Below are 752398 nucleotides of genomic sequence, written 5' to 3' on the forward strand. Positions count from 1 at the left end.
GCCGGGTCGCCCGGCAGCATCCGCACCGCGCCGAAGATCAGGAACGACACGCCGAGCAGGATCAGCGGCAGCGCGACCAGCTTGCGGGTCAGGTAGGCCTTCATGCCGGGATGGTTCCGAGTGTTGTACGCAACCTCTCCCGCTTGGCGGGATCTTCCGGGAACTCCACCGCTCGCTCGGGCCTGAATTTTCCATCCTCCCCCTCCCCCCGCGGGAGGGGGCAGGGGGAGGGGGTGTCGATCGAAGAGAGCCGGCCCGCAGCCATCCAGGATTGCCGCCGGTTGCGGCGGTTCTTCGGCGTAGGAGCCAACGGCAGCAGACCCCTCCCCCTCCCCCTACCCCCTCCCGCAAGGGGAGGGGGAGGATAAGAGGGGGACCCCGCTACGCTGATGTCGGTCGCTGCGAGCATCAAGCCTTGGTCGCGCGTTCCGGGATGATCTCGCCGCCGGGCTGCAGCCAGGCGCCCTTGACGTCGGCCCGCGCCGCGGCGAGGTCGTTCGGGTAGTACAGCAGCACATGCGCCGCATCCTGGACGATGATGCGCTGGGCCTTGGCGTAGAGCGTCTTGCGCTCGGCGCTGTCGGTCGACGACCCGGCCTTGTCCAGGATCCCGTCCAGCTCGGCATTGCTGTAGAAGCCGAGATTGGCGCTCTTCGGCGACCAGCTGTCGGTGTAGTACAGCGGCTTCAGCTGCAGATCGGCGTCGAAGGTGCCGGTGGACCAGGAGGCGATGACGCTGTGCACGCCCTGGGCCGCCTTCTCCTCCGGCGTGCCGAAGGCGGCAGCGGTCCAGACGCCGCTCTCCATGCGCTGGATGTTCAGGGTGATGCCGGCCGCAGCCCACATGCCCTGCAGGATCTCGGCGATCGGCGCCTCCGGCTCCTGCACCGCGACATTGATGGTGATGCCGTCGGCATGGCCGGCCTCGGCCAGCAGCGCCTTGGCCTTGGCGACATCCAGCCCGTAGCCCTCGACCGTGGGGTCGTAGCCGAACACCGCGGGCGACAGCGGCGAGGTCGCCGGCAGGCCGAAGCCGTAGAGCAGGTTGCTGACCAGCCCGGCCCGGTCGGTGGCGAGGTTCAGCGCCTGGCGGACGCGGACATCGTCCAGCGGCGCCAGCTTGCAGTTCAGTGCCACCCAGAACACCGCGGTCGGGTTGCCCTCGATCAGCGTCAGCTCCGGGTTCGCCTTGATCGGCGCGGCGAAGACCGGCGGCAGCGGCACCACCACATCGGCGTCGCCGGTCTGCACCGCCATGTTCATGACGGCCGCTTCCTGGGTCCAGATCCACTTCAGGGTCTTGGTCGGGGCCTTGTCGCCCCAGTAGTCGGCATTCGCCTCCGACAGCACGTATTCGCCCGACTTGTACTCGGCCAGCTTGTACGGGCCGGTGCCCACCGCGGCGCGGCCCAGCGTGCCAGCCTTGTCGGCCTTCGGGCTGACGATCGAGGCCGAGGCGACGGCCATCAGCTTGAGGAAGGCGGGGTAGGGGCGCTTCAGGGTGAATCGGATGGTGTCGGCATCCGCCGCCTTGACCTCGGCCAGGATGGCGCGGAACCGCCCGCTGGCGGCCAGGCCGCGCTTCTCGTCCATGTGCCTGGCGAAGCTGGCGATCACGGCGTCGGCGTTGCAGGGCTCGCCGTCATGGAACTTGACGCCCGGACGCAGGGTGAAGGTCCAGACCGTGCCGGTGGCGTCCGTCTCCCACTTGGTGGCGAGGACGGGCACGATCTCCATCTTCTCGTTGTAGCCGGTCAGGCCCTCATACATCGGCTCGAGGATCGCCGAGGTGTAGGTCGCGGTCTGGTCCGCCGGGTCCATGCTGCGCGGCGCCTCGCTCTGCATGATCACGATCTGCGAGGCGTCGGCCGCGAAGGCGCCGCGGCCCTTCAGCAGCGCCGCCAGTCCCACCGCCCCGCCCAGGGCCAGCGCGCCGCGCCGGTCGATCAGAATGGTCATGTCATCCCCCATTTGTTCGAATCGATCCGGCAACCTATTCGTTCAAGATGCCCGGCGATTTTGTTTGGAACGTGAAGCCTGTGGCTTGATTAAATTCAATTCGTGAACTAACTGTCAAGCAGGACGTCAGCCCGGCCGCGGTTTTCGTGGTGGGGATGATGGCCGCCCCGCACCGGTCCCGAGGCAGATGGCCAACCCGTCGAAACGCTCCCTGCTCGAAGCCGTCACCGACCACGGACCGCTGAGCCGGTCCGAGCTGTCGGCGCTGACCGGGCTGAGCAAGGCGGCGATCACGGGGCTGAGCCGCGAGCTGATTCAGGACGGCGCGCTGGCCGAAAGCGACGTCGCCGCCGCACCCGCCCGCCAGGGCCGGCCGTCGATCCTGCTGACCCTGAACCCGAGCTACGGCTACTTCATCGGCGCCTCGATCGTGGAGGAGCCGGTGACGCTGGTGCTGACCGACCTGCAGGGCGCGGTGCTGGGCCAGCGCAGCGCGCCATGGTCGAACGACCCGCGAGAGATCGCCGAGACCATCCGCCAGGCGGTGCCGCACCTGCTGGGCGGGGCCGGCATCCCGGCCGACCGGCTGCGCGGCATCGGCGTCGCCCTGTCCGGCCTGGTCAACAACGACCAGGACCGCTGCCTGCATTCGGCCAATCTCGGCTGGCTCGACCTGCCGGTCGCGGCGGTGATCGCCGGTGCCACCGGCGTGCCGGTGTTCCTGGAGAACGACGCCAACGCCGTCGCCACCGGCGAGCGGCTGTACGGGCTGGCGCGCGACTTCCGCACCTTCACCACCGTGACCTTCGGCGACAGCATCGGCTGCGCCCATTATGTCGACGGGGCGCTGTATCGCGGCCATGGCGGCGGCGCCGGCGAGATCGCCCATTGCACGATCGAGCCGGGCGGGCTGCCCTGCCGCTGCGGCAAGCGCGGCTGCCTCGACACCATCGCCCCGCGCCAGGCGATCCTGGCCCAGGCGCGCGAACGGGGACTGGCGGCGACCACCACGGCGGGGATCGAGGCGCTGGCGGCGCAGGGCAACACCGACGCGATCCAGATCCTGCATCGCGCCGGCGGGGCGCTGGGGCTGGCCATCGCCCATGTCATCCAGATCAACAACCCGGAATTCGTGCTGGTGGTCGATGTCGACGGCGCGCTGGGCCCGCTGTTCCGCACCGTCACCCAGCAGGCGATCGAGGCCAATGTCCTGCCCCGGCTGGCGGCGTCGACCCAGATCCGCTTCCACCAGGCGACCCGCGACCTGTGGGCCCGCGGCGCCGCCAGCATCGCCGCCCACAAGTTTTTGACCCGCGAAGAAGGCTGAGGAATGGCTTCCCCCCTGCGCATCGCTGTCGGCGGCATCCACACCGAATGCAGCACCTACAGCCCGGTCCTGGCGACCACGGCGGATTTCCGGGTGCTGCGCGGCGACGCGCTGACCGCCGACCCGTCCTTCGCCCTGCTGCGCGACTACGACGCCACCTTCCTGCCGACCCTGCACGCCCGTGCCATCCCCGGCGGCCCGGTCGCCCGCGCCACCTATGACGCGTTCAAGGCCGAGTTCCTGGACCGGCTGACGGCGCTGGGCCCGATCGACGGCCTGTACCTCGCCATGCACGGCGCCATGAATGTCGAGGGCATGGACGATGCCGAGGGCGACTGGATCACCGCCGCCCGCGCGCTGGTGGGGCCGGACTGCCCGATCTCGGCCAGCTACGACCTGCACGGCAATGTCAGCCAGCGCATCATCGATGCGCTCGACATGTTCTCGACCTACCGCACCGCGCCGCACATCGATGTCGAGGAGACCAAGCGCCGGGCCTGCACCATGCTGCTGCAACGCCTGACCGATGGCGTGAAGCCGCTGCTGCTGTGGGTGCCGGTGCCAGTGCTGTGGCCGGGCGAGCGCACCAGCACGGTGGACGAGCCGGCCAAGTCGCTCTACGCGCATCTGCCGGCGGTCGACGCGGTCGACGGCATCCTCGATGCCTCGATGATGGTCGGCTATGTCTGGGCCGACGAGCCGCGGTCGACCGCCGCCATCATCCTTACCGGCACCGATCCGGCGGCGATGGAGCGCGAGGCGGTGCGGCTGGCCCAGGCCTATTGGGATGCGCGCGACGATTTCGTCTTCGGCAGCCGCACCGGCACCGTCGATGAGTGCGTCGGCTGGGCCGTCGCCTCCGGGACCCATCCTGTGATCCTGGCCGATTCCGGCGACAACCCGACCGGCGGCGGCGTCGGCGACCGGGCCGACCTGCTGCGGGCGCTGCTGGCCCGCGACGCGCCGGACGTGCTGATCGCCGGCATCGCCGACGCGCCGGGGACCGAGGCCTGCTACCGCGCCGGCATCGGCGCCCGGCTGCGGCTGAGCATCGGCGCGACGCTCGACACCAAGGGCAGCGCCCCGGTCGAGGCCGAGGTGGAGGTGCTGCATCTGCACGCCACCGGCGATGCGACCGACCGCCAGGCCGTGATCCGCATCGGCGGCATCCGCGTGGTGCTGACCGCGCGGCGCCGGCCGTTCCACACCATCGCCGACTTCACCAGTCTGGGGCTGCACCCGGCCGATGTCGCGATCCTGGTGGTCAAGTCCGGCTATCTCTCGCCGGAGCTGGCGCCGCTGGCGGCCCCCAACCTGATGGCGCTGTCATCAGGCGTGGTCGACCAGGATGTCGAGCACCTGGCCCGCCACCGCACCCGCCGCCCGACCTTCCCCTTCGACCGCGGCTTCGACTGGCGGCCCCAGCCCGTCTGGTCGGCGCGGTCGCTGAAAGCGCTCGGCCGATGATGGCTTTGCCGATGGCACGGCTGATGCCGGCCCGCTCCGATTGCCTCTCCCGCTTGGCGGGAGAGGCCGGAAATCCCTTGGGATTTCCGGGTGAGGGCGGGCACCGGCCTCGACAAAATCCCCTCACCCGGAGCCGCTTCGCGTCTCCGACCTCTCCCGCAAGCGGGAGAGGCAACGCAAACACAAGCCTCCTCCCGCAGCGAAAGACCCGGCCATGACCACCCCCGTGATCGAGATTTGCGTCGAAGGCCTGGACGGGTTCCTGGCGGCCCAGGAGGGCGGCGCCGACCGCGTCGAGCTTTGCGCCAGCCTGATCGAGGGCGGCCTGACGCCCAGCATCGGCACCATCCTGGAGGTGCAGGCCCGGGCCCGCATCCCGTTCCACGTCATCATCCGGCCGCGCGGCGGCGACTTCCTGTACAGCGAGACCGAATTCGCCAGCATGCTGGCCGATGTGAAAGCGCTGCGGGAGCTCGGCGTGCCCGGCATCGTCATCGGCTGCCTGACCCCCGACGGCCGGATCGACGAGGACCGCACGGCGCAGCTGGTGCGCGAGGCGCGGCCGATGAGCGTCACCGTCCACCGCGCCTTCGACATGACCAACGACCCCGAGGAGGCGCTGGAGGCGCTGATCCGCTGCGGCGTCGACCGGGTGCTGACCAGCGGCCAGCGCCCGACCGCGACGGCCGGGGTGGAGATCCTGAAGCGCGCCGTCGACCAGGCCCGGGGCCGCATCGTGATCATGGGCTGCGGCGACCTGGACGAGACGACCATCGCCGATGTCCGCCGCCGCACCGGGCTGAAGGAGCTGCATTTCGCGGCGTTGCGGACCGAGCCGAGCGGCATGGTCTACCGCAACCCGGAGATCGGCATGGGCGGCACCGAGCTGGAGCGGGAATACACCAACACGGTGACCGATCCGGACCGGGTGCGCGCCACCATCCGCGCGGCGCGCGGCGCCTGATGGCCGAGGCCGCTGAGCCGCGGGCCCGGCGGGCCTTCGCCGACACCCTGCTGGCGGTGACGGACCTCAAGACCTATTTCGACACCGATGACGGCACCATCCGCTCGGTCGACGGCGTCACCTTCCACATCGGCCGCGGCGAGACCCTGGCGCTGGTCGGCGAATCCGGGTCGGGCAAGAGCGTCACCAGCCTGTCGCTGATGCGGCTGATCGCCAGCCCGCCCGGCCGCATCGCCGGCGGCGAGATGCTGTTCACCGGCCGCGATGGCCGGCAGCGCGACCTGGCCCGGCTGTCGGAGGCCGAGATGCGCGGCATCCGCGGCAACGACATCGCCATGGTGTTCCAGGAGCCGATGACGTCGCTGAACCCGGTCTATCCCGTCGGCGACCAGATCGCCGAGGCGGTGCGGCTGCACCAGGGGCTGGGCCGGCGCGCGGCGATGGATGCGGCGGCGCAGATGCTGGAGCTGGTCGGCATTCCGGCGGCGCGGCGACGGCTGAAGGACTATCCGCACCAGATGTCGGGCGGCATGCGCCAGCGGGTGATGATCGCCATGGCGCTGTCCTGCAACCCGGCGCTGCTGATCGCCGACGAGCCGACCACGGCGCTGGACGTCACCATCCAGGCCCAGATCCTCGACCTGATGCGCCGGCTGCAGGCCGAGATCGGCATGAGCATCCTGTTCATCACCCACAATCTCGGCGTGGTGGCCGAGATGGCCGACCGGGTCGCGGTGATGTATGGCGGACGGGTGGTGGAGGAGGGCGACGTGGTCGAGATCTTCAAGTCGCCGCGCCACCCCTACACCATCGGCCTCTTGAACAGCGTGCCGCGCACCGACTATGCCGCGGCCGACCGCGGCGAGGCCCGGCGGCTGGAGGCGATTCCCGGCAACGTGCCCAGCCCGCGCCGGCTGCCGCCCGGCTGTGCCTTCGCGCCGCGCTGCCGCCATGCGGTCGACGCCTGCGCCGCCGCCGTGCCTGATCTGGCCGACACCGGCGGCGGGCACATGTCCCGCTGCATCCGCTGGAGCGAATTCGCATGACCGCCGCGGCCATGGACCGGACTGGTCCCGTCGACCGGGTCAGCACCATCGGCCTGCCGGCGCCGGGGGAGGCGCTGCTGGAGGTCGAGGGGCTGCGCACCTGGTTCCCGGTCGGCGGCGGCCTGTTCGGGAAGAAGGGCCAGCATGTCCGCGCGGTCGAGGATGTCAGCCTGACCCTGCGCCGCGGCGAGGTGGTCGGGCTGGTCGGCGAATCCGGCTCGGGCAAGACCACGGTCGGCCGGTCGATCCTGCGCCTGACCGAACCGACGGCCGGCGCGGTGCGCTTCGCCGGCACCGACATCCTGGGGCTGTCGAAACCGGCCTTCCAGGCCTATCGGCGCGAGATGCAGATCGTCTTCCAGGATCCCTATGCCAGCCTGAATCCGCGGATGACCGTGGCGGAGATCGTGGGCGAGGCGCTGACCATCCATGGCCTGTCGCGCGGCCGGCAGCGGCCGGACCGGATCGCCGCCCTGCTGCGCCGGGTGGGGCTGACGCCGGAGGCGATGACCCGCTACCCCCATGAATTCTCGGGCGGCCAGCGCCAGCGCATCGGCATCGCCCGGGCCCTGGCGGTCGAACCCAGCTTCATCGTGGCGGACGAGCCGGTCTCGGCCCTCGACGTCTCGATCCAGGCCCAGGTGGTCAACCTGATCCAGGACTTGCAGCGCGACCTCGGCCTGACCGTGCTGTTCATCGCCCATGACCTGTCGGTGGTGGAATATCTCTGCGACCGGGTCATCGTGATGTATCTCGGCCGGATCATGGAGACGGCGCCCAGCCGCACGCTCTACACCGCGCCGCGCCACCCCTACACCCGGGCGCTGCTCTCGGCCGCGCCGGTGCCGGACCCGACCATCCGGCGCGAGCGGATCCTGCTGCAGGGCGACATCCCCAGCCCGATCAACCCGCCCTCCGGCTGCGTCTTCCGCACCCGCTGCCCGCATGCGCTGCCGGACTGCGCCACCGCGGTGCCGGCGCTGCGCGAGGTCGCCCCGGGGCACGCCAAGGCGTGCATCCGGGACGACCTCTGATCGCGGCGCGGTCTGCCGTCCGGCCGCGCGCACGGGGAGGAAGGCCGCAATCCCCCTCCCCAAAACTTCGGATCTGACCTCAGACCCGGGCGCCGAACAGGACGTCGGCGCGCACGCCCGACTGGTCGATCTCCAGCGGCGGCACCGGCAGGTCCCGCTCCGGGTTCAGCGCCACATCCTCGGGATAGCCGTCGGCCCGCAGGCGGATCTGCACCCCACCCGTCGCCGGCGCGGCGTCGATGGTGAAGATCACCGGCTGGGGCCCGTCCGCCGGGGTCAGCGCGATGGCGTGCAGCGCACCGGTGATCTCGCCGGCGAACAGCATCAGGCTGGCGCCGTCGTCGCTGCGGTAGTCGAGATTGACCATGGCGCTGCCGGCGATCCGCACCTGCCGGGCCGCGATCACCAGCGTCGCGCCCCGCAGCTTCCAGTTGAAGCGCTCGGGGATGTCGAGGATGTCGGCCTGGACGACCACCATCGGGGGATCGAGCTCGGCATCCGCCAGCTTGCGCTGGACGTCGCCGAGGTCGAGCTGCTCCGCCTGGAACGTCGCCCGCAGCGCGGTGATCCGGTCGCCGGTGGCGGTGGGGACGCTGCTCTGCCGGTCGAACGACGCGAACAGGGCCGAGCCGTCGATGATCTCTGCCGAAGCGCCCACGGTGCTGCCCATGAAACCTCCTTTGCCGGCTTGCCGCCGGATCTGTGCCGCCGGCGTCCGACGCCGCTGGCGTCGAAGGTCGACCGGGGTGTGCGGATCGGATGGGCGGCGGGGGCCGCCCCTTGGTCTCGTGGCCGGGCGGCCACGACAAGCATTCAGGCATCTGTCCGCCCGGCGGCGGTGGTCGAACGGGCGGTCTGGGGATATCGGATCCGAAGACCACCGCCGCCGATCGTGACATCACCGAAGCGAATGTTTATTTCCGGGAAGACCCGCTTCGATTGTCTTGCGGATGTTTATAGAACCAAGAATGCGCAGGCTTATGACTGGCCTGTGAACGCCGGTTCGCAAGTCGATGATTTCCTGATGTCGCGGCGTTACGCGTGGCGGCGGCGTAGCAGCACGGCCGAGGTCTGCTGCTGCACGCCGATGGTCAGCAGCACCAGGTTGTCCTGGTCGATCTCGCCATAGCGCGCGGCCAGCGTGACCGGGACCGAGGCCAGGGTCATGTTGGCGTAGTCGGCCAGCGTCGTCAGGTACTGGGCGGGCCGGATCGCCGCCGCCCACGCATCGCTCAGCACGGTGGTGGCCTGGTGCGAGATCAGCGTGATCCGGTCGGGCGACACCCGGTTGCGGCGCAGCAGCCGGTCGACGGTGCGCGGCGGCACGGTCATGCCGAATTCGTGGAAGGACTTCGCTGCCGCGGCGCCGAAATGCATCAGCGGCGCGGTGTACAGCCGCGGCGAATGCGGCGGTGTTGGATCGACCTCGCCGGCCTCGCCGGCCTCGCCGGCGTCGCGGGGCGCCACGTGGATGGCGCCGTAGAAGCTGGTGTCGGTGTCGGTGACGACATCGACCAGGGCGAAGCGGTCCTGGTCGTCGGTCACGGCGATCACCGCGGCGCCGGCGCCGTCGGCGGAGCCGATGCAGGGTGCCTCGCGATAGCTGACATGGCGGCTCCAGTTGCAGCCGCAGACCACCAGGGCGTTGCGCAGGCCGCGGCCGGTGCGGATCAGCGCCTCCGACAGCACCAGCCCGTCATTGAAGGTGGTGAATTCGGTGCCGATCGGCAGGGCCTGGCAGCGCGCCGGCAGGCCCAGGTCGCGGTGCAGCTGCACCAAGGTGTTGGGGGTGACGTAGTCGGAGACCGAGCCGCCGCCGATCAGCAGGTCGACGTCGCGGGCCTCCAGCCCGGCATCCGCCAGGGCGCGCTGCGCCGCGGCGGTCATCAGGCCGGCCAGGGTCTCGTCAGGCGCCAGCACGCGCCGCCGCTCGATGCCCTGGAACAGATCGGAATGGCTGGTGCTGTGGGTCCGGATCCAGTCGAAGACCGGGTCGTCATTGGTCCGGATCTGGTCCGGCACCGCGAAGCCGACGCCGGTGATGCGGGCCGCCTTGTCAGCCATTCAGGGTTCCTTGCAGGGGGTCATTGAGAGTGGAGGTCAGCCGGCCTGCGGCGGCGTCACGTAGTAGGGCGGGACTTCCGACCGGTCGATGTCCAGCACGATCACCTGCGGCCGCCGGCGCGTCTCGGCCTGTTCGATGGCATCCAGCAGTGCTGTGCGCAGCCCGGCCGGGTCGTTCACCCGTCGGGTGTCGGCGCCCAGCCCGGTGGCGAAGTCCACCAGGTCGGGGTTGCCCAGCTTGTAGTAGTCGGTCCAGGACGGCACCGGCGGGGCCGGGAAGAAATGCTCGTTGCCCTGGCTGACCATGGCCAGGTCGTTGTTCTCCAGCACGATCCAGATGGCGCCGATGTTGTACTGGGCGGCGGTCGAGACCTCGGCGCCATGCATCAGGAAGGCGCCGTCGCCGGTGATCGACAGGCAGGTCCGGTCCGGGGCGCCGAACTTGCCGCCGATCACGGAGCAGACGCCGAAGCCCAGCGGCCCGGTGTCGAGCGACAGGTGGATCTGGGTCGGCGGGTCGATCGCCAGGTCGTTCAGCGACCAGCCGACGCAGTTGGCGCAGTCGATGAAGATGTGGCTGCCGGGCGGCACCACCTCGTTGATCACCCGCATCGCCGATTGCGGCAGGATCGGCACGGCGTCGGAGATGCGCTTCTCCGGATCGTACCAGGGGGCGTGGGTGTCGCGGATCCAGCGGACATAGGCGCGGCGGTCGGCCACCGCAGAGGCGTCCGGCTCGACCAGCGCGCCCATGGCGCAGAGGTCGTCGATGAACTGGCCGAGTTCGCAGACGACGCCCAGCTGGATCGGATAGGTCCGGCCGATCACCGACTGGTCGGCATCGACCTGGATCAGCGGACCCTGCGGCAGCAGGGCCGGGCTCCAGTTGCTGGTCGCCAGGTTGCCCAGCATCGATCCCATCACCATCAGCGCGTCATAGGCCGGGCCGCCGCCGGCGGCGCCGACATACAGGCTGGGCCAGATGCAGCCGGCCAGGCCGAAATTGCGCAGGGCCAGGTCGTGTGTCTCCGGGAACAGCCCCTTGCCGTCGGGCGAGGTCATCACCGGGATGCCGAAGCGTTCGACGAAGGCGATGAAGCGGTTGAGACGATCGCCCTGCAGGGCGAAGCGGTTGCCATTGCCGACCATGATCAGCGGCCGCTTCGCCGCCAGCAGCAGCTCGAGCGCCTGCCGGGTGCGCTGCGGGTCGCTGGCCGTCGGCACCGTGCGGTAGTTCTCCCAGCTGGTCGGGAACGCGACGGGCACGGTCGGGGCCAGGTCCGAGACGTCGACCGGCACGCTGACATGGGTGGCGCGGAACGGGATCGACAGCGCGTCGCGCAGCGCCTGGGTGAACAGCGTGCCGAAGGCGTTCGCGTTCGGGATCATGGTGCTGTATTCGACGGCGTTCTGGTACACGCCGTTGACGTCCAGCGTGCCGTCGACGCCCTGCTGCAGATAGCCCTTGCCGAAATAGCTTTCGGCGACCTCGCCGGTGATGGTGAGGACTGCCGAATGGTCCGCCTGCGCGTTCATGGCGCCGGTCAGGGCGTTCAGGGCGCCGGGGCCGGTGGTGACCAGGACGACGCCCAGCCCCCCGGTCACCCGGTGCAGCCCGTCGGCCATATAGGCGGCGCCGGTCTCGTGCTTGCAGATGACGTAGGTGAACTCGTCCTCGCGCAGCCGCAGCTCGTTCAGCAGGTACATGATGCCGCCGCCCGGGATGCCGAAGATGTGCTTGACGTCCTCGAGCTTGAGATAATCGAGCAGCAGCTGCGACACGGTCCGGCCGGTCACGGAGCGGTAGTAGCTGGTGATGGGCAGCGACATGGGACGGTCTTTCCGGAAGGGGCGGCGGGGCGGGTCCGATCAGGCCGCAGAGGCCAGGCCGATGTCCAGTGCGGCCAAGCCGAAATGCCCGGTCAGCATCATTTCGGCGGTCTGCAGCGCGCCTTCGACCCAGCCCTGGTAGGTCGAGTAGGATTCGCCGCAGACATAAACCTCGTCCTGCGCCACCGGCTTGACGATCCTGGGCATCACCGCCTTGGTGTCGACGCCGATGTTCCAGGAATGCCAGCCGCCGCCATAGGGGTCGTCGCCCCAGTCGCGGAAGGCCGCGGCATAGGGCGGCGGCGCGTCCGGCAGCCCGTGCACCTCGCCCAGCTGACGGTGCGCCTCGGCCACCATCAGCGCGCTGATCCGGTAGGGGTCGCCCAGGCGGGGGGTGTCCGCCGCGACGAAGGGGTTGGGCTGGGTCTCGAAGGGCGGGCCGCTGCTGCGCACCCCCTCCCAATAGTCGACCGACACGCCGTCGGTGTAGGCCGCGACCAGCAGCGAGTTGGTGTTGTTCGGGTCGCCGCCCGGCTGCTCGCCCTCGGTCTCGAAGTAGTAGACCTGGCGCAGCGGCAGGTCGGTGACCGAATCGCCCGAGGTCAGGCCCAGCATGTGCCACCAGGGCTGCGGGTAGGCCAGGGCGAACTTGTACAGGGCGTGGCCGGTGACGGTGGACAGCAGCTCCGATACGCCCGGCTTGGTGAAGAACTCGGTCGGGCCGGCCCGGTTCAGTGGATGCTCGGCGATGCGGTTCAGCGACCGCTGCGGCATCGCCAGGATCAGGCGGCGGGCCAGCACCACATGGTCATGCGCGATGCCGTGGTCGTGGAAGGTCAGGGCGTACAGGCCGTCGCGCCGCCGGGTGAAGGCGATCAGCTCCTGCCGCAGATGGACCTCGCCGCCGGCGGCGACGAAATCGTCGCGCAGGCGCCAGGGCAGCGCTTCGTAGCCCTCGGGCAGGCTGTAGTACTGGGTGGCGTCCGGGTCGGTCGACCAGTCCTCCATGTACCAGGGAATGGCCTCGGCCGCGTTCCAGTTGGTCAGCACCGTGTTGAAGCCGCCGCCGTCCAAAGCGAGGTTGTAGGCCTCGACGCTCAGCAGGTTCAGCAGCACCTGCCAGAAGCCGTGCTGGCGCAGCGGGAAGCCGTTCAGCGTGGCGGTGGCGCAGGCGGCGCGCAGCTGCTCGTTGGTCATCCCGGTCGCGCCCGGGATGATGGTCTCGATCGCCTGCACCACCAGCTGGGACGGCGACTTGCCGCGCTCCTGCTCGGTCAGCCAGTACGGCACCAATGTGGGGTCGGAATACTGGCCGACCTGGAAGCGGTGGGCACGGAGATAGGCCAGGTTGTGGCTGCCGCCCATCGGGAACGGGATCGGCGCGAAGCCCAGCTGGTGGATCAGCGCCCAGATGATCGACTGGGACTTCATGATCCGCATGCCGCCCAGCTCGACCGGCACATGCGGCATGCCGGGCAGGCGGATGGTGTCGAGCCGGCCGCCGATGCGGTCGCTCATCTCGAACAGGTGGATGCCGCTGGCGGGGATCTTGGAATCCGCCGCCGTGGCCAGCCGCCAGCCGCTGTACACGCCGCCCATGCCGCCGCCGATGATGGCGCAGTCGATCACGCCGTCAGGTCCCGTGCCCATGATCCTCACCCCTTCTGGACGTATGGTCTGCCCGGACGCCGCGAACGGCATGTCACAGGCTCACGATCTGGTCGACCGCCTCGAGCGAGGCGATCAGCGCGCCCTGGATCCACGCCTGGTCGAGCGAGCAGTGCTCGCCGGCGAAGAACATCCGGCCCTCGGGCCTCTTGCCGTCGAGGAAGATGGCGCCGAGCTGGTTCGGCTGCAGGAAGGCGAAGGCGCCGGCCGACCATTTGTGCGACTGCCAGCAGATCGACGCGGAGTCGACGACGATGTTGTCGTCCATGATCTCCGGATGGTAGCGGGCGATGCCGCGGCGGACGGCGGCCACCTGGGCGTCCGGCTCCATCAGCCCCAGCCGCAGCGCGTCGTCGCCCCAGCAATAGGCGCCCAGCAGCGCGCCGGGCAGGCTGGCATCGGCGTTCGGGGCGGGCGCCGTGCGTTCGGAATGCGCCGGACCGGTGTGCGGGTTGGACCAGGGGGCCGGCGGCAGCGGGCCGCGCTCGACCTGCAGATGGTCCATCGGATAGTAGGTCTGGCGCTGGATCCCGTCGGAGATCGAGGCGCCGCCGTAGATGCCGTAGCGCGACTGCCAGAACCGCTCGCGGCAGTCGAGGATGACCTTGGTCGAGGCGGCGTAGGACATCTCGCTGATCGACTGCAGCTTGCGGTAGCTGAAGCCTTCGAGGTCCAGGCGTCGCATCACGCCGAAGGGCAGGGTGCACATCACGTAGTCGGCGGTCAGCGTCTGCGGCCCCTCAGGCCCGACATAGCCGATCTCGACGCTGGTCTCGGACGCCAGGCGCAGCCGGGTCACCTCGTGCTGCAGCCGGACGGTGCCGGGACGCAGCATCCCCGCCAGCGTCTCCGGCATCTGGCTCATGCCGCCATGCAGCGTGGTCAGGTTGTTGCCGGTGCCGACGATGGTGTCGCGGATGAACATCGTCACCGCCTTGTCCAGCCACACGATCAGGCTGGTGTAGGCGCCGACCAGCTGCTTCACGCTCTGCGGCAGCACGGTGTCGAGGAAGGCGCCCAGCGACAGGCTGTCGAGATAGCGCAGCCGGTCGGTGGTCAGCTCGCCCTTGAACAGGCTGTCCTGCTCGAACGGGGTCAGGGGCGCGATAGCGTTGGCCAGCACCCAGCCGAAGATCGCGCCGCCGGGGTCCTGGGGATAGGCGTCGGCCGGTGTCGGCGGCATCTCCGGCAGGCCGTAGCGGGGATAGATCCGGCTGCGGCTGTCGCTCAGGCGGCAGACCACCTGGTGGATGTCGAGGAAGTTCTGATCGACGCTGTTGACGAACGGGATCAGCCGGCCCGCCAGGCCGGCCTGGTCGATGTAGTAATGGGTGTAGTCATGCGCGCCGGGGACCCGCATCGCCCCCAGCTCGTTGTAGCTGCCGTCCTTGAAGTGGTGGGTCAGGATGCGGCCGCCGACCCGCTCGCTGCCCTCCAGGATGGTGACGCTGTGGCCGAGCTGCTGCAGCTCGTACGCCGCGACCAGGCCGGTGATGCCGGCGCCCAGGATCACGACATGCTTCTGGCCGTGCCCGGCGTTGTTTCGCCGGATCCGTTGCAGCATCTCCCCGATCGGGACATGCGGGTAGGTCGGGGCATTCTGCTGCTCGGACATGCTTGCCTCCTTGCCTGACTCGGGTCGGACAAGATCCGTTCGGGGATTATATTAAATTTTCGCCAAATACTTCTGAATCCTGGCCTGGCCGATGGTGCGATTCCTGTGGATCCGTCACCAGCGGCTGTCGAATTCTGTCGACTCGTGTAGCATGGTGGTCTTCGCGTGATGTGAACAAGACTTGAATGGCCGTTCGCATGGTGGCCGCGGGATGTGGCGCCGGGTAAGGATGGCCGATGGACGGGCAGGGCTGATGACCAACACGGTGGCGGGTCCGGTTTCGGGGCCCGGGACGCGGCGCGACCGTCTGGTCGTGGTGGAGGACGATCCGGTCACCCGCTCGATGATCGCCCGTTATTTCGCCGAGCAGGGATTCGAGGTCGAGGAGGCGGCGACGGGGGCGGAGTGCCGGCGGGCGCTGAAGCAGCGGCCGGCCGACCTGATCTTCATCGACATCCAGCTGCCGGATGGCGACGGCTTCGACCTGGCCCGCGAGATCCGCGCGGCCAGCGCGGTCGGCATCATCTTCGTCACCCAGAAGGACAGCGAGGTCGACCGCATCCTGGGCCTGGAGCTGGCGGGCGACGACTACGTCACCAAGCCGGTGAAGCTGCGCGAGCTGCTGGCCCGCGCCCGGGCGCTGCTGCGCCGGCGCGAGCTGGAGCGCGACTCGGCGCGCGGCCGCACCGTGATCACCTTCGATTCCTGGCTGCTCGACCAGACCCGGCGCGAGCTGACCACGCGGGACGGCGTGCCGGTGCGGGTGACGCGCGGCGAATTCGACCTGCTGGCGGCGCTGGTCCAGGCCAATGGCCGGCCGCTCAGCCGCGACTATCTGATCGAGGTGGTCAGCAACCGCGACACCGATGTCGGCGACCGCACCGTGGACGCGCTGGTGGCGCGGCTCCGGCGCAAGCTGCAGCCGCCGGAGGGCGGGCCGCCGGTGATCGTCACCGTCACCGGCGTTGGCTACAAGCTGGGGGTCCGCACCGACGCGAGAGGCTGAGCCGCTCGCATCTGCGCAAACAGTGCCTGCAGCGAGGCGCGGCGCAGCGGCAGCAGGCCCGCCGCCATCTCGACCAGCGCGTCGAGCGGCGCCTCCTCCCCGGCGCGGGCCTCGATCGCCGACGCGCCGCGGGCCAACTGCACCAGCCCGATGGCGCCGGCCGAGCTGCTCATCCGGTGGGCCAGCCGTGCCAGTGCCGGGCGGTCGCCGGAGGCCGCCGCGGCCTCGATCGCCAGGATCATCGGCCGCGAGATGCGGTGGAACATCAGCGCCAGCCGGGCCAGCTCGGCCACGCCGAGGATCTCGTAGCGCTCGGCGAAGAAGTCGTCGTCGACCAGCGCGGTCGCATCCGTCGGCGCCGCCGGAGGGTCGGCAGGGCGGTCGGCGTCGGACACGGCGGCCAGCATTCGCCGCAGTGCGTCGAGCTGCAGCGGCTTGCCCAGGATCCGCTCGATCCCGGCCAGGGCGCAGCGCTGCCGGCTGCCGTCGGTCAGGTCTGCGGTCAGGGCCACGATCTGGACATGCGACCGCTCGCCCGGCAGGGCGCGGATGCGTCGCGTCGCCTCCAGCCCGTCCATGCCGGGCATGTGCAGGTCCATCATCACCACGTCGAATCCGACCGTCGCCGCCGCCTCGATGCCGGCCTGGCCGCTGTCGGCCAGGGTGACGCGATGGCCCAGCCGGCCCAGCAGACCGGCGGCCACGGCGCGGTTGATCGGATCGTCGTCGACCACCAGCACCGACAAGGCGGGGCCGGCGGCGACCGGGACGGGAACCACCGGCATCGCAGTTCCCAATGCCACCGGCACGGTCAGGCGGAAGGTGCTGCCGGCGCCGGTGTCGCTCTCCAGCGTCAGGGTGCCGCCTAGGAGGCCGGCGATCCGCCGGCAGATCGCCAGGCCCAGGCCGGTGCCGCCATAGTGCCGGGCGATCGAGGTGTCGGCCTGGATGAAGTCGCCGAACACCCGCTCATGCATCTCCGGGGCGATGCCGATGCCGGTGTCCTGCACCGCCAGGCGCAGGGTCTGGCCCGGCTTCGCGGCCGCCGGTTCGAGCGCGACGGAGACGGCGATGCGGCCTTGCGAAGTGAACTTGACGGCGTTGCCGAGCAGGTTGAGCAGCACCCGGCCGAGGCGGCGCGGGTCGCTGTGCAGGATGGTGTCCGGCGGCGCGTCGATCGCCAGCGCCAGCACCAGCCCCTTGGCCGCGGCCTGGGGGCGGATCAGCTCGACCGTGTCGGCGACCAGGCGGTGCAGGTCGAAGTCGCGCAGGTCCAGCGCCTCCTGGTCGTTCTCCAGCCTGGCGTAGTCGAGGATGCCGTCGATCAGCTCCAGCAGCGACCGGCCCGATTCCTCGGCGATCTCGAGATAGCGGCGTTGCTCGCCCTGCAGCCGGTCGCGGTCGAGGATCTGCAGCATGCCCAGGACGCCGTTCATCGGGGTCCGGATCTCGTGGCTGACCACGGCCAGGAAGCGCGATTTGGCCTGGTTGGCGGTCTCGGCCGCGCGTTTGGCCCGCCGCGCCTCACGCTCCTTGGCGACGGCGCGGTTGCGGGCCTCGGCCAGTTCGGTGGTGCGCTCGGCCACCTTCTGCTCGAGCCCTTCATTGGCGCGCAGCAGGTCGGTCCGGGCGGTGTCCAGCGCCGCGAACAGCCGGGCATTGGCCAGCGCGATCGCCGCCTGGGCCGCCAGGACGTGCACGATCTCCAGCCGGCGCGGGCTGAACACCCCGGCGGCCAGGTTGTTTTCGAGATAGACCAGCCCGTCGACCTGGCCGCGCTCGTCGAGCGGGGCGCACAGGACGGAGACCACGCGCTGGCTGCGGATGTAAGGATCCGTGGAGAACTCGGGCGAATGCTGGGCGTTGTCCAGCACCAATGCCTCGCGAGTCCGCAGTACATAGGACAGGATCGACTGCGGCACCGCCCGGCTGTGCTCCAGCCGCGACGAATCCTGGCCCGAGCTGGTGGCGATCTCGCCATGGCGGCCGATCGCCTCGACATGCAGCCCGTCCTCGCGCCGCAGCACCAGCACGCCATAGGCGGCGCCGGCGCTCTCCTGGATCGCCGCCAGCACCATGTGCAGCAGCCGCTGCAGGTCGATCTCGCGCGAGATCGACCGGGCGGCCCGCAGCGCCGCGCGGAAGTCGAGGCTCTCCTCGGTCGACACGCTGGTGGAGTCGATCTGGGACGACCGGCCGCGCAGCGGGCGCACGGCCAGACGCGGGAACTCCGCCTCGATCGCCGTGCGCTTCGCTGCGGCGCCCCAATAGCCGTAAAGGGTCGTGGCCTCGCGCAGATGAGCGGTGGCCGCGACCTCGTTGCCGAGGCCCAGGCAGAAGCGGCCGGCGCATTCATTGGCCAGCGCGGTGTAGTGCACGAACTTGCCGGCCTCGGCGCCGCGGATGGCGTCGCCATACAGGTGCAGCGCGTCGGCGGCCCGGCCCTCGACCCGCGCCAGCTCGGCCTCGACCAGGCTGTGCATATGGCCGAAATTGTGCGGGTTCAGCACGCTCCAGCCCTGCAGCCGGCCCCGGGCGGCGGTGAAGTCCGTCCCTTGCGTCGCTCCGACGGCCAGGGTGGCGAGCAGCAGGAAGGTGGTGCCTTCGGCCTCGATGAAGTTGTTGGCCACGGCAGGCAAGGCCTGCGGCAGGGCCTCGGCATAGGTGCGGGCCGGGCCGAGGTCGCGGAACAGCACCGCCAGCTGCAGCTTGCGCACCAGATAGTAGGCCCGCTCGGGCACATCCAGCGTCGCCACATGGGCCAACTCCTCCGCCACCGACAGCGCCCGCTCATGCGACAGCGAGGTCGGCGCGGCGGTCTGGCCCATCAGGGCCTCGGCGAATTCGACCTGGATGCGGCAGTGGTTGGCGGCCGTCCGGTTGTGCCGGCCGATCAGGCGGAGATGGTCGGTGCCGATGCGGGCTACCTCGGCCAGGGCCCCGCCGTCGCACAGCAGATGGATGGCATAGGTGGCGGCGTGGTAGGAGCCGAACTGCATGTCGCCCATCTCGAAGCCGGCCCGGATACCGTCGAGATTGAGCTGCAGCGCGTCGCCCAGCGGGTGCAGCCAGTGCTGCAGGAAGTAGGTGTAGACGAAGGTGACGCTGGCGGTCAGCGGATGGCCCAGCCGCTCGTCCAGGGTGATGGCGACCTGGGCGAAGCTGTCGGCCAAAGCGGTGTCGCCGGTCAGTCCGCGCAGGGTCAGCGCCAGGGTGATGACGATGCCGGGGGCCAGGCTGTCGTGGCCGTGCCGCAGCATCAGGTTGGCGTTGCGCAACGCCATCAGCGCGAACAGCTCCGGCTGCTGCGAATCATGGGCGTCCGGCGCCAGGCGGAACAGCAGCTGCATCGCCCCGGCCAGCCGGCCGTCGGTCAGCCGCGGCAGGTCCAGCAGGGCCTCGGCGGGCCGCCCGGCCATCAGCGCCTGGAAGGCCTCGAACTCCGCGCCCACCGCCGCCCGCTGCGCCTCCTGGGTCGGGGGCAGGTCGATGTCGGCCAGGCGCAGCGCCGTCAGCCCGGCGCTGATCGCCTGGGCGTACAGCGCCCGCGCATCCAGCGACAGCACCTTCAGCAGGTGCAGCCGCAGGCGCCGCTCATCGTCCCGCAGCCGGCCGAGCAGGTCGTCGAACCCGGCCTCGAAGCCGGCATGGTCCTGGGTCAGGACCCGGCATTCGGCCAGCAGCAGGGCGGCCTCGGCGATCTCGTCATGGCCCGTCTCCCACAGCGCCGGATCGATCAGGCGCATGCCGATCTCGGCATAGTCGCGCGCCGGGCCAAGCGCGGCGGCGGCCCGGGCCCGGCGGGCGGCAAGCAGGTTGATCGCGGCGCAGCGGGCGCGGAACTCCAGGTCGTCGCCGGGGTCGCCGGCGCCATTGAGGTGCAGGGCGATGGTGAAGGCCGCCGCCGGCAGGTCTTCCGGCCGGGTGGTGTCCAGCAGGTGCAGGCCGATGCGGCGATGGATGGCGCAGCGATCGGTGGCCAGCTGGTGAGCGGCCTCGCGGATCCGGTCATGGGCGAAGCCGTACTCGCCGTCGCGGACCACCAGCATGCCGTCCGAGACCGCGGCGTCCAGGGCGCGGCGCAGCGCGGAATCCTCCAGCTCCAGGACCCGGCCCAGCACCACGGTGTCGATCTGCATGCCCAGGCAGGCGGCGACCGTGATCGGCCGCTGCACGCTAGGCGGCAGGTGGCCGATCCGCCCGGCCAGGAAGCCGACGACGTTGTCCGTCGCCTCGACCTGGGCGATGCGGTCGAGGTTCCAGCCGCCGGTGGCGCCGATCGCACCGGTGTCCCACAGATGCTTCAGCAGCTGGCGCACGAACAGCGGGTTGCCCAGCGTCTTGGCGTGGATCAGCGCCGCGGCCGCCGCCGCCTGGCCCGGCGTGGCGCCGGCGACGCCGGCGAGCATGGCGCCGATGTCGCCCGGCTCCAGCGCCGCCAGCGCGATGTCGCGGCGGTCGGCGATGTGCTCGGCCAGGACCGCCAGGATGTCCGGCAGGGCGACGCCGTCGTCGGCCGCCTCGTCGCGGCAGGTGGCGATCAGCAGCAGCCCGCCCGAAGCGGCCGCGCTGCAGATCGGGGCCAACAGCTCGCCGCTGGCCTGGTCGGCCCATTGCAGGTCGTCCAGCACCAGCACCAGCGGGTGCTCCGGCGCGGCGAAAACGGCGACGAAATCCTTCACCAGCTGGCCGAGCCGGTGCCGGGCCTCGACCGGGGCCAGCGAGGGCAGCTCGGGCTGCGGCCCGATCAGCTGCCCCAACACCGGGACCAGCGCGACCAGGGCGCCAGCGTTGCGGCCGAGGGCCACCGCCAGGGCCTCCCGCCACGCCGCCACCCGCTCGTCCGGCTCGGTCAGCACGCCGCGGATCAGGGCGTCGAAGCCGCGCGCCAGGCCGAGATAGGGCATGTCGCGCTGCTGCTGCTCGAACTTGCCGACGGCGAAGCGGCCGCCGGCCTCCGCCACCACATCGCGGATGCCGTGGGCCAGGGCGGATTTGCCGATGCCGGCGGCGCCGCCGATGCGCACGAACACGGTGTGCCCGGCCGCCGCCGCCGCGACCGCGTCGCGCAGCGCCGCCAGGGGGGCGGCGCGGCCATGCAGCGTCGGGTCGGAGTCGAAGGGCATGGCGCCGCCGCCCGCCTTGAGCGCGAACGGCGCGATCCGGCCGGTCGCCGCCAGCGCGGCGCGGCAGCGCTCCAGGTCCGCCGCCAGGTCGGCGGCGCTGCGGTAGCGCTCCTCCGCCGGCTTCATCAGCAGGGTCTGCACGATCTCGGACAGGATGGCGGGGATGTCCGGCGCGACCGCCTGCAGCGGCGCCGGCCGCTTCGCCAGATGGGCGTGCAGCAGCTCGATCTCCTCGGCGCCTTCGAAGGGCGGGCGGCCGGTGAACAGCTGGTACAGCACGGCGCCGAGGGAATAGAGGTCGGCGCGGTGGTCGACCGGGCGGTTCATCCGGCCGGTGCGCTCGGGTGCGACGGCGCTGAGGTCGACCACCGCCGGCAGGGCGTCCGCCGCGATGGTGGCGCCGGGGGGCAGCGCCACGGCGCCGCCGAAATCGATGATGTTGACCCGCCGGTCGGCCGGGTTGACCACGATGTTGTCGGCCGAGATGTCGCCGTGCAGGGCGCCGGCCCCGTGCACATGGGCCAGGCCCCGCGCCGCGGCGGCCGCCGCCTCCAGCCGGTCGGCCAGGGGCGGCCGGTGGTCCTGCATCCATTCGGCCAGGGTGATGCCGCCGATGTCCTGGAGCATCAGGACGGGCCCGTCCGGCGAGGTCGGCAGCAGCGCGACGGCCTTGACCACGTCGTCGCTGGCGAAGCGTGAGATCAGGCCGTGCTCGTGGCGCAGCCGGTCGATCAGGCTGACGGTCGCCTCGGCGCCGCCGGCCTTCAGGATGACGCGCCGGCCGGTGCGGTCGAGGGTGGCGGCGAACACCGTGGTGCCGGCGGTGCGGCGGATGTCCTCGCCCCTGGTGTAGCGGTGCTCTTCGTCCGACACGTCCGGCCCTCCCGCGCAGGCCCCCGCCCGCCGTCCAGGATCAGTCTATATCGGTTTTCAGCGCGATGTTCGCGCCCAGGTTGCGCAGGCCGCGCCCGGCTTCCCGTCGCGGCGGGGAAGCCGGGGGCGGTTCTTCCGCGTCAGCCTTCGCTCTGGCTCCAGGGACCGTGGTGCTGGCCCTCGGCATCGATCCGGCCGAAGCCGTGGGCGCCGAAGAAGTCGCGCTGGCCCTGGGTCAGGTCGGCGGTCGAGCGCGGCTGGCGCAGCGCCAGCCAGCGCGAGGTCGCGGCCGACAGGGCCGGCACCGCATGGCCGTGGCGGAAGGCCTCGGCCACCACCTCCGGCAGGGCGCCGACGGCGCCCTCGAACAGCGGCGTCAGGCCCGGCGCCAGCACCAGCGACTCGATGTCCGGCGTCTGGTCGTAGGCCGAGGCGATGCGGTCCAAGAGGGTCGAGCGGATGATGCAGCCGGCACGCCAGATCCGGGCGACCTCGGCCAGCGGCAGCTTCCAGCCATATTCGCGCGAGGCCGCCGACATGATGGCGAAGCCCTCGGTGTAGGCCAGGATCTTGCCGGCCAGCAGCGCCTTCTCCAGCAGCTCGATCGCCGCCTCGCGGTTGCCGGCCAGCGTCAGCGGCTGGGCCGCGCCCGGGAAGCGCTCGGACAGGGTCTTGCGCAGGGCGCGGTCGGCCGAGACGCCGCGCGCCTCCACCGCCGCGGTGATCGAGGAGGCGGGGGCGCCCAGCGCCAGCGCCTCGATCGCCGACCAGCGGCCGGTGCCCTTCTGGCCGGCACTGTCGACGATGACGTCGACCAGCGGCTTGCCGGTCTTGGGGTCCACCGTCTTCAGCACCGTGGCGGTGATGTCCACGAGGTAGGAGGACAGGGGGCCCTCGGACCAGCGCTCGAACACGTCGCCGATCTCGGCCGGGGTCAGCCCCAGGCCGCGGCGCAGCAGGCCGTAGACCTCGCCGATCATCTGCATGTCGGCATATTCGATGCCGTTGTGGATGGTCTTGACGAAGTGGCCGGCGCCGTCGGTGCCCAAGAGGGCGCAGCACGGCGTGTCCTGGAACTTGGCCGCGATCGCCTCGAAGATCGGCTTGACCCGGGCGTAGACCTCGGGCTTGCCGCCGACCATGATCGACGGGCCGTGGCGCGCCCCTTCCTCACCGCCGGACACGCCGACGCCGAGATAGGCCAGCCCGGCCTCGGCCAGGGCATGCTCGCGCCGCACCGTGTCGTGGAAGTTGGCATTGCCGGCGTCGATCAGGGCGTCGCCCTTGTCCATCAGCGGCTGCAGCCGGGCGGCGGTCTCGTCGACGGCGTCGCCGGCCTGCACCATCAGCAGCAGGGCGCGCGGCTTCTTCACCGCGGCCACCAGATCCTCTGGCGTGTGGCAGGCCACCAGGTTCTTGGCCAGCGGGCCGGCCAGCGCGATGGCCTCGTCGATGCGCTCGACGCTGCGGTTGTACAGCGCGACCCGGAAGCCCTTCTCCGCCATGTTGAAGGCGAGGTTCCGGCCCATCACGCCCAAGCCGACGACTGCGATATCCGCGTCGCTCATATCCATGCCTCTTTCTGTCCGCTGATGATCAGACGGCCCAACGATCGGAGGCTATCGATAGTAAACCGTTGGTTACTTGTCCATGGCGGTGGTGGGGCCGTAAGGGTCAGAGCAGGTGTCGCGTCAGGGCTTCGACCACCACAGCGCGAGCCTCGCGCGCCCGGCCCAGCAGCCGGGTCTGGGCGATGAAGCCGTGCGGCACGTCGGGATAGACCTTGAGGTCGTGCGGCACGCCGGCCCGGGTCAGCCGGTCGTCGAGGTTGCGGGTGTCGTCGAGCAGCGGGTCGAGGCCGGCGGTAAGCAGCAGCAGCGGCGGCAGGCCTTCGAGATCCGCCGTCAGCGGCGCGGCCACGGCGCTGGTGCGCAGCGCCGGGTCGGGCAGGTACTGGTCCCAGAACCAGTCCAGCTTCGCGGTCGACAGGCCATAGCTGCCGTCGCCGAAGGCGTGGTGCGACGGGCTGTCATGGTCGGCGGACAGCATGCCGTAGACGATCGCGCCGAAGCGCAGGGGCGGATCGCCGGCATCGCGCAGCTGCAGTAGCGTGGTCAGGGCCAGGTTGCCGCCGGCGGAATCGCCGCCGATGCCGATCCGGCCGGCATCGATGCCCAGCGCCGCCGCGTTGTCCCGCAGCCAGCCGATGGCGCCGGCCGTCTGGTCGCGCGCCGTCGGGAACTTGTGTTCGGGCGCCAGGGCATACTCCAGCCCCACCACCACGACCCCGGCGTCGCGCGCGACCTCGCGCTTCCAACGGTCCAGCGAGTCGATGTCGCCGATCGCGAAGCCGCCGCCATGGGCGTGCAGATAGGCGGGCAGCGGGCCGGTGGCGCCATCGGGGTAGTACAGCCGGACCCGCAGCGGCGGCGACAGATGCGCCAGCACATGCTCCTCGATCCGGGCCAAGGGCGGCGGGTCCTGGTTGAGAAAGGCCTGGTAGGTGCGGGCGTGGCCGCGCGCCACCACGGTCGGGGTCGCCAGCACGTCGGCCTGGACGATGCCGCTGTCGCGCAGCAGCGCCTGGACGGCGAGGAATTCGGGGTTCAGCTCGGGGCGGGCGAGGGAATCCGGCATGGCGCGTCCTTGGCGGTCAACGGGCGTCGCGGGTGGTGCCGCGTGCGGCAGCCCAGAAGCGGTCCAGCAGGAGCAGCGGCAGCGGCTCGGCGAAGGGCAATGGCCGGACCCGGCCGGGCGGCCGGGGTTCGCCATCGGTGTCATCGACCGGCTGCGCGCTTTCCAGCGCGTGGATCAGCCATCCGATCGTATCCATCCCGTGACTCCCGATGCAAGGTGCCGGGGGGGCGCCCCTCAGAACGTCTCCAGCCAGGGCCGCAGCTCGACCTCCCAGGTCCAGGCGCTGCGCGGCTGCTGCAGCACGGCGAGGTAGCTCTGCGCGATCGCGTCGGGGTCCAGCGTGCTGTCGGGCCGGTCCGGCGATCCCTGATGCGCGGCGTCGCGGATCTGGCCATCGATCACGAAATGGGCGACATGGATGCCCTGCGGTGCCAGCTCGCGCGCCATGCTCTGGGCCAGGCCGCGCAGGGCGAACTTGCCCATGGCGAAGGGGCCGGAGCGGGCATAGCCCTTGACGCTGGCCGAGGCGCCGGTGAACAGGATGGCGCCGCGGCCGTGCGGCAGCATCCGCCGCGCCGCCTGCTGCCCGACCAGGAAGCCGCCGAACGCCGTCACCGCCAGCACCCGCTCGACCCCGGCGGGGTCGAGGTCGACCAGCGGGCCGCGCAGCCGGCCGCTGGCGTTGTAGACCACCACGTCGGGGTCGCCGAACCGGGCCTGCACCGCGTCGAACAGCCCGGCCACCGCACCGGCATCGGCGGTGTCGGCGGCGAAGGCGACGGCGCCGGTCTCCTCGACCAGCGGCTGCAGCTTGGCGGTGTCGCGGGCGGCCAGGGCGACCTGCAGCCCCTGCTTCGCCAGCAGCCGGGCCAGCGACGCGCTCAGGCCGCTGCCGGCACCGACGATCAGGGCGGTCTTGTGAGTCTCGAGGCTCATGGCTGTCTGTCCGAAATATCGAAGGCAGGGTGCGAGGGTAGCATCCGGCGGGTCAGCCGGCCGGCTGAATCGCACCATAGGCGCCGCGCCAGTACAGCAGCGCGTCGTCGGCCGGCACCCCGTGCAGGGCGCGGACCCGGCCGATCAGGATGGCGTGGGAGTGGCGGTCGATCCGCTCCTCCAGCTCGCAGTCGAAGGCGACCAGGGCGTCGGCCAGGATCGGCGCGCCGGTGGCGAGGTCCAGCCACTCGGCCCCGGCGAAGCGCTCGGCCCCCTTCTCGCCGTTGCGGCCGGCGAAGCGGTCGGCGATCGCGGCTTGCGACGCCGCCAGCACGTTGACGCCGAAATGCCCGTGCCGGACCAGCAGCGGCCAGGCCGAGGCCGAGCGGTTGACGCACAGCAGCAGGGTCGGCGGGTCGACCGACAGCGACACCATCGAGGTGGCGGTCAGGCCGTTGCGCTCCGCGCCCCGCCCGACGGTGACGATGCTGACCGCCCCGGCCAGATGGCGCATGGCGCCGCGGAAGGCGTCGGAAGCGACCGGCGGCGGCTCGAGGCTGGCGCTGGCCAGGGCCATCAGGGTGTCGAGGCTCATTTCGCGGCCGTGGCGTTGGTACCGAAGCTGCGGTTGAAGGCGGCGGAGACGTCGAGCGCAGCGGGCAGCACGTGGTGGCGGGTGAACAAATCGGCCTCGCCCTGGGTCTCGGCGACGACCGCGTCGTCGATCGCGATCGGCGTCTCCTGCTTGGTGCGCAGCGAGCGCAGGGCGATGTCTTCGGGAATGCGGGTCAGGGCCGAGATCTGCGCCGCGATCGGCTCGGGGTGTTGCAGCGCCCACAGCTTCGCCCGCTCGACCCGGCGATGGAAGTCCAGCACCGCGTCGCGCTTGCCGGCGATGGCGTCGTCATGCGCCAGTTCGAAGGTCTTGCTCGGATACACCCCGGCGGCATCGGCGACCACCCGGGCCCCGTCGCCGACCACGGCCATCGAGACATAGGGCTCCCAGATCACCCAGGCGTCGACCGAGCCGGCGGCGAAGGCCGATTTGGCGTCGGTCGGGCCGAGGAACACCAGGGTGACGTCGTCCGGCGTCAGCCCGGCATGCTCCAGCAGGCCCAACGCTTCGAAATGGCCGTTGCCGCCGCGGTTGACGGCGATGCGCTTGCCCTTGAGGTCGGCGAAGCTCTGCGCCGGCGAATCCTTCGGCACCAGCACGGCGTTGGCGCTCGGCTGCGACCGGGTGGCGCCGATCACCTTGACCGGGGCGCCGGCGGCATAGACGAAGAGGTAGGGGATGTCGCCGGTGAAGCCGACATCCAGCGCCCCGGCGTTCAGCGCCTCCAAGAGCGGCGCGGCGGCCGGGAACTGCGACCATTCGATGGTGTAGGGCACGTCGTCCAGGGCGTGCGCAGCCTCCAGCAGCGAGCGCACGCCGGCCACCTGGTCGCCGACGCGCAGCACGGTCTCGGCGCGGGCCGCGGGCAAAGCGGCGACGGCCAAAGCGAGGCCGAGGAAGAGGCGCCGGACCATTCGGGGACCAGTCATTTCTTGCCGAGCTCCGCCAACACCGGATCGTTGAACGACCGGTCAAGGATTGCGCCGGCATCCAGCTTGGTCTGGATCAGCCCGGCGCGGAGATAGAGGTCGATGGTGCGCTGCTCGTCGCTGACCACGGCGTCGTCGATCGCCGCCGGATGGATGTCGCGGCGGGCGAAGTATTGCAGCGCCACATTCTCCGGCAGGCCGACCAGCTTGCTCCAGCTCGCGGCATAGGCGGGGTAGTTGCTGGTGCCCCAGTTGCGGGCCTTGGCCAGCCGGCCGACGAAATCCTGCAGCGCCTCGCGCTTGCCGTCGATCGCATCGTCGCGGGCGACGAAGAAGCTCAGGCCCGGGGTGATGCCGTTGCCGTTGACCACCCGGCGGGCGCCCTCCAGCAACTCCAGCTGCGAGGTGTAGGGCTCCCAGGTCGACCAGCCGTCGATGGCACCGCTGGACAGGGCGGCCTTGGCCTCGGCCGGCAGCAGGAACACGATGTTGACCGCGTCGGGCTTCAGCCCGGCATTCTCCAGCGCCGCCAGGATCAGCTGGTGGCCGATCGAGCCGCGGCCGGTGCCGATGTTCTTGCCGACCAGGTCCTGCAGGCTCTTCACCGGCGAATCCCCCGGCACCACGATGGCGAGGCCGTCCTGCTTCGACCGGATCGCGGCGATCGCCTTGACCGGAACCCCGGCCGCGGCGGCGAAGGTGAAGGGGGCGTCGCCGACGCTGCCGGCGTCGATGGCATCGGCGTTCAGCGCCTCCAGCAGGGGCGCCGCGGCCGGAAACTCGCTCCATTCGATGCGGTAGGGCAGGTCGGCCAGGGCGCCCGCCGCCTCCAGCACCGCCCGGGCATCGCCCTTCTGGTCGCCGATCCGCAGCACGGTCTCGGCCTGGGCCGCACCGGTCATCGCCAAGGCGACCGCAAGGCCGGCCAGGATGCGTTTCATCGTAAGTTCTCCAAACGGGCCGGGCTTGCCCTTTTTGATGTCATTGCCCGGCTTGACCGGACAATCCAGGGGCCATCGAGAGCCGCTCTGGCCGCCCCTGGATGCCACGGTCGAGCCGTGGCATGACAATGAGGAACGGTTGCGTTTACTCCGCCGCGTTGGCGCTGGCCTGCACCCGCTCGGCGACCAGCTTGCGGGTCAGCGGGATCAGCTCGCGGCCATAGTCGATGGCGTCTTCCAGCGGATCGAAGCCGCGGATCAGGAAGGTGGTGACGCCGAGGTCGTAATAGTCCAGCAGCGCGTCGGCCACCTGCTCCGGCGTGCCGACCAGGGCGGTGGAATTGCCCTTGGCGCCGGTCAGCGCGGCGATGCCGGTCCACAGCCGCTTGTCCAGCCGGGGGCCCTGGGCGGCGGCGGCCAGCAGGCGCTGCGACCCGGAATTGGCCGGCTCGTTGGTGCGCTTGTAGCCGGTCTTGTCCTGCACCGCGCGCGCCTGCTCAAGGATCGCGTCGGCGCGGGCCCAGGCCTTTTCCTCGGTCTCGGCCAGGATCGGCCGCAGCGACAGGCTGAAGCGCAGCTGGCGGCCGTGCTTGGCGGCGGAGGCCCGCACCCGGCCGGTCAGCTCGCGCACCTGGGCGTGGGTCTCGCCCCACAGCGCATAGATGTCGGCGTGCTTGCCGGCGACCGCGATCGCCGCGTCCGAGGCGCCGCCGAAATAGATCGGGATGTGCGGGCCGCGCACCGATTTGACGGCGGAAAAGCCGCGCTCGAACCGGTAATTCGCGCCCTGGTGGTCGAACGGCGCGTCGCTGGTCCAGATCTTGCGCAGGATGTCGAGATACTCGTCGGTGCGGGCGTAGCGCTCATCCTTGGTCAGGAAGTCGCCATCCTGGCGCAGCTCGGCGTCGTCGCCGCCGGTGATGATGTGCACGGCGACGCGGCCGCCGGTCAGCTGGTCCAGCGTCGCGAATTGTCGGGCCGCCAGGGTCGGGGCGGTGAAGCCGGGCCGGTGGGCGATCATCAGCCCCAGCCGCTCGGTGACCGAGGCGGCATGGCCGGCGATCAGGATGCTTTCCGGCGAGGTCGAGTGGAAGGCAACCAGGGCGCGGTCGAAGCCGGCGGCGTCATGCGCCCGCGCCACGGTCTCGATGTAGTTGACGTCGACCACCGGGCCGGTCGCCGGCCGGGTCTCGGAGAAGTCGCGGGTGCCGATGAAACCGATGAATTCGACGCTCATGGCGGGATCCTCGAAAGCTGTCAGAGACCCAGGGCGAGGCGGCCGGCGGCGAGCCGCACCGAATCGTCCTGGGGCGTGTGGATGCGGGCGCACAGCACGTCGCGGTAATGGCGCTCCAGCGGGTTGGCGCGGGACAGGCCGGGGTTGCCGGTCAGCTTCACCGCGATCTCGACCGCGGCGATGGCGTTGCCGGTGACGGTCAGCTTGATCAGCCCGCTCTCGCTCGGCGAGGGCGGCCTTCCGTCATCGACGTCGCGGGCGGCGCTGGCGATCAGCCGGGCGTTCACCGCCAGCAGCGCCTCGATCTCGCCGACCGCATCCTGCATCCGGGGCAGGGTGGCCAGGGCGGCGCCGAGATTGGCCGGCACCCGGCTCTTGAGGAAGCCGATGAACCAGTCGCGCGCCGATCGGGCGACGCCGTCATACAGGGCGCCGATCAGCAGGGCGCTCCAGGCCGACTTGCCCGGCTCCGGCACGCGCCAGGCCGCGGGCGGGCGCAGGTCGACGGCGTGGTCCAGCGGCACCAGAACGTCGTCGAGGATCACGTCATGGCTGTTGGTGGCGCGCATGCCGAGCTGGTTCCAGCTCTCGACCACCTTGATGCCCGGCGCATCGGCCGGGACCAGGATGGTGCCGACCCGCGGCTCGGCCTCGTCGGTGGTGGCCCACACCGCCAGCCAGGACAGGATCGGGATGCCGGTGGAGAAGATCTTGTGGCCGGAGACGCGCCAGCCCTCCGGCGTGCGCCGGGCGATCGTCGCCGGCAGCCCGCCGCGGGCGGGGGACCCCAGCTCCGGCTCGACCCGCAGCGCGTTGATCACCGAGACGCCGGCGGCGGCCTCGCGGCCCAGCTTCTCCGCCAGATGCGCCGGCCAGCCGCGCTCCTCGATCGAGGCGTGCTGCAGGTACTGCATCGACAGCACCAGCGCCGTCGACGGTTCGCCCCGGGCGATGCCGCCGACCGCCAGCGTGGCCTCCTGCAGCCCGCCGCCATGGCCGCCGAAGCGGCGCGGCGTGATCAGGGACAACAGGCCGGCCTCGGCCAGCCGGTCGAAATTGGCGAAGGGGAAGGCGCCGCTGCGGTCATGCTCCGCCGCGGTCACGGCGAATTCCGCGGCCAAGGCGGCGACGGTCTCGGCGAGGCTCGGGGGAGCGTCGATGCTGCGCAGCGGCAGGTCCGGTCGGGCCATCGCCTAGGCGCCGGCCGGCGAGGGAACGGCGACGCCGGCCGAGGCGGCACGGCCGGCGGCCTGGCGGGCCGGGGCCTGTGCGGTGAAGTCGCCCTCGAACTCGTCGACGCCCAGGTCGGCCAGCAGCTTGGCCCGCAGCCGGATGAAGCCGGGGTCGCCATGCCGCCGCGGCCGGTCCAGCGTGATCGGGATGTCGGTGGCGATGCGGCCGTCGGCCAGCACCAGCACCCGGTCGGCCAGCAGCAGTGCCTCGTCGACGTCATGGGTGACCAGCAGCACGGCAGGGCGGTGCGCCTGCCACAGCGACCCGACCAGCCCCTGCATCTTCAGCCGGGTCAGGGCGTCGAGCGAGGCGAAGGGCTCGTCCAGCAGCAGCAGGCGCGGCTCGCGCACCAGCGCCCGGGCCAAGGCGGTGCGCTGCGCCTCTCCGCCCGACAGGGTCAGCGGCCAGGCGTCGATGCGGTGCGACAGCCCGACCTCCTGCAGCGCGGCGACGGCGCGGCCATGCGCGTCCTTGCCGCCGAGGCCCAGCGCGACGTTGCGCCAGACGCTCTTCCACGGCAGCAGCCGCGGCTCCTGGAACACCACGGTGCGCTCGGACGGCACGGTGACGGTGCCGGCGGGCGCCGGGTCGAGGCCGGCGAGGGTGCGCAGCAGCGTCGACTTGCCGGAGCCGCTGCGGCCCAAAAGGGCGACGAAGGCGCCGTCGGCGATGTCGAGGTCCAGCCCGTCCAGGATGTTGGGGCCGCCGAAGGACCGGGTCAGGCCGCGGATGCGGACGACGTCGGGACGTTCATGGGCAGGCCGCGTGGCCTCGATCGGCTCGGCGGTGGGGCGATGAAGGGCGGCGGAGAGGGGCACGGAGCTCACTCCTTCACGAAGCTGGGGCGCCAGCGCAGGACGCTGCGCTCGATGATGCGGACCAGCTGGTCGGCGCCGAGGCCGAGCAGCGCGTAGACGATCAGCCCGACGAAGATGATGTCGGTGCGCAGGAAGTCGCGCGCGGTCATCACGAGGTAGCCGATGCCGCTGGAGGCGTTGATCTGCTCGCCGATCACCAGGCTCAGCCAGGCGGTGCCGAGCGAATAGCGGAAGCCGACCAGGGCCGAGGGCAGGGCGCCCGGCAGGATCACCTGGCGCACCAGCTCGCGCTGCGACAGGCCGAACACGCTGGCCGCCTCGACCAGCTTGGCGTCGACGCTGCGGATGCCGGCGAACAGGGTCAGGTAGATCGGGAAGGCCGAACCCAGCGCCACCAGGGCGATCTTGGGGGTCTCGCCGATGCCGAACCACAGGATGAACAGCGGCACCAGCGCCAGGAAGGGCAGGGTGCGCAGCATCTGCATGGTGGCGTCGACCAGGTCCTCGCCGCGGCGCGACAGCCCGGCGATCAGGGCCAGCACCGTGCCGGTCGAGACGCCGATCACCAGCCCGGCGGTGACCCGGCCCAGCGAGACCAGCAGGTGCTGCAGCAATTCGCCGGAGGCGAGCAGCGACCAGAAGGTGACGATGATGGTGGCGGGCGAGGCGATCGAACGCGCCGGGATGAAGCCGGCGGAGGAGCCGGCCTGCCACAGCAGGATGATCACCAGCGGCGGGATGAAGCGGCGGAAGCGGTCGATCCGGCCCGTGACCGCACCGGAAGCCTGGGACAGGGAGAGGGTGGCCAAGGCGGTGTCCTGTTGCCACGACATGGGGAATGACGGGCGACCCGTCGCTGCGTCTGTCCATATTGTCGGATGAGCTGTTGAAGTCAATGTGATTCTGGTTACAATAACATTTTTATAATGTATTATATAAGCTGTTGATATCGCGGGTGGCGGGGCGCGATAGTGGGATGTGTTGCGAGCCGGAAGCGCCCGCCGCATGGCAGTGGTGCGACCTATTCAACACAAAATTGTGGTCTTGAGTGTAGTTTTCCCGTACGGGAAACGGCCTTTCGGGCAGCCTTCCCGTGCCCTATCCCTATCCGATCCCTGGGCCGATTCCCGGGATCGACCCGCCGGAGCCGACATGACCAGTCCGAATGGCCGCGTGGCCGAGCATGAGATCGACGCGCTGTTCCTGCGGCGCTGGTCGCCGCGGGCCTTCACGCCGGAGGCGATCCCGGAGGCGGAGCTGCTGCGCTTCTTCGAGGCGGCGCGCTGGGCGCCCTCGGCCTTCAACTCGCAGCCCTGGCACTTCATCTACGCCCGCCGCGACACCGAGCGCTGGCCGGTCTTCCTCGACATCCTGAGCGAATGGAACCGCAGCTGGGCCCACCAGGCCGCGGCGCTGATCGTGGTGACCTCGAAGGCCAGCTTCGACCAGCCGGGCAAGGGCGAGACCCAGCTGCCGACCCATTCCTTCGATGCCGGCGCGGCTTGGTCGAACTTCGCGCTGCAGGCATTGCTGTCCGGCTGGCACACCCATGGCATGGCGGGTTTCGACGGCGCCAAGGCCCGCGACCTGCTGGGCGTTCCGGCGAATTACGGGGTCGATGCGGTGATCGCGATCGGCCGGATCGGCGACAAGGCGACCCTGCCGGAGAAGCTGCAGGCGCGCGAGGTGCCCAGCGGCCGCAACCCCCTGGCCAGCATCGTCTCCGAAGGCGCTTTCCGCGGCGATTGACCGAACGACCGGTCAGCGTTTGGCCGTGGCGGAACTCACTCTTTTTGTCATTGCCCGGCTTGACCGGGCAATCCAGGGGCCATCGAGAGTGGCTCTTGCCGCCCTGGATGCCACGGTCAAGCCGCGGCATGACAAATTGGAGGAAAGTACATTTAACCTACTAATAGTGTTATTAATTTCTATTTGACTGTTTATGACTGATATATTCTCCTGTCCACATCGCCCTGCTTGCGGCCACCGGCCCGGCAGGCCTCCACCTCTCTCCTCGAAGGCTCGCCATGCCGCCCTTCGCCCCCGCTGTCCCCGTATCCCGCCGCTCACTCCTGGCCGGCGGGGCCGGCCTGCTCGCGCTGGCCGCGATCCCCGGCCTGTCCCGGGCCGCCGCGCCGGTCGATTTCGCCGGGGTCACGGTGCGGGCGGCGAAGTACAAGGGGCGTGAGGACAACCTGCTGCGCGCCGCCGGTCAGCTCGACACGCCCTATGCCGTGACCTTCGGCGAATTCGCCTCGGGCAATGTCATCGTCGAGGCAATGAACGCCGGCGCGGTCGATGTCGGGTCGATGAGCGAGATCCCGCCGGTCTTCGCCGCGGTCGCCGGCGCCCGGATCAAGGCGGTCGCGATCATCGCCGACGACGTCAACAACCAGGTCGTGCTGGTGCCGAAGGACAGCCCGATCCGCACCCCGGCCGACCTCGCCGGCAAGCGCGTCGGCTATGTCCGCGCCACCACCACCCAGTACTATCTGGCGCGGATCCTGAAGGCGGCCGGCCTGTCCTTCGGCGACATCACCGGCGTGCCGCTGACCCCGGCCGACGGCCGCGCCGCCTTCGACCAGGGCGCGATCGACGCCTGGGCGATCTACGGCTATTCCGTGCCGATCACCATCGCCGCCTCGGGCGCGCGGGTGCTGGTCACCGCCAACGGCTATCTCTCCGGCAACTACATCTACGCGGCGCGGGAAGAGGCGCTGGCCGACCCGGCGCTGTCGGCCGCGATCGGCGACTACCTCCTGCGGATGAAGCGGGCCTGGGCCTGGCAGCAGGCGCATCTCGAGGATTGGGCGACGATCTTCAGCGGCGCCATCGGCGTGCCGCGCGACATCGTGCTGAGCCAGCTGCGCAACGCCAGCCAGCCCAACGACCTGCGGCCGGTGACCGACGACGCCGTCGCCTCGGTCCAGGCGGTCGCCGACACCTTCATCGAGCTCGGGCTGATCCCCGGCCCGGTCGATGTCGCGCCGCTGTTCGACCGCCGCTTCAACGCGCTCCTGGCGAAAAGCGCATGATCGCCCGGGTGCCGCGCATCGTTTCGCACCTGCCGGATGCGGTGACCGGTCGGGTCGCCAGCCATGCCTCGCGGCCGCAGCTGCTGCGGTCGGCCTCCGACGCGCCGCCCTGGGACGTGCCCGACGGGGCCGAGGTGCTGCTGACCCGGCCCTCCGCCGGCTGGTTCAAGGCGCCCGCCGCGCCGCCGCGCGGCTGGCCCTTCGGGCTGCGCTGGATCGAGGTCACCTCGACCGGAGTCGACTGGTTCCCGTCCTGGCTGTTCGACGGCCCGTCGGTCACCTGCGGCCGCGGCATCAACGCCGTGCCGATTGCCGAATACGTCCTGGCCGCCGTGCTGCTGCACGAGAAGCGGCTGGACGAGCTGCGGGTCTATGGCCCCGCGGATTGGCGCCAGGCGCCGCTCGGCGGGCTGGAGGGCAAGACGCTCGGGCTGGTCGGCTTCGGCTCGATCGGCCGGGCGGTGGCGCGCCGCGCCCAGGCCTTCGGCCTGCGGGTCACGGCGCTGCGCCGCGGCGGGGCCGACACCGGCGATCCCTCGGTGGTCTCGGCCTGGAGCCTGCAGGACCTCGTCGCCGAAGCCGACCATCTGGTGCTGGCGGTGCCGCTGACGCCGGAGACGGCGAAGCTGATCGACCGGGACATCCTGTCCCGGGTCAAGCCGGGGCAGCATCTCGTCAACATCGCCCGCGGCGGGCTGATCGACCAGGAGGCGCTGGTCGCGGCCCTGGATGACGGCCGGCTGGCGGCCGCCACGCTCGACGTCACCGACCCGGAGCCGCTGCCGGACGGCCATCCCCTCTACACCCATCCGCGGGTGCGACTGACCCCGCATGTGTCCTGGAGCGCACCGGACGGCGATGAGCGGCTGGCGCGCAAGGTGCTCGACAATCTCGACCGCTATGTCGCCGGGGCGCCGCTCGCCGACCTGGTCGACCCCGCCCGCGGCTATTGAAGGATTTCCCCCATGAGCTCAGCCACCGTCGCCGCCCGTGCCCGCGACTTCTTCGTCCTGCCGCGCCATGACTCGGTGGCGGCGGAGCGGCTGCACCGCAAGCAGCGCCTCGCCGCCGCCTTCCGCATCTTCTCGCGGCGCGGCTTCGACCAGGGCCTGGCCGGCCACATCACCGCCCGCGACCCGGAATGGACCGACCATTTCTGGGTCAACCCGCTGGGCAAGCATTTCGGCCAGATCCGCGTCTCCGACCTGCAGTTGGTCAACGAGCATGGCGAGATCGTCGAGGGCGACCAGCCGATCAACGAGGCCGCCTTCGTCATCCACGCCGCCATCCACAAGGCGCGGCCGGATGTGATCGCCGCCGCCCACACCCATTCGACCTACGGCAAGGCGTGGTCGACCCTGGGCCGGACGCTGGACCCGATCACCCAGGATTCCTGCAGCTTCTACGGCGACCACGGCCTCTACGGCGAATTCCACGGCGTGGTGCTGGAGGCGGAGGAGGGCGAGCGCATCGTCCGGGCGCTGGGGGCCAGGAAGGCGCTGATCCTGCAGAATCACGGCTTCCTCACCGCCGGCCCGTCGGTCGAGGCGGCGGCGTGGTGGTACCTGGCGATGGACAACGCCGCCCAGACCCAGCTGCTGGCCGAGGCCGCGGGCAAGCCGATCGTGCTCGACCACGAGACCGCGAAGTTCACCTATGACCGGGTTGGCGGCCCGACCGGCGGCGCCCTCAGCTTCAAGCCGCTGTGGGACTGGATCGTCGCGGCCGAGCCCGACCTGCTGGACTGACCGGCCGGCCTCTTTCGCGTTGCGTTCAATTTAAACTGTCATGCCCGGACTTGATCCGGGCATCCAGAGACTGTCGACATCTTCTGGATTGCCGGGTCAAGCCCGGCAATGACAGTAAAAAATCGAGTTCAATATTCCAGGTCTCCAGCTCCCGTCGGGGGGACGGGGGAGGGGGAAGGCCCGGCCGGGACCGACGTCGCGGCTGGGCCTTCCGATTTGCGGCCGGTCAGGCGTGCTGGTCGATGCCGGCGGCCTCGGCGGCCAGGCCGGCGGACAGCAGCCGGGCCTCGGCCCCGGCCGGGGCGCTGAGCAGCAGGCTGGTCGGCAGGCCGCGCCCGTCCCGGCCGGTCGGCAGCGCCAGGCCGCACAGGTCGAGGGTGTTGCCGATCATGGTGTTGCGCAGGGTGCGGACGTTGGTGCGATGGAACAGGTCGACGTCGGCCTCCAGCGCCGCGATCTCCGGCGCGGCATGGGGCACCGTCGGCATCGCCAGCAGCGCGCCGTCCAGCTCGGCCACCATCGCCGGCTTCAGTCGCTGCCGCATCTCCTGGATCGCCAGCAGGTCATAGGCCGACATCCGCTTGCCGCCCAGGATGCGCGAGACCACGCGGTTGTCGACCCGCTCGGCGTCCGGCCCCTCGATCAGGTCGCGGTGCAGGACGTAGGCCTCCGCTGCGGTCAGGGCGCCCCGGGCGGCGCCGACCGCCATGACCTCGTCCAGGATGGCGATCCGCCGCCGCTCGATCCGCGCGCCGCCTGCGGCCAGGGTCGCCAGCGCCCGCTCGAAATTGGCGATGACGCCGTCCTCGGCCTGGTCGAACACCACATTCTCCGGTACCACGATGCGCAGCCCAGCCAGGTCGCCGCGGCGGATGTCGGTGGCGACGGCGCGGCGCAGCGCTGCGTCCAGCAGGATGCAGTCCTCCACCGTCCGCGCCAGCGGCCCGACTGTGTCCAGGGTGCGGGACAGCGGGAACACACCGGTCTTGTCGATCCGGCCTTCCGAGGTCTTCAGCCCGACCAAGCCGTTGAAGGCGGCGGGGATGCGGACCGACCCGCCGGTGTCGGTGCCGATGGCGCAGGGCGCCAGGCCGCGCGCCACCGCGACGGCGGAGCCGGAGGACGACCCGCCGGGCGCCCGCGGCGTCACCGCGTCGAACGGGTTGGCCGGGGTGCCGTAATGCGGGTTCAGCCCCAGGCCGGAATAGGCGAATTCGCTCAGATTGGTCTTGCCCAGGCTGACCATGCCGGCCTGGGCCAGGCTGTGGGCGATCGGTGCGTCGGCCTTGGCCGGGGGCGCGTTGCGCAGCACCTCGGCGCCGGCGGTGGTGGTGGTGCCGGCCAGGTCGACCAGGTCCTTCCAGGCGATCGGCACGCCGTCCAGCGGCCCCAGCGGCCGGCCGGCGCGATAGCGCCGGGCGCTCGCCGCCGCCTCGGTCCGGGCGCGGTCCGCGGTCAGGGAGATGAAGACCGCCTGGTCGGGGCAGCTGCGGATGCGGTCGAGGAAGAATTCGGTGACGGCGACGGGGTCGGTCTCGCCGGCCAGGTACAGCCGGCCGATGGCGGCGGCGGAGAGGGCGGAGAGGCGGTCGGTGTCCATGCGCGTCGACTTTCCCAGGCGGCCGGATGCAAAGCGTGCACTCGACCAGCCGCCGGCCGGTTTGTCGATATAGGTTTTGCGCAAGCCGGACGTTTCCGTGGATAGGCCTCTAACCCATCTGTCATTGCCTGGCTTGACCGGGCAATCCAGGGGCCATCAAGCACCGCTCTGGCCGCCCCTGGATGCCACGGTCAAGCCGTGGCATGACAGGTGACGGAGGCGGCATCGCTCTGGAATTCTCCAGCCGGTTGCCGCTCTCTTGAGTGCAGCCGTGCCCGTCTAAGGCCGCTGTTCCAGCCCGCACCATTCGGCGACGAACAGGGCCAGCACCTCGGCCACCTGCATCATGCTGTCGATCGACACCCATTCGTCGATGCCGTGATAGCCGCCGCCGACGGCGCCGTAGCAGGTCGCCGGGATGCCGCCATAGATCTCGAAGAAGCGGGCGTCGGTGGTGGCGGTCGACGCCATGGTCGCGATCGGCGCGCCGGCGATCCGCTGATGCGCCGCCGACAGGGTGGTCATCAGCGGCGTGTCGGTCGCCATCACGCAGCCCTCGGCCTGGAAGCCGCGGTACTCGACCGCCACGGTGGCGCCCTTCAGCTCGCGACGCTCACGCACGGCCTGGTCGATCCGGCCCTCCAGCGCCGCCTTGACCGCCGACAGGGTCATGCCGGGATAGAAGCCGACGCGGATGTCGACCGCGGCGGTGCAGGGCACGCTGGAGGCCCAGTCGCCGCCCTCGATCCGGCCGAGGTTGAAGTTCACGGGGTGGACATGGTCGCGGTACAGCGCGTGGCGATGCGCCGGCTCGTTCCACTCCGCCTCCAGCCCGCGCAGCGCGTCGAACAGGGCGTAGGCCGCCTCGATCGCGTTGATGCCGGCGGAGGTGTCCAGCACATGCGCCGGCTTGCCGGTGATCCGCACCGTCAGCCACATCACGCCGAGCTGCCCGACCAGCAGGCTCTGGTCGAACGGCTCCGGGATCACCGCGGCATCGGCCTTGTAGCCGCGGGCCAGGCAGGAAAGGGCGCCGTTGCCGGTGCACTCCTCCTCGATCACCGATTGCAGGAACACCGGCGCCGCCGGCTGCAGCCCCAGCGCCCGCAGCGCATGGATCGCGGCGCAGTAGGCGGCGATGCCGGACTTCATGTCGCCGGCGCCGCGGCCATAGACCCGGCCGTCGCGGATCGTCGGCTGGAAGGGCGGGGTGGTCCACAGGCTCTCCGGCCCGGTCGGCACCACGTCGATATGGCCGTTCAGGATCAACGACCGGCCCTTGGGCTCGCTCGGGGTGTGGAGGCCGACGACATTCTCGCGCCCGGCATAGGAGTCGAGCACGGTCGGCGAGAAGCCGGGGAGGGTGCGGATCTCCTCCAGGTCCGGCTCGAACCGGTCGATCGCCAGGTCCAGCGACCGGAACTCCGTCTCGATTCGGTCCTGCGCGCTCGCCTCCTGCCCCAACAGGCTGGGCTCGGCGACGATGTCGCTCAGGAAGGCGACGGTCTCCTCGCGCCGGTCGGCCACCGCGGCGCGGATCTCGCCCAGCAGCGTCTCATCGATGGTCATCGCGCGTCCTCCGCCGCCGTCGCCAAAGCCCCGAACGCCTGGCCGTCGACCAGGAACATCCGCTCCGTGTCCTGCCACCGCAACCCCTGTGCGGCGTAGAATCGCTGGGCGCCGTCATTGTCGGCCTCGACCGACAGCCGCAGATGCGTGGCGCCCCGCGCTTGGCCAGCCGCCGCCGCCGCGGCCAGCAGCTGGCGGCCCAGCCCGGTGCCGCGCTCCGACGGCGCGACGTAGAGGTCCTGGACATAGATCCCGGGCTCGCCGCGGAAGGTCGAGAAGGCGGGGAACCAGAGGCAGACCCCGACCGGCGCCCCGTCGCGCTCGGCCACCAGGCCATGGAAGGCCGGGGCGGGGCCGAAGCCGTGGTGGCGCAGGCTGTCCGGCGTGCTGCGGATCTTGTCGGCGAAGCCCAGGCCGCGGGCGAGGTCCAGCAGCATGGCGTGGATCGCCTCGGCGTCATCAGGGGCGGCGGGGCGGATGAGGGCCATCACGCCGCGACCGGCAGGTTCAGCTCGGCCGCCAGGGCGTCGAGCGTGTCGGTCAGGATCGCCATGATCTCGTCGATCTGCACCGGGGTGACGATCATCGGCGGGCAGACCAGGAAATGATCGCCCTCGGTGCCGCCGCGGGTGCGCCGGGAATAGATAATCAGGCCGCGCTCATAGGCCAGCTCGACCACCCGGTCATAGGCGTTCAGTCCCTTCGGCAGCACCTGCATGCTGTCGCGGTCGGCCACCAGCTCCGCCGCCAGCAGCAGACCCTTGCCGCGGACGTCGCCGATGAAGGGATAGCGGTCCATCAGCCCGGTCAGCCGCGCCTTCAGCAGGTCGCCCATCCGCGCCGCGTTGCCGACCAGGTCCAGCCGCTCGATCTCGCCCAGCACGGCCAGGCCGGCGGCGCAGGCCAGCGGGTTGCCGGCATAGGTGTAGCCGTGCTGGAAGCCGCCGGCCTCAAGCACCGGCTGCACCATGCGGTCCGGCGCGACCATGGCGCCGAGCGGGACATAGCCGGAGCCGAAGCCCTTGGACAGGGCGATCAGGTCCGGCCGGGCCGGCCAGTGCTCGGCGGCCAGGAACTTGCCGGTGCGGCCGGCGCCGCTCATCACCTCGTCATAGATCAGGATCACGCCGTGGCGGTCGCAGATCTCGCGCACCCGGCCGTAATAGCTGTCCGGCGCCACCAGCGCCCCGGTCGACGCGCCGCCCACCGGCTCCATGATGAAGGCCAGCACGCTGTCCGGCCCCTGGCGCTGGATCTCGGCCTCCAGCATGTCGGCATAGCGCAGGCCGCGCTGCTCCATAGTCAGGTCGTCGCGGTCGAGATAGGCGGTCGGCGCCGGGATCTTCGGCATCTCCTGCATCATCGCCGTGAACGGGGCCGACAGGGCGGTGTAGCCGGTCACGGCCAGCGCCCCCAGCGTGCTGCCGTGATAGGCGGGGAAGCGCGAGATCACCTTGGTGCGGCTGGCCTGGCCGGTGGCGACGGCGTATTGCCGGGCCATCTTCAGGCAGGATTCCACCGCCTCGGACCCGCCCGACACGAAGAACACCTTGTCCATGCCCGGCCAGGTGTATTCTACCGTCTTAGCCGCCAGCGCCTCCGATGCCTCGTTCTCGAAATGCAGGCGGTAGGCGAAGGTGGCCTTCTCCATCTGCCGGCGCATCGCCTCCAGCACCACCGGGTTGCCGTGGCCGATGTTCACGACCATGGCGCCGCTGGACCCGTCGATGAAGCGGCGGCCGTCCTGCGCCCAGATGTAGATGCCCTCGGCCCGGTCGACCAGCGGCCGGCGCTGGCGGGTCTGGTAGAACAGGTGGGACGGGGCGCCGTTCGACCCCAGCCTCCGGTGCTCGCTGGTCATGACTTCGACTCTCATCCCCTGTGCCGGCCGAGGGTGTCAGGGATTCGGATGCGGGTCGAGCCGCCGCCTGACCGCCCTGCGCCGAAGCCGCTTTACAGCCGGCCGGCCGGATGGGACAGAAGCAGCATCCGACGCCGCCGATGGATGCGACGATGACCCGCCCGGCCCGTGACTTCGGCCTCGTCTGCGGCACGCTGCCGACCGGGGAATTGAACGCCATCACCGACGTGCCCGGGCTGCGGGTCGGCCACCTCACCCTGCACACCGGCGCGGTGCTGACCGGGGTCACCGCCATCCTGCCGCATACGGGTAACCTGTACCGAGCCAAGCCCCGCGCGGCGGTCGAGATCATCAACGGCTTCGGCAAGAGCACCGGCCTGATGCAGGTGGCGGAGCTGGGGACGGTCGAGACCCCGATCCTCTTGACCAACACCTTCGCCGTCGGCACCTGCGCCAATGCGCTGGTCCGCGCCGCGATCGCGGCCAACCCCGACATCGGGCGCGAGACCGCGACGGTGAATCCGGTGGTGCTGGAATGCAATGACGGCTTCCTGTCCGACATCCAGGCGATGGCGGTGACCGAGACCGATGCGCTGGAGGCGATCGACGCCGCCAGCGACGGCCGGGTGGGCCAGGGGTCGGTCGGCGCCGGCACCGGGATGAGCAGCTTCGGCTTCAAGGGCGGCATCGGCACCTCCTCGCGCCGGATCAAGCTGGACCGGACGCACTTTCACCTCGGCGTGCTGGTGTTGGCCAATTTCGGCCGGGCCGGCGATTTGGTCCTGCCCGATGGCCGCCGGCCGACGCCACCGACCGAGCCGACCGCGGAAAAGGGCTCGGTGATCGTGGTGCTGGCCACCGACGTGCCGCTGGAACACCGCCAGCTGCACCGCGTCACCAGGCGCTGCGGCGCCGGCCTGGCCCGGCTGGGTGCCTATTGGGGCCATGGCAGCGGCGACATCGCGCTCGGCCTTACCACCGCCGACCCGGTGGATCACGACCAGAAGCAGGATCTGGTCGGCATCCGGGTGCTGAACGAGGCCCGGATCGACCGGCTGTTCCAGGCCGCGGCCGAGGCGACGCAGGAGGCGGTGCTGAACGCGCTGTGCGCCGCCGGCGCCACCATCGGCCGAAGCGGACACTCCCGGCCCTCGCTGGCGGATTGGCTGATACAGGAAGGCGCATAATGAAGATCTACATCTCGTCCGACATCGAAGGCGTGGCCGGCGTGGTCTCGCCGCTGCAGGGCCAGCCCGGCAATGCCGAATACGAACGCGCCCGCCGGCTGATGACCGAGGAGGTCAACGCCGCGATCGAAGGCGCGCTGGAAGGCGGGGCGACCGAGATCCTGGTCAACGACGCCCATGGCCCGATGACCAACCTGCTGCCGGACCTGCTGCACCCGGCGGCGGAGCTGATCCAGGGCAAGCCCAAGCCGCTGAACATGTTCTGCGGGCTCGATGCCGGCCACGCCGCGGTGTTCTGCCTGGGATACCACGCCCGGGCGTCGGAGGAGGGGGTGCTGGCCCACACCACCAACGGCTTCGCCTTCCGCGCGGTGCGGCTGAACGGCCGGCCGCTGGGCGAGGCCGGGATCTACGGCGCCCATGCCGGCAGCCTGGGTGTGCCGGTGGCGCTGGTCTCCGGCGACGACCGCTGCGTGGCCGAGCTGCGGGATCATTTCCCCCAGGCGGAGTTCGTCCAGGTCAAGAAGGCCCTGGGCAACCGCGCCGCCCGGTCGCTGCCGGTCGCCGCCGCCCGTGCCGCCCTGCGGGAGGGCGCGGCCCGCGCCGTGCGCCGCGCCGGCGCCATTTCGCCCTTCCGCATCGACGGTCCCTACACGCTGGAGCTGGAGATGGGCGGCCCGGCCCTGGCCGATCTCGCCGCCACCCTGCCGCCGGCCGACCGCCGCGACGGGGTCACGGTGGCGTTTCCCGCCGCCAGCGTGGCCGACGCCATCCGCTGGATGAATGCGGTCTCCGCGATGACGGCCTTCCTGCGCTGAACCCGAGGTTCTCATGAGCGACCCATCCCGCGCCGTGCTGGCGATCCATGGCGGTGCCGGCACCATCCTGAAGGCGTCGATGACGCCGGAGCGGCAGGATGCCTACCACCAGGGGCTGCGCACCGCGCTCGCAGCCGGCCATGACGTGCTGGCCGCCGGCGGTTCGGCGCTGGACGCGGTCACCGCCGCGGTGATGGCGCTGGAGGACGACCCGCTGTTCAACGCCGGACGCGGCGCCGTCTTCACCAGCGCCGGCGAGAACGAGATGGATGCGGCGGTGATGGACGGGCGCGACCGCCGCGCCGGCGCGGTCGCCGGCATCTGCGGCCCGCGCCACCCGATCCTGGCCGCCCGCGCGGTGATGGAGCGGACCGAACATGTGCTGATGGCCGGGGAGGGGGCGCGCCGCTTCTGCCGCGACGCCGGGCTGGAGCATATGGACCCGTCCTGGTTCCGCACCGACGCCCGGTGGGACGCCCTGCAAAAGGAGCTGGAGCGCCGCCGGCTGGCGCTGCCGGACGATGGCGACCAGGCCCGCAAGCACGGCACGGTCGGCGCCGTGGCCTGCGACGCTGCCGGCAACCTCGCCGCCGCCACCTCGACCGGCGGCATGACCGGCAAGACCCCCGGCCGCATCGGCGACAGCCCGGTGATCGGCGCCGGCACCTGGGCCGACAACGCCACCTGCGCCGTCTCCGGCACCGGCCATGGCGAGTTCTTCATCCGCTACGCCGCCGGGCACGAGATCGATGCCCGCATGCGCTGGGCCGGTCAGGACCTGGCACAGGCGGCGGACGGGGTGGTGCTCGACCTGCTCGGCCCGATCGGCGGCTCCGGCGGGCTGATCGCGGTCGATGCCCAGGGCAACGTCGCGCTGCCGTTCAACTGCGAAGGCATGTATCGCGGCGTGGTCGGCGCCGACGGCCGGCTGAGGACGGCGATCCATCGGGAAGAGTTCCGGGTGGGGTAGGGCGGGTATCGCGGTGCCACCAATTGGGTCCCCCCTCCCCTCGCGGGAGGGGGGTAGGGGGAGGGGGTTTTCGAGGCAACGCGCCGATGATCGATCAACACGTCCAGTTCTTGCGACGCAACCAGACCGATGCTGAGCAACTGCTGTGGCACCAGTTGCGGGACAAGCGCGTCGGCGGCGTTCGCTTCCGACGCCAATACCGGCTCGGCCGTTACATCGTCGATTTTATCTGACTTTCGGCACGGTTGGTGATTGAGGTCGACGGGCCGTCACACGAGCTGACCGTCGATGCCGATGCGCGGAGAACGTGTTGGCTGTAAGGTCAGGGTTTCCGCGTCATGCGCTTCTCCAACGACCAGGTCATGCGTGAGCTGACAGGCGTCGTGCAGGCGATCGCGGAGGTGTTGGGAGGACGAGGTGTTGAACCATAGGGCGTTCGGCTCTGGCATCGACAACCCCCTCCCCCTACCCCCCTCCCGCAAGGGGAGGGGGGACAAGAAGTGATGGGTTCCGAGCGGCCCCCGGCCTCATCACCTGCCCGGTCATCGTCCCCTCCACCGCCGCGACGTAAGCCCGGGCCACCGTGGCCGCCGGCGTGCCGTCGGCGCCGTCCAGCCCCATCGCCAGCAGCGTCTCGCGCACCCAGCCGGGGCTCACGCAATTGACCCGCAGGCCGCGCGGCAGGTCGACCGCGGCGGCCCGGACGAAGGCTTCGATCCCGGCATTCACCAGCGCCCCGAAGGCGGCGTCCGGGGTCGGGCGGGCGAAGGCGCCGCTGGTCAGGGTCACCGAGCCGCCGTCGCGCAGATGGTGCAGCGCCCGGCGCAGCAGCGCCACCTGGCCCAGCAGCTTGCCCTGCAGCCCCTGGGTGAACGCGGCATCCGAAGCCGAGACCAGCGAGGCCATCGGGGCGCTGGCGGCGCAGCACGCCACCGCGTCGATCTCGCCGACGGATTGCAGCAGCGCAGTGATCGAGTCCGGATCCTCGATGTCCACCGCCGGGGTTCCGCGGTGCGATGCCCGCACCACCTCGTGCCGGGTCTCCAGGGCGGCGGCGACCGCCGAGCCGATGGTGCCGGTGGCGCCGATGACGATGACCCTCATGCGGCAACTCCGGTCTTCAGGGTGAAGGTCTCGGGGTCGTAATCGTCGATGCTGGGAAATTGCAGCGGCGTGGTCGTCGCCAGGGCCAGCAGGCGCTGCCGGTACTGCTCGAGATAGGCCTGCCGGGCCTCGTCGCCGACCCGCGCCGGCTGCCAGGCGATCACCGGCGGCAGCACGTCGAAGCCGGTGAAGCGCAGCATGCCGTGCTGGATCGGGTACAGCAGCCGGTCGATGTCGCCGTTCAGCCCGTCCGGCCGGTACATCGAGGCCGGGCCGCCGACGGTCAGGGACAGCATCGCCCGGCGCCCGGCGAAGCGGCCGCGGTCATACCACAGCCCGCCGCCATAGACCGCGCCCATGGCGAAGACTCGGTCGACCCACCCCTTCAGCATCGCCGGCAGCGAGAACCACCACAGCGGGAACTGGAAGATTAGCGCGTCGCACCACAGCAGCTTGTCCAACTCGGCCCGCACATCGGCGGCGAAGCCGTCCTGCGCGCTGGCATGGGCCTCCTCCTGCTGCTGCCGGAAGACCCCGGGGTCCAGCACGGTGGTGAAGTTCGCCCGGTCGGAGCGCGGATTCCAGCCCAGGGCATAGAGGTCGGAGACGACCAGCGCGTGGCCCGCCTCGGCCAGGCAGCGCCGCGCGGTGTCCGTCAACGCGCCGTTGAAGCTGCGCGGCTCGGGATGGGCATGAACGATGAAGATCTTCATGGGTGCCTCCTGGTCCGGGCGTACATCGCCCGCAGGATCAATCTGGCGCCGGCTTGTCCTGAAGAGAATGATGTATGATCTTCAATGGCTTTGAAGCGGGTGACATAGAATGCGTGGCAGCGACTATGCGGAACTGAAGGCCTTCGCCGCGGTGGCGGAGGCGGAAAGCTTCTCCCGCGCCGCCGGGCATCTCGGTGTGTCGCCCTCCGCCCTCAGCCAGACCCTGCGCGGGCTGGAGGAGCGGCTGGGCGTCCGGCTGCTCAACCGCACCACCCGCAGCGTCACCCCGACCGAGGCGGGCGAGCGGCTGTTCGCCCGGATCAAGCCTCTGTTCGGCGAATTCGACGCGGCGGTGGAGGAGGTCAACCGGTTCCGCGACGCGCCGGCCGGGCGGCTGCGGATCAACGTGCCGCGCGTCGCCGCCGCCCAGTTCATCGCGCCGATGCTGGGCGCCTTCCACCGCCTCCACCCCGGCATCACGCTGGAGGTGGTGGTCGACGACACCATCACCGACATCGTCGCCGGGCGCTTCGATGCCGGCATCCGGCTAGGCGAGACGCTGGAGCGCGACATGGTGGCGGTGCCGCTGACCGGCGCGCTGGAGCTGATGGCGGTGGCGACGCCGGGCTACCTGGCCGAGCACGGCGTGCCGGAGACGCCGGCCGACCTGCACCGGCATCGCTGCATCCGCTTCCGCTGGCCCGGCGGCGGCGACCTCTACCGCTGGGAGTTCGCGCGCGACGGCCGGGAGTTCGCGGTGGCGGTGGACGGGCCGCTGGTGGTCAACGACACCGAGCTGATGCTGCAGGCGGCGCTGGATGGCGTCGGCATCGCCTATCTGCTCGACCGCCAGGCGGGGCCCGATGTCGCGGCCGGGCGCCTGCTGCGGGTGCTGCAGAACTGGTCGCCGCGCTTCCCGGGCTTCTACCTCTACCATCCCGGCCGGCGGCAGATGCCCCCGGCGCTGCGCGCCTTCATCGACGCGCTGCGCGGCCCGGGATAGGACCGCCAGCCTGCACGCCACAATTGCGAAGAACTATCGGATAATCGCCAAATTCAATCTAGGCGGCGATCTTGCGAATCCCGTATCAAGGCGGGGTTTTGGACCGGGTTCGAGTCCCACGCATTTTTGGGAGCATTGCATGGCGGACGTGGACGGCACCGACGGGAAGGACTTCTTTCACGCCGCGGGAGATGGGATGACCGCCCCGCCTGGGTACAACGACTTCACCTATGGTCCGGGCGACAATGTCTTCGCCTTCGCCGGAAACGACATCGTCATCGGCACCGGCAACAACAATATCTATGTCGGCTATGACGGCTACGACCTCCTGGATTATTCCGGCTTCGGCCAGGGCCTGATCTTCTTGAACGACAACGTGGGCGGCTACAGCAGCATCCTGCGGCAGTCCGACGGTGTTCGCATCGCTTTCTATTGGACCCAGCCCGCCTCCAGCTTCGAAGAGATTCACGGAACGGCCTTCGACGACACCATCCATTCGATGGGCGATGCCGTGTCGCTGCAGGGCGGCGGCGGCAACGACACCATCATCGCCGGCGCCAATGCCGAGACGCTGGACGGCGGCGCCGGTACCGACACGGTGAGCTATGTCGATTCCCTGGTGGGGGTGACCGTCGACCTGCGCCTGGGCGGGGCGCAGATCTCGGCCGGCGACGCCAATGGCGACACCCTGACCGGGATCGAGAACCTGACCGGGTCGGCCCTGGCCGACTCGCTCCATGGCAACAGCGGCGACAATGTCCTGACCGGGCTGGCCGGGGCCGACGCGCTGGTCGGCGATGCCGGCATCGACACCGCGGATTACTCCGGGTCCTTGGCCGGGGTGACGGTCGATTTGGTGCTCGGCACCGGCCATGGCGGCGACGCCGAGGGCGACACGCTGGCGACGATCGAAAACCTCACCGGTTCGGCCTTCGCCGACCACCTCTACGGTGACGCCGACGCCAATGTGCTGGCCGGCGGTGCCGGGGACGACACTCTCCATGGCGGTGCGGGTGCCGATGTCCTCGATGGCGGCGATGGCTCGGACTTCGCCAACTACCAGGGCTCGGCCGCGGCGGTCACGCTCGACCTGCTGGCCGGCACGGTCTCGGGCGGCGACGCCCAGGGTGACGTGCTGACCAGCATCGAGAACCTCTACGGCTCCAGCTTCGACGACCAGCTGACCGGCGACAACGGCCGCAACGTCATCGGCGGCGAGCTCGGCGACGACACGATCATCGGCCATGGCGGCGACGATGCCCTGAACGGCGAGGCCGGCAACGACGCCCTCGACGGCGGCGATGGCAACGACCGGCTCGTCGGGGGCGCCGGCATCGACACCATCCATGGCGGCATCGGCAATGATTCGATCGACGCCGGCGCCGACAACGACATTGTCTTCGGCGATGCCGGCAATGACGGCCTCTATGGCGGGGCCGGCGACGACCAGATCGACGGCGGCGACGGCAACGACGTGCTCGAAGGCGCGGCCGGGGCGGATGCCCTGACCGGCGGCGTGGGGATCGACACGGCGAGCTACGCCAGCTCGGCGGCCGGGGTGACGGTCAGCCTGGCGACCGGCACCGGCCTGGGCGGCGACGCCCAGGGCGACACCCTGGCCGGGATCGAGAACCTGGCCGGCTCGGCCCAGAACGACGTGCTGACCGGCGACGCCGGGGCCAACACCCTGTCGGGCGGGGCGGGTGACGACGTGCTTGCGGGAGGCCTCGGCGGCGACTTGCTGAGGGGCGGCGCGGGCAATGACAGCTTCATCTACACCGGCATCGGCGACAGCACTGTGGCCGCGGCGGGCAAGGACACCATCGCGGACTTCGCGACCGGCGACCACATCGACCTGTCGGCGATCGACGCGGACGGCAACGGCGGCAACGGCGACACCGCCTTCAGCTTCGGCACCGGGGCCTTCACCGGCCAGGCCGGGGAACTGCGGATCGCGACGGCCGGGGCGGTCCAGGTGGTCTATGCCGACACCAATGGCGACCGCATCGCCGATTTCGCCATCAATGTCCTCTCCGACCACCCGCTCGCGGCGGCGGATTTCCTGCTGTAGCGCCGCGACGGCACCGGCCCGGACGCCGCGGGGCGCCCGGGCCGTTTTCATGACGGCAACCCGCCACCGCCATCTGGACCCATCGATAGGGGGCATCTGGCACCATCCGGACGGCATCTGGCACCATCGATTCACCCCATCTGGACCTAACGGGCTATGTGGGATTCCTGCTAAATACCCGCCATTCCGATTCAGCCCGGCCGGCCGACCCCAAGATCGACCGCCATCGCCTGGTAAGGCGCTCAGCAGGAGGCTCAGATGACCCAGACCCTCAACGGCACCGCCGGCAACGACGTCCTCACCGGAACCGATCCGGGCAATCCGGCCAATCCCGACGGTATCGACTTCATCAATGGCGGTGACGGCAACGACACCCTCACCGGCCTGGGCGGCAACGACACGATCTCGGGCGGCCTGGGCCAGGACATCCTGGATGGCGGCGCGGGCTTCGACACGCTCACCTTCGCCAACGCCACCGCCGGCGTGTGGGTGAACATCAACGGCGCCGCCTTCGGCGGCGAAGCCGTGGGCGACACCATGACCGGCTTCGAGGCCATCATCGGGTCCGCCTTCAACGACATCCTGGGGGGCGACGGCGGGAACAACACCCTCAGCGGCGGCGCCGGCACCGACATCATCTCGATCAGCAGCGGCACCGATTTTCTGGACGGCGGCGCCGGCGGGGACTTCCTCGACTGCCGCACCTCCGGCTCGGGCGTGATCATCAACGTGGCCACCGGCATCGGCGGCGGCGGGGCCGCGGGCACCACCTTCGCCAATTTCGAAAGCATCATCGCCACCAATTTCAACGACACCCTGACCGCCGCCGTGGGCGGCTCCACCCTGGGCGGGTTGGGCGGCGACGACACGATCAACGGCGGCGATGGGAACGACGTCCTGCTCGGTGACGACTTCCTCAACGTCATCGGCACCAGCGGCAACGACACGATCCACGCCGGCGCCGGCAACGACTTCCTCCAGGGCGGGGCGCTGGGCGACCTCCTGGACGGCGGCACCGGCAGCGACACCGCGTCCTACGAGAACTCCAACGCCGCGGTCATCGTGAATCTGGACAACGGCGTCGCGTCCGGCGGCCATGCTGACGGCGACACGCTGATCAGCATCGAGAACGTGCTCGGCTCGACCTTCGACGATTTCTTCGGCGCCAGCGCCGCGGTCAACTTCTTCGACGGCCGCGCCGGCATCGACGCGGTGACCTATGGCGGGTCCACCGCCGCGGTCACGGTCAACCTGAACGGCGGCGTCGGCGTCGGGGGCTGGGCCGACGGCGACACCTTCGCCAACATGGAGAACGTGATCGGCTCGAACTTCGACGACACCCTGTACGGCAACGGCGTCAACAACATCCTCGACGGCGGCAACGGCAACGACGTGCTCGAAGGCCTGGTCGGCGCCGACACCCTGCAGGGCGGCAACGGCAGCGACACGGCGGCCTATGTCTTCTCCGCCGCCGCGGTCAACGTCAACCTGACCACCGGCGTCGGCCTGGGCGGCGATGCCGGGGGCGATAGCTATAGCAGCATCGAGAACGTCACCGGTTCGGCCTTCGCCGACGCCATCAACGGCGACGCCGGGGCCAACACCCTCAACGGCGGCGCCGGCGACGACGTGCTGCAGGGTCGCGGCGGCGCGGACGCGCTGCAGGGCGGCGGCGGTATCGACACGGCGACCTATGGCAATTCGGCGGCCGGGGTGGCGGTCAACCTGGCGCTCGGCACCGGGCTGGGTGGCGATGCCCAGGGCGACACGCTGACCGGCATCGAGAACGTCATCGGCACGGCCTTCAACGACACCCTGGACGGTGACGCCGGCGCCAATACGCTCACGGGGGGCGACGGCGACGACATCATCCGCTCCTATGCGGGGAACGACGTCGTCAGCGGCGGCAACGGCAACGACCTGATCAACGCCGGCGCCGGCGCCGACGCCATCGACGGCGGGGCGGGCGTCGACACGCTCTTCTACGACAGCTCGACCGTCGGGGTGGCCGCCAACCTGGCCAGCGGCACCGGCGGGGGCGGCGACGCCCAGGGCGACACGCTGACCGGGATCGAGAACCTCGTCGGCTCGGGCTTCAACGACACCCTGACCGGCGACGGCGGCGCCAATACACTGGCCGGCGGCAATGGTGACGACGCGCTCCATGGCGGGGCCGGCGCCGATGCCCTCGCCGGCGGCAACGGGGTGGATGGCGTCGACTACACCGGCTCGGCGGCGGTCACAGTCAATTTGGCGACCGGCACCGGCACGGGCGGCGACGCCCAGGGCGACACGCTGTCCGGCATCGAGAATGTCTTCGGCACAGCCTTCAACGACACCCTCACCGGCGATGCCGGGGCCAACACCCTCGGCGCCGGGGACGGCGACGACCTGCTGATCGGTGGCGGCGGTGCCGACCAGCTGCGGGGCGGCAACGGCATCGACACGGCGAGCTATCTGGGTTCCGCGGCGGCCGTCCAGGTCGATCTCTCGGCCGGGACCGGCACGGGCGGCGACGCCCAGGGCGACACCCTGACGGCGATCGAGAACCTGATCGGCTCGACCTTCAACGACACCCTGATCGGCAATGCCGGGGCCAACGACCTGCGCGGCGATGTCGGCGACGACGTGATCCGCGGCGGGGCCGGGGCGGACCGGATCGGCGGCGGCGCCGGGATCGATACGGCGGATTACAGCACCTCGTCGGCCGGGGTGACGATCGACCTCGGGCTCGGCACCGGCACGGGCGGCGACGCCCAGGGCGACACGCTGTTCTCCATCGAGAACGTCACCGGCTCGGCCCTGGCCGACAAGCTGTTCGGCGATGGCTTCGCCAATGTGCTGGCCGGCGGCGGCGGCGACGACACTCTTCGTGGCGGGGCCGGCGCCGATGTCCTCGATGGCGGTGCCGGGTCGGACTTCGCCAACTACCAGGGCTCGGCTTCGGCCGTGACCGTCGACCTGCTCGCCCACACCGCCTCCGGCGGCGACGCGCAGGGCGACGTGCTGACCAACATCGAGAACCTCTATGGCTCCAGCAACGACGATCACCTCAGCGGCGACAACGGCCGCAACGTGATCGGCGGCGAGAACGGCAACGACACCCTCGTCGGCAATGGCGGCGATGACGCCATGAATGGCGAGAACGGCAACGACAATCTCGATGGCGGCGACGGCAATGACCGCCTCGTCGGCGGCGCCGGGATCGACACCATCCATGGCGGCACCGGCGCGGACTCGGTCGATGGCGGCAGCGAGAACGACATCATCTTCGGCGATGCCGGCAATGACGGCCTCTATGGCGGCACCGGCAATGACCAGATCGATGGCGGCGACGGCAACGATGTGCTCGAAGGCGCGGCCGGCGCGGATGCCCTGACCGGCGGCGCGGGGATCGACACCGCCAGCTACGCCAGCTCGGCGGCCGGGGTGACGATCAGCCTGGCCGGCGGCGCCGGCGTGGGCGGCGACGCCCAGGGCGACACCCTGGCCGGGATCGAGAGCCTCGCCGGGTCGGCCCATAACGACGTGCTGACCGGCGACGAGACTGCCAACACCCTGTCGGGCGGGGCCGGCGACGATGTGCTGACGGGGGGCATCGGCGCCGACCTGCTGCAGGGCGGGGCCGGCAATGACCGCTTCGTCTACACCGCCATCGCCGACAGCACCGTGGCGTCGGCGGGCAAGGACACCATCTACGACTTCACCACCGGCGACCATATCGACCTCTCGGCGATCGACGCCGACGGCAATTCGGCCAATGGCGACACCGCCTTCAGCCTGATCGCCGGCAATTTCACCGGCCATGCCGGGGAGATGCTGGTGGTGACGGCGGGGGCGACCCAGGTGGTCTATGCCGACACCAATGGCGACCGCATCGCCGATTTCGCCATCAACGTCCGCGCCGACCATGCGCTGACGGCGGCGGATTTCGTGCTGTAGGCCGGCCGCGCGGGCTGTCCCTGTCGGCGCGGCACGTCAGCCGAGCCGCAGGGACAGCTCGACATCCTCACCGAACGGCGTGGACAGGTAGCCGCCGTCGGGCGAGCGCACCCGCGCGAGGTAGTCGGGGCTGTGATCGGCGTTGTCGGCGACGATGAAGGCGCCCGGCCGCAGGCGGCTCTCCACCAGGTCCAGGATCTCGGGGTACAGCGCCTTGGCGCCGTCGAGCAGCAGCAGGTCGATGCTGTCGGGCAGGTCGGCGCCCAGCGTCTGCAGGGCGTCGCCCACCCGGATCTCCACCAGGTCGATCAGGCCGCCGGCGGTCAGGTGATCGCGGGCCCGGGCCACCTTGGACGGCTCGAATTCGCTGGTGATCAGGCGGCCGCCGCCATTGTCGCGCAGGGCGGCGGCGAGATGCAGGGTCGAGATGCCGAAGGAGGTGCCGAACTCGACGATCGCCCGCGCGCCGCAGCCCCGCGCCAGCATGTACAGCAGCGCGCCGGTCTCGCGGGAGACGGGCAAAGGGAAGTCCTTCAGGCGGGTGTAGAGGTCGAGGTAATCGGTCTTGCTCCGCATCAGGCGCACCCGCTCCTCGGGGGAGACGGCGGCGAATGCGGGGCTCGCCATCGCCGAGGCGGCATCGGCCTCGATGAACAGGCGGTCGAGCAGGGGGGCGAGCGGGGCGGCGGTCAGGGTGGCCATACGGGGTCTCCGGTCTCAAATCAGCGCGTTTTCGCGCCGGACCAGAAATACGACGAGTTCGTCAGGTTTCTGATTCGCATTGCCGCGCTGCCCCACGACCAATCATTGAAGGCCGCGGATTCCCTCGCGAAAACCGGCCCGGCCGGCTCACCCGGCCGCGCCGGTTGCCCCGGTTCTGGACGCTGCTGTTCAGGTTCCGGCGGCGGACGGCGCGGGGCCATCGGGGATGCCGAACCCGACGATGGAGACGGACTCGATCCTGGCGGCTGGCTCCCGGGCCTCCTTGCACCGGGCCAGGGATACGACTAATTCGTCAAATTCCCGATTCGGATTGCCGCACCGCCCCATGACCGATCGCCGAAGCCCGCCGATCTCCTCGCGAAAGCAGCCGCAGCAGGCCCGCTCGGCGGTGCTGGTGGCGGCGATCCTGGATGCGGCGGTTCAGGTTCTGGCGAAGGAAGGCGCCCGGCGCTTCACCACCGCGCGGGTGGCCGAGCGGGCCGGGGTCAGCGTCGGGTCGGTGTACCAGTACTTCCCGAACAAGGCCGCCATCCTGTTCCGGCTGCAGAGCGACGAGTGGCGCCAGACCACCGAGATGATGTGCGGCATCCTCGAGGACACCGCGACGCCGCCGCCGGACCGGCTGCGTAGCCTGGTCCACGCCTTCCTGCGCTCGGAATGCGACGAGGCCGAGGTCCGGGTCGCGCTCAACGACGCCGCCCCGCTGTACCGCGATGCGCCCGAGGCGGGGGAGGTGAGGGCGGCCGGACGCCGCGCGGTCGAGGCCTTCATGCGCGAGGCGCTGCCCGAGGCGGCGGACCCAACCCGCGACCTGGCCCGCGACCTGGCCCGCGACCTGATCATGACGACGCTGAGCGAGGTCGGCAAAAGCTTCTCGGAAACGCCCCGGACCCCGGCGGAGATCGAGACCTATGCCGAGGCCCTGGCCGACATGCTCTGCGCCTATCTCGGCGGCCTCAGAACCGGTAGCCGACCGCGAGCGCGACCGAGGGCTGCACCCGGCTCTCGGTGATCGGGCTGTCGGCCGCATCGCCGAGCAGGACGCCGACCCCGACATTCGCCGTCGCGAACCAGCTTTCGGAGATCGCCCAGTTGAGGCCGACGCGGAAATCGACGCTCTTGAACCCGGCCCCGGCGTCGAAGCGCTCCAGCCCCGAGCTGCGGGACTGCGCCGTCGAGACGCCGAAGAAGGTCTGCATAGTGTCGTCGTCGGCCCAGGTGGCGGAGACGCCGGATGTGAGCTTCCAGGTCGCGGACAGCGGAACCTGCACCGACACGCTGGGCCGGACCTGCAGCCCGTCGCTGCCGCCGAAATCCTTGGAGAGGTCGATGCCGAGCTGCAGCATGCCGAAGGAATAGGACCCGAAGACATGGCCGCGCGCGGCCGTGTCGATATCGCCCAGGCCCTTCAGATGGTCCTCGTCGTCCTCGTTCCGGCCGGGGGCAAGGCCGACCGAGACGCCCAGCTTGAGGGCCCCGCTGCGCACCACGTTGACGCCGATCCCGCGCTCCATGTCGAGGAAGACCCGGTCCCGCCAGTCGATCGCGACGAAGGGCAGCGGCGACACCGAGACCTTGTCGGAGCCCTGGTAGCTCGGCCCGACCCGGACGCCGCCGCCGAGGACGAAGGTCCAGTCCTTGCCGCCGGGATCGACCGCCTCCGGGGTGTCCTCCGGCTGGCCGCGGATCAGGTCCTGGGCCCCCACCGGCGTGCTGGTCGCGAACAGCACCAGGCACGCCCCGGCCAGGGCGAACGGCGCACCAGTCCTGCCCCGGCGGATACTTGGCCGTGCAAAAGAAACAGCAGTCGACAGAAGCGCCGTCATTCGGTTTATCCCCGTGGCTCGAAAGAGCTGCGAGAATAAGAGCCGGCGGGACGGGAGGGTTTTAAGTTGCGTTAAGAGATGTTGCGGGCGCCGGTGGGCAGAGACCGGATGGATCACGCGGCAGCGACATCCGGACGATCAGGCCATGCGGCAGGCGGTCGAGCAGTTCGATACTGCCGCCATGCCCGCGAACCACGTCGCGCGCGATCGACAGACCCAGCCCGAAACCGCGGCCTGCCGTCGCCGGCCGGGTCTCGTCGCCCTTGAAGAAGGGATCGAATACCTTCTCGCGCAGCGGCGCGGGAATGCCCGGACCGTCATCCGCCACCTCGATCTCCGCGATGCCGTCCGCGCCGACCCGCAAGTCGACCCGCACCGCCGACCCATGCTGGACGCCGTTGTCGACCACGTTGCTGACCGCGCGGGTCAGCGCATGGGGCCGGCAGACCCAGCCCAGCCGCGACGGCCCGGCATAGGTGACGCCGTGCCCGACATCGCCGAATTCGGTGCAGACCGTCCGCAGCAGGCTCGACAGGTCGACCCGCGACATCCGCTCTTCCCGGGCCCCCGGCTGCAGATACTCCAGCGTTTCGTCGAGCATGCCGCTGATCCGCACCACCTCGTGCAGGACGCCGTCGCGCAGTTCCGGGTCATCGATCCGTTCGGCGCGCAGCCGCAGGCGGGTCAGCGGCGTCCGCAGGTCGTGGCTGATCGCGGCCAGCATGCGGGTGCGGTCGTCGATCAGGGCCCGGATGCGCGTGCGCATGGTGTTCAGGGCGTCGGCCAGCCGGCCGATCTCGTCCGGTCCCCGGCGGCTGAGCCGTCGGTCGTCATCGGGCGAGCGCCCGAAGGAATCGGCCGCGATCCCCAGCGCCGACAGCGGCGCGATGATCCAGCGGACCGCATAGATCGAGAGGAACAGCACGAACACGATCATCGTGATGATGATCAGCACCGTGGGCTTGAGGATGACCAGCCACTGGCCGGCCATGGTCGGCGCGGCGAACAGCAGTGCGGACCGATCGTCGAGCTGCACCACCAGCCGGGGGCGGCCGCCGGGAGGGAACGTGCCGCCCCACGCCTGGATGCCCCAGCCGGATCTCAGTTGATAGGCGATCACGCTGGACAGGATCGGCGTGGGCGGGTCGTCGGGCTGGACCGCCAGTTCGGCCAGCGGCACCTGGATGACATCGGCGCCGGCCCGCCGGGCGACGCCGAGGATCATGTCGGCCTCTTCCGGGGTCTTGGCGCTCTGAACCAGCTGGGTGATCTTGGCGAACCCCATCGCGGAGAGTGAAATTCCGTCCCGCGCGTCGGGGTCCCTGAAGAACAGGAACAGGACGGTGCCGGTCAGTCCGATGCCGAGCAGCATCGAGGCGACGACGATCCCGGTGATCTGGCTGACGATGCTGCGCGGGATCAGGCGAGGCCGGAATCGCATCAGGCCTGCTCCACCGGTTCGGTGAACATGTAGCCGCCCAGGCGCACGGTCTTGATGTAGCGCGGGTTGTCGGGGTCCGGCTCGATCTTCTGCCGGATCCGGCTGACATGGACGTCGATGCTGCGCTGGATCGGGCTGGCCAGGCCGCTGTGCGTCAGCTCGATCAGCTGGTCGCGCGACAGCACCTGGCCGGGGTGCCGGCACAGGGCCGCCAGCAGGTCGAACTCGACGCTGGTCATGGCGACCTGCAGCCCGTCGGGGTCGTGCAGCTGCCGCGACGCCGGGTCGATCCGCCAGCCGGCGAAGCGCAGCGGGCGCGTGCGGCCGCCGCCGGTCCCGCCCTGGGCGCGCCGCAGCAGCGCCCGGATGCGCGCCACCAGCTCGCGGGAATCGAACGGCTTGGGCAGGTAGTCGTCGGCCCCGATCTCCAGCCCGACGATGCGGTCGACCGCGTCGCCGCGGGCCGTCACCATGATGATCGGGATCGCCGACGCCGTCCGCAGCCGGCGGCAGATGCTCAGGCCGTCCTCTCCCGGCAGCATGATGTCGAGCACGACCAGGTCGACCTTGTCCCTGGCCAGCACCCCGTCCATCCCGGCCGCGTCGGTCACGCCGGAGACGGTGAAGCCGCTCTCCGACAGCACGCCCTGCAGCATCCGGGAGATCTCGAGATCGTCCTCGACGAGCAGCACATGCGCCGGCCGCGCCGGCTCGGCCGGCGACAGGGTCTTCAAGGGTCCCACCATGGCGGCATCCTCGCAGCGGGCGGGCCGGCGATCATCCCTGCAAATGTTATTTTTTGTGTCTTGCATCCGGTCGCAGCCCGATCGCTAGCGCACCGCGATGGCCTCGACCTCGACCCGGTATTGCGGCGCGGCCAGCGCCTTGACCACCACCAGCGTGACCGCCGGCGGCGGCGACGTCGGCATCCGGGCGGTGTACACCGCCATGAAGCCGGGGATGTCGGCCTCCTCGGTGAGGAAGACGGTCAGCTTGGCGACATCCGCCATGGTCATGGCCGCGGCGGACAGCACCAGGCGCAGATTCTCGAACGCGACCTCGGCCTGCGCCGCGATGCCGTCGGCCCGCGCGGACCCGACCGCCACCTGGCCGGAGACGTAGAGCGTGCGGGACCCGGTGGCCACCATGCCCTGGCTGTAGGTCGGCATCGGCGGAACCCCCGGCCGGTTGACGGCTTCGAGCATGGCGGTCTCCTTCCTCGTGGGGGGTATCAGCGCGACGGCGACCCGAGCAGGGGCAGCTGCGCCAGCATCGTCCGCAACGCCAGGGAATCCCAGGGCAGATGCTCGGTGATCCCCAGCCCGACCACGTCCACAGCCTTGGACGCATCCGCGAACAGCCGGACGATCTGGTCCATCGTCATCCGGCCGCGGGGAATGCCGTCGAGCGCCGGCGAGGCCGGGTCGGGATTCGCGAACAGCAGGGACCGGAACAGGGTCGGGTCGAGGATATCCAGGTCGAAATGGATCGCCAGGTGCCGGGCGCCGATCGATTTCAGCCACTCCAGCACCGGCTCGCTGGTCTCCGCGAGATCGGCCGGGCCGACGCTGCGCAGGTTCAGCCGCTGGAAGAACGCCGTCTCCATCGCGCGGACCGCCGGCAGCGCCTCCAGCGTGTCCTGGCGGCCGGCGAACATCACGTTCTGCGGCTTGATCGGCCGCTTCACCGCCGCGACGAAATCGGCCTCGCCTTCGCCCAGCAGGTTGCCCATGACCATGGCATGGGCGTTCTCGTACTCCCGCGGGGTGATCACATCCGGGTGGGTGTCGACCCACAGCACCGCCAGGTCGCCGTCATAGCGCTCGTTGAGATAGGCGAAGGGCGCCAGGTCGACCAGGCAGTCGCCGCCCAGCACCACCAGTCGGTCGGGCCGGTGCTTGTCGATCAGGCGGCGGGCATCGGCCAGCTGGGCCAGCAGCGCCGCGCGCCCGACGATGCCGTTCTCGGCCGTGAGCGGAGTGCCATCGGGCGGTGTGACGCTGACCTGCTCGACCGGCCCGGTGGCCTCGGGCGCCAGCCAGGACAGCAGCTGGGCGCCGAAGACATAGGGCGGGTTGTTGCCGCCCTGCCATTGGGGGAAGAGCAGCCGCAGGGTGGTGTCGCCGGTGCCGGTCATCGGATGTCCTTGTGTCAGATAGGGGGTTCGCCAGCCTTCATATAGGGTGTCAATTGGCGAACAGGATTCTACACTGACACGACGACGGTTCCTGATGATCCCCGAGGCGACATGGCACTGCGCGCGAATCTGAACGAGGTCCTGGTCTTCCTGGCGGTGGTCGATGCCGGAAGCTTCGTCGCCGGCGGGCAGGCGATGGGCCTGACCCGGTCGGCGGCGGGCAAGGCGGTGGGCCGGCTGGAGGACAGGCTGGGCGCCCGACTGCTGAACCGCACGACGCGGACGCTCAGCCTCACCGATGAGGGCCGGGTGTTCTACGACCGGGGGCAGCGCATCCTGGCGGCGGTCGACGAGGCCGAGGCCAGCGTGGCCGGGAATGCCGGCACGCCGCGCGGGCTGCTGCGGCTCACCGTCCCGGACGCTTTCGGGCGGATGGTCATCCTGCCGCTGCTGGCGCGGTATCTCGCGGCCTGGCCCGAGCTTCAGGTCGAGGTCAGCTTCACCGACCGAAGGGCGGACATCGTCGAGGAGGGCTTCGACCTGGCGGTGCGGATCGGGGGCGCGACTTCGGATTCGCGGCTGGTGTCCCGCGTGGTGGGCCGGCACCGGGCGGTGCTGTGCGCCGCGCCGTCCTACATCGCCGCCCGCGGCGAACCGGCCGGCATCGACGACCTCGAACGGCATGACCGCCTGATCTTCCGCAGCCGCGGCCGCAGCCACATCTGGCGGTTCCGCGACGACGACGGCGGCTGGGCCCGGGTGCAGGGCAGCGGCCGGCTGCGGCTGGACAGCGGCGAAGCCCTGCGCGACGCCGCCGTCGCCGGGCTCGGCCTCGCCCTGCTGCCGGACTTCCTGGTGGCGGGGGACGTGGCCGCCGGCCGCCTGCGGCACCTGCTGCCCGGCCTCGACGCCGGGGACGTCGAGATCCTCGCGATCTATCCCAGCCGGCGCCTGCTGGAACCCCGGGTCCGCCGCTTCATCGACCTCATGGTGGCGGAACTCGGGGGCTGACGGCATGGGGCGGGGGGCTGGGACGGGAAGCCAGGCAACGTTCAGATTGCCTCTCCCGCCAGGCGGGAGAGGCCGGGCTCGCGTAGCGAGACCGGGTGAGGGCCGGCCCAGGCCTCGACAAAGAACCCTCACCCGGAGCCGCTTCGCGTCTCCGACCTCTCCCGTGATCCCCGGGTCAAGCCCGGGGAGGAGAGGCAATCGGCATTAACACAATGTGCATTGTGTTAAGCGGAACGACTCGTTCATGATACGTTCCATGAAAACGCCACCAGAAGGTTTCGACATCCAGGCCCATTGCCGCAGCCTCGCGCTGCAGCAGATGGAGATGCTCACCGAGATCGCCGAGATCAGCCTGCAGCTGGTCAGGGGCGAGGGCGCCCGTGCCCTCGACGCCCAGGCCCAGGTGAGGGCCGCGGCGCCCGGGACCGACGAGGCCGCGGCCGCGAGGGCCGAGGCGCGCGAGGCCGGGCTGGCCTTCACCCGCTTCTCCCGCACGGTGCACCAATCCCTGGCCCAGCGCGCCCGCGCCGCCGACAAGCTGTGCGCCCAGGACCGGGCCGAGACCCCCGACCGCTTGGCCGCCCGCAAGGCCCGCCGCGACCGCCACCGCGACGAGGTCCAGGACACCCTGCAGGACATGATCTGCGAGGAGATCGAGGATGAGGGCCGCTTCAACGCCCTGAAGGATGATCTCGAGGAGCGGGTCGATGGGCTCTACGAGGACCAGGATGTCCAGGTCGAGGACCGGCCGGTGGGGTCGGTGATGGCGGGGGTGGCCTGCGGCCTCGGCCTGTCCGAGACCTGGCAGCGCTGGCGCGGCGAGGAATGGCCGGCCACGCCGCGCCCCAGGCGGCCGGCGGGCAGCCCGGCGGAGATCCAGGCGATCCGGGCCAAGCGCCGGAAGGCGGTGACCGCCGCGGTCGAGCGCGACTTTGCGGAATGCGCCGATCCCGCCTGGATCCCGGGGCTCCGGGCCGGGCTGGCGGTGCGGCTGCAGGAGGCGGATGCGGTCGAGATGCTCGACACCGAGACCATCGCCACCGCCGCCCACCGCCTCTGCCGGTCGCTTGGGCTCAGCCCGATGGTCTATGGCTTCAAACCGAAGGCCCTGGACGCCCCGGACGCTCCAGACACCGGGTGACGGATAGGGCGGGGCCACCCCCTCTCCCCTCTCCTTGGGGAGAGGGAGGGGCCCGGCCCGCTTGGGCCGGGAGGGTGAGGGGGAGAGCCGGCCCTCAGGCCGCGGCGCGTCGGCGGCGGTTGGCCGAGGAGACGATGGCGATGCCGCCCAGCACCACCAGGCCGCCGAGGATCTCGCGCGGGCCCGCCGGCTCGTGCAGCACGACGAGGCCCAGCAGCAGGGTCCAGACCGGGGTGAGGTAGGCGTTCATCGACCCCAAGGTCGGGCCGGCGATGCGCAGGATCTGCATGTACAGCGCGATCGGCACCGCGGTGGCGAAGATGCCGAAGGCCGCCAGCTCGGCGGCATGGGCCGGCACCGCGGCGAAGGCGGACGGGCCGGTGACGGCCAGCACGATCGCCAGGCTGGGCAGGCCGGAGAACAGCTGCTGGCCCAGCGCCAGCCGCACCGGCTGCGGCGCCGGGATGCCGCGGACATAGATCACGCCGATGGCGTAGCTGGCGGCGGTCACCGCCATCGCCAGCGGGCCGAACAGCCCGCCGGGGCTGTCGGCGAAGGCGGCGGGGCCCAGCAGGATGGCCATGCCGGCGAAACCGACCAGCACGCCGCCGGCGCGCCGGCCGGTCAGCCTCTGGTCGGGGAACAGCAGATGCGCCAGCACCGCCACCATCAGCGGGCTCGACGCCGCGATCAGCACCGCCAGCCCGGCGGTGGTGTCGGCCAGGGCATAGGCGGTCAGCGTGTTCGGGATGATGCCCTGGAAGATGCCCAGCACCAGCCAGTCGCGCCATTCCCGGCCGCGCGGCAGGATGTTCTGCCCGCGCGCCAGCAGCCACAGCGCCAGCAGCCCGCCGCCCATCACGCCGCGGATCGCGGTCAGCGGCATCGGCGCGAACTCCACCGCCAGCACCTTGGTCAGCAGATACCCGGTGCCCCACAGGAACGAGCACAGCAGCAGCAGCCCCAGCAGCGGGGCGCCGGCGCGCGACGCGGCGGTGTCGGCAGCCGGGCTCATGCGCGCCCGCCCCGCCTGGTTTCGAGATGACTCATACGCGGCTTCCCCCCTGGGCCGGCAAGGTGGCCGAAAACCGGCCGGGCGGGAAGAGCCGGAGTGGGATCACCCCGCCAGCAGCGGGGCCACCGCGACGCTGCGGCCGGTGTCGATGCTCTCCAGCGCCGCGACGCCGCACAGCACCGCCAGGGCGCCGGCGCGGGCGTCGGCGCGCAGGCCCAGCGGGTCTTCGATTCCCGGCCGGAACAGCATCGCCTGCATCTTGGGGTCGCCGCCCCAATGGCCGCCCGGTTCCTGCGGCACCCAGATGTGCTCGACCGCGCCGAAGTTGCGCATCAGCAGGATCTCGTCGGCCGGCGGCGTGGCCCAGGGCTGGCGCTCGAACTGTCGCACCTCGATCCGCCCCTTGGTGCCGTTGAAGGCCAGGTGGTGGCCCTCGATCGGCATGAAGGTGTTGAGCGAGTAGGAGACCTGGACGCCGTTCTTGTAGCGCAGCGCCGCACTCATCGTGTCGGGGATGTCGATGTCCTCGCGGAACACGCAGGCGTCTCTGATATAGCCGTCCTCGCGCGACGGGTCCTCGTACAGCATGGTCAGCCAGGCGTCGGAGGCGAGGTCCATGTGGAAGTCGCATTCGCCGGCATGCGGGCAGGTCTTGCAGCGGGTGCCGCGGAACGGGCCCTTGCGGCCGTAGTGGCGCAGCTCGCCGCGGGCGAACACCTCCTCGGGCTCCGAGGCCAGGTACCAGTTCAGCAGGTCGAAATGGTGGGTCGCCTTGTGCACGAACAGACTGCCGGAATTGGCGCGGTAGGCATGCCAGCGGCGGAAGTAGTCCGCCCCATGCTTGGTGTCGAGATACCAGTGGAAGTCGACCGACACGACCTCGCCGATCGCGCCCTCCAGCAGCAACTGCTTGATCCGCCGCGAGGTCGGGGCGTAGCGGTAGTTGAAGGTGACGTCGACCCGGCGGCCGGTCCGCTTCTCCGCCTCCAGGATGCGGCGGCACTTCTCCGCCGTGGTCGTCATCGGCTTCTCGGTGATGGCGTCGACCCCGGCCTCCAGCGCCTGGACGATGTGGTCGTCATGCGCGCTGTCGCGGCTGCACACCATCAGCCGGTCCGGCCGGGTCTCGCGCAGCATGGCGCCGAGATCGGTGAAGACCGGCGCGTCGACGCCGATCGCCGCCCGCGCCCGCTCCAGCCGCAGCGGGTTCTGGTCGCACAGCCCGACCATCTCGACCACGTCGCCGACCTGGGCCAGCAATTCCTTGCCCCAGGTTCCGGCGCCGCGATGGCCGGTTCCGATCAGCGCGACCCTCGTCTTGCCTTCGCCCATCCTCGCCTCTCTCACAACATGTCCGGTTACAGCGTGCAGAGCGTCTCGTAGCGCTCGACGCAGGTCTTCAGCACCTCGTCGCCGGGGCGCTTCCACCAGGTCTCGGCCGAGAAGATCTCGACCTCCTGCGGCCCGGCATAGCCGGCGGCCTCGATCGCGGCGCGGATGCCGCGCAGGTCGATCACCCCATCGCCCATCATGCCGCGGTCCAGCAGCAGGTCCGTGGTCGGCACCAGCCAGTCGCAGATGTGGTGCGCCAGGATCTGGCCGCCCGCGCCCGCCCGGGCGATCTGCGGCATCAGCTCCGGGTCCCACCAGACATGGTAGACGTCGATGGCGACGCCGACGCCGTCGCCCAAGAGGTCGCAGATGTCCAGCGCCTGCTTCAGCGTGTTCACGCAGGCGCGGTCCGCGGCGTACATCGGGTGCAGCGGTTCGATCGCCAGCGGGATGCCGCTGGCCCGGGCATGCGGCAGGATGGCGGCGATGCCGTCGGCCACCATCTCGCGGGCGGCGGCGATGTCGCGCGATCCGGCCGGCAGGCCGCCCACCACCAGCACCAGGCAGTCGGCGCCCAGCGCCGCCGCCTCGTCGACCGCGCGCAGGTTGTCGTCGATCGCGGCCTTGCGGGCCTCGGGGTCGCCGGCCGGGAACATGCCGCCGCGGCACAGTCCGGTGACCTGGAAAGCGTTGTCGCGAACGATGCGGGCGGCCTCGCCCAGGCCGATCTTCTGCACCTGGTCGCGCCACGGCGCGATCGCGGTGATGCCGTGCGTCAGGCAGGCCTCGGCCGCCTGGCGCATGTCCCATTGCATGCGGGTGGTGGCGAGGTTGATCGACAGACCTTCAGCCATGGATCAGATCTCCGTCGGTCCGTCGGCCATCGCCGACCAGTCGGGGGTGATGGCGGTGCCCAGGCCGCGCGCGGCCAGCACCGAGCCGATGGCCAGGCGCCCGCCGCGGATGCTCAGTCGGGTGCGGCCGCCGGATGCGGCGTAGAGGTCGGGGTGGGCGGCCAGGAAGGCCTGCTGTTCGGCCGCCGGGGCGCCGGCCATGCCGTCGACATAGTGGTGGCCGTTGCGCTCGACATGGCCGGCGCCGACCAGCGCGGCCAGCACCAGGTCCTGCTGCAGGGCGACGCCGCCCTGGGTGGTCAGATCCTCGGTCGACAGGAAGAAGCGGGTGCCGCTCTCGGCGCTCCACTTGGCGATCCGGGCGCGGTTCAAGAGCGCGCGGTAGACGCCCTTGCAGGATTTCGACGACACGCCGCGATAGCCCAGCGCCCGGGCCCGCGGGAAGGCGCCGATCTCGGCATCGGATTCGTCGATCTCGACCGGCACGCGCTCCGCCAAGGCATGGATCGGTTCGGCCAGGGCGCGGGCCCGGGCGATCGGCTGCTCCAGGAACAGCACGGCGGCGCGCAGCCGGGCCAGGCGAGGGTCGGCGGCGAAGCGGTCCCAGAACTCGACCACCGGGCCGGCCTCGGCGAACTGCTCGTTGCCGTCAAGCGTGGCGCGATAATGGGGCAGGGTGTCGAGCACCGCGGCGATCCGGCCCAGCCGGTCGAGGTCGGCATCGGCCCGGCCGCTCAGCTTCAGCTTGAAGTGGCTGTGGCCATAGGCGGCGACCGCCTGCTCCAGGCTCTGCGGCAGGCCGTCCTCCAGCCGCTCGGCGGCCGGGATCTCGGCGGTGGTGATCGGGTCGGCGAGGCCGATGGTGTGGCGGGCGTGCAGGGTCTCGGCCGGCGACAGCCCGGCCAGGAACAGGCCGAGGTCGAACTCGGCCAGGTCAGGCGCGGTGGCGGCGTCCAGGCCCATGCGGTTGGTGCGGACGGCGGTGACCGAGTCGGTGCCCTCCAGCCGGCACAGCGCGTCGAGGATGGCGCGGTCGAACAGGGCCAGGCCGAAGGAGGCGAGCAGCCCGCCCAGGCCCTCGGCGGCGCAGGCGGCGTGCTGGCGCGGCTCCAGCGCCGTGTGCAGGGCGAAGGCCGAGGCTGGGGCCGCGTCGCGATGCAGCCCGGCGGCGATGGCGAGGGACCGGCGCAGCTGGTCGAAGTTCTGCGCCTCGGTCAGGGCCGGGTCCTTGTCGAACCATTTCGGCACCAGCAGCTCGGCGGCCTGGCCCTCGGCGCGGCGTCCGTCCGCGGTCTCGACCACCAGCCGCAGGAAGGCCTGCGGCGCCCCGGTCACCGTGGTGGCGCCGAAGCGGAACGGCAGCCGGAACCGCACCGGCCGCTCGCGCAGCCGGGCCTCGACCACGCGCAGGCGGGGAGCGGTCACGGCCTCACTCCACCCCGCCCACGGCCAGCACCTTGCGCATGCGTTGGGCGGCGAGGTCCGGATCGCGCAGCACGCGGGCGGCGTCGGCCAGGCGGAACAGCTCGGCCAGATGGGGCAGCGACCGGGTGCTCTGCTGGCCGCCGATCATCAGGAAATGGTCCTGCAGCCCGTTGAGATAGGCCAGGAACACCACCCCGGTCTTGTAGAAGCGGGTCGGCGCCTTGAAGATGTGACGGCTCAGCGGCACGGTCGGCGCCAGGATGGCGTGGAACCCGGCCTCGTCCCCGGCCGCCAGCCGGGCCAGCCCGGCCGAGGCCGCCGGTGCGATGGCGTCGAAGATGCCCAGCAGCGCGTCGGAATAGCCCTGGTCGTCGCCGGCGATCAGCTCGGCGTAGTTGAAGTCGTCGCCGGTGTACATGCGCACGCCCTGCGGCAGGCGGCGGCGCATCGCGATCTCCTTCTCCTTCGACAGCAGCGAGATCTTGATGCCGTCGACCTTGGTGGCGTTGTCGCGGATCACCGCCAGGCAGGTGTCCATCGCCCTGTTATGGTCGGCATCGCCCCAATAGCCGGCCAGGGCCGGGTCGAACATCTCGCCCAGCCAGTGCAGGATCACCGGCTGCTTCACCTGGGCCAGGATCCGGCCATAGACCCTGGCATAGTCGTCCGGTCCCTTGGCCACGGCGGCCAGGGCCCGGCTGGCCATCAGGATCACCCGGCCGCCCAGGCCTTCCACCGCCTCGATCTGCTGCTCATAGGCGGCGATGACGTCGGCGACGGTGACGCCGGGGCCGGGCGGCAAATGATCGGTGCCGGCGCCGCAGGCGATGACGGCCCCCGGCCGCTCCTTCGCCCCGGCCAGGGCCCGGCCGATCAGCGCCTTGGCGGTCGGCCAGTCCAGCCCCATGCCGCGCTGGGCGGTGTCCATCGCCTCGGCGATGCCGAGCCCGAGGTCCCAGAGATAGTGGCGGAAGGCCAGGGTGCGGTCCCAGTCGACCGCGATGTCCAGCCAGGGGTCGTTGTCGGCCAGCGGGTCGGCCACGACATGCGCCGCGGCATAGGCGACCCGGTTGAAAGCGGGGGCGCTACCCGGTGCCGGCATCGGCAGCGGCGCGTTGCGGATGCTGTAGCTTTCGAGACCGCCGCCGTTGCGGGGAAGGGTGAGGGCGGCCATGGCTCAGCGCTCCAGCGCCGGCAGGTCGACCCAGCGCCGCTCGGCCCAGCTCTGCAGCCCGGCCTCGGCCAGCTGCACGCCCTTGACGCCCTGCCACAGATCGTATTTCCACGGCGTGCCGGCGACGACGTGGCGGATGAAATCCTCCCACTGCGCCTTGAAGCCGTTGTCGTAGACCGTGTTGTCCGGCACCTCTTCCCACTGGTCGAGGAACTTCATGGTCTGCGGCACGTCGGGGTTCCACACCGGGCGCGGCGTGTTCACCCGGTGCTGGGTGTAGCAGCGGGTCAGCCCGGCCACGGCCGAGCCATGGGTGCCGTCGACCTGGAAGGTGACCAGGTCGTCGCGCCGCACCCGCACCGCCCAGGAGGAGTTGATGTGGGCGACCACGCCGCCCTCGAGCTGGAAGGTGGCATAGGCGGCGTCGTCGGCATCGGCGTCGTAGCGGCGGCCACCCTCGTCCACCCGTTCCGGGATATGGGTGGCACCGAGGCAGCTGACCGACTTGACCTCGCCGAACAGGTTGTCCAGCACGTAGCGCCAGTGGCACAGCATGTCGAGGATGATGCCGCCGCCATCGGCCTTGCGGTAGTTCCAGCTCGGCCGCTGCGCCGCCTGCCAGTCGCCCTCGAACACCCAGTAGCCGAACTCGCCGCGCACCGAGAAGATCCGGCCGAAGAAGCCGGCATCGCGCAGCATGCGGATCTTCTGCAGCCCGGGCAGGTACAGCTTGTCCTGCACCACGCCGTGGCGGATGCCGCGGGCAGTGGCCAGGCGGGCGACCGAGGTCGCATCCGCCAGGGTCTCGGCGATCGGCTTCTCGCAATAGATGTGCTTGCCGGCGTCGATGGCGCGGCTCAGCAGCTCGGTCCGCATCTGGGTCGAGCCGGCGTCGAAGAACACGGTGTCGTCGGGCGAGGCCAGGGCCTTGCCGAGGTCGGCGGTCCAGCGGGCGATGCCGTGGCGCTTCGCCAGCTCCTCGACCTTCTCGGCGTTGCGGCCGACCAGGATCGGGTCGGGCATCACCTTGTCGCCGTTGGGCAGCACCACGCCGCCCTGGTCGCGGATGGCGCAGATCGACCGCACCAGATGCTGGTTGTAGCCCATGCGTCCGGTGATGCCGTGCATGATGATGCCGAGGCGCTGGGTGGCCATTCCGGTCTTCCCTCCCGATGCGGCCGGGGCGTTCATCCCGGCCGTGATTGTAACCAATTGGTTACTACCGCATCACGGATCGACCCTTTCGTCAAGAGGGCGGTGCGCCGGATCAGGGCCGCAGCGAGGCCAGGATCATGTGGGCGATGTGGTCGCCCCATTCGGCCAGCGCCTTGGTCTCGGTCAGCTCGCGCCGGAAGATGGTCGACAGGGTGTAGCGGTTCGACAGGTAGAAGGCGCCCAGCGAGGCGATGCTGACATAGACCTTCACCGGGTCGGCGTCGGCCCGGAACACGCCGGTCGCCGCGCCGCGCTTGAGCAGGTCCGAGATCACGGCGACCAGCGGCGAATGCAGGTCGAAGATCCGCGCCGACCGCTTGAGGTGGCGGGCCTTCATCATGTTCTCGGTCTGCAGCAGGCTCAGGAATTCCGGGTGCTCGATGAAGTAGCGCCAAGTGAACAGGGCCAGCTCGCGGACGCCTTCCACCGGGTCGTGATCGGCGAGGTGCAGCTTGCTCTCGGCCGACCGGATGGCGACATAGGCGCCCTCGAGCACGGCGAGGTACAGCGCCTCCTTGTCGCCGAAATAATGGTACAGCATGCGTTTGTTGGCGCCGGCGCGCTTGGCGATTTCATTGATCCGCGCGCCGCTGTAGCCTTTGTCCATGAACTCCTTGACCGCGGCCGCCAGGATCGCCGCGCTGGTGCGTTCCGGGTCGCGCACGGCCTTGGCTGCGGGCGGGCGGGTCGGAGGGGCGGGCGGGTCTTCGGTGATGCTCACGGATCTGGGGCCTCGGTCACAGCCGGCGGCAGCGGGAACAATGCCGTCGGGGTTCGGGTTGACAGTCATCATCGCATCGATCTAGCTTGTAACCAACTGGTTATAACATCGCCTCGCCGGCCCCCCCATCCGGGGCCTAACCCAAGGCCGGAGAACCGGCCGTTCATTCTTTGCGGCCGCCCTCGCCAAGAAGGGCGCCAGCTCAAGGAGGAAACGAATGGCGACGCTGCGCATGAACCGCAGGCAGATTCTCACAGCGGGGGGCGCCGCGGCCGGGTTGGCGCTGACGGGCGTACCGCGGCCGCTCTGGGCCCAGGACACGCGCCTGCGCATGTTCTGGTGGGGTTCGAAGGAGCGGGCGGACCGGACCAACACGGTCAACAGGCTTTACGAGGCCGGGCATTCCGGCGTCGGCATCACCGGCGAGAATCTGGGCTGGCCCGACTACTGGCCGCGCCTGGCCACCCAGACTGCGGGCCGCAACGCGCCCGACCTGATCCAGATGGACTACCGCTACATCGTCGAATACGCCCGGCGCGGCGCGCTGCTGCCGCTCGACGAGTACATGCCGTCGATCCTCAAGATCGACGATTTCGGCGGCCCCTCGATCGATTGCGGCCGGGTCGACGGCAAGCTCTACGGCATCAATCTCGGCAACAATTCGACCGCCTTCGTCTATGACGCGGAGGCGGTGAAGCAGCTCGGCGTCGAGGTTCCGTCCTGGGACTGGAGCTGGACGCAATGGGCCGACTGGTCGCTCGCCGTCGCCCAGAAGAAGCCGGGCTACTGGGGCATGCAGGATGCCGGCGGCGTCGAGCCGTCGCTCGACTGCTGGACCCGCCAGCGCGGCAAGTCTCTCTACACCGCCGAAGGCCGGCTGGGCTTCGACGTGAAGGACATGGAGGACTGGTTCGGCTTCTGGCACGGGCTGCGCCAGAAGGGCGCGGTGCCGCCGGCCGATGTCCAGGCGCTGGACAAGAACGCGCCGGAGAGCAGCATGCTCGCCCTCGGCAAGGCGGCTGCCATCAGCACCAATTCGAACCAGCTCGTGGCGCATCAGGCGCTGGTCAAGTCCAAGCTGGACATGACCCTGCAGCCGAGCGGCGGGCCGGGCGCGAAGCCGGGCCAGTACCTGAAGCCGTCGATGCTGTGGAGCATCAGCGCCCGCAGCACGGTCGCGGAGCAGGCGGTGCGCGTGGTCAACTACTACGTGACCGACCCGGAGGCGGGAAAGGCGCTGGGCGTCGAGCGCGGAGTCCCGGCCTCGAAGGCGCTGCGCGATGTGGTGGGGCCGACGCTCGACGCGCAGAACAAGATCGCGCTCGACTACATCGCCTTCATCACCGACAAGGTCGGCCCCCTGCCGCCGTCGGCGCCCAAGGGCGCGGGCGAGATCTCCTTCCTGCTGAAGCGGGTGAACGAGCAGGTCGGATTCGAGCAGGCGTCGCCGGCCGACGGGGCCAAGCAGTTCGTCGACGAAGCCAACAGCATTCTCGATCGCGGGTGATCCCATGACAGTGGCGGTTCAGGCGGCGGGGCAGGTGGGGCGGACGCGGCGATCGCGACGGGTGTCGTCGCGGGGCCTTGCCGGCTATCTGTTCCTGACCCCGTGGCTGATCGGGTTCATCGGCCTGACCGCCGGTCCGATCCTGGTCTCGCTCTACCTCTCCTTCACCGATTTCGACCTGCTGCAGGATCCGCACTGGGTCGGGGCGGCGAACTATGTCCGGATCGCCACCGCCGATCCGAAGTTCCTCGCCTCGATGAAGGTGACCTTCCTCTACGTGCTGTTCTCGGTGCCGCTGAAGCTGGGCTTCGCGCTGGGCGTGGCGATGCTGCTGAACAAGGGCATCGCCGGGCTGCCGATCTACCGCGCGATGTTCTACCTGCCGTCGCTGCTGGGCGCGAGCGTCGCCATCGCGGTCTTGTGGCGCCAGCTCTTCGCCGGCAACGGGCTGATCAACCAGCTGCTGGAGCCGTTCGGCATCCACGGGCCCAGCTGGATCTCCAATCCGAACTACGCGCTGTCGACCATCATGATCCTCAGCGTCTGGCAGTTCGGGTCGCCGATGATCATCTTCCTCGCCGGCCTGCGCCAGATCCCGCGCGACCTGTACGAGGCGGCGGCGATCGACGGGGCCAGGCCCTGGCACAAATTCTGGCGGATCACCCTGCCGCTGCTGACCCCGGTGGTGTTCTTCAACGCCGTGATCCAGACGATCGAGGCGTTCAAGGCCTTCACCCCGGCCTTCATCATCAGCGAGGGCACCGGCGGGCCGGTCGACTCCACCCTGTTCTACACGCTGTATCTCTACCAGGAGGCCTTCGCCTATTTCCGCATGGGCTACGCCTCGGCGCTGGCCTGGGTGCTGGTCGTGATCATCGCGCTGTTCACCGCCTTCTCGTTCCTGACGGCACGCTACTGGGTGCATTACGATGAGTGATCTCGCTCTCGGGGGGGCCGCGCGCCGGCCGTGGTCGCGGTCGCTGCTGATCCACATCCTGCTCTGCATCGCCTCGGTGGCAATGCTGTATCCGCTGCTGTGGATGCTCTCCAGCTCGTTCAAGGACGACAGCCAGATCTTCACCACCACCTCGCTGTGGCCGTCCAGCTTCAGCCTCGACGCCTATATCAGGGGGTGGAGCGGGCTGGACATCAGCTTCGGCCGGTTCTTCTGGAACTCGGCGGTGATCTCGGTCTTGTCGGTGATCGGCAACGTGCTGGCCTGCTCGCTGACCGCCTTCGCCTTCGCCCGGCTGCGCTTCCCCGGCCGCAACTTCTGGTTCGCGCTGATGCTGGGCACGCTGATGCTGCCCTACCACGTCACGCTGATCCCGCAATACGTGCTGTTCCAGCAGCTCGGCTGGATCGACACCTTCCTGCCGCTGGTGGTGCCGAAATACCTCGCCTCCGACGCGTTCTTCATCTTCCTGATGGTGCAGTTCTTCCGCGGCATCCCGCGTGAGCTGGACGAGGCGGCGATGATGGATGGCTGCAGCGCCTGGAAGATCTACTGGAAGATCATCATGCCGCTGTCGACCCCGGTGCTGGCGACCGCGGCGATCTTCTCCTTCATCTGGACCTGGGACGACTTCTTCGCGCCCCTGATCTACATCAACGACATGGGGTCCTACACGGTCCAGCTCGGCCTTCGGACCTTCGTCGACTCGACCGGCAAGTCGGACTGGAGCGGGCTGTTCGCCATGTCCGTGCTGACCCTGCTGCCGGTGTTCGCGTTCTTCCTGTTCTTCCAGCGCCTGCTGATCGAAGGCGTCGCCACCACCGGCCTCAAACGCTGATCCGGGATCCCCTGATGACCATCCGCTTCGCCGCCATCGGCATCAACCACAACCACATCTTCGGCCAGGTCGACGCCCTGCTCGACGCCGGAGGTACCTTCGTCGCCTTCCATGCGCCGGAGGAGGATCTGGCAGTGCCGTTCCAGGCCCGCTATCCCCAGGCAAAGCGGGTGTCCGACCCCCGCGCGATCCTGGAGGATCCGACGATCGCGCTGGTCACCTCGGCCGGCATCCCGGCCGACCGCGCGCCGCTCGGCATCGCCGTGATGCGGGCCGGCAAGGACTACCTCTCGGACAAGCCGGGCATGACCACGCTCGACCAGCTCGCCGAGGTCCGGCGGGTGCAGGCCGAGACCGGCCGGATCTACTCGATCTGCTACTCCGAGCATTTCCAGACTCGCTCGACTGTCAAGGCGGGCGAACTGGTGCAGGCCGGCGCCATCGGGACGGTGATCAACACCGTCGGGCTCGGCCCCCACCGGCTGAACGCGCCGTCACGCCCGGGCTGGTTCTTCGAACGGGCGCGCTACGGCGGCATCCTGACCGACATCGCCTCGCACCAGTTCGAGCAGTTCCTGTTCTTCGCCGGCACGCTGGATGTCGAGGTCGCCTCGGCCGCGGTCGCCAACCGGGGCAACCCCGGCACGCCGGAGCTGCAGGATTTCGGCGAGGCGCTGCTGCGCAGCCCCGGCGCCACCGGCTATATCAGGATCGACTGGTTCACCCCGGATGGCTTGCCGACCTGGGGCGACGGGCGGCTGACCATCCTCGGCACCGAGGGCTATATCGAGCTGCGCAAATATGTCGACCCGACCGGCCAGCCCGGCGCCGACCACCTGATCCTGGTCGACGGCAAGGGCATGCAGCGGATCGACTGCAGCGCGGTCGAACTGCCCTTCGGCCGGCAGCTGGTGGCCGACGTGCTGAACCGGACCGAGACGGCGATGACCCAGGAACACTGTTTCAAGGCGATGGAGCTGGCTTTGCAGGCCCAGGAAATGGCGGAAGCCTCCGACGCGACCTTCCTGCGGCGGAGGATCTGACCATGGCGATCCGCAACGTCGCCGTCGTCGGCCTCGGCATCGGCCGCGGCCACATCGCCGAAGGCTATTCCGCCCATCCCGACAAGTTCCGGGTCGAGGCGATCTGCGACCTGGACTCGGAGCGGCTGTCCGCGGTCGGCGACGATTTCGTCGTGCCGGTGCGCACCAACCGCTTCGACGAGATCCTGGCGATGCCGGAGATCGAGGTGATCGACATCTGCACCCCGCCCGGGGTGCATCTCGACCAGATCCTGGCGGCGCTCGCGGCCGGCAAGCAGGTGATCTGCGAGAAGCCGCTGGTCGGGTCGCTGGCCGATCTCGACCGCGTCGCCAAGGCCGAGGCCGCAGCGCCGGGCCGGGTGATGCCGATCTTCCAGTACCGCTATGGCGACGGGCTGCAGAAGGCCAGGCGCATCGTCGATGCCGGCATCGCCGGCAAGCACTACCTGGCGACGGTGGAGACGGCCTGGAACCGCGGCGCCAAATACTACTCGGTGCCCTGGCGCGGCAAGCTGGAGACCGAGTTTGGCGGCGTGCTGCTGACCCACGCCATCCATTCGCACGACATCATGACGTATCTGCTGGGGCCGGTGGCCTCGGTCTTCGCCCGCACCACGACGCGGGTGAACCCGATCGAGGTCGAGGACTGCGCCGTGGCCAGCCTGGCCATGGCCGACGGCTCGCTGGTCTCGCTCGCCGCCACCCTCGGCTCGCAGGTCGAGATCAGCCGGCTGCGCTTCTGCTTCGAGAACGTCACCTTCGAAAGCGGGCTGAAGCCCTATGCGCCGGGCGACGCTCCGTGGCAGATCATCCCGGCCTCGCCTGAGGTGGCGGAGCGGATCGAAGGCGCCCTGGCCGATTGGGACCCGGTGCCGTCGCGCTTCGCCGGCCAGCTCGGCCGCTACCACGCGGCGCTGGAAAGCGGCGGGCCGCTGCCGGTCACGCTCGACGACGCCCGTCGGTCGCTGGAGCTGGTGACGGCGCTGTTCGCCTCCGCCGAAACCGGCCGCACGGTCGAGCTGCCGATCCGTCCCGACCATCCGAAATACGCCGACTGGCGCCCGCAGCCGAAGGCCGTCGCATGAGCCTGCATCCGGACCGCCTGTTTTCGTCGGACCCGGTCCAGCGCGGCATCGCCCGCCGCCTCTACGCCGAGGTCGCCGGCCTGCCGCTGATCAGCCCGCACGGCCACACCGACCCGGCTTGGTATGCGAAGAACGAGGCGTTCGCGGACCCGGCGTCGCTGCTGATCATCCCGGACCACTACATCTTCCGCATGCTGTACAGCCAGGGTGTGCGGCTGGAGGATCTCGGCGTGCCGCGGCGCGACGGCGGCCCGGTCGAAACCGACCCGCGCGCGATCTGGCGCCGCTTCGCCGAACATTGGCCGCTGTTCCGCGGCACCCCGACCCGGATGTGGTTGGACCACACCTTCGAGACCCTGTTCGGGGTCGAGGAGCGGCTGACGCGGGCCAGCGCCGACCGCATCTACGACCGCATCGCCGACTGCCTGGCGAAGCCGGAGTTCCGGCCGCGCAAGCTGTTCGAGCGCTTCAACCTCGAGGTCATCGCCACCACGGAATCGCCGCTCGACCCGCTCGACCACCACCGCGCCATCCGCGACAGCGGCTGGAGCGGACGGGTGGTGACGGCGTTCCGCCCCGACCCGGTGGTCGACCCGGAGTTCGAGGGCTTCCGCGCCGGACTGGACAAACTCGGCGAGATCACCGGCGAGGACACGCTGTCCTGGCGCGGCTACCTCGCCGCCCTGCAGCAGCGCCGCGGCTTCTTCAAGAGCATGGGCGCGACCTCGACCGACCATGGCCACCTGACCGCGGCGACGGCCGATCTCGACCCGGTGCCGGCGGTGACGCTGTTCGAGAAGATCGTCACCGGCCGGTTCGAGCCGAAGGACGCCGAGCTGTTCCGTGGCCAGATGCTGACCGAGATGGCGCGGATGAGCCTTGAGGACGGGCTGGTGATGCAGATCCATCCCGGCTCGTTCCGCAGCCACAACCCGACGCTGTATCGCGAGTTCGGCCGCGACAAGGGCGCCGACATCCCGACCCGGACCGACTATGTCCACGCGCTGAAGCCGCTGCTCGACCGCTTCGGCAACGAGCGCGACCTGACGGTGATCCTGTTCACGCTGGATGAGACCAGCTACTCGCGCGAGCTGGCGCCGCTGGCCGGGCATTATCCCTGCCTACGGCTGGGCCCGCCCTGGTGGTTCTACGACAGCCCGGAAGGCATGCTGCGCTTCCGCGAGCTGGCCACGGAGACGGCGGGCTTCGGCAACACCGTCGGCTTCAACGACGACACCCGGGCCTTCCCGTCGATCCCGGCCCGGCACGACGTGGCGCGGCGGATCGATTGCCGCTACCTCGCCCAGCTGGTCGCCGAACACCGGCTGTACGAGGACGAGGCGGCGGAGGTCGCGGTCGACTTGGCCTACCGGCTGCCGAAGGCGGCGTACAAGCTGTAGGGGGCTCGCCGCCCTTCTTTCCAATGTCATCCTCGGGCTTGACCCGAGGATCCAGGGGCCACCAAGAGCCGCTCTCGATGGCCCCTGGATTGCCCGGTCAAGCCGGGCAATGACAGAAAAGAGGGTGCCGGGGGAGCCCCGTCATCGCGCCAACCGGTCGTGCAGCCCGGCGAACAGCAGCATCGCGCCGGGCGCCGCGGCCGACAGGCGGGGATAGCGCAGCGGCTGCGGGTCGGTCACCGGCACCGGCAGCGCCACCTCGTCGATCGCGCCCGAGAGGTGCTGTGCCAGGACCGGCCCCAGGGCGGTGTTCAGGGCGATGCCACGGCCGTTGCAGGCGGTAACCGCCAGGGCGCCGGGCCCGACCCGCCAGAAACGCGGCAGCAGGTCCGGCGTCACCGACGCCACGCCGTGCCATTGGTGCTCGAATCCCCCGACGACCAGGCCGGGCACGAAACGCCCGATCCGCTGCGCCATACGGTGCTGGATACGCTCCAGCGCGCCGAGCTGCAGGCTGGCCATGCCGCCGGTGACCAGGCGGCCGCCGGCAGCCGGCCGCAGCGAGAACAGGTCGGCGCGGGTGTCCGACAGCGACTGGCCGCCCGGCAGCGCCCGGCCGCGCATCTCCGGCGGCAGCGGCGCCGTGGCGCTCTGGTAGACATGCAGCGGCACCACCCCGGCGGCGATGCCGGGCGCTGGCGTGCCGCGCCCGGCATTGGTCGCCAACAGCACCCGGCCGGCGCTGATCCGGCCGCCGCCCTCGGTGTCGAGATGCCAGCGGTCGCCGTCCCTTCGCAGCCCCGTCACCGGCGTGTCCTGGACGATCCGGGCGCCGGCCGCCATCGCCGCCCGCGCCAGTCCGCGGACATAGGCCAGCGGGTTGAGATGGCCGCCGGAGCGGTCGAGCAGGGCGCCGTGATAGCCCGGCATGCCGGTCATGGCCTCGGTCGCCGCGGCATCGAGCAGGTCCAGCCCGTCGCGGCCCAGCGCCTGCCACTGCCGCAGCCGGCCCTCCAGCCCGGCCCGGCGCGACGGTGCATGGGCGGGGCACAGCCAGCCCGCCTGCACCGGATCGCAGGCGATGCGGTGGCGTCGGACCAGGTCGAACACCAGCTCGGCGCCGCCGCCCAGCAGGGCGGACAGCCGGTCGCCGCGGTCCTCGCCCAGGGCGGCCCGGGCGTCGGCCGGCCCCAGCCTTGCGTAGTGCGGCACCACCAGCCCGCCGTTGCGGCCCGAGGCGCCCCAGCCGATCTCCCGCGCCTCGACCAGCACCACGGAGGTGCCGGCCTCGGCGAGGTGCAGCGCGGTGGAGACGCCGAGGATGCCGCCGCCGACCACGGCGACATCCGTGGCAATCGCCTCGTCCAGCGGCGGGGTCGCCACGCGGCTGCCCCCGGTCGCGTGCCACAGCGACCGGTCGAAGGTTTCGGGGGGCATGTCTACCGCCCGGGCGGCGAAGAAAGAAGTCCCCCCTCCCCCTGCGGGAGGGGGTAGGGGGAGGGGGGTGCCTCAGCCGGGGCCGGCTTGGCCATGGGGCCTGATCGGCGGCGCGAACCCCCTCCCCCTAACCCCCTCCCGCGAGGGGAGGGGGGACTCAGAGGGGCTGGCTTGCCTGGCATAAGCTTCGGGCTCACTTCATCCCGGCCTTCAGCTTGTCGATCTCCGCGGCCGAGATCTCGCCGGTGGTCACCACCACGCCGTCCTTGATCTGCCATTCGCGGAACGGGCCGGTGATGTCGCCGTACTCGTCGAACGCGACCGGTCCGATCACGCCGACATAGCGGATCGGCTTGCCCTCGGCGATCAGGGCCAGCGCCTTCTTGAAGCCCTCGGGCCCGGCATGGATCTCCTCGCCCTTGGGGTCGAGCACGGCGCGGATGCTGTCGCGGATCGCCATCGCCTCCTTCGACTTGGCCTTGGCGATGGCCAGCCCGATGATGGCGGCGGCGTCATAGGCCCGGTCGGCGGCCGGGGCCTGCCAGTCGAACTTGTTCTCGGTGAAGGCGTCGTAGTGGGTCGAGAAATACTCGGTCGACGCCGTCTTGGTGGTGCCGGAGGAGGTGCCGTAGGCCTCGTTGAGGTATTGCGGTCCGACGTCCTTGATGAACTCCGCCGAGTTCATGCCGTCGTTCAGCAGGAACTTGGCCGGCCCGCCCTGGCTGATCCAGGTGCGCGCCACCGTGGTGCCGTCGCCGGGATAGGCGATGAGGTACAGCCCCTTCGGGTCGCCCTCCAGCCCGGCCGTGACCTCCGCCTGGTAGGACGCTTGGCTGGCGTTGTAGGGGGTGACGCTGGTGATCTTGCCGCCCAGCGCCGCGTACGACTTCTGGAACTCGCGCAGCATGTTCACGCCGAAATCGTTGTTGACGTGGATCACCGCCAGCGAATCCAGGCCGAGATCCATGGCGTATTTCGCCGCCGCCACGCCCTGCAGCGCGTCCGAGGTGATGGTGCGGAACCAGTAGCCGCCGGTGTCGCCCTTGCGCGCCACCTCGGTGAAGCTGGGGGAGGAGGCGGCGGGCGAGATCTGCACCACCTTGGACGGGCCGGTCACCGTGGTCAGGATCGGCATGGAGTCCGAGGAGATGATGGCGCCGATGATCACCGGCACCTTCTTCAGGTCGACCAGCTGCCGCGCGCCGTCGACCGCGACGGTGCCCTGGGTCTGGCTGTCGCGGAAATCGACCGTCAGCTTGCAGCCGTCGATCACGCCGCCGGCGTCGTTGATGTCGCGGAACGCCATCTCGATCGACTTCGACGCCGCCTGGCCGAACGGGCCTGCCGGCCCGGTCAGCGACAGCACCGATCCGATTTCGACCGTGCACTCCGCCGCGGCCAGGCCGGGCAGCAGCACCGCCGCGGCGAACACGGAACCTGAAAGGATTTTCCGAAAATGCATGAAAGCCTCCTGTGGTTGAACGCGACCGGCTCGTTGGATCGGCCGGCCTGGGGGTGGTCAGGTCGCGGACGTCGGCTCCGCCCAGGTCTCCTGCAGGTGCCGCCACAGCACCCGGTCGTCACGGACCTCCAGCAGCGCCGTCGAACGGCGGGTGCGTTCGGCGCCGCGGATCCGCTGCCATTCATCATAGATGCACAGGCGGAAGCCGCCGGGCAGGGCGACGCGGATCGCGGCGTTGCGGATCTCGATCCGGAACGGGTGGGCCGGATCGGCGTGGGCACCGCGCGCCCGGCGCAGCCCGTCGGCCACGGCGGCGCGGTCCAGCACGGCGCCCTCCGGCGTCACCAGCATGAAGTCGGGGGCGATGGCGGCCTCGAACCGGCCGAATTCCACCGGTTCGGCCGCGGTGTCGCCCAGCCAGCGCTGGAAGAAGCGGTGCAGGTCGTCGATCTCGGCCAGGCAGCGGTCGCCGGTCGCCTCGGTCATGCCGCATCCTCGTTGAGGTTGTACTTCATGATCCGGCCGTGCCGGCCGCTGCGATCGCGCTCCAGCGTGTAGACATCGCCCTCCAGCGGCGTCAGGCGTGACAGCACGGCGTCCAGCTCGGCGCGGTCGGCGGCGTCCAGCGCCAGGCCGAAGGCGGCCAAGGTCTGCGGCAGATGGGCGGCGGTGCGGGCGCCGACGATGGCGCCGGCCACCCCGGGCCGGTCCAGCACCGCCCGTACCGCCACCGCTGATATGGTGGTGCCGTGCCGGTCGGCGATCCGCTTCAACGCCGCCAGCAGGGCCTGGAACCGGTCCCAGCCGCCGATGTCGTCGATCACCAGCTTGTACTTGATCAGCGACCGGTTGGTCATGGTCATGCCGGGGTCGGGCTGGCCCAGCCAGCGCTCCGAGAGGAAGCCGCCGGCCAGGGTGCCGTAGCACAGGAAGGCGATGCCGTGCGCCGCGGCCAACTTCGCCATCCGCTTGGCCGGCCGGGTGTCGAGCAGCGAGTACTGGACCTGCATGGTGCGGACCGGCACGCCGGCGTCGAGGATCTCGCACAGGCGATCGGTGTCGAAATTGGTGCCGCCGACCAGCTCGATCTTGCCGGCCTGCCGCAGCTCGTCGAGCCATTGCGCGGTCTCGACATAGTTCGGCGCGGCATAGTCCCACCAGTGGAACTGCACCAGGTCCAGCCGCTCGACCCCCAGCCGCTGCAGCGACCGGTCGATGATCGAGGCGACGTAGCCGCGGTCGATCGTGGCCAGCCGCTCCAGGTCGGGCACGAATTTGGTGTGGACCCGGATCCGCCGTGCCGCCTCGGCCCCGCGGTCGCGGCGGTATTGCGCCAGGAAGGCGCCGATCATCTCCTCCACCCCGGTGTAGATGTCGGCGCAGTCGAAGGTGGTGATGCCGGAATCGACGAAGGCGGCCATGCCGGCGATCGCCTCGGCTGGGTCGACCGGCCCGTGGTCGCCGGCCAGCTGCCAGCCACCCTTGAGGATGCGGGAGATGGTGTAGCCCGGGGCGATCTCGCGGGTCTCGGCGGTCACCGGTTCTTCTCCAGCGGCACGGCGGTGGTCTCGGAATGGCGGAAGCGGCGCTTGCCCAGCCGGGTGATGCGGAAGCGGGCGCCGCAATTCGGGTCGGGCGACGCGATCTCGGTGTCCGTCGTCATCCAGTCATGCGGATGGGTCTCGCGCTGCTTGGCCGGCAGCAGCGGCAGCAGGGCGGCCAAGGCATAGATCGGGAAGCCCTGGCCCGGCGGCAGCGTCATCATCTCGCCGGACAGGATGAAATGGTCGCCCGCCTTGTACTCGCCCATCATCGGCCGGTCGCCGGCGACGATCTCCACCTTCAAATCATAGAGCTCGAAGCTGTCGTCGGTGCTCATGCCAGGGCCTCGACCGTCACGGTGCAGGCGCCGGTGCGCCGGATCTCCTCGCAGGCGCGGCGCAGGTCGGCCAGGTCCTCCGGCACCACCTGGGCGACCAGGGAGCCTGCGACCCAGCCGACCGGCAGCAGCAGCCGGCCACCGGGGGCGTAGAACAGGCCGATGTCGAAGATCGCATGCGGCACCCCGCCCCAGGCGCGCGGCGGCACATAGGCCAGGATCACGTCGCCCGCGGCGGGGAACATCGTGGCGTTTTCCGGCGGCAGCACCGCATGGGCCCAGCCGGCGGGAATCTCCGCCTCCGGCAGCGGGCAGGAGATCTCGGGGCCGGTCCACATGGCGTGCAGGGACGGGATCGCCACCGGGCCGCCCGACAGCAGGTCGCCGAGGAATTCGCAGGATTGCGGCGCCTTGTCCGGCAGGGCGACGGCGCGGGCCGACAGGCCGCTCTGCGCCTCACGAAATAGGATCTCGCGCACCATGCCAACTCCGATTATCTTCTATCGAGATAGTCTAAACCTAAAACATTTTCGGTCGTAAGGACTCAGTGGGAATATATCCGCCGAGTGCTTGCATCCGAAGGATCGTTCGGTCAATTCGATCCACAACTCAACACGTTTCTGGCGCGAACCCGGCGAAGATCGGGGATCACGCGCCGGGGCGATCGGAACAGGGCGGCGGGGCGGATGGTGGGAGCATGCTGGAGCTGCAGGGCGTGTCCAAGGCGTTCGGGGGGCATCGGGCCGTCGACGGCCTGTCGCTGTCGATCGAACGCGGCCGCATCACGGGGCTGATCGGTCCGAACGGCGCCGGCAAGACCACGCTGTTCAACCTGATCGCGGGGGCGATGAAGCCGACCGAAGGCCGCATCCTGCTCGACGGCACCCGGATCGACGGGCTGCGCGCCGACCGGATCTTCAAGGCCGGCCTGGCCCGCACCTTCCAGATCCCGCGCCCGTTCCCCGAGATGACGGTGCTGGACAACGTGCTGCTGGCACCGGCGGGCCAGCTGGGCGAATCCGTGCTGCGGGCCTGGCTGACGCCGGGCGCGGTGCGGGCGCAGGAGCGGCGGCTGCGCGACCGGGCGATGGCGTGCCTCGATTTCGTCGGGCTGGCGCGGCTGGCGCAGGACCCGGCCCGGGTGTTGTCCGGCGGCCAGCGCAAGCTGCTGGAGCTGGCCCGGGTGCTGGTGGCCGAGCCCTCGGTCATCCTGTTCGACGAACCCGGCGCCGGGGTGGCGCCGGCGCTGCTGGACACCATCGTCGAGAAGATCGCCGCCCTGAACCGCGACGGCGTCACCATCCTGATCATTGAGCACAACATGGACCTGGTAATGGGGCTGTGCGACCCCGTGGTGGTGATGGCCCAGGGCCGGCTGTTGATCCAGGGCCGGCCGCAGGCGGTGCAGTCCGACCCGCGGGTGATCGAGGCCTATCTCGGCGGGGTGGCGGCATGACCGCGGCACTGGAGGCCAGCGGCCTCGTCGCCGGCTACGAGCGCGGCCTGCCGATCGTCAAGGGCGCCTCGATCCGACTCGGCGACCGCGAGATCGTCACCATCCTCGGGCCCAACGGCGCCGGCAAATCGACCCTGATCAAGGCGATCGCCGGGCTGGTGCCAATCAGCGACGGCACGGTCTCGCTGTTCGGCCAGCGCATCGACGGCGTGCCGGCCCAGCTGATGGTCCGCCGCGGCCTGGCCTTCGTGCCGCAGACCGAGAACGTCTTCGCCCGGCTGACGGTGCAGGAGAATCTCGACCTCGCCGCCGGTGTCCTGCCGCGGGCCCGGCGGGCCGAGCGGATCGCCGCGCAATACGCCCTGTTCCCCGACCTCGCTCGGGCGCGACGGGAAGCGGCCGGCCGCCTGTCCGGCGGCCAGCGCCAGATGGTGGCGGTGGCCCGGGCGCTGATTCCCGACCCCAAGGTGGTGATGCTGGACGAACCCTCGGCCGGGCTGTCGCCCAAGCTGGTCGGGGTGGTGTTCGAGATGCTGCGCCGGGTGCGCGACCTCGGCGTCGCCATCCTGCTGGTGGAGCAGAACGCCCGGGCCGCGCTCGCCATCTCCGACCGCGCCTATGTCCTGGTCGACGGGCGCGAGCGGCTGGAGCGGCCGGCCGCCGGGCTGATGGACGCGCCAGAGGTTAAGGCGCTGTATCTCGGCCATGGCGCCGCGGCGGGGGTGGCGTGATGCTGCAATATGTCGTCGACGGCCTGGTCACCGGCTCCACCGTCGCCCTCGGCGCCATCGGGGTGACCCTGACCCTGTCGATCCTGCGCTTCGCCAACTTCACCCATGGCGAGCTCTTGACCTGGGGCGCCTACATCGCCCTGACCCTGGTCGGGCTGATGGGCGCGGGGGCCGGGGCGCATATCGGGCCGCTGTCCTTCGGCTGGCCGCTGCTGCTGGCGCTGGCCGCCGCCATGGTGCTGACCGGCGGGCTGGCGGTGCTGCTGGACTGGGCGCTGTTCGGCCGGCTGCGCGGCAAGGGCGGGATGATGACCCTGGCCATCGCCAGCTTCGGCGCCGCCCTGGCGCTGCGCAACCTGGTGGTCTTCCTGTGGGGGCCGAAGCCCGATTATTTCAGCCGCGACATCCAGATCGCCCTGCCGATCCTGCCGCGCAGCGTGCTGGGGGGCATGCGCATCACCCCGGACCAGATCTTCGTGCTGGCCGTGGCGGTCGCCACCGTGGTCGGGCTGCACCTGTTCCTGACCCGCAGCTTCCTGGGCAAGGCGATGCGCGGCACGGCGGAGAATGCGGCGCTGGCCCGGATCTCCGGCATCGACGTGCGCGCCGTGGTGCGCTGGGCCTGGATGATCGGCGGCGGCCTGGCCGCCCTGGCCGGCGTTCTGTCCGGCATCACCGTGCAGGTGCGGCCGCTGATGGGCTTCGACCTGCTGCTGCCGCTGTTCGCCGCCGCCATCCTCGGCGGCATCGGCAGCCTCTATGGCGCGGTGCTGGGCGGGCTGATCGTCGGCCTGGCGGAAAGCCTGTCGGTGCCGCTGATCGGCGCCGAATACCGTCAGGCCGTCGCCTTCCTGGTGCTGATCCTGATCCTGCTGGCCCGCCCGACCGGGCTGTTCGGGGAGCGCGGGGCATGACCGCCGACCTGCTGGGCCTGGCCGGCTACCTCGTCTTCTTCCTGGTCATCGCGCTGAACTACTCGCTGGTCTGCCTCGGCCTCAACCTGCAATGGGGCGTCACCGGGCTGTTCAATGTCGGCGTCGCCGGCTTCTTCGCCATCGGCGCCTATGCCACCGCGATCCTGACCGGGCCGGACTATGCCAGCTCGCTCGGCGGCTTCGGCCTGCCGGTGCCGGTCGGCTGGATCGGCGCCGTCGTGGCCTCGGGCATCGCCGCGCTGGTGGTCGGCATCCCCAGCCTGCGGCTGCGCCAGGACTACCTCGCCATCACCACCTTCGGCATCGCCGTCACGGTGCAGCTGATCGCGCTGAACTTCGAACCGCTGACCGGCGGCGCCTTCGGCTTGGGCTCGATCCCGCGGCCCCTGGCCGGCGCCTTCGCCACGCCCTTCGGCTTCAACCTGTTCTACCTCGGCGTCTCGATCCTGGTGGTGGCCGGGGTCTACGCCCTGCTCGAGATCCTGGTGCGCAGCCCCTGGGGCCGGGTGCTGCGCGGCATCCGCGAGGACGAGGCGGCGGCCCAGTCGTTGGGCAAGCACCCCTTCGCCTTCCGGCTGCAGGCCTTCGTCATCGGCTCGATGGTCATGGGGCTGGCCGGGGGCATGTACGCCAGCTTCGTCGGCTTCATCGCGCCGGAGGATTTCCTGCCGATCCTGACCTTCCAGGTCTGGACCATGCTGGTGGTCGGCGGGTCCGGCAGCAACAAGGGGGCGATCCTGGGCGGCATCGTGGTCTGGGCGATCTGGGCGGCGTCCGGCGCGCTGATCGACGCCACGGTGCCGACCGAGATGCAGGCCCAGGCGGCGGCGCTGCGCATCGTGCTGATCGGCGTGCTGCTCAGCGGCGTGCTGGTGGTCCGGCCCAAGGGGTTGATCGGTGGCGCCTGACTCCTTGCCGGTTCGGCGGGCGCCATGCTCCCGCCACCGTTTCATTGACAATTGTCTGGTAAAGGTCCGGAGTCGGGTCGAGCATCCCGCCCGTCGCGCGGACCGTTGAGAACAGGCGTTTCGATCATGAATTTCCAGCCCGGCCGAAGCGACGACGCCCCGGTCGTGGTCCCTGCGGCCCTGCAGCCCGCCGCGCCGGATCGCCGTATCGAGATCTCGGTCCTGGTCCTGACCGGGCTGGCGCTGTTCGGCACGCTGTGGGTCGGGCTGCTGGCGGCGCTGCTGGCCGGCCTGCTGATCCATGAGCTGGTGCATGTCGTGGCGCCGCTGTTCCGGCGCTTCGGCGCCACCCACAAGATCGGCCGCTTCATCGCGCTCGGGCTGCTCACCGCCATCATCATCCTGGTGATCACCTTCGGCATCATCGAGCTGATCTCCATGCTCACCACCCGCTCCGAAGGCCTGGTCGCGCTGATGCGCAAGATGGCCGATGCGGTGGAGGTGGCGAGCCAGCAGCTGCCGGCCTGGCTGCTGGCCTATGTCCCGACCAACGGGCGCGAACTCGACACCATGGCGGCGCAGTGGCTGCGCGAACATGCGCGCGACCTGCAGCAGGTCGGCACCATGGTCGGGCGCATCCTGGTCCACATCATCATCGGCCTGGTGATCGGCGGCATGATCGCCGTCTCCGACCTGACCAACCGCGGCGGCCGCGGCCCGCTGAGCCGGGTGATGGCGGAGCGGGTGCGCCTGCTGGCCCTGTCGTTCCGTCGGGTCATCTTCGCCCAGGTCCGGATCTCGGCGCTGAACACGGTGCTGACCGCGATCTACCTGGTCGGGGTGCTGCCGCTGTTCGACATCCACCTGCCGCTGGCCAAGACGATGATCGTCGTCACCTTCGTCGTCGGCCTGCTGCCGGTGATCGGCAACCTGATCTCGAACACCATGATCGTGATACTCAGCCTCAGCCTGTCGGTCTACACCGCGATCGCGTCGCTGGTGTTCCTGATCCTGATCCACAAGCTGGAATACTTCATCAACGCCAAGATCGTCGGCACCCAGATCGAGGCCCGGGCCTGGGAGATCCTGATCGCGATGCTGGTGATGGAGGCGGCCTTCGGCGTGCCGGGGGTGATCGCGGCGCCGATCTTCTACGCCTACCTGAAGGTCGAGCTGAAGACCCGCAAGCTGATCTGACGGCGCGCCGAAGGCCGGTGTATCAGGTCGGGGGCACCAGCCCGTCCTTGCCGACCTGGAGCCCGTGCGAAACCATCGACCCGTCGGCGGCCTTGACCACCATGACGATGACGTGGGCGCCCTTGGTCAGCATGCTGCGGTCGCCCGGCTCATAGGTGATGACCGGCACGTCGGGCGGCACCACCAGGCGGGTCTTGACGCCCTGATAGGTCATGGTCACCACCCGGCCGTCGGTGCCCGTGACGTCGCCGGCGGTGGCGTTGGTCATGGTGCTGCCGGGCTTCAGGTCGAAGGGATGCTGGCCTTCACCGACGCCGCGCATGCTCTCCGGGAAGATCTGTACCTCCAGCGCCCGCAGGCTGCCGTCGTCCTGTGGCATGGCGGCGCTGCCGATATAGGTGCCGGGCTTGATGTCGGTGATGCTGGCGGGAGCGATCAGCCGGACCGTCGCATCGTCGGCCAGCGTCACGGTCGAGGTGCCGCCGCCGCGGGCGGTGACGGTGAGCTTGGACCCGTCGACCGCGTCGATGGTGCCGCGGATGCGCTGCGGCGGCGGCGAATCCTGGGCCGCGGCGGGAAGGGCTGTCAGAAGGCCGAGCAGGGCGAGACCCGCAATGGCGGTGCGCTTCATCATGGCTTCTCTCGGTTGAACGTCGACGTCCCCCGGGACGTCAGTACGCTGGAAGCCGGCCGGCGGTTACATGAATTCGTCGCTCAGGACGGGTGGCTGGCCCGTCCTGAGCCAGCCTCGCCCCTTGCCGTTACGCCGCCACCAGCGCCAGCACCCGCAGGGGCGAGCCGGAGCCGTTCTCGATCTTCAGCGGCGCCGTCACCAGCACCGTGCCGGTCGGCGGCAGCTGGTCGAGATTGGTCAGGCTGGCCAGGCCGAACTTGTTCGACCCGTGCATGATGGCATGGGCCGGGAAAGCGGGCTCGAAGGCGAAGGCCTGGCCGGCATCGGTGCCGACCGCCTCGACCCCCCAGCCGGCGACGTCGCGCTCCTTGGCCAGGAAGGTCACGGCGGCGACGCTGGGCCCCGGCACATGCGACCCGTCCTGCTTCATGTTCAGGAACTCGACCGGGTCGGTGCGCTTCGACCAGTCGGTGCGCATCAGCACCCAGGTCCCGGCCTGGATGCGGCCGTGCTTGGCCTCGAAGGCGTGGATGTGTTCCGGCTCCAGCAGGAAGTCGGGGTTGTCCTTGGCCTCGGCCGAGCAGTCGATCACCACCGCGGCGGCGATGAAGCGCTGCACCGGCACGGTGTCGGTGGTGGCGTTCTTGAGGTCCTTGCCGGTGACCCAGTGGATCGGCGCGTCGAAATGGGTGCCGGTGTGCTCGCCGCAGGAGATGTTGTTCCAATACCAGCCGGGCCCGCGCTCGTCGTAGCGCGAGATCTCCTCGATCCGGAACGGGTTGGACGGCGCGAACATCGGCGGCAGCTGGATCACCGGCGTCGATGGCCGCAGCGTCTGGGTCAGGTCGACGATGCGGATGCGGCCGGCGGCGATGTCGGCGGCGAAGGCGAGAAGGTCGGTGCTCATCTGCTCAGCTCTCCCTGGGGTCTCGGGCGGTCGGGCCGCCGGTTCTTCGGTGATCTCGGCCGCCGCCGGGCCTTCGACGGCGAAGCGGCGGACGGCATTGCGGATGGCGCCGTCGACGGCGCCGATGTCGTTGACCGGCACCACCAGCCGGTAGCCCTCGGCCCGGCGTGCCATGGCGCCCTCGGCATCGAGGGTGAAGATCCCACAGGCCACGCCGGCGGTGCGGCAGGCGGCGAGCACCCGGGCGCAGGCGGCGCGGTGGGCGGCCTTGGCGTCCGGCCGGTCGCCGATCGACAGGCCGAGGTCGCCGGTGCCGATCAGCACGAAGTCGATGCCGGGGACGGCGGCGATGGCGTCCGCCGCCGCGACCCCGGCCACGGTCTCGATCATCACCCCGATGGCGATGCGCTGGTTGGCGTCGCGGAAATAGCCGGGCCCCGCGGTCAGCGGCCGCACCCCGCCGCCGGAACGCTCGCCATCCGGCGGGTAGAGGGCATAGGAGACGGCGCGGGCGGCCTGCTCCGATGTCTCGACCAGCGGCACCATGATGCCGTCGGCGCCGGCGTCCAGCGCCTGGGCGATGGCGGTCGCGCCGGTCTCGGCAACGCGGACGATGGTGTAGGCGCGCTTGGCGACCAGGCCGATGCCCATCTCCAGCGCGATGCGGTCCCACAGCCCGTGCTGGACGTCGAACACCACCGCCTCCGCCCCGGCCCCCGCGGCGATTTCGGCGACGGAGGGCGAGCCGAGGGCCAGCCAGGCCAGGCCCAGGCTGGGGCCGTGGCGCAGGCGGGATTTCAGCGGTTCGCGGGTCGACGGCATCTCTCTCACCCTTCCCGCAGGCCGGCGCGCTGCAGCAGCGGCAGCACCCGGTCGCAGAAGAACGGCAACTCGGCGGTGTAGTCGACGAAGGACAGGGCGGCGCCGGCATAGCCGGCCTCGGCGATCGCCCCGATCTGCTCCGCGATCCGCGCCGGGGTGCCGACCAGCGGATAGGTGCCGGCGCCACCGGCGAAGCGCTGGCGGTACAGGGCGAAGGCGCGGTCGTCATGCGACTGGGCGAACTGCTTCTTCTTGGCCATGTGCTCGTCGACCGCGGCATGGTCGGCCTCGCGCACGGCGTAGCGGTCGTAATAGTCCTCGGCCTCGGCCTGGCTGTCGCGGCAGACCACGTGGCAGACGGTGTGGATGCCGACCTCGCGCCCGGCCGCAGCGGCCCGGCCGGCGATGTCGGCGACGTGGCGGGCGCCGTCGGCGATGTCGGTGAAGGTCGAGAACAGGAAGTCGCAATGCCGCGCCGCGAAGTCCCGGCCCGGGGCGCCGAAGGCGGCGTTCATGGTGACCGGGCGGGGCCGCTGCAGGCTGGCCGGACGGCTGACCACCTGCTTCAGCCGGTAGTGCTGGCCGTCATGGTCGAAGGGCGCGTCGGCGGCATAGGCGCGCTCGATGATGCCGATCCATTCCGCCGCCTGGCCGTAGGCGTCGTCGCCCAGGGTGACGCCGAACATGCCGAATTCGTCCGGGTTCCAGCCGCAGACGATGTTCAGGCCGGCGCGGCCGTTCGAGACATGGTCGACCGTGGCCAGCGCCTTGGCGGCGTAGACCGGGTGCACCAGCGGCACATGCACGGTCATGAACAGGCCGATGCGCTCGGTCGCCGCCGCCAGCCCGGCGGCCCAGGTGAAGGTCTCGAACGACCATTCCCGGACATGGGTCCGGCCGCCGAAGCCCTTCCAGCGCGCGATCGGCAGCAGGAACTCCAGCCCGGCACGGTCGGCGATGCGGGCGGCGGCCAGGTTGTCGGCCCAGCTGGCCTGCCAGCGCTCCGGCACCGTGGTGATCGCCAGCCCGCCATCGGCGTTGGTCGAGAACACGCCCAGCTTGAACCGGTTGGGCCCGTGCAGCGGATGAGCGGGGACGCTCGACATCGGTGTGGTGCTTCCCTGTTCAACCCGGGCCGGGCCGATACCCGCATTGGCCTGCGGTTCTGGTCTGTCCGCCGGGGCGTCTTTGGCAGGCGCTCCCGGACGATATGGTTTAACCCTAAAACAGTTTCGGCCGGCCGACAACGGCCGCGCGCCGGCAGCCTCCTACTGGGCCGGCGCCTTGGGCGACCACAGCACCGTCGCCGCCCCCTTCTCATAGGCCATGCCGTCGGGATAGGAGATCAGCTCGAGCTGCAGCCCCCATGGGGCCAGGAAGTAGAGGATGGTCTGGCCGGCCTCCGGCCCTTCCTTCATCGGCACCGGGCCTATCATCAGGCGCACGTCCTTGGCCTTGAGATAGGCGGCGGCCGCCGCGATGTCGTCGACGTAGAAGGCGAGGTGGTGGCCGCCGGCGTCGCTGTTCTTCGGCGGGGTCTTCGCCTGGTCCGGCGCCTCGTACTGGAAGATCTCGACATTCGAGCCGTCGCCGCAGCGGACCAGGGTGATCTGGTCGATCACCGCGCGCGGGTGCACGTTCACCAGGTCCTGCATGAAGGTGCCCTGGTCGTCGCGGAACGGCCCGAAGGACATCGCCTGGCGGCAGCCGATCACGTCGGTGAAGAACGCGACCGCCTGCTTCGCATCCGGCACCGTGATGCCGATATGGTCGATGCCGCGCATGGTCGGGATGCCGGCCGACGCGGGTGCGGCCGCCGCCGCGCAGCAGGCGACGACGGCCAGGGCCGCCCGCCTGAACGCTCGTGACTGGGTCATCTCGCATCTCCTTCGCGCTGATCGCCTCGCCGGGACGGCCGGCGGCCGAATGACGCCGCCGATCGTCAGCCCGAGGCGGCGAGCGGCGGGATGTGGGCGGCCAGGGCCGGCCGGTCGAGCCAGGCCGGGTCGATCTCCGGCAGCGGCACCGCCTGCAGCAGGGCCGCGGTGTAGGCGTGGCGCGGCGCATCGAACACGGCGGCGCAGGGCCCGGCCTCGACCACCTCGCCACGCAGCAGCACCACGACCTCGTCGCACAGCACCCGCACCACCGACAGGTCGTGGCTGATGAAGACCAGGGTCAGGCCCAGGCGCCGGCGCAGATCCTCCAGCAGCAGCAGGATCTGCGCCTGGGTCGAGACGTCGAGGCCCGAGACGATCTCGTCGGCGACGATGAAGTCCGGCTCCAGCGCCACCGCGCGGGCGATGCCGATGCGCTGGCGCTGCCCGCCCGACAGCTCATGCGGATAGCGGTCGAGCGCATCGCCCGGCAGCCCGACCAGGTCCAGCAGCTCCGCGGCGCGGGCGCGCCGGGCCCGCCGGCCCTCGAGCCGGCCGAACGCCTCCAGCGGGCGGACCAGGGTGGTCCCGATGGTCAGGCGCGGATTCAGCGCGGATTGCGGATCCTGGAAGATCATCTGCATCCGGGCCCGCAGCGCGCGCAGCGCCGGGCCCTTCGCCGCCGCCAGGTCGGCGCCGTCGAACAGCACCCGGCCCGCCGCCGCCGGCGCCAGCCCGACCAGGGCCCGGCCCAGCGTGGTCTTGCCGGACCCGGATTCGCCGACCAGCCCGACCGCGCCGCCGCGCGGCACCGCCAGGTCGACGCCGCGCACGATGTCGCGCGGGATGCGGCGGCCGAAGCCGCGCGACTGTCCGGGCACCGCGACGGTCAGGGCCTGGGCCTCGACCAGGGGGCCCGCGGTCATGCGGCACCTGCCGTGGCCGCGGCGTCGAAGGCATGGGCTTCCGCCCACAGCCGGTCGGTCAGCGCCGCCGGGATCGGCGCCGGGCGGTGGCCCGGCCGGTCGACCCGCGGCATTGCCGCCAGCAGGGCGCCGGTATAGGCGTGCCGCGGCGCCTGCAGGATGCGGGCGATGTCGCCTTCCTCCACCACCCGGCCGGCATGCAGCACGGTGACCCGCTGGCAGATCTTGGCGACCACGCCGAGATCGTGGGTGACGAACAGCACCGCGGAGCCGTAGCGGCCCTGCAACTGCCGGATCAGCCGCAGGATCTCGCGCTGGGCGGTGACATCCAGCGCGGTGGTCGGCTCGTCGGCGACGATCAGGCGCGGCCGGCCGGCGAAGGCGATGCCGATCAGGACGCGCTGGCGCATGCCGCCCGACAGCTCGTGCGGATACTGCTGCACCACCCGCTCCGGCTCGCGGATCGCGGTCTCCGCCAGGATCTCGACCGCCCGCCGCGCCGCCTCGGCCCGGCCGAGGCCGAGGCGCAGGCGCAGCACGTCGGTGATCTGCCGGCCGATCCGCCGCACCGGGTTCAGCGCCGCCGTCGGGTCCTGCGGCACCAGCGCGATCTCGCGGCCGAGCAGCCGCTGCCGGCCGCGCGGGCCGATCGCCGCCATGTCGAGCCCGCCATAGCACACCGTGCCGGCGGTGATGCGGGCGCCGCCGGGCAGCAGGCCCAGGACGGCACGGCCGATCATCGACTTGCCGGCACCGCTCTCGCCGACCAGGCCGTGCACCTCGCCCGGCGCGACGGCGAGGTCGACGCCGCGCAGGATCGGCGTGGCCCGGGCGCCGCGGCCGATCGCGACCCGCAGCCCCTCGATCCGCAGGATCGGCTCGGTCATCGCCGCCGCACCGGGTCGATGGCGGCGCGCAGCCCGTCGCCGAACAGGGTGAAGGCGAAGATGGTCAGCACCAGGCACCCCATCGGAAAGGCCAGCACCCACCAGGCCTGGCGGATCACCTGGCGGCCCTCCGCGATCATGCCCCCCCAGGTCGCGGTGTCGCCCGCGACCGACAGGCCGACGAAGGACAGGATCGCCTCGACGATCACGGCGATGCCCATCTCGACCGCCAGCAGGGTCAGGATCAGGGGCAGCAGGTTGGGCAGGATCTCGCGCATCAGGATGGCGGGGCCGGCCAAGCCCAGGCTGCGGGCGACGGTGACGTAGTCCATCCGGGCCTGGACCATGGTCTCGGCCCGCACCACCCGGGCGAAGCGGGTCCAGTCGATCACCACGATGGCGGCGATCACCGATCCCAGCCCGGCGCCCAGCACCGCCGCCAGCACGATCGACAGCAGCACCGGCGGGAACGCCATCCAGACGTCGATCAGCCGTGACAGCGCCTGGTCCGCCGCCCGCCCGGCATAGCCGGCGACCAGGCCGAGGATGGATCCGATCAACCCGGCCAGGGTGGCGGCGACCAGCGCGACCACGACCGTGACCCGGGTGCTGTAGATCAGGCGCGACAGCACGTCCCGGCCCAGCCCGTCGGTGCCGAGCGGAAAGGCGGGGTCGCCGCCGGCCAGCCAGGACGGCGGCAGCAGGGTCGAGAACAGGTCCTGTTCCAGCGGATCGTGTGGCGCTAGCAAGGGTGCCAGCACGGCGCATCCCACCAGCAGCAGCAGACCGGCGCCGCCGATCGCGACCCGCGGGTTCAGGGCGGCGCGCCGCCGCCGCGGCAGGGCCGGGGTGGTCAGGTCAGCCACGGCGCAGCCTGGGGTTCAGCAGGGCGACGACGATGTCGACGACCAGGTTGAGGGCGATGAACAGCAGGGCGAAGGTCAGCACCAGCCCCTGGATCAGCGGCAGGTCCCGGTTGATCACCGCGTCGATCGCCATGTTGCCGATGCCTTCATAGGAGAAGATGCGCTCGACCAGCACCGTGCCGCCGAGCAGGAAGGTGACCTGCACCCCGGCCAGGGCGACCGTGGGGATGGCGGCGTTGGGCAGGGCCTCGACCAGCAGGATGCGGCGGCGGGTGAAGCCGCGGGCCCGGGCCATCAGGGCATAATCCTGCTGCTCGGTCTCGGCCAGCGAGGCCTTCAGCACCCGGGCGACGATGGCGGCGAAGGGCAGGGCCAGCGCCGCCGCCGGCAGCACCGCATGGCGCAGCAGCCCGCCGGCCACCGTCCACCGGCCGGTGGCGATGCTTTCGATCAGGTAGAAATTGGTCGAGAAGCCGGTCGCCATCCCCGGGTCGATCCGGCCCGACACCGGCAGCACCGGCGCCAGCACGGCGAAGACCAGGATGAACAGCAGGCCCCACAGGAAATCGGGGATGCCGAGGGCCACGGCGACCACCGCGTCGATCAGCCATTCGCCGGGGGTCGACCGGAGATAGGCGCCGGCCAGGGCCAGCGCCCCGCCGGCGGCGACCGCGGCCAGCGCCGCCAGCCCGGCCAGCTCCAGCGTCGCCGGCAACCGGCCGAGGACCAGCCCGAGCACGTCCTGGCGCAGGCTGATCGACCGGCCGAAATCGCCGCCGACGACGCCGGACAGCCACAGTCCGAACTGGGCGGCGATCGACCGGTCGAGGCCGTAGAGGGCCCGCAGCCGGTCGATGTCGGCGGCCGAGGCGCCGGGCGGGATCATCATCGCGATCGGGTCGCCCGGCACCACCCGCAGCAGCACGAACACCACCACGGCGACGCCGAACAGGGTCGGCAGCACCAGCATCAGCCGCGACAGCAGCATCCCGCGCATCACGTCGCCCCTCCCGCCGCGCGGCGCTCAGGCCTTGGTGATGCGCTGCGGCAGGATCATGCCGTTGACCTGCGGCGTCACCTTCAGGGTGTCGCGATAGAGGATCGGCTGGACATACTGGAACAGCGGGATGACGTAGCCTTCCTCGGCGATCTTGCGGTCGACCGCCTTGTAGCCGGCGATGCGCTTGGCCTCGTCCGGCTCGCTCCACAGCGGGTCGATCAGGGCCGACAGCTCGCGCTGGCGCCAGGCCGAATGGGGCGAATGGTCGTACATGGCGAAGCCGGTCGAGGTCGACGGGTCGCCGATCGCATTGCCCCAGTTGTAGAAGGCGGCCGGGTCCAGGGCGTGGCGGGCGCGCAGCTCGAAATGCTGGGCGATCTCGTAGATCTCGATCGTCGCCTCGATCCCGACCTTGCGCCACATCCCGACGATCGCCTGGATGATCTCGTAGTCCTTCGGCTTGAAGCCGCGGGTGGTCTGGATCGGGAACTTCACCGGCTTGTCCGGCGAGAAGCCGCTGGCCGCCAGCAGCGACTTCGCCTTCTCCGGATCGTGGGCGACCGTGATCGACGGGTCGAAGGCGTCGTATTCCGGCGCCTCCAGGGTGTTGATCGGCACGCCGTAACCGCGCAGCAGGCGCTGCACGATCGCCTGCTTGTCGATGGCGTGGTGCGCCGCCAGCCGGACGTTGCGGTCCAGCATCACGCCGGTGTCGGTCAGGAAGATCATGGCGATGTCCGAGACCGGGGTGCTGGCCCCGTGCAGGCCGGGCGCCGCCTTCAGCCGGTCGAACTCCTCATAGGGGACCTCGAGCGTCACCTGGGACTGGCCGGATTCGATCTCGGCCACCCGGCTGGTGGCGTCGGGAACGAATTTGAACACCACGGTCTCGAAGGCCGGCGCGCCGCCCCAGTATTTCGGGTTGGCCTTCAGCCGCAGGAAGGCGTTGCGCTCGAACTGCTCGACCTGGTAGGGGCCGGACCCCACCGGCTTCGCCTCGAAGCCGTCCGGCCCGACCTTCTCGTAATAGGCCTTGGGCAGGACATAGCCGGTCAGGAAGGCCATCCACTTGAACAGGGTCGGCTCGAAGCGCAGCACGTCGCCGGTGATGGTGCCGCCGTCGACCTTGAAGTTGCCGATGGTCGACCAGACGAACTGGATCGGGTTGCCGGTCTCCGGCTTCGCCGCCCGCTGCAGCGACCAGACCACGTCCTCCGGCGTCACCGGGTCGCCATTGTGCCAGACGGCGCCGGGCCGGACCTCCAGCACGACCTTGCTGCGGTCGGCGTTCCAGCCCCATTTGGTCAGCAGGCCGGGGGCGAAGGACAGGTCCGGCGCTTGCGCCACATAGGGGTCGAACACCGCCTGGTACAGCGACTGGATGGTCGGGTTGACCGCGGACAGCCCGACCGTCGGGTCGAAGGACGGCAGGTTGACGTTGTAGGCGATGGTGACGGCCGATCCCTCGGCCTGGGCGAAGGCGCCCTGCGGCAGGAAGGGCAGGGCGGCCCCGGCGCCGGCGAGCGCCAGGGCGTGGCGACGGGACATCGTGGTTTTGGTCATGGTTGAAGCCCCCTGTTGGTTTTTGTGATTGTCGATCGATTGGGGCGGGCGCGCCCGCCCGGTCGGCTAGCTCCCGGTGTCGGCCGCGCTCTCCTGCCAGCGCGCCATCAGCGTGTTGGACGGCAGGGCTTCGTCGACCAGCTTCCTGGCCGTCTCGGCCCCCGCGACGGGCAGGCCCTGCGGGTCCAGCAGCCCGATCTGCACCAGGACCGAGGCCTGATCCCAGTAGATGTGCTCGTTGTACAGCTTGTCGCCGCGGAAGCGGACGATCGCCACCAGCGGGATCTCGACATACCGGCCGGTCGGCTTCACGCCGGGCAGCATCCAGTCGATCTCGATGTCGTGGGTGAAGCAGAACAGCATCTCGTCGACCAGCCGGTCGACCCCGACGGTGCGGCTGATCGGCACCAGCCGGGTGTCCTTCGGCGTCTTCGGGATGAAGTGGTTGGCGTAGAAGCGAAGCAGCTGGTCATGGCCGACGCCGCCGGTCATGGTCGGGATGTGGTTGACGTAAGGCTCGGCCACCATGGTCGCCATGGTGGCGCGGGCGTCGCGGGTGGCGAACTCCAGCTCGGTGTGCCGCTCCCACAGCGCCGGCAGGTCGTAGCTCGGCCCCATCACCCGGCGGAACAGGGCCAGGCTGCGGGAATGGGCCATCAGCGACGCCGGTTTGTCGAAGCTCGCCCGCTCCGGCACGTTGAAGCCATGATCGGCGCCGGGATAGACGAAGGTTTCGACATCGCTGCGGCCGGCGAAGGCGGCGGCGATCGCCTCCCGCGTCTGCGGCGGTATGTGGCGGTCCAGCTCCGGGAAATGGAACACCATCGGGCAGCGGATCGCGGCGGCCTCGCCCAGCAGCGGGTCCAGCCCGGTGCCGTAATAGCTGACCGCGGCGTCGACATGGGTGCGCGCCGCGACCTGATAGGCCAGCCTGCCGCCCAGGCAGAAGCCCAGTGCGCCAACCTTGCCGCGGCATTCGGGCAGGCGGCGCAGCGCCGACAGGGCGGCCACGGAATCGGCGACGGCGCGCTCCACGTCCAGGCCGGCCCGCAACTCGCGGGCGCGGGCGGCGCCGGCCTCGTCATAGCCCAGCGAGACCCTGGCCTCCTGCCGCCAGAACAGGTCCGGCGCCAGCACGACATAGCCTTCCTCGGCATAGAGGTCGGCGACCGCCCGGATGTGCGCGTTGACCCCGAAGATCTCCTGCAGCAGCAGGATCCCGGGGCCGGAGCCGGCGGCCGGCACGGCGAGATAGCCCTGGAAGCGGCCGCCGTCATCGGCCGGGATGTCGACCCATCTGCTGCTCATGACCCTGGTTCCCGATCTGGTGTCCGGAGGCGGCTGGTCCTGCGGAAGGGGCGGTCCCGGGCGGCATGGTATCCGGGGGCTGCATCTTCCGCGGTTATACTTTAAACTTAAAACAGATCGGGTGACCACCAGCAGCGTTCAGGACCGAAGCGCGATGATCGACGCCGAGACCACGGTCACCGACCGGCCGAAGGACCACCATGTCGAGCTGCGGCTGTGGCTGCGGCTTCTGACCTGCAGCACCATGATCGAGCGCGAGATCCGGCGCCGCCTGGCGGACAGCTTCGACACCACCCTGCCGCGCTTCGACCTGATGGCGCAGCTGTACAAGATGCGCAGCGGCCTGACGCTGGGCGAGCTCAGCCAGCGGCTGATGGTCTCCAACGGCAACATGACCGGGCTGGTCGAGCGGCTGGTCGAGGGTGGGCTGGTGGCGCGCGAGCAGTCGCAGGCGGACCGGCGCAAGCACGTCATCCGCCTGACCGACGAGGGCGAGCGCCAGTTCACCGCGATGGCGGCGGCGCATGGCGACTGGGTCGCCGAGATGCTGGCGGGGATGGACACCGGCCAGATTGAGCGGCTGATGGAGCTTTTGGGCACCGCCAAGGCCTCGGTGGCGGGCGCCACGGTGCCGCGCGGCCGGGGCAAGGCGGGTTAGAGAGCAGATTTCGCTTGCGGTCGGCCGCCGTCCCGGGTCCTACTTTACATTATAAAATTGATTGCACTTGGGGATTTTGCCATCTGGCGCCTGTGGATATCGACCGCTGAGCGGGCACTGGGACATTGAACGGACCTCCGCAGGCCGGAGCACATCGCCGATGCTGGGCGTGGTGGATACAACCGAGGCGCTGCAGGAGATCCTGAACGCCATTGCCAATCCGGTCTTCGTCAAGGATCGCGACCACCGCTTCGTCGTCGTCAACCAGGCCCTGTGCGACATGCTGGGGCGCGACAGCGCCGCACTGATCGGCCGCTCGGATTTCGATTTCCAGCCGCGGGAGCAGGCCGCGGTCTTCTGGGCCGTCGACGACGAGGTGTTCGCCACCGGCCAGACGCATGAGAACGAGGAGGTGGTGACCGACGGCACCGGAATCATCCGGGTCGTGGTCACCCGCAAGCGGCTTGTCCATCTGCGCGGTCCCGATGGCGATCTGGTCCCGTTCCTGGTCGGCGTGATCTCCGATGTGACCCGGTTCCGCGACGCGGAAATGCGGGCCTACTATCTCGCTCACCACGATCCGCTGACGGGCCTGCCCAACCGCATCCTGTTTCGCGAAAAGCTGGATGCGGCTGTGGAGGCCGCTTGCGCCGCGGGATCGCGCTTCGCGTTGCTGCTGATCGATCTCGACGAGTTCAAGGCGGTGAACGACAGGCGCGGCCATGCCGCCGGGGACGAGGTGCTCCGCATCGTCGGCGAGCATCTGGCGGAGGTCGTCCGCTACGGCGACGCCGTCTCGAGGTTGGGCGGCGATGAATTCTGCATCCTGCAGATGCTGGATGACCAGCCGGCGGCCGGCTTGCAATTGGGTGGGCAACTGCTGGACCTCCTGTCCAAGCCGGGTGCTGCGGGGATTTCGATTGGCGCCTCCATCGGCATGGCGGTCTTTCCTGAGGATGCCGGGGACGCCGACCTGCTGCTGCACCGGGCCGACCTCGCGCTCTATGCGGTCAAACGCGGCGGCCGGCACGGCTGCCTCCGCTATGACCAGACGATGACCGCCGCGGCAGGCCGGGACCTTGCCGCGCCTCATGGTTGGGCGCTGGAGGATGACCTTCGCGCCGCGATCGGCACGGGGCAGCTTTCTCTCGCCTACCAGCCGCTGGTCGCGGCGGAGGACGGGGCCCTGCGCGGGTTTGAAGCGCTCATTCGCTGGCGGCATCCGCGCCGGGGCGACATCCCGCCTGCGGTCTTCATTCCGATCGCCGAGGCGAACGGGATGATCCACGCGATCGGCGAATGGGTCCTGCACGAGGCTTGCGCCCACGCGATGCGGTGGCAGTGGAACGCGCAGCTGGCGGTCAACATCTCCGCCGTGCAGCTCCGCACCAGCGGGTTGCCGGCGATCGTGGCGGCTGCCCTCGCCGCATCCGGCCTGTCCGCCGAGAGGCTGGAGCTGGAGATCACGGAAACCGCCCTGCTCGACGGGTCGGACCAGGTCGTCGAGGCCTTCACCCAGCTCAAGGCGCTGGGGGTGCGCTTCGCCCTGGATGATTTCGGCGCCGGCTGGTCTTCGCTCGACATGCTGCGCCGCTTCCCGTTCGACCGGATCAAGATCGATCGCAGTTTCGTGATGAGCATGCAGTCGGAGACGCGGTCGGCGGCGATCGTCCGCACGGTGCTGGGGCTGGGCCAGGCCCTCAGCCTGCCGGTCACCGCCGAAGGGGTGGAGACCGTGGCGCAGCTCACCGCGCTGCGCCAGTTGGGATGCGATCAGCTGCAGGGGCACCTGATCGGACGTCCGAAGTCCAAGGCATCGGCACCCAGCCGCCAGCCATGGGCGGCGACCGGGTGCCCCGATACGGTCACGCCGTCCGGGCGACGCGGGGTGCGGCGACGAGGTTGACCACGACGGCCGCCACGATGTTGGCCGCCAGCGCCAGCAGCCCGGAATAGACCGTGACCGTGGTGCCGCCGAAGCTCAGCGCCTGCAGCGGCTTCAGCCCGTTCTGCCACACGATCCAGCTGCCGCCGAAGAACCCGACCGCCCAGCCGGCCAGCAGGGCGGGCGCCCGGAACCAGCCGAAGAACAGGCCGAACACGAGCGCCGGCAGGGTCTGCAGGATCCAGACGCCGCCGAGCAGCTGCAGGTCGAGCGCGAACTGGGTCGGCAGGAAAACGATGACCAGCAGCGCGCCGACCTTGACCACCAGCGAGGTGATCTTGGCCACCTGCGCCTCGCCGGCATGGCTGACGCCGGGGTCGACATAGGCCTTCCAGAAGTTGCGGGTGAACAGGTTGGCGGCGCCGATGCTCATCACCGCCGCCGGCACCAGGGCGCCGATGGCGATGGCGGCGAAGGCGAAGCCTGCGAACCAGCTGGGGAACAGCGTCTGGAACAGCGCCGGCACCACGTCGTTCGGGCTGGAGACGTGCAGGTTGGCGGCGTGGCCCATGTAGCCGAGCAGCGCCAGCAGGCCGAGCAGCAGGGTGTAGGCCGGCAGCAGGGCGGCGTTCTTGCGGATGGTGTTGACGCTGGCCGAGGCGAAGATGCCGGTCAGGGTGTGCGGGTACATGAAGGCGGCGAGGGCCGAGCCGAGGGCCAGCGAGGCATAGGCCACCATCTGGCTGTCGCCCAGCAGGATGCCGCCCGACCCCTTGGCCTTGAACGCCTCGTCGGCGACCTGGAACACATGGGCGTAGCCGCCGAGCTCCCACGGGATCAGCGCGATCGCGGCCAGCACCGCGATGTAGATCATGATGTCCTTGACGAAGGCGATCAGCGCCGGGGCGCGCAGGCCGGCCGAATAGGTGTAGATCGCCAGGATGACGAAGGCGATGGCCAAAGGCAGCTCGCCGGTCAGGCCCAGCGCCTTGATCACCGCGGCCATGCCGACCAGCTGCAGCGCGATATAGGGCATCACGGCCAGGACGCCGGTGATGGCGACCGCCAGCTCCAGCCCGCGCGACCCGTACTGGCCGAACACCACGTCGCCGGCGGTGACGTAGCCCTTCTCCTTCGCCCGTTTCCACAGCTTGGGCATCACCAGGAAGACGAAGGGGTAGACGATGATGGTGTAGGGCAGGGCGAAGAAGCCGTAGGCGCCGACGGCGTAGACCAGGGCCGGCACCGCGATCACGGTGTAGGCGGTGTAGAAATCGCCGCCGACCAGGAACCAGGTGACCCAGGTGCCGAAGCGGCGGCCGCCCAGGCCCCATTCGTCGATATGGGCCATGGTCGCGCCGCGCTGCCAGCGGGCGGCGAGGAAGCCCATCACGGTGACCAGGATGAAGAAGAAGGCGAAGACGGAGATCGCGACGACGTCGAGCTCAGTCGTCATGGCGCACGCTCCGGTAGACGATCCAGATGATCAGGGCGGTCAGCGGCACCCAGGCGAACTGGTACCAGTAGAAGAACGGGAACCCCAGGATCTCCGGATCGTGCCGGTTGTAGAACGGCACCCACAGGAGCCCGAGATAGGGCAGAAGCAGCAGCCACAGGGCCGGCCGCCGCGAACGCTCTGGCATGGCGAATCTCCTCCGCGGGCCCCGGTTCCCCACCGGTGCCGATTCGGCGGCCAGCCTGCCACCGTCCGGCGGCAAGTTAATAGGAATAAACACATGGCGGGGTTGCCGGCAGCGGCCCCTGCGGCCTCAGGTCAGGAACGCGCCGGCGCTGAGGATGGTGGCGGCGATGACGATCGGGGCGGTGGACCGGTTGTCTGTCGCGATCGCGATCTGGCCGGAGGCGTCGAAGCGGACGCTGGTTTCGGCGCTGGCGACGTCGAGATAGTAGGGCCACAGCCCCGCGGCGGCGCTCAGCAGGATCAGCGCCTGGTCGGCGGCGCTGAAGGCGGCGGTCGAGGTGACCCGGACCTTCAGCCCGGACGCCACGGTGAGGGCGGCCAGGAAGCGGGGCATGGTGCCGTTCGGGCCGAAGGTGGAGTCCCAGGTGACTGTCGAGCCGGACGGCCAGGGCGCGCCGCTCCTGGTGTTGTAGGCCAGCGACATCGCCGACGACACGTACCAGTCGCCCGGGGTCGGTGCGAAGTTCAGCACATGGTCGAAGGCCAGGGTGGCGGAGACGTTGCCGGCGGCGAATTGCACGCTCGGCCCCAGGGCCGGGGCGCTGCCGGCCCATAGCCCCCAGAAGCCGGACTCCGGCCCCTCCGGGCTGCTGAAGGGGAAGGACAGCGATGGCGCCGCCTTCAGCTGTTTCGCCAGGCCGGCGCTGCCGACGCTCCAGGCCGGCGGCTTGGTGCCCCAGTCGGCCAGCCGGCGCTTGGCCGCGGCGATGGGGTCCAGCGGGTTGGTGCCGGCGATCAGCGCGCCGATCAGCGTCGAATAGGCGGTGAAGAATTCGGTGCCCGAGGCGGTGTAGAGCGGCGTGTCCAGCGGGATCGCGTCGAACAGGGACCACAGGGCCTGGTCGTCGCGGGCCGGCAGCGGCAGGGCGGGCTGCAGCACCCGGCCGGTCGGCGATGAGCGGCCGAGCGCCGCGAGCTCCGCCGCGACGAAGCGGGCCTGCAGGTCGTCGAACGAGGTCATGGCTCTTCCTTTCCGCCCGGGTCGCGGGCGGCGTCATGCGGGAGAGAGGCGGGAGACGGGGGGGCGGCGATCGGGCCGGAGCCCTGACGGATGCAGGCACCCGTCAGGGCAGGACCGCCGCGGCGTGATCCGCCCACGCCGCGGCGGTCCGTCCGGGCCGAGGACTAGGTCCTCGGGTAGTAGGTGCGGGCCAGGGCCTTCGCGGCCTGGGCCTCATGGCCGAGATAGACCTCGGCCGACAGGACGGTGCAGCCGATCACCACCGGCGCGCCGGCTTCGCTGGTGATCTTGACCTCCATCTCGCCGGTGGCCTTGAAGGTGACGGTGGTCGACGAGCTGCTCGAACCGCCGCTGCTGTAGAACGGCCACATGCCGGCGCTCGAGTTCTGCTTGATCTCGGTCTGCTCGTTCGTGCTGTAGGAGGCGGCGGACGAGACCACGATCTCCATCTGGTCGGCGATCAGCAGGTTGGATGCGAAGCGCTGCATGTTGCCCTGCGGGCCGAAGGTCTTGTCCCAGTTGATCGGGTTGGCGGGGTTCCACGGCGCCGCACCCGGGCTGTTGTAGGCCAGGCCGAACGCTGAGGAGCTGTACCAGTCGCCCGGCGTCGCGTTGAACGGCAGCACGTGCTGGAAGCTCGCCGTCAGCGACACGCCGCCGGAGGCGAACTTCTCGCTCAGCGTCGAGGTCGAGCTGCTGCCGCCCCACAGGCCGAAGAAGCCGCTGTTGGACCCGCCGGTCCAGGTGCTGGAGACATTGGTGCTCCAGTCGCCGGCCGACACGCTGAACGACCGGCTCGGGGCCTTCTTCAGCAGCGCCAGCATCTTCTGGTAGCCGGGCACGAAGTCCACGTTTTCCGTACCGGCGGGCTTGTAGGGCAGGACGTTCATCTGGGCCGCGAACACCGGGTCCAGCATCGCCGCCGCCAGGGCCGAGGCGCCGGAGACGGCGACGCCCGAGCAGGTGCCGTTGTACAGGGCCCAGTTGCGGAAGTTCATCGGGCCGGGCTTCACGTCGCCGGCCGCCAGCGCCTTCTGGTAGGCCTCGAAGCAGGCCTCGCCGATGGTGGACTGGAAGTTGTTCGGTGCCGACTGCAGGGCGGACATCACCCCCTGGTAGTTGGCCAGGAACTGGTTGCCGCCCGACACCGAGGTGTTCTGGGTCAGCGACGCCGGGGGCAGGTTGTTGAGGTAGTTCCACAGCAACTCGTCGCCCAGATTGCCGCCGGTGAGGGGGGGCGATGGCTGAATCACTTGAAACGGATCACTGGGCGAATAGCCCAGGCCCTGCGCCAGGGCATTGTAGAACCCGGCCTGCAGGTCGACGAAATTCTTGGGGTCTGCCATGGTCTGAAATCCTGATGTTGAAATGAAGGATCAGAAAAAGCCGGATGTCGAAATCCGACATCGGTCCGGTGCCGGTGATTGCGGAAGGCCTGCGTCCGGCGCGCAGCCTCCCGTTTCCGGGCGCGGCGGGCCAAGCGCGGCAGCGGCGATCGTTAAAATCAGTTTAAATATAGAACTTACATAATATAGTATTTATCAGATCATTGATTCCAAATTTCGTGTCCGCAATCGAGTTCTATTCTGCATGAATCGGTAAACGAGTCAACGGATTCTCAGGCTCTGTAATACTCGTTCGATTTTAAATAGAATGCTGTGACTGGCCGTTCATATGGCTTCCAGGGCCATCGGGCGGCGGCCGGGCGAGGCAAACGCGATCTTGTCACCGAGATGTTTTAAACTTAAAGTATCTCGGGAGGTGGCGATGACCGATCCGAACGGACTGAAGGGCAGGCACGCGCTGGTGACCGGCGGCGGCAGCGGCATCGGCGCCGCGATCGCGGCGGCGCTGGCGGGTCGCGGGGCGACCGTCACCGTGGTCGGCCGCACCGAGGCGCGGCTGGCCGAGACCGTCGCCGCCGGGCGGGCCCTGGCCTATGCCGTGGCCGACGTCACCAAGCCGGACCGGCTGGAGGCCGCCTTCGCCCGGCTGGTCGCCGACCATGGCCCCATCGACATCCTGGTCAACAATGCCGGGGCGGCGGAATCCGCGCCCTTCGCCCGCACCGATCGGGCGATGTGGGACCGGATGATCGGCCTGAACCTCGGCGCGGTGTACGAAGCCACACGGCTGGTGCTGCCGGGGATGATCGAGCGCGGCTGGGGCCGCATCGTCAACGTCGCCAGCATCGCCGGGCTGGCCGGCTATCCCTATGTCGCCGCCTATTGCGCCGCCAAGCACGGGGTGGTCGGGCTGACCCGGGCCCTGGCGCGCGAGGTCGCGGCCAAGGGCGTCACCGTCAACGCCGTCTGTCCCGGCTACACCGACACCGAGCTGGTGCGCGACGCCGTCACCCGGATCGAGGCCAAGACCGGCCGCAAGTCGGACGAGATCCTGGCCGAGTTCACCCGGGTCAACCCGCAGGGCCGCCTGGTGCTGCCGGAGGAGGTCGCGGCCGCCGTCGCCTGGCTGGCCGGGCCCGACGCCGCCAGCGCCAACGGCATCGCGCTGCCGATCGCCGGCGGCGAGGTCACGTGAGGACGAGATGCTGGTCTCTGGTTCCTTCTTTCTTTGTCATTCCCGCGAAAGCGGGAATCTCGTCGGCATCGTCATGCCGGGCGGCAAGGAGATCCCCGCTTTCGCGGGGATGACGATGGTTTTTGGTTTCCGGTGCGTCTCGAGGCCAGAATGACCGATCCGATCGTCGCCGCGCCGCTGAGCGGATACCGCGCCCGCCACTTCCTGTGGTCGGTCGAGGGCAAGGTGGCGACTGTCACCCTGAACCGGCCGGAGCGGAAGAACCCGCTGACCTTCGACAGCTATGCCGAACTGGTGGCGGTGTTCCGGGCGCTGGCAGCCGACACCGAGATCAAGACGGTGGTGGTGACCGGCGCCGGCGGCAATTTCTGCTCCGGCGGCGACGTGTTCGAGATCATCGGCCCGCTGCTGGACCGCGACATGGCGGGGCTGCTGGAGTTCACCCGCATGACCGGCGACCTGGTCAAGGCGATGCGCGCCTGCCCGCAGCCGATCGTGGCGGCGGTCGACGGTGTCTGCGCCGGTGCCGGGGCGATCCTGGCCATGGCTTCCGATTTGCGGCTGGGGACGGAGCGCAGCCGCACCGCCTTCCTGTTCACCCGTGTCGGCCTGGCCGGCTGCGACATGGGCGCCTGCGCGATCCTGCCCCGCATCATCGGCCAGGGAAGGGCGTCAGAGCTGCTGTTCACCGGCCGCAGCATGGGCGGGGCGGAGGCGGAGCGCTGGGGCTTCCTGAACCGGCTGGTCGAGCCGGAGGCGCTGCAGGACGAGGCGGCGGCCCTGGCCCGCTCGCTGGCCGACGGCCCGACCTTCGCCCATGCCATGACCAAGCGGATGCTGCACCAGGAATGGGACATGGGCGTCGACCAGGCGATCGAGGCGGAAGCCCAGGCCCAGGCGGTGTGCATGCAGACCCGGGATTTCCGCCGCGCCTTCGACGCCTTCGCCGCCAAGTCCAAGCCGGTGTTCGAGGGAAACTGAGCCATGGCCGACCGCAGCTTCCTGGACTGGCCGTTCTTCGAGGACCGGCATCGCGCTTTGGCGCTGGAGCTCGACACCTGGGCCGCCACGGCGCTGCCGGGCCTGATCGACCATCATGATGTCGATGCCTCGTGCCGCCGCCTGGTCGCGGCGCTGGGCGAGGCCGGCTGGCTGCGCCATGCCGTGCCGGCCAGCCATGGCGGGGTGTCGGCGCGGCTCGATGTCCGCAGCCTGTGCCTGATCCGCGAGACCCTGGCGCGGCATGACGGGCTGGCCGATTTCGCCTTCGCCATGCAGGGGCTCGGCACCGGATCGATCAGCCTGTTCGGCACCGATGCCTTGAAGGACCGCATCCTGCCGCCGGTCCGCGACGGCCGCACCATCGCCGCCTTCGCCCTGTCCGAACCCGATGCCGGCTCCGACGTCGCTGCCATGAGCACGACCGCCGTGCCGGACGGGCCGGATGCGGTGCGGATCGACGGGGTGAAGACCTGGATTTCCAATGGCGGCATCGCCGACCACTATGTCGTGTTCGCCCGCACCGGCGAGGCGCCGGGCGCCCGCGGCCTGTCCGCCTTCCTGGTGCCGGCCGACGCCCCCGGCCTGACGGTGGCGGAGCGGATCGAGGTGATCGCGCCGCACCCGCTGGCCACGCTGCGCTTCGAGAATTGCCGGGTGCCGCTGTCCGACCGCATCGGCGGGGCGGGGGAGGGGTTCAAGGTCGCGATGGCGACGCTGGACGTGTTCCGCTCCACCGTCGGCGCCGCGGCGCTCGGCTTCGCCCGCCGGGCGCTGGACGAGGCGCTGGGCCGCGCCCGCAACCGGCAGATGTTCGGCGCGCCGCTCAGCGACCTCCAGCTCAGCCAGGCGGCTTTGGCCGACATGGCGACCGAGATCGACGCCAGCGCCCTGCTGATCTACCGCGCCGCCTGGGCCAAGGACCGGGGTGCTGCGCGGGTCACCCGTGAGGCCTCGATGGCCAAGATGTTCGCCACCGAGGCGGCGCAGCGGGTGATCGACCGCGCGGTGCAGCTGTTCGGCGGCCTCGGCGTCATGCGCGGGGTGAAGGTCGAGGAGCTGTATCGCGAGATCCGGGCGCTGCGCATCTATGAGGGCGCCACCGAGGTTCAGAAGATCGTCATCGCCCGCCAGTTGCTGGCGGAGGCTGAAGGACACACGGATGGGCGGCTTTGTCGCTGACCTTCCCTATCTTGTCATGCCACGGCTTGACCGTGGCATCCAGGGGCGGCCGGAGCGGCTCTTGGTGGCCCCTGGATTGCCCGGTCAAGCCGGGCAATGACAAGGAAAAGGGGTGGCAGAGATAGAAACGGGAGAGGCGTGATGGAGACGATAAGCGCGCATATCGACCGCTTCGCCGGCGACAACCTTCCGCCGCGGGAGCAGTGGCCGGAGTTCCGCTTCACCCTGCCGGCGCTGCAGTATCCGGCGCGGCTGAACTGCGTGGCCGAGCTGCTGGACCGCCATGTCGCCGAAGGCCGTGGCGACCGACCATGCCTGATCGGCCCTGATGTCGAATGGTCCTATGCCGAGCTGCTGGACCGGGTGAACCGCATCGCCCATGTGCTGGTGCGGGATTTCGGGCTGGTGCCCGGCCACCGCGTGCTGCTGCGGTCGGCCAACAACCCGATGATGGTCGCCTGCTACCTCGCCGCGCTGAAGGCCGGGGCGGTGGTGGTCGCCACCATGCCGCTGCTCCGCGCCAAGGAACTGGCCTTCATGATCGAGAAGGCACGGATCGGGCTGGCGATCTGCGACGCCAAGCTGCTGCCCGACCTGGAGGCGGCGCGGCCGCTGGCCCCGGCACTGCAGGACATCCTCAGCTTCGGCGGCGACGGCGCCGATCTCGAAGCCCGCATGGCCTCGGCCCCAACGGAGTTCGCACCCGTCGACACGGCGGCGGAGGATATCTGCCTGATCGGCTTCACCTCGGGCACCACCGGGGTGCCCAAGGGCACCATGCACCACCACCGCGACCTGCTGGCGATCTGCGACGCCTATTCCGGCCAGGTGCTGCAGCCGAACGAGTCGGACCGCTTCATCGGCAGCCCGCCGCTGGCCTTCACCTTCGGCCTGGGTGGGCTGGTGCTGTTCCCGATGCGGGCCGGGGCCTCGACCGTGCTGCTGGAGAAGGCGTCGCCGCCGGAGCTCTTGGACGGCATCGAGCGCTTCCGCCCGACCATCTGCTTCACCGCGCCCACCGCCTACCGCGCCATGCTGGGGCAGAAGGCGGGGCGCGACCTGTCCAGCCTGCGCCGCTGCGTCTCGGCCGGCGAGGCGCTGCCGCCCGCCACCTTCGAGGCGTGGCGCGACGCCACCGGGATCGAGATCACCGAAGGCATCGGCGCCACCGAGATGCTGCACATCTTCATCGCCTCGCGCCCCGGCGCGGTGCGGCCGGGCGCCACTGGCACGGTGGTGCCGGGCTATGAGGCGAAGATCGTCGACGCCGGTTTCAACACGCTGCCCGACGGCGAGGTCGGGCGGCTGGCGGTGCGCGGCCCGACCGGCTGCCGCTACCTCGCCGACGACCGCCAGCGCGCCTATGTCCAGGATGGCTGGAACGTGACCGGGGACACCTATCGCCGCGATGCCGACGGCTATTTCTGGTACCAGGCGCGGTCGGACGACATGATCGTGTCCTCCGGCTACAATATCGCCGGGCCGGAGGTGGAGAACGCGCTGATGACCCATCCGGCGGTGCAGGAATGCGGCGTGGTCGGCGTGCCCGACCCGGACCGCGGCCAGATCGTGAAGGCCTATGTCGTGCTGAAGCCCGGCACGCCCGCCAATGCCGAGACGCTGAAGGCACTGCAGAACCATGTGAAGGCCGAGATCGCGCCCTACAAATACCCGCGGGCGATCGAATTCCTCGATCGGCTGCCGCGCACCGAGACCGGCAAGCTGCAGCGCTTCCAGCTGCGCCGCATCGCCGAAACCCCTGCCGCCGCGGTCAAGGCCTCATGACCGAAGCCCGCCCCCCGCGCGCCCGGCCCCTGGCCGCCGCCGACCTGCCGGCCGCCGCCTTCGCGGCAAGGCAGCCGATCCGGTTCGAGCATTGCGACACCGCCGGCATCGTCTTCTTCGCCCGCTACTTCACCATGATGCAGGGCGCGGTGGAGGATTGGTTCGGGGTGGAGCTGGGGCTCGACTACGCCGGCATCATCCAGCGCCGGCGGGTCGGGCTCGGCTATGCCCATGCCGAATGCGACTATTTCAAACCGGGCCGGCTGGGCGATGTGCTCGGCCTGACCGTGCTGGTCGACACGATCGGGCGCAGCTCGATCGGCCTCGCCATCCACGGCCATCGCGACGGCGAACCGGTGCTGGTCGGGCGGCTGGTGCTGGTGACCACGGATATCAACGAGGCAGCGGCGATCCCGGTCCCGGACGACATCCGGAGCGCGGTGGAATCCTATCAGCGGAGATGTGCGACGTGACCATGATCGGGCGACCCGAAAGCCGGGGGCCGGGCGGCCTGGTGGCGCTGCAGCCGGAAGGCTGGCCGGCGCCGAAGGGCTATGCCAACGGCATGATGGGGCGCGGCCAGGTGATCTTCGTCGGCGGCCAGATCGGCTGGGATGCGGAAGGCCGCTTCGCCGACGGCATGGTCGGCCAGATCGCCCAGGCGCTGCGCAACATCCTGGCGGTGCTGGCCGAAGCCGGGGCCGGACCGCAGCACATCGCCCGGCTGACCTGGTACGTCACCGACCTCGAGGCCTACCGCGCCAACCTCAAGCCACTCGGCCGCGCCTATCGCGAGGTGATGGGTGCGAACTACCCGGCCATGGCGGTGATGCGGGTGGTCGAGCTGGTCGAGCCCGACGCCCTGGTCGAGATCGAGGCCACCGCGGTGCTGCCGGAGTAAGGTCATGACCACCCTCCGCTACGACGACCCGGACTGGTGCGAGCGGGAGTACAACCCACGGGTCACCATCCCCGACCTCGCCGCCGTGTTCGGCCGCTGGGTCGAGACCGCCGCTGCCACCCGGGCGCGGCAGCCGCACCAGTCCGGCCTCGCCTATGGCGACGACCCGCGCGAGGTGCTGGACATCTTCCGCGCCGACCGGCCGCGCGGCACCGTGGTCTTCATCCATGGCGGCTACTGGCGCGCCTCGTCGAAGGACGAGGTGTCCTGGGCCGCTGCGGCGCTGGTCCCGGCCGGCTTCACCGTGGTGGTGCTGAACTATCCGCTGTGCCCGCAGACCACGATCGCCGGCATCACCGAGAGCTGCCGCCGCGCCATCGCCTTCGCCTGGACGGAACTGCTGGACGAGGCCGAGCGGCGGACGGTGATCGTCGGCGGCCATTCCGCCGGCGGCTACCTCACCGCCGCGATGCTGGCCACCGACTGGGCGGCGCGCGGCCTGCCGGCGGCGCCCTTCGCCGGCGGGGTGTCGATCTCGGGCATCTTCGACCTGCGGCCGCTGCTGCGCACCAGCATGAACGAGCTGATCCGCCTGACCCCCGACCAGGCGACGGCCTGGAGCCTGCACGAGGTGCCGGAGCCGACGCTTGGCGCGCCGCTGGAACTGCTGGTCGGCGGCGCGGAGCCGTCGGAGTTCCACCGCCAGTCGGCGCTGATGGAAGCGGCCTGGCCGCGCCTCGCCCGCACGCCGATCACGGTGCCGGGCCGGCACCATTTCGACGTGGTGGAGGAGATCGGCCGCCACGGCACGTCGGTGTTCGATGCGGTGCTGCGGCTGGCGCGGAGCTGAGGCCATGACCATCGACCGCGCCCAGTGCCAGGCCCTCGACCGCGACGACCCGCTGCGGGGCTGCTGCGACCGCTTCCTGCTGCCGGACGGCGTGCTGTATCTCGACGGCAACTCCCTCGGCGCCTTGCCGCAGGGCGTGGCCGCGCGGGTTGGGGCCACGGTGACGGAGGAGTGGGGGCGGGGGCTGATCCGGTCCTGGAACACCGCCGGCTGGTATGCCTCGCCGCAGCGTGCCGGGGCGAAGACAGCGCGGCTGATCGGGGCCGGGGCGCATGAGGTCACGGTCACCGACGCGATCTCGATCAACTTGTTCAAGCTGCTGGTCGCCGCCTGCCGGATGCGGCCGGACCGCACCGTGATCGTGGCCGAGGCCGGCAATTTCCCCTCCGACCTCTACGTCGTCGACAGCGTCGCCCGGATGATGGGCTGCAGCGTCCGCCGGGTCCGGGCCGGGGAGGTCGCGGCGGCGATCGACGGCGACACCGCGGTCGCCACCCTGTCCGAGATCAACTTCAAATCCGCCGAGCGCCAGGACATGGCGGCGGTGACCGCTTCCGCCCATGCCCAGGGCGCGCTGATCTTGTGGGACCTCGCCCATTCCAGCGGCGCGGTCGATGTCCGGCTGAACCAAGCCCGGGCCGATTTCGCCATCGGCTGCGGCTACAAATTCCTCAATGGCGGGCCTGGCGCGCCCGGCCATCTCTTCGTCGCCGAACGGCATCTCGCCGCGGTCGACCAGCCGCTGACCGGCTGGTTCGGCCATGCCGAGCCCTTCGCCTTCACCGAGGATTTCGCCCGGGCCGACGGCATCCGCAGCCTGCTGTGCTCGACCCCGCCGATGCTGTCGATGGCGGCCTATGAGACGGCGCTGGAGGCGTATGACGGCATCGCCATGGCGGATGTCGAAGCCAAGGCGCGGGCGATGGGCGACCTGCTGATCCGCCTGTTCGACGAAAGGCTGGCGCCGCTCGGCTGTCGGCTGGAAAGCCCGCGCGACGGGGCGCGGCGCGGCAGCCATGTCTCGATCGGCCACGATCAGGGCTATGCCGTCATGCAGGCGCTGATCGCCCGCGGCGTGATCGGTGACTTCCGGGCGCCGGATGTGATGCGCTTCGGTCTGACCCCGCTCTATCTCGGCTATGCCGATGTGTTCGACGCCGTGGCGGCGGTCGAGACGGTGATCGCCGGCCGGGTGTACGAGGCGCCGGAATTCCAGCGGCGCCACGCGGTGACCTGAGCACGGGCATAGGCAAGGCCGGAGCGCCGGTTCTAGACTGGCGGCATGACCCCGAGACCGGCCCATGGCTGACCCGACCGCCCCATCCCCGGCCCCATCCCTGATGGACAGCTCCCGCGCCGTGCTGCGGGTGCTCGCCGCCTCCGGCCCGATCACCCGGCCGCGGCTGGGGGCGATCCTCGACCTGTCGAAGCCGACCATGTCGGCGGCGGTGTCGGAGCTGAGCGCCGCGGGGCTGGTCACCGCCCACGGGTCGCACAAGGGCGCGACCGGGCGCACCGCCACGATCTACGGCCTCGGCCCGGCCGCCGGCTATGTCGTCGGCATCGATGTCGGCGCCGCCCAGGTCCGGGCCGTCGCCCATTCGCTCGACGACCGGCCGCTGGCGACGGTCGAGCAGCCGATTCCGCGGCCGAGCGGCGCCACGGTCGACGAGATCGGCGAGGTCATCGATTCCGTCGCCCGGGCCACCATCCTGGCGGTGGGCGGGGAAACCCTGCGCAGCGTCGCCGTTGCCGTGCCGCGCATCGTGTCGACCCAGCGGCTGGGCCAGCGCAAGGGGCCCGAGGCGGTGCTGCGCCAGCTGCGGGCCCGGATCGACGCCCCGATCCTCTTGGAGAACAACGTCAACTGCGCCGCGATCGCCGAGCACCATTACGGCGCGGCGCGGAACCACGACGTGTTCTCCTATCTCCAGGTCGGGGTGCGCATCGGCCTGGGCATCATCGTCAACGGCCGGCTGCTTCGCGGCTTCAACGGCGCGGCGGGCGAGATCGGGCGGCTGCCCTTCCCGTGGTCGCCGCACGAGATCCCGACCCGGGAGGGGCTGGAGCATTATCTGGGATCGGCCGCCCTGGTCGAACGCTGCGCCGCGGACTGGCCGGAGGCGGAAGGCCTGCCGCCGGCCTCGGCGAAGGAGCTGTTCGCCCGGGCCGAGGCCGGATCGGAGACCGCGCTGCTGTGGGTGGCGCGGCACGCTGCCGACATCGGCCGGCTGGTCGCCGGCTGCGTCGGCATGCTCGACCCCGGGCTGATCGTGCTGGGTGGCGGTGTCGGCCAGAACCCGCTGATGCTGCGGGAGGTCCGGCGCGTGGCGAAGCAGCTGACCTGGCCGACCGAGATCGCGGTCAGCGCGCTCGGCGCCCATGGCACCGTCCTGGGGGCGATGCGGCTGGCGGCGGATCACGGGCTGGGCCAGATCCTGGGCGAGAACCGCCACCCCGCCGTGGTCCTGCCGCCGCTCGATCCGACGGGGGACAGCGCGGCGGCGGAGTAGTTTCGTAGAGCGACTTTGCTCAGCGCATTTTTCAGCCTTCCCCACGATTGTCATGCCACGGCTTGACCGTGGCATCCAGGGGCGGCCAGAGCGGCTCTTTGTGGCCCTGGATTGCCCGGTCAAGCCGGGCAATGACAATTAAAGAGGAGGTTCCAGACGTCCGATAGTCCGGGTCGGCCTACACCTCGGTCGGCGACCAGGGCCTGAGCTTGGTGTCGGTCTGGCGGTAGCGGAAGGTGATGTTGGTCAGGCCGGCGGTGTCCTGCATCTCGGCGACGATCAGCTGCGCCGCGACGATCTGCAGGATCGCATCGGCGATGGCGTTGCCGAACTCCGGCACATGGATCACCGTCAGCTCCTCGGCGGCCTCGACGTCGTGGCGGCCGGTGATCAGCACCGACGGGCAGCCGAACCCGGCCATATCCAGGGCGATCTGGACCTCGCGCCCGGTGCCGAAGGCGACCAGCCCGGTGCGGCCGTCCTGCGATTCCATCGGCCCGTGCAGGTAGTTCAGCGTGTCCCAGGCGCAGGCCGGCACCCGCACCGCCTCGCGGATCAGCAGGGCGGCCTCGCCGGCGGTGGCGAAGGCCGCGCCGGCGCCGACCAGATCGATCGAAGCCCGTCGGTACAGGCGCCTTGCGGCCTGCTTCGCCGGCTCGGCCGCGGCGGCCAGCAGGGCCCCCACGGCCTCGGGCAGGGCGGCCCAATCGGCGGAGGGTGCACCGCCCAGGATCCGGTCTGCCAGCAGGCCGATCGCCAGCAGCGTGCCGGTGTAGCCGGTCGAGCTGGCGCCGTTGTCGGCGCCGGAGGCCATGCCGACGGCCAGGCCGGTCAGCTCCGCCAGCGGGTTGTCGGTGCTGCGGCAGATGGCGATGCGCGGCAGGTCCGCCCGCATCTGCATCACATCGGCGGTCTCGCGGCTCTGGCCTGAGGCGGAGAGGGCGATGAAGGCGTCGGCGGCGGCATCCACCCCGTCATAAAGGTCGGTGGCGCAATAGGCGTAGGCGCGGGTGCCGCGGGTGCGCAGGAAGCAGGCGCCGGCGATCGCCGCCTGGTAGCTGGCGCCGATCCCGGCCAAGCCGATGGCCTTGCCGGCGAAGGCGCCGAGGTCGAGCGCGTCCAGCGCGCGGCCGATGGCAACCCGGCCCTCCTCCAGGCTCTCGGGCTGCCGTGCGACGGCGTCGCGATATCCAATGCGCTGCATGGGTCTGTCTCCGGTCGGGATTCAGGAAGTCTGGTCGGCGGCGTGCACGGCGCGCTCGGCCAGCGCCAGCGCGCCCAGCACCGGCGGGTCGTGCAGCACCACCACGTCGCTGGCCGGCGACACCGCGGCCACGGCGGCCCTGAAGGCCTGCACCAGGCGGGGCTGTTCGGCGATCACCCCGCCGCCGGCGACCACGCTGCGGGCATCGGCGCCGCGTGCGATCAGGATGCCGACCAGGGCCGCCAGCGCCGTCGCGCCGTCCTCGATCACGCCGATTGCCAGGGGCGACCCGGCATCGGCTGCCGCGAACACCGCGCTGGCATACTGGCCCCAGACCACGCCGTTGCGGGTCTCGTTCAGCAGCCGGCCCATCATGGTCGGGTCGTCGATGCCCAGCGCCCGCATCAGGGCGTCGGTCAGCGGGTCGTCGGGCGTGCCGCGGTCGATGGCGCCGCGCACCGCCCGCGCCGCATCGCGGACCAGGGCCGGGGCGCTGCCCTCGTCGCCCAGGATCCAGCCCCAGCCGCCGGCCGCCAGCATCCGGCCGTCCGGCGTCCGCGCCACCGCGATCGACCCGGTGCCGACCACCACGCCGATGCCGCCGAAGCGGCCGGCGGCCGGGGCCATCAGCTCGGAATCATTGACCACCTGGACGATGCCGCCCAGGTGCCGGGCCAGCCCGGCCTGGAAGGCGCGGCACTGGTCGTCGGTGTCGCAGCCATGGGCGCCGACCACGGTCGCGGCGGGGTCGACGCCACCGCACAGCGACCGGACCAGGGCGGCCAGGGCCGCGGCATCGGTCTCGACCTCGCGGATGCGCCAGCTGTCGGTCGCCAGCGTCCGGTCGGCGAGGGTCTCGCCGCCGCGGGACGCCATCATCCGGGTCTTGGTGCCGCCGATATCGACGCCTGCGATGAGATGTGGGCCCACGGTCTTCCCGCCATTCCTGAGTTAGTTAGGCAGATTTACAAACTATCTAGCCAGCCGGCAAGAACTATGATTTCCTGTCCCTGCGCATAAGCACCGCAGCGGTGCAGGGGAGGCGAAAAATGAACATCAAGCATATCGGGCGCGTGGCCCTGGCCGCGGCGGCCCTCTGGGGGTTCGCCGCGACCGCCGCACAGGCGGTCGAGCTGTCGTTCTGGACGTGGCGGCAGGAAGACAAGGCCGCCTACAACGAGCTGTTCGCGGATTTCACCAAGGCGAACCCCGACATCACGGTCAAGTTCGAGTCCTTCCCGGATGAGAGCTATCCGACCATCGTCTCGGCGGCGCTGGCGGCCGGCCATGGCGGCGACGTGATCCACACCCACGCCTATGGCTGGCTGGAGCAGTTCGTGAAGGCCGGCTATTTCGTGGCGCAGGACCAGGCCACGGTGCCGTCGCTGGCCAACATGCCGGCCGACGCGCTGATCGCCGGCACCTACCGCGCCGACGGCAAGGTGTACTCGCTGCCCTTCGCCTCGCAGACCCTGGGCCTGTTCATCAACAAGGACGTGTTCGCCAAGGCCGGGCTGACCCCGCCGAAGACCTGGGACGAGTTCCTGACCGTCAGCAAGGCGCTGAAGGACAAGGGCATCATCCCGCTGGCGAACGGGCTGGGCACCAGCTGGTTCAACGAGATGTTCGTGGCCATCTTCACCAATCCGTTCCTGGGGCCGGACTTCGTCACCGACCTCACCACCGGCAAGGCCACGTTCAAGGACCCGCGCTACGTCGCGGCCCTGGGCAAGCTGCTGGAGCTGCGCGACGTGATGTCCCCCGGCTATGAAGGCATCGACTACGACACCGCCGGCCAGCTGTTCGTCACCGGCCGGGCGGCGATGCTGGCCGGCGGCAGCTTCGACATCGCGACCTACCGGGCCGAGAATCCCCAGATCAGCATGGATTTCGTGGCGCCGCCGACGCCGAAGGCGGGCGACCCCGGCACCGTGACCAAGTTCTATGACGGCGGCTACGCCGTGAACGCCGCATCGCCCAACAGGGACGCGGCGCTGAAGCTGGTCAACTGGATGGGCACCAAAGAGTTCGGCGACAAGTTCTCGGCGCTGCTGGGCAACATCTCGCCGATCAAGGGCGTGGTGATCAACGACCCGCTGCTGGCTGAGGTCGCGGCCCTGAACCAGACCGCGATGCCGCACATCAACGTGGTCTATTTCCGCTTCCAGAAGCCGACCGGGTCGGAGCTGCTGCAGGGCGACATCACCAAGATGATGGCCGGCAGCATCACCCCCGACCAGCTGGGCGCCGACCTGACCGCCGGCATCGCCAAGTGGTACGCGCCGTTCCAGGGCAAGTGACATGATCCACGACCGGCGCCGCCTGTCCGATCTTCTGCCCCGGCGCCGGTCGCTCTGGATCGTCTTCCTGCTGCTGCCGGCCGCCGCCATCATGTCGGTGTTCGTGGCCTGGCCGCTGCTGTCGGCCTTCCGCCTGGCCTTCTACCGCTTCGACGGGCTGACGCCGTCCGACTTCGTCGGGCTGGAGAATTTCCGCCAGGTGCTGACGGAATCGCCGTTCAGCGACTGGACCTGGAACGCGCTGCACCACAACGTCATCGTGTTCTGCGCGCTGATGGTGCTGGAGAACGGGACCGCGCTGCTGCTGGCCTTCGCGCTGCTGAAGGCGCTGCCCGGCCACCGCGTGCACCAGGTCATCGTGTTCCTGCCGGTGGTGCTGTCCTCGGTCATCGTCGGCTTCCTGTGGAAGCTGTTCCTGCACCCGCTGTTCGGCCTGGTGAACCAGGCCCTGGCGCTGGTCGGCCTGCACGGGCCGGCCTGGCTGGGCCAGGAATCGACCGCGCTGGGCAGCATCATCCTGGCCAATGTCTGGCACTGGCTCGGCTTCCCCACCTTGGTGCTGCTGGCCGGCATGCAGCGCATCAGCAAGGAGGTGATCGAGGCGGCGCGGCTGGACGGCGCCGGCGACGGCACCCTGCTGCTCAAGATCATCTGGCCGCTGCTGGCGCCCAGCGTCACCATCGTCACCATCCTGACCTTCATCGGCAGCTTCAACTGGTTCGAGCTGCCCTACATCATGGCCGGGCTGACCGGGTCGCCCGGCGGGTCGACCGACGTGCTGGGGCTGTATTTCTACCGCACCGCCTTCGGCAGCACGACGACCGGCATCCAGGATTTCGGCCAGGGCAGCGCGCTGGCGGTGCTGATGTTCCTGCTGATCGCGGGCGTCACCGCCATCGCCCTCCGGATGCTGCGCCGCCGCGAGGTGGAGCTGTGACCGCGGCGGTGACCCAGGCCGCCGGCCCCGCGCTCGACCGCCGCTGGTCGGTGCAGACCGGCGCCATCCAGGCGCTGCTGCTGCTGAACGCCTTCGTCATGGCCTATCCGCTGGTCGTGATGGTGATGTCGTCGTTCAAGACCAATGCCGAGATCTTCACCTCGCCCTTCGCCCTGCCGCAGACCATCTCGCTGGCCAATGTCGAGAAGGTGTGGACCGAGACCAACTTCGTCCGCTACCTCGCCAATTCGGTCGGCGTCACCGCGGCCTCGGTGCTGCTGATCCTGGTGGTCGGCACCATGGCGGCCTATGCCATCGCCCGGTACAAGTTCCGCTTCAGCACGCTGGTGCTGATGTTCTTCCTCAGCGGCATGACCGTGCCGCTGAAGCTGGCGATCATCCCGCTGTTCATCCAGCTCGACACGCTGGGCCTGACCAACTCCTATGCCGGGCTGGTGCTGGTCTACACCGCCATGGGTATCCCGTCGGCCGTGTTCATCATGACCGGCTTTCTGGCCAGCCTGCCGCGCGAGCTGGAGGAATCGGCCCGGATCGACGGCGCCAGCGAGCTCCGGGTGATGCTGTCGATCATGCTGCCGCTGGCGCGGCCGGCCATGGTGATCGTGGCCATCCAGAACGCGGTGCCGATCTGGAACGACTTCTTCTTCCCGCTGATCCTGATCACCTCGGACAACCGGAAGACCCTGCCGCAGGGGCTGACGGTGTTCATGGGCGAATTCACCACCAACTGGGGCGTGCTGTTCACCGGCCTGTCCCTGGCGGCGCTGCCGATCATGCTGGTCTACATTGCCCTGTCGCGCCAGTTCATCGCCGGCATCACCCAGGGCGCGGTCAAATAGCCGGACACACGAGGGATCATCCAGTGGCTCAGCAGAACAAGGTCATCATCACCTGCGCGGTGACGGGGTCGATCCACACCCCGTCGATGTCGCCGCATCTGCCGGTGACGGCGCAGCAGATCGCCGATGCGGCGGTCGAGGCGGCGGAGGCCGGGGCGGCGATCGTGCACCTGCATGCGCGCGACCCCAAGGACGGCCGGCCCGACCAGTCGCTGGAGGCCTTCACGCCCTTCCTCGGCGTGATCAAGCAGCGCTCGAACTGCGTCATCAACCTGACCACCGGCGGCGCCGCGACCATGACGGTGGCGGAGCGGGTGCGCCCGGCCGCCACGTTCCGGCCCGAGGTCGCGTCGCTCAACATGGGGTCGATGAACTTCGGGCTCTACCCCATGCTGGGGCGGTTCAAGACCTTCGAACACGCCTGGGAAGAGCCCTATCTCGAAGGCTCGCGCGACCGGGTGTTCCGCAACACCTTCGCCGACATCGAGCACATCCTGTCGACCTGCGCCGAGAACGGCACCCGGTTCGAGATCGAGTGCTACGACATCGGCCACCTCTACACCCTGGCGCATTTCGTCGAGCGCGGGCTGGTGAAGCCGCCGTTCTTCGTGCAGAGCGTGTTCGGCATCCTCGGCGGCATCGGCCCGCATCCGGAGGATGTGGCGCATATGAAGCGCACCGCCGACCGGCTGTTCGGCGCGGATTACCACTGGTCGGTGCTGGGCGCCGGCCGGCACCAGCTGCCGATCGCGGCCCAGGCCGTGGCGATGGGCGGCAATGTCCGCGTCGGGCTGGAGGATTCGCTGTGGATCGGCAAGGGCAGGCTGGCCCGGTCGAGCGCCGAGCAGGTGCGGCAGGTGCGCCAGATCATCGAGGGCCTGGGCGCGGAGATCGCCACGCCGGACGAGGCCCGCGCCATCCTGAAGCTCAAGGGCGGCGACGCGGTCGGGTTTTAGTCATCAACCTTCATTGTCATTGCCGGGCTTGACCCGGCAATCCAGGGGCCACGGAGAGCTGTTCTTGAAAGCCCCTGGATCCTCGGGTCAAGCCCGAGGATGACAATAAGGGGGATGGCCCACCATCATTCCACCGGCGCCAGCGAGCCGCGGTAGCGCACGATCAGCCCAGTCCAGGGATGGCGGATCTCGACATGGAAGCGGAAGCGGCCCTCCGCTTCCGTCTCCCAGGCCTCGCCGTTCGGGGCCAGCGCCACCGGCAACGGCAGGCCGAACAGGCTCCAGCGCCGCACCACCAGGCGCAGCCGATCGCCCTCCAGCACCAAGGCCATGCCGACCCGGACCGGGGCGAAGCGCTCGACCACCAGGCCTTCGGACCGGCCGTGGCCCTCCTCCTGGGTGCTGGCGAAGCGCCGGCCGGCGAAGCGGCGCTGCCAGGTCTCGACGCCGTCCCGGACCTGGAACGCCACCTCGACCGGCACCTCGCTGCCGGCGGCGGGAAAGCCGATGACCGCCGCCACCAGCCGCGACAGCAGGCCGGTGCCCCGGTCGACCGTGGCTTGGCCCGCCACCCGCGTCTCGCCGTGGAGGTCGTGCAGCGCCCGCACCGGCGCCGGCAGCCGGTCCCAGGCCTCGCCAAGGAGGCGACGGTACAGCGGCTGCCGCGCGGTCTCCGCGGTGACCTCACGGCGGCCCGTCACGATCGCCCGGCCGGCGAACAGCGGCGCGTAATCCTCGAGTTCCAGTTCCGTGGTCGCGGGGCGGGCGCCGGGGGCGGGGCGGATGCCCTGCAGCCGGCGCCGGATCACCGCGGCCGCCGCCATGGCCGGGATCAGCGGCCCGTCATCGCCCTCGGCCAGCAGGTGCCAGGACCGCTCCACCGGCTGCCCGGCCCCGTTGCGGCCGGTGACGGCGACGATCATGCCGCTGCGATGTTCGCCCCAGCGCAGCCGCCGGTTGGCGGCGTGCAGCAGCGGCGCCAACGGCAGCAGCGAGGGCAGCAGGCCGATCCGCACCAGCCAGGCCAGGCCGCTCAGCGCCCGGTGCAGGATCTCGGGCACCGGGCCGGCCCCGACCCAGATCGACCGCAGCCCGGGCCATAGCTCCGGCAGCAGCCGCAGGTCCGGCACATCGACGAGCGAGAAGCGGGTGCTGTGCAGCGGCAGCTTGCCGGGCGGCGCCACGGTCCGGCGCCGAGTCTCGATCAGCGCCCGGCCCGTCGCCGGTCGCCCGTCGCGCAGCAGGCCCACCGGCTTGCCGGCGTAGGAGGCGACGGCGCGGGTCACGTTCGGCCCCAGCCCGGCATAGGGCGACGGCGCCAGCCCGGCCATGATGGTCTCGACCCGGTCCAGGCCCTGCGCCAGGTGCCGCACCGCGGCGGCGGTCAGCGCCGGAAAGCTGCTGACGCCGGACAGCACCGCCACGCCGCGCGCCCGCGCGACGGCGTCGAGCCGGCCGATGCCGGCGACGAAATCGGTGCCGTCCGCCAGATCGAGATAGTCGACGCCCTGGGAGATGCAGGCCTCGGCCACGCGGTACGGCGCGCCGCCATAGGCCTGGAACGGCCCGGCGGCGTCGACCACGATGTCCGGCGCGGCGGCGGCGATCTGCGCCGCCACATCGCCGTCGCGGTCGAAGGCCAGGGCTTCGGCCGACCCGCCGAGGCTTCGGCAGGCCGCCTCCGCCTTCGCCGCCGACCGGCTGGCGACCAGCAGGGTCAGGCCGGGTTCGGCCGCCAGCAGCCGCACCAGCCGGCCGCCGAAGCTGCCGGTGCCGCCGATGACCAGGACGCGCAGGAGCTCAGTCACGTCAGGAAGCGGTCTTCCTGGCCCGGCGGCGCCAGCATGCACACGTCTCTCCGCCCGAACAGACGGAAGCGGTTGCGTGCCACCAGGCCGTACAGCCGGTCGCGCCAGCCTTGGGGCAGGATCCGCAGCGCCGCCACCAGCGACCAGGGCAGGCCGAGGCCCAGGGCGGTGCGGATCACGCTTTCCGACTTGAACCAGGCGATGCCGTCGGCCAGCAGGATGTTGGTCTCGTAGTCCTCGGGGTCGAGCCCGTAATGGACATACAGCGCCCGCCCGGTCGGCGACTGCGCCGGCAGCAGCCGGAACCGCCTGGCCCGATCATATCGCAGGATGAATCGCGCCCAGCCGGAGCACATGACGCAGTGCCCGTCGAAGATGATGACCGGTCGGTCGTCGGGGAAGGGCGGCACCGCCGGATCCTGCCGCCAGCTGTAGGGTCCCCGGGAGATCATCCGGCGCTCCGGTTGGTGTCATGGGTGCCGGATGGAAAGCCTAGGGCATCGGCAGCGGCAGAGCTATGGGATCGGGTCGCGGCGTTTTGATGACCTGGCGTTCTAGACGGGATGCCGGAACACACCATTATTGTGTCAGGCCCTGATGGGCACGGCGAGAGCCGCCGCCTCGGGCCGGGGCCCTGGAACCGGGGAGGCCTGTAGGCCTTCCCCCAAGATGACAGTGGGGAGCGAAACGCATGCCGATGTCGCTGGCCGACCATGTCCGCCTGATGGCGCGCAACAACGCCTGGGCCAATGCCCGGCTGCTTGCCGCCTGCATCCGGCTGACGCCGGAGGAGTTCGCGGCGCCGCGCACCGGCTTCTTCCCGTCGCTGCGGCGGACGCTGAACCACATCCTGGTGGTCGACCGTGCCTATCTTGCCGACCTGAAGGGGCCGGGGCGGCGGCCGGCAGCCAACCCGATCCCCTATCCCGACGCCGTGGACCTGGCCGCCGCCCAGTCCGAGACCGACCGCGAGCTGGTCGGGTACTGCGACGGGCTCGACGATGGCGGGCTCGACCGGGTGGTGGCGATCGACCGCAAGGACGGGGTCGCCTACCGCGAGACCGTCGCGGCCATCCTGGCGCATCTGTTCCAGCACCAGATCCACCATCGCGGCCAGGCCCACGCCATGCTGTCGGCCACCCGGGTGGCGCCGCCGCAGCTGGATGAATTCTTCCTCGCCTCCGACGCCCCGCGGCGGGAGGCGGAGCTGCGCCGGCTGGGGCTGGAGGCGCGATAGGCGGCGGCTGGGCCTCCGAGGGAGAGCCGCCTTAACCCACTTTTGCGCCGCCCCGTCCCAGCTGCGCCTCGACCAGCGCCTCGGCCGCCCAGGCGACGGCCTTGCCCGGGCCGTCGCGGCCGCCCAGGGTCTGGCTGATGGCGTAGGCGCCCTCGACCAGCAGCAACAGGCCGTCGGCCAGCAGCTTGGGCTCCGGCGCGCCCAGCGCCTCGGCCAGCCGCAGCAGGCGCAGCCGCAGCTCGCGTTTGTTGGCCTCGGCGACCTGGCGGCCGGGATGGCTCGGCTCCGGGAACTCCGTGGCGTCGTTGGTGAAGGGGCAGCCGCGGTAATCCGGCGCCGTGGTGCGGTCGGCCAGATGCTCCATCATGGCGCGCAGCTGGGCCCGCGGGTCGCCTTCGTGCTTGGCGAAGGCCCGATCCCAGCGCCGCCAGTAGTCGGCGTTGCGGTCCGCGAGATAGGCGACCACCAGATCGTCCTTGGACGGGAAGCTGCGGTACAGGCTGATCTTGGCAACCCCCGCCTCCTTGACGATCGCGTCGACCCCGACGGCGCGGATGCCGTGGCGGTAGAACAGGTCGTCGGCGGCGGCGAAGATCCGGTCGCGGGCCCGCAGCGGCGATGCCTCGTCCTGCGGCGCTCCGACCGTCTTCGGCTTCGACATAACCACACCTCTCGGGCCTTGACATGTAACCGATCGGTTCGTACCTCTTGGCAGCCGACGAACCGATCGGTTACATTTGGGCCGGGCCGGGGCTGTTGTCCAGTCGCAACGACGGGACCGCCGGATCGGGAAGAGGGCTGCTGATGACCACCTTCGTCGCGCGCCTGGTGTCGGGCCGGCTGCATTACGGCTGGATCGCGGCGGCCCTGGCCTTCCTGGTGCTGCTATCCGCCGCGGGTATCCGGGCCACGCCCAGCATCCTGATCGTGCCGCTGGAGAACGCCTTCGGCTGGGATCGCGCCGGCATCTCCTTCGCCATCGCCGTCAACATCTTCCTCTACGGGCTGATGGGCCCGTTCGCCGCCGCCGCGATGCAGCGCTTCGGCATCCGTCCGGTGGTGCTGTTCGCCCTGGCGCTGCTGGCCGTCGCGGTCGCGGCCTCGACCCTGATCACCCAGGAATGGCAGCTGGTGCTGACCTGGGGCGTCTTCGTCGGCTTCGGCAGCGGCATCGCCGCGATGGTGTTCGGCGCCACCATCGTCAACCGCTGGTTCCAGGAGCGGCGGGGCCTGGTCATGGGCCTTTTGACCGCCAGCGCCGCCACCGGCCAGCTGGTGTTCCTGCCGATCCTGGCCGCGATCGTCGAGGATTACGGCTGGAAGCCGGTGGCCTGGACGGTCGCCGCCGTGGCCGCGGCCGTCTTCCCCATCGTCTATTTCCTGCTGCCGGAACGGCCGCAGGACATCGGCCTCACCCGCTACGGCGAGCCGGCCGGCGCCCAGCCGGTCGTCACCACCGGCAACCCGCTGGTCACCGCCTTCCGCATCCTCGGCCGGGCCGCGAAGGTGCGCGACTTCTGGCTCCTGGCCGGCAGCTTCTTCGTCTGCGGCCTGACCACCAACGGGCTGATCGGCACCCATCTGATCTCGGCCTGCCTCGACCAGGGCATCCCGGCCACCACCGGCGCCGCGCTGCTGGCCGCCATGGGAATCTTCGACCTGTTCGGCACCACCGCCTCGGGCTGGCTGTCCGACCGCTACTCCAGCCGCTGGCTGCTGTTCTGGTATTACGGGCTGCGCGGCCTGTCGCTGATCTACCTGCCGTTCTCCGGCTTCAGCTTCTACGGCCTGTCGATCTTCGCCGTGTTCTACGGGCTGGACTGGATCGCCACCGTGCCGCCGACCCTGAAGCTGACCAACGACGCCTTTGGCAAGGAGGATGCGCCGGTGGTGTTCGGCTGGATCGCCGCGGCCCACCAGGTCGGCGCCGCCACCGCGGCCTTCGGCGCCGGGGTGATGCGCACGGCGCTGGACGGCTACCTCGCCGCCTTCATCATCGCCGGGCTGATCTGCGTCGGCACCGCCTTCCTGGTGCTGGCGATCGGCCGCGGCTCGCGGCCGGTGCGGGGTCGGCTGGTCGAAGCAACGGCCTGATCGGGCCTTCCGGGATCAGGTCGCCCGGCAGATCATCTCGACCGGTGCGACCACCCCGGCTTCGATGGCGGCCGCGAGATGGGCGATCTTCCGCCCGGCCTCCGGCCCCATCACCAGGTGGAGCCCCAGCGGCGGCTGGCCGTGCTCCGCCATCCCGGCCCGCTGGCGGCGGAAGAAGTCGATGGCGAAATCCCGCCGGTTGCGCTCGGCGGTGACGCTGAAGCCGGCGCCCGCCAGGGCGTGGCGATAGGCGTCGGGGGTGGCCAGGGCGCTGCCCTCCGCGGTCGTCGCCCAGGGCACCGGATAGGCCGGCTCGCCGTCGCCGGTGCGCATCACGTCGTAGATTCCGAAGGCGGCGCCGGGCTTCAGCACCCGCCGCGCCTCGGCGAACAGCGCCGGCTTGTCGGCGATGTTCATGCCGACATGCAGCAGCGTCGCCGCGTCGAAGGTGCCGGCGGGGAAGGGCAGGGCCAGCGCGCTGCCCTCGATGTAGCGCACCCGGTCGGCCAGCCCGACGCGTCCGGCCAGGCTGGTGGCGACCGCGACGAAATCGGCGGTCAGGTCGACGCCCCAGGCGCGGCAGCCATGGGCCTGGGCGAAATGGCGCGCGGCCCCGCCGAGGCCGCTGCCGATGTCCAGCAGCGCCTGGCCGGGGCGAAGGTCGAGCTGCCCGGCCAGCGCCTCGGTGGCCTCGCGGCCGCCGATGTGGAATTCGTCGACCGGCGCCAGATCGGCCGGCGCCAGCCGCTCCGGATCCCGGCCGGCGGCGCGCAGCCCGGCCAGGATCGCCGCCTCCAGCCCATCCCGCGCGTAATGCGCGGCGACATCCGTTTCCTCAGGCATCGCGTCGTCTCCCGTTGCCGGCGCGATCCTGGCGCCGGCCGGCCGTGCGTTGCCAGCGGTTTCGTCCGCCGGCGCCGCAAGGCTCAGGCGACGCAGATGCTGGGGACGCCGACCTTGCGGAACAGATGCGGCGTCGCCACGGTGCTGGCGGGATAGTTGGCCAGCGCGTCGCGGAACGCCTTCTGGCCGAACGCCGCCCGGAAATGCGCCGTGCTTTCCCACACCGCCTGGTTCAGGAAGGCGGAGCTGCCGGCGATGCCGCGATGCAGCTGGGTCGAGATGAAGCCGGGCTGCGCCTTCATGATGGCGGCGTCCCGCGTCCAGGCCGCGAGCAGGGCATCCGCCTCCTCGGGCGCGACGCTGAAGCTGTTGATCAGGATGACGGGACCGTCCTCGTCCGCAAGCTGCTGTGCCAGCGTCACATGGGCGTCGAGTTCGACGAATTTCGGCATGGTGGGGCTCCTTGGGTTGGGGGTTGGCCGGATCAAAGGGCCTCGGGCGGCTCGGCGCGGTCGAGGCGTTCGCGCAGCTGCGTCGCGACGCGCAGCGCCGCGGCGATCTCGCCGGCGTCCAGCCCGGCGCTCAGCGACGCGGCCCAGGGGCGCTGCCGGGCCATGGCATCGGCGAAGGCCTGCCGGCCCTTGTCGGTCAGCACCAGCAGCTTGGCACGGGCATGGTGGGGGTTCGGGTCGAAGCGGACGAAGCCCTCGCCGGTCAGCAGGTCCGCCAGGCGCTGCACGCCCTGCCGGCTCAGCCCCATGTTGCGGGCGATCGAGGCGACGGGCAGCGGCACCGGCGATGCCGCGATGGCCCCCAGCACCTGCCAGCGGGCGGAGGTCAGCCCCAGATCCGCCACCAGCCCGTCGCCGGCGGCGAGCAGGCGGCCGTTGAGCCGGAACGTCTCGACGATGAGGTCGGTGAGCTGGTCGACAGGGTTCATAATGACAATATATTGTCAAATTGGTGTTTAGTTGTCAATCATCGTCATCGCGATGGGCTGCCGCAGCGGTCGTGGGGGTGGTCATCGGCGGGCGGTCGCGGCAGTCTCTCCGGCAAACGAGTCGCGACAGCGGGGGAGAGGTTTCATGGCTGACAATTGCGCCCAGGCGATCATCGACGCCTTCACCCGCAGCGGCGTCGACACCGCCTTCGGCATCCCCGGCGTGCACACGCTCGAGCTGTACCGCGCCCTCGGCCGCAACGGCGTCCGCCATGTCGCCGTGCGGCACGAGCAGGGCGCCGCCTTCATGGCCGACGGCTACGCCCGCGCCAGCGGCAAGGCGGCGTTGTGCGTGCTGATCACCGGCCCCGGGCTGCTGAACGCCGCCACCGGCATCGGCCAGGCCTATTCCGACAGCGTGCCGATGGTGGTGCTGTCCACCGTCAACGCCCGTGCCGATCTCGGCCTCGGCCGCGGCGAGCTGCACGAGATGCGCAACCAGCGCCAGGCGATGGAAGGCCTCGTCGGCTCCGCCCTGCTGGTCAGCGATCCGGCCCAGGCCCGCGCCGTGGCCGATCTCAGCCTCGCCCGCATGACCCTCGGCCGGCCGCGCCCGGTCTATATCGAATTGCCGCTCGACGTCGCGACCGGCGCGGTGGCCGAGGACTCCGGCGCGCTGCCGGCGTTGCCGCTGTCCGCCCCCAACCCGGCGGCGTTGGCCCAGGCGGTGGAGCTGCTGCGCGGCGCGCGGCGCCCGATGATCCTGCTCGGCGGCGGCGCGGCCTCCGGCGCGGCGGCGGCCCGGCGGCTGGCGGACAGCCTCGGCGCGGTGGTCGCCTGCTCGATCGCCGGCAAGGGCATCGTGCCGGATGACGGGCCGCATTCGATCGGGTCGCGCATCGGCACCGCCGAGGGCCAGAAGCTGATCGCCGAGGCCGATGTCGTGCTCGCCGTCGGCACCGAGCTGTCGATGAACGACCGCTGGTCGCCGCTGCAGTTCAAGGGCGCGCTGATCCGGGTCGACATCGACCCCGACGTGCTGGTGCGGGATTTCCGGCCGACCGTGCCGCTGCTGTGCGATGCGGCCCAGGCGCTGGAAGGGCTGGCCGCGGCGCTGGCCGACCGCGGCGGCCGCCCGGCCTGGGCCGGCGACCTGGCGCCGCTGCGCCGCGCCGCCGACGAAGCGGAGTTCGGCGACAAGGCCGATCACCTGGCGTTGCTGGAGCGGCTGCGCGACGCGCTGCCGGACGATGCGGTGGTGGTCAGCGACATGACCCAGATCGCCTACACCGGCAATGTCTGCTTCCCCTCGCGGCAGCCGCGCGGCTGGCTGCACCCGGTCGGCTTCGGCACGCTGGGCTACGCCCTGCCCGCGGCGATCGGGGCCAAGCTGGCGCGGCCGGAGGCGCAGGTGGTGGCGCTGGCCGGCGATTACGGCTTCGGCTTCACCTGCCAGGAGCTGGGGACGGCCGCCGATCTCGGCCTGGGGCTGCCGGTCGTGGTCTGGAACAACCGCGGCCTGGGCCAGATCGCCTATGGCATGGACAAGGCCGGCATCGCCCGGCTGGGCGTCGACATCGCGCCGCCGGCTTTCGACGCCATGGCCGCGACCTATGGCTGCGGCTACGCCGCCGTCGAGGATCCGCGCCACCTGCCGCAGCGCCTGGCCGCCGCCTTCGACGACACCCGGCCCACCCTGATCGAGGTCAAGGCCGCCTGAGAGACCGCATGGAAACGCTACTGGTGTGGCCGTCTGACGGCGGTTTCTGCGCTTCCGGTGCTCACGGACCCAAATGTCCGCTGCGCTCCGGTTCTCGAAACCACCGCCAGCCGACTCACACCAGCGCATTTCCAAGCGGTCTCTGACCGCCCCTTCCGCTTTTGCTATCTGAGGATCGCCGATGCGCGCCTTCTTCCATCCCGACCAGCGCCTGCACACGCCGCAGCAATTCATGCGGGCGGGGCGTCTGGCTGCGCCGCAGGACGTGCCGGCGCGGGTCGACCCGCTGCTCGCCGCCCTGGCCGGCCGGGGCATCGCGGCCGAACGGCCGGCCGATCGCGGCCTGACCCCGGCGCTGGCGGTGCACACGCCCGATTTCCTCGACTTCCTGGCCGGCGCCTGGGGCCGCTGGGCCGCGCTGCCCAATGCCGGGCCGGAGGTGCTGCCCAACCTGTCGCCCTATTGGAACGGCACGCCGGGCACGGTGCGGCCGCCCTGCCGCTCCGCCTCGGTGGTGGCTCAGGCCGGCCACTATCTTGGCGACCTCGCCGTGCCGCTGGGCGAGGCCAGCTGGACGGCGATCCTGGCTTCGACCTGGACCGCGGCCGGGGCGGCCGAGGCCGTGCTGGGCGGCGACCGCGCCGCCTATGCGCTGTGCCGCCCCTCCGGCCACCACGCCCGGGCCGACCGGGCCAGCGGCTTCTGCTACCTCAACAACGCCGCCATCGCCGCCCAGGCCCTGCGCGGCCGCTTCGCCAAGGTCGCGGTGCTCGACATCGACGCCCATCACGGCGACGGCACGCAGGAGGTGTTCTATGGCCGCGGCGACGTGCTGACCGTCTCGCTGCACGCCGACCCCGCGGTCTACTACCCGTTCTATACCGGCTATGCCGATGAGCGCGGGGTCGGGGCCGGGGAGGGCGCCAACCTGAACCTGCCGCTGGCGCCGGGCACCGGGGATGACGGGTTCCACGCCGCGATCGACCGGGGGCTGGCCGCGGTGCGGGATTTCGGCGCCGAGGCGCTGGTGGTCTCGCTCGGCTTCGACAGCCATGCCGCCGACCCGATCGGCCTGTTGAAGGTCTCGACCGACGGCTTCGCCGGCGCCGGCGCGCGCATCGCCGCGGCCGGCCTGCCGACCGTGGTGGTGCAGGAGGGCGGCTACGAGGTCGGCGTGATCGGCGACTGCCTCGGCCGCTTCCTGGACGGCTTCGGCGGCGTGTAGGCCATGCCGTCCAGGGTGGATCTGTTTCTCGAAACGCTCACGCCCTGGGCCGAGGCGGAGGGCGGCATCCGCTTCGCCATGATCGTGGGCTCGCAGGCCCGGCGCACCGACCCCGCCGACGAATTCTCCGACATCGATGTGGTGCTGTCCTGCGCCGATTCCCGGCCCTATCTCGACGCGTTGGACTGGCTGGCGCCGCTCGGCACCCCGCTGCTGTCCTTCGTCGAACCCACGGCGGTCGGCGGCGAGTTCGAGCGGCGGGTGCTGTTCGACAGCGGGCTGGATGTCGATTTCGTGCTGCTGCCGCACGCCACGCTGGCGGGCTGGGCCGCGGACGGAATGCCGCCCGAATTCGGCACCGTCGCCGCCCGCGGACTGCGCATCCTGGTCGACAAGGACGGTATCGGAGCGCGTCTGGTGGACCGGCTGCCGCCGAAGGCGCCGCCCGACCGGATCTGGAGTGCGGCGGAGTTCGCCGGCAAGACCCAGGATTTCCTCTACCACTGCCTGTGGGCGGCCCGGAAAGCGGCCCGTGGTGAGCTGTTCGTCGCCCTGCAATGCCTCAACGGTCTGCTGCGGCCGCATCTGTTCGACCTCGCCCGTATGCATCTGCGGCTGACCCGCGGCGCGGCGGCGACGGACTGGTACGGGGCCCGCATGATCGAGCGCTGGGCCGATCCCGTCACCATCGCGGCCCTGGCCCGGACCTGCGCAGGGCATGACCGGGCCGGCATCCTGTCGGCTCTCGATGCGGCGATCGATCTTCACGCTTCGCTGGGGCGGGAGGTCTGCGACCGTCTGGCGATCTCATATCCGGCCGAGGCCGCGGCGCAGATCCGGGAGATGGTCGCGCGGGTCTGATCCCGGCCGGAACCACCCGCCGCCAGGAACCATTGCCTGAATGGGCGGTGCGCGATTCCCTGACCGCTCGTTCAAGCAATGGAGACTGGCATGACCGAACGTCTCTTCGGACGCAGGATCGCCGTCATCGTCGCCAACGGCTTCGAGCAGGTGGAGATGACCGAGCCGGTCAAGGCCCTGAGGGCGGCCGGCGCCGAGGTCGAGATCGTCAGCCCGGAGCCGTCGCAGGTGATGGGGCACAATCATTTCGACAAGGGCGACAGCTTCGCGGTCGACGTCCAGCTCGACCAGGCGGTGCCCGAGGGCTATGACGGGCTGCTGATCCCCGGCGGCGTGCACAGCCCGGACCAGCTGCGCACCGACCGCCGGGCGCTGGACTTCGTCCGCGGCTTCTTTGAATCCGGCAAGCCGGTGGCCGCGATCTGCCACGGCCCGCAGCTGCTGATCAGCGCCGGGGTGATCGAGGGCTGCGAGATGACCGGCTTCAAGGCGATCCAGCTCGACCTGCGCAACGCCGGCGCCACTGTCTACGACCGCGAGGTCGTGGTCGATGAAGGGCTGGTCACCAGCCGGTCGCCGGCCGACATCCCGGCCTTCAACGACCGGATGATCGAGGAATTCGCCGAGGGCCAGCACCGCGGCTTCGCGTCCTCGCTGCACTGAGCCTCAGCGCTGCCGTTCGCGGCGGATTGCGGCGAGGCGGGCGGCGACATCGGGTTCGGCCAGCGCCTCGCCGGCCGGGCGTGTCAGCCGGCGGCGCCAGTTCGGGTGCTCGTCGATGGTCCCGGGCAGGTTCGGCTGCTCCTCCAGGCCCAGCACGTCCTCCAGCGGCACCAGCGCCAGCCGGCCTGGGCTGCGGGCGACGAAGCGCAGCGCCGCGTCGACCACCGGGGCCGGACTCTCCGGTGGCGGGGTGGAGTCGCCGACGGCCTGCCACAGCGCCGCGCGGTCGGTGGCGCGCTGCGCCTGCTCGGCCACGCCGCCATCGGGATACTGGTCCAGCGCGGCGCGGGCGGCGATGTCGGTGCCGCGCCACCAGCCGGCGACCGGCGGCAGGTCGTGGGTCGAACTCATCGCCACCGCGGTCGGCGACCAGTGTTCGGCCGGCTTGAAGCCGCTGCCCTCGCGCTCGAACCACAGCACCCGCATGCCAGCCACGGCGCGGTCGGCCAGCTGGTCGGCGAAGCCCCAGGGCAGGGTGCCGAGATCCTCGCCGATCACCACCGCGCGGTGGCGGTGCGATTCCAGCGCCACCAGCCGCAGCAGGTCCTCGACCGGATAGGAGAGGTAGGCGCCCTCGGTCGGCGCCAGGCCGTCCGGCACCAGCCACAGCCGGGCCAGCCCCATGACATGATCGATCCGCACCCCGCCGGCATGGCGCAGGGCGGCGCGCAGCGTGGCCAGGAACGGGGCGAAGCCGGTCTCGCGCATCGCCCGGGGCGAGATCGCCGCCAGCGTCCAGTTCTGCCCGGCGGCGTTGAAGGCGTCGGGCGGGGAGCCGATGCTGGCGCCGCCCAGCACGTCCGACGGCCGGCTCCAGGCATGGCTGCCGGTGGCGTCCATGCCGACGGCGAGGTCGGCGACCAGGCCGATGCGCATGCCGGCCGACCGGGCCTGGGACTGGGCGTCGGCCAGGGCGCGGTCGGCGACCCATTGCAGGAAGGCGTGGAAGCGCACCGCGCCGGGATGCGCCGCCGCGAACTCCGCCACCGCGGCACTGCCGGGGTCGCGCAGCGCCGCCGGCCAGCGCCGCCAGTCGCGGTCGGCCGGGTCGGCGGCGAGGCGGGCGGCCTGCAGCGCCTCGAACCGGGCATGGTCCTCCAGCAGCGCGCCGCCGGCCTGGACGAAACCGGCGAAATCGGCGGCCAGCGGGCCGGCCTCGGTATCGAAGCCGTCATAGAGGGCGCGCAGCAGGGCCAGCTTCGCCTGGGCCGCCGCCGGCCAGTCGATCAGCTCGGCGGCCTCGCAACGGCGGCGGGTGTCGTCCAGCCCGGCCGACCGGATCGCGGCGGCGACGCGGCCGACGCCGAACAGCGCCGCCGGGTCGGCCAGCAGCGGGTTCAGGAACAGCCGGCTGGAGGGGGAGTAGGGGCCGAAGCGCTGCGGCTCGGCGGTGAACAGGGCGTGGGTCGGGCTCAGCGCCAGGGCGTCGGCGCCGCGCCGGCCGGCGGCCCGGGCCAGCTCCGCCACCCCGCCGCTGTCGCCGATGCCGCCGTCGCCGACACCCCCATTTCGGGGGCGTCGCAGCCCATAGATCTGGGCGGCAAGACCCCATAGCCGGCCGCCGCGGGCGATGTCGTCGAGGCTGAAGCAGCGCAGCGGCGCCACGGCCAGGGTGATCTCGCGATCCTGCAACCGCAGGTGGTGATAGCCGGGCTCCAGGATCGGCGGCACCCAGCCCCGTCCGTCGTCGCCGCGATGCACGGCGATGTCGATGCGCACCCCCGACTCCAGCACCAGCAGGGCGGCGCCGTCGCCGGCGGCGGGCGGCAGCGGGATGGCCTGGCCGGTCAGGCCGGTGACCAGCGGCGGCACGGCGGCGGCCGCGTCGGCTTCGCCGATCCGCTCCAGCAGCCGGCGCAGCGTCTCCGGCGCCACGCTGCGGGTCTGGCCGGTGACGTCGGTCCAGTCCGGGGCAATCCCGGCCCAGCGGGCCCGGTCGTGCAAGCCGTCATCCGCGAGATCCACTGCAGCACCCTTCCGATCGCTCGTGCCAGGAACAAGGCACGGCAGCGATCATAGGGCGCGCCGGGCACATGGCCAGCAGGGAAGACGGGGACGGGCGCGCAGGCCGCATCGCCGGACCGGCTGAGGGCCACAACCCCGAATTGTAGGGGATTGTGGTCCTATTCGAGGTCTCGGACACTGCCCGGACCGGCGAGGGAACAGGTCACCCCTGCGCCGCATCTGACTTCGGGGAGACGCGACGATGAGAAGACACGCAGTGGCTCTGGCGATCATGGTGGCCGCCTGGCCGGTCGCCGCGGAGGCCCAGCAGGCCGCCGCCTGCCGCAGCGACGCGGCGCGGGAGATCCCGGTCACCGGGGTTGCCGGCAGCCTGCAGAATCCGTGCTTCGCGCCGGACAGCCAGTCCCTGGCCTTCACCAACTTCAAACGGCGCTACAATCTCGGCGGCGCCGTGGTGCGCACGGTCGCCGCCACCGGCGGGGCCCCGATCCGCACCCTCAGCCCCGGCACCGGGGCGCAGAGCGTCAACCTGCCGGGCCAGTGCTGGAGCGCCGCGGGCAACGCGGTGGTCTATTCCTCCGACGTCGTCGACCGCGACGAGGTCTACATCGTCCCCGGCACCGGCGGCACGCCGACGCGCGTCACCAACCGGCCGGGCCAATTGGCCTGGGAACCCTCGATCTCGCCGGTCCTGGCCGATCGCAGCCAATGGATCGTGTTCGAGTCGCATGCGGAATCGAACCCCGACGCCGCCGGCGAGATCTGGAAGGTGAAGGTCGACGGCAGCGGGCTGACCCGGCTGACGCACGGCTTCAACGACCGCCAGCCGCAATGGTCGCCGCGCGGCAACCGGATCCTGTTCCAGCGCCGGACCCAGCCGGGCCGGGTGGATGTGATGACGGTCGACACCGCCGGCGGCGGCCTGCTCACCGTCACCGGCCCGGCGGCGGGCGGGGACAACAGCGACCCGTCCTGGTCCCCCAGCGGCGCCTACATCGTCTATTCCGGCGACGGGTCGGACATCGACAACGCCAATCTGTTCGTAGTCCCGGCAACCGGCGGCGTGCCCCTCCGCCTCACCCGCAGCTGCGGCTATGACGGCGCGCCCGGCTGGTCGCCCGACGGCCGCAGCATCGCCTTCGAATCCGCCGCCTTCGATCCGGACAAGATGGGCAGCACGACGCTGTGGGTGATCGCCGCCCCTGCCGGCGTGCGGTAGTCGCTGGGACCCGGCTCAGGGCATCCGTTCCTCAGCCCCGTCACTCAAACCGGGCGTCTTCAGGCAGGCCAAAAGATCTGTCAGGCGGGCGTCACCACCCACCCGTGGCGGTGTTCGCCGTAGACGGCCTGCGATGGCGCAGGAAACAGTGGGTCGGCGAAGCAGCCGACGGCGACTGCGACCGCCGCTGGCCTTCGCGACGGGTACCAGAACACCGTGGACCCGCAGGTGCCGCAGAAGTGGAACGTGACGGGGAAACCGCTGTCGGAATCGCGCCGATACGAGTGCGAGGATCCTGAGACCTCTGTCGAGCCCGCGCCGAAGAACGCCGCGATGCCGAAGGGGCTTCCGGTGCGTCGCTGACAGTCCAGGCAATGGCACAGCGAGACCTTGGTCGGTTCCCCGCTGCAGCGGATCTGTAGCTGGCCGCAGGCGCAATGGGCCACGCGCGTCATCCTGGCTTCCTCCCCTTGCAGCCCAGGGAAAATAAGCCGGTTCGGCGGGGTTGGGGAAGGGGGGCTTGACCGGCGCTCCGATCGCCTCAGTCCCACACCGCCAGCATCTGGCGCTGGACGTAGTCGAGATGGGCGGCCATCGCCGCGCGCGCACGGTCCGGGTCCCGGTCCCGGATCGCCGCCGCGATGGCGTCATGGTCCGCCATGATCTGGTTCAGCAGCGCGGGCTGGCGCGAGAGGTGCCGGTGGAAGGCCGCGCTCAGGCCCTCCTCGCGGTTGCGCCATAGGGCCAGCGCGATCTCCTTCAGCGTCTGGTTGCCGCAATGCTCTGCGATCAGCATGTGCAGCGCCCGGTCGGAATCCTGCGACCATTCCTGCCGGCCGGTCTGGCCGCGCATCGCGGCGACGATGGCAGCCAGTTCGGCCAGCCCGTCTTCGGTGACATGCCGGGCCGCCAGCGCCGCCAGCTCCGGCTCCACCACCGCGCGGGCCTGCATGATCTCCAGCGCCGAATGGTCCGAGATCGGCAGATGCCGTTGCGCGCCTGCGGGGGCGCGGACGAAGGCGCCGACCCCGATCCTGACCTCGACAAGGCCGGCCACTTCCAGCGCGATCAGCGCCTCGCGCACGGTCGGGCGGCTGACCCCCAGCTCCTGCGCCAGGTCGCGTTCGGACGGCAATTGCCGGCCCGGCCCGAATTCGCCGGATTCGATCAGCGACGTGATCTGCTCGGCGATCTGGATGTAGAGCTTGCGATTGACGACCGCTTGAAGGGGCATGGCGCCCTGCTGGCTGAAATGGAGACCGAAATCGGTACTGGACCTGCCGGGGCGGGTTCGACAAAATCGAAGTCTAAATCCCACTTGAACTGGCCTGACCGCTTGACAGCCTAGCCGGGCCCACTCCTAATGCAAAGGCCCGTCGACATCGTCGGCGGGACGAACCGCCGGAAGAGCGGGGCTGGAACGCCGCCAGCCAGGGCCGTCACGGATCGTGGGGCCCGCCATCGTGGGGAGGGACCAGCGCCCATGGGTGAGAGACCCGGATAGCGTCCCGATGTCGAGATCGATCGCGCCGTGCCCGATGGGCCGGCGGCATTTGTCGAGATGACGGAGACCGCTTTGAAGATCGACCGGATCAGCGTCCTGGATGTCCGTTTCCCGACCGCAAGGCGGTTGGACGGGTCCGACGCCATGAATCCCGACCCCGACTATTCCGCCGCTTATGTGGTGCTTTCGACCGATGGCGGGCTGGAAGGCCATGGCTTGACCTTCACCATCGGCCGCGGCAACGACATCGTCTGCGCCGCGATCGAGGCGCTGAAGCCGGCCGTGCTGGGGCAGGACCTCGCCGGTTTCACCCGCGACATGGGCGCCACCTACCGCCGCCTGACCGGCGACAGCCAGCTGCGCTGGCTGGGGCCGGAGAAGGGGGTGATGCAGCTCGCCACCGCGGCGATGCTGAACGCGATCTGGGACCTCTGGGCCAAGGCCGAGGGCAAGCCGTTGTGGCGCCTGCTGGCCGACATGACGCCCGAGGAGACGGTGCGCTGCATCGACTTCCGCTACATCACCGACGCGCTGACGCCGGACGAGGCGGTAGAGCTGCTGCACCGGCAGCAGGCGGGCAAGGCCGAACGGATCGAGCGGCTGCTGGCCGAGGGCTATCCGGCCTACACCACCAGCGCCGGCTGGCTGGGCTATGACGACGACAAGATCCGCCGGCTGGTGCGCGAGGCGCTGGCCCAGGGCTTCAAGGCCTTCAAGATCAAGGTCGGCGCCGATCGCAAGGCCGACCTGGCGCGGGCGGCGCTGGTGCGGGCCGAGATCGGCGACGACCTCACCTTCATGGTCGACGCCAACCAGGTCTGGGATGTCGGCCAGGCGATCGAATGGTCGACCGCTCTCCTGCCCTTCAAGCCACTGTGGGTGGAGGAACCGACCAGCCCCGACGACATCCTCGGCCATGCCGCGATCGACCGCGCCCTCCGGCCGCACGGCACCCGGGTCGCGACCGGCGAGCACGTCCACAACCGGGTGATGTTCAAGCAGTACCTGCAGGCCGATGCCTTCGGCTTCTGCCAGATCGACGCCGCCCGGGTCGGCGGTGTCAACGAGAACCTCGCCATCATCCTGATGGCGGCGAAGTTCGGCGTGCCGGTCTGCCCCCATGCCGGCGGCGTCGGCTTGTGCGAATACGTGCAGCACCTGTCGATGTGGGACTTCGTGGCGGTCAGCGGCAGCAAGGACGGCCGCTTCATCGAATATGTCGACCACCTGCACGAGCATTTCGTCGACCCGGTGCGGATCGCCGATGGCTGCTACGTCGCGCCGACCGCGCCCGGCTACAGCATCGCGATGAAGCCCGCCTCGCTGCAGGACCATCTCTATCCCGGTGGCGTTGCCTGGCGCGGCGAGGCCAAGCCGTGACCGCCGCGACCTTCCTGCCCGAGGAGAAGAAGGCCTGGTTCGTGCAGGACCGCTTCGGCCTGTTCGTCCATTGGGGCCTCTACGCCCTGCCGGCGCGGCATGAATGGGTGAAGAGCCGGGAGGAGATCGGCGACGAGTCCTACCAGGCCTATTTCGAGCATTTCGACCCCGACCTCTACGACCCGCGCGACTGGGCGGCGCGGGCGCGGCAGGCCGGGATGAAATACGTGGTGCTGACCGCCAAGCACCATGAGGGCTTCTGCCTGTGGGACAGCCAGGCCACCGACTACAAGGTGACCAACACCCCCGGCGGCCGCGACCTGATCAAGCCCTTCGTCGAGGCGTTCCGGGCCGAGGGGCTGAAGGTCGGCTTCTACTACTCGCTGCTCGACTGGCATCACCCGGACTTCCCGATCGACGTCCACCACCCACAGCGCAACCATCCCGAGGTGGCGGCGCTGAACCGGGGCCGGGACATCCGCCGCTACGCCGCCTACATGCGCGAGCAGGTGCGCGAGCTGCTGACCGGCTACGGCAGGATCGACATCCTGTGGTTCGACTTCAGCTACTCCGACCGGCCCTACCAGGGGCTGCCGGGCAAGGGCCACCGGGATTGGGAGAGCGAAAAGCTGCTGGCGCTGGTGCGCGAGCTGCAGCCGGACGTCATGGTCAACAACCGGCTCGACCTGGACGAGGTGCTGGGTGTGCCGCCCGACATCACCACGCCGGAGCAGTTCCTGCCGCGCCAGGCGCCGCAGGTGCTGGGCCGGGCGGTGACCTGGGAATCCTGCCACACGCTGTCCGGCTCCTGGGGCTACCACCGCGACGAGGCGAGCTGGAAGAGCCCGGAGCAGCTGGTCCAACTGCTGGTCGAGACCGTCGCCCTGGGCGGCAACCTCTTGATGAATGTCGGCCCGACCGGCCGCGGCCGCTTCGACGACCGCGCCGTGGCCGCGCTCGAGGCCTATGGACGCTGGCTCGGGCTGCACGGCCGCAGCATCTATGGCTGCGGCCCGGCCGGCCCGGAGATCGCGGTGCCGCGCGACTGCCGGCTGACCCGCAACGGCAACCGGCTCTACGTCCATATCTTCGCCTGGCCGTTCCGCCACCTGCATCTCGACGGGCTCGGCGGCAAGGTCGCCTATGCCCAGCTGCTGCATGATGCCAGCGAGGTGAAGCGGCTGGAGCCGGTCGATCCGGCGCTGGGCGGCAACACCCATGTGCCGCTGACCGCCGGCACCCTGACCCTGGAGCTGCCGGTGCGGCGGCCCGACGTGACCGTGCCGGTGGTGGAGCTGTTCTTGAAAGACGGCTGAGAATCGGCCGGACCACCCATCAAGCGGCCGCCCGGCAGAAGGCGGCCGCAACAGGAGGACAAACGCCATGAAGACGCTGACCGCCATTCTCGGCCTCGCCGTTGCCGCCGGCGCGGCATCTCTTTCCGTCACCCCGGCCCAGGCCGAACCGGTGACGCTGACCTGGCAGATGTGGGCTTCGACCGATGCCGAGGTCGCCGCCTGGAAGCACGTCGCCGAGATGGTCACCGCCAAGCACCCGGACATCAAGGTCGAGCTGCGCACCGCCCCGTGGCGCGACTACTGGACCAAGCTGCCGACCTTCGTGGCGTCGAACCAGTTGGCCGACATCGTCAGCATCCAGTCCCTGCGCCTGCCCAACTTCACCACCATCTTCGAGCCGCTGGCCGAGTATGCGAGCAAGAGCGGCCTGGATCTCGGCCAGTTCGACCGCTCGATCATCGAGGGCATGAGCGCCGACGGGCAGCTCTACGCGCTGCCCTATGATTTCGGGCCCTTCATGCTCTTCTACAACCAGGACCTGTTCGAGAAGTACCAGGTGCCGCTGCCCAAGCCGGGCTGGACCCAGGCAGAGTTCCTGGCCGCCGCCAAGGCGCTGACCCGGGACGGCAATTACGGTTTCGGCGCCACGTCGGTCGACTACTGGCTGCCCTTCGTCCTGTCCGACGGGGCGAACTACCTGACCGCCGATGGCGAGCTGAACTTCACCGACCCGGCGTTGCAGCAGGTGTTCCAGTCCTGGGTCGAGCTGGTGACGAAGGATAAGGTGGCGCCGGTCATCGCCGCCAGCGGCCAGCCCTCCAACGAGATCATCGGCGGCCGCTTCGCCTCCGGCAACGTCGCGATGTATTTCGACGGGCCGTGGAGCCTGATCAACAAGCGCAAGTCGGTGACCTTCCACATCGGGCTGGCCCCGGTGCCCGCGGGCAAGAGCGGCAGCGTCACGCTGACCGCCGGTTCCGGCTTCGGCATCGCCAAGACCAGCCAGCACAAGCAGGAGGCCTGGGAAGCCATCCAGATTCTCACCGGGCCGGAAGCGGAGCAGTATTTGGCCTCGGAAGGCCGCGCCTTCGCCGCCCGGACCGAGCAGCAGAAATACTGGTACGACGTGGCCGCGTCCGGCGTCGCCGGCGCGCGAGAGGCGATCTCCTTCGCCCTGCAGAACGCCAAGCCCTATCGCACCACCGCCAACTGGAACACGGTGGCGGAACTGCTGGAGCAGTATGTGCCGCTGGCCTTCGGCGGGTCGCAGACCGGGCCGCAGGTGCTGGACACCGTGCAGAGCCTCGCCTCGGAATGAGCGTGCAGGCCGGCAATCTCGACGTGCGGACCGGGGCGGGCGCAGCCGCCCCGGTCCGGTCCCGGCGCCGCGGGTTCCGCAGCGAGGGCCGGGCCGCATTCTGGTTCCTGTTGCCCAGCCTGCTGGGGTTCCTGGCCTTCCTGCTGCTGCCGCTGCTGGCCTCGCTGGCGCTCAGCTTCACCAACTGGCAATTGCTGGCCCAGCCCAAATTCGTCGGCCTGGCCAACTACATCAGGCTGTTCACCGTCGACCCCAGCTTCTGGCACGTGCTGCGGAACACGGCGCTCTACACCGTGGAATACCTGGTCCTGAACATCGTGCTGGCGGTCGGCATGGCGGTCTGGATCTCCAGCCTGCGCTGGGGCAAGCGGTTCTTCCGGCTGATCTTCTTCCTGCCGACCTTCACCCCGATGATCGGCGTGTCGGTGATCTGGCTGCTGATCTTCACCCCCGGCGGGCTGATGGATTGGATCGTCGGGACGCTGGGCCTGCCGATCCCGAATTTCCTGGTCGACCCGGCCTGGGCGATGCAGGCGATCGTGATCGTCTCGCTGTGGTCCGGCTTCGGCTACAACCTGCTGCTGTTCGGGGCGGCGCTGGATTCGATCCCGCAGACCTATCTCGACGCGGCCAAGATCGACGGTGCCACCGCCTGGCAGCGCTTCTGGCGGATCAAGCTGCCGCTGATCTCGCCGACCCTGTTCTTCGGCACTGTCATGACCGCGATCACGGCGCTGCAGGTGTTCGACCAGGTCTATTCCATGACCCGCGGCGGGCCCGGCGTCGCCACCGCCACGCTCGGCTTCTTCATCTACCAGAACGGCTTCACCACCTACCGGATGGGCTACGCGACCTCGATCGCCTGGGTGATGTTCATCATCATCATGGCGCTGACGGCGCTGCAGTTCCGGCTGCAACGGAAGTGGGTGCATTATGACGCCTGATCGCAGTCTGGCGCGGGGCCGTGGGCGCAACGGCCCCGTCACCGCGGGCACGCTGGTGTCCCAGGGGGCGATGTCCCTGGTGGCGCTGGCCTTCCTGTTCCCGTTCTTCTGGATGCTGACCAACGCCATCCGGTCCAATGGCGAGGTGCTGGCGGTGCCGCCGCGGCTGCTGCCCAGCCAGTGGCAGTGGGGCAACTTCATCGACGCCTGGTTCTACCTGCCCTTCGGCCGCTTCTTCCTGAACAGCGCCATGGTGGCCGCGGCGGTCACCGTGATCGTGCTGACGGTCTCCAGCCTCGCCGCCTATGCCTTCGCCCGGTTGCGCTTCGTCGGGCGGGACACCCTGTTCCTGACCTATCTCGGCACGCTGATGATCCCGCAGGCGGTGCTGGTGATCCCGCTGTTCCTGCTGATGAGCCGGCTGGATTGGGTCAACACCTTCCAGGCGCTGATCCTGCCGGTCGCCTTCGGCTCCTTCGGCACCTTCATGCTGCGCCAGTTCTTCAAGAACATCCCGCGCGAGCTGGAGGAGGCGGCGCTGTGCGACGGCGCCTCGCGCCTGCGCATCCTGGTCAGCATCATCCTGCCGATGTCGCTGCCGATCCTTGGCCTGCTGGCGCTGTTCACCTTCACCGCCCAGTGGAACAGCTTCCTGTGGCCGCTGATCATCGTGAACGGGACGGAACACGCGACCATCCCGCTCGGCCTCACCTTGTTCCAGACCCAGCAAGGCACCCAGTGGAACTACATGATGGCCGGGGCCGCGATCTCGATGCTGCCCGGCATCGTCCTGACCGTCCTGCTGCAGCGCTACATCTTCGGCGGCATCGCCATGAATTCGGGCTTTGGGGGGCGGTGATGCCCCCGTTTGTCGTCATCGCGAGCCCGCAGGGCGTGGCGATCCAGAGATCGAGCCGCTGGATCGCCACGCCCTGCGGGCTCGCGATGACGAGGGTGACGGTTTCTAGATAGGATTTATGATGAGATTCCGATTGCTAAATCCCACTTAGAGAGTCAATCTTGGCCATGACCCGGTCAACGGGCCCGAACGATACAGCGCCGCGCCACAGCCATCGACGCCGCGCCGGATGGGAGAGACACCATGGACATGCATGTTCCGGCGCAGACCGAGACGCCGCGGCTGCTCACCGACGCGCAGATGCGCCAGTTCCTGGCCAACGGCTATCTGGTGCTGCAGACGGCGCTGCCGAAATCCTTCCACGACCAGATCTTCCGGCGCTTCGACGACCTGATCGGCGACGACCGGCACGAGAACCCCGGCAACAACCTGCTGCCGCTGGTGCCCGAGATCAACGCGGTGTTCGAGGATGCGGTGGTGAAAGGTGCCCTGACCAGCGTGCTGGGGCCGGACTACATCATGCATCCCCACCGGGCGCTGCATAAGAACCCGCCGGGGTCGCCGATCCAGCATTTCCACAAGGACAGCTACTGGGGCTACATGCGCCGGGTGCGCAACCACCGGCCGCGCTGGGTCATGATCATGTACTACCCCCAGGACACGCCGGCCGAGCTAGGGCCGACCGGGGTGGTGCCGGGCAGCCACCTGCTCGCCGCCGGGATCAAGGATCCGGATGCGCTGGAGCGGAACGGGTCCGGCCCCGCCGGGTCGGTGCTGCTGATCCACTACGACATCTGGCACAGGAAGATGAAGAACCTGACCGCCGACAAGCGGTTCATGATGAAGTTCGAATTCATCCGCATGGCGCCGGTCGGCGAACCGGACTGGCACCATGCCGACCCGACCTGGCAGGCGGTTGAGCAGGCGCCGTCCTTCGCCATGGAGGCGGTGTGGAAGGCGCAGTGGCGCTGGCTGACCGGGACGACGGCTGCCGGCGGCAGGGCCGATCTCGACGCGCTGCGGGCGGCCCTGGCCGGAACACCGGCCGAAGCCGCGGCGGCGATGTCGGCGATTGCCGATCTCGGCGCCGGGGCCGCCGCCCTGGTGCCGGCGCTGCTGCCCTGGCTCGAGGGCGACGACGAGGCGCTGCAGCTCGACGCCGCCTATGCTCTCGGTGCGATCGGCGAGGCGGCGCTGCCGGCGCTGCTGGACCGGGTCGGGGCCGACACCAGGCGCGATCCGGAGGATGGCACGCAGAAGAGCGACGCCGGCCGGCTGACGCCGAAGGACTGCATCGCCCTGTCCGCCGGCTACGGCTTGGTCGAGATCGGCCTGCCGGCGGTGCCGGCGCTGCTCGATCTGCTGAAGAGCGGCACCGACCGGGCGCGCAAGCTCGCCGCCTTCGCGCTCGGCGAGATCGCCGGGACCGGAGCCGAGGTGCGCGACTCCCTGATCGCGGTGCTGGATGATGCCGACACCCATATCCGCATCGCCGCGGTCGAGGCGCTGGGGCTGAAGCCGGCCGACGATGCCATCGTCGCCGCACTGGCCCGCAGCCTGGACGATGCGGATGAGGAGGTGCGGTTCGACGCCGTGCTCGGCCTGACCCGGATGGGGCCGGCCGCCGCCGCCGCGGTGCCGGCGCTGGGGCGGGTGCTGACCACGGATCCCAACCGCTATGTCCGCGGCTATGCGGTCGAGGCGCTGTCGCGCATCGGGGATGACGCGGCGCTTCGGGTGCTGGTACCTTATCTCAGGCTCTCGCGCTGGTGTCCGATGACGACCTCGGCGAGCATCTTCTGATTTTCATTTCGATGGCGTGGCATTGACGGATCGACGGGCCCTCCTCTCCAGCGGATCGGAACCAGGGGGAGGGGGCCCGGACGGGCTGGTCGCCATCCTCGAGCGCACGCTGTCCGGCGATCCCGGCCGGTCGCTGGCGGGCGGCGTGGTGCGCCAGACCGTCCAGGCGCTGGGCCGCGCCATCGTCGCCGGCCGCTATGCCGAGGACGGGCCGCTGCCGACCGAGACCGAGCTGGCCGCCGAATACGCGGTCGGACGCAATGCGCTGCGCGAGGCGATCAAGGTGCTGGCCGGCAAGGGCATGATCCGCACCGCCCGGCGCTACGGTTCGCGCATCCGGCCGCGGCCGGACTGGTCGATCCTCGACCCCGACGTGCTGGCCTGGCATCTGCAGGAGCCGGACGGAATCGGCCGCTTCCTGGTCGATATCGCCGAGCTGCGCGAGATCATCGAGCCGCGGGCGGCCGAACTGGCGGCGCTGCGCGCCACGGCGGAGGAGGCGGAGGAGATCGTGGCGCTGGCGGCGCGGCTGGCGGTGGAGACCATGCCGCAGGTGCTGGACACTGATGTCCGCTTCCACCTGGCGGTGCTGAACGCCTCGCACAACCGCCTGCTGTCCGGCTTCGCCCGGTCGCTCGACGTGCTGCTGCGGGTGCAGTTCGTGGTCTCGGCGCACGGCATCGCGCCGGAATTCGCCTACAGCGCCTCGGCCGACTACCACATGGGCATCGCCGAGGGCATCCGCGGCCGCGACCCCGAGAAGGCGCGCGGCGCGGTGATGGCGATGCTGACGCGCAATCGCGGCATCGCCGAGAAGGTCGCGGCGCCGGGCGGCCCGCTCTGAGAAGCGGGCGCCCGATGCCGGTTTTGCTTGGTTAGGCCAGCGTCAGCGAGCGCGGCATCACCACCGTGCGGGTGCGGCGACGCTCCACGACCACGGCGCTGCCGCTGTTCGAGCGGACGGTCGAGGTCATGCGCATGGTCGAGAGCTTGGCCATCTCCGCCGCCTGGGCGTCGGCCACGGCGCGGACCTCGTCGACCGAGACGCCGCTGAGTTCGGCGGCGATCTGCAGCCGCTCCTCGTAATCGGCGGTCAGGCCTTCGGCGGCGTAGAGCGCGTCTTCCATCGTCGGATATTCGCGCTTGGTGACGTAACGGACGTTCTTGACGGCAGGCATTGGATTGCTCCCGAAACCTTCACCTGTTGATCCGGATCATCCGACTTCGCCCTGAAAGGCGTACCGGTCGAATGCCCGTAAAATGTGTTGCAAAGAGGGCGGGGCTGGGGCCGCTGAGCGGCTTCTGGGCTGCGTCTCTATGCATTGACTGAATGATCCTACCATTTCGCACTGCAACATAGATCTGCGTCAAATGCTGCGGTGCAATGCGATTGGCGAAGGGCTCGCTTCGTTCCGCCGGATTTTGTCGACAAATAAAATACAGAAGGTATTCTAAGTCGGCCGACCCAGGCGGCGGCGGATCACAAGGGGATGACAGGGCGATGGGCGGACAGCGCTGGGCCGGGGTCTACACGGCGATCACCACCAAGATGGATGCGCGGCAGGAGGTCGACCTGGCCGAGGTGCGCGCCGATGTCGCGTTCCAGATCGACGCCGGCGTTGACGGCATCATCTGCTGCGGCTCGATCGGCGAGGCCAGCACCCTGACCGCCGACGAGAAGATGGCGATCGCCAATGCTACCAAGGAAGCCGCCCGCGGCAAGCCGGTGCTGCTGACCGTGGCGGAGGATTCGACCCGTGCCGCGGTGGCGCTGGCCGAACGCGCCAAGGCCGCAGGCATGGACGGGCTGATGCTGCTGCCGGCGATGCGCTACGTCTCCGACCGGCGCGAGACGATCCAGCATTTCCGCACCGTGGCGCGGGCCACCGACCTGCCGATCATGGTCTACAACAACCCGGTCGCCTATGCGGTCGACATCACGCCGGAGATGTTCGCCGAGATGGCGGACGAGACGAACTTCGTCGCGATCAAGGAATCCTCGGGCGACGTCCGCCGCATCACCGACATCCTGAACACCGTCGGCAACCGCTACGACATCTTCACCGGCGTCGACGATTTGGCGCTGGAAAGCCTGATGCTCGGTGCCGTCGGCTGGGTCGCCGGCCTGGTCTGCGCCTTCCCGCGCGAGACGGTGGCGATCCACAAGCTGGTTGCCGCCGGCCGGATCCCCGAGGCGCTGGAGATCTACCGCTGGTTCATGCCGCTGCTGCACCTCGACGTCTCGCTGCGCTTCGTCCAGAACGTGAAGCTGGCCGAGGCCATCGTGCGCGGCACCTCGACCGTGGTGCGCCAGCCCCGGCTGGAACTACAGGGCGCCGAGCGCGACCGGGTCGAGACCATCGTCCGCACCGCCCTGGCCAAGCGGCCGGACCTGGCGAAATACGGGGTCTGAGGCAGAAGGGGTTCAGCCTGGCGGCGGGGCGGCCTCGAACAGGCTCAGCCCCGCCACCTGCCCGGCATAGGCCCGGATCTGGTCGTCGGCGGTGACCAGCGCCAGCCGTTCGACCACGGCCTGGGCGATCAGCATCCGATCGAACGGATCGGCATGAAGGCGGGGCAGGGCGGGCGCCGCCTCGGCGTGGTCCACAGTGATGTCCAGCGACGCGAAGCCGTTGTCGAGAATCGTCTGTGTCGGCTTGCGCGTGAATCTGAGCTTGCCGAGATCCCGCTTGATGCCGATTTCCCAGACCGAGACGGCGCTGACGACGACCCGGGCGCCGGGATCGGCGATGGCGTCCCGGGTGCGGGAAGTCAGTCGGGGATCCTGATCGATCCACCACAGGAAGATGTGGGTATCGAGCAGAAGTGACGTCATTCGACGCCGAACGCCTTGAGGATCTCCGCAGGCAGCGGTGCGTCGAAGTCATCCGCGACATAGGTTAGGCCGAGGCTGTTGACCGGCTTGCGAGGTTCCCGCTGCTCGGGCAACCCGACGATCCTCGCCACTGGTTTGCCGTGGCGGGTGATGACGATCTCCTCGCCGGACTCGGCTCGGTCGATGAGGGAGGACAATTGGGCTTTGGCTTCTGCCAACGGGACAGGGACGCTCATGGAAGCCTCCGTTGCTCTGCAACTGTCCTAGAATTGGTCATTTTGACCAAATTTTCAAGTGCGATCGAGCGTCAACGGGACCACAGCGTCTCCAGCCGTTCCGGCACCGCCAGGCCGTCGGGCAGGGGATCGTCGGGTTCAATCGTGAAGCTGGCCTCGCCGGCATAATGGCCGCGGCCGGCGACGCGGGCGACCACGCCGTCGGCCGTCAGCCGCGCGATGCGCCCGGTGAAGGGCGCGCCGGACAGGCCGCGGACCTCCCAGTCGACACCCGACGCGATCCGACCCTTGGCGTGTTCGAGCGCGAGGCGGGCGGTGACGCCGGAACCGGTCGGTGACCGGTCGATCTGGCCGTCGCCGAACCAGCACAGGTTCCAGCTCGGGCCCTGGCCCGGCACGGCGTCGTCGGTGAGGATGGTGCCGTAAAGGAAGCCGAGATCCGGCTCGCGCGGATGGCGGATCGTCTCGGTCGCCCGGAGGTGGCCGGTGATCCGGGTCATGGCGTCGTGCAGCGCCGCCACCGGCGTGCGCCGCAGGTCGAGCCCCAGCCGCGACGCCGGCAGGATGGCGTAGAAGGCGCCGCCATAGGCGATGTCGAGCGTCACCGGGCCAAGTCCCGGCACCTCCACCCGCAGGTCCGGCACCGCCAGGAAGGCCGGCACGCTCTCGAAGGCGACGTCGCCGATCCGGCCGTCGGCATCGACCGCGACGAAGACCTCGACCGGCCCGCACGGGCATTCCAGCACGAAGCGCGTCTCCGGCGCCTGCTTCGGCACCAGCCCCTGGTCCAGCACCCAGCGACCCAGCGCGATGGTGGCGTGGCCGCACATGGTGGAATAGCCCTCATTGTGCGTGAACAGCACGGCCAGGGCGGCGCCGGGGTGGCTCGGAGAGGTCGGCCACACGCCGTACATCTCACGATGGCCGCGCGGCTCGAACATCAGGTGGCGGCGCACGGAATCGTGGTTGGCCATGGCGTCGCGCCGCTTCTCCAGCAGGGTCGCGCCCCGCAGCTCCGGCACCCCACCGGTGAAGATCCGCACCGGCTCGCCCGCCGTGTGCATGTCGGTGACGGTGTAGCGGATGGGCGCCATCACAGCACCGTGAAGCCCTTCACGAACGGGTCGCGATCGTCCAGGAAGATGGTGTTGTAGCCGGTGATCCAGGCCTGGCCGGCGACCGACGGGATGATGGCGTCGTGGCCGCCGACCTTGGCCGTGTCCTCGACCCGGCCGTGGAACAGGCTGCCGATGATGCTCTCATGCACGAAGGCGTCGCCGGCCTTCAGCTGGCCGCGGGCCGCCAACTGGGCCATGCGGGCCGAGGTGCCGGTGCCGCAGGGCGACCGGTCGATCGCCTTCTCGCCGTAGAACACGGCGTTGCGGGCATGCGCCTGCGGGTGCTTCGGCCGGCCGGTCCATTGCACATGGCGCAGCCCCGAGATGGTCGGGTCGTCGGGGTGGACGAAGTCGTAGCGCTCGTTCATCAGCCGGCGGACGATCGGCGACAGGCGCTGGATCTCGCCGGCCGACAGATCCTCCAGGTCGGCATAGCCCGGCTGCGGCTCGACGATGGCGTAGAAGTTGCCGCCATAGGCGACGTCGGCGACCAGCGGGCCGAAGCCGGGCAGGTCGATCGCCAGCTTCTCCGCATGCAGGAACGACGCGACGTTGCGGATGCGGACCGAGACGACATGGCCGGCCGCGTCCTGTTCGTATTCCGCCTCGACGATGCCGGCCGGCACCTCCAGCCGCAGCCGCCCCGGCTGCTTCGGCCGGACCAAGCCTTCCTCGATCATGACGGTCACCGTGCCGATGGTGCCGTGGCCGCACATCGGCAGGCAGCCCGAGGTCTCGATGAACAGGATGCCGGCATCGGTGTCGTCGCGGCTGGCGGGGTACAGGATCGACCCCGACATGACGTCATGGCCGCGCGGCTCGAACATCAGCCCGGTGCGGATCCAGTCGAACTCCGCCAGGAAGGCCTGGCGCTTCTCGCTCATGGTCGCGCCCTTGAGCGGCGGGCCGCCGCCGGCGACGACGCGGACCGGGTTGCCGCAGGTGTGGGCGTCGATGCAGAAGAAGCTGCTCTTGCTCATGGTCCGGGTCTCACTGAAACCGTTCGATGCCGAAGGGGGCGGGGGCCGGCGTGCCGGAGAGGATAGCCGAGACGAGGCGGGCGGTGGTGGCGGACAGGGTCAGGCCGAGATGGCCATGGCCGAAGGCGAAGACGATGCGCCGGTCGCGCGGATGCGGGCCGATCACCGGCAGGCTGTCGGGGGTGGACGGGCGGCGGCCCATCCATTCGGTGCCGCCGGTCTCCGGAATCCCTGGCAGGTAGGCCCTGGCCTTCTGACGCAGCGCCCGGGCGCGGGCGTAGTTCGCCGGGGCGTCGACCGCCGCCAATTCGACCGCACCGCCGATGCGCAGCCCGTCGGCCAAAGGCGAGGCGACGAAGCCGTGATCGGCGAACACCACCGGCATCGGCAGGCGCACCAGCGCCTCTGGGATCGTGGTGTTGTAACCGCGCTCGGTCTCCAGCGTCACCTTCAGCCCCAGGCCGCGGACGATCTCGCGCGACCAGACACCAGCCGCCACCACCACGGCGTCGAAGGTCTGGGTCGTGCCGTCGGCGAGGCGGATGCTGACGCCGTCCGGGCCGGGCTCGACCGCGGTCACGGCGCCGGCCACCAGCCGGTCGCCCAGGCTGCGGCGCAGGTCCTGCAGCACGGCCAGCGGGCTGTCGACCATCCAATAGGCGCGGCACAGCACGGCGCGGGCGAAGCTGCCGGTCAGGTCGGGCACCAGGGCCCGGGCCTCGTCCGCCGTCATCGGCTCGAAGTCGTGGCCGCCCAGGCGGCGGCGCAGCTCCCATTCCGGCAGCGCGGCGCGGAAGCTGGCCTCGTTGTCATAGACATCCATCGCCCCGGTCTGGCGCAGATGGTTCGGAAGGCCGGCCCGGCGGGCCAGGTCGTGATGGTCGTCCAGCGCGCCGCGCATCAGCCCGCCCAGCGCGGCGGTCGACCGTTCGACCTGCCCGGCCCGGGCCGCGGCCAGGAAACGCAGCAGCCAGGGCGTCAGCGCCGGCAGGTCGCGCCAGCGCAGGGCCAGCGGCCCCAGCGGGTCCATCAGCCAGCGCGGCACCGACCCCAGCACGCCCGGCCGGGCCAGCGGCGTGATCTCCGGAAAGGCCAGCAGCCCGGCATTGCCGGCGGAGGCGTGGCGGTCCTCCGCCCGGCGCTCATAGACCGTGACCGCATGCCCGTCCGCCGCCAGCCAGGCAGCCGCGGCACAGCCGATCACGCCCCCGCCGATGACGGCAATACCGGCCATCGGTCAGCCGACGATGCGCAGGTCGCGAGGGAAGCTGGTCAGGCTGTCGACGCCGGTCTCGGTCACCACCACGTCGTCCTCGATCCGCACCCCGATGCGGCCGGCGTGGTAGAGGCCGGGCTCGATGGTGAAGACCATGCCCGGCTCCAGCACCTGGTGGTTGCCGCGCATGATGTAGGGATCCTCATGGATGTCGAGGCCCAGGCCGTGCCCGGTCTTGTGGATGACATGGTCCTTGAAGCGTGACGCCTCCAGCAGCGACAGCACCGCGTCGTCGACCGCATGGGCGGTGACGCCGGCCCGCGCCGTGGCGTGGCCCAGCCGGTTGGCGGCCAGCACGGTCTCGTAGAATTCACGGGACTCGGCATCGGCCTCGCCGACGAAGACGGTGCGGGTGATGTCGGCGCTGAAGCCGTCGACCGAACCGCCGAAATCGAACAGCAGCGCGTCGCCGCGCTTCACCTTTTCATCACCGGCATGGGCATGCGGCTCCGCCGCCTTGCCGCCGGCCGCGACGATCGGGGAGAAGGACAGGGCATCGGCCCCGCCGGCGAAGAGATGGCCGATCAGCAGGCCCTGGATCTCGCGCTCGGACATGCCGATGCGCACGGCGGCCAGGGTCTGTTCCAGCGCGGTTTCCGACAGGACGATGGCCCGGCGCAGCGCCGCGATCTCGGTGGCGTCCTTGCGCAGCCGGATGGCGGAGATCGCCTTCTGCGCGTCGACCAGCTCGACACCGGGCAGATGGCGGGCCAGGGCGATCTGCACGAACACCCGCATGCCCTGGCCTTCGACGCCCAGGCGGCGCAGCGCCAGCCCGTCCGCCGCGGCGCGGAAGGCGGCGTCATAGCCGTCGGCATCCTGCCAGGGGAACACGCGGGCCGGGAAATCGAGGGCGTTCCAGCTGTTGCCCTCCAGCACCGGCAGCACCAGCCGGGCTTCGCCCTCCAGCGGCAGGATCAGCACGATCGGCCGCTCATTGGTGCCGAAGCGGCCGCCGGTGACGTATTGGAAGTTGGCGCCGGGCACCAGGGCGACGGCATCCAGCCCGGCGGCTGCCATGGCGCGGCGCAGGGCGTCCAGGCGGTGTGGTCTTGCGGTCATGATCGGGCCTTTCAGGCGGGAAGCGAAGCGGCGGGAGGTTCGGCGGCGGGGCTCAGGGCGACGTCGCCGCCGACGCCGCCGGCCAGGAATCCCTGGATCTGGCGCACGACCTGGCCGGCATGGGCGCGGGCCAGGCTGTCGGCCCGTTCGGCGTCACGATCGATGATCGCCTGGATGATGGCCTCGTGCTCGGCGACGAACTCCGCCGGCAGATGGTCGTCGAAGGAGGCGTAGTAGATCCGGTTCAGCCGCCGCCCTTCGTCCAGCAGCCGGCCGAACAGCTCGGTGTAATAGGCGTTGCGGCCGGCGCGGGCGATGGCGAGATGGAAGTCGCGGTTGGTGTCGGACATGCCGATGGCGTCGGCCCCGGCCACCGTGCGGGCGAATTCGGCCTGGTGCGCCCGGATCTCCTCGAGATCCCGCGGCGTCCGGCGCAGCGCCGCCAGCCGCGTCGTCACCCGGTGCATCAGGGTCAGCGCGTCGAAATGGGCGGGCAGGGCGGAAAAGTCGATCGGCGCGACGATGGTGTTGCGGTTCGGCAGGGTGGTGACCAGCCCTTCGCCGGCCAGCCGCACCAGCGCCTCGCGGATCGGCGTGCGCGACAGGCCGAAGCGCTCGGCGATGCGGGTCTCGTCCAGGGCCGAGCCGGGCGCGACGACCAGGTCGAGGATGTCGTGCTTCAGCGCCTCATAGACCGTGGCGACGCCCTTGCCGCGCGTGCGCGGCTCGGCGGGTTCGGCCGTGCCGTGATCGCCCCGTGTCTTCGACGTCCGTGCCAAGGGCGTATCCTTCCCGCAACCTGCTTTGCGGAATGATAGGCTCGGAGAATGCAGTTTGTCGACAAGCCTCCGCAGGATATGGGTGTGGGGCGATCAGCCCGTTTTGTCCGCCGCGCCGCCCGCCCGCCGCAGCTCGCCGGGGCGGATGCCGTAGCGGCGGTGCATGGCGCGGCTCAGCGCGCCTTCCGACTGGTAGCCGACCTCGGCCGCGACCTGCGCCACCGAGGCCTTGCCGCGCAGCAATTGCTGGCGAGCGAGCCCCAGCCGCAGGTCGGTGAGGAAGGCCAGCGGCGGGGTTCCCGCCGCGGTGCGGAACGCCCGCACCAGCGTCGCGCGGGATGCGGCGGCCTGGGCGGCCAAATCGTCCAGCGTCCAGTCCCGCGCCGGCTCGCGTAGCATGGCCAGCACGGCACGCGCGGCGGCGCGGTGGCCGAGCAGCCGCAGCAGGCCGTCGGACGTGCCGCTCGTCGCCAGATGGGCGCGCAGCATCATCACGAACAAGGCGCTGGCGAGGTTGATGGCGATCGCCGCCGCCCCGGCGCGATCGGTGTCGAGCTCGTCGCGGACGCTCTCCAGCAGGATGCGGCTGCGCTCCGTATCCGGCCAGTCCGCCGCGCGCAGCACGATCACGTCGGGCAGGGTCGCGACCAGCAGGCTCTCGGACGCCGCCTCGAACTGCAGCCGGCCGCAGACCAGCTCGGTGTCGGGCTCGACGCCCAGGCTGGTCTTGTGGCGGATGGCGTTGCGGTATTCCCGGGCCATGCCGGGGGCGCCGCCGGCCGAATCCGGGCGGGCCCGGACGATGTGCGGGTCGCCATGCGGCAGCAGCAGCACGTCGCCGGCCCGCAACTGCAGCGGGCCGTGTCCGACGCGGTCGAGCAGGCATTCGCCGCGGGTGACGATGTGGAAATAGGCCCAGCCCGGGCCCTCCGCGTCATGCGGCGCGGCCCAGGTGCCGCCGAACCGGCAGAGATCGTCGAGCACCGGCCGCACCCGCAGCAGCGGGGCCAGGCCGCTCAGGGGATCGTCGGCATCGTCGGCGGCCATGGTCTGAAAATCCGTGATTGATCCGGTCGGCCATGCAGTTGCGCCTCGCGGGCATCCTCAAGGCGCAGGCCAGGGCTCATCTTTGCATCACCAACCAACGGAGACCATCATGCACATGCTCGATTGGAACACCTACCGGCAGCAGCTCATCGCCGGTGTCGGCGACCTCGGCAAGCTCAGCCCGGACACGGTCCGCGGCTATGCGGCACTCGGCGGCGCCGGGGCCAAGACCAATCATCTCGACGCCAAGACCCGCGAACTGATCGCGGTCGCCGTCGCCATCTCGCTGCGCTGCGACGGCTGTATCACCGTCCACACCGAGGCCGCGCGCAAGCTCGGCGCCACCCGCGAGGAGATCGCCGAGGCCCTCGGCGTCGCCATCAGCGTCAACGCCGGTGCCGCGCTGGTCTATTCCACCCGCACGCTGGACGCCTTTGCCGCAGCCCAGGAAGGCTGAAACGGGCGTCCTGGGAGAACCATAATGATCACCCTGATCCGCCAGGGGCTCGGCCTGATCGCCGGGCCCCGGTCCGACCGCATCGGCATCGACGCCATGCGCATCGCCATCGCCATCGTCTTCCTCTGGATCGGCGCCCTGAAATTCGCGCCCTACGAGGCCGACAGCATCACCCCGTTCGTCGCCAACAGCCCGGTGATGTCGTTCTTCTACGAGCACCCCGAGGACTACAAGGCGCACCTCACCCATGAGGGCGAGCTCAAGCCCGACGACCGCGCCTGGCAGACGGCCAACAACACCTACGGCTTCTCGCGGGGCCTCGGCTCGGTCGAGATCCTGATCGGCCTCCTGACGCTGGCCGGCCTCGTCTCCGCCCGGATCGGGTTCGTCGGCGCCGGGCTCGCCTTCCTCACCCCCTTCGTGACCCTGTCCTTCCTGGTCACGACGCCGGAGGCCTGGGTGGCGGCGCTGGGCGATGCGCAGCACGGCTTTCCATACCTGTCGGGCGGCGGTCGGCTGGTGATCAAGGACGTCACGATCCTGGCCGGTGGCTGGCTGGTGCTGGCGGACAGCGCCCGGGCCATCCTCCGGCAGCGTCCCGGCCGCGCCGTCGAGATGCGCCAGGCCTCCTGATCCTTCTGGTCGACAAAGCGCGGGATCCCATCCGGGGTCCCGCGATTTGCGACGTCACCGCCGCCGGCGCCATGCGAACCGTGCCGCGGGATCTCGGAGATCTAGATCTGGCCGATCCCTATCAAGCCGATCAGGGCGCCGGCGGCCAGCACGGCCAGCGGATGGATCCGTGTTGTCAGGGTCACCACGGCGCCGCCGGTGACGATCGCCGCCAGGATCGTGTCCTGCGCCGACGCCTCGGTGATGACGGAAGCGCTGGCCGCGACCAGCCCGACCGTCACCGGCACCAGCCCGGCCTGGACGATCTGCCGCCACGGCCGGTCGCGGAACCGCTCCCACAGCCGCAGGGCGATGCCGGTGAGGATGGAGGAGGGGCCGAACTTCGCCAGCGAGGTGACCAGCACGCCCGGCCAGCCCGCGACGTGCCAGCCGACCAGCGTCACCACCATCAGGTTGGGGCCGGGGGCGGCCTGGGCCAGGGCGAACATCGCCCAGAACTGGGGTGCCGTCATCCAGTGGTGCACCTCCACCACCTGGCGCTGCATCTCCGGCAGCACGGTGTTGCCGCCGCCGAAGGCCAGCAGCGAGAGCTGGGAGAAGATGGCGGCGAGGGCGGCCAGGTCCGGCGTCATGGCCTTATCCTCCAGGTGGCGAAGACGCTGAGCGGCGCCAGCACCAGCATGGTCGGCACCAGCGGCAGCCGAAGGATCGCCACGGCCAGGAAGCACAGCACCGCGATGGCCATGCCGACCGGCCGGCCGCGCAGCAGCAGCGCGGTCCTGACCGCCATGGCGACCATCAGCCCGGCGGCGGCCGCCGCCAGACCGGCGAACAGGTGATGGATCTGCGGGTCGTCCTGCAGCCGGTCATAGACCACGCCCAGCGCGATCACGATCGCCGACGGCGCCGCGATCAGCCCCAGGATCGCGGCGAAGGCCCCGGCCACGCCGCGGAACTTCAGGCCGATCGCCACCGACATGTTGATGATGTTGCCGCCCGGCAGGAACTGGCACAGGCCCAGCAGGTCGGTGAACTCCGCCGCGTTCAGCCAGCGCCGCTGCTCCACCACCATGCGCCGGGCCAGCGGCAGCACCCCGCCGAAGCCGATCAGCCCGAGGGCAAGGAAGGCGGTGAAGAGCTCCGCCACGGTGGGGGCCGTGCGCGTCTCGACCGGGGATGCGAGGCTGATCTGCGTGCTCATGGTTCGATCCAGGAACCGGCCGGGTTGGACCGGGTGGGACAGCGAGTAAGAGCATCCATACGCCGTCGCTGATCGAGGGTAAAATATATTGATTGTTCTATATACATACTTGGTAAGTATGGTTAAGGGCGGCGATTCCAGCGGCGTGGCTCGTCAGCCGTCCTGCAGATCGGCGTCGGCGCCGTTGGGGCCGCGCAGCGCGGCGCCGATGGTGTGGCGGTCGAAGGCGACGCTCTTGATCACGGCATGCACCGGCCGGCCGGGCGCGAGGCCGAGCGTCTCGATCGAGCGCCGGGTCAGCCGCGCCAGCAGGTCCTCGCCGGCGCAGTCCAGCCGGATGTCGGCGGTCGGGCCGTCGCCCGCCGCGATCTCCACCACCGTCGCCGGCAGCACGTTCAGCGCGCTGAGATGGTCGGGCGGCTGCGTCGCCAGCATCACGTCGCGGGCCCGGATCCGGACGCGAAGGAGCGTGCCGGGCGCCAGTTCGATCCGCGGCACGGTCAGGATGCCGGCGGCGACGCGCAGCCGGGTCAGCTGGAAGCGGTCGTCATGATCCTTGACCGCGGCCTCCAGCACGGCCCCGGCCTCGGCCCGGGGGAACAGGTCGATCCGGCCCATCACCTCGGCCACCGGGCCCGACGCGGCGACGCGGCCATCGGCCAGCACCACCAGGGTGGTCGCCAGCCGGGCGACCTCGCCCAGGGCGTGGCTGACATAGACGATCGGGATCCGGGTCTCGTCGCGCAGTCGCTCGACATAGGGCAGGATCTCGGTCTTGCGCTCCTCGTCCAGCGCCGCCAGCGGCTCGTCCATCAGCAGCAGGCGAGGGCTGGCCAGCAGCGCCCGGCCGATCGCCACCCGCTGCTTCTCGCCGCCCGACAGCAGTGCCGGGGGGCGGTCGAGCAGGGCGCCGATGCCGAGCATCTCGACGACCTGGCCGAAGCTGGCGTAGCGCTCCGGCTTCGGGGTGAACCAGCGGCCATACAGCAGGTTCTGCCGCACCGACAGATGCGGGAACAGGCGGCCCTCCTGGAAGACGTAGCCGACGCGGCGGCGATGCTTCGGCAGGAACACGCCGCGCTCGGTGTCGACCAGGGTCCGGCCCTCGACCACCACCCGCCCGTGCTGCGGCCGCACCAGCCCGCCGATGATGTTGACGACGGAGGTCTTGCCGGCGCCGGAGCGGCCGAACAGGGCGGTCAGCCGGCCCTCGCTGCGGAAGCTTACGTCCAGGGCGAAGGCGCCCTGTCGGTGCTGGATCTCGATCTCGAGACTCATGCCGGCTGCACCCGCACGCCGGCGCGGCGGGCCATCAGTTCGGAGGCTAGCAGGGCGGCCATCGAGATCGCCACCGAGACCAGGGTCAGACGCAGCGCCCCGACATCGCCGCCCGGCACCTGGGTGAAGGTGTAGATCGCCGAGGGCAGGGTCTGGGTCTGGCCGGGGATGTTGGAGACGAAGGTGATGGTGGCGCCGAATTCGCCCATCGCCTTGGCGAAGGCCAGGATGGCGCCGGCGATCACCCCGGGCAGGATCAGCGGCAGGGTGACGGTCAGGAACACCCAGGCCGGGTTGGCGCCCAGCGTGCCGGCCGCGTCCTCCAGCTTGCGGTCCACCGCCTCGATCGACAGGCGGATGGCGCGCACCATCAGCGGGAAGCCCATCACCGCCGCGGCCAGGGCGGCGCCGGTCCAGCGGAAGGAGAAGACGATACCGATCTCGGCCAGCACCGACCCGATCGGCCCGCGGCGCCCGAACAGCAGCAGCAGGATGTAGCCGGTGACCACCGGCGGCAGCACCAGCGGCATGTGGACCACGCCGTTCAGCAGCGCCTTGCCCCAGAACCGCCCGCGCGCCAGCGCCAGCGCCACCAGGATGCCGGGCGGCAGGCTGGCGACCATGGCCCATACCGAGACCTTGAGGCTCAGCAGGATCGCGGTGAGTTCGTCGGGGGTGAAGTCGAACACGGGGGGCGCGGCTCTGTATCCATATCTCCCCCTCCCCTTGCGGGAGGGGGTAGGGGGAGGGGGGAGGGGGCTGTCGATCGAAGGAATCCGGTGACGACGACTATAGAGGAAGGAACCCGGCTCCGATGCAACGGCCGGTTCGTGCTGCCGGAACCCCTCCCCCTACCCCCTCCCGCAAGGGAAGGGGGAGTGAAAATGGAGCGCCCGGCCGTCGTCTGTCCTTACTGCGTCACCACGGTGAAGCCCTGCTTCTCGAATAGCGGCTTGGCGGCGGCCGACTTCAGGTAGTCGACGAAGGCTTGCGCCTGCGGGTTGCTGCTGCTCGCGACCACGGCGATCGGGTACAGGATCGGCGGGTGGCTGTCGGCCGGGAAGGTGCCGACGATCTTGACCCCGGTGTCGGCCGCGGCGTCGGTCTGGTAGACGATGCCCAGCGGGGCCTCGCCGCGCGACACCAGCGCCAGCGTGGCGCGGACATTCTCGGCCTGCGCCACCTTGCCCTCGACCGAGGCCCACACGCCCAGCTTCTGCAGCGCCGCCTGGCCGTATTTGCCGGCCGGCACCGCCTTGATGTCGGCCATGGCCAGGTGGCCGTCGCCCAGCGCCTTGGCCAGCTCGAAATTCGGCGCGATGGTCAGCTGCACCGTCGAATCCTTCGGCGCCACCAGGACGATGCGGTTGCCCAGCAGGGTCGACCGCGTCTCCGGCTCGATCAGCTTGCGCTCGGCCAGATAGTCCATCCAGTCGAGATCGGCGGAGATGAAGACGTCGGCCGGCGCGCCGCCCTCGATCTGCTTCGCCAGGGCCGAGCTGGCGGCGTAGGAGATGGTGGCCTTGTGCTTGGCGTCGGCCTGCCACTGGGCGTTGATGTCGTCCAGCGCATTCTTCAGGCTGGCGGCGGCGAAGACCGTGATGTCCTGGGCCTGCGCCCGGGCCGGCGCGCCGAAGCCGGCGGCTGCTCCCAGCGCCCCGGCCAGCAGGATGCCGAGCCAGCCGCGTCGTGTGATCCGCATCATCCTGTTTCCCCGTTCCCGGTTGTCGGCCGGCGGCCGGTCCGGCGCGATCTTACAGCGCCGCTATATCCGGGCAAACATTTCGCTAGGATGAACGGGCCTAACACCGATCCTCTCAATTTGTCATGCCACGGCTTGACAGGAAGAAGGGGGCGGCCCGTCACGACCGGTGGTTCAGGCCTTGGGTCGCCAGCACCGACCAGATGTCCTCGGCGGTGTCGGCGAAGTGGAACAGCTCGACATCCCGGGCCCCGATCATGCCGTGCTCGACCAGCGCATCGAAGCCGATCACGGCGCGCCAATAGGCTTGGTCGACCAGCACGATCGGCAGCGCCGTCGACTTGCCGGTCTGGCGCAGGGTCAGCAGCTCGAATAGCTCGTCGAAGGTGCCGAAGCCGCCGGGGAACACCACCAGCGCGTTGGCGCGCATCGCCAGATGCATCTTGCGCATCGCGAAATAGTGGAACCGGAAGGTCAGCGCCGGGGTAGAATAGGCGTTGGGCTCCTGTTCATGCGGCAGGGTGATGTTGAAGCCGATCGACGGCGCCCCGGCCTCGGCGGCGCCGCGGTTGGCCGCCTCCATGATGCCCGGGCCGCCGCCGGTGGCGATGACGTTGTCGCGCAGCCCGCCATGTTCGGTCAGGGCGCCGCCGCGCTGCGACGCGATGCGGCCGAACTCCCGGGCCTGGGCGTACCAGCCGGCGTGGCGGCCGGGGCCGTCCTCGGTGGCGCGGGCGCTGCCGAAGACGACGAGGGTGGAGCGCACGCCCCAGGCGCGCAGCGCCTCCTCGGCCTTGGCGTATTCCAGCATCAGCCGCACGCCGCGCGTCGAATCGCCGAGCAGGAAGTCCTGGTCGAGCTCCGGCAGGCGGAAGGAGGGCGACGCCATCTGCGCCGCGTTCGACGCCGGCGTGGGGCGATCGGGATCGGAAGGTCGCTTGCTCATCCCGATTGTTAAGCAGATCGGGGCGAAACGGGGAAGGGGGCGTGCCGCCGCATTCGGCGCGAACCCGGCTGCGGTCAGGCCCGCAGCGGCGGAAACAGGAGGATCCTCGCAGCGATCCTCGGCTCTTGGGGATCGACAGTTCGGGGTCGGAACGATAGGGTGTCGCGCTTTTCGGAAGCCCGTGATGAGGACCATGAATTGGTTGAGCTGTCGTCAACCGAAATACCGGATGTGAAGCTCGTCCGCCTGCGCAAGTTTCAGGACGACCGCGGCTATTTCTTCGAGACTTGGAGCGCGGACAGGTTCCGCGAGGCCGGGCTGCCGTTCGACTTCGTCCAGGACAATCAGGCGGGCAGCGCGTCGGCCGGCACCATGCGCGGCCTGCACTACCAGACCGCGCCGAACGCCCAGGGCAAGCTGATCGGCGTGATCCGCGGCAGCATCTTCGACGTCGCGGTCGACATCCGCCACGGCTCGCCGACCTTCGGCCGATCGATCGGGGTGACGCTGACCGCCGCCGATCCGGCCCGGCTGTGGGTGCCGCCCGGCTTCGCCCATGGCTACGTCACGCTCGAGCCCGACACCGAGGTCGTCTACAAGGTGACCAGCGGCTACGCCCCGAAGGCCGAGGGCGGCATCCGCTGGGATGACCCGGCGCTCGGCATCGACTGGCCGATCGCGCCGGGGGAGATGGTCGTGAACGACCGCGACCGGTCCTGGCCGCGCCTCGCCGACGCCCCCGTCCACTTCCGCCACGGTGCGATATGACCATTTTCGTGACCGGCGGCGCCGGCTTCATCGGCTCGGCCCTCGTGCGTCAGCTCGTCGCCGCGGGCGACAGCGTCGTCACCATCGACAAGCTGACCTATGCCGGCAATCTGGAGAACCTCTCCGGGCTCGACGCCACGGGCAGGCACCGCTTCGTCCAGGCCGACATCTGCGATGTCGACGCCATGCGCGGCCTGTTCGCCGAGCACCGCCCCGACATCGTCTACCACCTCGCGGCCGAGAGCCATGTCGACCGTTCGATCGACGACCCTCTGGCCTTCGTCCGCACCAATGTGCTGGGCACCGCGGCACTGCTGACCGCGGCGCTGGACCATTGGCGCGGCCTGCCGAAGGGCAACGGCTTCCGCTTCCTGCATGTCTCGACCGACGAGGTCTATGGCGAACTCGACGCCACCGGCCTGTTCTCCGAGGCCAGCCCGTACCAGCCGAACTCGCCCTATTCCTCCAGCAAGGCGTCGTCCGACCACCTGGCCCGGGCCTGGCATCGGACCTATGGTCTGCCGGTGATGGTCTCGAACTGCTCGAACAACTACGGGCCCTACCAGTATCCGGAGAAGCTGATCCCGGTCGTCGCCCTCAACGCGCTCGAGGGCAAGGCGCTGCCGATCTACGGCAAGGGCGAGAACGTCCGCGACTGGATCCATGTCGACGACCATGCGGCGGGGCTGCGGGCGATCATGGCCAGGGGCCGTCTCGGCGAGACCTATCTCGTCGGCAGCCGGTCGGAGCGGACCAACATCGACCTGGTGCGGCAGATCTGCCGGATCCTCGACGAGCTGCAGCCGGCGGCGCAGCCCTATGAGAGCCTGATCACCCATGTCACCGACCGGCCGGGCCATGATGCGCGCTATGCGATCGACCCGACCAAGGCGGAGACCGAGCTGGGCTGGCGGCCGCGCCACAGCCTGGAGGACGGGCTGAGGGAGACCATCGCCTGGTACATCGCCAACCGCGACTGGTGCGCGCGGGCGGGTGAGCGCAGCCGCATCGGCCTCGGGCACGCGGCATGACGCTGGTCGTGTTCGGGGCGGGCGGTCAGGTCGGGCGCGAGTTGGCGGAGCTGGCGCAGGCGCAGGGCCTCGCTGTGCGGGTGCTGGCGCGGTCGGAGGTCGACATCACCGACGCCGCCGCGGTGGCCGAGACGGTGCGCGGCGCCGACTTCGTGGTGAACTGCGCCGCCTATACCGCGGTCGACAAGGCCGAGGCCGAGCGCGACCAGGCCTTCGCCGTCAATGCCACGGCGCCCGGCGTGATCGCCCAGGCCTGCGCGGAGGCCGGCGCGGCGCTGGTGCACATCTCGACCGACTATGTTTTCCCAGGCGACGGCGATCGGCCGTGGCGCGAGGACGACCCGATCGCGCCTCTGTCGGTCTACGGCGAGAGCAAGGCGGCGGGGGAGGCGGCGGTGCGGTCGGCATTGCCGCGCCACATCATCCTGCGCACCTCCTGGGTCTTCGCGGCGCATGGCAGCAACTTCGTGCGCACCATGCTGCGGCTCGGCGCCGAGCGGCCGGAGCTGCGGATCGTCGCCGACCAGCGCGGGGGCCCGACCGCGGCGGCCGACATCGCCGCCGCGATCCTGGCGGTTCGGGACCGCGCTTTGGCGCCCGGCTTCTCCGATTGGGGGACTTTCCATTTCTCCGGCGCCCCGGCCACCACCTGGTATGAATTCGCCGCGGCGATCTTCGCGGCCCGGGGCGGGAGCGGGCCGAAGCTGCATCCGATCGCGACCTCGGACTATCCGACCCCGGCGCGGCGGCCGGCGAATTCGGTGATGGATTGCGGCAGGATCGCCCGGGTCTTCGGGGTGGCCCAGCCGGACTGGCGGCAGTCGCTTGCTGCCATGCTGCGGACGCAATAACGCGACAGAAGGGGGGATGCCGGCCCATGATCGTATCCGATCTGGGGGCCGCATCTGATTTTGGGGGTGGACGGCGTGGCTGACGTGCTGGTGATCGGGCGATCGAGCTTTCTCGCCCGCAGCTTCATCGACACCTATGGCGCCGATGGCGTCCGCCATGTCGCCTGGGCGGATGTGGCGCGGCCGGAGACCTTCGACGGCATCGGCTGCGTGGTCAATTTCGCGATCGACCCGCGCTACATGCGCGAGGCCTACGATCCCGCGCTGGACTGCGACCGCCGGCTGGCGGAGGCGATCGGCCAGGCGCAGCGCGAAGGCCGGATGCCGGCGAACGCCCATGTCGTCATGCTCAGCACCCGCAAGGTCTACGGCCCCGCCGACGGCGCGGCGCTGGACGAGGCGCGGGTGCCTGCGCCGCAGGACGCCTATGGCCGCAACAAGCTGGAGACCGAGGGGCTGCTGCGGGACCGCTTCGGCCCGCACCTCACCATCCTGCGGCTCTCCAACATCTTCGGATACGAGGACCTGCCCGGCCGCCGCACCTTCCTCGGCCTGCTGCTGCGGTCGCTGCGCGAGGAGGGGGTGATCCGCTATGACGTCAGCCCCTTCACCGAGAAGGACTTCCTGCCGGTCGAGCAGTTCGCCGCCGCGCTGGCCAAGGTGGTGCGGGCCCGCCCCGGCGGCCTGCTCAACCTCGGCTCCGGCGTCGCGCTCGAGGTCGGGTGGCTGGCGATGTGGATCATCGAGGGCTATGGTCGCGGCAGTCTCAGCATCAGCAGCCCCGACATTCGCGATGCTTTCACGATGACTGTGGATGATTTCGTCACGCGGTTCGGCCCGATCGCCAGCCGCGAAGATATTCGTGCGGCCTGTCTGGCCATTGGGAGGAGATTGCGGGTTGAATAAAATCGTCATCACCGGGGCTGCCGGATTTCTCGGCTCGCACCTCGCCGACCTTTTCGTCGCGCGATACCCGGAGGCACGGTTCGTCTTTTTCGACAAGATGACCTATTCGGCCGACATCGAGAACGTCGTGCACCATCTGCATGACCGGCGGCGCCAGCTGCTGGTCGGCGACATCTGCGATCCCGAATTCTGCCGCCAGGCGACGGCCGGGGCCGACCTGGTGATCCATGCCGCGGCCGAAAGTCATGTCGACCGGTCGTTCATGAACGCGACCCGCTTCGTCCACACCAACGTGTTCGGCACCCACACGCTGCTCGAGGCGTGCCGGATCAACCAGGTGCCGCGGATCATCCATGTCTCGACCGACGAGGTCTATGGCGAGGTGCTGGAGGGCGAGGTCGACGAGGACACCATCCTCAACCCGACCAACCCCTATTCGGCCTCGAAGGCGGCGGCGGAGATGATGGTCCGCAGCCTGATCCATTGCTACAAGATGCCGATCCTGATGATCCGCGGGAACAACATCTTCGGCACCCGCCAGTATCCGGAAAAGATCATCGCCCGCTTCTGCCTGCGCCTGATCCGCGGCGAGAAGCTGCCGATCCACGGCAATGGCGGCAATGTCCGCCACTACCTCGCGGCGCCCGACATGGCCGAGGCCATCGCCATGGTCAATGAGGTTGGCGAGATCGGTCAGGTCTACAACATCGGCTCCGACGAGGAGTACACCAACCTCGAGGTCACCCGGCTGATCTGCAACGCCTTCGGCGTCGAGATGCAGGAGGTGGTGGAATTCGTGCAGGACCGGCCGTTCAACGACCGGCGCTACTCGATCTCCTCGAGCAAGCTGCGCGGGTTGGGCTGGGCGCCGAAGCGCCGCCTGGTCGACGAGATCCCGGCCATCGCCCAATGGTACCGCGACAACGCCGCGCGCTACGAGTGGGACGAGGTCTGACCGGCTGATGCGGACGGCCCCGGCGCGGCTCAGCCGCGCCGGGGCTGGTTCCGATCAGGGATCGACCCAGAAGGTGTCGGGGCGGTAGACGCCGAAATGCGCCCCCGGATCCCAGGAGAAAATCCCCTTCTCCGGCACGTTGTGCAGCCGGGCCTTGACCACGATCGGCTGCAGCACGCCCTGCACCGTGCCGATCGAGGTGACCTGGTCGGTCTGGATCTTGATCAGCTCGCGGGTGATGGCATCGCGGCGGGCCGCATCGGCGGTCCCATGCCATTCCTGGTACAGCGACATCAGCTTTTCGCCGAACTCGACGTCCGGCTTCTCGCCGGCGCCGCCGGCGGTCTGCACATACTGGCCCCATTTCGGGTATTGCAGCCAGTTCTGGTCGACCGGCGCCAGCTCCGTCGGCACGATCGACGGCGTCACCAGCGCGTTGTCGAGCCCCATCCACACCGACATCACCGCGTCGCCGGCGAAGATCCGCTGCAGGAAGACGTCGCGCTGCGACTGGGTGGTGTGCAAGGCGATACCGAGCTTGGCCCAGCTCTCCTTGATCAGCTGCAGGATGTCGGCCTCGATGCTGCGTTCGCCGGCGCTCTCGATCACGATCTCCAGCCGCCGGCCGTCGGCCATCAGCCGGGTGCCGTCGCCGTCCCGCTTGGTCAGCCCGATCTCGTCGAGCAGGGCGTTGGCCTTGGCGAGATCGAACTGGGTCCAGGACGTGGCCTGGGCCGCGTCGTAATAGGGCGATTCCGGCAGCACCGTGTTCTGGCTCGGCCGCGCCTGGCCGAAGAACACGGTCTGGTTGATCTCGTCGCGGTCGATGCCGAGCGACAGGGCGCGGCGGAACCGCACGTCGCGGTTCAGCGCCCGCCAGCCGGCATCGTTGGCGTTGAGGTTCGGATACAGCGCGACCTCCGACCCCAGCGCGGTCGGCCACAGCAGCACCTTGTAGTTGCCGGCCTGCTCGCCGGCCTTGAGGAAGCTGATGTTGTCGAAGCGCAGGCCGCGGGCCTGCAGGTCGGCCTCGCCGGTGCCGGCCTTGGCCGGGATCAGCGACCCCTCGGCGACGTTGACGATCACGCGGTCGATATAGGGCAGTTGCCGGCCCTGACTGTCGACCCGGTGGTAGTAGGGGTTGCGCACGAAGGTGAAGCGCTCCGCCGGGGCCTTGGTGGAGTTGACCCAGGGCTCCAGCTCCGGCAGGTCCGGATTGGACGATTCGATCAGCTTGCTGCGCTGGGTGTACAGCGCCACCCAGTTGCGGGCGCCGGCCGCCTTGACCATGGCGTCCAGCGCCGCGGCGTCGGCATATTTCTTGTGGAACTGCTTCAGGTAGTGCGCCGGCGCGAAGATGTAGAGCGGCGTGGCGCTGGCGATCGCCGGCAGGAATTCCGGGTTCGGCTTGGACCAGGAGTAGCGCACCGTCGTCGCGTCGGGGAATTCGACCTTCGGCTGTTCGCCGTCGACCAGCAGCCGCGCGTCGGGGCCGTAGGGCATCAGCTCCTTGTCCAGCGCCACGTCTTCCCAGAAATAGCGGAAGTCGTCGCTGGTGAAGGGCTGGCCGTCCGACCATTTGTGGCCGGGCCGCAGATGCAGGGTGAAGACCTTCTCGCCCTCGACGTCGATCGCCTGCAACAGGTCCGGATGCAGCTGGAAGTCGGTGCCGTAGCCGACCAGCCGGGCATAGCTGTAGGTGTTCATGATCCGGATGTCCCGGGCGCGCCCGACCAGCCAGTTGATCTCGCCGCCCGATCGTCCGGGCTGCTTCTTCTCGGCGGCCAGGTCGACCACCGACGGGGTCTGCGGCACCCGCTCCGCCACCGGCGGCAGCTTGCCCGCGGCCACGTCCTGTTCGTACATCGGCGTCTCGACCAGCGCGGCGGCCTGGGCGGCACCGGCCATGCCGATGCAGACCGCGACGGCCGCGGCGAGACGGGGAATCCAGTTCATCGTGCCCACCCTGTTTTCTGGGGTTTTGATCTTGCCCTCGAAGCGGGCAGTATCGGTCGCCCGGGGTCGGATTGTGAAGCCGAACAATTGGGGGCCTCCGGTGGCGATCCAGACGAGGCCTCATCGTGGTTTCGCCTGGACGCGGGAACCGCTGCTGCGCAGCTCCTGTTTGGCAGGACAGGTGGTGATCGCCGCGGAGAAGCCGATGTCCTCGAATCCGCACGACCCCAAGCAGGAGGCAACGTCAGCCCTGCCAGGGCCCCTTATCGACACGGCCCAAGCCGATGCCAGTCCGCGATGGCTGTTGCCGGCGGTGATCGCCCTGATGTTTCTGACGGGCGCGCTCGTCTCCGTCGCGATCGCAGCGGTCTGATCGCGATCGTCGCAAGGGCGCGATCAATCGGCGAGAAAGGCCAACAGCTCCTGTGCCAGCGCCTCGGGCGCCTCTTCGGCCATATGGTGCCCGCAATCGATCCCCCGGCCGCGGATGTCCGGGGCCCAGGGGCGCCAGATGCCGATGATGTCGCCGAACAGCTTCTCCAGATCGTCCTGCAGGGACCATAGGCAGAGAACGGGGCAGCCGACCTGCCGCCCCGCCTCGCGATCCTGGGCATCGTGGTCGCGGTCGATCCCAAGGCCGGCCCGGTAATCCTCCACCATGCCGTGGACCGTCGCCGGGTCGTGGATCGCCTCGAGAAAATCGGCATAGGCCTCCGGCCCCATCCGCTCCGGCGATGCCGTGTACCAGGCCTTGGGATCGGCCAGGATCGCCCGTTCCGGCTTCTCGGCCTGGCCGAAGAAGAACCAGTGCCACCAGGCCTGGGCGAAGCGGGCGTCGCATCGCTCCAGCGCCTCGATGATCGGGATCGCATCCAGGACCGCCAGCCGGCCGATCCGGTCCGGATGGTCCATGGCGGTCCGGAACGCCGTGTAGCAGCCGCGGTCATGGCCGGCGAGGGCGAAGGTCGGGAAGCCGAGATGGTCCATCAGGGCCACGCAATCGCGGGCCTTGGCCCGCTTCGACGATCCCGAGTGATCGGGCGTGTCCGCCGGCTTCGACGACCGGCCGAACCCGCGCAGGTCGGGGCAGATCACGGTGTGCGAGGCGGCCAGGAGAGGTGCGACGCGGTGCCAGGTGGCGTGGGTCCGGGGATGGCCGTGCAGCAACAGGATCGGCGGTCCTTTGCCGCCGTGGCGGACCCGAAGCGTCGCCTCCGGCAGCTCGATCGTCTCCAGCGTGAAGCCCTCGAACATCCCGATCTCCTGTCGGCCGGTCCGGTTCCGTCGCCCTCGGCATCTCGCCGTGGACGACGTGCGCGGCCCGGCCGAGGGGCTTAGGTCAGGCCGCCTTCTGGTTCAGGCTGCTGACCGCGAGCTTCGAGAGCAGCAGGTCGGTCTTCTTCTCCTCCTGGAGCGTCTGGTCGAGCAGCCGCGCCGCCTCGGGCATGCCGAGCTTGGTGGCCCACGCCTTCAGCGTGCCGTAGCGGGCGATCTCATAGTGCTCGACCGCCTGGGCCCCCGAGAGCAGGCCGGCGTCCAGGGCGGAGGCGCCCTTGAACTCCTCCATGATCTCCTTGCCCTCCTCGAGGATGCCGAGGATCGCCTCGCAGGCCTTGCCCTGGGCGCGCTTGCCGACCAGCTCGAACACCTTCTCCAGGCGCTCGACCTGGCCTTCGGTCTCCTCGCGATGGGTCTCGAACGCGGCCTTCAGCTCCGGCGCCTGGGCGGCCTTCGCCATCTTCGGCAGGGCCTTCAGGATCTGCTTCTCCGCGTAGTAGATGTCCTTCAGCGTATCGAGGAACAGGTCGTCGAGAGTCTTTTCGGTGGTTGCCATCGATGATCTCCGTTGGGCCCAAGTATGCGGGGGCGTGTCTGGCCGGATCCGTTCCCTGGGAACGGCCGGGTGATCAGTCAATGGGCGTCAATATTAAATCGTTCCGGATCATTATCATTTTAATCGAGATCTCATCATTTGCATCATTTGTTAAGCATAAATGTGTATTCGAAGGTGGTGAGAATTAAAAAACTCGGAATTCGGTGTCTGTTGGGGAACTTGGATCTGCCCTCATCCCGTTATCCTGGCAACCACATGCGCAGGAGAGACCGATGGACCACCAGGACGAGACCGTCACCCTGATTTCGAGCGAGAAGGTCGCCGGCACCAATGTCTACAACGCCGCGGGCGAAAGCCTGGGTGAAGTCGACGACGTCATGATCGACAAGGAATCGGGCCGGGTCGCCTATGCCGTCATGGCATTCGGCGGCTTCCTCGGCATCGGGGAGAAGTATCATCCGCTGCCCTGGTCCTCACTGACCTACGACACCGACCGCGGCGGCTATGTCGTCAACGTGTCCCGCGAACAACTCGAAGGCGCCCCGGCCTTCGCCGACAACGCCGAGCCGCAATGGAACCGCGAATACGAGCAGCGGATCCATGACCACTACGGCGTCACACCCTATTGGGGCGGCGGCGTCCTGCCGCCCTCAGGCCTCATCAGGTAGCACGACCCTGTGAAGAAAACCCCGGCTTCGGCCGGGGTTTTCCATTTCGGGTCGGCTCCCGCGCCGGTTTCGGTCCTCGGGAACCGCTCGGCGCCGCGTCCGGTTCTTACGGATATCTGTCCTGATCGCGACCGCGCTTGCAAGGCGACGTCGTGCGTTTGCACCGACGGCGTCCCAGGGCGGCAACGACCACAACAAAGGAACGCCCCATGGCCAAGCCCAAGGGAACCGCCGCCGCCGCGTCGAAGGTCGCGCCCGGCCAGGGCGGTGAGCTGCACCAGACGGAATCGGATCCGCGGAAGCGCCTGACCACCAATCACGGCGTCCCGGTCAGCGACGACCAGAATTCGCTCAAGGGCGGACGCCGCGGCCCGACCCTGCTGGAAGACTTCGTGCTGCGCGAGAAGATCCAGCATTTCGACCATGAGCGCATTCCGGAGCGGATCGTCCATGCCCGCGGCTCGGCCGCGCATGGCTATTTCGAACTGACGGAATCGCTCGCCCGCTACACCCGCGCCAAGGTGCTGACCGAAGTCGGGGTGAAGACCGAGGTGTTCACGCGCTTCTCGACCGTCGCCGGCGGCGCCGGGTCGGTCGACACCCCGCGCGACGTGCGCGGCTTCGCGGTCAAGCTCTACACCAAGGAGGGCAACTGGGATCTGGTCGGCAACAACATCCCGGTCTTCTTCATCCAGGATGCGATCAAATTCCCCGACCTGATCCATGCCGTGAAGATGGAGGCCGATCGCGGCTTCCCCCAGGCGGCCAGCGCCCATGACACCTTCTGGGATTTCGTCGGCCTGATGCCGGAGTCGACCCACATGATCATGTGGGCGATGTCCGACCGCGCGATCCCACGGTCCCTGCGCATGATCGAAGGCTTCGGCGTCAACACCTTCCGGCTGCTGAACGACAAGGACGAGGCGACCTTCGTCAAGTTCCACTGGCGGCCGAAGCTCGGCCTGCAATCCACCCTGTGGGACGAGGCGGTCAAGATCGCCGGGGCCGACCCCGACTTCCACCGCCGCGACCTGCACGACGCCATCGCCGCCGGCGACTTCCCGGAATGGGAGTTCGGCGTCCAGCTGCTGAGCCAGGCCGAGGCCGACGCGCTGCCCTTCGACATCCTGGACGCCACCAAGGTGATCCCGGAGGAGATGGTGCCGATCCGCATCGTCGGCCGGATGGTGCTGGACCGGAACCCGGACAATTTCTTCGCCGAGACCGAGCAGTCGGCCTTCCTGCCGACCAACATCCCGCCCGGCATCGACGTGTCGGAGGATCCGCTGCTGCAGGGGCGGCTGTTCTCGTACCAGGACACCCAGCTGTCGCGCCTGGGCAGCGTCAACTTCCACCAGCTGCCGATCAACCAGGCCAAGGGCTGCCCGTTCCAGAACCTGCAGCGCGACGGCCACATGCAGACCCAGGTGTTTGCCGGCCGCGCCAATTACGAGCCCAACAGCCTGGCCGAGGCCGGCGAGGAGGGCGGCCCGCGCGAGGACCCGAAGGGCGGTTTCCGCAGCTTCGCCCAGCCGCTGGGCGAGACCAAGGTCCGGCTGCGCTCCGAGACCTTCGCCGACCATTACAGCCACGCCCGGCTGTTCTACCGGTCGCAGAGCCCGATCGAACAGGCGCATCTGGCCAGCGCCATCGTCTTCGAGCTGTCGAAGGTGTCGCTGGAACACGTGCGGATCCGGGTGCTGGCCAATCTGCGGAACGTCGACGAGGGGTTGGCGAAGCGCGTCGCCGCCGGCCTCGCCATGGACCTGCCGGCCAAGTCGGCTCCTGCGGTCGAACCCGAGGACATGAAGCTGTCCCCGGCCCTGCGCATCATCGGGAAATATCCGCCCACCCTGAAGGGCCGCGCGGTCGGCGTGCTGGTGACCGACGGTGCCGACGGCAAGGTCGTGGATGCGGTCCGCAAGCTGGCGGAAGCCGACGGCGCCATGGTGAAGATCGTCGCGCCCAAGGTCGGCGGCGTGACCTTGAAGGACGGCACGCTCCTGAAGGCCGACGGGCAGCTGGCCGGCATGCCGTCGATGATCTTCGACGCGGTGGCGCTGGTGCTGTCCAAGGAGGGCTGCGCCCAGCTGCTGAAGGACAGCGCCGCCATCGACTTCGCGATGAACGCCTTCGTCCATCTCAAGGCCATCGGCTTCACCGCCGAGGCCAGGCCGTTGCTGGCCAAGGCGGGGGTCGAGGATGACGCCGGCGTGGTCGACATCGGCGGCGGCGCCAAGGGCTTCCTGGAGCCGGCGCGCACCCGGCAATGGGAGCGCGAGCCGAAGGTCCGCATGCTGGCCTGACGGCACGGCGAAGACAAAGGCGCCCGGTCTTCGGATCGGGCGCCTTTTTATTGGCCGCAGGTCCGTTGATGGCCCCTTCGCCTCGGGCGGGCGAGAGCGCAACGGCCCTGTTCACGTCTCCAGCTTGAGAGAGCACTCCACGAGGTCAGACGGAATTTCGACGCAGCGGTAGCGTTCCGTATTGGGTGGCGGCGGTGGATCGACGGCGCATCCCGCCAAGCACGCGATCGCAGTCGCCCGGAGCAGACTCCGCCTCAGATGCACGCGCGCCTCCTGTTCCCTCATCCGACGATGATTGGTGCAGGAGGGTGGTCGCTTGCAATCGTTATGCAGCGGTGCTGATCAGCTGTGGCTGCCCGAGCAGGCTCGAGGCTGCCGGTTCGCTAGGCCGATGCCTACGCGGCGGCGACCTTCGCCGGGATGGGTCGTGGCCGGAGTTCACGCCATTCGACCTCGGCGATCAGGGCGGCAACGTCGGCTGTCAGATCGGCCCTTGCCCGCAGCATGTCGATCAGCTGGCGCATCCGCCGGACGTCGCGCCGCCAACCCGCGGTCTTGAGCGCGGCGTCGAAGATCTGGGCCAGCTCTGCCGTCTTCATGCCCGATAGGGCGGTCTTTTCCTGCCAGCTCAACGGCATCTTCGTCTCCTGTCGCTCCGCGAACGGGGCAGGCGGCGCGGTACTGCTCAAGTTCACGCCTGCCTGCCATCAGGTGAACAGAGACGTCAGGGGTGACGTTCCCGCCTTTGGGTGCCATAGCGAGACGAAGCGCGAATTCAGTGGAGGGAAATCCTGGAAAAGCGAAACGAAGCGAGTATAGGCTCTGTTGTGGCAAAGGATCGTCGGGATGGATTTTGGCGGGAGATTGTGCAGGTGCGGAGATTCTCGCTGCATTTTGGGATCCCATCCTGGAACTCACTGGCTGGGTCTTCTATTGCTCAGATATCACAACCAAGGGAGCGACCCCATGGGTTCGACCGCGCAGATCAAAGACCATATGGAAGTCCTCGGCTCCGACGGCCAGCACGTCGGCACGGTGGATCATATGGAAGGCCAGGACCGCATCAAGCTGACGCGCAGCGATCCGTCGGCCCAGTCGAAGCACCATTACATCCCGGCCGACTGGGTCGATCATGTGGACGAGCATGTCCATCTGAACAAATCCGCCAGCGAGGCGACGCGGCAGTGGCAGCAGGGCGCCTGACGCCCTGACGCGCCAGAGGCTTCGAGGACAGGACGCGGCGGAAACGCCGCGTCCTTTGCCTTGTGTCAGGTCAGCGCCAGGATCAGCAGGATCGCGACCACGGCCAGCAGGCCGACCAGGATCGGCAGCGTCCAGCGCCGGCCCCCTTCCTGTTCCGGGCCGCGGGCCAGGCTGGTGTCGAGCGCACGCTCGATCACCCGTTGACCCTCGGGGTCGGTCTCGGTGCCATCGGCCGTCCGCAGCGTCTCGCGGTCCGGCAAGTTCCGCTCCGAAGCCATGTCCTGCCTCCCTGAAAAGCGGCGATCGAGCACGGTGCTCCGTCCCTCGGCAATGCCGAGTCGTGGGGGATGGTTCCCCGGGCGCCCGTCGGGGTCGGCGCAATGGCACGCGGCGCGGCCGGCGATAGGCCGGCCCAGCGTCAGCGGGACGCAGCGCTCGCGGCCGCCCCGCTCACAAAGCTTCATCGAAATGCCGTCCGCATCGGCTATGGTCGCCGCCATGTCACCGATCATCTCCGTCTCGAACCTCTCCAAGACCTACGCCTCCGGCTTCCAGGCCCTGAAGGGCATCAACCTGGACATCCGGCGCGGCGAGATCTTTGCTCTGCTGGGCCCCAACGGCGCCGGCAAGACGACGCTGATCAGCATCATCTGCGGCATCGTCAACCCCAGCGGCGGAACCGTCACGGCCGACGGCCACGACATCGTGACCGACTATCGCGCGGCCCGGTCGAAGATCGGGCTGGTGCCGCAGGAGCTGACGGCGGACGGCTTCGCCACCGTGTGGGCGACCGTCAGCTTCAGCCGCGGGCTGTTCGGCAAGCCCGCCAACCCGGCCCATATCGAAAAGGTGCTGAAGGACCTGTCCCTGTGGGACAAGAAGGACAGCAAGGTGATGACCCTGTCCGGCGGCATGAAGCGCCGGGTGCTGATCGCCAAGGCGCTGTCGCACGAGCCCGAGATCCTGTTCCTCGACGAGCCGACGGCGGGCGTCGATGTCGAGCTGCGCCGGGACATGTGGCTGCTGGTGCGCGCGCTGCGGGCGACCGGGGTGACCGTCATCCTGACCACCCACTACATCGACGAGGCCGAGGAGATGGCCGACCGGGTCGGGGTGATCAGCAACGGCGAGATCATCCTGGTGGAGGAGAAGGCCGAGCTGATGCGCAAGCTGGGCAAGAAGCAGCTGACGCTGCAGCTGCAGAACCCGCTGACCGCCATTCCCGCCCCGCTGGCCGCGCATCGCCTGGAGCTGTCGGCCGATGGCGGCGAGCTGGTCTACACCTACGACACCCAGGGCGAGCGGACCGGCATCACCGCCCTGCTGCAGGACCTCAGCGACGCCGGGATCCGGTTCAGGGACCTCCGCACGAGCCAGAGCTCGCTGGAGGACATCTTTGTCAAGCTGGTGAGCGAGCGGCCATGAACCTCCACGCGATCCGCGCCATCTACGTCTCCGAGATGGCGCGAACCGGACGCACGCTGATGCAGAGCATCCTGTCCCCGGTGATCTCGACCTCGCTGTACTTCGTGGTGTTCGGCGCGGCGCTGGGCTCGCGCATCCAGGAGATCGACGGGGTCAGCTACGGCGCCTTCATCGTGCCCGGGCTGATCATGCTGTCGCTGTTGACGCAGAGCATCTCCAACGCCTCCTTCGGCATCTACTTCCCGAAATTCGTCGGCTCGATCTACGAGCTGCTGTCGGCGCCCGTCTCCTATCTCGAGATCGTGGTCAGCTATGTCGGGGCGGCGGCGAGCAAGTCGATCATCCTCGGCCTGATCATCCTGGCGACATCGGCCCTGTTCGTGCCGCTGCAGATCGCCCATCCCCTGGTGATGCTGCTGTTCCTGGTGCTGACGGCGGTGACCTTCAGCCTGTTCGGCTTCATCATCGGCATCTGGGCCGACGGCTTCGAGAAGCTGCAGCTGGTGCCGCTGCTGATCATCACCCCGCTGACCTTCCTCGGCGGCAGCTTCTATTCCATCGACATGCTGCCGCCGTTGTGGCGGACGGTCGCGCTGTTCAATCCCGTGGTCTATCTCATCAGCGGCTTCCGCTGGAGCTTCTTCGGCACCGCCGAGCTGGGCGTCGGCATCAGCCTGGCCATGACGCTGGCCTTCCTCGCGGTCTGCCTCGCGACAGTGGCGTGGATGTTCCGGACCGGCTACCGGCTCAAGACCTGACAGAACGTCTGTAAACGCGCCGGCGCAGCCACCTGATGGCGGTTCCTGCGCTTCCGGTGCTCGACGAGACCAAACGTCCGCTGCGCGCCGGTTCTCTCGCAACCACCACCAGTCGACTCACGCCGACACGTTTCCAGACGGTCTCTGAGGCCGACTCCTACCGCAGCCTGCGGCCGGCTTGCCGAATTCGCCGATACCAAATGCGGAAGACCCGGACATGTCCGGGTCGCTTCGCAAGCGGCTATTTAGCAGGGGGGAAAATGGTGCCGAAGCGGGGATTTGAACCCCGGACCTACTGATTACGAATCAGTTGCTCTACCCCTGAGCTACTTCGGCGCCGCAGGGCGCGCACCCTATACAAGGCGCGCGCCGCAGCGTCAACAACCGCCGGGCCTCAACCCGTCGTGACGGGCACCACCGCGCCCGATCCCGTGGCCGGCACCGGCACGGGCAGCAGAGCGTCGATCTCGACCGCCACCGGCGGCAGCCCGCGGGCGGGGCCCGGGATGCGCCAAGCCAGCGTGTCGAAGCCGTGGCAATGGCCGCACAGGGCCGACCAGCGGTCCATCCGCGCGCCGCAGGCGTCGCAGTCCCAGGCCTCGTCCGGGGCCGCGGTCTGTGCCTTGGCCAGCCAGCTGCGCGCCGCGATCGGGTCGTTGCGCTCCGCCGTCTCCAGATCGGCCAGCAGGCGGTAGCCGCGCCGGGTCGGCGCCAGCTGCTCCGCCTTCAGCAGATGGCCGCGGGCGCTGCCCCACAGCTGGGCCGCCAGCTCGGCCTCGGCCAAAGTCAGCAGGCCGGTCGCCGCCTCCGGGCGCAGCCGCACCAGCTTCTCCAGCCGCTTGACCTTGAGCAGCGAGCCCTCGTCGGCCGGGCCCAGCGCGGCATAGGCGCGGGCGACTTCCGGATGCGGCAGGCGGGCCCAGCTCTTCTCCAAGAGGCGCGCGGCCTGGACGTCGCGGCCGGTCTTCACCAGAAGGGCGCTCTCCTGCAGCGCCGCCGGCACGAAATCCGGCTCCAGCCCCACCGCCTTGTGGGCGAAGTCCAGCGCCGGGGCCAGGCTGCCGGCGGCCTCCGCCTCGCGGCTGCGCTCGACCAGGATGCGGGTCTTGAAACGCCGGCCGTCCTCGACCGAGATCGCCTTCACCCGCACCGCATGGGCGAGGCTGAGCTGGGCGTCGGCCCAGCGGTGCTGCGCCACCTCCAGGTCGAAGCAGGCGCGATGGGTCCAGGTGGCGTCCGGGCGCAGCGAGCGGGCGCGCTGCGCCATCTCCAGCGCGTGGGCGGAATCCTGGCTGCGCAGCGACTGGTTCAGCAGGCCGCGCAGGCCCAGGAACTCCATGTCCGGCCGGCGCAGCATCGCCTCGAAATAGCGGGTGGCGGCGCCGTCGTCGCCGGCCAGCTGCGCCGCCTGGGCGGACAGCAGCAGGGTCAGCGGCGGCTCGTCCAACAGCACGTCGGCCTTGCGGGCGAAGCGCCGCGCCGCCTCGGCGTCGCCGGCCGCGACCGCGACCATGCCGCGGGTCAGGGCGCGATAGCCCTTCTCGCGCCGGACGAAGCGGCGGCCTTCGACGAAGCGGCTCGGGGCCCGGCGGAGCGAGCGCCAGAAGCGGTACAGCCAGGCGGTCAGCAGCATCAGGCCGGCGGCGATCACCACCAGCACCGCGACCGAGGTGTCGATCACCCGGCCCTGCCACTGGATCTGGACATGGCCCGGGCGGTCGGCGAGCCAGACCGCGACCGCGATGAGGATCGCGAGCTTGAGGGCGTAGAGCAGCAGACGCTTCATGGCGTCGTCGGCGCCGGCGTTTCGGAAGCGGGCTTGGCCGCGGCATCGCTGCCGGCGGCCAGCCGCTGCACCGCCAGGGTCGACAGGCCCTGCAGCGCCGTCTCGGCGGCCAGGCGGGACTCGGCCTGGGTGCGCCACGCCGCCATGGCCGAGGCCGCGGGGCCGGACAGGCCCTTCACCGCCTCGACCGCGCCGGCCAGGTCGCCGCGCTGCAGCCGGCCCTCGGCCCGGGCCAGCACCGCGTCGGTGCCGTCGCCTTCGACCTCGCCCGGGGCCGGGCGGACGCTGACCAGGTCCTCGACCACCGACAGGCTGCGGTCGATCCAGTCGCCGCTCTGCGGCTTGTCGGCCTTGCGCGCCGCTTCGGCCGCCTGGACGAAGCCGGTCGCCAGCGCGGCGCGGCTGGGCACGCCCTTCGCCGCCGGCTCCAGCGCCGCCACCGCATTGGCCATGGCAGGGTCGCTCTGCGCCAGGCCGCGCAGCAGCGTCAGGGTCTCGGCCAGCGGTGCGCCGCTGTCGATCGCGCTGCGCAGCTGGCCGGCGGCCAGGCTCAGCGCCTGGGCGCCGCTGTCGTTGCTGCGCAGCCGTTCGACCGCGGCCTTCACCGTGTCGACCTGCTGCTGCAGCGTCGCCAGGGTCGATGCATTGGCCTGGTTGCCGGAGGACAGGGTGGCGACGGTCTCGCTCAGCGTCTTCACCGCGGCCTGCGCCGATTCCAGCGCGGCGATCCGGGTCTCCAGCGCCGCCACCGCTTCCGGGGCGGGGCCGGCGGCCGGCGGCGTGGCCGGCTGCTGCGCCGGGGCAACGTTGCCCGGGGCCGGCGGCTGCCCGCCGAGCTGGTCCAGCTTCTGCTGCAGCGCATCGACCCGGGCGGCCAGGTCGGCCCGGCCCTTCTCGATCGCCGCCGGGTCCAGCGCGCCCTCGGGCGGCTTCTCCAGCGCCTCGACCCGCTTGCCCAGGCCGTCGATCGCCTCGGCGGTGCCGGAGGGCAGATCGGCCAGGCGCTTCTCGATGAAGGCGACGCGGTCACCCAGCGTCGGCGAGCCCTGGGTGGCCGGGGCAGGGGTGGAGGGGCCGAACACGCTCGGCGACCAGATCGGGGCGGTCGCCGACACCGCCGCGGCGACGATGGCGACGAGCGCCGCGGTCCAGGCCGATTTCGCGACGTTGCCCGGCGGTTCGGCCGGGGGCGGCGGCGGGATCGTGGGCGGGCCGACCCGGGGAGGGCCGGGCGGGTTCTCGGGGTCGGAGAGGTCGGACGGCTCCGACACGCCTTCCTCCGGCGTCGCCGGGCGGGTGCGCGCCAGCTCGGCCGGGTCGAGTTGGATGCCATGGGTCTTGGCGGCCGCCTGGATGTCGGCGTGGCGCTGCTCGGGGATGGCGTTGCGCCGCTTCCAGCCCTGCACGGTGGTCACCGGCACCGTCAGCTTCGCCGCCATCGGCCGGATGCCGCCGAAGGCCTCGATGATCCGCTCGGTCGCGGTCAGCGCCTCGCCGGTCTCGCCGGCGACGGGCAGCCCGTCCTCGGGCGGCACCGGCGGCGCAACGGCTTCCGGGCTGGCCGACACGTCGTCCGGCTGCTGGGGGTCGAGCCGCGCTGCCGCAGCGTCGCCTGGCTTGTCGGGGGTCGGGTCCATACCGTTCGCCGTCCTCGTCCTTTGCTCGGCGGGAAGATCGGATAGCCGCGCCAGAAGCGACGGCGAATCCGGTCTTTCCGCGATTCGCACCGCTCGCCAGGGCGACGGGTCCAGCGCCTGGGCGACGGCAGGGCTCAGGCAGACCGCCGTGAGTCCGGCGAGGCGGTGGGTCAGATCCACCCGGGCCGCGAGGGTAGCAAAGACCTTCGCGGTGCGGGGAGAGAAAAACACCACCCCCTCCAGCCGCGGATCGGCCAGCGCTGCCACCGCGGCCGACGGCAGCGCCGCGGCCGGCCGGGCGCGGTACAGCACGATGCGCCGCACGGTGAAGCCGGCGGGCGCCAGCAGTGCGCCGAGATCCTGCGCCTGGTCCTCGCCGGAGGGGTGAAGCAGGGCGCCCGAGCCGGGGTTCAGCCGGTCGCGGACCAGCGCGGCCAGCTCGATGCCGCCGCCCGCCGCGCTGATGACGTCGTGGAAGTCCAGGCTCCGCGCCAGCTCCGCGGTGGCATCGCCGACCGCCAGAACGGGTATGTCGCGCCGCGCCACCCGCCGGGCGAATGCGTCGATGCCGTTGCGGCTGGTCGCCAGCACCGCCTGGACGCCGTCGAGCGCGATCGGCCCGGGGTCGACCGGCTCGATCTCCAGGATCGGCGCGATCACCGGGTCGAGGCCGCGGTCGCGCATGGCGTCGGCGAAGCGTTCGGCCTCCTCGCGCGGCCGGGTGATGAGCCAGCGCGTCATCCCGCCCTCGCCATTATGGGACCAGGAAGCGCGGCCCGATGCGACGGCGCAGCGCCTCGCCGGCCTCGGCGCCCAGCTGCGCGGCCTCGGCGCGGGGGCCGGACCGCCGGTCCTCATGCATCTCGCTGCCGTCGGGCAGGGCGACGCGCGAGGTCAGGGTCAGGGTGCCGTCTGGGCCCAGATCGGCCAGGGCCGCGATCGGGGTGCGGCAATTGCCCTCCAGCGCGGTCAGCAGGCTGCGCTCCGCCGCCACCCGGTCGCCGGTGTCGCGGCAATGCAGGGCGTCCAGCAGGCGGCGCACCGGCGCGTCGTCGGCGCGGCACTCGATGCCGATGGCGCCCTGGGCGGCGGCCGGCAGCATCTCCTCGGGTTCCAGCACGGCCGAGACCCGGTCGGTCCGCCCCAGCCGCTTCAGCCCGGCCAGGGCCAGCAGGGTGGCGTCGACCGTGCCGGCATCCAGCTTGGCCAGGCGGGTGCCGACATTGCCGCGGAACGGCACGATCGACAGATCCGGGCGCAGCGCCAGCACCTGGGCCTGGCGGCGCAGGCTTGAGGTGCCGACCACGGCCCCGGGCTTCAGCGCGGCCAGGCTGCCGGCGCCGTCCCGCGCGAACAGCGCGTCGCGCGGGTCCTCGCGCGGCAGCAGGGCGCCGATCACCAGGCCGTCGGGCAGCCAGGTCGGCATGTCCTTCATCGAATGCACGGCGAGGTCGAGGCTGCGGTCCAGCAGGCCGTCCTCGATCTCCTTGGTGAACAGGCCCTTGCCGCCGATCTCGGACAGCGGCCGGTCCTGCACCGTGTCGCCGGTGGTGCGGATGACGACGATCTCGACCGCGCCAGGCACGGCCAGGGCCGGATGGGCGTCGGCCAGGCGCCGCCGCGTCTCCTCGGCCTGGATGAGGGCGAGCGGGCTGCCGCGCGTCCCGATGCGAAGAACAGGGGTCATGACCCGCGTTCTAGAAGCCCCGGGCGCGGGGGGCAAGCCGCGCGGCCCGGTTGCGGCGACGTGGCCATCCGATGGCGGTGACGGTCTTGCCAAATTTTGCCAAGGCCCCCATTCTTCCCCTCATGAGCACGATGAACATCTCCCTGCCCGAGAGCCTGAAGTCCTTTGTCGACGAGCAGGTCAGCCAGCGCGGCTACGGCACCAGCAGCGAGTATGTGCGCGAGCTGATCCGGAAGGACCAGGATCGCCAGAGGCTTCGCGGTTTCCTGCTCGCAGGGGCCGAGTCGCCGTCCACTTCTCCCGTCGACGCCGCCTATTTCGAAGGTCTGCGCGACCGGATCCGTCGGGCCGCCAAGCCCGATGACCGGGGGTGACGGCCAAGCCAGTCGTTCCGCGTGAGCGGGCCAGGCAGGATGTCGACGACGCGATCGCACACTATCTCGCCGAGGGGGCGGACGAGGCTGCGCTCGGCTTCATCGATGCCCTGGAGCAAGCCTATGCCCAGATCAGCCGTCACCCGGCCGCAGGGTCACCCCGCCATGCCCATGAGCTGAACCTGCCGGGGTTGCGGTCCTGGCTGCTGGCGGGCTACCCCCATCTGGTCTTCTACGTCGAGTGCGACGATCGCATCGATGTCTGGCGCGTCCTGCACGGCCAACGGGACATCCCGGCCTGGATGCAGGAGCCCGACGTCCCGTGAAGGCTGCCCTGCCGCTCCCATCCTTTCGTCGCGCGGCCGGACCGCCTATATCGGGCCGATCATGATCGTGCTCGGCATCGAGACCTCCTGCGACGAGACGGCGGCGGCCCTGGTGGACGACCAGCGGCGCATCCTCGCCAATGTCGTGCTCAGCCAGATCGAGGACCACGCCCCCTATGGCGGCGTGGTGCCCGAGGTGGCGGCGCGCGCCCATCTGGCCCATCTCGACGGCATCATCCGCCAGGCGCTGGCCGAGGCCGGACTCGGGCTCGACGCGGTCGACGGCATCGCCGTCACCGCCGGGCCGGGGCTGATCGGCGGCGTCGCCGTCGGGGTGATGACCGCCAAGGGCATCGCCGCCGCCCGCGGCCTGCCCTTCCTCGGCGTCAATCATCTCGAAGGCCATGCCCTGACGGCGCGGCTGACCGACGGCATCGAATTCCCCTACCTGCTGCTGCTGGTCTCCGGCGGCCATTGCCAGCTGCTGTGCGTCGACGGGGTCGGCCGCTACCGGCGCTGGGGCACCACCATCGACGACGCGGTGGGCGAGGCCTTCGACAAGGTCGCCAAGATGCTCGGCCTCGGTCATCCCGGCGGGCCGCTGGTCGAAGCCGCCGCCCGCGGCGGCGACCCCAGGCGCTTCGCCCTGCCGCGGCCGATGATCGGCCGGCCGGACTGCAACTTCTCCTTCTCCGGCCTCAAGACCGCGGTGCGCCGCGCCGTCGCCGGGCTGCCGCAGCCGCTGGCCGCGCAGGATGTCGCCGATCTCTGCGCCGGCTTCCAGGACTCGGTCGCCGCGTCGCTGGCCGACCGGGCCAAGCGCGCCATCGCGATGTTTCACGTGGAACATTCCGGGAACGGAGCCTTCGTGGTGGCCGGCGGCGTCGCCGCCAACCAGATGCTGCGCGCCCGCCTGTCGGCGGTGGCGGAGGCGGCGGGGATGCGCTTCATCGCGCCGCCGCTGAAGCTGTGCACCGACAACGGCGCGATGATCGCCTGGGCCGGGCTGGAGCGGCTGCGCCTCGGCCTGGTCGACGGGCTGGACTGCGCGCCGCGGCCGCGCTGGCCGCTGGATCCGACCGCCGCCGCCGCGACCGGCGCCGGGGTCAAGGCATGAGCCGGCGGGTCGCCGTGATCGGCGCCGGCGCCTGGGGCACGGCGCTGGCGCAGAGCTTCGCCGCGGCCGGGCATCCGGTCACCCTGTGGGCCCGCGATCCCGACCGTGCCGCGGCGATCCAGGGCACCCGCGAGAACGCGGCCTATCTGCCCGGCATCGGGCTGCATCCCGGCATCGCCGTCACCGCCGACCTGGCCGCGATCGGCGGGGATCTGCGCCTGCTCGCCGCGCCGGCGCAGCATCTGCGCGCCATCCTGCAGCGCCTGCCGCCGCGGCCGGGGCCGCTGCTGATCACCGCCAAGGGCATCGAGACCGCGACCGGGCGGTTCATGGACGAGATCGCGGCGGAGACCCGGCCGGAGGCGGCGCCGGTGCTGCTGTCCGGCCCCAGCTTCGCCGAGGAGGTGGCGCGCGGCCTGCCGACGGCGCTGACCCTGGCCTGCGCCGATGCCGAGGCCGGCGCCGCCCTGGCCCGCAGCCTGGGCCACCGGACGCTGCGGCTGTACTGGACCGAGGATCTGCGCGGCGTCGCCCTGGGCGGCGCGTTGAAGAACGTGCTGGCGATCGCCGCCGGCATCGTCACCGGCCGGGGCCTGGGCGAGAACGCCCGGGCGGCGCTGGTCACCCGCGGCCTGGCCGAGATGATGCGGCTGGGCGCCGGGCTCGGGGGACGGCCGGAGACGCTGATGGGCCTGTCTGGCCTGGGCGACCTGCTGCTGACCGCCTGCAGCGCCACCAGCCGCAACACCTCGCTGGGCATCGCGCTGGGGCAGGGGCGCAGCCTGGCCGAGATCCTCGGCGCCCGCCGGTCGGTCACCGAAGGGGTGTGGACGGCGGCGGCGGCGGCGCGGCTGGCGGCCAAGGCCGGCATCGACGCGCCGGTGATCGACGCGGTGGATGCGGTGCTGAACCGCGGTGCCGCGATCGACACCGCCGTCGCCGGCCTGCTGCTGCGCCCGGCGAAACGCGAGGCCCAGTAAGCTCAGGCGCGGCCTGGAAACCCGGTGCCGTTTCCGCTAGCGTCCCGATCCCATGACCATTTCGTTGCAAGAGGCCGACTCGTGAACCACTGGCTGGTGAAGTCCGAACCCGTGAAATGGGGCTGGAGTCAGATGGTGAAGGCCAAGCGCACCCATTGGGACGGGGTGCGCAACTACCAGGCCTCGAACAACCTCAAGGCGATGAAGCTGGGCGACCACGCCTTCTTCTACCATTCGAACGAGGGGCTGGAGATCGTCGGCATCGTCGAGATCGTGCGCGAATACTACCCGGACCCCAGCGACGAGAAGGGCCGCTTCGGCATGGTCGACGTCCAGGCGGTCCGGCCGCTGAAGACCCCGGTGACGCTGAAGCAGATGAAGGCGGACCCGGAGCTGTCCGGCCTCGGCCTGATCCGCCAGGGTCGCCTGTCGGTCAGCCCGGTCTCGGAGGCCGAATGGGCGCATATCTGCCGGCTCGGCGGCATCGACCCGGCGTGACATGAGCGCCCCGGCATGACCGACCGCGCCGCCGACATCGATGTCTGGACGGCCGAGGTCGCCGAGGACGACCCCGGGGACGACCGAAATGTCGAGGCCTGCTGGCCGCTGCTGACCGAGGCGGAGCGGGCCCGCGCCGCGCGCTTTGCCGTGCCGGGCGACCGCCGGCGCTTCGCCTGCGCCCGGGTGCTGCTGCGCCGGCTGCTGGAGGCGAAGACGGGTGTTCCCGCCCGGGAGTGGGACTTCGCCGCCGGCGACCACGGCAAGCCTTTCGTCTGCGCGCCGGAGGCCGGGCGGCGGATCGGCATCAACATCTCGCATGCCGAAGGCATGGTCGCCTGCGCCATGGCGCCGGGCACCATGATCGGGATCGACCTGGAATGGCTCGGCCGGGTGGTCGAGCCGCGCATCGCCGACCGCCGCTTTGCCGCGGCCGAGGCGGCCGCCCTGAAGGCGGTGCCGGCCGACCGCCGCCGCGAGGCCTTCCTCGACCTGTGGACGGTCAAGGAGGCCTATGTGAAGGCGCTGGGCGGCGGCCTGACCATCTCGCTCGACGGCTTCGTGGTCGATGCCGTGTCGGACCGGCCGGTGGTGCGTTTCCTCGACCCGGCGGTGGACGGCGCGTCCTGGCATTTCCGCCACTGGCGGCCATCACCCCGGCATGTGCTGGGCCTCGCCGTGCGCTGGCCGGGGGCCGAGCCGGTCATCGCGGTCCGGCACGTTCCCCTGCCGGCGGGGCTCCTGGCCCCGGGCTGACCGGGCCGGGCAGGATCTCGCGCAGATAGGCGGCGACGCCGTAATGCTGCTCCCACTGATAGGGGTAGCCCAGCGACACTTCTTCGAACCGGGTGCCGTCGCGCCAGTCGGTGTGGCGGACATGCAGGTGGCCGCTGACCACCACTCGGGCCCGGAAGCGGGTGTGCCACTCCTCGGTCAGGGTGGTGCCGCACCAGGGGCTGAAGCGCGGGATGCGCGGGATGCGCACCAGGTCGCGGCGCAAGGGGTGATGGTTGACCAGCACCATCGGCAGGCGGGCGGGCAGCGCGGCCAGCCGCTCGGCGGTCGCCGCGATCCGGGCCCGGCACCACTCCTGGCGCGTCGGATACGGGTCGGGGTACAGCAGCAGCTCGTCGGCGCAGACCGCGCTCTCCTCCGCCGCCCAGGCCACCACCTCCTCCAGCGGCAGGTCCGGCGGGCGGAAGCTGTAGTCGTAGAGCAGGAACAGCGGCGCGATCACATGCTCGCCGCCGGGGCCGGGCCAGATCGGGTAGGGATCTTCCGGCGTGGTCACCCCGTGCCGGCGGGCCAGGGCGACCAGCGATTCGTAACGCTCGACGCCGCGGGGCGCCGCCGGGCTGCGGGCGCGGGTCCAAAGCTCGTGATTGCCCGGTACCCAGATCAGCCTGGCGAATTTCCCGGCCAACGCGGTGAAGGCGCGGTCCAGCCCGTCGGCGCTTTCGGCGATGTCGCCGCCCAGGATCAGCCAGTCCTCGGGATAGGCGGGCAGGGCCTCGATCCGCTCGAAGCTGGCGTCGGAGGCGAGGTGGAGGTCGCTGATGGCGAGCAGGCGCATGCGCCCAGCTTGGCCGGTCTCGGTCCGTCTGGCCAGCTATCGTCGGGTGCGGTGCATCGCCACGATGGCCTGCAGCTCGGCGTCGACATCGGAGCGCCAGCTGCGCGGCGCGTCGTCGGCCAGCTCGTCCGGGCTGGGCCGGGGTGGCGCCTCTGTCCCGCAGAACAGCTCCGGATACATGCCGGCGGCGCACAGCGCGAAGCCTTCGACCAGGAAGGCGACGATCCTCGACAGGAGTCCGCCGGGTGCGCCGGGTCGGGCATCCGCCGTGGGAGTGCGGACCTCGGCCCGCGGGACGAAGAGATGGACGGTGTGCTCGGGTCCGTCGGTCCGGACCCCGAAAGACGGCTCCGCAGGCTCTGCCACGATCGGCCAGTACGGTGTCATCGCTGTTCCCTCGCTCGACGCGGCACCCGCGCTTCGGACAAGGGAAATCTCGTGCATCATCAATACGGAAGGATGTCAGAACCGGGCGGGATCGGTTGCCGGTGTAATATTCGTAAGGCCCTTCCTGGCCCCGGCATGCGCTAAGCTTGACCGTCTCGTGCCGCCCGGCTGCCCGGTCGGGCGGTGAGGTCGCCGATCAGGAAACCCATCATGACCCAGCGCGTGCATCCGACCATGATCCTGACCCCGGAGGAGGAGAAGCTGCTGCACGACCTGCGGCGGCAGAAGCCCAGCCGGGCGCGCAAGCCGGTGCCCGAGGCGGGGACCTTCGGCCAGAAGCTGGCGGACAGCGTCGCCGAGACGGTCGGGTCCTGGTCGTTCATCGTGATCCAGAGCATCCTGCTCGCGCTGTGGATCGTGCTGAACCTGGTCGGCTGGATCCAGGCCTGGGACCCCTATCCCTTCATCCTGCTGAACCTGGCGCTGTCGTTCCAGGCCGCCTATTCGGCGCCGATCATCATGATGAGCCAGAACCGGCAGGCGGCGATCGACCGCCGCAACGCCGAGGGCGACTACCGCATCAACATCAAGGCGGAGCTGGAGATCGAGCAGCTGCACCAGAAGATCGACCTGCTGCGCGAGCAGGAGGTGGTGCGCCTGACCCAGGCGGTGGAACTGCTGCTGAAGCGGCTGGACAGGACGGAAGGGCAGGGCGGCGATTGACCCTGCCGGTGCTCAGCGTGGCCGCCGGCGCTCCGCGAAATGCCGTTCGGCTCGGGCCTCGGCATAGCGGCGGTTGGCCTGGGCCTTGACCTCGGGCCAGCGCGACGCGGCCTCCTGGCTGCTCATCTTGCCGTACAGCGACATGTAGGCTTCGTGGTGCATCAGGGTGCGGGGCTTCTCGGTCGCCTGCCAGGCCTCCAGGTGCCAGGGCTCGCCGGCATCCTCGAGCACGCCGGCCGAGGCGTAGATCTGCGCGTCCAGCCGGGCCCCGTCGGCCAGGGCCACGGTCACCGGCTGCAGCGTGTAGTCGTCGCTCTCGAAGAACCGCATCCGGTCCATCTCGGCGTCGGTGAAGCCCTCGACCAGCAGCCCGTCGACATGGCCGTCCGGCTGCGGCGTCAGGATCGGATAGCTTTCGCCCTTCACCTTGCGCCGCTGCAGGCCGAGCAGCGACGCCGGCTGCACCGCGAGCGCCGCCATGGGACGGCCGATCACCAGCGCGAACAGGTCGGGATCCATGAGGGTGCCGAAAAAGAAGAGGCGCATCGGGCGGTCTCCCTCTCGGATCAGGCGGTCTCTGCCGCCTGCCGGTCGATGATGAAGCAAGGGCGCGCAATTTGATCCGCCGGCGCCGAAAGTCAAGGTGATTCAGCCGGATTTCTTGGGGATGTCCAGTGAAGCCTTTTTGACGGTTGGTCAGAGGCTTTTGCGGTTTTTCTGTGATTTCATGCCAATTGGTATATCTTTATGTCGCGGCCGGTAACGGTCACCAACTGAGACTTTGGGGGCAGCGGATGTTTCAGGAGTTCAAGGCTTTCATTGCCCGTGGCAATGTCATCGACTTGGCGGTTGGTATCATCATGGGCGTGGCGTTCGGCTCGATCGTGACGTCCCTGGTCAACGACATCATCATGCCGCCGATCGGCGTGCTGCTCGGTGGCGTCGACTTCTCGAGCTACTTCATCAACCTGACGTCGACCCATTATGACACCTTGGCCGCGGCAAAGGCCGCCGGCGCCGCGACGATCAACTACGGCGCCTTCATCAACTCCATCATCAACTTCCTGATCGTGGCCTTCGCCATCTTCCTGCTGGTGAAGCAGGTCAACCGCTTCATGAAGAAGCCCGAAGCCGCCCCGGCTCCGGCCGCGCCGCCGCGCAGCGAAGTGCTGCTGGAAGAGATTCGCGACGCCATCAAGTCGCGGAGCTGAGCCGCACACCATTCCCTTTCCTGTCATGCCCGGGCTTGACCCGGGCATCCAGAGGCTGTCGGGACCTTCTGGATTGCCGGGTCAAGCCCGGCAATGACGGGTTGGGGATGGCTCGGGACCGCCGCAGCCCCGATCAGTAGTTCAGCTTGATCTCGACGCGCCGCTCGCCGACGGTGACGCCGGGCAGGGCGCCGGCATCGCCATGGCCTTCGACGCGATGGATCAGGGTCGGCGGCACGCCGTCGGCCACCAGCGCCGCGGCCACCGTCTCGGCCCGCTTGACCGACAGCGCTTCATGGGTGTCGCGCGGGCCGGCGGTCCCGGCGAAGCCGTCGACGCTGATCGACTTCGGATTCCAGTTCTTCGCCTCCGCCGCCGCTTCGGCGATCAGCTTCTGCGCGTCGGGCGTCAGCGTGGCGCTTTCGTCCTTGAAGAAGATGCCGTAGGCGCCGCCCGCCTTGGGGGCGCAGGCGGCCAGGACGGCGATGGCGGCCAGGGCCAGGAGCGCACGACGGCTTGCAATCGGCATGATCGACCTGTTCAATTTTGTTGTTGGTCAGGAAGCATTGCCTGACCGGCGCGGCCGATGGAAGCGGTTCCGCCTCGCCCCGCTGCAAAAAATGGCTGCTCTCAACCGCTTTTGCCGGCCGGCTCGATTGCGCCCTGAGCCAGCAGCGCGTCCAGCAGCGCCGCGGCGCCGGGGTTGGCCCAGGCCGCCTTGGCCTGATCCGCCGCCAGCCTTCCGTCGCCGCACAGCCGCATCGCCGTGTCCGCCGCGATGCCGGCGGGGGTCGCATGGGTCTCGCCATCGGCGAACAGGGTGACGCCGACGCCGGCGCGGGCGAAGGCGAGTCGGCTGCCGATCGCCCGCTTCAGCGCACCGGCCGGCCGGCGCTTGCGCGGCGGCGGGGCCTCGCGCTCCTCCTTCGGCTCGGTCAGCAGGCTGCCCAGCCATTCCGCCAGGAAGCCGCGATCCTCCAGCTTCTCGGCCAGCAGCGCCCGCACCCGCTCGATCGCCGCATCCGGGATCTCGCCGGGATTCTCCGGCGGCGCCAGGTCAGGGTCGGCATAGCGCCGCTCGTCGCCGTCGGCGTCGCCGATCGCGGCAGCGAAGCGGCCGGCCAGCTCGGCCACGCTGGGCGCGCGGAAGCCGATCGAGAAGGTCAGGCAGTCATCCTCGGCGATGCCGTCATGGGCCCAGCCCGGCGGCAGGTACAGCATGTCGCCGGGCTCCAGCACCCATTCCTCGGCGGGCTGGAAATCGGCCAGCAGCTTCAGCGGCTGGTCGGGCAGCCAGGCCGGGCGGATCTCAGCCGCGCCGCCGATCCGCCAGCGCCGCCGGCCGAGGCCCTGCAGCAGGAACACGTCGTACTGGTCGACATGGGCGCCGACGCCGCCGCCCGGCGGGGCGTAGCTGACCATGACGTCGTCCAGCCGCCAGTCGGGCACGAAGCGGAAGCGGTCGCGCAGGGCGGCCACCGCCGGCTCCCACAGGTCGACGCCCTGCACCAGCAGCGACCAGTCCTTGGCCGGAAGCTTGGCGAAGTCGCTCTCCTCGAACGGGCCGTGCCGCATCGCCCATTTGCCGCGCCGGCGGGTCACCAGCCGGCTCTCCACCCCTTCCTCGCAGGCCAGGCCGGCCAGCTCGTCGGGCGTGATCGGGCTGGTCCAGCCCGGGATCGCCTGGCGGATCAGCAGCGGCGACTTCTGCCAGTGGCGGGCCAGGAATTCGGCGGCGGACAGGCCGCCGAGCAGGGGATCGGTCATGGGCTTGGGGATTCGCTCAGGGTGACGAGGCGGCGCCACTCTACCGGGTCGATCCGTCCTCGCCCAGCGATCGCTCAGCCGTGCTAGCATCCGGCCCAACCAGACACCGGAGGATGTCATGAGTGCGAATGATCCCGTCGTCATCGCCGGCGCGGCCCGGACCCCGATGGGCGGCTTCCAGGGCGAGCTCAGGGATGTGCGCGCGCCGCAGCTCGGCGCCGTCGCCATCCGCGCGGCGCTGGAGCGCGCCGGCCTGGCCGCCGATGCGGTGGACGAGGTGGTGATGGGCTGCGTGCTGCCGGCCGGGCTGGGCCAGGCCCCGGCGCGCCAGGCGGCCCGCGGCGCCGGCCTGCCCGACGCGGTGCCCTGCACCACGGTCAACAAGATGTGCGGCTCCGGCATGAAGGCGGTGATGCAGATCCACGACGCCATCGCCGCCGGGTCGATCGGCATCGGCGTGGCCGGCGGGCTGGAGAGCATGACCAACGCGCCCTATCTGCTCGACCGCGCCCGCGGCGGCTACCGCATGGGCCATGGCCGGGTGCTGGACCACATGTTCCTCGACGGGCTCGAGGACGCCTATGAGCCGGGCCGGCTGATGGGCACCTATGCCGAGGACACGGCGCAGCACTACCAGTTCACCCGCGAGCAGCAGGACCGCTTCGCCCTGACCAGCCTGGAGCGGGCGCGCAAGGCGTCGGAGGACGGCACCTTCGCCCGCGAGATCGCGCCGGTGACCGTGAAGGGCAGGGGCGGCGAGTCCCTGCTGTCGATCGACGAGCAGCCGCGCACCGCCCGGCCGGAGAAGATCCCGACCCTGAAGCCCGCCTTCCGCCCGGACGGCACGGTGACGGCGGCGAATTCCAGTTCGATCTCCGATGGCGGCGCGGCGCTGGTGCTGCTGCGGCGGTCGGAGGCCGAGCGGCGGGGCCTGCCGGTGCTGGCCGAGATCAAGGGCCATGCCAGCCACGCCCGGGCCCCGGCCTGGTTCACCACCGCGCCCATCGGGGCGATGGAGACCCTGTTCCAGAAGACCGGCTGGGCCGCCGGCGACGTCGACCTGTTCGAGATCAACGAGGCCTTCGCCGTGGTCACCATGGCGGCGATGCACGATCTCGGCCTGCCGCACGACAAGGTCAACATCCATGGCGGCGCCTGCGCCCTCGGCCACCCGGTCGGGGCGTCCGGCGCGCGCATCCTCGTCACCCTCCTGAACGCGCTGCAGACCCATGGCCTGAAGCGCGGCGTCGCCGCTTTGTGCATCGGCGGCGGCGAGGCCACGGCGGTGGCGGTCGAGCGGGTCGCGGCCTAGCGACTGCACTTTCACTGTCATCCTCGGGCTTGACCCGAGGATCCAGGGGCTTTCAAGAGCGGCTCTTGGTGGCCCCTGGATTGCCCGGTCAAGCCGGGCAATGACGGTTTAGGGTGGTCATTCGGCGGGCTACTCCGCCGCCGGCTCGACCACCCGCTGCTGCCGCCCCCACAGCGCGGCGTAGAGGCCGCCGCGGGCCAGCAGGGCGGCATGGCTGCCGCGCTCGGCGATGCGGCCATGGTCCAGCACCAGGATCTCGTCGGCATGCACCACGGTGGACAGGCGATGGGCGATGATCAGCGTGGTGGTGCCGCGCGACGCCTCGGCCAGCCGCTCCTGGATCGCCTGCTCGGTGGCGCTGTCGAGCGACGACGTCGCCTCGTCGAAGATGAACAGCCGCGGCTGCTTCAGCACCGCCCGGGCGATCGCGACGCGCTGCTTCTCGCCGCCCGACAGCTTCAGCCCGCGCTCGCCGACCATGGTCTCCCAGCCATCCGGCAGGCCGGCGACGAAGCGGTCCAGCTGGGCGATCCGCGCCGCGTCCTCGACTTCCTCGTCCGTGGCGTCCGGCCGGCCGAAGGCGAGGTTGTCGCGCAGCGTCTCGTTCAGCAGGACGGTGTCCTGCGGCACCACGGCGATGGCGCCGCGCAGCGAGGCCTGGGTGATGTCGCGCAGATCCTGCCCGTCCAGCAGGATGCGGCCGCCGCTGGGGTCGTAGAAGCGGAACAGCAGCCGGGCGATGGTCGATTTGCCGGCGCCCGAGGCGCCGACGATCGCCAATGTCCGCCCGGCCGGGATGGCGAAGCCGACATCCCGCAGGATCGGCCGGCGCGGGTCGTAGGCGAAGGAGACATGCTCGAACGCCAGCTCGCCCCGTCCGGCCGCCAGCGGCCGGGCGTCCGGCGCGTCGGTCACCTCCGGCGCCTCGTCGAGCAGCGCGAACATCTGCTCGACCGAACCCAGCGAGTTGCGGATCACCCGGTACAGCCGGCTCAACTGCTCCAGCGGCCGGGCGAGGCGGACGAAATAGGTGTTCAGGAGCACGAGGTCGCCGACCGTCATGGTGCCCGCCTGCACCGCCCTGCCGCCGAGGATCAGCAGGATGGCCAGGCCGACGCTCAGCACCGTCATCTGGGCGATGCCGTTCAGGCTGCGCAGCGCCAAACCCCGCGCGGCCAGCCGCTCGACCTCCTCCAGCCGCTCATCGTAGCGCCGGCCGATCGCGCCCTCGGCGCCGAAATACTTCACCGTCTCGTAGTTGATCAGGCTGTCGATGGCGACGGCATGGGCGCTGCTGCTCTCCCGGTTCATGCTGCGGATGGTGCTGCGCAGGCTGTCGGCGCCCAGGGTCATCGCCCAGGCGAAGGCGGCGAGGGTGGCGGCGGTGACCAGGGCGTAGAACGGCGGCAGATGCGCCAGCAGGATGATGCAGGTGGCGGCGATCTCGATCAGCAGCGGCAGGATGCGGAAGGCGACGTCGTAGATCAGCTCGCGGATGCCGGACAGGCCGCGGCCGAGATCCTCGCTGACCGCGCCGGTGCGGCGGCCGAGATGGAAGCGCAGCGACAGCCCGTGGAGATGGGTGAAGAAGGTGCGGCTCAGCCGCCGCACCAGCCGGTGCTCGATCGGGCCGTAGGCGGCGTATTGCAGCTCGCCCAGGATGCGGCCGACCCAGGAGGCGAGGGCATAGGCGGTGATGATGCCGATGCCGCCGACCGCCCAGGGGTTGGCGCGGCCGGCATAGGAATCGATGGCGAAGGAGAACAGCAGCGGCACCAGCGCCACCGCGAAGGACGACAGGAACACCAGCGCGACGCAGGCCAGGATGCGCAGCCGCACGGGCCAGCTCTCGCCCTGCCACAGATAGGGCATCACCCGGCGCAGCGTCGCGAAGTCGCCGGGCCGCGCCCTGTGGTCGCCCCGGGGCGGTGTCATCGACATCGATCAGTTCCCGTTCGGCCGGATCCGCATCCCTCCATCCTAAACGCAGCCGGGCCGCAGGTCCGTCGCCGATCGCCGGCTTGGTCGGAAAGCGCCTTCGCTCTAGGCTCGGCTGCAGCGGAACAGGAGACCCCGATGCCGTCGCCGATCGAGTTCTATTTCGACTTCGCCAGCCCCTATGGCTATCTCGCCGCCACGCAGATCGACGCGCTGGCCGCCCGGCACGGCCGCACGGTGGCGTGGAAGCCGGTGCTGCTGGGGCCGATCCTCAAGCACACCGGCGGCCAGCCCAACCGCGCCATCCCGCTGCGCGGCCCTTATATGGAGGCAGATGCGCCGCGCTTCGCCGCCTATCTCGGCGTGCCTTTCACCGCTCCGGCGCAGTGGCCGATCGCGGCCCTGGCCCCGTCGCGCGCGGTCTGGTGGCTGGCCGATCGGGAGCCCGGCAAGGCGCACGACCTCGCCGCCGCGCTCTACGACGCGCATTGGGGCCGCGGCGAGGACATTGCGGCGCCGGAGGCCGTGACCCGCATCGCCGCCGGCCTCGGCCTGCCGGAAGCCGAGACCGCCGCGGCGATCCAGGCTCCGGAGGTCAAGGACCGGCTGCGCGCCGAGACCGAGGCGGCGATGGCCAAGGGCGTGTTCGGCTCGCCCTTCTTCCGGCTCGACGGCGAGGGATTCTGGGGCGCCGACCGCCTCGATCACCTCGCTTGGCGGCTGAAGGCCGGCGCTTCTTAACGTACGGGCGTCGGCTTGTAGTAGTCCGGCGCCCAACCCTTGCCGCTCCAGCGCATCAGCTTGTCGCCGTCGACCAGCAGGTCGCGCTTGCCGGCGGAGGAACTCGGCGCCAGCGCGAAGCTGTGGGCCTTGCCGTCGGCCACCGGCGTCAGCGACTGGCTGCCTTCGGACAGGATCTCCCACGGGCAGCCGGTGGCGTCGCAATGCTTGGCGTCGTTCCAGAATACGATCACGTCGGGCTGCAGCTGCGCCGGCTTCTCGTCCAGCTCGACCTCGGCGACCTGGAACGGCGCGTTGCGCCAGTCGATCACCGCCGGCGCCACCATCGGCGCATAGCGGGCCTCGAGCATCGGGATCAGCCGGTCGGGGATCGGGTCCAGCCATTGCAGCGCGGCCGGCGGTGTCGCCGGCGTCGGCGCGGTCGGGGTGTCGGGAGCCGTGGTCGCGGGAGTCGTGGTCGCGGCCTGGGCCGGCGGCGCGGCCCCGATGGGCGTCGGCGGGGTTGCGGTGACGGTCTTGCCGCCGCTGGCCAGATGGGCCACGGTCTCCACCGTCAGGCCGTTCTGGGCCTGCAAGCCGGCCCTGGTCTGATAGTCGCTCAAGGCGTCGAGGGTGCGGCGCCCGAGCACGCCGTCGGCCTGGCCGAGCCGGTAGCCCAGCGCCGTCAGGCTGCCCTGCACCGCCCCGATCTCGGCGCGGTCGAATTCGACCTGGGCGGTATCGAAGATGTAGGTGCCGGGGATGGCGGGGGCGCCCTGGCAGTTCGGCGGCAGCGCGTTCTTCGCCTCGATCGCGGCGCCGCGGCCGTCGAAGCGGATTGCCAGGGTGGCGCCGCTGTTGCTGGTCCAGGTCAGCGTGTCGCCGTCCGGCTTCGCCGCGCCGGCCATCAGGCACACCGCGTTGCGGCTGGAGCGGTGCAGCAGGAAGGCGACGGTGCCGTCCGGTGCGGGCTCGACCAGCAGCCGGATCGGCGCGTTTCCGCCGGCGACATAGGTGCCGGGCTCGATGGTGGCGGCGGCGGCGATGCCGGCCCATCCGGCCGTCGCGGCCAGGCAGGCCAGGGCAAGGGTTGAGCGCATCCGGTGGTCTCCAGTTCATCTTGTTGCCTGCCAAACGTCTGTGGTGCAGGTCCGGTTCCGATTCCGCTGGGGTGACGGCGGCGGCGCGATCGGTTAAACCGCCACGTCCCGATGGAAGATGCAGCGATGTCCGAGACCCGAATCGTCAAGCCTCAGCCGATCAGCGGCTTCCCCGAATGGCTGCCGGAGGAGAAGCTGGTCGAGGACCATATCCTGCGCATCATCCGCGAGGAGTATGAGCGCTACGGCTTCACCCCGATCGAGACCTCGGCGGTGGAGCGGCGCGAGATCCTGACCGCCAAGGGCATCGTCGAGAAGGAGATCTACGCCCTGTCCCGGCTGGCGGCCGGCGAGGGCGAGGACCCGTCGACCGACATGGCGCTGCATTTCGACCTGACGGTGCCGACCGCGCGCTACGTCGCCCAGAACTCGGCGCGGCTGACCTTCCCGTTCCGGCGCTACCAGATCCAGAAGGTGTGGCGCGGCGAGCGGCCGCAGGCCGGGCGGTTCCGCGAATTCTACCAGGCCGACATCGACGTCATCGGCAACGGCACGCTGGGCCTGTTGAACGATGCCGAGATCCCCTGCGTCATCAACGCCATCTTCGCCCGTATCGGCATCGGCGAATTCCTGATCCGCATCAACAACCGCAAGCTGCTGCAGGGCTATCTGCTCGACCAGGGGCTGACGGCGGAGGGCGTCGGCGCGGCGCTGAAGGTGATCGACGCGATCGAGAAGGTCAGCCGCGAGCGGACCCTGGCCGACCTTGCCACCCATGCCGGCGTCGATGCGGCGACGGCGGAGCGGATCATCGCCCTGGTCACCCGGCCGGTGACGATCGACGATCTGCGCGCGATCGAGGGCGGCGACCTCTACCGCGAGGGGCTGGACGAGCTCGGCCAGGTCGCCGACGGCCTCGCCGCCTTCCAGGTGCCGGCACATCGCTGGCGCATCGACCTCGCCATCGTTCGCGGCCTCGACTATTACACCGGCACGGTCTACGAGACCCAGCTGGTGGCGAACCCGGAGGTCGGCAGCATCTGCTCCGGCGGCCGCTACGAGGACCTGGCCAGCAACTACACCAAGCAGAAGCTGCCGGGCGTCGGCATCTCGATCGGCGTCACCCGGCTGCTGTCGCGCCTGCTCGATGCCGGTCTGCTCAAGACCGGCGCCGCCACCCCGGCTAAGGTGCTGGTGACGGTGATGGACCGGGCGCAGCTGCCCTACTACCTCGGCCTGGCCACGGCGCTGCGGGCCGGCGACATCGCCACCGAGCTGTTCACCGAAGGCAAGAAGGTCGGCGACCAGCTGAAATACGCCGACAAGAAGGGCTTCCGCCTGGCCGTGATCGCCGGCGAGACCGAGATCGCCTCGGGCAGCGTGGTGCTGAAGAACCTGTCCACCGGCGAACAGGCGACCCATCCGCAGGCCGGTCTGGTCGAGGCCGTGCGGCAGGCCCTGGCCGGCTAGCCATGGAGCTGCCGGCCGCCCTGCGCAGCGCGGTCGACCGGGCGCTCGAAGGCGTCGCCCTGGTGGATCTTTCCGCGGCGTCGGCGCGGCTGTCGCAGCGCTACCGGGCCGAACTGCGCGACGGCCGTTTCCATGTCGATGGCGACCTTGCGGCCCGGGCCTATCTGGCGACCCGATTGCCGGCCACCTATGCCGCGATCCGCGCCTGCCTCGACGCCGTCGCCGACCTCCGTCCGGATTTCGCGCCGGCCAGCCTGCTCGACGCCGGCGCCGGGCCGGGCACCGGGTTCTGGGCCGCGGCCGAGGCCTGGCCGGACCTTGCCGGCGCCACCCTGTTGGAGGGCAGCGCCGCCTTCCGCGACTGGGGCGCGCGCCTGGCCGAAGGCAGCGCCCTGCCGCCGGCCGACTGGCGCGCCGCCGACCTGGCCCGGGCGCTGCCGGATTTGCCGGCCCATGACCTCGTCATCCTGTCCTATGTGCTGGACGAGCTGGCGCCCGACCGCCGTGCCGCCCTGGTCGACGGGCTGTGGGCGGCCACCGCCGACGTGCTGCTGCTGGTCGAACCCGGCACCCCGGCCGGCTGGCGCCGCATCCTCGACGCCCGCAGCCGGCTGATCGCGTCCGGCGGCCATGTCGTCGCGCCATGCCCGCATGACCGCGCCTGCCCGCTGGTCGAGCCCGACTGGTGCCACTTCGCCCAGCGCGTCGCCCGCTCGCGCATCCACCGCCAGGCCAAGGGCGGCGAGGTGCCGTGGGAGGACGAGAAATTCGCCTATGTCGCGGTGTCGCGTCGCCCGGGGGCGCCGATCGCCGGCCGCGTCATCACCCCGCCGCGTGGCGCCGGGTCCCGCATCGACCTCAGGCTGTGCGGGCCGGACGGCGTGGTCGAGCGCACGGTGACCAAGCGCGACGGCGCCCTGCTGAAGACCGCCCGGCGGCTGAAATGGGGCGACGCGCTAGGCCCCGGCGCGTAGCCTGGGATCGCTGCTGCGGCAACCGGCAGCGGAAAAGGACACATCTTGCGCATCGCCATGCTGGCGCCGATCTCCTGGCGCACGCCGCCGCGCCATTACGGCCCGTGGGAGCTGGTGACCAGCCTGCTGACCGAGGCGCTGGTGGCGCGCGGCATCGACGTCACCCTGTTCGCCACCCGCGACAGCCTGACGGCGGGCACGCTGGCCGGCGTGTGCCCGGCGCCCTATTCCGAGGACCCCACGATCGATGCGAAGGTGTGGGAGATGCTGCACGTCGCCCATGTCTTCGAGCGGGCGGGCGAGTTCGACCTGATCCACAACCAGGCCGATTTCGTGCCGCTCGCCTTTTCGCGGCTGGTGGCGACGCCGGTGGTGACGACGATCCACGGCTTTTCCTCCGCCCGCATCCTGCCTGCGTTCAAGGCTTATGAGGACCGGGTCCATTACGTCGCCATCAGCGATGCCGACCGCAGCCCGGAGCTGCGCTACGCCGCGACCATCCACCATGGCATCCGGCTCCAGGATTTTCCGTTCGACCCGCAGGGCAGCGACGATCTGCTGTTCTTCGGCCGTATCCACCCGGACAAGGGTGCGGCGGAGGCGATCGCGGTTGGCCACCGGACGGGGAGGCGGCTGGTGATGGCCGGCATCGTCCAGGACCAGGGCTATCACGACAGGCAGGTCGCGCCCGCGCTCGACGGCCGGTCCGTGGTCTATCGCGGCCCGCTGGGCGGGACCGATCGCACCGACACGCTGGGCGCGGCGCGGGCCCTGCTGCACCTGGTCAATTTCGACGAGCCGTTCGGCCTGTCGGTGGTCGAGGCGCTGGCCTGCGGCACCCCGGTCATCGCCAGCAACCGTGGCTCGATGCCGGAACTGATCGACCACGGCGTGACCGGCTTCCTGGTCGACAGCGTCGACGAAGCGGTGGCCGCGATCGGCCGGATCGGCGAGATCGACCGCGCCGCCTGCCGCGCGGCGGTGGCGGCCCGCTTCACCGTCGACCGCATGGCCGACCGCTACCTCGCGCTGTACCGGTCGATCCTGGGCTGAGCGGTAAATGTTGGGTTCGCAACCGCGAACCCAACCTGCGCGCTCACGCCAAACCAATGACCGTCATCCCCGCGAAAGCGGGGATCTCGTCACAGCCTGATCGGATGGAGATTCCCGCTTTCGCGGGAATGACGATGGTGGCGAAGGCGAAGCCGGCTCTGCGTCAGTCGGCTTCTACGACAGACGCGTGGTTGCGCAGCTCCTCGATGAACACGCGGCTGTTCTCGGTGTAGTCGATCGGCACGCTGACCAAATGCATCCCGCCCTGGGTGAAGGCCTTCTCCAGCGTCGGCACGAACGCCTCCGCCGACTCGATCTTCCAGCCGGTGGCGCCATAAGCCTGGGCGTAGGTCACGAAATCCGGGTTGCCGAAGGTCAGGCCGAAATCGGTGAAGCCCTGGGCCTCCTGCTTCCAGCGGATCATGCCGTAGGCGTTGTCGACCAAGATCACCACGACCAGGTTCAGCTTCAGCCGGATCGCGGTCTCCAGCTCCTGCGAATTCATCATGAAGCCGCCGTCGCCGCACACCGCCATCACCCGGCGGTCGGGGTGCAGCATCGCCGCCACCATGGCCGAGGGCAGGCCGGCACCCATGGTCGCCAGGGCGTTGTCCAGCAGGATGGTGTTGGCGACATGGGTGCGGTAGCTGCGCGCGAACCAGATCTTGTACATGCCGTTGTCGAGCGCGACGATGCCGTCATCCGGCAGCACCTTGCGCACGTCGTGGACGATGCGCTGCGGCACCAGCGGGAAGCGATCGCTGGTGCCGTCCGCCGCCACCTTCTCGAGGATGGTGTGGCGCACGGCGGCAAAGGCGGCCGCCGCGGTCGGGTGGGCGCCGCCGAACTGGTCGGCGATGCGGCCCAGCGCCTCGCCGATGTCGCCCACCACCTCGTGGTCCGGGAAGTACACCTCGGCGATCGCCGCCGGCTGGAAGCCGACATGGATCACCTTCTGGGTCGGGGTCTCCATCAGGAAGGGCGGCTTCTCGACCACGTCGTGGCCGATCGCCAGGATCAGGTCGGCCTTGCCCACCGCGTCGTGCAGGTAGTCGCCCTCGGACAGGGCGGCGGTGCCGATGTAGAGGCCGGAATTGCCGTCGACCGCGCCCTTGCCCATCTGGGTGTTGAAGAACGGGATGCCCATGCGGCGCACGAAGTCGGACAGCGCCGGCACCAGGTGGTGCCGGTTGCCGGCGGCGCCGATCATCACCAGCGGGCGCTGCGCCGCGCGCAGCATGTCGACCGCGGTGGCGACCGCCGTCTCGGCGGCCACCGGCACCTGCACGGCGTGCGGCGTCACCGGCTCCAGCCCCTCGGGCGCCGGGGCGGCGGCGATGTCCTCCGGCAACTCCAGATGCACCGGGCCCGGCCGCTCCTCCTGGGCGATGCGGAAGGCGTTGCGCACCAGGGTCGGGATCGAGGCGGTGCTGACGATCTGGCGCGACGACTTGGTCAGCGGCCGCATGGTGGCGACGATGTCGACGATCTGGAACTGCGCCTGGCGGCTCTTCAGGATCGGCTTCTGGCCGGTGATCATCACCATCGGCATGGCGCCCAGCAGGGCATAGGCGGCGCCGGTGGTCAGGTTGAGGGCGCCGGGCCCCAGTGTGGTCAGGCAGACGCCGGCTTTGCCGGTCAGCCGGCCATAGGTCGCGGCCATGAAGGCGGCCGACTGCTCGTGCCGGGTGACCACCAGCTGGATGCCGTAGCGGCGCAGCGATTCGACGATGTCGAGATTCTCCTCGCCGGGCACGCCGAAGACGCGGTCCACGCCCTCCTTGACCAGGGCGTCGACGAGCAGATCGGACCCGGTGGGCTGCGCGGCCATGTCGTACCTCTTCCATAAAAACGGAGCGATGTCGCCGTGAGGATAGGCCGGTCAGCGCGCCGATGACATGACCTCGCTGCAGGGCAGACGGACGCGCTGCGCACGCGCGGCATGGCGGGGACAGCGATCACCGTCGCAATTTCCTATGATAGCAAAGTGCTATCATTGACCCAGCTTTGCCGAAGGTATTTCCTCCGCCCATGCAGGATGGGACCGCCATGCAAGACGGATTGCCGCCGGACTGGGACACCAGGCCGATCGCCGACCGGCACCGGCCGGGGCTGGAGGCGCTGGCCCTCTGGCTGGTCGAGGCGTCGCGGCAGCCGGTGCCGCTCAAGGGTCTGTTCCCGGGATTCTGCGAGCGGGTGGCGCAGACCATCGTCCCGGTCTGGCGGGTGCATATCGGGCTCGAGGTGCTGCACCCCGAGATCAGCGGCACCATGCTGGTCTGGAGCGACGAGGCCATCGAGTTCCGGGAGCGCGAGCGCCAGGGCATCATGCAGAGCACGGGCTATCTCACCAGCCCGACCAAGATCGTCGACGACACCGAGCGGGCGTATCGCCGGCGGCTCGATGCCGATGTCAGCGACCTGCCGCTGCTGCAGGAGCTGCAGCAGCAGGGCTCCACCGACTACCTGATCACGCCGCTGCCCTTCCTCGACACCAGCCGCACCCGCTTCCTGTCCTTCGCCACGCGGCAGGCGGGGGGCTACGACGACGACGACCTCAAGGCGCTCGACACCGCCGCCCGGCTGTTCAGCCCCTATGCCGAACGCCAGGTGTGGAAGCGGATCGCGCTCGACCTGCTCGACACATATGTCGGCGCCCGCACCAGCCAGCGCATCGTCGAAGGCCAGGTCGAACGCGGCCAGGTCGACTGGATCGAAGCCGCGATCTGGCTGGCCGACATGCGCGCCTTCACCCGGCGCAGCGAGGTCCATGCCATCCGCGATGTGGTCGACATGCTGAACAGCTGGTTCGGCGACATGGCCGTGGCGATCGAGGCTGAAGGCGGCGAGATCCTGAAGTTCATCGGCGACGCGGTGCTGGCGATCTTCCCGGTGACGCCGGAGATCGACCGCGGCGCCGCCTGCGCCGCTGCCCTGGCTGCGGCCGAAGCCTTCTGCGCCAGGGCCGATGCGGCCAATGCCGAGCGCGGGCTGGTGGGGCCGGACGCGGTCGATTTCGGCGTCGGCCTGCATGTCGGCGAAATCGCCTACGGCAACATCGGCGCGGCGCGGCGTCTGGACTTCACCGTGATCGGCCCGGCGGTGAACCGCGCCAGCCGGCTGGAGGAGCTGACCAAGACCCTGCACCGCCGGGTGCTGATGTCGGAGCCGTTCCGCGATGCCTGCGGCCGGCCGCTGGTGGACCTCGGCGAGCACGTGCTGCGCGACGTCGAAGGCACCCACCGGATTTTTGGGGTGGGGTAGCTCTAATACTGTCATTGCCCGGCTCGACCGGGCAATCCGGGGGCCACCGAGAGCCGCTCTGGCCGCCCCTGGATGCCACGGTCAAGCCGTGGCATGACAATAGAAAGGTTGTGCACCAGAACCTTTCGCAGTCGTCCGCCGCGACCCTCTTTCAACAGCGACAGGCCCATCATGAAAGCCGTGGTCTTCGAACAGTTCGGCCAGCTTCCGACCGTGCAGACCGTGCCCGACCCGACGCCGGCGCCGGGCGGTGTGGTGGTCAAGGTCGAGGCGACCGGGCTGTGCCGCAGCGACTGGCATGGCTGGATGGGGCACGATGCCGACATCGTGCTGCCGCATGTGCCGGGGCATGAGCTGGCCGGCACCATCGTGGCGGTCGGGCCGCAGGTGCAGCGGTGGCGCATCGGACAGCGGGTCACGGTGCCCTTCGTGGCCGGCTGCGGCCATTGCCCGGAATGCGCCAGCGGCAACCAGCAGGTGTGCGAACGGCAGTTCCAGCCCGGCTTCACCGCCTGGGGTTCCTTCGCCGAATATGTCGCGCTCGATTTCGCCGATGCCAACCTGGTGGCGCTGCCGGACGACCTGGATTCGGCGACGGCGGCCAGCCTGGGCTGCCGCTTCGCCACCTCCTTCCGCGCCATCGTCGACCAGGGCCGGACCAAGGCGGGGGACTGGGTCGCGGTGCATGGCTGCGGCGGCGTCGGGCTGTCGGCGATCATGATCGCCAGCGCCGTGGGCGCCAATGTCGTGGCGGTCGACCTGACGGAGCAGAAGCTCGATCTCGCCCGGCAGCTCGGCGCGGTGGCGACGGTCAACGCCGCCACCTCGGCCAATGTCGTGCACGAGATCCGCGACCTGACCGGCGGTGGCGCGCATGTCTCGGTCGACGCGCTCGGCCATCCCGCCACCTGCATGAATTCGATCCGGTCCTTGCGCCGCCGCGGCCGCCATATCCAGGTCGGGCTGATGCTGGGCGACCACGCCCGGCCGCCGCTGCCGATGGACCGGGTGATCGCCTATGAGCTGGAGATCCTGGGCAGCCACGGCATGCAGGCGTTCCGCTACCAGGCGATGCTCGACATGATCGGCACGGGCAAGCTCGCGCCGCAGCAGCTGATCGGCAGCCGCATCGCCCTCGACGAGGCGCCGCTGGCCCTGACCCAGATGGACCGCTTCGACGGCACCGGCATCGCCGTCGTCACGCGGTTCTGAGGGGGCGGCCCGCGACCCTATTTTTCTTGTCATGCCACGGTCAAGCCGGGCAATGACAATAGGAGGAGCGAATCCTTACAGCTTCCCAGCGCCGAGGATCAGGCGCAGGCCGAGGGCGCCCATGACGGTGCCGGCGACGCGGTCGAACCAGCGCTTCCAGCGCAGATAGGCGGCGCGCGGCCGGTCGGAGGAGAAGGCGAGGGCGACGATGGCGTACCAGCCGGCCTCGATCGCGAAGATCGCCGGCAGCAGCACGGCGAAGGTCCAGGCCGGCACATGCGCCGGCAGGAAGGCGGCGAAGATGCTGCCATAGACGATCGCGGCCTTGGGGTTGCTGAGCTGGGTCACCGCCGCCATGGTGAAGGACCGGCGGACGCTGCGCGGCCGTCCGTCCGCCGTCTTCGGCACCGTGATCGGCTTGGCCGCGGTGCGCCACAGCCCGAGGGCGAGCCACAGCAGGTAGAGGCCGCCCAGCACCTTCAGCGTCATGAACAGCCACTCGACCTGGGACAGCAGGGCCTGCAGGCCGAACAGCCCGAGCCCACCATAGACCACGCCGCCGACGCCCATGCCCAACGCGGCCGCGAGCCCGTCGCGGCGCGACAGGGCGATGGCGGTGCGGGTGACGAAGACGAAGCTGGGGCCTGGGCTGGCGGCGCCGACGGCGATGGCACCGAGGATGCTGAGCAGGGGGACGGTCAGGTCCATGATGGGTCTCCGAAGGGGCCGGCTCTCAAGCCGCGCTTTCGATCTCTTCGCCAGCGCCGTGATCGGCATGCAGGCAATGGGCGTGGCTGTGGTCTGCCAGCACTTCGATCACCCGGCAATGGCCGATGGTGCCGTGCCTGCATTGCTCGACCATGCGCTCCAGCTCGATTTTCAGCGCCTCCAGCCGGGCGATGCGGTTCTGCACCTCGGCCAGCTGCTCCTGCGCGATGCGGTCGGCGGTGGCGCAAGGCTGGTGCGGGTCGTCGGCCAGGGTCAGCAGCTGGCGGATGGCGTCCAGCGGGAAGCCCAGCTCGCGGCTGTGGCGGATGAAGGCCAGGCGGTCGCTGTGGGCAGGACCATAGATGCGCTGGTTGCCCAGCGTCCGCGCCGCTTCCGGCATCAGCCCGATCTGCTCGTAGTAGCGGATGGTCTGGACCTTGCAGCCGGTGCGGCGGGCCAGCTCGCCGATCGGCACGGCGTCTCCGCGCGCGGACATGAATTTTCCTCTTGAAGCTCTAGTCGCTGTAGCTCCCATCTTCCTCTGCGACGGTGATTTCGGCAAGGGAGTGCGTCGCCATGGCGATGACCGCGACGAAGGACGGCCAGAGGGCGGGCAGGCAGACGTTGCGCTACCGCGTCGACGGCATGGATTGCCCGAGCTGCGTCGGCAAGCTGGAGACGGCGCTGGGCCGGATCCAGGGTGTCAGCGGCGTCGAGGTCAATTTCGCCACCGGCCTGCTGGCCTTCGGCGCGGACAGGGCCGTCGCCGATGGCCATGCGGTGGAAGACAAGATCCGCGCCCTCGGCTTCACCCCCACCGCGATCGACGACAGTACCGCCACCAAGGCGCCGGCCGCGGCCGAGACCAGGCCGTGGTGGCAGGAGCGCAAGGCCCGGCTGGTCGGCTTCACCGGTCTGCTGCTGGCCGCCGCCTTCGCCGCCTCCACCGCGTTTCCGGCCGAGGCCGAATGGGCCTATGTCGCGGCGGCGCTGATCGGCCTGGTGCCGGTGGTGCGCCGCGCCGCCACCCTGGTCCGCTCCGGCTCGCCCTTCAGCATCGAGACGCTGATGGCGGTCGCCGCGATCGGCGCCATCGCCATCGGCGCCGCCTCGGAAGCCGCGGTCGTGGTGTTCCTGTTCGCCGTCGGCGAGCTCTTGGAGACCGTGGCCGCCGGCCGCGCCCGCCAGGGCATCAAGGCGCTGGTGTCGCTGGTGCCGCGCACCGCGCAGCGCGAGGTCGACGGTGCGCTGGCCGCCGTGCCGGTCGACGACCTCCGCATCGGCGACATCGTGCTGGTGCGCCCGGGCGACCGGGTGCCGGCCGACGGCACCATCACCGACGGCGCCTCCGACCTCGACGAATCCCCGATCACCGGCGAATCCGTGCCCGTGGCCAAGGCGGTGGGCGACGCCGTCTATGCCGGCAGCATCAATGCCGGCGGCGTGCTGCGGCTGAAGGTGACGCGGGGGGCGGCGGACAACACCATCGCCCGCATCATCCACATGGTCGAGGCGGCGCAGTCCAGCAAGGCGCCGACCGCCCGTTTCATCGACCGGTTCAGCGCCTGGTACACCCCGGCGGCGATGGCGGTGGCGGCGCTGGTGATCGCGGTGCCGCCGCTGGCCTTCGGCGGCGACTGGTCGGTCTGGGCCTATCGCGGCCTGTCGCTGCTGCTGATCGCCTGCCCCTGCGCCCTGGTGCTGTCGACCCCCGCGGCCATCGCCTCCGGCATCGCCGCCGGCACCCGCCGCGGCCTGCTGATCAAGGGCGGCGCGGCGTTGGAGATGCTGGGCAAGGTCAAGGCCGTGGCCTTCGACAAGACCGGCACGCTGACCCGCGGCCGGCCGGAGGTGACCGACATCGTCGCGCTGGACGGAACCGAGGCAGACCTGCTGGCCCAGGCCGCCGCGGTCGAATCCGGCTCCAGCCACCCGCTGGCCCGCGCCATCCTCGACGCCGCCGTCGCGCGGGGCGTGGCGGTGCCTGCCGTGACCGAGGCCTCGGCCATTTCAGGCAAGGCGGTGCTGGGCCGGGTCGGCGGCGCGCTGCTGGCGGTGGGATCGCCGCGCTATGCCGCCGAGCGCGGGCCGCTGCCGGCCGATCTGGCGGGGCGCATCGCCGCGCTGGAAGGGCAGGGCAAGACCGTGGTCGTGCTGCTGGCCGCCGGCCGGCCCCGCGGCTTGATCGCCCTGCGTGACGAGCCGCGCGAGGATGCGGTGGCGGCCATCGCGGCGCTGCGTCGGGCCGGCGTGCGCCCGGTGATGCTGACCGGCGACAACCGCCGCACCGGCGACGCCATCGCGGCCAAGCTCGGCATCGACGTGCAGGCCGAGCTGCTGCCGGACGACAAGCTGGCGGCGATCGGCCGGCTGAAGGCGGCCGGCCCGGTGGCGATGGTCGGCGACGGCATCAACGATGCCCCGGCGCTGGCCGCCGCCTCAGTCGGCATCGCCATGGGCGGCGGCACCGACGTGGCGCTGGAGACGGCGGATGCGGCGCTGCTGAACAACCGCGCCACCGGCGTGGCCGAGCTGATCGGCCTGTCGCGCGCGACCCTGGCCAATATTCACCAGAACATCGCCTTCGCCCTCGGGCTGAAGGGGCTGTTCCTGGTGACCACGGTGCTGGGCGCGACCTCGCTGTGGATGGCGATCCTGGCCGACACCGGCGCGACGGTGCTGGTGACGCTGAACGCGCTGCGGCTGCTGCGCCCGCTGCCGGCGACGAAGGGTGCCGCCGTGGAGGCGGAGCATGCCCGCGGGCACGATCATGAGCACGGCCATGACCATGGGCACGATCACCGGCCGGCGCAGGTCACGGTGGTCGAGGCGGATGATTGCTGCGCCCATGGCGCCTGCAAGCCGGCGCCCCGCGCGGCAGTTCCGGCTGCCGACAGCGTCGCCTGCCGTGTCTGCCGTGCTGTGAACCAGGCCGCGGCGCGCTTCTGCAACCAGTGCGGCCAGGCGATCCTGCCGGGCTGATGCCCTACACCGCCGCGGCTGGCAGGCCGGCGATATCGTCCTCGGCCGCGGCCGGGATCGGGTCGCGCACGATGATGACGTAGCCGACCGCAGCCACCAGGGCGACCGCGGCGCCGACCAGCAGGGCGGCGGTGAACGACCCGGTGCCCTGCAGGATGAAGCCGGTCACCATCGGCGCCAGGGCGCCGCCGATATAGCCGCCGAAATTCTGCACCGCGCCGAGCGAGGCGGTGCAATGCGCCGGCGCCGCCACCGGCGCCATCGCCCAGGCCGAGGTCGAGGCGACGTAGAGCAGGAACAGCGAGATCGAGATGGCGATCACCGCGACGGTGAGGTTCGGCGTCAGCGCCGCCAGGGTGGTGAAGCCCGCGGTCGCCACCATCGCCCCGGCCATCGGGTATTTGCGGGAGTTCATCGGGGCCATGCCGCGGGTCACCAGCCAGTCGTTCAGCCGCCCGCCCAGGATGCTGCCGACCACGCCGCACAGGAACGGGATGGCGGCGACGATGCCGGTGCTGGCGATGCTGAGGTGCCGGTCCTGCTCCAGATACACCGGCAGCCAGGAGTTGTAGACCCAGGTGACGTAGATCACGCCGAAGAAGCCGAAGATCATGCCCCAGGTGGTGCGGAAGCCGAACAGCCGCTTCCACTCCGCCCAGGTGACGCTGGCGCCCTGCGGGGCGGTGTCGCCCTCGGTCAAGTATTGCCGTTCCTCTTCGGTCAGCGCCACCTCGTTCGGGTTGCGGTGCAGGGCGTAGAAGGCGACGGCGACCACCAGGCCGAACAGGCCCATGATCGCGAACATCCAGCGCCAGCCGAAGGTCAGCATCAGGAAGGTCAGGATCGGGGCCGACAGCGCGGTGCCGAGGGTGGAGGAACAGTTCCAGATCCCGGTCGCGGTGCCGCGCAGCCGGACGTTGAACCAGTCGCGCACAATGCGGGCGCTGGTCGGGAATTGCGGCGCCTCGCCCAGCCCCAGCACCATGCGGATGCCGAAGAACTGGGTGAAGTTCTGCACCAGCCCGCCGGCCACCTGGGCCAGCGACCACAGACCCAGGCTCAGCGCCAGCATCAGCCGCGGCCCCAGCCGGTCCACCAGCGCCCCGGCCGGCAGCTGGGCGAAGGCATAGGCCCACAGGAAGGCGGACAGCAGCAGCCCCATCTCGGCGGGCGAGAAGCCCAGATCGTGGCTGATCAGGGGGTTGGCGACGGCCAGCGTCGCCCGGTCGATGTAGTTGACGACACCGCTGAGCACCAGCAGCGCCAGCGCGGTGTATTGGACGGTCTTGATGCGGGCCGATCTCGGGAGAGCCGCCATGAATCGTTTCCTCCGCCATCGCCTTTGCGATCGTTGAGTCGAAGCCTGGGACGGGGAAAAGCGAATTGCCAGACAAATCGATGGGGACAGGGTCCTAGGGGAGGGGAAGGGTCAGGGCTCGAGAGGGGGCGACGTGTGGCCCCCGGGAATTGATCGGCTGTGCTACTAATCACGCAGGGGCCGAGTTCGTGGTCCCTGAAGCGGGCGCGACGGACAGCCATCACTGACAACCGGTTCAGCAGCCCATCATGAAACAAGCCCTCTTGATCGTCGACACCCAGCCCAGCTTTCCCGTCCCGGCGGAGATCGTGCAGGGGATCGGCAGGCTGAGCGCGGTCATCCACAGCGTGGCCACGGTCGAGCGGCATGACGAATCCATCACGCCGTTCGAACGCCAGCTCGGCTGGAAGCCCAGCAAGGACGATGTCAGCCTCGTCGCCGCCGACCGCGTCTTCATCAAGCACGGCTACCTGCCGCCCCCGGCGGCGATCGATTATCTCGCCGGGCTGAAGGTCGACCGCGTGCTGGTCTGCGGCATCCAGGCCGAGACCTGCGTCCTGGCCGCAGGCTTCGCCCTGTTCGATGCCGGGCTGCAGCCCACGCTGCTGAAATGGCTGGCCGTCGGGTCGTCGCTCGACCCCTCGGGCGACCTCGGTGCGCGGCTGTGGGCGCACCATTTCGGCGCCGTGCTGTCGAGCCCCGACCAGCTCGGCCTCGGCTGACGCCGCTACAGCCGACCCTTGCGCCTGTCCTCCACCAGCTTAAGCAGGGGAGGGTGCTTGAACAGGTTTTCCGGCTGGACCCGGTCCCAGAGGCTGCCTTGGCCGAGGTCGCGTCCGGCCTGATCTTCCCGGCGGAGCCACTCCTCGACGCTGCGGATGCGATTGGGATGGATCTCGTCCAGCAGCGTGTAGTCGCGCTGGACGATGCCGTGCTTCCACAGGGTCCAGAAGCCGGTGAAGTTGTCGCGGAAGCTCATGGTGCTCTTGTCGTCGGGATCCGCGTTGTATCCGGCCGGCAGGTCGGCCGAGTTTTTCAGCGGGCCGTGCCAATAGGCGTCCAGTTCCGTGTCGATGTATCGCGCCGGGTGTCCCGTCACCGCCTCGAACGCCGCAGCGAGTTTGTGATAGTCGACCTGCTCGATCGCGACTTCGAGATCGAGGCCGTTCGCCCGCTCGGGATGGTCGAACAGCCAGCGGGCGTAGTATCCGCAATCCGCCAGCGCGACATGGGGCACCGTACCGTTGCCCAGCGGCACCCGCCAGGTCACGACGCCGTCTTCCACGGTGGGCGACATCGGCGTCATCGCCGAGATCGCCATCTCCATATAGGGCCCGGTGGTGAACACCGCCGCAGCCATCCGGTCCCGGTTCGCCTGGTTCTGGAACAGGATCCATTCGCCGATGCGGCCCTTGCCGTCGTAATGGCCCGTGCGGAACCTGGAATCGTATCCGGCTTTCTTCAGCGCGTAGTCCAGGTTGCCGTAGACGAAGAGCTTGATCCCTTCCTCGATGGCGATCTCGTAGCTGCGGATAGCCCAGTACATCTCGGTCTTTTCGCCGGTGTTGAAGCCATCGATGTTGATATAGGCGCCGTCGCAGCCGCGGAAGCCGCGCCGCAGCGTGTCTTCATCGGCGAAGCTGCCTTCGACGATCTCGACAGGACCCAGCGCCAGCAGCGCCTTCGCCCGGCGGGAGGTGGCGTCGCGGCTCAGCGCCCGGACGGCGTATTTCCCGTCGGCGACCAGGGCGCCGATCACCGGCAGGCCCTGCGCGCCGGTGCCGCCGACGACGAAGATCCGGGAGGGGGAGCGGATGGTCATGGATGTCTCCGTATCCTTGATCGAACAGGGCGCCGGGTTCAGTTGCCCCGGTTCAGTCGCCATGGAAGACCGGCGGGCGGCCTTCCGCCTGTGCGGTGACGCCTTCGATGAAATCCCGGGTGCGGTAGAGCGCTCCGTATTGGGCGCCGAGCTGGGAGAAAGCGGCCGCCTCGCCGGCGTCGATCGCCAGATGCGCCGACACCAGCGTGGTCTGCACGCCGAGCGGCCCGCAGGCCGCGATCCTGCCGGCGATCTCCACCGCCCGGGCGAGGGCGGCCTCGGGCGTCGCGGCAATCTCCTGCAGCGTGCCGATGCGATACGCATCCTCCGCGGTCCAGTGATCGCCGGTCAGCATGTATCGCATGGCGTTGCCCCAGCCCGCCTCGCGGACGAAGCGCACGGTCGACCCGCCGCCGGGAAAGCGGCCATGCGTGTTCTCATCCTGGCCGAACCGGGTGCCGGCCGCCGCTACCCGGATATCCGCGGCCAGGAACAGCTCATGCCCCAGGTTCCAGGTGTCGCCATGGACGGCGACGATCAGGGGCTTGGTGCGCTGGGCCGGGCCATAGCTCAGCGGATTGACGATGCGGGTCAGGCCGGACAGGGGATTGCCCGTCTTCGCCGCGGCCCGGAAGCCCTCGACATCGATGCCGCGGGAAAAATTGTCGCCATGGCCGAACAGGATGGCCGCCCGCAGCGACGGGTCGTGGTCGTAATCGTAGAAGGCCCGCGCCAGGGCCTGGAAGGTCTCGGGGTCGACGCGGTTCTGTACATCCGGTCGGTTGAGGCCGAACAGCGCCACCTGGTCGCGGCGTTCGATGGTCAGCTTGACGTCCGGCCCCGGCGGCACCTCGGCCAGGGTGGTGGGCGGCACAGCCGCCTCGGCTGCAGCCTGGGGCTGCGGGCCCTGGTCCGCGCCCAGGGCAGAGGTCGCCGCGAGGGTCGCGGGGATGGCTGCGGCGATGGCTGCGGTGGTTTTGATCAGGTCACGGCGGGCGATCACGGGATCTGTCTCCATGGGGCCATGCTTCGGTTCTGCCGGCCCGTTGCGGGCCGGGATGCGGCCGAAAGTCCAGTTTCCGTCATGCGGCGATCGCCGCCGCCGGCCGCCGGCACCGCAGCAACTGGCGCACCGACAGGGCGTGCAGGACCAGGGAGCTGGGAACGGTGAAGGCCGGGATGATACCGATCGGGTACGCCGCGATCGTCAGATTGGGGTGATCGATGGCGAGGTGCTGGAACGGCCCGGGCGTGGTCAGGGCCCCCATGGCAAGCGCGACGATCAGATCCGTCGTGCCGAAGAGGTTCCAAAGCAGGGCCGCCCGGGGGCTGTCCGGCCGGCCGCTGGCCAGCATCACGGCGGTCGGCAGGGCCATCAGCCCGGTGATCACGTCGCCGATGCCGGCGGGCAGGGCGAAGACGCCCGGCATAGCCCCGGCCAGCCAGTTCGCCAGGAAGACCGCGCCGATCACTCGGTAGAACTGGACGCCGATCAGCCAGGTCGCGGGCATCGCATCCAGCAGCGTGCCGATCCGGCGCGAACGGCCCAGGAGCGTGATCACGACCGCCGTCGGCACGATGATCATCACCGGCAGCAGCGGAATGGTCGTGGCACCGGGCAGAAGCAGGCCGTCGGCGACGATCGCCCACGCCACGCCATGCCAGAGGGTGAGCGGCACCGCGATCGCCAGCCAGGTCCACGCCCGCTCCGACGCCGTCAGGGACGTTCGCGCCAGCCCGGCCCAGGTTCCGCTGAGCAGGATGAGATGCACGGCGATCCGCGCGACGACCACCGACAGACCCGAACGTTGCAGCCCTGGAAGGGCGACGAGCGCTGCGAACCAGAGGCCCGCTGCGATGATGCTGCCGGCAAATGCGAGTGTCGGAGTGACAGAAAAAGCGCCGTTGTTCTGCGCCAAGGCAAGGTCCTCTTGTTTGGAGGAAATCGGTGATGTTTGTGTCGATCGGTTCCGGCCCGGATTGGATCGAGGGGCCGCATCGCCATCGGCATCGGGTTGAGCCTTGATGTTCAGCGAGTTCTTCACTCTTATAATAAGAGTGAAGATGATGGCAAGCGATTTATCGACTGGCATGCCCGCCCGGTATTGCCGTCTCGCGGACACCGCCATTGAACCAAACGAGAACAGCTCTTATGATAAGAGCCGCTGGAGCAGATTTTCGGACAGATCGGAAGGGATTCAATGCGCTCGAAAGGGTTCGACGGCATGACGTGTTCGATCGCCGGCGTCATGGCGGCGATCGGCGATCGCTGGGGTCTGCTGATCCTGCGGGACCTGGTGTGCGGCCTCAGCCGATACGAGGATTTCCGCCAGTCATCCGGGGTGACCAATGCGACGCTCAGCGATCGGCTGAAGCATCTGGAGGCGAACGGCCTGATCGAGCGGCGGCGCTACCAGGCCAGCCCGGAACGGTTCGAATATGTGCTGACCCCGAAGGGGTGGCAGATCGCCCCCGTCATGCCGGTGCTCGCCCAGATCGGGGATCGCCTTGATGTGTCCGGGGCGTCGGCGCCGCCGATGACCTTCGTGAACCGCAAAACCGGCGCCGAGCTGCGCTGGGGGTTCATCGACCAGCAGACCGGCGAGCAGGTGAGCCCCGCCGACCTCGACATCCTGCCAGGCCCCGGTGCGGACGATCTGGTGCGCTGGCGGTTGTCCCACCGGGGCGGCCGTCCTGGCGGCAAGGTGGACGACGCTGCCGGCTGACTCAGCCAGGGTTGTGGCGGATATCATGGAGGGTGTCTGGCGTCTGTTCCGCCTACGCTCCAAGCCGCCGATCATCCGCCAGACCCTAGGGACCGCCCCGCCCGTCAGTCGAGGCCGTCGAACGGCGCCCGCCAGGCGTCGATCCGGTTCAGGCGGTCGTGCCAGGCCAGGATGTGGCGGAAGCCGCTCACCGGCAGCAAGGCCTGTTCGGCGAAGGGCAGGGCGGAGGCCACCCGGAAGTCGGCATAGGTCGGGCGGTCACCCACCAGCCAGCTGCGGCCGGCCAGGATGTCGTCGAGAATCCCGCCATAGCGCCGGAAGCCGGAATCGGCCTCGGCCAGTGCCGCCGCATCGGCCGGCCGGTCCAGGAACTGGGGCCGGATGATGTTCTCGAAATAGAAGGTTCCGCCGGCCGGGATGAAATGATGGGCGCTCCAGCTCACCCACATCAGCACCTCGGCCTGGCGGTCGGCCGGCCAGAAACCGGGGTCGCACAGGGCGGCCAGGCGGCAGGCGATGGCATCCGTCTCCCACAGGGTGCGGTCGGCCTCGACCAGCACCGGCACCAGGGTGTTGGGGTTGATTGCCCGGAACGCCTCCCTGTCCGGCCCCATCGGGCTGGTGCGGATGTACTCGACCGGGGCGTCCAGGTGGCGGGCCACCGCCACGGCGACCCGGGGATTGAGGTTGCGGGAGTAGTGCAGCTTCATGATACGGGCTCGTCCTCTGCCGGGGTTGATGTCCCTGGTCGATGGCGGGGCCCTGGGATCGACAGCGGCGGGAAAAGATCGGCATGGCTTGACAGCGCCGCCCCGGCCGCGCTCTGATCGCGCTGTTCCGAGGGGAGCTCCGGTAAGGGGCTGAGACACCACACCATCTGCGACGTGGGAACCCTTCGAACCTGATCCGGGTCGTGCCGGCGTAGGGAATGGAACCGCATGCGCGCTCAGCCGCTTTCTTTCCAGCTTTCCGTCCTTGGCACGCCCTCAATCCGTCCGATCGAGGAGGCCGTCGATGCCCAAGGATGTCATCCCAACCACCGTCACCACCGGCGCCATGCCGGGGTCGCGCAAGGTCCATGTGCCGGGCGAACGGCACCCCGACCTGCGCGTCGCCATGCGCGAGATCGTGCTATCGCCCGAAGCCGGGGAGCCGCCGGTCCGGGTCTATGATTCGTCCGGCCCCTACACCGACCCGGCCGCGCTGATCGACATCGGCGCCGGCCTGCCGCCGATCCGCGCCGGCTGGATCGCCGCCCGCGGCGATGTCGAGGCCTATGACGGCCGCGTCGTGCGGCCGGAGGATGACGGCCGGCGCGAGGGCGAGGCCGCCAACCTGTTCGAGTTCCGGCGCGGCGACCGGCGCACGCTGCGCGCCCGCGGCGGCACCGCGGTGACCCAGATGGCCTATGCCCGCGCCGGCATCGTCACGCCCGAGATGGAGTATGTCGCGATCCGCGAGAATCTCGGCCGCGAGAAGCTGGCCGAGGCGGCGGCGCGCGACGGCGAGAGCTTTGGTGCCGCGATCCCGGACTATGTGACGCCGGAATTCGTGCGCGACGAGATCGCCCGCGGCCGCGCCATCATCCCCAGCAACATCAACCACCCGGAATCCGAGCCGATGATCATCGGCCGCAACTTCCTGGTGAAGATCAACGCCAACATCGGCAACTCCGCCGTCACCTCTTCGATCGCGGAGGAGGTGGAGAAGATGGTGTGGGCGATCCGCTGGGGCGCCGACAACGTCATGGACCTGTCGACCGGCCGCAACATCCACACCACGCGGGAATGGATCCTGCGCAACTCACCCGTGCCGATCGGCACCGTGCCGATCTACCAGGCGTTGGAGAAGGTCAACGGCGTGGCCGAGGACCTGACCTGGGAGATCTTCCGCGACACCCTGATCGAGCAGGCGGAGCAGGGGGTCGACTACTTCACCATCCATGCCGGGGTGCGGCTGGCCTACATCCCGCTCACGGCGAAGCGGGTCACCGGCATCGTCAGCCGCGGCGGCTCGATCATGGCGAAATGGTGCCTGTCGCATCACCGCGAGAGCTTTCTCTACACCCATTTCCGCGAGATCTGCGCCATCATGCGGGCCTATGACGTCGCCTTCTCGCTCGGCGATGGCTTGCGCCCCGGCTCGATCGCCGACGCCAACGACGCCGCCCAGTTCGCCGAGCTGGAGACGCTGGGCGAACTGACCCAGATCGCGTGGGAGCACGACGTCCAGGTCATGATCGAAGGCCCCGGCCATGTGCCGATGCACAAGATCAAGGCCAACATGGACAAGCAGCTGGCCGTCTGCGGCGAGGCGCCGTTCTACACGCTCGGGCCCCTGACCACCGACATCGCGCCGGGCTACGACCACATCACCTCCGGCATCGGCGCCGCCATGATCGGCTGGTTCGGCACCGCCATGCTCTGCTATGTCACGCCGAAGGAGCATCTCGGGCTGCCGGACCGCGACGACGTCAAGACCGGCGTCGTCACCTACAAGATCGCGGCCCATGCCGCCGACCTGGCCAAGGGGCACCCGGCGGCGCAGGTGCGCGACGACGCGCTGTCCCGCGCCCGCTTCGACTTCCGCTGGCGCGACCAGTTCCATTTGTCGCTCGACCCCGACACGGCGCTGGCCTTCCATGACGAGACCCTGCCGGCCGAGGGCGCCAAGACCGCGCATTTCTGCTCGATGTGCGGTCCGAAATTCTGCTCGATGAAGATTACTCAGGAGATCCGGGCGACGGCCGAGGCTGGGATGGAGGAGATGGCGTCGCGGTTCCGCGACGGCGGCGGCCAGATCTACCGCGCGGCCGAGTGAGACGGTGCCGGGCGGGCCGAAGGGCCCGCTCCGCCCCGGGCGGGCCGAAGGGCCCGCTCCGGCCCTGGGGGGCCATCCAGTTGAAAATGATTCTTGGTTGGGACGTTCCGTCCGGCTATAGCACTCGTGACGGAATTTGAACGCGGACAGCGGTTCCCCGGGGTGAGGCAGGCCAGCGTTTCGCCCCGAAACCGCCATCGTCCACTGCTAGGCAGTGCCCGACGCGAGGAGATATTTTTGATGGCAGCTCTTTCCGAACATGTGGCCAAGGCCGGCCTGAAGACCCGCTTCCTGTTGCAGCGACGCTTCCAAAGCGTCGCCTCGCGGGAGTGGGTGGCCAAACGCATCGCGAATCGGGTGGGGCGCGCCCAGGTCCCCGGCACCTCCGAAGGCCGCGCTGCCGCGGCCGCCCTGGACTCGGAAGGCTTCGCGATGACACCGTGGCTGGTCAGCCCGGACATGGCGGCGGAGATGCGGCATTATTTCGCCGGGCATCAGTCCTTCAACCCGTACAAGCGTGAACTGGGCACCTTCCAGGCGCCGGACCAGGCCCCGCCAGGCACCCATGTCGCGCATTTCAAGCCGGAGGTGGTGCTGAACGCGCCGCATGGATTGGCCATCGCCAACCACCCCGCGGTGCTCGAGGCGGTGCAGGCGGCGCTCGGCTGCAAGCCCACGATCAGCTACATGGCGGCGTGGTGGTCGATCGCCGGGCACGACCAGGGCCAGCACGCCGAGCTGTTCCACCGCGACTACGACGACTGGCGCTTCATCAAGATGTTCGTCTACCTCACCGATGTCGATGAGGGGGCGGGGCCGCACATCTATGTTCGCGCGACGCATCGCGAGAACCAGCTGATGCCGATCCGGCGCTATTCCGACGACGAGGTTGCGAACGCCTTCGGGCGCGAGCGCTTCATCCAGTTCGAGGGGGCCGCCGGCACCAGCTTCCTGGAGAACACCTTCGGAATGCATCGCGGCATGCCGGCGCGGGTGACGCCGCGGCTGATGTTCAGCGCGGTCTACTGCCAGGGCCCGATCCTGTACGGCCCGCTGAAGCCGATCCTGGACGCGAAGCAGGTGGAGGCCAGCAGCGGGCTGAAGCTCGACCCCTACGTCAACCGGGTCTATCTGCGCAGCTGACGGCGGTCGGCCGCTCACCCCGTTGCGATGGTCTGCATGCAGACCATCGCAATCGGTGCAGCTTCAGGGCTCGCGCTTGGCGCCGTTCGACCACAGGCGGCGCAGCTGGTCGACGAAGTTCTGGCTCTCCTGGAGCGACCCGAAGAACGAGGCGTCGGCCTCCCGCACCCTGGGCATGGCGGCGTTCAGCACCTCGGCCCCCTTGGCGGTAACGCGCAACTGGCGGGCCCGGCTGTCGGTCGGGTGCGGCGCCCGGGCGATGAAGCCGCCGGCCTCGAGCGAGCGCACCACCTGGCTGGTCATCATCGCATCGGTCTTGCAGAAGGCGGCCAGCCGGGCCTGGGTGACGTCGTTCTCCTTGCGGCTCAGCCAGGCCAGGCCGGCGAGCAGCACGAACTGGACATGGGTCAGGCCCAGCGGCTCCAGCGTCGAACGCTGCAGCCGCTGCCACTGATTCGCGACCTGCCAAAGCAGGAAGCCGGGGCTGTTCTCGGGGCGCAGGGTGCGCGAGAGGGTATCCCAGTCCAATGCCACGTGCCGGGTTCCCAACAAATTTGACGACCAAAATTTTGATGACCCTAGGCGCGCAGACCAACCGCTTCAAGCCGGTTGGTCAGGGTCCCGGATGAAACTCGGTGTCGACCAGTCCGAACAGCAGGTGATCCCGCCAATCCCCGTCGATTTTCAGATAGGCGCGGGCCTGGCCCTCATGGGTGAAACCCAGCCGGGTCAGCAGCTTCTGGCTTGGCTGGTTGTGCGGCAGGCAGGCCGCCTCGATTCGGTGCAGGCCGAGCTGGTTGAAGCCGAAGGCCAGCGTTGCAGCCGTTGCATCGGTCATCAGCCCCTGCCGGGCGAAGCGCTCGCCGACCCAATAGCCGATCGAGGCCGACTGGGCGACGCCGCGGCGCACGTTGGAGAAGCCGATGCCGCCGACCAGCTGGCGGCTTTCGCGCTCGAAGATCAGGAAGCCGTAGCCCTCGTCCTGCCGCCACTCGTAGATCTGGCGGCGCAGCCGGCGCAGATAGGCGGCGCGACTCAGCGCATCTTCGGGCCAAGTCGGCTCCCACGGCGTCAGGAAGGACCGGCTGTCGCCGCGCAGCGCCACCCAGGGGCGCCAGTCGCGCAGCCGCGGCGGCCGCAGATAGGTCCGCCGGCCTTCGATCCGGACCGGGGGAAGGGTGCCGAGCCCCGTCCGGAAGAAGCCGATCACCGCCGCCCCGCTCAACGCGCTCAGCCGATCCGGGCGCGGATCGCGTCGTAGCCCTCGAGCTTTCCGACCGGCCCGAGCGCCGCCAGGGTGGGGGGCGTGCGGAACAGGCGCTCGGCGACGCGGCGGACGGCGGCGGCATCGATCGCGTCGATCCGCGCCACCACCTCCTCCGGCGGCACCGGCCGGCCGAAGATCAGCATCTGCTGGCCCAGCTGCTCGGCCCGCGCCATGGTCGATTCCAGGCTCATCAGCAGCCCGGCCTTGATCTGGGCGCGGGCGCGGGCGACCTCGTCCTCCGCCGCGTCGCCGATCACCCGGCCGATCTCGCCGCACAGCACCGGCACCAGTTCCTGCACCTCGTCCTCGCCGGTGCCGGCATAGATGCCGAACAGCCCGCCATCCTGGTAGGCGCTGGTGAAGGAGTAGATCGAATAGACCAGGCCGCGCTTCTCGCGGATCTCCTGGAACAGGCGCGAGGACATGCCGCCGCCCAGCAGGGTCGACAGCACCGAGGCGGCGTAGAAGTCGGGGTCGGCATAGGCCAGTCCGGGGAAGCCCAGCACCAGGTGCAGCTGCTCGAGGTCGCGCTCCTCGCGGTGCTCGCCGCCGCGATAGGCGGCAGGCGCGGTGCGCGCCTCGGCCTGGGCCGGCAGTCCGGCGAACAGCCGGTCGGCCTGCGCCGTCAGCCGGTCGTGGTCGACATTGCCCGAAGCCACCAGCACCATGGTGTCGGCGCCGTAGTTGCGGCCGATATAGCCCGCTATGGCCTCGCGCGGCAGCGACCCCACGATGTCGGCGGTGCCTAGCACCGGCCAGCCGATCGGCTGGTCCGGGTACGCGGCCTCCTGGAACTGGTCGAAGATGATGTCGTCGGGCGTGTCGATCGCCTGGCCGATCTCCTGCAGCACCACCGCGCGCTCACGCCCCAGCTCGGTCTCGTCGAACACCGAGTTCTGCAGGATGTCGCCGAGGATATCGAGCGCCAGGGCTGCGTCTTCTTTCAGTATGCGCGCGTAGTAGGCCGTGTTCTCGCGGCTGGTGTAGGCGTTCAGGTGGCCGCCGACCGCCTCGATCTCCTGGGCGATGTCCTGGGCGCTGCGCCGGCGCGTGCCCTTGAACGCCATGTGCTCCAAGAGATGGGCGACGCCGTTGACCTCGGCGGTCTCATGCCGGGTGCCGACGCCGACCCACAGGCCGACGCAGGCGCTCTCGACGGTGGAGATCGGATCGGTGACGACGCGCAGGCCGTTCGACAGCCGGCTTTCCAGGATCGGCATCAGTGCGGCCCCCCATTGGTGCGGGCCTGGCGGACGAAGCCTTGGACGGTGGCGAGATCGTTGGGCAGCTGGGTCAGCCGCTCCTCCCGTTCGTACAGATCTGCAAGATGCGGCGGCAGCGGCGGGCGCCAGCCGGTGGCGCGCTCGACCGCATCCGGGAACTTGGCCGGATGGGCGGTGGCGGCGACCACCATCGGGATGCCGGGGCCGGCCGGGTGGGCGCGGGCGGCGGCCAGGCCGCAGGCGGTGTGGGGATCCAGGGTCTGGCCGGTGGCGGCGCGGGTCTCGGCGATCACCGCCAGCGTGCCGTCGTCGTCCAGCTTGTGGCTGGCGAACAGCGCGGTCGCCGCCTGGTGCATCGCCGGCGTGACGCTGAACCGGCCGGTGCCGCGGAACTCCGCCATCAGCGCGCTTAAGCGCTCGGCGTCGCGGTCGCACAGCTCGAACAGCAGCCGCTCGAAGTTGGACGAGATCTGGATGTCCATCGACGGGCTCAGGCTCGGCTCGACCCCGTCCATCTTCATCTCGCCCGACTTGAAGAAGCGGTCGAGGATGTCGTTGCGGTTCGACCCGACCACCAGCTTGGCGATCGGCAGGCCCATGCGCTTCGCGGCATAGGCGGCGAAGACATTGCCGAAATTGCCGGTCGGCACGGCGAAGGCCACCGGCCGGTCCGGCGCGCCCAAGGCCAGGGCCGCCGACACGTAGTAGACGATCTGGGCCATGATCCGGGCCCAGTTGATCGAATTCACCGCCGACAGATGCACCTCGTCGCGGAACGGGGCGTCGGCGAACATCGCCTTCACCAGGTCCTGGCAGTCGTCGAAGCTGCCCTTCAGCGCGACGTTGCGGACATTGGCGGCCCGCACCGTGGTCATCTGCCGGCGCTGCACCTCCGAGGTGCGGCCTTCCGGATGCAGGATGACGATGTCGATGGCGGCGCGGTCGCGGCAGGCCTCGATCGCGGCGGATCCGGTGTCGCCCGAGGTGGCGCCGACGATCATCACCCGCTCGCCGCGCTTGGTCAGCACATGGTCGAACAGGCGGCCCAGCAGCTGCAGGGCGTAGTCCTTGAAGGCGATGGTCGGCCCGTGGAACAGCTCCATCAGCCACAGGTCGTGGTCGAGCTGGACCAGCGGCGCCACCGCGGGATGGCCGAAGCCGGCATAGGTCTCGGTCGCCAGCGCCTGCAGCTCCTCACGGGTCAGCGCCCCCTCGACGAAGGGCAGCATCACCTCGGTGGCCAGTTCGGCATAGGGCAGGCCGCGCAGCCGCCGCCATTCCTCGGCCGTGCGGGTCGGCCAGGCCTCGGGCAGGTACAGGCCGCCGTCGCGGGCGAGACCGGCCAGAAGCACATCGTCGAAGGCAAGCGCGGGGGCGTGACCCCGGGTGCTGATATAGCGCACCGAAACATTCTCCAGAACAGAAGCGCCGTACCCTAGGGCCAAGGCGGAAGCCGTGCAAGCCGGCCGGCCGCCGCTTCGGACGGCGCCCGCGCATCCCAGCCCGGACCCTCTGGCACGGCAGTTGCTTCGGCCGAAGGATCAGGGGGCGGGATCGAGAGGTCGGCAGGGGAATGCGGGACACGCGGGCGGACGGGCTGCCGTCGACCATGGCGGCGACTGCCCGAGAATTGGGCATTTTGTCCGATCCTGCTCGACCCGGAGCGAAACTCGGGCAATCATCGCGCCGGGGAGGCAACCAAATCGCGCCTGAGGGGCAAATCGCGCCGGACAGGCAAATCGCGCCGGACGGGCGCTTCAGACCGTGGCCGGCATCGGCCGCGCCTTCGAACCCCATGGACTCAGCCGGGCCGGCTCTGGTCGCCCGGCTGCCTGCAACCAAGATCCAGACGAGGAACCGATGGCGGAACTGAGACAGCGAGGCATGCAGCGATCCGCGGCCCTGGCGGCCCAAACTCCGCTCCGATGGGCCGCGACCGGCCTCCTGGTGGCGGCCGCCATCCTGGCGGCATCGGCGACGGCGCGGGCGGAGACCGTGTTCAAATTCGCCTTCCAGGGCAACCTGAACACGCTCGACTCGTACCAGTACAACGAGACCTTCACGACGGCGACGATGAGCAACGTCTATGAAGGGCTGACGGCGCGCGACAAGGACACCAAGATCGTGCCGGCGCTGGCCACCAGCTGGGACGTGACGGATGACGGGCTGAAGTGGCGCTTCCACCTGCGCGAGGGCGTCAAATTCGCCAATGGCGACCCGTTCACCGCCGACGACGTGGTGTATTCGCTCGACCGGATGCGGGGCCCGGGCTCCGACATCAAGGGCCGCGCGCCGTCGGACATGAAGGCGGTGAAGGTCGACGACCACACGGTCGACTTCGTCCTGACCAAGCCCAACCCGATCCTGAACGCGACCTTCGACTCCTGGCCGATCTTCGACAAGAAGTGGTCGGAGGCCAACAACGCCCTGATGCCGTCCTCCACGGCGGACAAGAACCCCGGCTATGCCGTGCTGCACGCCAACGGCACCGGCCCGTTCATGGTCGAAAGCCATGAGATCGGGGTGAAGACGGTGTTCGTGCGCAACCCGAACTGGTGGGGCAAGCCCGAGGGCAATGTCGACCGGATCGAGTTCACCCCGATCGCCTCCTCGGCCACCCGCGTCGCCGCCCTGCTGTCGGGCCAGGTCGACTGGGTCGATCCGGTGCCGGTGCAGGACCAGGACCGCGTCGCCAACAACCCCGGCACGACCCTGCTGATCGCGCCCGAGCTGCGGACCATCTTCCTCGGCCTGGATCAGAGCCGCGACGAGCTGCTGTATTCCAACATCAAGGGCAAGAACCCGTTCAAGGACCAGCGGGTGCGCCTGGCCCTCTACCAGGCGATCAACGAGGATGCGATCACCCAGCGCATCATGCGCGGCCAGGCGACGCCGTCGGCGCTGATGATCTCGCCCGCGCTGTTCGACCGGGCCGGCGAGTTCAAGCGCCACCCCTACGACCCCGAGGCGTCGAAGAAGCTGCTGGCCGAGGCCGGCTATCCCGACGGCTTCGAGGTCACGCTGGACTGCCCGAACGACCGCTATGTCAATGACGAGGCGATCTGCCAGGCGGTGGTGTCGATGCTGGCCCGGGTCGGGGTCAAGGTGACGCTGAACTCCCAGCCCCGCGCCAAGCACTTCACCCAGATCGGCGAGCCCGGCGGCCACAGCACCAGCTTCTACCTGCTGGGCTGGACCCCCGACGGCTATGATTCGCTCAGCGTCTTCAACAACCTGGTGCGCTGCCGGGCGCCGGGCGTTTCGGTCTCCAACGACGGCGGCTACTGCAACCCCAAGGTCGATGCGCTGGTCGACGCCTTCTCGGTCGAGGGCGACAAGGCCAAGCGCGACGAGCTGATCGCCCAGGCCTACAAGATCCTGCTGAACGACGATGTCGGCTACCTGCCGCTGCACCAGCAGGCCCTGTCCTGGGGCGTCTCCAAGAGCTTCACCGTGGTCCAGCGGCCGGATGACTGGCTGATCTTCGACTGGATCAAGAAGAACTGATGGCGTCAGCCTTCGCGATGGCGGCGCCCCGGCGCCGCCATCCGGTTTCCTTCAGCCATGACGAGGTCCGATGCTGGCCTTCATCCTGACGCGCCTGGCCCAGGCGGTGCTGGTCATGGCGGTGGTGGCGCTGCTGGCCTTCGCCATGTTCCGCTTCGTCGGCGACCCGATCAACCAGCTGGTCGGGCAGGAGACCACGGAGGCCGAGCGCGAGGCGCTGCGCGAGAGCCTGGGGCTGAACGACCCGGTGCTGGTGCAGTTCGCGCACTACGCCGGCCAGGCCGTGCTGTTCGACTTCGGCAATTCCTACCAGTTCAAGCAGCCGGTCGCGAAGCTGATCGGCGAACGCGCGGCGGCGACGCTGGAGCTATCGCTGACCTCGGCGGTGCTGGCCCTGCTGATCGGGGTGCCGATGGGGGTGTTCACCGGCCTCTACCCGCAAAGCTGGGTCTCGCGCCTGTTCCTCGGCGCCTCGCTGGTCGGGGTGTCGCTGCCGACCTTCCTGATCGGCATCCTCTTGATCTTCGTCTTCGCGGTCGAGCTGGGCTGGCTGCCCGCCTTCGGGCGCGGCGCGGTGGTGCAGCTGGGCTGGTGGAGCACGGGATTCCTCACTTTGTCCGGGCTGCGCTCGCTGGTGCTGCCGGCGATCACGCTCGGCCTGTTCCAGATGACGCTGATCATGCGGCTGGTGCGGGGCGAGATGCTGGAGGTGATGCGCACCGAATACATCCGCTTCGCCCGGGCCCGCGGCCTGCCCAACCGGGCCATCCATTTCGGCCATGCGCTGAAGAACACGCTGATCCCGGTCATCACCATCACCGGCCTGCAGCTCGGCTCGATCATCGCCTTCGCCATCATCACCGAGCAGGTGTTCCAATGGCCGGGCATGGGCCTCCTGTTCATCCAGGCGGTGGCCAATGTCGACATCCCGATCATGTCGGCCTACCTGCTGCTCAGCTCCCTCATCTTCGTCACCATCAACCTGGTGGTCGACGTCCTCTATGCCTTCGTGGATCCCCGGATCCGCGTCGGGGCGGGGGGCTGACCGCGATGCGCCGACTGCTCGACAGCGACATCGCCTGGCGCTTCCGCCGCTCGCCGCTCGCCATCGCCGCCCTGGCGGTCACCCTGCTGATGATGGCGGGCGCCGTGCTGGCGCCGCTGATCGCGCCGCAGGACCCGTTCGACCCGGCCAATCTCGACCTGATGAACTCGCTGATCCCGCCGGCCTTCGAGGCGCAGGGCGACGCGCAGTTCCCGCTCGGCACCGACGACCAGGGCCGCGACCTGCTGTCGGCCATCCTGTACGGCACCCGGATCTCGCTGCTGGTCGGCTTCGCCGGCGTCGCCCTGGCGATGCTGATCGGCGTCACCCTCGGCCTGATCGCCGGCTACCGCGGCGGCTGGGCCGGGGCGCTGATCATGCGCATCGCCGATGTGCAGCTGACCTTCCCGGCCATCCTGATCGCGCTGCTGATCAACGGCGTCGCCCTCGCCGTGGTCGGCAGGGGCGGGGGCACCGACATGCAGATCGGGGTGATCATCGTCGCCATCGGCCTGTCCTACTGGGTGCAGTACGCCCGCACGGTGCGCGGCTCGACCCTGGTCGAATCCCGCAAGGAATACGTGCTGGCGGCCCGGCTGATCGGCCTGTCCGACTGGACCATCATGTTCCGCCACGTGCTGCCGAACGTGACCGGCCCGGTGCTGGTGATCGCCACCATCAACCTGGCCCTGGCGATCATCACCGAAGCGACGTTGTCCTTCCTCGGCGTCGGCGTGCCGCCGACCTCGCCCTCGCTGGGCACGCTGATCAGCATCGGCAACCGCTTCCTGTTCTCCGGCGAGTGGTGGATCACGATCTTCCCGGGCCTAGCCCTGGCGATCCTGGCGCTGGCGGTCAACCTGCTGGGCGACTGGCTGCGCGACGCCCTCAACCCGAAGCTGCGGTGAGGGGCATGACCGAACCCACCCTCAGCGTCCGCGACCTCAAGGTCCAGTTCCGCAGCCGCCGCGGCCTCTTGACCGCGATCGACGGCGTGTCCTTCGACATCGCCCCCGGCGAGGTGCTGGGCGTGGTCGGCGAATCCGGCGCCGGCAAGTCGATCACCGGCACCGCGGTGATCGGGCTGATCGACCCGCCCGGCCGCATCGCCGGCGGCGAGATCCGGCTGAAGGGCGAGCGCATCGACGGGCTGAAGCCCGAGGCCATGCGCCGGATCCGCGGTCGGCGCATCGGCATGATCTTCCAGGATCCGCTGACCAGCCTGAACCCGCTCTACACCGTCGGCCGCCAGCTGGTGGAGACCATCACCACCCATCTCGACCTCGGCCGCGACGGCGCCCGGCGCAAGGCGCTGGCCCTGCTGGACGAGGTCGGCATCCCGGCGGCAGCCGCGCGGATCGACTCCTATCCGCACGAATTCTCCGGCGGCATGCGCCAGCGCGTGGTCATCGCCCTGGCCCTGGCGGCGGAGCCCGAGCTGGTGATCGCGGACGAGCCGACCACGGCGCTCGACGTCTCGGTCCAGGCCCAGGTGATCGCGGTGCTGAAGCGGTTGTGCCGGGAGCGCGGCACGGCGGTGATGCTGATCACCCACGACATGGGCGTGATCGCCGAGGCGGCCGACCGGGTGGCGGTGATGTATGCCGGGCGGATCGCCGAGATCGGCCCGGTGCGCGGCGTCATCAAGCAGCCGCACCACCCCTACACCAGGGGCCTGATGGGGTCGATCCCGACGCTGAGCGGCGAGGTGGCGCGGCTGCAGCAGATCCCGGGGTCGATGCCGCGCCTCGACGCCATCCCGGCCGGCTGCGCCTTCAACCCGCGCTGCCCCGAGGTGTTCGACCGCTGCCGCCGCGACCGGCCGGAGCTGGTGGCGACCGGGCAGGGAGCGGCCGCCTGCTGGCTGGTGGCGCCGGGCGAGGGGAGGGCATGACCATGGACGCATTGGTCGAGGTCGTCGCGCTGAGCCGCCGGTTCGACCTGTCCCGGCCCGGCCTCGGCCGGCTGTTGGCGGGGTCGGCGCGGCCGGTCTTGAAGGCGGTGCAGGATGTCAGCTTCACCGTCGGGCGCGGCGAGACGGTGGCGCTGGTCGGCGAATCCGGCTCGGGCAAATCCACCATCGCCCGCATGGTGGTGGGGCTGCTGCCGCCCAGCGACGGGGCGGTGCTGATCGACGGGCTCGACCTCGCCGATCCCACCAAGCGGCCGCAGATCGCCAAGCTGCGGCGGCGGATCCAGATGATCTTCCAGGACCCCTTCGCCAGCCTCAACCCGCGCTGGCGGGTGGACCGCATCATCGCCGAACCGATCCGCGCCTTCCGCCTCACCACCTCAAACGCGGCGACCACCGCCCGGGTGGCCGAACTGCTGCGGCGGGTCGGGCTGGACCCGCGCGACGGGCGCAAATTCCCGCATGAATTCTCCGGCGGCCAGCGCCAGCGCATCTGCATCGCCCGGGCGCTGGCGTCGGAGCCGGACTTCATCGTCTGCGACGAGCCGACCTCGGCGCTGGACGTCTCGGTCCAGGCCCAGATCCTCAACCTGATGAAGGATTTGCAGGACCAGTTCGGCCTCACCTACCTGTTCATCAGCCACAACCTGGCGGTGGTGAAGCACATGGCGAACCGGATCGGCGTGGTCTATCTCGGCCGGATGGTCGAGCTGGCGCCGGCCCGGGCGCTGTTCCAGGCGCCGCGCCACCCCTACACCCGCATGCTACTCGACGCCCTGCCGGACCTGGAGATGACCGGCCGGCCGCGCAAGATGATCGAGGGCGAGATCCCCAGCCCGATCGCCCCGCCGACCGGCTGCGCCTTCCACCCGCGCTGCCCGCTGGCGAACGACCGCTGCCGGCAGGAGGTGCCGCAGCCGCTCCCGGCCGGCGAGGGCCTGGTCGCCTGCCACGCCGTGGCCGAGGGCCGGGACCGGGCGGCGGCTTAGGGCCGGAGCCGGTCATCGCTCACATTTGCTCGCCGGGCAATTCGCTGGCCTGCTTCACCCAGGCGGCGATCTGGGCTTCGTCGAACGGGTCGTCCTCGCGGATGTCGAGGTAGCGCACCTCCTTCTGCTTGGACTGGCCGGGAGGAACCGGATGCAGCGACGCGCCGCGGAAGAACGCGACCTTGACGTAGTTGGTGAAGCAATGGATGCCGAGGAACCAGCCCTGGCCCTCGAGCCCATACAGCGGCGAGTTCCATTTGACCGCCTTGTGCACACCCGGGATGGTGCGGGTGATGAGCGTGTCGAGGCGGCGCCCGACGTCGCTTTTCCAGTCCGGCATGGCGGCGATGTAGGCCTGGACCGGGGCGTCGCCGGTGCCTTTCGCGATCTGGGGGTTGCCACCTGAGAGCAGGGCCGGCTTCGCGGCCGCGGGGTCTTTGCCTTTGGTCGGCTTGCTCTTGCTTGGCTTGCCCTCGCTTGACTTGGCGGATGTCTTGTCGGCCATCGCGTTCCCCCACTGACAGACGGACAAGCCGTCGAGGATACTTCGATCTTCGGGGATGTCAGCCTCTCGCGTTGCCTCTGCCGTTCCCTCTCCGTCATTGCGAGGAGGCGAAGCCGATGAAGCAATCCATGCCAGGCGGCGCCATGGATTGCTTCGCTGCGCTCGCAATGACGATTGGGGGCTGAGAAGGAAGTCGGACACCCTCTCGCGTTGCCTCCCCCGTGGACGGGAGAGGCAACGCGATCATCATCGATGGTCGGCGAGGACGGTCCGCGGCGAACCACGTCCACATCAGATTGACTCGGGAGGTCGATTTCGTTAATAACTGACCGGTCAGTCATTAACGAAGGCAAGCGGACCGGTCATGGCCGAAGCGGTACGGAAGCGGCGCAAGGAAGCACGGCCGGCGGAGCTGCTGGACGCGGCCTTCGCCTTGTTCGTGGAGAGGGGCTTCGCCGCGACGCGGATCGACGACATCGCCGCCCGCGCCGGGGTCAGCAAGGGCACGGTCTATCTCTACTTCCCCAGCAAGCAGGCGGTGTTCGAGGCGCTGGTGCGGCAGGCGGTGCTGCCCAATGTCGAACGGCTGATCGGCGAGACGGCGCAGCCCGGCGCCCCCGTGCTGGAGATCCTGCCGCGGCTGCTGCGCGCCATCACGCACACCGTCGCTGGGTCCTCGCTGCAGCAGTTCCCGCGCCTGATCATCGCCGAATCCCCGCAGTTTCCGGAGCTGGCGCAGTTCTGGCGCGAGACCGTGATCGACCGGATGCTGGGCGTCGTCTCCGGCCTGATCGCGCGCGGCATCGCCGCCGGCGAGATCCGGCCGGTCGATCCGGCGGACGCCGCCCGGCTGATGATCGCGCCGCTGCTGATGGCGGTGATCTGGGGCACCACCTTCGTGCGCCAGGACGAGAGCTTCGACCTCGGCACCTTCATCGACCGGCATCTCGACCTCTATCTCCGCGGCCTTTCGGTGGAGCCGCGGCCATGAAGATCCGCATCGCCATCGTCGCGGTCGTCCTGGTCGCCATCGCCGCCGGCTGGTGGTTCGACCTGCCCGGCCGGCTGGGCTGGCGCGGGGCGCAGTCCGACACGCTGACCCTCTACGGCAATGTCGACATCCGCCAGGCCGAGCTCGGCTTCCGCGTCTCCGGCAAGCTCGCCGAGATGCGGCTGGAGGAGGGTGAGGCGGTGACCGCGGGCACGGTGCTGGCGCGGCTGGACGACCGGCCGTTCCAGGACAGCCTGCAGGCCGCCCGGGCCAGCCTCGCCGCGCGACAGGCCGACCTCGACAAGCTGGTGGCGGGGCCGCGCGCCGCCGAGATCGCCCAGGGCCGCGCCACGGTGGCGGAGCGCCAGGCCGACCTTGAGAACACCGAGCTGGCGCTCGCCCGCACCCAGCAGCTGCGCCAGGGCGGCAACGCCCCGCAATCGACGCTGGACCAGACCCAGGCCGACCGCGACATGGCTCGGGCGAAGCTGGAGTCGGCGAAGCAGGCGCTGGACCTGCTGCTGGAGGGCAACCGCGCCGAGGACATCGCCGCCGGCCGCGCCAACCTCGCCTCCGCCCAGGCCGACCTCGCCACCGCCGAGACCGCGCTGGCGGATGCGACGCTGAAGGCCCCGGCCGACGGCATCATCCTGTCGCGGGTGACCGAGCCGGGGGCGATCCTGGCCACCAGCAGCGTCGCCTATGTGCTGTCGCTGACCAAGCCGGTGTGGATCCGCGCCTATGTCGCCGAACCCGATCTCGGCCGCATCCATCCCGGGCTGGAGGTGCAGGTGGTGACCGACACCCGCCCCGACCGGCCCTATCGCGGCCGCGTCGGCTTCGTCTCGCCGGTCGCCGAATTCACCCCGAAGACGGTGCAGACGCCGGAGCTGCGGACCGACCTGGTCTACCGCATGCGCATCATCGTCGACGACGCCGATGAAGGCCTGCGCCAGGGCATGCCGGTCACCATCCGCATCCCGAAGGCGGGGTGAGATGATGGCTGTCTCCGCCCCGCAGGGTCCGTTCTTTCATCGTCCCCCTCCCCTTGCGGGAGGGGGCAAGGGGGAGGGGTCTGCGCGCGTCGGCGCGCGAATGGGCAAGGGATCGGACGTGCCGTCCAGGACGGGTCTCCAGGATCCGGGTCGGGTCGGGCCGAGAGAACCCCCTCCCCCTACCCCCCTCCCGCAAGGGGAGGGGGGACTCATTTGGTTTGGATCAGCGGCATCGCCTGGGCCGGAGGGTAAGGCCATGTCGACGAGCTCGCCTAAGCCTGTTGCGGCGCCCACGCAGGACCTGGTCCGGATCGACGGCGTCACCAAGCGCTTCGGGCCGGGCAAGCCGGCGCTCGACGCCGTCACCGCCGCGATCGGCGGGGGCCGCATCACCGGGCTGGTCGGGCCGGACGGGGCGGGCAAGACCACGCTGATCCGGCTGATGACCGCGCTGATGCTGCCCGAGGACGGCACCCTGACCGTGCTGGGCCACGACACCCGGGCCGAACCGGCGCCGATCCAGGCCGCGATCGGCTACATGCCGCAGCGCTTCGGCCTCTACGAGGACCTGACGGTCCAGGAGAATCTCGACCTCTACGCCGACCTGCGCGGCCTGCCGAAGCCCGAGCGGGCGGCGTCGTTCGACGAGCTTTTGGGCTTCACCGACCTCAAGCGCTTCACCGGCCGGCTGGCCGGCAAGCTGTCCGGCGGCATGAAGCAGAAGCTCGGCCTAGCCTGCGCCCTGCTACGCAAGCCGCGGCTGCTGCTGCTCGACGAGCCGGGGGTCGGCGTCGACCCGATCTCGCGGCGCGAGCTGTGGGGCATGGTGCAGGACCTGACCCGCGAGGGCATCGGCGTGGTGTGGTCGACCGCCTATCTCGACGAGGCCGAGAAATGCGACCGGGTGCTGCTGCTGAACGAAGGCCGCCTGCTGTATGAGGGCGAGCCGGCCGGGCTGACCGGGCGGGTCGAGGGCCGGGTGTTCCGGATGACCGGGATCGAGGGCCGCCGCCGGCAGGTGCTGGCCGTGGCGCTGGGCCAGCCCGGCGTGATCGACGGCGTGATCCAGGGCACCGCGATCCGGCTGGTGACCAAGGCGGAGGGGGTTCCGGAACCGCCGCCGATCGCCGGCCAGACCGCCGAAATCGCCCCGGCGCCGCCGCGCTTCGAGGACGCCTTCGTCGACATCCTCGGCGGCGGCCCCGGCGGCCGGTCGAAGCTGGCCGAGGCCCGCCAGAAGCTGCCGCCGCGCGACGGGCCGGTGATCGAGGCGCGTGGCCTGACCAAGCGCTTCGGCGACTTCACCGCCGCCGACGACATCAGCTTCGACATCCCGCGCGGCGAGATCTTCGGCCTGCTTGGGCCGAACGGCGCCGGCAAGTCGACCACCTTCAAGATGCTGTGCGGGCTGCTGAAGCCGACGGCGGGGGAGGGGCGGGTGGCCGGCTTCGACCTGCGCCGCGACGCGGCCGAAGCCCGCAACCGCCTGGGCTACATGGCGCAGAAATTCTCGCTCTACGGCGATCTCAGCGTCGGCCAGAACCTCGACTTCTTCGCCGGGGTCTACGGTCTCGACCGTGCCCGGGCGCGGCGGCAGATCGGGCTGATGGTCGAGATCTTCGATTTCGGCAGCCAGCTCGGGCGCTCGGCCGGCTCCCTGCCGCTCGGCTTCAAGCAGCGCCTGGCCCTGGCCTGCGCCGTGATGCACGAGCCCGAGGTGCTGTTCCTGGACGAGCCGACCTCGGGCGTCGACCCGATCAGCCGGCGCGAGTTCTGGACCCACATCAACGGCCTGGTCGAGACGGGGGTGACCGTGCTGGTCACCACCCATTTCATGGACGAGGCGGAATACTGCGACCGCATCTCGCTGATCTACCGCGGCCGCTCGATCGCGCTGGGGTCGCCGGACGAGCTCAAGGCCCGGGTGGCGGACAAGGACCATCCCGACCCGACCATGGAGGACGCCTTCATCGCCCTGGTCGAGGCCTCGGATTTGAAGGCGGAGGCGGCATGACCGCCGCCGTCCAGGCCGCCGCCACCGCCCGCGCCGACCGGCTGCGGCGCTTCGCGGCGCTGATGCGGAAGGAGGGCATGCAGATCCTGCGCGACCCTTCCAGCCTGCTGATCGCGGTGGTGCTGCCGGTGCTGCTGCTGTTCCTGTTCGGCTATGCCCTGTCGCTCGACGCCGACCACACCAAGGTCGGGGTCGCGGTCGAAAGCTCCAGCCCGGCGGCGCGCGACCTCGCCGCCAGCTTCCAGGCCTCACGCTATTTCGACGCCCGCATCGGCACCGACCGGCGGCAGTTCGCCGAGGACCTGGTGACCAACCGGATCAAGGGCATCATCGTCATCCCCGAGACCTTCACCGCCGCGGCGGCCCAGCCCGGCGGCGCGCCGCAGATCCAGATCCTGGTCGACGGCACCGACCCCAACACCGCCAACTTCGTGCTGGCCTACGCCCAGGGCGTGCTCGGCAGCTGGCAGGCGATGGAGGCGGCCGGGTCGGGCGGCGGCGGCCTGCCTGCGATCGATGTCCAGCAGCGGGTCTGGTTCAACCAGGAGCTGGTCAGCCGCAACGTGCTGGTGCCCGGCGCCATCGCCATCGTCATGACCATGATCGGCACCCTGCTGACCGCGCTGGTGGTGGCGCGGGAGTGGGAGCGCGGGACGATGGAGGCGATGATGGCGACGCCGGTGACGGCGCTGGAACTGCTGGCCGGGAAGATCCTGCCCTATTTCCTGCTCGGCCTGGCCTCGCTGACCCTGTGCGTCGTCGTCACCGTGTTCCTGTTCGGGGTGCCGTTCCGCGGCTCGGTCTTCGCGCTGTACCTGGTCTCATCAGCCTTCCTGTGCCCGGCGCTGGGCCTCGGCCTGGTCATCTCCGCCGCCACCAAGAACCAGTTCCTGGCGTCGCAGCTGGCGCTGGTCGCCGGCTTCCTGCCGTCCTTCCTGCTGTCGGGCTTCCTGTTCGAGATCAACTCGATGCCGGTGGTGATCCAGTGGATCACCGTGATCATCCCGGCGCGCTACTACATCCCGGCGCTGCAGAGCGTGTTCCTGGCCGGGGACATCTGGCCACTCTACCTCCGCAGCATCGCCGTGCTGCTGTTCGAGGGGGCGGTGCTGTTCACCCTGGCGGCGCGGCTGAGCCGGAAGAGGCTGGTCTGAGATGTGGCGCCGACTCAAAGCCCTGATCGTCAAGGAACTGCTGGCCGTGCTGCGCGACCCGCGCAGCCGGATGATCCTGATCGTGCCGCCGATCCTGCAGCTCTTCGTCTTCGCCTATGCCGCGACCATGGAGGTGAGGAACGCCGACATCGCCGTGCTGGATCGCGACCGCGGCGCCTGGAGCCAGGAGCTGGTGAACCGCATCGACGGCACCCCGACCTTCCGCACCATCCTGGCGGTGGACACGCCCGCGGCGCTGCGCCGGGCGATCGACCTGCAGCAGGTGCTGCTGGCGGTCGAGATCGGGCCGAGCTTCTCGCGCGACATCGCCGCCGGCCGGCCGGCGGACCTGCAGGTCATCCTCGACGGCCGCCGCTCCAACGCCTCGCAGCTGGCCGGCAGCTACCTCCAGCAGATCGTCGGCGGCATGGCGGCCGACGCCGCGAGCCCGTCCGGCACCGCGTCGCGGCCGGAGGCCGCGGTGCCGCGCTTCTGGTTCAACCCGGCGCTGGACACGCAATGGTTCATGGTGCCGAACCTGATCGCCGTGATCGCGGTGCTGATCGGGCTGATCGTCACCGGCCTGTCGATCGCGCGGGAGCGCGAGCTGGGCACCTTCGACCAGCTGCTGGTGTCGCCGCTGCGGGTGCATGAGATCCTGATCGGCAAGACCGTGCCGTCGCTGCTGATCGGCTTCGTCCATTGCAGCTTCTATTTGCTGGTGGCGCTGGTCTGGTTCGGGCTGCCGCTGCGCGGGTCGCTGCCGATGTTCTACGCCGCCGTGTTCTTCTACCTGCTGGCCCTGATCGGCATCGGGCTGTTCATCTCGGCGCTGTCGGCGACGCAGCAGCAGGCGATCCTGGGATCCTTCCTGTTCATGATCCCGGCCACGCTGATGTCCGGCTTCGCCACGCCGATCGACAACATGCCGGAATGGCTGCAGCCGGTGACCTTCCTCAACCCGCTGCGCTATTTCATCATCATCGTCCGCGGCGTGTTCCTGAAGGGGCTGCCGCTGGACGAGATGCTGCGCAACACCGCGCCGCTGGCGCTGATCGCCCTGGTGACGCTCAGCGCCGCGGCCTGGATGTTCCGCCGCCGCATGGAGTAGCGGCGGGCCGCACCCTATGGCTGCGGGATGGTGCGGTTGTAGGGATCCTGGCCGGCCTGGACGTCCGGCTGGGTGCGGGACTGCGCCGCGGGCGTCGGGTTGTGGACCGACAGGCCGAAATTGTCGCCCGGGACCTCGTTCACCGAACAGCCGGCCATGGCCAGACCGGCCAGGACCACGGGGATGAATGCCAATGCCTGACGTCGCATGAACCTGACTCCTCGGATGAGCTCTTGTTGTGAATCGGTGGTGATTCACGGGTGGGATTGGGTTCTGTAAATACGATCTCCCCGCCGGCGTCCAGGTGCAATCCCGCATCGCAAATCCTGTGCTTGCGGATCAGCGGCCGCGCGACTGGAAAAACGCCGCGATCGTCACCGCCGCGGTGTCGAGATGCTGCCGCAGCACCGCGACCGCCGTGTCGATGTCGCCGGCGGTCGCCGCCGCCAGCATCGCCCGGTGCTCGTGCTGGGACAGGTGGGCGCGCCCCTTGGCCGCCAGGTGGAAGCGGATGTAGCGGTCGGCCGCGGCCAGCTGCTGGTCGGTCAGGGCCAGCATGCGGGCATGGCCGGCGCGGGCGTACAGCGCCATGTGGAACTGCCGGTTCAGCGCCCCCATCCGGCCGGGATCGGGCTCGGCGTCCATGGCGGCGATCAGGTCGCCGGCCCGGTCCAAATCGGCGGCCTCCAGCCGCGGGATCGACCGGGCCAGCGCCGCCGGCTCCAGCGCCAAGCGGATGGCGTAGTTGTCGGCGGCGTCGTCGGCCGAGATCTCGGTCACCACCGCGCCCTTGTGCGGCACGACATCGACCAGCGCCTGCGCCTCCAGCTGCCGCAGCGCCTCGCGCACCGGCATCCGGCTCAGGCCGAAGGTCGCGGCCAGCTCCTCCTGCCGCAGCGCCGTGCCGCCGGCGATCCGCCCGTCCAGGATCGCCGCCTTCAGCGTTGCCTCGACAAACTCCGTCGCCGTGCGGTGCCGCGGCGCCAGGGCGCCGAGCCCGGCCAGGGGGCCTGCCAGGGGGGAAGTGCCGTCGCCGGTTAAGCTGCGCATCCAGAAGCCAAATGTTGATTGGATCCAATTTAACGATAGATCGCCGCGGCGGGATCGGCAAGGATCGGCGGGTGCCGGGCGGGCAGGGGCCTGCCGGCGTTCCTGCAAAGGCCGGGACATGCGGACCGACAGCACCTCGATCGTGGACGACGCCGGCGTCCCCATCGCCCCGACGCGCGGCGGCTCGGCCCTGCAGCCGGTGGCGGCCGGGCTGCTGGCCGCCGTGGTCGGCTTCGCTAGCGCCTTCACCATCGTGCTGCAGGGGCTGACGGCGGCGGGGGCCAGCCCGGCCGAGGCGGCGTCGGGCCTGTTCGCGGTCTGCGTCGGCCAGGGGCTGCTGGCGATTGGCCTGTCGCTGTGGTCGAAGCTGCCGATCAGCATCGCCTGGTCGACCCCGGGGGCGGTGCTGCTGATTACGACCGGCGCGCCGGCCGGCGGCTTCCCGGTCGCGGTCGGCGCCTTCCTGGTGGCGGCCGGGCTGATGGTGGTGGCCGGGCTGTGGCGCCCGTTCGGCCGGCTGGTCACCGCGATCCCGGTGCCGCTGGCCAGCGCCATGCTGGCGGGGGTGCTGCTCGACCTCTGCCTCGCCCCGGCGCGCGCCGTCGGCGCCATGCCGATGCTGGCGGTGCCGGTGGTCCTGGTCTGGGCGCTGACCTGGCGCTTCGCCCGGCTCTACGCCGTGCCGGCCGCGGTGGTGGTGGCGGTGGCGCTGATCCTGCTGACCACCACGGTGCCGCCGGAGGCCTTCGCCCATCTGAAGCCGGAGCCGGTGTTCGTGATCCCGGCCTTCTCGACCGCGGCGCTGATCGGCATCGCGGTGCCGCTGTTCATCGTCACCATGGCGTCGCAGAACGTGCCCGGCCTGGCGGTGCTGAATGCCAATGGCTACCGCCCCGCGGTCGGGCCTCTGTTCGTCGCCACCGGGCTGGCCAGCGCCGCGACCTCGGTGTTCGGCGGCCATGCGGTCAACCTGTCGGCGATCACCGCCGCCCTCTGCGCCGCGCCCGAGGCGCATCCCGACCCGTCGCGGCGCTGGCCGGCGGCGGTGGTGGCCGGCGTCACCTATGTCGGGCTCGGCCTGTTCGCCGGCTTCGCCGCCGCCTTCATCGCCGCCTCGCCGCCGCTGCTGATCCAGGCGGTGGCCGGGCTGGCGCTGCTCGGCAGCCTCGGCGGCGCCCTGTCGGCGGCGCTGGCGCGGGAGGAGGAGCGGCTGCCGGCCATCGTCACCTTCGTCACCACCGTCTCCGGCCTGTCGCTGTTCGGCATCGGCGCCGCCTTCTGGGGCCTGCTGGCCGGCGGCGCGATGCTGGCGCTGGCGCGGCTGCGGGGCTGACGGACCCACGCAGGGGGCCAAGATCGGGATTGGCTCCGCGGGGACAGCCTTGGATACTCTCGCCCATCCGGCACGGGGAAAGGGGGCATCGATGCTCTACGCTATCTTGGCCTATCACGTGGAAGGGGTGGTCGCGTCCTGGACGCCGGAGGAGGATGCGGCGCTGATGGCCGATCTCCACAAGGTCCACGACCGGCTTCATCAGGAGGGCCGCCTCGGGCCGGCCGCGCGGCTCGGGGCGACGGAACAGGCCTGCACCCTGCGCGGTCCGGGCACCGGGTCCATCACCGATGGTCCCTTCGCCGAGACCAAGGAACAGCTGCTGGGCTTCTATGTCGTGGACTGTGACACGCGTGCGGCCGCGATCGCAGCGGCACGCGACCTGCGGCGCGTCAACCCCACCGCCGTCTACGAGATCCGTCCCGTCTCGCTCTACCTTCCCGGCACACCGTTTCCGGTCACGGCAGCCTGACGGGCTGGGTCAGTCGTCTAGCCCGGGCGCGATGCCCAGCCGGTCCTTCAGCCCGGCCCAGCCCTGCGGCGTGACCTGGATGGCGCGGGACGATGCCGAGCGCCGCAGCCAGCCATGGGAACAGAGCTGGTTCAGCAGCTGGACCCCGAGCGGCCCGGCGAGGTGGTGCTCGCGCTCGGTCCAGTCCAGGCATTGCCGGGCCAGGCCGCGCCGGGTGGGGCGCAGCCCGGCGATGTCGAGGCCGAGATCGCCGAACCAGTCCCGCCCGGCCGGCGTCAGGTCGAACTGCTTGTCCGCCGCGGCGGTGATCAGCTTCCGCTCCTGCAGGGCCCGGGCCACGGCCACGCCCAGCCGGCCGGCCAGGTGATCGTAGCAGCTGCGGGCGAAGTGCAGATGCCGGGCCTCGCGGGTCAGGGGCTTGCGCCGCACCGCCTCCACCGGGCCGATCGCCGCCAGGGTCTCGATCGCCTGGGCGACCTGGGGCCCGGCCAGCCGGTAGTAGCGGTGCCGACCCTCGGTCTCGACCGCCAGCATGCCGCCGGCCAGCAGCTTGGCCAGATGCGTGCTCGCGGTCTGCGGCGTCACCCCGGCGGCATAGGCCAGCTCGCCGGCCGGCAGCGCCCGGCCGTCGACCAGGGCGAGCAGCATCCCGGCCCGGGCCGGGTCGGCGATCAGATGGGCGGCGGCGGCGATGTTGGGACGGTAGGCCATGGGCGCTCTCCGGCTGGATCGCGCCATCATAGCGGCCTCGCCGGCGGCACGCTTCGATCCTGGTCGAAGCGTCGGGCCCGTCAAAGGACTAGCTCCAGGCCGGATCGGCGCCGTGGACGCGGTCGAGGAAAGCCCGCACCACGCCGTTGAACTCCCCCGGCCGCTGCAGCGGGGCGAAATGGCTCACGCCGGGCAGGGTGATCAACTCCGCCCCGGGGATGCTGCGGGCGAGGTATTCGGCGTGCTCGGACTTGATGAACTCGTCATGCTCGCTCTGCACGATCGCGACCGGCACCCGGATCCCGGCCAGGTCGCCGGCGGTGTAGTTGGGCTGGGTCTTCATCATCGCGCCGACCGCGTCGACGAAGGGCTTGAACTGGTCCGGCGTGGCCGACAGGGCCGCGTAGTCCTTGGCGTGCCGGGCGAAGCACCGGTCGACGACCGGGGTGGGCACGAATTCCTTGGTGCCGCTGGGGTCCATGTTGCAGCCGAAGAAGAACACGCCGGCGACCCGCGCGGGGGCCTGCGCGGCCAGGATCAGGGCGATGCAGGCGCCGTCGCTCCAGCCCACCACCGCCGCCTTCTCCACCCGCAGCGCGTCCATCACGGCCAGGACGTCGGACCCCATCAGCTCATAGCTGTAGGGGCGGGAATCGCGGGTGCTGCGGCCATGGCCGCGACTGTCGATGACCAGGACGCGATGGCCGGAGGCGACCAGCGCCGGAACCTGATGGCCCCAGTTGCCGCTGTGGCCGAGGCCGCCATGCAGCAGGATCACGGCAGGGCCGGACCCATAGGTCGCGTACCAGATCCGGGCGCCGTCATGGTCGAGATGGCCCTGATCGTCCGGGGCGGGCAGGGCGGCGCCGTCCGCCTCGAAGGCCCTGAGGTCGTCGTCATGGAATTCCATGGTGGTCTCTCCCGGTGTCGGCATGGATGGGCTTCGGCCTAGGACCCGGCGCCCGGCGGCATTCCGTCGAACTCCGCCAGGTCGCCGGCGACGCGGTCCCAGGGCTGGCGGCTGCGCACATTGATCGCCGCGTCCGGCCGGATCGCCGACGGGTCGTCCAGCGTGCCGGCATAGAGCGTGGCCATGTCGGGGGCGATCTCGCAGACGCCGAACAGCTGGCTGCCGCAGACCGGGCAGAAATGGCGTGCCGCCGGCAGGCCGCTGCCGCCGGTCACGGCATGGCTCCGCGTCTCTCCCCGGACGGTCATGGCCGCGCGCGGCACGCCGACATAGGTGGAGTGGCCGGCGCCGCTGGCGCGCTGGCAACTGCGGCAGTGGCAATGGCCGGTATAGACCGGTTCGGCCGCCACCTCGTAGCGCACCGCCCCGCACAGGCATCCGCCTGTCATCATCGCTGGTCTCCTGTCCGTCCCAAGCAGCGCGCCGGCAGTCCTCATAGGTCCGCCGGTGTCGATGCTGTATAATCGATCTGGTCGGCGGGAAATCGACAGCGCTCACAATAAAAAGATGAGCCGTCGGCCGACCAGGATGGGGGATAATGCCGATGGCGACGGATGTCCCTTCGCGTTGTCCGCCGGGCCCGGCCCCGGCAGCGCCCGCATGGGACGCTCTCGCCCCCTCCGCAAATCCGGATCGAATTTTTATGTGCTTCGGGCGCCTTATCGGCCCGATCACACGATACCGCACCTGTCGGCGCGGGAAGGAGACTTCGTGCTCGATATTCTGATGTTCGGCTTGGTCGCGGCGTTCTTCGCTGCGGGCCTGGTCTATGTGTTTCTCTGCGACCGGCTGTGAGGCGGCGATGACATTCGACCTCATCCTCGGCGGCGTGGTGTCCGTGCTGCTGCTCGGCTACCTCATCTACGCCCTGGTCCGACCCGAAAAATTCTGAGCCAGGAAAGCTGACGCAGCCATGACTCTCAACGGCTGGATCCAGATCGCGCTGTACTGCGCGCTCGTCGTCCTCCTCGTGCGTCCCCTCGGCGGCTATATGGCCCGCGTGTTCGAGGGCGAACGCACCTTCCTCTCACCCGTCCTGCGCCCGGTGGAGCGCATCCTCTACGCCGCCGCCGGCGTGCGCGAGGACCGTGAGCAGCATTGGACCGGCTATGCCTTCGCCATGCTGCTGTTCAGCCTGGCGGGCGTCGTCCTGCTCTACGCCCTGCAGCGCTTCCAGGACATGCTGCCGCTGAACCCGGCGGGCATGTCGGCGGTGCCGGAAGGCTTGGCCTTCAACACCGCGGTCAGCTTCGTCACCAACACCAACTGGCAGTCCTATGGTGGTGAGACCACCATGAGCTACCTGACCCAGATGGCCGGGCTGACAGTGCAGAACTTCGTGTCGGCCGCGACCGGAATCGCGCTGGCCATCGCGCTCGTCCGCGGCTTCGCCCGGCGCTCGGCCCAGACCATCGGCAATTTCTGGGTCGACCTGACGCGGGCCACCCTCTACCTGCTGCTGCCGATCTGCATCGTCGCCACGATCTTCTTCGTCTGGCAGGGCGTGCCGCAGACTTTCGGCAGCTATGTCGACGCCACCACGCTGGAAGGCGCGCATCAGACGATCGCCCAGGGGCCGGTGGCCTCGCAGCTCGCGATCAAGATGCTCGGCACCAATGGCGGCGGCTTCTTCAACGCCAATTCGGCGCACCCCTACGAGAACCCGACCGCGCTGTCGAACCTGGTGCAGATGGTGCTGATCTTCGCGATCGGCGCCGGGCTGACCAACACCTTCGGCCGCATGGTCAAGAACGAGCGCCAGGGCTGGGCGATCTTCGCCGCCATGGGCGTGCTGTTCCTGGCCGGCGTCTTCATCACCTACTGGCAGGAGGCCGGCGCGGGCCATCTGCTGACCTCGCTCGGCGTCGACCCGACGCTCGGCAACATGGAGGGCAAGGAAGTCCGCTTCGGCGTGGCCCTGTCGTCCCTGTTCGCCGTGATCACCACCGCCGCCTCCTGCGGCGCGATCATCGCCTGGCACGACAGCTTCACCGCGCTCGGCGGCATGATGCCGATGATCAACATGATGCTGGGCGAAGTCGTCGTCGGCGGCGTCGGCGCCGGGCTCTACGGCATGCTGCTCTTCGTCATCGAGGCGATCTTCGTCGCCGGGCTGATGGTCGGCCGCACGCCGGAATATGTCGGCAAGAAGATCGAGGCGAAGGAGGTGAAGATGACCATGCTGGCGCTTCTCGTCCTGCCGCTGTCGATGCTGGGCTTCACCGCCCTGGCGGTGTCGACCGATGCGGGGCTGGCCGGCATCCTCAACCCCGGACCGCACGGCTTCAGCGAGGTGCTCTACGCCTATGTCTCGGGCACGGCGAACAACGGCTCGGCCTTCGGCGGCCTGACCGCGACCTCGCTGTTCTACACGATCACCCTGGGCTTCGCGATGCTGATCGGCCGCTTCCTGATGATCGTGCCGATGCTGGCGGTCGCAGGCTCCCTCGCCGCCAAGCGCAGCCTGCCGCCCTCGGCCGGCACCTTCCCGACCACCGGGCCGCTGTTCGTCGGCCTGCTGATCGGCGTGGTGCTGATCATGGGCGGTCTCACCTTCTTCCCGGCCCTGGCGCTGGGCCCGGTGGTCGACCACCTGGCCGCCGCCGCCGGCACTCTGTTCTGATCGGACACGTCCGTCATGAAAGCCTCAAACACCCCGGCGTCCCTGTTCGACGCCAAGATCATGGGCCCGGCCGCGATCGACGCGTTCCGCAAGCTCGACCCCCGCCTGATGTGGCGCAACCCGGTGATGTTCGTGGTCGAGGTCGTCGCGACCCTGACCACGGTGCTGCTGCTCCGCGACCTCGCCATCGGCGCGCCGGGCATCGGCTTCACCATCCAGATCGTGCTGTGGCTGTGGTTCACCGTGCTGTTCGCCAACTTCGCGGAAGCGGTGGCGGAAGGCCGCGGCAAGGCGCAGGCGGACAGCCTGCGCCGGACCCAGACCGACGCCATGGGCAAGCGGCTGGCCGACCCGGCCGGCCGTGAGATCGAGCTGGTGCCGGCGCTGTCGCTGCGCCAGGGCGACTTCGTCCTGGTCGAGGCAGGTGACCTGGTGCCGTCCGACGGCGAGGTCATCGAAGGCATCGCCTCGGTCGACGAAAGCGCGATCACCGGCGAATCCGCCCCGGTGATCCGCGAATCCGGCGGCGACCGGTCGGCCGTCACCGGCGGCACCCGCGTGCTGTCGGACTGGGTCAAGGTGCGCATCACCGCGGCCCAGGGGTCGACCTTCCTCGACCGCATGATCGCGCTGGTCGAAGGCGCGTCGCGCCAGAAGACCCCGAACGAGATCGCGCTGAACATCCTGCTGGCCGGCCTGACGATCATCTTCGTCTTCGCCACGGTCACCATCCCCGCCTTCGCCGCCTATGCCGGCGGCTCGGTCTCGGTGGTGGTGCTGGTGGCGCTGTTCGTCACCCTGATCCCGACCACGATCGGCGCGCTGCTCTCGGCCATCGGCATCGCCGGCATGGACCGGCTGGTGCGCTTCAACGTGCTGGCGATGTCCGGCCGCGCGGTCGAGGCGGCGGGCGATGTCGACACGCTGCTGCTCGACAAGACCGGCACCATCACCCTCGGCAACCGGCTGGCCACCGAATTCGTGCCGCTGCCGGGCGTGACCGAGGCCGAGCTGGCCGATGCCGCCCAGCTGTCCTCGCTCAGCGACGAGACGCCGGAAGGCCGCTCGGTCGTGGTGCTGGCAAAGGAGAAGTATGGTCTCCGCGCCCGCGAGGTCGGCCGCATGCAGGCCCATTTCGTGCCCTTCACCGCGCAGACCCGGATGAGCGGCGTCGATGTCGAGGGCTCGGTCATCCGCAAGGGCGCGGTCGACGCCGTCATCGCCCATGTCCGCGAGGTCGCCGGCAATCCGCGCCTGGCGATGCCGAAGGAGCTGGAGCAGGTCACCGAGCGCATCGCCAAGTCCGGCGGCACGCCGCTGGCCGTGTCGCGGGACGGCAAGCCGCTCGGCCTCATCCATCTCAAGGACGTGGTCAAGGGCGGCATCCGCGAGCGCTTCGCCGAGCTGCGGCGGATGGGCATCCGCACCGTCATGATCACCGGCGACAACCCGCTGACCGCCGCGGCGATCGCGGCCGAGGCGGGGGTCGACGACTTCCTGGCCCAGGCGACGCCGGAGGCCAAGCTGGCGCTGATCCGCGAGGAGCAGGGCAAGGGCCGGCTGGTGGCGATGTGCGGCGACGGCACCAACGACGCGCCGGCGCTCGCACAAGCCGACGTCGGCGTGGCGATGCAGACCGGCACGGTGGCGGCGCGCGAGGCCGGCAACATGGTCGACCTCGACAGCGATCCGACCAAGCTGATCGAGGTGGTGGGCATCGGCAAGCAGCTGCTGATCACCCGCGGTGCGCTGACCACCTTCTCGATCGCCAACGACGTGGCCAAGTACTTCGCCATCATCCCGGCGATGTTCCTGGCCTTCTACCCGCAGCTGGGCGTGCTCAACGTCATGGATCTGCACTCGCCGCAGAGCGCGATCCTGTCCGCGATCATCTTCAACGCCCTGGTGATCATCGGCCTGATCCCGCTGGCCCTGCGCGGCGTCCGCTACCGGGCGCTGAGCGCGGCCAACCTGCTGCGGCGCAACCTCCTGATCTACGGCCTGGGCGGCATCATCGTCCCGTTCATCGGGATCAAGCTGATCGACCTGATCGTCACCGCCCTCGGCCTGGTGTGAGGCACCCATGTTGAACCAGATCCGCCCCGCCATCGTGATGATCGTCCTGCTGACCATCATCACCGGCATCGCCTACCCCTTCGCCATGACCGGCATCGCCCAGGGGCTGTTCCCCAGCCAGGCCAATGGCAGCCTGGTGAAGCGGCCCGACGGCACCGTGATCGGCGCCACGCTGATCGGCCAGAACTTCACCTCGGACAAGTACTTCCACGGCCGGCTGTCGGCGACCTCGGACACCGATCCGAACGACCCGACCAAGACCATCGCGGCGCCCTACAACGCCGCGAACTCGGCCGGCTCCAACCTCGGCCCGACCAGCCAGGCGCTGGCCGACCGGGTGAAGGGCGACGTCGACGCGCTGGCGGCGCAAGGCATCACCCACCCGCCGGCCGACCTGGTCACCAGCTCGGCCTCGGGCCTCGACCCGGACATCAGCCCGGCCAATGCCGAGACCCAGATCGCCCGGGTCGCCGCCGCCCGCAACCTGCCGCCGGACCAGGTGCGCCAGGCGGTGAGCCAGGCGACCAGCGGACGGCTGCTCGGCCTGATCGGCGAGCCGCGGGTCAACGTGCTGCAGCTCAACATGCTGCTGGACGGGCTGAAGGCCTCGTAGTCTCCTGATGCGATGACACTGACCGATCGTGCCCCTGATTCAGGATTTGGCGATGATCGGCGCCCCTCGCCGGAAGCTCTGCTTGAGGCGGCCGCGAACACTCGCGGCCGCCTCAAGATCTTCCTCGGGGCGGCGCCCGGCGTTGGCAAGACCTATGAGATGCTGTCCCAAGGGGCGGCCCGGCGCCGCGACGGCGTCGACGTCGTCATCGGCGTGGTCGAGACCCATGGCAGGGTCGAGACCCTGGCGCTGGTCGACGGCTTCGAGATCGTGTCCCGCCGCCGCGCCGAATACCGCGGCCGGGCGGTCGAGGAGATGGACCTCGACGCCATCCTGGCGCGGCACCCCGCTCTGGTGCTGGTCGACGAGTTGGCGCACACCAATGCGCCCGGCAGCCGCCACGCCAAGCGCTATCTCGATGTCGAGGAGATCCTGGACGCCGGCATCGACGTCTGGACCACGCTGAACATCCAGCATGTCGAAAGCCTGAACGACGTCGTCGCCCAGATCACCCGCATCCGGGTGCGCGAGACGGTGCCGGATTCCTGGATCGACGGCGCCGCCGAGATCGAGCTGATCGACCTGACGCCGGAGGACCTGCAGAAGCGGCTGGCTGAGGGCAAGGTCTATGTCCGCGACCAGGCGCGGCGGGCGGTCGACCATTTCTTCAAGCCCGGCAACCTGGCCGCCCTGCGCGAGCTGGCGCTGCGCCGCACCGCCCAGCGGGTCGACGACCAGATGCTGGGCTACATGCGGGCCCATGCCATCACCGGCCCCTGGGCGGCGGGCGACCGCATCATGGTCTGCGTCAGCGAGGCGCGGGGCGGCGAAGCGCTGATCCGCTATGCCCGGCGCATGGCCGACCGGCTGGGCGCGCGCTGGACCGCAGTCTATGTCGAAGGCTCGCGCCACCACCGGCTGGGCGAGGCCGACCGCGACCGCGTCGCCCGTGCCCTGCTGCTGGCCGAGAAGCTGGGCGGCGAGACCGTGACCGTGCCGGCCACCGACATCGTCGCCGAGATCCTGGCCTATGCCCGGCGCAACAACATCACCCAGATCATCATCGGCAAATCCAGCCGGTCGCGCTGGTTCGAGATGCTGCACGGGTCGGTGGTGCACGATCTGGTGCGCAAGGCCGGCACCATCTCGGTCCAGGTGCTGGCGGGGGACGACGCGCCGCCGCCGGGGGCGGAGGAGCGGATCCAGACCCGCCCGGCCGATCCCGGCTTCGACCCGCGGCCCTATCTGGTCGCCGCCATCGGCGTCGCCGTCACCACCGCCGCCGCCCACGGCGTCGCCGCCTTCGCCACCACCAACAGCATCGCCCTGGTCTACCTGATCCCGGTGCTGTTCTGCGCCGCGCGCTACGGGCTGGGGCCGTCGATCTTCGCCTCGCTGCTCAGCGTCGTGGCCGTGAACTTCTTCTTCCTGGCGCCGCTGTACAGCCTGGTCATCGCCGACCCCTCCAACGTCACCTCGCTGGTGTTCTTCCTGGTGGTCGCCGTGGTGACCTCGAACCTGCAGAGCCGGGCCCGGCTGCAGGCCCGCGGCGCGGCGGCCCGGGCCAAGGCGACGGCGGAGCTGTACGGGTTCAGCCGGAAATTGGCGGCGATCGCCTCGTCCGACGACCTGCTGTGGGCCGCCGCCTACCAGATCGCGGCGATGCTGAAGCTGCGCGTGGTCATCCTGATGCCGCAGGACGGGTCGCTGCAGGTGGTCGCCGGCTATCCGCCGGAGGACCGGATCGAGGAGACCGAGCGCGCTGCGGCGCAATGGAGCTGGGCCAATGACCGGCCGGCCGGCCGCGGCGCCGACACGCTGCCCGGCGGCAAATGGCTGTTCCTGCCCTGGGGCACCGCCGCCAGCCCGATCGGCGTGGTCGGTATCGACCGCGAGCAGCCCGGGCCGCTGCTGAGCCCGGACGACCAGCGGCTGCTGGAATCGCTGATGGACCAGGCGGCGGTGGCGATCGAGCGGGTGCGGCTGGCCAAGGATGTCGACGAGGTCCGCGTGGTGGCGGAGACCGAGCGGCTGCGCGCCGCCCTGCTGACCTCGATCAGCCACGATCTGCGCACGCCGCTGGCCTCGATCATCGGCGCCATCTCCAGCCTGCGCCGCCACGACCAGGCGCTGGCGCCGGCGGCGCGCGGCGAGCTGATGGAGATGGTGGAGGACGAGGCCGAGCGGCTGAACCGCTTCGTCGGCAACCTGCTGGACATGACCCGGCTCGAATCCGGCGTGCTTCGGCCGAAGCTGGAGGCGGCGGAGGTGGCGGAGATCGTCGGCGCCGCGGCCGACCGCTGCGCCCCGCTGGTGACGCGCCATCGCCTGGGGCTGGATCTCGCGCCCGACCTGCCGCTGTATCTGCTCGACCCGATCCTCCTGGAGCAGGTGCTGGTCAACCTGATCGACAACGCCGCCAAGTATGCCCCGGCCGGCACCGCCATCACGGTTTCGGCGCGGGAGGAGAAGGGGCTGGTGATCCGGGTGCTGGACGAGGGCGACGGCATCCCGGAGGACAAGCTGGAGGCGATCTTCGACAAGTTCAACCGCATCCACCATGGCGACAGCGCCCAGGCCGGCACCGGCCTCGGCCTCGCCATCTGCCGCGGCTTCGTCGAGACCATGGGCGGCCGCATCCGGGCCGGCAACCGCGGCGACCGCCGCGGCGCCGTGTTCACCATCACCTTCCCGCCCGACCTGGCCGCGCCGCTGCTGCCCGGCACCTCGATGGGGCTGTGATGCGGACCTGGGAACCGACCCCTGGCGTAGGTTGGGTTCGCCCTTGCGAACCCAACATCGTGCCGACTGGACCATTGTTGGGTTCGCAAGGGCGAACCCAACCTACGAGGCTGTCACGATGACGACGCCCGAAGCCCGCCCTGTGCCCCGCATCCTGATCATCGACGACGAGCCGCAGATCCGCCGTTTCATCAAGATCAGCCTGGCCGCCGACGGCTATGCCCCGATCGAGGCGGCCAGCGGCACCGAGGGGCTGGAGCGGGTGATCCAGGACCGGCCCGATCTGGTCATCCTCGACCTCGGCCTGCCCGACATGGACGGACAGCAGGTGCTGAGCCGCATCCGCGAGCTGTCGGCGGTGCCGGTGATCGTGCTGTCGGTCCGCGCCGGCGAGGCGGAGAAGGTCGAGGCGCTGGACCGCGGCGCCAACGACTACGTCACCAAGCCCTTCGGCATCGCCGAGCTGACCGCCCGGCTGCGCGCCACGTTGCGCCGCGGCGGGCAGGAGGAGGGGGCGGTGCAGGCGGTGATCGAGGCCGGGCCGCTGGCGGTCGACGTGCCGCACCGCCGGGTCCGGCTCGACGGCCGCGAGATCAAGCTGTCGAAGAAGGAGTTCGAGATCCTGCGCCTGCTCGCCGCCCATCAGGGGCGGGTGGTGACGCACCAGAAGATCCTGCGCGAGGTCTGGGGCCCGGCCCATATCGACGCCATGCAGTACCTGCGCGTCTATGTCGGGCAGCTGCGTCACAAGCTCGGCGACGACCCGGCCCGGCCGCGGCTGATCGCGACCGAGGCCGGGGTCGGCTACCGCCTGGTGGTGGAGGGGTAGAGCCGGATGATCTGGATCAGGTCGCGCTAAAAGGCTGCACTTGGCGTGGCCTCTCCCGCTTGCGAGACCTTTTCAGAAAGGCCCCCTCGTCGTCATTGCGAGGAGGCGAAGCCGACGAAGCAATCCATGGGCCCGCACGAACGGCCCGATGGATTGCTTCGCTGCGCTCGCAATGACGGGGTTGGGGATTTCTGAAAAGGTCTCGCCAAGCGGAAGAGGCCACGCAGAAGACGCTTGGCACCCTGTCGTTCTTAGGCCGAGCGTCCGGGCCGATTCCACCCGAAACAATCATGCTACCGCTGGTCGTCGTCCATCCAGCGCGGCCGGGTCTTCTCGCCGATCATGCAGTCGCTCGGGACCGCCTGCGCCACGACGAAGGCGGCCGGCACCACCCGGGGCTCGGCGCCGGAGATCTCCAGCACCAGCTTGCGGCGGATCGCCTCGGCGAACTGCGCGGTGGTGCGGACCGGCACGGTGAAGGCCCCGGGGCCGCCGATCACGCAGTCGCGGTAATAGGCGTCGAGCTGGTCGGGCTCCGGCAGCCCGCCGAAGCCGCCGCGCTTCAGGATTACCGGCAGGCCGTTGATGGTGATGCCCTGGGCCAGCGCCTCGGCGCGGGCCCCGGCCACCGGGGCGCCGGTGTTGTTCGGCCCGTCGCCGGAGATGTCGATGGCGCGGCGGATGCCCTCGAAGCCGTTGCGGTCGAACAGCCCGGCGGAGAACGCCAGCGCGCCGGAGATCGAGGTGCCGCGCCGCATCACCGTGCCGCTGGCCCGGGTCAGCTCGGCCGCCGCCGCCCGCGCCGCATCCGGCCCGTCGATCACGCGCCAGGGCAGGATCACCGCCTGCGACAGGGCGCCGGCCCATTCGACATAGGTGATGGCGATGCGGCCGTTGACGCCCGAGGTGATGGCGTGGATCACCTCGGGATGGGTGAGGGCGCTGACGTAGCCGTCGCGCTGCAGCGCCTGCTCGTCCTCATCCATCGAGCGCGAGACATCGACCGCGAGCACCAGTTCGAGGTCCACCGGCACATCCTGCGCCGTGGCCGTCGCCGCCGGCAGGACGAGGGCCAGAACCAGTTCAAGGCCGAGCATGCCGAGGCGCATTCCAGTCCCCCCTCGCAAGCCGCTTCGCCCCCCTGATGTGGGCACGCTTCGGCCCCGGCGCCATGGTCCGGGGCCCCCTCGATTCAAGCCATCGGCGTCCGCCGCTTGCAAAACCGCTTCCACGAGATTAAATAGTCGCCGTGAGATTCGCTTTGGTTTGGTCCGCCCCGCCTGCTCGTACCGAGCTCTGGACCCCGTTCCCAACCATAATCGAAGATTGTTCCGGCATGCGCGTCTGCATGTCGGTTTCGACCATTGTGCAATAAGGAGCGCACAGAAATGGCAACTGGCACCGTTAAGTGGTTCAACAGCCAGAAGGGCTACGGCTTCATCCAGCCGGAGAACGGCGACAAGGACGTGTTCGTCCACATCTCCGCGGTCGAGCGCGCGGGCCTTCACAGCCTCAACGAGGGGCAGAAGGTCAACTACGAGCTCGAGACCGACCGCCGCACCGGTAAGGTGTCGGCCGGCAATCTCCAGGAAGTCTGAGCCGGACCAGGGCAGCCGCAACCGCGGCCGCCCTTCTAGCGCACCGGGCCGGACCCCTCGAACCGAGGGTGTCCGTGTCCGCGATGATCCGGGTTCAATTCGGAGCCCGGCGTACCAAGAACAAGAAATGAAGACCCTACAGAACAAGAAACCGTCCCGCTTCGCGCGTCATGCGATGCCGAAGCATCCTTCCAATCCCGTGCGGCATCCGCCGCGTCCGTCGGAACTGTCCCGCCGCGAAGTTCGTCGAATCGTTCTCGACATTCTCGGCTGAATGGCGTAGTCCCGCCCAACCTCTTTGAAGAAAGGCCTATGCCGATGCAGGTGTTCGTCCGCGACAACAACATTGACCAGGCGCTCCGCGTCCTCAAGAAGCGGATGCAGCGCGAAGGCATCTTTCGCGAGATGAAGCAGCGTCGGAGCTACGAGAAGCCGTCTGAGCGCCGTATCCGTGAAGAAGCCGAAGCCGTTCGGCGGCAGCGCAAGGCGCTGCGCAAGCGGATGCAGCACCAGGGCTACTGATCCCGGACGCGAGGCAGGCCTGTCCGGCCTTTGCATCGCGGCCGGACTCGGGCTCTGAAATGCGACGAGGGACCAGAGTCCCTCGTTTTGGTCGAAAGACTGGGGGTGTTGCCCCTCGTCTGGTTGATGGACCGGGGCCTGGCCCCGGTTACGATTGACAGGGGTGCCTCCGGCGCCCCTTTCGTCGTTGCGCCCTTCTGCTTGCAACAGATCGATGGCATCACGGGAGATCGACCGATGGATGTGGCAGCCTTGCGACGCTCGCTGGCCGACGACCGGCCGCCCGCTTCCCTGACGCCCCCGCTCGCCGCGCTGTGGTGGGATGCCAAGGGCGACTGGGCCAAGGCCCATGGCTGCGTCGACTCGGAAGACGGGTCGGACGCGGCCTGGGCCCATGCCTATCTGCACCGCAAGGAAGGCGATCTCGGCAATGCCGGCTACTGGTACCGCCGGGCCGGCCGGCCGGTCTCGGCGCTGAGCCTGGACCAGGAATGGGCCGAGATCGCCGCCGGCCTGCCGGCTGCCTGATCAGGCGGCCGGGATCAGCACCACCTTGCCCATGACGCCGCGGCTCTGCAGCCGCCGGTGCGCATCGGCGCCATTGGCCAGCGGGAAGGTCTCGATCTCCGGCCAGGCGACCTCGCCGGACCGCAGCGCCGCGAACAGCGCGGCCGACCGCTGCAGGCGGCTGTCCCGGCTGTCGAGATGGTCCCACAGGTCGCCGCCGACCAGCGTCTTCGTCTGCTCCATCAACGGGCGCGGATCGATCGGCGGCGGATTGCCGCCGGCCATGCCATAGGCCACCACCGTGCCGCGCGACCGGGTGGCCGCGAGGCTGTCCGCCAGGGTGGTGCCGATGGAATCATAGGCCACGGTCACCCCGCCGCCGGTCAGCCCGCGCACCGTGGCGACCCAGTCGCCGTCATAGGTCAGGCTGTGGTCGGCGCCCTTGGCGGCGGCGAAGGCGGCCTTGGCCGCGGTCGAGGTCAGCGCGATCACGGTGGCGCCGCGCGTCTTCGCGAACTGCACCAGGATCTGGCCGACGCCGCCGGCCGCGGCATGCACCAGCACGGTGTCGCCGGGCCGGATGGCGTGGCTGTCCTGGGCCAGGTACTGCGCGGTCAGGCCCTGCAGCAGGATGGCGGCGGCCTGGACATGCCCGATATCGTCCGGCAGCGGGATGGCGTGGTCCACCGGCACGGTGACCCGGGTGGCGTTGGCGAAGGGCACGTCGGCGAAGCCGATGCGATCGCCGACCCGGATGCCCCCGACGCCCTCGCCGATCGCGACCACCTCGCCCGACCCCTCGTAGCCGGCAATATGCGGCGGCGTCCCGGCCAGCACATAGTTGCCCTGGCGGCGGTAGATGTCGGCGAAGTTCAGCCCGACCGCCTTCATCGCCAGCTGCACATGGCCGGGCGGCACCGCCGGATCCGGCAGCCGCCGCATCTCCAGCACCTCGGGGCCGCCGAAGCGGTCGAACACCAACGCATCCATCTGCTGTCTTTCCCGCGGAATCATGGGATGGTGGTCATCCCCTATGATGGAATTTTCCACTATAGTGGATTTTGGTCAAGCGGGACGTGCGGGACGGACGATGCCTCTGCTGAACATCCAGCGCGCCGGTGATGCCGACCGGGCGGGGCCGGGCGGCGCCGCGCCCGCGATCGCGCTGGGCGAGACGGTGAAGCGGCTGCGGCTGGCCCGCGGCTGGACGCTGGAGGAGGCGGCGGGCCGCACCGACCTGTCGCGCTCGGCCCTGTCGAAGATCGAGCGCAACGAGATGTCGCCGACCTTCCAGGCGATGCAGAAGCTGGCGCGCGGCTTCGCCATCGAGCTGGTCGAGCTGTTCGGCGAGGCGTCGTCGCCGCTGCGCGGCCGCCGGATCGTGGCCCGGGCCGGGGAGGGGGTGTCGACCGACACGCCGAATTACGGCCTGCGGCTGTTCACCAGCGAATTGAAGAACGCCGCCTTCCTCGCGGTCGAGGTCACGGTCCGCGCCCGCTCGCTCGACGCCTTCGAGGATTGGGAGCGGCACGACAGCGACGATTTCCTGTATGTGCTGGCCGGCGGGATCACGCTGTTCACCGAACATTACGGCCCGGTCGATCTCGGCCCCGGCGACGCCGTGTATTTCGACGCCCGGATGGGCCACGCCACGATCGCCACCGGCGAGAGCGAGGCGCGGGCGCTGTGGGTCACGGCGCCGGCGCGGTAGCCGGCGACCTCAGAGACCGTTTGGAAACGCTACTGGCGCGGCCGTCTGACGGCGGTTTCTCCGCCTCCGGTGCTCACGGACCCAAACGTCCGCTGCGCGCCGGGTCTCGAAACCACCGCCAGCCGACTCACGCCAGCGCATTTCCAAACGGTCTCTCAGTGGCCCGCGGGCCGGTCGGCGATCGGCCGCGGTTTTCCGGCCGCGTCCAGGGCGACGAAGGTGAATTCGGCGGAGGTCACCTTCATGCGGTCGCCGAGGCCGGCGCGCAGGACCCAGACCTCGATGTGCAGGGTGAGGGAGGTGCGGCCGAGCCGGGCAAGATCGGTGTAACAGCACACGACGTCGCCGACCTTGACCGGGTGCAGGAAGGCCATGTCGGTGGCGGCGACCGTGACGACGCGCGCCTGGGCGTGCCGGATCGCGGTCATGGCGCCGGCCTCGTCCATCAGCGACATGATCCAGCCGCCGAAGATGTCGCCGGACGGGTTGGCATGGGCCGGCATCGCCAGCGTGCGCGCGGCAAGCTCGCCGCGCGGCGCGGTCTCATCCGGCAGGGTGGTCAGGTATTCGGCCTCGGTCGAGGTGTAGGGCCACATCGGGTACCATCCAGGGTGATGCGGCGTTTCCTTCCAAGGCGGCATGCTGCGGCTCTTGTGTGCGATGCAGCATGCTTTTCGCCAAATCCAATCTTCGCCGTGATTTGGCTATGCTGCACTGCAATATCAAGGGGCTTCGATCCCCGGCGCCGGTCACAGGCCGATCAGCGGCCGGCCCTGCATCGCCTGGGCCAAGGCGGCGAGGGTGAGCAGGACATAGAGGGCCGACACCGCCCAGACCGCCAGCCGCGCCTGCCGCGGGATCGCCGCGACCAGGCCGGCGCCGGCCAGCGGCAGGATCTGCTGGGCGTGGATGCCGAGGAAATGGGGCACCCGCAGATCGCCCCCGCTGGTCGACCAGCCGAGCAGCGGCAGCCCGGCATCCGTCGCGGCCCCGACCGCGTGGCCGCCATGGGCGGAGATGGCGATGCCGGCCCCGGCGCCGAGCACGAAGGTCAGCCCTAGCCCCAGCACGACGGCCAGGCGCAGCGCCGGATGCAGCCCGCTGCCGTGGCGGGCGATCTCGCGGGCCAGCGGCAGGGTGGTCGCGGTCAGGGCCAGGGCGCCGATCCCCATCAGCGCGAACATCACCGCGTGGAAGGGCGTGGAATTGTTGAAATGCGAGGCTTGGCCCAGCGCCCCCTGCAGGGTGATGTAGCCCAGCTCGAACCCGCCGGTCGCGATGATGCCCCAGCGCACGGTGCGGATCGGCGCCGCGTGGCGCCGCGCCTCCGGCAGGTCGCCGATGAACCAGGCGCTGGTCAGGGCGAACAGCCCGACCGAGAGCAGGAACTTGATCGGCTTGGCCCAGACGCTCTCGCCGTGCAGCTGGCGCGCATCGAATGCCCAGGCCAGGCCGAGGGCCAGGGCGATCGCGAACAGGGCCAGGCCGAAGCCGGCCAGCACCGGGTCGCGGCGCCGGACGGCGTGGAGCAGGGCGAGCGGCGCCCGCAGCAGGCTACGTCGCGGGGTGGGCAGGGCGGTGGTCGCGGCGGCCATGGTCACGCCTCTGCGGTGAGGCTGGGCGCGCGGCGGCGGAAGCCGGCCCGCAGCAGGGCGAAGGCCAAGAGGCCGATCGGGCCGAACAGGAAGGTCAGGGCGAAGCAGGGGATCAGCAACAGATGGGGCAGCCCGGCGCGCTCCCCCTCCCGCGCGATCCAGCCGCCGACGAACAGGTCGAAGGCGAGGTAGTGCAGCCAGCCCGCCACCAGCATGCCGGGCGAATCGAACAGGGCGCGCACCGCGGCGATCGAGCCATATCCGCCTTGGGTCGAGCCCCAGCTGATGCCAACCAGGCCGAGATAGGCGGCAGCGAAAAGCAGCGGCACGGCGAGGCTGGCGGCGGCCCGCAGCCGGGCCTTGTGGCGCGGCAGCAGCGGGGCGACGGCCAGCGCCAGCCACCCCAGGATCGCGAGCATGTTGCCGCCGCGGAACAGCAGATCGAGCATGGCTTTCATCCTGATCTGAACATCGTTAAGATCAGACGCTAGCATCGAATCTAAACAGTGTAAAGTTTGAGTCCATGACGGATGAGACGTCGGAGGCCGCGGCGCCGCGGCAGCCCTACCACCATGGCGACCTGCAGCGGGCGCTGATCGCGGCGGCCGAGGCGATCCTGATCGAGCGCGGGGTCGAGGGCTTCACTTTGCGCGAGGCGGCGCGCCGGGCCGGGGTGTCGGCCGCCGCGCCGGCGCATCACTTCGGCAGCGCCGCGGGGCTGCTGACCGAGGTGGCGGTGCTGGGCTTCGAGACGCTGACCCGCTACCTCCGCGAAGGGGCAGAAAGCGGCGGCGTCGACCCGGCGGCCCGGCTGCGCGGGCAGGGCATCGGCTATATCCGCTTCGCCCGGGCGCATCCGGCGCGGTTCCTGCTGATGTTCCGCAAGGATCGGCTGAGCTGGGAGGACGGGCGCCTGCGCGCCGCCGGCCAGGCCGCGTTCGCCGAGCTCGAGGACGCGGTGCGGGCCTATCGCGGCATCGCCGCGGGCCAGCCGCTCGACCGCGCCGCCCTCACCACCGTGCTGGCCGCCTGGTCGACGGTACACGGCTTCGCCCATCTGGCGCTGGACGGCAAGTTCGACGGGATCGGCGCGGCGGCCGGCGGCGTGACCGCCGAGGACCTCCTGCCGGAGATGCTGGCCGGCCTGTGGCCGACGCGCGCCGATCCGGCCTGAGAGGCCTCAGCCGGTCATCAGCGCCTGGACATGGGCGGCGGCGGACAAAGCGAGGCCGCGCAGGTCGTAGCCGCCCTCGAGGGTGGAGACGACCCGGCCGTCGCAATGCCGGTCGGCCAGCGCCATGATCTCCAGCGTCGCCCAGGCGAAATCCGCCTCGACCAGCTCGAGATGGGCCAGCGGATCGCGGCTGTGGGCGTCGAAGCCGGCCGAGATCAGCACCAGCTCCGGCGCGAAATCGTCCAGCGCCGGCAGCACCACCCGTTCCATCGCCCGGCGGAAGGCGACGCCGCCCGATCCCGGCGGCAGCGGCGCGTTGACGATGTTGCCGGCGACTCCGGTCTCCTCCGCGTCGCCGGTGCCGGGATACAGCGGCGACTGGTGGGTCGATGCGTAAAACAGGTCCGGCTCGGACCAGAAGATGTCCTGGGTGCCGTTGCCGTGATGGACGTCGAAATCCACCACCGCGATGCGGCTGAGGCCATGGACCATGCGGGCGTGCATCGCCGCCACGGCGACGCTGTTGAACAGGCAGAAGCCCATGGCCCGAGCGGTCTCGGCATGATGTCCCGGCGGCCGCACGGCGCAGAAGGCGTTGCGCGCCTCGCCGGCCAGCACCGCGTCGACCGCGGCGCAGTTGGCGCCGGCGGCGCGCAGCACCGCCTGGCCCGAGCCGGGCGACAGGATGGTGTCGCTGTCGATCGACCGCAGCCCCTCGGTCGGCACCGCGGCCAGCAGCCGGCGGACGAAGCCCTCGGGATGGGCGCGGGCGATCTGCTCGATCGTGGCCTCGGGCGCCTCGCGCCGCTGCAGCAGGGCGAAGCGCTCCTCCTCCAGCGCCGCCAGCACCGCCCGCAGCCGGTCCGGGCGCTCGGGATGGCCGGGGCCGGTGTCGTGGCCGATGCAGGCCGGATGGGTGAAGAGCAGCGTGTCCATGCCCTGTCTTATCCTGCCTTGCGGATGCTGTAGCGGGTGACGCCGTCGGGCTCGTCGGTGACCGCGACCAGGACATGGCCGGTGGCGTCGCAGAAGGCCGGGAAATCGCGGCGCGCGGCCACATCGGTGGCGCGCACGTCCAGCACCTGGCCCGGCGCCAGGCCCTGCAGCGCCTTGCGCGCCTTCAGCACCGGCATCGGGCAGATCAGGTCGCGGGCATCGAGGTCGAGGTCGGCCATGGCGTCCCGGGGAATGATGACGGGCCGAGCCTAGCGCGCGCCGCGGCCCGGACTCAACGCCTGCGGTTCAGCTTTCCGTCAGGCGGAAGGCGGCGAGGGCGGCCAGGGCCCAGCCCAGGATCAGCAGCACCCCGCCGATCGGGGTGATGGCGCCGAACCAGCGCGGCGCGCCGAAGGCCATCAGATAGAGGGTGCCGGAGAAGATGGCGGCGCCGACCAGGAAGGCCCAGCCGGCCCAGCGCAGCGGTCCGGGCAGGCCGACCAGAGCGAGCGCCAGCAGCGCCGCGGCATGGACCAGCTGGTACTGCGCCCCGGTGTGCACCCAGCCCAGCCGCTCCGGCGCCGCATCGGCCATGCCATGCGCGGCGAAGGCGCCCAGCGCCACCGCCACCATGCCGTGCAGCCCGGCCCCGATCAGAAGCACCCGGTCGATCATCCCCGTCTCCGCCGTCAGCGACTCCGCCGCACCATACCGGCAATCGCCGGGCCGGGGTCAACCGGCGGCGGTGTCGCGCCGCCTCCATCGCTTCCCCCGGTCACCGCCGCAGCCCGGATCCCACCCAGTCCAGGCTGGTGTCGTAGGTGCCGCCGTTGCGCTGGCCTTCGAGGGCGTAGCGCAGGGCGTCGATGGCGTGGTTCTCGCGGTCCTCCAGCTCGGGCAGGATCTCGCCGCTGCGCGGGTCGGTGCGCCAGCTGTAGAGCGCCAGCTCGTCGACCAGGTGGCGGCACCGGGGATGCACCACGATGTCGTGGCTCAGCAGGAACTCGACCCCCTCCTTGACCGATCCCGCGCCCTTGGCCGCCGCCCGCAGCCGCGGGAAGCCGTGGCGCTGGAGGTAGCTGATGGTCTCCGGCCGGGCGCTGTCGGCGATGATGGTCCAGTCCCGCGCCCCCGGCACCGCGTCGAACAGGGCCGGCGTCCGGTCGATCTCGCAGCCGATGCGGTAGGCCTCGTGGTCGACATGGAGGGTGCGGCCGGCCAGGAAGCAGCGCAGCAGCACGGTGGGGTCGCGGGCGAAGCCCCAATCGGCGCCGAACAGGAAGCGGGAGCCGGGCGGGGTCTCGAACGCCTCGACCTTCCAGTTGCGGAACACCCGCGCCTCGCTGGCCCTGCGATAGCCGCCCAGCCAGACATGGCTGTACTTGTCGGGATCGCGGTCGCGGTCCCACTCCATCTCGGCCTTCAGCACCTTGGGGAAATGCGGGTTGGCGGTCCAGTTGGCCTCGATCAGGGTGGTGCCGGGCGGCGGCTTGCCCTGGCGGAACAGCTGGTCGACCGGGTCCTCCGGCCGGGTGGGGTTCCAGGAGAACCACAGCTCCGACCCCGGCCGGCGGATGGTGGGGCGCAAGAGCTCGAGGCTGCGCCGGGACAGCGACTGCGCCTCCTCGACCCAGGCGATGTCGTAGCCCTCCAGCGACTTGATGCTTTCGGCGGTGTGGTTCTGCATGCCCTGGAAGATGATGCGCCCGCCTCGGGCCCCGCCGGGCCCCGGGGGACCCAGGATGCGGTCGGCCTGGACGGTGAAGGCGGCGCCGAGGCCGAGCGCCTGGATCTTGTCCTCGATCAGCCGCTTGACCGACTGGTCGAGCGAGCGCTGGACCTCGCGGATGCACACGGCGCGGGTGGGGGCGGCGAAGCAGCGGCGCACCAGCAGCTCGGCGAAGACATGCGACTTGCCCGAGCCGCGCCCGCCATGCAGCGCCTTGTAGCGCGACGGCTTCGCCAGCCGGCCGAAGGCGCGTGCGAGCTTGAGCGGCGGCGGCTGGACAGGACCATCCGCCGGCACCGCCCCCCTTACCTCTCCTTGGGGAGAGGTCGAAATCGCGTTGGCGATTTCGGGTGAGGGGGTTGCTCCGGCCTTTCCGCCCGGCACCTTGTCTTCAAATCCATGATGCTGGCGGAACTCCGCGAACGCCTGCTCCAGATGGGGCAGGGCGGCGGCGGACCGGCGGGTGGCGCCGCCGCGGTGGCGGGCCCGCGCCATCTGACCGGCCAGCTTGCGCCGCACCATGGGCAGCAGGGCGACTCCGCTTCGCCGCAGCAGCTCGACCTCCTCGAAGCAGGTGACCAGGATCTCGGCCCTGGCCAGCATGCGGGACGACTGGGAGCGATTGGTCGCGGAATAGCCGAGCCCGGCGGTGACGCGGCAGCCGACGCCGTGCCGCGCGTAGTGTCGGGCGAAGGCCCGCTCATTCGGTTTGACCGCCACGGCCCAGGCGATGACAGCGTCCATCCCGACCCCGCACGAAAAAGCCCGCCGCGGCGGGGCCGGGCGGGCGCAACTGTTGGACTCTGCCTGGATCATGCGGTGCGAGGCAGTCTCATGTCAAGAACATAAAGGGAACGTGGAGGGTTGCCATCCCGCTTGCGGGGCTTTTTCAGACCCCCCACCCCCGTCATTGCGAGCGCAGCGAAGCAATCCATCGGGCCGTTCGTGCGGGTCCATGGATGGATTCGTCGGCTTCGCCTCCCCGCAATGACGGAGGCGGAAGCGCTTTGCGTTGCCTCCCCCGCAAGCGAGACCTTTTCAGAAGAGAGGTTTCGTGATTCGGTTGGGGAAGGGAGACGTGTGGGATCGAAGCGATGTCGCGGCGGGAAGTGGGTCAGCTGAGTCTGGCGGACAGCCTGGTGTCGGGTGTGGGGGCGAAGGGGACGCTGGATCGCTTGTCGGAGTTGATCGGCTGGCCGGCGCTGGGGGAATTGGTATCGCCGTTGGATCCGTCGCGTCTGGGTGCGCCGGGGTACCCGGCGTTGGTGCTGTTGAAGGCGCTGTTGCTGCAGCAATGGCATGGGCTGTCGGATCCCGGGCTGGAGGCGGCCTTGGCCGACCGTCTGAGCTTCCGGCGGTTCTGCGGCTTCGCCCTGGACGACAAGACGCCGGACCATGTGACCATCCACCGGTTCCGCGAGGGGTTGCGGCGGCACGGTCTGGCGGAGCGGGTGTTCGAGGAGGTCAATCGGCAGATCGACCAGCGGGAGCTGATCCTGCGGCGCGGCACGCTGATCGACGCCAGCCTGGTGGAGGCGGCGGTGAAGCGTCCGCCGAAGCCGGCGGCGGAGGAGATCCCGGCCGAGGCGGCCGAGGGCGGTGCGCCGGCTCCGGTTCGGCCGGCGAGCAAGCTGGTGCGCAGTGCGGTCGATCCCGAGGCGGCCTGGACCAAGAAGGGCGGCCGTCGCTATTTCGGTTACAAAGCCCATGTCGGGGTCGACCAGGGCTCGGGCATCATCCGGCGGCAACGCCTGACCCCGGCTAACGTCAACGACACGGTCGAGGCCGATGCCTTGATCTGCGGCGACGAGGCGGCGGTCTATGCCGACGAAGCCTACACCACCCATGAGCGCCGGGAGGCCCTGCGGGAACAGAGCATCAAGGACCGGATGATGCACCGGCCCAACAAGCACCATCCGCTCACTCCCCGCCAGATCCAGCACAACAGAGCCATCGGCCGGCGCCGCGCCCCGGTGGAGCAGGTCTTCGCCCAGCTCAAACGGCTGTGCGGCTGGAGCCGGGTCCGCTACTACGGCGTCGCCAGCAACGCCGTCCATCTCGCCCTGCTGTGCACCGCCCTCAACCTCAAGCGGCTGGTCGTGCTCACCACTCCCAAAACCAAATCCGCCTGACCCCCGAGCTCCGGACCCGGCCGGCTCCTGGACGATCCCAATCCCGCCGCTGACCTCAGGCCCTACCATTCCCTCCGGCCCAATCCCTCCCACTCCGCCGCAACACCCTTTCTGAAAAGGTCTCGCTTGCGGGAGAGGTCGGAGACGCGAAGCGGCTCCGGGTGAGGGGGTTTTGTCGAGGCCGGGACCAACCCTCACCCGGTCTCGCTGCGCGAGCCCGACCTCTCCCGCCAGGCGGGAGAGGCAATCTTTTAGCCCTTCGAGACGGGCTCGATGAAATAGTGCTGCTTGTGCCCGCCGCGGGCTAGCTCGGCCGCTCTGCGCTCGGCCTCCTCCTGCGTACCGAACTCGGCGATGAGAAAGGTCACGCCGTTGTCGTCCGTGCGGAACAGGGCGTAGCGATTGCCGGCGTCTTTCGGATCGGAAAGGGCCATGGCAGGCATTGGGCTGTCGATCCCTGCCGGCCGCAGCCCCTTGGCTGCGATCAACGCAGATGCATCCTTCGCGGCCCAGACGAAATCCGGAACGATCGTGTGCGCCAGGCCGACGTCGTTCAGTGAGGCGGCCACACGCAACACGTCATCGGCGCGGCCGGTGAAGACGGTCATGGGGCAGGTCAGAAGCGTTCGGCGCGCCTCCAGGTAGCCGACGTCCAGCAATCGCGCAGCGGCGCGCAACTGATCTGTGCTCGGCTGTTCAATGCGAGCAAGGACGATCTCGTAAATCTGGCGGTCTTGCAAAATGGGGGGAAGGTAACTGGTTATCACCTCCCACTCATGGCATGCCGGGCAATAAAGACCCCGCGTGGATCGATCGATCCAGCTTTCCAGCGCGCGACCGCACGTCTTACATCGCCAGGCGTCTTGCTCCGGATGGGCCATGCGCGGGAAGCAGCCTCAGACGTACAAAAATACGCTCTAAGCCCAGACTAGTTTTCCACGGGCATCGCTGTCGATACCAGTCAATGCCGTGATGGACGGCGCCTCAGCCGTTGCCCAGGCTGCCCAGCAGGCCTTCCAGGCCGCCCTGGTCCAGCTCCTGCTTGGCCGGCTGCACCACCGGGGGCGTCGCGGCCGTCGGCGGCACCAGCCGGCGGGGGGCGCCCGAGACCGCCGGCGCTGCGGCGGGGGCAATTGTGGGGGCGATGGCGTCGCCCGATCCGGCCGTCGCCACCGCGGCCGGCAGGGCCATGTCGTCGACCCCCAGCAGCGGCTTGGGCGGCAGGCCGCGCTCGGCCTCGACCATGAAGTCGTGCCAGATCTTCGCCGGCAGGCTGCCGCCGGTCACCTTGTCCATCGGCGTGCCGTCGTCATTGCCGACCCAGACGCCGACCACGTAATCCGCGGTGAAGCCGATGAACCAGGCGTCGCGATAGCCCTGGCTGGTGCCGCTCTTGCCCGCCGACGGCCGGTCGTCCAGCCGCGCGCTGCGGCCGGTGCCGATGGTCATGGTGGCGCGCAGCATCTTGTTGATCACCTCGACATGCCAGGGCAGCACCGCCTCGCCCGGGCCGCCGCCGAAGCGGGTGTAGATCGGGGTGCCGCCGGGCGGGCCGATGCGCCGCACGCCATAGGGCCAGACGCCGTTGCCCTGGTTGGCCAGGGCGGCATAGGCGGAGGTCAGTTCCAGCAGGTTGACCTCGCTGGTGCCGAGCGCCAGCGACAGCTCCGGCCGCAGCGGCGAATTGATGCCCAGGCGGTGGGCCAGCTCGATGGTGCGGTCGACGCCGGCGCGCTGCAGCATGCGCACCGCGGCGGTGTTGTAGGATTTGGCCAGCGCCTCGCGCGCCGTCACCTCGCCATGGAACTTGCCGTCGTAGTTGCCGGGCGACCAGTTCTTGATCGTGATCGGCGCGTCCAGCACCAGGCTGTCCGGCGTCAGACCCTGCTCGACCGCGGAGAGGTAGGCGAACATCTTGAACGAGGAGCCGGGCTGGCGCTGCGCCGTCACCGCGCGGTTGAACTGGCTCTGGCTGTAGCCGCGGCCGCCGACCATGGCGACCACGGCGCCATCCGGCCGCATCGCCACCAGCGCCGCCTGGCTGGCGCCGACCTTCTCGCCATCCTCCCCCATCCGCGCGTCGACGATGCTTTCGGCGGCGCGCTGCAGCGACGGCACCAGCGTGGTCTCGACCCGCAGCGCCGGGGCGGCGGTGTTGACGAAGTCCGGCACCTGGTCGGCGACCCAGTCGGCGAAATAGCGGCTGCCCGACCCGCCGCCCGGCCGGCGCGGCGGCACCGGCGGCTGGTCGTCGGCGGCCTGGCGCTCCTTGTCGGTGATGAAGCCGGCGTCGACCATGGCCGACAGCACCACCTCGGCGCGCTGCCGCGCCGCCTCCGGGTCGCGCTCGGGCGAATAGCGCGACGGCGCCTTCAGGAGGCCGGCCAGGATCGCCGCCTGCTCCAGGTTCACATCCATCGCCGGCACGCCGAAATAGGCCCGGGCGGCGGCGTCGATGCCGTAGGTGCCGGAGCCGAAATAGACCCGGTTGAGATAGGCGGTCAGGATCTGGTCCTTGGAGAAGTTCATCTCCAGCCACACCGCCAGGATCGCCTCCTGGATCTTGCGGCGGACCGTCCGCTCCGGCGTCAGGAACAGGTTCTTGGCCGCCTGCTGGGTGATGGTCGACCCGCCCTGCACGGCGCGGCCGGCGCGCCAGTTCACCCACAGCGCCCGGGCCACGCCGATCGGGTCGATGCCGTAATGGCTGTAGAAGCGGCGGTCCTCGATGCCCAGCACCGCCTCGGTCAGGTGCTTCGGCAGGGCCGAGGCCTGGATCATGTCGCCGGTCATGTCGCCATAGCGGGCGATCTGGCCGCCATCGGCGGCGACCACGGTGACGGCGGGCCGCCGCTCCGGCATCGCCACCTGGCGGATGTCGGGCAGGTCGTAGGCGAAGTAGGCGACGACGACGCCGAGCGAGATGACGCCCCAGATCGACAGCACCGCGCTCCACTTCGCGACGCCCCACAGCCAGTGCCGGCGGCCGCTGGACTTCCGACTCCGCTGCGGCGTCTTGGGGCGCTTCGGGGAGGACTTGGCGGTGGACGGACTCGTCCGGGCGCGGCCACCGGCGGCGCGCAATGCAGGTCTACCGGAGGAGCGTGTCGTCATGGCTACAATTTATCATCTGAGAATCCTGCAATATCAAGACTGAATACGGCGGAATTTAGATTTCGGCTGAGGCTGTGGCGCCGCGGTGACGGGATAAATTTTCGATCCATAAAATTTCACTTGCATCAGGGGGGCACCGACCGTATCTCACCCCTCGGAACGTATTCGCACGTGCCCCGGCCCGCCGCTTTCGAACAGGTTCGAACCCGGTGGGCACAGCAACGACGTCACGCGTCTCCTCGGTCTGTCTGGCCTCGGCCAGCTGGGTTGAAGAGAAGTTTTTCGGTTGCATGTGCGGAGAGGGTTCCTCTTCCGTGATTGTCAGGACGGGTTTCCGGGTGGTGCTTACGGCACCGGCCTGCAACTTCGTCTCTGCCATCTCGGATCCGCACGCGCCGCCGGGTTTCGTCGCCGGTGAGCAGAGGCGGGCGCCTCAGGCAACGGTTTGGTTTGAACTGCTTGCCGGAGGGAGTGTTTCCCCTGATGAATACGAAGATCGCTTCCTTTCTCGAAGAGCGACGTCCCGAGACGCCGTGCCTGGTGCTGGACCTCGACGTGGTCGCCGGCAACTACCAGGCGCTGGCCGAGGCGATGCCCGACAGCCGCATCTTCTACGCGGTGAAGGCCAACCCGGCGCCGCAGATCCTGTCGCTGCTGGCCGCGATGGGCTCGTGCTTCGACACCGCGAGCGTGGTCGAGATCCGCGACGCGCTGGCCGCCGGCGCCACCGCCGACCGCATCTCGTTCGGCAACACCATCAAGAAGCGCGTCGACATCGCGACCGCCTATGCCCTCGGCATCCGCCTGTTCGCCTTCGACAGCGAGGCGGAACTGCGCAAGATCGCCGAAGTGGCCCCGGGCGCCCGCGTGTTCTGCCGCATCCTGACCTCGGGCGAAGGCGCCGAATGGCCGCTGTCGCGCAAGTTCGGCTGCGAGCCGTGCATGGCGCGCGACCTGCTGGCGATGGCGCCGGGCCTCGGCCTCGACGCCTATGGCGTGTCGTTCCATGTCGGGTCGCAGCAGCGCGACACCGGCGCCTGGGACAAGGCGCTGGAATCGGCGGCCGGGATCTTCCGCGACCTCGCGGCCCAGGGCATCGAGCTGAAGATGGTCAATCTCGGCGGCGGCTTCCCGACCAAGTACCTCAAGGAGGTGCCGACGCCGGAGGCCTATGGCCGCGCCATCGACGCCAGCCTGCGCCAGCATTTCGGCAACCGCCTGCCCGAGACCATCATCGAGCCGGGCCGCGGCATGGTCGGCAATGCCGGCGTGATCCAGAGCGAGGTCGTGCTGATCTCGAACAAGTCGGCGAACGACAACACCCGCTGGGTGTATCTCGACATCGGCAAGTTCGGCGGCCTGGCCGAGACCATGGACGAGGCGATCCGCTACCCGATCACCACGATCCATGACGGCGACGCGGCCGAGCCGGCGATCCTGGCGGGCCCGACCTGCGACAGCGCCGACGTGCTGTACGAGAAGAACGCCTACCCGATGCCGGTTTCGCTCGCGATCGGCGACAAGGTGCTGATCCACGGCACCGGCGCCTACACGACGACCTATTCGGCGGTCGCCTTCAACGGGTTCGCCCCCTTGCAGGCCTACTACATCTGAACCTCGCGGGTTTGGAGATCCACGTCATGGACATCATGCGGGAGCGGCCGCGCCATGCGGCCGCCATTGAGGATCTTGTCGTCGATTGCTTCGGTGAGGCGCGCTTCGGCAAGACCGTCTACCGGCTGCGCGACGGCGTGCGGCCGAACAACGAGCTCGGCCTGGTGGCGCTCGAGGACGGCGACCTCGTCGGCACGCTGCGCTTCTGGCCGATCCATGTCGACGGCGTCGGCGAGACCATCCTGCTCGGCCCGCTCGCGGTCGCCGAGGATCTGCGCTCCAGCGGCATCGGCTCGCGGCTGATGCGGGCCGGGCTGTCGCGCGCCAAGGCGTTCGGCCACAGCAACGTCATCCTGGTCGGCGACGAGCCCTATTACCGCCGCTTCGGCTTCCGCCGCGACCTGACGCTGGGCCTGATGCTGCCGGGCCCGGTCGACTACGACCGGCTGCTCGGGCTCGAGCTGGTGGCGGGGTCGCTGGCCGGCGCCCGCGGCATGATCGGCCGCGCCGACGGACTGCCGGTGCGCCACGAGCTGGCCGAGATGGCGGCGGCCTGACCTTCGGCGGCGGCTCTCCCCCTCACCCTCCCGGCCCAAGCGGGCCGGGCCCCTCCCTCTCCCCAAGGAGAGGGGAAGGAGGGCATCGCTCCGACACCTCTCCTTGGGGAGAGGTCGAAATCGCATCGCGATTTCGGGTGAGGGGGCGGCTCAGCCCCCTCCTGATCTCACTGTCAGGCTACCCCCCTGAAGTCTGCGATGCGCGGCGGATCAGCTCGTCCCGCTTCGACAGGACGAATCTGAGCAGCGGGGACGGATTCGCCCTGCTGTGGCCGATGACCAGATCGATCGTCGCGGCCTCGCCCTGCAGCGGGCGGCTGACCACCGCGGCCGGCAGCAGGTTCCGGGCATAGCGGGGCAGCAGGGCGACGCCGCCCGTCGACGCCACCAGCGAGAAGGTCATCGACAGGTTGTCGGCGTAGTGGTCGGGCGTCAGATCGACGCCGATCCGCCTTGCATAGGCATCGATCACCGCCCTCAGGGCCGGCGAGGTCGCCGCCGGCACGCCGATCAGCGTCTCCCCGACGATGTCCTGCGGGCCGATCGCGGCCTGGGCGGCCAGCCGGTGGTCGCCGGGCAGAACCACGATCAGGGGCTCCGCCGTCAAGAATTCGAACGCCAGGCCGGGCGCCGGCTCCTCGCGCCGCATCAAAGCCAGGTCGATCTTCCCGCGCATCAGCCCCGCCGCCAGCTCCGGCGACAGCAGGCTGTGGATGGTGACCTCGATGTTCGGCAGCTCGTCGCGGAGGATGCCCATGATCGCGGGCAGCCACTCCATCTCGTGCCCGGTCAGGAACCCGATGGCGAACGACGCCTTGGCGGGGGCGCCGGCCCGCCGTGCCGCCTCGCGCGCCGCCTCCACCTGCAGCAGCACCAGCCGCGCATGATCCAGGAACACCCGGCCGGCCGCGGTGAGTTCGATGCCGCGCGGGCCGCGCAGCATCAGCGCGACGCCGAGTTCCAGCTCCAGATCCCGGATCTGGCGGCTCAGGGACGGCTGCGCCGTGTGCAACCGCCGCTCGGCGGCCAGGGTCAGGCTGCCCTCCTCGGCCACGGCGATGAAATAGCGCAGATGTCGTAGCTCCATGAGCAAGTCATGCCTCATAAGTATGGATAAATCCTACAAAGCCTTTCTCGGCGGCGCCAGGGGAACCTAGATATCTGGGGACAGAGCGGCGATAGCGCGGCCGGCGGGCATGCCTTCGGATCAAGAGCCGGAAGGCCTTGCAGGCATGAATGGCCAGCCTCCGCACATCCCGCTCGGGGTTTTCACCACGGCGTCCCTAGGAAGCATTCCATGACCCACCCTGTCGTCCTGATCACCGGTGCCCTGACGGGCATCGGCCGCGCCACGGCGCTCGCCTTTGCCAGGCACAGCGCCCGCATCGTCGTCGCCGGCCGCCGCGACGAGGCCGGCCAGGCCCTGGCTTCCGAGCTGCGGGCGCTCGGCGCCGAGGCGGAGTTCATCCGCGCCGACGTCCGGCACGAGGAGGAGGTCCGCGACCTGGTCGACCAGACCGTCGCGCGCTTCGGCCGCCTCGACGCGGCGGTCAACAACGCCGGCACCGAAGGCCAGCCCGGCCCGGTGACCCGGCAGTCGGCCGAATCCCTGGCCGCCACCTTCGACACCAATGTGCTCGGCACGCTGCTGAGCATGAAGCACGAGCTGCGCGTGATGCAGGCCCAGGGGCACGGCAGCATCGTCAACATCTCCTCGACCTACGGCCATGAGGGCGCCGCCGGCGCCTCGGTCTACGTCGCCAGCAAGCATGCGGTCGAGGGCATGACGAAGTCGGCCGCGCTCGAGGCTGCGGCCTTCGGGGTGCGGGTCAACGCGGTGGCGCCGGGCCCGATCGAGACCGGGATGCTCAACCGCTTCACCGGCACCGCCGAGGCCAAGGCGTCCCTGGCGGCGAAGGTGCCGCTGGGGCGGGTGGGGGACCCGGACGAGATCGCCGGCGCCATCGTCTTCGCCACTTCGGACCAGGCGTCCTTCATGACCGGCCAGATCCTGACGGTGGATGGCGGCAAGACGGCAGGCTGACCTTCGTGCCGTCGACCTGCCCGTGCGCTACGGGCCGGGCGGTCGCAATCCTTGATCCGTCATCGCGAGGCGCGCAGCGCCGTGGCGATCCAGAGGCCGGTGCCGCTGGATTGCCACGCCCCTTCGGGGCTCGCAATGACGGATTAAAACCTCTCCCTAACCGCGCATCGCCAGATAGTGCCCGTACAGCGCCAGGCTGGCGGCGACGGTGGCGTTGAGCGATTCGACCGCACCGGTGGTGGGGATGGCGAGGCGCCGCACCGCCAGCCCGTCCGGCAGGCCCCGGCCTTCCTCGCCCAGCACCAGCCGCAGGTCGGCCGGCCAGGCGAAGCCCGAGAGGTCCTCACCCTGGCCGTCCAGCGCCAGCAGCGGCCCGGCCGCCTGCGCCAGCCCGTCCCAGGCCGGGCCCCGGCACAGCGCCAGCGCGAATTGCGCGTTGGAGGCGGCACGCAGGCATTTCGGGTGGAACGGGTGCGCGGCGTCGGCCAGCAGGATCACCCGGGACGCACCGAAGGCGGCGGCGCTGCGCAGCAGGGCGCCGAGATTGGCGGGATCGCCGAGGGCGCAGACCAGCTCCAGCCCCTGCGGCGGCCGCGACAGGTCGATCATCGGCATCTCCGGCACCACCCCGACCAGCAGCGGCAGCCCGGTGCCGGAGACGTCGAGCCGGTCGAACAGGGTGCGGCCGAGCTGGATGCGCTCCAGCCCCGCCGGCAGCGTCAGGTCGGCGGCGTCGGCGCCGGGCGGCAGCAGCAAGGTCTCGAACCGGCCGGGATGCTGCGCCAGCGCCTCGGCCACGGTCTTGCGCCCGGCCAGCAGGAAACGGCGGTGCTTGCGCAGGCCGCGGCTCTCCAGCAGCGCCGTCCACAGCCTGGCGCTCGGATTGTCCGGGCTCTCGATGATGCGGTCGGCCATGGCCTCTCCTGCCGACGCCCACCCCTCTGCTGTCATTGCCCGGCTTGACCGGGCAATCCAGGGGCCATCAAGAGCAGTTCCGGCGGCCCCTGGATGCCACGGTCAAGCCGTGGCATGACAGGAAAGGGGAAGGGGGAAGCGTCCTCGGTGTGGCGCCCTTACCTGATCTCGAAGATCGCATCGACCTCGACGGCGCAGCCGAGCGGCAGCTGGGCGACGCCGACCGCGGCGCGGGCGTGCTTGCCGGCGTCGCCGAAGGCCTCGGCCATCAGGTCCGAGGCGCCGTTGATCACCTTCGGCTGGTCGGTGAAATCAGGCGTCGAATTGACGAAGCCGCCCAGCTTCACCACCCGGGCGATGCGGTCGAGGTCGCCGCCCAGCGCCGCCTTGGCGGCCGCCAGGATGTTGATGCCGCAGATCCGGGCGCAGGCGTAGCCCTCGTCGATCCCGAACTCGGCGCCGAGCTTGCCGGTGTGGCTGATCTTGCCCTCGACGAACGGCACCTGGCCCGAGATGTAGAGCGTGTTGCCGGAGATGACGTAGGGGACGTAGTTCGCCGCCGGCGCCGCCACGTTGGGAAGGGTGACCCCCTTCTCCTTCAGCCGCGCCTCGATGCTTCCAGCCATGGTCCGTATCCCGCGCAATGGGTTGAGTCGAAGGCCGCACCATAGCCAGCGCCGACCGGCCGCGAAAGCCCGGCGCCGACCCGGTCCGGCCGATGCGCGACGGATCATGCCGCAGCCGGAACAGATTCCGGCTTGCCCCTGAGTCACTCTACATTCCAAGGCCGGAGACAGGCCCTGCAGGGAGCCATTGACGACGTCAGTGTTTCATGACGTTATTATTACAGTTCATCTACAAATATGTGGCATCCGCCATGTCATGGTCGGGTTACCGATTGGTGTTTCCGCGGGATCGGCCGGTCAAAACCGTGGCCGGACCTGAAGAGTTGTTTCGTTTCTGGCCAACCGGGCGGGACTCTCCTTGACAAGCATTGCGCAGCGCAACACAGTCCCGCCGCATCCGCGACAGAGTCCGGATTTGACCGCGTGCTCGACTTCGCATGCGGGGATTTTGCTAAAAATCACGCAGCAGAAGCTGATGAACATCGGGGGTTTGTGACATGAAGGCGACGTGGAAACCCATGCTGTCGATTTCGGCCCTGGCGCTCTTCGCCTCCGCCGGTCTCGCCTATGCGGAGCCGTCGGCGGAGCTGATCGCCGCGGCCAAGAAGGAAGGCGAGCTGACCATCATCGCGGTGCCGCATGACTGGTGCGGCTATGGCGGGGTCATCGACTCCTTCAAGGCCAAGTACGGGCTGAAGCTCAACGAGCTCAACCCCGATGCCGGCTCCGGCGACGAGATCGAGGCGATCAAGGCGAACAAAGGGAATAAGGGCCCCCAGGCCCCCGACGTGATCGACGTCGGCCTGTCCTTCGGCCCCTCGGCCAAGGCCGACGGCCTGCTGCAGCCCTACAAGGTGTCGACCTGGGACAGCATCCCGGCCAGCGCCAAGGATGCCGAAGGCTACTGGTACGGCGACTACTACGGCGTGCTGTCCTTCGAGGTGAACACCGACATCGTCAAGAAGGTCCCGGCCGACTGGAAGGACCTGCTCGGCGCCGACTACGCCAACTCGGTCGCCCTGGCGGGTGACCCGCGCACCTCGAACCAGGCGATCCAGGCGGTGCTCGCCGCCGGCCTGTCGACCGAGAAGGATGCGGAGAAGGCGGCGAATGCCGGCCTGAAGTTCTTCGCCGAGCTGAACAAGGCGGGCAACTTCGTGCCGACCATCGGCAAGGCCGCCTCGGTCGCCCAGGGCGCCACCCCGATCGTGATCCACTGGGACTACCTGGCCCTGCAGGACCGCGACACGCTGAAGGGCAACCCGCCGATCGAGATCGTGGTGCCGAAGACCGGCGTCGTCGCCGGCGTCTACGTCCAGGCGATCAGCGCCTTCGCGCCGCATCCGAACGCCGCCAAGCTGTGGATGGAGCACCTGTATTCGGACGAAGGTCAGCTCGGCTGGCTGAAGGGCTACTGCCATCCGATCCGGTTCCAGGACCTGGTCGACAAGAAGAAGGTGCCGGACGAGCTGTTGAAGGCGCTGCCGCCGGCGGCCGCCTACGCCGCGGCCGTGTTCCCGAGCCTTGAGGACCAGAACAAGGCCAAGGAGATCATCACCAAGCAGTGGGATTCGGTGGTCGGCGCCAACGTGCAGTGACCGTTCAATCCGCTTGAGGCCGCGCCGTCCTCTCCCGTACCCTGGGGGAGGACGGCGCGGTTCTTTGCGTCTTCGCCCGTCCGTCCGGCCGGGATACCCGTCAGCAGGCGCCGATGACACAAGCCTCGTCGATCGCAGCCCCTCTCGCCGCCCCCGCAAAGCCGGGCAAGCTCTCCTGGGCCTGGCTGGGGGTGACCCCGTTCTTCCTGTTCGCCCTGCTGTTCCTGGTGCTGCCCACCGCCTACCTGCTGGTCGGCAGCTTCCAGACGCCCGACGGTTCCTTCACGCTGGGCAACATCGCGGATTTGTTCCAGCCCTCGATCCTCAGCGCCTACTGGATCTCGATCAAGATCAGCGCGGCCTCCGCCTTCTTCGGCGCGGTGATCGGGTTCTTCCTGGCCTATGCCGCGGTGATGGGCAAGCTGCCGCGCTGGATCCGGCCGACGCTGATGACCTTCAGCGGCGTGGCCTCGAACTTCGCCGGCGTGCCGCTGGCCTTCGCCTTCATCGCCACGCTCGGCCGCGCCGGGCTGGTGACCATCCTGCTCGACAAGTATCTCGGCATCAGCATCTACCGGGCGGGCTTCAACCTGCTCAGCTTCTGGGGCCTGACGCTGACCTACCTGTACTTCCAGATCCCGCTGATGGTGCTGATCCTGGCGCCGGCGCTGGACGGGCTGAAGAAGGAATGGCGCGAGGCCTCCTCCATCCTCGGCGCCACCACTTGGCAGTACTGGCGCATGGTCGGGCTTCCGGTGCTGTGGCCCAGCCTGGTCGGCACCACGCTGCTGCTGTTCGCCAACGCCTTCGGCGCCATCGCCACCGCCTATGCGCTGACCGGCAGTTCGCTGAACATCGTGCCGATCCTGCTCTACGCCCAGATCCGCGGCGACGTGCTGCACAACCCCAATCTCGGCTACGCCCTGGCGCTGGGCATGATCCTGATCACCGGCGTCTCCAACGGCATCTACATGGTGCTGCGGACCCGCAGCGAGAGGTGGCTGCGATGAAGCAGAGCCGGATCGGCGCCTGGATCGCCATCATCGTCGGCACCCTGTACTTCCTGGTGCCGCTGATCGGAACCCTGGAATTCTCGCTGCGGCTGCGGCGCGGCGAATACAGCCTCGACGCCTACACCATCGTGCTCGGCGACCCCGGCTTCCAGGCCAGCTTCCTGTATTCGGTGGTGCTCGCCCTGGCGACCATCGTGGTCGGGGTGCTGCTGGTGGTGCCGACCGCCTATTGGGTGCGGCTGAGGCTGCCGAGTCTGCGCCCGATCATCGAGTTCATCACCCTGCTGCCGCTGGTGATCCCGGCGATCGTCCTGGTGTTCGGCTACATCCAGCTGTTCAACACCTCGTCCTTCCTGCCGCTCCTCGGCAGCGAGCGGGGCACCGACATCCTGCTGATGTTCGGCTACGTCACCCTGGCGCTGCCCTACATGTACCGCGCGGTCGACACCGGCTTGCAGGCGATCGACGTCCGCACCCTGACCGAGGCGGCGGAGAGCCTGGGCGCCGGCCGAGCCCGGATCCTGTTCCGGGTGATCCTGCCGAATGTCCGCTCCGCGGTGCTCAGCGGCGCCTTCCTGACCTTTGCCATCGTGATCGGCGAATTCACCTTCGCCAGCCTGCTGAACCGGCCGGCCTTCGGCCCGTACCTTCAGCTGATCGGCGCCAACCGGGCCTATGAGCCGGCGGCGCTGGCGATCATCGCCTTCGTCGTCACCTGGGCCTGCATGGGGCTGCTGCAGCTGTTCGGCCGCGGCGCCCGCGGCTCGACGGCGACACGCTGATGGCGGCTTTCGCCCATCGTCTTCAACCCAGCGCCGCAGTGACCGGCGCCACCAGGCAGGCACAGTGATGGCAACGGCGACGGAATTCCTCGAGATCGGCGGCCTGCGCAAGAGCTATGGCCAGAACGCCGTGGTCCACAATTTCGACCTCTCGGTGAAGCGCGGCGAGTTCATCTCCTTCCTCGGGCCGTCGGGCTGCGGCAAGACCACCACGCTGCGCATGGTCGCCGGCTTCGAGACCCCGACCGCCGGATCGATCCGGATCGACGGCCGCGAGGTCACCCAGCTGCGCCCGAACCAGCGCAATGTCGGCATGGTGTTCCAGGCCTATGCGCTGTTCCCGAACATGACCGTGGCCGACAACGTCGCCTTCGGCCTCAAGGTGGCCAAGATGCCGGCCGCCGAGATCGGGCCGCGGGTCGCCGAGATGCTGAACCTGATCAAGCTGCCGCATCTGGCCGACCGCTACCCCTACCAGCTGTCGGGCGGGCAGCAGCAGCGCGTGGCGCTGGCCCGCGCCCTGGCCAACAAGCCGCAGGTGCTGCTGCTGGACGAGCCGTTGTCGGCGCTGGACGCCAAGATCCGCGTCTCGCTGCGCAGCGAGATCAAGGCGCTGCAGCGCGACCTGGGCATCACCACCATCTTCGTGACGCACGACCAGGAGGAAGCCCTGTCGATGTCGGACCGGATCGTGGTGATGAACGAGGGCAATGCCGAGCAGGTCGGCACGCCGTTCGACATCTACAACTATCCGCGCACCCGCTTCGTCGCCTCCTTCGTCGGCACGCTGAACATCCTGCGCGGCAAGGTGATCGACGCGAAGGCGCAGAAGCTGGTGATCGACGACCAGGAGATCTACGCCACGCGCGGCGTCAGCGATGCGGTCGACGGCGAGATCCGGTCGGTGGCGCTGCGGCCGGAGGCGATCACCCTGGCCGGGTCCGCCGAGGACCAGGGCAACGGCCGCAACCGGATGCACGGCACCATCGAGGATGTGAACTTCCTCGGCGCGGTGGTCCGCATCCGCGTCCGCTTCAAGGACAACGCGGTCTCGCTCGACACCTTCAACAGCCCGACCGTGGCGCCGCCGGAGCGCGGCCAGGCGGTGACGGTCAGCTTCGGCCGCGAGGACGTGCTGGTGCTCGAGGGCGCCGAGACCGCCTGACCGGGCCCGGCAGACCCGTTCCGGCCGGCGGGGAGGTGGCATGGCATTTGGGTCGCGTTGACGTTCCAACGATCTTGCCCCGAGGGCAATGTCCCGGTTGCCCCTGCGCGGCGGCGGCCGCTACGCTTGGCTCGCCGTTTCCAAGGATACCTCCCGATGATCGTCAGCCCCGCCAGCCTGGCCGGCCTCGCCCTGATCGCGCTGGGCATGGTCTGCACCCCCGGGCCGAACATGGTCTACCTGCTGTCGCGATCGATCCTGCAAGGGCGCCTGGCCGGGGCGATCTCGCTGGGCGGCGTGCTGGTCGGCATCCTCTGCTACATCCTGTGCACCGCGCTCGGCCTCACCGCCCTGATGCTGGCGGTGCCGCTGGCCTATGAGGCGGTGAAATGGGCCGGCGCCCTGTACCTGCTGTGGCTGGCCTGGGGCGCCGTGCGCCCCGGCGCCGGGTCGGCGCTGGAGCCGCGGCGCGACCTCAAGATCGACCGGCCAGCCAAGCTGTTCGGCATGGGCTTCCTGACCGCCCTGCTGAATCCGAAGATCGCGGTGTTCTACGTGTCGCTGCTGCCGCAATTCATCGACCCGGAGCGCGGCCATGTGCTGCTGCAGGGCCTGGTGCTGGGCGGCATGCAGGCGGCGATCAGCTTCACGGTGAACCTGGGCATCGTGTTCGCGGCCGGCAGCATCGCCGCCTGGTTCGCCGCCCGGCCGTCCTGGCTGCGGGCCCAGCGCTGGATCATGGGCAGCCTGCTGGCCGGCTTCGCCGTCCGGCTGGCCTTCGACAAGCGCCCGGTCTAAGCGCCCAGCGCCAACCCCTCCAGCTCCGCGACCAGGAAGTCGTGCAGCGACTGCACCGCCGGTGGGTTCTCCGCGGGCAAGGCGACCCGGTACAGCCCGAAATCGGCCTGCGGCGCCGGCGGCAGCCCCGTCGCCAGCACCCGCATCGCCTCGGGCCGGATGTTGCCGTCGAGAAGCACCGAGACGCCCAGCCCGGCCTCCACCGCCGCCTGGACCGCCGGCAGGCTGCTGCTGGTGCAGACGATGCGCCAGGCGATGCCGGCCCCGGCCAGCGCCGCCAGCACCCGCTCCTGCCAGACGCAGGTGGCGTCGAACGCCACCAGCGGCAGCGGGGAGGGGGGCTGCAGATCCAGCTCGAAGCCCCGCGCCGCCACCCAGTGCAGCGGCCGGTGCCAGCGCGCCAGCGGCGTCGCGGCGATGATGTTCGGGTCGCCGACGGCGAGGTCGAGGCCGCCCTCGCGCAGCCGGCGGTCGAGGCCGCGGCTGCTTTCCACCACCATCTCCAGCAGCACCCGGGGATAGGCCTGGGAGAAGCGGGCGAGGGCGCGGGGCAGCCGTCCGACCGCGACATCCTCGAGCAGGCCGAGCCGGACGGTGCCGGCGACCTGCCGCCCGGCCAGCGCCCGCCGCGCCTCCTCGCTCGCGCCCAAGGCGCGGTGGGCATAGCGCAGCAGGGTCTGGCCCGCCTCGGTCAGGCGGATGCCGCGCGGCGACCGGTCGAGCAGGCGCTGGCCGACATCCTCCTCCAGCCGGCGCAGCTGCATGCTGACCGCCGCCTGGGTCCGCGCCAGCCGGTCGGCGGCGCCGCTGACGCTGCGGGCCTCGACCACCGTGGCGAAGGCGCGGAGCAGGCCGAGGTCGAGATCCCGCATCATAACGATCCCTTATGATGGCATCACGACTATCAGGATACGTGAAGACGGACCCATCCGCTATATTCGGGTATCAACTCCCGCAGCACAGCCTTGGACCCGGACCAGATGGCGACGAGCCCCGAGATCACCGCGGACCGGCCGAACCCGACCTCGCAGGTCGCGTTCGCCGCGCTGATGGCGATCGGTTCGATGACCCTGGTCCAGCTCGGCGCCGCCCTGGCCAAGCCGACGCTGGACAGCTTCGGCCCGCTGGGCACGACCTGGCTGCGGCTGGCCTGGGCGGCGCTGCTGCTGGCCGCGATCACCCGGCCGCGGATCCTGTCCTACAGCCGGGCGCAGTGGCGCGGCGCGGTCCTGCTGGGCGCGGCGATGGCCGGCATGACGCTGTGCTACTTCCAGGCCGTGATCCGCATCCCGCTGGGCCTGGCCACGGCGATCGAATTCCTCGGCCCGCTCGGCGTCGCCGCCTTCGGCATGCGCCGGGCCTGGCACGCGGTCTGGCCGGTCCTGGCCCTGGTCGGGGTGGTGCTGCTGGTGCATGACGGGTCCGCCTGGACGGTCGACCCGGTCGGTGCCGGCTTCGCCCTCGCCGCCGGCCTGGGCTGGGCGATCTACATCCTGCTGATGAAGCGGGTCGGCCAGGCATTCGAGGGGCTGCAGGGCCTGACCATGTCCCTGGCCGTCGCGGCGCTGGTGGCCACGCCCTGGGGGCTGGCGGAGAATGGCGGCCACATCCCGCTATCGGTGCTGGGCATCACCATCGGCCTCGCCATCCTGGTGCCGCTGCTGCCCTATGCGCTGGAGATGATGGCCCTGCGGCGGATGCCGACCCGGGCCTTCGGCATCCTGATGAGCGCGGAGCCGGCGCTGGGGACGCTGATCGGCTTCGTCGTGCTCGGCCAGGCGCTCAGCCCGGCCCAGCTCGCCGGCATCGCCCTCGTGGTGATCGCCAGCCTGGGGGCGGTGGCGGGGGAGTGAGCGAGACGCCGCAAGCCCGCAGACATCACGGCCATTTGCGGGCGGCATGCAGCACATGCAGAATGCGTACGGCGTCGCCCGCGATCTCGTAAACCAGCACGTAGTTCCGATGGGCGACCAGTTCGCGCGTCCCCTGAACCCGACCGGGTCGGCCCAGATGGGGAAGGTCGATCAGCCGGGTCGCAATATCGTCAAAACGCCCATCGAGATCGATGGCCGCCCGCGGGTTGTCCGCTTCAATATATTCGTAAATGCTGCGACGATCGGCCCGCGCAGCGCGAGTCCATTGCAGCTTCACTCACGCGAGCCGATTTTCCGCAACGTCGCCGCCCGGCGTTCCGCGAACTCGGCAGCAACTTCCTCGTTCGAGTACAGTTGTCCGGCTCGCGCTTCGGCGATCCCCTCGGCCACCTTGCGGCGGAACCAGGCATCATGCTCCGCCTCATCCGTCTTGCTCTTGACGAAGTCCCGCATGAAATCCCGCAGTAGCTGCGACGTGGTGCGGTCAGCCGCCTTTGCGGCCTGGGCAAAGGCGGTCTTGAGCTCATCGTCAACCCGCACAACCACAGTGGAATCCGTCATAGCGATCTCCCGATGTATCACGCTGTATATACACCGTATTGATCGGAAGCGGTAGCCCTTAACCCGCCCAGGCCGGCTTCAGCATCGGGTACAGGGCGCGGAAGCGCTGGTGCTTCGCGGCGTAGCGCTCGGTCAGCGCCGCGTCCGGTGCGACCACATGCGCGGTCTGCGGCCGCAGGCACACCGCCTCCGGCGCCTCGCCGGTCGCGGCCAGCCGGCCGAGGCGGGCGGCGCCGAAGGCGGGGCCGAGCTCGCCGCCGGCCGGGTAGTGCAGCGGCCGGTTCAGCGCCGCCGCCAGGATCCGGCCCCAGAACTGCGAGCGGGCACCACCGCCGATCACCGAGACCTCGCCGATCTCCGTCCCCGCCGCGGTCAGCGCCGCCTGGCCGTCGGCGAAGGCGAAGGCCACGCCCTCCAGCACCGCGCGGACCAGGTGCGGCCGTCCGGTCTCATGGGTCAGGCCGACGAAGACCCCGGTCGCCGCCGGGTCGTTGTGCGGGGTACGCTCGCCCGAGAGGTACGGCAGGAACAGCAGGTCGCCGGTGTCGGGGTCGGCCCGTTCCGCCTCCGCCAGCAGTTCCGCCTCGGTGCCGCCCAGCAGCCGGGCCAGCCAGGACAGGGCCGAGGCGGCGCTGAGGATCACCGACATGCGGTGCCAGGTCGCCGGCAGGCAGTGGCAGAAGGCGTGCACCGCCTGCGCCGGGTTGGGGGCATAGCCGGCATCGGCCACGAACAGCACGCCGGAGGTGCCGAGCGACAGGAAGGCCTCGCCCGGCCGGATCACCCCGACCCCCACGGCACCCGCCGCGTTGTCGCCGGCCCCGCCGGCCACCACCGCATCCGCCGGCACGCCCCAGGCGGCGGCGATGTCGGGGCGCAGCGTGCCGGTGGCTTGGCTGCCCTCGAACAGCTCCGGCATGGCGGCGGGCGGCAGGCCGGTGGCCGCCAGCATCGCCTCCGACCAGCGCCGGGCCGCGACGTCGAGCCACAGCGTGCCGGCCGCGTCCGACATCTCCGACGCCGCGGCGCCGGTCATGCGCAGGCGCAGATAGTCCTTGGGCAGCAGCACCCGGCGTGTGCGGGCGAAGATCTCGGGCTCATGCGCCGCGACCCACAGCAGCTTGGGCGCGGTGAAGCCGGGCATGGCCAGGTTGCCGGTGATGGTGCGCGACCGTGGCTCGCGCCGCTCCAGCTCCACGCATTCGGCGCCGGCGCGGCCATCGTTCCACAGGATCGCCGGGCGCAGCGGCCGGTCGGCCGAATCGAGCAGGGTGGCGCCGTGCATCTGGCCGGACAGGCCGATGCCGCGCACGCCGGACAGCGCCCGGCCCTGCCGGGCCTTCAGCGCGGCCACGGCCCGGTCGGTGGCACGCCACCAATCCTCCGGGTCCTGCTCGCTCCACAGCGGATGCGGGCGCGAGACGGAGAGCGGCACCGCCTCCTGGTCGACCACGCGCTGGTCGCCGTCGACCAGCACCACCTTGACCCCCGAGGTCCCGAGATCGATCCCGAGAAACATGCCCATTCTCCCGATTGCGCGCCCAGGCTACGGAACCCGCCGGCCGGAGACAATGCGCCGACGCGTGGCGGTGTCCCCCGCACGCGGATCAGGGCCCGAACGCGCCGCTTTGTTACGGATGTAACCGAATGGCGTCGTGGTGTTGCCGTCCGGTAACCCGGCCTTGCTAGGTGGAGTTTCCTGACAGTTGCGAGAGCCCATGCCGCTGCCGCCGGATCCCACGCGAAGTCCCCCTCTGGCCACAGGCGAGGCAGGGGCTTATTCCATGGGCATCATGGATGTGCGCGCCCTCTGGATCCTCAAGCCGGGCCAGGCCCGGATCGGCACCGAAACCCTGCCCGAGCCGGGGCCCGGCGAGGTGCGCGTGCGCGCCCGCTTCGGCGCCGTCAGCCGCGGCACCGAGGCCCTGGTGTTCCAGGGCGAGGTGCCGCCCAGCCAGCACCAGGCGATGCGGGCGCCGTTCCAGGCCGGGGTGTTCCCGAGCCCGGTGAAGTACGGCTACATCAATGTCGGCCGGGTCGAGGCCGGGCCCGAATCGCTGCTGGGCCGCGACGTGTTCTGCCTGTATCCGCACCAGACCGGCTATGTCGTGCCGGCGACGGCGGTGACGCCGCTGCCGGACGGCCTGCCGCCGGAGCGGGCGGTGCTGGCCGCCAACATGGAGACGGCGCTGAACGTGGCCTGGGACGCGGCGCCGCGCCCGGGCGACCGGGTGGCGGTGATCGGCGCCGGGGTGGTGGGCTGCCTCACCGCCCGGCTGATCGGCCGGATTCCCGGCTGCACCGTGACGCTGGTCGACACCGATCCCGGCCGGGAGGCGGTGGCCGCGGCGCTCGGCGTCGGCTTTGCCGCGCCGGCCGCGGCGCCGGGCGACCAGGACCTCGTCATCCACACCAGCGGCAACCCGGCCGGGCTGGCGACGGCGCTGGGCCTCGCCGGCATCGAGGCGACGGTGATCGAGGCCAGCTGGTACGGCGACACGCCGGTGCCCGCGCCGCTGGGCGAGGCCTTCCACTCGCGCCGCCTCACACTGCGGTCGTCCCAGGTCGGGATGGTGGCCACGGCGCAGCGGCCACGCTGGGATTATGCCCGCCGCATGGCCAAGGCGCTGGAGCTGCTGCGCGACCCCGCGCTGGACGTGCTGTTCACCGGCGACTGCGATTTCGACGATTTGCCCGAAGTGCTGGCCCGGCTGGCCGCTGCTCCGGCCGGGGCTCTGTGCCAACGCATCCGTTACCCCGAGGAAAATTGACTATGTACACGGTTTCGGTCCGCGACCATTTCATGATCGCCCACAGCTTCCGGGGCGAGGTGTTCGGCCCGGCGCAGAAGCTGCACGGCGCCACCTATGTGGTCGACCTCGCCTTCCGCCGGCCCGAGCTGGACGAGGACGGCATCGTGGTCGACATCGGCCTGGCCTCGACCGCGCTGAAGGAGATCCTGGCCGAGCTGAACTACCGCAACCTCGACGAGGACGCGGCCTTCGCCGGCTGGAACACCACCACCGAGGTGCTGTCCCGCACCATCTTCGACCGCGTCGCCGCCCGCATCGCCGCGGGGGATCTCGGGCCAAGCGCTGCCGCGATCGAGAGCCTGGTGGTGACCCTGCACGAATCCCACATCGCCTGGGCCTCCTATGAGGGCCGTCTGGCGGGATGAGCGACCCGATCGCCTTCGTGCTGCCGGGCGACCCGGAGTCGCGCACCGGCGGCTACATCTACGACAAGCGCGTGGTCGAGGGGCTGCGCGGCCTGGGTCGCGACGTGACGCTGCACCGGCTGGCCGACGGCTTCCCGTTCCCGGACCCGGCGGCGGTGGCCGAGGCCGCCGCCGTCCTGCGCGCGCTGCCGGACGGCACCCTGACGGTGGTCGACGGGCTGGCCTTCAGCGTGCTGCCTGAGGTGGTGGCGACGGAGGCCGGCCGGCTGCGGCTGGTGGCGCTGATCCACCATCCGCTGGCGCTGGAGAACGGGCTGAGCGGGGCGCAGCGCCGCGCGCTCGAAACCAATGAGCGCTGGGCGCTGGCGGCGGCGCGGCGGGTGGTGGTGACCAGCCCGGGCACGGCGCGCGACCTGCAGCAGGGCTACGGCGTCGAGGCCGGGCGCATCGGCGTGGTGCTGCCGGGCACCGACCCGACCCCGCCGGCGCAGGGCTCGGGCGAGGCGGCGCCGGTGATGCTGGCCGTCGCCACGCTGACGCCGCGCAAGGGCTATCTCGACCTGGTCGCGGCGCTGAGCCGGCTGGCCGGCCTGCCCTGGCGGCTGGACTGCGCCGGCAGCCTGGAGCGCGACGCGCCGCATGCCGCGGCGGTGCAGGCGGCGGTGCGGCACGCCGGCCTGACCGACCGCATCCGCCTCATTGGCGAGATCGACGAGCCGACGCTGCTGCGCCACTACGACCGGGCCGACCTGTTCGTGCTGCCCTCGCATCACGAAGGCTACGGCATGGCGCTGGCCGAGGCCTCGGCGCGCGGCCTGCCGATCGTCAGCACCACCGGCGGCGCGATTCCGGAGACGGTGCCGGCGGGCGCCGGGCTGCTGGTGCCGCCGGGCGACATCGACGCGCTGACCGAGGCGCTGCGCCGGGTGCTGACCGACCCGGCGGCGCGGCTGGCGATGCGCGAGGCCGGGCTGGCCGCCCGCGCCCGTCTGCCCGGCTGGCCGGCCCAGGCCGCGGCGTTCGCGCGGGAGTTGGATCGGGTGGTTTAGAAGCCGCCCGCCCGCTTCTTCGCTGCTATTCCCCTGCTGTCATTGCCCGGCTTGACCGGGCAATCCAGGGCCACAAAGAGCCGCTCTGGCCGCCCCTGGATGCCACGGTCAAGCCGTGGCATGACAAGAAAAGGAGCAGCGTCGTCCGACGATTCAGGCCTCCGTGGCCGTCCCCCGCAGGTCGAAGTCGAACAGCACGTCGCCGCCCATGGCATAGGTGCGGCAGGGTGGGCGCAGGGCCTGGTCGAGATGGGCGATCTCCGGCAGGCGCAGGCCGCCCTTGCCGGAGCCGATGATGATCGGCGCCACTGCGATGTGCAGCCGGTCCAGCACACCCGCGGCCAGGAAGCGCGAGACGGTGGTGCCGCCGCCTTCGATCAGCACGCGCCGCAGCCCGCGCATCGCCAGTGCCGCCAGGATCGCAGCCGGCGACAGGTCGTCGAGGCCGATGATCTCGGCCGACCCGGCGGCCTGATCCGCCCGGTCGGCGGCGCACAGCAGCAGGGTCGGGGCGGCGCAGTCGTGGAACAGCTGATGGCTGGTCTCAAGCCGCCGGGCGGGGTCAAGCACCACCCGCACCGGGTTCGGCCCGTCGACCCGGCGCGTGGTCAGGCGCGGATCGTCATGTGCCACGGTGCCGGCGCCGACCAGCACCGCATCGGCCAGCGCCCGCAGCCGGTGCAGATGGTCGAGGTTGCAGGGCCCGGTGACGAATTGCGACTGGCCGCAGCCGGTGGCGATGTGGCCGTCGATGCTCTGGCCGAGATGGGCCAGGGCGAAGCGGCCCTCGGCCTCGGCGAAGGGCCGCAGCAGCTCGATCCGGTCGCGCCCGGCGTCATCGGCCGGCAACGGCGTCTCCGGCCGTCCGGCACGGCGGTCGAGCAACCAGATCCAGGCGGTGTCCATCATCCCTCGGCCCGCGCATAGATATCGCCGGAGCGGTCATCCGCCCCTTGGGTCAACAGCCACGCGCGCAATTCGTGCCCGTCACGCCAGTTCGGCCACAGGAAGCGTCCGGTTTCACCGATCGAGACCTGAAAGCGGTAGCGGCCCAACGCCTCGACCCGGTCCAGCGCCACGATCGCCGCCGGCAGCGCCGCCGGGACGTATTCGAAGGACAGGCAGGGCAGGGGCCGGGACAGGCCGGCCAGCACCTCGGCCTCGAAGCCTTCGACGTCGATCTTGCAGAAGCCGGGGGTGCCGAAGCGTTCGATCAGCGTGTCCAGCGTCGTCACCGGCACCGCCACCGTGCGGTCCCAGCGGACCGAGGCGAAGCCTTCGGTGGCCGACACCGTCTCGATCCACGCCGGCGACAGGCTGGCGACGGTCGGGTTGCGGCTGCTGAGATGCAGGGTGGCGGTGCCCGGCGCGGCGCCGACCGCGGTCTCGACCAGGGTGATGCCCGTGTGGCCGCGGAAGCTGCGGCGCAGCAGGGCGGCGAGATCCGGCTGCGGCTCCACCGCCACCACCCGGGCGCCGAGATCGGCCCAGCACAGGCTGCGGTTGCCGACATGGGCGCCGATGTCGAAGCACAGGTCGCCGGGCCGGACCAGCGTCGAGAAGAAACGGCGGAAGCGGGCGGAGCGGCCGGGGATGCCGCGATAGATGGCGAGCGACCGGGCGATGCCGGCGGCGCGGACCAAGCTGTTCATGCGGTCACGTGCCGCTGCCGCCACAGCCAGACCACGTCGCGGCCGAACGACCACAGCAGCAGCGCCAGCGCGCCGGCCGCCAGCGGCGCGGCCAGGCGCGGCGGCATCGGCGGCAGCAGGCAGGCGATCAGCGCCAGGATCTGGATCACGCACACCGTCTTGCGGGCGAAGCTGTCCGGCACCGCGCCGCGCAGCCAAGGCCAGGCGGCGCCGGCCAGGACGTAGAGGTAGCGCATCGCCCCGATCAGCAGCACCCAGATCCCGACCTTGCCCCATTGCCAGGCCAGCACCGAGAGCACCAGCACGAAGAAGGCGTCGGCCTCCATGTCGAAGCGGGCGCCGAAGCGCGAGGCCAGGCCGCTGCGCCGGGCCGCCCAGCCGTCGACGCCGTCCAGCGCCAGCGACAGGCCGGCCAGGGCGGCGATCAGCCACAGGCAGTCCTCATCCGGTGCGGCGGTGCCCATCAGCGCGGCCAGCAGGCAGATCAGCACGATCCGCGACAGGGTCACCGAGTTGGCCGCGCCGAAGCGGCGATGCGGCGCATGGGCCGCCAGGCCGGCCAGGATCAGCGAGGCGATGCCGCAATACAGCAGCTCGGCCCGCGCCACGAAAAACACGCCGAGCGCCGGGTCGGCGGCGAGCGGCAGCGCCAGGGCGACGAGCGCCAGCGCCCCCGTCGCCAGGGGAAGCCTTGCCCGCCGCTGCAGCACACCCCGAAGATCGGTCTCGTCGCGCATGATTCTCCTGGCCTGTCGGCCCACACTTCCACGGTACTCTTCGTCCTGGAGGTGACCTGGGTAACACCCCGCGCTGGACAAGCATGGGGCCAGCTTGCTCTATGGCGCAAATAGGGTTGCCAGGACGGTTCTGCCATGGCCGAGAGAAAACGTCCGCTCGTCATCGTCACGCGGAAGCTGCCGGATGTCATCGAGACCCGGATGATGGAGCTGTTCGAGACCCGGCTGAACCACGACGACGTGGCGCTGGACCGCGACCAGATGGTGGCGGCGGTCAAGGAGGCCGACGTGCTGGTGCCGACGGTCACCGACCGCATCGATGCCGGGCTGATCGCCGAATGCGGGCCGCAGCTGAAGCTGATGGCCAGCTTCGGCACCGGGGTCGACCACATCGACCTGGTGGCGGCCAAGGCGCGCGGCCTGACCGTGACCAACACCCCCGGCGTCCTGACCGAGGACACCGCCGACATGACCATGGCCCTGATCCTGTCGGTGGCCCGCCGGCTGGCCGAGGGCGAGCGGCTGGTCCGCGCCGCGCAATGGACCGGCTGGAGCCCGACCGGCATGCTGGGCGCGCGGCTGGGCGGCAAGCGGCTGGGCATCATCGGCATGGGCCGGATCGGCCAGGCGGTGGCGCGCCGCGCCCGGGCCTTCGGCCTGTCGGTGCACTACCACAACCGCCACCGCGTCCACCCCGAGGTCGAGGCCGAGCTGGACGCCACCTACTGGCCCAGCCTGGACCAGATGCTGTCGCGGATGGACATCGTCTCGGTCAACTGCCCGCGCACGCCGGCGACCTTCCACCTGCTGTCGTCGCGGCGGCTGAAGCTGCTGCGCCGCCACGCGCTGATCGTGAACACCTCGCGCGGCGAGGTGATCGACGAGACCGCGCTGGCGCAGATGCTGAAGCAGGGCGAGCTGGCCGGTGCCGGGCTGGACGTGTTCGAGCGCGAGCCGAACGTCAACCCGAAGCTGCTGAAGCTGCCGAATGTGGTGCTGCTGCCGCATATGGGGTCGGCCACGCTCGAGGGCCGCATCGACATGGGGCAGAAGGTGATCGTCAACATCCGCAGCTTCATCGACGGCCATGTGCCGCCGGACCAGGTGCTGGAGACGGAATTCTAGGCGCGACCGTGCCACCCCTCCACTGTCTGCCCGGCTTGCCCCACGGTTGTTCGATTGGGATTTTCAGGTTGTGGCCAGTGCTTGGGGCTTGATTTCATTGTCATTGCCCGGCTTGACCGGGCAATCCAGGGGCCACCAAGAACCGCTCTGGCCGCCCCTGGATGCCACGGTCAAGCCGTGGCATGACAATGAAGATGGAGCGTCTCAACAAAACTCTTCTCTCAGGCCATCGTTGGGTTCGCCACCGCGAACCCAACCTGTGCTCCCGTGATCAGCCCGGCTTCACCGTCTGGTGCAGCGCGGCGATGGTCTGGGCGTCCAGCTTCAGCGCCAGGGCCAGCTGCTTCAGGAAGCGGCTCTCCTCCGGCGTGTCCATGCTGATGGTCAGCAGCGCCGCGGTGTAGACCTGCGCCGCCTCCTGGGTGCCGCCGACGCCGGCGGCCAGCTGCTGCGGCGTCGCCGGGTTGCGGATCTCGTTGTCGAGGAATTCGCGCTCCTCGGTGTCGTCCTCGCCGAGTTGGCCCTGGATCGCCGTGGCCTCGCTGTCGTCGATCCGGCCGTCGGCCGCCGCCGCCGCGATCATGGTGCGGATGATGCGGTGGGCGGTGTCCTGGCCGATCAGATGCGCCGCCGGCGCCCCGCCGACCGAATCGGCCATGCCGAGGAAGCCGCCGCCGGTGCCCGGGGCGGTGTCGTCCGAGGCCGATGCGGGCGGGCTGCCGAGGCTGGGCGCCGCGCCGCCGCCGCGGTTCTGCAGCGCCTGCATGGCGAGGCCGGCGATGATCGCCATCAGCCCGCCGCCCAGGCCGCCACCGAGCCCGCCGCCGGCCTGGCCTTGGCTGCCGCCGCCGAGGCTGTTGAGGAGGCCGCCGAGGCCGCCCAGCCCGCCGCCACCGCCGGGTGCCGCCGCGCCGCCGCCGCCAAGGCTCTGCAGCAGCCCGCCGAGTCCTCCGCCGCCACCGCCCGAGGCGCCGCCGCCGAGGCTCTGCAGCAGGCCGCCGAGGCCGCCCAATCCGCCGCCGCCGCCGGCCGGCGCGCCGCCGCCCGGCCCACTGCCGCCCAGCCCGCCGCCGCCGCCCAGCACCTGGCTGAGGATGCCGCCGATGTCGAGGCCTCCCGCGGCCCCGCCGCCGGCGGCGGGCCGGCCGAGGCCGCCCTGCGTCAACGCACCCAAGAGCTTGTCGAGATTCATGGTCTCTCTCCCTCGGTTCGCCGTGACGGCCGCGTCATCGCCAGGTGGGCCGCCGCATTGTCATGCCGGCCGCGGGTGCGGCTCTCAGTGATCTTGACGGAACGGGAGGTGTTCGGCGAGGTCTTCGATGCCGGCCTCGACCGCCCGGGCCTCGCGCACCAGGAAATCGGCCACGGCGCGGCGGAAGCCGGGGTCGCGGATCCAATGGGCGCTGTAGGTGCGCACCGGGCGGTAGCCGCGCATCACCTTGTGCTCGCCCTGGGCCCCGGCCTCGACCCGCTTCAGCCCGCGGGCGATGGCGAAGTCGATCGCCTGGTAATAGCAGGTCTCGAAATGCAGGAAGGGGTAGTCGCGGCCGTCGCTGCCCCAGTTGCGGCCGTACAGCGTGTCGGTGCCGATCAGGTTCAGCGCGCCGGCGATCCAGCGTCCGTCCCGCTCCGCCATGACCAGGGCGATGCGGTCGGCCATGGTCTCGCCGATCCGGGCGAAGAACTCCCGGGTCAGGTACGGGTCGCCCCATTTCCGGTCGCTGGTGTTGATGTAGAAGCGGAAGAAGGCGTCCCAGTGCCGGGGCTTCAGGTCGTCGCCGGTCAGCACGGTCAGGCGGATGTCGCCGTTGACCGCGCGCTGCCGCTCCTTGCGGATGTCCTTGCGCCGGCGGCTGTTCAGCGTCGCCAGGAAATCGTCGAAGCAGGCGTAGCCGTCATTGTCCCAATGGTACTGCTCGCCGATCCGCTGCAGCCAGCCGGCCCCGCCGAAGCGCGACCAGTCGGCCTCGGTCGGGAAGGTGACGTGCAGCGACGACACCTTGTGCGCCAGCGCCGCCTGCTCCAGCGCCCGGATCAGCAGGTCGGCAGTGCCGGAGGGCGCGCCGGGGCGGGTCAGCAGCCGCGGGCCGGTCACCGGCGTGAACGGCACCGCCGATTGCAGCTTGGGATAGTATTCGCCGCCGGCCTGCTCATAGGCCCGGGCCCAGCTGTGGTCGAACACGTATTCGCCCTGGGAATGGCCCTTGAGGTACAGCGGCACGGCGCCCAGCAGCCTGCCGTCCGGCTCCTCCAGCACCAAATGCTGCGGCAGCCAGCCGGTCTCGGCCGAGACCGACCCGCTCTGCTCCAGCGCCAGCAGGAAGGCGTGGGACAGGAACGGGTTGTCCGGCCCGGCGCAGGCATCCCAGGCGGCGGCGTCGATCGCCGAGATGTCGGCGACGAGCTTGAGACTTGCCTCGGGCGTACCGTCGGGCATGGATCGCTCTCTCGCATGTGCGAAAGCCTTAATCTGGTCCCAATGGTTTTGTCGGGCAAGTGCCAGACGGCATCACGGTCTTCCGCCTGGCCCATCCCTCTTCGTCATTGCGAGGAGGCGAAGCCGACGAATCCATCCATGGCGCCGCCTGGCATGGATTGCTTCGCTGCGCTCGCAATGACGTCGTGGGGGATTCCCTACCCTGCCGCGGCGTCCGTCTCCTCCACCACCTGCTCGATGGCGCCGAAGATGGAATGGCCCTGCGCGTCCTTCATCTCGATGCGGACGGTGTCGCCGAAGCGCAGGAACGAGGTCTTCGGCGCACCGGACAGGATGGTCTCGACCATGCGCAGCTCGGCCAGGCAGGAATAGCCGACGCCGCCCACTGCGATCGCCCGGCCGGGGCCGCCATCCGCGCCGCGGTTCGAGACGGTGCCGGAGCCGATGATGGTGCCGGCGCCGAGCGGCCGGGTCTTCGCGGCATGGGCGACCAGGGTCGGGAAGTCGAAGGTCATGTCGGTCCCGGCATCGGCCAGGCCGAAAGGGGCGCCGTTCAGCTCGACCGACAGCGGCCGGTGCAGGCGGCCGCCGTCCCAGGCGTCGGCCAGCTCGTCCGGCGTCACCGCCACCGGCGAGAAGGCCGAGGACGGCTTGGACTGGAAGAAGCCGAAGCCCTTGGCCAGCTCCGCCGGGATCAGGTTGCGCAAGGACACGTCGTTGACCAGCATGACCAAGCGGATGGCCTTGCCCGCCGCCTCGACATCGACGCCCATCGGCACGTCGCCGGTGATCACCGCGACCTCGCCCTCCAGGTCGATGCCCCAGGTCTCGCTGGCCATCCGGATCGGCGCGCGCGGCGGCAGGAAGCTGTCGGACCCGCCCTGGTACATCAGCGGGTCGGTCCAGAAGCTCTCCGGCATCTCGGCGCCGCGCGCCTTCCGCACCAGCGCGACATGGTTCACATAGGCCGACCCGTCCGCCCATTGGTAGGCGCGGGGCAGGGGCGACAGCGCCTGGTGCTCGCGGAAGCGCTCGCTCGGCACGGCGCCGAGCTCGAGGTCGTAGGCCAGCGCCTCCAGCCGCGGCCGCAGCAGGTCCCAGTCGTCGAGGGCGCGCTGCAACGTCGGCGCGATCCCCCCGGCCACGGTGTACCGGGTCAGGTCGCGCGACACGAGCACGAGACGTCCGTCCCGCGATCCGTCCCTCAGGCTGGCGAGCTTCATCGGCCGGTATCCTCCCGATTGGTCTTGTCGAACCGCTTCTCCAGCCCACTCCAGCAGGCCGTGTAATCATCCTGCAACGTCGGAAGCTCCGCTGCATAGCGTGTCAGCTGTTGCGGGAAGCGGGTTTCGAACATGAAGGCCATGGTGCCGGTCAGCTTCACCGGCTTCAGCTCGGCGGTGCTGGCCTTGGCGAAGGCGTCGGCGTCGGGGCCGTGCGGCAGCATGCAGTTGTGCAGGCTCATGCCGCCGGGCAGGAAGCCCTCCTCCTTGGCGTCGTAGCGGCCGTAGATCAGGCCCATGAACTCCGACATGATGTTCATGTGGTACCAGGGCGGCCGGAACGAATGCTCGGCCACCAGCCAGCGCTCGGGGAAGATCACGAAATCGACATTGGCGGTGCCGGCCTCGCCCGTCGGCGCGGTCAGCACGGTGAAGATCGACGGGTCGGGGTGGTCGAAGCCGATGGCCCCGACCGGCGAGAAGGTGCGCAAATCGTATTTCCAGGGCGCGTAGTTGCCGTGCCAGGCGACGACGTCGAACGGGGAATGGCCGATCTCGCTCTCATGGAAGCCGCCGCACCATTTGACCACCACGCGGTGCGGCGTGTCCTTCTCCTCATAGGCCGCGACCGGGGTCTTGAAGTCGCGCGGATTGGCCAGGCAGTTGGCGCCGATCGGGCCGCGGTCGGGCAGGGTGAACTTGGCGCCGTAATTCTCGCAGACATAGCCGCGGGCCGGGCCGTCGACCAGCTCGACCTTGAACTTCAGGCCGCGCGGGATCACCGCGATCTCGGCCGGGGCGATCTCGATCACGCCGAGCTCGGTGACCAGGCGCAGCGCCCCCTGCTCCGGCACGATCAGCAGCTCGCCATCGGCGTTGTAGAAGGCCTCGGCCCCCATCGACTCGGTGACGGTGTAGATGTGCGCGGCCATGCCCGCCTGGGTGAACACGTCGCCCGCCGTGGTCATGGTGCGCAGGCCGGTCAGGAAGGTGAGTCTCTCGTCCGGGATCGGCGTCGGGTCCCAGCGCAGCTGGCCCAGCGGCCGGCCGTGGCGGACGACATGCGGCGCCGTCTTCCAGCCCGGCAGCTCGATCTCGCGGAAGCGCCCGACATGCCGGACCGAGGGGCGCATCCGGTACAGCCAGGACCGCTCGTTGGTGCCGCGCGGCGCGGTGAAGGGCGACCCGGACAGCTGCTCGGCATAGAGGCCGTAGGCGCAGCGCTGCGGCGAGTTCTGGCCCTGCGGCAGCGCGCCCTCCAGCGCCTCGGTCTCGAAGTCGTTGCCGAAGCCCGGCATGTAGCGAAGCGTCATCGCATCCTCCCGACCGGCCGGCGCCTCGCGATTCCGGGGCCCCGTCACTCCATGTTGCCGGAATGATCGTTTCATTTGAAACGAATTTCAACGTGAATCGATGATCACCATAGACCGGCGACACCGTCTGCGCTGTCCTGACATCGGCGACAGACGGGCACGGTCCGGAGTCGAGGGAGCGGCCATGGCCCGATACGCGCATCAGCCTTTCGCGGCATCCACCCCGCCGGAGCTGGCCGGCGGCGGCCGGGCGCGCTATCCCGTGGCCATCGTCGGCGCCGGGCCGGTCGGGCTGGCGGCGGCGATCGACCTGGCGCTGCGCGGCGTGCCCAGCGTGGTGCTGGACGACAACGACGTGGTCTCGGTCGGCTCGCGCGCCATCTGCTGGGCCAAGCGCAGTCTGGAGATCTTCGACCGGCTCGGCGTCGGCCGGCGCATGGTGGCCAAGGGCGTGACCTGGCAGGTCGGCCGGCTGTTCCACCGCGACCGCGAGCTCTATGCCTTCGACCTGCTGCCCGAGCCCGGCCACCGGATGCCGGCCTTCATCAACCTGCAGCAGTATTACGTCGAGCAATACCTGGCGGAGCGCTGCGCCGACTTCCCGGACCTGATCGACCTGCGCTGGAAGAACCGGGTGGTCGGGGTGGCGCGGGCCGAAGACGGCGTGCGCGCCCGAGTCGAGACGCCGGCCGGCAGCTACGACCTGTCAGCGGACTACCTGCTGGCCTGCGACGGCGCCCGGTCGGCAGTGCGCGACCTGCTGGGCCTCGACTTCGCCGGGCGGGGCTTCGAGGAGCGCTTCCTGATCGCCGATGTCGAGATGAAGGCCGATTTCCCCTCCGAGCGCTGGTTCTGGTTCGAGCCGCCCTTCCACGCCGGCCAGTCGGCGCTGCTGCACAAGCAGCCGGACGACATCCACCGCATCGACCTGCAACTCGGCCCCGACGCCGATCCGGAGGAGGAGCGCAAGCCGGAGCGGGTGATCCCGCGCATCCGGGCGATGGTCGGCGACCGGCCGTTCGAGCTCGACTGGGTGTCGGTCTACAGCTTCCAGTGCCGCCGGCTGGAGCGGTTCCGCCATGGCCGGGTGATCTTCCTGGGCGACGCGGCGCATGTGGTGTCGCCCTTCGGCGCCCGCGGCGGCAATGGCGGCATCCAGGACGCCGACAACCTGGCCTGGAAGCTGGCGCTGGTGCTGCAGGGCGAGGCGCCGGCGGCGCTGCTGGACAGCTATGACGAGGAGCGCATCCGCGCGGCCGACGAGAACATCCTCAACTCCGCCCGCGCCACCGCCTTCATGACCCCGAAGAGCGAGATGGAGCGGGTGTTCCGCGCGGCGGTGCTGGATCTCGCGGCCGACCACGACTTCGCCCGCCGGCTGGTCAATTCCGGCCGGCTGTCGCGGCCCTGCGCCCTGACCGGGCTGTCGCTGCAGAGCCCGGCCCCGGCGGCGCCCGGGCTGCTGGCGCCGGGAGTGGCGTGCCCGGACGCGAGGCTGGCCGACGACACCGGGGCCGCGACCTTCCTGCTGGACCATCTCGGCGACGGCTTCGTGCTGCTGGCCGTCGGTGCCGTCGTGGTCCCCGGGGAGGCCGGGCTGCCGGTGCTGCGCGTCGGCGCCGGCGGCTTCGGCGACCCCGAAGGCGACGCCGCCGCCCGCTACGGCGAGGCGCTGTACCTGATCCGGCCGGACCAGCATGTCGCGGCCCGGCTGACCGGCGCTTCGGTGGAAGACCTGCGCGCGGCGCTGGCGCGGGCGAGGGGAGAGAGGCTATGACCGGACGGGATTTCGGCCGCGACCGGCTGGCGGGGCGCGGCGACGATGTCTACGAGGCGCTGATGCGGGCGCATGACGGTCTGGATGCTGCCGAAAGCGCGCGGCTCAACGCGCGGCTGGTGCTGATCCTGGCCAATCTGGCGGGGGATCCGGACGGGGTGATCGAGGCCATCGGCCATGCCGCGCGGAACCGGGAAACGGGGGGAGAGCGATGACGGTGCAGTCCGGGGCGCAGCTGCGGTCGGGGTCCGACCGATCGCAGATCCCCGCCATCGGCAGCCTGAACTGGCGGGTGATCGTCCTGGCCAGCCTCGGCGCCGGGCTGGAGTTCTACGACTTCATCATCTACGGCATCTTCGCCCAGTACATCGCCGCCGCCTTCTTCCCGGCGCAGGACCCGCTGGTCGCGCTGATCAGCGTGTTCGCGATCTACGCCGTCGGCTACCTCTCGCGCCCGCTCGGCGGGCTGGTGTTCAGCCATATCGGCGACCGCCGCGGCCGCCGGCTGTCCTTCATGGCGTCGCTGCTGATCATGACCGGCGCGACGCTGGCGATGGCGGTGACCCCGGGCTATGCCGCGCTCGGCATCGCCGCGCCGATCCTGTTCACGGCGCTGCGCTTCATCCAGGGCTTCGCGGTCGGCGGCGAGATGCCCGGCGCCATCACCTATGTCGCCGAGATGGCACCGCGGCGGGCCGGCCTCGCCTGCGGCATCGTCGTGTTCTTCGTCAACACCGGCGTCTTCCTCGGCACCTCGGTCAGCGTGGCGCTGCACGAGGTGCTGTCGCCGGCCGCGATGGGCGACTATGGCTGGCGGATCGCCTTCGCCGTCGGCGGCCTGCTCGGCGTCGTCAGCCTCCTGCTGCGCCGGGCGCTGCAGGAAAGCCCCGCCTTCAGGGCCATGGCCAAGGCCCCGGCGCGGATCCCGGCGCTGGAGATCTTCCGGCGCTTCCCCGGGGCGCTGATCGTCGGCATCAGCGTCGGCGCCGTGGTCCAGACCTACAACAGCCTGGTCTTCGTGGCGCTGGCACCATACCTGTCGACCGCGCTGGGCTACGACCCGACCACGGTGGCGGTCGCCATCAACCTCGCGGTCGGGCTGCTGTCGATCGGCATCCTGGTGATCGGCTTCGTCAGCGACAGCTTTCCCCGCCGCCACCTGCACCGCTTCGGCGCCTTCGCCATCGCGCTCGGCGCCTATCCCGCCTACCAGGCAATGGTCGGGCACAGCGTCAACATCACCCTGCTGATCGCCGCGATCGGGCTGGTCGGGATCTTCGCCAACGGCACCTTCGCCGCCCTGCTGGCCGATTTGTTCCCGACCGAGGTGCGGTTCAGCGGCGTCGCCCTGGCCTACAACATCACCGCGGCGGTGTTCGGCGGCTTCACCGCCCTGATCACCGCCTGGCTGCTCGCGATCACCGGCGACAAGGCCGCGCCCGGCATCTTCCTGGCGGTGGTCGCGGCCCTCAGCGTCGTGGTCGGGCTGGGCCACCGGCACTATGCCGAGCGGGCCGCCCGGATCGGCTAGCCCTCGGCGGCAAACTCACGCGCGGCGGTGGCCGCTGACCTCGGTGCCGGCGTCGCGGCGCAGCGGCAAATAGTCCAGCAGCGACAGCGCCGCCAGCACGCCCAGCAGGGCGAAGGCGGTCTGGTACTCGGCGATGACCGACCCGACGCCCAGCGCCCCGGCCAGCCGCAGCGCGATCGCCCCCAACGCCACGCCCAGCCCCATCGAGATCTGCTGGGTCACGCTGAACAGGGTGTTGGCCGCGCTCATCTCCGGCTTGGGCACGTCGACGAAGGCCAGGGTGTTCAGGCTGGTGAACTGCATCGACCGGGCGGCGCCGCTGACCACCAGCAGCACCGCGACCAGCGCCGTCGGCGTGTCCGGCGTCAGCAGGGCGCAGGCGAACAGCGTCGCCGCCAGCAGCGCGCCGTTGGCCAGGAGCGCGGTGCGGAAGCCGAAGCTGCGCAGCACCCAGCTGGTCATCGGCTTCATGCCGAGATTGCCGGCGAACAGCGCCAGCACCAGCAGGCCGGAATGCACCGGGTCCAGCCCGAAGCCGAGCTGGAACATCAGCGGCAGCAGGAAGGGCACGGCGCTGACCACCGCGCGGAACAGCGACCCGCCGCGCACGGTGACGCGGTAGGTGTGGATCGCCATCGCCGCCAGCCCGACCAGCGGATGGGCGTGGCGGCGGGCATGGCGCACCGCCCAGGCCCCCAGCAGCACCGCGGCGGCCAGCAACGCGGCGACCCTCGCCCAGGGGATCTCCTGGTGCCCGATCAGGTCCAGCCCGTACATCAGGGCCAGGCAGGCGAAGCCGGTCAGGGCGAAGCCCAGCCAGTCGAACGGCCGGCGGTCGTCGCTGCGGTCGTTGGGAATCAGCCGCAGCGCCAGCACCAGGGCGATGGCGCCCAGCGGCAGGTTGAGCAGGAAGATCCAGCGCCACGACGCGATGCTGGTGATCAGCCCGCCGACCGGCGGCCCCAGCACCGGGGCGGCCAGCGCCGGCCAGGTGATGTACGCGATCGACCGCATCAAATCCTGCTTGGCGGTGTTGCGCAGCACCACCAGCCGGCCGACCGGCACCATCATGGCGCCGCCGACGCCCTGCAGGATGCGCGCGGCGGTGAAGCTCCACAGGCTGTCGCTGGCGGCGCACAGGGCCGAGGCCAAAGTGAACACCGCGATCGCGGTGGTGAACACCGACCGGGCGCCGAACCGGTCGGCGACCCAGCCGCTGGCCGGGATGAACACGGCGAGGGTGAGGAGATAGGCCGACAGCCCGACATTCAGGTCGATCGCCCGGACGCCGAAGGACGCCGCCATGTCGGGCAGCGCCGTGACGATCACGGTGGCGTCCAGGTTCTCCATGAAGAAGGCGCCGGCGACCAGGAGCGCGATCAGCACGGGTTGGCGCGAGGACAGGGTCATGGGGCGGCCGGATCGTGGGGAGGGCCCGCGCGGTGGCGGGCAGCTTGGTCCCCGATAGCACGATCCCGCCGGCCGGTCCCATGCCCAGACGGCGGGGAAGGGGCGCTAACCGGCGGCGGTCTGCCGGGCGGAATCGTCGACCGAAGTCAGCACGCTCTTGACCACGAAGATCTGGCCCAGCTTGCGCGCCACCGCTTCCCATTCCGGGCAGGCGTCGCGGCGGATGGCGATGGTCACCCGCATCTCGTCGCCCTGGCGTTCGGCCAGGACATGGTCGGGCACGATATCGCGCAGGCAGAAATGTTCGAGCAGGCGGGGCAGCAGGTTGGTGTCGGCCATGCCGACCACATGAAAGACGACCTGCGCATCATCGCTGGTCATGGTCATCGTCTTCTCCCGGGGATCGCGAAACAGCACACGGACGAGACCCCGGGGGAGCCGGTGAAGACCGGCCCGGGGCCTAGTGGCTAATTCGCAGGGAGGACGTGGTGACCATTCGCCATGGTTATCCGCTCCCGGCGCGCTTGGCAAGCGCCGACGCGATCTACCGGCAGAGCCCGGATTCTTGATTTTCCCCCGGGAAGGCGCTATGTATATCCCAACTGGATATACAAGATGCCGAGGCCGGCCATGACTCGCACGACGCTGTTCACCAGCAACCGCAGCCAGGCCGTGCGCCTGCCCAAGGCGGTCGCGTTTCCCGACGGGACGCATCAGGTCGAGATCATCAAGATCGGCGACAGCCGGCTGATCACGCCGGCCGGCAAGCGCTGGGACGATTTCTTCCTGCATGGGCCCCGCGCATCGGACGACTTCATGGAGGAGCGCAGCCAGCCGCCGGCCGAGGATCGCGAGCCGCTGTGATGCTGCGCTACATGCTCGACACCAACATCTGCATCTACGTGATCAGGAACCAGCCGCCCGGCCTGCGCGAGCGGTTCAACCAGCTGGCCGAGCAGCTCTGCATCTCCAGCATCACCCTGGCGGAGCTGCATTACGGGGCGGAGAAGTCGGCGCGCCGGCCGGAAAACCTCCGGGCGATCGAGAGCTTCGCGGCGCGTCTCGACATCCTGCCCTTCTCGCCCGCCGCGGCCGCCCATTATGGGCAGGTCCGGGCCAGCCTCGAGCGGGCGGGCCGCCCGTCCGGCGCGCATGACATGCTGATCGGCGCCCACGCCCGCAGCGAGGCGCTGACCCTCGTCACCAACAATGTCCGCGAGTTCGACCGGATTCCCGGGCTGCAGGTCGAGAACTGGGTGCAGGCATAGGCGGCCCTGGTCACCTACACCCTCACCTTGCTGCATAGGAACTATGTCCGAAGTTTTCGGGCGCGTCGGTTGACTCCCGGGGTTACCCCTTTATGAACTGTTGCCCGGCGGAATCAGCGCCGCCGGCCCTCGGCCGGACGACACCGGACGGGGGGAGGCGAGGCGAATGGCGGATCAGGGCCGGATGGGGCGCGGCCTCGTCCTCGCGGCCGCCATCGCGGTCGGGCTGGTCGGGGCGGGGCTGATCGGGGCCGGGCCGGCGGCGGCGCAGATCCCGGCGCAGCCCGAGGCCGGCAGCTTCCGGATGGGGATCGAGCCCTGGCTGGGCTACGGCCTGTGGCATGTGGCGGCGGCCAAGGGGCTGTTCCGGGCGCAGGGCCTGACGGATGTCGAGATCGTCAACTTCACCCAGGACAAGGACATCAACGCCGCCCTGGTCAGCGGTCGGCTGGACGGCGCCAACGTCGCCACCCATACCGCGCTGGTGCTGGCGGCGGCCGGGCTGCGGATCCGGATCGTCGCGCTGCTCGACGTCAGCATGACCGCCGACGCCATCATCGCCGGGCCGGGCATCGCGCATGTTTCCGACCTCAAGGGCAAGGCGGTGGCGTATGAGCCGGGCAGCACCAGCCAGATCCTGCTCAGCTACGCCCTGTCGCAGAACGGGATGACCCTGGCCGACATCACCTCGATGCCGATGCCGGCCCTGGATTCCGCGGCCGCGGTCACCACCCTGCAGGTGCCGGCGGGGGTGAGCTACGAACCCTATCTGTCCCTGGCGCGGATCGTGGATCCGACGGTCCGGCTGCTGTACACGGCGGCGGAGGATCCGGGCCTGATCTCCGACGTCTTCGTGGTGCGCGAGGAGGTGCTGGCCAGCCGGCCGGGCCAGGTCGCAGCGCTGCTGCGCGTGTGGCAGGCGGCGCATGACGACTACGAGAAGGACAGGATTGGCGGCCGCGCCATCATCGCCAAGGCGGTGGGCGCGGCGCCGGAGCAGCTGTCGGCCGCCTTCGACGGCGTGATCTTCAGCTCGCTGGCCGACAACCGGCGGGAGCTGACCGGCGCCTTCACCGAGCATGTCATCGCCGATGTGAAGAAGGCGGCCCGGGCGGCCGGGGTGCTGCATGGCGATGTCGACGCCGCCGGGCTGATCGACCCCCGCTTCGTCGCCGCCACCCGCTGACACCTGCCCGGCTTCGCGATCCGGTCAGTGGCGGGTGACGCTGGTATCGAAGGTCTCGACCTGGGCCACGCCGACATCGGCGCCGACCCGCATGTTGGCGGTGGCGCGCTCGATCAGCGGCGTCACGCTCTCGACCTCGACCGCGGCGGCGATCATCTGGCCGGTCAGGAAGGCCAGCGCCCCGATCAGCGCGCCGCTGACCGCGTCCTGGTCGCCCCCGGCCTCGGCGGCGTAGTCGTCCGAGCGCTCGCCGATCAGGGTCAGCAGGTCGTTGTGGATCTGCTGGGTCAGGGGGCCGATGTTGTTCATGACGTCTTCCTCCGCGATGCCCGTCCGGCCCGGCCATCGCCGGTCACGGAGTCAACGGGGCCTGCGGGCGCCGGGTTCCGGGCGCTATTCCGCCACCACGTCGACGCCCATCGCCGCCAGCAGGGCGTGCTGCTGGTCGCGGCCGATCTTCAGCCCGGCCAGGCTGCGCAGCGCCAGCAGGTTCAGCCCGGCGATCGCGGCGCCGCGCAGATCGGCCCCGGCCAGGGCGGCGCCGGCCAGCACCGCCGTGGTCAGGTCGCTGTCGCGCAGGTCCGCCTCGCTCAGATCCGCATCCGTCAGGTCGGCCTCGCGGAAGTCGCAGCCAACCAGGGTGCAGCCGGGCAGGCGGATGCCGTGCAGGTCGGCCAACTCGAAACGGCAGTCGCGGAACTCGGCACGGGTGGAGATGGTCTTGCGGCCGAAGGCATGGCTGAACTCGGCGCGGTCGAATTTGGCGCCCAGCAGGTTGCAGCCGGTCATGGCGATGCCGAACAGGCCGGACCGCTCGAAGCCTGAGAAGGACAGGTCGCAGCGGGCGAAGCGGGCGTCGCGCAGCTCGCTGAAGGCGAAGACGGTGCCGGTGGAGGCGGCGCGGTCGGTGAACACGCAATCCTCGAACACCGCGTCGCGCAGGCTGGTGCTGGCGAAGCGGCAGCGCAGGAAGCGGCAGTTGCGGAACTCGGCGCCGGTCAGGTCGCCGCCGGCGAAGCCGCAATCCTCGAACAGGCAGTCGGCGAACCGCGCCTCCGCGCCCGCCGCCTCCGGCCATTCCACCCCGCACAGGGCGGCGCCGGACACGCCGTCCCCGGCCGCCAGCCGGCGGCGGAACTGGTCGAGATCGATCGGGGTCGGGTCGCTGGCCATCGCGGGACTCGCATTGCAATCAGCGATTATAGGAATTCCCGAGAGGGTTGCTGCTTCGTTCGAGGGACATCGGGGGCTATGCTCAGGCGAATCCATCGTGCCTTGGCTGGTGGGCCTGGGGCATGATGCCAAAAATAGGAACATAAGCCACGGGGAGGGCCATGTTCAGCCACATCACGGTCGGCACCAACGACATCGACCGGGCCAAGCAGTTCTACGACCAGGTGCTGGCGTCGATCGGGTTGCGCTGCCAGCTCGACGACCGGGTCGCCGGCTGGCTGTGCTATGTGCCCGAGGCCGACAGCGGGCCGGAATTCCTGATCTGCCGCCCGATCAATGGCGAGCAGGCGACTTTCGGCAACGGCGTCACCATCGGCTTCAACGTCCGCGACCGCTCGCAGGTCGACGCCTTCCATCGGGCGGCGCTGGCGGCGGGCGGGGCGGATGAGGGCACGCCGGGCACCCGGCCGCACTACCATCCCAGCTACTACGGCGCCTATGTCCGCGACCCCGACGGCAACAAGCTGTGCTGCGTCTGCCACCGCTCGGACGGGGCGGGGCTGTTTCCGTAGAGCGCGTGATCGTCTCAGGTTGAATCACGACCAGTACGCCTTGGCCGAAGACCGACAGGATCCCGAGCGTCAGTCAGATTGCCTCTCCCGCCAGGCGAGACCTTTTCAGAAGAGAGGTTTCGTGATTCGGTTGGGGAAGGGAGACGTGTGGGATCGAAGCGATGTCGCGGCGGGAAGTGGGTCAGCTGAGTCTGGCGGACAGCCTGGTGTCGGGTGTGGGGGCGAACGGGACGCTGGATCGCTTGTCGGAGTTGATCGGCTGGCCGGCGCTGGGGGAATTGGTATCGCCGTTGGATCCGTCGCGTCTGGGTGCGCCGGGGTACCCGGCGTTGGTGCTGTTGAAGGCGCTGTTGCTGCAGCAATGGCATGGGCTGTCGGATCCCGGGCTGGAGGCGGCCTTGGCCGACCGTCTGAGCTTCCGGCGGTTCTGCGGCTTCGCCCTGGATGACAAGACGCCGGACCATGTGACCATCCACCGGTTCCGCGAGGGGTTGCGGCGGCACGGTCTGGCGGAGCGGGTGTTCGAGGAGGTCAATCGGCAGATCGACCAGCGGGAGCTGATCCTGCGGCGCGGCACGCTGATCGACGCCGGCCTGGTGGAGGCGGCGGTGAAGCGTCCGCCGAAGCCGGCGGCGGAGGAGATCCCGGCCGAGGCGGCCGAGGGCGGTGCGCCGGCTCCGGTTCGGCCGGCGAGCAAGCTGGTGCGCAGTGCGGTCGATCCCGAGGCGGCCTGGACCAAGAAGGGCGGCCGTCGCTATTTCGGTTACAAAGCCCATGTCGGGGTCGACCAGGGCTCGGGCATCATCCGGCGGCAACGCCTGACCCCGGCTAACGTCAACGACACGGTCGAGGCCGATGCCTTGATCTGCGGCGACGAGGCGGCGGTCTATGCCGACGAAGCCTACACCACCCATGAGCGCCGGGAGGCCCTGCGGGAACAGGGCATCAAGGACCGGATGATGCACCGGCCCAACAAGCACCATCCGCTCACTCCCCGCCAGATCCAGCACAACAGAGCCATCGGCCGGCGCCGCGCCCCGGTGGAGCAGGTCTTCGCCCAGCTCAAGCGGCTGTGCGGCTGGAGCCGGGTCCGCTACTACGGCGTCGCCAGCAACGCCGTCCATCTCGCCCTGCTGTGCACCGCCCTCAACCTCAAGCGGCTGGTCGTGCTCACCACTCCCAAAACCAAATCCGCCTGACCCCCGAGCTCCGGACCCGGCCGGCTCCTGGACGATCCCAATCCCGCCGCTGACCTCAGGCCCTACTATCCCCTCCGGCCCCAATCCCTCCCACACCGCCGCAACACCCTTTCTGAAAAGGTCTCGCCTGGCGGGAGAGGTCGGGCTCGCACAGCGAGACCGGGTGAGGGCTGGCACCGGCCTCGACAAAACCCCCTCACCTGGAGCCGCTTCGCGCCTCCGACCTCTCCCGCAAGCGGGACCTTTTCAGAATAGACCGAGCCTGCTCCCTTCTTGCTCCCCCTCCCCTTGCGGGAGGGGGGACTCATTTTAACCTCGGCCAATGTCGTTGCGAGCCGCCGGGACGGTTCGGAGGCATTCTGAAAAGGTCTCGCAAGCGGGAGAGGCAACGCCCAGCGTGATCCGACCAATTCATCCGGCTCTGGCGCGTGGGAAGCGCGTCCCGTTCTAGAACTTGCCGAAGCGCAGATAGGCGTCCTTGGGGGCCATGCCCTCCAGGATCGCCTTGCGCACCAGGTTCTCCTGCTTCATCACGTCCTCGACCTTGGCCACCACCGTCTCGGCCAGGGCCTCGGGGATGATGACGACCCCGTCGATGTCGGCCACCACCCAGTCGCCGGTGGCGATCCTGACCTGGCCGATGGTGATCGGCTCGCCATAGGCCTCCGGCACCCAGGCGGCGACGATGTCGCGCGGGCTGCGGAAGCGGGCGAACAGCGGGAAGCCCAGCTTGCGGATGAAGGCGTTGTCGCGCGACCCGCCATCGACGATGTAGCCGCGCACGCCGCGCGACTGCAGGGCCTCGGCCGACAGCTCGCCCATCAGCGCCCGCACATCGTCCTGGGGCTGGCAGATCGCGACATGGTCCTTGGGCACCACGGTCAGCAGCTCGGTCCAGGCCAGCAGGCTCTGATGCGCGTCGACGGTGTCGTCCGGCCGGCCGCGGATGGTGAAGACCCGGCCGCAGACGCTGGTGTCCGGGTCGATCGCGGCGATGCTGCGCGGCAGCACGCAATTGGCGTGGCCGAGGTCGCGCAGCACGTCGAACACGGCGCCGGAATAGCAGGCCTCCAGCCGGGCGGTCAGGTCGGTCATGGTGTGGGTCTCCCAAGGGCTCCGCGGATAGTCCCAATCTGTCATTGCCCGGCTTGACCGGGCAATCCAGGGGCCACCAAGAGCGGTTCTGGCCGCCCCTGGATGCCACGGTCAAGCCGTGGCATGACAAAAAATATGGAGTCCATATAGCCTTAACTCTCGATTCTCGTTCATGATACGTTCCATGGACAAACCGCAGACCGCCCAGACAGCAGAGGCCCCGGCCGCTCCCCAGGAGGAGCGGGCGGCGCGGCATCTGCGGCTGCTGGCCCGGGCGGCCGAGATCCAGATGGAGGTGATGGAGGCGACCCGCGCCGAGGCGGTGAAGACGCCGCAGCCCGGCGTCGACTATTGCCAGCGCATCGCCACTGTCACCCGCTCGCTGCGGCTGACCCTGCTGCTGGAGGACAAGCTCTCCCGCCCGCCCGAGGAGGGCAAGACCCGATCGGCCGAGCCGGCCGGCAGGGCGTCGCCCAGGCTGCGGGCGCTCATGGCCGTGGCCGCCGCGAACTATCACGGCGTCGAGACCGAAGCCCAGGAGACGAAGGCCCGCTCGCGCTTCGGCGACATCCGCGACCTGTTCGAGCGGCCCGATGTGGTGGAGATGGTCGAGACCTGCCCGGCGCCGGCGGCCGTGGCCCGGCTGTGCCGGGGGCTCGGGCTGCCGGAGGACACCCGGAACTGGCTCGCGATCGGGGACATGACCCTGGAGGAGCTGGGCTTCGCGCCGCTGGAGGAGGCGGCCCCGGACCCCGCCGGGCTGCTGGACCCCGTCGCGATCCGGCGCCGGCTGCGGGTGATCATGGCGCTGAGCGCCGCGATCAAGGCCGGGGCGAAGGACGCGGCCGAGTGGGAGCGCCGCTTCGCCGAGATGACCAGGCAGATGGACCGGCCGGAGCTGATGGCGATCGCGGAGACCCGCCCGGCGGCGGAGGCCGTCGCCCTGATCTGCCCGACCTTCGGGCTGCCGCCGGAGCAGGCGGAGCGCTGGGTCGCGGAGGGGGACCGGTCCCTGGCGGAGATGGACCTGCCGCCGGTGGAGGACGATCGGCCGGAACCGTGCCCGACCGGTGTCGAAAGACGCAAGCCGCCGGACACGGGGTAGGGGCGCTGCCTTTACCATCCACACCCGTCATTGCGAGGAGGCGAAGCCGACGAATCCATCCATGGGTCCGCTCGAACGGCCCGATGGATTGCTTCGCTGCGCTCGCAATGACGAGGGAGGAAGGCGGCAGAGGCGACGCGAAGGGCTGCCCCGGCCTCAGGCCGCGACCGGCGGCAGCCAGCCCTGGGCTTCGCGCCAGTCCTTGGGCAGGCCGGCGAAGCGGTCGAGGCGCATCGACGACAGGTCGGCGAAGCTGCAGGCGCCATCGACGATCAGGTCGCGGATGGCGTGGCCGCTGGCCGGCGACAGGCCGAAGCCGACGCTCGACATCGTCGCCACGATGGCGTTGTCGAAGCCCGGCATCCGGTCGATCACCGCGCGCCCATCCGGCGTGTTCTCGATCACCCCCGACCAGCTGCGGATCATCCGGACATGCGCCGCCTTGGGGAACAGCTCCATCAGCCGCCGGCCGATGTTGCGCAAGAGCGGGCTGGACGGCTTGGGCGGCGTCCCGAGGTCGACCGGCGGCAGCCATTCATGCGGCCCGCCGCCATAGACCAGGTTGCCGCGCAGCGTCTGCCGCCCGTACAGGCCGTTGCCGTCGACCCCGCTCATCGGCATCGCCGGCAGCGGCTCGGTCACGATCATCTCGGCCCGGCCGGAGGCGATCGGCAGGTCGACGCCCAGCATCTCGGCCAGCAGGCCGGTCTGCGGCCCGGCGGCGATCACCACATGGTCGCAGGCGAAGTCGCCGCGGCTGGTGCGCACGCCGGTCACCTTGCCGCCGGCGGTGTCGAAGCCGGTCACGGTGCAATGCTGCAGGATGCGGCCGCCATGGTCCTGCAGCGCCCAGGCATAGGCCTGGCTGGTGCGCTGCGGGTTGGCGTGGCCGCCGTATTTCAGCAGGTAGCCGCGCTCCACCGTGTCGCCGGCCAGCGGTGCCAGCTCGCGGATCTGCTTGCCGTCCAGGGTGTCGTAGTGGAAGCCCTGCTTCTCGCCCATCCGGACCCAGCCCAGCATGAACTCGACGTCGGATTCGTGCAGGACGATCTTCAGCCGGTGCTGCTGGTGCTCGGTGGGATAGCCCAGCAGCTCGTCCATCTGCGGCCACAGCCGCTGCTCCTCCGGGAACAGCGGGCTCTGCGGGTGGGTGCAGCCGCCGCCGTTGCGGCCCGACGCCTCCCAGCCGACGATGCCCTTCTCCAGTACCAGCACGTCGACGCCGCCGCGCGCCAGCCACCACGCCGTGCTCAGCCCGGTGACGCCGCCGCCGATGATGACGACCGAAGCGCCCTTGTCGTTGGTCATGGCTTTGACCCCGTCTTGAAGCTCATCGAAAGATTGAATGAAGACGTCATCCCCGCGAAAGCGGGGATCTCTTCGGGGCGATGCCGACCGGCCGGAGGGAGATTCCCGCTTTCGCGGGAATGACGATGGAGGGAGAGGGAAAGAGGCTGCATCTGCTCAATCCTGCGGGGTCCCGCCCGGCGGGATGTCCCACCAGGGCACCCACTGGCTCTCGATGCCGAACCAGGAATCCCATTCCTGGCGCACCAATTCGGCCTCGTCCTGCGGCCACAGCACCTTCAGCGGCAGCGGCCGCACCGGCGGGCGATAGCTCGCCAGCGGCACCTGGCCGACATCGACATGCGACGACAGCGCCAGCAGCATCGCCACCTGCTCACGGCAGCGGCGGCCCTGGCACAGCCCCATGCCGGCGCGGGTCAGGCGCTTGACCTGATCCTGGTTGACCGGGCCGTCCTCCAGCAGCGTGGTCAGCGACCGGGTGCCCATCTTGTTCGACTTGCGCTCGAGATAGCGCGGCGGGCTGACGTCCAGCAGCTCGCCGCGGCTGACCTCCTCGCACTGGCAGACCAGGACGTCGAGCCCGCCGGTGTTGAGCAGCGCCTTCAGCCAGGTCATGCGGTGGTCGCCCTGGCCCTGCAGCGGCTGCGCCAGCCCAACGCGGGCAGCCGCGACGTCGCCCTCCGCGGCCTTGCCCAGCGTGACGGCGGCGGCGATCGCGGCCACCCGGCCCTCCTGCCGCGCCACCGCGGCGTCGACCGACTTGGCGGCGTGGATGCCGGCGCAGTCGCCCACGGCATAGGCGAAGGGCAGGGCGGTGCGGCCGTCGGCCTCGGTCACCGGGACATGGCCGCCGCGGTCGAGGTCGTGCACCAGCCTGGCGTCCAGCGCCGCCAGCAGCTCGATGTTCGGCACCGTGCCGATGGCCAGGGCGACGGTGTCGCAATCGATGTCGCGCTCGCTGCCGGCCACCGGCGACAGCCCGTCATCGACCCGCACCAGCGTGGCGCGGGACACCCCGTCGACCCCGCCCGACGCCGCCTTGATGACATGGCCGGTGAAGACCGGCACGCCATGGGCCCTGACCGCCTCGGCCAGCGCCGCCGGGCCGACCGGCTCGGCCGCGACCTCGACGATGCCGGCGACCTCCAGCCCGCGCTCCAACGCGGTCAGCGCCAGGTCCAGCGCCTCGGCGCCGGATCCCAGGATCAGCAGCTTCCGGCCGGCGAACGCGTCATAGCCGGCGATCAGCCGGTGCGCCGCGGTCACCCCCATCACCCCGGGCAGGTCCCAGCCCGGGAAGGACATGCCGAGGTCGCGCCGCCCGGCCGCCACCACCACCCTGTCGAAGCCGACCAGCCAGGACCGGTCGGTGTCGGCCAGCCCGGCCACCGGGCCCGGCATCCACTGCACCCCCGGCGCGTTGGCGAACAGGCCCCAGACCGTGGTCTGCAGCATCACCTCGACGCCCTTGTCGTAGAGATCCGCCAGCTCCGGCGACGCCTCGATGATCCGCTCCAGCAGGCGGCCGGGGGTGTTCACCGCGGCGGTGGCGCGGCCGCCGAAATGCAGCGGCACATCCATGCCGATCAGGGCGCCGTCGACCGGGTTCTCGTCGACCAGCAGCACCTCCAGCCCGCGCTCGGCCGCCTCGGCCGCCGCGGCGATGCCGGCCGGTCCGCCGCCGACCACCAGCAGCTGGACGTGGCGTTCGACCTCGGGGGTCTTTCCGGCAACCGATTTCGGGTCGATGGGGGGATGGGACATGGCTGGCTCGTTCTCCGACGCGGCGTCCGGGCCGGCTCCCCTCTTGCCTTGCAGGGCGTCGCCTGCTGCGGGCATACAGGGTGGGGTCGGCTTCTGGCTGGTGACCCAAGGCTACAGCCGGCACCGATCGAGGACCGACGCATTGGCGACAGGGAACAGCAGCAGAGCGACGGCGGAGGCGGGCAATGGCCGCCGGACGCTGAGCCGCGAGGACTGGGTCGGCGCCGCGCTGAAGGTGCTGGCGAAGGGCGGCGTCGCCGGCGTCAAGGTCGACCGGCTGGCCAAGACGCTGAAGGTGACGCGCGGCAGCTTCTATTTCCACTTCAAGGACCGCAAGGACCTGCTGGCGGCGCTGCTGGACGAATGGCGGCGGCGCAACTGCGGCCCGTTCCAGGCGCTGGACGGCCGGGACGACCTCCAGGGCACGGCGCTGTTCCGCGCCTTCCGCAACGTCTGGGTCGACGAAGACCCGTTCAGCCCGGCGCTGGACATGGCGGTGCGCGACTGGGGCCGGTCGGCGAAGGAGGTGGCGCAGGCGGTGCAGGGCGCGGACGCGTTCCGCATGGGCCTGCTGCGCCGCGCCTTCGACCAGATGGGCTATGCCGGTGACGAGGCGCTGATCCGCACCCGGGTCAGCTACTTCCATCAGATCGGCTACTACGCCATGGCGTTCCGCGAGCCGCGGGCCGACCGGCTGCGCTACCTCTCGATCTACGACGATGTCTTGACCGGACGACCGATCGGGGAAAACGGGCCATGCTGACGATCTGGGGCCGGCGCAACGCCTTCAACGTGCAGAAGGTGATGTGGCTGGTGGGCGAACTCGACCTGCCGCACACGCATGTCCCGGCCGGCGGCGACTTCGGCGGGCTGGACGACCCGGCCTTCCGCGCGATGAACCCGCATGGAAGGGTGCCGGTGATCGACGAGGACGGCACGATGGTTTGGGAATCGCACGCCATCCTGCGCTACCTCGCCGCCCGCGACGGCCGCCTGTGGCCCCAGGATCCGGCCGAACGGTCGCAGGCCGACCGCTGGATGGACTGGTCGCTGGCGACGCTGCAGCGCGACTTCATGGATTTGTTTTGGGGCCATTGGCGAACGCCGGAGGCCGACCGTGACCAAGAGCAGATCGCCCGCAAAAGGGAAGCCTGTGCCGGGCATTTCCGGCTGCTGGACGCGCATCTGGCCGACCGGCCGTTCCTGGCCGGCGACGCCTTCGGCCTCGGCGACATCCCGGCCGGCACCGTGCTGTACCGCTATTTCGGCATGGGGCTGGAGACGCCGGCGGTGCCGCATGTCCGCGCCTGGTATGCCCGCTTGGCTGAGCGGCCGGCCTATCGCCAGCATGTGATGATGCCCTTCGACGACATGTATGGCCGGCTGGCCTATTGATCCACCCGGGAGGCGGCCATGACCAGCTTCGTGATCCTGCTGCGGGCGGTGAATGTCGGCGGCACCGGCAAGCTGCCGATGAGCGACTTGAAGGCGCTGTGCGAGACGGCGGGCCTCGCCGACATCCGCACCTACATCGCCAGCGGCAACGTGGTCTGCCGCAGCGACAAGACCGAGGCCAAGGTCAAGGCGGCGGTGGAGGCGGCGCTCGAAGCCCGTGCCGGCAAGCCAGTCGGCGTATTGGTGCGCACTGCGGCGGAAATGGCGCAGGTCCTGGCGGCGAATCCGTTCCCGGATGCCGCGCCGAACCGGACCGTAGCGATCTTCCTCGACGCCCCGCCGCCCGCCGATGCGCTGGACAAGGCGACCGGCCGGCAGGGCGAGGAGATGCGGCTCGGCAGGCGCGAGATCTACGTGCATTACGGCGATGGCATGGCCCGGTCCAAGCTGGCGATCCCGGCGGCCAAGGCCGGCACCGCCCGCAACATGAACACCGTCGCCAAGCTGGCGGAGATGGCCGGCGAGGGCTGAGGCGCGGTCACCCCGCGGCGGCGGGCTGCACCGTCAGCAGGTTGGCGTCGCGGGCCAGAAGCCAGCGCCCGTCCGGCTGCTTGTGCAGGATGGTCAGGGTCCAGCCCGCGCGCCGCACCTTCTGGCCGACCGGCGGGATCATGGTGATATCGAGATGGCTGCGCAGCCAGGCCCAGTCGCCCAGCACCTGCAGCTCGCGGATCTCGCCGCGGCCGTCGATGTGGAACTCCGACTGGCCGGCGGAGGCTGCGGCGAACGCCTCCTTGCCGAAAGGCTCGTGGCCGGGGACCATGAAGACGGCGTCGTCCGACATCAGGCTCAGGACCGTCGCCGTGTCGCCGGCCTTGCTGGCCTCCATCCAGGTCTCGACCAGGTCGCGGATCGCGCGCTCGTCATCCGTCATCGCGGGCCTCTCCGGTTTGCGGGACGAAAGCAATCTAGCCGGATGCGGCCGCGCGACCAGCCCCCGGATCAGACCCGCCAGGCCCGGAACTCGGCCAGCAGGCGCCAGCCGTGCTCGCCATCGGGCGAGCGCTCGGCGCGCCAGACGAAGCTGTCCGGGGTGATCTCGCGAAAGCTCCAGCGGATCGCGGCGCCGCTGTCGTCGCGGCCGAGCTGGACGATGTCGCGCCCCTCGGCCCGGCCGATCTGCCTGACGTAGAGCTGCTTCAGCGGGTCGTGCCACAGGATGTGCCAGGCGTCGAGGCCGGGGTCGTAGATCCTGAGCGTGGTGCCGAAGAAGGCGCCGGGCAGGATCCAGACATCCTGGATGGCGCGGCCCTGCAGCGCCCAGCCGAAATGGATCTCGCCATGGCCCGGCGTCGCCTTGCCGTCCTCGGCGAACAGGCGGGTGTCCATCTCCCAGTCGCCGATCAGCCAGCCATAGAGCGCCATCTTGTCGGTGCGGTCCGGCGCCGGACCGTCGGCGAGCAGGGCGGCGGTCAGGGACGGGAAGGCGGGCATGGCGGGGACTCCGGTGGCATCGGGGAGTCCTGGATTAGGCCGTGCCGGGCGGCCGCCGCTTGGAGAAAATTGCGGTTCCGGGCCTGCCCCAATGCCGGGGATATCCGTGATCGCCTTCGGTTAAGAAGACATCGACCATAAATCGATAGACGATAATATTGATTTTATTTTTATTTATGAGAAATGGGAATTACGAACAATTAAGTTTGCATGTTGCAATTCATGACTGCAGATGATCGGGTATGATCAATGGCGTCGACGTGGGCTTTGCCATGCAGGACATGCTGCTCGATCTCGCGATCCCCAGCCGGCTGGAGGCGATAGGCACCGTCCAGGCCCGGCTGGATGCGGCGCTGCGGCGGCTCGGCCTCGACGACGACGCCCGCCACCGGGTCGGCCTCGCGACGCATGAGGCGGTGGTCAACGCCATCGTCCACGGCAATCGCCGGAATCCTGGCCGGCCGGTCGAGGTCCAGCTCGGGTGCGACGGCGAAGACCTCGTCATCCGCGTCGCGGACCGGGGGGCCGGCTTCGACCCGGCCGGTGTCGCCGATCCGCTGCTGCCGGAAAACCTGGCTCGGCCGGGTGGCCGCGGCCTCCTGCTCATGCGGGCCTTGATGGACGAGGTCGGCCATGGGCCCGGCGCGACGGGAGGCACCGTCGCCACCCTGCGCCGGCGCCTGGGTGGGGACCCGCCCCGCCCCGGCTCGGATCACTGAAACCAGAGGAAAGGGAAGATCATGGCGAACATCACCACCCGCGTCCGGGACGGGGTCACCATCGTGGACGTCGTCGGCGGGCTCGGCATCGGCGAGGACGATTCGGGCCTGCGCCAGGCGCTTGACGGCGGCGCCACCAGGATCGTGCTGAACCTCGGCGGGGTCGACTTCCTCAACTCATCCGGAATCAACGTGCTGGCCAGCAGCCGCACCGCGGTGTCCGCCCGCGGCGGGACGCTGAAGCTGGTCTCGCTCCAGCCCAAGGTCCAGGAGGTCCTGGCGATCGCCCGGCTCGGCACCGTGTTCGAGGTTTTCGACAGCGAGGACGAGGCGGTCAAATCCTTTGCCTGATCGGGACTTTTAGGCTCTCAACATCGTCATTGCGAGCGCAGCGAAGCAATCCATCGGGCCGCTCGTGCGGGTCCATGGATTGCTTCGTCGGCTTCGCCTCCTCGCAATGACGATTTGGGGGGAGCGAGGGAGGCGACTACTTCAGGCTGAACGCCCGCGGCGATTCCTGGGGCGGGGTCGGGCGGTGCAGCAGGGCCGGGTCGATCCGGGCGCCGTATTCCAGCGCGCCGTCGGCCAGGGCGCCGAGGGTGAACTCGGCATAGGACACTGGCAGCAGCAGGTCGAAGGCGTCGGCCCCGGCGCGCTGCAGATGCACCCGCACATGCTCCAGCCTGGCGGTGGCGAAGTCGCCCTCGGCCAGCATGTCCGGGTGCAGGTCGACCGCCGCCAGCTTGGCCAGCAGGTCGCGCGACCGCTTCCCGTCCAGCCGCAGCCCGACATAGCCGCCGGTGCAGGGCACCGCGGCGACCTCCGCCGGCAGCTCCGGCAGAGCGGCGCCGGCCTCGGCGATCAGCAGCCGGCGCCAGGGGGCGACCGGCCACAGCCGCAGCCTGCCCGCCGTCAGCGTCGCGCCGGCCCCGGCGATAAAGGCGCCGAACACGCCGCGCTCCCAGGCCGCCAAGGCGGCGGCGGAGTCCTCGCTCCAGGCGGCGAGCTGCAGGATCGCGGCGGGGCGCCAGGGCCGGAAGGTCAGCCCGTCGGCGTCCAGGGTTGACAGCATCTCGATCGGGTTCAGATCAGTCACGGACGCGCTCCCCCTTCGGGTCGTACATGCAGGGTTCGACCACCCGCACCTGGATGTGGCTGCCGCGCAGCGGGTCGGTGGCGAAGATGGTGCCGCCCGTCCGTTCCTTGGCGCGGGCCAGGAAGCCCAGGCCGATCGGCAGCCCGGTCACCGGGCTGGTGCAGCTGGAGGTGACATGGCCCTGGGTCGGCTCGAGGGCGCGGTACATGCCGCCCTCGACCAGATGGGCGCCGGCGACCAGCGGCGCGCCGCCCTCCGACACCAGCCCGACCAGCCGCGGCCGGTCCGGGTCGGCCAGCCCCTCGCGCTGCGCCATCGGCTTGCCGATGTAGGGGCCCTCGCGCTTGGCGAAGCGCTCATGCGCCAGGTCGGCCAGGGTGACCTGGCCGTTGATCTCGGCGCCGGTCAGGAAGCCCTTCTCGATCCGCAGCAGCTCCAGCGCCTCCAGCCCGAAGCGCTGCAGCCCGATCGGCTCGCCGGCCGCCATCAGCCGGTGCCACAGGGCATGGGCATGCTGGGCCTCGACATGCAGCTCATAGCCCAGCTCGCCGGTGAAGCTGACGCGCAGGATGCGGATCGGCAGGCCGTCGACCACCACGTCCCGCGCGGCCATGAAGGGCAAGGCCTCGTTCGAGACGTCGGCGGCGTCGCCGACCAGCCGGGCCAGCACGTCCCGCGCCTGCGGCCCGGTCAGCGCCAGGGCGGCGCGGGCCTCGGTCAGCTCGGTCACCGCCACCCGCAGCTCCGGCCAGTCGACCTCGGTCAGCCGCTCCATCATCCGCACCACGTCATGCGCCTTGGCGCTGGTGGTGGTGACGTAGAAACGGTCCTCGGCCAGCCGCGTCACGGTGCCGTCGTCCAGCACGATGCCGTCGTCGCGCAGCATGATGCCATAGCGCGAGCGGCCGACCGGCAGGGTCTCGATCCGGTTGACGTAGAGCCGCTCCAGGAAGGCCGCGGCGTCGGGGCCGTTGACATCCACCTTGCCCAGGGTCGAGACGTCGAACACCCCGACATGGGACCGGACATACCGGGCCTCGCGCAGCGACGCCTCGCCCAGGCTTTCGCCCGGCCGGGGGTAGTAGTGCGGCCGCAGCCAGCCGCCGGAGCGGATGAAGACGGCGCCGTCGGCGCGCTGGATCTCGTGGAAGGGCGGGCGCCGGGTGGGGTAGGCGTGCCAGCCGACCGACCGGCCGGCGATGGCGCCGAACGCCACCGGCGTGTAGGGCGGGCGGAAGGTCGGCGCCGCCAGGTCGCCGGCGCGCAGGTGCCGCGCCTCGGCCAGGACGCCGAGGGCAGGGCCGTTCGAGGTCTTGCCCTGGTCGGTCGCCATGCCCTGGGTGGTGTAGCGCTTCATGTGCTCGGGCGAGGTGTAGCCCTCGCGCGCCGCCAGCCGGATGTCGGCGGCGGTGACGTCGTTCTGGAAGTCGACGAAGGCCTTGCCCGTGACCTGCGGGTCGGTGACCGCCGGTCCCGTGGCCGGGCTGGGGGCGGGGCGGGCCCATCGAGTCCCCCCTCCCCCTGCGGGAGGGGGGTAGGGGGAGGGGGTTGTCGAAGCGGGGCTCGGTCCGGCCGATCCTCTATCGGCGGCACCAACCCCCTCCCCCTCGCCCCCTCCCGCGAGGGGAGGGGGGACTCTTTTAGGAATGGCGCCAGCGCTCTTCGCAACCCTCGCCGCCAGCCGTCCGATCGCCAGACCATCGGCAATCGCCACTTCGGTGCCGGCGCGGCCGGCGCAGGCGCCGGCGGCCAGCAGCGGGCCGTCCAGCTCGGGCATCACGAAGCTGCCCAGGGTGCCGTCGAAGTGCGGGCGGATGCCGCGCTGGCTCAGCAGATGCGCGGTCGGCATCCAGCCGGCGGAGATGGCGATGGCGTCGCAATCGACCGCGACATCCTTGCCCTCGCCGTCCAGCCGGCCGATGCGGGCGCCGTCGACGCCGAGCTTGCCGCGGGCCGCGCGCACCGTCGACCCGGCATGGACCGGGATGCCGGCGGCGTGCAGCTGCTCGGCCAGCGGTCCGGCCGGGTCGGGGCGGGCATCGACCAGCCCGGCGACGTCGACGCCGTGGCGCTTCAGGTCCAGCGCGGTGCGCGCCGCGCCGTCGTCGATGCCGGCCACCAGCACCCGCTTGCCGGGCGCCACGGCGTAGCGGTTGGCGTAGCGGCGCACCGCATTGGCCAGCATCACCCCGGGCCGGTCGTTGTTGGGGAACACCAGCGGCTGTTCGATCGCACCGGCTGCGACCACCACCGCCGCGGCGCGGATGGTCCAGAAGCGCTGGCGCGGCAGATGCGGCGGCGGCTCGGCCAGGTGGTCGGCGACGCGCTCGACCAGCCCGACCGTGCCGTGGTCGTAGATCCCGAAGGCGGTGCCGCGCGGCACCAGGGTGACGCGGTCGCCGAAGCCCTGCAGCGCCGCGACCCGGCCGGCCACCCAGTCGGCCGCGGCCTGGCCCTCGACCGGCTCGCTCTCACCCAGCAGGGCGCCGCCCAGGCGGTCGTTCTCGTCGCACAGGATGATTCGGGCGCCGGAATCGGCCGCGGCCAGGGCCGCGCTCAGGCCCGCCGGGCCGCCGCCGACCACCAGCACGTCGCAGAAGGCGTGGCGGCGTTCGTAGCGGTCGGGGTCGGTCTCCTTGGGGGCGGTGCCCAGCCCGGCGGCGCGGCGGATGATGCGCTCATAGACCGGCTCCCAGAACGAGGCCGGCCACATGAAGGTCTTGTAGTAGAAGCCGGCCGGGAACACCGGGGACAGCAGGCTGTTGACCACGCCCAGCGCATCGAAGGCCAGAGACGGCCAGCGGTTCTGGCTGTTGGCCGCCAAGCCGTCATACAGCTCGACCATGGTGGCGCGGGTGTTGGGCTCATGCCGGCCGCCGCTGCGCAGCTCGACCAGCGCGTTCGGCTCCTCCGACCCGGCGGAGAGGATTCCGCGCGGCCGGTGATATTTGAACGATCGACCGGTCAATCGGACGCCGTTGGCCAGCAGGGCCGAGGCCAGGGTGTCGCCGGGATGGCCGTCATAGCGGCGGCCGTCGAAGCTGAAGCCGAGGCGCTGCGACCGGTCGATCAGCCCGCCCTGGGCCAGGCGATAGGACGTCATCGGCCGGCCCCCTTGGCGGGAGCCCGCAGCGGCTCGACCGCCGTGATCTCATGGGTCAGCGTGTCGCGCGTGACCAGCAGCCAGGACCGGCAGCCATAGTTGTGCTGCCAGTACTCGCGGTGCGAGCCGCGCGGGTTGTCGTGGCGGTAGACATGGTCGAACCAGGGCGCGGCCGCTGTCTCGTCATGCGGCGGGCGGGGCGTCTCGGCGTCGCCGCCATAGTGGAATTCGGACAGGTCGCGCGGGCCGCACCAGGGGCAGGGGATTCGCATGGGTCTGCTCCTCAGTGCCGGTTCGCGACCGGGCCGACGCCGTTCTCGTCGATGATCCGGCCGCGTTCGAACCGGTCCAGGGCGAAGGCGCGGTTCAGCTCATGCGGGGCATCGTTGGCGATGGTGTGGGCGCAGACCCAGCCGGAGCCGGGGATGGCTTTGAAGCCGCCGTAGCACCAGCCCATGTTCAGGAACAGCCCGTCGATCGGCGCCAGGCCGATGATCGGGCTGCCGTCCATCGACATGTCCATCACCCCGGCCCAGTGGCGCAGGATGCGGGTGCGCGACAGGTTCGGCATCAGCGCGATGGCGGCGGTGGCGATGTCCTCCACCACCGGCAGGTTGCCGCGCTGGGCGTAGGAGTTGTAGCCGTCGAGGTCGCCGCCGAACACCAGCCCGCCCTTGTCGGACTGGCTGATGTAGAAATGGCCGGTGCCGCCCCAGGACAGGACCTGGTTGACCACCGGCTTCAGCCCCTCGCTGACGAAGGCCTGCAGCAGGTGGCTCTCGATCGGCAGCTTCAGCCCCAGCTTGCCGGCCAGGATCGAGGCGGAGCCGGCAGTGGCGAGGCAGACCCGGCCGGCGGAAATCGGGCCCTTGGCCGTCATTACCCCGGTGACGCGCTCGCCCTCGCGCAGAAAATCGACGACCTCGCAATCCTCGATGATGTCGACGCCCAGGTCGCTGGCGGCGCGGGCGAAGCCCCAGGCCACGGCGTCGTGCCGGGCGGTGCCGCCGCGGCGCTGGATCAGCGCGCCGTACAGCGGGAACAGCGCCCCGTCGGAATAGTCCAGGTTCGGCGCGATCCGGCGCAGATCGTCCGGCTCCAGCCAATCGGCGTCGATCCCGGCCAGCCGCATGCCGTTGCCGCGGCGGCGCAGCGCCATGGCGCCGCCCAGCGAGGTCGCCAGGAACATCGAGCCGCGCGCCGAGAACATGACGTTGTAGTTCAGGTCCTCGCTCAGCTCATGCCACAGCTTCAGCGACCATTCGTAGAAATGCTGGTTGTCCGGCAGCAGGTAGTTCGAACGCACCACCGTGGTGTTGCGGCCGACATTGCCGCCGCCGATCCAGCCGCGCTCGACCAGCGCCACATTGGTGATGCCGTGGTTGCGGGCGAGGTAGTAGGCGGTGGCCAGGCCGTGCCCGCCGCCGCCGACGATGACCACGTCGTAGCTCTTCTTCGGCGTCGCCTTGCGCCATGCCGGCTCCCAGCCGCGATGGCCGCCCAGCGCCTTCTGTGCCAGCGACAGGAAGGAATAACGCTGCATCCGTTGCGCCCCGCATCCGCCGGTTGTCCGGCGCGCCTCACCTTGGCGGTACAGTACACCACTGTATCTTAGGGGGAAGAGGGATGTTGGGCGGGCCGCGCTTCAGCCCCGTCCGGACCGCCTGTCCGGCAGGCGTCTTTGGCGGTTTCGGGTGACCGGGCGGATGCCTTGCTACGGTCTGCCGCATTGACCGGTGGTCGCCATCAAGATTCTGCGACGGAGTTTCGAGTATCATCCGTGTATTGCTGCGGAAGGGGCGTAGGATACAGCATGTCATCCAACCGCCCTGTGGGCAAGTCCGGGTTCTGACGACAAAAGGACACGGATTTGCCTCAATTGATACTTGGCAGAGCCGATCGGCCAACTTCGATCGGCAGGAGATGGACATGATCACCGGTACGTTGAGGTTTCGCCCCTGGCGTGTTGGTATTGTTGGTGTTTTGGCTCTGTTGGCCGCCTGCGGTCCGACCCCGTCGGAAACGCAGCTGAACTACGCGTCACAGCAATGCTCCTACGGCGACGGCAATGCCTGCAACGCGCTCGGCCAGCTGTCCTACCAGGCCCAGGCGGAGCGCCAGCAGCAGGACACCAACACGGCGCTCGCCGTCGGCGTCCTGGCGCTGGGCGGCCTCGCCGTGGGCGCGGCCCTGGCCGATGACAACGATCACGGCTACTACCGCCGCCGCAACGATGGCTGGGGCCATCGCGGCTACGGCCGTGGGCGCGGTCGCTGGTAAGCCCGGACTGACCCAGCCTCAGAAGTGCCCATTGTCGTAGATGCACTTAGGGGCGGCGCGCCGCCACCAGTGCATCGACGGCGACGGCGCCGCGGGGCAGGACCAGGATCGGGTTGACGTCGATCGTCTCGATCAGGTCGCCCAGCGCGGCGGCGAGGGCGGAGAACCGCGCCGTCGTCTGGGCCATGGCGTCGATATCCGCCGGCGGGGCGCCGCGGGCGCCGTCCAGCAGCGGCCGCAGCCGCAGCCGGTCGATCAGCCGCCGCGCCTCGGCGGCGTCGAAGGGCGGCAGGGCGAAGACGGCGTCCTTGAGGATCTCGGCGTGGATGCCGCCGAAGCCGATCAACACCACCGGCCCGAAATCCGGGTCGCGATGCAGCCCCAGCATCATCTCGACACCCCGGCCCTGCGCCATGCGCGCCACCAGCACGCGCGGGCCCAGCCGGGCGGCGAGATCGCGATGGGCGGCACGAATGGCGGCCGGGTCGGCGAGGCCGAGCCGCACCCCGTCGACATCGGATTTATGGGCGACGCCGACCGTCTTCAGCGCCACCGGAAAGCCGATCCGCATCGCCGCCTCGACCGCCTCGGATTCGTCCTTGGCGGCGGCGCAGGGCGTGACCGTCAGCCCGAAATCGGCCAGCAGGCGCAGCGCCTCGGCCTCGCCGATGGCATGCCCGTCGGCCAGCCGCCGGCGCCAGGTCTCGACCATCGCGGCCGGGGCGGCGGGCGGGCGCATCGCCGGCCGGGCCGCCGCGTCGCGCCGGTCGAAGGCCAGGCGGCAGGCGCGTAGGAAGGCCGGCACCCCGTCCAGCACCGGCACCCCGGCGCGGGTGGAGGCCACGGCCGCCGGGTCGGCGCCGCTGCCCTGATGGTTCGACACGATGACCACCGGCTTGCCGCTGGCCGCCCGCGCCCGATGCGCGATCTCGAGATACAGCGGCGTCACCTGGCCGCCCGCGGCGCGGTCCAGCGCCAGCGCGCCCAGCGCGGTGTCCGGGTCGGCCATCAGCGCCTGGAAACAGGCCTCGAAATCGGCGGGATAGTTGCGGCCGGTGCCCCAATGGTCGAGCGGATTGACCGGCGGCAGGCCGGGATCCAGCGCCGCCTCCAGCCTGGCCACGGTCTCCGGCGCCAGCGCGGCGAAGGGCACGCCGGCTGCGGCCGCCAGGTCGACCATCAGCCCGCGCTCGCCGCCGCTGTCATGGGTGCTGGCCAGGCCGCCGGGGCCGATGCCGTTGGCGACCGGCAGCACCATCATCGCCATCGCCAGCTCGTCGATCGACCGGACCTGGCCGACGCCGTGGCGCTCGAACAGTGCGTCATAGGCGGCGTGGTCGCCGGCGATGGCGCCGGAATGGCTCAGCGCCAGGCCGGCGCTCGCTTTGGTCCGCCCGACCTTCAGCGCCACCACCGGCACGTTGCGCGCCTGGGCTTTGGCCAGCGCCGCGATGAAGCCGGCGGGGTCGCGCGCGGATTCCAGGAACAGCCCGACCACCCGGGTCTCCGGCTGGTCCAGGGCGAAGTCGAGATAATCGGCCAGGGTGGTCGTCAGCTCCTGGCCGGAGGAGACGGCGAGGGCGTAGTCGATCCGCGCCTCGGCATCGACCAGCGCGGTGAACAGCGACCCGGAATGGGTCAGCAGCACCGCGCCGCCGGGGACATGGTCCGGCCGGGTGGCGAAGCCGCACAGCCGCACCCGGTCGGTGAAGTTGTAGAAGCCCATGCCGTTGCCGCCGCAGAGCTTTACCCCGGCCTCCGCCGCCATGGCCCGGATGCGCTCGCGCAAGACGGGGTCGGCCAGCGGCGCGACGATGGTGGCGGCCTTCACCCCCTGCCGCAGCGCTTCCTCGAATCCGGCCGCGATCTGCTCGTCGCCGATGCAGAAGGCGGCGTGTTCCACCGGCTCCGGCAGGTCGTCGAGCGTCGGCAGGCAGGGCAGGCCCTGCAGCGTGCCGCCCTTCGGGTTGACCGGATGCACCGGGCCGGGGAAACCGCCCTCGACCAGCTGCCGCAGCATGACATTTCCGACCGAACCGGGCCGGGCGCTGGCGCCGACCACCGCGATCGATCGGGGGCGCAGCAGCGGGTCCAGCCGGTGCGCCATGGCCTCAGAACTCCGCGGGCGGTGTCGCCCGTCGCCGCGGCGGGTCGTAGAAGGGCCGGTCGACCACCCGGGCCCGCACCATCATCTTGTGATAGGCCAGCTCGCGCAGGGCATAGATCTCGACCCACAGGTCGTCCTTGACCGTGTCGCCATAGGGCCGGCGCAGCGAGGCCAGGGCGATGTTGCGCTTGGCCGAGGGCGACCACGCGGCGGCGGTGATCTGTCCGGCCTCGGCCTTGCCCTTGTGGTAGACGATGGCGTGGTCGGCCGGGACGTTGCCGTCGATGTCCAACCCGACCAGGCACCAGCATGCCGACCGGTCGCGGCGTTGTGCCTGGATCGCCCGCTTGCCGGTCCAGTAGGCAGGTTTCTTCTCGTCGATCAGCCAGCCCAGCCCGATCTCGTCGGGCGTGCGGCGGCGGTCGACCCGGATGGCGGTCTCGGCGGTGACGAAATCGCCATTGGCGACGATGAAGCCGGCCTCCAGCCGAGCCAAGTCCAGCGCCTCGTAGCCGATGGCCTGCAGCCCGTGCCACGCCCCGGCCTCCCACAGCCGGTCCCACAGCGGCAGGGCGGCCTCGGGCGCGGTGAACAGCTCATAGCCGAGATCGCCGGTGAAGCCGGTGCGGGACACCGTGACCTTGCCGTGCTTGAACCAGACATCGCGGATCTGAAACGGCTTCAGCGTCTCGATGCCGTCGAAGCCGGCGCGGGTCAGCAGGGCCCGGCTGGTCGGCCCCTGCAGCGCCAGCGCGGCGACCTCCGCGGTCTCCTCCGCCACCTCGACATCGAAGCCGATGGCGGAATCCAGCAGCCAGTTCAGGTGCCGCTCCTGACAGCACAGCCGGAACTCGGCGGTGCCCAGCCGGAACAGGGTGCCGTCGTCCAGCACATGGCCGTCATCGTCGCACCAGGCGGTGTACTGCACCCGGCCGGGGGCGAGACGGGACACGTCGCGCACTGTCAGCCGGTCGAGGAAGGCCTCGGCCTCCGGTCCGGCGATGCGGTACTTCACCATCGGCGTCAGGTCGAACAGCGATGCCGCGTTGCGGATGGCGAAGTATTCCTGCTCGGCGTCGCGGATGGTGTGGGCGGAGACATAGCCGCCCCAGTTGCTCCAGTCCTCGGCCTGCATCAGCGCGGCGATGCGCGGATGGAACGGCGTCTGCAGCAGCGGCTTGCGGAAATGATCCCGGGGCAGGGGGCTGCGCATGTCAGGAGCCTCCTGCCAGGATCCGGCGTGCCGCGTTCAGGCCGGCGGCGCCCATGATGCCGCCGCCGGGGTGGCTGCCGGCGCCGCACAGGAACAGGCCGGGCACCGGCGTCGCGTATTGGCCGGCGCCATGCACCGGGCGCAGCATCAGCAATTGGTCGATCGCCAGCTCGCCATGGTGCCAATGGCCGCCGGGCATGCGGTAGAGCGCCTCCAGATCGGCCGGAGTCAGCAGCTCCGCCGCCAGCACCCGCGCCGACAGGCCGGGCCAGTGCCGCTCCAGCACGGCCAGGATGCGGTCGCGGAAGGCCGGGCCGCCGGTGTCCCAGCCGGCGCGCAGCTCCGCCGGGGCGTATTGCGCCACGATCGACATCACGTGCCGGCCCGGCGGGGCGCAGTCGGGGTCGGTCAGCGACGGGATCACGATCTCCAGCACCGGCTCGGGCGAGGCCTCGCCGTATTTCGCCGGGTTGAAGGCGGCTTCGACCGCATCGACGCCGGGCGCGACCACCAGCCGGCCGGCCAGCAAGGCCGGATCCAGCCCCGACAGTTCCGGCAGCCCGTCCAGCGCCAGGTGTAGCTTGGCGGCGTTGCCGCGCATGCGGATGTGACTGACGCGCCTGACGAAGCCGGTGTCGAGCGCGCGGGGGCCGAGCAGGTCGAGGAAGGTGGTGCGCGGATTGGCGCCGGACACGACGATGGACGCCAGGATCTCCGACCCGTCGGCCAGGGCCACGCCGACCGCCCGGTCGCCCTCGACCAGGATGCGCGCGACCGCGGCGTTGACGCGGATGTCGACCCCCGCAGCACGGGCGGCGGCGGCGATGGCGGCGGCCACCGCGCCCATGCCGCCCTTCGGCAGGGCCAGCGCCGCCGGCACGCCGTCCGCCTCGCCGGCCAGGCGGTGGAACAGGGACATCAGCGAGGTCGGGGACCGCGGGCCGAGATGGGTGCCCAGCACCGCGTCGAAGGCGACGGCGCCCATCAGCCGCGGGTCCGACAACTCCTCCTCCAGCACATCGGCGACATCCATCAGCACCATGCGCAGGAATTCGCGCATCTCGTCGCGGCCCAACCGGCGGATCGCCCAGCCGAGCTTGCCGAGGGTCAGCGCATCGCCGCGTCCTCCCCCGCGCAGCCGGGGCGGCGTCCGGGTCAGGAACGGGCGCAGCGTGCCGGCGAAGCGCAGCAGCTTGCCCCGCAGAGCCGCCCAGGCCGCCGCCTCGTCCGGCGCGATGTCGCCCGACAGCCGCTCGCCGAAGGCACCGTGCAGGGTGAGGTGCCGGCCATCGGCGGCCAGCGCCGTGGTCGGCAGGTTGGCTGCCGCGAGGGTCAGGCCGTGGCGCTTCAGCTCCAGCGCCTGGATCACCTCCGGGTGGAGATGGTTCAGCACATGGGCGACATGGGAGACGCGGAAGCCGGGGGCGAACTCCACCGTCCGGGCGGCGCCGCCGATCTCCCCGGCCGCCTCCAGCAGCACCACCTTGCGGCCCCTCTTCGCCAGAAGCGCGGCGCAGACCAGGCCGTTGTGGCCGCCGCCGATGACGAGGACGTCACAGGACGGCATAGGCGTCGCTCATGGTCACCGGCTTGCGCTTGAGGTCGCGCAGGATCTCGGACGCCGCGTTGCGGCCCGGCGCGCCCATCACCCCGCCGCCGGGGTGGGTGGAGGACCCGCACATATAGAGGCCGGCGACCGGCGACCGGTACTGGGCATAGCCGGGCACCGGCCGGTTGAACAGGATCTGGTCGAAGGTCAGCTCGCCCTGGAAGATGTTGCCCTCGGTCAGCCCGACCTCGGCCTCCAGCTCGCGCGGGGTGCGGATCTCGGCATGCAGGATCAGGTCGCGGAAGCCGGGCGAATACTCCGCGATCTGGTCGATCACGGTCTTGCCGAAGGCGTCGCGGTCGGCGTCGGTCCAATCGCGGCCCTCGACCTTGGGCGGGCAGTACTGGACGAAGCAGCTCATGAAATGCTGGCCCGGCGGCGCCATGGTCGGGTCGAGCGTGGTCGGGATCATCATGTCGAGGAACGGGTCGGCCGACCAGCGCCCGGCCTTCCAGTCGTCATAGCCGCGCTCCATCCGCTCGACGCTGTCGGTGAAGTGCATGTCGCCGCGGATGCAGGGCGACCCTTCGGGCATCGCCGGGAAGCGGGGCAGGGCGCCCAGCGCGATGTTCACCTTGCCGGAGGAGCCGCGGATCTTGAAGCTTTGCACCCGCTTGACGAAGGGCGCCGGCAGCTCGGTTTCCGGCACCAGGGTTAGGAAGGTGCGCTTGACGTCGAGGTTGGACACGACCTGCCGGGCGCGGATCTCCTCGCCGCCGGCCAGCACCACGCCGGCGGCCCGGCCGTTCTCGACCAGGATGCGCTCCACCGCCGCGCCGGTGCGGATCTCGCCCTTGGCCGCGCGCAGCGACCCGGCCATGGCCTGGGTGATGGCGCCCATGCCGCCGCGGGCGAAGCCCCAGGCCCCGCTGGCGCCGTCGACATCGCCCATGTAGTGGTGCAGCAGCACATAGGCCGATCCCGGCGAACACGGCCCCAAGGCCGTGCCGATGATGCCGGACAGGGCGAAGCTGGCCTTCACCACCGGGTTCTCGAAATACTCGTCCAAATATTCCGCGATGCTCATGGTCCAGAACCGGACCGTGTCGGCCATCTCGGTTTCGGTCAGGTCGTGGAACTTGCGGCCGAGATACAGCAGCTCCTGCAGGTCGCGCGGCCGCAGCGACGCCGGGTCCGGCGGCGTGCGCAGCAGCAGCGGGCGGATGAAGCGGCACTGCCGGACGACATCGGCGGAGTAGCGGTCATAGGCTTCGGCGTCGCGCAGCGAGAAGCGCTGGATCTCGCGCCGGTGGGCGTCGTGCTGGCGGTAGGTCGCCAGCGCGTCGCCGTCGCGGGTGAACACGGCGCCGCCCTCATAGGGGATGACCTGCAGCCCGTGCCGCGGCAGCTCCAGGTCGCGCATGATCTCCGGCCGCAGCAGGCTGCAGACATAGGAGCAGTTGGAATAGAGGATGCCCGGGTGCAGCGACCGGCTGACCGCGGCGCCGCCGACCCAGTCGTTCTTCTCGACCACCAGAACCTCCAGCCCGGCGCGGGCGAGGTAGCAGGCGGCGACCAGGCCATTGTGCCCGGCCCCGACGATAAGGGCGTCCCAGATCTTCATGGGATCGCTGCACAGTTGGCGGGGAAAGCAGAGCGCGTTGCCTCTCCCGCCTGGCGGGAGAGGTCGGACGTCTCTTGGGACGTCCGGGTGAGGGTCGGTCCCGGCCTCGACGAAACCCCCTCACCCGGAGCCGCTTCGCGTCTCCGACCTCTCCCGCAAGCGGGAGAGGCAACCCGAGACGTTCCGGTCGAAATTCCCCCCATGGGCTCTGTCTCCGCCCGATCTGCCGGTCAGTGTGCCACGGCTCGCTTGGCGTCGTCGCCGCCCGTCTCCAGGGTGCGGTCGACGGCGCGTTCGAAGCCGGCCAGGGTCTCGGCCAGGCAGCTGTCGTCATGCGCCTCGCAGATGAACCAGGGCTCGCGCGAATCCGGCTCGCACAACACGCCCTCCTCGTGCAGCTCGCGGGCCAGCGCGTCGTAGAAGCTGTAGTCGGACCGCTTCCAGTCGCGGTAGTCGCGCGGTGGCGTGGCGGCGAAGAACAGCCCGCCCATCGACGGGTGGCCGGCGAAGCAATGCACCACGCCGCGGGCGTCCAGGATGCGCTTGATCCCGGCCTGCAGCCGGCGGCCATAGGCGGCGATGGTCTCCAGCGCCGCGGTCTCGTCCAGGATCTCGAGCGTCTTCTCGGCCGCGGCCAGGGCCACGGAATGGGCGGTGTAGGTGCCGCCATGGGCCACACCGCGGCCGTAGCGGCGCATGATGTCCTCCCGCCCGCCGATGGCGGCGATCGGATAGCCGTTGGCCATCGCCTTGGCCACGGTGGTGATGTCGGCGGTCACGCCCATCAGCTCCTGGGTGCCGCCGCGGGCGACGCGGAAGCCGGACTTCACCTCGTCGATGATCAGCAGCACGCCGTAGCGGTCGCACAGCTCGCGCACCGCGCGGACATAGGCGATGTCGGCGGTGATGCCACAGCAATTGCCCATGATCGGCTCGATCAGCATCGCCGCGATCTCATGCGACTTGCGGCGCAGCAGGTCTTCCAGCCGGTTGGCGTCGTTCATCGGCGTCAGATGCACCAGCGGCCGCACCGCCTCCGGCACGCCCTGGGAATAGGGCATCACCGCCGGCTCGCGGTCGGTCCGGGACGGATCCCAGTCATCCAGCGCCACCAGCCACATCGCCGCGTCGAACAGCCCGTGATAGCTGCCCTCGACCAGCACGTAGGACTCCTTGCCGGTGTAGGCGCGGGCCAGGCGCAGCGCCGCCATCACCGCCTCGGTGCCGGAGTTGGAGAAGCGCACCAACTCGGCCGCCGGCATCATCTTGGCGATGCGCTCGGCCACCGTGAATTCGCGCTCGGTCGACAGGGCGAAGACGCCGCCGATGTCCATGCCCTGCCGCGCCGCCTCATCCACCCGCGGGTCGGCATAGCCCAGGATGGCGGGGCCGTAGCCGAGCCGGTAGTCGATATACGGGTTGTCGTCGAGGTCCCAGATCCGGCCACCCCGGCCGCGCTTGATGTAGATCGTCCGGTCGTCGCCCCAGTAGCGGAAATTCGAGGCGACGCCGAGGGGCAGGCGGGTCGACGCCCGACGGAATTGCGCATTGCTGCGCGCCAGGCTGCGGGTCATGGCAGCGGGTCCTTGTCTCGTTGGTCCGGCGGTTCTTCGGCCGCAATTTCGAGACTCAGGATGGCATAGGGTCCCGGATTCTGTCCAGGATATTGAATGAACGTTCAATTAACGGCTTGTTGGATGTTCATTCAATATCTTGCCGGCCGACGCATGGGATGCTAGCGTTTTATGGGATTTTGAGGTGGGGGTGCCGATGGCCGAAGGCCAGGCCGCGCGCAGGCTGAACGGGGGGCGGCGGCAGTCGAAGGAGCTGCGGCGGCAGGAGCTGATCGAGGCGACGATCGACGCCATCGCCAAGCGCGGCTATGAGGAAACCACCATGGCCGTGGTCGCGGACGGCGCCGGCCTGTCGCGCGGCATCGTCAACTTCCATTTCGAGAGCAAGGAGAAGCTGCTCGTCGAGACGCTGCGCTACATGTCCGACGAGTACCGCGCCCATTGGCGCCGCGCGCTGCACGAGGCCGGGCCGACCGCGGCGGAGAAGCTGTGGGCGCTGGTGCTGGCCGATTTCGACCGCAAGATCTGCAACCCGCGCAAGATCGCCGCCTGGTGCGCCTTCTGGGGCGAGGCCAAGACCCGGCCGCACTACCGGGCCCTGTGCAGCGCCAACGACCAGGACTATCACCTGACCCTCCTGAACCTGTGCCGCGAGCTGGTGGCGGACGGGCAGTCGCCGCTGCTGCTGGCCCGCAGCCTGAACGGGCTGCTGGAGGGGCTGTGGCTGCATGTGATGATGGGGCCGAAGGAATTCGGCCGCGAGGATGGCCGCGCCTGCGCCGTGGAGATGCTGGCCTCGGTCTTCCCCAAGCACTTCACCAAAGACGGCCCGATCGGGCCGGGGGGCGAGGGATGACCCCATTCTCATTGCCATCCTCGGGCTTGACCCGAGGATCCAGGGGCCATCGAGAACGGTGCTGGTTGCCCCTGGATTGCCCGATCAAGCCGGGCAATGACAAGGAAGGGAATGGCGGGCCCCGGACGCCGGCCCTGGAAGCCTCCTTGCCATGAGCTTCACGCTCCCCGACAGCGCCCGCGACTGGCAGGACCGGATCCGCCGCTTCGTCGAGGCCGAGCTGATCCCGTGGGAGGTGGAGGCGGAGATGAACGGCGGCGAGATCCCGCCCGACATCGCCGCCCGGCATGAGCGCATGGCGCTTGATCTCGGCCTGTCGCGGATCGACGCGCCGAGGGCCCATGGCGGGTTGGCGCTGCCGATCCTCGACCAGGTGGCGATCGCGGAGCAGACCGGGCGCGTCACCAACGCGCTGGCCTGGTGCTGCGGCGAGGCCCAGTCCTGGATGTTCGAGGCCTGTTCGCCCGACCAGATCGACCGCTTCATCCTGCCGCTGATGCGCGGCGAACGGCATTTCTGCACGGCCGTCACCGAGGCCGGCGCCGGCTCCGACGTCGACGACATCGCCACCACCGCCCGGCGCGACGGCGACCATTACGTCATCGACGGCGAGAAATGGCACGTCACCAGCGCCAACCTGGCCGACACGGTGATCGTCCAGGCCAAGATCCAGGGTGGTGCGGCCGACGGCAGCCACGCCCTGTTCTTCGTCGGCCTGCCGGCCGCGGGGCTCAGCACGCTGCGCACGCCGGCCTACACCCACACCTACCGCCACCACCACCCGATCCTGCGCTTCGACGGCGTGCGGGTGCCGGCGGCCGACCGCATCGGCGCGGAAGGGCAGGGCATGGGCTTCATCCATGCCTGGTTCCGGCGCGAGCGGCTGATGATCGCGGCGCGCTGCTGCGGCGCAGCCGAGCGGCTGATCGAGGCGGCGACCGAATTCGCCGCCGGCCGCGCGATCGGCGGCGAACCGATGGCGCGATTCCAGCTGGTGCAGGCGATGCTGGCCGACAGCCTGGCCGAGCTGCACGCAGCGCGGCTGGTGACCTATGAGGCGGCCGAGGCGCATGACCGCGGCCTGGACGTCAAGGCGCTGCACGCCCGCTGCTCGATCGCCAAGCTGCTGGCGTCGGAGATGGCGGGCCGCGTCGCCGACCGGGCGGTGCAGATCTTCGGCGGCCGCGGCTACATGCGCGAGAATGTGGCGGAGCGGTTCAGCCGCGAATTGCGGGTCGACCGCATCTGGGAAGGCACCAGCGAGATCCAGCGCCTGATCATCGCCGGCAGCCTGCTGAAGCGGGGTTTGGCCGGCACGATCGGACCGTAGGAATTCGGTAAAGAATCCGCTGGAGAAATCCGGCGAAGCGGGCTCTGAATAGACACGCCGACGGCCGCGGCGCAGCGACAGAAAACCGGCCGGCAGGTTGAGGCGACATAGGGAGCCAGGCGAATGACGCGTTCCCCCCAGGCGATCCGGCTGCTGGCCGCGACGGCGCTTCTCCTCGGTGCGGCGCTGCCGGCGCTGGCCGATGAGGAGAAGGTCGTCAACGTCTACAACTGGGTCGACTATATCGGCGAGACCACGATCAAGGATTTCGAGACCGAGACCGGCATCAAGGTGGTCTACGACACCTATGACGCGTCGGAGACGGTCGACGCCAAGATGATGGCCGGCAGCTCCGGCTACGACGTGGTGCTGCACGGCTCGCACCTGATCCCGCCGCTGGTCAAGGCCGGGGTGTTCGCCAAGATCGACAAGGCGAAGCTGACCAATTACGGCAACCTCGACCCCGACATCCTGAAGATCGTCGCCGCCCACGATCCGGGGAACGAATACATGGTGCCCTACATGTGGGGCACGGTCGGCTTCGCCTACAATGTCGACATGATCAAGCAGCGCATGGCCGATGCGCCGGTCACCTCGCTCGACATGCTGTTCAAGCCCGAGCTGGCGAAGAAATGGGCGGATTGCGGCATCTCGATCCTGGAATCGCCGACCGACATGATCCCGCTGGCGCTGTCCTACCTGCACAAGAACCCGAACTCGCAGGACCCCAAGGACTACCAGGCCGCGGCGGCGCTGTTCAAACCGATCCGGCAATACGTCAAGGCAGTCGATTCCGCCAACTACCTGAACCAGCTGCCGAACCAGGAGCTGTGCCTGGCCTTTTCCTGGTCCGGCGACTACGCCACCGCGGCCAGCCGGGCGGCGGAGGCGGGGGTGAAGATCGACCTGGCCTATTCCGTGCCGGACACCGGCGGCCCGGCCTGGTTCGACGGCTGGCTGATCCCGTCCGACGCGCCGCACCCGAACAACGCACTGGTCTTCATCAACTACATGCTGCGGCCGCAGGTGATCGCCGCCGCCACCAACTTCACCAACTACGCCAACGCCAACAAGGCGTCGCAGCCCTTCGTCAACAAGGAGATCCTGGAGAACCCGGCGATCTACCCGGACGCCGCGACGCGGGCGAAGCTGTACGTGCCGGCCGACCTGCCCCAGGCCGCGCTGCGGGCCCGCACCCGGGCCTGGAGCCAGATCAAGGCTGGGCAGTAGGGGACGGCGGTGCGGGTCGTCGACAACCCCCTCCCCCTAACCCCCTCCCGCTGGGGGAGGGGGGACTCGATTGTTTTGGCTGGGAGTTCTCTCTCAAAATCCCAAAAACTTAGTCCCCCCTCCCCTTGCGGGAGGGGGTTAGGGGGAGGGGGTTCGCGCCGCCAGAACCCACGCCAACCCTAGATGGCCACGCCCGAGCGCTATCCGGACACCAAGGACCGGCCCTGGCTTGACCCGCAGGCCAAGCCGATCGTCCGGATCGAGGGGCTGACCAAGACGTTCGCCGACTTCGTCGCGGTCGACGCCGTCGACCTCGAGATCCATCGCAAGGAGCTGTTCTGCCTGCTCGGCGGGTCGGGCTGCGGCAAGACCACGCTGCTGCGCATGCTCGCCGGCTTCGAGACGCCCAGCGCCGGCCGCATCCTGATCGACGGCCAGGACATGACCCGGGCGCCGCCCTATGAACGGCCGGTCAACATGATGTTCCAGTCCTACGCCCTGTTCCCGCATATGAGCGTGGAGAAGAACATCGGCTACGGGCTGAAGCACGAGGCGATGACCCCGGCCGAGCGCCGCGACCGGGTCGCCGAGATGCTGGAGCTGGTGCAGCTGCAGGGCTTCGGTCCGCGCAAGCCACACCAATTGTCCGGCGGCCAGCGCCAGCGCGTCGCCCTGGCCCGGGCGCTGGCGAAGAAGCCGAAACTTTTGCTGCTGGACGAGCCGCTGGCGGCGCTGGACAAGAAGCTGCGCGAGCAGACCCAGTTCGAGCTGATGACCATCCAGTACCAGGTCGGCGTCACCTTCATCGTGGTCACCCACGACCAGGAGGAGGCGATGGCGCTGTCGACCCGGATCGCGGTGATGAACCGCGGCCGGATCGTCCAGACCGGCACGCCGACCGACATCTACGAATACCCCAACTGCCGCTTCTCGGCCGATTTCATCGGCTCGATCAACCTGTTCGAGGGCAAGGTCGAGAACGTGGCCGACGGGCAGGTGACGGTCATGACCGAGGAGGTCGGGCCGCTGCAGGTCGCCCATGCCGGGCCGGTGTTGCCGGGCGCGCCGGTGTCGGTGGCGGTGCGGCCGGAGAAGATCGCGATCGGGCGCGAGCCGCCGCGCGACGCGCCGAACACCCTGCAGGGCACGGTGTTCGACCTCGGCTATTTCGGCGACCGCTCGCTGTTCCGGGTGCAGCTCGGCAACGGCAGGCTGGTGTCGGTCAGTCGCCAGAACGAGCGCCGCGGGCGGGAGGAGGACCGGCAGGTCGACTGGGACGACCGGGTCTGGCTGTCCTGGACCCCGGCCTCCGCCCTGCTGCTGACCGAATGACGGCGCTGTCCGACCCTGGGGGCGCGCGGCCGGTCGTACCGCTGTGGCGCCGGGCGCTGCGCCGGGTCGGCGACGCCTGGCGCGGCCTGATCATCGGCGTCCCCACGATCTGGCTGGCGCTGTTCTTCCTGGTGCCGTTCCTGATCGTGCTGAAGATCAGCCTGGCCGAGACCATCGTCGGCCGGCCGCCCTATTCGGCGCTGCTGGAATGGGGCGACGGGGCGTGGCCGACCATCACCGCCTCGCTGCACAACTTCGTGTTCCTGACCGAGGACTGGCTGTACCTCGAGGGCTATCTCAACTCGGTCAAGATCGCACTGATCTCCACCGCGCTGTGCCTGGTGTGCGGCTACCCGATTGCCTACGGCATCGCCCGGTCGTCGCCGGGGGCGCGCAACATCCTGCTGCTGTTCGTCATCCTGCCGTTCTGGACCTCGTTCCTGCTGCGCATCTACGCCTGGATGGGAATCCTGAACAAGCAGGGCATCCTCAACGGCTTCCTGGTGTGGAGCGGCATCCTCGACCAGCCGGTCGAGATGATGAACACCGACTTCGCGGTCTATCTCGGCATCGTCTACTCCTACCTGCCCTTCATGATCCTGCCGCTCTACGTCACGCTGGAGAAGCTGGACCAGAGCCTGGTCGAGGCGGCGATGGATCTGGGGTCGCGGCCGTGGCGGGTGTTCCTCGACGTCACCCTGCCGCTGTCGCTGCCCGGCATCGTCGCCGGGTCGCTCCTGGTGTTCATCCCGGCCACCGGCGAATACGTGATCCCGGCGCTGCTGGGGAACCCGTCCAGCCCGATGATCGGCCAGGTGCTGTTCAACGAGTTCTACTCCAACCGCGACTGGCCGGTGGCCTCGGCCGTGGCGGTGGTCCTGCTGCTGCTCCTGGTGCTGCCGATCCTGTGGTTCCAGAACCGCCAGGTGCGGGAGGGGGCGGCATGAACCGCGGCCGGTCCCGCTTCCTCACCGTCTGGCTGGTGGCCGGCTTCGTGTTCTTCTACGGGCCGATCGTCTCGATGATGGTGTTCTCGTTCAACCAGTCGCGGCTGGCCACGGTGTGGGGTGGCTTCTCGACCAAATGGTACGAGGGGCTGTGGGGCAACGACCAGATCATCGACGCCGCGCTGCTGAGCCTGCGGATCGCGGCGGTGTCGGCCACGGTCGCCACCATCCTCGGCACCCTGGCCGGCATCGCCCTGGCCCGCTTCGGCCGGTTCCGCGGCCGGCTGCTGCTGGCCGGCATGGTCACCGCGCCGCTGGTGATGCCCGAGGTCATCACCGGCCTGTCGCTGCTGCTGCTGTTCGTGGCGCTGGAGGACAGCTTCGGCTGGCCGTCCGGGCGCGGCGCCGGCACCATCACCATCGCCCACATCACCTTCGCCATGGCCTATGTCGCGGTGGTGGTGCAGTCGCGCCTGGCCGACATGGACGGGTCGATCGAGGAGGCCGCGGCCGATCTCGGCAGCCGGCCCTGGCAGGTGATGGTCGACATCACCCTGCCGCTGCTGGCGCCGGCCATGGTGTCGGGCTGGCTCTTGGCCTTCACCCTGTCGCTGGACGATCTGGTGATCGCCACCTTCACCTCGGGCCCCGGCGCCAACACCCTGCCGATGGTGATCTTCTCCAAGGTCCGGCTGGGGCTGACCCCCGACATCAACGCCCTGGCGACCATCATCATCCTGGTGGTGGCGAGCTTCGTCATCGCCAGCGCCGTGATCCTGAACCGGCGTGACGCCCGCAAGCTGCGCGAAAGCCGCGGCGCCTCCGCCGGACCTTAGCCGCGGTTCTGGCGGAGAAGCGCGGCGCTTTCCGGAATTGCCTGCAAAATGCCAGGGGAACAGTTTGTCCCTTCGTCCCGTTGGGCTTGGGATGTGGCGCCGAATCGCGTCGCACCATGAACTGGAGGACGTGACATGCGTTCCATTTCCAAGGTTGTCGCCCTCGCCGGTCTGTCGCTGCTGGCGGCCGCCTGCACGGTCAACAACACCCCGCCGGATCGGCCGACCACCGTCGTCACCCAGCCGGCTCCGTCCGTCGTCACCACGCCGGGCACCACCACCTACGTCACGCCGGCCCAGCGCACCACCGTGGTGACGCCGGCCTATTGAGGCGGTGCCGGCACGACGGATGCGGCGACAGCCGCCAGTGCGCCGGATGATCCGGCGCCCGCTTCCTGGTTCGCCGTGCCGGCCCCGCCCACCCCGGTGGAACGGCTCTGCCGTTCAACCCGGTGGAACGGCTCTGCCGTTCAACCCGGTGGAACGGCTCTGCCGTTCAACCCGGTGGAACGGCTCTGCCGTTCAACCTGAGGGAACGGCTTTCGCCGCCGTCCTGTTGGTCTCTGAGCGGTGCCGATTCATGCCGCCTTCCACCGAAACCGGAGGATTGACATGCGCTCCATGACCTTTGCCATCGCCCTGATCGGGCTTCCGCTCCTTGGGGCCTGCACGGTGAACAACCAGCCGCCGGACAAGCCGACGACGGTCGTGACCCAGCCGGCGCCGACCACCACCTATGTCGCCCCGGCGACGCGGACGGTGGTGACCCCGGCCTACTAAGGCCAAGCCCTGACGCGCCGGCACGGGCCGCCCGAAGACGGGTCGCCCGCGCCGCGCTTCACTGCGTGTGATGGGACTCGGCCAGGGCGTAGACCGGCGTCGGGATCCCGGCCTCCCTCGCCTTGATCTGCAGGGCCAGGGCCCGGGAGAACAGCCGCGAGGTGGAGAAGTTCCCGCCGTGGAACCACAGCGCCTTCTGCTGGGTCGGTTTCCACAGGTTCCTCAATTCCCCCTCCCATGGCCCGGGGTCGCCGCGCACGCCGGAGCCCAGGCCGTAGATCTTCCCGACCTTCTCCACCATCTCTGGCGGCAGCACCTGTGCCGCCCAGCCGCCCGCCGGCGAGAAGCCGGTGGCGTAGACGATGACGTCGGCCGGGATCTCGCTGCCGTCGCTCAGCACCACGCTGTGCGCGCGAATGGTCTCGATGTTGACGCCGCTCCGCACCTTGATGCTGCCATTGGCGATCAGCTCCGACGCCCCGACATCCATGTAGTAGCCGGATGCGCGGCGGTACAGCTGCGGGATGATGCCGGAATGGTCCTCGCCATCCGTCAGCAGGAAGCCCGCCTTTTCCAGCCTGGCGTAGAACGCGGCTTCCTGCTGCTGCAGCTTCGCCGTCAGCGGCACCTGCAGCTGCGCCTGCAGCCGGAAGGGGGTGGAGGCGAACAACAGGTCCGCCCGGTCCGGCGTCATGCCCTGCGCCACCGCCGCGTCGGAATACAGGCTGCCGATGGTCTGCATCAGCCAGGGCAGCCGGACGACGATGGTCGGGGTGCGCTGGATCATGGTGACGTCGGCCCCGGCCTCCCACAGCGCGGCGCAGATGTCATGGCCGGAGGTGTTGGCGCCGACCACGACGCAGCGCCGGCCCTTGTAGGCCGGGCCGCCGCGATGGGCGCTGGCATGGTGCTGCTCGCCCTTGAAATCCGCCGCGCCGGGGAACTTCGGGACGTTCGGCGGCCCGGACAGGCCGCTGGCGAAGACCAGCTGCTTGGGCCGCAGCGTCATGACGCGGCCGCCGCGGATGACCTCGACCCGCCATTCGTCGTGCTCCTCGTCGAACACCGCGCTGCGGCATTCGGTGCCGGTCCAGATGTCCAGCTCCATCAGCGCGGCATAGGCATCCAGCCACGCCGCCACCTGGTCCTTGGACCGGAACACCGGCCAGCCCGTGGGATAGGACAGGTACGGCATCTCGTCGAACAGCACCGGCGAATGCAGCATCAGCGCGTCATAGCGGTTGCGCCATGTGTCCGACGGCCGCTCCAGCCGGTCGATCAGCAGCGTCGGCACGCCGAGATGCTTGAGACGGGCACCCAGCGCCAGCCCGGCATGGCCGGCGCCGACGACCAGGCAGTAGGGCTGCCGGGTGGTGCCGATCTCCGCCTGCTCCTGCGCCTTCCGCACCGCAGGGGACGGGCGGCCCGCCTGGTAGGCCAGCGACACCCCCAGCGGGCGTCCAGTGCCGATCGCCTCCTCATGGCCCTTCAGCCCGGTCATCGCGGTCAGCAGGGTCCAGCAGCGGCCATCCCGCAGCCGGACGACGCCGCTGCCCCGCGCCACCGCCGTCTCGAACGTCACGGCGCCCTCGACCACGCCGTCGACCAGCCGGGCCGGACCATCCGCCTTCCAGGCGCTGGGGGCGGCGCCGGCGAGGCACGCCTCGAGCAGGCTGCGGATCGCATCCTGGCCATCCGCGGTGTGGATGTTCCAGGTGAAGGCGACGATGTCGCGCCAATAGGCGTCGGGCAGGAACAGGGCCATCGCCGCGGCGACATCGTTGCGGGACAGCGCACCGTCGAATTCCTGGAGCCAGCGTGCCAGCAGCTCGTCCGGCGAAACAGAAACCAACGTATCCATGGGACAACCGACCGTCTGATGTGAAGATCGTCCCTGGCTAGGCCCGCCGCGTTACCTTCTCATGTCCGCGCGGGTTACCGCTGCAACCCCCTCACAGCGCCATCCCGGGCATGTCCTGCCGGATCCAGCCCTGGAAGGCGCGCAGGTTGATCTCCTTCTCGCCCAGCACGCCGGCGCCATAGGCCGAGCCGGCGAGGCCCTGCTGCACCGACCGGATCAGTGCGGCATCTTCGTCATGCACCCGGTTGTTCACCCGCAGGTTCAGCCGCCGCGTCACCTGCATGGCGCGGCGGTCGTCCGGCCGGGCATAGGCCCGCCAGCGCAGGATCGAACGGCCGGGGCCGGCGGGCAGGATGTGGAAATAGTCCAGCATGTCGGGATACAGCTCCAGCGACACCGCCGGATACAGGAACAGATAGGTCCAGCGCCGCTGCAGCGCCTCCGGCAGATGCGGCACGTCGGGCAGGGCCCGGGCATAGGCGCGGGTCGACCAGCCGCCATCCGGGTCGCGGCGCAGCGCGTGGCTCAGCCGGATCGTCCGGGTCTCGTCATCCGGCTCGCGGTCATAGGCGCCGGACATCAGCCCGAACAGGCCGGGATGGCCGGTCGGGAAGTGGTAGTCCTCGAGGTAGTTGTCCCAGACGTTCTTCCAGTCGGCGTCGATCCCGCCGATCCAGTAGTCGGCGATCGGCACCATCTCCTCGATCCGGTGCGCCGCCAGCTCTGCGGCATAGGGGGCATAGCGCTCGGCCACCGACGGGCCGCCACCCCGGAAGCGCAGGAAGACGAAGCCGGCGAACACCTCGCTGTCCAGCGGCACCAGGCCGAGGCCCGAGGTCTCGATCTCCGGGAAGGTCTTGGCCGCCGCCACGGCGCGCAAGCGTCCGTCCCAGGCATAGCACCAGGCGTGGTAGGGGCAGCGGATCAGGCCGCTGCAATGGCCGTCGCGGCCTTCCAGCACGGCATGGGCGCGGTGGCGGCAGACATTGTGGAAGGCGCGGATGCCGCCATTCTCGCCGCGGATGACGAAGGCGCGCTCGCCCAGCGCCTCGAAGGTGACGTAGTCGCCGGGGTTCGGCAGCTCCGACACATGCGCGACGAGGTGCCAGGCCGGCCGGTGGATGCGCTCGATCTCGGCGGCGTGGAAATCGGGATCGGCATAGGTCCAGCCGGGCAAGGTGGCGGGCAGGGCGGAGGATGCGGGGGCATCCTCCTCGGCCACCAGGCGCAGCCGGGCCGGGGCTGCGAATTCCGCCGGGAACAGGTTGGCGAGGTAGCGGCGGCAGGTGTCGGCGGCATCGTCCCAGTCGAAGGCCTCGTGCTGCACCAGCGCCTCCTGCGACAGGGCGTCGACCAGCCCGCACAGGCCCAGCGCCGCGGCGCGCAGCTCGATCCTTGCGCCGGTGCGCTCCGCCAGCTCCGCCATCAGCGCATGCACCGCGTCGTAGAAGGCGCGGTCGGAGGTGCCGACGATCGCCATGTAGTCGTCGCGCGCCCGGCTTTCGCCCCAGAAGGCGTACCACACCGCCAGCCGCTCCAGGCTGGCCACCTCGGGGTCGAAGCTGGCGCGGATCAGCGCCATCAGCGCCGCCTCCGGCGCCCGGCCGGCCGTCGCCACCGCGCTTTCGCACAGGGTGCGATAGGTCTCGGCCATGCGCGACAGCGTCGCCTGCAGCAGTTCCTGCTTCGACTTGAAGTGGAAATTGACCATGCCGGCGGTCAGGCCGGCCAGGCTGGCCACCTTGCTCAGCGTGATGTTGGACAGGCCGTGCTCGGCGATCGCCGTGATCGCGGCCTCGATCAGCTGTTCGCGCCGCGCATCCTGCGGCAACCGCGCCCGGACCCGGCTTTCCAGGACGTCATCCATCCCCGCCTCCCGACTGGCCGTTCGATCCTTATTGAATGATTATTTTATTGAATCGAATGACTGTTTGGCAAGGGCCTGCTCATTCGTCATTGCGAGCGCAGCGAAGCAATCCATGCCAGGCGGCGCCATGGATTGCTTCGTCGGCTTCGCCTCCTCGCAATGACGGCGAAGGGGTGAAGGCGGATCGGATCAGCCCGCCTGCATCCGCGCCGCCAGCGCCTGGTGGCTGCGGATCAAAGTGGGCAGGTCGAGGCCGGGGATGGCGCCCTGCCGCACCCGCCAGGCGCCGCCGACCATGACGTAGTCGGCCCGGTGGGCGCCGCACAGCACCAGCGCCGCCAGCGGGTCGCCATGGCCGGCGAAGCGCAGCTCGTCCAGCGCGAACAGGGCGAGATCGGCCTGCTGGCCCGGCGCGATGACACCGAGATCCGGCCGGCCGAGGCAGGCGGCGGATCCCGCGGTGGCCCAGCGCAGGGCGTCGCGATGGCTGATCGCGGTCACGCCGTAGTGGAGCCGCTGCAGCAGGAAGGCGGCGCGCACCTCCTGCATCAGGTTCGAGCCGTCATTGGAGGCGGAGCCGTCGACGCCGAGGCCGACGCTCATGCCCGCGCGCTCCATGCCGTGCACCGGGCAATGACCGGAGGCCAGCGTCTGGTTCGAGCAGGGGCAATGCGTCACCGCCGTGCCGGCCCGGGCCAGCCGGCCGATCTCGGACGGGTCGAAATGGATGCCGTGGGCCAGCCAGGTGCGGGGGCCCAGCCAGCCGCATTCCTCCAGATAGTCCAGCGGCCGGCAGCCGAATTTCTCCACGCAGAAGCGGTTCTCGTCCTCGGTCTCGGCCAGATGGGTGTGCAGCCGGACGTCGTGCCGCCCTGCCAGCTCGGCCGTGCGCCGCATCAGCGATCCGGTGACCGAGAAAGGCGAGCAGGGGGCCAGCGCGATCTGGATCATGGCGCCGTCGCCGGGCTGGTGGTGCGCCGCGATCAGCCTTTCGCTGTCGGCCAGGATTTCATCCTCGTCCTGCACCACGCTGTCCGGCGGCAGGCCGCCGTCGCGCACCGACAGGTTCATCGAACCGCGCGTCAGCATGGCGCGGAGGCCGAGCGACCGCGCCACCTCGACCTCGATGTCGATGGCGTGCTCCAGCCCGTCCGGGAACACGTAGTGGTGGTCCGAGGTGGTGGTGCAGCCGGACAGCAGCAGCTCCGCCATCGCCACGGTGACGGCGCTGCGCAGCGCCTCCGGGTCCAGCCGGGCCCAGACCGGGTACAGCGCCTGCAGCCAGGGGAACAGCTCGCGGTCCAGCGCCGCCGGCAGGGCCCGGGTCAGGGTCTGGTAGAAGTGGTGGTGGGTGTTGATCAGCCCGGGCAGGATGACATGGGCGCCGGCGTCGAACACGCTGTCGACCGGCGCGGCGGGCTCGCGCCCCGCCGGCACCAGCTCGGCGATGCGGCCGTCCTCGACCACCACGCCGCGCTCGGCGTCCTCCGCCAGGATCGCCAGCGGGTCCCTGATCCACAGCCGCATCGCACGCCTCCGATCCTGTCGGCGGGAAGCCTAGCACCGAACGGCGGAGGTGGGAGGGGCGGCGGATTTGAAGGAGCTTCAAACGGAGACGCACCCCCTTCGTCATTGCGAGGAGGCGAAGCCGACGAAGCAATCCATGGCGCCGCCTGGCATGGATTGCTTCGCTGCGCTCGCAATGACGATTCAGGAAGTCACGCCGCGTCCTGCTGCTGCGTTGCCGGGCCGGCGATCTCGAAATCGGCCTGGCGCTCCAGCACCTTGAGGATGGCGGAATGGTCCCAGGCGGCGCCCCCTTGGGCGACCGCGGCGTGCAGCAGCTGCTGGGTCGCCGCGGTGTTCGGCAGCGGCACGCCCAGCGCCCTGGCGCCGTCCAGCGCCAGGGCCAGGTCCTTCTGGTGCAGGGCGATGCGGAAGCCCGGCGCGAAGTTGCGCTGGATCATGCGCTCGCCATGCACCTCGAGGATGCGGGAGGCGGCGAAACCGCCCATCAGCGCCTGGCGCACCCGGGCCGGGTCGGCGCCGGCCTTGGCCGCGAACAGCAGGGCCTCGGCCACCGCCTCGATGGTCAAAGCGACGATGATCTGGTTGGCGACCTTGGTGGTCTGGCCGTCGCCGTTGCCGCCGACCAGGGTGACGTTCTTGCCCATCGCCTCGAACAGCGGCTTCACCCGGTCGAAGGCGGCCTGCGGCCCGCCGACCATGATGGTCAGGCTGGCGGCCTTGGCGCCGACTTCGCCGCCCGAGACCGGGGCATCGAGATAGTCGCAGCCCAGGGCGTTGATCCTTTCGGCGAAGCCCTTGGTCGCGATCGGCGAGATCGAGCTCATGTCGACCACGATCTTGCCCGGCGACAGGCCTTCGGCGACGCCGCCGGGGCCGAACAGCGCCGCCTCCACATGCGGCGTGTCGGGCACCATGGTGATGACGATGTCGGCCCGCCCGGCGGCTTCGGCGGCGGAGGACGCGGCGATGGCGCCCTTGGCCACCAGCTCCTCCGGCACGCCGGTGATGTCGTGCAGCACCAGGCTGTCCCCGGCGGCGATCAGGTGGCCGGCCATGGGGCGGCCCATGATGCCGAGACCGATGAAGGCGACGTTCATGGCGAACTCCTATCAGGAGAGGAAGTGGAGGCACCGAAGCCGCCTCCTTTCTCTTGTCATCCTCGGGCTTGACCCGAGGATCCAGGGACTGCCAAAGCCGTTCTGGGTGGCCCCTGGATTGCCGGGTCAAGCCCGGCAATGACAAACAGAGGGGGCTTGCCGGGGCCTCGGCTAAGCCGCGACGGTGGCCTTGGCTCTGTAAAGGTCGAACCAGCCGAGACCCGCCTCGGTGCCGGATTGCGGCACGTATTCGGCGCCGACCCAGCCGGCGTAGCCGAGCGCGTCGAGCAGGCGGAACAGGAAGGGATAGTGGATCTCGCCGGTGCCCGGCTCATGCCGGCCGGGGTTGTCCGCCACCTGGATGTGGCCAATGCGGGACAGCAGCGTCTGCAGTGTCGGGCCCAGGTCTCCCTCCATGATCTGCATGTGGTAGATGTCGTATTGCAGCTTGGTGTTCGGCGCGTCGACCGCATCCAGCACGTCGAGCGTCTGCTGCGACCCGCTGAGGAAGAAGCCCGGGATGTCGCGGGTGTTGATCGGCTCGACCAGCAGGTCGATGCCGGCCTCGCCCAAGGCCTTGGCGGCGAAGCGGAGATTGTCGACCAGCGTGTCGCCCAGCACCGTCTCGGCCACGCCGGCCGGCCGCTTGCCGGCCAGGCAGTTGATCTGGCGGCAGCCCAGTGCGGTGGCGTAGTCGATGGCCTGGCCGACGCCGTCCTGGAACTCGCCGCGGCGGTCGGGCAAGCAGGCGATGCCGCGCTCGCCCTTGGCCCAGTCGCCGGCCGGCAGGTTGTGCAGCACCTGGGTCAGGCCATGGCGCTGCAGCCGCTCGGCCAGCTCCTCCTTCGGGTAGGGGTAGGGGAACAAGTACTCGACCCCGGTGAAGCCGGCCTCCGCGGCCCGGCCGAAGCGGTCGAGGAAGGGATGCTCGTTGAACAGCATGGTGAGGTTGGCGGCGAAGCGCGGCATGGCGGCCTCCGGGCTCAGACGGTTTCCGGCTCGCGGGCCGGGGCGGGGGCGAGGTCGACGATCTCCTCGAACTCGGTGACCTTGTCGATCTCCGGCCCCATGGCGATGTTGGTCACCCGCTCGGTGATGATCTCCAGCACCACCGGCAGGCTGGCCTGGGTCGACCGGGTGCGGGCCCATTGCAGTGCCTCGGCGATCTCGGCGGGGTCGAACACCCGGCGGGCGATGCAGCCGAAGGCTTCCGCCGCCTTGACGTGGTCGACGCCGTAGTCGCCGATCTCCGGCGCGTTGATGTTCTGGAACGAGAGCTGGACCTCGTAATCCATGTTGTAGCCGCGCTCCGCCTGCCGGATCAGGCCGAGATAGGCGTTGTTCAGCACCACCAGCACGAAGGGGATGCGGTACTGCGCCGCCACCGCCAGCTCCTCGATCAGGAACTGCAGGGAATAGTCGCCGACGATGCCGACCACCTCGGCCGACGGGTCGGCCAGCTTGGCGCCGGTGCAGGCCGAGACTTCCCAGCCCAGGGGACCGGCCTGGCCGCAGATGATGTAGTTACGCGGCTTGTACACCTTCTGGAACTGGCCGGAGGCGATCTGGTACAGGCCGATCGCGGTGACGAAGCGGGTGTCGCGGCCGAAGGCGGCGTTGATCTCCTGGAACGCGCGCTGCGGCTTGATCGGCGTGTTGTCGAAATCGGTCCGGCGCAGCATGGTGCGCTTGCGCTCCTGCACCGCGCCGGCCCAGTTCTCGTGCTTCGGCAGCTTGCGGCCGCGGGCCTCGGCGATCAGCGCCTCCAGCGCCAGCCCGGCATCGGCAACGATGCCCAGGTCGGGGCAGAACACCCGGCCGATCTGGGTCGGCTCGATGTCGACATGGATGAATTTGCGGCCCTTGGTATAGACATCCGTCGATCCGGTGTGGCGGTTGGCCCAGCGGTTGCCGATGCCCAGCACCACGTCGCTCTGCAGGAAGGTGGCGTTGCCATAGCGGTGCTGGGTCTGCAGCCCGGCCATGCCGGCGTTCAGCGGGTGGTCGTCCGGGATGGTGCCCCAGCCCATCAGGGTCGGCACCACCGGCACGCCCGTCAGCTCGGCGAACTCGACCAAGAGGTCGGAGGCCTCGGCGTTGATGATGCCGCCGCCGGCGACGATCAGCGGCTTCTCCGCCGCCAGCAGCATGTCGACGGCGCGGGCGATGGCGCTCGGGTTCGGCGCCGGGCGCGACACCGGCAGCGGCGCGTCGGTCTCGGGATCGTAGTCGATGATCTCCTTCTGCACGTCGATCGGCAGGTCGATCAGCACCGGTCCGGGACGGTCGGAGCGCATGATCTGGAAGGCGCGGCGGAACACCCAGGGCACCTGGGCGCCCTCCATCACCGTGATCGCCCATTTGGTCACCGGCCGGGCAATGGCGGCGATGTCGACCGCCTGGAAATCCTCCTTGTGCAGCTTGGCGCGCGGCGCCTGGCCGGTGATGCACAGGATCGGGATCGAATCCGCGATGGCGGAGTACAGGCCGGTGATCATGTTGGTGCCTGCGGGGCCGGAGGTGCCGATGCAGACGCCGATGGCGCCGGCCCGGGCCCGGGTGTAGCCCTCGGCGGCATGGGTGCCGCCCTCCTCGTGCCGCACCAGCACATGGCGGATGCCGCTGTCCTTCAGCGCCTCGTAGAAGGGCAGGATCGCGGCGCCGGGCACGCCGAACGCCACCTCCACGCCCTCGCTGCGCAACACATGCACCGCCGCTTCCATCGCCGTCATCTTGGGCATCGCGCCCTCCCGTTCAAAGGTTCCGGGGCGATGGTGGCAAGCGGGGCGGGCCGGGGCCAGCGAAGGCCTGAGATATTCCAGGGCGTGAAAAGCGGGCGCCGAGACGGCGGTTTTTCACCTGATGAAATGAAAGGGCAGGCCTTCTTTCACCTTGTCATGCCACGGCTTGACCGTGGCATCCAGGGGCGGCCAGAGCCGCTCTTGAAAGCCCCTGGATCCTCGGGTCAAGCCCGAGGATGACAGAAGAAGGGGTCAGTGCACCCGGCCGCCGAGCTGGGCGGTGACCTTTTCGGCGGCCTGGCGCACCAGGATGCCGATCTGGTTGATGCGCTCCTCGCCCATGCGCTGGCAGGGGGCGGAGATCGACAGCGCCGCCACCGGGCGGCCGCCGCGGTCGAGGATCGGCGCGGCGACGCAGCGCATCCCCGTCACATGCTCCTCGTCGTCGATGGCGTAGCCGGAGCGGCGGGCACGGCTGATCTGGTCGCGCAGGCTCGGCAGGTCCGGCACCGTGTTCACGGTCAGCCGGGTCAGGGCCAGGGCGGGCAGGGTGCGCGACAGCACCGGGTCGGTCTTGGCCGACAGCAGCGCCTTGCCGACGCCGGAGCCGTGCACCGGCAGCGGAGTCGACCCCGGCAGGCTGGCGCCGGGTTCGCCGAGCTGGTGCAGATAGAGGATGGTGCCGCGCTCCTCCACCGCCAGGTTCACGGTCTCGTGGCACAGGCCGAACAGGGTGCGCATCGGCGGGTCGGCCAGGCGGCGCAGCCCCATGCCGTCGGCATAGGCGAGGCCGGAGAGGAAGGCCTGCAGCCCGACCATCCAGCGCCGCGACGCCGGCTCGAAGCGCACGTAATGCGCCTCCTCCAGCGTGGTCAGCAGGCGGTGGACGGTGGGGGCGGACAGGTCGGTGGCGCGCGCCAGCTCGGTCAGGCTCATGCCGTCCGCGCGGGCGGCGACGGTGTCGAGCAGGCGCAGGGCCCGGAGAAGGGAGCGGACCTGGCCGGCCTTCGGCTGGTCCGGATGGGTTTCGTCGTCGCGATCGATCTCGGCCATGGCGCTCCTGACTGGACGCTCAGGCCGGTGACCGGCTTCGCGTACCCTCCCGTTCGTGCATGCGGCGCCCTTGTATATAGGTCGCCTTGATGGAGCGATCATCGCCCAAAGTCATGAGAATGAACAGCTCCTCCTCCAGATCGGCGTCGACCGCCTCCATCCGGTGCGCCATGGCGCTGGTGGCGCGGGCGTCCAGCACCACCAGGTCGGCATGGCGGCCGGGGGCGATGGTGCCGATCTCGTCGGCCAGGCCCAGCACCTCGGCATTGCCCGCAGTCAGCAGGTGGAAGGCCTCCAGCGCCGATACATTGGCCCCCTGCAACTGCTGCACCTTGTAGCCCTCGCCCAGGGTGCGCAGCATCGAATAGCTGGTGCCGCCGCCGACATCGGTGGCGACCGCGATCCGCGCCGGCGGGTCGCGCCGCGCCAGGTCCTTCATCGGGAACAGGCCGCTGCCGATGAACAGGTTCGAGGTCGGGCAGAACACCGCGACCGAGCCGGTCTCGGCCATGCGCTGGCGCTCGCGCTCCTCGAGATGGATGCAATGGCCGAACAGGGTCTTCGGGCCGAGCAGGCCATAGCGGTCGTAGACGTCGAGATAGTCGCGGCTGTCGGGGAACAGCGACCGGACCGCCTCGATTTCCTGCAGGTTCTCGGCGATGTGGGTCTGGACATAGGCGTCGGGGAATTCCCGGGCCAGGGCGCCGGCCGCCTCCAGCTGCGCCTCGGTCGAGGTGATGGCGAAGCGCGGCGTGATGGCATAGCGCTGGCGGCCGTTGCCGTGCCAGCGCTGCAGCAGCCGCTTGCTGTCGTCGTAGGAGGACTGGGCGGTGTCCAGCAGGCCGGGCGGGGCGTTGCGGTCCATCATCACCTTGCCGGCGATCATGGCGGTGCCCAGCCGCTCGGATTCGGCGAAGAACGCCTCGGCCGATTGCGGGTGGACCGAACCGTAGACCGCGGCGGTGGTGGTGCCGTTGGCCAGCAGCTCGCGCAGGAACCAGGCCGCCTGGCGCTCGGCATAGACCGGGTCGCCATAACGCTGCTCGGCGATGAAGGTGTATTTCTGCAGCCATTCCAGCAGCTGCGCGCCGTAGGAGGCGATCACCTGGGTCTGCGGGAAGTGCAGATGCGCGTCGATGAAGCCGGGCAGGATCAGATCGTCGGGGTAGTGGTCGACCGCGGTGCCGGCCGGCAGGGTCGGCAGCACCTCGGCTGCCGGGCCGACGCGGGTGATCCGGCCGGCCTCGCTGACCACCACCCCGTCGGGGAAGTAGCGGTAGCTGGCGGCGTCGCCGGGGCCCTTGGGGGCGGCGAGGAAGCTGAGGATGCGGCCGCGCAGGACGGCGAGGGCGGGTGGGATCATCTCATCGGTCCTCTTACTGCACCGCCGTGTCGGGGTCGGCGGTCCAGCGCCCGAGCAGGTCGCGCTCCTCCGGCGTGATCTCGCTGACATTGGCCGGCGGCATGCTGTGGGTCAGCACCGCCTGCAGGCGGATCAGGCTGGCGTGGCGCCGGATCTCCTCGGGCGAATCCAGCAGCACCCCGCGGGGAGCCTCGTGGATGCCCTCCCAGCCCGGCACGGTGGAGTGGCACATGCTGCAGCGGGAGATCACGACATCTGCGACCTGGGCGAAGGACACCGGCTTCAGGTCGGCGGCGGCCGTCTGCACCGGCGCGGGCAGCTCCTGCCCGATCCAGGGCTTGGTCACGGTCGACACCTCATGCTCGCGCGGCGGCGCCACGGTCGACAGCCAGATGATCGCGACCATCCCGATCGCCGCGACGCCCCAGGTCCACCACGGCGTCGGCTTGCCGGCGTGGCGCGCGTTGAAGAAGTGGCGGATCACTCCGCCCATCACCAGCACGATCGCCACCATCACCCAGGCGTAATGGGCACCGAAGGCCAGCGGGTAGTGGTTGCTGAGCATCAGGAACAGCACCGGCAGGGTCAGGTAGTTGTTGTGCAGCGACCGCTGCTTGGCCTGGCGGCCCAGCTTGGGGTCGGGCGTCTGCCCGGCCAGCAGGGCGTCGACCACCTTGCGCTGGTTCGGGATGATCAGCAGGAAGACGTTCGCCACCATCATGGTGCCGATCAGCGCGCCCATCTGCAGCATGGCGCCGCGGCCGCTGAACACCTGGGAAAAGCCCCAGGATGCGGCGACCAGCACGACGAAGCCGGCCCCGGCCAGCCTGATGTCGCTGTCGCCCAGCGGGGATTTGCACAACAGGTCGTAGACCAGCCAGCCGACAGCCAGGCTGGCGACGCTGATCACGATCGCCTCCTTCGCCGACAGCCCCATCACCTGCGGGTCGACCAGGAACAGGTCGGCGCCGCGGTAGTAGAGGACGCAGAGCAGGAAGAAGCCGCTGATCCAGGTGGAATAGGCCTCCCATTTGAACCAGGTCAGCTCCTTCGGCAGCCGGTCCGGCGCCACCATGTATTTGACCATGTTGTAGAAGCCGCCGCCGTGGATCTGCCACGCCTCGCCGCCGGCACCGGGCGGCAGGTCCTCGCGCTTCTTCAGGCTGAGGTCGAGATGGACGAAGTAGAAGGACGACCCGATCCAGGCGATGGCGGTGATGGCGTGCACCCAGCGGGCCACGAAATTGATCCATTCCCAGATGATCAGTTCCATCGACCCGTCTCCGCCGTCCTGCTGGCCGCGCCCGGTTCCCGGGGGCTGTCCCTATCCTGGCCAGCCTAGTGAACACCGGCCGGGCTGGGGAAGCGATGGGGTAGCACAGCACTTTCAAAAGAAACGCTATAATGGCCCGGGGCGAATGCGCCGAAACTCGCCTCGGGCGTCATCCTCGCGAAAGCGGGGATCTCTTTGCGGTATAAGACAAAGTCCGAAGAGATTCCCGCTTTCGCGGGAATGACAATAAACAGGGGGTCGCTGCGGATTGGCGCTGCTGGAGAACATGCGGGTGTTCGTGCGCGTGGTCGAACTCGGCAGCCTGTCGGCCGCCGGGCGCCAGGTGCGGATGTCGCCGGCCGTGGTCAGCCACCGCATCCAGCAGCTGGAGCAGCATCTCGGCGTCCGCCTGCTCAACCGCACCACCCGGCAGGTGCACACCACCGAACACGGGCAGACCTTCTACCGCCACTGTCTGGTGGTGCTCGACACGGTCGAGCGGGCCGAGACCAGCGTGGCCACCACCAGCGGCGTGCCGTCCGGCAGCCTGCGGGTGACCGCGCCGCTCGGCTTCGGCCGCCGCATCCTGGCGCCGCTGGTGCCGCAGTTCCACGAGCTGTATCCGCGGGTCGACCTCCGGCTGCGCCTGTCCGACCACCTGCTGGACCTGCTGGGGGAAGCGGTCGACGTCGCCATCCGGATGGCCGAGATGCGGGATTCCAGCTTCGTGCTGCGCAAGATCGCCGATTGCCGCCGGGTGCTGTGCGCGTCGCCGGCCTATCTCGAGGCCCGGGGCGTGCCGCGGGCGCCGGAAGACCTGATGGGCCACAACTGCCTGCTGCTGCGCTTCCCCGGGTCGAGGCAGTACCAATGGGCGCTGGAGGGGCCGGACGGGCCGGTCAAGGTGCCGGTGCGCGGCAGCTTCGACGCCGATGACGGCGACGTGCTGACGCAATGGGCGGTCGACGGCCGCGGCATCGTCATGAAGCCGGTGTGGGAGGTGGCGGCCGAGCTGCGCAGCGGCGCGCTGCAGCCGGTCCTGCCCGATCATCCGCCCGAGCCGGTGATGCTGGCGGTGCTGTACCCGCATCGCAGCTTCCTGCCGGCCAAGGTGCGGGTGTTCTCCGACTATCTGGTCGAGCACACGCGGTCGCTGCTCAGCGCGGACCTCGCGCTGTGATCGCCGCGACCAGGCGGGCCGCGGCTCTATCGACGTCGTCTTCCGTGGTGCCGCGGCCGAGGCCGAGGCGCAGGCTGCCATAGGAGTCCTCCGGCGACAGGCCGATGGCGCGCAGCACATGCGACGGCTCCGGGCTGCCGGTCGAGCAGGCCGAGCCGGTCGACAGCGCCAGCTCCGGCAGGTCGAGCAACAGGTCGGCGGCATCGAGCCCGGGCACGGTGACGTTCAGGCAGCCGGGCAGGCCGTGCGCGGCCGAGCCGTTGCGGCGGAGGTCGGGCAGGCCCTGCCGCAAGGCCCGGAACAGCCGCTCCCGCAGGGCCAGCAGCCGGGTCGCATCGGCGGTGCGGCGCCGGCGGGCGATGCGGCAGGCGGCGCCGAGGCCGACGCACAGCGCGGTCGGCAGGGTGCCGGCGCGGCGGTCCTCCTGCTGGCCGCCGCCGAGCAGCCGGGGCCGCATGGCGGTGCCCTCGCGCACGAACAGGGCGCCGATCCCCATCGGGCCGTACAGCTTGTGCCCGGACAGGCTGAGGAAGGCGAGGTCGAGGGCGCGGACGTCCACCGCGCCGGTCGACAGGATCTGCACTGCGTCGCTGTGCAGCAGGGCGCCGGCATCGCGGCAGAGTTGGGCGGCGGCTTCGAGCGGCTGGAGGGTGCCGATCTCGTTGTTCGCGGCCATCAGCGAGACCAGCGCCGGGCGGCCGGCCAGCAGGCGCTTCAGCGCGTCGAGATCGGCGGTGCCGTCCCGCCCGACCGGCAGGATTTCGGTGGGATGTCCCTGCGCGGCGAGCTCCGGCAGGCAGGCCAGCACGCTGGGGTGCTCGATCGCCGAGGCGATCACCGGCCAGCCCGCGGGCGCGCCGCCCAGGAGTGCCAGGTTGTTGGCCTCGGTGGCGCCGCCGGTGAACAGGATCTCGCCGGGCCGCGCGCCGACCAGCGCCGCCACCTCGGCCCGCGCCGCGTCGATCGCCTCCGCCGCGCGCCAGCCCGGCTGGTGCCGCGCCGCATGCGGGTTGCCGACCGCGGCGGGGGCCAGCCACGGCAGGATCGCCGCCAGCACCTCGGGGTCCAGCGGCGTAGAGGCGAGGTGGTCGAGATAGAGCGGGGCGGTCATGACGTCGGCGCCTGCCATCGACAACCCCCTCCCCCTGCCCCCTCCCGCAAGGGGAGGGGGAGGATATCGGGGAGATCGATGGCGACCGTCAGCATCCAGCCTCCGCCCCAGAACCCGATTGAGAATGCGCTGGCGTGAGTCGGGTGGCGGTGGTTTCGAGAACCGGAGCGCAGCGGACATCTCGTCCGTGAGCACCGGAAGCTTCGAGTCCGCCGTCAGACGGCCGCGCCAGTAGCATTCTCAGCGGGCTCTAAGCTTCCACACCCTCGACATACCAATCCATCTTGGCGATCTCGTCGTCGCCGAGGGCCTTGCCCTCGGGCACCACCAGCTCGCCCTTCTGGTTCTTGATTGGGCCTGCGAAGGGGTCGAGGGTGCCGGCGATGATGTCGGCCTTGGTCTTCTCCGCCGCGGCCACGACATCGGCCGGGATGGCCGCGTTGTACGGGGCCAGGGTGACCATGCCGTGCTTGAAGCCCCACCAGATGCTGGAGGTCTTCCAGCTGCCGTCCAGCACCGCCTGGACCCGCTCGACATAGTACGGGCCCCAGTTGTCGACGATCGAGGTCAGCTGCGCCTTGGGCGCGAAGCTGCTCATGTCCGACGCCTGGCCGAAGCCGTGAATGCCGCGGGCCTCGGCCACCTGGATCGCGGCCGGGCTGTCGGTGTGCTGGCACAGGATGTCGGCGCCGCCATCGATCAGCGCCTTGGCGCCGTCGCTCTCCTTGCCCGGATCGTACCAGCTGTTGACCCAGATCACCTTCACCTTCATGTCCGGCCGGATCTTCTGCGCCGCCAGGGTGTAGGCGTTGATGCCCATCACCACCTCGGGGATCGGGACCGAGCCGATATAGCCGGTGACGCCGGTCTTGGTCATGTGGCCGGCGATGGTGCCGCACACCGCGCGCCCCTCATGGAAGCGGGCGTTGTAGGTGCTGACATTGGCCGCGGTCTGGTAGCCGGTGGCGTGCTCGAACTTCACCTTCGGCAGCGTCTTGGCCACCCGGATGGTCGGGTTCATGTAGCCGAAGCTGGTGGTGAAGATCAGCTCGTTGCCGGCCTGGGCCAACTGGCGCAGCACGCGCTCGGCATCCGGGCCCTCCGGCACGCTCTCGACATAGCTGGTCTTCACCTTGTCGCCGAAATGCGCATCGATCTCGCGGCGGGCCAAATCATGGCCATGGGTCCAGCCATAATCGCCGATCGGGCCGATATAGATGAACGCGACCTTCAGCGGCTCGGCCGCCCACACCCGGCCCGGCAGGATCGAAGCGGCCAGGGTGGCCCCGGAGCCCGCCAGCACGGCCCGGCGGGAAAAGCGCATCGACATGAAGACCTCCGTTTTGTGATTCCTTGGATGATAGCGAACCCGGCGTCAGACGGAAGGGCGGAACGGCTTGCCCAGCGCCGCCGGGGCCTGCAGCCGGCCGCGCCACGGGCCGGCGGCGATGATCACCAAGACGGCGATGGTGGCGAGGTAGGGCAGCATGGTGAAGACCTGCGACGGGATATCGATGCCGGCGATGCCCTGGGCGTGCAGCTGCAGGATGGTGACGCCGCCGAACAGATAGGCGCCCAGCAGCACCCGCCACGGCCGCCAGGACCCGAACACCACCAGCGCCAGCGCGATCCAGCCGCGGCCCGCGGTCATGCCCTCGATCCACAGCGGGGTGTAGGACAGCGACAGGAAGGCGCCGGCCAGCCCGGCCATGGCGCCGCCGAACAGGCAGGCCAGGTATCGCACCAGCATCACGGGATGGCCGATCGAATGGGCCGATTCCGCGGATTCGCCGACCGCGCGCAGGATCAGCCCGGCGCGGCTGCGCTTCAGGAACCAGGCAACGCCGAAGGTCATGGCGACGGAGAAATAGACCAGCGCGTCCTGGCCGAACACCAGCGGCCCCACCACCGGCAGCCCGGTCAGCACCGGCAGCGACAGCTTGGGCAAAGGCGCGATCGGGTGGCCGACGAAGCCGGCGCCGAGCAGGGCGCTGAGGCCCACGCCGAAGATGGTCAGGGCCAGGCCGGTGGCGACCTGGTTGGCCATCAGGGTCAGGGTCAGCACCGCGAAGATCAGCGCCAGCACCGTCCCGGCCAGGGCGGCGGCCAGGATGCCCAGCGCCGGCTGGCCGGTGGTGAAGGTGACGGCGAAGCCGGTGACCGCGCCGATCAGCATCATGCCTTCGATGCCGAGGTTGAGCACGCCGGAGCGTTCGACCACCAGCTCGCCGAGGGCGGCAAGGAGGAGGGGGGTGGCCGCGGTGATCACCGTCGCGGCGATCAGGACGAACATATCCATCACGACACCGTCACAGGCTTGGGCGAGGGTTTGGGCTGGCCGGCGGTCAGGCGCAGGCGGTAGCGGACCAGCACGTCGGCGGCCAGCAGGTAGAACAGCAGCATGCCCTGGAACACGCCGGTCGCGGCCTGCGGCAGCCCGGCCGAGACCTGGGCGTTCTCGCCGCCGATATAGGACAGCGCCATCACCAGCCCGGCGGCGATGATGCCGATCGGGTGCAGCCGGCCGAGGAAGGCGACGATGATGGCGGTGAAGCCGTAACCCGGCGTCAGCTGCGGGATCAGCTGGCCGATCGGCCCCGCCGCCTCGAAGGTTCCCGCCAGCCCGGCCAGCGCGCCGGACAGCAGCAGGCTGAACCAGGTGACGCGCTTGCGGCTGAAGCCGGCGAAGCGGGCCGCCGCCGGGGCCTGGCCGACCACCCGGATCTGGAAGCCGATCACGGTGCGCCCCATCAGGAACCAGGCGGCGACGGCGACCAGCAGCGCGATCGGCACGCCGAGATGCAGGCGGGTGCCCTCGACCAGGATCGGCAGCACCGCCGCGTCGGTGAACATCCGGGTCTGCGGGAAGTTGTAGCCGTCCGGGTCCTTCCATGGCCCGAACACCAGGATGCTCAGGACCAGCGCCGCGACATAGGTCAGCATCAGGCTGGTCAGGATCTCACTGACGTCGAAGCGGGTCTTCAGGAAAGCCGGGATCGCGGCATAGGCCAGGCCGCCCAGGGCGCCGGCGACGCACATCGCCGGCAGGATCCACCAGCCTTCGTGGCCCCAGAAAGCCAGGGCGACGGCGCCGGCGGCGATCGCCCCCATGGTCAGCTGGCCCTCGGCGCCGATGTTCCAGACATTGGCGCGGAAGCCGATGGCCAGGCCGGTGGCGATCAGGATCAAGGGCGCCGCTTTCACCCCCAGCTCGGTCCAGCCATAGAAGCTCTCGATCGGCGCGATCAGGAACTGGTACAGCGTCTCGGCCGGGTCCAGCCCGAGGGCCAGGAACAGCAGGTAGCCGCTGGCGACGGTCAGGGCGATGGCGATCAGCGGGGTCAGCCACACCATGGCGCGGGACGGTTCCCGCCGTGGTTCGATCCTAAGCGACATGGACGGCGTGCCCCTTTTCGTCTTCGGCGGCGGCCGGCTCCGCCCCATGCAGCCCGCCCATCAGCAGGCCGATCTCGGCGACCGAGATCCCGGCCGTCGGCCGCGCCTCGGACAGGCGGCCCAGATTGATCACCGCCAGCCGGTCGGTGATCTGCAGCAGCTCGTCGAGATCCTGCGAGATCACCACCACGGCGGTGCCGTTCTGCGCCAGGGTCATCAGCGCCTGGTGGATCGCGGTGGCGGCCCCGGCGTCGACGCCCCAGGTCGGCTGCGACACGATGAAGACCTCCGGGGTCTGCAGCATCTCGCGGCCGACCACGTATTTCTGCAGGTTGCCGCCGGACAGGCTGCCGGCCAGCGCCTCGGTGCCGCGCGCCTTGACCCCGAAATCATGGATCACCTTGGCCGCGTAGTCGCGGGCCAGGCCGGCGCGGATCAGCCCGCCCGGCGCCAGCTTCATGCGGTTGCGGGCGCTCAGCAGCGTGTTGGCCGCCAGGCTCATCTCCGCCACCGCGGCATGGCCGTTGCGCTCTTCCGGCACGCTGCACAGGCCCAGGCCCCGCCGCCGCTCGGCGTTCAGGTGCCCGACCGGCTGGCCGGAGATGCGGATCGCGGTCGACGGGCGGCTGCGATGTTCGCCGGCCAGGGCCTGCGACAGCTCGGTCTGGCCGTTGCCGGCGATACCGGCGATGCCGAAGATCTCGCCGGCGCCGACAGTGAAGCTGATCTCCCGCAGTGCGGTGCCGAAGGGGCCGTCGGCCGGCACGCTCAAGCCCTCGACCGTCAGCTTCGCCTCGGCGGCGCCGCGCTCGCCGCGCCGCGACAGGGTGCGCAGCTCGGCCCCGATCATCATCTGCGCCATGCTGCGGGCGGTCTCGACCGCGGGGTCGCAGGTGCCGACCACCTTGCCGCCGCGCATGATCGTGGCGGCGCCGCACAGCGCCTTGATCTCATGCAATTTATGGCTGATGTACAGGATCGAGCAGCCCTCGGCGGCCAGGCGGCGCAGGGTCTCGAACAGCCGGTCCACCTCCTGCGGCGTCAGCACCGAGGTCGGCTCGTCCATGATCAGCAGCTTGGGATCCTGCAGCAGGCAGCGCACGATCTCGACCCGCTGGCGCTCGCCGACCGACAGGGAATGGACCTCGCGATGCGGGTCCAGCGGCAGGCCGTAGGCCTCGGACACCTCGCGGATCTTCTTGGCCAGGACGCGCCGCTCGGGCGGGTTCTCCAGCCCCAGCGCGATGTTCTCGGCCACGGTCAGCGCCTCGAACAGCGAGAAGTGCTGGAACACCATGCCGATGCCGAGGCGCCGGGCCTCCTGCGGGTTGGTGGGGCGGACCGGGCGGCCGTTCCACAGCATCTCCCCGGAATCGGGCTGCAGCAGGCCGTAGATCGACTTCACCAGCGTGCTCTTGCCGGCGCCGTTCTCGCCCAGCAGCGCATGGATCTCGCCGGGCTGGACGGAAAAGCTTACGCCGTCGTTCGCGACGAGGCTCGCGAACCTCTTGGTGATGCCGCGCAGCTCGATGCGCGCGGGGCCGGCCCCCGTGTTGCGGTCCATGCAGCCTCCTGTTCTGGAGCCGCCCCCGACGCCGGTTTGTCGGCAGGGGCGGAGATGTCCTTAGCGTCGACGAAGGCGATGAGCAATTCCGCCGCGACCATGGCGGCGATGATCGACGGGCGCTTGTCCCGCCCGAGGCCCGCCCCGATCGGGCAGGTCAGGAATCCGGTGCGCCGCGGGTCGTTGCCGCGGGCCCGGAACCAGCGCTCGAAGCGCTCGCGCTTGGTGGCCGATCCGATCAGCCCGACATAGGCGGCGTCGCCGCGCTTGAGCGCCGCCTCGGCCACGTCGAAATCCATGGCGTGGCTGTGGGTCATGACCAGATAGGCGGCGCCGGGCGGGGCCTCGGCGACGACGTCGGTCGGGGTCGGCGTCAGTCGCCGGACGACGGTGTCCGGGATCTCGGCCGGGAACTCGTCGGCCCGGTTGTCGACCCATTGGATCTTCAGGGGCAGCAGCGACAGCGCCCGCGCCAGGGCCTTGCCGACATGGCCGGCACCGAACACCAGCACGGTCGGCCGGGCCGCGGCCTCTGCGGCCTCCTCGCCGTCGATCCGCGCCAGGGTGGCGCCGTCGGCCAGCTCCAGGTCGATCACGACGAAGCCGCCGCAGCATTGGCCGATGGCGGGGCCCAGCGGGATCTCGACCCGCTGCGTCCGCTCCTTGCCGGCAATCAGGCCGCGGGCGGCGGCGATCGCGTCCCATTCCATCCGCCCGCCGCCGATGGTGCCGCGGGCGGCGGTGGCGGTGACCAGCATGTGCACCCCGGCCTCGCGCGGGGTCGACCCACGGGCTTCGGCCAGCGTCACCAGCACGGTCGGCTCGCCATCGCCGAGCCACAGCCGCAGCGTCGGGGCGAGGGGGGTCATAGGGTGCCCCCCGCCGTCGCGCGCAGCCGGTCGATCGCGTCCAGCACCTTTTCCGGCGTCGCCGGCGGGTCCAGGCGCGGGCAGATGGTGTGGCCGGCGACGCTGGCGACGGCGTCGGACAGGGCGTGCAGCACCGAGGTGCCGAGCATCAGCGGCGGCTCGCCCACCGCCTTGGACCGGTAGATCGTGTCCTCGCGGTTCTGCGTGTCGGCCAGCTTGACGTTGAAGATCTTCGGCCGGTCGCTCGCCACCGGGATCTTGTAGGTGCTGGGCGCGTGGGTCCGCAGGCGGCCCTTGGCGTCCCACCACAGCTCCTCCATGGTCAGCCAGCCGGCGCCCTGGACGAAGCCGCCCTCGACCTGGCCCTTGTCGATCGCCGGGTTTAGCGATTGGCCGCAGTCGTGCAGGATATCGACCCGGTCCAGTCGGTACTCGCCGGTCAGGGTGTCGACCGTGACCTCGCTGACCGCGGCGCCATAGGCGAAGTAGTAGAACGGCCGGCCGCGGCCGGCGGCGCGGTCCCAATGGATCTTCGGCGTCTTGTAGAAGCCGGCGGCGGACAGCTGCACCCGGCCGAAATAGGCGGTGCGCACCAGCTCCGCGAACGGCACCTCCTGGTCGCCGATCTGCACCGCGTTGCGGCGGAACACCACCCGGTCCGGCGCCACCCGCCAGCGCTCGGCGGCGAAGGCGACCAGCCGCTCCTTGATCGTCCGCGCCGCAGACTGGGCCGCCATGCCGTTGAGATCGGCGCCGGAGGAGGCGGCGGTGGCCGAGGTGTTGGGCACCTTGCCGGTGGTGGTGGCGGTGATGTGGACGCGGCCGATATCGACCTGGAACTCCTCGGCCACGACCTGGGCGACCTTGATGTACAGGCCCTGGCCCATCTCGGTGCCGCCATGGTTCAGATGGATCGACCCGTCCTTGTAGACATGCACCAGCGCGCCGGCCTGGTTGTAGGCCGAGAAGGTGAAGGAGATGCCGAATTTCACCGGCGTCAGCGCCAGGCCGCGCTTGAGGAAGCGGCTGGCCTTGTTCCAGGCGCGGATCTCGGCGCGCCGTGCCCAGTAATCGCTGTCGCGCTCCAGCTCCTCCACCAGGCCATGGACGATGTTGTCCTCGACCGTCTGGTGGTAAGGCGTCACGTTGCGGTCGTCGGTGCCGTAGAAGTTCAGTTTGCGGATCTCGAGCGGATCCTTGCCGACGGCGAAGGCGACCTCCTCGATCAGCCTTTCGCCGGCCAACACGCCCTGAGGTCCGCCGAAGCCGCGAAAGGCGGTGTTGGACTGGGTGTTGGTCTTCAGCGGCATCGAGGTCAGCTGCACCGCCGGGTAGTAGTAGGCGTTATCGGCGTGGAACAGGGCACGGTCGGTGACCGGCCCGGACAGGTCGGCGGACCAGCCGCAGCGCGCCGCCAGCAGCATCTCGACGCCCTCGATCCGGCCATCCGCATCGAAGCCGACGCTGTAGTCGACCTCGAAATCATGGCGCTTGCCGGTGATCATCATGTCGTCGTCGCGGTCGGGGCGCAGCTTGGCGGCGCGGCCGGTGGCCTTGGCCACCAGGGCGACGGTGGCGGCGAACAGGTTGGCCTGGGTCTCCTTGCCGCCGAAGCCGCCGCCCATGCGCCGGATCTCGACCGTCACCGCGCCGTCCGGCACATCCAGCACGCTGGCCACGATGTGCTGCACCTCGCTGGGGTGCTGGGTCGAGGAATGGATGGTGACGTCGCCATCCTCGCCCGGCAGCGCCAGGGCGATCTGGCTTTCCAGGTAGAAATGCTCCTGCCCGCCGATCCGCATCCGGGCGTCGACCCGGTGCTTGGCTGCCGTGATCGCCGCCTTGGCGTCGCCGCGCTTCAGCGTCATCGGCGTGGTTACCAGCACGCCGCCGGCCTTGGCCGTCTCGTAGTCCAGGACCGGCGCCAGCTCCTCATAGTCGATCACGGCCAGGCGGGCGGCGCGGCGGGCCTGGTCGCGGGTCTCCGCGGCCACCGCGAAGACCGGCTGGCCGACATGCTGCACCAGGTCGGTGGCGAACAGCGGCTCGTCGCCCAGATGGTTGCAGCCGATGTCGTTGTGGCCGGGCACATCGGCGGCGGCGAAGACGCGGACCACGCCGGGGGCGGCGCGCACCTTGGCCAGGTCGATCGACCGGATCCGGGCATGGGCCCTGTCGCTGAGGCCGAGGCAGACATGCAGCAGCCCGGCCGGCTCGGAGATGTCATCGATGTAGACGGCCTCGCCGCTGACATGCTTGTGGGCGCTGTCGTGCCGGCGGGAATCGTGGACCGCGCCGTCGATGCGGTCGGCCGGGCCGGCCTTGCGGGAGTCGAGGGTGGTGTCAGGCATGTGCCAGGCTCCGCTCTCCGACCAGCCGCGTCTCGGCGGCGGGGCCGGCGGTCTCGGCATGCAGCTTCAGCAGCAGGTTGGCGGCGACCTTGGCGCGGTAGCCGGCGCTGGCGCGCCAGTCGGTCAGCGGCGTGAAGTCCCGGGCCAGCGCCGGCAGGGCGGCGCGGACGACGGCCTCGGTCCAGGGCTGGCCGATCAGCGCCGCCTCGGTCTCGGCCGCCCGCTTCGGCGTGCCGGCCAGGCCGCCATAGGCGATGCGGATGTCGGCCACCTTGCCATCCTTCAGCCGCAGCCGGAAGGCGCCGCACAGGGCGGAGATGTCCTGGTCGAAGCGCTTGGTGATCTTGTAGGCGCGGAAGCGGTCGCCGGGCCGCAGCTTCGGCAGGAAGACGCTCTCGACGAACTCGCCGGGCTGCCGGTCCTGCTTGCCGTAGGCGATGAAGAAATCCTCCAGCGGCAGCGTCCGGCGCGCGTGGCCGCGGCGCAGGGTCAGGGTGGCGCCGGCGGCGATCAGGGCCGGCGGCGTGTCGCCGATCGGCGAGCCGTTGGCGATGTTGCCGCCGATGGTGCCCATGGCGCGCACCTGCTCGGCCCCGATGCGGCGGATCAGCTCGCCGAAATCGGGATAGGCGCGGCCGATCGGGCCGATCAGCTCGGCATAGGTCGCGGCGGCGCCGATCTCGAAGCCGTCCCCGGTCTCGTGGATGCCGCGCAGGTCGCGCACCCGGCCGGTGTAGAGGATGTGCGGCAGGACGCGCTGCTGCTTGGTGACCCAGAGGCCGACATCGGTCGCGCCCGACACGATGCAGGCCTCCGGATGCTCCAGCAGCAGCGCGGCCATCGCCGCCGTCGAGGCCGGGGCGGTGAAGCGGCGCCCGCCCGCGCCGACCTCGACGGTTTCCTCATCCTCCAGGGCGGCGAGCCGCTTCGCCGTCTCCGCCTCGGCCGCGGCGAAGCGGTCGGCGGCGGGGGCGCCCAGCGCGTACATGCGCTGCCCGGCGGCGACGATCGGGGCATAGCCGGTGCAGCGGCACAGGTTGCCGGCCAGCGCGGTGTCGATGCGGCCTTCATCAGGGGCGTCGTCGTTGCGGTACAGCGCGAACAGCGACATCACGAAGCCGGGGGTGCAGAAGCCACATTGCGAGCCATGGCAGTCGACCATCGCCTGCTGCACCGGGTGCAGCGCGCCGTCCGCCGCCTTCAGGTGCTCGACCGTCAGCAGCTGGCAGCCGTCCAGCGTCGCGGTGAAGCGGATGCAGGCATTGACCGGCTCGTAGCGCATGCGGTCGCCGTCGCGCCGGCCGACCACCACGGTGCAGGCGCCGCAATCGCCCTCGGCACAGCCTTCCTTGGTGCCGGTCAGCCGCTGTTCGATCCGCAGCCAGTCGAGGACCGTCTGGGTCGGGTCGATCGTGCGGATCTCGCGCAGCTCGTCGCCGAGGAGGAAACGGACGGTGTCCCGCATGGTGGCCTCAGCTGCCGCGATAGGTGGAGTAGGACCAGGGCGAGATCAGCAGCGGCACATGGTAGTGCTGATCGGCATGGGCGATGCCGAAGCGGATCGGCACCTGGTCCAGGAAGGGCGGGTCGGGAAGATCGACGCCGGCCGTGCGGAAATAGGCGCCGGCCGCGAACACCAGCTCGTAGGTGCCGGGGCGGAACTCATCGCCGGCCAGCAGCGGCGCGTCGCAGCGGCCGTCGGCGTTGGTGCGGGTCTCGGCCACGATGCTGCGGCGGTCGCCGTCGAGGCGATACAGGGTCACGGCGATGCCCATGCCCGGCCGGCCATGCGCCGTGTCGAGCACATGGGTGGTCAGCCGCCCCTGGTGGGATGCCTGCTGTTCGGCCATCCTGCCTCTCCGTGTTGCCGGTCCCTGGCGATCCGTCGCGCCACCGGGCATTATCGCCCTGTTCCGGCTGTGACGCGCTTGTTCTCTTATTTCGTCTGCAATGTTTCACGCCGTCGGCCCCGCCACTCAACGGGTCATCGGCGGAAAGACTTTCAACGCAATCGCAAAAGTGGATGCCCGCCGGGCGGGTATCCTACTGTCCGGGATCACGCGTGCGAGGGGAGGCCAGGTGTCCGTCTATCCGAGAGATCTCGTCGGCTACGGCCCGAATCCGCCCCAGGCCGACTGGCCGGGCGGGGCGCGGCTGGCGCTGCAGTTCGTCCTCAACTACGAGGAGGGCGCCGAGAACAGCATCCTCCACGGCGACGCGGCGTCCGAAAGCTTCCTGTCCGAGATCGTCAGCGCCCAGCCGCTGCCCGGCGTGCGCCACATCTCGATGGAATCGCTCTATGATTACGGCGCCCGGGTCGGGGTGTGGCGGATCCTGAAGCTGTTCGAGCGCAAGCAGATCCCGCTGACGGTCTATGCCGTCGCCATGGCGGCGGAGCGGCACCCGCAGGTGATCCGCGCCATGGTCGAGGCCGGGCACGAGATCGCCAGCCACGGCTATCGCTGGATCAACTACCAGTATGTCGACGAGGCGGTGGAGCGCGAGCATCTGCGCAAGGCGGTCGAGATCCTGGAGCAGGTGTCGGGCCAGCGCCCGCTCGGCTGGTACACCGGCCGCACCAGCCCGAACACGCGGCGCCTGGTGGCCGAACATGGCGGCTTCCTCTACGACGCCGACGCCTATGACGACGACCTGCCCTATTGGGAGGTGGTCGAGGGCAAGCCGCAGCTGATCGTGCCCTACACGCTCGACGCCAACGACATGCGCTTCGCCGCGGTGCAGGGCTTCAACTCCGGCGACCAGTTCTACGCCTATCTCAAGGACAGCTTCGACGCGCTGTACCGGGAAGGGGCGGAGACGCCGCGGATGATGTCGGTCGGGCTGCACTGCCGCATCGTCGGCCGTCCCGGCCGGATCATGGCGCTGGAACGGTTCCTGGATTACGCGAAGCAGCATGAGGGCGTGTGGTTCTGCCGCCGGGTCGAGATCGCCCGGCATTGGCGGGAGAAACATCCCTATGGCGGCTGAGATGATCACGAGCGCAGCAATCAAAGTGAGTCCCCCCTCCCCCTGCGGGAGGGGGGTAGGGGGAGGGGGTTGCCTCAGCCAGAGCCGGCCCGCCCTTTGTGCAAGCGAGAGCCCACACAGCGATATCGCCATCCGCCGGTTCTTGCGGCGTGAACCCCCTCCCCCTACCCCCCTCCCGCAGGGGGAGGGGGGACTAGGTTTTTCTGGGCTGTGGGGACCCATCCGATGAGCCTCCCGCATCCCAGCACCATGGACCGCGACCTGTTCACCATCCGCTTCGGGGGTGTTTTCGAGCATTCGCCCTGGATCGCCGAGGCGGCCTGGGAGGCCGGGCTGGGTCACGGCCAGGACACCGCCGAGGGGCTGCACGCCGCGCTGTGCACCGTGTTCCGCGCCGCGGATCGCGACCGCCAGCTCGCGGTGCTGCGCGCCCACCCCGACCTGGCCGGCCGGCTGGCCGTGGCCGGCGAACTCACCGCCAGCTCCAGCGCCGAGCAGGCCGGCGCCGGGCTCGACCGCTGCACGCCGCAGGAATTCGCCCGGTTCCAGGATCTCAACACCCGCTATGTCGCGCGCTTCGGCTTCCCCTTCATCATGGCGGTGAAGGGCCGTGGCCGGGCCGAGATCCTGGACGCCTTCGGCCGCCGCATCGACAACCCCACCGACACCGAATTCGCCACGGCCCTGGCCGAGGTGGAGAAAATCGCCCTGTTGCGTCTGAAGGATCTGCTGCCGTGAGCCTCGGGACCAAAGCACCGATGCAGAACACCCTCGTCCACGGCCCCGCGCTGATGCAGCGGCTGGATGCCCTGGCCCGCTTCAGCGAGGACCCGGACCGGCTGACCCGCACCTTCCTGTCGCCGGCGCACCGCCAGGCGGCCGACCAGGTGCTGGCCTGGATGCACGAGGCCGGGATGGCGGCGCGGACCGACGCCGCCGGCAATGTCGTCGGCCGCTATGAGGGCGACCGGCCCGGCCTGCCGGCGCTGCTGCTCGGCTCCCACATCGACACGGTGCGTGATGCTGGCAAGTACGACGGCAATCTCGGCGTGCTCGCCGCCATCGCCGTGGTCGGCGAGCTGCACCGGCGCGGCGAGCGGCTGCCCTTCGCCGTTGAGGTGCTGGCCTTCGGCGACGAGGAGGGGGTGCGCTTCCCGGTCACCCTGACCGGCAGCAACACCGTCGCCGGCATCGTCGACCCGGCCGCGATGGATGCGGTGGACGACAACGGCCTGCGCCTGGGCGACCTGCTGCGGGATTTCGGCGGCGATCCGGACGGGCTGCCGGCCGAGGCCCGGCGACCCGAGGGCGTGCTCGGCTATGTCGAACTGCATATCGAGCAGGGGCCGGTCCTGGAAGCCGAGGGCCTGCCGCTCGGCGTGGTCACCGCGATCAACGGTGCCGCCCGTTACAACGCCACGGTCCGCGGCATGGCCGGCCATGCCGGCACCGTGCCGATGGATCTGCGCCAGGACGCGCTGGCGGCAGCCGCCTCGATGATCCTGGCGGTCGAACGCTGCGCCCAGGGCCGGCGCGAGGTGGTGGCGACGGTCGGGCAGCTCGACGTCCAGCCCGGCGCGGTCAACGTCATCCCCGGCGCGGTGCGCTTCACCATCGACATCCGCGCGCCCGACGATGCCGACCGCCTGGCCGCGATGGAGGAGATGGTCGCGGCGCTCGAAGCCATCGCCCGCGGCCGCGGCGTCGAGCTGGTGCTCGACCGCTACCACGATGCCGGCGCCGTCCGCTGCGACGAGGCGCTGATGGCGCGGCTGGAGACGGCGATCCGCCGCCATGGCCTGCCGGCGCGGCGCCTGCCCAGCGGCGCCGGCCACGACGCCATGGCCATGGCGTCGCTGACCCAGGTCGCCATGCTGTTCCTGCGCTGCCGCGGCGGCATCAGCCACAACCCGGCCGAATCCATCACCGTCGAGGATGCGGACCTCGCCGTCCGCGTGCTGCTCGACCTCCTCCGCCAGTACGACCATGCCTGACACGAAAGCACCCGGGATGACCGACAGCATCGACACCGCCATCCACGATTACCTCAAGGGCGCGCGCGAGCAGCAGGCCCGGTTCCTGGCCGAGCTGGTCAAGGTGCCCTCCGACAACCCGCCGGGCGACTGCGACGCCCATGCCAAGCGGACGACGGAGCTGCTGCGCCAGCTCGGCTTCGAGGTCGAGGTGCATCCGGTGCCGGCGGAGCTGGTCAAGGCGCATGGCATGATCAGCGCCAGCAACCTGATCGTCCGCCGCCGCTTCGGCGACGGGCCGGTGATCGCGCTGAACGCCCATGGCGACGTGGTGGCGCCGGGCGAGGGCTGGACCCACGACCCCTATGGCGCGGAGGTGGTCGATGGCTGGATGTATGGCCGCGGCGCCGCCGTCTCGAAATCCGACATTGCCAGCTACGCCTTCGCCCTGAAGGCGCTGGAGGAGGCGGGGCAGCTGACCCGCGGCACGGTCGAGCTGCACATCACCTATGACGAGGAATCCGGCGGCGAGATCGGGCCGAAGCTGATCCTGGAACAGGGGCTGTCGAAGCCCGACTTCGCCATCGCCGCCGCCTTCAGCTATGCCGTGGTGACGGGCCACAATGGCTGCCTGCATCTCGAGGTCGAGGTGCGCGGCCGGTCGGCCCATGCGGCGCTGCCCTCCACCGGCATCGACGCGCTGGAGGCGGCGACGCCGATCCTGGTGCGGCTGTACGAGCACCGCAGGCTGTATCCGACCACGGTGTCGAAGGTGACCGGCATCGGTTCGCCGCAGCTGACCATCGGGCTGATCGAGGGCGGCATCAACACCAATGTCGTGCCCGACCGGGTGGCCTTCCGGCTCGACCGCCGGCTGATCCCGGAGGAGAACGGTGCGACGGTGGAGGCGGAGCTGCGGGCCGAGATCGAGGACGCGGCCAAGGCCTTCCCCAAGGCGACGGTCTCGGTCCGCCGCATCCTCTTGGCCGAGCCGCTGTCGCCGCTGCCGGGCACCGACCGGCTGGCCCAGGCGATCCGCCGCCGCGCCGGGCCGGTGCTGGGCGAGGAGATCCCGGTGAAGGGCGTGCCGCTCTACACCGACGCCCGGCACTACGCCGCGGCCGGGGTGCCGATCGCGCTCTACGGCGCCGGCCCCCGCACCATCGAGGACGCCAACGCCCACCGCGCCGACGAGCGCCTGAAGCTGGAGGACCTCTACAAGGCAACCGAGGTGATCGCCCTGGCCGTCAGGGACCTGCTGGCGGAGGGTTGAAACGAAAAGGGCCGGGCAATTTGCCCGGCCCTTGTGCCTTACATGACGCCCTGGAGATGCGGCCACACCTCGTGCGCGCCGCGCCAGATCATGTCGATGGCGACATAGAGGATGATCGCCAGGCCGACATAGGCGATCCAGCGGTGGCGGTTCAGCAGCCGGGCGATGAACGAGGCGGCGAAGCCCATCAGCGCGATCGACAGCGCCAGGCCGAAGATCAGGATGACCGGGTGCTCGCGTGCCGCGCCGGCCACCGCCAGCACGTTGTCCAGCGACATCGACACGTCGGCGATCACGATCTGCCAGGCGGCCTGGGCGAAGGTCTTGCGCGGCGCGCCGTTCCCATTCTCGTCCGCACCGGCCAGGGCCAGCTCGGCGTCGTGGTCTTCCTTGGCGGTGTGGCGCAGCTCGCGCCACATCTTCCAGCACACCCACAGCAGCAGCACGCCGCCGGCCAGCAGCAGGCCGACGATGGCCAGCAGCTGGGTCGTCGCCAGGGCGAAGACGATGCGCAGCACCGTGGCGGCGGCGATGCCGATCAGGATGGCCTTGCCCCGCTGCTCCTTGGGCAGGCCGGCGGCGGCGAGGCCGATGACGATGGCGTTGTCGCCCGCCAGAACCAGGTCGATCATGATGACCTGCAGCAGGGCCGTCAGCGCCTCGCCGGTCAGTAAATGCTCCATGCGAAACCATCCTCTTCGTCGTGCGGAGGGGCCTGCATGCCATCCCGAGCCCGGCGGCGCCCCCGGGGGGCGCCTCCAACCACGGTCCGGTGCTGAACGTCAGGGATCAGCAGGCGGGCCACTCCATTGGGAGTCTCCAGTCCGACATCGCAGATCCCGGGGGATCTGCCAGAGGGGCCCGGCCTGGTGGCGCCCCATATAGCGACGGGGCCTCGTCGGCTCAAGCGGCTGGGCCTACAATACGCATGGCCTCCTGCGCGGTGGCGAAAGGGTGTGGCGGAATGGATACACATGAGCCGGTGATCCGGTCGGGGGCGCTGGTCCCCGAACGGGCCCGCCGCTGGTCCGGGTTCGAGGCGGGTCTGTTCGCCGCCGCGGCGCATGCGGTCGAGGCGCCGCCGTCGCCCGATCTGCGCCTCAGCCTCCATGTCGGGCCGCCGGTCCGCGCCCATTGCCGCGCCGAAGGCATCGTCCAGAGCCGGCTGCAGAGCCAGGGCGACATCGACCTGCTGCCGGCCGGCGCGTCGGGGGTGTGGGAGGATGAGGGGCCGGCCCGGTTCCTGCTGCTGCGCCTGACCCCGGCCCTGCTGGCGACCGCGGCCGAGGGGCTGGGCCTGGCCTCGGGGCGGCTGGAATTTGCGCCGCGGCTGCAGCTGCGCGACCCGCGGATCGAGCATGTCGGCTGGGCCCTGAAGGCCGAGCTGGAGGCCGGCGCCGAGTCCGATCCGCTCTATGCCGACAGCCTGGGGCTGGCGCTTGCCGCGCATCTGCTGCGCCGCTACGGGGCGCCGACCCGGGAGCCGGCCCTCGGCCAGGCGTTGTCGCGGCGGCAGCTCGGCCGGGTGCTGGAACTGATCGAGGCGCGGCTAGACCAGCGGCTGACGCTGGCCGAACTGGCGGCGGCGGCCGGGCTCAGCCCGTCGCATTTCAAGCCGCTGTTCAAGGCGTCGACCGGCCTCGCCCCGCACCAATACGTCATCCGTCGCCGGGTCGAGCGGGCGCGGGCACTGCTGCTGGACAGCCGCCTGCCGATGGCCCAGGTGGCGCTCGACGCCGGCTTCGCACATCAGAGCCACATGGCCCGGGCGATGCGTCGCCTCCTCGGCACCACGCCGGGCGCATTGCGGCGCGAGCGGCGCTGAGCCGTCGCCAGCATCGCAAAGACGGCGCAGGATCGGCCACAGCCCGTCCCCATCGAGGTGCCCGACATGGCAGACGAAAACCGCTTGCCCCGCTTTGCCGTTCTCATCGATGCCGACAACACGTCGCCGCGCATCGCGGCCGGGCTGTTCGAGGAAGTCGCCAGGTTCGGCGAGGCGAGCGTCCGGCGGATCTACGGGGATTTCTCGAGCCCGCGCCTGAAGTCATGGGCGGATATCCTGCAGAAATACGCGATCGACCCGTACCAGCAATTCGCCTACACGACCGGCAAGAACGCGTCCGACATCGCCCTGGTGATCGACGCGATGGACCTGTTGCACAGCGGCCGGTTCGACGGTTTCTGTCTCGTCTCCTCGGACAGCGATTTCACGCGCCTGGCGTCGCGTCTCCGCGAGCAGGGCGCCGACGTCTACGGGTTCGGCGAGCAGAAGACGCCCGAGAGCTTCCGGCAGGCATGCCGCAGGTTCATCTACACCGAGAACCTGCTGCCCGAGGCCGAGGTTTCGACCCTCGACGAGGGCCCTTCCGCCAAGGCTCTCCAGCCCCCAGCCGCGGCCATTCCCATCCTGAACAAGGCCATCGCGCAGACAGAGACGGAGGATGGCTGGGCCGGATTGGGCGCGGTGGGGCAGCGCCTCGCGAACATCGCCTCCGACTTCGATCCGCGCACCTATGGCTACCGCAAGCTCAGCGATCTCGTGCGGAAGACCGGGGCGTTCGACATCGACCAGCCGGAGGGCAAGGCCCTGCGGATCAGGGTCAGGCCGACGCAACCCCCCAGGACCCGTGGCAGGGCGACTACAGCGGCGACGACGAAGCGACCGTCGTCGGCCTGACCGCGGCAGGCGCGCCGCCGCCGTCCGTTCCGGCGCTGCGCCGTCCGTTCCGGCGCGACCCTTCGGTGCGAGTCGCGGCAAGGTCTTTCCCGATCTGAGCCCCGATCCGGGGCCGAGCGGGAGACGAAGCATGTTCGCCATCATGGGCGCCACGGGGCGGATCGGCGGGGCCGCGGCCCTGGAACTGCGGCGGCGGGGCAGGGCGGTGCGGGCGATCATCCGCGATCCGGCCAAGGCCGTCGCCCTGGCCGAAGCGGGCTGCGAGATCACCGTGGCCGATATCGGTGACACGGCGGCGCTGACCGCTGCGCTGGGGGGCGTCGAGGGCGTGCTGGCGATCTGTCCGCTCAACCCCTCGCGCGGCGATGCGACGGCCGAGGCCCGGGTCTCGATCGGCAGCCTGGCCCAGGCGTTGGAGGCGGCGCGGCCGCCGCGGACCGTCGCCATCTCGGACTACGGCGCCCAGCACGCCACCGGCACCGGCGTCACCCTGATCTTCCATCATCTGGAGCAGCGGCTCGCCGCCATCCCCGGCATCGCCTTCCTGCGTTCGGCCGAACACATGCAGAACTGGGCGCGGTCGCTGCGCGCCGTGACGGCCACCGGCGTGCTGGCCAGCCTGCATCACCCGCTGGACAAGCGCTTCCCTACCGTCTCGGCCGCCGATGTCGGGGTGATCGCGGCGGACCTGCTGGACGCGGCCGGGCCGCCGCCACGCATCCTCCACGCCGAAGGACCGGAGCGCACCACCGCATATGAGGTCGCGGCGGCGCTGGCCGGGCCGCTCGGTCGGCCGGTCGAGGCGGTGGCCCTGCCGCGTGGGCAATGGGACCAGGTGATGGCGGCCGCCTACCTGAGCGAGGACTATGTCCGGCTGATCACCGAGCTGTACGACGCCCACAATGCCGGCCGGATCGAGGTCGAGGGCGGCGACATCCGCCGCGGCACCACGCCCCTGGCCGAGGCCCTGGCGGCGCTGGTGCGCCCGGCCGCTTGACAGTCCGCTGCCGGCGGCAGTAGCGTCCGCTCATTCGAGCAATCGGTGCTCAAATGTTGTCGGACACGCCGCCGTGACCCTTCAGGCCGATCTCGGGCATCGCGTCACCTCCGACGCCCAGCGCGAACAGTTCATGGTCCAGGCGGCCAAGCTCTATTACGACCTCGACCGGAACCAGAGCGAGATCGCGCAGGAACTCGGCCTGACCCGCTGGCAGGTCGGCCGCCTGCTGCAGGAGGCGCGCGAGACCGGCATCGTCCGGATCGAGATCGTGCCGCGGGCGCAGCGCCGGCCGGACCTGGAAAGCCGGCTGCAAGCGTGCTGGGGCCTGCGCGAGGCGATCGTGGTGCCCGGCCCGGCCTCGGGCGACAGCATCGCCGACGAAAGCCTCGCCATCGACGCCGTGGCCCAGGCGGCCGGCCAGTACCTCGCCGCGCTGACCCCCAGCCCGGCGCTGGTCGGGGTGTCCTGGGGCCGCACCATGACCGCCGTGGCCCGGCGCCTGCCGCCGCGCTGGAACGACGGTGTGCAGGTGGTGCTGATGAACGGCGCCACCAACATCCGCGGCACCGCCTTCCGCACCAACGCCGTGGCCGAAGGCTTCGCCGAGGCCGGCAACGGCTCGGCGACGCTGCTGCCGGTGCCGGCGATCGTCGGCAATCCGGCCACCCGCACGGTGCTGGAGCAGGACCCCGTCATCGCCGGCATCCTCGACATCGCCCGCAAGGCGCCGGTCGCCTGCTTCGGCATGGGGCCGATGACCACCCGCTCCGTGCTGGTCGATTCCGGCTATCTCGATGCCGGCGAGATCGCGGCGCTGCAGCACGCCGGCGCGGTCGGCGACGTGCTCGGCCGCTTCCTCGACGCCGAGGGCCGGATCGTGTCGCCCGAGCTCGACGCCCGCACGATCGGGCTGCGGCCCGAGGCGCTGCGCGACAAAGCCTATGCCATCGGCGTCGCCGCCGGCGCCCACAAGGCCGGGATCGCCCGCGCCTGCCTGGCGGCGCGCTACATCAATGTCCTGGTCACCGACGCGGCCACCGCCGCGCAGCTTCTAGGTGGAGACGCCCATGCCTGATCAACGCGCCGACGCCGACACGGCCGTCAGGAACACTCACCGCAACCCCGGCATGGCGCTGGAGCTGGATTGGGTCGAGGCGGCGCGCGTCAATCTCAGCGCCGCCGAGCGCCGGGCCGCGACCCTGACCACCCGGCGCTCGGTGAAGAAGGAATACCAGGCCGCCTGGCTGGTGAAGTCGATCACCTGCATGGACCTGACCACCCTGGCCGGCGACGACACGCCGGGCCGGGTGCAGCGCCTCTGCGCCAAGGCGCGCCGCCCGCTGCGCGACGACCTGGTCGAGGCGCTTGATCTGGCCGACCGGCCGCCGACCACCGGCGCCGTCTGCGTCTACCCGACCATGGTCGCGCCGGCGGTCAAGGCGCTGGCCGGCAGCGGCATCCCGGTCGCCTCGGTCGCCACCGGCTTTCCGGCCGGGCTGACGCCGCTGCCGCAGCGCCTGGCCGAGATCCGCTACGCCGTCGGAGAGGGCGCGGCCGAGATCGACATCGTCATCAACCGGGCCCAGGTGCTGAACCGCGACTGGGCCGCCCTCTATGACGAGGTCAAGGCGATGCGCGAGGCCTGCGGCGAGGCGCATCTGAAGACCATCCTGGCCACCGGCGACCTGAAGACCCTGCGCAATGTCGAGGCCGCCAGCCTGGTCTGCATGATGGCCGGCGCCGATTTCATCAAGACCTCAACCGGCAAGGAGGACGTCAACGCCACCCTGCCGGTCAGCCTGGTGATGGTCCGCGCCATCCGCGACTACCAGGCCCGCACCGGCGAACGCGTCGGCTTCAAGCCGGCCGGCGGCCTGCGCACCGCCAAGGATGCCATCGCCTGGCTGATCCTGATGAAGGAGGAGCTGGGCCGGCCCTGGCTGGAGCCGGAGCTGTTCCGCATCGGCGCCTCCTCGCTGCTCGCCGATGTCGAACGCCAGCTCGAGCATTTCGTCACCGGCCGCTATTCGGCCGGCCACCGCCACGCCGCCGCCTGAGGACCCAGACCATGCCCCGGATCGCGGAGATTCTCGACACCATGGAGTACGGCCCGTCGCCCGAGGACAGCGGCATTGCCCGCGACTGGCTGGCGCGGCATGAGGCCGGCTTCGGCCATTTCATCGACGGCAAGTTCGTCGCCCCGGCCGAGGGCGGGCGGTTCGAGGTGCTGAACCCGGCCACCAGCAAGCCGCTGGCCCAGGTGGCCCAGGGCACCGCCAAGGATGTCGACGCCGCGGTCAAGGCCGCGCGCCGGGCCCAGAAGGGCTGGGCGGCGCTGCCGGGGTCCGAGCGCGCCCGCCACCTCTACGCCCTGGCCCGCCATGTCCAGCGCCGCGAGCGGCTGCTGTCCGTGATCGAGACCATGGACAATGGCAAGCCGATCCGCGAGAGCCGGGACATCGACATCCCGCTGGTCGCCCGCCATTTCTACCACCATGCCGGCTGGGCCTCGCTGGTCGAGACCGAATTCCCCGGCTACCGCCCGGTCGGGGTCTGCGGCCAGATCATCCCGTGGAACTTCCCGCTCTTGATGCTGGCGTGGAAGGTGGCGCCGGCCCTGGCCGCGGGGAACACGGTGGTGCTGAAGCCGGCCGAGTTCACGCCGCTGACCGCGCTCCTGTTCGCCGAGATCGCGCAGGAGGCCGGGCTGCCGCCGGGCGTGCTGAACATCGTCACCGGCGACGGCGCCACCGGTGCCCTGATCGTCGACCATCCGGATGTCGACAAGATCGCCTTCACCGGTTCGACCGAGGTCGGGCGCCGCATCCGCGAGGCCACCGCCGGCACGGGCAAGAAGCTGTCGCTGGAGCTGGGCGGCAAGTCGCCCTTCATCGTGTTCGACGACGCCGACCTGGATGCCGCGGTCGAAGGCGTGGTGGATTCGATCTGGTTCAACCAGGGCCAGGTCTGCTGCGCCGGGTCGCGCCTGCTGGTGCAGGAAAGCGTGGCCGACCGGATGTACGACAAGCTGAAGCGCCGCATGGCGACGCTGCGGGTCGGCGATCCCCTGGACAAGTCGACCGATATGGGCCCGATCGTCGCCCAGGTGCAGCTCGACCGGATCAAGCACTATGTCGAGCTGGGCAAGACGGAGGGCGCCGCCTGTTGGCAGGATTCCGCGACGCTGCCCAAGGGAGGCCTGTACTTCCCGCCGACCCTGTTCACCGGGGCCGAGCCGGCCTCGACCATCGCCCAGGACGAGATCTTCGGCCCGGTGCTGACGGCCTCGACCTTCCGCACGCCGGATGAGGCGGTGTCGCTGGCCAACAACTCCCGCTACGGCCTCGCCGCCTCGGTGTGGTCGGAGACGGTGAACCAGGCGCTGCATGTCGCGGCGCGGCTGAAGGCCGGCGTCGTCTGGATCAACTGCGCCAACATGTTCGACGCCGCGGTCGGCTTCGGCGGTTATCGCGAGAGCGGCTTCGGCCGCGAGGGCGGGCGCGAGGGCTTGTACGAATACCTGGTGGCGGGCTGGGAGAAGGATGCGCCGGCGCTGAAGCCGGTGGCCGCGGCCCCGCTGGCGGCGGTGCCGCTGGGCGGTGACCACGACCTGCCCAGCATCGACCGCACCGCCAAGTTGTATGTCGGCGGCAAGCAGGCGCGGCCGGATGGCGGCTACAGCTATGGCGTCACCGACCCGAAGGGGCGTGTGCTGGGCCAGGTCGGCCTCGGCAACCGCAAGGACATCCGCAACGCGGTCGAGGCGGCGCACAAGGCCACCGGCTGGGGCGGCCTGGCCGGGCACAACCGGGCCCAGGTGCTGTACTTCCTGGCCGAGAACCTGGCCGCGCGGTCCGAGGAGTTCGCGCATCGCCTGACCGCCATGACCGGCGCCACGGCGAAGGCCGCTTCGGCCGAGGTCGAGGCCGCGGTGCGGCGGGTCTTCTTCTACGCCGGCTTCGCCGACAAATATGACGGCCAGGTGCATGACGCCCGCGCCCGGCAGGTGACGCTGGCGATGAACGAGCCCTGGGGCGTGATGGGCATCCTGTGCCCGGACGAGGCGCCGCTGCTCGGCTTCGTGTCGCTGGTGGTGCCGGCGATCGCCATGGGCAACCGGGTGGTGGCGGTGCCGTCGCCGCGCCACCCGCTGGTGGCGACCGATCTGTACCAGGTGCTCGACACCTCCGACGTGCCGGACGGCGTGGTCAACATCGTCACCGGTGAGCGCGACGTCCTGGCCAAGACCCTGGCCGAGCATGACGATATCGCCGCCCTCTGGTATGCCGGCCCGGCCGATGGCGGGGCGGCGGTCGAGAAGGCCAGCGCCGGCAGCCTTAAGGCTACCTGGACCAACCAGGGCCGCCGGCGCGACTGGCTGTCGGATGCCGAAGGGCAGGGCCGCGACTATCTGCGGCGGGCCACCCAGGTCAAGAACATCTGGTTGCCCTACGGGGAGTGAGGGAGGCGGCGGGGCGCTGATATCGCTTTGTCGGATCCTCCTTTCTGTCATTGCCCGGCTTGACCGGGCAATCCAGGGGCCGTCGAGAGCGGCTCTGGCCGCCCTGGATGCCACGGTCAAGCCGTGGCATGACAGCTTAGGGGCGGGGAGGCGTTCCGAATTGGTCTGTGACCGGGCGGCACTCGAGGAGGGGGAATGATCCCCGATATCTGGGCGATGCCGTCGGGGTTCCCCGAACTGGCGCCGGGCCAGGTCCAGGTCTGGCGGCTGCGCACTGACCGCGACCCGCGCGCCGGCCTTGCCTTGCTGTCGCCGGCCGAGCGCCGGCGCGCCGAGGGCTTCCGCACCGAACTGATGCGCGCCCGCCATGTCGCTGCCCATGCCGCGGTGCGGCTGCTGCTCGGCCGCGCCCTCGGGGTGCCGGGCGACCAGCTGCGCTTCGGCCAGAACGCCTGGGGCAAGCCGGAGCTGGTCGGCCCTGACTCCGGCGGCGGCGACCTGCGATTCAATCTCTCGCACAGCGGCGACTGGGCGCTGGTCGCGATGGCGCGCGGCATCGATGTCGGCGTCGATGTCGAGCTGGTCTCGGATCCGCCGCCGATCGAGGTGGCCAGCATGGTCTATTCGGCGGCGGAGCGGGCGGCGCTGGCTGCCCTGTCCGGCCCCGCGCTGACCGCCGCCTTCTACGCGATCTGGACCCGCAAGGAGGCGCTGTCGAAGGGCCTCGGCCTCGGCTTCTCCATCGACTTCGCCAGCTTCGGCGTCAGCCCCGAACCGTCGCTGGGGATCAGCCGGCCGCTGCTGCCGCCGAAGCTGGAGGCGGCGGCCGGCTGGCACCTGGTCGACCTGCCGCCGATCGACGGCGCGGCCGGGGCGCTGGCGGTGCCGGGCGGCGATCTCGAGGTTTCGGCCTGGCGCTTCGAGGCCGGGCTGTGGGGATTGTAGGATCGACGAAGAGGGCAGGATGCTGGATCACGTGACCATCGGGGTCGGCGACATCGAGCGGTCGAAGGCCTTCTACGACCAGGCGCTGGCGGCGATCGGCATCGTCAGGCTGTATGCCGAGGGCGAGGCCTTCGCCGGCTACGGCGTCGGCCGCAAGGCGTTCTTCTGGATCGGGCTGAAGGACGCCGCCATCACCGGCACCCATGTCGCCTTCGTGGTGCCGGACCGGCCCGCCGTCGACCGCTTCCACCAGGCGGCGCTGGCCGCCGGCGGCTGCGACAATGGGGGGCCGGGGCTGCGGCCGCATTACCATCCCGACTATTACGGCGCCTTCGTCCTCGACCCCGATGGCCACAACATCGAGGCGGTCTGCCACGAGGCGCCGTGACGGCGTCGGGCCTCAGGCCTGCCGGAGCGCCTTGCGGCCTTCGCGGTCGAGCGCCGCGAACTCCTCGTCCGACAGCGCGATCCCGGCGGCGGCGGGGATGTCTTTGATCTCAGACTCGTTCAGTCGAAATCGGTCGAAAGCGAGACCTGTTCCCAGGCCTTCAGCTCCGCCTGCAGCGCCGTCAGCTTTTCATCCACCAGCTTGACCGCGTCGGGGCCCAGCAGCAGATGGGCCGGCGGATCCTTGGCCTCGACCAGCTGCAGGATGGCCCGCGCGGCCTTGGCCGGGTCGCCCGACTGCTTGCCGTTGCGGGCTTGGCGGGCGGCGCGCTGGGTTCCGAACACCTCGTCATAATCGGTGATGGTGTGCGCCGCCCGCACCATCGACCGGCCGGCCCAGTCGGTGCGGAACCCGCCCGGCTCGACCGCGGTGACGGCGATGCCGAAGCCCTTCACCTCCTTGCCCAGGGATTCGGAGATGCCCTCGAGGGCGAATTTGCTGCCGTGATAGAAGGCAATGCCGGGAAAGGTGATGATGCCGCCCATCGAGGTGATGTTGACGATGTGGCCGCTGCGGCGCGTGCGCATGAAGGGCAGCACGGCCTGGATCACGGCAACGGCGCCGAAGACGTTGACGTCGAACTGGCGGCGCAGGTCGTCGAGGGGCGATTCCTCGACCGTGCCCTCATGGCCGTAGCCGGCATTGTTGACCAACACGTCGATCGGCCCGATTGCGGCCTCGACCTTTTCGACCGCCGGTGCGATGGCTGCGGTGTCGGTGACGTCAAGCAGCACGCCGACGGACCGGCCGGGGCTCAGCGCGTCGAATTCGGCGCGCGCGGCCTCGTTGCGCAGCGTGCCGGCGACACGGTGGCCGGCGGCCAGAGCCTCGGTCGCCAGCGCCCGGCCGAAGCCCGAACTGACACCGGTGATGAAGAAGGTCTTCGGGGCGCTCATGGTGACTCTCCTGTCATGCAGGACATATCTGGGCTCACCGCACTGCCGTGGTAACCGGTGCAATCCTCAATAGGCCCTGAAGCCAAACTTCAAAATGGCGCCGTGGCCGGCGACGGCTTGCGGGCGAAGTCGATGAAGGCGCGCAGCGCGGCCGGCAGCTGCCGCCGCCCGGGATAGTACAGGAAGAAGCCCGGATAGGCCGGGCACCAATCCTGCAGCACACGGACCAGCCGGCCTTCGGACAGCAGCCCTTCGACCTGCTGCTCGAACAGATAGGCCAGGCCGGCGCCGGCCAGCGCCGCGTCGATCATCAGGTCCTGGTCGCTCAGGGTCAGGGGGCCATCGACCTCGACCTCCAGCTCGATGCCGCCGCGCTCGAACTCCCAGGCATAGAGCGCGCCGCTGTGGAAGCGGTAGCGGATGCAGGGCTGCCCGCGCAGGTCGTGCGGCGTGGCCGGCACCGGATGACGCCCGAAATGCTCGGGCGATCCGACGATGGCGAAGCGGTGCCGCGGGCCGATCGCGGTGGCGATCATGTCGGCGGCGATGACCTCGCCGAAGCGCACCCCGGCGTCGAAGCCGGCCGACACCACATCGCTCAGCGCATCGTCCGCCACCACCTCGACCCGCACATCGGGGTAGGCGCGCTGGAAGCGGGTGACGATCGGCAGCAGCACCAGCCGGGTGGCGGCGCGCGACGCGTTCAGCCGCAGCGTGCCCGCCGGGGCGCCGCGGAACAGGTTCAGATCCTCGATCGCATCGTCGATGTCGCGGAAGGCGGGCCGGATCCGGGCGAACAGCCGCTCGCCCGCCTCGGTCAGCGCGACGCTGCGGGTGGTGCGGTTGACCAAGCGAAGGTCCAACCGCTCCTCGATTGCGCGCAGGGCGTGGCTCAGCGCCGAGGGCGTGACGCCCAGCTCCACGGCGGCGCGGCGAAAGCTGCGATGGGTGGCGATGGCCAGGAAGACCGACAGGTCGGCCGGATCGATCCGCTTCATTGATGAGATCATCTCATGATCTCGATGCAGATTTACACGATTATTTCATGAGCTGCGAGGCGGTAGCGTTTCTTCATCAGGCCCACGACGCCGCATCCCGCGACCGGGCAGACGAGGAGAAACATCATGCGTGTCTGGTTCATCACCGGTGCGTCGCGCGGCTTCGGCGCCCTGATCACGGAACAGGCCCTGGCCGCCGGCGATGCGGTCGTGGCCACGGCGCGGGACCCGGCGACGGTGGCGGCCCGCTTCGGCGACCAGCCCAACCTGTTGCCGGTCAAGCTGGACGTCACCCAGGAAGACCAGGCCCACGCCGCGGTCGAACAGGCGGTGAAGCGCTTCGGCCGGATCGACATCCTGCTCAACAATGCCGGCTACGGCCTGCTGGGCGCGGTCGAGGAATCGGGGGCGCAGGAGGTCGAGCGGCTGTTCGGCACCAATGTCTTCGGCCTGCTGGCCGTCACCCGTGCCGTGCTGCCGCACATGCGGCGCCAGCGCTCCGGCCATGTCATCAACATCTCGTCGATCGGCGGCTACGGCTCCTATCCCGGCTGGGGCGTCTACTGCGCCACCAAATTCGCGGTCGAGGGGCTGACCGAGGCCCTGGCGACCGAGCTGGCGCCGCTGGGCATCCGGGCCACGGTGGTCGAGCCGGGCTTCTTCCGCACCGACTTCCTGGACGACCAGTCGCTGGTGAAGACCGAGCTGGAGATCGAGGACTATGCCGAGACGGTCGGCGCCATGCGCAGCTTCGCCGCCGGCGCCAACCACGCCCAGCCGGGCGATCCGCACAAGCTGGCCAAGGCGATGATCGCGCTGGTGAACGCGCCGAACCCGCCGCTGCGCATGCCCTTCGGCACCGACACGGTGGCGGTGATCGCGCAGAAGAACGCCAAGGTGGCCGCCGAGCTGGCGGAATGGCGCGACCTCGCCGTCTCGACCGACTGGGACAGCCCGGCGGCGTAAGGCCCGGACGGGAGGCCCATCGCGCGACCCGGAAGGCCGCCATCACACCCTGATGGCGGCCTTCATCTTTGCGACGGCTGCTGCTCCAGCTGCGCGCCCCGATCGACTTCCCGCGGCGGGAGGCCGGACAAGTGGCGCCGGCGATCGAAGGCGTGATCTCCTAGATCCGATTCAGGTCGCCAGGAAGCCGCCATCGACCGGGACGATGGCGCCGTTCATCATCGCCGCGGCGTCGCCCAGCAGGTAGAGGATGACCTCGGCCACGTCGTCCGGCTGGGCGAAGCGGCCGAGCGGGATGCGGCCCAGCATCGGGCCGGATTTGGCCGGATCGCTCCAGGCCTTCACCGCCATCGGCGTCAGGGTCACCACCGGATTGACGCTGTTGGTGCGGATGCCGTGCGGCCCCAGCTCCACCGCCATCACCCGGGTGATGGCGTCGAGCGCGCCCTTCGAGGCGCAATAAGCGGTGTGGTCGGGCAGGCCGATCGCCGAGGACACGCTGGAGACGTTGACGATGGCGCCGGGGCGGCCGCGGCGGATCATATCCCGCGCGACCTCCTGCGCCACGATCATCGGCGCCCGGGCGTTCACCGCCATGATCGCGTCGAAGCTGTCGACCGAGGTGTCGAGGAAGGATTCCAGCGTGGTGGTTCCGGCGCAGTTGACCAGGGCGTCGACGGGCAGCGCCGCGATCGCCGCCCGACGGGTGGCCTCGGGGTCGCCGAGGTCGACCGCGATGGTGCGGCAGCCGATCTCCGCCGCCAGTTCCTTGAGGTCCTCGGCGCTGCGGGTGGCGGCGATCACCTCGGCGCCGCGCCGGTGCAGCATCACCGCCGTGGCCCGGCCGATGCCCTTGCCGGCGCCGGTCACCAGCACCCGCCGCCCCGCGAAATCCCGTCCGTCCATCCCTGCCTCCCCGATCCTATGCCGTCGCCCAACCTATATCAGGGCCGGACCGGGGAAGGGGAGGCTGGCGGTCAGCCCTCCATGGTGCCCAGCAGGGCGGCGATCTTGATCGTCGCGAAGTTGGAGAAGGTGTCCGAGACGGCGTAGGGCAGGATGATCCGGTCGTGCAGCCGCATCGCGCCGCAGGTGTAGACGACGTTGGGGACGTAGCCTTCGCGCTCCGACGGTTCCGGCCGGACCAGCGGCTCGCGCGACCGGGCCAGGACCTTGGACGGGTCCGCCTTGTCCAGCAGGGCCGCCCCGATCGAGTATTTCCGCACCGGGCCGACGCCGTGGGTCAGCAGCAGCCAGCCCTCGTCCAGCTCGATCGGCGCCCCGCAATTGCCCATCTGCATGAACTCCCAGGGGAATTGCGGCTTCAGCACCGGCACGCCGCCGTCCCAGGTGTGGAGGTCGTCCGAGGTGATCAGATACAGGTTCTCGTTGTCCTGCCGGCTGATCATGGCATAGCGGCCGTCGATCCGGCGCGGGAACAGGGCCATGCCCTTGTTGTGCGAGGCGGAGCCCCGCAGCGGCGTCATCCTGAACGAGACGAAGTCGGTGGTCTCGATCAATTCGGACCGGATCGCCCGGCCGCTATAGGCGGTGTAGGTGGCGTAGAACACCCGGCGCCCGCCCTCGTCGAACTCGACGAAACGGGCATCCTCGATGCCGTTCGACTGGGACTCGGTGACGGGAAAGATCACCCGTTCGCTGATGTCCTCGTCCGGCGGGAAGACCAGTTCGACGACGTCGCCATCGGGGCCGGGCGTCCGGCTGCGGACCTTGGGGATCGATGCCAGACGGGCCGACGGGTCGACCGCCACGCTGCCGTCGGCGGCGATCGTCCCCGAGCGGAAGGTCAGGGACGAGACATGGCCCTCGCCGACGGCGCGAAGGCTCAGGATGAAGCGCCGCCCGCCTTCCGGCGCGCCGGTCTGGTCGGGGTGGGTGACGATGCTGGGGTTGAACAGCGCCGCCGCCTCGAAGGAGTACTCGTGCATGAAAAAGGCGCCGACCAGCTGGCGCTGCACCCGGGTGAACAGCGAATGGCTGGCGAACGCGTCCTCCATGTCGTCGGCGCGCGCCTCGAAGGTCTCCAGCAGGTGGCGGTGGCGGCCCTGGAAGTTCTCCAGAACCTCAGCCATCAGGCTGGCCGCCGTCTCGGGGGCGAGCGACAGGACCCGGTCGACGACATGGTTCGCCCGGGTCTTTTCGGTGGGGTTCAGGTCCCGCGGCTGGGCCGTCGGCCCGAACGGGCGCACCACCACCCGGGCCGGGTCCGGACGCAGATAGAGGGCCTGCCGGTTCAGGAACGTGGCTTGCGACAAGGCAACCTCGGCTTTCATGGGGGGAACCCCCGGGGCGTTCACGATGCTACGCCAGCCGCGGCACGAATTTGGTGCGGCCGTCGCTGAGACGCGCGATCTGGCGAATCTCCGAAAGACCGAGAAGATAGGACACAACGGACTCGCCACCGCGATTTTCATTCAGGCGGTCGGGATGCAGGCCGTCGCGGCAGCTGCCGGTCTCCAGGTCGACCAGCGACAGGGACAGGTCGTTGCCGCCGAGGAACCAGGCGAAGGCGCGGGCCGCATCGGCCTTCCACGCCGCATCGCCATCGGCGCGCCACGCCGCCAGGCAGGCCGAGATCGTCGCGGTGGCCTCCAGCGGCTGCTGGTCGAAGGCTTGCGGCGCTGCCCGCCCGGTGCCGAAGCTGGCCGAACCGACCGGCCGGAACAGGCCGGCGGGCGTGGTCTGCAGCCCCATCAGCCAGCGCAGGGACCGCAGGCCGGCATCGACATAGGCGGGCGCATGGGTCGACATGCCGGTGGCGATCAGGGCCTGGGGCAGGCGGGCATTGTCATAGGCCAGCCCGTCCTCGAACCACACCCAATCCGGGGCCTCGACCGCCGCCAGGAGGGCCATCAGCCGGTCGGCGAGGTCGTGGCGAACCCGCTCGGCCAGGGTGTCCTCGGCGACCACCGCGCAATAGGCGTCCAGCCCCAGCAGCGTGAAGGCCCAGGCCCGGGGCGACCGGAAGCCCTCGACCGTCGGCAGCGCCTCGGCGAACAGGGCGATGGCCCAGCGTCGCCGCGAGGTGCTGGTGTCGCTGCGGGCGCATTCGCCCAGGGCCCACAGCGTCCGCCCGTGGCTGTCCTCCGAACCGGTGTCCTCGAGCCAGCGCCGGTCGAAGCTCATGAAGTTCCGGAACCGCCGGGTGTCGGGGTTCCAGGCATGCTGGACGAAGCCGGCCAGCCGGGCGATCAGCGGCTCGGGCAGGCGCGGGTCGCGGGGGTTGTTCAGCGCGCAGGCCACCAGCAGCGCGCGGGCATTGTCGTCGACGCAGTAGCCATGGGACCGGTCGGGCACCGAATGGACCGCATGCTGGAACAGCCCGGTGTCGTCGCACATCGACAGGAAATGGCCGATCTGCATCTCCGGCGTGGCGACGCCGTCGGTCGAGGGCACGAACTGGTCGGGCCGCTCGATCACCCGCAGGCGCTGTCCGCGCCGGGCGCGTTCGAAGGTGGCGAGGTAGCGCTCCGCGGTCCGCGCCCAGGTCATCGACCGGCTGCTGGCATAGGCGCGCTTGCGCATCGCCTGCCGCCGGTCGTCGTCGGTCAGCAGCTCCGCGATCTCGCGGCCGATGGTCTCGGCATCGCCGAACGGCACCAGGAGGCCGCGGCCGTCGGCCAGCAGCTCCTGGGCGTGCCAGTAGGGCGTCGACACCACTGCCTTGCCCAGCCCGAAGCTGTAGGCCAGGGTGCCCGAGGTCATCTGCGCCTCGCTGAGATAGGGCGTGACGTAGACGTCGGACATGGCGATGTAGTCGAGCAGCGTGGTGCGGTCGACGAACTGGTCGAGCAGCACGACATTGTCCTCGACGCCGCGGTCCCGCACCCGCGCCACCAGGCTCTCGCGATAGGCCTCGCCCTGGTCGCGGACCAGGTTGGGATGGGTCGCGCCGAGCACGACATAGACCGCGTCGGCCCGGCTCTCCAGGATCGTCGGCATGGCGTCGATCATGACTTCGATGCCCTTGTTGGGGGACAACAGGCCGAAGGTCAGGATTACCGATCGGTCGCTGAAGCCGAACTTGGCCTTGGCCTTGTCGGGCTCGACGAAGGCGACGTCGGGGATGCCGTGGGCGATGACCTCGATCTTGTCCGCCGGCACGGCATAGACGGTGCGCAGCAGCTCGCGGCCCTTCTCGGCCATGACCACGACCCTGGACGACAGGTCGATGATCCGGTTCAGGACGCGGCGCTGCACCGGGGTCGGTTCCGCCAGCACCGTGTGCAGCGTGGTGACGATCGGCATGGTCAGCCGCGACAGCAGCGCCAGGATGTGGCCGCCGGCCTCGCCGCCGAAGATGCCGAACTCATGCTGCAGCGAGACCACGTCGAACTGGCCGGCGTTCAGGAAATCGGCGGCGCGGACATAGTCTTCGATCTTCTCGTCGCCGACCTGCAGGCGGACGGCGGCGGGATAGTCGTAGCTGTGGCCGTGGTCGCTCATCGCCACGATCGAGGCCTCGACCTCCGCGCTCGACGCCGACACTGCCTGCTGCAGGTCGGTGGTGAAGGTAGCGATGCCGCAGCGGCGCGGCAGCGAGTTGCCGATGAAGGCCAGGCGGGTCAGCTGGGTCACGGCGGGCCTCCATCGGGCAGGCTGGCGAAACCGCCGCTGCCCCGGTGAGAAAGGGGCGATCTCGGCCCATGCCGGATCGGGGACTGGGCGGGCTCGATGCCCCCGCGCCTCAGCCCTTCTTCTTTTTGGGCAAGGGCGCCGGGGGCGGCGCCGCCTTGGTCAACAGCGACCCTGTGGTAACTGCGGCGATTGGCTTTGGTGCCTTCGGCTTGCGGATTTCCCGATTGCTGCGTTTCTGGCTCTTGGCCATGAGATCTCCTGTGCACCCGATCGATCGGGGGCGGTGGGTGAGGCGTGAAGCGACCGCGTTTTGCGGGGCGATGGGCGCCGGCGGCGCGATCAGTCCAGGGCCTTGAGATTGTCGGCGGATGACTTGCCGGTCTTGCGGTCGGCGACCAGGTCGAAATCCAGCTTCTGGCCGTCGCGGAGGTGGCCGAGGCCGGAGCGCTCCACGGCGCTGACATGGACGAAGGCGTCGCTGCCGCCTTCATCCAAGGCAATGAAGCCGAACCCCTTCCGGGCATCGAACCACTTCACGGTTCCTGTGGTCATGAGACCTCATTTTGCAAACATAGGTTTTGCGGGCCCGCGAAATTCACGGCCGCCGAAATCGCATGTCCGGATAAGAAGATCCCAGCTTCGCGCCAAATTTTGTCTATGTAAAGACAAATTGAGGGATCGATTTCGGATTTAATTGAAATGGTACTCTTTCGAAGAAAATTCAAGAGATTCCAATAATATCAAATGGTGTACTGGATTGTACGGCAGATTATGTAGCAGGAGGATGGGATTTTTTATGCGATCCAGTGAGGAAGCGCTGCAAATACGGCCGGACCGAAGGGGCGCGGCATGGCTTCCCATCGTAATCGGGCCGGGTCGACACCATGTTTGACAGGTGGTTTGCAGGACAGCGGCGCGCGCTCGCCGCTGGGATCGTCGAGGCCGTCCGCGTTCGATTGCGTCGACGGACTCTTGCTTGACCCAGAAGGCCCCGCGGCTCGGCGGGATCGGTTTTGCGGTTTCCGCACATTGCGCGTCGCACCGCCCGGCTGGTCCGGGCGTGGGTGCCATGCGCCAGCACAGAGGTGACCTCCATGAGGATCGACAGCATGAAGCGCCTGCAGCGCGATGCCGAGCAGGGGGACGCCGCTGCCCAGTTCAACCTCGGTGTCCTCTACGGCAACCGCGAGGACGACAACGGCTACGCCCTGGAGGACAGGCGGGCGGAGGCGATCAAATGGCTGACCCGCGCGGCGTCGCAGGGGCTGCACCGGGCCCAGGGCCGGCTGGCCGAGATCTACGGTGAAGACCCCGAGGTCTCGAAAGACGCGGTGAAGGCCTGCATGTGGTTCGTGATCGCGGCCAAGGGGCTGTCCGGCGCCCAGCAGCAGAGCGCCCAGGCGGGATATGAGCGGGCCGCTGCGCATCTGACCGTGCTGGAGATCGCGCGGGCACAGCGCCGGGCCGCGACCTGGAAGCCGAAGGTGGAGACAGTCGCCGCGCCGGCGGCGCCGTTGCCGGGCCTCGGGAGGATTGCATCATGAAAGCCTGGTTCGTTCCCCCCGTGATCATCCCGCTCGGCCTGATCGTGCTGATCGCCCTCTACGCCGTGATGCGCGCCGCCACCTAGCACGCCGGGATGGCGGCGAGACCGAGGGATTCGCGATGACCATGCGCACCATCACCACCACCGCAGTCTTCGCGCATCCCTTCGTGCTGAGCGGCATCGACGGCGTGCAGCCGCCGGGCAGCTACGAGGTTGAGACCGACGAGGAGTGGATCGACGGCACGTCGCCGCCGGCCTACCGGCGGATCGCGACGATGATCCGCCTGGCCGGACGGCCGGGGACCGGAGAGACGGTCCAGGTCGTGGCCGTGGACCCGGACGAGCTTGCCGCCGCCCTGGTCCGGGATGCCGCCGGTGCCGTCGCCAACCCTCCTTCGCCGGGTTCGTCCACGGCGATCCCGGCCGGGGAGGGGGCGTCGGCCGAGCCTCGCCCGCAGGTGCCGTCCGGGCCGACGGCAACGCCGCAACCCGAGCGCCGGTTCCTGGACGGCTGGCGCGACTGGCTGGCGGTCAACCCCCACGCGCTGGCCTGGATCGCCGCGATCGCCGGCGGCGTCGTGCTCGCTGCTTTCGTCGTGGCCTGGTGATCGATCAGGGCACGCCGCAGGGCCTGTTCTTCCCGCCGGAACTGGCGTCGCTGTTGGTGCACGAAGCCGATTGATCGCGCGGCCGATCGGAAGCTCTCGGCACGAGCGGCTTGTTACGGCAGTAACGCCTTTCCGCAGCGCGGACATCAGCCGGTAACGCCGTGCATGCAATCCGGTCGGCGACGCGGACCGACGCGCGGCGGTGTGGCGACCGTCCCTGGAAACGGGTCGCGCAATTGAGAGGCTCCGGCATGGCAGGCGACCGATCCATCCCGATCTCGGTGCTCGACTGGGCGCCGGTGCGCGCCGGGGAGACGCCGCGGGAGGCGCTGCAACAGGCCGTGGACCTCGCCCGCCATGTCGAGACGCTCGGCTTCAAGCGGTTCTGGCTGGCCGAACACCATGGCGCGGCGATCGTCGCCAGCGCTGCGACCTCGGTGGTCATCGGCCATATCGCCGGGCAGACCTCGACCCTCCGCGTCGGCTCCGGCGGCATCATGCTGCCGAACCACCCGCCGCTGATGGTCGCCGAACAGTTCGGCACGCTGGCGGCACTCTACCCCGGCCGGATCGATCTCGGGCTGGGCCGCGCTTCCGGCACCGCCCCGGGCGACGAGGCCACCCTGCGCGCCCTGCGCCAGCGGCCGGACGCCCGCGACCGCTTCCCCGCCGATGTGCGCGAACTGCAATCCTATTTCGGCGAGGCCGGGTCGGCGCAGGGCGTCCGGGCCGCGCCGGGCGCCGATGTGGACGTGCCGGTCTGGCTGCTCGGCTCCTCCGGCTTTTCGGCGGGGGAGGCGGCGGCACTGGGGCTGCCCTTCGCCTTCGCCGCCCATATCGCGCCGGCCGCGCTGGATGCCGCGGTCAGGATCTACCGGTCGGGCTTCCGGCCGTCGGCGGCGCTGGCCCGGCCGCATCTGATGGTCAGCGCCCTGATCGTCGCCGCCGAGACCGACCGGGCGGCGCGGCGCCTGATGACCTCGATTCAGCAGGCCGCGATCGCCCTGCTGCGCGGCCGGCCCAGCTGGCTGCCGCCGCCGACGGACGACCCGATGGCCTTCGCGGACCCTGATGATCAGGCCCTGCTGCAACGGATGATGCCCTACGCCATCGTCGGGTCGCGCGAGACGGTGCGCGACGGGATCGAGGCCCTGATCGCCAGGACCGACGCCGACGAGCTGGCCATCCTGTCCTTCGTCCATGACCAGGAGGCACGGCGCCGGTCCTTCGACATCGTCGCCGGGGTCCGGGCGTGGGCGGCACCGGCCGGCTGAACCGGCCGCCGCAGGGCGGTTGATCGGCCCGTTCGCGTCGCTGATCGGCGCGCCGTACCTGATCTGGCTGATCGGCCGCAAGCCGGCGCCGTGACCGGCAGTCCGATGCCCGATGGTGCGGCAACCGGTCCGAGGGGCGGCCTGATGACGTTTGCGGCCGAAGGGGCGCAATATGCCGCCAAGCCGACCAGGGAGACCCCAGCTTGAAGTTGCGCATGGCAATCAGCGTGCTGCTGTTCGCGAGTCTCGCGCCCAGCGGTGCCGCGTTCGCCGACGATGCCGGAAAGGGAAAGCTCACCGGGGATTGGGGCGGCGTTCGCACGGATCTCCAGCAGGCCGGAATCGACTTCCAGTTCGGCTACACCTCCGAGCTCGGCTACAACGCGGCGGGCGGCACCAAGAACCAGCTGAGCTACGACGACCAGCTGTCGTTCGGCGCCACCTTCGACCTCGACCGCCTGCTGGGGGCCCATGACGCGAAGATCCAGCTGACCATCACCGACCGCAACGGCCGGAACCTGAGCGACGACGCCCAGCTCGGCACGCTGCAGCAGGTCCAGGAGGTGTTCGGCCGCGGCCAGACCTGGCGCCTCACCCAGTTCTGGTACAATCAGAAGTACTTCTCCGGCGCGCTGGACTGGAAGATCGGCCGGCTGACCGTCGGCGAGGATTTCGCCAGCTTCAGCTGCAAGTTCCAGAACCTGACCTTCTGCGGTTCTCAGCCGGGCAACCTGGTCGGCAACTACTGGTACAACTGGCCGGTCAGCCAGTGGGCCACCCGCGTGAAGGTCAACATCCCCGGCTTCGGCTATGTCCAGTCCGGCGCCTACCAGATGAACCCGGGCTTCCTGAACGTCGACCAGGCGGTGCTGCCGAACAACCCGTCCGGCACCACGGGCGTCATGGTCCCGGTCGAGGTCGGCTGGACCCCGACGCTCGGCCCGACCCAGCTTCCCGGCAGCTACAAGTTCGGCGCCTGGTACGACACCTCGACCGCGAACGACGTGTTCACCGATGACGATGGCAACCCCGAAGTCCTCACCGGCCGGCCATTCGAGGACCGGCATGGGCGGTACGGGGCCTACATCAACTTCCTGCAGCAGGTCACGCGCCCCGATCGCGACGATCCCGACCGGGGCCTGAGCCTGTTCCTCAACGCCACCATCGCCGACCAGCGGACCTCGACGATCGACAACCAGATCGCCGTCGGCCTGATCTACACGGGCCCCTTCGATGCCCGCCCGAAGGACGAGATCGGCTTCGCCTTCGGGCGCACCCATGTCAACGACCGGGTGGCCAAGGGCGAGAGGCTGCTGAACCAGGCGGGGCTCGGCCCCGTGGCCGTGCAGGATTCCGAATATGCCTTCGAGCTCTACTATGGCCTGCAGGCGGCCGACTGGCTCATGGCGCGCCCCAACATCCAGTACATCCGGCTTCCCGGCGGCACGAGCCACAACGACGACGTCCTGGTGCTTGGCCTGAAGACCTCCATCGACTTCTGAGAGACCGCTTGGAAACGCGCCGGCGCGGCCGTCTGATGGCGGCCTCTCGGCTTCCGGTGCTCACGGACGACCATATCCGCTGCGCGCCGGTTCTCGACACCACCACCAGCCGACTCGCGCCAACCCGTTTCCAACCGGTCTCTGACGCGGCTCCGGCGTTTGTCGCTCGACCGCGCGCCGCGATCGGTGGACACTCGCGGCAACAATGGCTGGGAGGCCGTTCTGGAAATGCATCCGGCCCATCGTCGGTGTGCCGGCGATTGACCGTTCAGAGCGAGGGACCCCGCAGATGCCACTCCCTTCGAAACCGCGACCGATCCTGCTGGTGTCGGGGCTGGTCTATGGCCTGATCGGCCTGGCGCTGGCGGCGGGGGGCGTGTGGCTCGGCCTGCTCGGGGGCTCGCTCTACTATGTCATCGCCGGTGTCGGCATCCTGGTCACCGGCGGGCTGCTGATGGCCGGGCGGCCGGGGGCCCTGTGGGTCTACGCCGCCGTCCTGATCGGAACGCTGGCCTGGGCGGTCGCCGAGATCGGCTTCGACTGGTGGCCGCTCGCGGCCCGGGGCGATGTCGTCTTCCTGCTGGGGCTGTGGCTGCTGACGCCGTGGATCACGCGCGCGCTCAGCCATCCCGCCGGGGCGTCCCGCAGGGCCATGACCCTGCCGCTGTGGGGCGGGGTGGTCGCGAGCGTGGCGGTGCTGGCGGTCGGCCTGCTCTCCAGCTATCACGAGGTCCATGGCACCATCGCGGCGGTTGCATCCCCGCCGCCGCAGCCACCTTCGGGCCAGCCGGACGAGGATTGGCGCGCCTATGGCCGGACCGAGTCCGGGCAGCGCTATTCGCCGCTGGCCGAGATCACGCCGGCCAACGTCAAGGACCTCAAGGTCGCCTGGACCTTCCGCACCGGCGACCTGCCCGGGGCGAACGATCCCGGCGAAACCACCTTCGAGGTCACCCCGATCAAGGTGCGGGACACGCTCTATCTCTGTTCCCAGCACCAGCGCCTGTTCGCCCTGGATGCCAAGACCGGCGCGCTGCGCTGGTCCTACGATCCCAAGGTGCAGAACAACCCGACCTTCCAGCACCTGACCTGCCGCGGCGTCTCCTACCACGAGACCGCGGCCGGGGCGGTCGACACCACAGGGGCGCCGGCGCCGGCCGATTGCCCGCGCACCATCTTCCTGCCGGTCAATGACGGCCGCATGATCGCGCTCAACGCCGAGACCGGTGCGCTGTGCGAGAGCTTCGGCGACCACGGCACGCTGAACCTGCAGGAGGGGATGGGCGTGCAGACGGCGGGCTTCTACGAGCCGACCTCGCCGCCGATCGTCAGCGACAAGATCATCGTCATCGCCGGCTCGGTGATCGACAACTACTCGACCCAGGAGCCATCGGGCGTCATCCGCGGCTTCGACATCCACACCGGAAAGCTGGTCTGGGCCTGGGATGCCGGGGCAGTCGACGAGAACGCCCTGGCGTCCGCGACGCACACCTACACGAACAATTCGCCCAATTCGTGGATGACCGCGTCCTACGACCCCAAGCTGGGCCTGGCCTACATGCCGATGGGCGTGCAGTCGCCCGACATCTGGGGTGGCAACCGCACCCCGGAATCGGAACGGTATTCGAGCGCGCTGGTCGCCCTCGACATCAACACCGGCAAGCGCGTCTGGTCCTACCAGACGGTGCATCACGACCTCTGGGACATGGATTTGCCGTCCCAGCCCAGCCTGGTCGACCTGGCCACGCCGGAGGGCACGCGCCCGGCCATCCTGCAGCCGGCCAAGACCGGCAACCTCTTCGTGCTCGACCGGCGAACCGGCGAGCTGATCGTGCCGGCGCCGGAGCGGCCGGTGCCGCAGGGCCCCGCCCCGGGCGACCGCCTGTCGCCGACCCAGCCCTTCTCCGAACTCACCTTCCGCCCAGAGAAGCTGCTGACCGGTGCCGACATGTGGGGCGCGACCATCTTCGACCAGCTCGCCTGCCGCATCCTGTTCCACCAGATGCGCTACGAGGGCACGTTCACGCCGCCTTCGCTGCAGGGCACCCTGGTGTTCCCAGGCAATCTCGGCATGTTCGAATGGGGCGGCATCGCCGTCGACCCGGTCAGGCAGATCGCCATCGCCAACCCGATCGCCATCCCCTTCGTCTCCAAGCTGCTGCCGCGCGGCCCGGACAACCCGGCGGCGCCGAACGACGCGCACCCGTCGGGCAGCGAGATCGGGGTCCAGCCGATGTACGGCACGCCGTTCGGCGTGGTGCTGCACCCGTTCCTGTCGCCGGTCGGGCTGCCCTGCATGCGGCCGCCCTGGGGCTACATGGCCGCGATCGACCTCAAGACCATGAAGATCGCCTGGATGCACCGCAACGGCACCATCCGTGACAGCGCGCCGGTGCCGATCCCGATTAAGATGGGCGTGCCCAGCCTGGGCGGGCCGATGACCACCGGCGGCGGCGTGGCCTTCCTGACCTCGACGACGGATTATTATATCCGCGCCTATGACGTCACGAATGGCGACCAGCTGTGGGAAGACCGCTTGCCGGCAGGCGGGCAGTCGACCCCGATGACCTACGCCGTCGACGGCCGCCAATATGTCGTCACGGCGGCCGGCGGGCATGGGTCCTTCGGCACGAAGATCGGCGATTACGTCATCGCCTATGCCCTCGACAAGTAGGGAGCCCTGCTCTCGGAACAGTGGGCGAACATGACCAGTCAGATCGTCGCCAGCCTTCTGGTGGTTCTCTGCTTCCTCGATTGGCGGCTCATGCGCAACCGGCCGGTCTGGTCGAGGCTTGCGACGTGCGGGATCCTGTTCGGCGGGCTGACGATCATGGTGGTCAGGGTCGTCGGTTCCCTGCTGCAGCCGGCCTTCGCCGGATCGACCTTCGAGGAGGTCATCTGGCAGCAGGTCCTGGCCGCCATGTGGTGGCTGTTCGCGGCGCGGCTCCTGGTCAACACCGTGCGGGCTGCGCTCCCGCACGGGGCCTTCCGCCACGAGGGCGGATTGCTGTCCGACCTGCTGGCGGGCGTGATCTATCTCGCCGCGACCCTCACCGTGGTCAGCACCGTCTTCGGATTCCCGGTCCGGGCCCTGGTGGCGACATCGGGGGTGATCGCGATCGTCCTCGGCCTCGCGCTCCAGAACACCCTGGCGGACGTGTTCGCGGGCATCGCGATCGGCATCGAGCGCCCTTACTCTGTCGGCGACAGGGTCTGGATCGAGGGCGGGATCGAAGGCGTGGTGGTGCAGATCACCTGGCGGTCGGTCCGGGTCTGGACCGACGGCAACGACATCGCCTCGGTGCCGAACAGCATCGCCACCCGGTCGCGGGTCATCAACCGCAGCGTCCCGTCGGAACAGCGGAACGATTCCGTCCACGTGCCCTGTTCGATCGATGTGCCTCCGGAACGGGTGGTGGAGCTGGTCAGGCAGGCCATTCTGCTGTGCCCCACCATTCTCGCGACACCGGCGGCCGGCGTCTCCCTTGCCAGCGTCGGCAAGCGCTGGAACGTCTACAGCATCTCGTTTTCCGTCTCGCATAGCAGCGTTCTGGGCGAGACCAAGAGCACCCTGCTGACCCAGGTGATGCGCCAGTTCCGCGCCGCCGGCCTGGGCGATGCCCGGGGCGGCCGCGGTGCGATCGGAGACGGAGGGGGAGGGAAGCAGCCCCTGGCCATCCCCCTGTTCCAGGCCCTGACCGACGACCAGCGCGCCGAACTCGAACGCCAGGCCTCGATGCGGACGCTCGATCCGGGCGACCTGCTGTTCGCCCAGGGCGGGACGGAAGCATCGCTGTTCGTCGTCGTATCCGGGGTGCTGGAGGTGTCGCGGGCGAATGGCGGCTCGACCACCACCATCGGCCGCATCGGATCCGGCGACTATATCGGCGAGATCGGCCTGCTGACCGGCGCGCCGCATGCCGGCACGGTCAAGGCGCTCACCCATGCGCTCGTGCTCGAGGTCACGAAGGAGCATCTGGCGCCCCTGCTGGCGGCACAGCCCGAATTGATGAGGGAGTTGGAAGCCTCGGCCCGCCACGGCCAGGCCCTGGTCGACCGCAGCGTGGCGGCCAGCGTGGGAGCGCACGCCGTGCCTCCCGGCCAGCTGCTCTCCTGGATCCGGCAGTATTTCCGCGAGCACGGCCTGTAGGGATCATCGGACGGCCGGTCGACTGCGGTCAGTGGCCCTTTCGGTCACCCACGCTGCTTCGGTCACCCATGCTGCGGAGTCTCCCGCGCCGTCCGAGTCTCACGATCAGACGTCCAGGTTCACCACCTTCAGCGCGTTCTCCTGGATGAAGTCGCGGCGCGGTTCGACGATGTCGCCCATCAGGGTCGAGAACACCTCTTCGGCGTCGTCGGCATGCTTGACCTCGACCCGCAGCAGCACCCGGGCGTTGGGGTCCAGCGTGGTCTCCCACAGCTGATCCGGGTTCATCTCGCCCAGGCCCTTGTAGCGCTGCACCGCCAGTCCCTTGCGGCCCTGCTCCAGCACCCGGTCGATCAGGTCGATCGGGCCGGTGATCGGCCACTCCTGGGCGGCGCCCTTCGGGTTCATCCAGGTCAGCACGCCCGGCCGCTTGTACAGCGCCTGGAAATCCGCGGCCAGGCGGTCGAGCTTGTGCGCCTCGACCGACCGGATGATGTCGGAATCGATGATCCGGCCCTCGGTGACCCCGCGCAGGACGCGGCGGAACACCAGGCCGCCCGGCTGGTTGCCCTCCGGCGGCAGGGCCGAGCCCTGCCAGCCGCGCTCGAACTCCGGCGTCAACGCGTCCAGCCGTTGCGCCACATAGGTCGCGGTCTCGGTCGCCAGGGCGGCGTCATGGACGATGCGCGGCGACATCGCGCCGGCGATCGCCACCTGCTCCACCACATTGCGCTGGCCGACCTTGCGGATCAGCGGGGTGAGCAGGTGCTTGGCCTCCAGCGCCTGCTCCAGGCGGGAGCGCAGGTCGAGGCCTCCGATCTGGTTGCCGTCGAACGGCGTGAACACCAGGTCGCGCATGCCGCTGTCGATCAGATAGGCCTCGAGCGCGTCGTCGTTCTTCAGATACACCGCCTCCTTGCCCCGGGCGGCGCGGTACAGCGGCGGCTGGGCGATATAGAGGTAGCCGCGCTCGATCAGCTCCGGCATCTGGCGGTAGAAGAAGGTCAGCAGCAGGGTGCGGATGTGGCTGCCGTCGACATCGGCGTCGGTCATGATGATGATGCGATGGTACCGCGCCTTGTCGGCGTTGAACTCGTCGCGGATGCTGGTGCCCAGCGCCGTGATCAGGGTGCCGATCTCGGCCGACCCCAGCATCTTGTCGACCCGCGCCCGCTCGACGTTCAGGATCTTGCCGCGCAGCGGCAGGATGGCCTGGAACTTGCGGTCGCGGCCCTGCTTGGCGGAGCCGCCGGCGCTGTCGCCCTCGACCAGGAACAGTTCGGATTCGGCGGGGTCGCGGTTCTGGCAGTCGGCCAGCTTGCCGGGCAGGGAGGCGAAGTCGAGCGCGCCCTTGCGCCGGGTCAGGTCGCGCGCCTTGCGCGCCGCCTCGCGGGCCGAGGCCGCCTCGACTGCCTTCTGGATCACCCGCTTGGCGTCGTTGGGATGCTCCTCGAACCAGGTCGCCAGCATCTCGTTGACCACCGCCTCGACCGCCGGACGGACCTCGGAGGAGACCAGCTTGTCCTTGGTCTGGCTGGAGAATTTCGGATCCGGCACCTTCACCGACAGGACGCAGCTCAACCCCTCGCGGGCGTCGTCGCCGGTCAGCGCCACCTTTTCCTTCTTCAGGATGCCGCTCTCGGTGGCGTAGTTGTTCACCTGCCGCGTCAGCGCGCCGCGGAACCCGGCCAGATGGGCGCCGCCGTCACGCTGCGGGATGTTGTTGGTGAAGCACAGCATGGTCTCGTGGTAGCTGTCGTTCCACTGCATCGCCACCTCGACGGTCATGCCGTCGCGCTCGGCGGTCACCGTGATCGGCTCGGGGTGCAGCGGCTGCTTGGCCTTGTCGAGATAGGCCACGAAGGCCTTCAGCCCGCCCTCGTAATGCAGCTCGACCACCTTCGGCTCCGGCCCCCTGGCGTCGGTCAGGGTCAGCTTGACGCCGGAGTTCAGGAAGGCGAGTTCGCGCAGCCGGTGCTCCAGCGTGCCGAAGTCGAACTCGGTCTTGGTGAAGGTCTTGGTCGAGGGCAGGAAGGTGATGTGGGTGCCGCGGTTCTCGCCCTGCGGCCCGACCGCCTTCAGCGGCGCCTCGACGTCGCCGTCGTGGAACCGGGCGAACCACTGGTGGCCGTCGCGGAAGATGGTCAGGTCCAGCGTGTCCGACAGCGCGTTGACCACCGAGACGCCGACGCCGTGCAGGCCGCCCGAGACCTTGTAGGAGTTCTGGTTGAACTTGCCGCCGGCATGCAGCTGGGTCATCACCACCTCGGCGGCGCTGATGCCCTCTTCCTCATGGATCGCCACCGGGATGCCGCGGCCGTTGTCGGTCACGGTGACCGAGCCTTCGGCGTTCAGCGTCACCGTGATGGTGTCGCAGTACCCGGCCAGCGACTCGTCGATCGCGTTGTCGACGACCTCGTACACCATGTGGTGCAGGCCCGACCCGTCATCGGTGTCGCCGATATACATGCCCGGCCGTTTGCGCACCGCTTCCAGGCCACGCAGCACGGTGATGGAGCTGGCATCGTAGGCGCCGCCGTCGTTCGCGATCTCAGAATCCGACATTCTTCTTCATCCGTTTTGTTCCGTCACCCTGGCGTCGTCGACGCCGAAGTGGCGTGCCCGGTCCCCGAGCGACGCGAACAGCGCCGTGTCGGTGCCGGTCATCCAAGCCTGGGCGCCGAGCGCCAGGATCTCCTCGTAGAGGGCGGCACGACGCGTGCCGTCGAGATGCGCCGCCACCTCGTCGAGGAGGAGAAGAGGCGGGGCGCCGCGTTCGCCGGCGAGCAGGCGGGCATTGGCGAGGACGATGCCGATCAGCAGCGCCTTCTGCTCGCCGGTGGAGCATTGCGCCGCCGGCATCGCCTTCGACCGGTGGTGGACGGAAAGGTCGCTGCGATGCGGTCCTTCCGTCGCGGCGCCGGCCGCGGCGTCGATCCGTCGATTATCGCACAAAAGGCGGCGGAATGCCTCTTCGGCGTCGACCGCCGGCCGATCGTCAAGCCACGCCTCGATCCGGCCGTCGATGGCCAGGTCGGCGCGCGGAAACGGGCCGTCCACCATCAGCGACTCGGCGCCGCGCAGCCGCGCCACCAGCTCGCGCCGGGCGGCGGCGACGGCGGCGCCGGCGGCCGCCATGGCGTCCTCCAGCGCGGTCAGCCAGGCCGCGTCGGGGCGAGGCGAATCCTTCAGCAGCCGGTTGCGGTCGCGCATCGCCCGCTCATAGGCGGCGAGCTGGCCGGCATGGTCGGGGTGGAAGCCGTAGACCAGCCGGTCGAGGAAGCGGCGGCGCTGGCTGGCGGCGTCGCCGAACAGCCGGTCCATCTGCGGCGTCAGCCACACCATCGGCGCGCGGGCGCCCAGCGCGGTCTGGCTCGGCGCCGGCCGGCCGTCGATCTTCACGGCACGGCGGCCCTCGCCGGGCTCCAGCTCGGTGCCGAGCGCGATCTCGCCGGTCGGGGTCAGCAGCTGGGCTGCCACCGCCCAGCCCTTGCCCTCGGCGGCCTGGCGTCGGGTCACCTCCGGCAGCGGCGCGCGGCGCAGGCCGCGGCCCGGCGACAGGAACGACACCGCCTCCAGCAGGTTGGTCTTGCCGGCGCCGTTCGGCCCGGTCAGCACCACCGGCCGCGGATCCAGCTCGATCCGCAGCTGGCCGTAGCAGCGGAACTCGGTCAGCGTCAGCCGCGTCAGCGCGATCCGGGCCGGCGGCCCGGACGGGGAGGGCGCCGGCCCCGACTGCGGGGCCTGCTCCGGCATGGGGTCCTGGGACATGTGGCTCAAGGCATCCGAAGCGGATGCTTCGCCCCTGTCATGGAGAAAGGGGCCATGACGATCGGGGCCGGCACGGTCGGTCCAAACCCGGTCACACCCGCATCGGCATCAGCACGTAGAGCGCGCTGGAATCGGCGGTGTCGCGGACGATGGTGGGCGACCCGGCATCGGCCATGGCGAAGCGGGCGCCGTCGCCTTCGATCTGCTGGGTGATGTCGAGGAGGTAGCGGCTGTTGAAGCCGATCTCGATCCTGGCCGCCTCGTAGCTGACCTCGATCTCCTCGGTGGCGCTGCCCTGCTCGGCCGAATTGGCCGACAGCGTCAGCGACCCGTTCTCGATCGTCAGCTTCACCGCCCGGCTCTTCTCGGTCGAGATGGTGGAGACGCGGTCGACCGCCTTGGCGAAGGCCTTGGCGTCGACCTCGAGGATCTTGTCGTTGCCGCTCGGGATCACCCGCTCATATTCCGGGAAGGTGCCGTCGATCAGCTTCGAGGTCAGGACCACGCCGTCGCCCGCAGTTCCCGCCAGGGTGAAGCGGGTCTTGGTCTCGGACAGCTGGACTTCGACCATCTCGCCGCTCTCGTCCAGGAGCTTGCGCAGTTCCATCACGGTCTTGCGCGGCACGATCACGCCGGGGATGCCGTCGGCACCGTCGGGCAGCGGCATCTCGATCCGGGCCAGGCGGTGGCCGTCGGTGGCGACGGCGCGCAGCACCGGCACGTTGTCGGCCTTGGCCGCGTGCAGGTAGATGCCGTTCAGGTAGTAGCGCGTCTCCTCGGTCGAGATCGCGAACTTGGTCCGGTCGATCATCACCCGGAGATCGCCGGTGGCGATGGTGAAGCGGTGCGTCAGGTCACCGCCGGCCATGCTCGGGAAATCCTCGACCGGCAGGCAGCCGAGCCGGAAGTTCGACCGGCCGGCGCGCAGCGACAGCGACCCGCCATCCGCATTGGTCTCGATCTCGACCTGGCTGCCGTCGGGCAGCTTGCGCACGATGTCGTAGAGGGTGTGCGCCGGCGCCGTGGTGCCGCCCGGGGCCAGGATCTCGGCCGGCACGGATTCGACGATCTCGAGATCCATGTCGGTGGCGGTCAGGCGCAGCGCGCCGGATTCGGCGCGCAGCAGGATGTTGGACAGGATCGGGATGGTGTTGCGCCGCTCGACGACGCTCTGCACATGGCTCAGGCCCTTCAGGAGGGCGGCCCGTTCGATGATCAGCTTCATCCCGATTCCACTTCGACGATGCCGGCCGCCGGACGAATCGTCGGGTCGGGCTCACGCCCGGCCGACGCGGCGGGCGCGCACTATAACCGAAAGCCGACGGCGGTGGCGAGGGGCAGGCGCGGTCCCGGGCGCAATCCGGAACGAATTATCGGATGCCGGGTCTGTCGAGGCGTCGTCATCGCGAGGAGCGAAGCGCCCCGTTAAGTTTAGGGGCGCGATCCAGCGGCTCGATTGCTGGATCGCCACGCCCCTTCGGGGCTCGCAATGACGGCTGACAGTCTGGACCGCCGTGCCTAGATCTGCAGCATCCGGCGCAGCAGTTCGACGTCCTCGGCGAAGGACCGGTCCTCGCTGCACAGCTCCTCGACCTTCTTCACGGCGTGCATCACCGTGGTGTGGTCGCGACCGCCGAATTTGCGCCCGATCTCGGGCAGCGACCGCGGGGTCAGCTGCTTCGACAGGTACATCGCCACCTGGCGCGGCCGGGCCACGGTGCGGGCGCGGCGGGCCGAATGCATGTCGGCGATCTTGATGTTGTAGTGCTCGGCGACCCGCTTCTGGATCTCGTCGATCGTCACCCGGCGGTCCGAGGCGCGCAGCAGGTCGTGCAGCAGCTCCTGGGTCGATTCCAGGGTCACCGGGCGGTGCACCAGCTCGGCATGGGCGGTGATGCGGTTCAGCGCCCCTTCCAGCTCGCGCACGTTGGAGGTGATCTTGTGGGCCAGGAACTCCATCACCTTGGCCGGGATCTCGACCCGCGCGGTCTCCGCCTTGGCCTGCAGGATGCCCAGGCGCAGCTCGTAGGTGGTGGGGTGGATGTCGGCGACCAGGCCCCAGCCGAGGCGGGAGCGCAGCCGCTCCTCCATGCCTTCGAGGTCGGAGGGCGACTTGTCGGCCGAGATCACCACCTGGCGGTTCTGGTCCACCAGCGCGTTGAATGTGTGGAAGAACTCCTCCTGGGTGGAGTCCTTGCCGGAGATGAACTGCACGTCGTCGATCATCAGCACGTCGACCGAGCGGAACAGCTCCTTGAAGGTCATCGTGTCCTTGAACCGCAGGGCACGGATGAACTGGTACATGAACTTCTCGGCGGACATGTACAGCACGCGCCGCTCGGGATGCTTCTGGCGGATGTGCCAGGCGATGCCGTGCATCAGGTGGGTCTTGCCCAAGCCCACCCCGCCATAGAGGAACAGCGGGTTGAAGGTGACGCTGTTGGCCTCGGCCACGCGGCGTGCGGCGGCATGGGCCAGCTCGTTCGGCTTGCCGACCACGAAATTGTCGAAGGTGAAGCGCTGGTCGAGGATGGCGCCGAAATCAGTGGCCGATTCGGGCGGCCGGTCCGGCATTGCCGACTCGGTGCGCGTGGCCGGCGCGGTCGCCGCCGGGGCAGGGGGCGCGGCCGCCGGCCTGGCGGCCAGCCGGTCCGGCACCACGATCACATCGACGCTCTGGACGTCCGGATTCTCGGCATGCCACAGCTTGCGGATGCGGTCGGCGTAGTGGGCCGCGACCCAGTCGCGCATGAACTTGGTGGGGGCGGCGATGCGGGCCTCGCCGCCTTCGAGGTCGACGAGGACGACCGGCCGCAGCCAGCTCTTGAAGGCGCCTTCGCCCACCTCCTCGCGCAACCGGCCGCAGACCCGGCCCCATTGCTGCTCGATCGATGTGATGATGACTCCCCCCATCGACGACATGCTGCCTTCCGATCCCCTCCGAATGGGCTTTCGCCCCGTCCCGTTCCGCGTCGACCCGAACTTACCGATTCCCACCCGCAGCGACACCAGACGCGGAGTGCGCAGCTGCCATGCCGACTGAATTCAAACTGTAATAATCACAGTAACACGCCGCCGGCACAGGAACAATTCCTCGCAGCTACTTGCGAAGCTGGAGTCAAATTCCTTAAAACTACGAAATGATCAGCGTTAGGGCACAATCCTGTTCTTCTGCCAATCTTCGTGACGAAGGCTGGTAGCCGACAAGTTGTTTCCTGAAGCGGCCCTCAACCTGCAGATGGCAGGCGAAAGAGGATCATATGCAGGGCGGGCACGTGCTGGCAACGGAACAAATCCGGACCATCCCAAAACGCAAAAAACGGTCTGGAATAGTGCCCGGATCAGCCGGTTGCGGCATGCCGGAAGAAGCGCCTGCCAGACAAGACAAGGGCCGTTCCGCGGCAGCTGCCGCGAAACGGCCCGGTCATCGTCCGAGGCTCAGAGGGCCTTGATGCGGCTCGACAGGCGCGACAGCTTGCGCGCGACCGTGTTCTTCTGCAGCACGCCCTTGGTGATGCCGCGATGCATCTCCGGCTGCGCCGCCTTGAAGGCGTCGGCTGCGGCGGCCTTGTCGCCCGCCTCGATCGCCGTCTCGACCTTCTTGACGAAGGTGCGGATGCGGCTGACGCGGTTGCGGTTGACCAGCGTGCGACGCTCGGTCTGACGGATACGCTTTTCGGCGGACTTGTGGTTGGCCATTGTCGGTCCCGGTTCGGGCCAACGTGGGCCCCAAGAAAATCGAGGGCGCTTGATAGTCTTTTCGCGCCCGGGCGTCAAGACGGGTCTCGCACGCCGTGTCGGGGCGATATGTCGGCTTTTGCGCCGGGCTTGGCAAGGCTGGTAATTTGTTCTATCTTTGTTCTCATGCCGCTCAAGCCGCCCGAGATCGAAGAACTGGCCGACCGGCCGCGCAAGGGGCGCGGCGCCGTCAGCAACAAGTCCGGCCGCTACGAGGCCGAGACCCGGCACAAGGTCGATGACGGCTGGCTGTCCGAGGCGGGGGAGGAGGACGCGCCGCCGCTGCGCACCACGCTGCATGTCGACACGGCGCGCACCATCATCAGCCGCAACGACTCGCCGGACATCCTGTTCGACCGTTCGATCAATCCGTATCGCGGCTGCGAGCATGGCTGCATCTACTGCTTCGCCCGGCCGACCCATGCCTGGCTCGGCCTGTCGCCCGGCCTCGATTTCGAGACCCAGCTGTTCTACAAGCCGGACGCCCCGGCGCTGCTGGAGGCCGAGCTGCGGCGCCCCGGCTACAGCCCGGCGATGATGGCGATGGGCACCAACACCGACCCCTACCAGCCGGTCGAGCGCGAGCTGCAGCTGACGCGGCGGGTGATCGAGGTGCTGTCGCGCTTCAACCATCCGCTCGGCATCGTCACCAAATCGGCGCTGATCACCCGCGACATCGACCTGCTGGCGCCGATGGCGGCCAAAGGGCTGGCAGGCGCCTGCATCTCGCTGTCGATGCTCGACCGCGACCTCGCGCGGTCGCTGGAGCCGCGGGCGGCGACTCCGCCGAAGCGGCTGGAGACGATCCGCCGCCTGGCCGATGCCGGCATCCCGGTCTCGGTGCTGACCTCGCCGATGATCCCCGGCCTCAACGACCACATGCTGGAGCAGGTGCTGGAGGCGGCGGCCGCGGCCGGGGCGACGGCGGCGGGCTGGACCATGCTGCGGCTGCCGCTGGAGATCGCCGGCCTGTTCCAGGAATGGCTGGAGGCGCATGCGCCGGACCGGGCGAAGCGGGTGATGTCGCTGGTGCGGCAGACCCGCGGCGGCAAGCTGTACAAATCCGGCTTCGGCGAGCGCATGCGCGGCGAGGGCCCGGTGGCAGAGATGATCCGCGCCCGCTTCAACCACGCGGTGCGCCGGCTCGGCCTCAACCGCAGCCGCTGGGCGCTCGACATCGGCCAGTTCGCGGTGCCGCCGCGGCCGGGCGACCAGATGTCCCTGTTCTGACCCCTTGGCGTCCCGTGCGATCGGCGCTATGCCGGGGGCAGGAGGGTCGGCATGCCGGATTGGAGCCTGGAGATCGCGTGCGGCGCGCCGAAGCGCAGCGTCGCGGGGCTGGACGAGGTCGGCCGCGGCCCCCTGGCCGGCCCGGTGCTCGCCGCGGCCGTGGTGCTGGTCCGCCCGCTCGACCCCGAGCTCGCCGCCCTGATCGACGACAGCAAAGTGCTGACCGCGCGCCGGCGCGAAGAGCTGGTGCCGCGCATCCGGGCGGTGGCGCAGGTCGGTCTCGGCTGGGCCTCGGTCGAGGAGATCGACCGAATCAACATCCTCCAGGCCAGCATGCTGGCGATGCGACGGGCGCTCGACGCCCTGCCGGAGCGTCCCGGCATGGCCCTGATCGACGGAAACAAGGTGCCCGACGGTTTGCCCTGCGACGGGCGGGCGGTGGTCGGCGGCGACGCGATTTCGCTGTCGATCGCGGCGGCGTCGATCATCGCAAAAGTTGTGCGTGACCACGAGATGTTGCGTCTCTCCACCCTCCATCCCGGCTATGGGTGGGAACGCAACGCCGGCTACGGCACGCCGGAGCATATCGCCGGACTCGACCGGATCGGGGTCTGCGACCACCACCGGCGGTCGTTTGCGCCGGTGTTTCAGCGACTCAGCGTAACCGTCTGATTCGAAGAGGGATTGACGCCGACTCCGCGGCGAATCATCGTCGCGTCATGAGCGAATCACTCCAGACCATCAGCCGGCTGCCGCCGGGTTGCCGAATCGTCCAGGACGATTGCGTCTCGGCCATGCGGGCGCTACCCGCCGGCTCGGTCGATTGCGTGTTCGCGGACCCGCCCTACAATTTGCAGTTGGGGGGCGAGCTGCGCCGGCCGGACGAAAGCCGGGTCGACGGCGTCGACGCGGAATGGGACAAGTTCGCCGACCTCGCCACCTATGACCGCTTCACCCGCGATTGGCTGTCGGCGGCGCGCCACGCGCTGAAGGACGACGGCACGCTGTGGGTGATCGGCACCTACCACAACATCTTCCGGGTCGGCGCCATCCTGCAGGATCTCGGCTTCTGGATCCTGAACGACATCGTCTGGCGCAAGTCGAACCCGATGCCGAACTTCCGCGGCACCCGCTTCACCAATGCGCATGAGACCCTGATCTGGGCCGCGAAGTCGCCGGACAGCCGCTACACCTTCAACTACGACGCCATGAAGGGGCTGAACGAGGAGCTGCAGATGCGCAGCGACTGGACGCTGCCGATCTGCAGCGGCGGCGAGCGGCTGAAGATCGACGGGCGCAAGGCGCATCCGACCCAGAAGCCCGAGGCGCTGCTGTGGCGCGTGATCCTGTCGTCGACCCGGGCGGGGGAGACCATCCTCGACCCGTTCTTCGGCAGCGGCACCACCGGCGCCGTGGCCAAGCGGCTGGGCCGCAAGTTCATCGGGGTCGAGCGCGAGGACGCCTATGCCCGCGTCGCCACCCAGCGCATCGCCGCGATCGAGGCGCCGGCCGACCCGTCGCTGCTGGACACCCTGTCCAAGCGCCAGGCGCCGCGGGTGCCGTTCGGCTGGGTGGTCGAACGCGGCATGCTGCGCCCGGGCGACCGGCTGTTCGACACCGACCGGCGCTATGTCGCCAAGGTGCGGGCCGACGGCACGCTGATCGCCAGCAACAACCAGGGCGACCATGCCGGCTCGATCCACCGGGTCGGCGCCGCGCTGCAGGGCGCGCCGTCCTGCAATGGCTGGACCTTCTGGCACTATGAGGCCCAGCGCAACCGGCTGGCCCCGATCGACCTGCTGCGCCAGAAGATCCGCGCCGAGATGGCGGTTCACTGAACCGTAGGTTGGGTTCGCGGCGCGAACCCAACATCTTGCGGCCCTATCCTGCGTTGGGTTCGCAAGGGCGAACCCAACCTACGCCAACCTCAGCTCAGTCCGCCAACCGGTTATATTTCCTCAAGGTTTCCCGCAGCCGTTGATGCGGGATCGCATGCATGGTGTTGCCATCGCGGCCGGTCATGGTTTCGGCGGCGACCAGGGCGTTGACGATCGCCTCCTCGGTCGCCTGGGCCGTGGCCTCGATCAGCCCGTCCATGGCGTCGTTCGGCAGCACCGCGACCGACCGGGTGTCCGTGCGGCTGAAGGCACCGGGATTGGCGGTGGAGAAGGCCAGGAAGATGTCGCCGCTGCCATTGGCGCCATAGCCGCCGGTGCGGGCGATGCCGACCGGCGCCCGCCGGGCCAGGCGCTTCAGCTGGTGCGGCAGCAGCGGCGCGTCGGTGGCGATCACGACGATGATCGACCCGGTGTCGCGGTCCTGGGCCTGGTCGGGCAGCAGGTCCGGGATCTCGCGCCCGACCGGGACGCCGGCGACCAGCAGGTTCTTGCGGCGGCCGAAATTGCCCTGCACCAGCACGCCGACCATGTGGCCGCCCTCTTCGGGTGAGAGCTGACGCGAGGCTGTGCCGGTCCCGCCCTTGAATCCGAACAGCGACATGCCGGTGCCGCCGCCGACATTGCCCTCCGCCACCGGGCCCGGCCGGGCGCCGTCGAGCGCCTCGACCGCATGCTCCGCCGTGACGTGGAAGCCGTTGATGTCGTTCAGGGTCCCGTCATAGGTCTCGGCCACCACCGGCAGGCACCAGTAGATATCCTGGGCCAGCGGGGCCACCAGCCCGTTGCGGCCCTGCCAGCCGACCACCGCGTCGCGCACGGTGCCGACGCTGTGGCTGTTGGTGATCATCAGCGGCCCTTCGAGGAAGCCGGATTCCTCGATCCAGATCGTCCCGGTCATCTCGCCGTTGCCGTTCAGCACGGCGGTGCCGGTGAAGACCGGGTCGAACACCCGTCCGCGCGGCAGGATGGCGGTGACGCCGGTGCGCGCCGGGCCGCGCCCGATCTCCAGCCGGCCGTCGCCGGTGACGATGGTGGCGGTGCCGACCTCGAGTCCGGGGATGTCGGTGATGGCGTTCAGCGGGCCGGGCGTGCCCTCGAACGGAATGCCCAGGTCCCGGGCTCTCGGCTTGCGCGTCATGGTCGTCCCGCTGTCGCTGGTCGGTCCCCTGGGCTAGCGCGCCCAGGACAGGCTGTCCATGCCCGGCTGTCCATGGCGTCAGCGCGGCGGCCGGGTCAGGCGCTTCGGCGCCACCTCGCGCCAGGCTTCGGCCACCAGCGCCTCCAGCTGCCCGGCATCGACCGCGGGCAGGTCGACGAAGGTCCAGACCAGACGGCCCCAGCGCGCCGGCGAGAAGGCCTCGGGCCGGACCTCGAACAGCATCTCCTGGCGGTCGTGTGGCAGCTTCAGCACCGCCCGCCGCTCCGCCGGCCGCAGCACCGCGAAGATCTTGCCGCCGACCCGGAAGGACGGGCGGTCCCAATGGTCCTGCTCGGTCACCTCGGGCAGGGCCAGCGCGGCCCGCCGCACGGTCTCTTCATCCGCCATCGCAACCACCCCTCATGTCGCGCGGCAAGGATGGGCGGCCGCGCCCTGGTTTGCTTGGATGTTTTTTACCGCTATGCTGTCGGCCGCACCGAGAAGGAGAGGCCCCGATGGAACGCAAGACGGAATGGCACGTCCCCCGCCCCGTCCTGCTGCATCCGTCGAGCCGTCATGCCCCTTCTCGCCGCCGAATCCCTCTCCCACCACACGCCTGACCACCGCCCGCTCTTCGAGGACCTGACGCTCGCCTTCGGGGCCGAGCGCAGCGGCCTCGTCGGCCGCAACGGTGCGGGCAAGTCCACCCTGCTGCGCCTCCTGCTCGGCGAGATCGCGCCGCAGGGCGGCCGCATCCGCCGCCAGGGGGGCGTCGGCCACCTCCCGCAAAGCGTACGGGTGGCGCCTGATATGACCGCCGCCGATGCGCTCGGCATCGCGCCGGCGCTGGCCCGGCTCGACCGGCTGCTGGCGGGGCAGGGGACCGAGGACGACCTCGCTGCCGCCGACTGGACGGTGGAGGAGCGGGCGGCGCTGGCGCTGCCCCGGCTCGGCCTGCCCGCGGGTCTCGACCTGCGCCGGCCGCTTGGAACCTTGAGCGGCGGCGAGGCGACGCGGCTGGCCCTGGCCGGGCTGCTGGTCGACCCGCCCGAGATGCTGGTGCTGGACGAGCCGACCAACAACCTCGACGCCGCCGGCCGCGACGCGATCTGCGCGTTGCTCGACAGCTGGCGCGGTGGCGCGATCGTGGTCAGCCACGACCGCGAGGTGCTGCGCCGGATGGACCGGATCGTCGAGCTGTCCGGCCTCGGCGTCCGGGTCTATGGCGGCAACTGGGATGCCTACCGGGCGCAGCGCGAGGCCGAGGCCGAGGCGGCGCGGCAGGGCCTCGCCCATGCCGAGCAGGAGACCGCGCGGCTGGCGCGCGAGGCGCAGGCGGGGCTGGAGCGCAAGGCGCGCAGCGATTCCCGCGGCCGCAAATCCCGCGCCGATGCCGGCCAGCCCAAGATCATGCTGGATTTCGCTAAGGAGAAGGCGGGGCAGAGCCAGGGGCGCGTGAGCGGCATGCGGGAGCGCCGCCAGGAGATGGCGGAGGCGGCGCTGGCCGAGGCCCGGGCGGCGGTGGAGCGGGTGGCGTCGCTCAGCGTCGCGGTGGCGCCGACCGGACTGGCCTCCGGGACCATGGTGCTGGCGTTCGAGCATGTCCGCTGGACCCCGTCGGGCGTGGAGCGGCCGGTGCTGGACAACCTCAGCTTCACCCTGACCGGGCCGGAGCGGGTGGCGGTGACCGGGCCGAACGGCGCCGGCAAGTCGACGCTGCTGCGCCTCGCGGCCGGCGAGCTGGCGCCCGATGCCGGCCGTGTCCGGCGCTTCGACGGCGGCATCGCCATGCTGGACCAGCGCGCCGGCGGGCTGCGGCCCGACCGCACCATCCTGGAGAACTTCCGGGCGCTGCATCCGGCCGCGACCGACAATGCCTGCCGGACGGTGCTGGCGCGGTTCCTGTTCCGGGCGGATGCGGCGCTGCGCCCGGTGGCGGGGTTGAGCGGCGGCGAGACGTTGCGGGCGGCGCTGGCCTGCGTGCTGGGTGGGCCGACCCCGCCGCGGCTGCTGATCCTGGACGAGCCGACCAACCATCTCGACCTCGACTCGATCGCGGCGATCGAGCAGGCGGTGGCCGGCTATGATGGGGCGCTGCTGGTCGCCAGCCACGACCCGGACTTCCTCGACGCCATCGGCATCGGCCGACGCCTGGCGCTGCCGGGCCGCTGAAACGAAAAAGCGGGCCCGAAGGCCCGCTTCCCCGCACGCACCATGGAAGCTGGAGGCTAGTCCAGGCCTTCGAACAGCGCGGTCGAGAGGTAACGCTCGGCGATCGAGGGGATGATCACGACGATCTGCTTGCCCTCGTTCTCCGGGCGCTGGCCCACTTCGAGCGCCGCGGCGAGCGCGGCGCCGGAGGAGATGCCGGCCGGCAGGCCTTCCAACTTGGCGACCTGGCGGGCGGTCTGGAAAGCGCGCTCGTTCGAGATGCGCACCACCTCGTCGATGATCTTGGTGTTCAGCACGCCGGGCACGAAGCCGGCGCCGATGCCCTGGATCTTGTGCGGCCCGGGGTTGCCGCCGGACAGCACCGGGCTGTCCTCCGGCTCCACCGCGATCGCCTTGAAGCTGGGCTTGCGCTGCTTCAGCACCTCGGCCACGCCGGTGATGGTGCCGCCGGTGCCGACGCCGGAGATCAGGATGTCGACGCCGCCCTGCGTGTCGTTCCAGATCTCCTCGGCCGTGGTCTTGCGGTGGATCGCCGGATTGGCCGCGTTCTCGAACTGCTGCGGGATGATCGCGTTGGGGATGGTCTGGACCAGCTCCTCCGCCTTCGCGATCGCGCCCTTCATGCCCTTGGGGCCTTCGGTCAGGTGCAGCTCGGCACCGAGGAACTTCAGCATCTTGCGGCGCTCGACCGACATGGTCTCGGGCATGGTCAGGATCAGGCGGTAGCCCTTGGCCGCGGCGACGAAGGCCAGCGCGATGCCGGTGTTGCCCGAGGTCGGCTCGATCAGGGTGCTGACGCCCGGCTTGATCTTGCCCGATGCCTCCAGCGCCTCGATCATGGCCAAGCCGATGCGGTCCTTCACGCTCGACAGCGGGTTGAAGAACTCCAGCTTGGCCAGGATGTCGGCCTTGGCGCCATGCGCCTCGGCCAGCTTCTTCACGCGGACCAGCGGGGTCGCGCCGATGGTGTCGAGGATCGAGTCGTAGATCTTGCCCCGGAACTCGGCCTGGGCAGGCAGATCGATCTTGCCGACGGTGGAGGACGACATAACTACTCTCCCAGGGCGTTAAATAGATTTGACCACATTTATACGCGGCGAGGTTGGGTAAGGCCAGCCGTTCAGATCGAGAAGTCGACCGGTGCGGCGCGTTCACGCGGGATGCCCTGGTCGCGGGCCTGGTTGCACAGGTCCTCGATGCTCAGCCCGTCGAGCCGGCGCACCGCCTCCTCCTGCAGCTCCAGCCACAGCGGACGGACGATCTCCTGGCCCAGGCGCGACCCCGGGGGCAGCGCGTCCTCCTCATCCGCCGCGGTCTCCAGCGACCGGATGGCGCGCACGATCTCGCCCACGGTGATGCGCCGGCGCTCGCGCGCCAGGCGGTAGCCGCCGCGCGGCCCGCGCACCCCGGTCAGGATGTCGACCCGCACCAGCTGCTGCAGCACCTGCTCCAGATAGCGCCGCGGGATGCCCTGGCGCTTGGTGATCTCGGCGCTCTGCACCGGCGTGTCGACCGCGTTGTAGGCGATGTCGAGCACCGCCTCGATGGCGAACAGCATCTTCTTCGGCAGTCGGAACATGCTTCAGGCTCCCGTTCCGGTGGATCCATAGCCGCCCGCGCCGCGGGCGGTGGTGTCTAGGGTCGGTCGTTCGTCCCAGGCCACGGTCGCGTGGCGGGCGACGATCATCTGGGCGATGCGCATGCCGCGGGTGATGGCGACCGGTTCGTCGCCATGGTTGATCAGCACCACGCCGATCTCGCCGCGATAGTCGGAATCGATGGTGCCCGGCGCGTTGGCGATGGTGATGCCGTGCTTCAGGGCAAGGCCGGAGCGCGGGCGCACCTGCGCCTCGGTGCCGGCGGGCAGGGCGATGGCGATGCCGGTGGGGATCAGCACCCGCCGGCCCGGCGCCAGCGTCACCGGCTCGGCCACCGCGGCAAGCAGGTCCAGCCCGGCCGAGCCCGGCGTGGCATAGGCGGGCAAGGGCAGGTCGGCGCCATGCGGCAGGCGGGTGATGGCGACGGGGATCGCTTCGGTCATCGGCCGGGGTCAGTCCTTGTTGAAATGGGCGGCGATGGCGCCGGCGAGGCGGGTGCCGATGTCGGGCTTGCTCAGCCGCGGCCAGGTGCTGGCGGCCTCGGCGGTGATCAAGTGCAGGATGTTGCTGTCGCCGCCGAAGGCCTGGGTGCCCGGCGACACGTCGTTGGCCAGAATCCAGTCGCAGCCCTTGCGGGCGCGCTTGGCCTGGGCGTGCGCCACCACATCCTCGGTCTCGGCGGCGAAGCCGACCACCAGCGCCGGGCGGTTGGGCCCCACCGCGCTCAGCGTCGCCAGGATGTCGGGATTCTCGGCCAGCGCCAGGGCCGGCGGGCCGCCGGCGCCCTTCTTGATCTTCTGCCCCGAAGGCGTGGCCACACGCCAGTCGGCCACCGCGGCGGCGCAGACCGCGACATCGGCCGGCAGCGCGGCCTGGCAGGCGGCCATCATCTCGGCCGCGGTCTCGATCGGCACCAATGTGACGCCGGCGGGGGCGGGCTCATGGGTCGGGCCGGACACCAGCGTCACCCGGGCCCCAGCCTGCAGCAGGGCGGCGGCGATGGCATGGCCCTGCTTGCCCGAGGACCGGTTGGCGATGTAGCGCACCGGGTCGATCGGCTCATGGGTCGGGCCGCTGGTCACCAGGGCGTGGCGGCCTTTCAGCGGGCCTTGGGTGCCGAAGCGGCCGATCCCGTCGAAATAGGCCTCGACCGCGGCGACGATCTCCAGCGGCTCGGCCATGCGGCCGAAGCCGTATTCGCCGCAGGCCATGTCGCCCTGGTTCGGGCCGACGGTCAGCACGCCGCGGCGCCGCAGCAGGGCCAGATTGTCCCGCGTCGCCGGGTGGTCCCACATCCGCACATTCATCGCCGGGGCCACCAGCACCGGCTTGTCGGTGGCCAGGATGGCGGTGGTGGCCAGGTCGTCGGCCAGCCCGCCCGCCATCCGCGCCAGGATGTTGGCGGTGGCCGGTGCCACCACCAGCAGGTCGGCGTCGCGCGACAGCTGGATGTGGCCCATCTCCGATTCGTCGGTCAGCGAGAACAGCGCGCCATAGACCTTGTCCTCGGTCAGGGCGGCGACGGCCAGCGGGGTGACGAACTCGGTCGCCGCCTGGGTCAGGATGCAGCGCACCCGGGCGCCGCGTTCCCGCAGGCGTCGGATCAGGTCCAGCGACTTGTAGGCGGCGATGCCGCCGGCCACGATCAGCAGGATGCGTCGGTCGCGAAGCGTCAGCGTCACGGCAGGTCCCCGGGGACAGCGCAGGGCGAATTACATCGCATGAATGTTCTTTAGGGCGGCCGAACGGTTTCGGCAAGCCCCGCGATCGTCGATTGCGACGATATGCGCGGATGGGGCCGTGAAATGGGGTCTTAGGCGGGATCTACGGACTCGTCGTCATCGCGAGGAGCGAAGCGACGTGGCGATCCAGGGGGCGGTGCCGCTGGATTGCCACGCCCCTCCGGGACTCGCAATGACGGCTAAAGTGTTTCGCCGAGTCTGCGCGATCAGATCTCGCTGTACTCGTCGGCAGGCGTCCCGAAGCGGCGCTCGTGTTCGTTCCAGAACGCCACGATTGCATCGGCCTTCGCCTGAATCTGCCGGCGCTCCGCTTCCTGGGGGGCTATCGCTCGAAGCCTCTTCCTTTTCGCGGTCGGGCATTCTGATCTCCGTCGTCCGCTGCCCTCAGATCCGCCAGCCGGTGTGGATCGCGGCGATGCCGGCCGACAGGTTGGTCCAGCGCACCCGCTCCAGCCCCGCCGCCTCGATCCGCTCGGCCAGGCTGGGCTGGTCGGGGAAGCGGCGGATGCTCTCGACCAGGTAGCGGTAGCTGTCCTCGTCCTTGGCCACCACCTTGCCCATGCGCGGGATCACGGTGCGGGAATAGAGGTCGTAGGCGCGGTCGAAGCCTGGCAGCACCACCTTGCTGAACTCCAGGCAGAAGAACCGGCCGCCCGGCTTCAGCACCCGCCGCGCCTCGCGCAGCGCGTCGTCGATCCGGGTCACGTTCCTGAGGCCGAAGGAGATGGTGTAGACGTCGACCGACCGGTCGGCGACCGGCAGCGATTCGGCGTTGCCGACCATGTGCAGGATCGGGCCGATCCGGCCGCGATCGATCGCCCGGTCACGGCCGACCGCGACCATGCCCTCGGTCAGGTCGCAGATGATGGCGCGGGCGCCCCGGCCTGTGCTGTCTACCCCGGCGCGGTCGAGGAAGCGGAAGGCGATGTCGCCGGTGCCGCCGGCCACGTCCAGCAGCGTCTCGCCGGGATGCGGCCGGATCGCGGCGATCAGCTGGGCCTTCCACAGCCGGTGGACGCCGCCGCTCATCAGGTCGTTCATCAGGTCGTAGCGGCGGGCGACGCTGCTGAACACGCCCTGGACGCGCTCGGTCTTTTCCGTCGGGTCGACTTCGGTGTCGCCGAACCAGCGGGACTCAGGATTGCGGTGGGAAGGGGCGTCGCTCATGGCCGGACCATAGCGTCCGGCGGCGGCTCGTGCCAGTGTGCCGGCCATGCCCGAGCTTCCCGAAGTCGAGACCGTTCGCCGCGGCCTGGTGCCCGTCCTGGAAGGCCAGCGCCTGACCCGCGTCGAACAGCGCCGCCCCGACCTGCGTTCCCCCCTGCCCGAACGCATGGTCGAACGGCTGACCGGCCGCCGCGTGGTGCGGCTGGACCGCCGCGCCAAATACCTGCTGGTTCATCTCGACGACGGCATGGTGCTGCTGATCCATCTCGGCATGTCCGGCCGGATGATGGTCAGCCAGGGCCGGCCGGCGGTCGACAGCCCGCACGACCATGTGGTGTTCGAGACCGAATCGGGATCGGTGGTCACCTTCAACGACACCCGCCGCTTCGGCATGATGGACCTGGTCAGCCAGAACGCGCTGCACACCCACAAATCGCTGGAGCTGCTGGGTCCGGAGCCGCTGTCGGACGAGTTCGACGCCGCCTATCTCGACCGGGTGCTGGCGCGCAAGATCACCCCGATCAAGGCGGCGCTGCTGGACCAGCGGGTGGTCGCCGGCCTCGGCAACATCTATGTCTGCGAGGCGCTGTGGGCGGCGCATATCTCGCCGAGCCGGCTGGCGGCCTCGGTCGCCGGGGTCCGCGCCGCGCGGCTGGTGCCGGAGATCAAGGCGGTGCTGGAGCGGGCGATCACGGCCGGCGGGTCGTCCTTGCGCGACTACGTCCAGGTCGATGGCGAGCTCGGCTATTTCCAGCATTCCTGGTCGGTCTATGGCCGCGAGGGCGAACCGTGCCGCACGCCGAAGTGCCGCGGCACGGTGCAGCGCGTGGTCCAGGCCGGCCGCAGCACCTTCTTCTGCCCGGTGTGCCAGCGTTGAGCCTGCAAACGCTGACCGGGCGTTCGGTCAATCAATCGACGAGTCGATGCGAAGGAGTGTTCCATGACCGCGAGCTACGAGACCATCCTGGTCGAGACCCGGGGCCGGGTCGGCCTGATCACGCTGAACCGGCCGCAGGCGCTGAACGCGCTGAACGACGCGATCTTCCGGGACCTCGCCCAGGCGCTCGACGCCTTCGCGGCGGATGACGGCATCGGTGCGGTGGTCCTGACCGGCTCGGCCAAGGCCTTCGCCGCCGGCGCCGACATCAAGGAGATGGCGTCGAAGGACTTCATCGCCGCCTACACCGGCAACCTGATCGAGAACTGGACCTGCATCAGCCGGTTCCGCAAGCCGATCGTCGCGGCGGTGGCCGGCTACGCCCTGGGCGGCGGCTGCGAGATCGCGATGATGTGCGACTTCATCATCGCCGCCGACACCGCCAAGTTCGGCCAGCCGGAGATCAAGCTGGGCACCATCCCGGGCTCCGGCGGCACCCAGCGCCTGACCAAGCTGATCGGCCGGTCCAAGGCGATGGACATGGTGCTGACCGGCCGGATGATGGATGCGGCGGAGGCGGAACGGTCCGGCCTGGTCTCGCGGGTGGTGCCGGCGGACCAGTTGCTGGACGAGACGCTGAAGGCGGCGGAGACCATCGCCGGCTATTCCCTGCCGATCACGATGCTGGCGAAGGAGGCGGTGCACCGCGCCGACGAGACCAGCCTGGCCGAGGGCGTGCTGTTCGAGCGCCGGCTGTTCCACGCCACCTTCGGAACCGAGGACCGCCGCGAGGGCATGGCCGCCTTCACCGAGAAGCGCCCGCCCGCGTTCAAGCACCGCTGACCCGAAACGAAAACGGCGGGCCCGAGGCCCGCCGTTTCGAAAGCATGTCCGGTGCCGTGACCGTCAGCGGCGGCCGCCCGGCCCGATCGCCCAGGCACCGGGGCCGAAGCCGGTGATCATCAGCAGGCCGCCGGCGATCGCCAGGTTCTTCATGGCCATCAGCTGGTTCGCCATCGCCTCGGCATCCGCCATGGTCCAGAAGTGGTGGACCAGCAGGATGGTCAGCAGGGTGAAGCCGGCCATGATGAAGGCGGCGGTGCGGGAGAACAGGCCCAGGATCAGCAGGATGCCGCCGCCCAGCTCGACCAGGATGGTCAGGGCGGTGAACAGCTGCGGCACCGGCAGGCTGCTGGCCGAGGCGACGTATTGGACGGAGCCGTTGAAGTCCGTCAGCTTGAAGTAACCGGAGACCACGAACAGGACGGCGAGGAAGATGCGGGCGAAAAACGCGAAGAAGGAGCTTTGAGCCGACATTTTCACCATCCGAGGCGAGTGATTCGAGGCCGCCAATATGCCATCAACCACTTCGCCTCGTTGGGGAAATCTTCATAGCCGGCTCTTCCACCGGGCCGGCTTCAGCCCTTGACGTCGAAGCCGGCGCCGGTGGCGAACTTCCACAGGTTGCGGCGGCCCAGCCGGGCATAGGCCAGCGGGTTGGCCTTGGCCGGGTCCTGCTCGGCCTCCACCACCATCCAGCCGGCATAGCTCTTGGGCAGGGCGTCGAACACCCTGGCGAAATCGACCATGCCGTCGCCCGGCACGGTGAACAGCCCGCCAACGACGCCGTCGAGGAAGCTCCAATCCTCGTCGCGCACCTTCTGCAGCACGTCGCGGCGGACGTCCTTGGCGTGGACATGGTTGATCCGGCTGGCATAGCGGCTGGCCAGCGCCGCCGGGTCGCCGCCGGCCACGGTCATGTGCCCGGCATCCAGCAGCAGCCCGACCGACAGGCCGGTGTGGTGCATCAGCAGGTCGACCTCGGCCTCGCTCTGCACCAGCGTGCCCATGTGGTGGTGGTAGGCCAGGCGCACGCCGCGTTTCGCCATGTGGTCACCGACCGCGGTCAGCTTGCGGCCGAATTCCGGCCAGTCCTCGTCCGGCAGGGTCGGGCGAGCCGACAGCGGCGTGCCCTGGTTGCCATGCACTGCGCCGGAGGTATCGCAGAACACCATGACCTTGCAGCCCATCGCGGCCAGCAAAGCGAGATGCGGCTCCATCGCCGCGATTTCCTGATCGATCGTTCGGTCAATCAGGTTGGCGCTGTACCAACCGGAGATCAGCTGCAGGTCGTGCGCCGCCAGGATCGGGCGCAGCGTATCGGCCTGGCGCGGGAACTTGTTGCCCAGCTCGATGCCGGTGAAGCCGGCCTCGCGGGTTTCCGCCAGGCAGGTCTCGAGCGGCGTCTCGCCGCCCAGCTCCGGCAGGTCGTCGTTGCTCCAGGCGATCGGGTTGGTGCCGAGGAAGACAGTCATCGCGGCGGTCTCGTTGCGTGGTTGGTTTCGGTCAGGCGGAGCGCCCGGTGACGGGATGTCCGGCCAGCTGGGCCTCGTAGCCGGCGCGGGCCTGGCGGACCGGCTCGCGGTCCGAGACCTCGGGCACGGCCACGTCCCACCAGGCGCCGCCGGCCTCGGTCGTCACCACCGGGTCGGTGTCGATGACGATGACGTTGGTCTGGTCGGTCGCCTTGGCGCGCAGCAGCGCCCCTTCCAGCTCGGCGATGCCCGACACCTTCTCCGACACCGCCCCCATGCTGGCGGCATGCAGGGCGAAGTCGATCGGCTGGGCGCCGGCGACGTCGCGGAACAGGTTGTTGAAGGAGGCGCCGCCGGTGGCGTTCTGCAGCCGGTTGATGCAGCCGAAGCCGCGGTTGTCGAGCACGACGATGTTGAGCTTCACGCCCAGCTGGACAGCGGTCGCGATCTCGGAGTTCATCATCATGTAGCTGCCGTCGCCGACCAGGACATAGACCTCGCGGTCCGGCCGGGCCAGCTTGACCCCGAGACCGCCGGCGATCTCGTAGCCCATGCAGGAATAGCCATATTCCAGGTGATAGCCGCCCGGCGCGTCGGTGCGCCACAGCTTGTGCAGCTCGCCCGGCAGGCCGCCGGAGGCGCAGACCACGATGGCGCCGCGACCGGCCGCGCGGTTGACGGCGCCCAGCACCTGGGCGTCGGAGGGCAGGGGGGCGTTGCTGGCCGCGGTGGCGCGGTCGACCGACGCGGTCCATTCCGCGACCAGGCCCTTGACCCGGTCGGCCTGGCGCTTCGGCGCCGTCCAGGAGCCCAAGGCCCCGGACAGCGCGTCGAGGCCACGCCTCGCATCGGCGACCAGCGGCAGGGCGCCGTGCTTGTCGGCGTCGAAGGTCGCGGCGTTCAGCTGGATCAGGGTGCGGCCCGGCTGCCGGAACAGGGCGCGGGAGCCGGTGGTGAAATCCTGCAGCCTGGTGCCGACCGCCAGCACGACATCGGCATCGGCGGCCAGGGCGTTGGCGGCGCTGCTGCCGGTGACGCCGATCGACCCGGCATTGTTGGGATGGGCCCAGGCCAGGCTGCCCTTGCCGGCCTGGGTCTCGGCCACCGGTAGGCCATGGCGCTCGGCGAAGCCGGCCAGGGTCCTGGCCGCGCCGGAATACAGCACGCCGCCGCCGGCGATCACCAGCGGCCGCTCGGCCTTCGTCAGCGCCGCCACGGCGCGGGCCAGCTCGCCCTCATCGGCGCCGGCGCGGCGGATGCGGTGCACCCGCTCCTCGAAGAACCAGGCGGGGTAGTCGAAGGCCTCGGCCTGCACGTCCTGGCACAGCGCCAGGGTCACCGGCCCGCAATCGACCGGGTCGGTCAGGACTGACAGGGCGCGGGGCAGGGCGGTCAGGATCTGCTCCGGCCGGGTGATCCGGTCGAAATAGCGCGACACCGGGCGGAAGCAGTCATTGGCGCTGACCGTGCCGTCGCCGAAGCTCTCGACCTGCTGCAGCACCGGGTCCGGCCGGCGGCTGGCATAGACGTCGCCGGGCAGCAGCAGCACCGGCAGCCGGTCGACATGGGCCAGGGCGGCGGCGGTGACTAGGTTGGTGGCGCCCGGCCCGATCGAGGTGGTGACCGCCATCATGCGGCGGCGGAACTTCGCCTTGGCGAAGGCGATCGCGGCCAGCGCCATCGCCTGCTCATTGTGGGCCCGCAGCGTCGGCAATTCCTCGCGATGCGCGTACAGCGCCTCGCCCATGCCGGCGACATTGCCATGGCCGAAGATCGCCCAGCAGCTGGCGAACAGGCGCTCGCGGGTGCCGTCCTCGTCCTCGATCCACTGCGCGGCGAGGTGGCGCACCAGGGCCTGCGCCATGGTCAAACGCACGGTTCCCATCCCTATCGCTCCTTTAGGCCGCGGCTTGCGCTGCGGCGCGGGCATCCTGCCAGGCGGCGATCAGGCTGCCATAGCTGGCGGCCATCCGTCCCACCGCTTCGTCATCGTCGATGCGTCCGGCGAACCAGTCCTCGGCGGCGCGGCCGAAGATGGTGCGGCCGACCGCGAAGCCGCGGCACCAGGGCTGGCGCGCGGCCAGGGTGAAGGCGGCCATCAGCTCCTCCTCCGGCGCCTCCAGCCCCAGCAGCACCACGCCGCGGCAGTTCGGGTCGCGCCGGGCGATGACCTCCTGGATCGCGATCCAGGCGGTCTCCGACGGCGGCGGCAGCTTCCACCAGTCGGGGTGGATGCCGATGCTGTAGAGATGGTCCAGCGCCCGGGCCACGGTGTGGTCGTCGGCCGGCATGGTCCTGGGCGGGATGATCTCGAGCAGCAGCTCGTGCCGGGTGGCGCGGCTGGCGTCGAACAGGGCCAGCAGCTGGCGGTCCTGCTCCGCCCGCATCTCCGGCCCGTCGTCCGGGTGGTACTGCACCAGGCACTTCACCACGTGCTCCAGCGGCCATTCCCGCAGGGTGACGCCGACATCCGGCCCGCCCTCGAAGCGCAGCGGGCGCGATCCCGGCAGCTCGATCGGCCGGCCGATCCAGGTGCCGGTGCCGGCGGCGGCGAACAGCGCGTCGCTGCCCAGCCGGCCGTCGATCAGCACGCCGAAGCCGGGGGCGTCGCCATGGGCCTGCTTCGCCGCCTGCCAGGCCAGCAGCTTGAAGGCGCCGATCCGGTCGGGATCCACGCCGTTGCGCGCCGCCATCTCCTCCAACTGCGAGCGGTGGTCGAAGGCCATGGCGTGGACTTCGGGCCAGTCGCGGATCCGGGTCGTCGCCCAATGCACCTGGTTCAGCGCCGGGTCCTCGCGCAGCCGGTGATGGGCGCTGCCCTGCTCCAGGAACTGCGACAGCTCGGCCCAGCTCGGGTAGGACGGGGCGCAGCCATGGCGCGACACGGCGAAGGCGCCGCAGGCGTTGGCGTAGCGGCAGGCGGCCTCGATCGGCTCGTCGCGCAGCCAGCCGCGCAGGAAGCCGGCCATGAAGCCGTCGCCGGCGCCCAGCACGTTGTAGACCTCGACCGGGAAGCCGGGGCCCTTGACCCCCTGCTCGATGTCGTCGGGGATGGCGCCGGGGAACACGACGCAGCCCATCGGCCCGCGCTTGACCACGAGGGTGGCGGCGCTCAGCTCGCGGATCCGGCGCAGCGCCGCCAGCGTGTCGGTGGCGCCGCCGGCGATGTGGATCTCCTCCTCGGTGCCGACGATCAGGTCGCAATCCGGCAGAATGCCCTGGAGATGGGCGCTGACATCGGCGTTCTCGACGAAGCGCTCCTCGCCCAGCCCATGGCCGGTCAGGGCCCACAGGACGGGACGGTAGTCGATGTCCAACGCCACCTTGCGGCCATGGGCGCGGGCCAGCCGCATCGCCTTCCGGCTCATCGCCGCGACGCCGGGGGTGGAGAAGTGGGTGCCGGTGACGACCACGGCGCGGGCCGAGGCGATGAAGGCCTCGTCGATGTCGTCCTCGGACAGCGCCATGTCGGCGCAGTTCTCGCGGTAGAAGATCAGCGGGAAGGTGTGGCGGTCGCGGATGCCCAGGATCACCAGCGCGGTCAGCCGCTCGGGGTCGCTGATGATGTGGCTGGTCTCGACGCCTTCCGCCGCCAGCTGCTCGCGGATGAAGCGGCCCATATGCTCGTCGCCGACCCGGGTGAGGAGGGCGGAGCGCAGGCCGAGCCGGGCGGCGCCGACCGAGATGTTGGTCGGGCAGCCGCCGACGTATTTGGCGAAGGACGCCATGTCCTCCAGCCGGCCGCCGACCTGGTCGCCATAGAGGTCGACCGAGGACCGGCCGATGCAGATGACGTCGAGTGTGGGTGTGGGCTCAGCCATGACGCGACGCGCCTTCCGGGCGCCAGAATTCGGCGTCCTGGTCCATGGTCCAGCGATGCTCCTCGGTGAACTCCGGCACGGTGTAGGGGTTGCCGGCGAGGTGGCGGATCACCCAGGCGTAGTACATGCCGTAGCCGGGGGCCGCGCATTGTGCATGGTCGAAGCCGTCGAAGATCTTGATGGTGTCGTTGGCCCGCACCTTCAGCACCGTCTCGCCCAGCTCGGCATGGCCGTAGCCGCGCGGATCGGTGAAGCGGTAGTGGTAGATCTCCGGCTGCGGGTGGTGGTGCGGCGGGTAGCTCGACCAGCGGCCGGGGAAGGTCACGACCTCGCCCAGCACCAGCTCGGCGTTGGGGTCGCTGTTGCGCAGGTCGAAGATGGTGCGGACATAGCGGTAGCAGGCCTCGTCGACCTGACCCTTGCCGCGATGCTCGTTCGGCACATCCTCCGGCCCGAACACCCGGGACGGGAAGGGCTTGGTGTTCTTCGTCTCGTAGACCGTGAACTCGGCCTCGGTCTCGGCCTGCAGCCGGACCCGGGCGCCGGCGGCGACATGCACGGCGCTGGCCGATTCGTCGAACAGCGACCCGCGCTCGAACCGGGTCGACCGGTTGTCGACCGTGACCTCGGCGGCGCCGGACATCAGCAGCCAGGCGGTCTCGTTCGCAGCCTCGATCTCGCGGCTCTCGCCCGGCGCCAGCTTCAGGACCGAGACGGCGATGCCGGTGTCGTCCTCGGGCTCGTCGAAGCGGGTGATCGGCGTCAGCCCCGGGCCGAAGCCGCCGCGGTGGCCGGTCAGGTGGCGGGTCATGGCTGTCCTCCCCAGGGCGATTTCAGCCAAATAGAACAAATATTCCATTTGACTGCAACCTCAGAATTCTGATTTTTCTGTCGCCGGTCGTCGCTGCCGGGCCATGATCCCGGGCGCGTCGCTAGGGAGAAGAAGCATGCTCAAGATCTGCCAGTTCGGTGCCGGACGGATCGGGAAGATCCACGCCGACAACATCGCCCGGAACCCCCGCACCAAGCTGGTGGCGGTGGTGGATGTCCACCGCGCCGCGGCCGAAGAGCTGGCGGCCCAGCACGGCGCCGTGGTCGGCGACGGTCTGGCGGCGCTGGACGGCGTCGACGCCGTGGTCATCGCCAGTTCGACCGACACCCATGCCGACCTGATCGAGGCCACGGCCAAGGCCGGCAAGGCGATCTTCTGCGAGAAGCCGATCGACCTCGACAGCGCCCGGGTCCAGGGCTGCCTCGACATCGTGGCCCAGGCCGGCGTGCCGCTGGCGCTGGGCTTCAACCGCCGCTTCGACCCCAGCTTCGAGGCCGCGCAGGCCGGCATCGCCGAAGGCCGCATCGGCAAGGTCGAGCTGGTGTCGATCACCAGCCGCGACCCGTCGCCGCCGCCGGCCAGCTACATCAGGGTCTCCGGCGGCCTGTTCCGGGACATGATGATCCACGACCTCGACATGGCCCGCTGGCTGCTGGGCGAGGAGCCAGTCGAGCTCTACGCCACCGCCAGCAACCTGGTCGACCCGGCGATCGGCGCCGAGGGCGACGTCGACACCGCCGTCGTCACCCTGAAGACCGCGGGCGGCGCGATCGCGCAGATCTCCAACAGCCGCCGTGCCGCCTATGGCTATGACCAGCGGGTCGAGGCCTTCGGCGCCAAGGGCATGCTGCGGGTCGAGAACCGCACCCCGACCACGGTCGAATTCTCCGGGGCCGATGGGGTGGTGAGCGACAAGCCGCTGCATTTCTTCCTGGAACGCTACGCGGATGCCTATCGGCGTGAGCTCGACGACTTCATCGACGCGGTGCTGGACGGCCGGCCGCCGCGGGCGGGAGGGGAGGACGGCAGGCGCGCCCTGCTGCTCGCCGACGCGGCCTGGGAGTCGGTGAAAACCGGCGCTCCGGTGCGGCTTTCGCGCTGACTGTGGCTTAAGAAAGATTCTCTCGGAACCCTTGCGACAACTATGGTCAAGCCGCGCGGCGTCGAGTTATAGTCCAATCGGGTGTCTTCTGTAGGCTCGGCTGAGGGGTTAGGAGATGATCATCGCCCGCGGGTGGCTCTCCACGCGCGGGCAGGTCGTTTCCACGTAACGAATGGTCCTATCGACAAAAACGTTCAGACCGTCCAGGACCGGCGCGTTGCCGGTCGCGAGCGGGCAGATCTTGGTTTCCGCTCGCGGAAGCCGCACCCTTGGTCATGGTGCAGCACTTTCTCTTGGAGTTTCAGGTCAATGATGAACCGACGTCATCCGCCGCGCGTCGGAGGCGGTGAGTATCGCCGTGACGTGACGGCAGTGGTCAAGTGGTTCAATGCGACGAAGGGTTTCGGCTTCGTCCAGGTGACGGACGGTTCGCCGGACGCGTTCCTGCACGCTTCGGTCGTGGAGCAGTCCGGCCATCGCGAGATGTATGAGGGCACGAAGATCGTCTGCGACATCGCGGAAGGTCAGAAGGGCCCGCAGGTCGCGGTGATCCATCGTGTCGAGGAACTCGGCACTCCGCCCGCCGCGGGCGCGGGTGGCGGCTTCCGGCCCAATCGCTTCGGCGACCGGCCCGAGCGCGGCGGCTTCGGCGGCGGTGGCGGCTTCGGTGGTGACCGGGGCGGCTTCGGCGCTGGCGGCGGCGGCCGTGATTTCGGCGGTGGTGGTCGCGACTTCGGCGGCGGTGGTGGCGGCTTCGGCGGCGACCGTGGCGGCTTCAGCGGCCCGGCCACCGAGGTCGAGGGCACTGTGAAGTTCTTCAACGCCGAGAAGGGCTTCGGCTTCGTGACGCCGGACGATGGCGGCAAGGACGTCTATGTCGCTTCGCGCGCGCTGCAGAAGGCCGGCCTGCCGAGCCTGAACAGCGAGCAGCGGGTTCGCCTGACGGTCCGCATGGGCCAGAAGGGCCCGATGGCCGAAGCGGTCCAGCTGCTGTGATGCCAGGGACGGCCCGGGGGAGACTCCGGGCCGTCGCTTCCTGTGGCCGAGCCTCGCTCCGCCTCCTCTGATCGCGTGCCCCCAGATCGTCTCGCTGGCGACAAAACAGGGCCCCGCGCGAAATTCACGCGCGAATTGCCGGCGGTGCGACGCCGGGCGCTGATCGAAGCCACGGCCCGGTGCCTGGCCGAACGCGGCCATGCCGCCACCTCGGTGCGCGAGGTGTGCGCCCGCGCCGGCGTGTCCCCTGGCTTGGTCCGCCACTATTTCGGCGGCATCGACACCCTGATCGCCGAGACCTACCGCTTCATCGGCAGCCATGTCGCCGAAGCCCTGGCGGTCGCGCTGCAGGACCCTGCCGCGACGGCTGAAGCGCGGCTGCGCGCCTTCATCGACGCCAGCTTCCGGCCGCCGGTGCTGGACCCCGAGCTGCTGTCGATCTGGCTGTCCTTCTGGGCGCTGGTGCGCCGCGACGAGGCGATCCGGCAGGTCCATCGCGACGTCTACGCCGCCTATCGCAAGACCCTGGAACAGCTGATCGCCGCCGCCGCCGAAGACCGGGCGCGCGGGGTGAACGCGGCCCTGGCGTCGCTGGCCTTCACCGCCATGCTCGACGGGCTGTGGCTCGAACTCTGCCTCGACCCCACCGTGTTCGCGCCGGATGATGCCGTGCGCATCGCCAATGGCTGGGTCGACGGCCTGCTGTCCGGCAACGCGATGGGGCTCTCCCGGGACGAGCCGGCGCCGCGCCGCTGACCGGCAATCAGCCACTGCTGTCCGGTTGAGGCGAAAACACAGACGACAGTGGAATTTCAGCGCAACGCCACATCCCTCTTTTGTCATGCCACGGCTTGACCGTGGCATCCAGGGGCGGCCAGAGCGGCTCTTGGTGGCCCCTGTATTGCCCGGTCAAGCCGGGCAATGACAATGAAAGTTGAGCTCTATGCCTGCATCTGCAACGCAGAAAGCTCAACCGGACACCCGCGGGGTCAGGCGCGGCCGGCTTTGCCGAAATCGATCACCAGCCGGCCGTTGACCCGGCCTTCGCGCAGGTCGCGCAGCCCGTCATTGATCTCCGCCAGCCCGATGCTGCGGGTCATGCTGCGCAGCGGCGCCTCGGCATGCAGCCGGATCAGCTCCTCCATCTCCAGCCGGGTGCCGACGCTGGTGCCGGTGAGGACGACCCCGGTCGCCGTGAGCCAGGCCTGGCTGACCGGCACCGGTTTCTCCACCAGGGCGGCCGCGACGATGGTGCCGCGCGGCCGGATGCCGCCGATCATGGCCCCCCAGGTCGCGTCGGTCGGCGCGAAGTTGATGCAGGCATGCATGCCGCCGAGCTGCTGCAGGCGCGCCGCCGCGGCCTCGTCGGCGATCACGGTGTGGTGGGCCCCCAGCGCCCGGGCGCGCTCCAGCTTCGCCGGGGACACATCCAGCGCGACCACCGTCGCGCCGGTCCGGGCGGCCAGCTGGACGGCGTAGAGGCCGAGGCCGCCGCAGCCGAACACGGCGCAGCGCGACCCCGGCCGCAGCGCCGCCCGTCGGATCGCGCCATAGGCGGTCACCCCGGCGCACATCAGGGGGGCGGTGGCGACCGGGTCGGCCCCGGCCGGCAGTCGCACCGCATAGCCGGCGTCGACGGCGACGTATTCGGCGAAGGCGCCGTCGACGTCGCAGCCATGGGCCCGCTGGGCCTGGCAGAAGGATTCCGCGCCCTCGCGGCATTCGTCGCACCGGCCGCAGGTGTCGTGCAGCCAGGGCACGCCGACCCGGTCGCCCCGGCGCCAGCCCGGCACGCCTGCGCCGATCTCGACGACCTCGCCGACGCCCTCATGCCCCAGGATCAGCGGCTTGCCGGAGGCGGCGCCGCTGCCCCAGATATGAAGGTCGGTGTGGCACACGCCGCAAGCCCGCAGCCGCACAAGCAACTGTCCGGGGCGGGGCCTCGGGACCGGCACGCGGCGCACGGCCAGGGGTTCGCCGGGCGCGTCCAGCACCGCCGCGAGCATCGTCGCCGGCCGATCGAAGGCGATATCCGTCACTTCGCCAAAGCCGCCTGGACGACCGCCAGGGCCGGCCGGCCGTCCCGGGTCGTGACGCCATCGAGCCAGGCGGCCAGCTTCTCCGGATGCGCCTTGATCAGGGCCGCGGCGGCGGTCGGGGCGTCCTGGCCGTCGTCCAGCATCAGCTTCATCCCGGCGTTCTCCGCGTCGATGTCGAAGGCGAGGTTGGCGAAGAAGCGAGCCAGGTTGGGGCAGGCGGCGGCATAGCCCGGCCGGGCTATGGTCCGCACCGTCGAGCCGCCGAAATCCGGCCCGTACTCCGCGTCGCCGCCGGTGAGGTACGCGATCTTGAAGTTCAGGTTCATCGGGTGCGGCTGCCAGCCGAGGAAGACGATCCACTGGTCGCGGGCGATCGCCCGCTGCAGCTGGGCCAGCATGCCCTGCTCGCTGGATTCGACGATCTCCCAGCCCTTCAGCCCGTGTCGGCCGGCCGCCACCATGTCGAGCAGCGGCTGATTGCTACCGGGTTCGATGCCGTAGATCTTGCGGTCGAATTTGTCGGCGAAGCGGGCGAGGTCGTCGAAGCCGCGCACCCCCCGCCTCCGCCAGGGCGGCCGGGACGGCGAGGGTGAACTTCGCGCCGGTCAGGTTGGTGCCCAGCACCTCGACCCAGCCCTCGTCGTAATACTGCTTGAACTCGATGTCCTGGGCCGGCCGCCAATTGCCGAGGAAGACGTCGACCTGGCCGTTCTTCAGGCTCTCATAGGTGATGTTGAGGCCCAGCAGCGTGTTGGTCATCTCGTAGCCCATGGCCTTGAGCACGATGGCGGCGGTGTTGGTGGTCAGGGCGATGTCGGTCCAGCCCATGTCGGCGCTGCGGACCCGGGCGCAGGACGAATCCTCCGCGGATGCGGTCGACCAGGCCATGCAGGCCAGGGCCGCGATGACAAATCCTCTCATGACAGCCTCCCGATGAATCGGTTGCGGGGCTGGCCGTCTGCGCGGCCGTTTCGACCCCGGCCTAGCCAAGCACAGCGGGATTTTTTGTCAATTCAGTTTTTTGTACGTTCATATAAAAAACTGAACGCTAATATAGCTGGCGACGAGGGCCGGGGAGAGCCATGCGAAAGCCGATCGAGGAAATCCGCCGTCGCGAGCTGATCGAGGGCGCCTACCGCGCCTTCCTGCAGCACGGCATCGGCGGCCTGACCACCGCCCGCATCTGCCAGGAGGCCGGGATGTCGCCGGGCATCCTGGCCTATTACTTCAAGAGCAAGGACGAGGTGCTGTTCTGGATGGTCCGCTACGCCAACCGCGTGGTGATGGACGCGGTGGTGCGGAACATGAAGGCGGCGGGCAATCGCTGGGACCGGCTGATGGCGATCGTCCACGGCAACTTCCCGGCCGATGTGTTCGACCGCAACACCGCCCGCGCCTGGCTGTCCTTCTCTTCCGTCGCCGGCCAGGACCCGCAGCTCGAACGCCTGCAGCGGCTGTTCCATCGCCGCATGGTGTCCAACCTGGGCAGCTGCGTCGAAGGCCTGCTGCAGGGGGCCGAGCTGACCCGGTTCGTGCTCGGGGTCGGCGTGCTGATCGACGGCGCCTGGCTGCGGAAGGCCGGGCCGGGAATCGAGCTGGAGGCGGAGGAGGCGATCGGCATGGTCGAGCGGCACATCCGCAGCGTGCTCGGCGACGCGCGGGTCACGGCCCTGCAGGAGATGGCATCCTAGCCGGCGGGATCGCCGCCCCGCAGCAGCGCCCGGTTCTCCCGCATCAGGCGGACGATGCGCTCGATCACGGCGCGGACCGCGGGGTGGCGGCGCTCGTCATTGTGCAGCACCAGCCATTGCTGGTGGCGCAGCTCCTCGACCTGCTGCAGCCGCTCCAGCTCCGGCTCGCTGTCGCCGGCGAAGCAGGGCAGCACCGCCCGGCCCACGCCGCGGCGCAGCAGGTCCAGGATCAGCCGCGGATCGTTGCCGCGCATCACCGTGGCGGCGGCGTGCCGCTCCGCCACCCAGCGGGCCGAGGGGGTGACGGCGCCGTCGCCGGTCACGCCGATCCAGCGGTCGCCCAGCGCGGCGGCGCGCCGGCCATAGACGGCGAAGGCGACGTCGCCGGTCCGCCGCCCCGCCAGCCAGGGTTCCTCCGGCTGGCGGTTGCGGATGCCGATGTCGGCCTGCCCGCGGGCGATGTCGAGCCGGGCGTTGGCCGCGACGAAGTCGATCGACCAGGGCTCGTCGGGCGACCATAGGGCATCGATGTGGCGGGCGAGGAACCAGGAGGTCCAGGTGCCGGCCGAGATCCGCACCGTGCGGCGTGGCGACAGGCCGTCGCGCCAGCGCTCGATGCCGGTCGCCGCCGCCTCCATCTCCTCCGCCTGGGCCAGGAACTGGCGCCCCTCCTCGGTCAGGCGGTAGCCCAGGCGCTCGCGGATGAACAGGCGCTGGCCCAGGCCCTGCTCCAGCGCCGTCATGCGGCGCCCCAACGTCGCCGGGCTCGGCCCCGCCTGGCGGGCCGCGCCGCTGAGCCCCTCGCCGCGGGCGACGGCCAGGAACAGGCGGATGTCTTCCCAGTCGAGCGCGCTTTTCATTCTTGCAACGATCATTGCAGAGCTGCGGGTTTCTCGGCTGGATCATAGCCGATAGCCTCCGTTATCACGATCTCTGAACCTTTCGTCCGTGAAAAGGAATTGCCATGACCCATCAGCCCAAGCCGCATCCGGCCGCCATGATCCGTCTGTGGGATGGGCGCGAGATCCCGCGTCTCGGCCTGGGTTGCTGGGCGATCGGCGGCCCGTTCTTTGCCGGCGACACGCCATTGGGCTACGGCACCGTCGACGATGCGGAATCGACCGCGGCGATCCACTGCGCCCTCGAACTCGGCATTCGCTTCTTCGACACCGCCGACGTCTATGGCGCCGGCCATTCCGAGGCAGTGCTGGGGCAGGCCATTGCCGGCCGCGACGACGTCGTGGTCGCGACCAAGCTGGGCAACCGCTTCGACCCGGCGACGAAGCAGATGACCGGCAGCATCGACGACGGCGACCTGGCGCGCGAGACCCGCAGCGCCGTGGATGCATCGCGCCGTCGGCTGCGCCGCGACCGCCTCGACCTGGTGCAGCTTCACCTCAACGAACAGGCGATCGAGCGGGCGGGCGAGGTGTTCGATACGCTGGACGAGCTGCGCGCCGCCGGCACCATCGGCGCCTATGGCTGGAGCACGGATTTCCCGGACCGGGCAGCTGCCCATGCCGGGCGGGACGGCTTCGTCGCGGTCCAGCACGGTATGAACCTGTTCTTCGATGCCGCGCGGATGCTGCCGGTGATCGTGGCCAATGGCCTGCTGTCGATCAACCGCTCGCCGCTCGCCATGGGGCTGCTGACCGGCAAGTTCGTGGCCGGCCAGGCGCTGCCTGAGAATGACGTGCGGGCCAACACCTTCGAATGGATGGACTATTTCAAGGACGGCCGCGTGGTGCCGGACTTCGCCGACCGGCTGGCCCGGATCCGCCATCTCCTGACCGCCGACGGCCGCACCCTGGCCCAGGGGGCGATCGCCTGGCTGTGGGCGAAGTCGCCCCGCACCCTGCCGATCCCCGGCTTCCGGTCGGCGGCGCAGGTGCGGGAGAATGCCGGCGCGCTGGAGAAGGGGCCGCTGCCGGAGGAGGTGATGGCGGAGATCGAGCGGCTGATCGACCGCCGGCCCGAGGGCGCGGCCCGGTCGCGCTGAGGGCAGCCACTCAATCCTTGGTGCCGACGTCCCAGCCGGCATGAAACAGCTGTAAGCCTCGGCCGGCAGGCCCGATCGGCCGCCGCGCGATTTTTGCACGGGGATGATTGACCGCCTCCCGCACCTATTATACGGTCGTATAACAAGGCGGCCGGCAAGGCCGAGGGAGGCCAGCGATGATCGAAGCGATGCCGCGGCGCGGGGATGCGCCGACCCAGGATATTCCGCAGCCGGATGACGATGTCAGCCTGCCGGCCTGGATCTATCGCGACCCCGAATTCTACGCGGTCGAGCAGGAGGCGATCTTCCGCTCGTCCTGGCAGATCGTCTGCCATCTCAACGACATCCCACTGGCCGGCGACTTCCACACCTTCGAGTTCCTCGGCGAGACCATCATGGTGGTCCGTGGGCGGGACGGGCAGGTGCGGGCCTTCCACAATGTCTGCCGCCACCGCGCCGCGCGCCTGCTGGACGGGCCGAAGGGCAATTGCGGCAGCCGCATCGTCTGCCCCTACCACGCCTGGACCTATGAGCATGACGGCCGTCTGATCGGCATGCCGCAGCGCGGCAGCTACGGCGATTTCGACTTCGGCAGCCACGGGCTGGTCCCGGTCGACCACGAGGTCTTCGCCGGCTTCGTCTTCATCCGCCTCGCCCCGGGCACGCCCAGCGTCGCCGAGATGATGGGCCCCTATGGCGAGGAACTGGCGGCGTACCGGATCGAGGACATGGTACCGCTGGGCCGGGTCACGATGCGGCCGCGCTCGGTGAACTGGAAGAACGTCGCCGACAACTATTCCGACGGGCTGCACATCACCGTCGCCCATCCCGGCCTGACCCGGCTGTTCGGCCGCGGCTATGGGGTCGAGGCCCGGCCCTGGGTCGACAAGATGTGGGGCCAGCTGCAGGACCGGCCGTCGGCCGTGCTGTCGGAGCGGGCCTATCAGCACTTCCTGCCGGAGGTGCCGCATCTGCCGCCGGAGCGGCAGCGGCTGTGGACCTACTTCAAGCTCTGGCCCAACGTCGCGATCGACATCTATCCCGACCAGATCGACTTCATGCAGTTCATCCCGGTCTCGCCGACCGAGACGATGATCCGCGAGATCGCCTATGTCCATCCGGACCACCGGCCCGAGATGAAGGCCGCGCGCTACCTCAACTGGCGGATCAACCGCTCGGTCAGCCTCGAGGACAAGACGCTGATCGACCGGGTCCAGGCCGGCATGGGGTCGTCCAGCTACACCGTCGGCCCGCTCGGCACCACCGAGGTCTGCCTGCGCAGCTTCGCCCGGGCGATGCGCCGGCTGATCCCGGAAAGCCGGCTGCACCGGCCGCCGCCGCCGGGCTGGAGCCTGCGCCGCACCCCGTCCGAGGCGCCCGCCTTCGCGGCGGAGTGACCCAAGGACCCTTCGCCGTCATCCCCGCGAAAGCGGGGATCTCGACGGGTAAGGTCACGAAGAGATCCCCGCTTTCGCGGGGATGACGATACGAAAGAACGGTGCGGCGGGACTACATGGCGAACACACAGGTTTTCGACGTCGCGATCATCGGCGGGGGCCACAACGGGCTGGTCTGCGCCGCCTATCTCGCCGCCGCCGGGCTGAAGGTGACGGTGCTGGAGCGCCGCAAGGTGGTCGGCGGCGCCGCGGTGACCGAGGAGTTCCATCCCGGCTTCCGCAACTCCGTCGCCGCCTACACGGTCAGCCTGCTGAACCCGAAGGTGATCCGCGACCTCGACCTGCCCGGCCATGGCCTCAAGGTGGTCGAACGGCGCCTGGCCAATTTCCTGCCGGTGGATGAGAGCCGCTACCTGCTGTCCGGCCCGGGCCGGACCAAGGCCGAGATCGCCCGGTTCTCGGCCCGCGATGCCGAGCGCTACGACGCCTATGGCGACCGCCTCGACGTCATCGCCGACGTGCTGCGCGACATCGTGCTGCGCACCCCGCCCAACGTCGCCTCCGGCGGCTGGTCCGGCGCGCTGCCGGAGCTGATCAAGGCCGGCTCGCTCGGCAACCGGCTGCGCAAGCTCGACATGGTGATGCGGCGCGACCTGCTCGACCTCTTCACCAAATCGGCGACCGACATCCTGGAAGGCTGGTTCGAGACGCCGGTGGTGCAGGCGCTGTTCGGCTTCGACAGCATCGTCGGCAACTACGCCAGCCCCAGCCATGCCGGCACCGGCTATGTCCTGCTGCATCATGTGTTCGGCGAGGTGAACGGCAAGAAGGGCGTGTGGGGCCATGCCATCGGCGGCATGGGCGCGATCACCCAGGCGATGGCCAAGTCGGCGGCGTCGCGTGGCGCGGTGATCCGCACCGATGCCGGGGTGCGCGAGGTGATCGTCGAAGGCGGCCGCGCCGTCGGCGTGGTGACCGAGGCCGGCGACATCGTCCGCGCCGGCTGCATCGTCTCCAACCTCAACCCCAAGCTGCTCTACGGCAGGCTGGTCGACCCGGCGGCGCTGCCGCAGGATTTCCGCGAACGGATGGAGCGCTTCAAATGCGGCTCCGCCACCTTCCGCATGAACGTCGCGCTGTCGGAGCTGCCGGACTTCACCTGCCTGCCGGGCAAGACCCTGGCCGACCACCACACCAGCGGCATCATCTTCGGGCCCAGCCTGGACTACATGGACAAGGCCTATCTCGACGCCAAGGCCGGCGGCTGGTCGAAGACGCCGATCGTCGAGATGCTGATCCCGTCGACGCTGGACGACACGCTGGCGCCGCCGGGCCAGCACGTCGCCAGCCTGTTCTGCCAGCATTTCGACCCGAAGCTGCCGGACGGCGCCAGCTGGGACGACCATCGCGAGACCGCGGCCGACCTGGTCATCGACACGGTCAATGCCTGGGCGCCGAACTTCAAGGCCTCGGTGCTGGGCCGGCAGATCAACAGCCCGCTCGATCTCGAACGCACCTTCGGGCTGATCGGCGGCGACATCTTCCATGGCGCGCTGTCGCTGGACCAGATGTTCTCGGCCCGGCCGGTGCTGGGGCATGGCGACTACCGCGCGCCGGTGCCAGGGCTCTACATGTGCGGATCGGGAACCCATCCCGGCGGCGGCGTCACCGGGGCGCCGGGCCACAATGCCGCACGGGAAATCCTGGCCGATTTCAAGCGACGTCGGCTGAAGCGCGCGGCATGATGCCGGCAAAGCAGGGAACGGGAGCAGGCAGGCAATGGACCGATCCTGGGAACTGATTCCCGGCGACATGCCGGGCGCGGAATGGCGGATTCCGGTGCTGCGCTTCAAGGGCAATGCCGACGGACCGCCGGCCTATCTGCAGGCGGCGCTGCACGCCGACGAACTGCCGGGCGTGATCACCATCGACGCCCTGTGCGCCCGGCTGCGCCGGGCCGAGGCGGCGGGCGACATCAAGGGCGACATCACCATCGTGCCCTGGGCCAACCCGATCGGGCTGCAGCAGCAGCTGCACGGCGCCTGGCAGGGGCGCTACGACCTCGACACCCGGGTCAATTTCAACCGCGACTTCCCGCTGATCGACCGCCCCGACCCGGCGCTGCTGGCGGGACCCGACGCGGTGATGTCGGCCGGCGCCCGGCTGAAGATCAAGCTGCTGACCCTGGCCCTGCCGTCGGAGATCATCCTCGACCTGCATTGCGACGAGGTCTCGCTGCTGTATCTCTACATCCCGTCGGCGTTGTGGCCGGGGATGCAGGACCTGGCCGACGCGATGGACCCGGGTGCTGTGCTGGCCTGGGGCGGCGAAGCCGGCAGCGCCTTCGACGAGGCCTGCCTCACGCCCTGGCTGCGCAGCGGGGCCGACCTTTCCGGCAAGGTGGTGTCGACGGTCGAATTGCGCGGCCGGGCCGACATCGATGCCGAGCTGGCCGAGCGGGACGCCGAGGGGCTGTTCCGCTTCCTGGCCGGGCGCGGCGTCATCGCCGGCGACCCGCCGCAGCGGCGCTGGTCCGGTCCGGTGGCCGAGCTCGATCACATCGAGATGATCCGTGCCCCGGTCGGCGGCGCGGTCTGCTTCGTCCGCGTTCCGGGCGACCATGTCGAGGCCGGGGACCTGCTCGCCACCATCCTGGTGCGGCCGGGCGAGGAGGGCGGGGCGGTGCCCGTGCGCGCCCCCCAGGCCGGGCTGGTGATGAGCCGCCGCGACCACGGCCGGGCCAAGCCGGGCGAGGACATGATGAAGCTGGTTTGCGGTTCGCGCAGTGCGACCGCGCGGCCGGGACCCCTCGAAGCCTGAGGGGCCGGTCTTCGTCCAATCAAGAAACAGGGAGCGCTGATCGAATGAACCGTCTGACCCTCTCCGCCTGCCTGGTGATGGCCGCGGCCGTCTTTGCCGGCCCGGCCATGGCGCAGGATGTGGTGCGCATCGGCACCACGCCGGAATCCTACCCGCCCTACAGCTGGGTCGACGCCCAGGGCAAGCTGAACGGCTTCGAGATCGAGCTTGGCGACGCGCTGTGCGTCGAGATGAAGGTCAAGTGCGAATGGGTGATCCAGAGCTGGGACGGCATCATCCCGGCGCTGCAGGAAAAGAAGTTCGACGCCATCATCGCCTCGATGTCGGTCACCGCCGAGCGCAAGCAGGTCGTCGACTTCAGCGACAAATACTATAACTCCCCGGCCGAGTTCATCGGCCCCAAGAGCGAGAAAGTCGACATCTCGCCGGAAGGCCTGAAGGGCAAGACGGTCGGCGTCCAGATCTCGACCGTTCATGCCGCCTACATCGAGGCGAAGTACAAGGACATCGTCACGATCAAGACCTACGACACGCAGGAGAACGCCAATCTCGACCTGATCGCGGGCCGGGTCGACCTGCTGCTGGCCGATGGGGTGGCGCTGGATTCCTTCCTGAAGTCGGCCGATGGCGCGGATTTCGACGTCAAGGGCAAGCCCTTCATCGATCCGATCATGGGCGACGGCGTCGGCGTCGCCGTCCGCAAGGAGGACACGGCCCTGCGCGACAAGTTCTCCGCCGCGATCAAGGCGATCCGCGCCAACGGCGTCTACAAGAAGATCAACGACAAGTACTTCAGCTTCGACATCTACGGCTGAGGCCGGGGGATGGAGGATCTCGCCGCCCTGCTGGGCTTCGGGGAGAAGGGGTGGGGCGGCCAGCTGCTGGCCGGGACGGTGGTCACGGTCGAGATCGCCGTCGCCTCCTATGTCGTCGGGCTGCTGCTCGGCCTGCTCGGGGCCTGGGCCAAGCTGGCCGGGCCCCGGCCGGTCCGGGCGCTCGGCAACGCCTACACCACCATCGTCCGCGGCGTGCCCGACATCCTGATCATCCTGTTCGTCTACTATGGCGGCACCTCGGGCCTGCGGGCGCTGATCGGCCTGGTGGTGCCGGGGGTCGAGGTCGAGATCGACGCCTTCGTCGCGGCGGTCGCCTCGCTCGGCTTCGTCGCCGGCGCCTATGCCACCGAACTGTTCCGCGGCAGCATCCTGGCGGTGCCGCCGGGCCAGATCGAGGCGGCGAAGTCGCTGGCCCTGCGGCCCGCGGTGATGTTCTTCAAGGTGGTGCTGCCCCAGGCCATCCGCTTCGCCCTGCCGGCGCTGGGCAACCTGTGGGTGGTGGTGCTGAAGGACAGCGCCCTGATCAGCGTGGTCGGGATGCGCGACCTGCTGGGCATCGCCGCGACCGCGGCGGCGACCACCCGCCAGCCCTTCACCTTCTATGCCGTGGTGGCCCTGATCTTCCTGGCGCTGACCATCGTCTCGGTCGGGCTGTTTCAGCTCGCCGAACGGGTCTACGGCCGCGGCTACCGGCGGTCCTGAGCCATGGATTTCGATTTCATCCAGCGCATCCTGGGCAACCTCTTCAACGGCGTGCTGGTGACAATCTTCCTGGTCGTCACCACGATGATCTGTGGCAACGCCCTGGCGGTGCCGGTGGCGCTGGCCCGGGTGTCGCGGCACTGGTGGCTGAAGGCGCCGGCCTTCCTCTACATCCTGTTCATGCGCGGCACGCCGCTGATCGTGCAGATGTACATGATCTATTACGGCCTGGCGCAGTTCCCGGGGGTGCGCCACAGCGTCCTGTGGCCGATCCTGCGCGATCCCGTCTGGTGCGCCTTCATCTCGCTCAGCATCAACACCGCGGCCTATTCCGGCGAAGTGCTGCGCGGCGCCATCCAGGCGGTGCCGCGCGGCGAGGTCGAGGCCGCGCGCTCGGTCGGCATGCGGCAGGGCCTGATGATGCGCCGCATCGTGCTGCCGATCGCGCTGCGCCAGAGCCTGCCGATCTTCGCCAACGAGACGGTGCTGCTGCTCAAGGCCAGCGCCATCGTCTTCACCATCACGGTGCGCGACCTGATGGGCGAGGCCAACATTGTCCGCGCCCAGACCTTCCGCACCTACGAGCCGCTGCTGACCGCGGCCCTGATGTATCTGGTGCTGACCTGGATCATCGCCCGCGGCTTCGGCTGGCTCGAATCCCGGCTGGGGGCGCATCGTCGGGCGGCGGTGTCGGCGGTGCCCGGCCGCGGCCCTGCGGCTGCGACCACGGTGCCGCTCGACGCCCGCTGATCCGGGCCGCCTGGCCGGGGCGCGTTCCCGATTGTCGGGCGTGGCTGCGCGGGACTAGGCTTCGCGGAGACGGGAGCGCCCGGGAAGAGGCGTCGTCGAAGCCGCATCAGGGAGATAGAGTGACATGCGTCTGCGCAGCATCGTTCTGGCCGCCGCCGCCATCGGCCTCCTGTCCTCTGGCCCCGCCTTCGCCGGCGCCGTGCTCGACCGGATCACGCAGGCCAAGAAGCTGGTGATGTCGACGGATCCGGAATACCCGCCGCAATCCTCGCTGAACGCCAGCAACCAGTTCGAGGGCTTCGACATCGATGTCGGCACCGAGATCGCCAAGCGCCTCGGCGTCTCGATCGAATTCGTCACCCCGGGCTGGGAGACCATCGTCTCCGGCAAATGGGCAGGGCGCTGGGACGTCTCGGTCGGGTCGATGACCCCGACCAAGCCGCGGGCCGAGGTGCTGGACTTCCCGGCGATCTACTACTACACGCCGGCCGCCCTGGCGGTGAACACGGCCAACACCACGATCAAGACCCCGGCCGACGCCTCGGGCAAGCGCATCGGCGTCGGCGCGGCCACCACCTATGAGAACTACCTGCATGGCGACCTGGCGATCGAGGCCGAGGGTGCCCCGCCATTCGAGTTCGTGATCAAGGACGCCAAGATCCAGTCCTACGACACCGACGTCCCGGCGCTGGACGACCTCAAGCTGGGCGATGGCACCCGGCTCGACGCGGCGATGACGGCGCTGCCGACGATCCAGGCCGCGATCAAGAACGGCTATCCCCTCAGGGTGGTCGGTGCGCCGCTGTACTACGAGCCGCTGGCGGTCGCGATCGAGAAGGGCGACCCGGAGCTGAAGGCCAAGCTCGCCGAGATCGTCAAGGCGATGCAGGATGACGGCACCCTGACCAGCCTCTCGATGAAATGGTACGGGGTGGACCTGACCAAGCCGGCGTCCTGACCGCAGGCGGATGATCCGCCTCTTCGAGGCCCTGGCGCGGCCGCTGGTGCTGCGTGCCTTGCTGTTCCTCGTCGCCGCCGGGCTGCTGGCGGGCTTCGACTATGGCGGCGTCGTCGCCCGGCTGGCCGAGATCGTGCCGGCGTTGGCCTCGCCTACGGGGCAGGGGGTGGGGCCCTGGCTCGTCATCGCCGGGCTCGCCGCCCTGGTGGTGGTGAATTTCTGGCTGCTGTCCCACCTGCCGTTCCGCCTCCAGGCGGTGATCGTCTGGATCGAGCTGATCGGCCTGTTCCTGGCCTTCTGCTGGAGCTTCCGGCTCAGCTACGGCTTCATGCTCCAGCGGGCGCCGATCCTGCTCGGGCTGCAGCTGCATGACGGCTTCATCCAGGGCGCGGCGCTGACCCTGTTCATCTGCCTGGTCTCGATCACGCTCTCGACCGTGATCGCCCTGGCGGTGGCGCTGGCGCGGCTGTCCGACAGCGGCCCCGCCTACGGCCTCGCCACCTTCTACACCTCGTTCTTCCGCGGCACGCCGCTGCTGCTTCAGACCATGCTGATCTATCTCGGCCTGCCGCAGCTCGGCCTGGTCATCGACGCCATCCCGGCCGGTATCATCGCCCTGTCGCTGTGCTACGGCGCCTACATGGCCGAGATCTTCCGCGCCGGCATCCTGTCGGTGCCGCGCGGGCAGTCGGAAGCGGCGCGGTCCCTCGGCCTGAAGCCGGGGGAGGTGACCTGGCTGGTGGTGCTGCCGCAGGCGATGCGGCTGATCATCCCGCCGACCGGCAACCAGTTCATCGCCATGCTGAAGGATTCGTCGCTGGTCTCGGTGATGGGGGTCTGGGAGATCATGTTCCTGGCCCGGACCCATGGCCGCGCCGAGTTCAAATACATGGAGATGCTGATCGTCGCGGCGCTGATCTACTGGGCGATGTCCGCGGTGTTCGAGCTGGTGCAGGCCCGGATCGAGAAGCGCTTCGGCAAGGGCGTATCGGTCCGCTGAGTCGGACTCTGGGCTTTCCTCAGATATATCCAATTGGTTACATCCAACTGCCGGACCAAGCGGCGCCTGGGGTGTCATTCAGCATTTGACATCGCGGCGGGGCGATCAATAATAAGTAACCAAACGGTTATAACAGAGGCGGCGCTCAAGCGTCTGCCGCGCCTAAGGGGAGGCAAGTCGATGAAGGCTTTGAACCGCCGTTCGTTCCTGCAGACCTCGATCGCCGCCACCGCGGCGCTGTCCCTCGGGACCGGCGCCGCCCGGGCCGAGGAGGCCCGGCTGCGCATGGCGTGGTGGGGGTCGCAGGACAGGGCCAAGCGCACCCTGGGTGTCGCCGAGCTGTACAAGCAGAAGATGCCCGACGTCGCCATCGTCGGCGAGGCGGTCACCGGCGACGCCTACTGGACCAAGCTGTCGACCCAGATGGCCGGGCGAAACATCTCCGATATCTTCCAGCTCGAGCCGGGCACCATCTCCGACTATTCTCGTCGCGGCGCCACCATGGCGCTGGACCAGTTCATCCCCAAGCCGCTGGACGTCGAGGCCTTCGGCACCAAGGTGCTGGACCTGTGCAAGGTCGACGGCAAGATCCAGGGCATCGGCCTAGGCCTCAACTCGTTCTCGATGTTCTACGACACCGCAGTCTTCGCCAAGGCCGGCCTGCCGGCGCCGACGCCGGAGACCACCTGGGCCCAGTTCGCCGACCTGTCGGTCGAGCTGACCAAGGCGGTGGGCAAGGACCAGTTCTGGGGCGCCCCCTACGGCGCCCGCTACGCCTCGGTGCTGGACGTCTGGCTGCGCCAGCGCGGCAAGGCCCTGTTCACCGAGGAAGGGCCGCTCGGCTTCGGGGTCGAGGACGCCAAGGAATGGTACGCCTACTGGGAGGACCTGCGCGGCCGCAACGGCACGGTCACGGCGGATGTGCAGACCCAGGAGCAGAACATCATCGAGACCAACCCGCTCAGCCGCGGCAGCTCGGCGATGGGCTTCACCTATTCGAACCAGCTGGTCGGCTATCAGGCGGTGATGCCGAACAAGCTCGGCATCACCATGGTGCCCTCTGCCGGCGGCGGCGCTCCCTCGGGGCACTACTACCGGCCGGCGCTGATCTGGAGCATCGGCGCCACCAGCAAGAACGGCGAGGCGGCGGCGGCCTTCATCAACTTCTTCGTCAACGATATCGAGGCCGGCAAGATCCTGGGGGTCGAGCGCGGCGTGCCGATGTCGCCCAAGGTGCGCGAGGCGATCCTGCCGCAGCTGAACGAGACCGAGCGGGCGTCGGTCGAATACGTCAACTACCTCGCCGACAAGGTCAGCGCCTATCCACCGCCGGTGCCGAAGGGGTCGCAGGAGTTCGACCGCAACGTCGTGCGCCGCACCTCCGACGAGCTGGCCTTCGGAAACCTCACGCTCGACCAGGCGGCGCACCAGCTGGTCGAACAGGGCAATGCGCTGATCCAGCCGAAGTGACTTGGCCGAAGTGACCCGGCCGACCTGATCCGGAAGCGTTGAGGACAGCATGACCCGTCTCAAGGTGGCGATGATCGGCTGCGGCTGGGTCGCCGGATCCCAGGTCGAGCGTGGCTTCGCGGTCTTGCCGGAGCAGTTCGAGGTGGCGGTGGCCGCGGATCTCGACCCGTCCCGGGCCGAGGCCTTCGCCGCCCGCCACGGCATCCCGCGCATGGCTGCAAGCCTCGACGCCGTGCTGGCCATGCCCGATGTCGACGTGGTGTCGATCTGCACTCCGCCGAACCTGCATTTCGGCGGGGTCACCGCGGCGCTGGCCGCCGGTAAGCATGTGATCTGCGAGAAGCCCTTCGTCGCGTCGCTGGCGCAGCTGGAGGCGGTGCGCCGGGCCGAGGCGGAGTCCGGCCGCCGGGCGATGCCGATCTTCCAGTACCGCTTCGGCGACGGGCTGGCGCGGGTCAAGCACGTGGTCGACAGCGGCCTGGCCGGCAAGGCCTATGTCTCGGCGGTCGAGACCGCGTGGCGCCGCGGCCCGGACTACTACCAAGTGCCGTGGCGCGGCAAGCTGGCGTCGGAGCTGGGCGGCGTGCTGCTGACCCAGGCGATCCACATGCACGACCTGCTGTTCTTCCTGATGGGGCCGGCCGCCACGGTCGCCGGCTTCAAGACCACGCGGGTCAACCCGGTCGAGGTCGAGGATTGCGCGGTTGGCAGCCTGCGCATGGCCGACGGGTCGCTGGCCTCGCTGACCGCCACGCTGGGCTCGGCCAAGCAGATCACCCGGATGCGCTTCTGCTTCGAGCATGTCGCCTTCGAGGTGCAAGGCGACGGCAACGACGCCGGCCGGCCGGCGGAGCTGGAGTGGACCGTGATCCCGGCCAGCCCCGAGGCGGGCGAGCGCATCGCCAGGGCCATGGCCGAACTGCCGCCCGGGAAAGCCAACTTCGCCCGGCAGTTCGAGCTGTTCCACGACGCGCTGGCCACCGGCGCGCCCTTCCCGGTGACGCTGGACGACGCCCAGCGCTCGCTGGAGCTGATCACGGCGCTGTTCCACGCCGCCGAAACCGGCACGGTGGTCGATCTGCCGATCGGCCCCGGCCATTCCCGTTACGAGGGCTGGGTCTCCCGGGCCTGAAGAGGACCACGATGAAACGCGCGATGATCGTCTGGGGCGGCTGGGAAGGCCATGAGCCGGAACAGGGCGCCGCCTATGTCGCCGCGATGCTGCGGCAGGAGGGCTTCGACGTCCGGGTGGAGGGCGACGTCGACGCCTTCGCCGACCCGGCGCTGCGCGGGATGGACCTGATCGTGCCGATGTTCACCCGCTCCGCGATCACCAAGGAGCCGCTAGACAACCTGCTGGCCGCGGTCGAGGGCGGGGCCGGGATCGCCGGCTATCACGGCTGCCTGGCCGGGTCGTTCCGCGAGGCGGTGGCCTTCCACTTCATGGCCGGCTGCCAATGGGTGGCCCATCCCGGCAACATCATCCCGTTCCGGGTGAACGTGACCCGGCCGGACGACCCCGTGATGGCCGGGATCGGGGATTTCGACTACCTGTCGGAACAGTACTACCTGCATGTCGACCCGGCGGTGGAGGTGCTGGCCACCACCACCTTCTCGGGCGACCACGCCGCCTGGATCGACGGCGTGACCATGCCGGTGGTGTACAAGAAGCGCTACGGCGCCGGGCGGGTGTTCTACACCGCGCTGGGCCATGTGGTGCGTGAGTTCGAACACCCTGAGATGCGCGAGATCCTGCGCCGGGGCCTGCTCTGGGCATCGAAATGACCGACACCACCGCCGATCGCGCCCGCACCAACCCGCTGGCGACCCGCTCCGACGTGCAGCGCCTGCTGCGCGACCTTTCCGCGCCGCTGGAATCCGGCTTCAGCCGGGGCCGGGCGCAGATCCGCCTCGGCCTCGATTCCGCGCATTTCAACCGCAAGGCGCAGTGGTTCGAAGGCTATGCAAGGCCGCTGTGGGGCCTGGCGCCGCTGCATGCCGGAGGCGGCGGCTTCGACTTCTGGGACAAGTTCCGCGAAGGCCTGGCCAACGGCACCGACCCGGACCATCCGGAGTACTGGGAGGCGGTGACTGACACCGACCAGCGCGCGGTCGAGATGGCGGCGCTGGGCTTCGCCCTGGCGCTGGCGCCCGACCGGCTGTGGGACCCGCTGCCCGAGGCGGCGAAGCAACGCGCGGCGACCTGGCTCGGCGGCATCCAGTCGGTGCAGATGGCCGACAACAACTGGCATTTCTTCCCGGTGATGGCCGGGCTGGGGCTGGAGCGGGTGGGCGTCGGCATCGACACTGCGTCGCGCGACCGCCATCTGGCCCGGATCGACGACTTCATCGGCGCCGAAGGCTGGTATGGCGATGGCGACGGCGGCTGGATCGACCACTACAACGGCTTCGCGCTGCAGTTCTACGGGCTGATCTACGCCGCCCATGCCGGCGATCGCGACCCGGCGCGGGCCCAGGCCTATCGCGACCGCGCCACCGCCTTCGCCCAGGGCTTCCGCCACTGGTTCGGGGCCGACGGGGCGGCGTTGGCGATCGGCCGGTCGCTGACCTACCGCTTCGCCATGGCCGGCTTCTGGGGCGCCTTGGCCTATGCCGGGGTCGAGGCGCTGCCCTGGGGCCAGATCCGCGGCCTGTGGGCCCGCCAGTTGCGCTGGTGGATGCAGCAGCCGATCTTCGACGCCGCGGGCCGCCTGCCGGTCGGCTACCGCTGGCCGAACTACCTGATGAGCGAGGAGTACAACTCGCCCGGCTCGCCCTACTGGGCGTTCAAGGCCTTCCTGCCGCTGGCCTTGCCGGATAGCCACCCGTTCTGGACGGCGCGGGAGGAGGCGCTGGACGCGCCGGACGGCACATCGACGCTGCGCGGCGCCTCGACGGTGGTCCGCCGCAGCCGGGGCGACGTGGTGGCGCTGCCGGCCGGGCCGGTCCGCACCGAGATGCGCGGATCGACCGACAAATACGGCAAGCTGGCCTATTCCACGCGCTTCGGGATGGCAGTGGAGGGCGATCGCTGGCTGCCGGTCGGCTTCTGTGGCGACAATATCCTGGCCGTCAGCCGTGACGGCCGCGAGTTCCGCAGCCGCGGGGCGCTGACCGCCTCCCGGGTCGGGGAGGGCTGGATCGAGACCGTATGGCAGCCGCTGGCCGGGGTCACGGTGACGACGTTGCAATCCTTCGCCGGGGATTGGGAGGTGCGGCTGCACCGCATCGCCGCCGACACGCCGCTGGCGGTGATCGAGACCGGCCACGCGGTGCCGGCGCACAGCCGGACGCGCGGCAAGCTGCTGCAGGCGCTCGATGCAAAGGGGCCTGGCCTGGTGGGGCTGACCATCGCGGTGGCCGACGGGCATGGCTCCAGCCTCGCCGATCTCGGCGGGCTGCGGCGTGCGGTCGAGGCGGATGTCGCCCCGAACACCCATCTGCTGTTCCCACAGGCCTCGGTGCCGGCCCTGGCCGGCCGCATCGGCGCCGGCGAGACCCTGCTGGTCACGGCGGCGCGGCCGTCCTACGGCCTCGACCAGCTGTCGATGCCGCTGCCCTCGGCCGAGGCGGTGCGGGCGATCGCGGAGGCCGCCGGCTGGGACGTCACCGTCCTGGGCTGGCTGGCGATCCCGGATGGGCTGGAGATCCGCCAGCGGCCGGTCGCCGACTGGGGCTGACGCGGGGAGGGTAGGTTGGGTTCGCCGCGGCGAACCCAACCTACGAGGCTCAGCCTCTCGGCGCGACCTGCAGCCGGCCGCCGGCCAGGGCGGCCAGGTGCAGCTCGCCCAGGGAGCGCGGGTCGAACAGCAGCGCCACCTTCTCGTCGCGGCTCAGGGCGCCGGTGCTCATGGTGCCCGGGCCGCCGGCGGTCAGCTTGCGCCGCGCCGCATCGACCACGCGGGGATCCTCGTGGCCGGCCTCGGGCGCGCCGGTCAGCAGCGTCATGTGGATGGCGTTGGCCAGCGGGTCGCGGATCACCTGGGCCAGGCCGTCGGTGACCGGCGTGGTGGTGGCGTTCAGCCTTTCGCCCAGCGCCGCCGCCTCGATCACGATCTGCGGGCGCTTGGTCTCCTCCGGCGTCACCAGCAGGCCCAGCCGACGGGCCCACAGGCCGGTCGACTGGCGCGAGGTGATCACCGACAGCGGGATCGACAGCAACAGGCCGATCACCAGCGGCGACAGCCAGGCCAGCATCGAGGGTGAGATCCACAGCGCCAGGATGCCCAGCACCACGCCGAAGATGGTGTGGCCGCGATGCATCTGCACCGCGTCGGACCAGGGCGTGCCGCGGTCGTCGCGCGACTGGGTGCCCCAACCGCTGTCGCGGCCGAGGAAGGTCTGCAGCACGAAATTGGAGTGGAACAGCATCATCACCGGCGCCTGGAAGATCGAGAAGAAGGTCTCGAACAGCAGGCTCAGCAGGGCCCGGAAGGGGCCGCCATAGCCGGCGGCCAGCCGCGGGTTGAACAGCAGCAGGGTCCAGCCGAAGATCTTCGGCGCCATCAGCATCAGGAACGAGATCACCAGCAGGCGCACCGCCAGCGTCTGGTCCTGCACCGGCCACACCGGGAACAGCGTCTCGCCCTGGGGGAAGTAGACCGGGATCTCGAGCTTGTGCTCCAGCGCCGTCATCATGCCGACGCAGATGAAGATCAGCCACAGCGGCGAGGAGACGTAGCTCATCACGCCCATCGCCATGTGCTGGCGCGACAGCGGGTGCAGGCCGCGCGCCACCATGATGCGCAGATGCTGCATGTTGCCCTGGCACCAGCGCCGGTCGCGCTTGGCATGGTCGATCATCGTCGGCGGGCATTCCTCGTAGCTGCCGCCGAGCTCCGGCACCAGCCAGGCGGTCCAGCCGTTGCGCCGGATCAGCGCCGCCTCGACGAAATCATGCGACAGGATGTGGCCGCCGAAGGGCGGTCGGCCCGACAGGATCGGCAGGCCGCAGCTCTCGATGAAGGCGCGGGTGCGGATGATGGCGTTGTGGCCCCAGTAATTGCCGTCGCCGAGCTGCCAGAAGGCCAGGCCGGCGCCGACGATCGGGCCGTACAGGCTGCCGGCGAACTGCTGCATCCGGGCCCACAGGGTGTTGCGGTTCACCACCAGCGGCGGCGCCTGGATGATGCCGGCGCGCGGGTTGGCCTGCATCAGCCGGGCCATGGTGACCAGGGTGTCGCCGGCCATCAGGCTGTCGGCGTCCAAGACCACCATGAAGTCGTAGCGGGCGCCCCAGCGGGTGCAGAAATCGGCGATGTTGCCGGCCTTCTTCGCCACGTTGTGGCGGCGCTTGCGGTAGAAGATCCGACCGCTGCCGTCGGTGCGGCGACACAGCGCGCTCCAGCCGATCTCCTCGGCCACCCAGACGTCGGGGTTGGTGGTGTCGCTGAGGATGAAGATGTCGAAGGCGCCGAGATGGCCGGTCCGCGCCAGGCTGTCATGGATCGCCTGGAGGTTGGCGTAGATGCCGGTGGTGTCCTCGTTGTAGATCGGCATCAGCACGGCGGTGCGGCTGCGCAGCGGCGCTACTGTGTCGGCGCCCTGCGGCCACAGCAGGCCCGGCTGGCCCCAGCGCAGCAGCAGCGTCAGGAAGCCGGGCAGGGCGGTCCAGAAGGACAGCGAGATCCAGGAGAAGTTGATGGCGAACATCACCACCAGGGCCAGCTCGAGCCCGGTGACGCCGCCGACCGACAGGAAACGATACAGGGCGAAGGCCCCGGCCAGGGTGGACAATGCCGTCGCCCCGAAGACGGCAAGGCGGCGCCAACGGGCCGCGGAGGCGTAGGACGCCGCTTCGAGTCCGCTCATTGGTGGGGTCGGGCGCCTTTCCGTCAGGCCGGACGCCGCTCAGCCGCCTCGGGCGACCAGCGGCCGAAGATGCGCTTCAGCGGCTCGCCGGCCCAGACCGGGTCCAGCGGCTGGTCGACCATCGGGGTCGGCTGGGCGCGCGGCACCGGCACCGGCGACACCCGGCGCAGCGCCTGCTCCATCGCCTGGGGCAGCGGGTCCTCGGACAGGAAGTGTTCGGGCCAGCGGCGGGCGGCGTCGGTCAGCAGGTAGGCGGCCCGGCCGATGGTCAGGATCGCGTCGTCGTTGCGCTCACTGCGGTTCAGCACCACGGCGAACCAGTCGGCCGCGCGGCGGCGGGCATGGTCCAGCAGCGCCGGCGCCGGCATCGCGGCCGGGTCGACGTCGCAGAATGCCGTCTCGATCGCGCCGGACAGCGCGGCCGGGTCGGTGAAGCCGAGGGCCTGGAAGAAGCCGAGGACGGAGTCTGGCATGTTGATGTTGACCGGGGTGCGGAGCCCGATCTGGGACATGGGTCGATTCCGATGCGTCGTCAAGGCGTCCATTGGAAACTCCATGTTTCGGTCAGCGCGTTGCCGCCCTGCCGGAGGTAACAGCGAAGCTCGGCGGGGTCGTCGCCGGCGGGCTTCAGATCGAAAAAAGCACGCCAGCCGCCGAGCTCCGGATTCCGCTGCGCCACAGGGAATTGGATCTCGCCCGCCGATGCCGTGACCACCGCCTCCAGTGAAGCGTCTTCCGGCAGAGAGTCAAGGGCGCCGCCCTTGAAATCGATCACGAATTTGCGGGTGTCGCTGGTCTTGCTGTCGCTGCCGGACACGCCGCCGGCCCCGGTGCGGGTGGAAACCACGATGCCGCGGTCGCCGGTGACCGGCGGATTCATGCCCCAATGCAGGCGGTAGGACAGTTTCCACTCCTGGCCGCCGTCGACCGGGGTCTTCGGCACCCAGAAGGCGACGATGTTGTCGTGGATCTCGCGGTCGGTCGGGATCTCGACCAGCTGCACCACGCCCGGGCCCCAGCCGCTCAGCGGCTCGACCCACAGGCTCGGCCGGCGCTCGTACAGCGCCTCGAGGTCCTGGTAGCTGCTGTAGGACCGCTGCCGCTGCATCAGGCCGAAGCCGCGCGGGTTCTCGTCCATGAACGAGCTGATCAGCAGGCGGGCGGGGTTGCGCAGCGGCCGCCACAGCCATTCGCCGGCGCCGCTCCACATCGACAGCCCGTCGCTGTCATGCACCTCGGGCCGGAAGTCGTCGAACGACCGGTGATCCTGCGGCCCGAACAGGAACATGCTGGTCAGCGGCGCGATGCCGAACTTGTCGATGGTGTGGCGGGGGTAGAGCGTGGCCTCGATATCGACCGTGGTGGTCTCGCCCGGCTTGATCAGGAAGCTGTAGGCTCCGCTGACGCCCGGGCTGTCGAGCAGGGCGTAGACCCTGATCTGGGTCGCGTCCGGGGCCGGGGTCTCGACCCAGAACTGACGGAAAACCGGGAACTCTTCGCCGCGGGTCGAGCCGGTGTCGATCGCCAGGCCGCGCGCCGACAAACCATATATGTTCTTGCGGCCGAGGCAGCGGAAATAGCTGGCGGCCAGGAATACCGCGATCTCGTCCAGGAACTCCGGCCGGTTGATCGCGTAGTGCAGGCGGAAGCCGGCGAAGCCGAGATGGTCCGATGGGTTGTCCGGGAACTTGTTGCCGCCGAGGTCGAACAGGTCCTGTCGGTACAGGATCTCCTTGGCCTGGTAGCCGTCGACCTGGAAAATGTGGACCGGCTTGTCGAACAGGGCGCCGAGATGGAAGAACTGCATCTGGAACGGCAGCTTCTCCGGCCGCCACAGTGCCTGTTCCGGCAAGAAGCGGATGGCCCGCTGCTGGTCGTAGGTCAGCTGGGTGATCTCGGCCGGCAGGCTTTCGTCCGGTGGCACGAACGGGGCTTGGGACACGGTCTTCGCCCGGTCGACCAGCCAAGTCATGCTGAACGGCGTGGTGTCGCCCAGGCTGGGCGCGGCCAGGGCAGGGCGGGCAGCGCCGAATAGAGGGAGCGCCGCCAGCGCGGTGGTCCCCATCAAGATCTGGCGTCTGGTCAGCCCCACGTCACCACCAAGTATTTTGTGCAATGCAACATAACACGAAACATCGACCGTGATTGTGGCGGTTCCTGGACAAACATAACCGCGCGCGGCACCGGGCTGTGACGCGCACGGTCAACCCACATCCGCCAGCCCCGGTTCACTGCGACATACCCCCATAATTTCGTTGCCGCAGCGCCGGGACCGACCGATCAACGCAACCTTTCCAGATTTGTTCCGACGCCAAATTACCCGGTCCGCGAACACGGCAGAAGCCGGCGAACCCAAGCGCGACGGCAGGTGCTGGGCTGCACTTTTCACAGATTGACAGGGGAAATCAGCTCGCTTTTACGGCGAGAAGGACCGGGCAAAGGCGTCGCGGAAGATCGACATCGACGGGACGGCGGTGGTCGCCGGCGGGTTGAGGCCCTCGACGAAGCCCCAGTCGAGGAAGCGGTCGACCAGCGCCCGGTCGCGGCTGAACACATGCACCGGGACGTCGCGGGGCGTGCCCGGGCCGGTCACGATCGGCGCCGGCTGGTGGTCGCCCAGCACCACCATCAGCGAATGGTCGTCGAGGAATTTCGCGGTGTAGTCCAGCAGCGACCGCAGCGAATAGGTCATCGACTGGCCGTACTGGGCGCGCACCCGGTCGGGGTCGCTCCACACCGCCTCCGGCGTGTCGCCGGTGGCCGGCAGGGTGCGGTACAGGCTGCCGTCGCCGATCCGGCTCCAATCCTCGACCAGGGTCGGAACCGGGGTCCATGGCGCGTGGCTGGAGACCAGCACGACCTCGGTGAACAGCGGCTTCGGCTGACCCTTCCGCCAGCGCTCATAGGCGGCCAGGGTGTACTGGTCCGGCATGGTGACCCAGCCGAAGGGCGGGCCGGCATAGCCCAGATCGTCGGCGAAGATCGCTTGGTCGAAGCCGTAGAAATGGGTCGCCTCCGGCTCGCCCCCGGTGATCGCCGGGGCGATCAGCGCGGTGTAGTAGCCGGCCTCCTTGAACAGATGGGTCAGGGTCAGGCGCTTGCCGGTCATCAGCAGGTCGTAGCGCAGCTGGTCGTCGATCTGCAGGCCGCTGGTCAGGGTCGCATGGGCCAGCCAGGACTGGCCGCCGCGGGTGGGGGAGGCGAGCCAGCCGCTCGCGGTGTAGACGCCGGCGGCGGTCAGCTTCGGCGCCATCTCGGCCAGCGCCGCCTTCGGCCCGGCGTCGAAGCGGGGATCCTCCAGCGCGCTGCGGCCGTAGGATTCGAGAAAGACGATGGTGACATCGGCGCCGTCCAGGCCGGCCAGCGGCTTGCCTGGCAGCAGGCCGCGCAGCGGGTCGACCGACTCCTCGGCGCGGAACCGGCCTTCCATCGCCAGCGCCGGGATCAGGCGGTTGACCTGGTCCACGACCATGTGGCTGGCGATGTCGTTCACCGGCCGGGCCGGGCCGTAGACATCCGGCACCGTCTGGGCGACGACGAAGACCACGATGGCGACCAGCCCCAGCGCGCCTGCGACACCGCGGCGCGGGGGCGTGGACAGGGCCCGCTGCAGCATGCGCACCGACCGGGCGGTGGCCCACCAGATGCACCAGGCGGCCAGGATCACCCCCAAAGTGGTGGCGATCAGGCCGAGGGCGCCGATGACGCCGTTCGCCAGGTGCATGCCGTCGATCAGCAGCAGCCGGTCGACATACAGGCTGACCGGCCGGCCGAAGGACAGCTCGGTGGCCAGGTTGGCCAGTTTGATCGCCGCGACCAACAGGCCCAGGCAGCCCAGCGCGGCGGCGAAGGCGCGCGACCGGCGCAGCGGCGGCGCCACGGCCAGGGCGGCGACCAGAATCGCCAGCTCGACCGGCACCGAAGTCAGGCCGTAGAACTGCCAGCCGTCGGGGTCGGACGGGACGCCCAGCAGCAGCACCAGCCAGAGCAGTGCGAGGACGAGGCGAAGGGCACCGAACATCGGCGTCATCCTGGTGCGGAATCGAGGCGGGGCGGGGTCTGTCGGGGGCATGGCGGCGGGACCATGCCACGACTTCCCTGGGCCGTGGATGAAATCCTCGTCATCTCGGATTACCCCCTGGTGCGGGGGCGGCTTCGGCGCGATAACCATCCCGGGATTTGATTAGAGTGATGCCCGACGACCGACACGCCGCCCCGATCTCCGAGACGCTGCGGCTCGCCACGTCCGACGACGTGCCGAGGCTGCTGGAGATCGAGTCGCGGGCCTTCGACCATGATCGGCTGAGCCGGCGCAGCTTCCTCCATCTCCTGACCCGGGGCCACGCGGTGTGCGTCGTAGCGGAGGAGGGCGGCCGGCTGCTCGGCTACGCCCTGGTGCTGCTGCGCCGGACCACGGCGCTGGCGCGGCTGTACTCGCTGGCGGTCGATCCGGAGGCACGGGGTAGGGGGCTCGGCGCCCGGCTGCTCGAGGCGGCGGAGCGGGCGGCGCATGACGAGGCGGCGCTGTTCCTGCGGCTCGAGGTCCGGCCGGACAACGCGCCGGCGATCGCCCTCTACCAGTCGCGCGGCTACCTCCATTTCGGCCGCTACCTCGACTTCTACGAGGACCATGCCGACGCGCTGCGCTTCGAGAAGCGGCTCGGCGCCGACGACCAGCCGCAGACCGACCTGCACGTCCCGTACTACGCCCAGACCACCAACTTCACCTGCGGCGCCGCGGCGCTGCTGATGGCGCTGAAGGCGCTCGACCCGTCGATCGAGCTGAGCCGGGCGCGCGAGCTGCGGCTGTGGCGCGAGGCGACGACGATCTACATGACCTCCGGCCATGGCGGCTGCGACCCCTACGGCATGGCGCTGGCCGCGCATGACCGCGGCGTGCGGGCCCGGATCTTCGTCAGCGACGACGCGCTCCTCTTCCTCGACGGGGTGCGCAGCCCGGACAAGAAGGCGGTGATGACGGTGGTGCAGGAGGATTTCCGCGCCCGCTGTGCCCGCCGGCGCATCGAGGTGGTGCACCGCGCCCTCACTTTGCCCGAAATGAGTGCCTTGATCGCGGAGGGGGCGATACCGATCGTGTTGATCAGCCTCTTCCGGGGCTACGGCGAAAAAAATCCGCATTGGGTGGTGGCGAACGGCTTCGACGAGCGTTTCATCTACGTGCACGACCCCTGGGTCGCGGAGACGGAGATGGAGAGCGCTTCGGCCAAGGCCAATCTCCCGATCCCGCGGCAGGAATTCGAGCGTATGGCCCGTTACGGCCGCACCCAGCTCCGGGCCGCGGTCGTGCTCAGCAGGAAGGCCTCATGAGCGGTTGGATCATCGTCGTCGACCGTATCGGCGACTTCAAGGGCGACCCGGATGGCCGCCAGCTCGTCACCGCCCGGGACTACATCTCCCGGCCGCAGCTGCTGAAGGGCGGGGACGCGAAGGTCATCAACCTGACCCGCTCCACCGCCTACATGACGCGCGGCTACTATGTCTCCCTGCTCGCCGAGGCCCGCGCCCACCGGGTGATCCCGATGGTCGAGACCATTCTCGATCTCGGCCAGAAGACGCTCTACAAGATCGCGCTGCCGGATCTGGAGGACGACCTCAACCGGCGGATCAAGCGGCTGTCGGTGCCCCCGGGGGGGCCGTTCAAGCTGATCATCTGCTTCGGCCGCGCCGATGACGACCGGTTCCAGGATTTCGGCCGCCGCGTCTTCGATTGGTTCCGGGCGCCGATCCTCGAGGTCAAGGTCCGCTTCACCGACAAATTCCGCATCGCCTCGGTCGGCGAATTGTCGATCTCCGACATCGAAGGCGAGACCGACGCCTTCTTCTACGAGACGCTCGATCTCTACACCCGACAGGGCTGGCGCAACCCGAAGGAGAACAAGCCGGCGAAATACACCCTCGCCGTGCTGTTCAACCCGAAGGAGGAGTTCGCGCCCTCGACCCACCGCTCGATCCTGAAGCTCGCCCGCGTGGCCGAGACCATGGATATGGAAGTGGAGATCATCGAGAAGAAGGACCTGCTGCGCCTGGCCGAATACGACGCCCTGTTCATCCGCGAGACCACGGCGATCGACAACCACACCTTCCGCTTCGCCCGCAGGGCCGAGCAGGAGGGCATGCCGGTGATCGACGATTCGACCTCGATCCTGCGCTGCGGCAACAAGGTCTATCTCTACGAGCTCTTGACCGCGAACAAGATCCCGACGCCGAAGACGGTGGTGATCGACAGCCTGAAGCATGTCGAGCGGGTGGAGGAGGAGTTCGCCTACCCGATCGTGCTGAAGATCCCGGACGGGTCGTTCAGCCGCGGCGTGTTCAAGGCCAACGACCGGCGCGAGCTGGAGCAGATGGCCGAGCAGCTCTTGGACGATTCCGACGTCATCCTGGCCCAGGAGTTCATGCCGACCGACCATGACTGGCGGGTCGGCGTGCTGGATGGCGAGCCGCTGTTCGTCTGCCAGTACATGATGGCGAAGAAGCACTGGCAGATCGTCCGCCATTCCCCCGACGGCAAGGTCGGCTGGGGCAACTTCAAGACCTTCGCCCTCGACGAGGTGGCGCCCGAGGTGCTGGATGTCGCGGTGCGGGCGGCGCGGCTGATCGGCGACGGGCTGTACGGCGTCGACCTGAAGCAGACCGAGAAGGGGGTGTTCGTGATCGAGATCAACGACAACCCCAATCTCGACCATGGCTGCGAGGACCTGGTCGCCAAGGACGAGCTGTGGCGCCGGGTCTGCCGCTGGTTCATCGAGCGGATCGACGCCGGCTGATCCGGCTTTCGGGCAAAATCGGGGGAATGATGCGACATCTCTGGCTTTCGCTGGTCCTGCTTGTGGCCGCGGCCGTTCCGGCGTTTGCCGACGGCACGCTGGCCTCGCGGATGACCGATGCCGACAAGGCGCGGCTGGCGGCGTTCGACACCGTGCGGGCGCAGGCGATCGGCGAGGCGCGGGCGAGCGACGACAAGGCCGCGGTCGCCGTGCTGGACCAGATGCTGGCCGGGACGCCGCAGCCGATCCGCGGCGCCACCGACCTCGCCGGGACTTGGCGCTGCCGGGTGGCGAAGCTCGGCGGCCTCCTGCCGCTGACGGTCTATGACTGGTTCCGCTGCCGCATCACCGACGACAGCGCCGGGCTTCGGCTGGACAAGGTCTCGGGGTCGCAGCGCACCAGCGGCGCCTTCTACGATGACGCGGATGCCGGGCGCCTGGTCTTCCTCGGCGCGCTGTACTACGGCCATGAGGGCAAGCCGGTGCGCTACGGCGCCGATGCCGAGCGCGACCAGGTCGGCTACCTCGTCCGGGTCGGGCGCGACCGGCTGCGGCTGGAGTATCCGTCGCCGCGCTTCGAATCCCATTTCGACATCATGGAGCTCGAGCGTCCGAAGTGACCGTCTGACGTCAGGCATCGTCCCGCCAGCGGCGGCGGAAGTCGCGCGGGGTCAGGCCGACATGCCGCCGGAAGGCGGTGGTCAGGTGGCTGTGGCTGGCGAAGCCGGTCTCCAGCGCGATCGCGGTGATGTCGCTGGCCGAATGCGTCAGCAGCCAGCGGGCGCGGCGCAGCCGCTGGGCGATGACGTATTGTGCCGGCGTGGTGCCGAAGGCCCGGCGGAAGGCGACCAGCAGCACGTGCGGGCTCATCCCCGCCAGGTCGGCCAGCGCCTCCAGCCCGATCCGGTCGCCAAGATGGGCGTGGATATGGTCCCGCAGCCGCGCCGCCGCGCGCTCGGTCAGCTGCGGTCCGGGGCGACTGCCGGCGCCGGTCCGGGCGTCCGCCCGGTAGCCGTCGGCCAAGTGCAGGGCGGCCGCCTGGCCCAGGCTGTCGCCCAGCGTCGTCGAAAGATCGTCGCCGCGACCGATCAGCCCGGCGAGGCGCTCCACCGAGCGGTACAGGAACTCGTCGCGATGGCCGAGGCGCGGAGTGATGTCGGCACCCGGTCCCGCGACCCGGGCCAGCAATTGCGGATCCACATACAGCACGCCGTAGCGGATGGTGCCGCCGCGGGCCCGGCTGGCATAGGCCCGGCCTGCCGGCACCACCCAGATGTCGCCGGCCGATGGCGGCTCCGGGCTGGCCCCGGTGCCGTCCAGCTCCGTCTCCAGCCGCCGCATCGGCCCGCCGAGATGGACGATGACGGCATGCCGGGCCTCGCGCATCCGCCAGGTCGTGACCGCGCGGATATCCTCCTGCGTGACCACCAGCTCGACCGGACCCCAGCGGCCCGATTGCTCAGCCAGGACGACGCTCCGGTCTGTCTCGTGGGCCACGGGATCGATCGGACGCATCTCTGCCATGGCATCGGCCTGTCCGGCTCTGGAAGGGATAGAAAGATAAAATTTTACCTATTTTAAGGTGAGGCCGGAGAATCTGCAATCGCCGCGGGGATCGCGGAAGCGCCGCGCGGTGATAGGGGGACATGATCTGCCATCGGCCGCATCTCCGGGTGGCGGTCGCCCCGGATCGCAGGAGCACGACATGCCCAACCAACCCCTCCAGGACAAGGTCGCCATCATCGGCGGCGGCGCCAAGAATCTCGGCGGCCTGATCAGCCGCGACCTCGCCGCCGCCGGCGCGAAGATCGTCATCAACTTCAATAGCGACGGCACCAAAGCGGCGGCCGATGCGACCGTCGCCGCGATCGAGGCGGCAGGAGGCCAGGCCTTCGCCCTGCAGGGCGACCTGACCCGGGTGGCCGAGGTCGAGCGCTTGTTCGCCGAAGCCAAGGCCCGCTTCGGTCGGGTCGACATCGCGGTCAACACCGCCGGCAAGGTGCTGAAGAAGCCCTTCGTCGAGACCACCGAGGCGGAATACGACGACATGTTCGCGGTCAATTCCAAGGCCGCCTATTTCTTCCTGCGCGAGGCCGGCAAAACGCTGGAGGATGGCGGCCGCATCGTCACCATCGTCACCTCGCTGCTGGCCGCCTTCACCGGACTGTACTCGACCTATGCCGGGGCCAAGGCGCCGGTCGAGCACTTTACCCGCGCCGCGGCCAAGGAGTTCGGCGCCCGGAAGATCTCGGTCAACAATGTCGGGCCGGGGCCGATGGACACGCCGTTCTTCTACCCCGCGGAAACGCCGGATTCGGTCGCCTACCACAGCTCCGCCTCGGCCCTGGGCGGGCTGACCCGGATCGAGGAGATCGTGCCGATCGTGCGCTTCCTGGTGACCGAGGGCAGCTGGATCACCGGCCAGACCCTGTTCGCCAATGGTGGCTACGCCACCCGCTGACGGCGGGCAGCCGAGGGCAGGACGATGGCGGTCGCCGGGGCGGGACGATCGTGATCGCCGCGGTCCTGGCCGACGCCACCGGGGGATGGGCGCTCGCGCCCATCCTGGCCTGGCTGCTGCACGACGGGCGGTTCTTGGCCGATCCGAACGACCTGACCCGGGCGCTGGCGCTGCGCCTGGCCGCGGCCGGGGCGCCGCTGGTGCGGCTGCGTCTGTCGCTGCGGGCGGAGGCGCCGCCGCTCGCCGGCTGGGCGGCGGTCTGGAGCCGGGGGCAGCCGTTGGACCGGGACCGGGTCGCCCGCACCGGGCTGGAGCGGCACGCGGCTTATGTCGGCAGCCCGCTGGAGCACATCGACCGCACCGGCACGCCGTTCCGGCTGCGGCTGGACCGGCCGGTGCCGGCGGCGGCGCATCCGCTGCTGCACCGGCTGGCGGCGCAGGGGGCGACCGACTACCTGGCCCTGCCGATGCCCTTCGCCGACGGGCGGATGGCGTCGCTGGTCGCCGTCACCGACCGGCTCGGCGGCTTCCGGCTGGAGGATGTCGGCAAGTTCGAGGCGCTGGCCAGCGCGCTGAGCCCGGTGCTGGAAGCCGCCGCCGCGCGGCATCTCGCGCGGATCGCGGGCCCGGCATAGGATCGGAAACCATCGGTGTTCGGGGGGAGTGAATGCGCATGAACCAGGCAGCCGGGCGTCGAAGCCTGCTCCGCCGGCGCCAGGAGCACGAACACGGCAAGGTCACCTTCGTCGAACTGTTCTTCGACCTGGTCTTCGTCTTCGCCATCACCCAGCTGTCGCACAGCCTGCTGAAGGACCTCACCCTTCTCGGCGCGGTGCACACCGGGCTGCTGTTCCTGGCTGTCTGGTGGGTGTGGATCTACACATCCTGGGTCACCAACTGGCTCGACCCGGAACGCACGCCGGTGCGCCTGCTGCTGCTGGTCCTGATGCTGGCCGGGCTGATCCTGTCGACGTCCCTGCCGGAGGCCTTCGCCGAGAAGGGGCTGGCCTTCGCCGGCGCCTATGTCTTCATGCAGGTGGGGCGCAGCCTGTTCATGGCTGCGGCGGTGCGGCGGCACAGCGCCGGCAACTTCCGCAATTTCCAGCGCATCACCGCCTGGCTCATCCTCTCCGCCCTGTTCTGGATCGCCGGCGCCTTCACCGAGGCGGAGGTGCGGCTGGCGCTGTGGGCGGCGGCACTGGCGATCGAATACGTCTCGCCGTCGCTCGGCTTCTGGACCCCCGGCCTCGGCCGCTCGACCACGGCGGACTGGGATGTCGAGGGCGGGCACATGGCGGAACGCTGCGGCCTGTTCGTCATCATCGCGCTCGGCGAATCGATCCTGGTCACCGGCGCCACCTTCGCCGAACTGGAGCCCGGCCTCAGCACCATCGCCGCCTTCGTCACCTCCTTCATCGGCAGCGTGGCGATGTGGTGGATCTATTTCGACATCGGCGCCGAACGCGGCAGCCACACCATCGCCCGGTCCGACGATCCCGGCCGGCTGGCCCGCATCGCCTACACCTACATCCACCTGCTGATCGTCGCCGGCATCATCGTCGGCGCGGTGGCGGACGAGCTGGTGCTGGCCCATCCCGACGGCCACCCTGAGGCCGGGACCGCCGCGGCGCTGCTGGGCGGGCCGGCGCTGTACCTGATCGGCAACACCCTGTTCAAATGGACGACCGCGGGACGGCTGCCGCTGTCGCATCTCGCCGGCCTGGTCCTGCTGGCCGGCTTGGTGCCGGGGACGGTGGTGCTGTCGCCGCTGCTGCTCGGCGTCGCCGTGATGCTGATTCTGGTCCTGGTCGCGGTGTGGGAACGGTTGTCGCTTCGGCGCGGGCGGGAGGCGGGCCTATCATCGGCCGAGATCGGTTGAGGGGCCTGTTTACGATGCATCGCCTGTTGCTTCTGTTTGCCGTCCTGCTCGGGCTGGCTGTGGCCGGCCCGGTCTCGGCTCAGGCACCCGCACCCGCGCCGGCGCCCGACAAGCTGCACACCCTCGCCGAGCTGCTGCAGGACCCGGAGATCCGCGGCTGGCTGCAAAGCCAGGTCGCCGCCGGCCCGGCCGCCCAGGCGACGGCCGCCGCCGCGCCGGCCCCAGCAGATGCCGGCAGCATGAAGCAGAGCATGTCGATCGGCATCGACACCACCCGGGCCTTCCTGCGCTCGCTGGTCGCGGCCGCGCCGACCCTGCCGGCGGAGCTGGGCCAGGCCTGGCATGTCCTGGTCCTGGACCTGGAGGGGCAGGGGCTGATCTGGACGGCGGTCTCGCTGCTGCTGTTCGTCGGCCTCGGCTTCGGCGCCGAGAAGCTGTACTGGCGGCTCTCCGCCCGCTTCCGCCGCCGGCTGATCGACACCCATCTCGAAACGCTGCACGGCCGGCTGCAGGCGGTGTGGCTGCGCTCGCTCTACGGCCTGGGCCTGGTCTTCGTCTTCGGCGTCGGCAGCATCGGCGCCTTCCTGCTGTTCGAATGGCCGCCGCTGCTGCAGCAGATCGTGCTGTCCTACCTGCTGCTGGTGCTGATCGTCCGGGTCACGCTGGTGCTGGGGCGCATCATCCTGGCGCCGGGGGCGGAGCGCTTCCGGCTGGTGCCGATGGCGACGCCGACCGCGCATTACTGGTTCGTGTGGGCGGCGGTGCTGGTCGGCTGGTTCTTCTTCATCCAGGCCACGCTCGACAACCTGGAGACGCTGGGGCTGCGGCGCGAGGCCTGGTACCTGGTCGGCCTGGCCAGCAGCGTGGTGATGCTGGGCCTGACCCTGGCCGCGGTGTGGCGCGCCCCGACCTTCGACGGCAGCGACCGGGTGGGCCATGGCCACCGGGTCGGCACCTGGCTGCTGACGCTGTACCTCGTCGTGGTCTGGCTGCTGCTGTTCAGCGGGTCGGTGGCGCCGTTCTATGTCGGCGTCATCCTGCTGCTGCTGCCGATCGCGCTGCGCGGCGTCCACCTCGCCGTCTCCCATGTGCTGCGGCCGGCGGGGGCGGAGGCGGCGGAGCCGGTGCCCTCGCTGCTGGCGGTCACGCTGGAGCGCGGATTCCGGGCGCTGCTGGTGATCGGCGCGGCGCTGCTGATCGCCTCGGTCAGCGGCGTCGACCTGTCCTCGCTGACCATGCGCGACACGCTGTCGACCCGGCTGCTGCGCGGCGCCATCAACGCGGCCATCGTGTTCCTGGTGGCGAATTTCGCCTGGCACCTGCTGCGCGCCTGGATCGACCAGCGCATCGCCACGGCCAATGTCGAAGGGCATGGCGGCACCGATGCCACCAGCAGCGACCAGATCCGCCGCCACGCCCGGCTGCGGACGCTGCTGCCGATCCTGAAGAACGTGCTGTTCGTGGTGCTGGCGGTGATGGCCGGGCTGATCGCGCTGGCGGCGCTGGGGGTCGAGATCGGGCCGCTGATCGCCGGCGCCGGTGTGGTCGGTCTCGCCGTCGGCTTCGGCGCCCAGACCCTGGTCAAGGACATCATCTCCGGCATGTTCTTCCTGTTCGACGACGCCTTCCGCATCGGCGAATACATCGAAAGCGGCAGCATCCGCGGCACGGTGGAGGGGTTCTCGCTGCGCTCGCTCAAGCTGCGCCACCAGCGCGGCGCGCTGCACACCATCCCGTTCGGCGCGCTGGACAAGATCACCAACTATTCGCGCGACTGGGTGATCGACAAGATGACGATCAGCGTCACCTACGACACCGATCTCGACAAGATCAAGCCGATCGTCAAGGAGATCGGCCAGGCCCTGCAGGCCGACCCGCTGTTCGCGCCGCACATCCTGGAGACGCTGAAGATGCAGGGCGTCGACCAGCTCGGCGACTTCGCCATCCAGATCCGGCTGAAGATGATGACCAAGCCGGGCGAGCAGTTCGTGATCCGGCGCAAGGCCCTGGCGATGATCAAGAAGGCGTTCGACGCCAACGGCATCGCCTTCGCCTTCCCGACCGTCACGGTGGCCGGTGGCGGCGCGGCGACCGGGGCGGTGGCCCAGCACGCGCTGGACCTGGCCAAGCCGCCGGCGCCGGCGGGCTGATGGGCACCGAGTCATTCCTCCTTGTCATGCCACGGCTTGACCGTGGCATCCAGGGGCGGCGAGAGCCGCTCTTGGTGGCCCCTGGATTGCCCGGTCAAGCCGGGCAATGACAGATGAGGGAGGGAGGGAAGGGTCTTCCACCTCAGAAGAACGTCGCCCGGGCGCTGGCGGCGTGTTCCTTCAGCACCGCGCCGGTGGCCGGGTCGATCTCCTTCAGCAGCACGTCGTAGCCCCACAGGTCGGAGAGGTGCTGCAGCACCTGGCGGGCGTCGTTCTCGGCCAGCAGGATGCCGTTCAGCACGCTGTGGTGCACGATCAGGCGGCGGTCGCCGGCCAGGTCGACATCGACCACCTGGATGTCGGGGTCCAGCCAGGCCACGTCGTACTGCCGGGACAGCGCCTTGCGGATCCGGCGATAGCCGTGCTCGTCATGGATGGCCTCGACCTTCAGCTCGGAGGCGCCGGCGTCGTCGTACAGGTGGAACATACGCCACTGCCGGATCAGCCGTGGGCTGAGGAACTGGGAGACGAAGCTCTCATCGCGGTAGTTCGCCCAGATGTCCTGCAGCACCGCGGTGGCGTCGCCCTTGCCGGCGATGTCGGGGAACCACTCGCGGTCCTCGTCGGTCGGGTCGACCACGATCCGCTCGATGTCCTGCATCATGCCCAGGCCGAGCGCATAGGGGTTGATGCCGTTGTAGTGAGGGTCGTTGAACTCCGGCTGGTACACCACGTTGGTGTGCGACTGCAGGAACTCCAGGAAAGCGCCGTCGTTCAGCGCGCCCTGCTGGTGCAGGGTGTTCATGATCTTGTAGTGCACCCAGCAGGCGCAGCCCTCGTTCATCACCTTGGTCTGCGACTGCGGATAGAAGTATTGGGCCACCAGCCGGACGATGCGCAGCAGCTCACGCTGCCAGGGCTGCAGCCGCGGCGCCGACTTCTCCAGGAAGTACAGCAAGTTCTCCTGCGGCAGCTCCAGCAGGGCCTTGCGGCGCTCGTCGCTCAGGCTGGCCTGTATCTTGGCCGGCGCCGTGGGCAAGGTCCGCCACAGGTCGTTGTAGCTGTGCTCCTGGTGCTCCAGCCGGTCCCGGGCCCGGCGCTCCTCGGTCTTCAGGTCCGGCCGGCGCGGCCGGGGATAGCGGTGCACGCCATGGCTCATCAGCGCATGGGCGGCGTCCAGCAGCTGCTCGACCTGCTGCTGGCCATAACGCTCTTCGCACTGGGCGATGTAGGTCTTGGCGAAGTCGAGATAGTCGAGGATGCCCTCGGCATCCGTCCACTGCTTGAACAGGTAGTTGGTCTTGAAGAAGGTGTTGTGGCCGAAGGCGGCATGGGCGATCACCAGCGTCTGCAGCGTCGCGGTGTTCTCCTCCATGATGTAGCTGATGCAGGGGCTGGAATTGATCACCAGCTCATAGGCCAGGCCGCGCAGCCCCTTGCGATACATCACCTCGTTCTGGGCGAACTGCTTGCCGAAGGACCAGTGCTTGTAGAACAGCGGCATGCCGATCGAGGAGTAGGCGTCGAGCATCTGCTCGGCGGTGATGACCTCGATCTGGTTGGGATAGGTGTCGAGCTTCAGCTCCTTCGCCACCCGCTCGACCCGATCGTAGATCCGCTGGATGGTGCCGAAATCCCAGTCGGTGCCGGGGTACAGCAGTGCCGTGTCGCTCATCATTCGGCTCCCGCGCTGACGTCGCGGCGCTGGAACAGCTCGCGGAACACCGGGTAGATGTCGCGGCGGTGCCAGACCTTGCGCATGGCAAAGGGCGCGTCCGCCTTGCGGACACGGTCATAGGTCTGCCACAGGTCGGTCTGCCGCGGCACGACGCCCGACGACATCGGGTCCTCGTCGCGGCCGACCTCGAGATAGGCGAAGTACTGGCACAGCGGCAGGATCGCGTCGCTCAGCAGCGTCGCCGATTTGGCGCTGTCGCTCGACAGGTTGTCGCCGTCCGAGGCCTGGGCGGCGTAGATGTTCCAATCCTCCGGCCGGTAGCGCTGGGCGACGATGGTCGCCATCTCTTCCAGCGCCGTCGACACCACGGTGCCGCCGCTTTCGGTCGAGTAGAAGAACGTCTCCTCGTCGACCTCCTCGGCCTGGTGGGTGTGGCGGATGAAGACGATCTCGACGTGCTTGTAGCGGCGCTTGAGGAACAGGTGCAGCAGGGCGAAGAAGCGCTTCGCCAGATCCTTCATGTGCTCGGTCATCGAGCCGGAGACGTCCATCAGGCAGAACATCACCGCCTGCGCCACCGGCCTCGGCACCGCCTCCAGCCGGCGATAGCGCAGGTCGACCGGGTCGATATAGGGGATGCGCCGGCTGCGCTGCAGCAGCAGGTCGAGATGCTCCTGCAGCTGCTCGATCTTGTCGGGGTCGGCCTCGGCTTCGGCCTCCAGGGCCGCGATCTCGGCCTCGACGTCGCGGATCTCGCCCGATTTGGGGCGGCGCAGCGCGATCCGGCGGGACATGGCGCGCTGCATGGTGCGGGTCACCGCCAGGCTGGACGGGCCGCCTGTGGTGGAATAGCCGGCGCGCCGCCAGCCCACGCTTTCGGCGGCGACCAGCTTGCGCTTGGCCAGGTCGGGCAGTTCGAGGTCGTCGAGGAACAGCTCGAGATACTCCTCCTGCGACAGCACGAAGCGGAACTCGTCCTGCCCGTCGCCGTCGGGGGCGCCCTCGCTGCCTGATCCGCCGCCGCCGCGCTTCGGCCGCGGGATGGTGTCGCCCTCGACGAACTCCTTGTTGCCGGGCAGCACGTGGTCCCGCGTGCCGCCGGCGTTGGAACGGTGCAACCGCGGCTCGTTCACCCCGGTGACCGGGATCACGACCTCGCCGCCCTGCTCCAGCTCCTTGATGCTGCGTTCCCGCGAACTGTCGCGGACCGCGCGCTGGACCAGGGCCTTGGCCCGGCGCAGGAAGCGCTGGCGGTTGACGAGGCTCTTTCCCCCCGGATTGAGCCGCCGGTCGATGATGTGCATGGGCATTGCGCGTTGCTTCCGACCTCCTTCAACCTGCCTGCTTGACCCTCATGTACCATTCGACCAGGCGGCGGACCTGCCGCTCGGTGTAGCCGCGGGACGCCATGCGCTCGACGAACTCCTCGTGCTTCTTCTCGGTGTCGCCGTCCTTCTTCGAGCCGAAGCTGATCACCGGCAGCAGCTCCTCGACCTGGCTGAACATCCGCCGCTCGATCACGTCGCGGATCTTCTCGTAGCTGGTCCAGGACGGGTTCTTGCCCTCGTTGCCGGCGCGGGAGCGCAGGGCGAACTTGACCACCTCGTTGCGGAAGTCCTTGGGGTTGGCGATGCCGGCCGGCTTCTCGATCTTGGTCAGCTCCTGGTTCAGCAGGTCGCGGTTGAACAGCTGGCCGGTGTCGGAGTCCTTGAAGTCCTGGTCCTCGATCCAGGCGTCGGCGTAGTCGACATAGCGGTCGAACAGGTTCTGGCCATAGTCGTGGTACGATTCCAGATAGGCCTTCTGGATCTCGTGGCCGATGAATTCGGCGTAGCGCGGCGCCAGCTCGGCCTTCAGGGCCTCGAGGTAGCGCTTCTCGGTCTCGGCCGGCAGCTGCTCGCGCCGCACCGCCTGCTCGATCACGTACATCAGGTGCACGGGGTCGGCCGCGACCTCGATGGTGTCGTGGTTGTAGGTGGCGGCCAGCGCCTTGAAGGCGAAGCGGGTCGAGATCCCGTCCATGCCCTCGTCGACCCCGGCGGCGTCCTTGTACTCCTGCAGGCTGCGCGCCCGCGGGTCGACCTCGCGCAGGCTCTCGCCGTCATACACCCGCATCTTGGAGAACAGGTTGGAGTTCTCGTGCTCATGCAGCCGCGACAGCACCGAGAACCGCGCCAGCATCTCCAGCGTGCCCGGCGCGCGGGGCGCGTCGGCCAGCTTCGACCCGCGGATCAGCTTGTCGTAGATCTTCTGCTCCTCGGTCGCCCGCAAGCAGTAGGGCACCTTGATCACGTAGATCCGGTCGATGAAGGCTTCGTTGTTCTTGTTGTTCTTGAAGCCCTGCCACTCCGATTCGTTGGAATGGGCCATGATGATGCCGGTGAAGGGCAGGGCGCCGATGTTCTCGGTGCCGACGTAGTTGCCCTCCTGCGTCGCCGTCAGCAGCGGGTGCAGCATCTTGATCGGCGCCTTGAACATCTCGACGAATTCGAGCATGCCCTGGTTGGCCCGGTTCAGGCCGCCGGAGTAGCTGTAGGCGTCGGGGTCGTGCTGGGCCAGCATCTCCAGGCTGCGGATATCGACCTTGCCGACCAGGGACGAGATGTCCTGGTTGTTCTCGTCGCCCGGCTCGGTCTTGGCGATGGCGATCTGGCGCAGCCGCGACGGCTGCAGCCGCACCACCTTGAATTTCGAGATGTCGCCGCCGAACTCGTCCAGCCGCTTCAGGCACCACGGGCTGACCAGCCCGGTCAGGCGCCGCCGCGGGATGCCGTAGCGCTCCTCGATCTCGGCGCCCATCAGCTCGGGGTTGAACAGGCCCAGCGGGCTCTCGAAGATCGGGCTGATGTCCTCGCCCGCCTTCAGCGCGTAGATCGGGTGGACCTCCATCAGCGCCTTCAGCCGCTCGGCCAGCGACGACTTGCCGCCGCCGACCGGGCCGAGGAGGTAGAGGATCTGCTTGCGCTCCTCCAGCCCCTGGGCGGCGTGCAGCAGGAAGCTGACGATCCGCTCGATCGTCTCCTCCATGCCGTAGAATTCCGAGAAGGCCGGATAGGTCCGGATGGTGCGGTTCATGAAGATCCGCCCCAGCCGCGCGTCGCGGGCCGTGTCCACGATCTCCGGCTCGCCGATGGCCGCGAGCAGCCTTTCGGCCGCGCTGGCGTACATCATCGGATCGCTGCGGCAGCCCTTGAGATAGTCCTCGAGCGTCATCTCCGCCGCGCGGCGGGCCTCGTAGGATTTCGTGTAGCTGGTGAAGAGATCGTCGGTCGATGCCATTGCCACCCGCCTAGGTTGGAGAACCAGGACTCACCGTGTGCAGCGTCTGGGCGTCTTTTTATGGCCGATCGTGCACCGGCATTTGCGGCGAGATTCGGGTGGTTGGCCGGGTGCAGCCTTGCCCGTAGACCCGATCGGGCCTGCGCAATCCGGAATTCGGCAAGGTTCAGTAGTCGACACTGCCCCTTCTCCACCGCTCGCTCTGGATATCAATATAGGACCGAAGCACGCGGATAATACTACTGGATTAAATATAATTTGGACCCGAAGCCTCGCCAATCGAGGTCTTGGCGCATCCTGCCTGAGGCCGATGCGCGCGCGTCACTCGTAACAGGGTATGCCCGCTTCGCCCTAAAGGCGATGCGGCTTTTGGACCGACTCGGGCCGGGCGGCACATATTTCCGCGCAAAATCGGGAAAATCGATCGATAGCCCAATTATCAGTGGCTTGATCGATCGACAGGATCCGCCGAAGGTTGTAGGCGGAGGTGCCCATGGCTCTCGCCCTCACGACCGGCTTCGGCCACCGATTCGTTCTCCCGCCCGGTCCGGTCCCCAGGCCTCCGGTCGCCGCCGGGGACTGCCCGGCTGCCGGCCCTGGGGTCGGGCCATGACCCTGGAGCAGCTTCGCATCTTCGTCGCGGTGGCCGAGCACATGCACGTCACCCGTGCGGCGCAGGCGCTGAACCTGACCCAATCCGCCGCCAGCGCCGCGATCCAGGCGCTGGAGGCGCGCCACGCCACCAAGCTGTTCCACAGGGTCGGCCGCGGCATCGCCCTGACCGATGCCGGCACCGCCTTCCTGCCGGAGGCGCGGGCGGTGCTGGCCCGGGCCGACCTGGCCGAGCGGGCGCTGAACGACCTGTCGGCGCTGCGCCGCGGCTCCCTGGCGCTGCACGCCAGCCAGACCATCGCCAACTACTGGCTGCCGCCGTTGATGCACCGCTTCCGGACGCAGCATCCCGGGGTGCTGCTCGACCTCACCATCGGCAACACCACCCAGGTGGCGGAGGCGGTGACCGAGGGCCGGGCCGATCTCGGCTTTGCCGAGGGCGACCTCGACCTCGACCTTGAGGGCTTCGAGCATTCCAGCGTGCCAGGCGACCGGCTGGTACTGGTGGTCGGCGCCGGCCATCCCTGGGCGCAGGAGCGGATGATCGCCCCGGCGCGCTTCGCCGAGAGCGCCTGGGTGCTGCGCGAACGCGGCTCGGGCACCCGCCAGGTGTTCGAGGCGGCGCTGGGGCGGCTCGGGGTCGATTCCGCGACGCTGCCGGTGGCGCTGGAGCTGGCCAGCAACGAGGCGGTGCGGGCGGCGATCGAGGCCGGGGCCGGGGCGGGGGTGCTGTCCAGCCTGGCCGTCGAATCGGGCTTGCGCTTCGGCACGCTGCTGCGGCTCGAGCCGCATTTCCCGGCCCGCCGCTTCCGCGTGCTGCGCCACCCCGAGCACTACCGCAGCAAGGCGGTCGAGGCGTTCCTGGACGTGGTGGGATCGGTGTAGGCCGCGCAAGCCGTCCATGCCGGATCGGCATGCCGGGGTGCCGGACCGGCGTCATACAAGCGGATCATGCCCGCCGCGACCCGCAGCTATGCCTCCACCAGCGCCGCCTTCCGCGGCGGCGCGCGCGACATCCTGGGCGCGCCGCTGCTGGTGCTCGGCGCCTCCTATGTCGGCTTCGGCTCGCTGGTCCGGGCCAGCGGCCTCGACCTGTCCGTCGGGCTGCTCTCGACCCTGACCGGTTGGGCGCTGCCCGGCCAGATGGTGCTGATCGAGGCCTATGCCGTCGGCAGTTCGCTCCTGGCCATGATCGCCGCGGTGGCGCTGGTCAATGTCCGGCTGCTGCCGATGGCGCTGGTGCTGCTGCCGGGCCTGCGGGTGCCGGGCCGGCCGCGCTGGTGGGACTATGCCAGCGCCCATCTCGTCGCCATCACCGGCTGGGTCCAGGGCATGCGGGTGTGCCCGACCCTGCCGCCGGACCAGCGGCTGCCCTATTTCGTCGGCTTCGCCGGCGTGCTGTGGCTGTCCTGCGTGGCCTGGACCGCGGTCGGCTACCACCTGGTCACGGCGGTGCCGGCCTCGGTCTCGCTCGGGCTGGTCTTCCTCAACCCGCTCTACTTCATCCTGGTGCTGACCGCCGATCTCCGCAACCGGGCGCGGCTCGGCGCCATGGTGCTGGGCGGGGCGCTCGGCCCGGTCCTGTACCGGGTCGATCCGGAATGGGGGCTGCTGGCCACCGGGCTGATCGCCGGCACCGCCGCCTTCCTGGCCGACCGGCTGTGGCGCCGCCGCCATGGTTGACGCCACGCCCTGGCTGATGCTGCTCGGCGCCGCGCTGGCCACCTATCTGTGGCGCGGCCTGGGGGTCTATCTCGCCGGCCGGGTGGGCGAGGGCGGGGCGCTGCTCGACTGGGTCGGCTGCGTCGCCTACGCCATCCTGGCCGGGCTGATCGCCCGCATGATCCTGCTGCCGGCCGGGCCGCTGGCGGCGACCTCGATGCTCGACCGGGCCGGCGCCACCGCGCTCGGCCTGGCCGTGTTCCTGCTGTTCCGCCGCAACGTCCTGCTCGGCGTCTCGGCCGGAGCCGGGGCGCTGATGCTGATGGCGGCGGGGGGCTGAGCCTCAGCCCTTCGCCTGCTGCGCCGCGGCGCGGATCTGGCTCATGCTCAGCCGCGGGGTGATCGCTTCGGGGTCCAGCTTGATCCAGATCAGGGCCGGCTTGCCGGCCGCGACCGCGCGTTCGAAGGCCGGCGCGAACTCCTCGGTCCGCAGCACGGTCTCGGCATGGGCGCCATAGGCCTCGGCCAGCTGGGCGAAGTTCGGGTTCTTCAGGTCGGTGCCGCTGATCCGGGCCGGGTATTCCCGCTCCTGGTGCATGCGGATGGTGCCGTACATGCCGTTGTCGATCACCAGGAACACCACGGCGGCGTCGTACTGCACCGCGGTCGCCAGCTCCTGCCCGTTCATCAGGAAGCAGCCGTCGCCGGCGGCGGCGATCACCACCCGCTCGGGGTGCTGCAGCTTGGCGGCGACGCCGGCCGGCACGCCGTAGCCCATCGACCCGTTGGTCGGCGCCAGCTGGGTGCGCCAGCCCCGGTAGCGGTAGAAGCGGTGGAACCAGGTGGCGTAGTTGCCGGCGCCGTTGCAGATCATGGCGTCACCGGGCAGCCGGCCGACCAGCCAGCGCACGATCTCCGACATCTGCACCGGGCCGGGCGACACCACCGGCTGCTGCCAGGCCTCGTAATCGGCGCGGGCGGCGCGCACCCAGTCGCGCCGGGCGGCCAGGTCGCCGGCCGGGGCCAGGCCGCGCAGGGCGGCGGCGACCGCGGCGCTGCCGGCGTTGATCGCCAGCTCGGGCTGGTAGACCTTGCCCAGCTCCTCCGCCCCGGCATGGATGTGGACCAGCCGCTGGGCCGGCACCGGCACGGACAGAAGGGTGTAGCCGCTGGTGGTCATCTCGCCGAGACGGGCGCCCAGCACGACCAGCAGGTCGGTGGTCTTCACCCGCTCCGCCAGCTTGGGGTTCGGACCGATGCCGACATCGCCGGCATAGTGGCCATGGTCGTTGTCGACATAGTCCTGGCAGCGGAAGGACACGGTCAGCGGCACCTCCCAGGCCTCGGCGAAGGCCTGGGTGTCGGCGCGGGCCTGGGCGCTCCAGCCACCGCCGCCGAGCATCAGCAGCGGCCGCTTGGCCTCGGCTAGCAGGCCGCGCAGCCGCGCCAGCGCGCCGGCGCCGATCCCGGTCTCGACCGGGGTGAAGGGGCGCACATCGGGGGCGTCGGTCGGCTCGACCAGCATGTCCTCGGGCAGCGCCAGCACCACCGGGCCCGGGCGGCCCGACGTGGCGGTGTGGAAGGCGTGGGACATGAGCTCCGGCACCCGGTCGGCGTCGTCGATCTGCGCCGCCCATTTGGTCATCGAGGCGAAGACCTTGCGGACATCGACCTCCTGGAAGGCCTCGCGCTCGAACATGTCGCGGCCGACCTGGCCCATGAACACGATGACCGGCGAGCTGTCCTGCTGCGCCACATGGATGCCGACCGAGGCGTTGGTGATGCCGGGGCCGCGGGTGACGAAGCAGATGCCGGGCTTGCCGGTGGCCTTGGCGTAGGCGTCGGCCATGTAGGCGGCGCCGCCTTCCTGGCGGCAGACCACGACCTTGATCTCCGGCACGTCGTGCAGCGCGTCGAGCACGGCCAGGTAGCTTTCCCCCGGCACGCAGAAGATGGTGTCGACGCCGTTCAGGCGCAGGGTGTCGACCAGGGCGCGGGCGGCGGTGCGGGACATGATGGCGACCGTTTCTTATGGGTGTTGCGCCGCCGGTCTAGCATGGGGCCGTGCGGCATCCAACCCGGCGCAGGGCTTCGCCCTGTCGCCCGGGGCGAGGCTCGGCGGACCGCCGCGGTCTTGCCGCCCCCGCCCGCAGCGTGCTCTAACGGCCCCTCCGCCCCGACGAGCCCCCGGTCCATGAGCCTCGAGACCCTCGCCGATCACGCCTTTGCGCCCGTGGCCCTGGCCCTGGAGGAGGGCCGGATTCCGGGTGCGGCCCTGGGCATCGCCACGGCCGACGGCCAGCGCGCGCTGCGCTGGGGCGGCGTTGCCACCACCCTGCCGAAGCCCGAGGCGCTGCAGCGCGACAACTGGTTCGACCTGGCCAGCCTGACCAAGGTCATCGTCACCGTGACCGAGATCCTGCGGCTGGTGGAGGAGGGGGTGGTCGACCTCGACGATCCCCTGTCGAAGCACCTGCCCGACGCGGCGCCGCTGCACGGCGCCATCCCGCTGCGCCGGCTGATCGACCATTCCAGCGGCCTGCCGGCGCAGGAGCGGATCTATCTCTGGCCCGGCCCGGCGGAGCAGCGCCGCACCGCGGTGATCCGCCGCCACTGGCCGGTGAAGGCCGAGCCGGTCTATTCCGACATCAACTACATGCTGCTGGGCTTCGTGGTCGAACGCTGGCGCGGCGTGGCCTTCAATCAGCTGCCGGTCGGCACCGGGCTCAGCTTCGCGCCGCCGCCGGCGCAGTCCGCCGCGACCGAGGTCTGCTCGGTCCGCAACCGGCTGCTGCGCGGCGAGGTGCATGACGAGAACGCCTGGTCGCTGGGCGGCGCCGCCGGCCATGCCGGGCTGTTCGGCACCGCGCGCGGCGTGCTGGACTTCGCGCTGGAGCTGCTGCGCGGCCGGCTGTTGAGCCCGGCGGCGATGGTCGAACTGTGCGCCCCGCAGGCCCCCGGCCGGGCGTTGGGCTGGGAGCGGCGGCATGCCGGCTGGAAGGGGGGGAGCCTGTGCTCGCCGCGCACCATCGGCCATCTCGGCTTCACCGGCACCGGACTGTGGATCGACCTCGACCGCGGCATCGCCTGGACCCTGCTGACCAACCGGGTGCATCCCAGCCGCGAGGTCGAGACCGGGATCCAGGACCTGCGTCTGGCGGTCGGCAACCGCATCGCGGCGCGCTGGCGCGACTGGGCCTGACCGATACCATTGCACGCTGGCGGCAACCCTGCTTTTTCCGATAAGGAGGGTTGATTGGCCCGATCCGGCGGATCGATTGGAACTCCGCCCGGCCGGGGCCATTCTATGATCCGTGACATCGGCCCGAGGGGCGGGCCGGAACGCTTCCGAAGAAGCAGGAGAAGGGTGATGAGCAAGGCCTCCAATACACCGGTCGTGGATGCGCTGAAGCAGGTGCTGGCGGATACCTATGCCCTCCAGATCAAGACCCAGAACTACCATTGGAACGTCGAGGGAGCGCATTTCCACTCGCTGCACCTGCTGTTCGAGGAGCAGTACAAGGCGCTGTTCGAGGCGGTGGACGAGGTGGCGGAGCGGATCCGCGCCCTGGGCGATTATGCGCCGGGCAGCTTCGAGGCCTTCTCCAAGCTGACCAAGGTGTCGCCGCCCAAGGACGGGATCGAGGGGATCGCGATGGTCAAGGACCTGGCCAAGAGCCACGAGCTGCTGTCCGACCAGGCCAAGGCGGCGCTGGCGGTGGGCGAGAAGGCCGGCGACGATTCGACCGTCGACCTGCTGACTCAGCGGATCACCTATCACGACAAGACCGCCTGGATGCTGCGCGCCACCGCGGCGTGACCGGGCGCCGGCTGCGGCCGGCGAAGCGAGCGGAGAGACCGAAGGCCCGGACGTCGTTCCGGGCCTTTGCTTTTGGCTGAGGTCCCCGGTGCGGGAAGGCCTTGCGCCCTATCGCCGCGCTCGCAACCTCTCGCTCCGTCGCCGCAGCGCCTCGATCGCGATCAGCATCAGGGTCGAGACCACGATCAGGATCGTCGCGGCGGCGGTGATGGTGGGGGTGATGCTTTCGCGGATGCCGTTGAACATCTCGCGCGGCAGGGTGCGCTGGCCCGGCCCGGCCAGCAGCAGCGCCACCACCACCTCGTCGAAGGAGGTGACGAAGGCGAACAGCGCGCCGGAGACCACGCCGGGCAGGATCAGCGGCAGGGTCACCCGGAAGAAGGTGGTGGTCGGCTTGGCGCCCAGGCTGGACGCCGCCCGCGGCAAGTTCAGGTCCAGGCTTTGCAGCGTCGCGCCGACGGTGATGACGACGAAGGGGCTGGCCAGGGCGGTGTGCGCCAGGATCAGCCCGGCATAGCTGTTGGTCAGCCCGACCGCGGCGAAGGCGAAGTACAGCCCGACCGCCACGATCACCACCGGCACGATCATCGGCGACAGCAAGAGGCCGGTCAGCAGGCCGCGGAAGCGCAGCGGCGCGTGGTTCAGCCCCAGCGCCGCCAGCGTGCCCAGCACCGTCGCCAGCGCCGTGGTCGCGCTGCCGATGACCAGGCTGTTGGCCAGTGCCCCCATCCAGCGGTCGGAGGTGAAGAACTCCTCGAACCAGCGCAGCGAGAACCCGTCCAACGGATAGGTCAGGAACGAGCCGCCGTTGAAGGCCAGCGGGATGATCGCCAGGATCGGCGCGATCAGGAACAACAGCCCGGCGCCGCCCACCAGCCACAGCAGGGCGCGCCACAGGCGCAGGCTTTCCAGCAACCTGCCCATCAGCCCAGCCTCATCCGGTCGGCGCCGACCAGCCGGGCATAGACCGCATAGAGGGCGAGGGTGGCGGCCAGCAGCAGCAGACCCAGCGCCGAGGCCATGCCCCAGTTGACCGTGCTGGTGGTGTAGAAGGCGATGAACCAGCTCATCATCTGGTCCGCCGGCCCGCCGACCAGCGCCGGGGTGATGTAGTAGCCGAGCGCCAGGATGAAGACGAGCAGGGCGCCGGCGCCGATCCCCGGCAGGGTCTGCGGCAGGTAGACCCGCAGGAAGGCGCCGACCGGCCGGGCGCCCAGCGAATAGGCGGCGCGCAGATGCGCCGGCGGGATCGAGCGCATGACGCTGTACAGCGGCAGGATCATGTAGGGCAGCAGCACATGGGTCATGGCGATCAATACGCCGACCCGGTTGTAGACCAGCTGCAGCGGTGCGCCCGCCAGCCCCAGCCCGGTCAGGATCTCGTTGACCACGCCGTTGGTCTGCAGCAGCACCACCCAGGCGGTGGTGCGCACCAGCAGCGATGTCCAGAACGGCAGCAGCACCAGGATCATCAGCAGGTTGGCGATGCGCGGCGGCTGCGTCGCCAGCAGATAGGCGACGGGGAAGCCGATCACCAGGCACAGCGCGGTGACGCTCAGGCTGATCAGGAAGGTGCGCAGGAACACGTCGCGGTAGATCGACTCCTCGGCCGGGGCCGAGACGACGGAGCCGGTGACGTCGCGGCGCAGATCGAGCGCGGCCAGCAGGTAGAAATCGGTGCGCGGCCCGGCGGCGCGGACGATCGAGGCCCAGGTCTCGGTCTCGCCCCAGGCGGGGTCGAGCGCGACGAAGGTGTCTCGCCAGGTCCCATTCGGCGCCCCCGGCAGCTTGCGTGCGGTGTTGGTGACGATCGTGCGGTAGCCGTTGTGGTCGTAGTTCAGGCGCCGGGCGGCGGTGGCGATGGTCTTGTCGGCCCGGGCCTGGATCATGTCGGCGGCCAGGGCGGCGAAGGCGTCCTCGCCGGGCAGGCCCTCGCCATGCCAGCTCGCCAGCGCCGCCACAGTGCGCGGCATCACCGGGGCCAGGTCCTGGTCGTCGACGGCGCGCCACAGCATGCCGGCGATCGGCACCACGAACACCAGCAGCAGGAAGACGACCAGCGGCGCGATCAGCAGCCAGGCCTGCACCCGCCGGCGCCGCCCGGCCCGGTGCAGCGACCGCCGGATGGTGGCGGAGTCCTGGGCGAGGGCGGTCATGATTGCGCCATCCTCCCCCTCCCCTTGCGGGAGGGGGGCAGGGGGAGGGGGCTGTCGATCGAAGGGAGCCGGCCGGGCCGGATCGTCTGTTCCTGCGGCGCGAACCCCCTCCCCCTACCCCCTCCCGCAAGGGGAGGGGGAGGATAGAAGGAGCGGCCGCCCCGAAGCTTCGGGGCCATCCTGCTTACTTCGCGGCCCAGGTGTTGAAGCGTTCGGTCAGGCTGTCGATGTTGTCGATCCAGAACTCGGCGTTCAGCGGAATCGCCTGGGACAGGTTGGCGGGGTTGGTCGGCAGGCCCGGCAGGTATTCCGCCGGGATCAGCGCCGTCGCCGCCTTGTTGGTCACGCCGTAGGTGATCTTGGTCGGCAGCTTGGCCTGGTTCTCCGGCTTGCCCATATAGGCCAGGAACTTGGTGGCCGCGTCGACATTGGGCGACCCCTTCAGGATCACCCAGCTGTCGATGGTGTACAGGCTGCCGTTCCAGACGATCTTGAAGTTCTTCTTGTCGGTGGCGTTGGCGGCGGCGATGCGGCCGTTATAGGCGGTGGTCATCGCCACCTCGCCCGCGGCCAGCATCTGGGCCGGCTGGGCGCCCGCGGTCCACCACACCAGGTTCGGCTTCAGCTCGTCCAGCTTGTGGAAGGCACGGTCCACGCCCGCGGGCGTCGCCAGCACCTTGTAGACATCGGCCGGGGCCACGCCGTCGGCCATCAGGGCGATTTCCAGATTGGTCTTCGGCCCCTGGCGCATCGCCCGCTTGCCCGGGAACTTCTTCACGTCCCAGAAATCGGCCCAGCTCTTCGGCCCGTCGGCGAATTTGTCGCCGTCATAGCCCAGGATGAAGTTGTAGACGATGGCGCCGACGCCGCAATCGCTGACCGCCGCCGGCAGATAGGCGTCACGGCCGCCGATCGCATCCCAGTTCAGGGGTTCGAACAGATTCTCCTCGCAGCCCAGCGCCAGCTCCTCGGATTCGACCTGGACCACGTCCCAGCTCGAATCGCCGCCCTCGACCTTGGCGCGCAGCACGCCGATGCCGCCATCCCAGCTTTCGTCATGCATGGGCGTGCCGGCGGCGCGCAGCGGGTCGAAATACAGCGCCTTCTGCGCGTCCTGATAGGCGCCGCCCCACGACACCACGGTCAGGTCGCGCGCCATGGCGGGCGCGGCAATCCCGGCCGCCAGCGCCACGATGGGCAGAAGACGGGTGAAACGGATCATATCTGGCACTCCCTGTTGTTCTTTTTAACGCGGCCGGGGAGGGAGGGTCAGACGTGCTGGCCCCCGTTGATGTGCACCTCGGCCCCGGTAATGTAGGATGAACCGCTGGTGCAGAGGAACATGATCGTGGCGGCGACCTCCTCCGGTTTGCCCAGCCGCTTCATCGGGATCTCGCTGTCGACCATCGCCTCGGTGCCCGGCGACAGGATCGAGGTGTCGATCTCGCCCGGCGCGATCGCGTTCACCCGCACGCCATGGGCGCCGAACTCATGCGCCATCTCGCGTGTCAGCGCCGCCAGCGCGGCTTTCGAGGTCGAATAGGCCGCCCCGGCGAAGGGGTGGACGCGGCCGCCGGCGATCGAGGTGACGTTGATGATCGACCCCTTCGCCGCCTTCAGCGGCTCGAACAGCCCGCGGGCCAGCAGCGCGGTGGCGAACAGGTTGACGTTGAAGACGTGCAACCAGGTCGCATAGTCGGTCGCCAGCACGCCCATGCGTTTGCCGCCGGCCAGCTTGGGCGAGATCCCGGCGTTGTTGACCAGGGCGTCCAGCTTGCCCAGCGGCAGCCGGGCCCGCAGCTCGTCCATGCCGCGCTCGAGATCGTTGACGTCGGACAGGTCGAGCTGGACGTGGTCCTCCTCGCCGGCATGCCAGGGGCATTCCTTGGAGAAGGCCTGGCGCGAGACGGTGATGACCCGCCAGCCGGCGGCGCTGAAGCGTTTCACCGTGGCATGGCCGATGCCGCGGCTGGCGCCGGTCAGGATCAGCGTCTTCGGCTCGTCCGTCTGGGCCGTGGTCGACATAACAACACCTGGTGTGACGGGGTCGATCTTGCGAACGGATCGCGTTTGTGATCATGGGGCGCGGCGCCGCATCCGTCCAGGGGCAGGAAGGTCTGGCGGCGTTGCGGGCCATGCTGCGGCGCGGTGCCGCAGCTCTGTCTAGGGCTGGGCCAGGACCAGCCCCGGCGCCGGTTCCGCGGCGTTCGGCAGGGCGCGCAGTTCCGGCAGGTCGGGCAGCGGGCCGTCATCCTGGTCCTCGACGGCGCTGAGCAGACCGAGCGGATGGCGGATGGTTTCGACCGCCGGCGCCCCCAGCAGGATCGCGCTCCCGCCCTCCAGCGCCACGCCGGAGGGCCACAGCCGCAGCACCTGGCGCGACAGGCCGCCGGCGGCGGGGCGGATCAGGGTCAGCGCCGGCAGGTGGCCGTCCTGCAGCACCGGCAGCACCGGCAGGGTGGCGGCATCCGCGCCGCCGTCCAGGAAGCCGGTCGCGGCCACCAGCCCCCAGCCGGTCGGTTCGCGCCAGCCGGACGGGGCGAGGGCTGCGGCCAGCGCCGCGGGCGGCCCGGCCCATTGCAGGCGGAACGGCTGCTCGACATCGCCGCCCAGGTCGGTGCGGGCCGGCGGCAGGCGGCGCCAGCCTTCGGCCCGCCAGTCGGGCGCGGCCATCGTCACCGTGGTGTCGCGGCGGGCGTACATGGCGGCGGCGTCCGGATAGTTGGTCGCGACATGCCAGCCGCCGACCGCGGCCAGGGCCAGCAGCAGCACGCCGGCGAAGGCGCGCGGCCGGATCTGCCGGGCGTCGGAGCGGCGGAACACCATGGCGAAGGCGATGGTCATGCCCAGGCCGAAGATCAGGCCGGCGGCGACATCGGATGGCCAATGCGCGGCGAGGTAGATGCGCGAGGCGCAGATCAGCCCGACCAGGGCGGCGGCCAGGGTCAGCGGCAGCGCCTGCCAGCGGCCGGGCAGGCCGCGCGCCACCAGCCAGCCCAGGATGCCGTACAGCACGGCGGAGAAGGCGGCATGGCCGCTGGGGAAGCTGAAGGCGTCGGCGCCGCTGTACAGCTCGGTCGGCCGCAGGATCTGCAGCCGGCCCTTCACCAGCGGCACGAAGCCGGCGGTGACGGCGACGGCGATGGCGACCCCGCCGGCCCGGTGCCAGGCGCGGCGCAGCAGCAGCCAGGCGATGGCGATCACCACCAGCGCCGTGATGGTGGTGCCGTCGCCCAGCATGGTGACCGCGGTCAGCACCGCGTCGCTCCAGGGCGTGCGCAGGCCCTGGATGAAGCCGCTGATCGCGGCGTCGGCCCGGGCCAGCTCGCCATGGGCCGCGACCAGCCGCAGCAGGTTGACGAAGCCGGCGACCAGGATCAGCACCAGGGCGCCGAGCAGCGCCATGACCCGCAGGTCCGGCGCCTCGGGGTCGAGCAGCCGGGCCAGCAGCTGGGCCGGCCGGCCGCCGCGGGCCACGGCCCAGCGATGCGCCGCCTGCTGCGCGCCATCCAGCAGCGGCGCCAGCCGGCGCCAGGTCCAGCGGGTGGCGGCGATCAGGATCCACAGCGCCAAGGCGAGGACCACCACGATCGCGACCAGCCGGCCGCTGACCGCACCGAGGGTGCCGAGCGAGGCGCCGAGTAGGGCGCCGCCCAGGATGTGGGCCGGCGCCCAGACGAGGGCGGAGGCGATGTTGACGGCGTAGAACAGGCCGGGCCGCAGCCCCAGGGCGCCGGCCACCATCGGCACCATCGGCCGCAGCATCGGCAGGAAGCGGCCCAGCGCGATGCTCTTGCCGCCATGGCGCCGGAAGAAGGCCTCGCCGCGGGCGATCAGCGCCGGCGTGCGGCTGACCGGCCAGGTGCCCAGGATGGTGGCGCTGTAGCGCCGCCCCAGCTCATAGGACACGCCGTCGCCGATGATGGCGCCGGCGGTGGCCCATAGCAGGATCGGCCACAGCGGCAGGTGCCCCAGCCCGACCACGGCGCCGACCGCGATCAGGATCGGTGACCCCGGGATGAACAGCCCGATCACCGCCACCGATTCGGTCAGGGCGATCAGGAAGATCAGCAGGCCCGCCCATTGCGGGTGCTGGCCGATGAAATCCATCACGGCCTGGGTGATGCCGCTCACGCGCCCGCCCCGCGCCGTTGTGGTCCGCTCGCCGTCATCGTTGCTCCGTCACCTCGACCCGGGCCATATCGCGGCTTCCGCCGGTTTGCGCAACCCCCCGACGCCGGCCCCGACGCCGGTTGCGGCCCGGCGCCTCGTCTGCCACAGGGGAACCGTGATGGGATGGAGCGGCGGAATGCAGATGCGGCGGAAGAGCCTGGGGCTGGCATCGGCGGCCCTGCTGGGATGGCTGGCGGCCGGCTGCGCCGCGACGCCGGCCGCGCCCGTGGCGGTCCAGGCCGAAAGCGGCGTCGTCCTGCTCGGCGAGACCCATGACCGCGCGGCCGACCACCAATGGCAGCTGGCCCGGATCGAGGCGCTGTATGCCGGGCAGCCGCACCTCGCCATCGGGCTGGAGATGGTGCCGCGCAGCCGCCAGGCCGCGCTCGACGATTGGAGCGCCGGCCGGCTCGACGAGGCGCAGTTCCTGCAGGCGGTGGACTGGCAGAACTCCTGGGGCTTCGACTACGCCCTGTACCGGCCGGTCTTCGACTTCGCCCGGGTGCATCGGATCCCGCTGGTCGCGCTGAATGTCGACCGCACGGTGGTGCGCGCCGTGGCCAAGGACGGCTGGACAGCGCTGGCGGCCTGGCCGGATCTGGCGCTGGGCCGGCCGGCGGCGCCCTCGCCGGACTACAACCGCTACCTCGCCGCCGCCTTCGCCGGGCACGGCCAGGCCAGGGATGGCGACGCGCTCAACCGCGGCTTCGGCCGCTTCGTCGCGGTGCAGCTGCTGTGGGACCGGGCGATGGCGGTGCGCGTCGCCGCCGCCCGCGCCGCCGGGGTGCCGCTGGTGGTGGTGCTGGCCGGCAGCGGCCATGTCCGCGACGGCTGGGGGATCCCGCACCAGCTCCAGGACCTCGGCATCGCCAGCACGCCGCTGGTGGCGCCTTGAGAGTGTCAAAGGGCCTCGGGCCTCAACTCTTGCTGTCATTGCCCGGCTTGACCGGGCAATCCAGGGGGCCACCGAGAGCCGCTCTGGCCGCCCCTGGATGCCACGGTCAAGCCGTGGCATGACAAGTGAGAGGCGTGGGTGTCTTTGCCCTCAAGAAATTCAGCCGAATAGTGGTCGAATTTCGGCGATTTCAAGAAATTCGCGTCTTGACGCTCTCAACATCAAAGTGAACGTGACTCACGTTTCCTTGGAATGATTTCCATGGCAAGGTCTGCATCTCGGTCTGGTTTCATCTGGCCGCAGGACCCTGGAGACTCCATGACTGGAATGCGATCGAGGATGCCGGTGCGGCTGGCCGCCATGGCCTTCGCCATCGGCGTCGCTGCGCTCACGGCGGCGGGGCCGGCCGCGGCGGCCACGCCGGCCGAGCTGGCGCAGAAGCACCTCTATGCCGGGACGATCGCCGAGGGCGACAAGGCCCTCACCGCCATCCTGGCGAAGAAGCCCGACGACGCCGAGGCCATCGCCGGCCTCGGCATGATCCGCCTGGCCCGGGCGGTCGAGCATTTCAGCCAGTCGCTGTACCGCTTCGGCTTCCAGACGCCCCAGGAGCTGGGGATGGAGGTGCCGCTGCTGGCCATGCCGGTGCCGCTGAACCCCAAGCCGGAGGAGATCCATTACGAGGATGCCCGCGCCATCCTGCAGACCCTGGTCGACGACCTCGCCTTGGTCGACCAGACGCTGGAGCCGCTGGGCGACCGGCCGGTCAAGTTCCCGGTGGCGATGGGGCGGGTGCGGCTGGACCTCGCCGGCAAGGGGCAGGGCAGCACCACCCTGTACGACGTCTACAACGCCGTGCTGCTGGGCGGGCAGGGCGACCGCGCCAATGCCGGCAAGCTGACCATCGCCTTCGACACCGGCGACGTGCTGTGGCTGCGCGCCTACACCCATGTCCTGCGGGCGGGCGCCGAATTCCTGCTGGCGCGGGACTGGCACCGCAGCTTCGACGCCGCCGGGCACATCCTGTTTCCGCGCTCGGCCTCGCCGCTGGCGGCGGCGCTCAGCCAGCCGACCCAGCAGATGTTCACCGCCGAGGACGGCAAGATCGCGGATGGGATCGCCTGGATCCATCTGATCAACTGGCCGGTGGCCGAGCCCGACCGCCTGCCGCGGGCGCGCGAGCATCTCAAGGCCGCGATCGGGCTCAGCCGCGAGATGTGGGCGTCGATCCGGGCCGAGACCGACAACGACCGGGAATGGCTGCCCAACGCCAAGCAGACCAGCCTGATCCCCGGCATGACCATCACCGACGACCGCATCGACACCTGGATGGCGCTGCTGCAGGAATCCGACGCGGTGCTGGACGGGACCAAGCTGCTGCCGCACTGGCGCTTCGACCAGGGCTTCAACCTGCGCAAGCTGCTGGAGTCGCCACAGCCCTTCGACCTCGTGCTGCTGCTGACCGGCACCGACATGGTGCCCTATCTCGAGGACGGCCCGGTCAGCGACCGGTCCTTCTGGGACTCCATGGACAACGCCTTCGAGGGCCAGTTCCTGAGCTTCGCCGTCTGGATCAACTGACGGCGGGAGGGGCGGGCGGCGGCGTGGGGGCGCCGCCGCCCGTTCAATCAATGCGCCCCGTTCAATGGGCCAGGATGTTGACCAGGCGGCCGAAGGGATCGCGGATATAGAAGCGGCGCACGCCCCAGGGCTCGTCTGCCGGGCCGTATTCGATCGGCAGCCCCAGCTCCAGGGCGCGGCGGTGAACCGCGTCGACGTCGTCGACCTCGATCGACAGATCCGGGACCGGCGTGCCGGAGCCGCCCTCGCTCATCACGCTGACCTGCGGCGCCATCGCCTCATCCGAGGCAAAGGTCAGGATCCAGCCGAGATCCATGACCAAGCGGAGGTCGAGCAGGCCGCCATAGAACGCCTGCGCCAGCGCGACGTCCCCGGTGGCGATGTTGGTAACGATGCGCTTCACGGCCATCCGATTCCTCCCGGGCTTCGGCACCCAGCTTGTCACGCCGGCCGCCGGCCCTCCAGCAGGTCGCGCTGCCGTGCCAGGGCGGCGGCCATGAACTCGGTGAAGGCGCTGACCCGGGCGGTGCGGCGCAGATCCTCATGGGTCAGCACCCACAGCGCGGTGCTGTCGGGGGCGCTCGGCACCGGGATCCGGACCAGCCCGGGCGCGCTGTCGCCGAGATAGCAGGGCAGGGCGGCCAGCCCCAGCCCGGCCAGGGCGGCGCGGCACATCCCGACCAGCGAATCCGTGCGCAGGGCGACCGTCGCGCCGGGCACCGCCTGCCGCATCCAGCGGGCGACGCTGGACCCGGCCAGGCTGTCGTCCGGTGCCACCCAGGGCCGCCGCGCCAGGTCGTCCGGCCCGGCCGCGTGTCCGGCGGCGGCGTAGACGGCGAAGGCCACGGCGGCGATGCGGCGGCCGACCAGCGTCTCCGGCGGGTCCGGCACCGGGCGGATCGCGACGTCGGCGTCGCGCCGGGTCAGGTTGGCCAGCAGGTTGGCGGTGGTGACCTCCAGCCCGATGCCGGGATGCAGGTCGCGGAACTGGGCCAGCAGCGGCGGCAGGATCGACGCCATCAGCGTGTCGGCGGTGGCGACCCGCAGGGTGCCGTCCAGCCGCAGGTCCTGGCCGGCCAGCCGGCGCTCCAGCGTCTCGACCGTCGCCGCCATGCCGCGGGCGGCCGCCACCATCTCCTCGCCGCCGGCGGTCAGGGCATAGCCGCCGGGCAACCGATCGAACAGCCGCAGGCCCAGCCGTTGCTCGAAGCCGCCGACCCGCCGCAGCACCGTGGTGTGGTTGACGCCCAGCCGCCGCGCCGCGCCGGCCAGCGAGCCGGATTCGGCCACCGCAAGGATGGTGTGCAGGTCTTCCCAGTCGAGGCGGCCATCCATGACGATCTCTGTGCGTGGGCGCAGACAGATCCTGCAATATCACAGATCGAACTGCATCGGTGCACGGATCATCTTCCCGGCAGAGGAGACCGAGATGACACCGATCCAGCTCTACACGTTCCAGACGCCGAACGGGCACAAGGCCTCGATCATGCTCGAGGAGACCGGGCTGCCTTACGACGTGCATGTCGTCGACATCGAGCACGGCGACCAGCACGCCCCGGCCTTCCTGGCCCTGAACCCGAACAACAAGATCCCGGTCATCACCGACCCCGACCGCGGCCGCACCGTGTTCGAGAGCGGGGCGATCCTGCCCTATCTCGCCGAACGGTCGGGCCGGCTGCTGCCGGCCGATGCCGGCGAGCGGCTGACCGCGCTGCAATGGAGCCTGTTCCAGGCCGCCCATCTCGGCCCGACGCTGGGCCAGCTGTGGAACTACAAGGTCTTCGCGGCCGAGAAGATCCCCACCGTCATCGGCCGCTTCGAGGCCGAGGCGGCGCGAGTGCTCCGGGTGCTGGACGGCACGCTCGGCCGGCGCAGCCACCTGGCCGGCGAGGCCTATGGCATCGCCGACATCATGAGCTGGCCTTGGATCCATGCCGGGCTGATGCATCTCGGCCTCGACCTCGACTCCAGTCCCAATCTGCGCCGCTGGTACGACGCCATCGCCGCCCGCCCCGCCGTGCAGCGTGGTCTGCGCGTGCCGGTGCTCGACAGCCAAGATTAACTGAACGACCGGTCAGGGAATTGTCATGGAAACGCTCTTCATCCCGATCGCGCTGCTGGCCGGCGGCCTGCTCGCGGTGCAGGCCGGCGCCAACGCTCAGCTGGCCAAGGCCACCGGCAGCCCCTTCGCGGCCACGGCGCTGCAGCTGTCGGTCGGCACCAGCCTGCTGCTGCTGGTGGCGTTGCTGACCGGCACCCTGTCGGCCCTGGCCGGCCTGCCGGGGGTGGTCTGGTGGCATGCCATCGGCGGCACCGCCAGCGCGGTCTATGTGGTCTCGACCATCCTGCTGTTCCCGCGGCTGGGAGCGGTGGTCAGCGTCGGGCTGTTCATCGCCGGCCAGATGCTGGCCTCGTTGGGGCTCGACGGCTTCGGCCTGCTCGGCCTGCCGGCGGCGGGATTCGATGCGGCCGCGGTCGTCGGCACCCTGCTGGTGCTGGCCGGGGCCGCGGCGATCGTGCTCGGCCAGGCCGGCGGGGCGGCGGCCCCCGCCCTGTCGAAGCCCGGCTGGATCCTGCTGGCCCTGGCCGCCGGCGCGGTGCTGCCGGTGCAGGGGGCGGTCAACGCGCTGCTGCGTCGGGACCTCGGCGCGCCCTTCGCGGTCGGGGCGGTCAGCTTCCTGGTCGCAACGCTGGCGATGGCGGCGGTGCTGCTGTTGGTGCTGGCGCTGACCCGCCAGCCGCGGCCGAAGCTGGGCGGCGTGGCGGCGATGCCATGGTGGGGCTGGCTCGGCGGCTTCGCCGGTGCCGCCTATGTCACCACCGTGTTCACCGCGATCCCGGCGATCGGCGCCGCCGCGGCGGTCGGGCTGACCGTCGCCGGCCAGCAGGTCGCCTCGGTGTTCGTCGACCGCCATGGCTGGTTCCGGCTGCCGCGCCGCCCGGTCTCGGCGCTGCGCCTCGCCGGCGTGCTGGCCCTGCTGGCGGGCGTCGCCGTGATCAAGCTGGCCTGAGGAGGATACGATGTCTGCTTCGCTCGCCTGGACCCTGCTGGTCCTGTCCGGCATCGCCGACGTGGTGTGGGCCGTGACCACGAAGGTCTCCGACGGCTACAGCCGCCTGGGCTGGACTGCCGCCTCCGTGGTCGCCCTGGTGATCTTCCTCGGGCTGCTGACCCAGGCGCTGAAGGTGCTGCCGCTCGGCACCGCCTATGCGGTCTGGACCGGGATCGGCGCCGTCGGGTCGGTCGCCGCCGGGCTGCTGCTGTTCGGCGAGGCGCTCAGCGCCGCGCGCCTCGCCGCCATCCTGGTCATCCTCGGCGGCGTGGTGGCGCTGAAGCTGCTGCCGTCCTGAGGCCGGCGGGCCGGCGCGCGGCCGCGGTCACCACGACCGTGGCCGCGCCTCGTCGTCCAGGATGAACGAGACGTTGGCGCCGGGGCCGTTGCGCCGCAGGCCGATGTCGCGCAGCTGATGGTCGCTCAGCTCCGACAGGCGCTGCTGGTCGCGCCGCATGCGGCGGGCTTCCGAGATCGCGTCGCCCAGGCCGGCCAGCGCGACCTGGACGAGGTAAAGATAAGTCCGGCGTCGTGACGGGAACGGCAAGACGCCGTGGTGGCGAGATATCGGTCGTGCCGAGTGGAACGCCATGGTGTGGTCTCCAACCCCAATGGTCTGAAGTGGATCGGCATCCTCGTGCCGACCCTGCCTTCAGGGCGCCCAATCTCGTCCGGATCTGTTGCACCAGGATTTCCGCGGAAGAGGAGTTGGGTTACCGGTGCAACCGATTTTCTGTCCGTTTTCACGGAACCGTCTTTTTGCGAGCGCGAGCTGGCGAGGGCTATGGCCGGGCCGGTCACATCCCGCCGCGGGCGCAGATCGCGTGGACCAGCCGGTCGAGGAGGATCTCGATGTCGTCCGCCTCCTGCACCATCGCGATCGCCCAGTCGCAGCCCGACAGCGCGAAATGCTCCCGCCAACCCGGCCAGGCAAGCAGCCCGGCGAGGTCGAAGGACTGGGACCCGCCCATCTCGGCATGGCCGCCGCCGATCGACTCGCCCAGGCTGAAGGGGCCGTCGGGGTCGAACGGGTACAGGTACACGCCGTAGACGTGATGGGTCGGATGCGCCGCGGTCGGCGCCTGGTTGCGGTAGCCGGCGCGCAGCTCGTGCCGCCGCAGCTGGTTGTCCGACATCGGCACTGAGGCATCGTACAGGAAGGCGGCATCCAGGGCGCCGATCCCGTCCCAGCGCACTGCGGCGTCGTCGTAGGTGAGTCTCTTGAGCACATTGGGGTAGGCGAGGGCCGAGAAGCCGTCCCGCCCATAGACCTGCTGGGCCCTGAACCGCCGGAACCCGCCCTCCGCGAACGCGATCGCCAGCCGCCCCTGCTCGTCGGGCACCACCCGGCGGATCGTCGGCGGCGTCACCGGCGCCGCCTGGCGATGCGCATGGGGTCGGAAACGGCAGGCTTGATCATCGCGCCAAGGGTCGCGCTTCGATGCGTCGGAGGCAAGGGGAGGCGCCATCACGCTGGCGAAAACAATGTCGATATGATTTCATAATGAAATCAATTTGCCGCCGGAGCGCGCCATGCCCACCCGCCCTTCGATCCCGACGCCTGCCGCCCCGGCGCTGGAGCTCGGGCGCTGGCTGCCCTACCGGCTGTTCGTCGTCGCCGGCCGGGTGGCGGAGCTGCTGGAGAGCTTCTACGGCCCGCGCTGGGGCATGGGCCTGCCGGCCTGGCGCATCCTGGCGGTGGTGGCCGACCGGCCGGGCGTCAGCGCCCGCGAGATCGCGCGGGCCTGCGGCCTCGACCCGGTCGCGGTCAGCCGCGGCATCGCCCAGCTGGCCGCCCTCGGCTTCGCCAGGCGCGAGGCCGCCGCCCAGGACCGGCGCTACGCCTCGGTGACGCTGACCGCGGCGGGCGAGGCCGCCTTCGCCGAGATCGCTGGCTTGGCGTGGGCGATCGAGACGCGGCTGCTGGCCGCGCTGCCGGAGGCGGAGCGGGTGGCGCTCGACCGCACCCTCGACCGGCTCGACACCGCCAGCGGCAAGATGGTGGGCGCCGGCTGGCGGGCGCTGCTGGCGGAGGCGGGCCCGGAGGGGGCGGGGCCATGACCGCGCTGCTGTTCCTCGCCACCGCGCTGCTGTGGGGCGGCGGCGCGCTGGCCACCGCCCTGCAGGCCGGGTCGGTGCCCGCGACGGTCTCGGTCGGCTACCGCATGGCGCTGGCCGGGCTGGTGATGCTGGCGATCGGTGCCGCGACCGGCACCCGGCTGCGGCTGGCCCGTGCCGACCTGCCCTGGGTGCTGCTGCAGGGCGTGCTGTTCTTCGGCCTCGCCTTCATTGCCTTCTATAGCGCCACGCGGCTGATTCCGAGCGGCCTGGCGGCGCTGGTGCTGTCGCTGTCCGCGGTCTTCGCCGGGCTGCTCGGTCGGCTGTTTCTGGGCACCGCGCTGACGCCGCGGCTGCTGGCCGGGCTCGGCTGCGGCGTGCTCGGGGTCGCCATCGTCTTCGGCGGCGATCTCCGGGCGGTGGCGGCGGACGGGCGCACCCTGGCCGGCCTCGCCTGGGCGGCGGTCTCGGCCCTCGCCACCGCCGGCGGCACCATCCTCGGCGCCCGCAACCAGCGGCGCGGCGTGCCGATCCCGGCGGTGATGGGCTGGGGCGCCCTGACCGGCGCCGCCGCCGCTTTCGCCTGGTCGGCCGCGGCCGGGGCGGATTTCGCCATCGACCCGTCGCCGCGCTACCTCGGCAGCCTGGCCTATCTCGCCATCGCCGCGTCCTGCGTCACCTTCCTGATGTATTTCGACCTGGTCCGCCGCATCGGCCCGGCCCGCACCGCCTACACCCTGGCGCTGGTGCCGGTGGTGGCCCTGGCGCTGTCGGCCGGCTTCGAAGGCCTGGCCCTCGGCCCCGGCCTGCTGCTCGGTGCCGCCATCATCCTGGCCGGCAACATGCTGGTGCTGCGCGGCTGAGGTTCGGCGGGCCAGCTACTGCGCCAGGAAGCCGCCGTCGCAGCACAGGTTGTGGCCGAAGACGAAGCTCGCGGCGTCCGAGGCCAGCCAGGCGACGGCCTCGGCCACCTCCTCGGGCTGGCCCATCCGCCGCGCCGGCAGCCCGGCGGCGACGGCGCCCATGTCGGCGATCTTCGAGGCCAGCATCATCGGCGTGACGATGCGGCCGGGCGAGACCGCGTTGATCCGGATGCCCAGCGGCGCGTACTCCATCGCCGCCGAACGGGTCAGCGAGATCGCCGCCGCCTTGGAGGCGGAATACAAGGCCAGGCCGGGATTGGGGTTGCGCACGCCGCTGACCGAGGCGTTGTTGACGATCACCCCGCCGCCCTGGCGCAGCATGATCGCGATCTGGGCCTTCATGGCGTGGAACAGGGCGCGGACATTGGTGGCGAAGGCGGTCTCGAAGGCCTCGTCCGGCTGCTCCGCCAGCGGTGCCCGCGGCTCCTGCCAGCCGGCATTGTTGAAGGCGATGTCGAGCCGCCCGAAACGCTCGACCGCGGCCTCTACCATCGCCTGCACCTCCGCTAGACAGGTGACGTCGGCGCGGAAGAACCCGGCGGCCGGGCCGTGGGCGGCGCAGGCAGCGGCGACCGCGTCGCCCCGCGCCGCGTCGCGGCCGACCACGAGAACGGAGGCGCCGCGCCGGGCGAAGGCCAGGGCGGCGGCCCGGCCGATGCCGGAGGTGCCGCCGGTGACCAGCGCCACCTTGCCCTGCAGCGTCTGCGGCGAGGGTGCCTGGGGGTTGTCTTGGCTGATGTCATCCATCCGGCCAGCCTGCCGGTCCGGCCCGGTCCGGTATTGGCGAAAATTGCGGCCGGGCCGAGGCTCACCCCGCCATGGCGGCCGCGTAGTGGCGCGGGGTGATGCCATGGGCGCGTTTGAAATGCCGGGTCAGCGCGGCCTGGTCGTAGAAGCCGGTGGCGAGGGCAACCTCGGCGATTGGCCTGCCCGCCGCCAGCCCCTGCGCGGCGGCCTGCAGGCGGATCTGGGTGAGGTAGGCGTGCGGCGTCAGCCCGGCGGTGCGCTTGAACAGCCGGATCAGCTGGAACGGGGTCAGGCCGGCCGCGTTGCCGAGGTCGTCGAGCGACAGCGGCTCGGCATGCCGGTCCCGCATCAGGGCGACGGTGGCGCCGAACACGGTGCGGTCGCGCGGCGCCACCGGAACGCGGTGGCCGATATCGGCATGCCGGCGGATCAGCGCCCCGAAGCTGCCGACCAGAAGCTCGCGCTCCAGCAGCGGGTCGCGGCCTTCGCCCAGGGCGCGGTGCAGCGCCAGGAAGGCGGCCACCAGGTCGGGGTCGGTGAACAGGTTGCGGGTGAAGTAGGGGTCCGCATCGACGCCCAGGGTGGCCATGACCGCGGTGATGGCCGGCGGCGACAGGTAGAACGAGCGGTAGCGCCAGCGGTCGCTGCGGCCCATCCGCCCGGAATGTGGCTCGGCCGGGTTGAACACCAGCAGCGCGGTCCGCCCCGCCTCCTCGGTGCGGCCCTGGCTGTTGAACTCCGACCCGCCCAGCTCGGTCACCGCGACCACCAGCGCCTCATGGAAATGCGGGGCGTAGTCGTGGCGGGTGAAGTCGGCGTGCAGCAGGTTCAGGCCGGGCAGGCGGCGATCATGCCAGTAATGGGTGCGGTTGTGCGGATCGACGCGGGCCAGGATCGCAGCCTCCGGTGGGGCCGAAAGCCAAGTCTACCGGATCGGGCCGGGCGGCTCCAGCCGGCCGGGCGCCCCGTCAGCGCAGCGCCGGATCGGCCCGCAGCCCCGCCGCCACCAGGTCGACCAGCGCCCGCACCCGGGCGGTGGCGCGCCGGCCCTCCTGGTGCACGACATGGATCGGGATCGGCGGCGGCTCGAAATCCTCCAGCACGGTCTGCAGCCGGCCGGCGCGGTGGTCCGCCGCCATCTGGTAGGACAGCACCCGGGTCAGGCCGTGCCCGGCGACGGCGGCGGCCACCGCAACATCGGCCTGGTTCACGATCAGCCGCGCCCGCGGCGTCACCGTCTCGGTCCGGTCGCCGCGGCGGAACACCCAGTCGCGGGCGGCGACGCCCTGGCCGAACGGGATCGCGTCGTGATCCGCCAGGTCGGCGGGGGTCTGCGGCACGCCATGCGCCGCCAGATATGCGGGCGAGGCGCAGACCACGCGCCGGACCGTGCCGACGCGGATGGCGCTGAGGCCCGAATCCGGCAGCTCGGCGATGCGCACGGCGACGTCGTAGCCCTCCTCGGCCAGGTTGACGACCCGGTCGATGAAGAAGCTGCGCACCACCATCAGGGGGTGGCGGATGCCGACGTCGAACAGGATCGGCGCGACATGCAGCCGGCCGAACAGCACCGGCGCGGTGATCGACACCTGGCCGCGCGGCTCGGCATGCAGGCCGGCCGCGGCGGCCTCCGCCTCCTCGACCTCGGCCAGGATGCGCCGGCAATCCTCCAGGAAGCGCGCGCCGGCCTCGGTCAGCCGTACGATCCGCGTGGTCCGGTGCAGCAGCCGGGCACCGACCCGGTCCTCCACCGCCGCCACGGCGCGGGTCACCGCCGGCGGCGACAGCACCAGCCGGCGGGCGGCGGTGGCGAAGCCGCCGGTCTCCGCGACCGCGACGAAGATCCGCATGCTGTCGAGCCTGTCCATCCGATCATTCCAAATTCCGGAATAGTCCACTGTCAAGGGTGAGTATTCTCGTTGTGATGGGGAATGGGCACATTGGGGCCGACGCAACCTCTCCGGAAAGGCCCGCCGCCATGCCCGTCCCCGCCCAGCCCATCCGCCTCTACCGCGTGGCCCTGTCCGGCCATTCGCATCGGGTCGAGCTGTTCCTGTCGCTGCTCGGCCTGCCCTTCGAGCGCATCGACATCGACCTCGCCAAGGGCGAGAGCCGGACGCCGGAATACCTGGCCCGAAGCCCCTTCGGCCAGGTGCCGGCGATCGAGGACGGCGACGTGACGCTGGCCGACAGCAACGCCATCCTGGTCTATCTCGCCAGCCGCTACGACGAGGCCGGGACCTGGCTGCCGCGCGACCCGGTCGCCGCCGCCCAGGTCCAGCGCTGGCTGTCCGTCGCCGCAGGCTTCCTGGCCTATGGCCCGGCCGCGGCCCGGCTGGTGACCGTGTTCGGCGCCAAGCTCGACCAGGACAACGCCAAGGCGATCGCCGCCCGGCTGTACAAGGTGCTGGAGCCGCATCTGGCGGGGGACGGCTTCCTCACCGGCGCGCGGCCGACCATCGCCGACGTCGCGCTGTACACCTACACCGCGGTGGCGCCGGAGGGCGGAGTATCGCTGGCCCCCTATCCCAACATCCGCGCCTGGCTGGGCCGGGTCGAGGCGCTGCCCGGCTTCGTGCCGATCCAGCGCACCGCCGTCGCGGCCTGACGCCGCGTCCCATCTTTGAACCGCGCTGCAACCTTACGAGGTGCCGTGATGCCCGACACGATCGCCTTCGCCCCCCTGGCCGGCTGGCCGCATGCCGAGCCGGCCTTCCACCTCGGCGAGCGGGCCGCCCAGGCCCGGGTCGGGATCAGCGAGCGGATGGCGCAGGTCGGGCGCCGGGTGATCCGCGGCGCCATGCCGGACCAGCATCGCGACTTCTTCGAGATGCTGCCCTTCGTCCTGGTCGGCAGCCTCGACCGCGACGGCCGGCCCTGGGCGTCGATCCTCTCCGGCCGGCCGGGCTTCCTGCAGTCGCCCGACCCGCAGACCCTGACGGTCGCGGCACAGCCGGCCTATGGCGACCCGCTGGGCGCCAACCTGGCCGCCGGCGCCCCGATCGGGCTGCTCGGCATCCAGCTCGAGACCCGCCGGCGCAACCGCATGAACGGCACCATCGCCGAGCGGTCGGAGGGCGGCTTCACCATCCGGGTGGGGCAGAGCTTCGGCAACTGCCCGCAATACATCCAGGCGCGCCGGCCGGTCTTCGTCGCCGAACCCGGCAGCGTGGGCACGCCGCGCCCGGTGCGGGTGGAAGGGCCGGTGCTGTCGCCGCAAGCGGCGGCGCTGGTCGCCGGCGCCGACACCTTCTTCATCGCCACGCGGTCGGCCGAGGCCGAGGGCGGCAGCGCGCCGGCGGAAGGCGTCGACGTCTCGCATCGCGGCGGCCGGCCCGGCTTCGTCAGGGTGACGGAGGAAGGCGGGCAGACGGTGCTGACGGCGCCGGATTTCGTCGGCAACTTCTTCTTCAACACCTTCGGCAACCTCCAGGTCGATCCCCGCGCCGGGCTGGTCTTCGTCGATTTCGACACCGGTGGCGTGCTGTCGCTGACCGGCACGGCCGAGGTGATCTGGGACGGGCCGGAGGTCGAGGCCTTCGCCGGGGCGGAGCGGCTGCTGCGCTTCCGGCTGGGCGAGGGGGTATGGATCGAGGATGCGGTGCCGCTGCGCTGGTCGGCGCCGGAACCGGCGGCGCAACTGGCCGAGACCGGCACCTGGGCCGAGACGGCCCGGGTGGCTGAGGCGGCCGGGGTGCGCAACACGCTGCGGCCCTTCGCCGTGACCCGGATCGTGGATGAGAGCGACAGCGTGCGCTCCTTCACCCTCCGACCGGCGGATGGCGGCGGCGTGGTCCCGCACCAGGCGGGGCAGTTCCTGCCGATCGCGCTGGACATCCCCGGCCAGGACCGGCCGGTGCGGCGCACCTACACCCTGTCGGACGCGCCGGATGGGCAGGCCTACCGCATCAGCGTCAAGCGCGAGACCGGAGGCACGCCCGGCCTGGCCAGCCATTGGCTGCACGACCACCTCAAGGTCGGCGACACCATCCGGGCCCTGGCGCCGCGCGGCGACTTCACGCTCGATGCCGACAGCCGCCGGCCGGTGCTGCTGCTCTCGGCCGGCGTCGGCGTCACGCCGATGATCGCCATGCTGAACCAGCTGATCGGCCGCAACCTGGACCGGCTGCGCCAGCCCGGCCGCGGCATCTGGTTCGTCCACGCCGCCCGCGATGGTGGCGAGCACCCCTTCGCCGCCCATGTCGAAGCCCTGGCCGAGCGGGCACCGGCCTTGACCGTGCATGTCCGCTACAGCCGGCCGCGGCCGCAGGACGTGCTTGGCCGCCACCATGACGACACCGGGCACATCGACGCCGCGCTGCTGCGCCGCCTGCTGCCGCTGGACGACTACGACGTCTACCTGTGCGGCCCGGCCGGCTTCATGCGGGCGATGCAGCAGGTGCTGGGCGAGCTCGGGGTGCGGCCGGAGCGGATCCGCACGGAAGCCTTCGCGGCGGCGGCGACTCCGGCCCCGGCCTCCGCGCCGCCGCGGCCGGCGGCGGTCACGACGGCGCAGGTCGAGTTCCGCGCCTCGGGCCGCACCGCTGACTGGGATCCGGCCAAGGGTACGCTGCTCGACCTCGCCGAGGCGGCCGGGATCGACGCGCCCTACAGCTGCCGCACCGGCCTGTGCGGCACCTGCGCCACGCGGGTGGCGGAGGGGGAGGTGACCTATGCCGAGCCGCCGGCCGGCACGCCGCGCGCCGGCGAGGCGTTGCTCTGCCAGGCCATGCCGGCCAGCGGGCGGGTGGTGCTGGAGCTCTGAACCCACCGCCGCCGGAACCAATTCCCAGGTCGTGTGTTCGATCAGTCCGGTGGTGGGGGAGCGCCTTGGGCGCAGTGGGATGTCGCTCGGACAACGGCTCGGCCTGGATGGATTGAAGAGCAGGACCGTGGTCTGGCTGACCACGGGCATCGGCGGCTCCCTGGCCGTCGGGGCGGCCCTGGTCATGACCATCGTCTCCTACCGCACCGACCAGCCGCTGCCGCACTTCCCGGTCGGCGCACCGATCGAGGCGGGGGAGTGGCGGGTGGTGCCGCTGGGCGCGCGGATCGACACCGCCACCCCCGACGGACGCAAGGTCCGGGACGGCCAGAAGGCCGTGGTGGTGGAGGTCGAACTGACCAACCGCACCGGCGAGTCCAGCAACAGCTTCTATCGCCTGCTGACGCCGGACCTGACGCTCACGGAGAAACAGCCGGATGTCTTCCTGCTGCGCGACAGCGATCGGGCCGCGGAGCTGCATCCTGATATGACGGAGCGGCTGGCGATGGTCTGGACCCTGCCGCAGGAGGCGGCGGTGCCGCCGGTGCTGAAATTCGCGGTCCGTGTCTCGGACTACAAGCGGCGCGACAATCTCCGGGGCCAGACCGGCTGGGGGTACAACCCGCATGTGGCCGGCATCATCGACATGCCGGTCCAGGGGGGCGGCCCGGCATGATCCGATGGCTCGGCCGACTGGCGGCGCTGCTGGTCGCCGCAATCCTGCTGCTGGCGATGCAGTGGAACACCCCCTACTACGAACGGAAGACCGATCCGATCCCGGTCTATGGGCAGATCGGCGACACGGTCACGGCGCGGAAGTTCACGGTCCGGCTCGAGACGGTCCAGTTCGCCCGGCAGCTCCGGTTCACGGCGTATGGCAAGGAGGTCGTGCGCGACACCTCCGGCCTATGGGCGGTCGTCACCGCGACCGTGGCGGCGCGGTCGGAGAGCACGCTGGTCTACGAGGCCGACTGGGAGGGGCCGACAGGGCTGCGCTATTCCCTCAGCGACCGGCTGTCCGGCGTCAAATCCCTGCTGTCCGGCGCCACGCTGCAGCCCGGTCTGCCGCGGCGCGGCTGGTTCATCTTCGAGATCCGCGAGGACCAGGCCCGCGGCGCCACCTTCGTCGCCCCGAAGATCGGCCTCACGCGGCTCGATTCCATCGTCCGCATCGGCCTTGGCAGCGGTGGCGGGTCGCTGCCGATCCTCGACAGCCTGGATCTCGACCGCACGCCGGGGATGATCGAATGACGACGGCCGAGCAGCCCGGGGATGCTGCCGAGACCAGCCTTGTGCCCACCGATACCGACGAGCGGCGATGGCGCCGCCGCAGCCTGTGGGGGCTGCTGCTGGCGCTGCCTGCCGTCTATCTGCTGACGGCGAGAGGGCACCTGGAGGAATGGTGGCAGGCCCAGGAGCTGTTCGAGGTCGGCGTGTCCGCCGGTGCCGAGGCCCGCTTCGCCGGGGCCGACTGGAAGCTGGAGACGGTCGAGGTCCTGCCGTTCAAGCAGTCCGGATGGCCGCGGGTACAGTCGCAGGGCACGCCCGTCCGGGTCCGGTTCCAGGTCACCGTGCGCGAGCCGGGCATCGACGTGCTGTGGCGGCGCTGCCAGATATCGCTGCGGGACGATCAGGGCCGGCGCTGGGCGGCCGGCGGCTTCGGCGGCCCGCGCTCGACCGAAGGCACCATGACCTGCGGTGCCGCGACGCTGGAACCGCGGGCGCCGGGCACGGTGCTGCGGATCGAGCAGGACTTCACCGTGCCGAACGACGCGGCCGGGACCGTCGAGCCGACCGTGAGCATGGATGGCGAGCGGCCGCGCTATCTGCGCTTCCACCTCGAATCCCACTAGGCCGCCGGGCTCTCCACCGCGTCGGGTTCGGCCGGCGCCTGCGACCGGGCGAAGGCGATCTCCAGCACCGCCGCGACCAGGCAGATGCGCAGCGGCTCGACCAGGATGCCGGACGTGGTCCCCGACAGGTCGCCCAGCAGCAGCGACAGGCCGTCGACGAACAGCTGCTCCAGGCTGATCGGATGCGGGCCGATCACATGCGTCGTGCCCATCCACAGCCAGTCGGCCGCCCAGCCGATCGCGCGCCAGCCGACGATGTAGATCAGCAGCAGGGCCAGTTCGGCGTGCACCACCAGCCGGATGCTGTTGGCGACCGGCAGGTAGCGGCTGCGGTACCCGCCGATGAAATGGCCGATGAAGTCGCGGATGAACTTCGGCAGGGCGGCGTAGCGGCTGCCGATCCGCTCCAGCCGCCGGTGCCGCATCCAGCCGGGGTCGCCGCCCAGGTCATGGCCGTAGATCAGCGCCGCCAGCACCAGCCAGATCAGGGGCAGCAGGGCGTAGAAGAACAGGCCGGTGGCGACGGTCGTCGCGTCGGGCAGCGCCTGCTCCACCGGCTCGGCGGCGGCGAAGGCGGTGGAGATCGGTGTCAGCACCGCCTGCCAGATCCGGTTGAGCCACTCCCAGGCGGTGCCGCTGGCCACCCAGGCGATGGCCTCGTCCTTCCATTGCGACAGGACGAACAGGCCGATGAACACCCAGTTGGTCTCGCACAGCACGATCAGCAGCTTCCAGACCGGGGCGCCAGTGCGGTCGCGCAGCGCCTTGAACAGCCGGCGCAGGATCCAGGTGACGACGATGGAGACGACCAGCCAGCGGCCGCCGATCGCATCGAGCAGGTTGCCCTCGCCGCCGAGGGGGGCAAGGTCCAGCCCCAGGATCGAGTATTCGCGGATGGTGTCGTTCAACAGGCCCCAGGCGGCGTAGTAGGCGAAGAACGGCACCAGGGCGATGGTCAGCGTGGTGGCGAAGCTGGTCAGCCGCTGCCGGCGTGTCGGCGTGGTTGGTGGGACCGGTGCCTGGGGCACGTCCGCCGCGTCCGCCGCGGCGTCATCGGGCCCCGTGATCGGCACCGCCGTTCCCGTCGATAGCGCCCGGGCGGCGGCGACGGCCGGCAGCGCCGGCCGCAGGATCATGAAGCCGAGGACGGTGACGACCAGCTTGGTCAGCACCACCAGGGTCAGCGCCGCGAAGCCGAGCGACCGGTCGACGAAGCCGATATGGGCGGACAGCAGCAGCAACTGGTCGTTCAGCAGGATGCCGATCAGCACCAGCAGGGTCAGCTGCGGCCAGAAGCGCCACCACAGCTTTCCCGTCAGCACCAGCGGCGCCAGCAATTCCCGTTGCATCCGGTCCCCCCGACCCCACGCCGGCGGCGCGGCCCCAATACCCCGACAGGCACCCTAAACCCGCGAGCCGCGCGTTTGTGCCGTATCCCCGTGGGTGCGGCGAACGCGCCCAGGGCCGGCGGCCACCGACGGAACCCGGATCGTCATGCCGTGTAGGGACGCGCGGCCTGCTGGCCGCCCGATGCTTTGGGTGACAGGTCATGGATGCTCGCGTCGAGGATCGCGATCGACAGGTGGCGGACAAGACCGCCCCGCCGCGCCGCCGGTGGCGGGTGCTGCGGGTCGGCGTGGGGCTGGTGGTGGTGCTTCTGCTCGCCTACGGCACCTGGCGGGTGGTGACCGCGCCGACGGCGGCCCCGGCCCGCACCGGCCGGTTCGCCGATGTCGCGGCGCAGCCGGTCGGCGTCGCCACCGTCGGCAAGGGCGACATCCGCATCAGCTTCGACGCGCTGGGCACCGTCACGCCGCTGGCCACCGTCACGGTCAAGCCGCAGATCTCCGGCCAGCTGATCGAGGTCGGCTTCCAGGAAGGCCAGATGGTGAAGAAGGGCGACTTCCTGGCCCAGATCGACCCGCGCCCCTACCAGGTGGCGCTGGAGCAGGACCAGGGCCAACTGGCGCGCGACCAGGCGGCGCTGAACCAGGCGCAGAGCGACCTGGCCCGCGACCAGTCGATGCTGAAGCAGAATGCGGTGTCGCGGCAGCAGGTCGACGACCAGGCCTTCCTGGTGCAGCAGGACCAGGGCACCATCCAGTCCGACCAGGCGCAGATCGACGCCCAGAAGCTGAACCTCGACTACTGCCACATCATCTCGCCGATCGACGGCCGGGTCGGGCTGCGCCAGGTCGATCCCGGCAACTATGTCCAGACCGGGGACGCCGCCGGCCTCGTGGTCATCACCCAGCTGCACCCGATCTCGGTGATCTTCACCCTGCCGGAGGACGACCTGCCGCAGATCCAGGCCCGGCTGCATGGCGGGGCGACCCTGCCGGTGACCGCCTTCGACCGGACCGGCACCAAGGCGCTGGCCACCGGCACGCTGTCGACCCTGGACAACCAGATCGACACCACCACCGGCACGCTGAAGCTGCGCGCCGCCTTCGACAATACCGACGAGACCCTGTTCCCCAACCAGTTCGTCAACGCCCGGTTGCTGGTCGACACGCTGCAGGATGTCGTCACCGTGCCCAATGCGGCGGTCCAGCACGGCGCGCCGGGCGCCTTCGTCTACCTCGTCGGCCAGGAGGGCACGGTGTCGGTGCGTCCGATCACGACCGGCGCGGTCGACGGCGAGATGGCGTCGGTCGAGAAGGGCCTGGCGCCCGGCGACCAGGTCGTGGTCGACGGCACCGACCGGCTGCGCGACGGCGCCCATGTGACCATCGCCGCGGGCGGCACCGGCAACGCGACGCCGGCCGCGGCTCCGACGGACGACACCGGGCAGGCGGGCCAGCGCCACCGGCAGGGCCAGGGGCAGGGCGGCCAGGGCCAGCACCGCCGCCGCGACGGCCAGACTCAGCAGCCCCCGGCAAACGGATGAGCGCGCCGGGGCACCCGGACGGACTCCGGCCATGAACCCGTCCCGCCTGTTCATCCTGCGCCCGGTCGGCACCTCGCTGCTGATGGCGGCGATCCTGCTGGTCGGCGCCGTGGCCTACACCTTCCTGCCGCTATCGGCGCTGCCGGAGGTCGACTACCCCACCATCCAGGTCCAGACCTTCTATCCCGGCGCCAGCCCGGAGGTGATGACCTCCTCGGTCACGGCACCGCTGGAGCGGCAGTTCGGCGAGATGCCGGGGCTGAACCAGATGACCTCGGCCAGCTCGGCCGGTGCCTCGGTCATCACCCTGCAATTCGGCCTCGACCTCAGCCTCGACATCGCCGAGCAGGAGGTACAGGCCGCGATCAACGCCGCCGGCAACCTGCTGCCGGGCGACCTGCCGGCGCCGCCGATCTACGCCAAGGTCAACCCGGCCGACGCGCCGATCCTGTCGCTGGCGGTGACCTCGAAGACCCTGCCGCTGACCGACCTGGAGAACCTGGTCGACACCCGGCTGGCGCAGAAGATCTCGCAGCAGCCCGGCGTCGGCCTGGTCAGCCTCAGCGGCGGGGCCCGGCCGGCGGTGCGCATCCAGGTCAACCCGCAGGCCCTGGCCGCCTACGGCTTGGCCATCGACGACGTCCGCACCACGCTGGGCAACGTCAACGTCAACACCCCGAAGGGCAATTTCGACGGCCCGACGCGGTCGTCGACCATCAACGCCAACGACCAGATCACCAAGGCCGAGGATTACGACGCCGTCGTCGTCGCCTACCGCAACGGTGCGCCGATCCGCCTGTCCGACGTGGCCACGGTGGTCAACGGACCGGAGAACGGCAAGCTCGCCGCCTGGGCCGGCACCACCCCGGCGATCATCGTCAACGTCCAGCGCCAGCCGGGCGCCAACGTCATCCAGGTGGTGGACGGCATCAAGGCGCTGCTGCCCGAGCTCGAGACCACCATGCCGGCCGCGGTCGACATCGCTGTGCTCAGCGACCGCACCGTCACCATCCGCGCCTCGGTCGCCGATGTCGGCTTCGAGCTGATGCTGTCGGTGGCGCTGGTGGTGATGGTGATCTTCCTGTTCCTGCGCACCATGGCGGCCACCATCATCCCCAGCCTGTCGGTGCCGCTGTCGCTGGTCGGCACCCTGGCGGCGATGTACCTGCTGGGCTTCAGCCTGGACAACCTGTCGCTGATGGCGCTGACCATCGCCACCGGCTTCGTGGTCGACGACGCCATCGTGATGATCGAGAACATCGCCCGCTACGTCGAGGAAGGCGAGACCCCGCTGCAGGCGGCGCTGAAGGGGGCCGAGCAGATCGGCTTCACCATCATCTCGCTGACCGTCTCGCTGATCGCGGTGCTGATCCCGCTCCTGTTCATGGGCGAGGTGGTGGGCCGGCTGTTCCATGAGTTCGCGATCACCCTGGCGGTCACCATCGTGATCTCGGCGGTGGTCTCGCTGACCCTGGTGCCGATGCTGTGCGCCAAGCTGCTGCGGCACCGGCCGGAGGCGGAGCGGGGGCGGTTCGACCGCGGCGCCGAGCGCGGCTTCAACTGGATCATCGGCCAGTACGGACGGGCGCTGGTCTGGGTGCTGGACCACCAGAAGCTGACCCTGCTGGTGGCCATGGCCACCCTCGGCCTCACCGTGCTGCTGTATATCGTGATCCCCAAGGGCTTCTTCCCGGAGCAGGACACCGGGATGATCCAGGGCATCTCGGAGGCGGCGCAGACCGTGTCCTATGACGAGATGGCGCGCCACCAGTCGGCCCTGGCCGAGGCCATCCTGAAGGACCCCGACGTCGCCAGCCTCAGCTCCTTCATCGGCGTCGACGGCACCAACACCACGCTGAACAGCGGCCGGTTCCTGATCAGCCTCAAGCCGCTCGACCAGCGCAGCGCCAGCGCGGCCGAGATCATCGACCGGCTGCATGGCGAGGTCGCGGGCGTGGCCGGCGTCACCCTGTACCTGCAGCCGGTGCAGGACCTGACCATCGATTCCACCGTCAGCCGCACCCAGTACCAGTTCGTGCTGGAGAACGCCGACCCGGACGCGTTCAAGGACTGGGTGCCGAAGCTGGTGCGGCAGCTGGAGCAGGTGCCGGAGATCGCCGACGTCGCCAGCGACTACCTGCAGCAGGGCCTGGCCGTCGACCTGGTGATCGACCGCGCCACCGCCGCCCGCTTCGGCATCACCCCGGCGACGATCGACAACGTGCTGTACGACGCCTTCGGCCAGCGCATCGTCTCAACCATCTACACCCAGTCGAACCAGAAGCGGGTGATCCTGGAGGCCGACCCGTCGCTGCAGCAGTCGCTGGAGGGGTTGAAGGCCCTGTACCTGCCGTCGTCGCTGTCCTCGACCGGGCAGGTGCCGCTCTCCGCCATCGTCCATGTCGAACAGCGCGCCGGGCCGCTGCAGATCACCCATCTCGGCCAGTTCCCGGCGACCCTGATCTCGTTCAACCTGGCGCCCGGCGCATCGCTGGGCGGCGCGGTCGACGCGATCCAGGGGGCGGAGCGGCAGCTCGGCCTGCCCGACAGCTTCGTCACCGCCTTCCAGGGCACCGCCGCCGCCTTCCAGTCGTCGCTGGCCAATGAGGCGCTGCTGATCCTGGCCGCGATCGCGACCATGTACATCGTGCTGGGCGTGCTCTACGAGAGCTTTATCCACCCCATCACCATCCTGTCCACCCTGCCGTCGGCGGGGGTCGGCGCGCTGCTGGCGCTGATGGCGGCGGGCGACGGGCTGGACGTCATCGGCATCATCGGCATCGTTCTCCTGATCGGCATCGTGAAGAAGAACGCGATCATGATGATCGACTTCGCACTGCAGGCGGAGCGGGACGAGGGCAAGGCCCCGCGCGACGCGATCTACCAGGCCTGCCTGCTGCGCTTCCGGCCGATCCTGATGACCACCATGTCGGCCCTGCTCGGCGCCCTGCCGCTGATGCTTGGCACCGGCATGGGGTCGGAGCTGCGGCGGCCGCTCGGCGTCGCCATCGTCGGCGGGCTGATCGTCAGCCAGCTTCTGACCCTGTTCACCACGCCGGTGATCTACCTCGCCTTCGACGGGCTGGCCCGGCGCCTGTCCCGCCGGCCGAAGCCGCGGCCGGCGGGCGGCGAGACCCGGGCGTGAACCTCTCGGCCCCCTTCATCGCCCGGCCGGTGGCGACCACGCTGCTGACCCTCGGCATCGTGCTGGCCGGGCTGGTCGCCTACGGCAAGCTGCCGGTGTCGCCGCTGCCGCAGGTCGATTTCCCGACCATCTCGGTCTCGGCCTCGCTGCCCGGCGCCAGCCCGGACACGGTGGCGACCACCGTGGCCAGCCCGCTGGAGCGGCATCTCGGCGCCATCGCCGACGTCACCGAGATGACGTCGCGCAGCTCGGTCGGCCAGGCCAGCATCACGCTGCAGTTCGGCCTGAACCGCGACATCGACGGCGCCGCCCGGGACGTCCAGGCCGCGATCAACGCGGCGCGGGCGGACCTGCCGGTCGCCCTGCGCAGCAACCCGACCTACCGCAAGGTCAACCCGGCCGATGCGCCGGTGCTGATCCTGGCGCTGACCTCGAAGACCCTGACCCGCGGCCAGATCTACGACGCGGCCAGCAACGTGCTGGAACAGCGCCTGTCGCAGATCCAGGGCATCGGCCAGGTCCAGCTGGGCGGCGCGGCGCTGCCGGCGGTGCGGGTCGAGCTGAACCCCGACGCGCTGTTCAAATACGGCATCGGGCTCGAGGATGTGCGGGCGGCGCTGGCCGCCGCCAACGCCAACAGCCCGAAGGGGTCGATCGAGGAGGGCGGCCGCCACTTCCAGATCTACACCAACGACCAGGCCAGCCATGCCGAGGACTACCGCCCGCTGGTGGTGGCCTACCGCAACGGCGCCGCGGTGCGCCTGTCCGACGTCGCCTCGGTCGACGATTCGGTCGAGGATCTGCGCAACGCCGGCCTGGCCGACGGCCAGCCCGCGGTGCTGGTGCTGCTGTTCCGCGAGCCCGGCGCCAACATCATCGACACGGTCGACCGGGTGAAGGCCGAGCTGCCGCATCTGCGCGCGGCGATGCCGAACGACATCGACATCACCCCGAACGCCGACCGCACCACCACCATCCGGTCGTCGCTGACCGACACCCAGAGCACGCTGGTGATCTCGGTCATCCTGGTCATGCTGGTGGTGTTCGCCTTCCTGCGCGACGCGCGGGCCGCGCTGATCCCGGCGGTGGCGGTGCCGGTCTCGATCATCGGCACCTTCGGGGTGATGTACCTGCTGGGCTACAGCCTGGACAACCTGTCGCTGATGGCCCTGACCATCGCCACCGGCTTCGTGGTCGACGACGCCATCGTGGTCTTGGAGAACATCACCCGCCACATCGAGGCGGGCATGCCGCGGCGGCAGGCGGCGCTGCGCGGCGCCCGCGAGGTCGGCTTCACCGTGCTGTCGATCAGCATCTCGTTGGTGGCGGTGTTCGTGCCCATCCTGCTGATGGGCGGGCTGGTGGGCCGGCTGTTCCGCGAATTCGCACTGACCCTGTCGATCTCGATCTGCGTGTCGCTGGCGATCTCGCTGACCACCACGCCGATGCTGTGCGCCCTGCTGCTGCGCAACCGGCCGAAGCCGGCCGGCAAGCGCCGCTTCAGCCTGCTCGACCGCACCCTGAAGATCTATGAGCGGACGCTGTCCTGGGCGCTGCGCCATGTCGGCTTTGTGCTGGTTGTGCTGTTCGGCGTGGTCTGCCTGAACGTCGCGCTGTTCACCGTGATCCCGAAGGGCTTCTTCCCGGAACAAAGCACCGGCCGGCTGGTCGGCGGCATCCAGGCGGACCAGAGCGTCTCGTTCCAGCTGATGCAGCAGAAGCTGACCCAGCTGGCGGACATCGTCCGCGCCGATCCCGCGGTGGAAAGCGTCGTCGGCTTCACCGGCGGCGGGGGCGGCGGGCGGTCGCAGACCAACACCGGGTCGGTGTTCGTGACCTTGAAGCCCCTGTCCGAACGCGGCCTCAGCGACGACGAGGTCATCGCCCGGCTGCGCGGGCCGCTGGCGCAGGTGCCGGGCGGCCGGCTGTTCCTGGTCTCGGCGCAGGACATCCGGGCCGGCGGGCGGCAGAGCAACGCCGCCTACCAGTTCACGCTGCAATCCGACTCCTCGGAGGAACTGCAGGAATGGGGGCCGAAGCTGCTGCAGGCGTTGCAGCGCAACCCGATCCTGGCCGATCTCAATTCCGACCAGCAGCAGAAGGGCATCGAGACCGACATCGTCATCGACCGCGACACCGCGGCGCGGCTGGGTGTGACGCCGCAGCAGATCGACAACACGCTGTACGACGCCTTCGGCCAGCGCCAGGTCTCGACCATCTACAGCGCGATCAACCAGTACCATGTGGTGATGGAGGTGGCGCCGCAGTACTGGCAGAGCCCGGAGACGCTGAAGGACATCTACATCAGCACCTCGGGCGGCAGCGCCAGCGGCACCGCGAGCACCAATGCGGTGGCGGGCACCGTCGGGACCGTCGGCGCCGGCACTGCCGTGGCGAACAGCTCGGACGATTCCGCGCGCAACGCCGCCACCAACGCGCTGGCCAATGCTGGCCGCAAGGGCACGTCGAGCGGGGCCGCGGTCAGCACCAACCAGGAGACCATGGTGCCGCTGGCGGCGATCAGCCATTACGGGCCGGGCAACACGCCACTGTCGGTCAACCACCAGGGGCTGTTCGCGGCGACCACCATCTCGTTCAATCTGGCGCCGGGCAAGTCGCTCAGCGACGCCGCCGCGGCGATCGACCAGACGATGGCGGAGCTGCGCATGCCCGCCACCATCCACGGCACCTTCCAGGGCACCGCCCAGGTGTTCCAGAGCTCGCTGCGAGACGAGCCGATCCTGATCCTGGCGGCGCTGGCGGCGGTCTACATCGTGCTCGGCATCCTGTACGAGAGCACCATCCACCCGCTGACGATCCTGTCGACGCTGCCCTCGGCCGGGGTCGGCGCGGTGCTGGCGCTCTTGGCCTTCAACACCGAATTCAGCCTGATCGCGATGATCGGCGTGATCCTGCTGATCGGCATCGTCAAGAAGAACGCGATCCTGATGATCGACTTCGCGCTGGAGGCGGAGCGGACCCGGGGCCTGAGCTCGCGCGACGCCATCTTCGAGGCCTGCCTGCTGCGGTTCCGGCCGATCATGATGACCACCATGGCGGCGATCTTCGGCGCCATCCCGCTGGCCACCGGCTTCGGCAACGGCGGCGAGCTGCGGCGGCCGCTGGGCATCGCCATCGTCGGCGGGCTGATCGTCAGCCAGGTGCTGACGCTATACACCACGCCGGTGCTCTACCTGGTGCTCGACCGCTTCCGCCGCAGGTCGCGCCAGCGCTGGGCCCGGGCCTTCCCGCGCCTGGCCGGCAATGCGCCGGAAGTGGCGGAATAGGTTAGGGGTCGAGGTTCCGCCCGTCCTGGATGTCCAGGCCGCGCATCAGCGGCGTCACCGTGACGCCGTGCACCACCACCGACAGCAGCACGACGAAGCCGACCACCGACCACAGCTGCACACCTTCGGGGAAGGGGGCGTGGTTCAGGGCGTAGGCGATGTAGTAGAACGACCCGATGCCGCGGACGCCGAGGAAGGCGACCAGCGCGCGCTCGCGCCGCGGCCAGGACAGGCCGGCCAGGCTGATCCAGCCCAGGATGGGGCGGACCAGGAAGACGATCGCGATGGCGACCCCGGCCTCGGCCCACGTCAAGGACGTGAACAGGCCCTGGGCGATGACCCCGCCGAACAGCACCAGGGTCAGCATCATCAGCAGCCGCTCGGCCTGCTCGATGAAGGCGTGCATGGTGTCGTGGTAGTCGTGCTCGCGCTCGGCCGCGCGCAGCGCCAGCGCCGCCACGAAGACCGCGACGAAGCCGTAGCCATGCGCCATCTCGGTCACGCCGTAGACCAGCAGCATGATGCCGAGGGCGACGAAGCCGTCGCCGGTCCGCGACAGCCGGGCCCGGGCGTGGGCGCGGAAGGTCGCCCAGCCCAGCACATGCCCGGCGGCCCAGCCGATGCCGATGCCGGCGGCCAGCTTCCAGGCGACGTCGACCAGGACCCAGCCGGTGAAGGCCGCGGTCCAGGGGCCGGCGGTTCCCGCCGCCAGGGCGGCCACGATGGCAAGGTTGACGAAGGGGAAGGCGAGGCCGTCGTTCAGCCCGGCCTCCGCGGTCAGGCCGAAGCGGACATCGTCCTCCTCGCCCGAGCGCGGGGGCCCCACCTGGACGTCGGCGGCCAGCACCGGATCGGTCGGCGCCAGGGCGGCGCCCAGCAGCAGCGCGGCGGCCGGGCCCAGCCCGAGCCACCACCAGCCCAGCGCCGCGGTGGCGAGGATGGTAAGCGGCATGGCGATGCCGAGCAGGCGCCACACCTGGCGCCAGCCGTGCCAGCCGAAGGGACGGTCCAGCTTCAGCCCCGCGCCCATCAACGCGACGATGACGACGAATTCGGTCAGCCGCTCGGTCGCCACCGGGAACCACAACGGGAACGGCGCCGGGCCGGCGACGGGCAGGCTGAAGGCGAGATAGCCGGCGAGGACGCAGATGATCGGCAGCGACAGCGGCGCCCGGCGCAGCACCATCGGCAGCCAGGCGACCAGCAGCACCAGCAGGCCCAGCCCGGCCAGGGTGACGATATAGAGGTCGGGCATCATGACGGGCGGCGCGGCGGAGGACGATGCGGCATCCCACGATAAGGCGCGCAAGCCCGAGGTGGTTCCAGCGGCAATCGGCCCCGGTGGCCGCGCCCTCCCGCAGGTACGGAGGCCGCTGGGCGGAGAGAGGCGCCTGGCCAAGGATTCGCAATGACAGGGTGAAATCGTCCCGCGCGGGATGAAAGTGAGAACTGCGTTTTCGCTGCGTCACTATGATGCCACCGCCGAGCGCCCGATCCGTTCGTCGAGACTACGCGGATCCGCGATTTCTCACTCTCACCGCGCGGGGCTGTCTCGGAGATCGCCGCGATCCGTGGCGGGCTCGGACTGCCGATTGAGCGCGACCTGTTGTTCCGGGCCGACCGGCCGCTGAGCCGATACGCCGAAGAGGCCCAGTGCCTCGGCGTCATCTGGGCCTGATGCGCCTTGCTGCGCCCTGCCTTCGGGCAGGGCGCGTCTTTCATGTCCGCAGTTACGGATCTCAGGCCATGCGGCGAGCGGGACGGCACAGTCCCATTGCGCTCACGGGAGGCATCGTCCCGCTCGATCTTTCCCTCGACTGCGCGGGGTGGGTGTCGCTTGCCTCTAGGCCCGCCGCGCCGGTCCGCAACGCGCTGGCGCGCGTCCTCGACTCCGTTCCGGCCCTGCCGCTCATCCGGCGCACCGCCGCAACCGCTCCGACCGGGCGCGGCCCGCCTCCCTCGGCGGGCTGCCGGCCGCTCTCCGTCGCCCACCCGCCGTGTCTAACTCCGTCGCTGACGACCCAAACCTGGGCATTCGGCACGCCCTCGCGTACGGCGGCAAGGATATGCGCTTTCGTGACCCGGCCGAAGTAGCTCCGCGCCGTGGGCGTCTGAAGCAGCCGACCGGATGGCGGGAATGAAGAAGCACGAGATGGCCGACGCCGCGGAGCAGCTTCTGGCTGGGACTAGCTGGCTGCCGGCATTGCTTCGGGACAGAGGTAGGGGCCGGTCTGGGCGTTGATATGGCCGACGGCGAGCGATACGCGAACGCTGCTGAATAGAACCGTCGGGCCGGGGCCGCTAAGCGGCCCCGGCCCCTTGAATGAAGCGCCCATTCCTCATTGCCGGTTCGTCCCCAATGCTGTCATCCGAAGGTGGTTCAGGCTGCCCCGAACCGGACATTGCCAGCGACCCAGCCGCCCCGGGACCGGCCTTCGTTCAGGGGCGGGGCTGGTCCCGTCAGCTGACGTTCGGAGGCAGTCCGGAAACTTTCGAACCGGACATCCCTCCCGGTCTCATTGGCCCCGAAGCCGACCCTTGTTGTCGGGTCACATTGCGAGACGGATGCGGCGACGGGGAGGGAAGGTCGCATCTCGCCGCCTGCTTCAGCGACGACGGGAAACTGCGGGTGGGAGTCCTGGGCTTGTCGGGCATTCAGCCTCCGATCGCCCATGTCACCCCAATTCTTCTGTCTCAGTCCAGGGGTGCACTCCACTCCTCGCTCTCTTCGAGGTTAGTGGCGCAACCCATTTACCGGACTTCGTCGAGGGCGGCCTCCGGGGAACGCATCGACTTGATCGAGTGGCGCGTCTGAAACGGCAAATCGCCCGCTGGATAAAGTGCGCGCACTTGCTGTCGGCCGAGTTCGGCCAGCAACGCCTTTCCCACCGAGGTGCAGTTCGCAGGAAGCACCTGGCCGGTGCGAGCCGCGACACGGAGTGCGCGGTCGCTTTCGATCGCGTCGACGAAGCGATTCAACGACTCCAGCAGCAGAGCGATGGGGGCGGCACGCTGTTCAACAAGTTCGTCGGCTCGAATTTCCAGGATGGCGACCGCATCGCCGCTCTGCTCCGGAATACGTTGCCGGAGGGGAGGGCGGATATCCAGGCGAGCACGATCGCGCATCTCGGCCGCGCCAAGCCCAGGCAGCAGAACGCGGCGGGCGATGAGTTCTCCGCGGCGACGTTCCTGACCAATTGGGCGAAGATGTCCCAGAACGCGAAGGCGCAGGTCTTCGCCGACGACCCGCAGCTCATCAGCGATCTGAACGACATCGCCAGGATCGCGGAGGGTATGCGTCAGGTGGGCCGGACCTCAAACTACAGCAACACGGCTCGCATCGGCATGACGGGCGGTGGCGCGGTCGGCCTCACGCAGATAGGCCTATTTGGCCCCCGCCCAAGCTGCAACCGTGCTGGGCGGCGGCTACGCTGGCCTGCGGGCGCTCGTCTCCAATCGCTTGGCGTAATGGGCGGCGGGGGGCCTTCGACCTCAGCGCGGATCGCGGCCCGGCTACCGGGTGTCCTCAACACCGCGAGCCCCTACGCCGACCCGATCGCGGCGGTCATCATGTGGCAGGATTATGCTGCGCGCGGTGCGCGGGCCAGCGCGGCGTCTACAGGTGACCCGATACTGGATGCGGTTGTGAGGTGAGAGAAGCGAGTTAGTCAGTCAATCTTCCGTTCCGATGAGCTAGCATTGCCCGTCCAACATACGAGGTGGGCGACCGCTTGCCGGGGAGGTTCGCCTCCAAAACGATCTGTTCGATAAATCCTTGATTCATCTCAAATTCTACACATTCTTCTAGCTTGTCGACGACCCACAAGCGGTAGTTGGAATCCCTTTTGAGTTGATATCCGCAATCATCTTCTGGGATAGGCACCGGAGGAGTCGGAAGAACCATTATCTTTGGTTTAGGAAGATCATAGCAATGTCCTTCATATGCGTAACCTACTATTATTCCGCACGACGAAAATCTATTAGGCGATGGTGCTTCGGGTGCCGAAGAATTAAATAAAACGAGACCTACTGTTCCGTATTGTTTTACGTCAAATTTAATTATTTGATAATAAGCGACTGGTATTTTTACGCTATGATCTTCTAAGATATTGTGGAATATTCCAGAGTTAGATAATTTCTTTTTTCTGAGTTCGTCGACTACAGAAGATGTTGCTTGTTGGTCCGAATTTTTTATAACTGATACAGGGCTTATCATTATAGAATAGCTTCCGTCATCCAATTCTTTCTTAGGGTCATTGGAATAAGAAAGATCATCTGGGGCCGATATTCCGTAGAGCCTAACCTGAGTAGCATTATACGCTCCATCAGGGAATGTTAATGTCGGGCGGTGAAAGTCGTCGGCCATAGTTGTTCTCCTCAATCTGTATGGATGAGTCAGATTATCTCCCGCCATGAAAGGTTTTCTTCAAGTTTTGTTGCGAGAAACGCGTCGATGGGCTTGCTGGCGTTTATTAGAGAGATTCCCGCGCTCTCAAAGGTCAAATTATCAACATCGAGAAGGAGCCAAGCTCGTGCCAGCACCAACGCCACGTCGTCCCTCGCCCTCGTCAGAGCGCTTTTGAAGAGAAACGGACGGGCACGGAAAGCTCGTGCCGTAAAATCGGAGATCTTCTGCATGGCGGTTTGGCTGACTGTCCTAATATCGAGTTCCAGCAGCCTTTCGTCAGCTAACCCCTCAGCCACCAACCTCGCGTGGTAGTTGTCGACGATTGTGTCAAACACGGCGCCCGTGAACGGGCGTGAGCGATCATGGAGCTCGTCTGTCACCTCCGAAAGGCGTCTCGAATTGCTGGCCAAACGGACCTGCCGATCTCCCACAAGCTCGCCTATCCGGTTCAATTCATTTAATATCAGAAGATTGCCGTTGCAGTGACGCAGCAGCCTATCCAGGCCGCTGTCGAAATGAAGGAAGGACAGGAGTGAGATCAGGTCCGCGCTCGTCTCATGAAATGACGCGTAGTCTGCTTGTCTGAGTCCCTTTTCGGGCACGTCAATCAGCGAGAAGAGTATAGCGTGGCCGACTTCATGGGCGATGACATCGAAGTTGAGCGCGAACGGGTGCGCCTGACCGTCCAAACCCCGGTCCTGCCCTAACTCGAGGAAGCCATAGCCCGACTGAGCATTATTCCAATCGATCCGGGGAATAATCTCAAGCCGCTCGTAGGTTTCTGCAAAGTGCCAAACGGTAGGTCTACCGATATAGCTCTCCCAGATATCTAAGACCCGACTTACCGACGCAAACGCGTGAGCGGCAAGAAAACGCCTAGAATTCAACGGTATTTGATCGAAGTGTCCGTCGAAAGCTGGTTCTGCAGGTGGAAAGACCTCGCCGACGAAAGGCGGAAGGTAGGGATATTCGTATGGCTCCTTAGCAAGGAGTGGATCGCGGACATAGATGCGGTGATCCTCTGGACCTACTCGTATTTGATCGGGCGGAGTCGAAATCCACACTGTCTCGGGTGTCTCGTAGCCAGCGACGTATGGTGCCTGCGGATAAATTCGAAAGCGTGTCCCGAGGACGCGACTGCCAGGGCCTCCGCGGTCGACCGTCCCAATCTGCTCGGCATGTTCCCCCATGGCTAAAAAGCCTATACCCAGGATCAAGCCACGTAAATTTCTCCGTTCGATGTAGGCGTATCCAACGCTGCCGCCGATCGAGTTTGACCATGTCCAAGCGTCAGGCCGGCATCCTCGAGATCGCGGTCGAAGGCCGCCGTCAGGGTAAAGTCCGGAACGGCGGGTGGCGCAACGACACCCGCCCGCAGAAGCTGCAACGCACCGAGCGCGTCTGTCCTCTTCTGCTCAACAAAAATAGATTGTATGCGCGCCTGAAACGCTGCGGCCGTGGGCTCGTCTTCCGACTTCAGTGCGCCCTCGATGACCCTGGTAAGTGTGCGATCCCGAAGATTGAGATTTCGGGCGATGAGTTCCATGCTGGCCGCGAGATCGACAGGTATGAGCCCGCGGCGATGAGCGGCGCGAATGGTCATCCTCAAATCAATCAATGACGAGGTCAGCGGTGCGAAATTCACCACCTCTGGCCCATGCAGAACAGCGACAGCGTCATCCGGAGCCAACGGATATCGACGGTACCATCTATAGATTAGGCCGCTACCTTGCATGTAGGGAAAGAGTTCGGCGGCACGCAGCGCACCCATGCTGGCGGCGCCAACGACTGGAATTCCGAGGCTAAGCGCCCAAAGGATCTCTTTGTGTCTGACAGCTGGTTCGCTCTGGAAGCCACCGTCGATAATGAGGATTGCGGCAGGATCGAACCGATGCACAGCTAATACGATTGACCCCTGAACCGCCGGTGGAAGAAAGATTGCGTCAAGGACGCTCGACCCCTCTGCGTGCGATATGGTGGGGCCGGTGAAAATTAGCCTGGGTTTCATGCAGTCAGCTTTCAAGCAGCGGCTGTAGCGCTGGAATGACGATCCGGACAACGCTCAGGCCGGTTAGAGGCTCGGTCTCCAGCCGGATCAGGTTGACGTCTCTGATGTGGCTGCTTTCGAGCAATGCGAGGAGGGGGGGGAGGCCATCTTTGACGCCCTCGGTCTCCGGTTTCGACAGCTTCAGAAAGCTCTGAGTGCGAGGGCCCTCTGCGATCAGCCGCCGATGGGCAGCGATCATCTGCCAGTCCGGGTACTTCGGGTAAACCGCGCGGGTCATGTCGTCACGAGCGCCCGAGATGGCCGCCAGACGTGATTGCGCCGCCTCGAGAATGGCGTGAGCTATCGCTGCGGCAGGATCCAGGCTTGCGGCCGATCCGATGGCTGGATGGGGCAGCAGTGCCTCTTGTCCCTCCACGTCCTCCATCAAATGGCAGCAGATCGTCGCTATGCCGATAGGTGACGGTGCTTGCCAGAGGCCGACGATCAGCCCCTTGGCGCTCAGGGTTTCCAGGAACTCGCAGACCGCAGCATCATCAATCGTCGCCGGATCGATGCGGTTGCGTTGGAAGAAGCCATGAATGCGGTTCGCGCGGGCAACTGCATCCCGTTCGACGCATTCGAGAATTCCGTGCGCGATCGCATCCGTCTCAACGAAGGATGCTGCAAGGCCAGTCGTCGATGCTGCGAAGATCCCGTCATATGGCTGCGGCGGAACCGTGTAGGCGGTGTGCACGAGTTCGAGCGGAACCATGCTGCGACTGCCGTCCATCAGATTGGTGGCCTCCACCCACGCGATCTCCTGATCGTGCCAATCAGGGGGTGCGCCGTCCCGAAGGTGCCTGGCGAAACGGCCAGCCGCGATGGACAACGAACTGGCCGACGCGACGACAGATTCGAAGCGGTCGACGCGCTCGGCGAAGTAGGCCTCGGCAGCCTCTAAAATGGCCGAAATTGCAGCTTGGGTCATGGTGCCGCCCTTGCCTTGCGAGACGGCATTGGAGAGGGAGAACGGCCTCACTACCTGCACCACGGGGACGCCGATGCGGTCGAGACCAGTGATATCGGCGATCCGCGTGATGCCCAAAGCGCCGCGCATCGCCATCAGTCTCGCCAGCGCGTCTTCCGGCAGCGGGCCCGAACGCTCATATCGATCAGGGAGCGGGGTCGGAATTTCTATCCTTGTCACTTGGCGCGCCCGTGCCGTGGCATCGGCTCTGGATTGACGATCAGCGCGGCATTCGGGTTGAGGCGGGTCTTCGCTGCATCGGCGCACTCGCGGTACAACAATCCCAGCTCCGGGGAGAGGCCCGACCACAGCAGAGCGTCGTAGGTGGTAAGCAGAAGCGGCACCGCATTCTGTTCTGCGGCGACGGCTAAGCTCATGCTGAGTGCGCTCACGATTTCGTCAGGAGGAGCGCCCTTCTGGAACAGAAGATAGGCTTTGCGGCGGTGAAGATCGGCGAGCCAATAACGCTGGCCGCTTCGCTCGACCTCGCTTGTCGCCAGCGATATCAACTCTAATCCCTCGCAGGTCTCGCCATCGAGCGCGAGAGTTTCAGCGAGCATTCCGCAGTAGACAGGATAGTCCTCCGGTGTCTGGCGCTCGTGGTGAGCGGCAAGACCCTGTCGCATCAAAGCGATGCCCTTACCAGGATCACCGGAGACACCGTCGCACCATCCCTCAAGTATCTGGGTTGTAGCGACAAGTGAGGGGAAGATGTAGCTGCCCGTGATAGAGCGGATCTCGCCTACGACGTTTCGGAGCGCGGAGATATCCCTGCGAAAATAATGCAACATCGCCTGGTTAACGCAGGCATGTGCGATACTGCTCGCGTGACCCAATTGATGTGCCCAGGATCTCGCCTCCTCGGCCGATCGCGTCGCGCTTGCGGCTCGCCCCGTGAACCATAGCGACAGCGACCGATGTGCCAAGCCGCAGACGCGGGCGTCATGTCCTCCAAACAACGTGGTGTCCTCTCCCCTGTCGACACTGTCGTAAAGAGAGAGGCCCGCGTCCACCGCTGAAATGCAGCTCTCATGCCGTGCGAGATAGAAGTCTATGGTCCAGACGCAGTGCCGCGTCTGAAGTTGCACTTCGCTATCCTCGACATCCCGAAGTTCGTCAAGGACGGCCCGCGCTCGCTCACCGTCGACATCGGTCCCAGTGAACCACCACCCCCAGTAGAGCGGAAACCATTTGGCCCGCTCAGCTAAAGGGCGTCTTCGGGCAAGGTCGACTCCATCCTGATAGAGCTTCTGGGCAGGAGGAGAGTTCGGCCCCTCGGCACTGGTCAACACCGGACCGAGTGCAACCATTGCGGAGAGCCGGAGGATCTCCCGTGGCTGGGGCTCGCTGAGGCTATCGCAAAGGGCCAGGGCGTGGTCGAGAAGTTGGCGGGCCTCGACCAATGCCGATCGAGAAAACCCGTCCTTGCCAGCCACGATTAGCAGTTCGATTGCGTTCTCCGGCAGGCCGGCCCGCTCGGCAAGGACTGCGAGCTCGGCAGTTCCAATCCACGGAGCAATTCGCCGATCGCGGTCGACAGCGTTGAACAGCGTGCGTTGAAGGCCCTGTCGCCTTTTGCGCAGCAGGGAATTGTAGATTGTCTCTTGGATCAAGGCATGTCGGAATTCGTAGGCCGGCCGGCCGGAAGGTCTAATGCGTCTGAGGAAACCAGCATCGCTTAGAGCCTCCAGTGCGTCGCCGATCGTCTCCTGCTCCAACTCGGGCAACAACACTACGAGCAGTGCCTGGTCGAACCGATTGCCAGCAACCGCTGCGGCCTGCGAGATATCCTTGGCAAGACCCAAGGATCCCAGTCTGGCTTCAACCACGCTCTCAAACGTGGACCCATGAGACTGCGAGATGGTCCGAGCCAGCTTGTCCGCTGCGGGGCCGGCGGCCTCAGCCAACCATTGGCATGTTTCTTCGATATAGAGAGGTATGCCCCCGGTTATTCGCCCAATGGTGTCGAGAAGCTCCGTTTGATCGGTATCCCTGCCCGATGGCCATAGATTGGTAATCGCCTTCCGCGCCTCCTGCTGATCGAGCGGGGACAACCCAATGTGCCGGAAGCCATGCGCTTCTGATCGACGGGCCGACGATCCGCGCCGAGCTGTGACGATCAAAAGGGCGGGATACTGAGGGACAATACGCACGACTTCCGCGAGCAACTGCCAGGAGGTCGGATCGATCCAATGCACATCTTCGACCGCAACGACGATGGGACCGCTTGCGCATAGCGCCTCTAGGCTTCGACGGATGGCCCAGTGGGTTCTCTCGCGGATGGTCTCGAGATCCGCGTCCTGCAGGGCCGGGCTGGCTCCCTTGGCTCCTAGCAGGAAGGAGAACAGATCGGCCACACCGGCATCGGTGATGCCGAGGCGTCGAAGCTGTTCGGCGATCGCGGCAGATGTTGGCGGGCCTGTGGCTTGCCCGACGCCTTCAGAAAGAGCCTGCAGCAGGGGCAGCAACACGGAGCGATCACCGCCAGGCGAGCACTGGAAGAGCAGCAGTTGCGCTCGTTCTCGACGTGTCGTCCTTCGAACCTCATGGACAAGGCGAGATTTGCCGACGCCTGGCTCGCCCTCGATGAAAAGGGCTTCGCCCTGCCCCGAAACTGCGTTGGCCCATAGGTCCGAGATCACGCTCAGTTCTTCAGCGCGCCCCACAAGCGGGCTTGTCAGCCGTCCAAATGCGAAAAAGCGATCAACTTGCCGCTTGTGGCGGAGTGCGCGCCAGACCCGCTCCGGCTCAACAAAGCCTTTGACGGTGCGGGCTCCGCGGAAAACGAACGCATGGGACCGACGCGCCAGGCTCCTCGTCTTGTGTGACGTGAGAACGGTGTTCGGGTCGGCGATGCCTTGCAGCCGAGTAGCCATGGCGAGCGCAGGTCCCGTGACATGGTCGGGGATCGCCTGTTCTGGTCCTCCTTGGATCAAGCTCACCGACGTCGCAATGCCGACGCGAACCTGCAGGTCGGGCCTGCCGCTCTCCCGGCCGACGCGCCTGCATGCCTCCACGATGTCCAACCCAGCGCCAACGGCGAGTGCTGCCGAGTCCCTGGCGTCGATCTCTGTCGGGAAGAGTGCCACACCACCGTCGCCGGCTTCGACCGTGACGACGCCAGAATTGGATACGATCGCCTGCCGAACAGCGTGTTGGAAGGCCGACATCAGGTCCTGGACGTCCTCCATGTCCAGAGCCGTGAGCAGATCGGTTGATCCGACAAGATCGTAGCAGAGAGCGGTCAAAATCCGCCTCTCGTGCGGCACTTCCGCCTGTGGGCTGCTCACCGCCATATTGCGATGTCCTGGCTGATGGCCTGACTGAATCGGCTTCCGCTAGAATCCTGCCACTGACATAGTCCGGGGCCCGCGGAATAAACATGTCGTTAGGGGGCAACCCGGCTAATTATAGCCGAACCGGAGAAATGACTCACCACGTTCATATGGCCAGTCTCGGGCGACCTCGCTGGTCCGGGCTGGCCCGGGGAAGGGCCGGATCTGGCCGATTCGGTCGACGTCCGGTTTCGCGCCGCCGGCGCGATGACCGCAATTGGCGGGAGTCGGCCGGGCGGGTGCTTTCGCCCCGGCATGACATCGCGGCCGTCGCGCAGCTCAAAGAGCTCCCAACGCTCTATGCGCTGCCAGCGAATCAGCGCTTTCGAAGCTGGTGTCGAACCGCTCGCAGATGGCCCGTAGCGGCTCCATCGTGCCATTCCGACGGTCGGTCTGCAGGCTAAGTTCGGCTAGGTTGGTCGCGGCGCGCAACTCAAAGCTGAGGGCGCCGCTTTGCCGCGCGATACGCACCGCCACCTCAAACGCCCGCTCGGCGCCTTGCGCATCGCCCACGTGCCGCCGAACCAGGCCAAGAACGCGCACCAGTTCGGCACTGCACCAGCGTTCGTCCCGCTGGTCGGCGTATTCCAGGGCCTTAGCTATGCTGGTGCTGGCAAGGTCGAGACGGTCATGAGCCAAAGCCATCTCCGCAAGCATCGCGAGACGGATCGGAAAATGAGTGCGGAGGTTGCATGCGGCGAGCTCATCGATCGCCCTGCGCATTCTCTCAACTCCGTTAGCATCGCCCCGCGCGGAGTCGATCGCGGCCTGATAGAAGCGTGCGGATGGCGGCCAGGTGTCGATCTGGCGCAGGGCGAGCTTCTCGACGAGCCTTGTCACTTGCTCCTGTGCCAGATCGAGCAAGCCGCACCACAGCGAAACCGGAACCGCCGCCATCGCCAGAGAATGCGTGTAGGACACGGCGTGGTCGAGCGCTGCCCCCGCTTCGACCGCGTCCCTTGCTACGGCCAAGGCACCACGATGATCTCCTATCACCCAGGTCGTCACTGCCAGGTAGTTGCGGATGGCGATGAACCGATCGAGCTGGAAGCGTGAGGTGCGAGACCGGTTGGCGATCATCGCGTGCTCGCGGGCAAGGGTCGTCAGGCCCGCGTGCCCATGTTCAATCTCGCCGCAATAAAAGCGCGTCGTGAACTCGTGACGATCCGCATCCGGAGCGGCGGATCGCTCGCCGGTAGTCTCGATGATCCCGCGAAGCTGGGCGACCGTCGATAGCACATCGCGATGACGGCCGGAAAAGGCCTGGACGCCGATGAGACCCAGGGTGGCGCGAAGGCGATATTCGACGTTGCCGAGTTGATCGGCCATGCGCTGACCTTCCTGCAGAGCCGCTTCAACCTCCGCGCCGAGGCTGCTGGAAAAACAGCCGTTGATGGCGTGCGCAGCGACCAGCTTCAGTTTGAGTATCGAATCGCAGAAGGGCAGTCGCTCGATGGCATCCAAAGCCGCTTTGACGCGCATCCGGCATTCGACGACCGACGAAAATTCATTCCAGAAGGTGACGGCGGCCGCAGTCAGCCGCACCCCGAGTTCCGCGTCTCCTCCAAGTGTGAATGCCCAGTCGATGGCGCGGCGTAAGTCATTCGCCCAGTGTCCATAGCGAGCAGTCCAGTCCTCCCGGGTTCTCCAACTCCAGTCGGCTTCGGCCGCCTCAAATAGGGTGAGGAGGTAGCGCGCATAACTGGCCATTGCCGTCTGCTGTTCGCCGCCTGCGCGAAGGCGTTCACTGGCAAAGTTGCGCGTGCTGTCGAGGAGGCGGTAGCGCCGGCGCCCATTATGATAGCTGACGGACAGCAGCGACTTTGCAGCAACGCTTTCCAGCCAGGTCGCGATGTCCTCCGGCGCAGCAAGATCACCGCAAACGCCGACCACATCTTCCAGCATGAACTTTCCGCCGAATACCGACAGATGGCGCAACAGACGGGCTTCCCGCGCCGGAAGCAGCCTGTAGCTCCAATCCAGCGTCGCCATCAGCGTCATATGGCGGGCCGTTGGAGCGCCCCCCTGCGACGCCAGCGGCTCGAAGCTGTGCTCCAGCAAGCCAAGCAGCGCCGCGGGGCCATCAATGGACAACCTCGGCGCCGCCAGTTCGATCGCGAGCGCTATGCCGTCCAGGCGCCGGCTGATGGCGGCCAGCACGGGCAGGTCAGCCTTGTTCAACCGATAGCCATGGATCCCCGCGCGTCGGACCAGAAGCTCGACTGCCGGGAAGCTCATCGCCGCTGCGGTGTCCGCTTCATTCTCCTCGGCAGGGCAGGCGAGCGGTGCGAGGCGATAGACCGACTCCCACCTGCACCGCAGCGGCTCTCGACTGGTCGCGACGACAAGAAGCTTGGGAAGCGCATGATTCAAATGGTCTGCGACGGCCGCCGCAGCGCTCAGCACATGTTCGCAATTGTCGAGCACCAGCAGCATGTCCCGATTACGCAACGCTTCGACGAGTCCGGCGAGGACATTGACGAGATTGCTGTCCAGCCCTGCCGCGATGGCAACCGCCGGGGCGACGAGTTGCGGATCCTCGATCGTCGCGAGGTCGATAAAGCACACGCCGTCTTTCAGCCGTTCGTCGATTTGCCGTGCCGTTGCAATCGCAATGCTCGTCTTGCCGACGCCCGCTGGCCCAGCGATTGTGAGGAGCCTCGTCTCCGCGAGCGCGCCGACGATCTCCGCCTTGACCTCATCCCGCCCGATCAGCATCGGTGCGACCGGCAGCTCCCCTAAACTGCTTCCGGCAGGATTGGGGAGAACCGACCCGGCAGACGGGTCCAGGACGCGGACCGGCGCGACGAACCGGTACCCGCGGCCAGGCACGGTTGCAATGTAGTTCAAACCGGTCTGCCCTTGCGAAAGGGCGCGCCGCAGCGCGGCGATGTTGACCTTCAGATTGGCCTCATGGACGAAGATGTTCGGCCATGCGAAGCGAATGAGCTCGTCTTTCCTGACGACATCGCCGGGTCTCCGCACCAGTGCATGCAGTAGATCGAGCGCGCGGGATCCCACCCGGACCGGCGTCTCGCGGTGCAGCAGCAGTTGATGATCGGGAATGAAGCGGCATTCGCCGAAGCAGAATATCCTGCCGTCAATGCTGTCTGACCGCTCCATGATCTCTGCCGCCCCCTAAGGGCGGGCGTCGTCACCCGCCTGTGTCGCCAGACCGCTTTTCCCTGTCCCACGATTGCCGGCACGAGGTGCAGCACGGCGGTTCGACATGTGCATTATCAGATTCTTTTTACCGCTTTTTACCACCGGAGACGCGGTCGCGGTGGTAGTCGATTTTCCTAGCCAACACGCGGCCGTCCCGGCTCCAGCACAGCTGGGACAGCATGTGCCGGTCAGCTGAAGATCGCCTCGAACGCCGCAGGGGAAACGGCCCATGCGCCGCCCCGCGCCGGCGGATTTGATCCGAACCAATGGCAACCCGACCAGGACAAGGCTGCGAATACGATGCCCCGCTCCTGCAACACCCTGACTCTCTCGGATGCAAAGCGGATGCTCGAGGCGGGCGAGTCCAAGGCCGTCGCCCTCGGCATCGCCTACAACATCGCGGTCGTCGATGCTGGCGGGGCGCTTATCGCCTTCACACGGCAGGACGGCGCCCTGATCGGCAGCATCGACCTCGCCATCGGCAAGGCGGTGACGGCCCGTCTGTTCGACAAGACGACCGCCTATCTGGCCGAGCTTGCTCAGCCCGGCGCGCCACTCTTCGGGATCGGGCAGAGCAATCACGGCCGGGTCGTAACCTTTGGTGGGGGCCTGCCGGTCCGGATCGACGGCGCCATCGTCGGGGCGGTTGGAACCAGCGCCGGATCGGTCGAACAGGACATCGCCGTGGCGGAGGCCGCCGCGGCCGCAGTCAGTGACACCTGAACTTCTGAGAGAAGGGGAAGCCCATGAAAGCGGCCCGCATTCTTGAATACAACAAACCGCTCGTCCTGGAGGACATCCCGGTTCCGGAGATCCAGGCAGACGAAGTGCTGGTCAAGGTCAAGGCCTGCGGGATGTGCCGATCCGATGTTCTGCTGGTCGACGGGTTTTTCCAGGGCTATGGCGATATCCCGCCGCCGGTGATCCCAGGCCATGAGATCACCGGCACGATCGAGAAGATCGGCAGCGTCGTTCCCAAGGCCGCGAGTTTCGAGGAGGGCGACCATGTGGTGGTCTCGCCCGGATGGGGCGACGGAGTCTGCCGCCATTGCCAGGTCGGCAACACGCACATCTGCCCCAATGTGCGCTGGCCCGGCTTCGGCACCTATGGCGGGTTCGCGGAATACATCCCGGTTCCGGCGCGCTACGTGATCAAGGTGGCGAAGCACCTGCAGTTCGAGGAGCTGGCGCCGCTCACCGATGCCGGGCTGACGCCCTATCGCGGTCTGAAAAAGATCCGCAATGCCGGCGGGCTGGGGCCGGATCGGGTGGTTGGCGTGTTCGGCGTCGGCGGCCTCGGCGCCTACGCGGTCCAGTATGCCAGGCTGCTCGGTGCCGGCGCGACCGTCGTCGCCTTCGCCCGCAATCTGGACAAGCTGGCGATCGCGAAGAAATACGGCGCCGACCATATCATCAGCATCAAGGGCAAGTCCGCCGACGATGTCGGCAAGGAGCTGAAGAAGGCCACCGGGCAGAGCAAGCTCGACGCCATCATCGATTGCGTCGGCGCGCCGGAGATGGTGCAGCTGGGGTTCGCCCTGCTGGCGATCAGCGGCCACTATGCGGATGTCGGCTTCGTCGGCGACCGCATCGACGTCCCGCTGTTCCCGCGCGTGTCGGGAGAGCAGACCTTCCATGGGTCGTTCTGGGGCAACAACGCCGATCTCAGCGAGGTCATGGCGCTGGCCGCCGAAGGCAAGATCCAGCACACGATCGAGACCATCGGCTTCGAGCAGATCAACGAGTACCTGAACCTCCTGCGGGACAACCACGTCGTCGGCCGGGCCGTGGTCAGGTTCTGATGGCCTGAGCGAGCAAGAACCAAAGGAAGAAGATCATGACCCAGCACGTCCTGTTCATCGTCACCAACGCGGCCGTGATCGGCCCGCACAGTCGCAAGACCGGCTTCTTCTTCGCCGAGGTCGCTCATCCCTTCGACGTGCTCGACAAGGCGGGGATCGCGGTGGAGTTCGCGTCTCCGGCCGGGGGATGGACGCCTTACGACGCGTATGATGAGAAAGACCCCGCGCAGAAGGAGTTTCTCGAGAGCAAGGCCTTCCGCCGACTGAATCACAGCCGCAAGCTGGCCGAGGTGGACACCGCCGATTACGACGCCATCCTGGTGCCGGGCGGCCTCGGGCCGATGGTCGACATCCAGCGCAATGCGGCCGTCCAGCACGCCATCGTGCGCGCCTGGACCACGGGCAAGCTCGTGACCGCGGTTTGCCACGGCCCGTGCGCGCTGCTCGGTGTGGACCTCGGTGACGGCACGCCGTTCGTGCGCGGCAGGAAGCTCACGTCGTTCTCGAAGAAGGAAGAGTACGACTATGCCCGCGAAGACGTCCCCTACGAGCTCGAGGACGCGTTGCGGGCGGAGGGTGCCGAGTATTCGTCGACATCCAACTGGCAGCCTCACGTCATGGTCGATGGCCGTCTCATCACAGGCCAGAACCCCGCCTCGGCGGGACCGTTGGCGAAGGAGTTGCTCGCCGCCCTCAGAGGGTGAACCGGCGAGACGCGGGCCGAAGCACGGCGTGCGGTTTGAATTCGCACGCCCGAAGCTTGGCCGCCAGCACGAGCCCTGATCAGTTCAACGCGAGCTTCGCATGATGCAATCGCTGTTCAAGATCACCGGCATCCTGACGGCTCACCCGGGCAAGAGCGCTGAGCTCAGAGCACTGCTTGTCGGCATGGCGCCGCATTGCAGGGCCGAACCCGGCAACCTGCGCTGGGACGTCTGGCGCGATTCATCGAACGAGGATCGCTACGTGCTCGACGAGCTGTACCGGGACTCCGCCGCCGTCGAAGCTCATCGAAACTCGCCGCATTACCAATCCTACCTGGCCAAGATCCCCGAGCTGGCCGATCGGACGGCGGTCATCTCGGAGGCGGTGGAGGTCAGGTAACCGGCGGGCATCGAAGCCCTGCAGCCAGGCTGCTTGAGAAAGGAGAACGAGCATGATCGAGGTCGTGCAGGCTTTCGACCGCAAGCCTATTGCGGAGCTGCCGACGGATGATGCGCCGGCGCTCGAAGCCAAGCTGGCGACGGCGCGTGCCCGGTTTCAGGATCGTTCAGGGTGGCTGCAGCCGCATGAGCGGATGGCCATGCTCCACAGGCTCGCCGGCCTTGTCGAGACGCAGCGCGAGACATTTGCTCTGCTGATCGCGCGCGAAGGCGGGAAACCCTATTCGGATGCACTGGTCGAAACCGACCGGGCCACCGACGGCATCCGGAATGCCGCGGATCTGCTGCGCATGCGGGGCGGCGTCGAGATCCCGATGGGCCTGACCCCGGCGAGCGAGAACCGCCGCGCCTGGACGATCAAGGAGCCGATCGGCGTGGTGGCGGCGATCTCCGCCTTCAACCATCCGCTCAATCTCATCGTGCACCAGGTCGCGCCTGCCATCGCCACGGGCTGCCCGGTCATCGTCAAGCCGGCCATGGCGACGCCGCTCTGCTGCGTCGAGCTCGTGAAGCTCGTGCACGAGGCCGGGATGCCGGAGGGCTGGGTGCAGACCCTGCTGCCCGAAAGCCGCGCTCTGTCCGAGGCCTTCGCGACCGACGCGCGCGTCGCCTTCCTGAGCTTCATCGGTTCGGCGAAGGTCGGCTGGCGGCTGCGCTCGATCCTGGCGCCAGGAACGCGCTGCGCGCTGGAGCACGGCGGCGTCGCGCCCGTCATCGTCGACCGCAGCGCCGATCTCGACGCGATCATCGAGCCGATCGCCAAGGGCGGCTATTACCATGCCGGCCAGGTGTGCGTGTCGGTCCAGCGCATCTATGTGCATGCGGCAGTCAAGCAGGCCTTCATCGACCGCCTCGCCGCGCGGGTCGGGCAGCTGCGTGTCGGCGATCCGACCCGCGCCGACACCGAGGTTGGCCCCCTGATCACGCCGGACGAAGCGGACCGGGTCGAAACCTGGATCGGCGAAGCGGTGGCAGGGCGCGCGCGGCGGATCGGCGGCGAACGCCTCAGCAGGACGACGCTCCAGCCCGCAATCCTCGTGGGGCCGCCGAAGGGCGCCAGAGTCTCGACGCAGGAGGTCTTCGGGCCGGTCACCTGCGTCTATGGCTACGAAGGGATCGACGAGGCGATCGCCGCCGCGAATTCCCTGCCGGTCGCTTTCCAGGCGAGCATCTTCACGCGCGACCTCGATGTCGCGCTGGACGCCGCGGAACGGCTCGACGCCTCGGCGGTGATGGTGAACGACCACAGCGCGTTCCGCACCGACTGGATGCCTTTCGCCGGCCGGCGCGAATCCGGATACGGCGTCGGCGGCATTCCCTACACGGCGCGAGAGATGACCGCGGAGAAGATGATCGTCTTCAAGCGATAGGGCCGGATCGGAGCGGATCCGCACAGCCATCAGCAATGGAGGCAGGGATGCTGGACAAGGCCTATCGCGGTCAATGCGCCGCGGTGACGGTGCATTGCACGAATGAAGCACAGCGGCGCAAGCGTGGCTTCACGCTGTTCGCGCTGGCGCTCGGCAGCTTCTGCATCGGCACGTCCGAGTTCGCGAGCATGGGGATTCTGCAGCTGTTCTCGGCGAGCCTCGGCATCGACATCCCCACGGCGACGAATGCGATCGCGGCCTATGCCTTCGGCGTGGTGGTCGGCGCTCCTCTGGTGACGCTGGTGGCGGCGAGGCTGAACCGGCGGACGCTGCTACTGTGCCTCATGGGGCTGTTCATCCTCGGCAACGTCCTGTCGGCGGTCGCCACGGATCTCGGCATGTTCGCCCTGGCGCGCTTCATCAGCGGCATGCCGCAAGGGGCCTATTTCGGCGCCGGCGCCGTGGTGGCGTCGTACATCGTCGGGCCCGGCCATTCGGGCAAGGCGTTCGCGCTGGTCATGACCGGGCTGACGATCGCGACCATCATCGGCTCGCCGCTGGCGACCTTCCTCGGTCAGACCCTCGGCTGGCGGAACACCTATTTCACCGTCGCCGCGCTCGCCGGCCTGGCCTTCCTGGCCCTGTGGAGTTGGGTGCCTCGGACCGAAGCGCTGCACGGCGGGCCCGTGGTGCAGGAACTGGCCTCCCTGCGCAGGCCGGCCGTCTGGACGATGATGCTGGTCGCGGCGTTCGGCGTGGCCAGCATCTTTGCCGTCTACACCTTCATCGGCCCCTTCGTCACCGACGTGGCGATTTTCGATCAAGCCTGGATTCCGGTTGCGCTCGCGCTCTTCGGCCTTGGTATGACCACGGGCAACCTGATCGGCGGACGGCTTGCGGACGTCTATCCCACACGAGGACTGATCGTGGGCTTCGGCAGTGCCCTGATCGTGCTGGCACTGCTGGCGGCCGGCGGCGGCAATGTCTTGATCCTGATGCCGGCGCTGTTCGGCGTCGGCGCGACCATGATGGTCGCCATCCCCACGATCCAGGTCCGCCTGACGCGCTTCGCCCCGGAGGCGCCGACGCTGATGGGGGCCATGAACCTGGCGGCGCTCAATGTCGCGAACGCCATCGGTGCCTGGGCGGGCAGCCTGACCATCGCCGCCGGCTACGGCCTGCTCTCCGCCGTATGGGCGGGTTTCGGGCTGACCCTTCTGGGTCTTCTCGTCTTCGCGCTCACCCTGCCGAAGGCACCTCAGCTCGCGCCCGCATGACCCGCACCCTCGCGGAAAGGATTGGCTAAGCTGGTGCGTGTCATAGACTGATGCATCGATGCCGGACGATGCCACGCACCAGCCTGAGCACGGGCCGATACGGAGTCCACACCATGGCGATCAGCGACGATCGGCGAGAGCAGACATATCCGACGCTTTCGGCTCTCCAGATTGGCACGGCCCGGCGCTTCGCAAGCGGTGAGCCGCGCCGCTTCGGCCCAGGCGATGTCCTCTATGAGATCGGCACCCGCAACGTCCCTGCCTGGCTGATCCTCGAAGGCTCGGCCGACGCGCTGCAGCGCGGCGCAGCCGGCAGGTCGTCGGTGATCGCCACCTACATGCCCGGCCAGTTCACCGGCGAGACCAATCAGTTGTCGGGGCACGCGACCCTGGCGTCGGTGGTTGCGGGCGAGAAGGGCGTGCTGGCGATCCCCTTTGATGCCGCGCATCTTCGCGCCCTTGTCATCGGGTCGGCAGATCTCGGTGAAGCGATCATGCGCGCCTTCATCCTCCGGCGCGTATCGCTGATCGAGGAAGGGCGGATCGGCGGCGCGGGGTCGGTTCTGGTGGGCCGCCGGGATGCCGCCGACATCGTCAGGCTGTCCGGATTCCTGACCCGCAACGGCTATCCCCACGCCATTATCGCCGCCTGCGAGACCGAGGGGCGCGAGCTGGTCGAACGGCTCGGCATCGCCTTCGAAGACCTGCCGTTGATGATCTGCCCGAACGGCACATTGCTGAGAAATCCGAGCGATGCAGACGCGGCGTCCTGCCTCGGCATCATGCCGGATCTCGACCCGAAGATCGTCTATGACGTGGCGGTCGTCGGAGCGGGGCCGGCCGGGCTGGCCACTGCCGTCTATGGCGCGTCCGAGGGGTTGTCCGTCCTCGTTTGCGATTCGCGGGCCTTCGGCGGCCAGGCGGGCGCATCCGCCCGGATCGAGAACTATCTCGGATTCCCGACCGGAATCTCCGGACAGGCTCTCGCGGGCCGTGCCTTCAACCAGGCGACGAAGTTCGGTGCCGAGCTCGCGATTCCGCTTACGGTCGGAAAGCTGTGCTGTCATGGAGCCGATGCGGACGCTCCATTCTCCCTCGAGCTCAGCAATGGATGTACCGCGCGGGCGCGTTCCATCGTCATTGCGTCGGGAGCGCGCTACCGTCGGCCGGATGTGCCCAATGTCGAAGAGCTGGAAGGGGCCGGCGTCTCCTACTGGGCGTCGCCGATCGAGGCGCGCCTCTGTGCCGGAGAGGAAGTGACCCTGGTCGGCGGCGGCAACTCGGCCGGCCAGGCCGTCGCCTATCTCGCGCCGCAGGTCCGGCACCTGCATCTCGTGGTCCGGCGACCGCTCGAGCAGACCATGTCCCAATATCTGATCGACCGGATCGCGGCGTTGCCCAATGTCGAACTGCATGTCGGCAGCGAGATCGTCGGCTTGCATGGCGATCGGGAGACAGGCCTGACCGGCGCCACGTTCCGTGACGCGCGAACCGGCGAGACCGAGCAATGCGCGTCGCGTCACCTCTTCCTGTTCATCGGCGCCGATCCCAATACAGGCTGGCTCAACGGCTGCGTCGCGATCGACGGGAAGGGCTTCGTCCTCACGGGGGAACGCGCCGGCGACAGCGAGCGGCTGCCGCTGGAAACGAGTTGCCCCGGCATCTTCGCCGTTGGCGACGTCCGTGCCGGCTCGACCAAGCGGGTCGCCGCCGCCGTCGGTGAGGGCGCCGCCGTCATCGCGCAGATCCATTCCCTCCTGGCGCGAAATCAGGAGTGATCCCGAGATCGAGCCGCCTGCCATGAGGTCCGCTTTGAGGCCCGCGGGATGGCCGGTTTCGGACATCTTCGTCGGGCTTGGTTCTGCCGCGATGGGCGGGATCTTGCGGTTTCAGGCAGTGTCCGGTTTGGGAGCGCCCGGGATATGTCTCCCTTATGGCGCCCTCCGGCCGGAATCTGGCAGGATAACGAGTGGTCGCCCTGCGGGCTTGCCTTTGCCACGTCCGCACTCCATGCCAGAGCGGCTCGTGTGCTGCCTCCCCACACAAATCCCTATTAGATTGACGATCTACAGCTTTGTGGGATAATTATTGGTAATTCTTGATAGATTGATCGAAATAAATTGTCGCACTCTGGTTGCTTGTTCCAGGGCCGCCGATAAGCCCTTCAGAGGGAGACGCTGAGACCCTTCGCCAATTTACGGGGGTATCTGTGGATTATGCCGCTCTCGCCGGATCGGCTGGACGGACAGCTCTTGATGGGCTGGTCGTGGCGGCGCTTGTCCTGACGGCTTCGATCCCGGTCGCCCGGGCTGAAACCGTCGAAATCCGGCTCGAGCCGAACCAGACCATCCGGCAGATCTCTGAACGATATCTGGGCGATCCCGATCTCTGGCCCGAAATCCTCAAGGCCAGCGACCTGGCGTCGGTTGCCCAGCTCTCGCCTGGCCAGCCGCTTCGAGTGCCGGTGGATCTCGTCGCCGCCGCCATGCGCGCCCTCGAGCGCTGTGCCGACCAGATCAGGCTGGCGAACCTCGCGGGCGCCCAGTTGTTCGCGCCGGACGAGATCGGCAAAGCCGTTGATCTCTATGACCGCGCGCTCGGCCGTCGGGTCGAGCGCGCCTGGGGCGACGCCAAGGACCTCGCCCTCGAATCCCACTCGGAGGCCACGAAGGCTCTCACCCTCTCGGAAGAGCGGCGCGACGAGGCCGCCGAGGCGCTGCTGAGCGACAGGAACGGACGGGTCGAGGCCCAGAAGCCGGAGGATCTGGCGTGGAACGACGCTCAGCTCCGCGCCGTGCTGGTGGAGGAAGAAAAGGTCCGCACCCTCTCCGAGTCGACGGCGCAGCTGACCTTCCGCGATGCCAGCCGGCTCAGGCTCAGCGCCAATTCGAACGCCATCATCCAGGAGATGCGCTACGATCCGCTGACCCGGCACGAGGAGGCGAAGGTCAGCCTGGTCGAGGGCGACTTCTACGCCCTGCTCGGCAGCGACAGCGAGCGCACGAGCTTCGCCGTCGACATCCCGGAGGCGAAGGCCCGCATCGAATCCGGCGACTTCTGGGTCAGCAGCAACGCGTCCGGCGCCAGGTTCACCAATTATGACGACCGTCCCGTCGCCGTCGCGGCCCGCGGCGAGACGGTGGTGCTCGGGCGGAACGAGGGGCTCGTCCTCTCCGACAAGGGCAAAGCCGGCGAGAAGCGCGCCGTGCTGGATGCGCCCCGGCTGTCCGCGCCGGCGAATGATGGCGTCGCCTATAACAGCGCGGCCGATCTCGCCTGGACGGGCCCCAAGGATGCCGGAGGCTACTGGCTCGAGATCGCCTCCAACCAGTCGTTCGACACCATGCTGGTGTCCGAGTTCGGCCTGCAGAAACCCTCCTTCAGCGCCGAACGGTTGCCGCCCGGCGAGTATTACTGGCGGGTCTCCGCCCTCGACGCCTTCGGCCTGCCCGGCGAGCGCAGCGCCCCCTGGCGCTTCACCGTGGTGGTCGACAAGGTTGCGCCCTTCCTGCGGATCGACGCGCCGGGCGAGGGAGCGATCGAGCGCGACGCCGCCATCGAGATCCGGGGCGAGACGGAGCCGGGGACCGTCGTCTCGGTGAACGGCCGTCCGGTCGAGGTGAGCGCACTCGGGCGAATTGCGGCGCCGCTGGCAGCCAGCGAGGGAGAAAACCGCCTCGAAATCATCGCGGCCGACCCGGCCGGCAATGTCACCCGGTTAATGCGCAGCTTCAGCCACATGCCGGACCGGTCGGAGGCGGTCGTGCTGGACGCCTCGATACCTCGCGATCCAGCGGGCCGGATACTGGCCGGCGGCGACACCGTGTCCCTCGCCGGCCGCACGAAACCGGACTCACGGATCGATATCGTCGGCGCCGACGGCGCCCTGCGCGGATCGGCGGCCAGCGATCCGGCCGGCCGCTTCGCCCTCAACATCGCGCTCAGCGCTGACGAGGACTCGCTCTCGATCGTCGTCACCGCCCCGTCGGGCTTCAGCACCGCGCAGAAGCTCGACATCACGGTCGACCGCGAGCGGCCGACCATCACACTTTCGGAGGAATTGCCCCGGCTCACCGCCTCTGAAACCGTGTTCGTCAAAGGGCAGGTTGCCAAGGCCGGCGCGACGCTCCTTCTCAACGGCGGCGAGATCATGCTGAAGGACGGCGCCTTCGACGAGATCGTCAGCCTGCACGCCGGCGACAACCCGATCGAGCTCGTGGCCACCGACGGGCTCGGCAACACCGACGTTGCCCGGTTCACGGTCACGCTCGACGAGGAGCCGCCCCGGCTGGTCGCGGCCAAGCTCACGCCCGAAACCGGCGATGCCGGGTCCTTCGCGGCGATCGAGGTCCGCGCCTCCGACGCCTCGGGGCTCGCGGCGACCGCGCTTGCGACGGTGGGGTACGGGGCGGAGGCGGCCGACGGCGTGCTCCGGTTCAACCGCGCCACACAGACCTATCAGGGCTCGATTCCGGTTCCGCGCGGAGGGCTGAAATCGGCGGCGGTCAGGCAAGTCGAGCTCACGGACGCCGCCGGCAACCGGCAGTCATATCGCGTGGATTGAGCGGAGAGTAGCGAGGGAAGGCTTGGGCGGGGACGATGAGTAAGGCGGCGGGACACCCGAGGACAACAGCGTTCGGCATCGCCCTGTTTGTGTTGGCCGGGGCATGGGCGTCGCCGGCGCAGGCCGATGAGAGACCGTCCCTGATCACCTTCGGCCGGGATGCGCCCACCCGGGAAGGCGATTTCTACCGCGAGCAGACGATCTATGTCAGCGTGCCGGAGAGCTCGACCGAGCGGCTGTGGATCAATGTGTTCGATCCCGGGATCGGTCCGGAATTCGACCAGACGATGGGACCGGCCGGGGCGAACCGGACCCGCTATGCGGTGTTCGGCGGCACCGGTGCGTTCTGGGTTCCCCCGTTGGTTCCCGCCGTTCCGTCACCCGAACAGTCGGCTGCGGGCACACTGATCGCTGAGAAGACCTTTGGAGCGGAGCCGGAGGCGATCGGCCAGTGGCGGAATGTGGCTGTCGTCGATCCGCGCCAGGGCGAAGCCGTGGACGGGCGGCGGATCTTCCGCCTGCTGGTGCAGGGGCTCGAAGGGGCCGCCGGCAATGTCTACGACGTCGCGGTCAGCGCCCGTGAAACCCGGCAGGTGGCGCCCGAGGGGCTGGAGATCTTCGCGTACCGGCCGGTCGTCCGCGTCCCCGATCAGAAGACCTTCGCGCAGCTGCGGTTCCGCCCGCCGGCAGGGACCGACCGGCTGGTGGTCCACGGTTTCGATCTGGCCCACGGGACCCTGCAGCTGACGACCCCTTTCTCGTCGTTTCCGCTCAAGGCGTCCGGCCAGGACGAGTGGACGACGACCGAGGTCTCTCCCGTCCCGGGCACGCCGGGGGCGGTGGCCGCTCTCGATTTCGGCCGCGGCGTGGAGATGCCGAACGACGCCACCTTCATGATCGCCGATGCCGCGGGCGCGGCGGTGCGGTTCGAGCTTCCGGTGAAGCTGTGGCCGGCCCTCGTCCGCCCGAAGCCGGCGGTCGACCGGGTCGATCTCGCGGCCTGCGGGTCGGTCTCGTTCGATGCCGGCAGGTCGGTCGATCCGAAGGGGGGCCCGCTGGCCTACCGCTGGGACTTCGGCGACGGCGCCACCGCCGACGGTCCGCTGGTCCGCCACGACTATGCGGCGCCGGGCCGGTACCAGGCCCGTCTCGAGGTGCTCGGCTCCTCCGCCAGGATCGGCGACGGGGCCGCAACCGATGTGCCGGTCGACGTGCAGGTGCCGCCGGAAGCCCGCATCGCGTCCCTCGCATCCGCAGCGACGGGCGCCGAGGTCGCGTTCGACGGCAGCGGGTCGGTGGCTGGCAGGCTGCCGATCCGGCGCCTGACCTGGCACTTCAACGACGGAGCCACGCTCGCCGGCGCCAAGGTCACCCGGCGCTTCGACAAGCCGGGCCGGTATCTCGCCAGCCTGACGGTCGATGACGGCTCCCGCGAGCCTTGCGGCGCCGACACCGCGGAGGCCTCGATCGTCGTCAACACGACGCCGGTCGCCGTCGCCGGCCCCGGCCGCCGCGCCGCGGTGGGCGAAAGCATCGCCTTCGACGGCCGCCGGTCCTTCGATCCCGACGGCCGGATCACCGCCTATGCCTGGGATTTCGGCGACGGCACGGGCAGCACGGCCGCCGAGCCGCCCCATGCCTATGACAAGCCCGGCACCTACACCGTCGCGTTGGCCGTCACCGACGATGCCGGCCTGCCCAACTCGACGGCATCGGCCACGGCCACGATCCTGGTCAACGCTCCGCCGCTGGCCGTTGCCGGCCTCGACCGGGCCGCCGCCATCGGCGAGCCGCTGGTGTTCGACGGCTCGGCCTCCAGCGACCCGGATGGCCGCCTTGTCGCCTGGGACTGGGATTTCGGGGACGGGCGCAAGGGCACCGGGGCGCAGACGACCTACGCCTTCAGCCAGCCCGGCCTCTATCGGGTCAAGCTGACCGTGCGGGACGATTCCGGCACCGATTCGGCGACCAATGAAAGCACGCTCAGCGTGCGGGTGAACGCACCGCCGGTCGCGCTGGCCGGCGCCGATCAGCTGGTCACCGCCAGCGCCGTGACCTTCGACGGCACGGCCTCCACCGATGCAGACGATGCGATCGCGGACTACGCCTGGGATTTCGGCGACGGCAGCACCGGCAGCGGGCCCCGGCCGACCCATGTCTATGAGACCCATGGCCGATATCAGGTCCGCCTGACGGTGACCGACCGGTCGGGAACCAAGCTGAACGCGGCGGCCGACAGCCTGACCGTGGTGGTCAATGCCCGGCCGGTCGCCGACCCCGGGCCCGACCGGATCGTCGCCCCCGGCGAAAAGGTGGTGTTCGACGGCAGCCGCTCGCTCGACCAGGACGGCGACATCACCGACTACCGCTGGGATTTCCGCGATGGCAGCGTGGCGAAGGGCCGGGTCGTGTCGCACAGCTTCGCCCGGCCGGGGATCTATGACGTCAGGCTGGCGGTGGCCGACGACAGCGGCGATGCCGACGCCGTCGACTACAAGGAGGCCCGGATCACCGTCAACGCCGCGCCGGTCGCCGACCCGGGCGCCGACCGCATCGCCGCGCCGGGCGACGTGATCCGGCTGAGCGCCGCGAACTCCTACGATCCGGACGGCAAGATCGTCAGCTATCGCTGGGATTTCAGCGACAGCGGCAAACCCGTGTCCACCGCGCAGGTCGAGCGGACCTTCACCGAGCCCGGGCTCTACACCGCCCGCCTCACCGTGGCCGACGACAGCGGCGCGTCGAACGGCTTCGAGTCCCGCGAGGTCGAGATCGCGATCAACCACGCGCCGGTTGCCGACCCCGGCGACGATGGGGTGACCGAAAGCCTGGTCGTGTCCTTCGACGGCACCGCCTCGGTCGATCCGGACGGGGATGCCTTGACCTATCGCTGGGATTTCGGCGACGGGGCCTCCGCCACCGGCGCGACGGTGCAGCACACCTATGCGGGCGGGGGCACCTATCCGATCATTCTCGTCATCGATGACGGCAAGGGCTTGCGGAACTCGGTCGACCAAGCCGCCAGATCCCTGGTCATCCACAAGCCGCCGATCGCGAATGCCGGCGGCAACCGCGAGGTCTGCACCGGCGACGTGATCACCTTCGACGGATCGAAATCCGTCGATCCGCAGGGCGGCGCGCTACGCTACACCTGGGACTTCGGCGACGGGACCAGCTCCGGCATCGTCAACCCGACCAAGACCTATCGCAGCGAGGGGGTCTACCCGGTCACCCTGTCGGTGAAGGACAGCGCCAACCTGTCGAACAGCGACGGTGTCGACCGGGTGTCGGTCAAGGTCGATCAGGGCCCCTATGCCGATGCCGGCCCGGACATCGAAGCCTGCGCGATGTCGCCGATCGACTTCGACGCCTCGCGCTCCTTCGATCCGAACGGGACGATCAAGCGCTACGACTGGGATTTCGGCGACGGCAAGTCGGCGATCGGCGAGAAGCCGAACCATCTCTACGAACGGCCCGGCGACTACCGGGTGTTCCTGAAGATCGAAGGCCAGCGCTTCGGCAAATGCGATCCGCACTCCACCGACGAGATGTCGGTCCGGATCCTGCAGGGGCCGGTCGTCAAGATCGTCGCCCGGGCGGCGGCGGCGCTCGGCGACGTCACCTTCGACGGATCCGGCTCCGCCATGCCGGGCGGCAGGATTACCGGCTGGAGCTGGGATTTCGGCGATGGCAAGACCGCCGAAGGTGCGGTCGTCACGCACCGCTTCACCGAACCCGGCCGGAAGAAGGTCACCCTGGCCGTGACCAGCGATTCATCCTCGCCCACCTGCCAGCGGGTGGCCGGCACGCATGTCGTGGACATCAACGCGCCGCCCGTCGCCGTGATCACGGCGCCCGAGAGCATTTCCCAGGGTGAGGAGTTGCTGCTCGACGCCGGCCGATCGCATGATCCGGACGGGGCGATCGCCGCCTACAGCTGGGACTTCGGGGACGGCGAGACGGCGACCGGGGTCCGGGTCAACCATCGCTTCGGCGCTGCCGGCGCCCGCAAGCTGCGCCTGACGGTCGCCGACGAGGCCGGTGTGGAGAACTCCTCCGCGACGATCGAGCAGATGCTGATCGTGCGCCCGCCGCCCACGCCGGAGATCGACCTGCCGGCGGCGGCCTGCACCGGTGAGGATGTTCGTCTCGTCGTCGACGCCGCGGCGAAGCCGGCGGGCGGCGGCTGGCGTGACGCGGGTGAGACGAACGGGCCCCACAGCTTCGTCAGGCGGTTCGAGCACCCGGGCCGCTACGACGTGACGGTCATTCCCGATGATGGCCATGCCCTGGCCGTCAGCCGTCGGCCGCAGACCCGAATCCTGCACGTGAACCGGCCGCCGGTGCCGGTGCCGGGCCCGCAGCGCCTGGTCTGCCCGATGACCGAGGTCGTCTTCGACGGCACGTCGTCCTACGACGATGACGGCCAGATCATCCGCTATCGGTGGGATTTCGGCGATGGCGAGAGCGCCCAGGACGCGAAGGCCACCCATGTCTTTGCGCGGCCCGGGACCTACGATGTCGTGCTGACCGTCACCGACGATACGGAGTCGAGCTGCGCTGCCGCCAGCCGGTCGACGCGGGTGGTGGTCAATGCGCCGCCGGTCGCCGATGCCGGCCCGCCCTTCGAGGCCTTCGTCGGCGGCGCGGCGGATGCCGTGCTGCTGGACGGCACGGGGTCCAGCGACCCCGATGGCGGTGCCTTGACGCAGGTGTGGCGGCTCGGCGACGGCACGGTCGAGACCGGTGAGCGCGTCCGCCACCTGTTCCGGCGGACCGGCGAGATCCCGGTGGCGCTCACGGTCACCGACAGCTCGGGTCTTCCCTGCGGCGTGGCGACCGACGACACCGTCGCGACGGTCCGCCGGCGGTCGCCGCTGCAGGGGACCGAGACGCCCGCGCCCGGATTCAAGGAGTGAGCTCGCTGTCCTGGCTTCGGTCGCTGAGCCTTCGCCGCAAGCTGCTGCTGTTCTCGGCGCTGATCGCGGCGCTGCCGCTGCTGTTCGCCGGGCAGTCGCTGATCCGGATCGCCCGCGACGAGATGAAGAGCTCGGCCAATGAGCGGCTGGTCACGACCGTCCGCGAGGTGGCCGGCCAGATCGACGACATCTATGAACGCGCCTGGCTGGCCCCCCTCCTGCTGATCCGCAGCGCCGTCGACAGCCAGCAGGCGAGCGTCGGCGAGAAGGTCGCCATCCTCACCCATGGCATTGCCCAGCTGCCGGATATCGTCGCCTTGCAGATCACCCTCGATGGCGGTCGTCTGCCGCTGGTGATCTCGCAGAACCGGTTCAGCACGACGCTCACGGAAGCGAGCATCCAGCCTTTGAACGTGCTGCGCGTGCCGCCGGAGGTGATCCTGGCCGAGGTGCCGGATGCGGAGACGGCGGCGCGGGTCACCGCCGTCGATTACGAGCCGAAGACCGATTCCTGGCTCGCGACCGTGGTCCTCCCGCTCGACAGCAGGTTCAGCGGCGCGCGCGCGGTGCTCTCGGCGCGGATCGATCTCCGCCGCATCCGGGACTTCATCGCCAGCCAGCCGTTCCGCCAGGTCGGCACGATCACCACGATCGACGCGCAGGGGCGGAAGCTGTTCGACCCGGAGCTGGACGAGACCGGCGGCGTCAAACAGTTGAGCCGGCGCGAGATCGTGAGCAAGGCCCTCGCCGCGCGTGCGGGCGATCAGGCCCGCGCCATCAGCGTCGACACCTATTCGCGACCGGACGGCACCGCGATGCTCGGCACCTTCGCCTTTGCCCGCAGCTTCGATTGGACCGTGATCGTCGAGCAGAAGGAGGGCGATGCGTATTACGCGGCCGACGTCATGTTCGAGAGCCTTGTTTATTGGGTGATCGGCGGGCTCGCCGTCGCCGTGCTGGGGGCGGCGGTGTTTGCCCATCGCATCAGCCGCCCGATCCTCTCGATCGGGGAGACGGCGAACGAGGTGGCCAAGGGAAACTACCGGGTCCAGGTCCGGAATGTGCGCTCCAGGGACGAGATCGGTGAGCTGGCGAAGCGCATGAACAACATGATCGTGCAGATCAACGAACGCTTCGAGCTGGCGAAGTTCGTGTCCCACGGCACGATGGATGCCATCCAGCAATCGGACGAACGCGGCGTTCGCCTGGGCGGAAGCCGCTGTGAGGTCGCGATCCTCTTCGCCGACATTCGCGGCTATACGGCCTTCGCCGAAAGGCGCGACCCGGAGACGGTGGTCGAAACGCTGAACTTCTATCTCGCGGCGCAGGCCGACCTGGTGGCGGCCCACAATGGCGACATCGACAAATTCGTCGGAGACCAGGTCATGGCCGTGTTTCAGGGCCCGACCATGGCCGCCGACGCCCTGCACTGCGCCGCGGCCATGCAGACGCACATGGCCGATGCCTCGGCTGCCAGCCCCGACCGGGATCTTGCGATCGGCATCGGCATCGATATGGGCGAGGTGGTGATGGGCGCGATCGGCGCCCGGGATCGCATGGACTTCACCGTGTTGGGGGATCACGTCAACATTGCCGCCCGCCTGTGCTCCGCCGCCAAGCCGGGGCAGACGCTCGCGACCGTCGCCGTGGTCGAGGCCGCGACGGACCTGGACCCGCCGCTCGCATTCCACGCGCTCGACCCGATCGCCCTCAAGGGCAAGAGCGCACCGCTCAGCGTCTATGACATCCAGCCGGCGAGCCGCGCGGTTGCTTGAAGCGACCGGGACCCTGCAGCCTGAGCCGGTCTCGGTCGCGTGCCCGCCGCTCTGTTCTCACCGGGCCCGGTCAGGGGCTGAGTGATCTGCTCGAAACCCACCTGACCGCTGACCGCGTGCTGTTCGATTTGCGCCCGTGGATCATCACCGCACATGGGGCGAACAGCCAGCAAACGGGCACTCTACGGCGCCTGCGGTTGCGTCTGCTTTCGGAAGCCGAGTGCGATGGCGGGGCAGGCCAGCATGGAGCGGGGAAACTCCGGTGCATTGAACGGCGGCACGGCGGTCGGTCGAAGTGTTCGTCTTCGATCGCAACCACGACCGCCGCCGCCGATCAGCGGGGCTGGCTGCGTTCAGGTTTCCTTGTTGTCGGCGTCAGCCTTCAGGATTTCCACACCGCGCCAGCCCCAATAGACGCGATGCTCGCGGATCAGGCCGTCCTCGATTTCCATCACCTCGAAGAAGTCCATTTGCTCGCTCTGGGGTGTGGCCCGGGGATACTCCCACACCAGCAGCCTGCCATCAGTGAAATAGCCCTTGCGGTGGAAGGTCCGCCGGCCAGGCTTCCGCGGGGCTGCCCTCTCGAGCAGCGCCTTGATCTGGGCTCGCCTCCGGTTTTGTTGCCGAGCAGGTACGCGACCAATGGGCTCTCCAGCACGGCATCCGGGACATACAGCGCGATCATCGCGTCGAGATCGTCCTCGGACCAGGCGCGGTCCCATTCCCGGTAGACGCGTTCCACGGCGCGCCCGAACTCGTCTGAGACAAGCTTCTGGCACAGATTCTCGCTCATCATCGTCTCCTTGCCCTCTGGGCCCCTTCCTCTCAGCAGAATGGCGCTCGCGACGGGGCTGTTCCGAGCGCGGACTGCCTCATGGGCTATCCCGCAAGATCGGAACCGTTGGGTGGCGCTACTTCGGTGCGGTATCGTCATCGCAGTCGCGGGTGTGCTTGGCTTCCTCTTGCAGCAGCTCATGCGTTGATCGATCGGCTGGCTTCGGGTGCGATCTGAGATCCGGGCTGAGCGAGACGGGCTGGATTCTGCGGGTTCGAGGGCGTCCGGTGTGGGGCCGCCGCGGCTATGGCCGGAAATGGCGTCCTCCGGCCTGGCGGAGTGCATAGCAACCCTCCAGCCTTGCCCTTTCCGAATGAAGATGCGCCAGGAGATTTAGCAGAGCTCACACAAGGTGCCTCCGCCGGGCTGGCCGATATGGACTGAGCTCCAAGGCGATGATGCGGCAACTGTTGCGGCACGAATTCTGCCGTCGGTATCATTTTCTCAGCAGCGGATATCCATCGACGTAGATCCAGTCCGTCGGCTGGGCCGGAATGTGACAAGACTGACAATCCGCCGTGTAGTCGGTAGAGGTCGTCTTCAACGGACTGGCGACATCGAACCAGGACCAGCCCCAGCCGTCGCCCCACAGCTTATTGCCCGGAAAACTTCCTTTGCTGTCCTTTATCATGACGAACCAGCCTAATAGCTTGTTCGCGCGGCTAACCGTTCCGGTCGTCATCTCACCGCTCGCGGCGCTGTAGACCTCTTTGACCAGCACCGCGCCATCCGGGAAATGCCCGTCGCGACGATAGGCTGCCGTGGAGCCAGGGGAAGCATACACACCGTGGAGTTCCTTCGCCCCCTGGCCCTCCTCGTCGGCCGCCACTGCCCAGGTCCCCATAAACTCATAGGAGGCACGGTAGTCGGCGGGAACATGAAGATTGCCCGCCGCATCAACGACCGCCCCAGCTTGTGGCCCTTCGGCCTCGGCGGCCACGACGGCGACGGCACCGCAGGCCAAGCCGAGTAGAAGCAGGGCGGTTGCGCCCCTCGCAATCCTCATGGTCTCACCTCTGTCTATTGGTCCTGTCACTGCGGCAGGTCGTTGGCCGGTCGTCACTTTCGGTCGCGCCATCTATCCGCAGGCTACCGCGGCACGGCGGCGCCAAGGTTCCGAATCGCGTGTCCATTCGTCCGGGATATCCGGTTGGCGGGATCCCTTCCGATCAGAGAACAGCCGTTGCTTCGCCGGGCTCGCGAGCAAGCCTCCGGGAGACAACTCGACTCGCGGTCTCGTGAAGTCGAAGAAAGCTCCCATCATGTGGGACAAGAACCCTGCCAGCCTGCCCAGCTGCGCTAATACGGCGTGTCAACACCGTTTGCGCTGGACGTTGATTCGTAGACGGCGCATCGGTCGGGGATCGCACCGCCACGGTCCGACCGGCCGGCACGGTGAAGGACACGTCGCGCAGGATCGGCCGGCGCGGGTCGTAGGCGAAGGAGACGTGCTCGAAGACCAAGTCGCCGCGGCCGGGCGGCAGCGGCACCGCACCCGGCGCGTCCGTGACCTCGGGTCTTTCGGAGACGAAACGTCCTGGAACGCTGTGTCGATCCGAAAGACTCGAGAACGGCCTGGCGCTATCGGCTAGAGGCGTCCGCTTTCGCGAGCCTGAAGCGACCTTCGCCCGGTAGAGGCTTCGCAACGCCCAGGACAGCGCACCATCCGCAGCCTACTTCTTCAACACAATTCGCAGGCAACGATCATCCGTTGACATCACATCTTTGGAATCAAGGCTCAATCAAACTTGGGTCGCGTCTCACGCCGGCCCTGTCGCTCCGGCGATGAACTCTTCGATGAAGCGGCGCCGCTCGTTCGTCTACCAGCCGGCATAGGCAGCGACTGCCGCCGCATCGACCCGGCCCGACGAAGCGTCCTGCAGGGCAAGGTCCAGCACTGCCAGGCCTTCCTCGATCTCCGCCGTGGTGATCGTCAGCGCCGGCGTGATCTCCAGCACGTTCGAACGGGCGCCGACATAGAACAGAAGCAGGCCCAGCTCCCACGACCGATAGACCACCGCCTGGCACAGGCTGCCGGCCGGCGCCCGGCTTTCCCGGTTCTCGACCAGTTCGACACCCACGGCGAGGCCGCGACCGCGGATGTCGCCGATCGCCTCGTGCCGGTCGGCCAGGCGCCGCAGACCGTTGGCGAGCTCGAGGCCCCGCGCCGCGGCATTCTCCACCAGCCCTTCGGCCGCGATGGTGTCCAGCACGGCCCGGCCGGCGGAGCAGGACACCGGGTTTCCGCACAGCGTCTGCATGGCGAAGGCGGTGCGGTGATCGAGAATCGCGGCCGGGCCGACCACGGCGGACAGGGGCAGGCCACCGCCCAGCCCCTTGCCGAAGCTGATCAGGTCGGGCGTCAGGCTCTCGGCTTGGAAGGCGTGCAGCAGGCCGGTGCGGCCCAGCCCGACTTTGACCTCGTCGCAGACCAGCAGGATGCCGTGAAGGCGGCACCGTTCCGCCAGGGCCGGCAGGAAGCCGGGCGGCGGCACCAGCAGGCCGCCATCGGCCTGGATCGCCTCGACGATCACCGCCGCCGTGTCCGACGGCGGGCAGACGGTGGCCAGCAGATAGTCCAGCTGGGCCAGGGCCGCCTCGCCCACCGCGCCGGGGAAATGTGGCCGGTAGGGGTCGGGGTAGGGCAGCAGGAACAGCCCGGCGCGTGGCGGCGAATGGGTCTGGGCGGTGTGGCCGGACACCGACATGGAAAGGGCCGTGCCGCCGTGATAGGCGCCGACGAAGGCGATCACGCGCCGCTTTCCGGTCGCGGCCTCGACCGCCCGGACCACGGTCTCGTTGGCGTCGGACCCGGAATGGCCGAACCAGACCCGGCGGTCGCCGCCGCCCGGCGTGATCGACAACAGCTTTTCGGCCAACGCCACCGCTGGCTCGTTGATCAGCGACAGCAGGCTGGCGCCCGGCATCGTCGCCACCGCCCGGCCCACCGCCTCGACCAGTGCCGGATGGCCATGGCCCAGGCTGGCGGCGCCCCAGGAGGCGGAGAAGTCGATCACCCGCCGCCCGTCATCGGCCACGAGGTGGCGGCCGTTGCCCGATCGCGCGGCGAAGGGGCCGAAGCGCAGCTTCTCGATCGCGGCGATGGCGGCGGCATCGCGGGTTACCAGGGGCATGTCAGTAGACCGCGCCGTAGCGGGCGCATTGCGCCGCCGGGGCCAGCCCGTCGACCATCGCCTGTTCGGCCCGCTTCATGGCGAAATAGGCACCGCGCATCGGCTCGGGCAGCCAGCCCAGCGCCACCGGGTCGGCCTGCAGCGCCGCCAGCGCCGCGGGCAGGGAGTCGGGCAGGCGGCGCACTCCCAGGCGCTCGGCCTCCGCCGGGGCCAGGTCGGCCGGGTCGCCGGCCACCGCCTCGGGCTGTGGCAGGGCCCGGCGGATGCCCTCCAGTCCGGCGCGGACCAGCAGCGCCAGCACCAGATGCGGGTTGGCGCAGGCGTCGGCGGCGCGGAACTCCAGATGGATCTGCTTCGCCCGGTCGCGGCCCGGCAGGTCGATGGTCGGGCACACCCGCAGCGCCGCCTCGCGGTTGCGGTGGCCGAAGGCGGTGAAGCCCGCGCTCCAGCGATGCGGCGTCAGCCTGAGATAGGAGATCACGCTGGGCGCGGTGATGGCGCACAGCGCCGGCAGGTGGCGCAGCACGCCGGCGACGAAGCGGCCGGCGACCTCGCTGATCTCGGCCGGGCGCGACAGGTCGGCGGTGGCGTTGGCGCCATCGGCGGCGACCAGGCTCAGATGAACGTGCACGCCGTTGCCGACCGCGGCGGGGTCCAGGATCGGGGCGAAGCTGGCGGCCAGTCCGAACTGCCGCGCCACGTCGCGGGCGACGTCGCGGATCAGCACGGCGCGGTCGGCCGCGGCCAGGGCGCCCGCGGGCTCGCAGGTCACCTCGAACTGGCCGGGACCGTATTCCGGCAGGATCATCTCCGGCCCCAGCCCGGCGGTGGCCATCGCTTCCATCAGCGCGCCGCAGAATGGCTGGGCGGCGCGAAAATCCTGCAGCGAGAAGGCCTGGGGCGCGATCGCCGGGCCGCCCGTCAGCCGGAACTCGTGCTCGAAGGCGGCGACCAGGTCCAGCCCGGTCTCCCGCTTCAGCTCGGCCACCGCGTGCTTCAGCAGGGTGCGGACGCACCCGCCCCAGTCGCGTCCGTCGGTCTCGCGCACGTCGCACAGCAGGGCGGTGGCATCGGGCCGGCCGTCGAAGCCCTGCAGGGTCACCGGCTCGGTCTCCGCATCCGGGATCAGCCGCAGGTCGCCGGTCGGGCCGAAGGGCGAATCGCCCGCGATCACCCCGAACGGCGTCAGGGCGAGATTGGCCGGCACCCAGCCGACGCCGGAGCGGCGGCGGTTGTCCAGATCCGCCGCGGGGAAAGCGCGACCGCGGGTCATCGCCGCCAGGTCGTTGGTCAGGAAGATCGCGAGATCGCGCGCGCTCATGGTCTTCGATGGCTCCCTGTTCTCATCTGTCGAAGTGTTCGCGGGTGGATCAGTCTTCCGGCCGCAGCACCGTTGTCTTCCGGTCGGCGACGAAATCGTCGCGGGCCTCGCCGGCCTTGTCCTCCAGCATCTGCATCCGCTCCCGCGCATCGCGACCCTGGCGCTGCAGCACCCCGGCCAGCAGCGCCTCGACCAGCGCGATGCCGGTGACGCCGGTGTCGAAGGGCGATGGCACGGCGATGGCGGCGGTCAGCACATGCGCCGCCACCTCGGCGATCGGCGACAGCCAGGGATCGGTGACCAGGATGACGGTCGCACCCTGCTTGGCCGCGGTGCGGCACAGGGCGATGGTCTGGCGTTCGTAGCGGCGATAGTCGAAGGCGACGATCACGTCACGCCGGCCCAGGTCGGCGGCCTGGTAGTACAGCGGTACGGCGGCGGCCTGCAGCTCCTGCACCCCGGCGCGCAGATGATGCAGGTGGAACACCAGATACTTCGCCTGGATATGGCTGGTCCGGCCGCCCAGCGCCAGGATCCGCCGGCGCGGGTCGGCCAGCACGTCGATCACGGCGTCCAGTGTCGCCGGGTCGATCATGCGCTCGGTCTCCATCAGCGTCGCGGCGGCGGCGGCGAAGAAGCCGTGCAGCAGCCCGCCGTCTTCCGCCCCGATGCGCGGCGCGGTGTCGAACAGCGACAGCGGCGACTTCATCCGGTCCTGCACTTCCTCGCGCACCGCGCGCTGGAACTGCGGGAAGCCGGAATAGCCCAGCTTGGACACCCAGCGCAGGATGGTGGGGGCGCTGGCCTGGGCCCGGTCCGCCAGCTCGGCGATCGTCTCCAACGCCGCGATCGGATAGGCCGACAGAACGGCACGCGCCGCCCGCCGCTCGGACGGCGTCAGCTCGGGCAGGCCGGCACGGATGCGGTGCTCGATGGTCGGCAGCGGCGCAGGGGCGCGACGGATCGACATGGGCCTCGCAGTTTGGATGATACGTTACAGAATTGCCTGATTGACACGAAGGTTGGAATATATCCTAGTAAATGGCAAGCGCGGCGACAGGCTCGCGGTGCCTTGGTCCCGGTCGGGGCGGGGCGGATCAGGGCGCAACGTCGCCCGGGAGGCGAAAACGGTGACATCGATCGACAGCGCCGGCCCCGTGGTGCGGCGCGCCCTGGCTGGCGCGGTGCCGCTGATCGTGCCGGTCACGCTGCTGGCCGCCGGCGTGGTGCTGTTCCTCGGCGCGGCCGAGCAGCGGATCCTCATCCTGTTCATGATCAACCTGATCGCCGTGGTCGCGACCGGCCTCTATGTCGGCAATTCCGGGGTGACCAGCTTCGGCCATGTCGGCTTCATGGGGTTGGGCGCCTATGCCTCGGCGCTGCTGACCCTGCCGCCCGCGGTCAAGGCGACGATGCTGCCGAACCTGCCGGGCTGGCTGGCCGCCGCCCAGTTCGGCTTCGCCGAATCCCTGGTGGTCGCGGCGCTGGCGGTCGGGCTGTTCGCGCTGGTGATCGGCATCCCGGTCGCCCGGCTGTCCGGCTCCGCCGCCTCGATCACCTCGCTGGGCCTCTTGATCATCATCCATTCGGTGCTGAACGGCGCCAAGGACATCACCCGCGGCAGCCAGACCTTCTTCGGGGTCGAACGGCTGACCACCGTGCCGGTGCTGCTGGCCTGCGTCGCGATCGCGATCCTGGTGGCCCGGCTGTTCCGCGATTCGACCGCGGGGCTGGAGTTGCGGGCCAGCCGCGAGGACGAGCTGGCGGCCCGGGCCATGGGCGTCGACGTCGCCCGGCGGCGGCTGGCCGCCTGGGTGCTGTCGGCGATGCTGATGGCGGTGGCCGGCGGCCTCCTGGCCCATGTGCTGGGTGCCTTCAGCCCGAAGAAATTCTTCTTCGTCGACACCTTCGCCATCCTGGCGATGCTGATCATCGGCGGCCCGGCCTCGGTCTCCGGCGCCGTGATCGGCACCTTCACCATCACCCTGATCACCGAATTCGCCCGCCGGTTCGAGGAAGGGCCGGTCCTGCCGCAGCTGGGCCTGCCGCAGGCCTTCGGCCTGACCCAGATCGTGCTGGGCTTGGGCATCCTGCTGATCATGTACCGCCGCCCCGGCGGGCTGTTCGGCCTGGCCGAGATCGACGACTGGCTGTTCCGCCAGCCCATCCCGGTCGCGACGGCGCCGCTGCCGGCCGAGGCCGCGCCGGCGGACGCCGCCCTGACGGCGGACCGGGTGACCAAGCGCTTCGCCGGGCTGGTGGCGCTGGACGCGGTCGACCTGTCGGTGCGGCCCGGCGAGATCGTCGGGCTGATCGGCCCCAACGGGTCGGGCAAGACCACGCTGATCAACGCCCTGTCCGGTGTGGTGCCGGCGACATCCGGCACGGTGCGGATCGACGGCCGCGACATCGCCGGGCTGCCGTCGCACCGCGTCGCCCGGCTGGGCATCGGCCGCAGCTTCCAGAACATCCGCCTGTTCAAGGATCTGACGGTGCTGGAGAACGTCATCGTCGCGGTCACGGGCAGCGGCCGGGGGCGGGCGGGGGGCGCCGTGGCCGAACGCGCGATGGCGGCGCTGGCCGAGCTGGGCGTCGACGGGCTGGCCGGGCGCCGGGCCGGGCAGCTGGCCTATGGCGAGCAGCGGCGGGTCGAGATCGCCCGCGCCCTGGCGATGCGGCCGCGCTACCTGCTGCTGGACGAGCCGGCGGCGGGCATGAACCCGGCGGAATCCGAGGCGCTGATGCGCCTGCTGGACGACCTGCGGCGGCGCACGGGCCTGGGGTTGCTGCTGGTCGAGCACGACCTGAAGCTGGTGATGCGGCTGTGCGACCGGGTGGTGGTGCTGAACAAAGGGCAGGTCATCGCCGCCGGCGTGCCGGACCAGGTCCAGGCCGACCCGGCGGTGGTCGAGGCCTATATCGGCCGCCGCGCCGCGCGCAAGCCGGCGGCGCTGGCGGCCGCGGTCTGACGACGAACGACAACGAACAGGGACGGAGGCACGAATGAACGGAAAAGTTCTCACGCTGCTGGGCACGGTTGCCGCCATGGCGACGCTGGCCGCGCCCGCGATGGCGCAGGACAAGCTGGTGATCGGCGCGGCGGTCGCACTGACCGGCAACCTCGCCTATGCCGACGTGCCGGCGATGGCCGGCATGCAGCTGGCGGTGGAGGAGATCAACGCGGCTGGCGGCGTCGGCGGCCGGATGATCGAGATCCGGCAGAAGGACAGCCGGTCCGACCCGGCCCAGGCCGCGGTGGCGGCGCAGGAGCTGATCGACGAGGGCATCTCGGTGCTGGTCACGCCCTGCGATGCCGACCCGACGATCGGCGCCGGCCAGATCGCCCAGGCCGCGGGCGTCGCCGCCTTCTCGACCTGCGCCTCGTCGCCGACCCTGCCGATGGCGGTCGGCGACCACATGTTCCTGAACTTCCCCGGCGACAATGTGCAGAGCGCGGTGTCCGCCAAATATGCGACCGACCAGGGCTACAAGACCGCGGCCATCCTGGTGTCGCCGGACACCGCCTATACCCAGCTGCCGCTCTACTTCAAGGAGGTGTTCGAGAAGCTGGGCGGCAAGGTGGTGGCCGAGGACAGCTTCACCATGGGGCAGCAGGATTTCTCGGCCCAGGTGACCAAGATCAAGGCGCTGTCGCCGGCGCCCGACGTGATCATGACCGCGGCCTATGAGCCCGACTTCCCGGCCTTCATCAAGCAGCTGCGGGCGTCGGGGGTGAAGATCCCGGTGATCGGCTCCGACGGCATCGACTCGCCGACCACCTTCGCCGTCGGCGAGGCGGTGGAGGGCGTGGTGTTCACCACCGCCGGCTTCGCCGCCGAGGGCAGCCCGCTGGCGGCGTTCAACGCCGCCTACAAGGCCAAATACGGCCAGGACAGCGACACCATCTACAACGCCATCGGCTATGACCTGGTGAAGGTGGTGGCGGCCGCGTCCAAGGCGGCCGGGTCGGCCGAGCCCGCCGCGGTGTGGCAGGCGGTGCGCGGGCTGCAGGATGTCCAGGGCGCCACCGGCGCCATCACCTACAAGGGCACCGACGGGGTGCCGATCCGCCAGGTCGCGATCGTCCGGATCCAGGGCGGCAAGCGGGCGCTGGTGCTGCAGGCCACGCCCGACCCGGCCCTGGTCCCCAAGCCGCGGATGTGAGGGCGGCATGAGCCTGCTCGAGGTCGAGGATCTGACGGTCGCCTATGGCCCGATCGCCGCGGTTCGCGGCGTCGGCCTGTCGGTGGCGGCGGGCGAGATCGTCGCCGTGCTGGGCGCCAACGGCGCCGGCAAGTCGACGACGCTGCAGGCCATCACCGGCCTGCTGCCCGCCCGGCGCGGCCGGGTCGCCTTCGACGGCCAGCCGGTGTCCGGCCGGCCGGCGGAGCAGATCGTCCGGCTGGGCATGACGCTGGTGCCGGAGGGCCGGCGGGTCTTCGCCGCGATGACGGTGGAGGAGAACCTGCGGATCGGCGGCGCCATCCGGCGCGGCCGGGCCGACGCGGCGCGGACCCGGGACGAGATGCTGGCGCTGTTCCCGATCCTGGCGGCGCGGCGGCACCAGGCCGCCGGCACGCTGTCGGGCGGCGAGCAGCAGATGCTGGCGATCGCCCGGGCGCTGATGTCGCAGCCGAAGCTGCTGCTGCTGGACGAGCCGTCGCTGGGCCTGGCGCCGCAGGTGGTGGAGGCGATCTTCGACCTGCTGGTCGAGCTGCGCCGCCGCGGGCTGACCCTGCTGGTGGTCGAGCAGAACGTGCACATGGCGCTGGAGATCGCCGACCGCGCCTATGTCATCGCCCATGGCGAGGTGGCGATGTCCGGCACCGCACGCGACCTCTTGGCCTCTGACGAGATCGAGCGGGCTTATCTCGGCCATGCGTGAGCGCGGGAGACGATGATGGACATCCTGATCCAGCAGATCCTGAACGCGCTGTCGCTCGGCGGCACCTATGCCCTGCTGGCGCTGGGGCTGGCCGTGGTGTTCTCGGTGCTCGGGCTGATCAACTTCGCCCATGGCGAGCTGATGACGATCGCCGGCTACACCCTGTTCTTCGCCATCACCGCCGGCGTGCCGCTGTGGCTGGCGGTGCCGGCGGCCCTGGCCGCGGCCGCGCTGGCCGCGGTGCTGATGGAGCGCATCGCCTTCCGGCCGCTGCGCGGCGCCAATGGCACCACCCTGCTGCTGACCTCCTTCGCCGTGTCCGGCATCCTGCAGGTGGTGTTCCAGGCCACCATCTCGGCCCGGCCGCGGCCGGTGCCGGTGCCCGAAGTCCTGGCGGGGGCGATCACCATCGGGCCCTATCATCTCGGTGTCATCCAGCTGCTGTCGATCGTGACCACGATCGTCATGGTCGGCCTGCTGGGCCTGTTCCTGCGCCGCACCCTGATCGGCCTGGCCATCCGCGCGGCGTCGATCGACTTCCCGATGACCCGGATGATGGGCATCCGGGCCAACGCGGTCATCGCCACCGCCTTCGCCATCTCCGGCCTGCTGGCCGGCGTGTCGGGCCTGCTGTGGGTGGCGCAGCGCGGCTCGGTCGACCCGCTGATGGGCTTCCTGCCGGTGTTGAAGGCCTTCATCGCCGCGATCCTCGGCGGCATCGGCAGCCTGCCGGGCGCGGTGATCGGCGGCTTCTGCCTGGGCTTCATCGAGATCGGGCTGCAGGCGCTGCTGCCCGACCCGGTGCTGCCGTTCCGCGACGCCGTGGCGCTGCTGCTCGTCATCCTTCTGTTGCTGTGCCGGCCCCAGGGGCTGATGCGCGTTGCCGGAGCCGTTCGTCCATGACCCTGTTGTCCCCCGCCGACCCGGATATGCCGGCGCCGCTGCTCGCGGAGGACGAGCCGCCGGTGTTCGAGGTGGTGAACGCCGGCGGTCGCGGCGCCGTGGTGCTGACCTGCGACCACGCCTCGAACCGCATGCCGGCGCGGCTCGGCAGCCTGGGCCTCGGCGCCGCCGACATCGCCAGCCACATCGCCTGGGACCCGGGCGCCGCCTGGGTGGCGCGGCGGCTGTCCGTGCTGCTGGATGCGCCGCTGGTGCTGTCGGGCTATTCCCGGCTGGTGGTCGACTGCAACCGCCCGCGCGGCGTGCCGGGGTCGATCCCGAAGACCAGCGCCGGCGTACCCGTGCCCGGCAACCAGGACCTGACCGAGGCCGAGCGGGCGCAGCGCTTCGACACGCTGGTGGTGCCCTACCAGACCGCGATCGGCCATCTGCTGGACGCGCGCGCCGCGGCGCGGGTGTCGACCGTGCTGCTGGCGATCCACAGCTTCACTCCTGACTTCCCGGGCCAGCAGCGGCCCTGGCCGATCGCCCTGGCCTACCGCCATGACGGCGGGCTGGCACGGCCGCTGGTCGACCGGCTGCGGCAGGATCCGGCGGCGCGGCCGGTCGGCGACAACCAGCCCTATTTCATCGGCGACGACAGCGACTACACCATCCCGGTGCAGGCCGAACGCCGAGGTCTGTCCAATGTCCTGGTCGAGATCCGGCAGGACGGGCTGGGCCGCGAGGCCGATGCCGACCGCTGGGCCGAATGCCTGGCCGCCGCCGTGTCCCCTTTGCTGCCGGGCCTGGCCCGCATCCCCACGCCATCGGAGACCCCGACACCATGACCGTCTTCATCCCGACCGAGCCGCCCGAGGTGCTGGGCGCCCGTTTCCGCGAGCGGGCGGTCGACCTGCGCCGCACCGCGGTGATCAGCGTCGACATGCAGAATGCCGACTGCGCCGCGAAGAAGCGGCACGGGCCGGTGCCGGAGGGCGCGGCCGGCGACGGCTATCGCTATTTCTACGACCGGCTGGACCGGGTGGTGATCCCGAACCAGCAGCGGCTGCACGCCGCCACGCGCGCGCTGGGCATCGAGAACATCTACGTCATCATCGAGAGCCTGACGCTGGACGGCCGCGACCGCGGCCTCGACCACCGGATCTCGCTGATCCACAACCCGCGCGGGTCATGGGAGGCGCAGGTGATCGACGAGGTGGCGCCGGCCGGGGACGACATCATCATCCGCAAGACCGCCTCCGGCCCCTTCGGCACCACCAATCTCGACTATGTGCTGAAGGCGCTGGGCATCGACCATCTGATCGTGTTCGGCGTGCTGACCGACCAGTGCGTGGAGAACACGGTGCGGGTGGGGGGCGACCTCGGCTATCTCGTCACCATGGTCGACGATGCGTCGGCGACCTACAGTCAGGCCCGGCATGACCACGCGCTGTCGGCTTTCAAGGGCTATTGCCGCATCCGGTCGACCGATGCGCTCCTCGCCGAGCTCGACGCGCTGGCGCGCATACCATCCGGCAGTTGATCCGAGCCATGTCGCGGAAGCTGCCGGCAGGCTCATCGCCGCCATCCAAGCCCTGAGGCGTCGCCCCCATCATCGGCCAAGGGTTTCGATGGCTGTCCGCTTTGGAGACGACGCCGCTACGTCTACTTGTGGCGCCCACCGGCCGGTAGGCCAGCAAGAACTTTGGTGCCGGGCGGACAGGAGAAGCCCTGCTGAGCATCGCTCCCCCGGCTTTTCGCCTCGCCAAGTCAAGCCTCCCGACTTGGCTGAGGCCATGGCGACGGCAGCACAGTCGGTGTTCCCGAAAGTCGGCTGGATTCAGATGGAGGACGTCCGTTTCGGCAGGATCGGCGCGAGACGGCTTTAACGGTCGCTTCGCGGCCTGCCAGTTTGCCAAGACCAAGCCGATCCGGTCTGAGGTGGCGACGTGACACTTCACCCGAAGCCGGTCAGCCCACGAGCGGCAGAAGCGGGGCTGGAGCCTCCAACTGGGTTCTCGGACCGCAGGAGGCGCGCTCGATGATGCGGCTCGTGATCTGTACGCGCACGGGAACGTCGGGCGGGATGCTTCCCTGGATCCGGTCGTCGAGCAGGCGCACGCACGCGGCTCCCATATGCTGGCCGAAGACCTTGACGGTCGTCAGTTGCGGCGAGATCTGGGTCGCCGCGGAATAGTCCCCGAAGCCGACGACCGAAGCGTCTTCCGGAATCCGGTAGCCGAGCCGAAGCAGCTCGGAGACCACTGTCAGCGCCAGGCCGTCATGGGCGCAGAAGAAGGCGGTGGGGCGAAACCCGTCGGCATGGGCGGCGCGCAGATGCTCGGTGAAGCGCGTTTCGGCATGGAACGTCATCTGACGGAACTCCACGTCGCCCTGCTTCTCCAGGACCTCGCGCACGCCGTAGAAGCGCTCGATGCGCCCGCGATAGCCCGGCGTCCCGTGCACATAGACGATGCGGCGATGGCCGAGGGCCAGGAGGTAGTTCGCGACGGCGGAGCCGGCCTCGTGGTCGGTGCCGCCGACATGGTCGGCCTGCTCCAGCGGCTCCAGCCAGCCCTGCCGGACGATCGGCTTGCCGAGGTCCCGGACCCGGGCGAAGGTCTCGCGATCATGGGGGCCGATCAGGACGGCGCCGCGGCAGGACCGGACGATGCCCTGGATCTCGTCGGGCTGGTGGGTCCAGCGCATGGTCAGGCGGTAGCCCAGCCTTTCGGCCTCCAGCTGGGCGCCGTTCTGGATCAGCAGGTAAAGCTCGCTGTTGATGAGATCGGTGTCGTGGAAGATCACGCCCAGGGCGGGCAGCTCCGGCTCGGCGTTCTGGCGCAGGTAGCCCAGCTCCACGGCTACCTCCTGGACGCGACGGCGCGTCTCCTCGGACACCCCGTCCTTGCCGGACAGGGAGCGTGACACCGCGAATTTCGACAAGCCCGTCCGCTGCGCGATGGTCGTCAATGTGACCTTGGCCATTGCTGATCCTTTTTTCGGGCCTGATCCCCTTCTAACATCGGCCCATAACGGCTCAAAAAGTTTTGTTCCGACACCTTGCCGATGCCAGCTATTGAATCTGATTGTCGCATTTCGGGATCTATATCGATAATTTCCGCAATTAAATTTTCGCCCCATAACGCTTTACCTAACGAAAGCGCTTATGCAAGCTCACCAAATACCACGGCCGATCATAACAGGCTGGGCATGGGAGGAGGAACCCAACGATGGTGAAGCTGAGCCGCAGGGCATTCATCGCCGCCACGTCCGCCACCGCCGCATCGTTCGCGCTGCCCGGGATCGGCCGTGCCGCCGACATCAAGGAATCGGCTTTTCTGAAGGACCAGGTGGCGGGTGGCACGCTGCCGCCGGTGACGCAGCGGCTGCCGGCCAATCCGCTGGTCATCACCCCGTTCGAACGCGCCGGCCAGCAGGGCGGCGACTGGAAGCACGCGCTGGTCGGCGGCGGGTCGCTGTCGATGCTGGTCCGCTACCAGGGCTACGAGCCGCTGGTCCGCTTCAATCCCGACTGGTCGGGCCTGGTCGAGAACACCGCCGAGTCCTGGAGCGTCAATGCCGACGCCACCGAATACACCTTCCATCTGCGGAAGGGCCACAGATGGTCGGACGGGCATCCGTTCACGACCGAGGACGTCCAGTTCTGGTACGACGCGTTCTTCACCGACAAGGACACCAACACCGGCGGCAACGGCTGGTGGTATGCCGGCGGCAAGCCTGCCCGCGTCGAGGTGATCGACGAGACGACGTTCAAGGTCGTCTTCGCGTCGCCCAACGGCTTCTTCGTCCAGAACCTCGCCTGGGCCCAGCAGGACCAGCTGACGCGCACGCCGAAGCACTACCTGCAGCAATTCCACGCCCGCTACAATCCGGATGCCGACAAGCTGGCCAAGGAGAAGGGGCTCGAAAGCTGGATCGCGCTGTTCCAGCGCGAGATCGGCCTGTCCGACGACAACACCTTCTTCCAGAACCCGGGCCGGCCGACCCTCAACGCCTGGATGTTCACGGTCGCGCCGGGGCAAAGCACCGAACAGGCGCTGGCCGTCCGCAATCCCTACTACTTCAAGATCGATCCGGAGGGCACCCAGCTGCCCTATTTCGACCGCATCGTCTACCAGATGGTGGCCGATCCCGAAGTCCTGCTGCTGAAGGTGCTGCAGGGCGAGATCGACATGATGGACCAGTACATCGCCACGCCCGCGAACAAGCCGGTCCTGTTCGACGGCCAGCAGAAGGGCGGCTACGGCTTCTACACGCTGAAGGAGACCGCGGCCAATGTCATGGTCTTCCAGCTGAACCTGAACCACACCGACCCAGTGAAGAACAAGCTGTTCAACACCAGGGAATTCCGCCAGGCGCTGTCCACCGCGATCGACCGGCAGGCGCTGATCGACGCGGTGTTCGTTGGGCAGGGGCAACCGGCGCAGGCCTCGATCCAGCCCGGCGACCCGCTCTATGTCGAACGGCTGGCCAAGGACTTCACGCAATACGATCCGGACGCTGCCAACGCGATGCTGGACAAGCTGATCCCGAACCGGGACGGCGACAACTACCGGACCGACGAGAGCGGCCGGCGGGTGACGATCATCTTCGAGCTCGACCAGACCCGCACCACCTTCCTCGACATGTTCCAGCTCGCGGTGCCGATGTTCCAGGCCGTGGGCATCGATGCGCAGGTGCGCAGCATGGACCGCTCGCTGTGGGAGACGCGGGTCCGCCGCGGGCGCGACTTCGACGCGACAGCGCATCAGTTCGGGGCGAACAGCGGCATCGCCGCCATGCTCGACGCCCGCTACTTCGTGCCGTTCTCGACCAACTCGCTCTTCGCCCCGGGCTGGTCGCTCTACTATCTCGACCCGAAGAACCCGGATGCGATCGAGCCGCCGGCGGAGATCAAGGCGCAGCAGGATCTCTACACCAAGCTGCTGGCCACCGGGGACCCCGAGCAGCAGAAGACGGTGATGCGGCAGATCCTCGAGCAGGCCGCGGATCTGTTCATGACCTTTGGCGTCTGCCTGCCACCTGACAGCTACGGCATCGTCAAGACCACCATGGTCAATGTCCCGAAGACCATGCCGAACTCCTTCGGCTGGCCGACGCCCGGCCCGGCCCGGCCCGAGCAGTTCTTCAAGGCCTGACCGGCCGAACCCGCCTTTGCGTCCGGATGCCGGCTTCGCGGCCGGCGCCGGCCCCTTCCGACCGACCAACAGAGAGCGAGACATGCTGGAGACCATCGCGCCATCGGCCGGAGACCTCAGGACGGCCGACTGGTACCGGTCGGCAACGCGCTGGACGCAGCTCACGCTCGCCGAGGACGACCCCATCCGCTTCGATCCCGAGTTCTGGATCGATCTCTTCCGGCGCAGCAAGTCGAACGCGACCTGCCTCAGCGCCGGCGGCTACATCGCCTACTATCCGTCCAAGGTGCCGTTCCACTATGTCAGCCGGCATCTGGGCGACACCGACCCGTTCGGCACGCTGGTCGACGGCGCCCGGCGCCTGGGCATGCATGTCATGGCGCGGGTCGATCCGCATGCCATCCACCAGGACGCGGCCGACGCCCATCCGGAATGGATCGCCGTCGACAAGGAGGGCCGCAAGCGCCGCCACTGGGCCTATCCGAGCGTCTGGGTCACCTGCGCCTACAGCGACTATAACTTCGAGTTCATGCCGCAGGTGCTGCGCGAGATCACGCGCAACTACGACATCGACGCGATCTTCGCCAATCGCTGGCAGGGGCACGGCGTCTGCTATTGCGAGACCTGCAAACGGAACTTCCGCGACGCGTCCGGCCACGACCTGCCGCTCGACGCTGATCCCGAGGATCCGGCCTGGCTGGCCTGGACGGCCTGGCGGCGCACGGTGCTGAGCCGCCTCGTGGTCGAATGGGACGAGGCGATGAAGGCGATCAAGCCGAACACCAGCTTCATTCCCAACATGGGCAGCGTCTCGTTGATGGAGTTCGACCTGAAGCTGATCGAACGGCACTGCCCGTTCCTCGTCGTCGACGACCAGGGCCGGCGCGGCACCGAGCCGGTCTGGATGTCGGGCCGCAACGGCAAGCGCATGCGGGCGACCTTCCGCGACCGGCCGGTGGTCCTGATCACCTCGATCGGGCCGGAGGAGAAATACCGCTGGAAGGATGCGGTGACCACAGGCCCGGAGATCCGGTCGTGGATGCTCGACGGCGTGGTCCAGGGCATGCTGCCGTGGTTCACCAAGTTCAACGGCACGGTGCCCGACACGCGCTGGGTGGCGCCGATCGTCGACTGCTTCGGCCTTCACGCCGCGCTGGAGCCGGTGCTGGCGGCGACGCGGCCGGCGGCGGAGATCGCCATCCTCGATCCGGCCACCACCCTGCGCCATCACGGGCAGGAGACGCGCCGGGAGGCGGAGGCCGACGATCTCGGCGTCTACCAGGCGCTGGTCGAGGAGAAGCTGCCCTTCGAGATGCTGTCCGACCAGGCGATGACGCCCGAGCGGCTGGACCGGTTCAAGGTCCTGATCCTCGCCAACGCGACCTGCCTTTCCGACGCGCAATGCGCCGCGCTGGAGGCCTATGTCGCCCGCGGCGGCAGCGTGGTCGCCACCCATGAGACCTCGATGCGCGACGAGAACAACCGCCCGCGCGGGACCCTGGCGCTGGGCCGCCTGCTGGGCGTGACGGTGACCAGGCCGCCCCGGGGGGGCGTCCAGAACAGCTATGTGGCGCTCAACGGCCGGCATCCGATCACGCAGGGCTATGACGGGGCGGCGCGCATCATCGGCGGCACCCATCTGATCGGCGTCGAGGCCGCGGCCGATGCCGAGGTGCCGTTCCTGTATGTGCCGGATTTCCCGGACCTGCCGATGGAGGAGGTCTATCCGCGCGAGGCGCCGCGGGGCGCCGCCCTGGTGGCCCGGCAGCATCCGGGCGGCGGGCGCACCGTCTACATCCCGTGGAACGTCGGCGCGACCTTCTGGGAGGTGCTCGCCGCCGACCATCAGCGGCTGATCGGCAATGCCGTGCGCTGGGCGCTGGGCAAGCGGCCGGATGTCGAGGTGACCGGGCGGTCGGTGCTGGATGTTGCCGTGCGCGAGGGCGAGGGCGGGCTGGTGGTCGCGCTGCAGAACCTGACCAACCCGATGCTGATGAAGGGGCCGACGCGGGAGATCTATCCCGTCGGGCGGCAGGAGGTCTCGGTGGCCGTTCCCGCCGGCCGCTCCTTCGCCGGGGCGCGGCTGCTCGTCGCCGGGGAGACGGCCGGGGCGACGGTGGAAGCGGGCCGGGTGGTCGTGACCGTGCCGACGATCGACCTGGTCGAGGCCGTGCACATCACCTGGGCCTGAAGAAGACAGGGGAGGCGCGGGCGGACATGCTGCGCTACATCATCAAACGCCTGATCTACATGGTGCCGACGCTGCTCGGCATGTCGATCATCGCGTTCCTGATCATCCAGCTGCCGCCGGGCGACTATCTCACCTCGATGATCGCCATGATGACGGATTCCGGCCAGAACGTGGATCCGGCGCAGGTGGCGCGGCTGCGGGAGATCTACGGTTTCGACGACCCGGTCTGGCTGCAATACTGGAAGTGGATGAGCGGCATCCTGTTCCGCGGCGACTTCGGCTATTCCTTCGAATGGAACCGGCCGGTCGCCGATCTGATCTGGGAACGGATGGGCGCGACGCTGGCGATCTCGGCCGCCTCGCTGCTCTTCGTCTGGGCCGTCTCGCTGCCGATCGGCATCTATTCGGCCATGCGCCGCCATTCGGTCGGCGATTACGGCTTCACCTTCCTCGGCTTCCTCGGTCTCGCAGTGCCGAACTTCATCCTGGCGCTGACGCTGATGTACCTCTCCTACAAGTATTTCGGCCAGAGCGTGGGCGGGCTCTACTCGCCCGAATACATCGACGCTCCGTGGACTTGGGCCAAGATCGGCGACCTCCTCGCGCATCTGTGGATCCCGGTCATCATCATCGGCACGCACGGCACCGCCGCGCTGATCCGGATCCTGCGGGCCAATCTCAGCGATGAGCTGAACAAGCCCTATGTGATCACCGCCAAGGCCAAGGGCCTGCCCGAATACCGGGCGGTGCTGCGGTACCCCGTGCGCATCGCGCTCAACCCCTTCGTCTCGGCCATCGGCTGGGTGCTGCCGGAGCTGATCTCCGGCGCCACCATCGTGGCCATCGTGCTCAACCTGCCGACGGCGGGGCCGCTGCTGCTCCGGGCCCTGATCTCGCAGGACATGTACCTGGCCGGCAGCTTCATCCTGCTGATGGGCGTGCTGACGCTGATCGGGATGCTGATCTCCGACATCCTTCTCGCGCTGCTCGACCCCCGGATCCGGTTCACCTGATGAGCGAGCACATCTTCATCGACGGGCCGGCGGAGACGGGACCCGCCGTCACCCTCCTGAAGCCCCGGACCAGCTCGGGCGAGATCGCCGCCGCCGGGCAGTGGGCGCTGATCTGGCGGCGCTTCGCCCGCAACAAGGTGGCGGTCGCGTCCGGCGTCGTCATCCTGCTGTTCTATCTCGTCGGCGCCTTCGCGGAATTCCTGGCGCCGGCGCTGCCCGATGCCGCGCGGCCGCAATTCACCAACGCGCCGCCGCAGAAGATCCGCTTCTTCGCGGCCGACCCCGACGGCGGCTCACGGTTCCTGCTCCATGTCACCGGCTATTCCATGCAGGTGGACCAGGCCTCGCTGCGCCGCACCTATGTGGTGGACGAGGCCAAAGTCGTGCCCATCGGCTTCTTCGTGAAGGGCCCGGCCTACCGGCTGTGGGGCCTCATCCCGCTGGACCGGCACCTGATCGGCCCGGTGCGGCCGGCCGACACCATGTATCTGCTCGGCACCGACAAGCTCGGGCGGGACCTGCTGAGCCGGCTGATCTACGGCACCCGGATCTCGATGTCGATCGGACTGGTCGGCGTCTGCGTCAGCCTGCTGCTGGGCGTCACGCTCGGCAGCCTCTCCGGCTTCTATGGCGGCGCGGTGGACATGGTGATCCAGCGCATCATCGAGGTGATCAGCTCGATGCCCACCATCCCGCTCTGGCTCGGGCTGGCGGCGGCGATCCCGCTCACCTGGTCGCCGCTGCACATCTACTTCGTCATCACGCTCATCGTCTCCCTGTTCGGCTGGACCGGGCTGGCGCGCGAGGTGCGCGGCCGGTTCTACGCCCTGCGGGGAGAGGACTTCGTCACCGCCGCCAGGCTGGACGGGTCGGGCGAGCGGCGGCTCATCTTCCGCCACATCCTGCCCTCGCTCACCAGCCACATCCTGGCGGTGGTGACGCTCGCCGTCCCCACCATGATCGTGGCCGAGACGGCGCTGTCCTTCCTCGGCGTCGGGCTGAAGCCGCCGGTGGTCTCCTGGGGCGTGCTGCTGCAGGAGGCGCAGAACGTGCGCACCATCGCCGGCGCGCCGTGGCTCCTGGCCTGGCCGGCCGGCGCCGTGGTGCTCGCCGTGCTGGCCTTCAACTTCCTCGGCGACGGCCTGCGCGACGCGGCCGACCCCTACGATTCATGATGGGGGCCGCGATGGGACTGATGACGGCGGACCGGCCCGCCACAGAGGCCGACACGGCCGAGGTGGTGCTGCGGGTCGAAGGGCTCAGCCTCGATTTCAACCTGCGCACCCATATCCTCCACGCGGCGCGGGAGGTGAGCTTCGACCTGAAGCGCGGCCGGACGCTTTGCCTCGTCGGCGAAAGCGGCTCGGGCAAGAGCGTGACGGCGCGGGCGCTGCTGCGCATCGTCGACCGCAAAGGTCGGATCGCCGGCGGCCGCATCCTGCTGCGGGGCGATGGCGGCGAGATCGACATCGCCGCGCTCACGGAACGCAGCCCGGAGCTGCTGAAGATCCGGGGCGGGCGGATCGGCCTCGTCTTCCAGGAGCCGATGAGCTCGCTCTCGCCCGTGCACACGATCGGCTCACAGATCGTCGAGGCGCTGCGGCTGCATCGCCGGCTCGGCAAGCGGGCGGCGCGCGAGGCGGCCATCGACCTGCTGCGGCAGGTCGAGATCCCCGATCCCGGCCGGATGATCGACCGCTACACCTTCGAGTTCTCGGGCGGCATGCGGCAGCGGGCGATGATCGCCATGGCGCTGGCCTGCAACCCCGACATCCTGATCGCCGACGAGCCGACGACCGCGCTCGACGTGACCACCCAGGCGGAGATCCTCGACCTTATCAAGCGGCTGCAGGACAGCCGCGGCATGGCGATGCTGCTGATCACCCACGACATGGGGCTGGTCGCCGAGATCGCCGATGAGGTCGCGGTGATGCATTACGGCCGCATCGTCGAGCGCGGCAGCGCCGACGACATCTTCCACGATCCGAAGCATCCCTATACCCGCGCGCTTTTGAACGCGACGGTGAAGCTGGAGCAGAACCGGCGCGCGCTCGCGAAGCCGGCGGCCGCCGAACCAAGCGAGGCGTCGCCGGTGCTGTCGCTGCGCAACGTGTCGAAGGTCTATGGCCGCGGCGACCACGCGGTCCGGGCGGTCGACGATGTCAGCCTCGACCTCTTCCCCGGGGAGAATCTCGGCATCGTCGGTGAGAGCGGCTCGGGCAAGACGACGCTCGGCCGGCTGATCCTGCGGACGATCGAGCCCAGCGCCGGCCGCATCACCTATGTCGATGGCGCCGGGCGGCCGGTGGAGGTGACGGCGCTCGGCAAGCCGGGGCTCAGGGCGTTCCACCGCGATGTCCGGCTGGTGTTCCAGGACCCGTTCGCCTCGCTGAATCCGCGCATGACGGTCAAGCAGATCATCGGCGATCCGCTTTATGTGAGCCGGACGGCACGCGGCGCAGAGCTGACCAAGAGGGTGGGCGAACTGATGGAACTGGTCGGGCTCGACCCCCTCGCCATGGAGCGCTATCCGCACGCCTTCTCGGGCGGGCAGCGGCAGCGCATCGGCATTGCCCGCGCCCTCGCGCTCGACCCGCGCATCGTCATCGCCGACGAGGCGACCGCCGCGCTCGACGTCTCGATCCGCGCGCAGATCCTCGACCTGCTGCTGGACCTGCAGCGGCGGCTGCGCCTGAGCTTCGTCTTCATCTCGCACGACATCTCGGTGGTCCGCTATTTCTGCGACCGGGTCGCGGTCATGCATCGCGGCCGGCTGGTTGAGATGGGCCCGGCCGAGGAGATCTGCACCGCGCCGCGCGAACCCTACACGCGCAGCCTGATCTCGGCCGTGCCGAGCCCGGATCCGCGCCGCAAGCGGATGATGCACCGCACCCGTTTCGTCCCCCAGGAGGCACTGGCCGGCAAGACCAGCTAGCCCCGGGGATCCATAGGACAGCGATTGAGGCGGCGGCGCAGGACCGCGTCCGCCGAAGGAAGAGTGTTGCGCCAGAGGAGCGTCCCATGCCCACGGACAAGGTCCCGCAGATTCCGTTCGGAGCGGTCTATTTCCGCAAGTCCAACCCGCCCCCCGAGGATTGGCAGCGGGACTACCGGACGGCGGCCGAGGATGGACTCAACATCTTCCGTCACTGGTTCATGTGGAGCGTCATCGAGCGTCGGCCCGGCGTCTACGACTGGGACGACTATGACCGGCAGATGGACCTGGCGGCCGAGAACGGCCTCAAGACCATCATCGCCGAGCTGACCCACACGGTTCCCGACTGGGCCTATCGCAAATTCGCCCACGCGCGGCAGCGCCGGATGGACGGGCGGCCGCTGACCTCGAACATGGGGGTCAGCGCCGCCGTGGGCGGCTTCGCCAACAATGGCGGCGGGGCAGGGGCCCTCAGCATGAACTGCCCCGAGGTGAAGGCGGCGGCCGGTGCGTTCCTGACGGCGCTCGCGACCCGCTACAAGGGGCATCCGGCGCTGCTCGGCTACGACGTCTGGAACGAGGTCAACTACGCGGCCGATGTCGATTATTCGGACCCCGCCAAGGCCGCCTACCGCGAATGGCTGCAGCGGAAATACGGCGACCTCGAGACGCTGGCGCAGGCCTGGCACCGCTATTCCTATGCCGAGTGGGAGGACATCGAGCCGCCGGCCGAGATCGCCCCCTATCCGGAAGGCCTCGACTGGATCGAGTTCCGGCGGGACAATTTCTACGGCCAGATGCAGTGGCGGATCGACACGATCCGCGCGGTGGACCCGCAGTGCCTGATCGCCGCGCATGGCATCGCCGGCGCGATCCCCAACATGGCGGCGAATGGCTGCGACGACTGGCTGGCGGCGTCCAAGGTCGAGATCTACGGCATGACCTGGGTGCCGGCGCGCAAGGGCAACCAGCCCTGGCGCAACTTCTACGGCGCCGACATGACCCGCGCCGCCGCCCGCGGCAAGCCGTTCTGGCACGCGGAGCGGCAAGGCGGCCCGCTGTGGCTGCAGCCGCAGGTGCTGGGCCGCGACAAGGAGGATGGCCGCGTCGCCGAGCCGGAGGACATCCGCGTCTGGACGATGACCTCCTTCGCCGCCGGCGTGACCGGCGTCCTCAACCTGCGCTGGCGGCCGCTGCTCGACGGCCCGCTGTTCGGCGCCTTCGGCTCCTACGCCATGGACGGGTCGCGCACGCCGCGCTCCGACATGGCCAGCGCCATCGCGAAATGGGCGAACGCGCCGGAGCGGAAGGACGTCTTCGCGGCACGGCCGGTGAGGGGCGATATCGGCCTGCTGGTCGTTCCGGAAGCCCAGGCCTGGGACCTGCTGCTCAACCACCGCCACTGCCCGGAGACCTATGCCGAGGCGATGTGGGGCGCCTATCGCGGCTTCTTCGACAACGGCATCCAGGCGGACTGGCTGCATATCGACGACATCGACGCCCATGACACGATCTATGCGCCGTACCCGATCATGCTCACGGCGGCGCATGCGGAGAGGCTGGCCCGCTGGGTGGAGGCCGGCGGCACGCTGATCAGCGAGGCCTGCATCGGCTATTTCGGCGACCGCGGCAAGGTCGGCATCGTACAGCCGAACCACGGGCTGGACCGCGTCTTCGGGGTGCGCGAGCACGAGGTCGAATTCATGCCCGACATCGGCGATCGCATCCGCTTCGACTATGACGGCCACAGCGTGACGGGCGGCGGCTTCCTGCAGAGCTATACGCTGGCGGGCGGCACCGAGCGCGGCCGGTTCGCCGACGGGCGGCTCGCGATGGTCGAGCACACCCATGGACGCGGGCGGACCCTGCTGGTCGGCACCCATCCGGGCGTGGGCTATTTCAGGACCTCGGGCGAGGCGAATCGGAGCTATTTCGCCGGGGTCTTCGCGTGGACCGGCCGGGAGCAGCATGTGCGGCTCTCGAACGGCGCGCTGCAGGCCAGGTTGCATGACGGCGAAAGCGGCAAGGTGCTGTGGGTGGTGAACCCGACGCGTGAGACCCAGCGCTCGGCCGTCACGCTCGCCGGCCGCTACGGAACGCTCCGCTTTGGCGAGACTCATTGGGCGGCCGAGAACGCCCGGATCAAAGATGACGAAATGGTACTCCCGCCACGAGACGTTCTGGTGGTCCGGCTTGCCTAGATGCGCCTTGCAGCGTAAGTCGCGGCTGGGTCGCATGCGGTCGTGTCGGCTTCGATGGCCACGGGCACCGGACCTGTTGTTCGGGACAGCATACTGGCTTGATCTCTATGCCTCCCGGGCCGTTACCGCAGCTGGCTACCGCCTTGAGCCGTTCCAGAGGTCAACTACGCTGGCAGGTCCTCAAGCCGCTCTTTTGTCAGCGTCCTGAGGCCGTGTTGCCGAGGATGCCCATGCGGATCACGCTGATCTCGCCATCGGCGAGTTCTGGCAGGCGCGCGAACCAGGACTGGACATGCGGGGTTCGATTATGCGCCTCGAAATCGGTCTGGCTGGCGAAAATCTCGGTGAAGATGAAATGCCCCGGCGTCTCGCGGCTCTCATGGAGGAAGTAGAGCAGGTTGTTCGGCTCGGCGCGTACCTGCGCCACGAGCGGTAGCGTGATTGCACGTAGGGCGTCTTCCTTGCCCGGCTTGGCGCGAATCTGTGCCACGACGGCATAAGCGTCGGCAGGAATGGCGGTATAGCGCACTCCATCAGCGTCTCGGGCGATCGCTCCTGGCGTGGGGAGCGCGGCCGCTACCATCGTTGCCACCATGACGCGGGACAGGAACTTGCCCGACATTGCATATCTCCTTCCGTCCTGGGTTTTGCGGCTCGTGTGTCGTGCTCGCGCCTCGCGAGGGAGCCAGTTGCGCACCCCTGTTGGGAGGGGGCGCGTAATGCCTCAGTAGCTGTGAAACCCTGCACGGCTTGTTCTCCGTTCAGCGCGATGAGGACACCATCTTGCGCCGCGCTTCGAGCGCGTCGTCGAAGGTCTGCTTGACCGAACCCAGTGCCTGCACGAACTCGAGCTGCTCGCCTTCCGAGCCGGTGCAGTAGATCAAGCGCCACCCGTCCGACTTGCCTTCGGTGATCCCGTTGGAATTGGCGTCGAGCGGGGCTGCGCGGCGCTCGGCTTCGTTCGCCACGGTCACGACGCGGTTCGCGCGGACGTTCGTCATGCCGCGCCGGCCGGACTCCGCTTCGAGGTCGGCGATGAATTGATTGAAATCGGCGTCGTCGCGGATGTGAAAGCAGATGTGCATCATCCGCGGAAATGCCGGGCTCATGTGATCGAGCGGCTCGGCGAATGCCTGTGGTCCGCCCATCGGCTGATCGGCATCGCGATATTGCAGGAGCTCGACGACGACATTGTCGAACTGGACGAAGCGCACGTCGAGCCGCTGCGCACCGCCGCGAAGGTCGGGAATACCCATTGTGCGTGGGTTGACGCCGCGTGCGCGAGCTTCGATTTCCTGGCCAGTCAGCAGCGTATTGTGGATCCGTTCGCCTTGGAAATCGCCATCGCGCATTACCTCGGTTCCGCCTAGCACCTCGGTGTAGAAGGTGAAAGCTCGCTCCATGTTCTGGACTGTGAGGCCGAAATGTTGAACGCCTTGCAGCCGCTGGCCGATCGGTAGCTCGTCGGACTTGGCCGACGTCGCCCGCCGCCCCTGCGCCGCGGCCGGCGCTGCCATTCCGGTGACTGATGCCGCTAGCACCGTACCCGCGGTTTTCAGCGCATCCCGGCGATCGAGGCCTCCTGAAATCTGTCCATGATTTTCCATCGTCCCTCTCCCTGAAATTGCCCTTGGCGTCGGCGGCCCTTCTGACAGTGGCCAAGCGCTCTTGCCGCTGCATCGCGCTGCAACTCGCCTCGTATGCAGGCTGTTTTGCCACCATCCCCGCGCCGAACGGTGCGAACGCCGCCTCTGACGCCTAGATGTGCGCGCCGCGGCTGGCGTGTATTACAGAATCTTGCTCTTTTGCCGCGCCAAGAGCTTCGATGGTGATTGGATTTCCCAGATCTCGCCGATCCTACTGGGCGACGCCTCGTGGGCCGTAGCGCGGGTCGTGCCGTCCCGGCTCGGCCTACCTGCCATGTTGCAGATGGTGTAAATTCGAGCCGGCCAGAATACGTCGAAGCACCCTGGAGCACGGGCGGTTGAAATTCGAAGACGCCTGGAAGGGGATCGAAAACGGCCAGATGGGTGATGGCGCGGGCACCGGCTTTGCGTCCTGTGGGGCGACTTATTCCTCTCACGTTCCGCGTTACTGGAGAGACCATCTGATCGCACCGGTACGCACGATCGGTGCTGCAACGGCGACGTCGCTCAAGATGAGCTACTGGTTCTCGACCATCGAGGATTCTCCGCAGGAGGGCGACCCGACGTTCGTCAGTGCTTCACTGCGAACGAGCGTAGCAACGGCTTGGCGCGATGCTGCGCCGTCGGGCCGAGTGTCCATGTTGCCGTTCGAGGGCGCACAATGGCGCTTCGAGCAGCCGGTAAGCTTCATGCAATTCCATCTTCCTTTCGAACTGATGGGCATGGTTTGCGCATCGTTGTTCGGAAGGGAACTCACCCACGATCATCTTCGGATGCCCGCGGACGTGCCGGATTCCCAGCTTTGCCGTCGGCTGGACCGCATTGGGCATACGGCCTCCCTGATAGAGCCTACAAACCTCCTTCTCGATAGTTGGGCATTGATCCTCGCCGAAACGTTCCTCCGGCGGCTATCGAGCCACGGCGAGCGAAACGGCCACGGGCCGTTCGGCAAGCTTCCCGCAAGGGGGATCGCACGCGTCGTAGCTTACATCGAGGACGGCGTCGACCAGGACCTACGCCTGTCATCGCTCGCTGCTGTCGCCGGAATGAGCGTTTATCATTTTGCCCGCCGCTTTCAGGAAACGGTCGGCATATCACCTTACTCCTATGTGCTGGTGCGGCGCATCGGACGCGCTCGTGCGCTGCTGCGCCGGAACGACGAGCGGCTCGTCGACGTGGCGCTGGCTTGCGGCTTCTCAAGCCAGTCCCATTTGACGACAGTCTTCCGCCGATGTCTCGGTGTTACGCCGGGAGAATATCGCCGGCGCGTGCAGGGATGAAATGGCTTCGACGGCAACGGGACTGTGGAAAGATGCCCAACCGGTCGCCTGCCGCGGACAGCCCTGGGTGCTCGATAGTATTCGCTTCTCTACGAGACGGCTTGGCGTCGCTCGGGCTCAACATGCCTCATTGCCCCGGATGATCCGTAATCATTCGCGAGCCTCAACCTTCGGGCCAGCTCATACCATCCATCTCCAACGCGCCAAAGGCGGTCGCGTCCGCTTCGGGTAGTCCAATACAGTGTCCGGCTTCGGGAGCCTCCTGAGGCGCCAGGCCGGCGAGGAAAGGACGTTCCCAGCCAGCTTGGCCTGCGTCCGTTCTGGAGAAGCCGCAGCGATGGCCGGAAATGGCACTAACGCATCATGCGTTCGCTCCTGAGCGAGGTTGCGTTATGCAGCAAGGCGCGGAACTGTGCTCTCGGCCAATCGCAAGAATCGTTGGTTGCGGGTCCCCGCAACCACCTCGGTTATTACTCCCCCGATATTTGTTATAACTGCTTCGATATCAACATGATCCTGAGCCCCGCCCGAGAAGGCGGGGCTCTGCGCTTCACGGACCGATGCGAAATCGGATGCCCGACCGGAGCGGAGACCAAGCCCCCGCTCCGACACAGACGGATCATCTTGCGATGGTCCTGGTGCTCAACTCCAGTTTCAACGGGCTAACGCTCTAGGAAGGCGATGACAGTTTCGCCGATCAGAAGTCGAACTTATCGATGTTCTCCTTGGTGAAGACGAAGGGCGCCCCGAGCAGGATCTCGCTGCCGTTGACGACCTGGAGGTCGCCGAGCTTGCCGGCCTTCACCGAGGTCGCGCCCGGCTTCAGCGTGCCGTCGGCCACGGCCCGCAGCACATACATCGCGGCATAGCCGAGATCGACCGGGTTCCACAGCACCACCGACTTGACGCAGTCCTTCGCCACATAGGGCTTCATGGCGTTGGGCGTGGCCAGGCCGATCACGGCAATCTGGCCGCATTTGCCGGCCTGGGTGACCGCCTCGGCGGAGGCCGGGGTCGCCACGCTGGTCATGCCGACGATGCCCTTGAGCTCGTCGCCATGCTTGTTGATCAGCGTCGTCGCCTGGTTGAAGGACAGGATATTGTCCTCCTGCGCCTCGACCGTCTCCAGCCATTTCAGCTTCGGATGGCACTTCTCGGCATAGGCCGCCATCTCGGCGATCCAGCGCGCCTGGTTCGGCGTGGTGAAGGTCGAGGTGACGATGGCGAAGGAACCCTCCTCGCCGATCTCCTTCGCCAGGTTGTCGATCAGCGACTTGGCGATGCCATTGAACTCCGCCTGGTTGACAAACCATTGGCGGGCGTCCGGCGTCGAATTGGCGTCGTAGCCGACGACGTTGATGCCCTTGGACAGGGCCTTCTTCAGCACCGGCGCGATGGCGACCGGGTCGTTGGCGGCGAACAGGATGCCGTCGACGCCGCTGGTGATGGTGTTGTCGATGAAGGTGATCTGCTCGTCGATATTGGCCTTGGTCGGGCCGTCCGTCTTGGCGGTGACGTTGCCGAGCTCCTTGGCCGCGTCGGCGATGCCCTTCGAGGTCGCGTTGAAATAGCCGATGCCGATCAGCTTCGGGATGTCGACCACGGTGAGCGGCTTGCCGGCGCGGTCCGGCGCGCTGGTCGGGGTGCCGCCGTCATAGGGCTTCGCCGCCGCCGCGGCGGCCGTCCCGTCGCAGGCCAGCGGGCTGGTCGGCAAATCGTCGCCGCCCGTCCAGCCCGAATCCGCCCGCGCCGCGCCGGCGGCAAGCAGCACGCCGAATGCCAGGGCCCAAGTCGTCCGCCTCATGTCATCTCCTCCACTGTTTGCGGGCCGGAATCCGGCGAGGCCCGCGCTTGTTGGTCAGCCGTCGCCGTCGCGGCGGAACAGGTTGCCGATCAGAATGGCGAGGATCAGCACCACGCCGATCACGACGATGGTGCCGTCGCCCTTCACCCCGGCCAGGGACAGGCCGTTCTTGATGGCCTGCATCAGGATCAGCCCGAGCACCGTGCCGATGATCGTGCCGCGCCCGCCGAAAATGCTGGTGCCGCCGAGGACGACCGCGGTGATGACGTCGAGCTCCAGCCCGGTGCCCATGTCCGAGCGCGTGGTCGACACGCGCGACACGAAGACCACGGCGGCGAGCCCGGCCATCAGCCCCGAGCCGGTGTAGATCAGCAGCTTGGTGCGGTCGACGCCGATGCCCGAGAAGCGGGCGGCCGTCTCGTTGGCGCCGACCGAATAGGTCGACCGGCCGAAGGTGGTGAGGCCGAGGATCACGGCGGCGGCCGCCGTCACGGCCAGCAGGATCCAGAGCTGGGAAGGCACGCCGAGCGCCTCGCCCTGGCCGAGGCCGAAGAACCAGTCCGGATAGCCGCGCACCGATCGCGCCTGGCTGATGCCCTCGGCCAGGCCGCGATAGAGGGCGAGGGTGGCCAGGGTGGCGATCAGCGGCGGCACCCGGAAGCGGGTGATGATCAGGCCGTTGACCAGCCCCGCCACAGCGCCGACCACCAGCGCCAGGGCCATCGCGGCGGGCAGCGGCAGGCCGAGGGTCTTCCAGAACACGCCGAGCAGAATGGCGCAGAGTCCGAGGATCGATCCGACCGACAGGTCGATGCCGCCGGTGACGATGACGAAGGTCATGGCCAGGGCCACCAGCCCGACCTCGGCCATCAGCCGGCCCTGGTTCAGCAGGTTGTCGATGGTGAAGAAGCGGTCCGACTGGGTGGCCAGAAGGGCGAGGGCGATCGCGACCAGGATGGCCAGGATCGTCTCGTGCCGGAGGAGGAAGCGCAGCGACACCGGCGTCTCCTCAGATCGCGACGCGCCGGCGCCGCACCATGTCGGCGAGCACCGTGACGAGGATGAGGAGGCCGAGCACGGCGCGCAGCCAGTAGGCCGACACGTTGAGGAAGATCAGCGCCGAGCCGATGGTGGCGAACAGGAGGGCGGCGAGGGTCGAGCCGATCACCGTGCCCATGCCGCCCAGGATCGACACCCCGCCGATGACCGCCGCGGTGATGACCGTGAGCTCGAGATTGGGCGGCACGGTCGACTGGATGACCTGCAGCTGGGTCGCGAACAGCACGGCGGTGATGCCGGCGAAGACGCCGTGGATGGCGAAGACGGCGACGGTCGTCGTCTCGATCCGGATGCCGGTCGCCCGCGCCGCCTCGGCATTGCCGCCGACGGCATAGATCGACCGGCCGAAGGCCGAGTAGCGCATCCAGAAGGCGGTCAGGAGCGTCAGCACGACCATGAACCAGATCGGCAGCGGCAGGCCGAAGAGGCGCTTCTGGGCGATCAGGTAATCGGCCGGCAGGTTGGTGATCCAGGCGCCGTCGGTGACGCTGATCAGGCCGCCCTTCAGGATCGACAGCATGCCGAGCGTCACCACGATCGACGGGATGCGGGCATAGGCGACGAGGCCGCCGACGAAGGCGTTGACCACCACGCCGGCCAGGATCGGCGCGGTCCACGCGACCCAGACCGGATAGCCCCCGACCGCGAGCGTGCCCGAGAGGGTAGCCAGCACGCCGATCAGCGAGCCGATCGACACGTCGATATGGCCCGAGATGATCACCAGGGACATGCCGAGTGCGGCCACCGCGATATAGGCGTTGCTCGAGAAGATGCTGGTCAGGTTGGTGTTGCTCAGGAAGCGCGGGTTGACCGCGCCGACCACGACGAAAAGCGCGACCAGGGCGCCGAGGATGACCAGCTCCTGGCCATAGGCTCCGAGGAAGCGGCCGACCCGTCCGCTCCGGGCCGAGGAGCGGGCCGCGGCCGTGATCATCGTCATCAGGCGGCCTCCGCCGAGTCGCCGGACCGCGTCATGGCGGCGCCGACCGCATCGGGCGTCGCCTCCGCCCGGTCGAAGGCGGCGGCGATGCGCCCGCCGCTCATGACGAGGATACGGTCGCTCATGCCGAGCACCTCGGGAAGCTCGCTCGAGATCAGCAGGATGGCGAGGCCCTGGGCGGCGAGCCCGCTGATCAGGGCGTGCACCTCGGCCTTGGCGCCGACATCGATGCCGCGTGTCGGCTCGTCGAGGATCAGGATGCGCGGCTCGGTGGCGAGCCATTTCGCCAGCACCACCTTCTGCTGATTGCCGCCGGACAGCTGGCGCACCGCCTGCTCGGGCCCGCGGGTGCGGATGCCGAAGCGCTTGATGGCATCGCGGGCGAGGGCGCCTTCGCGCCGGAGGTCGACGATGGAAGCCTTGGCGATCCGGCTGAGGACGGCCAGCGATACGTTCTCGCGCACCGTCTGCGGCCGGATCAGGCCCTGCAGGCCCCGGTCTTCCGGCACATAGGCGATGCCCAGGTCCCGGGCCTGACCCGGCCCGCCGATCGCGACCGGCTTGCCGTCCAGCAGGATCTCCCCCGATGTGGCCGGGGTGATGCCGAAGATGGTGAGCGCCAGTTCGGTGCGGCCCGAGCCGACCAGCCCGGCGATGCCCAGGATCTCGCCGGCATGCAGCGACAGCGAAATGTCCTGCACGGTCGTGCTGTAGGAGACGTTGCGCAGCTCGAGCATGGTCCGCCCGATCGCCGCCTCGCCCTTGGGAAACAACTGCTCGATCGAGCGGCCGACCATCATCGACACCAGCGTCTTCTCGTCGACCTCGCCGATCGGCCGGGTGCCGATCAGGGCGCCGTCCCGCAGCACGGTAACGCGGTCGGCGAGGGCGAAGATCTCCGCCATGCGATGGCTGACATAGACGATGCCGACGCCCTGGCCGCGCAGCCGGCGCACCACATCCATCAGCCGCTTGACGTCGGCGTCCGCCAGCGCCGCCGTCGGCTCGTCCATGATGACCAGGCGGGCGTTCCAGGACAGCGCCTTGGCGATTTCGACCCGCTGGCGGTTGGCGACTGAAAGGCTGCCCACCCGGAGGTCGACGTCGAGGTCGTGGCTGTCGAGGGAATCGAGCAGCTCGCGCGCCCTGATCCGCATCGTCTCCCAATCCAGCCCGCCCCAGGACCGGCGCGGCGCATGGCCGAGGAAGATGTTCTCAGCGACCGTGAGCTCAGGGAACAGCAGCAGCTCCTGATAGACCGTGGCGATGCCGGCCTGCTGCGCCTCGCGCGGTGAGGAGAAGCTCGCCGGCTTGCCGTCGACCCGCAATTCCCCGGCATCGGCCCGGTGCACGCCGGCAAGGATCTTGATCAGCGTCGACTTGCCGGCGCCGTTCTCGCCGAGCAGGGCATGCACCTCGCCGGGACGCACGTCGAAGCTGATGTCCCTGAGCACGGTCAGGCCGGCGAAGGATTTGGAGATGCCCGCCAGCTCGACGACCGGGGGCTCGGCGCGCTCATCCATGGTCGGCGCCCTTTATCCTCATCGCCATGAGTGGCGTTTCCCGTCCCCTGTCGATCCGCTTCTGAAAACCGCCGGTGTGCTGGAGGGCGACGCGCGGCAGGTTGTCTCTTAATTGTCTGATGATCAGATCACGAAAGCGGCCTTATTGCCACCACCTCCGGAAGCCGGTCCTTCGGAGACGTTGCGACCCGATCGGTCACTTGGGGCGGAGCAGCCAGCAGACCGCGAAGGGACCGATATCGAGTCCCTCGACCGGATAGTCGACGAAGCCATTCGGCATCAGCACCTCGGCGCTCCGCCAGCCCCCCTCGGGCAGCGCCAGGGCGATACGCTCGTTCCGGAGATGGGCGATGCAGAGCACATCGTGATCGGACATGTCGATCAGAAGGCCGCGCAAGCGCGGGTGGCCCGCCCAGCGCAGGGCCGATGCCGGCTGGCCTGCGCAATGCGACAGGCGGCTCAGGAGATGTGCGGCCGGTGTCCAAGTACCGTCATCGGCAATCAGTCCCTTCGGCCCTGACGGCTCGAAGAATGTCAGCGTCTCGACATCGGAGTCCAGAAACCCCGCGACCGTACCGGCCAGCCAGGCGGCCGCGATGACCTGTCCTTGCCGTGGATCCGGTGCGGCGGAGCGACGGCGGCCTTCGGGAGAGGTGGCATTCGGGTTGGTGCGCAGGCCCAGCGTCATCGGACCGATCTGAAACCGCCGAGCCGGCAGCTTGGCCTTGGCGGAGGCCAGGATGTCCTCCAGCGGCTCGGTGGTCTCGCCGATGGTGTCGTCGTCCGACCCGTGCACCGTGGGATTGGACGTCCAGGCCAGATAGTCCGCCGGCGGCCAACGGGTCATGCGGTTGAGCTCGGTGAAGAAGGCTCCGGTACCCGCTCCGATGACGGTGCCGGGCAGCATCTCCCGGGCGGCCGCGACGGCCGCATCGTCGGCATCCCACAGCGAGACGCCGATGGTGGGCCGGCCGACCAGCAACGGGCCAAGGGCTTCCAGGATTGCACGGGTGCCGACCGCGGCGCCGCCCCTGATATCGATGCGCAACGGTCCCGAGACCGCCGACACTTTCGCGCGCGCCTCCTCCAGCCAGGCGGGTTCGGACGGGTCGATCTCGATCGCGGTGAAGCCAAGGCCGAGCGTGCGGATGGCGTCGGCCTGCGCAACTGCGATCGGACCGGGCGGCAGGCTGGTGCCGAGAACGGGGAGGGGTGCCGTCTTCCGGACGGCCGGCCCGCTGTCCTGCGCGGGGACGGCCGCAGTCGCCTGGGACAGGATCTCGAGCCTGACGACCTGCTCGACGGTCGACGAGGGCCCAATCCGGTAGGGGTACGGCCGGGCCAGGGGCCGGCAATAGGTCTTGTACGAGGCATCGGTCCAGTTGCGCTGGTCCTCGGTCTCGAACACCTCGCCCTCGAACACCAGCCGCAGGCGATGGCCGGCCGCGGTCTCGTATTCCATCGCGGCGATGTCGAAGAACGGCTGGTGCGGCGAGACCAGGTCGGGGAACCGCGCCTCCTCGACCCGGCCGTCCGGATGGGTCACGGCCACCGGGCGGCCGCGGGCGGCCCCCAGGCTGTGGAGCACGACGAAGCCGGTCCGGTTGGTGTCGAAGCCGGATGCCGACCAGGCCCGGGCCCTGGCCTCGACCACGCGGTCGGTGACGGTCCAGGTGACCGACCAGGTCAGGTCTCCGGCGGCCGGGTCGAGGGCACCGCCCGCGGTCGCCGTCACCCGCCCGTCCTGCCGCTGCAGGTGGGCTTCTGACGGCAGATCCGCCGTCCCCCAGTTCACGTCACGCACAACGAAGCCGATGCCGCGGAACAGCTCCTCCCCGTCGAGAGTGATCCCGCGGGCGAAGGCGCCGCTGCGGTCGAGCCGGAGATCGAGCCCGCCTGGGGAGAGGCGCCCGGAAGAGGATGCGTCCGCAGTCATGCTCAGCCTCGTGACAGTCCGGTTGAAGCGAATGGCGGAACGGGCGAGGCCTCGCCCGCCGCCGCGATGCAGCATGGAATTGCTTTGACGAGAGCGCGTCGGAGTGACTAGCGTAGCGCGATACTGGTATCAAAGGTATACCAAATGGTCACGGTCGCGATCCGTCGGCGCAAGCTGTACGAGGACGTGGCGGAGCACCTGGAGCGCATGATCCAGGACGGCTCCTACGCGCCCTCGGATCTCCTGCCGTCCGAACGCGATCTGATGCGACAGTTCGGGGTGGGTCGCCCCGCCATCCGCGAGGCGTTGTTCCATCTGCGGAAGATGGGGCTGGTGGAGCTTCGGTCGGGGGAGCGGGCGCGGGTGACGCAGCCGACGCCGCAATTCGTGATCAGCGCCTTGTCCGGCACCACGCGGCACATGCTCGCCGCACCGGGCGGGGTGCAGAATTTCCAGAGCGCGCGCAGCTTCTTCGAAACCGGCCTCGCCCGTTATGCCGCGTCGCACGCCACCAAGGAGGACCTGTCGGACCTCGAAGCCGCGCTCGCCGCCAACCGGGAGGCGATCGGCGACCTCAAGCGCTTCCAGGAGACCGATGTCGGCTTCCACTACGTGCTGGCGGTGATCCCGCGCAATCCGATCTTCATCGCCATCCATGAAGGACTGGTCGAGTGGCTGCTGGAGCAGCGCCAGACCACGCTGAGGGCCGGCGGCTACGAGATCGCCTACGAGGCGCACCGGGCGATCTTCGAGGCCGTGGCGGCCCGTGATCCCGATCGGGCCGAACGGGCGATGCACGAGCATCTCAACTATGTCGCCCGCCGCTACAACGAAATCGTCGGGGGGGAGTGATGGGGGGCTATGTCGTGGTTGTCGAGTTTCGTTTGAAAAGCGGGTCGCGCGGCGATTTCCGGCTGCTGGTGGACGACAACGCCCGGACCTCGACCCGGGTGGAAGCCGGCTGTCGCCGCTTCGACGTGATCGAGCCCACGGGCGATTCCGATGCCGTCCTGCTCTACGAGATCTATGACGACCGCGCCGCCTTCGACGCGCATGTCGCGTCCCGGCATTACGCCAGGTTCGACGCCGCAAGCGCCGGCTACGTGGTCGGAAAATCGGTGACGGTCGGCGAGCTCGTCTGCGAGGGGGCGCTGTAGAGGTTTCGAAAAACGCCGCCCAGACCGGCAGGCCGGGCGAAGCAACGGGAGGAACCGGAGTGGCATACCAGGATCTCAGGACCATGGCCGGCACCAAGGCGCCGAAGTTCGGGCATTTCATCGTCGAATTCGCCACGCCCGGCATCGGGCACATCCTGAAGTCGGCGGGCTGCGACTTCGTGCTGTTCGACCTCGAGCACTCCGGCTTCCACTTCGAGACAGTGAAGAGCGCGATGCGCTACTTCGAGGCCGCGCAGCTGCCCGCGATCGTGCGGGTGCCGTCGCGTGAGTACCACCACATCGCCCGTGCGATGGACATGGGCGCCGAAGGACTGATGCTGCCGATGGTCGGGTCGGCCGCCGAGGCACGCGAGATCGTGCGGTCGATGAAGTACCATCCGGCCGGCGGGCGGGGCGTCGCCCTCCAGGTCGCGCATGACCGGTACCGGCCCGGCGCCGTGACCGAGAAATTCGCCGCCGCGAACCGGCGCTCCACCCTGTTCTGCCAGATCGAGACGGCGGACGGCGTGAAGAATGCGGACGAGATCGCGGCCACCGAGGGCGTCGACGCGCTCTGGGTGGGGCATTTCGACCTGTCCGTCTCGCTCGGCATCCCCGGCCAGTTCGACCATCCCGACTTCAGGAGCGCCATCGACCGGACCATCGCAGCCTGCGAGAAGCACAAGAAGGCGCTGGGCCGCCTGGTGCCGACGGTCGCCCAGGGCATCGAGCTCAACGCCGCCGGATTCGATTTCATCTGCTACTCGGGCGATGTCTGGGTGCTGCACGATGCGCTGGCGGATGCGATCACGCGTCTGCGCGAAGGCGCGAAGGCGGGGCGGAGCTAGGGCGATGGCCGGACCGTTTCGCGTCGCGCTGTCGGGCGATTTCCGGAAGCCCGACGGAATGCCGACCTATCCGGACTTCGATCTCACGCCGCTGCGCTCTGCGCCCGGGGTCGAGGCGCTGTTCCTGGACGTGGCCGACCCGTTGCGCGCCGAGCAGCTGGAGGAAATCGACGCGCTGATCCTGCTCACCCACCGCTTCACCGCGGAGAGCGTGCCCAGGAGCGGCCGCCTGGCCGTCGTCGCCCGCTTCGGCGTCGGCTACGACACGGTCGATGTGGACGCCTGCACCCGGGCCGGCATCGCGCTCGTGATCACGCCGGATGGGGTGCGCAGGCCGGTCGCGGTGTCGATCATCACGCTCATGTTGGCACTCACCGGCAAGCTGCTGGTCAAGGACCGGCTGACGCGCGAGGCCGCGGCCGGCTTCGCCAAGCGGTCCGAACACATGGGCATGGGTCTCGTCGGGCGCACACTCGGCTCGCTCGGGATCGGCAACATCGGCGCCGAGATGTTCCGGATGGCCAGGCCGTTCGACATGACATTCATCGCCCATGACCCGGCGGCCGACCCGGCCGTGGCGGCGGAGCTGGGCATCGAGCTCGTCGGGCTCGATGACGTGTTCCGCCGCGCCGACATCCTCTCGGTCAGCTGTCCCTTGACCCCGCAGACCCATCATCTGGTTAATGCCGACCGGATCGCGCTGATGAAGCCGACGGCCTACCTGATCAACACTGCGCGCGGGCCGATCGTGGACCAGGCGGCGCTGACGCGGGCCCTGCAGGCGCGGCGGATCGCCGGGGCCGGGCTCGACGTGCTGGAGCAGGAGCCGCCGGACCCGGACGACCCGATCCTCAAGCTCGACAACGCCATCCTGACGCCGCACGCCCTGTGCTGGACCGACCAGTGCTTCGCCGGCAACGGTGCCGCGGATGTCCGCGCCGTGCTGGAGGTGCAGCAGGGGCGCGTGCCGCGGGGCGTGGTCAACCGCGCCGTGCTTGACGCGTCCCGCTGGCGCGAACGGCTGGCGGAATTCGGCCGGCGCTTCGGCGCGGGACCGTAAGGGCGACGCTCTCCTCCAAAAGGGGAGAGACCGATGCAAAGCAGCCGGCGCTCACGACCGGCGGATCCAGGGAGGACAGGCGAGCATGAACGATCGGACGAGACGCGAATTCGAAGCCGGCCTGGCGGCCGATGTCGACGCCTGGCTGCGGGGGGAGCCCACCCGGCGCAGCTTCATCAAGAGATTCGGGCAGATGACCGGGATGCTCGCCGTGTCCGGGCCGCTGCTGGCCTCGATCAGCCGCTCGGCCCTGGCCCAGGCGGCCGCCCAGCTGGCGGATCCATCGACGCCGCTCGGCCAAGCTCAGGCGGCCGCCCTCAAGGCCTCCACGGAGGGGCCGGCGGATGGTTCGGCCTATCGCGCCGTGCAGGCCGCCAAGCAGTTCCCGGACGTGACCCTGACCATGACCTACGAGTCCGGGCTTCAGGCGCTCGACCCGCGGCATTTCTCCGGACCGCTGTGGGAACAGCTGACCGGGATGAAGTCGAATGTGGTCGAGCTGTCGCATCCCGACCAATACTCGAAGCCCGTGGCGGAGCACATCGCCGGGTCGGGGGCCTACGACATCCTGGATATCGAGCCGGCCTGGACCCCGTCGCTCGCCGATGGCGGCGTCATCGCGCCGCTCGACGACTACATCGCCAAGCACATGAACAAGGCGGATTTCGACGATTATCACCCCCTGTTCAAGGCGCTGCCCACCTACAAGGGCAAGATCTGGGGTGTGTTCGACGACGGCGACATGTTCGCCCTCTATTACCGCAAGGATGTCTTCGACGATCCGAAGCTCAAGGACGCCTACAGCCAGAAGTTCGGTAAGCCGCTGGCCGTCCCGAAGACGTGGGAGGATTATGCCCAGGTCGCCCAGTTCATCACCGACCAGATGGCGCCCAACCTCTACGGAGCGGGGCACTTCCGCAAGGCCGGCAGTCCGGGCAACCAGTACGACTTCCTGCAGCAGTTCCGGGCGAACCGGGGCGAGCTGTTCGACGGCGACATGAAGGCCGGACTGGCCTCGGCAGCCGGCATCAAGACTCTCGAGAACATGATCGCGGCCAACAAGGCGTCGATCCCCGGCAACAACGAGCTGGATGCCGTGTCGCTCTGGGCCGCCTTCCTGCAGGGCAAGGTGGCGATGATCTATTCCTGGCCACCCAGCGGCCGGATGGCGGCAAACTATTCGCAAAGCGATGCAGCCATCAACTTCATCCCGCGCTCCACCATCGCCGGCAAGGTCGGCTACGCCGTCGTGCCGGGCAACCCGGAGCATGCGACCGGCTACAGCAAGGCGCTCGCCGCCGATTCCGAGAATCCGGAGGCCGCCTACCTGTTCATGCAATGGGCGACCTCGCCGCCGGTGTCGCTGGCCCGCACCATGCTGCCCTATGCGCTGCGGGATCCCTACCGCCTGTCGCACTACAAGTCGGAGCTGTACGGCGCCCTCTGGCCGGATGCGAAGGACTACCTGGCCAACCTCTGCAACTCGGCCAATGTCGGGCTGCTCGACATGATCATGCCCGGCTGGCAGGACTACGCGCTCAGCCTGGATCGGATGTGCTCCTCGGTCTGGGCCGGCACCGATCCCAAGGCCGCGCTCGAGACCGCGGCGGCGGAATGGGACCAGACGACCGAGCGCCTGGGCACCGACAGCCAGAAGGCGTTCTACGCGGAATACAAGAAGCTGCCCGGCTCCTCGGCCGACCATACGGTCGAGGCGCTTGGGATGGCCGTGAAGCTGTGACGGCGCGGGCGGCGGCGGGCCTCGGCTTCGCCGCCGCCATCCTGCATCATCCACGGACAGCCGCATGACGACCGACGCCACTTCGATCGCTCCGCCCCGGCGCGTACCGCGCCGGCGGGCCGGCTTGTCCGAATGGAGCGACCGCCACTTCAAATGGCTGCTCGTGGTCCCGGCGGTGCTGCTGATCCTGTCGCTGTCGGTGTACCCGCTCGTGTTCTCGCTCTGGGTGTCCTTCGTCAACTATGACTTCCAGATCCCCGGGCACGCCTTTGTCGGCCTGAAGAACTTCTCGATGGTGGTGCTCGATCCGGTGGCGCGGTGGTCGCTGGTCCTGACCATCCTGCTGTCGGCGGCGAATGTCGCCATCGAGCTGGGGCTCGGCCTGGCGCTGGCACTGGCGATGGTCCGCAGCTTCCCGGGCCGCGGCCTGGTCATGTCCGTCCTGATCATCCCGCTGTTCATCAGCCCGGTGATCGTCGGCCAGGCGTGGGCCTTGCTGCTGCAGCGCCCCTTCGGGCCGATGAACTACCTGCTCGGCGAACTCCTCGGCCGCGAGGTGACGATCGGCTGGCTGACCGAGAGCCCGTGGCTCTACTTCGCCCTGATCCTCGCCGACGTGTGGCAGTGGACGCCGTTCATGTTCGTGATCCTGCTCGCGGGGCTCACGGCGATCCCGCCCAACCTCTACGAGGCGGCCGAACTCGACGGCGTCGACGGCTGGCAGGCGTTCCGGCTGATCACGCTGCCGCAGATCGCCCCGATCATCATGCTGGCGATCACCTTCCGCCTGCTCGACGCGGTGCGCCTGTTCGACACCATCTTCATCATGACCGCGGGCGGGCCGGGCACGAAGACCTACACCAGCTCCTTCTACCTCTACACCGTCGGCTTCACCCAGTTCCACCTGTCGCAGGCGACGGCGGGAAGCTGGATCCTCCTGATCCTGACCGCCCTGCTGGTCGGGCTTCTGGTGAAGCGCCTGACGAAATCGGAGCCGGCCTGATGACGCAGACCCTGACGACGCGACGTGCCATTCCCCGCAGGCGAAGACGCCGGCCGGCGATCGGCCGCTTCGTGTTCCTCGGCCTGTTCATGCTCTTCGTGCTGGCGCCGATCTATTGGATGTTCGTCACCTCGATCAAGCCGAGCGACGACTACCTGGCCATTCCGCCGGTGTGGTTCCCGGCGGAGCCGACCACGGTGCACTACACGGCCGCGCTGTTCGCCTATCGCGGGCTGCAGGGCATCGTCAACAGCCTGGTCGTGTCGCTGGCCGCGACGGTCCTGTCGGTGCTGGTCGGCACATCGATGGCCTACAGCCTCGCCCGCTTCAACACCGGTGGGAAGCACCTGTCCTTCTGGATCCTGTCGCAGCGCTTCCTGCCGCCGATCGCCGTGGTGCTGCCGATCTTCCTGATCTACCGCAGCGTGGGCCTGCACGACACGCGGCTCGGGCTGATCATCGCCTACACCGTCTTCACGCTGCCGGTGTCGGTCTGGATGATGCTGGCCTATTTCCGCAGCATGCCGCGTTCGATGGAGGATGCGGCGCTGGTCGACGGCTGCACGCAGTGGCAGGCCTTCTGGCAGGTCGCGGTGCCCCTGGCGGCGCCCGGCATCGTTGCCGCCGCGGTCTTCGCCTTCATCGCCTGCTGGACCGAGTTCTTCTTCGCCCTGGTCCTGACCAGCCGTTCGGCCTTCACGCTGCCGACGGTCTTCCGGGCTTTCCTTGGGTTCCAGGGCGCCCAGTACGGCGAGGCGAGCGCCCTCGCCATCGTCTCTCTCGCGCCGTCGATCGCGCTCGGCGTGCTGGCACAGCGGCATCTGGTGCGCGGGCTGACGCTCGGCGCCGTGCGTGGATGAAAGGGGCTCGCCGATGGCCGACGTCAAGATCAGCGGGCTGCACAAGCGCTTCGGCCCGTTCCATGCCGTGCAGGGGATCGATCTCGAGATCGCCGACGGCGAGTTCACGGTGCTGGTCGGCCCGTCCGGCTGCGGCAAGAGCACCCTGCTGCGGACCATCGCCGGGCTGGAGGGCATCAGCGAGGGCACCATCGAGATCGGCGGCGAGGTGGTCAACGACATGCGGCCGCGCGACCGCGACGTGGCCATGGTGTTCCAGGACTACGCCCTCTACCCGCACCTGACGGTCGAGCGGAACATCGGGTTCGGGCTGCGGGCGCGGAAGATGCCGGCGGACGAGATCGGCCGGCGTGTCGGCCGGGTTGCCGGGATGCTCGGCATCACGCCGCTGCTCGGCCGCTATCCGCGGCAATTGTCGGGCGGCCAGCGGCAGCGCGTCGCCATCGGCCGCGCCATCGTGCGTGAGCCGCAGATCTTCCTGTTCGACGAGCCGCTGTCCAATCTCGACGCGCAGCTGCGCGACGAGATGCGCGGCGAGATCAAGCGCCTGCACCAGGACATCGCCACGACGATGATCTATGTCACCCACGACCAGATCGAGGCGATGACGCTGGCCGACAGGATCGTCCTCATGCGCGACGGCCGGATCGAGCAGATGGGGTCGCCGGCCGAGCTGTTCGAACGGCCGGTATCGCTCTTCGTCGCGGGGTTCCTCGGTTCGCCGAGGATGAGCTTCCTGCCCGGCAGTGTGACGCGCGTGGACGGAAAGGCCGGCATCCTCGTCGACGGCCGGGAGACCCCGCTGCCCTTGCCTGCGGGCCGCATTCCGGACGCGACGGAGGTCGGTACTCGCGTGCTGCTCGGGCTGCGCCCGGAGCATGTGGTGCGAGCGCGGGAGGAGGGGGCCGGGTTGGGCACGGTCCGGATCGAGGCGCCTCTCGAACTGCTCCAGCCGACCGGCTCCCGGACTTTCGCCACGTTCCGCCTGGGCGACGCACAGGCCGTGGCGGAGCTGCAAGCCCATGATGTCGGCTCCGCCGGCGAAACCATCGGGCTCGAGATCAACCTGAACCGGGCGTCCGTGTTCGACGCCCAGACCGAGCGGGCGTTGTAGACGGGTAGGCGATCCCCTCCTGCCTATGCCAATGGCTGGCTGCATAGTGGCTGCTTGATCGCACTCCGGGGAATTTGAGCGTGGGCGCCGCGTGCCGTCAGCGGGCCGACGCTCTTGACCGGGATTTGCTTCTGCGCGAGCTACGGTGGAGCGATGACGCTTCGTACCTCGGGAAAGGCGGAGCACTATCGCTACTATACGTGCTCGACCAAGGCGCGATTCGGCGCGACAGGCGGCCGTGGGCTGACGGTGCCGATGGACAAGTTGGATAAGGCTGTCGCTGACCATTTGGAATGGCGTCTGCTCGACCCTCAGCACTGACTGCCATGATGAGCCTGCTTCTAGATCGGAGAGGAACGGACGGAGCGTCGGCGCGGGCACATTACCGAGTTGCGCAAGCGCGCCGGCGAAGCCGAAGCTCGATTGAGGCGACTCTACGAGGCGATCGAGAATGGCGTCGTCAACACAGCTGATCCTTCGCTTAGGGATCGAATCGCCGAACCGACTGCCGTTCGGGATCAGGCTCGGGCTGACGAGGAGCGTGCGACCGCAGCGATTGACCGGCTGGGGCCGGCGATCACCCCGGATAGTTTGCGCACATTTGCCCTGGCGGCTCGGTGTAAGCTGAGGAACGAAGATGGAACATTTCGGCGGGGCTATCTGAGGGCTCTCGCCCAGCGAATCGAAGTGGTCGACCGCCACGAAATCCGCATCAAAGGTTCGAAAACCGAGCCCCTACGGCCACTTACTCCCGCTTCAGGCGTAGAAATGGCTAGCTTTGGCGTTCGCAGTTTTATACCGAAGTGGCGTCCCCGGAGAGATTCGAACTCCCGACCCGCTGCTTAGGACGCAGCCGCTCTATCCAGCTGAGCTACGGGGACCGCGGCGCCCTTATAGCAAGCCGGCGGGGGCGATGCACCCCCGCCGTGTCGCTTTCCTCAATCCTCGATGAAGCTGCGGTGGAAGGCGTTCATCAGGGGGTCGACCGCATACTGCAGGGCGGTGCGCGTGCCGGTCATGATCGAGACGTCGGCCGGCATGCCCGCCGACAGGTTGACCTGCGGCGCCACCTGCTTCAGCAGGTCCGGATCGACCACGATCTTGGCCAGGAAGTACGAGCGCTTGGTCGCCTCGTCCTGGGTGCTGTCGGCGGCGACATAGATCACCTTGCCGTCGATCCGCGGCATGTTGCGCTGGTGATAGGCGGTGAAATGGACCAGGGCCGACTGTCCCACCCGCACCACATCGATGTCGTTGGGCTGGACCTGGACGTCGATCACCAGCTTCTCGTTGTTCGGCACGATCTCTAGGATCGGCGCGCCGGGCGCGATCACGCCGCCGAGGGTGTGGAACTTCATGCCCACGACGGTGCCGTCGAGCGGCGCCAGGATGCGGGTGCGGCCGACCACGTCGCCGGCGGCGCGCATCTTCTCTTCCAGCCCGGCCAGCTCCTTCTGGGTGGTCGCGCGCTCATCGGCGATCTTGTCGCGGAAGTCGCTGTCCAGCGCCAGGATCCGCATCTGGCTTTCGCCGATGGTCTGCTCGGCCTTGGCGATGGCCGAGATGTCCGAGGCCTTCTGGCCCTCGATCTGGGCCTGGGTGCGCTGCAACTGCAGCAGATGCGGCTTGGTCTCCAGCCCCTTCGCGACCAGCGGCGCGACGCTGTCGACCTCCTGCTGGATCAGCTCCAGCTGGGTGTCGCCGGCGGTGATCTGGGCCTTCAGGCCGTTGATGTCCTCGCGGCTCTGGTTGACGCGCTGCTCCAGGATCGACTTCTGGCCCGTGATCGATTCGCGACGGGAGGTGAACTGCTCCTCCTGCGCCTTGATCAGGGCCGCGGCCACCGGATTGTTCGCGGCCTGGTCCTGGATCTCCTGCGGCATGGCGATGGTGGCCGCGCCGTTCTGCTCGGCATCGAGCCGGGCCAGCGTCGCCACGTCGGCGAGACGCTGCATCCGCACCGAATCGAAGGTCGCGAGGTCGCGCGTCGAATCCAGCACCAGCAGGGTGTCGCCCGCCTTGACCACGTCGCCGTCACGCACGTTCAGCTCGCGGATGATGCCGCCTTCGAGATGCTGCACCGTGCGCTTGTTGCCCTCGGGGCTGACCTGCCCGTTGGCGACCGCGGCGCTGGCCAGGGGCGACACCGCCGCCCAGGCGCCGAATCCGAAGACGAAGACGCCGACCACGGCGCCGCCGATCAGGCTCAGCCGGTTCAGGCCGCGCGCGTTCCGCTTCAGCGCCGTCGCGGTCTCATCCGGCAGAGCGGGCAGGCGGGGGCTGCTGCGGACGGCCGGTGGTTGTGGCTGTCCAGGCTCCTGAGGAATAAGCGACATTTTCCGAGCTTCCTTTTGGCGCCGGCGAGGTGTCGGCGGCACGCGGCCCGGCAATACGGGCCAGAACTTCGGCCCGCGGGCCGAGCAATGCGATTTCGCCTTCGCGCATCACCAGCAGGCGATCGGCGTCGGCGAGGATCTGCGGACGGTGGGCGACGATGACCACGGTCGTGCCCAGCGCCTTCAGCGCCGCGATCGTGGTCATCAGGGCGGCTTCGCCATCCGCGTCGAGATTGGAGTTGGGTTCGTCCAGCACCACCAGCCGGGGGCCGCCGAACACGGCGCGGGCCAGGCCGACGCGCTGGCGCTGGCCGCCCGACAGCGGCACGCCGCCATCGCCGATCGGCGTGTCGTAGCCCTGGGGCAGCCGCACGATCATGTCGTGCACGCCGGCCAGCTGGGCCGCGGCGACCACCTGTTCCGAATCGGGGTTGCTGGTCATGCGGGCGATGTTCTCGGCCACGGTGCCGGGGAACAGGTCGACCACTTGCGGGAGGTAGCCGATATACGGGCCCAGCGCCTCCGGCGTCCACTGCGCCAGGTCGGCGCCGTCGAACCGGACCGCGCCGTCGCTCGGCGGGTAGATGCCGACCAGCAGACGGCACAGCGTGCTCTTGCCCGAGGCGGACGGCCCGACCATGCCCAGCACCTCGCCGGACGCGATCTCGAAGCTGACGCGCTTGATGATCGGCGTCTTGCCCTGCGGTGTCAGGAACACCAGCTTGTCGATCTGCACCGTGCCGCTCGGGGGCGGCAGGGCCAGGCCGTCCTGGCGCTTCGGCAGGGCGACCAGGATCTTCTCGATCGACTGGTAGGACTGGCGGGCGCTGATGAACTGGCGCCAGGAGCTGATCGCCTGCTCGACCGGGGCCAGGGCCCGCGACAGCAGCATCGAGCCGGCGATCATGCCGCCCGAGGTCAGCTCGCCATGCAGCAGCAGATAGGCGCCGACGGCCATCACCAGGGTCTGCACGAACATGCGGACGAATTTCGAGGAGCCGCTGATGATGGCGGACAGGTCGGAGCCGCGCTCCTGCCCCTGCAGCGCCGCCTCCTGGTCCCGGCGCCAGCGCACCAGCAGCTGCGGCAGCATGCCCATGGCGCGCACCGTCTCGGCGCTGCGGATGGCGCCCTCGGCCTGGCGCTGCGCGGTGACCTGCAGCTTGTTGGCCTCGGTCGTCGGCTTGCGCAGCATCTTCTCGTTGGTCAGCGCCAGGCCGAACAGGATGATCGCGCTCAGCAGCGCGGTGACGCCCAGGGCCCAGTGCAGCATGAACATGACGATGATGAAGATCGGCGCCCAGGGTGCGTCGAACAGCGGCCCGATCGCCGGGCCGCCGATGAAGCTGCGGATCTGCGAGAGGTCGCGCAGCGCCTGGCCGCCCACCGGTGCGCCCAGCACCGCGCCGTTGACCCCGGTCTCGACCAGGGTGCCGGCCAGCTGGCGCTCGAACCGGGTGCCGATCCGGGCCAGCAGGCTGGAGCGCAGCCCGTCGAGCCAGCCCAGGATCAGGAAGGCGAAGGCGGCGATCAGGGTGAGGAAGACCAGCGTCTCGATATGGGCGGACCCCAGCACGCGGTCGAACAGCTGGTAGGAGTAAAGCGGCGACACCATGACCAGCAGGTTCGTCACCAGGCTGAATCCACCCGCGACCAGGAACCAGGGCCTCACCGCATTCAGGGCCCGGCGGGCGGCGCTCGGCGGTGTCGACTCGGTCTTCGCCATGATCTTCAATTCCTCTGATCGGCACCCACTGGCCACACCGCCCGAAGCCGACCGCTATATTCTGGGCGAGAAGCAGATCGTCCCGCTACCGGAAAGCGAGCTGAAACGCCCTGTGAACTCGTATTTGAATAAATCAATCGTCGTCTTGAAACAGTGCCACAGGTAACACCCAGTGTCTCGACAGATTCCGTAATAGGGATGGCAAAATTCTGACCATTTCGCGACCGATCCTTTGCTCTGGCGGCCCGGCGCGACCGGCGCTAGGATGGCCTGTCATGGAACAAAGAAGCAACATGGACAGCCTTGCCAGGCTGCAGACCGCCCAGGTCACACGCGGCGTCCGACGCTGGTTCGCGGCGGCCGGGCAGGTCAGCCTGCCCGAGTTCGGGCTGCCGGACGGGCGCCGCGCCGATGTCCTGGCGCTGGACACCGCCGGCTGGATCACGCTGGTCGAGGTCAAGGTCTCGATCGCGGATTTCCGCGGCGACCGGAAATGGCCGGGCTACGCCGCCTATTGCGACCGTTTCTGCTTCGCCGTGCCGGAGGACTTCCCGCAGGAGCTGATCGCGCCGGAATGTGGCCTGATCGTGGCCGACGGCTTCGACGCCGTGCTGCTGCGCCCACCACCGGAGCATCGCCTGGCGCCGCCGCGGCGCAAGGCGCTGGTGCTGGAGTTCGGCCGGGTGGCGGCGCAGCGCCTGCACCTGCTGGAGGACGAGGGCGTGGCCTCCGGCTGGCGCTCCGCCGCGGCGATCTAACGCGGCCCTCGCGGCGCCCTCCGGCCCCGGTCGCGCGCGAATTCGCCGCAGCCCGCCAGATGTGAGCCGAAGCCTTGACCTTCCAGGTACGGGAAGCCCCATCTCTGGCGGGACGAGCTCAGGAGGATGGAATGGAATTCAAAGTCGAAGGCATGACCTGCGGCGGCTGCGCCGAGGCGGTGAGGCGGGCGGTGCGCAAGGTCGCGCCCGAGGCCGCGGTCGAGGTCGACCTGGCCGGTGGCCGGGTCGCGGTGTCGCCGGCGCCGGATGCGGCGGCGGTGGCGGCGGCCATCGCCCGCGCTGGCTTCACCGCCCGCGCCCTGGGCTGAGGCAGGCCCGGCTCAGCCCGGGTTCAGAAGGTCACGAAGCGGTTCAGCCAGCGGCCGATCGGCCCGGTCAGCCGCAGCCGCTGGTCGACTACGGCAAGGCAGATGCAGTCCGGGCCGGGCAGGGCGGTCGGCCGATGGTCGATCGTCCCGTCTGTGACCTGCAGGTCGCCGACCCGGTACAGGCCCTGGCCGTCGTCGAAGGCGCCCTGCAGCACCAGGGTGAGCTCGGTGCCCTCATGGGTGTGCTGCGGCACGCCGACCCCGGCACGGACCCGCAGCAGGCTGACCCGGCGGTCCTGGCGGCCCACCGTGAACACCGCTTCGGACACGCCCGGCAGCAGCCGCCGCCAGGTAACGCCGTCGAAGTGCGGGCCGATGTAGTCGCGCAGCGGCTGCGGGATGTCCGGCGGCGCCGCGGCGGGGGGGGCCGGCTGGGTGGCTGCCGGCGCGTCGAGCCGGGCCAACACCGCGGCGAAGGAATCGTCGCCGACGGCGGCGCCGGGCAGGGTGTCCAGCAGGGCGCCGCCCATGGCATCCAGCCGCGCGGCCGCGGCCCTGCAGGCCGGGCAATAGGCGAGATGGGTCGCGACGGCCAGCGCGTCGGCCTCGCCCATCGCGCCGCTGGCATAGTCCAGCAGCAGGTCCTCCGCAGGATGGTGGCGCGGCGGGGCCGGGGCGGGCATCGCGATCGTCTCAGTCATTGCCGGCCTCCGTCAGGCTGAGGCGCAGCCGTTCCAAGGCCAGCCGGATGCGCGATTTGACGGTGCCCAGCGGCAGGTTGCGGACGACGGCGATCTCGCTGTGCGGCTTGTCCTCATAGAAGGCGAGGGCCAGCAGGTCGCGCTGGTTCTCGGGCAGCGCCGCGATCGCGGTGCGCAGCCGGGCCTCGGTCTGGGACGCCGCGATGCGCTGGTCGGCGGGCGGCTCCGCCGACGGCACCAGCATCGGGTCGTCGGGATCCAGCTGCGGCCGCTTCTCGCGCCGCGCCAGGTCTATGCGCTTGTTGCGGGCGATGGTGAAGACCCAGGTGGCCGCGCCGGCCTGGGCCGGGTCGTAGGTCTCGGCGCGGCGCCACACCGTGACCATCGCCTCCTGCATCAGCTCCTCCGCCGTGGCCGCGTCGCAGCCGAGCCGGGCGATGTAGGCCTTGACCCGCGGCGCGAACAGCTCGAACAGCGACCGGAACGCGACGCGGTCGCGGTGCCGGCCGACCGCGAGGATCAGCGCTTCGGGCGACAGGGGGGCAGGGGTGGTCGGATCGATCCGCATGGCGCCATTCAAGGCGACATGGCGGGCGACCACAAGGGCCGACAGCAGCAGGGCCGGGCCGAAGTCAGGTTGGATGGCTGGCCGCACCGGCTGGGTTCCTGATTGTTCCGTCTAGGCCGGTATACGACGAGATGCTATCCCCGGATGAGTCGGGTGGTTCCCGCGACGTGCAAATCCATGTATGTCGTGGGATCAGCCTCGGGCGCGTCGTCCAGCCTTGCAACCCCGAAGTAGAGTGGCGCTATGGTCAGAACTCGTCGCAACCTTTTCCTCGGGGCCGTGATCGCCCTTGCCGCCGCGGCCGGCGGGGTCGCTGTGCCGGGTTCCGCCTCGGCGCAGGACGTCCAGTACATTTCGAGCAGCCGCGACTGGCATGCCTTCCAGTTCACCGAGAACGGCAGCAAGGCGTGCTACATCGCCACCAAGCCGACCAAGGCCGAACCCGCCAATGTCCGCCATGGCGACGTGTTCGTGCTGGTGACCAACCGGCCGGCCGAGAAGCAGAAGAACGTGGTCAGCCTCCAGGTCGGCTACACCCTGAAGCCGAACAGCGATGTCACCGCGACGATCGGCGGCAAGAACTTCCAGCTGTTCACCGACGGCAACACCGCCTGGTCGCGCGACGCCGCGGCGGACGAGGCGCTGGTCAACGCGATGAAGGGCGGCTCCAGCATGACGGTCAAGGCGGCCTCCAGCCGCGGCACCGGCACCAACTACACCTTCTCGCTGGCCGGCATCTCGGCGGCGCTGGGCGAGATCAACAAAGCCTGCGGCGTCTGACCGCTTCAGTTTCACCTGCGGCCCCGGCCGCATCTTGACTATAATGGTCCGCGGCCCCTTCCGGATGGCAGGGGCCGTCGCCATTTAGGGCCCTTCGCCAATTTGAGGGTCCTTCGGAGCTTCCGATGGGTATCGAAACACACGCCTCGCTGTTCGCCCCGCCGCCGCCCCGTGCGGATGGCCGGGTGAATCTGGTCGGGCTCGACCGCGCCGAACTGACCGAGACGCTGGCCGGGCTGGGCGAACCCGCGTTCCGCGCGCGCCAGCTGTTCAGCTGGATCTACAAGCACGGCGCCACCGACTTCCAGGCGATGAGCGAGCTGGCCAAGGGGCTGCGGGCCAAGCTGTCGGACGGCTTCGTGCTCGACCGGCCGGCGGTGGTGCGCCAGCAGAACTCCTTCGACGGCACCCGGAAATGGCTCGCCCGTATGGATGACGGGCAGGAGATCGAGTCGGTCCACATCCCGGAGGAGGACCGCGGCACGCTGTGCGTCTCGTCCCAGGTCGGCTGCACCCTGACCTGCAAGTTCTGCCACACCGGCACCCAGCGCCTGGTGCGCAACCTCGAGGCGTCGGAAATCGTCGGCCAGGTCATGCTGGCCCGCGACGTGCTGGAGGATTGGGGCCGCGAGGGCGAGGACCGCCAGCTCACCAACATCGTCATGATGGGCATGGGCGAGCCGCTGTACAACTTCGAGAATGTGAAGCGCGCGCTGAAGCTGGTGATGGACCCGGAAGGGATCTCGCTGTCGCGCCGCCGCATCACCCTGTCGACCGCCGGCGTGGTGCCGCTGATGAAGCGCTGCGGCGAGGAGCTGGGGGTGAACCTGGCGGTGTCGCTGCATGCGGTGACCGATGAGCTGCGCGACCAGATCGTGCCGATCAACAAGAAGTACCCGGTCAAGGAGCTGCTGGACGCCTGCCGCGCCTATCCCGGCCTCAACAACGCCCGCCGCATCACCTTCGAATACGTGATGCTGAAGGACGTCAACGACACCCCGGCCGATGCCCGCCAGCTGGTGCGCATCCTCAAGGGCATCCCGGCCAAGATGAACCTGATCCCGTTCAACCCGTGGCCGGGCGCGCCGTTCGAATGCTCGACCAAGGAGGCGATCGACCGCTTCGCCGACATCCTGATGGAGGCCGGCTACGCCAGCCCGATCCGGACGCCGCGCGGCAGCGACATCCTCGCCGCCTGCGGCCAGCTGAAGTCCGACAGCGTGCGCCAGCGGGCCTCGGCCCGCGCCGCGGCGGCGCCGGCCCACTGATCCGCTGAAGACCCGCCCCGAATGACCTTCGCCGAATTCTTCCAGACCCCGGCGGCCTGGGCCCTGCTGTTCGCGCTGCTCGCCATGCCGGCCCTGGCCCGCATGCTCGGCCGCGCCGGCTTCGCCCGCGGCTGGGCGGTGCTGGCGCTGGTGCCGCATGTCGGCGTCCTGCTGGTCTTCGCCCTGCTGCTGTTCCGGCGCTGGCCCGCGATCGCGGCGCTGGGGGAGGCCAAGCGATGAGCGATTTGCTCGAGACCCTGTCGCAGATCTACGGCCCCGGCTGGATGGCGACGCTGCCGCATTGGGGCACCAACCTGATCATCGGCATCTACATCGTGCTGCTGATGAGCTTCGCGGCCTATTCGCTGGTCAAGGCGCGGGTGACGCCGCTGTGGTCGATCCTGCTGCTGGTGCCCTATCTCGACGTCATCGTGCTGTGGGTGGTCGCCTTCATCCGCTGGCCGCGGATCGACGGCCCCCGGCCGCACATCGTCCATCGCGGATGATCCGCCGCCGCCTCGGCCGGGCCTTGCTGCCGGCCCTGGCGGCCGGCCTGCTCCTCGCCCAGGGCGCCATGGCGGCGGACGACATCCGCGGCTGGGACGGCCTGACCTGGGGCATGACCGCGGCCGAGGTCGACGCCGCCCTGCCGCAGGCGATCACGCTGTCCCCCGCCTGGGATTTCGGCCCGCTCTACGCCGAGCGGATGCAGCGGGACGTGGTGATCGGCGGCATCCCCTTCGATGTGGTGCCCGAGCTGGCGCGCCGGGATGGCCGCCTGGTCCAGATCCTGTTCGAGCGCCGGCCGCCGATTCCCGGCCCGGCGGAGCTGCAGGCCTTCGTCAACGACCTCGCCGCCCGGCTGGGCCCGGCGGCGGAGAACTGCACGCTCGAAACTGGGCTGGTGACGCGGCTGTGGCATTTCCCGTCCACCCAGGTGGCCCTGACCGCGGTCGACTTCACCGCCGATGGCAGCGGCCGGCTGCAGCGCCTGCTGCTGCGCTACACCGCGGCCGACCGGGCGCCGCCGTCGCCCTGCGAACAGGGCAAACCCAGAACGTGAACGCGATGGCAACGGAAACACTTCATTCCGAGGCGATGCCGTTCTAGGGTCGTGCACGCCGCAATTCACCGTCCGCCCCATCGGGAGCATCGAGAATGAGCAATCCGTCCGAATACACGCCGCCCAAGGTCTGGACCTGGGACAAGGCGAGCGGTGGCCAGTTCGCGAACATCAACCGCCCGATCGCCGGGGCGACGCAGGAGAAGGAGCTGCCGGTCGGCCGCCATCCCTTCCAGCTCTACTCGCTGGCGACGCCGAACGGCCAGAAGGTCTCGATCATGTTCGAGGAGCTGCTGGCGGCCGGCCACAGCGGCGCCGAATACGACGCCTGGCCGATCCGGATCGGCGAGGGCGACCAGTTCGGCAGCGGCTTCGTCGCGGTGAACCCGAACTCCAAGATCCCCGCGCTGTGGGACCGCAGCGGCCCGACCCCGATCCGGATCTTCGAATCCGGCGCGATCCTGGTCCATCTCGCCGAGAAGTTCGGCGCCTTTCTGCCGACCGATGCCGCGGCGCGCGCCGAGTGCATGTCCTGGCTGTTCTGGCAGATGGGCAGCGCGCCCTTCCTCGGCGGCGGCTTCGGCCATTTCTACGCCTACGCCCCGACCAAGATCGAATACGCGATCAACCGCTACGCCATGGAGGCCAAGCGCCTGCTCGACGTGCTCGATCGGCGCCTGGCCGAGACCGAGTACGTGGCGGGCGACCAGTACACCATCGCGGACATGGCGAACTGGCCCTGGTTCGGCGGCCTGGCCCTGGGCCGGGCCTACAACGCGGCCGAGTTCCTCGACGTGCAGACCTACAAGCACGTGCAGCGCTGGGCCAAGGCGATCGACGCCCGGCCGGCGGTGAAGCGCGGCCGCATCGTCAACCGCCTGTTCGGCGAGCCCTCCGAGCAGCTGCACGAGCGCCACGACGCCAGCGACTTTGACACGAAGACCCAGGACAAGCTGACGGCCGCCGGCTAGGCCAGGGCAGGGCGGGCGCCGCTGGCGTCCGCCCGGACGCTCCCGCGCCCTGAATAGGCCGCATGGCTCGCGTGTTGCCCGGCCGCGCCGTTCCTCCTAATGTCCGGCGGTTTTTCCTTTGGAGGCGGGCATGGCGGCGGTTGGCGAGCAAGCGGGACAGCAGCAGGTCAAGAAGGTGGTCCTGGCCTATTCGGGCGGGCTCGACACCTCGGTCATCCTGAAATGGCTGCAGGAGACCTATGGCTGCGAGGTCGTGACCTTCACCGCCGATCTCGGCCAGGGCGAGGAGCTGGAGCCGGCGCGGAAGAAGGCCGAGCTGCTGGGCATCAAGCCGCAGAACATCTTCATCCGCGACGTGCGCGAGGAGTTCGTGCGCGACTTCGTGTTCCCGATGTTCCGCGCCAACGCGCTCTATGAGGGCGTCTACCTGCTGGGCACCTCGATCGCCCGGCCGCTGATCTCCAAGCACCTCGTCGAGATCGCGGCCGAGGTCGGCGCCGACGCCGTCGCCCACGGCGCCACCGGCAAGGGCAACGACCAGGTCCGGTTCGAGCTGTCGGCCTATGCGCTGAACCCGCACATCAAGGTGATCGCGCCCTGGCGGCTGTGGGACCTGACCAGCCGCACCCGCCTCTTGGCCTATGCCGAGGAGCGGCAGATCCCGATCGCCAAGGACAAGTACGGCGAGGCGCCGTATTCGACCGACGCCAACCTGCTGCACATCTCCTACGAGGGCAAGGCGCTGGAGGACCCCTGGGTCGAGCCGGACGAGGCGATGTACACCCGCTCGGTCAGCCCGGCCGAGGCGCCGGACGCGCCGACCTATGTCGAGATCGAGTTCGAGCGCGGCGACGCGGTCGGCATCGACGGCGTGCGCCTGTCGCCGGCTGAGGTGCTGACCCGGCTGAACGAGCTCGGCGGCCAGAACGGCGTCGGCCGGCTGGACCTGGTCGAGAACCGCTTCGTCGGCATGAAGAGCCGCGGCATCTACGAGACCCCGGGCGGCACCGTGCTGCTGGCCGCGCACCGGGCGATCGAATCGATCACGCTCGACCGCGGCGCCGCCCATCTCAAGGACGAGGTGATGCCGCGCTATGCCGAGCTGATCTACAACGGCTTCTGGTATTCGCCGGAGCGCGAGGCCATCCAGGCGCTGGTCGACAAGACCCAGGAGCGGGTCAACGGCACCGTCCGGCTGAAGCTGTGGAAGGGCAACGTCATCACCGCCGGCCGCAAGAGCCCGAACAGCCTGTACCGCCTCGACTACGTCACCTTCGAGGAGGATTCGGTGTACGACCAGCGCGACGCCCAGGGCTTCATCAAGCTCAACGCGCTGCGCCTGCGTCTCGGCGCGATGGCCCGCGGCAAGTAACGCGGGTCACCGAAACAGGAAGCGCCCCGCTGCGAGCAGCGGGGCGCGGTCCCGTACCGGCCTGCCGGATCAGATGAAGGTGAAGTCCGACGCCGTCAGGTGCAGGGCCGCCAGGTCGGCCACGCTGTGGACGTTCGTCAGGTGGGCAAAGGTGTCCGCCTGATTGGTCCCGGTGACATAGGCTAGGTTGGCCGTCCCGGTGTTGCTGTCGTAGTAGGCGATGATGTCGCCGGCATGCTCGCCCGAGATGCCGCGCGCGGCATTGCTGGCCGAGGTGAAGCCCTGGTCGGTGATCACCACCGCATGCTCGCCGTTCGCACCGGCCGCCGCGCCGCTGAAGAAGGTGTCCACCGCGCTGCCGGACCCGCCGGTGGCGTGATTGACGAAGTTCGCGCCGGCGCCGTCCCGGCCGAGGCCGGCGGCGTCGAAGGCGAAGGTGTCATGGGTCGGGTCGAAATCCGTGATGTTGCTGAAGCCTTGGATCGAACCGGCCTTCGGGTCGTGGAAGCGGAACAGGAAGGTATCGTCGCCGGCACCGCCGGTGAGGTAGTCCTTGCCGTCGCCGGTGATGAGGGTGTCGTTGCCGGCGTCGCCATAGAGCTTGTCGTTGCCTTCACCGACATCGGTGCGCGCCGTGTCGCGGCCGTTGTCGCCGGCGAGGACATCGTCGCCCAGGCCGCCGTAGACGGCGTCGTTGCCCTCGCTGCCGAAGACGTGGTCGTTGCCGGCACCGCCATAGACATGGTCGATGTTCTGGCCGCCGAAGACGAAGTCGTCGCCGTCGTCGCCATAGACAGTGTCGTTGCCCTGGTCGCCGTTGATGTGGTCGGCCCCGGTGCCGCCATGGACGATGTCGTCACCGAGATTGCCCGTGAGGGTGTCGTTGCCGTCGTCGCCCCGGACCAGGTCGTTGCCCGAGCCGCTGTCGATGGTGTCGTTGCCGCTGCCGCCCTTGGCGACGTCGTTGCCCTCGCCCGCGAAGATGGTGTCGTTGCCGAGATCGCCGTTGATCCGGTCATTGCCCCAGGGATCGATGATCAGATCGTCACCGGTGCCGCCGACAAGGATGTCGTCGCCCAGTCCGCCCAGGATGAGATTTGGCATGACTGACTACTCCTTTATGCGTGAAACCTTATGCCCATAGGCATAATACTCAGAATCGTGACCGTTGCATGAATCACCACAAGATTTCCTTGGTGTCTACGCTGAGAGTTCATCGCGGAAACCAGGCGCAATGCTCTGTGCTTTTTTTGAATGATCGTTTCAAATCCTGAATGCCGCAGCGGGCCTGGTGTTGCGTTGCAGCAATCGGGATCTGCCCAAAATATGGACTCCGAAAATTCCTGAGACGAAGACTCAAATTTGTCACACCGGAATCTGGAAGCTGATCCCCGGAAGGTTCTGCGATTCGGTTATGAAATCAGAATCGGAGATCGCGCCGGAAGGGTTTGGATGCGATCGGCGGATCGAAACCTTCGATCGCCCGGTTGGCCACGCCCGCTGTGCGGACGCGGCCTCCGAGGATCAGACGAAGGTGAAATCGGACGCCGACAGGTGCAGGGCCTGCAGGTCGTCCACGCTGTGGACATTGGTGAGGTGGACAAAGCTCTCCGCATGGTCGGCGGAGGTGACGAAGGCCAGGTTGGCGCTGTCGGTGCGGCTGTCGAAATAGGCCAGGATGTCGCCGGCCTTCTCGCCGCCCACCGCGGTGGCCGCGGCATCGGCCGAGGCGAAGCCCTGGTCGGTGATCACCACGACGCTCTGGCCATGCGCATCCGCCGCGGCGCCGTTGAAGAAGCTCTGCACCGCGCCGCCGGACTTGCCGTCGCCATGGTCGATGAAGTTGGCGCCGGCGCTGTCCTGCCCCACGCCGATGGCGTCGAAGGCGAAGGTGTCGTGCGCCGCGCTGAAGTCGGTCACGGTGGTGAAACTCTGGTCGTGGCCGGACTGCGGGTCGAAGAAGCGGAACAGGAAGGTGTCGTCGCCCGGCCCGCCGGTCATGGTGGTGAAGCCGTCGCTGCCGATGAGCAGGTCGTTGCCCGACCCGCCTTCGAGCGTGTCGTTGCCGGCGCCGATGCCGGTGTGCGGCGTGTTGCGGCCGTCGTCACCCGCGAGGGTGTCGTTGCCGAGGCCGCCCTGGAGCAGGTCGTTGCCGGAATCGCCAAAGAGGTGGTCGTTGCCGTCGCCGCCCTTGACCAGGTCGTTGTCCTGGCCGCCGAAGACGGTGTCGTCGCCCTTGCCGCCGGAGACGACGTCGTCGCCCTGGTTGCCGTTGATGGTGTCGTTGCCGGCATCGCCCCAGACATGGTCCTTGCCCAGGCCGCCATCGAGATTGTCGTCGCCATTGTCGCCATGGACCAGGTCGTTGCCGGTCCCGGCGGTGACGATGTCGTTGCCTTCGCCGCCGCGGACCAGGTCGCTGCCGGTCAGGATGGTGATGGTGTCGGCGCCGTCGCCGCCCTTGATCACATCGGTGCCGGAGGCGACCAGGATGACATCGTTGCCGCCCTCGCCATTGATCCGGTTTTCGCCCAGGGCATCGAGGATGATGTCGGCGCCGGCGCTGCCGATGAGCAGATCATTGCCGAGGGTGCCGAGTATTACATCTGTCACTTTGCATATTCCTCTATGGCGGGAATTGAAGCAAGCAGATGCTAATCGAATTCTCGATGATTACATGGGACATTCAGATAAGTTGTTTGGTCAATATTATGTCTTCTCCAGGTTGCGGTGGCTCGTGCGTCGGTTTGCTGAAAGAATATCTAAAATGCCGGATGCCGCCGGAGCATTGAGATCCGGCGGCACGAACCGAAAATCGATGCTGAACCGGTCGGGCTGCAGGGGCGGCCCGGATCCACAGGGGGCGGCGGGACGGAGAGGGGCCGGAAGTCCCGGTTTCCGGCCGTTTTTGAAGCGAGAGGGGCGATGGCGCGCCATTCGGCCGCACCGCGGCGAGATGGCTGGCCATGGACGGATGCAGGGCGGTCCCGCGAGGGCCGATCGGGCCTCGAGGCACCGCCTCCAATCTCCAGCGCGGCGCGCGGGCCGGCCGGCGGCCCAGAGGAAGTCACGCGAAGGCATCATTCGCCATATCCCAGTATTGCGGACGGCCATGGCAATGGCCGCCGTGGCGCCGGGTCGCGCAAGTTTCGGTCGAATCCGCATTCGGCGTCTAGGCGACGGCCGGGGCGGTTCCTATGTGACTGGCTTCGGCCCACTTGGCCGACGCGGCCGAGACTTCATTCGGCCGTGAACGACGGCGGCTGCGGCCGCCCAGTGGAGTGACGTATGGCGACTGGTACCGTGAAGTGGTTCAACACCACCAAGGGCTTCGGGTTCATCCAGCCGGACAACGGCGGTAAGGACGTGTTCGTGCACATCTCGGCGGTGGAAGCTGCCGGGCTTCGTTCGCTGAACGAAGGCCAGCAGGTCACGTTCGAACTGGCGCGCGGCCGTGATGGCCGAGAGTCGGCGGCGAATCTGCAAGTGTCCTGACGGACAGCTCAGAACGCTGGTATCGAAACGGGCGGCATCCCTGCGGATGCCGCCCGTTTGCTATTGCGGGGCCGCTTGCCGTCGCCGGCATGGCCCAGGAACAGAAAAGCCCGGCGCAGGCCGGGCTTCTCCGTAACGCGGTGAGGCGGAGGGCTTACGCCGCGTCCTTCACCATGCTGCGCAGCACGTACTGCAGGATGCCGCCGTTCTTGAAGTATTCCAGTTCATCCAGCGTATCGATGCGGCTGAGCAGGGGCACGTCCTGGCGGCTGCCATCGGTGCGGGTGATGGTCAGCACCATCTCCTGGCGCGGCTTCAGCCCCTGGGCGATGCCGAGGATGTCGAAATGCTCGGTGCCGTCGAGCTTGAGGTCGGCCCGGGTGGTGCCGCCGGTGAACTGCAGCGGCAGCACGCCCATGCCGACCAGGTTCGAGCGATGGATGCGCTCGAAGCTCTCGGCCACCACCGCCTTGATGCCGAGCAGGCGGGTGCCCTTCGCCGCCCAGTCGCGGCTGGAGCCGGTGCCGTATTCCTTGCCGGCGATGACGATCAGCGGCACGCCCTCGGCCTGGTAGCGCATCGAGGCGTCGTAGATCGGCAGCATGTCGCCCGAGGGCTGGTGCTTGGTGAAGCCGCCTTCGACACCCGGCACCAGCTCGTTCTTGATGCGGATGTTGGCGAAGGTGCCGCGCATCATGACTTCATGGTTGCCGCGGCGGGCGCCGTAGCTGTTGAAGTCGAGCGGCCGGACCTGGTGCTCCAGCAGGTAGTCGCCCGCCGGGCTGTCCTTCTTGATCGACCCGGCCGGCGAGATGTGGTCGGTGGTGACGCTGTCGGCCAGCACCGCCAGCAGGCGGGCGCCGCGCATGTCGTTCAGCGGCTCCGGCTCCTTCTTCATGTCGGTGAAGAAGGGCGGGTACTGCACGTAGGTCGAGCCCGGATCCCAGTCGTAGGTCTCGCTCTCCACCGTCTCGATGCTCCGCCACTCCTGCGGGCCCTCGAACACGTTGGCGTAGCGGCTGCGGAACATCTCCGGCGTCAGGCACTGCGCGATGGTGTCGGCGATCTCGCGGCTGGTCGGCCAGATGTCCTTGAGATAGACCGGCTGGCCGTCGCTGCCGGTGCCCAGGGATTCGGTGGTGATGTCCTTGGCGATCGAGCCGAGCAGGGCGTAGGCCACCACCAGCGGCGGCGAGGCCAGGTAGTTCGACCGCACATGCGGGCTGATGCGGCCCTCGAAGTTGCGGTTGCCCGACAGCACGGCGGAGACGTTCAGGTTGCCCTGCTCGACCGCCGCGGCGATCTCGTCCGGCAGCGGGCCGGAATTGCCGATGCAGGTGGTGCAGCCATAGCCGACGGTGTTGAAGCCGATGGCGTCGAGGTCGACATTCAGGCCGGCCGCGGTCAGGTACTCCGTCACCACCTGGCTGCCGGGGGCGAGCGAGGTCTTGACCCAGGGCTTGCGGGTCAGGCCGCGCTCCCGCGCCTTGCGGGCGACCAGGCCGGCCGCGACCATCACCGACGGGTTCGAGGTGTTGGTGCAGCTGGTGATCGCCGCGATCACCACGTCACCCTGGTCCAGGTCATGGTCCATGCCCAGCACCTTGGTCGGGTTCGCGGCGGTGCCGGCATCGGCCAGCAGCTTGTTGAAGGCCACGGCCGCCTGGGACAGAGCGACCCGGTCCTGCGGGCGCTTCGGCCCGGCCAGCGACGGCTCGACGTCGCCGAGGTCCAGCGACAGGCTGTCGGTGTAGACCGGCTCCGGCGAATTGGCGTCGCGCCACATGCCCTGCGCCTTGGCATAGGCCTCGACCAGGCGGACGCGGTGCGGGTCGCGGCCGGAGAATTCGAGATAGCGCAGGGTCTCGGCGTCGACCGGGAAGAAGCCGCAGGTGGCGCCGTATTCCGGCGCCATGTTGCCGATGGTGGCGCGGTCGGCCAGGGTCATGTGGTCCAGGCCCTCGCCGTAGAACTCGACGAACTTGCCGACCACGCCCTTCTTGCGCAGCATCTGGGTGACCGTCAGCACCAGGTCGGTGGCGGTCATGCCTTCCTTCAGCTTGCCGGTGATCTTGAAGCCGATGACCTCGGGGATCAGCATCGACACCGGCTGGCCCAGCATCGCCGCCTCGGCCTCGATGCCGCCGACGCCCCAGCCCAGCACGGCCAGGCCGTTCACCATGGTGGTGTGGCTGTCGGTGCCGACCAGCGTGTCGGGATAGGCGACCTGGTTGCCGGTGTTGCGGTCCTTCTCCACCCACACCGTCTGCGCCAGGTACTCCAGGTTGACCTGGTGGCAGATGCCGGTGCCGGGCGGGACGACGCGGAAATTGTCGAAGGCGGTCTGGCCCCAGCGCAGGAAGGCGTAGCGCTCGTGGTTGCGCTCGAACTCCAAATCGACATTGTGCTGGAAGGCGTTCGGGGTGCCGAAGGCGTCGACCATCACCGAGTGGTCGATCACCAGGTCGACCGCCGAGAGCGGGTTGATCCGCTGCGGGTCGCCGCCCAGCGCCACCATCGCCTGGCGCATCGCGGCGAGGTCGACCACGGCGGGGACGCCGGTGAAGTCCTGCATCAGCACGCGGGCCGGGCGGTAGGCGATCTCGCGGTCGGAGCGGCGATCCTTCAGCCACTGCGCCATCGCCTTGACGTCGTCGACCGTGACCGACCGGTCATCCTCGAAGCGCAGCAGGTTCTCGAGCAGGACCTTCAGCGAGAAGGGGAGGCGGGCGATGTCGCCCAGCGCGGCCTTGGCCGCCTCGAGGCTGAAATAGTCGTAGCTCTTGCCGTCGACCGTGAGGCTGCGGCGGGTCTTGAGCGTGTCATGTCCGGTGAAGGTCACGGAAGGGCTCCTTCGGTCGAAGGCTGATCGCGATTGATGATGCGGGCCTTCATGTAGCGCGTCCGTGCAAGCCGTTCAAATGCAACGGCTTAAGAACCGTTCGCAACTGCAAAATTCACGATCCGGGGCAGCACCCGGTCGGTCGCCTCGAAATGCGGGGCGTGGCGGCAATCGGGCACCAGCCAGATCTCGCAAGGGCCGGAAACCCTGGCTTTGATGGCGTCGAGCTGGGCCTCGGTGCCGTATTCGTCCTCCGCCCCCTGGATCGCCAGCACCGGGCAGCGGATCGAGGGCAGCGCGTCGCGCATGTCGAAGCTGCGGAAACCGGGGGTCGGCCACAGCTCGGCCCAGTTGGCGAAGGTGAAATCGGTCTTGTCGCCGTGATAGCGGGCCAGCACGGCGCGCAGCCTGGAGTCCGGGGCGTGGAAGGCGGCATGGGCGACGGCGATGCCGGCCAGGGTGACGTCCTCGACGATGACATGCGCCGCCTCCGACACCACCCAGGCGGCGCGGCCGGGATGCGCCGCGGCGAACAGCAGGGCAATGCTGCCGCCGTCGCTGTGCCCGACCAGCCCGGCACGGTCGACGCCCAGGGCGTCCAGCACCCGCGGCAGGGTCTCGCGGGCCTCCTCGTACAGATAGCGCTCGCCGCGCGGCCCCGGCAGCGGGTCGGACCGGCCGAAGCCCAGCCGGTCCTGCGCCAGCACCGGATGGCCGGTGGCGGCGGCCAGCCGGGCCGCGACATCGACGTCGCGGCGCGTCCACTGCGCGACGGAGCCGAGGCCTTCGTGTAAAAGCAGCAGGGGGAGGCGCCCGGCCCCGCCGGGCGGGTCGAGGCGCTGCCAATACAGGCGATGCCCGTCGATGCGGATGAAGCCGTCGCTGCGCTGCAGGGGCGCCTGGCCGTTTGCCCGGGGGTCCATGGCGGCCTTCTCCGTCATCAAAGCAACACGCGTCCGTCATGCCGTTGTCGCGCGCCCATGGTCAACAGGGCACACGGGTCGACAGGGCGCAGGACGTTGGGGGATCGGATATGGCGAAGACAAGGTTCGCGGCGATCGTCGCCCTGCTGGCCTGTGCCGCGCTGCCGGCCCGGGCCGACGGCATCGGCCGGCTGCGGCTGATCGGCGAGGCGGCGCTGCCGCAGGGCATGGACTACCGCGGCACCACCGTCGGCGGCCTGTCGGGGCTGGACTGGGACCCGGCGGCCGGGCAGTGGATCGCGCTCAGCGACGACCGTTCCGACAAGGCGCCGGCCCGGTTCTACACCCTGGCGATCGACTATGATGCCGAGGTGGTGCGCGGCATCGCCGTGACCGGCGTGGCCACGCTGCGCGACGCCGCCGGCCAGCCCTTCGCGCCGAGAAGCGTCGACCCCGAATCGATCCGCCGCGACCCGGGCGGCGCGCTGTACTGGAGCAGCGAGGGCGGGGTGAAGGCCGGGATCAGCCCGTCGGTCAACGTCGCCGCGCCGGATGGCGGGCTGCGCCGCAGCCTCGACCTGCCGCCGCGCTACCGGGCCGCCGCGGACGGCGCCAGCGGCCCGCGCGACAACCTGGCCTTCGAGGGGCTGGCGCTGGGGCAGGACGGGCGCACGCTGTTCGTGGCGATGGAAAGCGCGCTGGTCCAGGACGGGCCGATCGCCACGCTCGGCAAAGGCAGCCCGGTGCGCATCGCCAGCTACGACACCGCGACCGGCCGGGCGGGGCCGGAGCATGTCTACGTCACCGACCCGATCCCGGTGGCGCCGCTGCCCGGCGGCCAGGCCGATAACGGCGTGTCCGAGATCCTGTCGGCCGGCGACGGCACGCTGCTGGTGCTGGAGCGGGCTTACGCCCAGGGCCGCGGCAACTCGATCCGGCTGTACCGCGCCGACCCCGCGCTCGCCACCGACGTCGCCGGGCTCGACTCGCTGCTCGACGGCAGCTGGCTGGCGATGTCGAAGACGCTGGTGCTCGACTTCGCCACGCTCGGCGTCACCCTCGATAATTTCGAGGCGATGGGCTGGGGCCCGCCGCTGGCCAACGGCCATCGCAGCTTGGTCGTGCTGTCCGACGACAACTTCAACCCGCTGCAGGTGACCAAGGCGCTGGTGTTCGAGGTGCTGCCGGCCGACATGGCGGCCGGCGGATAGGCTCCGCCCGTCGCGCATGAGCCGGGCTCATCCGCCGGTCGAGAAACCGCAATCGAGGGGCAGGGGCGGCTGCACATGGCCTTCGCCATCGGGGTAGCCGACCTTTCGGCGTGGCGGGCGCGGCTGGAGCGGGAAGGGGTCGCGCTGACCGGCGAGGCGCATTGGCGCTTCGGCGGCACCAGCCTGTACACTGGTCAGGCGGTTGCTAAGACCTGAAACACACCCGCATGTGCTGCAGCATGAGCCAGAACGACGCGACGAATGAAGAGTTCTTCAGTGATCTTCGGGCGCTGATCGACGGATGGTGCGATCGACGTTGTCTGCACCTCCTCGCGGCCGTGCTGCCGTCGTATGTCGGCTTCAATGGCCTGGCGGACGATTGGGGTGAGCTTCGAGACGCATTGAAGATTGCAGCCATTTCTCAGCGGGATCCGCTGCTCTCAACCGAACGCGAAACCATTGCCGATCTCGTGCGGACGGCGGATCACAGACTCGAGTACCGGTAAGTCGCGTTCCCGCCCAAAGGCGACGATTTCAGCCACGCCCCATCGGGTTTTGATCCTGGCCGCTTGACCCCAGGCCCAATGGCGCATCCCTCCCACGGGACGGGAGGGATGCGCCATGACCGACAGGCGGTCAGTAATCCCAGAAGACCGGGACCCAGCGGAAGGCGTCGCCGGCTGCCGCCACCCGGCCGACCGACGGGAACGGCAGGTGGGTGGCCACCAGAAGGTCGCCGGTCTCCGCCAACTCCCGCAACAGACGGCCCCGGACGCGGGCCGATTCCTCGGGATCGTGTTCGAAGCCGTTGTACCAGTCGGGGTGCTCGAACCCGACCGCGAACACGAGATCCCCGGCGAAGGTCAGCCCGTCGCCGCCGGACGCCACGCGGACCACGCTGTGTCCGGGGGTGTGGCCGCCGGTGCGACGGACGACCACGCCCGGCGCCACCTCGTGCTCCTCCTCGAAGGTCCGCAGCTGGCCGCGGTACTCGGCCACGAAATGCTTGGCGGCCGACCGCAGGGCGTCCGGGAACCCCGGCGGCATCGAGACGTGGGAGAAATCGGGCGCCTCCCAGAACTTGACCTCGGCGGCGGAAACGTGGATCCGCAGGTCCGGACGCAGCCGCTCCTTCACCCCGTCGACCAGCAGCCCGCCGACGTGGTCCATGTGCATGTGGGTCAGCACGACGTCGGTCACCTCGGCGAGGTCGATGCCGGCGGCCTCCAGCCGCTTGATCAGCTGCCCGGCCCGCGGCAGATGCAGGTCCGGGTCGGACCCCAGCCCGGCATCGATGAGGATGGTCTGGCCGCCGCTGCGCACCACGACCACGTTCAGCGCCCAATCGAACGCGTCGGGCGGCAGGAACATGTCCTTCAGCCAGGCCGCCCGGACCGCCGGGTCGATGTTGTGGGCCAGCATCGCGGTCGGCAGCGGCAGCACGCCATCGCTGACCACCAGCACGTCGATGTCGCCGATCCGCAGCGCATAGCGCGACGGAACCAGTTCTTCGGGCTCCGGCCTGCCGGGGGATGAGATACTGTCCGGGCTCATGTCTGTCTCCTGCTGATCGCCTTGCAAACGGCATGGGCGACGCTACGGCGCGGCTGGTTTGCGGTCGATTGGGTCGAGGGAGAGGGCGGGCCATACCAGGGGATAGGTTCTGTCATTCGGGATAGGGGACCCGATAAGGTCCGGCCCGAGCCTCATATCGATCACGGTTGCTCCTGCTGGTAATTCTGAAAGGATCGCAGGAGGGGAGGGATGCGCCATGGCCGACAAGGACTCCATCGGGTCGACCAGGGCCCCCGGCACCACGGGTCAGGATCCCGCGCTGCTGCGCCGCCTGCTGCGCGCCAAAGATCGGATGGACGCCGCCTCGCAGGAGGATTGGCCCATCCCGCGGCTGGCCAGCGTCAGCGGCGTCTCCGAGGCCCATTTCGCGCGGTCGTTCAGGCAGGCCTTCGGCGTCCCGCCGCACCGCTACCTCCTCACCCGCCGGCTGGAGCGGGCCAAGGCGCTGCTGCGCGACACCGACCTGCCGATCACCCAGATCGCGTTCGAGACCGGCTGGAACAGCCTGGGCACCTTCGGCCGCGTGTTCCGCGACGTCACCGGCGAGAGCCCGGGCCAGCTGCGGGCCCGCGAGAAGGCCGCCCCGCACCAGCCCGACCGGGTGCCGGCCTGCGTCCTCGGCGCCGCCCACCGGCCCGGCCTCACAATCGCAGTTTCGGAGAAGCGGCGGCGGGACGGGGGCGATAGGGTCTGCGGGTCCGAAGCAAACGAGGAAACGGAGGTCCCATGAGCCAGGGTGTCGGGGTGGTCGGTCTGTACGTCCGCGATCAGGACGAAGCCCTTCAATTCTATGTCGAGAAACTCGGTTTTCGCGTCCACACCGATGCGCGGAACGGCGACTTCCGCTGGCTCACGGTGCAGCACCCGGACCAGCCGTCCTTCCAGCTCGGCCTGTTCACGGCGCAGTCGCCGATGGTCGATGCGGCGACCGCGCAGGCCCTGCGCGAGATCGTGGCGAAGGGGGCGATGCCGCCGCTGGTGCTGGTGGTCGACGACTGCCGCGCCGCCCATGACCGGATGTCCTCCCGCGGCGTGGAATTCACCCAGGAGCCGATCGACCGCTACGGCACCGTCGACGCCGGCTTCCGCGATCCCTCGGGGAACGGGTGGAAGATGATCGAGGGGTAAGTGGGATGAGCGCCTGAGCCGGGAAGCGCGCCCCAGCCTTACCGCCGCATCGCCACGAAGCGGCCATGGCGGGCGGGGAGGGTGGGAACCCCGAAATCCGCCCAGGCCCCGCCATGTCCGTCGACGCTGTTCTCCCGCCCGGCCCCCCGCCCGGCCCCACCGTGCCGCCAATCCGGCGCTTCCGCGCCGGATCGCCGTCGCTGAAGGTGCTGGCCATCGTCATGCTGATCGTCGCCTTCGTGCTGCCGGTCTTCCTGGTCAGCGACGTGATCGGCGAGCGCGAGGATCGCTACCGGTCGGTGGTGTCGGAGATCGGCAACAGCTGGGGCCGGCCGCAGCAGGTGACCGGCCCGATCCTGGTGGTGCCGTTCCGGGTGCCGGCCGAACGCCGCGCCGACGGCACCCTGCCGCCGCCGCTGGAGCGGCCGCTCTACATCCTGCCCGACCAGTACAAGATCAGCGCCTCGGCGGCGCCGGAGACGCGGCGGCGCGGGCTGTTCGAGGCGGTGGTCTACAGCGCCGACCTCGACCTGTCCGGCCAGTTCCTGATCGGCGACGCCGCCGCCCTGGCGGGGCCGGAGGCGACGATCGACTGGGCCTCGGCCTATCTCTATGTCGGGGTCGCCGACCCGCGCAGCATCCGCGAGGGCGCCTCGCTGCGCTGGGGCGGGCACGAACTGCCGTTCCAGCCCGGCGCGCCGGGCGAGCTGGGCCAGTCTCTCGGCGCCGGCATGACGCTGCGGGTGCCCGGCCTGACGGCGGAGTCGGCCCAGACGCCGATCCCGTTCGCGACCACGCTGCGGCTGAACGGCAGCGAGCGCATCGACTTCCTGCCGCTCGGCCGCTCGAACCAGGTCACCGCCAGCTCGAACTGGCCCGACCCCAGCTTCGACGGCGCCTTCCTGCCGGTGCGCACCACCATCGGGTCGCAGGGCTTCACCGCGGAGTGGGAGCTGTCCTATTTCGGCCGCGGCTATCCCCAGGCCTGGGTCGGCGGCGACGGCAGCTACCTCTCCGCCATCGCCAGCTCGGCCTTCGGCGCGCGCTTCTTCCAGCCGGTCAACGCCTACCAGCAGACCCAGCGCTCGGCGAAGTACGGCATGCTGTTCATCGTCTTCACCTTCACCCTGTTCTTCCTGTTCGAGACGGTGGCGCGGCTGCGCATCCACGTCTTCCAGTACGGGCTGGTCGGGCTGTCGCTGTGCCTGTTCTACCTGCTGCTGCTGTCCTTCGCCGAACAGGTCGGCTTCGCCGGGGCCTATGGCGTGGGCACCGCGGCGGTGGTGGTGCAGATCGTGCTGTACTGCCGGCCGGTGCTCGGCACCTGGAAGCGCAGCGCGGTGCTGGGCGCCCTGCTGGCGATCCTCTACGGCACCCTCTACGCCCTGATGCAGCTCGAGGACCTGGCCCTGCTGCTGGGCTCGATCGGCCTGTTCCTGGCGCTCAGCGCGGTGATGTACACCACCCGCAAGATCGACTGGTACGCCGCGGTGCCGTCGCCGGTCGACCCCGCAGGGCCTACTGCCTGACCGAGGGCCGCCTGACCGGGCGGGGAGGGCCGCCGCATGGTGCGCGACGGCCCTCCCATCGTTCTTCTCTCGCCCGCCTCTGCGAACACGTGTCCCATCGTCATGAACACGTGTTCAAACCGTCATCCCTCCGTCTTTCAAGCCACCTAGCATGGCGGTTGCGCCGGACCGGGCGGGCCGGATCGCGGCGCCTGACGAAGGGGGATCCGATGAGACGAGGTCTTGCGTTCGGGGTGGTCGCCATGGCCGCCCTGCTGTTGTCGGCGGTGGGAGCCCAGGCCCAGGGGACGATCGGCATCAAGCCGCCGCGGCCGATCGTCTTCGATCCGCCACCGCCGCCGCCCGCGGTGCCCAACGCCCAGGCGCTGTTGGGGACGACGCCCTACAACGCCGCCTATTGGTCGCGGCCGCACAACACCTATGAGAAGACGAGCTTCGCCCGGCTGACCGACGCGCTGGACCGCGGCAACCAGGCGATCGAGCTCGACGTCTATGACGATTATCTCCTGCCGGTGAAGCACAACCCCGGCGACTCGATCGCCCTGAACAATTGCCGGGGCGGCGCCGGCGGCTTTCTGCGAGACTGCCTGGCCGACATCCGGGCCTGGAGCGACGCGCATCCCGGCCACCTGCCGATCACGCTCCAGCTCGATCTCAAGCCCGGCGACCTGGTGTTCGGGGGCTGGGACTCGTCGGCCAAGACCGCACTCGATTCCACGATCGCCCAGGAGCTCGGCGCCAAGGTCTACCAGCCGGAGGCGCTGCGGGCCTTCACCGGCTACGCCTCGCTGCGCGAGGGCGTCTACCGGGCCGGCTGGCCCAGCATCGATGCGCTGCGCGGCCGCGTCATCGTCCTGATGATGGGCGGGCCGATCGGCGACAAGAACGACACCCAGGAAGAATACATCAACCAGTTCGGCGCCAACGCCCACATCTTCGTCTGCCCCGAGGCGCATGAGCCGAAGCATTTCTACTGGAACAGCGCAGCCAAGGATTTCGACGACCCGAACACCAACAAATGGGTGATCTGCGGCAACCAGGCGGACGACAAGTACTGGTATAAGGACACGCTGACCGCCCAGCAGAACGGCCAGCTGGTCAACCTGTGGTCCAGCAACACGCAGCGGTTCGACATCTTCAACCACATGTATCTGGCGGCCGGCTGGGGCGCATCGATGATCAGCCGCGAGACCCTGCAGACCTGGGGCGGCAAGCTGCCGCTGAACGGCATCCGCCGCTCGGTCCCGACCGGCTTCACCCTCAGCAGCGAACTGACCGGCCTCTGCGTCGAGATCCAGAGCGGCGTCTACGCCAACGGCTCCGACCTCAACCAGTTCAACTGCACGACCGGGACGGCCCAGCAGTGGCACTACAGCGACGAGACCCAGCTGCGGGCCGTCGGCAACGACGAGTACTGCTTCGACATCAATGGCGGTGACGGCAACAATGGCGACCAGCTGCACATCTGGGATTGCGACGGCGGCTCCAGCGAGAAATGGCAGCTGCAGCCCGACGGCCAGTTGGTCGGCATGACCGGCCGCTGCGCGGACGTGGTCAACACCAATCTCGGCACCCGGCTGCAGATCCGCGATTGCAACGGCGGCGCCGGCCAGCGTTTCCGGCTCCACAGCTACCCCAGCGCCAACGACCCGCATTACTGAGGGGCCGCATTGCTGAGGGGATGGGAGGGTCGCACATCGCGGCCCTCCTGCGTGAATACGTGTGCATCGATCGGAAACACGTGATTGATGGTTCATGAACACGTGTTCAAATTGTCTCGTGACTGTCATCCGGCCGTCGCCGAACGCTCCTAGCATCGCCGTCGCGCGGTGCCGGGTCGGCCGGCAGCGGCGCATCTGCCAAAGGGGGGGAGCTGATGGGACGGGGTTCACTATCGGGGGCGGTCGTTGCGGCCGGCCTGCTGCTGCTGTCGGCGGTGGCGCCGGCTTTGGCCGACGTGCCGGCGGCCCAGCCGCTGGCGGGATCCACGCCGTACAACGCCGCCTATTGGTCGCGGCCGCACAACACCTATGAAAAGGCGCATTTCGCCAAGCTGACCGATGCGCTCGACCGCGGCAATCAGGTGGTCGAGATCGACATCTACGACGCCTCGGGCTTCCCGGTGAAGCACAACCCGAGCGAGGCGGACACCGCCAACAACTGCAAGGGCGGCGCCGGCGGCCTGCTGCAGGATTGCCTGCGCGACATCAAGGCGTGGAGCGACGCCCATCCCGGCCACCTGCCGATCACGGTGCAGTTCGACCTCAAGCCCACCACCGGCCTGTTCGGCTGGGGCGCCAGCTACATGTCCGGGCTGAACAACCTGGTGATCAGCGAGTTCGGGGCCAAGGCCTACAAGCCGGAGGATCTGCGCGGCTTCACCGGCTACGCCTCGCTGCGCGAGGGCGTGTTCCGCGCCGGCTGGCCCAGCGTCGATTCGCTGCGCGGCCGCATCATCGTGCAGATGATGGGCGGCCCGATCGGCGACAAGAACGACACCCAGGAAGAGTATGTGAACCAGTTCGGCGCCGCGGCGCAGATCTTCGTCTGCCCCGAGGCGCATGAGCCGAACGACTTCTACTGGAACGGCAACGCCAATGATTTCGACGACGCGAACACCAACAAATGGGTGGTCTGCGGCAACCACGAGGCGGTGCAGTACTGGTACAAGGACACGCTGACCGCGCAGCAGAACGGCCAGCTGGTCAATCTGTGGTCCAGCAACGAGACCCAGTTCGACGCCTTCCAGCAGATGTATCTGGCGGTGGCCTGGGGCGCCTCGATGATCAGCCATGAGAGCCTGGAGACCTGGGGCGGCAAGCTGCCGCTGAACGGCGTCCGCCGCTCGGTCGCAGGCGGCTTCTCGCTGCGCAGCGCCTCCAGCGGCTTCTGCGTCGAGATCCAGAGCGGCCTCTACGCCAACGGCTCGGACCTCAACCAGCGCAGCTGCACCGGCGCGGTGCCGCAGCAATGGGTCTACAGCGACGAGACCCAGCTGCGCTCGGTCGGCAATTCCGCCTACTGCTTCGACATCGAGGGCGGCAACGGCAACAACGGCGACAAGCTCCATATCTGGAACTGCGACGGCGGCTCCAGCGAGAAGTGGCAGCTGCAGACCGACGGACGGCTGATCGGCATGAACGGCCGCTGCGCCGACGTGGTCGACAACACCGTCGGCACCCGGCTGCAGATCCGCAACTGCAGCGGCGCCGCCAGCCAGCGCTTCGACATCGTCACCAGCCCGAACGCCAACAACCCTCATTTCTGAGGCGGGTGGAGGGATGGCTGCGCCGGCCGGGGGGCGGCGCAGTCCGAGGGGGCAGGGCCGTTCGCGGCCCTGCCCCTTCCGCTTTGCCCCCCTTCCGCTTCGACGGGTCCGGCTGCTATGCCGGGACATGACCGCGATCCGCCGCCCATGCCCGCCCCAAGCGTGACAGCCCCCAGCCTCAAGGCCGACGACCTCGCCTGCCTGCGTGGCGGGCGGCTGGTCTTCGCCGGGCTGTCCTTCCGGCTCGCGGCCGGCGAGGCGCTGGTGCTGACCGGGCCGAACGGCAGCGGCAAGTCCAGCCTGCTGCGGCTGGTCGCCGGGCTGGTGCCGGCCTTCGCCGGCACACTCGACTGGACCGGCGCCCCCGGCTCGATCGCCTATCTCGGCCACCAGGATGCGGTGAAGCCGGCGCTGACCCCGCGCGAAAGCCTGCGCTTCTGGGCCGCCACCGCCGGCGCCGTGCCCACCGCGTCCGGCATCACGGCCGCGCTGGCGGCGGTCGACCTCGCCGGGCTGGACGACCTGCCCTGCCGCTACCTCTCCGCCGGCCAGCGCCGGCGCCTGGCATTGGCCCGGCTCGAACTCGGTCCTGCCGTGCTGTGGCTGCTCGACGAACCGACCCTCGGCCTCGACGCCGCCTCGGTGGCGCGGCTGGAGGCGCGGATCGCCCGGCACCGCGCCGCGGGCGGGCTGGTGATGCTGGCGACCCATGTGCCGCTGGCCCTCGACGGCGCCCGGGGTCTGGCGCTGCAGGATTTCGCGGTGGACGAGGCGCCGCTGTGAGGGCCTTCCTCACCCTGCTGTCGCGCGACCTGCGCCTGGCCCTGCGCTCGGGCGGCGACGTCGCCGCGGTGCTCGCCTTCTTCGTCATCACCGTGGTGCTGTTCCCGCTGGGCATCGGGCCGGAGGCGGCGCTGCTGGCCCGCATCGCCGCCGGGGTGGTCTGGGTCGCGGCGCTGCTGGCGACCTTGCTGGCGCTCGACCGGCTGTTCGCCCAGGACTACGAGGACGGCTCGCTCGACCTGCTGGTGCTGTCGCCGCTGCCGCTCGAGGCGGCGGTGCTGGCCAAGGCGCTGGCGCATTGGCTGCTGACCGGGCTGCCGCTGATCCTGCTGTCGCCGCTGATGGCGGCCATGCTGGGGCTGCAGGCGGGGGTGTGGCCGGTGCTGGTGCTGTCGCTGCTGCTCGGCACGCCCTGCCTCAGCCTGATCGGCGCGGTCGGCGCCGCCCTGACGCTGGGCGCCCGGCGCGGCGGGGCGCTGCTGGCGCTGCTGATCCTGCCGCTGTTCATCCCGGTGCTGATCTTCGGCGCCGCGGCGGTGGAGGCGGCGTCGACCGGCCTGACCGCGCGGCCGCATCTCTTGCTGCTCGGCGGTTGCCTCGCCGCCGCCCTGCCCCTGGCCCCGATCGCCGCGGCGGCAGCGCTGCGCCAGGCGCAGTCTTAGGATCGTCAGCTGGCGTCGTCTGAAGGGCCGCCGGCGGCGGATCCCGGCGCCGGCAAATCGGACGCGTCGCGATCAGGATCTTTGCGCGGGATATATTCGGTCACGAATCCCTCCGTCCAGCCCGTGCGGCCCAGCGTGAGCTCCTGGATCTGGAAGCCTTCGGGATAGTCGACAAATCCGGGTTTTCCGTGCAGCCGGGCGATCACGGCCTCCGCCTCGGCGACGGTCGCATAGGCTCCGATACGCAGTTCCGTATCCTCGCGGTGTTCGTATTCGCGTACGAACCAGAGATCATAGATAATCGTCATCGCCGCGGTTCCTGGGTGCCTTGACGCCCGAACTATGGGCGGGCGGGGAGGCGGCGGCAATGTTTGCATCCCGCTCACCCGTATCGTCGGAGGAGACATTGAGCACTGATTTCGCTGCCGATCCCGAAACCTATGACGCCTGGTTCCGGGCCAAGGTGCGGGAGGCGCTGGCCGACACGCATCCGGCGATTCCACATCGGCAGGTGATGGTTGAGGTCCAGGCGCTGATCGATCGGAAGCGCCGCGCCCACCCTCTCATCGTCTCGACCCTTCGTCCGGGGTGACGCCGGGCCCGGCCTCGCGTAATGCTTGGGAAAAGGAACCCGGCCGATGCTTCTCGTCCCCACCACCGTCGGACCCAGCCGGATCGAAGGCCTGGGCCTGCTCGCCGCCGAACCGATCGCCGCCGGCACCGAGGTCTGGCGCTGGCACCCCGTGTTCGACGCCTTCCTGCCCGATGCCGAGGTCGCGGCCCTGCCGGCCACGGCCCGCGCCTTCCTCGAGCGCTACGCCTATCCCGCGCCGGAGCTGCCGGGCGGGCTGTCGCTGAACCTCGACGACGCTCGCTTCATGAACCACAGCGACGACCCGACGCTGGAGACGGTGGGCGAGGTCTGCGTCGCCCGGCGCGACATCGCCGCGGGGGAGGAGCTGACCTGCGACTACGGCGCCTTCCATCCCGGGCTGCGCGACGTCATCCAGGCCTCGGCCCAGGCCGCGGGGCGCGGCAATTGAGCCGACCGACAGGCCTTCGGGCTTTGACTATGGTACGCTTCCACGAACGCCACGCCATGCCATGCACCGCTTCGCCAATCCCGCCCGCTTCCTGCGTCTGAGCGCCGCCCTGCGGCCCTGGGCCCTCGGCGTCGCCCTGCTGACGCTGCTGGGCGGGCTGTGGCTGGCGCTGTTTGATTCGCCGCCCGACTACCAGCAGGGCGAGACGGTGCGGATCATGTACATCCATGTCCCCGCCGCCTGGATGGCGACCATGGTCTACGCCACCATGGCCGTGGCCTCCGCCGTCGGGCTGGTGTGGAAGCATCCGGTGGCCGAGCTCTACACCAAGGCGGCGGCGCCGCTGGGCGCCGGCTTCACCGCGCTGTGCCTGGCCTCCGGCTCGCTGTGGGGCCAGCCGATGTGGGGCACCTGGTGGGTGTGGGACGCCCGGCTGACCAGCGTCTTGATCCTGTTCTTCATCTATCTCGGCTACATCGTCCTGGTCTCGGCCTTCGACGACCAGCAGCGCGGCCTCAAGGCCGGCGCGGTGCTGACCCTGGTCGGGGCGGTGAACCTGCCGATCATCAAGTTCTCGGTCGACTGGTGGAACACGCTGCACCAGCCGGCCTCGGTGATGAAGCTGGGCGGATCCTCGCTCGACCCGTCGATCCTGTGGCCGCTCTTGGTCATGGCGGTCGCCTTCACCGCGCTGTTCGTCTGGCTGGTGCTGCTGCGCACCGAGACCGAGATCGCCGAGCGCCGCATCCGTGCCCTGCGCCTGGCCACCGCCATGGCCGCGCGCGGCGGGGATGCGCCGGCGCTGGGCCACCCGGTCGGATGACGCAGCATGGCTGACTTCTTCGCGATGGGCGGCTACGCGGCCTATGTCTGGGGCGCCTACGGGCTCGCGCTGGTGGTGCTGACCGGCCTGGTGGTCGCCACCCTGGCGCGGCGGCGCAGCAGCCAGCGCAGCCTGGAGGCGCTGGAGCAGCTGCGCGGCCGCAGGGGCCGGGCATGACCCGCAAGCGCCGCCGCCTGATGCTGCTGGGCCTCGCCGCCCTTGGCCTGTGCACCGCCTCGGCCCTGGCCCTGTCCGCCTTCCAGGACAATCTGCTGTTCTTCTACAGCCCCAGCGAACTTCATGCCGGCAAGGTCGCCGAGGGCCAGCGCTTCCGTCTCGGCGGGCTGGTGGTCAAGGGGTCGCTGCAGCATCTGCCGGACGGCCACACCATCACCTTCACCGTGACCGACACCGCCTATGACGTGGCGGTGCGCTACGGCGGCATCGTGCCCGACCTGTTCCGCGAAGGGCAGGGCGTGGTCGCCCATGGCCGGGTCGCCCCAGACGGCACCTTCATGGCCGACGAGCTGCTGGCCAAGCACGACGAGAAATACATGCCGCCCGAGGTCGCCAAGGCGCTGCAGGATGCCGGCCATCCCAGCGCGCCCGGCGCCTCCGGCAAGCCGGCCGTCTCGGCCGACGCCACGCCTGCCAACGCCCCCCCCGCCAACGCCATGGTCGCGCAATGATTCCCGAGATCGGCCACTACGCGCTGGTGCTGGCGCTGCTGCTCGCCGTGATCCAGGCGACGCTGCCGCTCTACGGCGCGGCGCGGCGCCATCCCGGGCTGATGGCGATCGCGGAGCCGGCGGCGACGCTGCAGCTGGCCGCCATCCTGATCGCCTTCGCCGCCCTGACCTGGGCCTATGTCGTCTCCGACTTTTCGGTCGCCACGGTCGCCGGCAACAGCCATTCGCTGAAGCCGATGCTGTACAAGGTCACCGGCGTGTGGGGGAACCATGAGGGCTCGATGCTGCTCTGGGTCCTCATCCTGGCCCTGTTCGGCGCCTCGGTGGCGGTGTTCGGTGAAAACCTGCCGCCGACGCTGAAGGCCCGGGTGCTGGCGGTGCAGGGCATGATCGGCATCGGCTTCCTGGCCTTCATCATCCTGACCTCGAACCCGTTCCTGCGGCTGAACCCGGCGCCGCTCGACGGCCAGGACATGAACCCGCTGCTGCAGGATCCCGGCCTCGCCATCCATCCGCCGTTCCTCTATCTCGGCTATGTCGGCTTCTCCATGGCGTTCTCCTTCGCCGTCGCCGCTCTGATCGAGGGCCGGGTCGACCCGGCCTGGGCGCGCTGGGTGCGGCCCTGGACGCTGGCGGCCTGGTCGTTCCTGACCATCGGCATCGCGCTCGGCTCCTACTGGGCCTATTACGAGCTCGGCTGGGGCGGCTGGTGGTTCTGGGACCCGGTCGAGAACGCGTCGCTGATGCCCTGGATGGCGGGCACCGCGCTGCTGCACTCCGCCCTGGTGGTCGAGAAGCGCGACGCGCTGAAGAGCTGGACCATCCTGCTCGCCATCGTCACCTTCGGCCTCAGCCTGGTCGGCACCTTCCTGGTGCGGTCCGGCATCATCACCTCGGTCCACGCCTTCGCGGTGGATCCGGAGCGCGGCGTCTTCATCCTGCTGCTGCTCGCCCTGACCATCGGCGGCGCCTTCGCCCTCTACGCCATCCGGGCGCCGAAGCTGAAGCTGGGCGGTGTGTTCGCCCCGGTCAGCCGGGAAGGGGCGCTGGTGCTGAACAACCTGCTGATCTGCACCGCCACCGCGACGGTGTTCATCGGCACGCTGTACCCGCTGCTCGACAAGACCGTCTCGGTCGGCGCGCCCTACTACAAGCTCACCTTCGTGCCGCTGATGGCGCCGGTGGTGGTGGCGATGGTGGTGGCGCCGCTGATGTCCTGGAAGCGCAGCGACCTGCCCGGCGTGCTCGGCCGCCTCAAATTCGCTGCCGCCGGCACCGCCCTGGTGGTGCTGGCCGTGCTGTGGCTGCAGGGCGGCGGGCCGGTGCTGGCGCTGGTCGGCATCGCCTTCGGGGCCTGGTGCGTGTTCGGCGCCATGACCGACATCGCCGAGCGCATCCGGCTGTTCCGCATCCCGCTGGGCGACAGCCTGTCCCGCGCGCTGGGCCTGCCGCGCAGCGCCTGGGGCGCCGCCTTGGCCCATGGCGGGCTCGGCATCGCCCTGCTGGGCATGATCGCCACCAGCTTCTGGTCGACCGAGCGGCTGGAGCTGGCGAAGCCCGGCGACCGCATCGACATCGCCGCCGGCTATGCCGTCGAATTCGACGGGGTGCGGGTGGGGCAGGGGCCGAATTACGAGCTGCGCGAGGGCGACCTCAAGCTGTTCCACAACGGCCAATTCCTGTCCGATTTGGCGCCGGAGAAGCGCTTCTACCCGGTGGCCCGGATGCCGACCAGCGAGGTCGCGATCCACACCACCCTGGTCGGCGACGTCTATGTCGCGCTGGGCGAGGCGCAGCCGGACGGGCGCTGGAGCCTGCGCCTCTACCACCACCCGCTGGTGCCGTGGATCTGGGGCGGTGCCCTGATCATGGCCTTCGGCGGCGCCCTGTCGCTCAGCGACCGCCGGCTGCGGGTCGGCGCGCCGCGGCGGGCGGCGGCGCGCGCCGTCGGATCGCCGGCCTGAGGAATTCCCGATGCGTCGCCTGCTGTTTCTCCTGCCCCTGCTGCTGGTCGCGGCCCTGGCCGTCTGGATCGGCGGGCTGCTGCTGTCCGGCCGCGACCCGCAGGCGCTGCCCTCGGCCCTGATCGACAAGCCGCTGCCGCCCTTCACCCTGGCGGCGCTGCCCGGACGCTCCGACGGCGTGGCCAGCACCGATTTCGGCGGCAAGCCGATGCTGCTGAACGTCTTCGCCAGCTGGTGCGTGCCCTGCCTGGCCGAACACCCCGTCATCACCAAGCTGGGGAAGGAGGACGGCATCTCCGTCCTCGCCATCAACTACAAGGACAAGCCGGACGACGCCCTGGCGTGGCTGAAGCGCAACGGCGACCCCTATGTCCGGATCGGCGCCGATGCCGACGGCCGGGCGGCGATCGACCTCGGCGTCTACGGCGTGCCCGAGACCTTCGTGATCGACACCGCCGGCCGCATCCGCTACCGCCACCCCGGCCCGCTGACCCCCGACATCGTCGACCGCGAGATCCGGCCGCTGCTGGCGGAGCTGGCGAAGTGACCGTGCCGCCGACCACCGGCGCCTTCCTTTTAAGTCCCCCCTCCCCCTGCGGGAGGGGGGTAGGGGGAGGGGGTTGTCGATGACGTGCACCCAAATCCGACAATCCCTGATCGATCGATCGGTCAATTATTGCCGCCCACCGTCGGTTACCACGGCACGAACCCCCTCCCCCTATCCCCCTCCCGCGAGGGGAGGGGGGACTCGGTGGGGGCAGGCTTTCCGGTTTGCCCTCAGCGCTCTCTTTCTGGCCCTCGCTTTGGCCGCACCGGCCCGCGCGATCGAGCCGCAGGAGCAGCTGGCCGACCCGGCGCTGGAGCACCGCGCCCGCGAGCTCGGGCAGGAACTGCGCTGCCTGGTGTGCCAGAACCAGTCGATCGACGATTCCAACGCCGACCTGGCGCGCGACCTGCGCACCATCGTGCGCGAGCGGCTGACCGCCGGCGACAGCGACGACCAGGTGCTGCAATTCGTCACCGCCCGCTACGGCGACTATGTCCTGCTGCGCCCGCCCTTCCGCACCGGCACGCTGATCCTGTGGTTCGGCCCGGTGGTGGTGCTGGTGGCCGCCATCCTCGCGCTGATGCTGCGTCGGCGCCGCCGAGCCTTGGCCGAACCGGCGCCGCTGTCGCCGGAGGAAAGCCGCCGCCTGGCCCGGCTGCTCGACGAGGAGAAGGGTTCGTGAGCGGCTGGCTGTTCTGGATCGTCGCCGCGGTGATGACGGCGGGTGCCGTGCTGATCCTGCTGCGCAGCCTGTTCCGGGCCGGCGCCATCCCGGCCTCGGGCCATGACAGCACCGTCTACCGCGACCAGTTGAAGGAGCTGGAGCGCGAGCGCGCCGCCGGCCAGATCGGCGATGCCGAGGCCGAGGCGGCGCGGGCCGAGATCGTCCGCCGCCTGCTGGCCGCCGGCGAGGCGCAGCCGGTGGCGCTGCCGCAGCCCACCCGGCCGCCGCGCCGGCTGGCGCTCGGCCTCGCCATCCTGCTGCCGGTGGCGGCGCTGGCGGTCTATCTCGTCGAGGGCACGCCCGGCCTGCCGTCGCAGCCCTTCGCCAGCCGCGACCAGAGCGAGCGCGGCGCGGTCCAGGCCGCGCTGGCGCAGGCCCAGGCGCTGGAGCAGCGCCTCGCCGCCGCACCGCAGGACCGCGACGGCTGGGTCGAGCTCGGCCAGCGCTGGAGCGACCTCGGCGAGGCCGCCAAGGCCGCCGACGCCTATGGCCGGGCCATAGGCCTCAGCGGTGCCGCAGGCGGCGACCCGGTGCTGACGGGGCGCTATGGCGAGGCGCTGGTCGGCGCCAATGGCGGCACCGTCACCGAGACCGCGCGCGCCGCCTTCGAGCAGGTGCTGAAGGTGGCGCCGAACGATCCGCGCGCGCGCTATTTCCTGGCGCTGGGCAATTCCCAAGCCGGCGACGACCGCGCCGCGCTGGCGCTGTGGCAGGGGCTGATGCGGGATTCGCCGGCCGACGCGCCCTGGGTGGCCTCGGTCCGCCAGCATCTGACCGAGACCGCGCAGCGCCTCGGCCTCGACCCCGCGGGGGTGACCCCGCAGACCCTGCCGCCCAGCACGTCCCAGGCCAGCGGCCCCGCCGGGCCGGCCGGCCCGGCCGCGGCGATCGCCAGGCTGCCGCCGGACGAGCAGGCCAAGGCGATCCGCGGCATGGTCGACGGTCTCGCGGCGCGGCTGCAGCAATCGCCCGACGACCTCCAGGGCTGGATCCGGCTGGCCCGCGCCCGCAGCGTGCTGGGCGATGCCGCGGCGGCCGCCGACGCCTATGCCCGGGCCGCGGCGCTGTCGCCCGACGACAACGGCCTGCTGCGTGCCTATGCCGACGCGCTGCTGGCCGCCGGCCGGGGCGAGGAGGTGCCGCCGGTGCTGGCGGCCGGGCTGCCGCGCCTGCTGGCGGCGGACCCCAAGGACCTCATCGCCCTGTGGTTCCTCGGCGTCGCCGCGCAGAAGGGCGGCCAGCCGCAGGAGGCGCGGCGCCTGTGGGGCCTGATGCGCGACCAGTTCCCCGAAGGCAGCCCGGAACGCGCCGGGATCGAGCAGCGCATTTCCCAGCTGCCGGCGGCGGGGTGAGGCCGGCTCTCGGGGATGGGCTCCCAACATCGTCATTGCGAGCGCAGCGAAGCAATCCATGCCAGCCGCGCCATGGATTGCTTCGTCGGCTTCGCCTCCTCGCAATGACGGGTGGGGGCGGGAGAGGTGACGCGCTATCTTGCGTCGAGCGGGATGGGGCTTCGTCGGTGCGGCATTCTGCGAGCCGAAATCGCCGGGATCCCGGCAACTTTAGCAATCAAAGCCGATCGCGGACCTTCGTTGCCGGGCCTTGTGCGGCCCGATGTCCGGGCGTGGTTGACCGGCACTGCGAAACAATGGTTGTTTCGGTTGCAACAAGAACTCAGGTGAGGCTTTTCCATCGTGGTCTCTGTTGCAGCTGCTGCCGTGGCGCCATCGGATGCGGCGATCGTCGTCGAGGATCTGCACAAGCGGTTCGGCAAGCTCGAGGTGCTCAAGGGCGTCTCGCTGCAGGCCCAGCAGGGCGACGTCATCTCGATCATCGGCTCCTCCGGCTCGGGCAAGAGCACGCTGCTGCGCTGCATCAACCTGCTCGAGACCCCCAATGACGGCCGCGTCTGGGTCAATGGCGAGCTGATCAGGATGAAGAAGCTGCGCTCCGGCGAGGCCGAGCCCGAGGACAGCAAGCAGGTCGACCGCATCCGCGCCTCGCTCGGCATGGTGTTCCAGAGCTTCAACCTGTGGTCGCACATGACCGTGCTCGACAATGTGATCGAGGCGCCGGTGCATGTGCTGAAGGTGCCGCGCAAGGAGGCGGTCGAGCGGGCCGAGGCCCTGCTGGCCAAGGTCGGCATCGCCGACAAGCGCGACCACTACCCCAGCCACCTCTCGGGCGGCCAGCAGCAGCGCGCGGCGATCGCACGCGCCCTGGCGATGCAGCCCAAGGTGATGCTGTTCGACGAGCCGACCTCGGCGCTCGACCCCGAGCTGGTCGGCGAGGTGCTGCGGGTGATCCGCCAGCTGGCGGAGGAGGGCAACACCATGCTGCTCGTCACCCATGAGATGCGCTTCGCCCGCGAGGTCTCCAGCAAGGTGATCTTCCTCCACCAGGGCAGGACCGAGGAGGAAGGGACGCCGGCGGAGGTGTTCGACAACCCGCGCTCCGACCGCATCCGGCAATTCCTGAAAGTGCAGCATTGATGGCGCCGGTTCGCGGCGGGGCTTGACCCTGCCTCGCGACTCCGTGGAAATCGGCCCATCCAACCCGGGATCGCAAGATCCCAGATCTGAACGGGAGACTTCAATATGAGGACCTGGTTGTCGCTGATCGGCGCCGCGGCCATCGTGCTCGCCGCCGGCACGGCCTCGGCCGAGGACACCCTGCGGGTCGGCACCGAGGGCGCCTACCCGCCCTACAACGCCACCGACGCGTCGGGCAAGCTGGTCGGCTTCGAGATCGACCTGGCCAATGCGCTGTGCGAGCGCATCAAGGCGAAGTGCGAGATCATCCAGCAGGATTGGGACGGCATGATCCCGGCGCTGGAGAACAAGCGCTTCGACGCCATCATGGCCGGCATGTCGGTGACCGAGGAGCGGCTGAAGAAGATCGCCTTCTCCAAGCCCTACAGCACCACCCCGGCCTGGTTCGTCTCGGCCAAGGACGGCGTGCTGAAGGACGCCAAGACCCTGGCCGACATCCAGGCCGCGCTGAAGGGCAAGTCGGTCGGCGTGCAGCGCTCGACCATCCACCAGAACTTCCTGGAGGCGAAGGTGCCGGGCGTCGACGTCCGGCTCTACGACACCCAGGACGACCTCAACCTCGACATGCAGAACGGCCGCATCGATGCCGGGCTGGCCGACAGCCTGGGCTGGAAGGACTTCCTGGCGAGCGACGCGGGCAAGGGCTTCGACCATTTCGGCCCGGGCCTGACCGGCAAGGACGACCCGCTGTTCGGCGCCGGTGTCGGCATCGGCCTGCGCAAGGACGACACGGCGCTGAAGGACAAGCTCGACAAGGCGATCGATGCGATGAACGCCGATGGGTCGCTGACCAAGCTGTCGGTGCAGTGGTTCGGCTTCGACACCTCGATCAAGTAAGCGAAACAGGCAAGTCGGCAGAAAATGCGCGGGCGGCGGCCGGAATGCGGTGCCGTCGCCCGCGGCCAAACCGGGGCCAAGGGTCCCAGAACGGGAGAGGTCATGGCGAAGATCTGGTTGTCCCTCGTCGGGGCGGCGGCGCTGGCGCTGGGTGGCGGCGCGGCATCCGCGGCCGACTCGCTGCGCATCTGCATGGAGGGCGCCTACCCGCCCTTCAACAACACCGATTCCAGCGGCAAGATCGTCGGCTTCGAGGTCGATGTGGCCAACAATCTGTGCAAGCAGGCCGGGCTGACCTGTGAGATCGCGGCGCAGGATTGGGACGGTTTCATCCCGGCGTTGCTGAACAAGCGCTGCGACGCCCTGATGGACGGCATGTCGATCACCGAGGAGCGGCTGAAGCAGATCGCCTTCTCCGTGCCCTACACCGACACGCCGGCCTGGTTCGTCGGCGCCAAGGACGGCCTCCTCAAGGACGCCAAGACCCTGGCCGACGTCCATGCCGCGCTGAAGGGCAAGACCATCGGCGTGCAGCGCTCGACCACCCACCAGAACTTCCTCGAGGCCGAGTTCAAGGACTCGACCGTCAAGCTCTACGACACGGTCGACGACCTCAATTTCGATCTGGTCAACGGCCGCATCGATGCCGGGCTGGGCGACAGCACGTCCTGGGATTCGTTCCTGAAGAGCGACAACGGCAAGGGCTACGCCCATTACGGCCCGACCCTGACCGGCAAGGACAATCCGCTGTTCGGCCAGGGCATCGGCATCGGCCTGCGCCAGGAGGACAAGGATCTCAAGGCCAAGCTGGACAAGGGTATCGCGTCGATGAAGGCCGATGGCTCGCTGTCCAAGCTCGCGCTGCAGTGGTTCGGCTACGATCCGCTCAATCCCCAGTGAAACGGTTCCGGGCGGCGGCTGACCCCGCCGCCCGTCCTCACCCAGGCAGCGCCAAGGCATGCAAGGACTGATTGATTCGCTGAAGCTGATGTCCTTCGGCGAGGGCGGCTGGGGATACCAGTTCCTGCTCGCCGCCGGGATGACCATCCTGCTCTCCACCGCCAGCTACATCTTCGGCCTCGTGGTCGGGCTGATCGCCGCCTGCCTCAAGGTGTGGGGCGGCTTCGTGCTGCGCGGGCTGATGGAGATCTACACCACCATCATCCGCGGCGTGCCCGAGCTGCTGATCATCTACCTCCTGTTCTTCGGCAACGAGGCGGCGATCAACGCCATCCTCGGCATGATGGGCATCGTCGAGCCGTTCCGTCTCAACGAGTTCGTGATCGGCGTCTTCGCCGTCGGGCTGATCTCCGGCGGCTACGCAACCGAGGTGTTCCGGGGCGCGATCCAGACCGTGCCGCACGGCCAGATCGAGGCCGGCAAGGCCTTCGGCATGCATGGCTTCCTGACGTTCCGCCGCATCATCCTGCCGCAGACCATCCGGCTGGCGCTGCCCGGCCTCGGCAACATCTGGCAGCTGATCCTGAAGGACACGGCCCTGGTCTCGGTGGTCGGGGTGACCGAGCTGATGCGCATCAGCCAGGTGGCCGCGCGCTCCACCCGCGAGCCGTTCCCGTTCTACATCACCGCGGCCATCCTGTTCCTGGTGATCACCACCTTCTCGACCAAGCTGTTCCGCAAGGCCGAGGCCCATTACGACCGCAGCGTGCGGCGGGCGAGCTGAGCCATGGATCTCGACCTCATCCTCCAGACCTTCGGCAAGCTGATCGGCGGCGCCGGCACCACCATCGCGCTGATCGTGCCGGCGCTGATGCTCGGCATCGTCCTGGCGACGGTGCTGGCGGTGATGCGGATGTCCGGCAACGGCCTCCTGTCGCGGCTGGCGCGCGGCTATGTCTTCGTGTTCCGCGGCACGCCGCTGCTGGTGCAGATCTTCCTGATCTATTTCGGCCTCGGCCAGTTCAGCGCCCTGTGGAAGTCGCTCGGGGTGTGGGATTGGCCGATGCGCGAGGCCTTCCCCTGCGCCGTGATCGCCTTCGCGCTGAACACCGCCGCCTACACCAGCGAGATCATCCGCGGCGGCCTGCTGGCGGTGCCGTTCGGCCAGATCGAGGCGGCGCGGGCCTGCGGCATGTCGCGCCTCACCGTGTTCCGCCGCATCACCGTGCCGATCGCGATCCGCCAGGCGCTGCCGGCCTATGGCAACGAGGTCATCCTGATGGTGAAGGCCAGCTCCCTGGCCTCGATCATCACCATCATGGAGATCACCGGCATCGCCAAGCAGATCAACTCGCAGACCTTCGCGCCGTTCGAGGTGTTCACCGCCGCGGGCATCCTGTACCTCGCGATGAACTTCGTGGTGGCGATGGGCATCCGCGGGGTGGAGTGGAAGCTGACGCCGCATATGCGCCGCCGGGCCTAACGACGCCGCCGCCAGATCGTGGCGTCTCGGCGGTGGGGACCTTAAGCGGGGAGGGGACTCATGGCGCGCGACGAGGGCCTCGAGGAGCTGGTGCGGGCCGACCTCGAGGCCGAGCGGGGGCTGGCGGAGAAGCCGATGTTCGGCGGCTGGGCCTGGCTGCTGAACGGCCACCTGCTGTGCGGCGCGCGTGATGCCGGCATGCTGGTCCGGCTCGGCCGCGATCGCGACGGCTGGGCGCTGGCGCTGCCCGGCATCATCCCGATGATCATGCAGGGCCGGCGGATGCAGGGCTGGGTCCGGGCCGGGCCGGAGGCCTTCGGCGACGACGCGCTGCGCCGCAGGCTGCTGGACGCCGCCCTCGATTTCGTCCGGTCCCTGCCGGAGAAATAGCGGCCATCGGCCCTTCTTCGTCATTGCAAGGGGCCAGAGGTAGCGCACGCCACCCCTCACCGTCATTGCGAGGAGGCGCAGCCGACGAAGCAATCCATGCCAGGCGGCGCCATGGATTGCTTCGCTGCGCTCGCAATGACGGGGGAGGGGTACCGCAAGCGGGAGAGGCAACGCATCCTGCTTTTCCGCCCCACCATGGAGGCTCGCAATCCGACGCATCCGCCTGTCGTGACCGTGGGAAAACCCAGGTAGACTGGCTGATATGTTCACCTTCACGCCGCTCCGCCCCGCCGACCTGTCCCGCCTGCGCCTGTGGCTGATGATGCCGCATGTCCGCGCCTGGTGGGGCGACCCGGACGCCGGCATCCGCGAGATCTGCCGGCTGATGGCCTCGGACTGGGCCGAACCCATGCTGGTGGCCTGGCAAGGCCGCCAGATCGGCTACCTCCAGGCCTATGACGCGGTCTCGGCGGCGCCGGACGGCGATGCCGTGCCCGGCAGCTTCGGCATCGACCTGTTCATCGGCGAGCCGAGCTATGTCGGCAAGGGCCTCGGCACCGCCTTCGTCGGCGCCTACACCGACCGGCTGCTGCGGGGTGGCCGGGCGCTCAGCATCATCGCCCGGCCGGCACCGGCCAACCACCGCGCCATCCGCTGCCTGGAGCATGCCGGCTTCCGCCTGCTGGGCGACGGCGACGGCCGGGTGCTGACCATGGGCAAGGATCGTTCCGGCTGATCAACAGCCGAGTCGCGACCCGCCGATACCGTGCTATAATCTTGAAAAATCATAACGGATCGGGGACTTGCCATGAATGTCGCCCAGATTTTGACTGTGAAGGGGAACGCCGTCGTCCATGTCGCGCCGGACTCTCGACTGGCCGATGTCGTCGCGCTGCTTCGCAACCGGCGCATCGGCGCCGTGATCGTCAGCAGCGATGGCCGCCGCATCGAGGGAATCCTGTCCGAACGCGACGTGGTGCATCGGCTCGCCGACCGCGGGCCGGCGGTGCTGGAGGACCGGGTGTCGACCGTCATGGTCAATCCCGTGATCACCTGCGGCACCAACGACACGGTGGCGGAGCTGATGGGGATGATGACCCAGCGCCGCTTCCGCCACCTGCCGGTGGTCGACGACCAGGGCCTGCTGTCCGGCATGATCAGCATCGGCGACGTGGTCAAGGCGCGGCTCGACGAGATCGAGAGCGAGGCCGAGAGCTTGCGCGAATACATCGCGAGCTGACGCACCGAAGCGGGGAACTGCAGGGCCTAAGCCCCTGTTCTTGTCATCAGAGGTTCACGCCGGCGCCGCCGGCGGGCTGACAAGAATGAGGTGCCCGAATGTTCGGCAGTCTTCTCCACTGGGCCGTCATCTTCCTGATCGTCGCGCTGGTCGCAGCCGTGCTCGGCTTCGGCGGCGTCGCCGGCACCGCCATGGCCGGCGCCAAGATGCTGTTCTGGGTCGCGATCGTGATCTTCATCGTCATGCTGGTCGCCGGGCTGATGCGACGCGGACGCTGACGCGGCACCGCCCTCGACCATTGGGACAGGGCGGACATGAGTCGACGGCCGGGCGCCTCAGGAGGCGTTCGGCCGTTGCCATGTCCGGGGTCACCATCGGGGGAGGATGGTGGAGCTGAGCGGGATCGAACCGCTGACCTCCTCATTGCGAACGAGGCGCTCTCCCAACTGAGCTACAGCCCCACACTGAACCGGGAGATTGGGGGCTCCCGGTGAACGGCGCGGAATATCGTGCCCGGTCCCGGGCTTGTCAAGCGCCTGATCCCGGCCGTGGATGTTTTTCCGAGCGCGGTCGTTTGAAACGCCCGGCGCCTCGGATATAAGGGGGCCGGGCCGCCAGCGGGTCGCGGCCCGAACGGGCTCGCAGGCAGGACCATGGACACCATCGGCCAAAAGACCGTCACCCTTTTCGGCGGCACCGGATTCGTCGGGCGCTACGTGGCGCAGCGCCTGGCCCATCGCGGCTGGCGCATCATCGTCGCCTCGCGCCATCCCGACCGGGCCCTGCCGCTGAAGACGGCGGGGGCGGTCGGTCAGGTCGTGCCGGTCTTCGCCGATGTGCGCGACGATGGGTCGGTGGCTGCGGCGGTGGCCGGGGCCGATGCCGTGGTCAACCTCGTCGGCATCCTGTTCGAACGCGGCCGGCAGCGCTTCGACGCCGTCCACGGCGAGGCCGCGGGCCGCGTCGCCCGGGCGGCGGCCGCCGCCGGCGCCACTCGCTTCGTCCAGATCTCGGCGATCGGCGCCTCGGCCGACAGCCCGTCGGCCTATGCCCGCACCAAGGCGGCGGGCGAGGCCGCGGTGCGAAGCGCGTTCCAGGCCGCCACCATCCTGCGACCCAGCGTGATCTTCGGGCCCGAGGACGGCTTCTTCAACCTGTTCGCCGGGCTGGCCCGCATGGCGCCGGTCCTGCCGCTGTACGGCGGCGGCACCACCCGGTTCCAGCCGGTCTATGTCCAGGACGTGGCCGACGCCGTCGTCGCCTGCCTGGAGGGCGAGGGCACGGCCGGCCAGACCTATGAGCTGGGCGGCCCGCGGGTCTACAGTTTCCGCGAGCTGATGGCGCTGACCCTGAAGCAGACCGGGCGCCGCAAGCGCCTGGTGTCGCTGTCCTGGGGCGTGGCGTCGCTGCAGGCCAAGCTGTTCAGCCTGCTGCCGAAGCCGCTGCTGACTCCGGACCAGGTGCTGCAGCTGAAGACCGACAATGTCGTGGCGCCGGGGGCGAAGACCCTGGCCGACCTCGGCATCGCGCCGACCCCGGCCGAGCTGATCCTGCCCAGCTATCTCGACCGCTACCGGCCGGGCGGGCGCTTCGGCAACCGCCGGGTCGCCTGAGGCGCATAGCCCGCTACCGCTGCAACCCGAATGGGTTTGGTCGCAATCAACCGGTAGTCTGCACGGTCTAATCCTGGCGTCCTCGGGACTCCGGCGGAAGGGGCGCTGCATGCGGCGCGCTCCCCCCGGGGCCCATCGCAAGGACGGCATGGCCATGAGCCTGCAGCGATTCCACGACAAGGTCGTGATTGTGACCGGGGCCGGCTCCGGCATCGGGGCGGCGACGGCGCGGCGGTTCTGGGCCGAAGGCGCCTCCGTCGTCCTCGCCGGACGGACGGAGGAGACGCTCGCCGCGGTGGCGGAGGAGCTGGACGAGGAGCGCAGCCTGATCCAGGTCTGCGACGTCGCGATCGGGTCGGACGGGCGGCAGCTGGTCGAGGACGCCATCGCCCGGTTCGGGCGTATCGACGTGCTGGTGAACAATGCCGGCACCGGGACGGTCAGCGGCTTCCTCGACATGCCCTTCGCCCATTGGCACCGCACCATCGAGATCAACCTCGACGGTGTGTTCAACATGACCCGGGCGGTGCTGCCCAGCCTGCTCGACAGCCGGGGGGCGATCGTCAACGTGTCCTCGGTCTGCGGCAGCGGCGGCGACCCCGGCCTCAGCGCCTACAACGCGTCGAAGGGCGCGGTCACCAACCTGACCCGCAGCCTGGCGCTGGAGTTCGGCGGCCGTGGCGTGCGGGTCAACGCGGTCAGCCCCAGCGTCACCTTCACCGAGATGAACGAGCCCGTCTTCGAGCAGTATCCGGAGGTGCTGGCCCGGATGCTGGCCCGCATCCCGCTGGGGCGGGGCGCGCAGCCGGAGGAGGTCGCCGCCGTCATCGCCTTCCTGGCCAGCGCCGATGCCGCCTTCGTCAACGGCGTGGACCTGCCCGTCGACGGCGGCACCAGCGCCTCCAGCGGCCAGGGCTCGTTCCTCTGAGCCGTGCCCGGCCGGGGGCGGCTAGCCCCCGGTCAGCGCCTCGCCGAGGAACGGCAGGCTCTCATCCATGCGGTAGTCGACCGATGAGTGGTTGTCGGGGAACTCCTCGTAGCGGTGCGCCACGCCCAGCCGCTCCAGCGAGCGGTGCAGGCGGCGGGCGCCGTAGACCAGGTTGAACTGGTCGATGTCGCCGCAGTCGATGTACAGGGCCTTCAGCGACCGCAGCCCGTCGGCATGCTGGTCGACGATCAGCGCCGGGTCCCATTTCAGCCAGTTGGCCCAGCGCTCCGCGATCAGCTCGCCGGTCTCGAGGTCGACCGGCAGGCGGATGCCGAGATGCTGCGACGGGTCAGGGTCGTAGCTGGCGGCCATCGCCAGGTCCATCAGGATGTGGATGTCGGAATCATTGGGCTTGGCCGAGGCCTCGAACGCCGCCATGAAGCGCTCGATCGAGCCGCCATGCTTGGCCAGCGCCCGCAGCACGTTGGGCATGTCGATCAGATAGGCCAGCTCGAACCCCATGTCGCCGGAATGGCAGGCGGCGGCGCTCCACACATCGGCGTGGCGCATGGCGTGGATAATCGAGCCGTAGCCGCCGGAGCTCTTGCCGAACACGCCGCGCCGGCCTTGCCCGCCGCAGCCCAGGCGGGATTCGACCGCCGGCAGCATCTCGTCGATCAGGAAGTCCTCCCACCGGCCCATGGCGGTGGAGTTGATGTACTGGTTGCCGCCGAGCCGGGTGAAGCAGTCGGGGAAGGCGATCACCACCGGCGGCAGTTTGCCCTCGGCGATCAGCCGGTCGGCGCGCTCCGGCACGTTCTCGCCGAAGTTCTTCCAGTTGGTGTGGGCCGGCCCGCCGGCGGTGAAGCCGACCAGGTCGACCAGCAGCGGCAGGCCGCGCCCGTCATGGCCGGCCGGGATGTAGAGATCGACCTGCCGCTCGCTGGGGTCGCCCAGCAGGTTGCCGCGCAGCGCCCGGCTGTCGATCGTGAAGCTGTCCACCCGTCCGTGCGGGGCGTCCTGGGTCTTGCGCATGGCGTTTCCTCCCGCGGTTGTGCCGCCACCCTAGACCGAGTCTCGGGCGGCCGCACCCCCGGGGCGGGGCTCAGAACGGGCGTAGCTTGACCGGGACCAGGGGCAGGGTCTGGCCCGGCCGGACGAAGACCAGGGTGAAGTCGAAATCCCGCCCGACCAGGCCGAACAGCGTCTTGTGCACCCGGATCTGGGTGCGCCAAATCTCCAGCCCATCATACTTCGCCGCCTCGTCCAGGCACCAGCCGTCGCCCGTCAGGCAGATCACGGCCAGGCCGTCGCGGCGCAGCCGGTCGGCATCGATCCAGGGGGCGTAGGCGGCGGCGAAGGCGGTGAAGTCGCTGGGATGGTCCGGGCTGTAGAAGGTGGTGCCCAGCGCGTAGCTCTCGGTGCCGGCGACCACGCCCAGCGGCCGGCCGATCCGGTCGCGCCACAGCGCCGTGACCTGCTCGGCCACCGCCCGCCGGGGCTCGGCCGCCAGCTCGACATCGTGGCGCAGGGTCCAGGCGCCGGCGACCGGCGCGACCCCGAGCAGCAGCAGCAGCCAGAGGGCGGCCAGGACGGCCAGCCGGCGCAGCGTCGCCGCATCGACCGCCAGGCGCAGCCAGACGATCGCGGCTAGCGGCGACAGGGCGAAGATCGGGATGGCGAAATGGGTGTTGATCCGCACCTGGAAGACCAGGGCGATCAGCACGGTGACCAGGAACGGGCCGAGGGCGAAGACCGCGAGCATGCGGCGGTCGCCGACCGAGGGGGCGGCGGGCCTCTCCTCGGCCGAGGCGGCCCCGCCGCGCGACCACAGCCAGGCCAGGACGGCGCCGAACAGAGCGTGCAGGGCGATGCAGCCGACCACGAACAGCCCGGCCTTGGCCAGGATCAGGGCCGCGCGGGTGCTGCCCTTGCTGGCCATGTAGTCGACCGGGCCGATGGCGACGCCCAGATGCCACAGCACATGCGGCGCCAGGCCGGCGGCCAGCACCGCCAGGGCCAGATAGGGGGCGAAGCCGGCGAAGTAGCGCCGGCGGTCGGGATGGGCCAGCGCCGCCGCCAGGCAGCAGGCCAGGATGATGCCGCTGTAGTATTTCGACAGCATCGCCGCGGCCGCCACCGCGCCCAGCGCCACGGCGCTGCGGACGTCGCGGCGCTCGAAGCTGCGCAGGAACGCCAGCACGGTCAGCGGCCACAGCGACAGCAGCACGGCGTTGGCGTTGAAGTTGAAGGACTGGAACGTATAGAAGGGCAGGAATTCCAGCAGCAGCACCGCCGCCAGCCGGGCCGGGCCCGACAGGTACCGCCCGGCGATCGCCCACACCGCGGCCAGGCCGATCGCCGCATTGGTCGAGGCCAGCAGGTAGAAGGCCCAGTCGGTGGTGGGCAGCACGCTGAACCAGGCCTTCACCACCCAGGCGTAGAAGGGCGGATGCTTGTAGTAGCCGAGCTGCAGCTCCTGCGCCCAGGAGAAGGCCTCGGTCATGTCGTTCTGCAGGTCGGACGGCGCCAGGTACAAGAGGCAGAAGCCGGTCCAGGCGGCGACATGGGCGGCCAGCAGCAGCAGGATCCGGCGGGCCTCGCCGATCGGACGGGCCATGGGCAGCGGCAGGTCGAGCATCATGGACGGCGGACCGTGTCGGGGACGCAGCCGTGCCGAATACGGGGACAAGACCGACGAGTCCAATTACCTCTTCGTATGCCGCCGCCCGGATGCCTAGATCACGCCGACCTCATACGCGGTCTCGAAGGCGCCCGGCACGGCGCTCTCGATCAGCGGCTGCACCCGGGCCAGATGCTCGGTCAGGCGGGGATCGCCGCGGAAGCGCGCGGCGTCCGCGTCGGTCTCGAACACGCTGACCAGCACGGCGCTGCGGTTGTCCTGCGACCGGAACAGCCGGGTGCCGCGCAGCCCCTCGACCTGGCCGCGCAGCCGCGACAGCTGGGCCAGCTGCAACGCCATGAACTCGTCGAACCTGCCGGGCTTGGGCGTGATGATGCTGATGCCCACGGCCGGCTTCGCCGCTGCGGCGGCGGGGTGGTCGTGGTCGGCGGCAATGGACATGGTCGGCTCCTGGCTGATCGTGACGGAGCAGGGGTTCTAGAACCTCAAGCTTGGTTAAGATCAAGCGGATTTGTGCGGCCATCTGCAGCCCGTTCGTCATCCCCGCGAAAGCGGGGATCTCGTGACCGCTCGACCGGAAAGAGATTCCCGCTTTCGCGGGAATGACGCTGGTTTGTGCAGGTGGTCGTCACAGTAGATCCGGATCGGACCTAATTTCTTGAAATTATCGATCCGTTTCGACGCTCCAGTTAAGATCAGTTCGCAACTCGGGGAAATTAGTCAACAAATATGACCTAATCGCGAAAAACTGCTCGCCATGGGCTTTTCAAAACCTTAAATGTCGTGTGCCCCGCGCCCCGGGGCGTGTTTCGACTCCGATTTGGTGAGGGCCGCCCATGGCGACGAAGATGCTGCAGTTCGTGAAGACTTCCGGCGAGATGCCGGCGAAGCGAACTGCCGAGATCCGCCGGCAGGACTGGCTCGAGGTCTACGGGCCCTATGTCAGGCAGAAGGCCGAGGAGCAGTCGTCGCGCTGCTCGCAATGCGGCGTCCCGTTCTGCCAGATCCACTGCCCGCTGCAGAACAACATCCCGGACTGGCTGAAGCTGACCGCCGAGGGGCGGCTGGAGGAGGCCTACGAGGTCTCCTCGGCCACCAACTCGATGCCCGAGATCTGCGGCCGCATCTGCCCGCAGGACCGGCTGTGCGAGGGCAACTGCGTGATCGAGCAGTCCGGCCACGGCGCCGTCACCATCGGCTCGATCGAGAAGTACATCACCGACACCGCCTGGGCCGAAGGCTGGGTCAAGCCGCCGACGCCGCTGCGCGAGCGCGACCAGTCGGTCGGCATCATCGGCGCCGGCCCGGGCGGCATCGCCGCGGCGGAGCAGCTGCGCCGGCTGGGCTATCAGGTCCATCTCTACGACCGCTACGACCGGGTCGGCGGCCTGCTGATCTACGGCATCCCCAGCTTCAAGCTGGAGAAGGAGATCGTGGCGCGCCGGGCGCAGTGGCTGGCCGATGCCGGCATCCAGCTGCACCTGAACTTCGAGATCGGCCGCGACGCCACGCTGCAGGAGCTGCGGTCGCGCCACGACGCCGTGCTGGTCGCCACCGGCGTCTACAAGGCGCGTGACCTGCAGGCCCCGGGCTCCGGCCTCAAGGGCATCGTCGCGGCGCTCGACTACCTCACCGCCTCGAACCGCACCGGCCTGGGCGACGACGTGCCGGAATTCACCGACGGCACCCTCAACGCCGCGGGCAAGCGGGTGGTGGTGATCGGCGGCGGCGACACGGCGATGGACTGCGTCCGCACCGCGGTGCGCCAGGGCGCCGTCTCGGTGAAGTGCCTGTACCGCCGCAACCGCGCCAACATGCCGGGCAGCCAGCGCGAGGTGCAGAACGCCGAGGAAGAGGGCGTGGAGTTCGTCTGGCAGGCGGCCCCCGAGGGCTTCCTGGGCGACGATGCCGTCACCGGCGTGCGCGCCCATTCGATCCATCTCGGCGTCGCCGACGCCACGGGCCGGCAGAGCCCGGTGGTGATCGAGGGCTCGGCCCACACCATCGAGGCCGACCTGGTGATCAAGGCGCTGGGCTTCGACCCCGAGGACCTGCCGACCCTGTTCGACGCGCCGGGCCTGCCGGTGACCAAGTGGGGCACGGTCAAGGTCGACCACCGCACCATGATGACCGCGGTCGAAGGCATCTTCGCCGCCGGCGACATCGTCCGCGGCGCCAGCCTCGTCGTCTGGGCCATCCGCGACGGTCGCGACGCCGCCGCCGCCATCGACAGCTTCCTCGTCGCCAAGGCCGCCGCGCTGGCGGTTGCGGCGGAATAGCGCGAGCCGGAAGGAGCCAGCCATGAGCCAGTTCAAGCAGATCCTTGGCGTGCAAGATGCCGGCCAGCGCTTCGTCGCGGAATACGACGCCAATGTCGCCCGGCTGATCGAATCCCATGCCTACGACCCGGCGGACGAGCACGACGCCTGCGGCGTCGGCTTCATCGCTGCGATCGACGGCAAGCCGCGGCGCGAGGTGGTGCAGGCCGGCATCGACGCGCTGAAGGCGGTGTGGCACCGCGGCGCGGTCGACGCCGACGGCAAGACCGGCGACGGCGCCGGCATCCATGTCCAGATCCCGCAGCAGTTCTTCCACGAGCATGTCGAGCGCGTCGGCCACCGGCCGCAGCCCGGCCTGATCGCGGTCGGCCAGGCCTTCCTGCCGCGCACCGACCTGGAGGCGCAGGAGAAGTGCCGCTGCCTGGTCGAGGGCGAGATCCTCAACTTCGGCTACTACATCTACGGTTGGCGGCAGGTGCCGATCGACGTGGCGATCATCGGCGAGAAGGCGAATGCCGCCCGCCCCGAGATCGAGCAGATCATGATCGCCAACCCCAAGGGCGTGCCGGAGGAGCAGTTCGAGCGCGACCTCTACGTCATCCGCCGCCGGATCGAGAAGGCGGCGCAGGCCGCGGGCATCGCCGATTTCTACCTGTGCTCGCTGTCCTGCCGCTCGATCATCTACAAGGGCATGTTCCTGGCGGCGCAGCTGACCGCCTTCTATCCGGACCTGCTGGACGAGCGCTTCGTCTCCAACTTCGCGGTCTACCACCAGCGCTATTCGACCAACACCTTCCCGACCTGGCGCCTGGCCCAGCCCTTCCGCATGCTGGCCCACAACGGCGAGATCAACACGCTGAAGGGCAACAGCAACTGGATGCGTGCGCATGAAACGCGCATGGCCAGCCCGGTGTTCGGCGACGCCATCGAGGACATCAAGCCGGTGATCCAGGGCGGCAGCTCGGATTCCGCGGCCCTCGACGCCGTGTTCGAGGTGCTGGTCCGCGCCGGCCGCAACGCGCCGATGGTCAAGGCCATGCTGGTGCCGGAGGCGACGCCGGCTGACGCCGACATCCCCAACACCCACCGCGCCTTCGTCAGCTACACCAATGCGGTGATGGAGGCCTGGGACGGGCCGGCCGCGCTGGCGATGTATGACGGCCGCTGGGTGATGGGCGGCATGGACCGCAACGGCCTGCGGCCGATGCGCTACACCATCACCAGCGACGGGCTGCTGATCGCGGGGTCCGAGGCCGGGATGGTCCGGCTCGACGAGAACCGGATCATCGAGAAGGGGCGGCTGGGCCCCGGCCAGATGCTGGCGGTCGACCTCGAGGAAGGCCGGCTGTACCGCGACCGCGAGATCAAGGACGTGCTGGCCGGCCGCCAGCCGTTCCAGGAATGGACCAAGCGGATCAAGGTGATCGACGGGCTGATCCGGGCCGGCGGCGAGGACCCCGGTGCGGCGATGACCCGCGAGGAGCTGCGCCGGCGCCAGGTCGCCATGAATATCACCATGGAGGATCTCGAGCTGATCCTGCATCCGATGGTGGAGGAGGCGAAGGAGGCCATCGGGTCGATGGGCGACGACGCGCCGATCGCCATCCTGTCCGACATCAACCGGCCGCTGCACCACTTCTTCCGGCAGAATTTCAGCCAGGTCACCAACCCGCCGATCGACAGCTTGCGTGAGCGTCGGGTGATGAGCCTGCGCACCCGGCTGGGCAATCTGGGCAACATCCTCGACGAGGATGCCAGCCAGTGCGACCTGCTGCAGCTCGACAGCCCGGTGCTGACCAACGCCGAATACGACGCGATGCGCGCCTATATGGGCACCACCGCGGCCGAGATCGACTGCACCTTCGACCCGCGCGACGGCGAGCAGGCGCTGCGCGACGCGCTGCGCCGGGTCTGCCGCGAGGCCGAGGACGCCGTGCGCGGCGGCGCCACCCACATCGTGCTGACCGACCAGCATGTCGGGGCCGAGCGGGTGGCGATGCAGATGATCCTGACCACGGGTGCGGTCCACACCCACCTGATCCGCCAGTCGCTGCGCACCTTCACCTCGCTGAACGTGCGGTCGATGGAATGCGTCGACGTGCACCATTTCGCGGTGCTGATCGGCGTCGGCGCCACCACGGTGAACGCCTATCTGGCGCAGGAGGCAATCGCCGACCGGCAGCGCCGCGGCCTGTTCGGCGAGCTCAGCCTCGACGCCTGCATGAAGCGCTACCGCCAGGCGGTGGATGACGGGCTGCTCAAGATCATGTCCAAGATGGGCATCTCGATCATCTCGTCCTATCGCGGCGGCTGCAATTTCGAGGCGGTCGGCCTGTCGCGCTCGCTGGTGGCCGAATACTTCCCCGGCATGCCCAGCCGCATCTCCGGCATCGGCATGGCCGGGCTGCAGATGAAGGCGATCGAGATGCACGAGGCGGCGTGGAGCCGCAGCGTCGTCACCCTGCCGGTCGGCGGCTTCTACCGCTTCCGCCAGGGGCAGGAGCGGCACGCCTGGGAAGGCCAGCTGATCCACATGCTGCAGCATGCGGTGACCACCGACAGCTATTCCCTGTACCGCAAGTACTCCGACCTGGTGCGGCGCCAGGCGCCGGTGGCGCTGCGCGACCTGCTCGACTTCGTGCCGGGCCGCGAGGCGGTCTCGATCGACGAGGTCGAGAGCATCACCGAGATCCGCAAGCGCTTCGTCACCCCCGGTATGTCGCTGGGCGCGCTGAGCCCGGAGGCGCATGGCACGCTGAACGTCGCCATGAACCGGATCGGCGCCAAGTCGGATTCGGGCGAGGGCGGCGAGGACCCGGCCCGGTTCCGCCCGGACCGCAACGGCGACAACTGGAACTCCGCGATCAAGCAGGTCGCCTCCGGCCGCTTCGGCGTCACCGCGGAATACCTCAACCAGGCCCGCGAGCTGGAGATCAAGGTCGCCCAGGGCGCCAAGCCCGGCGAAGGCGGGCAGCTGCCCGGCTTCAAGGTGACGGTCGAGATCGCCAAGCTGCGCCACGCCACCCCCGGCGTGATGCTGATCAGCCCGCCGCCGCACCACGACATCTACTCGATCGAAGACCTGGCCCAGCTGATCTACGACCTCAAGCAGATCAACCCGGACGCCAAGGTCACGGTCAAGCTGGTCAGCCGCACCGGCATCGGCACCATCGCCGCCGGCGTCGCCAAGGCAAACGCCGACATCATCCTGATCTCCGGCCATGTCGGCGGCACCGGCGCGTCACCCCAGACCTCGCTGAAATTCGCCGGCGTGCCCTGGGAGATGGGGCTGTCCGAGGTGCACCAGGTGCTGACCTTGAACCGGCTGCGCCACCGCATCCGGCTGCGCACCGACGGCGGCATCAAGACCGGGCGCGACGTGGTGATCGCCGCGATCCTCGGCGCCGAGGAGTTCGGCATCGGCACCGCCAGCCTGATCGCCATGGGCTGCATCATGGTGCGGCAGTGCCACTCCAACACCTGCCCGGTCGGCGTCTGCACCCAGGACCCGGAGCTGCGGGCCAAGTTCGCCGGCTCGCCGGAGAAGGTGGTGAACCTGTTCAGCTTCATCGCCGAGGAGGTGCGCGAGATCCTGGCCCAGCTCGGCTACCGCTCGCTGAACGAGATCGTCGGCCACACCGAGCTGCTGCGCCAGGTCAGCCGCGGCGCCGCCCATCTCGACGACCTCGACCTCAACCCGCTGCTGGCCAAGGCCGACCCGGGCGAGCATGCGATGTACTGCACGCTCGAAGGCCGCAACCCGGTGCCGGACACGCTCGACGCCCAGATGATCGTCGACGCCAAGGCGCTGTTCGAGGTCGGCGAGAAGACCCAGCTGACCTATTCGATCCGCAACACCCACCGCGCGGTGGGCACGCGGATGTCGTCGATGATCACCCGCAAGTTCGGGATGACCGGGCTGCAGCCGGGCCATGTCACGGTGCGGCTGCGCGGCAATGCCGGCCAGTCGCTCGGCGCCTGGGCGGTCCAGGGGCTGAAGCTGGAGGTGTTCGGCGACGCCAACGACTATGTCGGCAAGGGCCTGTCGGGCGGCACCATCGTGGTCCGGCCCTTCGCCGCCTCGGCGCTGAAGACCAACGAGAACACCATCATCGGCAACACCGTGCTGTACGGGGCCACGGCCGGCAAGCTGTTCGCCGCCGGCCAGGCGGGTGAGCGGTTCGCGGTGCGCAACTCCGGCGCCACCGTGGTGGTCGAAGGCTGCGGCTCGAACGGCTGCGAATACATGACCGGCGGCACCGCGGTGATCCTGGGGTCGGTCGGCGACAACTTCGCGGCCGGCATGACCGGGGGCATGGCCTTCGTCTACGACGCCGAGGGCAGCTTCGCCCGCCGCACCAACCCGGAAAGCGTGATCTGGCAGCGGATCGAGACCAGGCACTATGACGACCAGGTGCGGTCGCTGATCGCCGAACATGCGCGCGAGACCCAGAGCGCCTGGGCGGCCCAGATCCTGCACGACTGGCCGATCGAGCGGGAGAAGTTCTGGCAGGTGGTGCCGAAGGAGATGGTGCACCGGCTGGAGCACCCGATCCGCACGGAAGAAGAGGCGCTGCGCATCCCGGCCGAATAGCGGTCCGTAGGTTGGGTTCGCTGTCGGCGAACCCAACCTCCTTTTTCGTTGTCATTGCCCGGCTTGACCGGGCAATCCAGGGGCCACCAAGAACGGTTCCGGCCGCCCCTGGATGCCACGGTCAAGCCGTGGCATGACAACGGAAAGCGGCGTTCTTTGACGTCACTTCCCTGAAAATCAACCCTTTCCTCACGCCTCCGCGTAGCGCCGGAACAGCCCGTTGCGGAACACGCCCTTCGGGTCGTGGCGGCGCTGGGCCTCGATCACCCCGTCCCAGGCGGGATAGGCGCGGCGCAGCTGGTCGCCGGTCGCGTGCAGGCGGTAGGGCAGGTAGTGGCTGCCGCCGGCCTCGATCGCGGCGTCGACCAGCGCCCGGGTCATGCGCTGCATCCGCTCCTCCCCGGCGGCGGAGGTCTCCTGCACGAACAGCATCACCAGCCCGAACATGTCCTCGCGGGCATAGGCCAGGGCGCTGCGCGTGTCGCGCCTGATGTCGCGCACCGTGACGTTCAGCAGGTTGCCTTCCTCGCGCCGGATGATCGGCCGGGCGGCTTCGGCGAAATCCCCCAGCCGCGCCTGGGGCACGAAATACTCGTGCAGGATGTCGGTCGACCCGGCCTCGCGGTTGGCGAAGACCGCGGCCGGCTCGTTCAGCAGGCTGTTGCGGCTGACCGCGCCGGCCAGCCAGGGCCCGGCCTCGCGCTCCAGCCACCAGCGCAGCGCCTTGCCGGTGTCGCCGGCGGCGGCGTTGCGGAACACCAGCCGCTGCAGCCCGCCATGGGCCAAAGCGGGCAGGGGCATCACCGTGCCGCGCGTCTCCGGCACCGGCGTGTAGCAACCCAGCACCGCTTCCTCGAACAGCCGGTCGGGGTCGACCGACAGCCGGCCATAGGCCATCTCGACCGGCGACCCCGGGGCATAGACCCGGGCGGCGAAGGCGGCGGGGTAGTCACGGGTCGGCATCACCGCGAAATCCGGCGCGTAGATCACGTTCGGCCGCACCGCGATCTCGGCCTCCAGGATCACCCCGAACAGGCCATAGCCGCCCAGCGCCAGGCCGAACAGCTCGGCATTCTCCTCCGGGCTGCAGGTCACCACCTGGCCGTCGGCGGTCAGCAGCATCAGGCGGCGCACCGTGCTCGCGACCGGTGGGCTGTTGGCGTGCCAGCCATGGGCGTTGACGCTCAGCGTGCCGCCGATGGTGAAGTCGTTGTTCGACTGCATCACGGTGGGGGCGAAGCCCTGGGCGTTGAGCGCCGGGATGATGTCGCGCCACAGCGCGCCGCCGCCCACCCGCATCAGCCCGGCGGCGGGGTCGAGCGTCATGCCGTTCAGCGGCAGCGCGTCCAGCACCCAGCCGTCGCGCAGCAGGCTCTGCCCGCCCATCGAATGGCGGGCGCCGGACACGGCGAGAGAGGGTTCCTGCCCGGCGGCGATCCGGCCCAGCAACGGCGCCAGCCGATCCGCCGTCACCTCCGGCGAGGCATCGGCGAAGGCCAGGCCGCGCACCGGCGTCGGGTTCAGACCGCTGGCATCGTCGAGCAAGGCCCGCGGCGACGCCTCGGGCGGCAGCCGGGCGGCATCGGCCAGGCGCTGCAGCCAGGCACCGCCGACGCCGCCGAGGGCCGCAGCCCCCAGCGCCGTCGCGCCCGTCACCAGGACGCGCCGCCGCGTCGAACCTCTCCCTGCCATGATCCCCCGCACATCGCCCAGCCGGCATCCTATCATTCGAAAGGACGCAGGATTGTGGCGAGGGCGGCCTCCGCGACCGCTTGTGTCACACGTACTGGGCGATGCCGTTGCCGAAGGACCAGTTCTCCTTCGCCACCTCGACCAGGTTGATGAACACGTCCTCGTGGCGCAGGCCCGGGCTCGCGGCCAAGTGGTCGGCGATGCTGCGGTACAGCGCCTGCTTCTGCTCGACCGTGCGGGTGTTGTTGGCGGTGATCTGGACGAACACCAGGTCGTCGGTGCGGGCGATATCGAGATAGGACGGGTCGTAGTCGAAGCCGGTCTCCTCATGCTCGTGCACCAGCACGAAGCGGTCGTTCTCCGGCACGTTGAAGCTCTCGCGCATGGCCTGGTAGACGCCGTCGCGGATGGCCTTGAGATGGCTGGCGGGCTTGCCCTTGCGCAGCGAGATCCGGACGAGGGGCATGGTGCTCTCCTGAAGGGGATGAGGCGCATCGGCGCGCCTCGTGGGGAAGATGTAGCGCGAGCTTGATCATTTCAGAATGAACTCATTACATATATCAGAGATGATGATCTGAAATGGACAGGCCATGCGCTCCCTCGATCTCGACGCGGTCCGGGCCTTCGTGCTGGTGGCTGATCTCGGCAGCTTCACCCGCGCCGCCGACACGGTGGGCGCCACCCAGTCCGGCATCAGCCTGCGGCTGAAGCGGCTGGAGGACCGGCTGGGCGCCAGGCTGTTCGAGCGCACGCCGCGGCTGGTGCGGCTGACGGTGGAGGGCGAGGCCTTCCTGCCCCGGGCCCGCGGCCTGCTGGCGGCGCAGGACGACGCCATCGCCGCGGTGTCGGCACGACCGCGACGCCTGGTGCTGGGCATCAGCGACCATGTCGCGGGGCCGGAGCTGCCGGGCCTGCTGGCCCGGGTGGCGGGGCAGGGGCCGGGGCTGGCGCTGGAGGTCCGGCTGGGCCTGTCGCATGAGCTGCTCGACGAGTTCGACGGCGGGTCGCTGGATGCCGTGATCGTCCGCCGCGACACCGGCCGCCGCGACGGCGAGGTGCTGTTCCGCGACGATTTCGGCTGGTACGCCGCGACCGGCTGGCACCACCGGCCCGGCGACCCGCTGCCGCTGGTGACCCAGGCGGCGCGCTGCGGCATGCGGGCGATCGCCCTGCGCGTGCTCGACACCGCCGGCATCGCCTGCGCGGAAGCCTTCATCGGCGGCGGCAGCGCGGCGGTGGCGGCGGCGACCATGGCCGGGCTCGGCGTGTCGCCGCTGGCGCGCCGCACCGCGCCGCCGGGCACGGTCGATGTCGGGCCGCGCCTCGGCCTGCCGGTGCTGGCCGCCTCCGACGTCATGCTGCATTCGCGCCTGTCCGACGCCCGGCTCAGCGGCGCGCTGCGCGGCCTCGCCGCCGCCTTCCGCCTGCCGGTCGCGGCCTGACCCTCCGGCCCGACGAGCATCGGGACAAGACGGAAGGTGCGGACCGGCGGATGGTTCCCGACCGTGGCGCGGGGGTGGCATGTGGTGTCGTGCCGCAACGCGGCCCTTACCGAAGCGCGGCGGCTTCGGGTAGAGTCCGCGCGTCATGCGAACCCTCTATCACATCTGGCTTTCCGCCCAATCCCGCATCGTCCGGCTGCTGCTGGCCGAAAAGGACCTGCATTGCGACCTGAAGGTCGAGCGGGTGTGGGAGCAGCGGCCCGAATTCCTCGCCATCAACCCGACCGGCGAAGTGCCGCTGCTGATCGAGCCGGACGGCACCACGCTGACCGATGTCTGGGTCATCGTCGAGTACATGGAGGAGATGCACCCGGAGGTGCCGCTGCTCGGCGAGGGCCCGCTGGGGCGGGCCGAGACCCGGCGCCTGCTGGTCTGGTTCGACCAGAAGTTCGGCCGCGAGGTGACCGAGAACCTGGTCGGCGAGAAGTTCATGAAGCGGGTCAAGCGCACCGGCCTGGCGCCCAGCTCGGACGCGATCCGCGCCGGGCGGCAGCATGTGCACTACCACCTCGAATACATCTCCTACCTCGCCGAATCGCGGCGCTGGCTGGCGGGGGACGAGTTCAGCCTGGCCGACATCGCCGCCGCCGCCCATCTCTCGGTGGTCGACTATCTCGGCGACGTGCCGTGGGACAGCCATCCGGAGGCGCGGCAATGGTATTCGCGCATAAAATCCCGGCCCAGCTTCCGGCCGCTGCTGGAGGACCACGTTCCCGGCATCCCGGCGCCGGCGCATTATCGCGACCTGGACTTTTGACGCCGGCGCTCCTATCTCTCGCTTTGAGAGTGATTCTTAAGTGGCGTCCCGGCGGGACGGGCATCGGAGACGAACATGGAAGCGATCGATCTTCTGCTGCAGCGCCGCTCGGTGCCGGCCCGGAACATGGTCGAGCCGGGACCGGATGCGGCGGCGCTGGAGCGGATCCTGCGCGCCGGCACCCGGGTGCCGGATCACGGCAAGCTGGCGCCGTGGCGCATCCAGGTCCTGCGCAAGGACGGGCAGCGCCGGCTCGGCGAGGTGATGGCCGGGATCTTCGCCCGCGAGAATGCCGACGCCACCGAGGCGCTGATCGAGGCGATGCGCCAGAAGCCGGCCCTGGCGCCGCTGCTGCTGGTGGTCACCCACAAGCCGGCGCCCAGCGCCAAGATCCCGGAGCTGGAGCAGATCCTGTCCGGCGGCGCGCTGTGCCAGAACATCCTGATGGCGGCCCACGCCCAGGGCTTCTGCGGCAGCTGGATCACCGGCTGGCCGGCCTATCACCGGCAGGTGGTCGAACTGCTGGGCCACAACCCGGCGACCGACAAGATCCTGGGCTTCATCTATCTCGGCACCCCGTCCGAGCCGATGGAGGACCGCCCGCGCCCGGCCCTGTCCGATGTCGTCAGCGAATGGGCTGGTCCGCTGGTGCAGGTGGCGTAAGGGTCAAACGCATTTGCGTTAGCCTGAATTGTCATGCCACGGCTTGACCGTGGCATCCAGGGGCGGCCAGAGCGGCTCTTGAAAGCCCCTGGATTGCCCGGTCAAGCCGGGCAATGACAGTGGAGGGAAAGGCGCTCACGCCGCCGCGGCGACGACATCCAGCTCCATCAGTGCCAGGAACGCCCGCGCCGCGGGGTTGACCGGGCCGGCATCGGCGGCGCCGCGCTCGGCATGGGCGATCCCCAGCTCCCAGCAGATCTCCGGCGGCGCCAGCGTCGCCACCGCCAGCGGCGGCCGCTGCGGGTCGGCGGGATGGGCGGCGATGATCGCCTCCGGCACCAGGGCGATGCCGAGTCCCAGCGCGACGAGGTCGAGCGCGGTGGCGAGGTCGTTGACCTCGAAGCCGGTGTGCCGCTCCATCCGGGTCCGGGCGAAGGCCTGGTCGACCAGGCGGCGGGTGCCCCAATCGGTCTGGAAATCGACGAAGGTCTCGCGGCCCAGCCGCTCCAGCGGCACCGCCCGGCGCCCCGCCAGCGGATGGTCGTGGGCGCAGGCGGCCACCAGCTCCTCGCAGGCCAGCATGGTGGCGCGGATATCGTCCGGCGGCGATGGCTGCATCGGCACGAAGGCGAGGTCCAGCCGGCCGTCGCGCAGCTTCTCCAGCAGCACGGCGGACCCGCCCTGGCACAGCCGGATCTCGACCCCGGGATGGGCGGCGTGGAACCGCGCCAGCAGCACCGGCAGGTCGACGAAGGGCGACAGGCTGTGGGTGGTGCCGATCGCCAGCGTGCCGCGGGCCACGCCCTGCACGGCGGCCACGGCGTCGCGGGCGCAGCGCGCCGCCGCCAGCACCCGCCGCGCCTCCTCGAACAGCACCTTGCCGGCGGCGGTCAGGTCGACCCGGCGGGTGCTGCGGATGAACAGCGGGGCCCCCAGCTCCTCCTCCAGCGCCCGGATCGAGGCCGACAGGCCGGACTGGACGATGTTCACCCGCTGCGCCGCCCGGGTGAAATGCTGCTCCTCCGCCACCGCCAGGAAATGTTCCAGCTGCCGCAGATCCATGATCCGGCTCCGATCGGCGGCCCCCGGACCATTGATAGGCCGGGCCGCCTTGAGGGCGATTGATCCCCGATCATGCTGAATGCGATCTGAACATTCAATTGGAACGCTCAATCGGATGCCAGCATTCTAAGTCCGACAATATGGGAGGACCACCGATGACCGAGATCACCCCCGCGGGCGGCACCGCGCTGCCGACCCGGCGCTTCGGCACGACCGACATGGCGATCACCCGCGTCGGCTTCGGCGCCTGGGCCATCGGCGGCGCCGGCTGGGCCTCGGCCTGGGGCAGCCAGGACGACGACGAGTCGGTGGCGGCGATCCGCCATGCGGCCGAGGTCGGCATCAACTGGATCGACACCGCCGCGGTCTACGGCCTCGGCCATTCCGAGGAGATCGTCGGCCGCGCCCTGCGCGAGATCCCGGCCGCGCAGCGGCCCTATGTCTTCACCAAGGGCGGCCTGATCTGGAACGAGGCGGACCGTACCGCCAATTCGAAGCGCATCGGCGCCGCGGCCAGCCTGCGGGGCGAGGTCGAGGCCTCGCTGCGCCGGCTCGGGGTCGAGCGCATCGACCTGTACCAGCTGCACTGGCCGGTCGATGACGGCACCCCGGTCGAGACCTACTGGCAGACCTTCCTCGACCTCAAGCGCGAGGGCAAGGTGCGGGCCGTCGGCCTGTCGAACCACAATGTCGAGCAGCTGACCCGGGCCGCCTCGGTGGGCCACGTCGATTCGCTGCAGCCGCCCTTCTCGGCGATCCGGCGCGACATCGCGGCGGCGGAGCTGCCGTGGTGCGCGGCGCACGACACCGCCGTCATCGTCTACAGCCCGATGCAGTCGGGCCTGCTGACCGGGGCCTTCACCGCCGAGCGCGCGGCGGCGCTGCCGAAGGACGACTGGCGTTCGCGCGCGCCCAACTTCACCGGCGACGGCCTCGTGCGCAACCTGGCCCTGGCCGAGGCGCTGAAGCCGGTGGCGGCGCGTCGTGGCACCTCGGTCGCGGTGGTGGCGGTGGCCTGGACCCTGTCCTGGCCGGCGGTGACTGGCGCCATCGTCGGCGCCCGCAGCCCGGCCCAGGTCGACGGCTGGCTCGACGCGGCCTCGCTGGAGCTGACGCGTGAGGATCTCGCCGAGATCGCGACGGCGATCGAGACCACCGGCGCCGGCACCGGGCCGGTGCGCTGACGGACTCTGAGGCGTAGATCCTGATCGTTGGTTGGGTTCGCGCTTGCGAACCCAACACTGGTTCGGGCGGCGCAATGTTGGGTTCGCCCGACGCGAACCCAACCTACGCAGCTATTTCGCCAAGTCCCGCAGCAAGTTCCAGCGCTTCCGGGCAATTTTGCGAGCGACGATTGCCTGGATTTCGAGGTCCGGATCGTCAGGTGTCAGCAGGTATCCGCCGGGCACCTCAGTGAGATGGAGGATGTCGCCTTCCCGGGCGTGCAGTCGGTCCAGCACGTCCTGAGGCAGGACCGCCGCGATCGAATTGCCTATAGCGCAGAGCTTGAGGGCGACCACATCCGTCTCGTTAAGCAAAGGGCGATATCCAGCCTACCCAATCACCAGCGCATCCCCATCCGCGATCCGTCCGCCGGTCAGCACCTCGGCATAGACCCCGCAATCGGCGTGGCCGAAGCCGGTGATCAGGGCCTTGGGGATGTTCAGGTCGCGCTCGCCGGTCGCGGGGTTGACGTTGGTGGCGGCGCAGCGACCGATCCGGGATACCACCTTCAGCCGCACCGGGCCGACCGTGATCTCGCGGTCGATCAGGTCGAACTCCGACCAGGCCGGCAGGCCCTCGACCAGCAGGTTGCCGCGGAAGCGCTGCGGGTCGACCGGCGCCCGCGTCACCCGCTCGATGTCCCGGACCGAGGCGAGGTTGATGATCGAGACCAGCTTCTCCGGCTTGTCGGTGAAGGCGATGCCGGGCGTAGTGACGATCTTCAGCGCGCCCCGCGGATCCTTCATGAAGGCGTTCAGGAACTGGTTGATCAGCTCCTGCCCGATCGGCAGCGACAGCAGGCCGCGCGCCACCTGCTTGCCCTCGCGCTTCAGGGTCAGCGCCTCGGTGGCGTCGTCGTAGCCGATGCCCAGCAGCGCCAGCCGCTCATCGGTCATCAGCTGCAGGAACTGCCGCTTCGGCTGCCAGCTCGGCGCCGTCGGGTCGCATTGGCTGGCGCCGTGGACGATGGCGAAGCGCCGGTCATGCGGCAGCGTCCCGCCCGGCGCCAGCTCCGCGGCGTCGAGTTTCTGCCCGGCCAGGCCCTTGACGGGATAGCGGTGGATGGCGGCGATGCGGGCGGCGGTCATGGGCGGATCTTGTCGCGACGGGTCGGGGGAAAACCCTAACGCGTTATGGCCGGGGTAAACAATCAGCGCGCCTGCGATCGCCGCTATGCGCGGATGGGACCTTTCCGCTCCTGCAGCGTGTTGCCGCCGTCGACCACCAGCGACGCGCCGGTGACGTAGCTGGCGCCGGGCGAGGCCAGGAAGGCGATCGCGGCCGCCACCTCATCGGCCGTGCCGGGGCGGCCGACCGGGGTGTGGCGCCCGGCCTCGCGCTCGATCTCCGAGGCCGAGGCGGTGGCGATCCAGCCGGGCTCGACCGCATTCACCGTGACGCCCTGTCCCGCCACCTCCAGCGCCAGGGCGCGGGTCAGCCCGCTCAAGCCGGATTTCGCCGCGGCATAGGCGCTCTCGCCCGGGATGGCGACGCGCGGGCCGGTGACGGAGGAGATGTTGACGATGCGGCCGTAGCCGCGCCCGAGCATGTGCGGCAGCACCGCCCGGATGGCGTTGAAGGCGGTCTTCAGGTTGAGCGCGATGCCGTGGTCCCAGGCGGCCTCGTCGAGCGCCGCGAAGGGCACGCTGGCCGTGGCCGCCGCACCGGTCTGCACCATGCCGGCATTGTTCACCAGGATGTCGATGCGGCCATGCGCGGCCAGGGCGGCCTCGGCCAGCCGCACCGCGTCGGCCATCATTGTCAGGTCGCCGGCGACGCCGATCGCTGCGAACCCTGCCGCCTGCAGCTCCTCGGCCCGCAGCCGGATGCGGTCGGTGGTCGCGGCCAGCACGATCCGGGCGCCCGATGCCGCGAGCCGCCGGGCCGCGGCGAAGCCGATGCCCTCGGGGCTTCCCGCCCCGGTCACGATCGCCACCTGGCCTTGCAAATCCATCGTTTTCGCCCTCCGCTGCGCCCGAATGCTGCCTTTGCGGACGGCGTCGCACAACCGCCCTTGTTGCAGCGGGGCCACACCCCTACATCAGTCCTGCATCCTTCCCGGATCGCACTGACGTGGATCAAGGCACGGTCGGGCTTCCTGTAAGACGATCGCGCCGCAAAACGGGGAAACCGAATCTATGGACCTTCAGAAATTCACCGAACGCAGCCAGGGCTTCCTCCAGGCGGCGCAGACCGCGGCCCTGACGCGCGGCCACCAGCAGCTGCTGCCCGAGCATCTGCTCAAGGTGCTGCTCGACGACGAGGAAGGGCTGGCGGCCAATCTCATCCGCAGCGCCGGCGGTAAGCCGGAGGCGGCGTCCCAGGCCGTCGACCAGGCGCTGGCCAAGCAGCCCAAGGTCGAGGGCGGCGGCGGCCAGGTCTATATGAGCCGTGAGCTGGCGCGGGCGCTGGACCAGGCGCAGGAGCAGGCGAAGAAGGCCGGCGACCAGTTCGTCGCGGTCGAGCGGCTGTTGCTGGCGCTGGCCATCGCCAAGGAGACCGCTGCCGGCGGCGCCCTGGCCAAGGCCGGGGTGACGCCGCAGACGCTGAACCACGCCATCGACGCCATGCGCAAGGGCCGCACCGCCGACAGCGCCAGCGCCGAGGGCCAGTACGACGCGCTGAAGAAATATGCCCGCGACCTGACCGAGGCCGCGCGCTCCGGCAAGCTCGACCCGGTGATCGGCCGCGACGAGGAGATCCGCCGCACCATCCAGGTGCTGTCGCGCCGCACCAAGAACAACCCGGTGCTGATCGGCGAGCCCGGCGTCGGCAAGACTGCGATCGTCGAGGGGCTGGCGCTGCGCATCGTCAATGGCGATGTGCCGGAAAGCCTGAAGAACAAGCGCCTGCTGGCGCTGGACCTCGGCGCGCTGGTCGCCGGGGCCAAGTTCCGTGGCGAGTTCGAGGAGCGGCTGAAGGCCGTGCTGCAGGAGGTCACCTCCGCGGCCGGCGAGATCGTGCTGTTCATCGACGAGATGCACCAGCTGGTCGGCGCCGGCAAGGCCGATGGCGCCATGGACGCGTCGAACATGCTGAAGCCGGCCCTGGCGCGCGGCGAGCTGCACTGCGTCGGCGCCACCACGCTCGACGAGTACCGCAAGCATGTCGAGAAGGATGCGGCGCTGGCCCGGCGGTTCCAGCCGGTCTTCGTCTCCGAGCCGACGGTCGAGGACACCATCTCGATCCTGCGCGGGCTGAAGGAGAAGTACGAGCTGCATCACGGCGTGCGCATCACCGACGGCGCGATCGTGGCGGCGGCGACGCTGTCCAACCGCTACATCACCGACCGGTTCCTGCCGGACAAGGCGATCGACCTGGTCGACGAGGCCTCGGCGCGGCTGCGCATGCAGGTCGACAGCAAGCCCGAGGAGATCGAGGCGCTCGACCGCCGCACCATGCAGCTGAAGATCGAGCGCGAGGCCTTGAAGAAGGAGACCGACGTCGCCTCCAAGGACCGCCTGTCCAAGCTGGAGCAGGAGCTGGCGGAGCTGGAGGAGCAGTCCTCGTCGCTGACCGCCGCCTGGACCGCCGAGAAGGAGAAGCTGTCCGCCGCCACCCGGGTGAAGGAGCAGCTGGACCAAGCGCGGTCGGAGCTGGAGCAGGCGCAGCGTTCGGGCAACTGGGCGCGGGCGGGCGAGCTGACCTATGGTGTGATCCCGGATCTTGAGAAGAACCTGGCGGGCGCCGAGGCGGCCCAGGCCTCGCACATGGTGCGCGAGGAGGTGCAGCCCGACGACATCGCCGCCGTGGTCAGCCGCTGGACCGGCGTGCCGGTGGACCGGATGCTGGAGGGCGAGCGTGAGAAGCTGCTGCAGATGGAGCAGAAGCTGCGGTCGCGCGTGGTCGGGCAGGACGAGGCGATCACCGCGGTCGCCAACGCCGTGCGGCGGTCCCGCGCCGGGCTGCAGGACCCCAACCGGCCGATCGGCAGCTTCCTGTTCCTGGGCCCGACCGGCGTCGGCAAGACCGAGCTGACCAAGGCGCTGGCGGAGTTCCTGTTCGACGACGACACCGCCATGGTCCGCATCGACATGTCGGAATACATGGAGAAGCACGCGGTCAGCCGGCTGATCGGCGCGCCGCCGGGCTATGTCGGCTATGACGAGGGCGGGGCGCTGACCGAGGCGGTGCGGCGCCGGCCGTATCAGGTGATCCTGTTCGACGAGGTCGAGAAGGCGCATCCGGATGTCTTCAACGTGCTGCTGCAGGTGCTGGATGACGGCCGCCTGACCGACGGCCAGGGGCGGACGGTCGATTTCCGCAACACCCTGATCATCATGACCTCGAATCTCGGCTCCGAGTTCCTGGCCGTGGCGTCGATCGAGCAGGAGAGCGGCGAGATCGATTTCGTCAGCCGCGAGAAGGTGCTGATGGCGGTGCGCCAGCACTTCCGGCCGGAGTTCCTGAACCGGCTCGACGAGATGATCGTGTTCCGCCGGCTCAGCCGCGAGAACATGACCGGCATCGTCACCATCCAGCTCGCCGGCCTGCGCCGGTTGCTGGAGGACCGGAAGATCACGCTGGAGGTCGACGACCGGGCCAAGGCGTGGCTGGCGGACCAGGGCTATGACCCGATCTACGGGGCGCGGCCGCTGAAGCGGGTGATCCAGCGCGAACTGCAGAACCCGCTGGCGAGCGCGATCCTGGAGGGCCGGGTGGTCGACGACAGCACGGTCAAGGTCACGGCCGGCGATGACGGGCTGGTGCTGCAGCCCCAGCCGCTCGCCGCGGCCGCCTGAGACACTGGAAGAAAGGAAGGGGCGCTTCGGCGCCCCTTCCTTTTTGTCCGGAGCGGTGAGTGAGCCTTGCGTTGCCTCTCCCGCCTGGCGGGAGAGGTCGGGCTCGCGCAGCGAGACCGGGTGAGGGCTGGCACATGGCACAGGCCTCGACAAAGAGCCCTCACCCGGAGCCGCTTCGCGTCTCCGACCTCTCCCGTAAACGGGAGAGGCAATCTTGTCTCGTCCGGCCTGAAGGCGGGATCGATCAGAGGGGGAGATGGCGATGGTGGTCTATCTCGGCGATTCCACGGCGAACCTCTTCGCCGGCGGCATCGACGCCGACATGGTGTTCGGCTTCGGCGGCAACGACATCCTCGGCGGCGGGGCCGGCAATGACCGGCTCGACGGCGGGATCGGCGACGACGTGCTCGATGGTGGAGCCGGCGACGACTGGCTCGAGGGCAGTTCCGGCAACGACAGCTTCAGCGGCGGTGCCGGCGTCGACACGGTCAGCTATCTCAACGATCCGCAGGGCAGCGCCGTCATCACCATCGGCATGACCGGCACCGGGGGCACCGCCGAAGGCGATTTCATCGCCGCGGATGTCGAGAACCTGGTCGGGTCGCAGAACTTCGACTCGCTCGGGGGATCCGCCGGCGCGAACTACCTCTACGGCGCGGAGGGCGGCGACTACCTCTCCGGCAATGGCGGCGACGACCGGCTCGACGGCGGCGTGGGCGGGGATGTTCTGTTCGGCGGCGATGGTATCGATACGGCGATCTATTTCGACAGCACCGCCGGCGTGTCCGTCAGGATCAACGCGACAAGTTCCCTTGGCTGGGCCTCTGGCGATATCGTCCTGGACGATGTGGAGAACATCGAGGGCTCCAACGGTTTCGGCGATACCATCAGCGGCTGGTCCACGGCCAATCGCCTGACAGGCTGGGGCGGGGATGACAGCCTGTCGGGCCTCGACGGCAACGACACCCTGGCCGGAGGCGCCGGGGCGGACCATCTCGACGGCGGCGCCGGCATCGACATCGCCAGCTACGCCGAGGCGACGACCGGGGTGGCGGTCAATCTGGGCGCCGGAACCGGTGCCGGCAGCATCGCCCAGGGTGACACGCTGGTCTCGATCGAAAGCGTCCATGGCGGCGCCGGCAATGATTCGCTGGCCGGGTCGGGCGGCGCCGACGTCCTCCTCGGCAATGCCGGTAACGACGTGCTGATGGGGGCCGGCGGACGGGACGCCCTGGCCGGCGGGGCAGGGGTCGATCGCTTCACCTATGGCAGCGCGGCCCAGAGCCCGGTCGGCGCCTCTGATCAGATCACCGACTTCAGCCACGCCCAGGGCGACCGGATCGACCTGGTGTCGATCGACGCCAACAGCGTGGTCGCCGGCAACCAGGTCTTCAGCTTCATCGGCACGGCCGCCTTCGGCCACGTCACGGGCCAGCTGCGGGCCGAGACCGTGGCCGGCGTCACCAGCGTCTATGGCGACATCAACGGCGACGGCACCGCCGACTTCCAGATCCGCTGTGCTGGCGCGATCACCTTGGTGCCCGCGGATTTTGCGCTCTAGGCGACCGGCCGCGACGGTTCCATATACCGGACAGTCGTCGCCGGATTGGTCGGAGGCGGGAAAGGGCAGGGGCATGATCCGCATCGACCATCTCGACCATCTGGTGCTGACCGTGGCCAGCATCGAGCGCGCTTGCGACTTCTATGCCCGGGCGCTGGGCATGACGGTCGAGACGTTCGGTCAGGGGCGAAAGGCGCTGCGCTTCGGCGACCAGAAGATCAACCTGCACCAGGCCGGGCACGAGTTCGAGCCCAAGGCGCTGCGGCCGATGCCGGGATCGGCCGACCTGTGCTTCATCGCCGCGACGCCGCTGGAGCAGGTGGTGGCCCATCTCGAGGCGCTCGGCATCGCCGTCGAGGAGGGCCCGGTCGCCCGCACCGGGGCGACCGGGCCGATCCGGTCGGTCTATCTCCGCGATCCCGACGCCAACCTGATCGAGATCGCGAACCCGGCGGCCTGACCCGCTACGTCCCCTCGGAAAACGCGGCATGGTAGGCGACGGTCCCGGCCGGCACCAGGCCGTCGAGCGCCAGCGCCATGAAGTACTCCGGCGGCACGCCGTCCAGCCGCAGCTGCGGCTGGACGGCGAAGCCGAAGCGGCCGTAGAAGGCGGGATCGCCGAGCAACACGCAGCCGCGGGCGCCGAGCGGGGCCAGGCGCGCCAAGCCGGCGCGGACCAGCGCCTGCCCGATGCCCTCGCCCTGGCGGTCAGGCAGCACCGCCAGGGGGCCCAGGCCGTACCAGCCTCGGAGCCGCCCGTCGATCCGGACCGGCGAGAAGGCGACATGCCCGACCACCTCGCCCCGGTCCTCGGCCACCAGCGCCAGGGTCATGGCGCCGGCGTCCCGCAGGGCATCGACCAGCAGATGCTCCCGCCGGTTGCTGTAGGGGCGGCCGCCGAAGGCCTCGGCCACCAGCACACGGACGGCATCGAAATCCTGCGGCGCCTCGTCCCGGATCAGGATCTCTCGCGCCTTTGCTGCCAAGGGCCCCTCGCTGCCGGTCATTCCAAATCCCCCCGCCGCTTGGCGGCGGCGCGGCCCTGCTTCTGCCGCTGGATCCAGACCTTGCGCGTCGCGGCCCGCGCGACCGGGTCTTCCCGGCGGCTGAGATGCGCCAGCTCGCGCTGCAGCTTGATCCAGTTGCGCCAGCGGTCCCCATCCAGGCGGCCATCCTCCAGCGCTGCGCGCACCGCGCAGCCGGGTTCCGCCTCATGCCGACAATCGGTGAAGCGACATGTCTTCGCCAGCGCCTCGATGTCGTCGAAGGCCTCGGCGACGCCGGCCTCGGCGTCCCACAGCCCCAGCTCGCGCATGCCCGGCGTGTCCAGCACCAGCCGCCCATCCGGCAGCAGCACCAGCTCGCGATGGGTGGTGGTGTGGCGGCCGCGGGCGTCATCCTCCCGGATTCCGCCGGTCGCCATCCTCTCCGTCCCGGCCAGGGCGTTGACCAGGCTGGACTTGCCGACGCCGGAACTGCCCAGCAGCACCGCCGTCTGGCCGGGGGCGAAGCAGGCGCGCAACCCCTCGATGCCCTCACCGCTGACGGCGGACACGACATGGACCGGCACGCCCCGGGTCAGCGGCTCGATTTCGGCCAGCGCCGGGGCGCGGTCGGCACACAGATCGGCCTTGGTCAGCACCACCACCGGCGCGGCCCCGCTCTCCAATGCGGTGGCGAGGTAGCGCTCGATCCGCCGGGCGTTGCGGTCGGCGTTCAGCGAGGTGACGAGGAAGGCGACCTCGATATTGGCCGCCACCACCTGGGCGACCGGCCGGCCGGGGCCGGCTGCCTTGCGGGTGAAGGCGTTGCGCCGCGGCAGAACGGCATGGATGGTGGCGCCGGCCTTGTCCGGGGGCACGGACACCGCGACCCAGTCGCCGGTCACGGGATACTCGCCCTCCTTGGCCTCATGGGCGAAGCGGCCGGACAGGTGGCTGGTCATCTCGCCCTGCGGCGTGATGAGGGTATAGGCGCCGCGCCGCTGCACGGTGACGCGCGCTGGGCTCAGGCCCTGGTCTGCATGGGGTTGGAAATCGTCCTGGAGCCCCTGGCTCCAGCCATAGCGTTCGATCAATTCGGAAATCCTCGGTCGGAAAGCCTTTCAGGCGCCGGCCAATGGATTCCTGATGTCAGGAGGCCTGAACGGCGGCGCGGCGAAGAGGGGCGCGAAGCGCGCGGACAGCGACAGTCATCGTTCTAACCCTCCTTTCCGGGCCGTCTTGGACGCCCCAACCTGAGGCAAGGGCGGGGCCGGCGTCAAGTCTGCTCGTGATGTCTACTCCGGCAGCGCGCGCGACTGCAGGTCGAACGGGACGCCGCGCGGCACCGCCGCGTCGTCGCCCTTGTGCGCCAGCAGCAGCCCGTATTTCGACTCGATGAACCAGACCCGGCCGCCCGCCACCACGCCGGAGGAGGCGTCGTTCAGCCCTCCCACCACGGTCTCCAGCGCCGCGATCCGGCCATCCGCGACCCGGGCCAGGGTGACGGCGCCGCCATAGGGGCCGTCCGTCCCGAAGGCGTTGCTTTCGAATAGCACCAGCCGGCCTGGCCCGTCGGCGCGGATGGCGTCGACATTCCTGAGAATCCGCGGTGCCGGGATGCGGGTGACCGGACCCGCCGCGCCGCCGGCCTCGATGTCGACGCGCAAGATGTAGGGCACCGCCGCCACCGCGCTGACATAGAGGCCGTCCGCCGTCACGGCGATGCCGTTGAGGAAGTAGCCGCCCTCGCCGCCGCCCAGCGCCGGATCGTCCTTCCAGACCTCCAGCGCTGTGGCGCCGGGGCGGAGGCGCAGCACCCGGGGGTGCAGGCTGTCGGTGACGTAGAGCGTGCCCCGCCCATCCTGCGCCAGGTCGTTGCAATAGCCGCTGTCGGGCATTGGCCAGCTGCCGCGTGGCGCGCCGGTCGTGAGGTCGTAGGCCTTCAGCGCGCTCGGCGTCATCGGCACGGTGGTGAAACCCATGCTGCCGGAGCAGACCCAGAGCCTGCCGGCCTGCCCATCGACCAGCACGCCCTGGCCGTTGGCGAGGCCATTCGACCCGGGCGGCACCAGCACCTCCGGCCGCCAGTCCTCCGTCTCATCGGCGCCGGGCCGCAGCCGGGCGACGGCGCCCTGGCGCCAGCTGCCGACATAGAAGCTGCCGTCCGACCCGACCGCCACGCTCTCCGGATACCAGTCGGGCGGCAGTGGCAGAACGGCGGGCGGCTGGGCGGGCGCGGCGAGGGCCGGGCAGCACAGCAGCAGTGCCGCCAATGCGGCCAGGGCGCGGATCGGGATCATGCGTCGTCTCCGGGATCGGGAAAGCCGACGTAGTTTCGGTCCGCAGCCTGGATTGATAAACTGGCCTGCGCTTGCATCACTCCCAATCCAGGATTTGGAATGGATCGGCTGACCAGCATCGGGATCTACGTCCGCGTCGCCGAGGCCGGCAGCTTCGCCGCGGCGGCGGATGCGTTCGGCCTCTCCGCCACCATGGTCGCCAACCATGTGCGGGCGCTGGAGGACCGGCTTGGGGCTCGGCTGATCGAGCGCACCACCCGCCGCCACCACCTGACCGAGATCGGCACCGCCTATCTCGAGCGCTGCCGCGACGTGCTGGCGAGCGCGGAGGCCGCCGACCGCGTGGCGGAGTCGCTGCGCGCCGTGCCGCAGGGCACGCTCAGGGTCACGGCGCCGGTCACTTGGGGCGCGCATCGCCTGGTGCCGGCGATCGGCGCCTATATGGAGCTGTACCCAGCGGTGCGGGTGGAGTTGGGCCTGAACGACCGGCTGGTCGACCTGGCCGAGGAGGGCTTCGACATCGGCATCCGCTCCGGCCGGGTCGGCGACGAAGGGCTGGTGGCCCGGCCGCTGGCACCGTCGCGCCTCCATGCCGTGGCCAGCCCAGCCTATCTGGCCCGGCGCGGCACGCCGCTGCATCCGGCCGAGCTGGAGGGACACGACCTCCTCGCCTTTGCCGCCTGGGGGCCGGGCCATGCTTGGCGCTTCAGCCGTGGGGCAGAGACGGCGGCGGTGCCGGTGCGCGGCCGGATGGTCTGCAACAACGGCCAGGCGCTGCTGACCGCGGTGCTCGCCGGGATGGGCGTGGTGGTGCAGGCCGATGTGCTGCTCGACCCCGCCATCGCCGACGGCCGGCTGGTGCGCCTGCTGCCCGACTGGGACCTGCCGGCGCGCGCCATCCACCTGGTGCGCCGGCACGAGCCGCGGCCGAGCGCCAAGCTGCGCAGCTTCGTCAACTTCCTGGTCGAGCGGCTGGGCGACGTTCCGCTTGGACGGGGCTCCGGCTCGGGCGATGCTCAGGCCTGAAGAACCAGGGAAGGGGGCTCACATGCTGCGGATCAAGGCCGTGACGGCCGCTCTGTGCCTTGCGCTCGCCGCCGCGCCGGCGGCCCGGGCGGCGGAAGGGTTGTGGAGCATCTACGATTCGGCGCTGAAGGGCGCCAAATACATCGACCTCACCCATGCCTTCCAGCCGGACCAGCCGGTGTGGCCGGGCTTCGCCGCCGCCGAGTTCAAATCGGCCGCAGCCGGCAACGAACTGCCGGACTACGCCCGGAAGGGCGACGAGTTCAGCTATGACAAGCACGGCTTCGTCGCCACCGCCTATGTGCTGCCGACCGACCAGTACGGCACCCAGCTGGACCCGCCGGCGCATTGGGACGAATTCGGGGCCACCATCAGCGACCTGCCGCCGACCTTCGCGGTGCGGCCGCTGGTGCTGATCGACATTCACGACAAGGTCGCGGCGGACCCCGGCTACAGCATGACGGTCGACGACATCGCCGCCTGGGAGGCCAGGCACGGTACCATCCCCGAGGGCAGCGTGGTCATGGTCCGGACCGACTGGTCGAAGAAGTGGGACGACGCCGCCCATTTCAACGACAAGCCGTTCCCCGGCGTGTCACTGGACGCGCTGAAGTTCCTGCACCTCGAACGCCGCATCCTGTTCCACGGCCATGAGCCGCTGGACACCGACGCCACGCCGAACCTGGAGGGCGAGGACTGGCTGATGCACAACCAGTTCACCCAGGCGGAAGGGGTGGCCAATCTCGACCAGGTGCCGGAGGCCGGGGCGCTGATCGCCATCGGCTTCGCCAAGCCGCTCGGCGGCACCGGCGGCTACGCCCGCTACATCGCCATCGCGCCGGCCGACTGGAAATATGGCGTCACCATCGCCGAGGCGCCGGGGGCCCCGCTGCCCAAGCAGGTGGCGCCGCTGCGCCGCGGTGCCGATGGCGTGATGCGGCCGACGCCGTAACAGCGGCCGCGCTGCCCGGTGCGAACGATCAAAGCGGAAGGACGGAATCCATGTCGAAGTCGAGGATGGCGTTGATGGCGATGGCCCTGTGCGGCGTGCTCGCGGCCCCGGCGGCCGGGCAGGCGGCCGAGAAGACGGTCGAGTTCAAGGTCGATGGCCAGAAGGTGGTCGGCACCCTGGCGCTGCCGGACGGCGTGGCCACGCCGCCGGTGGTCCTGCTGCTGCACGGCTTCACCGGCAGCCGGGACGAGCTGGAGATCCCGGCGGCGAAGGAGGGCATCTTCCGGCGCGCCGCGCGGATGTGGGCGGCGCAGGGCATCGCCAGCCTGCGCATCGACTTCCGCGGCAACGGCGACAGCGAGGGCGCCTTCGCCGATATGACGTTGGACGGGCAGGTCAAGGATGCGCTGGCGGCGCTGGACCTGCTGGCGGCGGACGGCGAGGTCGACCGCGACCGCATCGCTCTGGTGGGATGGAGCATGGGCGGCGCGGTCGGGGCCATCGTCGCCGGCCGCACCAGCCACAAGCTCACCTCGGTCTCGCTGTGGGCGCCGGGCACCAACATGCCGGCGGCGATCGCCCTGCTGCTCGGCCCCGACGTCGTCCGGCGCGGCCTGGCCGGCGGCGGCCAGCCGGTCACGGCGAAGCTGCCCTGGGGCGCCGAGATTGCGCTCAAGGGCAGCTTCTTCGAAAGCCTGTACACGATCGACCCGGTGGCGGAGATCGCCCGCTACAAGGGGCCGCTGCTGGTCGCGGTCGGCACCAAGGACGACGTGGTGTTCCCGCAGCCGGCCTCCGGCCAGGTGCTGCTCGACTACCATGACGGGCCGGAAGAGCTGTGGGTGCGGCCGATGGACCACGCCTTCAACGCCTTCGAAGGCACCGCGACGGTGGACGAGCTGATCGCCAAGACCGGCAGCTTCATCGCAGCCGGGCTGAAATGAGAGTCGGGAAGGAGGGATGCCCCCTCCCCGAAACCCGTCCTACTTCTTGACGATGCTGGCCCAGAAGTCGGTGTCGATGCTGGGCCCCAGCACCAGCCCGTCGACCTCGGCGCGGTGGGCCACCACCTCCGTCGTCTGGTACAGGAAGGCGTAGGACGAGCTGTGCAGGATGTCGCGCTGCAGCGCCTGGTACAGCGCGGCACGCTTGGCCGTGTCGGTCTCGCGCACCGCCGCCTCGACCCGGGCCGTCAGCTCCGGGATCTCCCAGTTGGCGCGCCAGGCCACGGTCTTGGTGCGGGTGTTGGGGCCGTTGTCCGGGTTCTCAGCGAAGGCCTGGGCGTTGGTGTGCGGGTCCTGGTAGTCCGGCCCCCAGAAATACAGGAAGATGTCCTGCTCGCGGGCGCGGTAGCGGGTGAAGATCTGCTTCAGGTCCAGCTGGTTCAGGGTCAGCTTGATCCCGGCCTGGGCCCAGCTGGCCTGGATCGCCTGGGCGATGTCGGGGTAGGGCGCCACGTTGGGCACGTCGATGGTGACCGAGAACCCGTCCGGCAGCCCGGCCTGCTTCAGCAGGTCCTTGGCCTTGTCCAGGTCGAAGTGGAACGGGGTGTCGTCGACCGCGCCCAGGAAGCCGTTCGGCAGGAAGGTCTGGTGGGTGGTGTAGCCCTGGCCCAGCAGGGCGGTGCGGATGCCCTCATAGTCGATCAGCCAGCGCAGCGCCTCGCGCACCTCCGGGTGCTTCAGGGCCGGATGGGCCTGGTTGAAGCCGAGATACAGCAGGTTGCCCTTCGGTGCGGTCTGGATGCGGATGTCGGGGTTCTTCGCCAGCGCCTCGACCTGGTCCTTGCCCAGGCTGCGGGCATAGTCGACGTCGCCGCTCTCCAGCAGCAGCCGGGCGGTTGCCGCCTCCTGGACATGGCGGATGAAGATCCGCGGCGTCTTGGGCGCCTCGCCCCAGTAATTGGGGTTGGCCTCCAGCAGCAGGCTCTCGCGCGGCTTCCAGCTCTTCAGCACATAGGGGCCGGACCCACCGGAGTTCAGGCGCAGCCAGCCATTGCCGAAATCGCCATCCTTTTCGTGCTCCTGGGCCAGCTTCGAATCGACCACCGAGGCCACGGTCGCGGTCAGCAGGTAATAGACGAAGCTCGGCGCGTAGGCTTCGCCGGTCTCCAGCGCCAGGGTCGATGCGTCGGTGGCGCGGATGCGGTCGCGGACGTTGTCGGCGGTGAAGCCGAGCTGGGTGATGATGAAGGCCGGGGTCTTGTTCAGAATCACCACGCGCTGCAGCGAATAGGCCGCGTCCGCCGCCGTGACCGGGTTGCCGGAGGCGAATTTGAGGCCCTGGCGGAGCTTGAAGGTATAGGTCTTGCCGTCGGCGCCGACCGACCAGCTTTCCGCCAGCAAGCCCCTGATCTTCGACACGTCCTGCAGGTCGTAGGACAGCAGCCGGTCATAGGTGTTGGCGTTCTCCTGCTCCGAGCTCAGCTCGAATTCCTCGGCCGGATCGAGCGAGATGATGTCGTCGATCGGCTGGGCGATGACGATGGTGTTGGCCGGCGTCTTGGCCGTAGCAGCCCAGGGCACGGACAGGGCCGCGAGGATGGCCGCGCCGGCCACGAGAAAGGTTCGCATCGAAGCTCCGGAATCCTTCTGGATGCGGCCGCCGGCCCCCCGCCGTCTGCCTGCGGGGCACAGGATCGCTCAACTCCGTGAAAAATCCACCTGATTTTTGTTGGCGAAATCTATTTCACTTTAATGGATCGCTGTTTGCCGCCCGATCTTCGCCATTGCCAATGGAGCGGGTCTGCGGCGAGGTGCGGCGAGATCCGTCGCCGAGGACCCGATGCCCGATCTGAAAATCTCCACCGATTTCGAGGGCGGCAGCGTCGAGGCGCTGGACTGCCGCGATCCCGGCGCGATCCGGCTGGCGCTGAAGCCCGACGGGCGCTCGCCGGACCTGCAGTGGTTCCACTTCCGGCTGCACGGCGCCAAGGGCCGCGACTGCCGCATCACCTTCGAGAATTCCGACCGGCTGGCGCGGCTGGCCGGGCGCGACGAGATCCCGGATTGCTGGACCGGCTACCGCCCGGTCGCCTCGCATGACGGTGCGGAGTGGCTGCGGGTCGGGGCCGACTATCGCGACGGCATCTTTTCGATCGTCGACCGGCCGCTTCACGATTCGGTCGACTACGCCTATTTCGCGCCCTATCCGCTGGCGCGGCACCGGGCGCTGGTCGACCGGGCTCGCCGGTCGCCCCGCGTCGCACACGACGTGCTGGGCCTGACGCCGGACGGTCACCCGATCGACCGGCTGACCTTCGGCCGGGCGGGGCAGGGCAGGCGGCGGCTGTGGATCATGGCGCGGCAGCACCCGTCCGAAACCATGGGCGGCTGGTTCCTGGAAGGGCTGGTCGACCGGCTGCTCGACCCCGCCGACCCGGTGGCCGCCGGGCTGCGCGAGGCGGCGGTGATCCACATCGTGCCGACCGCCAACCCGGATGGCTGCGCCCGCGGCCACACCCGCACCAACGCGCTGGGCATGAACCTGAACCGGGCCTGGGCCGACCCGGCGGCGACCGATGCGCCGGAGGTGGCGGCGATCCGCGATGCGATGGAGGCCGAGGGCGTCGACTTCTGCCTCGACGTCCATGGCGATGAGGAGTTGCCCTACAACTTCCTCGGCGGCCCGCTGGAGATCCCGTCGCGTAACGAGGGTCTGCGCCGGCGCTTCGTCGACTTCATGCGCGGGCTGGAGGCGGCGAGCCCGGACTATGTCCGTCGTCATCCCTATCCGGGCGGGGCGCCCGAGGCAGCCGACCTGCGCATGGCCTGGAACTGGATCGCCGAACGCTTCGGCTGCCTGACCGTCCTGCTCGAGATGCCGTTCAAGGACCAGATCGACGTCCCGGATGCCCGGTATGGCTGGTCACCCCAGCGCAGCGCCCGATTGGGTCGGGCGATGCTGGACCCGATCGCCGCGGCGCTGCCCGGGTTGCGGTAGGATAGGGGGCTTACCGCTTCAGCGCCGCCACGCCTGGCAGGTCCTTGCCTTCCAGCCATTCCAGGAAGGCGCCGCCGGCGGTGGAGATGTAGGAGAAGCGATCCTCGACCCCAGCATGGGCCAGGGCGGCGACGGTGTCGCCGCCGCCGGCCACGGTCAGCAGCTTGCCGGCCTGGGTCAAGTCGGCGGCGGCGCGGGCCACCGCGACCGTGCCGGCATCGAAGGGGCGCTTCTCGAAGACGCCGAGCGGGCCGTTCCAGACCACGGTCTTGGTCTCGGCCAGCACCGCCTTCAGATTCGCCACGGATTTCGGCCCGATATCCAGCAGCATGGCATCGGCCGGGATCGCCGCATTGTCGACGGCCTCATGCGGTGCGTCGGCCTTGAATTCGCGGGCGACCACGCCGTCGACCGGCAGCACGATCTCGCAGCCGGCCGCCTTGGCCTTGGCCAGGATGCTGTGCACGGCGTCCGCCATATCGTGCTCGCACAGGCTCTTGCCGACATTCACGCCCTGGGCGGCCAGGAAGGTGTTGGCCATGCCGCCGCCGAGGACGAGCCGGTCGACCTTGGCGACGAGGTTGCCCAGCAGGTCGAGCTTGGTCGAGATCTTGGCGCCGCCGACGATCGCCAGCACCGGGCGCTCCGGCGCCTCCAACGCGGCCGACAGGGCCTCGAGCTCGGCCTGCATCAGCCGCCCGGCATAGGACGGCAGGTGATGGGTGATGCCTTCGGTCGAGGCATGGGCGCGGTGCGCGGCGGAGAAGGCGTCGTTGACGTAGATGTCGCCCAGCGCGGCCAGCGCCTTGGCGAAGGCCGGGTCGTTCTTCTCCTCCTCCGGATGGAAGCGGACATTCTCCAGCAGCAGGATCTGGCCGTCCTTCAGCGCCTTGACCGCGGCTTCGGCCACCGGCCCGACGCAATCCGCGGCGAAGGCGACCGGGCGCTCCAGCACCTCTTCCAAGGCCGGCAGTACGATGGTCTTCAGGCTGAATTCGGGGGTCACGCCCTTGGGCCGGCCGAAATGCGACAGCAGTACGACCCGGCCGCCCTTGTCGGCGATCTCGTCGATGGTCGGCGCCAGCCGGTCCAGCCGGGTGGTGTCGCTGACGGTGCCGTCCTCGACCGGCACGTTCAGGTCGCCGCGCACCAGCACGGTCTTGCCGCGCACATCCACATCGTCGAGGGTCTTGAACGTGCTCATCGGCTCGGCTCTCTCGTCAGGGGCAAGATCGCCGGCACCGAACCACAGCGGCCGCCGCGACGCAACCGGGCCGAAGGGCCGAAGCGGCTGCGCGCGGGAGCACCGGAAATCAGTCGACTGCGACCATCACGTCCGAGGCCTTGACCACGGCATAGGCGGCCTGGCCGGCCTTGAGGCCGAGCGAATCGACCGACTCGTTGGTGATCGACGAGGTGACGATGACGCCGCCGCCGATGTCGATGCGGACATGGGCGGTGGTCTGGCCCTTGGTGACCTCGACGATGGTGCCCTTGAGCTGGTTGCGGGCGCTGATCTTCATGATGGCGGCTCTTTCGAGTGAGTGACGGCGGCGCAACCTAGCCGCGCCGGTGTGGGCGGCGCCAGCCCAACCACGCCCATCCTCTCCAAAGGCTGTCATTCCCGCGAAAGCGGGAATCTCTTGCCGCCTCTGGCTGTGACGAGATTCCCGCTTTCGCGGGAATGACGGAGGAGGGGAGGGACGGGTTCAGATCTTCGTCCAGGCCGCGTCCTTCTGCGACGAGGCCACGCAGGCGGCGATGAAGCGCACGCCGGCCAGGCCGTCCTGCACCGTCGGCAGCAGCAACGCGTCCGGCGCCGGGTCGCGCTTGTCCAGCCGGGCCAGGATCTGCTCCGCCGCGTCGGTGTAGATCTGGGCGAAGCACTCCAGATAGCCCTCGGGGTGGCCGGGGGGGACGCGGGTGGCGTGCGCCGCCGCAGGGCCGGAGCCGGGGCCGCCGCGGGTCAGGCGGCGATGCTGCTCGCCCAGCGGCATGAAGGTGAGATAGTTCGGGTTCTCCTGCGCCCATTCCAGCCCGGCCTTCTCGCCATAGACGCGCAGGCGCAGGCCGTTCTCGTTGCCGCTGGCGACCTGGCTGGCCCAGATCATGCCGCGGGCGCCGCTGGCGTAGCGCAGCAGGATATGGGCGTTGTCGTCCAGCCGGCGGCCGGGAACGAAGCTCTGCAGATCCGCGGCCAGCGACTCCGCACCCTCGCCGGTGACGAAGCTCGCCAGGTTGTAGGCATGGGTGCCGATGTCGCCGACGCAGCCGGCCGGGCCGCTGCGCGCCGGGTCGACCCGCCACTCCGCCTGCTTGCTGCCGGTGTCCTCGGTCTTGGTGGCCAGCCAGTCCTGGGCGTATTCCGCCTCGACCAGCCGGATCTTGCCGAGCGCGCCCTCGGCCACCATCGCCCGGGCCTGCCGGATCATGGGATAGCCGGTGTAGTTGTGGGTCAGGGCGAAGACCTGGCCGCTCCTCTTCACCGCGGCCACCAGGTCCTCGGCATCGGCCACGGTCGTGGTCATCGGCTTGTCGCAGATGACGTGGAAGCCGGCCTCGAGGAAGGCCTTGGCCGGGCCGTGATGGACGTGGTTCGGAGTCACGATGGCGACGGCGTCGATCGCCGGCCCGCCCGAATCGCGCAGCTTGCGCTCACCATCCAGCATCGCCTGCCAGCTGGGATAGGCGCGGGCGGGGTCGAGGCGCAGGTCGGCGGCCGAGGCCAGGGCCTTCTCCGGGTCGCTCGACAGCGCCCCGGCGACGAAGTCCCAACGGTCGTCCATCCGCGCCGCCAGGCGGTGCACCGCGCCGATGAAGGCGTCGCGGCCGCCGCCGATCATGCCCAGGCGCAGGCGCCGGCTGGGCGCCCGTTCCGCGGTTCCGGAAACCATGCTTGTCCTCCCTACTTTTCTCAGATCGAGGCCGTCTCAAGATTCTCGATTCCGTCATCCCCGCGAAAGCGGGGATCTCGTCGCACTTCGATCGGGAAGAGGTTCCCGCTTTCGCGGGAATGACGGAAAGGGGCCAGAAACGGAGTCTCAAAAAGGCTTCTCAGCGATCGATTCCCAGCAGGCGGCGGTTCGCCGCCTCGTCGGTGCCGCCCGAGGCGAAATCGTCGAAGGCGCGTTCGGTCACCCGGATCAGATGCGCCGCGATGAAGGGCGCGCCCTCGGCCGCGCCCTGCTCGGGATGCTTGATGCAGCATTCCCATTCCAGCACCGCCCAGCCGTCGAAGCCGTGCTGCGTCAGCTTCGAGAAGATGCCGCCGAAATCGACCTGGCCGTCGCCGAGCGAGCGGAAGCGGCCGGCCCGGTCGGCCCAGGGGGCGTAGCCGGAATAGACGCCCTGGCTGGCGCTCGGGTTGAACTCGGCGTCCTTGACGTGGAAGGCGCGGATCCGCTCGTGGTAGCGGTCGATGAAGCCGAGATAGTCCAGCTGCTGCAGCACGAAGTGGCTCGGGTCGTACAGGATGTTGCAGCGGGGATGGTTGCCCACCCGGTCCAGGAACATCTCGAAGGTGCGGCCGTCGAACAGGTCCTCGCCCGGATGGATCTCGTAGCACAGGTCGACCCCGGCCTCGTCGAAGGCGTTCAGGATCGGCGTCCAGCGCCGCGCCAGCTCGTCGAAGGCGGTCTCCACGAGCCCGGCCGGGCGCTGCGGCCAGGGATAGGCGTAAGGCCAGGCCAGGGCGCCGGAGAAGCTGGCATGCGATTTGAGGCCGAGGTTGCGTGACGCGGCGGCGGCGTAGCGCATCTGCTGCACCGCCCATTCCTGCCGCGCCTTCGGGTTGCCCCGCACCTCCGGCGCCGCGAAACCGTCGAAGGCCTCGTCATAGGCCGGGTGCACCGCCACCAGCTGGCCCTGCAGATGGGTCGACAGCTCGGTCAGGGCCAGGCCGTGCTGCGCCAGCGTGCCCAGCACCTCGTCGCAATAATCCTGGCTCTCGGCCGCGCGCTTCAGATCGAACAGCCGCGCATCCCAGGACGGGATCTGCACCCCCTTGTAGCCGAGGCCGGCGGCCCAGCCGGCAATGGCGTCCAGGCTGTTGAAGGGGGCCGCGTCGCCGGCGAACTGGGCGAGGAAGATGGCCGGTCCCTTGATCTCTTTCATGATCTGCTCCTCCGCGGGGCGCTGCGGCCCCTTCTCCCTGGGCGTTGGTCCGGCCCGGCGGGCTTCGGACCCTGTTCCAGCCTAGCAATCCGGATGGCCGAAACGCAATGTAACCGATTGCAGAACGTATTATCGCGCAACGTCATGGTCCCGATCGCGGCCGCGCTTGTCAATTAATTGTCTGATGAATAAATCACGGCTTTGTCACGACATTTGGTCCGGAAGCGAAACGCAGCGTAGAATGACCGCCACACCGCCCTTGAGAGGCGGGGATCGAGAATGGAGGCTGAGATGCGTATTGCCACGCTCGCCGCGGGTCTCGGGATGGTCCTGGCCCTCGTTGCCTGTACGCCGCCTTCGGCGCTCGACACCAACCCGCACTATGTCCGGATGACCCGGGCGGAGTTCGACCGCCAGATCCTGGGCAAGCCGTTCCTGGTCGAAGGCGTCCTGGGCGGGCCGGACCGGCTGTTCCAGTACGGACGCAACGGCAAGTACACACTCAGCTCGCTCGACGGGCGCGGCGCCCCGATCCAGGTGCGGGAAGGCAGCTGGCGGTTCGAAGACGGCACGGTCTGCACCGGCCGGCTCAGCCGCAGCGAAACCGGCGACAGCTGCGTCACCATTTTCTCGTCGCCGCTGGCCGTGGCCCCCGACGTGATGAACTGCAATGTCCGCTGGGTGGGAGAGCGCGGCGCGCTCGAGGATGCCGCCGTGCATCGCTGCCGGGTCGCCGCGCGGCGCTGAGAGCCCGCTTCAGCCGGTGATCGCGCCGCGCATGCCGTGGGCCATTTCCAGGCCCAGCCATAGCAGCACGCCGCCCAAGGCCAGCAGCACCAGCCCGGTGGTCAGCCAGTGCGACCAGTGCCCGGTCCTGGTGCGGCGGGAGGCGCCGAGAATCAGGGCGCCGACGGCCAGTGCCGGCACGACCCAGATCGCGCCGGAGGCCATCAGGACGAAGCCAGTGAAGGCGATGGCGCCGATCAGGGCATCCATGGGCGCCTTGGTCCTGTCGTGCGATCAGCGGACATCGGTGTCCAGGCTCCCGGCCCAGTCTTCCAGCCGGGCGGCGAGGGCGGCGTCGCCGCCTGCGATCTCGATCACCTTGTTGCGGTCGGTGGCGCCGCTGACCACGGCCAGCCCGGTCTTCGGCAGCCGCCAGCTCTTGGCCAGCAGGGCGATCAGTGCGGTATTGGCGGCCCCGCGCTCCGGCACCGCCGTGACCGCGACCTTCAGCAGCGGCGCGCCGTCGGCATCCTCGGCCCGCCCGGTCACCGCATTGCGCCCCGCCCGCGGCGTCAGCCGGACCGCGACGCGCACGCCGCGCGGCCCTGCGACGAAGAGCCGGCGGCCGGCGGTCAACCGAACAGCAGGCGGGCGTGGACGTTGGCCAGGATCATGCGCGCCAGGGTGACCAGCAGCCACAGCACGACATAGGAGATGTCGACCCCGCCGAAATTCGGCACGAAGCGCCGGATCGGGCGCAGCGCCGGCTCGGTCAGGCGGTAGAGCACGTTGCCGACCTGGTAGACGAACTGGTTGCGGGTGTTGACCACGTTGAAGGCCACCAGCCAGCTCAGTATGGCGGTGGCGATCAGGATCCAGATGTACATCTGCAGCACGATGTCGATGATGGTGAAGATCGGGTCGATGACGATCATGCGCCTGTTCCAAAAGGTGGTCCGTGCCGGCCCGCTCGCCGAATCCGTCCGGTACCGTACCGATGCGGCCCGCACCGAACAAGCGATGCGACGCGCAGCCTTCGGCCGCGACCACAGCAGCGCCGGGGCGAAATCGCCAATCTTTCACAATGTGCGGATTCCCCTGTTGACAGGGGGTGGGGTGGCATCCTACATCACGGCCCGCCGCATCGCCCAGGTGGCGGAATTGGTAGACGCGCAGGTTTCAGGTACCTGTGGCCGAAAGGTCGTGGAAGTTCGAGTCTTCTCCTGGGCACCATCCCTCTTGATGGTCCTGACGACGGCGATGCGATAGAGACTGGCAACGACCCGCTTGCTTCAAGCGGGTCTTTCCTTTTGGGGCCGAAGCCGTAGCAGGACTGACCTCGAGGCCGCGGCCGGACATGAAGGTGGCGACCGGTGGCTTCCGAACCGATTCTGCATGATGGCGACCTGCCCGACGGCCTCGATCTCGGCGACGTGATCGCGATCGACACCGAGACCATGGGCCTGAACCCGGTGCGCGACCGTCTCTGCCTGGCCCAGCTCAGCGCCGGCGACGGCACGGTCCATCTCGTCCAGTTCCGCAAGGGCCCGTTCAACGCCCCCAACCTGTCGGCGCTGCTGACCGACCCGGCACGGCTGAAGCTGTTCCACTTCGCCCGCTTCGACGTGGCGGCGCTGCAGGCCTATCTCGGCGTGGTCTGCGCCCCGGTCTACTGCACCAAGATCGCCTCGAAGCTGGTGCGCACCTTCACCGACCGGCACGGGCTGAAGGATCTCTGCCGCGACCTGATCGGCGTCGAGCTGTCGAAGCAGCAGCAGAGCTCGGATTGGGGCAGCGACCAATTGACGCCCGAGCAGCTGCGCTACGCCGCCAGCGACGTGCTGTACCTCCACGCCCTCAAGGCGAAACTCGACGCCATGCTGCAGCGCGAAGGCCGGGTGGCGCTGGCCCAGGCCTGCTTCGATTTCCTGCCGGCGCGCGCCGCGCTGGACCTCGGCGGCTGGGCGGACCTGGATATCTTCGCCCACTGAGCCGATATGGGGACACAATCGTGCCGCCTTGCGGCGGTACGTCGATCTGTCTCGGACCTGCAATCCCAGCCCTTCGCGCCCGCTGGTCCAAGAGTCGATGAGGTCCTGGTTCGTCCTGTCGCAAAGACGGGATACCATCCGCGGGCGGACCGCTGAGGAGACGGCATGGTGGCAACTGCAGGGATCGAAGCCGGCCGCAAGGCCCTGCTGGTGGAGCGTGACGCGCTCGACCGGCTGGCCGAATCGCTCGACAGCCGCTTCGATCACGCCATCGACACCATCCTCGGGGCGGCGGGCCGGGTCGTGGTCAGCGGCATCGGCAAGAGCGGCCTGGTCGCGCGCAAGATCGCGGCGACCCTGGCCTCGACCGGCACCGCGGCGCTGTTCGTGCACCCCGCCGAGGCCAGCCATGGCGACCTCGGCATGATTCACCGCCAGGACGTGGTGGTGGCGCTGTCCAATTCCGGCAACACCGCCGAACTCGGCGACGTGATCGCCTACACCCGCCGCTTCGCCATCCCGCTGATCGGCATCACCAGCCGGTCGCCGTCGACGCTGGCCGACCAGTCCGACGTCGTGCTGCTGCTGCCGCCGGCGGCGGAAGCCTGCCCGACCGGGCTGGCGCCGACCACCTCGACCACCATGATGATGGCGCTGGGCGACGCGCTGGCGATCGCGCTGATGACCCGCCGGGGCTTCTCCTCCGACGATTTCCGGGTGCTCCATCCCGGCGGCGCGATCGGCAACAAGCTGATCCGGGTGCAGGACATCATGCATGCCGAGGCCGAGCTGCCGCTGGTGGCGCCGGACACGCGGATGGACGAGGCGATCCTGGAGATGAGCCGGGTCGGCTTCGGCTGCGTCGGCGTGGTCGATTCCGACCGGCGGCTGGTCGGCGTGGTCACCGACGGCGACTTGCGCCGCCACATGAGCGACGGCCTGCTGGGCCAGACCGCCGGCGCCGTGATGACGCCGGGCCCGCGCACCATCCGCCCGGCGGCGCTGGCGGCGGAAGCGCTGGGGCTGATGAACCGCTACAAGGTCACCAACCTGTTCGTCACTGCCGAGGGACGGCCGGTGGGCATCCTGCGCGTGCATGACTGCCTGCGGGCGGGGCTGAGCTGAGGATGGTCGTGGCACCCCAAACTCCGGGCGAAGACAGGGCGGGCCGCAGGGCCGCCGCATCCGGGCGGCGATCGCGCCTGGCCACGGCCGGCCGGGCGGACAGCTTCAGCCGGACCTACAGCCGGCTGGTCGGGGTGCTGAAGTACCTGCTGCCGGTGGCCGGGCTGGTGATCGTCGCGCTGGTCGTGCTGTGGCCCGAGCTGCACCAGGTCCAGGTCGACATCTCCAACCCGACCCAGCGCCCGGTCGCCGCCGCCGACGGCGCGATCCAGAATCCGCGCTACAGCGGCATCGACGAGGCGAACCGGCCCTATACGGTCTGGGCGACGGTGGCCAAGCAGGCGGCCGACCAGATCTTCAACATGGACCACCCCAAGGGCACGCTGCGGCTGCCCAGCGGCCTGGTCCTGAACCTCGATGCCTTGACCGGCCGGCTGGACCGCGGCACCAAATCGGTGCATTTGAGCGGGGACGTCACCTTGCGCCGCAGCGACGGCACCACGATGGTCACCGACGCCGCGGACATCGATCTCGCCGACAAGGGGGCGCAAAGCAGCACTCCCGTGACGGCGGAGGGCCCGTTCGGTACCCTGTCCGCCGGCGGCTTCAAGATCGAGCAGCATGGCGACGTCATCATCTTCACCGGTCCGACCAAGCTGCTGCTGAAGCCCGGCGCCGACAAAGCCTTCGAGGGAACGCCCCAATGATCCGTCCGCTGATGCTCGCTGTCCTGCTCGGTGCGCTGGCGACGCCCGCCATGGCGCAGCAGCAGCTGCAGCTCGGCAGCAAGAACGGCGAGCCGTCTGAGATCCAGGCGTCCCAGTCGCTCGAGTGGCGGCAGAACGAGAAGCAGTACATCGCCAATGGCGACGCCGTGTACAAGCGCGGCGACCTGACCGTGAAGGCCGACGTCCTGACCGCCTACTACCGCGAGCTGCCGGACAAGACGACCGAGATCTACCGCGCCACGGCGGAAGGCAACGTCCTGATCACCCGCGGCGACACCACCAGCGCCACCGGCGGGCACGGGGTCTACGACATGGACACCCAGGTGTTCACCCTGACCGGCGGCAACCTGAAATTCGTCAACAACGACGACGTCATCACCGCCACCGACAGCCTGCAGTACCGCCAGGCCGAGGATGTCGCGGTCGCCCGCGGCAACGCCGTGGCGACCCGGGCGAAGGAAGAGAAGACGCTGCGCGCCGACGTCCTGACCGGCCATTTCGCCGCGAACGAGAAGGGCGACAAGGAGCTGTCGGTGGTCGACGCCGACGGCAATGTCCGGCTGACCACGGCGACCGACGTGGTCACCGGCCAGACCGGCCGCTACAACGTCAAGACCCAGTTCGCGACCATCACCGACGACGTGCACCTGACCCGCGGCGGCAACCAGCTGAACGGCGACTATGCCGAGGTCGACATGGCCAGCGGCGTCAGCAAGCTGCTGACCCGGCCGGGGCAGGCGGGGCAGCCCGCCACCCGCGCCCGGGCGCTGCTGGTGCCGGACCAGAAGGTCCAGACGCCGGGCGAGCCCGCCGCACCGGCCCAGCCGGCGCCGAAGAAGTAAGGACAGGCGATGGCCAGACCCACCAGCCCGGCGCTTTCGCCTGAAGCGGCCTCCGCGCCGCGCCTCGTCGCCAAGAACGAGGGGCTCGTCGCCCGCAACCTCGGCAAGCAGTACAAGAAGCGGCCGGTGCTGCGCGACGTCAGCCTGCAGGTACAGCGCGGCGAGGCGGTCGGGCTGCTCGGCCCCAACGGCGCCGGCAAGACCACCTGCTTCTACATGATCACCGGGCTGATCCAGCCGGATTACGGCACCATCGCGCTGGACGGGCAGGAGCTGACCGACCTGCCGATGTACCGCCGCGCCCGGCTCGGCATCGGCTACCTGCCGCAGGAGGCCTCGATCTTTCGCGGCCTGACGGTGGAGCAGAACATCCGCGCCGTGCTCGAGATCTCCGAGCCCGACCGCTCGACCCGCGAGGCGGTGCTGGAGGACCTGCTGGCCGAGTTCTCGATCAGCCATCTGCGCCGCACCCCGGCCATGGCGCTGTCGGGCGGCGAGCGCCGGCGCGTCGAGATCGCGCGGGCGCTGGCCAGCCATCCGCATTTCATGCTGCTCGACGAGCCGCTGGCCGGCATCGACCCGATCGCCGTCGGCGACATCCGCGAGCTGGTGGCGCATCTGCGCGACCGCGGCATCGGCGTGCTGATCACCGACCACAATGTCCGCGAAACCCTCGATATCGTCGATCGGGCCTATATCCTCCACGACGGGCGTGTTCTGATGGAAGGGAAACCATCCGATATCGTCGGCAATGAGGAGGTGCGGCGCGTGTATCTGGGCGAACGCTTCAGCCTTTAGACCACCGGGCGACCATGGCCATTTCGCAACGCTTGGGGCTCAGGCAGAGCCAGGCGCTGGTCATGACGCCGCAGCTGCAGCAATCGATCAAGCTGCTGCAGCTCTCCAACATCGAGCTCTCCGCCTTCGTCGAGGGCGAACTCGAGCGCAATCCGCTCCTGGAACGGGAAGACGGCGAGCGCGGGGATGACGGCGACAGCACCGGCGACCGCAACGACGCCGAGCCCCCTGATCCCGGGTCCGGGCGGACGGTGGCGGCCGATGTCGCCCTGACCGCGCCGGAGCCGCCGGCCATGGTGTCGGCCGACGCGCCGCTCGACACCGACTGGAGCAACCTGTTCACCGGTTCCAGCTCCACCGACCGCAACGACGATTACGGCGGCGAGGCGCAGTTCGCCGGCGCCGGCCGCGGCCGCATGGACTTCGCCGACGACCTGCCCGGGCTGGACGAGACGCTGCCGGAGCGGCCGAGCCTGCGCGACCATCTGCTGAGCCAGATCGCGATCGAGTTCGCCGGGCCGGCCGACCGGCTGATCGCGGCGCGGCTGGCCGACCTGCTGGAGGACACCGGCTATCTCGGCGTGCCGGTCGAGGAGATCGCGGCCGCCTTCGGCTGCCCGCCCGCGCGGGTCGAGGCGGTGCTGCGCCGCTGCCAGCGGCTGGACCCGCCCGGCGTGTTCGCCCGCAGCCTGGCGGAGTGCCTGGCCATCCAGCTGGCCGAACGCAACCGGCTCGACCCGGCGATGCAGGCACTATTGGACAATCTCGACCTGCTGGCACGGCGCGACCTGGCGGCGGTGATGCGGCTGTGCGGCGTCGACGCCGAGGACCTCGCCGACATGATCGCCGAGATCCGCGCCCTCGACCCTAAGCCCGGTGCCGCCTTCGACCACGAGATCGCGCAGACGCTGATCCCCGACATCCTGATGCGGCCGCAGCAGGACGGCAGCTGGCTGATCGAGCTGAACGCCGAGACGCTGCCGCGGGTGCTGGTCAACCGCCGCTACCACGCCGAGATCACCCGAGGCACCCGCAGCAAGGTCGACCGCGACTATGTTGGCACCTGCCTGGCCGACGCCAACTGGCTGGTCCGCGCCCTCGACCAGCGCGCCAACACCATCCTCAAGGTGGCGTCCGAGATCGTGCGCCGGCAGGATGCGTTCTTCGTCCTCGGCGTCCAGCACCTGCGGCCGCTGACGCTGAAGGACGTCGCCGAGGCGGTCGACATGCATGAGAGCACGATCAGCCGGGTGACCACCAACAAGGTGATGGCGACGCCGCGCGGGGCGTTCGAACTGAAGTACTTCTTCACCCAGGCGATCCAGGGGGCCGATGGCGGCGACGCCCATTCGGCCGAGGCGGTGCGCCACCGCATCCGCACCATGATCGATGCCGAGCCGGCGGATGGTGTGCTGTCGGACGACCGCATCGTCGAAATCCTGCGCAAGGAGGGGATCGACATTGCGCGCAGGACCGTCGCCAAGTACCGTGAGGGGATGCGGATACCATCCTCCGTCCAGAGACGACGCGAGAAGGGTTTGAGCCGATGAGCGCTCCCCCGTCCTCGTCCGCAGCCCAGGGCCGGGCCCCCTTCGTTGACAGAAAGGTGCCCCATCCCTATGGTCGCCGCGCAAAGGCGGCCCCCCACGGCCGCCCGGTTCTTTTTTGGGCGCCGTTTTCCCATCGTGCAGCAGTGAAGCGACAGCCATGCAACTGACCGTCCGAGGCAAGCAGATCGATGTCGGTGACGCCCTGCGCACCCATGTCAGCGACGCCCTCACCAGCACGACCGCGAAGTACTTCAACAACGCGATCGAGGCCAACGTCGTCTTTTCCCGCAACGCGCATCTGATCCGGAGCGATCTGTCGGTCCATGTCGGCCGCAACATCCTCCTGCAGAGCAATGCGGAGGCCGAGAGCCCGTATCACGCCTTCGACGCTGCGGCGAACAAGCTGGCCAAGCGCCTGCGCCGCTACAAGCGCCGCCTGCGCGACCACCACAATGGCGACGGCCAGCCGTCGCTGGCCGCCCAGGCCTACATCCTCGAGGCCGAATCCGAGGAGATCCACGAGGGCGACGAGCCGACGCAGCCGATCGTGATCGCCGACGTGTCGACGACGATCGAAAGCCTGACCGTGCTGCAGGCGGTGATGCGCCTCGATCTCGGCGACCTGCCGGCCCTGATGTTCCGCAACCAGGCACTGGGGCGGCTCAACATGGTGTTCCGCCGTCCCGACGGCAACATCGGCTGGGTCGACCCGAAGGGGAACGAGGACGCCGCCGCCTGACGGCGGCGCGTCCGAATCCGACATGATCGATTTTCTTCGCCCCGAGGCGATTCTCGCCAGTCTGAAGGCTGCCAGCAAGAAGCAGGCGCTGCAGGACCTGGCCCGCCGCGCCGCCGAACTGACCGGCCAGCACGAGCGCTTCATCTTCGACGTGCTGCTCGAGCGTGAGCGGCTGGGGTCGACCGGCGTCGGCCGCGGCATCGCCATCCCGCACGGCAAGCTGCCCAACCTGCCCGGCGTGTTCGGTGCCTTCGCCCGGCTGGAGCGGCCGATCGACTTCGACGCGGTCGACGAGCAGCCGGTCGACCTGGTGTTCCTGCTGCTGGCCCCGGAAGGGGCGGGGGCCGACCATCTCAAGGCGCTGGCCCGCATCAGCCGCATGCTGCGCGACGAAAGCCTGTGCGAGAAGCTGCGCGGCTGCCAGAGCGCCGACGCGATCTACGCGCTGTTGTCCCAGACCGAGGCGGTGAACGCCGCCTGATCCCCGGCCGCCCGCTCCGCTGGGCGGGCCGGTCCTCGTGCGCAGGCCCGCCATGCCGCCGCTCCTGCTCGGCCTCGACGCCGGCACCTCGGTCATCAAGGCCGCGCTGTTCGGGCGCGACGGCCGCCAGGTCGCCGCCGCGGCCCGGCGCACCCTGGTGGCCCATCCGGCGCCGTCCTGGTCGGAGAGCGACCCCGAGGCCGCGTGGTCGGCAACCGTCGCCGTGATCCGCGAGGTCCTGGCCGGGGCCGAGGGCCGCGACGTCGCCGCCATCGGGGTCTCCGGCGCCATGGTCGGCGCCTGGGTGATCGATGCCGACGGCCGGCCGGTGCGGCCGGGCATCCTGTGGGACGATGGCCGCAGCCAGCCCTGGATCGAGGCGATGCAGGCCCGCGACCCGCATTTCCTGTCCCGCATCTTCGCGTCGTCCGGCTCGGTGATGCAGCAGGGCTGCACCCTGCCGGTGCTGCACTGGCTGCTGGACCATGAGCCCGAGGCGATGGCGCGGGCGGACTGCGTGTTCGGCTGCAAGGACTTCCTGCGCTTCCGCCTGACCGGCCGGCGCGCCACCGACCCGACCGAGGCCGCGGTGGCGCCGGGCAGCGCCGTGGCCCAGGGGCGCAGCGACGCCGTCCTCGACCTGTTCGGCCTGCAGCCCCACCGCCGGCTGCTGCCGCCGGTGCTGCCCTGCGAGGCGATCGCCGGAACCGTGACGGCGGCCGCGGCGGCGGAGACCGGGCTGCGGCCCGGCACCCCGGTCGTCACCGGCGCCGGCGACGTCGCCGCCAGCGTCATCGGCTCGGGCGGGCTGGCCCCGGGATCGGCTTGCACCATCCTCGGCACCACCTGCCTGAACGGCATCGTGCTGCCCTCGCCATCCTTCACGCCGCCGGATCTCGGCCTGCTGTTCAGCCTGCCGGACCGGATGTGGCTGCGCTGCATGGTCAATGTCGCCGGCACCAGCAATCTCGACTGGTGCCTGCGCAGCCTGTGTCCCGACCTGGCCGCGGTGCCCGATCCCTATGCGGCGCTGGAGGCGCTGGCCGCGGCCGCCGAACCCGGGGCCGGCGGGGCGGTGTATCTGCCCTATCTCAGCGAGGTCGGGATCATCGCCCCGGCGGTCTCGGCTGCGGCGCGGGCGCAGTTCGCCGGGCTGGCGCCGTCGCAGGGCCGGGCCGAGCTGGTGCGCGCGGTCTATGAAGGGCTGGCCTTCGCCATCCGCGACTGCTTCGAGGCCATGGACGCGCGGCCGGAGACGGTGCTGCTGTCCGGCGGCGGCGGGCGCAGCGCCTTCTGGTCGCAGATGATCGCCGATGTGCTGGACCTGCCGGTCGAGATTCCCGCAGGCACCGAACACGGCGCCCGCGGCGCGGCGCTGCTGGCCGCGACCGGCATCGGATGGTATCCCTCGGTCGGCGAGGCCTCGCGCCGGACCCGCGCCATCCGGCGGTCGCATCGCCCCGATCCGGCGCTGCGACCGCGCTACGACGCCGCCTTCCGCCGCTACGCCGCGCATCGTGACGCGCTGCTGCGGATGACACTGCCGAGCGGAACGTCCGACCTTTCTTGACGGGGTCGGGATCGGCCTCCATCATGCCAAACGTGGTCTAGACCACCAGGGCCCATCATGACCGACCTAGAGCCGACCTCTTCCGACAAGCCGATCTACCAGAAGATCGCCCAGGACCTCGCCGACCGGATCCGCGACGGCGGCTTCGCCGTGGGCGACCGGCTGCCGTCCGAGCGCGACCTGGCCGACCAGCTCGGCATCAGCCGGATGACCGTGCGCCAGGCCTTCAAGAGCCTGACCGATGCCGGGCTGATCGAAAGCCGGATCGGCCGCGGCTGCTTCGTCGCCCGGCCCAAGATCGACCAGCGGCTGCAGCGGTTGAGCGGCTTCAGCGAAGACATGGCCCGGCTGGGCCGCCGCGCCGCCAGCGTGATCCTGCGCCAGACCGTGGTGCCGGCGGCGGGCGAGGCGCGCGAGGCGCTGGGCATCGCGGAAGGGGACCCGGTGGTCCTGCTGGAACGCGTCCGCCTGGCCGATGCGGTGCCGATGGCGTTCGAGATCAGCTGGCTGCCCGCGGCGCTGGTGCCCGGCATCCTCGACAAGCACGATTTCAGCACCGCCTCGCTGTACGAGGTGCTGCGCCGCGACTACGGGCTGGTGCCCTGGCAGGCGGAACAGACGGTCGAGGCCGACCTGCCGGACGCCATGACCGCCAGCGCGCTCGACATCCCGCTGACCGCGCCGGTGCTGGTGCTGACCCGGCGGACAGCCGATTCCGCCGGCCATGTCATCGAATTCGTCCGCTCCGCCTATCGCGGCGACCGCTACAAGATGCGGGCGCGGCTCTCCCCTCCAGACACGACGGACTCATGACCGCCCCTGCTCTTTCCGGTGCCTCCGCCTATCTCGCCGGCATCGCCGACCGCATCGCCGCCCTGACCGCGACCCAGGGCGCCGCGATCGGCGCCGCGGCCGAGGCCTGCGTCGAGACCATCCGCCGCGACGGGCTGATCTACATCTTCGGCACCGGCCATTCCCACCTGATGGCGGAGGAGGGGCATTTCCGCGCCGGTGGCCTGGCCTGCGTGGTGCCGATCCTGGCCTCCTCGGTGATGCTGCATGAAGGCGCCGTGGTCAGCGGCGTGCTGGAGCGGATGACCGGCCTGGCCGACCCGCTGCTCAGCCGCTACCCGATCGGGCCGGGCGACACCCTGTTCGTCTACTCCAACAGCGGGGTCAACGCGGTGCCGGTGGAAGCCGCGCGCTACGGCAAGGCCCGGGGCGCCCGGGTGGTGGCGGTCACGTCGATCGCCTATTCCAAGGCCGCGGCGGCCGGCCGCGAGACCCTGGCCGAGATCGCCGACATCGCCATCGACAACCAGGGTCCGCCCGGCGACGCCTCGGTGACCGCGGCCGAGGGGCTGATCGTCGGCCCGATCTCGACCGTGCTGGGTGCGGCGATCTGGAACGCGGTGCTGACCGAGACGGTGGCCCGGCTGGCCCAGTCGGGCGAGGTGGCGCCGGCCTATATCAGTTCGAACATGCCGGGGTCGAAGGACCGCAACGCCGCCCTGGTGGAACGCTACCGCACCCGAAATCCTCACCTGTGAGCCCGCGTCTCCCGACGCGCTCCTGAACGACAAAAGCCCCGCCGGTCGGCGGGGCTTTCGCGTTCAGTCCATGCGAGGGAGCGGCGGGGTCAGTGGGCGCTGACCGGCTCCATGTCGTTCTGGCGGATCACCGCGAAGGCGACGTCGCGATCCTTGACCACGGTCAGCGGGGTGCCGTCGGCGCCGTGCACGGCGAAGACCGCTTCGCCCTCGACCACCGCCCGCTTGACGAAGGCGATCTGGTTCAGGCCCAGCGCCGCGAAATCCGTCGGCGACATCTGGTTCAGGGTCGGAATGGCATGTGTGTTCATGGTCATCACCACGGGTTTCGGTTCAGCTTCACGCATTGACGTCGCTGGCGACGTCAATGGTGGTCTTGCCGTTGGCCTTGGATGCCGCGGGCTTGATCGCGATGGTCCGGACCTTGGTCTCCGGCAGCGGGCGGCGGAGGTCGACGTTGAGCAGCCCGTTGTCGAGCGAAGCCCCGGTCACCTCGATGCCCTCGGCCAGCACGAAGGCGCGCTGGAACTGGCGGGCGGCGATGCCGCGGTGCAGGAACACGCGCTCCTTCTCGTCGGACTGCTTGCCGCGGACCACCAGCTGGTTGTCCTCGATCTGCACCGACAGGTCGGCGTCGCTGAACCCGGCGACCGCCAGGGTAATTCGCAGCTGATCGTCGCCGATCTGCTCGATGTTGTAGGGCGGATACCCGTCGTTCGGCACTTTGCCGATCCGATCGAGCGTTCGCTCGAACTGCTCGAAACCGAGCAGGAGCGGGCTGTTGAACAGCGAAACCCGCGTCATGGTCACTCCTCCTGACGAGCGAGCTGCCGGAACCCCCGGCTGAGGTGGCCCGGTCGCCCGGCGCCTGTGGGGGAGGGACCTTCAAGCATCCCTCTTGTTTAAGGAGATGGGGGGTGACCGGTCGGTTTCAAGATCGCCGGCTATGCAGCCCATCCAGCCCGACGGCGGGCCAGCCCGCTCGTCGATGGTCGGGCTTCGGCGGCCGGACCGCAAGCCCTTGCGTTCCCGGCCGGATTGTCCAAATAGCCGCTGTGCAAGGGTTTGGTCCGCCCCGCGCGCGCATGCTATCAATCGGACATGGGACGACAGGTGGAAGACATGCCGATGGCGTCGAAGAGCAAGGCCGCCGTGGCGCCGAAGACGACCGCGAAGCGCGGTCGGCCGCCTCGGGCCGGGCTGTCGCATTGGCAGGAGCGGGTGCTCGACCTGGTCCGCGCCAGCGCCGAGCCGGCCAGCGCCTACGACATCCTGCGCGAGATGAAGGATGACGGCATCACCGCGCCGCCGGTGGTGTATCGGGCGCTGAAGGGGCTGCTCGACCGCGGCCTGGTGCACCGGATCGAATCGCTCAACGCCTATGTGGTATGCGGCGGGCCGGACCACCATCACCACCAGCCCGCGCAATTCGCCATCTGCCGCGACTGCGGCCGGGTGGAGGAGATCACCGACCCCGCGGTCGACCAGCTGATCGAGGCCTGGACCCAGCGCATCGGCTTCGTCGCCGACAGCCGCACCATCGAGATCCTCGGCCGCTGCCGCGACTGCGCCGCCCGCCAGGCCCTCGCCGCAGACTGACCCCGGCGTCGGGTGGCGGCCGGGACGCGATGCGTCGACGCTCTCCACCGCGCGGAGGAGACCGGGCTCGTGCAGAGAGACCGGGTGAGGGGCGGCACCAAACAATATGAGTCCCCCCTCCCCTTGCGGGAGGGGGGTAGGGGGAGGGGGTTCTCTGGGCCGGGGCCGGCATTGGACTGTGGGAAGCCGGGTCGGGCGGGATGGATCCAAACCCATCCGCGCGCGGACGCGCGCAGACCCCTCCCCCTAACCCCCTCCCGCAAGGGGAGGGGGGACAAGGAAGGTGCTGCCGGCTGGGCGGATGGAATGGCTCCGGCGCCCCAACTCTCAGCTGGTGTCGTCCTCTTCGCGCCGGACCGCGGGGTCGGATTCGCGCATCCAGCCCCGCTGGGGACTCCAGTTGCGCGGTGGCTCCGGCCGTGGTCGTGGCGGGATGGGGAAGACTGCCGGCGCCGGTGCCGAGGCCGCGGCTTCGACCGCGGGCCAGTGGGGCTTGATCCCGAGGTCGCGGCAGGCGCAGCACCAGGGTCTCGATCGGCAAGGCGGTGTCGGCCAGGTCGGCGTCGATCCGGTCGGTCTCGCTCAGCCGGGTCCAGAGGTCGGCGTGCACCCGCTCCTTCGCGTCGGGAGCAGCGGGGGCGGTGTCGATGGCGCGGGTCACGCTGCGGGCAACGCGACGGCGGCGGTCATCCTTCGCCGCCTGCCGCCGGCTCCATCCGTCATCCGCCTCGCGCAGGGCCGTCTCCCGCCGCTCGCGCAGCCGGTCCTTGAGCGCGATGGCGCGGCGCATGCCGAGGGCGAGGCTGCTGAAATGGGTCTCCGCGACGCCGGCCTTGTCGAGATCGCCGGCCTTGGCGGCGGTGACGACCGCGGCCTGGAACACCCGGGCCATCTCCAGGCCGAGTTCCGCCAGTTCGGACAGCATCTCCGCGTCCCGGGCAGCCTCCCCCGTGGCCGGCGATGCGGCAGACGGGATGTCGGTGCTGGTGGAGGCGTTGTCCATATGCGAATTAGAACATAACAAGAACAAACGAGTCAAGCCGAACTGCATGAGGGGCTGGCTTGGTCCGACGCCTCTCCCGCTGCGCCTCCAGAATGGCGCGCCCTTCCCGGCGAGGGGGCCGACGCCGTAAGGTGATCGCTTGCATGTCCAACCATCAGACCCGGAGGTTCCCATGGCCGAGGTCCTGTTGTTCCACCATGCACAGGGGCTGACCCCCGGTGTGCGTGCGTTCGCCGAAGACCTTCGGGCCGCCGGCCACACCGTGCACACGCCGGACCTGTTCGACGGACGCACGTTCCGGAGCATCGAGGAGGGGCTCGCCCATATTCGTGAAATCGGATTCGACGAGGCGCGGGAACGCGGCGTCCGGGTTGCCGACGGACTGTCTTCCGAGCTCGTCTATGCCGGGTTCTCATTCGGCGTGCTGCCGGCGCAGAAGCTCGCGCAGACGCGGCCCGGGGCCCGTGGAGCGCTGCTCTTCTACTCCTGCCTGCCGATCAGCGGCGAGTGGGCCTTCGGACCTTGGCCGGACGGGGTCCCGGTCCAGATCCACGGCATGGACAACGACCCGATCTTCGTCGGCGAGGGCGACGTCGACGCCGCCCGTGAGATCGTGGAGAAGGCCGAGGATGCCGAGCTTTTCCTGTATCCCGGCGACCAGCACTACTTCGCCGACAATTCGCTGCCGTCCTACGACGCGGATGCGACCGCGCTGCTCACCAGACGGGTGATCGAGTTCCTGGGGCGCGTCTGACCCAGCCGGCGTCCCGGAGATCTTGGGCGCCGTTCAGCCGGCCGGGTGGCAGCTCTTCGCCGCCTCGGCCCTCGCCAGGGTCCGGGTGTGGGCCAGGAGTTCGGCGTCGCCGACCTCGCCATGGCCCGGCACCACGATCTTCGCCGCCTTGCCGTAGCGGCCGATGACCGCCTCGACCGATTGCGGCCAGCGGCAGATGTCGGAATCGTCGGTGTTGCCCAGGTTGCCCTGCTCGACGCCCCGGATCATGCAGCCGCCGAACAGCACGGCGCTGTCCGCCAGGAAGGCCACGGTGTTGTCGCGGGTGTGCGCCGGGCCGGGATAGAACAGCTCCACCGGCCGGCCGCCGCCGGTGATGGTGGTCGACTCGCCGCTCCAGCTGCGCTGGATGGTGCCGGCGCCCTCGGCCTCCTTCACCGTCTCGTCCCGGGCCATCGACCAGCCGCCGCGGGCATGCACCGCCGCCAGGCCGCTCAGGCGGTCGTCATGGGCGTGGGTGACCAAGAGGTTGATCGGCCGGTTCGGGGCGGCCTGCGCCACCTGGGCCAGCAGGGCCACGGTCTGCGCCGGCGTCCAGGCGGCGTCGATCAGCAGCACCTCCTCGGGCCCGATCAGGGCGAGGCCGTTGGACGGCACCCAGCCCTGCGGGGTCTTGCCCCAGCTGGTGTGCAGCCAGACGCCGTCGGCCAGCTGGCGGAAGCCCAGCGCGGGCGGCGCATCCTCGCCCTCCGCCCAGGCCGGCCGGACCAGGGCCAGCGACAGGCTTGCGGCGCAACCGCACAGGAAGGCACGGCGGGACGGGGCGGCAACGGACATGTCGATCCTCGGCTGCGAAACGGCGGAGTCGGCCTCCGGACACCGTGCCTCGCGAAGAATCTGGGCGATTCTGGGGCACGCTGCCGGCGGCCGGGTCCGCATGGCGCGCCTTGTCCATAGCATCCGGCCGGGGATCAGGCGACAGGCTTGCGTCTTTCCAATATGTTATATAGTAACAGTTATCCCGTCCGGAACCCGAAGCCCGCCCATGCCCCGCATCCCCGTCACCGTCCTGACCGGCACCCTCGGCGCCGGCAAGACCACGCTGCTGAACCGCATCCTCTCCGAGGCGCACGGCAAGCGCTACGCCGTGATCGTCAACGAGTTCGGCGAGATCGGCATCGACGGCGACCTCGTGGTCGGCGCGGATGAGGAGGTGTTTGCCATGAACAATGGCTGCCTCTGCTGTTCGGTGCGCGGCGACCTGATCCGGATCATCGGCGGGCTGATGAAGCGCGCCGACGGCTTCGACGGCATCCTGATCGAGACCACCGGCCTGGCCGACCCCGCCCCGGTGGCCCAGACCTTCCTGGTCGACGACGAGGTGCGCGAGCGCGCCGCCCTCGATTCGATCGTCACCGTGGTCGATGCCCATAACATCGAGGCGCGGCTCGACGACAGCGACGAGGCGGAGGAGCAGGTGGCCTTCGCCGACACCATCCTGCTGAACAAGACCGACCTGGCGGATGCGACCGGCCTGGCGGTGGTGCAGGCACGGATCCGCGCCATCAACCCGGTGGCGCGTGTCATTCAGACCCAACGCTGCGACGTCGACCTCGGCGCGGTGATGGGCGCCGGCGCCTTCGACCTCGACCGGCTGCTGGCGCTCGCCCCCGACCTGCTCGACGGCCACGCCCACCACCACGAGCATGACCAGGGCGTCGGCAGCCTGTCGTTCCGGTCGGACCGACCGCTCGACGGGCGACGCTTCATCGAATGGATCGGCATGCTGCTGGCGGTCCGCGGCGCCGACATCCTGCGCAGCAAGGGCATCCTCGACTTCGCCGACGCGACCCGGCCCTTTGTGTTCCAGGGCGTGCACATGCTGCAGGAGGGCGATTTCGCCCCGGCCTGGCGGCCCGGCCAGCCGCGCGAGAGCCGGCTGGTGCTGATCGGCCGCAACCTCGACGCCGCCGGCCTGCGCGCCAGCTTCGAGGATTGCGTCGCCCGATGAGCCTGCTGCTGCCGCTGCGTGCGCTAGCCGAAGAAAAGGGCATCGTCCGGGCATGGCCGGCGCCGGTGGTGGCGGTCGCCTTCGCCGGCCGGCATTTCGGCTTTGGCCTGGGCGACGGCACGGTTCGCCTGATCGACATCGAGGCCCCGGATTCGGTGGTCACCGCGCCGGCGCATGGCGGCGTCGTCCTGGCGCTGTGCCCGGATGTCGCCGGTGGATTCCTCAGCGGCGGCGATGACGGCCGGCTCTGCCGCATCGATCCCGGCGGCGCGGTGTCCGAGATTGCGACGGTGCCGGGCCGCTGGATCGCCGCGGTCGACGCCGCCCCGGCGACCGGGCGCCGCCTCTGCGCCGCCGGCCGGGACGTGCTGGTGTTCGATGCCGAGGGCGGGGAGGTCACCCGGCTGCAAGGGCCGGCCGTGATCGACGGCGCCGCCTTCGACCCGCGCGGCCGGCGCGTCGCCGCGGCGCATTACGGCGGCGTCACCGTGTGGTCGCCGCGCAAGCGCGGCTGGCCGTCCAGGCTCTATGCCTGGCAGGGGGCGCATCTCGGCGTGACCTGGCATCCGAGGTCGCGCTTCATCGTCTCGGCGCTGCAGGAGAAGGCGCTGCACGCCTGGCGGCTGTCGGACGGCGTCCACATGCAGATGCCGGGCTATCCGGCCAAGCCGCGCTCGATGGCCTGGGCCGATGGTGGGCGGGCGCTGGTGACCTCCGGCTCCGAAGGCGTGGTGTCCTGGCGCTTCACCGGGCGGGACGGGCCGATGGGCGGCACGGCGAGCGAGGCCGGCTGGGCCCGCGGCACGCCGATCACCCGCGTCGCCGCGCATCCGCTGCTGCCGGTCGTGGCCGCCGGCGCCAAGGACGGCTTCGTCGCGCTGATGCCGCTCGACGGCAACGGCTACGTCCCGGTGCTCCGACCCTACGGCGCCGCGATCGAAGCCCTGGCCTTCTCCGCCGACGGGCGCTGGCTGGCGGCCGGCGATGCCGGCGGCCGGGCCGCCCTGGTCGACCTGCAGCCATGACCGGCGCCACGGCCCTCGACGCCTCCGACATCGCCACAAGGCGCGCCCGGCATTGGCCCGAGGCGCGGCGCGTCCTGGCCCATCCGGACTTCCACCGCGGCTTCCGCGAGGCCCTGTCGGGCCGCCCCTTCGACCACCGCCGCGCCGACTCGCTGCCGCGCCTGGGCCAGCTGCGCTACGAGAACGGGCGGCAGATCGCGGCCGAATGCGTCGCCCAGGGCCTCGCCGTCGACTGGCCGTCGCCCGGGCACATCCCGCCGGCGCTGAAGCACCTGGTGCTGCGCCGCTTGGCGCCGTCGCCGCTGGCCCGCCGGCCCGCGCGGCGATAGGCTGGCGGGGGAGGTGCGGCGCCATGCTAATCGACGGCCAGTGCCATTGCGGCCATGTCCGATACGAGGCCGAGATCGAGCCAGAACAGGTAGGGGTCTGCCACTGCACCGATTGCCAGGTGCTGACCGGCTCCGCCTTCCGGGTCACGGTGACCGCGCCGCGCGACCGGATCCGGCTGACCGCGCATCAGCCCAAGGTCTACGTCAAGATCGGCGACGGCGGCCGCCGCCGGCTCCAGTCCTTTTGCCCGGAATGCGGGTCCCCGCTCTTCGTCACCGGCGAGGGGGCCGATGCCGAGGAATGGGGTATCCGTTGGGGCAGCATCCGGCAGCGCGAACAGTTGGTGCCGAAGCGGCAGTCCTGGTGCGGTTCGGCCGTGCCTTGGATCTATCGCATCGCGGATCTGCCCGGCCGGCAGGGAGACTGACACGTAGGCTGGGTTCGCGAGGGCGAACCCGACCTAGTCCTTTGGTCGGCATCCCTTCGGCCGACGCTTTGCGATCTTGCAAAGATGTTATACGTTAACGTCAATGGTGCCGCGCCGCCCGGGCGCTATGGTGCCGTACCTGCCTCACCGCATCGGCCGATCCATGACCCTGTTGCATTCCCACCCCGCCCACACTGCCCGCCGGGCGGGGGAGATCGGACCGTCGGCCCTGGCCGCGCCGGTCGGGCTGCGGCTGGTCGTCGCCTTCGGCCTGATCGCCGTGCTGTGGCTCGCCGTGGCCTGGGCGCTGGGCTGGCTGGGATGAACGTGATGAGCCCCTCCGGCGCCACCGGCCGCATCCGCCTTGCCAACCTGACCGCCGGCTATGAGCGGCACCCGGCCGTGCACCATGTCGACGGCAGCTTCGAGCCGGGCACGCTGACCGCCATCGTCGGGCCGAACGGCGCCGGCAAGTCGACCCTGCTGAAGACCATCGCCGGCCTGCTGACCCCGCTGTCCGGCCATGTCGACCGCGGCGGCCTGCGCCGGCGCGATGTCGCCTACCTGCCGCAGCTGGCGGAGATCGACCGCAGCTTCCCGATCTCGGTGGCCGACACCGTGCTGCTCGGCGGCTGGGCCCAGACCGGGCTGTTCGGCGGCGTGACCAAGGCGCTGCGCCGGCGGGCCGAAGAGGCGCTGGAGGCGGTCGGCCTCGGCGGCTTCGAGGGCCGGCCGATCGGCAGCCTGTCCGCCGGCCAGTTCCAGCGCGTGCTGTTCGCCCGGCTGCTGCTGCAGGACGGGCGGGTGATCCTGCTCGACGAGCCCTTCACCGCGCTCGACACCAAGACCACCCGCGACCTGGTCGACGTGGTGCGGCGCTGGCATGGCGAGGGGCGCACGGTGATCACCGTGCTGCACGACCTCGATCAGGTGCGCGAGTTCTGCTCGCACACCCTGCTGCTGGCCCGCGACCCGATCGGCTGGGGCCTGACCGGAGACGTGCTGTGCGCCGAGAACCTGCTGCGCGCCCGCGCCATGGCGGAAGCCTGGTCCGATCGTGGCGAAGCCTGCCATCGGAGCGCGGCGTGACCGATCCCTGGACCTTCCTGGTACAGCCCTTCCTCGAATACGACTTCATGAAGCGGGCGCTGATCGCCTGCATGGCGCTGTCGCTGGGCTGCGGCCCGGTCGGTGTGCTGCTGGTGCTGCGGCGGATGAGCCTGGTGGGCGATGCCATGTCGCATGCGGTGCTGCCGGGCGCCGCGGTCGGCTTCCTGATCTCCGGCCTGTCGCTGTGGGCGATGGGGCTGGGCGGGCTGGTCGCCGGCCTGCTGGTGGCGCTGATGGCCGGCGCCGTCACCCGGGTCACGGCGCTGCGCGAGGACGCCGCCTTCGCCGCCTTCTACCTGATCGCGCTGGCCGCCGGCGTGCTGATCGTCTCGACCCGCGGCAGCAATGTCGACCTGATGCATGTGCTGTTCGGCACCATCCTGGCGGTCGACGACGCGGCGCTGCTGCTGATGGCGGGGATCGCCACCGTCACCCTGATCGCGCTGGCGCTCCTGTACCGGCCGCTGGTGGTCGAATGCTTCGACCCCGGCTACCTCCGCATGGTCGGCGGCATCGGGGCGGCGGTGCATTTCGCCTTCCTGATGCTGGTGGTGCTCAACCTGGTCGGCGGCTTCCAGGCGCTGGGCACGCTGATGGTGGTCGGGCTGATGATGCTGCCGGCGGCGGCGGCGCGGTTCTGGGCCCGGTCGCTGTGGTCGCTGTTCGCCTGTTCGGCCGGCCTGGCCCTCTTGTCCGGCTATTCCGGCCTCCTGTTCTCCTATCACGGCAACCTGCCCTCCGGGCCCAGCATCGTGCTGACGGCCGGGGCGCTCTACGTGCTGTCGTTGATCTTCGGGACGCATGACAGCCTGCGGGCCCGATACCTGCCGACCGCGCATTACGCGCGCTGACCTCGTGTCCTAATCGGAGCCATTGCATGAAGACCCTGTTTCGTGCCGGCCTTCTGGGCCTGTCTCTTGCTGCCTGCGCGCTGCCCGCCTGGGCGCAGGACAAGACGCTCAACGTCGTCGCCAGCTTCACCGTGCTGGCCGACATCGTCCACCAGGTCGGCGGCGACACCGTCGCGGTCCGCAGCCTGGTCGGCCCCAACGGCGACCCGCATGTCTACGAGCCGACGCCGCAGGACGCCCAGGCCCTGGCCAAGGCCGACGTGGTCATCGTCAGCGGCCTCGACCTCGAAGGCTGGATGGACCGGCTGATCACCGCCTCGGGCTACAAGGGCAAGATCATCGTCGCCTCGGACGGCATCGTCACCCGCCGGATGGAGGATGACGGCAAGGAGATCACCGACCCGCATGCCTGGAACAGCGCGGCGAACGGCGTGGTCTATGCCCAGAACGTGACCAAGGCGCTGGCGGCCGCCGACCCGGCCCATGCCGCGGCCTACCAGGCCAACGGCGCCAAATACGAGGCCGAGCTGAAGGACCTCGACGGCTGGGCCCGGCGCGAGGTCGCGACCATCCCCGAGGCCAAGCGCAAGGTCATCACCAGCCATGACGCCTTCGGCTATCTCGGCGCCGCCTACGGCATCGAGTTCCGGGCCCCGGTCGGCTTCTCCACCGAGAGCGAGGCCTCGGCCGGCGACGTGGCCAAGCTGATCGACCAGATCAAGCACGAGCACATCAAGGCGGTGTTCATCGAGAACGCGACCGACCCCCGGCTGGTGCAGCAGGTGGCCAAGGCCTCCGGCGCGCAGATGGGCGGCGAGCTCTATGCCGAGGCGCTGTCGACCGAGGACGGCCCGGCTTCGACTTATGCGAAGATGTTTCGGTATAACATCACAACGCTGGTCGGCGGCATGAAGCAGAACTGATACCAATCCCGCAAACATCGACTCGTCGTCATCCCGGGCGCCGCGCAGCACGAAGTGATGCGCTGCTGACCCGGGATCTCTTCGAGGTCGTGCCGAGATCCCGTGTCTGCGCCGCAGCACTGCGTGCCGCAGCGCGCACGGGATGACAGGTCAGGAATTCAGACAGCCGATATGAGGTTCGGCGGTTATGCCGCCGGCCGGAAGCGTTGGTACAACAAGCCGGTCAGCGACCCCAGCACGGCCCAGAACAGCAGGCTGGTGATCACCGCCGCGACGATGAAGTCATGGGTCAGGGATTCCGGCGCCACCGACTTGAACTCGGCCGGCTGCGGCGCGCCATAGGCGTGCGGCAGCACCAGCAGGACGATGCCGGCCAGGCTCCACAGGGCGCTGCGGGTCAGGAAGATCAGCGCCAGCCCGCCGCCGGTCGCCAGCGCCGTGGCCACCCACCAGACCTGGCGGTCGAACAGCGGCGCCGCCTCGGTGCCGGGCACCTCCGGCGGCAGGCCCAGGCCGGGCGCCAGGGTGAAGGTGGCGAAGCCGGCCAGGCCCCAGAACAGGCCACGGCGCCAGTCGATCTCGCCGCCATGCACGGCATAGGCCGCGACCAGCAGCAGGGCGAAGCCAATGCCGGTCAGCACGTCGGCCAGCAGCGTGTAGGCGGTGCGCTCGAAGCCGTCCTGCGGCTCCCAGGCCGCGGCCCCGTGCTCATGATCGTGCTCGGCGGCCGCCGTGGTCGCGGCGGGCGCGGCCATCGACATGGCGGGGGCGGCGGCGTCCTCGCCGGCCTTCTCGAACACCTCGGCATGCAGGATGATCGGCACCGTGCCGAACTGGTGGACGATGGTGATGAAGGCGCCGGCGATCAGCCCGGCCAGCGCTGCCACCAGGAAGAAGCTGCGGAACGCGGCCATTGCCGACTCCTCAGTGGCAGGGGAACGCGTTCGAATGCCGGGTGTCGTGCGCGGCGTTGTGGAAGGCCTCGGCATGCGAGAAGCCGACGCCCCAGACCAGCACCACCCCCAACAGGGCGGCGAGCAGGGCGGGGACGGCGGTGCGGCTGCGCGGCGCTGCCTTGGCGCCGGTACCGATGGTGATGGACGGGTTGGACGTCATGTCCCTGTCTCCTATGCCTTGCGTTCAATGGTGAAACGGGCCGCGTCGGCCGAAGGCATGGGCACGCGTTGCCCCGGCCTGCACGCGGCAGGGCCGGCGACGCGTCGCCATGAGACGATCCTGGACACCATCATCTCCGCCTCCGGGCACCCCGCCCGGTCAATGGAACCCCTACGATGATGGCAGGTCTCCTGGCTCGCGGGTCGTGGTCTGCCGCCGACCTTCCCAAGCCTCCGGTCGCCCGGTGGCCCAGTGGTCGTCGATGGCGGCAGACTCTCCGCTTACAGTTGCGGGGGCAGCCACGGTCTAGGCCCCTGATTGGGTCGTCCGCACCGTGTTCCCTTTTAATCCCCTCGGAGGTCGTCCTCGGGGCACCATCACGGAAACCGATACGTCATTCCGCCGGGTGCGGCAAGTCATCCCAGGGCCTCCCGCGTGACATCGTCATTGCGGAGCGCCGCGGGAGCGTGGCAATCCGGTGGCACGGTCCCCTGGTCGAGGAGAGCGCCCGATGGCATCGAAAGACCCGGTCACGATCGATCGCACCGAATTGCGACTTGCCTATGAGTTCGTCAGCACCGGCGGCTTCGGCGAGAACAAGGCCTATGTCTCGCTCGACACCGGGAAAATCCACCTGGTCTCGGACTTTGCCGACATCATGGAGGAGGACGTGGCTCCGGACGACGTGGAGACCTCCGATCGCTACCTTGCCATTCCGCACAAGAACGAACTCGATCTCGGCCGGGACCTGGTCCTGCGCTTCGTCGATCGCGAGCTGCCCGGCGACCTCGACACGGTCGAGGACATATTCCGGCGAAAGGGCGCGTATGGGCAGTTCAAGCGGCTGCTGGAATCGCGGGGCGCGCTCGATCGCTGGCACGATTACGAAGAGCGCACCGTCGAGGAAGCTCTTCAGGTTTGGTGCCAGGAGAATGGCATTCGTCTATCGGAGTGACGCCCCGCGGGTGCCTAGTCCTTGCCCTTCGGCCCCGTCTCGGCGCCGAAGATCGCCTTGGCCAGGCTCATGGTGCCGGGTGGGTGGTCGCGCAGATAGGGCAGGGGGCGGCACACCTTCATCGCGGCCAGGCCGATGCGCACGCTGAGGATGCCGTTGATCGCGCCCTCGCCGGCGCGGCGGCCGAAGGAGCGCAGCAGGCCGGCGCCCAGGAAATCGCCGAGATAGTCGTTGGCGGCCTCGACCCCGCCGGCGATCAGCAGCGTGGTCGCCACCCGCCGGATCAGCGACAGCGTGGCGAACAGGCCGGGCCGGAAGCCCTGGATCTCGGCGATCCGCCGGATCATCCGCAGGTTCAGCGCGCCGGACACGATCATGTCGACCACGGCGAAGGGCGTGACCGTGGTGATCAGCGCGGTACGCCGCGCCGTGGCCGCGATGGTGGCGCGGCAGGCGGCGTCGATCGGGCGCTGGGCGTGGATCTCCAGCAGCGCGATCAGGTCGGCAGGGTCGCGCAGCTCGTCGCGCTCGCGCTCCAGCCGGGCGATGCCGTCGGCGGCCGGACCGCTGCCGTGCAGGCCGCGGAAGCGCGCCACCACCGCCTCGGCCGCGGCCGCATCGCCGCTGGCTGCGGCCCGGGCCAGGCTGCGGATCGCCTCGACCCGGCCCAGCCGACGCAGCGCCAGCAGCTCCCAGCCGGCCCAGACCAGGATGCCGATCCCGGCGATGCCGAGCAGCACCAGCGTCGCCGCCTGCAGCGGCCCGCCCTGGCTCAAGAGGTCGGTGACCAGGCGCTCGATCCACAGGCCGATGCCCAGGCCCACCAGGCCGGTCAGCGCCCCGAAGGCGATGCGCAGGGCGACGCTGCCCGGGCTGCGGCGGCGGTACAGGCCGGGATCGGAGGCTTCCGGCGCGGCCGGGACCGGGTCGTCCTCGACCGCCACCGCCTCGGCCTGGTCGAGCCGGAACACGGCCGGGGCTGGCGTCTGCCGCCCCTCCGCCTCGGGCAGTTCGTCGAGAATCAATGGCGGCCGGGTCATGCCAGGTCTTCCCCGATCAGGAACTGCAGCGCCCCGTCCAGCCGGATGTGCGGCCAGGGCTGGCCGTCGGCGCCGAGATCGGCCGGCGGCAGGAAGCGCTGGGCGCCGAAGCGGCCGCCGCCACGGGCCTCGCGCAGGCTGCGCGGCAGCGCCCCGGGGAAGGCGGCGACCGGCTTGCCGCCCGGCTCGATCGTCCCGGCGACGCAGCGCAAAGTCTCGCCCTCGTGCTTGACGTCGACCTCGCGGGTGGCGCGCAGCGAGGCGATCGCCATCGACCGCGCGGTGGCGCCCTGGAAGGCGGTGCGGCGCACGCTCTGCTGCAGCAGCTCGTCCATCAGCCCGACCAGCGGCTCATGCCCCTCGCGCGGCAGGTGGTCGGCCTTGGTCGCCGCGAACAGCACCTTGCGCACCCGGGTCTCGAACGGCCACAGCCAGTTGACGCCGCCGGTCCGGAAGCAGCCCAGGATGTCGTCCATGGCGCGGCCGAGATCCTCCAGGCTCTCCGGCCCGGCGGCGAGGTGCGACAGGAGGTCGACCAGCACGATCTGGCGGTCGAGCCGGCTGAAATGGTCGCGGAAGAACGGGCTGATCACCTTGGCCTTGTAGCCCTCGAACCGCTCCTCCATCAGCCGCCACAGCGACCCGCGCGGCGTCTCGCGCGGCCGCGGCAGCGGGCAGAAGGTGAGGGCGGGCGAGCCTTCGAGGTCGCCCGGTAGCAGGAACCGCCCCGGCTGCAGCCGGCTCAGCGGAATGGCATGGGTGCGGCAGCTGCGGAGATAGTCGGTGTACAGCCGGGCGACCTCGATGGCGTCGGTCTCCCTGGCCGGCCCGGCGGGGTCGAGGGCGGCGATCGCCTCGCGCCAGCCCTGCGACAGCGGCGCCCGCACCCCTGATGCGGCCAGGGCCAGCGTCTCCTCGGCCCAGGAGGCGTAGTCGCGCTGCAGCAGCGGCAGGTCGATCAGCCATTCGCCGGGATAGTCGAAGATGTCGAGATGCAGCAGCTGGTCGCCCAGCAGGCTGCGCAGCCCGCTCTTGGGGGCGAAGCGCAGGGACAGGCGTAGTTCCGCCACGTTGCGGGTGCTGGCCGGCCAGTCGGGGTGCCCGCCGGCGCCGGTCAGCCGCGCCACCGCCTCCTCATAGGCGAAGCGCGGCAGTTCCAGGTGCGGCTGCGGCCGCAGCAGCGCGGCGCGCAGCCTGTCCTCGGCCACGGCGTCGAGCAGCCCGAACCGCCGCGGGTCGGTCAGCCCATGCACCAGCGCGGCGATGAACACCGATTTGCCGGCCCGGCTCAGGCCGGTCACGCCAAGGCGGATGCGGCGGTCGAACAACTCGCCGGCGCGATCGAAGAGGTCGGTCGAAAACAGCTCCATGAAGGGGCGGTGTGCTCCGGTCGGCCCGAGTCAGACAGAGTAGCCCATGTGCGGACGCCTCGTCTCCGCGTCAACCCGCGCATGGGCCGATGGGTTGCATCTTCGGCCGCGATCCGCCATTCCTGGGCCCCACGCCCGGCGGGTGAGCGGTGTTCTTCTTCCTGTCCAAACTGATCTGGTTCTTCGTGCAGCCGCTCGGCCTGGTGCTCCTGGCGCTGTTGCTGGCCGTGGCCGGATTCCTCTACGGCTCCCGCCGCGTGGCGCGGCGCCTGGTCATCGCGCTGGCCGTGGCCTTCACCGCGATCTGCGTCCTGCCCGTCGGCGACCTCATGATCCTGCCGCTGGAGAACCGGTTCCGGAAGGAAGAGCTGCCGCCGGTGGTCGACGGCATCATCGTGTTGGGCGGCGCCGAGCTGAACCAGCTGTCCGGTGCGCGGGGCGAGCCGATGCTGAACGACAGCGGCGAGCGGCTGTTCGCCGCCCTGGACCTGGCCCGCCGCTTCCCGGATGCGCAGGTGGTGTTCTCCGGCGGGCTGGGCGATCCCTGGAACGGCGTGCCGGCGCAGTCGGACATCTTCCGTGACGCCATGCTGATGGCCGGGCTGGCGGAAAGCCGGCTGGTGCTGGAGGGCCAGGCCCGCAACACTGACGAGAACGTGCTGCTGCTGAAGCAGCTGCTGCAGCCCCAGTCCGGTCAGCATTGGGTGCTGGTCACCAGCGCCTTCCACATGCCGCGCGCGATGGCGCTGTTCCGCAAGGCCGGTTGGACCGTGGTGCCGTGGCCGGTGGACTATCGCGGCCTGCCGCCGGCCCTGCTGCCGCGCGCCGACCTGGTCGACCAGATGAGCGTCCTCAACGTCGCCATCCATGAATGGATCGGCCTCGTGGCCTATTGGGCGACGGGTCGCACAGCGGAGCTGTTCCCCAAGCCATGAGCGGTCGGCTATAGCTGGGCCGACCTGCCGCCAGGGAGCGAATCGTGCCCGGCCCCGACTTCCCGCCCGACTTCCGCGACCGCTTCGTCGAATTGCTGCGCTGGCGCCGCGACGTGCGCCGGTTCCGCCGCGATCCGCTGCCGCCCGGGCTGCTCGACCGGCTGCTCGATCTCGCCTGCCTCGCCCCTTCGGTCGGCAACAGCCAGCCCTGGCGCTTCGTCGCAGTGGCCGATCCCGTGCGCCGCGCCGCGGTGCGGACGGTGTTCAGCCGCTGCAACGCCGATGCTGCGGCGGGGTATGACGACGAGCGGGCCGGGCAGTATCGCCGGCTGAAGCTGGCGGGGCTGGAGGAGGCGCCGGTGCAGCTCGCCGTGTTCTGCGACCGGTCGACCGGGCAGGGGCTGGGGCTGGGCCGCCAGACCATGCCGGAGACGCTGGACCACTCCGTCGTCACCGCCATCCACACGCTGTGGCTGGCCGCCCGGATCGAGGGCGTCGGAATCGGCTGGGTCTCGATCCTGGAGCCGGAGGCGGTGACCGCGCTGCTCGAGGTGCCGCCGGACTGGCATCTGGTCGGCTATCTCTGCATCGGCTTTCCCGAAACCGAGGAGGTGGTTCCGGAGCTGGAGCGTGAGGGCTGGCAGGCCCGGCTGGGCGCCTGCCGCGCGCTGCTGGAGCGCTAGCGGCTGGGCTTGACAGCCGTTCTTGCGCCGGACGAGTGTATTCGTAGAGATACAAATGTTCGGCTTGCTCGAGAGGACGGCGCAATCGTCCATCCGAACGGGCGGGAACCCTGATCGGCCGGGTTCGGCCGCAGGCGACATATCAGAAAGGGAGGCTAGTCCAATGAAGAAGCTGTTGTTTGCCGGTGCAGCCATCGCCGCACTGCTGGCCGCAGGCCAGGCCATGGCCTGGAGCCTGAAGGAGGCGTCGGCGCCCTACAAGGGCACCACCATCAAGGCGATCTTCCTGGATCGCCCGGGCTACCGCGCCGCGATCCAGCTGCTGCCGCAGTTCGAGCAGGAGACCGGGATCAAGGTCGAGTACGAGATCCTGCCCTACGAGAACAGCCGCGAGCGCGAAGTGCTTGATTTCACGGCCGGAGGTGAGATCGACGTGGTCCTGACCGATGTCGTCTGGATCGGCGAATACGCCGACAGCGGCTGGCTGGTGCCGCTCAAGAAGTTCACCGACGACCCGGCCCTGGCCGATCCGGCGCTGAACCTGAAGGGCTTCTTCCCGATCCTGCTGGAGAGCTTCGGCACCTGGAACAAGGAGCTGTACGGCCTGCCCTTCGACAACTACTCGGGCCTGCTGTTCTACAACAAGTGCATGCTCAAGGACGCCGGCTTCGACAAGCCGCCGGCGACCTGGGACGAGCTGCTCAACACCTACGGGCCGAAGCTGACCCATGATGGCAAATATGCCTACGCCCTGCAGTCGCGCCGCGGCGAGACTCAGTCGGCCGACAGCTTCATGCGCGTGCTGTGGCCGTTCGGCGGGTCGCTGCTCAATGCCGACTTCAAGTCCAACCTCACGTCAGAGGCGTCGCAGAAGGGCCTGAAGTTCCGGCAGGATCTGATGAAGATCATGCCACCGGGCATCGTCGATTTCGACCATGCGGAATCGGTCAACGCGCTGGCCCAGGGCCAGGTGGCGATGATCACGGAATGGTCGTCCTTCTATTCCACCCTGGTCGACCCGGCGACCTCGAAGCTGGGCGACTGCCTGGGCGTGGCCACCGAGCCGAAGGGCGAGGCCGGTCTGAAGCCGGCGCTGGGCGGCTTCTCGCTCGGCGTCGCCTCGCAGTCGAGCGAGGCGGAGCAGAAGGCGTCTTGGCTGTTCATCCAGTGGGTGACGTCCGAGGCGATGGCCAAGCCCTATGTCGAGGCCGGCGGCGTCTCCGGCCGCACCGCGGTCTATGACGACCCGGCGATCAAGGCCAAGTACGCCTTCGTGGCGCCGACGGTGGAATCCTGGCAGGGCGGCGTGCCGTCGTTCCGGCCGCGCTTCCCGGAATGGCCGGCGATCTCCGAGATCGTCGCCGAATTCGGCACCAAGATCATGCTGGGCGAGGAGACCACCGAATCCGGCGCCCAGAAAATCGGCGAGCGCATGGAGGCGGTGCTGCAGAAGGCCGGATACTACGACGGCAAGAAGGAGAAGCTGCAGTAGGCTGGATGGTGGAATGATCGGGTCGAGTTCGGTCCGGGTGTAGCTCTCGTGTTGCCTCTCCCGCCTGGCGGGAGAGGCCGGGCTCGCACAGCGAGACCGGGTGAGGGTGGGCACTGGCCTCGACAAACACCCTCACCCGGAACCGCCAACGCGGTTCCGGCCTCTCCCGCAAGCGGGAGAGGCACACCAGGAACCGAACGGGAGAGTTTTCGATGCCCGACACCCTGGGCGCCCTGGCGGAAGTGGCGCTGGACGAGATCGGCGGCGTGTTCCGCCGGCTCGACCCCGATGCCATCGACCCGGTGCTCGACGCCCTGGCCGGCGCCGGCCGGGTCGTCTGCCATGGCGTCGGCCGCGAGGGGCTGATGATGCGGGCGCTGGCGATGCGCCTGTACCATCTCGGCCTCGACGCCCATGTCGTCGGCGACATGAGTGCCCCGCCGGTCGGGCCAGGCGACCTGCTGGTGGTCAGCGCCGGGCCCGGCGGCTTCGCCACCATCGATGGGCTGATGCGCGTCGCCCGCGACGCCGGGGGGCGGACGCTGCTGTTCACCGCCCAGCCGCAAGGCAGCGCCGCGGCGCTGGCCGACACCGTGTTCGTGCTGCCGGCCCAGACCATGGCCAACGATACGGGCCCTGCCGTCGCCTCGGTGCTGCCGATGGGCAGCCTGTACGAGGGCGCGCAGTTCCTGTTGTTCGAGCTGGTCGTGCTGGCGTTGCGCGACCGCCTCGGCATCGCGCCCGAGGCGATGCGGGCGCGGCACACCAATCTCGAATAGGACCCGCATGGCGCATCGTCTCGAAAGCCGCTGGACCCCGGTCTGGTTCCTGGCCCCGGCCGTGATCGCCCTGCTGGCGATCGGCATCTTCCCCACGCTCTACGCACTGTGGAATTCGCTGCACCAGGTGATCCTGCCGAAGATCCCGCGCGAAGGGACCCCCTTCGTCGGGCTGGAGAACTACCTGTCGGTGCTGGCCGACCCGACCTTCTGGGACGCGCTGGGCCGCACCCTGCTGTTCCTGGCCATCGTGCTGCCGGTGGAGCTGCTGCTCGGCCTCGGCGTCGCCCTGCTGCTGCACAAGCCGGGGCTGCCCTTCCTGAAGACCCTGGCCCGGCTCAGCCTGGTGATCCCGATGGCCACCACCTATGCGGTGGTCGGGCTGATCGGCCGGCTGATCTTCAACCGCGACTTCGGCGTGGTGAACTGGTTCCTCGGCCTGGTCGGGATCCCCCCGGTCGAATGGCTCGGCGACCCCAGCTTCGCCTTCGTCTCGATCGCGATCATGGACATCTGGCAGTGGACGCCGTTCTGCGCCCTGGTGCTGCTGGCCGGGCTGACCATGGTGCCGCCGGAGATCGAGGAGGCGGCGCGGCTGGAGACGCGGCGTTTCCGGCACATCCTGCGCCATGTCCAGCTGCCGTTCCTGATGCCGGGCATCACCGCGGTGCTGATCCTGCGCACCGCCGACACGCTGAAGCTGTTCGACATGATCTTCACCATGACCCGCGGCGGCCCGGGCGCGGCGACCGAGCTGATCAGCATCACCATCCAGCGGGTCGGCTTCCGGGTGTTCGACCAGGGCGTGGCCTCAGCCCAGGCGGTGCTGCTGCTGATCCTCACCATCGTGCTGTCGCGGATGTATATCCGCCTGGTCTACCAGGAGGTCGAGTGATGGCGGCTACGATGCAGGGCGGCGGCCGCGGGCCCCGGATCCGCGTCTCGATCTGGCACGCGCTGGCGTTGATCGCCATCGCCCTGGCCTGCGTCTTCCCGTTCTACTGGATGGTCACCACCAGCCTGAAGGACCAGGCGGTGGCCCTGGCCTCGCCCCCGGTGTGGCTGTTCGAGCCGACGCTGGACCATTACCGCGCCGTGCTCGGGCCCAAGGATGTCGGCCCCAGCCTGCTCAACTCGATCATCGTCGCGGTCTCGACCACGGCCCTGGCCATCCTGCTCGGCACCCCGGCCGCCTATGCCCTGGCGCGGTTCGAGTTCCGGGGCAAGGCCGACCTCTGGTTCTGGTTCATCACCAACCGCATGGTCAGCCCGATCGTGCTGGCGCTGCCGATCTTCCTGCTGGCCCGCAGCCTGAACCTGATCGACACCCATCTGGTGCTGATCCTGCTGTACCTCACCTTCAACCTGCCGATCGTGGTGTGGATCTGCGCCGACCAGTTCCGCGGCATCCCGCGCGATCTGGACGATGCGGCGCGGATCGACGGCGCCTCGCGCTTCGCCGTGTTCCTGCGCATCGCCCTGCCGCTGGCGGCGCCGGGCGTCGCGGTCTCGGCGATCTTCTCCTTCATCTTCTCCTGGAACGAGCTGCTCTACGCCCTGGTGCTGACGCGTAGCGCCAGCCGCACGGCGCCGGTGGCGGCGACCAGCTTCATGAGCGGCTACGATTTGCCCTGGGGCGAGATCATGGCCACCGGCACGCTGATCGTGCTGCCGGTGATCGTCTTCGCCCTGATCGTGTCGCGCCAGCTGGTCCGCGGCCTGACGATGGGTGCTGTGAAGTAGGGGGCGGAGACCCGCGTAGGTTGGGTTCGCGGTAAGCGAATCCAACATTATAGACATGTCGAGCGGCAGGATGTTGGGTTCGGCAGGCGAACCCAGCCTACGCGAAATTACGGCTTCAGGACGTCTACCACTCGCTCCGAAGCCGCGTTTGATACTCCGGTCCGTCAACGGCAAGCCCATGCCGCTGCCACAAGCCGAAGGCATCGCCAGCGGCCGTTCGCTGACGGCCTGCGAGATAGATATTGATCGCATCGCGAATGATTGCTGATCGGGAAGTGCCTTCCCGGTCGCAGATCGTGGTTGAGCTCTCGAAGCTGCTCGTCAGGGATATTGATCGCGATCCGCATGGGCGTTGCTGGATCGGGAGCCGACCCCGATCCTCCTCCAGTCGTCATTCCCGCGAAAGCGGGAATCTCTGTCCGGAGATCTGCGCGAGATCCCCGCTTCCGCGGGGATGACGTTCTTATTGTTTCAGAGAGCCTTACGCCCCGGTCTTCCCGGGCCGATAGAATTCCGCGTCGTCCGGGCCGATGCGCTCCGGCCGCCACCAGCGGGCGGGCTGGAAGGTCTTCTCGATGCCGTCGGCGACGCCCAGGGTCAGGGCGAACAGCGCCATGCGCACCGGCACGCCGTTGTCGGTCTGGCGGAAAATGGCCAGGCGGGGGTCGGTGTTGAGGTCCTGGGCCAGGTCGTTGGCGCCCGGCCGGCTGTCGCGCGGCAGCGGGTGCATCACGATGGTGTGCGGCGTGCCGTGGGCGTTGAGGATGCCCAGGCTGATCTGGAAGTCCGGCGCGTAGTCGGCCGACAGCTCGCCCTCGGCGAAGCGCTCCTTCTGCACCCGGGTGGCGTAGATCAGGTCGGCGCCGGTCACGCCGCGCGCCACCTCGTCATGCTCGACGATGGTATGGCCGCGGCTGCGGGCGTGCTCGACCAGCTCCGCCGGCATGCGCAGCGGCTCCGGCGCCACCAGGCTCAGCTGCAGGCCCTGGTACAGCGACAGGATGTGGATCAGCGAATGCACGGTGCGGCCGTATTTCAGGTCGCCGACCAGGGCGATGCGGGCGCCGTCGACCGGCCGGCCGATGCGCGCGAACTCCTTCTCTATGGTGTAGATGTCGAGCAGCGCCTGGGTCGGGTGCTCGCCGGCGCCGTTGCCGCCGTTGATCACCGGGATGTGGGTCGCCTCGGCGAATTCATGGATCGCCCGCTCTTCCGGGTGGCGCATCACCACCGTGTCGACATAGCCGCTGACCACCCGCGCGGTGTCGTAGATCGACTCGCCCTTGGCGATCGAGGAGAAGGTGAAGCCGGTGGTGTTGACCACGGCGCCGCCGAGGCGCTGGAACGCAGCCTCGAAGCTCAGCCGGGTCCGGGTCGAGGCCTCGAAGAACAGGCTGCCCAGCACCGCGCCCTCCAGCACCCTTGTGGTGGCACGGCCCTGGGCGACCGGGGCCAGGAGGTCGGCGACGCGGAACACGGCCCCCAGCGAGTCGCGGGTCAGCTCGCGCGTCGAGAGGAAGTGCCTGCCTTGGAAGTCCATGATGTCAGCCCGCGTTGCGGAGGGGGCGCCGGGCGGCGCCGATGCGGGGCCCAGTCTTCTCAGCCTTCGCGGTCTTCCGCAAGCCGTTCCGCCAGCCTCTCGTCGGTGATCAGCACATTGACGCAGCGGCGGCGCAGCGCGGCGCGGATGATCTCGAACTTGTAGGGGCCGCCCGAGGCCAGCACCACGGCCGGGATCCGCGCGAGGTCGTCGAGCGACAGCGAGACCATGCGCCGGTTCAGCGGGTGGTCGACCGGCCGGCCCTCGGCGTCCAGCCAGTTGCCCAGGATGTCGCCGACGGCGCCGGCCGCGCGCAACGCCGCCGCCTCGCGGTCGACGATGCCGAGCGCCAGCATCATGTTGTGGTCGGAGACGTTGCCGACGCTGATCAGCGCCAAATCGGCCGATTTCGCCTTGTCGTAGATGCCGCGCAGCACGCCGCGGCCCAGCAGGCTGTCCCGCTGGGCCTCGTCGTCGGCATAGACCGGGGCGGCGAGGTAGAAGCGGTCGGCGTCGTGCAGGTCGGCGAAGCGCGAGGCGATCTCGAAGGTGTTCTCGCCCGACCCGCGGGTCATGCTGCCGATCAGCGAGACCACGGACAGGTCGGTCATCCGCCGCCGCCGCATCGACTGCAGGCCCAGCCGCAGGGTCTGGCCCCAGCCGATGCCGACCAGCATGCCGTCATGCACCGCGTTCTCGACATAGCCGCCGAGGGCGACCCCGATCGCCGCCCGGATCTTGCCCTCGTCGCGCGGCGTCGGCACCACCACCGCGTCGCGCAGCCCGTAGCGGCGGATCAGCGCGCGTTCCAGCGCGACGCAGGAGGCGAGGGGCGACTGGATGCGGATCTGGATGATGCCGGTCTCGCGGCAGATCTGCAGGATGCGGTTGACGCGCAGGCGGGTCAGCCCCAGGCGCTCGGCGATCTCGCCCTGGGTCAGGCCCTCGACGAAATAGGCCCAGGCGATGCGGATCTGCTGCTGCTGGTCCGGGTCGACCGGTGCGTCGGCCGCATCGTCCGCCGCCGAACGCTGCGCCGGTCGGGTCTTCACGGTCTCCGGGCGGCGGCGCGTCTCGGTCATGCGGACTCTTCGGTCTCGGTGTTGTCCGGCGCATGGTGGCGGCGGGGCGGCCCGGCTGCAAGCGTTCCGCGGGCCTCCGAAACGAAGCGGGCCGCGCCGGTTGCCCGGGCGGCCCATCACTGTTCGATGGTTGGACACTAGCAAATCCGACCGCTTCTGACCAGACGAGAGCCGGCAGGGCAGGGTCGGCGCGGCGTCGGTTTGAAAAATCGCGGCCCGGCGTCATCTCTCCGCTTCAGGCAGCGGGAGGGAATGAGGGGATGCGCAAAGGCGACCTGGCGCGGCTGATCCGGATCCTGGGGATGCTCGGCTCCGACCACGATGGCGAACGCGCGGCGGCGGCCCTGGCGGCCGACAAGCTGGTGCGCGGAAGCGGCTGGACCTGGTGGGACCTGCTGGCGCCGGCGCGGGCGCCGCGGCCGATCCGGTCGCAATGGAAGGACCCGTTCACCGACCGGCTGGCGGCCGCGGATTCGCGGATGCGCCAGCTGCGCAGCGAGAACGCCCGGCTGCAGGACGAGGTGCGCAAGCTGAAGCAGCGGCTGGATCTGCGGGCCCGGCCGTTCCACCACACCGGCCAGGCGTCGCGCGCGGCCCCCGACACGGCCACCGGTGTCGGCCAGGGGCCGGCCCAGTCGAACCACGGCTTCAACCGTCACTTCCGTCGGTTCACGGACGGTTAACGCTCAGTCGGCATGCTGATCCTCACCGGGGATGGCGCCGGGTCAGTCGAGGTCATGTCATGCATCGCGGAGTATTCAGCTACTACGACTTGTTCTCGGCTTCATTGGCACAGCGGTATTTGGAAAAGCTCGACTGCGACCTGGATCACTGGGAGATCCATTTCCTACGCTGCGGCTACGATTTCCTAGTCCGCGGCATTCCGGAAGGCGCCATCTCCGCCTGGAACTATCTCGCGCTGCCGCCCGACCGGCGGGTCGCGTTCGGCGGACCGATGCCGGTCACGCCGCTGACCGACCGCGAGGCGGGCGACATGCGGTACGCGTTGCAGTGGCTGGTCGCCGCCGCCGAGGATGACGAGGCCGTGTTCGCGGCGCCGCTGGCGGCGATCGGCCCTGCCGCCGCCACCACGCTGCTGGCCCGCTGCGGCTAGGCCGCAGGCGCCGGCCGGGGTCAGACCTCGACCAGCGCCTTGATCACCCCGGCCTCGGGCCGGGCCCAGCCCGGCACCAGCGCCGGCACGTCGGCGAGGCCGCCGCGATGGCTGGCCAGCGCCGCGCTCGGCACCTTCCCGGCCTGCATCGCCGCCAGCACATGCTCGAAATCCTCGCGGGTGGCGTTGCGGCTGGCCAGCAGCGTGGTCTCGCGCTTGTGGAATTCGGGGTCGGAGAAGCCGATCTCGTCGCGCACGATGCTCAGCAGCACATAGGCGCCGGCATGCGCGACGTAGGAGAAGCCCTTGCGCATCGCCGCCGGGCTGCCGGTGGCGTCGACCACCAGGTCGAAGAAGTCGCCGCCCGTCGTCCGCTTCAGCCGGTCGTCGATGTCGCCGCCGCCCTCGAACACCGCGTCGGCCTTCAGCACGTCGCGACTGAACGCCAGGCGGCCGGGATGCAGGTCCAGCACGCTGACCTCGGCGCCGCGCAGCTTGGCGAAGATGGTCGCGGCGATGCCGATCGGCCCGGCCCCGACCACCAGCACCCGGTCGCCGGGGCCGGGGGCGCCGCGGCGGATGCCATGCGCGCCGATCGCCAGGAACTCGACCATCGCGGCCTGGTCCAGGCTCAGGCCGTCGGCCGGGACCACGTTCTCCTCCGGCACCGACAGCCATTCGCACAGGCCGCCGTCGCGATGCACGCCCAGCACCGACAGGGTCTGGCAGCAATTGGTGCGGCCGCGGCGGCAGGCGACGCAGGTGCCGCAATGCAGGTAGGGCTGGATGCTGACGACCTGGCCGGGCCGGAAGACGCTGCCGACATCGGCCTCCGCCACCTCGGCGCCCAGCTCGTGCCCGATGACGCGGGGGTATTCGAAGTAGGGCTGGTTGCCCTTGTAGATGTGATAGTCGGTGCCGCAGATGCCGACCCGGCGGATCCGTACCAGCACCTCGCCCGGCCGCCGCTGCGGCTCCGGCCGATCGATCAGGCGCAGGGTCTCGGGCTTCTCGCAGAGAATCGCTTTCATCATCCGTCCGGTTCGGGTCGCGGGTGCCACCCCAAAATGATCGGACATATCGCGCTTGTCGAGCCGGTTCGGCCGGCCGGGCGGGCGCAGGAGGCATGCACCGGCCAGGACGGCGCCATCAGCCCAGCCGCCGTGGTTTGACTGGAAAGCCGCGCCGGAACTGGACAGACTTGCCGCCGAGTCCGACAAGACCCGCACAGGGCCGATCGTCCGAGGGAGGCAGGCAGGGTGCAGAGTACCGTCGGGTCGGCGCGGAGCGAGAACGCCCCGCCGGCCATCGCGTTTTCCGGAATCTCCGTCGCCTATCCGCTGAAGGGCGGCGGGCGCTACGTCGCCCTGTCCGAGACCGACCTGGTGATCGCCGACGGCGAATTCACCGCCATCGTCGGGCCGACCGGCTGCGGCAAGTCGACCCTGCTGAACGTCGCCGCCGGGCTGGTGCCCGCTGCCAGCGGCGGCTGCGCCGTGTTCGGCCGGCCGCTGGCGGGGCTGAACCGCGACGCCGGCTACCTGTTCCAGGCGGACTCGCTGATGCCGTGGAAGACCGCGCGCGACAATGTGGCCGTCGGCCTGTCGGTCCGCGGCGTGGCAAAGATGGAGGCGCGCGACCGGGCCCAGGCTTGGCTGACGCGGGTCGGGCTGGCGCCGATGGGCGACCGCTATCCGCACCAGCTGTCCGGCGGGCAGAAGAAGCGCGTCGCCCTGGCGCAGATGCTGATCCTGGAACCGAAGCTGCTGCTGATGGACGAACCCTTCGGCCCGCTCGACGCCCAGACCCGGATCGTGATGGGCGACCTGCTGCTGTCGCTGTGGTCGGCCGAGCGCAAGGCGGTGCTGTTCGTGACCCACGACCTGGAGGAGGCGATCGCCTTGGCCGACCGGGTGGTGGTGCTGTCGGCCGGGCCGCAGGCGCGGATCATCGCCGACCATCGGGTGGCGCTGCCGCGGCCGCGCGAGCTGGCCGAATCCCGGCACGAGCCGGAATTCGTGGCGCTGCACCGGGCGATCTGGGCGGCGCTGAAGGACGAGGTGATGAAGGCCTATGGCGATGTCGTCTGAAGCCGCAAGCAAGGGCCGCATCCTGGCCTGGCAGATCGCGGTCGCCGTGATCGGGCTGGGGCTGTGGCATGTGCTGACGGCGACGAAGATCCTCGACCCGTTCTTCTTCGCCACCCCGCTGGGCGTGATCGAGCGGACCTGGCGCGACTTCGCCTCCGGCGTGATCTGGCGGCATCTCGGCGTCACCCTGCTGGAGACCGTGCTGTCCTTCGCCATCGGCGCCCTGGGCGGCGTCGCGCTCGGCTTCTGGTTCGCGCGGCGGGCGACGGCGGCGGCGGTGTTCGACCCCTACATCAAGGCGGCCAACGCGCTGCCCCGGGTGGTGCTGGCGCCGATCTTCGCGCTGTGGTTCGGCCTCGGCATCTGGTCGAAGGTCGCGCTCGGCGTCAGCCTCGTCTTCTTCATCGTGTTCTTCAACGTCTACCAGGGCGTGCGCGAGGTCAGCCCGACCATCCTGGCCAACGCCCGGATGATGGGAATGAGCGACCGGCAGCTGCTGCGCCATGTCTACATGCCTTCGGCGCTGTCCTGGGTGTTCTCCAGCCTGCACACCTCGGTCGGCTTCGCTCTGGTCGGCGCGGTGGTCGGCGAATATCTCGGCGCCACCGCCGGCCTCGGCTATCGCATCGCCCAGGCCGAGGGCGTGTTCGACGTGGTCGGCGTGTTCTCCGGCATGCTGGTGCTGGCGGCTTTCGTGGTGGCGATCGACGCCGTCGTTTCGGTGATCGAGCGGCGGCTCCTGGTGTGGCGGCCTGAGAGTGCGGCCAGCGCCTCGGCCCAGGGATGAGAGCCTGTCCGATAACGCTACTGGCGTGGCCGGCTGATGGCGGTTTCTGCGCTTCCGGTGCTCACGGACCCAAACGTCCGCTGCGCTCCGGTTCTCGAAACCACCACCAGCCGGCTCACGCCAGCGCATTCTCGAACAGGCTCTGTGCAAACAAGGAGAAAGCGGAATGAAGACCGTGTTGCGAGGCCTCGCGCTGGTCCTCGGCCTGGCGCTGGCGGCGCCCACCATGGCGGCGCCGGAGAAGACGCACCTGACCATCGGCGTCGGCGGCAAGCCGCTGCTGTACTATCTGCCGCTGACCATCGCCGAGAAGAAGGGCTTCTTCACCGAGGAAGGGCTGGACGTCGAGATCAGCGACTTCGCCGGCGGCGCCAAGAGCCTGCAGGCGATGATCGGCGGGTCGACCGACGTCACCACCGGCGCCTATGAGCACACCATCCTGATGCAGGCCAAGGGCCAGGACATCCGCGCCCTGGTCGAACTCGGCCGCTTCCCCGGCATCGTGCTGGTTGTGCGCAAGTCGCTGGCCGGCGAGATCAATACGGTGGCCGACCTCAAGGGCCGCAAGATCGGCGTCACCGCGCCGGGATCCTCGACCAACTTCTTCGTCAACACCCTGCTGGCCAAGCAGGGGCTGACGCCGGACGACGTGTCCTTCGTCTCGGTCGGCGGGGGCCCGAGCGCGGTCGCGGCGATGGAGCATGGCGAGATCGACGCCATGGCCAATCTCGACCCCGTCATCTCGAAGCTGCAGCAATCCGACCTGGTGACGGTGCTGGCCGACACCCGGACGGAGGAGGGCGTGAAGGCGGTGTTCGGCGGCCCGGTCCCGGCCGCGGTGCTGTATGCCAAGGAAGACTTCATCCAGGCCAATCCGGAGACCACGCAGGCGCTGGTCAACGCCTTCATGAAGTCGCTGCGCTGGCTGGCCACCGCCAAGCCGGAGGATGTCGCGGCCGCGGTGCCGGAGGAGTTCCTGCTCGGCGACCGCGACCTCTACATCCAGTCGGTCAAGAACTCGCTGCCGATGTATTCGCGGGACGGGATGATCGGCGCGGCAGGGCAGCAGACGGCGCTCGACATCCTGCACCAGTTCAGCCCGGAGCTGAAGGACGCCCAGATCGACCTTTCGAAGACCATCGACCTGCGCTTCGTCGAGAAGGCGGGACAGGCGATCAAGTAGCGGACAGGGCCCGGGGCGGCATCGCATCGCCCCGGGCCAACACTCTGCTGGGCCAGGACGGGAACGACGTGCTGCGTGGGGTCGCCCGGGGCTGACCGTCTCGACGACGGCGCTGGCTTCGACATCGCGCTGTACAACGAAAGTTCGGCCGCGGTGGCGATCAACCTCGCCACCGGCACCGGCCATGGCGGCAATGCCCGGGGCGACGTGGGCGGCCGATCGAGGGCGCTAGCTCCTGGCGTCCTCGACCTTGCGCTGGATCTCTTCGGCGAAGGTGTTCGCCTGGATCGGCTTCTGGATGTAGGACGACCCGCCGGCGGTCAGGGCCTGGTCGATCAGGCTCATGTCGCGGGTGGCGCTGATCATGATCACCGGCAGGTCGCGATAGCCGGGATGGCCGCGGATCAGCGAGCACAGCTCGGTGCCCGAGACCTCGGGCATGACGATGTCGATCAGCACCGCGTCGAAGTCGCGCGGCGGCTTGCGCTCGGCATCCAGGTTCAAGGTGGCGATGGCCTCGCCGGCGCTGGCGCAGGTCTCGACCTCATGGCCGCCCGACCGCAGCATGGTGGCGGCGAATTCCAGGAACAGCTCGTCGTCGTCGACGAGCAGAATCTTCATCGGGGCGGTCCGCCCGGTCACAGCGGCAATCTCCGCCGGATCATGATGCGCGCTTCCCCCGGGACCGAGGGCGGCAACGGTCGGCATGGTGCATTCCCCGCTGCAGTTCCACTCTCTCCCAACCCGGTCGATTCATCGGGCTGGCCGGCGACGAATTGCAGAAATTCAATGCCTTGGCAAATGCTTCCCGATCCATGCGGTAACGTTACCATCGTTGTCATCGGCGGCGCTACTCGCGTCCGGCGCCGGCGCGCACCGCGGGCGCGATACCGCCGGCGCTGACCGCCTGCCCGAACAGGAAGCCCTGGCCCTGTTCGACCCCGAGCCGCCGCAGGATGTCGAGCTGGGCCTGGCTTTCGACATGCTCGGCGCACAGCGAGACCCCGAAGGTCTCGGCGAAGCGGGCGACCCCGTCGATCAGGCGCTCGCAGCGGGCCTCGTCCGCCACCGTCCGCACGATCTCGCCGGCGATCTTGATCGCGGCGAAGGGCAGCCGGACCAGGGCGCCGAGATTGGCCTCGCCGCTGCCGAAATCGTCGAGCTCGAAGGTGATGCCCAGCCCGACCATGCGCTCGACCACGGCCTCGACCTCGGCCGGCATCCGGGTCAGCGCCCGCTCGACGATCTCGATCCGCAGCAGGCTCAGCGGCAGCCCGGCCTCGGCCATGCGGGCGAGGATGGGGGTGAAGATGGCGTCGGACTGCATCACCGCGACCGGGATGTTGACCGAGATCGGCACCAGCGCGTCGGGCGGCAGCCGGATCAGCGTCTCGGCCAGGGATTTCAGCAGCCACTCGGTGTATTTCAGGGCCAGGTCGGGCCGGCGCTCGACCCAGGGAATGAAGTGGCTCGGCGCCAGTATGCCCAGGGTCGGGTGGTGCCAGCGCGCCAACGCCTCGAACGCCACCACCTGGCCGGTGGCAAGGGCGACCCTTGGCTGGAACACCAGCCCGATCTGATCGGATTGCAGCGCCGCGGGGATGTCGAACTCCACTGCCGAGATCGACATCGCCCGGCGCACCTCCGGCGTGGCGGCGGAGGCGATGCCGGTGGCGGATTGCTTGGCGTAGTACATCGCCATGTCGGCCAGGCGCTTCAGCAGGGTCGGGTCGGATTCATGGTCCGGGCAGGTGGCGATGCCGATGCTGCAATAGATCGGCAGCCGGTAGCCGCGCAGCATCGCCGGTTCCTTCAGCGCGGTCGCGATCCGGCCGGCGGCGGTCAGGGCGGCCCCGGCATCCGCGCCGGTGACGATGGCGGCGAATTCGTCGCCGCCCAGCCGGGCGACGAAGGCGTCGGTCGACAGGGCGCGGCGCAGCCGGCTGCCGACGATGGCCAGCAGCAGGTCGCCGACATCGTGGCCCAGCGTGTCGTTGACCTTCTTGAACTCGTCGAGGTCCATGAACAGGACCGAGACGGGGGCGGCCGGGCCGATGCCGCGGGCGATGATCTGCCGCAGCCGCTCCTCGAAATGCCGGCGGTTGGGCAGGCCGGTCAGCGGGTCGCGATAGATTAGATCCTGGACCTCGCGGTCCCGCTGGTCGCGCCGCAGCGCCACGGCGAAGATCTGGGCCATGCTGCGCCTGAGATCCTCAGGCAGGGACGGGGGCAGGGACGGGGGCCAGCCCGAGGCATCGGCCAGGACCAGGGCGCCGGCGATCCGCCCGTCATCGTCGGTCAGCGGCTCGGCGGCGATGGCAGCCGGCGCGTCCTCGGGGCCTATCGCGCCGGCTGCCGGGGCGTTGGTGAAGACGGCGACCCCGGGCGGCAGGCTGGCGGGGCTGACGCGGATCGTTCCCAATGCAGCCGGCACGCCGTCGGGTAGGCCGCTCTGCGTGATCAGGGAGAGGCTGGCGCCGCTCTCGTCGAGCCGCAGGAAGGCGACGCCGACCGGCGCGGCCAGCCGGCTCGCGGTCTGCGCCACGCTGTGCAGGATCACGTCGAGCGGATCACCGTCGGCCAGTGCCTGCAGTGCGTCGCGCTGCAGGGCGATCACGTCCTGGGTGAGCGGATGGGTCATGGCGACGGGGCTGCGGCCTCCGCGCGCGACAATACCGGCAGCCCGGCGGACAACCGGCGGATGCGGATGGCAGCGACCCGGGCGGCGCAACGGCGCGGCCGGGTGAACCAAGATCTGCCGCTCATGCGCCTCCGTATCCTTGATTGGGGAAGACTGATCCCGTTGGCTCGGCCGGTTCCCTGATCGAATAGAACCGGATTTGCCCTGCAGGCGGAAGGCAATTCAGATAGATATAATTTTATGCAACCGCAATGGTTCTGCGCTGTCCCGTGGCCTGCCGGAATGTTGCGGGAATGACGTATTTTGGACCATCGGCCCCGGTTTCGCGAGGGCTTCTAAAGGATGAAGGGACCGGATGCTGCGACATCGTCGCTGGACGGTGGAGGCCGAAAGGCCGACTCGCCGCTGCCACGGCAGATTGACGAATCGTTGCGCAGTCGCCAAAGGTGCAAGACTCTGCAGCCATCGGCATCCCGATCCGCGAGGCCGCCCGCGGGGGTCGGGGACAAGCCGGCGGCCACATCCAGGGACACGGGGAAGACCATGCGCGATCACGGGCGTCTGCGGCGTTTCATCGTTGGGATCGCGGGGGCTGCCCTGGCGATCGGTGCCGCGGTGCCGGCCCAGGCCGCCGTCCAGGGTACAGGCAACAAGATCATCTTCATCTCGCCGAACCCGCTCGGGGTGAACGACTTCCTGAAGCTCGGCCGCAAGGGCGCCGAGGAGGCCGCGGTCGCGATCGGCGGCGAGGCCCGGATCTATGAGAGCACCGACCCCGCCACCCGCCGGCAGAATGTCGAGGCGGCGGCGCGCGAGGGCGCGGCGGTGGTGATCGTGCTCGGCTTCGAATTCGGCGACATCGTGCCGGATGCTGCGACGAAGTTTCCCGACATCAAGTTCCTGATCGTCGACCAGTGCATCCAGAAGCCGCTGCCCAACGTCTATTGCGCGGTGTTCCGCGAGCATGAGGGCGCCTATCTCGCCGGCGCCGAGGCGGCGCTGACCTCGGAAAGCGGTACGGTCGGCAGCATCGGCGCGCTCGACATCCCGTTCATGCACCGCTTCACCGACGGCTTCGCTGCCGGGGCCAAGGCGGCGAATGACGAGATCGTGGTCAGCCCGACTCTGTGGGTCGGCGGTGACAACCCGTTCTCCGACCCGGTGCGGGCGCAGCAGCAGGCGGTGTCGCTGATCAGCGAAGGCGCCGACCGGGTGCTGGCCGGCACCTCTGGCGGCAATGGCGGCATCTTCAAGGCGGTGGAGGCGACGCCGGGCACCCTGGCTTTCGGCGTCGACGTCAACCAGTGCCCGCAGGCGCCGGGTGTGGTGCTGGACAACATCGAGAAGAAGGTCGATGTCGCGCTGGTCCAAGCGGTCAAGGGCATCCTGGCCGGCACCCAGGCGCCGCTGACCTCCTACGGGCTGAAGGAGGGCGGGATCACCCTGACCGGCCTGGGCGACGACGTCGGCACTTCGAAATGCCTGATCGCCGACCATCCGGATGTGATCACCAAGGTGCGCGAGATCCGCGACGCCATCGCCGCCGGCACGGTGGTGGTGGCCGACCCGCTGACCGCGGCCCCGTAACACACCCCCGCGGAGAGGGGCCCGGCATGGCGTTCCTGGAGATGCGCGGGATCGTGAAGCGCTATCCCGGCGTGCTGGCCAACGACCGGGTCGACCTGTCGGCCGAACGCGGCGAGATCCACGCCGTGATGGGCGAGAACGGGGCCGGCAAGTCGACCCTGATGGGCATCCTCTACGGGCTGGTCCAGCCGGATGAGGGCGGGATCGCGATCGATGGCGCGGTGCGCCGGTTCCGCTCGCCGATCGACGCCATCGCCGCCGGCCTCGGCATGGTGCACCAGGCCTTCAAGCTGTTCGACAGCCTGACGGTGTGGGAGAACGTGGTCTATCGCGACGAGCCGCGGCGCGGTCCGTTCATCGACCGCGCCGCGGCCCGCAGGCGGGTGGCGGAGCTGGCGCGGCGCTACGACCTGCCGGTCGACCCCGACGCCCGGGTCGGCGACCTGCCGGTCGGGGTCAAGCAGCGGATCGAGATCCTCAAGGCGCTCTATCGCGACGCCCGCATCCTGATCCTGGACGAGCCGACTGCCGTGCTGACCCCGCGCGAACGCGACGGCCTGTTCGTGGTGATGCGCAGCCTGGCGGCGGACGGGCGCACCATCCTGTTCGTGACTCACAAGATCCATGAGGTGATGGCGGTGACCGACCGCATCACCGTGCTGCGCGACGGCCGCGTCGCCGCGCGCCTGGTGACGGCCGAGACCGATGCGCAGGCGATCATCCGGGCGATGACCGGGCGCAACGTCTCGCTCAAGGTCGACCGGACGCCTGCGGTTCCAGGTCGGCCGCTGCTGCAGGTCGATGGTTTGACCCTGGATGCGCCGGGCCGGCCGGCGGTCGACGGCGTGTCCTTCGCCGTGCGGGCGGGGGAGATCGTCGGCATCGCCGGGGTCGCCGGCAACGGCCAGACCGAGCTGGTCGAGATCGTGGCCGGGCTGCGCGCCGCCGATGCCGGCACGGTGCGGGTCGACGGCCGCGACGTCACCACAGCGGGCGTCGCCGGCCGCCGGGTCGCCGGCATCGCCTATGTGCCGGAAGACCGGGCCCACACCGGCACCGCGCTGCGCGCCAGCGCCACCGACACCCTGTCGATGGGCTTCCACCGCCGGGCGCCGCTGTCGCGCCATGGCGTGCTGGACCGCGGGGCGATGCGCCGGCGGGCGCGCGACCTGATCGCCCGATTCGGCGTGAAGATTCCGGGCGAGGCCACGGCGGTCGGCACCCTGTCCGGCGGCAACCTGCAGAAGGTGGTGGTGGCGCGCGAGCTGGACCATGAGGCGGCGGTGCTGATCGCCGAGCAGCCGACCCGCGGCGTCGATGTCGGCGCCATCGAGTTCATCCATGGCCAGCTGGTGGCGGAGCGCGACAAGGGCCGGGCGGTGCTGCTGGTCTCGGCCGAACTGACCGAGATCCTCGCCCTCTCCGATCGGGTGCTGGTGATGTATGAGGGCCGGGTGATCGCCGAGGTGCCGGGCGCCGAAGCCACCGAAACCAGCCTTGGCCTGCTGATGGCCGGGGTGGTGGAGGAAGCGGCATGACCGCGGCGGTCGGCCTCCTGCGCACCACCGCGACCTCGCCCGTGCTCTGGGCGATCCTCGGCGGGTTCCTGATCGGTGCGCTGATCACCCTGGCCGCCGGGCACGACCCGGTGTCGGTCTACTGGGAGATCCTGCAGGGCGCGGTGGCCGGGCCGAACCTGGCGGAATCGATCGCCCGGGCGGTGCCGCTGGTCGGCATGGCGCTGGTCGCGGCGATTCCGCTGCGTGGCGGCATGGTCAATCTCGGCGGCGACGGGCAGCTGCTGCTGGGCGGGCTGGTCGCGGCGCTGGTGGCGCTGTACCTGCCGGCGCCTGGCCTGGTCCGGCTGACGGTGGCGATCCTGGCGGCGATGGCCGTGTCTGGCGCCTATGCCGCGCTGGCCGCCTGGGGCGAGGTCCGGTTCGGCGTGCCGCTGCTGATCTCGACCCTGCTGCTCAGCTACCCCGCCAAGGGCGTCACCTCCTACCTCGCCCGCTTCCCGCTGCGCGACCCGTCGACCGGCATGCCCGAGACCTTCCGCATCGACGAGGCGGCGCGGCTGCCGGTGCTGGTGCCGGGCACGCCGATCACCTGGGGCCTCGTGCTGCTGGTGCTGGTGATCGCCGCCGTGGTGTTCACCGACCGCCGCGGCACCGCCGGCTACGAGTTGCGGCTGCGCGGCCTGAACTCCCGCTTCGCCGCCTATGGCGGGGTCGACCTCGGCCGCCAGACCGTGCGGGTGCTGTTCGCCAGCGGCGCCGTCGCCGGGCTGGTCGGCGCCATCCTGGTGCTGGGCGACCAGTTCCGCTTCACCGACGGGGCGCTGTTGTCGCCGGCCTACACCTGGTCCGGCCTGATGGCGGCGCTGCTGGCGATGGGCGAGCCGGTCGGCGCCATCTGCGCCGGGCTGTTCTTCGCCGCGCTGCAGACCGGCGGCTTCGCCATGGAGCGGGCGACCGAAGTGCCGCGGGTGCTGACGCTGGTGCTGCAGGCGGTGATCATCCTGCTGCTCGCCATGCGCCACGGTTTGCGCCGCCAGCCCTCCGGCGGTCGGTGACGGCGATGGACTGGCTGTCGATCTTCAACGCCGTGCTGCTCGCCCAGACCATCCAGGCGGTGACGCCGATCCTGCTGGCCGGCCTGGCCGGGGTGCTGTGCGACCGCGCCGGCGTGTTCAACATCGCGCTGGAAGGCCAGATGCTGATCGGCGCCTTCGCGGCCATCGCCGGGACGTACTACACCGGCAGCGTCGCCGGCGGCGTGATCGTGGCGCTGGCCGGCACCACGGCCTTCGCCGCCATCCTGGCGTTCGGCGCCACCTGGTTCCGTGGCGACCCGATCGTGATCGGCATCGGCCTCAACCTGCTGGCCTCGGGGCTGACCGCCTTTCTGCTGCGCATCCTGTTCGGCGTCTCCGGCACATTCACCGACCCGACCATGCAGGACCTGCCGCGAATCGTGCTGCCGCGGATCGCGGCGGTGCCCTGGTTCAACCGTGTCTTCGGCGGCCACAGCGTGGTCACCTGGGCGGCCTGGCTGCTGGTGATCCTGGTCGCGGTGTTCCTGTTCCGCACCGTCTGGGGCCTGCGGCTGCGCGGCGTCGGCGAACGGCCGGATGCGTCGGAGACGCTGGGCGTCGGCGTTGCCCGCTACCGCATCGCCGCGGTGTTGGCGGGCGGTGCCCTGTGCGGCCTGGCCGGGGCGCAGCTGTCGCTCGGCAGCGTCACCCTGTTCGCCGAGGACATGAGCGCCGGACGCGGCTGGATCGCCGTGGTGGCGGTGATGCTCGGCCGCGGCCATCCCGTCGGCGTGGCCCTGGCCTGCCTGCTGTTCGGCTTTGCCGACGCGGCTGGCCTCAGGCTGCAGGGCAAGGGGCTGCCGAACCAGCTCACCGATATGGCACCCTATGTCATCACCCTGGTCGCGCTGGTGGTCGCCCGCGGGCGGCGCCGGCGCGGCGCGATGGTTTGAGCTTTGGCCGAGGAGGGCGCCCCATGACCGACGATCCCTACACACTGGCGCAGCACGCGGCCGAGGTGCTGCGGCTGAAGCTCGGCGACACCGATCATCACGCCGCCATCGTGCTCGGCTCCGGCTGGGGCCCGGCGGTGGACAAGATCGGCGAGACCGTGGCCGAGGTGCCGTTCACCGAGATTCCGGGCTTCCCGGCCACCACCGTGCTCGGCCACAAGGGCGTGTTCCGCAGCGTCCAGGCCGGCGATCGCCGCATCCTCGTCATGGCCGGCCGCGTGCATCTCTACGAAGGCCACCCCCCGGCCAAGGTGGTGCATGGCGTGCGCAGCATGGTGCTGGCGGGGGCGAAGATCGTGGTCCTGACCAATGCCTGCGGAGGCCTGCGCCCGGGCATGAAGCCGGGCGAGCCGGTGCTGATCCGCGACCACATCAACTTCACCGGCGTCTCGCCGCTGTTCGGGCCGAACCCGGACGCGCTGGGGCCGCGCTTCGTCGACCTCACCGGCTGCTACGCGCCGCGGCTGCGCCAGGCGGCGCAGGCGCTGGACCCGGCGCTGACCGAGGGCGTCTATGTCGGCTTCCCCGGCCCGATGTTCGAGACGCCGGCGGAAATCGAGATGGTCGGCCGCTGGGGCGGCGACATGGTCGGCATGTCGACGGTGTTGGAGGCGATTGCCGCCCGCCATCTCGGCGCCGAGGTGCTGGGGCTGTCGCTGGTCACCAACCTCGCCGCCGGGCTGCCGGGCGCCGATCTCGACCACGAGCACATCCTCGACGTCGCCAAGGGCACGGCCGAGCGGATGGGCGGGCTATTCCACGACCTGGTGCGGACGATCTGAAGACCGGCCGCATCAGGTCGTTTGGAGCAATAACGAAACCAAAAGCTGTCATGCCCGGGCTTGACCCGGGCATCCAGAAGCTGTCGAGGCCGTCTGGATTGCCGGGTCAAGCCCGGCAATGACAGTGAGGGGGCACGCGGTCAGTGGTTGTTGCGCGGCACGCCCTTGGTCTGGGCGACGCGCTGGTACTTCAGCGCCGGCTTGAGCGCCATGCCGCCGGCCAACTGGTCGGTCATGCCGCGCTGGATCTCCTGCCACGGGGTCTGGCTGGCCGGGTACTTGTAGCCGCCCTGGGCCTCCAGCTCGGCGCGCCGGCGGGCCCATTCCTCGTCGGAGACCAGGACGTTCACGCTGCGCTGGCGCAGGTCGACCCGCACCTTGTCCCCGGTCCTCAGCAGGGCCAGGCCGCCGCCGGCCGCCGCCTCGGGCGAGGCGTTCAGGATCGAGGGCGACCCCGAGGTGCCGGACTGGCGGCCGTCGCCGATGCAGGGCAAGGCGTGGATGCCCTGCTGGATCAGGCGCGCCGGCGGCTGCATGTTCACCACTTCGGCGGCGCCGGGATAGCCGATCGGCCCGGTGCCGCGGATCACCAGGATCGAGAACGCGTCGATCTCCAGCGCCGGATCCTCGATCCGGTGGTGGTAATCCTCGGGCCCGTCGAACACCACGGCCTTGCCGACGAAGGCCTCCGGGTCCTGCGGGTTCGCCAGGTAGCGGTCGCGGAACTCCGGCGAGATCACGCTGGTCTTCATGATCGCGCTGTCGAACAGGTTGCCCTTGAGGTTCAGGAAGCCGGAATGGGCCTTCAGCGGCCGGTCGACCGGGCGGATGACCTCGGGGTTCAAATTCTCCACGTCACGGCAGTTGTCGCCGATGGCGCGGCCATTGACCGTGACCGCGTCCGGATGTGGCAGCAGCCCGGCCTTCAACAGCTCGGCCACCACCGCCGGCACGCCGCCCGCCTGGTGGAAGTCCTCGCCGAGATACTCCCCGGCCGGCTGCAGGTTGACCAGCAGCGGGATGTCGAGGCCGACCTTTTCCCAGTCGTCATTGTCGAGCGGCACGCCGAGATGGCCGGCGATGGCGTTCAGGTGGATCGGCGCGTTGGTCGACCCACCGATGGCGGAGTTGATGACGATCGCGTTCTCGAACGCCTCGCGGGTCATGATGTCGGACGGCTTGATGTCCTGCTCCACCATCTCGACGATGCGCTGGCCGGTCACATAGGCGATCTGGCCGCGCTCGCGGTACGGCGCCGGGATGGCGGCCGAACCCGGCAGCTGCATGCCCAGCGCCTCGGCCAGCGAGTTCATGGTCGAGGCCGTGCCCATGGTGTTGCAGTAGCCGACCGACGGGGCCGAGGCGGCGACGATGTCCATGAACTCGTCATAGCCGATCTCGCCGGTGGCCAGCCGCTCGCGCGACCGCCAGACGATGGTGCCGGACCCGACCCGCTCGCCCTTGTGCCAGCCGTTCAGCATCGGGCCGACCGACAGGGCGATGGCCGGGATGTTGACGGTGGCGGCCGCCATCAGCAGCGCCGGGGTGGTCTTGTCGCAGCCGACGGTCAGCACGACGCCGTCGAGCGGATAGCCGTACAGCACCTCGACCAGCGACAGATAGGTCAGGTTGCGGTCGAGCGTGGCCGAGGGCCGCTTGCCGGTCTCCTGGATCGGGTGGCAGGGGAACTCGAACGGCACCCCCCCGGCGGCGCGGATGCCGGCGCTGACCCGCTTCGCCAGCTCGATATGATGCCGGTTGCAGGGCGACAGGTCCGACCCGGTCTGGGCAATGCCGATCATCGGCTTGCCGGACTGGAGCTCCTCGCGCGTGATCCCGAAGTTCAGGTAGCGCTCGATATACAGGGCGGTCATCCCCGGATCGTCGGGGTTGTCGAACCACTGCTGCGACCGCAGCGTCCTGGATCGGTCTTGGCCGGCCATCGTGTTTTTTCCTCCACGCACCGCTCGTTGTCGGTGCTGACAGCGACATAATTGTACGACGATATAGTATGGCACCAGCTTGGGGGCCAGATACAGATGGATTTGTCGGATCCCGGTCGCCCTGATCCCGCCATCTCCGGATGCTGTGCTACGGCCGGTCCGCAGCGGGGAGGGTGGCATGATCGGTCGGCGTCGGCTCGTGTTGGGCGTGGCCCTGGCCGGCGCGTTGGGCCCGGCCTTCCGCATCGCCCGGGCCGAGGCCCCGGCGGACTGGCCGGCGCGGCTGGTGGCGGCGGCGCAGGCCCAGATCGGGGTCACCGTGACCTACGACCCGGCCTATGTCCGGCTGGCCTATCCCGACGGTGACGTGCCGCGCGACCGCGGCGTCTGCACCGATGTGGTCATCCGCGCCTATCGCGACGCCTTCGGCCTCGACCTGCAGCGCCTGGTGCATGAGGACATGCGGGCGAACTTCTTTCGCTATCCCCAAAGCTGGGGACTGAAGCGGCCGGACCCCAACATCGACCATCGCCGGGTGCCGAACCTGCAGGCCTTCTTCCGCCGCTTCGGCCAGGCGCTGCCGCCGGACACCGCCTTGGCCGAGCTGGCCGAGGGCGACCTGGTGACCCAGACGCTGCCGGGCAACCTGCCGCACATCGCCGTCGTCACCGGCCTCCGCGGCGCCAGCGGCGCGCCGCTGGCGGTGCACAACATCGGTGGCGGCGCCCGGCTGGAGGACCGGCTGCCGGACTTCCCGATCACCGGCCGGTACCGCTTCCCGCCGCGCGGCTGAGCCCCAGCCGCGTCAGCCCTTGCCCAGCGCCCGGCGGATCGCGATCTCGACCGGCGCATAGGCCCCGTCCTCCCGCTCCAGCCGATAGGGCTTGGCCAGCCCCAGCGACGGCTGGGCCAGGAAGCGGGGCTGCGTGCCGCGATGCATCTGCGCCGCATGGATGATGAAGGGATGGCACAGATAGACGGTCCCGGCCTCGCCTGTCGCCGCCACCTCCGGCCGCCCGGCGCCCATGCGATCGAGATTGAGGTGCGACAGGCCGACCTCGCCCGCCGGTTCCAAGTGCCGGGCCAGGTCGAGATGCGACCCCGCCCGGATCCGGGTCGGGGCATCCCGCGGCCCGATGTTGGAGAACAGGAACAGCATCACCAGGGCCCGGCCGCGCGAGGAGACGTTGACCCGCCAGGACGAATAGTCCCCGCGCGCCTGGGCCTGCGGGTCGCTGTCCGGGCCGGCAAAGCTGACATCGACATGCCAGCCGGCGTCGCCGGGGTCCTTCGGATGCGGGAACCGCACGGGGAAGGTGCCGAGGTCCTGCCGCGGGATCCAGCGTCCCCGGCCGACCAGCCGGTCGATGGCCGCATGCAGGACGGCGGTGTTCGCCGCCGCCCGGAACGGCTCCTGCCCATAGAAGCCCAGCCGGACCACCGGCAGGGTCCAGGTCGTTGGGTCATCGCGATCGCAGGGGATGTCTCGCCACAGGATGGCGCGGCCTTCATCGGCCAGCGCCCTAGGAAAGGCCCGGTCGATGCGGACGAACCCGTCCTGGATGAACTGCTCCACTTGCGCGTCGCTCAGCACGCCGTCGGATTGCGTCATGGCCTAACCCGAATCTTCGATCTTGGCTCTCCTGCCCACGCAAGTGTCGCCGTTCCCGCGCTTGGGGGCTATGGCTTGGCGGCGGGGGCCGGCGGCACCGGCAGGATGACCTCCGAGGCGATCTTCCAGTCCTTCCCGGCCTTCAGCCAGTTGATCACGATCAGGAACGGCTTGGGCGTCCCGTCCTGCCCGGCATAGGACACGGTGATGGTCACCGGCGCATAGGATTCCGCCACCTTGCGCGTCAGCCCGACCACCTTGAGCTTCGAGAGGTCGGGGTCGAGCACAACGGGCCCTGACGCCGCGATGTCGTGCAGCTTCTGGTCGATCGCCTCGTTGCCCCAGAACCCGGCCCAGTTGCCTTCGGACGGGATGGCGCTCTTCGCGACCAGCAGGACCGAGGGGGACTGCCAGTACAGCCCTTGCAGGGTGTCGAGATCGTGCCGGTTCGCCGAGGCCACCAGCTTGCCGAACTGCGACTTGATGGAGTTCAGGGTCGCGGTGTCGAGCGGGTCCTTGTAGGCGGCCGAAGCGGCGGTGGAGGCGCCGGCCGACAGGGCCACCAGGGCCAGGGCGGCCGCGAGGACTGTCTTACGCATGGTCAGACTCCATTGTGTGTTCGGGAGGATGCCGATGTCGCCGAAGGGAGCGGCCCTAGGCCTGCTTCTTGGCGATGTTGGCCGCACCCCACAGCGAGCCGGGATTGACGCGATCGGGATGGATCTCGAGCATGGCGTCGTAGAGCTGGCGCGCGGTCGTCGTCGCCGCATTCAGCCGGTTGAAATCGGCGATGTACTGCCGCGTCTCGCCGATGATGCGGGGGTCGTCGTCGTTCTCCGGGATCTTGTGCCCGGCGATCACCGCCTTCGGCTTCAGAGCCTCCAGCCGGTCGAGCGTGGCGATCCATTCCAGCCGGCTCTGCGCGTCGGTCTCGCCGAGATAGGGGTGGATCCCGTTATAGACCGCGTCTCCCCCGACCAGCAGCCCGATCGACGGGACGTGCAGGCAGGTGGACTGCGCCGTGTCGGTCCGCCCGGCATTCACCGCGACCAGCCTGCGTCCTTCCAGCTCCAGCCCGCCGTCCTCGAGCGGTTCGGCGACCAGCAGGCGGTCGGGGATCTCGCCGGGGAACAGCCGGCGCCAGAAATTCTCGATCGATGCCGGCGACAGATGCTCGTGCATCGCCTTGACCACCTCGGGCGTCGCGACCGCCCTGGCCTTCGGGAACCGCTCCAGCAGCGGGGCGAGGCCGAAGAAATGGTCGCCATGTCCGTGGGTGATGTAGATTGCGGTGAGGGTCTTACCGCTGGCGACCACCCAATCCACCAGGGTCTGCGACTGCTCGATGGTGAGGAAGGTGTCCACCAGGACGGCGTCGCGCTCGCCATGGATGAGGGTCGAAGAATTCGCCACCCATCTCAGCTCTTCCCGGCCGGGCGGCAGGTCGCGGCTGAGGCCGGGGCGCCGGATCGTCAATACGTCCCAATGCAGGCCGGTGTCGGTCGTGGTCATCGTCGGGTCCATGGCTGGTGGTGAGGCATCCGGTGCGGGCCGGGGTTGGCTCATGCCGGGTCGAGCAGATGCTCGCGGAACCATCCCGTCGCGGCGGCTTCTGCCTGCGGGAACTGGGCGAGATAGGGATCGAAATGCCCGCCCGGCAGCAGGGTGAGCCGCTTGGGCTGAAGCGCGCGCTCATAGGCGGCCAGCGCCAGGTCGGCGACGGTCAGCCTGTCGTCGCGGGCGACCACCAGCAGCAGCGGCGTCGGCGACACGCGGGCAATCCAGCGGCCGGGCTCATACATCCGTGCCGCCCGGGTCGAGCGCAGGGTGATCTCGTTCTCCCACAGGCCGGCAGGGAGGGGCTGCTGGTAGAACTCGACGGCATCCCGGGAGCGATAGGCGGCGGGAACCGCAGGATCGGCGCTGACCACCGCCTGCCGGCGCGGCGGCTCTCCCCGCAGCTGGGCCCTCTCATCCTCGTCGAAGGCCTGCTCCAGCGCGGGCGCGGCATCCGGCGAAACCCGGCGCAGCCCCTGCTCGTGGCCGCTGATGGTCGGAACCTGCGCCACAATGCAGCGCAGGCGGCGGTCGGTGGCGCCGAGCACGATGGCGTGGCCGCCGGCATAGCTCGACCCCCACAGGCCGAGGCGCGCCGGGTCGACCTCCGGCCGGGCCTCCAGCCAGGAGATCGCGCGCCGCCAATCCGCGATCTGCCGCCACGGATCGATGTCCCCGCGGAGGTCGCCGCCGCTGGTCCCGAAGTTGCGATGGTCGTGGACCAGCACGACGAACCCGGCCGCGGCAAACGCCCGGGCCATGCGCTCGAGGCCGTGTTCCTTGGTCCCGGCGAAGCCGTGGGCCATGGTGATGGCCGGGCAGGCCCCGGCCGTGTCCGGCAGGAACAGCCAGGCGCCCAGTTCGACGCCGCCTTCCGCCGGAATCCTGACATCGGTCTTCGAAACCAAACGGCCTCCTGGACAATAATCCGCTGTCGCCGGACCGCGACGTAGTGCGTGTGCTTGACAGCGGTTTCCGGTGCGTCGATAAATACCATATGACCGGTCGTCTTGAATTAGTCAATGAGGTTTGACGTGGACTCTCGCCCGGCCCGACGGGGCCCGAAGCCGAAGCCCGACACCCGGGCCAACCTGGTGCAGGCGGGCCTGCGGATGATCCATGCCGAGGGATACGCGGCGACCGGGATCCAGGGCATCGTCGAAGGGGCCGATGTGCCCAAGGGCTCCTTCTACAACCACTTCCCGAGCAAGGAAGCGTTCGGGGCAGCGGTGATCGATGCCTATTCCGCTCGCGGCCAGGACAAGCTGCGCGCCTTCCTGTGCGATCCCGACGTCGCGCCCCGCGCCCGGCTGGAAGCCTATTTCGACGACCGGATCGAGGCGTTCCGGGCGTCCGGCTTTGTCCGCGGCTGCCTGATGGGGAATTTCAGCGCCGAAGCGGCGGACCACAGCCCCCTCATCCGCGAGCGGCTGGCCGAGCATTTCGGGGCCTGGAGCCGGCTGTTCGAGGCCTGCATCGCCGAGGCGCAGGGGCAGGGGACGATCGGCGGCCAGTTCCCCGCGGCGCTGCTGGCCAGGTTCGTCATGAACAGCTGGGAAGGCGCGCTGCTGCGGATGCGCGTCGAGAAGAGCGACGGCCCGCTGATCGAGTTCAAGCAACTGGTCTTTGGCAGGCTTCTCGACTGAGGAGGGACGGGCGACGGATCTCCGTTGCCCGTCCACTCGACCCTCAGCGCCGGCCGAACAGGTTCCTGGTAACGGAATCGAAGAAGCTGAACAGCGCGTCGCCGGCGATGATCCCGGCGGCGACCACCTCCATCTCGCTGCGCCCCGCTTCGCCGCGCCAGCGGGTCCACAAGGCCCGGATCAGGATGCCGGCCAGCACCGCCCAGCCGGCGAGCGGCGCCGCCAGCAGCAGGCCGGTGGCGAACAGGATGCCCATCTGCCGCTTCGATCCGCCGAGGAACTGGATCAGCGCGCCGGGGATGGCCCACAGGGCGAGCGACCGGGCCACGTCGGGCGACACGCCGGCGCCGATGGTGGCGGCATAGACCCGGTCGACCGGCGGCAGCATGTCCTGGGCGAAGAAGGTCTCCCAGGAGAAGAACACCACCACGATCGCCACCAGGAAGGCGACCATCGCCGCCAGCAGCTGCTGCTGCCGGCCGTCGCGCTCGAACTCCGGGTCGGCGCCGTGGCCGCGCAGGATGTAGCCGGCCTTGAGGTCGTAGCCCATGTCGGCGAAGGCTGGGCCGGTGGCGGCGGAGAAGGCGACGAGCGCCGCCAGCGCCGTCGGCGGGAAGCCGACCAGCATGCCGATCACCAGGGTGATCAGCGCCACGGCGAAGGCCGGGAACCAGCCGGAATGCATCGCCGCCAGCCCGACGATCAGCTCATGCACGAAGGCAGCGAAGGCGGCGTAGAGGATGAAGGCGACCAGCATGCCCCAGGACAGCTCGGCCCACACCCCGCCGGCGATGGCGATCACCACCGCCAGGGCGATGTAGGCGACCGTGCCGAAGCCGAGCGCCCGCCGCAGCGAGGCATCCGACTGGGTCCGCGACGCGCTGTCGGTATCCTTGCGCAGGATGGTCTGCACCACCTGCAGCAGCGCCACCAGCCCCGCGCCGATCATCACGCCATGCGGGATATAGGCCTTGGCCAGGTCGCCGCCCGGGATGATGCCGGCAAAGGTGTCGCCGCCGAAGATCTGGGTGGAATAGCCGCGCAGCAGCAGGCCGACGCCGAACATCGCCAGCGCCCAGATGTTGCCGATGAAGGCGATGCCGAAGGCCGACATCGGGATCTTGAAGAAGGAGCCGATGGCGCCGATGGCGACGCCGAGGCCGAGCAGCACCGCCTTGCGGCCGCCCTGGTCGCCGGCCTTGATCGCCTCGGCCGCGGCCACGCCGGGCGGCCAGGCGCCGCTGGCCGGGAAGATCTTGCTGTCGAACATCCGGTACAGCATGTAGGCGTCCAGCAGCATGGCCAGGGCGATGCCGCCGAACATCGGCAGCACCAGATCCGGCCGGCCCAGCGCGTAGGGGATGCCGATCGGCAGCAGCAGGCTGTTGGCGGCGCCGAAGGTGCTGGCCGAGATCGCGCTCTGCGCCAGGTTCTGGACATGGATCGAGCGGTAGCGGGCGAACAGGCCCAGCGGCACGCGCGCCAGCACCATGGCCGCCAGGGCGCCGATCAGCGAGGTGTTGGCCGAGACGCCGAGGCTGACCAGGATCTGCATGCCGATGATGGCGCCGAAGACGCAGAGCAGGATGATCAGCGCCAGCGTCGCCGGTTCGAACACGCTGGGATGCCGGCGCGGGCCGGCGGGTCGCGCGCCAGGGGAAGGGGCCGCGGCCGGATCCGCGGTCAGATCGTGCTGCATGAAACCTCCTGGAGGGGCCGCTTGTGCGCGGCCTTGATCTCGTGATCGGGTCTTGGGCGCGGCCCTGTCGAGACGGGCCGCGCATTCCGGAAAATGCACGGCCCTGGTGGTCAGGCAGCCTTGGCGGCCGCTTCTGCATCCTTGGCGTCGGGCGCCGAGACCAGTCCGTCGCCGATGTCGCGGTCCAGCGTGGCGCGAGGCCGTTCGGCGGGATCGCCGAAACCGGCGCCGCCGGCCAGGGTGACCTCGACGATCTCGCTTTGGCGACTCAACTGCACCAGCTCGCCGGTGCCGCAGTCGTGCAGGATCTGGCCGTCGGCGTCGCGCACGAGGCCGCGGGCCGACCCGCCCGGGGCGCCGCCGAACAGGCCGGGACTGGTCTTGCCGACGCCTTCAGGGTAGACCGCGACGAAGGTGGCCAGCCCGTCATCCGCCAGCTTGCGCAGGGACACGCGCTGGCCCAGGCCGCCGCGATGGCGGCCCGGCCCGCCGGAATCGGTGACATAGGTCTTCTCCAGCACCAGCACCGGCACCCGGGTCTCGAACAGCTCGATCGAGGTGTTGGCGGCCGAGGTCGGCCACAGCAGGCCGGACTTGCCGTCGCCATGGGACGAGGCCCCCTGGCCGCCGCCCATGAACAGCATGTCGGAATAGGTGCCGCCCTCGGCGTCGCGGCCGTAGATCGTGGCCGCCACCGGCAGGCCGGTGTTGGCCTGCACCTTGTCCGGCGCCGCCTCGGACAGCGCCCGGAAGATGTTCGGCGCGATGTACCAGCCGGTGCGGGTGCGCAGATTGACCGCCATCGGCCGGGTGGCGTTCAGGATCGACCCTTCCGGTGCCTTGACCTGGAACGGCCGGTAGCAGCCAGCATTGCCGCGGACATTCGGCGTCAGCATGCATTTCAGCGGATAGGTCGCATGCGCCTCGGTGTAGTTCAGGGTGCAGTTCAGCCCGCCCTGCGGCAGCTGCGCCGGGGCGCCGGCGAAGTCGAGGGTGATGCTGTCGCCCGCGATGGTCAGCGCCAGCGGATAGCGCAGCCGCTCGCCCAGCGGGTTGTTCTCGATCTCGGAGCGGTAGACGCCGTCCGGCAGCGCCGCGATCGCCTCGCGCATCGCCTTTTCCGACCGGCCCTGCACCACGGCGGCCAGGGCGCGGAGGTCCTGCATGCCGTATTCCTGCATGAAGGCGACCAGCCGTTCGGCCCCCAGCGCGTTGGCGGCGACGAAGGAGTGGACGTCGCCGGTCACCTGCCCGGGGTTGCGCACATTCTCGGCCAGCAGGCGGAACAGCGTCTGGTTCGGCCGCCCGGCCTCGACCAGCTTCATCGGCGGGATCTGGAACCCCTCCTCGAAGATCTCGCGCGCCCGCAGGCTGTCCTTGGTGCCGCCGATGTCGGAGACATGGCCGACCGTGCCCATCAGCCCGACCAGCCGCCCGTCATGGAACACCGGCGTGACCACGGCGATGTCGAACAGATGGCCGGCGCACAGCCAGGGGTCGTTGGTGATCAGCACGTCGCCGGGCTGCAGCGTCTCGGCCGGATATTCCGCCAGCAGCGCCTTCACCGCCCGCGGCAGGGTCAGGTTGAACACCGGCATCGCCCGCGGCGAATGGGCCAGGGTCTCGCCGTCGGGGTCCAGCAGCTCGCAGGCGAAATCCTGGGCCTCGGAGATCACCAGCGAGAAGGCGGTGCGGCACACCGTCAGCCACATCTCCTCGACCACGGTGACCAGCCGGCTCCACATGATCTCCAGCGCGATCGGGTCGGCCTCGATCCGGGCGATCGCCTCGGGCAGCGTCATCTCGGCCGTGACCAGCGCCTGGACCGGCGCGGCAACGCCGATGGCGATGCGCAGGTTCAGCGTCTCGTCGACCCGGACGATGTCGCCCGGCGGCACGATGGTGGTGGATTCCCGCTCCTCGATGATCGCCGGGCCCTCGATCCGGTCGCCCGGCACCAGGGCGTAGCGGTCATAGACCACGGCCTCGACGACACCATCGGCGAAGCGGGCCAGCCGCGTGCCCTTGCGCTTGGCCGTGGCATCGCCGCCGCCGGTGGCGCCGGCCAACGACAGGGTCGGGGTCGGGCCCAGGCAGCGGACGCGGAAGTTGATCGCCTCGATCTCGGCGCCGCCATAGAGCGAGGTGTAGCGGGCGGTGTAGACCGCGGCAAAGGCGGTGCGGATGGCCTCCAGGCTGCCGGCATCGATCGCGCCGGCCGGCAGCGGCACCGCGATCTCGTGCATCTGGCCGGTCAGCCGCATGTCGGCGCTGCGCTCGACCGTGACGGCCGCCGCCTCCACGCCGGCCTCGGCCAGCCGGCGCCGGCCCTCTTCCTCCAGCTCCGCCAGCACGCCGTTGACCGCGCCGGCATCGAACGCGCCCGAGAATCGCACCGGATGCGACCGCACCAGCTCGAAGGACAGCGGCGCCGCCAGGAAGCCCAGCGCCGAGGCGGCGCCGGAGGCCGGCGGGATGATCACCTCGGCCACGCCCAGCACCCGTGCCACGCCGGCGGCATGGGCCGGCCCGGCGCCGCCGAAGCCGACCATGGCGTAGCGGCGCGGATCCTTGCCCTTCTCCACCAGATGGACGCGGGCGGCGGCGGCCATGCTCTCGGTCACCACCTTGTGGATGCCCCAGGCCGCATCCTCGACCGACAGGCCGAGCGGCTGCGCGACCCGGGCGACCGCGGCCTCGGCCGCCGCCTTGTCCAGCGCCATGCGCCCGCCGAGGAAGAAGCCGGGGTCGTAATAGCCCAGCACCAGGTTGGCGTCGGTCACCGTCGGCTGCTCGCCGCCCTTGCCATAGCAAGCCGGGCCGGGGTCGGAGCCGGCGGAGTGCGGGCCGACGCGCAGGAGGCCGACCTCGTCGATCGAGGCGATCGAGCCGCCGCCGGCGCCGATCTCGATCATGTCGATGACCGGCGCCTTGATCGGCAGGCCGGAGCCCTTCTTGAAGCGGTGCATGCGGCCCGCCTCCATCATCGGCGCGATCTCGGTGCGGCCGTCCTCGATCATGCACGCCTTGGCGGTGGTGCCGCCCATGTCGAAGGAGATGACGTCGGGCTTGCCGGCCAGGGCGCCGAACAGCGCCGTCGCCAGGCCGCCGCCGGCCGGGCCGGATTCCAGCAGCCGGATCGGGAAGGCGCGCGCCGTCTCCGGCGCCACCAGCCCGCCGGCCGAATGCATCAGCCGCAGCACGCCCTTGAAGCCGCGCGCCGCCAGCTCGCGCTCCAGCCGCTGCAGGTAGCGGTCCATCAGCGGCTGGACATAGGCGTTGGCGCAGGTGGTGACGCAGCGCTGGTACTCCCACAGCTCCGCCACGACCTCGGAGGACAGCGACACCGCCAGCTCCGGGAACTCGGCGCGGGCGATCTCGCCGACGATCCGCTCATGCTCCGGGTTGCGGTAGGAATGCAGGAAGCAGACCGCCACCGCCTCCGCCCCGTCGGCCACCAGCCGGCGCAAAGCGGCGCGCACGGCCTCGCGGTCCAGCGGCGTGACCACGGCGCCATCGCGGTCCACCCGCTCTGGCACCTCCAGCCGCAGGCGGCGCGCCACCAGCGGCTCCGGGTACTGCAGGAACAGGTCGTAGATGTCGTAGCGCTGCTCTGTCCCCATCTCGAGGATGTCGCGGAAGCCCTGGGTGGTGATCAGGCCCAGCTTGGCGCCCTTGCGCTCGATCACCGCGTTGGTGACCAGGGTGGTGCCGTGCACCATCTCGCCGATATCGGCCAGGCCGATGCCGGCCATCGCCACCAGCTCCTCGATTCCGATCAGCGCCGCCTCGGACGGGTCGTGCGGCGTGGTCAGCCGCTTGTGCAGCTTCACCGTCCGCCCCTCGCCGTCATAGAGGATGAAGTCGGTGAAGGTGCCGCCGATGTCGAAGCCGATGCGCCAGCGGGTGGTGAGCGACATGATGCGTCCGTTCCTTATTGTGCGATCGGGGCCTCGGCCCCGCTGGTCCAGCTCGTGTCGCCGACCAGGGCGGCGACCTCCCTTGCCCCGGCCAGCAGCCGGGCGATGATGTCGTCCCGCTCGTCCGCCGAGACGGTGGCGATCGGGTAGGCGATGCACAGGCTGACCGCCTCGCCGGTCTCGGGCGACCCGACCGCGGTGGCGATGGCGCCGACGCCGCGATTAGCCTCGTCATGGGATTCGGCGAAGCCGCGCCGGCGCACCGCTTCCAGCCGCTCGAACAGGTCCGCCATCGATTGCGGCGCGGTCGGCGACACCGGCTGCCAGGGGGCGGCGAACAGCTCGCGGATCGTCTCGTCGGGCAGCCGCGCCAGCAGCGACCGGCCGGTGGCGCTGGAATGGGCGGCCAGCGGCCGGCCGACCGGGGTGGCGACGCGCAGCGCATTGGTGCCGGGGTGATAGGTCAGGCCGGTGACCTCGCCGCCGTCGCGGATCGAGACATAGCCGGTGTGGCCGACCGCGGCGACGATCCGCGCCACCACCGCATCGGCCCGGCCGATCAGCGAGGACGATGTCCGGAACAGCTCCCCGACCGCCAGGATCAGCGCCCCCGGCCGGTAGCGCTTGCTGTCGCCCACGGTCTCCAGCAGCCCGGCGTCGCGCATCGCCCGCAGCAGGCGCGAGGTGTTGCTCTTGGGCAGCGACAGCAGCGCCGCGGCTTCCGTCACCGTGATCTCGGTGCGGGTGGTGGAGAAGCAGCGCAGGACGCCGGCGGCGGTGTCGAGTGTGGTCATCGCACCATCTGAGAAAGTTCCATTTTATGGAACACTAGTTTTATTTAGTGGAAAAATAGCATTGGGCATGGGGGAGCCTCAAGCGCAAATTATCGGGATGGCCCCGACGCCTCGTCGCGCAATCGTCCTCGTCGGAAGGGCCTTCGCGAGGCCGGCACCGCACCGGCGCCGATCAGCCGCAGCTATGGCTTTTAATATGACGGCGAATTCTCCGACCGCGTCTCCAGCAACAGCGGCTCGCTGCGCGCCATCATGCCGTTCTGAGCTCCTTTGCCATCGGTTGATTCCGATGATCGGAATGTGGTCGCGATATTGGGGACAGAGAACTGGACAACGGCTCCGACCAACCCCAGGTATCGACCGGCGGAAACCGGAGACCGTAACGATCCGCCGCCGGAGACCGTAGGGACACAGGACGGGCATGCCGCAGCCGCACCGGGTCGGTCGGCCGGACACCCGGATGGAGCAACGAATGCCAGACTATCGCAAGACCCCCGAAGCCGTTGCCGCCTTGACCTCGGAACAATACCGCGTCACCCAGGAAAGCGGCACCGAGCGCCCCGGAACCGGCGCCCTTCTGAACAACAAGGAGCCCGGGATCTATGTGGATATCGTCTCCGGCGAGCCGCTCTTCGCGTCGTCGGACAAGTTCGAATCCGGCTGCGGGTGGCCCAGCTTCACCAAGCCGATCGAGCCTGCCCATGTGGAGGAGTTGAAAGACACCAGCCACGGCATGACCCGCATCGAAGTGCGTTCGAAATTCGGCGACAGCCATCTCGGCCACGTCTTCCCCGACGGCCCCATGGACCGTGGGGGATTGCGCTATTGCATCAACTCGGCTTCGCTCCGGTTCGTCCATCGCGACCAGATGGAGGCGCAGGGCTATGGGGCCTATCTCGACCAGGTGGAGGATATCCGATGACACAGGAACGCGCGGTTCTGGCCGGCGGCTGCTTCTGGGGGATGCAGGATCTCATCCGCCGCTATGACGGGGTGATCTCCACCCGCGTCGGATATTCCGGCGGCGACGTGCCCAACGCCACCTATCGGAATCACGGCACCCACGCCGAAGCGATCGAGATCGTCTTCGATCCGGCGATCATCACCTATCGCCGGTTGCTGGAGTTCTTCTTCCAGATCCATGACCCGACGACGCTGAACCGCCAGGGCAACGACCGCGGCTTGAGCTATCGCTCGGCGATCTACTACACCACTCCCGAACAGAAGCGGGTGGCGGAAGACACTATCGCCGATGTCGACGCCTCGGGGCTGTGGCCGGGACCTGCGGTGACGGAGGTTGCGCCGGTGGGGCCCTTCTGGGAGGCCGAAGCCGAGCACCAGGATTATCTGGAGCGCATCCCCAACGGCTACACCTGCCACTTCATCCGGCCGAACTGGGTGCTGCCGGTGCGGAAGGCTGCAGAGGAGTCGAACGCCGCGGCATAAAGCGGCTCGATTGCGCCGGAAGCGGCGGCTGCAGGCTCGGACACGACCCGACCTGATCGGGTCGTGTCCCTACGCCGCGCGGACGAAGTGGTTGCCGGCGACCTGGCGGATGCCGCCGGTGAGGCGGGCGGCGTCACGGGCCCGGCCGACCAGGCCGGTGTCCAGCTGCGAGGCCGCGCCGTGGAACGGCCGTTCCGGATCCGGCACCGCCGACAGCAGCAGCTGGGTGTAGGGGTGCTGCGGCGCGTCGACCACGGCGCCGGTGTCGCCCCATTCCACGATGCGGCCGGCATACATCACCGCGATCTCCTCGGCGACGTAGCGCGCCGTGGCGATGTCATGGGTGATGTAGAGGAAGGCCATGCCGCGCTCGCGCTTCATCCGCTCCAGCAGGTTCAAGACGCCGAGCCGGATCGAGACGTCGAGCATCGAGGTCGGCTCGTCCGCCAGCACCACCTCGGCGCCGACCGCCAGGGTGCGGGCGATGTTGACCCGCTGGCGCTGGCCGCCGGACAGCTGGTGCGGGTATTTCGGCGCCGTGCTCTCGGGATCCAGCTCGACCGCCGCCAGCAGCTCCATCACCCGGCCGCGCAGCGCCCGGCGGTCGGCCAGGCCGGCATGCAGGGCCAGGGGGCGGGCGATGTGGTGGAAGATGGTGTGGGTCGGGTTCAGCGACCCGAACGGGTCCTGGAACACCATCTGCACCGCGCGGCGATAGGCCAAGGTCTCGGCCGTGCCGTGCAGCTTGGCGACATCCTCGCCCTTGAACAGCACCCGGCCCTCGCTGGGCTTGTGCTGCAGCATCAGGATGCGGGCGCAAGTGGTCTTGCCGCTGCCGGATTCGCCGACCAGCGCCAGCGCCCGGCCGGGATGCAGCTCGATCGACACATCGTCCAGCGCCCGGACCGAGCCGAAGCTCTTGCCCACGCGCTCCAGGGCCAGGATCGGTTCGGCGGTCATCGGGCGGCCTCCGCGACATCCTGCAGCGCGGTGCGCCCGGCGCCGTGCAGCGAGGGGAAGGACGCCCACAGCTTGCGGGTGTAGTCATGGGCCGGGGCGCGGAAGATCTGCTGCGCCGCCCCGACCTCGACCAGCTTGCCCTTCAGCATCACCCCGATGCGGTCGCAGAACTGTACCATCAGGCTGAGGTCATGGGTGATGAACAGGATCGAGAAGCCCAGCGTGCGGCGCAGCCCGTCGATCTGCTGCAGGATCTCGCGCTGGACCACCACGTCCAGCGCCGTGGTCGGCTCGTCCATCACGATCAGCTTCGGGTTCAGGGCCAGGCAGATGGCGATGACGATGCGCTGGCGCATGCCGCCGGAGAACTGGTGGGGATAGTCGCGCAGCCGCGCCGGGTCGATGTCGACCATGCGCATCAGCTCGACCGCCCGGTCATGCGCCACGGCCCGGCTGCAGCCGGTGTGGGTGACCAGCACGTCGCGGAACTGGGTCTCGATCGTCAGCACCGGGTTCAGCGCGTTCATCGCGCTCTGGAACACCATGCCGACCTCGCGCCAGCGGAAGCGGCGCAGCGCCTCGCCGTCCAGCCGCAGCACGTCCTGGCCGTCGAAATTGATCTCGCCCTCGCTGATCAGGGCTGGCGGCTTGTGCAGCCGGGTGATGGCGAAGGCGATGGTGCTCTTGCCGCAGCCGGATTCCCCGGCCAGGCCGAACACCTCGCCGCGGCCGATGTCGAAGCTGACATCGTCGACCGCCCGGAAGTCGCCGCGGTCGCCGACATAGTCGACGGCGAGGTTGCGCACCGACAGCAGCGGGGCGCCGGGCTGAGGGGAGGGAGCGTTCACGACCGCGCCTCCCGCGCCCGGGACAGGCGCTTCCACCGCGTCATCGACCGGCCGAAGCGCAGCTGCGGGTTGGCGACCTCGTCGATCGCGAAGTTCATCAGCGACAGCCCGGCGCCCAGCAGGGCCAGGGCGGCGCAGGGGGCCAGCACCTCCCACCACGCTCCGACCACCATGGCCGAGGCGTTCTGCGCGTTGTACAGCATCATGCCCCAGGAGATGGTCTGCGGGTCGCCCAGGCCGAGGAACTCTAGCGTCGCCTCGGTGATCACGGCGTAGATCACGCTGCCGATGAAGTTGATGCCGACGATCGACACCAGGTTGGGCAGCAGCTCGACCAGCATGATCCGCCAGCGCGGCTCGCCGATCATCTCGGCCGAGCGCACGAACTCCTTCTCCCTGAGCGAGAAGGTCTGGGCCCTGGTCACCCGCGCACCCCAGGCCCAGGAGGTGGCGCCGATGATCACCGCGATCACCAGCGGGCTGGCCTGCCCGATGAAGGCGGCCAGCACCAGCAGCAGCGGCAGGTTGGGAATGACAAGGATGACATTGGTGGCGAAGTTCAGCGCCTCGTCGGTCTTGCCGCCGAGATAGCCGCCGGCGATGCCGACCGCGGTGCCGATCACGGTGATGATCAGCCCGGCGCCGAAGCCGACCGCCAGCGAGGTGCGGGCGCCATGGGTCAGCTGGGCGAACACGTCGTAGCCGTTGCGGGTGGTGCCCATCAGATGGGTGGCCGACGGCTCCTCATGCGGCCGGCCGACCCGGCGCGCCGGGTTGTAGTCGGTCAAGAGCGGCGCGATCAGGCCCATGACCACGATGATGACGACGATGGCCAGGCCGATGGCGGCCTTGCGGTTCGACAGGGCGGCGAGGATCATCCGCATGGGTCAGCTCCTGCGCAGCCGGGGGTCGAGATAGGCGTAGGCGACGTCGGCAGCGAAGTTGGCCAGCAGCATCGCCAGCGTCATGATCAGCAGCTGGCCCTGGATCACCGGGTAGTCGCGCCCGAGGATCGCCTTGTAGAGGATGTTGCCGAGGCCGGGGTAGTTGAACACCACCTCGGTCACCAGCGACCCGCCCAGGATCTTGCCGATGGCGATGGCCAGGCTGGTGACGCCGGGGAGCAGGGCGTTGCGGGCGCCGTACATCAGCATCACCCGCCGGTCCGACAGGCCCTTGGCCCGGCCCATGGTGACGTAGTCCTCGCCCAGCAGGTTGATCATGTTGTTGCGCATGGTGACCAGGAAGTCCCCGGTCAGCACCAGCGACAGCGTCGCGATCGGCAGGATCGCGTGGTACAGCACGCTGCCGATGAATTCGAGCGACAGGGCGGGGTCGAGGCCGGTGTCGGCGGCGTAGCCGATCGGGAACCACTTCAGGGTGAAGCCGAACACGAACAGCCCGAACAGCGACACCACCACCGCCGGGGTGGCGGTCGAGACCACCGCCGCGGTCGACACGGTGACGTCGAAGCGGCTGCCGCGGCGCCAGGCGGCGAGGATGCCGAGCAGGGTGCCCATGGTGAAGCTCAGCAGCGTCGCCCCGCCCATCAGGAACAGGGTCCAGGGCAGGGCGCGGCCCAGCACGTCGACCACGCTGATCGGGAAATACTTCACCGACACGCCGAGGTCGCCGGTGAAGACGCTGCCGAGATAGGTCAGGTACTGCTGCCACAGGGGCCCGTCGACGAAGCCGAAGGTGGCCTTCAGCGCCGCGATGTTCTCGACCGACAGGCGCGTGCCCGACTGCGAGAACATGATGTCGACCGGATCGCCCGGCATCAGCCGCGGGATCAGGAAGTTGATGCTGGCGGCGACCAGGAAGGCGACCAGGTAGAAGAACAGGCGTCGGGCGACAAAGGCCATTCCCGGTCCTCGGATGCGGGGGCAGGGACGGCGCGGGCCCGGCTCGGCCCGCGCCGCGGCTAGGGTTACTGGACCGGGCGCAGCGCCAGCAGGTGCAGCAGCCGGTCATGGTTCGGGTCGTAGTTCTGCGGGCTGACGAACGGGTTGTCGGCGGTGGCCCAGCCGGTGAACCGCTTCGAGTTGTACTCGTACCACAGCGGGTTGTTATAGACCGGCACCACCGCCATGGCCTCGGCCAGGATCATCTGCGCGCCGTTCAGGATCTCCTTGCGCTTGGCGTCGTCGACCGTCTGGGTGTAGGCGTCCAGCAGCTGGTCCAGCTTCGGATCGAAGAAGCGCTGCGCCGCGAACCGGGTCTTGCCCTTGTTGCGCGAGTTGAAGCCGTCATCGATCTGGTAGTAGGGCGTGGCGCCGACATACCAGGAGTTCAGCGCCATGTCGAAGCTGCCGTCCAGCAGCCCCTGGCGCCACACCGCGCCCTCCGGCGTCGCCAGCTTGACGTCGATGCCGATCTGGTTCAGCCCCTCGATCGCGATCTGGGCAGTGCTGATCCAGTCGGTCCAGCCATTCGGCACGATCAGGTCGAAGGACAGCTTCTCGCCGTCCGGCGTGTCGCGGAAGCCGTCGCCGTCCTTGTCCTTGAATCCGGCCTTGTCGAGCAGGGCCTTGGCCGCCTCCAGATCATACTTGGTGTACTGCCCGAATTTCTCCCGCACCTGCGGGTCGGCCCAGCTCTCGAAGCGCTTGCCCAGCGTGCCGGGGTCGTCGTTCAGGGTGGGGTAGCCGTAGCCGGCGACGTTGACCATGGCGTCGCGGTCCATCGCCATGCTGACCGCGCGGCGGAAGTCGACATTGTCGAAGGCCTTGCGGTTGGCCGGCTTCGGGCTCTCGAAATTCATGACCACCGCGACCAGGCTGCCCGGCGGGAACCAGTAGCCGTGATGGTCCTTGTCGCTGGCGACATAGGTCTTGTCGATGTCCGGCAGGAACGATGCGAACCAGTCCAGCTCGCCGGCGTTGGCGGCGGCCAGGGCCTGGTCGTTGGTGCCGATCTGCGGGAAGCGCAGGCAGTCGACCTTCAGCGACGCCGCGTCCCAGTAATGCGGGTTGCGGCACTGCTCGTAGACCTGGGTGGTGAAGCGGGTGACCTCGGTCATCGGCCCGGTGCCGACCGGGGTCTCGTTCAGGTAGGTCACCGGGTCGGCGATGTCCTTCCAGGCGTGCTGCGCCACGATCGGCATCTCGACGATCTTCTCCGGCCCCAGCGCGGTCGGGGCCTGGAAGGTGAACTTGACCTGGGTCGGGCTGGTCACCTCGACGCTGCTGACCACGCCCCAGATGCTGTTGAAGTCCAGCGCCGGGAATTTCTTCACCAGGTCGAAGCTGAACTTGACGTCGTCGGCGGTGAAGGGCTTGCCGTCCGACCACAGCACGCCGTCGCGCAGGTCGAAGGTCACGCTCTTCAGGTCGTCGGCCAGGGTCATGCCCTTGGCCAGCCGGTAGTAGACCTTGTTGTCCTGCATCTTGTTAAACACGACCAGCGGCTCGTAGATGAAATCCATCGTGCTCTGGCGGTACGAGGTGCGGTTGAACGGGTTGAAGTTCCGCACCCAGCTCGACTCCTCCTCGATGTGCATCGACAGGACCGACTGGGCCAGGGCGGCGGTGCCCGACGCGCCGAGCAGGGCGGCGGCCAGCAGCGTGGCCGATATGCGGTGCCTCATCAGATTGGCCTCCATGTGTTTGATTTGTTTGTTGGTTGCGCGCCGGCCCGCGGTGGTGCGGGCCGGCGGTCGGTTCGGTCAGGCGGCGGCGAGCAGGGATTCGACCTCGGCATGCAGCGCCGGCACGTCGGCCGCGGCCGATCCCAGCCGGCGCTCCGCCGCGTCCAGCCGGGCGACGGCGATGTCGCTCAGCGGCCGCGCCCGGGCGACGGCGCGCTGCATCTCCGGCAGCTCGCCATGGCAGTGCAGGGCGATGTCGCAGCCGCCGTCCAGCACCTGGGCGACGCGGTCATGCACCTCGCCGCGCAGCGAGTTCATGAACACGCAGTCGGAGATCAGCACGCCGTCGAAGCCGAGGCGGCGGCGGATCACCTCGTCGATCACCACCGGCGAGATCGAGGCCGGCCGGTCCGGGTCGAAGGCGCTGTAGACGACGTGGCTGACCATCGCCCAGGGCGTGTCCTTCAGCGCCGCGAAGGGCAGGAAGTCGGTGGCGTCGAGCGTCGCCGCATCGGCCTCGACCACCGGCCGGGTCTTGTGGCTGTCCTCGGTGGCGCGGCCATGGCCGGGGATGTGCTTCATCACCGGCATCAGCCCGACCTCGAGGAAGCCCTCGACCACCTCGCGGCCCAGCGCCGTCACCACGGCCGGGTCGCCGCCGAAGGAGCGTTCGCCGATCACCGCGTCGGCGCCGGGCAGCAGCAGGTCCAGCACCGGCGAGCAGGCGCTGTTCAGCCCGACCTCGCGCATCATCCGGCCCATGGCGATGGAGGACAGGCGGACGGCGCGCCTGGCCGCGTCCAGGTCCTTCTCGGCCAGCCGGCCGAAGGAGCGGAAGCTGCGGAACATCGGCCAGGCGCCGGAATCGAGATGCGAGACCCGGCCGCCCTCCTGGTCGGTCAGAACCGGCGCATCGGGCCGGCCCACCGCCTCGCGGAAGGCGGTGCACAGGGCGCGCAGCTGGGCCGGGTCCTTCATGTTGCGGCGGCCGAGGAACAGGCCGTAGGGATTCGCCTCGCGGAAGAACGCCAGTTCGTCGGCCGACAGCGTCGGGCGCTGGATGCCGAGGACGAGCGCGAGCGGCCGGCCGGGCCTGGACGCAGGGGCTGCGGTCACGTCTGAGAACCTCCCGTGTTGCTGGTGGGCGGGCCGGTGCGATGCCGGCCGCGTCCCCTCCGGATCAATCCGTCTTGGACCGTATCATGCCGTGGTATAGACCACCTGTGGAACCCGGAATCTGCGTTGCGCCGACGATTTTCTCGTAGAAGGCGATCGGGCCGGCGGCGCCGATGATGGCGTAGGCGTGCCCCTGGTGGCGCATCGCCTCCAGCGTCTCGCGCAGCAGCGCCTCGCCGATGCCCTTGCCGCGCTGGTCGGGGTCGACCGCGGTGGGGCCGAAGAAGCCGCGGGCGGTGGCGTCGTAGCAGGCGAAGCCCAGCAGGGCGCCGTCGCGCACCGCGACCAGGCAGCTCACCGGCAGGCGGGCGAAGGCGACCTCGACCTCGCTGGCCCAGCCGTCGCCGAAGCGCTCCGCCACCCAGTTGGCGACGGCGCGCTTCTCCGGCCCGATGGCGGGGCGGATGGTGACGCCGGCCGCGGCCATGGCGGCGCGCGAGGCCGTCGGCGCCTCGAGCGCGTAGAGCTTGACCAGCAGATCGGTCATATCGCCTCCCTTATTCCGCAATTGCGATACATGTACCGTTATTGCGTTCCGGCAGCTAAGGCCGAGAACGCGGCGGCGTCAATATGAAAGGAGGGGAGGGGGCGGCGCCAAGACCCCAGCGCTGCTCCGCCGCTCGATCAGCGCGAAGGGCAGGGTGATGTCGCCGCCGGTGCCGGGTTCGCCGGCGATGCGGCGGCCCAGCAGGGCGGCGGCCTCGGCCCCCATGCGGCGGCGCGGCTGGCGGATGGTGGTCAGCGGCGGCTCGTAGGTGCCGGCGAACTGGATGTCGTCGAAGCCGACCACCGCCATGTCCCGCGGGGCGTCGCGCCCGGCGGCTCGCAGCGCCCGGATGGTGCCGATCGCCATCTCGTCGTTGCTGCAGAACACCGCCGTGGGCGGGTCGGCCAGGGCCAGCAGCGCCGCCATCGCCGACTCGCCGCTCGGGATGGTGAAGTCGCCGCTGCGGATCAGCGCCGGATCCTCGGCCAGGCCCGCCGTCCGCAGCCCGGCGCGATAGCCGGCCAGGCGCTGTCCGGTCAGGATGTTGGCGGCGGGGCCGGCGACATGGGCGATGCGGCGGTGCCCTCGCCCGGCCAGATGCGCCACCGCCGCGGCCGCGGCGCCGGCATTGTCGATGCCGACCACCGGCAGGACGCCGCCGGGAATCGCCTCCGACACCGCCACGATCCGGCCGTGGTGCCGGCGGTCGCGCTGCAGGCAGGGCGGCAGCCGGCCGTTCAGCAGGATCATGCCGTCGACCGCGCCGGTCAGCAGCTGCACGGCGTGCCGGTCCTCGCGCGCCGGATCCTTGGCGGTGTTGCCGACCAGCATGCTGAAGCCCAGGGCCGCCGCGGCCTCCTCGATCCCCAGCAGCACCTCGGAGAAGAACGGGTTGCCGATGTCGGGCACCAGCACCAGGATCTGGCGCGCCTCCTGCCGCCGCAGGCCGCGCGCCAGCGGGTTCACGGCATAGCCGGTCTGGCGCACCGCCGCCTCGACCCGCTCGCGGGTCTCCGCCGTCACCCGGGGGGAATCGGCCAGCGCCCGGCTCACTGTCGCCACCGAAACCCCGGCCAGCCGGGCGATGTCGACCATCTTGGTGCGGCCGCGATCCTTCGCAGGTCTGGGCAATATTCACTCCCGGATTCGACGGTTGACGGCTCAATGTAATCGATTGTACGATCCGGTCAAAATACGGATTGCGCTGCTGCGCAAGTGTTCATCGGTCGTTATAGGCCGGTGATGGGTCCGATGAGCCAAGGCTCGAATAAAGCGAGGGAGGAACCCTATGCGTTTTCCCCAGAAGCTCCTGTTGTCTGCGGCTTTTTGCAGTGCAATAGCGGGGCCGGGAGTGATTGGGTCTGGTGCGGCTTCGGCCCAGACCGTGGATGTGATCCACTGGTGGACCAGCGGCAGTGAATCCAAGGCGATCGGCGTGTTCGCCGAGGAGTTCAAGAAGCGCGGCGGCACCTGGATCGACAGCGCCGTGGTCGGCGGCACCGCGGCGCGGCAGGCGGCGATGAACCGGATCGCCGGCGGCGACGCGCCGGGTGCCATCCAGTGGAACATCGGCGTCGCCGTCACCAACCTGGCGAAGGAAGGGCTGCTGGCCGATCTCGACGACCTCGCGGCCGCCGGCAAGTGGCAGGAGAAGCTGCCGCCGCTGATCGTCAAGAACGCCTCCTATGACGGCCACTTTTACGCCGTGCCGACCGATATCCACGGCGACAACTGGCTGTGGTACTCGACCAAGATCTTCCAGGAGGTGGGCGCCGAGCCACCGAAGACCTGGGACGAGTTCTTCCTCCTCGCCGACAAGATCAAGGCCAAGGGCTACGTCGCGCTCGGCGTCGGCGGCGAGCCGTGGCAGGAGGCGCTGCTGTTCCGCTCCGTCCTGATCGGCGCCGGCGGCAAGGAGATCTACCGCAAGGTCTATGTCGACCACGACGCCGCGGCCGCGGGCGGGCCGGAGATGGTCAAGGCCTTCGAGACCTTCGGCAAGCTGCGAGCCTATGTCGACCAGGGCAGCGCCGGCCGGAAGTGGAACGACACCACCACCATGGTCGCCACCAACAAGGCGGCGATGCAGATCATGGGCGACTGGGCCAAGGGCGAGTTCGCCGCCGCCGGCCTGGCCCCGGGCAAGGAGTTCGGCTGCGCCCGGCCGCCGGGCAACCAGGACGCCTATGTCCTGACCGTCGACGTCTTCGCCTTCCCGAAGCTGGACGATGCCGAGAAGACCAAGGCCCAGAAGCTGCTGGCTGAGGTGATGATGGACCCGGCCACCCAGGTCGCCTTCAACAAGTTCAAGGGCGCCCTGCCGCCGCGGACGGATGCCGATGTCGGCACCCTCGACATCTGCTCGCAGGAAGGCCAGAAGGTGATGTCCAAGGTCGAGAACCAGCTGCCGAACACGGCGCTGGCCTTCAGCAACGACGTCGAAGGCCAGTTGCAGGACCTGATCACCCAGTTCTGGACCAGCCCGGAGATGAAGCCGGAGGACGCGGCCAAGCAGTTCTCCGAGATCGTCGCCAACGCCGACATCTGACCGACCACCTCAACCGGACCGTTCCGCCGCCGTGGCGGGGCGGTCCCCGGGAGGGATCATGGCTGCGCTCCGCATCCGATACCTGACGGCCAAGGCCGTGGTCGCGCCGACCGTGCTGGTCATGGCCACGTGCTTCTACGGCGCCATCCTCTGGACCATCTACATCTCCTTCACCCGGTCCAGCCTGGTGCCGAACTATGATTTCGCCGGCGTCGCCCAGTACGTCCGGCTGTTTAGCACCGCGCGCTGGTATACCGCCTTCGGCAACATGTTCGTGTTCGGCGGGCTGTTCATCGCCCTGGCCCTGGTGCTGGGCACGCTGCTGGCGGTGCTGATCGACCAGAAGGTGAAGGGGGAAGGGGTGTTCCGCACCATCTTCCTGTATCCGCTGTCGATGTCCTTCATCGTCACCGGCCTGGCCTGGCAGTGGTTCCTGAACCCGGCCATGGGGCTGCAGGACTTCGTCCGCGGCCTGGGCTGGGAAAGCTTCGCCTTCGACTGGATCGTCGACCGCGACCGAGCCATCTACACCCTGGTGCTGGCTGCGGTCTGGCACTCCTCCGGCCTCATCATGGCGATCATGCTGGCCGGGCTGCGCGGCATCGACGGCGAGATCTGGCGCGCCACCCGGATCGACGGCATCCCGCGCTGGCGCACCTATGTCTCGGTGGTGCTGCCGATGCTGCGGCCGCTGATCGTCACCTGCGTGGTGCTGCTGTCGATCGCGGTGGTCAAGAGCTACGACCTGGTCGTCGCCATGACCCGGGGCGGCCCGGGCAACGCCACCGACATGCCGGCCAAGTTCGTGGTCGACCTGACCTTCGAGCGGGCCAATATCGGCCTGGCCTCGGCCGGCGCCGTGGTCATGCTGGTCGCCGTCCTGGCGGCGCTGGCGCCCTATCTCTACATCGAGCTGTCACGGAGGAACCGATGACCGACGCCGTCGCCGGCGCGATTCCCCGCGCCGCCCGCCGCCCCGGGCGCGGCCAGTCCGTCACCGCCGGCCGGGCCGGGCTCTACGCCGTGCTGGTCCTGGCCGCGCTGTTCTTCGCCATCCCGCTGCTGATCGTGCTGTCGACCTCGCTGAAGCCGATGGACGAGATCCGCGAGGGCTCGATCTTCGCCCTGCCGATGGCGCCGACCCTGGAGCCCTGGGCCAAGGCCTGGCTGTCGGCCTGCACCGGCCTGTTCTGCGACGGACTGCATGTCGGCTTCTGGAACTCGATCCGCATCCTGGTCCCGAGCGTGATCCTGTCGGTGCTGGCCGGGGCGCTGAACGGTTATGCCCTGGCGCAGTGGCGCTTCCGCCATGCCGACAAGATCCTGACCGCGCTGATGCTGGGCGCCTTCATCCCCTACCAGGTGATCCTGTACCCGCTGGTCAAGATCTTCTCCAACATGGGCCTCTACGGCACCCTGCCCGGCATCGTGCTGATCCACGTCATCTTCGGCCTGCCGACGCTGACCCTGATCTTCCGCAACTTCTACGCCGGCCTGCCGGAGGAACTGGTGAAGGCGGCGCGGGTCGACGGCGCCGGCTTCTTCCGCATCTTCCTCCAGATCATGCTGCCGATGTCGGTCAACATCCTCATGGTCGCCCTGATCCTGCAGGTCACCGGCATCTGGAACGACTACCTGCTGGGCTACATCTTCGCCGGCCGCGACAACCTGCCGATGACGGTCCAGCTCAACAACATCGTCAACACCACCACCGGCACGATCGAGTACAACGTCAACATGGCGGCCACGGTGCTGACCGCGCTGCCGCCGCTGCTCGTCTACTTCCTCTCCGGCCGGTATTTCGTCCGCGGCATCGCCTCGGGCGCCGTGAAGGGGTAACGCACATGTCCACCGGCATCCAGATCCGCAGCCTGAACAAGTCCTACGGCGCGCTGCACGTGCTGCGCGAGATCGACATCGAGGTCGATCCCGGCGCCTTCACCGTGCTGCTGGGCCCGTCCGGCTGCGGCAAGTCCACCCTGCTGAACGCCATCGCCGGCCTCGACGACGTCGATTCCGGCGAGATCGTGATTGGCGGCGTCGACGTCACCGACACCGAACCCAGCGCCCGCGGCCTGGCGATGGTGTTCCAGTCCTACGCGCTGTACCCGACCATGACGGTGCGCCGGAACCTGTCCTTCGGCCTGCGCGTCAACCGCACCCCGCAGGCGGAGGTGGAGAAGCGCGTCGCCTGGGCGGCCGACCTGCTGCAGATCCGCGAGCTGCTGGACCGCAAGCCGGGCCAGCTGTCCGGCGGCCAGCGCCAGCGCGTCGCCATCGGCCGGGCCCTGGTGCGCGACGCCAAGGTGTTCCTGTTCGACGAGCCGCTGTCCAACCTCGACGCCAAGCTGCGCACCGAGATGCGGGTCGAGATCAAGCGCCTGCACCAGGAACTCGGCACCACCATCGTCTACGTCACCCACGACCAGATCGAGGCGATGACGCTGGCGACCCGGATCGCGGTGATGAAGGGCGGGCAGGTCGAGCAGTATGCCGACCCGCAGACCCTGTACGAGAAGCCGGCGACCCTGTTCGTGGCCGGCTTCGTCGGGTCGCCGGCGATGAACTTCCTGCCCGCCACCGTGGTCGGCGGCGGCGGCGTCACCGCCCGGATCGAGGGCCACGACCTGCCGCTCGCCGGCTATCCCTTCCTGGCCGAACCCGCGGCGGGGGACGAGATCGTGCTCGGCTTCCGCCCCGAGGATATCGGCTTGGCCGAGGACGGCGCGCCGGGCGTCACGGTCGACGCCCCGCTGGTCTTCACCGAGCCGATGGGCGCGGACACGCTGGCCTGGTTCGACCTGGCCGGCAAGCGCCTGTCTGTCCGCCTGCCGCCGCAGCGGGCGCGGGCCCTGTCGGGCGGCGCCCGGCTGGCGCTCGACCTGTCCAAGGCCTCCCTGTTCAGCACCCAGACCGAGCGCCGGCTCTAGGGCCGGCTTCAACCCACGAGGAAGCGATGTCCACTCCGGATGTGATCTCCATCCAGCTCTACAGCCTCCGCAACTACGGCGATCTCGACAAGCAACTCGACGCCGTGGCCACCGCCGGCTACCGCCATGTCGAGACGATCCAGTCGCATTTCGACGATGCGGCCGGCACAAGGCGCAAGCTCGACGCCCGCGGCCTGACTGCGTCCTCCGGCCATGTCGGTCTGCCGGCGCTGCGCGAGCGGCTGGACTGGGTGGTCGACGGCGCCAAGGCGGTCGGCCTGACCCAGCTGTTCATGCCGGCGCTGCCGAACGAGGAGCGCAAGGGCGGCGGCGCGCATTGGCACAAGGCCGGGAAGGAGCTGGGCGAATTCGCCGCCAGGCTGGCCGACCGCGGCATCAAGCTGGGCTACCACAACCACCATTGGGAGCTGGAGGCGGCAGAGGATGGCCGCCCGGTGCTGGCGCATTTCTTCGAGGGTGCGAACGGCCACCCGCTGGCCTGGCAGGTCGACGTCGCCTGGCTGGCGCGCGGCGGGGCCAACCCGTCGGAATGGCTGGTGCAGCAGAAGGACCGCGTGATCTCCGCCCATGTGAAGGACATTGCCCCGGCCGGCCAGAAGACCGACGAGGATGGCTGGACCGATGTCGGCACCGGCACACTGGACTGGCCGCGGCTGTGGCGCGAATGCCGCGCGGCCGGCGCGGAGTGGATGGTGGTCGAGCACGACAACCCGAAGCACCCCGACGCCTTCGCCAAGGTCAGCTACGACTTCCTCAAGCACCTGCCGGCCTGACCGACACTCCCCGGAGACTCCATTCATGAACCCCGTCATCCTCGGCATCATCGGCTGCGGCAACATCAGCGATGCCTATTTCAACGGCGCCGCCCGGTCCGGCCTGGTGCGCGTCAAGGCCTGCGCCGACCTGCGGCGCGAGGCCGCCGAAGCCAAGGCCAAGCAGTTCGGCGTCGCTGCGTTCTCGATCGAGCAGCTGCTGGCCGACCCCGAGATCGAGATCGTCATCAACCTGACCGTGCCGCTGGCCCATGCCGCCGTCGGACTGCAGGTGATCGCCGCCGGCAAGCATGTCTATTCCGAGAAGCCGCTGGCCGCGACCCTGGCCGACGCCCGCGCTTTGGCCCAGGCCGCGGCGGCGGCCGGCCTGCGGGTCGGCTGCGCCCCGGACACCTTCCTCGGCGGTGCCCATCAGGCTTGCCGCCGGGTGATCGACGAGGGCCGCATCGGCCAGGTCGTCGGCGGCGCCGCAGCGGTGATCTCGCGCGGCATGGAAAGCTGGCATCCGAACCCGGAATTCTTCTTCAAGCCGGGCGGCGGGCCGATCCTCGACATCGGGCCGTACTACGTCACCCAGCTGATCAATCTGCTGGGGCCGGTGAAGCGGGTGGCGGCGGTCGCCACCAAGGGCTACCCGACCAGAAAGGTCACCAGCGAGCCGCTCAACGGCCAGATCATCCAGGTCGAGGTTCCGACCACGGTGAACGGGGTGCTGGAGTTCGAGAGCGGCGCCAACATCGCCCTGACCGCTTCCTGGGACGTGTGGAAGAACAAGCGCATCCCGTTCGAGATCTACGGCACCGAAGGCTCGCTGCTGGTGCCCGATCCGAACTTCTTCGGCGGCGCGCCGCAGGTCACCGCCCAGGGCGGCGACTGGCAGGATGTCGACATCGCGGCCCATCCCTTCGGCGTGCCGAACCGGCCGACCAAGGACGGCCGGTCGGTGGCGGATTACCGCATCATCGGCGCGCTCGACATGGCGATGGCGATCCGCGAAGGCCGTCCGCACCGCGCCTCGGGCGACCTGGCGCTGCACGCGCTGGAGGTGATGGAGGCGTTCTCGCTCTCCTCGACCGAAGGCCGGCATGTGACGATCGAAAGCGTCTGTCAGCGGCCGGAGCCGGTGCCGCTGGGCACGGATGAGTCGGTGTTCGTGACGGCGCGCAAGGCGGCTTGAGGGGAGAGGGGGCAAGGGTTCATTCCTTGTCCCCGCCTCTTTTTCACGGTCATCCTCGGGCTTGACCCGAGGATCCAGGGGCCACGGAGAGCGGCTCTGGCCGCCCCTGGATGCCACGGTCGAGCCGTGGCATGACAAAGGGGAGCGTGCCATTCTCGGCCGCGACAGACCGAGAGTGCCATGACCGCCCCATCTCCCCTCGATCCCGAATTCCTCGCCCGTCTCGACGCGCTGCTCGGCCCCGCCGGCGTCCAGGAGGCGGCAGCACTGGCCGGGCTCGATCCTGGCTACCACCCGGACAACCTCGCCGCCGGCGTCCAGGCCTCGCCGCGCAGCGTGGCGGAGGTCTCGGGCCTGCTGGCCCTGTGCCACGGCGCCGGCGTCTCCGTGGTGCCGCAGGGCGGCCGCACCGGGCTGGTCGGTGGCGGTGCCACGCATTCCGGGCAGGTCATCCTCAGCACCCGCCGGCTCGACCGCGTGGTCGAGATCGACACCGCCGCCCGGCTGGCGGTGGTCGAGGCCGGGGTGACGCTGCAGCGGCTGCAGGAGGCGGCGGCCGAACACGGCCTGACCCCCGGCATCGACCTCGCCGCCCGGGGCTCCGCCACCATCGGCGGGCTGATCGCCACCAATGCCGGCGGCATCGAAGCGTTCCGCCGCGGCACCATGCGCGACCGGGTGCTGGGCCTGGAATTCGTGCGCGCCGACGGCACCGTCGTCTCCGACCTGGTACGGGTGCTGAAGAACAACACCGGCTACGACCTGAAGGATCTGATCGCCGGGTCCGAGGGCACGCTCGGCATCGTCACCCGCGCCGTGATCCGGCTGGAGCGGCTGGTGCCGCCGGCAGCGACGGCGTTCATCGGCTGCGCCTCGGCCGACTCCGCCCTGGTCGCGGCCGGGCGGCTGCGCGACCGCTTCCCCGGCCGGCTGCGGGCGTTGGAGATCCTGTGGCACGACTACGCCGCGACGGTCGCCCAGGAGCACGGCCAGTCCCTGTCCGGCTTTGGCCTGGACCCGGCGCCGGTCTACCTGCTGACCGAGGCCGAACAGGACCCGGATCTCGACATTGCCACGGCGATGGAGGCGGAGATCGGGGCGCTGTGGGAGGAGGGGGCGGTGACCGGCGCGGCCCTGGCCCAGAACGAACGGCAGCGCGAGCTGTTCTGGCGCATCCGCGACGATTCCGATGCGGTCAGCCGGCCCTGCCCGGATGCCAAGACCTTCGATGTCTCGGTGCCGCTGTCGGCGTTGCCCGCCTATGTCGCGCGCATCCGCGCTGATCTCGCCGCCGCCTTCTCGCCTGACATGCGGGTCTATGTCTTCGGCCACCTCGCCGACGGCAATTTGCACATTATGGTCGGCGACCGGCCGGCAGGATCGATGGGCCGGATCGAGGCGATCCTGTATGACGGCCTCGCCGCCCTCGGCGGCTCCTTCTCGGCCGAACACGGCATCGGGCTGGAAAAGCAGGACGCCTTCCGCCGCTACGGCGACCCGGCCCGGCGGGCGGCGATGGCCGCGATCAAGGCCGCGCTGGACCCGACCGGGATCCTCAATCCGGGGAAGATCCTGTCGTAGGTTCGTGTTGCCTCTCCCGCTTGCGAGACCTTTTCGGAGCTCCCAACCCGTCATCCCCGCGAAAGCGGGGATCTCGCTATGCTTTGACCACAAAGAGATTCCCGCTTTCGCGGGAATGACGGCAAAGGGATGGGTCGGTGTTCTGAAAAGGTCCCGTTTACGGGAAAGGCAACGCAGAAGGGCCGGCGGCCTACTTGACCTTGGAGAAGGCGGTCGGCTTCAGGATGGCGTTGGTGATGTGGGAGACGATCGGGCCATCGCGCTCGGTGCCGGCGCGCTTCTCCAGCCAGTCCGGATCGGTGGCGAAGGCGGTCCATTTCTGTTCCCGCTCGGCCAGCGACTCCCATTCCAGCAGGTAGTACAGGGCCTGGTTGCTCTCGCCGATCTCGACGGTCCAGAAGCCGGCCTGGCGGATGCCGAAGCGCTCCCAGATCTTCAGGGTGATGGTGTCGAAGCGGTTCAGCAGCGCGGGCAGCTTGCCCGGCATGCAGTGATAGACGCGCAGCTCGTGAATCATTCGATTCCTCCTGAAAGGGGATCGAACTCTGGCCCCGCCGTCGCCCGATTGCAATCGTCGGGCATAAACCGGCCAGGCTGCGGCCTCAGTCCTTGTCGGCGTAGGGGTTCTTGGGCTGGCGCAGCACCACCCGGATCGGCACGCCGTTGAGCTTGAAGCTCTCGCGCAGCCCGTTGACGAGATAGCGCAGGTAGCTGTCCGGGAATTCCTCGGCCTGCGACACGAACAGGGCGAAGGTCGGCGGCCGGGCCTTGACCTGGGTGATGTAGCGGATCTTCAGCCGGCGGCCGCGCACCAGCTGCGGCGGATGCGCGTCCAGCATCGCTGGCAGCCAGCGGTTCAGCGGCCCGGTGCGCACCCGGCGGTTCCACACCTTGTGGATGTCCAGCACCGCGTCCATCAGCTTGTCCAGCTTCTGGTTGCGCAGCGCCGACATCGTCACCGTCGGCACGCCGCGCACCTGGGGCATCGAGGTCTGCAGCTTGTCGCTCAGCTGCTGCAGCGCCTTGGCGTGGTCCTCGACCGTGTCCCATTTGTTGATGGCGATGACGAGGGCGCGGCCCTCCTCGATCACATGGCGGGCGATGGTCAGGTCCTGCTTGTCCATGATCGCGCCGGCATCGAGCACCAGGACGCAGACATGGGCCAGCCGGATCGTCTCCAGCGTGTCGCCGACCGACATGAACTCCAGCTTGTCGTCGATCTTGTCGATCCGCGCCTTGCGGCGCAGCCCGGCGGTGTCGACCAGCTTGATCACCTGGCCGCGCCACGACCAGTCGACCATGATCGCGTCGCGGGTGATCCCGGCCTCGGGGCCGGTCAGCACCCGGTTCTCGCGCAAGAGCGCGTTCATCAGGGTCGATTTGCCGACATTCGGCCGGCCGATGATGGCGAGGCGGATCGGGCGGTTGAGCTCGACCTCGGGGTCGACCACGTCGCCTTCGCCTTCCTCTTCCGGCATCACCTGGTCGTCATCGTCGACCAGGGAGTCGTCCTCGCCCGCATCCTCCGGCATCAGCGGCCGCAGCGCGTCGAGCAGGTCGACCAGCCCTTGGCCGTGGGCGGCGGAGATCGCCACCGGCTCGCCCAGGCCCAGGGCCCAGGCCTCGTGCATCCCCGCCTCGGCGGCGCGGCCCTCGCATTTGTTGGCGACCAGGATGACCGGCCGGCCCTGGCGGCGCAGCCAATTGGCGAAATGCGCGTCCAGCGGCGTCACCCCGGCGCGGGCGTCGATCATCATCAGCGCGACGTCGGATTCCTGCAGCGCGATCTCGGTCTGCTGCCGCATCCGCGCCTCGAGGCTGTCGTCGAAGGCCTCCTCCAGCCCGGCGGTGTCGATGACGCGGAAGCTCAAATGCGCCAGCTGCCCGTCGCCGATGCGGCGGTCGCGGGTGACGCCCGGCAGGTCGTCGACCAGCGCGGTGCGCTTGCCCACCAGCCGGTTGAACAGGGTCGACTTGCCGACATTGGGTCGGCCGATGATGGCAATGGTAAAGGGCATCCGGGACTTTATGGGCTCAGCGATAGGCGGTCAGGTAACCGTCCGTCCCCAGTATATACAGGGTTCCGTTGGCGATGACCGGGGCAATCCGCGTCTCCGGGGTCTCGAAGTTTCCGGTGATCTCGCCGGTCTTGGGCGAGATCAGCACGCCCTGGCCGGTCGAACTGGTCAGGATCAGGGTGTCCTTGGCCAGGACCGGGCCGGTCCAGCTGATCGGCCCGGACTTGTCCTCGGGGTCGGTCCAGCGGTCCAGCTCCCGCGTCCAGCGCACCTTGCCGGTGTTGCGCGCCAGGGCCACGACCACGCCGTCGAGGGTGACGAGATAGACCGTGTCGCCCGCGATCCACGGCATCTGGGTGCCGCTGATCGGCTGTTCCCAGACATTGATGCCGGACCGCATGTCGATGCCGACCGCCTGGTTGCCGTGGCTGACCGCGACCACCAGGTCGCCGTCGATCGCCGGCAGGGCGGTGATGTCGGCCAGGCCCGCCAGCGCGCCGGCGGCGCGGGTGCTGCCGCCGCCGACATTGGCCGACCACACCGGCCGGCCGTTCTCGATGCGCAGGCCGAACAGCTCGCCCGAGGAATAGGGGACGACCACCACGCCGTTGTCGACCGCGGCGCTGCCGGCGCCGAGCAGGGCGGAGGATTCAGAGATGCCGGCATGGTTCCAGACCTTGGTGCCGGTCTTGGCGTCCAGCACTTCGGTCTGGTTGTCGATGGTGATGGCGATGACGCGGCCCTGGGTCACGGTCGGCGCGCCGCGCACCGGCCCGGCCAGCTTGGTCCGCCAGATCAGGCCGCCGTTCTTCGGGTCGACCGCGACCGCCTCGCCGAAGCCGGTGGTGACGTAGACCGTGCCGTCGGCATAGGCGGCGCCGCCGCCGATCGGCACGCTGTCCTCCTCGGGATCCGCCACCTGCACCCGCCACTGCGAGCGGCCGGTCTCGGCATCGAAGGAATTCAGCCGGCCGGAGGCATCGGTGACGTAGACATGGCCGTCGGCGATCACCGGCCCGGTCAGCAGGGCCGTGGTGCTGCTGTTGCCGCTGCCGACGCTGCTGCTCCAGATCCGCTGGAACGGGATGTTGAGGGCGAGGTTGCCGTCGACATGGTTGACCGCGCCGCCGGGGTTGCGCCAGTCGGGGTTGGTGCGCACCCCCGGCAGGGCGGCCGGTTGGCCGGCATCGGGCGCGACCTCGAGCCCCTCGGTGCGGCTGAGCACCGAGATCCGTTCGCCCGGAAGGGGCACCTTGTCGTCGCCGCCGAACCAGCCGCAGGCGCTGAGGAACCCGGCAAGCGCGAGGATGGAGATCCGGGGCAGCAGATGGCGTCGCCGCATAGGGAGGTCCCTCAATTGCTCGAAACGCTGAGGAGTTGGTCGGCCCGGCCCCGCACGCCGGGAGGGGCGGCGGGGTCCTTCGACAGGGCACTGAAGATCTCGCGGGCCTTGGCCGAGTCGGCCTGCCGCAAGGCCAGCAGGCCCTGCTGCTCGCGCGCCAGGAAGCGCCAGGGCGAGGTGTCGGCGGCCAGCGGGGCCAGCTCGCCCGCCAGCGTCGCGGGATCGCCGTCGTCCAGCCGGGCCATCACCGCATACAACTTGGCGAGGTCGCGGATCGCCGGGTTGACGCCGCTGTCGCCGGCGATCTGCTGGTACAGGTCGCCCGCTGCGTCGCGCTTGCCGGCATCGAGATCGGCGCGGGCTTCCAGCAGCCGCGCCAGCGCGGCGTGGTCGGCGTTGCTATCGGCGGCGACGGCGGCATAGGCCGCCACGGCGTTCTTCGGGTCGGCGACGGCCTGCGCCTGGGCCTGCACCAGGGCCCGGGTCTGGGATTCCGCCTGGCTCTGGCTATAGCTGCGCCAGCCGACATAGGCGCCGGTCGCGGCCACCACGGCCACCGCCCCCGCGATGATCAGCGTGCCGTAGCGGCTCCAGATCGCCTTGACGCGATCTTCGCGCAGGGCTTCGTCGACTTCGCGGAAGATATCGGTCATCGATTGGTTCCGAACAGGGCACGGCCTCGGCCAGGCGTCTCGCCGAGCCGCCTTACCTAGACGATTGATCCCTGGAAGACAATCGAACGGTGTGGCAACGGTATGGCGGCGAGGGGTGCGTCGACGCGACCGGCTGGACGCGCGGCCGGATTTGTCCAACACTTGGCCGACCGACTCACCCATGTCGAGGCATGGCTTCCGGCGGCATGTCGAAGGTTCTCGATCTCACCCAGCAGCGGCGGCGTCGCGGCCGCGTCTACTTCAACCGCAGCGAGCTGGCCCAGCTCCTCGGCCTCTATTTCGACCGCGTCGCCTCGGGCGAATGGCGCGACTACGCGATCGACCACGGGGTCGGCATCGCCGTGTTCAGCGTGTTCCGGCACAGCCAGGACAAGCCGCTGTACGGAATCGCCAAGGTGATGGAGGCGCAGGAGCCGGAATACTGCGTCTATGAGGGCCGGCATCGGGTCCGCCGCGGCCGGACCCTGGCCGATGTGCTCGACCTGTTCGAGCGGCGGCTGAAGCTGGTCCGCGACTGACCGCGCCCCTTTTTCCTTTCCAGGCAGATCCCATGACCGAGACCACGCTCTATTCCAGCCTGCAGGACCGTGCGGTGCTGATCACCGGCGGCGGCTCCGGCATCGGCGCGGCGCTGGTCGAGCATTTCGCCCGTCAATACAGCCGGGTGGTGTTCTGCGACATCGACATGGATTCGTCCCGGGCGTTGGTCGAACTGCTGAAAGAGGACGGGCTGGCGGCACCGACCTTCCTGCCCTGCGACCTGCGCGATATCGATGCGCTGCGCGCGATGGTGCGGGCGGCGGAGGCGGCGGTTGGCCCGATCCGGGTGCTGGTCAACAACGCCGGCCACGACCAGCGCCACAGCATCGACGAGGTGACGCCGGACTATTGGGACGAGCGGCTGGCGGTCAACCTGAAGCACCAGTTCTTCACGGTCCAGGCGGTGCGGGCGGCGATGCGCGACGCCGGCGGCGGCTCGGTGATCAATTTCGGCTCGATCTCGTGGCGGGCCGGGATGGGCGGGATGCCGGCCTACACCACCGCCAAGGCGGCGATCGAGGGCCTGACCCGCAGCCTGGCGCGCGATTTGGGGGCCGAGGGCATCCGAGTCAATTGCGTGCTGCCCGGCGCGGTGAAGACCGAACGGCAGGTCAAGCTCTGGTACACGCCCGAATACATCCAGAAGGTCATGGATGCGCAGTGCATCAAGGCCTTCGTCGAGCCGATCGACATCGCCCGCATGGTCGCCTTCCTGGCCTCGGACGACGCCCGCATGTGCACGAGCCAGACCTATGTGGTGGACGGGGGGTGGATTTAACGGAGCGGCTGCGTGAGATCGCGAGTCCGGTATTTTTTTGTCATTGCCCGGCTTGACCGGGCAATCCAGGGCCATCGAGAACTGCTCTTGCCGCCCCTGGATGCCACGGTCAAGCCGTGGCATGACAGCTAAATAAACTGTGTCCCCTCAACACTTCTCTCACTGATTGTCCTGGCCAGAACTCGCCCGTATTGAGCCGCCGAATGGTGTCGTCATCGCGGAGCCTCACGCCTGCGACGAATACCCTCCATCCACCGGGATTGCGGCGCCGGTGACGAAGTCAGAGGCGCGGCTCGACAGGTAGACCGCGGTGCCGGCCAGGTCGTCGGGCACGCCCCAGCGGCCGGCGGGGGTGCGGGCCAGCACCCGCTCGTTCAGCCCGGGCACCTGGACGCGGCCCTGTTGCGTCAGCTCCGTGTCGATCCAGCCGGGCAGGATGGCGTTGACCTGGATGCCGTGCTCGGCCCAGGCGGTGGCGCAGGCCTTGGTGAACTGCACCACGCCGCCCTTGCTGGCGCTGTAGGGCGCGGCGAAGGAGGCGCCGAAGATCGAGGTCATCGACCCGATGTTGACGATCTTGCCGGCGCGCTGGCACTGCAGGGTGGGGAACACCGCCATCGAGGCCAGGAAGGTGCTGGTCAGGTTGGCGTCGATCAGCGCCCGCCACTCCTCCAGCGAATAGTCCTGCGGCGGCTTGCGCCAGTTGGTGCCGGCGTTGTTGACCAGGATGTCGATGCGGCCATGGCGCTGCAGCGCCGCCTCGGCGAAGCCCCGGCAATCCGCCTCGACGGTCACGTCGGCGATCGCCGCCGAGGCGGTGGCGCCGGTGGCCGCCAGTTCCGCCACCGCCCGCTCGGTCTTCGCGGCGTCCCGGCCGACCAGCATCAGCGCCGCGCCGGCCGAGGCCAGGCCGCGGGCGATGCCCAGGCCGATTCCGCCGTTGCCGCCGGTGACGATGGCGACTTTCCCCGAGAGGTCGAACATGAGTCCTGCTGCTCCTGAAACCGTCATGGGCCTGCGGGCGCGCCCGCCTGCTCCTCGAGGATGCGTTGCTTGATGATCTCGCGCAGGGTCTGCGCCAGGTTCGGGGTGGCGCTCGAGCACATCACCATGATCACGCATGGGGCATCGCCGACCGAGAGGTAGCCGTGCTTCATAGTGCTGTCGAGATAGACGCTGTCGCCGGGTTCCAGTTCGATCGGCTCGTAATAGTCGCTGTAGAGGCGCATCCGCCCCTGCAGCACCTCCACGAACTCCTCGCCGACATGCGAGCTCAGGCCCCCCATCTGCTCGGGCTCGGTGGCGCGCACCTCGATGCGGATCGGGATGATCCGCTTGTGGGCGACGTCGGAGCACAGATAGGTGTAGCTGTAGAATTCGGTGTCCAGCCGCTGGCCCTCATGCTGGCGGCTGACGCTGCGCCGGGCCACCACCACGGGCGGGCTGCTGGCCTCGCCGGGCGAGAACAGGTCAGCGATCTCCACGCCCAGGCCGCGGGCCAGCTGCAGGATCTTGTCGTAGGTCGGCGACAGCAGGCCGTTCTCGATCTTCGACAGGGTCGAGGCGGCGATGCCGGTCATCCCAGCCACCTCGGCCAGGGTCCAGCCGTGATGGGCGCGGCGTTCGCGCAGCAGGCGGCCGAGCGGCGGCAGGTCGTCGGTCATGGCGCGGCCTCGATCATCCGGTGGAGAATCCCTCCAGGGTTCCTGGCGGCTCATCGGCGGGCCGCCATGCTGTCCTTCAACGATAGCGCGCCCAGCACCGCAAGCGACATCGTCGCCAGCAGCACCAGCGACACCAGGGCGTTGACCTCGGGGGTGAAGCCCACCCGCATCATCGCCCACAGCCGGATCGGCAGGGTGGCGTCGCCGCCGACCAGGAAGAAGGTCACCAAAGTCTCGTCGAAGGACAACGTGAAGGCCAGCAGCGCGCCGGTGACGATGGCCGAGCGCAGCTGCGGCAGCACCACGAACAGGAAGGTCTGCAGCCCGGTGGCGCCGAGGTCGAGCGACGCCTCGATCTGGCTGGCCTCCAGGCTGTCCAGCCGCACCGTGACCATGCGGTAGATGATCGCCAGCACCAGCACCGTGTGGCCGATGGTGACGGTGATCAGGCTGCGCTCGATGCCCAGCTCGCGGAATGCCACCAAGAGCGAGATGCCGGTGATGATGCCGGGCAGCACGAAGGGCAGGAAGATCACGAACTCGACGTAGGGCCGGCCGCGCCGGGTCCCGGTCTTCATGTACCAGGCCAGGCCGAGGGCCAGGACCAGCGCCATCAGCACCGCCGCGGCGGCGACCAGCAGGGTGTGGCCCAGCGCCGCCAGCATCCCCGGGTTGTCGGTCAGCCCGGCATACCAGTGCAGGCTGAAGCTGGACCAGTCGATCGACTGGCCCTTGAGGTCGAAGAACGAGCTCAGCACCACCGCCAGCGCCGGCCCGTACAGCACGGCGAAGACCAGGGCGGCCACCAGCCACAGGGCGGCGATGGCGATCCGTTCCGGCGCGGTCATTTCACCCTCGCACGGCGGGACACGAGCGCGGCGGCGCCGATGATGGCGACCACGGCCAGCAGCAGCACCACGGCCAGCGCGGCGCCGAACGGCCAGTTGAAGGCCATGCCGAACTGGCTCCAGATCGCGCGGCCGAAGGTGAAGCCCTGGTTGCCGCCGACCATCTGCGGCGTCAGGAAGTCGCCCAGCGCCAGCACCATCACGAACAGCCCGCCGACGATCGATCCCGGCAGGCTCAGCGGCAGGACCACGGTCAGGAAGGTCTGGCCCGGCCGGGCGCCGAGATCGGCGGAGGCTGCGGCCAGCGATGGCGGGATCCGCTCCAGCGACAAGAAGATCGGCAGGATGGCGTAGGGCAGGTAGATCACCGCCATGGTGATCATCACCGCGGTCTGGTTGAACAGGAACAGCTTGCTCGGCGCGTCGAGGATGCCGGTCGTCACCAGGGCCCAGTTGAGGAAGCCGTTGTAGCCCAGGATGCCGCGCATCGCGTAGATCTTGACGATGTAGTTCATCGCCAGCGGGATCACGCTGAACAGCAGCATGAAGTAGCGGATCCGGCCCTCCAGCCGCCAGATCAGATAGGCGATGATGTAGCCGAAGACGAGGCCGACCGCGGCGACGATGCCGGCCAGTTGCAGGGTGCCGAGGAAGACCCTGATATAGCTCGGCTGCGCCAGGAAGGCGGCGTAGTTGCCCAGGGTGAATTCATGCTCGACCTGGCCGTCGGCCATCGACCAGAAGCTGGTGGTCAGGAAGGCGACCAGCGGCGCCAGGATCAGCAGCGCCGGCAGGCCGTAGACCGCCAGCCGCGGCAGCCAGCGACCCAGGGTACGAACGGTGGGCGAGGTGGCGCGCAGCGGGTCGTGGCGGCCCGAGGCGGGAAGGGCGTCGGCCATGGCCATCCTCACGCGCCCAGCACGCTGACATCGGCGTCGGACCAGAACACCGAGATCGGGTCGCCGACATCGGCGCGGCCGTCGAACTCCGGCGTCGGCAGGCGGATCTTGACGCTGTGCGCCTGATCGCCACCGAGGCGCACCACGATCTGGGTGGTGGCGCCCAGGAAGGTCAGGCTCTCCACCGCGCCGGTCGCCGACCGCCGTTCCGCGCCGGGTCGCAGGCTCAGGCTCTCCGGCCGGATGGCGACGGCGGTCGGGCGACCGGTCGCCGCCAGCACGTGCCGGCCCAGCGGGCTGTCGACCGCCGATCTGCCGGCGGCCTGGGCCGGCAGCAGGTTGTTCTCGCCGAAGAACCTGGCGACGAACTCGCTGCGCGGCCGGTAGTAGATCTCCTTCGGCGTGCCGACCTGCTCGACCCTGCCATGGTCCATGACCACGATGCGATCGGACATGGCGATCGCCTCCTCCTGGTCATGGGTGATGAAGACGAAGGTGGTGCGGATGCGGCGCTGCAGGTCCTTCAGGAACTCCTGCATCGACCGGCGCAGCCCCGCATCCAGCGCCGCCAGGGGCTCGTCCAGCAGCACCACGCGCGGCTCGCAGATGATGGCGCGGGCCAGCGCCACGCGCTGGCGCTGGCCGCCGCTCAGCTCGCCGGGATGGCGGCCGGCCTTGTCGGCCAGGCCGACCACCGCCAGCGCCTCGGCCACCCGCCGGTCCACCTCCGCCTTCGGCCGGCGCCGCATGCGCAGCCCGTAGCCGACATTGCGGGCCACGGTCATATGCGGGAACAGCGCATAGTCCTGGAACACCGTGTTGAACGGCCGCCGGAAGATCGGCGTGTCGGTGATATCCGTCCCATCAAGCAGTATCCGGCCGGTGCTCGGGGCGGTGAAGCCGCCGAGCATCCGCAGGATCGTGGTCTTGCCCGAGCCGGACGGGCCCAGGATGGTCAGGAACTCACCGTCGCCGATCTCCAGGTCGAAGGGCTGCAGCACGGTGACCGCGCCGTAGGATTTGCCGATGCCGGCAAGGCGGATGAGGCTTCGGAATGTCATGGCGGCCCTCTCTGACGGCCCAGGCGTGACGATCAGTTGGCCGGCGTGGCCTTGATCTCGTTCCACAGGTCGATGCGCTTGGAGAAGCTTTCCGGCGCCTGCAGGAACACCAGCTTGTCGGCATAGGTCAGGCCGATCGCGGCATTCGCCGAGGCGTCGGTGGTGTTGCCGTAGCCGGTCTTCTCGCTGATGTAGGTGCCGACCCGGCTGTCCAGCATCGCGTCGATCCAGGCGTGGGCCAAGGCGGGGTCGCGGGCGCCGGCGCTGATCGCCCAGCAGTCGATCCAGCCGATCGCGCCCTCTTTCGGGATCACCAGCGCGGCGTCGATGCCCTTCTTCTGCAGCTGCGGCACCTGCGGCTCGCCCATCGACATCATCAGGTCGATGCCGCCCTGGGCGAAGATGCTGACGCCGTCGTCGAAGCCTGCATAGTAGGACAGCACGGTGCGCTTCTGGTCGATCAGCTTGGCCTTGATCGCGGCGAACTGGTCGTCGGTCAGGTTGAACGGGTCCTTGTAGCCCAGGGCCAGCGCCGTGGTGACGATGGCGTTGTTGGCGTCGTCCATCGCCAGCACCCGGCCGGCATATTTGTCGTCCCACAGCACCGACCAGCTGTCGGGCGGGGTCGGGAACGCCTTCTTGTCGTAGATCAGCGGGATCGAGCCCCAGGCGAAGGGCACGGCATAGGTCTTGCCGTCGAACACGATGGCCGAGACGTCGCGGAAGGCCGGCAGCAGGTTGGCGGCGTTGGGGATCTTCGACAGGTCTACCGGCTGGACCAGCTTCTCCTGCACCAACCGCTTGTAGGATGAGGTCTCGATGGCGATGACGTCGTAGTCGTCGCCCTTGCTGGCGGTCATCTTGGCGAAGATCTCGTCGACGCTGCCGGTGTAGGTGATCTTCACCGTGGCGCCGGTCTTCTTCTCGAAGGCCTCGACCCAGGGGGCGTCGGCATAGCCCTCCCAGGTCAGGATGCGCAGCTCCTTGTCCGCCGCCAGGGCAGGCAGGGCCGGGAGTGCGCTCAGCGCCGTGAGGATGCCGGCGCCCAGGACGAGGTTGCGTCTGTGCATGATGGTGCCTCCTGTTCGGTTTTTCTTGTGGTCCGCGTCAGATCGCGGCGGCGCCGAGCGGATGGTCGGCGTCGGCGTAGTTCACCGGCGTGCGGTGCCAGCCGGCGGCATGCTTCTCCCAGTACAGGCTCTTCAGCCGGGTGCTGACCGGCCCGGGCCGGTCGTTGGCCATGATGTGGCCGCCGACCCGCGACACCGGCATGACGCCGCCGGCGGTGGTGGTGCAGAACATCTCGTCGGCCTGCAGCAAATCCTCGCGGCGCAGCGGCGCGATCCGGGCGGGCAGGCCGATCTCTTCGCACAGCTCCAGCACCGACCAGCGGGTGATGCCCTCCAGCGAGCCGCGGTCGGGGGTCGACACCACGCCGTCGCGCACGGTGAAGACGTTGAAGCCCGGGCCTTCGGTGACGAAGCCTTCGGCGTCCAGCAGCACCGCGGTGTCGGCGCCCTGGTCATGGGCCTCCAGCAGGCCGCGGGTCAGGTCGCCCCACTGGTAGTTCTTCACCGTCGGGTCGACCGAGGCAGCGCCCACCCGCGGGATCGAGGCGATGTGCAGATGCGCCCCGCGCTCCTGCACCGCCGGCGGGATGACGTCGATCCAGGGGATGGCGTAGGCGACGAAGGCGTTGTCGCAATCGGCCGGCCGGCGCGACCCGAAGACACGGGGCCGGCCGCGGGTGCAGATCATGGCGACATAGGCGTCGCGCAGCCCGGACAGGGCGACGCAGCGCGCCACGATGGTGGCGATCCCCGCCCGGTCATGCGGCGGCGCCAGCCGCATCGCGGCCAGCGACCGTTCGAACCGGTCGAGATGGTCGGCAAGGCGGAAGAAGCCGCCATCCCGCACATGCACCACGTCGTAGGTGACGTCGGACCGGGTGAAGCCCCAGTCCAGCACCGAGATCCTGGCCTCGGAAGCCGGCACATAGGCGCCGCCGACGAAGGCCGCGCCGCCCGAGAAATCCTGTCCGCCCGTCGTCATCGCCGCCCCGCTGCCATCTTTCGATTTCGTGCAGCATGCGCAACGAGTATCTCATTGGCAATGGAAATTTCGTATACGAACTTTCCATTGACTCTTCGGAAATCGGCGTCACAGTCTGCCGACCGATCGCGGCAAGAAGCAGGGAAGCGCACAGATGGTGGCAGCAACGGACACGGCCAGGCTGGGCCCGACAGGGCTGACGGTGACGCGGCTCGGCCTCGGCACGGCGCCGCTCGGCGGGCTCTACGCGCCGGTCGAGGAAGGGCAGGCGGAGGAGACCATCGCCAAGGCCTGGGACCTCGGCCTGCGCTTCTTCGACACCGCGCCGCAATACGGCAACGGACTGTCGGAGCGCCGGCTGGGCCGCTTCCTGGCCGGCAAGCCGCGCGACAGCTACGTGCTGGCGACCAAGGTCGGCCGGCTGCTGCGGGTGCCGGAGCGGGCGGAGGGCGAGGACGCCTACTACAAGGGCACTCCGCCGGAGCGCCCGGTGTTCGATTTCAGCTATGACGGCGTGATGCGGTCGCTGGAGGAAAGCCTGGAGCGGCTGGGCACCGACCGGGTCGACGTGCTGCACATCCACGATCCCGACAGCCACTACGACGACGCCATCGACGGCGCCCACCGGGCCCTCGACAAGCTGCGCGCCGATGGGGTGATCGGCGCGGTCGGCGCCGGCATGAACCAGGCCGAGATGCTGGCCCGCTTCGCCCGCGCCGGCCGGTTCGACTGCTTCCTGCTGGCCGGCCGCTACACGCTGCTGGAGCAGGACTCGCTCGATGATTTCATGCCGCTGTGCGAGGCGCGCGGCATCGGCGTGATCATCGGCGGCGTCTACAACAGCGGCATCCTGGCCAACCCCAATGCCGGGGCGAAGTTCAACTATCAGGACGCCGACCCGGCGCTGATCGTCCGGGCCCAGGCGCTGGACGCGGTGTGCCGGCGCCACGACGTGCCGCTGAAGGCCGCGGCGATCCAGTTCCCGACGGCGCATCCCGCCGTCGCCTCGATCCTGACCGGCGCCCGCACCGCGGCCGAGCTGGTCGAGAACGAGGAGCTGTTCCGCCACCCGATCCCGGCCGACCTGTGGGCCGAGCTGCGCGCCGAAGGCCTGATCGCCCCGGGCGCGCCCACGCCATGAACCACCCCCATCGAGACGAAGGATCGACCCCATGCTGATCGGAATCGACCCCATTCTGGGGCCAGACATCCTGCACGGCCTGCGCGCCATGGGGCATGGCGACGAACTGGTGATCGCCGATGGCAGCTTCCCGGCCGAGACCGTGGCCCGGCGGCTGGTGCGGATGGAGGCGGCGGACCTCAAGAGCATGCTGCGGGCGGTGCTGAGCGTGCTGCCGATCGACGACTCCGAGCCCGACCCGGTGCTGGGCATGGAGGTGATCGGCAACCCGACGGAGGTGATGCCGGCCCACACCCTGATCCGCGACGCGCTGGGCCGGGTCGCGGGCGGGCACCGGCTGACGCTGCTGGAGCGCTTCGCCTTCTACGACCGGGCCAAGCAGGCCTCGCTGGTGATCGCCACCGGCGAGCGGCTGTTCTACGGCAACGTCATCATCCGCAAGGGCACCGTGGCAGCCTGATACGCCATTCGCGCCGCAGCCCCGTCGCCGGTCGCGATGGGGCTGCGTTTTTTGGATTCAGATCTGGACAGATCGATCCGGAACAACCATCTTCGGCTTATGGCAAGACCCAAGGAATTCGATCGCGAGACGGTGCTGCTGCAGGCCATCAAGGTCTTCTCCGACCATGGCTATGAGGGCACCTCGACCGACGCGCTGCTGCACGCCATGGGGATCAGCCGGCAAAGCCTGTACGACACCTTCGGCGACAAGCGGCGGCTCTATCTCGAGGCGCTCCAGCACTACAATGCGGGCAGCGTCACGGAGATCCTGCGCAGCCTGAACACCGGTGCCTCGCCGCTGCAGGGGCTGGAGGCGGCGCTGGTCGCCTTCGCCTCCCGCCCGGCGGCCGAGGCCCCGCTGGGCTGCATGGGCGTCGGCGCGGTCTGCGAATTCGGCCGCTCCGACCCCGAGATTACCCTGCTGGTCGAGGCTTCGGGGCGGGTGCTGCTGACCGCGTTCGAACGCCTGGTCGCCGACGCCAAGGCGGCGGGCGAGGTCGGCGCCGATGTCGACGGGCGGGCGGCGGCGCAGTTCCTCACCGCCACCCTGTCCGGCATCAAGATCGCCGCCCGCGGCGGCGCCTCGCCGGCGGTCCTCCACGACATCGCCCGGATGGCCATCCGCAGCCTGCGATAGGCGCAACGGCGGAAGGCCGGCCGGTTCTGCTTGCTTGATTATAGACTGATCTATCCAGAATAGACATCACCACAAGGATCGGAACCATGAAAGCCATCGTGATCGAAGCCCATGGCGGGCCAGAGCAACTCCGGCTGCAGGACCGCCCGTCGCCCCGGCCGGGCCCCGGCGAGGTGCTGGTCGACATCGCCGCCGCCGGCGTCAACTACATGGATGTCGGCACCCGCGTGGGTTTCCTCAGCCGGGTCGTGGCCCTGCCCCTGACGCCGGGCGTCGAAGGCGCCGGCCGGATCGCGGCGGTGGGGGACGGCGTCACCGACCTGCACGTCGGCGACCGCGTCGCCTGGTACTACGCCTGGGGCAGCTATGCCACGCAGGTCGTCGCCCCTGCGGCGGCGATGGTGCCGCTGCCGGATGACATCGACTTCGAGACCGCGGCCGCCCTGATGATGCAGGGGCTGACGGCCAGCCATTTCGTGTCCGAAACCTATGCCGTCAAGCCGGGCGACACGGCGCTGGTGCATGCCGCCGCCGGCGGGGTCGGCCTGATGCTGACGCAGATGATCAAGCGGCTCGGCGGCCGGGTCATCGGGGTGGTGTCCAGCGCCGACAAGGTCGGGATCGCCCAGGCGGCCGGGGCCGACCAGGTCATCGTCTCCACCCCCGGCGAATTCGCGGCGGAGGTGCTGCGCCTGACCGGCGGCGAGGGGGTGCATGTCGCCTATGACGGCGCCGGCGCGGACACCTTCTGGGGGTCGATCGCCGCGCTGCGCCACCACGGCGTGCTGGCCTATTACGGGCTGCTGATCAAGCACCTGCCGCCGATCGACATCACCCATCTGCCGAAGAGCGTGCTGGTCAGCTACCCCGTCGTCCTCGACCATGTCCGGACGCGCGAGGCGCTGCTGGCCCGGTCGAACCGGCTGTTCGACTGGGTCCGCGACGGCAGCCTCAAGCTCCGCATCGGCGGGCGCTATCCGCTGGCCGACGCCGTCGGCGCCCATCGGGACCTCGAATCCCGCCGTACCACCGGTAAGCTGCTGCTGCTGCCATAGCGGCTGCCGGGCCGGGGATCGGCGCCCTCTCAAGATCGGAGAGAGGGGCCTTACCCAATCCCCCAACTGTCATTGCCCAGCTTGACCGGGCAATCCAGGGGCCATCAAGAGCGGTTCTGGCCGGCCCTGGATGCCACGGTCAAGCCGCGGCATGACAGCTGAAGCTGCGGGCTCTCTCATCAATCGGACATCGCTGGGTCAAACCGGGCAATGACAGTCAGATGAGAGCCGGGAAGCGACAGCCCTCAGGCAGCCATGCCGGCCAGCAGGACGTACTTCATCTCCACGAACTCCTCGATGCCGTGGTGCGAGCCTTCGCGGCCGAGGCCGGATTCCTTGACCCCGCCGAACGGCGCGACCTCGGTGGCGACGACGCCGGCATTGACGCCGACGATGCCGTAATCCAGCGCCTCCGCCACCCGGAACACCCGGCCCAGGTCGCGGGCGTAGAAATAGGCGGCCAGGCCGAAGGGCGTGGCATTGGCCTGGGCCACCACATCCGTCTCGTCGCGGAAGCGGTAGATCGGCGCCAGCGGGCCGAAGGTCTCCTCCTGCGTCACCACCATCTCGGTGGTGGCGCCGGACAACACCGTCGGCTCGAAGAAGGTGCGGCCCAGCGCGTGGCGGTGGCCGCCGGTCACGACGGTGGCGCCCTTGGCGGTGGCATCGGCGATGTGGCGCTCGATCTTCTCCACCGCTTCCATGGTGATCAGCGGGCCCTGGACGACGCCGGGCTCGGTGCCGTTGCCGACCGGCATCGCCTTGACCTTGGCGGCGAAGCGGGCGACGAAATCGTCATACACCGCGTCCTGGACGTAGATCCGGTTGGCGCAGACGCAGGTCTGGCCCATGTTGCGGAACTTCGAGGCCAGCGCGCCTTCGACCGCCGCGTCGATGTCGGCGTCGTCGAACACGATGAAGGGCGCGTTGCCGCCCAGCTCCAGCCCGACCTTCTTCACCGTGTCGGCGGCCTGGCGCATCAGCAGCTTGCCGATCTCGGTCGACCCGGTGAAGCCGACGAACTTCACGGCCGGGTGGCCGGTCAGCACCTTGCCGATCTTCGGCGCGTCGCCGGTGATGACGTTCAGCACGCCGGCCGGCACGCCGGCGCGCACCGCCAGCTCGGCCAGGGCCAGGGCGGTCAGCGGCGTCTCCGGCGCCGGCTTGATCACGGCGGTGCAGCCGGCGGCCAGCGCTGGCGAGACTTTGCGGGTGATCATTGCCGCCGGGAAGTTCCACGGCGTGATCGCCGCGACCACGCCGATCGGCTGGCGCAGCACCAGGATGCGGGCATCGGCGCGGTGGCTCGGGATGGTCTCGCCGTAGATGCGCTTGGCCTCCTCGGCATAGAACTCGACGAAGGAGGCGGCGTAGTCGACCTCGCCGCGCGCCTCGGCCAGCGGCTTGCCCTGCTCGCTGGTCATGATCAGGGCGATGTCCTCGCGGTTCGCGATGATCAGGTCGAACCAGCGGCGCAGGATGAGGGACCGCTCCTTGGCAGTCTTCTTGGCCCAGGGGCCGAAGGCGGTCTCGGCCGCCTCGACGGCGTCGGTGGTCTCGCGCTCGGCGAAGCGGGGCACGCGGCCCAGGGTCTCGCCGGTGGCGGGGTTGACGACGGGGTCGACGGCCTCGCCGATCCAGGCGCCATCGACCAGGCACTGGCTCTTCAGCAGGGTCGGGTCGTTCAGGGACAATGTGGTCACGGTCGACATGGGGACCTCACGGGGTCACGGAACAGGATGGCGCCGGTTGGGGCGCACTTGGTGTCAGGGTCTGTGCCGCTGCTTTTTGCTCTGTCATCCTCGGGCTTGACCCGAGGATCCAGGGGCCATCGAGAGCGGCGCTTCGTGGCCCCTGGATTGCCCACCTTGGACTTGATCCGAGGGCAAGCCGGGCAATGACGGTGAAAAGAGAGAAGGCTCAGCCCGCCGCCAGGGCCGTCTCCAGCACATCCAGCCCTTCGTCGACGATGGCGTCGCTGGCGGTCAGCGGCACCAGGATGCGGATGACGTTGGCGTTGACGCCGCAGGACAGCAGCACCAGGCCGTTCTCATAGGCCTTCTGGGTCACCCGCTTGGTGGCCTCGGCATCCGCATCATTGGTGCCGCGCGACTTGACGATCTCGAAGGCGACCATGCCGCCCAGGCCGCGGATCGACGCGATCGGGAGCAGGTCGTTGCGCCGCGACAGCGTCTCCAGCCGCGCCTTGATCCGGGCGCCGATGGCGTTGGACCGGTCCAGCAGCTTCTCTTCCTTGAACACCTCCAGCACCGCCAGCGCCGCGGCGCAGGACAGCGGGTTGCCGGCATAGGTGCCGCCCAGCCCGCCCGGGTCGGCCGCGTCCATGATCGGCGCCCGGCCGATCACGCCGGACAGCGGGAAGCCGCCGGCCAGGCTCTTGGCGACGCAGATCAGGTCGACCTCGACGTCGTAATGCTCCATCGCGAACATCTTGCCGGTGCGGCCGAAGCCGGTCTGGACCTCGTCGGCGATCAGCACGATGCCGTGCTCGTCGCAGATCCGGCGCAGCGCGCGCATCAGCTCGGGCGGCACCTCGTAGAAGCCGCCTTCGCCCTGCACCGGCTCGAGGATGATCGCGGCGACGCGCGACGGGTCGACATCGGCCTTGAACAGGAAGCCCAGGTGCCGCAGCGAATCCTCGACCGAGACGCCGTGATGGGCGACCGGGAACGGCACGTGCCAGACATCCGGCAGGGTGGGGCCGAGGCCCTTCTTATAGGGCACGACCTTGCCGGTCATGGCCGAGGCCAGGATGGTGCGGCCGTGGAAGGCGCCGGTGAAGGCGATGACGCCGGACCGGCCGGTGGCGGCGCGGGCGATCTTGATCGCGTTCTCGGTCGCCTCGGCGCCGGTGGTCAGGAAGATCGACTTCAGCGGGCCGGAGATCGGGGCCAGCGCGTTCAGCTTCTCGGCCAGTTCGATATACGGCTCGTACATCAGCACCTGGAAGCAGGTGTGGGTGAAGTTCTCCATCTGCGCCTTGACCGCGGCGATCACCTTGGGGTGGCAATGCCCGGTGTTGACCACGGCGATGCCGCCGGCGAAGTCGACATAGCGCTTGCCCTCGACGTCCCAGACCTCCGAGTTCAGCGCGCGGGCGGCGGAAATCGGCGTGGTGTGCCCGACCCCGCGGACGATTGCGGCGTTGCGGCGGGTGAGAAGCTCGGCATTGGTGGTCATGCGTGTCCTCGAATCTGGGGCTCAGGTCCGGACCGCGTCCCGGGATCGGGCGGTCCCATACAGAGTCGGTGCGGCAGGGCGGCTGCACAATCGCCTAGTTTGAACCCATCCGGTGTCTTTTAAGCACCGATCTCCTTCGGCGTGCCGAACAGCTCGCGCAGCCACTGCCGCAGCAGCACCAGATCGGCATCGTCCCAGCGCGCCGCCGCGGCCAGGAAGTGATAGCCGCCCAGGCGGATGTCGGAGGGCACGACCTCGACCAGCGCCCCGGTGGCGACATCCTCGCCGGCCAGCACCGCATTGGCCAGGGCCACGCCCTGGCCCAGCCGCGCCGCCTCGATCGCCAGATGGGCGTGCCACAGCCGCGGCCCCCGCAGCGGCGGCACCTCGGTCACCCCGGCCCGGCTCAGCCAGCGCTCCCACTGCTCGGTGGATTCCTCGTGGATCAACGGCAGGCGCAGCAGGTCGGCCGGCGCCGCCACTTCGGGATAGCGGGCGCGGAAGGCGGCGCTGGCCACCGGGAAGACGCGGGGGCTGGACAAGAGCTCGGCCCGCACCCCGTCAGCCGGCTCGGCCCGCTCGAGATAGATGATCTCGGCATCGGCGCCGTCGGGGCCCAGCCCGGCGCGGGAAAAATCCGGCCGGGTCAGGGTCGGCAGCAGGGTGATCTCCTGCTCCGGCAGGCGGGCCTCCAGCTCCGGCAGGCGCGGCAGCACCCGGCGGGAGGCAACGCCGGGCGCGCACCAGATGGTCAGGGTCCGGCGCCGGGCCGCGGACAGCTCGGCGGTGGCGCGCTCGATCAGGTCCAGCGCCTGGGCGACCTGGGCCAGGAAGCGCGTGCCCTCGGGCGTCAGCGTCAGGCCGCGGCCGGCGGGGCGCAGCAGCCGGGCGCCGATGCGCTGCTCCAGGTTGCGGACATGGCGCGACACCACGGTGTGGCTGACCGCCAGCTCCTCCCCGGCGGCACGCACGCTGCCGAGCCGGCCGACGGCCTCGAAGGCACGGAGCGCGACAAGCGGGGGAAGGCGGCGGGCCATGGCGGTCTCGGGGCAGCGATCGACAGCGCGCGAGCCTAGCACGGGCGGGGATGCGGGGTCGGAGAGACCGTGTGAATTTCGCGCGAATGCGCCGAATCCGCATTGCCGAGCGTGATCGGACGATGGCTAAGATGATGGGAACGAATGCCGCAGGCTGGGACAACATCGGCCGGGGCATCGTGACCAGAAGGGGGAAATCATGGCGGTGTTCAGGGGCACGGCGGCGGCCGACCGGATTTTGGGCGGCGCCGAGGCGGACCAGATCCTCGGGCTGGAGGGCAATGACCGGCTCTACGGCATGGCCGGGAATGACGTGCTGTATGGGGGCGCCGGCGACGACGCCATGGTCGGCGGCGCGGGCGACGACACCTATGACGTCGATTCCACCGGCGATGTCGCGGCCGAACTGCCCAACGAGGGCATCGACCGGGTGCGGGCCTCGGTCAGCCACCATCTCGGTGCGAACATCGAGATCCTGATCCTGACCGGCTCGGCAGACCTTGTCGGCGCCGGCAACGCGCTGGACAACACCATCGTTGGGAATGCCGGGGCCAACACCCTGGCCGGCGCTGCTGGCGACGATGTGCTGATCGGGGGCGCCGGGAACGATGTCTACGATGTGGATTCGGCCGGTGACCAGGCGGTAGAGCGCGCCGGCGAGGGTCACGACCGGGTGCGGGCCTCGGTCAGCTTTATCTTGGGCGCCAATGTCGAGGAACTGGACCTGGGCGGCACGGCCGGCATCAATGGGACCGGCAATGGGCTGGCCAATCGGATCGTCGGGAATGCCGGGGCGAACCTGCTCGACGGTGGGGCCGGTGCGGATGTTCTGATCGGCGGCGGCGGCGATGACATCTACTTGGTGGATTCCGCCGGCGACCAGGTGGTCGAGGCCGGAGGGCAGGGGACGGATCTGGTTCGCGCCTGGGTCAGCTATGCGCTGGCAGGCAACGTCGAAATCCTGATGCTGATGGGCGTCGGCAACATCGGCGGCATCGGCAACGCTCAGGACAACACGATCTTCGGGAACGCCGGCGCCAATGCGCTGGATGGCGGCGCCGGGGATGATGTGCTGATCGGAGGGGCGGGCAACGACACCTACTACCTCGATTCGGCCAACGATCAGGTTGTCGAGGCCGCGGGTGGCGGGGCTGACCGGGTTTTCACCTCGGTCAGCCATGTCCTAGGCGCCAATGTCGAGGCGCTGACACTGACGGGCTTCGCCAACCTCAGCGGTACCGGCAACGCGCTGGACAACACCATCATCGGCAATGCCAGGGCGAACGCGCTGGATGGCGGCGCCGGCGATGATGTGCTGACCGGCGGCTCCGGGAACGACGTCTACACGGTAGACTCGGTCGGCGACAGGGTCGTCGAAGCGGCCGGTGAAGGCGTCGACCAAGTGCAGGCGTCGGTCAGCTACCGTCTCGGCGCCAATATCGAGACCTTGATCCTGATCGGCATTGCCGACATCAACGGGGTCGGCAACGATCTGGCCAACGCCATCACCGGCAATGCCGGGGCGAACGTGCTGAATGGCGGTGCCGGCGACGACACGCTGATCGGCGGTGCCGGGGACGACATCTATATCGTCGATTCCAGCCAGGATCGTGTGATCGAGACGGCCAATGGGGGAGTCGACTGGATTCGCTGTACAGGAGACTACGAGCTGGGAGACAATGAAGAAAATCTAATGTTGATCGACAATATGGTAATCACTTTGCTAACTGGAAATAGCTTGGATAATATTATTGTCGGAAATTCTGGATTTGATTGGATGCATGGCGGCGCCGGAAACGACACCCTGATTGGAAATGCCGGCCGCGATATACTCCGCGGTGAAAGCGGAAACGACATCATGCTCGGCGGGGCCGGTGACGATCAATATGATGTGGAGTCGACAGGTGATCTAGTGAAGGAGTTGGCTGGCGAGGGAATCGATCTCGTTCATTCCTACGTCAATTATAAACTCACAGATAACGTTGAAAATTTAAGTCTGGAAGGCTATGAGAATATCAGAGGGACCGGAAATGCATTGGACAACGATATAGTTGGCAACTCTCGCAATAACATTCTTTGTGGAAGTGGCGGTGCCGATCGTCTCACGGGCGACAGCGGTACTGACTGGTTTCTATTTGTTAGCACCTCTGACGGGCTGGATACCATAACCGATTTCAACAGATCTGAGGGAGACAAGCTAGTTTTCCATGGCTTACAACATGGCACTTTTGCCTATATCGGAGGGTCGGCATTCACTGCCGGGGGGCACAGCGAGGCACGGTTCGCGGGCGGACAGGTGTTCGTCGACACCGATGGCGATGGCACTGCCGAAATCACCGTCAACGTTACCGGGAACTATTACCTTCAGGCCTCGGATTTCGTGTTCTCCTGAAGCCGAGGTCGCGTAGGCGCATGAGCCTCCCGGGCGGCCAGCCTGAGAGATGGGCTGCGACCCGATGTGAATTTCCTCGAACGCGTCGTGTCCGGGGTTGCGGAGCGCGGACTAGGTTGAATCAGGCGCCGAATGGCCGAGGGAACATCGGCCGGGCGCGCCACGAATGGGGAAGGGGGGCATCATGGCGATATTCAGAGGCACGGCGGCGGCCGACCGGATTTTGGGCGGCGCCGAGGCGGACCAGATCCTCGGGCTGGAGGGCAATGACCGGCTCTACGGCATGGCCGGGAACGACGTGATCTATGGCGGCCCTGGCGACGACGGCATGGTCGGCGGGGCGGGCGACGACACCTATGACGTCGATTCCACCGGCGATGTCGCGGCCGAGTTGCCCGGCGAGGGCATAGACCGGGTGCGGGCCTCGGTCAGCCACCATCTCGGTGCCAACATCGAGATCCTGATCCTGACCGGGACGGCGGACCTGTTCGGCATCGGCAACGCCCTGGACAACACCATCGTTGGCAACGCCGGGGCCAACACCCTGGCCGGCGGTGCCGGCGACGACGTGCTGATCGGGGGCGGCGGCAACGACGTCTACGAAGTGGATTCGACCCGGGACCGGGTGGTGGAGGCGGCGGGCGAGGGCGACGACCGGGTGCGGTCCTCGGCCAGCTACGCCCTCGACGCCAACATCGAGACCCTGATGCTGACCGGGACGGCGGACCTCAACGGCTTCGGCAATGCGCTCGACAACACCATCGTTGGTACGGGCGGGGCCAATGTGCTGAACGGTGGTGCTGGCAATGACCTGCTGATCGGAGGTGCCGGCAACGATGTCTACGACGTGAATTCGTACGATGACGTGGTGGTCGAGCGTGCTGGCGAGGGCTATGACCGGGTGCGGGCTTCGGGCGGCTATCAACTCGGCGCCAATGTCGAGGAACTGAACCTGATGGGCAACGCCGACACCAACGGTTCGGGCAACGCGCTGGACAACACTATTGTCGGCAATGTCGCGGCCAATCTCCTGAGCGGCGAAGGCGGCAATGATGTGCTCATCGGTGCCGGCGGAGACGACCAGCTCAGCGGCAATGCCGGCAAGGACTCGCTTTTCGGCGGGGACGGCAACGACACCCTTTACGGTGACGAGGGAGATGACGTCCTGCGCGGCGAGGCCGGTGCGGATCGTCTGGTCGGCGGGGTCGGAAATGACATAATGGCTGGCGGCGCCGGCGATGATGTCTACGATCTGGTCGCCCCGGGCGATATCATCGTCGAGGCTGCGGGGGGCGGTATCGACGAGGTGATCGTCGGTTACGACTATACTCTCGGCGCCGAACTCGAAAATCTGACGCTGACGCAGTATGTGCGCGGAATCGGCAATGCGCTGAACAATGTCATGCGGGGCGGCACCTATCTCGACGGCGGGGCCGGGGATGACACGCTGATCGGTGCCGACACCTATGTCGTGGATTCCGTCGGCGATGTGGTCATTCACGAAAACAGCGGCTTTGCCAGCGGCACCATCAGGGCATCCGTCAGCTACACTCTGCCGGATTACGTCAAGACCCTGATCCTCACCGGCTCCGGCAATATCAACGGTACGGGCAATGCCCTTGATAACCAGATCTTCGGAAATGCGGGATTGAACATCCTGAATGGCGGTGCGGGCGACGATACGATCAACGTGAAGCCCGGGGATATTGTGGCCGGTGAATCGTACATCGGCGGTGCCGGTTGGGATGAACTATACGTGCCGTTCAGCTTCGGGCCCCTCGACGCTTCCGGCCCAGTGGATTTTACGCAGGTCTCGCTGTCCGGCATCGAGGTTCTTGGGCTGAATTTTCAGAGCGCGACCCTGACGTCGGCCCAGCTCGATGTGTTCAAGAGCCTGGATTCCATGTTTACGATTTCCATCGCGAATGGCGGAGTCGTGAACCTGTCCGATGCGATTTCGGTGGTGGTCAGCCAGTTCCAGCTGTCCGATAGCGGCAACATCCTCATCCTCCCGGGTGGGAGCGCCATGTTCACCACCACTGTCAAAGGCGGCGCGGGCAATGACGTGGTCATTTCCACTGCAGACAGAGGAGGGTTCTACGGCCAGGGCGGTGACGATGTGCTAAGTGGAACCGGCACCGCGGAGCACTGGTTCGACGGCGGGACCGGAAACGATCGCATGACCGGTGGAAGCGGCGACGATCACTATGAGGTCGACTCGTCGGGCGATCGGGTGGTCGAACTCGGGGGCGGTGGAAATGACGAAGTCTATTCCGCCGCAAGCTTCACCCTAGGCGACAACATCGAGACCCTGGTGCTGACGGGAAACCTGGCGATCAACGCTGTGGGCAGCGCGCAGAACAACCTGATCGTCGGAAACGATGCGGCCAACACCCTCCGCGGTGCAGCCGGCGATGACACACTCGCGGGGCGCGGCGGTGCCGACATTCTGATTGGCGGTACGGGGGCCGACCTCTTCGACCTCCGGGACGGAAACGGGGACACTGTGGTGGATTTCAGCCATGCCCAGGGCGACAAGCTTGCCTTCGTGTGGAGCGGGAGCACCTCCTACCTCGGAGGTGGGGCATTCACGGCCGAGGGCAATAGCGAAGTCCGGTTCGCCGCCGGACAACTGTTTGTGGATCAGAATGGTGACGGCGTCTCAGACCTCACGATCAACATGACAGGGATCACCTCTGCATCTCAGCTGCAGGCGTCCGACTTCACCTTCCTGGGGTTCTGAACGACAGGCGGGGTGAGCGGTCTCGTTCCCCCGCATTTCCCGAATGCTGCATTGCAGCATTCGTATGACAATTCGTCATCCTCATCGCGCATTCTGAGGCGGTATCCCGTCACCCGGATTCCGCCTCCATGCCGCTGCCGCTCTTTGCCCTGGCCGTTGCCGCGTTCGGCATCGGCACCACCGAATTCGTCATCATGGGGCTGCTGCCCGACGTGGCGCGCGACCTCGGCGTCTCGATCCCGGCGGCCGGCATGCTGGTCTCGGGCTATGCGCTCAGCGTCACCATCGGCGCGCCGATCGTCGCCATCCTCACCGCGAAGCTGCCGCGCAAGCTCACGCTGATCGGGCTGATGGGCGTGTTCATCCTCGGCAACCTGCTCTGCGCCCTGGCGCCCAGCTACTGGACCCTGATGGCGGCGCGGGTGCTGACCGCGCTGTGCCACGGCGCCTTCTTCGGCATCGGCGCCGTCGTCGCCGCCAACCTGGTGCCGCGGCACCAGCGGTCGCGCGCCATCGCGCTGATGTTCTCCGGCCTCACTTTGGCCAATGTGCTGGGCGTGCCCTTCGGCACCTGGCTGGGCCATGCCGCCGGCTGGCGCGCCACCTTCGCCGCCATCGTGCCGATCGGCATCGCCGCCGCCGTCGCCATCGCCGCGGTGCTGCCGCGTGACCGCGAGGCGCCGCCGGCCAGCCTGCTCAGCGAATTCTCGGTGCTGCGCAAGCCGCAGGTGCTGCTGGCCATGGCGCTCAGCATCCTGTCCTCGGTCAGCCTGTTCAGCATCTTCACCTACATCACCCCGATCCTGGAGACCGTGTCGGGCCTGACGCCGCAGGGCGTCACCACCGCGCTGCTGCTGTTCGGCGTCGGCATCACCGTCGGCAACCTGTTCGGCGGCCGGCTGGCCGACTGGAAGCTGATGCCGGCGGTGATGGCCAGCCTGGCGGCGCTGGCCGTGATCTGCACCGTGTTCGGCCTGGCCGCGCCGATGATGGTGCCGGCGGTGGCCGCCATGGTGCTGTGGGGCGTGGTCCAGTTCAGCCTCGGCGCGCCGCTGCAGACCCGGGTGGTCGATCAGGCGCATGAGGCGCCGAACCTGGCCTCGACCCTGAACCAGGGCGCCTTCAACCTCGGCAATGCCGGCGGCGCGTCGCTGGGCGGCGCCGCGATCGCCGCCGGCATGCCCTATGGCCAGCTGCCCTATATCGGCGCCGCGGTGGCGGTGGTGGGGCTCGGCGTCGCCGTGCTGTCCTACGCCATGGAGCGGCGCAGCCGGGCCCCTGTCCTGGCTTAAGCTTAAGCCGCCGAGCGCGAGGAGCGGGCGCGCGGGCGGACGATGCGCACGCTACCCTCGACCAGGCGCAGCACCTCGGCCTCGGTGTCGATGCGGGCGAACTCCGCGGCTAGGCGCCGGGCGTGGTCGCGGTGGCGCGCCCCGTCCAGCACCGTCCGCACCGCGGCCCGCAGCGCCTCCGGCGTCGGATTGTTGGTGGCGAGGTTGATGCCGGCGCCGGACCAGGCGATGCGGGCGTTGATCTCGGTCTTGTCCTCGGTCATGCCGGCCGCGACCAGGGGAACCCCCGCCTTCAGCGCCAGGTTGACGGTGCCGTAGCCGCCATTGGTCACGATGACGTCGACCCGCGGCAGCAGCCGGTCGAACGGCAGGTAGGTGGCGGTGCGGGCATTGGCCGGGATCGGGCCGGGGATCGACGACAGCGGCGCGCCGCCCGTGGTCGCCAGCACCAGCACATCCGGCTCGTTGGCCAGCCCGGCCAGGGTCGGGCCGATCAGCTGGCCGAGGTCGTAATTGGCCAGCGTCCCCTGGGTCACCAGCACCACACGGCGCCGGCCGTCGAGGTCGCCGATCCAGTCCGGGTCCGGCGCGCGGGAGGGCGACAGCGGCAGGGTGCCGATGAAGCGTACGGTCGGCGGCAAGGTGCGGCGGGGGTATTCGAAGCCGGGCACCGTGGTCTGCAGGAACACGTCCGGCACGCTCGCCACCGTGTCGAAATAGGGCAGGGTGGTCGCAGGAATGCCCTGTTCCGCCAGCCGGCGGTCGAGCCGGGCCTTCAGCGGGTCCAGGCAGGCGGCGTCAACCGCGGCGCGGATGGCGCGGTACTCGTCGCGCTGCGCATCGGTCTCGGCCGGCGGCAGGCCCGGGCCGTGCGGTGCCCCGTCGTCGCGCTCGGTGAACAGGAAATGCGGGCAGCTGTAGAGGATCGCCGGCCGCGGGCCGGGGCCGAGCAGCAGCGGGATGGTGCCGTGGAACATGGCGTCGGAGACGATGATGTCGGCCGGGAACTCCGCCAAAATCTGCCGCAGCCCCGCCACCTGCTGCGGCAGCGGCTCGATCAGGAAGTCGCCGACCTGGGCCTCGACCAGGCGCGGCCCGGGCGGGATCGCCCGGTGGCCGGGGTGCACGGCGAACATGTCGCGGGAATCGAAATCGGCGCCGGGCAGCAGCGGCACGAAGGACGCCCCGCTGGCCTCGACGGTGTCGCGCAGGAAGCTGCCGGTCGTCACCACCACCTCATGGCCGCGGGCCATCAGGATGCGGCCGATGGCCAGCACCGGGTTCAGATGCCCAACGAAGGGCGGTGCGGAGATCAGGACTTTCATCGGCGGGATCCTCTGCAGCCGCCCTCGCCGGCGGGCCGGAGCCTGGGGCGAGAGCCGATGCTGCACCCTAGGGGCGCGCGGATTGCCGAACGATGTCAGGGATTTGAAGATGGGCTACGGCCGTAACTGCCGCCTCGTGGCCAGACCGTCTCAGGCCCGTTTCCAGCTTTGCAGCGCCTGGGTCAGGCGGCCGAGGGCGAGGTCGACCAGCACCGCCAGGGTGCCGACCACCAGCGCGCCCTGGATGACATAGGCCAGGTTGTTGCCGTTCAGCCCGACGATGATCGGCGTGCCCAGGGTGCGGGCGCCGACGGTCGAGGCGATGGCGGCGGTGCCGATGTTGATGGTGACCGAGGTGCGGATGCCGGCCATGATCACGGGCGCCGCCAGCGGCAGCTCGACCGAGACCAGCCGCCGGGTCGCGCCCATGCCCATGCCCTCGGCCGCCTCGAGCGCCGCGGGCGACACCTGCTCCAGCCCGGCGATGGTGTTCTCCAGCACCGGCAGCAGCCCGTACAGCGACAGCGCGATCAGCGCCGGCCAGGCGCCGAAGCCCAGCAGCGGCACCGCGATCGCCAGCACTGCCACCGGCGGGAAGGTCTGGCCCATGGTGGTCACGGTCTCGACCAGGCCGCGGAACTCGGCGCCGGCCGGGCGGGTGACGAAGATGCCGGCGGCCACGGCGACCACGATGGCGATGGCGCTCGACGCCCCGACCAGCACGACGTGGGCCACCACCAGCGCCGGGAAGCTGTCGGCCTCGTAGAGCGGGCGCTCGAGCTGCGGGAACCAGGCGGCGAAGATCGGCTTGGCCCAGGGCAGGCCGAACACCAGCACGGCGAAGCCGAGGGCGAGCCACAGCAGCGGGTCGCGCCAGGGCCGCCAGCCCGGCCGCGGCGGCGCCAGGGCGGCAGGCGGGGCGGCCAGGGTCACTTCCGCACCAGGTCGTCGAGATGCAGCGCGCCCAGCGGCTGGCCATCGGCCGCGGTCACCGGCGCCCGCTCCGCGCCGCGCGCCACCAGGATCGACAGGGCGGTGCGCAGCGACGCCTCGGCGGCGATCGGCGCGCCCTCGGCGGTCTCGCCGGGATGGACCCGCTGGGCCACGGTCTCGATCGACAGCAACTTCAGGCCCAAATCGTCGCGGCCGATGAAGTCGCGCACGAAGTCGTTGGCCGGCGCGCTCAGGATCTCGCGCGGGGTGCCCAGCTGGATCAGCCGGCCATGGTCGAGGATGGCGATCTGGCTGGCCAGCCGCAGCGCCTCGTCCATGTCATGGGTGACGAAGACGATGGTCTTGCCGGTCTCGCGGTGGATCCGCGCCATCTCGGCCTGCAGCGTGTCGCGGGTGATCGGGTCCAGCGCGCCGAACGGCTCGTCCATCAGCAGCACCTCGGGGTCGGCCGCCAGGGCGCGGGCGACGCCGACCCGCTGCTGCTGCCCGCCGGACAGCTGGTGCGGGTACTTCTCGGCGAAGCGGGGGTCGAGCTGCAGCAGGTCGAGCAGCGCCCGCACCCGGTCGTCGACCTTCTGCTTCGGCCAGCCCAGCAGGGCCGGCACTGCGGCAATGTTGCGGGCCACGGTCCAGTGCGGGAACAGGCCGATCGACTGGATGGCGTAGCCCATGCGCCGGCGCAGGGTCTCGACCGGGATCTGGGTCACGTCCTCGCCATTGACCCGGATGGTGCCGCTGGTGTGCGGGATCAGCCGGTTGATCATCTTCAGGCTGGTCGACTTGCCCGAGCCGGAGGACCCGATCAGGGCGCAGAACGCACCCTTCGGGATGGTCAGGGTCAGGTCCTCGACCGCGGCGTAGCTGTCGAAGATCTTGCTGACATGGTCGAACTCGATCACGCGGCTCTCCCCGGCGAAGACGGTGTCTGCAGGGCGGCGACCAGGATGCGGAACAGCGCATCGACCAGCACCGCCATCAGGATGATCGGCAGGGCGCCGAGCAGGACGAGGTCGAGGGCGTTGGCGAACAGCCCCTGGAACATGATGGCGCCCAGCCCGCCGGCGCCGATCAGCGCCGCCACCGCGGCCAGGCCGATCGACTGGATCAGGGTGATGCGCAGGCCCGACAGGAACACCGGCAGGGCCAGCGGCGCCTCGACCTTGCGGAAGATCTGCCGCCTGGTCATGCCGATGCCGCGGGCGGCGTCGATCACTCCGGCATCGACCTGGTCCAGCCCGGCCGTGGTGTTGCGGGCGATCGGCAGCAGCGAATACAGGCACAGCGCGATCACCGCCGGGGCGGTGCCGACGCCGCTGATGCCCAGCCACGGCAGGGCGGCGGACAGCGCCGACAGGGGGGCGATCAGCAGGCCGAACAGGGCGATCGACGGCACCGTCTGGATGATGCCGAGGATCGAGAAGATCGGCGCGCGGGCGGCATCCGAACGGTGGGCGGTGATGCCCAGCGGGATGCCGATCAACAGTGTCGGCAGCAGCGCCATGCCGACCAGCACCAGGTGGCGCAGCACCTGCGGGCCGAACACGCCGTGCTGCTGCACGTATTCTTTCATCAGCGACAGCTGGTCCAGCGCGCCGCCGGCGATCAGCGCCGCCACCGGCAGGGCCAGCAGCAAAGCGGGGCCGAGCCGGGCGAGCGGCGGCAGCCTCAGCCGGCGGCTGGCATCGGCTGCGGCCAGCAGGGCGGTCAGCGCCAGCAGCCAGAAGCCGGCGCCGAGCGAGGTGCGGGCGGAGGAACGGGCGCCGACGGCCAGCAGATCGGCCTGGGCGCCGGCCAGCCACAGCAGGCCGATGGCGATGCCGATGCCGATCAGCATCTGCGCCACCAGCGCCGCGCGACGCGGCGGCACCAGGGCGCCGGCCAGCAGCAGCGCTGCGGCGGCGACCACCAGCGGCCCCCAGGGCCCGGCGAGGTCCAGCGCGGCGATCGGCCGGCCGGACAAGAGGCGGTTGGGGGCGTTGGTCAGCAGCGGCAGCGCCAGCACCCCGGCCAGCGCGACCACGCCCAGCACCAGCAGCACCCGGTTGCGGATGACGGTCATGGCGGTCCCCATCCTGAGGGGCCGCTGCTGTTCGAGTCCCCCCTCCCCCTGCGGGAGGGGGATAGGGGGAGGGGGTTGCCGCAGCCCGAGCCGGCCGACGATGGCGTGACGGCGCGAACCCCCTCCCCCTGGCCCCCTCCCACGAGGGGAGGGGGGACTAGGGAAGGAGCTGGCGTGGTGGGCACCGGCCTTTCCGTCCCGGACCGTCTTACTTCACGAAGCCCTTGGACTTCAGGTACTCCGCAGCCACCGCCTGCGGGTCCTCGCCATCGACGGCGATCTTGCCGTTCAGCTCCTGCAGGGTCTTGAGGTCGAGCGAGGCGAAGACCGGGGCCAGCGCGTCCTTGATCTTCGGGTTCTTGGCCAGGCTGTCGGCGCGGATGGTCGCCGCCGGCTCATAGACGATCTGGGCGCCCTTGCTGTCGTCCAGCACCACCAGGCCCACCGAGGAGATGGCGCCGTCGGTGCCGTACACCATGGCGGTGTTGACGCCGGAGGTCTGCTCCGCCGCGGCGCGGATGGTCGCGGCGGTGTCGCCGCCGGCCAGGGTGACGATCTGGTCCTGCTTCAGCTTGAAGCCGTAGGTCGACTGGAACGACGGTAGGGCCGCCGGGCTTTCGACGAATTCGGCCGAGGCGGCCAGCTTGACCCCGCCGCCGCCATTCACCCATTTGGAGAAATCCTCGAGCGTCTTCAGCTTGTTGCTGTCGGCCACCTCCTGGCGCACCGCCAGGGCCCAGGTGTTGTTGGCCGGCGACGGGGTCAGCCAGATGATCTTGTTCTGGGCCTCGTCCAGCTGCTTGACCTTGTCGTAGCCGGCGGCGCCGTTCTTCCAGGCCGGATCGGTGTCGATGTTGAAGAAGAAGGCGCCGTTGCCGGTGTATTCCGGATAGACGTCGATCTCGCCGGCCAGCAGGGCGCTGCGCACGATCTTGGTGGTGCCCAGCTGCAGCTTGTTCTCGGTGGCGATGCCGTTGGCGTCCAGCACCTGCAGGATGATGCTGCCCAGCAGCCGGCCCTCGGTGTCGATCTTCGAGCCGACGCGGACCGCATCGGCCGCCATGGCGCCGGACGCGCCCAGCAGCCCGGCGCCGATCGCGGCGCCCAGTGCGGCCGTTTGGAGGATGCGCTTGAACGGACGGGTGGTCATGACGCTGTGCCTTCTCTGTTCGGCCCGGGCGGGATGGGGAGGCGGTGCCGCCTCTTCACCAATATCCCACAGGCTGGCTGGTTCCGATGCGGCGAGCCAGCAGATTAAATGACGCTTCGTTGGCGTCAATTGAGGATTAAAAATCGCGCAGATTTTGTGGAAATGGGGTGGGAAGGGCCGGCGCGGGGGCACCATCGCCCGCTTCGCCGTCGGGCAGCCTTTCGCGTCGCCGCTCCTGCGTGGCGGGACCTTTCGGAATTCCCAACACCGTCATTGCGAGCGTAGTGAAGCAATCCATCGGGCCGCTCATGCGGCCCGATGGATTGCTTCGTCGGCTTCGCCTCCTCGCAATTGTCTGTTGGAAAGAGGGTAGAAAGGATCATTCCGCGAGAGCGGGATGCCCCGGTCCGGGT

694 protein-coding genes, 4 tRNA genes, 2 pseudogenes and 2 riboswitches (1 of these 702 cut by a window edge) are annotated in these 752398 nt (G+C 69.7%); of the genes and pseudogenes, 372 read left to right on the forward strand and 328 right to left on the reverse strand.

Annotation, left to right across the window (positions count from 1 at the left end):
• Both E9232_RS07970 and E9232_RS07975 read right to left on the reverse strand, forming a co-directional pair.
• Positions 1 to 104 carry the 5' end (the start) of an ABC transporter permease gene (locus E9232_RS07970; RefSeq protein WP_309793233.1) on the reverse strand. Its footprint begins 817 nt before the window's first position, so 104 of the gene's 921 nt are visible here — the first part of the coding sequence; it begins with the start codon at positions 102 to 104; its stop codon lies off the left edge, out of view.
• 304 nt (positions 105 to 408) lie between these two features.
• Positions 409 to 1959: an ABC transporter substrate-binding protein gene (locus E9232_RS07975; protein WP_309793235.1), complete on the reverse strand. Its 1551-nt coding sequence runs from the start codon at positions 1957 to 1959 to the stop codon at positions 409 to 411.
• Between the two features lie 187 nt (positions 1960 to 2146).
• Between E9232_RS07975 and E9232_RS07980 the strand changes: the two genes are divergently transcribed.
• The 5 genes from E9232_RS07980 (at position 2147) to E9232_RS08000 (ending at position 7797) form a co-directional block, all read left to right on the forward strand.
• A complete protein-coding gene (locus E9232_RS07980) occupies positions 2147 to 3286 on the forward strand; it encodes an ROK family transcriptional regulator (RefSeq protein ID WP_309793237.1) in 1140 nt (379 codons plus the stop codon).
• A 3-nt stretch (positions 3287 to 3289) separates the two neighbouring features.
• The gene (locus E9232_RS07985; RefSeq protein WP_309793238.1) at positions 3290 to 4753 is read left to right on the forward strand and encodes a M81 family metallopeptidase; all 1464 of its coding nucleotides are present in this window, start codon (positions 3290 to 3292) and stop codon (positions 4751 to 4753) included.
• 214 nt (positions 4754 to 4967) lie between these two features.
• Positions 4968 to 5717, forward strand: a complete 750-nt coding sequence (locus tag E9232_RS07990) for a copper homeostasis protein CutC (RefSeq protein ID WP_309793239.1) — start codon at positions 4968 to 4970, stop codon at positions 5715 to 5717.
• On the forward strand, positions 5717 to 6763 hold the full coding sequence (locus E9232_RS07995) for an ABC transporter ATP-binding protein (protein WP_309793241.1): 1047 nt from the start codon (positions 5717 to 5719) through the stop codon (positions 6761 to 6763). Before E9232_RS07990 ends, E9232_RS07995 begins: the two co-directional genes overlap by 1 nt.
• Positions 6760 to 7797 (forward strand): ABC transporter ATP-binding protein, encoded by a 1038-nt coding sequence (locus E9232_RS08000; protein WP_309793242.1) that lies wholly within the window; start codon positions 6760 to 6762, stop codon positions 7795 to 7797. The genes E9232_RS07995 and E9232_RS08000 overlap by 4 nt, the downstream gene beginning before the upstream one ends.
• Before the next feature lie 79 nt (positions 7798 to 7876).
• On the opposite strand, the gene E9232_RS08005 is transcribed toward E9232_RS08000, so the two are convergent.
• The 5 genes from E9232_RS08005 to E9232_RS08025 form a co-directional block, all read right to left on the reverse strand.
• Positions 7877 to 8467, reverse strand: coding sequence for a hypothetical protein (locus tag E9232_RS08005; RefSeq protein WP_309793243.1), 591 nt, complete (start codon positions 8465 to 8467; stop codon positions 7877 to 7879).
• A 365-nt stretch (positions 8468 to 8832) separates the two neighbouring features.
• Complete coding sequence (locus tag E9232_RS08010; RefSeq protein WP_309793244.1) at positions 8833 to 9861, reverse strand: 3-oxoacyl-ACP synthase III family protein; 1029 nt, start codon at positions 9859 to 9861, stop codon at positions 8833 to 8835.
• Between the two features lie 36 nt (positions 9862 to 9897).
• A complete protein-coding gene (locus E9232_RS08015; protein WP_309793245.1) occupies positions 9898 to 11691 on the reverse strand; it encodes a thiamine pyrophosphate-binding protein in 1794 nt (597 codons plus the stop codon).
• Positions 11692 to 11730: 39 nt separating this feature from the next.
• Entirely contained in the window at positions 11731 to 13341 is a 1611-nt protein-coding gene (locus E9232_RS08020) for a flavin monoamine oxidase family protein (RefSeq protein WP_309793246.1), read from the reverse strand.
• 52 nt (positions 13342 to 13393) lie between these two features.
• Positions 13394 to 14974: a flavin monoamine oxidase family protein gene (locus tag E9232_RS08025; protein ID WP_309793247.1), complete on the reverse strand. Its 1581-nt coding sequence runs from the start codon at positions 14972 to 14974 to the stop codon at positions 13394 to 13396.
• 253 nt (positions 14975 to 15227) lie between these two features.
• On the opposite strand from E9232_RS08025, the gene E9232_RS08030 reads away from it, so the two are divergent.
• A complete protein-coding gene (locus E9232_RS08030) occupies positions 15228 to 15980 on the forward strand; it encodes a response regulator (protein ID WP_309793250.1) in 753 nt (250 codons plus the stop codon).
• Here the strand turns inward: E9232_RS08030 and E9232_RS08035 are convergent.
• The 12 genes from E9232_RS08035 to E9232_RS08090 all read right to left on the reverse strand — a co-directional run bounded on the left by E9232_RS08035 (position 15944) and on the right by E9232_RS08090 (position 32135).
• Positions 15944 to 21979: an AAA family ATPase gene (locus E9232_RS08035; protein WP_309793251.1), complete on the reverse strand. Its 6036-nt coding sequence runs from the start codon at positions 21977 to 21979 to the stop codon at positions 15944 to 15946. The genes E9232_RS08030 and E9232_RS08035 overlap by 37 nt on opposite strands.
• 140 nt (positions 21980 to 22119) lie before the next feature.
• The gene (gene gnd, locus E9232_RS08040) at positions 22120 to 23547 is read right to left on the reverse strand and encodes an NADP-dependent phosphogluconate dehydrogenase (protein WP_309793252.1); all 1428 of its coding nucleotides are present in this window, start codon (positions 23545 to 23547) and stop codon (positions 22120 to 22122) included.
• Positions 23548 to 23653: 106 nt separating this feature from the next.
• Positions 23654 to 24616 (reverse strand): alpha/beta hydrolase, encoded by a 963-nt coding sequence (locus tag E9232_RS08045; RefSeq protein WP_309793253.1) that lies wholly within the window; start codon positions 24614 to 24616, stop codon positions 23654 to 23656.
• A 16-nt stretch (positions 24617 to 24632) separates the two neighbouring features.
• Positions 24633 to 24812, reverse strand: coding sequence for a hypothetical protein (locus tag E9232_RS08050; protein WP_309793254.1), 180 nt, complete (start codon positions 24810 to 24812; stop codon positions 24633 to 24635).
• Between the two features lie 38 nt (positions 24813 to 24850).
• Positions 24851 to 25552 (reverse strand): SDR family NAD(P)-dependent oxidoreductase, encoded by a 702-nt coding sequence (locus E9232_RS08055; protein ID WP_309793256.1) that lies wholly within the window; start codon positions 25550 to 25552, stop codon positions 24851 to 24853.
• 52 nt (positions 25553 to 25604) lie between these two features.
• Positions 25605 to 26147, reverse strand: coding sequence for a flavin reductase family protein (locus tag E9232_RS08060; RefSeq protein WP_309793257.1), 543 nt, complete (start codon positions 26145 to 26147; stop codon positions 25605 to 25607).
• Positions 26144 to 27082 carry an ABC transporter substrate-binding protein gene (locus tag E9232_RS08065; protein ID WP_309793258.1) on the reverse strand — a complete coding sequence of 313 codons (939 nt, stop codon included), beginning with the start codon at positions 27080 to 27082 and terminating at the stop codon, positions 26144 to 26146. Before E9232_RS08065 ends, E9232_RS08060 begins: the two co-directional genes overlap by 4 nt.
• Positions 27083 to 27093: 11 nt before the next feature.
• Positions 27094 to 28038, reverse strand: coding sequence for an ABC transporter substrate-binding protein (locus tag E9232_RS08070; protein WP_309793260.1), 945 nt, complete (start codon positions 28036 to 28038; stop codon positions 27094 to 27096).
• A gap of 145 nt (positions 28039 to 28183) precedes the next feature.
• The gene (locus E9232_RS08075; protein WP_309793262.1) at positions 28184 to 29275 is read right to left on the reverse strand and encodes an LLM class flavin-dependent oxidoreductase; all 1092 of its coding nucleotides are present in this window, start codon (positions 29273 to 29275) and stop codon (positions 28184 to 28186) included.
• A 20-nt stretch (positions 29276 to 29295) separates the two neighbouring features.
• Entirely contained in the window at positions 29296 to 30465 is a 1170-nt protein-coding gene (locus E9232_RS08080) for an acyl-CoA dehydrogenase family protein (protein ID WP_309793263.1), read from the reverse strand.
• A 3-nt stretch (positions 30466 to 30468) separates the two neighbouring features.
• Positions 30469 to 31326 (reverse strand): ABC transporter ATP-binding protein, encoded by an 858-nt coding sequence (locus tag E9232_RS08085; RefSeq protein ID WP_445351983.1) that lies wholly within the window; start codon positions 31324 to 31326, stop codon positions 30469 to 30471.
• Between the two features lie 5 nt (positions 31327 to 31331).
• On the reverse strand, positions 31332 to 32135 hold the full coding sequence (locus E9232_RS08090) for an ABC transporter permease subunit (RefSeq protein WP_309793265.1): 804 nt from the start codon (positions 32133 to 32135) through the stop codon (positions 31332 to 31334).
• A 343-nt stretch (positions 32136 to 32478) separates the two neighbouring features.
• Here E9232_RS08090 and E9232_RS08095 point away from each other — a divergent pair, with 343 nt between their 5' ends.
• From E9232_RS08095 to E9232_RS08110, 4 genes are all read left to right on the forward strand, one after another.
• Entirely contained in the window at positions 32479 to 33075 is a 597-nt protein-coding gene (locus tag E9232_RS08095) for a nitroreductase family protein (protein ID WP_309793266.1), read from the forward strand.
• Between the two features lie 278 nt (positions 33076 to 33353).
• On the forward strand, positions 33354 to 34361 hold the full coding sequence (locus E9232_RS08100; RefSeq protein WP_309793268.1) for an ABC transporter substrate-binding protein: 1008 nt from the start codon (positions 33354 to 33356) through the stop codon (positions 34359 to 34361).
• Positions 34358 to 35314 (forward strand): D-isomer specific 2-hydroxyacid dehydrogenase family protein, encoded by a 957-nt coding sequence (locus E9232_RS08105; protein ID WP_309793270.1) that lies wholly within the window; start codon positions 34358 to 34360, stop codon positions 35312 to 35314. The genes E9232_RS08100 and E9232_RS08105 overlap by 4 nt, the downstream gene beginning before the upstream one ends.
• Before the next feature lie 12 nt (positions 35315 to 35326).
• A complete protein-coding gene (locus tag E9232_RS08110; RefSeq protein WP_309793271.1) occupies positions 35327 to 36109 on the forward strand; it encodes a class II aldolase/adducin family protein in 783 nt (260 codons plus the stop codon).
• Between the two features lie 226 nt (positions 36110 to 36335).
• On the opposite strand, the gene E9232_RS08115 is transcribed toward E9232_RS08110, so the two are convergent.
• From E9232_RS08115 to E9232_RS08130, 4 genes are all read right to left on the reverse strand, one after another.
• Complete coding sequence (locus E9232_RS08115; protein ID WP_309793272.1) at positions 36336 to 37709, reverse strand: amidase; 1374 nt, start codon at positions 37707 to 37709, stop codon at positions 36336 to 36338.
• 279 nt (positions 37710 to 37988) lie between these two features.
• Complete coding sequence (locus E9232_RS08120; RefSeq protein WP_309793273.1) at positions 37989 to 39278, reverse strand: ArgE/DapE family deacylase; 1290 nt, start codon at positions 39276 to 39278, stop codon at positions 37989 to 37991.
• Entirely contained in the window at positions 39275 to 39766 is a 492-nt protein-coding gene (locus tag E9232_RS08125; protein WP_309793274.1) for a GNAT family N-acetyltransferase, read from the reverse strand. The genes E9232_RS08120 and E9232_RS08125 overlap by 4 nt, the downstream gene beginning before the upstream one ends.
• Positions 39766 to 41139 (reverse strand): aminotransferase family protein, encoded by a 1374-nt coding sequence (locus E9232_RS08130; protein ID WP_309793275.1) that lies wholly within the window; start codon positions 41137 to 41139, stop codon positions 39766 to 39768. Before E9232_RS08130 ends, E9232_RS08125 begins: the two co-directional genes overlap by 1 nt.
• 152 nt (positions 41140 to 41291) lie before the next feature.
• On the opposite strand from E9232_RS08130, the gene E9232_RS08135 reads away from it, so the two are divergent.
• From E9232_RS08135 to E9232_RS08150, 4 genes and pseudogenes are all read left to right on the forward strand, one after another.
• On the forward strand, positions 41292 to 42326 hold the full coding sequence (locus tag E9232_RS08135) for a DmpA family aminopeptidase (RefSeq protein WP_309793277.1): 1035 nt from the start codon (positions 41292 to 41294) through the stop codon (positions 42324 to 42326).
• A complete protein-coding gene (locus E9232_RS08140; protein ID WP_309793278.1) occupies positions 42326 to 43144 on the forward strand; it encodes a M55 family metallopeptidase in 819 nt (272 codons plus the stop codon). The genes E9232_RS08135 and E9232_RS08140 overlap by 1 nt, the downstream gene beginning before the upstream one ends.
• A 13-nt stretch (positions 43145 to 43157) precedes the next feature.
• Positions 43158 to 44114, forward strand: coding sequence for an isoaspartyl peptidase/L-asparaginase family protein (locus tag E9232_RS08145; RefSeq protein WP_309793279.1), 957 nt, complete (start codon positions 43158 to 43160; stop codon positions 44112 to 44114).
• An 86-nt stretch (positions 44115 to 44200) separates the two neighbouring features.
• Positions 44201 to 44545: pseudogene (locus E9232_RS08150) on the forward strand (endonuclease domain-containing protein).
• A 34-nt stretch (positions 44546 to 44579) separates the two neighbouring features.
• Here E9232_RS08150 and E9232_RS08155 read toward each other — a convergent pair.
• Together E9232_RS08155 and E9232_RS08160 are read right to left on the reverse strand one after the other, a co-directional pair.
• A complete protein-coding gene (locus E9232_RS08155; protein WP_309793281.1) occupies positions 44580 to 45218 on the reverse strand; it encodes a short chain dehydrogenase in 639 nt (212 codons plus the stop codon).
• Positions 45215 to 45931, reverse strand: coding sequence for an NAD(P)H-dependent oxidoreductase (locus tag E9232_RS08160; protein ID WP_309793283.1), 717 nt, complete (start codon positions 45929 to 45931; stop codon positions 45215 to 45217). The genes E9232_RS08155 and E9232_RS08160 overlap by 4 nt, the downstream gene beginning before the upstream one ends.
• Positions 45932 to 46040: 109 nt before the next feature.
• Between E9232_RS08160 and E9232_RS08165 the strand changes: the two genes are divergently transcribed.
• The 3 genes from E9232_RS08165 (at position 46041) to E9232_RS08175 (ending at position 52947) form a co-directional block, all read left to right on the forward strand.
• Complete coding sequence (locus tag E9232_RS08165; RefSeq protein ID WP_309793284.1) at positions 46041 to 46934, forward strand: LysR family transcriptional regulator; 894 nt, start codon at positions 46041 to 46043, stop codon at positions 46932 to 46934.
• A 196-nt stretch (positions 46935 to 47130) separates the two neighbouring features.
• Positions 47131 to 49005, forward strand: coding sequence for a calcium-binding protein (locus E9232_RS08170; protein WP_309793285.1), 1875 nt, complete (start codon positions 47131 to 47133; stop codon positions 49003 to 49005).
• 258 nt (positions 49006 to 49263) lie between these two features.
• Positions 49264 to 52947, forward strand: a complete 3684-nt coding sequence (locus tag E9232_RS08175; protein WP_309793286.1) for a beta strand repeat-containing protein — start codon at positions 49264 to 49266, stop codon at positions 52945 to 52947.
• A gap of 36 nt (positions 52948 to 52983) precedes the next feature.
• On the opposite strand, the gene E9232_RS08180 is transcribed toward E9232_RS08175, so the two are convergent.
• Positions 52984 to 53649 carry an O-methyltransferase gene (locus E9232_RS08180; protein ID WP_309793287.1) on the reverse strand — a complete coding sequence of 222 codons (666 nt, stop codon included), beginning with the start codon at positions 53647 to 53649 and terminating at the stop codon, positions 52984 to 52986.
• A 346-nt stretch (positions 53650 to 53995) separates the two neighbouring features.
• Here E9232_RS08180 and E9232_RS08185 point away from each other — a divergent pair, with 346 nt between their 5' ends.
• Complete coding sequence (locus E9232_RS08185; RefSeq protein WP_309793288.1) at positions 53996 to 54682, forward strand: TetR/AcrR family transcriptional regulator; 687 nt, start codon at positions 53996 to 53998, stop codon at positions 54680 to 54682.
• Here the strand turns inward: E9232_RS08185 and E9232_RS08190 are convergent.
• From E9232_RS08190 to E9232_RS08210, 5 genes are all read right to left on the reverse strand, one after another.
• Complete coding sequence (locus E9232_RS08190; protein WP_309793289.1) at positions 54627 to 55496, reverse strand: MipA/OmpV family protein; 870 nt, start codon at positions 55494 to 55496, stop codon at positions 54627 to 54629. The genes E9232_RS08185 and E9232_RS08190 overlap by 56 nt on opposite strands.
• 61 nt (positions 55497 to 55557) lie before the next feature.
• Complete coding sequence (locus tag E9232_RS08195; protein ID WP_309793290.1) at positions 55558 to 56937, reverse strand: sensor histidine kinase; 1380 nt, start codon at positions 56935 to 56937, stop codon at positions 55558 to 55560.
• A complete protein-coding gene (locus E9232_RS08200) occupies positions 56937 to 57683 on the reverse strand; it encodes a response regulator (protein WP_309793291.1) in 747 nt (248 codons plus the stop codon). Before E9232_RS08200 ends, E9232_RS08195 begins: the two co-directional genes overlap by 1 nt.
• 84 nt (positions 57684 to 57767) lie before the next feature.
• Positions 57768 to 58142 carry a RidA family protein gene (locus E9232_RS08205; protein WP_309793292.1) on the reverse strand — a complete coding sequence of 125 codons (375 nt, stop codon included), beginning with the start codon at positions 58140 to 58142 and terminating at the stop codon, positions 57768 to 57770.
• A 26-nt stretch (positions 58143 to 58168) separates the two neighbouring features.
• Complete coding sequence (locus E9232_RS08210; protein WP_309793293.1) at positions 58169 to 59074, reverse strand: arginase family protein; 906 nt, start codon at positions 59072 to 59074, stop codon at positions 58169 to 58171.
• 111 nt (positions 59075 to 59185) lie between these two features.
• On the opposite strand from E9232_RS08210, the gene E9232_RS08215 reads away from it, so the two are divergent.
• Entirely contained in the window at positions 59186 to 60085 is a 900-nt protein-coding gene (locus E9232_RS08215; RefSeq protein ID WP_309793295.1) for a LysR family transcriptional regulator, read from the forward strand.
• A gap of 256 nt (positions 60086 to 60341) precedes the next feature.
• Positions 60342 to 61226 (forward strand): hypothetical protein, encoded by an 885-nt coding sequence (locus tag E9232_RS08220; RefSeq protein WP_309793297.1) that lies wholly within the window; start codon positions 60342 to 60344, stop codon positions 61224 to 61226.
• A 94-nt stretch (positions 61227 to 61320) separates the two neighbouring features.
• Here E9232_RS08220 and E9232_RS08225 read toward each other — a convergent pair whose 3' ends face one another.
• From E9232_RS08225 to E9232_RS08255, 7 genes are all read right to left on the reverse strand, one after another.
• Complete coding sequence (locus E9232_RS08225; RefSeq protein WP_309793298.1) at positions 61321 to 62241, reverse strand: DMT family transporter; 921 nt, start codon at positions 62239 to 62241, stop codon at positions 61321 to 61323.
• Positions 62242 to 62343: 102 nt separating this feature from the next.
• Positions 62344 to 63573 (reverse strand): Gfo/Idh/MocA family protein, encoded by a 1230-nt coding sequence (locus E9232_RS08230; protein WP_309793301.1) that lies wholly within the window; start codon positions 63571 to 63573, stop codon positions 62344 to 62346.
• A 26-nt stretch (positions 63574 to 63599) separates the two neighbouring features.
• Positions 63600 to 64427, reverse strand: a complete 828-nt coding sequence (locus E9232_RS08235; protein WP_309793302.1) for a sugar phosphate isomerase/epimerase family protein — start codon at positions 64425 to 64427, stop codon at positions 63600 to 63602.
• Positions 64428 to 64430: 3 nt separating this feature from the next.
• Positions 64431 to 65852 carry an enolase-like domain-containing protein gene (locus E9232_RS08240; RefSeq protein WP_309793303.1) on the reverse strand — a complete coding sequence of 474 codons (1422 nt, stop codon included), beginning with the start codon at positions 65850 to 65852 and terminating at the stop codon, positions 64431 to 64433.
• 4 nt (positions 65853 to 65856) lie between these two features.
• Complete coding sequence (locus E9232_RS08245; protein ID WP_309793304.1) at positions 65857 to 67026, reverse strand: dihydrodipicolinate synthase family protein; 1170 nt, start codon at positions 67024 to 67026, stop codon at positions 65857 to 65859.
• A 3-nt stretch (positions 67027 to 67029) separates the two neighbouring features.
• Complete coding sequence (locus E9232_RS08250) at positions 67030 to 68181, reverse strand: Gfo/Idh/MocA family protein (protein ID WP_309793305.1); 1152 nt, start codon at positions 68179 to 68181, stop codon at positions 67030 to 67032.
• Between the two features lie 112 nt (positions 68182 to 68293).
• Entirely contained in the window at positions 68294 to 68962 is a 669-nt protein-coding gene (locus E9232_RS08255; RefSeq protein ID WP_309793308.1) for a TetR family transcriptional regulator, read from the reverse strand.
• 217 nt (positions 68963 to 69179) lie between these two features.
• On the opposite strand from E9232_RS08255, the gene E9232_RS08260 reads away from it, so the two are divergent.
• From E9232_RS08260 to uxaC, 6 genes are read left to right on the forward strand one after another with little or no spacing between them, the layout of a single operon-like run.
• Positions 69180 to 70469, forward strand: coding sequence for an ABC transporter substrate-binding protein (locus tag E9232_RS08260; RefSeq protein ID WP_309793309.1), 1290 nt, complete (start codon positions 69180 to 69182; stop codon positions 70467 to 70469).
• A gap of 4 nt (positions 70470 to 70473) precedes the next feature.
• Positions 70474 to 71406 (forward strand): carbohydrate ABC transporter permease, encoded by a 933-nt coding sequence (locus E9232_RS08265; RefSeq protein ID WP_309793310.1) that lies wholly within the window; start codon positions 70474 to 70476, stop codon positions 71404 to 71406.
• Positions 71399 to 72262, forward strand: a complete 864-nt coding sequence (locus tag E9232_RS08270; protein WP_309793311.1) for a carbohydrate ABC transporter permease — start codon at positions 71399 to 71401, stop codon at positions 72260 to 72262. The genes E9232_RS08265 and E9232_RS08270 overlap by 8 nt, the downstream gene beginning before the upstream one ends.
• 14 nt (positions 72263 to 72276) lie before the next feature.
• Positions 72277 to 73305, forward strand: coding sequence for a Gfo/Idh/MocA family protein (locus tag E9232_RS08275; RefSeq protein WP_309793312.1), 1029 nt, complete (start codon positions 72277 to 72279; stop codon positions 73303 to 73305).
• Between the two features lie 2 nt (positions 73306 to 73307).
• On the forward strand, positions 73308 to 74390 hold the full coding sequence (locus tag E9232_RS08280; RefSeq protein ID WP_309793313.1) for a Gfo/Idh/MocA family protein: 1083 nt from the start codon (positions 73308 to 73310) through the stop codon (positions 74388 to 74390).
• On the forward strand, positions 74387 to 75790 hold the full coding sequence (uxaC, locus tag E9232_RS08285; RefSeq protein ID WP_309793314.1) for a glucuronate isomerase: 1404 nt from the start codon (positions 74387 to 74389) through the stop codon (positions 75788 to 75790). Before E9232_RS08280 ends, uxaC begins: the two co-directional genes overlap by 4 nt.
• Before the next feature lie 141 nt (positions 75791 to 75931).
• Here uxaC and E9232_RS08290 read toward each other — a convergent pair whose 3' ends face one another.
• From E9232_RS08290 to E9232_RS08315, 6 genes are all read right to left on the reverse strand, one after another.
• Positions 75932 to 77227 carry an NAD(P)/FAD-dependent oxidoreductase gene (locus E9232_RS08290; protein ID WP_309793315.1) on the reverse strand — a complete coding sequence of 432 codons (1296 nt, stop codon included), beginning with the start codon at positions 77225 to 77227 and terminating at the stop codon, positions 75932 to 75934.
• Between the two features lie 193 nt (positions 77228 to 77420).
• Entirely contained in the window at positions 77421 to 78689 is a 1269-nt protein-coding gene (locus tag E9232_RS08295; RefSeq protein ID WP_309793317.1) for an ABC transporter substrate-binding protein, read from the reverse strand.
• Between the two features lie 57 nt (positions 78690 to 78746).
• A complete protein-coding gene (locus E9232_RS08300; RefSeq protein ID WP_309793318.1) occupies positions 78747 to 79175 on the reverse strand; it encodes a DUF4440 domain-containing protein in 429 nt (142 codons plus the stop codon).
• Entirely contained in the window at positions 79172 to 80227 is a 1056-nt protein-coding gene (locus tag E9232_RS08305; RefSeq protein ID WP_309793320.1) for an aldo/keto reductase, read from the reverse strand. The genes E9232_RS08300 and E9232_RS08305 overlap by 4 nt, the downstream gene beginning before the upstream one ends.
• Positions 80224 to 80568: a TIGR04076 family protein gene (locus tag E9232_RS08310; RefSeq protein WP_309793321.1), complete on the reverse strand. Its 345-nt coding sequence runs from the start codon at positions 80566 to 80568 to the stop codon at positions 80224 to 80226. The genes E9232_RS08305 and E9232_RS08310 overlap by 4 nt, the downstream gene beginning before the upstream one ends.
• Positions 80565 to 81050: a DUF3830 family protein gene (locus E9232_RS08315; protein WP_309793322.1), complete on the reverse strand. Its 486-nt coding sequence runs from the start codon at positions 81048 to 81050 to the stop codon at positions 80565 to 80567. The genes E9232_RS08310 and E9232_RS08315 overlap by 4 nt, the downstream gene beginning before the upstream one ends.
• Before the next feature lie 215 nt (positions 81051 to 81265).
• Between E9232_RS08315 and E9232_RS08320 the strand changes: the two genes are divergently transcribed.
• The 5 genes from E9232_RS08320 to E9232_RS08340 all read left to right on the forward strand — a co-directional run bounded on the left by E9232_RS08320 (position 81266) and on the right by E9232_RS08340 (position 85795).
• Positions 81266 to 82024 (forward strand): ABC transporter ATP-binding protein, encoded by a 759-nt coding sequence (locus E9232_RS08320; protein WP_309793324.1) that lies wholly within the window; start codon positions 81266 to 81268, stop codon positions 82022 to 82024.
• Complete coding sequence (locus E9232_RS08325; RefSeq protein ID WP_309793326.1) at positions 82021 to 82755, forward strand: ABC transporter ATP-binding protein; 735 nt, start codon at positions 82021 to 82023, stop codon at positions 82753 to 82755. Before E9232_RS08320 ends, E9232_RS08325 begins: the two co-directional genes overlap by 4 nt.
• Positions 82755 to 83669 (forward strand): branched-chain amino acid ABC transporter permease, encoded by a 915-nt coding sequence (locus E9232_RS08330; protein WP_309793328.1) that lies wholly within the window; start codon positions 82755 to 82757, stop codon positions 83667 to 83669. Before E9232_RS08325 ends, E9232_RS08330 begins: the two co-directional genes overlap by 1 nt.
• A complete protein-coding gene (locus E9232_RS08335; protein ID WP_309793329.1) occupies positions 83666 to 84598 on the forward strand; it encodes a branched-chain amino acid ABC transporter permease in 933 nt (310 codons plus the stop codon). Before E9232_RS08330 ends, E9232_RS08335 begins: the two co-directional genes overlap by 4 nt.
• Before the next feature lie 126 nt (positions 84599 to 84724).
• Positions 84725 to 85795, forward strand: coding sequence for an AI-2E family transporter (locus E9232_RS08340; RefSeq protein ID WP_309793330.1), 1071 nt, complete (start codon positions 84725 to 84727; stop codon positions 85793 to 85795).
• Positions 85796 to 85817: 22 nt separating this feature from the next.
• Here the strand turns inward: E9232_RS08340 and E9232_RS08345 are convergent, their stop codons facing one another.
• From E9232_RS08345 to E9232_RS08390, 10 genes are all read right to left on the reverse strand, one after another.
• Positions 85818 to 86429, reverse strand: a complete 612-nt coding sequence (locus E9232_RS08345; RefSeq protein WP_309793331.1) for a hypothetical protein — start codon at positions 86427 to 86429, stop codon at positions 85818 to 85820.
• A 127-nt stretch (positions 86430 to 86556) separates the two neighbouring features.
• Positions 86557 to 88158, reverse strand: coding sequence for an aldolase/citrate lyase family protein (locus E9232_RS08350; protein WP_309793332.1), 1602 nt, complete (start codon positions 88156 to 88158; stop codon positions 86557 to 86559).
• Positions 88159 to 88163: 5 nt separating this feature from the next.
• A complete protein-coding gene (locus E9232_RS08355; protein ID WP_309793334.1) occupies positions 88164 to 89264 on the reverse strand; it encodes an LLM class flavin-dependent oxidoreductase in 1101 nt (366 codons plus the stop codon).
• A gap of 162 nt (positions 89265 to 89426) precedes the next feature.
• Complete coding sequence (locus E9232_RS08360; RefSeq protein WP_309793336.1) at positions 89427 to 90035, reverse strand: VOC family protein; 609 nt, start codon at positions 90033 to 90035, stop codon at positions 89427 to 89429.
• 65 nt (positions 90036 to 90100) lie between these two features.
• Entirely contained in the window at positions 90101 to 90961 is an 861-nt protein-coding gene (locus tag E9232_RS08365) for an ATP-binding cassette domain-containing protein (protein WP_309793337.1), read from the reverse strand.
• The gene (locus E9232_RS08370; protein ID WP_309793338.1) at positions 90958 to 91848 is read right to left on the reverse strand and encodes an ABC transporter ATP-binding protein; all 891 of its coding nucleotides are present in this window, start codon (positions 91846 to 91848) and stop codon (positions 90958 to 90960) included. The genes E9232_RS08365 and E9232_RS08370 overlap by 4 nt, the downstream gene beginning before the upstream one ends.
• The gene (locus tag E9232_RS08375) at positions 91845 to 92714 is read right to left on the reverse strand and encodes an ABC transporter permease (RefSeq protein ID WP_309793339.1); all 870 of its coding nucleotides are present in this window, start codon (positions 92712 to 92714) and stop codon (positions 91845 to 91847) included. Before E9232_RS08375 ends, E9232_RS08370 begins: the two co-directional genes overlap by 4 nt.
• Positions 92707 to 93711 carry an ABC transporter permease gene (locus E9232_RS08380; protein WP_309793341.1) on the reverse strand — a complete coding sequence of 335 codons (1005 nt, stop codon included), beginning with the start codon at positions 93709 to 93711 and terminating at the stop codon, positions 92707 to 92709. The genes E9232_RS08375 and E9232_RS08380 overlap by 8 nt, the downstream gene beginning before the upstream one ends.
• 27 nt (positions 93712 to 93738) lie before the next feature.
• Complete coding sequence (locus tag E9232_RS08385; protein ID WP_309793343.1) at positions 93739 to 95277, reverse strand: ABC transporter substrate-binding protein; 1539 nt, start codon at positions 95275 to 95277, stop codon at positions 93739 to 93741.
• Positions 95278 to 95343: 66 nt separating this feature from the next.
• Positions 95344 to 96585, reverse strand: coding sequence for a dienelactone hydrolase family protein (locus tag E9232_RS08390; RefSeq protein ID WP_309793345.1), 1242 nt, complete (start codon positions 96583 to 96585; stop codon positions 95344 to 95346).
• Positions 96586 to 96739: 154 nt separating this feature from the next.
• Between E9232_RS08390 and E9232_RS08395 the strand changes: the two genes are divergently transcribed.
• Together E9232_RS08395 and E9232_RS08400 are read left to right on the forward strand one after the other, a co-directional pair.
• Positions 96740 to 97243: a MarR family winged helix-turn-helix transcriptional regulator gene (locus E9232_RS08395; protein ID WP_309793346.1), complete on the forward strand. Its 504-nt coding sequence runs from the start codon at positions 96740 to 96742 to the stop codon at positions 97241 to 97243.
• A 160-nt stretch (positions 97244 to 97403) separates the two neighbouring features.
• Complete coding sequence (locus tag E9232_RS08400; RefSeq protein WP_309793349.1) at positions 97404 to 99149, forward strand: putative bifunctional diguanylate cyclase/phosphodiesterase; 1746 nt, start codon at positions 97404 to 97406, stop codon at positions 99147 to 99149.
• Here the strand turns inward: E9232_RS08400 and mctP are convergent.
• From mctP to E9232_RS08420, 4 genes are all read right to left on the reverse strand, one after another.
• A complete protein-coding gene (mctP, locus tag E9232_RS08405) occupies positions 99109 to 100584 on the reverse strand; it encodes a monocarboxylate uptake permease MctP (protein WP_309793350.1) in 1476 nt (491 codons plus the stop codon). The two genes, E9232_RS08400 and mctP, sit on opposite strands and share 41 nt — an antisense overlap.
• Positions 100574 to 100771 carry a DUF3311 domain-containing protein gene (locus E9232_RS08410; protein WP_309793351.1) on the reverse strand — a complete coding sequence of 66 codons (198 nt, stop codon included), beginning with the start codon at positions 100769 to 100771 and terminating at the stop codon, positions 100574 to 100576. Before E9232_RS08410 ends, mctP begins: the two co-directional genes overlap by 11 nt.
• Positions 100772 to 100897: 126 nt before the next feature.
• Positions 100898 to 101791: a hypothetical protein gene (locus E9232_RS08415; protein WP_309793352.1), complete on the reverse strand. Its 894-nt coding sequence runs from the start codon at positions 101789 to 101791 to the stop codon at positions 100898 to 100900.
• A gap of 164 nt (positions 101792 to 101955) precedes the next feature.
• Complete coding sequence (locus tag E9232_RS08420; protein ID WP_309793353.1) at positions 101956 to 103137, reverse strand: hypothetical protein; 1182 nt, start codon at positions 103135 to 103137, stop codon at positions 101956 to 101958.
• A gap of 421 nt (positions 103138 to 103558) precedes the next feature.
• Here E9232_RS08420 and E9232_RS08425 point away from each other — a divergent pair, with 421 nt between their 5' ends.
• From E9232_RS08425 to E9232_RS08465, 9 genes are all read left to right on the forward strand, one after another.
• Entirely contained in the window at positions 103559 to 104332 is a 774-nt protein-coding gene (locus E9232_RS08425) for an SDR family NAD(P)-dependent oxidoreductase (protein ID WP_309793355.1), read from the forward strand.
• 150 nt (positions 104333 to 104482) lie between these two features.
• Positions 104483 to 105313 (forward strand): enoyl-CoA hydratase family protein, encoded by an 831-nt coding sequence (locus tag E9232_RS08430; RefSeq protein WP_309793357.1) that lies wholly within the window; start codon positions 104483 to 104485, stop codon positions 105311 to 105313.
• Between the two features lie 3 nt (positions 105314 to 105316).
• Entirely contained in the window at positions 105317 to 106513 is a 1197-nt protein-coding gene (locus E9232_RS08435; protein ID WP_309793359.1) for an acyl-CoA dehydrogenase family protein, read from the forward strand.
• 141 nt (positions 106514 to 106654) lie between these two features.
• Positions 106655 to 108298: a benzoate-CoA ligase family protein gene (locus E9232_RS08440; protein ID WP_309793361.1), complete on the forward strand. Its 1644-nt coding sequence runs from the start codon at positions 106655 to 106657 to the stop codon at positions 108296 to 108298.
• Positions 108295 to 108771: an acyl-CoA thioesterase gene (locus E9232_RS08445; RefSeq protein WP_309793363.1), complete on the forward strand. Its 477-nt coding sequence runs from the start codon at positions 108295 to 108297 to the stop codon at positions 108769 to 108771. The genes E9232_RS08440 and E9232_RS08445 overlap by 4 nt, the downstream gene beginning before the upstream one ends.
• A 2-nt stretch (positions 108772 to 108773) precedes the next feature.
• Positions 108774 to 109199 (forward strand): RidA family protein, encoded by a 426-nt coding sequence (locus E9232_RS08450; protein ID WP_309794084.1) that lies wholly within the window; start codon positions 108774 to 108776, stop codon positions 109197 to 109199.
• Between the two features lie 4 nt (positions 109200 to 109203).
• On the forward strand, positions 109204 to 110049 hold the full coding sequence (locus tag E9232_RS08455; protein ID WP_309793365.1) for an alpha/beta hydrolase: 846 nt from the start codon (positions 109204 to 109206) through the stop codon (positions 110047 to 110049).
• A gap of 4 nt (positions 110050 to 110053) precedes the next feature.
• On the forward strand, positions 110054 to 111286 hold the full coding sequence (gene kynU, locus E9232_RS08460) for a kynureninase (RefSeq protein ID WP_309793367.1): 1233 nt from the start codon (positions 110054 to 110056) through the stop codon (positions 111284 to 111286).
• Between the two features lie 64 nt (positions 111287 to 111350).
• A complete protein-coding gene (locus E9232_RS08465) occupies positions 111351 to 112562 on the forward strand; it encodes an ROK family transcriptional regulator (RefSeq protein ID WP_309793369.1) in 1212 nt (403 codons plus the stop codon).
• Positions 112563 to 112740: 178 nt separating this feature from the next.
• Here the strand turns inward: E9232_RS08465 and E9232_RS08470 are convergent, their stop codons facing one another.
• Complete coding sequence (locus E9232_RS08470; protein ID WP_309793370.1) at positions 112741 to 113766, reverse strand: SIS domain-containing protein; 1026 nt, start codon at positions 113764 to 113766, stop codon at positions 112741 to 112743.
• A gap of 21 nt (positions 113767 to 113787) precedes the next feature.
• Positions 113788 to 114696, reverse strand: coding sequence for a BadF/BadG/BcrA/BcrD ATPase family protein (locus E9232_RS08475; RefSeq protein WP_309793371.1), 909 nt, complete (start codon positions 114694 to 114696; stop codon positions 113788 to 113790).
• 119 nt (positions 114697 to 114815) lie between these two features.
• Between E9232_RS08475 and E9232_RS08480 the strand changes: the two genes are divergently transcribed.
• Genes E9232_RS08480 through kce form a run of 4 tightly spaced genes read left to right on the forward strand, consistent with a single transcriptional unit; the run spans position 114816 to position 118819 of the window.
• Positions 114816 to 116066 (forward strand): sugar ABC transporter substrate-binding protein, encoded by a 1251-nt coding sequence (locus tag E9232_RS08480; protein WP_309793372.1) that lies wholly within the window; start codon positions 114816 to 114818, stop codon positions 116064 to 116066.
• 1 nt (position 116067) lies between these two features.
• Positions 116068 to 117003, forward strand: a complete 936-nt coding sequence (locus tag E9232_RS08485) for a carbohydrate ABC transporter permease (RefSeq protein ID WP_309793373.1) — start codon at positions 116068 to 116070, stop codon at positions 117001 to 117003.
• Positions 117000 to 117863, forward strand: a complete 864-nt coding sequence (locus E9232_RS08490; RefSeq protein ID WP_309793374.1) for a carbohydrate ABC transporter permease — start codon at positions 117000 to 117002, stop codon at positions 117861 to 117863. The genes E9232_RS08485 and E9232_RS08490 overlap by 4 nt, the downstream gene beginning before the upstream one ends.
• Positions 117864 to 117886: 23 nt before the next feature.
• Complete coding sequence (gene kce / locus E9232_RS08495) at positions 117887 to 118819, forward strand: 3,5-dioxohexanoate:acetyl-CoA acetone transferase (RefSeq protein ID WP_309793375.1); 933 nt, start codon at positions 117887 to 117889, stop codon at positions 118817 to 118819.
• Between the two features lie 125 nt (positions 118820 to 118944).
• Here kce and E9232_RS08500 read toward each other — a convergent pair whose 3' ends face one another.
• Together E9232_RS08500 and E9232_RS08505 are read right to left on the reverse strand one after the other, a co-directional pair.
• Positions 118945 to 120627: a saccharopine dehydrogenase family protein gene (locus E9232_RS08500; protein WP_309793376.1), complete on the reverse strand. Its 1683-nt coding sequence runs from the start codon at positions 120625 to 120627 to the stop codon at positions 118945 to 118947.
• On the reverse strand, positions 120624 to 121079 hold the full coding sequence (locus E9232_RS08505; protein ID WP_309793377.1) for a thiol-disulfide oxidoreductase DCC family protein: 456 nt from the start codon (positions 121077 to 121079) through the stop codon (positions 120624 to 120626). The genes E9232_RS08500 and E9232_RS08505 overlap by 4 nt, the downstream gene beginning before the upstream one ends.
• A 239-nt stretch (positions 121080 to 121318) precedes the next feature.
• On the opposite strand from E9232_RS08505, the gene E9232_RS08510 reads away from it, so the two are divergent.
• Positions 121319 to 121864 carry a DinB family protein gene (locus E9232_RS08510; protein ID WP_309793378.1) on the forward strand — a complete coding sequence of 182 codons (546 nt, stop codon included), beginning with the start codon at positions 121319 to 121321 and terminating at the stop codon, positions 121862 to 121864.
• 31 nt (positions 121865 to 121895) lie between these two features.
• Here E9232_RS08510 and E9232_RS08515 read toward each other — a convergent pair whose 3' ends face one another.
• Entirely contained in the window at positions 121896 to 122525 is a 630-nt protein-coding gene (locus tag E9232_RS08515; RefSeq protein ID WP_309793380.1) for a TetR/AcrR family transcriptional regulator, read from the reverse strand.
• Between the two features lie 143 nt (positions 122526 to 122668).
• Between E9232_RS08515 and E9232_RS08520 the strand changes: the two genes are divergently transcribed.
• Positions 122669 to 123958 carry an MFS transporter gene (locus E9232_RS08520; protein ID WP_309793381.1) on the forward strand — a complete coding sequence of 430 codons (1290 nt, stop codon included), beginning with the start codon at positions 122669 to 122671 and terminating at the stop codon, positions 123956 to 123958.
• 15 nt (positions 123959 to 123973) lie between these two features.
• On the opposite strand, the gene E9232_RS08525 is transcribed toward E9232_RS08520, so the two are convergent.
• From E9232_RS08525 to E9232_RS08535, 3 genes are all read right to left on the reverse strand, one after another.
• The gene (locus E9232_RS08525) at positions 123974 to 124801 is read right to left on the reverse strand and encodes a class I SAM-dependent methyltransferase (protein ID WP_309793383.1); all 828 of its coding nucleotides are present in this window, start codon (positions 124799 to 124801) and stop codon (positions 123974 to 123976) included.
• 83 nt (positions 124802 to 124884) lie between these two features.
• Positions 124885 to 125253: an antibiotic biosynthesis monooxygenase family protein gene (locus tag E9232_RS08530; protein ID WP_309793384.1), complete on the reverse strand. Its 369-nt coding sequence runs from the start codon at positions 125251 to 125253 to the stop codon at positions 124885 to 124887.
• A gap of 32 nt (positions 125254 to 125285) precedes the next feature.
• A complete protein-coding gene (locus tag E9232_RS08535; protein WP_309793386.1) occupies positions 125286 to 125741 on the reverse strand; it encodes a MarR family winged helix-turn-helix transcriptional regulator in 456 nt (151 codons plus the stop codon).
• A 145-nt stretch (positions 125742 to 125886) separates the two neighbouring features.
• Between E9232_RS08535 and E9232_RS08540 the strand changes: the two genes are divergently transcribed.
• From E9232_RS08540 to E9232_RS08555, 4 genes are all read left to right on the forward strand, one after another.
• Positions 125887 to 127461, forward strand: coding sequence for a 5-guanidino-2-oxopentanoate decarboxylase (locus tag E9232_RS08540; protein ID WP_309793388.1), 1575 nt, complete (start codon positions 125887 to 125889; stop codon positions 127459 to 127461).
• Between the two features lie 181 nt (positions 127462 to 127642).
• On the forward strand, positions 127643 to 128686 hold the full coding sequence (locus tag E9232_RS08545; protein ID WP_309793389.1) for a histone deacetylase family protein: 1044 nt from the start codon (positions 127643 to 127645) through the stop codon (positions 128684 to 128686).
• A gap of 15 nt (positions 128687 to 128701) precedes the next feature.
• Complete coding sequence (locus E9232_RS08550) at positions 128702 to 129547, forward strand: aminoglycoside 6-adenylyltransferase (RefSeq protein ID WP_309793392.1); 846 nt, start codon at positions 128702 to 128704, stop codon at positions 129545 to 129547.
• Between the two features lie 90 nt (positions 129548 to 129637).
• On the forward strand, positions 129638 to 130210 hold the full coding sequence (locus E9232_RS08555) for a type 1 glutamine amidotransferase domain-containing protein (protein WP_309793395.1): 573 nt from the start codon (positions 129638 to 129640) through the stop codon (positions 130208 to 130210).
• A 3-nt stretch (positions 130211 to 130213) separates the two neighbouring features.
• Here the strand turns inward: E9232_RS08555 and malQ are convergent, their stop codons facing one another.
• Positions 130214 to 132235: a 4-alpha-glucanotransferase gene (malQ, locus tag E9232_RS08560; RefSeq protein WP_309793397.1), complete on the reverse strand. Its 2022-nt coding sequence runs from the start codon at positions 132233 to 132235 to the stop codon at positions 130214 to 130216.
• Between the two features lie 241 nt (positions 132236 to 132476).
• Between malQ and E9232_RS08565 the strand changes: the two genes are divergently transcribed.
• Positions 132477 to 133454, forward strand: coding sequence for a TolB family protein (locus E9232_RS08565; protein WP_309793398.1), 978 nt, complete (start codon positions 132477 to 132479; stop codon positions 133452 to 133454).
• Between the two features lie 80 nt (positions 133455 to 133534).
• On the opposite strand, the gene E9232_RS08570 is transcribed toward E9232_RS08565, so the two are convergent.
• Positions 133535 to 133909: a GFA family protein gene (locus E9232_RS08570; RefSeq protein ID WP_309793400.1), complete on the reverse strand. Its 375-nt coding sequence runs from the start codon at positions 133907 to 133909 to the stop codon at positions 133535 to 133537.
• 86 nt (positions 133910 to 133995) lie between these two features.
• On the reverse strand, positions 133996 to 134688 hold the full coding sequence (locus E9232_RS08575) for a FadR/GntR family transcriptional regulator (protein ID WP_309793402.1): 693 nt from the start codon (positions 134686 to 134688) through the stop codon (positions 133996 to 133998).
• Between the two features lie 327 nt (positions 134689 to 135015).
• On the opposite strand from E9232_RS08575, the gene E9232_RS08580 reads away from it, so the two are divergent.
• The 7 genes from E9232_RS08580 (at position 135016) to E9232_RS08610 (ending at position 143404) form a co-directional block, all read left to right on the forward strand.
• On the forward strand, positions 135016 to 136338 hold the full coding sequence (locus tag E9232_RS08580; RefSeq protein WP_309793403.1) for an L-fuconate dehydratase: 1323 nt from the start codon (positions 135016 to 135018) through the stop codon (positions 136336 to 136338).
• A complete protein-coding gene (locus tag E9232_RS08585) occupies positions 136335 to 137654 on the forward strand; it encodes an alpha-L-fucosidase (protein ID WP_309793404.1) in 1320 nt (439 codons plus the stop codon). Before E9232_RS08580 ends, E9232_RS08585 begins: the two co-directional genes overlap by 4 nt.
• 67 nt (positions 137655 to 137721) lie before the next feature.
• Positions 137722 to 138954 (forward strand): ABC transporter substrate-binding protein, encoded by a 1233-nt coding sequence (locus E9232_RS08590; protein ID WP_309793406.1) that lies wholly within the window; start codon positions 137722 to 137724, stop codon positions 138952 to 138954.
• On the forward strand, positions 138951 to 139898 hold the full coding sequence (locus E9232_RS08595) for a carbohydrate ABC transporter permease (protein ID WP_309793407.1): 948 nt from the start codon (positions 138951 to 138953) through the stop codon (positions 139896 to 139898). The genes E9232_RS08590 and E9232_RS08595 overlap by 4 nt, the downstream gene beginning before the upstream one ends.
• Entirely contained in the window at positions 139888 to 140757 is an 870-nt protein-coding gene (locus tag E9232_RS08600) for a carbohydrate ABC transporter permease (RefSeq protein ID WP_309793408.1), read from the forward strand. The genes E9232_RS08595 and E9232_RS08600 overlap by 11 nt, the downstream gene beginning before the upstream one ends.
• A 243-nt stretch (positions 140758 to 141000) precedes the next feature.
• Positions 141001 to 142560, forward strand: coding sequence for a HEAT repeat domain-containing protein (locus E9232_RS08605; RefSeq protein WP_309793410.1), 1560 nt, complete (start codon positions 141001 to 141003; stop codon positions 142558 to 142560).
• A 22-nt stretch (positions 142561 to 142582) separates the two neighbouring features.
• The gene (locus E9232_RS08610; protein WP_309793412.1) at positions 142583 to 143404 is read left to right on the forward strand and encodes a FadR/GntR family transcriptional regulator; all 822 of its coding nucleotides are present in this window, start codon (positions 142583 to 142585) and stop codon (positions 143402 to 143404) included.
• A 31-nt stretch (positions 143405 to 143435) separates the two neighbouring features.
• On the opposite strand, the gene E9232_RS08615 is transcribed toward E9232_RS08610, so the two are convergent.
• The gene (locus tag E9232_RS08615; protein WP_309793415.1) at positions 143436 to 143738 is read right to left on the reverse strand and encodes a hypothetical protein; all 303 of its coding nucleotides are present in this window, start codon (positions 143736 to 143738) and stop codon (positions 143436 to 143438) included.
• 323 nt (positions 143739 to 144061) lie between these two features.
• On the opposite strand from E9232_RS08615, the gene E9232_RS08620 reads away from it, so the two are divergent.
• Complete coding sequence (locus tag E9232_RS08620; RefSeq protein ID WP_309793418.1) at positions 144062 to 144973, forward strand: dihydrodipicolinate synthase family protein; 912 nt, start codon at positions 144062 to 144064, stop codon at positions 144971 to 144973.
• A gap of 12 nt (positions 144974 to 144985) precedes the next feature.
• Here the strand turns inward: E9232_RS08620 and E9232_RS08625 are convergent, their stop codons facing one another.
• The 8 genes from E9232_RS08625 to E9232_RS08660 all read right to left on the reverse strand — a co-directional run bounded on the left by E9232_RS08625 (position 144986) and on the right by E9232_RS08660 (position 151894).
• The gene (locus E9232_RS08625; RefSeq protein ID WP_309793419.1) at positions 144986 to 145396 is read right to left on the reverse strand and encodes a type II toxin-antitoxin system VapC family toxin; all 411 of its coding nucleotides are present in this window, start codon (positions 145394 to 145396) and stop codon (positions 144986 to 144988) included.
• Entirely contained in the window at positions 145393 to 145632 is a 240-nt protein-coding gene (locus E9232_RS08630) for a type II toxin-antitoxin system Phd/YefM family antitoxin (protein WP_309793420.1), read from the reverse strand. Before E9232_RS08630 ends, E9232_RS08625 begins: the two co-directional genes overlap by 4 nt.
• Before the next feature lie 71 nt (positions 145633 to 145703).
• Positions 145704 to 146726 (reverse strand): proline racemase family protein, encoded by a 1023-nt coding sequence (locus tag E9232_RS08635; RefSeq protein ID WP_309793424.1) that lies wholly within the window; start codon positions 146724 to 146726, stop codon positions 145704 to 145706.
• Positions 146726 to 147730 carry a 4-hydroxyproline epimerase gene (locus tag E9232_RS08640; RefSeq protein ID WP_309793425.1) on the reverse strand — a complete coding sequence of 335 codons (1005 nt, stop codon included), beginning with the start codon at positions 147728 to 147730 and terminating at the stop codon, positions 146726 to 146728. The genes E9232_RS08635 and E9232_RS08640 overlap by 1 nt, the downstream gene beginning before the upstream one ends.
• Before the next feature lie 10 nt (positions 147731 to 147740).
• Positions 147741 to 148964 carry an NAD(P)/FAD-dependent oxidoreductase gene (locus E9232_RS08645; protein ID WP_309793427.1) on the reverse strand — a complete coding sequence of 408 codons (1224 nt, stop codon included), beginning with the start codon at positions 148962 to 148964 and terminating at the stop codon, positions 147741 to 147743.
• Between the two features lie 3 nt (positions 148965 to 148967).
• On the reverse strand, positions 148968 to 150068 hold the full coding sequence (locus tag E9232_RS08650; RefSeq protein ID WP_309793430.1) for a M24 family metallopeptidase: 1101 nt from the start codon (positions 150066 to 150068) through the stop codon (positions 148968 to 148970).
• Positions 150069 to 150079: 11 nt separating this feature from the next.
• Entirely contained in the window at positions 150080 to 150847 is a 768-nt protein-coding gene (locus tag E9232_RS08655; RefSeq protein ID WP_309793432.1) for a GntR family transcriptional regulator, read from the reverse strand.
• A gap of 93 nt (positions 150848 to 150940) precedes the next feature.
• Complete coding sequence (locus E9232_RS08660; RefSeq protein WP_309793433.1) at positions 150941 to 151894, reverse strand: AraC family transcriptional regulator; 954 nt, start codon at positions 151892 to 151894, stop codon at positions 150941 to 150943.
• Positions 151895 to 152003: 109 nt separating this feature from the next.
• On the opposite strand from E9232_RS08660, the gene E9232_RS08665 reads away from it, so the two are divergent.
• Positions 152004 to 152351, forward strand: coding sequence for a carboxymuconolactone decarboxylase family protein (locus tag E9232_RS08665; protein ID WP_441722031.1), 348 nt, complete (start codon positions 152004 to 152006; stop codon positions 152349 to 152351).
• 24 nt (positions 152352 to 152375) lie between these two features.
• A complete protein-coding gene (gene rclC / locus E9232_RS08670; protein ID WP_309793436.1) occupies positions 152376 to 152984 on the forward strand; it encodes a reactive chlorine resistance membrane protein RclC in 609 nt (202 codons plus the stop codon).
• Between the two features lie 101 nt (positions 152985 to 153085).
• Here rclC and E9232_RS08675 read toward each other — a convergent pair whose 3' ends face one another.
• The 6 genes from E9232_RS08675 to E9232_RS08700 all read right to left on the reverse strand — a co-directional run bounded on the left by E9232_RS08675 (position 153086) and on the right by E9232_RS08700 (position 158111).
• Positions 153086 to 153616: a chromate transporter gene (locus E9232_RS08675; RefSeq protein WP_309793437.1), complete on the reverse strand. Its 531-nt coding sequence runs from the start codon at positions 153614 to 153616 to the stop codon at positions 153086 to 153088.
• On the reverse strand, positions 153613 to 154185 hold the full coding sequence (locus E9232_RS08680; protein WP_309793438.1) for a chromate transporter: 573 nt from the start codon (positions 154183 to 154185) through the stop codon (positions 153613 to 153615). The genes E9232_RS08675 and E9232_RS08680 overlap by 4 nt, the downstream gene beginning before the upstream one ends.
• A 153-nt stretch (positions 154186 to 154338) precedes the next feature.
• Positions 154339 to 155463, reverse strand: coding sequence for a molybdenum ABC transporter ATP-binding protein (gene modC, locus E9232_RS08685; RefSeq protein WP_309793439.1), 1125 nt, complete (start codon positions 155461 to 155463; stop codon positions 154339 to 154341).
• Entirely contained in the window at positions 155460 to 156152 is a 693-nt protein-coding gene (gene modB / locus E9232_RS08690) for a molybdate ABC transporter permease subunit (RefSeq protein WP_309793440.1), read from the reverse strand. Before modB ends, modC begins: the two co-directional genes overlap by 4 nt.
• A gap of 221 nt (positions 156153 to 156373) precedes the next feature.
• On the reverse strand, positions 156374 to 157165 hold the full coding sequence (gene modA, locus E9232_RS08695) for a molybdate ABC transporter substrate-binding protein (protein WP_309793441.1): 792 nt from the start codon (positions 157163 to 157165) through the stop codon (positions 156374 to 156376).
• Between the two features lie 160 nt (positions 157166 to 157325).
• Complete coding sequence (locus tag E9232_RS08700) at positions 157326 to 158111, reverse strand: LOG family protein (RefSeq protein WP_309793442.1); 786 nt, start codon at positions 158109 to 158111, stop codon at positions 157326 to 157328.
• 159 nt (positions 158112 to 158270) lie between these two features.
• On the opposite strand from E9232_RS08700, the gene rfbC reads away from it, so the two are divergent.
• From rfbC to E9232_RS08725, 5 genes are all read left to right on the forward strand, one after another.
• Positions 158271 to 158879, forward strand: coding sequence for a dTDP-4-dehydrorhamnose 3,5-epimerase (gene rfbC, locus E9232_RS08705; protein ID WP_309793443.1), 609 nt, complete (start codon positions 158271 to 158273; stop codon positions 158877 to 158879).
• Entirely contained in the window at positions 158876 to 159910 is a 1035-nt protein-coding gene (gene rfbB / locus E9232_RS08710) for a dTDP-glucose 4,6-dehydratase (RefSeq protein WP_309793444.1), read from the forward strand. Before rfbC ends, rfbB begins: the two co-directional genes overlap by 4 nt.
• Positions 159907 to 160761, forward strand: a complete 855-nt coding sequence (gene rfbD, locus E9232_RS08715; RefSeq protein ID WP_309793446.1) for a dTDP-4-dehydrorhamnose reductase — start codon at positions 159907 to 159909, stop codon at positions 160759 to 160761. The genes rfbB and rfbD overlap by 4 nt, the downstream gene beginning before the upstream one ends.
• Positions 160762 to 160836: 75 nt before the next feature.
• A complete protein-coding gene (locus tag E9232_RS08720) occupies positions 160837 to 161667 on the forward strand; it encodes an NAD-dependent epimerase/dehydratase family protein (RefSeq protein WP_309793447.1) in 831 nt (276 codons plus the stop codon).
• Positions 161660 to 162622: a GDP-mannose 4,6-dehydratase gene (locus tag E9232_RS08725; protein ID WP_309793448.1), complete on the forward strand. Its 963-nt coding sequence runs from the start codon at positions 161660 to 161662 to the stop codon at positions 162620 to 162622. Before E9232_RS08720 ends, E9232_RS08725 begins: the two co-directional genes overlap by 8 nt.
• A gap of 54 nt (positions 162623 to 162676) precedes the next feature.
• On the opposite strand, the gene E9232_RS08730 is transcribed toward E9232_RS08725, so the two are convergent.
• Positions 162677 to 164578: an ABC transporter substrate-binding protein gene (locus E9232_RS08730; protein WP_309793449.1), complete on the reverse strand. Its 1902-nt coding sequence runs from the start codon at positions 164576 to 164578 to the stop codon at positions 162677 to 162679.
• A 100-nt stretch (positions 164579 to 164678) separates the two neighbouring features.
• Here E9232_RS08730 and E9232_RS08735 point away from each other — a divergent pair, with 100 nt between their 5' ends.
• Complete coding sequence (locus E9232_RS08735; RefSeq protein ID WP_309793450.1) at positions 164679 to 164951, forward strand: hypothetical protein; 273 nt, start codon at positions 164679 to 164681, stop codon at positions 164949 to 164951.
• Positions 164952 to 164974: 23 nt separating this feature from the next.
• Here E9232_RS08735 and E9232_RS08740 read toward each other — a convergent pair whose 3' ends face one another.
• A complete protein-coding gene (locus E9232_RS08740) occupies positions 164975 to 165832 on the reverse strand; it encodes an alpha/beta fold hydrolase (RefSeq protein WP_309793451.1) in 858 nt (285 codons plus the stop codon).
• Between the two features lie 85 nt (positions 165833 to 165917).
• Entirely contained in the window at positions 165918 to 166412 is a 495-nt protein-coding gene (locus E9232_RS08745) for a YciE/YciF ferroxidase family protein (RefSeq protein WP_309793452.1), read from the reverse strand.
• Between the two features lie 272 nt (positions 166413 to 166684).
• Here E9232_RS08745 and E9232_RS08750 point away from each other — a divergent pair, with 272 nt between their 5' ends.
• Both E9232_RS08750 and E9232_RS08755 read left to right on the forward strand, forming a co-directional pair.
• Positions 166685 to 167080 carry a PRC-barrel domain-containing protein gene (locus tag E9232_RS08750; protein WP_309793453.1) on the forward strand — a complete coding sequence of 132 codons (396 nt, stop codon included), beginning with the start codon at positions 166685 to 166687 and terminating at the stop codon, positions 167078 to 167080.
• A 209-nt stretch (positions 167081 to 167289) separates the two neighbouring features.
• Positions 167290 to 169386 carry a catalase gene (locus E9232_RS08755; protein WP_309793454.1) on the forward strand — a complete coding sequence of 699 codons (2097 nt, stop codon included), beginning with the start codon at positions 167290 to 167292 and terminating at the stop codon, positions 169384 to 169386.
• Between the two features lie 395 nt (positions 169387 to 169781).
• Here E9232_RS08755 and E9232_RS08760 read toward each other — a convergent pair whose 3' ends face one another.
• Positions 169782 to 170024, reverse strand: coding sequence for a hypothetical protein (locus E9232_RS08760; protein ID WP_309793455.1), 243 nt, complete (start codon positions 170022 to 170024; stop codon positions 169782 to 169784).
• Between the two features lie 328 nt (positions 170025 to 170352).
• Here E9232_RS08760 and E9232_RS08765 point away from each other — a divergent pair, with 328 nt between their 5' ends.
• Entirely contained in the window at positions 170353 to 170589 is a 237-nt protein-coding gene (locus E9232_RS08765) for a DUF2171 domain-containing protein (protein WP_309793457.1), read from the forward strand.
• A 65-nt stretch (positions 170590 to 170654) separates the two neighbouring features.
• Here E9232_RS08765 and E9232_RS08770 read toward each other — a convergent pair whose 3' ends face one another.
• A complete protein-coding gene (locus E9232_RS08770) occupies positions 170655 to 171101 on the reverse strand; it encodes a hypothetical protein (protein WP_309793458.1) in 447 nt (148 codons plus the stop codon).
• Between E9232_RS08770 and E9232_RS08775 the strand changes: the two genes are divergently transcribed.
• Positions 171088 to 172014 carry an ABC transporter ATP-binding protein gene (locus E9232_RS08775; protein ID WP_309793459.1) on the forward strand — a complete coding sequence of 309 codons (927 nt, stop codon included), beginning with the start codon at positions 171088 to 171090 and terminating at the stop codon, positions 172012 to 172014. The two genes, E9232_RS08770 and E9232_RS08775, sit on opposite strands and share 14 nt — an antisense overlap.
• Positions 172011 to 172772: an ABC transporter permease gene (locus E9232_RS08780; protein WP_309793460.1), complete on the forward strand. Its 762-nt coding sequence runs from the start codon at positions 172011 to 172013 to the stop codon at positions 172770 to 172772. The genes E9232_RS08775 and E9232_RS08780 overlap by 4 nt, the downstream gene beginning before the upstream one ends.
• Positions 172773 to 173033: 261 nt before the next feature.
• Here E9232_RS08780 and E9232_RS08785 read toward each other — a convergent pair.
• The 4 genes from E9232_RS08785 to hemC form a co-directional block, all read right to left on the reverse strand.
• A tRNA-Thr gene (locus tag E9232_RS08785) sits at positions 173034 to 173108 on the reverse strand.
• 58 nt (positions 173109 to 173166) lie between these two features.
• Positions 173167 to 174558 (reverse strand): heme biosynthesis protein HemY, encoded by a 1392-nt coding sequence (locus tag E9232_RS08790; protein WP_309793461.1) that lies wholly within the window; start codon positions 174556 to 174558, stop codon positions 173167 to 173169.
• Positions 174555 to 176936, reverse strand: coding sequence for a uroporphyrinogen-III synthase (locus tag E9232_RS08795; protein WP_309793462.1), 2382 nt, complete (start codon positions 176934 to 176936; stop codon positions 174555 to 174557). The genes E9232_RS08790 and E9232_RS08795 overlap by 4 nt, the downstream gene beginning before the upstream one ends.
• A 13-nt stretch (positions 176937 to 176949) precedes the next feature.
• Positions 176950 to 177882 (reverse strand): hydroxymethylbilane synthase, encoded by a 933-nt coding sequence (hemC, locus tag E9232_RS08800; protein ID WP_309793463.1) that lies wholly within the window; start codon positions 177880 to 177882, stop codon positions 176950 to 176952.
• Between the two features lie 71 nt (positions 177883 to 177953).
• On the opposite strand from hemC, the gene E9232_RS08805 reads away from it, so the two are divergent.
• The 6 genes from E9232_RS08805 to E9232_RS08830 all read left to right on the forward strand — a co-directional run bounded on the left by E9232_RS08805 (position 177954) and on the right by E9232_RS08830 (position 181933).
• The gene (locus E9232_RS08805) at positions 177954 to 178256 is read left to right on the forward strand and encodes a type II toxin-antitoxin system ParD family antitoxin (RefSeq protein ID WP_309793464.1); all 303 of its coding nucleotides are present in this window, start codon (positions 177954 to 177956) and stop codon (positions 178254 to 178256) included.
• Positions 178253 to 178582: a type II toxin-antitoxin system RelE/ParE family toxin gene (locus tag E9232_RS08810; RefSeq protein WP_309793465.1), complete on the forward strand. Its 330-nt coding sequence runs from the start codon at positions 178253 to 178255 to the stop codon at positions 178580 to 178582. The genes E9232_RS08805 and E9232_RS08810 overlap by 4 nt, the downstream gene beginning before the upstream one ends.
• A gap of 61 nt (positions 178583 to 178643) precedes the next feature.
• Positions 178644 to 179699: a tRNA (adenosine(37)-N6)-threonylcarbamoyltransferase complex transferase subunit TsaD gene (gene tsaD / locus E9232_RS08815; RefSeq protein ID WP_309793466.1), complete on the forward strand. Its 1056-nt coding sequence runs from the start codon at positions 178644 to 178646 to the stop codon at positions 179697 to 179699.
• On the forward strand, positions 179696 to 180679 hold the full coding sequence (locus E9232_RS08820; protein ID WP_309793467.1) for an NAD(P)H-dependent glycerol-3-phosphate dehydrogenase: 984 nt from the start codon (positions 179696 to 179698) through the stop codon (positions 180677 to 180679). The genes tsaD and E9232_RS08820 overlap by 4 nt, the downstream gene beginning before the upstream one ends.
• An 81-nt stretch (positions 180680 to 180760) precedes the next feature.
• On the forward strand, positions 180761 to 181177 hold the full coding sequence (locus tag E9232_RS08825; protein ID WP_309793468.1) for an EVE domain-containing protein: 417 nt from the start codon (positions 180761 to 180763) through the stop codon (positions 181175 to 181177).
• A 15-nt stretch (positions 181178 to 181192) separates the two neighbouring features.
• Complete coding sequence (locus tag E9232_RS08830; RefSeq protein ID WP_309793469.1) at positions 181193 to 181933, forward strand: 4'-phosphopantetheinyl transferase family protein; 741 nt, start codon at positions 181193 to 181195, stop codon at positions 181931 to 181933.
• On the opposite strand, the gene E9232_RS08835 is transcribed toward E9232_RS08830, so the two are convergent.
• Both E9232_RS08835 and E9232_RS08840 read right to left on the reverse strand, forming a co-directional pair.
• Complete coding sequence (locus tag E9232_RS08835; RefSeq protein ID WP_309793470.1) at positions 181881 to 182750, reverse strand: metallophosphoesterase family protein; 870 nt, start codon at positions 182748 to 182750, stop codon at positions 181881 to 181883. The genes E9232_RS08830 and E9232_RS08835 overlap by 53 nt on opposite strands.
• A 36-nt stretch (positions 182751 to 182786) precedes the next feature.
• Positions 182787 to 183137, reverse strand: coding sequence for a hypothetical protein (locus E9232_RS08840; protein WP_309793471.1), 351 nt, complete (start codon positions 183135 to 183137; stop codon positions 182787 to 182789).
• 210 nt (positions 183138 to 183347) lie between these two features.
• Between E9232_RS08840 and E9232_RS08845 the strand changes: the two genes are divergently transcribed.
• On the forward strand, positions 183348 to 183860 hold the full coding sequence (locus E9232_RS08845; RefSeq protein ID WP_309793472.1) for a DUF1003 domain-containing protein: 513 nt from the start codon (positions 183348 to 183350) through the stop codon (positions 183858 to 183860).
• Positions 183861 to 183872: 12 nt separating this feature from the next.
• On the opposite strand, the gene E9232_RS08850 is transcribed toward E9232_RS08845, so the two are convergent.
• Entirely contained in the window at positions 183873 to 184406 is a 534-nt protein-coding gene (locus E9232_RS08850) for a gamma-glutamylcyclotransferase family protein (protein WP_309793473.1), read from the reverse strand.
• Between the two features lie 188 nt (positions 184407 to 184594).
• Here E9232_RS08850 and mscL point away from each other — a divergent pair, with 188 nt between their 5' ends.
• Positions 184595 to 185071 carry a large conductance mechanosensitive channel protein MscL gene (gene mscL / locus E9232_RS08855; RefSeq protein WP_441721954.1) on the forward strand — a complete coding sequence of 159 codons (477 nt, stop codon included), beginning with the start codon at positions 184595 to 184597 and terminating at the stop codon, positions 185069 to 185071.
• Positions 185072 to 185204: 133 nt separating this feature from the next.
• Here mscL and E9232_RS08860 read toward each other — a convergent pair whose 3' ends face one another.
• Together E9232_RS08860 and E9232_RS08865 are read right to left on the reverse strand one after the other, a co-directional pair.
• The gene (locus E9232_RS08860; RefSeq protein ID WP_309793474.1) at positions 185205 to 185600 is read right to left on the reverse strand and encodes an OmpA family protein; all 396 of its coding nucleotides are present in this window, start codon (positions 185598 to 185600) and stop codon (positions 185205 to 185207) included.
• Between the two features lie 101 nt (positions 185601 to 185701).
• Positions 185702 to 186838: a cupin domain-containing protein gene (locus E9232_RS08865; RefSeq protein ID WP_309793475.1), complete on the reverse strand. Its 1137-nt coding sequence runs from the start codon at positions 186836 to 186838 to the stop codon at positions 185702 to 185704.
• Positions 186839 to 186956: 118 nt separating this feature from the next.
• Here E9232_RS08865 and E9232_RS08870 point away from each other — a divergent pair, with 118 nt between their 5' ends.
• Positions 186957 to 188150 carry an acetyl-CoA C-acyltransferase gene (locus E9232_RS08870; protein ID WP_309793477.1) on the forward strand — a complete coding sequence of 398 codons (1194 nt, stop codon included), beginning with the start codon at positions 186957 to 186959 and terminating at the stop codon, positions 188148 to 188150.
• 129 nt (positions 188151 to 188279) lie between these two features.
• Here the strand turns inward: E9232_RS08870 and E9232_RS08875 are convergent, their stop codons facing one another.
• A complete protein-coding gene (locus tag E9232_RS08875) occupies positions 188280 to 190091 on the reverse strand; it encodes an ABCB family ABC transporter ATP-binding protein/permease (RefSeq protein WP_309793478.1) in 1812 nt (603 codons plus the stop codon).
• Positions 190092 to 190226: 135 nt separating this feature from the next.
• Here E9232_RS08875 and E9232_RS08880 point away from each other — a divergent pair, with 135 nt between their 5' ends.
• Positions 190227 to 190829: a 2-hydroxychromene-2-carboxylate isomerase gene (locus tag E9232_RS08880; RefSeq protein WP_309793479.1), complete on the forward strand. Its 603-nt coding sequence runs from the start codon at positions 190227 to 190229 to the stop codon at positions 190827 to 190829.
• On the opposite strand, the gene E9232_RS08885 is transcribed toward E9232_RS08880, so the two are convergent.
• A complete protein-coding gene (locus tag E9232_RS08885; protein WP_309793480.1) occupies positions 190826 to 191908 on the reverse strand; it encodes a peptidoglycan-binding domain-containing protein in 1083 nt (360 codons plus the stop codon). The genes E9232_RS08880 and E9232_RS08885 overlap by 4 nt on opposite strands.
• Positions 191909 to 192034: 126 nt before the next feature.
• Here E9232_RS08885 and hisS point away from each other — a divergent pair, with 126 nt between their 5' ends.
• Genes hisS through E9232_RS08900 form a run of 3 tightly spaced genes read left to right on the forward strand, consistent with a single transcriptional unit; the run spans position 192035 to position 195405 of the window.
• Entirely contained in the window at positions 192035 to 193378 is a 1344-nt protein-coding gene (gene hisS, locus E9232_RS08890; RefSeq protein WP_309793481.1) for a histidine--tRNA ligase, read from the forward strand.
• Positions 193379 to 193380: 2 nt separating this feature from the next.
• Complete coding sequence (locus tag E9232_RS08895) at positions 193381 to 194352, forward strand: small ribosomal subunit Rsm22 family protein (RefSeq protein WP_309793482.1); 972 nt, start codon at positions 193381 to 193383, stop codon at positions 194350 to 194352.
• Positions 194353 to 194397: 45 nt separating this feature from the next.
• Complete coding sequence (locus E9232_RS08900; RefSeq protein ID WP_309793483.1) at positions 194398 to 195405, forward strand: glycosyltransferase family 4 protein; 1008 nt, start codon at positions 194398 to 194400, stop codon at positions 195403 to 195405.
• A 163-nt stretch (positions 195406 to 195568) separates the two neighbouring features.
• Here the strand turns inward: E9232_RS08900 and E9232_RS08905 are convergent, their stop codons facing one another.
• The gene (locus tag E9232_RS08905) at positions 195569 to 197236 is read right to left on the reverse strand and encodes an acetolactate synthase large subunit (protein WP_309793484.1); all 1668 of its coding nucleotides are present in this window, start codon (positions 197234 to 197236) and stop codon (positions 195569 to 195571) included.
• Between the two features lie 218 nt (positions 197237 to 197454).
• Between E9232_RS08905 and E9232_RS08910 the strand changes: the two genes are divergently transcribed.
• Positions 197455 to 198669: an adenylate/guanylate cyclase domain-containing protein gene (locus E9232_RS08910; protein ID WP_309793485.1), complete on the forward strand. Its 1215-nt coding sequence runs from the start codon at positions 197455 to 197457 to the stop codon at positions 198667 to 198669.
• Between the two features lie 171 nt (positions 198670 to 198840).
• Positions 198841 to 199881, forward strand: a complete 1041-nt coding sequence (locus E9232_RS08915) for a zinc-dependent alcohol dehydrogenase family protein (protein WP_309793486.1) — start codon at positions 198841 to 198843, stop codon at positions 199879 to 199881.
• 75 nt (positions 199882 to 199956) lie between these two features.
• On the opposite strand, the gene E9232_RS08920 is transcribed toward E9232_RS08915, so the two are convergent.
• Together E9232_RS08920 and E9232_RS08925 are read right to left on the reverse strand one after the other, a co-directional pair.
• The gene (locus E9232_RS08920) at positions 199957 to 200589 is read right to left on the reverse strand and encodes a LysE family translocator (protein WP_309793488.1); all 633 of its coding nucleotides are present in this window, start codon (positions 200587 to 200589) and stop codon (positions 199957 to 199959) included.
• Between the two features lie 25 nt (positions 200590 to 200614).
• Entirely contained in the window at positions 200615 to 201085 is a 471-nt protein-coding gene (locus E9232_RS08925; RefSeq protein WP_309793489.1) for a MerR family transcriptional regulator, read from the reverse strand.
• Positions 201086 to 201165: 80 nt separating this feature from the next.
• Here E9232_RS08925 and E9232_RS08930 point away from each other — a divergent pair, with 80 nt between their 5' ends.
• The gene (locus tag E9232_RS08930) at positions 201166 to 203571 is read left to right on the forward strand and encodes a heavy metal translocating P-type ATPase (protein WP_309793491.1); all 2406 of its coding nucleotides are present in this window, start codon (positions 201166 to 201168) and stop codon (positions 203569 to 203571) included.
• 4 nt (positions 203572 to 203575) lie between these two features.
• Here the strand turns inward: E9232_RS08930 and E9232_RS08935 are convergent, their stop codons facing one another.
• Positions 203576 to 204889, reverse strand: coding sequence for an MFS transporter (locus E9232_RS08935; RefSeq protein ID WP_309793492.1), 1314 nt, complete (start codon positions 204887 to 204889; stop codon positions 203576 to 203578).
• Between the two features lie 248 nt (positions 204890 to 205137).
• Between E9232_RS08935 and E9232_RS08940 the strand changes: the two genes are divergently transcribed.
• Positions 205138 to 205611: an isochorismatase family protein gene (locus E9232_RS08940; protein WP_309793493.1), complete on the forward strand. Its 474-nt coding sequence runs from the start codon at positions 205138 to 205140 to the stop codon at positions 205609 to 205611.
• Positions 205612 to 205616: 5 nt separating this feature from the next.
• On the opposite strand, the gene E9232_RS08945 is transcribed toward E9232_RS08940, so the two are convergent.
• The 3 genes from E9232_RS08945 to E9232_RS08955 form a co-directional block, all read right to left on the reverse strand.
• A complete protein-coding gene (locus E9232_RS08945; RefSeq protein ID WP_309793494.1) occupies positions 205617 to 206711 on the reverse strand; it encodes an NmrA family NAD(P)-binding protein in 1095 nt (364 codons plus the stop codon).
• 52 nt (positions 206712 to 206763) lie between these two features.
• Entirely contained in the window at positions 206764 to 207729 is a 966-nt protein-coding gene (locus E9232_RS08950) for an enoyl-CoA hydratase-related protein (protein ID WP_309793495.1), read from the reverse strand.
• Between the two features lie 64 nt (positions 207730 to 207793).
• A complete protein-coding gene (locus tag E9232_RS08955; RefSeq protein ID WP_309793497.1) occupies positions 207794 to 208804 on the reverse strand; it encodes a DUF8737 domain-containing protein in 1011 nt (336 codons plus the stop codon).
• 108 nt (positions 208805 to 208912) lie between these two features.
• On the opposite strand from E9232_RS08955, the gene E9232_RS08960 reads away from it, so the two are divergent.
• Positions 208913 to 209437 (forward strand): winged helix-turn-helix transcriptional regulator, encoded by a 525-nt coding sequence (locus tag E9232_RS08960; RefSeq protein ID WP_309793498.1) that lies wholly within the window; start codon positions 208913 to 208915, stop codon positions 209435 to 209437.
• A gap of 104 nt (positions 209438 to 209541) precedes the next feature.
• Here E9232_RS08960 and E9232_RS08965 read toward each other — a convergent pair whose 3' ends face one another.
• The gene (locus tag E9232_RS08965) at positions 209542 to 210147 is read right to left on the reverse strand and encodes a glutathione S-transferase family protein (RefSeq protein ID WP_309793500.1); all 606 of its coding nucleotides are present in this window, start codon (positions 210145 to 210147) and stop codon (positions 209542 to 209544) included.
• Between the two features lie 120 nt (positions 210148 to 210267).
• A riboswitch (TPP riboswitch) is annotated at positions 210268 to 210383 on the forward strand.
• Positions 210384 to 210451: 68 nt separating this feature from the next.
• On the opposite strand from E9232_RS08965, the gene thiC reads away from it, so the two are divergent.
• Positions 210452 to 212257: a phosphomethylpyrimidine synthase ThiC gene (gene thiC / locus E9232_RS08970; RefSeq protein WP_309793501.1), complete on the forward strand. Its 1806-nt coding sequence runs from the start codon at positions 210452 to 210454 to the stop codon at positions 212255 to 212257.
• 240 nt (positions 212258 to 212497) lie between these two features.
• Complete coding sequence (locus E9232_RS08975; protein WP_309793502.1) at positions 212498 to 213400, forward strand: phytanoyl-CoA dioxygenase family protein; 903 nt, start codon at positions 212498 to 212500, stop codon at positions 213398 to 213400.
• A gap of 63 nt (positions 213401 to 213463) precedes the next feature.
• On the opposite strand, the gene E9232_RS08980 is transcribed toward E9232_RS08975, so the two are convergent.
• From E9232_RS08980 to thrC, 4 genes are all read right to left on the reverse strand, one after another.
• Complete coding sequence (locus tag E9232_RS08980) at positions 213464 to 213934, reverse strand: MarR family winged helix-turn-helix transcriptional regulator (RefSeq protein ID WP_309793503.1); 471 nt, start codon at positions 213932 to 213934, stop codon at positions 213464 to 213466.
• A gap of 79 nt (positions 213935 to 214013) precedes the next feature.
• A complete protein-coding gene (locus E9232_RS08985) occupies positions 214014 to 214625 on the reverse strand; it encodes a GNAT family N-acetyltransferase (RefSeq protein WP_309793504.1) in 612 nt (203 codons plus the stop codon).
• Between the two features lie 5 nt (positions 214626 to 214630).
• On the reverse strand, positions 214631 to 215887 hold the full coding sequence (locus tag E9232_RS08990) for a M16 family metallopeptidase (RefSeq protein ID WP_309793505.1): 1257 nt from the start codon (positions 215885 to 215887) through the stop codon (positions 214631 to 214633).
• Entirely contained in the window at positions 215887 to 217293 is a 1407-nt protein-coding gene (gene thrC, locus E9232_RS08995; protein ID WP_309793506.1) for a threonine synthase, read from the reverse strand. Before thrC ends, E9232_RS08990 begins: the two co-directional genes overlap by 1 nt.
• Before the next feature lie 481 nt (positions 217294 to 217774).
• Here thrC and E9232_RS09000 point away from each other — a divergent pair, with 481 nt between their 5' ends.
• The 5 genes from E9232_RS09000 to E9232_RS09020 all read left to right on the forward strand — a co-directional run bounded on the left by E9232_RS09000 (position 217775) and on the right by E9232_RS09020 (position 223343).
• Positions 217775 to 219397 (forward strand): ABC transporter substrate-binding protein, encoded by a 1623-nt coding sequence (locus E9232_RS09000; protein ID WP_309793507.1) that lies wholly within the window; start codon positions 217775 to 217777, stop codon positions 219395 to 219397.
• A 70-nt stretch (positions 219398 to 219467) separates the two neighbouring features.
• Positions 219468 to 220442: an ABC transporter permease gene (locus E9232_RS09005; protein ID WP_309793508.1), complete on the forward strand. Its 975-nt coding sequence runs from the start codon at positions 219468 to 219470 to the stop codon at positions 220440 to 220442.
• 5 nt (positions 220443 to 220447) lie between these two features.
• Positions 220448 to 221350: an ABC transporter permease gene (locus tag E9232_RS09010; RefSeq protein ID WP_309793509.1), complete on the forward strand. Its 903-nt coding sequence runs from the start codon at positions 220448 to 220450 to the stop codon at positions 221348 to 221350.
• Positions 221351 to 221355: 5 nt separating this feature from the next.
• Entirely contained in the window at positions 221356 to 222336 is a 981-nt protein-coding gene (locus E9232_RS09015) for an ABC transporter ATP-binding protein (protein ID WP_309793510.1), read from the forward strand.
• Positions 222333 to 223343, forward strand: coding sequence for an ABC transporter ATP-binding protein (locus E9232_RS09020; protein ID WP_309793512.1), 1011 nt, complete (start codon positions 222333 to 222335; stop codon positions 223341 to 223343). Before E9232_RS09015 ends, E9232_RS09020 begins: the two co-directional genes overlap by 4 nt.
• Before the next feature lie 19 nt (positions 223344 to 223362).
• On the opposite strand, the gene E9232_RS09025 is transcribed toward E9232_RS09020, so the two are convergent.
• Complete coding sequence (locus E9232_RS09025; RefSeq protein ID WP_309793513.1) at positions 223363 to 223848, reverse strand: DUF1801 domain-containing protein; 486 nt, start codon at positions 223846 to 223848, stop codon at positions 223363 to 223365.
• 364 nt (positions 223849 to 224212) lie between these two features.
• Here E9232_RS09025 and E9232_RS09030 point away from each other — a divergent pair, with 364 nt between their 5' ends.
• From E9232_RS09030 to E9232_RS09050, 5 genes are all read left to right on the forward strand, one after another.
• A complete protein-coding gene (locus E9232_RS09030) occupies positions 224213 to 224839 on the forward strand; it encodes a TetR/AcrR family transcriptional regulator (protein WP_309793515.1) in 627 nt (208 codons plus the stop codon).
• Positions 224836 to 225834 (forward strand): secretion protein HlyD, encoded by a 999-nt coding sequence (gene hlyD, locus E9232_RS09035; protein WP_309793517.1) that lies wholly within the window; start codon positions 224836 to 224838, stop codon positions 225832 to 225834. The genes E9232_RS09030 and hlyD overlap by 4 nt, the downstream gene beginning before the upstream one ends.
• 256 nt (positions 225835 to 226090) lie before the next feature.
• Entirely contained in the window at positions 226091 to 227848 is a 1758-nt protein-coding gene (locus tag E9232_RS09040) for an ATP-binding cassette domain-containing protein (RefSeq protein ID WP_309793519.1), read from the forward strand.
• On the forward strand, positions 227845 to 229002 hold the full coding sequence (locus tag E9232_RS09045; protein ID WP_309793521.1) for an ABC transporter permease: 1158 nt from the start codon (positions 227845 to 227847) through the stop codon (positions 229000 to 229002). Before E9232_RS09040 ends, E9232_RS09045 begins: the two co-directional genes overlap by 4 nt.
• A 1-nt stretch (position 229003) precedes the next feature.
• Positions 229004 to 230113, forward strand: a complete 1110-nt coding sequence (locus tag E9232_RS09050; protein WP_309793523.1) for an ABC transporter permease — start codon at positions 229004 to 229006, stop codon at positions 230111 to 230113.
• Between the two features lie 14 nt (positions 230114 to 230127).
• Here the strand turns inward: E9232_RS09050 and E9232_RS09055 are convergent, their stop codons facing one another.
• Together E9232_RS09055 and E9232_RS09060 are read right to left on the reverse strand one after the other, a co-directional pair.
• On the reverse strand, positions 230128 to 230322 hold the full coding sequence (locus E9232_RS09055) for a hypothetical protein (protein ID WP_309793526.1): 195 nt from the start codon (positions 230320 to 230322) through the stop codon (positions 230128 to 230130).
• Between the two features lie 130 nt (positions 230323 to 230452).
• Positions 230453 to 231163, reverse strand: a complete 711-nt coding sequence (locus tag E9232_RS09060) for a GntR family transcriptional regulator (RefSeq protein WP_309793528.1) — start codon at positions 231161 to 231163, stop codon at positions 230453 to 230455.
• Positions 231164 to 231281: 118 nt separating this feature from the next.
• On the opposite strand from E9232_RS09060, the gene E9232_RS09065 reads away from it, so the two are divergent.
• Positions 231282 to 232496: a benzoate/H(+) symporter BenE family transporter gene (locus E9232_RS09065; protein ID WP_309793530.1), complete on the forward strand. Its 1215-nt coding sequence runs from the start codon at positions 231282 to 231284 to the stop codon at positions 232494 to 232496.
• A gap of 91 nt (positions 232497 to 232587) precedes the next feature.
• Positions 232588 to 232968, forward strand: a complete 381-nt coding sequence (locus E9232_RS09070) for a YciI family protein (protein WP_309793532.1) — start codon at positions 232588 to 232590, stop codon at positions 232966 to 232968.
• A gap of 9 nt (positions 232969 to 232977) precedes the next feature.
• Here E9232_RS09070 and E9232_RS09075 read toward each other — a convergent pair whose 3' ends face one another.
• The 3 genes from E9232_RS09075 to E9232_RS09085 form a co-directional block, all read right to left on the reverse strand.
• The gene (locus E9232_RS09075) at positions 232978 to 233679 is read right to left on the reverse strand and encodes an ArsR/SmtB family transcription factor (protein WP_309793534.1); all 702 of its coding nucleotides are present in this window, start codon (positions 233677 to 233679) and stop codon (positions 232978 to 232980) included.
• 88 nt (positions 233680 to 233767) lie between these two features.
• Positions 233768 to 234589 carry an alpha/beta fold hydrolase gene (locus tag E9232_RS09080; RefSeq protein ID WP_309793536.1) on the reverse strand — a complete coding sequence of 274 codons (822 nt, stop codon included), beginning with the start codon at positions 234587 to 234589 and terminating at the stop codon, positions 233768 to 233770.
• A 38-nt stretch (positions 234590 to 234627) separates the two neighbouring features.
• A complete protein-coding gene (locus E9232_RS09085) occupies positions 234628 to 235041 on the reverse strand; it encodes a GFA family protein (RefSeq protein ID WP_309793538.1) in 414 nt (137 codons plus the stop codon).
• Positions 235042 to 235096: 55 nt separating this feature from the next.
• Here E9232_RS09085 and E9232_RS09090 point away from each other — a divergent pair, with 55 nt between their 5' ends.
• The 7 genes from E9232_RS09090 (at position 235097) to E9232_RS09120 (ending at position 243532) form a co-directional block, all read left to right on the forward strand.
• The gene (locus E9232_RS09090; protein WP_309793540.1) at positions 235097 to 235444 is read left to right on the forward strand and encodes a hypothetical protein; all 348 of its coding nucleotides are present in this window, start codon (positions 235097 to 235099) and stop codon (positions 235442 to 235444) included.
• Between the two features lie 7 nt (positions 235445 to 235451).
• The gene (gene kdpF / locus E9232_RS09095) at positions 235452 to 235541 is read left to right on the forward strand and encodes a K(+)-transporting ATPase subunit F (RefSeq protein WP_309793542.1); all 90 of its coding nucleotides are present in this window, start codon (positions 235452 to 235454) and stop codon (positions 235539 to 235541) included.
• Positions 235542 to 235562: 21 nt separating this feature from the next.
• On the forward strand, positions 235563 to 237272 hold the full coding sequence (gene kdpA, locus E9232_RS09100) for a potassium-transporting ATPase subunit KdpA (RefSeq protein ID WP_309793545.1): 1710 nt from the start codon (positions 235563 to 235565) through the stop codon (positions 237270 to 237272).
• A gap of 15 nt (positions 237273 to 237287) precedes the next feature.
• Positions 237288 to 239348, forward strand: coding sequence for a potassium-transporting ATPase subunit KdpB (gene kdpB, locus E9232_RS09105; RefSeq protein ID WP_309793547.1), 2061 nt, complete (start codon positions 237288 to 237290; stop codon positions 239346 to 239348).
• A gap of 7 nt (positions 239349 to 239355) precedes the next feature.
• Positions 239356 to 239961 (forward strand): potassium-transporting ATPase subunit KdpC, encoded by a 606-nt coding sequence (kdpC, locus tag E9232_RS09110; protein WP_309793549.1) that lies wholly within the window; start codon positions 239356 to 239358, stop codon positions 239959 to 239961.
• 12 nt (positions 239962 to 239973) lie between these two features.
• A complete protein-coding gene (locus E9232_RS09115; protein WP_309793551.1) occupies positions 239974 to 242703 on the forward strand; it encodes an ATP-binding protein in 2730 nt (909 codons plus the stop codon).
• 118 nt (positions 242704 to 242821) lie between these two features.
• Positions 242822 to 243532 (forward strand): response regulator transcription factor, encoded by a 711-nt coding sequence (locus E9232_RS09120; RefSeq protein WP_309793553.1) that lies wholly within the window; start codon positions 242822 to 242824, stop codon positions 243530 to 243532.
• 293 nt (positions 243533 to 243825) lie between these two features.
• Here E9232_RS09120 and E9232_RS09125 read toward each other — a convergent pair whose 3' ends face one another.
• A complete protein-coding gene (locus E9232_RS09125; protein ID WP_309793555.1) occupies positions 243826 to 244641 on the reverse strand; it encodes a DUF1194 domain-containing protein in 816 nt (271 codons plus the stop codon).
• Positions 244642 to 244920: 279 nt separating this feature from the next.
• Here E9232_RS09125 and E9232_RS09130 point away from each other — a divergent pair, with 279 nt between their 5' ends.
• From E9232_RS09130 to E9232_RS09140, 3 genes are all read left to right on the forward strand, one after another.
• Positions 244921 to 245130, forward strand: a complete 210-nt coding sequence (locus tag E9232_RS09130; RefSeq protein WP_309793557.1) for a cold-shock protein — start codon at positions 244921 to 244923, stop codon at positions 245128 to 245130.
• Positions 245131 to 245448: 318 nt separating this feature from the next.
• Positions 245449 to 245652 (forward strand): 30S ribosomal protein S21, encoded by a 204-nt coding sequence (rpsU, locus tag E9232_RS09135; protein WP_309794088.1) that lies wholly within the window; start codon positions 245449 to 245451, stop codon positions 245650 to 245652.
• 237 nt (positions 245653 to 245889) lie between these two features.
• Positions 245890 to 246180, forward strand: a complete 291-nt coding sequence (locus tag E9232_RS09140) for a hypothetical protein (protein ID WP_309793559.1) — start codon at positions 245890 to 245892, stop codon at positions 246178 to 246180.
• On the opposite strand, the gene E9232_RS09145 is transcribed toward E9232_RS09140, so the two are convergent.
• A complete protein-coding gene (locus E9232_RS09145; protein ID WP_309793562.1) occupies positions 246181 to 247149 on the reverse strand; it encodes a quinone oxidoreductase family protein in 969 nt (322 codons plus the stop codon). It lies immediately after the preceding gene.
• Between the two features lie 100 nt (positions 247150 to 247249).
• Here E9232_RS09145 and E9232_RS09150 point away from each other — a divergent pair, with 100 nt between their 5' ends.
• Positions 247250 to 247870: a helix-turn-helix domain-containing protein gene (locus E9232_RS09150; protein WP_309793564.1), complete on the forward strand. Its 621-nt coding sequence runs from the start codon at positions 247250 to 247252 to the stop codon at positions 247868 to 247870.
• Positions 247871 to 248025: 155 nt separating this feature from the next.
• Here the strand turns inward: E9232_RS09150 and E9232_RS09155 are convergent, their stop codons facing one another.
• The 3 genes from E9232_RS09155 to E9232_RS09165 form a co-directional block, all read right to left on the reverse strand.
• On the reverse strand, positions 248026 to 248466 hold the full coding sequence (locus tag E9232_RS09155; protein ID WP_309793566.1) for an acyl-CoA thioesterase: 441 nt from the start codon (positions 248464 to 248466) through the stop codon (positions 248026 to 248028).
• Positions 248467 to 248619: 153 nt separating this feature from the next.
• Complete coding sequence (locus tag E9232_RS09160; protein ID WP_309793567.1) at positions 248620 to 249465, reverse strand: hypothetical protein; 846 nt, start codon at positions 249463 to 249465, stop codon at positions 248620 to 248622.
• A gap of 2 nt (positions 249466 to 249467) precedes the next feature.
• Positions 249468 to 249914, reverse strand: coding sequence for an ABA4-like family protein (locus E9232_RS09165; protein WP_309793569.1), 447 nt, complete (start codon positions 249912 to 249914; stop codon positions 249468 to 249470).
• A gap of 74 nt (positions 249915 to 249988) precedes the next feature.
• Between E9232_RS09165 and E9232_RS09170 the strand changes: the two genes are divergently transcribed.
• Positions 249989 to 250639 carry a TetR/AcrR family transcriptional regulator gene (locus tag E9232_RS09170; RefSeq protein ID WP_309793571.1) on the forward strand — a complete coding sequence of 217 codons (651 nt, stop codon included), beginning with the start codon at positions 249989 to 249991 and terminating at the stop codon, positions 250637 to 250639.
• A gap of 6 nt (positions 250640 to 250645) precedes the next feature.
• Here E9232_RS09170 and E9232_RS09175 read toward each other — a convergent pair whose 3' ends face one another.
• From E9232_RS09175 to E9232_RS09190, 4 genes are all read right to left on the reverse strand, one after another.
• Positions 250646 to 251575 carry a histone deacetylase family protein gene (locus E9232_RS09175; protein ID WP_309793573.1) on the reverse strand — a complete coding sequence of 310 codons (930 nt, stop codon included), beginning with the start codon at positions 251573 to 251575 and terminating at the stop codon, positions 250646 to 250648.
• A gap of 8 nt (positions 251576 to 251583) precedes the next feature.
• Entirely contained in the window at positions 251584 to 251814 is a 231-nt protein-coding gene (locus E9232_RS09180; RefSeq protein ID WP_309793575.1) for a sulfurtransferase TusA family protein, read from the reverse strand.
• A gap of 67 nt (positions 251815 to 251881) precedes the next feature.
• Entirely contained in the window at positions 251882 to 252250 is a 369-nt protein-coding gene (locus tag E9232_RS09185; protein WP_309793576.1) for a DUF423 domain-containing protein, read from the reverse strand.
• 100 nt (positions 252251 to 252350) lie between these two features.
• Complete coding sequence (locus tag E9232_RS09190; protein WP_309793577.1) at positions 252351 to 254048, reverse strand: PBSX family phage terminase large subunit; 1698 nt, start codon at positions 254046 to 254048, stop codon at positions 252351 to 252353.
• A 350-nt stretch (positions 254049 to 254398) separates the two neighbouring features.
• Here E9232_RS09190 and E9232_RS09195 point away from each other — a divergent pair, with 350 nt between their 5' ends.
• Entirely contained in the window at positions 254399 to 255436 is a 1038-nt protein-coding gene (locus E9232_RS09195; protein ID WP_309793579.1) for an IS5 family transposase, read from the forward strand.
• A 251-nt stretch (positions 255437 to 255687) separates the two neighbouring features.
• Here E9232_RS09195 and E9232_RS09200 read toward each other — a convergent pair whose 3' ends face one another.
• Together E9232_RS09200 and E9232_RS09205 are read right to left on the reverse strand one after the other, a co-directional pair.
• A complete protein-coding gene (locus E9232_RS09200) occupies positions 255688 to 256203 on the reverse strand; it encodes a hypothetical protein (RefSeq protein ID WP_309793581.1) in 516 nt (171 codons plus the stop codon).
• Between the two features lie 217 nt (positions 256204 to 256420).
• Positions 256421 to 258550 carry a transglycosylase domain-containing protein gene (locus tag E9232_RS09205; RefSeq protein ID WP_309793583.1) on the reverse strand — a complete coding sequence of 710 codons (2130 nt, stop codon included), beginning with the start codon at positions 258548 to 258550 and terminating at the stop codon, positions 256421 to 256423.
• 483 nt (positions 258551 to 259033) lie between these two features.
• Between E9232_RS09205 and E9232_RS09210 the strand changes: the two genes are divergently transcribed.
• Positions 259034 to 260164, forward strand: a complete 1131-nt coding sequence (locus E9232_RS09210) for a type III PLP-dependent enzyme (protein WP_309793586.1) — start codon at positions 259034 to 259036, stop codon at positions 260162 to 260164.
• Between the two features lie 26 nt (positions 260165 to 260190).
• Positions 260191 to 260721: a GNAT family N-acetyltransferase gene (locus tag E9232_RS09215; protein ID WP_309793589.1), complete on the forward strand. Its 531-nt coding sequence runs from the start codon at positions 260191 to 260193 to the stop codon at positions 260719 to 260721.
• 178 nt (positions 260722 to 260899) lie between these two features.
• Here the strand turns inward: E9232_RS09215 and E9232_RS09220 are convergent, their stop codons facing one another.
• Positions 260900 to 261808: a LysR substrate-binding domain-containing protein gene (locus E9232_RS09220; RefSeq protein WP_309793592.1), complete on the reverse strand. Its 909-nt coding sequence runs from the start codon at positions 261806 to 261808 to the stop codon at positions 260900 to 260902.
• 210 nt (positions 261809 to 262018) lie between these two features.
• Between E9232_RS09220 and E9232_RS09225 the strand changes: the two genes are divergently transcribed.
• Positions 262019 to 262765, forward strand: a complete 747-nt coding sequence (locus E9232_RS09225; protein WP_309793593.1) for an SDR family NAD(P)-dependent oxidoreductase — start codon at positions 262019 to 262021, stop codon at positions 262763 to 262765.
• A 156-nt stretch (positions 262766 to 262921) separates the two neighbouring features.
• Here the strand turns inward: E9232_RS09225 and E9232_RS09230 are convergent, their stop codons facing one another.
• Entirely contained in the window at positions 262922 to 263680 is a 759-nt protein-coding gene (locus E9232_RS09230; protein ID WP_309793595.1) for a TrmH family RNA methyltransferase, read from the reverse strand.
• Positions 263681 to 263838: 158 nt separating this feature from the next.
• Positions 263839 to 264306, reverse strand: coding sequence for a RidA family protein (locus E9232_RS09235; RefSeq protein ID WP_309793597.1), 468 nt, complete (start codon positions 264304 to 264306; stop codon positions 263839 to 263841).
• Positions 264307 to 264824: 518 nt separating this feature from the next.
• Between E9232_RS09235 and E9232_RS09240 the strand changes: the two genes are divergently transcribed.
• The 5 genes from E9232_RS09240 to E9232_RS09260 all read left to right on the forward strand — a co-directional run bounded on the left by E9232_RS09240 (position 264825) and on the right by E9232_RS09260 (position 269662).
• Positions 264825 to 265904 (forward strand): ABC transporter substrate-binding protein, encoded by a 1080-nt coding sequence (locus tag E9232_RS09240; RefSeq protein ID WP_309793599.1) that lies wholly within the window; start codon positions 264825 to 264827, stop codon positions 265902 to 265904.
• A 113-nt stretch (positions 265905 to 266017) separates the two neighbouring features.
• A complete protein-coding gene (locus E9232_RS09245; protein ID WP_309793601.1) occupies positions 266018 to 266914 on the forward strand; it encodes an ABC transporter permease in 897 nt (298 codons plus the stop codon).
• Positions 266911 to 267699: an ABC transporter permease gene (locus E9232_RS09250; protein ID WP_309793603.1), complete on the forward strand. Its 789-nt coding sequence runs from the start codon at positions 266911 to 266913 to the stop codon at positions 267697 to 267699. Before E9232_RS09245 ends, E9232_RS09250 begins: the two co-directional genes overlap by 4 nt.
• A 67-nt stretch (positions 267700 to 267766) precedes the next feature.
• Positions 267767 to 268864: an ABC transporter ATP-binding protein gene (locus E9232_RS09255; protein ID WP_309793605.1), complete on the forward strand. Its 1098-nt coding sequence runs from the start codon at positions 267767 to 267769 to the stop codon at positions 268862 to 268864.
• A gap of 156 nt (positions 268865 to 269020) precedes the next feature.
• Positions 269021 to 269662: a LysE family translocator gene (locus E9232_RS09260; RefSeq protein WP_309793606.1), complete on the forward strand. Its 642-nt coding sequence runs from the start codon at positions 269021 to 269023 to the stop codon at positions 269660 to 269662.
• Here E9232_RS09260 and E9232_RS09265 read toward each other — a convergent pair.
• Positions 269659 to 270534 (reverse strand): LysR substrate-binding domain-containing protein, encoded by an 876-nt coding sequence (locus E9232_RS09265; protein WP_309793608.1) that lies wholly within the window; start codon positions 270532 to 270534, stop codon positions 269659 to 269661. The genes E9232_RS09260 and E9232_RS09265 overlap by 4 nt on opposite strands.
• A 108-nt stretch (positions 270535 to 270642) precedes the next feature.
• On the opposite strand from E9232_RS09265, the gene E9232_RS09270 reads away from it, so the two are divergent.
• Positions 270643 to 271515 (forward strand): EamA family transporter, encoded by an 873-nt coding sequence (locus tag E9232_RS09270; protein WP_309793610.1) that lies wholly within the window; start codon positions 270643 to 270645, stop codon positions 271513 to 271515.
• A gap of 25 nt (positions 271516 to 271540) precedes the next feature.
• Here E9232_RS09270 and E9232_RS09275 read toward each other — a convergent pair whose 3' ends face one another.
• The 3 genes from E9232_RS09275 to xylB are packed head-to-tail and all read right to left on the reverse strand — an operon-like array spanning position 271541 to position 273616.
• On the reverse strand, positions 271541 to 271813 hold the full coding sequence (locus tag E9232_RS09275) for a type II toxin-antitoxin system RelE/ParE family toxin (protein WP_309793613.1): 273 nt from the start codon (positions 271811 to 271813) through the stop codon (positions 271541 to 271543).
• Complete coding sequence (locus E9232_RS09280) at positions 271810 to 272097, reverse strand: CopG family ribbon-helix-helix protein (RefSeq protein ID WP_309793615.1); 288 nt, start codon at positions 272095 to 272097, stop codon at positions 271810 to 271812. The genes E9232_RS09275 and E9232_RS09280 overlap by 4 nt, the downstream gene beginning before the upstream one ends.
• A 58-nt stretch (positions 272098 to 272155) precedes the next feature.
• On the reverse strand, positions 272156 to 273616 hold the full coding sequence (xylB, locus tag E9232_RS09285; protein ID WP_309793617.1) for a xylulokinase: 1461 nt from the start codon (positions 273614 to 273616) through the stop codon (positions 272156 to 272158).
• Between the two features lie 265 nt (positions 273617 to 273881).
• Between xylB and E9232_RS09290 the strand changes: the two genes are divergently transcribed.
• From E9232_RS09290 to E9232_RS09300, 3 genes are read left to right on the forward strand one after another with little or no spacing between them, the layout of a single operon-like run.
• Entirely contained in the window at positions 273882 to 274868 is a 987-nt protein-coding gene (locus tag E9232_RS09290) for a zinc-dependent alcohol dehydrogenase (protein ID WP_309793618.1), read from the forward strand.
• A 2-nt stretch (positions 274869 to 274870) separates the two neighbouring features.
• Positions 274871 to 275275, forward strand: a complete 405-nt coding sequence (locus tag E9232_RS09295) for a 6-pyruvoyl trahydropterin synthase family protein (RefSeq protein WP_309793620.1) — start codon at positions 274871 to 274873, stop codon at positions 275273 to 275275.
• Complete coding sequence (locus E9232_RS09300; protein WP_309793622.1) at positions 275272 to 276324, forward strand: glycosyltransferase family 4 protein; 1053 nt, start codon at positions 275272 to 275274, stop codon at positions 276322 to 276324. Before E9232_RS09295 ends, E9232_RS09300 begins: the two co-directional genes overlap by 4 nt.
• 153 nt (positions 276325 to 276477) lie before the next feature.
• Here the strand turns inward: E9232_RS09300 and E9232_RS09305 are convergent, their stop codons facing one another.
• Genes E9232_RS09305 through E9232_RS09315 form a run of 3 tightly spaced genes read right to left on the reverse strand, consistent with a single transcriptional unit; the run spans position 276478 to position 278713 of the window.
• On the reverse strand, positions 276478 to 277230 hold the full coding sequence (locus E9232_RS09305) for a RibD family protein (protein WP_309793624.1): 753 nt from the start codon (positions 277228 to 277230) through the stop codon (positions 276478 to 276480).
• Positions 277230 to 277976, reverse strand: a complete 747-nt coding sequence (locus E9232_RS09310; RefSeq protein ID WP_309793626.1) for an FkbM family methyltransferase — start codon at positions 277974 to 277976, stop codon at positions 277230 to 277232. The genes E9232_RS09305 and E9232_RS09310 overlap by 1 nt, the downstream gene beginning before the upstream one ends.
• Positions 277973 to 278713 carry a CDP-alcohol phosphatidyltransferase family protein gene (locus tag E9232_RS09315; RefSeq protein ID WP_309793628.1) on the reverse strand — a complete coding sequence of 247 codons (741 nt, stop codon included), beginning with the start codon at positions 278711 to 278713 and terminating at the stop codon, positions 277973 to 277975. The genes E9232_RS09310 and E9232_RS09315 overlap by 4 nt, the downstream gene beginning before the upstream one ends.
• Before the next feature lie 135 nt (positions 278714 to 278848).
• On the opposite strand from E9232_RS09315, the gene E9232_RS09320 reads away from it, so the two are divergent.
• The gene (locus E9232_RS09320; protein WP_309793630.1) at positions 278849 to 279838 is read left to right on the forward strand and encodes a 2-hydroxyacid dehydrogenase; all 990 of its coding nucleotides are present in this window, start codon (positions 278849 to 278851) and stop codon (positions 279836 to 279838) included.
• 271 nt (positions 279839 to 280109) lie between these two features.
• On the opposite strand, the gene E9232_RS09325 is transcribed toward E9232_RS09320, so the two are convergent.
• From E9232_RS09325 to hmgA, 4 genes are all read right to left on the reverse strand, one after another.
• Positions 280110 to 281030, reverse strand: a complete 921-nt coding sequence (locus E9232_RS09325; protein ID WP_309793632.1) for a DUF533 domain-containing protein — start codon at positions 281028 to 281030, stop codon at positions 280110 to 280112.
• 84 nt (positions 281031 to 281114) lie between these two features.
• On the reverse strand, positions 281115 to 282275 hold the full coding sequence (locus E9232_RS09330; protein WP_309793634.1) for a GNAT family N-acetyltransferase: 1161 nt from the start codon (positions 282273 to 282275) through the stop codon (positions 281115 to 281117).
• Between the two features lie 197 nt (positions 282276 to 282472).
• The gene (locus E9232_RS09335; RefSeq protein WP_309793636.1) at positions 282473 to 283498 is read right to left on the reverse strand and encodes a fumarylacetoacetate hydrolase family protein; all 1026 of its coding nucleotides are present in this window, start codon (positions 283496 to 283498) and stop codon (positions 282473 to 282475) included.
• A complete protein-coding gene (gene hmgA, locus E9232_RS09340) occupies positions 283495 to 284811 on the reverse strand; it encodes a homogentisate 1,2-dioxygenase (protein WP_309793638.1) in 1317 nt (438 codons plus the stop codon). The genes E9232_RS09335 and hmgA overlap by 4 nt, the downstream gene beginning before the upstream one ends.
• Positions 284812 to 284995: 184 nt before the next feature.
• Between hmgA and E9232_RS09345 the strand changes: the two genes are divergently transcribed.
• Genes E9232_RS09345 through E9232_RS09355 form a run of 3 tightly spaced genes read left to right on the forward strand, consistent with a single transcriptional unit; the run spans position 284996 to position 288119 of the window.
• On the forward strand, positions 284996 to 286588 hold the full coding sequence (locus E9232_RS09345; RefSeq protein ID WP_309793640.1) for an FAD-dependent oxidoreductase: 1593 nt from the start codon (positions 284996 to 284998) through the stop codon (positions 286586 to 286588).
• Complete coding sequence (locus tag E9232_RS09350; protein ID WP_309793642.1) at positions 286585 to 286803, forward strand: DUF2783 domain-containing protein; 219 nt, start codon at positions 286585 to 286587, stop codon at positions 286801 to 286803. The genes E9232_RS09345 and E9232_RS09350 overlap by 4 nt, the downstream gene beginning before the upstream one ends.
• Positions 286800 to 288119: an MFS transporter gene (locus E9232_RS09355; RefSeq protein WP_309793644.1), complete on the forward strand. Its 1320-nt coding sequence runs from the start codon at positions 286800 to 286802 to the stop codon at positions 288117 to 288119. The genes E9232_RS09350 and E9232_RS09355 overlap by 4 nt, the downstream gene beginning before the upstream one ends.
• Positions 288120 to 288134: 15 nt before the next feature.
• On the opposite strand, the gene E9232_RS09360 is transcribed toward E9232_RS09355, so the two are convergent.
• Both E9232_RS09360 and E9232_RS09365 read right to left on the reverse strand, forming a co-directional pair.
• Complete coding sequence (locus E9232_RS09360; RefSeq protein ID WP_309793646.1) at positions 288135 to 289529, reverse strand: MFS transporter; 1395 nt, start codon at positions 289527 to 289529, stop codon at positions 288135 to 288137.
• Positions 289530 to 289634: 105 nt separating this feature from the next.
• Positions 289635 to 289916 carry an ACT-like domain-containing protein gene (locus E9232_RS09365; RefSeq protein ID WP_309793648.1) on the reverse strand — a complete coding sequence of 94 codons (282 nt, stop codon included), beginning with the start codon at positions 289914 to 289916 and terminating at the stop codon, positions 289635 to 289637.
• A 243-nt stretch (positions 289917 to 290159) separates the two neighbouring features.
• Between E9232_RS09365 and vapB the strand changes: the two genes are divergently transcribed.
• The 3 genes from vapB to E9232_RS09380 all read left to right on the forward strand — a co-directional run bounded on the left by vapB (position 290160) and on the right by E9232_RS09380 (position 291983).
• Positions 290160 to 290393: a type II toxin-antitoxin system VapB family antitoxin gene (gene vapB, locus E9232_RS09370; RefSeq protein WP_309793650.1), complete on the forward strand. Its 234-nt coding sequence runs from the start codon at positions 290160 to 290162 to the stop codon at positions 290391 to 290393.
• A complete protein-coding gene (vapC, locus tag E9232_RS09375) occupies positions 290393 to 290797 on the forward strand; it encodes a type II toxin-antitoxin system tRNA(fMet)-specific endonuclease VapC (RefSeq protein ID WP_309793652.1) in 405 nt (134 codons plus the stop codon). The genes vapB and vapC overlap by 1 nt, the downstream gene beginning before the upstream one ends.
• Before the next feature lie 166 nt (positions 290798 to 290963).
• Positions 290964 to 291983, forward strand: coding sequence for an ABC transporter substrate-binding protein (locus E9232_RS09380; RefSeq protein ID WP_309793654.1), 1020 nt, complete (start codon positions 290964 to 290966; stop codon positions 291981 to 291983).
• A gap of 24 nt (positions 291984 to 292007) precedes the next feature.
• On the opposite strand, the gene E9232_RS09385 is transcribed toward E9232_RS09380, so the two are convergent.
• Both E9232_RS09385 and E9232_RS09390 read right to left on the reverse strand, forming a co-directional pair.
• Positions 292008 to 292292: a hypothetical protein gene (locus E9232_RS09385; RefSeq protein ID WP_309793656.1), complete on the reverse strand. Its 285-nt coding sequence runs from the start codon at positions 292290 to 292292 to the stop codon at positions 292008 to 292010.
• A gap of 84 nt (positions 292293 to 292376) precedes the next feature.
• Positions 292377 to 293156 (reverse strand): pentapeptide repeat-containing protein, encoded by a 780-nt coding sequence (locus E9232_RS09390; RefSeq protein WP_309793658.1) that lies wholly within the window; start codon positions 293154 to 293156, stop codon positions 292377 to 292379.
• A 161-nt stretch (positions 293157 to 293317) separates the two neighbouring features.
• Between E9232_RS09390 and E9232_RS09395 the strand changes: the two genes are divergently transcribed.
• A complete protein-coding gene (locus tag E9232_RS09395) occupies positions 293318 to 293728 on the forward strand; it encodes a VOC family protein (protein WP_309793660.1) in 411 nt (136 codons plus the stop codon).
• Between the two features lie 161 nt (positions 293729 to 293889).
• Positions 293890 to 294927: an IS5 family transposase gene (locus E9232_RS09400; RefSeq protein ID WP_309793662.1), complete on the forward strand. Its 1038-nt coding sequence runs from the start codon at positions 293890 to 293892 to the stop codon at positions 294925 to 294927.
• A gap of 447 nt (positions 294928 to 295374) precedes the next feature.
• Here the strand turns inward: E9232_RS09400 and E9232_RS09405 are convergent, their stop codons facing one another.
• Positions 295375 to 296022, reverse strand: a complete 648-nt coding sequence (locus tag E9232_RS09405) for an RraA family protein (RefSeq protein ID WP_309793665.1) — start codon at positions 296020 to 296022, stop codon at positions 295375 to 295377.
• Positions 296023 to 296206: 184 nt separating this feature from the next.
• Between E9232_RS09405 and E9232_RS09410 the strand changes: the two genes are divergently transcribed.
• Positions 296207 to 297127, forward strand: coding sequence for a hypothetical protein (locus tag E9232_RS09410; RefSeq protein ID WP_309793667.1), 921 nt, complete (start codon positions 296207 to 296209; stop codon positions 297125 to 297127).
• A 156-nt stretch (positions 297128 to 297283) separates the two neighbouring features.
• Here the strand turns inward: E9232_RS09410 and E9232_RS09415 are convergent, their stop codons facing one another.
• Complete coding sequence (locus E9232_RS09415) at positions 297284 to 298435, reverse strand: NAD(P)/FAD-dependent oxidoreductase (protein ID WP_309793669.1); 1152 nt, start codon at positions 298433 to 298435, stop codon at positions 297284 to 297286.
• A 156-nt stretch (positions 298436 to 298591) separates the two neighbouring features.
• Positions 298592 to 300199, reverse strand: coding sequence for an FAD-dependent oxidoreductase (locus E9232_RS09420; protein ID WP_309793671.1), 1608 nt, complete (start codon positions 300197 to 300199; stop codon positions 298592 to 298594).
• Between the two features lie 142 nt (positions 300200 to 300341).
• Here E9232_RS09420 and E9232_RS09425 point away from each other — a divergent pair, with 142 nt between their 5' ends.
• Genes E9232_RS09425 through E9232_RS09435 form a run of 3 tightly spaced genes read left to right on the forward strand, consistent with a single transcriptional unit; the run spans position 300342 to position 302125 of the window.
• A complete protein-coding gene (locus tag E9232_RS09425; protein WP_309793672.1) occupies positions 300342 to 300962 on the forward strand; it encodes a TetR/AcrR family transcriptional regulator in 621 nt (206 codons plus the stop codon).
• A complete protein-coding gene (locus E9232_RS09430) occupies positions 300956 to 301594 on the forward strand; it encodes a glutathione S-transferase family protein (protein ID WP_309793673.1) in 639 nt (212 codons plus the stop codon). Before E9232_RS09425 ends, E9232_RS09430 begins: the two co-directional genes overlap by 7 nt.
• Before the next feature lie 18 nt (positions 301595 to 301612).
• The gene (locus E9232_RS09435) at positions 301613 to 302125 is read left to right on the forward strand and encodes a DUF1697 domain-containing protein (RefSeq protein WP_309793674.1); all 513 of its coding nucleotides are present in this window, start codon (positions 301613 to 301615) and stop codon (positions 302123 to 302125) included.
• A gap of 7 nt (positions 302126 to 302132) precedes the next feature.
• Here E9232_RS09435 and E9232_RS09440 read toward each other — a convergent pair whose 3' ends face one another.
• The gene (locus E9232_RS09440; RefSeq protein WP_309793675.1) at positions 302133 to 302528 is read right to left on the reverse strand and encodes a YybH family protein; all 396 of its coding nucleotides are present in this window, start codon (positions 302526 to 302528) and stop codon (positions 302133 to 302135) included.
• Between the two features lie 68 nt (positions 302529 to 302596).
• The gene (locus E9232_RS09445; protein ID WP_309793676.1) at positions 302597 to 303088 is read right to left on the reverse strand and encodes a hypothetical protein; all 492 of its coding nucleotides are present in this window, start codon (positions 303086 to 303088) and stop codon (positions 302597 to 302599) included.
• A gap of 242 nt (positions 303089 to 303330) precedes the next feature.
• Between E9232_RS09445 and E9232_RS09450 the strand changes: the two genes are divergently transcribed.
• Both E9232_RS09450 and E9232_RS09455 read left to right on the forward strand, forming a co-directional pair.
• Entirely contained in the window at positions 303331 to 303807 is a 477-nt protein-coding gene (locus E9232_RS09450) for an ATP-binding protein (RefSeq protein ID WP_309793677.1), read from the forward strand.
• A 21-nt stretch (positions 303808 to 303828) separates the two neighbouring features.
• Positions 303829 to 304158 carry an STAS domain-containing protein gene (locus E9232_RS09455; RefSeq protein ID WP_309793678.1) on the forward strand — a complete coding sequence of 110 codons (330 nt, stop codon included), beginning with the start codon at positions 303829 to 303831 and terminating at the stop codon, positions 304156 to 304158.
• A 136-nt stretch (positions 304159 to 304294) separates the two neighbouring features.
• Here the strand turns inward: E9232_RS09455 and E9232_RS09460 are convergent, their stop codons facing one another.
• Genes E9232_RS09460 through E9232_RS09475 form a run of 4 tightly spaced genes read right to left on the reverse strand, consistent with a single transcriptional unit; the run spans position 304295 to position 309549 of the window.
• Entirely contained in the window at positions 304295 to 304903 is a 609-nt protein-coding gene (locus E9232_RS09460) for a sarcosine oxidase subunit gamma family protein (RefSeq protein WP_309793679.1), read from the reverse strand.
• Entirely contained in the window at positions 304896 to 308006 is a 3111-nt protein-coding gene (locus E9232_RS09465) for a 2Fe-2S iron-sulfur cluster-binding protein (RefSeq protein ID WP_309793680.1), read from the reverse strand. Before E9232_RS09465 ends, E9232_RS09460 begins: the two co-directional genes overlap by 8 nt.
• Positions 308003 to 308278, reverse strand: coding sequence for a sarcosine oxidase subunit delta (locus E9232_RS09470; protein WP_309793681.1), 276 nt, complete (start codon positions 308276 to 308278; stop codon positions 308003 to 308005). Before E9232_RS09470 ends, E9232_RS09465 begins: the two co-directional genes overlap by 4 nt.
• Before the next feature lie 11 nt (positions 308279 to 308289).
• A complete protein-coding gene (locus tag E9232_RS09475) occupies positions 308290 to 309549 on the reverse strand; it encodes a sarcosine oxidase subunit beta family protein (protein ID WP_309793682.1) in 1260 nt (419 codons plus the stop codon).
• Between the two features lie 440 nt (positions 309550 to 309989).
• Here E9232_RS09475 and E9232_RS09480 point away from each other — a divergent pair, with 440 nt between their 5' ends.
• Positions 309990 to 310286 (forward strand): hypothetical protein, encoded by a 297-nt coding sequence (locus E9232_RS09480; protein ID WP_309793683.1) that lies wholly within the window; start codon positions 309990 to 309992, stop codon positions 310284 to 310286.
• Positions 310287 to 310332: 46 nt separating this feature from the next.
• On the opposite strand, the gene E9232_RS09485 is transcribed toward E9232_RS09480, so the two are convergent.
• From E9232_RS09485 to E9232_RS09505, 5 genes are all read right to left on the reverse strand, one after another.
• Positions 310333 to 312393, reverse strand: coding sequence for an acetate--CoA ligase family protein (locus E9232_RS09485; RefSeq protein ID WP_309793684.1), 2061 nt, complete (start codon positions 312391 to 312393; stop codon positions 310333 to 310335).
• Between the two features lie 4 nt (positions 312394 to 312397).
• Entirely contained in the window at positions 312398 to 313606 is a 1209-nt protein-coding gene (locus E9232_RS09490) for an aminomethyl transferase family protein (protein WP_309793685.1), read from the reverse strand.
• A gap of 1 nt (position 313607) precedes the next feature.
• A complete protein-coding gene (locus E9232_RS09495) occupies positions 313608 to 315173 on the reverse strand; it encodes a phytoene desaturase family protein (RefSeq protein WP_309793686.1) in 1566 nt (521 codons plus the stop codon).
• A complete protein-coding gene (locus E9232_RS09500; protein WP_309793687.1) occupies positions 315160 to 316779 on the reverse strand; it encodes a phytoene desaturase family protein in 1620 nt (539 codons plus the stop codon). Before E9232_RS09500 ends, E9232_RS09495 begins: the two co-directional genes overlap by 14 nt.
• Before the next feature lie 230 nt (positions 316780 to 317009).
• The gene (locus E9232_RS09505) at positions 317010 to 318353 is read right to left on the reverse strand and encodes an aspartate aminotransferase family protein (RefSeq protein ID WP_309793688.1); all 1344 of its coding nucleotides are present in this window, start codon (positions 318351 to 318353) and stop codon (positions 317010 to 317012) included.
• A 196-nt stretch (positions 318354 to 318549) separates the two neighbouring features.
• Here E9232_RS09505 and betI (E9232_RS09510) point away from each other — a divergent pair, with 196 nt between their 5' ends.
• The 8 genes from betI (E9232_RS09510) to E9232_RS09545 all read left to right on the forward strand — a co-directional run bounded on the left by betI (E9232_RS09510) (position 318550) and on the right by E9232_RS09545 (position 325664).
• A complete protein-coding gene (gene betI / locus E9232_RS09510) occupies positions 318550 to 319209 on the forward strand; it encodes a transcriptional regulator BetI (protein WP_309793689.1) in 660 nt (219 codons plus the stop codon).
• Between the two features lie 151 nt (positions 319210 to 319360).
• Positions 319361 to 320539 carry an acyl-CoA dehydrogenase family protein gene (locus E9232_RS09515; RefSeq protein ID WP_309793690.1) on the forward strand — a complete coding sequence of 393 codons (1179 nt, stop codon included), beginning with the start codon at positions 319361 to 319363 and terminating at the stop codon, positions 320537 to 320539.
• Between the two features lie 123 nt (positions 320540 to 320662).
• Positions 320663 to 321769, forward strand: a complete 1107-nt coding sequence (locus tag E9232_RS09520) for a polyamine ABC transporter substrate-binding protein (RefSeq protein WP_309793691.1) — start codon at positions 320663 to 320665, stop codon at positions 321767 to 321769.
• Between the two features lie 183 nt (positions 321770 to 321952).
• Positions 321953 to 323101 (forward strand): ABC transporter ATP-binding protein, encoded by a 1149-nt coding sequence (locus E9232_RS09525; protein WP_309793692.1) that lies wholly within the window; start codon positions 321953 to 321955, stop codon positions 323099 to 323101.
• Positions 323098 to 324048 (forward strand): ABC transporter permease subunit, encoded by a 951-nt coding sequence (locus E9232_RS09530; RefSeq protein ID WP_309793693.1) that lies wholly within the window; start codon positions 323098 to 323100, stop codon positions 324046 to 324048. Before E9232_RS09525 ends, E9232_RS09530 begins: the two co-directional genes overlap by 4 nt.
• Positions 324045 to 324884 (forward strand): ABC transporter permease subunit, encoded by an 840-nt coding sequence (locus E9232_RS09535; protein WP_309793694.1) that lies wholly within the window; start codon positions 324045 to 324047, stop codon positions 324882 to 324884. Before E9232_RS09530 ends, E9232_RS09535 begins: the two co-directional genes overlap by 4 nt.
• Before the next feature lie 135 nt (positions 324885 to 325019).
• Positions 325020 to 325214: a hypothetical protein gene (locus E9232_RS09540; protein ID WP_309793695.1), complete on the forward strand. Its 195-nt coding sequence runs from the start codon at positions 325020 to 325022 to the stop codon at positions 325212 to 325214.
• A 282-nt stretch (positions 325215 to 325496) separates the two neighbouring features.
• On the forward strand, positions 325497 to 325664 hold the full coding sequence (locus tag E9232_RS09545; RefSeq protein WP_309793696.1) for a hypothetical protein: 168 nt from the start codon (positions 325497 to 325499) through the stop codon (positions 325662 to 325664).
• A 58-nt stretch (positions 325665 to 325722) separates the two neighbouring features.
• On the opposite strand, the gene E9232_RS09550 is transcribed toward E9232_RS09545, so the two are convergent.
• The 9 genes from E9232_RS09550 to E9232_RS09590 form a co-directional block, all read right to left on the reverse strand.
• Complete coding sequence (locus E9232_RS09550) at positions 325723 to 327516, reverse strand: NAD(P)/FAD-dependent oxidoreductase (protein ID WP_445351984.1); 1794 nt, start codon at positions 327514 to 327516, stop codon at positions 325723 to 325725.
• 100 nt (positions 327517 to 327616) lie between these two features.
• Complete coding sequence (locus tag E9232_RS09555) at positions 327617 to 329392, reverse strand: SRPBCC family protein (protein WP_309793698.1); 1776 nt, start codon at positions 329390 to 329392, stop codon at positions 327617 to 327619.
• A gap of 189 nt (positions 329393 to 329581) precedes the next feature.
• Positions 329582 to 330919, reverse strand: a complete 1338-nt coding sequence (locus E9232_RS09560) for an 8-oxoguanine deaminase (protein WP_309793699.1) — start codon at positions 330917 to 330919, stop codon at positions 329582 to 329584.
• 191 nt (positions 330920 to 331110) lie between these two features.
• Entirely contained in the window at positions 331111 to 332019 is a 909-nt protein-coding gene (locus tag E9232_RS09565; RefSeq protein ID WP_309793700.1) for a 2-hydroxy-3-oxopropionate reductase, read from the reverse strand.
• A gap of 171 nt (positions 332020 to 332190) precedes the next feature.
• Positions 332191 to 332988, reverse strand: a complete 798-nt coding sequence (gene hyi / locus E9232_RS09570) for a hydroxypyruvate isomerase (RefSeq protein ID WP_309793701.1) — start codon at positions 332986 to 332988, stop codon at positions 332191 to 332193.
• Positions 332989 to 333002: 14 nt separating this feature from the next.
• The gene (gene gcl, locus E9232_RS09575; RefSeq protein ID WP_309793702.1) at positions 333003 to 334760 is read right to left on the reverse strand and encodes a glyoxylate carboligase; all 1758 of its coding nucleotides are present in this window, start codon (positions 334758 to 334760) and stop codon (positions 333003 to 333005) included.
• Between the two features lie 252 nt (positions 334761 to 335012).
• Positions 335013 to 335813 carry an IclR family transcriptional regulator gene (locus tag E9232_RS09580; protein ID WP_309793703.1) on the reverse strand — a complete coding sequence of 267 codons (801 nt, stop codon included), beginning with the start codon at positions 335811 to 335813 and terminating at the stop codon, positions 335013 to 335015.
• Positions 335814 to 335832: 19 nt separating this feature from the next.
• Positions 335833 to 337176: a guanine deaminase gene (gene guaD, locus E9232_RS09585; protein WP_309793704.1), complete on the reverse strand. Its 1344-nt coding sequence runs from the start codon at positions 337174 to 337176 to the stop codon at positions 335833 to 335835.
• Positions 337177 to 337189: 13 nt separating this feature from the next.
• Complete coding sequence (locus tag E9232_RS09590; RefSeq protein ID WP_309793705.1) at positions 337190 to 338449, reverse strand: urate hydroxylase PuuD; 1260 nt, start codon at positions 338447 to 338449, stop codon at positions 337190 to 337192.
• A 268-nt stretch (positions 338450 to 338717) separates the two neighbouring features.
• On the opposite strand from E9232_RS09590, the gene E9232_RS09595 reads away from it, so the two are divergent.
• Positions 338718 to 339629 (forward strand): LysR family transcriptional regulator, encoded by a 912-nt coding sequence (locus E9232_RS09595; RefSeq protein ID WP_309793706.1) that lies wholly within the window; start codon positions 338718 to 338720, stop codon positions 339627 to 339629.
• On the opposite strand, the gene E9232_RS09600 is transcribed toward E9232_RS09595, so the two are convergent.
• The 9 genes from E9232_RS09600 to uraH form a co-directional block, all read right to left on the reverse strand.
• Entirely contained in the window at positions 339607 to 340758 is a 1152-nt protein-coding gene (locus E9232_RS09600) for a cysteine desulfurase family protein (RefSeq protein ID WP_309793707.1), read from the reverse strand. The two genes, E9232_RS09595 and E9232_RS09600, sit on opposite strands and share 23 nt — an antisense overlap.
• A 232-nt stretch (positions 340759 to 340990) precedes the next feature.
• Complete coding sequence (locus E9232_RS09605) at positions 340991 to 342070, reverse strand: BMP family ABC transporter substrate-binding protein (protein ID WP_309793708.1); 1080 nt, start codon at positions 342068 to 342070, stop codon at positions 340991 to 340993.
• Between the two features lie 45 nt (positions 342071 to 342115).
• Positions 342116 to 343039 carry an ABC transporter permease gene (locus tag E9232_RS09610; protein ID WP_309793709.1) on the reverse strand — a complete coding sequence of 308 codons (924 nt, stop codon included), beginning with the start codon at positions 343037 to 343039 and terminating at the stop codon, positions 342116 to 342118.
• A complete protein-coding gene (locus E9232_RS09615) occupies positions 343039 to 344094 on the reverse strand; it encodes an ABC transporter permease (RefSeq protein WP_309793710.1) in 1056 nt (351 codons plus the stop codon). The genes E9232_RS09610 and E9232_RS09615 overlap by 1 nt, the downstream gene beginning before the upstream one ends.
• Before the next feature lie 31 nt (positions 344095 to 344125).
• Positions 344126 to 345700, reverse strand: coding sequence for an ABC transporter ATP-binding protein (locus tag E9232_RS09620; protein ID WP_309793711.1), 1575 nt, complete (start codon positions 345698 to 345700; stop codon positions 344126 to 344128).
• Positions 345610 to 346569 (reverse strand): xanthine dehydrogenase accessory protein XdhC, encoded by a 960-nt coding sequence (gene xdhC, locus E9232_RS09625; RefSeq protein ID WP_309793712.1) that lies wholly within the window; start codon positions 346567 to 346569, stop codon positions 345610 to 345612. Before xdhC ends, E9232_RS09620 begins: the two co-directional genes overlap by 91 nt.
• Positions 346566 to 348920 (reverse strand): xanthine dehydrogenase molybdopterin binding subunit, encoded by a 2355-nt coding sequence (xdhB, locus tag E9232_RS09630; RefSeq protein WP_309793713.1) that lies wholly within the window; start codon positions 348918 to 348920, stop codon positions 346566 to 346568. Before xdhB ends, xdhC begins: the two co-directional genes overlap by 4 nt.
• The gene (gene xdhA, locus E9232_RS09635; protein ID WP_309793714.1) at positions 348913 to 350385 is read right to left on the reverse strand and encodes a xanthine dehydrogenase small subunit; all 1473 of its coding nucleotides are present in this window, start codon (positions 350383 to 350385) and stop codon (positions 348913 to 348915) included. Before xdhA ends, xdhB begins: the two co-directional genes overlap by 8 nt.
• A gap of 7 nt (positions 350386 to 350392) precedes the next feature.
• Positions 350393 to 350770, reverse strand: a complete 378-nt coding sequence (uraH, locus tag E9232_RS09640) for a hydroxyisourate hydrolase (RefSeq protein ID WP_309793715.1) — start codon at positions 350768 to 350770, stop codon at positions 350393 to 350395.
• A gap of 229 nt (positions 350771 to 350999) precedes the next feature.
• On the opposite strand from uraH, the gene puuE reads away from it, so the two are divergent.
• From puuE to E9232_RS09660, 4 genes are all read left to right on the forward strand, one after another.
• Positions 351000 to 351908 carry an allantoinase PuuE gene (gene puuE / locus E9232_RS09645; protein WP_309793716.1) on the forward strand — a complete coding sequence of 303 codons (909 nt, stop codon included), beginning with the start codon at positions 351000 to 351002 and terminating at the stop codon, positions 351906 to 351908.
• Between the two features lie 225 nt (positions 351909 to 352133).
• Entirely contained in the window at positions 352134 to 352646 is a 513-nt protein-coding gene (gene uraD / locus E9232_RS09650; RefSeq protein ID WP_309793717.1) for a 2-oxo-4-hydroxy-4-carboxy-5-ureidoimidazoline decarboxylase, read from the forward strand.
• Between the two features lie 20 nt (positions 352647 to 352666).
• Positions 352667 to 353902: an allantoate amidohydrolase gene (locus E9232_RS09655; RefSeq protein WP_309793718.1), complete on the forward strand. Its 1236-nt coding sequence runs from the start codon at positions 352667 to 352669 to the stop codon at positions 353900 to 353902.
• A gap of 16 nt (positions 353903 to 353918) precedes the next feature.
• The gene (locus tag E9232_RS09660; protein ID WP_309793719.1) at positions 353919 to 355154 is read left to right on the forward strand and encodes an ArgE/DapE family deacylase; all 1236 of its coding nucleotides are present in this window, start codon (positions 353919 to 353921) and stop codon (positions 355152 to 355154) included.
• Between the two features lie 38 nt (positions 355155 to 355192).
• On the opposite strand, the gene E9232_RS09665 is transcribed toward E9232_RS09660, so the two are convergent.
• Complete coding sequence (locus tag E9232_RS09665) at positions 355193 to 355837, reverse strand: TerC family protein (protein WP_309793720.1); 645 nt, start codon at positions 355835 to 355837, stop codon at positions 355193 to 355195.
• Positions 355838 to 356118: 281 nt separating this feature from the next.
• Here E9232_RS09665 and E9232_RS09670 point away from each other — a divergent pair, with 281 nt between their 5' ends.
• From E9232_RS09670 to E9232_RS09705, 8 genes are all read left to right on the forward strand, one after another.
• Positions 356119 to 356979, forward strand: a complete 861-nt coding sequence (locus E9232_RS09670; protein WP_309793721.1) for a helix-turn-helix domain-containing protein — start codon at positions 356119 to 356121, stop codon at positions 356977 to 356979.
• A gap of 66 nt (positions 356980 to 357045) precedes the next feature.
• A complete protein-coding gene (locus E9232_RS09675; protein ID WP_309793722.1) occupies positions 357046 to 357834 on the forward strand; it encodes an NYN domain-containing protein in 789 nt (262 codons plus the stop codon).
• Positions 357835 to 357964: 130 nt separating this feature from the next.
• Positions 357965 to 358831 carry an NmrA family NAD(P)-binding protein gene (locus E9232_RS09680; RefSeq protein ID WP_309793723.1) on the forward strand — a complete coding sequence of 289 codons (867 nt, stop codon included), beginning with the start codon at positions 357965 to 357967 and terminating at the stop codon, positions 358829 to 358831.
• Between the two features lie 73 nt (positions 358832 to 358904).
• A complete protein-coding gene (locus E9232_RS09685; RefSeq protein ID WP_309793724.1) occupies positions 358905 to 359909 on the forward strand; it encodes a sugar-binding transcriptional regulator in 1005 nt (334 codons plus the stop codon).
• Positions 359902 to 360891 (forward strand): deoxyribose-phosphate aldolase, encoded by a 990-nt coding sequence (gene deoC / locus E9232_RS09690; protein ID WP_309793725.1) that lies wholly within the window; start codon positions 359902 to 359904, stop codon positions 360889 to 360891. Before E9232_RS09685 ends, deoC begins: the two co-directional genes overlap by 8 nt.
• A gap of 11 nt (positions 360892 to 360902) precedes the next feature.
• The gene (locus E9232_RS09695; protein ID WP_309793726.1) at positions 360903 to 363296 is read left to right on the forward strand and encodes an aldehyde dehydrogenase family protein; all 2394 of its coding nucleotides are present in this window, start codon (positions 360903 to 360905) and stop codon (positions 363294 to 363296) included.
• Positions 363297 to 363491: 195 nt separating this feature from the next.
• On the forward strand, positions 363492 to 364241 hold the full coding sequence (locus E9232_RS09700; RefSeq protein ID WP_309793727.1) for a 4'-phosphopantetheinyl transferase family protein: 750 nt from the start codon (positions 363492 to 363494) through the stop codon (positions 364239 to 364241).
• A 19-nt stretch (positions 364242 to 364260) separates the two neighbouring features.
• Positions 364261 to 364629 carry a VOC family protein gene (locus E9232_RS09705; RefSeq protein WP_309793728.1) on the forward strand — a complete coding sequence of 123 codons (369 nt, stop codon included), beginning with the start codon at positions 364261 to 364263 and terminating at the stop codon, positions 364627 to 364629.
• 119 nt (positions 364630 to 364748) lie between these two features.
• On the opposite strand, the gene E9232_RS09710 is transcribed toward E9232_RS09705, so the two are convergent.
• Together E9232_RS09710 and E9232_RS09715 are read right to left on the reverse strand one after the other, a co-directional pair.
• Positions 364749 to 365585 carry an oxidoreductase gene (locus E9232_RS09710; RefSeq protein ID WP_309793729.1) on the reverse strand — a complete coding sequence of 279 codons (837 nt, stop codon included), beginning with the start codon at positions 365583 to 365585 and terminating at the stop codon, positions 364749 to 364751.
• Between the two features lie 89 nt (positions 365586 to 365674).
• Positions 365675 to 366583 carry a LysR family transcriptional regulator gene (locus E9232_RS09715; protein WP_309793730.1) on the reverse strand — a complete coding sequence of 303 codons (909 nt, stop codon included), beginning with the start codon at positions 366581 to 366583 and terminating at the stop codon, positions 365675 to 365677.
• A gap of 126 nt (positions 366584 to 366709) precedes the next feature.
• On the opposite strand from E9232_RS09715, the gene E9232_RS09720 reads away from it, so the two are divergent.
• A complete protein-coding gene (locus E9232_RS09720; protein ID WP_309793731.1) occupies positions 366710 to 367549 on the forward strand; it encodes an oxidoreductase in 840 nt (279 codons plus the stop codon).
• A 171-nt stretch (positions 367550 to 367720) separates the two neighbouring features.
• Here E9232_RS09720 and E9232_RS09725 read toward each other — a convergent pair whose 3' ends face one another.
• From E9232_RS09725 to E9232_RS09745, 5 genes are all read right to left on the reverse strand, one after another.
• Positions 367721 to 368455: an SDR family oxidoreductase gene (locus E9232_RS09725; RefSeq protein WP_309793732.1), complete on the reverse strand. Its 735-nt coding sequence runs from the start codon at positions 368453 to 368455 to the stop codon at positions 367721 to 367723.
• A gap of 71 nt (positions 368456 to 368526) precedes the next feature.
• Positions 368527 to 369825, reverse strand: a complete 1299-nt coding sequence (locus E9232_RS09730) for a glycoside hydrolase family 130 protein (RefSeq protein WP_309793733.1) — start codon at positions 369823 to 369825, stop codon at positions 368527 to 368529.
• A gap of 46 nt (positions 369826 to 369871) precedes the next feature.
• A complete protein-coding gene (locus tag E9232_RS09735) occupies positions 369872 to 372148 on the reverse strand; it encodes a glycosyltransferase family 4 protein (RefSeq protein ID WP_309793734.1) in 2277 nt (758 codons plus the stop codon).
• Between the two features lie 109 nt (positions 372149 to 372257).
• Positions 372258 to 372398, reverse strand: coding sequence for a hypothetical protein (locus tag E9232_RS09740; RefSeq protein WP_309793735.1), 141 nt, complete (start codon positions 372396 to 372398; stop codon positions 372258 to 372260).
• An 89-nt stretch (positions 372399 to 372487) separates the two neighbouring features.
• Positions 372488 to 372700 (reverse strand): cold-shock protein, encoded by a 213-nt coding sequence (locus E9232_RS09745; protein WP_309793736.1) that lies wholly within the window; start codon positions 372698 to 372700, stop codon positions 372488 to 372490.
• Positions 372701 to 373242: 542 nt separating this feature from the next.
• Here E9232_RS09745 and E9232_RS09750 point away from each other — a divergent pair.
• From E9232_RS09750 to E9232_RS09775, 6 genes are all read left to right on the forward strand, one after another.
• Entirely contained in the window at positions 373243 to 373692 is a 450-nt protein-coding gene (locus E9232_RS09750; RefSeq protein ID WP_309793737.1) for a tetratricopeptide repeat protein, read from the forward strand.
• A gap of 121 nt (positions 373693 to 373813) precedes the next feature.
• Positions 373814 to 374302, forward strand: coding sequence for a hypothetical protein (locus E9232_RS09755; protein ID WP_309793738.1), 489 nt, complete (start codon positions 373814 to 373816; stop codon positions 374300 to 374302).
• A gap of 251 nt (positions 374303 to 374553) precedes the next feature.
• Positions 374554 to 375576 (forward strand): LLM class flavin-dependent oxidoreductase, encoded by a 1023-nt coding sequence (locus tag E9232_RS09760; RefSeq protein ID WP_309793739.1) that lies wholly within the window; start codon positions 374554 to 374556, stop codon positions 375574 to 375576.
• 203 nt (positions 375577 to 375779) lie between these two features.
• The gene (locus E9232_RS09765) at positions 375780 to 377078 is read left to right on the forward strand and encodes a carbohydrate porin (RefSeq protein WP_309793740.1); all 1299 of its coding nucleotides are present in this window, start codon (positions 375780 to 375782) and stop codon (positions 377076 to 377078) included.
• A 289-nt stretch (positions 377079 to 377367) separates the two neighbouring features.
• Complete coding sequence (locus tag E9232_RS09770) at positions 377368 to 379752, forward strand: glucose/quinate/shikimate family membrane-bound PQQ-dependent dehydrogenase (RefSeq protein ID WP_309793741.1); 2385 nt, start codon at positions 377368 to 377370, stop codon at positions 379750 to 379752.
• 30 nt (positions 379753 to 379782) lie between these two features.
• Positions 379783 to 381228, forward strand: a complete 1446-nt coding sequence (locus E9232_RS09775; RefSeq protein ID WP_309793742.1) for a mechanosensitive ion channel family protein — start codon at positions 379783 to 379785, stop codon at positions 381226 to 381228.
• Positions 381229 to 381333: 105 nt separating this feature from the next.
• Here the strand turns inward: E9232_RS09775 and gyrB are convergent, their stop codons facing one another.
• The 5 genes from gyrB to rpsT form a co-directional block, all read right to left on the reverse strand.
• Entirely contained in the window at positions 381334 to 383793 is a 2460-nt protein-coding gene (gene gyrB / locus E9232_RS09780; RefSeq protein ID WP_309793743.1) for a DNA topoisomerase (ATP-hydrolyzing) subunit B, read from the reverse strand.
• A gap of 6 nt (positions 383794 to 383799) precedes the next feature.
• Complete coding sequence (recF, locus tag E9232_RS09785; RefSeq protein WP_309793744.1) at positions 383800 to 384999, reverse strand: DNA replication/repair protein RecF; 1200 nt, start codon at positions 384997 to 384999, stop codon at positions 383800 to 383802.
• Between the two features lie 91 nt (positions 385000 to 385090).
• A complete protein-coding gene (gene dnaN / locus E9232_RS09790) occupies positions 385091 to 386224 on the reverse strand; it encodes a DNA polymerase III subunit beta (RefSeq protein WP_309793745.1) in 1134 nt (377 codons plus the stop codon).
• Positions 386225 to 386517: 293 nt separating this feature from the next.
• On the reverse strand, positions 386518 to 387912 hold the full coding sequence (gene dnaA / locus E9232_RS09795) for a chromosomal replication initiator protein DnaA (protein WP_374710612.1): 1395 nt from the start codon (positions 387910 to 387912) through the stop codon (positions 386518 to 386520).
• Positions 387913 to 388437: 525 nt separating this feature from the next.
• Complete coding sequence (rpsT, locus tag E9232_RS09800) at positions 388438 to 388698, reverse strand: 30S ribosomal protein S20 (protein WP_309793747.1); 261 nt, start codon at positions 388696 to 388698, stop codon at positions 388438 to 388440.
• A gap of 165 nt (positions 388699 to 388863) precedes the next feature.
• On the opposite strand from rpsT, the gene E9232_RS09805 reads away from it, so the two are divergent.
• From E9232_RS09805 to E9232_RS09815, 3 genes are read left to right on the forward strand one after another with little or no spacing between them, the layout of a single operon-like run.
• Positions 388864 to 389967, forward strand: coding sequence for a PA0069 family radical SAM protein (locus tag E9232_RS09805; protein ID WP_309793748.1), 1104 nt, complete (start codon positions 388864 to 388866; stop codon positions 389965 to 389967).
• Between the two features lie 51 nt (positions 389968 to 390018).
• Complete coding sequence (rnhB, locus tag E9232_RS09810) at positions 390019 to 390639, forward strand: ribonuclease HII (RefSeq protein WP_309793749.1); 621 nt, start codon at positions 390019 to 390021, stop codon at positions 390637 to 390639.
• A gap of 47 nt (positions 390640 to 390686) precedes the next feature.
• Positions 390687 to 391805: a site-specific DNA-methyltransferase gene (locus tag E9232_RS09815; protein WP_309793750.1), complete on the forward strand. Its 1119-nt coding sequence runs from the start codon at positions 390687 to 390689 to the stop codon at positions 391803 to 391805.
• Between the two features lie 94 nt (positions 391806 to 391899).
• On the opposite strand, the gene E9232_RS09820 is transcribed toward E9232_RS09815, so the two are convergent.
• Both E9232_RS09820 and E9232_RS09825 read right to left on the reverse strand, forming a co-directional pair.
• Positions 391900 to 393003, reverse strand: coding sequence for a DmpA family aminopeptidase (locus E9232_RS09820; RefSeq protein WP_309793751.1), 1104 nt, complete (start codon positions 393001 to 393003; stop codon positions 391900 to 391902).
• A gap of 78 nt (positions 393004 to 393081) precedes the next feature.
• A complete protein-coding gene (locus E9232_RS09825; RefSeq protein ID WP_309793752.1) occupies positions 393082 to 393411 on the reverse strand; it encodes an MmcQ/YjbR family DNA-binding protein in 330 nt (109 codons plus the stop codon).
• A gap of 168 nt (positions 393412 to 393579) precedes the next feature.
• On the opposite strand from E9232_RS09825, the gene E9232_RS09830 reads away from it, so the two are divergent.
• Positions 393580 to 395175: an ABC-F family ATP-binding cassette domain-containing protein gene (locus E9232_RS09830; RefSeq protein WP_309793753.1), complete on the forward strand. Its 1596-nt coding sequence runs from the start codon at positions 393580 to 393582 to the stop codon at positions 395173 to 395175.
• 56 nt (positions 395176 to 395231) lie between these two features.
• Here the strand turns inward: E9232_RS09830 and cysK are convergent, their stop codons facing one another.
• The 5 genes from cysK to E9232_RS09855 form a co-directional block, all read right to left on the reverse strand.
• The gene (gene cysK, locus E9232_RS09835) at positions 395232 to 396224 is read right to left on the reverse strand and encodes a cysteine synthase A (RefSeq protein WP_309793754.1); all 993 of its coding nucleotides are present in this window, start codon (positions 396222 to 396224) and stop codon (positions 395232 to 395234) included.
• 71 nt (positions 396225 to 396295) lie between these two features.
• The gene (locus tag E9232_RS09840; RefSeq protein WP_309793755.1) at positions 396296 to 396754 is read right to left on the reverse strand and encodes an RrF2 family transcriptional regulator; all 459 of its coding nucleotides are present in this window, start codon (positions 396752 to 396754) and stop codon (positions 396296 to 396298) included.
• 3 nt (positions 396755 to 396757) lie between these two features.
• A complete protein-coding gene (gene dut, locus E9232_RS09845) occupies positions 396758 to 397216 on the reverse strand; it encodes a dUTP diphosphatase (RefSeq protein ID WP_309793756.1) in 459 nt (152 codons plus the stop codon).
• 9 nt (positions 397217 to 397225) lie between these two features.
• Positions 397226 to 398455 carry a bifunctional phosphopantothenoylcysteine decarboxylase/phosphopantothenate--cysteine ligase CoaBC gene (gene coaBC / locus E9232_RS09850; protein ID WP_309793757.1) on the reverse strand — a complete coding sequence of 410 codons (1230 nt, stop codon included), beginning with the start codon at positions 398453 to 398455 and terminating at the stop codon, positions 397226 to 397228.
• 444 nt (positions 398456 to 398899) lie between these two features.
• The gene (locus tag E9232_RS09855; RefSeq protein WP_309794090.1) at positions 398900 to 399682 is read right to left on the reverse strand and encodes a class I SAM-dependent methyltransferase; all 783 of its coding nucleotides are present in this window, start codon (positions 399680 to 399682) and stop codon (positions 398900 to 398902) included.
• Positions 399683 to 399728: 46 nt separating this feature from the next.
• Between E9232_RS09855 and mutM the strand changes: the two genes are divergently transcribed.
• Both mutM and E9232_RS09865 read left to right on the forward strand, forming a co-directional pair.
• The gene (mutM, locus tag E9232_RS09860) at positions 399729 to 400559 is read left to right on the forward strand and encodes a bifunctional DNA-formamidopyrimidine glycosylase/DNA-(apurinic or apyrimidinic site) lyase (RefSeq protein ID WP_309793758.1); all 831 of its coding nucleotides are present in this window, start codon (positions 399729 to 399731) and stop codon (positions 400557 to 400559) included.
• Positions 400560 to 400622: 63 nt separating this feature from the next.
• Positions 400623 to 401402, forward strand: a complete 780-nt coding sequence (locus E9232_RS09865) for an enoyl-CoA hydratase (RefSeq protein ID WP_309793759.1) — start codon at positions 400623 to 400625, stop codon at positions 401400 to 401402.
• A 63-nt stretch (positions 401403 to 401465) separates the two neighbouring features.
• Here E9232_RS09865 and E9232_RS09870 read toward each other — a convergent pair whose 3' ends face one another.
• The 5 genes from E9232_RS09870 to E9232_RS09890 form a co-directional block, all read right to left on the reverse strand.
• Positions 401466 to 401876 (reverse strand): DoxX family protein, encoded by a 411-nt coding sequence (locus tag E9232_RS09870; RefSeq protein ID WP_309793760.1) that lies wholly within the window; start codon positions 401874 to 401876, stop codon positions 401466 to 401468.
• A gap of 101 nt (positions 401877 to 401977) precedes the next feature.
• A complete protein-coding gene (iolE, locus tag E9232_RS09875; protein WP_309793761.1) occupies positions 401978 to 402874 on the reverse strand; it encodes a myo-inosose-2 dehydratase in 897 nt (298 codons plus the stop codon).
• A gap of 31 nt (positions 402875 to 402905) precedes the next feature.
• Positions 402906 to 404759: a 3D-(3,5/4)-trihydroxycyclohexane-1,2-dione acylhydrolase (decyclizing) gene (gene iolD / locus E9232_RS09880; protein ID WP_309793762.1), complete on the reverse strand. Its 1854-nt coding sequence runs from the start codon at positions 404757 to 404759 to the stop codon at positions 402906 to 402908.
• Between the two features lie 13 nt (positions 404760 to 404772).
• Entirely contained in the window at positions 404773 to 406695 is a 1923-nt protein-coding gene (locus E9232_RS09885; protein WP_309793763.1) for a bifunctional 5-dehydro-2-deoxygluconokinase/5-dehydro-2-deoxyphosphogluconate aldolase, read from the reverse strand.
• Entirely contained in the window at positions 406688 to 407506 is an 819-nt protein-coding gene (locus tag E9232_RS09890) for a 5-deoxy-glucuronate isomerase (protein WP_309793764.1), read from the reverse strand. Before E9232_RS09890 ends, E9232_RS09885 begins: the two co-directional genes overlap by 8 nt.
• A gap of 136 nt (positions 407507 to 407642) precedes the next feature.
• Here E9232_RS09890 and iolG point away from each other — a divergent pair, with 136 nt between their 5' ends.
• From iolG to E9232_RS09905, 3 genes are all read left to right on the forward strand, one after another.
• On the forward strand, positions 407643 to 408629 hold the full coding sequence (gene iolG / locus E9232_RS09895) for an inositol 2-dehydrogenase (RefSeq protein WP_309793765.1): 987 nt from the start codon (positions 407643 to 407645) through the stop codon (positions 408627 to 408629).
• Between the two features lie 363 nt (positions 408630 to 408992).
• Positions 408993 to 409625, forward strand: a complete 633-nt coding sequence (locus E9232_RS09900) for a cold-shock protein (RefSeq protein WP_309793766.1) — start codon at positions 408993 to 408995, stop codon at positions 409623 to 409625.
• A gap of 144 nt (positions 409626 to 409769) precedes the next feature.
• Positions 409770 to 410381, forward strand: a complete 612-nt coding sequence (locus E9232_RS09905) for a TetR family transcriptional regulator C-terminal domain-containing protein (protein ID WP_309793767.1) — start codon at positions 409770 to 409772, stop codon at positions 410379 to 410381.
• A gap of 233 nt (positions 410382 to 410614) precedes the next feature.
• Here the strand turns inward: E9232_RS09905 and E9232_RS09910 are convergent, their stop codons facing one another.
• Both E9232_RS09910 and choX read right to left on the reverse strand, forming a co-directional pair.
• Positions 410615 to 411664 (reverse strand): alcohol dehydrogenase catalytic domain-containing protein, encoded by a 1050-nt coding sequence (locus tag E9232_RS09910; RefSeq protein WP_309793768.1) that lies wholly within the window; start codon positions 411662 to 411664, stop codon positions 410615 to 410617.
• Positions 411661 to 412585: pseudogene (choX, locus tag E9232_RS09915) on the reverse strand (choline ABC transporter substrate-binding protein). Before choX ends, E9232_RS09910 begins: the two are co-directional and overlap by 4 nt.
• 161 nt (positions 412586 to 412746) lie before the next feature.
• On the opposite strand from choX, the gene betI (E9232_RS09920) reads away from it, so the two are divergent.
• A complete protein-coding gene (gene betI, locus E9232_RS09920; RefSeq protein ID WP_309793769.1) occupies positions 412747 to 413355 on the forward strand; it encodes a transcriptional regulator BetI in 609 nt (202 codons plus the stop codon).
• Here betI (E9232_RS09920) and E9232_RS09925 read toward each other — a convergent pair.
• Positions 413352 to 414215 carry a LysR family transcriptional regulator gene (locus tag E9232_RS09925; protein WP_309793770.1) on the reverse strand — a complete coding sequence of 288 codons (864 nt, stop codon included), beginning with the start codon at positions 414213 to 414215 and terminating at the stop codon, positions 413352 to 413354. The two genes, betI (E9232_RS09920) and E9232_RS09925, sit on opposite strands and share 4 nt — an antisense overlap.
• Positions 414216 to 414319: 104 nt before the next feature.
• On the opposite strand from E9232_RS09925, the gene E9232_RS09930 reads away from it, so the two are divergent.
• The 13 genes from E9232_RS09930 to E9232_RS09990 all read left to right on the forward strand — a co-directional run bounded on the left by E9232_RS09930 (position 414320) and on the right by E9232_RS09990 (position 428967).
• Positions 414320 to 415354 (forward strand): aldo/keto reductase, encoded by a 1035-nt coding sequence (locus tag E9232_RS09930; protein ID WP_309793771.1) that lies wholly within the window; start codon positions 414320 to 414322, stop codon positions 415352 to 415354.
• Positions 415355 to 415530: 176 nt separating this feature from the next.
• Positions 415531 to 416751, forward strand: a complete 1221-nt coding sequence (locus E9232_RS09935; RefSeq protein ID WP_309793772.1) for an aromatic ring-hydroxylating oxygenase subunit alpha — start codon at positions 415531 to 415533, stop codon at positions 416749 to 416751.
• Between the two features lie 116 nt (positions 416752 to 416867).
• Positions 416868 to 418496, forward strand: a complete 1629-nt coding sequence (locus tag E9232_RS09940) for a phytoene desaturase family protein (RefSeq protein ID WP_309793773.1) — start codon at positions 416868 to 416870, stop codon at positions 418494 to 418496.
• A gap of 34 nt (positions 418497 to 418530) precedes the next feature.
• The gene (locus E9232_RS09945) at positions 418531 to 419571 is read left to right on the forward strand and encodes a succinylglutamate desuccinylase/aspartoacylase domain-containing protein (protein ID WP_309793774.1); all 1041 of its coding nucleotides are present in this window, start codon (positions 418531 to 418533) and stop codon (positions 419569 to 419571) included.
• Between the two features lie 44 nt (positions 419572 to 419615).
• Entirely contained in the window at positions 419616 to 420386 is a 771-nt protein-coding gene (locus E9232_RS09950) for a transporter substrate-binding domain-containing protein (protein ID WP_309793775.1), read from the forward strand.
• A gap of 9 nt (positions 420387 to 420395) precedes the next feature.
• Positions 420396 to 421109, forward strand: a complete 714-nt coding sequence (locus E9232_RS09955; RefSeq protein ID WP_309793776.1) for an ABC transporter permease — start codon at positions 420396 to 420398, stop codon at positions 421107 to 421109.
• Positions 421110 to 421112: 3 nt separating this feature from the next.
• A complete protein-coding gene (locus E9232_RS09960) occupies positions 421113 to 421859 on the forward strand; it encodes an ABC transporter permease (RefSeq protein ID WP_309793777.1) in 747 nt (248 codons plus the stop codon).
• 124 nt (positions 421860 to 421983) lie between these two features.
• A complete protein-coding gene (locus tag E9232_RS09965) occupies positions 421984 to 422817 on the forward strand; it encodes a transporter substrate-binding domain-containing protein (protein ID WP_309793778.1) in 834 nt (277 codons plus the stop codon).
• Between the two features lie 10 nt (positions 422818 to 422827).
• A complete protein-coding gene (locus E9232_RS09970; RefSeq protein ID WP_309793779.1) occupies positions 422828 to 423817 on the forward strand; it encodes an amino acid ABC transporter permease in 990 nt (329 codons plus the stop codon).
• Between the two features lie 180 nt (positions 423818 to 423997).
• Positions 423998 to 425287, forward strand: coding sequence for an ABC transporter substrate-binding protein (locus E9232_RS09975; RefSeq protein WP_309793780.1), 1290 nt, complete (start codon positions 423998 to 424000; stop codon positions 425285 to 425287).
• A 49-nt stretch (positions 425288 to 425336) separates the two neighbouring features.
• Positions 425337 to 426419 carry a Gfo/Idh/MocA family protein gene (locus E9232_RS09980; RefSeq protein WP_309793781.1) on the forward strand — a complete coding sequence of 361 codons (1083 nt, stop codon included), beginning with the start codon at positions 425337 to 425339 and terminating at the stop codon, positions 426417 to 426419.
• 11 nt (positions 426420 to 426430) lie between these two features.
• Entirely contained in the window at positions 426431 to 427072 is a 642-nt protein-coding gene (locus E9232_RS09985) for a ThuA domain-containing protein (RefSeq protein WP_309793782.1), read from the forward strand.
• A complete protein-coding gene (locus E9232_RS09990) occupies positions 427069 to 428967 on the forward strand; it encodes a DUF2264 domain-containing protein (RefSeq protein WP_309793783.1) in 1899 nt (632 codons plus the stop codon). Before E9232_RS09985 ends, E9232_RS09990 begins: the two co-directional genes overlap by 4 nt.
• Before the next feature lie 49 nt (positions 428968 to 429016).
• Here E9232_RS09990 and mdoH read toward each other — a convergent pair whose 3' ends face one another.
• The 4 genes from mdoH to E9232_RS10010 form a co-directional block, all read right to left on the reverse strand.
• A complete protein-coding gene (mdoH, locus tag E9232_RS09995) occupies positions 429017 to 431098 on the reverse strand; it encodes a glucans biosynthesis glucosyltransferase MdoH (RefSeq protein ID WP_309793784.1) in 2082 nt (693 codons plus the stop codon).
• Positions 431099 to 431121: 23 nt separating this feature from the next.
• Entirely contained in the window at positions 431122 to 431610 is a 489-nt protein-coding gene (locus tag E9232_RS10000; protein WP_309793785.1) for a hypothetical protein, read from the reverse strand.
• A gap of 20 nt (positions 431611 to 431630) precedes the next feature.
• A complete protein-coding gene (locus tag E9232_RS10005) occupies positions 431631 to 433163 on the reverse strand; it encodes an OpgD/OpgG family glucan biosynthesis protein (RefSeq protein WP_309794092.1) in 1533 nt (510 codons plus the stop codon).
• Positions 433164 to 433514: 351 nt separating this feature from the next.
• A complete protein-coding gene (locus tag E9232_RS10010) occupies positions 433515 to 435119 on the reverse strand; it encodes a sulfatase-like hydrolase/transferase (RefSeq protein ID WP_309793786.1) in 1605 nt (534 codons plus the stop codon).
• A gap of 170 nt (positions 435120 to 435289) precedes the next feature.
• Here E9232_RS10010 and E9232_RS10015 point away from each other — a divergent pair, with 170 nt between their 5' ends.
• From E9232_RS10015 to E9232_RS10025, 3 genes are read left to right on the forward strand one after another with little or no spacing between them, the layout of a single operon-like run.
• The gene (locus E9232_RS10015; protein WP_309793787.1) at positions 435290 to 436426 is read left to right on the forward strand and encodes a peptidase C39 family protein; all 1137 of its coding nucleotides are present in this window, start codon (positions 435290 to 435292) and stop codon (positions 436424 to 436426) included.
• Entirely contained in the window at positions 436423 to 437886 is a 1464-nt protein-coding gene (locus tag E9232_RS10020; RefSeq protein WP_309793788.1) for a RimK family ATP-grasp domain-containing protein, read from the forward strand. The genes E9232_RS10015 and E9232_RS10020 overlap by 4 nt, the downstream gene beginning before the upstream one ends.
• A gap of 26 nt (positions 437887 to 437912) precedes the next feature.
• Positions 437913 to 438506, forward strand: a complete 594-nt coding sequence (locus E9232_RS10025; RefSeq protein ID WP_309793789.1) for a DUF4893 domain-containing protein — start codon at positions 437913 to 437915, stop codon at positions 438504 to 438506.
• Positions 438507 to 438516: 10 nt separating this feature from the next.
• On the opposite strand, the gene E9232_RS10030 is transcribed toward E9232_RS10025, so the two are convergent.
• The gene (locus E9232_RS10030) at positions 438517 to 439383 is read right to left on the reverse strand and encodes a helix-turn-helix domain-containing protein (RefSeq protein WP_309793790.1); all 867 of its coding nucleotides are present in this window, start codon (positions 439381 to 439383) and stop codon (positions 438517 to 438519) included.
• Positions 439384 to 439591: 208 nt separating this feature from the next.
• On the opposite strand from E9232_RS10030, the gene E9232_RS10035 reads away from it, so the two are divergent.
• Genes E9232_RS10035 through E9232_RS10050 form a run of 4 tightly spaced genes read left to right on the forward strand, consistent with a single transcriptional unit; the run spans position 439592 to position 444376 of the window.
• Positions 439592 to 440347, forward strand: a complete 756-nt coding sequence (locus tag E9232_RS10035; protein WP_309793791.1) for an SDR family oxidoreductase — start codon at positions 439592 to 439594, stop codon at positions 440345 to 440347.
• A 50-nt stretch (positions 440348 to 440397) separates the two neighbouring features.
• Entirely contained in the window at positions 440398 to 440982 is a 585-nt protein-coding gene (locus E9232_RS10040; protein ID WP_309793792.1) for a hypothetical protein, read from the forward strand.
• 38 nt (positions 440983 to 441020) lie between these two features.
• Entirely contained in the window at positions 441021 to 442226 is a 1206-nt protein-coding gene (locus E9232_RS10045; RefSeq protein ID WP_309793793.1) for a low temperature requirement protein A, read from the forward strand.
• 26 nt (positions 442227 to 442252) lie between these two features.
• Positions 442253 to 444376 carry a mechanosensitive ion channel family protein gene (locus tag E9232_RS10050; RefSeq protein ID WP_309793794.1) on the forward strand — a complete coding sequence of 708 codons (2124 nt, stop codon included), beginning with the start codon at positions 442253 to 442255 and terminating at the stop codon, positions 444374 to 444376.
• 142 nt (positions 444377 to 444518) lie between these two features.
• Here the strand turns inward: E9232_RS10050 and E9232_RS10055 are convergent, their stop codons facing one another.
• The 3 genes from E9232_RS10055 to E9232_RS10065 are packed head-to-tail and all read right to left on the reverse strand — an operon-like array spanning position 444519 to position 449333.
• On the reverse strand, positions 444519 to 446051 hold the full coding sequence (locus tag E9232_RS10055) for a SpoVR family protein (RefSeq protein WP_309793795.1): 1533 nt from the start codon (positions 446049 to 446051) through the stop codon (positions 444519 to 444521).
• The gene (locus E9232_RS10060; protein WP_441719954.1) at positions 446051 to 447364 is read right to left on the reverse strand and encodes a YeaH/YhbH family protein; all 1314 of its coding nucleotides are present in this window, start codon (positions 447362 to 447364) and stop codon (positions 446051 to 446053) included. The genes E9232_RS10055 and E9232_RS10060 overlap by 1 nt, the downstream gene beginning before the upstream one ends.
• A gap of 22 nt (positions 447365 to 447386) precedes the next feature.
• Positions 447387 to 449333, reverse strand: coding sequence for a PrkA family serine protein kinase (locus E9232_RS10065; protein ID WP_309793796.1), 1947 nt, complete (start codon positions 449331 to 449333; stop codon positions 447387 to 447389).
• A 609-nt stretch (positions 449334 to 449942) separates the two neighbouring features.
• Here E9232_RS10065 and E9232_RS10070 point away from each other — a divergent pair.
• The 3 genes from E9232_RS10070 (at position 449943) to E9232_RS10080 (ending at position 451947) form a co-directional block, all read left to right on the forward strand.
• Complete coding sequence (locus E9232_RS10070; RefSeq protein WP_309793797.1) at positions 449943 to 450830, forward strand: LysR substrate-binding domain-containing protein; 888 nt, start codon at positions 449943 to 449945, stop codon at positions 450828 to 450830.
• Between the two features lie 66 nt (positions 450831 to 450896).
• Positions 450897 to 451628: an AzlC family ABC transporter permease gene (locus E9232_RS10075; protein ID WP_309793798.1), complete on the forward strand. Its 732-nt coding sequence runs from the start codon at positions 450897 to 450899 to the stop codon at positions 451626 to 451628.
• On the forward strand, positions 451621 to 451947 hold the full coding sequence (locus tag E9232_RS10080; protein ID WP_309793799.1) for a branched-chain amino acid transport AzlD family protein: 327 nt from the start codon (positions 451621 to 451623) through the stop codon (positions 451945 to 451947). The genes E9232_RS10075 and E9232_RS10080 overlap by 8 nt, the downstream gene beginning before the upstream one ends.
• Before the next feature lie 3 nt (positions 451948 to 451950).
• Here E9232_RS10080 and E9232_RS10085 read toward each other — a convergent pair whose 3' ends face one another.
• A complete protein-coding gene (locus E9232_RS10085) occupies positions 451951 to 453621 on the reverse strand; it encodes a thiamine pyrophosphate-binding protein (protein ID WP_309793800.1) in 1671 nt (556 codons plus the stop codon).
• A 180-nt stretch (positions 453622 to 453801) separates the two neighbouring features.
• On the opposite strand from E9232_RS10085, the gene E9232_RS10090 reads away from it, so the two are divergent.
• Positions 453802 to 454809 carry a serine hydrolase domain-containing protein gene (locus E9232_RS10090; RefSeq protein ID WP_309793801.1) on the forward strand — a complete coding sequence of 336 codons (1008 nt, stop codon included), beginning with the start codon at positions 453802 to 453804 and terminating at the stop codon, positions 454807 to 454809.
• A gap of 168 nt (positions 454810 to 454977) precedes the next feature.
• Positions 454978 to 455427: a Dps family protein gene (locus E9232_RS10095; RefSeq protein WP_309793802.1), complete on the forward strand. Its 450-nt coding sequence runs from the start codon at positions 454978 to 454980 to the stop codon at positions 455425 to 455427.
• Positions 455428 to 455535: 108 nt separating this feature from the next.
• Here the strand turns inward: E9232_RS10095 and E9232_RS10100 are convergent, their stop codons facing one another.
• From E9232_RS10100 to E9232_RS10120, 5 genes are all read right to left on the reverse strand, one after another.
• Positions 455536 to 456351 (reverse strand): ABC transporter permease, encoded by an 816-nt coding sequence (locus E9232_RS10100; RefSeq protein WP_309793803.1) that lies wholly within the window; start codon positions 456349 to 456351, stop codon positions 455536 to 455538.
• On the reverse strand, positions 456351 to 457583 hold the full coding sequence (locus tag E9232_RS10105) for an ABC transporter permease (RefSeq protein ID WP_309793804.1): 1233 nt from the start codon (positions 457581 to 457583) through the stop codon (positions 456351 to 456353). Before E9232_RS10105 ends, E9232_RS10100 begins: the two co-directional genes overlap by 1 nt.
• Positions 457584 to 457767: 184 nt before the next feature.
• Positions 457768 to 458805, reverse strand: coding sequence for an ABC transporter substrate-binding protein (locus E9232_RS10110; protein WP_309793805.1), 1038 nt, complete (start codon positions 458803 to 458805; stop codon positions 457768 to 457770).
• 47 nt (positions 458806 to 458852) lie between these two features.
• A complete protein-coding gene (locus E9232_RS10115; protein WP_309793806.1) occupies positions 458853 to 459608 on the reverse strand; it encodes an SDR family NAD(P)-dependent oxidoreductase in 756 nt (251 codons plus the stop codon).
• Between the two features lie 138 nt (positions 459609 to 459746).
• Positions 459747 to 461717 (reverse strand): bifunctional DedA family/phosphatase PAP2 family protein, encoded by a 1971-nt coding sequence (locus tag E9232_RS10120; protein ID WP_309793807.1) that lies wholly within the window; start codon positions 461715 to 461717, stop codon positions 459747 to 459749.
• Positions 461718 to 461892: 175 nt separating this feature from the next.
• Between E9232_RS10120 and E9232_RS10125 the strand changes: the two genes are divergently transcribed.
• Together E9232_RS10125 and E9232_RS10130 are read left to right on the forward strand one after the other, a co-directional pair.
• Positions 461893 to 462651 (forward strand): ChaN family lipoprotein, encoded by a 759-nt coding sequence (locus E9232_RS10125; RefSeq protein WP_309793808.1) that lies wholly within the window; start codon positions 461893 to 461895, stop codon positions 462649 to 462651.
• Between the two features lie 318 nt (positions 462652 to 462969).
• Entirely contained in the window at positions 462970 to 464232 is a 1263-nt protein-coding gene (locus E9232_RS10130) for a hypothetical protein (protein WP_309793809.1), read from the forward strand.
• A 61-nt stretch (positions 464233 to 464293) separates the two neighbouring features.
• Here the strand turns inward: E9232_RS10130 and E9232_RS10135 are convergent, their stop codons facing one another.
• Both E9232_RS10135 and E9232_RS10140 read right to left on the reverse strand, forming a co-directional pair.
• A complete protein-coding gene (locus E9232_RS10135) occupies positions 464294 to 464641 on the reverse strand; it encodes a VOC family protein (RefSeq protein WP_309793810.1) in 348 nt (115 codons plus the stop codon).
• Positions 464642 to 464673: 32 nt separating this feature from the next.
• On the reverse strand, positions 464674 to 465567 hold the full coding sequence (locus E9232_RS10140; RefSeq protein WP_309793811.1) for a LysR family transcriptional regulator: 894 nt from the start codon (positions 465565 to 465567) through the stop codon (positions 464674 to 464676).
• A gap of 94 nt (positions 465568 to 465661) precedes the next feature.
• Between E9232_RS10140 and E9232_RS10145 the strand changes: the two genes are divergently transcribed.
• From E9232_RS10145 to E9232_RS10155, 3 genes are read left to right on the forward strand one after another with little or no spacing between them, the layout of a single operon-like run.
• Positions 465662 to 466294, forward strand: coding sequence for a glutathione S-transferase family protein (locus tag E9232_RS10145; protein WP_309793812.1), 633 nt, complete (start codon positions 465662 to 465664; stop codon positions 466292 to 466294).
• Positions 466295 to 466319: 25 nt separating this feature from the next.
• Positions 466320 to 467243 (forward strand): DMT family transporter, encoded by a 924-nt coding sequence (locus tag E9232_RS10150; protein WP_309793813.1) that lies wholly within the window; start codon positions 466320 to 466322, stop codon positions 467241 to 467243.
• Positions 467244 to 467253: 10 nt separating this feature from the next.
• The gene (locus E9232_RS10155) at positions 467254 to 467583 is read left to right on the forward strand and encodes a DMT family transporter (RefSeq protein ID WP_309793814.1); all 330 of its coding nucleotides are present in this window, start codon (positions 467254 to 467256) and stop codon (positions 467581 to 467583) included.
• 27 nt (positions 467584 to 467610) lie between these two features.
• Here the strand turns inward: E9232_RS10155 and E9232_RS10160 are convergent, their stop codons facing one another.
• A complete protein-coding gene (locus tag E9232_RS10160) occupies positions 467611 to 467877 on the reverse strand; it encodes a DUF1127 domain-containing protein (RefSeq protein ID WP_309793815.1) in 267 nt (88 codons plus the stop codon).
• A gap of 205 nt (positions 467878 to 468082) precedes the next feature.
• The gene (locus E9232_RS10165) at positions 468083 to 468655 is read right to left on the reverse strand and encodes a hypothetical protein (RefSeq protein WP_309793816.1); all 573 of its coding nucleotides are present in this window, start codon (positions 468653 to 468655) and stop codon (positions 468083 to 468085) included.
• A 163-nt stretch (positions 468656 to 468818) separates the two neighbouring features.
• On the opposite strand from E9232_RS10165, the gene E9232_RS10170 reads away from it, so the two are divergent.
• Together E9232_RS10170 and E9232_RS10175 are read left to right on the forward strand one after the other, a co-directional pair.
• A complete protein-coding gene (locus tag E9232_RS10170; protein ID WP_309793817.1) occupies positions 468819 to 469346 on the forward strand; it encodes a MarR family winged helix-turn-helix transcriptional regulator in 528 nt (175 codons plus the stop codon).
• Positions 469343 to 470206, forward strand: a complete 864-nt coding sequence (locus tag E9232_RS10175; RefSeq protein WP_309793818.1) for a DMT family transporter — start codon at positions 469343 to 469345, stop codon at positions 470204 to 470206. Before E9232_RS10170 ends, E9232_RS10175 begins: the two co-directional genes overlap by 4 nt.
• Positions 470207 to 470221: 15 nt before the next feature.
• Here E9232_RS10175 and E9232_RS10180 read toward each other — a convergent pair whose 3' ends face one another.
• From E9232_RS10180 to E9232_RS10190, 3 genes are all read right to left on the reverse strand, one after another.
• Positions 470222 to 471013, reverse strand: a complete 792-nt coding sequence (locus E9232_RS10180) for an SDR family NAD(P)-dependent oxidoreductase (RefSeq protein ID WP_309793819.1) — start codon at positions 471011 to 471013, stop codon at positions 470222 to 470224.
• A 61-nt stretch (positions 471014 to 471074) separates the two neighbouring features.
• Positions 471075 to 471908, reverse strand: a complete 834-nt coding sequence (locus tag E9232_RS10185; protein WP_309794095.1) for an AraC family transcriptional regulator — start codon at positions 471906 to 471908, stop codon at positions 471075 to 471077.
• Positions 471909 to 471981: 73 nt separating this feature from the next.
• Positions 471982 to 472881, reverse strand: a complete 900-nt coding sequence (locus E9232_RS10190; protein ID WP_309793820.1) for a LysR family transcriptional regulator — start codon at positions 472879 to 472881, stop codon at positions 471982 to 471984.
• Positions 472882 to 472991: 110 nt separating this feature from the next.
• On the opposite strand from E9232_RS10190, the gene E9232_RS10195 reads away from it, so the two are divergent.
• From E9232_RS10195 to E9232_RS10215, 5 genes are all read left to right on the forward strand, one after another.
• Positions 472992 to 473621 carry a glutathione S-transferase family protein gene (locus tag E9232_RS10195; RefSeq protein ID WP_309793821.1) on the forward strand — a complete coding sequence of 210 codons (630 nt, stop codon included), beginning with the start codon at positions 472992 to 472994 and terminating at the stop codon, positions 473619 to 473621.
• 48 nt (positions 473622 to 473669) lie between these two features.
• Entirely contained in the window at positions 473670 to 475778 is a 2109-nt protein-coding gene (locus E9232_RS10200) for a pyridoxamine 5'-phosphate oxidase family protein (RefSeq protein WP_309793822.1), read from the forward strand.
• A 112-nt stretch (positions 475779 to 475890) separates the two neighbouring features.
• Positions 475891 to 476454 (forward strand): hypothetical protein, encoded by a 564-nt coding sequence (locus tag E9232_RS10205; protein ID WP_309793823.1) that lies wholly within the window; start codon positions 475891 to 475893, stop codon positions 476452 to 476454.
• On the forward strand, positions 476451 to 477029 hold the full coding sequence (locus E9232_RS10210; RefSeq protein ID WP_309793824.1) for a hypothetical protein: 579 nt from the start codon (positions 476451 to 476453) through the stop codon (positions 477027 to 477029). Before E9232_RS10205 ends, E9232_RS10210 begins: the two co-directional genes overlap by 4 nt.
• The gene (locus E9232_RS10215) at positions 477026 to 477631 is read left to right on the forward strand and encodes a hypothetical protein (RefSeq protein WP_309793825.1); all 606 of its coding nucleotides are present in this window, start codon (positions 477026 to 477028) and stop codon (positions 477629 to 477631) included. Before E9232_RS10210 ends, E9232_RS10215 begins: the two co-directional genes overlap by 4 nt.
• On the opposite strand, the gene E9232_RS10220 is transcribed toward E9232_RS10215, so the two are convergent.
• Positions 477628 to 478980, reverse strand: coding sequence for a hypothetical protein (locus E9232_RS10220; RefSeq protein WP_309793826.1), 1353 nt, complete (start codon positions 478978 to 478980; stop codon positions 477628 to 477630). The two genes, E9232_RS10215 and E9232_RS10220, sit on opposite strands and share 4 nt — an antisense overlap.
• A gap of 200 nt (positions 478981 to 479180) precedes the next feature.
• Here E9232_RS10220 and E9232_RS10225 point away from each other — a divergent pair, with 200 nt between their 5' ends.
• Genes E9232_RS10225 through E9232_RS10235 form a run of 3 tightly spaced genes read left to right on the forward strand, consistent with a single transcriptional unit; the run spans position 479181 to position 486953 of the window.
• Positions 479181 to 480521: an MdtA/MuxA family multidrug efflux RND transporter periplasmic adaptor subunit gene (locus E9232_RS10225; RefSeq protein WP_309793827.1), complete on the forward strand. Its 1341-nt coding sequence runs from the start codon at positions 479181 to 479183 to the stop codon at positions 480519 to 480521.
• A 31-nt stretch (positions 480522 to 480552) separates the two neighbouring features.
• On the forward strand, positions 480553 to 483666 hold the full coding sequence (locus tag E9232_RS10230) for an MdtB/MuxB family multidrug efflux RND transporter permease subunit (protein WP_309793828.1): 3114 nt from the start codon (positions 480553 to 480555) through the stop codon (positions 483664 to 483666).
• Complete coding sequence (locus E9232_RS10235) at positions 483663 to 486953, forward strand: efflux RND transporter permease subunit (RefSeq protein WP_309793829.1); 3291 nt, start codon at positions 483663 to 483665, stop codon at positions 486951 to 486953. The genes E9232_RS10230 and E9232_RS10235 overlap by 4 nt, the downstream gene beginning before the upstream one ends.
• 1 nt (position 486954) lies before the next feature.
• Here E9232_RS10235 and E9232_RS10240 read toward each other — a convergent pair whose 3' ends face one another.
• Positions 486955 to 488262 carry a cation:proton antiporter gene (locus E9232_RS10240; protein WP_309793830.1) on the reverse strand — a complete coding sequence of 436 codons (1308 nt, stop codon included), beginning with the start codon at positions 488260 to 488262 and terminating at the stop codon, positions 486955 to 486957.
• 249 nt (positions 488263 to 488511) lie between these two features.
• Between E9232_RS10240 and E9232_RS10245 the strand changes: the two genes are divergently transcribed.
• Positions 488512 to 488631 carry a DUF2958 domain-containing protein gene (locus E9232_RS10245; protein WP_309794097.1) on the forward strand — a complete coding sequence of 40 codons (120 nt, stop codon included), beginning with the start codon at positions 488512 to 488514 and terminating at the stop codon, positions 488629 to 488631.
• A 1073-nt stretch (positions 488632 to 489704) separates the two neighbouring features.
• Here the strand turns inward: E9232_RS10245 and E9232_RS35810 are convergent.
• Positions 489705 to 490079: an IclR family transcriptional regulator domain-containing protein gene (locus tag E9232_RS35810; RefSeq protein ID WP_374710605.1), complete on the reverse strand. Its 375-nt coding sequence runs from the start codon at positions 490077 to 490079 to the stop codon at positions 489705 to 489707.
• A gap of 81 nt (positions 490080 to 490160) precedes the next feature.
• Here E9232_RS35810 and E9232_RS35815 point away from each other — a divergent pair, with 81 nt between their 5' ends.
• Positions 490161 to 490607, forward strand: coding sequence for a hypothetical protein (locus E9232_RS35815; protein ID WP_374710606.1), 447 nt, complete (start codon positions 490161 to 490163; stop codon positions 490605 to 490607).
• A 10-nt stretch (positions 490608 to 490617) separates the two neighbouring features.
• Here the strand turns inward: E9232_RS35815 and E9232_RS10255 are convergent, their stop codons facing one another.
• The 6 genes from E9232_RS10255 to E9232_RS10280 form a co-directional block, all read right to left on the reverse strand.
• A complete protein-coding gene (locus E9232_RS10255; protein WP_309793832.1) occupies positions 490618 to 491319 on the reverse strand; it encodes a hypothetical protein in 702 nt (233 codons plus the stop codon).
• Between the two features lie 29 nt (positions 491320 to 491348).
• On the reverse strand, positions 491349 to 492425 hold the full coding sequence (locus tag E9232_RS10260; protein WP_309793833.1) for a gluzincin family metallopeptidase: 1077 nt from the start codon (positions 492423 to 492425) through the stop codon (positions 491349 to 491351).
• A 149-nt stretch (positions 492426 to 492574) separates the two neighbouring features.
• Positions 492575 to 493369, reverse strand: a complete 795-nt coding sequence (locus tag E9232_RS10265; RefSeq protein WP_309793834.1) for a TfuA-like protein — start codon at positions 493367 to 493369, stop codon at positions 492575 to 492577.
• Positions 493370 to 493373: 4 nt separating this feature from the next.
• Positions 493374 to 494642: a YcaO-like family protein gene (locus E9232_RS10270; protein ID WP_309793835.1), complete on the reverse strand. Its 1269-nt coding sequence runs from the start codon at positions 494640 to 494642 to the stop codon at positions 493374 to 493376.
• Positions 494552 to 497671 (reverse strand): ATP-binding protein, encoded by a 3120-nt coding sequence (locus E9232_RS10275; protein WP_309793836.1) that lies wholly within the window; start codon positions 497669 to 497671, stop codon positions 494552 to 494554. Before E9232_RS10275 ends, E9232_RS10270 begins: the two co-directional genes overlap by 91 nt.
• A 318-nt stretch (positions 497672 to 497989) precedes the next feature.
• Positions 497990 to 500833: an ATP-binding protein gene (locus E9232_RS10280; protein ID WP_309793837.1), complete on the reverse strand. Its 2844-nt coding sequence runs from the start codon at positions 500831 to 500833 to the stop codon at positions 497990 to 497992.
• A 342-nt stretch (positions 500834 to 501175) separates the two neighbouring features.
• Here E9232_RS10280 and E9232_RS10285 point away from each other — a divergent pair, with 342 nt between their 5' ends.
• From E9232_RS10285 to E9232_RS10330, 10 genes are all read left to right on the forward strand, one after another.
• Complete coding sequence (locus tag E9232_RS10285; protein ID WP_309793838.1) at positions 501176 to 501598, forward strand: GlcG/HbpS family heme-binding protein; 423 nt, start codon at positions 501176 to 501178, stop codon at positions 501596 to 501598.
• A 23-nt stretch (positions 501599 to 501621) separates the two neighbouring features.
• Positions 501622 to 502677 carry an NAD(P)-dependent alcohol dehydrogenase gene (locus tag E9232_RS10290; protein ID WP_309793839.1) on the forward strand — a complete coding sequence of 352 codons (1056 nt, stop codon included), beginning with the start codon at positions 501622 to 501624 and terminating at the stop codon, positions 502675 to 502677.
• A gap of 35 nt (positions 502678 to 502712) precedes the next feature.
• Complete coding sequence (locus E9232_RS10295) at positions 502713 to 503381, forward strand: type 1 glutamine amidotransferase domain-containing protein (RefSeq protein ID WP_309793840.1); 669 nt, start codon at positions 502713 to 502715, stop codon at positions 503379 to 503381.
• A 100-nt stretch (positions 503382 to 503481) separates the two neighbouring features.
• Positions 503482 to 503781 (forward strand): putative quinol monooxygenase, encoded by a 300-nt coding sequence (locus tag E9232_RS10300; protein WP_309793841.1) that lies wholly within the window; start codon positions 503482 to 503484, stop codon positions 503779 to 503781.
• Positions 503782 to 503833: 52 nt separating this feature from the next.
• Complete coding sequence (locus E9232_RS10305) at positions 503834 to 505210, forward strand: aldehyde dehydrogenase family protein (protein ID WP_309793842.1); 1377 nt, start codon at positions 503834 to 503836, stop codon at positions 505208 to 505210.
• Positions 505211 to 505257: 47 nt separating this feature from the next.
• The gene (locus tag E9232_RS10310) at positions 505258 to 506487 is read left to right on the forward strand and encodes an MFS transporter (protein ID WP_309793843.1); all 1230 of its coding nucleotides are present in this window, start codon (positions 505258 to 505260) and stop codon (positions 506485 to 506487) included.
• Positions 506488 to 506600: 113 nt separating this feature from the next.
• Positions 506601 to 508265 carry an FAD-dependent oxidoreductase gene (locus E9232_RS10315; protein WP_309793844.1) on the forward strand — a complete coding sequence of 555 codons (1665 nt, stop codon included), beginning with the start codon at positions 506601 to 506603 and terminating at the stop codon, positions 508263 to 508265.
• A gap of 488 nt (positions 508266 to 508753) precedes the next feature.
• The gene (locus E9232_RS10320) at positions 508754 to 511051 is read left to right on the forward strand and encodes a FecR domain-containing protein (protein WP_309793845.1); all 2298 of its coding nucleotides are present in this window, start codon (positions 508754 to 508756) and stop codon (positions 511049 to 511051) included.
• Between the two features lie 35 nt (positions 511052 to 511086).
• Positions 511087 to 515970, forward strand: a complete 4884-nt coding sequence (locus E9232_RS10325) for a PKD domain-containing protein (RefSeq protein WP_309793846.1) — start codon at positions 511087 to 511089, stop codon at positions 515968 to 515970.
• Positions 515967 to 517745, forward strand: a complete 1779-nt coding sequence (locus tag E9232_RS10330) for an adenylate/guanylate cyclase domain-containing protein (protein WP_309793847.1) — start codon at positions 515967 to 515969, stop codon at positions 517743 to 517745. Before E9232_RS10325 ends, E9232_RS10330 begins: the two co-directional genes overlap by 4 nt.
• Positions 517746 to 519016: 1271 nt before the next feature.
• Here the strand turns inward: E9232_RS10330 and E9232_RS10335 are convergent.
• From E9232_RS10335 to E9232_RS10350, 4 genes are all read right to left on the reverse strand, one after another.
• Positions 519017 to 519586 carry a cytochrome P460 family protein gene (locus E9232_RS10335; RefSeq protein ID WP_309793848.1) on the reverse strand — a complete coding sequence of 190 codons (570 nt, stop codon included), beginning with the start codon at positions 519584 to 519586 and terminating at the stop codon, positions 519017 to 519019.
• A gap of 814 nt (positions 519587 to 520400) precedes the next feature.
• Positions 520401 to 521714: an aspartate aminotransferase family protein gene (locus E9232_RS10340; RefSeq protein ID WP_309793849.1), complete on the reverse strand. Its 1314-nt coding sequence runs from the start codon at positions 521712 to 521714 to the stop codon at positions 520401 to 520403.
• 1 nt (position 521715) lies between these two features.
• A complete protein-coding gene (locus tag E9232_RS10345; RefSeq protein WP_309793850.1) occupies positions 521716 to 523035 on the reverse strand; it encodes a type I glutamate--ammonia ligase in 1320 nt (439 codons plus the stop codon).
• Between the two features lie 49 nt (positions 523036 to 523084).
• Positions 523085 to 524005 carry a MurR/RpiR family transcriptional regulator gene (locus E9232_RS10350; RefSeq protein ID WP_309793851.1) on the reverse strand — a complete coding sequence of 307 codons (921 nt, stop codon included), beginning with the start codon at positions 524003 to 524005 and terminating at the stop codon, positions 523085 to 523087.
• Between the two features lie 160 nt (positions 524006 to 524165).
• On the opposite strand from E9232_RS10350, the gene E9232_RS10355 reads away from it, so the two are divergent.
• Genes E9232_RS10355 through E9232_RS10380 form a run of 6 tightly spaced genes read left to right on the forward strand, consistent with a single transcriptional unit; the run spans position 524166 to position 530348 of the window.
• Complete coding sequence (locus tag E9232_RS10355; RefSeq protein ID WP_309793852.1) at positions 524166 to 526004, forward strand: branched-chain amino acid ABC transporter ATP-binding protein/permease; 1839 nt, start codon at positions 524166 to 524168, stop codon at positions 526002 to 526004.
• A gap of 34 nt (positions 526005 to 526038) precedes the next feature.
• Positions 526039 to 527199, forward strand: coding sequence for an ABC transporter substrate-binding protein (locus E9232_RS10360; protein WP_309793853.1), 1161 nt, complete (start codon positions 526039 to 526041; stop codon positions 527197 to 527199).
• A gap of 7 nt (positions 527200 to 527206) precedes the next feature.
• A complete protein-coding gene (locus tag E9232_RS10365) occupies positions 527207 to 527920 on the forward strand; it encodes an ABC transporter ATP-binding protein (RefSeq protein ID WP_309793854.1) in 714 nt (237 codons plus the stop codon).
• A gap of 15 nt (positions 527921 to 527935) precedes the next feature.
• Positions 527936 to 528823: a branched-chain amino acid ABC transporter permease gene (locus tag E9232_RS10370; RefSeq protein WP_309793855.1), complete on the forward strand. Its 888-nt coding sequence runs from the start codon at positions 527936 to 527938 to the stop codon at positions 528821 to 528823.
• Positions 528820 to 529653: an N-formylglutamate amidohydrolase gene (locus E9232_RS10375; RefSeq protein WP_309793856.1), complete on the forward strand. Its 834-nt coding sequence runs from the start codon at positions 528820 to 528822 to the stop codon at positions 529651 to 529653. The genes E9232_RS10370 and E9232_RS10375 overlap by 4 nt, the downstream gene beginning before the upstream one ends.
• Entirely contained in the window at positions 529650 to 530348 is a 699-nt protein-coding gene (locus tag E9232_RS10380; RefSeq protein ID WP_309793857.1) for a cysteine hydrolase family protein, read from the forward strand. The genes E9232_RS10375 and E9232_RS10380 overlap by 4 nt, the downstream gene beginning before the upstream one ends.
• 428 nt (positions 530349 to 530776) lie before the next feature.
• Here the strand turns inward: E9232_RS10380 and E9232_RS10385 are convergent, their stop codons facing one another.
• Complete coding sequence (locus tag E9232_RS10385; protein WP_309793858.1) at positions 530777 to 531793, reverse strand: LacI family DNA-binding transcriptional regulator; 1017 nt, start codon at positions 531791 to 531793, stop codon at positions 530777 to 530779.
• 245 nt (positions 531794 to 532038) lie between these two features.
• Between E9232_RS10385 and E9232_RS10390 the strand changes: the two genes are divergently transcribed.
• The 6 genes from E9232_RS10390 to E9232_RS10415 all read left to right on the forward strand — a co-directional run bounded on the left by E9232_RS10390 (position 532039) and on the right by E9232_RS10415 (position 542307).
• Entirely contained in the window at positions 532039 to 533967 is a 1929-nt protein-coding gene (locus E9232_RS10390; protein WP_309793859.1) for an ABC transporter substrate-binding protein, read from the forward strand.
• A gap of 82 nt (positions 533968 to 534049) precedes the next feature.
• Positions 534050 to 536158 carry a family 10 glycosylhydrolase gene (locus tag E9232_RS10395; RefSeq protein WP_309793860.1) on the forward strand — a complete coding sequence of 703 codons (2109 nt, stop codon included), beginning with the start codon at positions 534050 to 534052 and terminating at the stop codon, positions 536156 to 536158.
• Between the two features lie 26 nt (positions 536159 to 536184).
• Positions 536185 to 537171: an ABC transporter permease gene (locus E9232_RS10400; RefSeq protein ID WP_309793861.1), complete on the forward strand. Its 987-nt coding sequence runs from the start codon at positions 536185 to 536187 to the stop codon at positions 537169 to 537171.
• The gene (locus tag E9232_RS10405; RefSeq protein ID WP_309793862.1) at positions 537171 to 538346 is read left to right on the forward strand and encodes an ABC transporter permease; all 1176 of its coding nucleotides are present in this window, start codon (positions 537171 to 537173) and stop codon (positions 538344 to 538346) included. Before E9232_RS10400 ends, E9232_RS10405 begins: the two co-directional genes overlap by 1 nt.
• Before the next feature lie 11 nt (positions 538347 to 538357).
• Complete coding sequence (locus E9232_RS10410) at positions 538358 to 540106, forward strand: dipeptide ABC transporter ATP-binding protein (RefSeq protein ID WP_309793863.1); 1749 nt, start codon at positions 538358 to 538360, stop codon at positions 540104 to 540106.
• Between the two features lie 86 nt (positions 540107 to 540192).
• Positions 540193 to 542307, forward strand: a complete 2115-nt coding sequence (locus E9232_RS10415) for a beta-galactosidase (protein WP_309793864.1) — start codon at positions 540193 to 540195, stop codon at positions 542305 to 542307.
• 196 nt (positions 542308 to 542503) lie between these two features.
• Here E9232_RS10415 and E9232_RS10420 read toward each other — a convergent pair whose 3' ends face one another.
• Both E9232_RS10420 and E9232_RS10425 read right to left on the reverse strand, forming a co-directional pair.
• Positions 542504 to 542929 (reverse strand): putative quinol monooxygenase, encoded by a 426-nt coding sequence (locus E9232_RS10420; RefSeq protein ID WP_309793865.1) that lies wholly within the window; start codon positions 542927 to 542929, stop codon positions 542504 to 542506.
• A gap of 139 nt (positions 542930 to 543068) precedes the next feature.
• A complete protein-coding gene (locus tag E9232_RS10425) occupies positions 543069 to 543914 on the reverse strand; it encodes a VOC family protein (protein ID WP_309793866.1) in 846 nt (281 codons plus the stop codon).
• A 377-nt stretch (positions 543915 to 544291) separates the two neighbouring features.
• On the opposite strand from E9232_RS10425, the gene E9232_RS10430 reads away from it, so the two are divergent.
• The gene (locus E9232_RS10430) at positions 544292 to 545233 is read left to right on the forward strand and encodes a helix-turn-helix domain-containing protein (protein WP_309793867.1); all 942 of its coding nucleotides are present in this window, start codon (positions 544292 to 544294) and stop codon (positions 545231 to 545233) included.
• Positions 545234 to 545930: 697 nt separating this feature from the next.
• Here E9232_RS10430 and E9232_RS10435 read toward each other — a convergent pair.
• The 5 genes from E9232_RS10435 to E9232_RS10455 form a co-directional block, all read right to left on the reverse strand.
• Complete coding sequence (locus E9232_RS10435; protein ID WP_309793868.1) at positions 545931 to 547037, reverse strand: autoinducer 2 ABC transporter substrate-binding protein; 1107 nt, start codon at positions 547035 to 547037, stop codon at positions 545931 to 545933.
• A 54-nt stretch (positions 547038 to 547091) separates the two neighbouring features.
• Positions 547092 to 548036, reverse strand: a complete 945-nt coding sequence (locus E9232_RS10440) for an ABC transporter permease (RefSeq protein ID WP_309793869.1) — start codon at positions 548034 to 548036, stop codon at positions 547092 to 547094.
• Between the two features lie 10 nt (positions 548037 to 548046).
• Positions 548047 to 549036: an ABC transporter permease gene (locus E9232_RS10445; protein WP_309793870.1), complete on the reverse strand. Its 990-nt coding sequence runs from the start codon at positions 549034 to 549036 to the stop codon at positions 548047 to 548049.
• Positions 549036 to 550559, reverse strand: coding sequence for a sugar ABC transporter ATP-binding protein (locus E9232_RS10450; protein ID WP_309793871.1), 1524 nt, complete (start codon positions 550557 to 550559; stop codon positions 549036 to 549038). Before E9232_RS10450 ends, E9232_RS10445 begins: the two co-directional genes overlap by 1 nt.
• 196 nt (positions 550560 to 550755) lie before the next feature.
• Positions 550756 to 552570 carry a D-apionate lactonase family protein gene (locus tag E9232_RS10455; RefSeq protein WP_309793872.1) on the reverse strand — a complete coding sequence of 605 codons (1815 nt, stop codon included), beginning with the start codon at positions 552568 to 552570 and terminating at the stop codon, positions 550756 to 550758.
• 69 nt (positions 552571 to 552639) lie between these two features.
• On the opposite strand from E9232_RS10455, the gene nanR reads away from it, so the two are divergent.
• The 9 genes from nanR to E9232_RS35820 all read left to right on the forward strand — a co-directional run bounded on the left by nanR (position 552640) and on the right by E9232_RS35820 (position 560599).
• On the forward strand, positions 552640 to 553347 hold the full coding sequence (gene nanR / locus E9232_RS10460) for a transcriptional regulator NanR (RefSeq protein WP_309793873.1): 708 nt from the start codon (positions 552640 to 552642) through the stop codon (positions 553345 to 553347).
• On the forward strand, positions 553347 to 553652 hold the full coding sequence (locus E9232_RS10465) for a putative quinol monooxygenase (RefSeq protein ID WP_309793874.1): 306 nt from the start codon (positions 553347 to 553349) through the stop codon (positions 553650 to 553652). The genes nanR and E9232_RS10465 overlap by 1 nt, the downstream gene beginning before the upstream one ends.
• Positions 553653 to 553711: 59 nt before the next feature.
• Positions 553712 to 554500 (forward strand): HpcH/HpaI aldolase family protein, encoded by a 789-nt coding sequence (locus E9232_RS10470; protein ID WP_309793875.1) that lies wholly within the window; start codon positions 553712 to 553714, stop codon positions 554498 to 554500.
• A 4-nt stretch (positions 554501 to 554504) separates the two neighbouring features.
• Entirely contained in the window at positions 554505 to 555560 is a 1056-nt protein-coding gene (locus E9232_RS10475; protein ID WP_309793876.1) for an NAD(P)-dependent oxidoreductase, read from the forward strand.
• Between the two features lie 85 nt (positions 555561 to 555645).
• Entirely contained in the window at positions 555646 to 557301 is a 1656-nt protein-coding gene (locus E9232_RS10480; protein ID WP_309793877.1) for an extracellular solute-binding protein, read from the forward strand.
• Between the two features lie 64 nt (positions 557302 to 557365).
• Positions 557366 to 558304, forward strand: a complete 939-nt coding sequence (locus tag E9232_RS10485) for a carbohydrate ABC transporter permease (protein WP_309793878.1) — start codon at positions 557366 to 557368, stop codon at positions 558302 to 558304.
• Entirely contained in the window at positions 558304 to 559164 is an 861-nt protein-coding gene (locus E9232_RS10490) for a carbohydrate ABC transporter permease (protein WP_309793879.1), read from the forward strand. Before E9232_RS10485 ends, E9232_RS10490 begins: the two co-directional genes overlap by 1 nt.
• Positions 559165 to 559177: 13 nt before the next feature.
• The gene (locus E9232_RS10495; protein ID WP_309793880.1) at positions 559178 to 560278 is read left to right on the forward strand and encodes an ABC transporter ATP-binding protein; all 1101 of its coding nucleotides are present in this window, start codon (positions 559178 to 559180) and stop codon (positions 560276 to 560278) included.
• Between the two features lie 114 nt (positions 560279 to 560392).
• The gene (locus tag E9232_RS35820; protein ID WP_374710607.1) at positions 560393 to 560599 is read left to right on the forward strand and encodes a recombinase zinc ribbon domain-containing protein; all 207 of its coding nucleotides are present in this window, start codon (positions 560393 to 560395) and stop codon (positions 560597 to 560599) included.
• A gap of 483 nt (positions 560600 to 561082) precedes the next feature.
• On the opposite strand, the gene E9232_RS10500 is transcribed toward E9232_RS35820, so the two are convergent.
• The 3 genes from E9232_RS10500 to E9232_RS10510 form a co-directional block, all read right to left on the reverse strand.
• Positions 561083 to 561159: transfer RNA gene (locus E9232_RS10500), tRNA-Arg, on the reverse strand.
• A gap of 57 nt (positions 561160 to 561216) precedes the next feature.
• Positions 561217 to 562614, reverse strand: coding sequence for an HlyD family type I secretion periplasmic adaptor subunit (locus E9232_RS10505; protein ID WP_309793881.1), 1398 nt, complete (start codon positions 562612 to 562614; stop codon positions 561217 to 561219).
• Positions 562532 to 564340 carry a type I secretion system permease/ATPase gene (locus E9232_RS10510; protein ID WP_309793882.1) on the reverse strand — a complete coding sequence of 603 codons (1809 nt, stop codon included), beginning with the start codon at positions 564338 to 564340 and terminating at the stop codon, positions 562532 to 562534. The genes E9232_RS10505 and E9232_RS10510 overlap by 83 nt, the downstream gene beginning before the upstream one ends.
• Positions 564341 to 564615: 275 nt before the next feature.
• On the opposite strand from E9232_RS10510, the gene E9232_RS10515 reads away from it, so the two are divergent.
• Positions 564616 to 565098 carry an MmcB family DNA repair protein gene (locus tag E9232_RS10515; protein WP_309793883.1) on the forward strand — a complete coding sequence of 161 codons (483 nt, stop codon included), beginning with the start codon at positions 564616 to 564618 and terminating at the stop codon, positions 565096 to 565098.
• 131 nt (positions 565099 to 565229) lie between these two features.
• Positions 565230 to 565427: a heavy-metal-associated domain-containing protein gene (locus E9232_RS10520; protein WP_309793884.1), complete on the forward strand. Its 198-nt coding sequence runs from the start codon at positions 565230 to 565232 to the stop codon at positions 565425 to 565427.
• Positions 565428 to 565450: 23 nt separating this feature from the next.
• Here the strand turns inward: E9232_RS10520 and E9232_RS10525 are convergent, their stop codons facing one another.
• Complete coding sequence (locus E9232_RS10525) at positions 565451 to 566128, reverse strand: ChrR family anti-sigma-E factor (RefSeq protein ID WP_309793885.1); 678 nt, start codon at positions 566126 to 566128, stop codon at positions 565451 to 565453.
• The gene (locus E9232_RS10530; protein ID WP_309793886.1) at positions 566121 to 566783 is read right to left on the reverse strand and encodes a sigma-70 family RNA polymerase sigma factor; all 663 of its coding nucleotides are present in this window, start codon (positions 566781 to 566783) and stop codon (positions 566121 to 566123) included. The genes E9232_RS10525 and E9232_RS10530 overlap by 8 nt, the downstream gene beginning before the upstream one ends.
• A gap of 156 nt (positions 566784 to 566939) precedes the next feature.
• Here E9232_RS10530 and E9232_RS10535 point away from each other — a divergent pair, with 156 nt between their 5' ends.
• The 7 genes from E9232_RS10535 (at position 566940) to E9232_RS10565 (ending at position 572150) form a co-directional block, all read left to right on the forward strand.
• Complete coding sequence (locus E9232_RS10535; RefSeq protein WP_309793887.1) at positions 566940 to 567476, forward strand: invasion associated locus B family protein; 537 nt, start codon at positions 566940 to 566942, stop codon at positions 567474 to 567476.
• A gap of 125 nt (positions 567477 to 567601) precedes the next feature.
• Entirely contained in the window at positions 567602 to 568744 is a 1143-nt protein-coding gene (gene rlmN, locus E9232_RS10540; RefSeq protein WP_309793888.1) for a dual-specificity RNA methyltransferase RlmN, read from the forward strand.
• Between the two features lie 21 nt (positions 568745 to 568765).
• The gene (locus tag E9232_RS10545) at positions 568766 to 568984 is read left to right on the forward strand and encodes a hypothetical protein (protein WP_309793889.1); all 219 of its coding nucleotides are present in this window, start codon (positions 568766 to 568768) and stop codon (positions 568982 to 568984) included.
• Positions 568981 to 569250, forward strand: a complete 270-nt coding sequence (locus E9232_RS10550; RefSeq protein ID WP_309793890.1) for a hypothetical protein — start codon at positions 568981 to 568983, stop codon at positions 569248 to 569250. Before E9232_RS10545 ends, E9232_RS10550 begins: the two co-directional genes overlap by 4 nt.
• Positions 569247 to 569807, forward strand: a complete 561-nt coding sequence (locus tag E9232_RS10555; protein ID WP_309793891.1) for a hypothetical protein — start codon at positions 569247 to 569249, stop codon at positions 569805 to 569807. Before E9232_RS10550 ends, E9232_RS10555 begins: the two co-directional genes overlap by 4 nt.
• A 95-nt stretch (positions 569808 to 569902) precedes the next feature.
• Entirely contained in the window at positions 569903 to 570778 is an 876-nt protein-coding gene (gene yghU, locus E9232_RS10560; protein WP_309793892.1) for a glutathione-dependent disulfide-bond oxidoreductase, read from the forward strand.
• Positions 570779 to 570908: 130 nt separating this feature from the next.
• On the forward strand, positions 570909 to 572150 hold the full coding sequence (locus E9232_RS10565; RefSeq protein ID WP_309793893.1) for an argininosuccinate synthase: 1242 nt from the start codon (positions 570909 to 570911) through the stop codon (positions 572148 to 572150).
• A 69-nt stretch (positions 572151 to 572219) separates the two neighbouring features.
• Here E9232_RS10565 and E9232_RS10570 read toward each other — a convergent pair whose 3' ends face one another.
• Positions 572220 to 573254, reverse strand: coding sequence for a calcium-binding protein (locus E9232_RS10570; RefSeq protein WP_309793894.1), 1035 nt, complete (start codon positions 573252 to 573254; stop codon positions 572220 to 572222).
• A 420-nt stretch (positions 573255 to 573674) separates the two neighbouring features.
• Positions 573675 to 574763 carry a calcium-binding protein gene (locus tag E9232_RS10575; protein ID WP_309793895.1) on the reverse strand — a complete coding sequence of 363 codons (1089 nt, stop codon included), beginning with the start codon at positions 574761 to 574763 and terminating at the stop codon, positions 573675 to 573677.
• Positions 574764 to 575438: 675 nt separating this feature from the next.
• On the opposite strand from E9232_RS10575, the gene E9232_RS10580 reads away from it, so the two are divergent.
• Positions 575439 to 575645 (forward strand): cold-shock protein, encoded by a 207-nt coding sequence (locus E9232_RS10580; protein ID WP_138887178.1) that lies wholly within the window; start codon positions 575439 to 575441, stop codon positions 575643 to 575645.
• A gap of 154 nt (positions 575646 to 575799) precedes the next feature.
• Here E9232_RS10580 and acnA read toward each other — a convergent pair whose 3' ends face one another.
• A complete protein-coding gene (gene acnA / locus E9232_RS10585) occupies positions 575800 to 578487 on the reverse strand; it encodes an aconitate hydratase AcnA (RefSeq protein WP_309793896.1) in 2688 nt (895 codons plus the stop codon).
• An 89-nt stretch (positions 578488 to 578576) separates the two neighbouring features.
• Positions 578577 to 579410 carry an alpha/beta fold hydrolase gene (locus tag E9232_RS10590; RefSeq protein WP_309793897.1) on the reverse strand — a complete coding sequence of 278 codons (834 nt, stop codon included), beginning with the start codon at positions 579408 to 579410 and terminating at the stop codon, positions 578577 to 578579.
• A 110-nt stretch (positions 579411 to 579520) separates the two neighbouring features.
• On the opposite strand from E9232_RS10590, the gene E9232_RS10595 reads away from it, so the two are divergent.
• The 3 genes from E9232_RS10595 to E9232_RS10605 all read left to right on the forward strand — a co-directional run bounded on the left by E9232_RS10595 (position 579521) and on the right by E9232_RS10605 (position 581127).
• On the forward strand, positions 579521 to 580621 hold the full coding sequence (locus E9232_RS10595) for an esterase-like activity of phytase family protein (RefSeq protein ID WP_309793898.1): 1101 nt from the start codon (positions 579521 to 579523) through the stop codon (positions 580619 to 580621).
• A gap of 75 nt (positions 580622 to 580696) precedes the next feature.
• Positions 580697 to 580837, forward strand: coding sequence for a VOC family protein (locus E9232_RS10600; RefSeq protein WP_309793899.1), 141 nt, complete (start codon positions 580697 to 580699; stop codon positions 580835 to 580837).
• Positions 580838 to 580860: 23 nt separating this feature from the next.
• The gene (locus E9232_RS10605) at positions 580861 to 581127 is read left to right on the forward strand and encodes a hypothetical protein (protein WP_309793900.1); all 267 of its coding nucleotides are present in this window, start codon (positions 580861 to 580863) and stop codon (positions 581125 to 581127) included.
• Positions 581128 to 581257: 130 nt separating this feature from the next.
• Here the strand turns inward: E9232_RS10605 and E9232_RS10610 are convergent, their stop codons facing one another.
• Positions 581258 to 582175: an MBL fold metallo-hydrolase gene (locus E9232_RS10610; protein ID WP_309793901.1), complete on the reverse strand. Its 918-nt coding sequence runs from the start codon at positions 582173 to 582175 to the stop codon at positions 581258 to 581260.
• A 217-nt stretch (positions 582176 to 582392) separates the two neighbouring features.
• On the opposite strand from E9232_RS10610, the gene E9232_RS10615 reads away from it, so the two are divergent.
• From E9232_RS10615 to ccmB, 7 genes are all read left to right on the forward strand, one after another.
• Entirely contained in the window at positions 582393 to 582926 is a 534-nt protein-coding gene (locus E9232_RS10615; protein ID WP_309793902.1) for a helix-turn-helix transcriptional regulator, read from the forward strand.
• On the forward strand, positions 582923 to 583324 hold the full coding sequence (locus E9232_RS10620) for a VOC family protein (protein WP_309793903.1): 402 nt from the start codon (positions 582923 to 582925) through the stop codon (positions 583322 to 583324). The genes E9232_RS10615 and E9232_RS10620 overlap by 4 nt, the downstream gene beginning before the upstream one ends.
• 113 nt (positions 583325 to 583437) lie before the next feature.
• Positions 583438 to 584853: a cell envelope integrity protein CreD gene (gene creD / locus E9232_RS10625; RefSeq protein ID WP_309793904.1), complete on the forward strand. Its 1416-nt coding sequence runs from the start codon at positions 583438 to 583440 to the stop codon at positions 584851 to 584853.
• Between the two features lie 209 nt (positions 584854 to 585062).
• Positions 585063 to 586514 carry a Ca2+-dependent phosphoinositide-specific phospholipase C gene (locus E9232_RS10630; protein ID WP_309793905.1) on the forward strand — a complete coding sequence of 484 codons (1452 nt, stop codon included), beginning with the start codon at positions 585063 to 585065 and terminating at the stop codon, positions 586512 to 586514.
• 215 nt (positions 586515 to 586729) lie between these two features.
• Entirely contained in the window at positions 586730 to 588121 is a 1392-nt protein-coding gene (locus E9232_RS10635; RefSeq protein ID WP_309793906.1) for a Ca2+-dependent phosphoinositide-specific phospholipase C, read from the forward strand.
• A gap of 147 nt (positions 588122 to 588268) precedes the next feature.
• Entirely contained in the window at positions 588269 to 588904 is a 636-nt protein-coding gene (gene ccmA, locus E9232_RS10640; RefSeq protein WP_309793907.1) for a heme ABC exporter ATP-binding protein CcmA, read from the forward strand.
• On the forward strand, positions 588901 to 589566 hold the full coding sequence (ccmB, locus tag E9232_RS10645) for a heme exporter protein CcmB (RefSeq protein WP_309793908.1): 666 nt from the start codon (positions 588901 to 588903) through the stop codon (positions 589564 to 589566). Before ccmA ends, ccmB begins: the two co-directional genes overlap by 4 nt.
• Before the next feature lie 5 nt (positions 589567 to 589571).
• Here the strand turns inward: ccmB and E9232_RS10650 are convergent, their stop codons facing one another.
• The gene (locus tag E9232_RS10650) at positions 589572 to 589874 is read right to left on the reverse strand and encodes a hypothetical protein (protein WP_309793909.1); all 303 of its coding nucleotides are present in this window, start codon (positions 589872 to 589874) and stop codon (positions 589572 to 589574) included.
• A gap of 98 nt (positions 589875 to 589972) precedes the next feature.
• Between E9232_RS10650 and relB the strand changes: the two genes are divergently transcribed.
• The 18 genes from relB to E9232_RS10740 all read left to right on the forward strand — a co-directional run bounded on the left by relB (position 589973) and on the right by E9232_RS10740 (position 603036).
• Positions 589973 to 590158, forward strand: a complete 186-nt coding sequence (gene relB, locus E9232_RS10655; RefSeq protein ID WP_309793910.1) for a type II toxin-antitoxin system RelB family antitoxin — start codon at positions 589973 to 589975, stop codon at positions 590156 to 590158.
• A 46-nt stretch (positions 590159 to 590204) separates the two neighbouring features.
• Positions 590205 to 590609, forward strand: a complete 405-nt coding sequence (locus E9232_RS10660; protein WP_309793911.1) for an SET domain-containing protein — start codon at positions 590205 to 590207, stop codon at positions 590607 to 590609.
• Positions 590610 to 590670: 61 nt separating this feature from the next.
• Entirely contained in the window at positions 590671 to 591432 is a 762-nt protein-coding gene (locus E9232_RS10665) for a heme ABC transporter permease (RefSeq protein ID WP_309793912.1), read from the forward strand.
• 6 nt (positions 591433 to 591438) lie between these two features.
• Positions 591439 to 591609 carry a heme exporter protein CcmD gene (gene ccmD / locus E9232_RS10670; RefSeq protein ID WP_309793913.1) on the forward strand — a complete coding sequence of 57 codons (171 nt, stop codon included), beginning with the start codon at positions 591439 to 591441 and terminating at the stop codon, positions 591607 to 591609.
• Positions 591606 to 592121 carry a cytochrome c maturation protein CcmE gene (gene ccmE / locus E9232_RS10675; protein WP_309793914.1) on the forward strand — a complete coding sequence of 172 codons (516 nt, stop codon included), beginning with the start codon at positions 591606 to 591608 and terminating at the stop codon, positions 592119 to 592121. The genes ccmD and ccmE overlap by 4 nt, the downstream gene beginning before the upstream one ends.
• Entirely contained in the window at positions 592118 to 594085 is a 1968-nt protein-coding gene (locus E9232_RS10680) for a heme lyase CcmF/NrfE family subunit (protein ID WP_309793915.1), read from the forward strand. The genes ccmE and E9232_RS10680 overlap by 4 nt, the downstream gene beginning before the upstream one ends.
• A 10-nt stretch (positions 594086 to 594095) precedes the next feature.
• Entirely contained in the window at positions 594096 to 594632 is a 537-nt protein-coding gene (locus E9232_RS10685) for a DsbE family thiol:disulfide interchange protein (protein WP_309793916.1), read from the forward strand.
• Between the two features lie 256 nt (positions 594633 to 594888).
• Positions 594889 to 595314 carry a cytochrome c-type biogenesis protein gene (locus E9232_RS10690; RefSeq protein WP_374710608.1) on the forward strand — a complete coding sequence of 142 codons (426 nt, stop codon included), beginning with the start codon at positions 594889 to 594891 and terminating at the stop codon, positions 595312 to 595314.
• Complete coding sequence (gene ccmI, locus E9232_RS10695; RefSeq protein ID WP_309793917.1) at positions 595311 to 596708, forward strand: c-type cytochrome biogenesis protein CcmI; 1398 nt, start codon at positions 595311 to 595313, stop codon at positions 596706 to 596708. The genes E9232_RS10690 and ccmI overlap by 4 nt, the downstream gene beginning before the upstream one ends.
• Positions 596709 to 597074: 366 nt before the next feature.
• The gene (locus tag E9232_RS10700) at positions 597075 to 597848 is read left to right on the forward strand and encodes an ABC transporter ATP-binding protein (protein WP_309793918.1); all 774 of its coding nucleotides are present in this window, start codon (positions 597075 to 597077) and stop codon (positions 597846 to 597848) included.
• Positions 597849 to 597953: 105 nt separating this feature from the next.
• Positions 597954 to 598745: a transporter substrate-binding domain-containing protein gene (locus E9232_RS10705; RefSeq protein ID WP_309793919.1), complete on the forward strand. Its 792-nt coding sequence runs from the start codon at positions 597954 to 597956 to the stop codon at positions 598743 to 598745.
• Between the two features lie 102 nt (positions 598746 to 598847).
• Complete coding sequence (locus E9232_RS10710) at positions 598848 to 599645, forward strand: transporter substrate-binding domain-containing protein (protein WP_309793920.1); 798 nt, start codon at positions 598848 to 598850, stop codon at positions 599643 to 599645.
• 58 nt (positions 599646 to 599703) lie between these two features.
• Positions 599704 to 600429, forward strand: coding sequence for an ABC transporter permease (locus E9232_RS10715; protein ID WP_309793921.1), 726 nt, complete (start codon positions 599704 to 599706; stop codon positions 600427 to 600429).
• Between the two features lie 3 nt (positions 600430 to 600432).
• On the forward strand, positions 600433 to 601128 hold the full coding sequence (locus E9232_RS10720) for an ABC transporter permease (RefSeq protein ID WP_309793922.1): 696 nt from the start codon (positions 600433 to 600435) through the stop codon (positions 601126 to 601128).
• Positions 601129 to 601188: 60 nt separating this feature from the next.
• A complete protein-coding gene (locus E9232_RS10725; protein WP_309793923.1) occupies positions 601189 to 601518 on the forward strand; it encodes a TfoX/Sxy family protein in 330 nt (109 codons plus the stop codon).
• A gap of 262 nt (positions 601519 to 601780) precedes the next feature.
• Positions 601781 to 602254, forward strand: a complete 474-nt coding sequence (locus tag E9232_RS10730; RefSeq protein WP_309793924.1) for a GNAT family N-acetyltransferase — start codon at positions 601781 to 601783, stop codon at positions 602252 to 602254.
• Positions 602255 to 602326: 72 nt separating this feature from the next.
• Complete coding sequence (locus tag E9232_RS10735) at positions 602327 to 602758, forward strand: CBS domain-containing protein (protein ID WP_309793925.1); 432 nt, start codon at positions 602327 to 602329, stop codon at positions 602756 to 602758.
• 98 nt (positions 602759 to 602856) lie between these two features.
• Positions 602857 to 603036, forward strand: coding sequence for a DUF1328 domain-containing protein (locus E9232_RS10740; RefSeq protein ID WP_309793926.1), 180 nt, complete (start codon positions 602857 to 602859; stop codon positions 603034 to 603036).
• 107 nt (positions 603037 to 603143) lie between these two features.
• Here E9232_RS10740 and E9232_RS10745 read toward each other — a convergent pair.
• A tRNA-Ala gene (locus tag E9232_RS10745) sits at positions 603144 to 603219 on the reverse strand.
• 192 nt (positions 603220 to 603411) lie between these two features.
• Between E9232_RS10745 and E9232_RS10750 the strand changes: the two genes are divergently transcribed.
• Together E9232_RS10750 and budC are read left to right on the forward strand one after the other, a co-directional pair.
• Positions 603412 to 604371 (forward strand): complex I NDUFA9 subunit family protein, encoded by a 960-nt coding sequence (locus tag E9232_RS10750; protein WP_309793927.1) that lies wholly within the window; start codon positions 603412 to 603414, stop codon positions 604369 to 604371.
• Positions 604372 to 604525: 154 nt separating this feature from the next.
• Complete coding sequence (gene budC, locus E9232_RS10755; protein WP_309793928.1) at positions 604526 to 605299, forward strand: meso-2,3-butanediol dehydrogenase; 774 nt, start codon at positions 604526 to 604528, stop codon at positions 605297 to 605299.
• 21 nt (positions 605300 to 605320) lie between these two features.
• Here budC and E9232_RS10760 read toward each other — a convergent pair whose 3' ends face one another.
• The 3 genes from E9232_RS10760 to E9232_RS10770 all read right to left on the reverse strand — a co-directional run bounded on the left by E9232_RS10760 (position 605321) and on the right by E9232_RS10770 (position 608384).
• Positions 605321 to 606334 (reverse strand): alpha/beta hydrolase, encoded by a 1014-nt coding sequence (locus tag E9232_RS10760; RefSeq protein WP_309793929.1) that lies wholly within the window; start codon positions 606332 to 606334, stop codon positions 605321 to 605323.
• 70 nt (positions 606335 to 606404) lie between these two features.
• Positions 606405 to 607943 carry a glycosyltransferase family 39 protein gene (locus E9232_RS10765; protein WP_309793930.1) on the reverse strand — a complete coding sequence of 513 codons (1539 nt, stop codon included), beginning with the start codon at positions 607941 to 607943 and terminating at the stop codon, positions 606405 to 606407.
• Between the two features lie 93 nt (positions 607944 to 608036).
• Positions 608037 to 608384, reverse strand: coding sequence for a putative quinol monooxygenase (locus tag E9232_RS10770; protein ID WP_309793931.1), 348 nt, complete (start codon positions 608382 to 608384; stop codon positions 608037 to 608039).
• 395 nt (positions 608385 to 608779) lie between these two features.
• Here E9232_RS10770 and E9232_RS10775 point away from each other — a divergent pair, with 395 nt between their 5' ends.
• Together E9232_RS10775 and gltB are read left to right on the forward strand one after the other, a co-directional pair.
• The gene (locus tag E9232_RS10775) at positions 608780 to 610222 is read left to right on the forward strand and encodes an NAD(P)-dependent oxidoreductase (protein WP_309793932.1); all 1443 of its coding nucleotides are present in this window, start codon (positions 608780 to 608782) and stop codon (positions 610220 to 610222) included.
• Positions 610223 to 610244: 22 nt separating this feature from the next.
• Positions 610245 to 614816 carry a glutamate synthase large subunit gene (gltB, locus tag E9232_RS10780; RefSeq protein WP_309793933.1) on the forward strand — a complete coding sequence of 1524 codons (4572 nt, stop codon included), beginning with the start codon at positions 610245 to 610247 and terminating at the stop codon, positions 614814 to 614816.
• 189 nt (positions 614817 to 615005) lie between these two features.
• Here gltB and E9232_RS10785 read toward each other — a convergent pair whose 3' ends face one another.
• Positions 615006 to 616472 carry an FAD-binding protein gene (locus E9232_RS10785; RefSeq protein ID WP_309793934.1) on the reverse strand — a complete coding sequence of 489 codons (1467 nt, stop codon included), beginning with the start codon at positions 616470 to 616472 and terminating at the stop codon, positions 615006 to 615008.
• A gap of 121 nt (positions 616473 to 616593) precedes the next feature.
• Positions 616594 to 616974: a tautomerase family protein gene (locus E9232_RS10790; RefSeq protein ID WP_309793935.1), complete on the reverse strand. Its 381-nt coding sequence runs from the start codon at positions 616972 to 616974 to the stop codon at positions 616594 to 616596.
• 124 nt (positions 616975 to 617098) lie between these two features.
• Between E9232_RS10790 and E9232_RS10795 the strand changes: the two genes are divergently transcribed.
• The 3 genes from E9232_RS10795 to E9232_RS10805 all read left to right on the forward strand — a co-directional run bounded on the left by E9232_RS10795 (position 617099) and on the right by E9232_RS10805 (position 619430).
• Complete coding sequence (locus E9232_RS10795) at positions 617099 to 617950, forward strand: LysR family transcriptional regulator (RefSeq protein ID WP_309793936.1); 852 nt, start codon at positions 617099 to 617101, stop codon at positions 617948 to 617950.
• A 145-nt stretch (positions 617951 to 618095) separates the two neighbouring features.
• Positions 618096 to 618767 (forward strand): glutathione S-transferase family protein, encoded by a 672-nt coding sequence (locus E9232_RS10800; protein WP_309793937.1) that lies wholly within the window; start codon positions 618096 to 618098, stop codon positions 618765 to 618767.
• Between the two features lie 75 nt (positions 618768 to 618842).
• Positions 618843 to 619430 (forward strand): nitroreductase family protein, encoded by a 588-nt coding sequence (locus E9232_RS10805; protein WP_309793938.1) that lies wholly within the window; start codon positions 618843 to 618845, stop codon positions 619428 to 619430.
• 135 nt (positions 619431 to 619565) lie between these two features.
• Here the strand turns inward: E9232_RS10805 and E9232_RS10810 are convergent, their stop codons facing one another.
• Positions 619566 to 620492, reverse strand: coding sequence for a LysR family transcriptional regulator (locus E9232_RS10810; protein ID WP_309793939.1), 927 nt, complete (start codon positions 620490 to 620492; stop codon positions 619566 to 619568).
• A 155-nt stretch (positions 620493 to 620647) separates the two neighbouring features.
• Here E9232_RS10810 and E9232_RS10815 point away from each other — a divergent pair, with 155 nt between their 5' ends.
• Positions 620648 to 621676 carry an aldo/keto reductase gene (locus E9232_RS10815; protein ID WP_309793940.1) on the forward strand — a complete coding sequence of 343 codons (1029 nt, stop codon included), beginning with the start codon at positions 620648 to 620650 and terminating at the stop codon, positions 621674 to 621676.
• Between the two features lie 111 nt (positions 621677 to 621787).
• On the opposite strand, the gene E9232_RS10820 is transcribed toward E9232_RS10815, so the two are convergent.
• From E9232_RS10820 to E9232_RS10830, 3 genes are all read right to left on the reverse strand, one after another.
• Positions 621788 to 622012, reverse strand: a complete 225-nt coding sequence (locus E9232_RS10820; protein WP_309793941.1) for an AbrB/MazE/SpoVT family DNA-binding domain-containing protein — start codon at positions 622010 to 622012, stop codon at positions 621788 to 621790.
• A 33-nt stretch (positions 622013 to 622045) separates the two neighbouring features.
• Positions 622046 to 622804 (reverse strand): MOSC domain-containing protein, encoded by a 759-nt coding sequence (locus tag E9232_RS10825; protein WP_309793942.1) that lies wholly within the window; start codon positions 622802 to 622804, stop codon positions 622046 to 622048.
• A gap of 83 nt (positions 622805 to 622887) precedes the next feature.
• Positions 622888 to 623670 (reverse strand): SDR family NAD(P)-dependent oxidoreductase, encoded by a 783-nt coding sequence (locus tag E9232_RS10830; RefSeq protein WP_309793943.1) that lies wholly within the window; start codon positions 623668 to 623670, stop codon positions 622888 to 622890.
• A 184-nt stretch (positions 623671 to 623854) separates the two neighbouring features.
• Between E9232_RS10830 and clpB the strand changes: the two genes are divergently transcribed.
• The 3 genes from clpB (at position 623855) to E9232_RS10845 (ending at position 628479) form a co-directional block, all read left to right on the forward strand.
• A complete protein-coding gene (gene clpB, locus E9232_RS10835) occupies positions 623855 to 626458 on the forward strand; it encodes an ATP-dependent chaperone ClpB (protein WP_309793944.1) in 2604 nt (867 codons plus the stop codon).
• Between the two features lie 256 nt (positions 626459 to 626714).
• A complete protein-coding gene (locus E9232_RS10840; protein ID WP_309793945.1) occupies positions 626715 to 628019 on the forward strand; it encodes a calcium-binding protein in 1305 nt (434 codons plus the stop codon).
• 73 nt (positions 628020 to 628092) lie between these two features.
• Positions 628093 to 628479, forward strand: a complete 387-nt coding sequence (locus E9232_RS10845; protein WP_309793946.1) for a VOC family protein — start codon at positions 628093 to 628095, stop codon at positions 628477 to 628479.
• 4 nt (positions 628480 to 628483) lie between these two features.
• On the opposite strand, the gene E9232_RS10850 is transcribed toward E9232_RS10845, so the two are convergent.
• The 3 genes from E9232_RS10850 to E9232_RS10860 all read right to left on the reverse strand — a co-directional run bounded on the left by E9232_RS10850 (position 628484) and on the right by E9232_RS10860 (position 631302).
• Positions 628484 to 629026 (reverse strand): GNAT family N-acetyltransferase, encoded by a 543-nt coding sequence (locus E9232_RS10850; protein WP_309793947.1) that lies wholly within the window; start codon positions 629024 to 629026, stop codon positions 628484 to 628486.
• Positions 629023 to 630096 (reverse strand): ribosome small subunit-dependent GTPase A, encoded by a 1074-nt coding sequence (rsgA, locus tag E9232_RS10855; RefSeq protein ID WP_309793948.1) that lies wholly within the window; start codon positions 630094 to 630096, stop codon positions 629023 to 629025. The genes E9232_RS10850 and rsgA overlap by 4 nt, the downstream gene beginning before the upstream one ends.
• A 201-nt stretch (positions 630097 to 630297) precedes the next feature.
• Positions 630298 to 631302 (reverse strand): SMP-30/gluconolactonase/LRE family protein, encoded by a 1005-nt coding sequence (locus E9232_RS10860; protein ID WP_309793949.1) that lies wholly within the window; start codon positions 631300 to 631302, stop codon positions 630298 to 630300.
• 99 nt (positions 631303 to 631401) lie between these two features.
• Here E9232_RS10860 and E9232_RS10865 point away from each other — a divergent pair, with 99 nt between their 5' ends.
• From E9232_RS10865 to E9232_RS10875, 3 genes are all read left to right on the forward strand, one after another.
• The gene (locus E9232_RS10865) at positions 631402 to 632328 is read left to right on the forward strand and encodes a LysR substrate-binding domain-containing protein (protein ID WP_309793950.1); all 927 of its coding nucleotides are present in this window, start codon (positions 631402 to 631404) and stop codon (positions 632326 to 632328) included.
• A 22-nt stretch (positions 632329 to 632350) separates the two neighbouring features.
• Positions 632351 to 633280: a cyclase family protein gene (locus E9232_RS10870; RefSeq protein WP_309793951.1), complete on the forward strand. Its 930-nt coding sequence runs from the start codon at positions 632351 to 632353 to the stop codon at positions 633278 to 633280.
• Between the two features lie 74 nt (positions 633281 to 633354).
• Entirely contained in the window at positions 633355 to 634224 is an 870-nt protein-coding gene (locus E9232_RS10875) for an alpha/beta hydrolase family protein (RefSeq protein ID WP_309793952.1), read from the forward strand.
• A 39-nt stretch (positions 634225 to 634263) separates the two neighbouring features.
• On the opposite strand, the gene E9232_RS10880 is transcribed toward E9232_RS10875, so the two are convergent.
• A complete protein-coding gene (locus E9232_RS10880; protein WP_309793953.1) occupies positions 634264 to 635853 on the reverse strand; it encodes an ABC transporter substrate-binding protein in 1590 nt (529 codons plus the stop codon).
• 211 nt (positions 635854 to 636064) lie between these two features.
• Here E9232_RS10880 and E9232_RS10885 point away from each other — a divergent pair, with 211 nt between their 5' ends.
• Complete coding sequence (locus E9232_RS10885; protein ID WP_309793954.1) at positions 636065 to 637222, forward strand: M14 family metallopeptidase; 1158 nt, start codon at positions 636065 to 636067, stop codon at positions 637220 to 637222.
• 10 nt (positions 637223 to 637232) lie between these two features.
• On the opposite strand, the gene E9232_RS10890 is transcribed toward E9232_RS10885, so the two are convergent.
• The 4 genes from E9232_RS10890 to E9232_RS10905 all read right to left on the reverse strand — a co-directional run bounded on the left by E9232_RS10890 (position 637233) and on the right by E9232_RS10905 (position 641335).
• Positions 637233 to 638426 carry a phosphoglycerate kinase gene (locus E9232_RS10890; RefSeq protein WP_309793955.1) on the reverse strand — a complete coding sequence of 398 codons (1194 nt, stop codon included), beginning with the start codon at positions 638424 to 638426 and terminating at the stop codon, positions 637233 to 637235.
• A 109-nt stretch (positions 638427 to 638535) separates the two neighbouring features.
• Positions 638536 to 638745, reverse strand: coding sequence for a TOBE domain-containing protein (locus tag E9232_RS10895; protein ID WP_309793956.1), 210 nt, complete (start codon positions 638743 to 638745; stop codon positions 638536 to 638538).
• 186 nt (positions 638746 to 638931) lie between these two features.
• The gene (locus E9232_RS10900) at positions 638932 to 640116 is read right to left on the reverse strand and encodes a Gfo/Idh/MocA family protein (RefSeq protein WP_309793957.1); all 1185 of its coding nucleotides are present in this window, start codon (positions 640114 to 640116) and stop codon (positions 638932 to 638934) included.
• Between the two features lie 160 nt (positions 640117 to 640276).
• A complete protein-coding gene (locus E9232_RS10905; protein WP_309793958.1) occupies positions 640277 to 641335 on the reverse strand; it encodes a sugar phosphate isomerase/epimerase family protein in 1059 nt (352 codons plus the stop codon).
• Positions 641336 to 641626: 291 nt separating this feature from the next.
• On the opposite strand from E9232_RS10905, the gene E9232_RS10910 reads away from it, so the two are divergent.
• The gene (locus E9232_RS10910; RefSeq protein WP_309793959.1) at positions 641627 to 642082 is read left to right on the forward strand and encodes a hypothetical protein; all 456 of its coding nucleotides are present in this window, start codon (positions 641627 to 641629) and stop codon (positions 642080 to 642082) included.
• A 9-nt stretch (positions 642083 to 642091) separates the two neighbouring features.
• Here the strand turns inward: E9232_RS10910 and E9232_RS10915 are convergent, their stop codons facing one another.
• The 3 genes from E9232_RS10915 to E9232_RS10925 are packed head-to-tail and all read right to left on the reverse strand — an operon-like array spanning position 642092 to position 642996.
• Positions 642092 to 642331, reverse strand: coding sequence for a hypothetical protein (locus E9232_RS10915; protein WP_309793960.1), 240 nt, complete (start codon positions 642329 to 642331; stop codon positions 642092 to 642094).
• Between the two features lie 24 nt (positions 642332 to 642355).
• Positions 642356 to 642655 (reverse strand): DUF167 domain-containing protein, encoded by a 300-nt coding sequence (locus E9232_RS10920; RefSeq protein WP_309793961.1) that lies wholly within the window; start codon positions 642653 to 642655, stop codon positions 642356 to 642358.
• 38 nt (positions 642656 to 642693) lie between these two features.
• Entirely contained in the window at positions 642694 to 642996 is a 303-nt protein-coding gene (locus E9232_RS10925; protein ID WP_309793962.1) for a YggT family protein, read from the reverse strand.
• A gap of 211 nt (positions 642997 to 643207) precedes the next feature.
• Between E9232_RS10925 and E9232_RS10930 the strand changes: the two genes are divergently transcribed.
• The 12 genes from E9232_RS10930 to E9232_RS10985 all read left to right on the forward strand — a co-directional run bounded on the left by E9232_RS10930 (position 643208) and on the right by E9232_RS10985 (position 653435).
• Positions 643208 to 643294, forward strand: a tRNA-Leu gene (locus E9232_RS10930).
• Positions 643295 to 643434: 140 nt separating this feature from the next.
• Entirely contained in the window at positions 643435 to 644052 is a 618-nt protein-coding gene (locus E9232_RS10935; protein WP_309793963.1) for a ribonuclease D, read from the forward strand.
• 165 nt (positions 644053 to 644217) lie between these two features.
• Positions 644218 to 645177, forward strand: coding sequence for a KpsF/GutQ family sugar-phosphate isomerase (locus E9232_RS10940; protein WP_309793964.1), 960 nt, complete (start codon positions 644218 to 644220; stop codon positions 645175 to 645177).
• Positions 645178 to 645185: 8 nt separating this feature from the next.
• Positions 645186 to 645884 carry an LPS export ABC transporter periplasmic protein LptC gene (gene lptC, locus E9232_RS10945; protein ID WP_309793965.1) on the forward strand — a complete coding sequence of 233 codons (699 nt, stop codon included), beginning with the start codon at positions 645186 to 645188 and terminating at the stop codon, positions 645882 to 645884.
• Positions 645881 to 646747, forward strand: coding sequence for an LptA/OstA family protein (locus E9232_RS10950; RefSeq protein ID WP_309793966.1), 867 nt, complete (start codon positions 645881 to 645883; stop codon positions 646745 to 646747). Before lptC ends, E9232_RS10950 begins: the two co-directional genes overlap by 4 nt.
• Positions 646748 to 646756: 9 nt before the next feature.
• The gene (gene lptB, locus E9232_RS10955; RefSeq protein ID WP_309793967.1) at positions 646757 to 647545 is read left to right on the forward strand and encodes an LPS export ABC transporter ATP-binding protein; all 789 of its coding nucleotides are present in this window, start codon (positions 646757 to 646759) and stop codon (positions 647543 to 647545) included.
• Between the two features lie 14 nt (positions 647546 to 647559).
• Complete coding sequence (rpoN, locus tag E9232_RS10960) at positions 647560 to 649095, forward strand: RNA polymerase factor sigma-54 (protein ID WP_309793968.1); 1536 nt, start codon at positions 647560 to 647562, stop codon at positions 649093 to 649095.
• Positions 649096 to 649252: 157 nt separating this feature from the next.
• The gene (hpf, locus tag E9232_RS10965) at positions 649253 to 649834 is read left to right on the forward strand and encodes a ribosome hibernation-promoting factor, HPF/YfiA family (protein WP_309793969.1); all 582 of its coding nucleotides are present in this window, start codon (positions 649253 to 649255) and stop codon (positions 649832 to 649834) included.
• Positions 649835 to 649856: 22 nt separating this feature from the next.
• The gene (ptsN, locus tag E9232_RS10970) at positions 649857 to 650315 is read left to right on the forward strand and encodes a PTS IIA-like nitrogen regulatory protein PtsN (RefSeq protein ID WP_309793970.1); all 459 of its coding nucleotides are present in this window, start codon (positions 649857 to 649859) and stop codon (positions 650313 to 650315) included.
• A 52-nt stretch (positions 650316 to 650367) separates the two neighbouring features.
• On the forward strand, positions 650368 to 651885 hold the full coding sequence (locus E9232_RS10975) for an FGGY family carbohydrate kinase (RefSeq protein ID WP_309793971.1): 1518 nt from the start codon (positions 650368 to 650370) through the stop codon (positions 651883 to 651885).
• Between the two features lie 57 nt (positions 651886 to 651942).
• A complete protein-coding gene (locus tag E9232_RS10980; RefSeq protein ID WP_309793972.1) occupies positions 651943 to 652698 on the forward strand; it encodes a GntR family transcriptional regulator in 756 nt (251 codons plus the stop codon).
• On the forward strand, positions 652695 to 653435 hold the full coding sequence (locus tag E9232_RS10985; protein ID WP_309793973.1) for an SIS domain-containing protein: 741 nt from the start codon (positions 652695 to 652697) through the stop codon (positions 653433 to 653435). The genes E9232_RS10980 and E9232_RS10985 overlap by 4 nt, the downstream gene beginning before the upstream one ends.
• Positions 653436 to 653524: 89 nt before the next feature.
• Here E9232_RS10985 and E9232_RS10990 read toward each other — a convergent pair whose 3' ends face one another.
• Positions 653525 to 653746 carry a DUF1150 family protein gene (locus tag E9232_RS10990; protein WP_309793974.1) on the reverse strand — a complete coding sequence of 74 codons (222 nt, stop codon included), beginning with the start codon at positions 653744 to 653746 and terminating at the stop codon, positions 653525 to 653527.
• 28 nt (positions 653747 to 653774) lie between these two features.
• Positions 653775 to 654239: an Hsp20 family protein gene (locus tag E9232_RS10995; RefSeq protein WP_309793975.1), complete on the reverse strand. Its 465-nt coding sequence runs from the start codon at positions 654237 to 654239 to the stop codon at positions 653775 to 653777.
• Between the two features lie 324 nt (positions 654240 to 654563).
• Between E9232_RS10995 and E9232_RS11000 the strand changes: the two genes are divergently transcribed.
• Together E9232_RS11000 and E9232_RS11005 are read left to right on the forward strand one after the other, a co-directional pair.
• Entirely contained in the window at positions 654564 to 655034 is a 471-nt protein-coding gene (locus E9232_RS11000) for a Fur family transcriptional regulator (protein ID WP_309793976.1), read from the forward strand.
• Between the two features lie 1142 nt (positions 655035 to 656176).
• The gene (locus tag E9232_RS11005) at positions 656177 to 656791 is read left to right on the forward strand and encodes a dienelactone hydrolase family protein (RefSeq protein WP_309793977.1); all 615 of its coding nucleotides are present in this window, start codon (positions 656177 to 656179) and stop codon (positions 656789 to 656791) included.
• A 33-nt stretch (positions 656792 to 656824) separates the two neighbouring features.
• Here E9232_RS11005 and bla read toward each other — a convergent pair whose 3' ends face one another.
• Positions 656825 to 657607: a subclass B1 metallo-beta-lactamase gene (bla, locus tag E9232_RS11010; RefSeq protein ID WP_309793978.1), complete on the reverse strand. Its 783-nt coding sequence runs from the start codon at positions 657605 to 657607 to the stop codon at positions 656825 to 656827.
• Between the two features lie 208 nt (positions 657608 to 657815).
• Between bla and E9232_RS11015 the strand changes: the two genes are divergently transcribed.
• The 8 genes from E9232_RS11015 (at position 657816) to E9232_RS11050 (ending at position 663447) form a co-directional block, all read left to right on the forward strand.
• Complete coding sequence (locus E9232_RS11015) at positions 657816 to 658781, forward strand: CobW family GTP-binding protein (RefSeq protein WP_309793979.1); 966 nt, start codon at positions 657816 to 657818, stop codon at positions 658779 to 658781.
• Positions 658778 to 659806 (forward strand): WD40 repeat domain-containing protein, encoded by a 1029-nt coding sequence (locus E9232_RS11020; RefSeq protein WP_309793980.1) that lies wholly within the window; start codon positions 658778 to 658780, stop codon positions 659804 to 659806. The genes E9232_RS11015 and E9232_RS11020 overlap by 4 nt, the downstream gene beginning before the upstream one ends.
• Entirely contained in the window at positions 659803 to 660135 is a 333-nt protein-coding gene (locus tag E9232_RS11025; protein ID WP_309793981.1) for a hypothetical protein, read from the forward strand. The genes E9232_RS11020 and E9232_RS11025 overlap by 4 nt, the downstream gene beginning before the upstream one ends.
• Positions 660136 to 660158: 23 nt before the next feature.
• On the forward strand, positions 660159 to 660563 hold the full coding sequence (locus tag E9232_RS11030) for a GFA family protein (protein WP_309793982.1): 405 nt from the start codon (positions 660159 to 660161) through the stop codon (positions 660561 to 660563).
• A gap of 163 nt (positions 660564 to 660726) precedes the next feature.
• A complete protein-coding gene (locus tag E9232_RS11035; protein ID WP_309793983.1) occupies positions 660727 to 660888 on the forward strand; it encodes a hypothetical protein in 162 nt (53 codons plus the stop codon).
• 5 nt (positions 660889 to 660893) lie between these two features.
• Positions 660894 to 661652 (forward strand): metal ABC transporter ATP-binding protein, encoded by a 759-nt coding sequence (locus E9232_RS11040; RefSeq protein WP_374710609.1) that lies wholly within the window; start codon positions 660894 to 660896, stop codon positions 661650 to 661652.
• Positions 661649 to 662524 (forward strand): metal ABC transporter permease, encoded by an 876-nt coding sequence (locus E9232_RS11045; RefSeq protein WP_441723307.1) that lies wholly within the window; start codon positions 661649 to 661651, stop codon positions 662522 to 662524. Before E9232_RS11040 ends, E9232_RS11045 begins: the two co-directional genes overlap by 4 nt.
• A 26-nt stretch (positions 662525 to 662550) precedes the next feature.
• Positions 662551 to 663447 carry a metal ABC transporter substrate-binding protein gene (locus E9232_RS11050; RefSeq protein WP_309793985.1) on the forward strand — a complete coding sequence of 299 codons (897 nt, stop codon included), beginning with the start codon at positions 662551 to 662553 and terminating at the stop codon, positions 663445 to 663447.
• 185 nt (positions 663448 to 663632) lie between these two features.
• Here the strand turns inward: E9232_RS11050 and E9232_RS11055 are convergent, their stop codons facing one another.
• Both E9232_RS11055 and E9232_RS11060 read right to left on the reverse strand, forming a co-directional pair.
• Entirely contained in the window at positions 663633 to 664361 is a 729-nt protein-coding gene (locus tag E9232_RS11055; RefSeq protein WP_309793986.1) for a CbtA family protein, read from the reverse strand.
• A 10-nt stretch (positions 664362 to 664371) separates the two neighbouring features.
• On the reverse strand, positions 664372 to 664563 hold the full coding sequence (locus E9232_RS11060) for a CbtB domain-containing protein (RefSeq protein ID WP_309793987.1): 192 nt from the start codon (positions 664561 to 664563) through the stop codon (positions 664372 to 664374).
• Between the two features lie 164 nt (positions 664564 to 664727).
• Positions 664728 to 664957: riboswitch (cobalamin riboswitch) on the reverse strand.
• A 117-nt stretch (positions 664958 to 665074) separates the two neighbouring features.
• On the opposite strand from E9232_RS11060, the gene E9232_RS11065 reads away from it, so the two are divergent.
• Positions 665075 to 665518, forward strand: a complete 444-nt coding sequence (locus tag E9232_RS11065; protein ID WP_309793988.1) for a hypothetical protein — start codon at positions 665075 to 665077, stop codon at positions 665516 to 665518.
• A gap of 14 nt (positions 665519 to 665532) precedes the next feature.
• Here E9232_RS11065 and E9232_RS11070 read toward each other — a convergent pair whose 3' ends face one another.
• Positions 665533 to 666558: a TIGR01620 family protein gene (locus E9232_RS11070; RefSeq protein WP_309793989.1), complete on the reverse strand. Its 1026-nt coding sequence runs from the start codon at positions 666556 to 666558 to the stop codon at positions 665533 to 665535.
• A complete protein-coding gene (locus E9232_RS11075) occupies positions 666555 to 667928 on the reverse strand; it encodes a YcjX family GTP-binding protein (RefSeq protein WP_309793990.1) in 1374 nt (457 codons plus the stop codon). Before E9232_RS11075 ends, E9232_RS11070 begins: the two co-directional genes overlap by 4 nt.
• A 149-nt stretch (positions 667929 to 668077) precedes the next feature.
• On the opposite strand from E9232_RS11075, the gene E9232_RS11080 reads away from it, so the two are divergent.
• From E9232_RS11080 to E9232_RS11105, 6 genes are all read left to right on the forward strand, one after another.
• A complete protein-coding gene (locus E9232_RS11080; protein WP_309793991.1) occupies positions 668078 to 668863 on the forward strand; it encodes a YdcF family protein in 786 nt (261 codons plus the stop codon).
• A 44-nt stretch (positions 668864 to 668907) separates the two neighbouring features.
• Entirely contained in the window at positions 668908 to 669546 is a 639-nt protein-coding gene (bluB, locus tag E9232_RS11085) for a 5,6-dimethylbenzimidazole synthase (RefSeq protein ID WP_309793992.1), read from the forward strand.
• 163 nt (positions 669547 to 669709) lie between these two features.
• Positions 669710 to 671038, forward strand: a complete 1329-nt coding sequence (locus tag E9232_RS11090; RefSeq protein ID WP_309793993.1) for an ABC transporter substrate-binding protein — start codon at positions 669710 to 669712, stop codon at positions 671036 to 671038.
• A gap of 212 nt (positions 671039 to 671250) precedes the next feature.
• Positions 671251 to 671817, forward strand: a complete 567-nt coding sequence (locus tag E9232_RS11095) for an SIS domain-containing protein (RefSeq protein WP_309793994.1) — start codon at positions 671251 to 671253, stop codon at positions 671815 to 671817.
• A gap of 7 nt (positions 671818 to 671824) precedes the next feature.
• Positions 671825 to 672712 (forward strand): carbohydrate ABC transporter permease, encoded by an 888-nt coding sequence (locus tag E9232_RS11100; protein ID WP_309793995.1) that lies wholly within the window; start codon positions 671825 to 671827, stop codon positions 672710 to 672712.
• Positions 672712 to 673560 (forward strand): carbohydrate ABC transporter permease, encoded by an 849-nt coding sequence (locus tag E9232_RS11105; protein ID WP_309793996.1) that lies wholly within the window; start codon positions 672712 to 672714, stop codon positions 673558 to 673560. Before E9232_RS11100 ends, E9232_RS11105 begins: the two co-directional genes overlap by 1 nt.
• Before the next feature lie 481 nt (positions 673561 to 674041).
• Here the strand turns inward: E9232_RS11105 and pyrB are convergent, their stop codons facing one another.
• The gene (pyrB, locus tag E9232_RS11110) at positions 674042 to 675100 is read right to left on the reverse strand and encodes an aspartate carbamoyltransferase (RefSeq protein WP_309793997.1); all 1059 of its coding nucleotides are present in this window, start codon (positions 675098 to 675100) and stop codon (positions 674042 to 674044) included.
• A gap of 59 nt (positions 675101 to 675159) precedes the next feature.
• Positions 675160 to 676182: a sugar-binding transcriptional regulator gene (locus tag E9232_RS11115; RefSeq protein ID WP_309793998.1), complete on the reverse strand. Its 1023-nt coding sequence runs from the start codon at positions 676180 to 676182 to the stop codon at positions 675160 to 675162.
• A 260-nt stretch (positions 676183 to 676442) separates the two neighbouring features.
• On the opposite strand from E9232_RS11115, the gene E9232_RS11120 reads away from it, so the two are divergent.
• Positions 676443 to 676865 (forward strand): hypothetical protein, encoded by a 423-nt coding sequence (locus tag E9232_RS11120; protein ID WP_309793999.1) that lies wholly within the window; start codon positions 676443 to 676445, stop codon positions 676863 to 676865.
• A gap of 119 nt (positions 676866 to 676984) precedes the next feature.
• On the forward strand, positions 676985 to 677296 hold the full coding sequence (locus E9232_RS11125; RefSeq protein WP_309794000.1) for a hypothetical protein: 312 nt from the start codon (positions 676985 to 676987) through the stop codon (positions 677294 to 677296).
• A 20-nt stretch (positions 677297 to 677316) separates the two neighbouring features.
• Here E9232_RS11125 and E9232_RS11130 read toward each other — a convergent pair whose 3' ends face one another.
• On the reverse strand, positions 677317 to 678327 hold the full coding sequence (locus tag E9232_RS11130; RefSeq protein ID WP_309794001.1) for a zinc-binding alcohol dehydrogenase family protein: 1011 nt from the start codon (positions 678325 to 678327) through the stop codon (positions 677317 to 677319).
• Between the two features lie 228 nt (positions 678328 to 678555).
• On the opposite strand from E9232_RS11130, the gene E9232_RS11135 reads away from it, so the two are divergent.
• The 3 genes from E9232_RS11135 (at position 678556) to E9232_RS11145 (ending at position 681356) form a co-directional block, all read left to right on the forward strand.
• Positions 678556 to 679386 (forward strand): ABC transporter ATP-binding protein, encoded by an 831-nt coding sequence (locus E9232_RS11135; protein ID WP_309794002.1) that lies wholly within the window; start codon positions 678556 to 678558, stop codon positions 679384 to 679386.
• Positions 679376 to 680173: an ABC transporter permease gene (locus E9232_RS11140; protein WP_309794003.1), complete on the forward strand. Its 798-nt coding sequence runs from the start codon at positions 679376 to 679378 to the stop codon at positions 680171 to 680173. Before E9232_RS11135 ends, E9232_RS11140 begins: the two co-directional genes overlap by 11 nt.
• Before the next feature lie 166 nt (positions 680174 to 680339).
• Complete coding sequence (locus E9232_RS11145; RefSeq protein WP_309794004.1) at positions 680340 to 681356, forward strand: ABC transporter substrate-binding protein; 1017 nt, start codon at positions 680340 to 680342, stop codon at positions 681354 to 681356.
• 228 nt (positions 681357 to 681584) lie between these two features.
• Here E9232_RS11145 and E9232_RS11150 read toward each other — a convergent pair whose 3' ends face one another.
• Entirely contained in the window at positions 681585 to 681977 is a 393-nt protein-coding gene (locus E9232_RS11150) for a response regulator (protein ID WP_309794005.1), read from the reverse strand.
• Between the two features lie 229 nt (positions 681978 to 682206).
• Positions 682207 to 683997, reverse strand: coding sequence for a putative bifunctional diguanylate cyclase/phosphodiesterase (locus E9232_RS11155; RefSeq protein ID WP_309794006.1), 1791 nt, complete (start codon positions 683995 to 683997; stop codon positions 682207 to 682209).
• Positions 683998 to 684540: 543 nt separating this feature from the next.
• On the opposite strand from E9232_RS11155, the gene E9232_RS11160 reads away from it, so the two are divergent.
• The 5 genes from E9232_RS11160 to E9232_RS11180 are packed head-to-tail and all read left to right on the forward strand — an operon-like array spanning position 684541 to position 689915.
• Positions 684541 to 685584, forward strand: a complete 1044-nt coding sequence (locus E9232_RS11160; protein WP_309794007.1) for a BMP family ABC transporter substrate-binding protein — start codon at positions 684541 to 684543, stop codon at positions 685582 to 685584.
• 26 nt (positions 685585 to 685610) lie between these two features.
• Positions 685611 to 687122, forward strand: coding sequence for an ABC transporter ATP-binding protein (locus tag E9232_RS11165; protein ID WP_309794008.1), 1512 nt, complete (start codon positions 685611 to 685613; stop codon positions 687120 to 687122).
• Complete coding sequence (locus E9232_RS11170) at positions 687119 to 688159, forward strand: ABC transporter permease (RefSeq protein ID WP_309794009.1); 1041 nt, start codon at positions 687119 to 687121, stop codon at positions 688157 to 688159. The genes E9232_RS11165 and E9232_RS11170 overlap by 4 nt, the downstream gene beginning before the upstream one ends.
• Positions 688160 to 688164: 5 nt before the next feature.
• Positions 688165 to 689073: an ABC transporter permease gene (locus tag E9232_RS11175; RefSeq protein ID WP_309794010.1), complete on the forward strand. Its 909-nt coding sequence runs from the start codon at positions 688165 to 688167 to the stop codon at positions 689071 to 689073.
• Between the two features lie 23 nt (positions 689074 to 689096).
• Complete coding sequence (locus E9232_RS11180; RefSeq protein ID WP_309794011.1) at positions 689097 to 689915, forward strand: purine-nucleoside phosphorylase; 819 nt, start codon at positions 689097 to 689099, stop codon at positions 689913 to 689915.
• A 140-nt stretch (positions 689916 to 690055) separates the two neighbouring features.
• Here E9232_RS11180 and E9232_RS11185 read toward each other — a convergent pair whose 3' ends face one another.
• Positions 690056 to 691858 (reverse strand): IlvD/Edd family dehydratase, encoded by a 1803-nt coding sequence (locus tag E9232_RS11185; RefSeq protein WP_309794012.1) that lies wholly within the window; start codon positions 691856 to 691858, stop codon positions 690056 to 690058.
• Between the two features lie 178 nt (positions 691859 to 692036).
• Between E9232_RS11185 and E9232_RS11190 the strand changes: the two genes are divergently transcribed.
• Positions 692037 to 692651, forward strand: a complete 615-nt coding sequence (locus E9232_RS11190; protein ID WP_309794013.1) for a DUF1287 domain-containing protein — start codon at positions 692037 to 692039, stop codon at positions 692649 to 692651.
• 12 nt (positions 692652 to 692663) lie between these two features.
• Here the strand turns inward: E9232_RS11190 and E9232_RS11195 are convergent, their stop codons facing one another.
• The 4 genes from E9232_RS11195 to E9232_RS11210 all read right to left on the reverse strand — a co-directional run bounded on the left by E9232_RS11195 (position 692664) and on the right by E9232_RS11210 (position 695935).
• Complete coding sequence (locus E9232_RS11195; protein ID WP_309794014.1) at positions 692664 to 693470, reverse strand: phytanoyl-CoA dioxygenase family protein; 807 nt, start codon at positions 693468 to 693470, stop codon at positions 692664 to 692666.
• Positions 693471 to 693538: 68 nt separating this feature from the next.
• Positions 693539 to 694069, reverse strand: a complete 531-nt coding sequence (locus tag E9232_RS11200) for a hypothetical protein (RefSeq protein WP_309794015.1) — start codon at positions 694067 to 694069, stop codon at positions 693539 to 693541.
• Between the two features lie 55 nt (positions 694070 to 694124).
• On the reverse strand, positions 694125 to 694982 hold the full coding sequence (locus E9232_RS11205) for an MBL fold metallo-hydrolase (RefSeq protein WP_309794016.1): 858 nt from the start codon (positions 694980 to 694982) through the stop codon (positions 694125 to 694127).
• 50 nt (positions 694983 to 695032) lie between these two features.
• Positions 695033 to 695935 carry an alpha/beta hydrolase gene (locus tag E9232_RS11210; RefSeq protein ID WP_309794017.1) on the reverse strand — a complete coding sequence of 301 codons (903 nt, stop codon included), beginning with the start codon at positions 695933 to 695935 and terminating at the stop codon, positions 695033 to 695035.
• A 126-nt stretch (positions 695936 to 696061) separates the two neighbouring features.
• Here E9232_RS11210 and E9232_RS11215 point away from each other — a divergent pair, with 126 nt between their 5' ends.
• Positions 696062 to 696673: a TetR/AcrR family transcriptional regulator gene (locus tag E9232_RS11215; RefSeq protein ID WP_309794018.1), complete on the forward strand. Its 612-nt coding sequence runs from the start codon at positions 696062 to 696064 to the stop codon at positions 696671 to 696673.
• A gap of 43 nt (positions 696674 to 696716) precedes the next feature.
• On the opposite strand, the gene E9232_RS11220 is transcribed toward E9232_RS11215, so the two are convergent.
• From E9232_RS11220 to E9232_RS11230, 3 genes are all read right to left on the reverse strand, one after another.
• The gene (locus E9232_RS11220; protein ID WP_309794019.1) at positions 696717 to 698372 is read right to left on the reverse strand and encodes an OPT/YSL family transporter; all 1656 of its coding nucleotides are present in this window, start codon (positions 698370 to 698372) and stop codon (positions 696717 to 696719) included.
• 110 nt (positions 698373 to 698482) lie between these two features.
• Complete coding sequence (locus E9232_RS11225) at positions 698483 to 702292, reverse strand: hydantoinase B/oxoprolinase family protein (RefSeq protein ID WP_309794020.1); 3810 nt, start codon at positions 702290 to 702292, stop codon at positions 698483 to 698485.
• Between the two features lie 14 nt (positions 702293 to 702306).
• The gene (locus tag E9232_RS11230; protein WP_309794021.1) at positions 702307 to 703086 is read right to left on the reverse strand and encodes an IclR family transcriptional regulator; all 780 of its coding nucleotides are present in this window, start codon (positions 703084 to 703086) and stop codon (positions 702307 to 702309) included.
• 472 nt (positions 703087 to 703558) lie between these two features.
• On the opposite strand from E9232_RS11230, the gene msrB reads away from it, so the two are divergent.
• Both msrB and msrA read left to right on the forward strand, forming a co-directional pair.
• Entirely contained in the window at positions 703559 to 704008 is a 450-nt protein-coding gene (gene msrB, locus E9232_RS11235; RefSeq protein WP_309794022.1) for a peptide-methionine (R)-S-oxide reductase MsrB, read from the forward strand.
• Positions 704005 to 704532, forward strand: coding sequence for a peptide-methionine (S)-S-oxide reductase MsrA (msrA, locus tag E9232_RS11240; protein ID WP_309794023.1), 528 nt, complete (start codon positions 704005 to 704007; stop codon positions 704530 to 704532). Before msrB ends, msrA begins: the two co-directional genes overlap by 4 nt.
• Positions 704533 to 704601: 69 nt before the next feature.
• Here msrA and E9232_RS11245 read toward each other — a convergent pair whose 3' ends face one another.
• The 8 genes from E9232_RS11245 to E9232_RS11280 form a co-directional block, all read right to left on the reverse strand.
• On the reverse strand, positions 704602 to 705492 hold the full coding sequence (locus tag E9232_RS11245) for an ATP-binding cassette domain-containing protein (RefSeq protein WP_309794024.1): 891 nt from the start codon (positions 705490 to 705492) through the stop codon (positions 704602 to 704604).
• Positions 705489 to 706340 (reverse strand): ABC transporter ATP-binding protein, encoded by an 852-nt coding sequence (locus E9232_RS11250; RefSeq protein ID WP_309794025.1) that lies wholly within the window; start codon positions 706338 to 706340, stop codon positions 705489 to 705491. The genes E9232_RS11245 and E9232_RS11250 overlap by 4 nt, the downstream gene beginning before the upstream one ends.
• A complete protein-coding gene (locus tag E9232_RS11255) occupies positions 706337 to 707224 on the reverse strand; it encodes an ABC transporter permease (protein ID WP_309794026.1) in 888 nt (295 codons plus the stop codon). The genes E9232_RS11250 and E9232_RS11255 overlap by 4 nt, the downstream gene beginning before the upstream one ends.
• A gap of 3 nt (positions 707225 to 707227) precedes the next feature.
• Positions 707228 to 708205: an ABC transporter permease gene (locus E9232_RS11260; RefSeq protein ID WP_309794027.1), complete on the reverse strand. Its 978-nt coding sequence runs from the start codon at positions 708203 to 708205 to the stop codon at positions 707228 to 707230.
• Positions 708206 to 708270: 65 nt separating this feature from the next.
• Entirely contained in the window at positions 708271 to 709929 is a 1659-nt protein-coding gene (locus tag E9232_RS11265; protein ID WP_309794028.1) for an ABC transporter substrate-binding protein, read from the reverse strand.
• Positions 709930 to 710007: 78 nt separating this feature from the next.
• Positions 710008 to 711045, reverse strand: coding sequence for a glycoside hydrolase family 3 N-terminal domain-containing protein (locus E9232_RS11270; protein ID WP_309794029.1), 1038 nt, complete (start codon positions 711043 to 711045; stop codon positions 710008 to 710010).
• A 64-nt stretch (positions 711046 to 711109) separates the two neighbouring features.
• Positions 711110 to 711592 carry a GNAT family N-acetyltransferase gene (locus tag E9232_RS11275; RefSeq protein WP_309794030.1) on the reverse strand — a complete coding sequence of 161 codons (483 nt, stop codon included), beginning with the start codon at positions 711590 to 711592 and terminating at the stop codon, positions 711110 to 711112.
• Positions 711593 to 711670: 78 nt separating this feature from the next.
• The gene (locus E9232_RS11280; protein ID WP_309794031.1) at positions 711671 to 712723 is read right to left on the reverse strand and encodes a LacI family DNA-binding transcriptional regulator; all 1053 of its coding nucleotides are present in this window, start codon (positions 712721 to 712723) and stop codon (positions 711671 to 711673) included.
• A gap of 220 nt (positions 712724 to 712943) precedes the next feature.
• Here E9232_RS11280 and E9232_RS11285 point away from each other — a divergent pair, with 220 nt between their 5' ends.
• The 7 genes from E9232_RS11285 (at position 712944) to E9232_RS11315 (ending at position 720622) form a co-directional block, all read left to right on the forward strand.
• Positions 712944 to 714140, forward strand: a complete 1197-nt coding sequence (locus tag E9232_RS11285; protein ID WP_309794032.1) for an ABC transporter substrate-binding protein — start codon at positions 712944 to 712946, stop codon at positions 714138 to 714140.
• 58 nt (positions 714141 to 714198) lie between these two features.
• Positions 714199 to 715074 (forward strand): carbohydrate ABC transporter permease, encoded by an 876-nt coding sequence (locus E9232_RS11290; RefSeq protein ID WP_309794033.1) that lies wholly within the window; start codon positions 714199 to 714201, stop codon positions 715072 to 715074.
• Positions 715071 to 715979: a carbohydrate ABC transporter permease gene (locus E9232_RS11295; RefSeq protein WP_309794034.1), complete on the forward strand. Its 909-nt coding sequence runs from the start codon at positions 715071 to 715073 to the stop codon at positions 715977 to 715979. The genes E9232_RS11290 and E9232_RS11295 overlap by 4 nt, the downstream gene beginning before the upstream one ends.
• 5 nt (positions 715980 to 715984) lie before the next feature.
• Entirely contained in the window at positions 715985 to 717070 is a 1086-nt protein-coding gene (locus tag E9232_RS11300; protein WP_309794035.1) for an ABC transporter ATP-binding protein, read from the forward strand.
• Between the two features lie 26 nt (positions 717071 to 717096).
• Positions 717097 to 717864 carry a sugar phosphate isomerase/epimerase family protein gene (locus E9232_RS11305; protein WP_309794036.1) on the forward strand — a complete coding sequence of 256 codons (768 nt, stop codon included), beginning with the start codon at positions 717097 to 717099 and terminating at the stop codon, positions 717862 to 717864.
• Between the two features lie 25 nt (positions 717865 to 717889).
• Entirely contained in the window at positions 717890 to 719041 is a 1152-nt protein-coding gene (locus E9232_RS11310) for a Gfo/Idh/MocA family protein (protein ID WP_309794037.1), read from the forward strand.
• A gap of 180 nt (positions 719042 to 719221) precedes the next feature.
• A complete protein-coding gene (locus tag E9232_RS11315; RefSeq protein WP_309794038.1) occupies positions 719222 to 720622 on the forward strand; it encodes an FAD-binding oxidoreductase in 1401 nt (466 codons plus the stop codon).
• 190 nt (positions 720623 to 720812) lie between these two features.
• Here the strand turns inward: E9232_RS11315 and E9232_RS11320 are convergent, their stop codons facing one another.
• The 4 genes from E9232_RS11320 to E9232_RS11335 form a co-directional block, all read right to left on the reverse strand.
• Positions 720813 to 721139, reverse strand: coding sequence for an NIPSNAP family protein (locus E9232_RS11320; protein ID WP_088157077.1), 327 nt, complete (start codon positions 721137 to 721139; stop codon positions 720813 to 720815).
• Between the two features lie 85 nt (positions 721140 to 721224).
• Positions 721225 to 722640 carry a ribosome biogenesis GTPase Der gene (gene der / locus E9232_RS11325; RefSeq protein ID WP_309794039.1) on the reverse strand — a complete coding sequence of 472 codons (1416 nt, stop codon included), beginning with the start codon at positions 722638 to 722640 and terminating at the stop codon, positions 721225 to 721227.
• A gap of 16 nt (positions 722641 to 722656) precedes the next feature.
• On the reverse strand, positions 722657 to 723982 hold the full coding sequence (locus E9232_RS11330) for an outer membrane protein assembly factor BamB family protein (RefSeq protein WP_309794040.1): 1326 nt from the start codon (positions 723980 to 723982) through the stop codon (positions 722657 to 722659).
• Positions 723983 to 723993: 11 nt separating this feature from the next.
• Positions 723994 to 724635 carry a tetratricopeptide repeat protein gene (locus E9232_RS11335; RefSeq protein WP_309794041.1) on the reverse strand — a complete coding sequence of 214 codons (642 nt, stop codon included), beginning with the start codon at positions 724633 to 724635 and terminating at the stop codon, positions 723994 to 723996.
• A 206-nt stretch (positions 724636 to 724841) separates the two neighbouring features.
• Between E9232_RS11335 and E9232_RS11340 the strand changes: the two genes are divergently transcribed.
• Together E9232_RS11340 and E9232_RS11345 are read left to right on the forward strand one after the other, a co-directional pair.
• A complete protein-coding gene (locus E9232_RS11340; protein WP_309794042.1) occupies positions 724842 to 725174 on the forward strand; it encodes a DUF2794 domain-containing protein in 333 nt (110 codons plus the stop codon).
• A 32-nt stretch (positions 725175 to 725206) separates the two neighbouring features.
• Positions 725207 to 725974 (forward strand): SDR family NAD(P)-dependent oxidoreductase, encoded by a 768-nt coding sequence (locus E9232_RS11345; protein ID WP_309794043.1) that lies wholly within the window; start codon positions 725207 to 725209, stop codon positions 725972 to 725974.
• Between the two features lie 225 nt (positions 725975 to 726199).
• Here the strand turns inward: E9232_RS11345 and E9232_RS11350 are convergent, their stop codons facing one another.
• The 7 genes from E9232_RS11350 to E9232_RS11380 are packed head-to-tail and all read right to left on the reverse strand — an operon-like array spanning position 726200 to position 732498.
• On the reverse strand, positions 726200 to 726958 hold the full coding sequence (locus E9232_RS11350; protein ID WP_309794044.1) for an SDR family NAD(P)-dependent oxidoreductase: 759 nt from the start codon (positions 726956 to 726958) through the stop codon (positions 726200 to 726202).
• A 23-nt stretch (positions 726959 to 726981) separates the two neighbouring features.
• Positions 726982 to 727638, reverse strand: coding sequence for a helix-turn-helix domain-containing protein (locus E9232_RS11355; RefSeq protein ID WP_309794045.1), 657 nt, complete (start codon positions 727636 to 727638; stop codon positions 726982 to 726984).
• A 50-nt stretch (positions 727639 to 727688) separates the two neighbouring features.
• Positions 727689 to 728486, reverse strand: a complete 798-nt coding sequence (locus tag E9232_RS11360; RefSeq protein WP_309794047.1) for an ABC transporter permease — start codon at positions 728484 to 728486, stop codon at positions 727689 to 727691.
• On the reverse strand, positions 728483 to 729385 hold the full coding sequence (locus tag E9232_RS11365; RefSeq protein WP_309794048.1) for an ABC transporter permease: 903 nt from the start codon (positions 729383 to 729385) through the stop codon (positions 728483 to 728485). The genes E9232_RS11360 and E9232_RS11365 overlap by 4 nt, the downstream gene beginning before the upstream one ends.
• 8 nt (positions 729386 to 729393) lie before the next feature.
• On the reverse strand, positions 729394 to 730446 hold the full coding sequence (locus E9232_RS11370; protein ID WP_309794049.1) for an ABC transporter ATP-binding protein: 1053 nt from the start codon (positions 730444 to 730446) through the stop codon (positions 729394 to 729396).
• 32 nt (positions 730447 to 730478) lie between these two features.
• Complete coding sequence (locus E9232_RS11375) at positions 730479 to 731516, reverse strand: ABC transporter substrate-binding protein (protein ID WP_309794051.1); 1038 nt, start codon at positions 731514 to 731516, stop codon at positions 730479 to 730481.
• 37 nt (positions 731517 to 731553) lie between these two features.
• Complete coding sequence (locus tag E9232_RS11380; RefSeq protein WP_309794053.1) at positions 731554 to 732498, reverse strand: aminotransferase class IV; 945 nt, start codon at positions 732496 to 732498, stop codon at positions 731554 to 731556.
• 154 nt (positions 732499 to 732652) lie between these two features.
• Here E9232_RS11380 and E9232_RS11385 point away from each other — a divergent pair, with 154 nt between their 5' ends.
• The 4 genes from E9232_RS11385 (at position 732653) to E9232_RS11400 (ending at position 735832) form a co-directional block, all read left to right on the forward strand.
• On the forward strand, positions 732653 to 733639 hold the full coding sequence (locus E9232_RS11385; RefSeq protein WP_309794054.1) for an aldo/keto reductase: 987 nt from the start codon (positions 732653 to 732655) through the stop codon (positions 733637 to 733639).
• A gap of 31 nt (positions 733640 to 733670) precedes the next feature.
• Positions 733671 to 734099: an RbsD/FucU family protein gene (locus tag E9232_RS11390; RefSeq protein ID WP_309794056.1), complete on the forward strand. Its 429-nt coding sequence runs from the start codon at positions 733671 to 733673 to the stop codon at positions 734097 to 734099.
• Positions 734100 to 734198: 99 nt separating this feature from the next.
• On the forward strand, positions 734199 to 734777 hold the full coding sequence (locus E9232_RS11395; protein WP_309794058.1) for a TetR/AcrR family transcriptional regulator: 579 nt from the start codon (positions 734199 to 734201) through the stop codon (positions 734775 to 734777).
• A gap of 86 nt (positions 734778 to 734863) precedes the next feature.
• The gene (locus E9232_RS11400) at positions 734864 to 735832 is read left to right on the forward strand and encodes a quinone oxidoreductase family protein (RefSeq protein ID WP_309794060.1); all 969 of its coding nucleotides are present in this window, start codon (positions 734864 to 734866) and stop codon (positions 735830 to 735832) included.
• Positions 735833 to 736077: 245 nt separating this feature from the next.
• On the opposite strand, the gene E9232_RS11405 is transcribed toward E9232_RS11400, so the two are convergent.
• The 3 genes from E9232_RS11405 to E9232_RS11415 all read right to left on the reverse strand — a co-directional run bounded on the left by E9232_RS11405 (position 736078) and on the right by E9232_RS11415 (position 740070).
• Positions 736078 to 737544: an NAD-dependent succinate-semialdehyde dehydrogenase gene (locus E9232_RS11405; protein ID WP_309794062.1), complete on the reverse strand. Its 1467-nt coding sequence runs from the start codon at positions 737542 to 737544 to the stop codon at positions 736078 to 736080.
• 208 nt (positions 737545 to 737752) lie between these two features.
• The gene (gene gabT / locus E9232_RS11410) at positions 737753 to 739033 is read right to left on the reverse strand and encodes a 4-aminobutyrate--2-oxoglutarate transaminase (protein WP_309794063.1); all 1281 of its coding nucleotides are present in this window, start codon (positions 739031 to 739033) and stop codon (positions 737753 to 737755) included.
• A gap of 119 nt (positions 739034 to 739152) precedes the next feature.
• Positions 739153 to 740070: a LysR family transcriptional regulator gene (locus E9232_RS11415; RefSeq protein ID WP_309794065.1), complete on the reverse strand. Its 918-nt coding sequence runs from the start codon at positions 740068 to 740070 to the stop codon at positions 739153 to 739155.
• Positions 740071 to 740269: 199 nt separating this feature from the next.
• Between E9232_RS11415 and E9232_RS11420 the strand changes: the two genes are divergently transcribed.
• From E9232_RS11420 to E9232_RS11430, 3 genes are all read left to right on the forward strand, one after another.
• The gene (locus tag E9232_RS11420; protein ID WP_309794067.1) at positions 740270 to 742462 is read left to right on the forward strand and encodes a calcium-binding protein; all 2193 of its coding nucleotides are present in this window, start codon (positions 740270 to 740272) and stop codon (positions 742460 to 742462) included.
• Between the two features lie 184 nt (positions 742463 to 742646).
• On the forward strand, positions 742647 to 745205 hold the full coding sequence (locus E9232_RS11425) for a calcium-binding protein (RefSeq protein WP_309794069.1): 2559 nt from the start codon (positions 742647 to 742649) through the stop codon (positions 745203 to 745205).
• 128 nt (positions 745206 to 745333) lie between these two features.
• The gene (locus tag E9232_RS11430) at positions 745334 to 746497 is read left to right on the forward strand and encodes an MFS transporter (protein WP_309794070.1); all 1164 of its coding nucleotides are present in this window, start codon (positions 745334 to 745336) and stop codon (positions 746495 to 746497) included.
• A 2-nt stretch (positions 746498 to 746499) separates the two neighbouring features.
• On the opposite strand, the gene E9232_RS11435 is transcribed toward E9232_RS11430, so the two are convergent.
• The 5 genes from E9232_RS11435 to osmF all read right to left on the reverse strand — a co-directional run bounded on the left by E9232_RS11435 (position 746500) and on the right by osmF (position 751985).
• A complete protein-coding gene (locus E9232_RS11435) occupies positions 746500 to 747822 on the reverse strand; it encodes a glycosyltransferase (RefSeq protein ID WP_309794072.1) in 1323 nt (440 codons plus the stop codon).
• 150 nt (positions 747823 to 747972) lie between these two features.
• Positions 747973 to 748755: an ABC transporter permease gene (locus tag E9232_RS11440; protein ID WP_309794073.1), complete on the reverse strand. Its 783-nt coding sequence runs from the start codon at positions 748753 to 748755 to the stop codon at positions 747973 to 747975.
• Positions 748752 to 749675: an ABC transporter ATP-binding protein gene (locus tag E9232_RS11445; protein ID WP_309794075.1), complete on the reverse strand. Its 924-nt coding sequence runs from the start codon at positions 749673 to 749675 to the stop codon at positions 748752 to 748754. The genes E9232_RS11440 and E9232_RS11445 overlap by 4 nt, the downstream gene beginning before the upstream one ends.
• Entirely contained in the window at positions 749672 to 750835 is a 1164-nt protein-coding gene (locus E9232_RS11450) for an ABC transporter permease (RefSeq protein WP_309794076.1), read from the reverse strand. Before E9232_RS11450 ends, E9232_RS11445 begins: the two co-directional genes overlap by 4 nt.
• Before the next feature lie 208 nt (positions 750836 to 751043).
• Positions 751044 to 751985, reverse strand: a complete 942-nt coding sequence (gene osmF, locus E9232_RS11455; RefSeq protein WP_309794078.1) for a glycine betaine ABC transporter substrate-binding protein OsmF — start codon at positions 751983 to 751985, stop codon at positions 751044 to 751046.
• Between the last annotated feature and the right edge of the window lie 413 nt (positions 751986 to 752398).

It is taken from the genome of Inquilinus ginsengisoli, assembly GCF_031453975.1.
Classification (GTDB): Bacteria; Pseudomonadota; Alphaproteobacteria; order DSM-16000; family Inquilinaceae; genus Inquilinus; species Inquilinus ginsengisoli_A.

Bases quoted from the DNA above. Each gene is read 5' to 3' on its own strand.
- E9232_RS08270 (WP_309793311.1), top strand. From the start codon at position 71,399: ATGAGTGATCTCGCTCTCGGGGGGGCCGCGCGCCGGCCGTGGTCGCGG.
- E9232_RS09160 (WP_309793567.1), bottom strand. From the start codon at position 249,465: ATGGCCGCCGCGACCACCGCCCTGCCCACCCCGCGACGTAGCCTGCTG.
- E9232_RS10710 (WP_309793920.1), top strand. From the start codon at position 598,848: ATGGCGAAGATCTGGTTGTCCCTCGTCGGGGCGGCGGCGCTGGCGCTG.
- E9232_RS11105 (WP_309793996.1), top strand. From the start codon at position 672,712: ATGGCGGCTACGATGCAGGGCGGCGGCCGCGGGCCCCGGATCCGCGTC.
- E9232_RS10090 (WP_309793801.1), top strand. From the start codon at position 453,802: ATGAGCCTCGAGACCCTCGCCGATCACGCCTTTGCGCCCGTGGCCCTG.
- E9232_RS09315 (WP_309793628.1), bottom strand. From the start codon at position 278,713: ATGCGCGACGAGACCGATCTTCGGGGTGTGCTGCAGCGGCGGGCAAGG.
- E9232_RS10300 (WP_309793841.1), top strand. From the start codon at position 503,482: ATGATGCAATCGCTGTTCAAGATCACCGGCATCCTGACGGCTCACCCG.
- E9232_RS10610 (WP_309793901.1), bottom strand. From the start codon at position 582,175: ATGAGCCCGGACAGTATCTCATCCCCCGGCAGGCCGGAGCCCGAAGAA.
- E9232_RS10225 (WP_309793827.1), top strand. From the start codon at position 479,181: ATGGATGCTCGCGTCGAGGATCGCGATCGACAGGTGGCGGACAAGACC.
- E9232_RS10425 (WP_309793866.1), bottom strand. From the start codon at position 543,914: ATGGAAAATCATGGACAGATTTCAGGAGGCCTCGATCGCCGGGATGCG.
- E9232_RS09865 (WP_309793759.1), top strand. From the start codon at position 400,623: ATGACCGCGAGCTACGAGACCATCCTGGTCGAGACCCGGGGCCGGGTC.
- E9232_RS09805 (WP_309793748.1), top strand. From the start codon at position 388,864: ATGCCGCTCAAGCCGCCCGAGATCGAAGAACTGGCCGACCGGCCGCGC.
- E9232_RS11320 (WP_088157077.1), bottom strand. From the start codon at position 721,139: ATGATTCACGAGCTGCGCGTCTATCACTGCATGCCGGGCAAGCTGCCC.
- E9232_RS09030 (WP_309793515.1), top strand. From the start codon at position 224,213: ATGGCCGAAGCGGTACGGAAGCGGCGCAAGGAAGCACGGCCGGCGGAG.
- E9232_RS08075 (WP_309793262.1), bottom strand. From the start codon at position 29,275: ATGAGCGTCGAATTCATCGGTTTCATCGGCACCCGCGACTTCTCCGAG.
- ccmD (WP_309793913.1), top strand. From the start codon at position 591,439: ATGGCTGACTTCTTCGCGATGGGCGGCTACGCGGCCTATGTCTGGGGC.
- E9232_RS09120 (WP_309793553.1), top strand. From the start codon at position 242,822: ATGACGACGCCCGAAGCCCGCCCTGTGCCCCGCATCCTGATCATCGAC.
- E9232_RS11225 (WP_309794020.1), bottom strand. From the start codon at position 702,292: ATGTCGCTCACCACCCGCTGGCGCATCGGCTTCGACATCGGCGGCACC.
- E9232_RS11220 (WP_309794019.1), bottom strand. From the start codon at position 698,372: ATGCAGCACGATCTGACCGCGGATCCGGCCGCGGCCCCTTCCCCTGGC.
- E9232_RS08770 (WP_309793458.1), bottom strand. From the start codon at position 171,101: ATGATCGGTGACATGGCGGCGACCATAGCCGATGCGGACGGCATTTCG.
- E9232_RS11055 (WP_309793986.1), bottom strand. From the start codon at position 664,361: ATGGCCGCGTTCCGCAGCTTCTTCCTGGTGGCAGCGCTGGCCGGGCTG.
- E9232_RS11360 (WP_309794047.1), bottom strand. From the start codon at position 728,486: ATGACCGCGCCGGAACGGATCGCCATCGCCGCCCTGTGGCTGGTGGCC.
- E9232_RS08295 (WP_309793317.1), bottom strand. From the start codon at position 78,689: ATGCATTTTCGGAAAATCCTTTCAGGTTCCGTGTTCGCCGCGGCGGTG.
- E9232_RS09755 (WP_309793738.1), top strand. From the start codon at position 373,814: ATGACCATGCGCACCATCACCACCACCGCAGTCTTCGCGCATCCCTTC.
- hisS (WP_309793481.1), top strand. From the start codon at position 192,035: ATGTCCGAGACCCGAATCGTCAAGCCTCAGCCGATCAGCGGCTTCCCC.
- E9232_RS09045 (WP_309793521.1), top strand. From the start codon at position 227,845: ATGACCGCCGCCGTCCAGGCCGCCGCCACCGCCCGCGCCGACCGGCTG.
- E9232_RS10550 (WP_309793890.1), top strand. From the start codon at position 568,981: ATGAGCGATTTGCTCGAGACCCTGTCGCAGATCTACGGCCCCGGCTGG.
- E9232_RS08945 (WP_309793494.1), bottom strand. From the start codon at position 206,711: ATGACCATCCGCTCCCCCTCCCGGATCTTCGTCGTCGGCGGCACCGGC.
- E9232_RS09940 (WP_309793773.1), top strand. From the start codon at position 416,868: ATGGCGAACACACAGGTTTTCGACGTCGCGATCATCGGCGGGGGCCAC.
- E9232_RS10395 (WP_309793860.1), top strand. From the start codon at position 534,050: ATGCTGGAGACCATCGCGCCATCGGCCGGAGACCTCAGGACGGCCGAC.
- E9232_RS09545 (WP_309793696.1), top strand. From the start codon at position 325,497: ATGCGCTCCATGACCTTTGCCATCGCCCTGATCGGGCTTCCGCTCCTT.
- E9232_RS10420 (WP_309793865.1), bottom strand. From the start codon at position 542,929: ATGTCGGGCAAGTTCCTGTCCCGCGTCATGGTGGCAACGATGGTAGCG.
- E9232_RS08345 (WP_309793331.1), bottom strand. From the start codon at position 86,429: ATGATGAAGCGCACCGCCATTGCGGGTCTCGCCCTGCTCGGCCTTCTG.
- osmF (WP_309794078.1), bottom strand. From the start codon at position 751,985: ATGACCACCCGTCCGTTCAAGCGCATCCTCCAAACGGCCGCACTGGGC.
- E9232_RS08680 (WP_309793438.1), bottom strand. From the start codon at position 154,185: ATGAGCACGCAGATCAGCCTCGCATCCCCGGTCGAGACGCGCACGGCC.
- E9232_RS08325 (WP_309793326.1), top strand. From the start codon at position 82,021: ATGACCGCGGCACTGGAGGCCAGCGGCCTCGTCGCCGGCTACGAGCGC.
- E9232_RS10000 (WP_309793785.1), bottom strand. From the start codon at position 431,610: ATGTCCCAGATCGGGCTCCGCACCCCGGTCAACATCAACATGCCAGAC.
- E9232_RS09465 (WP_309793680.1), bottom strand. From the start codon at position 308,006: ATGACGTCCTATCGCCTGGCCCAGGGCGGGCTGATCGACCGGTCGCAG.
- yghU (WP_309793892.1), top strand. From the start codon at position 569,903: ATGAGCAATCCGTCCGAATACACGCCGCCCAAGGTCTGGACCTGGGAC.
- E9232_RS08525 (WP_309793383.1), bottom strand. From the start codon at position 124,801: ATGCCTGAGGAAACGGATGTCGCCGCGCATTACGCGCGGGATGGGCTG.
- E9232_RS08745 (WP_309793452.1), bottom strand. From the start codon at position 166,412: ATGGCAACCACCGAAAAGACTCTCGACGACCTGTTCCTCGATACGCTG.
- E9232_RS08095 (WP_309793266.1), top strand. From the start codon at position 32,479: ATGACCAGTCCGAATGGCCGCGTGGCCGAGCATGAGATCGACGCGCTG.
- rfbD (WP_309793446.1), top strand. From the start codon at position 159,907: ATGACGCTGGTCGTGTTCGGGGCGGGCGGTCAGGTCGGGCGCGAGTTG.
- vapB (WP_309793650.1), top strand. From the start codon at position 290,160: ATGACTCGCACGACGCTGTTCACCAGCAACCGCAGCCAGGCCGTGCGC.
- rfbB (WP_309793444.1), top strand. From the start codon at position 158,876: ATGACCATTTTCGTGACCGGCGGCGCCGGCTTCATCGGCTCGGCCCTC.
- E9232_RS09430 (WP_309793673.1), top strand. From the start codon at position 300,956: ATGCTGACGATCTGGGGCCGGCGCAACGCCTTCAACGTGCAGAAGGTG.
- iolG (WP_309793765.1), top strand. From the start codon at position 407,643: ATGCTCAAGATCTGCCAGTTCGGTGCCGGACGGATCGGGAAGATCCAC.
- E9232_RS08450 (WP_309794084.1), top strand. From the start codon at position 108,774: ATGATCGGGCGACCCGAAAGCCGGGGGCCGGGCGGCCTGGTGGCGCTG.
- E9232_RS10450 (WP_309793871.1), bottom strand. From the start codon at position 550,559: ATGGATGAGCGCGCCGAGCCCCCGGTCGTCGAGCTGGCGGGCATCTCC.
- E9232_RS11075 (WP_309793990.1), bottom strand. From the start codon at position 667,928: ATGGAGCTGTTTTCGACCGACCTCTTCGATCGCGCCGGCGAGTTGTTC.
- E9232_RS09165 (WP_309793569.1), bottom strand. From the start codon at position 249,914: ATGCTCGATCTGCTGTTCCGCGGCGGCAACATGCTCGCGATCCTGGGG.
- E9232_RS07990 (WP_309793239.1), top strand. From the start codon at position 4,968: ATGACCACCCCCGTGATCGAGATTTGCGTCGAAGGCCTGGACGGGTTC.
- E9232_RS11430 (WP_309794070.1), top strand. From the start codon at position 745,334: ATGCCGCTGCCGCTCTTTGCCCTGGCCGTTGCCGCGTTCGGCATCGGC.
- E9232_RS10075 (WP_309793798.1), top strand. From the start codon at position 450,897: ATGCCCGCCGCGACCCGCAGCTATGCCTCCACCAGCGCCGCCTTCCGC.
- E9232_RS09890 (WP_309793764.1), bottom strand. From the start codon at position 407,506: ATGACCCGCCACCTGACCGGCCACCGCGGCGGCTTCGGCCCGGGGCTG.
- E9232_RS08780 (WP_309793460.1), top strand. From the start codon at position 172,011: ATGAACCTCCACGCGATCCGCGCCATCTACGTCTCCGAGATGGCGCGA.
- E9232_RS08700 (WP_309793442.1), bottom strand. From the start codon at position 158,111: ATGAGCAAGCGACCTTCCGATCCCGATCGCCCCACGCCGGCGTCGAAC.
- E9232_RS08310 (WP_309793321.1), bottom strand. From the start codon at position 80,568: ATGAGCACCGACGACAGCTTCGAGCTCTATGATTTGAAGGTGGAGATC.
- E9232_RS08385 (WP_309793343.1), bottom strand. From the start codon at position 95,277: ATGACCAAAACCACGATGTCCCGTCGCCACGCCCTGGCGCTCGCCGGC.
- E9232_RS11175 (WP_309794010.1), top strand. From the start codon at position 688,165: ATGGACTGGCTGTCGATCTTCAACGCCGTGCTGCTCGCCCAGACCATC.
- hlyD (WP_309793517.1), top strand. From the start codon at position 224,836: ATGAAGATCCGCATCGCCATCGTCGCGGTCGTCCTGGTCGCCATCGCC.
- E9232_RS11310 (WP_309794037.1), top strand. From the start codon at position 717,890: ATGAACCCCGTCATCCTCGGCATCATCGGCTGCGGCAACATCAGCGAT.
- E9232_RS10735 (WP_309793925.1), top strand. From the start codon at position 602,327: ATGAATGTCGCCCAGATTTTGACTGTGAAGGGGAACGCCGTCGTCCAT.
- E9232_RS08245 (WP_309793304.1), bottom strand. From the start codon at position 67,026: ATGGCCGCCCTCACCCTTCCCCGCAACGGCGGCGGTCTCGAAAGCTAC.
- E9232_RS11335 (WP_309794041.1), bottom strand. From the start codon at position 724,635: ATGACCGATATCTTCCGCGAAGTCGACGAAGCCCTGCGCGAAGATCGC.
- E9232_RS09265 (WP_309793608.1), bottom strand. From the start codon at position 270,534: ATGCGGGATCTCGACCTCGGCCTGCTCCGCGCCTTCGCCACGGTGGTC.
- E9232_RS11425 (WP_309794069.1), top strand. From the start codon at position 742,647: ATGGCGATATTCAGAGGCACGGCGGCGGCCGACCGGATTTTGGGCGGC.
- E9232_RS10845 (WP_309793946.1), top strand. From the start codon at position 628,093: ATGATCCGCATCGACCATCTCGACCATCTGGTGCTGACCGTGGCCAGC.
- E9232_RS09280 (WP_309793615.1), bottom strand. From the start codon at position 272,097: ATGACGGATTCCACTGTGGTTGTGCGGGTTGACGATGAGCTCAAGACC.
- E9232_RS11385 (WP_309794054.1), top strand. From the start codon at position 732,653: ATGGTGGCAGCAACGGACACGGCCAGGCTGGGCCCGACAGGGCTGACG.
- mdoH (WP_309793784.1), bottom strand. From the start codon at position 431,098: ATGAGCGGACTCGAAGCGGCGTCCTACGCCTCCGCGGCCCGTTGGCGC.
- E9232_RS08205 (WP_309793292.1), bottom strand. From the start codon at position 58,142: ATGCTCGAAGCCGTCAACCGGCCGGGGGTTCCGCCGATGCCGACCTAC.
- E9232_RS10125 (WP_309793808.1), top strand. From the start codon at position 461,893: ATGCAGATGCGGCGGAAGAGCCTGGGGCTGGCATCGGCGGCCCTGCTG.
- E9232_RS09715 (WP_309793730.1), bottom strand. From the start codon at position 366,583: ATGAAGCGGATCGATCCGGCCGACCTGTCGGTCTTCCTGGCCATCGCC.
- E9232_RS08030 (WP_309793250.1), top strand. From the start codon at position 15,228: ATGACCAACACGGTGGCGGGTCCGGTTTCGGGGCCCGGGACGCGGCGC.
- E9232_RS10145 (WP_309793812.1), top strand. From the start codon at position 465,662: ATGACACCGATCCAGCTCTACACGTTCCAGACGCCGAACGGGCACAAG.
- E9232_RS08820 (WP_309793467.1), top strand. From the start codon at position 179,696: ATGAGCCGGCGGGTCGCCGTGATCGGCGCCGGCGCCTGGGGCACGGCG.
- E9232_RS09295 (WP_309793620.1), top strand. From the start codon at position 274,871: ATGTACACGGTTTCGGTCCGCGACCATTTCATGATCGCCCACAGCTTC.
- E9232_RS09000 (WP_309793507.1), top strand. From the start codon at position 217,775: ATGCAGCGATCCGCGGCCCTGGCGGCCCAAACTCCGCTCCGATGGGCC.
- E9232_RS08860 (WP_309793474.1), bottom strand. From the start codon at position 185,600: ATGCCGATTGCAAGCCGTCGTGCGCTCCTGGCCCTGGCCGCCATCGCC.
- E9232_RS08850 (WP_309793473.1), bottom strand. From the start codon at position 184,406: ATGCGCCTCTTCTTTTTCGGCACCCTCATGGATCCCGACCTGTTCGCG.
- E9232_RS10275 (WP_309793836.1), bottom strand. From the start codon at position 497,671: ATGGCGGTGAGCAGCCCACAGGCGGAAGTGCCGCACGAGAGGCGGATT.
- E9232_RS09665 (WP_309793720.1), bottom strand. From the start codon at position 355,837: ATGGAGCATTTACTGACCGGCGAGGCGCTGACGGCCCTGCTGCAGGTC.
- E9232_RS10870 (WP_309793951.1), top strand. From the start codon at position 632,351: ATGCTGCGGATCAAGGCCGTGACGGCCGCTCTGTGCCTTGCGCTCGCC.
- E9232_RS09710 (WP_309793729.1), bottom strand. From the start codon at position 365,585: ATGAGCGCCCCGAAGACCTTCTTCATCACCGGTGTCAGTTCGGGCTTC.
- E9232_RS11340 (WP_309794042.1), top strand. From the start codon at position 724,842: ATGTCGAAGGTTCTCGATCTCACCCAGCAGCGGCGGCGTCGCGGCCGC.
- E9232_RS08465 (WP_309793369.1), top strand. From the start codon at position 111,351: ATGGCTGACCCGACCGCCCCATCCCCGGCCCCATCCCTGATGGACAGC.
- E9232_RS10175 (WP_309793818.1), top strand. From the start codon at position 469,343: ATGACCGCGCTGCTGTTCCTCGCCACCGCGCTGCTGTGGGGCGGCGGC.
- E9232_RS08515 (WP_309793380.1), bottom strand. From the start codon at position 122,525: ATGTCGAAGCCGAAGACGGTCGGAGCGCCGCAGGACGAGGCATCGCCG.
- E9232_RS08885 (WP_309793480.1), bottom strand. From the start codon at position 191,908: ATGCGCTCAACCCTTGCCCTGGCCTGCCTGGCCGCGACGGCCGGATGG.
- E9232_RS09245 (WP_309793601.1), top strand. From the start codon at position 266,018: ATGACACAAGCCTCGTCGATCGCAGCCCCTCTCGCCGCCCCCGCAAAG.
- E9232_RS10770 (WP_309793931.1), bottom strand. From the start codon at position 608,384: ATGTCCATTGCCGCCGACCACGACCACCCCGCCGCCGCAGCGGCGAAG.
- E9232_RS10705 (WP_309793919.1), top strand. From the start codon at position 597,954: ATGAGGACCTGGTTGTCGCTGATCGGCGCCGCGGCCATCGTGCTCGCC.
- E9232_RS08180 (WP_309793287.1), bottom strand. From the start codon at position 53,649: ATGGCCACCCTGACCGCCGCCCCGCTCGCCCCCCTGCTCGACCGCCTG.
- E9232_RS08485 (WP_309793373.1), top strand. From the start codon at position 116,068: ATGATCCACGACCGGCGCCGCCTGTCCGATCTTCTGCCCCGGCGCCGG.
- E9232_RS09365 (WP_309793648.1), bottom strand. From the start codon at position 289,916: ATGACCATGACCAGCGATGATGCGCAGGTCGTCTTTCATGTGGTCGGC.
- E9232_RS08905 (WP_309793484.1), bottom strand. From the start codon at position 197,236: ATGGCCGCGCAGCCCACCGGGTCCGATCTGCTCGTCGACGCCCTGGTC.
- E9232_RS08870 (WP_309793477.1), top strand. From the start codon at position 186,957: ATGAGTGCGAATGATCCCGTCGTCATCGCCGGCGCGGCCCGGACCCCG.
- E9232_RS10060 (WP_441719954.1), bottom strand. From the start codon at position 447,364: ATGCCCATGCACATCATCGACCGGCGGCTCAATCCGGGGGGAAAGAGC.
- modA (WP_309793441.1), bottom strand. From the start codon at position 157,165: ATGCGGATCACACGACGCGGCTGGCTCGGCATCCTGCTGGCCGGGGCG.
- E9232_RS08175 (WP_309793286.1), top strand. From the start codon at position 49,264: ATGACCCAGACCCTCAACGGCACCGCCGGCAACGACGTCCTCACCGGA.
- gcl (WP_309793702.1), bottom strand. From the start codon at position 334,760: ATGCCCAAGATGACGGCGATGGAAGCGGCGGTGCATGTGTTGCGCAGC.
- E9232_RS11395 (WP_309794058.1), top strand. From the start codon at position 734,199: ATGGCAAGACCCAAGGAATTCGATCGCGAGACGGTGCTGCTGCAGGCC.
- kdpF (WP_309793542.1), top strand. From the start codon at position 235,452: ATGACATTCGACCTCATCCTCGGCGGCGTGGTGTCCGTGCTGCTGCTC.
- E9232_RS09470 (WP_309793681.1), bottom strand. From the start codon at position 308,278: ATGCGAATCCCCTGCCCCTGGTGCGGCCCGCGCGACCTGTCCGAATTC.
- E9232_RS08570 (WP_309793400.1), bottom strand. From the start codon at position 133,909: ATGACGCGCGTGGCCCATTGCGCCTGCGGCCAGCTACAGATCCGCTGC.
- E9232_RS09440 (WP_309793675.1), bottom strand. From the start codon at position 302,528: ATGACGGATGACGAGCGCGCGATCCGCGACCTGGTCGAGACCTGGATG.
- E9232_RS09695 (WP_309793726.1), top strand. From the start codon at position 360,903: ATGCCCCGGATCGCGGAGATTCTCGACACCATGGAGTACGGCCCGTCG.
- E9232_RS09010 (WP_309793509.1), top strand. From the start codon at position 220,448: ATGCGCCGACTGCTCGACAGCGACATCGCCTGGCGCTTCCGCCGCTCG.
- E9232_RS09615 (WP_309793710.1), bottom strand. From the start codon at position 344,094: ATGGTGTGGCTGACCCCGCTGATCGCCATCGCCCTGACCGTCGCCAGC.
- rpoN (WP_309793968.1), top strand. From the start codon at position 647,560: ATGGCCATTTCGCAACGCTTGGGGCTCAGGCAGAGCCAGGCGCTGGTC.
- uraD (WP_309793717.1), top strand. From the start codon at position 352,134: ATGAGCCTCCCGCATCCCAGCACCATGGACCGCGACCTGTTCACCATC.
- E9232_RS08545 (WP_309793389.1), top strand. From the start codon at position 127,643: ATGCGCGCCTTCTTCCATCCCGACCAGCGCCTGCACACGCCGCAGCAA.
- E9232_RS09350 (WP_309793642.1), top strand. From the start codon at position 286,585: ATGACCGGACGGGATTTCGGCCGCGACCGGCTGGCGGGGCGCGGCGAC.
- ptsN (WP_309793970.1), top strand. From the start codon at position 649,857: ATGATCGATTTTCTTCGCCCCGAGGCGATTCTCGCCAGTCTGAAGGCT.
- E9232_RS09075 (WP_309793534.1), bottom strand. From the start codon at position 233,679: ATGGCCTACCGTCCCAACATCGCCGCCGCCGCCCATCTGATCGCCGAC.
- E9232_RS10490 (WP_309793879.1), top strand. From the start codon at position 558,304: ATGACGCAGACCCTGACGACGCGACGTGCCATTCCCCGCAGGCGAAGA.
- bla (WP_309793978.1), bottom strand. From the start codon at position 657,607: ATGTCCGTTGCCGCCCCGTCCCGCCGTGCCTTCCTGTGCGGTTGCGCC.
- vapC (WP_309793652.1), top strand. From the start codon at position 290,393: ATGCTGCGCTACATGCTCGACACCAACATCTGCATCTACGTGATCAGG.
- E9232_RS08590 (WP_309793406.1), top strand. From the start codon at position 137,722: ATGAAGACGCTGACCGCCATTCTCGGCCTCGCCGTTGCCGCCGGCGCG.
- E9232_RS10335 (WP_309793848.1), bottom strand. From the start codon at position 519,586: ATGAGGATTGCGAGGGGCGCAACCGCCCTGCTTCTACTCGGCTTGGCC.
- E9232_RS08215 (WP_309793295.1), top strand. From the start codon at position 59,186: ATGGCACTGCGCGCGAATCTGAACGAGGTCCTGGTCTTCCTGGCGGTG.
- xdhA (WP_309793714.1), bottom strand. From the start codon at position 350,385: ATGCGGGACACCGTCCGTTTCCTCCTCGGCGACGAGCTGCGCGAGATC.
- E9232_RS10605 (WP_309793900.1), top strand. From the start codon at position 580,861: ATGAGCCAGAACGACGCGACGAATGAAGAGTTCTTCAGTGATCTTCGG.
- E9232_RS10295 (WP_309793840.1), top strand. From the start codon at position 502,713: ATGACCCAGCACGTCCTGTTCATCGTCACCAACGCGGCCGTGATCGGC.
- E9232_RS10190 (WP_309793820.1), bottom strand. From the start codon at position 472,881: ATGGACAGGCTCGACAGCATGCGGATCTTCGTCGCGGTCGCGGAGACC.
- E9232_RS09980 (WP_309793781.1), top strand. From the start codon at position 425,337: ATGACCCGTCTCAAGGTGGCGATGATCGGCTGCGGCTGGGTCGCCGGA.
- hpf (WP_309793969.1), top strand. From the start codon at position 649,253: ATGCAACTGACCGTCCGAGGCAAGCAGATCGATGTCGGTGACGCCCTG.
- E9232_RS09270 (WP_309793610.1), top strand. From the start codon at position 270,643: ATGGCGACGAGCCCCGAGATCACCGCGGACCGGCCGAACCCGACCTCG.
- E9232_RS10885 (WP_309793954.1), top strand. From the start codon at position 636,065: ATGCCCGATCTGAAAATCTCCACCGATTTCGAGGGCGGCAGCGTCGAG.
- E9232_RS09990 (WP_309793783.1), top strand. From the start codon at position 427,069: ATGACCGACACCACCGCCGATCGCGCCCGCACCAACCCGCTGGCGACC.
- E9232_RS09405 (WP_309793665.1), bottom strand. From the start codon at position 296,022: ATGACCGACCTGACCGCCCGGCTGGAGGCCTGCTATTCCGGCGCCGTG.
- E9232_RS09380 (WP_309793654.1), top strand. From the start codon at position 290,964: ATGGCGGATCAGGGCCGGATGGGGCGCGGCCTCGTCCTCGCGGCCGCC.
- E9232_RS10385 (WP_309793858.1), bottom strand. From the start codon at position 531,793: ATGGCCAAGGTCACATTGACGACCATCGCGCAGCGGACGGGCTTGTCG.
- clpB (WP_309793944.1), top strand. From the start codon at position 623,855: ATGGACCTTCAGAAATTCACCGAACGCAGCCAGGGCTTCCTCCAGGCG.
- gnd (WP_309793252.1), bottom strand. From the start codon at position 23,547: ATGAGCGACGCGGATATCGCAGTCGTCGGCTTGGGCGTGATGGGCCGG.
- E9232_RS10070 (WP_309793797.1), top strand. From the start codon at position 449,943: ATGACCCTGGAGCAGCTTCGCATCTTCGTCGCGGTGGCCGAGCACATG.
- E9232_RS10140 (WP_309793811.1), bottom strand. From the start codon at position 465,567: ATGGATGGCCGCCTCGACTGGGAAGACCTGCACACCATCCTTGCGGTG.
- E9232_RS08840 (WP_309793471.1), bottom strand. From the start codon at position 183,137: ATGACACCGTACTGGCCGATCGTGGCAGAGCCTGCGGAGCCGTCTTTC.
- E9232_RS09525 (WP_309793692.1), top strand. From the start codon at position 321,953: ATGGCCACGCCCGAGCGCTATCCGGACACCAAGGACCGGCCCTGGCTT.
- E9232_RS09065 (WP_309793530.1), top strand. From the start codon at position 231,282: ATGCGGACCGACAGCACCTCGATCGTGGACGACGCCGGCGTCCCCATC.
- E9232_RS10890 (WP_309793955.1), bottom strand. From the start codon at position 638,426: ATGAGCACGTTCAAGACCCTCGACGATGTGGATGTGCGCGGCAAGACC.
- E9232_RS10410 (WP_309793863.1), top strand. From the start codon at position 538,358: ATGGGACTGATGACGGCGGACCGGCCCGCCACAGAGGCCGACACGGCC.
- E9232_RS08330 (WP_309793328.1), top strand. From the start codon at position 82,755: ATGCTGCAATATGTCGTCGACGGCCTGGTCACCGGCTCCACCGTCGCC.
- E9232_RS09005 (WP_309793508.1), top strand. From the start codon at position 219,468: ATGCTGGCCTTCATCCTGACGCGCCTGGCCCAGGCGGTGCTGGTCATG.
- E9232_RS09855 (WP_309794090.1), bottom strand. From the start codon at position 399,682: ATGAGCGACGCCCCTTCCCACCGCAATCCTGAGTCCCGCTGGTTCGGC.
- E9232_RS10805 (WP_309793938.1), top strand. From the start codon at position 618,843: ATGGAAGCGATCGATCTTCTGCTGCAGCGCCGCTCGGTGCCGGCCCGG.
- E9232_RS11435 (WP_309794072.1), bottom strand. From the start codon at position 747,822: ATGAAAGTCCTGATCTCCGCACCGCCCTTCGTTGGGCATCTGAACCCG.
- E9232_RS08650 (WP_309793430.1), bottom strand. From the start codon at position 150,068: ATGACCGCAAGACCACACCGCCTGGACGCCCTGCGCCGCGCCATGGCA.
- E9232_RS08790 (WP_309793461.1), bottom strand. From the start codon at position 174,558: ATGAAGCGTCTGCTGCTCTACGCCCTCAAGCTCGCGATCCTCATCGCG.
- E9232_RS08250 (WP_309793305.1), bottom strand. From the start codon at position 68,181: ATGGCCACCCAGCGCCTCGGCATCATCATGCACGGCATCACCGGACGC.
- E9232_RS10810 (WP_309793939.1), bottom strand. From the start codon at position 620,492: ATGGATCTGCGGCAGCTGGAACATTTCCTGGCGGTGGCGGAGGAGCAG.
- E9232_RS11400 (WP_309794060.1), top strand. From the start codon at position 734,864: ATGAAAGCCATCGTGATCGAAGCCCATGGCGGGCCAGAGCAACTCCGG.
- E9232_RS09720 (WP_309793731.1), top strand. From the start codon at position 366,710: ATGCGTGTCTGGTTCATCACCGGTGCGTCGCGCGGCTTCGGCGCCCTG.
- E9232_RS08535 (WP_309793386.1), bottom strand. From the start codon at position 125,741: ATGAACCCTGTCGACCAGCTCACCGACCTCATCGTCGAGACGTTCCGG.
- E9232_RS08315 (WP_309793322.1), bottom strand. From the start codon at position 81,050: ATGGTGCGCGAGATCCTATTTCGTGAGGCGCAGAGCGGCCTGTCGGCC.
- creD (WP_309793904.1), top strand. From the start codon at position 583,438: ATGTCCGTCGACGCTGTTCTCCCGCCCGGCCCCCCGCCCGGCCCCACC.
- E9232_RS09985 (WP_309793782.1), top strand. From the start codon at position 426,431: ATGAAACGCGCGATGATCGTCTGGGGCGGCTGGGAAGGCCATGAGCCG.
- E9232_RS09220 (WP_309793592.1), bottom strand. From the start codon at position 261,808: ATGGAGCTACGACATCTGCGCTATTTCATCGCCGTGGCCGAGGAGGGC.
- E9232_RS10570 (WP_309793894.1), bottom strand. From the start codon at position 573,254: ATGCCAAATCTCATCCTGGGCGGACTGGGCGACGACATCCTTGTCGGC.
- E9232_RS11290 (WP_309794033.1), top strand. From the start codon at position 714,199: ATGGCTGCGCTCCGCATCCGATACCTGACGGCCAAGGCCGTGGTCGCG.
- E9232_RS09130 (WP_309793557.1), top strand. From the start codon at position 244,921: ATGGCAACTGGCACCGTTAAGTGGTTCAACAGCCAGAAGGGCTACGGC.
- E9232_RS11370 (WP_309794049.1), bottom strand. From the start codon at position 730,446: ATGACATTCCGAAGCCTCATCCGCCTTGCCGGCATCGGCAAATCCTAC.
- E9232_RS09655 (WP_309793718.1), top strand. From the start codon at position 352,667: ATGCAGAACACCCTCGTCCACGGCCCCGCGCTGATGCAGCGGCTGGAT.
- E9232_RS08605 (WP_309793410.1), top strand. From the start codon at position 141,001: ATGGACATGCATGTTCCGGCGCAGACCGAGACGCCGCGGCTGCTCACC.
- E9232_RS11245 (WP_309794024.1), bottom strand. From the start codon at position 705,492: ATGACCGCCGAACCGATCCTGGCCCTGGAGCGCGTGGGCAAGAGCTTC.
- E9232_RS10525 (WP_309793885.1), bottom strand. From the start codon at position 566,128: ATGACTGAGACGATCGCGATGCCCGCCCCGGCCCCGCCGCGCCACCAT.
- rlmN (WP_309793888.1), top strand. From the start codon at position 567,602: ATGGGTATCGAAACACACGCCTCGCTGTTCGCCCCGCCGCCGCCCCGT.
- hmgA (WP_309793638.1), bottom strand. From the start codon at position 284,811: ATGACGCTTCGCTACATGCCGGGCTTCGGCAACGACTTCGAGACCGAG.
- E9232_RS10095 (WP_309793802.1), top strand. From the start codon at position 454,978: ATGAGCAAGGCCTCCAATACACCGGTCGTGGATGCGCTGAAGCAGGTG.
- hemC (WP_309793463.1), bottom strand. From the start codon at position 177,882: ATGACCCCTGTTCTTCGCATCGGGACGCGCGGCAGCCCGCTCGCCCTC.
- E9232_RS08910 (WP_309793485.1), top strand. From the start codon at position 197,455: ATGCAAGACGGATTGCCGCCGGACTGGGACACCAGGCCGATCGCCGAC.
- E9232_RS10485 (WP_309793878.1), top strand. From the start codon at position 557,366: ATGACGACCGACGCCACTTCGATCGCTCCGCCCCGGCGCGTACCGCGC.
- E9232_RS10830 (WP_309793943.1), bottom strand. From the start codon at position 623,670: ATGGATTTGCAAGGCCAGGTGGCGATCGTGACCGGGGCGGGAAGCCCC.
- E9232_RS09475 (WP_309793682.1), bottom strand. From the start codon at position 309,549: ATGCAGCGTTATTCCTTCCTGTCGCTGGCACAGAAGGCGCTGGGCGGC.
- gyrB (WP_309793743.1), bottom strand. From the start codon at position 383,793: ATGTCGGATTCTGAGATCGCGAACGACGGCGGCGCCTACGATGCCAGC.
- E9232_RS10725 (WP_309793923.1), top strand. From the start codon at position 601,189: ATGGCGCGCGACGAGGGCCTCGAGGAGCTGGTGCGGGCCGACCTCGAG.
- E9232_RS11060 (WP_309793987.1), bottom strand. From the start codon at position 664,563: ATGACGTCCAACCCGTCCATCACCATCGGTACCGGCGCCAAGGCAGCG.
- E9232_RS09070 (WP_309793532.1), top strand. From the start codon at position 232,588: ATGCTCTACGCTATCTTGGCCTATCACGTGGAAGGGGTGGTCGCGTCC.
- E9232_RS08230 (WP_309793301.1), bottom strand. From the start codon at position 63,573: ATGGGCGAAGGCAAGACGAGGGTCGCGCTGATCGGAACCGGCCATCGC.
- E9232_RS09490 (WP_309793685.1), bottom strand. From the start codon at position 313,606: ATGCGCAGCCCCCTGCCCCGGGATCATTTCCGCAAGCCGCTGCTGCAG.
- E9232_RS10350 (WP_309793851.1), bottom strand. From the start codon at position 524,005: ATGTCGATCCGTCGCGCCCCTGCGCCGCTGCCGACCATCGAGCACCGC.
- E9232_RS08350 (WP_309793332.1), bottom strand. From the start codon at position 88,158: ATGCCGTCGACCCGCGAACCGCTGAAATCCCGCCTGCGCCACGGCCCC.
- E9232_RS09410 (WP_309793667.1), top strand. From the start codon at position 296,207: ATGGACAAACCGCAGACCGCCCAGACAGCAGAGGCCCCGGCCGCTCCC.
- E9232_RS08300 (WP_309793318.1), bottom strand. From the start codon at position 79,175: ATGACCGAGGCGACCGGCGACCGCTGCCTGGCCGAGATCGACGACCTG.
- E9232_RS10875 (WP_309793952.1), top strand. From the start codon at position 633,355: ATGGCGATGGCCCTGTGCGGCGTGCTCGCGGCCCCGGCGGCCGGGCAG.
- E9232_RS11230 (WP_309794021.1), bottom strand. From the start codon at position 703,086: ATGACCACACTCGACACCGCCGCCGGCGTCCTGCGCTGCTTCTCCACC.
- E9232_RS10115 (WP_309793806.1), bottom strand. From the start codon at position 459,608: ATGTCGACCACGGCCCAGACGGACGAGCCGAAGACGCTGATCCTGACC.
- E9232_RS09670 (WP_309793721.1), top strand. From the start codon at position 356,119: ATGGATACACATGAGCCGGTGATCCGGTCGGGGGCGCTGGTCCCCGAA.
- E9232_RS11155 (WP_309794006.1), bottom strand. From the start codon at position 683,997: ATGACCCATCCGCTCACCCAGGACGTGATCGCCCTGCAGCGCGACGCA.
- E9232_RS09830 (WP_309793753.1), top strand. From the start codon at position 393,580: ATGCCCCTTCTCGCCGCCGAATCCCTCTCCCACCACACGCCTGACCAC.
- E9232_RS10210 (WP_309793824.1), top strand. From the start codon at position 476,451: ATGATCCGATGGCTCGGCCGACTGGCGGCGCTGCTGGTCGCCGCAATC.
- E9232_RS10680 (WP_309793915.1), top strand. From the start codon at position 592,118: ATGATTCCCGAGATCGGCCACTACGCGCTGGTGCTGGCGCTGCTGCTC.
- E9232_RS10160 (WP_309793815.1), bottom strand. From the start codon at position 467,877: ATGGCGTTCCACTCGGCACGACCGATATCTCGCCACCACGGCGTCTTG.
- E9232_RS11020 (WP_309793980.1), top strand. From the start codon at position 658,778: ATGAGCCTGCTGCTGCCGCTGCGTGCGCTAGCCGAAGAAAAGGGCATC.
- E9232_RS08225 (WP_309793298.1), bottom strand. From the start codon at position 62,241: ATGAGCCCGGCTGCCGACACCGCCGCGTCGCGCGCCGGCGCCCCGCTG.
- gabT (WP_309794063.1), bottom strand. From the start codon at position 739,033: ATGACCACCAATGCCGAGCTTCTCACCCGCCGCAACGCCGCAATCGTC.
- E9232_RS08950 (WP_309793495.1), bottom strand. From the start codon at position 207,729: ATGGAGACAGATCCCGTGATCGCCCGCCGTGACCTGATCAAAACCACC.
- E9232_RS08055 (WP_309793256.1), bottom strand. From the start codon at position 25,552: ATGAGCCTCGAGACTCACAAGACCGCCCTGATCGTCGGTGCCGGCAGC.
- kynU (WP_309793367.1), top strand. From the start codon at position 110,054: ATGACCATCGACCGCGCCCAGTGCCAGGCCCTCGACCGCGACGACCCG.
- E9232_RS08005 (WP_309793243.1), bottom strand. From the start codon at position 8,467: ATGGGCAGCACCGTGGGCGCTTCGGCAGAGATCATCGACGGCTCGGCC.
- E9232_RS09050 (WP_309793523.1), top strand. From the start codon at position 229,004: ATGTGGCGCCGACTCAAAGCCCTGATCGTCAAGGAACTGCTGGCCGTG.
- E9232_RS08445 (WP_309793363.1), top strand. From the start codon at position 108,295: ATGACCGAAGCCCGCCCCCCGCGCGCCCGGCCCCTGGCCGCCGCCGAC.
- E9232_RS10790 (WP_309793935.1), bottom strand. From the start codon at position 616,974: ATGCCCCTCGTCCGGATCTCGCTGCGCAAGGGCAAGCCCGCCAGCCAT.
- E9232_RS09950 (WP_309793775.1), top strand. From the start codon at position 419,616: ATGAACCGTCTGACCCTCTCCGCCTGCCTGGTGATGGCCGCGGCCGTC.
- E9232_RS10110 (WP_309793805.1), bottom strand. From the start codon at position 458,805: ATGATCCGTTTCACCCGTCTTCTGCCCATCGTGGCGCTGGCGGCCGGG.
- E9232_RS11205 (WP_309794016.1), bottom strand. From the start codon at position 694,982: ATGACCACGACCGACACCGGCCTGCATTGGGACGTATTGACGATCCGG.
- E9232_RS10055 (WP_309793795.1), bottom strand. From the start codon at position 446,051: ATGAGCGACACGGCACTGCTGTACCCCGGCACCGACTGGGATTTCGGC.
- E9232_RS10465 (WP_309793874.1), top strand. From the start codon at position 553,347: ATGGGGGGCTATGTCGTGGTTGTCGAGTTTCGTTTGAAAAGCGGGTCG.
- modC (WP_309793439.1), bottom strand. From the start codon at position 155,463: ATGAGTCTCGAGATCGAGATCCAGCACCGACAGGGCGCCTTCGCCCTG.
- E9232_RS09770 (WP_309793741.1), top strand. From the start codon at position 377,368: ATGCCACTCCCTTCGAAACCGCGACCGATCCTGCTGGTGTCGGGGCTG.
- E9232_RS09580 (WP_309793703.1), bottom strand. From the start codon at position 335,813: ATGGCCGAGATCGATCGCGACGACGAAACCCATCCGGACCAGCCGAAG.
- E9232_RS10750 (WP_309793927.1), top strand. From the start codon at position 603,412: ATGGACACCATCGGCCAAAAGACCGTCACCCTTTTCGGCGGCACCGGA.
- rnhB (WP_309793749.1), top strand. From the start codon at position 390,019: ATGCCGGATTGGAGCCTGGAGATCGCGTGCGGCGCGCCGAAGCGCAGC.
- E9232_RS08070 (WP_309793260.1), bottom strand. From the start codon at position 28,038: ATGAAACGCATCCTGGCCGGCCTTGCGGTCGCCTTGGCGATGACCGGT.
- E9232_RS08065 (WP_309793258.1), bottom strand. From the start codon at position 27,082: ATGGTCCGGCGCCTCTTCCTCGGCCTCGCTTTGGCCGTCGCCGCTTTG.
- E9232_RS08760 (WP_309793455.1), bottom strand. From the start codon at position 170,024: ATGCCGTTGAGCTGGCAGGAAAAGACCGCCCTATCGGGCATGAAGACG.
- E9232_RS08115 (WP_309793272.1), bottom strand. From the start codon at position 37,709: ATGGACACCGACCGCCTCTCCGCCCTCTCCGCCGCCGCCATCGGCCGG.
- E9232_RS11050 (WP_309793985.1), top strand. From the start codon at position 662,551: ATGAAGACCCTGTTTCGTGCCGGCCTTCTGGGCCTGTCTCTTGCTGCC.
- E9232_RS08160 (WP_309793283.1), bottom strand. From the start codon at position 45,931: ATGAAGATCTTCATCGTTCATGCCCATCCCGAGCCGCGCAGCTTCAAC.
- E9232_RS10760 (WP_309793929.1), bottom strand. From the start codon at position 606,334: ATGCGCAAGACCCAGGACGCCCCGCACGGACGGGTGGACAGCTTCACG.
- E9232_RS09330 (WP_309793634.1), bottom strand. From the start codon at position 282,275: ATGCCCGACGGTACGCCCGAGGCAAGTCTCAAGCTCGTCGCCGACATC.
- E9232_RS10155 (WP_309793814.1), top strand. From the start codon at position 467,254: ATGTCTGCTTCGCTCGCCTGGACCCTGCTGGTCCTGTCCGGCATCGCC.
- E9232_RS11420 (WP_309794067.1), top strand. From the start codon at position 740,270: ATGGCGGTGTTCAGGGGCACGGCGGCGGCCGACCGGATTTTGGGCGGC.
- E9232_RS08955 (WP_309793497.1), bottom strand. From the start codon at position 208,804: ATGCCAGTCGATAAATCGCTTGCCATCATCTTCACTCTTATTATAAGA.
- E9232_RS09040 (WP_309793519.1), top strand. From the start codon at position 226,091: ATGTCGACGAGCTCGCCTAAGCCTGTTGCGGCGCCCACGCAGGACCTG.
- rpsT (WP_309793747.1), bottom strand. From the start codon at position 388,698: ATGGCCAACCACAAGTCCGCCGAAAAGCGTATCCGTCAGACCGAGCGT.
- E9232_RS08630 (WP_309793420.1), bottom strand. From the start codon at position 145,632: ATGAGCGTCCCTGTCCCGTTGGCAGAAGCCAAAGCCCAATTGTCCTCC.
- E9232_RS09705 (WP_309793728.1), top strand. From the start codon at position 364,261: ATGCTGGATCACGTGACCATCGGGGTCGGCGACATCGAGCGGTCGAAG.
- E9232_RS09885 (WP_309793763.1), bottom strand. From the start codon at position 406,695: ATGGCTGAGCCCACACCCACACTCGACGTCATCTGCATCGGCCGGTCC.
- E9232_RS09400 (WP_309793662.1), top strand. From the start codon at position 293,890: ATGTCGCGGCGGGAAGTGGGTCAGCTGAGTCTGGCGGACAGCCTGGTG.
- betI (WP_309793769.1), top strand. From the start codon at position 412,747: ATGCGAAAGCCGATCGAGGAAATCCGCCGTCGCGAGCTGATCGAGGGC.
- E9232_RS08775 (WP_309793459.1), top strand. From the start codon at position 171,088: ATGTCACCGATCATCTCCGTCTCGAACCTCTCCAAGACCTACGCCTCC.
- E9232_RS09205 (WP_309793583.1), bottom strand. From the start codon at position 258,550: ATGACGACACGCTCCTCCGGTAGACCTGCATTGCGCGCCGCCGGTGGC.
- dnaN (WP_309793745.1), bottom strand. From the start codon at position 386,224: ATGAAGCTGATCATCGAACGGGCCGCCCTCCTGAAGGGCCTGAGCCAT.
- E9232_RS09310 (WP_309793626.1), bottom strand. From the start codon at position 277,976: ATGAACAGCTTGGTCCGCGCCGCCGGCATCGCCCGGTCGCTCGCCATC.
- E9232_RS11090 (WP_309793993.1), top strand. From the start codon at position 669,710: ATGAAGAAGCTGTTGTTTGCCGGTGCAGCCATCGCCGCACTGCTGGCC.
- E9232_RS08120 (WP_309793273.1), bottom strand. From the start codon at position 39,278: ATGACCATCGATGAGACGCTGCTGGGCGAGATCCGCGCCGCGGTGGCC.
- E9232_RS09175 (WP_309793573.1), bottom strand. From the start codon at position 251,575: ATGGACACGCTGCTCTTCACCCATCCGGCCTGCATCGGCCACGACACC.
- E9232_RS09590 (WP_309793705.1), bottom strand. From the start codon at position 338,449: ATGGAACTGATCATCTGGGAATGGATCAATTTCGTGGCCCGCTGGGTG.
- E9232_RS09255 (WP_309793605.1), top strand. From the start codon at position 267,767: ATGGCAACGGCGACGGAATTCCTCGAGATCGGCGGCCTGCGCAAGAGC.
- E9232_RS09195 (WP_309793579.1), top strand. From the start codon at position 254,399: ATGTCGCGGCGGGAAGTGGGTCAGCTGAGTCTGGCGGACAGCCTGGTG.
- E9232_RS09055 (WP_309793526.1), bottom strand. From the start codon at position 230,322: ATGCGACGTCAGGCATTGGCATTCATCCCCGTGGTCCTGGCCGGTCTG.
- E9232_RS08975 (WP_309793502.1), top strand. From the start codon at position 212,498: ATGGCAGCTCTTTCCGAACATGTGGCCAAGGCCGGCCTGAAGACCCGC.
- E9232_RS08645 (WP_309793427.1), bottom strand. From the start codon at position 148,964: ATGGCCGGTATTGCCGTCATCGGCGGGGGCGTGATCGGCTGTGCCGCG.
- E9232_RS11295 (WP_309794034.1), top strand. From the start codon at position 715,071: ATGACCGACGCCGTCGCCGGCGCGATTCCCCGCGCCGCCCGCCGCCCC.
- E9232_RS09335 (WP_309793636.1), bottom strand. From the start codon at position 283,498: ATGAAGCTCGCCAGCCTGAGGGACGGATCGCGGGACGGACGTCTCGTG.
- E9232_RS11450 (WP_309794076.1), bottom strand. From the start codon at position 750,835: ATGACCGTCATCCGCAACCGGGTGCTGCTGGTGCTGGGCGTGGTCGCG.
- E9232_RS10150 (WP_309793813.1), top strand. From the start codon at position 466,320: ATGGAAACGCTCTTCATCCCGATCGCGCTGCTGGCCGGCGGCCTGCTC.
- E9232_RS08370 (WP_309793338.1), bottom strand. From the start codon at position 91,848: ATGACCGAGCCGATCCTGCGGATCGAGGGGCTGCGGGTCGCGATCGGC.
- E9232_RS08135 (WP_309793277.1), top strand. From the start codon at position 41,292: ATGACCCGCCCGGCCCGTGACTTCGGCCTCGTCTGCGGCACGCTGCCG.
- E9232_RS08675 (WP_309793437.1), bottom strand. From the start codon at position 153,616: ATGACGCCGGACCTGGCCGCCCTCGCCGCCATCTTCTCCCAGCTCTCG.
- E9232_RS10715 (WP_309793921.1), top strand. From the start codon at position 599,704: ATGCAAGGACTGATTGATTCGCTGAAGCTGATGTCCTTCGGCGAGGGC.
- E9232_RS10305 (WP_309793842.1), top strand. From the start codon at position 503,834: ATGATCGAGGTCGTGCAGGCTTTCGACCGCAAGCCTATTGCGGAGCTG.
- E9232_RS08190 (WP_309793289.1), bottom strand. From the start codon at position 55,496: ATGACGGCGCTTCTGTCGACTGCTGTTTCTTTTGCACGGCCAAGTATC.
- E9232_RS10615 (WP_309793902.1), top strand. From the start codon at position 582,393: ATGGCCGACAAGGACTCCATCGGGTCGACCAGGGCCCCCGGCACCACG.
- E9232_RS08395 (WP_309793346.1), top strand. From the start codon at position 96,740: ATGATCGACGCCGAGACCACGGTCACCGACCGGCCGAAGGACCACCAT.
- E9232_RS10505 (WP_309793881.1), bottom strand. From the start codon at position 562,614: ATGTCGCTTATTCCTCAGGAGCCTGGACAGCCACAACCACCGGCCGTC.
- E9232_RS09300 (WP_309793622.1), top strand. From the start codon at position 275,272: ATGAGCGACCCGATCGCCTTCGTGCTGCCGGGCGACCCGGAGTCGCGC.
- E9232_RS08155 (WP_309793281.1), bottom strand. From the start codon at position 45,218: ATGAGGGTCATCGTCATCGGCGCCACCGGCACCATCGGCTCGGCGGTC.
- E9232_RS10720 (WP_309793922.1), top strand. From the start codon at position 600,433: ATGGATCTCGACCTCATCCTCCAGACCTTCGGCAAGCTGATCGGCGGC.
- E9232_RS08600 (WP_309793408.1), top strand. From the start codon at position 139,888: ATGACGCCTGATCGCAGTCTGGCGCGGGGCCGTGGGCGCAACGGCCCC.
- E9232_RS11025 (WP_309793981.1), top strand. From the start codon at position 659,803: ATGACCGGCGCCACGGCCCTCGACGCCTCCGACATCGCCACAAGGCGC.
- E9232_RS10005 (WP_309794092.1), bottom strand. From the start codon at position 433,163: ATGGGGACCACCGCGCTGGCGGCGCTCCCTCTATTCGGCGCTGCCCGC.
- E9232_RS09150 (WP_309793564.1), top strand. From the start codon at position 247,250: ATGCCTCTGCTGAACATCCAGCGCGCCGGTGATGCCGACCGGGCGGGG.
- E9232_RS08440 (WP_309793361.1), top strand. From the start codon at position 106,655: ATGGAGACGATAAGCGCGCATATCGACCGCTTCGCCGGCGACAACCTT.
- E9232_RS10375 (WP_309793856.1), top strand. From the start codon at position 528,820: ATGACCCTGTTGTCCCCCGCCGACCCGGATATGCCGGCGCCGCTGCTC.
- E9232_RS08105 (WP_309793270.1), top strand. From the start codon at position 34,358: ATGATCGCCCGGGTGCCGCGCATCGTTTCGCACCTGCCGGATGCGGTG.
- E9232_RS09505 (WP_309793688.1), bottom strand. From the start codon at position 318,353: ATGACCCGCAGCCTGGCGCGCAGCAATGCGCAATTCCGTCGGGCGTCG.
- E9232_RS09025 (WP_309793513.1), bottom strand. From the start codon at position 223,848: ATGGCCGACAAGACATCCGCCAAGTCAAGCGAGGGCAAGCCAAGCAAG.
- E9232_RS09395 (WP_309793660.1), top strand. From the start codon at position 293,318: ATGTTCAGCCACATCACGGTCGGCACCAACGACATCGACCGGGCCAAG.
- E9232_RS08915 (WP_309793486.1), top strand. From the start codon at position 198,841: ATGAAAGCCGTGGTCTTCGAACAGTTCGGCCAGCTTCCGACCGTGCAG.
- E9232_RS11415 (WP_309794065.1), bottom strand. From the start codon at position 740,070: ATGGCCCGCCGCCTTCCCCCGCTTGTCGCGCTCCGTGCCTTCGAGGCC.
- E9232_RS08615 (WP_309793415.1), bottom strand. From the start codon at position 143,738: ATGCCTGCCGTCAAGAACGTCCGTTACGTCACCAAGCGCGAATATCCG.
- E9232_RS10265 (WP_309793834.1), bottom strand. From the start codon at position 493,369: ATGAAACCCAGGCTAATTTTCACCGGCCCCACCATATCGCACGCAGAG.
- E9232_RS09115 (WP_309793551.1), top strand. From the start codon at position 239,974: ATGACACTGACCGATCGTGCCCCTGATTCAGGATTTGGCGATGATCGG.
- xdhC (WP_309793712.1), bottom strand. From the start codon at position 346,569: ATGACCCCCCTCGCCCCGACGCTGCGGCTGTGGCTCGGCGATGGCGAG.
- E9232_RS09020 (WP_309793512.1), top strand. From the start codon at position 222,333: ATGACCATGGACGCATTGGTCGAGGTCGTCGCGCTGAGCCGCCGGTTC.
- E9232_RS10195 (WP_309793821.1), top strand. From the start codon at position 472,992: ATGCCCGTCCCCGCCCAGCCCATCCGCCTCTACCGCGTGGCCCTGTCC.
- E9232_RS09085 (WP_309793538.1), bottom strand. From the start codon at position 235,041: ATGATGACAGGCGGATGCCTGTGCGGGGCGGTGCGCTACGAGGTGGCG.
- E9232_RS09660 (WP_309793719.1), top strand. From the start codon at position 353,919: ATGACCGACAGCATCGACACCGCCATCCACGATTACCTCAAGGGCGCG.
- uxaC (WP_309793314.1), top strand. From the start codon at position 74,387: ATGAGCCTGCATCCGGACCGCCTGTTTTCGTCGGACCCGGTCCAGCGC.
- E9232_RS08265 (WP_309793310.1), top strand. From the start codon at position 70,474: ATGACAGTGGCGGTTCAGGCGGCGGGGCAGGTGGGGCGGACGCGGCGA.
- E9232_RS09180 (WP_309793575.1), bottom strand. From the start codon at position 251,814: ATGGCCGACCTCGACCTCGATGCCCGCGACCTGATCTGCCCGATGCCG.
- E9232_RS09540 (WP_309793695.1), top strand. From the start codon at position 325,020: ATGCGTTCCATTTCCAAGGTTGTCGCCCTCGCCGGTCTGTCGCTGCTG.
- E9232_RS35815 (WP_374710606.1), top strand. From the start codon at position 490,161: ATGTCCCAGAACGCGAAGGCGCAGGTCTTCGCCGACGACCCGCAGCTC.
- E9232_RS08010 (WP_309793244.1), bottom strand. From the start codon at position 9,861: ATGGCTGACAAGGCGGCCCGCATCACCGGCGTCGGCTTCGCGGTGCCG.
- E9232_RS08540 (WP_309793388.1), top strand. From the start codon at position 125,887: ATGGCTGACAATTGCGCCCAGGCGATCATCGACGCCTTCACCCGCAGC.
- E9232_RS09740 (WP_309793735.1), bottom strand. From the start codon at position 372,398: ATGGCCAAGAGCCAGAAACGCAGCAATCGGGAAATCCGCAAGCCGAAG.
- xdhB (WP_309793713.1), bottom strand. From the start codon at position 348,920: ATGCCTGACACCACCCTCGACTCCCGCAAGGCCGGCCCGGCCGACCGC.
- E9232_RS08290 (WP_309793315.1), bottom strand. From the start codon at position 77,227: ATGCCCCCCGAAACCTTCGACCGGTCGCTGTGGCACGCGACCGGGGGC.
- E9232_RS08050 (WP_309793254.1), bottom strand. From the start codon at position 24,812: ATGGATACGATCGGATGGCTGATCCACGCGCTGGAAAGCGCGCAGCCG.
- E9232_RS08000 (WP_309793242.1), top strand. From the start codon at position 6,760: ATGACCGCCGCGGCCATGGACCGGACTGGTCCCGTCGACCGGGTCAGC.
- E9232_RS10515 (WP_309793883.1), top strand. From the start codon at position 564,616: ATGGAACAAAGAAGCAACATGGACAGCCTTGCCAGGCTGCAGACCGCC.
- E9232_RS09750 (WP_309793737.1), top strand. From the start codon at position 373,243: ATGAGGATCGACAGCATGAAGCGCCTGCAGCGCGATGCCGAGCAGGGG.
- E9232_RS11150 (WP_309794005.1), bottom strand. From the start codon at position 681,977: ATGAAGATTCTGCTCGTCGACGACGACGAGCTGTTCCTGGAATTCGCC.
- E9232_RS10010 (WP_309793786.1), bottom strand. From the start codon at position 435,119: ATGTTCGGTGCCCTTCGCCTCGTCCTCGCACTGCTCTGGCTGGTGCTG.
- E9232_RS10815 (WP_309793940.1), top strand. From the start codon at position 620,648: ATGACCGAGATCACCCCCGCGGGCGGCACCGCGCTGCCGACCCGGCGC.
- E9232_RS09760 (WP_309793739.1), top strand. From the start codon at position 374,554: ATGGCAGGCGACCGATCCATCCCGATCTCGGTGCTCGACTGGGCGCCG.
- der (WP_309794039.1), bottom strand. From the start codon at position 722,640: ATGCCCTTTACCATTGCCATCATCGGCCGACCCAATGTCGGCAAGTCG.
- E9232_RS10990 (WP_309793974.1), bottom strand. From the start codon at position 653,746: ATGAACACACATGCCATTCCGACCCTGAACCAGATGTCGCCGACGGAT.
- E9232_RS09825 (WP_309793752.1), bottom strand. From the start codon at position 393,411: ATGGCGGATGAAGAGACCGTGCGGCGGGCCGCGCTGGCCCTGCCCGAG.
- E9232_RS10535 (WP_309793887.1), top strand. From the start codon at position 566,940: ATGGTCAGAACTCGTCGCAACCTTTTCCTCGGGGCCGTGATCGCCCTT.
- E9232_RS09170 (WP_309793571.1), top strand. From the start codon at position 249,989: ATGACGGATGAGACGTCGGAGGCCGCGGCGCCGCGGCAGCCCTACCAC.
- E9232_RS10510 (WP_309793882.1), bottom strand. From the start codon at position 564,340: ATGGCGAAGACCGAGTCGACACCGCCGAGCGCCGCCCGCCGGGCCCTG.
- E9232_RS09560 (WP_309793699.1), bottom strand. From the start codon at position 330,919: ATGCGGCTGTGGATCAGGGACCCGCTGGCGATCCTGGCGGAGGACGCC.
- E9232_RS10980 (WP_309793972.1), top strand. From the start codon at position 651,943: ATGACCGACCTAGAGCCGACCTCTTCCGACAAGCCGATCTACCAGAAG.
- E9232_RS10230 (WP_309793828.1), top strand. From the start codon at position 480,553: ATGAACCCGTCCCGCCTGTTCATCCTGCGCCCGGTCGGCACCTCGCTG.
- E9232_RS10435 (WP_309793868.1), bottom strand. From the start codon at position 547,037: ATGAGGCGGACGACTTGGGCCCTGGCATTCGGCGTGCTGCTTGCCGCC.
- E9232_RS08750 (WP_309793453.1), top strand. From the start codon at position 166,685: ATGGACCACCAGGACGAGACCGTCACCCTGATTTCGAGCGAGAAGGTC.
- E9232_RS11065 (WP_309793988.1), top strand. From the start codon at position 665,075: ATGGCATCGAAAGACCCGGTCACGATCGATCGCACCGAATTGCGACTT.
- E9232_RS10325 (WP_309793846.1), top strand. From the start codon at position 511,087: ATGAGTAAGGCGGCGGGACACCCGAGGACAACAGCGTTCGGCATCGCC.
- E9232_RS08730 (WP_309793449.1), bottom strand. From the start codon at position 164,578: ATGAACTGGATTCCCCGTCTCGCCGCGGCCGTCGCGGTCTGCATCGGC.
- kdpA (WP_309793545.1), top strand. From the start codon at position 235,563: ATGACTCTCAACGGCTGGATCCAGATCGCGCTGTACTGCGCGCTCGTC.
- thiC (WP_309793501.1), top strand. From the start codon at position 210,452: ATGCCCAAGGATGTCATCCCAACCACCGTCACCACCGGCGCCATGCCG.
- E9232_RS11300 (WP_309794035.1), top strand. From the start codon at position 715,985: ATGTCCACCGGCATCCAGATCCGCAGCCTGAACAAGTCCTACGGCGCG.
- E9232_RS08220 (WP_309793297.1), top strand. From the start codon at position 60,342: ATGAAAACGCCACCAGAAGGTTTCGACATCCAGGCCCATTGCCGCAGC.
- E9232_RS10255 (WP_309793832.1), bottom strand. From the start codon at position 491,319: ATGGCCGACGACTTTCACCGCCCGACATTAACATTCCCTGATGGAGCG.
- E9232_RS08140 (WP_309793278.1), top strand. From the start codon at position 42,326: ATGAAGATCTACATCTCGTCCGACATCGAAGGCGTGGCCGGCGTGGTC.
- E9232_RS09775 (WP_309793742.1), top strand. From the start codon at position 379,783: ATGACCAGTCAGATCGTCGCCAGCCTTCTGGTGGTTCTCTGCTTCCTC.
- E9232_RS09420 (WP_309793671.1), bottom strand. From the start codon at position 300,199: ATGTCCCATCCCCCCATCGACCCGAAATCGGTTGCCGGAAAGACCCCC.
- E9232_RS11040 (WP_374710609.1), top strand. From the start codon at position 660,894: ATGAGCCCCTCCGGCGCCACCGGCCGCATCCGCCTTGCCAACCTGACC.
- E9232_RS10370 (WP_309793855.1), top strand. From the start codon at position 527,936: ATGGACATCCTGATCCAGCAGATCCTGAACGCGCTGTCGCTCGGCGGC.
- E9232_RS10025 (WP_309793789.1), top strand. From the start codon at position 437,913: ATGATGCGACATCTCTGGCTTTCGCTGGTCCTGCTTGTGGCCGCGGCC.
- E9232_RS08110 (WP_309793271.1), top strand. From the start codon at position 35,327: ATGAGCTCAGCCACCGTCGCCGCCCGTGCCCGCGACTTCTTCGTCCTG.
- E9232_RS09125 (WP_309793555.1), bottom strand. From the start codon at position 244,641: ATGCGCCTCGGCATGCTCGGCCTTGAACTGGTTCTGGCCCTCGTCCTG.
- E9232_RS10135 (WP_309793810.1), bottom strand. From the start codon at position 464,641: ATGGCCGTGAAGCGCATCGTTACCAACATCGCCACCGGGGACGTCGCG.
- E9232_RS08875 (WP_309793478.1), bottom strand. From the start codon at position 190,091: ATGTCGATGACACCGCCCCGGGGCGACCACAGGGCGCGGCCCGGCGAC.
- E9232_RS10380 (WP_309793857.1), top strand. From the start codon at position 529,650: ATGACCGTCTTCATCCCGACCGAGCCGCCCGAGGTGCTGGGCGCCCGT.
- E9232_RS09605 (WP_309793708.1), bottom strand. From the start codon at position 342,070: ATGTCGATGCGCTTTTCCCGCCGGGCCGTGCTGGCGGGCTCCGGGGCC.
- E9232_RS09955 (WP_309793776.1), top strand. From the start codon at position 420,396: ATGGAGGATCTCGCCGCCCTGCTGGGCTTCGGGGAGAAGGGGTGGGGC.
- E9232_RS08805 (WP_309793464.1), top strand. From the start codon at position 177,954: ATGGCGGTGACGGTCTTGCCAAATTTTGCCAAGGCCCCCATTCTTCCC.
- E9232_RS11355 (WP_309794045.1), bottom strand. From the start codon at position 727,638: ATGACCGACGACCTGCCGCCGCTCGGCCGCCTGCTGCGCGAACGCCGC.
- E9232_RS10065 (WP_309793796.1), bottom strand. From the start codon at position 449,333: ATGGCATCGACCGACGATCTCTTCACCAGCTACACGAAATCCTACGAG.
- E9232_RS08635 (WP_309793424.1), bottom strand. From the start codon at position 146,726: ATGGCGCCCATCCGCTACACCGTCACCGACATGCACACGGCGGGCGAG.
- E9232_RS11195 (WP_309794014.1), bottom strand. From the start codon at position 693,470: ATGACGCAATCCGACGGCGTGCTGAGCGACGCGCAAGTGGAGCAGTTC.
- E9232_RS10545 (WP_309793889.1), top strand. From the start codon at position 568,766: ATGACCTTCGCCGAATTCTTCCAGACCCCGGCGGCCTGGGCCCTGCTG.
- E9232_RS10340 (WP_309793849.1), bottom strand. From the start codon at position 521,714: ATGCCCCTGGTAACCCGCGATGCCGCCGCCATCGCCGCGATCGAGAAG.
- E9232_RS09360 (WP_309793646.1), bottom strand. From the start codon at position 289,529: ATGACCCTGTCCTCGCGCCAACCCGTGCTGATCGCGCTCCTGGTCGCC.
- iolD (WP_309793762.1), bottom strand. From the start codon at position 404,759: ATGGGAACCGTGCGTTTGACCATGGCGCAGGCCCTGGTGCGCCACCTC.
- E9232_RS09960 (WP_309793777.1), top strand. From the start codon at position 421,113: ATGGATTTCGATTTCATCCAGCGCATCCTGGGCAACCTCTTCAACGGC.
- E9232_RS10360 (WP_309793853.1), top strand. From the start codon at position 526,039: ATGAACGGAAAAGTTCTCACGCTGCTGGGCACGGTTGCCGCCATGGCG.
- E9232_RS09600 (WP_309793707.1), bottom strand. From the start codon at position 340,758: ATGGCAGGCGCCGACGTCATGACCGCCCCGCTCTATCTCGACCACCTC.
- E9232_RS08935 (WP_309793492.1), bottom strand. From the start codon at position 204,889: ATGGCGGCTCTCCCGAGATCGGCCCGCATCAAGACCGTCCAATACACC.
- E9232_RS08520 (WP_309793381.1), top strand. From the start codon at position 122,669: ATGACCACCTTCGTCGCGCGCCTGGTGTCGGGCCGGCTGCATTACGGC.
- E9232_RS08130 (WP_309793275.1), bottom strand. From the start codon at position 41,139: ATGACCAGCGAGCACCGGAGGCTGGGGTCGAACGGCGCCCCGTCCCAC.
- E9232_RS10365 (WP_309793854.1), top strand. From the start codon at position 527,207: ATGAGCCTGCTCGAGGTCGAGGATCTGACGGTCGCCTATGGCCCGATC.
- tsaD (WP_309793466.1), top strand. From the start codon at position 178,644: ATGATCGTGCTCGGCATCGAGACCTCCTGCGACGAGACGGCGGCGGCC.
- E9232_RS10290 (WP_309793839.1), top strand. From the start codon at position 501,622: ATGAAAGCGGCCCGCATTCTTGAATACAACAAACCGCTCGTCCTGGAG.
- E9232_RS11390 (WP_309794056.1), top strand. From the start codon at position 733,671: ATGCTGATCGGAATCGACCCCATTCTGGGGCCAGACATCCTGCACGGC.
- E9232_RS10445 (WP_309793870.1), bottom strand. From the start codon at position 549,036: ATGACGATGATCACGGCCGCGGCCCGCTCCTCGGCCCGGAGCGGACGG.
- deoC (WP_309793725.1), top strand. From the start codon at position 359,902: ATGCCTGATCAACGCGCCGACGCCGACACGGCCGTCAGGAACACTCAC.
- E9232_RS11000 (WP_309793976.1), top strand. From the start codon at position 654,564: ATGGCGTCGAAGAGCAAGGCCGCCGTGGCGCCGAAGACGACCGCGAAG.
- E9232_RS10840 (WP_309793945.1), top strand. From the start codon at position 626,715: ATGGCGATGGTGGTCTATCTCGGCGATTCCACGGCGAACCTCTTCGCC.
- E9232_RS09155 (WP_309793566.1), bottom strand. From the start codon at position 248,466: ATGTGGCCCTACACCTCGACCGAGGCCGAATACCTGACCACCCTGCCG.
- E9232_RS11315 (WP_309794038.1), top strand. From the start codon at position 719,222: ATGACCGCCCCATCTCCCCTCGATCCCGAATTCCTCGCCCGTCTCGAC.
- E9232_RS09485 (WP_309793684.1), bottom strand. From the start codon at position 312,393: ATGGCGCACCGGCTGGACCCGCTGCTGCGCCCCCGATCGATCGCGGTG.
- dut (WP_309793756.1), bottom strand. From the start codon at position 397,216: ATGACCGAAGCGATCCCCGTCGCCATCACCCGCCTGCCGCATGGCGCC.
- E9232_RS09080 (WP_309793536.1), bottom strand. From the start codon at position 234,589: ATGGAATTCCATGACGACGACCTCAGGGCCTTCGAGGCGGACGGCGCC.
- E9232_RS09445 (WP_309793676.1), bottom strand. From the start codon at position 303,088: ATGCCCGCCTTCCCGTCCCTGACCGCCGCCCTGCTCGCCGACGGTCCG.
- E9232_RS09210 (WP_309793586.1), top strand. From the start codon at position 259,034: ATGAATACGAAGATCGCTTCCTTTCTCGAAGAGCGACGTCCCGAGACG.
- E9232_RS11185 (WP_309794012.1), bottom strand. From the start codon at position 691,858: ATGGCCGGCCAAGACCGATCCAGGACGCTGCGGTCGCAGCAGTGGTTC.
- E9232_RS08940 (WP_309793493.1), top strand. From the start codon at position 205,138: ATGAAACAAGCCCTCTTGATCGTCGACACCCAGCCCAGCTTTCCCGTC.
- E9232_RS11260 (WP_309794027.1), bottom strand. From the start codon at position 708,205: ATGGCCTTTGTCGCCCGACGCCTGTTCTTCTACCTGGTCGCCTTCCTG.
- E9232_RS08895 (WP_309793482.1), top strand. From the start codon at position 193,381: ATGGAGCTGCCGGCCGCCCTGCGCAGCGCGGTCGACCGGGCGCTCGAA.
- E9232_RS10200 (WP_309793822.1), top strand. From the start codon at position 473,670: ATGCCCGACACGATCGCCTTCGCCCCCCTGGCCGGCTGGCCGCATGCC.
- E9232_RS10015 (WP_309793787.1), top strand. From the start codon at position 435,290: ATGCCCGACGACCGACACGCCGCCCCGATCTCCGAGACGCTGCGGCTC.
- E9232_RS11115 (WP_309793998.1), bottom strand. From the start codon at position 676,182: ATGACCGAGACGCGCCGCCGCCCGGAGACCGTGAAGACCCGACCGGCG.
- E9232_RS11405 (WP_309794062.1), bottom strand. From the start codon at position 737,544: ATGTCGACCGTGACCACATTGTCCCTGAACGACCCGACCCTGCTGAAG.
- E9232_RS10850 (WP_309793947.1), bottom strand. From the start codon at position 629,026: ATGACCGGCAGCGAGGGGCCCTTGGCAGCAAAGGCGCGAGAGATCCTG.
- E9232_RS08045 (WP_309793253.1), bottom strand. From the start codon at position 24,616: ATGCCGGATTCCCTCGCCCGCCCCGAGCTGAACCCCGAATTCCTCGCC.
- uraH (WP_309793715.1), bottom strand. From the start codon at position 350,770: ATGGCCGAACAGCAGGCATCCCACCAGGGGCGGCTGACCACCCATGTG.
- kdpC (WP_309793549.1), top strand. From the start codon at position 239,356: ATGTTGAACCAGATCCGCCCCGCCATCGTGATGATCGTCCTGCTGACC.
- E9232_RS09230 (WP_309793595.1), bottom strand. From the start codon at position 263,680: ATGGCCGACCGCATCATCGAGAGCCCGGACAATCCGAGCGCCAGGCTG.
- E9232_RS09840 (WP_309793755.1), bottom strand. From the start codon at position 396,754: ATGTTCCGACTGCCGAAGAAGATGCTGTTCGCCATCGAGGCGGTGCTC.
- E9232_RS08320 (WP_309793324.1), top strand. From the start codon at position 81,266: ATGCTGGAGCTGCAGGGCGTGTCCAAGGCGTTCGGGGGGCATCGGGCC.
- mctP (WP_309793350.1), bottom strand. From the start codon at position 100,584: ATGACGACTGAGCTCGACGTCGTCGCGATCTCCGTCTTCGCCTTCTTC.
- betI (WP_309793689.1), top strand. From the start codon at position 318,550: ATGGCCGAAGGCCAGGCCGCGCGCAGGCTGAACGGGGGGCGGCGGCAG.
- cysK (WP_309793754.1), bottom strand. From the start codon at position 396,224: ATGTCGTCCTCCACCGTCGGCAAGATCGATCTGCCTGCCCAGGCCGAG.
- rclC (WP_309793436.1), top strand. From the start codon at position 152,376: ATGATCACCCTGATCCGCCAGGGGCTCGGCCTGATCGCCGGGCCCCGG.
- E9232_RS10975 (WP_309793971.1), top strand. From the start codon at position 650,368: ATGCCGCCGCTCCTGCTCGGCCTCGACGCCGGCACCTCGGTCATCAAG.
- E9232_RS10105 (WP_309793804.1), bottom strand. From the start codon at position 457,583: ATGACCGCCCTCGCCCAGGACTCCGCCACCATCCGGCGGTCGCTGCAC.
- E9232_RS11350 (WP_309794044.1), bottom strand. From the start codon at position 726,958: ATGTTCGACCTCTCGGGGAAAGTCGCCATCGTCACCGGCGGCAACGGC.
- E9232_RS09565 (WP_309793700.1), bottom strand. From the start codon at position 332,019: ATGAACGTCGCCTTCATCGGTCTCGGCATCATGGGCCGCCCCATGGCC.
- E9232_RS10800 (WP_309793937.1), top strand. From the start codon at position 618,096: ATGCGAACCCTCTATCACATCTGGCTTTCCGCCCAATCCCGCATCGTC.
- E9232_RS09455 (WP_309793678.1), top strand. From the start codon at position 303,829: ATGGCGAACATCACCACCCGCGTCCGGGACGGGGTCACCATCGTGGAC.
- E9232_RS10650 (WP_309793909.1), bottom strand. From the start codon at position 589,874: ATGACGATTATCTATGATCTCTGGTTCGTACGCGAATACGAACACCGC.
- E9232_RS10730 (WP_309793924.1), top strand. From the start codon at position 601,781: ATGTTCACCTTCACGCCGCTCCGCCCCGCCGACCTGTCCCGCCTGCGC.
- E9232_RS10595 (WP_309793898.1), top strand. From the start codon at position 579,521: ATGGCGAAGACAAGGTTCGCGGCGATCGTCGCCCTGCTGGCCTGTGCC.
- E9232_RS11030 (WP_309793982.1), top strand. From the start codon at position 660,159: ATGCTAATCGACGGCCAGTGCCATTGCGGCCATGTCCGATACGAGGCC.
- E9232_RS08740 (WP_309793451.1), bottom strand. From the start codon at position 165,832: ATGTTCGAGGGCTTCACGCTGGAGACGATCGAGCTGCCGGAGGCGACG.
- E9232_RS09815 (WP_309793750.1), top strand. From the start codon at position 390,687: ATGAGCGAATCACTCCAGACCATCAGCCGGCTGCCGCCGGGTTGCCGA.
- E9232_RS11375 (WP_309794051.1), bottom strand. From the start codon at position 731,516: ATGCACAGACGCAACCTCGTCCTGGGCGCCGGCATCCTCACGGCGCTG.
- E9232_RS08020 (WP_309793246.1), bottom strand. From the start codon at position 13,341: ATGGGCACGGGACCTGACGGCGTGATCGACTGCGCCATCATCGGCGGC.
- E9232_RS09700 (WP_309793727.1), top strand. From the start codon at position 363,492: ATGATCCCCGATATCTGGGCGATGCCGTCGGGGTTCCCCGAACTGGCG.
- E9232_RS11365 (WP_309794048.1), bottom strand. From the start codon at position 729,385: ATGGCCGACGCCCTTCCCGCCTCGGGCCGCCACGACCCGCTGCGCGCC.
- E9232_RS10035 (WP_309793791.1), top strand. From the start codon at position 439,592: ATGCCCAACCAACCCCTCCAGGACAAGGTCGCCATCATCGGCGGCGGC.
- E9232_RS09320 (WP_309793630.1), top strand. From the start codon at position 278,849: ATGGCCGAGAGAAAACGTCCGCTCGTCATCGTCACGCGGAAGCTGCCG.
- E9232_RS11160 (WP_309794007.1), top strand. From the start codon at position 684,541: ATGCGCGATCACGGGCGTCTGCGGCGTTTCATCGTTGGGATCGCGGGG.
- E9232_RS08620 (WP_309793418.1), top strand. From the start codon at position 144,062: ATGGGCGGACAGCGCTGGGCCGGGGTCTACACGGCGATCACCACCAAG.
- E9232_RS08425 (WP_309793355.1), top strand. From the start codon at position 103,559: ATGACCGATCCGAACGGACTGAAGGGCAGGCACGCGCTGGTGACCGGC.
- E9232_RS08360 (WP_309793336.1), bottom strand. From the start codon at position 90,035: ATGACCCAGTCACGAGCGTTCAGGCGGGCGGCCCTGGCCGTCGTCGCC.
- E9232_RS10765 (WP_309793930.1), bottom strand. From the start codon at position 607,943: ATGATGCTCGACCTGCCGCTGCCCATGGCCCGTCCGATCGGCGAGGCC.
- E9232_RS08125 (WP_309793274.1), bottom strand. From the start codon at position 39,766: ATGGCCCTCATCCGCCCCGCCGCCCCTGATGACGCCGAGGCGATCCAC.
- E9232_RS10020 (WP_309793788.1), top strand. From the start codon at position 436,423: ATGAGCGGTTGGATCATCGTCGTCGACCGTATCGGCGACTTCAAGGGC.
- pyrB (WP_309793997.1), bottom strand. From the start codon at position 675,100: ATGGACTTCCAAGGCAGGCACTTCCTCTCGACGCGCGAGCTGACCCGC.
- E9232_RS09225 (WP_309793593.1), top strand. From the start codon at position 262,019: ATGACCCACCCTGTCGTCCTGATCACCGGTGCCCTGACGGGCATCGGC.
- E9232_RS11305 (WP_309794036.1), top strand. From the start codon at position 717,097: ATGTCCACTCCGGATGTGATCTCCATCCAGCTCTACAGCCTCCGCAAC.
- E9232_RS09930 (WP_309793771.1), top strand. From the start codon at position 414,320: ATGACCCATCAGCCCAAGCCGCATCCGGCCGCCATGATCCGTCTGTGG.
- E9232_RS08505 (WP_309793377.1), bottom strand. From the start codon at position 121,079: ATGATCTCCCGGGGACCCTACAGCTGGCGGCAGGATCCGGCGGTGCCG.
- E9232_RS10170 (WP_309793817.1), top strand. From the start codon at position 468,819: ATGCCCACCCGCCCTTCGATCCCGACGCCTGCCGCCCCGGCGCTGGAG.
- E9232_RS11095 (WP_309793994.1), top strand. From the start codon at position 671,251: ATGCCCGACACCCTGGGCGCCCTGGCGGAAGTGGCGCTGGACGAGATC.
- E9232_RS09965 (WP_309793778.1), top strand. From the start codon at position 421,984: ATGCGTCTGCGCAGCATCGTTCTGGCCGCCGCCGCCATCGGCCTCCTG.
- E9232_RS09145 (WP_309793562.1), bottom strand. From the start codon at position 247,149: ATGGATGCGTTGGTGTTCGACCGCTTCGGCGGCCCCGAGGTGCTGGAG.
- E9232_RS08355 (WP_309793334.1), bottom strand. From the start codon at position 89,264: ATGTCGAGCGTCCCCGCTCATCCGCTGCACGGGCCCAACCGGTTCAAG.
- E9232_RS10635 (WP_309793906.1), top strand. From the start codon at position 586,730: ATGGGACGGGGTTCACTATCGGGGGCGGTCGTTGCGGCCGGCCTGCTG.
- mutM (WP_309793758.1), top strand. From the start codon at position 399,729: ATGCCCGAGCTTCCCGAAGTCGAGACCGTTCGCCGCGGCCTGGTGCCC.
- E9232_RS10660 (WP_309793911.1), top strand. From the start codon at position 590,205: ATGCTTCTCGTCCCCACCACCGTCGGACCCAGCCGGATCGAAGGCCTG.
- gltB (WP_309793933.1), top strand. From the start codon at position 610,245: ATGAGCCAGTTCAAGCAGATCCTTGGCGTGCAAGATGCCGGCCAGCGC.
- E9232_RS10495 (WP_309793880.1), top strand. From the start codon at position 559,178: ATGGCCGACGTCAAGATCAGCGGGCTGCACAAGCGCTTCGGCCCGTTC.
- E9232_RS10925 (WP_309793962.1), bottom strand. From the start codon at position 642,996: ATGATCGTCATCGACCCGATCTTCACCATCATCGACATCGTGCTGCAG.
- E9232_RS09250 (WP_309793603.1), top strand. From the start codon at position 266,911: ATGAAGCAGAGCCGGATCGGCGCCTGGATCGCCATCATCGTCGGCACC.
- E9232_RS10865 (WP_309793950.1), top strand. From the start codon at position 631,402: ATGGATCGGCTGACCAGCATCGGGATCTACGTCCGCGTCGCCGAGGCC.
- E9232_RS11380 (WP_309794053.1), bottom strand. From the start codon at position 732,498: ATGACGACGGGCGGACAGGATTTCTCGGGCGGCGCGGCCTTCGTCGGC.
- E9232_RS09305 (WP_309793624.1), bottom strand. From the start codon at position 277,230: ATGGACACCGCCTGGATCTGGTTGCTCGACCGCCGTGCCGGACGGCCG.
- E9232_RS09260 (WP_309793606.1), top strand. From the start codon at position 269,021: ATGATCGTCAGCCCCGCCAGCCTGGCCGGCCTCGCCCTGATCGCGCTG.
- E9232_RS08170 (WP_309793285.1), top strand. From the start codon at position 47,131: ATGACCGCCCCGCCTGGGTACAACGACTTCACCTATGGTCCGGGCGAC.
- E9232_RS08880 (WP_309793479.1), top strand. From the start codon at position 190,227: ATGCCGTCGCCGATCGAGTTCTATTTCGACTTCGCCAGCCCCTATGGC.
- E9232_RS09435 (WP_309793674.1), top strand. From the start codon at position 301,613: ATGACCAGCTTCGTGATCCTGCTGCGGGCGGTGAATGTCGGCGGCACC.
- E9232_RS09385 (WP_309793656.1), bottom strand. From the start codon at position 292,292: ATGAACAACATCGGCCCCCTGACCCAGCAGATCCACAACGACCTGCTG.
- E9232_RS08145 (WP_309793279.1), top strand. From the start codon at position 43,158: ATGAGCGACCCATCCCGCGCCGTGCTGGCGATCCATGGCGGTGCCGGC.
- rpsU (WP_309794088.1), top strand. From the start codon at position 245,449: ATGCAGGTGTTCGTCCGCGACAACAACATTGACCAGGCGCTCCGCGTC.
- E9232_RS11345 (WP_309794043.1), top strand. From the start codon at position 725,207: ATGACCGAGACCACGCTCTATTCCAGCCTGCAGGACCGTGCGGTGCTG.
- E9232_RS10620 (WP_309793903.1), top strand. From the start codon at position 582,923: ATGAGCCAGGGTGTCGGGGTGGTCGGTCTGTACGTCCGCGATCAGGAC.
- E9232_RS10825 (WP_309793942.1), bottom strand. From the start codon at position 622,804: ATGACCGCCGCCCGCATCGCCGCCATCCACCGCTATCCCGTCAAGGGC.
- E9232_RS10180 (WP_309793819.1), bottom strand. From the start codon at position 471,013: ATGGATGACATCAGCCAAGACAACCCCCAGGCACCCTCGCCGCAGACG.
- E9232_RS10130 (WP_309793809.1), top strand. From the start codon at position 462,970: ATGACTGGAATGCGATCGAGGATGCCGGTGCGGCTGGCCGCCATGGCC.
- E9232_RS09675 (WP_309793722.1), top strand. From the start codon at position 357,046: ATGGCAGACGAAAACCGCTTGCCCCGCTTTGCCGTTCTCATCGATGCC.
- E9232_RS08420 (WP_309793353.1), bottom strand. From the start codon at position 103,137: ATGGCAGACCCCAAGAATTTCGTCGACCTGCAGGCCGGGTTCTACAAT.
- E9232_RS08530 (WP_309793384.1), bottom strand. From the start codon at position 125,253: ATGCCGAAATTCGTCGAACTCGACGCCCATGTGACGCTGGCACAGCAG.
- E9232_RS10580 (WP_138887178.1), top strand. From the start codon at position 575,439: ATGGCGACTGGTACCGTGAAGTGGTTCAACACCACCAAGGGCTTCGGG.
- kdpB (WP_309793547.1), top strand. From the start codon at position 237,288: ATGAAAGCCTCAAACACCCCGGCGTCCCTGTTCGACGCCAAGATCATG.
- E9232_RS10100 (WP_309793803.1), bottom strand. From the start codon at position 456,351: ATGGGCAGGTTGCTGGAAAGCCTGCGCCTGTGGCGCGCCCTGCTGTGG.
- E9232_RS08430 (WP_309793357.1), top strand. From the start codon at position 104,483: ATGACCGATCCGATCGTCGCCGCGCCGCTGAGCGGATACCGCGCCCGC.
- E9232_RS11275 (WP_309794030.1), bottom strand. From the start codon at position 711,592: ATGACCGATCTGCTGGTCAAGCTCTACGCGCTCGAGGCGCCGACGGCC.
- E9232_RS07975 (WP_309793235.1), bottom strand. From the start codon at position 1,959: ATGACCATTCTGATCGACCGGCGCGGCGCGCTGGCCCTGGGCGGGGCG.
- E9232_RS09355 (WP_309793644.1), top strand. From the start codon at position 286,800: ATGACGGTGCAGTCCGGGGCGCAGCTGCGGTCGGGGTCCGACCGATCG.
- E9232_RS08835 (WP_309793470.1), bottom strand. From the start codon at position 182,750: ATGCGCCTGCTCGCCATCAGCGACCTCCACCTCGCCTCCGACGCCAGC.
- E9232_RS10665 (WP_309793912.1), top strand. From the start codon at position 590,671: ATGCACCGCTTCGCCAATCCCGCCCGCTTCCTGCGTCTGAGCGCCGCC.
- E9232_RS08845 (WP_309793472.1), top strand. From the start codon at position 183,348: ATGACCCAGCGCGTGCATCCGACCATGATCCTGACCCCGGAGGAGGAG.
- E9232_RS07980 (WP_309793237.1), top strand. From the start codon at position 2,147: ATGGCCAACCCGTCGAAACGCTCCCTGCTCGAAGCCGTCACCGACCAC.
- E9232_RS09185 (WP_309793576.1), bottom strand. From the start codon at position 252,250: ATGATCGACCGGGTGCTTCTGATCGGGGCCGGGCTGCACGGCATGGTG.
- E9232_RS11070 (WP_309793989.1), bottom strand. From the start codon at position 666,558: ATGACCCGGCCGCCATTGATTCTCGACGAACTGCCCGAGGCGGAGGGG.
- E9232_RS09190 (WP_309793577.1), bottom strand. From the start codon at position 254,048: ATGGACGCTGTCATCGCCTGGGCCGTGGCGGTCAAACCGAATGAGCGG.
- E9232_RS08510 (WP_309793378.1), top strand. From the start codon at position 121,319: ATGCCGATGTCGCTGGCCGACCATGTCCGCCTGATGGCGCGCAACAAC.
- E9232_RS10080 (WP_309793799.1), top strand. From the start codon at position 451,621: ATGGTTGACGCCACGCCCTGGCTGATGCTGCTCGGCGCCGCGCTGGCC.
- E9232_RS09725 (WP_309793732.1), bottom strand. From the start codon at position 368,455: ATGGACGGACGGGATTTCGCGGGGCGGCGGGTGCTGGTGACCGGCGCC.
- E9232_RS10910 (WP_309793959.1), top strand. From the start codon at position 641,627: ATGCGTATTGCCACGCTCGCCGCGGGTCTCGGGATGGTCCTGGCCCTC.
- E9232_RS08410 (WP_309793351.1), bottom strand. From the start codon at position 100,771: ATGCCAGAGCGTTCGCGGCGGCCGGCCCTGTGGCTGCTGCTTCTGCCC.
- msrB (WP_309794022.1), top strand. From the start codon at position 703,559: ATGCCAGACTATCGCAAGACCCCCGAAGCCGTTGCCGCCTTGACCTCG.
- E9232_RS08930 (WP_309793491.1), top strand. From the start codon at position 201,166: ATGGCGATGACCGCGACGAAGGACGGCCAGAGGGCGGGCAGGCAGACG.
- E9232_RS11170 (WP_309794009.1), top strand. From the start codon at position 687,119: ATGACCGCGGCGGTCGGCCTCCTGCGCACCACCGCGACCTCGCCCGTG.
- E9232_RS11190 (WP_309794013.1), top strand. From the start codon at position 692,037: ATGATCGGTCGGCGTCGGCTCGTGTTGGGCGTGGCCCTGGCCGGCGCG.
- E9232_RS08210 (WP_309793293.1), bottom strand. From the start codon at position 59,074: ATGACCGGCACCGGCGACACCACCCTGCGGCTGCTCTTCCCCCAATGG.
- E9232_RS08200 (WP_309793291.1), bottom strand. From the start codon at position 57,683: ATGGTGGGACCCTTGAAGACCCTGTCGCCGGCCGAGCCGGCGCGGCCG.
- E9232_RS09500 (WP_309793687.1), bottom strand. From the start codon at position 316,779: ATGAAGATCTGGGACGCCCTTATCGTCGGGGCCGGGCACAATGGCCTG.
- E9232_RS10480 (WP_309793877.1), top strand. From the start codon at position 555,646: ATGAACGATCGGACGAGACGCGAATTCGAAGCCGGCCTGGCGGCCGAT.
- E9232_RS11330 (WP_309794040.1), bottom strand. From the start codon at position 723,982: ATGCGGCGACGCCATCTGCTGCCCCGGATCTCCATCCTCGCGCTTGCC.
- hyi (WP_309793701.1), bottom strand. From the start codon at position 332,988: ATGCCGCGCTTCGCCGCCAACCTCACCATGCTGTTCAACGAGCATCCC.
- E9232_RS10995 (WP_309793975.1), bottom strand. From the start codon at position 654,239: ATGACGCGGGTTTCGCTGTTCAACAGCCCGCTCCTGCTCGGTTTCGAG.
- msrA (WP_309794023.1), top strand. From the start codon at position 704,005: ATGACACAGGAACGCGCGGTTCTGGCCGGCGGCTGCTTCTGGGGGATG.
- E9232_RS10345 (WP_309793850.1), bottom strand. From the start codon at position 523,035: ATGAGCGCGCGCGATCTCGCGATCTTCCTGACCAACGACCTGGCGGCG.
- E9232_RS09820 (WP_309793751.1), bottom strand. From the start codon at position 393,003: ATGACGCGCAAGCCGAGAGCCCGGGACCTGGGCATTCCGTTCGAGGGC.
- E9232_RS08990 (WP_309793505.1), bottom strand. From the start codon at position 215,887: ATGCCGATCCTGGAAAGCCGGCTGTCGAACGGCCTGCGCGTCGTCACC.
- E9232_RS10940 (WP_309793964.1), top strand. From the start codon at position 644,218: ATGGTGGCAACTGCAGGGATCGAAGCCGGCCGCAAGGCCCTGCTGGTG.
- E9232_RS09610 (WP_309793709.1), bottom strand. From the start codon at position 343,039: ATGGATATGTTCGTCCTGATCGCCGCGACGGTGATCACCGCGGCCACC.
- E9232_RS08555 (WP_309793395.1), top strand. From the start codon at position 129,638: ATGACCGAACGTCTCTTCGGACGCAGGATCGCCGTCATCGTCGCCAAC.
- E9232_RS08390 (WP_309793345.1), bottom strand. From the start codon at position 96,585: ATGAGCAGCAGATGGGTCGACATCCCGGCCGATGACGGCGGCCGCTTC.
- E9232_RS08435 (WP_309793359.1), top strand. From the start codon at position 105,317: ATGGCCGACCGCAGCTTCCTGGACTGGCCGTTCTTCGAGGACCGGCAT.
- E9232_RS08765 (WP_309793457.1), top strand. From the start codon at position 170,353: ATGGGTTCGACCGCGCAGATCAAAGACCATATGGAAGTCCTCGGCTCC.
- E9232_RS10220 (WP_309793826.1), bottom strand. From the start codon at position 478,980: ATGCAACGGGAATTGCTGGCGCCGCTGGTGCTGACGGGAAAGCTGTGG.
- E9232_RS09060 (WP_309793528.1), bottom strand. From the start codon at position 231,163: ATGCGCAGCTTAACCGGCGACGGCACTTCCCCCCTGGCAGGCCCCCTG.
- E9232_RS09680 (WP_309793723.1), top strand. From the start codon at position 357,965: ATGTTCGCCATCATGGGCGCCACGGGGCGGATCGGCGGGGCCGCGGCC.
- E9232_RS10565 (WP_309793893.1), top strand. From the start codon at position 570,909: ATGGCGGCGGTTGGCGAGCAAGCGGGACAGCAGCAGGTCAAGAAGGTG.
- E9232_RS09870 (WP_309793760.1), bottom strand. From the start codon at position 401,876: ATGTCGGCTCAAAGCTCCTTCTTCGCGTTTTTCGCCCGCATCTTCCTC.
- E9232_RS08660 (WP_309793433.1), bottom strand. From the start codon at position 151,894: ATGGCCGCCGACGATGCCGACGATCCCCTGAGCGGCCTGGCCCCGCTG.
- E9232_RS10085 (WP_309793800.1), bottom strand. From the start codon at position 453,621: ATGTCCCGCACCGCCGCCCGCGCCCTGGTCGACACCCTGCGCCTGAAC.
- E9232_RS10555 (WP_309793891.1), top strand. From the start codon at position 569,247: ATGATCCGCCGCCGCCTCGGCCGGGCCTTGCTGCCGGCCCTGGCGGCC.
- E9232_RS08640 (WP_309793425.1), bottom strand. From the start codon at position 147,730: ATGAGCAAGAGCAGCTTCTTCTGCATCGACGCCCACACCTGCGGCAAC.
- E9232_RS08965 (WP_309793500.1), bottom strand. From the start codon at position 210,147: ATGAAGCTGCACTACTCCCGCAACCTCAATCCCCGGGTCGCCGTGGCG.
- E9232_RS10520 (WP_309793884.1), top strand. From the start codon at position 565,230: ATGGAATTCAAAGTCGAAGGCATGACCTGCGGCGGCTGCGCCGAGGCG.
- E9232_RS07995 (WP_309793241.1), top strand. From the start codon at position 5,717: ATGGCCGAGGCCGCTGAGCCGCGGGCCCGGCGGGCCTTCGCCGACACC.
- E9232_RS08625 (WP_309793419.1), bottom strand. From the start codon at position 145,396: ATGACGTCACTTCTGCTCGATACCCACATCTTCCTGTGGTGGATCGAT.
- dnaA (WP_374710612.1), bottom strand. From the start codon at position 387,912: ATGGGGGGAGTCATCATCACATCGATCGAGCAGCAATGGGGCCGGGTC.
- E9232_RS08755 (WP_309793454.1), top strand. From the start codon at position 167,290: ATGGCCAAGCCCAAGGGAACCGCCGCCGCCGCGTCGAAGGTCGCGCCC.
- E9232_RS10880 (WP_309793953.1), bottom strand. From the start codon at position 635,853: ATGCGAACCTTTCTCGTGGCCGGCGCGGCCATCCTCGCGGCCCTGTCC.
- E9232_RS09925 (WP_309793770.1), bottom strand. From the start codon at position 414,215: ATGAAAAGCGCGCTCGACTGGGAAGACATCCGCCTGTTCCTGGCCGTC.
- E9232_RS10455 (WP_309793872.1), bottom strand. From the start codon at position 552,570: ATGCTGCATCGCGGCGGCGGGCGAGGCCTCGCCCGTTCCGCCATTCGC.
- E9232_RS09325 (WP_309793632.1), bottom strand. From the start codon at position 281,030: ATGAATCTCGACAAGCTCTTGGGTGCGTTGACGCAGGGCGGCCTCGGC.
- E9232_RS09535 (WP_309793694.1), top strand. From the start codon at position 324,045: ATGAACCGCGGCCGGTCCCGCTTCCTCACCGTCTGGCTGGTGGCCGGC.
- E9232_RS10405 (WP_309793862.1), top strand. From the start codon at position 537,171: ATGAGCGAGCACATCTTCATCGACGGGCCGGCGGAGACGGGACCCGCC.
- E9232_RS10740 (WP_309793926.1), top strand. From the start codon at position 602,857: ATGTTCGGCAGTCTTCTCCACTGGGCCGTCATCTTCCTGATCGTCGCG.
- E9232_RS10285 (WP_309793838.1), top strand. From the start codon at position 501,176: ATGCCCCGCTCCTGCAACACCCTGACTCTCTCGGATGCAAAGCGGATG.
- E9232_RS09240 (WP_309793599.1), top strand. From the start codon at position 264,825: ATGCTGTCGATTTCGGCCCTGGCGCTCTTCGCCTCCGCCGGTCTCGCC.
- E9232_RS11100 (WP_309793995.1), top strand. From the start codon at position 671,825: ATGGCGCATCGTCTCGAAAGCCGCTGGACCCCGGTCTGGTTCCTGGCC.
- E9232_RS08165 (WP_309793284.1), top strand. From the start codon at position 46,041: ATGCGTGGCAGCGACTATGCGGAACTGAAGGCCTTCGCCGCGGTGGCG.
- E9232_RS08260 (WP_309793309.1), top strand. From the start codon at position 69,180: ATGGCGACGCTGCGCATGAACCGCAGGCAGATTCTCACAGCGGGGGGC.
- E9232_RS10400 (WP_309793861.1), top strand. From the start codon at position 536,185: ATGCTGCGCTACATCATCAAACGCCTGATCTACATGGTGCCGACGCTG.
- E9232_RS08015 (WP_309793245.1), bottom strand. From the start codon at position 11,691: ATGTCGCTGCCCATCACCAGCTACTACCGCTCCGTGACCGGCCGGACC.
- E9232_RS11140 (WP_309794003.1), top strand. From the start codon at position 679,376: ATGTCGTCTGAAGCCGCAAGCAAGGGCCGCATCCTGGCCTGGCAGATC.
- E9232_RS10775 (WP_309793932.1), top strand. From the start codon at position 608,780: ATGGCGACGAAGATGCTGCAGTTCGTGAAGACTTCCGGCGAGATGCCG.
- E9232_RS08340 (WP_309793330.1), top strand. From the start codon at position 84,725: ATGAATTTCCAGCCCGGCCGAAGCGACGACGCCCCGGTCGTGGTCCCT.
- E9232_RS11180 (WP_309794011.1), top strand. From the start codon at position 689,097: ATGACCGACGATCCCTACACACTGGCGCAGCACGCGGCCGAGGTGCTG.
- E9232_RS10950 (WP_309793966.1), top strand. From the start codon at position 645,881: ATGATCCGTCCGCTGATGCTCGCTGTCCTGCTCGGTGCGCTGGCGACG.
- E9232_RS09390 (WP_309793658.1), bottom strand. From the start codon at position 293,156: ATGGCCAGCGACCCGACCCCGATCGATCTCGACCAGTTCCGCCGCCGG.
- E9232_RS10900 (WP_309793957.1), bottom strand. From the start codon at position 640,116: ATGGTTTCCGGAACCGCGGAACGGGCGCCCAGCCGGCGCCTGCGCCTG.
- E9232_RS10985 (WP_309793973.1), top strand. From the start codon at position 652,695: ATGACCGCCCCTGCTCTTTCCGGTGCCTCCGCCTATCTCGCCGGCATC.
- E9232_RS11200 (WP_309794015.1), bottom strand. From the start codon at position 694,069: ATGCGTAAGACAGTCCTCGCGGCCGCCCTGGCCCTGGTGGCCCTGTCG.
- E9232_RS08025 (WP_309793247.1), bottom strand. From the start codon at position 14,974: ATGTCCGAGCAGCAGAATGCCCCGACCTACCCGCATGTCCCGATCGGG.
- E9232_RS10415 (WP_309793864.1), top strand. From the start codon at position 540,193: ATGCCCACGGACAAGGTCCCGCAGATTCCGTTCGGAGCGGTCTATTTC.
- E9232_RS09235 (WP_309793597.1), bottom strand. From the start codon at position 264,306: ATGGCTGGAAGCATCGAGGCGCGGCTGAAGGAGAAGGGGGTCACCCTT.
- E9232_RS11265 (WP_309794028.1), bottom strand. From the start codon at position 709,929: ATGAGGCACCGCATATCGGCCACGCTGCTGGCCGCCGCCCTGCTCGGC.
- E9232_RS09015 (WP_309793510.1), top strand. From the start codon at position 221,356: ATGACCGAACCCACCCTCAGCGTCCGCGACCTCAAGGTCCAGTTCCGC.
- E9232_RS09515 (WP_309793690.1), top strand. From the start codon at position 319,361: ATGAGCTTCACGCTCCCCGACAGCGCCCGCGACTGGCAGGACCGGATC.
- E9232_RS08400 (WP_309793349.1), top strand. From the start codon at position 97,404: ATGCTGGGCGTGGTGGATACAACCGAGGCGCTGCAGGAGATCCTGAAC.
- E9232_RS09415 (WP_309793669.1), bottom strand. From the start codon at position 298,435: ATGACCAACGACAAGGGCGCTTCGGTCGTCATCATCGGCGGCGGCGTC.
- E9232_RS10475 (WP_309793876.1), top strand. From the start codon at position 554,505: ATGGCCGGACCGTTTCGCGTCGCGCTGTCGGGCGATTTCCGGAAGCCC.
- ccmA (WP_309793907.1), top strand. From the start codon at position 588,269: ATGCCCGCCCCAAGCGTGACAGCCCCCAGCCTCAAGGCCGACGACCTC.
- E9232_RS08060 (WP_309793257.1), bottom strand. From the start codon at position 26,147: ATGAGCCTCGACACCCTGATGGCCCTGGCCAGCGCCAGCCTCGAGCCG.
- E9232_RS11165 (WP_309794008.1), top strand. From the start codon at position 685,611: ATGGCGTTCCTGGAGATGCGCGGGATCGTGAAGCGCTATCCCGGCGTG.
- E9232_RS08185 (WP_309793288.1), top strand. From the start codon at position 53,996: ATGACCGATCGCCGAAGCCCGCCGATCTCCTCGCGAAAGCAGCCGCAG.
- E9232_RS08925 (WP_309793489.1), bottom strand. From the start codon at position 201,085: ATGTCCGCGCGCGGAGACGCCGTGCCGATCGGCGAGCTGGCCCGCCGC.
- E9232_RS10685 (WP_309793916.1), top strand. From the start codon at position 594,096: ATGCGTCGCCTGCTGTTTCTCCTGCCCCTGCTGCTGGTCGCGGCCCTG.
- budC (WP_309793928.1), top strand. From the start codon at position 604,526: ATGAGCCTGCAGCGATTCCACGACAAGGTCGTGATTGTGACCGGGGCC.
- E9232_RS08595 (WP_309793407.1), top strand. From the start codon at position 138,951: ATGAGCGTGCAGGCCGGCAATCTCGACGTGCGGACCGGGGCGGGCGCA.
- E9232_RS09530 (WP_309793693.1), top strand. From the start codon at position 323,098: ATGACGGCGCTGTCCGACCCTGGGGGCGCGCGGCCGGTCGTACCGCTG.
- E9232_RS10860 (WP_309793949.1), bottom strand. From the start codon at position 631,302: ATGATCCCGATCCGCGCCCTGGCCGCATTGGCGGCACTGCTGCTGTGC.
- E9232_RS08865 (WP_309793475.1), bottom strand. From the start codon at position 186,838: ATGACCGATCCCCTGCTCGGCGGCCTGTCCGCCGCCGAATTCCTGGCC.
- E9232_RS11130 (WP_309794001.1), bottom strand. From the start codon at position 678,327: ATGAAAGCGATTCTCTGCGAGAAGCCCGAGACCCTGCGCCTGATCGAT.
- E9232_RS09215 (WP_309793589.1), top strand. From the start codon at position 260,191: ATGGACATCATGCGGGAGCGGCCGCGCCATGCGGCCGCCATTGAGGAT.
- E9232_RS10390 (WP_309793859.1), top strand. From the start codon at position 532,039: ATGGTGAAGCTGAGCCGCAGGGCATTCATCGCCGCCACGTCCGCCACC.
- E9232_RS09290 (WP_309793618.1), top strand. From the start codon at position 273,882: ATGGGCATCATGGATGTGCGCGCCCTCTGGATCCTCAAGCCGGGCCAG.
- E9232_RS09745 (WP_309793736.1), bottom strand. From the start codon at position 372,700: ATGACCACAGGAACCGTGAAGTGGTTCGATGCCCGGAAGGGGTTCGGC.
- E9232_RS09140 (WP_309793559.1), top strand. From the start codon at position 245,890: ATGGATGTGGCAGCCTTGCGACGCTCGCTGGCCGACGACCGGCCGCCC.
- E9232_RS08480 (WP_309793372.1), top strand. From the start codon at position 114,816: ATGAACATCAAGCATATCGGGCGCGTGGCCCTGGCCGCGGCGGCCCTC.
- E9232_RS10215 (WP_309793825.1), top strand. From the start codon at position 477,026: ATGACGACGGCCGAGCAGCCCGGGGATGCTGCCGAGACCAGCCTTGTG.
- ccmE (WP_309793914.1), top strand. From the start codon at position 591,606: ATGACCCGCAAGCGCCGCCGCCTGATGCTGCTGGGCCTCGCCGCCCTT.
- E9232_RS08455 (WP_309793365.1), top strand. From the start codon at position 109,204: ATGACCACCCTCCGCTACGACGACCCGGACTGGTGCGAGCGGGAGTAC.
- E9232_RS09970 (WP_309793779.1), top strand. From the start codon at position 422,828: ATGATCCGCCTCTTCGAGGCCCTGGCGCGGCCGCTGGTGCTGCGTGCC.
- E9232_RS08195 (WP_309793290.1), bottom strand. From the start codon at position 56,937: ATGCGATTCCGGCCTCGCCTGATCCCGCGCAGCATCGTCAGCCAGATC.
- E9232_RS10315 (WP_309793844.1), top strand. From the start codon at position 506,601: ATGGCGATCAGCGACGATCGGCGAGAGCAGACATATCCGACGCTTTCG.
- E9232_RS08470 (WP_309793370.1), bottom strand. From the start codon at position 113,766: ATGCAGCGCATTGGATATCGCGACGCCGTCGCACGGCAGCCCGAGAGC.
- E9232_RS11015 (WP_309793979.1), top strand. From the start codon at position 657,816: ATGCCCCGCATCCCCGTCACCGTCCTGACCGGCACCCTCGGCGCCGGC.
- E9232_RS08580 (WP_309793403.1), top strand. From the start codon at position 135,016: ATGACGGAGACCGCTTTGAAGATCGACCGGATCAGCGTCCTGGATGTC.
- E9232_RS09935 (WP_309793772.1), top strand. From the start codon at position 415,531: ATGATCGAAGCGATGCCGCGGCGCGGGGATGCGCCGACCCAGGATATT.
- E9232_RS08415 (WP_309793352.1), bottom strand. From the start codon at position 101,791: ATGACCTCGTTCGACGACCTGCAGGCCCGCTTCGTCGCGGCGGAGCTC.
- E9232_RS08795 (WP_309793462.1), bottom strand. From the start codon at position 176,936: ATGACGCGCTGGCTCATCACCCGGCCGCGCGAGGAGGCCGAACGCTTC.
- iolE (WP_309793761.1), bottom strand. From the start codon at position 402,874: ATGACTGTCTTCCTCGGCACCAACCCGATCGCCTGGAGCAACGACGAC.
- E9232_RS10590 (WP_309793897.1), bottom strand. From the start codon at position 579,410: ATGGACCCCCGGGCAAACGGCCAGGCGCCCCTGCAGCGCAGCGACGGC.
- E9232_RS08280 (WP_309793313.1), top strand. From the start codon at position 73,308: ATGGCGATCCGCAACGTCGCCGTCGTCGGCCTCGGCATCGGCCGCGGC.
- E9232_RS08235 (WP_309793302.1), bottom strand. From the start codon at position 64,427: ATGGCTGAAGGTCTGTCGATCAACCTCGCCACCACCCGCATGCAATGG.
- E9232_RS07985 (WP_309793238.1), top strand. From the start codon at position 3,290: ATGGCTTCCCCCCTGCGCATCGCTGTCGGCGGCATCCACACCGAATGC.
- E9232_RS09555 (WP_309793698.1), bottom strand. From the start codon at position 329,392: ATGGATGACGTCCTGGAAAGCCGGGTCCGGGCGCGGTTGCCGCAGGAT.
- E9232_RS10630 (WP_309793905.1), top strand. From the start codon at position 585,063: ATGAGACGAGGTCTTGCGTTCGGGGTGGTCGCCATGGCCGCCCTGCTG.
- E9232_RS08080 (WP_309793263.1), bottom strand. From the start codon at position 30,465: ATGGCCCGACCGGACCTGCCGCTGCGCAGCATCGACGCTCCCCCGAGC.
- E9232_RS09450 (WP_309793677.1), top strand. From the start codon at position 303,331: ATGATCAATGGCGTCGACGTGGGCTTTGCCATGCAGGACATGCTGCTC.
- E9232_RS09495 (WP_309793686.1), bottom strand. From the start codon at position 315,173: ATGCCGTCCTGTGACGTCCTCGTCATCGGCGGCGGCCACAACGGCCTG.
- E9232_RS10280 (WP_309793837.1), bottom strand. From the start codon at position 500,833: ATGGAGCGGTCAGACAGCATTGACGGCAGGATATTCTGCTTCGGCGAA.
- E9232_RS08335 (WP_309793329.1), top strand. From the start codon at position 83,666: ATGACCGCCGACCTGCTGGGCCTGGCCGGCTACCTCGTCTTCTTCCTG.
- E9232_RS11145 (WP_309794004.1), top strand. From the start codon at position 680,340: ATGAAGACCGTGTTGCGAGGCCTCGCGCTGGTCCTCGGCCTGGCGCTG.
- E9232_RS08100 (WP_309793268.1), top strand. From the start codon at position 33,354: ATGCCGCCCTTCGCCCCCGCTGTCCCCGTATCCCGCCGCTCACTCCTG.
- E9232_RS11035 (WP_309793983.1), top strand. From the start codon at position 660,727: ATGACCCTGTTGCATTCCCACCCCGCCCACACTGCCCGCCGGGCGGGG.
- guaD (WP_309793704.1), bottom strand. From the start codon at position 337,176: ATGATCCCACCCGCCCTCGCCGTCCTGCGCGGCCGCATCCTCAGCTTC.
- E9232_RS09945 (WP_309793774.1), top strand. From the start codon at position 418,531: ATGGACCGATCCTGGGAACTGATTCCCGGCGACATGCCGGGCGCGGAA.
- lptB (WP_309793967.1), top strand. From the start codon at position 646,757: ATGGCCAGACCCACCAGCCCGGCGCTTTCGCCTGAAGCGGCCTCCGCG.
- E9232_RS10600 (WP_309793899.1), top strand. From the start codon at position 580,697: ATGGCCTTCGCCATCGGGGTAGCCGACCTTTCGGCGTGGCGGGCGCGG.
- E9232_RS10915 (WP_309793960.1), bottom strand. From the start codon at position 642,331: ATGGATGCCCTGATCGGCGCCATCGCCTTCACTGGCTTCGTCCTGATG.
- E9232_RS08275 (WP_309793312.1), top strand. From the start codon at position 72,277: ATGACCATCCGCTTCGCCGCCATCGGCATCAACCACAACCACATCTTC.
- E9232_RS08380 (WP_309793341.1), bottom strand. From the start codon at position 93,711: ATGCGCGGGATGCTGCTGTCGCGGCTGATGCTGGTGCTGCCGACCCTG.
- E9232_RS10905 (WP_309793958.1), bottom strand. From the start codon at position 641,335: ATGAAAGAGATCAAGGGACCGGCCATCTTCCTCGCCCAGTTCGCCGGC.
- E9232_RS09620 (WP_309793711.1), bottom strand. From the start codon at position 345,700: ATGGACCGCAACACGGGGGCCGGCCCCGCGCGCATCGAGCTGCGCGGC.
- E9232_RS11255 (WP_309794026.1), bottom strand. From the start codon at position 707,224: ATGCGGATGATCCTCGCCGCCCTGTCGAACCGCAAGGCCGCCATCGGC.
- E9232_RS10895 (WP_309793956.1), bottom strand. From the start codon at position 638,745: ATGAAGATCAGCGCCCGCAACCAGCTCAAGGGCACCATCGTCGAGGTC.
- E9232_RS09520 (WP_309793691.1), top strand. From the start codon at position 320,663: ATGACGCGTTCCCCCCAGGCGATCCGGCTGCTGGCCGCGACGGCGCTT.
- E9232_RS08365 (WP_309793337.1), bottom strand. From the start codon at position 90,961: ATGACCGCGGGCCCCCTGGTCGAGGCCCAGGCCCTGACCGTCGCGGTG.
- E9232_RS11120 (WP_309793999.1), top strand. From the start codon at position 676,443: ATGCGCAAAGGCGACCTGGCGCGGCTGATCCGGATCCTGGGGATGCTC.
- E9232_RS08565 (WP_309793398.1), top strand. From the start codon at position 132,477: ATGAGAAGACACGCAGTGGCTCTGGCGATCATGGTGGCCGCCTGGCCG.
- E9232_RS10045 (WP_309793793.1), top strand. From the start codon at position 441,021: ATGAACCAGGCAGCCGGGCGTCGAAGCCTGCTCCGCCGGCGCCAGGAG.
- nanR (WP_309793873.1), top strand. From the start codon at position 552,640: ATGGTCACGGTCGCGATCCGTCGGCGCAAGCTGTACGAGGACGTGGCG.
- E9232_RS10795 (WP_309793936.1), top strand. From the start codon at position 617,099: ATGCGCTCCCTCGATCTCGACGCGGTCCGGGCCTTCGTGCTGGTGGCT.
- E9232_RS10310 (WP_309793843.1), top strand. From the start codon at position 505,258: ATGCTGGACAAGGCCTATCGCGGTCAATGCGCCGCGGTGACGGTGCAT.
- E9232_RS08960 (WP_309793498.1), top strand. From the start codon at position 208,913: ATGCGCTCGAAAGGGTTCGACGGCATGACGTGTTCGATCGCCGGCGTC.
- E9232_RS08575 (WP_309793402.1), bottom strand. From the start codon at position 134,688: ATGCCCCTTCAAGCGGTCGTCAATCGCAAGCTCTACATCCAGATCGCC.
- E9232_RS09975 (WP_309793780.1), top strand. From the start codon at position 423,998: ATGAAGGCTTTGAACCGCCGTTCGTTCCTGCAGACCTCGATCGCCGCC.
- E9232_RS08665 (WP_441722031.1), top strand. From the start codon at position 152,004: ATGCACATGCTCGATTGGAACACCTACCGGCAGCAGCTCATCGCCGGT.
- E9232_RS08830 (WP_309793469.1), top strand. From the start codon at position 181,193: ATGACCGACCGCGCCGCCGACATCGATGTCTGGACGGCCGAGGTCGCC.
- E9232_RS09345 (WP_309793640.1), top strand. From the start codon at position 284,996: ATGGCCCGATACGCGCATCAGCCTTTCGCGGCATCCACCCCGCCGGAG.
- recF (WP_309793744.1), bottom strand. From the start codon at position 384,999: ATGTCCCAGGACCCCATGCCGGAGCAGGCCCCGCAGTCGGGGCCGGCG.
- xylB (WP_309793617.1), bottom strand. From the start codon at position 273,616: ATGTTTCTCGGGATCGATCTCGGGACCTCGGGGGTCAAGGTGGTGCTG.
- E9232_RS08920 (WP_309793488.1), bottom strand. From the start codon at position 200,589: ATGGACCTGACCGTCCCCCTGCTCAGCATCCTCGGTGCCATCGCCGTC.
- E9232_RS35810 (WP_374710605.1), bottom strand. From the start codon at position 490,079: ATGCGCGATCGTGCTCGCCTGGATATCCGCCCTCCCCTCCGGCAACGT.